Origin of the sequence: Mycobacterium paraseoulense, assembly GCF_010731655.1 — a bacterium.
Classification (GTDB): domain Bacteria; phylum Actinomycetota; class Actinomycetes; order Mycobacteriales; family Mycobacteriaceae; genus Mycobacterium; species Mycobacterium paraseoulense.
Genome location: NZ_AP022619.1, coordinates 1,373,474 through 2,289,077, shown reverse-complemented (window position 1 = coordinate 2,289,077; position 915,604 = coordinate 1,373,474). Strand labels below are relative to the sequence as shown.

At 64.9% G+C, this 915,604-nt stretch carries 843 protein-coding genes, 2 tRNA genes and 43 pseudogenes (2 of these 888 cut by a window edge); 479 read left to right on the top strand and 409 right to left on the bottom strand.

Annotated elements, in window-relative coordinates:
• The 6 genes from G6N51_RS10500 to G6N51_RS10475 all read right to left on the bottom strand — a co-directional run.
• A protein-coding gene (locus tag G6N51_RS10500; protein ID WP_083168797.1) for an MMPL/RND family transporter crosses the window boundary here: on the bottom strand, positions 1-216 show its 5' end (the start). 2,694 nt of this gene lie to the left of the window's left edge; only the first 216 of its 2,910 coding nucleotides appear in the window; the start codon lies at positions 214-216; the stop codon falls past the left edge of the window.
• Complete coding sequence (locus tag G6N51_RS10495) at positions 213-680, bottom strand: MmpS family transport accessory protein (RefSeq protein WP_174814307.1); 468 nt, start codon at positions 678-680, stop codon at positions 213-215. The genes G6N51_RS10500 and G6N51_RS10495 overlap by 4 nt, the downstream gene beginning before the upstream one ends.
• A 168-nt stretch (positions 681-848) precedes the next feature.
• On the bottom strand, positions 849-1,907 hold the full coding sequence (locus G6N51_RS10490; RefSeq protein ID WP_083168800.1) for an NAD(P)H-dependent amine dehydrogenase family protein: 1,059 nt from the start codon (positions 1,905-1,907) through the stop codon (positions 849-851).
• 78 nt (positions 1,908-1,985) lie between these two features.
• Positions 1,986-3,086, bottom strand: a complete 1,101-nt coding sequence (gene pe, locus G6N51_RS10485) for an acyltransferase PE (protein WP_083168803.1) — start codon at positions 3,084-3,086, stop codon at positions 1,986-1,988.
• 79 nt (positions 3,087-3,165) lie between these two features.
• Complete coding sequence (locus G6N51_RS10480) at positions 3,166-6,165, bottom strand: MMPL/RND family transporter (protein ID WP_264054052.1); 3,000 nt, start codon at positions 6,163-6,165, stop codon at positions 3,166-3,168.
• A gap of 67 nt (positions 6,166-6,232) precedes the next feature.
• The gene (locus tag G6N51_RS10475; protein ID WP_083168806.1) at positions 6,233-7,654 is read right to left on the bottom strand and encodes a condensation domain-containing protein; all 1,422 of its coding nucleotides are present in this window, start codon (positions 7,652-7,654) and stop codon (positions 6,233-6,235) included.
• A 331-nt stretch (positions 7,655-7,985) separates the two neighbouring features.
• Here G6N51_RS10475 and G6N51_RS10470 point away from each other — a divergent pair.
• A pseudogene (locus G6N51_RS10470) lies at positions 7,986-15,059 on the top strand (type I polyketide synthase); the annotation flags it as partial.
• Between the two features lie 54 nt (positions 15,060-15,113).
• On the opposite strand, the pseudogene G6N51_RS10465 reads toward G6N51_RS10470, so the two are convergent.
• Positions 15,114-16,409 (bottom strand): annotated as a pseudogene (locus G6N51_RS10465) (acyltransferase family protein); the annotation flags it as partial.
• Between the two features lie 83 nt (positions 16,410-16,492).
• On the opposite strand from G6N51_RS10465, the pseudogene G6N51_RS10460 reads away from it, so the two are divergent.
• Both G6N51_RS10460 and G6N51_RS29665 read left to right on the top strand, forming a co-directional pair.
• Positions 16,493-17,264, top strand: a pseudogene (locus G6N51_RS10460) (aldo/keto reductase); the annotation flags it as partial.
• A gap of 58 nt (positions 17,265-17,322) precedes the next feature.
• Positions 17,323-17,457, top strand: coding sequence for a hypothetical protein (locus tag G6N51_RS29665; RefSeq protein ID WP_408632577.1), 135 nt, complete (start codon positions 17,323-17,325; stop codon positions 17,455-17,457).
• 870 nt (positions 17,458-18,327) lie between these two features.
• On the opposite strand, the pseudogene G6N51_RS29655 reads toward G6N51_RS29665, so the two are convergent.
• From G6N51_RS29655 to G6N51_RS10445, 3 pseudogenes are all read right to left on the bottom strand, one after another.
• Positions 18,328-18,609 (bottom strand): annotated as a pseudogene (locus tag G6N51_RS29655) (NAD-dependent epimerase/dehydratase family protein); the annotation flags it as partial.
• A pseudogene (locus G6N51_RS10450) lies at positions 18,606-19,134 on the bottom strand (nuclear transport factor 2 family protein). The pseudogenes G6N51_RS29655 and G6N51_RS10450, both read right to left, overlap by 4 nt.
• Positions 19,135-19,195: 61 nt before the next feature.
• A pseudogene (locus tag G6N51_RS10445) lies at positions 19,196-19,963 on the bottom strand (acyl-CoA thioesterase).
• 145 nt (positions 19,964-20,108) lie between these two features.
• On the opposite strand from G6N51_RS10445, the pseudogene G6N51_RS10440 reads away from it, so the two are divergent.
• The 5 genes and pseudogenes from G6N51_RS10440 to holA all read left to right on the top strand — a co-directional run.
• Positions 20,109-21,345: pseudogene (locus G6N51_RS10440) on the top strand (acyl-CoA dehydrogenase family protein); the annotation flags it as partial.
• Positions 21,345-22,201, top strand: a pseudogene (locus G6N51_RS10435) (hypothetical protein); the annotation flags it as partial. The pseudogenes G6N51_RS10440 and G6N51_RS10435, both read left to right, overlap by 1 nt.
• Before the next feature lie 504 nt (positions 22,202-22,705).
• Positions 22,706-22,894, top strand: a pseudogene (locus tag G6N51_RS29650) (ComEA family DNA-binding protein); the annotation flags it as partial.
• Positions 22,887-24,482, top strand: coding sequence for a ComEC/Rec2 family competence protein (locus G6N51_RS10425; protein WP_232078322.1), 1,596 nt, complete (start codon positions 22,887-22,889; stop codon positions 24,480-24,482). The pseudogene G6N51_RS29650 and the gene G6N51_RS10425, both read left to right, overlap by 8 nt.
• Before the next feature lie 44 nt (positions 24,483-24,526).
• On the top strand, positions 24,527-25,486 hold the full coding sequence (gene holA / locus G6N51_RS10420; RefSeq protein WP_142274841.1) for a DNA polymerase III subunit delta: 960 nt from the start codon (positions 24,527-24,529) through the stop codon (positions 25,484-25,486).
• 13 nt (positions 25,487-25,499) lie between these two features.
• Here holA and rpsT read toward each other — a convergent pair whose 3' ends face one another.
• On the bottom strand, positions 25,500-25,760 hold the full coding sequence (rpsT, locus tag G6N51_RS10415) for a 30S ribosomal protein S20 (protein WP_083168827.1): 261 nt from the start codon (positions 25,758-25,760) through the stop codon (positions 25,500-25,502).
• A 146-nt stretch (positions 25,761-25,906) separates the two neighbouring features.
• Between rpsT and G6N51_RS10410 the strand changes: the two genes are divergently transcribed.
• The 3 genes from G6N51_RS10410 to G6N51_RS10400 are packed head-to-tail and all read left to right on the top strand — an operon-like array spanning position 25,907 to position 29,399.
• Complete coding sequence (locus G6N51_RS10410) at positions 25,907-27,583, top strand: circularly permuted type 2 ATP-grasp protein (RefSeq protein ID WP_083168830.1); 1,677 nt, start codon at positions 25,907-25,909, stop codon at positions 27,581-27,583.
• On the top strand, positions 27,583-28,560 hold the full coding sequence (locus tag G6N51_RS10405; protein ID WP_083168833.1) for an alpha-E domain-containing protein: 978 nt from the start codon (positions 27,583-27,585) through the stop codon (positions 28,558-28,560). Before G6N51_RS10410 ends, G6N51_RS10405 begins: the two co-directional genes overlap by 1 nt.
• Positions 28,560-29,399 (top strand): transglutaminase family protein, encoded by an 840-nt coding sequence (locus G6N51_RS10400; protein ID WP_083168836.1) that lies wholly within the window; start codon positions 28,560-28,562, stop codon positions 29,397-29,399. The genes G6N51_RS10405 and G6N51_RS10400 overlap by 1 nt, the downstream gene beginning before the upstream one ends.
• Before the next feature lie 18 nt (positions 29,400-29,417).
• On the opposite strand, the gene G6N51_RS10395 is transcribed toward G6N51_RS10400, so the two are convergent.
• Entirely contained in the window at positions 29,418-30,257 is an 840-nt protein-coding gene (locus tag G6N51_RS10395) for a ribonuclease Z (RefSeq protein ID WP_083169232.1), read from the bottom strand.
• A 183-nt stretch (positions 30,258-30,440) separates the two neighbouring features.
• Here G6N51_RS10395 and G6N51_RS10390 point away from each other — a divergent pair, with 183 nt between their 5' ends.
• On the top strand, positions 30,441-30,869 hold the full coding sequence (locus G6N51_RS10390) for a CBS domain-containing protein (RefSeq protein ID WP_083168839.1): 429 nt from the start codon (positions 30,441-30,443) through the stop codon (positions 30,867-30,869).
• A 27-nt stretch (positions 30,870-30,896) separates the two neighbouring features.
• Here the strand turns inward: G6N51_RS10390 and G6N51_RS10385 are convergent, their stop codons facing one another.
• Positions 30,897-31,496: a type II toxin-antitoxin system PemK/MazF family toxin gene (locus G6N51_RS10385; RefSeq protein ID WP_083168841.1), complete on the bottom strand. Its 600-nt coding sequence runs from the start codon at positions 31,494-31,496 to the stop codon at positions 30,897-30,899.
• On the opposite strand from G6N51_RS10385, the pseudogene lepA reads away from it, so the two are divergent.
• From lepA to G6N51_RS10365, 4 genes and pseudogenes are all read left to right on the top strand, one after another.
• Positions 31,478-33,472 (top strand): annotated as a pseudogene (gene lepA, locus G6N51_RS10380) (translation elongation factor 4). The gene G6N51_RS10385 and the pseudogene lepA overlap by 19 nt on opposite strands.
• A gap of 2 nt (positions 33,473-33,474) precedes the next feature.
• Positions 33,475-34,203, top strand: a complete 729-nt coding sequence (locus tag G6N51_RS10375) for a sensor domain-containing protein (RefSeq protein ID WP_083168847.1) — start codon at positions 33,475-33,477, stop codon at positions 34,201-34,203.
• Positions 34,203-34,982, top strand: a complete 780-nt coding sequence (locus tag G6N51_RS10370; protein WP_083168850.1) for a sensor domain-containing protein — start codon at positions 34,203-34,205, stop codon at positions 34,980-34,982. The genes G6N51_RS10375 and G6N51_RS10370 overlap by 1 nt, the downstream gene beginning before the upstream one ends.
• Before the next feature lie 120 nt (positions 34,983-35,102).
• Positions 35,103-35,939: a sensor domain-containing protein gene (locus tag G6N51_RS10365; protein ID WP_083168853.1), complete on the top strand. Its 837-nt coding sequence runs from the start codon at positions 35,103-35,105 to the stop codon at positions 35,937-35,939.
• Positions 35,940-35,951: 12 nt separating this feature from the next.
• On the opposite strand, the gene G6N51_RS10360 is transcribed toward G6N51_RS10365, so the two are convergent.
• Together G6N51_RS10360 and G6N51_RS10355 are read right to left on the bottom strand one after the other, a co-directional pair.
• A complete protein-coding gene (locus tag G6N51_RS10360) occupies positions 35,952-37,988 on the bottom strand; it encodes a glycoside hydrolase family 15 protein (protein ID WP_083168856.1) in 2,037 nt (678 codons plus the stop codon).
• Positions 37,989-38,053: 65 nt separating this feature from the next.
• A complete protein-coding gene (locus tag G6N51_RS10355) occupies positions 38,054-39,289 on the bottom strand; it encodes an FAD-dependent oxidoreductase (protein ID WP_083168859.1) in 1,236 nt (411 codons plus the stop codon).
• Between the two features lie 53 nt (positions 39,290-39,342).
• Between G6N51_RS10355 and G6N51_RS10350 the strand changes: the two genes are divergently transcribed.
• The 5 genes from G6N51_RS10350 (at position 39,343) to G6N51_RS10330 (ending at position 43,690) form a co-directional block, all read left to right on the top strand.
• Entirely contained in the window at positions 39,343-39,537 is a 195-nt protein-coding gene (locus G6N51_RS10350; RefSeq protein ID WP_083168862.1) for a hypothetical protein, read from the top strand.
• A 323-nt stretch (positions 39,538-39,860) separates the two neighbouring features.
• Positions 39,861-40,892: a sulfate ABC transporter substrate-binding protein gene (locus tag G6N51_RS10345; RefSeq protein ID WP_083168865.1), complete on the top strand. Its 1,032-nt coding sequence runs from the start codon at positions 39,861-39,863 to the stop codon at positions 40,890-40,892.
• Positions 40,889-41,770 (top strand): sulfate ABC transporter permease subunit CysT, encoded by an 882-nt coding sequence (gene cysT, locus G6N51_RS10340; RefSeq protein ID WP_083168868.1) that lies wholly within the window; start codon positions 40,889-40,891, stop codon positions 41,768-41,770. Before G6N51_RS10345 ends, cysT begins: the two co-directional genes overlap by 4 nt.
• Positions 41,767-42,579 (top strand): sulfate ABC transporter permease subunit CysW, encoded by an 813-nt coding sequence (gene cysW, locus G6N51_RS10335; RefSeq protein WP_083168871.1) that lies wholly within the window; start codon positions 41,767-41,769, stop codon positions 42,577-42,579. Before cysT ends, cysW begins: the two co-directional genes overlap by 4 nt.
• Positions 42,580-42,598: 19 nt before the next feature.
• On the top strand, positions 42,599-43,690 hold the full coding sequence (locus tag G6N51_RS10330) for a sulfate/molybdate ABC transporter ATP-binding protein (RefSeq protein WP_083168874.1): 1,092 nt from the start codon (positions 42,599-42,601) through the stop codon (positions 43,688-43,690).
• 13 nt (positions 43,691-43,703) lie between these two features.
• Here the strand turns inward: G6N51_RS10330 and G6N51_RS10325 are convergent, their stop codons facing one another.
• From G6N51_RS10325 to G6N51_RS29645, 3 genes are all read right to left on the bottom strand, one after another.
• Positions 43,704-44,447 carry a phosphoadenylyl-sulfate reductase gene (locus G6N51_RS10325; protein ID WP_083168877.1) on the bottom strand — a complete coding sequence of 248 codons (744 nt, stop codon included), beginning with the start codon at positions 44,445-44,447 and terminating at the stop codon, positions 43,704-43,706.
• The gene (locus G6N51_RS10320) at positions 44,444-46,123 is read right to left on the bottom strand and encodes a nitrite/sulfite reductase (protein ID WP_083168880.1); all 1,680 of its coding nucleotides are present in this window, start codon (positions 46,121-46,123) and stop codon (positions 44,444-44,446) included. Before G6N51_RS10320 ends, G6N51_RS10325 begins: the two co-directional genes overlap by 4 nt.
• A 108-nt stretch (positions 46,124-46,231) precedes the next feature.
• A complete protein-coding gene (locus tag G6N51_RS29645; RefSeq protein WP_368072687.1) occupies positions 46,232-46,288 on the bottom strand; it encodes an Ms4527A family Cys-rich leader peptide in 57 nt (18 codons plus the stop codon).
• A gap of 225 nt (positions 46,289-46,513) precedes the next feature.
• Here G6N51_RS29645 and hemW point away from each other — a divergent pair, with 225 nt between their 5' ends.
• Positions 46,514-47,686: a radical SAM family heme chaperone HemW gene (gene hemW / locus G6N51_RS10315; protein ID WP_083168883.1), complete on the top strand. Its 1,173-nt coding sequence runs from the start codon at positions 46,514-46,516 to the stop codon at positions 47,684-47,686.
• 3 nt (positions 47,687-47,689) lie between these two features.
• On the opposite strand, the gene G6N51_RS10310 is transcribed toward hemW, so the two are convergent.
• From G6N51_RS10310 to G6N51_RS10300, 3 genes are all read right to left on the bottom strand, one after another.
• On the bottom strand, positions 47,690-48,916 hold the full coding sequence (locus G6N51_RS10310; protein ID WP_083168886.1) for a sodium-dependent bicarbonate transport family permease: 1,227 nt from the start codon (positions 48,914-48,916) through the stop codon (positions 47,690-47,692).
• 228 nt (positions 48,917-49,144) lie between these two features.
• On the bottom strand, positions 49,145-50,383 hold the full coding sequence (locus G6N51_RS10305; RefSeq protein ID WP_083168900.1) for a sodium-dependent bicarbonate transport family permease: 1,239 nt from the start codon (positions 50,381-50,383) through the stop codon (positions 49,145-49,147).
• 288 nt (positions 50,384-50,671) lie between these two features.
• Positions 50,672-50,884: a hypothetical protein gene (locus G6N51_RS10300; RefSeq protein WP_083168903.1), complete on the bottom strand. Its 213-nt coding sequence runs from the start codon at positions 50,882-50,884 to the stop codon at positions 50,672-50,674.
• Between the two features lie 375 nt (positions 50,885-51,259).
• Between G6N51_RS10300 and G6N51_RS10295 the strand changes: the two genes are divergently transcribed.
• On the top strand, positions 51,260-52,612 hold the full coding sequence (locus G6N51_RS10295) for a salicylate synthase (protein WP_083168906.1): 1,353 nt from the start codon (positions 51,260-51,262) through the stop codon (positions 52,610-52,612).
• Positions 52,613-52,787: 175 nt separating this feature from the next.
• Positions 52,788-53,804: an acyl-ACP desaturase gene (locus G6N51_RS10290; RefSeq protein ID WP_083168909.1), complete on the top strand. Its 1,017-nt coding sequence runs from the start codon at positions 52,788-52,790 to the stop codon at positions 53,802-53,804.
• Positions 53,805-53,822: 18 nt separating this feature from the next.
• Here G6N51_RS10290 and G6N51_RS10285 read toward each other — a convergent pair whose 3' ends face one another.
• From G6N51_RS10285 to G6N51_RS10265, 5 genes are read right to left on the bottom strand one after another with little or no spacing between them, the layout of a single operon-like run.
• The gene (locus tag G6N51_RS10285) at positions 53,823-54,749 is read right to left on the bottom strand and encodes a MerR family transcriptional regulator (protein WP_083168911.1); all 927 of its coding nucleotides are present in this window, start codon (positions 54,747-54,749) and stop codon (positions 53,823-53,825) included.
• 3 nt (positions 54,750-54,752) lie between these two features.
• Entirely contained in the window at positions 54,753-56,255 is a 1,503-nt protein-coding gene (locus tag G6N51_RS10280) for a flavin-containing monooxygenase (protein WP_083168913.1), read from the bottom strand.
• Positions 56,252-57,172: a reductase gene (locus G6N51_RS10275; RefSeq protein ID WP_083168915.1), complete on the bottom strand. Its 921-nt coding sequence runs from the start codon at positions 57,170-57,172 to the stop codon at positions 56,252-56,254. Before G6N51_RS10275 ends, G6N51_RS10280 begins: the two co-directional genes overlap by 4 nt.
• A gap of 26 nt (positions 57,173-57,198) precedes the next feature.
• Entirely contained in the window at positions 57,199-58,047 is an 849-nt protein-coding gene (locus G6N51_RS10270; RefSeq protein WP_083168918.1) for an SDR family NAD(P)-dependent oxidoreductase, read from the bottom strand.
• A 3-nt stretch (positions 58,048-58,050) separates the two neighbouring features.
• Positions 58,051-59,058, bottom strand: coding sequence for an alpha/beta hydrolase (locus G6N51_RS10265; protein WP_083168921.1), 1,008 nt, complete (start codon positions 59,056-59,058; stop codon positions 58,051-58,053).
• A gap of 385 nt (positions 59,059-59,443) precedes the next feature.
• Between G6N51_RS10265 and G6N51_RS10260 the strand changes: the two genes are divergently transcribed.
• On the top strand, positions 59,444-61,063 hold the full coding sequence (locus G6N51_RS10260; RefSeq protein ID WP_083168924.1) for a thiolase C-terminal domain-containing protein: 1,620 nt from the start codon (positions 59,444-59,446) through the stop codon (positions 61,061-61,063).
• A 36-nt stretch (positions 61,064-61,099) separates the two neighbouring features.
• Here the strand turns inward: G6N51_RS10260 and G6N51_RS10255 are convergent.
• The 7 genes and pseudogenes from G6N51_RS10255 to G6N51_RS10225 all read right to left on the bottom strand — a co-directional run.
• Positions 61,100-61,519: pseudogene (locus G6N51_RS10255) on the bottom strand (wax ester/triacylglycerol synthase domain-containing protein); the annotation flags it as partial.
• Between the two features lie 33 nt (positions 61,520-61,552).
• Positions 61,553-62,716 (bottom strand): NDMA-dependent alcohol dehydrogenase, encoded by a 1,164-nt coding sequence (locus tag G6N51_RS10250; RefSeq protein WP_083168927.1) that lies wholly within the window; start codon positions 62,714-62,716, stop codon positions 61,553-61,555.
• Between the two features lie 21 nt (positions 62,717-62,737).
• The gene (locus G6N51_RS10245; RefSeq protein ID WP_174814379.1) at positions 62,738-64,189 is read right to left on the bottom strand and encodes an aldehyde dehydrogenase family protein; all 1,452 of its coding nucleotides are present in this window, start codon (positions 64,187-64,189) and stop codon (positions 62,738-62,740) included.
• A 14-nt stretch (positions 64,190-64,203) separates the two neighbouring features.
• Positions 64,204-64,998, bottom strand: a complete 795-nt coding sequence (locus G6N51_RS10240) for an SDR family oxidoreductase (RefSeq protein WP_083168933.1) — start codon at positions 64,996-64,998, stop codon at positions 64,204-64,206.
• Positions 64,991-66,271, bottom strand: a complete 1,281-nt coding sequence (locus G6N51_RS10235; protein WP_083168936.1) for an amidohydrolase family protein — start codon at positions 66,269-66,271, stop codon at positions 64,991-64,993. Before G6N51_RS10235 ends, G6N51_RS10240 begins: the two co-directional genes overlap by 8 nt.
• A gap of 121 nt (positions 66,272-66,392) precedes the next feature.
• The gene (locus tag G6N51_RS10230; RefSeq protein WP_083168939.1) at positions 66,393-67,025 is read right to left on the bottom strand and encodes a TetR/AcrR family transcriptional regulator; all 633 of its coding nucleotides are present in this window, start codon (positions 67,023-67,025) and stop codon (positions 66,393-66,395) included.
• A gap of 54 nt (positions 67,026-67,079) precedes the next feature.
• Positions 67,080-68,204, bottom strand: a complete 1,125-nt coding sequence (locus tag G6N51_RS10225) for an NAD(P)H-dependent amine dehydrogenase family protein (protein ID WP_083168941.1) — start codon at positions 68,202-68,204, stop codon at positions 67,080-67,082.
• 121 nt (positions 68,205-68,325) lie between these two features.
• Between G6N51_RS10225 and G6N51_RS10220 the strand changes: the two genes are divergently transcribed.
• The gene (locus G6N51_RS10220) at positions 68,326-69,471 is read left to right on the top strand and encodes an ABC transporter substrate-binding protein (protein WP_083169234.1); all 1,146 of its coding nucleotides are present in this window, start codon (positions 68,326-68,328) and stop codon (positions 69,469-69,471) included.
• Here the strand turns inward: G6N51_RS10220 and G6N51_RS10215 are convergent.
• Positions 69,463-70,521, bottom strand: coding sequence for an NAD(P)H-dependent amine dehydrogenase family protein (locus G6N51_RS10215; RefSeq protein WP_083168944.1), 1,059 nt, complete (start codon positions 70,519-70,521; stop codon positions 69,463-69,465). The two genes, G6N51_RS10220 and G6N51_RS10215, sit on opposite strands and share 9 nt — an antisense overlap.
• Before the next feature lie 126 nt (positions 70,522-70,647).
• Between G6N51_RS10215 and G6N51_RS10210 the strand changes: the two genes are divergently transcribed.
• From G6N51_RS10210 to G6N51_RS10200, 3 genes are read left to right on the top strand one after another with little or no spacing between them, the layout of a single operon-like run.
• Positions 70,648-71,886 (top strand): cytochrome P450, encoded by a 1,239-nt coding sequence (locus G6N51_RS10210; RefSeq protein WP_083168947.1) that lies wholly within the window; start codon positions 70,648-70,650, stop codon positions 71,884-71,886.
• 15 nt (positions 71,887-71,901) lie between these two features.
• Positions 71,902-72,984: an NAD(P)H-dependent amine dehydrogenase family protein gene (locus G6N51_RS10205; RefSeq protein WP_167528580.1), complete on the top strand. Its 1,083-nt coding sequence runs from the start codon at positions 71,902-71,904 to the stop codon at positions 72,982-72,984.
• A gap of 32 nt (positions 72,985-73,016) precedes the next feature.
• Positions 73,017-73,928, top strand: a complete 912-nt coding sequence (locus tag G6N51_RS10200; RefSeq protein WP_158086179.1) for an SDR family NAD(P)-dependent oxidoreductase — start codon at positions 73,017-73,019, stop codon at positions 73,926-73,928.
• Positions 73,929-73,988: 60 nt separating this feature from the next.
• Here G6N51_RS10200 and G6N51_RS10195 read toward each other — a convergent pair whose 3' ends face one another.
• From G6N51_RS10195 to G6N51_RS10185, 3 genes are all read right to left on the bottom strand, one after another.
• On the bottom strand, positions 73,989-75,026 hold the full coding sequence (locus G6N51_RS10195) for a dihydrodipicolinate reductase (protein WP_083169240.1): 1,038 nt from the start codon (positions 75,024-75,026) through the stop codon (positions 73,989-73,991).
• A gap of 105 nt (positions 75,027-75,131) precedes the next feature.
• Positions 75,132-75,935 carry an SDR family NAD(P)-dependent oxidoreductase gene (locus tag G6N51_RS10190; RefSeq protein WP_083168953.1) on the bottom strand — a complete coding sequence of 268 codons (804 nt, stop codon included), beginning with the start codon at positions 75,933-75,935 and terminating at the stop codon, positions 75,132-75,134.
• 30 nt (positions 75,936-75,965) lie between these two features.
• Positions 75,966-76,724, bottom strand: a complete 759-nt coding sequence (locus G6N51_RS10185; RefSeq protein ID WP_083168956.1) for an SDR family oxidoreductase — start codon at positions 76,722-76,724, stop codon at positions 75,966-75,968.
• A gap of 121 nt (positions 76,725-76,845) precedes the next feature.
• Between G6N51_RS10185 and G6N51_RS10180 the strand changes: the two genes are divergently transcribed.
• The 4 genes from G6N51_RS10180 to G6N51_RS10165 all read left to right on the top strand — a co-directional run bounded on the left by G6N51_RS10180 (position 76,846) and on the right by G6N51_RS10165 (position 79,975).
• Positions 76,846-77,688, top strand: coding sequence for an SDR family NAD(P)-dependent oxidoreductase (locus G6N51_RS10180; protein WP_083168959.1), 843 nt, complete (start codon positions 76,846-76,848; stop codon positions 77,686-77,688).
• Between the two features lie 99 nt (positions 77,689-77,787).
• Positions 77,788-78,852, top strand: a complete 1,065-nt coding sequence (locus G6N51_RS10175; RefSeq protein ID WP_083168962.1) for a spirocyclase AveC family protein — start codon at positions 77,788-77,790, stop codon at positions 78,850-78,852.
• A 29-nt stretch (positions 78,853-78,881) separates the two neighbouring features.
• Positions 78,882-79,217: a hypothetical protein gene (locus G6N51_RS10170; protein WP_232078319.1), complete on the top strand. Its 336-nt coding sequence runs from the start codon at positions 78,882-78,884 to the stop codon at positions 79,215-79,217.
• Positions 79,214-79,975: an alpha/beta fold hydrolase gene (locus G6N51_RS10165; RefSeq protein WP_083168965.1), complete on the top strand. Its 762-nt coding sequence runs from the start codon at positions 79,214-79,216 to the stop codon at positions 79,973-79,975. Before G6N51_RS10170 ends, G6N51_RS10165 begins: the two co-directional genes overlap by 4 nt.
• Here the strand turns inward: G6N51_RS10165 and G6N51_RS10160 are convergent.
• Positions 79,910-80,722, bottom strand: a complete 813-nt coding sequence (locus G6N51_RS10160) for a mycofactocin-coupled SDR family oxidoreductase (RefSeq protein ID WP_083169242.1) — start codon at positions 80,720-80,722, stop codon at positions 79,910-79,912. The genes G6N51_RS10165 and G6N51_RS10160 overlap by 66 nt on opposite strands.
• 143 nt (positions 80,723-80,865) lie before the next feature.
• On the opposite strand from G6N51_RS10160, the gene G6N51_RS10155 reads away from it, so the two are divergent.
• Positions 80,866-81,648: an SDR family NAD(P)-dependent oxidoreductase gene (locus G6N51_RS10155; RefSeq protein ID WP_083168967.1), complete on the top strand. Its 783-nt coding sequence runs from the start codon at positions 80,866-80,868 to the stop codon at positions 81,646-81,648.
• Here the strand turns inward: G6N51_RS10155 and G6N51_RS10150 are convergent.
• The gene (locus tag G6N51_RS10150) at positions 81,645-82,724 is read right to left on the bottom strand and encodes an NAD(P)H-dependent amine dehydrogenase family protein (protein WP_083168970.1); all 1,080 of its coding nucleotides are present in this window, start codon (positions 82,722-82,724) and stop codon (positions 81,645-81,647) included. The genes G6N51_RS10155 and G6N51_RS10150 overlap by 4 nt on opposite strands.
• 30 nt (positions 82,725-82,754) lie before the next feature.
• On the bottom strand, positions 82,755-83,543 hold the full coding sequence (locus tag G6N51_RS10145; RefSeq protein WP_083168973.1) for an SDR family NAD(P)-dependent oxidoreductase: 789 nt from the start codon (positions 83,541-83,543) through the stop codon (positions 82,755-82,757).
• Positions 83,544-83,654: 111 nt separating this feature from the next.
• Between G6N51_RS10145 and G6N51_RS10140 the strand changes: the two genes are divergently transcribed.
• Positions 83,655-84,095, top strand: a complete 441-nt coding sequence (locus G6N51_RS10140; RefSeq protein WP_083168976.1) for a VOC family protein — start codon at positions 83,655-83,657, stop codon at positions 84,093-84,095.
• On the opposite strand, the gene G6N51_RS10135 is transcribed toward G6N51_RS10140, so the two are convergent.
• Complete coding sequence (locus G6N51_RS10135; protein ID WP_083168979.1) at positions 84,085-85,704, bottom strand: class I adenylate-forming enzyme family protein; 1,620 nt, start codon at positions 85,702-85,704, stop codon at positions 84,085-84,087. The two genes, G6N51_RS10140 and G6N51_RS10135, sit on opposite strands and share 11 nt — an antisense overlap.
• A gap of 114 nt (positions 85,705-85,818) precedes the next feature.
• On the opposite strand from G6N51_RS10135, the gene G6N51_RS10130 reads away from it, so the two are divergent.
• The 4 genes from G6N51_RS10130 (at position 85,819) to G6N51_RS10115 (ending at position 89,496) form a co-directional block, all read left to right on the top strand.
• Positions 85,819-86,349: a nuclear transport factor 2 family protein gene (locus G6N51_RS10130; RefSeq protein ID WP_083169244.1), complete on the top strand. Its 531-nt coding sequence runs from the start codon at positions 85,819-85,821 to the stop codon at positions 86,347-86,349.
• A gap of 134 nt (positions 86,350-86,483) precedes the next feature.
• Complete coding sequence (locus G6N51_RS10125) at positions 86,484-87,716, top strand: CaiB/BaiF CoA transferase family protein (protein WP_083168982.1); 1,233 nt, start codon at positions 86,484-86,486, stop codon at positions 87,714-87,716.
• Positions 87,713-88,951: a cytochrome P450 gene (locus G6N51_RS10120; protein ID WP_083168984.1), complete on the top strand. Its 1,239-nt coding sequence runs from the start codon at positions 87,713-87,715 to the stop codon at positions 88,949-88,951. Before G6N51_RS10125 ends, G6N51_RS10120 begins: the two co-directional genes overlap by 4 nt.
• Complete coding sequence (locus G6N51_RS10115; RefSeq protein WP_083168987.1) at positions 88,948-89,496, top strand: hypothetical protein; 549 nt, start codon at positions 88,948-88,950, stop codon at positions 89,494-89,496. The genes G6N51_RS10120 and G6N51_RS10115 overlap by 4 nt, the downstream gene beginning before the upstream one ends.
• A 214-nt stretch (positions 89,497-89,710) precedes the next feature.
• Here G6N51_RS10115 and G6N51_RS10110 read toward each other — a convergent pair whose 3' ends face one another.
• The 6 genes from G6N51_RS10110 to G6N51_RS10085 form a co-directional block, all read right to left on the bottom strand.
• Complete coding sequence (locus G6N51_RS10110; RefSeq protein ID WP_232078315.1) at positions 89,711-90,820, bottom strand: NAD(P)H-dependent amine dehydrogenase family protein; 1,110 nt, start codon at positions 90,818-90,820, stop codon at positions 89,711-89,713.
• A gap of 46 nt (positions 90,821-90,866) precedes the next feature.
• The gene (locus tag G6N51_RS10105) at positions 90,867-92,093 is read right to left on the bottom strand and encodes a cytochrome P450 (protein WP_083168990.1); all 1,227 of its coding nucleotides are present in this window, start codon (positions 92,091-92,093) and stop codon (positions 90,867-90,869) included.
• A 210-nt stretch (positions 92,094-92,303) separates the two neighbouring features.
• Positions 92,304-93,257 (bottom strand): LLM class flavin-dependent oxidoreductase, encoded by a 954-nt coding sequence (locus G6N51_RS10100; RefSeq protein ID WP_083168993.1) that lies wholly within the window; start codon positions 93,255-93,257, stop codon positions 92,304-92,306.
• Between the two features lie 8 nt (positions 93,258-93,265).
• The gene (locus tag G6N51_RS10095) at positions 93,266-94,099 is read right to left on the bottom strand and encodes an SDR family NAD(P)-dependent oxidoreductase (protein WP_083168995.1); all 834 of its coding nucleotides are present in this window, start codon (positions 94,097-94,099) and stop codon (positions 93,266-93,268) included.
• Complete coding sequence (locus G6N51_RS10090) at positions 94,092-94,499, bottom strand: nuclear transport factor 2 family protein (protein WP_083168998.1); 408 nt, start codon at positions 94,497-94,499, stop codon at positions 94,092-94,094. The genes G6N51_RS10095 and G6N51_RS10090 overlap by 8 nt, the downstream gene beginning before the upstream one ends.
• Positions 94,499-95,548 (bottom strand): zinc-binding dehydrogenase, encoded by a 1,050-nt coding sequence (locus tag G6N51_RS10085; protein WP_083169001.1) that lies wholly within the window; start codon positions 95,546-95,548, stop codon positions 94,499-94,501. The genes G6N51_RS10090 and G6N51_RS10085 overlap by 1 nt, the downstream gene beginning before the upstream one ends.
• A gap of 95 nt (positions 95,549-95,643) precedes the next feature.
• On the opposite strand from G6N51_RS10085, the gene G6N51_RS10080 reads away from it, so the two are divergent.
• Positions 95,644-96,549, top strand: a complete 906-nt coding sequence (locus G6N51_RS10080; protein WP_083169003.1) for a helix-turn-helix domain-containing protein — start codon at positions 95,644-95,646, stop codon at positions 96,547-96,549.
• Between the two features lie 39 nt (positions 96,550-96,588).
• Here G6N51_RS10080 and G6N51_RS10075 read toward each other — a convergent pair whose 3' ends face one another.
• From G6N51_RS10075 to G6N51_RS10040, 8 genes are read right to left on the bottom strand one after another with little or no spacing between them, the layout of a single operon-like run.
• On the bottom strand, positions 96,589-97,194 hold the full coding sequence (locus G6N51_RS10075) for a TetR/AcrR family transcriptional regulator (RefSeq protein ID WP_083169006.1): 606 nt from the start codon (positions 97,192-97,194) through the stop codon (positions 96,589-96,591).
• A gap of 21 nt (positions 97,195-97,215) precedes the next feature.
• Positions 97,216-98,385, bottom strand: coding sequence for a lipid-transfer protein (locus tag G6N51_RS10070; protein WP_083169009.1), 1,170 nt, complete (start codon positions 98,383-98,385; stop codon positions 97,216-97,218).
• A complete protein-coding gene (locus G6N51_RS10065) occupies positions 98,382-98,834 on the bottom strand; it encodes a MaoC family dehydratase (RefSeq protein ID WP_083169012.1) in 453 nt (150 codons plus the stop codon). The genes G6N51_RS10070 and G6N51_RS10065 overlap by 4 nt, the downstream gene beginning before the upstream one ends.
• Positions 98,831-99,940, bottom strand: a complete 1,110-nt coding sequence (locus tag G6N51_RS10060; RefSeq protein WP_083169015.1) for an acyl-CoA dehydrogenase family protein — start codon at positions 99,938-99,940, stop codon at positions 98,831-98,833. The genes G6N51_RS10065 and G6N51_RS10060 overlap by 4 nt, the downstream gene beginning before the upstream one ends.
• 20 nt (positions 99,941-99,960) lie before the next feature.
• Positions 99,961-100,374 (bottom strand): Zn-ribbon domain-containing OB-fold protein, encoded by a 414-nt coding sequence (locus G6N51_RS10055; protein ID WP_083169018.1) that lies wholly within the window; start codon positions 100,372-100,374, stop codon positions 99,961-99,963.
• On the bottom strand, positions 100,374-100,922 hold the full coding sequence (locus G6N51_RS10050) for an FAS1-like dehydratase domain-containing protein (RefSeq protein ID WP_083169021.1): 549 nt from the start codon (positions 100,920-100,922) through the stop codon (positions 100,374-100,376). The genes G6N51_RS10055 and G6N51_RS10050 overlap by 1 nt, the downstream gene beginning before the upstream one ends.
• Before the next feature lie 17 nt (positions 100,923-100,939).
• Positions 100,940-102,127, bottom strand: coding sequence for an acyl-CoA dehydrogenase family protein (locus G6N51_RS10045; RefSeq protein ID WP_083169024.1), 1,188 nt, complete (start codon positions 102,125-102,127; stop codon positions 100,940-100,942).
• Positions 102,127-103,329, bottom strand: coding sequence for a cytochrome P450 (locus G6N51_RS10040; RefSeq protein ID WP_167528579.1), 1,203 nt, complete (start codon positions 103,327-103,329; stop codon positions 102,127-102,129). The genes G6N51_RS10045 and G6N51_RS10040 overlap by 1 nt, the downstream gene beginning before the upstream one ends.
• Before the next feature lie 234 nt (positions 103,330-103,563).
• Here G6N51_RS10040 and G6N51_RS10035 point away from each other — a divergent pair, with 234 nt between their 5' ends.
• Both G6N51_RS10035 and G6N51_RS10030 read left to right on the top strand, forming a co-directional pair.
• Positions 103,564-105,024, top strand: a complete 1,461-nt coding sequence (locus tag G6N51_RS10035) for an aldehyde dehydrogenase family protein (protein ID WP_083169249.1) — start codon at positions 103,564-103,566, stop codon at positions 105,022-105,024.
• A complete protein-coding gene (locus G6N51_RS10030; RefSeq protein WP_083169030.1) occupies positions 105,021-107,417 on the top strand; it encodes a CaiB/BaiF CoA transferase family protein in 2,397 nt (798 codons plus the stop codon). The genes G6N51_RS10035 and G6N51_RS10030 overlap by 4 nt, the downstream gene beginning before the upstream one ends.
• Before the next feature lie 43 nt (positions 107,418-107,460).
• Here G6N51_RS10030 and G6N51_RS10025 read toward each other — a convergent pair whose 3' ends face one another.
• From G6N51_RS10025 to G6N51_RS10015, 3 genes are all read right to left on the bottom strand, one after another.
• Positions 107,461-107,937 carry a MaoC family dehydratase gene (locus G6N51_RS10025; protein ID WP_083169033.1) on the bottom strand — a complete coding sequence of 159 codons (477 nt, stop codon included), beginning with the start codon at positions 107,935-107,937 and terminating at the stop codon, positions 107,461-107,463.
• Positions 107,934-109,127 carry an amidohydrolase family protein gene (locus G6N51_RS10020; protein WP_083169036.1) on the bottom strand — a complete coding sequence of 398 codons (1,194 nt, stop codon included), beginning with the start codon at positions 109,125-109,127 and terminating at the stop codon, positions 107,934-107,936. The genes G6N51_RS10025 and G6N51_RS10020 overlap by 4 nt, the downstream gene beginning before the upstream one ends.
• 103 nt (positions 109,128-109,230) lie before the next feature.
• Entirely contained in the window at positions 109,231-109,860 is a 630-nt protein-coding gene (locus G6N51_RS10015) for a cysteine hydrolase (protein WP_083169039.1), read from the bottom strand.
• Positions 109,861-109,909: 49 nt separating this feature from the next.
• Between G6N51_RS10015 and G6N51_RS10010 the strand changes: the two genes are divergently transcribed.
• Positions 109,910-110,347, top strand: coding sequence for a nuclear transport factor 2 family protein (locus G6N51_RS10010; RefSeq protein WP_083169041.1), 438 nt, complete (start codon positions 109,910-109,912; stop codon positions 110,345-110,347).
• A gap of 7 nt (positions 110,348-110,354) precedes the next feature.
• On the opposite strand, the gene G6N51_RS10005 is transcribed toward G6N51_RS10010, so the two are convergent.
• Together G6N51_RS10005 and G6N51_RS10000 are read right to left on the bottom strand one after the other, a co-directional pair.
• On the bottom strand, positions 110,355-111,257 hold the full coding sequence (locus G6N51_RS10005; protein WP_083169044.1) for a TIGR03619 family F420-dependent LLM class oxidoreductase: 903 nt from the start codon (positions 111,255-111,257) through the stop codon (positions 110,355-110,357).
• Positions 111,254-112,369, bottom strand: a complete 1,116-nt coding sequence (locus G6N51_RS10000; RefSeq protein WP_083169047.1) for an acyl-CoA dehydrogenase family protein — start codon at positions 112,367-112,369, stop codon at positions 111,254-111,256. Before G6N51_RS10000 ends, G6N51_RS10005 begins: the two co-directional genes overlap by 4 nt.
• Positions 112,370-112,615: 246 nt before the next feature.
• On the opposite strand from G6N51_RS10000, the gene G6N51_RS09995 reads away from it, so the two are divergent.
• Genes G6N51_RS09995 through G6N51_RS09975 form a run of 5 tightly spaced genes read left to right on the top strand, consistent with a single transcriptional unit; the run spans position 112,616 to position 117,722 of the window.
• Positions 112,616-113,812, top strand: coding sequence for an amidohydrolase family protein (locus G6N51_RS09995; RefSeq protein ID WP_083169049.1), 1,197 nt, complete (start codon positions 112,616-112,618; stop codon positions 113,810-113,812).
• 7 nt (positions 113,813-113,819) lie between these two features.
• A complete protein-coding gene (locus tag G6N51_RS09990; RefSeq protein WP_083169052.1) occupies positions 113,820-114,779 on the top strand; it encodes an acyl-CoA dehydrogenase family protein in 960 nt (319 codons plus the stop codon).
• Complete coding sequence (locus G6N51_RS09985; protein ID WP_083169054.1) at positions 114,776-115,978, top strand: acyl-CoA dehydrogenase family protein; 1,203 nt, start codon at positions 114,776-114,778, stop codon at positions 115,976-115,978. Before G6N51_RS09990 ends, G6N51_RS09985 begins: the two co-directional genes overlap by 4 nt.
• Positions 115,975-117,531 carry a class I adenylate-forming enzyme family protein gene (locus G6N51_RS09980; RefSeq protein ID WP_083169056.1) on the top strand — a complete coding sequence of 519 codons (1,557 nt, stop codon included), beginning with the start codon at positions 115,975-115,977 and terminating at the stop codon, positions 117,529-117,531. The genes G6N51_RS09985 and G6N51_RS09980 overlap by 4 nt, the downstream gene beginning before the upstream one ends.
• A complete protein-coding gene (locus G6N51_RS09975; protein WP_083169059.1) occupies positions 117,528-117,722 on the top strand; it encodes a hypothetical protein in 195 nt (64 codons plus the stop codon). Before G6N51_RS09980 ends, G6N51_RS09975 begins: the two co-directional genes overlap by 4 nt.
• On the opposite strand, the pseudogene G6N51_RS09970 reads toward G6N51_RS09975, so the two are convergent.
• The 12 genes and pseudogenes from G6N51_RS09970 to G6N51_RS09915 form a co-directional block, all read right to left on the bottom strand.
• Positions 117,719-118,896 (bottom strand): annotated as a pseudogene (locus G6N51_RS09970) (amidohydrolase family protein). The gene G6N51_RS09975 and the pseudogene G6N51_RS09970 sit on opposite strands and share 4 nt — an antisense overlap.
• A 203-nt stretch (positions 118,897-119,099) precedes the next feature.
• Complete coding sequence (locus tag G6N51_RS09965) at positions 119,100-119,984, bottom strand: TIGR03619 family F420-dependent LLM class oxidoreductase (RefSeq protein ID WP_083169065.1); 885 nt, start codon at positions 119,982-119,984, stop codon at positions 119,100-119,102.
• Positions 119,985-119,990: 6 nt separating this feature from the next.
• Entirely contained in the window at positions 119,991-120,749 is a 759-nt protein-coding gene (locus G6N51_RS09960; RefSeq protein ID WP_083169068.1) for an SDR family NAD(P)-dependent oxidoreductase, read from the bottom strand.
• Positions 120,746-121,351, bottom strand: coding sequence for an SDR family oxidoreductase (locus G6N51_RS09955; RefSeq protein WP_083169071.1), 606 nt, complete (start codon positions 121,349-121,351; stop codon positions 120,746-120,748). The genes G6N51_RS09960 and G6N51_RS09955 overlap by 4 nt, the downstream gene beginning before the upstream one ends.
• A 10-nt stretch (positions 121,352-121,361) precedes the next feature.
• Positions 121,362-121,724, bottom strand: coding sequence for a hypothetical protein (locus tag G6N51_RS09950; protein WP_232078544.1), 363 nt, complete (start codon positions 121,722-121,724; stop codon positions 121,362-121,364).
• A 96-nt stretch (positions 121,725-121,820) separates the two neighbouring features.
• Entirely contained in the window at positions 121,821-122,480 is a 660-nt protein-coding gene (locus G6N51_RS09945; RefSeq protein WP_083169084.1) for a hypothetical protein, read from the bottom strand.
• A gap of 500 nt (positions 122,481-122,980) precedes the next feature.
• On the bottom strand, positions 122,981-124,432 hold the full coding sequence (locus tag G6N51_RS09940; protein WP_083169087.1) for a class I adenylate-forming enzyme family protein: 1,452 nt from the start codon (positions 124,430-124,432) through the stop codon (positions 122,981-122,983).
• On the bottom strand, positions 124,429-125,229 hold the full coding sequence (locus G6N51_RS09935; protein WP_083169090.1) for an enoyl-CoA hydratase/isomerase family protein: 801 nt from the start codon (positions 125,227-125,229) through the stop codon (positions 124,429-124,431). Before G6N51_RS09935 ends, G6N51_RS09940 begins: the two co-directional genes overlap by 4 nt.
• Complete coding sequence (locus G6N51_RS09930; RefSeq protein WP_083169093.1) at positions 125,226-126,041, bottom strand: enoyl-CoA hydratase/isomerase family protein; 816 nt, start codon at positions 126,039-126,041, stop codon at positions 125,226-125,228. The genes G6N51_RS09935 and G6N51_RS09930 overlap by 4 nt, the downstream gene beginning before the upstream one ends.
• Positions 126,038-127,285, bottom strand: coding sequence for an acyl-CoA dehydrogenase family protein (locus tag G6N51_RS09925; RefSeq protein WP_083169096.1), 1,248 nt, complete (start codon positions 127,283-127,285; stop codon positions 126,038-126,040). Before G6N51_RS09925 ends, G6N51_RS09930 begins: the two co-directional genes overlap by 4 nt.
• Before the next feature lie 6 nt (positions 127,286-127,291).
• Positions 127,292-128,098 carry an enoyl-CoA hydratase/isomerase family protein gene (locus G6N51_RS09920; protein WP_083169098.1) on the bottom strand — a complete coding sequence of 269 codons (807 nt, stop codon included), beginning with the start codon at positions 128,096-128,098 and terminating at the stop codon, positions 127,292-127,294.
• A gap of 3 nt (positions 128,099-128,101) precedes the next feature.
• Positions 128,102-129,352 (bottom strand): hotdog family protein, encoded by a 1,251-nt coding sequence (locus tag G6N51_RS09915; protein WP_083169101.1) that lies wholly within the window; start codon positions 129,350-129,352, stop codon positions 128,102-128,104.
• A gap of 44 nt (positions 129,353-129,396) precedes the next feature.
• Between G6N51_RS09915 and G6N51_RS09910 the strand changes: the two genes are divergently transcribed.
• On the top strand, positions 129,397-130,233 hold the full coding sequence (locus G6N51_RS09910) for an enoyl-CoA hydratase/isomerase family protein (protein ID WP_083169105.1): 837 nt from the start codon (positions 129,397-129,399) through the stop codon (positions 130,231-130,233).
• An 11-nt stretch (positions 130,234-130,244) separates the two neighbouring features.
• Here G6N51_RS09910 and G6N51_RS09905 read toward each other — a convergent pair whose 3' ends face one another.
• Positions 130,245-131,111 carry an SDR family NAD(P)-dependent oxidoreductase gene (locus G6N51_RS09905; protein ID WP_083169107.1) on the bottom strand — a complete coding sequence of 289 codons (867 nt, stop codon included), beginning with the start codon at positions 131,109-131,111 and terminating at the stop codon, positions 130,245-130,247.
• A 108-nt stretch (positions 131,112-131,219) separates the two neighbouring features.
• On the opposite strand from G6N51_RS09905, the gene G6N51_RS09900 reads away from it, so the two are divergent.
• Positions 131,220-132,740, top strand: coding sequence for a class I adenylate-forming enzyme family protein (locus G6N51_RS09900; protein ID WP_083169251.1), 1,521 nt, complete (start codon positions 131,220-131,222; stop codon positions 132,738-132,740).
• Positions 132,741-132,757: 17 nt separating this feature from the next.
• Here G6N51_RS09900 and G6N51_RS09895 read toward each other — a convergent pair whose 3' ends face one another.
• Both G6N51_RS09895 and G6N51_RS09890 read right to left on the bottom strand, forming a co-directional pair.
• Positions 132,758-133,162, bottom strand: coding sequence for a Zn-ribbon domain-containing OB-fold protein (locus G6N51_RS09895; RefSeq protein WP_083169110.1), 405 nt, complete (start codon positions 133,160-133,162; stop codon positions 132,758-132,760).
• A complete protein-coding gene (locus G6N51_RS09890) occupies positions 133,162-134,307 on the bottom strand; it encodes an acetyl-CoA acetyltransferase (RefSeq protein WP_083169113.1) in 1,146 nt (381 codons plus the stop codon). Before G6N51_RS09890 ends, G6N51_RS09895 begins: the two co-directional genes overlap by 1 nt.
• Positions 134,308-134,359: 52 nt before the next feature.
• Between G6N51_RS09890 and G6N51_RS09885 the strand changes: the two genes are divergently transcribed.
• From G6N51_RS09885 to G6N51_RS09870, 4 genes are read left to right on the top strand one after another with little or no spacing between them, the layout of a single operon-like run.
• Positions 134,360-135,208, top strand: a complete 849-nt coding sequence (locus G6N51_RS09885; protein WP_083169116.1) for an HpcH/HpaI aldolase family protein — start codon at positions 134,360-134,362, stop codon at positions 135,206-135,208.
• A gap of 32 nt (positions 135,209-135,240) precedes the next feature.
• Positions 135,241-136,359 (top strand): TauD/TfdA family dioxygenase, encoded by a 1,119-nt coding sequence (locus tag G6N51_RS09880; protein WP_083169253.1) that lies wholly within the window; start codon positions 135,241-135,243, stop codon positions 136,357-136,359.
• Complete coding sequence (locus tag G6N51_RS09875; protein ID WP_083169119.1) at positions 136,356-137,441, top strand: hydroxyacid dehydrogenase; 1,086 nt, start codon at positions 136,356-136,358, stop codon at positions 137,439-137,441. Before G6N51_RS09880 ends, G6N51_RS09875 begins: the two co-directional genes overlap by 4 nt.
• Positions 137,438-138,262 carry an enoyl-CoA hydratase/isomerase family protein gene (locus G6N51_RS09870; RefSeq protein ID WP_083169122.1) on the top strand — a complete coding sequence of 275 codons (825 nt, stop codon included), beginning with the start codon at positions 137,438-137,440 and terminating at the stop codon, positions 138,260-138,262. The genes G6N51_RS09875 and G6N51_RS09870 overlap by 4 nt, the downstream gene beginning before the upstream one ends.
• 32 nt (positions 138,263-138,294) lie before the next feature.
• Here the strand turns inward: G6N51_RS09870 and G6N51_RS09865 are convergent, their stop codons facing one another.
• Positions 138,295-139,482, bottom strand: coding sequence for an amidohydrolase family protein (locus G6N51_RS09865; RefSeq protein ID WP_083169125.1), 1,188 nt, complete (start codon positions 139,480-139,482; stop codon positions 138,295-138,297).
• 341 nt (positions 139,483-139,823) lie between these two features.
• Here G6N51_RS09865 and G6N51_RS09860 point away from each other — a divergent pair, with 341 nt between their 5' ends.
• Positions 139,824-140,615, top strand: coding sequence for a TetR/AcrR family transcriptional regulator (locus G6N51_RS09860; RefSeq protein WP_083169128.1), 792 nt, complete (start codon positions 139,824-139,826; stop codon positions 140,613-140,615).
• Here the strand turns inward: G6N51_RS09860 and G6N51_RS09855 are convergent.
• Positions 140,604-141,776, bottom strand: a complete 1,173-nt coding sequence (locus tag G6N51_RS09855; protein WP_083169255.1) for an acyl-CoA dehydrogenase family protein — start codon at positions 141,774-141,776, stop codon at positions 140,604-140,606. The genes G6N51_RS09860 and G6N51_RS09855 overlap by 12 nt on opposite strands.
• 104 nt (positions 141,777-141,880) lie before the next feature.
• Between G6N51_RS09855 and G6N51_RS09850 the strand changes: the two genes are divergently transcribed.
• Positions 141,881-142,900 (top strand): acyl-CoA dehydrogenase family protein, encoded by a 1,020-nt coding sequence (locus G6N51_RS09850; protein WP_083169131.1) that lies wholly within the window; start codon positions 141,881-141,883, stop codon positions 142,898-142,900.
• Here G6N51_RS09850 and G6N51_RS09845 read toward each other — a convergent pair.
• Together G6N51_RS09845 and G6N51_RS09840 are read right to left on the bottom strand one after the other, a co-directional pair.
• The gene (locus G6N51_RS09845) at positions 142,879-143,295 is read right to left on the bottom strand and encodes a PaaI family thioesterase (RefSeq protein WP_083169134.1); all 417 of its coding nucleotides are present in this window, start codon (positions 143,293-143,295) and stop codon (positions 142,879-142,881) included. The genes G6N51_RS09850 and G6N51_RS09845 overlap by 22 nt on opposite strands.
• Positions 143,296-143,333: 38 nt before the next feature.
• A complete protein-coding gene (locus G6N51_RS09840; RefSeq protein ID WP_083169257.1) occupies positions 143,334-144,242 on the bottom strand; it encodes an enoyl-CoA hydratase in 909 nt (302 codons plus the stop codon).
• A 125-nt stretch (positions 144,243-144,367) separates the two neighbouring features.
• Here G6N51_RS09840 and G6N51_RS09835 point away from each other — a divergent pair, with 125 nt between their 5' ends.
• The 4 genes from G6N51_RS09835 to fadD4 (G6N51_RS09820) are packed head-to-tail and all read left to right on the top strand — an operon-like array spanning position 144,368 to position 148,610.
• The gene (locus G6N51_RS09835; RefSeq protein ID WP_083169261.1) at positions 144,368-145,453 is read left to right on the top strand and encodes an NAD(P)H-dependent amine dehydrogenase family protein; all 1,086 of its coding nucleotides are present in this window, start codon (positions 144,368-144,370) and stop codon (positions 145,451-145,453) included.
• Between the two features lie 44 nt (positions 145,454-145,497).
• Complete coding sequence (locus G6N51_RS09830; protein ID WP_083169259.1) at positions 145,498-146,109, top strand: nitroreductase family protein; 612 nt, start codon at positions 145,498-145,500, stop codon at positions 146,107-146,109.
• Positions 146,106-147,044: a TIGR03619 family F420-dependent LLM class oxidoreductase gene (locus tag G6N51_RS09825; protein ID WP_083169137.1), complete on the top strand. Its 939-nt coding sequence runs from the start codon at positions 146,106-146,108 to the stop codon at positions 147,042-147,044. Before G6N51_RS09830 ends, G6N51_RS09825 begins: the two co-directional genes overlap by 4 nt.
• 36 nt (positions 147,045-147,080) lie before the next feature.
• Positions 147,081-148,610 (top strand): fatty-acid--CoA ligase FadD4, encoded by a 1,530-nt coding sequence (fadD4, locus tag G6N51_RS09820; RefSeq protein WP_083169140.1) that lies wholly within the window; start codon positions 147,081-147,083, stop codon positions 148,608-148,610.
• A gap of 73 nt (positions 148,611-148,683) precedes the next feature.
• On the opposite strand, the gene G6N51_RS09815 is transcribed toward fadD4 (G6N51_RS09820), so the two are convergent.
• The 3 genes from G6N51_RS09815 to G6N51_RS09805 are packed head-to-tail and all read right to left on the bottom strand — an operon-like array spanning position 148,684 to position 152,731.
• A complete protein-coding gene (locus G6N51_RS09815; protein ID WP_083169142.1) occupies positions 148,684-149,937 on the bottom strand; it encodes a hypothetical protein in 1,254 nt (417 codons plus the stop codon).
• Positions 149,934-151,280, bottom strand: coding sequence for a wax ester/triacylglycerol synthase family O-acyltransferase (locus G6N51_RS09810; protein WP_232078309.1), 1,347 nt, complete (start codon positions 151,278-151,280; stop codon positions 149,934-149,936). Before G6N51_RS09810 ends, G6N51_RS09815 begins: the two co-directional genes overlap by 4 nt.
• Positions 151,281-151,339: 59 nt before the next feature.
• Positions 151,340-152,731 (bottom strand): condensation domain-containing protein, encoded by a 1,392-nt coding sequence (locus G6N51_RS09805; RefSeq protein ID WP_083169145.1) that lies wholly within the window; start codon positions 152,729-152,731, stop codon positions 151,340-151,342.
• 1,078 nt (positions 152,732-153,809) lie between these two features.
• Between G6N51_RS09805 and G6N51_RS09800 the strand changes: the two genes are divergently transcribed.
• Complete coding sequence (locus G6N51_RS09800; RefSeq protein WP_083169148.1) at positions 153,810-154,556, top strand: DinB family protein; 747 nt, start codon at positions 153,810-153,812, stop codon at positions 154,554-154,556.
• Between the two features lie 87 nt (positions 154,557-154,643).
• Entirely contained in the window at positions 154,644-155,258 is a 615-nt protein-coding gene (locus G6N51_RS09795; RefSeq protein ID WP_083169151.1) for a TetR/AcrR family transcriptional regulator, read from the top strand.
• A gap of 11 nt (positions 155,259-155,269) precedes the next feature.
• Here G6N51_RS09795 and G6N51_RS09790 read toward each other — a convergent pair whose 3' ends face one another.
• Positions 155,270-156,928, bottom strand: coding sequence for a (2,3-dihydroxybenzoyl)adenylate synthase (locus tag G6N51_RS09790; protein WP_083169153.1), 1,659 nt, complete (start codon positions 156,926-156,928; stop codon positions 155,270-155,272).
• Positions 156,929-157,029: 101 nt separating this feature from the next.
• Here G6N51_RS09790 and G6N51_RS09785 point away from each other — a divergent pair, with 101 nt between their 5' ends.
• The 10 genes from G6N51_RS09785 (at position 157,030) to G6N51_RS09740 (ending at position 179,450) form a co-directional block, all read left to right on the top strand.
• Entirely contained in the window at positions 157,030-160,554 is a 3,525-nt protein-coding gene (locus G6N51_RS09785; RefSeq protein WP_083169154.1) for a non-ribosomal peptide synthetase, read from the top strand.
• Between the two features lie 20 nt (positions 160,555-160,574).
• Positions 160,575-161,315, top strand: coding sequence for a thioesterase II family protein (locus G6N51_RS09780; RefSeq protein ID WP_232078307.1), 741 nt, complete (start codon positions 160,575-160,577; stop codon positions 161,313-161,315).
• Complete coding sequence (locus G6N51_RS09775; protein ID WP_083169265.1) at positions 161,308-162,624, top strand: beta-ketoacyl [acyl carrier protein] synthase domain-containing protein; 1,317 nt, start codon at positions 161,308-161,310, stop codon at positions 162,622-162,624. Before G6N51_RS09780 ends, G6N51_RS09775 begins: the two co-directional genes overlap by 8 nt.
• A complete protein-coding gene (gene mbtD, locus G6N51_RS09770; RefSeq protein WP_083169267.1) occupies positions 162,624-165,626 on the top strand; it encodes a mycobactin polyketide synthase MbtD in 3,003 nt (1,000 codons plus the stop codon). The genes G6N51_RS09775 and mbtD overlap by 1 nt, the downstream gene beginning before the upstream one ends.
• Positions 165,623-172,165 carry a non-ribosomal peptide synthetase gene (locus tag G6N51_RS09765; RefSeq protein ID WP_083169156.1) on the top strand — a complete coding sequence of 2,181 codons (6,543 nt, stop codon included), beginning with the start codon at positions 165,623-165,625 and terminating at the stop codon, positions 172,163-172,165. The genes mbtD and G6N51_RS09765 overlap by 4 nt, the downstream gene beginning before the upstream one ends.
• Positions 172,162-176,571 (top strand): non-ribosomal peptide synthetase, encoded by a 4,410-nt coding sequence (locus G6N51_RS09760; RefSeq protein WP_083169269.1) that lies wholly within the window; start codon positions 172,162-172,164, stop codon positions 176,569-176,571. The genes G6N51_RS09765 and G6N51_RS09760 overlap by 4 nt, the downstream gene beginning before the upstream one ends.
• Positions 176,568-177,863, top strand: coding sequence for an NADPH-dependent L-lysine N(6)-monooxygenase MbtG (gene mbtG / locus G6N51_RS09755; RefSeq protein WP_083169157.1), 1,296 nt, complete (start codon positions 176,568-176,570; stop codon positions 177,861-177,863). Before G6N51_RS09760 ends, mbtG begins: the two co-directional genes overlap by 4 nt.
• Positions 177,841-178,059, top strand: a complete 219-nt coding sequence (locus G6N51_RS09750) for an MbtH family protein (RefSeq protein WP_083169158.1) — start codon at positions 177,841-177,843, stop codon at positions 178,057-178,059. The genes mbtG and G6N51_RS09750 overlap by 23 nt, the downstream gene beginning before the upstream one ends.
• Positions 178,060-178,261: 202 nt before the next feature.
• Positions 178,262-178,777 (top strand): hypothetical protein, encoded by a 516-nt coding sequence (locus G6N51_RS09745; RefSeq protein ID WP_083169159.1) that lies wholly within the window; start codon positions 178,262-178,264, stop codon positions 178,775-178,777.
• 175 nt (positions 178,778-178,952) lie between these two features.
• Positions 178,953-179,450 carry a hypothetical protein gene (locus G6N51_RS09740; RefSeq protein ID WP_083169160.1) on the top strand — a complete coding sequence of 166 codons (498 nt, stop codon included), beginning with the start codon at positions 178,953-178,955 and terminating at the stop codon, positions 179,448-179,450.
• Here the strand turns inward: G6N51_RS09740 and G6N51_RS09735 are convergent.
• From G6N51_RS09735 to G6N51_RS09725, 3 genes are all read right to left on the bottom strand, one after another.
• On the bottom strand, positions 179,444-180,328 hold the full coding sequence (locus G6N51_RS09735; RefSeq protein WP_083169161.1) for a sigma-70 family RNA polymerase sigma factor: 885 nt from the start codon (positions 180,326-180,328) through the stop codon (positions 179,444-179,446). The two genes, G6N51_RS09740 and G6N51_RS09735, sit on opposite strands and share 7 nt — an antisense overlap.
• Positions 180,325-180,924: a carboxymuconolactone decarboxylase family protein gene (locus tag G6N51_RS09730; RefSeq protein ID WP_083169163.1), complete on the bottom strand. Its 600-nt coding sequence runs from the start codon at positions 180,922-180,924 to the stop codon at positions 180,325-180,327. The genes G6N51_RS09735 and G6N51_RS09730 overlap by 4 nt, the downstream gene beginning before the upstream one ends.
• A gap of 79 nt (positions 180,925-181,003) precedes the next feature.
• A complete protein-coding gene (locus G6N51_RS09725) occupies positions 181,004-181,318 on the bottom strand; it encodes a type II toxin-antitoxin system VapB family antitoxin (protein ID WP_083169165.1) in 315 nt (104 codons plus the stop codon).
• Between the two features lie 205 nt (positions 181,319-181,523).
• On the opposite strand from G6N51_RS09725, the gene hrcA reads away from it, so the two are divergent.
• The 8 genes from hrcA (at position 181,524) to era (ending at position 189,775) form a co-directional block, all read left to right on the top strand.
• On the top strand, positions 181,524-182,555 hold the full coding sequence (gene hrcA, locus G6N51_RS09720) for a heat-inducible transcriptional repressor HrcA (RefSeq protein WP_083169167.1): 1,032 nt from the start codon (positions 181,524-181,526) through the stop codon (positions 182,553-182,555).
• Between the two features lie 58 nt (positions 182,556-182,613).
• On the top strand, positions 182,614-183,759 hold the full coding sequence (dnaJ, locus tag G6N51_RS09715; RefSeq protein WP_083169169.1) for a molecular chaperone DnaJ: 1,146 nt from the start codon (positions 182,614-182,616) through the stop codon (positions 183,757-183,759).
• Positions 183,760-183,777: 18 nt separating this feature from the next.
• Complete coding sequence (locus tag G6N51_RS09710) at positions 183,778-184,539, top strand: 16S rRNA (uracil(1498)-N(3))-methyltransferase (protein WP_083169171.1); 762 nt, start codon at positions 183,778-183,780, stop codon at positions 184,537-184,539.
• Between the two features lie 97 nt (positions 184,540-184,636).
• On the top strand, positions 184,637-185,698 hold the full coding sequence (locus tag G6N51_RS09705; protein ID WP_083169173.1) for a PhoH family protein: 1,062 nt from the start codon (positions 184,637-184,639) through the stop codon (positions 185,696-185,698).
• A 20-nt stretch (positions 185,699-185,718) separates the two neighbouring features.
• A complete protein-coding gene (gene ybeY, locus G6N51_RS09700) occupies positions 185,719-186,252 on the top strand; it encodes an rRNA maturation RNase YbeY (RefSeq protein ID WP_083169174.1) in 534 nt (177 codons plus the stop codon).
• Positions 186,249-187,547 (top strand): hypothetical protein, encoded by a 1,299-nt coding sequence (locus G6N51_RS09695; RefSeq protein ID WP_083169176.1) that lies wholly within the window; start codon positions 186,249-186,251, stop codon positions 187,545-187,547. Before ybeY ends, G6N51_RS09695 begins: the two co-directional genes overlap by 4 nt.
• Positions 187,544-188,857, top strand: a complete 1,314-nt coding sequence (locus G6N51_RS09690) for a hemolysin family protein (protein WP_083169178.1) — start codon at positions 187,544-187,546, stop codon at positions 188,855-188,857. Before G6N51_RS09695 ends, G6N51_RS09690 begins: the two co-directional genes overlap by 4 nt.
• An 18-nt stretch (positions 188,858-188,875) precedes the next feature.
• Entirely contained in the window at positions 188,876-189,775 is a 900-nt protein-coding gene (gene era, locus G6N51_RS09685) for a GTPase Era (RefSeq protein WP_083169180.1), read from the top strand.
• Between the two features lie 82 nt (positions 189,776-189,857).
• Here the strand turns inward: era and G6N51_RS09680 are convergent, their stop codons facing one another.
• Positions 189,858-191,354, bottom strand: a complete 1,497-nt coding sequence (locus G6N51_RS09680) for an amidase (RefSeq protein WP_083169182.1) — start codon at positions 191,352-191,354, stop codon at positions 189,858-189,860.
• 62 nt (positions 191,355-191,416) lie between these two features.
• Between G6N51_RS09680 and recO the strand changes: the two genes are divergently transcribed.
• The 3 genes from recO to G6N51_RS09665 are packed head-to-tail and all read left to right on the top strand — an operon-like array spanning position 191,417 to position 193,523.
• Complete coding sequence (gene recO / locus G6N51_RS09675) at positions 191,417-192,208, top strand: DNA repair protein RecO (protein WP_083169184.1); 792 nt, start codon at positions 191,417-191,419, stop codon at positions 192,206-192,208.
• Positions 192,201-193,094 (top strand): decaprenyl diphosphate synthase, encoded by an 894-nt coding sequence (locus tag G6N51_RS09670; RefSeq protein ID WP_083169186.1) that lies wholly within the window; start codon positions 192,201-192,203, stop codon positions 193,092-193,094. The genes recO and G6N51_RS09670 overlap by 8 nt, the downstream gene beginning before the upstream one ends.
• Positions 193,095-193,523, top strand: a complete 429-nt coding sequence (locus G6N51_RS09665; protein ID WP_083169188.1) for a hypothetical protein — start codon at positions 193,095-193,097, stop codon at positions 193,521-193,523.
• A gap of 4 nt (positions 193,524-193,527) precedes the next feature.
• Here the strand turns inward: G6N51_RS09665 and G6N51_RS09660 are convergent, their stop codons facing one another.
• The 3 genes from G6N51_RS09660 to G6N51_RS09650 all read right to left on the bottom strand — a co-directional run bounded on the left by G6N51_RS09660 (position 193,528) and on the right by G6N51_RS09650 (position 195,482).
• A complete protein-coding gene (locus G6N51_RS09660) occupies positions 193,528-194,529 on the bottom strand; it encodes an alpha/beta fold hydrolase (RefSeq protein WP_083169190.1) in 1,002 nt (333 codons plus the stop codon).
• A gap of 138 nt (positions 194,530-194,667) precedes the next feature.
• Positions 194,668-195,060: a Fur family transcriptional regulator gene (locus G6N51_RS09655; protein ID WP_083169192.1), complete on the bottom strand. Its 393-nt coding sequence runs from the start codon at positions 195,058-195,060 to the stop codon at positions 194,668-194,670.
• The gene (locus tag G6N51_RS09650) at positions 195,057-195,482 is read right to left on the bottom strand and encodes an ArsR/SmtB family transcription factor (protein WP_083169271.1); all 426 of its coding nucleotides are present in this window, start codon (positions 195,480-195,482) and stop codon (positions 195,057-195,059) included. Before G6N51_RS09650 ends, G6N51_RS09655 begins: the two co-directional genes overlap by 4 nt.
• A gap of 178 nt (positions 195,483-195,660) precedes the next feature.
• Between G6N51_RS09650 and G6N51_RS09645 the strand changes: the two genes are divergently transcribed.
• From G6N51_RS09645 to G6N51_RS09635, 3 genes are all read left to right on the top strand, one after another.
• Positions 195,661-197,058 carry a glycine--tRNA ligase gene (locus tag G6N51_RS09645; protein ID WP_083169273.1) on the top strand — a complete coding sequence of 466 codons (1,398 nt, stop codon included), beginning with the start codon at positions 195,661-195,663 and terminating at the stop codon, positions 197,056-197,058.
• Positions 197,059-197,277: 219 nt separating this feature from the next.
• Positions 197,278-198,480, top strand: a complete 1,203-nt coding sequence (locus G6N51_RS09640) for a PPE family protein (RefSeq protein ID WP_083169194.1) — start codon at positions 197,278-197,280, stop codon at positions 198,478-198,480.
• Positions 198,481-198,646: 166 nt separating this feature from the next.
• Positions 198,647-198,949 (top strand): hypothetical protein, encoded by a 303-nt coding sequence (locus G6N51_RS09635; RefSeq protein WP_232078306.1) that lies wholly within the window; start codon positions 198,647-198,649, stop codon positions 198,947-198,949.
• Between the two features lie 23 nt (positions 198,950-198,972).
• Here G6N51_RS09635 and G6N51_RS09630 read toward each other — a convergent pair whose 3' ends face one another.
• Entirely contained in the window at positions 198,973-200,964 is a 1,992-nt protein-coding gene (locus G6N51_RS09630) for a TPM domain-containing protein (RefSeq protein WP_083169275.1), read from the bottom strand.
• A 94-nt stretch (positions 200,965-201,058) separates the two neighbouring features.
• Between G6N51_RS09630 and G6N51_RS09625 the strand changes: the two genes are divergently transcribed.
• From G6N51_RS09625 to dnaG, 3 genes are all read left to right on the top strand, one after another.
• Positions 201,059-202,324 carry a deoxyguanosinetriphosphate triphosphohydrolase gene (locus G6N51_RS09625; RefSeq protein WP_083169198.1) on the top strand — a complete coding sequence of 422 codons (1,266 nt, stop codon included), beginning with the start codon at positions 201,059-201,061 and terminating at the stop codon, positions 202,322-202,324.
• A 64-nt stretch (positions 202,325-202,388) separates the two neighbouring features.
• Positions 202,389-202,997 (top strand): superoxide dismutase[Cu-Zn], encoded by a 609-nt coding sequence (sodC, locus tag G6N51_RS09620; protein WP_083169200.1) that lies wholly within the window; start codon positions 202,389-202,391, stop codon positions 202,995-202,997.
• Positions 202,998-203,027: 30 nt separating this feature from the next.
• A complete protein-coding gene (dnaG, locus tag G6N51_RS09615; RefSeq protein ID WP_083169202.1) occupies positions 203,028-205,016 on the top strand; it encodes a DNA primase in 1,989 nt (662 codons plus the stop codon).
• Here dnaG and G6N51_RS09610 read toward each other — a convergent pair.
• Complete coding sequence (locus G6N51_RS09610; RefSeq protein ID WP_083169204.1) at positions 204,991-205,269, bottom strand: hypothetical protein; 279 nt, start codon at positions 205,267-205,269, stop codon at positions 204,991-204,993. The genes dnaG and G6N51_RS09610 overlap by 26 nt on opposite strands.
• 131 nt (positions 205,270-205,400) lie before the next feature.
• Here G6N51_RS09610 and G6N51_RS09605 point away from each other — a divergent pair.
• Positions 205,401-205,476, top strand: a tRNA-Asn gene (locus G6N51_RS09605).
• A 95-nt stretch (positions 205,477-205,571) separates the two neighbouring features.
• Here G6N51_RS09605 and G6N51_RS09600 read toward each other — a convergent pair.
• From G6N51_RS09600 to G6N51_RS09570, 7 genes are all read right to left on the bottom strand, one after another.
• Entirely contained in the window at positions 205,572-207,218 is a 1,647-nt protein-coding gene (locus tag G6N51_RS09600) for an NAD-dependent malic enzyme (RefSeq protein ID WP_083169206.1), read from the bottom strand.
• Positions 207,219-207,314: 96 nt separating this feature from the next.
• A complete protein-coding gene (locus tag G6N51_RS09595) occupies positions 207,315-207,734 on the bottom strand; it encodes a thioredoxin family protein (RefSeq protein ID WP_083169208.1) in 420 nt (139 codons plus the stop codon).
• An 8-nt stretch (positions 207,735-207,742) separates the two neighbouring features.
• Positions 207,743-208,426 (bottom strand): serine O-acetyltransferase, encoded by a 684-nt coding sequence (gene cysE / locus G6N51_RS09590; protein WP_083169210.1) that lies wholly within the window; start codon positions 208,424-208,426, stop codon positions 207,743-207,745.
• A 2-nt stretch (positions 208,427-208,428) separates the two neighbouring features.
• The gene (gene cysK, locus G6N51_RS09585) at positions 208,429-209,361 is read right to left on the bottom strand and encodes a cysteine synthase A (protein WP_083169212.1); all 933 of its coding nucleotides are present in this window, start codon (positions 209,359-209,361) and stop codon (positions 208,429-208,431) included.
• Between the two features lie 359 nt (positions 209,362-209,720).
• Positions 209,721-210,524 (bottom strand): trehalose 2-sulfotransferase, encoded by an 804-nt coding sequence (gene stf0, locus G6N51_RS09580; protein WP_083169214.1) that lies wholly within the window; start codon positions 210,522-210,524, stop codon positions 209,721-209,723.
• Between the two features lie 110 nt (positions 210,525-210,634).
• A complete protein-coding gene (locus G6N51_RS09575; protein WP_232075408.1) occupies positions 210,635-210,910 on the bottom strand; it encodes a hypothetical protein in 276 nt (91 codons plus the stop codon).
• A 110-nt stretch (positions 210,911-211,020) separates the two neighbouring features.
• A complete protein-coding gene (locus tag G6N51_RS09570; RefSeq protein WP_083169279.1) occupies positions 211,021-215,241 on the bottom strand; it encodes a bifunctional nitrate reductase/sulfite reductase flavoprotein subunit alpha in 4,221 nt (1,406 codons plus the stop codon).
• Positions 215,242-215,550: 309 nt separating this feature from the next.
• Between G6N51_RS09570 and G6N51_RS09565 the strand changes: the two genes are divergently transcribed.
• Both G6N51_RS09565 and G6N51_RS09560 read left to right on the top strand, forming a co-directional pair.
• Positions 215,551-216,018, top strand: coding sequence for an LppP/LprE family lipoprotein (locus G6N51_RS09565; RefSeq protein WP_083169281.1), 468 nt, complete (start codon positions 215,551-215,553; stop codon positions 216,016-216,018).
• A gap of 280 nt (positions 216,019-216,298) precedes the next feature.
• Positions 216,299-217,708: an MFS transporter gene (locus tag G6N51_RS09560; RefSeq protein WP_083169216.1), complete on the top strand. Its 1,410-nt coding sequence runs from the start codon at positions 216,299-216,301 to the stop codon at positions 217,706-217,708.
• Here G6N51_RS09560 and G6N51_RS09555 read toward each other — a convergent pair.
• Positions 217,698-219,650, bottom strand: a complete 1,953-nt coding sequence (locus G6N51_RS09555; protein WP_083169218.1) for an acyl-CoA dehydrogenase family protein — start codon at positions 219,648-219,650, stop codon at positions 217,698-217,700. The two genes, G6N51_RS09560 and G6N51_RS09555, sit on opposite strands and share 11 nt — an antisense overlap.
• A gap of 128 nt (positions 219,651-219,778) precedes the next feature.
• On the opposite strand from G6N51_RS09555, the gene G6N51_RS09550 reads away from it, so the two are divergent.
• On the top strand, positions 219,779-220,870 hold the full coding sequence (locus G6N51_RS09550; protein ID WP_372510170.1) for an esterase-like activity of phytase family protein: 1,092 nt from the start codon (positions 219,779-219,781) through the stop codon (positions 220,868-220,870).
• On the opposite strand, the gene G6N51_RS09545 is transcribed toward G6N51_RS09550, so the two are convergent.
• Together G6N51_RS09545 and G6N51_RS09540 are read right to left on the bottom strand one after the other, a co-directional pair.
• Positions 220,829-223,234, bottom strand: a complete 2,406-nt coding sequence (locus G6N51_RS09545) for an ATP-binding cassette domain-containing protein (protein WP_163750685.1) — start codon at positions 223,232-223,234, stop codon at positions 220,829-220,831. The genes G6N51_RS09550 and G6N51_RS09545 overlap by 42 nt on opposite strands.
• A gap of 79 nt (positions 223,235-223,313) precedes the next feature.
• Entirely contained in the window at positions 223,314-223,787 is a 474-nt protein-coding gene (locus G6N51_RS09540) for a MarR family winged helix-turn-helix transcriptional regulator (protein WP_083175112.1), read from the bottom strand.
• Between the two features lie 115 nt (positions 223,788-223,902).
• On the opposite strand from G6N51_RS09540, the gene G6N51_RS09535 reads away from it, so the two are divergent.
• From G6N51_RS09535 to G6N51_RS09520, 4 genes are read left to right on the top strand one after another with little or no spacing between them, the layout of a single operon-like run.
• A complete protein-coding gene (locus tag G6N51_RS09535) occupies positions 223,903-225,948 on the top strand; it encodes a DUF2232 domain-containing protein (RefSeq protein ID WP_083175110.1) in 2,046 nt (681 codons plus the stop codon).
• Entirely contained in the window at positions 225,945-226,796 is an 852-nt protein-coding gene (locus tag G6N51_RS09530) for a CbiQ family ECF transporter T component (RefSeq protein ID WP_083175108.1), read from the top strand. The genes G6N51_RS09535 and G6N51_RS09530 overlap by 4 nt, the downstream gene beginning before the upstream one ends.
• A gap of 42 nt (positions 226,797-226,838) precedes the next feature.
• The gene (locus G6N51_RS09525; protein WP_083175104.1) at positions 226,839-227,297 is read left to right on the top strand and encodes an SRPBCC family protein; all 459 of its coding nucleotides are present in this window, start codon (positions 226,839-226,841) and stop codon (positions 227,295-227,297) included.
• Positions 227,290-229,101 (top strand): sulfatase-like hydrolase/transferase, encoded by a 1,812-nt coding sequence (locus tag G6N51_RS09520; protein WP_142275206.1) that lies wholly within the window; start codon positions 227,290-227,292, stop codon positions 229,099-229,101. Before G6N51_RS09525 ends, G6N51_RS09520 begins: the two co-directional genes overlap by 8 nt.
• A gap of 119 nt (positions 229,102-229,220) precedes the next feature.
• Here the strand turns inward: G6N51_RS09520 and G6N51_RS09515 are convergent, their stop codons facing one another.
• Positions 229,221-229,667, bottom strand: a complete 447-nt coding sequence (locus G6N51_RS09515; protein WP_083175097.1) for an Lrp/AsnC family transcriptional regulator — start codon at positions 229,665-229,667, stop codon at positions 229,221-229,223.
• 122 nt (positions 229,668-229,789) lie between these two features.
• On the opposite strand from G6N51_RS09515, the gene ddaH reads away from it, so the two are divergent.
• Genes ddaH through G6N51_RS09495 form a run of 4 tightly spaced genes read left to right on the top strand, consistent with a single transcriptional unit; the run spans position 229,790 to position 234,249 of the window.
• Positions 229,790-230,647, top strand: a complete 858-nt coding sequence (gene ddaH / locus G6N51_RS09510; RefSeq protein ID WP_083175095.1) for a dimethylargininase — start codon at positions 229,790-229,792, stop codon at positions 230,645-230,647.
• Positions 230,644-231,879, top strand: a complete 1,236-nt coding sequence (gene rocD, locus G6N51_RS09505) for an ornithine--oxo-acid transaminase (protein ID WP_083175093.1) — start codon at positions 230,644-230,646, stop codon at positions 231,877-231,879. The genes ddaH and rocD overlap by 4 nt, the downstream gene beginning before the upstream one ends.
• A gap of 25 nt (positions 231,880-231,904) precedes the next feature.
• A complete protein-coding gene (locus G6N51_RS09500; protein WP_142275205.1) occupies positions 231,905-233,350 on the top strand; it encodes an amino acid permease in 1,446 nt (481 codons plus the stop codon).
• Complete coding sequence (locus G6N51_RS09495) at positions 233,347-234,249, top strand: universal stress protein (protein WP_083175090.1); 903 nt, start codon at positions 233,347-233,349, stop codon at positions 234,247-234,249. The genes G6N51_RS09500 and G6N51_RS09495 overlap by 4 nt, the downstream gene beginning before the upstream one ends.
• On the opposite strand, the gene G6N51_RS09490 is transcribed toward G6N51_RS09495, so the two are convergent.
• The 3 genes from G6N51_RS09490 to G6N51_RS09480 all read right to left on the bottom strand — a co-directional run bounded on the left by G6N51_RS09490 (position 234,246) and on the right by G6N51_RS09480 (position 237,319).
• Positions 234,246-235,568 carry an extracellular solute-binding protein gene (locus G6N51_RS09490; RefSeq protein ID WP_163750683.1) on the bottom strand — a complete coding sequence of 441 codons (1,323 nt, stop codon included), beginning with the start codon at positions 235,566-235,568 and terminating at the stop codon, positions 234,246-234,248. The genes G6N51_RS09495 and G6N51_RS09490 overlap by 4 nt on opposite strands.
• Positions 235,569-235,647: 79 nt before the next feature.
• Positions 235,648-236,463, bottom strand: a complete 816-nt coding sequence (locus G6N51_RS09485; protein WP_083175088.1) for a carbohydrate ABC transporter permease — start codon at positions 236,461-236,463, stop codon at positions 235,648-235,650.
• Positions 236,450-237,319 carry a carbohydrate ABC transporter permease gene (locus G6N51_RS09480; RefSeq protein ID WP_142275208.1) on the bottom strand — a complete coding sequence of 290 codons (870 nt, stop codon included), beginning with the start codon at positions 237,317-237,319 and terminating at the stop codon, positions 236,450-236,452. The genes G6N51_RS09485 and G6N51_RS09480 overlap by 14 nt, the downstream gene beginning before the upstream one ends.
• 74 nt (positions 237,320-237,393) lie before the next feature.
• On the opposite strand from G6N51_RS09480, the gene G6N51_RS09475 reads away from it, so the two are divergent.
• From G6N51_RS09475 to G6N51_RS09465, 3 genes are read left to right on the top strand one after another with little or no spacing between them, the layout of a single operon-like run.
• Positions 237,394-238,911, top strand: coding sequence for a TldD/PmbA family protein (locus G6N51_RS09475; protein ID WP_083175082.1), 1,518 nt, complete (start codon positions 237,394-237,396; stop codon positions 238,909-238,911).
• On the top strand, positions 238,908-240,281 hold the full coding sequence (locus G6N51_RS09470; protein ID WP_083175079.1) for a metallopeptidase TldD-related protein: 1,374 nt from the start codon (positions 238,908-238,910) through the stop codon (positions 240,279-240,281). Before G6N51_RS09475 ends, G6N51_RS09470 begins: the two co-directional genes overlap by 4 nt.
• A gap of 40 nt (positions 240,282-240,321) precedes the next feature.
• Positions 240,322-241,188, top strand: coding sequence for a carboxymuconolactone decarboxylase family protein (locus G6N51_RS09465; RefSeq protein ID WP_083175076.1), 867 nt, complete (start codon positions 240,322-240,324; stop codon positions 241,186-241,188).
• Here G6N51_RS09465 and G6N51_RS09460 read toward each other — a convergent pair.
• A complete protein-coding gene (locus G6N51_RS09460; protein WP_158086259.1) occupies positions 241,181-241,348 on the bottom strand; it encodes a hypothetical protein in 168 nt (55 codons plus the stop codon). The genes G6N51_RS09465 and G6N51_RS09460 overlap by 8 nt on opposite strands.
• 241 nt (positions 241,349-241,589) lie before the next feature.
• On the opposite strand from G6N51_RS09460, the gene G6N51_RS09455 reads away from it, so the two are divergent.
• Positions 241,590-242,012, top strand: coding sequence for a hypothetical protein (locus G6N51_RS09455; protein ID WP_232078304.1), 423 nt, complete (start codon positions 241,590-241,592; stop codon positions 242,010-242,012).
• A 285-nt stretch (positions 242,013-242,297) separates the two neighbouring features.
• A complete protein-coding gene (locus G6N51_RS09450; RefSeq protein ID WP_083175070.1) occupies positions 242,298-242,717 on the top strand; it encodes a hypothetical protein in 420 nt (139 codons plus the stop codon).
• A gap of 45 nt (positions 242,718-242,762) precedes the next feature.
• On the opposite strand, the gene G6N51_RS09445 is transcribed toward G6N51_RS09450, so the two are convergent.
• Positions 242,763-244,016: an MgtC/SapB family protein gene (locus G6N51_RS09445; protein ID WP_083175118.1), complete on the bottom strand. Its 1,254-nt coding sequence runs from the start codon at positions 244,014-244,016 to the stop codon at positions 242,763-242,765.
• 311 nt (positions 244,017-244,327) lie between these two features.
• Between G6N51_RS09445 and G6N51_RS09440 the strand changes: the two genes are divergently transcribed.
• Both G6N51_RS09440 and G6N51_RS09435 read left to right on the top strand, forming a co-directional pair.
• Positions 244,328-244,401: transfer RNA gene (locus G6N51_RS09440), tRNA-Ile, on the top strand.
• A 238-nt stretch (positions 244,402-244,639) separates the two neighbouring features.
• A complete protein-coding gene (locus tag G6N51_RS09435; RefSeq protein WP_158086258.1) occupies positions 244,640-245,764 on the top strand; it encodes a GTP pyrophosphokinase in 1,125 nt (374 codons plus the stop codon).
• Between the two features lie 331 nt (positions 245,765-246,095).
• Here G6N51_RS09435 and G6N51_RS09430 read toward each other — a convergent pair whose 3' ends face one another.
• Positions 246,096-247,259 carry a hypothetical protein gene (locus G6N51_RS09430; protein WP_083175116.1) on the bottom strand — a complete coding sequence of 388 codons (1,164 nt, stop codon included), beginning with the start codon at positions 247,257-247,259 and terminating at the stop codon, positions 246,096-246,098.
• 299 nt (positions 247,260-247,558) lie between these two features.
• Here G6N51_RS09430 and G6N51_RS09425 point away from each other — a divergent pair, with 299 nt between their 5' ends.
• From G6N51_RS09425 to G6N51_RS09385, 9 genes are all read left to right on the top strand, one after another.
• Positions 247,559-247,774, top strand: a complete 216-nt coding sequence (locus tag G6N51_RS09425; protein ID WP_142275204.1) for a hypothetical protein — start codon at positions 247,559-247,561, stop codon at positions 247,772-247,774.
• A 94-nt stretch (positions 247,775-247,868) separates the two neighbouring features.
• Positions 247,869-248,471 (top strand): hypothetical protein, encoded by a 603-nt coding sequence (locus G6N51_RS09420; protein ID WP_142275203.1) that lies wholly within the window; start codon positions 247,869-247,871, stop codon positions 248,469-248,471.
• The gene (locus G6N51_RS09415) at positions 248,471-249,376 is read left to right on the top strand and encodes a bifunctional DNA primase/polymerase (protein WP_083175065.1); all 906 of its coding nucleotides are present in this window, start codon (positions 248,471-248,473) and stop codon (positions 249,374-249,376) included. Before G6N51_RS09420 ends, G6N51_RS09415 begins: the two co-directional genes overlap by 1 nt.
• A 151-nt stretch (positions 249,377-249,527) precedes the next feature.
• Positions 249,528-250,871, top strand: coding sequence for an AAA family ATPase (locus tag G6N51_RS09410; RefSeq protein ID WP_083175062.1), 1,344 nt, complete (start codon positions 249,528-249,530; stop codon positions 250,869-250,871).
• 478 nt (positions 250,872-251,349) lie between these two features.
• Positions 251,350-252,333, top strand: a complete 984-nt coding sequence (locus tag G6N51_RS09405; RefSeq protein WP_142275202.1) for an HGGxSTG domain-containing protein — start codon at positions 251,350-251,352, stop codon at positions 252,331-252,333.
• On the top strand, positions 252,330-253,091 hold the full coding sequence (locus G6N51_RS09400) for a recombinase family protein (RefSeq protein ID WP_083175059.1): 762 nt from the start codon (positions 252,330-252,332) through the stop codon (positions 253,089-253,091). Before G6N51_RS09405 ends, G6N51_RS09400 begins: the two co-directional genes overlap by 4 nt.
• Complete coding sequence (locus G6N51_RS09395; RefSeq protein WP_083175056.1) at positions 253,088-253,285, top strand: hypothetical protein; 198 nt, start codon at positions 253,088-253,090, stop codon at positions 253,283-253,285. The genes G6N51_RS09400 and G6N51_RS09395 overlap by 4 nt, the downstream gene beginning before the upstream one ends.
• Positions 253,285-254,610: a tyrosine-type recombinase/integrase gene (locus G6N51_RS09390; protein WP_083175053.1), complete on the top strand. Its 1,326-nt coding sequence runs from the start codon at positions 253,285-253,287 to the stop codon at positions 254,608-254,610. Before G6N51_RS09395 ends, G6N51_RS09390 begins: the two co-directional genes overlap by 1 nt.
• Positions 254,611-254,616: 6 nt before the next feature.
• The gene (locus G6N51_RS09385) at positions 254,617-255,213 is read left to right on the top strand and encodes a uracil-DNA glycosylase family protein (RefSeq protein ID WP_083175050.1); all 597 of its coding nucleotides are present in this window, start codon (positions 254,617-254,619) and stop codon (positions 255,211-255,213) included.
• A 90-nt stretch (positions 255,214-255,303) separates the two neighbouring features.
• Here G6N51_RS09385 and G6N51_RS09380 read toward each other — a convergent pair whose 3' ends face one another.
• Complete coding sequence (locus G6N51_RS09380) at positions 255,304-256,527, bottom strand: hypothetical protein (protein WP_142275201.1); 1,224 nt, start codon at positions 256,525-256,527, stop codon at positions 255,304-255,306.
• Between the two features lie 571 nt (positions 256,528-257,098).
• Here G6N51_RS09380 and G6N51_RS09375 point away from each other — a divergent pair.
• Entirely contained in the window at positions 257,099-258,271 is a 1,173-nt protein-coding gene (locus G6N51_RS09375) for a tyrosine-type recombinase/integrase (RefSeq protein WP_232078303.1), read from the top strand.
• 2 nt (positions 258,272-258,273) lie between these two features.
• Here the strand turns inward: G6N51_RS09375 and G6N51_RS29640 are convergent, their stop codons facing one another.
• On the bottom strand, positions 258,274-258,462 hold the full coding sequence (locus G6N51_RS29640) for a helix-turn-helix domain-containing protein (RefSeq protein ID WP_083175041.1): 189 nt from the start codon (positions 258,460-258,462) through the stop codon (positions 258,274-258,276).
• Between the two features lie 1,371 nt (positions 258,463-259,833).
• On the opposite strand from G6N51_RS29640, the gene G6N51_RS29435 reads away from it, so the two are divergent.
• The 3 genes and pseudogenes from G6N51_RS29435 to G6N51_RS29635 all read left to right on the top strand — a co-directional run.
• Positions 259,834-259,965, top strand: coding sequence for a hypothetical protein (locus G6N51_RS29435; RefSeq protein WP_264053946.1), 132 nt, complete (start codon positions 259,834-259,836; stop codon positions 259,963-259,965).
• A gap of 241 nt (positions 259,966-260,206) precedes the next feature.
• Positions 260,207-261,112 carry a DUF2637 domain-containing protein gene (locus G6N51_RS09365; protein ID WP_142275200.1) on the top strand — a complete coding sequence of 302 codons (906 nt, stop codon included), beginning with the start codon at positions 260,207-260,209 and terminating at the stop codon, positions 261,110-261,112.
• Between the two features lie 117 nt (positions 261,113-261,229).
• Positions 261,230-261,685, top strand: a pseudogene (locus tag G6N51_RS29635) (hypothetical protein); the annotation flags it as partial.
• Positions 261,686-262,547: 862 nt separating this feature from the next.
• Here G6N51_RS29635 and G6N51_RS29165 read toward each other — a convergent pair.
• From G6N51_RS29165 to G6N51_RS09350, 3 genes are all read right to left on the bottom strand, one after another.
• Positions 262,548-262,820 carry a hypothetical protein gene (locus G6N51_RS29165; protein ID WP_083174119.1) on the bottom strand — a complete coding sequence of 91 codons (273 nt, stop codon included), beginning with the start codon at positions 262,818-262,820 and terminating at the stop codon, positions 262,548-262,550.
• 32 nt (positions 262,821-262,852) lie between these two features.
• A complete protein-coding gene (gene nrdH, locus G6N51_RS09355) occupies positions 262,853-263,083 on the bottom strand; it encodes a glutaredoxin-like protein NrdH (RefSeq protein ID WP_083174120.1) in 231 nt (76 codons plus the stop codon).
• Between the two features lie 749 nt (positions 263,084-263,832).
• The gene (locus G6N51_RS09350) at positions 263,833-264,243 is read right to left on the bottom strand and encodes a hypothetical protein (RefSeq protein WP_174814306.1); all 411 of its coding nucleotides are present in this window, start codon (positions 264,241-264,243) and stop codon (positions 263,833-263,835) included.
• A 5-nt stretch (positions 264,244-264,248) separates the two neighbouring features.
• Here G6N51_RS09350 and G6N51_RS09345 point away from each other — a divergent pair.
• Positions 264,249-264,947 (top strand): annotated as a pseudogene (locus G6N51_RS09345) (indolepyruvate ferredoxin oxidoreductase family protein); the annotation flags it as partial.
• A 580-nt stretch (positions 264,948-265,527) separates the two neighbouring features.
• Complete coding sequence (locus tag G6N51_RS09340) at positions 265,528-265,839, top strand: tyrosine-type recombinase/integrase (RefSeq protein ID WP_083174121.1); 312 nt, start codon at positions 265,528-265,530, stop codon at positions 265,837-265,839.
• A 2-nt stretch (positions 265,840-265,841) separates the two neighbouring features.
• Here G6N51_RS09340 and G6N51_RS29630 read toward each other — a convergent pair whose 3' ends face one another.
• Positions 265,842-266,030: a helix-turn-helix domain-containing protein gene (locus G6N51_RS29630; protein WP_142275163.1), complete on the bottom strand. Its 189-nt coding sequence runs from the start codon at positions 266,028-266,030 to the stop codon at positions 265,842-265,844.
• 716 nt (positions 266,031-266,746) lie between these two features.
• Between G6N51_RS29630 and mobF the strand changes: the two are divergent.
• Positions 266,747-268,069, top strand: a pseudogene (gene mobF / locus G6N51_RS09330) (MobF family relaxase); the annotation flags it as partial.
• 4 nt (positions 268,070-268,073) lie between these two features.
• Positions 268,074-268,466 (top strand): annotated as a pseudogene (locus G6N51_RS09325) (integrase core domain-containing protein); the annotation flags it as partial.
• 320 nt (positions 268,467-268,786) lie between these two features.
• Here the strand turns inward: G6N51_RS09325 and G6N51_RS09320 are convergent.
• Positions 268,787-269,869, bottom strand: coding sequence for an IS110 family RNA-guided transposase (locus G6N51_RS09320; protein WP_167528577.1), 1,083 nt, complete (start codon positions 269,867-269,869; stop codon positions 268,787-268,789).
• Positions 269,870-270,839: 970 nt separating this feature from the next.
• Between G6N51_RS09320 and G6N51_RS09315 the strand changes: the two genes are divergently transcribed.
• The 4 genes from G6N51_RS09315 (at position 270,840) to G6N51_RS09300 (ending at position 275,024) form a co-directional block, all read left to right on the top strand.
• Positions 270,840-271,982: an acyl-CoA dehydrogenase family protein gene (locus tag G6N51_RS09315; RefSeq protein ID WP_083174124.1), complete on the top strand. Its 1,143-nt coding sequence runs from the start codon at positions 270,840-270,842 to the stop codon at positions 271,980-271,982.
• A gap of 71 nt (positions 271,983-272,053) precedes the next feature.
• Positions 272,054-273,283 (top strand): CaiB/BaiF CoA transferase family protein, encoded by a 1,230-nt coding sequence (locus G6N51_RS09310; protein ID WP_083174125.1) that lies wholly within the window; start codon positions 272,054-272,056, stop codon positions 273,281-273,283.
• 161 nt (positions 273,284-273,444) lie between these two features.
• Complete coding sequence (locus G6N51_RS09305; protein WP_083174126.1) at positions 273,445-274,272, top strand: SDR family NAD(P)-dependent oxidoreductase; 828 nt, start codon at positions 273,445-273,447, stop codon at positions 274,270-274,272.
• Complete coding sequence (locus tag G6N51_RS09300) at positions 274,272-275,024, top strand: SDR family NAD(P)-dependent oxidoreductase (RefSeq protein ID WP_083174127.1); 753 nt, start codon at positions 274,272-274,274, stop codon at positions 275,022-275,024. The genes G6N51_RS09305 and G6N51_RS09300 overlap by 1 nt, the downstream gene beginning before the upstream one ends.
• A gap of 51 nt (positions 275,025-275,075) precedes the next feature.
• Here the strand turns inward: G6N51_RS09300 and G6N51_RS09295 are convergent, their stop codons facing one another.
• Positions 275,076-275,948, bottom strand: a complete 873-nt coding sequence (locus G6N51_RS09295) for an SDR family oxidoreductase (protein WP_083174128.1) — start codon at positions 275,946-275,948, stop codon at positions 275,076-275,078.
• A 361-nt stretch (positions 275,949-276,309) separates the two neighbouring features.
• Between G6N51_RS09295 and G6N51_RS09290 the strand changes: the two genes are divergently transcribed.
• The 6 genes from G6N51_RS09290 (at position 276,310) to G6N51_RS09265 (ending at position 282,649) form a co-directional block, all read left to right on the top strand.
• The gene (locus G6N51_RS09290; RefSeq protein WP_142275150.1) at positions 276,310-277,497 is read left to right on the top strand and encodes an amidohydrolase family protein; all 1,188 of its coding nucleotides are present in this window, start codon (positions 276,310-276,312) and stop codon (positions 277,495-277,497) included.
• Between the two features lie 59 nt (positions 277,498-277,556).
• On the top strand, positions 277,557-278,807 hold the full coding sequence (locus G6N51_RS09285; protein WP_142275151.1) for an acyl-CoA dehydrogenase family protein: 1,251 nt from the start codon (positions 277,557-277,559) through the stop codon (positions 278,805-278,807).
• A 127-nt stretch (positions 278,808-278,934) separates the two neighbouring features.
• A complete protein-coding gene (locus G6N51_RS29160) occupies positions 278,935-280,077 on the top strand; it encodes a thiolase family protein (protein WP_083174158.1) in 1,143 nt (380 codons plus the stop codon).
• Positions 280,074-280,880 (top strand): crotonase/enoyl-CoA hydratase family protein, encoded by an 807-nt coding sequence (locus tag G6N51_RS09275; RefSeq protein WP_232078300.1) that lies wholly within the window; start codon positions 280,074-280,076, stop codon positions 280,878-280,880. The genes G6N51_RS29160 and G6N51_RS09275 overlap by 4 nt, the downstream gene beginning before the upstream one ends.
• Positions 280,881-280,959: 79 nt before the next feature.
• Positions 280,960-282,066 (top strand): LLM class flavin-dependent oxidoreductase, encoded by a 1,107-nt coding sequence (locus tag G6N51_RS09270; protein WP_083174131.1) that lies wholly within the window; start codon positions 280,960-280,962, stop codon positions 282,064-282,066.
• Positions 282,059-282,649: a carboxymuconolactone decarboxylase family protein gene (locus G6N51_RS09265; RefSeq protein ID WP_142275154.1), complete on the top strand. Its 591-nt coding sequence runs from the start codon at positions 282,059-282,061 to the stop codon at positions 282,647-282,649. The genes G6N51_RS09270 and G6N51_RS09265 overlap by 8 nt, the downstream gene beginning before the upstream one ends.
• Before the next feature lie 80 nt (positions 282,650-282,729).
• Here G6N51_RS09265 and G6N51_RS09260 read toward each other — a convergent pair whose 3' ends face one another.
• The 3 genes from G6N51_RS09260 to G6N51_RS09250 all read right to left on the bottom strand — a co-directional run bounded on the left by G6N51_RS09260 (position 282,730) and on the right by G6N51_RS09250 (position 287,305).
• A complete protein-coding gene (locus G6N51_RS09260) occupies positions 282,730-284,526 on the bottom strand; it encodes an acyl-CoA dehydrogenase (RefSeq protein ID WP_083174160.1) in 1,797 nt (598 codons plus the stop codon).
• 77 nt (positions 284,527-284,603) lie between these two features.
• Positions 284,604-286,181 carry an AMP-binding protein gene (locus tag G6N51_RS09255; RefSeq protein ID WP_083174133.1) on the bottom strand — a complete coding sequence of 526 codons (1,578 nt, stop codon included), beginning with the start codon at positions 286,179-286,181 and terminating at the stop codon, positions 284,604-284,606.
• Positions 286,151-287,305: an aromatic ring-hydroxylating oxygenase subunit alpha gene (locus tag G6N51_RS09250; RefSeq protein ID WP_083174134.1), complete on the bottom strand. Its 1,155-nt coding sequence runs from the start codon at positions 287,303-287,305 to the stop codon at positions 286,151-286,153. The genes G6N51_RS09255 and G6N51_RS09250 overlap by 31 nt, the downstream gene beginning before the upstream one ends.
• Before the next feature lie 396 nt (positions 287,306-287,701).
• On the opposite strand from G6N51_RS09250, the gene G6N51_RS09245 reads away from it, so the two are divergent.
• The 3 genes from G6N51_RS09245 to G6N51_RS09235 all read left to right on the top strand — a co-directional run bounded on the left by G6N51_RS09245 (position 287,702) and on the right by G6N51_RS09235 (position 290,716).
• Positions 287,702-288,823: a spirocyclase AveC family protein gene (locus tag G6N51_RS09245; RefSeq protein WP_142275155.1), complete on the top strand. Its 1,122-nt coding sequence runs from the start codon at positions 287,702-287,704 to the stop codon at positions 288,821-288,823.
• A 434-nt stretch (positions 288,824-289,257) separates the two neighbouring features.
• Complete coding sequence (locus tag G6N51_RS09240; RefSeq protein WP_142275156.1) at positions 289,258-289,668, top strand: hypothetical protein; 411 nt, start codon at positions 289,258-289,260, stop codon at positions 289,666-289,668.
• Positions 289,669-289,936: 268 nt separating this feature from the next.
• Positions 289,937-290,716 (top strand): enoyl-CoA hydratase/isomerase family protein, encoded by a 780-nt coding sequence (locus tag G6N51_RS09235; protein WP_142275157.1) that lies wholly within the window; start codon positions 289,937-289,939, stop codon positions 290,714-290,716.
• 9 nt (positions 290,717-290,725) lie between these two features.
• On the opposite strand, the pseudogene G6N51_RS09230 reads toward G6N51_RS09235, so the two are convergent.
• Both G6N51_RS09230 and G6N51_RS09225 read right to left on the bottom strand, forming a co-directional pair.
• A pseudogene (locus G6N51_RS09230) lies at positions 290,726-291,445 on the bottom strand (SDR family NAD(P)-dependent oxidoreductase); the annotation flags it as partial.
• 265 nt (positions 291,446-291,710) lie between these two features.
• Positions 291,711-292,361: a TetR/AcrR family transcriptional regulator gene (locus G6N51_RS09225; RefSeq protein WP_158086249.1), complete on the bottom strand. Its 651-nt coding sequence runs from the start codon at positions 292,359-292,361 to the stop codon at positions 291,711-291,713.
• A gap of 177 nt (positions 292,362-292,538) precedes the next feature.
• Between G6N51_RS09225 and G6N51_RS09220 the strand changes: the two genes are divergently transcribed.
• Positions 292,539-293,300 (top strand): SDR family NAD(P)-dependent oxidoreductase, encoded by a 762-nt coding sequence (locus G6N51_RS09220; protein WP_083174138.1) that lies wholly within the window; start codon positions 292,539-292,541, stop codon positions 293,298-293,300.
• 142 nt (positions 293,301-293,442) lie between these two features.
• On the opposite strand, the gene G6N51_RS09215 is transcribed toward G6N51_RS09220, so the two are convergent.
• Genes G6N51_RS09215 through G6N51_RS09205 form a run of 3 tightly spaced genes read right to left on the bottom strand, consistent with a single transcriptional unit; the run spans position 293,443 to position 296,509 of the window.
• Positions 293,443-294,585: an acyl-CoA dehydrogenase family protein gene (locus G6N51_RS09215; protein WP_083174139.1), complete on the bottom strand. Its 1,143-nt coding sequence runs from the start codon at positions 294,583-294,585 to the stop codon at positions 293,443-293,445.
• Between the two features lie 5 nt (positions 294,586-294,590).
• On the bottom strand, positions 294,591-295,646 hold the full coding sequence (locus G6N51_RS09210) for an acyl-CoA dehydrogenase family protein (RefSeq protein ID WP_083174140.1): 1,056 nt from the start codon (positions 295,644-295,646) through the stop codon (positions 294,591-294,593).
• Entirely contained in the window at positions 295,643-296,509 is an 867-nt protein-coding gene (locus G6N51_RS09205; protein ID WP_158086250.1) for an acetoacetate decarboxylase family protein, read from the bottom strand. Before G6N51_RS09205 ends, G6N51_RS09210 begins: the two co-directional genes overlap by 4 nt.
• A 171-nt stretch (positions 296,510-296,680) precedes the next feature.
• On the opposite strand from G6N51_RS09205, the gene G6N51_RS09200 reads away from it, so the two are divergent.
• Positions 296,681-297,700, top strand: a complete 1,020-nt coding sequence (locus G6N51_RS09200; RefSeq protein ID WP_083174142.1) for a TIGR03617 family F420-dependent LLM class oxidoreductase — start codon at positions 296,681-296,683, stop codon at positions 297,698-297,700.
• A gap of 745 nt (positions 297,701-298,445) precedes the next feature.
• Here the strand turns inward: G6N51_RS09200 and G6N51_RS09195 are convergent.
• Positions 298,446-299,569: pseudogene (locus G6N51_RS09195) on the bottom strand (epoxide hydrolase family protein).
• A 282-nt stretch (positions 299,570-299,851) separates the two neighbouring features.
• Here G6N51_RS09195 and G6N51_RS09190 point away from each other — a divergent pair.
• Positions 299,852-300,682: an enoyl-CoA hydratase/isomerase family protein gene (locus tag G6N51_RS09190; RefSeq protein WP_083174143.1), complete on the top strand. Its 831-nt coding sequence runs from the start codon at positions 299,852-299,854 to the stop codon at positions 300,680-300,682.
• Between the two features lie 99 nt (positions 300,683-300,781).
• Here G6N51_RS09190 and G6N51_RS09185 read toward each other — a convergent pair whose 3' ends face one another.
• Entirely contained in the window at positions 300,782-301,372 is a 591-nt protein-coding gene (locus tag G6N51_RS09185; RefSeq protein ID WP_083174144.1) for a TetR family transcriptional regulator, read from the bottom strand.
• A gap of 102 nt (positions 301,373-301,474) precedes the next feature.
• Complete coding sequence (locus tag G6N51_RS09180; RefSeq protein ID WP_083174145.1) at positions 301,475-302,398, bottom strand: TIGR03619 family F420-dependent LLM class oxidoreductase; 924 nt, start codon at positions 302,396-302,398, stop codon at positions 301,475-301,477.
• Positions 302,399-302,724: 326 nt separating this feature from the next.
• On the opposite strand from G6N51_RS09180, the gene G6N51_RS09175 reads away from it, so the two are divergent.
• From G6N51_RS09175 to G6N51_RS09145, 7 genes are all read left to right on the top strand, one after another.
• On the top strand, positions 302,725-303,087 hold the full coding sequence (locus G6N51_RS09175) for a DUF4286 family protein (RefSeq protein WP_083174162.1): 363 nt from the start codon (positions 302,725-302,727) through the stop codon (positions 303,085-303,087).
• A 294-nt stretch (positions 303,088-303,381) separates the two neighbouring features.
• On the top strand, positions 303,382-304,623 hold the full coding sequence (locus tag G6N51_RS09170) for a spirocyclase AveC family protein (protein WP_142393487.1): 1,242 nt from the start codon (positions 303,382-303,384) through the stop codon (positions 304,621-304,623).
• An 86-nt stretch (positions 304,624-304,709) separates the two neighbouring features.
• Positions 304,710-305,513, top strand: coding sequence for a CbbQ/NirQ/NorQ/GpvN family protein (locus G6N51_RS09165; RefSeq protein ID WP_232078296.1), 804 nt, complete (start codon positions 304,710-304,712; stop codon positions 305,511-305,513).
• Between the two features lie 25 nt (positions 305,514-305,538).
• A complete protein-coding gene (locus G6N51_RS09160) occupies positions 305,539-307,254 on the top strand; it encodes a VWA domain-containing protein (protein WP_232078542.1) in 1,716 nt (571 codons plus the stop codon).
• A gap of 174 nt (positions 307,255-307,428) precedes the next feature.
• On the top strand, positions 307,429-308,619 hold the full coding sequence (locus G6N51_RS09155) for a cytochrome P450 (protein WP_083174149.1): 1,191 nt from the start codon (positions 307,429-307,431) through the stop codon (positions 308,617-308,619).
• Positions 308,616-308,810, top strand: coding sequence for a ferredoxin (locus G6N51_RS09150; RefSeq protein ID WP_083174150.1), 195 nt, complete (start codon positions 308,616-308,618; stop codon positions 308,808-308,810). The genes G6N51_RS09155 and G6N51_RS09150 overlap by 4 nt, the downstream gene beginning before the upstream one ends.
• 174 nt (positions 308,811-308,984) lie before the next feature.
• Positions 308,985-309,899: an LLM class F420-dependent oxidoreductase gene (locus G6N51_RS09145; RefSeq protein WP_083174151.1), complete on the top strand. Its 915-nt coding sequence runs from the start codon at positions 308,985-308,987 to the stop codon at positions 309,897-309,899.
• Positions 309,900-310,262: 363 nt separating this feature from the next.
• On the opposite strand, the gene G6N51_RS09140 is transcribed toward G6N51_RS09145, so the two are convergent.
• A complete protein-coding gene (locus G6N51_RS09140; RefSeq protein ID WP_083174163.1) occupies positions 310,263-311,090 on the bottom strand; it encodes a mycofactocin-coupled SDR family oxidoreductase in 828 nt (275 codons plus the stop codon).
• A 936-nt stretch (positions 311,091-312,026) separates the two neighbouring features.
• On the opposite strand from G6N51_RS09140, the gene G6N51_RS09135 reads away from it, so the two are divergent.
• Positions 312,027-312,836, top strand: a complete 810-nt coding sequence (locus G6N51_RS09135) for a DUF2889 domain-containing protein (protein WP_372510329.1) — start codon at positions 312,027-312,029, stop codon at positions 312,834-312,836.
• Between the two features lie 202 nt (positions 312,837-313,038).
• On the opposite strand, the gene G6N51_RS09130 is transcribed toward G6N51_RS09135, so the two are convergent.
• Positions 313,039-313,497: a TetR/AcrR family transcriptional regulator gene (locus G6N51_RS09130; RefSeq protein WP_174814304.1), complete on the bottom strand. Its 459-nt coding sequence runs from the start codon at positions 313,495-313,497 to the stop codon at positions 313,039-313,041.
• Positions 313,498-313,766: 269 nt separating this feature from the next.
• Between G6N51_RS09130 and G6N51_RS09125 the strand changes: the two genes are divergently transcribed.
• Genes G6N51_RS09125 through G6N51_RS09110 form a run of 4 tightly spaced genes read left to right on the top strand, consistent with a single transcriptional unit; the run spans position 313,767 to position 317,228 of the window.
• Positions 313,767-314,966, top strand: coding sequence for an amidohydrolase family protein (locus tag G6N51_RS09125; protein ID WP_083174152.1), 1,200 nt, complete (start codon positions 313,767-313,769; stop codon positions 314,964-314,966).
• A gap of 12 nt (positions 314,967-314,978) precedes the next feature.
• Positions 314,979-315,197 carry a ferredoxin gene (locus G6N51_RS09120; protein ID WP_083174153.1) on the top strand — a complete coding sequence of 73 codons (219 nt, stop codon included), beginning with the start codon at positions 314,979-314,981 and terminating at the stop codon, positions 315,195-315,197.
• On the top strand, positions 315,197-316,420 hold the full coding sequence (locus G6N51_RS09115) for a cytochrome P450 (RefSeq protein WP_083174154.1): 1,224 nt from the start codon (positions 315,197-315,199) through the stop codon (positions 316,418-316,420). The genes G6N51_RS09120 and G6N51_RS09115 overlap by 1 nt, the downstream gene beginning before the upstream one ends.
• Before the next feature lies 1 nt (position 316,421).
• On the top strand, positions 316,422-317,228 hold the full coding sequence (locus G6N51_RS09110; RefSeq protein WP_083174155.1) for an NAD(P)-dependent oxidoreductase: 807 nt from the start codon (positions 316,422-316,424) through the stop codon (positions 317,226-317,228).
• A 22-nt stretch (positions 317,229-317,250) separates the two neighbouring features.
• Here G6N51_RS09110 and G6N51_RS09105 read toward each other — a convergent pair whose 3' ends face one another.
• Positions 317,251-318,732, bottom strand: coding sequence for a class I adenylate-forming enzyme family protein (locus G6N51_RS09105; RefSeq protein WP_083174156.1), 1,482 nt, complete (start codon positions 318,730-318,732; stop codon positions 317,251-317,253).
• A gap of 182 nt (positions 318,733-318,914) precedes the next feature.
• Here G6N51_RS09105 and G6N51_RS09100 point away from each other — a divergent pair, with 182 nt between their 5' ends.
• Positions 318,915-320,096 carry an amidohydrolase family protein gene (locus tag G6N51_RS09100; protein ID WP_083174157.1) on the top strand — a complete coding sequence of 394 codons (1,182 nt, stop codon included), beginning with the start codon at positions 318,915-318,917 and terminating at the stop codon, positions 320,094-320,096.
• Positions 320,097-320,102: 6 nt separating this feature from the next.
• On the opposite strand, the gene G6N51_RS09095 is transcribed toward G6N51_RS09100, so the two are convergent.
• Positions 320,103-320,252: an extensin family protein gene (locus G6N51_RS09095; protein WP_142275161.1), complete on the bottom strand. Its 150-nt coding sequence runs from the start codon at positions 320,250-320,252 to the stop codon at positions 320,103-320,105.
• Between G6N51_RS09095 and G6N51_RS09090 the strand changes: the two are divergent.
• The 4 genes and pseudogenes from G6N51_RS09090 to G6N51_RS09075 all read left to right on the top strand — a co-directional run.
• Positions 320,221-320,375, top strand: a pseudogene (locus tag G6N51_RS09090) (FAD-binding oxidoreductase); the annotation flags it as partial. The gene G6N51_RS09095 and the pseudogene G6N51_RS09090 overlap by 32 nt on opposite strands.
• Before the next feature lie 266 nt (positions 320,376-320,641).
• Positions 320,642-322,137: pseudogene (locus tag G6N51_RS09085) on the top strand (aldehyde dehydrogenase family protein).
• A complete protein-coding gene (locus G6N51_RS09080; protein ID WP_163750678.1) occupies positions 322,134-323,345 on the top strand; it encodes a CaiB/BaiF CoA transferase family protein in 1,212 nt (403 codons plus the stop codon). The pseudogene G6N51_RS09085 and the gene G6N51_RS09080 overlap by 4 nt, the downstream one beginning before the upstream one ends.
• Positions 323,346-323,895: 550 nt before the next feature.
• Entirely contained in the window at positions 323,896-324,765 is an 870-nt protein-coding gene (locus G6N51_RS09075) for an acyl-CoA thioesterase (protein ID WP_083176657.1), read from the top strand.
• Positions 324,766-325,208: 443 nt separating this feature from the next.
• On the opposite strand, the gene G6N51_RS09070 is transcribed toward G6N51_RS09075, so the two are convergent.
• Positions 325,209-326,324 carry an epoxide hydrolase family protein gene (locus tag G6N51_RS09070; protein WP_083176660.1) on the bottom strand — a complete coding sequence of 372 codons (1,116 nt, stop codon included), beginning with the start codon at positions 326,322-326,324 and terminating at the stop codon, positions 325,209-325,211.
• Between the two features lie 91 nt (positions 326,325-326,415).
• Here G6N51_RS09070 and G6N51_RS29155 point away from each other — a divergent pair.
• A pseudogene (locus G6N51_RS29155) lies at positions 326,416-326,638 on the top strand (enoyl-CoA hydratase/isomerase family protein); the annotation flags it as partial.
• Between the two features lie 242 nt (positions 326,639-326,880).
• On the opposite strand, the gene G6N51_RS09060 reads toward G6N51_RS29155, so the two are convergent.
• The 8 genes and pseudogenes from G6N51_RS09060 to G6N51_RS09025 all read right to left on the bottom strand — a co-directional run bounded on the left by G6N51_RS09060 (position 326,881) and on the right by G6N51_RS09025 (position 333,092).
• Positions 326,881-327,195 (bottom strand): acyl-CoA synthetase, encoded by a 315-nt coding sequence (locus G6N51_RS09060; protein WP_083176671.1) that lies wholly within the window; start codon positions 327,193-327,195, stop codon positions 326,881-326,883.
• A gap of 372 nt (positions 327,196-327,567) precedes the next feature.
• Complete coding sequence (locus tag G6N51_RS09055; protein ID WP_083176662.1) at positions 327,568-327,933, bottom strand: hypothetical protein; 366 nt, start codon at positions 327,931-327,933, stop codon at positions 327,568-327,570.
• Between the two features lie 413 nt (positions 327,934-328,346).
• Positions 328,347-329,096: an alpha/beta fold hydrolase gene (locus G6N51_RS09050; protein WP_083176665.1), complete on the bottom strand. Its 750-nt coding sequence runs from the start codon at positions 329,094-329,096 to the stop codon at positions 328,347-328,349.
• 154 nt (positions 329,097-329,250) lie between these two features.
• Positions 329,251-330,069: a mycofactocin-coupled SDR family oxidoreductase gene (locus G6N51_RS09045; protein WP_083176667.1), complete on the bottom strand. Its 819-nt coding sequence runs from the start codon at positions 330,067-330,069 to the stop codon at positions 329,251-329,253.
• 17 nt (positions 330,070-330,086) lie between these two features.
• Positions 330,087-330,298 (bottom strand): annotated as a pseudogene (locus tag G6N51_RS09040) (hypothetical protein).
• A gap of 15 nt (positions 330,299-330,313) precedes the next feature.
• Positions 330,314-330,754, bottom strand: a complete 441-nt coding sequence (locus G6N51_RS09035; protein WP_083176669.1) for a Zn-ribbon domain-containing OB-fold protein — start codon at positions 330,752-330,754, stop codon at positions 330,314-330,316.
• On the bottom strand, positions 330,751-331,947 hold the full coding sequence (locus tag G6N51_RS09030) for a thiolase C-terminal domain-containing protein (protein ID WP_163750674.1): 1,197 nt from the start codon (positions 331,945-331,947) through the stop codon (positions 330,751-330,753). Before G6N51_RS09030 ends, G6N51_RS09035 begins: the two co-directional genes overlap by 4 nt.
• A gap of 5 nt (positions 331,948-331,952) precedes the next feature.
• Positions 331,953-333,092 (bottom strand): amidohydrolase family protein, encoded by a 1,140-nt coding sequence (locus G6N51_RS09025; RefSeq protein ID WP_083169623.1) that lies wholly within the window; start codon positions 333,090-333,092, stop codon positions 331,953-331,955.
• Between the two features lie 351 nt (positions 333,093-333,443).
• Between G6N51_RS09025 and G6N51_RS09020 the strand changes: the two genes are divergently transcribed.
• Complete coding sequence (locus G6N51_RS09020) at positions 333,444-334,061, top strand: TetR/AcrR family transcriptional regulator (RefSeq protein WP_083169621.1); 618 nt, start codon at positions 333,444-333,446, stop codon at positions 334,059-334,061.
• Between the two features lie 250 nt (positions 334,062-334,311).
• On the opposite strand, the gene G6N51_RS09015 is transcribed toward G6N51_RS09020, so the two are convergent.
• Positions 334,312-335,166, bottom strand: coding sequence for an alpha/beta fold hydrolase (locus G6N51_RS09015; protein ID WP_083169619.1), 855 nt, complete (start codon positions 335,164-335,166; stop codon positions 334,312-334,314).
• Positions 335,167-335,237: 71 nt separating this feature from the next.
• On the opposite strand from G6N51_RS09015, the gene G6N51_RS09010 reads away from it, so the two are divergent.
• Complete coding sequence (locus G6N51_RS09010) at positions 335,238-335,474, top strand: hypothetical protein (protein ID WP_083169617.1); 237 nt, start codon at positions 335,238-335,240, stop codon at positions 335,472-335,474.
• A gap of 17 nt (positions 335,475-335,491) precedes the next feature.
• Here the strand turns inward: G6N51_RS09010 and G6N51_RS09005 are convergent, their stop codons facing one another.
• From G6N51_RS09005 to G6N51_RS08995, 3 genes are all read right to left on the bottom strand, one after another.
• Entirely contained in the window at positions 335,492-336,622 is a 1,131-nt protein-coding gene (locus tag G6N51_RS09005) for a spirocyclase AveC family protein (protein WP_158086202.1), read from the bottom strand.
• Positions 336,623-336,953: 331 nt separating this feature from the next.
• The gene (locus G6N51_RS09000; RefSeq protein WP_083169613.1) at positions 336,954-339,410 is read right to left on the bottom strand and encodes a CaiB/BaiF CoA transferase family protein; all 2,457 of its coding nucleotides are present in this window, start codon (positions 339,408-339,410) and stop codon (positions 336,954-336,956) included.
• Positions 339,411-339,730: 320 nt separating this feature from the next.
• The gene (locus G6N51_RS08995; RefSeq protein ID WP_083169611.1) at positions 339,731-340,414 is read right to left on the bottom strand and encodes a TetR/AcrR family transcriptional regulator; all 684 of its coding nucleotides are present in this window, start codon (positions 340,412-340,414) and stop codon (positions 339,731-339,733) included.
• A gap of 431 nt (positions 340,415-340,845) precedes the next feature.
• Here G6N51_RS08995 and G6N51_RS08990 point away from each other — a divergent pair, with 431 nt between their 5' ends.
• A complete protein-coding gene (locus tag G6N51_RS08990; RefSeq protein ID WP_083169609.1) occupies positions 340,846-341,103 on the top strand; it encodes a hypothetical protein in 258 nt (85 codons plus the stop codon).
• 59 nt (positions 341,104-341,162) lie between these two features.
• On the opposite strand, the gene G6N51_RS08985 is transcribed toward G6N51_RS08990, so the two are convergent.
• On the bottom strand, positions 341,163-341,942 hold the full coding sequence (locus tag G6N51_RS08985) for an SDR family oxidoreductase (RefSeq protein ID WP_083169607.1): 780 nt from the start codon (positions 341,940-341,942) through the stop codon (positions 341,163-341,165).
• 374 nt (positions 341,943-342,316) lie between these two features.
• Here G6N51_RS08985 and G6N51_RS08975 point away from each other — a divergent pair.
• The 3 genes and pseudogenes from G6N51_RS08975 to G6N51_RS08965 all read left to right on the top strand — a co-directional run.
• Positions 342,317-342,511 (top strand): annotated as a pseudogene (locus G6N51_RS08975) (hypothetical protein); the annotation flags it as partial.
• A complete protein-coding gene (locus G6N51_RS08970; RefSeq protein WP_306460835.1) occupies positions 342,441-342,953 on the top strand; it encodes an enoyl-CoA hydratase/isomerase family protein in 513 nt (170 codons plus the stop codon). The pseudogene G6N51_RS08975 and the gene G6N51_RS08970, both read left to right, overlap by 71 nt.
• Positions 342,954-343,121: 168 nt before the next feature.
• Positions 343,122-343,640, top strand: coding sequence for a TetR/AcrR family transcriptional regulator (locus G6N51_RS08965; protein WP_142274865.1), 519 nt, complete (start codon positions 343,122-343,124; stop codon positions 343,638-343,640).
• Between the two features lie 540 nt (positions 343,641-344,180).
• On the opposite strand, the gene G6N51_RS29145 is transcribed toward G6N51_RS08965, so the two are convergent.
• The 7 genes and pseudogenes from G6N51_RS29145 to G6N51_RS08930 form a co-directional block, all read right to left on the bottom strand.
• On the bottom strand, positions 344,181-344,447 hold the full coding sequence (locus G6N51_RS29145) for a hypothetical protein (protein ID WP_083169603.1): 267 nt from the start codon (positions 344,445-344,447) through the stop codon (positions 344,181-344,183).
• Positions 344,444-345,184: a FadR/GntR family transcriptional regulator gene (locus tag G6N51_RS08955; RefSeq protein ID WP_083169601.1), complete on the bottom strand. Its 741-nt coding sequence runs from the start codon at positions 345,182-345,184 to the stop codon at positions 344,444-344,446. The genes G6N51_RS29145 and G6N51_RS08955 overlap by 4 nt, the downstream gene beginning before the upstream one ends.
• 101 nt (positions 345,185-345,285) lie before the next feature.
• A pseudogene (locus G6N51_RS08950) lies at positions 345,286-345,536 on the bottom strand (acyl-CoA dehydrogenase family protein); the annotation flags it as partial.
• Positions 345,537-346,534: 998 nt separating this feature from the next.
• On the bottom strand, positions 346,535-346,891 hold the full coding sequence (locus G6N51_RS08945; protein WP_083169597.1) for a pyridoxamine 5'-phosphate oxidase family protein: 357 nt from the start codon (positions 346,889-346,891) through the stop codon (positions 346,535-346,537).
• On the bottom strand, positions 346,878-347,306 hold the full coding sequence (locus G6N51_RS08940) for a pyridoxamine 5'-phosphate oxidase family protein (RefSeq protein ID WP_142274864.1): 429 nt from the start codon (positions 347,304-347,306) through the stop codon (positions 346,878-346,880). Before G6N51_RS08940 ends, G6N51_RS08945 begins: the two co-directional genes overlap by 14 nt.
• Positions 347,303-347,614, bottom strand: coding sequence for a hypothetical protein (locus tag G6N51_RS28885; RefSeq protein ID WP_232078291.1), 312 nt, complete (start codon positions 347,612-347,614; stop codon positions 347,303-347,305). Before G6N51_RS28885 ends, G6N51_RS08940 begins: the two co-directional genes overlap by 4 nt.
• 230 nt (positions 347,615-347,844) lie before the next feature.
• A complete protein-coding gene (locus G6N51_RS08930; RefSeq protein ID WP_083169596.1) occupies positions 347,845-348,861 on the bottom strand; it encodes a LysR family transcriptional regulator in 1,017 nt (338 codons plus the stop codon).
• Here G6N51_RS08930 and G6N51_RS08925 point away from each other — a divergent pair.
• Positions 348,860-349,813: an alpha/beta hydrolase gene (locus G6N51_RS08925; protein WP_083169595.1), complete on the top strand. Its 954-nt coding sequence runs from the start codon at positions 348,860-348,862 to the stop codon at positions 349,811-349,813. The genes G6N51_RS08930 and G6N51_RS08925 overlap by 2 nt on opposite strands.
• A 66-nt stretch (positions 349,814-349,879) precedes the next feature.
• Here the strand turns inward: G6N51_RS08925 and G6N51_RS29140 are convergent.
• Positions 349,880-350,232 (bottom strand): annotated as a pseudogene (locus G6N51_RS29140) (hypothetical protein); the annotation flags it as partial.
• Between the two features lie 69 nt (positions 350,233-350,301).
• Here G6N51_RS29140 and G6N51_RS08915 point away from each other — a divergent pair.
• Positions 350,302-351,777, top strand: coding sequence for a class I adenylate-forming enzyme family protein (locus G6N51_RS08915; protein ID WP_083169669.1), 1,476 nt, complete (start codon positions 350,302-350,304; stop codon positions 351,775-351,777).
• Between the two features lie 23 nt (positions 351,778-351,800).
• A complete protein-coding gene (locus G6N51_RS08910; RefSeq protein WP_083169594.1) occupies positions 351,801-352,103 on the top strand; it encodes a hypothetical protein in 303 nt (100 codons plus the stop codon).
• Between the two features lie 306 nt (positions 352,104-352,409).
• On the opposite strand, the gene G6N51_RS08905 is transcribed toward G6N51_RS08910, so the two are convergent.
• The 4 genes from G6N51_RS08905 to G6N51_RS08890 all read right to left on the bottom strand — a co-directional run bounded on the left by G6N51_RS08905 (position 352,410) and on the right by G6N51_RS08890 (position 356,485).
• The gene (locus G6N51_RS08905) at positions 352,410-352,625 is read right to left on the bottom strand and encodes a hypothetical protein (protein WP_083169593.1); all 216 of its coding nucleotides are present in this window, start codon (positions 352,623-352,625) and stop codon (positions 352,410-352,412) included.
• A 505-nt stretch (positions 352,626-353,130) separates the two neighbouring features.
• Positions 353,131-354,066 carry a TIGR03619 family F420-dependent LLM class oxidoreductase gene (locus G6N51_RS08900; RefSeq protein ID WP_083169592.1) on the bottom strand — a complete coding sequence of 312 codons (936 nt, stop codon included), beginning with the start codon at positions 354,064-354,066 and terminating at the stop codon, positions 353,131-353,133.
• Positions 354,067-354,540: 474 nt separating this feature from the next.
• Complete coding sequence (fadD4, locus tag G6N51_RS08895; protein ID WP_083169591.1) at positions 354,541-356,070, bottom strand: fatty-acid--CoA ligase FadD4; 1,530 nt, start codon at positions 356,068-356,070, stop codon at positions 354,541-354,543.
• A gap of 4 nt (positions 356,071-356,074) precedes the next feature.
• Positions 356,075-356,485 carry an acyl-CoA thioesterase gene (locus G6N51_RS08890; protein ID WP_083169590.1) on the bottom strand — a complete coding sequence of 137 codons (411 nt, stop codon included), beginning with the start codon at positions 356,483-356,485 and terminating at the stop codon, positions 356,075-356,077.
• 29 nt (positions 356,486-356,514) lie between these two features.
• Here G6N51_RS08890 and G6N51_RS29625 point away from each other — a divergent pair, with 29 nt between their 5' ends.
• Positions 356,515-356,916, top strand: a complete 402-nt coding sequence (locus G6N51_RS29625) for a thiolase C-terminal domain-containing protein (RefSeq protein WP_372510065.1) — start codon at positions 356,515-356,517, stop codon at positions 356,914-356,916.
• A gap of 13 nt (positions 356,917-356,929) precedes the next feature.
• Here G6N51_RS29625 and G6N51_RS08880 read toward each other — a convergent pair whose 3' ends face one another.
• From G6N51_RS08880 to G6N51_RS08855, 6 genes are all read right to left on the bottom strand, one after another.
• Positions 356,930-357,670 carry a FadR/GntR family transcriptional regulator gene (locus tag G6N51_RS08880; protein WP_083169589.1) on the bottom strand — a complete coding sequence of 247 codons (741 nt, stop codon included), beginning with the start codon at positions 357,668-357,670 and terminating at the stop codon, positions 356,930-356,932.
• A gap of 26 nt (positions 357,671-357,696) precedes the next feature.
• Positions 357,697-358,839, bottom strand: a complete 1,143-nt coding sequence (locus tag G6N51_RS08875; protein ID WP_083169588.1) for an acyl-CoA dehydrogenase family protein — start codon at positions 358,837-358,839, stop codon at positions 357,697-357,699.
• Between the two features lie 19 nt (positions 358,840-358,858).
• On the bottom strand, positions 358,859-359,860 hold the full coding sequence (locus G6N51_RS08870) for an acyl-CoA dehydrogenase family protein (protein ID WP_232078289.1): 1,002 nt from the start codon (positions 359,858-359,860) through the stop codon (positions 358,859-358,861).
• On the bottom strand, positions 359,857-361,062 hold the full coding sequence (locus tag G6N51_RS08865) for an acyl-CoA dehydrogenase family protein (RefSeq protein ID WP_083169587.1): 1,206 nt from the start codon (positions 361,060-361,062) through the stop codon (positions 359,857-359,859). The genes G6N51_RS08870 and G6N51_RS08865 overlap by 4 nt, the downstream gene beginning before the upstream one ends.
• Before the next feature lie 86 nt (positions 361,063-361,148).
• A complete protein-coding gene (locus G6N51_RS08860; protein ID WP_372510057.1) occupies positions 361,149-361,280 on the bottom strand; it encodes a hypothetical protein in 132 nt (43 codons plus the stop codon).
• 64 nt (positions 361,281-361,344) lie between these two features.
• Positions 361,345-362,535, bottom strand: a complete 1,191-nt coding sequence (locus G6N51_RS08855) for a thiolase family protein (RefSeq protein ID WP_083169586.1) — start codon at positions 362,533-362,535, stop codon at positions 361,345-361,347.
• Between the two features lie 105 nt (positions 362,536-362,640).
• On the opposite strand from G6N51_RS08855, the gene G6N51_RS08850 reads away from it, so the two are divergent.
• The 12 genes and pseudogenes from G6N51_RS08850 (at position 362,641) to G6N51_RS08795 (ending at position 371,187) form a co-directional block, all read left to right on the top strand.
• Positions 362,641-363,099, top strand: coding sequence for a MaoC family dehydratase (locus tag G6N51_RS08850; RefSeq protein WP_083169585.1), 459 nt, complete (start codon positions 362,641-362,643; stop codon positions 363,097-363,099).
• Positions 363,100-363,108: 9 nt separating this feature from the next.
• Positions 363,109-364,205 (top strand): annotated as a pseudogene (locus tag G6N51_RS08845) (class I adenylate-forming enzyme family protein).
• Entirely contained in the window at positions 364,202-364,519 is a 318-nt protein-coding gene (locus G6N51_RS08840) for a hypothetical protein (RefSeq protein WP_083169583.1), read from the top strand. Before G6N51_RS08845 ends, G6N51_RS08840 begins: the two are co-directional and overlap by 4 nt.
• Before the next feature lie 37 nt (positions 364,520-364,556).
• Positions 364,557-366,098, top strand: a complete 1,542-nt coding sequence (locus tag G6N51_RS08835; protein WP_232078287.1) for a class I adenylate-forming enzyme family protein — start codon at positions 364,557-364,559, stop codon at positions 366,096-366,098.
• Between the two features lie 178 nt (positions 366,099-366,276).
• The gene (locus tag G6N51_RS08830; protein ID WP_067925972.1) at positions 366,277-366,471 is read left to right on the top strand and encodes a ferredoxin; all 195 of its coding nucleotides are present in this window, start codon (positions 366,277-366,279) and stop codon (positions 366,469-366,471) included.
• Entirely contained in the window at positions 366,471-367,037 is a 567-nt protein-coding gene (locus G6N51_RS08825; protein WP_142274863.1) for a nuclear transport factor 2 family protein, read from the top strand. The genes G6N51_RS08830 and G6N51_RS08825 overlap by 1 nt, the downstream gene beginning before the upstream one ends.
• On the top strand, positions 367,034-367,834 hold the full coding sequence (locus tag G6N51_RS08820) for an SDR family NAD(P)-dependent oxidoreductase (protein ID WP_167528566.1): 801 nt from the start codon (positions 367,034-367,036) through the stop codon (positions 367,832-367,834). The genes G6N51_RS08825 and G6N51_RS08820 overlap by 4 nt, the downstream gene beginning before the upstream one ends.
• A 5-nt stretch (positions 367,835-367,839) precedes the next feature.
• Positions 367,840-368,850: an LLM class flavin-dependent oxidoreductase gene (locus tag G6N51_RS08815; RefSeq protein ID WP_231984263.1), complete on the top strand. Its 1,011-nt coding sequence runs from the start codon at positions 367,840-367,842 to the stop codon at positions 368,848-368,850.
• Positions 368,851-368,915: 65 nt separating this feature from the next.
• Positions 368,916-369,710 carry a hotdog family protein gene (locus G6N51_RS08810; protein ID WP_231984264.1) on the top strand — a complete coding sequence of 265 codons (795 nt, stop codon included), beginning with the start codon at positions 368,916-368,918 and terminating at the stop codon, positions 369,708-369,710.
• Positions 369,707-370,168 carry a nuclear transport factor 2 family protein gene (locus tag G6N51_RS08805; protein ID WP_067925963.1) on the top strand — a complete coding sequence of 154 codons (462 nt, stop codon included), beginning with the start codon at positions 369,707-369,709 and terminating at the stop codon, positions 370,166-370,168. The genes G6N51_RS08810 and G6N51_RS08805 overlap by 4 nt, the downstream gene beginning before the upstream one ends.
• Before the next feature lie 19 nt (positions 370,169-370,187).
• Positions 370,188-371,006: a mycofactocin-coupled SDR family oxidoreductase gene (locus G6N51_RS08800; RefSeq protein WP_083169577.1), complete on the top strand. Its 819-nt coding sequence runs from the start codon at positions 370,188-370,190 to the stop codon at positions 371,004-371,006.
• Between the two features lie 7 nt (positions 371,007-371,013).
• The gene (locus G6N51_RS08795; protein WP_158086201.1) at positions 371,014-371,187 is read left to right on the top strand and encodes a hypothetical protein; all 174 of its coding nucleotides are present in this window, start codon (positions 371,014-371,016) and stop codon (positions 371,185-371,187) included.
• A 35-nt stretch (positions 371,188-371,222) separates the two neighbouring features.
• On the opposite strand, the gene G6N51_RS08790 is transcribed toward G6N51_RS08795, so the two are convergent.
• Positions 371,223-372,305, bottom strand: coding sequence for a serine hydrolase domain-containing protein (locus tag G6N51_RS08790; RefSeq protein ID WP_083169575.1), 1,083 nt, complete (start codon positions 372,303-372,305; stop codon positions 371,223-371,225).
• A gap of 94 nt (positions 372,306-372,399) precedes the next feature.
• Here G6N51_RS08790 and G6N51_RS08785 point away from each other — a divergent pair, with 94 nt between their 5' ends.
• The 6 genes from G6N51_RS08785 (at position 372,400) to G6N51_RS29430 (ending at position 378,173) form a co-directional block, all read left to right on the top strand.
• Positions 372,400-373,590, top strand: coding sequence for an acyl-CoA dehydrogenase family protein (locus tag G6N51_RS08785; protein WP_232078285.1), 1,191 nt, complete (start codon positions 372,400-372,402; stop codon positions 373,588-373,590).
• A complete protein-coding gene (locus tag G6N51_RS08780) occupies positions 373,580-374,509 on the top strand; it encodes an acyl-CoA dehydrogenase family protein (protein ID WP_083169573.1) in 930 nt (309 codons plus the stop codon). The genes G6N51_RS08785 and G6N51_RS08780 overlap by 11 nt, the downstream gene beginning before the upstream one ends.
• A complete protein-coding gene (locus G6N51_RS08775) occupies positions 374,506-375,312 on the top strand; it encodes an enoyl-CoA hydratase/isomerase family protein (RefSeq protein WP_083169571.1) in 807 nt (268 codons plus the stop codon). The genes G6N51_RS08780 and G6N51_RS08775 overlap by 4 nt, the downstream gene beginning before the upstream one ends.
• Positions 375,313-375,410: 98 nt before the next feature.
• Positions 375,411-376,619 carry an amidohydrolase family protein gene (locus G6N51_RS08770; RefSeq protein ID WP_083169569.1) on the top strand — a complete coding sequence of 403 codons (1,209 nt, stop codon included), beginning with the start codon at positions 375,411-375,413 and terminating at the stop codon, positions 376,617-376,619.
• Between the two features lie 8 nt (positions 376,620-376,627).
• Positions 376,628-377,542, top strand: coding sequence for a class I adenylate-forming enzyme family protein (locus G6N51_RS08765; protein WP_264052564.1), 915 nt, complete (start codon positions 376,628-376,630; stop codon positions 377,540-377,542).
• 19 nt (positions 377,543-377,561) lie between these two features.
• Entirely contained in the window at positions 377,562-378,173 is a 612-nt protein-coding gene (locus tag G6N51_RS29430) for an AMP-binding enzyme (RefSeq protein WP_264052567.1), read from the top strand.
• 16 nt (positions 378,174-378,189) lie between these two features.
• Here G6N51_RS29430 and G6N51_RS08760 read toward each other — a convergent pair whose 3' ends face one another.
• Both G6N51_RS08760 and G6N51_RS08755 read right to left on the bottom strand, forming a co-directional pair.
• Complete coding sequence (locus G6N51_RS08760; RefSeq protein ID WP_083169567.1) at positions 378,190-378,993, bottom strand: enoyl-CoA hydratase/isomerase family protein; 804 nt, start codon at positions 378,991-378,993, stop codon at positions 378,190-378,192.
• Positions 378,994-379,043: 50 nt separating this feature from the next.
• On the bottom strand, positions 379,044-379,652 hold the full coding sequence (locus G6N51_RS08755) for a TetR/AcrR family transcriptional regulator (RefSeq protein ID WP_083169565.1): 609 nt from the start codon (positions 379,650-379,652) through the stop codon (positions 379,044-379,046).
• Positions 379,653-379,779: 127 nt separating this feature from the next.
• Between G6N51_RS08755 and G6N51_RS08750 the strand changes: the two genes are divergently transcribed.
• Positions 379,780-380,553 (top strand): crotonase/enoyl-CoA hydratase family protein, encoded by a 774-nt coding sequence (locus G6N51_RS08750; RefSeq protein ID WP_372510058.1) that lies wholly within the window; start codon positions 379,780-379,782, stop codon positions 380,551-380,553.
• 65 nt (positions 380,554-380,618) lie between these two features.
• On the opposite strand, the gene G6N51_RS08745 is transcribed toward G6N51_RS08750, so the two are convergent.
• Together G6N51_RS08745 and G6N51_RS08740 are read right to left on the bottom strand one after the other, a co-directional pair.
• A complete protein-coding gene (locus tag G6N51_RS08745) occupies positions 380,619-381,758 on the bottom strand; it encodes an acyl-CoA dehydrogenase family protein (RefSeq protein ID WP_067925927.1) in 1,140 nt (379 codons plus the stop codon).
• Positions 381,755-383,218, bottom strand: a complete 1,464-nt coding sequence (locus G6N51_RS08740) for a class I adenylate-forming enzyme family protein (protein WP_083169561.1) — start codon at positions 383,216-383,218, stop codon at positions 381,755-381,757. Before G6N51_RS08740 ends, G6N51_RS08745 begins: the two co-directional genes overlap by 4 nt.
• 159 nt (positions 383,219-383,377) lie before the next feature.
• On the opposite strand from G6N51_RS08740, the gene G6N51_RS08735 reads away from it, so the two are divergent.
• Genes G6N51_RS08735 through G6N51_RS08715 form a run of 5 tightly spaced genes read left to right on the top strand, consistent with a single transcriptional unit; the run spans position 383,378 to position 388,820 of the window.
• Entirely contained in the window at positions 383,378-384,418 is a 1,041-nt protein-coding gene (locus G6N51_RS08735; RefSeq protein WP_232078283.1) for an acyl-CoA dehydrogenase family protein, read from the top strand.
• Entirely contained in the window at positions 384,418-385,569 is a 1,152-nt protein-coding gene (locus G6N51_RS08730) for an acyl-CoA dehydrogenase family protein (protein WP_067925921.1), read from the top strand. Before G6N51_RS08735 ends, G6N51_RS08730 begins: the two co-directional genes overlap by 1 nt.
• Before the next feature lie 39 nt (positions 385,570-385,608).
• Complete coding sequence (locus G6N51_RS08725; protein ID WP_083169559.1) at positions 385,609-386,895, top strand: FAS1-like dehydratase domain-containing protein; 1,287 nt, start codon at positions 385,609-385,611, stop codon at positions 386,893-386,895.
• Positions 386,888-387,688 (top strand): enoyl-CoA hydratase/isomerase family protein, encoded by an 801-nt coding sequence (locus G6N51_RS08720; RefSeq protein ID WP_083169552.1) that lies wholly within the window; start codon positions 386,888-386,890, stop codon positions 387,686-387,688. Before G6N51_RS08725 ends, G6N51_RS08720 begins: the two co-directional genes overlap by 8 nt.
• 13 nt (positions 387,689-387,701) lie before the next feature.
• Positions 387,702-388,820 (top strand): acyl-CoA dehydrogenase family protein, encoded by a 1,119-nt coding sequence (locus tag G6N51_RS08715; RefSeq protein ID WP_067926130.1) that lies wholly within the window; start codon positions 387,702-387,704, stop codon positions 388,818-388,820.
• Here the strand turns inward: G6N51_RS08715 and G6N51_RS08710 are convergent.
• Positions 388,817-389,431, bottom strand: a complete 615-nt coding sequence (locus tag G6N51_RS08710) for a TetR/AcrR family transcriptional regulator (protein ID WP_232078281.1) — start codon at positions 389,429-389,431, stop codon at positions 388,817-388,819. The two genes, G6N51_RS08715 and G6N51_RS08710, sit on opposite strands and share 4 nt — an antisense overlap.
• Before the next feature lie 98 nt (positions 389,432-389,529).
• Between G6N51_RS08710 and G6N51_RS08705 the strand changes: the two genes are divergently transcribed.
• Genes G6N51_RS08705 through G6N51_RS08685 form a run of 5 tightly spaced genes read left to right on the top strand, consistent with a single transcriptional unit; the run spans position 389,530 to position 393,548 of the window.
• Positions 389,530-390,528, top strand: coding sequence for an NAD(P)H-dependent flavin oxidoreductase (locus tag G6N51_RS08705; protein ID WP_083169549.1), 999 nt, complete (start codon positions 389,530-389,532; stop codon positions 390,526-390,528).
• A gap of 10 nt (positions 390,529-390,538) precedes the next feature.
• On the top strand, positions 390,539-391,336 hold the full coding sequence (locus tag G6N51_RS08700; protein ID WP_067925914.1) for an enoyl-CoA hydratase/isomerase family protein: 798 nt from the start codon (positions 390,539-390,541) through the stop codon (positions 391,334-391,336).
• Between the two features lie 6 nt (positions 391,337-391,342).
• Positions 391,343-392,776 carry a class I adenylate-forming enzyme family protein gene (locus G6N51_RS08695; RefSeq protein ID WP_083169547.1) on the top strand — a complete coding sequence of 478 codons (1,434 nt, stop codon included), beginning with the start codon at positions 391,343-391,345 and terminating at the stop codon, positions 392,774-392,776.
• Between the two features lie 2 nt (positions 392,777-392,778).
• On the top strand, positions 392,779-393,279 hold the full coding sequence (locus tag G6N51_RS08690) for an SDR family NAD(P)-dependent oxidoreductase (protein WP_158086200.1): 501 nt from the start codon (positions 392,779-392,781) through the stop codon (positions 393,277-393,279).
• A complete protein-coding gene (locus G6N51_RS08685; RefSeq protein ID WP_083169543.1) occupies positions 393,210-393,548 on the top strand; it encodes an SDR family oxidoreductase in 339 nt (112 codons plus the stop codon). The genes G6N51_RS08690 and G6N51_RS08685 overlap by 70 nt, the downstream gene beginning before the upstream one ends.
• 3 nt (positions 393,549-393,551) lie before the next feature.
• Here G6N51_RS08685 and G6N51_RS08680 read toward each other — a convergent pair whose 3' ends face one another.
• From G6N51_RS08680 to G6N51_RS08670, 3 genes are read right to left on the bottom strand one after another with little or no spacing between them, the layout of a single operon-like run.
• Complete coding sequence (locus G6N51_RS08680) at positions 393,552-394,796, bottom strand: cytochrome P450 (RefSeq protein ID WP_083169541.1); 1,245 nt, start codon at positions 394,794-394,796, stop codon at positions 393,552-393,554.
• An 18-nt stretch (positions 394,797-394,814) separates the two neighbouring features.
• Positions 394,815-395,666, bottom strand: coding sequence for a mycofactocin-coupled SDR family oxidoreductase (locus G6N51_RS08675; protein WP_067926124.1), 852 nt, complete (start codon positions 395,664-395,666; stop codon positions 394,815-394,817).
• A 27-nt stretch (positions 395,667-395,693) separates the two neighbouring features.
• Positions 395,694-397,157 carry an aldehyde dehydrogenase family protein gene (locus G6N51_RS08670; protein WP_083169661.1) on the bottom strand — a complete coding sequence of 488 codons (1,464 nt, stop codon included), beginning with the start codon at positions 397,155-397,157 and terminating at the stop codon, positions 395,694-395,696.
• 132 nt (positions 397,158-397,289) lie between these two features.
• On the opposite strand from G6N51_RS08670, the gene G6N51_RS08665 reads away from it, so the two are divergent.
• Positions 397,290-399,626, top strand: coding sequence for a CaiB/BaiF CoA transferase family protein (locus tag G6N51_RS08665; protein WP_083169539.1), 2,337 nt, complete (start codon positions 397,290-397,292; stop codon positions 399,624-399,626).
• On the opposite strand, the gene G6N51_RS08660 is transcribed toward G6N51_RS08665, so the two are convergent.
• Both G6N51_RS08660 and G6N51_RS08655 read right to left on the bottom strand, forming a co-directional pair.
• The gene (locus G6N51_RS08660) at positions 399,619-400,872 is read right to left on the bottom strand and encodes a CaiB/BaiF CoA transferase family protein (RefSeq protein ID WP_083169537.1); all 1,254 of its coding nucleotides are present in this window, start codon (positions 400,870-400,872) and stop codon (positions 399,619-399,621) included. The genes G6N51_RS08665 and G6N51_RS08660 overlap by 8 nt on opposite strands.
• Positions 400,873-400,893: 21 nt before the next feature.
• On the bottom strand, positions 400,894-401,640 hold the full coding sequence (locus G6N51_RS08655; protein WP_083169535.1) for a maleylpyruvate isomerase N-terminal domain-containing protein: 747 nt from the start codon (positions 401,638-401,640) through the stop codon (positions 400,894-400,896).
• Between the two features lie 163 nt (positions 401,641-401,803).
• Here G6N51_RS08655 and G6N51_RS08650 point away from each other — a divergent pair, with 163 nt between their 5' ends.
• From G6N51_RS08650 to G6N51_RS08630, 5 genes are all read left to right on the top strand, one after another.
• Positions 401,804-402,955: an amidohydrolase family protein gene (locus G6N51_RS08650; protein ID WP_083169533.1), complete on the top strand. Its 1,152-nt coding sequence runs from the start codon at positions 401,804-401,806 to the stop codon at positions 402,953-402,955.
• 3 nt (positions 402,956-402,958) lie between these two features.
• Positions 402,959-403,738, top strand: a complete 780-nt coding sequence (locus G6N51_RS08645) for an alpha/beta hydrolase (RefSeq protein ID WP_067925889.1) — start codon at positions 402,959-402,961, stop codon at positions 403,736-403,738.
• Positions 403,739-403,891: 153 nt separating this feature from the next.
• A complete protein-coding gene (locus G6N51_RS08640; RefSeq protein ID WP_083169531.1) occupies positions 403,892-404,080 on the top strand; it encodes a hypothetical protein in 189 nt (62 codons plus the stop codon).
• A 144-nt stretch (positions 404,081-404,224) separates the two neighbouring features.
• On the top strand, positions 404,225-405,367 hold the full coding sequence (locus tag G6N51_RS08635; RefSeq protein WP_306460832.1) for a cytochrome P450: 1,143 nt from the start codon (positions 404,225-404,227) through the stop codon (positions 405,365-405,367).
• Between the two features lie 61 nt (positions 405,368-405,428).
• Positions 405,429-406,592 carry a cytochrome P450 gene (locus G6N51_RS08630; protein WP_306460834.1) on the top strand — a complete coding sequence of 388 codons (1,164 nt, stop codon included), beginning with the start codon at positions 405,429-405,431 and terminating at the stop codon, positions 406,590-406,592.
• A gap of 12 nt (positions 406,593-406,604) precedes the next feature.
• Here the strand turns inward: G6N51_RS08630 and G6N51_RS08625 are convergent, their stop codons facing one another.
• The 3 genes from G6N51_RS08625 to G6N51_RS08615 form a co-directional block, all read right to left on the bottom strand.
• Positions 406,605-407,234 carry a transcriptional regulator, SarA/Rot family gene (locus tag G6N51_RS08625; RefSeq protein WP_083169657.1) on the bottom strand — a complete coding sequence of 210 codons (630 nt, stop codon included), beginning with the start codon at positions 407,232-407,234 and terminating at the stop codon, positions 406,605-406,607.
• A 295-nt stretch (positions 407,235-407,529) separates the two neighbouring features.
• Positions 407,530-408,789, bottom strand: a complete 1,260-nt coding sequence (locus tag G6N51_RS08620) for a cytochrome P450 (protein ID WP_083169529.1) — start codon at positions 408,787-408,789, stop codon at positions 407,530-407,532.
• A 16-nt stretch (positions 408,790-408,805) separates the two neighbouring features.
• Positions 408,806-410,269: an aldehyde dehydrogenase family protein gene (locus tag G6N51_RS08615; RefSeq protein ID WP_167528576.1), complete on the bottom strand. Its 1,464-nt coding sequence runs from the start codon at positions 410,267-410,269 to the stop codon at positions 408,806-408,808.
• 279 nt (positions 410,270-410,548) lie between these two features.
• Between G6N51_RS08615 and G6N51_RS08610 the strand changes: the two genes are divergently transcribed.
• The 5 genes from G6N51_RS08610 (at position 410,549) to G6N51_RS08590 (ending at position 415,679) form a co-directional block, all read left to right on the top strand.
• Positions 410,549-411,115, top strand: coding sequence for a TetR/AcrR family transcriptional regulator (locus G6N51_RS08610; protein WP_158086198.1), 567 nt, complete (start codon positions 410,549-410,551; stop codon positions 411,113-411,115).
• A gap of 114 nt (positions 411,116-411,229) precedes the next feature.
• Positions 411,230-412,108 (top strand): hypothetical protein, encoded by an 879-nt coding sequence (locus tag G6N51_RS08605; protein WP_142274861.1) that lies wholly within the window; start codon positions 411,230-411,232, stop codon positions 412,106-412,108.
• 398 nt (positions 412,109-412,506) lie between these two features.
• The gene (locus tag G6N51_RS08600; RefSeq protein WP_142274860.1) at positions 412,507-413,334 is read left to right on the top strand and encodes a dihydrodipicolinate reductase; all 828 of its coding nucleotides are present in this window, start codon (positions 412,507-412,509) and stop codon (positions 413,332-413,334) included.
• Positions 413,331-414,440, top strand: coding sequence for a hypothetical protein (locus tag G6N51_RS08595; protein WP_083169521.1), 1,110 nt, complete (start codon positions 413,331-413,333; stop codon positions 414,438-414,440). Before G6N51_RS08600 ends, G6N51_RS08595 begins: the two co-directional genes overlap by 4 nt.
• A 42-nt stretch (positions 414,441-414,482) precedes the next feature.
• Positions 414,483-415,679, top strand: coding sequence for a CaiB/BaiF CoA transferase family protein (locus tag G6N51_RS08590; RefSeq protein WP_067920480.1), 1,197 nt, complete (start codon positions 414,483-414,485; stop codon positions 415,677-415,679).
• Between the two features lie 5 nt (positions 415,680-415,684).
• Here the strand turns inward: G6N51_RS08590 and G6N51_RS08585 are convergent, their stop codons facing one another.
• On the bottom strand, positions 415,685-416,425 hold the full coding sequence (locus tag G6N51_RS08585) for an SDR family NAD(P)-dependent oxidoreductase (protein WP_158086197.1): 741 nt from the start codon (positions 416,423-416,425) through the stop codon (positions 415,685-415,687).
• Between the two features lie 11 nt (positions 416,426-416,436).
• Positions 416,437-417,201, bottom strand: coding sequence for an SDR family NAD(P)-dependent oxidoreductase (locus G6N51_RS08580; protein ID WP_158086196.1), 765 nt, complete (start codon positions 417,199-417,201; stop codon positions 416,437-416,439).
• Between the two features lie 118 nt (positions 417,202-417,319).
• Here G6N51_RS08580 and G6N51_RS08575 point away from each other — a divergent pair, with 118 nt between their 5' ends.
• Together G6N51_RS08575 and G6N51_RS08570 are read left to right on the top strand one after the other, a co-directional pair.
• Positions 417,320-418,078, top strand: coding sequence for an SDR family NAD(P)-dependent oxidoreductase (locus G6N51_RS08575; RefSeq protein ID WP_083169519.1), 759 nt, complete (start codon positions 417,320-417,322; stop codon positions 418,076-418,078).
• Between the two features lie 48 nt (positions 418,079-418,126).
• Positions 418,127-418,381 carry a hypothetical protein gene (locus G6N51_RS08570; RefSeq protein ID WP_142274859.1) on the top strand — a complete coding sequence of 85 codons (255 nt, stop codon included), beginning with the start codon at positions 418,127-418,129 and terminating at the stop codon, positions 418,379-418,381.
• A gap of 50 nt (positions 418,382-418,431) precedes the next feature.
• Here the strand turns inward: G6N51_RS08570 and G6N51_RS08565 are convergent, their stop codons facing one another.
• Positions 418,432-420,258, bottom strand: coding sequence for an FAD-dependent oxidoreductase (locus G6N51_RS08565; RefSeq protein ID WP_083169515.1), 1,827 nt, complete (start codon positions 420,256-420,258; stop codon positions 418,432-418,434).
• Between the two features lie 204 nt (positions 420,259-420,462).
• Between G6N51_RS08565 and G6N51_RS08560 the strand changes: the two genes are divergently transcribed.
• Entirely contained in the window at positions 420,463-420,927 is a 465-nt protein-coding gene (locus G6N51_RS08560; RefSeq protein ID WP_083169513.1) for a nuclear transport factor 2 family protein, read from the top strand.
• 50 nt (positions 420,928-420,977) lie between these two features.
• Here the strand turns inward: G6N51_RS08560 and G6N51_RS08555 are convergent, their stop codons facing one another.
• Positions 420,978-421,586, bottom strand: a complete 609-nt coding sequence (locus tag G6N51_RS08555) for a TetR/AcrR family transcriptional regulator (RefSeq protein ID WP_158086195.1) — start codon at positions 421,584-421,586, stop codon at positions 420,978-420,980.
• Positions 421,587-421,767: 181 nt separating this feature from the next.
• On the opposite strand from G6N51_RS08555, the gene G6N51_RS08550 reads away from it, so the two are divergent.
• Complete coding sequence (locus G6N51_RS08550; RefSeq protein ID WP_083169509.1) at positions 421,768-422,979, top strand: LLM class flavin-dependent oxidoreductase; 1,212 nt, start codon at positions 421,768-421,770, stop codon at positions 422,977-422,979.
• Positions 422,980-423,143: 164 nt separating this feature from the next.
• On the opposite strand, the gene G6N51_RS08545 is transcribed toward G6N51_RS08550, so the two are convergent.
• Positions 423,144-424,415 (bottom strand): amidohydrolase family protein, encoded by a 1,272-nt coding sequence (locus G6N51_RS08545; protein ID WP_232078279.1) that lies wholly within the window; start codon positions 424,413-424,415, stop codon positions 423,144-423,146.
• 194 nt (positions 424,416-424,609) lie between these two features.
• Here G6N51_RS08545 and G6N51_RS08540 point away from each other — a divergent pair, with 194 nt between their 5' ends.
• The 3 genes from G6N51_RS08540 to G6N51_RS08530 are packed head-to-tail and all read left to right on the top strand — an operon-like array spanning position 424,610 to position 428,733.
• Positions 424,610-426,964 carry a CaiB/BaiF CoA transferase family protein gene (locus tag G6N51_RS08540; RefSeq protein ID WP_158086194.1) on the top strand — a complete coding sequence of 785 codons (2,355 nt, stop codon included), beginning with the start codon at positions 424,610-424,612 and terminating at the stop codon, positions 426,962-426,964.
• 39 nt (positions 426,965-427,003) lie between these two features.
• Positions 427,004-427,939 carry a hypothetical protein gene (locus tag G6N51_RS08535; protein WP_163750572.1) on the top strand — a complete coding sequence of 312 codons (936 nt, stop codon included), beginning with the start codon at positions 427,004-427,006 and terminating at the stop codon, positions 427,937-427,939.
• Positions 427,840-428,733 (top strand): SDR family NAD(P)-dependent oxidoreductase, encoded by an 894-nt coding sequence (locus tag G6N51_RS08530; protein ID WP_269475039.1) that lies wholly within the window; start codon positions 427,840-427,842, stop codon positions 428,731-428,733. The genes G6N51_RS08535 and G6N51_RS08530 overlap by 100 nt, the downstream gene beginning before the upstream one ends.
• A 24-nt stretch (positions 428,734-428,757) precedes the next feature.
• Here G6N51_RS08530 and G6N51_RS08525 read toward each other — a convergent pair whose 3' ends face one another.
• Positions 428,758-430,857 carry a molybdopterin-containing oxidoreductase family protein gene (locus tag G6N51_RS08525; protein WP_083169501.1) on the bottom strand — a complete coding sequence of 700 codons (2,100 nt, stop codon included), beginning with the start codon at positions 430,855-430,857 and terminating at the stop codon, positions 428,758-428,760.
• 640 nt (positions 430,858-431,497) lie between these two features.
• Between G6N51_RS08525 and G6N51_RS08520 the strand changes: the two genes are divergently transcribed.
• The 11 genes from G6N51_RS08520 to G6N51_RS08470 all read left to right on the top strand — a co-directional run bounded on the left by G6N51_RS08520 (position 431,498) and on the right by G6N51_RS08470 (position 441,773).
• Complete coding sequence (locus G6N51_RS08520; RefSeq protein WP_163750672.1) at positions 431,498-432,574, top strand: ABC transporter substrate-binding protein; 1,077 nt, start codon at positions 431,498-431,500, stop codon at positions 432,572-432,574.
• A 58-nt stretch (positions 432,575-432,632) separates the two neighbouring features.
• Positions 432,633-433,442, top strand: coding sequence for a hypothetical protein (locus G6N51_RS08515; protein WP_083169497.1), 810 nt, complete (start codon positions 432,633-432,635; stop codon positions 433,440-433,442).
• 97 nt (positions 433,443-433,539) lie between these two features.
• Complete coding sequence (locus G6N51_RS08510) at positions 433,540-434,055, top strand: cytochrome c oxidase subunit 3 (RefSeq protein ID WP_158086190.1); 516 nt, start codon at positions 433,540-433,542, stop codon at positions 434,053-434,055.
• Between the two features lie 3 nt (positions 434,056-434,058).
• The gene (locus tag G6N51_RS08505) at positions 434,059-434,343 is read left to right on the top strand and encodes a cytochrome C oxidase subunit IV family protein (protein ID WP_083169493.1); all 285 of its coding nucleotides are present in this window, start codon (positions 434,059-434,061) and stop codon (positions 434,341-434,343) included.
• Between the two features lie 64 nt (positions 434,344-434,407).
• Complete coding sequence (locus tag G6N51_RS08500; protein ID WP_158086189.1) at positions 434,408-435,229, top strand: enoyl-CoA hydratase/isomerase family protein; 822 nt, start codon at positions 434,408-434,410, stop codon at positions 435,227-435,229.
• Positions 435,230-435,414: 185 nt separating this feature from the next.
• Complete coding sequence (locus G6N51_RS08495; RefSeq protein WP_083169489.1) at positions 435,415-435,765, top strand: DUF4286 family protein; 351 nt, start codon at positions 435,415-435,417, stop codon at positions 435,763-435,765.
• Positions 435,766-436,167: 402 nt separating this feature from the next.
• Complete coding sequence (locus G6N51_RS08490; protein ID WP_083169487.1) at positions 436,168-436,971, top strand: CbbQ/NirQ/NorQ/GpvN family protein; 804 nt, start codon at positions 436,168-436,170, stop codon at positions 436,969-436,971.
• A gap of 89 nt (positions 436,972-437,060) precedes the next feature.
• Positions 437,061-437,624, top strand: coding sequence for a TetR/AcrR family transcriptional regulator (locus G6N51_RS08485; RefSeq protein ID WP_083169485.1), 564 nt, complete (start codon positions 437,061-437,063; stop codon positions 437,622-437,624).
• Between the two features lie 148 nt (positions 437,625-437,772).
• A complete protein-coding gene (locus G6N51_RS08480) occupies positions 437,773-439,548 on the top strand; it encodes a nitric oxide reductase activation protein NorD (RefSeq protein ID WP_142274857.1) in 1,776 nt (591 codons plus the stop codon).
• A complete protein-coding gene (locus G6N51_RS08475) occupies positions 439,545-440,621 on the top strand; it encodes a spirocyclase AveC family protein (protein WP_083169481.1) in 1,077 nt (358 codons plus the stop codon). Before G6N51_RS08480 ends, G6N51_RS08475 begins: the two co-directional genes overlap by 4 nt.
• On the top strand, positions 440,622-441,773 hold the full coding sequence (locus tag G6N51_RS08470; protein ID WP_083169479.1) for an LLM class flavin-dependent oxidoreductase: 1,152 nt from the start codon (positions 440,622-440,624) through the stop codon (positions 441,771-441,773).
• Between the two features lie 139 nt (positions 441,774-441,912).
• Here the strand turns inward: G6N51_RS08470 and G6N51_RS08465 are convergent, their stop codons facing one another.
• From G6N51_RS08465 to G6N51_RS08455, 3 genes are all read right to left on the bottom strand, one after another.
• Complete coding sequence (locus G6N51_RS08465) at positions 441,913-442,650, bottom strand: enoyl-CoA hydratase/isomerase family protein (RefSeq protein WP_249025994.1); 738 nt, start codon at positions 442,648-442,650, stop codon at positions 441,913-441,915.
• Between the two features lie 497 nt (positions 442,651-443,147).
• The gene (locus G6N51_RS08460; RefSeq protein WP_083169475.1) at positions 443,148-443,582 is read right to left on the bottom strand and encodes an SRPBCC family protein; all 435 of its coding nucleotides are present in this window, start codon (positions 443,580-443,582) and stop codon (positions 443,148-443,150) included.
• Positions 443,579-444,247: a TetR/AcrR family transcriptional regulator gene (locus G6N51_RS08455; RefSeq protein ID WP_083169473.1), complete on the bottom strand. Its 669-nt coding sequence runs from the start codon at positions 444,245-444,247 to the stop codon at positions 443,579-443,581. Before G6N51_RS08455 ends, G6N51_RS08460 begins: the two co-directional genes overlap by 4 nt.
• 222 nt (positions 444,248-444,469) lie before the next feature.
• Here G6N51_RS08455 and G6N51_RS29425 point away from each other — a divergent pair, with 222 nt between their 5' ends.
• The 9 genes and pseudogenes from G6N51_RS29425 (at position 444,470) to G6N51_RS08410 (ending at position 450,820) form a co-directional block, all read left to right on the top strand.
• Positions 444,470-444,694: an SDR family NAD(P)-dependent oxidoreductase gene (locus G6N51_RS29425; protein ID WP_306460833.1), complete on the top strand. Its 225-nt coding sequence runs from the start codon at positions 444,470-444,472 to the stop codon at positions 444,692-444,694.
• Positions 444,619-444,780, top strand: a pseudogene (locus G6N51_RS29620) (SDR family oxidoreductase); the annotation flags it as partial. The gene G6N51_RS29425 and the pseudogene G6N51_RS29620, both read left to right, overlap by 76 nt.
• Positions 444,752-445,189: an SDR family NAD(P)-dependent oxidoreductase gene (locus G6N51_RS08440; protein WP_083169469.1), complete on the top strand. Its 438-nt coding sequence runs from the start codon at positions 444,752-444,754 to the stop codon at positions 445,187-445,189. The pseudogene G6N51_RS29620 and the gene G6N51_RS08440, both read left to right, overlap by 29 nt.
• 36 nt (positions 445,190-445,225) lie before the next feature.
• The gene (locus tag G6N51_RS08435; protein WP_083169467.1) at positions 445,226-446,317 is read left to right on the top strand and encodes a hypothetical protein; all 1,092 of its coding nucleotides are present in this window, start codon (positions 445,226-445,228) and stop codon (positions 446,315-446,317) included.
• 9 nt (positions 446,318-446,326) lie between these two features.
• Positions 446,327-447,070 (top strand): hypothetical protein, encoded by a 744-nt coding sequence (locus G6N51_RS08430; RefSeq protein ID WP_142274856.1) that lies wholly within the window; start codon positions 446,327-446,329, stop codon positions 447,068-447,070.
• Between the two features lie 3 nt (positions 447,071-447,073).
• Entirely contained in the window at positions 447,074-448,306 is a 1,233-nt protein-coding gene (locus G6N51_RS08425; protein WP_083169463.1) for a cytochrome P450, read from the top strand.
• Positions 448,303-449,412: an ABC transporter substrate-binding protein gene (locus G6N51_RS08420; RefSeq protein WP_083169461.1), complete on the top strand. Its 1,110-nt coding sequence runs from the start codon at positions 448,303-448,305 to the stop codon at positions 449,410-449,412. The genes G6N51_RS08425 and G6N51_RS08420 overlap by 4 nt, the downstream gene beginning before the upstream one ends.
• 29 nt (positions 449,413-449,441) lie before the next feature.
• Positions 449,442-449,642 carry a ferredoxin gene (locus G6N51_RS08415; RefSeq protein ID WP_083169459.1) on the top strand — a complete coding sequence of 67 codons (201 nt, stop codon included), beginning with the start codon at positions 449,442-449,444 and terminating at the stop codon, positions 449,640-449,642.
• 14 nt (positions 449,643-449,656) lie between these two features.
• Positions 449,657-450,820: a CaiB/BaiF CoA transferase family protein gene (locus G6N51_RS08410; RefSeq protein ID WP_158086186.1), complete on the top strand. Its 1,164-nt coding sequence runs from the start codon at positions 449,657-449,659 to the stop codon at positions 450,818-450,820.
• A 141-nt stretch (positions 450,821-450,961) separates the two neighbouring features.
• On the opposite strand, the gene G6N51_RS08405 is transcribed toward G6N51_RS08410, so the two are convergent.
• A complete protein-coding gene (locus tag G6N51_RS08405; protein ID WP_083169455.1) occupies positions 450,962-451,645 on the bottom strand; it encodes a TetR/AcrR family transcriptional regulator in 684 nt (227 codons plus the stop codon).
• A gap of 128 nt (positions 451,646-451,773) precedes the next feature.
• Here G6N51_RS08405 and G6N51_RS08400 point away from each other — a divergent pair, with 128 nt between their 5' ends.
• From G6N51_RS08400 to G6N51_RS29615, 3 genes are all read left to right on the top strand, one after another.
• Positions 451,774-452,922: an LLM class flavin-dependent oxidoreductase gene (locus tag G6N51_RS08400; protein WP_158086185.1), complete on the top strand. Its 1,149-nt coding sequence runs from the start codon at positions 451,774-451,776 to the stop codon at positions 452,920-452,922.
• Between the two features lie 468 nt (positions 452,923-453,390).
• A complete protein-coding gene (locus tag G6N51_RS08395) occupies positions 453,391-454,956 on the top strand; it encodes a class I adenylate-forming enzyme family protein (protein ID WP_142274855.1) in 1,566 nt (521 codons plus the stop codon).
• A 63-nt stretch (positions 454,957-455,019) separates the two neighbouring features.
• Positions 455,020-455,208, top strand: a complete 189-nt coding sequence (locus tag G6N51_RS29615; protein ID WP_197747117.1) for a MaoC/PaaZ C-terminal domain-containing protein — start codon at positions 455,020-455,022, stop codon at positions 455,206-455,208.
• 828 nt (positions 455,209-456,036) lie between these two features.
• Here G6N51_RS29615 and G6N51_RS08385 read toward each other — a convergent pair.
• Positions 456,037-456,816: an enoyl-CoA hydratase/isomerase family protein gene (locus tag G6N51_RS08385; RefSeq protein WP_083169449.1), complete on the bottom strand. Its 780-nt coding sequence runs from the start codon at positions 456,814-456,816 to the stop codon at positions 456,037-456,039.
• A 19-nt stretch (positions 456,817-456,835) separates the two neighbouring features.
• Positions 456,836-457,975, bottom strand: a complete 1,140-nt coding sequence (locus G6N51_RS08380) for an acyl-CoA dehydrogenase family protein (protein WP_083169447.1) — start codon at positions 457,973-457,975, stop codon at positions 456,836-456,838.
• A 79-nt stretch (positions 457,976-458,054) separates the two neighbouring features.
• On the opposite strand from G6N51_RS08380, the gene G6N51_RS08375 reads away from it, so the two are divergent.
• Positions 458,055-458,633: a TetR/AcrR family transcriptional regulator gene (locus tag G6N51_RS08375; RefSeq protein ID WP_264052609.1), complete on the top strand. Its 579-nt coding sequence runs from the start codon at positions 458,055-458,057 to the stop codon at positions 458,631-458,633.
• A 67-nt stretch (positions 458,634-458,700) separates the two neighbouring features.
• On the opposite strand, the gene G6N51_RS08370 is transcribed toward G6N51_RS08375, so the two are convergent.
• A complete protein-coding gene (locus tag G6N51_RS08370) occupies positions 458,701-459,534 on the bottom strand; it encodes a mycofactocin-coupled SDR family oxidoreductase (RefSeq protein WP_083169445.1) in 834 nt (277 codons plus the stop codon).
• A 333-nt stretch (positions 459,535-459,867) separates the two neighbouring features.
• On the opposite strand from G6N51_RS08370, the gene G6N51_RS08365 reads away from it, so the two are divergent.
• From G6N51_RS08365 to G6N51_RS08355, 3 genes are all read left to right on the top strand, one after another.
• Entirely contained in the window at positions 459,868-461,067 is a 1,200-nt protein-coding gene (locus tag G6N51_RS08365) for an amidohydrolase family protein (RefSeq protein ID WP_083169443.1), read from the top strand.
• Between the two features lie 13 nt (positions 461,068-461,080).
• Positions 461,081-461,680 carry a TetR/AcrR family transcriptional regulator gene (locus G6N51_RS08360; protein WP_067920440.1) on the top strand — a complete coding sequence of 200 codons (600 nt, stop codon included), beginning with the start codon at positions 461,081-461,083 and terminating at the stop codon, positions 461,678-461,680.
• A gap of 93 nt (positions 461,681-461,773) precedes the next feature.
• Positions 461,774-462,538 carry a FadR/GntR family transcriptional regulator gene (locus G6N51_RS08355; protein WP_083169441.1) on the top strand — a complete coding sequence of 255 codons (765 nt, stop codon included), beginning with the start codon at positions 461,774-461,776 and terminating at the stop codon, positions 462,536-462,538.
• A 125-nt stretch (positions 462,539-462,663) separates the two neighbouring features.
• On the opposite strand, the gene G6N51_RS08350 is transcribed toward G6N51_RS08355, so the two are convergent.
• The 3 genes from G6N51_RS08350 to G6N51_RS08340 are packed head-to-tail and all read right to left on the bottom strand — an operon-like array spanning position 462,664 to position 464,714.
• The gene (locus G6N51_RS08350; protein ID WP_158086184.1) at positions 462,664-463,638 is read right to left on the bottom strand and encodes an SDR family NAD(P)-dependent oxidoreductase; all 975 of its coding nucleotides are present in this window, start codon (positions 463,636-463,638) and stop codon (positions 462,664-462,666) included.
• Between the two features lie 7 nt (positions 463,639-463,645).
• Positions 463,646-464,107, bottom strand: a complete 462-nt coding sequence (locus tag G6N51_RS08345) for a nuclear transport factor 2 family protein (RefSeq protein ID WP_158086183.1) — start codon at positions 464,105-464,107, stop codon at positions 463,646-463,648.
• A complete protein-coding gene (locus G6N51_RS08340) occupies positions 464,100-464,714 on the bottom strand; it encodes a TetR/AcrR family transcriptional regulator (protein ID WP_067920433.1) in 615 nt (204 codons plus the stop codon). Before G6N51_RS08340 ends, G6N51_RS08345 begins: the two co-directional genes overlap by 8 nt.
• A gap of 174 nt (positions 464,715-464,888) precedes the next feature.
• Here G6N51_RS08340 and G6N51_RS08335 point away from each other — a divergent pair, with 174 nt between their 5' ends.
• On the top strand, positions 464,889-465,470 hold the full coding sequence (locus G6N51_RS08335; RefSeq protein ID WP_083169437.1) for a nuclear transport factor 2 family protein: 582 nt from the start codon (positions 464,889-464,891) through the stop codon (positions 465,468-465,470).
• Positions 465,467-466,228 (top strand): SDR family NAD(P)-dependent oxidoreductase, encoded by a 762-nt coding sequence (locus G6N51_RS08330; RefSeq protein ID WP_083169435.1) that lies wholly within the window; start codon positions 465,467-465,469, stop codon positions 466,226-466,228. Before G6N51_RS08335 ends, G6N51_RS08330 begins: the two co-directional genes overlap by 4 nt.
• Positions 466,229-466,411: 183 nt before the next feature.
• On the opposite strand, the gene G6N51_RS08325 is transcribed toward G6N51_RS08330, so the two are convergent.
• From G6N51_RS08325 to G6N51_RS08315, 3 genes are read right to left on the bottom strand one after another with little or no spacing between them, the layout of a single operon-like run.
• The gene (locus G6N51_RS08325) at positions 466,412-467,560 is read right to left on the bottom strand and encodes an acyl-CoA dehydrogenase family protein (RefSeq protein WP_083169433.1); all 1,149 of its coding nucleotides are present in this window, start codon (positions 467,558-467,560) and stop codon (positions 466,412-466,414) included.
• Positions 467,561-467,606: 46 nt separating this feature from the next.
• Entirely contained in the window at positions 467,607-468,674 is a 1,068-nt protein-coding gene (locus G6N51_RS08320) for an acyl-CoA dehydrogenase family protein (RefSeq protein ID WP_083169431.1), read from the bottom strand.
• Entirely contained in the window at positions 468,671-469,837 is a 1,167-nt protein-coding gene (locus tag G6N51_RS08315; RefSeq protein WP_083169653.1) for an acyl-CoA dehydrogenase family protein, read from the bottom strand. The genes G6N51_RS08320 and G6N51_RS08315 overlap by 4 nt, the downstream gene beginning before the upstream one ends.
• Before the next feature lie 140 nt (positions 469,838-469,977).
• On the opposite strand from G6N51_RS08315, the gene G6N51_RS08310 reads away from it, so the two are divergent.
• The 3 genes from G6N51_RS08310 (at position 469,978) to G6N51_RS08300 (ending at position 473,267) form a co-directional block, all read left to right on the top strand.
• Positions 469,978-471,150: a thiolase family protein gene (locus G6N51_RS08310; RefSeq protein WP_083169429.1), complete on the top strand. Its 1,173-nt coding sequence runs from the start codon at positions 469,978-469,980 to the stop codon at positions 471,148-471,150.
• A gap of 291 nt (positions 471,151-471,441) precedes the next feature.
• Positions 471,442-472,233, top strand: a complete 792-nt coding sequence (locus tag G6N51_RS08305) for an enoyl-CoA hydratase/isomerase family protein (RefSeq protein ID WP_083169651.1) — start codon at positions 471,442-471,444, stop codon at positions 472,231-472,233.
• Between the two features lie 287 nt (positions 472,234-472,520).
• Positions 472,521-473,267 carry a FadR/GntR family transcriptional regulator gene (locus tag G6N51_RS08300; RefSeq protein ID WP_083169427.1) on the top strand — a complete coding sequence of 249 codons (747 nt, stop codon included), beginning with the start codon at positions 472,521-472,523 and terminating at the stop codon, positions 473,265-473,267.
• A 44-nt stretch (positions 473,268-473,311) separates the two neighbouring features.
• On the opposite strand, the gene G6N51_RS08295 is transcribed toward G6N51_RS08300, so the two are convergent.
• Positions 473,312-474,847 (bottom strand): AMP-binding protein, encoded by a 1,536-nt coding sequence (locus G6N51_RS08295; RefSeq protein WP_083169425.1) that lies wholly within the window; start codon positions 474,845-474,847, stop codon positions 473,312-473,314.
• A 379-nt stretch (positions 474,848-475,226) separates the two neighbouring features.
• Here G6N51_RS08295 and G6N51_RS08290 point away from each other — a divergent pair, with 379 nt between their 5' ends.
• The 5 genes from G6N51_RS08290 to G6N51_RS08270 all read left to right on the top strand — a co-directional run bounded on the left by G6N51_RS08290 (position 475,227) and on the right by G6N51_RS08270 (position 479,287).
• Positions 475,227-475,745, top strand: a complete 519-nt coding sequence (locus G6N51_RS08290; protein WP_231984189.1) for a TetR/AcrR family transcriptional regulator C-terminal domain-containing protein — start codon at positions 475,227-475,229, stop codon at positions 475,743-475,745.
• 87 nt (positions 475,746-475,832) lie between these two features.
• Positions 475,833-476,366: a PaaI family thioesterase gene (locus G6N51_RS08285; protein WP_142274852.1), complete on the top strand. Its 534-nt coding sequence runs from the start codon at positions 475,833-475,835 to the stop codon at positions 476,364-476,366.
• Between the two features lie 67 nt (positions 476,367-476,433).
• The gene (locus tag G6N51_RS08280; RefSeq protein ID WP_067920413.1) at positions 476,434-477,312 is read left to right on the top strand and encodes a TIGR03619 family F420-dependent LLM class oxidoreductase; all 879 of its coding nucleotides are present in this window, start codon (positions 476,434-476,436) and stop codon (positions 477,310-477,312) included.
• A gap of 371 nt (positions 477,313-477,683) precedes the next feature.
• Complete coding sequence (locus G6N51_RS08275) at positions 477,684-478,127, top strand: Zn-ribbon domain-containing OB-fold protein (RefSeq protein ID WP_067920410.1); 444 nt, start codon at positions 477,684-477,686, stop codon at positions 478,125-478,127.
• Entirely contained in the window at positions 478,124-479,287 is a 1,164-nt protein-coding gene (locus G6N51_RS08270) for a thiolase C-terminal domain-containing protein (RefSeq protein ID WP_232078273.1), read from the top strand. Before G6N51_RS08275 ends, G6N51_RS08270 begins: the two co-directional genes overlap by 4 nt.
• A gap of 52 nt (positions 479,288-479,339) precedes the next feature.
• Here G6N51_RS08270 and G6N51_RS08265 read toward each other — a convergent pair whose 3' ends face one another.
• Positions 479,340-480,230, bottom strand: coding sequence for an SDR family NAD(P)-dependent oxidoreductase (locus tag G6N51_RS08265; protein ID WP_067921681.1), 891 nt, complete (start codon positions 480,228-480,230; stop codon positions 479,340-479,342).
• Positions 480,209-481,726, bottom strand: a complete 1,518-nt coding sequence (locus G6N51_RS08260) for an aldehyde dehydrogenase family protein (protein WP_426646491.1) — start codon at positions 481,724-481,726, stop codon at positions 480,209-480,211. The genes G6N51_RS08265 and G6N51_RS08260 overlap by 22 nt, the downstream gene beginning before the upstream one ends.
• 254 nt (positions 481,727-481,980) lie before the next feature.
• Between G6N51_RS08260 and G6N51_RS08255 the strand changes: the two genes are divergently transcribed.
• The 3 genes from G6N51_RS08255 (at position 481,981) to G6N51_RS08245 (ending at position 484,672) form a co-directional block, all read left to right on the top strand.
• Entirely contained in the window at positions 481,981-482,991 is a 1,011-nt protein-coding gene (locus G6N51_RS08255) for an alpha/beta hydrolase family protein (RefSeq protein ID WP_083169421.1), read from the top strand.
• A 125-nt stretch (positions 482,992-483,116) separates the two neighbouring features.
• The gene (locus G6N51_RS08250; RefSeq protein ID WP_231984260.1) at positions 483,117-483,524 is read left to right on the top strand and encodes a Zn-ribbon domain-containing OB-fold protein; all 408 of its coding nucleotides are present in this window, start codon (positions 483,117-483,119) and stop codon (positions 483,522-483,524) included.
• The gene (locus tag G6N51_RS08245; protein WP_083169419.1) at positions 483,521-484,672 is read left to right on the top strand and encodes a thiolase family protein; all 1,152 of its coding nucleotides are present in this window, start codon (positions 483,521-483,523) and stop codon (positions 484,670-484,672) included. The genes G6N51_RS08250 and G6N51_RS08245 overlap by 4 nt, the downstream gene beginning before the upstream one ends.
• On the opposite strand, the gene G6N51_RS08240 is transcribed toward G6N51_RS08245, so the two are convergent.
• From G6N51_RS08240 to G6N51_RS08225, 4 genes are all read right to left on the bottom strand, one after another.
• Positions 484,673-484,939, bottom strand: a complete 267-nt coding sequence (locus G6N51_RS08240; protein ID WP_174814303.1) for a cytochrome C oxidase subunit IV family protein — start codon at positions 484,937-484,939, stop codon at positions 484,673-484,675. It lies immediately after the preceding gene.
• A 2-nt stretch (positions 484,940-484,941) separates the two neighbouring features.
• Complete coding sequence (locus G6N51_RS08235) at positions 484,942-485,487, bottom strand: cytochrome c oxidase subunit 3 (protein ID WP_264052730.1); 546 nt, start codon at positions 485,485-485,487, stop codon at positions 484,942-484,944.
• A gap of 74 nt (positions 485,488-485,561) precedes the next feature.
• On the bottom strand, positions 485,562-486,293 hold the full coding sequence (locus G6N51_RS08230; protein WP_142274851.1) for a hypothetical protein: 732 nt from the start codon (positions 486,291-486,293) through the stop codon (positions 485,562-485,564).
• A gap of 422 nt (positions 486,294-486,715) precedes the next feature.
• Positions 486,716-487,408, bottom strand: a complete 693-nt coding sequence (locus G6N51_RS08225) for a FadR/GntR family transcriptional regulator (RefSeq protein WP_083169413.1) — start codon at positions 487,406-487,408, stop codon at positions 486,716-486,718.
• Between the two features lie 185 nt (positions 487,409-487,593).
• Here G6N51_RS08225 and G6N51_RS08220 point away from each other — a divergent pair, with 185 nt between their 5' ends.
• From G6N51_RS08220 to G6N51_RS08205, 4 genes are read left to right on the top strand one after another with little or no spacing between them, the layout of a single operon-like run.
• Positions 487,594-488,751, top strand: coding sequence for a sulfotransferase family protein (locus tag G6N51_RS08220; RefSeq protein WP_083169411.1), 1,158 nt, complete (start codon positions 487,594-487,596; stop codon positions 488,749-488,751).
• A gap of 9 nt (positions 488,752-488,760) precedes the next feature.
• Positions 488,761-489,771 carry an alcohol dehydrogenase catalytic domain-containing protein gene (locus G6N51_RS08215; RefSeq protein ID WP_067921654.1) on the top strand — a complete coding sequence of 337 codons (1,011 nt, stop codon included), beginning with the start codon at positions 488,761-488,763 and terminating at the stop codon, positions 489,769-489,771.
• Positions 489,762-490,940 (top strand): DUF1214 domain-containing protein, encoded by a 1,179-nt coding sequence (locus tag G6N51_RS08210; protein ID WP_083169409.1) that lies wholly within the window; start codon positions 489,762-489,764, stop codon positions 490,938-490,940. The genes G6N51_RS08215 and G6N51_RS08210 overlap by 10 nt, the downstream gene beginning before the upstream one ends.
• 36 nt (positions 490,941-490,976) lie before the next feature.
• Positions 490,977-491,498 (top strand): VOC family protein, encoded by a 522-nt coding sequence (locus G6N51_RS08205; RefSeq protein WP_067921650.1) that lies wholly within the window; start codon positions 490,977-490,979, stop codon positions 491,496-491,498.
• A 390-nt stretch (positions 491,499-491,888) separates the two neighbouring features.
• Here the strand turns inward: G6N51_RS08205 and G6N51_RS08200 are convergent, their stop codons facing one another.
• The 4 genes and pseudogenes from G6N51_RS08200 to G6N51_RS08180 all read right to left on the bottom strand — a co-directional run bounded on the left by G6N51_RS08200 (position 491,889) and on the right by G6N51_RS08180 (position 495,603).
• On the bottom strand, positions 491,889-492,830 hold the full coding sequence (locus G6N51_RS08200; protein WP_232078271.1) for a phenylacetate--CoA ligase family protein: 942 nt from the start codon (positions 492,828-492,830) through the stop codon (positions 491,889-491,891).
• A 408-nt stretch (positions 492,831-493,238) separates the two neighbouring features.
• Positions 493,239-493,373 (bottom strand): annotated as a pseudogene (locus G6N51_RS08195) (lycopene cyclase family protein); the annotation flags it as partial.
• Between the two features lie 500 nt (positions 493,374-493,873).
• Positions 493,874-494,053 carry a hypothetical protein gene (locus G6N51_RS08185; RefSeq protein ID WP_142274850.1) on the bottom strand — a complete coding sequence of 60 codons (180 nt, stop codon included), beginning with the start codon at positions 494,051-494,053 and terminating at the stop codon, positions 493,874-493,876.
• 77 nt (positions 494,054-494,130) lie between these two features.
• Complete coding sequence (locus G6N51_RS08180; RefSeq protein ID WP_067921642.1) at positions 494,131-495,603, bottom strand: aldehyde dehydrogenase family protein; 1,473 nt, start codon at positions 495,601-495,603, stop codon at positions 494,131-494,133.
• A gap of 528 nt (positions 495,604-496,131) precedes the next feature.
• Here G6N51_RS08180 and G6N51_RS08175 point away from each other — a divergent pair.
• On the top strand, positions 496,132-496,767 hold the full coding sequence (locus G6N51_RS08175) for a TetR/AcrR family transcriptional regulator C-terminal domain-containing protein (protein ID WP_231984251.1): 636 nt from the start codon (positions 496,132-496,134) through the stop codon (positions 496,765-496,767).
• Positions 496,768-496,780: 13 nt separating this feature from the next.
• On the opposite strand, the gene G6N51_RS08170 is transcribed toward G6N51_RS08175, so the two are convergent.
• Positions 496,781-497,536 (bottom strand): enoyl-CoA hydratase/isomerase family protein, encoded by a 756-nt coding sequence (locus G6N51_RS08170; RefSeq protein ID WP_083169646.1) that lies wholly within the window; start codon positions 497,534-497,536, stop codon positions 496,781-496,783.
• Between the two features lie 688 nt (positions 497,537-498,224).
• On the opposite strand from G6N51_RS08170, the gene G6N51_RS08165 reads away from it, so the two are divergent.
• Entirely contained in the window at positions 498,225-499,883 is a 1,659-nt protein-coding gene (locus tag G6N51_RS08165; RefSeq protein ID WP_083169405.1) for an AMP-binding protein, read from the top strand.
• 52 nt (positions 499,884-499,935) lie between these two features.
• Here G6N51_RS08165 and G6N51_RS08160 read toward each other — a convergent pair whose 3' ends face one another.
• The 4 genes from G6N51_RS08160 to G6N51_RS08145 all read right to left on the bottom strand — a co-directional run bounded on the left by G6N51_RS08160 (position 499,936) and on the right by G6N51_RS08145 (position 505,003).
• Positions 499,936-500,799 carry an LLM class F420-dependent oxidoreductase gene (locus tag G6N51_RS08160; protein WP_083169403.1) on the bottom strand — a complete coding sequence of 288 codons (864 nt, stop codon included), beginning with the start codon at positions 500,797-500,799 and terminating at the stop codon, positions 499,936-499,938.
• 204 nt (positions 500,800-501,003) lie between these two features.
• Positions 501,004-503,394, bottom strand: a complete 2,391-nt coding sequence (locus G6N51_RS08155; protein WP_083169401.1) for an acyl-CoA dehydrogenase — start codon at positions 503,392-503,394, stop codon at positions 501,004-501,006.
• A gap of 89 nt (positions 503,395-503,483) precedes the next feature.
• Complete coding sequence (locus G6N51_RS08150; protein WP_083169399.1) at positions 503,484-504,305, bottom strand: SDR family NAD(P)-dependent oxidoreductase; 822 nt, start codon at positions 504,303-504,305, stop codon at positions 503,484-503,486.
• Between the two features lie 44 nt (positions 504,306-504,349).
• Positions 504,350-505,003 carry a GntR family transcriptional regulator gene (locus G6N51_RS08145; protein ID WP_158086182.1) on the bottom strand — a complete coding sequence of 218 codons (654 nt, stop codon included), beginning with the start codon at positions 505,001-505,003 and terminating at the stop codon, positions 504,350-504,352.
• A 365-nt stretch (positions 505,004-505,368) separates the two neighbouring features.
• On the opposite strand from G6N51_RS08145, the gene G6N51_RS08140 reads away from it, so the two are divergent.
• From G6N51_RS08140 to G6N51_RS08110, 7 genes are all read left to right on the top strand, one after another.
• Positions 505,369-506,367 (top strand): acrylyl-CoA reductase family protein, encoded by a 999-nt coding sequence (locus tag G6N51_RS08140; RefSeq protein ID WP_083169644.1) that lies wholly within the window; start codon positions 505,369-505,371, stop codon positions 506,365-506,367.
• Positions 506,368-506,527: 160 nt separating this feature from the next.
• Complete coding sequence (locus G6N51_RS08135; RefSeq protein WP_083169395.1) at positions 506,528-507,778, top strand: amidohydrolase family protein; 1,251 nt, start codon at positions 506,528-506,530, stop codon at positions 507,776-507,778.
• A 43-nt stretch (positions 507,779-507,821) separates the two neighbouring features.
• Entirely contained in the window at positions 507,822-508,730 is a 909-nt protein-coding gene (locus tag G6N51_RS08130) for a VOC family protein (RefSeq protein ID WP_142274849.1), read from the top strand.
• Between the two features lie 55 nt (positions 508,731-508,785).
• A complete protein-coding gene (locus tag G6N51_RS08125) occupies positions 508,786-509,994 on the top strand; it encodes a cytochrome P450 (protein ID WP_067921700.1) in 1,209 nt (402 codons plus the stop codon).
• Positions 509,995-510,027: 33 nt separating this feature from the next.
• Entirely contained in the window at positions 510,028-510,423 is a 396-nt protein-coding gene (locus tag G6N51_RS08120; RefSeq protein WP_369828961.1) for a Zn-ribbon domain-containing OB-fold protein, read from the top strand.
• A complete protein-coding gene (locus tag G6N51_RS08115; protein WP_067921623.1) occupies positions 510,416-511,561 on the top strand; it encodes a thiolase family protein in 1,146 nt (381 codons plus the stop codon). Before G6N51_RS08120 ends, G6N51_RS08115 begins: the two co-directional genes overlap by 8 nt.
• Positions 511,562-511,620: 59 nt before the next feature.
• A complete protein-coding gene (locus tag G6N51_RS08110; RefSeq protein WP_068051591.1) occupies positions 511,621-512,817 on the top strand; it encodes an amidohydrolase family protein in 1,197 nt (398 codons plus the stop codon).
• A 551-nt stretch (positions 512,818-513,368) separates the two neighbouring features.
• Here the strand turns inward: G6N51_RS08110 and G6N51_RS08105 are convergent.
• The gene (locus tag G6N51_RS08105; protein ID WP_067921617.1) at positions 513,369-514,025 is read right to left on the bottom strand and encodes a nitroreductase family protein; all 657 of its coding nucleotides are present in this window, start codon (positions 514,023-514,025) and stop codon (positions 513,369-513,371) included.
• A 254-nt stretch (positions 514,026-514,279) separates the two neighbouring features.
• Here G6N51_RS08105 and G6N51_RS08100 point away from each other — a divergent pair, with 254 nt between their 5' ends.
• The 3 genes from G6N51_RS08100 to G6N51_RS08090 all read left to right on the top strand — a co-directional run bounded on the left by G6N51_RS08100 (position 514,280) and on the right by G6N51_RS08090 (position 518,366).
• On the top strand, positions 514,280-515,638 hold the full coding sequence (locus G6N51_RS08100; RefSeq protein WP_231984151.1) for a phenylacetate--CoA ligase family protein: 1,359 nt from the start codon (positions 514,280-514,282) through the stop codon (positions 515,636-515,638).
• Between the two features lie 22 nt (positions 515,639-515,660).
• Positions 515,661-516,353: a hypothetical protein gene (locus tag G6N51_RS08095; RefSeq protein WP_083169393.1), complete on the top strand. Its 693-nt coding sequence runs from the start codon at positions 515,661-515,663 to the stop codon at positions 516,351-516,353.
• A 351-nt stretch (positions 516,354-516,704) separates the two neighbouring features.
• Positions 516,705-518,366 carry a class I adenylate-forming enzyme family protein gene (locus G6N51_RS08090; RefSeq protein ID WP_082962324.1) on the top strand — a complete coding sequence of 554 codons (1,662 nt, stop codon included), beginning with the start codon at positions 516,705-516,707 and terminating at the stop codon, positions 518,364-518,366.
• A gap of 156 nt (positions 518,367-518,522) precedes the next feature.
• On the opposite strand, the gene G6N51_RS08085 is transcribed toward G6N51_RS08090, so the two are convergent.
• The 4 genes from G6N51_RS08085 to G6N51_RS08070 are packed head-to-tail and all read right to left on the bottom strand — an operon-like array spanning position 518,523 to position 521,737.
• On the bottom strand, positions 518,523-519,302 hold the full coding sequence (locus G6N51_RS08085; protein WP_231984153.1) for an SDR family oxidoreductase: 780 nt from the start codon (positions 519,300-519,302) through the stop codon (positions 518,523-518,525).
• Positions 519,303-519,342: 40 nt separating this feature from the next.
• Positions 519,343-520,092: an SDR family NAD(P)-dependent oxidoreductase gene (locus G6N51_RS08080; protein WP_067919816.1), complete on the bottom strand. Its 750-nt coding sequence runs from the start codon at positions 520,090-520,092 to the stop codon at positions 519,343-519,345.
• Entirely contained in the window at positions 520,089-520,706 is a 618-nt protein-coding gene (locus G6N51_RS08075; protein ID WP_083169391.1) for a TetR family transcriptional regulator, read from the bottom strand. The genes G6N51_RS08080 and G6N51_RS08075 overlap by 4 nt, the downstream gene beginning before the upstream one ends.
• Positions 520,703-521,737, bottom strand: a complete 1,035-nt coding sequence (locus G6N51_RS08070; protein ID WP_083169389.1) for a phosphotransferase family protein — start codon at positions 521,735-521,737, stop codon at positions 520,703-520,705. Before G6N51_RS08070 ends, G6N51_RS08075 begins: the two co-directional genes overlap by 4 nt.
• A gap of 55 nt (positions 521,738-521,792) precedes the next feature.
• On the opposite strand from G6N51_RS08070, the gene G6N51_RS08065 reads away from it, so the two are divergent.
• The 3 genes and pseudogenes from G6N51_RS08065 (at position 521,793) to G6N51_RS08060 (ending at position 524,890) form a co-directional block, all read left to right on the top strand.
• Entirely contained in the window at positions 521,793-523,031 is a 1,239-nt protein-coding gene (locus G6N51_RS08065; protein WP_083169387.1) for an acyl-CoA dehydrogenase family protein, read from the top strand.
• A 256-nt stretch (positions 523,032-523,287) separates the two neighbouring features.
• Positions 523,288-523,438 (top strand): annotated as a pseudogene (locus tag G6N51_RS29120) (thiolase family protein); the annotation flags it as partial.
• Positions 523,439-523,690: 252 nt separating this feature from the next.
• Positions 523,691-524,890, top strand: a complete 1,200-nt coding sequence (locus G6N51_RS08060) for a cytochrome P450 (protein ID WP_083169385.1) — start codon at positions 523,691-523,693, stop codon at positions 524,888-524,890.
• Positions 524,891-524,972: 82 nt separating this feature from the next.
• Here G6N51_RS08060 and G6N51_RS08055 read toward each other — a convergent pair whose 3' ends face one another.
• Positions 524,973-525,992, bottom strand: coding sequence for a zinc-binding dehydrogenase (locus G6N51_RS08055; protein WP_083169642.1), 1,020 nt, complete (start codon positions 525,990-525,992; stop codon positions 524,973-524,975).
• A gap of 225 nt (positions 525,993-526,217) precedes the next feature.
• Positions 526,218-527,456 carry an acyl-CoA dehydrogenase family protein gene (locus tag G6N51_RS08050; RefSeq protein ID WP_083169383.1) on the bottom strand — a complete coding sequence of 413 codons (1,239 nt, stop codon included), beginning with the start codon at positions 527,454-527,456 and terminating at the stop codon, positions 526,218-526,220.
• Positions 527,457-527,511: 55 nt separating this feature from the next.
• Here G6N51_RS08050 and G6N51_RS08045 point away from each other — a divergent pair, with 55 nt between their 5' ends.
• From G6N51_RS08045 to G6N51_RS08030, 4 genes and pseudogenes are all read left to right on the top strand, one after another.
• Entirely contained in the window at positions 527,512-528,546 is a 1,035-nt protein-coding gene (locus G6N51_RS08045) for a phosphotransferase family protein (protein WP_083169381.1), read from the top strand.
• Positions 528,547-528,556: 10 nt separating this feature from the next.
• Positions 528,557-529,177, top strand: a complete 621-nt coding sequence (locus G6N51_RS08040) for a TetR family transcriptional regulator (protein ID WP_083169379.1) — start codon at positions 528,557-528,559, stop codon at positions 529,175-529,177.
• Entirely contained in the window at positions 529,174-529,923 is a 750-nt protein-coding gene (locus tag G6N51_RS08035) for an SDR family NAD(P)-dependent oxidoreductase (protein ID WP_083169377.1), read from the top strand. The genes G6N51_RS08040 and G6N51_RS08035 overlap by 4 nt, the downstream gene beginning before the upstream one ends.
• Before the next feature lie 14 nt (positions 529,924-529,937).
• A pseudogene (locus tag G6N51_RS08030) lies at positions 529,938-530,530 on the top strand (SDR family NAD(P)-dependent oxidoreductase); the annotation flags it as partial.
• A 529-nt stretch (positions 530,531-531,059) separates the two neighbouring features.
• Here G6N51_RS08030 and G6N51_RS08025 read toward each other — a convergent pair.
• The 11 genes and pseudogenes from G6N51_RS08025 to G6N51_RS07975 all read right to left on the bottom strand — a co-directional run bounded on the left by G6N51_RS08025 (position 531,060) and on the right by G6N51_RS07975 (position 541,564).
• Positions 531,060-531,839: an enoyl-CoA hydratase/isomerase family protein gene (locus G6N51_RS08025; protein ID WP_083169375.1), complete on the bottom strand. Its 780-nt coding sequence runs from the start codon at positions 531,837-531,839 to the stop codon at positions 531,060-531,062.
• A gap of 22 nt (positions 531,840-531,861) precedes the next feature.
• Positions 531,862-532,263: pseudogene (locus G6N51_RS08020) on the bottom strand (thiolase family protein); the annotation flags it as partial.
• Positions 532,264-532,426: 163 nt separating this feature from the next.
• Entirely contained in the window at positions 532,427-532,621 is a 195-nt protein-coding gene (locus tag G6N51_RS08015; protein WP_083169371.1) for a ferredoxin, read from the bottom strand.
• 195 nt (positions 532,622-532,816) lie between these two features.
• Complete coding sequence (locus G6N51_RS08010) at positions 532,817-534,280, bottom strand: aldehyde dehydrogenase family protein (RefSeq protein ID WP_083169369.1); 1,464 nt, start codon at positions 534,278-534,280, stop codon at positions 532,817-532,819.
• 483 nt (positions 534,281-534,763) lie between these two features.
• Entirely contained in the window at positions 534,764-536,254 is a 1,491-nt protein-coding gene (locus tag G6N51_RS08005) for an aldehyde dehydrogenase (protein WP_083169367.1), read from the bottom strand.
• A gap of 14 nt (positions 536,255-536,268) precedes the next feature.
• The gene (locus G6N51_RS08000) at positions 536,269-537,825 is read right to left on the bottom strand and encodes a class I adenylate-forming enzyme family protein (RefSeq protein WP_174814376.1); all 1,557 of its coding nucleotides are present in this window, start codon (positions 537,823-537,825) and stop codon (positions 536,269-536,271) included.
• Between the two features lie 11 nt (positions 537,826-537,836).
• Complete coding sequence (locus G6N51_RS07995) at positions 537,837-538,313, bottom strand: aromatic-ring-hydroxylating dioxygenase subunit beta (protein WP_372510066.1); 477 nt, start codon at positions 538,311-538,313, stop codon at positions 537,837-537,839.
• A 53-nt stretch (positions 538,314-538,366) separates the two neighbouring features.
• On the bottom strand, positions 538,367-539,668 hold the full coding sequence (locus G6N51_RS07990) for an aromatic ring-hydroxylating oxygenase subunit alpha (RefSeq protein WP_197747115.1): 1,302 nt from the start codon (positions 539,666-539,668) through the stop codon (positions 538,367-538,369).
• A complete protein-coding gene (locus tag G6N51_RS07985) occupies positions 539,665-540,138 on the bottom strand; it encodes an OB-fold domain-containing protein (protein ID WP_083169361.1) in 474 nt (157 codons plus the stop codon). The genes G6N51_RS07990 and G6N51_RS07985 overlap by 4 nt, the downstream gene beginning before the upstream one ends.
• Complete coding sequence (locus G6N51_RS07980; RefSeq protein ID WP_083169359.1) at positions 540,135-541,286, bottom strand: thiolase family protein; 1,152 nt, start codon at positions 541,284-541,286, stop codon at positions 540,135-540,137. Before G6N51_RS07980 ends, G6N51_RS07985 begins: the two co-directional genes overlap by 4 nt.
• Positions 541,286-541,564 (bottom strand): hypothetical protein, encoded by a 279-nt coding sequence (locus G6N51_RS07975; protein ID WP_083169357.1) that lies wholly within the window; start codon positions 541,562-541,564, stop codon positions 541,286-541,288. Before G6N51_RS07975 ends, G6N51_RS07980 begins: the two co-directional genes overlap by 1 nt.
• 256 nt (positions 541,565-541,820) lie before the next feature.
• Between G6N51_RS07975 and G6N51_RS07970 the strand changes: the two genes are divergently transcribed.
• From G6N51_RS07970 to G6N51_RS07945, 6 genes are all read left to right on the top strand, one after another.
• On the top strand, positions 541,821-542,672 hold the full coding sequence (locus tag G6N51_RS07970; protein WP_232078538.1) for an alpha/beta fold hydrolase: 852 nt from the start codon (positions 541,821-541,823) through the stop codon (positions 542,670-542,672).
• A complete protein-coding gene (gene hpaH, locus G6N51_RS07965; protein WP_083169353.1) occupies positions 542,669-543,484 on the top strand; it encodes a 2-oxo-hept-4-ene-1,7-dioate hydratase in 816 nt (271 codons plus the stop codon). The genes G6N51_RS07970 and hpaH overlap by 4 nt, the downstream gene beginning before the upstream one ends.
• Before the next feature lie 2 nt (positions 543,485-543,486).
• Complete coding sequence (locus G6N51_RS07960; protein ID WP_083169351.1) at positions 543,487-544,287, top strand: aldolase/citrate lyase family protein; 801 nt, start codon at positions 543,487-543,489, stop codon at positions 544,285-544,287.
• A complete protein-coding gene (locus G6N51_RS07955; protein WP_083169636.1) occupies positions 544,284-545,435 on the top strand; it encodes an acetyl-CoA acetyltransferase in 1,152 nt (383 codons plus the stop codon). Before G6N51_RS07960 ends, G6N51_RS07955 begins: the two co-directional genes overlap by 4 nt.
• Before the next feature lie 4 nt (positions 545,436-545,439).
• Entirely contained in the window at positions 545,440-546,900 is a 1,461-nt protein-coding gene (locus tag G6N51_RS07950; protein WP_083169349.1) for a class I adenylate-forming enzyme family protein, read from the top strand.
• A gap of 109 nt (positions 546,901-547,009) precedes the next feature.
• Entirely contained in the window at positions 547,010-547,399 is a 390-nt protein-coding gene (locus G6N51_RS07945; RefSeq protein WP_083169347.1) for a nitroreductase/quinone reductase family protein, read from the top strand.
• A gap of 40 nt (positions 547,400-547,439) precedes the next feature.
• Here G6N51_RS07945 and G6N51_RS07940 read toward each other — a convergent pair whose 3' ends face one another.
• Genes G6N51_RS07940 through G6N51_RS07925 form a run of 4 tightly spaced genes read right to left on the bottom strand, consistent with a single transcriptional unit; the run spans position 547,440 to position 550,723 of the window.
• Entirely contained in the window at positions 547,440-548,363 is a 924-nt protein-coding gene (locus tag G6N51_RS07940) for an SDR family NAD(P)-dependent oxidoreductase (protein ID WP_083169345.1), read from the bottom strand.
• Entirely contained in the window at positions 548,360-548,794 is a 435-nt protein-coding gene (locus G6N51_RS07935; protein WP_083169343.1) for a Zn-ribbon domain-containing OB-fold protein, read from the bottom strand. The genes G6N51_RS07940 and G6N51_RS07935 overlap by 4 nt, the downstream gene beginning before the upstream one ends.
• Positions 548,795-548,798: 4 nt before the next feature.
• The gene (locus G6N51_RS07930; RefSeq protein WP_083169341.1) at positions 548,799-549,593 is read right to left on the bottom strand and encodes an enoyl-CoA hydratase/isomerase family protein; all 795 of its coding nucleotides are present in this window, start codon (positions 549,591-549,593) and stop codon (positions 548,799-548,801) included.
• Positions 549,590-550,723, bottom strand: a complete 1,134-nt coding sequence (locus G6N51_RS07925; RefSeq protein ID WP_083169339.1) for a Zn-dependent alcohol dehydrogenase — start codon at positions 550,721-550,723, stop codon at positions 549,590-549,592. Before G6N51_RS07925 ends, G6N51_RS07930 begins: the two co-directional genes overlap by 4 nt.
• 158 nt (positions 550,724-550,881) lie before the next feature.
• On the opposite strand from G6N51_RS07925, the gene G6N51_RS07920 reads away from it, so the two are divergent.
• Genes G6N51_RS07920 through G6N51_RS07910 form a run of 3 tightly spaced genes read left to right on the top strand, consistent with a single transcriptional unit; the run spans position 550,882 to position 553,134 of the window.
• Complete coding sequence (locus G6N51_RS07920) at positions 550,882-551,328, top strand: FAS1-like dehydratase domain-containing protein (RefSeq protein WP_083169337.1); 447 nt, start codon at positions 550,882-550,884, stop codon at positions 551,326-551,328.
• On the top strand, positions 551,325-551,747 hold the full coding sequence (locus tag G6N51_RS07915) for a MaoC/PaaZ C-terminal domain-containing protein (RefSeq protein WP_083169335.1): 423 nt from the start codon (positions 551,325-551,327) through the stop codon (positions 551,745-551,747). Before G6N51_RS07920 ends, G6N51_RS07915 begins: the two co-directional genes overlap by 4 nt.
• 49 nt (positions 551,748-551,796) lie before the next feature.
• The gene (locus G6N51_RS07910) at positions 551,797-553,134 is read left to right on the top strand and encodes a TetR/AcrR family transcriptional regulator (RefSeq protein WP_083169634.1); all 1,338 of its coding nucleotides are present in this window, start codon (positions 551,797-551,799) and stop codon (positions 553,132-553,134) included.
• Here the strand turns inward: G6N51_RS07910 and G6N51_RS07905 are convergent.
• Entirely contained in the window at positions 553,131-554,039 is a 909-nt protein-coding gene (locus tag G6N51_RS07905; RefSeq protein WP_083169333.1) for a 3-carboxyethylcatechol 2,3-dioxygenase, read from the bottom strand. The two genes, G6N51_RS07910 and G6N51_RS07905, sit on opposite strands and share 4 nt — an antisense overlap.
• A gap of 113 nt (positions 554,040-554,152) precedes the next feature.
• Between G6N51_RS07905 and G6N51_RS07900 the strand changes: the two genes are divergently transcribed.
• Both G6N51_RS07900 and G6N51_RS07895 read left to right on the top strand, forming a co-directional pair.
• The gene (locus tag G6N51_RS07900; RefSeq protein WP_083169331.1) at positions 554,153-555,328 is read left to right on the top strand and encodes an acyl-CoA dehydrogenase family protein; all 1,176 of its coding nucleotides are present in this window, start codon (positions 554,153-554,155) and stop codon (positions 555,326-555,328) included.
• A 27-nt stretch (positions 555,329-555,355) separates the two neighbouring features.
• Complete coding sequence (locus G6N51_RS07895; RefSeq protein WP_083169329.1) at positions 555,356-556,378, top strand: acyl-CoA dehydrogenase family protein; 1,023 nt, start codon at positions 555,356-555,358, stop codon at positions 556,376-556,378.
• Here G6N51_RS07895 and G6N51_RS07890 read toward each other — a convergent pair.
• Positions 556,342-557,460 carry a TIGR03857 family LLM class F420-dependent oxidoreductase gene (locus G6N51_RS07890; RefSeq protein ID WP_083169327.1) on the bottom strand — a complete coding sequence of 373 codons (1,119 nt, stop codon included), beginning with the start codon at positions 557,458-557,460 and terminating at the stop codon, positions 556,342-556,344. The genes G6N51_RS07895 and G6N51_RS07890 overlap by 37 nt on opposite strands.
• Positions 557,461-557,525: 65 nt before the next feature.
• Between G6N51_RS07890 and G6N51_RS07885 the strand changes: the two genes are divergently transcribed.
• Complete coding sequence (locus G6N51_RS07885) at positions 557,526-558,602, top strand: phosphotransferase family protein (RefSeq protein WP_158086180.1); 1,077 nt, start codon at positions 557,526-557,528, stop codon at positions 558,600-558,602.
• 29 nt (positions 558,603-558,631) lie between these two features.
• On the opposite strand, the gene G6N51_RS07880 is transcribed toward G6N51_RS07885, so the two are convergent.
• The gene (locus G6N51_RS07880) at positions 558,632-560,098 is read right to left on the bottom strand and encodes a FadR/GntR family transcriptional regulator (protein WP_083169325.1); all 1,467 of its coding nucleotides are present in this window, start codon (positions 560,096-560,098) and stop codon (positions 558,632-558,634) included.
• Positions 560,099-560,271: 173 nt separating this feature from the next.
• Between G6N51_RS07880 and G6N51_RS07875 the strand changes: the two genes are divergently transcribed.
• Positions 560,272-561,864 (top strand): AMP-binding protein, encoded by a 1,593-nt coding sequence (locus G6N51_RS07875; protein ID WP_232078269.1) that lies wholly within the window; start codon positions 560,272-560,274, stop codon positions 561,862-561,864.
• Between the two features lie 64 nt (positions 561,865-561,928).
• Here G6N51_RS07875 and G6N51_RS07870 read toward each other — a convergent pair whose 3' ends face one another.
• A complete protein-coding gene (locus tag G6N51_RS07870; RefSeq protein WP_083169321.1) occupies positions 561,929-563,128 on the bottom strand; it encodes a cytochrome P450 in 1,200 nt (399 codons plus the stop codon).
• A 50-nt stretch (positions 563,129-563,178) separates the two neighbouring features.
• Positions 563,179-563,400 (bottom strand): hypothetical protein, encoded by a 222-nt coding sequence (locus G6N51_RS07865; protein WP_142274847.1) that lies wholly within the window; start codon positions 563,398-563,400, stop codon positions 563,179-563,181.
• Between the two features lie 375 nt (positions 563,401-563,775).
• Here G6N51_RS07865 and G6N51_RS07860 point away from each other — a divergent pair, with 375 nt between their 5' ends.
• The 3 genes from G6N51_RS07860 (at position 563,776) to G6N51_RS07850 (ending at position 567,723) form a co-directional block, all read left to right on the top strand.
• Complete coding sequence (locus G6N51_RS07860) at positions 563,776-565,386, top strand: class I adenylate-forming enzyme family protein (RefSeq protein ID WP_142274846.1); 1,611 nt, start codon at positions 563,776-563,778, stop codon at positions 565,384-565,386.
• Between the two features lie 352 nt (positions 565,387-565,738).
• Entirely contained in the window at positions 565,739-567,040 is a 1,302-nt protein-coding gene (locus G6N51_RS07855) for a phenylacetate--CoA ligase family protein (protein WP_083169317.1), read from the top strand.
• On the top strand, positions 567,037-567,723 hold the full coding sequence (locus G6N51_RS07850; RefSeq protein WP_083169315.1) for a hypothetical protein: 687 nt from the start codon (positions 567,037-567,039) through the stop codon (positions 567,721-567,723). Before G6N51_RS07855 ends, G6N51_RS07850 begins: the two co-directional genes overlap by 4 nt.
• Before the next feature lie 70 nt (positions 567,724-567,793).
• Here G6N51_RS07850 and G6N51_RS07845 read toward each other — a convergent pair whose 3' ends face one another.
• From G6N51_RS07845 to G6N51_RS07825, 5 genes are all read right to left on the bottom strand, one after another.
• Positions 567,794-568,030 (bottom strand): hypothetical protein, encoded by a 237-nt coding sequence (locus G6N51_RS07845; RefSeq protein WP_067926447.1) that lies wholly within the window; start codon positions 568,028-568,030, stop codon positions 567,794-567,796.
• Positions 568,030-569,175 carry an amidohydrolase family protein gene (locus G6N51_RS07840; RefSeq protein ID WP_083169630.1) on the bottom strand — a complete coding sequence of 382 codons (1,146 nt, stop codon included), beginning with the start codon at positions 569,173-569,175 and terminating at the stop codon, positions 568,030-568,032. The genes G6N51_RS07845 and G6N51_RS07840 overlap by 1 nt, the downstream gene beginning before the upstream one ends.
• A gap of 466 nt (positions 569,176-569,641) precedes the next feature.
• Positions 569,642-570,901, bottom strand: a complete 1,260-nt coding sequence (locus G6N51_RS07835) for a cytochrome P450 (RefSeq protein WP_083169311.1) — start codon at positions 570,899-570,901, stop codon at positions 569,642-569,644.
• 41 nt (positions 570,902-570,942) lie between these two features.
• A complete protein-coding gene (locus G6N51_RS07830) occupies positions 570,943-572,394 on the bottom strand; it encodes an aldehyde dehydrogenase (protein WP_083169309.1) in 1,452 nt (483 codons plus the stop codon).
• A 36-nt stretch (positions 572,395-572,430) separates the two neighbouring features.
• Positions 572,431-573,195: an SDR family NAD(P)-dependent oxidoreductase gene (locus tag G6N51_RS07825; RefSeq protein ID WP_083169307.1), complete on the bottom strand. Its 765-nt coding sequence runs from the start codon at positions 573,193-573,195 to the stop codon at positions 572,431-572,433.
• Between the two features lie 624 nt (positions 573,196-573,819).
• On the opposite strand from G6N51_RS07825, the gene G6N51_RS07820 reads away from it, so the two are divergent.
• Both G6N51_RS07820 and G6N51_RS29115 read left to right on the top strand, forming a co-directional pair.
• Positions 573,820-574,161 carry an SDR family oxidoreductase gene (locus G6N51_RS07820; protein WP_372510060.1) on the top strand — a complete coding sequence of 114 codons (342 nt, stop codon included), beginning with the start codon at positions 573,820-573,822 and terminating at the stop codon, positions 574,159-574,161.
• Between the two features lie 766 nt (positions 574,162-574,927).
• A complete protein-coding gene (locus G6N51_RS29115; RefSeq protein ID WP_232078267.1) occupies positions 574,928-575,224 on the top strand; it encodes a hypothetical protein in 297 nt (98 codons plus the stop codon).
• A gap of 235 nt (positions 575,225-575,459) precedes the next feature.
• Here the strand turns inward: G6N51_RS29115 and G6N51_RS07810 are convergent, their stop codons facing one another.
• Positions 575,460-575,684, bottom strand: a complete 225-nt coding sequence (locus tag G6N51_RS07810) for a hypothetical protein (protein WP_083169303.1) — start codon at positions 575,682-575,684, stop codon at positions 575,460-575,462.
• 43 nt (positions 575,685-575,727) lie between these two features.
• On the bottom strand, positions 575,728-576,306 hold the full coding sequence (locus G6N51_RS07805) for a TetR family transcriptional regulator (protein ID WP_083169301.1): 579 nt from the start codon (positions 576,304-576,306) through the stop codon (positions 575,728-575,730).
• A 159-nt stretch (positions 576,307-576,465) separates the two neighbouring features.
• Between G6N51_RS07805 and G6N51_RS07800 the strand changes: the two genes are divergently transcribed.
• Together G6N51_RS07800 and mftD are read left to right on the top strand one after the other, a co-directional pair.
• A complete protein-coding gene (locus G6N51_RS07800; protein WP_083169299.1) occupies positions 576,466-577,278 on the top strand; it encodes a mycofactocin-coupled SDR family oxidoreductase in 813 nt (270 codons plus the stop codon).
• Between the two features lie 34 nt (positions 577,279-577,312).
• Complete coding sequence (gene mftD / locus G6N51_RS07795) at positions 577,313-578,497, top strand: pre-mycofactocin synthase MftD (RefSeq protein WP_083169297.1); 1,185 nt, start codon at positions 577,313-577,315, stop codon at positions 578,495-578,497.
• 262 nt (positions 578,498-578,759) lie between these two features.
• On the opposite strand, the pseudogene G6N51_RS07790 reads toward mftD, so the two are convergent.
• From G6N51_RS07790 to G6N51_RS07765, 6 genes and pseudogenes are all read right to left on the bottom strand, one after another.
• Positions 578,760-579,080, bottom strand: a pseudogene (locus G6N51_RS07790) (SDR family NAD(P)-dependent oxidoreductase); the annotation flags it as partial.
• A 396-nt stretch (positions 579,081-579,476) separates the two neighbouring features.
• Complete coding sequence (locus G6N51_RS07785; RefSeq protein ID WP_083169293.1) at positions 579,477-581,078, bottom strand: GMC family oxidoreductase; 1,602 nt, start codon at positions 581,076-581,078, stop codon at positions 579,477-579,479.
• A 760-nt stretch (positions 581,079-581,838) separates the two neighbouring features.
• Positions 581,839-582,636, bottom strand: a complete 798-nt coding sequence (locus G6N51_RS07780; protein ID WP_083169291.1) for a GntR family transcriptional regulator — start codon at positions 582,634-582,636, stop codon at positions 581,839-581,841.
• Between the two features lie 44 nt (positions 582,637-582,680).
• Entirely contained in the window at positions 582,681-583,838 is a 1,158-nt protein-coding gene (locus G6N51_RS07775) for an acyl-CoA dehydrogenase family protein (RefSeq protein ID WP_083169289.1), read from the bottom strand.
• A 23-nt stretch (positions 583,839-583,861) separates the two neighbouring features.
• On the bottom strand, positions 583,862-585,034 hold the full coding sequence (locus tag G6N51_RS07770) for a CaiB/BaiF CoA transferase family protein (protein ID WP_264052738.1): 1,173 nt from the start codon (positions 585,032-585,034) through the stop codon (positions 583,862-583,864).
• Positions 585,035-585,636: 602 nt separating this feature from the next.
• Positions 585,637-589,113 (bottom strand): indolepyruvate ferredoxin oxidoreductase family protein, encoded by a 3,477-nt coding sequence (locus G6N51_RS07765; protein ID WP_163750669.1) that lies wholly within the window; start codon positions 589,111-589,113, stop codon positions 585,637-585,639.
• A 155-nt stretch (positions 589,114-589,268) separates the two neighbouring features.
• Here G6N51_RS07765 and G6N51_RS07760 point away from each other — a divergent pair, with 155 nt between their 5' ends.
• From G6N51_RS07760 to G6N51_RS07725, 8 genes are all read left to right on the top strand, one after another.
• On the top strand, positions 589,269-589,775 hold the full coding sequence (locus G6N51_RS07760) for an Lrp/AsnC family transcriptional regulator (protein WP_083173195.1): 507 nt from the start codon (positions 589,269-589,271) through the stop codon (positions 589,773-589,775).
• A 167-nt stretch (positions 589,776-589,942) separates the two neighbouring features.
• Complete coding sequence (locus G6N51_RS07755; protein ID WP_083173123.1) at positions 589,943-591,085, top strand: acyl-CoA dehydrogenase family protein; 1,143 nt, start codon at positions 589,943-589,945, stop codon at positions 591,083-591,085.
• A gap of 61 nt (positions 591,086-591,146) precedes the next feature.
• Complete coding sequence (locus G6N51_RS07750) at positions 591,147-592,484, top strand: aromatic ring-hydroxylating dioxygenase subunit alpha (RefSeq protein ID WP_083173124.1); 1,338 nt, start codon at positions 591,147-591,149, stop codon at positions 592,482-592,484.
• Complete coding sequence (locus tag G6N51_RS07745; RefSeq protein WP_083173125.1) at positions 592,481-593,065, top strand: 3-phenylpropionate/cinnamic acid dioxygenase subunit beta; 585 nt, start codon at positions 592,481-592,483, stop codon at positions 593,063-593,065. Before G6N51_RS07750 ends, G6N51_RS07745 begins: the two co-directional genes overlap by 4 nt.
• A complete protein-coding gene (locus G6N51_RS07740; RefSeq protein ID WP_083173126.1) occupies positions 593,062-593,328 on the top strand; it encodes a hypothetical protein in 267 nt (88 codons plus the stop codon). Before G6N51_RS07745 ends, G6N51_RS07740 begins: the two co-directional genes overlap by 4 nt.
• Entirely contained in the window at positions 593,325-594,131 is an 807-nt protein-coding gene (gene hcaB, locus G6N51_RS07735; RefSeq protein WP_083173127.1) for a 3-(cis-5,6-dihydroxycyclohexa-1,3-dien-1-yl)propanoate dehydrogenase, read from the top strand. The genes G6N51_RS07740 and hcaB overlap by 4 nt, the downstream gene beginning before the upstream one ends.
• Before the next feature lie 29 nt (positions 594,132-594,160).
• Entirely contained in the window at positions 594,161-595,411 is a 1,251-nt protein-coding gene (locus tag G6N51_RS07730) for an NAD(P)/FAD-dependent oxidoreductase (RefSeq protein WP_083173128.1), read from the top strand.
• A 32-nt stretch (positions 595,412-595,443) separates the two neighbouring features.
• On the top strand, positions 595,444-596,436 hold the full coding sequence (locus G6N51_RS07725) for a substrate-binding domain-containing protein (protein ID WP_232078262.1): 993 nt from the start codon (positions 595,444-595,446) through the stop codon (positions 596,434-596,436).
• Here G6N51_RS07725 and G6N51_RS07720 read toward each other — a convergent pair.
• Genes G6N51_RS07720 through G6N51_RS07710 form a run of 3 tightly spaced genes read right to left on the bottom strand, consistent with a single transcriptional unit; the run spans position 596,422 to position 599,548 of the window.
• Positions 596,422-597,420, bottom strand: coding sequence for an amidohydrolase family protein (locus tag G6N51_RS07720; RefSeq protein WP_232078537.1), 999 nt, complete (start codon positions 597,418-597,420; stop codon positions 596,422-596,424). The two genes, G6N51_RS07725 and G6N51_RS07720, sit on opposite strands and share 15 nt — an antisense overlap.
• A 41-nt stretch (positions 597,421-597,461) precedes the next feature.
• Complete coding sequence (locus G6N51_RS07715) at positions 597,462-598,043, bottom strand: MarR family winged helix-turn-helix transcriptional regulator (protein ID WP_083173129.1); 582 nt, start codon at positions 598,041-598,043, stop codon at positions 597,462-597,464.
• Between the two features lie 11 nt (positions 598,044-598,054).
• Positions 598,055-599,548 (bottom strand): aldehyde dehydrogenase family protein, encoded by a 1,494-nt coding sequence (locus G6N51_RS07710; protein WP_083173130.1) that lies wholly within the window; start codon positions 599,546-599,548, stop codon positions 598,055-598,057.
• A gap of 207 nt (positions 599,549-599,755) precedes the next feature.
• Between G6N51_RS07710 and G6N51_RS07705 the strand changes: the two genes are divergently transcribed.
• The 4 genes from G6N51_RS07705 to G6N51_RS07690 are packed head-to-tail and all read left to right on the top strand — an operon-like array spanning position 599,756 to position 603,145.
• Positions 599,756-600,694: a VOC family protein gene (locus tag G6N51_RS07705; protein ID WP_163750668.1), complete on the top strand. Its 939-nt coding sequence runs from the start codon at positions 599,756-599,758 to the stop codon at positions 600,692-600,694.
• On the top strand, positions 600,691-601,494 hold the full coding sequence (locus tag G6N51_RS07700; RefSeq protein WP_197747114.1) for a 2-keto-4-pentenoate hydratase: 804 nt from the start codon (positions 600,691-600,693) through the stop codon (positions 601,492-601,494). The genes G6N51_RS07705 and G6N51_RS07700 overlap by 4 nt, the downstream gene beginning before the upstream one ends.
• A gap of 2 nt (positions 601,495-601,496) precedes the next feature.
• Positions 601,497-601,691, top strand: coding sequence for a tautomerase family protein (locus G6N51_RS07695; RefSeq protein ID WP_083173132.1), 195 nt, complete (start codon positions 601,497-601,499; stop codon positions 601,689-601,691).
• 2 nt (positions 601,692-601,693) lie between these two features.
• A complete protein-coding gene (locus G6N51_RS07690) occupies positions 601,694-603,145 on the top strand; it encodes an aldehyde dehydrogenase (protein WP_083173133.1) in 1,452 nt (483 codons plus the stop codon).
• A 3-nt stretch (positions 603,146-603,148) separates the two neighbouring features.
• Here G6N51_RS07690 and G6N51_RS07685 read toward each other — a convergent pair whose 3' ends face one another.
• The 3 genes from G6N51_RS07685 to G6N51_RS07675 form a co-directional block, all read right to left on the bottom strand.
• Positions 603,149-604,114 carry a dihydrodipicolinate synthase family protein gene (locus G6N51_RS07685; protein WP_083173134.1) on the bottom strand — a complete coding sequence of 322 codons (966 nt, stop codon included), beginning with the start codon at positions 604,112-604,114 and terminating at the stop codon, positions 603,149-603,151.
• Positions 604,111-605,220, bottom strand: coding sequence for a cupin domain-containing protein (locus G6N51_RS07680; protein WP_083173135.1), 1,110 nt, complete (start codon positions 605,218-605,220; stop codon positions 604,111-604,113). Before G6N51_RS07680 ends, G6N51_RS07685 begins: the two co-directional genes overlap by 4 nt.
• Before the next feature lie 116 nt (positions 605,221-605,336).
• The gene (locus G6N51_RS07675; protein ID WP_083173136.1) at positions 605,337-605,582 is read right to left on the bottom strand and encodes a ferredoxin; all 246 of its coding nucleotides are present in this window, start codon (positions 605,580-605,582) and stop codon (positions 605,337-605,339) included.
• Between the two features lie 428 nt (positions 605,583-606,010).
• Between G6N51_RS07675 and G6N51_RS07670 the strand changes: the two genes are divergently transcribed.
• From G6N51_RS07670 to G6N51_RS07630, 9 genes are read left to right on the top strand one after another with little or no spacing between them, the layout of a single operon-like run.
• The gene (locus G6N51_RS07670; protein ID WP_232078260.1) at positions 606,011-607,162 is read left to right on the top strand and encodes an acyl-CoA dehydrogenase family protein; all 1,152 of its coding nucleotides are present in this window, start codon (positions 606,011-606,013) and stop codon (positions 607,160-607,162) included.
• Between the two features lie 26 nt (positions 607,163-607,188).
• Positions 607,189-607,641: a nuclear transport factor 2 family protein gene (locus G6N51_RS07665; protein WP_232078259.1), complete on the top strand. Its 453-nt coding sequence runs from the start codon at positions 607,189-607,191 to the stop codon at positions 607,639-607,641.
• 25 nt (positions 607,642-607,666) lie between these two features.
• A complete protein-coding gene (locus G6N51_RS07660; RefSeq protein WP_083173139.1) occupies positions 607,667-608,065 on the top strand; it encodes a nuclear transport factor 2 family protein in 399 nt (132 codons plus the stop codon).
• Between the two features lie 31 nt (positions 608,066-608,096).
• Positions 608,097-608,663, top strand: coding sequence for a VOC family protein (locus tag G6N51_RS07655; RefSeq protein WP_083173140.1), 567 nt, complete (start codon positions 608,097-608,099; stop codon positions 608,661-608,663).
• Positions 608,664-608,666: 3 nt separating this feature from the next.
• Positions 608,667-609,512, top strand: coding sequence for an SDR family NAD(P)-dependent oxidoreductase (locus G6N51_RS07650; RefSeq protein ID WP_083173141.1), 846 nt, complete (start codon positions 608,667-608,669; stop codon positions 609,510-609,512).
• A 41-nt stretch (positions 609,513-609,553) separates the two neighbouring features.
• Complete coding sequence (locus G6N51_RS07645; RefSeq protein ID WP_083173142.1) at positions 609,554-610,915, top strand: aromatic ring-hydroxylating oxygenase subunit alpha; 1,362 nt, start codon at positions 609,554-609,556, stop codon at positions 610,913-610,915.
• On the top strand, positions 610,909-611,508 hold the full coding sequence (locus G6N51_RS07640) for an aromatic-ring-hydroxylating dioxygenase subunit beta (RefSeq protein ID WP_083173143.1): 600 nt from the start codon (positions 610,909-610,911) through the stop codon (positions 611,506-611,508). Before G6N51_RS07645 ends, G6N51_RS07640 begins: the two co-directional genes overlap by 7 nt.
• A gap of 23 nt (positions 611,509-611,531) precedes the next feature.
• Positions 611,532-612,113 carry a YceI family protein gene (locus tag G6N51_RS07635; protein ID WP_264052741.1) on the top strand — a complete coding sequence of 194 codons (582 nt, stop codon included), beginning with the start codon at positions 611,532-611,534 and terminating at the stop codon, positions 612,111-612,113.
• Positions 612,079-612,915, top strand: coding sequence for a fumarylacetoacetate hydrolase family protein (locus tag G6N51_RS07630; RefSeq protein ID WP_083173144.1), 837 nt, complete (start codon positions 612,079-612,081; stop codon positions 612,913-612,915). Before G6N51_RS07635 ends, G6N51_RS07630 begins: the two co-directional genes overlap by 35 nt.
• A 16-nt stretch (positions 612,916-612,931) precedes the next feature.
• Here the strand turns inward: G6N51_RS07630 and G6N51_RS07625 are convergent, their stop codons facing one another.
• Positions 612,932-613,534 carry a TetR/AcrR family transcriptional regulator gene (locus G6N51_RS07625; RefSeq protein WP_232078255.1) on the bottom strand — a complete coding sequence of 201 codons (603 nt, stop codon included), beginning with the start codon at positions 613,532-613,534 and terminating at the stop codon, positions 612,932-612,934.
• Between the two features lie 181 nt (positions 613,535-613,715).
• Here G6N51_RS07625 and G6N51_RS07620 point away from each other — a divergent pair, with 181 nt between their 5' ends.
• The 8 genes from G6N51_RS07620 to G6N51_RS07585 are packed head-to-tail and all read left to right on the top strand — an operon-like array spanning position 613,716 to position 621,250.
• Positions 613,716-614,792 (top strand): DODA-type extradiol aromatic ring-opening family dioxygenase, encoded by a 1,077-nt coding sequence (locus G6N51_RS07620; RefSeq protein WP_158086234.1) that lies wholly within the window; start codon positions 613,716-613,718, stop codon positions 614,790-614,792.
• A gap of 1 nt (position 614,793) precedes the next feature.
• Positions 614,794-615,552 carry an SDR family NAD(P)-dependent oxidoreductase gene (locus G6N51_RS07615; RefSeq protein WP_083173147.1) on the top strand — a complete coding sequence of 253 codons (759 nt, stop codon included), beginning with the start codon at positions 614,794-614,796 and terminating at the stop codon, positions 615,550-615,552.
• A gap of 49 nt (positions 615,553-615,601) precedes the next feature.
• A complete protein-coding gene (locus G6N51_RS07610; protein ID WP_083173148.1) occupies positions 615,602-616,888 on the top strand; it encodes an aromatic ring-hydroxylating oxygenase subunit alpha in 1,287 nt (428 codons plus the stop codon).
• On the top strand, positions 616,885-617,406 hold the full coding sequence (locus G6N51_RS07605; RefSeq protein ID WP_083173149.1) for an aromatic-ring-hydroxylating dioxygenase subunit beta: 522 nt from the start codon (positions 616,885-616,887) through the stop codon (positions 617,404-617,406). Before G6N51_RS07610 ends, G6N51_RS07605 begins: the two co-directional genes overlap by 4 nt.
• A gap of 10 nt (positions 617,407-617,416) precedes the next feature.
• Entirely contained in the window at positions 617,417-618,259 is an 843-nt protein-coding gene (locus G6N51_RS07600; protein ID WP_083173150.1) for a fumarylacetoacetate hydrolase family protein, read from the top strand.
• Positions 618,260-619,894: an AMP-binding protein gene (locus G6N51_RS07595; RefSeq protein WP_083173151.1), complete on the top strand. Its 1,635-nt coding sequence runs from the start codon at positions 618,260-618,262 to the stop codon at positions 619,892-619,894.
• The gene (locus G6N51_RS07590) at positions 619,891-620,454 is read left to right on the top strand and encodes a carboxymuconolactone decarboxylase family protein (protein ID WP_142275061.1); all 564 of its coding nucleotides are present in this window, start codon (positions 619,891-619,893) and stop codon (positions 620,452-620,454) included. The genes G6N51_RS07595 and G6N51_RS07590 overlap by 4 nt, the downstream gene beginning before the upstream one ends.
• The gene (locus tag G6N51_RS07585) at positions 620,447-621,250 is read left to right on the top strand and encodes an enoyl-CoA hydratase-related protein (protein WP_083173153.1); all 804 of its coding nucleotides are present in this window, start codon (positions 620,447-620,449) and stop codon (positions 621,248-621,250) included. The genes G6N51_RS07590 and G6N51_RS07585 overlap by 8 nt, the downstream gene beginning before the upstream one ends.
• Positions 621,251-621,261: 11 nt before the next feature.
• Here the strand turns inward: G6N51_RS07585 and G6N51_RS07580 are convergent, their stop codons facing one another.
• From G6N51_RS07580 to G6N51_RS07570, 3 genes are read right to left on the bottom strand one after another with little or no spacing between them, the layout of a single operon-like run.
• Positions 621,262-621,984 carry an enoyl-CoA hydratase/isomerase family protein gene (locus tag G6N51_RS07580; RefSeq protein WP_269475038.1) on the bottom strand — a complete coding sequence of 241 codons (723 nt, stop codon included), beginning with the start codon at positions 621,982-621,984 and terminating at the stop codon, positions 621,262-621,264.
• Between the two features lie 43 nt (positions 621,985-622,027).
• Positions 622,028-623,068, bottom strand: a complete 1,041-nt coding sequence (locus G6N51_RS07575) for an acyl-CoA dehydrogenase family protein (protein ID WP_083173155.1) — start codon at positions 623,066-623,068, stop codon at positions 622,028-622,030.
• Positions 623,065-624,210: an acyl-CoA dehydrogenase family protein gene (locus G6N51_RS07570; RefSeq protein WP_232078253.1), complete on the bottom strand. Its 1,146-nt coding sequence runs from the start codon at positions 624,208-624,210 to the stop codon at positions 623,065-623,067. The genes G6N51_RS07575 and G6N51_RS07570 overlap by 4 nt, the downstream gene beginning before the upstream one ends.
• A 332-nt stretch (positions 624,211-624,542) precedes the next feature.
• On the opposite strand from G6N51_RS07570, the gene G6N51_RS07565 reads away from it, so the two are divergent.
• From G6N51_RS07565 to G6N51_RS29110, 12 genes are all read left to right on the top strand, one after another.
• The gene (locus G6N51_RS07565) at positions 624,543-625,313 is read left to right on the top strand and encodes an MlaE family ABC transporter permease (protein ID WP_232078251.1); all 771 of its coding nucleotides are present in this window, start codon (positions 624,543-624,545) and stop codon (positions 625,311-625,313) included.
• A complete protein-coding gene (locus tag G6N51_RS07560; RefSeq protein WP_083173156.1) occupies positions 625,310-626,161 on the top strand; it encodes an ABC transporter permease in 852 nt (283 codons plus the stop codon). Before G6N51_RS07565 ends, G6N51_RS07560 begins: the two co-directional genes overlap by 4 nt.
• A 2-nt stretch (positions 626,162-626,163) precedes the next feature.
• The gene (locus G6N51_RS07555) at positions 626,164-627,453 is read left to right on the top strand and encodes an MCE family protein (protein ID WP_083173157.1); all 1,290 of its coding nucleotides are present in this window, start codon (positions 626,164-626,166) and stop codon (positions 627,451-627,453) included.
• Between the two features lie 31 nt (positions 627,454-627,484).
• Positions 627,485-628,513, top strand: coding sequence for a virulence factor Mce family protein (locus tag G6N51_RS07550; protein WP_083173158.1), 1,029 nt, complete (start codon positions 627,485-627,487; stop codon positions 628,511-628,513).
• A complete protein-coding gene (locus G6N51_RS07545; protein ID WP_083173159.1) occupies positions 628,510-629,817 on the top strand; it encodes an MCE family protein in 1,308 nt (435 codons plus the stop codon). The genes G6N51_RS07550 and G6N51_RS07545 overlap by 4 nt, the downstream gene beginning before the upstream one ends.
• A complete protein-coding gene (locus G6N51_RS07540) occupies positions 629,814-631,178 on the top strand; it encodes an MCE family protein (RefSeq protein WP_083173160.1) in 1,365 nt (454 codons plus the stop codon). The genes G6N51_RS07545 and G6N51_RS07540 overlap by 4 nt, the downstream gene beginning before the upstream one ends.
• Positions 631,178-632,314, top strand: a complete 1,137-nt coding sequence (locus G6N51_RS07535; RefSeq protein ID WP_083173161.1) for an MCE family protein — start codon at positions 631,178-631,180, stop codon at positions 632,312-632,314. Before G6N51_RS07540 ends, G6N51_RS07535 begins: the two co-directional genes overlap by 1 nt.
• 1 nt (position 632,315) lies before the next feature.
• The gene (locus G6N51_RS07530) at positions 632,316-633,764 is read left to right on the top strand and encodes an MCE family protein (protein ID WP_083173162.1); all 1,449 of its coding nucleotides are present in this window, start codon (positions 632,316-632,318) and stop codon (positions 633,762-633,764) included.
• The gene (locus G6N51_RS07525; RefSeq protein WP_083173202.1) at positions 633,731-634,405 is read left to right on the top strand and encodes a hypothetical protein; all 675 of its coding nucleotides are present in this window, start codon (positions 633,731-633,733) and stop codon (positions 634,403-634,405) included. The genes G6N51_RS07530 and G6N51_RS07525 overlap by 34 nt, the downstream gene beginning before the upstream one ends.
• On the top strand, positions 634,405-635,109 hold the full coding sequence (locus G6N51_RS07520; RefSeq protein ID WP_372510067.1) for a hypothetical protein: 705 nt from the start codon (positions 634,405-634,407) through the stop codon (positions 635,107-635,109). The genes G6N51_RS07525 and G6N51_RS07520 overlap by 1 nt, the downstream gene beginning before the upstream one ends.
• A 276-nt stretch (positions 635,110-635,385) precedes the next feature.
• The gene (locus tag G6N51_RS07515; protein WP_232078536.1) at positions 635,386-635,979 is read left to right on the top strand and encodes a CAP domain-containing protein; all 594 of its coding nucleotides are present in this window, start codon (positions 635,386-635,388) and stop codon (positions 635,977-635,979) included.
• A gap of 63 nt (positions 635,980-636,042) precedes the next feature.
• Positions 636,043-636,549, top strand: coding sequence for a DUF732 domain-containing protein (locus tag G6N51_RS29110; RefSeq protein ID WP_232078248.1), 507 nt, complete (start codon positions 636,043-636,045; stop codon positions 636,547-636,549).
• Here the strand turns inward: G6N51_RS29110 and G6N51_RS07505 are convergent.
• The 8 genes and pseudogenes from G6N51_RS07505 to G6N51_RS07470 form a co-directional block, all read right to left on the bottom strand.
• On the bottom strand, positions 636,509-637,441 hold the full coding sequence (locus G6N51_RS07505; RefSeq protein WP_083173164.1) for a VOC family protein: 933 nt from the start codon (positions 637,439-637,441) through the stop codon (positions 636,509-636,511). The two genes, G6N51_RS29110 and G6N51_RS07505, sit on opposite strands and share 41 nt — an antisense overlap.
• Complete coding sequence (locus G6N51_RS07500) at positions 637,438-638,061, bottom strand: isochorismatase family protein (protein ID WP_197747112.1); 624 nt, start codon at positions 638,059-638,061, stop codon at positions 637,438-637,440. Before G6N51_RS07500 ends, G6N51_RS07505 begins: the two co-directional genes overlap by 4 nt.
• 12 nt (positions 638,062-638,073) lie before the next feature.
• Positions 638,074-638,304 (bottom strand): annotated as a pseudogene (locus G6N51_RS07495) (SDR family oxidoreductase); the annotation flags it as partial.
• The gene (locus tag G6N51_RS07490) at positions 638,244-638,456 is read right to left on the bottom strand and encodes a hypothetical protein (RefSeq protein WP_163750571.1); all 213 of its coding nucleotides are present in this window, start codon (positions 638,454-638,456) and stop codon (positions 638,244-638,246) included. The pseudogene G6N51_RS07495 and the gene G6N51_RS07490, both read right to left, overlap by 61 nt.
• Positions 638,457-638,492: 36 nt before the next feature.
• Entirely contained in the window at positions 638,493-639,662 is a 1,170-nt protein-coding gene (locus G6N51_RS07485; RefSeq protein ID WP_083173166.1) for a cytochrome P450, read from the bottom strand.
• Positions 639,663-639,687: 25 nt separating this feature from the next.
• The gene (locus G6N51_RS07480) at positions 639,688-639,906 is read right to left on the bottom strand and encodes a hypothetical protein (RefSeq protein WP_083173206.1); all 219 of its coding nucleotides are present in this window, start codon (positions 639,904-639,906) and stop codon (positions 639,688-639,690) included.
• Complete coding sequence (locus G6N51_RS07475) at positions 639,906-641,057, bottom strand: amidohydrolase family protein (RefSeq protein WP_142275064.1); 1,152 nt, start codon at positions 641,055-641,057, stop codon at positions 639,906-639,908. Before G6N51_RS07475 ends, G6N51_RS07480 begins: the two co-directional genes overlap by 1 nt.
• Positions 641,058-641,087: 30 nt before the next feature.
• Positions 641,088-642,317 carry an amidohydrolase family protein gene (locus G6N51_RS07470; RefSeq protein ID WP_083173167.1) on the bottom strand — a complete coding sequence of 410 codons (1,230 nt, stop codon included), beginning with the start codon at positions 642,315-642,317 and terminating at the stop codon, positions 641,088-641,090.
• A gap of 141 nt (positions 642,318-642,458) precedes the next feature.
• Between G6N51_RS07470 and G6N51_RS07465 the strand changes: the two genes are divergently transcribed.
• Positions 642,459-643,064 (top strand): TetR/AcrR family transcriptional regulator, encoded by a 606-nt coding sequence (locus G6N51_RS07465; RefSeq protein WP_083173207.1) that lies wholly within the window; start codon positions 642,459-642,461, stop codon positions 643,062-643,064.
• 570 nt (positions 643,065-643,634) lie between these two features.
• Here G6N51_RS07465 and G6N51_RS07460 read toward each other — a convergent pair.
• The 9 genes and pseudogenes from G6N51_RS07460 to G6N51_RS07420 form a co-directional block, all read right to left on the bottom strand.
• A complete protein-coding gene (locus G6N51_RS07460; protein ID WP_083173168.1) occupies positions 643,635-644,549 on the bottom strand; it encodes an esterase family protein in 915 nt (304 codons plus the stop codon).
• A gap of 1,005 nt (positions 644,550-645,554) precedes the next feature.
• Positions 645,555-646,367, bottom strand: coding sequence for an IS21-like element ISMyma9 family helper ATPase IstB (gene istB, locus G6N51_RS07450; RefSeq protein ID WP_083173169.1), 813 nt, complete (start codon positions 646,365-646,367; stop codon positions 645,555-645,557).
• Positions 646,367-647,584, bottom strand: coding sequence for an IS21 family transposase (istA, locus tag G6N51_RS07445; protein ID WP_083173170.1), 1,218 nt, complete (start codon positions 647,582-647,584; stop codon positions 646,367-646,369). Before istA ends, istB begins: the two co-directional genes overlap by 1 nt.
• Positions 647,585-647,942: 358 nt before the next feature.
• Positions 647,943-648,080 (bottom strand): annotated as a pseudogene (locus G6N51_RS29100) (cytochrome P450); the annotation flags it as partial.
• 63 nt (positions 648,081-648,143) lie between these two features.
• Entirely contained in the window at positions 648,144-648,971 is an 828-nt protein-coding gene (locus G6N51_RS07440) for a mycofactocin-coupled SDR family oxidoreductase (RefSeq protein WP_083173171.1), read from the bottom strand.
• Positions 648,972-649,128: 157 nt separating this feature from the next.
• On the bottom strand, positions 649,129-649,908 hold the full coding sequence (locus G6N51_RS07435) for an SDR family oxidoreductase (RefSeq protein ID WP_083173172.1): 780 nt from the start codon (positions 649,906-649,908) through the stop codon (positions 649,129-649,131).
• 32 nt (positions 649,909-649,940) lie between these two features.
• Positions 649,941-651,014 (bottom strand): acyl-CoA dehydrogenase family protein, encoded by a 1,074-nt coding sequence (locus tag G6N51_RS07430; RefSeq protein WP_083173173.1) that lies wholly within the window; start codon positions 651,012-651,014, stop codon positions 649,941-649,943.
• Positions 651,011-652,159, bottom strand: coding sequence for an acyl-CoA dehydrogenase family protein (locus tag G6N51_RS07425; RefSeq protein WP_083173174.1), 1,149 nt, complete (start codon positions 652,157-652,159; stop codon positions 651,011-651,013). Before G6N51_RS07425 ends, G6N51_RS07430 begins: the two co-directional genes overlap by 4 nt.
• Positions 652,160-652,166: 7 nt before the next feature.
• Positions 652,167-653,018, bottom strand: coding sequence for an SDR family oxidoreductase (locus G6N51_RS07420; protein WP_174814375.1), 852 nt, complete (start codon positions 653,016-653,018; stop codon positions 652,167-652,169).
• Between the two features lie 112 nt (positions 653,019-653,130).
• On the opposite strand from G6N51_RS07420, the gene G6N51_RS07415 reads away from it, so the two are divergent.
• The 3 genes from G6N51_RS07415 to G6N51_RS07405 are packed head-to-tail and all read left to right on the top strand — an operon-like array spanning position 653,131 to position 656,329.
• Positions 653,131-654,351 (top strand): Zn-ribbon domain-containing OB-fold protein, encoded by a 1,221-nt coding sequence (locus tag G6N51_RS07415; RefSeq protein WP_083173175.1) that lies wholly within the window; start codon positions 653,131-653,133, stop codon positions 654,349-654,351.
• Positions 654,348-655,508, top strand: a complete 1,161-nt coding sequence (locus G6N51_RS07410; RefSeq protein WP_083173176.1) for a thiolase C-terminal domain-containing protein — start codon at positions 654,348-654,350, stop codon at positions 655,506-655,508. The genes G6N51_RS07415 and G6N51_RS07410 overlap by 4 nt, the downstream gene beginning before the upstream one ends.
• Before the next feature lie 11 nt (positions 655,509-655,519).
• Positions 655,520-656,329 carry an enoyl-CoA hydratase/isomerase family protein gene (locus tag G6N51_RS07405; RefSeq protein ID WP_083173177.1) on the top strand — a complete coding sequence of 270 codons (810 nt, stop codon included), beginning with the start codon at positions 655,520-655,522 and terminating at the stop codon, positions 656,327-656,329.
• A gap of 7 nt (positions 656,330-656,336) precedes the next feature.
• Here the strand turns inward: G6N51_RS07405 and G6N51_RS07400 are convergent, their stop codons facing one another.
• The 3 genes and pseudogenes from G6N51_RS07400 to G6N51_RS07390 all read right to left on the bottom strand — a co-directional run.
• On the bottom strand, positions 656,337-657,173 hold the full coding sequence (locus tag G6N51_RS07400) for a PaaI family thioesterase (protein ID WP_083173178.1): 837 nt from the start codon (positions 657,171-657,173) through the stop codon (positions 656,337-656,339).
• On the bottom strand, positions 657,170-657,910 hold the full coding sequence (locus G6N51_RS07395; protein ID WP_083173179.1) for a FadR/GntR family transcriptional regulator: 741 nt from the start codon (positions 657,908-657,910) through the stop codon (positions 657,170-657,172). Before G6N51_RS07395 ends, G6N51_RS07400 begins: the two co-directional genes overlap by 4 nt.
• Before the next feature lie 109 nt (positions 657,911-658,019).
• Positions 658,020-658,643, bottom strand: a pseudogene (locus G6N51_RS07390) (acyl-CoA dehydrogenase family protein); the annotation flags it as partial.
• A 168-nt stretch (positions 658,644-658,811) separates the two neighbouring features.
• Here G6N51_RS07390 and G6N51_RS07385 point away from each other — a divergent pair.
• The 7 genes from G6N51_RS07385 (at position 658,812) to G6N51_RS07355 (ending at position 665,370) form a co-directional block, all read left to right on the top strand.
• Positions 658,812-659,123, top strand: coding sequence for a hypothetical protein (locus G6N51_RS07385; protein WP_083173180.1), 312 nt, complete (start codon positions 658,812-658,814; stop codon positions 659,121-659,123).
• Positions 659,123-660,070, top strand: coding sequence for a VOC family protein (locus tag G6N51_RS07380; RefSeq protein ID WP_083173181.1), 948 nt, complete (start codon positions 659,123-659,125; stop codon positions 660,068-660,070). The genes G6N51_RS07385 and G6N51_RS07380 overlap by 1 nt, the downstream gene beginning before the upstream one ends.
• 287 nt (positions 660,071-660,357) lie before the next feature.
• Entirely contained in the window at positions 660,358-661,434 is a 1,077-nt protein-coding gene (locus tag G6N51_RS07375) for an NAD(P)H-dependent amine dehydrogenase family protein (RefSeq protein WP_083173182.1), read from the top strand.
• A 7-nt stretch (positions 661,435-661,441) separates the two neighbouring features.
• A complete protein-coding gene (locus G6N51_RS07370; protein ID WP_083173183.1) occupies positions 661,442-662,278 on the top strand; it encodes an SDR family NAD(P)-dependent oxidoreductase in 837 nt (278 codons plus the stop codon).
• Between the two features lie 369 nt (positions 662,279-662,647).
• A complete protein-coding gene (locus G6N51_RS07365; RefSeq protein ID WP_142275066.1) occupies positions 662,648-663,295 on the top strand; it encodes a TetR/AcrR family transcriptional regulator in 648 nt (215 codons plus the stop codon).
• Positions 663,296-663,380: 85 nt separating this feature from the next.
• Positions 663,381-664,592 (top strand): cytochrome P450, encoded by a 1,212-nt coding sequence (locus G6N51_RS07360; RefSeq protein WP_083173185.1) that lies wholly within the window; start codon positions 663,381-663,383, stop codon positions 664,590-664,592.
• Positions 664,585-665,370 carry an SDR family NAD(P)-dependent oxidoreductase gene (locus G6N51_RS07355; protein WP_197747111.1) on the top strand — a complete coding sequence of 262 codons (786 nt, stop codon included), beginning with the start codon at positions 664,585-664,587 and terminating at the stop codon, positions 665,368-665,370. Before G6N51_RS07360 ends, G6N51_RS07355 begins: the two co-directional genes overlap by 8 nt.
• 14 nt (positions 665,371-665,384) lie before the next feature.
• Here G6N51_RS07355 and G6N51_RS07350 read toward each other — a convergent pair whose 3' ends face one another.
• From G6N51_RS07350 to G6N51_RS07330, 5 genes are read right to left on the bottom strand one after another with little or no spacing between them, the layout of a single operon-like run.
• A complete protein-coding gene (locus G6N51_RS07350) occupies positions 665,385-666,407 on the bottom strand; it encodes a DUF2889 domain-containing protein (RefSeq protein WP_174814301.1) in 1,023 nt (340 codons plus the stop codon).
• A gap of 33 nt (positions 666,408-666,440) precedes the next feature.
• Positions 666,441-666,653: a hypothetical protein gene (locus tag G6N51_RS07345; protein WP_083173186.1), complete on the bottom strand. Its 213-nt coding sequence runs from the start codon at positions 666,651-666,653 to the stop codon at positions 666,441-666,443.
• A 6-nt stretch (positions 666,654-666,659) separates the two neighbouring features.
• Positions 666,660-667,109, bottom strand: coding sequence for a Zn-ribbon domain-containing OB-fold protein (locus tag G6N51_RS07340; protein ID WP_083173187.1), 450 nt, complete (start codon positions 667,107-667,109; stop codon positions 666,660-666,662).
• A complete protein-coding gene (locus G6N51_RS07335; protein ID WP_083173188.1) occupies positions 667,106-668,305 on the bottom strand; it encodes a thiolase C-terminal domain-containing protein in 1,200 nt (399 codons plus the stop codon). The genes G6N51_RS07340 and G6N51_RS07335 overlap by 4 nt, the downstream gene beginning before the upstream one ends.
• Positions 668,306-668,309: 4 nt before the next feature.
• Positions 668,310-669,449: an amidohydrolase family protein gene (locus tag G6N51_RS07330; RefSeq protein ID WP_083173211.1), complete on the bottom strand. Its 1,140-nt coding sequence runs from the start codon at positions 669,447-669,449 to the stop codon at positions 668,310-668,312.
• A 156-nt stretch (positions 669,450-669,605) separates the two neighbouring features.
• Here G6N51_RS07330 and G6N51_RS07325 point away from each other — a divergent pair, with 156 nt between their 5' ends.
• Together G6N51_RS07325 and G6N51_RS07320 are read left to right on the top strand one after the other, a co-directional pair.
• The gene (locus G6N51_RS07325) at positions 669,606-672,104 is read left to right on the top strand and encodes a CaiB/BaiF CoA-transferase family protein (RefSeq protein WP_372510064.1); all 2,499 of its coding nucleotides are present in this window, start codon (positions 669,606-669,608) and stop codon (positions 672,102-672,104) included.
• The gene (locus G6N51_RS07320) at positions 672,097-672,699 is read left to right on the top strand and encodes a TetR/AcrR family transcriptional regulator (RefSeq protein WP_083173190.1); all 603 of its coding nucleotides are present in this window, start codon (positions 672,097-672,099) and stop codon (positions 672,697-672,699) included. The genes G6N51_RS07325 and G6N51_RS07320 overlap by 8 nt, the downstream gene beginning before the upstream one ends.
• 156 nt (positions 672,700-672,855) lie before the next feature.
• On the opposite strand, the gene G6N51_RS07315 is transcribed toward G6N51_RS07320, so the two are convergent.
• Positions 672,856-672,999 (bottom strand): LLM class flavin-dependent oxidoreductase, encoded by a 144-nt coding sequence (locus G6N51_RS07315; protein WP_142275067.1) that lies wholly within the window; start codon positions 672,997-672,999, stop codon positions 672,856-672,858.
• Positions 673,000-673,184: 185 nt separating this feature from the next.
• Between G6N51_RS07315 and G6N51_RS07310 the strand changes: the two genes are divergently transcribed.
• From G6N51_RS07310 to G6N51_RS07270, 9 genes are all read left to right on the top strand, one after another.
• Positions 673,185-674,468 carry an amidohydrolase family protein gene (locus tag G6N51_RS07310; RefSeq protein WP_083173191.1) on the top strand — a complete coding sequence of 428 codons (1,284 nt, stop codon included), beginning with the start codon at positions 673,185-673,187 and terminating at the stop codon, positions 674,466-674,468.
• Positions 674,469-674,613: 145 nt separating this feature from the next.
• Positions 674,614-675,270 carry a TetR/AcrR family transcriptional regulator gene (locus tag G6N51_RS07305; protein WP_232078241.1) on the top strand — a complete coding sequence of 219 codons (657 nt, stop codon included), beginning with the start codon at positions 674,614-674,616 and terminating at the stop codon, positions 675,268-675,270.
• Positions 675,271-675,328: 58 nt separating this feature from the next.
• Positions 675,329-676,402: a Rieske 2Fe-2S domain-containing protein gene (locus G6N51_RS07300; RefSeq protein WP_232078239.1), complete on the top strand. Its 1,074-nt coding sequence runs from the start codon at positions 675,329-675,331 to the stop codon at positions 676,400-676,402.
• Positions 676,403-676,479: 77 nt separating this feature from the next.
• A complete protein-coding gene (locus tag G6N51_RS07295; protein ID WP_083173192.1) occupies positions 676,480-677,157 on the top strand; it encodes a TetR/AcrR family transcriptional regulator in 678 nt (225 codons plus the stop codon).
• 64 nt (positions 677,158-677,221) lie between these two features.
• A complete protein-coding gene (locus tag G6N51_RS07290; RefSeq protein ID WP_142275068.1) occupies positions 677,222-677,425 on the top strand; it encodes a hypothetical protein in 204 nt (67 codons plus the stop codon).
• A gap of 143 nt (positions 677,426-677,568) precedes the next feature.
• Positions 677,569-678,630, top strand: coding sequence for a hypothetical protein (locus G6N51_RS07285; RefSeq protein ID WP_083173193.1), 1,062 nt, complete (start codon positions 677,569-677,571; stop codon positions 678,628-678,630).
• The gene (locus tag G6N51_RS07280) at positions 678,587-680,107 is read left to right on the top strand and encodes an aldehyde dehydrogenase family protein (RefSeq protein WP_232078237.1); all 1,521 of its coding nucleotides are present in this window, start codon (positions 678,587-678,589) and stop codon (positions 680,105-680,107) included. The genes G6N51_RS07285 and G6N51_RS07280 overlap by 44 nt, the downstream gene beginning before the upstream one ends.
• Positions 680,108-680,369: 262 nt before the next feature.
• Positions 680,370-681,866, top strand: coding sequence for an aldehyde dehydrogenase family protein (locus G6N51_RS07275; RefSeq protein WP_163750667.1), 1,497 nt, complete (start codon positions 680,370-680,372; stop codon positions 681,864-681,866).
• Positions 681,863-683,074 (top strand): CaiB/BaiF CoA transferase family protein, encoded by a 1,212-nt coding sequence (locus G6N51_RS07270; protein WP_163750665.1) that lies wholly within the window; start codon positions 681,863-681,865, stop codon positions 683,072-683,074. The genes G6N51_RS07275 and G6N51_RS07270 overlap by 4 nt, the downstream gene beginning before the upstream one ends.
• Positions 683,075-683,274: 200 nt before the next feature.
• Here G6N51_RS07270 and G6N51_RS07265 read toward each other — a convergent pair whose 3' ends face one another.
• Positions 683,275-684,075: a mycofactocin-coupled SDR family oxidoreductase gene (locus G6N51_RS07265; protein ID WP_083171974.1), complete on the bottom strand. Its 801-nt coding sequence runs from the start codon at positions 684,073-684,075 to the stop codon at positions 683,275-683,277.
• A gap of 111 nt (positions 684,076-684,186) precedes the next feature.
• Positions 684,187-685,001, bottom strand: a pseudogene (locus G6N51_RS07260) (mycofactocin-coupled SDR family oxidoreductase).
• 329 nt (positions 685,002-685,330) lie between these two features.
• On the opposite strand from G6N51_RS07260, the gene G6N51_RS07255 reads away from it, so the two are divergent.
• The 6 genes and pseudogenes from G6N51_RS07255 to G6N51_RS29610 all read left to right on the top strand — a co-directional run.
• A complete protein-coding gene (locus G6N51_RS07255) occupies positions 685,331-686,524 on the top strand; it encodes an amidohydrolase family protein (RefSeq protein WP_158086218.1) in 1,194 nt (397 codons plus the stop codon).
• 128 nt (positions 686,525-686,652) lie between these two features.
• Entirely contained in the window at positions 686,653-687,624 is a 972-nt protein-coding gene (locus tag G6N51_RS07250; protein WP_083171976.1) for an acyl-CoA dehydrogenase family protein, read from the top strand.
• Entirely contained in the window at positions 687,621-688,793 is a 1,173-nt protein-coding gene (locus G6N51_RS07245) for an acyl-CoA dehydrogenase family protein (RefSeq protein WP_083171977.1), read from the top strand. Before G6N51_RS07250 ends, G6N51_RS07245 begins: the two co-directional genes overlap by 4 nt.
• 1 nt (position 688,794) lies before the next feature.
• Positions 688,795-689,247, top strand: a complete 453-nt coding sequence (locus G6N51_RS07240; RefSeq protein ID WP_083171978.1) for a YybH family protein — start codon at positions 688,795-688,797, stop codon at positions 689,245-689,247.
• Positions 689,237-690,046: pseudogene (locus G6N51_RS07235) on the top strand (thiolase family protein); the annotation flags it as partial. The gene G6N51_RS07240 and the pseudogene G6N51_RS07235, both read left to right, overlap by 11 nt.
• Positions 690,047-690,501: 455 nt before the next feature.
• Positions 690,502-690,678, top strand: a pseudogene (locus G6N51_RS29610) (FCD domain-containing protein); the annotation flags it as partial.
• 102 nt (positions 690,679-690,780) lie between these two features.
• Here G6N51_RS29610 and G6N51_RS29095 read toward each other — a convergent pair.
• Complete coding sequence (locus G6N51_RS29095; RefSeq protein WP_158086219.1) at positions 690,781-691,407, bottom strand: TetR/AcrR family transcriptional regulator; 627 nt, start codon at positions 691,405-691,407, stop codon at positions 690,781-690,783.
• Positions 691,408-691,691: 284 nt separating this feature from the next.
• Between G6N51_RS29095 and G6N51_RS07220 the strand changes: the two genes are divergently transcribed.
• From G6N51_RS07220 to G6N51_RS07210, 3 genes are all read left to right on the top strand, one after another.
• Positions 691,692-692,807: a cytochrome P450 gene (locus G6N51_RS07220; protein ID WP_232078535.1), complete on the top strand. Its 1,116-nt coding sequence runs from the start codon at positions 691,692-691,694 to the stop codon at positions 692,805-692,807.
• Positions 692,808-692,848: 41 nt separating this feature from the next.
• Positions 692,849-692,986 carry a hypothetical protein gene (locus tag G6N51_RS07215; protein WP_158086220.1) on the top strand — a complete coding sequence of 46 codons (138 nt, stop codon included), beginning with the start codon at positions 692,849-692,851 and terminating at the stop codon, positions 692,984-692,986.
• A gap of 168 nt (positions 692,987-693,154) precedes the next feature.
• Positions 693,155-693,982 (top strand): enoyl-CoA hydratase/isomerase family protein, encoded by an 828-nt coding sequence (locus G6N51_RS07210; protein ID WP_083171983.1) that lies wholly within the window; start codon positions 693,155-693,157, stop codon positions 693,980-693,982.
• A 114-nt stretch (positions 693,983-694,096) separates the two neighbouring features.
• Here the strand turns inward: G6N51_RS07210 and G6N51_RS07205 are convergent, their stop codons facing one another.
• The 6 genes from G6N51_RS07205 to G6N51_RS07175 form a co-directional block, all read right to left on the bottom strand.
• Positions 694,097-694,924, bottom strand: coding sequence for an SDR family NAD(P)-dependent oxidoreductase (locus tag G6N51_RS07205; RefSeq protein ID WP_083171984.1), 828 nt, complete (start codon positions 694,922-694,924; stop codon positions 694,097-694,099).
• Positions 694,925-694,933: 9 nt separating this feature from the next.
• Positions 694,934-696,136: a cytochrome P450 gene (locus G6N51_RS07200; protein WP_083171985.1), complete on the bottom strand. Its 1,203-nt coding sequence runs from the start codon at positions 696,134-696,136 to the stop codon at positions 694,934-694,936.
• A gap of 10 nt (positions 696,137-696,146) precedes the next feature.
• Positions 696,147-697,460, bottom strand: coding sequence for an amidohydrolase family protein (locus G6N51_RS07195; RefSeq protein ID WP_083171986.1), 1,314 nt, complete (start codon positions 697,458-697,460; stop codon positions 696,147-696,149).
• Positions 697,461-698,049: 589 nt separating this feature from the next.
• Entirely contained in the window at positions 698,050-699,120 is a 1,071-nt protein-coding gene (locus tag G6N51_RS07185; protein WP_142274957.1) for an NAD(P)H-dependent amine dehydrogenase family protein, read from the bottom strand.
• Complete coding sequence (locus G6N51_RS07180; RefSeq protein ID WP_083171988.1) at positions 699,110-699,703, bottom strand: SDR family NAD(P)-dependent oxidoreductase; 594 nt, start codon at positions 699,701-699,703, stop codon at positions 699,110-699,112. The genes G6N51_RS07185 and G6N51_RS07180 overlap by 11 nt, the downstream gene beginning before the upstream one ends.
• 83 nt (positions 699,704-699,786) lie before the next feature.
• Complete coding sequence (locus tag G6N51_RS07175; protein WP_083171989.1) at positions 699,787-700,806, bottom strand: aromatic ring-hydroxylating oxygenase subunit alpha; 1,020 nt, start codon at positions 700,804-700,806, stop codon at positions 699,787-699,789.
• Positions 700,807-701,005: 199 nt separating this feature from the next.
• Here G6N51_RS07175 and G6N51_RS07170 point away from each other — a divergent pair, with 199 nt between their 5' ends.
• Entirely contained in the window at positions 701,006-701,722 is a 717-nt protein-coding gene (locus G6N51_RS07170; protein ID WP_083171990.1) for a TetR/AcrR family transcriptional regulator, read from the top strand.
• On the opposite strand, the gene G6N51_RS07165 is transcribed toward G6N51_RS07170, so the two are convergent.
• From G6N51_RS07165 to G6N51_RS07155, 3 genes are read right to left on the bottom strand one after another with little or no spacing between them, the layout of a single operon-like run.
• Positions 701,719-702,627 (bottom strand): SDR family NAD(P)-dependent oxidoreductase, encoded by a 909-nt coding sequence (locus tag G6N51_RS07165; RefSeq protein ID WP_174814374.1) that lies wholly within the window; start codon positions 702,625-702,627, stop codon positions 701,719-701,721. The two genes, G6N51_RS07170 and G6N51_RS07165, sit on opposite strands and share 4 nt — an antisense overlap.
• A gap of 11 nt (positions 702,628-702,638) precedes the next feature.
• A complete protein-coding gene (locus tag G6N51_RS07160) occupies positions 702,639-703,766 on the bottom strand; it encodes an acetyl-CoA hydrolase/transferase C-terminal domain-containing protein (protein WP_083171991.1) in 1,128 nt (375 codons plus the stop codon).
• Positions 703,767-703,825: 59 nt separating this feature from the next.
• On the bottom strand, positions 703,826-704,965 hold the full coding sequence (locus tag G6N51_RS07155; RefSeq protein ID WP_232078235.1) for an acyl-CoA dehydrogenase family protein: 1,140 nt from the start codon (positions 704,963-704,965) through the stop codon (positions 703,826-703,828).
• A gap of 1,050 nt (positions 704,966-706,015) precedes the next feature.
• Here G6N51_RS07155 and G6N51_RS07140 point away from each other — a divergent pair.
• A complete protein-coding gene (locus tag G6N51_RS07140; protein ID WP_083171994.1) occupies positions 706,016-706,927 on the top strand; it encodes a TIGR03619 family F420-dependent LLM class oxidoreductase in 912 nt (303 codons plus the stop codon).
• Between the two features lie 47 nt (positions 706,928-706,974).
• On the opposite strand, the gene G6N51_RS07135 is transcribed toward G6N51_RS07140, so the two are convergent.
• From G6N51_RS07135 to G6N51_RS07120, 4 genes are read right to left on the bottom strand one after another with little or no spacing between them, the layout of a single operon-like run.
• Positions 706,975-708,105 (bottom strand): acyl-CoA dehydrogenase family protein, encoded by a 1,131-nt coding sequence (locus G6N51_RS07135; protein ID WP_083171995.1) that lies wholly within the window; start codon positions 708,103-708,105, stop codon positions 706,975-706,977.
• On the bottom strand, positions 708,102-709,592 hold the full coding sequence (locus tag G6N51_RS07130) for a class I adenylate-forming enzyme family protein (RefSeq protein ID WP_083171996.1): 1,491 nt from the start codon (positions 709,590-709,592) through the stop codon (positions 708,102-708,104). The genes G6N51_RS07135 and G6N51_RS07130 overlap by 4 nt, the downstream gene beginning before the upstream one ends.
• Complete coding sequence (locus G6N51_RS07125; protein WP_083171997.1) at positions 709,589-710,437, bottom strand: alpha/beta fold hydrolase; 849 nt, start codon at positions 710,435-710,437, stop codon at positions 709,589-709,591. The genes G6N51_RS07130 and G6N51_RS07125 overlap by 4 nt, the downstream gene beginning before the upstream one ends.
• Positions 710,434-711,585, bottom strand: a complete 1,152-nt coding sequence (locus tag G6N51_RS07120; protein ID WP_083171998.1) for a thiolase family protein — start codon at positions 711,583-711,585, stop codon at positions 710,434-710,436. The genes G6N51_RS07125 and G6N51_RS07120 overlap by 4 nt, the downstream gene beginning before the upstream one ends.
• A gap of 78 nt (positions 711,586-711,663) precedes the next feature.
• Here G6N51_RS07120 and G6N51_RS07115 point away from each other — a divergent pair, with 78 nt between their 5' ends.
• The 3 genes from G6N51_RS07115 (at position 711,664) to G6N51_RS07105 (ending at position 714,469) form a co-directional block, all read left to right on the top strand.
• Complete coding sequence (locus G6N51_RS07115) at positions 711,664-713,166, top strand: class I adenylate-forming enzyme family protein (protein ID WP_167528575.1); 1,503 nt, start codon at positions 711,664-711,666, stop codon at positions 713,164-713,166.
• On the top strand, positions 713,163-713,465 hold the full coding sequence (locus G6N51_RS07110; RefSeq protein WP_083171999.1) for a hypothetical protein: 303 nt from the start codon (positions 713,163-713,165) through the stop codon (positions 713,463-713,465). The genes G6N51_RS07115 and G6N51_RS07110 overlap by 4 nt, the downstream gene beginning before the upstream one ends.
• Before the next feature lie 98 nt (positions 713,466-713,563).
• Positions 713,564-714,469: an alpha/beta fold hydrolase gene (locus G6N51_RS07105; protein WP_083172000.1), complete on the top strand. Its 906-nt coding sequence runs from the start codon at positions 713,564-713,566 to the stop codon at positions 714,467-714,469.
• A gap of 72 nt (positions 714,470-714,541) precedes the next feature.
• Here G6N51_RS07105 and G6N51_RS29090 read toward each other — a convergent pair.
• A pseudogene (locus tag G6N51_RS29090) lies at positions 714,542-714,712 on the bottom strand (amidohydrolase family protein); the annotation flags it as partial.
• Between the two features lie 181 nt (positions 714,713-714,893).
• Here G6N51_RS29090 and G6N51_RS07095 point away from each other — a divergent pair.
• Positions 714,894-715,472 carry a TetR/AcrR family transcriptional regulator gene (locus G6N51_RS07095; protein WP_083172002.1) on the top strand — a complete coding sequence of 193 codons (579 nt, stop codon included), beginning with the start codon at positions 714,894-714,896 and terminating at the stop codon, positions 715,470-715,472.
• On the opposite strand, the gene G6N51_RS07090 is transcribed toward G6N51_RS07095, so the two are convergent.
• Both G6N51_RS07090 and G6N51_RS07085 read right to left on the bottom strand, forming a co-directional pair.
• Entirely contained in the window at positions 715,447-715,872 is a 426-nt protein-coding gene (locus tag G6N51_RS07090; RefSeq protein WP_083172003.1) for a Zn-ribbon domain-containing OB-fold protein, read from the bottom strand. The genes G6N51_RS07095 and G6N51_RS07090 overlap by 26 nt on opposite strands.
• A 1-nt stretch (position 715,873) precedes the next feature.
• Positions 715,874-717,064 (bottom strand): thiolase family protein, encoded by a 1,191-nt coding sequence (locus tag G6N51_RS07085; protein WP_083172004.1) that lies wholly within the window; start codon positions 717,062-717,064, stop codon positions 715,874-715,876.
• 105 nt (positions 717,065-717,169) lie between these two features.
• Between G6N51_RS07085 and G6N51_RS07080 the strand changes: the two genes are divergently transcribed.
• The 3 genes and pseudogenes from G6N51_RS07080 to G6N51_RS07070 all read left to right on the top strand — a co-directional run.
• The gene (locus G6N51_RS07080; RefSeq protein WP_083172005.1) at positions 717,170-717,628 is read left to right on the top strand and encodes a MaoC family dehydratase; all 459 of its coding nucleotides are present in this window, start codon (positions 717,170-717,172) and stop codon (positions 717,626-717,628) included.
• Positions 717,628-718,821 carry a thiolase family protein gene (locus tag G6N51_RS07075; protein ID WP_083172006.1) on the top strand — a complete coding sequence of 398 codons (1,194 nt, stop codon included), beginning with the start codon at positions 717,628-717,630 and terminating at the stop codon, positions 718,819-718,821. The genes G6N51_RS07080 and G6N51_RS07075 overlap by 1 nt, the downstream gene beginning before the upstream one ends.
• Positions 718,822-718,849: 28 nt before the next feature.
• Positions 718,850-719,392, top strand: a pseudogene (locus tag G6N51_RS07070) (AMP-binding protein); the annotation flags it as partial.
• A gap of 169 nt (positions 719,393-719,561) precedes the next feature.
• On the opposite strand, the gene G6N51_RS07065 reads toward G6N51_RS07070, so the two are convergent.
• On the bottom strand, positions 719,562-720,383 hold the full coding sequence (locus tag G6N51_RS07065; RefSeq protein ID WP_083172008.1) for an NAD(P)-dependent oxidoreductase: 822 nt from the start codon (positions 720,381-720,383) through the stop codon (positions 719,562-719,564).
• Between the two features lie 198 nt (positions 720,384-720,581).
• Here G6N51_RS07065 and G6N51_RS07060 point away from each other — a divergent pair, with 198 nt between their 5' ends.
• The 3 genes from G6N51_RS07060 (at position 720,582) to G6N51_RS07050 (ending at position 722,184) form a co-directional block, all read left to right on the top strand.
• A complete protein-coding gene (locus G6N51_RS07060; protein WP_142274958.1) occupies positions 720,582-721,307 on the top strand; it encodes a hypothetical protein in 726 nt (241 codons plus the stop codon).
• A 62-nt stretch (positions 721,308-721,369) separates the two neighbouring features.
• Entirely contained in the window at positions 721,370-721,915 is a 546-nt protein-coding gene (locus tag G6N51_RS07055) for a cytochrome c oxidase subunit 3 (RefSeq protein ID WP_083172010.1), read from the top strand.
• 2 nt (positions 721,916-721,917) lie between these two features.
• Positions 721,918-722,184: a cytochrome C oxidase subunit IV family protein gene (locus G6N51_RS07050; RefSeq protein WP_083172011.1), complete on the top strand. Its 267-nt coding sequence runs from the start codon at positions 721,918-721,920 to the stop codon at positions 722,182-722,184.
• Positions 722,185-722,590: 406 nt separating this feature from the next.
• Here the strand turns inward: G6N51_RS07050 and G6N51_RS07045 are convergent, their stop codons facing one another.
• From G6N51_RS07045 to G6N51_RS07030, 4 genes are all read right to left on the bottom strand, one after another.
• Positions 722,591-724,021 (bottom strand): class I adenylate-forming enzyme family protein, encoded by a 1,431-nt coding sequence (locus G6N51_RS07045; protein ID WP_264055000.1) that lies wholly within the window; start codon positions 724,019-724,021, stop codon positions 722,591-722,593.
• Positions 724,022-724,479: 458 nt separating this feature from the next.
• The gene (locus G6N51_RS07040) at positions 724,480-725,295 is read right to left on the bottom strand and encodes an SDR family NAD(P)-dependent oxidoreductase (protein WP_083172013.1); all 816 of its coding nucleotides are present in this window, start codon (positions 725,293-725,295) and stop codon (positions 724,480-724,482) included.
• A gap of 445 nt (positions 725,296-725,740) precedes the next feature.
• On the bottom strand, positions 725,741-726,403 hold the full coding sequence (locus tag G6N51_RS07035; RefSeq protein ID WP_083172014.1) for an isochorismatase family protein: 663 nt from the start codon (positions 726,401-726,403) through the stop codon (positions 725,741-725,743).
• Positions 726,404-726,745: 342 nt separating this feature from the next.
• Positions 726,746-727,195, bottom strand: a complete 450-nt coding sequence (locus G6N51_RS07030) for a Zn-ribbon domain-containing OB-fold protein (RefSeq protein ID WP_083172091.1) — start codon at positions 727,193-727,195, stop codon at positions 726,746-726,748.
• Between the two features lie 69 nt (positions 727,196-727,264).
• Between G6N51_RS07030 and G6N51_RS29085 the strand changes: the two genes are divergently transcribed.
• A complete protein-coding gene (locus G6N51_RS29085; protein WP_232078233.1) occupies positions 727,265-727,468 on the top strand; it encodes a maleylpyruvate isomerase N-terminal domain-containing protein in 204 nt (67 codons plus the stop codon).
• A gap of 579 nt (positions 727,469-728,047) precedes the next feature.
• Here the strand turns inward: G6N51_RS29085 and G6N51_RS07020 are convergent.
• The 3 genes from G6N51_RS07020 to G6N51_RS07010 form a co-directional block, all read right to left on the bottom strand.
• Positions 728,048-728,689 carry a CAP domain-containing protein gene (locus G6N51_RS07020; protein WP_083172015.1) on the bottom strand — a complete coding sequence of 214 codons (642 nt, stop codon included), beginning with the start codon at positions 728,687-728,689 and terminating at the stop codon, positions 728,048-728,050.
• A 331-nt stretch (positions 728,690-729,020) separates the two neighbouring features.
• Positions 729,021-729,353, bottom strand: a complete 333-nt coding sequence (locus G6N51_RS07015) for a lipoprotein LpqH (protein ID WP_142274959.1) — start codon at positions 729,351-729,353, stop codon at positions 729,021-729,023.
• A gap of 80 nt (positions 729,354-729,433) precedes the next feature.
• Complete coding sequence (locus G6N51_RS07010; protein ID WP_232078232.1) at positions 729,434-730,063, bottom strand: TetR/AcrR family transcriptional regulator; 630 nt, start codon at positions 730,061-730,063, stop codon at positions 729,434-729,436.
• A gap of 1,262 nt (positions 730,064-731,325) precedes the next feature.
• Between G6N51_RS07010 and G6N51_RS07005 the strand changes: the two genes are divergently transcribed.
• From G6N51_RS07005 to G6N51_RS06960, 10 genes are read left to right on the top strand one after another with little or no spacing between them, the layout of a single operon-like run.
• Complete coding sequence (locus G6N51_RS07005) at positions 731,326-732,162, top strand: MlaE family ABC transporter permease (RefSeq protein WP_083172017.1); 837 nt, start codon at positions 731,326-731,328, stop codon at positions 732,160-732,162.
• Entirely contained in the window at positions 732,159-733,013 is an 855-nt protein-coding gene (locus G6N51_RS07000; RefSeq protein ID WP_083172018.1) for an ABC transporter permease, read from the top strand. The genes G6N51_RS07005 and G6N51_RS07000 overlap by 4 nt, the downstream gene beginning before the upstream one ends.
• 5 nt (positions 733,014-733,018) lie before the next feature.
• Complete coding sequence (locus tag G6N51_RS06995) at positions 733,019-734,506, top strand: MCE family protein (RefSeq protein WP_083172019.1); 1,488 nt, start codon at positions 733,019-733,021, stop codon at positions 734,504-734,506.
• 32 nt (positions 734,507-734,538) lie between these two features.
• On the top strand, positions 734,539-735,567 hold the full coding sequence (locus tag G6N51_RS06990; RefSeq protein ID WP_083172020.1) for an MCE family protein: 1,029 nt from the start codon (positions 734,539-734,541) through the stop codon (positions 735,565-735,567).
• On the top strand, positions 735,564-736,976 hold the full coding sequence (locus G6N51_RS06985) for an MCE family protein (protein ID WP_083172093.1): 1,413 nt from the start codon (positions 735,564-735,566) through the stop codon (positions 736,974-736,976). Before G6N51_RS06990 ends, G6N51_RS06985 begins: the two co-directional genes overlap by 4 nt.
• The gene (locus tag G6N51_RS06980; protein ID WP_142274960.1) at positions 736,973-738,313 is read left to right on the top strand and encodes an MCE family protein; all 1,341 of its coding nucleotides are present in this window, start codon (positions 736,973-736,975) and stop codon (positions 738,311-738,313) included. Before G6N51_RS06985 ends, G6N51_RS06980 begins: the two co-directional genes overlap by 4 nt.
• A complete protein-coding gene (locus tag G6N51_RS06975) occupies positions 738,310-739,461 on the top strand; it encodes a virulence factor Mce family protein (protein WP_083172021.1) in 1,152 nt (383 codons plus the stop codon). Before G6N51_RS06980 ends, G6N51_RS06975 begins: the two co-directional genes overlap by 4 nt.
• Before the next feature lie 32 nt (positions 739,462-739,493).
• A complete protein-coding gene (locus G6N51_RS06970; RefSeq protein WP_083172095.1) occupies positions 739,494-740,933 on the top strand; it encodes an MCE family protein in 1,440 nt (479 codons plus the stop codon).
• Complete coding sequence (locus G6N51_RS06965) at positions 740,897-741,637, top strand: Mce protein (protein WP_083172096.1); 741 nt, start codon at positions 740,897-740,899, stop codon at positions 741,635-741,637. The genes G6N51_RS06970 and G6N51_RS06965 overlap by 37 nt, the downstream gene beginning before the upstream one ends.
• A 47-nt stretch (positions 741,638-741,684) precedes the next feature.
• Positions 741,685-742,392: a hypothetical protein gene (locus G6N51_RS06960; RefSeq protein ID WP_083172022.1), complete on the top strand. Its 708-nt coding sequence runs from the start codon at positions 741,685-741,687 to the stop codon at positions 742,390-742,392.
• A 32-nt stretch (positions 742,393-742,424) separates the two neighbouring features.
• On the opposite strand, the gene G6N51_RS06955 is transcribed toward G6N51_RS06960, so the two are convergent.
• The 3 genes from G6N51_RS06955 to G6N51_RS06945 all read right to left on the bottom strand — a co-directional run bounded on the left by G6N51_RS06955 (position 742,425) and on the right by G6N51_RS06945 (position 744,654).
• On the bottom strand, positions 742,425-742,841 hold the full coding sequence (locus G6N51_RS06955; protein ID WP_142274961.1) for a hypothetical protein: 417 nt from the start codon (positions 742,839-742,841) through the stop codon (positions 742,425-742,427).
• 574 nt (positions 742,842-743,415) lie between these two features.
• The gene (locus tag G6N51_RS06950) at positions 743,416-743,916 is read right to left on the bottom strand and encodes a MarR family winged helix-turn-helix transcriptional regulator (protein ID WP_083172023.1); all 501 of its coding nucleotides are present in this window, start codon (positions 743,914-743,916) and stop codon (positions 743,416-743,418) included.
• A 15-nt stretch (positions 743,917-743,931) separates the two neighbouring features.
• Entirely contained in the window at positions 743,932-744,654 is a 723-nt protein-coding gene (locus tag G6N51_RS06945; RefSeq protein WP_083172024.1) for a hypothetical protein, read from the bottom strand.
• A 177-nt stretch (positions 744,655-744,831) separates the two neighbouring features.
• Here G6N51_RS06945 and G6N51_RS06940 point away from each other — a divergent pair, with 177 nt between their 5' ends.
• Together G6N51_RS06940 and G6N51_RS29415 are read left to right on the top strand one after the other, a co-directional pair.
• Positions 744,832-745,329, top strand: a complete 498-nt coding sequence (locus G6N51_RS06940) for a DUF732 domain-containing protein (protein WP_232078229.1) — start codon at positions 744,832-744,834, stop codon at positions 745,327-745,329.
• Between the two features lie 256 nt (positions 745,330-745,585).
• Positions 745,586-745,711, top strand: a complete 126-nt coding sequence (locus G6N51_RS29415) for a hypothetical protein (RefSeq protein ID WP_264054972.1) — start codon at positions 745,586-745,588, stop codon at positions 745,709-745,711.
• 186 nt (positions 745,712-745,897) lie between these two features.
• Here G6N51_RS29415 and G6N51_RS06935 read toward each other — a convergent pair whose 3' ends face one another.
• The 3 genes from G6N51_RS06935 to G6N51_RS06925 are packed head-to-tail and all read right to left on the bottom strand — an operon-like array spanning position 745,898 to position 749,867.
• The gene (locus tag G6N51_RS06935; protein ID WP_174814373.1) at positions 745,898-746,533 is read right to left on the bottom strand and encodes a TetR/AcrR family transcriptional regulator; all 636 of its coding nucleotides are present in this window, start codon (positions 746,531-746,533) and stop codon (positions 745,898-745,900) included.
• Between the two features lie 32 nt (positions 746,534-746,565).
• Positions 746,566-749,439, bottom strand: coding sequence for an MMPL/RND family transporter (locus G6N51_RS06930; protein ID WP_083172026.1), 2,874 nt, complete (start codon positions 749,437-749,439; stop codon positions 746,566-746,568).
• Positions 749,436-749,867, bottom strand: a complete 432-nt coding sequence (locus tag G6N51_RS06925) for an MmpS family transport accessory protein (protein WP_083172098.1) — start codon at positions 749,865-749,867, stop codon at positions 749,436-749,438. The genes G6N51_RS06930 and G6N51_RS06925 overlap by 4 nt, the downstream gene beginning before the upstream one ends.
• A 362-nt stretch (positions 749,868-750,229) precedes the next feature.
• Here G6N51_RS06925 and G6N51_RS06920 point away from each other — a divergent pair, with 362 nt between their 5' ends.
• On the top strand, positions 750,230-750,442 hold the full coding sequence (locus G6N51_RS06920; RefSeq protein ID WP_142274963.1) for a hypothetical protein: 213 nt from the start codon (positions 750,230-750,232) through the stop codon (positions 750,440-750,442).
• Between the two features lie 96 nt (positions 750,443-750,538).
• Positions 750,539-750,767 (top strand): annotated as a pseudogene (locus tag G6N51_RS29080) (IS110 family transposase); the annotation flags it as partial.
• 36 nt (positions 750,768-750,803) lie between these two features.
• Here G6N51_RS29080 and G6N51_RS06915 read toward each other — a convergent pair.
• A complete protein-coding gene (locus G6N51_RS06915; RefSeq protein ID WP_083172027.1) occupies positions 750,804-751,364 on the bottom strand; it encodes a TetR/AcrR family transcriptional regulator in 561 nt (186 codons plus the stop codon).
• Positions 751,365-751,549: 185 nt separating this feature from the next.
• On the opposite strand from G6N51_RS06915, the gene G6N51_RS06910 reads away from it, so the two are divergent.
• Genes G6N51_RS06910 through G6N51_RS06890 form a run of 5 tightly spaced genes read left to right on the top strand, consistent with a single transcriptional unit; the run spans position 751,550 to position 756,457 of the window.
• Positions 751,550-751,978, top strand: coding sequence for an MmpS family transport accessory protein (locus G6N51_RS06910; RefSeq protein WP_083172028.1), 429 nt, complete (start codon positions 751,550-751,552; stop codon positions 751,976-751,978).
• Entirely contained in the window at positions 751,975-754,884 is a 2,910-nt protein-coding gene (locus tag G6N51_RS06905) for an MMPL/RND family transporter (protein WP_083172029.1), read from the top strand. Before G6N51_RS06910 ends, G6N51_RS06905 begins: the two co-directional genes overlap by 4 nt.
• The gene (locus tag G6N51_RS06900) at positions 754,881-755,207 is read left to right on the top strand and encodes a DUF732 domain-containing protein (RefSeq protein ID WP_083172030.1); all 327 of its coding nucleotides are present in this window, start codon (positions 754,881-754,883) and stop codon (positions 755,205-755,207) included. The genes G6N51_RS06905 and G6N51_RS06900 overlap by 4 nt, the downstream gene beginning before the upstream one ends.
• Before the next feature lie 25 nt (positions 755,208-755,232).
• A complete protein-coding gene (locus G6N51_RS06895; protein WP_158086221.1) occupies positions 755,233-755,598 on the top strand; it encodes a DUF5078 domain-containing protein in 366 nt (121 codons plus the stop codon).
• A 22-nt stretch (positions 755,599-755,620) separates the two neighbouring features.
• A complete protein-coding gene (locus G6N51_RS06890; RefSeq protein WP_083172032.1) occupies positions 755,621-756,457 on the top strand; it encodes an SDR family NAD(P)-dependent oxidoreductase in 837 nt (278 codons plus the stop codon).
• Between the two features lie 7 nt (positions 756,458-756,464).
• Here the strand turns inward: G6N51_RS06890 and G6N51_RS06885 are convergent, their stop codons facing one another.
• Complete coding sequence (locus tag G6N51_RS06885; RefSeq protein ID WP_083172033.1) at positions 756,465-756,887, bottom strand: hypothetical protein; 423 nt, start codon at positions 756,885-756,887, stop codon at positions 756,465-756,467.
• A 365-nt stretch (positions 756,888-757,252) separates the two neighbouring features.
• Here G6N51_RS06885 and G6N51_RS06880 point away from each other — a divergent pair, with 365 nt between their 5' ends.
• Entirely contained in the window at positions 757,253-758,128 is an 876-nt protein-coding gene (locus tag G6N51_RS06880) for a patatin-like phospholipase family protein (protein ID WP_232078227.1), read from the top strand.
• Here the strand turns inward: G6N51_RS06880 and G6N51_RS06875 are convergent.
• Positions 758,091-758,237, bottom strand: a complete 147-nt coding sequence (locus G6N51_RS06875; RefSeq protein ID WP_158086222.1) for a hypothetical protein — start codon at positions 758,235-758,237, stop codon at positions 758,091-758,093. The genes G6N51_RS06880 and G6N51_RS06875 overlap by 38 nt on opposite strands.
• Before the next feature lie 385 nt (positions 758,238-758,622).
• Between G6N51_RS06875 and G6N51_RS06870 the strand changes: the two genes are divergently transcribed.
• The 3 genes from G6N51_RS06870 (at position 758,623) to G6N51_RS06860 (ending at position 761,221) form a co-directional block, all read left to right on the top strand.
• Entirely contained in the window at positions 758,623-759,681 is a 1,059-nt protein-coding gene (locus G6N51_RS06870; protein ID WP_142274964.1) for a cytochrome P450 family protein, read from the top strand.
• A 99-nt stretch (positions 759,682-759,780) separates the two neighbouring features.
• Positions 759,781-760,161, top strand: a complete 381-nt coding sequence (locus tag G6N51_RS06865; protein ID WP_083172035.1) for a YchJ family protein — start codon at positions 759,781-759,783, stop codon at positions 760,159-760,161.
• 145 nt (positions 760,162-760,306) lie between these two features.
• Complete coding sequence (locus G6N51_RS06860) at positions 760,307-761,221, top strand: TPM domain-containing protein (protein ID WP_083172036.1); 915 nt, start codon at positions 760,307-760,309, stop codon at positions 761,219-761,221.
• Between the two features lie 19 nt (positions 761,222-761,240).
• Here the strand turns inward: G6N51_RS06860 and G6N51_RS06855 are convergent, their stop codons facing one another.
• The 4 genes from G6N51_RS06855 to G6N51_RS06840 all read right to left on the bottom strand — a co-directional run bounded on the left by G6N51_RS06855 (position 761,241) and on the right by G6N51_RS06840 (position 773,615).
• Positions 761,241-761,528, bottom strand: a complete 288-nt coding sequence (locus G6N51_RS06855; RefSeq protein ID WP_372510327.1) for a hypothetical protein — start codon at positions 761,526-761,528, stop codon at positions 761,241-761,243.
• A gap of 93 nt (positions 761,529-761,621) precedes the next feature.
• Positions 761,622-762,017 carry a heme-binding protein gene (locus G6N51_RS06850; RefSeq protein WP_083172038.1) on the bottom strand — a complete coding sequence of 132 codons (396 nt, stop codon included), beginning with the start codon at positions 762,015-762,017 and terminating at the stop codon, positions 761,622-761,624.
• 173 nt (positions 762,018-762,190) lie between these two features.
• Positions 762,191-762,889: a Type 1 glutamine amidotransferase-like domain-containing protein gene (locus G6N51_RS06845; RefSeq protein WP_083172039.1), complete on the bottom strand. Its 699-nt coding sequence runs from the start codon at positions 762,887-762,889 to the stop codon at positions 762,191-762,193.
• Complete coding sequence (locus G6N51_RS06840) at positions 762,882-773,615, bottom strand: BTAD domain-containing putative transcriptional regulator (RefSeq protein WP_264055005.1); 10,734 nt, start codon at positions 773,613-773,615, stop codon at positions 762,882-762,884. The genes G6N51_RS06845 and G6N51_RS06840 overlap by 8 nt, the downstream gene beginning before the upstream one ends.
• A 139-nt stretch (positions 773,616-773,754) precedes the next feature.
• On the opposite strand from G6N51_RS06840, the gene G6N51_RS06835 reads away from it, so the two are divergent.
• Both G6N51_RS06835 and G6N51_RS06830 read left to right on the top strand, forming a co-directional pair.
• Complete coding sequence (locus tag G6N51_RS06835; RefSeq protein WP_083172041.1) at positions 773,755-776,325, top strand: SpoIIE family protein phosphatase; 2,571 nt, start codon at positions 773,755-773,757, stop codon at positions 776,323-776,325.
• On the top strand, positions 776,325-776,648 hold the full coding sequence (locus tag G6N51_RS06830) for an STAS domain-containing protein (protein ID WP_083172042.1): 324 nt from the start codon (positions 776,325-776,327) through the stop codon (positions 776,646-776,648). The genes G6N51_RS06835 and G6N51_RS06830 overlap by 1 nt, the downstream gene beginning before the upstream one ends.
• Before the next feature lie 17 nt (positions 776,649-776,665).
• On the opposite strand, the gene G6N51_RS06825 is transcribed toward G6N51_RS06830, so the two are convergent.
• Positions 776,666-777,169 carry a DUF2505 domain-containing protein gene (locus tag G6N51_RS06825; RefSeq protein WP_083172100.1) on the bottom strand — a complete coding sequence of 168 codons (504 nt, stop codon included), beginning with the start codon at positions 777,167-777,169 and terminating at the stop codon, positions 776,666-776,668.
• Between the two features lie 106 nt (positions 777,170-777,275).
• Here G6N51_RS06825 and G6N51_RS06820 point away from each other — a divergent pair, with 106 nt between their 5' ends.
• Positions 777,276-777,491 carry a DUF3072 domain-containing protein gene (locus tag G6N51_RS06820; protein WP_083172101.1) on the top strand — a complete coding sequence of 72 codons (216 nt, stop codon included), beginning with the start codon at positions 777,276-777,278 and terminating at the stop codon, positions 777,489-777,491.
• On the opposite strand, the gene G6N51_RS06815 is transcribed toward G6N51_RS06820, so the two are convergent.
• Positions 777,492-778,508: a YihY/virulence factor BrkB family protein gene (locus G6N51_RS06815; RefSeq protein WP_083172043.1), complete on the bottom strand. Its 1,017-nt coding sequence runs from the start codon at positions 778,506-778,508 to the stop codon at positions 777,492-777,494.
• Between the two features lie 123 nt (positions 778,509-778,631).
• Here G6N51_RS06815 and G6N51_RS06810 point away from each other — a divergent pair, with 123 nt between their 5' ends.
• The 4 genes from G6N51_RS06810 to G6N51_RS06795 all read left to right on the top strand — a co-directional run bounded on the left by G6N51_RS06810 (position 778,632) and on the right by G6N51_RS06795 (position 781,110).
• Positions 778,632-779,060 carry a nitroreductase/quinone reductase family protein gene (locus G6N51_RS06810; protein ID WP_083172044.1) on the top strand — a complete coding sequence of 143 codons (429 nt, stop codon included), beginning with the start codon at positions 778,632-778,634 and terminating at the stop codon, positions 779,058-779,060.
• Positions 779,061-779,128: 68 nt separating this feature from the next.
• Positions 779,129-779,434 (top strand): hypothetical protein, encoded by a 306-nt coding sequence (locus G6N51_RS06805; protein WP_083172102.1) that lies wholly within the window; start codon positions 779,129-779,131, stop codon positions 779,432-779,434.
• Positions 779,435-779,545: 111 nt separating this feature from the next.
• The gene (locus tag G6N51_RS06800) at positions 779,546-780,478 is read left to right on the top strand and encodes an SAM-dependent methyltransferase (protein ID WP_083172045.1); all 933 of its coding nucleotides are present in this window, start codon (positions 779,546-779,548) and stop codon (positions 780,476-780,478) included.
• On the top strand, positions 780,475-781,110 hold the full coding sequence (locus G6N51_RS06795) for a class I SAM-dependent methyltransferase (RefSeq protein WP_083172046.1): 636 nt from the start codon (positions 780,475-780,477) through the stop codon (positions 781,108-781,110). Before G6N51_RS06800 ends, G6N51_RS06795 begins: the two co-directional genes overlap by 4 nt.
• Before the next feature lie 8 nt (positions 781,111-781,118).
• Here G6N51_RS06795 and G6N51_RS06790 read toward each other — a convergent pair whose 3' ends face one another.
• Positions 781,119-781,478, bottom strand: a complete 360-nt coding sequence (locus tag G6N51_RS06790; RefSeq protein WP_083172047.1) for a hypothetical protein — start codon at positions 781,476-781,478, stop codon at positions 781,119-781,121.
• Between the two features lie 206 nt (positions 781,479-781,684).
• Positions 781,685-782,272, bottom strand: a complete 588-nt coding sequence (locus tag G6N51_RS29075; RefSeq protein WP_142274965.1) for a chitin-binding protein — start codon at positions 782,270-782,272, stop codon at positions 781,685-781,687.
• A 234-nt stretch (positions 782,273-782,506) separates the two neighbouring features.
• Here G6N51_RS29075 and G6N51_RS06780 point away from each other — a divergent pair, with 234 nt between their 5' ends.
• The 3 genes from G6N51_RS06780 to G6N51_RS06770 all read left to right on the top strand — a co-directional run bounded on the left by G6N51_RS06780 (position 782,507) and on the right by G6N51_RS06770 (position 785,785).
• Positions 782,507-783,244, top strand: coding sequence for a VIT1/CCC1 transporter family protein (locus G6N51_RS06780; RefSeq protein WP_174814300.1), 738 nt, complete (start codon positions 782,507-782,509; stop codon positions 783,242-783,244).
• Positions 783,245-783,377: 133 nt separating this feature from the next.
• Positions 783,378-784,223, top strand: coding sequence for a thioesterase family protein (locus tag G6N51_RS06775; protein WP_083172048.1), 846 nt, complete (start codon positions 783,378-783,380; stop codon positions 784,221-784,223).
• Complete coding sequence (locus tag G6N51_RS06770) at positions 784,220-785,785, top strand: class I adenylate-forming enzyme family protein (protein WP_083172049.1); 1,566 nt, start codon at positions 784,220-784,222, stop codon at positions 785,783-785,785. The genes G6N51_RS06775 and G6N51_RS06770 overlap by 4 nt, the downstream gene beginning before the upstream one ends.
• Here the strand turns inward: G6N51_RS06770 and G6N51_RS06765 are convergent.
• A complete protein-coding gene (locus G6N51_RS06765; RefSeq protein ID WP_083172050.1) occupies positions 785,780-786,400 on the bottom strand; it encodes a TIGR03085 family metal-binding protein in 621 nt (206 codons plus the stop codon). The two genes, G6N51_RS06770 and G6N51_RS06765, sit on opposite strands and share 6 nt — an antisense overlap.
• A 120-nt stretch (positions 786,401-786,520) precedes the next feature.
• Here G6N51_RS06765 and htpG point away from each other — a divergent pair, with 120 nt between their 5' ends.
• Both htpG and G6N51_RS06755 read left to right on the top strand, forming a co-directional pair.
• Entirely contained in the window at positions 786,521-788,467 is a 1,947-nt protein-coding gene (gene htpG / locus G6N51_RS06760; protein WP_083172051.1) for a molecular chaperone HtpG, read from the top strand.
• A 103-nt stretch (positions 788,468-788,570) separates the two neighbouring features.
• On the top strand, positions 788,571-788,786 hold the full coding sequence (locus G6N51_RS06755; RefSeq protein ID WP_083172052.1) for a hypothetical protein: 216 nt from the start codon (positions 788,571-788,573) through the stop codon (positions 788,784-788,786).
• A 21-nt stretch (positions 788,787-788,807) separates the two neighbouring features.
• Here G6N51_RS06755 and G6N51_RS06750 read toward each other — a convergent pair whose 3' ends face one another.
• Together G6N51_RS06750 and G6N51_RS29070 are read right to left on the bottom strand one after the other, a co-directional pair.
• The gene (locus G6N51_RS06750; protein WP_174814299.1) at positions 788,808-789,335 is read right to left on the bottom strand and encodes a hypothetical protein; all 528 of its coding nucleotides are present in this window, start codon (positions 789,333-789,335) and stop codon (positions 788,808-788,810) included.
• 14 nt (positions 789,336-789,349) lie between these two features.
• Positions 789,350-789,541, bottom strand: a complete 192-nt coding sequence (locus G6N51_RS29070) for an excalibur calcium-binding domain-containing protein (protein WP_372510320.1) — start codon at positions 789,539-789,541, stop codon at positions 789,350-789,352.
• A gap of 197 nt (positions 789,542-789,738) precedes the next feature.
• Between G6N51_RS29070 and G6N51_RS06740 the strand changes: the two genes are divergently transcribed.
• A complete protein-coding gene (locus tag G6N51_RS06740) occupies positions 789,739-790,764 on the top strand; it encodes a TIGR03617 family F420-dependent LLM class oxidoreductase (RefSeq protein WP_083172054.1) in 1,026 nt (341 codons plus the stop codon).
• Here G6N51_RS06740 and G6N51_RS06735 read toward each other — a convergent pair.
• The 3 genes from G6N51_RS06735 to G6N51_RS06725 form a co-directional block, all read right to left on the bottom strand.
• Complete coding sequence (locus tag G6N51_RS06735; protein WP_083172055.1) at positions 790,754-792,385, bottom strand: Nramp family divalent metal transporter; 1,632 nt, start codon at positions 792,383-792,385, stop codon at positions 790,754-790,756. The two genes, G6N51_RS06740 and G6N51_RS06735, sit on opposite strands and share 11 nt — an antisense overlap.
• Positions 792,382-793,719: a magnesium transporter MgtE N-terminal domain-containing protein gene (locus G6N51_RS06730; RefSeq protein ID WP_083172056.1), complete on the bottom strand. Its 1,338-nt coding sequence runs from the start codon at positions 793,717-793,719 to the stop codon at positions 792,382-792,384. The genes G6N51_RS06735 and G6N51_RS06730 overlap by 4 nt, the downstream gene beginning before the upstream one ends.
• Positions 793,720-793,961: 242 nt before the next feature.
• Entirely contained in the window at positions 793,962-794,717 is a 756-nt protein-coding gene (locus G6N51_RS06725) for a sensor domain-containing protein (RefSeq protein WP_083172057.1), read from the bottom strand.
• 146 nt (positions 794,718-794,863) lie between these two features.
• Between G6N51_RS06725 and G6N51_RS06720 the strand changes: the two genes are divergently transcribed.
• Positions 794,864-795,229, top strand: coding sequence for a bleomycin resistance protein (locus G6N51_RS06720; RefSeq protein ID WP_232078224.1), 366 nt, complete (start codon positions 794,864-794,866; stop codon positions 795,227-795,229).
• Here G6N51_RS06720 and G6N51_RS06715 read toward each other — a convergent pair whose 3' ends face one another.
• Positions 795,230-796,117 (bottom strand): DMT family transporter, encoded by an 888-nt coding sequence (locus tag G6N51_RS06715; RefSeq protein ID WP_083172059.1) that lies wholly within the window; start codon positions 796,115-796,117, stop codon positions 795,230-795,232.
• An 89-nt stretch (positions 796,118-796,206) separates the two neighbouring features.
• Here G6N51_RS06715 and G6N51_RS06710 point away from each other — a divergent pair, with 89 nt between their 5' ends.
• Positions 796,207-796,794 carry a TIGR03086 family metal-binding protein gene (locus tag G6N51_RS06710; protein ID WP_083172060.1) on the top strand — a complete coding sequence of 196 codons (588 nt, stop codon included), beginning with the start codon at positions 796,207-796,209 and terminating at the stop codon, positions 796,792-796,794.
• Positions 796,795-796,828: 34 nt separating this feature from the next.
• On the opposite strand, the gene G6N51_RS06705 is transcribed toward G6N51_RS06710, so the two are convergent.
• Together G6N51_RS06705 and G6N51_RS06700 are read right to left on the bottom strand one after the other, a co-directional pair.
• Positions 796,829-797,299 carry a nuclear transport factor 2 family protein gene (locus G6N51_RS06705; protein ID WP_158086224.1) on the bottom strand — a complete coding sequence of 157 codons (471 nt, stop codon included), beginning with the start codon at positions 797,297-797,299 and terminating at the stop codon, positions 796,829-796,831.
• A 239-nt stretch (positions 797,300-797,538) separates the two neighbouring features.
• Positions 797,539-797,928: a DoxX family protein gene (locus G6N51_RS06700; protein WP_083172062.1), complete on the bottom strand. Its 390-nt coding sequence runs from the start codon at positions 797,926-797,928 to the stop codon at positions 797,539-797,541.
• Positions 797,929-798,122: 194 nt separating this feature from the next.
• Here G6N51_RS06700 and G6N51_RS06695 point away from each other — a divergent pair, with 194 nt between their 5' ends.
• Together G6N51_RS06695 and G6N51_RS06690 are read left to right on the top strand one after the other, a co-directional pair.
• Positions 798,123-798,923, top strand: coding sequence for a hypothetical protein (locus G6N51_RS06695; protein ID WP_083172063.1), 801 nt, complete (start codon positions 798,123-798,125; stop codon positions 798,921-798,923).
• Positions 798,924-799,125: 202 nt separating this feature from the next.
• Positions 799,126-800,301: a thiolase family protein gene (locus G6N51_RS06690; RefSeq protein ID WP_083172105.1), complete on the top strand. Its 1,176-nt coding sequence runs from the start codon at positions 799,126-799,128 to the stop codon at positions 800,299-800,301.
• 18 nt (positions 800,302-800,319) lie between these two features.
• On the opposite strand, the gene G6N51_RS06685 is transcribed toward G6N51_RS06690, so the two are convergent.
• Positions 800,320-800,913, bottom strand: coding sequence for a hypothetical protein (locus G6N51_RS06685; RefSeq protein ID WP_174814298.1), 594 nt, complete (start codon positions 800,911-800,913; stop codon positions 800,320-800,322).
• Positions 800,914-801,037: 124 nt separating this feature from the next.
• On the opposite strand from G6N51_RS06685, the gene G6N51_RS06680 reads away from it, so the two are divergent.
• From G6N51_RS06680 to G6N51_RS06670, 3 genes are all read left to right on the top strand, one after another.
• Positions 801,038-801,781, top strand: a complete 744-nt coding sequence (locus G6N51_RS06680; RefSeq protein WP_083172064.1) for a 3'(2'),5'-bisphosphate nucleotidase CysQ — start codon at positions 801,038-801,040, stop codon at positions 801,779-801,781.
• Between the two features lie 860 nt (positions 801,782-802,641).
• Complete coding sequence (locus G6N51_RS06675; RefSeq protein WP_083172065.1) at positions 802,642-803,085, top strand: hypothetical protein; 444 nt, start codon at positions 802,642-802,644, stop codon at positions 803,083-803,085.
• 90 nt (positions 803,086-803,175) lie between these two features.
• Complete coding sequence (locus G6N51_RS06670; protein WP_142274967.1) at positions 803,176-803,703, top strand: hypothetical protein; 528 nt, start codon at positions 803,176-803,178, stop codon at positions 803,701-803,703.
• Between the two features lie 12 nt (positions 803,704-803,715).
• On the opposite strand, the gene G6N51_RS06665 is transcribed toward G6N51_RS06670, so the two are convergent.
• The 3 genes from G6N51_RS06665 to G6N51_RS06655 form a co-directional block, all read right to left on the bottom strand.
• A complete protein-coding gene (locus G6N51_RS06665) occupies positions 803,716-804,012 on the bottom strand; it encodes a hypothetical protein (RefSeq protein WP_083172066.1) in 297 nt (98 codons plus the stop codon).
• 46 nt (positions 804,013-804,058) lie between these two features.
• The gene (locus tag G6N51_RS06660) at positions 804,059-806,827 is read right to left on the bottom strand and encodes a helix-turn-helix transcriptional regulator (protein WP_142274968.1); all 2,769 of its coding nucleotides are present in this window, start codon (positions 806,825-806,827) and stop codon (positions 804,059-804,061) included.
• A gap of 246 nt (positions 806,828-807,073) precedes the next feature.
• Entirely contained in the window at positions 807,074-807,979 is a 906-nt protein-coding gene (locus tag G6N51_RS06655) for a haloalkane dehalogenase (protein WP_083172067.1), read from the bottom strand.
• A 114-nt stretch (positions 807,980-808,093) separates the two neighbouring features.
• Between G6N51_RS06655 and G6N51_RS06650 the strand changes: the two genes are divergently transcribed.
• Complete coding sequence (locus tag G6N51_RS06650; protein WP_083172108.1) at positions 808,094-808,822, top strand: DUF2652 domain-containing protein; 729 nt, start codon at positions 808,094-808,096, stop codon at positions 808,820-808,822.
• A 4-nt stretch (positions 808,823-808,826) separates the two neighbouring features.
• Here G6N51_RS06650 and G6N51_RS06645 read toward each other — a convergent pair whose 3' ends face one another.
• Both G6N51_RS06645 and G6N51_RS06640 read right to left on the bottom strand, forming a co-directional pair.
• Positions 808,827-810,035, bottom strand: a complete 1,209-nt coding sequence (locus G6N51_RS06645; protein WP_083172068.1) for a MalY/PatB family protein — start codon at positions 810,033-810,035, stop codon at positions 808,827-808,829.
• 33 nt (positions 810,036-810,068) lie between these two features.
• On the bottom strand, positions 810,069-811,166 hold the full coding sequence (locus tag G6N51_RS06640; RefSeq protein WP_083172069.1) for an NAD(P)H-dependent amine dehydrogenase family protein: 1,098 nt from the start codon (positions 811,164-811,166) through the stop codon (positions 810,069-810,071).
• Positions 811,167-811,383: 217 nt separating this feature from the next.
• Here G6N51_RS06640 and G6N51_RS29605 point away from each other — a divergent pair, with 217 nt between their 5' ends.
• The 4 genes from G6N51_RS29605 to G6N51_RS06620 all read left to right on the top strand — a co-directional run bounded on the left by G6N51_RS29605 (position 811,384) and on the right by G6N51_RS06620 (position 814,068).
• Positions 811,384-811,593 carry a hypothetical protein gene (locus G6N51_RS29605; protein WP_083172070.1) on the top strand — a complete coding sequence of 70 codons (210 nt, stop codon included), beginning with the start codon at positions 811,384-811,386 and terminating at the stop codon, positions 811,591-811,593.
• Positions 811,594-811,598: 5 nt separating this feature from the next.
• Entirely contained in the window at positions 811,599-812,666 is a 1,068-nt protein-coding gene (locus tag G6N51_RS06630; RefSeq protein WP_083172071.1) for an NAD(P)H-dependent amine dehydrogenase family protein, read from the top strand.
• A 45-nt stretch (positions 812,667-812,711) separates the two neighbouring features.
• A complete protein-coding gene (locus tag G6N51_RS06625; RefSeq protein WP_083172072.1) occupies positions 812,712-813,683 on the top strand; it encodes an LLM class flavin-dependent oxidoreductase in 972 nt (323 codons plus the stop codon).
• A 199-nt stretch (positions 813,684-813,882) separates the two neighbouring features.
• Positions 813,883-814,068 (top strand): hypothetical protein, encoded by a 186-nt coding sequence (locus tag G6N51_RS06620; RefSeq protein WP_083172073.1) that lies wholly within the window; start codon positions 813,883-813,885, stop codon positions 814,066-814,068.
• Between the two features lie 21 nt (positions 814,069-814,089).
• On the opposite strand, the gene G6N51_RS06615 is transcribed toward G6N51_RS06620, so the two are convergent.
• Complete coding sequence (locus G6N51_RS06615; protein ID WP_083172074.1) at positions 814,090-814,875, bottom strand: spirocyclase AveC family protein; 786 nt, start codon at positions 814,873-814,875, stop codon at positions 814,090-814,092.
• A gap of 190 nt (positions 814,876-815,065) precedes the next feature.
• Between G6N51_RS06615 and G6N51_RS06610 the strand changes: the two genes are divergently transcribed.
• Together G6N51_RS06610 and G6N51_RS06605 are read left to right on the top strand one after the other, a co-directional pair.
• The gene (locus tag G6N51_RS06610) at positions 815,066-815,731 is read left to right on the top strand and encodes a TetR/AcrR family transcriptional regulator (protein WP_083172075.1); all 666 of its coding nucleotides are present in this window, start codon (positions 815,066-815,068) and stop codon (positions 815,729-815,731) included.
• Positions 815,732-815,746: 15 nt separating this feature from the next.
• Entirely contained in the window at positions 815,747-816,949 is a 1,203-nt protein-coding gene (locus G6N51_RS06605; RefSeq protein WP_083172076.1) for a cytochrome P450, read from the top strand.
• Positions 816,950-817,034: 85 nt separating this feature from the next.
• Here G6N51_RS06605 and G6N51_RS06600 read toward each other — a convergent pair whose 3' ends face one another.
• The 6 genes from G6N51_RS06600 to G6N51_RS06575 all read right to left on the bottom strand — a co-directional run bounded on the left by G6N51_RS06600 (position 817,035) and on the right by G6N51_RS06575 (position 821,869).
• A complete protein-coding gene (locus tag G6N51_RS06600; protein WP_083172077.1) occupies positions 817,035-818,024 on the bottom strand; it encodes an alpha/beta fold hydrolase in 990 nt (329 codons plus the stop codon).
• Between the two features lie 78 nt (positions 818,025-818,102).
• Complete coding sequence (locus G6N51_RS06595; protein ID WP_083172078.1) at positions 818,103-818,597, bottom strand: lipoprotein LpqH; 495 nt, start codon at positions 818,595-818,597, stop codon at positions 818,103-818,105.
• 84 nt (positions 818,598-818,681) lie between these two features.
• Complete coding sequence (locus tag G6N51_RS06590; protein ID WP_083172109.1) at positions 818,682-819,413, bottom strand: hypothetical protein; 732 nt, start codon at positions 819,411-819,413, stop codon at positions 818,682-818,684.
• Positions 819,413-820,285, bottom strand: coding sequence for a TIGR03619 family F420-dependent LLM class oxidoreductase (locus tag G6N51_RS06585; protein ID WP_083172079.1), 873 nt, complete (start codon positions 820,283-820,285; stop codon positions 819,413-819,415). Before G6N51_RS06585 ends, G6N51_RS06590 begins: the two co-directional genes overlap by 1 nt.
• Positions 820,282-821,064 (bottom strand): SDR family NAD(P)-dependent oxidoreductase, encoded by a 783-nt coding sequence (locus tag G6N51_RS06580; protein ID WP_083172080.1) that lies wholly within the window; start codon positions 821,062-821,064, stop codon positions 820,282-820,284. Before G6N51_RS06580 ends, G6N51_RS06585 begins: the two co-directional genes overlap by 4 nt.
• Before the next feature lie 7 nt (positions 821,065-821,071).
• A complete protein-coding gene (locus G6N51_RS06575; protein WP_083172081.1) occupies positions 821,072-821,869 on the bottom strand; it encodes an alpha/beta hydrolase in 798 nt (265 codons plus the stop codon).
• A gap of 118 nt (positions 821,870-821,987) precedes the next feature.
• On the opposite strand from G6N51_RS06575, the gene G6N51_RS06570 reads away from it, so the two are divergent.
• Complete coding sequence (locus tag G6N51_RS06570; RefSeq protein ID WP_232078221.1) at positions 821,988-822,845, top strand: 5'-methylthioadenosine/S-adenosylhomocysteine nucleosidase family protein; 858 nt, start codon at positions 821,988-821,990, stop codon at positions 822,843-822,845.
• Positions 822,846-822,849: 4 nt separating this feature from the next.
• On the opposite strand, the gene G6N51_RS06565 is transcribed toward G6N51_RS06570, so the two are convergent.
• On the bottom strand, positions 822,850-823,704 hold the full coding sequence (locus G6N51_RS06565) for a sulfurtransferase (protein WP_083172083.1): 855 nt from the start codon (positions 823,702-823,704) through the stop codon (positions 822,850-822,852).
• 176 nt (positions 823,705-823,880) lie between these two features.
• Between G6N51_RS06565 and G6N51_RS06560 the strand changes: the two genes are divergently transcribed.
• From G6N51_RS06560 to G6N51_RS06550, 3 genes are all read left to right on the top strand, one after another.
• Positions 823,881-824,330, top strand: coding sequence for a hypothetical protein (locus G6N51_RS06560; RefSeq protein ID WP_083172084.1), 450 nt, complete (start codon positions 823,881-823,883; stop codon positions 824,328-824,330).
• Between the two features lie 70 nt (positions 824,331-824,400).
• Positions 824,401-825,726, top strand: a complete 1,326-nt coding sequence (locus G6N51_RS06555) for an APC family permease (protein WP_083172085.1) — start codon at positions 824,401-824,403, stop codon at positions 825,724-825,726.
• 203 nt (positions 825,727-825,929) lie between these two features.
• Positions 825,930-826,403 (top strand): MPT63 family protein, encoded by a 474-nt coding sequence (locus tag G6N51_RS06550; protein WP_083172086.1) that lies wholly within the window; start codon positions 825,930-825,932, stop codon positions 826,401-826,403.
• Positions 826,404-826,454: 51 nt separating this feature from the next.
• On the opposite strand, the gene G6N51_RS06545 is transcribed toward G6N51_RS06550, so the two are convergent.
• From G6N51_RS06545 to G6N51_RS06530, 4 genes are all read right to left on the bottom strand, one after another.
• Positions 826,455-827,594, bottom strand: coding sequence for a glycosyltransferase (locus G6N51_RS06545; protein WP_083172087.1), 1,140 nt, complete (start codon positions 827,592-827,594; stop codon positions 826,455-826,457).
• Between the two features lie 269 nt (positions 827,595-827,863).
• Positions 827,864-828,814: an IS481 family transposase gene (locus tag G6N51_RS06540; RefSeq protein WP_142275300.1), complete on the bottom strand. Its 951-nt coding sequence runs from the start codon at positions 828,812-828,814 to the stop codon at positions 827,864-827,866.
• A 106-nt stretch (positions 828,815-828,920) separates the two neighbouring features.
• The gene (locus G6N51_RS06535; RefSeq protein ID WP_083176524.1) at positions 828,921-830,111 is read right to left on the bottom strand and encodes an AAA family ATPase; all 1,191 of its coding nucleotides are present in this window, start codon (positions 830,109-830,111) and stop codon (positions 828,921-828,923) included.
• Between the two features lie 32 nt (positions 830,112-830,143).
• Positions 830,144-831,736 carry a Na+/H+ antiporter gene (locus G6N51_RS06530; RefSeq protein ID WP_083176522.1) on the bottom strand — a complete coding sequence of 531 codons (1,593 nt, stop codon included), beginning with the start codon at positions 831,734-831,736 and terminating at the stop codon, positions 830,144-830,146.
• 347 nt (positions 831,737-832,083) lie between these two features.
• Here G6N51_RS06530 and G6N51_RS06525 point away from each other — a divergent pair, with 347 nt between their 5' ends.
• The gene (locus G6N51_RS06525; RefSeq protein WP_083176518.1) at positions 832,084-832,536 is read left to right on the top strand and encodes a protease inhibitor I42 family protein; all 453 of its coding nucleotides are present in this window, start codon (positions 832,084-832,086) and stop codon (positions 832,534-832,536) included.
• Between the two features lie 54 nt (positions 832,537-832,590).
• Positions 832,591-833,070: a hypothetical protein gene (locus G6N51_RS06520; RefSeq protein WP_142275276.1), complete on the top strand. Its 480-nt coding sequence runs from the start codon at positions 832,591-832,593 to the stop codon at positions 833,068-833,070.
• A gap of 21 nt (positions 833,071-833,091) precedes the next feature.
• Here the strand turns inward: G6N51_RS06520 and G6N51_RS06515 are convergent, their stop codons facing one another.
• Together G6N51_RS06515 and G6N51_RS06510 are read right to left on the bottom strand one after the other, a co-directional pair.
• Positions 833,092-833,859 carry an SDR family NAD(P)-dependent oxidoreductase gene (locus tag G6N51_RS06515; protein WP_083176514.1) on the bottom strand — a complete coding sequence of 256 codons (768 nt, stop codon included), beginning with the start codon at positions 833,857-833,859 and terminating at the stop codon, positions 833,092-833,094.
• A 10-nt stretch (positions 833,860-833,869) separates the two neighbouring features.
• Positions 833,870-834,298, bottom strand: coding sequence for a DUF1707 domain-containing protein (locus G6N51_RS06510; protein ID WP_083176512.1), 429 nt, complete (start codon positions 834,296-834,298; stop codon positions 833,870-833,872).
• A 63-nt stretch (positions 834,299-834,361) separates the two neighbouring features.
• On the opposite strand from G6N51_RS06510, the gene G6N51_RS06505 reads away from it, so the two are divergent.
• Positions 834,362-834,985: a TetR/AcrR family transcriptional regulator gene (locus tag G6N51_RS06505; protein WP_083176510.1), complete on the top strand. Its 624-nt coding sequence runs from the start codon at positions 834,362-834,364 to the stop codon at positions 834,983-834,985.
• Here the strand turns inward: G6N51_RS06505 and G6N51_RS06500 are convergent.
• On the bottom strand, positions 834,982-836,256 hold the full coding sequence (locus tag G6N51_RS06500; RefSeq protein ID WP_083176508.1) for an alpha/beta hydrolase: 1,275 nt from the start codon (positions 836,254-836,256) through the stop codon (positions 834,982-834,984). The genes G6N51_RS06505 and G6N51_RS06500 overlap by 4 nt on opposite strands.
• Before the next feature lie 113 nt (positions 836,257-836,369).
• Between G6N51_RS06500 and G6N51_RS06495 the strand changes: the two genes are divergently transcribed.
• Genes G6N51_RS06495 through G6N51_RS06485 form a run of 3 tightly spaced genes read left to right on the top strand, consistent with a single transcriptional unit; the run spans position 836,370 to position 837,985 of the window.
• A complete protein-coding gene (locus G6N51_RS06495) occupies positions 836,370-836,810 on the top strand; it encodes a DUF6636 domain-containing protein (RefSeq protein WP_142275275.1) in 441 nt (146 codons plus the stop codon).
• Positions 836,811-836,829: 19 nt separating this feature from the next.
• Complete coding sequence (locus G6N51_RS06490; RefSeq protein ID WP_083176504.1) at positions 836,830-837,312, top strand: DUF6636 domain-containing protein; 483 nt, start codon at positions 836,830-836,832, stop codon at positions 837,310-837,312.
• Positions 837,293-837,985, top strand: a complete 693-nt coding sequence (locus tag G6N51_RS06485; RefSeq protein ID WP_180134402.1) for an esterase — start codon at positions 837,293-837,295, stop codon at positions 837,983-837,985. The genes G6N51_RS06490 and G6N51_RS06485 overlap by 20 nt, the downstream gene beginning before the upstream one ends.
• A 6-nt stretch (positions 837,986-837,991) precedes the next feature.
• On the opposite strand, the gene fdxA is transcribed toward G6N51_RS06485, so the two are convergent.
• Both fdxA and G6N51_RS06475 read right to left on the bottom strand, forming a co-directional pair.
• Entirely contained in the window at positions 837,992-838,318 is a 327-nt protein-coding gene (fdxA, locus tag G6N51_RS06480) for a ferredoxin (protein WP_083176502.1), read from the bottom strand.
• A gap of 32 nt (positions 838,319-838,350) precedes the next feature.
• Positions 838,351-839,712 (bottom strand): FAD-dependent oxidoreductase, encoded by a 1,362-nt coding sequence (locus G6N51_RS06475; protein WP_083176500.1) that lies wholly within the window; start codon positions 839,710-839,712, stop codon positions 838,351-838,353.
• A gap of 103 nt (positions 839,713-839,815) precedes the next feature.
• Here G6N51_RS06475 and G6N51_RS06470 point away from each other — a divergent pair, with 103 nt between their 5' ends.
• Both G6N51_RS06470 and G6N51_RS06465 read left to right on the top strand, forming a co-directional pair.
• Positions 839,816-840,760 (top strand): LysR family transcriptional regulator, encoded by a 945-nt coding sequence (locus tag G6N51_RS06470; RefSeq protein WP_083176498.1) that lies wholly within the window; start codon positions 839,816-839,818, stop codon positions 840,758-840,760.
• Between the two features lie 106 nt (positions 840,761-840,866).
• Positions 840,867-841,817, top strand: a complete 951-nt coding sequence (locus G6N51_RS06465) for an IS481 family transposase (RefSeq protein WP_142275300.1) — start codon at positions 840,867-840,869, stop codon at positions 841,815-841,817.
• A 22-nt stretch (positions 841,818-841,839) separates the two neighbouring features.
• Here G6N51_RS06465 and G6N51_RS06460 read toward each other — a convergent pair whose 3' ends face one another.
• Genes G6N51_RS06460 through G6N51_RS06450 form a run of 3 tightly spaced genes read right to left on the bottom strand, consistent with a single transcriptional unit; the run spans position 841,840 to position 845,020 of the window.
• Positions 841,840-842,556 (bottom strand): sirohydrochlorin chelatase, encoded by a 717-nt coding sequence (locus G6N51_RS06460; protein ID WP_083175532.1) that lies wholly within the window; start codon positions 842,554-842,556, stop codon positions 841,840-841,842.
• Positions 842,553-843,296 (bottom strand): phosphoadenylyl-sulfate reductase, encoded by a 744-nt coding sequence (locus G6N51_RS06455; protein ID WP_083175529.1) that lies wholly within the window; start codon positions 843,294-843,296, stop codon positions 842,553-842,555. Before G6N51_RS06455 ends, G6N51_RS06460 begins: the two co-directional genes overlap by 4 nt.
• A gap of 56 nt (positions 843,297-843,352) precedes the next feature.
• The gene (locus tag G6N51_RS06450; RefSeq protein WP_083175526.1) at positions 843,353-845,020 is read right to left on the bottom strand and encodes a nitrite/sulfite reductase; all 1,668 of its coding nucleotides are present in this window, start codon (positions 845,018-845,020) and stop codon (positions 843,353-843,355) included.
• 3 nt (positions 845,021-845,023) lie between these two features.
• On the opposite strand from G6N51_RS06450, the gene G6N51_RS29410 reads away from it, so the two are divergent.
• The 4 genes from G6N51_RS29410 (at position 845,024) to G6N51_RS06435 (ending at position 848,152) form a co-directional block, all read left to right on the top strand.
• Positions 845,024-845,155, top strand: a complete 132-nt coding sequence (locus G6N51_RS29410) for a hypothetical protein (protein ID WP_264055060.1) — start codon at positions 845,024-845,026, stop codon at positions 845,153-845,155.
• A gap of 362 nt (positions 845,156-845,517) precedes the next feature.
• On the top strand, positions 845,518-846,519 hold the full coding sequence (gene trxB, locus G6N51_RS06445; RefSeq protein WP_083175523.1) for a thioredoxin-disulfide reductase: 1,002 nt from the start codon (positions 845,518-845,520) through the stop codon (positions 846,517-846,519).
• Positions 846,520-846,541: 22 nt separating this feature from the next.
• On the top strand, positions 846,542-847,186 hold the full coding sequence (locus tag G6N51_RS06440) for a TIGR03085 family metal-binding protein (protein ID WP_083175520.1): 645 nt from the start codon (positions 846,542-846,544) through the stop codon (positions 847,184-847,186).
• A gap of 150 nt (positions 847,187-847,336) precedes the next feature.
• Positions 847,337-848,152, top strand: coding sequence for a 1-acyl-sn-glycerol-3-phosphate acyltransferase (locus tag G6N51_RS06435; RefSeq protein ID WP_083175518.1), 816 nt, complete (start codon positions 847,337-847,339; stop codon positions 848,150-848,152).
• On the opposite strand, the gene G6N51_RS06430 is transcribed toward G6N51_RS06435, so the two are convergent.
• A complete protein-coding gene (locus G6N51_RS06430; protein ID WP_083175515.1) occupies positions 848,149-849,531 on the bottom strand; it encodes an FAD-binding oxidoreductase in 1,383 nt (460 codons plus the stop codon). The two genes, G6N51_RS06435 and G6N51_RS06430, sit on opposite strands and share 4 nt — an antisense overlap.
• Before the next feature lie 50 nt (positions 849,532-849,581).
• The gene (locus G6N51_RS06425; RefSeq protein ID WP_083175512.1) at positions 849,582-850,226 is read right to left on the bottom strand and encodes a polysaccharide deacetylase family protein; all 645 of its coding nucleotides are present in this window, start codon (positions 850,224-850,226) and stop codon (positions 849,582-849,584) included.
• A gap of 89 nt (positions 850,227-850,315) precedes the next feature.
• Here G6N51_RS06425 and G6N51_RS06420 point away from each other — a divergent pair, with 89 nt between their 5' ends.
• The 6 genes from G6N51_RS06420 to G6N51_RS06395 all read left to right on the top strand — a co-directional run bounded on the left by G6N51_RS06420 (position 850,316) and on the right by G6N51_RS06395 (position 856,824).
• The gene (locus G6N51_RS06420) at positions 850,316-850,957 is read left to right on the top strand and encodes a TetR/AcrR family transcriptional regulator (RefSeq protein WP_083175510.1); all 642 of its coding nucleotides are present in this window, start codon (positions 850,316-850,318) and stop codon (positions 850,955-850,957) included.
• A complete protein-coding gene (locus tag G6N51_RS06415) occupies positions 850,954-852,774 on the top strand; it encodes an alpha/beta fold hydrolase (RefSeq protein WP_083175507.1) in 1,821 nt (606 codons plus the stop codon). The genes G6N51_RS06420 and G6N51_RS06415 overlap by 4 nt, the downstream gene beginning before the upstream one ends.
• 156 nt (positions 852,775-852,930) lie before the next feature.
• Entirely contained in the window at positions 852,931-854,076 is a 1,146-nt protein-coding gene (locus G6N51_RS06410; RefSeq protein WP_232078219.1) for a serine/threonine-protein kinase, read from the top strand.
• 324 nt (positions 854,077-854,400) lie between these two features.
• A complete protein-coding gene (locus G6N51_RS06405) occupies positions 854,401-854,814 on the top strand; it encodes a hypothetical protein (RefSeq protein ID WP_142275226.1) in 414 nt (137 codons plus the stop codon).
• A 131-nt stretch (positions 854,815-854,945) separates the two neighbouring features.
• Positions 854,946-855,293 (top strand): hypothetical protein, encoded by a 348-nt coding sequence (locus tag G6N51_RS06400; RefSeq protein WP_083175501.1) that lies wholly within the window; start codon positions 854,946-854,948, stop codon positions 855,291-855,293.
• A 79-nt stretch (positions 855,294-855,372) separates the two neighbouring features.
• The gene (locus G6N51_RS06395) at positions 855,373-856,824 is read left to right on the top strand and encodes a serine/threonine-protein kinase (RefSeq protein WP_083175498.1); all 1,452 of its coding nucleotides are present in this window, start codon (positions 855,373-855,375) and stop codon (positions 856,822-856,824) included.
• Between the two features lie 4 nt (positions 856,825-856,828).
• Here G6N51_RS06395 and G6N51_RS06390 read toward each other — a convergent pair whose 3' ends face one another.
• The 3 genes from G6N51_RS06390 to G6N51_RS06380 are packed head-to-tail and all read right to left on the bottom strand — an operon-like array spanning position 856,829 to position 860,238.
• The gene (locus G6N51_RS06390; RefSeq protein WP_083175495.1) at positions 856,829-857,830 is read right to left on the bottom strand and encodes a tocopherol cyclase family protein; all 1,002 of its coding nucleotides are present in this window, start codon (positions 857,828-857,830) and stop codon (positions 856,829-856,831) included.
• Positions 857,827-858,984, bottom strand: coding sequence for an alpha/beta hydrolase family protein (locus G6N51_RS06385; protein WP_083175492.1), 1,158 nt, complete (start codon positions 858,982-858,984; stop codon positions 857,827-857,829). Before G6N51_RS06385 ends, G6N51_RS06390 begins: the two co-directional genes overlap by 4 nt.
• Positions 858,985-860,238 (bottom strand): cytochrome P450, encoded by a 1,254-nt coding sequence (locus G6N51_RS06380; protein ID WP_083175489.1) that lies wholly within the window; start codon positions 860,236-860,238, stop codon positions 858,985-858,987. It lies immediately after the preceding gene.
• Positions 860,239-860,325: 87 nt separating this feature from the next.
• On the opposite strand from G6N51_RS06380, the gene G6N51_RS06375 reads away from it, so the two are divergent.
• Entirely contained in the window at positions 860,326-860,778 is a 453-nt protein-coding gene (locus G6N51_RS06375; protein ID WP_083175486.1) for a VOC family protein, read from the top strand.
• A gap of 528 nt (positions 860,779-861,306) precedes the next feature.
• Here the strand turns inward: G6N51_RS06375 and G6N51_RS06370 are convergent.
• The 4 genes and pseudogenes from G6N51_RS06370 to G6N51_RS06355 all read right to left on the bottom strand — a co-directional run bounded on the left by G6N51_RS06370 (position 861,307) and on the right by G6N51_RS06355 (position 864,491).
• The gene (locus tag G6N51_RS06370) at positions 861,307-862,059 is read right to left on the bottom strand and encodes a hypothetical protein (protein ID WP_083175480.1); all 753 of its coding nucleotides are present in this window, start codon (positions 862,057-862,059) and stop codon (positions 861,307-861,309) included.
• 10 nt (positions 862,060-862,069) lie between these two features.
• Positions 862,070-862,210: pseudogene (locus G6N51_RS29600) on the bottom strand (integrase core domain-containing protein); the annotation flags it as partial.
• A 16-nt stretch (positions 862,211-862,226) separates the two neighbouring features.
• Positions 862,227-863,789, bottom strand: coding sequence for a serine/threonine-protein kinase (locus tag G6N51_RS06360; RefSeq protein ID WP_083175477.1), 1,563 nt, complete (start codon positions 863,787-863,789; stop codon positions 862,227-862,229).
• Positions 863,790-864,068: 279 nt separating this feature from the next.
• Positions 864,069-864,491: a hypothetical protein gene (locus tag G6N51_RS06355; protein WP_083175474.1), complete on the bottom strand. Its 423-nt coding sequence runs from the start codon at positions 864,489-864,491 to the stop codon at positions 864,069-864,071.
• A gap of 223 nt (positions 864,492-864,714) precedes the next feature.
• Here G6N51_RS06355 and G6N51_RS06350 point away from each other — a divergent pair, with 223 nt between their 5' ends.
• Positions 864,715-865,662, top strand: a complete 948-nt coding sequence (locus G6N51_RS06350) for an SMP-30/gluconolactonase/LRE family protein (protein WP_158086263.1) — start codon at positions 864,715-864,717, stop codon at positions 865,660-865,662.
• Here G6N51_RS06350 and G6N51_RS06345 read toward each other — a convergent pair.
• Both G6N51_RS06345 and G6N51_RS06340 read right to left on the bottom strand, forming a co-directional pair.
• Positions 865,659-866,507: an SDR family NAD(P)-dependent oxidoreductase gene (locus G6N51_RS06345; protein ID WP_083175468.1), complete on the bottom strand. Its 849-nt coding sequence runs from the start codon at positions 866,505-866,507 to the stop codon at positions 865,659-865,661. The two genes, G6N51_RS06350 and G6N51_RS06345, sit on opposite strands and share 4 nt — an antisense overlap.
• Complete coding sequence (locus G6N51_RS06340) at positions 866,504-867,751, bottom strand: hypothetical protein (protein ID WP_083175535.1); 1,248 nt, start codon at positions 867,749-867,751, stop codon at positions 866,504-866,506. The genes G6N51_RS06345 and G6N51_RS06340 overlap by 4 nt, the downstream gene beginning before the upstream one ends.
• Before the next feature lie 235 nt (positions 867,752-867,986).
• On the opposite strand from G6N51_RS06340, the gene G6N51_RS06335 reads away from it, so the two are divergent.
• Positions 867,987-868,544, top strand: a complete 558-nt coding sequence (locus G6N51_RS06335) for a TetR/AcrR family transcriptional regulator (protein WP_083175465.1) — start codon at positions 867,987-867,989, stop codon at positions 868,542-868,544.
• On the opposite strand, the gene G6N51_RS06330 is transcribed toward G6N51_RS06335, so the two are convergent.
• Complete coding sequence (locus G6N51_RS06330; RefSeq protein ID WP_083175462.1) at positions 868,541-869,710, bottom strand: acyl-CoA dehydrogenase family protein; 1,170 nt, start codon at positions 869,708-869,710, stop codon at positions 868,541-868,543. The two genes, G6N51_RS06335 and G6N51_RS06330, sit on opposite strands and share 4 nt — an antisense overlap.
• A gap of 23 nt (positions 869,711-869,733) precedes the next feature.
• Here G6N51_RS06330 and G6N51_RS06325 point away from each other — a divergent pair, with 23 nt between their 5' ends.
• Positions 869,734-870,240: a hypothetical protein gene (locus tag G6N51_RS06325; protein ID WP_083175459.1), complete on the top strand. Its 507-nt coding sequence runs from the start codon at positions 869,734-869,736 to the stop codon at positions 870,238-870,240.
• Here G6N51_RS06325 and G6N51_RS06320 read toward each other — a convergent pair whose 3' ends face one another.
• A complete protein-coding gene (locus tag G6N51_RS06320) occupies positions 870,241-870,450 on the bottom strand; it encodes a three-helix bundle dimerization domain-containing protein (RefSeq protein ID WP_083175456.1) in 210 nt (69 codons plus the stop codon).
• Between the two features lie 80 nt (positions 870,451-870,530).
• Here G6N51_RS06320 and G6N51_RS06315 point away from each other — a divergent pair, with 80 nt between their 5' ends.
• From G6N51_RS06315 to G6N51_RS06300, 4 genes are all read left to right on the top strand, one after another.
• Positions 870,531-871,157, top strand: a complete 627-nt coding sequence (locus tag G6N51_RS06315; RefSeq protein ID WP_083175453.1) for a TetR/AcrR family transcriptional regulator — start codon at positions 870,531-870,533, stop codon at positions 871,155-871,157.
• The gene (locus G6N51_RS06310; RefSeq protein ID WP_083175450.1) at positions 871,154-871,810 is read left to right on the top strand and encodes an enoyl-CoA hydratase-related protein; all 657 of its coding nucleotides are present in this window, start codon (positions 871,154-871,156) and stop codon (positions 871,808-871,810) included. Before G6N51_RS06315 ends, G6N51_RS06310 begins: the two co-directional genes overlap by 4 nt.
• A gap of 148 nt (positions 871,811-871,958) precedes the next feature.
• Complete coding sequence (locus G6N51_RS06305) at positions 871,959-873,152, top strand: condensation domain-containing protein (RefSeq protein WP_232078215.1); 1,194 nt, start codon at positions 871,959-871,961, stop codon at positions 873,150-873,152.
• Positions 873,153-873,168: 16 nt separating this feature from the next.
• Complete coding sequence (locus G6N51_RS06300; RefSeq protein ID WP_083175445.1) at positions 873,169-873,930, top strand: Rv3717 family N-acetylmuramoyl-L-alanine amidase; 762 nt, start codon at positions 873,169-873,171, stop codon at positions 873,928-873,930.
• A gap of 12 nt (positions 873,931-873,942) precedes the next feature.
• On the opposite strand, the gene G6N51_RS06295 is transcribed toward G6N51_RS06300, so the two are convergent.
• A complete protein-coding gene (locus G6N51_RS06295; RefSeq protein ID WP_163750662.1) occupies positions 873,943-874,689 on the bottom strand; it encodes a cutinase family protein in 747 nt (248 codons plus the stop codon).
• Between the two features lie 232 nt (positions 874,690-874,921).
• On the opposite strand from G6N51_RS06295, the pseudogene G6N51_RS29540 reads away from it, so the two are divergent.
• Both G6N51_RS29540 and G6N51_RS06285 read left to right on the top strand, forming a co-directional pair.
• Positions 874,922-875,155: pseudogene (locus G6N51_RS29540) on the top strand (acyl carrier protein); the annotation flags it as partial.
• A 164-nt stretch (positions 875,156-875,319) separates the two neighbouring features.
• On the top strand, positions 875,320-876,807 hold the full coding sequence (locus G6N51_RS06285; protein WP_083172764.1) for a flavin-containing monooxygenase: 1,488 nt from the start codon (positions 875,320-875,322) through the stop codon (positions 876,805-876,807).
• Positions 876,808-876,868: 61 nt separating this feature from the next.
• Here the strand turns inward: G6N51_RS06285 and G6N51_RS06280 are convergent, their stop codons facing one another.
• From G6N51_RS06280 to G6N51_RS06250, 7 genes are all read right to left on the bottom strand, one after another.
• Complete coding sequence (locus G6N51_RS06280) at positions 876,869-877,402, bottom strand: fasciclin domain-containing protein (RefSeq protein ID WP_232078531.1); 534 nt, start codon at positions 877,400-877,402, stop codon at positions 876,869-876,871.
• Positions 877,403-877,537: 135 nt separating this feature from the next.
• Complete coding sequence (locus tag G6N51_RS06275) at positions 877,538-879,289, bottom strand: cytochrome c biogenesis protein DipZ (protein ID WP_083172853.1); 1,752 nt, start codon at positions 879,287-879,289, stop codon at positions 877,538-877,540.
• A gap of 99 nt (positions 879,290-879,388) precedes the next feature.
• Positions 879,389-879,961 (bottom strand): fasciclin domain-containing protein, encoded by a 573-nt coding sequence (locus G6N51_RS06270; RefSeq protein ID WP_372510277.1) that lies wholly within the window; start codon positions 879,959-879,961, stop codon positions 879,389-879,391.
• Between the two features lie 204 nt (positions 879,962-880,165).
• A complete protein-coding gene (locus tag G6N51_RS06265; protein WP_083172766.1) occupies positions 880,166-880,864 on the bottom strand; it encodes an anti-sigma factor in 699 nt (232 codons plus the stop codon).
• Positions 880,861-881,424 carry a sigma-70 family RNA polymerase sigma factor gene (locus G6N51_RS06260; protein ID WP_083172767.1) on the bottom strand — a complete coding sequence of 188 codons (564 nt, stop codon included), beginning with the start codon at positions 881,422-881,424 and terminating at the stop codon, positions 880,861-880,863. The genes G6N51_RS06265 and G6N51_RS06260 overlap by 4 nt, the downstream gene beginning before the upstream one ends.
• Positions 881,425-881,522: 98 nt before the next feature.
• The gene (locus G6N51_RS06255; RefSeq protein ID WP_083172768.1) at positions 881,523-881,843 is read right to left on the bottom strand and encodes a DUF202 domain-containing protein; all 321 of its coding nucleotides are present in this window, start codon (positions 881,841-881,843) and stop codon (positions 881,523-881,525) included.
• Entirely contained in the window at positions 881,840-882,196 is a 357-nt protein-coding gene (locus G6N51_RS06250; protein ID WP_249026001.1) for a YidH family protein, read from the bottom strand. The genes G6N51_RS06255 and G6N51_RS06250 overlap by 4 nt, the downstream gene beginning before the upstream one ends.
• A gap of 35 nt (positions 882,197-882,231) precedes the next feature.
• Between G6N51_RS06250 and G6N51_RS06245 the strand changes: the two genes are divergently transcribed.
• The gene (locus tag G6N51_RS06245; RefSeq protein WP_083172770.1) at positions 882,232-882,942 is read left to right on the top strand and encodes a haloacid dehalogenase type II; all 711 of its coding nucleotides are present in this window, start codon (positions 882,232-882,234) and stop codon (positions 882,940-882,942) included.
• Here G6N51_RS06245 and G6N51_RS06240 read toward each other — a convergent pair whose 3' ends face one another.
• The 4 genes from G6N51_RS06240 to G6N51_RS06225 are packed head-to-tail and all read right to left on the bottom strand — an operon-like array spanning position 882,943 to position 885,630.
• Complete coding sequence (locus G6N51_RS06240; protein WP_372510287.1) at positions 882,943-883,350, bottom strand: hypothetical protein; 408 nt, start codon at positions 883,348-883,350, stop codon at positions 882,943-882,945.
• 48 nt (positions 883,351-883,398) lie between these two features.
• On the bottom strand, positions 883,399-883,962 hold the full coding sequence (locus tag G6N51_RS06235; protein ID WP_083172772.1) for an ester cyclase: 564 nt from the start codon (positions 883,960-883,962) through the stop codon (positions 883,399-883,401).
• Between the two features lie 6 nt (positions 883,963-883,968).
• Positions 883,969-885,267 carry a cytochrome P450 gene (locus G6N51_RS06230; protein ID WP_083172773.1) on the bottom strand — a complete coding sequence of 433 codons (1,299 nt, stop codon included), beginning with the start codon at positions 885,265-885,267 and terminating at the stop codon, positions 883,969-883,971.
• A gap of 21 nt (positions 885,268-885,288) precedes the next feature.
• Entirely contained in the window at positions 885,289-885,630 is a 342-nt protein-coding gene (locus G6N51_RS06225; RefSeq protein WP_174814297.1) for an MmpS family transport accessory protein, read from the bottom strand.
• A 105-nt stretch (positions 885,631-885,735) separates the two neighbouring features.
• Here G6N51_RS06225 and G6N51_RS06220 point away from each other — a divergent pair, with 105 nt between their 5' ends.
• Both G6N51_RS06220 and G6N51_RS06215 read left to right on the top strand, forming a co-directional pair.
• Positions 885,736-886,821 carry an NAD(P)H-dependent amine dehydrogenase family protein gene (locus G6N51_RS06220; RefSeq protein ID WP_083172775.1) on the top strand — a complete coding sequence of 362 codons (1,086 nt, stop codon included), beginning with the start codon at positions 885,736-885,738 and terminating at the stop codon, positions 886,819-886,821.
• Between the two features lie 105 nt (positions 886,822-886,926).
• On the top strand, positions 886,927-888,621 hold the full coding sequence (locus G6N51_RS06215; protein WP_083172776.1) for an Hsp70 family protein: 1,695 nt from the start codon (positions 886,927-886,929) through the stop codon (positions 888,619-888,621).
• Between the two features lies 1 nt (position 888,622).
• Here the strand turns inward: G6N51_RS06215 and G6N51_RS06210 are convergent, their stop codons facing one another.
• The 3 genes from G6N51_RS06210 to G6N51_RS06200 all read right to left on the bottom strand — a co-directional run bounded on the left by G6N51_RS06210 (position 888,623) and on the right by G6N51_RS06200 (position 891,140).
• On the bottom strand, positions 888,623-889,000 hold the full coding sequence (locus tag G6N51_RS06210; protein ID WP_083172777.1) for a hypothetical protein: 378 nt from the start codon (positions 888,998-889,000) through the stop codon (positions 888,623-888,625).
• A gap of 75 nt (positions 889,001-889,075) precedes the next feature.
• A complete protein-coding gene (locus G6N51_RS06205) occupies positions 889,076-890,167 on the bottom strand; it encodes a class I SAM-dependent methyltransferase (protein WP_083172778.1) in 1,092 nt (363 codons plus the stop codon).
• Between the two features lie 16 nt (positions 890,168-890,183).
• Entirely contained in the window at positions 890,184-891,140 is a 957-nt protein-coding gene (locus G6N51_RS06200) for an SDR family oxidoreductase (protein ID WP_083172779.1), read from the bottom strand.
• Positions 891,141-891,180: 40 nt separating this feature from the next.
• On the opposite strand from G6N51_RS06200, the gene lnt reads away from it, so the two are divergent.
• Positions 891,181-892,659: an apolipoprotein N-acyltransferase gene (gene lnt / locus G6N51_RS06195; RefSeq protein WP_083172780.1), complete on the top strand. Its 1,479-nt coding sequence runs from the start codon at positions 891,181-891,183 to the stop codon at positions 892,657-892,659.
• A complete protein-coding gene (locus G6N51_RS06190) occupies positions 892,656-893,381 on the top strand; it encodes an SHOCT domain-containing protein (RefSeq protein WP_083172781.1) in 726 nt (241 codons plus the stop codon). The genes lnt and G6N51_RS06190 overlap by 4 nt, the downstream gene beginning before the upstream one ends.
• 153 nt (positions 893,382-893,534) lie before the next feature.
• Here G6N51_RS06190 and G6N51_RS06185 read toward each other — a convergent pair whose 3' ends face one another.
• Together G6N51_RS06185 and G6N51_RS06180 are read right to left on the bottom strand one after the other, a co-directional pair.
• Positions 893,535-894,158: an MBL fold metallo-hydrolase gene (locus tag G6N51_RS06185; protein ID WP_083172782.1), complete on the bottom strand. Its 624-nt coding sequence runs from the start codon at positions 894,156-894,158 to the stop codon at positions 893,535-893,537.
• Complete coding sequence (locus tag G6N51_RS06180; protein WP_083172783.1) at positions 894,158-895,243, bottom strand: S-(hydroxymethyl)mycothiol dehydrogenase; 1,086 nt, start codon at positions 895,241-895,243, stop codon at positions 894,158-894,160. Before G6N51_RS06180 ends, G6N51_RS06185 begins: the two co-directional genes overlap by 1 nt.
• A 32-nt stretch (positions 895,244-895,275) precedes the next feature.
• Here G6N51_RS06180 and G6N51_RS06175 point away from each other — a divergent pair, with 32 nt between their 5' ends.
• The 3 genes from G6N51_RS06175 to G6N51_RS06165 all read left to right on the top strand — a co-directional run bounded on the left by G6N51_RS06175 (position 895,276) and on the right by G6N51_RS06165 (position 897,818).
• Entirely contained in the window at positions 895,276-896,346 is a 1,071-nt protein-coding gene (locus G6N51_RS06175) for a class I SAM-dependent methyltransferase (protein WP_083172784.1), read from the top strand.
• A complete protein-coding gene (locus tag G6N51_RS06170) occupies positions 896,346-897,164 on the top strand; it encodes a serine hydrolase domain-containing protein (protein ID WP_083172785.1) in 819 nt (272 codons plus the stop codon). Before G6N51_RS06175 ends, G6N51_RS06170 begins: the two co-directional genes overlap by 1 nt.
• A 141-nt stretch (positions 897,165-897,305) precedes the next feature.
• Complete coding sequence (locus tag G6N51_RS06165; RefSeq protein ID WP_083172786.1) at positions 897,306-897,818, top strand: DUF3145 domain-containing protein; 513 nt, start codon at positions 897,306-897,308, stop codon at positions 897,816-897,818.
• A 55-nt stretch (positions 897,819-897,873) separates the two neighbouring features.
• Here G6N51_RS06165 and G6N51_RS06160 read toward each other — a convergent pair whose 3' ends face one another.
• Positions 897,874-898,347, bottom strand: coding sequence for a MarR family winged helix-turn-helix transcriptional regulator (locus G6N51_RS06160; RefSeq protein ID WP_083172787.1), 474 nt, complete (start codon positions 898,345-898,347; stop codon positions 897,874-897,876).
• Positions 898,348-898,445: 98 nt separating this feature from the next.
• Here G6N51_RS06160 and G6N51_RS06155 point away from each other — a divergent pair, with 98 nt between their 5' ends.
• Together G6N51_RS06155 and G6N51_RS06150 are read left to right on the top strand one after the other, a co-directional pair.
• Entirely contained in the window at positions 898,446-899,069 is a 624-nt protein-coding gene (locus G6N51_RS06155; RefSeq protein WP_083172788.1) for an NADPH-dependent F420 reductase, read from the top strand.
• A 58-nt stretch (positions 899,070-899,127) separates the two neighbouring features.
• Complete coding sequence (locus tag G6N51_RS06150; RefSeq protein ID WP_083172789.1) at positions 899,128-900,027, top strand: TIGR03619 family F420-dependent LLM class oxidoreductase; 900 nt, start codon at positions 899,128-899,130, stop codon at positions 900,025-900,027.
• A 28-nt stretch (positions 900,028-900,055) separates the two neighbouring features.
• Here G6N51_RS06150 and G6N51_RS06145 read toward each other — a convergent pair whose 3' ends face one another.
• Positions 900,056-900,985, bottom strand: a complete 930-nt coding sequence (locus tag G6N51_RS06145; RefSeq protein WP_083172790.1) for a diacylglycerol kinase — start codon at positions 900,983-900,985, stop codon at positions 900,056-900,058.
• On the bottom strand, positions 900,982-902,562 hold the full coding sequence (locus tag G6N51_RS06140) for an FAD-binding oxidoreductase (protein WP_332107973.1): 1,581 nt from the start codon (positions 902,560-902,562) through the stop codon (positions 900,982-900,984). The genes G6N51_RS06145 and G6N51_RS06140 overlap by 4 nt, the downstream gene beginning before the upstream one ends.
• Before the next feature lie 47 nt (positions 902,563-902,609).
• Between G6N51_RS06140 and G6N51_RS06135 the strand changes: the two genes are divergently transcribed.
• A complete protein-coding gene (locus G6N51_RS06135) occupies positions 902,610-903,185 on the top strand; it encodes a TetR/AcrR family transcriptional regulator (RefSeq protein WP_083172792.1) in 576 nt (191 codons plus the stop codon).
• The gene (locus G6N51_RS06130) at positions 903,182-904,717 is read left to right on the top strand and encodes a glycerol-3-phosphate dehydrogenase/oxidase (RefSeq protein ID WP_083172793.1); all 1,536 of its coding nucleotides are present in this window, start codon (positions 903,182-903,184) and stop codon (positions 904,715-904,717) included. The genes G6N51_RS06135 and G6N51_RS06130 overlap by 4 nt, the downstream gene beginning before the upstream one ends.
• On the opposite strand, the gene G6N51_RS06125 is transcribed toward G6N51_RS06130, so the two are convergent.
• Positions 904,714-905,145 carry a nucleoside deaminase gene (locus G6N51_RS06125; RefSeq protein WP_083172854.1) on the bottom strand — a complete coding sequence of 144 codons (432 nt, stop codon included), beginning with the start codon at positions 905,143-905,145 and terminating at the stop codon, positions 904,714-904,716. The genes G6N51_RS06130 and G6N51_RS06125 overlap by 4 nt on opposite strands.
• A gap of 100 nt (positions 905,146-905,245) precedes the next feature.
• Between G6N51_RS06125 and G6N51_RS06120 the strand changes: the two genes are divergently transcribed.
• Positions 905,246-906,793, top strand: a complete 1,548-nt coding sequence (locus G6N51_RS06120; protein ID WP_083172794.1) for an FAD-dependent monooxygenase — start codon at positions 905,246-905,248, stop codon at positions 906,791-906,793.
• A gap of 25 nt (positions 906,794-906,818) precedes the next feature.
• Here the strand turns inward: G6N51_RS06120 and G6N51_RS06115 are convergent, their stop codons facing one another.
• The 7 genes from G6N51_RS06115 to aceE form a co-directional block, all read right to left on the bottom strand.
• A complete protein-coding gene (locus G6N51_RS06115) occupies positions 906,819-908,240 on the bottom strand; it encodes an acyl-CoA carboxylase subunit beta (protein WP_083172795.1) in 1,422 nt (473 codons plus the stop codon).
• A 47-nt stretch (positions 908,241-908,287) separates the two neighbouring features.
• Positions 908,288-909,547, bottom strand: a complete 1,260-nt coding sequence (gene kasB / locus G6N51_RS06110) for a 3-oxoacyl-ACP synthase KasB (protein WP_083172796.1) — start codon at positions 909,545-909,547, stop codon at positions 908,288-908,290.
• Positions 909,548-909,628: 81 nt separating this feature from the next.
• On the bottom strand, positions 909,629-910,879 hold the full coding sequence (gene kasA, locus G6N51_RS06105) for a 3-oxoacyl-ACP synthase KasA (RefSeq protein WP_083172797.1): 1,251 nt from the start codon (positions 910,877-910,879) through the stop codon (positions 909,629-909,631).
• Positions 910,876-911,220: a meromycolate extension acyl carrier protein AcpM gene (acpM, locus tag G6N51_RS06100; RefSeq protein ID WP_067917886.1), complete on the bottom strand. Its 345-nt coding sequence runs from the start codon at positions 911,218-911,220 to the stop codon at positions 910,876-910,878. Before acpM ends, kasA begins: the two co-directional genes overlap by 4 nt.
• Before the next feature lie 82 nt (positions 911,221-911,302).
• Positions 911,303-912,211, bottom strand: coding sequence for an ACP S-malonyltransferase (locus G6N51_RS06095; RefSeq protein ID WP_083172798.1), 909 nt, complete (start codon positions 912,209-912,211; stop codon positions 911,303-911,305).
• Positions 912,212-912,351: 140 nt separating this feature from the next.
• Entirely contained in the window at positions 912,352-913,677 is a 1,326-nt protein-coding gene (locus G6N51_RS06090) for a PucR family transcriptional regulator (protein WP_083172799.1), read from the bottom strand.
• 165 nt (positions 913,678-913,842) lie between these two features.
• Positions 913,843-915,604, bottom strand: partial view of a pyruvate dehydrogenase (acetyl-transferring), homodimeric type gene (gene aceE / locus G6N51_RS06085; protein WP_083172800.1) — the 3' portion only. The gene runs 1,028 nt beyond the window's last position; only the last 1,762 of its 2,790 coding nucleotides appear in the window; the start codon falls outside the window, past its right edge — the gene reads right to left on this strand; it ends in the stop codon at positions 913,843-913,845.

Here is a 915,604-nt window from a genome sequence, read left to right as displayed (position 1 = left end):
GGCCTCGCCGACCTTCTCCAGGGTGGGGACGATGACGTTCACCAGAACGGTGACGAACACCCAGCCCACGATGATCGGCACCGCGAAGATGCGGATCGAGTGGGGAAGGTAGGGCCGGTGACCGCGCTCGGCCTTGGCTTGGGCCGGTGTCCTGATCGGGCCGGTGTCCGCGGTGTCCGCAGTGTCCACGGGGCCCCTGTTGTTCGCGTCGCTCATGCGGACTTCACCAGGCAGAACGTCTGGGCATTGTGGCCGCTGGAATTCTGCTGTTCGCGGACGACGCCGTCCACGGTGATCTTGCAGCTGATCTCACTGCTGTCGCTCTGCGCCATGATGTTGGCGCTCACCGACGGCAAGGTCGTCGAGATGGTGGCCGACCACGGCAACGGCGCCGCGTTGACCTGATGGGTGTTGGCGTTCTCGTCCCAGTAGTTGATGTTGGCCGTCGCGCCGGGCGGCCCGGTGACGTCGTAGACCACGACCTTCGGGTTGAACTGCACGATTTCGATCCCCTTGCCCGCGTTCGCGTTGAGATCTTGCGAGCCGAAAATCTTGTGGAGCCGCGACACGATCAACGCCGAAACGGCCAGAACCACCACCAAGACCAGCGGTATCCATGCGCGTTTGAGAAGGCGGCCTACGGCGCCGGTACGTGGACCCGAGTCTGGACCTGCCACCACCTGACCGCCTTCCGCTAACCGCCACCCCGGCGCTGCCGCAAAGCTCACCACCTCGCCGACGACACCGCTGTCGCCCGACGCTTTGCTCAGCTAAGCACTCTAAACCTTAGTGCACGCAAGCGTTCCTCCGGGGCCTCGATGTGGCGAACGGCATATGGTGCTGGGTGCCTAACGGGCCACCCGGCCGGTCACCGGTGGAAGATCGGCGAGCGTCACGATCCCTGGTTCGGCGGCGACGACGGCCGGGACGGCATTCGTAACCGGCATCGCCGTGTAGATCATTCCCAGTCCCATGAACCCGGGCTCCGTCCAATCCTTCGGCGGCAGGCAATGCAGGACGGTGCGCATGTTGGGCAACCCGAACACCTGGATGACGTGGCCGTGCTCCAGCGGTTTCGGCGGCACCACGTGGTCGCCCATGGTCCAGTTGAAGCCCACGCTGACCACGTTGCGGTCGCCCTCCCAGCCGCGGTGGTAGCCGTAGACGCCGCCCACCGTCCCCGCGGGGATCCGCATGAAGCCCAGATCGGAATCGCCGGTGGCCGCGGTGAAGGTCACGTCGAAGGTCATCCGGTCCAGCTTCGCCCCGATCGCGTCGGCCATCATGGCGGCGGATTCGGCGAAGACCTCGCTTTCGCGCCGCACCGTTTCGGCGAGCCCCGGCGTATCGGGGTCCTGCGAGAAGCCCATCGCCGTTTGGGTTTCCGCCGATTCGTAGGTCGAGCAGTCAACCGACTCGGTGATGCGGATCTCGTCGACGCGTTCGCAGGCGCCGCTGAGCACCATCCCGACCATGTTGGTCATGCCCGGGTGCGCCCCGCTGCCGAAGATCGTCGCACCGCCTCGTTTGCAGGCATCGACGATGCGTTCGCGGTCCTCGGGTGTCTGCTTGCCCCCCGTGATCCAGGCCGCGCTGGAGCACACGTTGACGCCCGCCTCCAGCAGCCGCACCAGCTCATCGACGTTGGGCCACAACGGGTTATAGCAACACGCGTCCGCGCCCAGGGCAATCAGCGCGTCGACGTCGTTCGTCGCCCGGACCCCGGTCGGTTCGGGCCAGCCGGCCAGTTCGGCGGCGTCCACCCCGATCTTGTCCGCGCCATGCGCGTACACCCCCACCAGCTCCATGTCCGCTCTGCCGATGATCGCGTGCAGCGAACGTCGCCCGATATTCCCGGTCGTCCACTGGATCACCCGCAGCGGACGGTCTGTCGGGGGCTTGCTCATCGCGTCTCCTTTGACGTGGCCGAATGCGAGCCATTATCGCCGACGGCCGCCGTGGGCTTGTGGGAACCGGCTATCCGGTCAGCGGTTGCCCTGATTGAACGCGGCCATGGAGCTGGACAACAGCTGCGAAAAAGGATCGGCGCCACCGCCGAAGGTGGCCTGACTGGCCGGTGCGATCACGGCGGCGGGGTCAAAGCCACGCACCGGATCCACTTGAACTGGAGCGGTCAGTGGGTCGTCGTTGCGCGAATATCCCGCGTTCACCATGGGTGTCAGCTCGGCGTCGAGCCGATTCAACACGTCTTCGGGTACCCCGAGGTAGCCCAGCGGCAATACCAGCGGCAGGTGTCTCTCGGGAATCAGATACGTCGTGGTCGTCGCGCCCTTGGAGTTGACGGTCGTCCTGACGTTCTGCGGCGGCACCATGCTCGGGTCGGTGAACGCAACCGCCGTATGGCCCGTCGCCTCGCCCACCAGCGTGTTGGCGAGCGCCAACAGGTTGTCCGGCCGGTCGGGGAAGTCGGCGATCATGTCGTACGCGGCGACGAACGCCTTGGTGTCGTATTGGCTTTCCACCGGAGGCGGTATGCGGTAGTCGAGCGCGGGAACGACCGCGCCCACCGGGAACACGGAGGTCAGGAAGCTCTCGCCGAAAGCGTGACGTCCCACCGGATTTCCAAACGTGCTGAACACCAATTGATTTGGCGGGGGAGCGGTCGGATCGTTGGCGAGCCGAGCCTGCTCCGCGTCGAGCACGAGCGAGCCCTCGGACAGGCCGATCGCGGCTCCCGGGCCACCTCGGCGGATCGCCGCGTCCAGGTTGTCGGCGCCGACGGCGACCGACTCACCGACGCTGGGCCCGTCCACGCCCAGGCCCGGGAAGGCTTCATCCAGCCGCCCTATGCCCGGAAAGAGCCGCTCGAGCACGTGGCCCTGAACCTGCCCCGCCGGGTAGTTGATGATCTCCCGTTTCAGCCCCGGGAACCATCCGGCACCCAGGCGCCGGCCGTACTCGTCGTAGGGAATACCCGGGACGTGAGCGCCGCCAAGTGCGTACGCCGTTCCGTCGGCGGGAGTCCCGTCGCCCGGTGCGTCGTCGGCCGTCGCGATCCCAAAGCCGAAACATCCTGTGGCACTGAGGGTTACCAGGGCCGCAACCCCTGCGAGTAGTTTCTGCATCGCCACTTCCCGCCTGCTCGACTCCGTTAGTGTCGCATACCGCGCGCGGACCTCGCCAACCCCGGGCCGGGCGGCCTCCCTACTCCACATGCCCGACCGCTGAGGGTGGGCGCGACCGCCGCGATCCCAGTCGCGACGGCCACCAGCTCGCCCGCCCGACCAGCGTAGCCAGCGCGGGCACGGTTACGGTGCGCACCAGGAAGGTGTCGAGCAAGATTCCGATGCCGATCACCACACCGCCCTGGACGACGGTGCTGATGCTGGAAAACACCAGCCCCCACATCGAGGCGGCGAAGATCAAACCGGCCGCGGTGATCACCCCGCCGGTCGAACCCAGGGTGCGGATGATGCCGTAACGCATGCTGTGCGGGGATTCGTCACGCATTCGCGAGATGAACAGCATGTTGTAGTCGGCCCCGACCGCGACCAACACCACGAAGGCCAACGGGGGCACGCTCCAATGTAATTGCTGGCCGAGGACCACTTGGAAGATCAGGACGCCGATGCCGACCGCCGACAGGTACGAGATGACGACGGAAGCCACCAGATACAGCGGTGCGACGACGGCGCGCAGGAGCGCGATCAACGTCAGTAGCACCACGATGATGGTGACGGCGATGATGAATCTGATGTCGTGCTCGTAAAAATCGCGGGTGTCACGCAGCGTGACGGGATAACCCACCATCGATACGGAGGCGTCCGCCAGCGCGGTGTTCGGTTGGGCTTCCCGGGCGGTGTGGGTGATCGCATCGACCTGATCCATCGCCTCGGCGCTGAACGGATTGAGTTTGGTTTGGACCAGGTACCGCACGGAGTGCCCGTCCGGCGAGACGAACGCCTTAGCCGCCTTCTTGAACTCGTCCATGTGCAAGAGCTGCGCCGGAACGTTGAACCCCGCCATCGACGGGTCGGCCGCGTCGCGTTTCAGCGTCAGGAGAAACGCCGAGGCCTCACCGAGGCCGGCGCCCATCTGCTTGATCTGGTCGACGAGCTGGTCCACGCCGTCGGCCACTTGCCGGCTGCCACCCGCGAACCGGTCGGCGCCTTGCTGGAGATGGTTCAGATCGGCTTGCAGCCCACCCGGTTGGTCCAGCCCCATGGCGCGCAGCGCCTTGACGAAGCTGGTGAGCGCGGCACGTAGATGATCGACCGACGCGTTGAGGGTCTGCCTGTCCTGGAATGCCTGCAGCTGTCCGGCCAGCTCGTTGATCTGGTCGAGGCTTCCGTCGCCGCGCGCGTTGACCACGCGCTCGAACTGGACCCGGGTGGCGCTGCAGGAGGGGTCGGCATCGCAGACCTGGTTGCCCTCGAGTGCCACCAGCACCGGGGCCACCCAGGCGAACATGTCCTTGACGGCCGCGAAGTTCACGCCGATGGTATGGCCGAGCGAGTTGATGCTGTTGACCAGCTTGGCCGCCGTGACGACTTCCCTGACCAGTTTGTCGCCGCCGTACTGGCTTCTCATCGACGTGAAAGCGTCGGTCAGGCCCTGCATCCCGGCGACCATCTGGTTGACCTGCCCGCGCACGTCGCCGAGGTTGTCGGCCAGCGTGTTCGCCCCGGCGACCAGCCGGTTCAGCTCGTCGGTGTGGTCGTTGATCACGGCGGAACCGGCGCCCAGGCGAGCGCCGACCGCGCCGGCCTGATACGTCGCCCTGAACTGCTCCGGCACGGCTCCGGCGGGCCGGGTGACGCCGCTGACCGCAGCGATGTTCGGCAGTTGGCCCACCCGGCTGGCCATCTGCTCCAGATCCGCGAGCGCACGCGGTGTGCGCAGGTCGTGCGGGGACTGGACCAGGATGTACTCGGGAATGGACTGGTTGACCGGGAAATGGCGATCCAGCGCGGCGTATCCGACCGAACTCGGGGCCGACGCCCGCAGGGCTTTGCGGTCGTCGTAGTTGTAGCGCACCAGGCCCGCGCAGCTGGCGAGGATGATCAACACCAGCACGCTGGCGACCAGATGAATCCTCGGCCGGCGCACGATGCGTATCCCCGACCGTCGCCAAAACCGGGCGGTCAGTTCGCGCGACGGTTTGACCCATCCGCGCGGCCCGGCCACCACGAGGATGGCGGGAAGCAAGGTCATCGCCGCGAGGAACGCGACGCCGATCCCGATGGCCGAGGACACCCCGACCGTGGAAAACACGCCCATGCGGGCGAAGCTCATTCCGAGGAAGGTGATCCCCACCGTGGCCGCGGACGCGGCGATCACTTTTCCGATCGAGATCAACGCCCGCTGTACCGCTTCGTGGTGGTCCGCGCCGAGCCGCAGATAGTCGTGATAGCGGCTGATGAGGAAGACCGCGTAATCGGTTCCCGCGCCGGCGATCATCGCGCTCAGGAAGATGATGGACTGGTTCGACACGCCCAGGCCGCTGAACTGGGAGATTCCAGCCACCACGGCCTGCGCGATCACCAACGACGCCCCGATCGCGATCAGGGGGAGCAGCATGGTGAGCGGGTTGCGGTAAATGATCAACAGGACGACGAGGACAAGGCCGGCGATCGCAAGTTCGATCGGGAGGCGGTCCCGCTCCCCCGCGACGGTGAGGTCGCCGACGGTGGCCGCGGGCCCGGTGAGGTTCGCCGTCAGCGGGCTGCCCGCGACGCTGTGTTTGACGACGTCGGCGACGCGGGTGTACGCGGCGTAGGACTTGGGCGTGCCCAGTTCGCCGGCAATGCCGACCGGCAGCACCCACGACTTGTGGTCTTTGCTGGTCAGGGCCGGGCGCAGGGACGGCGTGCTCACGAAATCCTGCAGCATCAGCACGTCGCGCGTGTCCCCGTGCAGCGCGGACACCAGCTTGCGGTAGGCGGCCTCGTCGGCGGGCCCAAGCCCTTTCTCGTCGGTGAGGACCACCACGAGCAGATCATCGGCGCCCGATTCGTGAAACGCCTCGGTCATCTTTCGGGCGGCGACGCTCGACGGCGCCCCCGCGGGCAACATCGCGAGCGGATGCCGCTGTGCCATCTCGTTCAGGGTCGGCAATGTCAGCGGCAGTGCGACCGCAATGACCACCCACAGCCCGATCACCGCGCCGGGCCACCGCGCCACGAAATCGGCTAGCCGTCGCACATCGACCACCCGGCCGGCCGGAGATGGCTCATCCGGAATAAAGCACCAGCCATCGTTTTACTCCTCGCTACGCAACGCGCCCCCAGTGCCCGCTGTCGGCGACCCGCATGCACACGGACTTCATCGCTGCGACGTAGCGGGAAACCGATTTTCGGGCAACCGCGTTGTCGGGAAACATTATCGCCATCGCGGTGCCCTCGTAGTATCGGAAGATATAGATCGTCAGTTGATACGAATATCTTCCGTCGGAATAGATTCCGATCTGGTTCGCATAACCCATCTCGGCAGCCGCGAGCACGGCATTCATCGGAGCGGCGTCCGCATGAAAGAAATTCGATACCGGGAAGTTCGGGCGGGGTCTGCTCAGCCAGGGGGCCAATTCCAGCACGCGGTAATACGGCACCCTGGCCATGTCCAGGCTCGAATCAAAAGAATTCTGCGCCGCCCACGCGGCGTCACCGAAGGACACGGCGGCTATGGGGACGGTGATCGGAACCAGGCCGGTGAACCAGCCCTGAGTCATGAAATTGTCCGAACTTCTGCGGGTATCCCTGGGAGTGAGTCCGTAATACGTGGCGGCACCCGTGAATTCATGTTCCACCTGGGCGAGGCAGGCGAAGAGGCCGCCGACGAAGCGGGCACCGGCCGCCGAGCAGGCCGATTCGAATCTCGCGGTTTGCGCCGCGTCCATCAGGGTGTCCGTGATCATGTCACTCTTGGTCGGCTCCAGTGGATTACCCAACGGCAGCGGGAACTCCGGCAGGCTTCCATTGTTGTTCTCCGCGAAGTCGATCCACGAGCGCACCTGCAGCGAATCCAGCGTCAAATCCGATGTGTACCGGAGTTCTTCGACACAGAAATCGTCAAAGCTGCCGGCGGCGGGCAGCGCAAGGGGCCCGGCGCCGCTCGTCAAAGCTGAATACATCGTATGGGACTCCGCCATCGTGATGCCGATCAGCGCAGCGTCCCCGTGGACGTGATCAATGCTCGAGTAGAAGGTGAAGTGATCCTCGTTTTGAACGATCCCGAAACTGAAGCACTCCCAGTTGAACGGATCGGGCGTGGCGACCACATGGGCGTGCAAGTCTTCGATCGCCAATTCGCCGTGGTGCGTCGGCGCGAATTCGATATCCCCAGGATCATCGATGGTATGCCGGACGATGTCTCCGGTGTCGGTGTACTCGAACCAACTGCGGTACGTGTCATGGCGACGCAAGTACGCGTTGAGCGCGTCGTTCATGGCGGAGATGTCGCACTGGCCGGGAATCTCGCAGGTGGCGATGATTTGCCGCGAATAGTCGAGCCCCGAGGAAGTTTGGCGGTGGTAACCCCGAAGATGTTGCCCCTGCATGTAGCTGACCGGCACGGGACTGACCGGCGCCTGCCGGGCCTTTTGCCGAGCGGCGGGCGTCGGGTGCCACGAGACCACCGCGCCCGGGCTCACCGTCCACTCACCGATCGAGCCGATCGTAATTTTCCCGATGCGCAAAAATCTTCTCCTTGGTTCCACGGGCTACGTTTGCGGGCCCCGCTGGTGGCGAGATCAACATAACTTCTTCGGCGGCCGAGGGACCCGACATGCCGGGCCCGAGTGTGTAGCCACGGGTATGGGGCCGGTTAGGGTATGGGCGGTCCGGCGCGAGACGCAGTCCGGCATCCGGCGAGACTACTCGCCGCTGGGAGATCATTCTGCTGCGTATCGCGTCGGCATGTGGTGCAGTGCAGTGAGCGGGTCAAACGCGTGGTCCGTAAAGAGCACGGACCTGTCGCCGAAGGCTGGCCCCGGGGGGTCTACCTTCGCTGTCTGAGAGGACTGATGCATGGCAACCGTCGAGGCTCGGATGGACCGGGCGCCGGGATTCGCGATAGTCGGCTACGCGGTGCGCGTTCCGGGCGCCGCCGACGCTTCCGAATTCTGGGACGTGTTGCGGCAAGGGCGGGATGCGGTATCGGAGGTGCCGGCGGACCGGTGGAATGTCGAGGAATTCTTCGACCCGGATCCTGATGCGGCCGGGAAGATCGTCAGCCGCCGGGCCGGCTTCGTCGACGACGTGGTGGGCTTCGATGCGCCGTTCTTCGGGGTGTCGGCGCGTGAGGTCATGTTGATGGACCCACAGCATCGGCTGCTCCTGGAGACGGCGTGGCAGGCGGTGGAGCACTCGGGAACGGCCCCAACGGCTTTGGCGAACACCAACACCGGGGTGTTCATCGGTCTGTCCACTCACGACTACCTGGGGATGGTCTCGGACGAACTCAGGTACGACGAGATCGACGCATACATGGCCATCGGGACGGCGGCCGCCGCGGGAGCGGGCCGCATCAGTTACCGGCTGGGCCTGCAGGGCCCGGCGGTGACCGTCGACACCGCATGCAGCTCGTCGTTGGTGGCCGTCCATCAGGCCTGCCAGGCGCTGCGGTTGGGCGAATGTGACCTCGCGTTGGCCGGCGGCGCGAACGTGCTGCTCAGCCCGGCGAGCATGATCACCTTCTCGCGGGCGCACATGCTTGCGCCGGACGGCCGCTGCAAGACCTTCGATGCGTCCGCGGACGGCTATGTGCGCGGCGAGGGTTGCGGTGTCATCGTCGTCAAGCGGCTCGATGATGCGATCCGCGACGGTGACCGGATCCGGGCCGTGATCCGGGGCAGTGCGGTAAACCAGGACGGCGCATCGGGCGGTTTGACGGTGCCCAATGGCGTCGCCCAGCAGCGCGTCGTCACCGAAGCGCTGCAGCGCGCCGGTGTCGCGGCCCGCGACGTCGGCTACCTGGAGGCGCACGGGACCGGGACGTCGCTGGGCGATCCGATCGAGGTCCAGGCCGCGGCCGCGGTGCTCGGCGCGGGGCGCGACGCGGACCGGCCGCTGTTGATCGGGTCGGTGAAGACGAACATCGGGCATCTGGAAGCGGCCGCGGGGATCGCCGGGATCATCAAGGTCGTCCTGTCCCTCGAGCATCAGCTGCTGCCCAAACACCTCAACTTTCACAACCCGTCGCCCTACATCCCGTGGGACCGGCTCGCGGTACGGGTCGTGGACCAGGCCACCGAATGGGAACGCAACGGTCGCCCCCGCGTCGCGGGTGTCAGTTCGTTCGGGTTCTCCGGGACCAACGCGCACGTCATCCTCGAGGAGGCGCCCGATGAAATCGGTCGGCATGCCGCGGCGCCGGATCCCGTCCGGCGGACCGAGGACCGACGCTTCAACGTGCTGCCGCTGTCGGCGCGGACCCCGGCGGCCCTGGTGCAGCTCGCCGATCGCTACCGCAACTGGTTGAGCGCGCATCCGGAGGCCGGCCTCTCGGAGGTGTGCTACACCGCCGGAGTCGGGCGAGCGCACTTCGAGCATCGCGCCGCGTTGGTGGTGAACTCGACGGAATCCGCCACCGAGTTGCTCGGCGCGCTCGCCGACGACCGTCCCGCGCCGGGCTTGCTGCGCGGGGAGTGCGACGACCGGCCCAAGACGGCGTGGGTGTTCCCCGGTCAGGGCAGCCAATTCGCCGGCATGGCCCGGGAGTTGTTCGAAACCGAGCCGGTGTTCGCCGAGACCATGACCCGGTGTGCGGCGGTGGTGGACGGAGTGCTCGAAAAGCCAATGCTGGGCGTCATTTTCGATGCCGATGGCCCGGACACCCTGCGGCAGACCAGCTACGCCCAGCCCGCCTTGTTCGCCGTCGAGATGGGCTTGGCCAGGCTTTGGCAGTCCTGGGGTCTCGAACCCGACGTCGTGCTGGGGCACAGCGTCGGCCAGTACGCGGCCGCCTGCGTCGCCGGCGTGTTCAGCCTCGAGGACGGCGCTCTGCTGCTCGCCGAACGCGGCCGCCTGTTCGGCAATCTGCCCGCGGGCGGCCGGATGGTGGCGATCTTCGCCCCCGCCGAGCGCGTCGAGGGCTTCACCGACGAGTTTCCCCGGCTGTCGGTGGCCGCCTACAACGGTGCCAACACCGTTCTGTCGGGACCGGCAGAGGAGCTGGACCGGGTGGTGGCCGCTCTGACGGCCGACGGCGTTCGCTGCGACTGGCTGGACACCAGCCACGCATTCCATTCGGCGCTGTTGGATCCCGCCCTCGACGAATTCGAGGCGTACGCGAGCGGGTTCCATTTCAGCTCGCCGCAACGGACGCTGGTGTGCAACCGCACCGGCGCCGCCCTCGGCAGGACCGCAACGCTGGACGGCCCCTACTGGCGCCGCCACGCGCGCCAGCCGATCGAGTTCGCCAAGAGCGTGGCCACCCTGGCCCAGCTCAACTGCGCGGTGCTGCTCGAGGTGGGCCCGCAACCCGTGCTCACCGCCGCCGCTCTGCGGGCGTGGCCCGACCCGGCCACCGCGCCGCGGGCTATCGCGTCGCTGCGTCGCAACGGCGCCGACCACCGCCAGATCACCGAAGCCCTTGCCAGCGCTTACGTCAGCGGCCACCTGCCCGCCTTCGGCGCTGTGCAAGGGGGACCGACGCGCAAGGTCGACCTGCCCACCTATCCCTTTCAGCACCGCCAGTACTGGTTCCGCGACAAGGACGCCCCACCCAGCCAGACCGGCGGCGAAACCGTTGCCGCACGCACCGAAGCGGTCCGGCTTCTCGAAGACGGCCGCATCGAGGAACTCGCCGCGCTGCTCGACGGACCCAACGCCAGCCAGCAGACCACCGATGTGCTGAGCAGGCTTGCCGCACAACATAATCAACAACGGGACACCCAGTCCATCGCGGACGCCCGCTACGAGATCCGCTGGGAGAAGTCGGCCGCCGCCGCCGCCGCACGCGCGGATGCCGGCGCGGGCTCCGACTGGCTGCTGGTCACCGACGACGCCGCGGCGGTCGCGCCGTTGGTCGACGCGCTGACCGCCCAGGGCCAGCCGTTTCGGATCGTCGGACTGCCTGCGTCCGACGCGGACGAGCAACGGCTCGAAGAGGCGCTGCGCGCCGCGGCGGCAGACGAATCGACGCTGCGCATCCTTCATTGCGCGGCCGTCGAACGGGACACCGTGCCGTCGATGCGCTCGCTGCTGCGGATGCAGCACCGCGTTCTGAGCGGAACGCGCCGGCTCTTCCGCGCCGCGGCCGCCGCCGAGCTCCGCGCCCCGATCTGGCTGATAACCCGTGCCGCGCAACGCGTCACCGACGCCGACCGGGTATCGCCGGCGCAAACCTGTCTGTGGGGGTTCGGGCGTGCCGCCTCCCTGGAGCACCCACAGTTGTGGGGCGGGCTGGCGGACCTGGCCGAAGGCGGTGCCGACGAGTGGACCCGGCTGATCGGCCATGTGGTGACCGGACCGCGGGGTGAAGACCAAATCGCGCTGCGGGACGACGGTGTGTATGTTCCCCGGCTGACCCGACGCCCGGGGCGGCCGACCGGGGCCCCGATCGAATTACGTTCCGACGCGACCTATCTGGTGACCGGTGGGTTGGGCGGTGTCGGATTGGAGATCGCCGGGTACCTGGCCGACCGCGGCGCGTGCCAGCTGGTGCTCACCGGCCGGCGATCGCCCACCGATGCGGTGCAGCGGCGCGTCGACGCCATCCGCGAACGGTCGGGTTGCGACGTCCGGGTCCTCGCAACCGATGTCGCCGATCCGCACGACGTCGCCCGCCTGCTGGCCACCGTGCAGGCCGAACTGCCGCCGCTGGCCGGCATCGTCCACGCCGCGGGCGAGATCGGCACCACACCGCTGCGCGGCTTGGACGATGCCGAAGTGGATCGGGTGTTCGCCGGGAAGGTCTGGGGTGCTTGGCATTTGAGCGAAGCCGCCGCGGAGCTGCCGCTGGACTTCTTCCTCAGCACCTCCTCGATCGCCTCGGTGTGGGGCAGCTTCGGCCAGACGGCCTACGGCGCGGCCAACGCCTTCCTCGACGGATTGTCCTTCCGGCTGCGTGAGCAGGGTGTGCCCGGGATCAGCGTCAACTTCGGCCCATGGGCGGCGGGCATGGCCGACGAAGAGGCCCGCGCGCGTTTGGAACAGCGCGGGGTCCACACGCTGCCGCCCGCGGACGCGCTGGCGGGAATGGCCGACCTGATCGCGGCTTCCGCGGCCCAAGGGGTGGTGGCCCGCATCGACTGGGCCCGCTTTCTGCCGCTCTATCAGCAGGCGGGCAGGCGGTCATTCCTGGACGAGCTGGGACGGGAGCTGCCCGAATCGGTGCCGGTCCCGGCACCCTCGGGGAACACCCGACTGGTCGAACAGCTCACCCAGGCTCCGGTGCAGCAGCGCAAGAAGCTCCTCGTGGAGCACCTGCGGGACGTCGTCGCGGAGGTGACACGCATCGACGCGGCGGAGATCCGCGAGGAGGCCGGATTCTTCGACCTCGGCATGGATTCGCTGATGGCCGTCGAATTGCGGCGCCGAGTCGAGCAGGCGGTGGGCAGGGAACTGCCGGCAACCCTGGCGATGGACTATCCGCGCGTGGCCGACGTGGCCCGTTACCTGCTCAACGACGTGCTTGGTCTCGGCGCACGGTCGCTCACCAAGGCCGGCGCCCCACCCGTGTCGGTGACGACGAGCCCCGCCGACGAGCCGATCGCCATCGTCGCGGTGGCGTGCCGTTTTCCGGCCTCGCCGGATCCCGAAGCGTATTGGGAGGTGTTGTCCGGCGGTGTCGACGCGATCCGGGAGATCCCCGACGACCGCTTCGAGATCGACGAGTACTACGACCCGGACCCGGAGACACCCGGCAAGATCTACAGCCGAAGCGGCGGATTCCTCGACGGGATCGACGGATTCGACCCGGAATTCTTCGGTATCTCCCCGCGGGAGGCCGTGTGGATAGATCCGCAGCAGCGGCTGATGCTCGAGATCGCTTGGGAGGGACTGGAACGCGCCGGGTATTCGCCCGCCGCGTTGCGCGGCAGCCGAAGCGGCATCTTCGTGGGCGTGGCCGCCAACGAGTATTCGCACCTGCTGTCGCGAGACTCGGTCGAGAGCATCGAAGCCCACTTCATCACCGGCAATGCGCTGAACGCCATCGCGGGCCGTGTCGCCTTCGCACTCGGGCTGGAAGGGCCGGCGGTGGCGGTGGACACCGCGTGCAGCTCGTCGCTGGTCGCCGTCCATCAGGCCTGCCAGGCATTGCACTCCGGCGACTGCGATCTGGCACTGGCGGGCGGGGTGAACGTCCTGCTGAGCCCGGCGTCCCTCGTCGCCGCCTCCCGCGCCAGGATGCTGTCGCCCGACGGACGATGCAAGACATTCGACGCCGCCGCCGACGGCTACGTGCGCAGCGAAGGCTGCGGAATTCTGGTGCTCAAGCGGCTGAGCGACGCGCAGCGCAGCGGCGACCGCGTCTGCGCGGTCATCCGGGGCAGCGCGGTCAATCAGGACGGTGCCTCCAGCGGTTTGACGGTCCCCAACGGTGGTGCGCAGCAACGGCTTATCTCCGCAGCGCTGGCCCGCGCCGGGGTGAGCGGTGGGGATGTCGACTACCTCGAGGCGCACGGCACGGGCACCTCGCTCGGTGACCCGATCGAGGTGCAGGCCGCCGCCGCCGTCTACGGTGCCGACCGGGATCCGAACCGGCCGCTGCTGATCGGATCGGCGAAGACCAACCTCGGCCACCTCGAGTCGGCCGCGGGGGTCGCGGGTTTGATCAAGGTCGTGCTGTCACTACAGCACGAGGTGCTGCCGCAGAATCTGCACTTCAAGAATCCGTCCCCGCACATTCCGTGGGCCTCCCTGCCGGTGCGGGTCGTCGACACGGCGACGCCCTGGCGGGCCAACGGCCGGCCGCGCCGGGCCGGGGTGAGCTCGTTCGGGTTCACCGGCACCAACGCCCACGTGCTGATCGAGGAGGCGCCACCGCCGGTGACCGGCGGCTCGGCGGACGACCGTGCGGTGACACCGGCCCCCGACTCCGCGGCGGAACGCATGGGCGTGTTGCCCATGTCGGCGCGCTCACCGCAGGCGCTGGTGGCGTTGGCGCGGCGATACGGGTCCTGGCTCGACGCGCACCCCGAGGTCGACATCACCGATGTGTGCTTCACCGCCGGGGTGGGGCGTTCGCACTTCGAACACCGCGCCGCGCTGGTCGTGGACTCGGCGCGGGGCGCCCGCGAGATGCTGGCCGAGTTGGCCGAGAACCGGCTGCGACCGGGTGTGGTACGCGGCGAATGCGCCGACCCGCCGAAGACGGCGTGGTTGTTCACGGGGCAGGGCAGCCAGTACCCGGGGATGGCTCGCGAGCTGTTCGACTCCGAGCCGGTCTTCGCCGACACCGTGACGCGGTGCGCGCAAGCCGTCGAGGGTATGCTGCCGCGCCCCTTGTTGGAGGTTCTCTTCGACGCCGACCGGGACGCCGCAGAAACGTTGCGGCACACCTCGTTTGCTCAGCCGGCACTCTTCGCCATCGAGATGGGCCTGGCCCGGTTGTGGCAGTCGTGGGGCATCGAGCCCGACGTCGTGCTCGGGCACAGCGTCGGCCAGTACGCGGCGGCGTGCGTGGCCGAGGTGATCAGCCTCGAGGATGGGGCACGGTTGATGGCCGAACGCGGCCGGCTCTTCGGCAGCCTGCCCGAGGGTGGCCGGATGGTGGCGGTGTTCGCCGACCCCGAGAACGTGGAGGGCGCCGCCAAACAGTTCGCCCGCGTTTCGGTCGCCGCCTACAACGGCCGCAATACGGTGTTGTCCGGTCCGGGTGGCGATCTGGAGCAGATCGTCGCGACCTTCAGCGACGACGGCATCCGCTGCACCTGGCTGGACACCAGTCACGCTTTCCACTCGGAGCTGCTGGAGCCGGTGCTCGACGAATTCGAGTCGTATGCGGCGCGGCTGCAGTTCGCCGCCCCGACCCGGCCGCTGGTCTGCAACCGCACCGGCGCGGTGCTCACGGCGGAAACCCCGCTGGACGCGCAGTATTGGCGGCGGCATTCCAACGCGCATGTGCCGCTGTGCCTGTCCACCGACAGGCTGGCCGACCACGTGCTGCCGGCCCACCATTAGGCGCTCGCGCCGCGCCTCAAGGCCGGTGACGGGCGACGGCGTCTTGGGCCGCAACGCCACCAGGACCACGCCCGCGGCGAACACCGCCGCGGTCGGCCAGGAGAATCGCCCGTCCGGTGCGAAGCCGCCCTGGGCCAGGAGGTGCAGACCAACCGCGGCCAGGACGGCGCCGCAGAGCATGATTGCTTCGCCCCAGCGATCGCCGAGTGGCAGTCCGAACGTCGGGAGCGGAACCGCGAAGAACCGCCGTTGCCACCACAGCAGCACCATTTCGGCCGCCGCCACCACGCTGAGGATCGTGATCCACTCCAATCGGACCAGTTACCAGGCCGCAGACCCCTCGTGGGGCTGCGGTATCAGGCCGGCCGGATAAGCGACGATCGCGACGAGGACCACCGGAATCATGTGCCAGAGGTAAAGGGCCATCACGTTGGCATTGGCGGTCGACAAGACGTGTCGCACCGGGCGGTGCCGCAGGACGCGGTCGAGTGTCGCTGCGAGTGCCATAGCCAGCCCGGCCTGCGTGCACGCGAACGCCATCATCGCCACCGTCGGTGGCGTCGTGTTCTCGATCGCTTCGCCCGGAACGCCGATCATGCTCACCGGATACGGCCCCACCCGGATCAGCAGTGCCAGAGCGACTGCCGAACCGGCGGCGATCAGCACCGGTCTGCGGCCGGCCAACAGCCCGCCCTGCCACGCGATCCCGAGCTGGTAGAGCAGGCCCCAGCACAGCAGGTAGTTGAGCGCGCCGACAGGGGACATGGCCCGCGAGCGAGACGGCATCGATCAGCACGACCGCCGCGGCCAGCACCACCGGCACTCTGAGGCCCCAACGCCGGTGTGCCGCACGGCAACCGGTGTCAGAGACACCACCAGCACGTAGACGGCGAGGAACCACAGGTGCATGGCCACCGCCCAGCCCGCGTACTCCAACACCGTGCCCGGAGCATGGCGGACCTGGAGCGCCACCACGAGGACCGAAATCAGCGCGACGTAGACGGTTGTCGGCCCCAGCACCCGAGCCAAGCGGTGGCGAATCCACGCCTGGCGCGAGAAATTGTCGGCCTCGCGGCGGTGCGCCCATGACACGGCTCCGGCGTACCCGGCCACGAAGAAGAACACCGGGACGGCCTGGAATATCCAGGTCAGCCATTGCGTCCACGGCATGTCGAGCAGCGGGTTCTCCCGGCCGAATTGACCGTCGCGATAGGTCACGGAACCGGCCAGCCAGTGGCCCAATACGATGGCCACCACGCCCGACGCGCGGTAGAAGTCCACCGCAAGATTGCGGGCCGGTCGCGCGGTTTCTACGTCGTCCATCGGATCGCGGCGAGACGGATGCGGTGCACTCGCGCAACGGTACCCGTCCCATGGCCCGAAGTCGCTGAGCGCACAATGACGGCATGAAACAAGCGCGCCTCGCCAACCTGGAGGTCGGCCGCCTGGGCCTGGGCGCCATGGGCATGTCCGTGGCTTACGCCGGTGCCGGCAGCGACGACGCCGAGGCGATCCGCACCATTCATCGCGCCATCGACTTGGGCGTCACCCTGATCGACACCGCCGAGGTGTACGGCCCCTACGTCAACGAAGAGCTGCTCGCCCGCGCCTTGCAGGGCCGGCGCGATCAGGTGGTGCTGGCCACCAAGTTCGGCCTGATCTCGCACACGGGCCGCAACGGCCTGGACAGCAGCCCCGCCAACATCCGGATCGCCGTGGACGGTTCGCTCAAAAGGCTGGGAACCGACCGCGTCGATCTCTACTATCAGCACCGACTCGACCGCAACACTCCCATCGAAGAAACCGTGGGTGCATTAGCCGACCTCGTCGCCGCGGGGAAGGTCCGGCACATCGGCCTTTCGGAGGTCGGCGTGCACCATCCGGCGGGCGCACGCCGTGCATCCCATCACCGCGGTGCAATCCGAATACTCACTGTGGACGCGTGACCAAGAAGACGAGATATTGCCGCTGCGCGAATTGGGGATCGGGTTCGTCGCCTACTCGCCGTTGGGACGCGGCTTCCTCACCGGCGCTATCCGCTCCACCGAAGGGTTGCCCGACAGTGACTACCGCAAGACCAATCCGCGGTTCTTCGACGAGAACTTCGAACACAACCTGCAAAGCGCCGACGAACTGGGCGCCATCAGCGCTGACGTCGGTGCCACCCCCGCGCAGGTCGCGCTGGCCTGGCTGTTGGCGAAAGGTTCCGACATCGTGCCGATTCCGGGAACCAAGCGTGACGCGGCTCGAGGAGAACGTCGGCGCCGACGCCATCGAACTGACACCCGACCACCTATCCCGGCTCGACCGGCTCACTCCGCCGATGGGCGGCCATCACGCCGACGCGCAGATGGGATGGATCGACCGCTGATGTCGACGACGTGTGAGACATGCTGCGGCGCAAGAGCTTTTGGATGGAGCGGACTAGCTACTCGGCGGCGGCGAGCGCCGCGGCGCCGTAGTGCTTTTCGATGAGCGTCCACGGGTCGGCGTAGGGGCCCCGTCCCTCGAGCCGGCGCTGCACCTTCAGCACGGTACGCAGGAGCGGCCGCAATATCGGGCTCAGCAGTCGCACCACTGTGCGCGTGCCCTGGGTTTCGGCGATCCAGGCCAGGGTCTGCGACCAGTCGTGTTGCTGGAAATCGAGCAGCGCCTGCGCTTCGGTGGTGTCATACCAGCCGGTGAAGCTCCAGCCGCGGTCGTCGCTCGGGTCGCCGGGCAGGCTGGCGGATGGGCCGAGGCCACCAAGGCCGACGGCTTCCATCAGGCCGTCCTCGAGTTCGCGCTGAGTGAGCACGTACGACTCGTTGCCGCCGATCAGTATCACCTTGCCCGCGATGCTGGCTTGCCGATCGACGCCGTTGGCGAAGGCCAGCGCAACATCGCGCGCATCCACCGCGTGCATGCGGTTGTCGCCGGGCATCGATCGCATCAGGAGCAGGGAGTCGCCGTTGACCGTCGTGTGCGTGTCCGGCGAGATGACCCCACCCAGCCGGAAGAGCGCAACGGCAGGCCGCTGGCGCGGATCGCCGCCTCGGCGAGCACTTTGTCCTGACCGTATTGATCGATGGGATTGACCGGGGTGTCCGGGGTGATCCGCTCGGGCTGGCGGTAGGGGTTGCGAGAACCGTAGACCGCGGCGCTGGACGCCATCAGGAACAACGGCGGTCGGGGGAGTGCGGTGCACGCCGCCAAGAGATTCTCGGTACCGCCCACGTTCACCCCGGGCCAACGCGGGTTTGCGATACGACAGCGGGGACACGATCGCGGCGAGGTGAACGACCGCGTCGGGCTGATGGGTCGCGACGAGATCCCGTACTGCCTCGGCGTCCAGCAGATCGGCATAGGCGGGGATCAGCGTTCCCGAGTGCCGGGCGGCGACCAGCTCCCGTTCAACGGCGAGGGTGTTGTCGCTGCGCAGATCCATCGCGATGACGGTGCGTTCGCGGTCCAGCAGGATCTGCGTGCAACGTTTGCCGATTTGTCCGAATGCGCCGGTGACCAGAACGGTGGAGGCCGTCATCGGCTCATCACCACATTGGCGACTCGGCCGATCGTCCGGCGGATTCGGTCAGAGACGTAGAGGGAAAACACGGAGTGACGATATCCTCTCGCAGTCGAGTTAGCTTGGAGCTCTTGATGAACCACTGCCCGGCGATGTTCTGGTAGGTCTCGTGGTAATGGCCGTAGCCCACCAGGGTCACGCCGGGGCCGAATCGAACCACGTCCTGCAGCGCCCACACGCCGCGCGCGGTCGTCGGGGACGTGAGCGTGATTTCGGGGGCATGCACCTGGTGGGCGGTGGCCTGGCCCGGCCGCCCGAGGGCCCTGCGCGTGAAGGTCACGAACTCGTCCGCACCGTCGATCACCTTGCCGCCGGCTCGGCCGTGTCGCTGACGAAGTCATCGGTGAAGATGGTTCGCCACGCCGCCCAGTCCTTGGCGTCGAGGTGCCGGCAGTAGCGGGCCTTGAGCTGCTTGATGGATTCGATGGCCAGCAGCGCGCCGGCGTCCGCTTCGGTGACGCTGGGCTCCGCACGCTCGGTCATTGCGCCTCGATTCTTTCCTGAGCATCCCGGCGTGACGTTTCACTGGCGAAGTGTAAACCTCTCAGCCTTTGAAGTAGACGACCTGATGCGTGGTGGCCAGCAGCACTCCGTCCCGTGCCCACACTTCGGCGCTCTGGTCGAAGTAGCCACCGCTGAATGTGTTGGCGTGCGCGGTGCACAGCACGAAGTCGCCCCGCCGTCGAGTTGCTGCTGGTCGGCGTGGAAGTAGGTCGTCAACGAGATCGTCCCCGCCGGGATGACGCGGCCGCGCCGCAGGAAGATCCGCGGGTAGAAGATGTCGCACAGCGCGGCCAGCGCCGGGTAGTCGACGGGTCGTTGGGCTCGGTCGCGCACCCCAAGGTGGTCGTCGAGGAGGCGCTGGGTTGCCCGTTCTTGCCGGGCATCGGACCTTCGACGTACCGCATGTCATAGAGGCTCGTCCATTGCACCAGGCCCGGATCGGTGGCAGGCAGCTGCTCCGGGTCCGGCACGCTCGGCGGGGCACTCTCGGTATCGGCCCAGCCGTCGCGGCGCACAGCGAACAGCGCCGTTTGGTCTTGACGCCGCCGTCCTGGCTGAGTTCGGCGATCCAGTGCTGGTTGGTGCGGTTGGTGCGCGCGGCCCGAAGTGAGAGGTCGAAGTCCCCGTCGGCGATGGGCGCGGCGTAGTTGACCGTCAATGCCAGCGGCTCGCCGACGCGCTCGGGTTGCGACTCGATGGCGCGCAGCATCACGGCGGCGGTGATACCGCCGAAGGGCCCCACCATGTTGGCCCATTCCGGATGGGTGCGCCCGCGCCGCACGTGCGTGCTCGTCGCTTCGAGGCGGATGGCGTCGTCGAAGGGATGTCATGAGTCGACCGCAGACTACCGACGGCGGACGCGCCGCCTCGCCGAGGGCGGGGTCTCGACTGCCTCAGCGCGCTGCTGTACAGTCGCCCAGCACAAGGTCGACGCTCGAATGAGAGGTCATCCGGTGACGTCGGAGTCGGTTGAGGAATTCCGGGACGGGCCAGGGCGTGGCTGGCCGAGAACCTGCCGCGGCTGGATTCCGGAGACGCGATGGTCCTGCAGCGCGACGAACTGACCTCCTGGCAGCGCGCCCGCGAACTGCAGAAGAAGCTGTACGACGGCGGATTCGCCGGCATCTGCTTTCCGCGCGAATACGGCGGCCTGGGCTTGGGTTACGAATACAAGAAGGCGTTCGATGCCGAGGCGCTGGCCTACGAGACGCCACTGATGCTCAACGTTCCCTCTTTCGCCATCTGCTGCGCGACGATCCTCGACATGGGCAGCGAGGAGCAGAAGCGCACGCACATCGCGGCCGCGTTGCGCGGCGACGAAGTGCTTGCAGCTGCTGTCCGAACCCAGTGGGGATCAGATCTGGCGGGCATCCTCACCGCGCCGACCGCCGTGACGGGCGGTGGGTCATCAACGGCGCCAAGACGTGGAGCACGTGGGCGTTCGCCGCCGACTACGGCCTGTGCCTGGCCCGGACTGACTGGAACGCGCCCAAACACGAAGGGCTGACGATGTTCCTGGTGCCGCTGCGGCATCCCGGCGTCACGATCAACCGCATCAAGCAGGTCAACGGCTCGGTCGAGTTCTGCGAGGAGTTCTTCGACGACGTCGACGTGGGCGACGACGCCGTGGTGGGGGAGCCGGGGAAGGGCTGGGACGTCGCGTCGCGCCAGCTCTACCACGAACGCCGCAGTATGGGCGACGGATCGGAATACACCAGCGGACCGGGAATCGCTGAGGCTGAAGACATTTCGGTTGACCTGCTGGCCGTGGCCGAGAAGGCGAACCAGGCCGGCAGCGAACGAGTCCGCGAGATGGTGGGCAGGGCCCTGGTCCATCGGGCCGTGCACGGACAACTCAGCGAGCATGTCTTCCACGCGGTGACCGACGGATCCCTGCCGCCCGCCGCGGGATCGATCATCCGGCTGTTCATGGCCGAGGTGCACGACGTCGAAAACGACACCGCGTTGGCCGTCGCGGCCCGGCGGCCGTGGTCGACGACGAGGCGGGGCTGCTCGACATCGGCGTCCGCTACCTGGGCCGTCAGATCGCCAGCATCGGCGGCGGAACCACCGAGATGGCGCGCAACGTGATCGGGGAGCGGGTCCTGAACCTGCCGCGCGAATACGCCGCCGACCGTGGCGTGCCGTTCAACCAGGTGCGGCACGGAAAAGCCTGAAGGGGGCCGGAATTGGGCGACCAGCTTCGTGACATCCGCGAGTTGGCGGGCGACTCCGAGGCCTACCGCGACGAACTGTATCGACGCTGGACCGGCCTGCTCAGCTACCGCTACATCGGCCGCAAACACCTCGATGGACCTCGGAGAGGTCGACGACACCGTCACCATCCGCCGGGCCATGCGCACAGCCGGGGAATCAGTGGATCCTGGCACCCGTGGCCATGCTTCTCCCCGGAGGGCTGCCAGACGGACATGGTCGCGGTCCCCAACCCGGTCATCGCGTCGGTTCAGATCATCGACCCCGGCTACGACGTCAACCGAGTCGAGATCCTCGGCTCCGGTCTTCATCGTGCACCAGGGCCGCACCATGGGTTGCACGGGGCGCCTGCAGAAGATCGTCGTACGCCGACGCAGGTCCGCCGGCCGTAGGTGGATCGCCGGTTCCGCACGACGGGCACCCGGGGCGATCTGGCACCGCCGGAAGGCCTGGGCCGGATGGACGTTTCGGGCACGGAACTGGTGATCGAGGACTCGCCGGACCTGCCGCCGCTCTGGCGGGCCTTCGGCGCCAGCAGGCGCACCGACGGCTACTGGGTGCTACCCGAGCTCAGTACCGAACTCGCTTCCCGGATGCCGCGCTGCACATCGGACCGCAACACGTCGTCCTCGAGACCGCGGCGATCGATCTCGCCGCCGACATCGCCGGCACGCGAAAGCTGCAGGTCGGTCAGCTGGCACGTCATGTTCATGTCACGCGGCAAAGTGGGCCCCTTCCGCGTCGAGGGCAGCGCGTATCGGGCGGCCCGGGACGCGTCGGCGTGCGCATGCTGCACGACGAGGGGAACGCGGACAAGGCCGTCACGTCGGCCCGGCGATCGCCATCGGGGACCAGAATCGCTCTGGACCAGAATCGCTGCCCGCGCGATGGTGCGCCCCCGATCGGAGACGCGTGGCAGGACTGGCTGGCCGGGCAACGGTCGCGCGTCATCGGGCTGGCGATCGCCGGCGGTCCTGGGTGCTCGTCACGTGCGGACGCTGGTCGGCCGAGGGGCCGGTGGTGTGGTGACGTGGTGGGCCTGCCACGAGGGCAAGGCGGTCGACGGCCGAGGTCCGGGGACGCGAGCCCCGACCTGCGCCGCGAGCGTGCCCACAGCCCGCTGGTCACTGGGCCAGGGCGCGGTCGGACGCGCCACCGCGGGCTGAACGACAGTCGGCGGAACATCGAACAGATCCCCTCGTCGACGCGGGTCGTCGGACTCGCCCCGGTCCCCGGGCAGCCGGCGGCGCTGGGGAGCTCGGTGGCTTCGGGCTCCACGCCCACGTCGAAGCCACCGCGCACGGGGGCCGGACCGGCGAAGCCGAGGGTGGATGACGTGGTCGACCTCAACACCGCGACCGTGCAGGACTTGGACGGCTTGCCCGGTGTCGGCCCGGTCACGGCGGCCGCGATCGTCGCCTGGCGACAGGCCAACGGCAAGTTCACCAGCGTCGACCAGCTCGCCGAAGTCGACGGCATCGGGCCGGCGCGGCTGGAGAAGTTGCGCGCCCTGGTCCGTGTCTGACACCCACGGTTTGGGCGTCGTCGCGTCGGGGGCGGCGCGTGTCGACGCCCGCCTGGTGCCGGCCGCGCTCACCTGCTGGGTGGTGACCGCCGCCGGGATCTGGTGGCCGATCGGCCGGGTGCTGGCGGCCGGGTGTGTGGTGTTGGCCGCCGCCTCGGGCGCGCTGGCGTGGCACGCGGCGCGCGGGCAGGGCGAGACCCGGCGGCTGGGCGCCGTCAGCGCCGGCCTGGTCGCGGTCGGGATCATCGGCGCGGGGTTCGGGTTGGCGGTCGCGCTGCGCGCGGAAGGGGTAGCTCGCCACCCGATCACGGCGGCCTTCGGGACGGCCGCCCCGGTGACGGTCACTCCCACCGAGAGCCCGGTGTCGCTGGGTCGCGGACGGCTGATGTTCCGCGCCAAGCTGCAGCGCCTGCGCGACGCGCGGATTGCCGGACGGGTGGTCGTCTTCGCCCGGGCCGCGGACTTCGCATCGGACGCCGACGGACTGATGGTGGGCCGTCCGGTGCGGTTCACCGCGCGGATCGGCCGACCGACCCGCCGGGATCTCACCGTCGCGGTGCTCAACGCGTCGGGCCGGCCGACCGCGGGCACCGCCGGCGCCGTGCACCGGGCGGCCCACACGGTGCGCGGCCGGTTCGCCGCCGCCGTCCGCGGCGCGTTGCCCGGCGAGCAGGCGGCCATGCTGCCCGCCCTGGTTCTGGGTGACACCTCGGCGGTCACCGCCGAGACCGACCGCGATTTTCGCGCGGCGGGGATGACCCACCTGATGGCGGTGTCGGGCGCCAACGTGACCATCGTCTGTGCCGCCGTGGTGTTCTCGGCGCGATTGATCGGCCCGCGGGCGGCCGTCGTCCTCGCCGCGCTGACACTGGTCGCGTTCGTCGTCGTGGTGCAGCCGACGGCGAGCGTGTTGCGGGCGGCGGTGATGGGCGCCATCGCGCTGGCGGGGATGCTGTTCTCGCGGCGGCGGCAAGCGATCCCGGCGCTGTGCGCCGCGGTGCTGGGTTTGCTGGCGATGGCGCCCCAGCTGGCCGTCGACGTCGGCTTCGCGCTGTCCGTGGTCGCGACTGCGGCGTTGGTCGTCATCGCGCCGGTGTGGTCGCGGCGGCTGGTGGGGCGGGGTTGGCCCCGGCCGCTCGCCGACGCGCTCTCCGTCGCCACGGCAGCGCACGTGGTGACCGCGCCGCTGGTGGCCGGTATCTCGGGGCGGGTCAGCCTGGTGGCGGTGGGCGCCAACCTCGCGGCCGCGCCGGTGATAGCGCCGATCACCGTGCTGGGCAGCGCGGCGGCCGTCTTGAGCGTGCCGTGGCCGTCCGGCGCGCAGTTGTTGATCCGCTTCACCGGCCCCGAGCTGTGGTGGGTGATCAGGGTGGCGCGATGGTCGGCCGGTGTGCCCGCGGCGACGCTGCCCGTCCCGTCCGGGCTCCCCGGAGCCCTGCTGGTCGCCGGGGTGACGGCGCTGGTCCTCGTGGCGGTCGTGCGGCTGCGCGGCCGCCGCAGGTTTGGTGGCGCCGTCGTCTTGGGCGCAGGGGCGGCGGCGCTCTGCGCGCTGGCCTGGTGGTTGTCCAGGCTGCTGGATCCCGCGTAGTCGGTCCGTCGTGACACCATCGTGGGGTGAACGAGGATTCGCCGCTGCACCTGGTCCTGGGAGACGAGGAGCTGCTGGTCGAGCGGGCGGTGGCCGACGTGTTGCGGTTGGCGCGCCAGCGGGCCGGCTCCACGAACGACGCCGACGTTCCGGTCAGCCGGATGCGGGCGGGTGACGTCAGCACCTACGAGCTCGCCGAACTGCTGAGCCCGTCACTGTTCGGTGACGAGCGCATCGTCGTGCTCGAGGCCGCCGGCGACGCGGGCAAGGAGGCGGCCGCGGTGATCGCCTCGGCCGCGGCCGACGTCCCGCTGGGCACGACACTGGTGGTCGTGCATTCGGGCGGCGGGCGGGCCAAGGCGCTGGCCGCCGAGTTGCAGTCGCTGGGCGCCGTCGTGCATCCCTGTGCGCGAATCAGCAAGGCCAGTGAGCGGATCGACTTCGTGCGCAAGGAGTTTCGCGCGCTGCGGGTCAAGGTCGACGAGGACACCGTGACCGCCATGCTGGACGCGGTCGGGTCCGACGTGCGGGAGCTGGCGGCCGCTTGTTCGCAGCTCGTCGCCGACACCGGGGGGATCGTCGACGCGGCCGCGGTGCGCCGCTACCACAGCGGCAAAGCCGAGGTGAAGGGGTTCGACATCGCGGACAAGGCGGTGGCCGGCGACGTCGCGGGGGCCGCCGAGGCGCTGCGATGGGCGATGATGCGCGGTGAGCCGCTGGTGGTGCTGGCCGACGCGCTGGCCGAAGCGGTCCACACGATCGGCCGGGTCGGCCCGCTGTCCGGCGATCCCTACCGGCTGGCGTCGCAGCTGGGGATGCCGCCGTGGCGGGTGCAGAAGGCCCAGAAGCAGGCGCGGTATTGGTCGCGCGACAGTGTGGCGGCGGCGATGAAGGTGGTGGCGGCGCTCAACGCCAACGTCAAAGGGGCCGTGGCGGACGCGGATTACGCGCTGGAATCGGCGGTCAGGAAGGTGGCCGAGCTGGCCGCCCACCGGGGCCGGTGAGCCCGCGGGGGGCTCAGAGCTGGTTGAGCGCTCGCGCCAGGGCCGACTTCTTGTTGGCCGCCTGATTCTTGTGGATCACGCCCTTGCTGGCCGCCTTGTCCAGCTTGCGGGTGGTCGCCGCGAGCAACTCCGTGGCCTTGTCCTTATCGCCGGCGTGGGCGGCCTCGCGGAACGCGCGCACGGCGGTGCGAAGCGAAGACTTCACCGACTTGTTGCGCAGTCGAGCGCGCTCGTTGGTGCGATTGCGCTTCTGCTGCGACTTGATGTTGGCCACGCTTTTAGTTCCTTCTCCGCTTCGACGTTTGTTTCAGGCGCCGGAAATCACCACAGCGACTGCCCAGGTTATCAGTCGGTTACGTTTTCTCCCAAAACGGGAACCCGTGGGCTGCCATAACGCCAATTTGAGGCAGCATCTAAAAAGTGAGTCTTCCGAGCCAGCTTGAGGAAACCAGGCGGGGGTTGCGCGCTGCGCGCGCCGAGCACATCTTTGGCGGCTACAACACGTCGTCGGACACCTATTCGATGGCCTTCGACGAGATGTTCGACGCGCAGGGCACCGTCCGGGGTCCCTACAAGGGCATCTACGCCGAGCTCGCGCCGTCCGACGCCTCGGAGCTCCAGGCCCGCGCCGAAGCGCTGGGCCGCGCGTTCATCGACCAGGGCATCACGTTCTCGCTGTCGGGTCAGGAACGCCCGTTTCCGCTCGACCTTGTTCCGCGGGTGATCTCCGCTGCCGAGTGGAGCCGATTGGAGCGCGGCATCATCCAGCGCGTCAAGGCGCTCGAGATGTATCTCGACGACATCTACGGCGACCAGGAAATTCTGAACGACGACATCATCCCGCGCCGCCTCATCACTTCCTGCGAGCATTTCCACCGCGAGGCGATGGGCATCGTCCCGCCGAACGGCGTCCGCATCCATGTCGCCGGCATCGACCTGATCCGCGACGAGAAGGGCAACTTCCGCGTCCTCGAGGACAACCTGCGCTCGCCGTCGGGCGTGTCCTATGTCATGGAGAACCGGCGGACCATGGCGCGGGTCTTCCCGAACCTGTTCGCCACGCACCGGGTGCGTGCCGTCGACGACTACGCGTCGCACCTGCTGCGTGCCCTGCGCAATTCCGCGGCCACCAACGAGGCCGACCCGACGGTGGTGGTGCTGACCCCGGGCGTGTACAACTCGGCGTACTTCGAGCATTCGCTGCTGGCCCGCCAGATGGGCGTCGAGCTGGTCGAAGGTCGCGACCTGTTCTGCCGGGACAACCAGGTCTACATGCGCACCACCGACGGCGAGGTGCAGGTCGACGTCATCTACCGGCGCATCGATGACGCGTTCCTGGACCCGCTGCAGTTCCGCGCCGACTCGGTGCTGGGGGTGGCCGGCCTGGTCAACGCCGCGCGTGCCGGGAACGTCGTGGTCTCCAGCGCCATCGGCAACGGTGTGGGCGACGACAAGCTCGTCTACACCTATGTGCCGACCATGATCGAGTACTACCTGGGGGAGAAGCCGCTGCTGGCCAACGTCGAGACGTACCGGTGCTGGCTCGATGACGAACGGGAAGAGGTACTGGACCGCATCGACGAGTTGGTCCTCAAGCCGGTCGAGGGATCGGGCGGCTACGGCATCGTGTTCGGGCCGGACGCATCCGACAAGGAGCTGGCCACCGTCGCCAAGAAGGTCCGCGACGACCCGCGCAGCTGGATCGCCCAGCCGATGATGGAACTGTCGACCGTGCCGACGCAGATCGGCGACACCCTGGCACCCCGCTACGTCGACCTGCGGCCGTTCGCCGTCAACGACGGCGATGACGTGTGGGTGCTGCCCGGCGGGCTGACCCGGGTGGCCCTGGTCGAGGGCTCGCGGGTGGTGAATTCCAGTCAGGGCGGTGGCTCGAAGGACACCTGGGTGCTGGCCTCGCGCGCGTCCGGCGGCGAGCGGGAGCTCGGCGCGGCCGAGGTCGTGCGCTCGCTGCCCGAGTCCATTTCCGATCCGGTGCTCGACGGCGCGCCGCGGCTGACGCAGACGCAGACGCAACCCACCGAATCGCCACAGGAACAGCAGCTCCAGCAACAGCATCAGCGCCGGGCGAGGCGATGATGCTGGCGCGCAACGCCGAGGCGCTGTTCTGGATCGGCCGCTATGTCGAGCGGGCCGACGACACGGCGCGCATCCTCGACGTGGTCCTGCACCAGCTGCTCGAGGATTCCAGCGTCGACCCCGACCAAACGTCACGGCTGTTACTCCGGGTGCTCGGCATCGATCCGCCCGCCCACGACCTCGACGTGTGGTCGTTGACCGACCTGGTGGCCTTCAGCACCAACGCCTCCGGGGGTTCGTCGATCGTCGACGCGATCACGGCGGCGCGGGAGAACGCCAAGTCGGCGCGCGAGGTGACCTCCAGCGAGATTTGGGAGTGCCTCAACACCACCTATCACGCGCTGGCCGAACGCGAGCGTGCCGCCAGACGGCTCGGGCCCCACGAATTCCTGTCCTACGTCGAGGGCCGGGCGGCGATGTTCGCCGGGCTGGCCGACTCGACGCTGTCGCGCGACGACGGCTACCGATTCATGGTGCTGGGACGCGCGATCGAGCGCGTCGACATGACGGTCAGGCTGTTGCTGTCGCGGGTGGGAGACAGCGCATCGTCCCCGGCATGGGTGACGCTGTTGCGTTCCGCGGGCGCGCACGACACCTATCTGCGCACCTACCGCGGGGTGCTCGACGCCGGCCGGGTCGTCGAGTTCATGATGCTCGACCGGCTTTTCCCGCGTTCGGTGTTCTATTCGCTGCGCCTGGCCGAACACAACCTCGACGAACTGCTGCACAACCGGCAGAGCCGGATCGGGGCCACCGGGGAGGCGCAACGGCTGCTGGGGCAGGCCCGCAGCGAACTGGAATTCGTGCAGCCCGGTGTGCTGCTCGAATCCCTGGAGCTCCGCCTGGCCGGACTGCAGCGAACCTGTCGCGATGTCGGAGAAGCGTTGTCCGTGCAGTACTTTCACGTCACTCCATGGGTGGCGTGGTCGGACGCCGGCGACCGCGCCAGGCTGGTCGGCCGGCCGGGGGACAACTGATGTGGCGGCTGCGGGTGGTGCATACCACGGGCTACGCCTACCAGTCGGCGGTGACCGCCTCCTACAACGAAGCGCGGCTGACCCCGCGGTCGAACTCCAGGCAGAACGTCATCCTCAATCGCGTCGAAACCATCCCGGCGACCCGGTCCTATCGCTACATCGACTATTGGGGCACGGCCGTAACGGCTTTCGACCTGCACGCGCCGCACACCGACCTCACGGTGACGTCGTCGTCGGTGGTCGAAACCGAGGGGCCCGAACCGCCGGTCACCGACGTCGGCTGGCGCGAGCTGGACTCCGAGGCCGTCATCGATCGGTTCGACGAATTGCTGCGCCCCACCGACCACACCCCGGCGAGCAAGAAGGTGACGTCCGTGGCCAAGAAGATCGCCAAGTCGCACCGGCCCGCCGAGGCCGTCGTCGCCGCGGCGCACTGGGTGCGCAGCGAGCTGGAATACCTTCCCGGCACCACCAGCGTGCACTCGTCGGGGCTGGATGCGTTGAACGAGGGCAGGGGAGTGTGCCAGGACTTCGTCCACCTGTCGCTGATGTTGTTGCGCGCCATGGGTATTCCCGCGCACTACGTGTCGGGGTACCTGCACCCCAAGCGCGACGGCGTCGTCGGGGACACCGTCGACGGGCGCAGTCACGCCTGGATCCAGGCGTGGACGGGCGGGTGGTGGAGCTACGACCCCACCAACGAAACCGAGATTTCCGAGCAATACGTCAGCGTGGGCGCCGGGCGCGACTACACCGACGTCCCCCCGCTGAAAGGCATCTACTCCGGGCAGGGGGCGACCGATCTCGACGTCGTCGTGGAGGTCACCCGGCTGGCGTAGCCGCGCCGCGAATGACCGCTACGGCGCGTTGATTTCGACGCGAAGCAGGTCGTCGCCCAGTTCGATCCGGCCGCCGAACTTCGAGGCTGCCAGCGCCCGCCACTGTTCTTCCTGGCCCGGCACCAGCGCCGGCACGTAGTGCGTCATGACCAGGGTGCCGACCCCGGCACGGGCCGCGGTTGCCGCCGCCTCTTCGACCGACGAGTGGTAGTCGCAGATGTCCTGGAGCCGCTGTTGCGGAATGTTGCCGACGATGTCCTTGCGGATCACGGTGTGCACCAACGCGCTCGCGCCGGCCGCGAGCTGGTCCAGCCCGGCGCACGGCACCGTGTCCCCGGCGAGCACCACCGACGCCGTCCCGTAGTCGATCCGGAATCCGATGGTCGGCGCCACCGGTCGGTGATCGGTGGGCGCCACGCGGATCGACACGCCGTCGCGGTCCCACACCTCGCCCTCCGTGCATTCGTGGACCTCGACCGCGGGTGGTGCGTTCAGGTCGGCGTGATGAGCGATCCGGTACTCGATGTCGTGGCGGAACGCGTGCAGCGTCGACTCCACCGTCTCCGCGGTCCCGGGTGGTCCGATGATCGGCAGCGGCGCCGGGTCGGGGGCGAACGTGCTGATCCAGCGGGTGATGAGGAGGTCGCCGAGGTCGCCGATGTGGTCGCTGTGCAAGTGGGTGACCAGCAGCGCCGACAATCCGGCGGCGCCGACGCCCACCGCCGCCGCGCGCTGCAGCACGCCACGCCCGCAATCCACCAGAAACGCCTGCCCGCCGGCGCGGATCAGGGTGGACGGCCCGGCGCGGTTGGGGTCGGGGATCGGACTCCCCGTCCCGAGCAGCGTGATCTCGATCATGGCCCCCATCTTGCAAGGCGCGGCCCCCGGAGGGGGCCGATCGGGGGATCCGGTGCGCCGCGGTTCCGAACGAAGACGTCAGGGTATGGACACGGATCGGCTACCGGTTCTCTTCATGGCTTTTGCGCCGCGCGAGTTAGCCGTAGCCTGTGTGAAGCGGATCACAACCGGCTGGAGGCCTTGATGCGGATTGCGGACGTCTTGCGGAACAAGGGCGCGGCGGTGGTGACCATCAACCCCGAGGCGACGGTCAAAGAGCTGCTCGCCGGCCTCGCCGATCAGAACATCGGGGCCATGGTGGTCGTCGGCGACGAGGGCGTCGTCGGCATCGTCTCCGAGCGCGACGTCGTGCGCCAGCTGCACACCCACGGCGCCAGCGTGCTGTCGCGGCCGGTCTCCAAGATCATGACCGCCAACGTCGCCACCTGCACGAAGGCCGACACGGTCGACTCCCTGAGCGTGCTGATGACCAAGAACCGGGTGCGCCACGTGCCGGTGCTCGACGGCAAGAAGCTGATCGGCATCGTCAGCATCGGCGACGTGGTGAAGACCCGCATGGAAGAACTCGAGGCCGAACAGCAGCAGCTGCAGTCCTACATCACGCAGGGCTGATAGCCGCGCGGGGCTGAACGTCGCCCCTCAGCTCCAGGAGTAGTCCGCGCGCAACCGTTCGGCGACCAGGTCGAAGATGTCCCGATCCAGGATCGCGCCCTCGCGGCGGATGCTCTCTTCGGGCACGTCGAGCACCCGGTCCAGCCGAACCCAGCTCGGCCTGCCCTCGTAATCCCAAGCGCCAGAACCGATTCCGATCCAGTCCCGGTCCTCGGAGTGGCGCTCCTGGCTGGACACCATCAACCCCAGCAGGACGCGGCGATCACGGCCGACCACCAGCACGGGGCGGTCCTTGCCGCGGGTGGGGTCGTCCTCGTAGACCACCCACGTCCACACGATCTCGCCGGGATCGGCCCGGCCGTCGAGGTCGGGGGCGTAGACCAGCTTGCGCGCACGCTGCGCGGTGGGGAAGCTCGTGCTCGTCACCGGGCGGCCCGCGGCGATCGCGGGCTGTTGCGGCGCGGCGGCGGCGATGACGTTCGCGGTGATCTTGACCGCCTGCTGCAGTTCGCGCAGCACGGTCTGCGAGTTCTGCACGTGCCGGGCCAGTCGCGGGGCCCGGTCGAACACCAGGTTTTCCGCGAACCGCTGGAACGTCTTCCACTGGGATTTGCGGGCAGACGCCATATTCGCAGCATAGACGCGGGCGGGTGTGTGCGATTGTGTCCAAGTAGGTCCGGGCGCCCGGGCCTGGATACCCTGGACATACCCACGAGCCGGTGTTCGAGCGGCCGCAAGCATGCCCAGACCAGGAGATCCCCATCAGCAGTTTCGCCGACAAGACCTTCACCGCGCCGGCGCAGATTCGGAACTTCTGCATCATCGCCCACATCGATCACGGCAAGTCCACGCTGGCGGACCGGATGCTTCAGCTCACCGGCGTCGTCGACGAGCGGATGATGCGCGCCCAGTACCTGGACCGGATGGACATCGAGCGGGAGCGCGGGATCACCATCAAGGCGCAGAACGTCCGGCTGCCCTGGAAAGTCGGCGACGAAGAATTCGTCCTGCACCTGATCGACACCCCGGGCCACGTCGACTTCACCTATGAGGTGTCCCGGGCGCTGGAGGCCTGCGAGGGCGCGGTGCTGCTCGTCGACGCGGCCCAGGGCATCGAGGCGCAGACGCTGGCCAACCTGTACCTGGCGCTGGACCGCGACCTGACCGTCATCCCGGTGCTCAACAAGATCGACCTGCCCGCCGCCGACCCGGACCGCTACGCGGGCGAACTCGCGCACATCATCGGCTGCCGGCCTGACGATGTGCTGCGGGTATCCGGCAAGACCGGCGAGGGCGTGGCCCAGCTCCTCGACGAGGTGGTTCGGCTGGTGCCGCATCCGCAGGGCGACGCCGACGCGCCCACCCGGGCGATGATCTTCGACTCCGTCTACGACATCTATCGCGGTGTGGTGACCTATGTCCGGGTGATGGACGGCAAGATCGTCCCGCGTGAGCGCATCTTGATGATGTCCACCGGCGCCACCCACGAGCTGCTCGAGGTGGGCGTCGTCTCACCCGAACCCAAGGCCACCGAGGGCCTGGGGGTCGGGGAGGTGGGCTACCTCATCACCGGCGTCAAGGACGTCCGCCAGTCCAAGGTCGGCGACACCGTGACGACGGCCCGGCACGGCGCCACCGAGGCGCTGACCGGTTATCGCGAACCCAAGCCGATGGTCTACTCGGGCCTGTATCCCGTGGACGGCTCGGACTACCCGGACCTGCGCGACGCCCTGGACAAACTCCAGCTCAACGACGCGGCGCTGACCTACGAGCCGGAAACGTCGGTGGCGCTGGGCTTCGGCTTCCGGTGCGGTTTCCTGGGGCTGCTGCACATGGAGATCACCCGCGAGCGCCTGGAACGCGAGTTCGACCTGGACCTGATCTCCACGTCGCCCAACGTCGTCTACCGGGTGATCAAGGAGGACGGCACCGAGATCGTGGTGACCAACCCGTCCGACTGGCCCGAGGGCAAGATCGGCACGGTCTACGAGCCCGTGGTCAAGACCACCATCATCGCGCCCAGCGAGTTCATCGGCACCATCATGGAACTCTGCCAGTCGCGCCGCGGCGAACTCGGCGGCATGGACTACCTGTCGCCCGAGCGGGTCGAACTGCGCTACACCATGCCGCTCGGTGAGATCATCTTCGACTTCTTCGACTCGCTGAAGTCGCGGACCCGCGGCTACGCGAGCCTCGACTACGAGGAGGCCGGCGAGCAAGAGGCCCAACTGGTGAAGGTCGACATCTTGTTGCAGGGCGAGGCCGTCGACGCGTTCTCGGCGATCGTGCACAAGGATTCGGCGTTCGCCTACGGCAACAAGATGACCACCAAGCTGAAGGAGCTGATTCCCCGCCAGCAGTTCGAGGTGCCGGTGCAGGCGGCCATCGGATCGAAAATCATTGCACGCGAGAATATTCGGGCGATCCGCAAGGACGTGCTATCCAAGTGCTACGGCGGGGACATCACCCGCAAACGCAAGCTGCTGGAAAAGCAGAAGGAGGGCAAGAAGCGGATGAAGACCATCGGGCGGGTGGACGTCCCGCAGGAGGCCTTCGTCGCGGCACTGTCCACCGACGCCGCGGGCGACAAGGGCAAGAAATAGCCGTGACGCTGACGCGAGCCGGAGCTCTGGTCGGTATCGGCCTGCTGAGCAGCGGATGCGTCACGACCGTCGCCGGGACACCCACGCGCATCGGCCCTCTCGGCGGCGCCGGCCTGCCGCTCGAACAGGTCCTGCCCGACGGCGGGGAGGTCGGCGCGGCCGTCGGGAACGAGCTGCCACCACACAGCCCGCCGCTCGTGGGCGGTATCGATATGCTGCCCAACGGGATTCGCGACAGCGGTGGCGCCGCGCCCATCGAATGCCTCGGCGCGATCGCGCCGGCGATGCGGGTCGTCTACGAACATGGCCAGGTCCGCGCCGCCGCGACGCAGGACTACTGGAATTACGACTCCGGGGTGGCCGTGTCCAGCGCGACGGCGGCGGCGATCAAGCTGGCGCCGCCGGCCGACGCGCAACGGCTCTTCGAGTCGTTCGTGAAGCAATGGCAACACTGCGCCGGTACCACGGTGACGGTGTACACCCACGACCCGAGCAACACCGAGCTGTACTCGAAGGTGACGGACACCCGTGTCGACGGGCCGATACTGTCGGCGACCGTCCTCGCGTGGGACAACCACCACACCCCGCCGTGCCCGCAGGAACGGGCCGTGGGCGTCTCGGCGGACGTCATCGCCGACGTCAAGGTCGCCGTCGGCCCCGGCGCGCAAGCCGGGACCCGGGCCATCGATGTCGTCCGGGCGATGTTGCGAAAAGTCTCGAGCAGCAACTGATGACAACCGGCCGCACCGTCCTCGCCTGCCTGCTGGCCGTCGCGCTGGTCGCCGGCTGCACCGTCTCGGGCACCGCGCGACCCGCGCCGGGTCTGAAGCCCCACCCGGTCACGGGGCAAGCCGTCAAGAAGGTGCTGCTCGACGACGGTGAGCTCGCCAAACTGCTCGGCCAGTCCTTTGGCACCAAGGCCGAACTTCCGGCGCGGTTCGGCGGCCCCGAGGTGTTGCCGCCGGCGTTCGGGGCGGTCTCACCGCTGAACTGCGTCGGCGTCACCTCGATGATGGTGAAGAACGCCTACCAATCCGGCGACGTCAAGAACGCGGCGCGGGAGACGTGGTGGAACCTGCGCGGGCCGGCGAAGGTGATCAGTGTGGCCGAGGGCGTGGTCGCCTTGTCCAGCACCGCCGGGGCCGCCGCCTTATTCCAGCAGTTCGCCCGGCAATGGCGCGAGTGCGACGGCACGACGGTGACCATCGGGCGCCCGAGCATCATCACCGACCGTCCCGCGATCGTGTTCTCGGACACCATTTCCGAGGTGCGGATCTCTGATTCCGTTCTGGCGGCCACCATTTCGATCGACACCCAGTTGCCCGGCATACCGTCCAGCGGCCCGCGGCCCGAGGCGCGCGCGATCGGCGTGCGGGGGAACTGCCTCGTCGAAGTCGAGGTGGCGTTCTTCAATTCGACGAGCCCGGCGGGCGAGGGGTCCGGCGACGTGCACCGCAGCGCCATCGACGTCGCGCACGCGATGATGGACAAGGTCAGCGGGCTGAGCTGACCCGGCACCTGGTACCGCCCTGGGACTTTTCTGGGGTTGAGCTGTGCTTAGGTGTCCATGCCGTCTTCGCCGTGCCGCCAAGCCTAGACTCGGTTGAAGTGAGAGGTAGCCGAAAAGCGCATGGGAAGTATTTGCGGCATCGAAGTGTCCCGGCCCGCGGTTGTTGCCGCGTCGTCCGGTAGGCGCCGCGGTCGAGGTCGACGTTGGTGCGCAGCAGCCTTTCTGGTCGTCTTGATGTCGGCGACGGGCTGCTCGGTCACGGTCGCCGGCGCGGCGCGGGCACCAGCGAACCCCACGCCGCGATCCCTCAACGGGCAAGCCGTCAAGCGGGTGCTGCTCGGCAGGAGCGCGCTATCGCGCATCGTCAAGGAGCCCCTGGAGCCTGACCCGCGTTTCCCACCGCTCTTCGGGGGTCCCGAGATGTTGGGGGGTGCGGACTCGGGGAGGTCCGAAAGCTGCCTCGGAGTGGCGGTGATGACGCAGCGAGGCGCCTACCGGTCCGCCAATGTGAAAGATGTTGCGCTCACGACATGGCGGCCCAACGCTGGCTCCGCCGCGACGGTGACCAGGGTGCAGGAGGCCGCCATCGGCCTGCCCACGGCTGCCGACGCCAATGCCCTTTTCGCGACGTTCTCCAGGCAGTGGCAGGAATGCGATGGCAAGACGGTGCCCATTTCGGGTGGAAGTCTGCCGCTGGAAGTGCAAGTCAGTCACGTCCAGAGCGCCGTTTCCGTTGTCGCGGCGACTATTTCGATGCGATGGAACACAGCCCGCTTGTTCTCGCCCCCATCGCTTCCCGCCGCCCGGGCCGTCGGCGTGCGGGACAATTGCCTGATCGAAGTCGAGGTCGATTTCTTCGGCACATCCGGCGCGTCGCCGGAAGCGCAGGGGGACATCAACTCCAGCGCGCTGGACATTGCGCAAGTTATGCGAGACAAAGTGAGCGCGCTGAGCTGACCTCGCGCGCCACTACATCGGGGCGTTGGCGGGCTGGAACATCCCGGAGCCGTCGGCTTCCTCCTCGGCGCGGATCACGTGCACGACCGCGTTGATCAGCGCCAGGTGGGTGAACGCCTGCGGGAAGTTGCCCAGGTGCCGGCCGGTGCGCGGCTCGATCTCCTCGGCGTAGAGGTGCAACGGGCTGGCATAGGACAGCAGCCGCTCGCACAAGCGCTTGGCGCGCGCCACCTCGCCGATCTCCACCAGCGCCGACACCAGCCAGAACGAGCAGATCGTGAATGTGCCTTCCTCCCCGGACAGCCCGTCGTCGGTCTGTTCGACCCGGTAGCGCAGCACCAGGCCTTCGGAGGTCAGCTCGTCGGCGATGGCCAGCACGGTGTTGCGCACCCGGGGGTCGTCCGGGGGCAGGAACCGGGTCAGCACCACCAGCAGCAGCGAGGCGTCCAGCGCGTCGCTGCCGTAACGCTGGGTGAACACCCCGCGGGAATCCACCCCGTTTTGCAGGATGTCGTCCTTGATCTCCTCGGCGATGGCCCGCCACTGCTGGGCGTAGCTCTTCTCGCCCTGGCGCTCGGCCAGCTTCGCGCCGCGGTCGAGCGCGACCCAGCACATCACCTTCGACGAGGTGAAGTGCTGCGGTTCGCCCCGGACCTCCCAGATGCCCCGGTCGGGCTCGCGCCAATGCTTGATCGCCTCTTCCACCTGCTTCTTCAGCACCGGCCACAAGCTCTCCGGGATCTGCTCGCGGGATTTGCAATGCAGGTAGAACGAATCGAGGATCGAGCCCCAGATGTCGTGCTGGACCTGGTCGTAGGCACCGTTGCCGATGCGCACCGGGCGGGCATGGTCATAGCCGGACAGGTGGTGCAGCTCCTCTTCGACCAGGCTGCGTTCGCCGCCCACGCCGTACATCACCTGCAGCGGGTGCCGCTCGTTGCTGTTGGCGCCCGAGACGTCGGCGATGAACGCGAAGAAGTCGTCGGCCTCCCGGTCCAGTCCCAGCGTGTAGAGGCCCCACAACGCGAACGTCGAGTCACGCACCCACGCGTAGCGGTAGTCCCAATTGCGTTCGCCCTGCGGCGTTTCCGGCAGCGAGGTGGTGGCGGCCGCCAGCAGCGCCCCGGTGGGAGAGTAGGTCAGCCCTTTCAACGTGAGTGCGCTGCGTTGCAGGTAGGCCCGCCACGGGTGGTCGGGGAAGTTGCCGATGTTGATCCACTGCCGCCAGCACTCGGTGGTCTGCCACATCTTGTCCGCGGCCTCTTCGTAGGTCTGCGGCGCCGGGTGCTTGGTCCAGCTCAGGGCGACGAACACATCGTCGCCCTCTTTCATCCGCGTGCGTGCGCGCGCCTCGCGGCCCTCCAGCCCGATCCGCAGATTGGTGGTGAGCCGCAGGGTCGGGTGGGCGTCGGGCTGCTTGGCGGCCCGCGCGATGGCCTCACCGTACGCGTTGGCCGAGTACTCCCAGGTGGCCCCGACGCGGTGGTAGTCGAAGGCGGGCTCGCAGCTCATCATCAGCTCGACGGTTCCGCTGACGCAGCGCACCGTGCGCAGCAGGATGTGCTCGGCGTCCCAATCCATCGGCGTGCGGCGGTGGGTCCGCGATCGGCGCTCGATGTCGTGCCACGGCCCCATCACCAGCGCGTCGCGCACGATCAACCACCCGGTGTGGGTTTGCCAGGTGGTCTCCATGATGAGGCTGCCGGGCAGGTAGCGGCGGGCCGAGGGCACCGAGACGCCGTAGGGGCCGAGCCGGAAGTGGCCGGCGCTGCGGTCGAGGATGGCACCGAACACGCTGGGGGAGTCGGGCCGCGGCACGCACAGCCATTCGACGGATCCCGCGGGGGAGATGAGGCACGTCGTCTCCCAGTCCGACAGAAAGGCGTAATCGGCGATCGGCGGAAACGGGTTCCGCAGTGCCCCGCTGGAAGCCAGCGGCGCCGGTGCGCTGAAGTCGATGGGCGAAGGCAAGACCGCCGGAGCCGCTTCGAATGCCTCCTCGGGCATGGCGTCGGCGGGCTGATCATCGGGCTGGGCGTGCAGGACCATCCCGACATCATCATCTGTTCAGCGGCCCGGCGTCCATTCTTTCGCCGACGTGGCGCCACTCCCGGTTAACCGCGGCGGCGGGCAAACCCCGGTGCGTGCTCGGGCAGTGGACCGATTGCCACGAGGTAGCCGGCCAGTCGCCGCAGTGCGGCCGACCGGCCCACCACCCGCACACCCAGCGGTGCGCTGTCTTCGTTTCCGCTGACCGCCGCGGCTATCACGTTGGCATGGATCACCCGTTGCGCCGCCTGGAGCAGCACGGTGGGCAGCCAACGACGCGCCTGCACCCGGGCCAACCGCCAGGTGGGCACCCGGCCCGCGCGCAACGCGCCGGCCAGGATGCGCGCCGCGGCCACCGCGTCCGCCACCGCGAGGTTGATGCCGATCCCGCCGACCGGTGACATCGCGTGCGCGGAGTCGCCGATGAGCAGGACGCCGCCCGCGTACCAGCGCCGAAGCCGATTCAGCTGCACGTCAAGCAGTTTCACGTCGTCGAACGAAGTCAGCGTCGCCACGCGGTCACCCAGCCAGGGCACCATGCCGACCAGCGCCCGGTGCAGCGCCTCGATGCCCTGCGACCGAAGCCGGGCGTCGGTTCCCTTCGGGATGATGTAGGCGATCTGGTAGTAGTCGCCGCGATCGATCACGATGACCGCGTGCCCGGCCCGCAGCACGCCGGCCAGTCCCCGCGGATCGCCGGGGTGGCGGGGCAGCCGGAACCACCACACGTCCATGGGAGCGCCGAAACTCTGCGGTTCGAGGCCGAGCGCCGAGCGCACCGAGGAGGAGCGACCGTCACAGGCCACGGTCAGCTCGGCGCGCATGTCCTTCACCTGACCGCTCTGGTCGCGGTAGGTGACGCCGACGACGCGGTCCGCGTCCCGGATGACGCCGGTCACCTCGGTGCTGCGCAGCAGCCGGAAGGTCGGCTCGGCCTCGGCGGCGGTGGCCACCAGCTCCAAGAAGTCCCACTGCGGCACCAGGGCGATGTGCTTGTGCGCGCCGGGCAGACGGGTCAGGTCGAGGGCCACCGGTTCGTTCTGTATCTCCATGTGGACGGTGTCGATGAGGCGATGCGGGAGCTGGGCGAACCGTGAGCCCAGGCCCAGCTCGTCGAGCAGCCGCAATGTGCTCGCGTGCACGGTGTCCCCCCGGAAATCGCGGAGGAAGTCGGCGTGCTTTTCCATCACCGTGACTTCGACGCCGGCGCGAGCCAGCAGCAGGCCCAGCACCATGCCCGCCGGGCCCCCGCCGGCGATCAGGCAGGCCGTCGCCTCGGGCGCGGACGACGGGGCAGCCATGCGCCGATCTTGGCACATTGGTCTTCGGCGGCAAGGCCGAATAGGGTGAGCCCGTGACCGCGTTCCTGAATTGGTGGGACGGCAACGAGCTGTGGCTTTCCGGGCTCGCTTTCGTGCTCCAGGCCATGGTGGTGATGCCGGTCGTGCTGGTGGTGGCGGCCGTCACAGCGGGCCTGCTCGATGGCCTGCTCGGCAAGAGCATCGCCTTGCTGCGCCGTGCCCGCCGCACCGGTGAGGCGCCCGGGTAACGCGCATGCCTCGGTCACACGTGACGTTGATTCTGGTCGCGCTCGTGGTGCTGGTGATCGTCGCGTGGTGGCTAACGCACTGAGCGCGCGCAGGTTGCCCGCTCGGCACTCGAGCGGTGGCGGCCCCGCCGATTCCTGTTAGGCTTCCGGCCATGCAGGTGACATCCGGTGTCGTGGAACGCCATGTCTTCGTGCACTGTTGTCGCTGACTGCCAAACCCGTGCGCGGTCTGGTATGGGGTCCGTGATGTCTCCTGTCGTTTAAGGCGCCTTTCCGCAGCAACGGGACCGCTATCTCCTGAGTCCCCGTACTGGAAGGCCTGAATGCTCAACGACATCGCCCTACGGTGGCGGCCGGTGGCCACGGTTGCCCTGATCGCCGCGGTCGTGGCGGGGTGTAGCGGCGGGGCCAGTGACGTCGTCGGCGGTTCCGGGCCGACCAACGCGCGCACCAGCATCACGCTGGTCGCCTATTCGGTCCCGGAACCGGGCTGGAGCGCGGTTATCCCGGCGTTCAATGCCGCCGACGAGGGCAAGGGCGTGCAGGTGATCGCCTCCTACGGCGCCTCGGGCGACCAATCACGGGGGGTCCTCGACGGCAAGCCGGCCGACGTCGTGAACTTCTCCGTCGAACCGGACATCTCCCGGCTGGTGAAGGCCGGCAAGGTATCCAAAGATTGGAATACCGACGCCACCAAGGGAATTCCCTTCGGGTCGGTGGTAACTCTGGTGGTGCGTAAGGGCAACCCCAAGAACATCAAGGATTGGGACGACCTGCTGCGGCCGGGGGTTCAGGTCATCACTCCCAGTCCGCTGAGCTCGGGGTCGGCCAAGTGGAATCTGCTGGCACCCTATGCGGTTAAGAGCGAAGGTGGCAGCAACACCCAGGCCGGCGTCGACTTCATCAGCAAGTTGGTGCACGAGCACGTCAAATTGCGTCCCGGTTCGGGGCGGGAGGCCACCGATGTCTTCGTCCAGGGCAGCGGGGACGTGTTGATCAGCTACGAGAACGAGGCGATCGCCACCGAGCGCGCGGGCAAACCGGTGGAGCACATCAACCCGTCGCAGACGTTCAAGATCGAGAATCCGGTCGCGGTGGTGAGCACCAGCCCGCACCTGGACGCCGCGGTCGCCTTCAAGAACTTCCAGTACACGGCCACGGCGCAGAAGGTGTGGGCGCAGGCGGGCTTTCGGCCGGTCGACCCGGCCGTCGCGGCCGAATTCCGCGGCCAGTTTCCGCTGCCGGCAAAACTGTGGACCATCGGCGACCTCGGCGGTTGGCAGGCCGCGGATCCGCAGTTGTTCGACAAGACCACCGGCAGCATCACCAAGATCTACATGCAGGCCACCGGATGACGGCCGCAGTCACCCCCGACCCGCAGGCAATCAGGCCCGAGCTCGGCGGCAACGGGCACCTCGCGCCGTCGGCGCGAGGTTCGCGCGGATCGGGTGGCACGTCACTGCGGGTAGGCGTGGCGACGCTGTGGCTCTCGGTGATCGTGCTGCTGCCGCTGGCCGCAATCGCATGGCAGGCCGCCGGCGGCGGCTGGCACGCCTTCTGGCTGGCGGTCACTTCAAACGCCGCGCTGGAGTCGTTCCGGGTGACGCTGACCATCTCCGCCGGGGTCACGGTGGTGAACCTGGTCTTCGGCCTGGTGGTCGCCTGGGTGCTGGTGCGGGATGACTTCGTCGGCAAGCGGGTCGTCGATGCCATCATCGACCTGCCGTTCGCGCTGCCGACGATCGTCGCCAGCCTGGTGATGCTGGCCCTCTACGGCCACAACAGCCCGGTGAATCTTCATCTGCAGCACACGGCGTGGGGCGTGGCGGTGGCGCTGGCCTTCGTCACGCTGCCCTTCGTGGTGCGTGCGGTGCAGCCGGTGCTGTTGGAGATCGATCGGGAGACCGAAGAGGCGGCGGCGTCGTTGGGTGCCAGCGGCCCGAAGGTTTTCACGTCGGTCGTGTTGCCGTCGTTGACCCCGTCGTTGTTGTCCGGCGCGGGCCTGGCCTTCTCGCGAGCGATCGGCGAGTTCGGGTCGGTGGTCCTGATCGGTGGCGCGGTACCCGGCAAGACCGAAGTGTCCTCGCAGTGGATACGAACCCTCATCGAGAACGACGACCGCACCGGCGCCGCCGCGATATCCGTCGTGCTGCTGTCGATCTCGTTTGTCGTGCTGTTCATTCTGCGGATCGTGGGTGGGCGCGCGGCCAAGCGTCAGGAGTTGGCCAGGTGACCTCAGGATCCAGGGTCCGGTACCTGATCCGATTCGTCGGGCTCGCATACGTTTTCGGGTTGCTCGTCGTCCCGGTGACCCTGATCTTGTGGCGGACCTTCCGGCCGGGCGTCGGCCAGTTCTTCGACTGGGTGAGCACGCCCGCTGCGGTGTCGGCGCTCAACCTGACGTTGCTGGTCGTTGCCATCGTGGTGCCGCTGAACGTGGTTTTCGGTATCCCTACCGCGTTGGTGCTCGCCCGCAACAGGTTTCGCGGTAAAGGTGTGCTGCAGGCGGTGATCGATCTGCCCTTTGCGGTGTCGCCGGTCATCGTGGGCGTCGCCCTGATCCTGTTGTGGGGATCGGCGGGCGCGTTCGGTTTCGTCGAGAAGGACCTCGGATTCAAGATCATCTTCGGGCTGCCCGGCATCGTGCTTGCCAGCGTCTTCGTCACCCTGCCGTTCGTCGTGCGCGAGGTGGAACCCGTCCTGCACGAACTGGGGACCGACCAGGAGGAAGCGGCGGCGACCCTGGGATCGGGCTGGTGGCAGACCTTTTGGCGGATCACCCTGCCTTCGATCCGGTGGGGTCTGACCTACGGCATCGTGCTGACGATCGCGCGCACACTCGGCGAGTACGGCGCCGTCATCATCGTGTCGTCGAACCTCCCGGGTAAGTCCCAAACCCTGACGTTGCTCGTCTCGGATCGGTATAACCGCGGCGCCGAATACGGCGCCTACGCGCTCTCGACGTTGCTGATGGGCGTTGCGGTCCTGGTCCTGATTTTCCAGGTGATTTTGGATGCCCGCCGAGCGCGAGCGGCCAGGTAGGCGACATGGAGACACCCAGATGACCGACAACAACACCCGCCCCGGCGACCACGCCATCGTCGTGCGCAACGCCAACAAGCGCTACGGCGACTTCGTGGCCCTGGACAATGTCGACTTCGTCGTGCCCTCCGGCTCGCTGACGGCGCTGTTGGGGCCCAGCGGTTCCGGCAAGTCAACCCTGCTGCGTGCCATAGCCGGGCTGGACCAGCCCGACAGCGGAACGATCACGATCAACGGCGAAGACGTCACACGGGTGCCGCCGCAGCGGCGGGGCATCGGGTTCGTGTTTCAGCACTATGCCGCGTTCAAGCACTTGACGGTCCGTGACAACGTGGCCTACGGATTGAAGATCCGTAAACGGCCCAAAGCGGAGGTCAAGGCCAAGGTCGACAATCTGCTGGAAGTGGTGGGGCTGAGCGGGTTTCAGAACCGCTACCCCAATCAACTCTCCGGCGGCCAACGACAGCGAATGGCGTTGGCACGGGCGTTGGCGGTCGACCCGCAGGTGCTGTTGCTCGACGAGCCGTTCGGCGCGCTCGACGCCAAGGTGCGCGAGGACCTGCGCGCGTGGTTGCGCCGCCTGCATGACGAGGTGCACGTCACCACCGTCCTGGTCACCCACGACCAGGCGGAGGCGCTGGACGTGGCCGACCGGATCGCGGTGCTCAATCACGGTCGTATCGAGCAGGTGGGATCGCCGACCGAGGTCTACGACGCCCCGGCGAGCGCCTTTGTGATGTCGTTCCTCGGGGCGGTGTCCACCCTGAACGGGAATCTGGTTCGCCCGCACGACATCCGGGTGGGCCGCAACCCCGAGATGGCCATCGCAGGCGGTGATGGCACCGCGGAGTCGATCGGGGTGGTGCGCGCCACCGTCGACCGCGTGGTGGTGCTCGGTTTCGAGGTGCGGGTGGAGTTGACCAGCGCCGCCACCGGAGGGGCCTTCACGGCGCAGATCACCCGCGGCGATGCCGAGGCGCTGGCCTTGCGTGAGGGCGACACCGTTTACGTGCGCGCGACCCGAATTCCGTCCCTCGCCGTCGACGCGACGGCGGGTGGCGGCGGACCGGCCGGCGCCGGCGAGGACGAAGCCACGCTGACGTCGGCATAAGTCGTGGGTTCTGCTACGAGGCGTGCAGCCCGCACTCGGTCTTCGACAGCCCCTGCCAGCGCCCGCTGCGCGGATCGGCCCCGGCGAGCGGTTTGGCCGTGCAGGGGGCGCAGCCGATGGACGGATAGCCGTCGTAGACGAGGGGATTGACCAGCACGCCGTGCTCGTCGATGTAGTCCTGCATGTCCTCGTCGGTCCACGTGGCCAGGGGGTTGATCTTCACCAGCTTGAACCCCTCGTCGAAGCCGATCACCGGGGCGTTGGCACGGGTTTTCGCTTCGCTCCGGCGCAGCCCGGTCACCCAGGCGGAGTAGCCACTCAGGACGCGGCGCAGGGGTACCACCTTGCGCAACCGGCAGCACTCGCCCGGGTCACGGTCGAACAGGTTCCTCCCCAGCAACTGATCCTGTTCGGCCACGGTCTGCTCGGGGGCGATGTTGAGCACGCGGATGTCGTAGACCGATTCGACCGCGTCCCGGGTTCCGATGGTCTCGGCGAAGTGGTAGCCGGTGTCCAGGAAGACCACCGGCACGCCCGGGCGGACCTTGGAAGCCAGATCGATCAGCACGGCCTCCTGCATGCTGGAGGTCAGCACGTAGTTGCAGGTGGCCCAGCCGCGCGGACCGTTGACTCCGCCGAAGATCCGATCGGTCCAACGCAACACCTCGGTGGCGCTGGCGCCCTCGAGCTCGTCGGCGCCCCGCGCCGCCAGGTCCCGCAGTTCGGCCTCGGTTCGTTTCGTTGCTTGTTCACTCATCGTAAGTCGTCCTCATCCGCCCGAATCGCCCACTGCGCGAACCGTTCTCCCGCACTGCGGTGTTTGATGAAGTTACGCACCACCCGGTCGATGTAATCGCCCAGCTCGTCGCTGGTGACCTTGTGCTGGCGCAGTTTTCGCCCGAATCCGCTGTCCAGCCCGAGGCTGCCGCCCAGGTGCACCTGAAAGCCCTCGACGGAGCCCCCATGACCGTCGTCGACCATTTGGCCCTTGAAGCCGATGTCAGCCACCTGAATTCGTGCGCACGAGTTCGGACAACCGTTGATGTTGACTGTGATCGGCACGTCGAGCGCGGCGTTGATGTCCTCGAGCCGGCGTTCGAGCTCGGGCACCAGAACCTGCGCCTTGCCCCGGGTTTCGGCGAACGACAACTTGCAGTATTCGATCCCCGTGCACGCCATCAAGTTCCGGCGCCAATAGGACGGCTGGGTCTGCAGCCCCAGCGCATCCAGACCCGCGAGCACCTCGTCGAGTTTGTCGTCGGCGATGTCGAGGATGACCAGCTTCTGGTACGGGGTGAACCGGATCCGGTCCGAGCCGGCCCGGTCCATCAGGTCGGCGACCGCCGACAGGATGCTGCCCGAGACGCGTCCGGCTATCGGGGCCGCACCGACGGCGTTGAGACCGTTCTTGAGCCGTTGTACCCCGATGTGGTCGATCGGATGCTTGAGCGGCTCGGGCGGCGGACCATCGATCAGCCGCCGCTTGAGGTACTCCGTTTCGAGCACCTCGCGGAACTTTTCGACGCCCCAGTCCTTGATCAAGAACTTCAGCCGGGCCTTGGACCGTAGCCGCCGGTAGCCGTAGTCACGGAATATCGAGGTCACGGCCTCCCAGACCTCGGGCACCTCGTTCAGTGGCACCCAGGCGCCGACCCGCTGGGCCAGCATCGGGTTGGTGGACAGACCGCCGCCGACCCACAGGTCCAGGCCCGGCCCGTGCTCGGGATGGTTGACGCCGATGAAGGCGATGTCGTTGATCTCGTGCGCGACGTCCTGCAGGCCCGAGATCGCGGTCTTGTACTTGCGCGGCAGGTCGGCGAAGTCCGGCTTGCCGATGTAGCGGCGCACGATCTCGTCGATCGCCCAGGTCGGGTCGAGCACCTCGTCGAGTGACTCGCCGGCCAGGGGTGAGCCCAGGATGACGCGGGGGCAGTCGCCGCACGCCTCGGCGGTCTGCAGGCCCACGTCGGCGAGCCGCCGCCAGATTTCGGGGACGTTTTCGACCTCGATCCAGTGCATCTGCACGTTCTGGCGGTCGGAGATGTCGGCGGTGTCCCGCCCGAACTCGGTCGAGATCTGGCCGACGGTGCGCAGCGCGGCGGCCGACAGTGCGCCGCCGTCGCAGCGCACCCGCATCATGAAGTACTTGGCCTCGAGCAGATCGGCGTTCTCGTCCCCGGTGAACGTGCCGTCGTAGCCCTGTTCGCGCTGGGTGTAGAGCCCCCACCAGCGGAAGCGCCCACGCAGGTCACTCTTGTCGATGCTGTCGAACCCGGCCTTGGCGTAGACGTTCTCGATGCGCTCGCGCACCTCGAGCGGGGCGCCGGCGCGCTTCATCTCTTCGTTGGGGTTCAGCGGCTCGCGGTCTCCCAGCGCCCACTGGCCCTCGTTGCGAGCCTTGTTTTGGGCCCCGGCGGGACGGGCTGTGGTCATTGGCGAGGTCTCCTTTGGACATCGCAGGCATAGAAGCGCAGCTCACCGGTGGTATCGGCGGCGCAGATCCGATGCCAGCTGGACGTACAGGTGGGCGGGTCTACGACATCAAGGAAGACAGCAACAGCTGCAAACGCGCTTGAGATCAATGTGCCGCCGCGCCACGAGCGCAATGCGAAGGCTGGGCTGAGCGACGGTCACGAGCCCATTGTGCCATGCCCGATGGGCGGCGACGCCACCAGGTCAAATATCCGCTCACGGTGAACGGAATTCCGCATTAAGCTGGCCGCCCGGGTAAGAACAACCAGGAAACCTGCCGGCCGTCGGGGTGCGCGGCTGCGCAGCTGTCGGCGGCCCGGCCGGCGGCGGCGCACCGTGGGATGATTTGGCATGGCACTTCGCGAGGAAGCGGTCGCGCTGCCCGACCTGCAGCCCGTCCCCGGACGGTCGTTCGGGATGTACATTCACGTTCCGTTCTGCATAACCCGTTGCGGCTACTGCGATTTCAACACCTACACGCCCGCCGAGCTGGGCGGGGTGAACCCCGACGCCTGGCTAGCGTCGCTGCGGACGGAGCTGAAGCTGGCCGCCGAGCGGCTCCCCGGGCCGACCGTCGACACGGTGTTCGTCGGGGGCGGGACGCCGTCGCTGCTGGGCGGCGCGCGGGTGGCGTCGGTCCTGGACATGGTGCGCGAGCATTTCACCCTGGCGCCCGGTGCCGAGATCACCACCGAGGCCAACCCGGAGTCGGCCTGGCCGGACTTCTTCGACGCCGTGCGCGCGGCCGGCTACACGAGGGTGTCGCTCGGCATGCAGTCGGTGTCACCGCGGGTGTTGGGGGTCCTCGACCGCATCCACACCCCGAACCGATCGGCGGCCGCCGCCCGCGAAGCGTTGGACGCCGGCTTCGAGCACGTCAGCCTCGATCTGATCTATGGAACCCCGGGGGAGTCCGACGACGACCTGCTGCGCTCCGTCGACACGGCGATCGACACCGGCGTCGATCACGTGTCCGCCTACGCGCTGGTCGTCGAGGACGGCACCGCGCTGGCCCGGCGGGTCCGCCGCGGCGAGCTGGCGCCGCCCGACGACGACGTGCTGGCACACCGCTACGAGCTGGTCGATGCCCGACTCTCCGAGGCCGGGATGTCCTGGTACGAGGTGTCCAACTGGGCGCGACCCGGCGGTGAGTGCCGACACAATCTCGGCTATTGGGACGGTGGCCAGTGGTGGGGCGCCGGACCGGGAGCCCATGGCCACGTCGGCGCCACGCGGTGGTGGAATGTCAAGCACCCCAACACCTATGCGGAGAGGCTGGCCGGTGCCGCGTTGCCGGTGGCGGGATTCGAGCGCCTGGACGCCGATACCCTGCACACCGAAGATGTGCTGTTGAAAACCCGCCTGCGCCAAGGTCTTCCGCGTGACGTGCTGGGTCCCGCCGAACAACAACGCGCCGAAGGCGCGGTCGCCGACGGGCTGCTGGTGGCCGACGCCGATCGGTTCGTCCTGACGCCGCGCGGACGGCTGCTGGCCGACGCGGTGGTGCGTACCGTCCTGGGGTAGCGCTCAGGTGGCCGGGAACCAGTGCGCGACGACGCGGTTGATCTCGATATAGAGCGGAATCCCGATGGTGACCGTGTAGGAGAATGTCAGACCCAGCGCGGCGGCCAGCGGCAAGGTCGGGCTCGCCTCGGGGATGCCGAGCCGTTGCACCGCCGGAAGCGTGATGTATGACGCCGCGCCGCACAGCACCGCGAACAGCACGTAGGTGCCCGGTTGGAAGTGCGTGTCCGTGAGGTTCGCGTAGCAGTAGGCGGCCACGATTCCCAGCAACGCAAACACGTTGGGCGCCAACAAACCGAAGACGATGAAGCCACTGCCCGCAGACTTGAGATCGCGCAACTTGCGCGACGCCGTCATCCCCATCTCGAGCAGGAACAGGCACAGCACGCCCTGAAACGCCGCGACGAAAAGCTCGTTCTGGTCGTGCACCACCTTCTGGCCCTGCAGCGCACCGATGAAGCCGATGCCGATGCCGCCGATGAGCAGGATGAGTCCGGGGTTGAGGAACACTTCCTGCAAGATCGCGCGCGACATCAGCGGTGCCTTGGTGCGCGGCACGCTATTGGCGTACCGCTCGGGATGCTCCCGCTTTTCCAGCGAGAGCTCCAGCTCCTCCTCGATCCCGCGGTCGACGCGGTCGTCCACGTCTTCGCCCAGTCTCCGCTGGTCGGCCGCGCCCGGTCCACCCGCGGCGGGCGCCGCGTAGCCGTCCTCGTCCGGCATGTACCCGGCGTCGTCCATGCCCCGGTGCCGCAGCCGGGCCACCAAGTACAGCGCCACCAGGCAGCCGGGAATCTCCATGAACGCCAGCAGGACCGGCATGTAGGCGTCGAAGGCGATCTTGACGCTGGTGAGCACGGCCACGCAGGTGGCGAAGGCACCCGCCGAGTCCGACCCGTAGTAGCCCGCCACCGCCGCCCGGTCGACTCGTCGCAGCCGGGTCAGGTACCTCAGCAGGACGTAGGTGAGCGCACCGATGACGACGTTCAGCGTGAAGCCCAGCGCGACGAACCCGGCGATGTTGTCGATGTCGGCGGGTTTGACTTTGGCCAGTTCTTCGCCGCCCTGCCAGCCGATCGCCACCAGCAGGTACATGGTCAGGCCCTGATAGATCACGTACGGGAACTCGAACCGCACCTTCAAGATCGGGATGAGGAACCCGAAATAGAAGAACAGCAACAGCGGCTTGAAGAGGTTGTGGATGAAGTTTTCCCACAACTCGTAAACCATGTGCGCCTCCCGGCGACGCGGCCGGGTGCTGCGGGGGGCAGCAACCGACTCGCGGCGTCAACGAACCTAGTGGAACCGCCGGCTTCGGGGGTCCGGCCCAACCCGTCTTTACGAACAATTAACGACGAGCGGAATCGGGATCCCACCCGAGGCTCCGTCGCGACCCGCCAAAGAGGCTGCTGCCCACCATGATTCGGTGACCCCTGCGGTTCTCGGCGAGGGCCGGACCTAGAACCAGTGCGCGATCAGCCGGTTGACCTCGATGTAGAGCGGGATTCCGATGGTGACGTTGTAGGAGAACGTCAGGCCCAGCGATGCGGCCAACGGCAGGGTGGGGCTGGCTTCGGGGATCGCCAGCCGCTGGACAGCCGGGACGGCGATGTAGGAGGCCGCGCCGCAGAGCACCGCGAACAGCACGTAGGTTCCCGGCTTGAAATCGGCGTGAGTGAGCGACGCGTAGCTGTGGGCGACCAGGATGCCAAGCGGCGCAAAGATATTCGGGGCGAGGAGGCCGAAGAAGATGAAGCCGGGGCCGGCCGTTCGCAGGTCCTTCAGCTTCCGGGAGGCGGTCATGCCCATCTCGAGCAGGAACAAACAGAGCACGCCCTGGAACGCCAGGACAAAGAACCTGTCGTCGTCGGCGACCACCTTCTGGCCCTGCAGCCCACTGACCAGGCCGATGATGATGCCACCCATGAGCAGGACGAGCCCGGGGTTGAGGAACACCTCTTGGAACAGCTCCCGGGAGAAAATGGGCGCCCTTTTGCCGGCGGTGCGCGGCGGGCTCTGGTCCGGCTCCCAGTCCGGATGGTCGAGCTTTTCCAGGGAGAATTCCAGCTCCTGCTCTATTCCGCGCTCGTGCTCGGACTCCTCGAGGCTCTGGCCGTGCGGGGGCATCGCGGCGGCGCCGGGCCCCACTCCAACCTTGACCGGCGCGGTGTAGCCCGGCTCGTCGGACATGTTCCCCGCCTCGTCCATCCCGCGGTGCCGGAGGCGCGCCACGAAGTACAACGCCACCAGGCAGCCCGGAATCTCCATGACCGCCAACATCACCGGCATGTAGGCATTGAACGCCATGCCGATGGCCGTCAGGACGGCCACGCAGGTGGCGAACGTCCCCGCCGAGTCCGACCCGTAATACCCGGCGACCGTCGCACGGTCGATTCGTCGAAGCGAAGTCAGCCAATTCAACAGCAGGTAGGCGATGCCGCCGATCACGAAGTTGAGCACGAACCCCAACACCATGAAGCCCACGATCACCCCGACGCTGCCGGCGCTGATCTTGGCGAGTTCCTCACCCCCGTGCCAGCCGATGGCCAGCAGCAGGTACATCGTCAGACCCTGATAGATCACATAGGGAAATTCGAAGCGCACCTTCAGGATCGGAATGAGGAATCCGAAGTAGAAGAACAGCAGGAGCGGCTTGAACAGGTTATGGGTGAAGTTGTGCCAAAACTCTTGCAGCATCCGACGCCTTCCTCGATGAGTGCGGTATCAGGGAAAGCGCGGTCCGCAAGCGGAGCCACCACAAACATCCCGACGACCGTGCAAAACTTATCCCTCAAGGTGTCAAACCGCCACTCGAATGCAAAGCATGAAGTGCATGCGTGTCGGGGTGCCGCGGGGCGGCCTTGCCCCGGCATAGGCGCTGGTCAGAGGCTTGGAGCTGGCGATCTGCCGAGCGTCCGCCGCCCGCGGCGCAGGCGTGGATTTGGTGTGAAAGTGCTGTGTATTTGCTGTGGGCTCAACCCGGAATCAGCGCGACGATGAAATGAGGGAGGGACGGACCCCGACGCCCTTCTTTCGGTGGGTCACCGACAGCCAAGCCATTGGCGAGTAATGCGTGGTGATTTCCTGAAACCCGTCGACGCGCGAAACGGTGAGTACACCGGTCTCCGGATTGATGTCGAGCTCGTCGCCCTCGCCGCCCTGAACCTCTTCGCCGTTCGCAAGCCGGATGACGAACATGGTGTTCCTCTTTCAATGGTTGAGCACACAACTAATCCCCGGCCAGAGGGTTCGCGCGGTTAGACATCGAGTCTAGGAGACGCCCGGTGGGGGCGACCCGTCGCTGTGTGGCCATGAGGTAAACGGTCGGGAAACGTTTGACTGTGTCGAGATTCACTCCGGCGGTCACCGGCCCCATGCGGCGGCCCCACTTCGCCCCTCTCACCTGCGGCAACGGCGAAACGGGAGGGGGTCGACGTGGGTGGCGCCCCCGCACTGCTCGGGGGTGGCCGGCGCTTTAACTCCGAGGGAGTCCTGACCGGGCGGCCGGATTAGACCGGCCGGTGACGGGATCGGTTGCGCGCCCTTAGATAGGTTAGGCTACATTTACTAACCGTGACCGAGGTCAGCGTTCAGACGAGTCCCGCCGGCTCTGCGTCGTCACCGATTCCCCTTCCCGCACACATCGACCCGGCCGACCTTGCCGCCGAGCTGGCCGCGCTGCTGCCGGAGCAATCCGGCGAGGAATATCTGCTCTACGAGCGTGGCGGGCAATGGGTGCTGGCCAGCGGAGTGCGCGCGATGATCGAGCTGGACAGCGACGAAATGCGCGTCATCCGGGACGGCGTCACTCAGCGTCAACAGTGGTCGGGGCGGCCCGGGCCCGTCCTGGGCGAGGCCATCGACAGGCTGTTGCTGGAGACCGACCAACTCTTCGGCTGGATCGCCTTCGAGTTCGGCGTCTACCGCTATGGGCTGCAACAGCGGTTGCGGCCACGAACGCCGCTGGCCCGTGTGTTCTGGCCGCGCACCCGCATCATGGTGACCCGGGAGGAGGTCCGGCTGTGGGGCGCGACCGCGGTTCATCGCGACGCGATCATGGGCCTGCTGCGCGGCGGCGTGCCCGAGGCGCGCCAGCCTCGCGCAGTGGACGTCGGCACCGATCCTTCCGGCTACCTCGACCGGGTGGCCTCTGCCGTCGACGAGATCGCGGCGCGCCGCTACCACAAGGTGATCCTGTCCCGGTGTCTGGAAGTGCCTTTCCCGCTGGACTTCCCGGCCACCTACCGGCTGGGTCGTCGACACAACACGCCGGTGCGGTCGTTCTTGTTGCGGCTTGGCGGTATTCGCGCTGTCGGCTACAGTCCCGAACTCGTCGCGGCCGTCCAAGGCGACGGGATAGTGGTGACCGAGCCGCTGGCGGGCACTCGCGCGCTGGGACGCGGGGTCGCGCGCGACCGGCAGGCGCGAGACGACCTCGAATCAAATTCCAAAGAGATTGTCGAGCATGCGATTTCAGTGCGGAGTTCGCTTCAGGAGATGACCGAGATCGCCGAACCCGGCAGCGTGGTGGTCAACGACTTCATGACGGTGCGCGAGCGCGGAAGCGTGCAGCATCTCGGGTCCACGGTCAGCGGGCGGCTAGGTCCGTCGAACGACCGGATGGATGCGCTGGAAGCGCTTTTCCCGGCGGTCACCGCGTCGGGCATCCCGAAAGCGGGCGGTGTGGAAGCGATCCTGCGTCTCGACGAGGGCCCGCGCGGACTGTATTCCGGGGCGGTCGTGATGGTTTCGGCCGATGGCGGTTTGGACGCCGCACTGACACTGCGGGCGGCCTACGAAGGCGACGGCAAGACGTGGTTACGGGCCGGGGCCGGCATCATCGAGGGGTCCACGCCCGAGCGTGAATTCGAAGAGACCTGCGAAAAGCTGTCCACCCTGGCGCCGTATCTGGTCGCGCGCCGCTAGCCCCCAGCTGGGCTGACGGGTGGCCCGGCCGGGCTGCCGCGGCGTGGTGGGCGTCACTTCCGGCGTAGGGACCTTTGGCCCTAGTTCGGCGTCTTCCGGGCGTGCCATCTTTATGTAACCGCATGACACAGATACATTGTGCGTTACTTGACGGCACACATAACTGGAGGGCTTTGTGTCCAACGATCTGACTAACCTGCAGCTACTCCATGAGCTCGAGCCGGTGGTCGAGGATCTGCTCAACCGCCACCTTTCGATGTTCAAAGAGTGGAATCCACACGACTACGTCCCGTGGTCGGACGGCAAGAATTTCCATGCGCTGGACGGTCAGGACTGGGAGCCCGGGGACACTCGGCTCCCCGACGTCGCGCAGGTGGCGATGGTGCAAAACCTGCTGACCGAGGACAATTTGCCGTCGTATCACCGCGAGATCGCGATGAACTTCAGCATGGACGGCCCCTGGGGGCAGTGGATCAACAGGTGGACGGCCGAGGAGGCCCGGCACAGCACGGCGCTGCGCGACTACCTGGTGGTCACTCGCGCGGTCGACCCGGTGGCGCTGGAGCGGCTGCGCCTGGAGCAAATGACCAGGGGCTTCAGCCCGGGGCAGAATCAGCAGGGCGACATGTTCGCCGAGAGCCTGTTCGACTCGGTCATGTACGTCTCGTTTCAGGAGCTGGCCACCCGCGTTTCGCACCGCAACACCGGCAAGGCCTCTCAGGACCCCATCGCGGAGCAGCTGATGGCCAGGGTGTCCCACGACGAGAACCTGCACATGATCTTCTACCGGGACGTCAGCGCGGCGGGCCTCGACATCGCCCCGAACCAGGCGATGAAGTCGGTCCACCGAATCCTGCGCAACTTCAAGATGCCCGGATTCACGGTGCCCGAATTCCGGCGCAAGGCGGTGGTCATCGCCGTCGGCGGCGTCTACGACCCGCGCATCCATCTCGACGAGGTGGTGATGCCCGTGCTCAGGAAGTGGCGCATCTTCGAACGCGAAGACTTCACCGGCGAAGCCGCGCGGATGCGCGACGATCTCGCCGTGCTGGTCAAGGAGCTCGAGCAGGCCTCCGACAAATTCGAGGAATCCAAGCAGCGCTATCTCGAACGCGAGGCCCGCAAGACCGAAAAGATCACGGCGAGGAAAGTTCTCGAGACAGAGGGAAGGCTGACCCTGAGCGGGCACTGACGTGGCAGTTCAAACCGTTCAGGCCGACGAGCTGGACTCGAGGTAGTCGGCGAGAATGCGGCTCGCCAGTGACTCGATATTGGACTCGATCGACGACGCGAGCGTGGCGGTGACCGTCGCCACGGCTTGAGTCCGGAACCGCACCAGCATGGTGATCAGCTCGGCGATCTCGGCATCGGCCGGCAGGGGCTGGCCGGGCTTGATGCGGTCCAGCACGTGCTCGGCCCCGGCGCGCACGAGCATGTCGCTGATCTTGTCGACTTCGGGCACGATCTGCTCGTGGAGGTCGATGAGTTTCTCCAATTCGACGCCGTACCCGCGGATTTCGTTGAAGGCCTCGATCAGTTTGGGACGGGTGACGGTGGCTTGCGCCCCGTCGACACGGATGACGTGCAGCGCCACCAGTCGCTCGAAGGCGTCCGGGTCGTCGACGAGTCGCTGCGCCTGGACCAAAGGCATGGTCTGTGGTTTCTCGGTGGTCCAGGTGCCCACGATCGCCGTCTCGAGACCCAGCACGTCGCCCAGGCTCTTGCCTTCCTCCCAGGCGCTCAGCATTTCGCGCACGTGCGCGATGTTGTATCCGCGGTCGAGCATCGAGGTGATCAGCCGCAGCCGGGTCAGGTGGGTGTCGTTGAACAATGCGATGCGGCCGACGCGCAACGGTGGGGGAAGCAACCCGCGGTCGCGGTAGACCCGGATGTTGCGGGTGGTGGTGCCGGCCAGCCGGGCCAGGTCGTCGATCCGGTATTCACCGGATGCGGGGTCGCCGTGGGGGTGGCGAACCGCGGCGTCGAACAGTTGCGACACCGCCGTCTCGATCAATTGCCGGTATTCCCGCGACTGACGCCGAACGCGCTTGGGCGCGCGCCGCACGTTGTGCAACACGCTGGCGATCGTGCCGGGTTCGGGTCGTGGAGAACGGTCGAGCGGGCGGTCCGGCGCCATGTGTCAGCCCGACGAGACGGCAGCCGCCTGGGTGCGGCGCGCCACCGCCCGGTAATCCTCGTAGCGGAAATCCCTCATCTGCCGAAGATACTGCGTCGCGAAACCCGGGTACATCGACCCGTTGTATCCGTCCTTGGTGAGGTACCAACTGCGGCAGCCCGACATCCACGTCGTCTTGGTGAGGCGCCGCTGGAGGCCGTCGTTGTGCCGGCGCTGGACCTCTTGTCGCACATCGAGATAGCGCAGGTCGTCGTCGAGGATGGCGGTGATCCCGCGCACCGCGTACTCCAGCTGCCCCTCGATGTAGACCAGCAGGGAGTTGTGGCCCGGCCCGGAGTTGGGCCCGGTCATCACGAACAGGTTCGGATATCCGTGCACGTTGATGCTCTTGTAAGCCTGTGCGCCGCCGGCCCATTCGTCGGCGAGCGACCGGCCGCCGAGCCCGGTGACCGGAAACGGCGGACCGGTCAGGTGGACGTCGTAGCCGGTGGCGAACACGATGCAGTCGAGGTGGTGCTCGATGCCGTCGCTGGTGCGGATGCCGACCGGGCTCAGGGTGGCGATCGGCCAGTCGATGAGCTTGCAGTTGTCCCGCTGCAGGGCGGGGTAGTAGTCGCTGGAGACCAGCATGCGCTTGCACCCCGGGCGGAAGTCCGGCGTCAGCTGCCGCCGCAGCCACGGGTCCTTCACCCGCGTCCGCAGATGGGCCCGCCCCAGGCGCGCGACCAGCGAGGTCAGCGGGGTATCCCACACCAGCGCCGTGGCGCTGGCCTCGTGGCCCCAGAACAGGGCCTGACGGGCAAGCTGCTGGGCGGCAGGGACTTTGGTGAACAGGGTTTGGACGGCGGGTGGGGTGGCGACATCCAGGCGGGGCAACACCCAGCACGGGGTGCGTTGGAAGACCTTGACGAACCCGGCCCGCTTCACCAGCTCGGGGACGATCTGGATCGCGCTGGCGCCGGTGCCGATGACGGCGACCCGCTTGCCGGCGAAGTCGTAGTCGTGGTTCCAGCGGGCGCTGTGAATCTTGTGTCCGCGATAGCTGTCCAGCCCGCGGATGCCGGGAAAGCTGACGTCCGACAACGGCCCGGATGCGAGCACGACGGTGCGTGCGCGGAATCGCTTGCGGCCTTTGGTGGTTGCGGTCCAGACTCCGCGATCCTCGTCGAACGCCAAGCCGCTGACCTCGTGGCCGAATCGGATGTGGCGGCGGATGTCGAACCTGGTCGCCATGTCTTCCAGGTGGCGGCAGATCTCCGGCGCGGGGGAGTAGGTGCGCGACCAGGCCGGGTTCTTGACGAACGAGTACGAGTACAGCAGCGAGGGAACGTCACAGCTGGCGCCGGGATAGGTGGTGTCGCGCCACGTTCCGCCGACCCGGTCGCCGCGTTCGAGGATCACGATGTCGTCGACCCCGGCGTCGGCCAATCGGATCGCCGCGCCCAGTCCGGTGAAGCCGGCGCCGACGATGAGCACCGCGTGGGTGTGGTCGCCTGCCATGGTCACGCCGCCGGCTCGTGGGTGAGTTCTCCAACCCAAGTCGGTACCGACGGAAGCAGGGGCCGCGGATATCGGTCGGAAAGCCATACCATCGAATTCGCCAGCAGGTGGTACGGGTGGCGTGGATTTGTGACCACTCCCGCGTAACGCCTCAGGAAACGATATGTCGGTACCCGCCTGGTACGTTCGCCGCGATCGCCAAGCTCTTTGAATCTTTTCACGGCTCTGTAAAGCCGCTCCGGCTCCATACCCATGGCCGTGATCTCGTTGCGGATCCTGTTGATCAGCGGTGCGCCCATGATCGCACCGATGATGAGACCCGGAGTGGCATTGTGACCGACGAAGTCGATCAGTAACCGTCGGATCTTCGCGTGCCCGATCATGTCGAGGACTTCGAAATCGACAACCAGATGGCGTGATTCGTCATTGTTGATCTTCTCGAAGACCTGGTGGCAGATGGGGTCGTGCACCTCATCGAGGAGGAATTTCAACAGGGCGCCGTCCAGTGCGACTTCGAGCATCGGAATGACCGTGCCCAGCAGAGACAGCGGCATGTCGTCGGCCCAGCGGTCCAGCCAGTCGATCGCCAGTCGGATGTTCACGTTCGGCTCGGGAATCTCACCGTCCTCGAGCATGCCCCAACGCTTCATCAGCGCCAGTTCAGCGTTGGCGTGACGCTGCTCCTCGGCGTGGAAATACCGGTAGATCTCGGCAATGGTCGGTGTGGGTGCCTTCTTCGCTAGCGCAGCGAAGCCCCTGGCGCCGATGTTCTCGATCCAGCATAGGTCGGCCATGAACGCCTTGAGCTGTGGCCGCTGTTCATCACTGATCATTTCGGCGCCGGGTGCGTCCCAATCGATGTCGGCGAGCGCCCACTGGCGATCCTTGATCTTGGCGAGCATAGCTTCCATGTCGATGGCCATCGGGAGCTCCTTTGCGTTGGTGGTGATTACGGCAGGTTGATTCGGGACACCAGGCCGGCCGCACGCGTGTAGGCCTGCGGGGCAAGGCGCTTGATGCTCCACCCGATCTTGGCGTCGAGTTGCGGCATGCAGTACAGGTCGCCGCGGTCGTGGGCGTCCAGGCATATCCGCGCGACCTTGTCGGCCGAGAACCCGGTCCAGCGCATCAATTTGTTGGCCAGCTCGCTGGATTCCTCGCTGATGCGGCCTGACTCGACGATATTGGTCTTGACGAAGGTGGGGCACAGCACGGTGACTCGCACCGCGGTGCCGGCCAATTCGGCGGCCAATGTCTCCGACAGTGAGAGCACCCCGGCCTTGCTGACGTTGTAGGCGGCCATCCCCGGTGCCGCGCCGAACGCCGCCGCGGAGGCGACGTTGATGATGCCGCGGGGAGCGTGGGACCGGGCGGCCTCCCGCAGGATCGGGGTGAACACGTGGCAGCCGTGAATCGGCCCCCACAGGTTGATGCCCAGGGTCCACACCCAATCGTCCAGCGGCGCATCGCCGATGGCCGCACCGCCGGCGCCGACACCGGCGTTGTTGATCTCCAGCGTGGGCGGCCCGGAAAACCAGTCCTGCGATTGCTCGGCCAGCGCCTGTACGTCCTCGAATTTCGAGACGTCGCAGCGGATCGCAATGGCCTTCGCGCCCCGTTCGGTGATCGCGTCGGCGGTCCGTTGGGCGGCGGCTTCGTCGATGTCGCTACAGACGACCGCGCCGCCGCGACGTCCGAGTTCGGCGGCGAAGGCAGCCCCGATGCCGCTTCCCGCGCCGGTCACCACCGCCGACGCGCCGCGGCTGGTTTTCGACCTGCCCAGCAGTCTGTCCAACATTGCTCAGCCCACCTCCGTCACCGCGCGCGCATCCTGCAAAGCGTGGGTGATGAACCGCGCGACGTACCCCATGGCCGCGGCGGCGTCGGGTATCAACCGGGGCAGCGCCTGGAAGACGTGCACCTGGTGCGGCCAGATCTGGAGTTCGCACCGGCCGCCGGCGGTTTGGATATCGGCGGCGAGCTGACGCGCGTCGTCCTGGAGCATCTCCGCCCCGCCGGCCTGGATCAACGTCGGCGGAAGCGGCGGCCCGCCGGCGACATTCAGCGTCAGCCGCTGATGCGTGGGATCGACGCCGGCGTGATACATCCCGACCAGGCGGGCCGCGTCGGCCGCCCGGATCGCGGGGTCACGGCGCATCCGTTCGCGGGCAAAGCACAGCCCGAAGGTGAGGTCGTACAGCGGGGAGAACAGTGTCAGCGCGGCGGGATTGTTGGCCGCCACCTCGGGTTGCAGCATCATGTCGACGGCCAGGTGACCGCCCGCCGAATCCGCGACGACGACAAGCCCTTTCGACGACAAACCACACGATCCCCGCAGCCAGTCCCACCCCGACCGGACGTCGTGGGCCGCGGTGGGGAAGCGGTGGCGGGGCGCGAGTCGGTAGTCGATGCTGAACACCGGCAGACCGGTCAGCGACGACAGCCAGGACGTCAAGCGCCGGTGCGTCTTTGCTGAGCACACAGCGTAGCCGCTGCCATGCACGTAATAGATGGCCCCCGCGGAGGTGGACGACCGTCCGGTTTCGCTTGTCGGCGTGCGTGGTCCGTAGACCCATTCACCCTTGACGCGGCGGCCGTCGGGCAGCGTCGTGTCCACGTGTTCGACTCGGGTGCCCGCCAGTGAGGGCCCGAATGTGCCCATGATCCGGGCGACGATTTGGCGGGACAGCCACAGACCCCATGCCCGCTCGGGTGGTAGCAGGCCGGTGACCGGCCGCAGGGTGTAAGCACTTACCGCTGCCGCGCCGCGGGACCGCAATGACCCGCGGGCCGGAACACCGTCCGCCATGCCATGAAGTCAATACCAAATGGTGACATTAGTCAATGGCAGCTTTTGCTAAGTCCCGGCACCGATGGGCTTGCTTCGCAACGCACGGCAGCCGCGGGCTCATCGGCTCCCCAGTCACAAAAAGCCCTGCGAGTCGGGCGGCTTAGCCGAGCGCGGTTGCGGCAATTACGCGGGTGTGAACCACAAAGTGGCCGCACGCTGCGTCGGGCACCCCCTCCGGGGTTGGCCCGCGCGCTGTGGCATCATGGTGGCAATGGTCATACTTATTTATGAGAATACAGGTATTCACAACGACTGCGGGTGCCCGCCCCCTTGCCCAGGAGACGGCCTCGGGGCGTGTGCGCGCAGCTCGACGTTGCGCCGGCTCTTGCCGAGCGCCTAGCTCATGAGACCACTACCCGAGCTCACACCCTGGAACCGGTGGTTCTGGTCCTCGGGTGAGGACGGCAACCTGCGCATCCAGCGTTGCTCCGAATGCCGCACGTATGTGCATCCACCGGTGCCAATCTGTCCGTCGTGTCGTGCGACATCGTCTGCACCAGAGATTGTTTCAGGTCGAGCGACGGTGGTGGGCTACACGCTCAATGAACATCCGTGGCTACCCGGCTTCCCGCTACCTTATGTCATCGCCGTGGTCGCCCTCGACGAGTGCGCGGAGGTGCGGCTGACAACCAACATCGTGGGGTGCCGGCCTGGGGAGGTGCATGTCGGTCAGCGCGTCACCGTGCGGTTCGAAAACGTAGACGACGTTTGGATTCCATTGTTCGAGCCCACTGGAGGCACCGACGACCGGGACCTGGTAGGTCCACCGCTTTCGCCCGAGCCGCGAGGGCCGGTAACGAGCGAGCGGTTCGAGCATCGGTCCGTGATATCCGGCATCGGCCGGTCCGCAACGGGTCGTCGGCTGATGGTCGATCCGCTGTCTCTTACGGTGGACGCGTGCCTGACCGCGATCGATGATGCCGGTCTGAAACCTGATGATATCGACGGCCTTTCGACCTACCCAGGACCCGTGGGGATGGGCATGAGTGAAGGCGGTATCGCCGCGGTCGAGGAGGCGTTGCGCCTGCATCCGACGTGGATCAACGGCGGCATGGAGCTGCCCGGGCAGGGCGGCGCGATCATCGCGGCGATGATGGCGGTGGCTTCCGGTCTGTGTAGGCACGTCCTGTGCTTCCGGACGGTCTGGGAGTCGACGTTTGCAGCGCTTCGGCTATCTGCGGCCGGCGGGCGCGTTGCGGGGCCGCAGCAATGGTCATTGCCCTTTGGCGCGGCATCAGCGGCCAACTGGATTGGGGTGAACGCCAACCAGTATCTGCACCGTTACGGCAGTGACCGGAAGCTCTTCGGCATGATCGCCGTGAACGCGCGCCGCAACGCGGCGCTCAATCCGGCGGCTATCTACCGCGACCCGATGACGATGAAGGACTACTTTGCCGCGCGAGCGATTACCTCGCCGTTCGGGCTTTACGACTGCGACGTTCCATGCGACGGTTCGATAGCGGTCGTGGTCTCCGAGGCGTCGGTCGCCAACGATTTGCCGCGTCCCGCGGTGCGCTGCGCGGCCGCCGGAACGCAGATCCTCGAACGCGTCTCGTGGGACCAGGGCACACTTACGCACGAGCCACAAGTCATCGGCCAGGCGGCACACTTGTGGAGCCGAACCGACTTGCGTCCCAAGGACATCGACCTTGCCCTGCTCTACGATGGCTTCACGTTCAACTGCGTATCGTGGTTGGAAGCCTTGGGTTTCTGCGGCTTCGGCGAGGCCCAGGACTGGCTGGACGGTGGCGGGCGCATCGCGCCGGACGGGGAGCTACCGCTCAATACGCACGGTGGTCAGCTGTCTGAGGGGCGTCTGCACCGGTTCGGATTCGTCTACGAAGCGGTACTCCAATTGCGCCATCAGGCCGGCAACCGTCAGGTCGGGGGTGCCGAAACCGCGGTGGTGAGTACGGGCGGGGGTGTGCCCTCCGGCGTCATGATTTTGCAAGGCGTGCGCTGATCCGTACACCATTGCCGAAGGGGGACGGAATGGGAGATGGATTTGTCCATGCCGGATAACCGCCGCTCTGTTGTCGGCAAGACCCTCCAGCAGGTAGAGCTCCCATAGTGGCCTGCTGCGGTCCAACGGCGTGCTGGCTATTTCGCCGACGACCTCGTCGACCTGCCGCCGCCCGCCGGGGCTCGCCACCCGGACCGCCCTGACGTGGTAGTCCAGGTCTATCTCGACATTTTCCCGCCACATCGGGTGATGGAATTTGAAGGGGATGTCGATCAGTTCGAACCGGAACGGATCCAGCTTGTAAAGCCGACGGGCGATCACTTGACGGAACTGTTCGATGCCGCAATGCTGTTCGTTGGTTGCCAGGTCTAGAACGGCGACCTTGAGAGTGTGCATGTGCACGGTCGGCGTCTCCGAGTACAACATCGACGCATCCCACCCGCTGAGTCGAATCACCGTATCCTCCCCCGAAGGTGTCGAAAACTGCGCTTACTCGAAGGCGATGACGCCGCGGATGTTATTGCCCGCCCGGAGGTCTCTCATGGCCTCGTTGATGTCGTCGAGCTTGTATTTCTGAGTGACCAGCTCGTCGAGTTTGATCAGGCCTGCCTCGTACATCGATAGCAGCTTGGGCATGGCTTCGCGCGGGTTCATCTCGCCGTAGAGCGCCCCTTTGAAGGTCTTGCAGGAGTTGACCATGTCGCCGAGCATCATCGGGACCATCATGTCGGTGATCTTGGCCATCCCGGTCAGCACACAGGTTCCGCCCTTGCGCAACAACATCATCGCCGTAAAGATCAGGTCTGAGGGCACCACCCCTGGGGTGAGAACGACGCGGTCGGCCATGACTCCCCAGGTGATCTCCTTGACAAGTTCCACTGCCGCACCGGCGTCGACGGCGGTGTGGGTTGCGCCGAATGTCGGCGCGATCTGACGCTTGAATTCGTTGGGGTCGATGGCGACGATGTGCTTGGCGCCCGCGACCTTCGCGCCCTGCACCGCGTTCATGCCGATTCCGCCGACACCAATCACAACGACGGTGTCACCCGCTCGCGTGCCTGCCGCGACGGATCCCGACCCGAATCCCGTTGTCACACCGCAGGACACTAGTGACGCGGCTTCCAGGGGGATCCAGTCATTCACTTTAACCAGCGAACGCTCGGACGCCACCACGTACTCGGAGAACGTGCCGACCTGCATCATCGCCATCAGGTCCTCGTCGCCGAGGTGGCGACGCCGGGTGCCGTCGGTGGTCATAGCCTTGCTGTAAATGTCGGAGCCAATGTCGCACAGGTACGTGTGCCCGGTAGCGCACCATCGGCAGCTACCGCAAGCAGGCAGGAACGAGATCGCCACATGGTCACCAGGTTTGAGTGTCTTCACCTCGGGACCGACCTCTTCGACGACACCCGAGCCCTCGTGGCCGCCGAGCATCGGGAACCACTCAGGCACCGGAATGCCGGACGCCCGCATCATCTCTTCCATCTCGGCCGTCGGCACACTGTCACCGGTGTAGAAGTGCTCGTCAGAATGGCAGATGCCGGCGTAGGCCATCTTGACCAGAACCTCGCCGGCGTGCGGAGGATCGAGCTCGACGTCGGTGACTTCCCAATCGATACCGACGCCGCGTAACACCGCTGCTCTGGACTTCATTGTCGCTTCTTTCGTTGGGAGTCAGGCGGCAGGCCAGCCGACGGTCTTTGTCTCGGTGAAGATCTCGAGCCCCTCGGTGCCGCACTGGCGACCGACACCGGACTGCTTGTATCCGCCGAACGGCGCGTCCGCGCCGTACCAGAGCCCGCCGTTGATGCCCAGGGTGCCGGTTCTGATCCGGCGTGCGACGGATTTCGCGCGATCGAGATCAGTGGCGAACACGACGCCCGACAGGCCATAGATGGAATCGTTGGCGATGCGTACGGCGTCGTCGTCGCCGTCGAACCCGATGACCGACAGCACCGGTCCGAAGATCTCCTCCTGGGCGATCGTCATCTTGTTGTCGACGTCGGCGAATACCGTTGGCTCGACGTAATAGCCCTTGGGAAGATGCTTGGGCACCCCGCCGCCGGTGACCAGCCGGGCGCCTTCCTGCTTACCCTTCTCGATGTAGCCGAGCACGCGGTCGTGCTGCTTTTTGGAAACAAGTGGACCCTGCAGCACCGACGGATCAGTGGGGTCGCCGTATTTGTTGTTCTCCATGGCTGTCTTGACGATTTCGACCGCTTCGTCGTAGCGCGAGTTGGGGACCAGCAGTCGGGTGGGCATCGCGCAGCCCTGCCCGGCGTGCATGCAGATGAAGGCGCTGCCGCCGACCGCACCGCCGATGTCTCCCTCCTCGTCGAGGACGAGGTACACGGACTTGCCCCCGAGTTCGAGGAAGGTGGACTTGATGGTCTGGGCGGCCGCCGCCATGATGCGCCTGCCGGTGGCCGTCGAGCCGGTGAACGCCACCATGTCTACCAGTGGCGAGGTCGAAATCACCTCTCCGACGGAATGATCGGACGACGGAACGATGTTGATGACCCCGGGCGGGATGTTGGTGTGTTCGGCGATGATGCGGCCGATCCTGGTGGCGTTCCACGGTGTGTCCGGTGCGGGCTTGAGCACGCAGGTGTTACCCATCGCCAGGACGGGGCCGATCTTGTTCAGGATGATCTCGAAAGGAAAATTCCAGGGCGTGATCACACCGACGACGCCGATCGGCTCCTTCCAGACTTCGCGGGTCGTCAGGCTGCCCAGGCCGAAGGCGTCCTTGTCGGGAAGCGGCCGTTCCCAAGCAAATTCGCCGATCATGTCCGCAGGCCAGGTAAGCGCTTCGCGGAGGGGGACGTCGAGCTGCGGTCCGTAGGTGGACAGCACGGGACAGCCGACCTCCGCGACGAGCTCGCTGCGTAAGTCCTCACGTTCGGCTTCCAGCGCCGCCTGCAGCTGCCGCAGGCCGGCGGCTCGCGCCTCGCCGTCCCGCGACCATTCGGTGTTGTCGAACGCGTGCCGTGCCGCAGCGATGGCGCGTTCCATGTCGGCGTGGGTGCCGTCGCAGGTGGTGCCGAGCACCTCCTCAGTCGCCGGATTGACGTTGTCGAATCGCCGCCCGGATACGGACTCGACGAGCTTGCCGTCGATGAGCATGCGCGGTTCGTGGTTCACCAATTCCGAAGCTCCTTCACTGCATCAGAGGCGCGCGGGGCCAGAGTCAGCTGTGGTATGAAACTGCTTTTGCCGCAACGGATAACGGAATCGACAACGTCAACCAGGTGCTCGACGTCGACGAGGCCGCCGAGCATGTATTTGTTATCCATCCAGTATCTGATAGCCGCTTCCAGGGCGTCGGGGTCCCACGCCTTGTTGAACTCGGTCTGCGCGTCGCCGGTGCCGCCCAGGCTGTCGCCGACGGCCAGACGGGTGAAGCCGATCTCCGGATGCTCGATGCGCCAGGCCTCGACGAGCTTGTCCAGCGCCGCCTTGGATACCGCGTATGCGCCGAGCAGCGGCCACGGCGTCGTGTACGACGCGCTGAGCGACGAGAGGTAAACGGCCCCGCCCGCCGCCGCGGCCAAATGGGGCGCGGCGGCGGCGGTGACCAGTGATGCGCCGGTGACGTTGGTGGCGAACAGTTGCGCCCACTGTTCCGCGGTCACCTCGCGCAGCGGCGCGAGCACACCCATGCCGGTCGTGTAGACCAGTGCGTCGAGCCCGCCGAGCGCGCCGACCACCTCGGACATCGCCGTCTGGCAGTTGTCGGCTACGGTGACGTCGCAGGCGACGGCCACCGCGCCGTTGCCGGCTTCCCCGGCGGCATCAACCAGCCTGTCGTATCGCCGCGCCAGCAGCGCGACATGTGCGCCTCGCTGGGCAAGCCCTATGCCGATGCATCGTCCGAGGCCGGCGGAGGCACCGACGACAGCGACCCGCAGCGGGCTTTGTCCGTTGTCAGACATCGAGCTTGGCGCTCATAGTGCCGAGGGTCGCGCCCGCGGTGCGTTCGAACCGGCCGTGGTCGAAGCTACGGATCTCGACATCGTGGTCACCGGCTTCGGCGCGCAGGGCGCCGACCGTGCATCGTTCTCGGGTGCGGTGCTGGAACGGGTCGAATGAGTACCAACGGCACGCGTTCTCATACGTGATCTTGTTGACCTCGTCGTCGGGGAGGTCAACCATGACCAGGGCAAGCTCCTCGGCTGCCGCGGGCCACGACGAGTCCGAGTGCGGGTAGTCACACTCCCAGGCGATGTTGTCGATGCCGATGTCATGGCGCAGCTTGACGCCAATCGGGTCCACTATGAAGCAGGTCAGGAAGCGCTCGCGGAACACCTCGCTGGGCAGTTTGTTTCCGAAGTCCTGGCCGGTCCACAGGTGATGCATTTCGTAGGTCCGGTCGAGTCGGTCGACGAAATAGGGAATCCAGCCGGTGCCGCCCTCGGAAAGTGCGAAGCGGACGTCGGGAAACTCCTTGATGACGCGGGACCACAGCAGGTCGGCGGCCGCCGAGCAGATGTTCATCGGTTGCAGGGTGATCATGACGTCGACGGGCGCGTTGTCGGCGGTCATCGTGATCTTGCCGGAGGACCCCAGGTGGACCGAGAGCACCGTGTTGGTGTCCGACAGCGCCCGCCACATCGGATCCCAATACTCGTCGTGGAAGCTCGGGAAGCCGAGCGTCGCGGGGTTTTCGGTGAAGGTGACCGAGTGGCAGCCTTTGGCGGCGTTGCGGCGGATCTCTTTGGCACACAATTCGGGATCCCACAACACGGGCAGCCCCATGGGCAGGAAGCGCCCGGGATACGAGCCGCACCATTCGTCGATGTGCCAGTCGTTGTACGCCTGGGTGACGGCGAGGGCGAGGTCCTTGTCGGTGTGGGTGGCGAACAGCCGGCCCGCGAAGCCGGGGAAGGACGGGAAGCACATCGATCCCAGCACGCCGCCCGCATCCATGTCTTTGATCCGCTCATGAATGTCGTAGCACCCGGGCCGCATTTCGTCGAAAGCGGTCGGCTCGACGCCATACTCCTCGCGTGGGCGTCCCGCCACAGCGTTGAGCCCGATGTTGGGAATGATGGCGTCGTTGAAAGTCCACACCTCCGAGCCGTCGGGCCGGCGGATGACCCGGGGCGCCGCGTCCGCGTACTTGCCTGGAAGCCTGCCCTCGAACAGGTTCGGCGGCTCCACCAGGTGATCGTCGACGCTGACCAAAATCATGTCTTCGGGCTGCATGAGTCTCCTTGCACAGAGGTTGAGAACGAGGCTATCAGATAGGCAGAGTAACTATTTCGATTTATGAAAATATTCATTTCCGCTGATGACGGACGTGGCCTGCATACTTCGGCTTCAACGCTCAGCGCCGCAGCGTCGTGTGCGGCTCGGCGGCAAACGAGAGCAGTAGCCGGTCCAGGATCTTGGCGGCCCGGCGACGCGCGCTCCTTGGGTTTGCGGAGTGCGCGACGAGGAGCGAGGCCTCCTCGAGCGCGGCGACCAGCATGTGCGTCAGTTCCCCGACGGGTTGATCGTCGATGGTGCCCTCGGCGATCGCCTCGCGGATCACCTCGTTGATCAGGGCGATGCTGTTGCCATTCTGGATTTCGCGCAGGGTCTGCCAGCCCAGCACCACCGGTCCGTCGACAAGTATCACCCGCTGCACCGCGGGTTCCATTGCGGCTTCAAGGAATCCGTGCAATCCACGCGTGAGCCGTTCCCAGGCGTCCGCGCCCGGCGGGGGAGCGGCAATGGACCGGAGGGTGAGATCGTTTTCGACATCTTCGAATACCGCTCGAAAGAGCTCGGCTTTGTCCTTGAAGTGGTGGTAGAAGGCGCCGCGCGTCCCGACACCCGACCTCGTCACGATGTCGCTGATGCTCGTGTTGAAGAACCCGTGTTCAACGAACAGCTCGCGACCCGCGTCGATCAGGTCGCGACGGGTCTGCTCGCCCCGGGCGCGTCGATCCTCGTCCGCCCCGCCACGCTTCGCCATGCCGACGATCGTAGCAACCTTCAGTTTGAATGTTGAGCGTCGGGACGGGCTGCCTCAGCGCACGATCCCGCGAACCGTCATGAGTCCAAGATCGGCGTGCGACTTGAAACCCGGCGGCGCATCGCAAATGGCGGGGATGGAGTTCACGGGCTCCATCGCGGTCCATGCGTAGCCGATGTAACCGGGCTTCGCGTGCTCGCGCGCCTGCGGGCTGCCGCGCAGGATGAGCTCGGTGCCGGGGTCACCGTCGATCACCACGCGGTAGTGGTAATACGGTTCCCAATCGGGCCTCGGGTCGATGGCGTCGTGCTCGATGAACGAGTAGAGCTCGTGCAAGGTGATGAACGGCCTGCCGTCCACCCACGCCGTCCAGAGGTGATGTTGGGATGCGACGGTGCCCGTCTTGATCACACCTCGCAGGCCGGGCATGTCCATGTCCGCAGTGCCCTCATACGGGATGTCGCGGGTGGCCAGGCCCAGTTCGACATCTGTCGTGAACTTGTCGACACTCTTGCCCAAGCCTTCGACCACCATCGTCAGCGATTGCGCGAACAACGACCATGCATCTTGAAAGAGATTGCCCTTGGCGAACTGATCCGGTGTCTTTCCGAATCCCATCTCGTCCAAGTACTTCAGCGTGTCCTTGTTGAAGTTCACCGCCTCGTATATGTGGATGTGGTCGGTCTTGCCGACGATCCGGGCCAGCGTCAGGACGAGCAGGTCCGCCGCGTAGCCGGGGTGGATGCCGCCTCCGTGGAACGACGTTCCACCGTCTTGGCACGCCGCCTCGATTTTGTCGATGTCGGCGCTGTTGGTTTCCGTCCGATGCCACCAGGCCCCACCCGAGGCGACGACGCTCTTTCCGCCGCGCAGCAGTCGGCAGATCTCGTCGACGTCCGACCAGAGCGGCGCGTAGAACACGCAGTCTGCGTCAAGGGCCTCCAGGGCGGCCTTGTCCGTGGTTGCGAGCACGCCGATCGGCCCCACCCCGACCAGTTCTCCCGCATCCCTGCCAACTTTCTCCGGGCGGTTGCAGAGCACTCCGACCACCTCATAGAGGGGGTTGTGGGCGAAGTGGCGCAGCGCCAAGGTCCCGACATTGCCCATGCCCCACTGGATCACGCGATATTTCTTCTCGGCCGCGGACACGCTCGATTCCAGTGGTGATGCGAGCGTCATGGTGTCCCCTTCGCGTGAGGCCAGACGGGAGCGAGCACTCCGGAAGCCGAATATGCAGTTTCGCGAATCATTGTTTCCGTACGGTGGCGATTACACAACCTTCATCCGGTATGTTGCCGCTATGGCAGACGACGGCGTTCGCGCGTACGGTTCGGTCGCTCCCCTGAAAGTCGGCTTGCTCAATGACTATCCGACTTCCGGCGACACGGACAACGACAGCATCGACGCCCTGCGGCTGGTGATGGATGAAGCGGTGTCCTCCGGGCTGATCGACCGGCCGATCGAACTCGTCACCCGAAACGTGGTGGGCTTGCCGAACGGCACCTACCTCGCGGTCGAACGCGCCTTCGACGAGCTGGTCGCGGAGGGATGTCTGGCCATCTACGGGCCGTGGGTATCGGACAACGTGGTGCCGCTGCGCTCCCGTGTCGAGGCCACGGCTCGCGTTCCGATCGTCACCCTGTCGGGGTCCGAGGGTGCGCTCGGAGAGTGGTGCTTTGCGCTGAACAACGGCTCGATGGCCGAGGAGCCGGTGATGCTGGCGGCGGTGATGATCGGGGACGGGCGGTCGAGGATCGCGATCGCCTATGAGTCGTCACTGATCGGAAAGGAATACCTCGCCTTCGCCGAACGAGCCTACGACGCCGCCGGCTTGAAGGTCGTTGCGACCGTGGCAATTCCGCAGGTGGAGGCCGACAAGGCCAACGCGGTCGCCGCGCTGAGTGCGTCGGAGCCCGACGCGTTGGTGCACGTCGGGTTCGGGCATGGCCTGTGGGGGTTCACGGACGCGCTGCTGGCCGCCGGCTGGGATCCCCCGCGGTACACGACGACGGCCTTTGAAATGGCGCACATCAACGCGGAATGGAGGCAGCAGTTGTCCGGCTGGATCGGCCTGGACAGCTACGACGAGCGCAACACCGTCGGTCAGGCCTTCCTGGACCGCTTTGAAGCCAGATACGGTCGTCGGCCCGCGCACTCCATGCCCGGGCTGTCGCACGACGCGGCGACCGTGATCGTGCGCGGCCTCGCGGCGGCACGCCCGCTCACCGGGGAGGGAGTGAAGAACGGGATCGAGCAGGTCAAGCTGATCCCGTCGGCCAGCGGCGCTCCCGGAACGTTCCTGCGGTTCGGCCGGTTCATCCGGCAGGGCTGGATGGGATCGGACTATCTCATTGCCCGCAGGGTGCTGCCGGACGGCAGTGCGCATGTCTTCCACGCGGCGCCCAGCGACCACATTGCCCGGGCGGTCGCGCGCGCCTCACGCTAGTTGGATCGCGCCGAATACCGGCGCGGTCACGATGCCGGGCGGTTGGGCAAGCACATACGGAATCGCGCGAACCGCGCCCATCGCGATCATCAGGTGGCCCGGCATGGCGTGCTGACCGGGTTGCGCCGAGCCGTCGAATCCCACGTCGAGCTGGAGTTCGAAGCTCGGCTCGCCTTTGATGACCGCGCGGATGAGGGGCGCCTTCTCGCCGGGCGCCAGCGGCGCCATGCCCCACTGGGGGAGGTCGCGGGTGAGGACCCACTCCTCGTGAATGGCCAGCAGCGGACGGCCCGACCAGTGCCCGACCCAGGAAAACCTCTGCCCGACAACCGTTCCCGCCTCGATAGTGCCGGCGGGTACCTCGATGTCGTGCGGCAGGGTGGTGGCGTCGACCGCCACGTCGATGTGCGACAGGGTGATCCCGAGGACGTCGGCCGTGGCGTTGAGCGCTTGGCGGTACGCCATATCGAGCTTCTTGATGATCGGGGAATCGATACTGACGTCTTCCGGCGGTCTCCCCATGCCCATGAGGTCGACCAGCATCGGCCGGCTGTCCACGGCCGAAACGTCAGTGGCCTCATAGAGGTCGATCCGGTCGATAGTCTTGCTCAGCCCCGTCACCGTGGCGACCAGTCGCTCGAACATGAACCCGGGGTTCTCGCCGGCAGCATGGAAACGCGACTCACCTTGTCGGCACGCCTCGACGAACGCGGACTCGGTTTCCGCCCCGTAGGTCGGCAAATGGTTATACGACGTCGTAGTGATGACGGTGCTCCCCGCCGCGAGTAGGCGGCAGATGTCCTCGGCGTTCGTTTCGATGACGTGTGCCTTGCTGGCCGTGTGCACGACGACGTCGGCGCCCAGCGCGACGATCGCGTCCTTGTCCGCCGTCGCGATCACGCCGGTCGTCGGCGGGAGACCACACAGCGCGCCCGCATCGAGCCCTGTCTTCGCCGGGTCGTAGACCAGGACCCCCACCAGTTGATAACGGGGATTCTCGATAAGCTCTCGGAGCGCGGCCCGGCCCACAGCGCCGGTCGCCCACTGCACGACTCGAATAACCAATCGAACGCTCCAGGTTGCGGTTTCGCGATGTAAGCCTTCTGGTTCATTCAACCTACATCATGTAGGTTTGCAACCGACAATATGTAGGTTGACGGGCTTATGAGGTGGCACGTGGCGGAGCCGAAGGTTGACGACGACATCGAGCAGCGCATCCGCGAGGCGCAGGAGAAGTTCAACGCCGGGATGGGCGCCGACGGCGACGCGACCCCGTACCCGCTGCTGCGCGAATTGCGGCAAAAGGCGCCCGTTCACCCGGGCTGGCCGGAGATGGGCGTTCCGTGTGACGGACCCGGCGGCAAGCAGACGTTCACGGCGTACTCGTTCGACGCCGTCAAGGCCGTGTTCACCGACAACGTCACGTTCAGCACCCGCATCTACGAGGATATGGTGCGCCCGTTGCAGGGTCCGACGATTCTGGAGATGCAGGAACCCGAGCACGCGACATACCGCAGGTTGCACGAATTCGCCTTCGCGAAGTCCTCGATGAAACGCTGGGACACCGAACTCGTCGGGCCGCTGGTCGATCGGACGATCGCGAGGATCCGCGACGACAAGCGTGCCGATCTGGTGGCCGCGGTGTTCATGCCGATCCCGGTCCGGATCATCGCGGCCCTTCTCGGGTTGCCCGAGTCCGACATCGGGGAGTTTCACCGGCTGGCCATCGACCTGCTGGGCTTTCGCGCCGACATGGAGACCGCCATGAAGGCGTCGGCGGAGATGAAGGAGTACTTCATCGGCGTGCTGGCCGACCGGCGCAAGTCGCCGAAGGACGACATGGTGACGATCCTGTCGCGGGCCGAGATCGACGGCGTCAAAATGTCGGACGAGCAAATCTACGGATTCATGCGCAATCTCCTGCCCGCCGGAGCGGAGACCACGTCGCGATCGACAGCGAGCCTCGCGCTGGCCCTGTTGACCCACACCGACCAACTCGACGCGGTTCGCGCCGACCGCACCCTGTTGCCCCAGGCGATCGAGGAGGGCATCCGGTGGGAGACGCCGCTGCTGAATTTCATCCGGGAGGTCACTACTGACACCGAGTTCTTCGGGCTCGACATCCCGAGGGGATCGACGATGATGGTGAACCTGGGCAGCGCCAATCACGACGAGACGCGCTGGCCGGACCCCGAAACCTTCAATATCTTCCGGGAACGCAAGCCGCACATCGGGTTTGGCCACGGTGCGCACTTGTGCCTGGGGATGCATCTGGCCCGGTTGGAGAGCACCAAGTTCTTCAACGCGCTCTTCGACGAATTGCCGGGGCTGCGGCTCGACCCCGACGCCCCGCCCCCCTATGTGAGCGGCACGATGTTCCGTTCACCGCCCCGTCTCGACGTGGTCTGGGATTGAACGGACCCGACTGACATGACTCGCGTGATCCAATGGGCGACCGGGGTGACCGGAATGATGGCGCTGCGCCATGTCCTGGGCCGCCCCGACCTGGAACTCGTCGCGGTGCGCGTCTACGACCCGGCGAAAGCCGGCGTCGATGCGGGCGCCCTGTGCGGGGCCTCCGAAACGGGGGTGCTCGCTTGCGCCGATCGGGATGCCGTGATCGGCACCGATGCCGATGTGGTGCTCTACATGGGCAAGGTGGAAACCGACACGCCCGGCTGCTTCGCCGACGTCTGCGATCTTTTGGCGTCGGGCAAGAACGTGGTGGCCACCGGTAGCCGGTTCGTGCATCCCCGCTCGCTGCACGAATCGCTGGCCGACGCAATCGAGAAGGCCTGTCGTGCGGGCGATTCGTCATTCCTTGGGCTCGGCCTCTACCCGGGCTTCGTCGGCGAGTCGCTGGTGCCCATTCTGTCCCGCCTCACCGAGCGCACCGACCGGATCAACGTACGGGAGGTGCTGAACTACTCGACCTACGCCAGCCACGACCTGATCTTCAACGCGATGGGCTTCGGGCATGCGCCGGACGACACCACCCCGCTGCTGACGAACACCGACTACGCGGCAAGCGCGTGGATCGGCAGCGCGACAATCCTGGCGCAGGCCCTCGGGCTCGAGATTCGGTCCGTCGAGGGGTTCCGCGAAGTCGCCACAACACCGCGACCCCTGACGGTGGCGGCTGGAGAGATCCCCGCGGGCACGGTCGGGGCGATGCGCTTCGGCGTCGAGGTCGACTGCGGTGACACCACCCTCGCCGTGGAGCATCTCACCAGGATGGCCGACGACCTGGCGCCCGAATGGCCGACGGAGATCGGCTATCAGGTGGTCTTCGAGGGCAAGCCCAACATGAGTCTTCATCTCGTGATCGGCTCGCATGAGGAGGATCACGCCGAGCAAGGTTGCCTGGCCACCGCCATGCACGCCGTCAACGCCATCCCGGCCGTGGTCGCGGCCGAGCCTGGGCTCTACGACCTTTCGACGATCACCCCGTTCGTCGCCCACTGGACCGAGCGCGGTGCCGCGTCCGCCGCGTCGCTGCGTGCGGAAGGCTGAAATTGGTCTCGTTCACCGATCGAGTCGTCCTGGTGACCGGCGGTGCCCGCGGCCTCGGCGAGGCGTATTGCCATGAAATGGCCCGTCGCGGAGCCGCCTTGGTGGTCCACGACAACGGCGCCGAAACCGACGGAAGTGGAAGCGACCCGAAACCGGCTAATGACGTCGCCGCCGCGATCTGCGCCGCGGGGGGACGGGCGGTGGCGTGCGCCTCGGACGCCAGCGCCGAACAAGGGGGGCAGGACGCCGTCGACCTGGCCGTCAGCGAATTCGGACGATTGGACGCGATCGTCGCCAACGCCGGCATCATCCACGACGACGCGTTGCCGGACTGGCCGACCGAACGCTTCGAGGCGCTGCTGCGGCACCACGTGTTGGCCGCATTTCACGTCATCCGACCGGGTTTCGCGGTGATGCGGGACGCCGGATACGGCCGACTGGTGTTCGTTTCCTCCGCAGCGGGGGTTTTCGGGCAGCCGGGCTTGACCGGATACGCCACGGCCAAGACGGGGATGCTCGGGTTGATGAACGTCGCGGCGCTCGAGGGCGCGGCGCACGGCATACACGCCAACGCCATCATGCCGATGGGCGACACGCGAATGGCCATGGCACTGATGGGGGAGGCCGGCCGCACGGCCGATGCTCGGGCCTTCCTGCAGACGCTGCGGCTCGATCAAGTGGCACCGGTCGTTGCCTACCTGGCCAGTGAGAGCTGCACCCTGACACAAAAGGTCCTGAGCGCTTTCCGTGGACGGGTGGCCGCGTTGCAGATCGGTGTGACCCGTGGCTGGTTCGCCGCCGATGGTGCCTTCGACGCCGAGGACGTGGCGGCCAATCTCGACCGTATCCTCGACCCATCAGATATCTTGGTGCCCGGCAGTATCTTCGATGAAATGGAGTATGTTTTCGCGGCGGCTCCTTCTGAGTCGCAGCCGAATTCCTGACCGAACCGATGCCTTGGCGCAATGATCTTTGGTGTGCGGCTGCGCCGGGCCAGCCCGATGTCAATCCTTGATGACTATGGGCCCGTCACCGAAACCGGTGTAACTGCGTATCAGCGGCAGGTCCGCCATGGTGGCGAAACCCGCGGGGGCGGCACATATCGCCGGTATGGCGTTGACGACCTGTAGCGCAACCGCGACAAGACCCGCTCGGACGTGTTCGGCGACCGACGCCGGCCGCGAGTAGCTGGCCAGGCAGAAGAAGTGCACGCGCATGGACGGGTCGCCTTCGAGCGTGAGGGTCCAGCCGTCATCCGGTGTGGGCCAGTGCTCCGGATACTCGCCGCCGACCGTCCATAGTGTCTCGAATTCGATGATCGGCTCGCCGCGACGATTCCCCACGAAGTTCCACCGCTGACCGGCTGTCGTGCCGGCGCGAACCCGGTGGTCGAAGATCTCGAAGTCCTTGGTGGCGGGCACTGCGTCAACAGTGACCGTGACATCGTCAATGGCAGCGTTCAACGTGTCGGCGATGAACCAGGTCTGCTGGGTGAACAGGGCGGAGTTGAATGTCAGGAACTCGTTGGCCGTCGGGGTGATGTCCTCGGTCGGTCGTCCGAACCACATTCCGTCGAAGGTTATTTCGGTGCTCTCCCAGAGCGACCAGTCCGCGCGCTCCTGCAGACTGAACCTCTCAATCGAGCGACTCATACCCGACAGCGCGAGCGGCAACACACCAGATAGGTTGCCCGGGTTGAGGCCGCTCGCGTGGATCGTGCTGTTGCCCTTGCGGCAGGCCGCCAGCAGCCGTCGACGGTCCGCATCGCCGATGCGCTGGGGGTGGAAAAGGAACGAGACGGTCGCAACGTTCTTGCCGCTCTCCAGTAGCGCGCACACGTCGTCGAGACTGGTGAACGACGGCGCGTAGAGCACGAGGTCGGCCTCCATCGCGAGAATGTCCGCGACATCGGTGGTTGCGTTGACGCCGACTGGGTTCCGGCCCACCAGCGTCCCGACGTCGATGCCGTTCTTTGAATCGGAGTAGACCCGCGCTCCGACCAGCTGGAGGTCGGCCCGGTAGTCGAGGATGGTCTTGATCATCTCGGTCCCCACGGCACCGGTTGCCCACTGGATGACTCGAAGACGCCGGGAACTTGCGGTCAATGTCTCAACTCCATTCAGAGCCGGATGGATGGGCGAGGAGGGTCAGATGAAGTCCGATCCGCCGTCGACGTTGACGGTCGCACCCGTCACATAGCCGTTGCGTCGCGACGCCAGATATGTGGTGATGGAGGCGATCTCCTCGGGTAGCCCGGCGCGACCGATATCGCACGGATGGCCGTAGGTCTTCTCGACCCACCTCATCACGTCCTTCGGATCCGACGAGTCGAGCCCATCCGCGGCAAGCGCATCCCGCAGGACCTCGGTAAAGCTCGCCGTCACAATGGTTCCCGGACAGACGCAGTTCACAAGAATTCCTTCGGCTCCAAGGCTTTTCGACAAGTTCTTGGTGAAGCTGGACAGCGCCGACTTCGCTGCCGTGTAGGCGACCAGCCGCAAGCTCTGTCGTTGGATGGAGTGCGCGGAGAGGGTGACGATTCGGGCCCACTCGGCTGGTCGCAGCATCGGCAGCGCGGCCCGCACGGATCGCACCGCGGACAGGGTGCCGAGATCGAATGCAGCGCGCCAGTCGTCGTCGTCCAGGTCGTCGAACGCGCCCGCGTTCGGACCCACGGTGTGCACCAGGACGTTCAGGGTGTCCCACGCATGACCAATGCAGGCAAAGCCCGACGCGATGGAATCGGCATCGGACATGTCGACGCTGATGGTGAGTACTTCGGGTGCCCCCGCGGCGCGGATTCGCCTCGCGGCCGAGTCCAGCGCCGTCCGACCGCGCGCCATGATAGCCACGGAGGCGCCTTCCGCCCCGAGACTCTCGGCGATCGCCAGCCCCATCCCCTTGCTGCCGCCGGTCACGACCGCCGTTGCGCCCTCGAAACCAAGATCCATTCAGTCATCCACCCTTCGCGGTTCGTAGTGTCACCGAGTCTTGGTGATCCGCGGCGCAAGATGCACGATCTCGCTGACGACGGTGGGGTTTGCGCGTGAAATTGCGATCAGGGACAGCATCGCGTTGGCGACGTCGTTCACCGTGGACATCTCGTCGGGAATCTGGCCGGCCCGCGCCCAGGCCCGGTATAGATCGGCCAGCAAATCGCGGTCGGCGCCGCGCAGGATCTCGGTGTCACAGGTCGGGCCAACGCTAACCCGGATCACGGCCAGTTCGGGATGCTCGGCCCGCCAGGATCGCAAGATCTCGTCGAGCGCGGCCTTGCTGGCGTGGTAGGCGGCCACGCCGACGCGGGGGCGGCCTACATCATGGCTGGACGCGACGACGACCGTGGCGTCATCGGTCAAGTGGGGGAGGGCCGCCCGAAGCACGTGGGAGGCACCGACGGCATTGACTGCGTAGGAATGCAGCCAGGTCTCCACATCGGTGTCTTCGATCAGCACGAAGGGCACCACGGCGCTGGTGAACACCACCGCGTCGAGCTTGCCCAGGTTCGCGGCGACCTCGGCGACGACGGCCTCCACGGCCCGCGGGTCCGAAACGTCCAATTCATGGGCCGATCCGTGCAGCCGATCGGCCAGGTCCGACAGCAGCTCCACCCGCCGTGCGGCGAGCGCGACGTGAGCCCCCCGGGAGTGGGCGGCGATCGCCAGCGCCTGTCCAATGCCGGAGGACGCCCCGATGATCAGCATCCGCGTCCCCGCGATGTTGGAGTGCCGGTCGCTCATAGCCCGCTTTCCTCTGGCCGAATCCGTAACTGAAGGTTAGCCGCTATTCTCGCATGCGAGAATCAGGATTCTCGTCGCGGCCGGATCATTTGTGCCTCGGCGGCGCAAAACAGGAGGCGGAATGATCGACTTCAACGACAAGGTGGTGCTCGTCACCGGCGGTGGCGCGGGCATCGGGCGCGCCACCGCGACGGCCTTTGCCGGCCTGGGTGCGTCGGTCGTCGTACTCGAGGTCGACGAGGTGCGGTCGCAGGACCTGCGCAGCGAACTCGGCGATCGGGGGCTCGTGGTCACCGGCGATGCGACCGTAGCGGCCGACGTGTCGGCGCTCGCCGATGCCATCGGCAGCCGCTACGGGCGCCTCGACGCGCTGGTGAACAACGTCGGTCACTTCATGACGCGGCCGACACCTTTCGAGCGGCTCACCGACGAGCAGATCGACGACATATATCGGATGAACCTCAAGCACATCTTTCTGGTCAGCCGGGCCATGCTGCCGCTGCTGCGTGCCGCCGCCGGCGGCGCGAGCATCACGAACGTCTCGTCGATCGAGGGCTTCCGGGGTATACCGCACTTCGCGGTATACGGAGCCTTCAAGGCGGCGGTGACCGGCTTTACCATGAGCCTCGCCCTCGAGCTAGGCCCGGAGGGCATCCGGGTGAATGCCGTGGCGCCGGAAACCACGGATAGCGCCCAGGTCCCGCTGGACCGCATGATCCACCAATCACAGCGGCACAATATTCCGCGCTGGATTCCGCTGGGCCGCTTCGGAACCCCGCAGGACATCGCGGGCTGCATCTTGTTTCTCGCGAGCCCGCTGGCGGCATGGGTGTCGGGGACTGTGGTGCACGCCGACGGCGGTGCGTTGGCCGCCGCGGGGTGGTATCGCGACGACCGTGGCGCGTGGACGAACATGCCCGTCATCAAGGGCAACAGCGCAACACCCGCCGAGGCGGCGGGCTGAAGTTGGATCAACTCGTCCCGAAGTCTTTTTGTCGCTGTCGATAACGCATATTCTCATGAGGCCGGGCTGTAGAAGTTGAAAGGAACGTCGGGGTTTGGCATGACGGACGTCGTGGACACCAGCCCCGATTCCGGGTCCTCTCGGCCCGTTCGGGTCGGCGTTTCTTCGCCGCTGTCCCGCGCGGGATGGGCGTTGTTCATAGCCGGGTACGTGGTATTCGCGATCGTGACCGTCGCGACGATGCAATCGGGTACGCACGGGGATCCGCGCAGCACCAACCCACACCCGGGGCCGGCACCGTATCCGCCGTTCCTCGGGTTCGACGACTGGCCGCTGGTGGTCGCCCTGAGCTCCGTCCCGATGGCCATCGGGCTGATCGCCACGCTGGTGTGGCTCTCGGTGAGGCAACACGACGTGCATTGGACGGTGGTGATCGCGTTCGCGGGGCTGATCACCGGCGCCCTGGACCCGCTGGCCAACTGGGCGACGTTCGCGATCTTCGACCCCCGGATGTTGCACTTCCCGCTGTCATGGCCGTACGTGAACATCTCGCCGAACCTCGAACCCGCGCTGTCGTTCCTCGGGGGTTATGCCGCGTACTACCTGCTGACCGGCCTGGGGATTCTGCAGCTGCACAATCGATTCCTCGAACCCCTGATTCGGCCCACGAGTTGGCTGGCGCGCCATCGGCTTGCCGCGGTCTTTGTCGGCTCGTTCGTCATCGCCCTACCTCTCAACGGAGTCGTCCAGTTCACCTGGATGAGGTTCGGCATCTTCTACTACACCGAGGCGGTCGGGCCGACGTTGCAGATCGGCCATATTCATTTCCCGCTCATCATGGCGGTGTATGACTCGTTCATCTTCGCGATGGTCGCCGTGATGTGCGTCCGGGACCAGGCAGGCGAGCTGGTGCTCATCAACCGGATCGCCCGGCGGCTGCCGGCACCACCCGGCCGCGACAAGCTGACGCTGACGCGACGGCTCCTCGTGTCGGCCTCGGTGGGCCTCGTATCCTTCGCCGTACCGCTGGTGATACTGGCGGGGCTGCGGACCGCGGGACTGTCCAAGCCTGCGTACGAGCAGAACCCGTATCCGAATATCAAGGTCTATGACCCATACGGGCATCTGGAGAAGGCGGGCAAACCGGGGCCTTTCTACAAGTGAGCCACCTCAGACGTCCGAAGGGAGCGGGGATGACTGATCATGCCGTCGGTCGCTACCGTGTCGTCCACATCGGCACGGGCCCCACGGGCACAGAGGCGCTGCGGGCCACGATCTTGGACCCTGCACTGGATCTCATCGGGGTACATGTCTCAACGCCGAGCAAAGTCGGAACTGACGCGGGCCGCCTCGGCGGACTGGGAGATGTTGGCGTGGTGGCGACGAACGTCATCGCGGAAGTCATTGCGCTGAAACCCGATTGTGTGTCCCACTGCGCGACAGCGGTCCGTCGCGAAGACGACGCAATCGCGGATATGCCCCTGGCCGGGCCCGAGATCGTCACGCGGCTCTCGCGGATTCAACGATGACGCTGTTCGCCCTGCTGCACGGGGGGCTGCACTACGGCTCGTGCTGGGACTCGGTTGCCGTGGAACTCGCGCGGCGAGGTCATCGTGTGGTGGCGCCGGATTTGCCGGTCGACACCGACTCGGCGGGTGCGCTGGAATGGGCGCGCGTGGCGATCGATGCGATCGAGGGGGCCCGGGTCGGGTGCGCGTCCGCCCAATTCGTCGAGGATGTCGTCGTTGTGGCGCACTCACTCTCCGGCCTGTGTGCGCCCGTCGTCGCCACGCTGCACCCGGTGCGACGTCTGGTCTTCGTCGGCGGCCTCCTGCCCGTGCCCGGACAGTCGTTCGCCGACCATCTGGCCGCCAATCCCGATGCGATCGCCTTTCCGGAGCCGACAGAACACGGTTCCGGACCGTTCGGTCTCGGCTGGGAGTCGGTGCGGGATGGGTTTTACCATGATTGCCCGGAATCCCTGGCGCGCCGGGCTTTCGAAGAACTGCGACACCAATCCTTCACCGTGTTCACCGAACGATGCCCGATCGACCGCTGGCCCGACACGCCCTCGACCTACGTGCTCATGCGCGACGACCGCGCGGTGGGAGAGTCCTGGGCCCGGCGCAATGCGGCCGGCCGCATCGGCGCCCGGGTCATTGAGTTAGACGGCGGACACTCGCCGTTTTTCGCCCGACCGGCCGAACTGAGCGCCGTCCTGCTAAGCCTGAGCGACGCCGACATCGACGGAAATCGCCGCGGCCGTGACGAACCTCGACTCGTCTGAGGCCAGCCACGCAACGGCGTTGGCGACATCCTCCGGCATCGTCACCGCGTTGGGGATGAGTTGCTTGCTGAAGCCGTACTGAGGATGCGAATAGGACTCCGCCGCCTCCTGCATCGCTTCGATCATCCGCCCGCTACCCATGGGTGTCGCGACCGATCCGGGATGGAGGCTGTTCACCCGGATGTCGTAGCGGCCGAGTTCGACGGCGAAGGATTTGGCGAGCCCTGTGACGCCGTGTTTGCTCGCCGTATAGGCCACCATGAAGGGCTCCATCTTTACCCCCGCCACCGATCCGATCAGAATGATCGATCCGCCACGTCCACCGGCGATGATGTGCTTCGCGCCGGCCATGACCGTGTTCCAGGTCCCGACCAGGTTGATGTTGATGGTGTCCTGAAAATCGCTGGGGGAGACCCGGTCCCAGGGAGCCGGACAACATATGCCGGCATTGGCGACGATCACGTCGAGTCTGCCGAGTTCGGCAACAGCCTTGTCGACGGCGGCGCAGAGGGCGTCATGGTCACGGGTGTCGACTATCGCCGTGACGGCGCGCCTGTCGTTTGCCACCACAAGGTCGGCAGTTTGCGCCAGATCCTCGGGAGTGGCCGAGTCGTAGGGGACGCTTGGCGGCAGCGGGCCGGCGATGTCGACGAGGATGGTGTCGGCGCCGTCGGCGCTCAACCTCGCGGCGTGCGCTCGGCCCTGACCGCGGGCGGCACCGGTGATAAGTACAACCTTGCCGGTCATGCTGGCCACACCGGTACGCTACACCACGCCTGGCCACTGAGAACAATATCTATCGTTTTCTGAGAACGACTGTTCTGGGGTGGTAATGTCGGCGCCTTAGTCGCCTGCTCGCGCTACGGGCTGGACGAAGAGGGAAAGGTCGCATGGGAGTACTCGATGGTCAGACCGCGTTCATCCTGGGTGCATCGGCGGGGATCGCGCAAGCGAGTGCCCGACTCCTAGCCGCGGATGGCGCCGCGCTGTATCTCCTCGGCAGATCGACCAAGCGCCTTGACGCGACACGAGACGGCATCCTCGCCGTCGTTCCGCAGGCCGAAATTGTGCTACAGCAGGGCGATCCGGAAGACGAAGCCACCGTCGCGAGCGCCGCGCAGGCGGCCTACGACGTCAAAGGCCGGCTGGACATCATCGTGGGCACTGTGGCCACCGGCGGCACCGGACCACTGACTGGGCTCGATCTCGAGACCTTCACCAACTTCGTGATGGGCAATCTGCGGTCGAACTTTTTGGCGCTGCGCTACTCGGCACCGCTGATGACGAACGGTGGGTCGATCGTGTTCATCTCCTCGACGTCGTCGAAGATCCCGATGGAGGGTCTGGGGCACTACTCGGCGGGCAAGGCCGCACTCGAGATGATGATCCGGGTCGCTGCATCGGAATTGGGACCCAAGGGAATTCGTGTCAACGCCGTCCGGCCGGGCCTGACCGAGGCGGCCACCACCCAGGGCTACATCCACCTGGAAGAGCTGACCAGCAGCTTCCTCGAACGCGTCCCGTTGGGCCGCCTCGGGGTGTCTGACGATATCGCCCCGGGCGTCCGTTACCTGGCAGGACCTGAGTCGAGTTGGATGACGGGGCAGAGCTTTGCGATCGACGGCGGCAACGAGGTAAGGGGCGCTCCCCGCGGCCCGATGTTCACCGTTTAGCTCACATCCACCGCGTTGCGCGGCGCGGTGATCGGCAGGTCCAACGACGTCGCGATGCCCGGTGCCGCATCGATGACGTAAGGGATGGCGTTGACCACCCGCATCGCCGTCGCCTCCATCGCATCGTCGTTCGCTGACTGAGCGGTCGGTTCGGTACCGAACCGAAGATCGCAGTGGATGTGGGGCTCGCCCTCGATGACGATGCGGTAGGTGCCGTGCGGTGCCGACGCCCACTCGGGTGCCAGATCGGGCGCCATGCGGTTGATGTGTTCGATGGTGATCACAGGTTGGCCGTTGACGATTCCAGTGGTCTCGGCCCGCACCGCGCCACACGTGCCTGCCGGGATCAATCCACATGCCACGTGCAGATCACGCGGGGTGATCACGCGCTCGTAGCTCTCGGTGACCTCGTCGAGCTCAACCCCTAATGCGCGCGCCACCAGACCGATCGGTGGTCCCCAGGCAAACTGTTGTGCACCTTCCAGCTCGAGCAGCGGCGTGAAGTCGAGCGGGCGGCCGAAGCCCATGGCGTCGAACATCAGGTACTCGTTGGGATAGGCCGAGTAGTCGAAGATCTCTTGTGCCCGGACGGTGCGGATGGTGTTGGATAAGGTCGACAGCAACACCGCGAACTGATCGCCCGCGAACCCCGGTTCGATACCCGAGGTGTATATCGTGGCTCCACCGGCCAGCGCCGCACCACGCACCTGGTCGGCCAGGTCGGGGATCCATCTGTCCGGAAACATCATTCCCGGTGTGTTGGTGGTGACCACATTGATGCCGGCTTTCAGAAATCGGACATAGTCGCGAACCGCGGCCGCATCCATTTCTTCGCTCGCGGCCGCGTAGACGACGCAGTCGGGCTTGAGCTTGATGATGTCGTCCAGATCGGCGGTGGTCGTCACACCGATAGGGCCCAGCCCGACAACGTCGCCGGCATCGCGACCCGTCTTTTCGGGGCTGTGCACCCATACACCGACCAGATCGAGGTGTGCACGTCGGTGGATGGCCCGCAACGCGATGCTTCCGACCCCGCCCGTCGATATTACGGCGACGCGTAAAACCTTCTCTGCCATGCTGGTTACTCCTTTGTCGGGTGCCTCTGGCTACAGATCGGGGATGGGCAGAGAGGAATTCGGCCCCTGGAGGCCGCCGTCGACAATGAAGGTCGAGTTCGTCGCGTAGCAATCGCGGGTGCACAGGTACAACGTCAGCCGGCCGAGGTCCGCGACGTCACCGATACGATGCAGCGGCGTCAGCTCCTTCAGCTTCTCTTCGGAGCCGGGCATCAGGTCGAAGCTGGACTGCAGCCCAGTCGTCATGAATGCGCCCAGGGCGATCGCATTGACGCGGACCTTGGGGGCGAGCTCCTGGGCCATGGCGCGGGTCAGGGCTTCGAGTCCACCCTTGGCCACGGAATAGGGCAGTAATCCCCGGATCCCGAATCGGCCCGCTCCTGACGAGATGTTCACGATCGAGCCCCGGCCCACCGCCAGCATGTGCGGCACGACCAACTGGCTCATGATGAAAGCGGAAGTGACGCAATAATCGAAGGTCTGCCGGAGGTTGTCGTCGGTCAGGCCCAGAAATGGGCCGTAAGTTGCGAAACCGACGTTGTTGACCAGGATGTCGATGCGGCCGAACTTGTCGATCGCGGTCTGGACCACGCGCTCGCTGTCGGAGCGTTGTAGCGCGTCGGCGGTGATTGCGAGTCCTCTGCCGCCCGATTCTTCGATGTCCGTGATCGTCCGCTCCACCTCGGACGTCGTACGCGCCGTACCGACCACCGTGGCGCCCGCTTCCGCAAGGACCTTGGCGATACCCTCGCCGACGCCGCGCCCGGCGCCGGTGACAATTGCGACCTGACCCTCTAGGTTGAACTGCTCGAGTGCCACAAAGCGCCTCTCCGCCAGGACGTGTGGGTGTGCAGCCGCGAATCTACCGCAACGAGAATCGATATTTCCGGAAATTGAAATCTCTCTTTATTCGCTCGTAGAGTCTTTGGCATGTCACCCCAGCTGCCGCAGTTGCACCACGTTGTGTTCGCCGTCGCCCTTGAGCGCCTCGACCGCGCTGCCGATTACCTGAGCGCTTTGGGCTTTCAGTTCCAGGCTTTCGAGTTAGAGCACCTTGGTCTGCAGGTTCGCCTCGACTGGGACCGCGGGTTCGAGCTCATCGCCCCGACCGCCACGGCACCAACGGATGCCGGTACCGCGGCGGACTTCCTCGCGCGCAACGGCGACGGTCTGTTCTCCGTCATCGTACGCACGGCGGATTGTGCTGCGGGCGAGGACATCGCCGCAAGGTACGGCGTGAAGTCCGACTTCCGGCAGCGGCACGAAGGCGACGGATTCGAACTCAGCGAAGTCAAATTGGAGCCGTTATTCGGCATCCCCTTGACCCTGATGACCACGAATATGCCCGACGGGCAACCGGTCAGCCCGTAGTCGAGCGCAACTGTTCGCTGAGTCGCTGCGCCAGCTCCGACTTCTTGACTTTACCGGTCGCGGTGAACGGAAGTTCTCGCTTGGCGGTGACCCAGATGTGCTTGGGGACCTTGTACGCCGACAGCCGATCGCGCAGCTGCGCCCGCAAAGACTCGGCGTCGAGCGCCGATTCACCGCGGGGCACCACCGCCGCTGCGACCACCGTTCCGTGCTCAGTGCTCTCGGCGCCGACCACGTATGCCTCGAGCACGCCGTCGCAGTCGGCTAGTGCCAATTCAACTTCGCTGGGGGTGACGTTTGTGCCACCACCGGTCTTGATCAGATCGCCCAACCGTCCGGTGAACCGGATCCAGCCGTCGTCGTACTCGATGCCGCAGTCGCCCGTTCGGTAGTAGCCGTCGGGCGTGAACACGTCCTCGCGCTCGCACTTGTGCAAGCGTTGCATCAACGAGTATCCGCGCACCCATATTTCGCCGGGCGTGCCATTGGGCGCCGGCTGTCCCGTGTCGGTGTCGACCAGCAGATGGTGTAACCCTTCGATCGGCAGGCCGCCGGTTTCGGACCGATCCGGCGGTTGCGGCAAATACGGGTCAACGCCGAGGTGATTGCCGCACAGCTCTGTCATTCCCAGGCCGCTCGAGCCCTTGGGCTGACGCTGCGGCGAGACCATGGCGGGCATGCTGGTGCGCTTAACCGAACTGAGATCGTGTGAGGCGAATTCGGGATGCTGGGCCAGTGTTTTCCCTTGCTGGGGCCAACCCAATGCGATCGTCGCGCGGTGGCGCTCCATCAGCTCCAAGGCCTCCCCGGCGTCGAACGCCGGCTGGGTGACCAGGGTCGCGCCGTGGTGGATCACCGCGAGCAATCCGGTGATCAGTCCTCCCACCCAGAAGAAGGGCATGGCGGTGAACATCACGTCGTCTTGGGTGACGCCGTACATGAACGTGAGGTTGTAGGTGTGGCGGACTATCGTTCCCTGGGTGTGCACCGGACCCTTCGGGTCACCGGTGCTGCCTGAGGTGTAAATGATCACCGCCTCGTCGGCCGGAGTCACGCACGATTCCACATCGACGAGGAAGTCGGCGTCGGCGGCCTGCAGCGCGTCGCCGGCGTTGATCCGCGTTGTCCAAGCCCGATCGGACGGTCCCCACACGGCAACGGTCCGCAGGAACGGGGCCTTGCGCACCATGATGCGGCCCGGCCGGTCCTGACCCGCGAGACCCGGCAGCGCATCTTCCAGCCGGGTCAAAAAGTCGTGATTGCGAAACCGTGAGCACGCCAAGATGGCGTTCAGGTCCGCATGTCGGGCGGTCCATGCCAGTTCGGAGGCCTTGTAGAACGTGTTGAGTGGAACGGCGACCGCGCCGATGCGGGTGGTGGCAAACCACGCCAGGGCCCAGTCGATGCCGTTGGGCATCAGGATTCCGACATGGTCACCCTTGCCGATGCCCTGCGCCAGCAGGGCCGCGGCCAGTGCGGCCGAACGCCGGTCGAGATCGGCGTAGGACAAGCTTCGCCCGTCCGCGATGAGGAACTGCCTGTCGCCGAAACGCGCGGCACAAAACCTCACCAGTGCCGGGATCGTCGGCAAGATCGTCGGAAAGGGCATGAGCGCAGGATAGTAGCCTTTCCGATAAACGAGAACATCAGTTCTCATTCGGCGGCTTACGCCTACAATGTCGCCATGGTCCCGGGATTGAAGAGCTCGACCGCCGATGACCGGTTGGACCGAGTGGAGTCAAGCCTCGCGATCAGTCAATTGCCCAGCAAGTATGCGATGGCCCTCGATGCCCGCGATCTCGACGCATTGGTGGCGCTTTTCGTCGACGATGTCGACGCCGGAGCCGAGGGGTGTGGGCGGGATGCGTTGAGGCGTTGGTACGACCGTGTGCTGCGGCGTTTCTACCGAAGCATCCACCTGATCTGCGGTCACCAGTTTGACTTTGTCGACGCCGATCACGCGACGGGAGCGATTTACTGCCGCGCGGAACACGAAGACGGCGACGGCTGGTATGTGATCACGATGCGTTACGACGACGTCTACGAACGGCGCCACGGCCAATGGTGCTTTGTCAAACGACGAGAGCATCCCTGGTATTCGGTCGATGTGACGGAACGACCCGGCCCAGATTTCATGCGCTGGCCCAGCGACGTCCGGTTGCCTGCGGCCATGCCCCAACGGATGCCAACGTGGCGGGCTTTTTGGGCCGAAGGAGATCCGGGCGCGCCCGAACGGCTGTCGGCGCGTCCTTAACCGTTTTGGGCGCTGGCGGCGCCGGCGCTGCCGCGGTTTACAATTCTTCTTGAAACTGACATTCTCGAAGATGTAAACGAGCATTACCGCCGTTGCCGTACTGTTGGTGCGCTCGCACCGTGCTACCGCGACCCATGGAGGCCGTCATTTCCGTCGACAAAGTACTCAACGGTGTACGGGTGTTGGAGGTGGCCGCGTGGACCTTCGTACCGTCAGCCGGCGCCGTGCTGGCGGAGTGGGGCGCCGAGGTCATCAAGGTCGAGCCGCGCACAGGAGGTGATCCGCAACGCGGCCTCGTCACGATGGGCATCGTCGACGAAGGCGGCGGCGCGGTCAACTACATGATCGAAATACCGAATCGGGGCAAGAAGTCCATCGGTGTCGATCTCAGCACTCCGGGCGGCCAGGAAGTCATCCGCAAGCTGGCCGCGACCTGCGACGTATTCCTCACCAGCTACCTACCAAGCCGCCGCAAAAAGATGGGCATCGACGTCGATGACATCAGGGCCGCTAACCCCCACATCGTCTACGTACGCGGCTCGGGCCATGGCCCGAAGGGGCCCGACGCCGACAAGCCCGGTTATGACGGCGTCTCGTACTGGGCGCGCGGCGGGATCGCCACCATGCTGACCGAGGACGCTGAGGAATTGGTGCGATCACGACCCGCCTTCGGCGACCTGTTGGGAGGGATGACGATCGCCGGCGGTATCGCGGCCGCGCTGTACCGAAAGGCCACCACCGGTCAAGGATCGGTGGTGGATGTCTCCCTCCTCGGGCTTGCGGCCTGGAATATCAGTCCCGACATCGCGGTCAGCCAGATTCATGGTGGCGGTGCGGTTCCGAGCTGGCGCCACGCCGACGCGCCCAACCCCCTGGTCGGGACCTACCGGACGAAAGACGATCGCTACGTTCAGCTGATGATGCTGCAACTGGACAAGTTCTACGCGGAAGCAATGCGTGCCATCGGCCTGCCCGAGTTGATCGACGATGCGCGCTTTGCCGACGCGGCAACGCGTTTCGCCAACCGTGCGGAGCTCATCTCGTTGATGGACGACGCCTTTGCCCAACGCACACTGGCCGATTGGCGGGAAGCGCTCGCAGGCCTCTCCGGTGCGTGGGGTGTGGTGCAGACGCCGGCCGAGGTGTGCCACGACCCGGCGGTGACCGCCAATGGGTATATCGCCAACACGACCACGATGAGCGGTTCGCCCTTCGCATTGCCCACCAACCCCGTCCAATTCGACGAACAAGCAGTTGTGCCTTCGGGAGCCCCCGAACACGGCCAACACACCGAAGAGGTGTTGATGGAGGCAGGTTTGGATTGGGACACCATCGAAGCCTACAAAGTGGCCGGAGCGATTCTGTGACTCCTTCTACGCCACAACAGGTTTCAGAAGGCCACGTCGAATTCGATCCCTTCTCTGAAGACTTCTTCAACGGGGCGTACGACACGTACCGGCGCCTGCGCGACAGTGCCCCGGTCTACTACAACCCGAAGTGGGATTTCTGGGCACTGACCCGCTACGACGACGTGGCACCCGCCACCAAGGACCACGAAACCTATTCGTCGGCAAAGGGTGCGACGCTGGATATGGTTCAGGCGCACGACGACGCGATACCACTGCCCAAAGTGATCATCTCGATGGATCCACCCGAGCACCAGAAGATGCGCAGGCTGGTGAGCAACGTGTTCACGCCGCGCGCGATCGCGGCGTTGGAAGACATGGTGCGCGAGAAGGTTTACGAACGCGTCGACGCGCTCAATCCGTCGTCGTTCGACGTGGTGGCCGATTTCTCGGCCTTGTTCCCGAATGAGGTCATCACCACCATGCTCGGGGTGCCCAAGCAGGATCGCGACCAGATCCGCATTTGGCTGGATCTGCTTCTTGAACGCCGCCCGGGTGGGATCGCCACCACCGCCGCGGGCCGGGAAGCCTCGATGAAAACCGGGCTTTACTATTACGATCTTGTGCAGCAGCGCCGCGCCGAACCGCGTGACGACATGATCAGCCGGCTCATCGAGACCGAGATCGAGCGGGACGGGCAGGTGGAGAAGCTCACCGATGTCGATATCACGGGATTCGCGACGATGCTTGGGGGAGCGGGCGCCGAGACGGTGACGAAACTCGTCGGCAACGCCATGGTCGCCTTCGCCGACTTTCCGGATCAGTGGCAGAAGTTGCAGAAGGACCGCAGGAAGGTGCCCGCCGCCATCGAAGAATTGTTGCGCTATGAAGCGCCCTCGCAGTACCAGGTACGCACCGCCACCCGCGATGTGACTCTGCACGGCAGCACCATTCCCGCAGGCAGCGCAGTCCTGCTCGTCACGGGCTCGGCGACCCGCGACGAACGGATGTTCCCCGACCCCGACCGGCTGGACATCGACCGGGAGCGCAGGATGGGCTTCAACCTCGCGTTCGGGTATGGCGTGCACAGTTGCCTGGGGGCAGCGCTGGCGAGGATGGAGAGCCGCATCGCGCTCGAGGCGCTGCTCGATCTCCTCCCTGACTATGAAGTCGACCGCAGCGGACTGCGGCGGGTGGCGATGGCCAATGTTTGTGGGTGGTCCAATGTGCCCGTGCGCAGGAACCAAAGAGCATGACCTCTGATCGAGTTGCCCTGCACCACAGGCTGGCCCACTCGAAATGGGAGGCATACGCTAGGGCCCCGGAGACGAAGAAGATCACTTACGGTGACGAGTGGGTCTACGCGCCGGACGCCGTAATGATGTGCCCCCTGTTCAACGGTGGCGCCGATCATGTCATGGCCGACCTTGCCTCCGAAGAGGTTCTGGCAGCCATGCAACACTACGCACCCGACGGTGACATGCTTACCTGCGAATTTCGCATGTGGTGGAAGCACATGCCCGACTTTCGGATCGTCACCCCGTTCGACTGCCGGCCTGCCGAGTGGGGGTTTGCGGCGCGCGACACCTATGCGGGAACGTTGGCCGATGGGACGGTGCTCGAGCTTCACGAATGGGATTACGTATGGACCAATGACGAGGGCCAGATCACTCGTTGGGACTGGTTCGTCGATTCACGGGAGTGGCACCCCTGCCTCGATCTCATCGGCCTCGATCGCGACAGCCTGACGTATCAGGCGTACACCGTGAACTTCCTGCGTGAAGGCAGCATTGTAGGGTGAGGTTTGGCGCCTTGACCGGCTGAGCGGTTCGCCGATGAGCGCACCGAGACGCTCGCCCAACTCGTCCTTCGTTGCTTCGGTCACGGGTGTGGGTAAGGTGAGATGCTTTTCATCGCAAAGCAACCCGCGACCGAGGTTCTGATTGCGCCGGATTTGCGGCGCAATTTCGACCACATCGCGCTCGGGCGTCGGCTGGCTGATTCGCGCGAGCGGCTCACTGGGCCGGGCGCGTTCGCGATTGCCTGGTCACGATCGCCGGACCTGCCAAGGGATTCGTGAGCACACCAGGGGCCGCGTCGACGACCTCGGGTACCGAGTTGACCGCTGTCAGCGCTGTCGCGGACACACCCGGATTGACCCGATCCGACGGTGACTGTCCGAAGTACAGCTCCAGGCACATACTGGGCCGGCCCTCGATCCGGATGACCATGCCGCCCTCCGCCGTCCTCGACGGCCTCGGCCATCGCTGCGGCCAGGGTGTGGAACTCACCGTTGCGAAATACTGCACCGCGACCACTGGCCGACCGTCGATGATGCCGGCGAGCTGCCAACGGTGCGCGCAAATCGTCCCTTCCGGGATTACGCCGATTGCGGTTTCCAGATCCGTTGGTGCGAGCAGTGTTTCCCAATCCAGTTCAACTCCGTCGAGTTCCAGACCGAGGATGTCGGCGATGTAGCGCACCACGGTCTCCCAGTCATGGTTGACCTTGCCCGACGCGATTCGAGCGGGCACATGCCCGTTCGGCTTTCCGAAGCCCATGGATTCATGCAGGACGTCCCAGACGGGATAGGACTTGTCCAGGTCGATCGCGTATTCGTCCATCCGGTAGGAATCGACGGTCCCGGCGCCGGCAAGCAGGGCGGTAGGGATGTTGAGACTAATGAAGCCCGGCTCGGCGCCGGTGGCGTAGAAGGTCGAATTTCCCTTTGCCGCTGCGGCTTCGACGGCCGCGCGCCACTCAGGTGGTGCTGCGGGCGGATACACCATCGGGATCGTGGAGATCGTCACAACGTTGATCCCCGCGTCGAGATAGGTGACGATGTCGGCGATCGCGTCATTCTCGCGCCGGACGGCGGTGGCACAGTATGTGACACAGTCGGGCTGCAGAGCCAGCACCGCGTCGAGATCGTCGGTTGCCGATATCCCGACCTCCGGTTCGCCGCACAGGCGACCCGCATCAACTCCCGCTTTTTCGGGCGTAGATACTTTGACTCCGACAAGTTCCAGCGCCGGATCACCGAGGATCGCCCGGAGCGCCTCCTTGCCGGTCAGTCCCGTGCCTACGTGTACAACCCGATACTTTCTGGATTCCTCAGTCGCCATCGCTCATTCTCCTATGTGACAGATGCGAATTCATCGTTAGGACAGATCATTGCGCGACCGCACGCACGGGCACGCGGCCCCAGCCGAAGACATTCGGCATCTTGACTCGTTGCAGGCCCGCGACGTCTACCTCATACTCGGGGATGAGGTCCAACAGGGCATCGATGGCAATGCGCCCCTCCATGCGTGCCAGTGCCGCGCCGAGACAGCTATGTATTCCGTAGCCGAATCCCAGATTGTGGCCGGAGTGCCGGCGATTGATGTCGAAGCGATCTGGATCGACGAAAGCACGCTCATCCCTGGTGGCCGAACCATTGATGAGCATCACCGGCTTGTGCTTGGGTATCACCGTGCCGTGAAGCTCGACATCGACTTTGCTCCAGCGGATGTCGTATTGCGATGGCCCCTCGTAACGCAGCAGTTCTTCGAACGCGGCGGGGATGAGGCTCCGGTCTCGCCTAAGTGCCTGCCATTGGTCTTGGTGTCGCCCGAACACGACTGCGGCGCTGGCGACCAGCTTGGTCACCGTCTCCGCGCCCGCACCGCCGAGTAACGACGCGAAGGCTGAAATCTCCATGTCGTCGAGGCGGGTCATGGCGCCGTCATCGCGTTCGACCTCGACCTGGGTGAGCCGCGAGATCATGTCGTCTTGCGGGTTGGCGCGTTTCTCGACGACAAGGTCGTAGTAATACCTCCACATGGTCACCGCCGCGTTGCGGCCGTGCGGCGTCGTGCTGACGTTTCCGGGCTCGCGTTCCAGCAGTGCGTCGAGCCAGTGCCGGATCTGCTGGCGACCGTCCGGCGGCACCCCCAACATCGTGGTGATGATCTCGACGGGGAACAGCGCCGAGAAGTCCTCGACCATGTCGAACGACCTCACATCGATGGTTTGCGCGATTGTGTCGATCACCTTCCGGATCATCGGTTCGAGCTTCGCGATCGCACGTGGGGTGAACACCTTATTCACCAGCGACCGCATTCTGGTGTGCTGTGGGGGGTCCATCATGATGATCACGCCTTCAGGGATCATCGCGTCAGGATCGATGAAGTGATCGAGGGTCACACCCTTTGCGGAGGAATACTTTTCGTGATCACGCATTGCGCTCGCCACATCCTCATAGCGGGAAAGGGCCCAGAAGTCGTACTGAGTGCTGTAATAGACCGGCGCCCGATCGCGCAGCAGGCGGTAAGTCTCGAATGGATCGCTGAAGAACTCATCCGAGAAGGGATCGAAGTGAACGGATCTTGCAGAAGTACCGGTTTGATCGTTCATTTCGGCTCAATACCTTTCGATGTGCGCCACGTGACCTTGGGTCATGTGCCCGATCCGTTCAGCGCCTCACTTTCTCCGCGCCCGCGTAAAGACCGTCACGGACTGCTCAGAACTGGCCGTCTCAATCGGTTTCGGATAGCCCTCCCACTTCGCGAAGGCGATCCTGTCGTGTAGCGCCACCCGGGCCCGGTTCATCTCATGTCCTTTCGACTAGTGCAGCCCGGCGAATCTCTTCAAATAAGGCCATGCGATCGCGGGCGGTATCCCCCCGCACAGTGGCGAAATGTTGAACATTTCACCTGCTGAGACCCGCTGGCGCGCTTCGTCGACCGAGAGGATCACATGTGACGACGTGTTGCGCAGCTCGTCGATGGTCTTGGCGGTGGTGATGTTGGCGGACACCGCGTTGTCGGGATTCCATTCCGAGTAGGCCATTGCATCGTGCAGGAGGTACTTGCCGATCTCGTCCCACGCCGCGTCGACATCGTCGGCCACGAAGCAGTTGGTCGCCGCGTCACGCTTGGGGATGACGACAAAGCCGGGTTCGAAGCCGTTGTCGCGACATGCTTTTTCGTAAGCTTCCCGCATTCCTGGCACCCCGCCGTTGGCGATCAAGCCGAGACCGTTACGTCCAGCGCGCCGCGCGGCTGCCAGGCTGGCGCCGCCCCAGCTCATCATGGGGCCTTCCGGCGTGCGCGGCCGCGGGGTGACCTTCATTCGTCTGCCGCCGTGTTCGATCTCTTCGCCCGCGAGGAGGCGGCGTAACACGCCGAGCTTCTCGTCCGCCAGCCTGCCGCGGTCGGACATCGAGAGCCCGAAGTGAGCGTATTCCTCAGCGCGATATCCGATTCCGAAGACGTAGGTGGCTCTGCCCGCGCTGATGTGATCCAGCACGGCGATGTCCTCGGCCAGCCGTGCCGGATCGTAGAAGGGCAGCAGAATTGTCAGGTTCAGCATCAGCTGCTTCGTGCGAGCGGCAATGGCCGCGCCGAGCAGTAACGGCGACGGCAGATAGCCGTCGTCTGCGCAGTGGTGTTCGCACAGCACGACGGCGACACAGCCATGCTGCTCGGCCCATGCCGACATCTCGCTGGCGGCGGCGTATAACTCGGTGGCCGGCGCTCCGATGGTGGGCGCTCGCATGTCGAAGCGAAGGGTGAACACGGTCGCCGCTAACCGGGCTGCCGTGCGTCGGAACCCATGACTTCGGCGCTGACCTGCATGATCATTCGAACCACTTCGTTGCGTGTCATGGATTTGAAAAGTTCAAATGCCATCCGGACGTCATCGCCCGTGGCGATCGTCGGTCCGTTGCCGAGGTTGGCGAACGCCTCGTCCACCACGCTCGCGGCGGTCACCGCACCTTGGGGAACCTCGTCGACGGAGTTCAGTCGGCCGCGCTCGAACTCCAGTTGCCGCAGAGCCGGTGTGTCGGTCATGCCGAGGACCAGACCCAGGACGTCCACGCCCTTGTCGTGCAACTCCGCCCACAGCCCCTCAGTGAAAACCATGTCGAAGGCTTTGGTTCCTCCGTATGCCACCATGTTTCGGCCACCGGCCAGCGCAGCACCAGAAGTAAAGTTCACGATGCCGCCGCGTCCTCGCTCGACCATGAGGCCCGAGAAGTGGTGACACAACCGCATCAGCACCAGGCAGTTGCGTTGCAGCAGGGCTTCGGCTGTCGATACCGGATTGGCAAGAAAAGGCTGGTAGTTCGGATCCCCGCCGGCGCAGTACACCAGCATGCCGACCTCGAGGTCTGCGGTGGCGTCGATGATGGACTGTGCAGCGTCGGGCTCGGTGAGATCGATGGCGAGCGTCCGGGTTTTGACACCGGTGCGCTCGTGAATCGCCTCGGCTACCGTGTCGAGCACGCGTTGGCGACGAGCGACGAGCGCAACGTTCACTCCTTCCTGCGCCAACCTCTCGGCGAACAAGGCGCCGCATCCGTCGGACGCGCCGACGATCACCGCCCACGGTCCGTACCTCCGTGCGATGTCACCCATGGGCGCCCGGCACCGCAGCGAGCCGAACCGAGGTGTAGGTACGGCGGTCGATCCGCCAACCGTCTGGCGTCCGTACGGCGTGGTCGTCGTAATAACCGACGGGGTTCGCGCCCGAGCCGTCCTCCATCAGGATCAGTGCGTCGACGCAGGTGCGGATCGTCGCGGTGTCGGTGTCTATTGCGATGGCCTGGTTGGTCATTCGATGGATCGTGTGCGCCGCACCGACGTGCGCTGCCTCCATAAACCGCGCAACCTCTGCGCCACCGGTCCACTGGCCGACCACACCGTAGTCGATGCGCGCATCCTCGGAGAAGACTGTCGTGAGAAGCCAGTATTGCCGGCTGTCGATTGCCGTTGCATACCGGACTGTGAGGTCGAAAATGTCGTCGCGGTCCGACATCAGAGGTCACCGTTCGGGTGGATCACGACGCGGGGTGGGCCTTCGGATCGCCGCGCCGCCGCCAGCGCCGCGGGCACCTCGTCGAGGCCGATGATCTTGCCGACGCTGGGCAGTGGGTTCAGCTTCCCCTCGACGACCGCATCCAGAACGCCGTACCAGTCCTGCGGGAGCGGTCCTCCACCGAACTGGAGAGTGAGGCCGTTTCGGGTGGCTTTGGTGATGTCGAGGGTGTCGCCGGTGTACCAGCCACCCGCGCAGTAAATGCGTGATGAGAACTCCGCCTCCGCGACGATGCTGTCGATGAGACCCGCAGCGCCAACGCATTCGAACACCACGGCGGAGCCGTTCATGTGGCGTTCGGCGCGCAACGTGCGGAAGGCGTCGAACACCGACTGCTTTGCCGGATCGACCAGAACATGCGCGCCGAACCCGGACTGGGCCAGTTCGCGGCGGTCGGCGCTGAAGTCGGACACGATGATCGGATCAACCCCGCGCGCGCTGAGCGCAGCGACCGCCGACAGCCCGATGGCGCCCGCGCCGACGACGATCGGGATCTCGCCGGGCTGCAGATTCGAGGCGCGGACATAAAACTCGCCGACCGCGAAGGCGTCGACCACGGCGACCGCATCGCTGGACACCGGGCCCTCTATCACCCTTGCGGTTGCCTCGGGTACCACAAGCAACTCTCCGAAACTGCCCTGCGCCTCGGGGTGCTGTCCGATAATGCGTAGACCCCCGGCGCCGCCGTCGACCAACCGGATCGGCATCGACGTCACCCTGGCCCCGATCGGGAAGGCTTCGCCGCATCCAGGGCCGTGGCCGATCACTTCACCGACGAACTCGTGCCCCAAGACAACGTCGCGGTCAGGGTCGTAGAGCGACCGACCCGTCGGATCGTCGATCGCCAATTCCGGATGGTCCATGTAGTGCACGTCGGACGCACAGATCGCGGTGCTGAGGGTCTTGAGCAGCAAATCGCCCTGCCCGGGAACGGGATCGGCAGTCTCGCGGACCGTAAGCTCCCCGCCTCGCAGCACTACGGCACGCACCGGCTCTCACATCCTCATGCGATATTCTCTACTATTGGAGAATTATTCATCGGAATACTGAGTCGACCGTAGAATGCGGCGCGAGAGGAGTCAAGATGCGCGGTGTCACGTCAGCACCGGCCGAGCGTGTCCTCGATGTCGTTGAGTTTCTCAGCAGGCCGGAGTATGGCGGTCACCGCTTCTCCGACGTCGCTCGCGAACTTGGCCTTTCTCAGGCCACGGCGCACTCCATACTCAAGACGTTGTGTGACCGCGGTTGGGCGACAAGGGATCCCATTTCCAAAAAGTTTGATCTTGGCCCCACGATTGCGCTCATCGCGGAGAGGTTCGAAGCAGCGCGCCCACTTCTGGCTGTCGCTCGCGAAGCCATCCACCGCCTCGCTGAGGCAACCGGTGCGCCGGCCTCGGTGGTCGAGCGCACTGGAGACGAACTGGTGATTACCGCGTTCGAAAGTCCCGACGGGCCTACCACACCGGTCGCTTCGCTCGAGCGGATCCCCTACGCGCCGCCGTTCGGGATCGCCTGCGCCGCGTGGGATATCCCAACCGAACAGGAATCGTGGATTCAGCGCGGCGCGGCCGGAGACACGTCGCTGGCGGAGCGCCTTCGCGCAGTGTTGGCTCAGACGCGTGACCGCGGATATGACGTCGATTGGATGACTCCCGCGCTGGCGCAAGCGGCTCACGCGATCGAAACGCTGTCTACCGAGACAGTGCCCCACAACTTGCGCTCCGTCGTCGACCAACTGCGCATCGAGTTCATATCGGCGAACCTGCTATCCGGCGACGGCGCACGCGATGCACTCCGGGTTGCCACCATCTCGGCGCCCGTCCTTGACGATAGGGGACATGTGCGACTCATCCTTGGGTTCCACCCACTACGCGCCATGACGATGAGCGAAATCCATGCTGCCGCGAAACCTCTGTTGCGCGAGATCGACCGAGTGGGAGGCCACGCAGTGCCGTCTCTCGACGGCGCACGCGCCAAGGCGGGGTCCTAGGTGCACATCGTCCTGCCGTCAGCGTGGCGGTCTCGGGAGCTAGGCGCTGCTTCGTTTGCCCCGCTCATGGCCGAATCCCCGCACGACATACGCTCGGACGAAGTCGGCCACCGCGTCGTCATCCACGTCGAGATAGGGAGACGGGGTTGTGAACAACGACAACAGGATTCGCGCAAACCACTCCGACGCCGATCGAACGTCGAGGTCGCTGCGCACCTCACCGGTCAGCCTCGCCGCGGAGATGTATGGCGCGAGAAATTCACCGCACTCCCGCACTAGGGTCGACGCGTTCTTGGTCAACATCAAGTTGACCTGTTCTTCGTCGAAATATGACTCGTGCTCCACCACCCGGCGGGCTTGGGTAACGAAGACCGCTGCGCGGACCAGCTTTTCCTCCAGGGTGCTGCCGCCGTCGCGGTCAATCGCCTTTGCCAGCTTGCGATAGAAGCTTTGTGACGCCTCCTCCGCGCATGCCTCGACGATCGTCTCCTTGTCCCGGAAGTATTCGTAGAAAGTGCTTCTGGACACGTCTGCGGCGCGTGCGATGTCGACGATCGTCGTCTTGCGCAGGCCGCGCGTTCGGAAGCAGGCGAACGCGGCCGAGATGAGCGCCGCTCGGGTGTCGACCGCGGTAGCCTGCGTCATCGGCTTTCCTCGCCTGCGTGCTCAGTGATCGGGGGCGAGAATCAAGCCACTGGTGGGAACGCCGGTGCCCGAAGTGATTAGCACGTGTTCGACGTTGTCCACCTGATTGTGCGACGTGCCGCGCACCTGACGGACGCCCTCGGTGACGCCGTTCATGCCGTGGATGTACGCCTCGCCCAGCAGGCCGCCGTTGGTGTTGATCGGCATGCGGCCGCCGAGTGACAGCTCGTCGACCGAGACGAAGTCCTTGGCTTCGCCGCGGCCGCAGAATCCGAGCTCCTCGAGTTGGGTGAAGACGAAGGGCGTGAAGTGGTCGTAGAGGAACGCCGTCGAAATATCCTGTGGTTTAAGCCCGGAATCCCGCCACAGCTTGTCGCCGACGACGCCCATCTCGGGCAGCCCAGTGATGTCCTCGCGGTAGTAACTCGTCATCACCTCGCCGTCGTAGGCGGCGCCCTGAGCGGCGGCCGTGATGACGGCGGGCGGCTTGGCCAAGTCTCGCGCTCTCTCGACGCTGGTCACCACCATGGCAACGCCGCCGTCGCTTTCCTGACAGCAGTCGAGCAGCCGCAACACCGGCTCGACGATCCACCGTGATTGCTGGTGCTGCTCGAGGGTGATCGGCTTGCCGTAGAACCACGCATCGGGATTCTTCGCGGCGTGCTTGCGGTCGATGACGGATATCTTGCCGAAATCCGCGTTGGTGACACCGTACGTCGTCATGTAGCGGTGGGCGTGCAAGGCAACCCACGCGGCCGGCGTCATGAAGCCGAACGGCGCGTACGGCGCCATCCACAGCGGTGTCACGCCCGGCTGGCGGCCTGCGCCGCCGAAGCGGAAGCCGGAGCGCTCGTTGAAGGCGCGGTAGCACACCACCGCCTTCGCCGCACCCGTCGCGACCGCCATCGCGGCCTGCATCACGGTGCCCGCGGCGGCCCCGCCGCCGTGCGGAACCCGGGTGAAAAATGTCAGTTCCCGAATGCCGACGTTGCGGGCGACCTCAATCTCCTCGTTGTCGTCCACGCTGAAGGTGACCATGCCGTCGATGTCTGCGGGCGTCAGCCCGGCGTCGCGGATCGCGGCGAGCACCGCCTCGCACGCCAGTTGCATCTCGGTGCGGCCGGATTCCTTGGAAAACTCGGTCTGTCCGATACCGGCCAGCGCGGCTTTTCCGCCGATACCGTCACTCATGAATCCACACCGTGGAGCAGGCTGAGCACCGCGGTCCCGGAGACGTGGTCACCGAGGCTGTTGGTGCCTTTGAGGGCGACCTCGACAAGTCCTTCACGCTCGGTCTTGGACTTGTCCGTGACCGAACCCGTGAACCGGAGCGGATCATTCGGGTATGCGGGTACTCCGAGGCGGATGGACAGTTTCTTGATCATCGCCTCCGGGCCCGCCCAGTCATGCAGGAACTTCACGCACAGACCATTGGTCGTGAGGATGTTCAAGAAGATGTCTTTCGACCCTTGGGAGTTCGCGAAATCCCGGTCGTGGTGAACCGGCATGTAATCACGGGATGCGATGGCCCCGGCGACGATCAGCGTGGTGGTCACCGGAACGTCCAGCGGGGCAACTTCGTCACCCACATTGATCGAGTCCCACGCCAGCGTGGTGGTGCGATCGGCGGTGGAGGTCATCTGGTTCCTTCCGGGTAGGTCGCGCCCAGGCGGGCGAGCTGGAGAGGGGCCGCGCCCAGGGAGAGCTCGATCTGCTTGCCCCACAGGAAATATCGGTGGAGCGGGTAAGTCACGTCGATGCCAATGCCGCCGTGGACCTGCTGGGCCGACGCCACGACCCGCGCTCCGGCTTCAGCCGCCCAGAACTTGGCGATGGCGGCCTCGCGCGTCGCGGGCCGACCCTCGGCGATCAGCCACGCGGCGTGCCAGGTGGTCCAGCGGATCGCCTCGACGTCGATGAATGCATCGGCCAGCCGTTGCTGCACGGCTTGGAACGAGCCGATCGGTCTGCCGAACTGCTCGCGTTCGCCGGTATAGGAAGCGGCGATCTTCAGCGCGCGTTCGGCGACGCCGAGTTGCATCGCGCACAAACCGACCAGTGCCCTGGTGTACAGCGAGCCGACCGCGTCCGCGGCGCCACCTCCGTTGAGTCGATGCGCGACGGCGCCAGTGAGTTCGACATCCGCGTAGGGCTCACCGTTGGTGGTGGCTACCGGCGACACGGTGACGCCGTCGGTCGCCGCGTCGACGACGAACAAGGCCGGGCCGTCGTCGGCGTGAGCCGAAACCACGATGGCGTCGGCGAGCTGCGCCGCCGGTACGAGCTCCTTGCTGCCGTCGAGGGTCCAGGCCTCGCCGTCGGCGCGAGCGGTTGTGCGTGGCGCGGTCGGGTCGGAGTTGCCCTGTTCGGCGAGTGCGGCTGTGAGGATCGTACCGCCGTCCACCACTCCCGGCAGGTACCGCTCATGAATAGCCGAGTCACCGTGCCGCGCAATGGTATCTGCGCCGAGCAGGAGGGTCGCGTAGACGGGCACGGGCGCAACGCTCCAGCCGACCTCGGCGAGTAGCACGCCGAGCTCGAGGAAGCCGCGTCCGCTGCCGCCGACGGACTCGGGCAGCGCGATGCCCAGCAGGTCCGACGAAGCGAGTTCGCGCCACAGCGCTTGGTCATGGCGAACCTCGACCGATTCCAGGTCGGTCAGAGCATCGGGGGTGGCGCGGTGCTCGAAGAGTTGACGGGCCACCTTGCCGACCGTCTCTTGTTCTTCGGTGAAGGTAAAGTCCATGCTCGCTTGATGCCTCGTTGTCAGCGCGCGGGCCGGAACTGGTGCAAGACCAGCTCTTCGCCGCTCGGGATGGCTTCGAAATTCTCGAAGAAGACCTCGACGGGCAACCCGACCTCGATGGTGTCGGGCTCGATTTCGCACAGGTTCGACACGATGCGCACTCCTTCGTCGAGCTCGATCAGGGCGACCACGTAGGGATATTGGAGGAACGGCAGCGGAGGATATTGCGGCATGACAAAGCTGTAAACCTTTCCGCGGCCTGTCGATTCGACGGAATCCCAGTTGAGGGACTGACAGTTCCCGCACATCGGGCGCGGGGGCACCCGCAGGGTCTTGCAATCCGTGCACCGCTGGATCAGCAGCTTGTGGTCCCGAAGGCCCGACCAGAAGAATTCGGTGTCCGGACTGATCGACGGAGCAAGTCTGGTGGCCATCAGTTTCCCGTCTTGAATCGCAGGGTGCGGAACCGCTGGCGGCCGATCACCTCGCCGTTCTGGTCGCGATAGGTGGTGATCCAGGTGACGAAGTAGCCGTGGCCCATCGCCGTCTTCTTCTCGTCGGAGATCGTCTCGAAAACCGTTTCGGCGGTGATCTCGTCGCCCACCCGGGGGTAACGCTCGAGCTCGAACTCGGAGTTGGTGGCGACCGTGCCGGTGTAGCCGGCATCGGTGAGAAACTGCAGCGGATTCTCCTTGAGCTCGACGGGGACTCCGCCACGCTCGTGAATGCCTGCGAGCTTGGGTGGCGCCATGGTCCACGACTGCAGCATCACCGGAGGCGAGACGAGGCCACCGTAGCGGGAGGAGGCGGCGAACTCCGGATCCAGATAGGCGGGGTTCATATCGTCGAGCGCGTACGCCCAATGCCGAATCATTGCCGCGTTCACGGGATCTGGCGCCTTGACCGGCTGTCCGGAACTGATGGGTTTACCGATGAGCGCATCGAGGCGCTCGCGCAGCGGGTCCTTCGTTGTTTCCGTCACGGCTGAGTACCTTCCTCTCAGGATGCGCCGGCCCGCATGTCGCGCGGCGCGCGCGGCATCCCCAGACCTGCCATGGCGATGATGTCGCGTTGAAGCTCGTTGGCACCGCCGCCGAATGTGTTGATGACCGCCATGCGATATGCGCTCTCCAACTCGCCCTTGAGTGGAGCCGCCGAGTCCTTACGCGTACCGGCCTGGCCGACAACCTCGAGCAGTTCGCGGGCAACCTGCTGCGTGAGCTCCGTGCCGAACACCTTTGCCGCGGAAGCCTCGCCCATGCCGAGTGCGCCAGCGCTCATCGTCGAGTTCACGCGCAAATTGAGCAGCCGGTAGGCCGCGACCTGCGCTTCCACGCGGGCCAGCGCCTGCTGAGCCCAGGGCTTGTCGATGACCATGCCGTCGTCCAGCGGCGTCGTCGACGCCCATTTGAGCGTCTTGTTGAACAGCGGTTCCAGGGCGCCGAGGTTGCCGAGCGCGGCGCGTTCCAGATTCAGCTGGTTGGTCACCAACGTCCAGCCCTGGTTCACGCCGAGCACGATGGCGCTCTCGGGCACCCGGACGTCGTCGTAGAAGGTGTAATACGTGGACACACCCGGCATGGTGCGCAACGGCTTCCAGGAAAACCCCGGCGAGTCGGTCGGCACGATGAAAAGGGTTATCCCCTTGTGCTTCTTCGCGTTCGGGTCGGTACGTGCGGCCAGCCAGATGTAGTCGGCGAACTCGGCGCCGCTGGTGAACATTTTCGAGCCGTTGATGACGAACTCGTCGCCGTCGCGCACCGCCGTGGTGCGCAGCGACGCGAGATCGCTGCCGGCCCCGGGCTCCGAGTAGCCGATCGCAAATTCAACGGTGCCCTTGAGGATGGCGGGCAGAAACTTGGCTTTCTGCTCCTCGGTGCCGTACTGAATCAGTGTGGGCCCCACGGTGTTGAGGGTGATCATCGGCAGCGGGGCGTTGACCCTGCGGGCCTCTTCCGAGAAGATGTACTGCTCCAGCGCGGTCAGGCCGCCGCCCCCGAATTCCACCGGCCAGGCGACGCCGAGCAGCCCGGCCTCACCGAGCGCGCGCCTGCATTCGGCGATCGCGGCGCCTCCCTCCATCAGGTGGGCGACGGCGGCTCGGCGCTCCGGCGTCATCACCGCTTCGAGGCGGGTCCGGTAGTCCTTCCGAAGCTGTTCCTGTTCGGGTGTGTAGTCGAAGTCCATCAGCCGCTCGTTCCCAGTCGTACCGGCATGCTCTTCACGCCGGGCGTCATGGTGGCGCGCAGTCGCGTCACGTCGCCGGTGAGTTCGATCGATGGATACGTTCCCAAGAGCACCTCGAAGAACACTCGAGCCTCCAGCCGGGCCAGCTGGGCGCCAAGGCAGGCGTGCTCACCGGCACCGAATGCGATGTGGGGGTTCGGGTTACGCGTAATGTCGAAGTCTTCGCTGGTAGGGCCGAAGATCTCTTCGTCGCGGTTGGCGGCGCCGTAGAGCATGACCACCGTGTCGCCCGCCTTGATCTGCTGGCCGCGGATCTCGACGTCCTCGGTGGCGCAGCGAGCCATGTGGGTGACCGGGCTGGTGAATCGCAGCATCTCCTCGACCGCGCAGGGCAACAATTCCGCCGGGTTCGACCGCAGTAGCGCGAACTGATCGGGATGGTCGATCAACGCCAGCGTGCCCAACGCGATCAGATTGCGGGTGGTTTCGTTGCCGGCGACCAATAACAGGAACGAAAAATTCAGCAGGTCCGCGTCGCTGAGCTGCTCGCCGTCGACCTCGGCCGCCGCCAAAATGCTCAGCAGGTCGTTTTGCCCACTGATCTCACCGGATCGGCGAGCCGCGATGAGCTTGGTGAAATATTCGTAGAGCTCACCGAGCGCGACGAGGTGATCCATCTCGATGTCCGGATCGGCGGTGCCCACCGCCGCGTCGGACCACGTCCGAAACTTTTCCCAGTCCTCGGTCGGGGCCCCCAGCATCTCCGCGATCAACCGCGTCGGCAGGGGTGACGCGATGTCCTCGGCAAACTGCTGGGTCTTCGCCGGGTCGATGTTGTCCACTATGCCGTGCACGATCTCGCGCACCTTGGGTTCCAGCAGCTGCACCTGGCGGCGGGTGAAGCCGGAGTTGATGAGCTTACGAAGCTGCCGGTGGCGCGGGGGATCGGTGAAGATCAGGTTGCCCTCCTGAACGGGTTCGGGTTGGGCGGGATCCGGTATCGAGATGCCCTTCGTCGACGAGAAGGTCAGCGGGTGGCCCGAGACATAACGAATGTCCTCATACTTCAACAGCGCCCAGAACTTGGTGACGTCATTCCACACGACGGGGGTGGTGTTGCGAAGCTCTCGGTAGGCCGGGTAAGGATCACCGGCGTAGAAGTCGGGTGAATGCAATGGAACAGTAGTTGTGGGCAACCGCATGCCTTCCTCGACACCGAGCTTGCTTCGGACAGATTTTAGAAGAATGTCCGTTTCCATGGTGTCTACAGCAGGGCCGGGTCATATGTCAATCACGGCGTATATGGCCGGAAATACCGTTATTTGCTGGTCGAGGCGCTGCAGTGGGTTGTGTACACACGGTCAAGGTATGTATGTTCTCGTAAGGCGTCGCCCGCATCGCGCCGCGAGCAAGCAGTCAGGAAAGGCAGGCGGATGATGGCTGGGTCTCGTTCCCTTCTCGAGGCTGACGGGCACTACATCGGCGGGCGGTGGACCGAACCGGACAGCGGGCGCTACGACGTCGTCAACCCCGCTACCGAGACGGTGATCGGATCGGCGCCCGACGCCAGCGTTGCTCAGGTCCAGCAGGCCGTCGCGGCGGCCAGGGCCGCCTTCGATGCGGGCCCGTGGCCATCGGCCGCGCCGACGGAACGCGCCCGATGCCTGCAACAGCTCAGCGATGCGCTGCTGGCCAGAAGCGATGAGATCTACGCCCTCGCGCAAGCCGAGTGGGGATGTTCGGCGAACGAGCGGTTGATTCACGTCGAGGGTCCCGCATTCATGGTCGGTCACGCGGCCGAACTCGCCACGGAACCCGCCGAGGCGCCCATGGATGCGTGGGGCGCCGCGGGCACGACGGTGTTGCGGTACGAGCCGCTCGGTGTGGTAGCGGCCATGACGCCGTGGAACTTCCCGCACACCCTCAACGTCATGAAGCTGGGGGCGGCGTTGGCGGCGGGAAACACGTTGGTGCTCAAGCCGTCGCCGCTGACACCGCTGGCCGGGCTCGCTCTGGCCAGAATCATCGACGAAGACACCGACATCCCGGCAGGTGTCGTCAATGTGGTCACGCCGACCAGCATCGAGGCCAGCAGGAGCCTGACGTTGGATCCTAGGGTCGACATGGTCAGCTTCACCGGGAGTTCGGCCGTCGGTCGCGATGTGATGGCGGGTGCGGCGACCACGATGAAGCGCGTTTTGCTCGAGTGCGGAGGCAAGTCGGCGAGCATCCTGCTGCCGGACGTCGAGGTCAGCGACGAGTTGTTGGATCGGTTGTTGTTCGAAGGATGCACGATGCATGCCGGCCAGGCCTGCATCCTCAACAGCAGGCTGCTGGTGCCCGATGCGATTCACGATGACGTGGTGGACCGGCTGGCCGCGCTCGCCCGGGGGGTCGTGATCGGCGATCCGGTCGATCAGTCGGTCACCATGGGACCGTTGATCAGCAGCGAGCACCTCGACCGCGTAGAGGGGTTCGTCAAGCGGGCTGAGGCCGATGGCGCGACGGTGGTCGTCGGCGGAGCCCGTCCGAAGGATTTGAGCAAGGGATTTTACTTCGAGCCAACGATATTGACTGATGCTCCGGCCGATTCCCATATCGCGCAGGAAGAGGTGTTCGGTCCCGTGCTGACCGTGTTGCGGTATCGCGACGACGACGACGCGGTGGCCATCGCCAACAACTCGGCCTACGGGCTCGGTGGCGCGGTATGGGGGCGCGACGTGGACCGCGCCGTGGCCATCGCCCGGAGGATAAGGACCGGACAGGTGTCGATCAACGGCACGATTCCCGGGGACGCGCCGTTTGGGGGCTTCAAGCAGAGCGGAATCGGTCGGGAGGGCGGCGTGATGGGGCTGCGGGCTTACATGGAGCCCAAGGCCATCGGAATACCCGCGTGAACCTTCCTCTAGCCGGTCTGCGCGTCGTCGAGCTGGCCTCCGAGATCGCGGGTCCCTACTGCACTAAGTTGCTCGTCGACCTTGGCGCAGACGTGTGCAAACTGGAGCCCCCGACGGGTGACCCGCTGCGCCAATGGGGGCCCTTCCCGGCCGGCCGTCCACATCCCGAGCGCAGTGGGCTATTCGCGTACCTGAACGCCGGAAAGCACGGCATAACGGTTGATCTCGCCGATGAGAACCGCATCGAGGCTGTCCACGGAATGCTCTCCCGGGCGGACGTTTTCGTGGAAGACTTGCCGGCAAATGCACCTGAGCGTGTGCAATGGGGCTTGGACACGGAAACCTTGGGCCGGATCAACCCGGATCTTGTCGTGGTCCGTATCTCGAGCTTCGGTCAAGCGGGGCCGCTGTGTGATCGGGTGACGACTCCGCTGACGCTGCAGGCGGCGGCGGGTTGGGTCAATGTACGTGAACCCGGCCGAGCGCCCGTGCAAGCCGGCGCCCGGATACCGGAGTACATCGCTGGGGGGTACGCGGCGCTCGGCGCGCTGACGGCCCTACGAGTCGCCGCCGCGGGAACCAACCGGCCGGTCGAGGTCGATGTCTCGATGTTCGAGTCGTTGCTGTCGACGCTGCCCTACCCCATGCTGATGGCGGCTCGACTCAAAAGCCTTGGCCTGCCGACCAACTCCAAAGCCGCACCGATGCTGGGAATCGTGCGGGCGGCCGATGGCTGGGTCGGCATCAACTGCCTGACCGGTCAGCACTGGCTGGACGTGTGCGCCATGGTTGGGTTGCCGGAGTTCGGCGAGCATCAAATCGCGATCATGCTCGGTGGGCCCGAGCGCGAAGAGTTCTTTGCCAAGGCGCAGCCGTTTCTCGATTCGATGACCGTCGCCGATCTGGTCGAGCTGAGTCAGGCCATGCGGATACCCGCCGCCCCGGTCACCGAAGGCGACACCATACTCGCCTGTCCGCAGTACGCCGAGCGAGGGTTCTTCATCGAGGCGGCGGCCGACGCATCGCAATTCACCAGACCTGGAGCGCCGTTTCGGTTTTCGAAGACACCGGTCCCGCCACCGTTACCCGCTCCGGCCCTGGGACGGGACGCTCAGGCTGCCTGGGGCGAGCGCGGTGCGCACCGCCGGGATGGCGACGTCCCTCATGTCGCCCTGCCGTTCGACGGTTTGAAGGTCTTCGACCTGAGCACCTTCTGGGCGGGTGCCTACCTGACGTGCTACCTCGGCGCGTTCGGGGCGGACGTGGTGAAGGTCGAATCCATCCAACGCCCCGACGGCCACCGCTACTCCGGCTCGTTACTTCGCGAAGGGGAAGACTGGTACGAACGGGGTCCGCTTTGGCAGGGAACGAATCTCAACAAGCGCGATATCACCCTGGACCTCAACTCCGCCGCCGGCCGCGAGTTGGCCCTGCGGCTGGCCGCCGAGGCCGACGTGGTGGTGGAGAACTTCTCGCCGCGCGTGGTCGAGCAATTCGGGCTCGACTATGAGTCCCTCGCGAAGATCAATCCCGGCGTGATCATGGTGCGAATGCCCGGATTCGGTCTGGAAGGGCCGTGGCGCGACTACGTGGGCTGGGCACTGAACATCGAACAGGTATCCGGGATGTCGGCGATGACCGGTTACCCGGATGGCCCGCCGTGCAACCTGCAGGGCCCCGCCGATCCCATCGCCGGCGTACATGCGGGTGTGGCGTTGCTGGCCGCGCTCGAGCATCGGCGGTCGACGGGTGAGGGCCAGCTCATCGAGGTCGCGCAAATCGAGGTTGGCGCTGCGGTGACGGCCGAACCGGTGATCGAGTACTCGCTGACGGGCAGGGTGCGGCCGCGGGAGGGAAATCGGCACCGCGAATACGCCCAAGGCGTTTATCCGACGGCCCGCACCGACGAGTGGATCGCGATCTCCGTGCGCGACGACGCCGACTGGGTCGCGCTGCTGGCCGCCATCGATCGTGACGAGCTGCGCGATGACCCGAGATTCGCGACTGCGGAAGCTCGCCGGCAACACCACGACGAATTCGACGAGGTGCTCGCGAGTTGGACGAGCAGGCGACCCGCCGGTGAGCTGGTGGCAACGCTTGTCCGACAACGTGTCCCAGCGGAGCGTTTACTTGCAGCCGACGAGATGTATGACGTCGAACAGCTCGATGCGCGCGGTTTCTATCAGGATTTGGCCCACCCGATCACTGGCCGACAGAGGTTTCCGGGCTGGCCATTTCAGATTTCGCCGGGCCCAGCACACCATCACCGGACCGCCGCGCCGACACTGGGTCAGCACAACGCCGAGGTGCTTGGAGCGCTTGGACTGTCCGATGCGGAGATCGCCGCGTTGCAGGAGCAACGCGTCATCGGCCAACGCATTCTCAACGCGTAGCGATATCCGCCGCCGTCAGCCCCGGCGGGCGTGTGTCGTGTGGTCAGGCGTCGACCATCGCCGCGATCGTGTCGACGACACACGCCGGGCGGTCGTTGCCCTCGACCTCGACCGTGACGCGCACCGTGGCCCGTCCCCCCTTGGCGTTGCGCTCCACCTTCAGCAGTTCGGCCCCCGCCCGGATGCGAGAGTCGACCGGCACCGGCCCGGGGAACCGAAGCTTGTCGGAGCCGTAGTTCACCTGCATCGCTAGTCCGGTCACTTTGTAGATCTGTTGCACCAGGATGGGTACAAGCGACAAGGTCAGATAACCGTGCGCGATGGTCCTGCCATACGGACCGCTGGCCGCCCTCTCCCGGTCGACGTGGATCCACTGATGGTCACCGGTTGCCTCGGCGAAGAGATCGATCTCCTTCTGCGTGACCCGATGCCAATCGCTGTACCCAAGGTGCTCGCCGACGTGAGCCTCGAAGTCCGCGATCCCGTCGTAAACCGTGGGGCCAGCGGGCGCCTGGGTCACGCCGCGACCTTGACCTTCAAGTGCTCGATCGCGTTGCCGCCCATAATCTTCGCCTTGGCCGAGTCCGGGATGCCGTCCAGCCGGTCGACGAAGCTCAACGGGTCGCCGACGCCCTCGGGGTGCGGGAAGTCGGACCCGAACATGACGTGGTCCTCGCCCATGATGTCGACGATGCCCTTGATGTCGTCCTCGAGGAACGGGTGGATGTAGATGTTGCGCTTGAACACCTCGACGGGGTGCTCGTCGAACTCCTTCGGCATGATCTTGTACGCCGTGTTGAGCTGCTCGAGCAGGTTGCGCACCCAGCCGCTGCCGTTCTCCACGCAGAAGATCTTCAGATCCGGGAAGCGCGAGAGCGCGCCGTGGCAGATCATCGCGGCCAGGGTGTCCTCGATGGCCCGATGTCCCATCACGACCTCGCGCAGGGCGCTCGGTGCGAAGGACAGGTACTCGTCGCCCCCCTCCCATTCCATGAGGTGTTTTTGGTAGCCGCTGTCCGAGGCGTGCATGGTGACCGGCATGCCGGCGTTGACGACCTCCTCCCAGAACGGGTCGAACTCGGGCAGCCCCATGGACCGCGAGCCGCCGAAGCGGCTGGGCACCGGCGCGGGCCGAACCAGGAATGTCTTCATCCCGCGCTCTAGGCACCAGTGCAGTTCCCTGATGGCTTCGTCCACGATCGGCAGGCAGATGACGGGCGTGGCGAAGATCCGATCGTGGTAGTTGAAGGTCCAGTGCTCGTGCATCCACTCGTTGAGCGCGTGGATGATCGCGTGGGTGAGGACGACGTCGTCGGTGGTGCGCTCCTCGATGAGGCTGGCGAGGGTCGGGTACATCACACACTGGTCGAGGCCCAGCTCATCCATCAGCTCCAACCGCGGGGCGGGCGCCTGGTAGGCGGGGATGACATCCATTGCCTCGCCGATGAACTCGCGAAAGTTGAGGCCCTCGGGGTTGTTGCCGAGGAAGTAGTCCTCGGCGCTGCCCGGCCTGGCGACCCGCGCGAACGTCGGGTTGGGGATCATGTGGCTGATGCGGTCCTTGACAACCAGTTTTGGCCTGCCGTTGACCTCGACGTAACCGACCTTCCCGCGGTGCTCCTTGGGCAGGTATTTCGTGAGCGCGTCCGTCGTCTCGTACATGTGGTTGTCGATGTCGAAAACCGGATACGGCAGTGATCGGGACGACATGTGACCCTTCCTCCTGAGCAGCGAATATGATCATTTACGCTATTTGAGAACGACGTTATCACCATCGTCCCGCAACATCCACATCTGGGGCGCCGCCGACAGGTCACACCGCTGGATTCCACACGTCGATGACCGCGCTCGACGCGGTCACGGTGGCGAGCAGGGACAGCGTGTTGTCGATGATCGAATCGGCATACTCGCGCGGGTATCCGCTGACCGCGTCCCGCGGTAGGACGAACTGATAGCCACGGTTGACCGCATCCATGACGAAGTTGGTGATCGCGATATTCACCGACACACCAACTCCGACAATGGTTTTGATCCCCAGGTTGCGCAGCACCGAGTCCAGATCGGTGCCGCACATCGGGCCGACGCCGTGGGTGCGGGTGAGCACGAGGTCGGAGTCGTGTGGACCCAATTCCGGGAGCACCGAGGCGCCCGCGCTACCGGGCGTCAGGTCGGCGCTGAAGGATTTCCCCGCCGCGAACAACCGGGCGTTCGTGTTCGAACCGCGACCGTCGGCGCGCCGCTGTATCAGGCAGTGCACGACCGTCACGCCGGCCGCCCGGGCCGCATCGAGCAGCCTGGCAATGTTGGGAATGGCTTCGCGCCGGGCCTCCTCGGCGAGCAGCGGAAGGCCAGCCTGCGGCCCGATCACCCCGCCCTGACACTCTTGGGTCACCAGCGCGGTTGTCACCGGATCGAGCAGGTCCTCAAGGCTTGGTTGCGGCATGAGAATAAACGTTATCGTGTGCTGGAACGGTCATTAACGAGGAGGTCAGGTGGAGGCGTGGGAGCCCGAGGTTCGGGAGTCGGTGCGACAGACGTTGGCCGACTACACCGCGGCCACAGACCGATTCGATCTTCGCGCGCTGGCGGCATGCTTCGGCGACGAGGGCGTGCTGGAGTTCACCGGGGGGGACGGGCCGCTGACGGGACCCTCGGCGATCGAGGCGGGCCTGGGCGCCGCTGTGACAAAGCCGGGGCAATCGGGGCGGCGGGCGCCGACTCATGTCCGCCACCACGTCACCAGCATCAGGTTCGGGTCGGTGGCCCGCGACAGGGTCGAGGTCAGCAGTTATTTCGCCGTCCACACCGACATCGGGCTCGACCACTGGGGCCGCTACCGCGACGTACTGACACCCGTCGACGGTCGGTGGCTGTTCGCCCATCGCCGGATCAGCGTGGACGCATTCGCCGCCGGCAGTCTGATGGCCTGACGTCGCGTCACCCGGCGATGAACTCGTCGGCGAAGGCGCGGGCACGGTCGATGGCTTCGGTCCGGTCGGCACCTGCCGGCGCGATGGTGAGCCAGGTGACCCCGGCGGACTCGAGCCGCGCGATCGTCGCGTGACGTTCGTCGGCCGACTTACCGTCGTCCAACAGGTTTCCCGCCGAGAAGCAGATCTCCAGCGGGGCGGTGCGGCCGATCTCGGCCGCGTACTGCTTGGCCCAGTCGATGGCGAGCGCCAGGTCATCGATCGTCGAGATTTCCGCTGTGCGCGAGGCCGCCGCGTAGCCGAACGTATTGAACGGCGCCCACCCCTGAGCGCGTGACACCGCCCGGCGAACCGCCGCCTTGCTGTTGCCGCCGACCCAGACCGGGGGCGGACTCACGGGCAGCGGCCGCAGCCGGACGCCGCGGGCGGCGAACGACGTCCCCTCGTAGGCGAGGTCCTCGCCGCGCAGCACCTTGTCCAGCACATCGAGGGCCTCATCGAGCAGGGCACCGCGGTTGTCGAAATCGACTCCCAGGGCCTTGAATTCGGGCTTCAGGTATCCCGCCGCGGTGCCCAGGATCAGCCGGCCCCCGGACAACACCGCGAGGCTTTGAATCGATTTGGCGCCGAGGAACGGGTTGCGGTAGGCGGCGATGTAGACATTGGTCAGCAGCTTGACGTGGGTCGTTGCGGCGGCGGCGAAGGCCAACGCGACGAACGGATCGAGGGCGTGGTGCCCGCCGTGGTCGAGCCACTTCGCGTCCGGTGCGGGGTGGTCGGTGACATGGACCGCCGCGAATCTGCTCGCCTCGGCCGCTCGCGCGATGTCGGCAATGGCGTCGGCGGTGACGAACTCGTCCACCGCCTCCACTCGCTGGGTCGGCAGTTCGAGAGAGAAAGAAACGGTCACGTGGGTCCTTTCGTTGCGGAGACAAGTGTGGCCAGTCGTTGGGCGTGGTAGTCCGGGTCGCCGAAGATCAACTGGGTGGCCTTGGCGCGGCGGACGAAAAGGTGGGCGTCGTGTTCCCAGGTGAAGCCGATACCGCCGTGGATGCGCATGTTGTCGAGCGCGACGTGGAGGAAGGCCTCGGAACACACCATTTTCGCGACCGATGCGGTGGCCGCCAGGTCATCGGTGTGGGCCACTTCGGCCGCATGTGTCACGGCGGAAAGCGCACCCTCAACCTGAACCAACATGTCCGCGCACCGATGCTTGATCGCCTGGAAACTGCCGATGGGCCGACCGAACTGGATCCGTTGCTTGGCGTAGTCGACGGCCATGTCGAGGCAGCGCTGCGCGGCCCCGACCTGTTCGGCAGTCAGCGCCACGATGGCGAGGTCCGAAGTGTGTGCCAGGAAGTTGGCCGCGGCCCCCTCCGGGCCGATCAGCGCCGCCCGGACACCGCCGAACTCGAGCCGGGCGAATTTTCGGGTGCGGTCGAGTCCGGCCAGCGGCGTCCGGCGGACCCCCTCTGACCCGGCCCGAATCGCCAGCAAAGAGATGCCGGCTTCGGTGTTGGCCGCGGCGAGGATGACATCCGCGGTGTGACCGTCGATCACGAGCGGCGCCTCACCGTGGACCCGGTAGGCGCCGCCGCTGCGGTCGGCACGCAACGTCACTGCACCGGGGTCCCAGGCGCCAAGGCGGCCGTTGAGGATCAGCGTTGCGGTGGCAGAGCCGTCAACGAAGCCGGCGATGAACTCTTCGGCCGCGGCATCATCGCCGCTGGCGAGAATGGCCTGGGCCGCCATGGCTATGGTGGCGAAGAAGGGGGAGCACAGCAACGCGCGCCCCATTTCCTGAAAGACCACCGCCAGTTCGGCCATGCCCGCACCCGCCCCGCCCCACCGCTCGGGAACCCCGATGCCGTGCAGCCCCAATTCGCCGGCCATCTGGCGCCACGATGCCTCGTCGTAGCCGGTTTCCGTCGCCATCAACTTGCGCACGGTCTCGCTGGGCGATGTGGCCGTCAGGTAGTCCCGAACGACCGCGCGGAGCTCGTCGAGCTCACCGGTCGGCACGCGCAGCCTCCCGGCTCGGCCGTGTCGCGGGATCGGCCATCCACAAGCCAATTGCCGCGGGCCCGATCCTGTTGTCCGCCAGCGGTTGTGAAGGTCTCATGTCTCCTCGGTGCGGTTGCGGCCGAGCCGGCGCGGCCCGCTGCTCGAGCCCTTCGGGCATCCAGCCCGGGATGGCCATTGCCGCACCAGGATAGTATGTTTTCTGGAAATAGAGAATTTACATTCTCACTAAAGGAGACCGACGCGGTGACCACGAAACTCGATTACGGCATCTTCGACTGCGATACGCACTGCTACGAGACGCGGGATGCGTTCACCCGCTATCTGCCCGAAAAGTTCCGAGACCGGGCGATCACCACCGTACGCGGGGCCGACGGCGTCGAGGTGATCCTGGCCGGCCATCGCGTCGCGACCTTCAACAGCGAGGGCGGTTTGGGCCTGGATGTCGCTTACCGGCCAGGCTCGCTCAAGGAGATGCTCAGGCAAATGGGATCGGGCAACCCCGAGGAGTCTTACGAGCCGCAACCCATGCAACCGGAATTCATCGAGCGTGCCGCGCGGCTGGCCGTCATGGCCGACCAGAACATCGAGCGGATGGTCATCTATCCCAGCGGTATGGCGCTGGCGGCGGAACACTACGTCGACGACACTGCGGCACTGTATGCGAATCTGCGCTCGTTCAACCGATGGTTCGACGAAGAGTGGGGTTTCAACTACGACGACAAGATCTATGCGACGGCGCTGATGTCGTTGCGCGACTTGGATTCTGCGATCGCGGAGACCGAGGCGATCATCGCGCAGGGAGCGAAGTTCGTGCTGCTGCCGACGGGGCCGGCCTACGGCCGGTCGCCGGGCGACCCGTACTTCGATCCCGTTTACGCGCGCCTGCAGGAGGCCGGCTGTGTCCTGGTGTTCCACATCATGCCGTTCTGGTACTTCAATGCGATTTCGCCCGCGTGGGGCCAGGACCCCGACCCGGCCTCGTGGCACATGTCCGCGTGGCAGTGGATGAACATCTACGGGCAGCGGCCGATCGAGGAGACGTTGTCAGCCCTCATTTTCGACAATCTCTTCGGTCGATTTCCGGGTCTGAATGTCCTCGTCGCCGAGCACGGCGCGGAATGGGTGCCGTTCTTCGTCCGGCACATGGACAAGAGCCGCGGCATGGGCCGCAACGGACCATGGATCGGCGGGAAGCTCACGGAGCGACCGTCGGCGATCTTCCGGCGTCATGTTCGGGTCGTGCCGTACCCCGAGGACGACATCCCGGCGATCGTCGCAGGCCTGGGATACGACGACTGCCTGGTCATGGGCTCGGATTACCCGCACGCCGAAGGGCTGGCCGTGCCGGCCGAGTTTGCCAAGCTGCTCGACCCGCTCGACGACGCCACCAAGCGACGGATCATGCGCGACAACGCCGACCAGCTGCTCACCCGCAGCTAACGGCGTGATGGCAGACGAGGACGTCGACCTCGACCTGTTGAGAGCGTCGGCGCGGGAGTTCCTGGCCGAACGCGGTGAGCGGGGAACGGTCAAGGACCTTGCCGAAATGGACTGGACCGGCCTGCTCGTGGATGAGGTGATGGGGGGCACCGGGTGGCGTCCGGTCGAGGCATGCGTCGTGGCGGAGGAGCTCGGTCGAGCGCAGGACGGGTCGGCGTGGTTGGGAACCACGATCGGTGCCGCAGCGCTCGCGTCCGCGCCCGGGGACCTCAGGCAACAGTTGCTGCCCGGCCTGCTCGCCGGCACCGCGACGGCCGGCGTCGCGATCGTCGGCGAGCCCGCACGGATCATCCGCGGCGACCAGGCCGACATCGTTCTACTCCTGGGAAGCAACGGAATTCACCTGCTGCGCGATTTGGATCGCGACCGGTTCGAGCTGGACTCCGACCTGCTGGACGTCACCCGAACCGTATGGCGTTTCGACGCGAAGGCCGCACCCAGCGCCGTGATCGGATCTGTCGAACGGGCCGACGAGTTGGCCGCCGTGGCCCGACTGCTGGTTGCCGCCGATTCGGTGGGCGCCGTGTCGATGGCCCTCGAGCGGCTGACGGCGTACCTCAAGGAGCGCATCGCATTCGGCGCGCCGATCGCGAGCTTTCAGGCGATTCAGCACCGGCTGGTCGAGCTGCTGGTCTTCGAGGTCAAAGCGCGCGCAGTCGTCATGAGGGCGGCGCGGGCAATCGCTGCGGCCGAGGAGAGGGCGCCCTTGCTGACGGCGGCGGCGCACGCTTTCGTCGCGGCGAAGGCCGCCGCCGCCGTCGACGAGTGCATGCAACTGTCGGGCGGCATCGGCTTCACGTGGGAGTATCCGCTGCATTACGAGCTGCGTCGGGCCTTCACCAACGGGCATCTGATCGGCACGGCGCGTTCGAGCCGGGCGCTGGTGGCGGAGGTGTCGGGTTGGTGAGCGTGGTCCGGAGCCGTCCCGCCGATGCGCAGCTGGCCGAGTTCAGGGAGCGGGTCAGGGCGCACATCGCCGAACACGCACCGCCGATCGAAGCCCGCGAAGGCCACCGTGCGCCCGAGACCCCCGAACAAGAAGCCCTGCTGCGCGCGTGGTTCGCCGGCCTGTTCGAGGCGGGCCTTGTGGGTGCGGACTGGCCGGTCGAATACGGCGGTCGCGACGATCACCACCCACTGCACGACCGCATCGTCAGCGAGGAGATCTTGCGTGCCCGCGCGCCACGCCCGGTGGACCAGGTAAACCTGGCCGCACACGTGCTCTTGCATTTCGGATCCGACGAGCAGAAGCTGCGGCTACTGCCACCCATCCGGCGCAGCGAGCACGTCTGGTGTCAGCTACTCAGCGAACCCGATGCGGGTAGCGACATCGCCGCGGTGCGCAGCCGCGGGGTGCGGCAACCCGACGGCGGTTGGGTCATCGACGGCCAGAAGACCTGGATCACCGACGGACACTGGGCCGACATGGGCCTCGCCCTGATCCGCACCGACCCGACGTCCTCGCGCCACCACGGCCTGTCGGTCTTCACCGTGCCGCTCTCGGCGGACGGTGTCGAAGTTCGTCCGATCCGCACGATCGGCGATGCGATCGAGGTCAATGAGGTCTTCCTCAGTGGAGTCGAGCTCGGTCCGGAGAGCCTTATCGGCGAGGTGGGCCAGGGCTGGTCGATCATCATGGCCGGCTTGGACTTTGAACGATTCGGCATCGGCGGCAACGTCATCTTGCTCGAACTCTTGATCGACGATTTGGTCACCGTGGCCCGCCACGCGCTGATATCCGGCGTGCCCGCGCTGGCCTCCGCCGACATCCGCCAGCAGGTGGCCGAGTTGGCCGTCGAGGCCGAGGTGGCCAAGGCGTTCATCGACGACCATGTCGAGCGGCTGACCACGGGCGACGAGCGACCGGGCGACGGCTCGATCGCGAAGTTGAGCTTCGCAGAGACATATCACCGTGTCGCGGCCTATGGCGCCGAACTGGCCGCGTCGGCGATTGCCGCAGGGGCTGCGGACCCTGATGTGGATCGTGCCAAACAACGCCTGCGTGAATGCTGGCTGTGGTCCCGGGCCTACACGATATCCGGTGGCAGCTCGGAAATGATGCGCAACATCCTTGCCAAGCGGCGACTGCACTTGCCGAGCCGATGACCGCATACCCGGCGGCGCAGACCTATTGGTCCCTGGTCGAAACGGCGGCGCGGGCGCATCCCGATCGGGTGGTCCTCGTCGACGACTACGGGCGGGCCCTGTCGTGCGGGCAGCTGTACCAATCCGCGCTGACGTGCGCGGCGGCGTTGGCGCAACGCGGAATCGGCGCGGGAACGGTGGTGTCGTGGCAGCTGCCGACGACGCTGGAGACGATGGTCGTCATGGTGGCGCTGGCGCGCCTCGGCGCGGTCCAAAACCCGGTACTGCCGATCTGGCGGGAGAGCGAATTACGTTTTGTGACCACGCAGCTCGCGACCGACGTCCTCATCGTTCCCGGGATGTGGCGCAATTTCGACCACGTCGCGCTCGCCCAGAGGATCGGTGATCACCAACCCATGACTGTCGTGGTCATCGACCACGACGAGCCCATCACCGGCACACTTCGGCTACCCGCCGGTGATCCGGCGGCACTGCCTGCGCCGCCGCAATCGGGTGAGGAGCCGCGCTGGATCTACTATTCGTCGGGCACCACGGCGGCCCCGAAAGGCGCGCGGCACTGCGACCGCTCGGTCATCGCCGGCTCAGCAGGCGTCGTCGGCATTGTCGGCGCCTCCAGTAGCGACGTCAACCCGATCGCCTTTCCGGTGTCGCACATTGGGGGAGCCGCCATGCTCGCTGCCGGCCTCCATACCGGCATGCGACTGGTGCTCTTCGACACCTTCGATCCCGTGCAGACCCCCTTCGCCATCGCTGCGCACCGGCCGACTCTGCTGGGCAGCGCCACCCCATTCTTCGTCGCCTTCATGGCGGCGCAGGCAAAGCACGGCGCCGAACCGCTATATCCCGATCTGCGTGGCTGTGTCGGCGGTGGTGCGCCCATCACCGCGGAGTTGGGAAATCAAGTGCGGCAGACCTTCTCGGTCGACGGTGTGGCCAATTCCTGGGGACTGACCGAATTTCCGGTCGCCACCTCCCAAGCACCGAACGGCCCTCCGGAGCTGCTGGACCACACCGTCGGCAAACCCGTGCCGGGCGTCTCAGTGCGAGTCGTCGACGAATCCGAGCGGCCGGTCGAGCCCGGAGAGGAGGGGGAGCTGCGGCTCAAGGGCCCGCAATGCTTCCTCGGCTACGTCGATGCGTCATTAGACGGCCAGGCATTCGACGCCGACGGGTGGTTTCGCACCGGCGATCTGGGACGCATCGACCACCAGGGCAATGTCGTCGTCACGGGGCGCATCAAGGACGCGATCATCCGCAACGCGGAGAACATCTCGGCCCTCGAGATCGAAGGCGTCCTGGCGAGCCACCCTGCGGTCGCCGACGTCGCGGTCATCGGCGTACCCGATGAGCGGACCGGCGAACGGGTGTGTGCCGTCGTCGTCGCCCGCCCAGGTGCGGCGGTGACGCTCTCTTCGGTTTCCGAACATTGCCAAGCCCGAGGGCTGAGCAAGCACAAGTCGCCCGAACGGCTCGAGATCGTCGATGCGCTGCCTCGCAACCTCACCGGCAAGGTGCTCAAGAATGAACTCCGAACCCGGTTCGGGAACCGGTGAGTGTTCGTGACAACCGCGATCCGATTCCCGGGCAAGGCGATTCCTTGCTCAAGACACTCAGCACCGCGAATGCCTTAAGGAACTGTTTTGTCGCTGAAGATGGGGAAATGTTCAACATCTCCGCGTTGTGTGGCGGCATGCCGCCGGAGATCGCATGGTGTTATTTGAGGCGATTCGCCGAACTCGGCTAGATGCCGATCAGCTCCTTCAGGTTGCCGCCCATTACTCGTGCTGTGGTTGCGGCGGGAGGTTTTCGAGTTCGCCGACGAAGTTCGCGGGCGCGGCCAATCCCTCGGGATGCGGGTAGTCCGAGCCGAACATCACCCGCTTCTCACCGAGGATGTCGATGAGGTGCGAGATATCCTCTTCGTGGAACGGGTTCACCCACACGTGCCTGCGGAAGACATCACACGGGTGCTCGCTGAATTCGCGCGGCTTCTTGCGGTAAACCCGATCGAAAACGTCCATCAGGCGCTGAGCCCACGAACCGCCGTTCTCGACCACACCGATGCGTAGGTCGGGGAAGCGCTCGAACACCCCATGGGCGATGAACGCCGCGAGCGTATCGAAGATGTGGCGACTCTCCTCGTAGATGAAGCCGCGGAACTTCGTCAGCTGGAAACCCTGGAACTCGTTACCGCCCTCCCAGTCGGAGAGGTAGCGGTCGTAGCCGGCGTCGGAGTTGTGCATCTGGACCGAGATGCCCGACGACTCGACCAATCTCCAGAAACCGTCGAACTCGGGCAACGCGGGTGAACGCGAGGTTCCGTCCTCTCTGGGCACCGGCGCCGGTCGGATCAGCACCGTCTTCGCCCCGTTTTCCAGGCACCATTCGAGTTCCGCAACGCCCTTCGATGGATCGTTGAGTGAGATCGCCGGGACGGGGAAGATGCGGTTCTTGAAGTTGAACGTCCAGTCCTCGAGCAGCCAGCGGTTGAAGGCGTGGGTTACCGCGTGGGTGAGCTCGGTGTCGCACTTGGTCCGTTCCTCGAGCATGCCCGCCGTGGTCGGAAACATCAGCGCGCCGTCAACGCCCTGGCGGTCCATCAATGCCAGGCGCAGGTCGGGACGCCGGAACTCGTCTGGACAGCGGATGGGCTCGGCCAGCTCGCGCAGCGTCTTACCCTCCGGGTTGATCCCGCGGTAGTAGTCGGCCCATGCGCCGGGAGTGGGGATCACCTCGTAGGTGGGGTTGGGTATGGTCTCGGTGATAACGCCGAGGATCTGGAGCTTCTTGCGGCCATTGACGTCGACGAACTTCAATGCGTCGGAGTATTTTTCCGGCAGATAGCGCGTGTAGGCGTCGACCGTCTCGTACATGTGATTGTCCGCATCCCACACCTCGAACGCACGGGGTTCGGTCATCGTCGTTCCTTTCCACGTAGCGGTCGAGCCGAAAATCCGCTCGCGAGGCTCGTCCGCCATATGCACGGCCAAAAGCGGACGGCAACCGGCAACGCCACTATCACAAATCGAGAGTAGACGTTCTCGATCCTATACTCTCCGAAACCGTCGCGGACGGCAAGGTCGTACCGCGCGTCAAGGGCTGGAGGGCCGTCCGACCCGATTCACTCGCTCGCAGCATCAGCGACCTCCGGCAGCCGGTCGATGATGCGGCGCGGATCGTCAGCGGGTATCAGGACCTGAACATGATCGATGCCCAGTCGACGGTAGGCATCGCACGACTCGGCCAATGATCGTGCGCCGGAATAAGCGGTGGATGCGACCTTGTACAAGCTCGCCGACGATCTGCCGCGCTCGTTGGTTAACCGGTTCAGAGTCGCGACGAGCTCGGCCAGCCGTCCAACGGACGTCGGCGCGGAAATCCATCCGTCGCCGACACGCGCCGCTCGGTCGAGCGCGGTGTCAGAGTGCCCGCCCACCAGGATCGGAATGGGTCGTGCGGGGTGCGGCCGGGGATCCATCGGTGCGAAATCATAGAATTTTCCGTGGAATTCGACGTAGGGATCGTCCGCACACCATAGAGTGCGCAACAACTCGATGTGCTCTTCGCTGCGGGCGCCACGGTTGTCCCATGGCATGCCCATCGCCGTCGCCTCTTCCCTCAACCACCCGACTCCGACGCCGTACACGAGCCGGCCGCCCGAGAACGCGTCGAGCGAAGCGAGTTGCCTTGCGTTGCCGATCGGATTGCGAAGCGGCAGTACGGCGACCGATGATCCGAGCCCGATGGTGCTCGTCAACCCGGCAACCCAACTGAGCGTCGTCATCAGTTCGAAGTTGGGGGCGAGATTGTCGGCGAGCCAGCCGTCGGCGACTGGCGTGGGCCTGCGGCCCAGCGGATACAGCGAATCGGTGTGACGGGGCAAAACGAGATGGTCGACCGCCCAGAGCCGGTCGACTCCGCAACCCTCGGCGGTCTGCGCGAAGTCGCGGATGAACGACGGTGACGCGTTCGGGCCGCTGTGCGGAAGAACAAGACCGATTTCCACGACGGCCTAGAGGTTGGTGAAGTGGCCGCCGTCGACCCCTATCGTCTGACCGGTGAGATACCTGGCCTTGGGGCCCACGAGGAAAGTGACCGCCGAACCGATGTCGAGTTGTGGATCGCCGATGCGTGCCAGTGGGATCCGGCGTGCGAGCCGCTCCTCCATCGCGGGGTCGGCTTCGATCGCCGCCGTCATCGCCGGTGAATATGCAAGCGGCGATATCACATTGACCGTGATGCCGTAGGCGCCCCATTCGCGGGCCAGGCTTTTGGCGAAGCCCCGCAGTGCGCCCTTCACCGTGGCATAGAGCGGCAGTGTGGCGCTGCCTTCGATTCCGGCGGGTGAGGTCATCACCAAGAATGTCCCTGCCCGTTCACGCAGAGCTTGGAAGGCGGCGCTCGCACAGTGATAGGCGCCGGTCACTGACACGCCGATGTGGTCGCGCCACAGCGACTCATCGACGTCCTCGAGTCGGTGCGGCTTGCTGGATGCGTTGCTTGTGGCATTGTGTACCAGCGCATCCAGGCGCCCGGTCGTCATCACCGCGGCCTCGACGGCGTCGATGACCGACTCGGCTACGGTGACGTCGCAGCGGACCCAGGTCGCCCGACAACCGGCCTCGCTGAGTTCCGCAGCGACCGCCCGCCCACTTTCCGATCGGGTGGCGACGAAGACGTGCGCGCCGTCGACCGCGAGGGCACGCGCGATGCCGTGCCCGACACCGCCGCCGGCTCCAGTGACCAGAACCGTGTAATCGTTGATCGTCATGGGAGCATCACGGCTCCGCCGTCGACGATGACGGTTTCGCCGACCAGCCCCGTGACCTCGGGCTTGAGTAGGAATCGTGTCGTCTCGACGATCGATTCGACGAGTGAGTCATCGTCCTGAAGCGCAGCCGCGGTCACATGGCTGGCTGACGCGCTCAGCCGCGGCGCGAAAAGACGGAGCGGGGCGGCAATCATGTTGACGAAGAGGTTTTGAGAAGCCCATTGGCGGGCGGCGGATTTGGCCATCGCGCGGATTCCCTCGAGCGCGGTGGCGTACGGGACGAGATACGGCGCTCCCGTCATCCCGATCGATGGCAGCACCAGCACGATTCGTCCTCCACCTTTGTCGCGCATCGAGGAGTATGACCGTTGCAAGGCGGCGAGCGCGTGTCGCATCGGTCGTTCGGCGAATCGGTCCCAGTCCGGCGCACTCAACGTGCTGACGTGCGTCGGCTCGAGGGCCGGATCGACGCCGATCACTATGACCACGTGGTCCGTGTTCGGCTGAGTCGGTTCGTCGAGGTTGTGGACGACCGATTTGAGACTTGCTGCGATCGCCCACGAGATGGCATCGCTGCGCCCGATGACGTGCGGAGTTGTCATGTGCGCCGCCCTACGGTTTTGGAATCGCCGACGCCTTCGCTTGCCGTGCGATTCGCTCGTCGTGGATCTTCACCAGTTCGCGGAAGCCGATCCGGTTGTACCGCGGGTGGGGTTGGACTCCCCAGTCGTCTTTCGCGGTGTGTTGGCCGGCGGCCTCCGGAGCACCGCCGAACGGCGGGCCCCCGAGGGGATAGGGCTGCCTGCATTCGAGCGTGTCATCGGAGTAGCGCACCTTCAGCAATTCGCTGCAGATTTGGGTGAGTGACAGCGTGGGCCACCCGTACCAGACTGCCATTACCGGCACGGTGAGCGACCCCTCGATCACCAACCCGAACAGGCAGACGAACAGCCCCCGTTTGAGCCACGTGTGCATCCGCGCCCAAGCCGACGTCGTGCCCGGAGGTAGCGGCTCGGCCGGCGCGACTGCGTCCACAGTTGATTCAGACACGATAGTCCTTCCCAGGATCGGTCAGTCGGAGAAGATTTCCCGGTTCACGGTGTGCAGGTAGGGGATTGCGAGGAACGGAGTGATGTAAAAGATGTTGTAGGCCCACCAGGCCAGCACCGGCAGGCCTACCGCCGCGTACCGAACATCGGCATACAACGTCATGTTGAAGATGTAGCCGGTCCAGACCACCACACCGAACCAGCAAGTGACGATCATCCACTGGTGGCCCCACCGCTTCATCTGTAGGAAGCCGATCGCTGCGGCCATCCGCATCGGAAAGGCGATGAGCACGCACACGAGAACCCACGCCTTCTCGCCGGGCGCACCGGCACCTCCGATCCAGAGCTCGTTGTAGTGCCAGAAGTAGCCCCCGTCCATCAGGTTCCCCCAAGCGGTGAACACGGTGCGGGTAATCAGGGCGTGATTGGCGAACAGGTCGAGTGCCCAACCGATGCTGTTCAGGGCCGCGTCCAGAATGATCACGTAACCGATGAGTGTGACCATGAGTGGACGCACCGACAGGCCCTCGCGTTGGGCATTGCGCAACAGGTACAGGCCACGCACGAACAGGGGGAGCCCGAGGACGCCGAGCACGAGCGTGCCCATCAGTGCCGTGCCCGCTATGAGCCAGAGATCCGCCTGTCGTTGAGCCCGCCGGCTCTGGCGGTCGTGTTCGTCCAAAGTCGCTGACGCGAAGGAGGATGCACCGTTCCCGCGGCGCGTTATCGCAGAGGGCAATCGCATGGGCCTACCAATCTCTTGTCAGCAACATGGAGAGCTGGATGAGAAACATCGTCAGGAGGAGGCCGTATATCCAGATTTGGAAAACGATGAGGCCGCGCCTACGCCGGCGATCCTGTTCGTCCACCGCGCTGATTCCTCCTTAAGGAAATAGATAGCCGGCCCGAGGCGACTTCACGCAGGGCCGTTCGCTGCGGTCAGAAAGTACCGATGTTCGACAACATCCAGTAGAAGAAGGCAACCAATGCGCACATCACGCCCCACGTGATCACCATCCGCACCAATTCTTCGATCACATCCGTTGCTCCCGTCTCCGCAACGCGGGTGGAAATACATATTTTCCCGAGATGATAGCATCGTTATCAATTACGAGAATTGACGTTATCGCATTCAGGGGCAAGCGAAGCTCCCGGGCTTAGGCGATTGCGGAGTCCGAGCCTTCATGCATTGGCCATGGCGGCGAGCTCGCGCTTGACCACCTTGCCAACGTCGTTGCGCGGCAGCCGGTCGACGAACACGAATCGCACGGGTACGCGGTACGGCGTCAATCGATCCCGGCACCACTCGGTGAGGCTGTCTTCTGTCACGTCGTGATCGCGTCGCACGACGAATGCCCAGGGCACCTCGCCGAGCCGCTCGTCGGGGATGCCCACGACGGCGGCTTCCCGCACGCCGCCGGCGGCGAGAATGACGTCTTCGACGGTGCCCGGGAAGACCTTGAGGCCGCCGCGGTTGATCATGTCGGACACCCGGCCGTCGAGCCAGAGGAACCCGTCGTCGTCGAACCAGCCTAAATCGCCGGTGTGAAACCAGCCGTCATCCGTGAGCCGGTCGAGGAAGGCCGGATCGATGTTGCGCGCCGCGGTCGTCGGCGTGCGCACCATCACCTCGTCATCGGCAATGGTGACGTCGATGCCGGGCAGAGGCCGCCCCACCGATCCGAGCTTGGTCTCTCCCCACTCGCGTGCGTCGGCAGCCGACCACCCCACCACCTCGCCACCGAGTTCGGTCTGGCCGTAGGAGTTCAGCACGATCACGCCGAACTTGTCCCTGAATCGGGCCGCTTGAACCGGTGACAGGGGAGCGGTGATCGATCGCACGATCTTCAGCGGCGACAGGTCCGTGACCGAGTCGTCGTGCAACACCATGGTGAGCGCCGCTGGCGGCAGCACTGTGGAACGCAGCCGGTGCCGCCGAACCAGCGCGGCGAAGTCCGACGGGGAGAATCGCTCCATGAGCACCACGCCCGAACCAGCCCGGAACGCGAACAGCACCTGGTAGATACCCGCCCACAACGACAACGACAACGGCACGAGGTTCGGCATCGGCGGACGCTTCGGTGCGTCGGTAGTGGCTTTCGTTCCGCGGAGTTTCGCCAACAGCCGGTCGATCAGGTCGAGCACCGTGGTGTGCCGAAGTGGCACCGGCTTCGGCGGGCCCGTGGTGCCGGAGGTGAACTGCAGCAGTGCCACATCGTCGTCGTAGGACCGCGGGTGCGCTGGCAAGTCGCGCCTTGCCGCCGTTGCCCACGCCAGCGCATCACCGGTAACGACGGGGATTTCGAACATCGAGAATCTCGGCGCCAGTTCGGGCGTCGTGATGACGGCGACGGGCCGCAGCGTCTTCAGCTGGGCCACGACCTCGACGTCGGCCGCCCTCGGGTTCAGCGGTGTGTACACCCCACCGGCGCGCCACGTGCCGAACAGGGCGGCGATGGTGGTTGCGTCGTTGGGCAGCATGGCGGCGGCAACCTGCCCCGTCGCCAATCCGATCCCCGTGAGCAGCGCACCGAGTTGGTCGGAGCTGGCCACCAGCTCGTCGCGCGACACCTCGCCATCGACCAAGTGCACGGCGACATCCGGCAGGCCGTCAAGCAGATCCACCAGGCTCACGAATCGGCCTCCAACGGTGCCCAATTCGGGGTTCGCTTGTCCGCGAAGGCAAGGGGGCCCTCGTTCTGGTCGGGGTGCCCCCACATCGACGTCAGGTGCTTGGCGCCGGCGCGGCACGCATCCGTCAGGCCGTATTCGAGTGCGCCCCACAGCGCACGCTTGGTGGCGCGCATCGCCGCGGGCGAGTTTCTGGCGATCTTCTCGGCCAGCTCCTGGGCGACCTCGCGCAGCTTCTCGGGCGGATCCACGACCTGGCTGATCATGCCGAGCTGGTACGCACGATCGGCGGTGAGCCGTTCATGGCTGCCCACCAACGCCATCCGCAGCACCGCCTCGGCCGGCATCTTGCGCATCAGCGCGATGGTTTCCAAAGCGCTGACCTGGCCGATCGAGACGTGCGGGTCGACGAAGCTCGCGTCCGATGACGCGATGACGACGTCGGCGTCGGCCACCCAGTGCAACCCGCCGCCGGCGCACACCCCGTTGACGGCCGTGATGACCGGCTTCTCGACGTTGCAGTGCCAGGCCGTCAGCTTGAGGTCCAACGTGCGCATGGTCTCCTGAAACTGCAGCACGGCCTCGCCGTCGAGCTCCTCGACGTCGGCCCCCACCTGGAATGCTCGCCCGTTGCCGGTGTGCACGATGACGCGAACGTCGGGGTCGGCATTCAATTCCGACCACGCTTTCGGGAATTCCCCACGCATCACCACGTCATACGCGTTGAGCCGGTCGGGGCGGTTGTTGATGATCCAGCCCACCGGGCCGCGCCGCTCGACGACCAGCCTCTGGTATGTCATGAAGCCTCCACGGCATCCGGCGGTGCTTGCCACCGCGGCGTGCGCTTCTCGCGCCACGCCCTGGCACCCTCGGCGTGATCGGGGTGATTGCGCAGCCGCCAGATCTCGTTCGCGGCATCCTCGCGCGCTTGTGACATGCCGACCTCCAGAGAGTGCCACAGCGCCTTCTTGGTGGCGCGCAACGCGGTCGGCGAATTTCCGGCGATCGCGGTGGCGAGCCGTCGCGCCGCGGCGCGAAGCTGATCGGCGGCTACCACCTCGGACAAGATGCCCAACTCGTAGGCGCGTTGCGCCGAGATGTGTTCGCCCCTGCCGCTCAACGCCATTCGGGTGATTGCCTCCATCGGGGACTTGCGAAGCAGCGTGATCGCCTCGTAGGCGACGGCCTGGCCGAGCGACACGTGCGGGTCGACGAAGGAGGCCTGTTCGGCCGCGATGACGATGTCGGCGTCGGCCACCAGGTGCAGGCCACCGCCCGCGCAAACCCCGTTCACGGCCGCGATCACCGGCTTCCATACCCCGCAATGCCAGGACGAAATCTTCAGCTCCGCGTCCCGGGTTCGCCGTGAGTGGCGGCGCATCGCCGCTTTGTCGCGCGCCACCTGCACCACGTCCATGCCCGTGCAGAAGGCCTTACCGTTGGCCGCGTTGACGATCACCCGGACACCGGGATCGGCGTCGAGTTCGCCCCAGGCGGTCTCGAGTTCGTCGAGCATCAACGCGTCGAAGGCGTTGCCCGCGTCCGGCCGGTTCAGGATCAGCCAGCCGATACCCTCGGACTTCTCCACGACCAACCGCTGGTAGGTGCTCACGAGCGCGGGATGTCCTTCCAGGGTTTGCCCTTCCAGGGGTCCGGTTCCTTGGGCAGCCCGAGCACGCGCTCGCCGAGGATGTTCTTGTTGATGTCGGTGGTGCCGCCCTCGGTGCCGTTGGCGAGGCTGCGCAGCATTCCATGGACGTCCCGGGGCAGTGCGTCCGGGTCGTCGGTGGCGGGCCAGGCGATCGCGTCCGTACCCAGCAGGTCGACCATGAGGTCCTGAATTTGCTGGTTCAGCGTGGCCTGGTGCACCTTGCCGATCGAGGACGCGGCCCCGGGCGATTGGCCGGCCGAAAGTGCAGCCCGGACACGGTCATTGGTCCAGCCACGGATCTGCTCCTGGGCCCACAGCCGCATGATCTTGTTTCGGACGACCGGGTCGTCCCACCGGCCTGTCTCACGCGCGAGCTCGATCAGCCGGTCGGCGCCGGAGCCGCCGAGGCGGCCCATGCCTCCCGATCCGGAACCCGAAACCATCAGCCGCTCACTGGACAGCGTCGACGCGCTGACGCGCCAGCCGTCATTGACCTCGCCCACCCGGTGCGCATCGGGGACCCGGGCATCGTCGATGAAGACTTCGTTGAACTCTGCCTCGCCGGTGATCTGGCGCAGTGGTCGTACCTCGACGCCGGCCTGACGCATATCGAGCAGGAAGTAGGTGATGCCCTTGTGCTTGGGCGCATCCGGATCGGTTCGTGCGAGCAGGATCGCGAAGTCAGCCTCGTCGGCCCACGTGGTCCAGACCTTCTGGCCCGAGATCAGCCAGCCGTCCGCGTCCCGGACGGCCCGCGTCGCCAACGACGCGAGGTCCGACCCCGCGCCGGGCTCACTGAAGAGCTGACACCACTTCTCCTCGTTGCGCACGATCGGCGGCAGGAAGCGCAACCGCTGTTCTTCCGTACCGTGGCTGAACAACGCCGCGGCGGCGTTGTTGAGCCCCAACGGGTTCAGCCGGGACAGCCGCAGTGGACGCAGCACTCTATCGATCGCCCTGGCCACCTCGTTGCCGATCCCCAGACCGCCGTATTCGCGCGCCCACGTCGGCACCACAAGACCGGACTCGGCGAAAACCGGATACCACTGCCGGTACTCCGCGGGGCTCCGCACCGCGCGCAGGGCGACGGGACTCTGCGCGGCCGCGGCGCGCCAGGATGCCGGTACCTCGGCGTCGACCCATTGTTCGACCACCGCGACGGCGTCGGCGGCACTGGTCGCCTCGGTGATCGGCAGCGGCGTCACGTTCGTCTAGCGCCCTTGGAACTTTGCTTCGCGTCGGTCGCGGAAGGCCGCCAATCCTTCTTTGAAATCCTCACTACGGCTGGATAGTTCGAGCGCCATCGCCTCGTTCTGCAGGTGACGGTCCAGGTCGAGCCCGTTACCGCTGTGCAGCAGCCACTTGGTGAGGCCCAGCGCCACCGTAGGCGCATCGCCAAGGGCGGCAGTCAGTTCGTCTGCCACGGCGTCCAATTCGTCGACTGCGGCGGCGGCGTGGATGATGTTCCACTCGGCAGCGGTGGTTCCGGTGATCTCCTTGCCCAGCATCAGCAGCTGCCGGGTGCGGACCAGGCCGATCAGTCGCGGCAGCAGCCAGGCCGCGCCGCTGTCGGGGGTGAAACCGCGCGCCATGAAAGGTTCCCAGAACCGCGCATCCTCGGCGGCGACACAGAAGTCGGAGGCCATTGCGATGTGGAATCCGAGCCCGGCGGCCCAGCCCCGCACCACGGACACGATGGGTACCTGAGTCTCGAGCATCAACGGGATCAACCGGTTCGCTTTGTTGGGCAGCCGTCGCTGTGTGCTGCCCACCCTGGGCTTCCGCTCGGAGCGGGTGTTGTTGGCGATCAGGTCGGACCCGGCGCAGAAGTCTCCTCCCGCGGCGTCGATCCTGATGACGCGGACGGACTCGTCGACACCCGCGGCGGCGAAATGCGCGATCATCGCGTCGAGCATGATGTCGTTGACTGCGTTGCGGCGATCCTCGCGGTCCAACCTCAATTGCAAGACCGCACCGTGTTGTTCTGCCGCGAGACCAGGCACGCTGTCGTAAATCATGGGTCAGGTTTCGTCGAATCGTGCCGCCACGGCGGCGAGCAGGTCTGCGAGGTTGGTCGCCCGCCCAGGCGGATCCGGTAGTCGGACGGGGCCGTGTTCGCGGCTGGGGAGCAGAATCGTGGCGGTGCCCGGCGCCGTGATCTGGCCACGATGATTCGTCGCCGCCAGCTCGAGATCGACGGCCGGACGATCGTCGTCGGCGAGATACTTGCGGACCACCGTCCCCGTGACGGTATGCAGATCGCCGACGTAGTTGAAGAGCCGGAATTCGCAGGCGAGCTTCCACAGCCAGCCGTCGTCACCCATCCAGTCGGTGCACAGGTGGATAAGCCACGTCTCGCGCATCCGGCCGTAGTCGAAGGTGGTGGGGTTACCCGCATTGCGGGCTGCCTCCGGTTCCCAGTGCACGCGCTGCTGCGCATCCGGCACGCCGTATTCGTTGGGCGTGTAGAAACGGGGAATGCGCTGTCGATTCCGCCAGGCCAGCCGCAGGGGCCGCACCCCGTACATCCCTGTCCCCATCCCCACATGCCAACAGACCATGTCGGTGACCGTCAGCGGGCCTTTGGTCAAGGTGCCGATGTCGTCACCCTCGGAGACGTCCTCCCACCACCGCGGTTCGGCGCCACGCGCTGTTTCGCGCGCGTATCTCTCGTCCAATTCGGCGATCTCGTCCGGCGTCCACGACTTCAGTTCGACGGCCTCGTACTTCTTGCGGCCGCGCGCCTTGCTGCGCTCGGTGCGGATCATGTTGCGGTACTGCGCGCCCAAGATGACGTCTTCGTCGTCTCGGAACACCTGTGCCGACCACTCGTGGACGGCCCGATCGGCGAATTCGCTGCTCTTGTCGAGCGCGGCGACCAGAGCGTTGCGCCGGAAGACGCGATGATTGGCACGCAGCGGCGCCCACCACTCGCGCGACGAGGATGCGTAGAAGGCGTGGACGCCGCGCAGCGGGTCACCCTTGGTCAGCGCGCGGTCTTGCTCGGAGAGCGTGGTCACCTCGTCCTCGCCTATCAGGGTGTCGCCCCCGACGAGCGCGGGCGGCGCGATCGACTCGCCCCACACGGATTTGGCGGCGTACTCCGGGTCGGTCCACAGCGGGTTGGCGTCGCCGTAGCTCTCCGCCACGTGGCGGAAGCAGTCTTCATTGGGTCTGAAGTAGTGCGGCGGCTGAGTGTGCGGAACCGCGATGCCGATGGTGGCACGCAACCGGGCCAACCCCTCGTCGGTAATCTGACCGGTTTCCGGCATGGAAATTAAGATACCCGAAAAGCGGAAACGCCGTTAACGCAGGGATGAGGGATATGAGCGAGCAAGCATCAGGCATCGTGGCAGCCGTCGGTGAGGACGCGGTATTGCGAATCACCATCGACCGCGCTGATGTCGGAAATTCGTTGTCGCCCTTGGCCCGCGAGGCGCTCACCGATGCATTCATCCTGGCCAACGACGGACCTGACGTCCGCGCCGTGCTGTTGAGCGCAACCGGTGATCGCCACTTCTGTGCAGGCGCGGGCTTGGCCTCGCAGGCGGCGAACGCTGCCGCCCAACCAAAATCCCTCTCCGACAAGCGCCCCGGCGATATCGCTCGCATGCTCCAGCAAGGCTGGCAGCGATTGATTGCGGCGATATTGGATTGCGACAAACCCGTGGTGGCCGCTGTCAACGGTACGGCGGCGGGCGCCGGCACCAGCTTGGTGCTGGCATCCGATCTGGTGGTGATGTCGGCGCAGGCCAAGCTCGTGGAGGCGTTTGTGCACCGCGGGATCCTGCCCGATTCGGGGGCCATCCACCTGTTGACGAGAATCGTGGGCCTGCGCAAGGCCACGGAACTCCTGATGCTCGGCGAGCCGGTCGACGCTGCCACCTGCGAGAAGCTCGGGCTGGTCAATCGCGTGACCGCACCCGAAGACACCCGGGCGGTCGCCGAGGAGCTCGCGGTACGGCTGGCCGCGGGCCCTACCGTGATGCTGGCGCTGACGAAACGGTTGTTGTCGGTGTCGTCGGAGTCGGATCGACACCGCGCATTCGAGCAGGAGGCCTGGGCGCAGGAGGTGGTGTCGCACACTGCCGACCTCCAAGAGGGCCTCGCCTCGTTCGCGGAACGTCGTGAGCCCAAGTTTTTCGGTCGCTGACCGGCCGCGTGTTAGGCCGCGGTGGGTCCGCCCCGAATGGTGAACGTGGCGCTGTCGTCGATCTCGTCGATCGACGACGCCACCGACTCCGCCGTCAAAGACGTGTCCTCGATTCCCTTGGTGACGCCGATGAACACCCGTGACACCTTCCCCGCGCCGACCGAGTAGATGTGCGCGGTTCGATCGCACGACCGATGGCACAGGTAGATCACCACCGGAGTGACAAGCTCGGGATGCATGGCCTTACCGGCCTCCCCCATGATGTCCTCGGTCATCCGCGTCCGTGCGATGGGGGCGATGGCATTGATCGCGATGCCGTTGCGGGCGCCTTCGATGGCGAGAACGTGCATCATGCCGACGAGGCCCATCTTCGCGGCGCCGTAGTTTGCCTGACCGAAATTGCCGAAAAGACCAGTGCCAGAGGTGGTCTGAACGATTCGTCCGTAATTCTGCGCCCGCATGATCGGCCACACCGCCCGCGTCACGTTGAATGCGCCGGCAAGGTGTACCGCGATGACCGCATCGACCTGCTCGGCGGTCATGTTCTTGAACGCCGCGTCGCGCAGAATACCCGCGTTGTTCACCAGAATATCGACTTGGCCGAAGGCGTCCATCGCCGCCGCGACGATCGCCGCGCCGCCGCCCTCGGTGGCCACCGAGTCACCGTTGGCGATCGCGGTGCCGCCCGCCGCTGTGATCTCGTCGACCACGGCCTGGGCCGCCGACATCGACGCGCCGCTGCCGTCCACGGTGCTGCCCAGGTCGTTGACCACGACGCGGGCACCGCGCCGTGCGAGCTCGAGGGCGTGGCAGCGGCCAAGCCCGCCACCGGCGCCGGTGACGATGGCCACCTGGTTATCGAAAGTCATTGACTGCATGGGTGAGAGGTTACATTTACTCAATCGAGAGCAGTAATTTGCATCGGAGGGACATCCATGAGCGGCCCGACTGAATTGCTGCGGCATGCGCATCGGCGCGCCGAAGCGCTGCGGCCCCGGTACCGCATCGCCGGCTTGTGGACCGGGGAACCGCTTGACATGGTGCGCTCCGCTGCCGCCCGGCATCCCGGTCGCCCGGCTGTGGTGGACCGAGGCGCCGAACTCACGTACGGCGAGCTGGACAAGCGCATCGATTCGGCCGCCCTGGCCATGGCCGACGCCGGTGTCGTGCCGGGCAGCGCGATCGTCTTGGTGGTCGGTAACGACGTGGACTCGGTGGTCGCGGTCCACGCGGCGTTGCGGGCGGATGCGATGGTGCTGCTCGTGCCGCGTAGCGCCGGAGCCAAACACGTCGCCGACATTCTCACCCGCACCCGGGCGCGGCTCGGCGCGGCGCCGAACTGGACAGCGATCTCCGAGCCGGAATTATCCGGGCTGTGCCATTGGATCGAACTCGGCGCCGGTGCGCGCTTGGACGCCGATCCGCCGCGCCCGGCGCGGCCGGCCGACGAACCATCCTTCGTGCTCTACACCTCGGGTACGACGTCTCGGCCCAAGGGCGTGATCCACTCGCTCAGCACGTTGGCCAAAGCGTCGGCGAACTACATCGCGGCGGCGGGCCTGGGTTCAGAAGACCGGATTTTTCTGATCAGCCCGCTGGCGTCGGTCACCGGTGTCGTGCAAGCGCTGTTCATCGGACCGATGCTCGCAATACCGGTGATTCTCGAGGACCGTTGGAACCCGTCGGCGACGTGCGACCTGCTGGTGACCTCGGGTGCGACGTGGTACGGCGGTCCGGACCGGCTGCTCGACCGCATACTCGACGAGGCCGTGGCGCGCGATGCCGCCGTTCCGCTGCGCGCGGTTTATCTCGGCGGCACGACGCTGGACCGACGGATCGTCGAACGCGTCGAAGACGATTTCGGCATCATCGTCATGCGTGCGTACGGGTCCTCGGAGGCCCCGGTCAGCACCTCCGGACTGCGGGGCGAATCGCGGGCGGTGCGCCATGCCGACGACGGAGTGGCGCTCGACGACGTCGACGTGCGCGTCGGATCCGCGGCCGAATCCGCCGAATGCTGTATCAGGGGGCCGCACACGTTCCTCGGATACACCGACGCCGAGGACGACAAGATGGCGTTCGACGGCGACTGGTTCCGCACCGGCGATGTGGCGGACATCGTCGGCGATCGGGTGCGCATCGTCGGCCGCATCAAGGACATCGTGATTCGCAACGGGCTGAAGATCCCGGCGGCCGAAGTGCAGGAGGCCGTGTCCCGGATCGCCGGGGTCCGCGAGTGTGCGGCCTATGCGGTCGCCGACGACACCACCGGGGAGCGGCTGGCCATGGCAATTGTGCTCGAACCCGATGTCGATATCACTCTGGCCGAGGTCGCCGTGGCTCTCGTATCCGACGGGCTGCCGAAATACAAACTGCCGGAAGAACTCGTGCTGTGGGACGAGCCCCTTCCCGTCAACGCAAACGGCAAGATCGACCGCGCGAAGCTCGACGAAGGATCGGTCGGGCGGCGCCGTTTGCTCGCCGGCCGTCTCGCAACTGGGGGATAACGGGCAGCCGGCGAAGCTTAGGCGCGTGCCGGGCGGAATACCGGTACGACGAATCCGTCGCCGTCTTCGCGGAAGGCAACCATCAGATCCATGTCTGCGCGCAGGTCTTCGATGGCGCAATCCTCGACGACGGTCATCAGCCGTGGCCCCTCTTCGAGGTCCACCATGGCCAGTACGTACGGAACGTGGGCATCGAAGGGCGCGGCGTTCTGGCGGATGACGCTCCAGGTATACAGCCGCGCGCGTCCGGTGGCCGGCACCAATTCGACGTCCTCGCACCAACAGTGCGGGCAGAACGGCCGTGGGTACAGCGAGGCCCGACCGCAGGACCGGCATCGGTTGACCATCAATCTGCGGTCCTGCGCGGCCGCCCACCAGGCCTGTCCGTCGGTGTCGACCGTGGGCCGATCGGGTGCCGTCACTACTGCCTCCCGAGAATCATCGTCGCGCTGTGGGTGAAGAAACCGCCCATGGCGTGGACACAGGCCAACCGGGCCCCGCCGACCTGGCGCCGCCCGCATTCGCCCCGCAACTGCCGCACCGCCTCGACCATGAGGAACATCCCTCGCATACCGGGATGGCAGGAGGCCAGCCCGCCTCCGTCGGTGTTGGTCGGGAGCGCCCCGCCCGGGCGCAGCGCACCGGATTCGATGAACGGCCCCCCTTCGCCCTTGGCGCAAAAGCCCAGATCCTCCACGGTCAGCAGCACGGTGGACGTGAAGGAGTCGTAGAGCTGGCACACGTCGATGTCACCCGGGCCGACGCCCGCCTGCGCGAAGGCTCGCGGGCCCGAGCGTGCGGCGGCCGAGGTCGTGAAATCGGGCCACTGGCTCATGCTGACGTGGGATGTCGCGTCGGCCGACCCGAGAATCCAGATCGGCTCTTTCGCGCAATCCTTGGCCACCCGCTCGCTGGCCAGCACGACGGCGCCACCACCGTCGGTGCGCAGGCACACATGCTTGGAGGTGAACGGGTCGGCCAGCATCGGTGCGGCCGCCACTTCGGCCACGGTGATGCGGTCGCGCTCAAATGCGTTCTCGTTCATGGCCGCCCACTCGTGGGCGGCGACGGCGACCTCCGCCAGCTGGTCGACGGTCGTCCCGAATTCGATCATGTGTCGCCTGGCCGCCATGGCGTACTTGGCGATCAACGTCGCGCCGTAGGGCGTCTCGTGCTGCAGGACGCCGCCGGTGCCCATGGCGGCGGCGGATGGTCGCACCCGGCGCTTGACGTCCGAGCGCGCGGTCGATCCGTACGTCAACAGGGCGACCTCGATCTGCCCCGCCGCGATCGCTGCCGCGGCGTGGCCGGCCATCACTTCCCACGACGATCCTCCGACATTGGTCGCGTCGACCCAGTCGGGGCGCAGACCGAGATACTCGCCGACTTCGACCGGCGGAAGCAACGTCCCATGAGCGCCGAAACCGTCGATGTCGTCCTTCGTCAGCCCCGCATCGACGACCGCGCGCCGCGAGGACTGCGCCATCAGCGCCATGGCGGTCTTATCGGGAACTCGACCGCAGTCGGAAAGGGCTGCGCCCACGATAGCGACGCGATTCGGCGGCATAGCTCATGGTTATCACACCGCCGCCCGCTTGATAACGGCAGTTCGCAGAAAGATGGAAACCGCATTCTCGGTCGGCTACCGTGAGCCTATGACGACGGCGCTGCGGGACGCCTTACGTGGACACCCCCTTGTGCTGTGCCTGGCTCTGCTCAACTCACGCACCCCTGATGTTCCCGCGGTTGCGGCGGCATGCGGGTACGACGCCGTTTATGTCGATCTCGAACACACATCCATGTCGTTGGAAACCGCGCAGATGCTCTGCATGAGCGCGCTGGGGGCGGGGATATCCGGTCTGGTGCGGGTGCCGTCGCACGACCCCAGCGTCATTGCCCGGGTCCTGGATGGCGGGGCAGTGGGAGTGATTGTCCCGCACGTTAATTCGAGGAGCGAGGCGGAATCCGTCGTTCACGCCGCGCGGTTTCCCCCGATCGGCCATCGATCGATTTCGGGTCCCAACGCTGTCAGCGGATTCGGGCAGCGTCCGGCGCCACAACTGGTCGAGGTGCTCGAACGGCGCACCGTCGTGGCCGTGATGATCGAGACTCCGCAGGCGGTCGATGCCTGCGAGTCCATCGCGTCGGTGGAAGGCATCGACATGATCCTCGTCGGACCGAGCGATCTGACCGCTGAAATGGGCATCCACGGACAGTATGAGAATCCTCATTTCCAGCGTGCGGTAGAATCGGTCGCGGCGGCTTGCCGTAGTCACGGCGTGGCGCTCGGGATAGCCGGAATAAAGTCCCTTGAACTGCTCAGCCGGTTCGTGGGGCTGGGTTTGCGGTTCATCTCGGCGGGGACCGACATCGGGATGATGACGGAGGCGGCCACCACGCGCGCGCAGGCGCTCCGCGGGCTGAGCGAGTCACCGCGCGAACCGATTTGCACGACCGACGACCAATAGCCGCAGTGAGCCAACCCATTCAGGAGGACCGGATGCCGACAGCCATCTATACCGAACCCGTCACCGACACGATGGCGTGGACCGGAGCCGACTTCACGAGCAAGGAGGACTTCGCGTTCGACTTATCGGCCCGCAACGTGGCGGCTTTGGAATCAATCCTGGCCAAGACCGCGAACAAGGACCGAGACGACATCACGCCCGAGGACGCACGGCACCCGGATCTCGATGACGATCTGGCCCGGCTCTACCGGGAAATAATGTTCGGCAAAGGCTTGGCCTGCGTGCGCGGCTTTCCGGTCGAACAGCATTCGATCGAGGAACTCGAACGAATTTACTGGGCGTTCTGCACGCACCTCGGGTATCTCGTGTCGAACAACTCCTTCGGTCACCGGATGGTGCGCGTGCAGGAGGAGATCCTGCCGGGCGGCGTACAACCCGCCCGTGGCACCAAATCGCGGGCTGAGCTGGCGATGCACAACGATGCCGCCGACATCCTCTCGCTGCTGTGTGTGTATCCCGCGGCGCAGGGTGGGGAGAGCCAGTTCGCCAGCGGTCCCGCCGCGCACAACCGGGTTCTGGCGGAACGGCCGGATCTGCTCGAAGTGCTCTACCGGGGGTTCCCGCATCATCGCCGCAGCGAGCAGCCTGACGACCAACCCGACGTGACGCCCTATGACGTGCCCGTCTTCTCCCAAATCGACGGACGAATCTGCATCAACTTCACCTACAGCAGCATCCTGCCCGCGATGCACGCCCTGGGCCGTGAGTTCACGCCACAAGAGGTCGAAGCGGTGGATCTGCTGCGCAACATCCTCATCGAGCAGCAGGTCGAATTCCGACTGGAATCCGGCGAGGCCGCGGTGGCCAACAACTTCGCAATGTGCCATTCGCGCTCCGACTTCGTCAGCAGCAATGATCCGAAGAAGGCGCGCTGCTTCCTGCGGGCGTGGATGGAAGTGCCGCGCAAAGACCGCCGACTGCCGATCGGCCGTGAGTACTTCCACATGGAGAACAAGGACCTGCGCCTCGGGTACGACGTCGTCGAGGGCCGCGACGGCGCGATCGCCCGCAACGACTACAAGAACGTCAACGCCGAACTGGCCGAAATGTTCAAGGCGGCGCAGGCGAAACCCAAAGTCAAGAACACGTGAGCGTTCGTCCGCGTCTGGTTTACGAGCGGTGGACGGATCCCGTGGCCGGCGAGATCCTCGAAAATGCTGACATCGATCTGGTCAAGCTCGACTTGACCGCGGCCGACACGGACAGCTGGGCCGTCTTGGAATCTGCACACGGATACCAGGTCGCCACCCGCACGGACGTGGCTGGCTACGCCGGCGGTGCGCAGTGGCTGGCCGGGCCGGATTTGCTGCGGCGGTGTGAAAACCTTCTCGCCGTGTGCTCTGCGGGCGCGGGGTACGACGTCATCGACGTGGACGCGTGCACGCGCGCCGGAATCGCGGTGTGCAACAACTCCGGGCCGGGCGCGGAGGCGGTCGCCGAGCATGCGCTGGGCTTCATGCTCGACCTGGCCAAAAAGATCACCGCGGCAGACCGGATGCTGCGAGCCGGTCCCCTCAGCGATCGAATGGTCTTGCGGGGCAATCAGTTGATGGGCAAGACGCTGGGTGTCATCGGGCTCGGGGCAATCGGTGGGCGCCTGGTTGAACTGTGCGCGCCGTTCGATATGGAGGTCCTCGTTTTCGACCCTTACCTCGACGAGGCGAGCGCGCGAGCACGCGGGGTGCGAGTCGTCGCGCTCACCGAACTGCTCGAGCGCTCGGACTTCGTCCAGGTGACCTGTCCGTTGACCAGTGAGACCGAGGGACTGATCGGCAGCGGGCAGTTCGCGGCGATGAAGCCGACCGCGTTCTTCATCACCACAGCGCGCGGACCCGTTCATGACGAAACCGCGCTCCTCGAAGCGCTGCGCACCGGAGGAATCGCCGGGGCGGGGTTGGATGTGTTCCACGAGGAACCACCGCGCCAGGACAATCCGTTGCTGCAGCTTGCCAATGTGGTGGCGACGCCCCACACCGCGGGGATCACGGTCGAGGCCACGCGCGATATCGCCGTCGCCACGGCCACGCAGTGGCAGACGATCTTCGGCGGCGGTGTGCCGCCACGGCTGCTGAATCCCGATGTCTGGCCGCGCTTCTGCGACCGATTTCAAGACGCATTCGGATTTCGTCCGAGCGCCACAAGCGTTTTGGAGAGCGGGGGTCGGATCAGGTGAGTCAGTACAAAACGATCGACGTCGAGGTGCGGGATCACACCGCTTGCGTGACCCTCAACCGCCCGGAGGTCCTCAACGCGATCAACGACGAGATGATCGCGGAACTGGCGGTCGCGTACTCGGAAATCGAACGTTCCCAACAGATCTGGACGGTCATCATCACGGGCGCCGGACGCGCCCTGTGCGTAGGGGCCGACGTCAACAAGGCGGCCGACCACGACATGGACAACGCGGCCGGAATCGACAATCAGGGCGAGCCAATCCTCAGCTCGATGCGCCAATGGGACGCACCCCAGGAGGCCACGCCGCCGTGGCTGCAGATGACCAAGCCGATCATTTGCGCCGTCAACGGCATCGCCTGCGGAGCGGGACTGGATCTCGTGACGACCGCGGATATCACCGTCGCGTCGGAGCGCGCGACGTTGATGGATCCGCATGTCAGCATCGGCGTGACGTCCGGTCGCGAAGGGGTGCGGCTTGCCCGGATTTTGCCGCTGCCCGTCGCGATGCGTTTGATCTTGATGGGCAAGCACGAACGACTCGACGCCCAACGGGCCTACGACCTGGGTATCTTCACCGAGGTGGTGGCGCACGACTCATTGATGGCCCGGGCGTGGGAGATCGCCGGCATCGTCAATTCAAATGCGCCACTGGCGGTACGAGGTTCGCGGATGGCCGTGCGCAAAGGTCTCACGCTGCCCATCTACGAGGCCGAACTGCTCGCCGAGAACTATCGGATGAAAGTCGCGCTGACCAAGGACGCCGTCGAGGGGCCGCGAGCCTTTCTCGAAAAGCGCAAACCCGAGTGGAAGGCGTTGTAACACCCGCGACCGAAATCCCCGCGGCCAGTTGTTCACACCATGCCAAAGAACTTTTTGGCGTTGGTGGACAACACCTTCCGCTTTGTCTCCTCGTCCAGGCCCTCCGTCGCCTTATTGGCGACCTCCAGGCTCCTCGGCCAGTTGGTGTCGTTGTGCGGGTAGTCGGTCTCGAACATCAGCTGGTCCGGGCCGACGAGATCGAGGATGCGGAAGGCGACCGGGTCGCCGAAGGTGGAGAAGTAGACGCGCCCCGGCACCTGGTTGCTCGGCGGTTCGGTCAACAGGGGATGAATGCCGCCCCAGGCTCGACGGTCCTCCCAGACCTCGTCGACACGCTGCAGGTAGTAGGGAATCCAGCCGGCCTGCGCCTCGGCGAATGCGATCTTGAGGTCCGGAAATTGAACGAGCTTGGCGGAGAACAGCCAGTCGACCAACGCGATCGTGCAGTTGACCGCCATCAGCGCGCTGGTCACCACATGCGGAGAGTCGGGTGAGGACTTGGTGAGCGACGAACTCGAGCCGATGTGCAGCATGATGCCCACTTGGTTGCGCTCACAGGCGGCGAAGAACGGGTCCCAGTAGCCGCTGTGGATGGACGGCAGATCGAGACGGCTGGGCAGCTCGGAGAAGCACACCGCGCGCATTCCCTTGGCGGCAACCCTTTCGACCTCCCTGGCGGCGAGTTCGACGTCCCACAAGGGAATGATGCCCAGCGGGATCAGCCGCCCGTTCGAGCTACCGCCCCATTCGTCGATCTGGAAGTCGTTGTAGGCCTCGACGCAAAGTCTGGCGAGTTCCTTGTCCTTGCCGTACAGGAACCGCTGGCCGCAGAAGCGGACCAGCGTGTTGGGGAAGCAGGCCGACGCCTCGATGCCGGCGATGTCCATGTCCGCGAGCCGGTCCGCTGCACGGAAGCAGCCCGGGCGCATCTCGTCGTAGGTGATCGGATCGGTGCTGAGCTCGTCGAGGTCGTAGCCGGCGGCAGCGCTGATCAGTGGGATCGGGATGACGGCATCCTCGTAGTGCCAGATATCCGCGTCACGGCCGTCGGGATCCTCGACGAATGCGACATCGGACGTGACGCTCGGGTCCATGCGCCCCTTGGTGCGAACGATTCGCGGCCCGATGTCGCGGTAGCGCTCCGGCAGCCTGCTTGTCCACAGATCGGCCGGTTCCACCAGGTGGTCATCCGGCGAGACGATCAGAATGTCTGCACTCAACGCTGCACTCCTTCGACGGCCCGCGGCTTCAATTACGGCGCACTGATTCACAGATGAGAATCACCGTTTCCACGGTACCGCATACCATTCGGCACGAGGTAACCGGGACGCACGGATAACGTTCCTGCGCGAGGAAGAAGTCGGGAGCGCCCCGTGATGAGGCACGCGCCAAGAAGGCCCCGGGGCCCCGCCTGCACCCGAAGCATTCTCGGCCAGGCGGCGGCAGGCACCGCCCGTTGCCGGTAGGTCCGGAAACTAGCAATTACGCAAAGTGATAATCAACATGCACGTGTATGTAGGTCGCACATTTTCTTCGGCGGGCGAGTATTCTTGTCGGCACTATGCCTACGAAGAAGCCTGCCGGACGCGCGATCGAAACCGGCTTGGAACTGGTTGACAACGACGTTGAGGTGCCCGGTACGTGGCAGCAACGCACGATCGAGCGGCGCCTGAGCACGGCGCGGGCCCGCGCTCTCGCCCGCAGTTCGCGGTTCCTGGCCACCGCCCTGGAGTTGGTGGAGGAGTCGGGCAAGGCCGACTTCACGATCCAGACGCTCATCGACAGGTCGAACCTGAGCCTGCGCGCGTTCTACCAACACTTCGCGGGTAAAGAAGAACTCCTGTTGGCGCTCTATGAGAACGTCACGAGTCAGTTCACCGAGGACATCCGGCAGGAGGTCGCCGCGGCCGACGGTCCGATGGAGCAGCTCGAGGCCTTCTGCCGAGGGGTGCTGTCTCGCGCGGAGTCTTCGGAAGCCGTCGGAGGCCGAGTCATGACGATCTACAACCTCAGCCTCGAGATCGAGCGGCCGGACGATTTTGCCAAAGTGTGGGAGCCCCACCAGAAGCTGCTGACGAAGATCATCACGTCGTGTGCCCGGGCCGGATTGGTCCGCACGGACATGACCCCCGCGCAGCTGACCACCTTGCTGAACACCACGCTCACCGCACTTGCGCAGATCGGCGTCTTCCACCTCGGCGGCAGCAAGGGCCCCAAGCTGACGGAGGACCAGTTGTGGGCGTGGTGCAAACAGGCCGTCACGCCACCAGTCGCCGACATCAAGTCCAGGCCTGCACGCAAGGCGGCGCCACGGACGACGCCGACGCGGCGGGTCAAGAAGCTAACGGGGTAGGCCGAGCCCTCGCTGGGCGATGATCGTTCGCTGAATCTCGCTGGTGCCCGCGTAGATCGTGGTGCCCAGCGAGAACCGCAATGAGTGTTCGAACCGCCCGTGCTCTGGCGCGGTCGGCTCGAGATAGCTGCGCAGGCCGTCAGCGCCGACCAGTTCGACCACGTCTTGGCTGGCGCGTTCGAGCGCCTCGGTGCTGAATACCTTGGACATCGGACCCTCGGCCACCGGTACGTCACCTTGTTCGTGCATCCAGACGCATCGCCGCTGCAACAGCATCGACACCTCCGTCTCCATGGCGACTCGGGCAAGCCGGCGCCGGACGTCGGCACTGGCGATGGGCGGTGCGACATCGCCGGACCGGGTGGTGGTGGCCCAGTGTTCGGCGTGATCCAACAGTCGAATCAGGTGCGGTCCCCACCCGGATGCGTGCTCGTACCGCAACGAAAGCCCCAACACCTCCCAGCCGCCGTCGATGTCGCCAATTCGCCACTCGTCTCCGACGCGGACGTCGCTGTAGAAAGTGATGTTGGTCCGCTCTCCGGAAAGGGTCCAGACCGCCTGTGCCTCAAAGCCATCCGAGTCGCAAGGCACGAGAAACATCGTGAGGCCTTTGTGCTTGGGCTTGTCGGGGTTGGTGCGTGTGAGCAGGAAGATGAAATCGGCGATGTGACCATTGGTGGTGAACATCTTGGAGCCGTTGATCACCCAGTCTGCATCCTCTGCCGATCCGTCGCGGACGGCCTTGGTGGCGGCCGCCGCGACGTCCGAACCGCATTCGGGTTCGGTGAAGCCGAGCGCGATCGTGATGTCGCCGTTGATGGCCCCGGCCAGGATGCGATCCTTCAACTCGGGAGTGCCGATGTCGCGGATTATCGACGCCACCATCCTGGTCGTCTCGGACAGGTACATGGGCGCGTCAGAGCGCATGAGCTCTTCTTTGACGACCTGTTCGTCCCATGAGTTGCGGTTCTGGCCGCCCAATTCGCCGGGCCAGCCCGGTGCGAAATACCCCTTGTCGACGAGCCCTTTCGCAAACTCGTCGTCGTGTGCGACCCCGCTGCGGTAGATGCGTTCCTCGAACTCGGGACTCAACACGTCCCGAAGGTGGTCGCGAAGCTCGTCGCGGAAGGCCGCGGCGTCGGCGTCGAGCTGAAAATGCATCTGCATAGGCCAATCTGTCGTCACACGCATCCCGGGCAGTGCGTATGGTAATGCTAATCTCAATTCTGAGAGTAACCATATCCGCACGTGAGGATTTGACCGCCGTGGACCTGAGCTTAACGAGCGAACAGAGGCAACTGGCGGCTTCGTTCGCCGCGCTGTTCACGCGCGAGTCGACCTCCGAGCGCATCCGAGCGGCTGAGCCGTCGGGCTTCGACCTCAAACTGTGGAGGGCGCTGCTCGGGATTGGCGCGGTTGAGATGGCGGTCGGTGAGGCTGCAGGAGGATGGGGTGCCTCGGTGCTGGACCTCGCGTTAATCGCCGAACAATGCGGCCGCGCACTTGCCTCCGCGCCCGTCATCGAAGCGCAAGTCGCCGCTCGGGCGCTCGCCGAGTCCGGTGAGACCGGCGCCGGGCTGCTGAGCGAGGTTCTTGCGGGTGAACGACTCGTCACGTTCGCGCCTCGCGTGGCATGCGGAGGGCGATTGGAACTGGTCCCTGCGGGAGCGGTGGCGGACTACGTAGTTGCCCTCTCGGAGGGACGGTTACAAGCAGTGCCGATCGGTGACAACCGCACCGCGGTGGGGAACCTCGCGTCAATACCCCTGGCTGACATCATGATTAGGTCTGACTCCGTTGTGCTCGCCGACGGGGCCGCGGCGCGCGAGCTGTTCTCGCATGCGCTCGACCTGTGGCTGGTGCTGACCGCCGTCGCGTTGGCCGGCGCGGCCAAGCGGGCCGTCGAGATCGGCGTTGACTACGCCAAACAACGCCACGCCTTCGGCACAGCAATCGGTTCCTTCCAAGCGGTATCTCACCCGCTGGCCGACAGCGCCACCGCCGCCGACGGGGCTCAGTTGCTCGGACTGAAGGCGGGCTGCGCCTTCGCCGACGAGCCCGACCGCGTACGCGAACTGGCCGCCATGGCTTTCGTCTTCGCCTATGAGACGGCGCGGGATGCGACGCGGCGCAGTCTGCACATCCACGGCGGATACGGATTCGGTATGGAGGCTGACATCCAGCTGTACTACCGCCGGGTCCGCGGCTGGGCAATGGTCTTCGGCGATCCCGCGACCGCGTTGGACCGCGTCGCCGACGCGCGTTACGGGCCGGTCGCCGGCTGAGCGGGACCGCGAGACGCCAGGATTGCGAAGCTAAGGGTTGCCCTTGCCGCGAGCCGGTCTCGACCCACGTCGAACACATCGACGCCGACCACGATCGTCCGCTTTCCAGCTCGGAGCAGTGTGGCACTCGCACGCGCCGGGCCCTCGACGATCGGTGCCAAGAAATGGATCGACATGTCCGCGGTGCCCGCACCGCTTCCGTCCCCGGCGTGCTTGACGGCAAGTCGGCCCCCGGCCACATCGATCAGCGTGGCGACCAACCCACCCTGCAGCGCCCCGCGGTAGTTCACCAGGTCCGGCCGGTTATGCAGGTCGACGACGACCGACTCGGGTGTGTCGACAACGTCGTAGAACGGCAGCCGGCCAAATAGGTGACCGGGGATGGTCACCTCCATTGGTTGTGGCGCCCGTTGGTCGGACAAAGATGCAGATGTCACGCCTCGGACCGGACCTGGTCCTTGACCGCCAAGACAACCGGGGGAGCGGTCCGCCAGTTCGGCACCCCTTGAGCCTCGCCGGCAGTGGGAAGTTTGTCCTCGCGGATCTGTGCCCAATGAGAGTGATTGAGCTGGTGCAACGAGAAACACGATTGCAGCGCGTTGTAGAAGCCCATGTTGTCGACAGACTGGTTAACCGATTCCTTGATCAGCAGGGCCGCCATCGTGGGCACTTTGGTGATGCGCCTTGCCAGCTCGAGTGTGCGCTCGGGCAGCTCGTCGCGTTTGAAGATTTTGCTAACCATGCCGAGGCGGTAGGCCTCTTCGATCCCGATCGCATCGCCGGTCAGCATGAGCTCCTTGGTCCGTCGCGGCCCGAACTCCCAGGGATGGCCGAAGTATTCCATCCCGCACATACCCAGCCGTGTACCGACCACGTCGGCGAAGCGCACCTCTTCGCTTCCGACGATGAGGTCGCATGCCCAGATCAGCATGAGTCCTGCCGAGAAGACATCGCCGTGCACCTGGGCGATGGTGATTTTGCGGAGGTTGCGCCACCGGAGGTTGTTCTGAAAGAAGTAGTGCCATTCCTGCAGCATGGTTCTCTCCGCACCGTCGCGGGTTCCGCCATTGATTGTCACGGTGGGGTGCTGGCCAGGACCCGGGCTGAACTCGGCCAGCGCTTGTCGGGAGCCGATATCGTGACCGGATGAGAACATCGGGCCTTCGCCGGCGAGGATGACCACGCGGACGGTGTCGTCGGCCTCCGCCCGCGCAAACGCCTCATCGAGTTCGACCAACATGCCGCGGTTTTGGGCGTTGCGCTGCTCGGGGCGGTTCAGCGAAATCCGAACGATCATGCCGTCGTCGAAGGTCTCCCACTTCAAGAATTCGTAATCGGTCACCATTGGCCCCGCTCCTCATCCACTTCGGTAATGGTGTTATCTCTCTATGAGAAGATATGTTCTCATGCTTTTGGCCGATGACGGCGGAAGGGGTGCCGATGGCGGCCGGTCAACGAAAGCCGCGAGTGATTCTGTGGGGCCCGGGTCAGGTCGGTATCGGCGCGCTGCGTGCCCTTATCGCCCACCCAGGCCTGGAGTTGGCCGCCGTAATCGTCCATGCCGAAGGTAAGGACGGCAGGGATGCCGGCGACCTGTGTGGGATGCCGGCGACCGGCGTAATCGCCACGCGGGATGTCGGCGCAGCATTATCGACGGATGCGGACGTGGTCGCCTATTTCGCCTCAGGAGACTATCGCTACCACGAGGCGGCGCAGGACATTGCGCGCTGCCTGCGCCAGGGCAAGGATGTGGTGTGCACCTCGCTGGTGCCGATGTGCTACCCGCCCGCCGCGGACAAGCAAACCGTCAAACTGCTCGAGGAGGCGTGCGCCGAGGGCGGTGCCAGCTTCTTCAACAGCGGCGTCGACCCCGGATGGGCCAACGACGTGATCGCGCTGACCATGACAGGCTTCAGCAGCCGCGTCGACAGCATCACCATGCTCGAGATATTGGACTATGGGCCCATCAACCAACCCGACATCATGTTCGACTTCATGGGTTTCGGTCGCCACCCCGACCATCCGGCGCCGCTGTTCGACACGCAGCGCCTGGCCGCACTATGGGCACCAACCGTGCATCTCGTTGCCGACGGCGTTGGCCTACCGCTGGATTGCGTCGAGACGACCATCGAGACGTGGTTGGCCACAACCCGATACGAGGTCGCGTCGGGATGGATCGAACCTGGCACCGTGGGAGGCATGCGATTCAAGCTGGCTGGAATGGTGGGCGGCGAGGAGCGTGTGACGCTCGAACACGTCACTCGCATGGGCGGAGATGCCGCGCCGGATTGGCCAAGGCACCCGTCACCGCACGGTGGTTACCGGGTCGTTGTCGACGGCATGCCGACCTACACCGTAGACATCGAGATGCATGGCCGCGGAAATAACATGCGCGGCCTAACCTACGCGACCGTCATGCGTGAGCTGAATGCCATTCCCGCCGTGATGGCCGCGCCGCCTGGCTTGCTGTCGACCCTCGATCTGCCTCTGGTGACCGGCCCGGTGCGCGGCGGAACCTGGCGGGGTGTCCTGCCCGCGAAGGAGACACCGTGAGTGGGCAGGAGATCGCGCGGACGTCGGCGGACGTGTGGGAGGTCATGCGCACCGCGTCGGCAGTCCGGCGCTACCGCGACGAACCCGTCTCTGATGAGGTGATCGAGATGTGCTTGCGGGCGGCAAGTTGGGCGCCGTCCGGAGGCAATCAGCAGCCGTGGAAGTTCGTCGTACTGCGATCGGACAGCTTGCGCGACGTCATCACAGCGGCGGCCGTTAAGACGTGGGAAATTATGACCGACTTCTATCGTCTTTCCATGCCCGATGACCGGGCCGACGACCCGAAATCGCGCGTGCTGCGAACGATGGCGGAACACATGAGCGTCGGCGGGGCCGCGCCAGTGCTGGTGCTGTTCTGCGTAGAGCCGCAGCGGGGAACCTCCGAACTCCAGCAAGGGGGGTCCATTTTTCCCGCCGTGCAGAACTTCTTGCTGGCAGCCCGTGCGCAAGGCCTCGGCGCGGCGATTACGCTGTGGCACGGGTCGTGCGAGGATCAACTGCGGTCCATGGTCGGAATTCCGAGCGATTGGAAGATCGCAACCCTACTTACGGTGGGTTGGCCAAAGGGCGGGCACCACGCAGTGCGGCGGAAATCGCTGAAAGAGGTGGCGGCGATCGACCGTTGGGATCGGCCTTGGAGTACGGCACAGGAGTGACAGTGCGTTACCCGGAAATCTCGTTGTACTTGCGAACCTTTACCGATGGTCCGCAACATGATTGGCGCCCGACGCTAGCATCGGCACGGGCCATGGATGTCGCGGGAATCGACCGCGTCGTGGTGTCTGACCACGTGGTGTTCGGTGAGAATCTCGCGGCCTATGCGGATCCATCAAGAGGCGGTACGGCCGGTGGCCGCCAACCCACCGGGCCGGACGGGAGCTGGCTGGAACCCATTATCGTTCTCACGGCGATTGCTGCTACCACCGAGCAGATCCGACTCGGGACGTCGATACTGCTCGCCGCCTTGCGGCGGCCCGCGGTTCTGGCCAAACAGCTGGCGACACTCGACGTGCTTTCCGACGGCCGCATCGACCTCGGGGTCGGGGTGGGTTGGCAAAAAGAGGAATACGACGCCGCTGGGCTGTCTTTCGCTCGCCGTGGGCGCCTGCTAGATCACACACTAGAAGTCTGCAAGACGTTATGGACCGAAAAGCGCGCGTCCTACGACTCGCCTGAATTATCCTTCGACGCTATCCACCAGATGCCTAAGCCGGTGCAACCCGGCGGCGTGCCATGCTGGATCAGCGGAACCGTTAACGACGCGGTCGCCCGTCGAATCGCGCGATTCGGCAGCGGTTGGATCCCTTGGGGCTCAGCATTGTCCGACCTTCCCACCGCGATAAAGGCGATGAAGGACCGAGTATCCGCCTTCGGCGGCGACGCCGGCAATCTGCAAGTCCAGGGTGCCGCACGCGCCGTGAAGGACGACGGCGGATCGATCGACTGCGCCTCATCGGTCGCGGCGGTGCCGGCACTGGTCGCGGCGGGCGTCACCGATGTCCGCTTCACGGTGGGGGTGCCCGAGGACGGCGAGCGAGCAGTTGAGGTTCTATCGCGGCTCGTTCAGGCGTTCCGCGACGTCACGCGTTGATTTGGCGCCGGATCGGGCGGGAATCGAGGGTGTTGCATGCAGTTGCGCGATTACGCGAGATCGGCGAAACCTGCTGTGATCCTTCATCCCTCCGGAACCGTCGTAAGCTTTGCGGACCTCGAAGCCGGAGCGAACAGACTCGCACACTTTCTGAGACGATCGGGGTTGGTCGTCGGGGACACCATCGCGGTTCTCATGGAGAACAACGAACACATCCACACCGCGATGTGGGCAGCCAAGCGGAGCGGGCTCTACTACACGCTGGTCAACACGCATCTGAGTCACTCCGAGATCGCTTACGTCGTGGCAGACAGTGGCGCGAAGGCCATCCTCTCCTCCCGGGCGATGCGGGACGCATGCCAGGGTCTCTCCGACCAGCCCGGCAACGGCCTACCACCCGTGGCGCTAATAGCCGACGACGACCTGCGCGGCTGGCAGCGCTACCCGGAGTGCCTGGCCGCCGAACCTTCGACACCTATCACCGATGAGTCCGAGGGTCAGCTTCTGCAGTATTCCGCGGGCAGCACCGGTCGTCCCAAGGGAATCCGCCGACCGCTGAAACCACCAGGCTCGGTCATTTCCAGTTTGTCGACCCCCGTCTTCGAAGCTCTCGAGATGAGCTGCGATTCGGTCTATTTGAGTCCCGCTCCCACCTACCACACCGCGCCGGCCATGTGGACCATGGCGGCGCAAGCCGTCGGCGCTACCACAATTCTCATGCAAAAGTTCGACGCCGAGGATGCCCTAGAGTGCATACAGCGACACGGTGTCACGCATGCGCAATTCGTGCCGACGATGTTCGTCCGGATGCTACGACTGCCCCAAGAGACTAGGACGCGCTACGACCTATCGACGTTGCGGCGGGTCGTCCATGCCGCCGCGCCATGCCCGCCTGAGATCAAGCGCCAGATGATCGACTGGTGGGGCCCGATCGTAGACGAGTACTACGGGTCATCCGAAGGCGCCGGTATCTCATTCATCCGCGCCGACGAGTGGCTTGCCCACCCGGGATCGGTGGGCAAGCCCATGCTGGGCACGCCGCACATCCTCGACGACGAGGGCCGCGAGCTCGGACCCGGGCAGATCGGTGAGATCTATTACGAGGGTGGTTATCCCTTCGAGTACCTCAACGATGAAGCGCAAACTGCCGCGGCGCGTAGCGCGGAGGGCTGGGTCACGGTGGGCGACGTCGGCTATCTCGACAAAGAGGGCTACCTCTACCTCAGCGATCGCCGCAATCACATGATCATCTCCGGCGGGGTCAACATCTACCCTCAGGAGACCGAGAACACTCTTGTCAGCCACCCGCTCGTGGTCGATGCCGCCGTGTTCGGCGTACCCGACCCGGAAATGGGGCAGTCGGTGACCGCCGTGGTGCAACTGTCGGACCCCGCCTTCGCGTCCGCGAGACTCGCCGAGGAGTTAATCGCCTGGCTGCGGAACCGCATGGCCCACTACAAATGTCCCCGCAACCTGTACTTCGAGGCGCATCTGCCGCGCTCTGATGCCGGCAAGCTGTACAAGCGGCAGCTCATCGAGAAGTATGCGGGCGCCCCCGGAGGCTAGGCCATCGTGAACATGCGACCGGGCAGTCGCGTACACGAGTGTTGATCACTTCGCCGACATGGACACGACAGGGCTAGATCATCCGCGGTCCACCGAAACCAGGCACCGCCCCTACCGGGATCAGCGCGAGCACGACCGCAAGAATGGTGAACTGTCGCAATGTTTTCGGTGCGAGCCCCTGATCGATCTCCGGCCTGCCCGCGGCGAAGAGGGTGAACACCACGCCGACATCGAACGCCACGATGGTCAGCCAGCGGGTCCAGTCATATCCGGTCAGAAAAACCGGACAGATCAACAGCAGCCCGCCGACCGCCCACACCATCCGGCCCCGCAGCGCCTCGACAAACGCGCCCAGCGGCACGCCCGATATGGTGCAGAGTCCCCACATGGTCAGCACGAGGGCACCGGCACCGAATATCAGAGAGACCGCCAGACCGAGCATGCCGACGTGGCCGACGGCGCGGACGGCATCGCCGATTCCGTTGTCGTAGTTCGGCATCACGTTGCGGCACACCCAGTCGTGATAGTCGGTTCGAATGGATTGCCCGTCGACAACATAGTGCACCAGCGTGGTCGGCGACGTGACCGCGCCAAACGGGTCGGGCATCGGGTGATGGGGAACCGACGCACACAGTTGAGCCGCGATGTCGTGCCTGCCGAACGCCGCCACCGCAGCCGCCGTGAGTGCTCCCGGCATCACACCCATCAGCACGCCGAGGCCCTGGCTGTTCTCCAGGGCACCGCCAAGGACGATGATCGCCAGCACGGCCCCCAGGGCGAACTGCAGCCCTATCGCCTCGTGCGCGAGCGTCATCGCCGCGATCGTGACGCCGTAGGCGATGCACCATGCCATTGCGATAGCGCGGGAACGCGTGAACACCAGTGCCGAACAGAACAGCGCCAGGGCCGCCCCGCCAAACAGGTCGGGCCGGGCCGAGTAGGCCGCAAACGGGACACCGAAGGGCAGCAACGGAATCAGCATGGCGACCATCAGCCTGCGCCCCGACAGACGGCCACCGACAAGCGCCACGCCCGCGACCGTTGCCAGACCGCACAGGTAGACCGCCGTCGAAAGCCACCGCAGGCCGAGCGTGACCGCGAAATAGTGGCCGGGGAGCAACCGCGCCAGTTCACCGGCGAGCCCACGACGCACGAAGCCGTGGGAGTAGTCCGCGGCGTAGTACGACATCCAGTACACGTCGAGTGGAACGATCTTGATCGCGAACCACAGCACGGCGAGCGCCCAGGCCGCAACCACGGCGCCGATAACCACATACCTGAGGCGGTGGGCGGGTTCCCTTACCGCGAGGTCGGTGTCCACCGTCATATCCGGCCCTCGTAGACGCTGGTGGCGGACAGCTGCAGGTCCGCCAGTGCGCCACACGCGAGCTCGCGGGTTTCTGCCGCGGTGTTGCCGGCGCCCACCCGGTACGCCACGACGTTGAGAAACCGGCTGCCGTTGATCGTTCCTGTGCTGCAGAACAATTGGCCCTGAGCCTGCTCGACACGGCCGCGAGTGATGCCCTGCTCGGCCAGCCGGATACAGACCTCGGCGGCGTCCCCCCCGTCGACGCGGCCGACGGCGGCATCGAGGCTCCCCAGGTTGGAACACCCGACCGGAAGCAGGCCGGTCGACATCGCAATCCCTTCGGCGCGTCGGACCAGCCATCGCGGCGTGAACGGGACGAGCGGCAACCCCGCGAGCATCTCGTTGGGTTGGTCTCGCAGCGACGTCAGCAGCTTCTTGACATCTGCGCGCGCGCAACTCAAGTCGTCGACCACCGCCGCTCCGTTGACGGTGAGCGTGATCGAGGTCAGTGCGTTGGCACGGTCGTCGTTTCCGGTGCGATCGCTGACCGGAAGGACGACCGTCACCGAGTCCCCGTCGGAAAGCACCCGGCCCGTCCGGTGGGCCAGGCGGGCGGCGAACGCCACGAATAAGGTGTTGCTGCTTCCGTTGAGACTGCGCGCACGCGCCTCCCACGCGGCGGCGTCGGTCTGCATCGTCACCGACGGTAGCGACATCCGGTCATCACCGACCGGGGGGAGCGGCCCCGGCCGCCGCGCCCCCGGCGGCGGACCGGACGAGGCCTTGAGCAGGATCACCAGAGCCGCCACCAGCGCGCGGACGGCCGCCGGCAGGCCGCGAACGGCATCGGCCAGGTCCTCGGCGACGGCACGGATCCGGCTCCGTGAATTCGGCCGCGGGTAGCCATGATTACGGCTTTGTCCCTTGACCGCCTCGGTCAGGGCCGCAATCAACCCCAGCCCATCGACAACGCAATGCGATGCCACCAAGGTGACTGCCGCACCGCCGTCCACCAATGGCAGGACACCGAGGTGAAACGCCGGACCGTGCTCGGGATCGACGGGCACGCGTGCGCGCCTTTCGACCCACGCGCCGACCTCCGACCGCGGTTGCCGCCGTTCCAGCGCGATGTCGGGGCAGCGATGGTCGAGCACCCACCGATGGCGCCCGAACGGCAACGGCGAGCGCTCGATCCGTCGGCCGAGCAGACCGGCCCCGAGATGGTCTTTGAAGATCCGCAATTGGTCGAGATCGACGTCGCGGTCGTACACCCACGTGCATTGCACCGTACTGCCTTGACCGGTGGCCCGTAGCCGCAAGAAGGCGGCCTGGTCCAGCAGTGCCAGCCTGGCTTGATCCAATTCGCCGACCGTCCGAAAGCTACTCGTACCGAGACCTCGGGCACGCGAACGCAAATGCATCACGCATCGTGGTGCGACGCGGCGCCGGACGCCCGCATGAACTCGGCGCGCATCGCCTCGACGTAGCGCCGCACGGACCGGCGGGCGACGTCAGTGCCCGGGTAGGCGACCACCAACTGCGTTCCGTCGTGCATGCGGTTGACCCACATGCACACTGTCTCCGACAGCCGATTGTCGCCCCAGATGCCGGCACGCAGGCCGTCGAAGTAATCACCGAACGGGAGCTTGCGGATGTCGATGTAGGACAGCATCGGGACCGGCCGGTCCGGAACCTCGAGGCGGCCCGGCGATCCGTTCGGCATCTCGAGCAGGTGGTAATAGGGCACGGCGCCGAGGGCCGTGCTCGCGTCGAACGACGCCTGGGCGGCGCTGGCCACCTGGTCGAAGGAAGCGCCGGCCGTCGGAATCGCCAACGGGACGAAACTGGCCAACCAACCCACCGCGGTGGTGTGTGCGGGGTCTCGCCGGTTGTCGAAGGGCGTGAGCCCGAAGTATGTTGCCGCGCCGGTCAACCGATGCTCGGCCAGTGCCGCGCAGGCGAACACCCCGCCACTGAAGCGCGCCCCCGCCCCGCGGCACGCCGCCTCGAAACGCCGGCCCTGGTCGTCGTCGATCAGATCGAACACATCGATGGCTCCGGGAGTATCAGCGGACGCCTCGCCCAGTTCGAGCGGAAACCGCGGCAGCGCACCGTTGTTCGCTTCCAGAAAGCTGCGCCAGCGCTGGATTTCGGGCGAATCGTCGTCCAGGCTCGCCGTGTAGGCCCGCTGAGCAGCGCTGTATTCGCGGTGACTGGCCGCCGGCGGCAGGGCGAGTTGCGCGTTCTGCAGCTCGGTGAAGTACGCCGTCTGGATGTCCAGGAAGATCACACCGGCCGACATGCCATCGGCGCGCAAATGATCGACGGCAATGTAGATGGTGAACCGGTCCTCGCCCTGGATGATTCCGAAGCTGAAGCAGTCCCACTGCAGCGGATCGGGAGTATCGAGGATCATCTTGCGGATCTGAAGCGGAGTCATGCCGCCGTGATCCGTTGGCGTTAGCGTGATCGTGTCCGGGTCGGCGATAACGTAGCGGAGGATATCGTCACGGTCACTGAAGGAAAACCGGTCGTGGTAGGCATCATGGCGCCGCACATGGTTATTCAGCGCGTGCGTCATCGCATCGATATCGCAGATGCCCCTGATCTCCCAGGCCCCGATGCACAACCGCGGAATGTCGCGACCGAGGCCGACCTGGCGTCGGTAATATCGAAGATGCTGCGACTGTTGGTAACTCACCGGGGCAGGGTGATATTGCGCTTCGGCAGCGCGGGCGTAAGTATCCGCGGTGGGGTACCAGGATACGACGTTACCCTCGGCCGTCCAGTCGTCCACCGTGCCCAGGAACATGCGTTACCTTTCCCCCGTCAGTTGGCGACGTCAGTCCGAATGTCTGCAACGCGACCGCGCAAAAGTTGCTGAACGATGATGTGAGTCAGGGTTGTTGAGCTCGGTCGTCCACATGCCGGCGAGCGGAGCGAAGGCATGACTCGCGGATGTGCGTGCGGCGCAACCATAAAGATCCCCCTTGGGCCCGGCAATCTCAGAGGGGTTCTGCGCACCCATCCGATTGCCACCGTCTTGCCGTGTGAAGTGACCACACTGCGAATGCTTGAATTCGCGCGCGGTCTACTCCAAAACACCGCTTAAACAAGGCTTTATCGCGACGTCACGACGCAAGCTGTCGAATCCTTCCCCGATAGCGAGCGCTATCTGGACGAGCCATTCGTGCCGCTAATGGGCCTGCGAAACGACGCCTCGATCAAGATATCCTAGGTCCGGTTACGGCGGAAGAGTACCAGCCGAACAATTTGTGCGCCTGTCGGCGGGCCAACGGACGACTCGGCCGACCGCGTGGGTAATGGACATACCCGTGGCTGCGCGAGCGTCTCCGCCGACTCATTCGGGCGAAACCGGGCGATATCGATGACATTGCCTGGTTCGGCTCACGAATCGTCGTCACTTTGTGCCGCAACGCCTTTGCGGAAAGATGTCGGCAGATCCGCATCAGCGTCGACGCCTGAAATGTGGCGGGATTTGCTGAGGCGCTCGCGTTCGCCGGCCGCACTGAGGTTGCCGGTGTGAGAAGCCGCACACCGCCGGAGCTGGGCGCCTCGCGCCAGTGTGACTCCGGACACATTTTGCCGCCGTCGCCAGTCTTGGCTGAGCGCAACACCTTTGGCTGCAGATGGAAGTGCGGTACCGGGGCCCATGCGGGTGCGCGAAATGGCAGAGTTGCCAGGCAGACTCGCAGGCGGGGCGCCGCGCGCGGTCGCGGCCGTGCAAGGCCCGAGCCGTCGAGGCATCGCGTCGCCGCGCGGCAATTGAAGCTTGCCCGACCGGTGAGCTGTACATACCACTCGCTTCTTGACTTCCTACATACTGCATGTATGGTGATACATACAGTATGTATATGGGAGGTCGGTTTATGAGTGGCACGCTCGACGCCATAGCGCAGGAACGTGCAATCGTGCTTGACGTTTGCTCGCGGCTGCCCGACCCGATGTGGGCGAAGGAGAGCGGATGTTCCGGCTGGTCTGTGCAGGACCTGTTGTCGCACATGGCATGTAGCTATTGGTTGGCGGTCGATCCGTCGACGCTGCCTGATCCCGGCGGCCTGCCCGCCGAACGCGCAGCCGACCTTTACGTCGAGTCCCGCCGCTCCATGACGCCCGCGGAGGTGATTGCCGACTACGAGTCGGTCAGTTCGCGTGGGCTCGAGGTGCTCGCCGCGGTCGAGGATCAAGACGTCGACATACCGATCGGCGATGTCGGGACATATCCGGCCGCGGTGGTGCCCACGACGTTCGTCTTCGAGTCCTTTGTCCACCTGCGGTACGACCTCTTCGCCCCGGACGGGCCGGTTCGGTCCGAGCCGCCGGCGGTCGACGAGCTACGGCTTGCCCCCACGCTGGACTGGATCGAGGCTGCGCTACCGCAACAGAACACCCACCTGCTCAACGACTTGCGCGGCGGTGTCGAAATCCGCCTCGACGGGATGTGCGCCCGCACGCTGCGCCTCGGCGCCCAGGGCGATCCGGCCGCGCGGATCACATCCGATTCACAAGCGTTCGTGCGTTGGGTCACCCAGCGCGGCGCGTGGGAAGGACTCGGCGTTCGGGCCGAGGGGGACTCGTCCGCGCTGGACATCGCCCGCCGGTTCAGGGTGTTCTGAGCGACACCGCCCGAGTGGGAGAAGATCCCGCGACCTTCATGCGGTATGTATGACAATGCATACTCAGCTGTGAAAGGTAAGGGTGGAATGGCCCGGGATGGTCGCCGCACACAGGCTGAGCGTGCCGCCGACACGCGCGGCGCGCTGATCAGTGCCGCCCGGCCCTTGTTCGCGTCGCTGGGATTCGCCGAGGTTTCCCTGGAGACGATCGTGCGCGACGCGGGGGTGACGCGCGGCGCGTTGTACCACCATTTCGCCGACAAGACAGAGCTTTTCGCCGCGGTGTTCGAGCAAGTGGAGGGCGAGATGGCCGCCCGGATGGGGGAGGCCGTCGCGGCCGCGGGGGAATCCGACCCCGTCGAGATCATGCGGCTGTGTGCGGGCCTGTGGTTGGACGCGTGCGCCGAGCCCGAGGTTCAGCGCATCGTGCTGCTGGAGGCGCTGGCGGTGTTGGGGTGGGAGCGCTGGAGCGACATCGGGAACCGATACAACATCGGATTCGTGAAGGCGCTGCTGACCCACGCTATCGAGTCCGGCAGCATCCCGCCCCAACCCGTGGAGGCAACCGCCCTGACCGTCATGGGGGCGCTGCGCGAGGCAACGCTCTACATCGCCCGCGCGGACGATCATCGTCAAGCGCGCGCCGAGGCCGGCGCGGTGATGGATCGGCTGCTAAACGCGTTGCGCGCCAAGGACAGCTAACGACGACCTGGTCAGCTGGGCGCTCGTTGGGCCGTAACCTGGGTTGCGATCGCCTTCTTGTCGATCTTGCCGATCGGTGTGGTCGGCAGTGCTGCCATCGCAACCAGCACATCGGGCCGCGCATGGGCGGCCACGCCACGCTGGTCGAGATGGGCGTTCAGCTCCGCCAGTGACACCCCGGTCCCGGTGAAAACGACTGCCGCGCAGATTGTTTCGCCGAGGTATGGGTCGGGCAGCGGCACCGCGGCCGCGGAGAAGATCGACGGGTGGCTGAGCATCTGCTCCTCGAGCTCGGCGGCGGAGATGGTTTCCCCGCCGCGGCAGATCACGTCCTTGACCCGTCCGGTCACGGTCAGATAGCCGTCGTCGCGGAGCCGGACCAGGTCACCGGTGCGGAAGAAGCCGTTGGGATCGAAGCAACGTTCGTTGTCGCGGTCAGCGCGGTAGTAGCCGTTCAGCGTGTACGGGCCGCGCACCAGCAGCTCGCCTTCCTCGCCGGGCGCCACCGGTCGCCCGTCCGCGTCGACGACGCGCAGTTCGTCAGCCGGGCACAGCGGGCGCCCCTGGGTGTGGTCGACGAGCTCGGCCGGATCGTCCGGGCGGGTGTAGTTCAGCAGTCCTTCCGCCATACCGAACACCTGCTGCAGCCCCGGGGTCAGCGCAGTGCGGATGAGGCGGCCGTCGTCGGGTTCCAACTTTGCCCCGCCAACCTGCAACAGCCGCAGGGTTTTCGGTGTCACCGGTTCCCACTCGCAGGCCTGCGCCCACAATTTGGCCAGCGCCGGCACCAGGGCGGTGACCGTGACACCGTGGCGCTCGATGGCGGCGAAGGCGGCCTCGGGGCTCGGGTCGGTGCCGAACACGGTGGTGGCGCCCACCGTCATGGCGCCGAGCAGCCCGGGGCAGGCCAGCGGGAAGTTGTGCCCGGCCGAGAGCAGCACCAGATACACGTCGTCGGCCGTGAGGCGGCACACCTGTGCGCTGGCGGTCGCGTTGAACAGGTAATCGTCGTGGGTGCGCGGGATGAGTTTGGGAGTGCCGGTTGTGCCGCCCGAAACCAGGAGCAGCGCAGGCGATCCCGGATCGCGCGGCGGTGCCGGGAGCGGGAGGGTGGCTGGCTGGCAAAGCTGGGCCCACGAGGTGAACGGGCCCGGGTCGCCGTCGACGACGACGTGCCGGAGCGCCGGGTGGTCCCTGACGAGTTCGCGGGCCATGGCCCGGTAGTCGAAACCGTTGACCGCGTCGGCAATCACCAACCCGGTGGCCTGGCTGACGGCGGCGAAATGTCCCAATTCGGCCGTCCGATGGCCGGGCAGACACATCACCGGGATGGCGCCGGCCCGCAGCAGCCCGAACAGGGCCACCGCGAACTGGCAACCGTTCGGCAGCTGGAGCAGCACCCGGTCGCCCGGTGCGATGCCCAGAGCGCGGAGGCCCGCCGCGGCGCGGTCGGCGCGCGCATCGAGCTCGGCGTAACTCAGGCCGGCGCCGTCCGCGGCGTCGAGCGCGGCCGCTCGGCCGGGCCAGCGCGCCGCCGCGTCGCTCAGGATGGTGTCCAGCGTGCGGCCCACCCAGTAGCCGGCGGCCCGGTAGGCGGCGGCGCGATCGGCGGGGAACGGCACGAACCCTTCGAGGGCCCCGGCCGGGGCTTGCCGTGCGTTCGCGGTCATCGAGGTCCTCAGACGGGGGGGCGTAGTAGCGGCGATCCGTGAGTAAGGATAGGGTAACCACCACAACTTAGGGCAGCCTGTGCTAATTCAGGGAGGGTTTCGTGGTGCGTGCCTCGGCGCGCTCGGCAGACGACGTCCGGGCAGAGGTGGCCGAACTGCTCGGCGTCGGTGCCGACGACCTTGACCCGACCGCCAACCTCATCGGCCAGGGCCTGGATTCCATCCGGATCATGACGCTGGCGGGCCGCTGGCGACGCCAGGGTATTGCCGTCGATTTCGCCACGCTGGCCGCAACTCCCACGGTCGAAGCCTGGGCGGAGCTGGTGAGCGTCGACGCACCGGCCGGCCCCGCCAACAACCAAGAGCCTTCCACCGAAGCGGCGGCGACAGCGGCTGCGGGCGAGCCCTTCCCGCTGGCCCCGATGCAGCACGCGATGTGGATCGGCCGCCAGCACAACCAGCAGCTGGGTGGGGTGGCCGGACATCTCTACGTCGAATTCGACGGCGGGCCGATCGATCCCGCGCGGCTGCGCGCGGCCGCCACCGAGCTGGCCCGGCGCCACCCCATGCTGCGGGTTGAGTTCCTGCCCGACGGCACCCAACGCATCGCGGCAACGGGTAACGAATTCCCGGTCACGGTCGAGGACCTGCGCCACCTGGACACCACGGTGGTCGAACAGCGGCTGGCCGCCATCCGCGACGCCAAATCGCACCAGCAGCTCGACGGCGCGGTGTTCGAGCTCGCCCTGACGCGCCTGCCCGAGGAACGCTCGCGCCTGCATGTCGATCTGGACATGCAGGCCGCGGACGCGATGAGCTATCGCACGCTGATGGCCGACCTCGCCGCCCTGTACGCCGGAAACCAGCTGTCCGCTTTGAGCTACACCTACCGGCAGTACCGCCACGCGATCGAGGCGGACGAGGCGCGGCCGCAACCGGCCCGCGACGCGGCACGGCAGTGGTGGGCGCAGCGCATCCCGCAACTTCCCGACCCGCCGACGCTCCCCACCACCGGCGACCGCAGTTCGCGCAGGAGCACCCGGCTCTGGCACTGGCTGGACCCGGAAACCCGTGACGCCCTGTTTTCCCGCGCCCAGGCCCGCGGGGTCACCCCCGCGATGACACTGGCCGCATCCTTCGCCAACGCCCTGGCGCGCTGGTCGACCACCTCACGCTTCCTGCTGAACCTGCCCCTGTTCGGCCGCCAGCCTCTGCACCCCGACGTCGAAGCGCTCGTCGGTGATTTCACCTCGTCGCTGCTGCTGGACGTCGACCTCGCCGGCGCCCGCACCCCGGTGGCGCGAGCAGCGGTCGTGCAGGACGCCATGCGGACCGCCGCCGCCCACTCCGCCTATCCGGGGCTGTCGGTGCTGCGGGACCTCAGCCGTCATCGCGGCACGCAGGTGCTGGCGCCGGTGGTCTTCACCAGCGCGCTGGGACTCGGCGAGTTGTTCAGCCGCGAGGTCACCGCCCAATTCGGCACGCCCGCGTGGATCATCTCCCAGGGGCCGCAGGTGCTGCTCGACGCTCAGGTCACCGAGTTCGACGGCGGCGTGCTGGTGAATTGGGATGTCCGCGAGGGCGTCTTCGCCCCCGGCGTCGTCGACGCCATGTTCGCCTACCACGTCGACGAATTGCTCAGGCTGGCCTCCACCGACGACAGCTGGGAAGCGATTGGGCCGCCGCCGCTACCGGACGCCCAGCGGGCGGTGCGCGACGCGGTCAACGGCCGCACCGCCGAACCCAGCGGAGAAGCGTTGCACGACGGGTTCTTCCGGCAAGCCGAGCAGCGACCCGACGCGCCCGCGATATTCGCCGGCTCGGGAGACCTCAGCTACGCGCAGCTGCGCGACCAGGCGCTGGCGGTGGCCGCCGCGCTAAGGGCGGAAGGTGTCTGCGCCGGCGACACGGTCGCGGTGATGGGCCCCAAGACCGCCGAGCAGGTGCCGGCGCTGCTGGGCATCCTCAGCATCGGCGCGGTTTACCTGCCGATCGGCGTCGACCAGCCGCGCGACCGCGCGGAGCGCATCCTGCAATCCGGGTCGGTGCGCCAGGCCCTGGTGTGTGGCGGGCAGCGGCTGGCGCTGCCGGTGCCCGAGTTGATCCTCGCCGATGTGCTGCGCGATGCCAGCGCGGCCACCGACATTCCTTCGGCGAGAGTCGATCCCACCGACCTGGCCTACGTGTTGTTCACCTCCGGCTCGACCGGGGAGCCCAAGGGCGTCGAGGTGACGCACGAGGCCGCGATGAACACCGTGGAGTTCATCGGCCGCCACTTCGACATCGGTCCCGCGGATCGATGCCTGGCCCTGTCCACGCTCGAGGGCGACATCTCGGTGATGGACGTCTTCGTGACCCTGCGGACGGGTGGATCGATCGTGGTGGTCGACGAAGCGCAGCGCCGCGACCCCGACGCCTGGGCCCGGCTCATCGACACCCACCAGGTCACCGTGCTGCACTTCATGCCGGGCTGGCTGGAGATGCTGATCGAAGTCGGCCGCGGCCGGCTGTCCTCGGTGCGGGTGATTCCCACCGGCGGGGACTGGGTGCGCCCCGAGGTGGCGCGCCGCCTGCGGGCCGAGGCGCCGCACCTCCGGTTCGCCGGCCTGGGGGGAGCAACCGAAACCCCGGTCCACAACACCATTTTCGAGGTCGCCGACCCTGACGCTCTGCCGGCGGACTGGACCGCGCTGCCCTACGGGGTGCCGCTGACCAACAACGCCTGCCGCGTCGTCAACGAGGAGGGTGACGACTGCCCGGACTGGGTCGCCGGCGAGCTGTGGGTGTCCGGCCGCGGCATCGCGCGCGGCTATCGCGGGCGCCCCGATCTCACGGCCGAGCGCTTCGTCGAGCACGCGGGACGCAGGTGGTACCGCACCGGTGACCTGGCCAGGTATTGGCCCGACGGCACATGTGAGTTCGTCGGCCGCGCCGATCACCGGGTCAAGATCAGCGGGTACCGCGTCGAACTCGGCGAGGTCGAGGCAGCACTGCGTCGGTTGCCGGGCGTGGCGATCGCGGTCGCCACCCTGCTCCGCGGCGCCGGAGGCGCCGAGGTGCTGGCCGCCGCGGTCTGCCCGGAAAGCCCCGGTAGCGTCGAGCTCAGCGCGGAGCGGATTCGGGAGTTGATGAGCGAAGTCGTTCCCGCACACATGGTTCCGCGGCACGTCGCACTGGTGGAGCGCGTCCCGTTCACCGACGCCGGCAAGATCGACCGTCGTGCGGTCGCCCGCGAATTGGGCGCCGTCGTCTCGCTGCGCGATCGGCCCGGCTACCGCGCCCCGTCGACGCCGCTGGAATCCGCCCTGGCCGCGCTCCTGGGCGACCTGCTCGGCGTGGAGCGGGTCGGTCGGGACGACGACTTCTTCGCGCTCGGCGGCGACTCGGTGCTGGCCACCCAGGCGGTGGGCCGCATCCGGAGCTGGCTGGACACCGCCCACATCATGGTCGCCGACATTTTCGCCAGCAGAACCGTTGCCGCGCTCGCGGATCTGCTGGTGGGCCGGGAGCGGGACGGCGCGCGGCTCGATCAGGTGGCCGAGCTGTACCTCGAAGTCATCCGGATGGACGCCGAGGCGGTGCTGTCGGCCAGTCGCCAGACCGCGAAACCCGGTACGGCGCAATGACATCCAACCCTGTGGTGAGCATGCCAACCGAATTCGCATCCTGGATCAAGCGGGTGCCCGGCAGGGGCGGGAGCCGGCGCGCCGGCGCGACCGTCGTGTTTCCGCACGCCGGCGCCGCGGCGGCAAGCTACCGGTCGGTGGCGACCGCGCTCGCTGCGGGCGGGGACACCTACATCGTGCAGTACCCGCAGCGCGCGGACCGGCTGAGTCATCCGGCCCCCGACACGGTGCACGACCTCGCCCGGGGCCTCTTCGAGGCGGGGCCTTGGAGTCGCGTCGCGCCGCTTCGGCTGTTCGGCCACAGCATGGGTGCCGTCGTCGCGTTCGAGTTCGCCAGGATCGCCGAATTCCACGACACCGCCGTGCAGCGCCTGTGGGTGTCGGCCGGACCGGCACCATCCGCGGTTGCCGCCATGCCGGAACTCCCCACCACCGACGACGGATTGCTCGCCGACATCGCCGATCTGGGCGGCACCGATCCCGAGCTGCTGGCCGACGACGAGTTCGCCGAGCTGCTGGCCACCGCGGTGCGGGCCGACTACCGGGCGATCAACCGCTACGAGTGCGGTCCCGGCGTGCGCATCCGTGCCGACATCCGTGTGCTGGGGGCGCGCGACGACCACCGCGTCGACCCGGCCGCCTTGCGGCTCTGGGCGAACCACACCGCGGGCACTTTCGACCTCTCGCTCTACGACGGCGGGCATTTCTACCTCAACGAACACCTCGACGCCGTGGCCGAGCGGGTGAATGCCGATGTCTGACACCAGGATCGACGGCACGGGCGATCCGGTCGTGATCGTCGGCCTGGCGCTCGAAGCGCCCGGCGGCATCGACACCTCCGAGAAGTACTGGGACTTGTTGGCGGGCGGCCGTGAGGCGCTGGGTCCGTTCCCGACCGACCGCGGTTGGCAGGTGAGCGAACTGCTCGCCGGGTCGCGGCGCAGCGGCTTCAAGGAAATCCACGACCGCGGTGGATTCCTCTCGGGTGCAACCACCTTCGACCCCGAGTTCTTCGGCATCTCACCGAGGGAGGCCGTCGCCATGGACCCCCAGCAACGCGTCGTTCTCCGCGTCTCGTGGCGCGCGCTGGAGAACAGCGGCATCAACCCCGACGACCTGGCCGGGCACGACGTGGGGTGCTTCGTCGGCGCCTCGGCCACCGGATATGGGCCGCAGATGGCCAACTTCTCCCAGCACAGTGGCCACCTGCTCGCCGGGACCGCGCTGAGCGTGATATCCGGGCGCGTCGCCTACACGCTGGGGCTGGCCGGGCCGGCGCTGACGGTGGACTCGTCGTGCGCGTCCGCACTCGCGGCGTTCCACGTCGCCGTGCGCTCGGTCCAGAACGGTGACTGCGACCTGGCGCTGGCGGGCGGGGTCAACGTGCTGGGCTCGCCCGGGTTCTTCGTCGAGTTCTCCAAACAGCACGCCCTCTCCGACGACGGCCACTGCCGTCCCTACAGTGCGCACGCCAGCGGGACGGTGTGGGCCGAAGGGGCGGCGATGTTCGTGCTGCAACGCAAATCGGCGGCGCTGCGCGCCGGCCGGCACGTCGTCGCGGAGGTCCGCGCCACCGCCGTCAACCAGGACGGTCGCAGCGCCGGGCTGAGCGCTCCCAGCGCTGAGGCGCAAGTGCGCCTGTTCCGGCGCGCCATGACGCAGGCCGGGATCGGCGCCGCGGACGTCGGCATGGTCGAGGGCCACGGCACCGGCACCCGGCTCGGCGACCGCACCGAACTTCGTTCGCTGGCAGACACTTACGGCGCCACGGTGCCCGGCGGCGGCGCGGTACTGGGCTCGGTGAAGTCCAACGTCGGGCACGCCCTGGCCGCCAGCGGAGCGCTCGGGCTGGCCAAGGTGGTGGTCTCCGCCGAGCACGGGGCCATCCCACCGACCCTTCACGCGGCGGACCCGAGCCCGGAAATCGACTGGGACAGCCAAGGTTTGCGCTTGGCGAAGACCATGACCCCGTGGCCGGCGGTCGGCGGACAACGGATCGCGGCGACGTCGGCGTTCGGCATCGCCGGCACCAACGCACACGTGATCGTCTCCCTCCCCGAGGTCGCGTGATGCTCACGTCCCCGCTGCCCGACGGTCGCGTGCCGGTGTTGCTCACCGCGCACGACGAAGAGCTGATCGCCGACGACGCCCGAGCAATCCTGGATTATCTGGACCGGACCGACGCGGACACCGCGGCGATCGCCTCGAGCCTGCTGCGCCTGCGGCGGGTGCGGCGGCACCGCGCGGTGCTCCGCGCGGCCAACCGCGCCGAACTCACCAGCGGGCTGTCCGCCCTGGCCCACGGCGACGAGCACCCGCTGGTCACCCGCTCCTCGATCGGGGCGGCGCCGTGCATCGCGTTCGTGTTTCCCGGCCAGGGCAACCAATGGCAATCGATGGGCGCCGAAGCCTATCAACGACTTCCGGCGTACCGGGCCGAGGCCGACCGATGCGCGCAGGCCTTCCTCGCCGCGGGACTGCCCTCACCATTGCCCTACCTGACCGAAGCGCTCGACCGTGACTGGTCACGGACCGAAATCCAGGGGGCGCAGTTCACCCACGCCGTCAGCCTGGCCCACGAATGGCGATTCCACGGCGTGCTCCCCGCCATCACCATCGGCCACAGCCTCGGCGAGGTCGCGGCGGCGTACGTGGCCGGAACGATTTCCTTGCCCGACGCGGCCGCGCTGGTCGGCGCCCGCGCCACCATCGTCGACCAATTGGCGGGTCAATACGCCATGGTGGTGCTGGGCGCCGGCGTCGACGAGGCGGAGTCGCTGGTCGGGGAGACCGCGGGCTGGCTGGAAGTTTCGGCGGTCAACGGCCCCTCGTCCACCGTGGTGTCCGGAGACCACGACGCCGCGGCGGCCGCCGTACGGCTGGCCCGCCAGCGCGGGATGTTCACCCATCAACTGTCCGTGGACTATCCGGGGCATACCAGCGTCCTGCGGCCGTTGCGCGCGCAGTTGAGCGACCTCGTTCCCCGCTCGGCTTTCCAGGACAGCCCGGTCAGATTCGTCGGGTCGACCTTCGGCGGCGAGGTCGGCAGCGACGTGGACTTCGGACAGTACTGGTATGAAAATCTCTGCAACACGGTGCGTTTCGATTGGGCGGTGACGGCTGCCCGGAGACTCGGGGCGACCACGTACGTCGAGTTGTCCGCGCATCCCGCGTTGCTGTACCCGCTCGCCGACCTGATCGACGAACGGACCAGCGTGGCCGTCGGGTCGGGCCACCGCGAGGGGGCCATCACAGACGTGCTGGCGAAGAACATCGCGACCGTGGCGACCGCCGATCCCGGCTGCCAGTGGGCGAACACCATCCCCGGCGGTGCCCGGCGGCCGCTGCGCGGGTTCCCCAACGCGCCCATGCGGGCGGTGCACCTCTGGGCGGCGCCCGAGCCGCTGATGGACACGGTGCCCGCCCCGTCGCTCACCGTCGCGGTCGAGACCTGGCAGCCGGCGACCCCATCGAACGCGGTGCGCGCCGACATCGGGGTCTTCGGCGCGACCGGCGCCGAGACCGCGTTGACGCAGCGGCTGATCGACGCCGTTGGGGCACAAGGCGGTTGCCGGGTGGTCTCAGCGCGGGAGGCGGAGATCGTCGCGGTCATCGCCCCCGGGCTCGACGAGCGGGATCCGATGGCGGCGATCGAACAGATCGCCGGCCTGCCGGACGCGGGCCTCCCGGACTACGCCGCCCTGATCGGCCCGCGCTGCCGGGCCGTCTGGTTGCTCACCGCGGGCGCTGAGAGCGTCGATCCGGGCGACGCCGACGCCTCCCCGGCGCAGGCGGCGCTGGCCGCGATGCATCGCAGCGTCGGGTTCGAATTCACCGACCAGACCTTCGGGCATCTCGACCTGCCGGGCCGAGAGGTCGACGCGCGGACGGCGCGCGCCGTCGTCGACGCGCTGCTCGGCGAGACGGGCGAGGTGGCGCTGCGGGGCGCCGAATCGCCGCGGCGCTACGTCCGTACCTTCTCGCAGTGCCGCGATTCGGCGACCGAACGGCCGTTTGACGCCGATGCACTGGACAACGTGGTGATCACCGGCGGCAGCGGAGCCATCGGCCTGCAGTATGCGCGGTACTGCATCGAGCGCGGGGCGCGGACGGTCACGCTGCTGAGCCGCAACGGTCTCGACCAGACCGCGCTGCACCGGCTCACCGAGGGCCACGACACCGAGGTACGAGCTTTGCGCTGCGACATCACCGATCCGGGCGCGGTGGCCGCCGCCGCCAGGCACGCCGGCGCGGGGGCGTCGTTGCTGATCCATACCGCCGGCATCGCCGAGACGCGCTCCCGCGCCGACCTGACCGGCGCCGACGTGGCGGCGGTGTGTGCCGCCAAGGTGCGTGGCCTGGCCCTGCTGGCGCAGATGTGGCCGCTGCGGCCGGCCTGCCGAATCCTGGCCTGCTCGTCGGTGTTCGGAGTGTGGGGCGGGTACCACCACGCCGCTTATGCCGCCTCCAACCGGATGCTGGACGTCTTGGTCGCCCAGCTGCGCGCCCGGGGCCACGACTGCACGGCGATCCGGTGGGGACTGTGGCAGGCCGCCGGCGTCGTGGGCGCCGACGAGATCACCCGCACCGAACGCTCCGGGCTGATCGCGATGGCGCCGGGGCCGGCGATCGCGGCCGGCCTGCACCGCTATGACGGTGACCCGCTGATCTTCGACGCCGACTTCGACCGGCTTGCAGTGTTCTTCGAAAGCCAGGGCATGCCAATGCCGTTCAGCGCGCCCCGTCGCAGCGACGGTGCAGCGGGCGACCCCGCCGCCAGGCCGCTGGCCGAGGCGGTGCACGCGGAACTCGCCGCGACACTGCACCTGGGTGACTCGGTCTCGATCGACCCGAGCGCACCGCTGATAGACCTCGGGGTGGATTCGTTGCTCGCACTCGATCTGCGTAAACGGCTGCGCCGCACGGTCGGACGCTCCGTTGCCGTCGCGCGCATGCTCGGCGGGATCACCCTCGACGAATTGATTGATGCGTTGCGCGCGGGCTCGAGCGAGCCGCCCGAAGGCGCAACGCCCGACGCCCGCGAAGCCAGAAAGGTTGGACTCCCCGCGTGACGGAAACCACCCGAGCCGGCGCACGGCTCGACGATGAGCGCCTGGAGTTGTTGCGCCGCAGGATCGCCGAACGTGGTCTGGCCAGCCCGGCCGCCGAAGCGGCGGTGGTGACCTACGAAGCGCCGCGGATGTCCGTCGGACAGCACCGGATGTGGTTCGTGCAGTCGGTGGACCCCGACAGCGCGCTGCTCAACGTCTGCGTCTCCTATCGCGTCACCGGCACGGTCGACACCGACCGGTTGCGGCACGCGGTCGACGCCGTGGCCGCGCGGCACCCCGTGCTGCACACGACGTATGACACGGGCGCCGACGGCGATCCGTATCCGGTCGTCCGCGAGGAACTGCGGCCGGAGTGGGCCGAGCACGACCTGTCCGAGTTGACCGATCAGGCCCGGCGGTTACGGCTGGACGTGCTGGCGCAGCGCGATTTCCGCCGGCCCTTCGACCTGGCCACGGATTCGCCCCTGCGGGTCACCGTGGCCCGGCTCTCGGCCGACGAGTTGATGCTGTTGATCACCGCCCACCACATCGCCTGGGACGACGCCTCGTGGACGCCGTTTTTCACCGACTTGACCCGCGCGTATGTCGATCCGGACGGCTTCGGCGACGAGCCCACGCAAGCGGTCCCACCGCCGGACGAAGCCGCGGATCCCGCCGCGGACCACGAATACTGGCGACGCCAGATGGCGAACCTCCCGGAGCCGCTTGAGCTTCCGGGTCCCAACGGGTCGGTGGTGCCACGCACCTGGCGTGCCCAACGCGCCACGCTGCCGTTACCGGCGGCCACCGTCGACCGGGCGGCGGCGCTGGCGCGGGAAACCGGTGCCACCCCGTACATGGTCCTGATGGCCGCCTTCGCCGCGCTGGTGCACCGCTACACCCAGTCAACCGACTTCCTGATCGCCGCTCCAGTGCTCAACCGCGGCGTCGGCACCGAATCGGCCATCGGGTACTACGGCAACACCGTGGTGATTCGGCTGCGGCCGCGGCCCCACCAGACGTTCCGAGAGCTGCTGGCCGAGACCCGGGACCGTGCGATGGGCGCCTTCGCCCATTCGCGCGCCGATCTGGACTGGCTGGTCCGCGAATCCAACCCGGATCGCCGGCACGGCGCCGACCGGATGACCCGGGTGAGCTTCGGGCAGCGCGAGTCCGATGGCGCCGGTTTCCGCCCGCCCGGGGTGCGGTGCACACGCGGAGAGCTGCGCGGCCATTTCAACCAGCTGCCACTGAGTTTCATGGTTGAGCTGGACCGCTCCGGCGGCGGTCTGGTCGAAGCCGAGTACCTGGTCGAGGTGCTGGATCAGCAGCTGGTGGACCAGCTGCTGCGGCACTACGCCGTGTTGCTGGACGGCGCGCTGACAAACCCCGACACGGCGCTGTCGGCGTGCGCGCTGATGGGCGCCGACGACGCCGAGTGGCTGCGTCGCGCCTCGACCGGTGAAACGTTTGAAACGCCGGCCACCACCTTGCCGGCGCTCATCACGCGCCGGACGGCGCTGTCGCCCGCCGCCATCGCCGTCGTGTACGAGGGCCACGACTACACCTATCGCGAGATCGACGAAGAGTCGAACCGCCTGGCGCACTGGCTGATCGAGCAGGGCGTCGGCACCGAGGACCGCGTCGCGGTGCTGCTGGACAAGTCACCCGAGCTGGTCATCACCGCGCTGGGCGTGCTGAAGGCGGGCGCGGTCTACCTGCCGGTGGATCCCACCTACCCCGAGGATCGGCTGACCTTCATCCTCGGCGACGCCGACGCCAAACTCGTTCTGCGCGAGCCGGTTCCGGAGTTGTCGCGGTACCCGGCCACCGCGCCCGCCGAGTTGATCCGGCCGTTGGGCCCAAACAACACCGCCTACCTGATCTACACGTCGGGTTCGACAGGGATGCCCAAGGGCGTGCCGGTGCCGCACGCGCCGATCGCCGAGTACTTCGTGTGGTTCGGTGACGAGTACCGCGTCGATGAGACCGACCGGCTGCTGCAGGTCGCGTCGCCGAGCTTCGACGTATCCATGGGAGAGATCTTCGGCACGCTGATCATGGGCGCCCGGCTGGTGATCCCGCGGCCGGACGGGCTACGCGACATCGGCTACCTGACGGATCTGCTGAGCCGCGAAGGCATCACCTCGATGCACTTCGTGCCGTCGCTGCTCGGGCTGTTCCTGTCGCTGCCCGGCGTCGGCCAGTGGCGCACGCTGCGCCGCGTGCCCATCGGCGGCGAGGCCTTACCCGGGGAGATCGCCGACAAATTTCACGCGACGTTCGACGCGCTGCTGTACAACTTCTACGGACCGACCGAGACCGTGGTCAACTGCACCAGCTATCCGGTGGAAGGGGCGCAGGGCACCCGGGTGGTGCCCATCGGGCGCCCGAAGATCAACACGCAGGTCCACCTGCTCGACAACGCGCTGCGCCCGGTGCCCGCGGGCGCGATCGGCGAAATCTACATCGGTGGAACTCATGTCGCGCACGGATACCACCGCAGGCCCGCGCTGACTGCCGAGCGTTTCGTCGCCGACCCGTTCACCCCGGGCGGCCGGCTGTACCGCTCGGGCGACCTGGCCCGCCGCAACGCCGACGGCGACATCGAGTTCGTCGGTCGCGCCGACGAACAAGTCAAGATCCGCGGCTTCCGCATCGAGCTGGGCGAGATCGCCGCCGCCATCACGGTCGACCCCAGCGTGGGGCAGGCGGTGGTGCTGGCCATGGACCTGCCGCGGCTGGGCAAGAGCCTGGTCGGATACGTCACGCCGGCCCCGGGTGGTGACCCGGAAACCGTTGACATCGAACGGATCCGCGCCCGGGTGGCCGCGGCGCTGCCCGACTACATGACGCCGGCCGCCTACGTTGCGCTCGACGAAATCCCGATCACGGCGCACGGCAAGATCGACCGCACCGCGCTGCCCCAACCGCAGATCGCGGCTGCCGCACAATACCGCGACCCGACCACACCCACCGAACGCCGCATCGCCGCCTTGTTTGCCGCGCTGCTCGGTCACGACCGGGTGGGGGTCGACGACTCGTTCTTCGACTTGGGCGGCCACTCGCTGGTGGCCACGAAACTGGTCACCGCCATCCGCTCGGACTGTGGCGTGGAAATCGGCATCCGCGACGTCTTCGAACTGGCGACGGTGGGCGCGTTGGCCGAGCGGGTCGACCAGCTGAGTTCCGGTGAGCGGAGACAGTCGCGGCCCAAGCTGATCGCGACCGCGCACGACGAGCCCATGCCACTGTCGGCCTCACAGCTGCGCAGCTGGTTCGCCTACCGCGTCGACGGGCCCAGCTGGGTCAACAACATTCCGTTCGCCGCGAAACTGAGCGGGCCGTGGGACATCGATGCCCTGGTTGCCGCCGTCGGCGACGTCGTCGCCCGCCACGAAATCCTGCGCACCTCCTACGTGGAGTTGGACGGCGTGCCCTATCAGGTGGTCGGACCGGCCGGGGAGGTATCCGTGCGCCGCGCCGCCGGCCCCGACGACGCCTGGCTGCAACGGGAATTGGACGCCGAGCGCCGGCACTGCTTCGAGCTGGACCGCGAATTGCCGGTACGGGTCGCGGTGCGGCACACCGACGACAACCCCGCCGAGCATGTGCTGTCACTGGTCGTCCACCACATCGCCTCCGACCACTGGTCGGCGGGGGTGCTGTTCGCCGACGTGATGACCGCCTATCGGGCCCGCCGGGCGGGGGAGGCCCCGTCCTGGGCGCCGCTGCGGGTGCAGTACGCCGACTACGCGGCGTGGCAGGGCGAGTTCCTCGGCGACGCCACCGGTCAAGAATCTCCTGTCGCCGCCGAGCAGCGCGAGTACTGGAACCGGCAATTGGCCGGGCTGCCGGAGAACACCGGGCTGCGGCCCGACTTTCCCCGCCAGCCGGTCCCCAGCGGGGCGGGCGAATCCGTCGACTTCCGCATCGACGCCACGACCCGCGGCAAGCTCGCCGAATTGTCCCGCGAGCTGGGCATCACCGAATTCATGCTGCTGCAGACGGCGGTCGCCGTGGTGCTGCACAAAGCGGGTGGTGGGTTGGACATCCCGCTGGGCACCCCGATCGCGGGGCGCACCGAGGCCGAACTCGACCAGCTGATCGGCTTTTTCGTCAACATCCTGGTGCTGCGCAACGACCTGACCGGGAACCCGACGTTGCGCGAGTTGCTGACTCGTGCGCGGGAAACGGCGCTGGCCGCCTACGCCCATCAGGACCTGCCGTTCGACCGCGTGGTCGACAGCGTCAGCCCGGTGCGTTCGTTGTCGCGCAACCCGCTGTTCCAGGTCGTCGTGCACGTCCGTGACCAGCTGCCCGCCATGCGGGTGGTCGAGCAGGCCCCCGAGGGCGGACAGGCCACGGTGTGCACCTCGCTGGACCCGGTCTTCGACATGGCGCACGCCGATCTCAGCGTCAACTTCTTCGGCACCGACGGCTCGAACGGCGTCGGTTACACCGGCAACCTCATCTTCCGCACGGAGCTGTACACCAGGCCGACCATCGAGCGGCTGGCCGGTTGGCTCACCCGGGTGGTCACCGAGTTTGCCGACAACGTCGATCAGAGTTTGCGAGATGTGCAGCTGGCCGACGCCGCAGAGCGGCGCCGCATGCTGGAGCACTGGAGCCGCGGAGAGCGGCCCCCGCACGACCGGCCGCGCACCATTCCGGAATTGCTGGAACCGAGCCGAGGCTGGGGACCCGACCGGATCGCGGTGCGTTGCGGCGATCAGCAAATCGATTACCCTGCGCTGCACCGTCTTTCGGACAACCTGGCGGCGCTGCTGGCCGCGCAGGGGGTCGGCCCGGGGTCGTTGGTCGGGCTCTCGACGCGCCGCAGCGTCGACCTGGTGGTGGCGCTGGTGGCCATCATGAAGGCGGGCGGTGGTTACTTCCCCATCGACCCCGGCTATCCGCTGGCGCGCAAGCAGTTCATGCTCGACGACGTGCGGCCGCCGGTCGTGGTGGCGACGGCCGAAGCGGCGGCCACCGTCCCCGAAGTCGCCGGCGTCGCGGTGCTTTCGCTCGATGACCCGCAGGTGCGCGCCGCGGTGGAGAACGGGGAGGTCGATCGGCGGGAACTACCGCTGCCGCACCCCGAACACCCGATGTTCCTGGTCTTCACGTCCGGATCCACCGGCACGCCGAAAGGCGCGCTGGGCACCCACCGATCGATGGCGGCGCGGCTGGACTGGCAGCTGCGGCACTACCCGCCCAGGACGGACGACGTTCGGCTGGCGCAGGCCTCGATCACGTTCCTCGAGGGCGGCATGGAGATGCTGGCCGGCCTGGCGGCGGGGGCCACCATGATCCTCGCCGACGACACCGAGCACCGCGACCCGGAAGCCCTCGCCGAGTTGATGAGTCGGCACGCGGTCGCGCAGGTGACCGCGGTGCCCAGCCTGGTATCGGTCCTGGTGGACAGCCGGCCCGACGCGGTGCGGGCGTTGTCCAGGTTGGTGTGCGGCGGAGAACCGGTGAGCACGTCGCTGCTGCAGCGGCTGGCGGCCGTGTGCTCCGGCGCGGACATCGAGCTGTTGAACAACATCGGCTCCACCGAAACGTCCGGCGCGGTATCCCGCGGGCGGCTGGAGCCGCCGAATCCGCTCGTGGGCAAGCCGGTTCCCGGGGCGGACGCCTACCTGCTCGACGACGGCCTGCGGCCGGTACCGGTCGGTGTCGTGGGCGAACTCTATTACGCCGGCGATCAACTGGCGCGGGGCTATTGGAAGCGGCCCGCGCTGACCGCCACCCGGTTCGTGGCCAATCCCTTTGCGCTCGAGCCGGGTTCACGTCTGTACCGCAGTGGCGACCTCGCCCGCTGGACCGAGGACGGCCGACTGGAATTCGTCGGACGCTCCGACCACCAGGTCCAGGTACGCGGTTTCCGGGTGGAGTTGGCCGAGGTCGAGGCGGCGCTGGCGGGAGTCGACGGTGTCGCCGCCGCGGCGGCCCGCACCTGGGAGGCACACGGCGGGACCTCGCTCGCCGGATATGTTGTGCCGCAACGTCGGATCCTCGATGACACCGAGAAGGCCTCGTTCGCATCCGAGGTGCGCGCCGCGATCGGCGCGACACTGCCCGGCTACATGATGCCGTCGTCGTTGACCGTCCTAGAGAAGCTTCCCAAAACCGAATCGGGCAAGCTGAATCGGCCCGGGCTGCCGCGGCCGGCGGTTACCACCAGTGGGCGCGTCGAACCGTCGCGCACCGACACCGAACGGGCGCTGGCCGACGTGTTCGCCGAGCTACTGTCGACACCCGAGGTGGGCCGCTTCGACGACTTCTTCGCGCTGGGCGGGGACAGCATCCTGTCGGTGCAGCTGGCCTCGCGGGCACGGGCCGCCGGCCTGGCGGTCAGCCCGCGGATGATCTTCGAGAACCCGACCGTGCAACAGCTCGCGGCGGCGGTGGATGCGCTGGGGCGCAACGGCGGCGAGCAGGTCGAGGAGCCCGCCGACACCCGGTTCGAGCCGATGAGCACGTCCGGACTCTCGACCGAGGATCTTGCCGCGGTGACGCAGCTTTGGTCGTCGTCGCGCGACGGTACGCCATGACGGTCACCAAGGATGTCACGCCCGACATCGAGGACGTGATGGCGCTGAGCCCACTGCAAGAGGGCTTGTATTCGCTGACCACGCTCGCCGAGTTCGGCGACGGCGACGCCGACGATCCTTATGTGATCGGGATGGCCGCGGACATCTCCGGTGCGCTCGACGTCACGCTGTTACGTGATTGCGCGACCAAGATGTTGGTGCGCCACCCCAACCTTCGGGCCAGCTTCTTCAGCCGGGGCATCGCCCGTCCGGTGCAGATCGTGCCGTCCCGCGTCGAGCTCCCATGGCGCACCGTCATGGCCGCACCCGAGGATTTGGGGGCGCTGGAGGTTGCCGAACGCCGCCGGCCGTTCGACCTCGAACGCGGGCCGGTCATCCGTTTCCTGCTCATCGAATTGCCCGGTCCGCGATGGCGTCTGGTGCTCACCGCGCACCACATCGTGATCGACGGCTGGTCGTTGCCGGTGTTCGTCAACGAGATGATGATCCTGTACCAGGCCGGCGGTGCTCCGTCGGCGCTGCCCCGCGCGCCGCGGCCCTACCGCGATTACATCGGCTGGCTGGCCCGTCGCGATTCCGAAGCGGGCCAGCGCGTCTGGCGTCGACACCTGGAGGGCCTGCCCGGGCCCACCCTGCTATCCGCCGCGCTGGGCTCGGCGGAGGGTCGGCGGACCGGGCTGCCCCGCACCACCGAACTGCGGATGCCGGCGGAGGCCAGCGCGCGCCTGGTCGAGCAGGCGCGCTCCCGCGGCATCACCGTCAACACGCTGATGCAGGTGGCGTGGGCGCTGGTGCTGTCTCGGCTCACCGACAGCCAGGACGTGGTGTTCGGGGTAACGGTGTCCGGCAGGCCCCCGGAACTGGCCGGCGTGGAGACCATGATCGGCCTGTTCATCAACACCGTTCCCATGCGGGTGCGGTTCGACCCGGCGGTCAGCGTCGGCGAGCAATGCCGCACGGTGCAGCGCGATGCCGCGCTGCTGCGCGACCACGGCTACCTCGGGCATGCCCAACTGCGGGCGCTCGGTGGGGTCGGGGAGATGTTCGACACCCTGCTGGTCTACGAAAACTTTCCCTTGGACGGACTGACCGCCGGAACCGAATTGACCGCCGCCGGTGCGACATTCCGGCCGTCCGCCCTGCAGACGCTGTCACACTTCCCGATCACCGTCGCGGCCCATATGGAAGGTGGCGAGCTGGTGGTGCTGGTCGAAGTGATCGACGGCGCACTGGGCGACGTCCCCGCCGCCGCCTTCGGCCGGCGGGTGCTCGTCACCGCCGAGCGGCTGCTGCGGGACTGGGAGCGGCCGCTGCCCCAGGTCAGCGTCCTCTTCGAGGACGAGGTACCCGCCCCCGGCGCCGCCAGCGCGCCCACCGCCCCGTCGGTCGTCGGCATCCACACGCGGTTCGCCGAAGTGGCCGGCGAGACCCCGGACAACGTCGCCGTCAGCTGGGCGGGCGGCGCGCTGAGCTACCGCGAACTGGACGCCCTCGCCGACGGCCTGGCCGCCCGCCTCGCCGATCGCGGGGTGCGGACCGAAACCCCGGTCGCCATCCGGCTTTTCCGTGGCCCGCAATACATCGTCGCGACGCTCGCCGTGCTCAAAGCCGGCGGTGTGTGCGTGCCGATGGAGCCGGGGACACCCCCCGAACGGGTGGCATCGATCCTGCGCCAGTCCGGCGCGTCCATCGTGATCGACGACGAGTGGCTCTCGTCCGGCGGACCACCCGGCGCCGATTTCCGCGCGGTCGCGGTGTCGGCCGGGCAGGCCGCGTACGTCATCTTCACCTCGGGCACCACCGGAGAACCCAAGGGCGTCATCGGGACTCACGCGGCGGTGGCCGCCTACGCCGACGATCACCTGGACAACGTGTTGCGGCCGGCGGCCGCCCGGCTCGGCCGGCCGCTGCGCATCGCACATGCGTGGTCGTTCGCGTTCGACGCCGCCTGGCAGCCGCTGGTCGCCCTACTCGACGGGCACGGCGTGCACGTCGTGGACGAGCACACCCAGACCGACGCCGAGGCGCTGGTCGCGGCGATCGCCGAACACGACATCGACATGATCGACACCACCCCGTCGATGTTTGCCCAACTGGCGGCATGCGGTTTGCTCACCACCGTTCCGCTGGCCGTCCTCGCCCTGGGTGGGGAAGCGCTGGGCAAGACCGCCTGGAATTCCATCCGCGCCGAGTGCGCGCGCACGGGCATGGCGGCCTACAACTGCTACGGGCCAACCGAAACCACCGTCGAGGCGGTCGTCGCCGCCATCGCGGAGCGCGACGAGCCCGCGATCGGGCGGCCGACCCTGCACACCCGCGGTTACGTGCTGGACTCGGCGCTGCGCCCGGTGCCGTGCGGGGCGACCGGCGAGCTGTACCTGGGCGGCACCCAGCTGGCGCGCGGGTACCTCGGCCGGGCCGCCGAAACCGCCCAGCGATTCGTGGCCGATCCGTTCGTGTCCGGCGAGCGCATGTACCGCACCGGCGATTTGGTGCGTCGCGGCCCCGACGGCGCGCTGCGGTACGTGGGCCGCGCCGACGCACAGGTGAAGATCCGCGGCTACCGCGTCGAGCCGGGCGAGATCGCGGCGGCGCTGGAATCGCACCCCGCCGTCCAGCATGCGGGCGTGGTGCTGCGCCGGCGGCACGGCGTTGCGCGGCTGACCGCGTATGTCGTCATTTCCGGCGCGGCGCCTCGGCCACCGTCGGCGACCGAGTTACGCGGCATGCTCGGTTCCCGGTTGCCGCGCTACATGATTCCGCAGCGCATCGTCGCGGTCGACGAAATCCCGCTGACGGCCAACGGGAAACTGGACGAGGCCGCCCTGAGCGCTCTCGACGACGGCGAGGCGGCGTCCGCCGAGGCCCGGCCCGAGACCCCCACCGAAATCGCACTGGCCGAACTGCTTTCGGAACTGCTGCACCAGCCACGGGTCGACGCGGCCGCGGATTTCCTGCAGCTGGGTCTGGACAGCATCATGGCCCTGACGGTGGTGCAGGCGGCCCGGGCCAGGGGGATCGCCCTGCGCGCCAGGCTGATCCTCGAGTGCGCCAACATCCACGAGCTGGCCGCGGCGATCGACTCCGAAACCGTCTTCGGCGCAAGCGATGCCGAGGACCGCAGCGAGCCCATGCCGGTGCTGCCCAACGGCCGCTGGCTCTACGAATACGGCGAGCCGCGCCGGCTGGCGCAGACCGAAGCCATCCGGCTGCCCGACGGCGTCACCCGCGAGCAATTGGACACCGCGCTGGCCGGCATCGTGGCCGGGCACGAGGTGCTGCGCGCCCGCCTGGACCGCGCGGCCATGACGCTGATCCCGGCCCAGGCCGCCGGCCCCCACCTCATCGAAGTGGAGGTGTCCGACGACCTGCAACCCGTGATCCCCGGACACGTCGCACGGGCCGTCGACCGCCTCGACCCGGAAGGGGGTGTACTGCTGGCCGCGGTGTGGCTTCGCCCCCCGGTCGGGCAGAGCGTGCTGCTGCTGACCGCCCACGTGCTGGCGATGGATCCGGCGTCGTGGCGGGTGGTTCTGGGCGAATTGGACGCGGCCCTCAATGCTTTGGCCAGCGGCCGCCCGCCCGCCCCGGCCCGGGAGCACACCAGCTATAGGCGCTGGGCCGGCGCGCTCATCGAGCGCGCACACCGGCTCGACACGGTGCAATTCTGGGCCGGCCAGCACGACGGTGACGATCCCGACATCGGTGCCCGGCGCGTCGATCCGCGCCGCGACCGGGCGCGCGATCTGGACGTCCGTCTGGTCGCCGCCGACGCGGACACCACCCGCCGGCTGCTGGAGTCGGGTCTGCCATTGCCGCACCTTCTGATCGCCGCCACCGCGGCAACGGTGACGCGTTGGCGGCGATCGCGGAACCAGGCGACGCCGCCGCCCCTGCTGGCGCTGGAAACCCACGGGCGCGCCGACGGACTCGTCGAGGCGCCGAGCGCGCACACCATCGACACCGGCGACACCGTCGGACTGCTCAGTTCCATCTACCCGATGCGGGTGACGTCGGCCGGCCCGGGAGAGGTGGGGGAGCAGCTGGCGGCCATGCCCGGGGACGGGCTGGACTACGGGCTGCTGCGCTACCTGCGGGCCGACACCGCCGAACGCCTCGCCCCGTTGCGCGGCCCGCAACTGCTGTTGAACTACCTCGGCGCCGCCCATACCGGGGGCGGCACCGCGGTGCGGCTGGAGCGCGAGCTGTTGGCCGGGGTGTCGCCGCAGCCGGAGCCCGACTTGGCGGTGCGTCACGAGCTCACCATCGCGGCGGCCATGCTCACCTTCGATGGGCAACGGGTGCTGGCCGCGCAGTGGCGCACGCTGCCCGACATTCTGAGTGACGCCGATGTCGCCGAGTTGCAACGCCTTTGGATCGAATCGCTGCGGGAGACGGTGACATGAGCACGCTTGCGATCCTGGGTGCGGGAGCCAAGGCGGTAGCCGTCGCGGCGAAGGCGTCCGTGCTGCGGGACATGGGCGTCGATGCCCCCGAGGTGATCGCGGTCGAGCGGATCGGTGTCGCGGCCAACTGGCAGGCCAGCGGCGGTTGGACCGACGGTGCGCACCGGCTGGGCACCAGCCCGGAAAAGGACGTGGGCTTTCCGTACCGGTCCGCGCTGGTGCCCCGGCGCAACGCCGAACTCGACGAGCGGATGACCCGCTACAGCTGGCAGTCCTATCTGATCGCCACGGCGTCGTTCGCCGAATGGATCGACCGCGGCCGGCCGGCGCCCACTCATCGCAAGTGGAGTCAATACCTGGGCTGGGTCGCCGGCCAGATCGGCCTCGATGTGGTGCACGGCCAGGTGGAACGGCTGGCCGTCAGCGGCGACCAGTGGGCGCTGCACACCCACGAAACCACCGTGCATGCGGATGCGCTGATGATCACCGGCCCCGGCCAGGCCGAGAAGTCGTTGCTGCCCGGCAACCCCCGCATGCTGTCGATCGCCCAGTTCTGGGACCGCGCCGCGGGCCACGACCGGATCAGCGCCGAGCGCGTGGCGGTGATCGGCGGCGGCGAGACAGCGGCGTCGATGCTCAATGAGCTTTTCCGACACCGGGTTTCGACCATTACCGTCATCTCGCCGCAGGTGACGCTGTTCACCCGCGGGGAGAGCTTCTTCGAGAACTCGCTGTTTTCCGACCCCACCGACTGGACCGCGCTGACGCTGGCCGAGCGTCGAGACGCGCTGGCCCGCACCGACCGCGGGGTGTTCTCGGCGAACGTGCAGGAGGCCCTGCTGGCCGACGACCGCATCCGCCACTTGCGCGGCCGGGTGGCCCACGCGGTGGGCCGGGACGGCCAGATCCGGCTTACGTTGTCCACCAACCGGGGCAGCGAGAACCTCGAGACGGTGCACGGTTTCGATCTGGTCATCGACGGCTCCGGTGCCGACGCACTGTGGTTCACGTCGTTGTTCGGGCAGGACGTGCTGGATCTGTTGGAGCTCGGCCTGGGCGGACCGCTGACCGCGGATAGCCTGCAGGAGGCGATCGGCTATGACCTGGCCGTCGGTGGCGTGACGCCGAAGCTGTTTCTGCCCAACCTGTCCGGGTTGACGCAGGGGCCCGGATTTCCCAACCTCAGTTGCTTGGGATTGTTGTCAGACCGGGTATTGGGTTCAGCGGGGGGCTTAGCCGGCCCGGCCAAGCACACGACAAGGAGACGCGATGAGCATCAACCCCTTCGATGACGACAACGGCACGTTCTTAGTTCTGGTCAACGACGAGGAGCAGCACAGCCTGTGGCCGAGCTTCGCCGACAAGCCGGCGGGCTGGCGGGTGGTCTACGGCGAAGCGAGCCGCGCCGAATGCCTGGAGTATGTGGAACAGAATTGGACCGACATCCGGCCGAAGAGTCTCCAGGAATCGATCAAGCGGCGAGGCTGACGCGACGCCGCTGCACCCCGTAGCGTCGCCGTAACGTGACCGACCCGAGACACAAATGCCGGCCGCACCAGGCACACTTACACCAACTACACCGTGCTCACGCACCAACTACACCGTGCTCACGCGGAACCGTGTGGGGGACAAGATCACTGAAATCCCGCCGCGGTGCAGGCGTGTCGAAGGGGGAACCGTGAAAGAAGCCATGAAGACCGTGAAAACTCTTGCCACCGGCGTGGCGGCGTTCGCCGTCGTAGGGGGAGCCGCCGGTGGCGTTTTCGTCGCGGCACCGATGGACCAGGTGCAGCTGGCCGCGCTCGGCGCGCCGTTACCGCAGGACCCGCCACCACCGCCGCCGGCCCCGGGAGCCCTGCCGACCGCCGAGCAGCTGGTGACCCTGTGCAACCAGGCCACCGATCCCGGCGTCTCGTACACGACCAAGAACAATCTCGTCGAGAACGGCATCAGCCCCGACGAGGGCCACGTCGCCGACCACGACCTGCGAAAGGCTTACCGCAACGGGAACTTTCCGGAGACCTTCGCCGTGACGAACATCGCGCCGGCCGGCCCGAACATGGCCCAGGCCGACGTGGCCATCTCGGGTCCGAGGTTTGCCGGGCCGGTGCAAAAGCACCTGGTGTTCGTCAACCAGGGGGGCAACTGGATCCTGCAGCACGACGCCGCGATCGCCCTGATCCAGGCCGCGACGGCGACGAACTAGGCACCCGGTATTCTGGGCGGCCACACAGTCTGCGCACAGGTTGTGCATGTTGTCTTCATATGGCCCGGTCGTAACGTAGCCGTGCCGCAATGCGAAACAACAGCAGTACAGGGCGCGCTGAGACCACGCCAGATGTGTGGATCCGTTCAGATTCGTGCCCGTCGAAGGGGGAACCATGAAAACCGTTAAGTTGCTCGCCACCAGCGCAGCGGCCTTCGCCGTCATCGGAGGCGCCGCCGCCGGCGTTGCCTCCACCGCGGCGCCCGCGGATCAGGTGCGGCTCGCCGCGTTCGGCGCGCCGTTGCCGCAGGACCCGGCCCTGGCCGCCGACGTCCCGACCGCCGACCAGCTGACCGGTGTGCTGAACAGCCTGGCCGACCCGAGCGTCTCCTTCTCCAGCAAGAGCAACCTGGTGCAGGGTGGCATCAGCGGGATCGAGGCGCACGTCGCCGACAAGAAGCTGCAGAAGGCGGCCAAGAACGGTGACCTGCCCCTGTCGTTCGACGTCACGAACATCCAGCCGGCCGCGGCCGGTTCGGCGACCGCCGACGTCGCGGTCTCCGGTCCGAAGCTCACGTCGCCGGTGACCCAGAGTGTCACGTTCGTCAACCAGGGCGGCTGGGTGCTGTCGCGGGCGTCGGCGATGGAGCTGCTGCAGGCCGCCGGTCAGTGATCGGCGCGCGGCTCGCGCGGGCCTGATCGGGCGGCGCGAGCGACGCGTACGGGGTCGGCCAGCACGTCGATCGAGGCGATCAGGCCGTCGCGCACGACGAAGCCCATGATCGCTGTCGCGCGGCCGGCGGCAAAGATCACCGCCCCCGCCGCGCCGTTGACGGTCGCGGCGCGCACCTGGCGATCCGGGCCCGCGTAGCCGCGGGCCAGCTTCGCCACGGCGGACGCGCCCTCGGTGCGGAAACCTGTGGTGCCGGGCCCGAAGTCGCCGCGCAACACCACGTCGGGGTGGAGCACCGCTACCAGGCGGTCGAAGTCGCCGCTTCGGCCCGCCGCGAAGAAGGCGTCCACCGCCTCCCGCTGGGCGACCATGTCACCGTCGGGAGCCGGGTCGGCCTCTTCGATGCGCCGGCGTGCGCGGCTGGCCAGCTTGCGGGTCGCCTCCGGCGTCCGGCCGACGATGGGCGCGATCTGATCGAACGGCACGGCGAACACGTCGTGCAGGACAAACGCCAGGCGCTGCTCCGGCGGCAGCGTGTCCAGCACCACGAACAACGCCAGCCCGACCGAGTCGGCCAGCATCGCCCGGTGTTCGGGGTCGAACTCGTCCTCGGCCTCCACGATCGGATCCGGCAGGGCCACGGTCCGGCCGCGCGTGCGGCGGTCGCGCAGCATGTTCAACGAGATGCGGGCCACCACGGTGGTCAGCCACGCGTCCAGGTTGGCGATACCGTCGCTACCGGTGCCGCTCAGCCGCAGCCACGCTTCCTGCACGGCGTCCTGGGCGTCGTCGATCGAGCCCAGCATGCGGTAGGCGATGGCGCCCAGCTGCGGTCGCGCCGCCTCGAAACGCGCCGCGACGGACGCGTCCACCCTCACGCGCCACCGGCGGTATCGGGGATGGCGCAGACCCGGTTGCCGGAGAAGCCGGACGAGCCGATCCCGAGCGCCAGGTTGAAGCGCGCGCGCAGATTGCCCAGCGTGATGACGTGGGTGAGCCCGACGAGCTGGGCGGTGTCGAAATGCGCGCGCAACGCGTCGAAAAGCTCGTCGCTGACCTCGACGGGGGTCCGGCTGATCGCGGTGGCGTATTCGAGGATCAGCTTGTCGACGTCGGAGAAGCACGCGGCGTTTCGATAGTCCGACAGGGCGAGCAGTTCCTCGTCGGTGATGCCCCACTGGCGGGCGATCTGTGAACCGAGGTCGATGCAGTACTCGCAGCGCACCGTCGTCGCCGATTTCAGCTCCGCGAGCGCGCGGTGCCGGGGGCTGAGGATGTCCAGCTTCGATTCGGCCTGCTCGAGCCGCCCGTATGCGCTGAGCAGCCGGGGGATGTGCGCGTACATCCGCAGCGGCTCCAGCATCCCGGCCGTCTGCAGACCGGTCATCTGCGCCAGCTTGCGCTTGGTGAAGAAGAAGGCGATCTTGGCCCCCAGGCCGGCGTCGCGGTCGGAGACCCCTGGCAACCGGGACATGGTGATCCTCCCTAGCAGGTTGCGGTGTGAACTAACGTCCTCACCCAGTCGACACCCGCCGGCGCGCAAACGTGACCGGTTACCGGGGCGCCCCCGGCGCCATGTCCATGTCGAACACCCGGGCATGCAGCACGGTGCGATTCCGCAGCGCCGCCCGGACCGCCCGGTGCAGGCCGTCCTCGAGATAGGTGACGCCCTTCCACCGCACCGCGTGCGGGAACAGGTCGCCGTAGAAGGTCGAGTCCTCCGAAAGCAGGCGGTCCAGCGCGAGCACCGTCGTGGTGGTGACCAGCTCGTCGAGCCGGATCTGTTGCGGCGGAATCTGGGACCAGTCCCGGTAGGACAGCCCGTGCTCGGGATACGGCTTGCCGTCGCGCACGCCCTTGAAGATCATGGGCCGATCTTCCGCGACGCGATGCCAGGACCGGACCGGTTCATGCTGGACAGGCTAGCCCGAAGACGCGTCGGCGGCGTCGATGCCGCCCGAATCGCGGGGGCGCCGCCGACGGACCGCCCCGACGGCCGCCGCTGGTAACGCTTAGCACGACTCGAGACCCGTAAAATGGACCGGTCAACGCGGTGCAGGGAGGTGACAACGAGTGGGAAGTGCCGACGAGCGTCGCTTCGAGGTGCTGCGGGCCATCGTCGCCGATTTCGTTGCCACCAAGGAATCTATCGGTTCCAAGAGCCTGGTGGAGCGTCACAACTTGGGCGTCTCGTCCGCGACGGTCCGCAACGACATGGCGGTGCTGGAGGCCGAGGGCTACATCACCCAGCCGCACACCAGCTCCGGGCGCGTCCCCACGGAGAAGGGCTACCGCGAGTTCGTCGACCGGCTGCACGACGTCAAGCCGTTGTCGTCGGCCGAGCGGAGCGCGATCCTGAGCTTCCTCGAGTCCGGCGTCGACCTCGACGACGTGCTGCGCCGGGCGGTGCGGCTGCTGGCCCAGCTGACCCGCCAGGTGGCCGTGGTGCAGTACCCGACGCTGACGTCGTCCACCGTGCGCCACCTCGAAGTGATCGCCCTGACCCCGGCCCGGCTGCTGATGGTGGTCATCACCGACACCGGCCGCGTGGATCAGCGCGTCGTCGAACTGGGCGACGTCATCGACGATCACCAGCTGTCTCAGCTGCGCGAGATGCTCGGCCAGGCGTTGGTCGGCAAGAAGCTCTCGGCGGCCTCGATCGCGGTGGCCGACCTGGCCGGACAGCTCCGCGCCCCGGACGGCCTGGGCGACGCCGTCGGCCGGTCGGCGACGGTGCTGCTGGAGTCGCTGGTGGAACACACCGAAGAACGCTTGCTGATGGGCGGCACCGCCAACCTCACGCGCAACGCCGCCGATTTCGGCGGCTCGCTGCGCTCCATCCTGGAAGCGCTCGAGGAGCAGGTGGTGGTGCTGCGGTTGCTGGCCGCCCAGCAGGAAGCCGGTAAGGTGACGGTGCGAATCGGCCATGAGACCGCCGCCGAGGAAATGGCGGGGACCTCGATGGTGACCACCGCCTACGGCACCTCCGACACCGTCTTCGGTGGGATGGGTGTGCTGGGGCCCACCCGGATGGACTATCCGGGAACTATTGCCAGCGTCGCCGCGGTTGCCCTTTATATCGGCGAAGTCCTGGGTGCTCGATGAACGCGCACCCGCAGCATGCGCAGGCGCGGGATAAGGACCAGGTTTAGGAGAGTCAGGCGTGGCACGCGACTATTACGGGCTGCTCGGCGTGAGCAGAAACGCCGGCGACGCGGAGATCAAGCGCGCGTACCGCAAGTTGGCGCGCGAGTTGCATCCCGACGTCAACCCGGATGAGGCCGCACAGGCGAAGTTCAAGGAGATCAGCGTCGCCTACGAGGTGCTGAGCGACCCCGAGAAACGGCGCATCGTCGACCTGGGTGGTGATCCGTTGGAGAACGCCGCGGCGGGCGGCGGCTTCGGCGGCGGTTTCGGCGGCCTGGGCGACGTGTTCGAGGCGTTCTTCGGCGGCGGCTTCAGCGGCGGCGCGGCCTCCCGCGGCCCCATGGGACGGGTGCGGCCCGGCTCGGACTCGCTGCTGCGGATGCGTCTGGACCTCGAAGAGTGCGCGACCGGGGTGACCAAGCAGGTCACCGTCGACACCGCGGTGCTCTGTGATCGCTGCCAGGGCAAGGGCACCAACGGTGATTCGGTGCCGGTCCCGTGCGACACGTGCGGCGGCCGCGGCGAGGTACAGACGGTGCAGCGCTCGCTGCTGGGCCAGGTGATGACCTCGCGGCCCTGTCCCACCTGCCGCGGCGTCGGTGTCGTCATCCCCGACCCCTGCCATCAGTGCATGGGTGACGGCCGGGTGCGGGCCCGCCGTGAGATCAGCGTCAAGATCCCCGCCGGGGTCGGCGACGGCATGCGGGTGCGGCTCGCCGCCCAGGGCGAGGTCGGGCCCGGGGGTGGGCCGGCCGGCGACCTGTACGTCGAGGTGCACGAGCAGCCGCACGACGTCTTCGTGCGCGAAGGTGACGACCTGCACTGCACGGTGTCGGTGCCCATGGTCGACGCGGCTCTGGGCGCCACCATCACCATCGACGCCATCCTGGACGGCATCAGCGAGGTCGCCATTCCGCCCGGCACGCAACCGAATTCGGTCATCGCGCTGCGTGGCCACGGGATGCCGCACCTACGCTCGGGCACCCGGGGTGATCTGCACGTCCACGTCGAGGTGGTGGTGCCCACCCGGCTGGACCACCACGACACCGAACTGCTGCGCGAGCTGAAGACCCGCCGCAGCCGCGACGTGCCCGAGGTCCGCTCCACGCACGGGGGCGGTGGGCTGTTCAGCCGGCTGCGCGAAACCTTCACCGGTCGCTGAGTCGCCGGGGCCCCGCACATGGTGGCGACGCTGTTCTACGTCGACGCGCTGCCCGATGTCGGCTCGCTGGCCGTCCTCGAGGGTGACGAGGGGTTCCACGCCGCCACCGTCCGCCGGATCCGTCCCGGCGAACAACTGGCCCTCGGCGACGGGGCCGGCGGCCTGGCGCACTGCGAGGTCGAGCACGCCGGTCGCGACGGCCTGCGGGCCCGGGTGCTGAAGCGCTGGAGCGTCGCGCCCGCCCGGCCGGCGGTAACCGTGGTCCAGGCGCTGCCGAAGTCCGACCGCTCGGAGTTGGCCGTCGAGCTGGCCACCGAGGCCGGCGCCGACGCGTTCCTGGCCTGGCAGGCGGCCCGGTGCGTGGCGAGTTGGCAGGGCGCCCGCGCGGACAAGGGCCTGCGCCGGTGGCGTGCCGTCGCCCGTTCGGCGGCCCGGCAATCCCGGCGGGCGCACATCCCGCCCGTCGACGGCGTGCTGTCCACCGCGCAGCTGGCCCAGCGGATCCGCGACGAGGTGGCCGCCGGGGCGGTGGTGCTGGCGTTGCACGAGTCGGCGACCGGCCCGCTGACCGGCATCGACGTGGCGCACGCGAACGCGTTGCTGCTGGTCGTGGGTCCCGAAGGCGGCATCGCGCCCGACGAGATCGCCGCGCTGACCCAGGCCGGGGCGACACCGGTGCGGCTGGGCCCCCAGGTGCTGCGCACGTCGACCGCCGCGGCGGTGGCCCTGGGGGCGCTCGGGGTGCTCACCCCGCGATGGGACGAGGCTTCGAGCCTGTAAATCCGCGGCTGAAAGCTGACCAACGTGGGGCCCGGGCGTAGACTGAGGCAGCCGAGCAAACCACCGACAAGCCGAGAAAGCAGGCATCGAGAGCCACGTGACGCCCCGCGAGACCAGCGCTGTTGACGCAGCCGGAGGCCTCCAGGCCAACGCCGCCCAGGTACGCAGCAGCATCGATGTTCCGCCCGATGTCGTCGTCGGCTTGTTGGGCTCGGCAGACGAAAACCTCCGCGCGTTGGAACGCAGCCTGAACGCCGACCTGCACGTGCGTGGCAACGCCGTGACGGTCTCGGGTGAGTCGGCCGACGTCGCGCTGGCCGAGCGGGCGATCACCGAGCTGGTCGCGATCGTCGCCAACGGTCAGCCGCTGACGCCGGAGGTGGTTCGCCACAGCGTCGCCATGCTGGCCGGCACCGACAACGAGTCGCCGGCCGAAGTGCTCACCCTGGACATCCTGTCGCGGCGCGGCAAGACGATCCGGCCCAAGACGCTCAACCAGAAGCGTTACGTCGACGCGATCGACGCCAACACCATCGTCTTCGGGGTCGGTCCGGCCGGCACCGGCAAGACCTATCTGGCGATGGCCAAAGCGGTCAGCGCGCTGCAGACCAAGCAGGTCAACCGCATCATCCTGACCCGCCCGGCGGTGGAAGCCGGTGAGCGCCTTGGCTTTTTGCCGGGCACACTGAGCGAGAAGATCGACCCGTACCTGCGGCCGCTGTATGACGCGCTGTACGACATGATGGATCCCGAGCTGATCCCGAAGCTGATGTCGGCCGGGGTCATCGAGGTGGCGCCGCTGGCGTATATGCGTGGCCGCACGCTGAATTCGGCTTTCATCGTGCTCGACGAGGCGCAGAACACCACGGCCGAGCAGATGAAGATGTTCCTCACCCGGCTGGGCTTCGGGTCGAAGATGGTCATCACCGGGGACATCACGCAGGTCGATCTTCCCGGCGGCGCCAGGTCGGGCCTGCGGTCGGCGATCGAGATCCTGGACAGCGTCGAGGACATCCATATCGCGGAGCTGACCAGTGTGGACGTGGTGCGCCACCGGCTGGTCTCCGAAATCGTCGACGCCTACGCGAAATTCGAAGAGCCCGGGCTGGCGATGAACCGGGCGGCCCGGCGGGCGTCGGGCTCCCGCGGGCGCCGGTGATCGAGTGCGGCGAGCATCATATGAGCATTGAGGTATCCAACGAGTCGGGCGTCGACGTCTCCGAGGCGGAGTTGATCAGCGTCGCCCGGTTCGTCATCGCCAAGATGGACGTCAACCCGGCGGCCGAACTGTCGATGGTGCTGCTGGACACCGCGGCGATGGCCGACCTGCACATGCGCTGGATGGACCTGCCCGGGCCGACGGACGTGATGAGTTTCCCGATGGACGAGCTCGAGCCGGGTGGACGGCCCGACGCCCCGGAGCCGGGACCGTCGATGCTGGGCGACATCGTGTTGTGCCCGGAATTCGCGGCCGGGCAGGCCGACGCGGCGGGCCACAGCCTGGGGCACGAGTTGGCGTTGCTGACCATCCACGGCGTGCTCCATCTGCTGGGCTACGACCACGGCGAGCCGGACGAGGAAAAAGAGATGTTCGCCCTTCAGGGCCGGTTGCTCGAGGAGTGGGTGGCCGAGCAGGTCGAGGCCTACCGGCAGGACCGTCAACTGGAGCGGGATCGCCGGTTGCTGGACAAGTCGAGGTATTTCGACAATTGAGCCGACTTCAACTCGCGGGGATCGCGGCCGCAGCCGCCGTAGCGTTGGCACCGTTTTCGGTGGTGGCCGGCACGATCGGGGTGGCCGAGGCGGCTCCGTGCGCCGGCGCGGGATCGAACCCCACCAGCTGCCAGTGGTGTCAATATCTGGTGGCGCAGTATCACACCTCCAACGTGTGCTCCCAGTCCGCGCCGCCCCGCCGGGCTCAGCCGTCGCCGAGCGAGGCGCCGGTGCAGCTTCCGGCGCTCCCCCCGTACGAGCCGCCCAACACGGAGCCGGTGCACGCGCCGCCGGTCATCCCGCCGAATCTGCCGCCCGCCAACACGGTTCCGACGATCAATGCGGCGGGCCCCGACGCGTCCAGAAATGTCTCGGTGGTGGCACCGCCACGGGGGCTGGACGTCCCGCCGCCGGCCGTCGCGGCGGCCAAGGCCGCACCGCCGATGCGCGTCAATCCCGCCGACCCGCCGAAGCCGCCGCAGCAGATCGACTTCAACCAGCGGGTGCAGAACGTCGTCAGCACCCACCGGGAGAACGTTGACGTCCTCAAGGTCGACAACCAGCGGCTGATCCGGCCGCGGCACTGGGACTACGTCGACTACGACGACGCCTATCGCCGTCCGGCCCTGTACAACCCGCTGAATCAGGCGATGACGTTCCACTACTCCTACAACGGTGCCGACCGGGAGGCATACCTGCCGGCCGGTACCCGCATCTTGCTCGATGCCGCCACCGTCGGCGTGGTCCCGTTCACCGCTGTCGGCGACGGCTGGGTGGCGTCGGGCAGCTTCTATGGCGGGGGCTCGGTGCCGCCCGTCGGCTTCAACGGCCCCCCACCCCCGGACTACCGGCAGCCGGAACCGCCGAAGGTGTATCAGAACGTCTTGGTCGCCGTCCCCGCCGCCAACCAGACCGTGGAAGTCGGCCAGGTCTCGGTGGTGGGCATGGACAACAGCCAACCGGCCGGCAGCCGGGACACGATCTTCCTGCTGGACGACTCCACCCTGGCCTGGGGTCAGATCAACGACTCCAGCAGCGCCAGCGCCCAAATCAGGGTGACCAAGACTCAGTCGCTGCCGGGTGTGGGCCCGACCGACGACGGCAACTTCCTGGTGGTGCTGGGTGTTCGCCCGCACGAGGAGCCCACTCAACCCGCCCAGCCCTGGTGGCCCTCGGCCCTGGGCTACGGGGCGTTGGGGGTGGTCGTGGGCCTCACCGCCTGGGCTCTCAACCGGAAGCGGAGTGACGACGACGTAGGGGAGCCCGTCACCACGTCAAGGTCTTCCGGCAATTGACCGGCCTGTCCTGGCTGCTCGGCGCGCTGGCGCTGATCGCCATCGGCGGGATGTTCGCGGCTATCGACGCCGCCATCAGCACGGTGTCGCTGGCCCGGGTCCAGGAACTGGTGCGCGAGGAGCGGCCCGGCGCCGTGTCGCTGGCCGAGGTGATGGCCGAGCGGCCGCGCTACATCAACCTGGTCGTGCTGCTGCGGATCACCTGCGAGATCACCGCGACCGTGCTGCTGGTGCTGTTCCTCTACGACAACTTCGGCCTGAATTGGGCGTTGTTCGGCGCTGCGGCGACCATGGTGGTGATGAGCTTCGTCGTCATCGGGGTCGGCCCGCGCACCCTGGGCCGCCAGCATGCGTATTCCATCTCGTTGGCGACGGCCGTTCCGCTGCGGCTCATTTCGTGGTTGCTGATGCCGCTCAGCCGGTTGCTGGTGGTCCTGGGTAACGCGCTCACGCCCGGCCGCGGCTTGCGCAACGGGCCGTTCGCATCCGAGATCGAACTCCGCGAGGTCGTCGACCTGGCCCAGCAGCGCGGCGTGGTCGCCGCCGACGAACGCCGGATGATCGAGTCGGTCTTCGAACTCGGCGACACCCCGGCCCGCGAGGTGATGGTGCCGCGCACCGAGATGATCTGGATCGAAAGCGACAAGCTTGCCAGTCAGGCGTTGAACCTCGCGGTCCGCAGCGGGCATTCCCGGCTCCCGGTGATCGGCGAGAACGTCGACGACATCGTCGGGGTCGTGTACCTCAAAGACCTTGTGCAGCAGAGCTTTCTTTCGGGTGACCGGGGTCGGGGCATCACGGTCGCGCAGGTGATGCGCCCGGCCGTGTTCGTGCCGGACTCCAAGCCCCTGGACACGCTGCTGCGCGAAATGCAGCGCGATCGCAACCACATGGCACTCTTGGTCGACGAGTACGGCGCGATAGCCGGCCTGGTCAGCATCGAGGACGTGCTGGAGGAAATCGTCGGCGAGATCGCCGACGAGTACGACCAGGCGGAGACGGCGCCGATCGAAGACTTGGGCGACAAGCGTTTTCGCGTTTCGGCGCGGCTGCCGATCGAAGACCTCGGTGAGCTGTACGACGTGGAATTCGACGACGATCTCGACGTCGATACCGTCGGCGGTCTGCTCGCGCTGGAATTGGGCCGGGTTCCGCTGCCCGGTGCCGAGGTGGTCTCACACGGCCTGCGCCTGCAAGCCGAGGGCGGCACCGACCATCGGGGGCGGGTACGGGTCGGCACCGTCCTGCTGAGCCCGGCCGAGCCCGAGTCCAACGGCTCCGGCGACCGTGAGGCCGAAGAGCATGGCTGAGCGCCGGGACGCCGGGGCATGACCGAATTCCGTTCCGGCTTCGTCTGTCTGGTCGGCCGGCCGAACACCGGCAAGTCGACGCTGACCAACGCCCTGGTGGGCACCAAGGTGGCGATCACCTCGACGCGGCCCCAGACCACCCGGCACACCATTCGCGGGATCGTGCACCGGGACAACTTCCAGATCATCCTCGTCGACACACCCGGCCTGCATCGGCCGCGCACCCTGCTGGGCAAGCGCCTCAACGACTTGGTCCGCGACACCTACGGCGAGGTGGACGTGATCGGCTTGTGCATCCCGGCCGACGAGGCGATCGGTCCCGGCGACAGGTGGATCGTGGACCAGATCCGTTCGACCGCACCGAAAACGACGCTGGTGGCCATCGTCACCAAGATCGACAAGGTCCCGAGGGACCGGGTGGCCGCCCAGCTGGTCGCCGTCAGCGACCTCGTTGGCAGTTCGGCCGAAATCGTCCCGGTGTCGGCAACCACCGGCGAGCAGGTGGACGTTCTGATCGACGTGCTCGTGGCGGCGCTGCCGGAGGGCCCGGCGTACTACCCCGACGGCGAACTGACCGACGAACCCGAAGAGACGCTGATGGCCGAGCTCATCCGCGAGGCAGCCCTCGAGGGCGTCCGCGACGAGCTGCCGCATTCACTGGCGGTGGTCATCGACGAGGTCAACCCGAGGGAGGACCGCGACGACCTGATCGATGTGCACGCCATCCTCTACGTCGAGCGGGACAGCCAGAAAGGCATCGTCATCGGCAAAGGCGGCGCCCGACTGCGGGAAGTCGGGACCGCGGCTCGCGGGCAGATCGAGAAGCTGCTGGGCACCAAGGTCTACCTCGAGCTGCGCGTCAAGGTGGCCAAGAACTGGCAAAGCGACCCCAAACAGCTTGGTCGGCTGGGCTTTTAACGCGCCACGCGGTGCTGCACGGCGATTGGCAAACCCGAAGCCGCAAGCGAAGTCAACATTCCGCGCTGTGCCGCTTGGGGCTTCACCGTGACGGCGTGGCGCCGGCCACCGGCGGCGTGCCCGTCTCGGCGTTCCACCACATCGTCGGCTGCTTGGTCGACCACCCGCACACGGCCTCCAGTTCGGCGGCCAGCGAGATCAGCATGCCCTCGCTGTTTGCGGGCCCCATCAACTGCACACCGATCGGCAGCCCCTCGGAGGTGAACCCGGCCGGCACGTTGATCGACGGCCAGCCCAGCACGTTCCATGCGAAGGTGGCCGGGCAGGCGGCGACCATCGCGCGATCGGTGCCGAAGCCGCTCAACCGGTCGAAGGCGCGCGCCAGCGGTGGCGGTTGGGCGGTGGTCGGAGCCAGGACGACATCGACGATGTCGAAGATCGAACCCACCCGCCGCTGGGCGGCGGCTTCGTGCCGCCGCGCCGTGCGCAGGATCGCCTGACCCAGGACGTGACCCACGCGCAGGTTCGACAACGTGCGGGGGTCCAGGATCACCCCGTCGCCCAGACGCTCCTCCCAATCCCGCAGCCCGGCGGTGGACCGGGCGAGGAAGTCCCACGACAGCCGCAGGCCGTAGTCGGGGTTGCCCGGCACGACGGTGTGCCCGAGCAGCTCGAGCTGTCTGGCCACGGCTCGCGTCGCGGCCAGGATCTCAGGATGCAGCTTGGGCCGAAAACCGGTGTACGGGAACCGGGTTGACAGCGCGATATTCAGCGGGCCGGGCGCGATACCGACATAGTCGGACGCGGTGATCGGGGGCGGCTTGTGCCGGTCGCCCTCGACGTTGCCCGACGCGGCGTCGAGCACCAGTGCCGCGTCGGCCACCGTCCGGGCCAGCACGCCGTTGACCGTGATGCCGTTGAACGCCTCGGGCAGTGGCCAGGTGGAGATGCGGCCACGCTGCGGCTTGATACCCACCAGGTGCGTCCACGCGGCGGGGATGCGGACGCTGCCGGCGCCGTCGGAGCCGATCGCGGCGGTGACCAGTCCCGCGGCCACCGCGGCCGCGCTGCCCCCGGACGAGCCGCCCGGGGTGTGCCGGCGCGACCAGGGGTTGCGGGTATGCCCGAATCCGGGTCCGCTGGTGAACGGCCACTGGCCCAGTTCGCAGGTATTGGTCTTGCCCACGATCACCGCGCCCGCGGCCTTCAGGCGGCGAACCACCTCGGCGTCGTGGGTGGCGGGCGCGACATATCCCTCGGTGCCGAATGCGGTCGGCACCCCGGCGATGTCGACGTCGTCCTTGACCGCGATCGGGATGCCCAGCAACGGCGCCGTGTCGCCGGCCTGCCGCCGGCGATCGGCGGCCGCCGCGGCGGCCAGCGCCGACTCGGTGAGCACCACGCGGAAGGCGTTCAACGTCGGCTGGCTCGCGTGGATGGCATGCAGGGAGCGCCGCACCAGTGTGACGGAGGTCACCGAGCGACTCGCCAGCTGATACAGCAGGTCAGTCAGGGTGGGCAGACGCTGGCCGCCGGATCCGGAAACGGACCCGGTACTCGACTCGGAAGCGCCAATCACGGGGTACGAGACTAACCGGCGCGGATACCAGCATTGTCGCGGCGGGGTGCAAAACTATTGTGATGCGGCTGTATCGAGACCGGGCGGTGGTGTTGCGCCAGCACAAGCTCGGCGAGGCCGACCGGATCGTCACCCTGCTCACCCGCGATCACGGGCTGGTTCGGGCGGTGGCAAAGGGTGTTCGCCGCACCCGCAGCAAATTCGGGGCGCGGCTGGAGCCGTTCGCGCACATCGACGCGCAACTGCATCCCGGCCGCAACCTCGACATCGTCACCCAGGTCGTCTCGATCGACGCGTTCGCCACCGACATCGTCAGCGACTACGGCCGCTATACCTGTGGATGCGCGATGCTGGAAACCGCCGAACGCCTCGCCGGTGAGGAGCGGGCCCCCGCCCCGGACCTGCACCGGCTCACGGTGAGCGCACTGCGGGCGGTGGCCGACGGCCGCCGGTCCCGGGACCTGCTGCTGGACGCCTACCTGCTGCGCGCCATGGGCATCGCCGGATGGGCGCCGGCGCTGACCGAGTGCGCCCGGTGCGCCACACCCGGGCCGCACCGCGCGTTTCACGTCGGCGCCGGGGGCAGCGTCTGCACACACTGCCGTCCGGCCGGTTCGACGACACCGCCGCCGGGCGTGCTGGATCTGATGTCGGCGCTGCACGACGGCGATTGGGAGTTCGCCGACAAGGCCCCGCAATCGCACCGCAGCTACGTCAGCGGGCTGGTGGCCGCCCACCTGCAGTGGCATCTGGAACGGCAGCTCAAAACGTTGCCACTGGTGGAACGGACGTATCACGCCGACCGCACCATCGCCGAACGACGCGCAACGCTTGTCGAGCAGGACTGTGGCTAGCAAGGCTGAGAGGAGGGGGGCGTCCGCCGTCTTCCCGCAGCTACCGCCCGCCCCCGACGACTATCCGGTCTTCCCCGAGCGGACGACGTGGCCGGTCGTCTTTCCCGAACTGCCGCCGTCGGCGGACGGTGGGCCGTGCCGGCCGCCACAGCACGTCTCGAAAGCCGCCGCACCCCGGATCCCGGCCGATCGATTGCCCAACCATGTGGCGATCGTGATGGACGGCAACGGCCGGTGGGCCACCCAACGAGGGCTGACCCGTACCGACGGCCACAAAGCGGGTGAGGCGGTGGTCATCGACATCGTCTGTGGTGCTATCGAAATCGGGATCAAGTGGCTCAGCCTCTATGCCTTCTCCACCGAGAATTGGAAGCGATCCCCGGAGGAAGTCCGCTTCCTGATGGGCTTCAACCGCGATGTGGTGCGCATGCGCCGCGTGAACCTCAGGACGATAGGGGTCAAGATCCGCTGGGTGGGGTCGCGTCCACGCCTGTGGCGCAGCGTGATCAATGAATTGGCGATCGCGGAGGAGATGACGAAGGACAACGACGTCATCACCGTGAACTACTGCGTCAACTACGGGGGCCGCGCCGAAATCGCCGAGGCCACAAAGGAAATTGCGCGCCTGGCCGCCGCCGGCCGGCTGAACCCGGAGCGCATCACCGAGGCGACGGTGGCCCAGCACCTGCAGCGGCCCGACATCCCCGACGTGGATCTTTTCCTGCGAAGCTCGGGGGAGCAGCGGTCCAGCAATTTCATGCTGTGGCAGGCCGCGTACGCCGAATACATCTTCCAGGACAAATTATGGCCCGACTACGACCGCCGCGACCTATGGGCGGCCTGCGAGGAATACGCTTCCCGCAACAGAAGATTCGGGAGCGCCTGAATGCCCTCACTGCAGGAACGCCTGGCGTCGGTCCTCGGCGAAGTCCTCCCGGTTCAGGAGGAGCCCGACGGCGCGCTGACGGTGCGCCACGGCGGGACCATCGCGTCGTTGCGGGTGGTGAACATCGCCGACGACCTCGACCTGGTGTCGCTCACCCAGGTCGTGGCCTGGGACCTGCCGCTGACCAAGAAGATCGGCGACCAGGTCGCCAGGCAGGCCCGCGACAGCAACTTCGGCAGCGTCACGCTCGTCGAGAAGATCAACGAGAAGGCTGTGCAACGTAATTCGGGCAAGGGCACGGCCAAAAGCGCCGACGTGATGCTGCGCTATAACTTTCCCGGCGGCGGCCTCACCGACGACGCCCTGCGCACGCTGATTCTGCTGGTGCTGGATACCGGTGCCGGTATCCGGAGCGCGCTCACGGGTTAGGGCTTTAGGACACCGCCGCTTCGGTCGGCGCGACGGCTACCGATCCCCGGCCGTCTTCCCCGGCGCGGGTCTGCAGCAACGAGCGTAAGAGGTCTTGGTCGTGCTGAGCCGGCCGCGTCGCGTCGACGAACCGCTCGATGACTTCGACGAAGCGATCGGGGTTGTCTTTGAACGGCATGTGCCCGGAGTTTTCGAAGATCTCTAAGCGTGACCCGGGCATCGCCTCGTGGGCTATCCGGGCATGGTCTACCGGGATGACGAAGTCGTCTTCGCCCCAGATCACCTGCACCGGAATGGGTTGCGCGAGATAGCTTCGGTCCAGCATCGTGACGAATTGGCCGCGCCTGTCCACTACCGAACGCAAGGTGCGCGCGAACGCCGACAATGCGCGCGCGTCCTGGAAGCCCTCGAGCAGATTCACCACATCGGCGACGTCGTGCCCGAGGTTGTTGGGGCCCAGCACGTTAGCCATGGCCCGCCCGAAGAGTCGGATCGCCGGCATCACACCCGGCATGCGCAGCATCGCCAAGGTCTCGCTGCCCAACGGCATCGCCGCCAACCGCAGCGCCACGCTGACCTCCTGCGCCACGCCGCCGCTGCTGACCAGCACGATGCGCTCTACCAGCTGGGGGTACTGATAGGCGAATTGCATTGCGACACCGCCACCGAACGAATGCCCGACCACGGTGACACGGTCAATGTCAAGCGCGGCAAGCAGGTCGCGCATGCCGTTCGCGAAGGCCGCCAACGAGTAGTCGGCACGTGGTTTCTCCGACTCCCCGTGGCCCAGCAGATCGGGCGCGATGACGGTGAACCGGCGCGCAAGTTTGGCGTGGACAGGTTCCCATGCCGTGGACTTGTCGCCGACGCCGTGGATCAGCAGCAGGGCCGGGCCCGACCCGGCGACCCGGAACGCACGCCGGTAGCCATGGATGGTGCGAAATTGCAGTGACGGAGCCTCGTCTGTGCGTACGGGCCGCAGATGGGGCGATCGGTGGTTCCGCATGTTGCTCTCACTTCCCTAGAGTTCCTGCTGGTATCGGCCCGTGGGCCACTCAGGGGTAGGAGCACGCGCCGGGCGCGTGTCGGACACTTTTTTCAGAACTTTTTTTCGCCGCGCCGCGGTCGGCGGGCTCGGGTCAACCTAGGACCCGCACTGTGCACACGTGCCGAAGATCTCGATGGTGTGGCTGACGTCGGAATAGCCGTGCTTGGCCGCGACTTGCGCCGCCCACTCCTCGACCTCGTGGTCGCCCACTTCGATGGTGGAACCGCAGCCCCGGCAGACCAGATGGTGATGGTGGTGTTCGGAGCATCTGCGGTAGACCGACTCGCCCGTGTCGGTGCGCAGCGTGTCGACCATCCCCGCCGCCGCCATCGACTGCAGCGTGCGGTAGACGGTGGTCAGCCCGATGTTCTCGCCGCGGCGGCGCAGCTCGTCGTGCAACTCCTGCGCCGAGCGGAAGTCGTCGAGGGTGTCCATCAGGGTGGAGATCGCCGCCCGCTGACGGGTCGAGCGCACGCTCGCGCCGGTCATTGCGGCGCGTCCTCGCTCGCGTGGGCGACGGCGTCCACGACGATGTGCGCCAGGTGATGGTCGACGAGCCGGTACAGCACCTCGCGACCGGAGCGCTCCCCGGCGACGACGCCGGCCGCCTTGAGAATCTTCAGGTGCTGGCTGACCAGTGGCTGGGGCACGCCGAGCGCGTCGACCAGCTCGTGTACGCAGCGGTGGGATTCGCGCAGCTGCAGCACGATGGCGATCCGCACGGGAGCGGCCAGCGCGCGCAGCAGCTCGCCCGCCGCGTCGAGAATTTCCCGCGGCGGCGGGATGGGGTAATCCGCCACCGCCCGGTGCCCGCCGGACGCCGACTCGTCGTGCTCGTGGGCAACGACGCTCACGGCCGATCCCGTGTCGCTATCGGCGGAGAGGGGAGCATCGCCATGGGAGAGAGTCATCACCTCGAGAAGTGCCAGGTAGTGGGGGAACCCGCCGGGAGGTATCGCGAGCGGCAGACTTCCACTGTCACATGCATGATGACGCATGTCAAAGACCGCGGCGCCGATCGCTACCATGACTGATGCTCTGCGCACGGCGGTCGACCGCCGCACGCGCCCGTTCGAACCCGGAAAGGGAGTGCACCACCCCGTGGCGTCCGTCATCGACACCGTAGTCAACCTGGCCAAACGGCGCGGCTTCGTCTTTCCTTCGGGGGAGATTTACGGCGGCACCCGGTCGGCGTGGGACTACGGCCCGCTGGGGGTGGAGCTCAAGGAGAACATCAAGAGGCAGTGGTGGCGCTCGGTGGTCACCGGGCGCGACGACGTCGTCGGAATCGATTCGTCGATCATCCTGCCGCGGCAGGTCTGGGTGGCGTCCGGCCACGTCGAGGTGTTCCACGACCCCCTGGTCGAGTGCCTGAACTGCCACCACCGGCATCGTCAGGACCACATGCAGGAGGCCTACGCGGCCAAGAAGGGGATCGACGACCCCGACTCGGTGCCGATGACCGAGATCGTCTGCCCCGATTGCGGCACCAAGGGACAGTGGACGGAACCGCGCGAGTTCAACATGATGCTCAAGACCTACCTCGGGCCGATCGAGACCGAGGAGGGCCTGCACTATCTGCGGCCCGAGACCGCGCAGGGCATCTTCGTCAACTTCGCCAACGTGGTGACCACCGCGCGCAAGAAGCCGCCGTTCGGTATCGGCCAGATCGGCAAGAGTTTTCGCAACGAAATCACGCCGGGCAACTTCATTTTCCGGACGCGCGAGTTCGAGCAAATGGAAATGGAGTTCTTCGTCGAACCGTCGACCGCGAAGGAATGGCACCAGTATTGGATTGACACCCGGCTGCAATGGTATGTCGAGCTGGGTATCGAACCGCAGAATCTGCGGTTGTTCGAGCACCCGGCCGAGAAGCTTTCGCACTACTCCGACCGCACGGTCGACATCGAGTACAAGTTCGGCTTCGCCGGCAACCCGTGGGGCGAGCTGGAAGGCGTCGCCAACCGGACCGATTTCGACTTGTCCACCCACGCAAAGCATTCCGGTGCCGACCTGTCGTACTACGACCAAGTCACCGATAGCCGGTACACGCCGTACGTCATCGAACCCGCAGCCGGTCTCACCCGGTCGTTCATGGCGTTTCTGATCGATGCCTACACCGAGGACCAGGCCCCCAACGCCAAGGGCGTGATGGAGAAGCGCACGCTGCTGCGGCTGGACCCGAGGTTGGCTCCGGTCAAGGCCGCCGTGCTGCCGCTGTCCCGGCACGCCGACTTGAGTCCCAAGGCTCGCGACCTGGCCGCCGAGTTGCGCACCTGCTGGAACATCGATTTCGACGACGCCGGCGCGATCGGCCGGCGCTACCGGCGCCAGGACGAGGTGGGAACGCCGTTCTGCGTGACGGTGGATTTCGATTCACTCGAAGACAACGCCGTCACGGTGCGCAACCGCGACGACATGACGCAGGAGCGGGTCGCGATGAATGCCGTGGCCGACTATCTCGCCGCGCGGCTCAAGGGTTGCTGACCGGGACCGGCACGGGCCCCGCCCGCGTCCCGACTTTGCCTGGTTGACCGGCCCGGACACCCCGGCGCCACGTAATTAAACGTTTAGTAAAAAACCGTTCTCGGGTAGCCCATTGGCTTAGGCTCAAGGCGAGTGTTCCTCACGTGTCTAGTCGCCGGGGGTGGTGTCGGTTCGTGTGGGTGTAGGTGCCGTTGACTCGGTCGGTGGGTTGGGGATGTGATGATTCCAGCTTTTCTTTTCTTCCCCCCCGAGATCAACTCTGCCCTGATGTATGGCGGCGCCGGGCCCGGCTCATTGTTGTCGGCGGCCTCGGCCTGGGAGGCGCTGGCCGCGGACTTGGCGGCCGCTGCCGCGTCGTTTGAGTCAGTTGTGACGGGAGTGGCCGCCGGTCCGTGGATGGGTCCCTCGTCGGCGGCGATGGTGGCGGCGTCGACGCCGTATCTGCAGTGGCTGATCTCGGCGGCCGGGCAGGCCGAGATGGCGGCCGCCCAGGCGACGGCGGCGGCGACGGCCTACGAGGCGGCGTTCATGGCGACGGTGCCCACCCCGGAGGTGATCGCCAACCGCCTCCGGTTGCTCATGCTGATCGCGACGAACTTCTTCGGTCAGAACACCCCGGCGATCGCGATGACCGAAATCGAGTACATGGAGATGTGGGCCCAGGACGTGGCCGCGATGGTGGGCTATCACGTCGGGGCGCAGACGGTGGCGGCGACGTTGCCGGCGTTCAGCGCCCCGCCGGTGGCCCTGGGTGGACTGGCGGGCCTGGTGACGGCGCCGCTGGACCTGGCCTCCCAGGCTTTCGGAGCGTTCTCGTCGCTGGGGGCCTCGTTCGTTTCCGAGCTGCAGTCGGTGCTGGGGGCGTTCTTCCCCGGCCTCTCGTCGGTGACGTCGTTGCTGTCGTCGATGCCGGTGACGACGATGACCGCGCTCGCGCCGATCGGGATGTATCCGGCGAGCGCGCTGATGTCGCCGATGATGGTGCTGGCCCACAGCGCCGGGCCGGCGACGGCTGGCGGCGTCACCACCGTGGCTGCGGAGGCTCCACTCGGCCCCGCGGGGGGAGCCCATGGGCTGCAGTCGATGGGCGGGCTGGGCGTGGCCACGGCGGGGTTGGGCACCGCGCGGTTCGTGGGGGCGATTACGGTGCCGCCGACCTGGCAGGGGTCGATGCCGGTGCCGGCAGTGCTGACGAGTCTCGCGGTGCCGGCGTTGGGCACCCAGCTACCCACCCCGATCGCGGCCGGGGGATCGCCCTCCGCGTCGTCCTCACCCGCCGGATCGACATCGGCCATGGCCATGGCGATGGACGATCGGGGCACCGAGCCGGACAAGACCGACCGGAGGGGGCGCCGCGGCGGGGAGAACCCCCACGTGGTGCAGTCGCGGCCCAAGGTGGTGCCGCGGACCAAGGGCGGCTGAGGCCGGACCACCGCCATTCGCGTACGCCCTGCTGGGCCGGGCATACGCTTACCAAAAGCAAATCGATGTTTTTCGGGTATTTGTCGTGAGTTTGGCTTACGATATGCCTGCTTGGTGTTATTGGGTTCGGCCACAGCGTCCGAAATCGGCTGTGGAAGGGGGCAACATGCTTTTGCCTCTTGGTCCGCCGCTACCAGATGACTCGGTGTCGGCGGTTCGGGGTGAGTCGGGGATGCTCGGCGGCCTGTCGGTTCCGCTCAATTGGGGCGTGGCCGTGCCGCCGGACGACTACGACCACTGGGCGCCGAAGCCGGAAACGGGAGCCGACACCGTCGACGCGGCGGCCGACGCCCCGGTCGCGGACCCCAATCAGTGGACCGAATGGAAGCGGTGGGACGGCGAAGCCGAACCCCACTTCGAAATGCCGCGCAGCGGGGGCGTGATCCCGCATTCACCGGCCGCCGGCTGACGGTTGGGTTCAGGGTGAGCGGCTCAGAAGCGGCCGCCACCGCCCATCATGCCGCCGCCGAAGGACCCTCCCGACGATCCCCCGAATGACGTCGGACTCCAGCCGCCGAACCCACCCCGCATGCCGCCGCTGAGCACGTTGCCGATGATGATCCCGCCCAGCATCGCCCCCCAGTCGCCGCCCCCGCCGCGGGCGTAGGCCCGCTGAGCCGACTGCACGTCGGCATTGGCCAACGACTGCGCCTGGGCGGCCAGCGTCGACGCCGCGTTGGCGTGGGAAATCGCTTCGGCCGGGTTGGTCGCCCCCTTGTCCCGCGCGGCTTGCAGATGTCGTTTGGCTTCGGCGAGCCGGGTGCGGGCCTCCGGGCCGATGCTGCCCCGCCGCGTGTCGATGTAGTCGGAGACCGCCCGCAGCCGGCTTCCGGCGGTGAACAACGCCTGCTCCAATGACCGGTTGAGCCGCTCGGCGGTCGCTTGCTCCTGGGCCAGCGTGACCAGCAGCGCGTTGAGGTCGGCATCCGCCTTGGCCAACTGTGCGAATACGCCCAGCGGATTCGTGGAGGCGGCGGCGCGCGCGGCGTCGACGGCCCGCGCCGCCGCGTCACGCGCCGCGATCAGATCGCCGGTGTGGGCGAACTCGGTGGTTCGCGCGTTCTGGAGGAGCTCGCCCGCGCGCGCGATGTCCGCCTGAATGTCGGCCATCGCCGCCGGCAACCGGTCGATGGCGTGCTGGATGTCGGTGGCCGCGTTGTCCACCGAGTCGAGCAACGCCCGCGCCTGCCCCAGCGCGGACTCCGCGGCATGGACGGCATCGACCAAACCGGCCTGCCGGCCGCTGATCGCTTCGGCGGCCAAATCCCTGGCTGTGCCGATGTTGCGGTCGGCGAACGCCAGCCGCTCCTTGGCGCCCGAGACGTTGCCGGACACCGAAGTCAGTGCGGCAGCGTCGAATTGGTGGTGCAGCTCGGCCAATCGCTGTTCGGAGGGCGCTATCCGGGTGGTGAGTTCGACGTACTGCTGAGTCAGTGTGTCCAGCCGCGCAGGCGCGTTGATCACCAGATCGCGCAGGTTCTCGAAGGCTTCGGTCTGCGATTCCAGTTCGCGGTCGGCGCGCGCCGCCGACACCACGACCCGGGTGAGCAACTCGCGGCGCTGGTCGGGTGTCTCGGGTGTGTTGTCGTCCAGCTGTTGTCGAACCGTAAACGCTTGGGACAGGGCGGCTTTGGCGTTGTTGACGGCCTGGGTGAACGGCTGGGTCCGCTCCTCGCCGAACTCGGCGATCGCCAGGTCGAGTTCGTTGGAGCTGGTTCGCACGGCGTTGTCGACCTCGACCACCAGCGCGCGGGACAGGTCGTCGAGGGCCTGCAGCCCTAGCGAGGCCAGCGCATCTGCGTCGGTGGGATCGACCCGCCTGGCCGCCGCGAGTTCGGCCGCCCTCCGCCGCCGGGCGCGATAACGCATGACCAGTAGCAAGGCCGCCACCGCGACGAGAATGATCGCCAGGATGACCAGCAGCGCGACCCGGCCCGCGGAACCCGGTGACGTATCGAGCCCGTTGGCCGCCGCGACCGCGGCGCCGCTCCAGTCGCCGTCGTGCAACGCGGGTTCGATCCGGTTGCGCCGCAAGTCATCGACCTGGCGCGCGTTGACGTTCTTGACGGTCGACGGCACGAGGAAGGCGTACGCACGGCTGTTGGTGGCGACGGCCAGCAGGGCGTCATAGTTGCCCAGATCGCTGGAACGCATCGTGAGCTGGGCCCAGCTCACCGGGTTCTGGCCGGAGAAGTCGTCGACGTAGACCACCCAGAGCCGGACGTGGCGATCCGTGTACAGCTTGGCCACCGCCGAGGTGACCGACGCGCGGCCGGAGTCCGAGAGGACGCCCGCGTTGTCGGTGACGTAATCCGCCAGCCGGAACGGAGGTTGCGCGCCGGCCCCGGGTGCCACGAGCAGCCCGCCGCCGAAACCAACCGCGAGAATCGTCCCGATCAGAGTCAGCAGGCGGGCGGTGCGCATGCGCATGAGGCCAATCTAGCCCGGTAGGACCGAGGCAAACAGCAGTGCGGCGGGCCGGTCCGTCGGCCGGCATTCCCTGGCAGACTGTGCTGCGGTGACCACGAATCGGCAAGACCCTTACGACGACTTCGACCGTCAACGGCGGGTACACGAAGCGCCGAAGACTGCAGGTCTGCCGGGTACGGAAGGTCAGCACCGCACCGACTTCGCCCGTGACCGCGCCCGGGTGTTGCACAGCGCCGCGCTGCGCCGGCTGGCCGATAAGACGCAGGTCGTCGGGCCCCGCGAAGGCGACACCCCGCGCACCCGGCTGACGCACTCGCTGGAGGTGGCCCAGATCGGCCGGGGGATGGCGGTCGGCTTGGGTTGCGACCTCGACCTGGTCGAGCTGGCCGGCCTGGCCCACGACATCGGCCATCCGCCCTACGGGCACAACGGCGAGCGCGCCCTGGATGAGCTCGCCGCGAGCCACGGCGGTTTCGAGGGGAACGCGCAGAATTTCCGCATCCTGACCAGCCTCGAGCCCAAAGTGCTTGACGAGCAAGGCAATAGCGCGGGGCTGAACTTGACCCGCGCATCCCTGGACGCCGTCACCAAGTATCCGTGGCCGCGCGGCGAGGGAAAGCGCAAATTCGGGTTCTACGACGAGGACCGCGAGCCGGCGGCCTGGGTTAGGGCCCGCGCGCCGGAAGGTCGGATGTGCCTGGAAGCGCAGGTGATGGATTGGGCCGACGACATCGCCTATTCGGTGCACGACGTCGAGGACGGGGTGGTGTCCCAGCGCATCGACCTGCGCGTGCTCGCCGACGACGACGAGGCGGCCGCGCTGGCCAAACTGGGCGAGAGCGAATTCCTCCGGGTCCGCGCCGACGACTTCATGGCGGCCGCGGCGCGGCTCGCGGCGTTGCCGGTGGTGGCCGCGGTCGGCAAGTACGACGCCACCCTGGCGGCGTCGGTCTCGCTCAAGCGACTGACGAGCGAACTGGTCGGCAGGTTCGCCTCGGCCGCCGTGGCCACCACCCGCGCCGCGGCCGGTCCCGGGCCGCTGGTGCGCTACCGGGCCGACTTGCTGGTGCCCGACCTCGTGCGCGCGGAGGTCGCCCTGCTGAAAATCCTTGCGCTGCAATTCATCATGTCCGATCCCCGGCATCTCCACACCCAGGCCCTGCAGCGCGAACGGATCCACCGGGTGGCGCAGTGGCTGTATTCCGGGGCGCCGCAAACGCTCGACCCGGTCTTTGCCGCGGCGTTCACCACAGCCGCCGACGACCGCGCCCGGTTACGGGTCATCGTCGATCAGATCGCCTCGTACACCGAGGGCCGGCTGGAACGCATCGACGCCCGCCAGGCCACCGGTTAGCCGCGACGAGGCCGCACGTCATCCCACGGCGTCGGCGTCGCCGTCGCGGACTAGGCTGCCCGACATGACCAAACTCTGCGGTATCGCCACCCTCGCGGTGGGGCTTCCCGTCGTCGCCATGACCGCCTGCAGCTCACCACAACATGCGAGCACCCAGCCCGGCACCACCCCTCCGGTGAAGAGCGCCGCACCCTCGTCGTCGGGCGAGACCACGACGCCGGCGCCCAACGGCGAATCGCTCACCGCGCAACTGAAGACGCCCGACGGGCGCTCCGTCGCCACGGCAACCTTCGACTTCACCGGCGGATACGTCACCGTCACCGTCAAGACGGTGGCCGGCGGCATCCTCGCGCCGGGTTTCCACGGCCTGCACGTCCACCAGATCGGCAAGTGCGAGCCCAACTCCGTCGCACCGACCGGCGGGCCACCCGGCAACTTCCTGTCCGCGGGCGGTCATTACAACGCGCCCGGCCACACCGGGAAGCCCGAAAGCGGTGACCTGACGTCGCTCGAGGTACGTCAGGACGGCTCGGCCTACCTGGTGACCACCACCGATGCGTTCACGCGGGACGTCCTGCTGGGCGGCGAGGGCAAAGCGTTGATGTTGCACGGCGCCGAGTACAGCGACAACGCGATGGAGCGGGTGGCATGCGGCGTCATCGGAACGGGATAGCCGGCCGGCTCGGCGCTCTACACTGAGCCGATGTCCAGCCCGGCAGGTTCGTGGGGGCACCACCCGCGCGCGGCGGAGGACGACGCCCGGCCCCGGGGCCGGGGCCGGATCCCCGATCGCGACATCTCCGCCATCCGCGAACGGGTCCGCATCGAGGAAGTCGTCGGCGACTACGTCCAATTGCGGCGCGCCGGAGCCGATTCCCTCAAGGGCCTGTGCCCGTTTCACGACGAGAAGTCGCCGTCGTTTCACGTGCGGCCCAACCACGGCCACTTCCACTGCTTCGGCTGCGGGGAAGGCGGTGACGTGTACGCCTTCATCCAGAAGATCGAACACGTCACCTTCGTCGAGGCCGTCGAGCTGCTCGCCGACCGGATCGGCCACACCATCAGCTACACCGGCCCGGCGACCAGCGTGCAGCGCGACCGCGGCAGCCGCAGCCGGCTCGTCGCGGCCAACGCGGCCGCGGCGGAGTTCTACGCGGCGGCGCTGGAATCCGACGAGGCCGCACCGGCTCGCCAATACCTGACGGAACGCAATTTCGATGCCGAGGCGGCCCGTCGCTTCGGCTGCGGGTTCGCGCCCTCCGGGTGGGATTCGCTGACGAAACATCTGGTGCGCAAGGGTTTCGAGTTCAAGGAGCTGGAGGCGGCCGGCCTGTCGCGCCAAGGCCGCCGCGGCCCGATCGACCGCTTCCACCGGCGGCTGCTGTGGCCCATCCGCACCGCGGCCGGTGAGGTGATCGGGTTCGGCGCGCGCCGCCTGTTCGACGACGATCCGATGGAAGCCAAGTACATCAATACCCCCGAGACGCTGCTGTACAAGAAGTCGTCGGTGATGTTCGGCATCGATCTGGCCAAACGCGACATCGCCAAGGGGCACCAGGCGGTCGTCGTCGAGGGCTACACCGACGTGATGGCGATGCATCTGGCCGGCGTCACCACCGCCGTCGCGTCGTGCGGCACCGCGTTCGGCGACGAGCACCTGTCGATGCTGCGCCGCCTGATGATGGACGACAGTTTCTTCCGCGGCGAGCTGATCTACGTCTTCGACGGTGACGCGGCCGGCCGCGCGGCCGCGCTCAAGGCCTTCGGCGGCGAGCAGCACCTGGCGGGGCAGTCCTTCGTCGCGGTGGCCCCCGACGGCATGGATCCCTGCGATCTGCGGCTGAAGTCCGGCGACGGCGCGCTGCGCGACCTGGTGGCGCGGCGCACGCCCTTGTTCGAGTTCGCGATCCGCACGGCCATCGCCGAGATGGACCTGGACAGCGCCGAGGGCAGGGTCGCGGCGCTGCGCCGTTGCGTGCCGATGGTGGGCCAGATCAAAGACCCGACCCTGCGCGACGAGTACGCCCGCCAGCTCGCCGGCTGGGTGGGCTGGGACGACGTGGCGCAGGTCATCGAGCGGGTGCGCAGTCAGGCCAAGAAGGCGCCGGCCCAGCCACGGGGCGGTCCGGGCCCGGACGCTGCACGCCGCGCCGGCCAGCAGCCCCGGGCCGCCGCCCCGGCCCGACCCGCGGCCGCGCGCCCGGACCCGCGTGACCCGACGCTGTGGCCGCAGCGCGAGGCGCTCAAGTCGGCGCTGCAGTACCCGGCGCTGGCCGGGCCGGTGTTCGACACGCTGACGGTCGAAAGCTTCACGCACCCCGGTTACGCCGCCGTGCGCGGCGCCATCGAGGCCGCGGGCGGCACGTCGAGCGGCGTCACCGGGGCGCAGTGGATCGACGCGGTGCGCCAGCGGGCCGGCTCGGACCTGACCGCCGGCCTGGTCAACGAGCTCGGCGTGGAGGCCGTCCGGGTGGACGACGAGAAGCTGCCGCGCTACATCGCCGGCGTGCTGGCCCGGCTGCAGGAAGTGTGGATGGGTCGGCAGATCGCCGAGGTGAAATCCAAGCTGCAGCGCATGTCGCCGATCGAACAGGGCGACGAGTACCACGCGCTGTTCGGTGACCTGGTGGCGATGGAGGCCTACCGGCGCAGCCTGCTGGAGCAGGCTAGCGGCGACGATCTGACGATGTGAGGGCCTCGTCGGCAGGCCGGTCGGCGCCGCGCTCCATGACGGCGGTCTGGTCGTCGATCTCGGCGACGGTGACGAATCCGGCGTCCGGGGAGATCCGATTGGCGATCTTGCGGCGCCCCCCTTCGATCACCGACTTGGCCACGGGACTGCTGGTCATCGCGCGATAGGTCCCGACGATCTGCTCGTACCGGCGACGGCCGGCCTTCGAGCCCAGCACGTAACCCAGTCCCAGCACCACGACATACCGGATCAAAGCGTTCCTCCCGACTAGCGACGGTTCCCATCCTGCCTCACCCGGGCGGGTGCGTGCGCGCCCGATCCGTCCCGGCGTCCAGTTGGGCGCGGTTGTGCCAGTACGCTAGAGTCGTCCCGCGATCGTGTTGATCCCCTGTAGCTCAATTGGCAGAGCGTTCGGCTGTTAACCGATAGGTTCCTGGTTCGAGTCCAGGCGGGGGAGCCAGGTGATTTTCGCCGCTGAGGCTCTCAGCGCCCGGCGCTCTGGCCGCCGCTCGCGCCCCATCCGAACGACCCCGGGGGCGGCCCGTCGGCCAGGCGCTAGTCGTAGGCCGGGGTCCAGACGGTGGCCAGGACGGCCTGCCGCGGGTCGGCGTGCGTGCGGGTGGCCACCCCGTCGGCGACGGCGGCGTGATACACGGCTTCGGCGACCGTCGTCGAGATGGCGCGCAAGTTCCGGACGTCGGGCAGCAGCGAATCGCCGGGAGCTGACGGGCTAGCCTGTTGCACAACGGCTTTCGCCGCGGCCTGCAGCATGCCCTTGGTCAGCAGCCGGGCCCCGGCGACGATGATGCCCAGCCCGATCCCGGGGAACACCAGCACGTTGTTGGATTGCCCGATGGTGTAGGTGGTGCCGTCGTATTCGATCGGGACGACGGGGGTGCCGGTGGTGATCAGCGCCTTGCCGTCCGACCACTGCAGCAGGTCGCCCGGCGCGGCCTCCATGCGGGAGGTCGGGTTGGACAGCGGGAAGATCATCGGGCGCTCGCACGACGCGACCATGGCGCGCACGACCTTCTCGGTGAAGGCGCCGAACACCGCGGAGGTGCCCAGCAGGACGGTGGGGGAGGCGAGCTTGATGGCGTCCACCAACCCCACCCGATCCCCGGGGCCCACCCCCAGCCGGGCGCGGTTCTTGGCATAGGGCACCTGGAAATCGCGCAGGTCGTCCATGTCGTCGAAAAGCAGGCCCTGCTTGTCGATCGGCCAGATCTGCGCCCTGGCCTGCTCGAGGCTGGCGCCGTCGGACACCATCGCGTCGCGGATCTGATCGGCCACCCCGATCCCGGCCGTCCCGGCCCCGAAGACGACCACCGTCTGGTCGCGCATCGGCACCCCGGTGACGTGGCATCCGCCGTAGACGGCCGCGACGACCACCGCGCCGGTTCCCTGGATGTCGTCGTTGAACACGCAGTACTTGTCGCCGTACGCGTGCAGGATCCGCCGCGCGTTCAGCGGCCCGAAGTCCTCGAAATGCAGGATGGCCGTCGGGAACAGCCGGTGGGCGGTTTCGATGTAGCGGTCGACGAAGGCGTCGTATTCGGCGCCGCGCCGCCGCGCGTGACGATTGCCCAGGTAGAACGGATCCTGTAGCAGCTGTTCGTTGTCGGTGCCGACGTCCAGGGAGACCGCGATGCAGCGGCGCGGGTCGATGCCGGCGCCGGCGGTGTACAGCGCCAGCTTGCCCACCGCGATCTGGATGCCGCCCACGCCCCAGTCGCCGATGCCCAGGATCGCTTCGGCGTCGGTACACACGATCAGGTCGACGTCGTCCGGTTCGAGCCCCAAAGTTGCGAAGGCCGTCTCGATGTCGTCGGGCTCGTCGATGCTCAGGAACAGCCCCCGCTGCCCGCGGTATTCGTCGGAGAACCGTTGAATGGCCTCCCCGACGGTGGGGGTGTAGACCACCGGCATCAGCTCGGGCAGATGGTCCTCGAGCACCTTGTAGTAGAGCAGTTCGTGGCGGTAGTGCAGCTGTTCGAGCAGCAGGTTGCGTCCCAGATCGGTTGCCAGGCTTTGCAATTGATGCCATACCCGGTCGGCCTGCTCCTCGAGCGTGAGCACCGCCGGGGGCAGTCGTCCGGTCAGCCCCAATCGCCGCCGCTGCTCGTGCGTGAAGCCGACTCCGCGGTTCAGGCTCGGCGCGGCCAGTGCCGGCGGGATCCGCGGCGCGTGGGCGTCGCTCATCGCAGTCTCCGTCCCCTACTTGGCCCCTCGGGCAACCGTAGCGTCGATCGCGGTGAACGCATCTTGAAGAGTGTTTGAGGCGCCGGCGGGAGCCGATCAGGCCAACAGAGGCTGCAGCGCCTGACGCAACTCCGCCGCCTTGGGCACGCCCGCGCTGCGGTATCGCTGACGGCCCCCGGCGTCGAAGATGAACGTGGTCGGCAGCGACAGCACCGAAAGCCGCTTGGCGGCGGCGGGGTGGGCGTCGATGTCGAGCTCGAGATGTGCCACGTCGGGAAGATCTGTGCACACCTGCTCGACCACGCGGCGCACCGAAGCGCAGGGGCCGCACCAGGCGGCGGTGAAATGCACGACCGTCGGGCCGACCTCGGACAAGCCGAGGTCGGCTGTGTCCTGCGGCAGTCCCGGAGCCGTTTCGCGCAACGCCCCCGAGCGCCGATTAACCAGCACGCCCGCCGCGCTGGCGGCTCCGAGCGCCGCGATCAGCGCTGTCACGACCACCACCCCAGTGCTCATGTGGAGCCTCAGATCGAGAAGTCTTCGCCGTGCCACACACCGGCTTCCGGTGGCCGGATGACACTGGCGGATTGTTGGCCGTCGTTCGCGGCCTCCAGCTTGGCAACCCTGGTGAGCAGGGACTGGAGGCTGACGCCGACGAGGTCGGGCATCATCGAGTCGTCTGGGCTGCTTCGGCCGTGGCGACTGATGACCTGTCCGGGGACCCCGATGACCACGGCGCTCGACGGCACCTCTTTGACGACGACGGCGTTGGCGCCGATCCTGCTGTCCTCGCCGATCTTGATCGCGCCGAGCACCTTTGCACCGGCACCGATCACCACCCGGTCACCGATCGTCGGGTGGCGTTTGCCCGTGTCCCTGCCGCTGCCGCCCAGGGTGACCCCGTGGTAGAGCGTGACGTCCTCGCCGACCTCGGCCGTCTCCCCGATGACGACCCCGGTCGCGTGGTCGATGAACAGGCCGGGGCCGAGCACGGCGCCGGGATGGATGTCAACCCCGGTCAGGATGCGAGTGACTTCGTTGAGTATCCGCGCGGCCAGCCGGGCGCCGCGGTTCCACAACCAGTGGCTGATCCGGTGGCCCCAGATGGCGTGCACGCCTGGGTAAGCGAAGATCACCTGCAGCGTGGTCGGGCGGGCCGGGTCACGTTCCCTGGCGGCCCGGATGTCACGTCGTATCTCGGCGAGCATGGCTAATCCGCCAGGTCGGCGAAGAGTGGGGTGCTCAGATAGCGCTCGCCAAAGCTGGGCAGCACCACCACGACGAGCTTGCCGGCGTTCTCCGGGCGGCGGGCCACCTGAAGCGCGGCCACTACCGCCGCGCCCGAGGAGATGCCGACCAGCAACCCCTCCTCCCGCGCCAACCGACGGGCCATTTCCAGCGACTCTTCGTTTCCGACCGTGACGACCTCGTCAACCAGATCCATATCGAGCACCGGTGGCACGAATCCGGCACCGATGCCCTGGATGGGATGAGGTCCCTTCTGCCCTCCGGACAAGACGGCGGACGCCGCGGGTTCCACGGCCACGATCTGCACCGATGGTTTGCGTTCCTTGATGACCTGGGCGACACCGGTGATGGTGCCGCCGGTGCCGACCCCGGCGACAAAGACGTCGACCTTGCCGTCGGTGTCTCGCCATACCTCTTCCGCCGTGGTCTTTCGGTGGATCGCCGGATTCGCGGGGTTTTCGAACTGCTGAGGTATGAAGTACCGCTGGTCGTTCTTGGCCAACTCTTCGGCCTTGGTGATGGCACCTGCCATGCCGTCGGCGCCGGGCGTCAGGACGATTTCAGCACCGAACGCGCGCAACAGCATTCGACGTTCGGTGCTCATCGTGTCCGGCATCGTCAGTACGCATCGATAGCCCCGGGCGGCGCACACCATCGCCAGCGCGATGCCGGTGTTCCCGCTCGTCGGTTCCAAGATGACCGTGTCGGGTTTGATCAGTCCCGCTTGTTCGGCCGCATCGAGCATGGCCACCCCGATACGGTCCTTGACGCTGTTCGCCGGATTGAAGAATTCCAGCTTGGCCACGACATCGGCGACCGCGCCTTCGGTTACCCGGTTCAGCCGAACCAGCGGCGTGTTTCCGATTAGTTGCGTGACGTTGTCTGCGATGCTCATCTGTCTTCCTCAACGATGTCAGTACAAGCTTCGTCGCCCTGCCTGGGGATGTCGAATGCTGTGCCGCCGTGGTGGCGGGTGGACAACATGGTCATCGGTGGGTTGATCTCCTGGAGATGGACTAACGCGCGTGGGCGGCCACGGGTGTTACCTGTGCTGGCGCCCGCAAACCGGCGGATTACGCGAGGACTTCTGCGACGTCAGAAAATCAACAACAACGACAACAACAGCGCACGGTGAGGCGGCGCGTAAGGGCGAGGCACGGCTGGGTGGCCTGTTGCATAGGCCCCACTATAGGACATCCAATGATTTCGGCCGGTCTGCCTGTTCGTTTGCCGAGTCTCCCGCTGCTTTGGCGGTCAGGTTGGCAGGCCGTACTTCTCGGCATCGGCACGGTACCGGTCGACCCATTCGTCGGAGCGCTGGTCGGCCTGGCGTTCCAGCATCGGCTCGGGCGCCAGTCGCGGGTCGAGCCCCAATGCCTCCAGGATGGCGGCCACCACTTGAGTAAGGTTGCGCCACAACACCGGATACGGAATCTCCATGGGTGCGACGTCTTCGTCGGCGAACCAATGCCGCCAGCCCTCATTCTGGGCGCGCAGCATGGTGACGACGTGCGCGATCGCGCCGGCGTGGTAGGTGGCCCGCGCGTCGCGGACGGGGTCGGGCCGCCCTCGCCACACCCGGGTCTGCACCGCCCGCCAGAACGACACTGCCTGTGAAATCACGTCGGGCCGATGCACATAGATGAAGAGCGGCTCCTCGCCCACTACGTCGGTGATCGCGGCCCGCAGGCCGTCGCCGCTGCGATTCGGTAGGTTTTTCGCGCGCTTCAACAACAGCGGCGTCTGATTCCACATCAGCTTGCCGCCCCATATTCCGTTCGGCGTCCTCCCGACCGTGCGGATGTAGTCGCGCCAGATCTCGGCGGGCGCGAGGTCCGGAGTTCCCGCATCGAGCGGGTCGAGCAGGCGCAGGATGGATTCGTCCTCCACGCCGGCGAACCACTCGCGCGGCTGTGGCGCCTGACTGGTGGCCGGCAGGTATTGGAAGAACTCCTGCGGCTCGCCGGCGACGCCGGTCGCGCGCAGCGACTCGACCAGCAGCGTGCTGCCACTGCGTTGCGACGCCAGCACCAAGTATGACGACGGATTATCGGCCACGCAGCAAGCGTATCCCGGCCGGAATTGCTTTCGCAGGTAATGTTTTACGCTCGCGCTGAACTTAATCGCCGACGGGAAATCGCGCTGCGAGGGCGTGCAGAGCGCTGCGGCTAGGGCTGTCCGTCGTCGGCGGTCTCTTCGCAAACGCACAGGTGAGAGCCGGCCCGAAGATGCCCCCGAAGCTGCGTGCCGCGTTTGCGCATCAGGTGCTGCCTGTACACCTTGTCGCGCTGCTGCGGCGAGAACGCCAAGTCCAAATTGATCGGCAACCCGGCCCAGTCGACCTGGTCACCGTCGTCGCCGTCGGCCCCACGCCGCAGCCGGCACCGCAACGGGCAGACGGCCTGCACGGTGTCCTCGAGGGGCCCCTCGAAATCCAGAGCCACGCGTACGTCCCTCCTCGGCGCCACCAATGACTGAATGGTGCAGCGAGGTTGTTTCGGCAATACGCGCGCGACGTTTCCGTCGTATTACGAGTCGGGGGGACCCCGAAGGCCTAGTAGACGTCGCGGTGGTAGCGCTTGTCGGCGCTCAACGACCGGACGTACTCCTTGGCCGCATCCGGATCGAGGCTGCCGTGCTCGGCCGCGATCTCGCAGAGCGCGCGGTCGACGTCCTTGGCCATGGGGTCGGCGGTGCCGCACACGTAGAGTTGCGCCCCGTCCTGCAGCCAGCGCCACAGCTGGGCGCCGCGCTGACGCATCAGGTGCTGCACGTACACCTTCTCGCTCTGGTCCCGGGAGAACGCGAGGTCCAGCTCGGTGAGGAACCCGTCGTCCCGCATCTGCTCGAGCTCGTTGCGGTAGTAGTAGTCGGTGGCGGCGTGCTGCTCGCCGAAGAACAGCCAGTTGGGCCCGGTGTGGCCGAGCGCGCGGCGCTCCTGCAGGAAGCCGCGGAACGGCGCGATCCCGGTGCCCGGACCGACCATGATCATCGGGGTGTCCGGATCGCCGGGCGGGCGGAAGTTGCTCGACTGCTGCAGATAGACGGCGACCCGATCGCCGGGGGAGCGGTCCGCGAGATATGTCGAACACACCCCGCGGCGCGGGACGCCGTGGAAGTTGTAGCGCACCGGCGACACCGTCAGATGAACTTCCCCGGGGTGCTGCTTGGGGCTCGACGAGATCGAGTACAACCGCGGCTGAAGGCGTTTGAGGACCCGCAGCCACTCATGGGCGGAGGCCCAGACCGGCAGCTGCGCAAGCAGGTCGATGGACTGCCGCCCCCATGTCCAATCCGACAGTGCGCGTTTGTTTTCCGGCTTCAGCAGCTCGGCGAGTGTCGGGTCGCCGGTGCGCTCCTGCACGAACCGCACCAGGTCCCGGCTGATGTGGGCGATCTCGATCCGCTCGGTGAGCGCTGAGCGCAGCGACATCAGGCCGTGCTCGCCGACCTCGACCGGGGTCTGTCCGTCCAGTCCGGTGACCGACAGCCATTCGTCGACCAGTTGGTCGCTGTTGCGGGGCCACACCCCGAGCGCGTCGCCGGCCTCGTAGCTCAAGGTCTCTTCCGGCAGGCTGAAAACCAGATGCCGCACGTCTTTTGTCGATTTCGGCCGGCTCAACACGGTGTTGCGGACCATGTCGGTGATCAGCGGATGCTTCTTGGTGTACCCGACCGCCCCCGACCCGTTGGCCGGCCGGGCCGGCACGGCGATCGAGGGGGTGGCCGACGCCGGCGCACCGCCGTCGCGGCCCACCGGCGCGGGCGTGCGGGACAGCGCCCGGATGACACCGCCCAGCCACTTGGCAACGCCGTCTTCATAATCGGGTTCACAGTCGACCCGGTCGACGATGCGGGTCGCTCCGAGCTCCGCGAGACGCTGGTCGAGCTTGCGCCCGTGACCGCAGAAATCGTCGTAGTTCGAGTCGCCGAGGGCGAGCACGGCATAGCGGGTGTTGGTGAGTTCCGCTGCGCCGTCTGTCGTCAGCGCCCGCCAGAAGCCGGCTCCGTTGTCCGGCGGCTCACCGTCGCCGGTCGTGCTGGTGATCAGCAGCAATTCCCGCGTCGTCGCCAGCTCGGCCACCGGGAAGTCGTCCATGGCGTGCACCGCGACCGGCAACCGGGCGTCGCCCAGCCGCGCGGCAATCTCGGAGGTGAGCTCTTCGGCGGTCCCGGTCTGTGACGCCCACAGCACCACGACGGGTGCCCGTTGGGCGGGATTGGCTCCGCGTGGCTCGACCGCGGTCTTGTCGAGCGCCGGCGCCGGTGTGCGTCGGGCAACGTCATTGCGCGAGAACAGGCCCGCGAGCAGACCGTCCACCCATAGCCGGGTGCCGGAATCGAAGGGAGCGCTTTGGGGCAGCGTCGGCACACCGGTCGTGCGTCGACCGGCTTCCGAGCGAAGCGCGGTCAACATGCCGGCCAGGTAGGAGCGGCCGAGCTCGTCGAATTCCGGCACGGGTTTCGTTGCCACACCGAGCAATTCGGCCAGGGCATCAACCTGTGACACGCTGATTTCGGATACCTCCGTGGGCGCGGATTCTGGGGTGTCGGTGTCCACCGCCGGCGTGGGGCAGGCGGTCGGATCTGCCGCGGAGACGGCGACTTTCGCCAACGTGACGGCGCACGCCTTGAATTCCGGTTGGTTCGAGATCGGGTCCACCGCATCGCTGGTGACCGCGTTGATCGCCAGGTATTCGCCGAACACGTCGTTCCAGTGGAACGGGGCGAAGCAGTTGCCGGGGCGCACCCGGTCGCTGACAGAGGCGGGCAGCACGGCGCGACCGCGCCGGGAAGCGATTTCTATCGCGTCCCCGTCGGTGATCCCCAGCCTTGCGGCATCCCCGGGATGGATCTCGACGAACGGCCCGGGATTGAGCTTGTTGAGCTTGGCGACCTTGCCAGTCTTGGTCATCGTGTGCCACTGGTGTGGCAGGCGGCCGGTGTTCAACAGGAAAGGATAGTCGTCGTCCGGCATTTCCTCGGGCGGCAGGTGCGGGCGGGCGAAGAACACCGCACGACCGTTCTCGGTGGGGAAGGCCAGCCGGGGTGCGCTGCCGTCCTCGCGGACCCGCCGGGCCTGACTCACCCCGTCGTTGAGGTAGCGAATGGGGTTGCGGTCGCCCGGGTTGCCCGGCGCGCACGGCCACTGCAGCGGGCCCCGACGCAGCCGCTGGTAGCTGACCCCGCGCAGGTCGTAGCCGGTCTTCGGGTTCGAGAATCGCTTGATCTCGTCGAAGACCTCCTCGGCGGAGTTGTAGCTGAACGCCTCCGCATATCCCATTTCGCAGGCGATCCGGGCAATGATCTGCCAGTCGGGCATCGCGTCACCCGGGGCGGCGACGGCCGGCTGGAACAGCGTCATGTTGCGCTCGGAATTGACCATCACCCCCTCCGCCTCCGACCACAGGGCCGCCGGCAGCAGCACGTCGGCGTATTCGTTGGTCTCCGTTTGGAGGAACGTGTCCTGGGTGATGACCAATTCGGCGCGCTCCAGGCCGGCCAGCACCGTTCTCCGGTTGGCCACGGAGGCAACGGGATTGGTGCATACGATCCAGCACGCTTTGATTTCGCCGTCGGCCATCCGGGAGAACATGTCGATCGTGCCGGTACCGACCTCTGTGCGCAGCGTCCCACGGGGAATGCCCCACTGGTCTTCGGCGAAGGCGCGGTCGTCCGCGGACAGGACGGAGCGCTGGCCGGGCAATCCCGGTCCCATGTAACCCATTTCGCGGCCGCCCATGGCGTTGGGCTGGCCCGTCAGCGAGAAGGGGCCGCTGCCCGTCTTGCAGATAGCGCCGGTGGCCAGATGCAGGTTGCAGACCGCGTTCGTGTTCCAGGTGCCGTGGGTGCTCTGGTTGAGGCCCATGGTCCAGCAGCTCACGAAATTCTCGGCCTCGCCGATCATCCGCGCCGCCGTGCGGATGTCGTCTTCGGGGATCCCGGTGATCTCGCTGACCGTGTCGGGGGCGTACTGCTCCAGGAAGCTGGGCATCACCTCCCACCCCTCGGTGAACTCGGCGATGAAATCGGGGTCCGTGTGTCCGTTCTCGACGATCAGGTGCAGCAGCCCGTTGAGGAGTGCCAGATCGGAACCGGGGGCGACCTGGAGGAACAGGTCGGCCTTCTCCGCGGTCGCGGTGCGGCGCGGATCGACGACGATCAGTTTGGCCCCGGCCTTGACGCGGTCCATCATCCGTAAGAACAGGATGGGATGGCAGTCGGCCATGTTGGCGCCGATGACGAAGAAGACGTCGGCGTGTTCGAAGTCTTGGTACGAGCCGGGCGGCCCGTCGGCGCCCAGGGAGAGCTTGTAGCCGGAACCGGCGCTCGCCATGCACAGCCGTGAGTTCGACTCGATCTGGTTGGTGCCGATGAAGCCTTTGGTCAATTTGTTCGCCAGATACTGCGCCTCGATGGACATCTGGCCCGACACATACATGGCAAAGGAATCCGGGCCATGCGCGTTGATGATCGCCCGTAACCGGTTCGCGCACTGAGTGATCGCGCTATCCATATCGAGGGCCTCGACGGGTTCCCCGCGGTCGGCGCGCACGTGCGCCGACTCCATCCGGCCGGGCGCGTTGAGCACGTCCGAAGTGGTGGCGCCCTTGGTGCACAACCGGCCGAAGTTAGCCGGATGTTCTTTATCCCCAACGGACTTCGCGATGTGACGCTGGCCGCTGTCGGGATCGGTTGTGACCTGCAGCACCATTCCGCAGCCGACGCCGCAGTATGCGCACATGGTGTTCACGGCATCGTCGTGTGACGCCATGGACTCCCTGGCCACGCACTTCCCTCCTGTGAGCGCAACGGGCTTACGTCGAATGGTGCGATGAGGATGTTTCGGCACCGGGTATCGGGAGTTTCCCCCGCTTTACGGCTTCCTCTCAAGGGACGAAGCGCGTCCGTGAACTCTCGGAAATGCGGTAAACCCCCAGGTCAGCACGGGTCATCGTCGACCGGCCGACTCCGCATCAGGCTACCTGGGCGGCCGGGGGCTTTCCCTTCAGAACGGCGTCTCCGACCAAACAAACGGGACATTCACAGCCTTCGCTAAGCTCACCGGGTGCGTCAGCTGATGGTGATCCTGCTGATCCTGCTGGCCTCCGGTTGCGGCTGGAAGCAGGACGGCGCGCCGCCGGTTTCACCCGACAAGTGCAAGGAGTCCGACGGGCCGAGACCCGCCACCGTGCAGCGTGCGATCGCGTCGGTGCCCATCACCGTGCCGGGTACCACGTGGGTGGAAATCGCTCGCGGGCATGCCAAGAAGTGCCGGTTGTACTGGGTGCAGATCATCCCGACCATCGCCAGCGAATCCACCGGCCAGCAGTTGCTGTTCTTCGATCACGACAAGCCGCTGGGCACACCGAGCCCTGATCCCAAGCCGTACATAACCGTGTTGCCGCCCTCCGACGACGCCATCGCGGTGCAGTACCGATGGTTGAAGGGCAACGACCAGCCGTGCTGCCCCACCGGTATCGGCACGGTGAAGTTCGAGATCGGCCCTGACGGCAAGCTGAAGGCGCTCGGCAAGATTCCTAACCAATGACGGTGCGTCGCAAGCGGATGGACGCGGTGTGACTTCGGCCCAGCGATCGGCAGGGCGCGCACGCGGCGGGTGCGGCTTCGTGGTCCGGCCGGCAGGTTGATCGCCCTGACGCCGTTGTGAATATCGGCATCCCCCGGTGGGCCGGCGAGGCGGCGCGAAACGCGAGTTTTACCTGCTTTATTAGCTAGACTCTTACGCCGGGCTACGCCGTCACCGGGCAAGCCCCGTCATCGTTGACAACCAGTGCCCGGCACTGGATCCGGCGCGGAAGGCAGGTCTGATGGGCTGGTCGCGGCGCCTCTCGCAGTGGGACCCGGAGGATCTCGTGGCGTGGGAAGCCGGAAACAAGACGATCGCCCGCCGGAACCTGATCTGGTCGATCGCGACCATGCACGTCGCCTTTTCCATCTGGTACCTCTGGTCGGTCATGGCGCTGTTCATGCCGGAGGACGTCTACGGATTCTCCACCGGCGACAGACTGCTGCTGGGTGCCACCGCGGCCCTTGTCGGTGCGATCGTGCGCATCCCCTACACGATGGGCACCGCCAGGTTCGGCGGACGTAACTGGGCGGTGCTGTCGTCGTCCGTGCTCCTGATCCCGACCGTGGGAACCATTGTGCTGCTCGCCCATCCGGGCCTGCCGTTGTGGCCCTATCTGGTGTGCGCGGCGCTGACGGGATTGGGCGGTGGGAATTACGCGGCGTCGCTGGCCAACGTCGAATCCTTCTACCCCCAGCGGCGCAAGGGCATGGCGCTGGGGCTCACCGGCGGGATCGGCAACCTGGGCGCCGCGGCCATCCAGGCCGTCGGTCTGGTGGTGCTGGCCACCGCCGGTCACAGGCAGCCGTATTGGGTGTGCGCCGTCTATCTGGTGCTGCTGGCGGTCGTCGGTGTCGGCGCGGCGTTGTTCATGGATAACCTCGATCACTCCATCGAGGTCTCCCACGTGCGGTCCGTCCTTTCCATTCCCGACACCTGGGCGATCTCATTCCTGTATATGTGCGCCGCGGGCTCATTCATCGGCTTCGCGTTCGCCTTCGGTCAAGTGCTCCAACACAATTTGATGGCGGCCGGCCAAAGCCATGCGCAGGCCGCGCTGCACGCTGCCGAAATCGCCTTCGTCGGACCGCTGTTGGGTTCGATCGCGCGGGTGATCGGCGGTCGGCTGGGCGATCGTTTCGATGGCGGCCGCGTCACGATGACCGCCCTGACCGCCATGATCACCGCCGCTGGATTCCTGGTCGCCGTCAGCACCCATGACGACCTGACCCGCGGGCCCGGCGAGCCGGTGGGATCGTTCACGACGATCGGCTATATCGTCGGATTCCTTGCGCTCTTTATCTTTTGCGGCGTCGGCAAGGGCTCGGTGTTCAAGCTCATCCCTTCGGTGGTCGCGGAGCGAAGCCGTGCGCTGGGTATCAGCGACGCCGAACGGAGGCACTGGGAGGCCGTGCGGTCGGGAGCGCTGATCGGACTCGCCGGATCGGTGGGTGCGCTGGGGGGAGTGGTGATCAATCTGGCCCTACGGCAGTCCTATGCCACCGCCGGGACGGAGACCCCGGCGTTCTGGGTCTTTCTGATCTGCTACGTCGGCGCCGCGATCGTGACCTGGGTCAGATATGTGCGGCCGCAACGGGAAGCGGCGCGGCCCGGTTGGGAGATGCTCGGCGAGCAGCCCGTCAGCTCGTGACCGCGTCGGCCAAGTTCTCCGGGTGCAGCATCTCGGCGTAGCGCAGCTGCTCGGGGATCCCGAAACCGTCGACGAGCGTCTGCGCGTGCGGGCGCAGCGCGCGGCACCGGTCGTTGATGCCCCGGGTGACCGCCTTGGCCCGCTCGGTCGACAGGTACCGATGCTCGATGTACCAGGCTTTGTCGTCCTCGATCACCGACAGCGCGTACAGATCGCAGACAATGCCCAGCAGTTCGCGGGCCTCCTCGTGCGGACAGGCGTCGATGCCGGCGACGAACGCTTCGAGAACCACCCGGTCGATGTGCGCGGAGGCGGCGTGCAGCACGTGGTCCTGCACCGCGTTGAACGCGTCGAACTCTGACATCTCCTTGGACTTAGCCTGCAGCCGACGCGCGACGGACGCGATCAGATATTCCTCCCGGTCCTCGAACATCTTGATCTGCGTGCCGCGGTTGAACAGGCTGCCCTCTTCCTCGCTGTCCTGCCGGGCGTCCACGATGGTTTGGATGATCGTCTCCGCCGCAGTGCGTTTGACGACCCGCTCGCCGACGGTGTTGGCGGCGAAGCGAACCCATTCGACGGGGCTCATGCTGCGGATGTCGTCGGCGTAAGCCGTCAGCAGCTCCTTGGCCACCAACTGCGTCAGGACGTGGTTGTCGCCCTCGAAGGTGGTGAACACGTCGGTGTCGCCGCGCAGCGCGACCAGCCGGTTCTCGGCCATGTAGCCCGCGCCGCCGCAGGCCTCCCGGGCCTCCTGAATCGCCCGGGACGCGTGCCAGGTGTTGGCCGCCTTCAACCCGGCGGCGCGCGCCTCCAATTCGCGCTGCTCGTCGGCGTCGACCGCATCGGCGGTCTGGATGTCATGGCACTTGCTGACCAGCTCGTTCTGGGCGAACTGCAGCGCGTACGACTTTGCGATCAACGGGAACAGCCGGCGCTGGTGCACCAGGTAGTCCATGATCAGTACCTCGGACTCGTCATCCGGCGCGCTGAATTGCCTGCGCTGCAACGCGTATCGGGTGGCGATGTCCAGCGCGACACGGGCGGCCGCGCCCGCGCTGCCGCCCACGGTGATCCGTCCGCGGACCAGGGTGCCGAGCATGGTGAAGAACCGGCGGTTGGGGTTGTCGATCGGCGAGCTGTAGGTGCCGTCGGGTGCGACGTCGCCGTACTTGTTCAGCAGGTTCACCCGCGGGACGCGGACGTGGTCGAAGACGATGCGGCCGTTGTCGACGCCGGGCAGGCCGCCCTTGTAGTCGCAGTCCGACGTCGTCACCCCGGGCAGGTCGGTGCCGTCGGCGTCGCGGATCGGAACCAGCAGGCAGTGCACGCCGTGGTTGACCGGCTCACCGTTCTCCTCGGTGATCAATTGCGCGAATACCGCTGCCATGGTGGCTGTTTCGGCCGCTCCACCGATGTAGTCCTTGCGCGCGGTCGGGGTGGGGGAGTCGATGACGAACTCCTCGGTGGCGGGGTCGTAGGTCGCGGTGGTCTCCAGCGACTGCACGTCGCTGCCGTGCCCGGTCTCGGTCATCGCGAAGCAGCCCCGCAACTCGAGGCTGATGATCTTCTTGACGTAGGCCTGGTGGTGGCGCTCGGTGCCCAAATTCTCCACGGCGCCGCCGAACAGCCCCCACTGCACGCCCGCCTTCACCATCAGCGACAGGTCCGACATCGCCAGCATCTCGATCATCGTGATCGCCGCGCCGATGTCGCCGGTGCCGCCGTGCTCCTTGCGGAAGTTGTCGGCGGCGGCGCCGAACGCGGCCATGATCCGCATCTGCTCGGCCACCTTGGTGCGTGCGATCACGGTGTTGGGGGTGTAGTGCGGCCGGAACAGATCCTCGCTCATGGCGGACCGCAGCTGGTTCCTCACGTCGCGCCACCGCCCGTCGAGGGCGTTGCGCAGCTGCTCGGCAATGGTTGTGCTATCTGGCGCCATAATCCGACCGTATCCTGCGATTCGCGCCACGGGAATAACGACCCTGGGGCCCAGGCGGGCCAATCGGCGTTTTCGTCCGGCGCGCGTCGGCGCTACGTTTCTCGACTATGAGGCGGTGGGTGGCGAGCATGTGTCTCGCCTTGTCGCTGGCCGGCTGTGCGTCCGGGCATCCACCCGGGGCGGCGCCCGCGCCGCGGCCGATGCTCACGTATCTGGGCCAGGCGCAGGTCCCCTTCGATGCCACCTTCGACGGCACCGTCATCGGCGGACTGTCGGCGCTCAGCTATGACGCCGGCCGCCAGCTGTATTACGTCATCAGCGACGATCGCTCCAAGAAGAATCCGGCCCGGTTCTATACCGTTCAGTTGTCCTTGTCGGACAAGGGAATCGACAAGGTCACGTTCACCGGCACCCATCCGCTGCTCGACCCCTCCGGCCGGCCGTTCCGGCCGCTCACGCTGGGCGCCGCGCCACCGGTCATTCCCCCCGACCCCGAAGGCATCGCGTTCGACCCCGTCCGCCAGCGCCTGTACTGGTCCTCCGAAGGCGAGCGGCTCACCGCCGGGCCGGTGCTGCTCGATCCCTGGGTCCGAACCGCCGGGCTCGACGGTGCCTACCTGGGCCAGTTCACCTTGCCGCCCAATCTGGCGGCGTCCGCGCAGCGCACGGGTCCGCGCCGGGACAAGGCGCTGGAGGGTCTGGCGCTGACACCCGATGGCCGATCGCTGTTCGCCGCGATGGAGGACCCCGGCTACAACGACGGGCCGCTCAACGACGGCGGCCACCGCGTGCTCACCCGGATCACCAGGTTCGACGTCGCCACCAGCACGCCCACGGCCCAATACGCCTACCCGATGGAGCCGCCGGCACCGCCCGCCGACGTCAACGGTGTCTCCGATCTGGTCGCCCTGTCCGACACGGCCTTCCTGGTGATCGAACGATCCGCGGCCCTGCCGCCGACGGTGCGGATCTACCGCGCCGAGATCGGATCGGCGACAGACGTTTTGGCCACCCCATCGATGCAGAACGCGGCCGTGACCCCCATGAGCAAGACCCTGGCCGCCGACTTGTCCGCCGTACCGGGGCTCTCCCCGCTGGACAATGTCGAGGGCATCACGCTTGGGCCGAAACTGCCCGACGGTCGCCAATCGGTGGTGCTGGTCAGCGACAACAACTTCTCACCGAGTCAGGTCACCCAGTTCCTGTTGTTCGCGATGTGACGGCTTAGGGGACTCGCGCCGTCCGGGCCTCAGCCGGTAGAGGGCGAGGCCCGCCGCCGCCACGCCGAAGAGCACCAGCATGGTCATGTCGAACACCCACCAACCGCTGTAGTGGGTCCACATTTGGGACTCGGCGGCCAGCGCGTCGACCCTGCGCAGGTCGACCGTGGACGCCGACGCCGCGAAACCCCATTGGGCGGGCACGAACCAGGCGATCTGTTGAAAGCCCCACTTGCTCACCAGCTGCACGAGGCTTCCGTTGAACAGCGCGGACACCAGGATCACCGGCAACAGCAGCGGCAGCACTTCACGCAGCGACGTGCCCAGCGCCGACAACGCGAGCCCGATCAGCGCGGACACGATCGCGGTCATCGCCACGCTCACATAGAGCTCGATCGTCGGGTTGTGCAACAGGGCGGCGCCACGCGCCGGCGCGCCCTTGTCGGCGACGACGATGGCGAACACGATCGCCGTCAAGACGGCCGCGGCCAGGCCGAACACGAGGATTTTGGCGGCCAGGTAGGCCGCGGTCGACAGGCCGAGAGCCTGCTCGCGGCGGAAGACCCGCCGGTCGCGCACCACGGCCCCGATGGTCAGCGCGGTGCCGATGATCACCGCGGCGACGTTGAGGGCGGCCAGGATCTCGATGGCCTCGTGCGGGTGGGCGCTGCCCGCCCTGGGTCGGGAAAGGCCGGAATCACCCGGAATCAGCAGGGTCAGACCCGCCAGCAGCAACGGCAGCATCACCACGAACACGAAGTCGAGGCGGGCGGCGAAGAAGAGCCGGGCGTCGCGGCGGACCAGCAGCCGAACTTGCCGCGCCATCGGGGATCCGGCGGGCGGTGGCGACGGCGCGGCGACCTCCGGTGGCGGCAATGCCGACGACCGGGCGCGAAACGCGCGGTGGGTGCCGTCGGGGTCGGCGCCCGCCCGGGTGAGCACCTCGGACCAGTCGGCCGTCCCCAGCACGGAGTCGATCTGCGCGGGGGGCCCGAGAAACGCCGGCGTACCGGCGGCGGTGAGAACCAGAACCTGGTCGCACAGGTCGAGGTTCGTCAACGACGTTCGCGACGACACGGCCGCCACGACCACGCAGCCGATGTCGGCCTGGCGCCGCAGCATCGCCATCACGTGACGTTGTTGCTCGGCATCCAGGCCGGCGCTCGGCTCGTCGACCACCAGCAGTGTGGGCCGGGTGACGAGCTCGACCGCCAGTGCGGCGCACCGGCGCAGCCCGGGTGAAAGCTTGCCGATCGGGGTGGTCCGATGCGGTGTCAGCTCAAGTTCCTCGAGCACCTGGCTGACCACACGGTCGCGTTGTTCGCGCGGAATGTCCTGCGGCAGGCGGATTTCGGCCGCATACCGCAAGGCCCGTTCGACGGTGAGCTGCCGGTGCAGGCGGTCGTCGGGCGACACGATGCCGATGCGGGCGCGCATGGCCTCCGGCTCGGCGTGCACGTCGTGGCCGTCGACGGTGACGCGCCCCGAGCTGAGTTGCCTGGTGCCGGCGAGCAGACCGAGCAGCGCGGAGTTGCGTGCCGCCGACGGCCCGGCGACCGCGGTGAATATGCCCGGACGGGCCGCGAACGAGATGCCCGACAAGATCTCGCGCCCGCCCACCGCGAGCCCCAGCTGGTAGGCGGTCAGCCCGACGGTGCGCGCATCGGCCCCGAGCGGCAACCGGTAGGTGGCATTCGGCTCGGCGGCGCGCAAGGACGGGCGCGCGACGCGCAGTTTGGACGTGATCATCCGCTCGATCAGGCCCGGCCCGCCCTTGTCAGGGACGCCGGTGACACCCGGCTGAGCGGGCGGCGCCGGGTCGGGAGGCACGGGCCGCTCGGCGGCGGGCGGTTGTGGCGGCACGACGCGCATGCGCTGGGTCTCGCGCTCGGTCGGCGCGCGCAGGTTCGGATCGTTCGGACGCGCGGGCTGCGGGCCGACGGGAGCCGGCGGCGGGGGCGGCGGCGGCCGGTAGGCGGGGGGTCGGGGAGCCGGGCGCGCAGGTTGCCCGGGCGGGCCGGCGGGGTGAGACATCTGGAAGACCAGCCGCGGCCCCCGCTGCGGGTCGCCGATGCCGATCGCCTGACCGTCGCGGATCTGCACCGTCGACGCGCGTGCACCGTCGACGAAGATGCCGTTGTGGCTCAGGTCGATGGCCACCCAGTGCGTGCCGGTGAACCGCAGCACCACCTCCGGGCGGGGCGGGGGCGGCGGCAACGTCGGATTTCCGAGGCGCTCGAGGGCGATGTCGCAGGCCGGGCCGTAGCCGACGATCACGTCGCGGCCCGGGGCGAAATCGAACCGCGTCGGCCCGACCCACACGGTCAACGGAGAGGCCCTGAACGCGGAAGCCTCGGGCCGCATGCCGCCACCTTTCGTCACACCGGTCAGCTCGACTTAGTGTCTACCCGCCGGCCGTCGGCTCGTCACCGGGGTCGTGCCCTCAGAGCGTGTTACGCCGACCGGCCGGCGACGCATTGTCGAGCAGCCGGCGCAATACCTTGACCGCGTCGGTCAGCACCTGGCGGTCGCCCGGCTCGAGCAACGCGAGCTGGGGTTCGATCGCGGCGGCGCGGTCGGCCCGCACCGCGTTGAGCATGCGCTTGCCCTGCGGGGTGATGCGGATTCGGACGGCACGGGCGTCCCCCGGGTCGACGGTCCGGGTGACCAGGCCGGCGTCCTCGAGCCGGCGCACCTGCGTGGTCATGGTCGGTTGCGAGCAGTGATCGACGGTGGCGAGGTCGCCGATTCGGGCTTCTCCGTGGGCTTCGATCGTGGCGAGCAGCCTGGCTTGCGCCGCGGGCAAGGGCATCTGAATCCGCTGGGTGGCGAGCCGGTTGAGTCGCGCCACCACCGCGAGCAGATCCGCACCCAGCTGCTGGGCCTCGACGTGTGCGCTCTCGACAACTCTGTCCATATCCCCATAGTTCCATAGCTTTGCTAAGTGAGACGAGATCGCTGGCCCGAACGGGCCGGAAAGTCGCCAAGCGTGATGGAGCGACTTGGTGCGGCGGGCTGGCACAATCAGTGAAGTGAATGCCCGTCGCCCCGTCCGTTCGCGCCATCGGGGTGGACCTTTACAACCGGCCGAATTGGCGCAGGCCGCGGTCATGGGGGCGCTCTGCGCGGTCATTGCGATCATCGCCGGGGTGATCCCGTTCGCGCAGGGATTGGCGCTGCTGGGCACGGTGCCCATGGGGTTACTGACCTACCGTTACCGGGTTCGGGTGCTGCTCGCCGCGACATTTGCTGCCGCAATGATCGCCTTCCTCATCTCTGGACTGGGCGGTTTCTTGACGGTGGTCAACTGTGCGTACATCGGCGGGTTGACCGGATCCGTCAAGCGCCGCGGCAGGGGCACGCCAACCGTTATCGTCGCGTCCCTGATCGCCGGGGTGGCCGTCGCCGCCGCGACGGTCGGTTTCCTTGCGGTGCTGAATCGGCTGCGGCATCTGATATTTGAGGTGATGAAGGCCAACGTCGACGGTGTCATTGCCTTCCTGGACCGGCTTGACCTGCAGTGGCTCGGTGCGGACGTGCTGCGGTGCTTCGAATTCGGGCTGCGTTACTGGCCCTGGCTGATGCTGTTGTACGTCACCTACGGGGTCATCTTGTCGTCCTTGATCGGCTGGTGGGCGCTTTCCCGCTTGCTGGACCGCATGGGCAACGTCCCGGATGTGCACAAACTCGACGCTCCGAACGAAAGCCCCGACGCCCCGATCGGGCCGGTGCCGGTGCGGTTGGACAAGGTCCGGTTCCGCTACCCCAACGCCAAGCAGGACGCGCTGCGCGAGCTCAGCCTGGAACTCCAGGTCGGCGAACACGTCGCCGTCATCGGCGCCAACGGGTCCGGGAAGACCACGTTGACGCTGATCCTGGCGGGCAGGCAACCGACGTCGGGAACCGTACGCCGCCCTGGCGCGGTGGGGTTGGGCATGTTGGGCGGCACGGCGCTTGTTCTGCAGCACCCGAAGAGCCAGGTCTTGGGCACGAGGGTCGCCGATGACGTGGTCTGGGGGCTGCCGCCGGGCACCGAGGTCGACGTCGACCATCTGCTGAGCGAGGTGGGGCTGGGGGGTTTCGCCGAACGCGACACCGGAAGCCTGTCCGGCGGGGAACTGCAGCGCCTGGCTCTCGCCGCGGCGCTCGCGCGGGAACCGGCGTTACTGATCGCCGACGAGTTCACCAGCATGATCGACCAAAAGGGCCGCGAAGTCCTGCTGAATGTGCTGTCGGGCCTTCCCCAACGGCACCGGACCGCCCTGGTGCACATCACGCACTTCGACAACGAGGCCGCGTCCGCCGACCGGACGATCAACCTCAGTGATTCCCCGGATAACACCGTGGGGGAATCAGCACCGGCCCCGTCGCCGGTGATCGCGGTGCCGCGCGCCACGCACCAGCCCGTACTCGAAATCGTCGGGGTCGGACACGAATACAACAGCGGGACGCCGTGGGCCAAGACCGCGCTGCGCGATATCAGCTTCGTGGTGGAGCAGGGCGACGGCATTCTGATTCACGGCGGCAACGGCTCGGGCAAGTCGACGCTGGCGTGGGTCATGGCCGGGCTGACCGTTCCGACCGTCGGCGCCTGTTTGATCGACGGTGAGCCGATCCGTGACCACGTCGGAGCGGTGGCGCTGTCGTTTCAGACGGCGAGGCTGCAATTGATGCGCAGCCACGTCGGCTTGGAAGTTGCTTCCGTCGCGGGCTTTTCACAGGACGACGAGGACCGGGTCGCCGCTGCCCTGGGCGCGGTCGGACTGGAACCCGCGATGGCTAAGCGGCGCATCGACCAGCTCAGCGGTGGCCAGATGCGACGAGTGGTGCTGGCCGGACTGCTCGCGTGTTCGCCACGCGTACTGATCCTCGACGAGCCGCTGGCAGGGTTGGACATCGGCAGCCAGCGGGGCCTGCTGCGGGTGCTGGCGGATCTGCGCCGGCACAGAGGTCTCACCGTGGTCGTCATCTCGCACGACTTCGGCGGTTTGGAAGCCGTGTGCCCGCGGACCCTGCACCTGCAGAATGGCGCGCTGGAAGCGGTGTCGGCCACCGCCGCGGCCGGGGGTGTGCCGTGACCGCACCCTCGAGCCCCGCATCCGGCCGCGGCCGGCGCACTTCTCGTCCGGTGGTGCTTTTGGTTCCGGTACCCGGCGGATCCGCCATCCACAACTTGTGGGCCGGCACGAAACTCCTGGTGGTTTTTGGTGTTTCGGTGTTGCTAACCCTCTATCCGGGTTGGGTGACGATCGGGTCGGTGGCGGCGCTGCTGCTCGCGGCGGTCTGGATCGCTCGCATCCCCCGGGGTGCGCTTCCCTCGATTCCGCGGTGGCTGTGGGTCCTCCTGGCATTGGGTTTTGTCACCGCCGCCCTCGCCGGTGGCAGCCCGGCACTATCGATCGGCGGGGTCAGCGTCTGGCTGGGCGGGGCGCTGAACTTCCTGCGGATCAGCGCGCTGTCGGTCGTCTTGCTCGGGTTGGGGGCGATGGTGTCCTGGACCACCAATGTCGCCGAAATCGCACCGGCCCTAACCATTCTGGGCCGCCCCTTCAAATGGTTGCGGATTCCGGTTGATGAGTGGGCCGTGGCGTTGGCGTTGGCGCTTCGCGCCTTCCCGTTGTTGATCGAGGAATTCCAGGTGCTCTACGCCGCCCGTCGATTGCGGCCGAACCATATGCCCTCGAGCCGCAAGGCCCGCGTTCGGCAGACGGCGGGCAACTCCATCGACCTGGTCGCCGCCGCGATCGTGGTGACTCTGCGGCGCGCCGATGAAATGGGCGACGCGATCACAGCGCGCGGCGGCATCGGCCAACTCTCCGCCGATCCGGCGCGGCCGAGGTTGGGGGACTGGGTGACGCTCGCGGTCACCTTAGCGATCAGCGGCGCGGCGGTGGCGATCGAGACAATATTTCACCTGACTCGCTAGGGATTCCACCTGACTCACCATGGCCTCGCGTAGCGTGAGCGGGTGGCCGACATTCAGCGGACTCGCACGATCGCGGCACGCATCGGCGACATCTGGGAAACGCTCGCAGACTTCGGGTCGATCAGTTCGTGGGCCGGCAACGTCGACCACTCGTGCATCCTGTTCTCCGGACCCGACGGGGCCGCCGTCGGCACCGCCCGGCGCGTGCAGGTCAATCGTGACGCCTTCGTCGAGCGCATCACGGAGTTCGACCCGCCCCGCGCGCTCGGCTACGACATCGACGGCCTGCCCAGCCGCCTGCGCAGGGTGCGCAACCGCTGGACGCTGGCAGCGGCCGCCGGCGAATCGGGTCGCACTTCGGTGACCCTCACCAGCACCGTCGAAATCGGACCGCACGCAACGCAAAAACTGGCCGAACACGTCCTGTGCCGATTCCTCGCGCGACAGTCCGAGGCCATGCTGGACGGCCTGGCGAACCGATTGGAGCATGCCCGTGTCTGATCGCCCCGACGTCGTCGTCATCATGACCGACGAGGAACGCGCGGTACCGCCGTACGAGGCTCCCGACGTGCTCGCATGGCGCGACCGGATGTTGACCGGCCGCAAGTGGTTCGACGACCACGGCGTCAACTTCACCCGGCACTACACCGGCTCGCTGGCGTGCGTGCCAAGCCGTCCGACCATCTTCACCGGGCACTATCCCGATCTGCACGGCGTCACCCAGACCGATGGCATCGGGAAGACCGCCGACGATTCGCGCATGCGCTGGCTGCGCCCGGGCGAGGTGCCCACACTGGGCAATTGGTTCCGAGCGGCCGGATACGACACCCACTACGACGGCAAGTGGCACATCTCGCACGCCGACCTCACCGACCCGAGGACCGGTCGACCGCTGCCCACCAATGACGAGAACGGTGCCGTCGACGCCGCCGCGGTGCGGCGCTACCTCGAGGCGGATCCGTTGGGGCCGTTCGGTTTCTCCGGGTGGGTCGGCCCGGAGCCGCACGGGGCGGCGTTGGCCAACGCCGGCGTCCGCCGGGACCCGCTGATCGCCGACCGGGTGGTCGCGTGGCTCACCGACCGCTACGCCCGCCGCCGCGACGGCGATCCCGCCGCGCTGCGACCGTTCCTCCTGGTCGCCAGCTTCGTCAATCCCCACGACATCGTGCTCTTTCCGGCCTGGTCGCGGCGGAGCCCGGTCAAGCCGTCCCCGCTCGACCCGCCCGCGGTCCCGGCGGCGCCCACCGCGGACGAAGACCTGTCCACAAAACCGGCGGCGCAGATCGCCTTTCGCGAGGCCTACTACTCCGGGTACGGGCCCGCGCCCGCGATCGACCGAACCTACGAGCGCAACGCGCAGCGCTACCGCGACCTGTACTACCGGCTGCACGCCGAGGTGGACGGGCCGATCGACCGTGTCAGGCTGGCGGTGACCGAAGGCGGTTCCGGCGACGCGGTGTTGGTGCGCACGGCCGACCACGGCGATCTGCTGGGCGCCCATGGCGGCCTGCACCAGAAATGGTTCAACCTCTACGACGAGGCCACCCGCGTTCCCTTCGTCATCGCGCGCATCGGCCAGCACGCGACGCGGCCGCGGCGGATCACGGCGCCGACGTCACACGTCGACCTGGTTCCCACCCTGCTGGGGGCGGCGGGCGTCGACGTGGCGGCGGTGGGCGCCACGCTCGCCCAGACGTTTTCGGAAGTGCACCAGCTACCGGGCCGTAACCTGATGCCGGTCGTGGACGGCGCCGCGGCCGACGAGACCCGCGCCGTCTACCTGATGACCCGCGACAACATGCTCGAGGGGGACAGCGGCGCCTCGGGATTGGGCCGCCAACTCAAGCGCACGGTCAATCCCCCTGCGCCGCTGCGCATCCGGGTCCCGGCCCATACCGCCTCCAACTTCGAGGGGCTGGTTGTTCACGTCGACGAGGCGACGGCCGCCGGTGGCGGCGGGCATCTTTGGAAGCTGGTACGGACCTTCGACGACCCGAGCACCTGGACGGAGCCGGGGGTGCGGCAGCTGGCGGCAAGCGGGCTCGGGGGAGAGACCTACCGGACGTCCCCGCTCGACGACCAGTGGGAGCTGTACGACCTGACCGCCGACCCGGTCGAGGCGGTCAACCGGTGGACCGATCCGGACCTGCATGCCCTGCGCCAGCACCTGCGGACGCAGCTCAAACACATCCGGTCCGACTCCGTCCCCGAGCGAAACCGGCCCTGGCCCTATGCTTCTCGTCGGCCGCCGACTGCGCGGCCGTCGAGGTTGCGCCGCTTCCTTGCGGCCACATTCGGTCGCTGAATCACCTGTGCCACATCAGTACCAGCTTCCGGGCATCAGACGATCCGTGAATGTGATATCGCCGGCGATAGCAAATTTGACAGTCGCCTCATGGTCGGGAGCGCCACGCCGCGGCCCGTTCAGGTTCGCATCCGGTCGATGAGATTCGACAACACCACGATGCTTTCGCTGCGCTCGATGTCGGCGCTCGACCGGATGCGCTCGAGGGCCGCCTCCAGGTGACTCATGTCGCGCGCCAGCACGTGCAGGATCGCGTCCGACGTGCCGGTGACCGTCGCGGCGCTGACCACCTCCGGCATGTCCACCCAGGCCGCGCGCAACCGGTCGGGGGCGATCGTGCCGTGGCAGAACACCTGCACGTAGGCCTCCGTGTTCCAGCCCAGGGAATTGCGGTCGACGACGGTGGTGAAGCCCTTGATGACGCCGGTGTCGAGCATCCGGTCGACCCGGCGCTTGACCGCGGGCGCCGACAGGTTCACCTTCTCGCCGATTTCGGCGAACGTGGCCCGGGCGTGCTCGGTCAGCTCCGCGAGGATGCGCGCGTCGGTCTCATCGAGCCGCTCCATCACCCTGCCCTCCGCTCGTACGCAATAAATCGTTGCCGAGGCCACCGTAACGCAACAAACAGCGCTCAGACACGCAATATATAGCGTTTGATTGTGCTAGATGGCCAAAATATCGTTGATTTATGACGGAACAATACGTCGTAGCGCCCCGCTCGCAGCCGTTGTCGGTCGGGCGCACCCGCACGCCGCGTGCCCGCCGGTACGCGATGACGCCGCCGGCCTTCTTCGCGGTCCAGTACGCGATCAACCCCTGGATGGACATCACCACGCCCGTCGACGTCGGCCTCGCCCGCGCTCAATGGGAAACCCTGCGCGCGACCTACCTTCGGCTGGGTCATCGGGTGGAGGTGATCGAGCCCGTGCCCGGGCTGCCGGACATGGTGTACGCCGCCAACGGCGGATTCATCGCGGGCGGCGTCGCGATCGTGGCGAGGTTTCGCTTCGCCGAGCGGGCCGGCGAATCGCGCGCCTACGCCGAATGGATGTCGGCGCTCGGCTACCGGCCCGTGTCCACCCGCCACGTCAACGAGGGGCAGGGCGACCTGCTGATGATCGGGGAAAGGGTGTTGGCGGGCTACGGCTTTCGCACCGACCGGCGTGCGCACGCGGAAATCTCCGCAGCCCTCGGCGCGCCGGTCGTCTCGCTGGAGTTGGTGGATCCGCGCTTCTACCACCTCGACACCGCGCTCGCCGTTCTCGACGACCACACGATCGCGTTCTACCCGCCGGCGTTCAGCGCGGCCGCACAGGACCGGCTGCACGCGCTGTTTCCCGACGCCATCGTGGTCGGGAGCGCCGACGCGTACGTGCTGGGCCTCAACGTCGTCTCGGACGGCATGCACGTCGTCCTTCCCTCTGCGGCAATGGGTTTCGCCGAGCAGCTGCGCGGCGCCGGCTTCGAGCCCGTCGGCGTCGACCTGTCCGAACTCCTCAAGGGCGGCGGTTCGGTCAAGTGCTGCTCATTGGAGGTGTTTCCGTGACGATCCTCGACGCCCGGACATCGACCCGGACCGAGGCCGCCATCGGCCAGGTCGAACGCTATGCCGCGCACAACTATTCGCCCTTGCCCGTGGTGGCGGCCAGCGCCGAGGGCGCCTGGATCACCGACGTGGATGGTCGGCGCTACCTGGATTGCCTGGCCGCCTACTCGGCGGTCAACTTCGGCCACCGCAACCCCGAGATCACCGCGGCGGCCCACGCCCAACTCGACACCGTCACATTGGTGAGCCGTGCTTTCCACTCCGACACCCTCGGTCCGTTCTGTGCCGCCCTTGCGCGGCTCTGCGGCAAAGATCTGGTGCTGCCGATGAACTCGGGCGCCGAGGCCGTGGAGAGCGGTCTCAAAGTCGCCCGCAAGTGGGGGGCCGACGTCAAGGGCGTCCCCGATGGTCGGGCCAATATCATCGTGGCGGACAACAACTTCCACGGCCGCACGATCAGCATCGTCAGCTTCTCGTCGGATCCGACGGCGCGGGCCGGATTCGGACCGTTCACACCGGGGTTCCGCTCGGTGCCCTTCGGCGATACCGCCGCGCTGGCCCGCGCGATCGACGACGACACCGTCGCGGTGCTGCTCGAACCGATCCAGGGCGAGGCGGGCATCGTCGTCCCGCCCGACGACTACCTGCCCGCCGTTCGCGCCGTGTGCAGCGAGCGCAACGTGTTGATGATCGCCGACGAGATCCAGTCCGGCCTGGCGCGCACGGGCCACACCTTCGCCTGCGACCACTGGGGCGTGGTGCCGGACGTCTACCTGCTCGGCAAGGCGCTGGGCGGCGGCGTGGTTCCCTTGTCGGCGGTTGTCGCCGACCGCGAGGTGCTGGGTGTGCTGCGCCCCGGCGAACACGGCTCGACCTTCGGCGGCAACCCGTTGGCCGCCGCCATCGGCGCCACCGTGGTCTTGATGCTGAGCCGCGGGGAGTTCCAGGCACGCTCGGCGCGATTGGGCGCACGCCTGCACGAGCGCCTGGGTGAACTGGTGGGGCACGGCGTGCTGGCGGTGCGGGGTCTGGGGCTGTGGGCCGGCGTCGACGTCGACCCGGCGCTCGGGACGGGCAAGCAGATGAGCCTTCGGCTGGCCGAGCGCGGTGTCCTGGTCAAGGACACCCACGAGTCGACGCTGCGGTTCGCGCCGCCGCTGGTGATCAGCGAGCAGGAGATCGACTGGGCGGTTGAGCAGTTCGCTATGGCGTTGCGGGAGGCTGGCCCATAATCTGCTGATCGAGCAAGGAGGGCAATTGCCACCGACGTCGATCGGCCTGAAAGAGCAGATGCTGCGGCGCCGCCCCGTTGTCGGCGCCGCCGTCGCATACGGGGCCGCGGATCACCTCAAGCGCAGCATCGGCACGTTCCAGCTGACCATGTTCGGGGTGGGCTCGACGGTCGGGACGGGCATCTTCTTCGTCATGTCGCAGGCCGTGCCGGAGGCCGGCCCCGGGGTGATCCTGTCGTTCCTCATCGCCGGGCTCGCCGCCGGGCTCGCGGCCATCTGCTACGCCGAATTGGCCTCCGCGGTACCGGTTTCCGGATCGTCGTACTCCTATGCGTACACCACGCTGGGCGAGGTCGTCGCGATGGGGGTGGCGGCCTGCCTGCTGCTGGAATACGGGGTGTCGACCGCAGCGGTCGCGGTCAACTGGAGCGGCTACCTCAACAAGTTGCTCGACAACGTCTTCGCTTTCCAGTTGCCGCACGCCTTGTCGGCCGCGCCGTGGGATGCGCGGCCCGGCTGGGTGAATGTACCGGCGATCATCTTGATCGGGATGTGCGCGCTGCTGCTGATCCGGGGCGCCAGCGAATCGGCCAGGGTCAACACGATCATGGTGCTGATCAAGCTGGGCGTGCTGGTCATGTTCGTGGTTGTGGCGTTCAGCGCCTTCGACGCGAACTATCTGCGCGACTTCGCACCGTTCGGCGTTGCGGGCATCGGCTCGGCCGCCGGCACCATCTTCTTCTCCTATATCGGCCTCGATGCCGTGTCGACGGCGGGCGACGAAGTCAGGGACCCGCAGAAGACCATGCCGCGCGCGCTGATTGCCGCGTTGGTGACCGTGACCAGCGTGTACGTGTTCGTCGCGCTCGCCGCCCTGGGCACTCAGCAGTGGCAGGACTTCGCCGGGCAGCAGGAGGCCGGGCTGGCAACCATCCTCGACAACGTCACGCGCGGCGGCTGGGCCAGCACGATTCTGGCTGCGGGCGCGGTCATCTCGATCTTCTCGGTCACGCTCGTCACCATGTACGGGCAGACGCGCATCCTGTTCGCGATGGGCCGCGACGGGCTGCTGCCCGCACGCTTCGCGCGGGTGAACACCCGCACAATGACGCCGGTGGGCAACACGTTGATCGTGGCCATCGCGGCCTCGTTGCTGGCCGCCTTCATCCCGCTGGACAAGCTGGCGGACATGGTGTCCATCGGCACGCTCACCGCGTTCATCGTCGTGTCCGCCGGAGTGATCATCCTGCGAGTCCGTGAACCCGACCTGCCGCGGGCCTTCAAGGTCCCCGGTTATCCCGTCACGCCTGTCCTTTCGGTGTTGGCGTGCGGATACATCCTCGTCAGCCTGCACTGGTACACCTGGATCGCGTTCAGCTGCTGGATCGCGCTCGCGTTAGTCTTCTACTTCGTGTGGGGCCGCCACCACAGCGCGCTCAACGGCGAAACGCTCCAGCGGGGCGCGCTGTGACCGTCGTCGTCGGCTACCGCGCCGGCCAGGTCGGGCTCTCGGGGTTGCACCTGGGTGTGCGCATCGCGCGGACCTGGGGCACCTCGCTCACCGTGGCGACCATCGTGCCCAAGCCGTGGCTGACACCGTCGCGTGCCCGCATCGACGCGGAGTTCGAGCTGTGGGCGGACGCCCTGGCCGCGGAGTCGGCCAAGGAGGCGGCCCGCTTTCTGGACACCGTGGCCGACGGAATCGAGGCCACCTACGTACACCGTGCGCACGGATCGGTGTCGGGCGGGCTTCTCGAGGTCATCCACCAGGTTGACGCCGACGTGTTGGTGCTGGGGTCGTTGCCCAGCGGCGGGCGCGGTCTGGGGGCACCTCCCGCCGGCGGGGGAGTGCTGATCGGCTCCACCGCCGACTGGCTGCTGCACGCGTCGACCGCCCCGGTGGCCATCAGCCCGCCTGACTACCGTTCGCATCAAGGCAAACTGACCCGGCTCACCTGCGCCTACTCGGCCACCCCGGACGCGATCGACGTGGTGAAACGCTGCTTCGCGTTCGGTCAGCGATTCGGTGTGCCGGTGCGGGTGATCACCTTCGCCGTCCGCGGCAAGACGATGTACCCGCCGGAGGTCGGGCTCGAGGTGGAGGGTCAGGTGCTGCAGGCCTGGGCGTCCCAAGTTCGGGACATCCTCGAGGGACTGAAGACGGACCGGATCGTCGGCGAAGACGTTGCCCTGCAGGTGGTTACCGGCCGCAGTTGGAAAGAGGCGCTGGCGAAGGCGGACTGGCAGGAGGGCGAGCTCCTGGTATTGGGCACCCGGCCCCGCGGAGACATCCGGCGGGTCTTCCTCGGTTCCCGCAGCACCAAGATCATCCGGGAAAGCCCGGTGCCGGTGCTGGTGCTCACCGGCTAGCGCTGCGCCGCGGCGTTGGCGGCCGCTTGTGCCCGTTGCAGGGTCGCCGCGACATCGCCGCGGCCCAAGAACATTTCGTCGAAGTAGGGCTGCAAAGCGTCGTTGCCGGCGGCGAAGCCGGCGCCGCCGGGAGCCGCGATGCGCGGGCCGTCGAGCACGGTGAAGAAGGGCCTGACATCGACGCCCCGCGCGGACCAGTAGTCGAAGTAGACGGGCTGAGCCGACAGTACCGCCGGGATGGCCGCCCCCTCGCGGCCCAGGAACTCGTTGCCCTCCCTGCTGCCCATCCATGCCAGGACTTGACGCACCGCGTCGGGATGTTTCGTCGCGGCATTGCCCGCCGCCGCAATGCCATTGGTGACGCTCACCCGGCCGGCCGGGCCCGCCGGCATCATCGTCACACCCCAGTGGAAGCGGGCGTCGCGGGCCACCGGAGCCAGGTTGTAGGTGCCGGACTGAAAGAGCGCCATCCGGCCGGCCAGGAACTGGTTGCGGGAAAAGTCGCCGTTGTCGTTGGTGTCCGATGCGGGCGGCGCGACGTGGTCGTCGTTGATGAGGCCGACCAGGTAGCGGAAGGCTTGCACCGCCCCGGGATTGTCGAAGGCGAACGTGTCGCCACGCTGGAAGACGCCGCCGGCGGAGCCGATGTAGTTGAGGTAGATCCCCTGCGGGTCGTTGGCGGCGTTGTAGCCCCACTGCCGCACCCGTCCGGCGTCGAAACCCGTTGCGTTTCCGTGACGTCCGTCGGCGTCCACCGTGAGCCGGGCGAGCATGGGGCGCAGCGTGTCGCCACCGTCCGCGCTCCACCGCAATCCATTCAGCTCGGCGGGGTCGACGCCGGCCGCGGCCAAAAGGTCGGCGTTGTAGTACAGCGCGATGCCGGCGTCGGTCAGCTGCGGCACGCCCCACAGCGCGCCGCCGCGGGTGAACTGGTCGACGACGGCCGAATCCCACGCCGGGGCGGCCCTGTCGATCTTCATCAGCCGGCCGCTGTCGGCGTAGGCCGCGAGGTAGGCGTTGGAGAGCCAGAAGATGTCGTCGGCGCTACCACCGGCGACATCGGTGCGTAGCGTGTCGAAGTAGGTGGGATACGCCACCACGCTGGTGTGCACCGTGATATCGGGATGCGCGCGGTTGAACGCCTCGAACGACTGCCGGTACGCCGCGGCGATCTGGTCGCCCCAGACCCGCACCGTCACGACGATCTTGCCGCCGGCGGGCTGGCCGGAGTAGTCGAGCAGCACCGCGGTCGCCCCCAACAGCACGGCGACCAGCGCCAGCGCCCCGGCCATCAGCGTGGAAACGCGGGGCGGGCTCATGGTCTGCACCGAGATTGCCGCGGCGGTCGTAGATCGCCCGGAATCGCAGCCATGACGGCAATCTCGGCGCGGGGCGGGCTCACTTGAGCCCCGAGACGACGATCGACGCGACGATGTGCCGCTGGAAGACCACGAAAAGCGCGACCAGCGGGACGATCGCGACGGTCGTCGCGGCCATGACCAACGTCCACTGGGAGTTGAACCGCGACTGCAGATCGGCCGTCGCGACCGTGAGCACCCGCCACTTGTGGCCGCTGGTGATCACCAACGGCCACATGAAGTTATTCCACTGCGAGACCACGGTGATCAGCGTCAGGGCCGCCAGCACCGGCCGGCTGGACGGGATCACCACGTGCACGATCACGTCCAAGGTGTTGGCCCCGTCCAGGTGGGCGGCGTTGACCAAGTCGTTCGGGATGATGCGGAAGTGCTCGCGCAGCAGGAAGATCGCATACGGCGACCCGAACATGAACGGCAGGACCAACGCCCAGAACGTGTTCCGCAGGCCGAGCTGGGCCATCATCAGATACAGCGGCACCACCGTGACCGTCCCGGGCACCATCAAGGTCGCGATGTAGACCCAGAACAGCGCGTCGCGCCCGGGAAAGTCCAGCCGCGCGAACGCGTATGCGGCCAGCACCGAGAAGGTCAGCTGGCCCACCAGGATCACGGCGGTCATCAAGGCGGTCACGGCCGCCGCCCGACCGAATCCGGCCCCACCCAGGTCGGCGTAATTGGCGAGGGTGAAGGGCCGGGGCAGCTGCAGGGGTGTGCCGGTCGCGAACTGGTGCGCCGAGGTGAACGAGGTCAGCAGGCCAAGGGCGAACGGCACCAACGTGATCAGGGCACCGAGGATGAGTCCGGTGTAGACGACGAGCCGGCTAGGTGAGGTCATAGCTGATCCGCCGCCGGAAGTAGAGATGCTGGACCATGGTGACGCCGATGAGGATGACGAAGAGCACCACCGCCATCACCGATGCGCGCCCGATGGCCGCCGAGCCGAATGCTTCGGCGTAGATGCGGTGGGCGACCAGGTCGGTGCTGCCTCCCGGCCCGCCGCCGGTCAGCGCGTAGACCATGTCGAAAACTTGTGCCGCGCTGACGATCCCGGTCACCAGGACGAAGAACGTGGTCGGCCGCAGCATGGGCAGGGTGATGCGCCAGAACCGTTGCCACGCGTTGGCGCCGTCGGTGCGCGCTGCGGCGTGAACGTCGTCGGGGATCGCCAGCAGGCCCGCCAGGAACGACAGCGAGACGTATCCGACGTTGGCCCACACGACGACGGCCGACACGAGCGGCAACGCAAAGGTGGGGTCCGACAGCCATTCGATGCTGTGCCCCAGCAGGGTGCTCACGGCTCCGTCCGTCGGGGCCAGGATCCACCGCCACAGCACCGCGATCGCCAGCGGTGCGCAGATCCACGGCAGCACGTAGACGGTGCGGAACAGGCCGGTGCCGGGAAGCTGGCGGGCCAACATGGACGCGGCCAGCAGGCCCAGCACCGTCTGCGCCGGCACCACGATCGCCACGAAGAGTGCCGTCACGATCAACGAGTTGGCGAAGTTGCGGTCGGTGAGGATCGATCGCCAGTTGGCCAGGCCCACATAGTGCAGCGGCCCCAGCAGGTCCCAGCGGTAAAGGCTCAGCCAGATCACCACGAGGATGGGCAGCAGCAGGAAGGCGATGACACCGAACATGCTGGGCGCCAGCAGGGCGTAGCCCAGCGCGGTGGAGCGAGGCTGTCTCCTCAAGACGCCGCTGGCCATGGAGGTAATTAAAGCGGGCGGCGCCGGGGTTTGGGGCGAACGGCCGTTACGGTGGACCCGTGACACCGAACCGGGGGATCGATGCCGACTTCTTGAACCTGCCGCGGCATGAGCTGGCCGACGCCGCGCTGTCGTCGGCCACCGCGGCCGGCGCCAACTACGCCGACCTGCGGGTTCACCGCATCATGACCGAGATCATCCAGCTGCGTGACGGCGCGCTGGAGACGGCGGTCGTCAATCGCGAGGTCGGCTTGGCGGTGCGGGTGATCGTCGATGGCACGTGGGGGTTCGCCTCACACGCCGAGCTGGCGCCGTCGGTCGCCGCCGAGACCGCGCGTCGCGCCGTGCAGGTGGCCACCACCCTGGCGATGCTGAACAGCGAGCGCGTGGAGTTGGCGCCCGAACCGGTGTACGCCGACGCCACCTGGGTTTCCGATTACCGCATCGACCCGTTCAGCGTCCCGGCGGCCGACAAGATCGGTGTGCTCGAGGAGTATTCCGGTCGGCTGCTCAGCACCGACGGCGTCGACCACGTGTCGGCCGTGCTCACCGCGGTCAAAGAGCAGACGTTCTACGCCGACACCTTCGGGTCGTCGATCACCCAGCAGCGGGTCCGGGTGCAGCCGTCGCTGGAAGCGGTGACCGTCGACCCGGCGGCGGGCAGCTTCGACTCGATGCGCACGCTGGCGCCGCCGATGGGACGCGGCTGGGAGGTGCTGGCCGGCGACGAGGTCTGGAACTGGACCGACGAGCTGGCGCAACTGCCGTCGCTGCTGGCCGAAAAGGTCAAGGCGCCCAGCGTGACCGCGGGACCCAAGGACTTGGTGATCGATCCCACCAACCTGTGGCTGACGATTCACGAATCCATCGGTCACGCAACCGAATACGACCGCGCCATCGGCTACGAGGCCGCCTACGCGGGAACGTCATTCGCCACACCGGACAAGCTCGGTACCATGCGTTACGGCTCTCCGGTGATGAATGTGACGGCCGACCGCACCGTCGAACACGGGTTGGCCACCATAGGTTTCGACGACGAGGGAGTCGCGGCGCAACGCTGGGATCTGGTGCGCGACGGGATATTCGTCGGCTACCAGCTCGACCGGGTGTTCGCGCCCCGTCTCGGGCAGCCTCGCTCCAACGGGTGCTCGTATGCCGACTCGCCGCATCACGTACCCATTCAGCGGATGGCCAACGTGTCGCTGCAGCCCGCCCGCGACGAGGTCAGCACCGCCGACCTGATCGCACGCGTGCGGGACGGCATCTACATCGTCGGTGACAAGTCGTGGTCAATCGACATGCAGCGCTATAACTTCCAGTTCACCGGTCAGCGGTTCTTCCGCATCCGCGACGGTCGGCTGGACGGTCAGTTGCGCGATGTCGCCTACCAGGCCACCACGACGGACTTCTGGAACTCGATGGAAGCCGTGGGCGGCCCGTCGACGTGGCGGTTGGGCGGCGCATTCAACTGCGGCAAGGCCCAGCCCGGCCAGGTCGCCCCTGTCAGCCACGGCTGTCCGTCGGCGTTGTTCCGCGGCGTCAACGTGCTCAACACGGTCAGCGAGGGCGGCCGGTGATCACTCCGCAGCACGTCGTCAACCTCGTCCTGGAGGAGGCCGCCAAGCTCGGCGGCGCCAGCGAGACCATGGTGCTCGTCACCGACAAGGTCGAGGCGACGTTGCGATGGGCCGGCAATTCGATGACCACCAACGGGGTTGCGGTCAACCGCAGCATCACGGTGATCTCGGTTGTCCGCCAAGGGGCCAGCGCACGCATCGGGACCATGGTCTCCGCCGAGGTGGATCCGCGAGCGATCCCGGAGCTGGTGGCGGCATCCCAGGACGCGGCCCGCGCGGCGCCGGAGGCCGGTGACGCCGCGCCACTGCTGGCCGACACCGGGATGCCCGTCGACTGGAACGCGCCCGTGCCCGGCACGGGACCCCTGGTGTTCGCCGACGTCGCGGAATCCTTGAGCCGTGGCTTTCGCGGCACTGATCGGCTGTACGGCTTTGCGCACCACAGCGTTTCGACGACGTTCCTGGCGTCGTCGACGGGAGTGCGCCGACGCTACACCCAGCCGGCCGGGGCGGTGGAGATCAACGGCAAACGCGGCGACGCGAGCGCCTGGGCGGGCATCGGCACGCCCGACTTCGTCGACGTGCCAATGGATTCGCTGCTCGAGGAGCTGGCGATGCGGCTCGGCTGGGCCGAGCGCAGCGTGGAACTGCCCGCGGGACGCTACGAAACGATCATGCCGCCGTCCACGGTCGCCGACATGATGCTCTACCTGGCCTGGTCGATGGCCGGTCGCGGCGCGCAGGAGGGCCGCACCGCCTTCTCGGCCCCCGGTGGCGGCACGCGCGTGGGGGAGCGGCTCACCGAACTGCCGCTGACATTGTTCTCCGACCCGATGGCGCCGGGCCTGGCGTGCACGCCGTTCGTCGCGGTGAGCAGCTCGTCGGAGACGATGTCGGTGTTCGACAATGGCATGGAGATCGGTCAGGTGGACTGGATCCGCAACGGGGTGGTCAACGCGCTGGCGTACCCCCGGGCGACGGCCGCCAAATTCGATGCGGAGGTCGCGGTCGCGGCCGACAACCTGGTGATGACCGGCGGGTCGGCCGAGCTGGCCGACATGATCGCGGCCACCGAGCGCGGCCTGCTGCTGACCACGCTGTGGTACATCCGCGAGGTCGACCCCACCACGCTGTTGCTCACCGGATTGACCCGCGACGGTGTCTACCTGATCGAAGACGGCGAGGTGACCGCCGCGGTCAACAACTTCCGCTTCAACGAGAGTCCGCTGGACCTGCTGAGGCGGGCCAGCGAGGCCGGGGTGAGTGAGAAGACCCTGCCTCGGGAGTGGGCGGATTGGGCCACCCGCGCGGCCATGCCGTCGCTGCGGATACCGGACTTCCATATGTCGTCGGTGAGTCAGGCGCAATAGGCGATTGCCGCTGGGCCGGCCGCGTTCTAGCGTGTGACGAATGGCGGCTCCGGTTTCGGTTCGGGAAGATCAGCTGACGCGCTTGGTGGCCCTGTCTCCGGGTGCTCCGGCGGACGCGCGCATCGCGGCCCTGGTTCGGCGGGTTTGCGCCGAGACACTGTCGCTGCCGGCGCTGCCCAGTCCCGTCGAGGTCGGCGCACCGGAATCGGAGGTCGAAGTCGTCGTCGCCGATTTCGCCGAGCAGTTCAGCGCCGACGTCTCCGCGATCACCGCCGAGCAGCGGTCGCGGCTGGTTAAGCGCCTGGGCGACAGCGCCTTTGGCGTGGTGGTCCAGATGTATATCGCCGACTTCATTCCTCGGGCGCGCGCGGGCCTGGAAGCGCTCGGTGTCGGCTCGGAATACTTGGGCTGGGTGGACGGCGGCGTGGCGTGGGATCACTCCACAAACCCGGCGAATCTGGTGTTCAACGAGTTTTTGCCCGCGGTGGCCCGGATGCGCGCGCTCGACCCCGTCACCTCCGAGCTGGTCCGGCTGCGCGGGGCGGCTCAGCACAACTGCCGCCTGTGCAAGTCGCTGCGCGAAGGCACCGCGCTCGATGCCGGCGGTTCGGAGACGCTGTACGACGAAATCGGCCGCTTCGAGGCATCCCGTTTGCTCGATGACCGCGTTAAAGCAGCGCTGCGCTACACCGATGCGTTAATTTGGACGCCTGCGCACCTCGCCGTCGACGATGCCGCCGAGGTGCGCTCCCGGTTCTCGGTTCCCGAAGCCGTCGAGCTCACCTTTGACATCATGCGGAATGCAAGCAACAAGGTTGCCGTCGCGCTGGGCGCCGATGCGCCACGCGTTGATCAGGGTACCGAGCGATATCTGCTCGGCGCCGACGGCCAGACCGTATTCAGCTGACGATCGCCCGTGCCGGGGTTGACTCGCCGGCCATCCGCTGCTGGGCGCTCAGCCGCTGGTCAAGCGAACGTCGGAGCGTGGCGACGATCGCCGTCGCGGCGGGCCCGGCAGGCATCGGCCAACACTTTCCGGCCGGATCGAAGTAGGAAATGTTAACCATCCGTACACCGTCACGCAAACGAAAGTTGGCCCCTCGGGCCGCTGGTACTGGCTAAATTCATATCTCGACACCGAAACTGATACGTGGCGGTGATCTCAGCTGGCAGCGCCGCCTGAATTGACGACCAACGACCGCGCGACTTGTTAGCCGTGGCCAGAATCCCTGTCTCGGCTAGTTGGTTGCCACCAGAACGTGGCTCGCGTCGGAGAGCGAACCGCTCCCACGCAGAGGAGGACCGGACATGACAACTACCCGTTCGCGCTCGCGCATGCGAGTGTCATCGGTCTGGGCCGCCGGCGTCGCGCTGGGGGTCTCGATGCTCGGCGGCGCCGTGCTGTCAGCGCCGCAGGCTTCGGCGAATTGCACTCTGAGCGCGAAAGACGACCAGTACATCCAGCTGCTCGCGCAGAACAAGATGGTGCACAACGCCGATTTCAGCGATTGCACCGAGGCCGCCGAGGGGCGTTGGTTCGCCGACCAGGTACGGAACCACCCCAATCCGTTCGGGGAGGCCCAGGAGCTGGTCAACATGATCACCAACACCACGTCGATGTCCCAGGCCCAGGCCGAGTGGGAGGTCGAATCGGCGATCTACGTTTATGCGCCAGAGATGATTCCCAAGATCAAGGATCAGGCCGCGCATTTCAACTGGCCGACCGAGTAGCCAGCGGCTACTCTGCGTATCTGCCAGCTAACCCACGAGTACAGCAATGCGTCCTAACTTATCGGCGATTAACGCGCGCCGCCTGATTGCCATCAGGCGGCAGCCATTGATCGCAAGAGTGTCACGCACGGTTCGAATATCGAACGTGCATGGGGGTTTTGGCTAACCGCTGTTCATTCATTGTTTGCCGAACCCGTCGTTTGCTGTGCCTGCGGTCGGTGGTACCCGACAAGCAGCGCGAAAGGAAAAGTGGCAAATCACCATAGGGGGTATGGAGAAGTGACGATGACACGCTCGCGCGCGCAAGTGCTAGCGGTTGGGGCCGCGGGTGTCGCGCTGGGCGCCGCGATGTTCGGTGGTGCCGTCCTGTCGGCGCCGCACGCATCGGCGTCGTGCAACATGAGCCCGGCCGACGATCAGTACATCAAGCTGCTGGCGCAGAACAAGATGGTTCACAACGCCGATTTCAACGACTGCAGCGAGGCAGCCGAGGGGCGGTGGTTCGCCAGCCAGGTACGGGCCAACCCGAATCCGTTTGGGGAGGCCCAGGAGTTGATCAACATGATCACCAGGACCACGCCGATGAATCAGAAGCAGGCCGAGTGGGAGGTCGAGTCGGCGATCTATGTTTATGCGCCCGACTTGATCCCCAGGCTCAAGGATCAAGCCGCGCGGCAGGTTCCGGGGCAGCCCGCGCCGGTCTGATGCCCTTCCGGACCGCCGACTTCCCCCGGGGTAGCCGGTCCGGGCTCATACCGCGGTCACGGCCGCGGTCAACGCGACGCCAAATACCAGGGCCGCCGCCGCCGTGGCGGCGAGAAATGCAAGCCCGAAGCGGCGGCCGCCCGCGGTGAAGGCCAGCACCGTCTTGACGAGCAGGTTGGAGCCGAGCGCGGCGGCGATGGCGACCAGGGATGTGTCGACGGTGACGTCACCCTTGGCCGCCAGGCTGGCGGCGGCAACCGCGCCGGCATGGGCGTCGGCCAGGCCGGCGGCGAACGTGGCAAGCACCAGCCCCCGCGGGCCAAGGACGTCGGCGCCCCACCGCCCGACGAGCAGGGCGAAGGTCAGCACCGCGGCCAGGATGAGGGCGGGCCGCAAGGTGAAAGGCCGGGTTTCCTTCGTCGTTTCGGCGGCGTCGCCCTGGCCAGCCTTCGGCTGGGCCCGGGTACCGCCCCGGTACACGAACGCGGCGACACCGACGAGGACCAGCGCCGCGGCGACCACTGGAGGCCATAGGCGGCGCAACACGTCGACGTCGACGAGCCCGACCACGACGAGCAGCTGCATGAAGGTGGCGAGGTTGGCCAGCAGGGCGCTGGCCAACGGCGCCCGCAAGCTCGGGGCCGTCCGGCCGAGCCGGCCCATCGACGCGGTTGTCGCGGTGGCCGAGACGAACCCGCCGGCCAAACCGGTGACCAGGACGCCCCGTTCGGGCCCGAGCGCGCGAACGCCGATATAGCCGACCCAGCCGATACCGGTTAGCAGCACCACCAGCAGCCACACCTTCGCCGGATTGAGCACGCCAAAGGGTCCGAGCGGCCGATCCGGCAGCAGCGGCAGAATCACGAACGCCACGACGAAAAACTTGATGGCGTCCTCTAATTCGACGTCGCTGACAAGCTCGCGGGCGAAACGATGGATGCGGGTCTTCGACACCAGCAGCCCTGCCACGACCACGGCGACCGCCACGGCAACCGTCGGGCGGGTGTACGCGACCGCACCGAGCAAGTAGGCGACCAGCGCAGCGAACAGTGTGGTGGTTCCCGGGTCATCGGTGCTGGTGCGAAAGTAGGCGAGCCCCAACAGCGCCCCGACACCCACGAGACCACCCAGCACGGCCCATTCGTTGAAGCTCGCGGCGATGGCCCCGACCAGTGACAGAAGCGCGAACGAACGCGATCCGGCGGGGAGCCTGCGGCTGTGACTGCGTTCGCGCTCCAGCCCGAGCAGTAACCCGATGGCCAGCGCCACCAGAAACGGCTGGATCTGCTGCCAGCTCACCACGACTCCTATTCGGCAGACCAACAACAGACCATGGTCGGCGTGCGCACGCTGTCGTCAGCCGACCGCACACACGGTCAAAGCTGCTCGTCCTCGTTACCCGTCGACAACTTAGCCCGCACGCCGCCGCATCGCTCGCGATCAGAGCGGGCGCTAACCTCGGAGTCGTGCAAAACGCTTCTGGGACACACGACAGCGGCGAGAGCTTCGATCGCTGTGGCCGCCCGCTCGGCAAGGCCATCGGAAGCGCTGCGGTATGCCGGAGCGCATTCCGTTACGGTGGAGAACGTATCCGCAGCTAGTTAGTAAAAGGGGCGGTAGCTCAGTTGGTTAGAGCCGCGGACTCATAATCCGTTGGTCGCGGGTTCGAGCCCCGCCCGCCCCACACATAAATGTGCAGTTCAGAATGGCTTTTTCGTTCTGCTAGATGCCGCTTCATAGGCCGCAAGCGGGTTTCGCGGGCAGCAATCTGGCAGCAGTCCACTGGCACAACGCTTGATACAAGGGCGGTTCGGCAAACCCCACACGGTGTTCCTGGCGCTGAACAGCGGATAACCTAGGGAGGAGCGCGCGTCTCGCACTAGCCCACTTGAATTAGACGGTAGCGGAACGAGGTGATGTCGATGTCTGAGGGTCCGACATCGCATTCCGCCGTACCTGTCGACGTGCCGGAAGGACCGGCTCCGTTCGACTTCGAAGCTCACCAAGCGGAAGCAGAGGACAGATACCGTCGAATCCGCGGGACCTACCAAGATTTCGCTGGCACAGTTGAAGACATCCTTGTTCGATCTCTAAAGCACGCCGAGGTGCTTGTTCATTCGATTGAGTCCAGGGCCAAAGAAATCGACAGCTTTGGTAAGAAGGCCGCGTCTCCCGATCCCGAGGACCCCGAAAGGCCGAAATACCCAAATCCGCTTCGCGACATAACCGATCTCGCTGCGGCCCGTGTTATAACGTTCTTCTTGCTGTCGCTGAAAGATGTCGACGACATAATAAAGAACGAGTTTGAGATTATCGAGCGGAATGATCGCGGAGGCGAAATAAGCGGTGAGGCGCGTTTAGGATACCAGAGTATCCATTATCTGGTTAAGTTGAAAGAGAACCGACTTGCATTGCCTGAGTATGCGCGGTTTCGGGGTTTGGTAGCCGAGCTTCAAGTTCGCACGATACTGCAGCATGCATGGGCAGAGATTGAGCATGAGATTCAGTACAAAGCGGTCGATGTTCTGCCGAAGGAAATTAGTCGTAGGTTCTTAGCGCTGGCCGGCATGCTTGAGATCGGTGACCGCGAATTCCAAGCGCTTGCTGATGCGCATCAAGAGCTGCAGGAGGACGCTCGCAAACGCATCGCTGCCGGGGATCTAGATAACCTCGAACTTACTTCTGACAGCCTGCAGGCATTGCTGGATAAAAAGTACGGCGAAGACGGCCGAATGAGAGAGTGGAGTTACAGTTTCGCAACGCGGCTCCTCCAACGATTGGGGTTCACCAACATTAAACAAGTGGACCACGCCCTATCTGGCTACAATGACGACCAGATCAGCAGAATAATCCACGGGTCGCGCATGGGGCAATTAACCCGATTCGAAGACGTCTTGCTGGCAAGCATGGGTCAAAACTTCATTGAAAACCACAGGTGGTCCGGCGCCGAAAACAATTGGTTTGAGAACATGTGTGCTAAGAAGCTTGAACGACTGACTGCAGCCGGGATCACAATAGGTGACTATGACCCGCGAATGGACACATAGATCGATCTCACGCCACGAATGAACCGCCCGATGAACCAAAACGGCCTGATTGGATGCCTGTCCGATTCAAATGCCGCGATTGGATCAAATGCACATGTGCACTTGCATCATGCATCTGGCAGGCCCACGTGAGCCGGTCAACGGTTTCGACCTACACCAATGATGGGTTCCGACTGCGGTGTCTTGCCACGGTAGGCCGTTGGATCGTCGTAGCCAACGGGTAAGCCAAAATCGGTTGAATCATCGTCGCGTGCGAGGATTTCGGCAGAACCGATTGGCGGCAAGTCATAACCGACGCCCGTTCGATAGCCGGAGTCTCTAGCCATCATGGCTACTTCGGGATCTCGGGGACTTCGTAGTCGCCAGCGGCCTTCACTTGCATCACTGCGGCCTGGCCGCGCCGACGAACACCAACGCCGAAACTGCGCGAAAGAAAGCTTTCGGTGATCGGATAGGCAGGAACAGGGCCAGGGATGACCCGCAAGCCACGGTAGACGGGTTGGACGTGCTCGCGAAAGCCAATCGCGTTGTTCGGCGAATTCTTTCCGTACGTGCTCACCACAGCGGCGTATTTGGCTGGCACATAGTCAGTTTCGATCACCCAAAGCGGACCATACGATCCTGAGACTTTAAGCCCGTTAAACTCCGCCGGGGCAACTTTTCCCACGATGTTTTCAGGCGTCAACCAAGCGGGACTCCCGGCAGAAGGGATGAAATCATGGTGCGCGATTTGGTTGTTCTGGTTCTCGACACCTGCTTTGAAAGTGCTGATGACCTCGCCCTCTTCAGGATTGCACAGGAGGATCAACTGAGCGCCAGGCTCATTGAACCCATGTTCGGTAACCGTTTTCAGCAATGTTTCGATATCACCAGAGTCAACCACGGCACCCTCTGAGACAAGGTAGTGGTTGTGCGGAGCGGTGAACGATTTGCCCAAATAGTCTGGCGGAACGTAATTGTCGCCGTTGTAGAGCGGGTAGACCGTATGGTTCCACTCGTTCACGTCGGGCGTATTAGAAAATAGGGCTTGCAGCAACGTTCCGTTGACCAAACGGTTGTCTGCCTCTAGACCGTAATTGAACTGTGCGCGAATCTGTTCGGCAGTGGCGGCCCGCATGAACTTCCAGCTAGAACGAATCGCACGGTCGTAATCTTCAAATGAATAGCCGAGCAAGAGATGCTCGGTTGGCGCCCGCAGCGACTCAGGTTCGCCCCACTCCGTAGCAACTTCAAATGAGTCAGATGAACTGGACTGCGGAATTGCGTCAGCGGTGTTAGCCGTCGAAAACGCCAAAAGTGCAGTGATGGAACTTCTTTCAGCGTTCCAAGCCGTGATCGCTTCAGAGACTTGCCGCCAAATCACATTCAAATCCACACCATCGCCTGACACCGAGACAAGGGCGTCTGCCTCTGTTGAAGCGCCACCTTCAAAACCGAAGGGTAACGGGTAGGGCCAAAGATCATCCTTGGCGTATGCGCTAGCAATCGTGGCCATTTTGAACACCTTTCGCGAAAGTTATGCAAACAAGCCGTTGCCCCCTGCGGAATCCGGTGGTAGGAAACCGAATTCGCAGGTGAACGGCGGCTCTCTCCACTCTCGCGGCACCGGCCTAAGAGGATACTCACCGGGCCGCATTACGCCCGTGCTCCTAGCGCCATTGTCGTCCAGGGCAGACCAGGGCGTCAAGGGACATGCCAGCCCAACACCATTGTGCGCCAGTGCAATTCGAGGTAGGCTAGGTCAATCAGGGCGGATCGGCCCGAATTTCCCAGTCTGCGACCGGAATTGAATGTATGTCCATTCCATCTTTGGAAATTGAATCTCCGCAGCGCCGTTTGACGCTGTCGGAAGCAACGGAGTATTGCCAAAAGGCGTATCCGCATATCACAAAACACACCCTGCGATACCACGCCTACAAAAAGGGAACGTTGCGCAAGTTGGTGCGCGACCACAAGGTCTATTTTGAGGTCCGCTGGCTTGATGAATGGTTGGAATCGGGTTCAGTATGACCAATCCTCGTATCGATGATTCGTCAGATGAACTGGACGACAACGCAATTGACGACAACGCAATTGACGACCCAGCATTGAATTGGGAGGAATAATGGTATGGTTTCCCGACCCTGCATCATTCGACCGCAATACATTTGACCCTGAGACACATGATCCGTTTTCCGGTTATAGCAAGTACCGCGAGATCCACCAGAGGATCAACGCCGCCCACCGCGAAAACCAGTTGACCGGTCGCAGTAATCAACCTCTGGTGGTTGATTGGACAGACATTGACGTGATGACCAAAGACATTGTGCACAACGGCATTCAGCAAACGCGCGATAAAAACGAGCGCAAGCTCGCAGCAAGCACGGTTGAATGCCACTTAGACTGGGGTGAACGAGTCGATGGTCCGTGCATTTTGGTAGGTTTTGACACACGCGTGGCGTTCCCACTATCAGAACTCAATGACGTTGTGAATAGGTACTTTTCGGACCAACGCGTTGATTGCGATGTAGAGGTCAGCTATGGCTGCCAACAACACAACGCGAATCATCTACTCAGTGTAGGTTTTGGTGATTACTTGTGCCTGTACAAAGTCTGCGGTAGGTGCCGTGATTGGTTTGATGACCCGAACCCCTATGACATGAAACTTGATTGGCCACTCAATAATCCGCTTGACGATAGCCACCCGGCAACATTTGGCGGTTGGTAATGCTCTGTATTCCCGACGTTAATGGGCTAACCCCTGCCCAAGCCGCCCCTGCCTATGCGGCTGCGGGTTGGTACATCGCGCCAACCAAACCAACGGATTACCGCAACCCCGGTTCATATCTGGGCAAAGGTTGGCCGCGCTGGACAACACGCGATCTTGCCAAGATCGGACGATTTTGGGCCAAACACCCTAACGCTGGAATCGCGTTGCACATGGGCCGCTCGGGTGCGATCGCTGCTGATCTGGACGTCGATATTTTGACCGATGACCTAAAACCGCTGGATGAAGGCGCCATACAGCTAAGCCGACTTGGTGGTTCGGTGCGCGGGCACCGTGTCTTTGCGACCAGCGAGAAATTTGTCTCTGGCAAGCTGCGTAACCAAAACGGCCAGGTGGTCGGCGATGTCCGTTCCGGCAATACGGTCATCATCGCCGCGCCGACATCGCACACCAAGGACGGCCAATACCGTTGGCTGACGACAGGACCCGTCCCAAATCTCACGAATGAAGCTAGAGCGTTCCTCACGCTGAGCCAAGAGGCAGGGGCCGTGGGGATGAGCTTGACTGCAGTGCTCGAAACGTGGTCCGACAACCAACGGCCCCACAAACTAGAGGCCATGGTGATGCTGCACAAAAAGTTGCTGCGTAACCAGTCGCCGCACGACGCCATGCGTGAAGCTCTCAAGGTCGGTTTTTGCGAAGCACGGATCGGCTACGTGCCGGCGGCCAAAGTAGTTGCCACACTGCGCCAGCGATGGGATCGATCCCCGGCTGAGTTTTCTAGGCTATGCGTATGGGCCGCAGACATCGCCCAGGCAACAGATTTGGACCTCTTGAAGCTGCGCAGTGACCGCGCCAAAGGCTCTGACTCACGGCGATATTCGACAAAGCTGGCCCTACCGTGAGCAGACCTCATAACGTCACCGTGACGGTTCAAAGCTTCATCGAGGAACACGCTCGCGAATAGAGAGAACGAAACCCCCGGCTGGGCAGACCGGGGGCACTCGCCAGGGTTAAGGCCGGATCAGGCCGTCATAACCTCAAAGGGATACGACAATGCTAGCTCCAAACCCGCAGGCTCGCAACGGCATTGCGCTGACGCAGGTCGAGCCGAATGTCTGGGCCATCAACGGAAACGGCGATTCTGACGACTACGCATGGCTTGACTGTCCAGATGGCGAATTGACTGAGTCCAACGGCGACCTAGACAAGCTAGTCGCCAGAAGGCTCTTAGAGCGGCAGGCGAATCAGGTTGTCAAGAACGTTGAAGCTCAAAAGCTCCTGGCCACAGCAGAAGACAAGCTCTTTGATGGCCTGACGTTCTTGGAGTCTAGACAGGTGGGCGAACCAATCTGGGGCAAAGGGACCGTGGTGCCCTGGCCAAAGGAGCAGGGCTTCATGCTCTTTGGTAGCGACGGGACTGGCAAGTCGACCCTTATGCAACAGATTGCGTTGGCCCGCAGTGGTCTACTTGATAGCGACGTCCTCGGGTTTCCTGTGACACCAGATGATCGTGTGACCATCTATCTAGCGATGGACCGCCCTGCACAGATTCAAGAATCGGTCTTGCGCATGGTTGATACCAGCGATCCGGCCGCACGCGAGTTGTTGAAGCTTCGGCTGCGATTTTGGCGCGGTTCGGTTCCGTTTCAATGCGATGATGACCCGCGGCTGTTCGCCCAATGGTGTCTAGATCTCGGCGGAGACGATGTCGGCCTGGTCGTTGTAGACAGCGTCAAGGACATGGTGTCCAATCCCAATGATAATGACGCCGGGGCGGCGTTTAACGAAGCCATGCAACACATCATCGAACAGGGCGTAGAGTTTGGGTGTTGTCACCACAACCGCAAGGCCACGCAGCAAAACGCCAAACCTCGCCAGTTGGCCGACGTTTTCGGTTCGCGGTTTCTCACAGCCGGTATGGGGTCAGTCTGCAATATCTGGGCTAGTGACATCTCTGATTCGCTACGTGAACTAACCCAGCTCAAAGCGCCGTATGGCAACCCATTTCGGCCGATCGAATACCGCGATGACTCTTTAAGCGGGACCAGCAAGTCGGCACCAAACTGGCGTGATGTCACGGTCGGTGCGTTGGTGAACGCTGGTCTTGGCGGTCAAACGGATGCCGAACTTGTATGGGCGGCGTTCAAAACGCAGCCCAAAGACGCCGCCTACGAGGCAAACAGGCAAAAGATCAACCGCCAACTCAACAAGTGGATCAAAGAGGGCAGCCCGTATGAACGCATCGAGGGGCGCCGTGGTGGAAACCCCTGCAAGATATGGCGAATCGTGCCATCTGGTGAAGATGTCGCCAAAGACGCAGCCAAACGCAAGAAACAGGAGGCCGTCCAAGAACTTGCCAGTATTGAAGCTAAGATCGTCGCGCTAGACGGTGATTGATGGACGGTTCAATTCGCTCGTACGCGGGCTTGTACGCGGGGTCTCGTACGCGGGCTTGTACGGGCTTGTACGCTCGGGCGTCCGGCGCGATATCTGCGCTGGTCAGGAGCTTGTACGCAGCTCGTACGGGCTTGTACGCGGTACTTGTACGCGCCCCACTTACTAAGGGGCGTACAAACGTACAAGGCCGATCGAAGACGAATCGTCACAGTGCAAGACAGCAAGGTTGAATGAAGGCTTACCGATGCAGTGAATAACTCAGTGGCGCAACCGAGTCCATACGTATCGGTGTTAACGGTTGTGGCGGCCAACGAACCGGGTGGCGTTCTGGTGAGTATTAAATGCCCGTATTGCCGAGGAATACACAGACACAGGTTCGATGATCGGCGACGGTCACTAGAACGCACCGCACACTGTTCGACTGATACTGAGGTTCGACGTTATCGGATTCAATTGGAAGGGCAGGGAAATGACTAGGTTGACAGACGCGCAGAAGGCATCACGAAAGCGGGCGAGAGCACTGGCCGATTTGAAGGCAACGCTAGAAGATGACGAGTTGAATGAAGATGTATTGAAATCGTTTGGATTGACCGACAGTGAAATTGCTCAAATATTAGGCGCCAACGCTATTGATGTCGAGGTTGTTTCGGTTGAGGAGTCGAGCGGAGATCGGTTGCCTGTCGTGGTGCATGCGACGACCTATCAAAGCAGTGAACCTATCGAGCCACAACGAGACTGGCCGTATGGTCCTGTGCCAGAACGACGGTGCAAAGCACACAAGAAGACTGGTGAGCAGTGTAAGAACGCTGCTATCACCGGCAGCACCGTTTGCCGCTTCCACGGTGGAGCTGCAAAACATGTCAAGATGGCCGCACGTGCTCGTTTAGAGAACGCCGCCGATAGGATGGCAAAACACCTGCTGGGATTGGCAACTGACGCGCAGAGCGAGAACGTTCAGTTGGCTGCCACGAATAGCGCGTTAGATCGCGCGGGTTTGAAGGCACCGGAAACCGTTGTGCTGTCTGCGGGTCAGCAATCAGGCTTTGAGGAAATCTTCGATGACATCGCAACCGGCACAAGAGCCGAATCGCGTCGCGCGAGAGGCATCGAAGATTCGGACCCGAATGTGAGTGAGCCACAATCCAACTACACACCCGCACCTGCCTCTCCCAACAGCGGTGTTGAGTACCGGCAGCCGAATTACGGTGATTACCAGCAGGATTCATATTCACAGAATGAATACGGCATTCAATCTGACAAAACGCCGCATGGCGGCCCAGCGCCAACGGTGGGCGACGATGGCCCTATCCCTAGGCCATCACACCAGCAACGCCGCGAACGCCCGCCAGGGGCCAAATGGGGGCCGATAGTTGTGGGCGATGATGCCATTGTGCTGGCCAATGCGACCAACGCGGCTATCGGTGCACTGCGCGAGCTACCGCCAGGGCGGTCAAGTCGGTGACCTGCGAGTATGCCGAATACGTACACGTCAGGGCCTCTCCCGTGTACGCTAAACGAACGAATAGCGTACGCCCAGGCAAGTGGTTGGAGGTCATTTTGACTGCGCCAGGTATCCGCGAGGGCAATAGAGCCGTTGCGTATCTAAGAGTGAGCACAGATGAGCAGAGCGTTGGGCTTGAAGCACAAAGGGCCGCAATCGATTCCATAGCCAAGCAACGCGGCTTAGAGATTGTGGGCGAATTCGTGGACGAGAACGTGAGCGGGTCACTTGAAATCATCGACAGGCCAGCGCTACTCAAGGCCCTGGTGATGTTGAGCGACAAGGAAGCTGACCGATTGGTTGTCAGCAAGTTGGACCGGCTAGCTCGCAACACCATCGTTGCTCTGCAGCTTGACAGGACCGCTGAAAAGCATGGGTGGGCAATCATCTTCGGCGATATTGACATCGATACGTCCACGGCAGCGGGCAAGCTTCAATTGTCCATGTTCGCCAGCTTCTCTCAGTTTGAACGTGACCGAATCGCCGAGCGCACGCGAGAGGCGCTGGCTATCAAACGGTCTCAAGGTGTGGCGCTTGGCCGGCCGGTTGAGCTGCCGCAAAACGTGATTGCACGCATTGTTTCAGAGCGAAAACAGGGCAAGTCAATTCGCGGTATCGCTCGCGATCTGACCGCAGACGGCGTGCCTACGGCTCGTGGCGGTAAAGCGTGGCAGCCCAGCACTGTTCAACGGGTTCTAGAGTCGAAGGGATCGAAGTGACTGGAACAGAAGCCTCGTTAATCGCCCTGTTCTGGCTGACTCTGGCCCTGGTCACCGGCTTGATTGCCAACAACAAAGGTCACACATTTTGGGGCTACTTCTTAGTCACGCTGTTTGTTCTAGGGCCGTTGGGGTTGCTGATGGCTTTGTTGATGGCGCGCAAGCCAGACGAGCAATCGAAAGGGTCGAAGTAATGGCCTACATACGGGAGTTGCCCAACGGGCGCTACAAGGTCTGCTGGCGCGAGAACGCGCGCGATGACTACGGAGCGCCGATCGTCGGCAAGTACGTCCAACGTGCCGAGACGTGCGCCGACTACAAGGCCGCAGAACGCCGAAAGGTGGCGATTGAAACCGCTGCTGAGATCGGCCAGTCTCCAAGTGAAGCCCGTGTAGCCGCTACCAGAACACTTGGCGCATATGCTCGCGATTATTTCGGATCATTGCGCGGCATCATTTCGAACCGCACCCTAGACGGCTACATCGGGTTGTACCGGGTGCATATTCAAGATGACTTAGGCAGTCGGCCTGTTGGATCGATCCGTGTTGCTGACGTCAAACGACTACGTGCGGAGCTTCTGAGCACCAACGCTATAGGTCGCAAGTATCAACGCAACCCGAAAACTGCTGCTCAGGTGCTAGGTGTCCTGCGCCGCATCCTGGATACAGCCGTTGAAAACGGTGCTATAGCCGCTAACCCCGCTGCTATCGTGAAAGCTCGCGGCTCTAGCGCCAAGCTTCACCCCACCCGCCCCTGCGATAGCCAAGCGGACGAACCGGGGCGCTTTGTTGCTAGGCCGCTTTCTGGTGAGCAGATCGCACAAGCAGCCGATTGGATCACTCGCGTTCAATGTTCGCCGGTCTACGCGCTGGCGGTAGTCTTCGCGGCCTATACCGGCGTGCGCGCTGCTGAGCTTGCAGGACTGCAAGTGGGCGATTTGACGCTATCAATGCACCCTGGCACGGCTGGCGCGGTTCGTGTCGAGCGCACCAAAAGCAAGCGGGCGGGTGCATGGATCACTGACACGCCAAAGTCTGCCAAGTCCGTTCGTACAGTGCCGTTGGATGGCTGGCTAGCAGATGACCTGCGCACCTACCTAGCTGATACCCACCCGAATGCAGCTGACCCAAAAGCTCCACTGTTTCCTGGCCGTCATTCGATGCGCGCCGCGTTGGCTGCTGGCGTGGATACTCGCGACAAGGCGGCACGGTATGACTACTCGCAGCCGATCGATTGCTCCAACGTCTATAAGCGGTATTTAGCACCTGCCCTGCAATCTCTGAAATTACCGGCTTCGCGTTGGCACGACCTGCGGCACAGCTTTGCAGTGATGAGCTTGTCGAACGGTGAGCACTACATGCAGGTGTCGAAATGGTTGGGTCACAGCACTTTTACCCTGACGTTGGACGTGTATGGCGATTACATTTCTAGCTCTGAAGGTGGCAAAGCCGCGCCGTTGGCCCGTCCGGTCGCCAAAGCCGCTGAAAACAAGGTTGTCCCGCTTCAACGCAACGGCTAAGCAGCGATGAACAAACACCAGCGCCGTAGAGAGCTTGCCATAACCATTGAGCAGTGCCACAAGTGCGATGGCATGAACGAACCGGGTGTGACTGAAGCCGCGCCGGGTTTCGGGTCTATTCGTTCGCCGGTGGTGATCGTGGGTCAAAGCTTGTGCGAGAAGTGCATGGACACCAAAGTTCCGTTTACTGGCGGCAGTGGCCGTCTGATTGATGCGAGCCTACAACTCGCTGGTTTAGACAAGCCTGATGTGTTCATCACCAACGTGGTTCACTGTCACCCGTCGAAGAATCACGAATCGCTACCCATATGGATCGACAACTGCAAAGGTTACCTGTTCTCTGAAATAGATATTGTCGAGCCAAGACTTGTGATCGGCTTAGGCAAGGACGCAAGAACTACCTTGCTTTCGCACTACGGTGACACCGAGCCGCTGTTGTGGCAGCCGTTTTCAGCTCCTAAGACAAGAGGACTGCATTTTCTTTTTATGCCGCACCCGTCATGGATTAGAAGACAGCACAATGATTCTCTTGAGCAACAGTATGTATATGGTTTGGCGAGTGCGTTACGTTGGAGCTTCGGGAAAAGTGTCTTCATGGGCTAACTTGTTCAATCCGGTTGCAGCCAACCGATCGGTCTAGCAGTCCAACGTTATGTTGCTAAATCGGCAGTAGTGTGACGCATTCCTAAAGAATCACTGTTCACTCGAAACACCCCATAGTACTCGCCTTAAGATCGCTTTCGTCCGCTCGCTCTTAGGTTCGTCCTTGGCCATTAATCGCTCTATTTGGCGCTTGAGTTGCTTCTGGCCCTCGGGTGTTTGCAGTAATCCAAGCCACTCAACGTTAGTCGGTTCCCGCTCGATACTTTCGTATTTTGGCGCCGTTTGCGCGCGTGGCCAGTACATCCGCTCAACAAGACCGATGTAGCGTTGCAGATCCAAAATGAACAGTTGGGCCGCATCCCGCTTGATGTGGTAAGCGCTGGAGCGATCAGGCGTAAAGATATTACCCGTGTCCAGCAGGTATTGCCCCAGGGCAGTAGGGTCCATCCTGCTATAGGTCGCTAACGTATCGAGCGCGTTTCTCATAGTGTCGACATTGAGCGAAGTATTTGGCGTGTAGCGTCGTATTTCTACCGAGTCTAGAAGCTCTTGCAGTGGATTGCCTTGGCGGCTCATCCACTTTCGCAGTCCCGAATCGGGCGTCTTATCGAACCATTCGAGACCTTGTTCCAGGCGTTGCAGGCGAACGTATTGGTCTAGCACGCGCCAAGATCCCGTTATTTGTGCCCACTCGTCTTCCGTCTGGAAGTTGAACGTATTGGTGACTGCGTTAACTGCGGTTCTGAAGTACCCTTCGATGCGTTTCAAATGTTCGACTTGATTGTCTAGATTGACGGCGTTTTTATGCTCCGGGTTTCCTGCTGCCTCGCGTGCATGCGCAATACACTGGTCTATAGCGGCAGAAGCCTCGTCATACCGCTTTTTGATATCGCGTGCTTGCTCGACAATGATTTCGTATCTTTCGAAAGTGGCAAAAGCTTTAACTAGGTCGCGGAATGAATCCCATGCTAGCGTCGACAATCTATTGACTCGCTCAAGCACGGTTCGCTCTTCGCGTTCGATCGTGAAGCTCGCCAGTAGGACCGCGGCAACTGGGGCGCCGATCAGAAAGCCGGTGAGTCCCGCTGCGATGTTTGGTATATATGAAAGGCTATGCCACCATTTGGAACTACTTAAATCCTCAGCCACTAAACATCCGAGCAGAACCCAGCCCGCGAAAAACATGATAGTCAGCGTCCACTTGCTAACTCTGCCAAAGCTATTAAATGTCTTAACCGCGCCGGTAGCTTTGATGTAAGCGACGATGCCTCGCCGTGCTTGCTCCGCCCCTACTTGAGAAGCCGTCACGTCCACGGCGCTTAATCGTAGCGTTCAGCACGGTCTTGCCGGTTTAGCGGCACGCATCCTTTGAGTCGGTTTCAGCCCCGACGGTATTCGCCAGGGCTAAACGAATCAGCAAACGCGCTGATCGGCGGCAACTGGCAGCACCGGAGCAGCACCCGGCAGCAACGCCGCAGGTGGGCGCTCTGACCAGCGAGTTTGCTGTCTAGCAAGGGTTTCTAATGGCAATAGTCGACGAATGATGTTGAATCATAAGGTATTCAAGCCGATAGATTGAATCATCGAAATAATCATTCTGCCAACAGAATTGGTTGCTGGGCTGCTTTGATACGGACTCATAATCCGTTGGTCGCGGGTTCGAGCCCCGCCCGCCCCACACATAAATCCCAGCTCAGATGGTATATCTAGTCAATCGTTATAGTTTGCTGAATTTGTCCAGTCCGCACACAGTCCGCAGGACGGTATCGTTGGCCTGGTGAGGCGTAGCGCGCGCGCAGGCATAGAAGATCGCTGGCACCGTCCGCCACGGCGCGGTGAGCGCGTGCCGTATCCCGCCGACGACCCCAGCCCAGGCAGCTGGTGTATGAACTCCAAGCACGGGACAGCTGGCACACAGGTCACCACCGCGCGGCACGGCCAGGGCAAGCGGTGGATGGCCCGGTGGGTCGACCACGGCGGAAATGAGCGGAGCAAGGCATTCGACCGCAAGGCCGAGGCACAGAACCACATCGGCACCGTGACGACGGCGCTCACCACCGGCACGTACGCCGACCCGAAGCGGGCGTCGGTCAGCTTTAGCGTGGTGGCCGAAGAATGGTTCACGGTCAAGGCACAGAATCGGTCGGCGCTCAACCGGTTGAAGCCCAAGACGCTGGTGGGTTATCGGCGGTTGCTGGACGTCGTGGTGTTGCCGAAATGGGGTCAGATCAAGCTCAAGGACATCGATCACGACGCGATCCAGGCTTGGGTGTGGTGGCTGGCTACCGATCCTGCCGCCCGTCAGCGTCCTGCTAAGAGCACCGAGGACGACACGCACGGAGGCCTTTCGGCTGCGCGAGTTATTCAATCGTTCCAGGTGGTGGATCAGGTGCTCACCTATGCCGTGCGTAAGCACTACATCGGCGTCAACCCCGCCGAGGGTGTGGAGCAACCCCGCAAGGCCTCACGCGAGGATGTGGCGCTGAGCCACGACCAAGTACGCCGGCTCGCCGAGGCCCGCGCCGAGATCCGCGCGATGGTGTATGTCTTGGCCTACGGCGGCATGCGCTACGGGGAACTGGCCGCCACCCGGGTGGGGGATGTGGACCTGACGCGGCGCCGCATCCGGGTGTCTCGATCGGTCACCTATGTCACGGGTGACGGGCACGTGGAAGACGACACCAAGACGCACCAGGACCGCATCGTGCCCATCCTGACCGAGTTCTTGGCTGACGTATTGGCCGAGGTTATCGCCGACCGCGACCCGTGTGAGTACCTATTCCCTCACCACGATGGCGGGCCGATACCGCTGGATTGGTTTCGGTGGCGTTTCGACAAGGCCGCCGACCAAGTGTGCCTGACGGGCATCAGCCCAAAAACGCTGCGGCACACCGCCGGATCCTTGGCATTGGGGGCTGGCGCATCTGTGGTAACGGTACAGAAGCTGTTGGGACACAGGTCACCGATGACGACGATGAACGTCTACAGCCACATGCTCCCGGATGACTTCGACAACCTGGCGAAGGCGATGAATCAGGCCGCTCGCGTGGCGGACTAGCTTCACCCACCCCTCGCTGTCGCGGCCTTCTCGGTGGCCACCCAAGCGTTAAGGTCGGCCCTGTCGTAGAACACCTTGCCGCCAAGGGAATACGACCGTGGACCGGTTCCGCAAGTGCGATACCACCGGAGCGTGTTGATCGGGATATTGAGGTATTCAGACGCTTGTCGCAATGTGAGTCGGTCGGACATAGGGCTACCACCCTGTAATGACGAACGTTGCGCGGCCGTCATGCCAAGTCACGCCTTGGCTCATCAAATTGCTCTTCCTCCCGCCGGACCGCGTCGCTCGACAGAGGTGGGTCGTGGGGGGTCGAGACGGGCACGCCCGTTAAGTCGTGAACTTGGTCAGCCGTCAGCATCTCGCGGCCGTTAAAACCGTTATGCGTCATCGTTGCTCACTAAGGTAGGCGGGCCAAGCAACTTGTCCGGTCCTCCGTCGAGGGCCCTATTCCTATTCCAAGCAGCCATCCACAGCCCCCTGTGCACAATTTTCTCCGCATCTCGTCGGGTTGGGGGCTGGCGCCCCATCTTGCCAGTTCCCGCCGGAGACATCGCTTCACGGCCATGCTGACCTTGAACAACCGGTTGCGTGACGGCCGGTTGTATCCCCCTCGATCCAACGCCGCGCGGACATCTGAGTGCAAGCCCCCTCGCGTGCCGGACTTGGCTTCTGGCCTGCGAACCGTCACCGTTTAAAACCTCGATGCGGCAAGCTATTTCACCACATCAGCGCGCATCCAGCGCCGATGCCGGGATGACAATTTGCAGTGATGCGGTCCGGGCGACTCTATTCCTCGCTCTCGTTTCGCCGCCCAGTCATGCAGCGTCGAGACCGGGATGCCCGTCATGCGTGACACCTCACCCGCAGTTAACTCCTCGTCCATCGCTATTGTCATGGTTGATGCCCTTCTTGTCCGGTTGCCGAAATCTGTTGGCGGCCTGATGGCGCGGCAGCCAAAAGCACCCCGTAGTATTCGGATTTCCGGGAGATGTGTTGGGCGACAGCATGTATGATGAGTTCGTCCCGAGGCGGTGCGTTGCGGTACCCGGGATCGACTCGGTGGAGCAGCACACGATCGCGATCGCGGTCGGATGTGCAGCCGATCTCCCTCGCGTTGGTCGGGCAACGGTTTTCGAGTTCGCGCCTTCGGGGACGACTCCGAAGCTCGGTTGAGTCGTACGGCATCGATGACGTCGTTGACAGTCAGCGGTGGTGTGCGCGTGGTCGGAATGACCGAGCCAACTGGGTCATGCTTACTACTAGAGCTGCTCATTGTCCCACTGTACGAAGGCTCAAGAGCTCAGGCGACGGTCGACGGAAAGTTCTTCGCCACGCATATCGATGTGCGCAGCACGAACCAAAGTTGCTGCAAAGCAGTAGTTCCCGCTAATTCCCGGTCGAGCGTTACCTTGAGAGAAATCCGCTACGCGAGGCCGATCGCGCCCCAAACTGATGCGTCTCTACCGTCGCGTGGCCATGGCCGGAGTGATCAAGGTCGGAAGACGGTGAGAGAAGCACTGGGTTTGGTGCCGCTTCCTTCTGTGTGATGGATGGCGACTATGGCCAAGCATTACCCGGTCGAGCAGGGTGAGTGCGCGGTGAAGATGGTGCTGGATCAGCTTCAGGAGTGTCGGTCGGTGTGTGCCGCCTGCCAGTCCATCGGCCTGAATGTCGGCGTCGGTACGGAATAGCTGCGGCGATGTATTGGAGGCCCCAGGTCGAACCCGCCGAGCGGCACGGTGTCACAAGGTATTGCGCGTCGGATTGACAATCCGCAGCCGCCGAGCGACGCGTAACGCCGCCGCCGGCTGTATGTTTCAGCTGTAAGCCCAACCACTGCAGGCCCAACGGAAGAGTGAACGCCGCTTTTCTGGCCTCTCCCATGGTGACCGCCCGTTCCGCCCGTCCGTCTTATGCGAAGGAAATCTCGCAGTGACCACGCTTGACACCAGTCGAAACGGTGCCGGGGTAGCAGCACAAACCGGCGTCGAGCCTCAGCCGATGGACGACCTGCCACCGGCGGCCGGGCCCAGCGGCCATATGCAGGCCAACTCGCGTCGTCGCGGGCGGCCGGCGATGAAGCCGCGGCTTTCGAGGGAAGCAGACCAGAGCGACGATGAGCTCCGCACGTTACACCTTGTTCGCCGAAGTCGCCGTGCTGCTGGGTGGTTGACGATAGGGATCGCCACGGTCAGCTTTGTGCTGTCGTTTACGTCCTTGCGTGAGTTGGCGGCGATGGCGGCCTGGCCCGGCTGGCCGTCGTGGCTGTGGCCGTTGATTATTGACGGGACGATCGTCCTGGCGACGCTGGGAATTGTGTCACTGGCGCCGTATCTGGATCAGTTCTGGAACCGGGTTTTCCTGTGGGGTGTCCTTAGCTCCGCGGCTTTGGTGAGTGTTGGCGGTAATGCTTTGCATGCGTGGCTGTCCACCGGGCACATGGTGTTATGGATGAGGTGGGGGTCGGCGGGGCTTGCCTGTGTTCCACCCGGGGCCTTACTCGCGACGACCCATATCGCCGCCATCTTGTGGCGGTTCAATCCCACGCCGCCGCCCGACGCCACCTCGCAGTTGTGCGACCGTGCGCTGGAGCTGGCGGTGGACAGGATGGACAAATGGCGCGCGGCGGCGGCCCAGATGCACGAGGATGGTTATTGCCGGAACGTGTCGACGACAAAGATCGCGCACGCTTTGTGTTATCTGTACGAATGCCGCCCGCCGATGTCGCTTCGTGCCATTGGTGCTCAGCCGGAGATCGAGTTGCACCACGACAATGTGGGCAAAATCCGCGACGCGGCGCCGATTGTGCTGGGTGTGCCCGTCCCTGGCGGGCGGTGAGGACCTCGTAGGAGCAGCATGGGTCGAAATCGGTTGGGCGCGACCGTCGCATAGCGCCAGCAGGCGGCGGTAGCGTTTTGCGCAGCGACCTGCGTGTAGAGGGGATTCGGGCGCGCCATGGGCTTATTCGACGTCTTGGATGACCTGTTCGACGACCTGACGGGGATCTTCGGCGGTGATGACGACGGTGAGGGTGGCGATGAGTTTGATGGGCCGCCCCGGCAGGTGCTGCCAGCGCCGCCGGCCGGGGCGCCGCCGTGGGGGCCGGCTCTGCCGGTGCCGAACGGCCCCAGCGGGTTACAGCGGGGCGTCGATCACGCCGGAACTACTTATCAGCAGGCCAGCGGCGCGCTCACCCAGACCGATGACAAGCTGGCCGGCTTGCTCAAACAAATTTTCGCCGCCAACGACGACACTCGTTCCAAAATCGGCGCGATCATCGGCAGCATCGAGACGGCGCGCCGCGCGCTGACGTCTGACCCGCAAATGGCCAATGATCCGCATGCGATGGGGCTGTTTAACCAGTTCTTGGACGGTCAGCTCGCCCAAATTCAACAACTGCTGGACAGCTCCAAAGTGGAGAGTAAGAAGCAGGCTGAGCTGCTTGCCGCGCTCGGTGATGAGTACCGCGACAGCGCCGGCGGAGGCCATTCGAAGGACCGGGGCAACGCAGGCATCGCCGCGGGTGGTGATGGGGGCGGTGTTGACACCAGCGGTGATGGCGGCGGCAGTGGCGGTGGTGACGGCGGGGCGGGGGGAACCACCACAGGTGCCGGTCCGGGCGGGCTGACTGATCCGCTGGCCGGGCTGAGCGGGCTTGGCGGGGCGGGCCTGGGCGATCCGCTGTCGATGTTGGGCCCGGCGATGGCGGGGCTAGGGTCGATTCCTGGCGCGCTGGGTGGCGCTGCAGGATCCTTGCCGATGGACGCGCTGGGCGCGTTGGGCCCACTGGCGAGTGGTTTGGCCGGCCAGGGCGGGGGTGACGGATTTAAAGACGGCGACGGCCACGACCACGGCAAGTCCGACGATTTCGAAGACGGGTCGCACGGCATGGGTGATGGCGATGGCGCCAAGAACAGCGCCGCGTCAGCCGGCAAGGACGGCGTCGGCGATAAGAACGCGCCGACGCAGCCGGCGGGTACGACTCAACCGCAGCCGCAGCCGGGCACACAGCCGGCCCCGCCGGCTGCTGTGCCGGCCAGCGTAGGCGCTGACCCGAGCCGGGTGGTACAGATGCCCGATGGCTCTCCGGTGACAGCGACCACGGCCCAACACGCTGCCGCGGTGCGGGCGGTGCTCAACGGGGCGACGGTCAGCGATGGGTGGAAGCAGGCCCACGTGGAGTTGCCGCCCCCGGGAACACCGGTGACCGCCCCTGCCGATCCGAGCCATTTGGTGCCCGGTCAAATCGCGCAATTCAAGAGTCGTGACCCGGTCATGTGTGCACCACGGCATAAGCGGCGCGGGTGTTGCGGATGCTGTCGTCGAGGAAGGTGGCGACATCGCGTCCGTCGCGGCCGTCCGCGAACTCGACGTCGTAGACGCTGTTGCTGCGCAACTGCTCAAGAGTGTGGGTGGCGTTTTGCAGGGCTTTGACGGCGGCGGAGATGTGGGCGAGCAGATGGCTTCGGGTTTCACCGATTCGCTCGATTCGGTCCAGTTCGGCGATCTCTTCGACTGCTTGCCCGAGCGCGGCGTCGGTGTACATGGGGGTGAGTCTTTCGGGTCGCGGGTTGGGGCTTAGGCGGCGAGGTCGGCCACGCGATCGGGACGGAAACCCGCCCAATGCACTGTGGGGGAGACATACACCACTGGGAGGGCCAGATAGCCCAAACTGAGCACATAGTCGCGGGCTTCGGGATTCTCGTTGACATCAATTTTCTCGTAGGAGATGCCCGCTTTATCGAATGCTTTGACAGTCGCGTTGCACTGCACGCAGGCCGGCCTTGCATAAACCGTGATCGGGGACATTAGTAGCCTCCTTCGCAAATGGTGGTTGCTGCGTCTGGTAATTAAATATTACTGCGGTGATTAGCCTTATGCCATAGTCGGAAGAAAGGAATTGCGAACAATTTTGGACAGTTCTTGGCTGCGATTGCCCAGAGGTATTCGCTCGTCTCCATCCGCCCTGTCTCGTGGTGTCTCCATGCTCCTTCACCGGCGTGCTACCAGCGTTATTGACGCGGCGGATGCCCCGATGCGGCCGGTCAATGGTGAGCCGGCACTACTCGATGATTCATGGTGATTCGCACCCCACGCGATCTCGCGGTAATCGTTGCGGAAGAACAATAAGGTCATGCTCTTACATTCACTCTTGCTGCGCATTCACCATGCGCAACCGGGCCTGGGTAATAAATTGCGTCCGGCCAGCCATCAGCCTCTCTTTCCTGTCATTGCCGCCATTATTTTTGCCTTTTGGCATGCACGATGTGGACCGGCCAATGGGCCGCGGAGTGCAAGGCCCAGGCGTGAAGTTTTCCCAGTGAGCGTCAGCGAGCGGTGCGGGGGTAAGGTCACGAGCCCACCGGCCCGCAGCAGCGCGGAGGCCGGCGCCTTGCAGGTAGCGGTCTGGCCGGTCACAATCGAATGACCAGGAGGCACAACATATTTGCCCCAAGCCGAAGAATCGGAGGCGTGACGACGGCGACGGGCCAGTAACGGTTGGGCAATCGCGAAAGGTGGGGCCAGAACCGCAGCCCTGACCCCACCTATCGGTCGTGCTACTCCTTTACCGCATCGGCCAAATGCTGCTCGTAGACCTGCTCAGCGTCCTTGGCCTTGGTCACGATTTCCTCGACGGGAGCCAGTGGATAATCGTTTTCCGCTAGCCAGCGCAGGTACTCGCCGCTGCCGATGTGGTGGCCCCATTCGCTGACGCTGTTGCGCCAGGCGTCCTTGGGGGTCCGCGATTCCAGCGCGCCCAGCACCAGGGCCAGCATGATCACCTGGGCGCGACCGTCGCCGTTGGCGGGCAGATCGGCCACCAGCTTGCCCACGGCCTGGCCGCTGTCCACGCCGAGCAGCTCACCGGCCGTGTCCAGCGCCTTGTTATTGGTGAGCAAGTAACTGTCACGAGCTAAGCAGTCAGCGATGAATATGGCCGCACCCTTGGGAGCCGTCTTGCGCGCCAACAGCTTCTTGTGTGGCTGCCGGTGTCAATATCACGTACAAGATCCTCTACAACTCTGTCGTTGCGATGACCGGAGCCCAAAGCGTTGAGGCAGGACTGGCTGTTCCCGAGCTCACCCACAAACTCCTCGCCGAAGGTGTCACCAAAATCATCGTTTGCGCAGAACAACCCGAAAAGTACACAGGCGCCCCGCTGCCCAAAGGCGTGCTGCTGTGGGATCGCGACCGCCTCGATGATGCCCAACGTGTTCTTCGGGAAATCAAAGGCGTCACCGTTCTGATCTACGACCAGCATTGCGCGGCCGAGGCGCGACGCAAGCGCAAGCGCGGCAAGCTGCCGGTTAGACGTACCCGTGTGCTCATCAACGACGCGGTTTGCGAAGGTTGCGGCGATTGCGGAATAAAGAGCAATTGTCTTTCCGTACAACCGATCGACACGGAGCTGGGTCGCAAGACCCGGATCGACCAGACAACCTGCAACACCGACTACACGTGCCTCGACGGCAACTGCCCGTCGTTTGTCACCGTAGAAGTCCCTGAGTCGACCACGGTCAAATCGGCTCCGGAGCTACCGATTCCGCCAGAGGTCCCCGAACCCATACATCCACCGATCGTAGGTGATTACAACGTATTTCTGGCCGGCATCGGCGGTACCGGGATCGTGACCGTCAATCAGGTGCTCGCAGTGGCGGCATTGCGCGCGGGACTAGCGTGCATAGCGACGGAGGTTTTGCAGCTTTACCTCTTCGTACCCGCGGATCAGGTCGGGGGCCCGAGGCACGAGACAGCGCGACCCCGTACAGCCCGAAAGCGACGATCTCCTCGGCATTGCGGGAATGGAGATCGCTTCTTCGATCGCGTCGGCGCTGATGGGGAGCGCACATGGTGGTCAGAACGCAGCGCGTGCTGACCGGCCAGAAGCTGGTCGAGGCCCGCCAGGGGGTGCAATCCAGAAATGACGCGGCGGCGCGCCGGCGCGCTCCCAGTCGGCGTACTCGGGCATCAACGGAGTCGCGGTTCAAGCTAACCGCTTGGCATTCCAGGTAGTGCAGCGGGACACAGGCCGGGTCGGAGGATTCGGGCCGCTGCTCAAGGACGGTGTAACCCTGTTGAGCGCGGCTGGCACTCGCCGGTTCGAGCACACGGTTGCCCAGCTGCGAGAAGAACGCGCCTCAGCGGAGGCCAAAGCCCAAGCAGCCCAGGCCTACACCGACAAGGCTGCTGGGCGGCGATGAAGATCGTCGCCGACGTCGCTGACGGGGTGTGGACGCTGGACCGCGACCAAAATGGCTTGGGACCGCGACCCGTCCGAGTACCTGTTCCCACATCACGATGGCGGCCCGACACCGCTGGACTGGTTTCGGTGGCGTTTCGACCGGGCAGCCGATGAGGCATGCCTAACCGGCATCAGCCCAAAGACCCTGCGGCACACCGCTGGATCGTTGGCATTGAGCGCTGGCGCGTCTGTGGTGACGGTTCAGAAGCTTTTGGGACACAGATCACCGATGACGACGATGAACGTTTACAGTCACATGCTGCCGGACGACTTCGACAACCTGGCGAAGGCAATGGATCAGGCCGCTCGCATGGCGGACTAGGCTCACCCACCCCTCGCTGTCGCCGCCTTCTCGGTGGCCACCCAAGCGTCAAGGTCGGTCCTGTCGTAGAACACCTTGCCGCCAAGGGAATACGACAGTGGACCGCTTCCGCACGTTCGATACCAGCGCAGTGTGTTGACTGGGATATTGAGGTACTCAGACGCTTGTCGCAATGTCAGTCGGTCGGACATAGGGTTACCGCCCTGTAATGACGAGCGTTGCGCGGCCGTCATGCCAAGTCACGCCTTGGCTGAACGATTTGCTCTTTCTCGCGCCCAACCGCGCCGCTCGACGGGGGTGGGTCGTGGAGGCTCCAGACCCGCAGGCCCGTTAACTCGTGAACTTGGCCGGCCGTGAGCATCTCCCGGCCGTTGGATGTGGAGCTCGTCATCGTGGCTCGCTGAGGTTGGCGGGTTCGCGAACTTTGTACGCCGGCTCACCGGTGAACGGCATACCGTAACTGTAAGCCGCTATTCACACCCCTCTGTGCGCAATTTTCGGCCACCCGGTCGCGAACGTCGAGCTGGCGCGCGCCCAGGCTGACTGGCCCACGATAACGCAAAGTGGTTGTCCGACCGGATTATCCAGTTGCTCCACCTGTTCCAACCCGAACGGCCGCGTGGAGCGCCCAATCGGGCACCGTCGTAGCAACATGCCCAACACCTCTGCACTCCAACACTTCCCAACGCGTACTAGAAACATCTCAAAATTACCATCCCGAATCCAAGTCTCTTCCCAACTTATCCCAAATCAACGTCATTACAAGGACTTCCATTCATGGCACCCCCAAATACCTCTGGCACATTGGCACAAGGGTGCGATACTGATCTGGGGCTGCGCGGTGCCCAGCCCCAGATCCCAGCCGCTACAGCTGGTTTCGCTCGCGGAGGCTGTGAGGTGGTCGCCAGTGTTGACGATCTCGCGGCTATCGCGTTGGAGCATCAACTATTACAACGACACCGCCCGGCGGGCCGAACACGCCACCGTCGATCACCAGCGTGCCAATGGGGGGCTGGGGGAGTATTACTCGGAAGGCGACACTCGGGCGCCGACCTGGTTGATCGCCGGGGACGCCGCCCGCACCGTGGAGCTCGTCGGGCTGGACTGGCGTGCAATCGACGGAGGTATCGCCGATCCTGAGGTGGTGGGGCGCTGGCTGGATGAGGGGATCGCACCCAACCGCGAAGCGGGCCGGGCTTTTACGAAGGGCAGTGTGCACGGGTTCGATTTGACCTTTGCCGCGCCCAAGAGTGTGTCGCTGCTTCGCGCCTTGACCGACGACGCCGGCGAAAAAGCGATGCAGGCCGCCCATTCGCGTGCGATCAGCGCGGCCATGATTTATCTGCATCAACATGCCGGATACACGCGCGTGCACAACCCGCGCACGGCCAGGAAGGACTTGCAGCGGTTGCCCGGTTTGGTGGCGATCGCCCATCAGCATGAAATCTCGCGCTGTGGAGATCCGCATCTGCACTCGCACGTGATTGTGCCCAACCGCCAGGCCCGCGCCGACGGCGCGCTGGTGTCACTGGATTCCAAGTCGCTATTTCACGAAGCCAAGGCTGCCGGCATCGTGTATCAGGCGACGCTGCGTCATGAGTTGCACGCCGAGTTGGGTGTGGAGTGGGCGTCGGTGGACCCGTTGACCGGGATGGCCGAGATCGCCGCGGTGCCACACGAGAGCATCCGGGCGTGGTCGCGGCGCTCCAGCCGGTTGCGGGAGTGGGCGCGCAACAACCTGGCGCTGGTGGATGGGGCGCCGAGCGCGCAACAGTTGGCGGCCGCGCAGAAAGCGACGCGGTCCGCCAAGCCGGAATCAGTGTCGTGGGCTGAGCTCAAAGCGCAGTGGCGCGCTGATGCGCGGGGTCTGCACTTGGACCGCGCAGCGCATGCGGCGGCGCGCGCCCAGCGGCGCGCGGCCCCGCGGCTGTTGACCGATCGGGCGCGGTTGGCGCGCCTGGTCGCCGAGATCGACAAGGCCGCGTGCACGCGCGCGGACCTGGTGGAGTGGGTGGGTGCGCTGCTGCCAGTGGACGCGCCCGGGGATGCGCGCACGCTGATCGAGCAGATCGTCGACATGGTCGGGGTGCGCATCAGCGCGCCTCGGCAGGCGCATCACCGTGAGGGCCATGAGATGTTCACCGTGGACGCGGTGATCACCGAGGAGGAGCGCATTTTCGCCCTGGTGGACGCGACCGACCCCCGCGCGCGCCTGGATGTGCGCGCCGCCGGCGGCGTACTCAGAGATCCTGCCCGACGAGAAGGGGCCCACCTGCGCGGGCTTTCTCACCCGAGCTGCCGACTACTTTGCTGCACAAGGTATTTCGCGTATCGAGCGAGTGCTCACCGACAACCACTTCAGTTACCGCCGATCGACCCAGGTGGCCACTGCTATCACCCAACTGGGAGCTACACACAACTTCATCAAGCCACACTGCCCATGGCAACACGGCAAGGTGGAAAGGTTCAACCGCACCCTGCAAACCGAGTGGGCCTACCACCAGGTCTTCGGCTCCAACGCCGAGCGGGCCTGCGCCCTTGCGCCCTGGCTCGAGCTCTACAACACTCGACGACGCCACAGCGCACTCGAAGGGCGACCCCCGATCAGCCGACTGCGACCAACCTGATGGCCGAGTACAGCTGATATGTAGGCACGGTTTGTCAATAGGCAGGTGAAAGCCGCCCCGGTTTGGCGCCGGGGCGGCTTTCGTTGATCGGTGTCAGCTGCGTCTGCGGCGGTCGTTGGTCAACGACGGTGGTGTCAGACTGATATGCGCGGGTTGGGTACCGCAAGACGATGGTTCGGCGCGAACGGTGGCTGCTCTCTAGGGGCGGGCGTCACACCGAGAGTTTCTGAGTCTCGTTGTTGCTCATAGCCGTAACGCAGGTCGGTTCGCTTACCTCGCCGTGACCCAAGCCGATACCGATCAAGTCATCGGGTGAGGTTCTAGCCCAACGTCGCTAGCGACCAGCACCAGCCGGCTAACTCACGCGCGATGGCGACGTTGGCCACCACGTGGGGCTTCTTGCGCTCGTTGAAACGGCACCACTGCTGATGCAGACGGCGATTGCCGGCATGCCCGCGTGCCTTGAGGGCAGGAGTGACCTTGGCCCAACGGGCCCGCATTGTGGGGCCAGGATTGCGGTAGGCCGCGCGGTGGTGCCAGGCCGCCTCGATCAACAGTCTGCGTACGTGGGCATTGCCGGCCTTGGTGATCGATCCCTGCACCCGTGAGGTTCCCGAGGAGTACTCGCTGGGGACCAAGCCCACGTAGGCGCCGATCGAGGAGCCGGTGAAGCGGTCCCAGTCACCGATCTCAACCGCTAAGGCCAGCCCGGTTAACGCCGAGATCCCGCGCAGACACCCCAGCCGGTTCACCATGTCGGCATACCGAGGCAACGCCGCGACCTCGAGGATCTGCTCGTCGAGGCGGTCTCGAGCCGCGGTCGCGCTCAGAACGGCATCGAAGTGGTGATCAAAGGCCGCCGCGGTATGCGGGTCGTCGAAACATTGCCGCCGCAACCAAATCTCGTGCACGCCGTTCCAGGCATGTCCGCCCGAGTAGACCCGGCCCTGGCGCAGCAGCAGTTTGGAAAGCCGATGACGCACCCGCATCAAATCAGCGCGGGCATCTTCACGAGCACGGACCAGATCGCGGGCAGCTTCGACCTCCCGTTCTGGGACGGTGACCGCGCTGACCTCGCCCAGCCGCAGCAACCGGGTCAGATGCGCGGCATCGCGGGCATCGGTCTTGACCCGATCCCCAGACGGGCGGATCAATTTTGACGGCGCTGCGACCGTGCATTCGATCTGGGCCTCGGCCAGTGCCCGAGCCAACCCAAACCCAGTGGGGCCGGCTTCATAGGCCACGCGTACCGGACCACGCAACTGGCGCAGCCACCCAAGAATCTCGCCGTGATCTGGACACAACCGTGCCCGCTCGACTTGACCCGTTTTCTCGTCGACAGCATGTGCAACCACCGAAAGTGCGTGCACATCCAACCCGACACTCGTACCGTTGAAACTCACCGGAGGCCTCCTGATCTGCAACTGTGGCTCTACCGAAGCGAGTGTTCACCCGCGATCGGCAACCCACGTCCGATTGCAGCCCGAGGCCTTCGGCCTCAGGTCAGCCTCCATACCGTCTAGGCGACGAACAAATCATGAATCTGACAGTCAGTTCGGTTGCTTCGACGGCATCCGATGACCGGCACGACGGTTCCTGCACGCCAACCTGAAGTGCGCATCGATGGAGGAAACGAAGCGGGTTATTCGGGAGACTTGGGATTCGGCAAGAGGATGCGCACTGGTCGCGCCACTGCCACCAACGGTGCGATCCTGGGCATGCCCGACGAAACGTATTGCCGGGAAACAAGATGGCCTGCTCACCGAATTGAACCGCCCTAACCGCGGCTCCTCGACAGCGACTGGCGGCGCTCGCCTTCGAGTGAGGGCTTGGCCGGTTTGGGGCTCGACCGCCCCTAACGGCAATACGATGAGCTGGTGATCTACCTCGGGACGCTGCGCTTTCTCTGCGCCGATCTGCGACGCCTGTCGCCGCGGAACAGGCCGGCTCGGGTGCCGAATGTAGACGGTCGGCAGCGGCTTTGCTGACTTAGGGGAGTGCGGACACAATCTTCGAGCCAAAGGTCGCGGGGGTGGCGGCCCGCCAGGCGGCCCGCGTGTGACTGCTGCCCATGGGCGCACGCTTATGCGATAACACGGATCCGTCGAGACAGTCTGCGGAGAAACGGGATGAGCATCGCAATGCCGCACGTCGTCGTGGTTTGCATCGCGGGAAGGCGGATTGGAGAGGCTCCGCGGGCCTAGGAAAATTCGACTCGTTAGTATAATCTGTCTGAAAACCAAAAATGCATCTGGCGGATTGCCGACGAACCACGCGACACCCGCATCGCGGATCCCGCTGAGGCAGATCCCATCGGCAGCCAGCCAGCCAGCCAGCCACCGCGCGTGGCTAACGAAAGCGCAGGGGTATCGGGTGAGACGCCTCATTTTCAATGCCGAGCACGAGCAACTCCGTGCGACTACTAAGAACTTCATCGAACGTGAGGTCGCGCCTTACGCCGACGAATGGGAGAGGCTGCGGATCGTTGACCGATCGGCGTTCATCGCAGCCGGCAAATACGGTCTGATCGGTTTCAATATGCCCGAGGAATTCGGCGGCGGCGGCAGCGACGACTTCCGCTTCAACGCGGTGATCAATGAAGAGCTGTCCAAGTTCGGAACCCGCGTCCCCGCTCTCACGCTTCAGAACGACGTCGTCGGGCCGTATTTCAAGTCGCTGACGACTGACGAGCAGAAGAGGCGCTGGTTGCCGGGAATCATCAGCGGACAAACCATCGTCGCAATTGCTATGACCGAGCCTGGTGCGGGTAGTGATCTGGCCGGGATCCGTACCTCCGCGGTGCGCGACGGCGACGAATGGGTCCTGAACGGGTCGAAGACCTTCATCTCATCAGGAATCAACGCAGATCTCGTCGTCGTCGTGACGCGGACCGATCCCTCTGCTGGCCACCGGGGGTTCACGCTCCTTGTGGTGGAGCGTGACATGCCGGGCTTCATCCGTGGCCGAAAGCTCGACAAGCTCGGTCTGCACACACACGACACCGCCGAACTCCATTTCGAGCGCGTTCGCGTGCCGATGGCGAACGTCCTGGGCGAGGTAGGCCGCGGGTTCTACCACCTGATGCACAACCTTCCCTCGGAGCGACTGTCGATCGCCATCTCCGCGATTGCCGGCGCCCGAGAAACTTGGCGGCAGACTCTGCAATATGCGAAGGATCGCAAGGCGTTCGGTCAATCGATCGGCAGCTTCCAGCACAACAGATTCTTACTGGCCGAGATGGATACCGAACTAGACGTCTCCGAGCAGTACATCGACAGATGCCTGTCAGCGGTCGTCGATGACGACCTATCGGCGGTCGAGGCGGCGAAGGCCAAATGGTGGTGCACGGAAGTTGCGAAGAAGGTCGTCGACGGCTGCGTGCAGCTCCACGGCGGCTACGGCTACATGAGGGAGTACCGGGTTGCTAACGACTACGCAGACGTACGCATCCAGACGATCCTCGGGGGAACGACCGAGATCATGAAAGACCTGATCGGGCGTGACCTCGGGCTTTGACTTCGCAGCGGACGTCCTGACGTCGCGACGCGCATCTGCGACTAATCGATCGAGATCAAGAGGGTGTCGACATGGATAAACCCCTGGCGGGTGTGCGAGTCCTGGAAGTAGCGCAGTTCACCTTCGTGCCGTCAGCAGGGGCCATACTCGCCGACTGGGGCGCTGATGTTATCAAGGTCGAGAATCCGGTGACGGGCGACGCCCAGCGTAACCTGTTCACGGCGTCGCACAGCGAGTGGTCAGAGCCATCGAGCCCGTTCACGCCACACATCGAGGCGCCCAATCGAGGTAAGAGGAGTATCGGGCTGGGTCTGACGTCCCCGCTGGCGCGGCCGATCTTGGAGGCGCTGCTCCGGCGCAGCGACGTCATCCTGACCAACCACCTGCCAGTTGTCCGCTCCAAGTTGCGCATTGATGTCGATGACGTGCGCAGCATCAATCCCGACATCATCTATGCGGTGGGTAGTGGATTCGGCGGTCGTGGTCCCGGCAGGGACCGGCCGGGTTATGACACCACCGCATTTTGGGCGAGAGGGGGTAGTGCAGACGGGGCGACGTCGTGCCTTGCCGGAGAGCCGACGTACATGCCGTGCGGTGCGTATGGCGACAACATCGGCGGGCTGGCTATCGCCGGTGGCGTGGCCGCCGCGCTCTACCGACGTCGCGTGTCCGGACAACCGTCGGTGATCGACGTGTCACTGCTGGGCGTCGGGGCATGGGCGACGCAGTTCGATGTCAACATGGCGCTGATGAGCGGCGGGCACCTGCCAAAGGTGGAACTCGACACGCCCGTGGCCGGTAATCCGCTCGTCGCGAGCTACCGCACGCGCGACGGCCGGTTCGTTCAGTTGGCAATGCTCGATCCGTTGCCTTATTGGTCGGAGTTCTGCATGTGCATGGGCAGCCCGGAAGCCGCCGCGGACAAGCGCTTCGCCACGCACGATGCTATCGCCGAGAATATCCACTCGGCATGTGAGATCGTCGCGAATTTGATCGGCCGATATCCTCTCGACGAATGCGAGCGTCGGCTCAGCGGATGTAGTGGCGCGTGGGCGGTGTGGCAGGACAGTTGGGACCTCGCCAACGATGACGACCTGGTCGCCAACGGCGGGATCGTCGAAGTCGTTGACGCGCAGGGTGTTCCGCGCAAGCTGGTGGCGAATCCGATTCAATTCGATATTTCGACTGCTCCGTCGAAGCGGGCGCCGCAATTCGCCGAACACACCGACGCCATCCTGCGCGAGATCGGGGTCGACGACGTCACGTTTGGCGAGCTCAAGATGGAAGGCGTCATTGTCTAAGACGCTAGCTTCTGAGGATTCGTTGTCGCGATGGGACCAGTCTAAGCTAGAATCTATTCAGATATAGAAAGTACGGCCACGACCGATCTCCCCGATGCGTGTCTCTCGATCTGGATCGCGGAGCGTTTACGCAAGGTGCCAGCAGAGGACGGTGTCAGCACATGGGTTCGAGTGATTCACTGAGGGGCAAAGTCGCCGTCATTACCGGCGGAGCCAGCGGGATCGGTTTGGCGACGGCACGAAGTCTGGCGGATCGTGGTTGCAAGCTCGTGCTGGCCGACATCGAACAGGCGGCTTTGAACTCCGCTGCAGCGGAACTGCCCGCCGGCACCGAAGTATTGCTAGTCCGTACTGATGTCTCCAAGCGTGCAGACGTCGAGAGCCTTGCAGCGCGCACCAGTCAGCGCTTCGGCCCGGTCGACATCTTGTTTCTCAATGCCGGCGTGGGAGCCACGGGGCCGCTGGTCGATGCGACGCACGAGGACTGGGAGTGGATGATCGGTGTCAATCTCTGGGGTCCCATTCACGGTGTCGAGGCGTTTCTCCCATCGATCGTGCGGGCCGACCGGGATGCGCACATCTTCTTCACGGCTTCATTCGCGGGCGTCGTCACGAATGAAGGACTGGGTCCTTACTCGGTCACTAAATACGGTGTCGTGGCGCTCGCCGAGACGTTGCATCGTGAGCTGCGCAAGTCGTTGGTGAAGGTCAGCGTGCTCTGCCCGATGAAGGTCGGCACCAACATCGAGGCCTCGCATCGCAACCGACCGGAAAGTCTCGGCGGTCCGAGCGCAGGAACCGATGTCGATTTCGACGACCCTGGGTTCGCGGGTCGCATCGTGTCGGCGGACGAGGTCGCGAAAATCGTCGTCGACGCGATTGGATCGAACGAACTGTACTTGTTCACCCACGACGAGTGCCGCGAGCCGATTGCGCGCCGGTTCCGAAAGATCGACGCCGCGTTTGAGGCGTCTGCGAGTCGAGCGTGATGGCCGACCGCACTCCTGCGCGTTCTGCCCTCATCACCGGCGCCTCTCGCGGGATCGGATTGGCAATCGCACGGCGGCTGGCCGCGCGGAACATGGCGCTTACCATCACCGCTCGCAACGAAGAAGCCCTGGCGGCGGTGCGCGACGATCTGCGCGAATTAGGCTCGCCTGCAGTACTTTCCATCGCTGTAGACATGGCTGATCCGGACGCTTCTGTCGGTCTGATCCAGCGACACCGCGACGAATACGGCGACATGTCGGCATTGATACTCAATGCTGGCGTGGGTACGGCGGGGTCGATCGCCGACTACCCCCTGAAGCGACTGGACAAGACCATCGCGGTGAACTTCCGGAGCCCGTTCGTCCTGATCCAGGAAGCCTTGCCGCTGCTGCGCTCGGCGGTCGCTCGGCATCCGTCCGAGGGGGCCAAGATCATCGTGCTTTCGTCGATCACCGCCATCTACGCCGAGGCCCAACTGGCTGCGTACGGCGCATCGAAGGCCGCGATAGCTTCGCTGGTGGACACGTTGAACGCCGAGGAGTCGGGCACCGGCATATCTGCTACCTCGATCGCACCCGCTTACGTCGACACCGACATGTCGGAGTGGGTGCGTGGTCGCATCGCTCCCGAGGCGATGATCCCGGCTGACGACGTGGCGACCCTGGTCGAGTGCTTGCTGAGGATGTCGGCGCGCTCGGTCATCGGTCGGGTCGTGATGGCGCGCGCAGGCACCGATGGCTATGAGGCGTAGCGCTCGACGGTGCCGCCGCGTCGTGCCCGCGGCGGCACCTCGGCCGTGTGTCTAGAGCGCGTCGACCTCGAAGGTGGCCAGCTTGGCGGATGAGACGTCAGTGATCTCGCCCCACTTCGCCGCGATGTCGTCGATGCTCGGCGCTGCCCCGGAGAAGGTCACACCGTCGTTCTGGAACAACACCGCGCGCTGCACCTTGCCCCCGCCAACGATGAACACCGAAGCGCTGTCGGAGTTCTCCTCCGTCATCAGGTAGCCCACCACCGGCGCAACATATTCGGGCGTCAGGCGCTCGAAGACCTCCGGGGTCATGATGTCTTGCGTCATGCGCGTCGCGGCGATCGGTGCCACGGCGTTGGCCATGATGTCGTATTTTGCGCCCTCTTGCGCCAGCGTATTGATCAGCCCGACGAGGCCGAGTTTGGCGGCACCGTAATTGGCCTGGCCGAAGTTGCCGAACAGCCCGCTGGTCGAGGTGGCGACCACGACGCGGCCGAAGTGCTGCTCGCGGAAATGCGGCCACGCGGCGCGGATAACGTTGTACCCGCCGTAGAGATGCACCTTCTGCACGGCGTCCCAGTTCTCGAACGTCATCTTGTGAAACGTGCCGTCACGCAAGATACCGGCATTGCTGACGACGCCGTCGATCTTGCCGAATTCGTCGAGCGCGGTCTTGACGATGTTTTCGGCACCGGCTGTCTCGGCCACGCTGTCGTAGTTGGCCACCGCCCGGCCGCCGGCGTTCAGGATCTCCTCGACCACGTCGTCAGCCATGTTCTTCCCGGCGCCCGTGCCGTCGCGCGCCCCGCCGAGATCGTTGACCACGACGCTGGCGCCCTCTCGCGCGAGCGTCAACGCATACTCACGTCCCAAGCCGCCCCCGGCTCCGGTGACGACGATGACGCGGTCCTGCACTCCTGGCATGGATGTTCCTTCCTGATAACGCCGAAGGGCGGATTCGATGGTGGTTCACGCTTCGACGAAGGCGAGCGCATGGCAGCGGCTGCGGTAGAAAATTAGTGAGTGACAGGCGAATACGTCTCGGAGCAGTCTTGGATCGAACGACGGAGCGGGCATGGCAAACTTTCAGCAGGATTCGGTACAGCAACAGAATCTATCACGAGGCAGAATAATGGAAAGCGGGCTGCTTCGACCTCGTGCGTGGTTGGCGGTGTGCCCGCACTCGGTCGCTTGCGTTCCGCCTTCGCGAGGTGCTACTTTCGAACATGTAGTAGAAAGTCGTCTGGCTGCTGCAGCTGCCGTGCCTGAATAGGAGGTTGCTCAATTGAGCGCCCCAGTGATCCCCATCATCGATACCGACACCCATCTAAGTGAACCGCCCGACCTGTGGACGTCCCGGCTGCCTTCGAAGTGGAGCGAGCTCGCTCCCAAGGTGGTCTTCGACGAGCGTCGGGGCGAAGATATCTGGATCATCGGGGGGCGCCGACTGTCCGGGGTGTCCGGCTATGCGATGGCGGGTTGGCATGAGTTTCCGCCCAAGCATCCGCCGTCCGCGGAGGCGGCGGACCCGGCAGCGTTCGACGCCAAGGAGCGGGTGAAGCGGATGGATTCGCTGAAGATCGCCGCCGAGGTTCCTTACCCGAATCTGCTGGCGTTTTCCATGGATGCCTTCATGGGCTACAACGAGCCCGAACTTGTCTTGGATTGCATCCGTGCGTACAACGACTTCTTGACCGAGTTCGCTTCTGTTGCTCCGGAGCGGTTCGTCTGCCTCACGACGCTGCCTTTCTGGGACGTGGACGAGGCGGTCAAGGAGTTGGAGCGGTGCCACGACAATGGCCACCGCGGCATCAACTTCATGGCCAAACCCTACAAGTTGGGTCTGCCGCGCCTGCGCGACGACCATTGGGCGCCGATCCTGAAGGCGGCCGAGGAACGTCAGCTTTCCGTCAACTTCCATGTCGGATATCAGTCTCAGACCGAAGAGGACTGGGTCCGCATGATCAAAGACGTCCAGGGCCCGGCCGACTACGCGCAGGAGACCACGATGTCGTTGATGGGACTGTGCGAGAACGTGTCTGAGCTGCTGCTGTCCGGCGTGTGTCACAAGTACCCGGGCCTGAACTTTGTCAATGTCGAAAGTGGCTTCGGGTGGATCCCGTATCTCATCGAGAGCGCGGACTGGAACTGGAAGAACTCCGGTGCTGCGAAGGCTCATCTGGACCGCGAACTTCCCAGCCACTACTTCCGCAACCAGATCTACACCACGTATTGGTTCGAACGCGAAACGGTGCGCTACATGGGCGCGGCGTACGCCGACAACCTGATGTTCGAGACGGACTTCCCCCACCCCACGAGCCTGTCTCCCGGGCCGGCCTCGACGGCGATATCTCCGCGGGAAGTGGTCGACGAGACGCTCAAGGAATTGCCCATGGACGCCTGTCGCAAGATCTTCTACGAGAATGCGGCCCGCCTATATCACATTGACGTAGAAGCCTGTCTTCAGGATTAGCGACTTGCCTCGGTCTGGTCCGAAATGGGCCAGACCGAGGTTTCAAAAGGAGTGATGAGGTGGCCGTGGCAATGAATGAAGTCGTCGGACCCACCGATTTGGGCGCCAAAGAGGTGTGCGACGCGCTGTTTGCCTTCATCGACCGAGAAGTCGCGAAAATTCAGCAACCCATCGAGGCGGCCCTGCACAACCCGCGGCTGTACTGGCGCGAAGACGGGCGCATCGCAGACGAGGTAGTGCAGGCCCGCAGGGCTGCGCGGATGGCTTCGGCCGAAGCCGGTTTCTACACAATGTTCTGCCCCTCCGAACTCGGCGGCGGCGGGCTGAGGGCCGAACTGTACTTCGAAGTGTTCGAGGCGCTCTGTCACCGGTACGGCTCACCCCAGACGCAGCTGGCCTTCCAAGTCCTCGCTCACGCCAGCACAGGTCCGACGGCGTTGTGGACCTACGCATCTGATGCTCTGAAGGCGGATCTGGTGCCCAAGCTCATGCGCGGCGAGGTACAGGGGTCATTTGCAATGTCGGAGCCCGACGCAGGCTCCGACGCCTGGATGATGACCACCACCGCTGTCCATGACGGAGATTACTGGGTGCTCAACGGCACCAAGCAATGGGCCTCGTGGGCGCCGACCGCTGACTTCTTGATCACGTTCGCCATCACCGACCGCGAGCGCTTCGCGGCGCGCAAGGGAGGACTGACCGGCTTCTACGTGCCCACCGATGTTCCCGGATACGACCTGTACTCGATCGTCAAGGTGTTCGACGAAATCGGCGGCGAAGAAGCAATCCTCACCTTCAACGACGTCCGCATTCCGGATCAGTACCGGCTCGGTGAAGTCGGCGAGGGCTTCCGTGTGGCAATGGAGGGCTCGGGCCTGCTGAAGATGACGAAGCTTGCGCGACTGATCGGTCTGGGTAGGTGGGCCAACGATAAGGCCGCCGACTATGCGAAGGTGCGCAAAACATTCGGGAAGACGCTAAGTGAGCACCAGTCGATCCAAAACATGCTTGCCGACAACTGCATGGACATTTACACATCGCGTTTGGCATCGCTTGACGTTGCCCGCAAACACGACGCCGGGGATCAGGCGCGATTCGAGTCTGCGATGAGCCACGTACTCGTCGCCGAGGCGATGTACCGCGTGTACGACCGGTCGATGCAGATTCTGGGCGGGATCGGACTGAGCAACGAAGCGGCGATGATCCATGGCTGGCACACGACACGCGTGTCGCGGATCAGTGAAGGTCCGCCAGAAGTTCAGCGGCGCACCATCGCCAAGTACCTCCTGTCGGGTGCCTACAAGTTCTAACTACTGCCACGTCGCGTCGGCGGTCCTCTCGATCACTGGTCACCGCCGACATCAACCGTGGCGCAACGGCTTCAGAAGAGCTATCGAAATGGCGTCCTTGACGCAACGAATGAAGGGAATGCAATCCATGGTCGACGCATACATCGTAGAGGCCGTCCGATCGCCCGTCGGTAAGCGCAACGGCGCACTGGCCGACGTCCATCCAGCGGAGCTCTCCGCGCAGGTGCTCGCCGCGCTGGTGGACCGAGCCGGCGTCGATCCGGCCGTCGTCGACGACGTGATCTGGGGCTGCGTTGGCCAGATCGGCGAACAGTCCAGTGACATCGCACGTACCGCGGCGCTGACTGCCGGATGGCCGGACACGGTCACCGGCGTGACGGTCGATCGGCAATGCGGATCGAGTCAGCAGAGCTTGCACTTCGCCGCCGCGGGCGTGATCGCCGGACAGTACGACGTCGTGGTCGCCGGGGGAGTGGAGTCGATGTCTCAGGTGATCATCGGTTCTGCGGCCGAATTCGGCGCCGGCCCTTTCCCCGAGCGGTTTCAAACGCGCTACGGAATCCCAAATCAAGGTGTGGGAGCGGAGCTGGTCGCCCAGCAGTGGGCACTGAGCCGAACACAGCTCGACGAGTTCTCCGCTCAATCCCACCAGAAGGCCGCAGCCGCACAGGATTCGCACGCTTTCGACGACCAGATCGTGCCCATTCTTCGCGCCGACGGTTCCCTCGTGACAGCCGATGAAGGTATTCGGCGCGGAACCTCGGTAGAAACGCTCGCTGGTCTCAAGCCGGCCTTCAAGGAGGACGGCGTCATCCATGCGGGCAACGCTTCACAAATCTCCGATGGGTCGGCGGCACTGCTGGTCATGTCGGGAGAGAAGGCCAAGGAGCTCGGCTGCACGCCGATCGCCCGCGTGCACACCGCTGTGCTCGCGGGCGCCGATCCAGTCCTGATGCTCACCGCGCCCATTCCGGCTACCCAGAAGGCGCTACGCAAGTCCGGACTCAACGTCCGCGACATCGGGGTGTTCGAGATCAACGAGGCATTCGCACCGGTGCCGATGGCATGGCAGCTCGAGATCGGCGCGGACGAGAAGCTGTTGAACCCCAACGGCGGCGCGATCGCCCTCGGCCATCCCCTCGGGGGCTCCGGTGCCCGACTGCTGACGACCATGGTCCATCACATGAGGGCGAACAACATCAGGTACGGGCTGCAATCGATGTGCGAAGGTGGCGGCCAGGCCAACGCGACCGTCGTGGAGTTGGTGTGACGACGTCGGAGGCCGTGAGCACGGATGCGGCGCTCATCCGGAAGTCCGGACGGGTCCTCATCATCACCATCAACAGACCCGGCGCCCGCAATGCCGTAAACGAAGCGGTAAGTGCAGCCGTCGGTGATGCGCTCGAGGCAGCGCAGCATGATCCGACAGTCTGGGCGGTCGTGGTGACCGGTGCGGGTGACAAGTCGTTCTGCGCAGGGGCCGACCTCAAGGCGTTGTCTCGTGGCGAGAGTGTGCTGCATCCAGACCATCCAGAATGGGGTTTCGCCGGTCTCGTCCACCACTTCATCGACAAGCCGGTCATCGCCGCGGTCAACGGCTCGGCGCTCGGTGGCGGCACCGAGCTGGCGCTGGCAAGCGATCTGGTCGTAGCGGAGGAGCGGGCTGTCTTCGGATTGCCGGAGGTGAAGCGCGGTCTGATTGCTGGCGCGGGTGGTGTCTTTCGTATCGTCGAGCAACTGCCGCGCAAGGTTGCACTCGAACTGCTGTACACGGGCGACCCGATTTCGGCTGCCGAGGCAGCACGTTGGGGGTTGGTGAACAGGGTCGTTCCCGACGGCACAGTGGTGGAGAACGCGCTGCAGCTCGCCGAGCGGATCGCCGTGAACGCGCCACTGTCCGTCCAGGCGAGCAAGCGCGTGGCTTACGGAGCTGATGGCAGCATCGTCGAGGCCGAGGAGCCCAAGTGGGCGAGAGTCGCACGCGAGGGTGAGCTGCTCCTTGCCAGCGAGGACGCGAAGGAGGGGCCTCGCGCGTTCGCCGAGAAGCGTTCACCCGTATGGCAAGCACGCTAAGTGTGGCGAACGACTGTAGACGAAATTCTACTTTATGGTAGAATCTGACCGTCAACCGAACTTCAGATAGGTCAAACACATGCACGTTGGCAAGAGCGTCTTCTTCCAGAACCCCGACGAGGATCGTTCCGACTCAGCGCTGTACAAGCACGAGATCGCGCTTGCAGAACAGGCGGAGCCCCTCGGCTTCGAGTCGTTTTGGATCGCCGAGCACCACTTCGGCGGCTACGACGTGTCACCAAACACGTTGCAGCTGTTGACGTATCTGGCGGCCAAGACTAAGCACGTCCGGCTGGGATCCTCAGTCGTGGTGCTTCCGTGGCATGAACCGCTGCGGGTCGCTGAGGAGCTCTCGGTGCTCGACCACCTCTCGAACGGTCGTCTGTTGTTCGGCATCGGCCGCGGCCTCGGCCGCCACGAATTCGAGGGCTTCCGGCTGAACATGGGGGAGTCGCGCCAGCGCTTCCAGGAGTATGCAAAAGGCATCCTCAACGCCTTCGACACCGGCATCATCGAGTCGGAAGGTGAACTCTGGAAGCAGCCGCCCGTGCAACTTCGACCCCAGCCACTGGCTCCGCTGCGCAACCGCACATACGCATCCTCGGTGTCGCCTGAATCGATGGACATCGTCGCTGAACTCGGTGCGGGCATCATGGTGATCGCCCAAAAGCCCTGGGACGTCACGGTTGCCGACGTCACGAAGTACCACGATCGGTTCGTCGAGTTAAACGGTTACGAGCCGCCCAAACCACTGCTCATGTCCTTTGTGATCGTGCACGAGTCGTCGGCTGCCGCACAAGAGTTGCACGAGCAGTATCACTACAGGTACGCGAAATCGACTTTCGATTGGTACGAGTTCAGCAATCCAGGCCTGGCGAAGGTCCCCGGTTACGAGTACTACGGCAAGTTCGCCGCCAACATCGAAAAGCACGGGGCGGATAACTTCGTGAAATTCCTCGCCGAATTGCAGGTCTATGGCACGCCGGACGAGGTGGTGGAACAGTTGACCGACCATGTTCGTCGCATCGACGGCGTCGGGATGACGGCGGTACTGTCCTTCGCGGGAATGAGCCCCGAGATCGCTACGGCCAATCAGGAATTGTTCGCAGAGAAGGTGTTGCCCCGGTTGAAGACCATCGACCCCGAGCGTGCGTTGCCTCCCATTGCCGTCCCGGCGCATGCCTGAGGGCGCGGCCTCGGCTGGGGAAGACCGCTCCGAAGTCCGCATCGCGCCGCTCCCGGTCGACGAGCGCGATGACGCGACGAACGAGCTGCTCGATAAAGTCGGGCCGGGGCGTGACCTCAATCTGTTCACTACCCTGGTACGACACCAGCGCCTTTTCCGCCGCTGGCTGCCACTGTGCGGAGGCCTGCTCAGCGGGAAGTTGTCTGCCCGTGACCGGGAATTGCTGATCCTGCGGACCGCCGATCGCTGCGGGGCCGCCTACGAATGGGCCCATCACCTGGTGTTTGCCGCGGACGCCGGGATGACGTCCGAGGAGGTCGACCGGGTCCGCGCCGGCGCCGGCGCCGACGGCTGGACGGAACTGGAGTCGGCGCTGATCAGAAGCGCCGACGAACTCCACGACGAGTGCGAGATCTCGGCGTCGACATGGTCGGTCCTGGCGGCGCACTACGACCAGGAGCAGCTGATCGAGGTGCCGATGGTAGTCGGGCACTACCACATGGTCGCCTTCGCGGCACGCTCGTTCGGCGTGAGGATCGAGCCTGCCTACCGACCCCACGCTGTGCCGCACGTCGTCGAATGACTCAGGAGCGAGTGCACTCATACTGGTGGTGAGGCGCCTCCAGGCCGGCTCTCGGTGGCTCAATGTCGGCTCGGCGCGTTTCAGAACCATTCCGTCTTCATGTCGACGGTCGTGCTGTCGAGGGTCTCGAGCAGATCGAGCTGGGGATCGACGCGGGGCAGCTCGTAGCGGAAGAAGAACCTGCCGGCCTGCATCTTGCCAGCGTGAAAGTCAGTGTTCTTCGGCGCGCTGGTGATCATCAACTCCAGCCACATCCACGCAATCACCAAGTGGCCGAACGCCTCGAGATAGATCGCGCTGTTGGCCAGCGCCAGTTCGCGATCGGACTCATCGACAAGTTTCGCTGTTACTTCGACCAGGCGGGCCCACCGCTCACGCAGTCGATTGGCGAGGTGTGCGAGTTCCCCGCCCAGGGCAGCCGCGCCGTCGATCGCCTTGCCGATGCGGTCGGACAGCAAGGCCAGGCTTGCGCCGTTGTGCTGAGTTACTTTGCGGCCGAGCAGGTCCAGGCTCTGAATGCCGTGCGTGCCCTCATGTATCGGATTCAAGCGGTTATCGCGGTAGTGCTGTTCCACGTCGTAGTCGCGGGTATATCCGTAGCCTCCATGTACCTGGATCGCGAGATCGTTGGCCGCGAGGCACCACTGCGAGGGCCAGCTCTTGGCAATAGGTGTCAGCACATCAAGCAGTAGCGCAGATTCTTCGGCGTCTTTTTTGTCCTCGCTACTGGCACGCGTGTCGATGAGGTATCCGCAATACAACGCGAGGGCCAAAGCGCCTTCGACGTAGGCTTTTTGAGCCAGCAACATTCGGCGGACGTCGGCATGGGCGATGATCGGCACGGGCTTGTCCTCCGCGTTCTTGCGGGCTGGAACGCGGCCCTGCAACCGCTCACTGGCGTATCGCACCGACTTGAGGTAGCCGGTGTATCCCAGTGCAACGGCGCCGATACCGACACCAAGCCGGGCCTCGTTCATCATGTGGAACATGTATGAAATACCGGCATTGGGTTGGCCAACCAGGTACCCCACTGCACCTGCCGAACCCAACGGGCGATGGGCACCCTCACCGAAGTTCAGGACGGTGTTCGTCGTGCCGCGGTACCCCATCTTGTGATTGAGTCCACCAAGGGAGACGTCGTTTCGTTCTCCGATCGCCGCATCCTCATCGACCAGGAACTTGGGCACGATGAACAGGGAAAGCCCTTTGACCCCCGCTGGTGACCCGGCGATGCGCGCGAGAACCAGATGCACGATGTTCTCGGTCATCTCGTGCTCACCGCCCGAGATCCACATCTTGTTGCCGAAAAGTCGGTAACGGCCGTCGTCGGTGGGTTCGGCGCGGGTGGTGACGTCGGCGAGCGACGACCCGGCTTGCGGCTCGGAGAGACACATGGTCCCCGAAAACCGCCCAGCGAGCATAGGTTTGACGAAGAGCTCGTGGTCACGCGCGCTTCCATATGTGGCCAGCAAGTTCGCGTTGGCCATGGTGAGCATCAGATAGGCTGCGGTGCTGACATTGGCCGCGTGAAACCAGGCGAAGCCCGCGCTTGCCACGGTGACCGGCAGCTGCGCGCCCCCGAGTTCGTAATCCATACTCATGCCGATGAGGTCCGCGGCCGCGAATGCGTCGAGCGCTCGCTTCACCTCGGCGTTGACGTGGACGTGACGTCCATCGAACGTCGGCTCCCTGGTGTCATTGAGCTTGTTGTGCGGCGCGAAGTACTTCTCGGCGAGTTGCTCACAAAGGTCGAGCACCCCGTCGAACGTCTCCCTACTGTGGTCGGAGTAGCGCTCACGCTTCGGCAGTTCGTCGATACCCAGCCACTCGTAGAGGAGGAAGTCGACGTCGCGCCGTGAGATGAGATCGTTGGGCATGGACGCTCCCTGGTGTTGGATCGTGGCGGCACACCGCATGACGCCGGTGACGAGCCTGACGGTGCGCCGGTAGCTGATTAGACTGTGACGTCAGGTGACTGCAGCTTCTGACGCCACTGTTCTCGCAGCGCGAATTTCTGCACCTTGCCGGTGCCGGTCTTCGGCAGCGCCCCGAACACCATTCGCTTGGGCACCTTGAACCCGCCAATTTGCTCGCGGACGTGTCGTTCGATGTCGGCCTGGTCGGCGGTGGCTCCCGGACGCAGGGTGATGTGTGCGACCGGAACCTCGCCCCAGCGATCGTCGGGCACGGCGACGACGGCGACCTCGAGCACCGACTCGTGCGAGGCGATGGCATTTTCCACTTCGATCGACGAGATGTTCTCACCGCCAGAAATGATGATGTCCTTGCTGCGGTCTCGGAGCTCCAAGTACCCGTCCTCGTGGAGCACGCCGAGATCACCGGTGCGGAACCAACCGTCGGGCACGGCAGCAGCAGTTGCTTCCGGGTTTTTGAAATAGCCTGCCATCACGTTGTTTCCGCGAATCGCGACTTCGCCGATCGACTGACCGTCCGCCGGAACGTCAGCGCCATCAGCATCGACGACGCGAATAGGCTGCGAGACGATGTTGCACACGCCTTGTCTGGCCTTGAGCCGCGCGCGGCGCGGCGGGTCGAGCGAATCCCAGGTCTGCTGCCATTCGCAGATAACGGCGGGCCCGTAGGTTTCCGTGAGTCCGTAGAGGTGAATGACGTCCATGTTCAGCTCGGCGAGGCGCGCCAAGATGGTGGGGGTCGGCGGGGCGCCGCCGGTGCCGATGAGCAGCTTGTGTGCGGCATTCAGCCGGTAAGCCCCGTCGCCGTAGGCGATCGAAGTCAACACGGTGGGTGCGCCGTTGAGATGAGTGATGCCCTCGTCGTCGATCAGCCGCCAAATCTCCGCATCATCCACCGCCCGCAGGCACACGTGGGTGCCCCCAGCCGCCGTCACCGCCCAGGTGAAGCACCAACCGTGACAGTGGAACATCGGTAGCGTCCACAGCATCTTCGAGCTGCTGTCCAGGTGCATCTGGTTGGCCATCGCGACCGCCTGCAGGTATGCCCCGCGGTGGTGATACATCACACCCTTGGGTTTGCCGGTTGTGCCACTGGTGTAGTTGAGCGAGAGCAAGGCGTTCTCGTCGGTGATCGGCTGGATCCGAGGCTCCGCATCGGCGAGCAGCCGTTCGTATTCGTCATCTTCCCCACCGCAACACACCAGTTTCACCCGCTCGGCGGCCAGATCCGACACCGCGTGGGCCAGTGATGACAGCGAACTGTCGTAAATGAGGACGGCCGCTTCCGCGTGGCCGATGATCCAGGCGAGCTCAGGCGCAGACAGCCGTATGTTGAGCGTGAGCAGAGGCGAACCGGACCACGGCACGCCGTAGTGCGCTTCGAGCAACATGTGGCTGTTCGGCGCGAGGATCGCCACGGCGTTTCCGCCGGCGAGGACGCTGAGCGCGCCGGCCAGCCGCGTGCTCCGGTCGAGCAGCTCGCGATAGCTGAACGTGCGTTCGCCGTCGATGACGGCGGTGTTGTCGCCGTAAATGGCCGCGGCGCGGCGAAGGAAGCTGACCGGCGTCAGCGGGTCGTACCAGAATTCACTGGGCACAGGGCTTCGGCAATCTGTTCGTGGAAATGGATCAACCCCAGTTCATTCTGGCCGAACACCAGCGAATCGACACTACCGCTGTCCAGCCCCGTCTGGATCTTCGCGCACATCGGAAAATCTTCCTGACCGGTGACCTGCATCAGGATGTCGAGATTGAGAATCCACTTCTTGATCGTGTCGTCGTTGGGCGGTTCCGGTGCGTAGATGCTCGTTTCCACGACGGCGCTGCCCGGCTCCTCATGCGGGAAGATCCGCCATACCTCGAAATGGTCGAGCTGATGCACAACGATGGTATTGGGAAAGACGATGTAGTGAATCGTGGCGTGCGGGGGAAACTGCCAGGTGCTGCGGTCCTCGCCGATGTCATCAATCGATTTTCGGATGCCGATGCTGCGGCAGTGCTGGTCGAACGCGTCGAACAGCTGGGGGCGCGAGTGGTAGAGCCGCGAGATCGAGGAGTTGTGCAGCGAGAAGACGTGGTATGTCTCGAGGAAGGTGTCGATGATCATCTTCCAGTTGGCGTTTTGGATTGCCTTGCGTGTCTCCACGTGATGGAAGTTGGCCAGCCCGAAACTGTCCAGATCCTCGCTCAACCGGCCCAGGTAGGCGTTGGCGTCCACGGGGGCGCCGTCGAGCCGAGCCAGAATCAGACCGTGTGCCTCGTCGGAGGAGACCTCCTTCAGGTTGGACGACTCACCGTTGAAGTAATCCTGGGCGATCGGCCTGCGCATCAGCTTGCCGTCCAGCGCGTACAACCACGCATGGAACGGGCAGCTCAGATTTCTGGCGCCTGTTCTGCGGCAGTCGGGTTCGACGAGTGGCGCACCGCGATGCCGGCACGCATTGATGAAGACCCGGGCGCGTCCATCCTTGGCCCGAGCCACCAGCAGCGGCACCCCGTCGATGTGCGTCGCCAAGACGGCCCCGGGATCCGGCACGTCTGCGGTGAGCGCTACCACCACCGGGTGACGCCTGAACAGGATTTCGCGTTCCTGCTCCAGCTGTTCGCTTGATGTGTACTCGCCGGCGGGCAACATCTGCGGGCCATCGCTCAGTTGTGTGGAATTCGCCTCAGCGAGCTTGCGGTAGCGCTCGATGAGCTCGTGTTGGACAGCGACCTGCATTGTTTCGATCCTCGACCTCTGGGAGCTTGCTATTGCAATTTTCTATAGACGAGTAGATTCTAGCTGCAGCTAGGTGGTGAGGCAAGCGGAGGCACGACAGCATCGCCGCTTGGTTGGCCGTTGTTGACGCGCGAGCAAGCTTGCCTTCATCCGAGGGCTCGGCGAACACGTTCGCCCACAGGCGCGAGCCGCAGGCGCGGGTTTTCAATCAGGTTGCGCCCGCGAGCGTCCTAGCGCTGCCCTCGGACCGGCGACATGTCCGAGATCGAGTCAGGGCAGCCTGCAGATGCCTGATTATTTTCTGTTCATGCTTCGATTCTAGCTTTCACTCGGTTCGACTCTGCGCTAGATTTCACAGCGTAAGTAATTTGTTTAACTGATCACAGGGAGGTGCTGATGGCCACCGTGGAGGTCGAGCCGCGACTGGGCGGCGTAGAGACGCTCAAGAAAACGCCGCGGGTGCGGACCACGCGTCCAATCCTCGTCTGGGCGACGATCGGCGCTTTGTTCATGGTGCTCGCGGCCTATATTGCGTCGAAATGGATCTTCGGCGGTCGCGCAACGCCAACCCCCCTTGGTGTGGACGAGCCGACGAGCGGCGAGATCGCGTTCAACATCGGCGCTCAGGCGGCGGCCATCATCGCCGTCGTCGGCGCGCTGATCTACGTGATCCGGAGATGCATTAGAGAACGGCGCATCACCTTCGACCTGATGCTCATGATCGCCTACGTGATGCTCGTCCAATGGGATCCGGTCCTCAACTACGTCGTACCGACGTTCTCGTATACCTCGTTGATGATCAACTTCGGCTCCTGGACGACCGACGTGCCGGGCTGGGTGTCGCCGCGGGCCAACCTGATGCCTGAGCCGACCGCCGCGATCGGAATCGGGTTCATGTGGAGCGCAGCGCTATGCATGCTCGGGTGCGGCTTCCTGCGTAAGGTCGTGATGAGGCGGTGGCCCGAGACCGGTAAGCTCGGCATCATTCTGTGGTCGGTCGGTTTCATGGCTGTCATGGACCTCCTCATCGAGAGCATTCTGTGTCTCGGGCACAACATCGCCTACTTCAACACCGTGGGCTGGCTGACGTTGTGGCAGGGGACATCTCATCAGTTCCCAATCTACGAAGCGTTCGTATGGGGAGGGCTGGGGTGGGCGCCCCTGATGGTGCTGCGGTTCTACCTGGACGACCGCGGTCACTCGGTCGTGGAGCGCGGCGTTGATCGCCTCAATGTGTCCAACAAGACGAAGGTCCTCCTGCAGATTCTGGCGCTCGGCGCGGTGACCAACATCTGCTACGTGAGTTACAACGTCGTCATGATCGGCATCAGCCTGCAGAACGATAATGATGCCTCGGCGGTCTACCCGTCGCACCTGACAAACTCGCTCTGCGGCCCGCGGAACAAATGCACCACCCCGGGGACCGGTACGCCGATACCTACGGGCGGCCAGCCGGCATCGCCGAGCGACGTGCCGGGCAATGGCCGGACCTGGGTCGACGTTTATCTCGGGCGTTGACCCAGCCGCGCCTGCCATAGCGCGGAAAGGACGTGGTAGGGCGGTGGTGGGCCCACGAGTCGTGTTGCGCCACGACCCTATCCGTTCTCGACCAAGGAACCATGACCATTCAAACCAGCCGACGCGATCCCGTAAGTAGACCTACGGTCACAACTTGCCATTGAAAAATTTTCTATAGCGGAGTAGATTCTAGCTGCAGCTGGTGTTGAGGCAAGCGGACCGGATCTCGAAGCCTGCGTTGGCACCTGAACTTCGTCGAAGGAGTCCGTGCGATGACTTCGTCAGGCGTGGGCTCAGCGAATACCTCCACTATCGTGCATGCTGCTCGTCCTTTCCGTGTGGCGCTCGTGGTCTCTGAGGCCGAGCGCCCCGCAATCGCGAACCCGGCGAGGAGCCGGAGAAGTTCGCTGCTCGGCTCGGATGGCCGCATTTTCGTGCGTCCAGCCGTAATCGTGGCGGCCAGCGACCTTCGGCAAGCCAAGAAGCGAGTCGGCGAGGAGCGCGCGGCGCGGTTTGCGCGCGGACGTAGGCAACGTCCGATCCTGTTGGCCGTCAACGCATGCATCGAAGTCGACAACGCCACGGCGTGCCGGCGGATGCGCAACGGGACTGATGCGATGGGGGAGGGACTGCCCTACGCGGGTACGGCGCGTGGGTTGGCCGGGTTGGTATTCGACATCGATCACCTGGATCTCGCAGACGGCGTCGTCTTGCGTTCGCCCGCTGGGTGGACCGCGGCGGCCTACGCCGCGATCATCGAGGAGTTGAGCAAGCGTGGCTACCAGTTGCTGGTGATGGTCGCCGATCCCGAGATGCCGTGGGTGTCACAACGAAAGGCTTCTTAGGTGAGGGGTCATTCGACCATAAGCCTCGGGTGTGCGGGTTGCCGGGCGAGTGCGCGGGACTTCCGCGGGTAGTGGACGCGTGCAGGCCACATGACGGATCCCTATCGCGCCTAACCGCATCGAGAACCATTTGGTATCCCGGGCTGCCGCCCGAATGGCGTCTCACGACAGGCTAGAATCTGTTTCCGATTCGATAACTAGTGGGTGCCGGGTGGCGACTGTAGAAAATTGGCAACGACGATCGGCCGACCGTTTCGAAGGGGCGATGATGGAACTGGAAACGCTGCTCTACCGGTTGGACGGTCACGTCGCGACCATCACGCTGAATCGACCCGACCGGCTTAACTCCTTCAATCAGCGTATGTGCGAGGATTTCTCGCAAGTCTGGCAGCATGTGCGATTCGATGACGAGGTGCACGCGGTCGTGGTGCGAGCTGCCGGTGAGCGCGCTTTCTGCACGGGCGTGGACACCGACGACACGCTGGAGATGGTGTCACGGCGAAATTTGTGGAGCCGCGAGGATCCCAGCGGTTATCTGTCCCCGAAGGCGAATCAGGTGTGGAAGCCGGTCATCTGTGCGGTGCACGGGATGGCGGCGGGCGGCGCCTTCTACCTACTCAATGAGGCGGACATCATCATCAGCTCCGAGGATGCGACCTTCTTCGATCCGCATGTGAGTTACGGGCTCGCCGCCGTGCTCGAGCCTGTGGGGCTCGCCGCCCGGATGCCGCTGGGTGAAGTGCTGCGGATCGCTCTCATGGGTCTTAATGAACGCATGTCGGCCACCCGCGCCATGCAGATGGGCTTGGTATCGGAAGTTACCGAACGTGAGGAGCTTTGGCCACGCGCGGACGAGATCGCTCACCAGATCGCGGCCAACGAGCCGCTGGCGGTGCAGGGAACGGTGAAGGCGATCTGGGACTCACTCGACGTCGGACGTACCGATGCCATCCGCAATGGCGTGCACTACACGCAGTTGGCCAACGGGGTGGAGACGGTGAAGGTGACTCGCGTCGCAGCCGGCAAGCCGCAGTGGAGGTTGCGGTAGCTCTGCGACTCAGCGAAAGTCCGAGCCGCCGTCCACGTTGAGATCTGCCCCTGTGGTGAACGAGTTGAGGCGCGAGCCCAGTAGCGCGATCATCGGTGCGATCTCCTCGGGGCGCCCGGCGCGGCCGAGGTAGCCGAGAGCGTCGCCGAAAACTTGTTGCAGGAGCACGCCGACTTCCTCGGCGGTGCGCGGCCCGGCGGACTGGTGGGGCAGCGCCTCGATGAACTTGTTGACCTGCTCGGTCATGAACGTTCCCGGCGAGACGGTGTTGACCAAGATGCCCTCCGGGGCGAGTGTCTGGGACAGGTTCTTGGTCATACTGGTCAATACGGCCTTGGCGGCTGTGTATGCGATCAGCCTGGGTGATTGCCGTTGCGCGGAGTGGGCTGAGATGTTGACGATCCGCCCCCAGTCGGCAGCTCGCAGCAGCGGAAGTGCGGCGCGGCAGGTCCGCACGGCGCTGAGCAGAATAAGCTCCAGCGCTCTCGTCCAATCGTCATCGGAAAGTTCATCGAACCCAGCCACTAGTCCGAGGCCGGGCCCTACGGTGTTGATCAGGACATTTGCGGTGTCCCACCAGGATTCGATGTGCTGGAAGGCCGCTCGCACGCTTTGCGCCTCGGCAAGGTCGGTGGGCACCGCAAACGCCTCGGGGCTACCCGCGTCGCGGAGTGCGGCCGCCACCTGATCGAGCTGTGTGCGCCCGCGCGCCAGAAGGGCTAGTCGTGCCCCCTCTCGCGCTTAGACGTGCGCGGTTGCCAGTCCCATGCCTGCGGTCGCCTCGGTGATGATTACCCGCGCGTCCTTCACTCCCAGCTCCATATGAACTTTCTCCGTCGAGTTGGCCACGACATGCCGCAGGGGAATGTGGTGGAAGCGCCCCATGGCGAGGGTGCGCAGACTCGGTTCCTATAAGGAGTTATATAGTTTACCGATTGATCGAATGCCTCGGCACGGTGGTCCCAACCGCGAATGATGTGGACGGACGAAGGCGCTAGGCGCCGGCCTGCATCCGGACCGAGTGGTCCCCAGTAGTGATTCCGTCGAACAGTGCTGCGATGAGAATGTCCGCAACCTTTTCAGGCGAGCGCTTGGCTCGGTCCGGCCATTCGACGGTCCAGTTCAGCGATCCGAGGATGAGGAGCCTCAGGGTCTGCAGGTCGAGGTCGTCTCGAATTTCGCCGGCGTCGCGCGCATCGCTGAGCAGTCCGTCCCAGAGCTGGCCGTAGGGCCGCTGGTCGACGCGGATGTGGCGTTTGCGGAGCTCGTCGGGAAGCTGGCCGACGATGCGTGCATTGGCTGCCGTGTAGTCGACGGCCTCGATCACGGCCTCCGCGTGAGCGTGAATCGCGGCGCGAAGACGTGCGGTCGCCGAGGCGTCGGCGCCCAAGGCTTCGACGGCCGCGACGACGTGCTCGTGGGTCTTTTGCAGTCCCAGGCGCAACATGTCTCCGACAAGGGTGTCCTTGGAATCGAAGTAGTAGTACAGGCTGCCTTGTTTGACATCGGCGGCCTCCGCGATGTCAGTGAGGCGCGTGGCGGCGTATCCGTTCTGGCTGAACACCCGCGCGGCGGAATCGAGGATCCGCGCCCGCGTTCGTGCGGACTTCGCGAATGGCGCCCGGGTCCGCTTCTTCGTCGTCACCGCCCGAGTATACGAGAACCCCGCAATTCTCCGGTCGCCGTTGACGCGTGCGATGGGCCGGACCGGCATCCGCATCGCTCGGCATCGTCCCGTCGTGCACGATTGTGCGGGTGGCGCGCCCAGGCCTGTATTCTGCTGGTTGGTAGAAAATAGGTGCTGATTGGAAGGGTTCGTGCGGTGCGGATGGACGGTTCGGTAGCGCTGGTCACTGGGGGCGCTTCCGGCCTGGGGCTTGCAGCCGCCGCAGCGTTGCGAGACAGTGGCGCGACAGTCGTCATCGCCGATCTGCCGTCTTCGGCCGGTCGAGCGGTTGCGGCCGACCTCGGCGATGACGTTCTGTTCGCGCCAACGGATGTATGCGACGAATCCACTGTCGAAGCGGCACTCGACCTTGCGCAGTCGGCCGGCGACTTGCGGATAGTCGTGAATTGCGCCGGGGTCGGTATCTCTCGTCGCGTGCTCGGCAGAGAAGGCGCACACCCGACGGCGGATTTCGCCAGGGTGATCGGCGTCAACTTGATCGGCACGTTCAATGTCATCCGGTCTGCGGTCGCCCGGATGACGACCACCCCGCTCGACGCCGAAGAGCGGGGTGTCATCGTGAATACCGCATCGATCGCCGCCTACGACGGGCAGATTGGCCAGGTCGCCTATTCTGCCTCGAAGGGAGGCGTCGCGGCGATGACGCTGCCGTTGGCCCGTGATCTGGCGAGTCATGCCATTCGCGTGATGGCTATCGCGCCGGGACTCTTCGAAACGCCATTACTCGGCGTCCTGCCCGACGAGGCACTCGGCGCGATGACCCGGGTAATACCCCATCCCAAACGTTTCGGAAGGCCGAGCGAATTCGGCCAGCTCGTCATGCACATCGTGCAGAACCCTATGCTCAATGGAGAAGTTGTGCGCCTGGACGCGGGCCTGAGGATGCCAGCCCGCTAACTGTGACGAAGCCACGGATCGTGCGCGCGGTTCGGCCAGCCCATCGCGTGGACGCCGACCGTGATGAACGGTGGCTGGATAGCCTCGTTCGGTTCAAGTCCAGGCCGTCAGATCAAGAGCCAAGTCGCCAAATGCAATTGCGTCAGACGCATCTCGGAAGCCCGAGATGGCGTTCTGCCACGATGTTGCGGTTGATCTCGGTAGTGCCCCCGCGGATTGTGCACAGCGGTGCGTGACGTCCCTCGTACTCGATCCAACCTTCCGCGGCCGCGCCAGACTCGCCGAACCGAAGCAAACCCGCCGCTCCGGCCCGCTGTTGGAACCAGTGGGCAGCCTTTTGATATGCCGTCGTCGCAAATAGCTTGGTCATCGCACCCTCGACCAGGGGCAATTCACCGCTGGCCGCCAGCCACGCCGACCGCTGTGTCAGCAGCTTCGCGACTTCGTTGTCAATAGCTGTCTGGGCCATCTGGTGTCGGATGGCTGGGTCGTGCGCCGCACCGGTTTCTTCGGCCCACTGCCGAAAGTGTCGCAACAGCGCAACACCGCTGTTCGTCTCTCCGACGACGCCACGCTCGAACGTCAACCCCACGCCCATCGCCGCCCAACCCTTGTTAACGCCTCCAAGGACCCATTCATCGCCCACGCGGACATCGTCGAAGAACGTCGCGTTGGTGCGCTCGGATCCGATCGTCCACACCGGTTCCACCGAGATGCCGGGCGTGTCCATGGGAAGCACGAACATGGTGAGACCGCGGTGTTTGGGAAGTGCCGGGTCGGTGCGCGTCAGAAGCAGGATCCAATCGGCTTCGTGGGCCATCGTCGTCCACATCTTGGATCCGTTGATCACCCACTGCTCGCCATCGCGAACTGCGCGCGTCGATACGGAGGCAACGTCACTTCCGCTCCCTGGCTCGCTGTAGCCAAGGCAGGCATAGGATTTCGCGGAAATCAGTGAGGAGAGGATGCGTTCTCGCTGGAAGTCGGACCCTAGTCGGTTGACCATCGCGGAAACAATCAGAATCACAGAGAGCGCGTCGTAGGGAACCGACGCCTTCTCGAGCTCGTTGAAAAGGATCCAGAGTTCGATCGGATCACCCTTGCCCAGCCCCGGCACGATTCGTTCAAGCAGGCCTCGCCGTGCGAGCTCCTGATAAAGGGCCGGGCAGGCGAATGTGCCGGTGCGATGGTGTTCACCGCGACGATCTGGGGTGTAAGTCAGGGCGATGACGTCCTTGATCTCTTGACGGAATGCCGTCGCCTCAGTGGAGAGACTGAAATCCATTGCGGCTACCGCTTTCTCGACGCATCGTCGGTACAGACTGCCCCGAACAGTCGGTCTGCCAAGCGCTGGTACTGAGCATCGGGGTCGCCGAGCACCAGCGGCCAGCCGCGCGCCCTGCGGTAGTACAAACCGATGTCGTACTCCTCGGCAAAGCCGTACCCGCCGTGGTAATGCAGCACACGGTCGGTGACCTGGGCCGCTACTTCGGTCGCGAAGAGGTAGGCCATCAAAGCCAGCGATATGGGATCGTCGACCTCGTTGTCGTCGACGTCGGTGGTCGTCGGTGCGGTCGGATCCGAAGTATCCATGGCCCACGCCGCTTTGAAAGTGAGCAGTCGGGCGCCATCGATGAGCCCCGGCAAATCGGCCAATCCATGCTGTACCGCTTGGAAGCCGCCGATCGGCCGGCCGAACTGCTCGCGCGACTTGACGTACTCGACTCCGGTGTCAAGGCTCTTCGCTGCGATGCCGACGAGTGACGCGGCGGTGAGTACTTGCCACTCCGACAGCGCGCGTGACCACACCGACTTGTCGCCCAGCTTCGTTGCGGTGTCGTGCTCGAAGGTTCGAAAGGCCACGGGCATGCATGCGTGGTTTGAAGGTGCCACTCCGGGGGCCTCGGCAGACACGGCTACCGTGGCCCCGTCACACGGGCCGACGACGGTGCGGGCGACCGCTCCGGCGGGGATGAGGCCCCAGTCGAGCCCACCGGTTGCAGATTGCAGCGCGATCGTCGCAACCTCGTCCCCGGCGAGCAGTTCAGCGGACGGCTCGGGTAGGGCGCGCACGGCTACGGTGTGTTCGATGATGGGAACGGGCGCTACCGATCGACCTACGCATTCGCCCAACACCACGAGGTCGGCCAGGGCGGCTCCGCCGCCCCCTTTCTCCACCGCGACCCCCATCGCCGGCGCATCCAGAGCGCACAGCTTCGCCCACAGTTCGGAGTCGAAGCCGAGCGGCTCCGCTCGCCGGACGACCATCGGTTCCGAAGTCTTTGCGAAGAACTCCGAGAACAGTTCTTCGACTGCTCGCTGATCCTCGCTGAGGCTGACCTTCAATTCGCCGACCCACTCGCGGCGACAGCGGTGGTCGCGGTCCTCAGAGATCGCACGCGGGGCAGCGCAGTGATCGTCGAGCGGTCGAAGGAGGACGATCCTTCGATGACCATGGCCCGACGGAGTTGGAGTATCGGCAGCGCAGCCAAGGCCGACATTGCGCGGGCCCCGTTCGGGGCATCTTTCCACGAGGGCGAGAACAACTCGAGTTCGCCCTCACCCACCTGCACGGACGTGATCTGCGAGCGCATCTCGCAACGAGTCACCTCATCGACACCGGGACTGTTGACCACAGGTGGAATGTAGCGAGAACAAAACGCGTATCCGATGCTGCCCGACCGCGCGATCTTTTCCAACGCGACGTCGTCGACTGGCTTCGCGTTGCGCACCGTGCCACGCGCCAACACCGTTCCGTACTCCGACATTTCCCACGATAGGTCGCCGGATTCGTCATGAATAGGGCTGAAATCTGCGCCCAGCTTGGCGAAGCCCGTGAACTCCCGGCCCACGGTGATCGGCCGAATCTGGTCGACCCACATCACGGGCCAGAAGTTGCCTCTGGTCGCCCCCTCGTCGCCGTTGTGGGTCACGCTGATACCGACACACAGTTCTTCGTAGCCATGGCCGGCGAGGTAGTCGACCTGGTCGAATGAGCGCCTGCTGATGATGACCGTCGGCTGCTCCGGGAGGTCGAGTTCCGTCGGTACCAGCGGACGCACCGCGACCGGATCGGTGACGAAGCTGATGTCGAGCGCCCGCAGGTATCCCCATCGCGATACCTGCGGGAGCTCCGTCGGGCCGAACACGATGGGCATTTCATAACGCTCGCCCGGGTGGCAGGTGAACCCCTGATCGGCTGACGACATCTCGAGCATCCCTTTCCCTAATGTATAGCAAAATCTACCGAAAGTTCGATAATGGGACAAGTGGCAGTGGATCAACATGGTTTCGCCATCGAATCTGTCTGTAGTTAGAATCTGACCGCGCTGCGGTGGACGCATCCCGCCGGTGACACTGTCCCCCGATCAAGGAGAGTCATGGACGTCGACCTGGTCGCACCGAATGACGTCGATGCTTTGACCGCCACGAAGAAGGCGGAAGCAGCCGGATATCGCGGTGTGTGGATCCCCGAGATCAAGCACGATCCGTTTCCGCTGCTGGCCATGTGTTCGCAGAACACCAGCGCGGTTGACCTTGGCACCAACATCGCCGTCGCGTTCGCTCGCAACCCGATGACCACAGCCGTGCTTGCGAACGATTTACAGCTCTACTCCCGAGGTCGATTCATGCTGGGGCTGGGCTCGCAGGTCAAAGCCCACATCAGCCGCCGGTTCTGCATGCCATGGTCAGCTCCGGCCGACCGGATGCGCGACTACGTGCTGGCCATCCGGGCGATCTGGGGGAGCTGGCGAACCGGCGAGCGACTTGACTATGAGGGAAAGTTCTACCGCCACACGCTCATGACGTCGTTCTTCGATCCGGGGCCGAACCCGTACGGCAATCCGCCGGTACTGCTGGCCGGCGTGGGCCCCAAAATGTCACGTGTTGCCGGCGAGGTCGCCGACGGCTTTCTCCTGCACAGCTTTACAACCGAGCGATACCTCAGCTCCGTGACGTTGCCTGCGCTTATCGAGGGCCGGGCGGCCGCGGGTCGAGAGGATCTGGACGGTTTCCAGATCAGTGGAGCGGTGTTCGTCGTAACGGGTGAAACCGCGGACGCTCGGGCAGCCGCCGATGCGGCAGTGCGCAGCCGCATTGCTTTCTACGCGTCTACCCCCGCGTACCTTCCCGTCCTGCAGACCCACGGCTGGGAAGGGGTCGGTGATGAGCTGCGGGCCATGATCAAGGCTGATCGGTGGAGCCAATTAGGCGAGGTTATCGACGACGAAATGCTCGACGCCTTCGCCGTCGTCGCCGATCCGCCGGATGTGGCGCGCGCGTTGACGGCCAGATTCGGTTCTGTGTTGAGCCGAGTTGCTTTGGCTGCGCCTTATACCACCTCGGAAGAGCTCTGGCAGCCGATCGTCGGGGAGTTGCGCAACTGGCGGCCATCCTGACTTGATGTATCACGGCGCGAGGGAGGGCGGCCGCCCACCCACACGCTCGATGCCGGTTCGAGGGGCCTACGAGGTCTCCGGCAATGTGCTGCGACAAGTGTCGGTCTACAGAATCCGGGGCAGCGGTAGTGGTGGCGGCTAGCCCACATGGCGAACCATTGCGCTGGAACCCGATAGCCCGGAGCCGCCTCGAACTAGTCGTGCCGTGCCTCGATGGTCATTCTTCCCGGACAAGTCGACGAGGGTCGTGTCAGCGGACTCATGATCTGCTGTCAAATTGGAGACGGGGCCGGTCGCCGGTTCGAACGGGTCCGGTTCACACTCGACCACTTTCCTGAGATCAATGCTGTCGGCGTGGCATTGTCCTTTGATAGTTCGACAGTCGACTGTCATGAGCCAGAGCTATCCATCCAAGAGCGGGTTCGGTGACACGGCAAGCCCTTCCCGTCAGCTGGAGGTGGGCGCAACACCTGACACCGCAGGTGCTCACGTCGTTGCTGCGCCACTACTGCGAACCCCGTGCTCCTCGACGAGCGGGACGTCGCCCCGGTCCCATGTGCGGGCCTGGACGCGGCGTCGGTCCGACATCGAAGCGACGTGCTCGGGCTCATCCGCCAGTGCAGCCGTGAATCCTTGAGATTTCAGTGTTTTCGGCCGCTCGCGAGGCAGAAGTAAACCCCTCGTGCACGCCGCGCACTTGGCAGCCGGATGGGAAGCGAGACGGCCTGCGCCACAGCCTCGTCGCTCAACGCACCTTCTCGAAGAAGGCGTTCACGTCTTCAACGAAGAGCTCTGGATGTTGGAACGCAGCGAAGTGACCGCCTCGGGGCCATCGTGGCCCAGTGTGTGATGTTGTATTCGGCCTCACACCATCGGCGCGGCGCCAGCATGATCTCCTTTGGAAAGCACGCAACGCCAGTGGGCAGTTCGACTCGGCCGGTTGCGCTGAAGAAGCCCAAACTTTCCCAGTACAGTCGGGCCGAAGCCGCGCCGGTTCCGGTCGGCCAGTAGAGCATGACGTTGTCGAGCATCTTATCGCGGCTTAACGCGTTCTCGGGGTGGCCGTCGCAGTCGGTCCATGACCAGAATTTTTCGACTATCCACGCCAACTGGCCTGCAGGGGAATCCACCAACCCATAGCCCAGTGTTTTCGGCCGCGTCGACTGTTGCTTGGCGTAGCCCGAATCCCACCGGTCGTAATAAGTGAGTCGATCTAGCGCCAGCGTCTCTTCCTCGGTGGGCTTGCCAATGTCGTTGGGCGGAAAGCCCACTGGCGTGTTCAGGTGGATGGCTACGCAACTGCCGCCATTGCGCCCAATCTGTTTAGCGACTCCTGCACCCCAGTCACCGCCTTGAGCACCGTAACGCTGGTAACCGAGGCGATTGACGAGGACTTCCCAGGCTGTCGCGATCCGCTCGACGCCCGACCCCGTCGAGGTCGGCTTGGCCGAGAACCCGTACCCGGGCAGCGACGGGCAGATGACGTCATAACTGCGCTCATTCAATGGCTCGATCACCTTCTGGAACTCCACGATCGATCCCGGCCAGCCGTGCGTGATCACGATGGGAAAGGCGTCATCACGGCCGGACCGCTGATGAATGAAGTCAACGGTTAGCCCGTCGATATCAGTGGTGTAGTGATCGAATCTGTTCAGCGCCGTCTCGCGGGCACGCCAGTCATAATCTTGCCCAGTAGGCGGCAAGTTGCCTCACATAGCTCAGCTGTACACCTTGGCGGCTCCAGTCGTCAACGCATTCGGCCCCAGGCCAGCGCGCACGAGCAAGGCGTTCCTTCAGATCTACAAGGTCAGTGTCGGGGATCTCTATATGGAAGGGAAAATCGAGGTCATGCCACCGATCCTCGCGCAACGACCCGGCGCAATTAGGCAGTCCACTGTCGTACTGGTCCGCTCGGCTGACCATGCGGACAGCAAGATCGACAATGAGCGATTGCGCGCAGATCTCGCCCGGGCTCAGCGGGACTGTCCGAGACAGCGACCACGAATTCGCCCAAGGTTTGCGGCAAACGGCCGTCGGGATAATGGCTCTGGATCGGCATACCCATTGCATTGAACCGCTTCTACTGCACGATGTGCGGGCTGCTGACTGTTAATGTGACAGTTCTGTGTCACTGATAGCAGAGAAGGATCCATGACGAACGGAATCAGTGTAAGTGAGCCTCGACCGCCGGACGGCGACTGGCTCGGCACACCGTACCTGCGGTTCGAGCGCGACGGTGCGCTAGCGAAAGTCACTCTGGATCGTCCGCACGCGCGCAACGCCATGACAGCGGCGATGTATTTCGGTATTCGCTACGCCGTCTCGCGCGTGGCCGCAGACGACAGCTTGGCCGGGCTGCTGATCACGGGCACCGGGGACGTCTTTGCCCCCGGCGGCGATCTCGGGCACCGCGCCGAGGACAATTGGATGGAGTTGGCTTTTGCCCTGGGAATGGATGTCACGCCTTTTGAGGCCTTGCGCCAGTCGCCCAAGCCGGTGGTATCCGCGGTCAACGGCCTGGCGCAGGGTGGTGGATTGCAGATTGCGATGTGCAGCGACATGGCGGTGGTGAGCGAGCGCGCGACTTTTCGCGTACCGGAGTTGTACCGCGGCATTGCTGACACCTACTACAGTCAGATGCTCGCACGGATCATCGGACCGGTTCGCGCGCGAGACCTGATGTTCACCGGTCGGGTACTGTCGGCCGAGGAGGCGCTCGAATGGGGGATGATTTCCCGCGTCGTTCCTCACGACGACTTGCTGACCACTGCGCGCGAGGTACTTGCGCAATGCTGCCGAACCGCACCGCAGGCGCGTGCAGTGGTCAAGGCCAATCTCGACAACTACATGGGGCTGTACGATCGGATCAACATGTACCAAAGCGTCATGGGGCCCGAAGCGCGAGAAGGCTTTACAGCGTTCAAGGAGAAGCGGTCGCCGGAATGGGTCCATCCCGCACTGCGCGTCACAGGACGGCTGTGACGACGATGGCCCCGCGTTCGGCGTCGGCTGGTAAACGTGAGATCGAGATGTGGACGCGTATCGTCCGCCTCGTGAGCCCCGCTGCGGGCAGGTAACGCCTTACGTCAGCAACGCTGGTAAGGCTGCGAACTCCTGCCGAATCAGGTCGTCCAGACTGCGAGCGCTTCCGGCCAGCCACTGGCTCAGAGCGCTTTCCAGCAGGCTCATCCCTACCGTGGCGAGCATCGCGCACTCGGCATCAGGGGCCGAGAGTCCACGCCGTCTTGCGACTACGTCGGCGACCGTGGCGGCAGTGGCTCGAGAAATCTTGCGCTCGCGGCCGAGAAGGACCAGGGATGACTCGACGGCTTCGTAGTATTGCGCGATCCTCTTACGGATGCGCTTGAGTGACGGTGCCAGGATCGCGAAGGATTCGGCCATCGCTTCGTAGTCGGACAGCACGTCGTCTCGGCCCAGGTACACGGTCTTGAAGGCGTTTATGAAATCGTGTCCGCCAAAGAACAGCACCGACTCCTTCGTCGGGAAATAGCGGAAGAACGTTCTCGGCGATACGCCGGCGGCGGCCGCGATCTCGTCGGTCGTGGTCTCGTCGTATCCGTTGACACTGAAGAGGTTCAGCGCTGCGTCAATGAGCGCAGCTTTGGTTTGGGCGGCATGCTCGGACCGCGGTGAGCGATCACCTCTCGCCATGCCGTCCTCCCTGCACGTTCCTCACGTTGTGCTGAGGCTACAACGCCGGTTCCATCGGCGATCAGCAGCGTGGTGATAGTCGTGTCGCCAGGCTTGCCAACCTTAATCAACTGCTGTCGGCATCACTTCTTCGGACACCCAGTGCAGATGATCGAGATAGGAGCTGAAGTCAACCACCGGTGGAGGATTCACCCACGTATCGGTGACGCCCAGACCGGCGAGCATGTTGCAGTTGTCAATGACCTGCTGAGCGTTCTGACCGAATTGCGAATGGGGGTCGTCGTTGATTTCGTGCGCCAAGCCGATATTCAGTGACGCCAAGCTGAAGAAAAGCGCAAACGGACGGCCATCGTAGCCAGGCTGCGACTTCAGGTAATCGAGCTTGGCCGGGAAGTCCTCGGGCCGGGTCTGCCACGGCGCCCAGCCATCACCGAATCGGGCGGCTCGACGGAGCACGGCCTCGGCGTCGCCGCCCATCCAGATTGGTGGGTGGGGCTTGTGAATCGGCTTGGGGCCGAACGCGATGTCGCGAAATCTGACGAATTCGCCGTCATAGGCGGGCGTGTCGCTGTGCCACATTTCGAACATCGCCGCGAGGTATTCATCAGTGAGCCGCCCGCGTCTGCGGAAGGGGACGCCGATGGCGTCGTACTCTTCTTCGAGCCAGCCTACCCCCACCGTCACCTGCGCACGGCCGCCGGAAAGCCAGTCCAGCGTTGCGATCGACTTCGCCGCGATGACGGGGTTGTGCAACGGTAAAATCGTGACCATCGATCCGATCGAGATCGTCGATGTGGCGCCGGCGATGTAGGCCTGCGCTGTCGTGGCATCGAAGTAGTGATTGCCCGAAAGTTCTACGTGCGATGTGGGTGTCACGAAGTGTTCCGGGATGAATACGCGCGTGAAGCCCAATTTCTCGGCGGTGCGTGCGACGTGGGCGATGTCGGTGCCGGCAAGGCCGCGCTCCCACGGTTGGGTGAGCGCGGCCACGTGGACGCTATTGGGCAGGACGACGCTGAACCGCATGGGCGGCCTTCTCCTTGGATCGGTCGATAGGGTGCGCACCGGATCGAAATGACGCGGGCGTATTCAACGGACCTCAGTATGGCAGTTGACTGTCATCAGTCAATGCGCTGCGTTACGATGAGTCAATGACATCGCATCACCACCGGTGTCGACCCGTCCCACGCTTATGCCGTTGGTTGGGTCGAAGTGATGTCGAAGGACGAAACGGGATACCACCTACGTCGAGCGGTCTGATCTGACGCGCTTCAGTTGGCGTTGACAGTGTGACAGTTGGCTGCCATAGTGCGTGAGATGTCCACCTCGGAACTGCCAAGGGGGTTGTGTCGGTGGCCAAGAACCTTTTTCTTGTGATGACCAATCCCATTGAAGGCCAAGACGACGCCTTCAACGAGTGGTACGACACACGCCATGTGCGCGAGGTGCTCGCGCTGCCCGGAGTGGTAGCCGCACAGCGTTACGACCTCTCGGAGGTGAAGGTGCGCGAGGAAGACTTGCCTGCTCCTTTGCCGCCGCCTGCGCACCGATATCTGGTGATATACGAGTTGGATCGCGAGCCCGACCAGGTCATGGCCGAGTGGCTCAAGGGCACCGCGGCCGGAACGCTGACGCTGGGCGAAACGCTGGACCTCAACACAGTGTCGGTGACGGGCTGGACTCCGCGGGGTGAGCGCAGGGAAGCTGACAACTGATAGCCGGATTTGGCGTCGACGATCATAGGCGCAGCGCGTTTGGAGCCGATTCGATCCCGACCGCACCATCCCGCATGACGACACACCGAGCAGAGGCTGACAGCCGCGGCTCACGCGCCCAGCCGAGAACATGCAACCGGGCCGTTCGTGGTTACCCGCGATGAGCGAATCCGCGGTGCTCACGACATGGATGACCGAATGCGGTGCAGCGCTTGCGCCGATGGTGGCCCCCGTGACGCCTACCTCGATGACGGGGTCCGCGCCGCGTGTGCGCAGGCGTCGCCGGAGGTCTGTTTGCTTATTTTCGATCAGAATTTAGATTTTGCTTCCCATCGTGTCGAACACGTTATACATTTCACAGATAGGGATTCGTTGTTGAATTCGTCACGAAGGGGCGTGCGCATGACGACGTTGGAAAGAGGGCCGCTCGCGAGTGCTGGCCCTGACAAGCTGATGAAGACGCCGCGGGTGCGGACCACGGTTCCGATCGTCGCTTGGGCGACGGTCGGTGCGGCGTTCATCGCCCTGGCGATCTACGTCGCGTCGAGTTGGATCCTCGGTGGTCGTGCGACGCCTACGCCGATCGGTGCCAACAACCCGAAGCTGGGCAGGGATCTGGCCTGGAACATCGGCGCCCAGGTGCTGACGATCATTGCCGTCATCGGAACTCTGATCTACGTCGGCAGGCGATGCATACGGGAGCGGCGGGTCACCTTCGACGCCATCCTCATAGTCGCCTACCTGCTGCTGATCCAATGGGATCCGATTCTGAACTACGTCACGCCGCAGTTCTCGTACTCGTCGCTGATGATGAACTTCGGGTCGTGGACGACCGACATGCCCGGCTGGGTGTCACCTCATGGCAACCTCATGCCCGAGCCGACCATCCTGATCGGCATCGGGTTCATCTGGAGTGCGTCGCTGTGTATGATCGGTTGCGGTTTCCTGCGCAAGGTCGTAATGAGGCGCTGGCCACAGACCGGCAAGCTGGGCATCATCCTGTGGTCCCTCGGCTTTATGCTGCTCGCCGACTTCGTCATCGAGACCGTGCTGTGCTACGGGCACATCATCGCCTATCCGAACACCGTGAGCTGGCTGACGCTCTTCAAAGGCACATCGCACCAATTCCCCCTCTATGAGTCGCTGGTGTGGGGTGGACTTGCCTGGGCGCCGCTGATGGTTCTGCGGTTCTATCTAGATGACCGTGGCCATTCCGTCGTCGAGCGCGGGGTCGACCGCCTCAATGTGTCCAACAAAGCAAAGGTGGGCCTGCAGATCCTGGCCGTCGCCGCGGTGACGAACATCGGCTACCTGAGCTACAACATCGTGATGATCGGGATCGGCCTGCAGATCGACAATGACGGCCACGCTGTCTATCCGTCGCACCTGATCAATGGGATCTGCGGGCATGAAACACCGTATCCATGTCCCGATCCCGCTGCGGGACGGCCCATTTCGACTGGTGGTCAACCCGGCTCGCCTCGTGACATCCCCGGTGACGGCCGCACTTGGGTCGACGTATACCTCGGGGGCTGAGGAAACCTACTAAGCGGCCGAACGACGATTCAACTACTTAACCTGAGCAAGGACGTATGACGATTCACTCCTGCCAACGTGGTCCCGTGATCAATAATCACAATCCCGCGCTCGGCGTCGTCGACGACTACCATCCCGTCGGCGATGAACTGGACATCCTGCTCGGAGCCTGGCGGGCGCGTCTGCCGGTGCTGCTCAAGGGGCCGACGGGCTGCGGAAAGACAAAGTTGGTGGAGAGTGCGGCACGTCGACTCGGACTGGACCTGGTCACGGTGTCGTGCCATGAGGACATGCTCGCCGCAGATCTGGTGGGGCGTTATCTGCTCGAGGGCGCGGACACCGTCTGGCAGGACGGACCGCTGACCGCCGCGGTTCGTGGTGGCGCCATCTGTTATCTCGACGAGATCGTCGAAGCCCGCGTTGACGCAACGGTGGTGATTCACTCCCTTGCCGACCATCGGCGACAGTTGTTCATTGATCGACTCAATGAAACACTGGACGCCCCAGAGTCATTCATGCTGATCGTGTCCTATAACCCTGGTTATCAGACGTTGCTCAAGGACCTCAAGCCCTCAACGCGTCAACGCTTTGTGGCGGTAGAACTCGACTTCGCACCACCGGAGCTCGAGCAGCAAATAGTGAAGGAGCAGTCTCGTGCCTCGGACGAGGCCGTCACCACTCTGGTGCGACTGGGTCAAGCAGTGCGACATCTGAACGAGCCGAGTATGTCCGAGATGGTGTCGACCCGGGCCTTGATCGCGGCGGCGCGGCTGCACGTCAACGGACTTTCGCTCAATCGCGCGGCACGCAGCGCGATCGCGGCCATGCTGACCGACGACGCGACGGTCACGAGGTCGATCGCTGAACTGATCGATGCCTACATCGACTGATCAACCGACCGTCGCCGGCTTGCAAATGCTGGCCCGTGCGGTATCGGGACGCCTGGTGTGTGTCAAGGCCGCGAGCGGGCAAGACGAGGGCGTCTATATGTCGGGAAACACGATCACAGTCGACGGCGGGCGGCTCACCACGCTGACCCGGGCACAAGTAGTCGTACAAGCCGCGATGTACGGTGCCGGATCATTTGATCCGCGGGTCCTGCGTCACCTCATCGGGCGGTCTAACGCGTGCACGCGGTACTGCGCCATGGAAGGTCTGCGTGCGCTCTCGCTGACCTCGAATCGATTGCCGCCCTTTGTAACAGCATTAGCGGCTGGGCTGATGGACGTTCCCAGGACCAGCTCAGCCGAAGAGTCGATGCGGATGGCATTGGCGCGAACCCAGGTTCCTCCCGCACCCGAATTCTTCGGTCAGCTCAAACCTGCGCGTGCGGTACTGGCGGCGACAGCGCGCACAGGCCGGGAGCACGACGGCGACGTGAAGATACGCAATGACTCAAACGCCGATGAGGCCGACGATCCCGACACCAACAGCGATGAGGCCAAGTCTCTCGATCTGCTGAGCAATCCGCTGACGCCGAACCACCCGATGGCCAGACTGATCCAGAGTCTGTTCAAGCACTCTGGCGGCAAATCTGCGGATGCGGCATCCCAAGCCGGCGGTGGAACGCCGGTGGCCAAACCGAGTATGCGGCCCAGCGGCGGACGTAGAGTCAACATCGGCCGGCGCATCGCCTCGGCCGCTCACAGCTTCATCTTCGGCGGTTACAGCGGCGACGCCCGCTATCCGGAATGGGACGAGAGTTCGAAGCGGTATCGCAACGACTGGGTTACCGTGCACGAACTCGAGCCATGGAATCCGGATGGCTTCCGTGACCACACGGCACTCGCTCGCATCGACGTAATGAGGGCTCCGACGGCGCTTACACGCAGCCTTGCTCGTAACGTGCTGGAGATTGCGCCGTACGGGCGCAGCGAATTCGGTGAACAACTGCACACCGATGGTGTCGTCGACCTGGCATACTGGCGCCGAAGCCGATTCGGCTCTGCGCCGCTACCTTTCATCGGGAAGAAGCGCCAACGACCGGGCCTCGCGGCGTTGGTACTCTTGGACGTCAGCAGTTCGACGCTGGACACGACCGCGCGCGCGGACGGGGAAACCGGCTCGGTGTTCGACCAACACCTCAAGCTGTCCTATCGCATTACAACCGCGCTCGATGCGCTCGGAGTGCCTGTTGGGTTCTACGCGTTCCGTAGTTGGGGCCGCGAAATGGTCCACGTGATGCCGATCAAGGGTCTACGAGAAAGTCTGTCGGCCTTGACCATCGAGCGAATCGGCCACCTGAGTCCGGCGGGCTTCACGCGAATCGGCGGTGCCGTTCGCCATTGCACCTCCATCTTGGAACGTCAGACCGAGGGAATGAAGCGGGTGGTTATCCTCGTTTCGGACGGGCACCCCTACGATGACGGATACGACGGCGCCCAGGCCTCGGGCGACACCCGCCACGCCATGAGCGAAGCCCGCTTGCGGGGCGTCGGCTTCGTATGCGTCGGAGTTACTGCACCGAACAGCAATGAGTCTCACGTTCAACGCGACGCGCTTGACTCGGCCTCGGCGTTGCACGTCGCTAACATCAGCGGGATCGAGCGCCAACTCGGAAAGCTCATTCGCCAAGCGCTGACTGATACGCGTCGCCGTGGAGACCACACTTCGTTCACTGTGCCCGCGTGACGTTTTCTTCGCCTAAGGAGTGCACGGCCCCGAGCCCCACTGAAGCCGGAGGCCGCGATTGGATGGATGCTCACTTCCGAGCTTCCTTGCCAACACTTTCGACTGTGAGTTAGATTCTAGAAGATAGTCGACGTGAACACGACACACTCATACGGGGACGAGGGACGAGGGACGATGACTACCGCTGACGCAATTCCACAGATCGATATGGACTGCCTCCCCATGGATGTCGCACGCGACCAGGCGTGGCAGGCCACCCAAGTTGCCTCGCTGATCGCTATTGCCGATGGATATGCGGTGACCACCCGCCGCGGTGCCGACGAGGTGCTCAAACACCCCGACCCGTTCTCTTCGGCGAAGGCGTTCGACATGCTGCAGAGCCCGGTGCCGCTCGTGCCTATCGCCTACGATCCGCCGACGCAGACGCGCTATCGTCAGATCTTGCAGCCGTTCTTCAGTCCGCGAGTCATCAAACCGATGGAAGCCGAACTGCGACCTCAGATGATCGCACTCATCGACCCGATCGCGCGGCGTGGCCATTGTGATTTCGTCAGCGAGGTCGCTCAGGTGTTCCCGATCCAGGCTTTCCTCACGTTCTTCGGATTGCCGCGTGAGATGCGCGACCAGTTTTGGGAGTGGAAGAACGCAGTGATCGGCCTCGCGGGAGCTGGTTTCGCCGCCGAGGACGACGCCGCTCAAGAGGGCATGATGAAGGCGCTCGAGATGTACACGTACTTCACTGAACTGATTCCCCAGCGCCGCGGTAAGGGCGGTGACGACGTCCTGAGCCAGATATTGGCCAAACGACCACCCGAGGATCTCACCGACCCCGAAGCCGTCGGCCTCTGCTTCTTGTTCGTGCTCGCCGGGTTGGACACCGTGACCGACACGCTAGGTTGCGGGATGCAGCGGCTCGCGGAGAATTCGGGCAAGCGGCAGGAGATCATCGACGACCCTGCTCTGATTCCCGCCGCGGTGGAAGAGCTGCTTCGGCTGGACCCCCCCGCCCCATTCATCCCTCGGGTTACCTCCGCCGAGGCTCACATCGAGTCGGCGCGGCTCCGTGCCGAAACACGTGTGTCGACGTATCTCGGCGCCGTTAACCGCGATCCCGCCGTGTTCGAAAACCCGCACGAAATCGACTTTCACCGGCCAGAAAACCCGCACATCAGCTTCGGGATGGGACCACACCGCTGTCTGGGTTCGCATCTCGCCAGACTTGAATTGGGCATCGTGTATGAGGAGTGGCACAAGCGGATTCCGCACTACCGGATCAAGCCCGGCACCACACCCAAAGTGCACTGGCCTCATGGCACCATAGGGCTCGAATCGCTTCACCTGGAGTTCGACAAGGCAGAGGGATGAAGCTCAGAATCGACAGCGCCTGCACCGGCCACGGACTGTGTTATTCCTTGGCTTCGCGTCTCTTCAAGGATGACGACCAAGGCTATGGACATGTCCTCGGCGACGGTGTGGTCCCCGAAGGTCTTCTCGCCGAGGCACGTTCGGCGGTGGCCAACTGTCCGGAACGGGCCATCAGCTTGGGCGAAGATTGATTGGCGATCGAGTCCCCCATAGCACTCCCAGCGCCGTTTCCTGCCCGCGGTCCCAGTGACCGACGTTGTTCACATTTCGTGCTTGTGTAGCCGACCCGATGAAGGGGGTTGACCGTCGTATTGGTGCCGTCAGCTGCCGACGCCGCGAAGTCCACTCACCGTGGTAGCGGCGTTGTGCGGCTCGGCCTGCAGATCCCCAATTTTTCGTACCACGCGCCGGTTTCTGAGCTCTACACAGCCGTGGTTGCCCAGGCCCAAGAGGCCGAAGCCGCCGGCTTCGATGCGGTGATGCTGATGGATCACTTCTATCAACTTCCGCATCTAGGTGCGCTCGACGACCCGATGCTGGAGGCGTACACCGCGCTCGGGGGGCTAGCCACGACCACGCGGCGCGTGCGGTTGGGCACGCTCGTCACCGGCAACACCTACCGGAACCCTGCGCTGCTCGCGAAGTCGGTGAGCACCCTCGATGTGATGAGCGGCGGCCGGGGATTTCTGGGCATTGGCGCCGGCTGGTTCGAACTCGAGCACCGGCAACTCGGTTTCGAATTCGGTACCTTCACCGACCGTTTCGAACGCCTCGAGGAAGCATTACAGATCATTACCCCGATGATCCGAGGGGAACGACCCACATTCGAAGGCCGCTGGTACCGCGCTGAATCCGTGTTGAACAACCCGCGCATTCGCGACGACATGCCTATTCTGATCGGCGGCAGCGGGGAGAGGAAGACATTCGCGATGGCTGCCCGCTACGCCGACCATCTAAATGTCATTGCTCCGTTCGACCGGCTGCCGGGCAAGGTCGAAGCCATCATGCGACGGTGCAGGGAGCACGATCGCGATCCGGTCACCCTTGAGACGAGTGCTCTGATACAGCTCGTCGTTACTGACGCCGCCGGCGCTTCTGACACATTTGTGCTGAATTCTCGTGTGGCCGTGGGGACTCTCAACGACATCGCCGAGCAGGTCAAGCGCTACGTAATCGACGTCGGCATCGGAGGGGTGGTCGTTAACCTGCCGTCACACGGCTATACGCCGGGACTGATCACAGATGTGGGTGAGGCGCTCGTGCCAATAGTTGGTATGTGAGTAGCACGAATCGATGGCCCGCTGCAGCAGTTGATCAAGCCGTTCACGCGGTGGCGTGGCGATCCACTTGGTGGACATCATTTTCGACGAAGCGTTGGGTGCGATGGACCGCTCCCTACTTCCCGGCCGCCGCCACACTCCACGAATCCTGCTCTGTCAGCAGCCAATTGCCGTAACACGGAGTCAGGACCGAGCACACGTTCTGGGAGTCGCTGCACAATACGGCAAAGGGACGCTGCTGAGTTGTCTTCAGTGCCCGGGCGTGACCTCGAGGTTGCTCGGCGAAGGCTCGGGTCTGGTGGGTCGGGTAGCGCTAAAGCATTGCGCTTCGGAGCGTCACGCCGTGCCCAGGGTGGCAACTGTTCAACGGCGGATGTCCATGCCTGCGTCGACCTTGAGGAGGCTGCCGGTGAATGTCCGTCCGAGGTCAGACAGTAGGAAAAGGATGGCGTTGCTGACGTCTTTGGGCTCGATCATCGGGAAGTCCGGCAATGCCGTTTGCATCGCGGTGGCCATGTGTGGCGTCTGCTCGATCACCTTGAACAGTGCCGGGTTTTCTAGGACCATCGGCGTCGCGCAGTTGGTCGGCGCCACAGCATTGACCCGGATTCGATGGGCGGCAAGCAAATTGGCGTACGCTCGGACGAGTCCGACAATGGCCAGCTTGGCCATCAGATAGGCGTCGGAGCCTCCACCGCCATCGGTCATGTCCAGCAGTGCCGCCATGGAACTAGTGGCGATCAAATGTCCGCCCTCGCCACGGTCCTTCAGGTGGGGGATCGCCACCTGGAAGGCATTCCAGACACCGATTTGCATGACGTCGATGCCTAGCCGCAATGACTGCGAGGCGTCGGCCTCGTCAGGGTTGGTGAGGATGATCCCGGCGTTGGCCAGCACGGTGTCGATGTGCCCGAACTGCCGTACACCTGCGTCGAACGCGGCCTGTAGGGCCGACTTATCCCGCACGTCGGCCGCCTGGAGGTGCATCTGTCGGCCCGTTTTCTCGACGAGCCGTGCTGTCTCTTCGAGATCCTCCCACGTGCCCAACTTGTAGGGCACGGCGTCGAGGTCCTGGCAGATGTCTACGCCGACGATGTTGGCGCCTTCTTCTGCGAGAGTGACTGCATGCGAGCGGCCCTGACCGCGCGCCGCGCCGGTGATGAAAACAACCCGACCGTCAAGCAAACCCATGATCTGCGTTCCTTCCTTCCGGACGCGCATCGAGCGCGTATCAGTCCCACTGATCCGCCCAGCGTCGAAGCCTTACGACGCATGAGAAACCTTACCAGGATATAGAAAAATGTTTATCGGATTCTTCCTCCCCGCTTTACGAACCGATACACCAGCACGAAAGTCCGCGCTCTCAGACGAACAACAGGCAGCTCCGCCGGAAGGAATGAAGCAGTGAGCGAAGGGTGCTAGTTCGGCGCGAAATTGCTTCGTTCGCTGCGCGCTCTTCGGGTGGGGCAGATCCGCGGCCGCCTGGGTCTGCATACCGGCGTGGGTGCACTGCCCATCCGTATAAGGCCTTCCAAGCGCGATGCGACACTGAATTCGAGAGCTGATGGCTGGATGGACGCAATCTTGAGAAAGCTTTCGACTTTACGTTAGATTTCTAATGCGCTCACGTACTTTGACGACTCACAGCGACGAGGTTCCCATGCCGGCCGATGAGGTCGACGAGTCCGACGAGGGCCTTAGGTTGGCACGTATCCACACCGGCCGCGCGCCGGATGGCAAGGGAGACACTTCATGGGAATCCTGGAGGGCAAAGTGGTCCTTGACGGGTCGACCGATGTTGTGCGCGCGGGCGGACGCCGAGTTTTTGCGGCTCTACGACTCCGACGGAACATGCTGGAGTTCTACACCGTCCTCGCTGCGGCGGAGTTCGGCACAGTGAACTCGTGATGCTGCTATGAGCAGGACCAACCTGGGCGCACCGGTTTCGGGATGCATCCCCTGCACGGTATTCACGAGCCGACGACGGGCACGCCGCCGCGGCGCCCGGGCTCGGTGCGGCGCACGAGTTCCATTGATATAACGCGGGATCCGGGCTCGCTGGATCCGGTGCATCTATCGGGTCGGGCTCGCGACCTCGTTACCATGCACGACGGAACTGCCGTTGAGATGGGCCAAGCCCGAACGCGAGTGACCGTCGAGATGCTCGCCCGCGTGGTCCAGCGGATTGACGTTGAGCCGGTGGTCGCGGGCATGCGTCTGGTGGGCGCCCCGGCGATGAGCGGCTTCCGAGCTGCGGTCGACGCGACGGCTCCGCAATTAAGGGAGCGACGCGACTTGCGCTACACGTTGCTCGACGATGTTCCGGTCGCCACCCTGATCTCCGGGCATGCGTTGTCGGCGTCCGGCCCGTTGGGGAACGGCGCCACATCGGGCTATCTCCCGATCGCCGACCAATGCGCGGGCTTTGTGACCGGCGGTCTGCTGATGACCTCATTCGAGGCTGGAGACCCTGCCGTTGTGACCGGACCGCCGGCGCCGGGCCTCGAGGACCCCGGCGACCCGCTGGCATGGCACGAGATGGTAGTGCTCCCTGTCCACGGGATGCGTCGTCGGCGCAGGCTGGACGTGGGAAACCGTGGGGGAGGGCCCGAAATAGAAGTCGACGCGATGTTTCGCGACACTTACGTCCGGGCCGACGTCACGGAAACTATCATCCACGAGTACACCGTCGAGGCAGTGGTGGATTCCGATACCCAGACCATCTTGAGCTCGCAGGCGGTAGCCCGGGTGCTCCCCTGGCAGGAATGCCCGGGCGCCGTGGCCAGCGCGACCCGCCTCGCCGGAATGAGGTTGGACCAGTTGCACTTTCGCATTCGGCACGAACTTCACGGAACGTCGACGTGCACCCACCTCAACGACTTGCTGCGCAGCATCGGCGACGCCGCAGCATTGGTCGCACTGCTACCCGCTGGCTGAGGCCTGGGGGCGGACGCCTCCGATCGCCGTTCTTCTGTGGCAGGCTGGCGCTAGATCGAACCGCCGCGTCCACACCGGCCACCCGATACAGCTTCACCGCGGCGAAAAACGCTCCAGGCAGAAAGGCCCGCAGCAGGCGCTCGTCGCCTCCGTATTCGGCCGGTCCAGGCTCAGCGATGAGGCTAAAGCAGATGCGAGTCACCTAGTGAGCCATCGTCTCTGGAGCCACATCGTCGCGAACTTCGCCCTTTGCGGCGGCGGCGAATCGCTCGCCGAGATCGTCTTGTAAGCGGTTCTGCCACTTCTCGGACGCTGAAGCCGCACGGTAGGTGCGCCCCAGTTCATCATCGAAGGTCAACATTCGCATGGTCGGCGATTCTCTCGTTACGGCGAGGCCGACTATGCAGCTGTTAACCAGCTGGTCGGCGAACGGTTCGTCTGTCTCCCAACAGGACTCTGCCGCATCGAGCACTGCGGTCACGGCGCGCAGAAAACATTCGGCCAGCACGGCATCGCGATTCGGGAAGTAGCTGTAAACGGTGCTGCGGTGTACCCTGCCCTGTTCGCAATGTGCGTCATCTTCGTTCGGCCCACGCCACGTTCGGTCTTGAGTGCCGCCCTGGCGTTGATGCAAAGTTTCAACTAGATAGTTGAAAATCAACAGCTAGTCGCAGATTTTGCTCTGGGCTCTTGAGGGGCGGCGTGCAGGCAGCCGTGCGGCCCGGAAAGGGCGATTCTTCTGCGTAAAGTGCCACCAATGGCGGGACCTCGGTGCCCGAGTGTGCCGGCGGTTCCGCCCACGGCAAGAAACGCTTGATCACACCGGCGGCCAGGGATAGGATTCGAAGACGCTATAGAATCTGGTCGATAACAGATTCGCGGGTAGAGTCGGCCGATCGGCGACCTCTGGCAGGGCGTAGGGAGCGAAGAATGCCATTACAAGACACCCATCAGATTGTGTCGGTCGATGATCACCTCATCGAGCATCCACGTGTGTGGCAAGACCGCTTGCCGGAGAAGTTTCGCGAGGCCGGACCCCGGATCGTCGAGGTCGATGGCCAGCATTTGTGGTCGTACGACAACACGCTGTATCCGACGATCGGGCTGAACGCGGTAGCGGGCAAGCCGCCGCAGGAGTGGGGCACCGATCCGGTGCGCTACGAGGATATGATTCCCGGCTGCTACGATCCCGCGGCGCGGGTCGCGGACATGGATCTCGACGGGGTTCAGGCGGCGCTGTGCTTTCCCTCCTTCCCGGGGTTCGCGGGGGGAACGTTTTTTCGGGGCAACGATCGCGAGCTGGCGCTGCTGTGCGTGAAGGCGTGGAACGACTTTCACATCGACGAGTGGTGCGCGACGGCGCCCGACCGGTTCATCCCGCTCGGTTTGCTTCCGGTCTGGGACGTCGACGCGTGCGTCGTTGAAGCTGAGCGCCTGGCCTCGAAGGGGGCGCGCACGGTGTCGTTCCCCGACAGCCCGGTGCCGTTGGGTCTGCCGTCGTTTCACTCAGATCACTGGGACAATCTGTGGCAGGTGTGCTCGGACGCGGGCATGCCGGTGGCACTGCATTTCGGGTCGGGCGGTTACGTTCCTGGATTCTCGTTCTCGGGGACGAGCACCTTCCAGAACGATCTGGCTAACCAAGACGTTTCGGCGCCCTTCGCGGTGGCGATTGCGCTGTTTGCGACCAATCTCATGTGGTCGACCGTCGACCTGCTGTTTTCCGGCAAACTACAGAAGTTTCCGAACCTTCAGATCTCGTTATCCGAGGGCGGTATCGGTTGGGTGCCTTACATTTTGGAACGCGCGGACTACGTGTGGGAGCGTCACCGCTACTATCAGCCGATCGATTTCGACGCGCGCCCTTCTGATCTTTTCCGTTCCCACTTCTGGGGTTGCTTTATCGATGATGAGCACGGATTGGCCAACCGCCATGCGATCGGCGTTGACCGCATCACCTTGGAGATCGACTTCCCGCACTCGGATTCGAACTGGCCAAACTCGCGCAAGCGTGCGGCCGAAGTGCTTGCCACGGTGCCCGATGACGAATGTGCGCTCATCGTCGAGGACAACGCGCGGCGCATGCTCAACTTCCCAAGGACGGCCGAGCGGCAGCTCGCCAATGTGTAGCGGGTGAAGACAATGGGAGGCCGAATGAGGGTCGAGGTGGACCCGCAGCGATGTCGAGGACATGCACGCTGCTTGACGATAGCGCCCAACGCCTTCGAATTCCTCGACCTCGAAGACCGGGCGGTGACGAGCCAAGACGGAATCGCGCTCGAGGGCGAAGATTTGATCCGAAGGGCCGAACAAGAATGTCCCGAGCGGGCGATCAAGATCGACGACCTAAAGGACGCGTGATGACGACTATCGACTCAGGCACCGAGAACGCCTCGACCGACCTCGACCACCATTCGGAGTACTTCCGGGAGAACAATTTCGAGATCTACTCTGAGTTTCGCGATCGTTGCCCGGTTTTGCGTTCGACCGCGTGGGATGGGTTCTGGCTGTTTCTCGGGTACGACGCGATCGTCGACGCCGCGCAGGACGCCGAGTTGTTCGGCAACGGCGTGGAGAAAGCGGTGCCGGCGCTGTCCCCGGATCCGTTGATTCCCATCGACATCGATCCGCCGCTGCACGGCGCATGCCGCCGTATCGTATTGCCGCGCTTCTCCCCGGGCGCTGCCCAGCGTTGGAGGCCCCGAATTCGCCAGTTAGCGGCGGAGTTGGTCGACGACTTCATCGAGACCGGCCGAGCCGACATCGTCCAACAGCTGACCACCCCACTGCCAGCGCGCTGGATCCTGCAGATGTTGGGTCTGGACGACAGCCGTTGGCCGGAATGGGTGGAGTGGATCCATTCCGCCATTCACGACCGCTCGCACGACCCCGAGCGGGCCGGCAACGGCGTCATGAATATTTACGGCGCCATCGTGAGTGCGATGGAGGAGCGGCGGACCAACGGTTTCGGCGACGACTTGATCAGTGTCATCCTGCAAGCCGAAGTCGACGGCGCGCCGCTCACCGAGGAGCAGCTGATCGGGTACATCTTCCTCCTGCTGCTTGCCGGCATGGACACGACGAGCGGACTGACCGGTAATGCGCTGGTTCGGCTCGAAGAAGATCCGGCATTGCGCCAGCAGTTGATTGACGATCCCGAGCTTCTCGATGCGGCGACCGAGGAGTTCCTCCGGCACGACACTCCCACGCAGGGGCTCTATCGAGTCGTCAAACGGGACTGCGAATTTCACGGTCAGAAGCTGCGTGCGGGAGACCGGGTCATATTGATGTTCGCCTCGGGCAACCGCGATCCGAAGGTGTTCGATAAGCCCGAGGAAATCGACCTGACCCGATCACCGAACCGCCACCTCGCGTTCAGCCTCGGCGCTCACCGTTGCCTCGGCTCCAACTTCGCCCGGGTGATGTTCCAGGAGATGATCTCCGAAATCCTTGCCCGTCTGCCCGATTTCGCGATCGACGGCGAGATCGTGCGGTTCGAGGACGCTGGTGAGGTCTACGCTGTGCGCCATTTGCCGATCCGTTTCACGCCGGGGCCTCGTCTTAATTTCAGTTCGGGGCCATGAGATGTCACGAGTCGGTTTCTTCGGCGTCGGTCAAATGGGTGCGCCGATGGTGTCGCGGCTGCTCGATCACGGTCAGCACGAAGTCGTGCTCTATGCGCGCCGACCCGAGGTGTGCGAACATCATGCCGCGCGTGGGGCTGGTTTGGCTGGCTCGCTCAAGGAGCTCGCGCGAGCCAGTGACGTGTTGATCCTGTGTCTGTTCTCTGATCTGCAGCTGCGTGAAACGGCGTTTGGCGAGGAAGGCTTCCTTGCTCATCTGCCCGAGGGTGCGATCGTCGTGTCGCACACCACGGGTAGTCCGGCGCTCGTCGCCGACATCGCCCAAACGGCGCCGCATGTTCGGGTGATCGACGGGCCAATCAGTGGAGATTCGGAAGACATTCTTCAGGGCAGGCTCACGGTCCTGTTGGGCGGGGAGCCTGATGCGGTCGATACTGCGCGCGACGTGGTAAGTGCTTACGCCGATCCCATCATTGCGACCGGTGCGCTGGGCAGCGCGCTGCTGGTCAAGCTGCTCAATAACCTTCTGTTCGCGGCGAATTCGCAATTGCTCGCGGATACGGCCGCGGCCGGAGCAAAGTTGGGCTTGGACGAGGGGTCGCTACTCGCCGCGTTGAGTGCGTGTAGCGGCAGTAGCGCCGCCCTTCAGCGAGTGCGGCAAGTCGGCGGTCTTGCTCCGTTCGAGGGCCGCGTGACGCCGTATCTGCGTAAGGACGTCGCGACGGCGATAGCGCTGGCCGAGGAGATGGGTGTGTCGATCGACTTTGTGCGCGGTGTCGCGGAAAAAGGACCACTGTCCGTGACGTGATTCCGCCCGGGGTGTCGGCGACTCAGGTTGTCAAGTGTTTTGCGAGTTCGCGCTTGGCCACTTTGCCCAAACCGGTCAGGGGGAATTCATCGAGTATGTACAGCCGTTCGGGCCATTTCTGCTTCATCAAGCCACGTTCATCGAGGAACTGGCAGATCTCTTCGAGTGTGACATCGCGGTGCTTGGGTGATCGTTGGACGACCGCGCAGACGAGCTCGCCGCGTATCTCGTCGGGCAGGCCGAGGACGGCGACGGTGTCGATGAGCGGGTGTGCGAGTAGCTCGTTCTCGATCTCGGCGGGAGCGATGTTCTCACCTTTGCGAATGATCAGATCCTTCATCCGGCCGGTGATCACCAGCCGGCCGTCAGCCCGCAAGTATCCGGTGTCCCCGGTTTGAAGCCAGCCTTCTGGAGTGAGAGATGCCGCCCATTGCTCGTCGTCGACGTAGCCGGGTGTCAGGACATCGCCGCGCACTTCGACCTCGCCCGTCGGCGCGATACGGACTTCGGCGCCGGGAACCGGCCGGCCCGCACTGTTCGACCGCTGCTCGAAGGTGTCCGATGGCTGGCTGGCGCTGACGGCGGGGGCTTCGGTCATGCCATAGCCGTGCAGCACCGGCACCCTCAGCACGTGTCTGATCTTTTCGTGCAGCTCTGGCGGACAGGGTGCACCGCCACCGATCAGCATGCGAAGCGTTGGAATGACGGGAGCGTCACCACCTGAGGAGAGCTGTGCGGAGAGCAGCATCTGGTAGAACGCTGTACTTGAGCCAGTGAACGTCACTTGATTGGCTGCAAGCACCGCGGCGATGTCCGGGCCGACCCGCGGCAGCAACAGCACCGAGAACTTCCCGATAAGGGCGCACGAGACATAGAAGATGCCGCCAACGTGTGCGATGGGAAAGTTGATGGTCCCAACGTCGTCGGGCGCGGATCCCAGGCCGAGATACTTCACGTAGCCACGTGCCGCGGTCAACAGCGACTTGTCGCTGTGTCGCACCCCTTTCGGGCGCCCGCTCGTTCCGGACGTGAAGAAGACCCATCGCGCGTAGTCCGACGGGAAGTTCGCTGCACCCTCCGATGGCTGGTCTTCGGGCATGGTCCGAAGGACGTCGAGGAAGTTCGAGGGCAGGCGAATCACAGGGGTGTCCGCTGGTGCGTTGTGCTGTGTGGTCCGGTCAACGATCAACACGTCGGCGCCGGCGATTTCGAGTGCGGCGGCTACCTCACGCTGTCGGAACAGGTGCAGCACCGGCACCTGGACGGGCACGCTTCGCGACAGCGCCAACATCACAACGGCGGCACCGCAGTTACTCGAAAGCTGCCAAGCGACCGTCATGGAGCTATCGACGCCATGTTCGGCCAACCAGCGTGCCGCCGCAATGGACAGGTGGGACACCTCCCCGATGGTCATCGCTGCGCCGGCTGGTTCGAGCAGGAGGGGGCTGTCGGGACGCTCCCGTGCAGCAGAATCGACCAGTTCGACAACCGTGCGTGGGGCCATCTGTACATCCCTCCGCGGAGCAATCTACTTGGTGACAGAATCTGTGCCTAGTTAGAATACCGTTGACACTTGCCTGAGCGTTCGATAGGTTTTCTATATAAGTGCGCGACATGATCTGTCCCTTCTTGCCAGGAGCGCGCGCAGGGAAGAAAACCGACGAAATGGAATGGAGAGTGTGAGACGTGACGAGCGAACCCTATCGTCTGTGGGATGCAGACAATCACTTCTATGAGATCCGGGACTGCTTCAGCCGTCATATCGAGTCCAAGTACAAGGATGTCGCGATCCAGGCCAGGATGCACCCCGATGGCAAGGAATACTGGCATTGCGGTGACAAGGTCCTGAACTTCTGCAACGTCAAGTTCGACAAGACCGAGGCTCCGGGTTCGTTCAAGGCAATCCTGAATAATCCCGCGTTGGGCGGTTTCGACGATGCGCGGGACGAATCGTCGATGTTGCCGGCTTTCCATGACCGGAAGGCGCGGCTTGAGCTGATGGACAGCCAGAATGTCGAGGCAGCGATCCTATTCCCCTCGATGGCGAATGGGATCGAGCAGGATCTGCTCGACAACCCCGAGGTGCTGTATGCCAACCTGAGGTCGTACAACCGCTGGGTCGAGGAAGACTGGGGCTTCGGTAGCAATGGCCGAATTTTCGGCACGGGGTGTCTGTCTCTGGCCGACGCGGACCTGGCCGTGGAAGAACTGGACCGCCTGCTCAAGGCGGGCGTGAAAGTCGTCTATCTGCGACCGGCCCCGGGTGGCGGAGCACAGCCTTGTTCGATTGCCGATCCCAAGTTCGATCCGTTCTGGGCGCGCCTCGAGGAGGCGAAAGTGCCGGTCGGGTTCCACGTGTCGGCCGGTTTCTTCGACGCGTCGACCGTGTGGGGTGAGAAGCCCAGGCCGGGAACGCGCGACACCTCGGCGTTACAGTTCGCGATGTTCCACGTCGAGATTCCGATCATGACCACGCTCGCGGCGATGGTCCTGCACAATCTGTTCGGCCGCTTCCCGGGACTGCGGGTCATCAGCGTCGAGCATGGCTGTGGATGGGTCCCCTATCTGTTGAAGACGCTCAACAAGGCAGCGTGGTGGGGACGTTTTGGCGATTGGCCGGGCGGCACGCTCCCTGATCGCCCATCGGAGATGTTCAAGCGCAATGTCTATGTCGTTCCCTTTCACGAGGACAACACGCCCGAACTGGTCAAGCGCATCGGCGCGGACCGCGTTTTGATGGGCTCGGATTATCCCCACGCGGAGGGGCTGGCCCAGCCCGCCGAATTCGAGGAGGGGCTCACCGAACTGGACCCGGGTGCCGTGCACCGGATCATGCGTGACAACCTGCGCGAGCTCCTGATGAACTGAACCGCGTCAGTCGGGCTGCCGGTTCGCGGTGAAGCCTGCCGCCGCCAGCGGCAGGCTTCTGCGTCCGCTTCCCACTTCGACGTGCAGGTGATCGTGATGCGCAGCGTTGTAGCCGGTTACCCGCCCGACCCCACCGTCGTTCGAGATCTGCAGCATCGGCGGCAACATTGCCGCCAACGCCGGCGGGCTGTGCTGCGTGAATACGGCGTCACCACCGATTACCTGCTGGGGATGCAGGTGGTGCTGGCCGACGGCACGGCGGTCCGGCTGGGCGGGCCATCCGGCGTGCCGCTGCAGCGGACAGGTGGACACCTCCCCGATGGTCAGCGCTGCGCCGGTTGGTTCGAGCAGGAGGGAGCTGTCGGGGCGCTCCACCATCTGTGCGTCCCTCCACGGAGTAATCTACTTAGTAGTAGAATCTACGATTAGTTTGAATAACAAGCTGCGTTCCGCCGGGGCACGGCGATCCCCCCAAATCAGATAAATAGTTATCTATTATGGTTTACGCTAGAGCGTGCCGCCAGCCCCGCGAGAGGACATTTTCCATGACGACTTCGTCGGTTGCCGCATCGACAGTCCCGTTCAATGCCGAAAACCGCTTGTACATCGACGGGGAGTTGCGGGACTCATCCACCGGAAGGACCATCGAGAACATCAATCCAGCCACCGAAGAGGTGCTGGGCGTCGCCACCGACGCCGGTGCAGAGGATATGGAGGCGGCGATCACCGCTGCGCGGCGCGCCTTCGATAGTACCGATTGGTCGACGAATCGCGAGTTTCGTCAGCATTGCTTGATGCAACTCCACGACACCCTTCAGGAGGAGAAGGAGGACATTCGCGCCGAGCTGATCGCCGAGGTCGGTGCGCCGCTGTCGTCAACATACATTGCGCAGCTCGAGTGGCCGATCGCTGACGCCGTTGGGTGGCCCGCCCGGTACATCTCCGAGTTTCCTTGGGAGCGGGCACTTCCCGACGGTGCGCTGTTGGGCTCACCGTATCACCGTAAGGTTGTCAAGGAAGCGGTCGGTGTCGTCGGTGCTATCACGCCGTGGAATTTCCCGTTTGAGATCATCAGCAACAAGGTGGCGCAGGTCCTGGCCACGGGCAACACGATGGTGCTCAAGCCCGCGATCGAGACGCCATGGAGTGGGCTGCGGTGGGGTCGTATCGTCGCGGAGAAGACCGACATCCCGGCGGGTGTATTCAATGTCGTCGCGACGTCTGACAATGGCGTGGCTCAGCTGCTCGCCACCGATCCGCGCGTCGATATGGTTTCTTTCACTGGCTCGACGGCTGTGGGCAAGCTGCTTCAAAGTCTGTCCGCTGACACCATGAAGCGCACCTTGCTCGAGCTCGGCGGGAAGTCGGCGTACATGGTGCTCGATGACGCTGACATGGAGTCGGTCCTGCCGGGTTGTATGGGAGCGCTGATCCATTCCGGCCAAGGCTGCGGGCTGACTACGCGAATGCTGGTTCCGCGGCAGGTTTATGACCAGGCGGTCGAGGTCGCCACCGCGACTTTGCGGCGGTTCCCGTCGGAGACCCAACCGATCCTGCGACGTTTTGCGGTCCTGTGGTGTCGGCCAAGCAGCATGAGCGCGTGTTGAATTACATCGAGATCGGCAAGCAGCAAGGGGGGCGGGTGACGGTCGGAGGCGGAAGGCCCGACGGGCTGGACCGTGGGTACTTTGTGGCGCCGACTGTGTTCGCCGATGTGGACGCACGCCACCGTCTGTTCCAGGAGGAGATCTTCGGGCCGGTGATCACGATCACGCCCTATGACGGCGGCGACGATGGTCTGGTCGAGCTGGCGAACAACTCGACCTATGGTTTGTCGGGTGCGGTGATGGGCTCGCCTGATCGAGCTATGGCGGTGGCCGGGCGAATCCGCACCGGCACGTTGAACCTCAACGGCGCCATGTTCTACGGCGCCGACGCTCCGTTCGGCGGTTACAAGATGAGTGGGCTCGGCAGGCAAAACGGTCACGAAGGCTTCGAGCAGCATCTGCAGACCAAGACGATTGGATACACCGGCGCATGACTGGTGTGCTGAGCGGCATTCGCGTCGTCGAGCTCGCCGCATGGACGTTCGTTCCGGCCGCTGGCGCCGTGCTCGCCGATTGGGGCGCCGATGTCATCAAGATCGAACATCCCGAGACCGGTGATCCGCAGCGCGGATTGATCAATTCGGGACTTCTCCCCGGGGCGCGGGGCGTCAACCACTTCATCCAACAGCCGAACCGCGGAAAACGCAGCATCGGTCTGGACACCTCCAGTCCGGAGGGCCGCGAGGTGTTGATGACGTTGATTGAGACAGCCGACGTGTTTCTCACCAACCTGCTGCCGGACTCGCGGCGGCGCATGGGAATCGACGTGGATCAGGTGCGTGCGCGCAACCCCAAGATCATTTATGCCCGCGGTCACGGGTACGGCATCAAGGGAGAAGAAGCCACGCGGGGTGGATACGACCTCGCGGCCTATTGGGCTCGCGGGGGGATCGGCATGGGGTATGCCACCGACGACGGGTCCTATCCGCCGCTTCAGCTGCCGGCCTTTGGTGACGTGTATGGCGGCCTGACAATCGCCGCAGGAATCGCCGGAGCCTTGGTGAAGCGCGAGCGAACAGGTGAACCCTCCATTGTCGACGTCTCACTGCTCAGCGCCGCCATCTGGCAACTCGGACCCGACATCGTCGCCTCGGGCGTCACCGGCCAGGACCGCCCCAAATTCCAGCTCGAGGAGATGCCCAACCCCGCTGTCAACCTTTACAAGACCCGCGACGGCCGATTCATCGCATTTGTACTACTCCAGGCCGATCGGTTCTGGTCCGATTTCTGTACGCGCCTAGGTCGCCCGGACTTGATCTCCGACGAGCGGTTCGCCAATGCACCCGTACGATTCGAGAATCGCAAGGAGTGCATCGCCGAGTTGCGGGCGATCTTCGCAGCCGAAGATCTCGCGCATTGGGAGAAGTCCTTCGCCGGGTTCGAGGGAGTGTGGGACGTGATGCGCACCGCGCGCGAGATCCACGACGACCCCCAGGTGATTGCTAACGGATACCTGCCCCGCACTACTGATACCAACGGCAATGAATTCGCCTTGGCGGGCAGTCCGGTTCAGTTCGATGAGACGCCGTTATCACTGAGGTGCGCACCAGGACACGGTGAGCACACCGATGAAGTACTTGCCGAACTCGGCTACGACGAAGAGCAGATCATCGACTTCAAGATCAAGTCGGTCGTACTGTAGGTGCGACTCCGCGTCGCTGCCGTCGTCGAAGCTATCGGCGGCCAGCCGCGCCCAGCCTGCGGCACTCCGAATCAGGTGGCTGTGTTCGACGGTCGAAACGAAGGGCTCGGACAAGGACTTGACAAAAGTCGTTCTCGGGCTTGCTGATCCTGCCAGTACCGTGGTGCTGCACGTGGAGTGTCAGAGCGGCCCGCAGTGCCTCGATCCTTCACTTTGAGCGCCGATGCACCTGTAATTTTCTGCTCTATAGTAGATTCGTATCGTGAAAAGGTTGCCGGGCAGCGCAGAAATTCTCAGGCAGTTGCGGCCTAGATGAGCGGCCTAGATAGATAGGGATTGCCATGGCAGCTCTGCGTACCGAGACACGACGCACGCCCAGCGAAAGCACCATCGCGTCCGTTCGGCGGGTCAAGAAGACACCGTTGTTAAGCCCTTGTGGGCTCGGCGCCCTCATGTCAGCCGAACCAGCCGCGGTATTGCGACTTGCACACGAGCGCAGGGCATCGCGGACGCCGGTCGGAAGTCGGAGCCGACTCCAAGAGGGCAGCTGATGGTCGCCACTGTCGCCTCCTTGATTGATCTGCTCGACGTCCGATTCGTCGCAAGCGATTTCTACCAAGGGACCACGCCCGACATCGGTATGCCCCGGGTATTCGGCGGCCAGGCGGCAGGTCAAGCGCTGATGGCGGCGGCCAAGACCGTCGAGGAAAAACGCGTCCCACACTCTGTTCAGTCGCACTTTCTCTCCGCGGGGTTGATCGGGCCGCCGATTGACTTTCGCGTCGAGCGCTTGCGCGACTCACGCTCGTTCTCCGACCGGCGGGTCATAGCTGAGCAGCAGGGTCGCCAGCTCCTTTCCATGCAGGCCTCGTTCCACGCTCCAGAAACTGGACCCGAGCATCAACTGGTTGCCGAAGCTGTCGGCGGCCCTTCAGAAGCCGGCGCGGCCTTGCGTCCATTTCCCGAGGATTGGGCGGATTTCTATCGACGATGGTCTTCTTTGGCTGTCGACTGGTGCCCGGATTCGAATGTGCGCCCGCTTACGACAACGGGTAAGGGTACGCTGCCGCGCCTATGGGTGCGAACGTCGACACCTTTCGAAGGTCCTCAAGCGGTCCACAGTGCCATCGCCACATGTGTCGCTGACCTGACATTGTTGAGGAGCTCCTTTAGCCCGCACGAGATCGGGCCCCACAACGACGTTCAGACGTTCACCCTCGATCACTCTGTGTGGTTTCATCGCCCCTTCCGCATTGATCAGTGGCTGCGCTTCGATCATCTGTCGCCCAGTGCCTCGGAAGGCAGGGCGTTCTGCGTCGGCGGATTCTTCGACGAGCGCGGCAACCACGTCGCCTCTGTGACGCAGGTGGGTCTCATTCGAGAGTGGTTAGGTCAACACAATTGGACGAAGCGCAAATGATCATCGACGCCGACAGCCATGTATGCGAGCCACTGGGCGGGCCGACAGGGTGAGCCGGAGTAGACGACCGGCGGCCGGTTGTACGGACGCCGAGCAGCGGCCCAAGGTGAGTTCCCGAGTGCCGGAGTCGGGCTGCGGTATGGCGCGCTTCGCTGACGAGGTCGAGATTTCGTTGTGGAATCTGCTGCACCACAGTGAATCTAGCCTCGGCAGGCACGCCATTGATCGCGACCGGTGGTGAAGCCGCGATTCTCCGTATCGCAACCGCGGTGAACGGACGAAAATCGCGCACCGGCCTGTGGCGGTCGAACCTCGACACCGACCCGACATCGTTCCATTCGGTTAGCCTGAGCGTCAATGTAAATGATCGATTCTCAGTGTCTTGCCGATGCCCATGGGACTGAGTTTGACGCCACCGTGGGTTGACCAACCAGCTGGAAATTTCAGCTCTTTCGCACCGTATCGAAGAATGATGCCACGTCGTCGACGAAGAGCTCGGGCTGCTCGAAGGCCGCGAAGTGACCGCCGCGCGGCATGGACGTCCACTGCGTGATGTTGTAGTTGGGCTCGCACCAACTACGGGGCGTCTTGAACAGTTCCTTCGGAAATGCCGCGATGCCGGTGGGTACCTCTACGCGATCGGATTGAGCGCCGAAGGTGGAGAAGAAACTCTCCCAATACAGGCGGGCTGACGACGCCGCCGACGCGGTCGTCCAGTAAACCATCACGTTGTCGAGGAGCTCGTCGCGTGTCAGCACCTTCTCCGGGTGGCCGTCGCAGTCCATCCACCGCCAGAACTTTTCAACGATCCACGCCATCTGCCCGACGGGTGAGTCCACAAGAGCGTAGCCGAGGGTCTGCGGCCTGGTTGCCTGTTGGCTCGAATAGCCTGAGTCCCAGCGCTGATACTCGACGAGGCTGTCTAGCGCCTGTTGCTCTTCGTCAGTCGGATGGCCCATGTCCGCCGGCGGAAAGCTGACCGGCATGTTGAGGTGAATTCCGACGCATCTTCCGCCGGCGCGGCCCAGTTGTGTGGTCACCGCGGCGCCCCAGTCGCCGCCCTGCGCGCCATACCGCTCGTATCCCAGACGGCCCATCAGCGTATTCCACGCGCTGGCGATCTTCTCGACGCCCCAACCGGTATGCGTGGGCTTGCCAGAGAAGCCGAAACCGGGCAGCGACGGACACACCACGTGGAATCCCATTTCCGTCAGTGGTTCGATCACCTTGTGGAACTCAACGATTGATCCAGGCCAGCCGTGGGTGATCACCAGCGGAAGTGCGTCGCTCAGCGGGGAGCGCTGGTGAATGAAATGGATGTCCAAGTCGTCGATGTCGGTGGTGTAGTGATCGAATCTGTTCAACGCGGACTCGCTTGCACGCCAGTCGTATTCGGTCGACCAATACTCAGCCAACTCGCGAGTGTAGGCGAGCGGCATGCCCTGGCTCCAGTCGTCGACGCATTCGGCCTCCGGCCAACGGGTTCGCTTCAGCCGCGCCTTCAGATCGTCGAGTGCGGCATCGGGAACCGAAATCCGGAAAGGCTTGATGGAGGGCATGCGCCCTTTATATCACAGGTCGAGTGAATTCTATAACTGTATAACTGTTTTTTACCAATTACCCCGTGGAAGGATCGTCTCGGATCTCAGGATGCTGATGGCCCAGCCCGACGGCGAGTGGTTGGATACCCCTTCTCATGTTGAACCGTATTGGCGAAACGACGATCTGCGCTCTCGATCGCCCGCAGGGGCGCAACGCTGTGACTCCCGCGATGTACTACGGCATTCGGTACGCGATCAGGCGAGTCAGCGCGGATCCGGACCTGGCTGGATTGATGATCACCGGTACTAGTCACGTGTTCGCAGGAGGTGACTGCAACCCCTAGCGCAACGCCCCGGGGGAGGATCGTCGTCTTCGGCAATGACAACGCAGACGCGATCGGCGGCGGCAAGATAGCGCGTTTCGTGGCCTTTCGATAGGTCGAGAACTCGATGGCTCTGTCCTTTGGAGTGTCGGTGTGATGGGGTATCCGACCACCGTGTGCTCCGGTCGCCTCATAAAGAGATACTTTGAAACGGGCCGGCCATCCACCCACCTGTCCGGATAGCCCACCCGTCAATTGGTCGGGTCGATGTGCGGCAGGTCGCGCTTAGCCTTGCCGGCGTAACCGAAGAACTTTTCGAAGTTCTCGTCGTTTATGGTGTGTGCCGAATTGCGTTTCGCTGCCGCGCGGAGCGCTTCCAAACGGGCCCGAGCCTTCGACAGGCCGTCCGCGGAGTCGGTCTGCTCGAGATGCACGACGTCGCGCTCGGCCGCCGCGATCTCCAAGCGAAGCCGCTCGCCTGCTTCTCCAAAAGTCAATAGGTCGTGGTCGTCCTCATCGAGCCTTTCGCGTGCTGGGACGGCGGCTGCTCCATCGTCGCTTGCCATGGTCATCCTTTCGGGGGATGGCAATCAGTGATGCCCTATCGTACCGAGCTCGGGGCGGACCGACAGGCGCTCCAGACAGGCGCTCCAGCGCGTATCCGCCAGCGCTGCGTGAGCGCGGAACTTAGCCAGGCCGCGCGGTTCGAGATTATGCGCTGTGACCCAATCGTTCGGTAGCACTGGCCTTCTCGTCCCATTTCAGATACCGGGGTGTCGCCGATGAATTCTGTCCTGACGAAAAGCAAGCGACCCGGCAGGGGACGACAAGCATCGCGCCCGCGATTGCGTCGGCGGCCTCCGGGTAATCGCGTCGGATTGAGCCGTCAGGAGTCTCGTTGTGTGTGCAAGATGTCGAGGGTCTCGCTCACGGGCCTCCTACAATTTCGCGAGCCGGCGCTCACCGACCGGCGTCCAACCGGTGAGCGAGATCGTGCCCAGGTCCAGCGTCTCGCCGAGCGTGAACTTTCCTGCCATCGACCTTGCAAGGAATTCCTGCATCACTTGATCGGGTTCACGGTCTAGTTCATAGATCACCATGTACCGGTGGGTCGGGGGTGGCAGCACGGCGGGCAATTCCTGGTCATCGGGAACGTTGACCTCGGAGATCGCATACCGTTGCGCCGCAACCACTCCGGGTACATCAAGGACCTGGGGTATGCCCGTGTTGTCGTACCACTTGTTGAAGGCATCGTCCTCGTCAGCGATTGGATTGCTCAGCACGACGAGCACGTTTTTGGCCACGAAAGGGACATTATGACAGTCGACTGCCATAGTCAATTCGGGTGACCTTATACATTCTTGCGCGGTCGTCCTCGTCGAGCCTTTCGTGTGTCGGGACCGCTTCGTCGTCGCTTGGCATGGTCAGTAACCAGTTAACATTCCCGGGTGACCACGGCCCCTGACTGGCGAGCGACCCGGCGACGACGCCTCCGCATGGCACTCCGATCTGGTCGACGGGAAGCCGGTCGCTCCCGGATGGCCGAAATCGGTTGGCGGAATGGAATTGTCCCCATTGCATCCAGAAGTATAAGGCGCGGTTCTTCGAACCACTCCTGCGCGCCGATCGCCGATGTTCGCCGAAGACACCGACGAGGTGATTCGAGGGATGGGTATCGACGATGCCAAGCTGCTCCATCTGAAATAAGACGGCGCGATCACCCGACCGAATTCACGTATTGACGGCACCGGTCGAGAAGGATCTGCGCTGTACGAATCGGCTGGCTGATCATCACGTCATGGCACGAGTCGACCTCGACGATGGTCTGCACCCCGCCCAGAGCATCGATACTGCGCCGTTGGGACGCGACGGACAGTGCGCGGTCGCGTGTGGTGAGGATCCAGGTGCGGGATATGTCCGCCGGAAGGTCACGTCGGTCCACTGGTTCAATCGCTATCGACACCGTGTCGGGGTACAGCCGTGCCATCGCGAACTGGCGCTGCTTTTCGGTCATCCCATTGCAGAACGCATAGCGCGCAACGAAAGACGGGACTTTCAGCGGTTTCCCTTTTCCCGCGCCGCGCCGAGCGAACCATGCCAGTGGACCGTCGAGCGTGTCCGTGATCGCTTCGCCCTGACGCGGCACGAACGCCGCCGCTAGAACCATCTCGCGGACGCGCGCAGAGCCCAGCCGGGCCACCACCCCGGGTACCGTCACCCCCGCCATCGAGTGGCCGGCGATGACGATTTCGCCAAAACCCGCATCATCGATATCGGCGACCACAGAGTCGACCCAGGCGCCGATGGTGGCTGCGGTCAGGTCACCTGGCTTCGAGCCGCGACCCGGAAGGTCCACCGCGAGGATGCGGAGTTCTGGTTCCTGGCGGCGCAACTCGGAGACCGTCAGATCCCAGCAGTCGCCCGCATGCTGGCCACCATGGACGAGAACCAAATCGGGGAGCGGCATCTGAAGTCCTCAGCGGAACCGCGGAACGCGGCTGGCGGCGTCGAGCAGGCGCAACACGATGGGCTCACCCATATGGCCCGCTCCGATGAAGCCCGACGGTGTTAATCACTATGGCCTCCTGCATGGGTTGATGTTCTGAAAGGTTCCCCTGTCCCTACGCGCGCACCGCGAAGCCGGCATCCAGCGGCCAAGCGGTGCCAGTGATGAACCTGCCCTCATCCGAAACCAGCCACGCCACGGCTCCGGCCACGTCTTCCGGTTGCAGGATCTGGATCGGCAGCACGTTCTGCATCGCCGCAACCGCTACGTCGTTGGCTTCGAACAATTTGGCCATCGTCTCGTTCATCACCATCCCGGTCGCCACTCCGGTGGGATGGATTGTGTTGACACGGATGGAGTGCGGGCCGAGATGGTTGGCCCACACCTGCATCAAGCCGACCAAACCCCGCTTTGCGGCGGCGTATGCTTGGCCACCGGCGCGCCCGGTGCCGGTGGCTTTCAAACCGGCACTCGAACTGGTGATCACGATCGATCCGCCGCGACCACCATCGATGAGCGCGGGGATCGCCGACTCAACGGTATTCCACACGCCGACCAGGTTCACGTCGATGATGTCGCGAAAGATCTGGCGTCGCTGCGAGCCTTCAGTGAGTCGAACGATGCCGGCATTGGCCACCACGATGTCGAGCCGACCGAACTCGTCCACACCCTCGCGGACCACGTCGTCGACGGCATCGGCGTCTCGAACATCGGCGTGGCGGGCCACTATTCGCCGCCCCAGATCCTCGACGAGCTTGACTGTGTCATCGAGGTCGGCCGGTGCGGCGTTGGGATAGTCCATCGAGTCGATGTCGGCACAGATGTCCAGCGCTATGATGTCGGCGCCTTCACCGGCCAGGCGCAGAGCATGGGCGCGACCCTGCCCCCGGGCGGCGCCGGTGATGAAGGCGACCTTACCTTCCAAACTTCCCACGATCTCTCCTTAATCTCTCAGTTCTCCGGACTTCCGGTGTGCAGGCGCGCTAATCGGAGGCCTTCTTCGGACGTCTGGACTTCGATGCTCCAGTTGCCGCACGAACACGAGGCCCGGAAGTGCCCGTTTCCGGCAGGATCGCCTGGCCGTCGCAATCGCCGCCGGTGTTCGCGATGCTCGCCAGGAACTCCAGCGGTTTTTCGTGCAGGGCGCTGTCGTCGTCAGCCATGCGCAGTCGCTCCTATCACCTGTGGACGGCGCGGAACACCGGAAGCATCCAGCCGTCCGCGATCGGCGAAAAGTCCACGCGCAGCGCCATTCCGATGGTCACGTCGGCGGGGTCGATGTCGATGATGTTGCTCACCAGCCGGGCACCAGGTGCGTCGGGGAGATCCACCACGGCGGGCACCACCGTCAGCGCAGGCATGCCCGGGATACCGTGTACCACCGCGAAGCTGTACACCGTTGCGTCACCGCTGAGTTCCATCCAGGTGATTGATTTTGATTGACAAGCCGGGCAAAACGGCGTCGGCGGGAGCCGGAAGTTGCCGCAGTCGGCGCACTGGGGCGCGACCAGCCGCCCTTCTTTGGCTGCGTGCCAGAACGGTTCGGTGTCTTTATTGACGGCGATCTGGACGTGCTCGCCGGGCAACGTCGTCGCCAACGTCGCCGGAGGAGCGCTCATGCTGCCCGACCCAGGATGAGGCCGCTGACGGGCAGACTGGCCGGACCGCCGGTGACTAGCGCCAGCTCGGCGTCGGGCACCTGGTTGATCGCGGTGCCGCGCATCTGCTCAACTCCTTCCATGATGTGGGTCATACCGATGATGTAGGCCTCCGACAGCTGGCCGCCGTGGGTGTTGAGTGGAATGGAGCCACCGTCATAGCGAATCGCTCCGCTCTCCACGAACGCGCCGCCCTCGCCTTTCTCGCAGAACCCATAGTCCTCGAGTTGCATCAGCACCATCGGGGTGAAGTGGTCGTACAGCAATGCCACGTCGATGTCTTCAGAGGTGACTCCGGCCTGGCGGTAGAGCCGCTCGGCGATCGGCTTGTTTCCCGAGGACGCGAAGTATTCGTCGGGCATGCCCATCCACGCGAACGCGCGACCCCAATCCTTGACTCCACCATGGGCGGCGGCGACCACCGGAACTGGCGGCAGACGAAGGTCGCGCGCGCGGTCGGCGCTCGTCGTGATGACGGCGACCGCACCGTCGGTCTCCTGGCAGAAGTCATACAGGCACAACGGGTCTGCGATCATGCGCGCGTCGAAGTAGTCCTTGAGCGTCAGGGGCTCCCGGTGGATCGCGTTCGGCCGATTCATCGCATTGACACGCGTCGATATCGCGATCTCTGCGAAGGCTTCCCGCCGAGTGCCGTACAGATACATATGCCGACGAGCGAGCACCGACATGAGCTGGCCCGGACCGAACAGGCCTGACGGCTGCAGGAACGAGTTCATCGGATCAGGCTGCATCGCCGAGAACACCGATCCCAGACGTTGTTTGGATTGCTGCAACGCCATGACGGTCACGACTACGGAGGCATCGCCGGCGACGATGGCGGCCCTTGCCAGCCCGATCGCCCCCGCAGAACCGCCGCCGCCGGAGGTCAGCGCCGCGGTGAACCGGATCTCGGGAATGCCGAGAGTCTCCACGAAGTCGGCGGTGTCCATCTTCTCGGTGTAGCCAGCGCTCGCGCCGGAGTAGTAGGCGAACCCGTCGATGTCGTGGACGGAAAGGCCCGCGTCCTCGCATGCGGCGAGAATCGCGTCGCCGGCTAGTTCGGTGACTGTCTTCGGTAGCGACCCACCACGTTTGAAGTACGGCGTCGCACCGACACCGACGATCGCGACATCGCGAAGACCGTTTCTCGGCACTGGCTTCAGACGCTCTCGGCGGCGACGGGCGGCACGTCGGGGAACAGTTCGAAGAACGCCCCCTGGGTGATGCGCAGCCGCGTCTCGTCGCTCACACCGTCGAACAGCGTCTTCAGCGTGTCCTGAGTGTGGCCGAACGTACCCTCCATGTGCGGATAGTCGCTGCCGAACATGACGTTGCGGTAACCCATGTGTTCGAACGCCTGCACCGCAGTCTCGTCGTGTTGGAAGGACGCATAGACCTGGTTGAAAAGGATCTCTTTCGGGCTGCGGCTCAACTTCGGCCGAACAACCATGTGGTGCTGTCGGTATCCCTCAAGCAGCCGGTCGCCGAGGAATGGAACCCATGTCGCGCCGCCCTCGGAGATCAAAACCTTCAGGTTCGGATGCCTGTCCAGTGCGCCGGATGCCACCAGCTTCATGGTCGCCCGCTGACCGGAGAACGTCGTCTCGGCGTAGTTCATGATGGCCCCGCCAGGGCCGCGATACACCAGACCGGCTCCGCCGGTCACGCTGTTGGCGGCCGTCACCTCGACGGGGTCTGTGCCGATGTGGAAGGCAAGCACCATGCCGGCCTCTTCGGCCGCCGCCCACAACGGCTCCCAGTCGTCGCGATGCCAGTCCGGAGCGCTGGGGTGCGGGGTGGTCGGCAGGAAGATCGCCTTGAACCCCTTATCGGCCGCCCAGAGCATCTCCTCGACCGCGTCGTCCACCACCAGGGTGGAGACCTGCGCTGTGACTACGTAGCGCGGTGATACCGCCACGATCTCCTCGAGCGCCCACTCGTTGCTGGCTCGCATGCACGCCTTGAGCAACTCCGGCGTCCGGAACGATGAGGCCCACATGCCCAGTGACGGGAAGATGACCTCGCCCCAGATGCCTTCCTGGTCGAGGTCAGCGAGCCGAGCTCTGGCATCGCGGTTTCCCTGCGCCCGCATGCTCATCTGTGCGAAGTCCACTAGCGCCGACGATGGGAGCTTGCGACGGAACACCTGGCCGTCAACGAAGACGGTCTCGTATTCGCCGTCGGGATCCTTCTCCGCTCGCGGACACAACCCGGCCAGCTGCTTGGGCAGCCGAGACCGCCAGAGATCGTCGGGTTCCAGGAAGTGCGAGTCGCCGGAATTCGCCCATATCTTCGCCATAAGGTCCTCCGCCCATCCGGGTTTGACTGTGAAAAACTATTTTTCAGATAGGCTATTGGCATGCGTCGCGTCATGTCAACCAGCTCGCATCGGAATGAGCTCCAATATCTGCGATCGTAGCCGCTGCGATCAGTGTCACGAGATTTGCGGTGGACGCGTCTACACGCGAAAATGCACTTTTCACAAGCAGTGCAGTCGACATCATTGGCGGCCGAGCCGGTGGGGTCACCCTCGGACGGCCGCCGGCCGCTCGACGGCTGCCGGGCAGCCATCACACCGGCACTGTGCTTCGAGAGTTCGGCTACGATGACGCGACGACCCGCGAATCGCAGGATGACGGTGCAATAGACCGTGGTTGAGAGCAGAACCGTCGACCGCGCCTCGGAGCGCAGGCATATTATTGATGCGGCCTATCGCTGCCTGGATCGCAATTCGGGCTCGTCCGCATCAATCACCGAGATCCTCGACGAGGCGGGGCTTGGAACGCGCGCCTTCTATCGGAATTTCAGCACCAAGCATGACCTGCTGTTGGAGATGTTCCGGCGGGACCGCGAGGCGGTACTTGCGCAACTGCGTGAGGTCGTCGCGAAGGCTGAGACCCCGATCGATGCTCTGCGGTCCTGGATGGAGCACATGTTCGAGATCGTGTCAGATCACCGGCGACGCAAACGCATGGCCACGTTCTACTCGGAAGAGATGCGCCGCACGCCGGGGTACTGGGGCGAACTGGAGTTATTCGTCAAGGCCGAGGAGGCGGCGCTCGCAGGCATCCTGCACCGCGGCAAAGCCGATGGCACCTTTACCGCATGCAGCCCGGAAGCCGACGCCAGGTCGATTCGTGCGGCCTTCGAGGCAGCGTTCGTCAACCGGTTTGAAAGGAAGGCCACCACCGACGTGTCCGTGGAGGTCGATCAACTGCTAGGTTTCATCCTCCGGGGAATTGGGGCGGTCGGATCTGAGCGAGTCTGACGCGTGGGCGAATTGACGGCCTATCGTTGTCTCCACTTCGGCTTAATACTCGCGGTACGAGTGACTTTCACCGTTTCGCGCCGTTGGCCAACTGGGTGTAGTGCACTCCGGTGCGAATGGCATCACTGCGTCGGCTGTGTCACGGTAAAACGGCCCCACCGCGACGGAGGAATTTGGCCCCACCCCTGGGTATTCCGCGAGGTTCGGCGCTGTGCCCCGAGACCTTGGCAAGGGATCTGTAGTCGATCGGCTATCGCGGCGCGAGGTCGTTGAGCACTTCACCGGCGATGACGGTGGGAAGGTAGTGTCCCGACGACGCAACAACTTTGAGGGTGCTGTTAGGTAGTGCGGTTGCCAGTCGATGAGCATGTTTCATGGGCAGGAGAACGTCTTGCTCTCCTTGCCACATCGTGACCGGTTGGTGGACCGTGCCCAGGTCAAAACCCCAGGCACCGCCGAAACGTCGGTAATCCTCGGCCGTTCCGCTCGCCCCTCTGGCGGTGGCGTCCCGCAGTGCGGCGATGACCCACTCAACGGGCTGCCCGTTGAGTGCCGCTCGATCCCTGTTGCCCGCCGTTCGGCGAATGTCCCATGCGAGGTAGCGGTCAGGTGCCCAACGGCCCAGCCACACCAGCGCCGCGGCAGCGCGGGCCGACCATCGTGCCGCGGGGATGAGCATCTGGTCGGCCCACAACTTCAACTCGAACACCTGCCGGATGGTCTCGAGTGGGGCCATGCCAGCCAGCGTGGCGGCGGCGCGCACTCGGTGCGGCATCGCCGCCGCGCAGGCCAGTGCGTACGGGGCCCCGGCTGACCACCCGGCGACCGCAAAGTCTTTCAGGCCAAGCGAATTGGCGATTTGTTCGACCAGCTGCGGCCAGTGAGCGATCGTGGGCAGGTCGCAGCCGTCGCTGCGTCCGATTCCCGGCCGATCAATCGCGATGACATCGGCGCTGCATTGCTTGCCGGCGGCATCGAAAAACTTGGCGTCCAGCGCTGAACTCAGTCCACCGTGGCACCACACGAGCGGCCACCCACCGACCGACCCAAACCGTTGGACACCCACTCGGTGCCCGTCGACGAGCACCACGGAATCCGACGTCACGCCCTCGCTCCGCCGTTCAAGGTCGTGAAGCCGAGAGTGTCAAGGAACCACCCGATACCACTGGGACGACCATGTTCGGTAAGGAATTGGCGCAGCTCGGCTTGAACGATGGGACTGGCGTGGCAGAAGAATTGTTCGCAGGGTTCGAGCAGTTCGGTGGTGATCTGTTCGGGTGCAACACCGAAATGGACATCGGGATCGGCAGGATCGGGTGCGTCGGCGGCATTGAACTCATCTGCATAGAAGCAATCCTGGACTCGTCCGCGACGTCATATTCCCCTTCGATGACTGCCCACGAGCCGGAGTAGCCCTATAACCGATGGCGCTATCGGCCTAGGTAGAGGTCGACCCATGTGCTGCCATCGCCTGGAATGTCGTTCGGCGAACCTGGCTGACCGCCCGTCGGTATCGGCCGCCCATGCGCTGGGTCCGGGCAGAGATAAGGCGTTCCCTGACCGCACATCCCATTTCTCAGATGCGAGGGATACATCTGCCAGTTGTCGTTATCGTTTTGCAGGCCAATCCAAATGAACACGACGTTATAGAGGAGGTAACCGATGTTGGTCACGGCTGCGACGGCCAGGATCTGCAGGACGACCTTGGTCTTGTTGGATACATTGAGCCGCTCCACGCCCCGCTCGACCACCGAGTGACCGCGGTCGTCGCGGTAGAACCGCAGCACCATCAACGGCGCCCAGCCAAGGGCGCCCCACACGAGCGGTTCGTAAAGAGGGAACTGATGGGTCGTGCCCTTCAACAGCGTCAACCATCCGACGGTGTCTGGATATGCAATGACGTGCAAACTGGTGAGGGCCACCTCGTTGAGATCCATGACTGCCATGAAGGCAATCGACCACGCAACGACACCCAGCTTGCCTGTCTGTGGCCAACGCCTCATCACGAATTTGCGCAGGAACGCGCACCCGATCATGCACAGCGCAGCGCTCCAGATGAATCCGACCCCGATGAGGATGGTGGGCTCGGGCATGAGGTTGCCGCGCGGGGACACCCACCCGGGCATGTCGGTGGTCCACGAGCCGAAGTTCACCATCAACGACGAATACGAGAACTGCGGCACAACGTAATTCAGGATCGGATCCCATTGAATCAGCAACAGATAGGCGATGATGAGGATGGCGTCAAACGTCAAGCGCCTTTCGCGAATACACTGACGTCCAACGTAAACCAGGGTGCCGACGACCGTGATCACCGTGAACACCTGGAACGCAATGCAGAATCTAAGGTCCTTACCCAAGCTGGGGTTGTGGTCACCGATCGGTGTCGGCGTGGCGCGCCCGCCCAGGATCCAGCTCGCCGCGACATAGATGGCCAGGGTGACAAACGCCCCACCGACTGTCGCCCAGACAACGATCGGGGAGATGGTGCGAACCCGCGGCGCCCTCTTCATCTTGGCGGCAGCAGACCCTCGCGACGGTTCAACTTCGAGCGTAGCCATACAACGCCTCCTTGCATTATCGCGCATAACCGTCCGAAAGGTAGAATCTGCCAAGTACTAGAAATTATCAATAGCCCGGCGAGCGTGACTGCGGTCGGCGCGGCGCCCAGTCTGTCCTTCGTTCTTGTCTCGGGCGAGCCCAAACCCAGTGCACGAGAGCTGGTGCCCAAGGCGAGACGTCGGACGCCTGTCTTGCGAACATGCCAACTGGCTAATTACGGAGAGAGTCTGTCGTAGACCAGAAACAAGTGATCACTGCCGACAGGGCGGCGTGGGCTGACGGCGCCGGCTTGGCGCCTCACGCGGCAACAAAGCAAGCCCGTCGACACCTTTAACCGCATGCGATGATGCCTCGCGACCGGAGATCAGCGATCTGGTTGTCATCGATGCCGATCTCGCGCAAAATTGCGGCCGTGTGCTGACCCGTGGTGCAGCCTCCGCTGGCCTTTGTCAACGACCGGGAGAACCGATAAAGGGGTGCCAGCCGAAGATGTTTGTCGAAGATGGGACTGTCGGCCTCCACAGAATACCCAGCATCGCGGCACGTATCACTTTGTAGGACGGTACCCGAATTGCGTTCGGCGACCTCGACGCATCCGACGTCCTGTGCGGTCAGCTCTCGCTCCCATTCGAGTTTGGTCTTTGCCAGGAAGACCTGTTCCAAGAGGTGCGTCAAGACGTCGTCGTTGTGTGTGCGTGATGCGGGGTCGACGAAACGCTCGTCGGCCAGCAGGTCGACGTAGGACTGCATGGCCTTCGCGAAAGGTTCCCATTCTCGCGCCAGGGGCGCGGCGAGAAACACCCAACCGTCGGCGGCGCGGTACAGCCGGTAGAGGGCCGTGAGGCCGAGGAACTCCGCGTCGGCTGTCGGCACCGCCGGCTGGTCGGGATAGCTGATGTTCGACCAGATCAGCGCGTTCTGAACCGTGCCCAGCATGGTTGTTTCGGTGTGGTGCATATCGATGCCGCGCCGCTTCGCGTAAAGGCACACGAGCAATGCAGAGGCGACACCCAATGCGGCGATACCGTCGGCCTGCACCGCCGAAATTGTTCCGCCGGAGAACAGCGTGGCGGCCGTGCGGTGCAGATCATCTAGGTCGGTCGGCGGGTGCATTGCGTCGCCGCTGTCGAGAACGGCCAGACCCGACGCCGCAGCGATGGATGGAGCGTACGCGGGTCGATGTCCGAATGGCCCGTCGAGTCCGTAGCCGGAGGTGCTCAGGACTACCAAATCGGGGTTTATCGCCTTTAGTGTGGCTTCGTCGATCTTGGCCCGTTCAGCTGCATGCCCGCGGAAGCACTGAACGACGATGTCGCAACGCTTTACCAGCTCGTATACCAGGCTGAGCCCCTCTGGTTTGGTGAAGTCGACCGCGCAGCTTTCCTTGCCTTGCAGCACCTTTGCGCCACCAGCCTCCGGGAAGGGAAGCATGCCTCGGATGTTGTCGCCATCGAGCGGTTCGATCTTGATCACCCGCGCACCGAGGTCAGTAAGCAGCGTGGCGCCGTAGGGCCCGGCGAACATCGAACCGAATTCGAGGATCGTCACCCCATACAGGGGAAGCCCCGCGGCGACGTCGTCAGCAGCAGCGAGGCTGGGCGACTCCCGGCGCAACCCCCACACTGACGCATTGTGCTGCCCGACGCGCGGAGCTGGACGCAACGCCGTGAGTGGCTGGCCATCGGAGTGGATCAACGTCGACGGCTGGCGCACCGGGCCAAGCTCGGGGTCGTCCACAGTCACAGCGCGGCCTTGATGAAGAGTCTGGGGATGATTCAGTGACTCGCTGGGTGTGCGGAAAATCTCGGCACTTAGATTCTCGTTTGCATCGAAAGCCTGCTGCCACTCGGCGAGAGTGCGCTGTCTGACCCGTCCGATCATCAGGTCCCAGAATTCCGTGCGCAGTTCTTGCGTGGGCAGCATGGGAAAGCCCTCCCACTTCGGGTCCGCAAGTTCGGTCAACAGGTCGAGCTCGGTCAGCCACGCATGCATCAACCGGGGCGATACCTGGGCGAACTGCAACCAGCGACCGTCTTTGGTCGGGGCCACCAAGACCGAATACACCAGATGGATCAGCGGGCGGCTCTGTTCGTCGTACACGGCGCCCATTGGTTCGAAGGCGCCCGGGTACCGGTTGAGCACCAATTCGTTGAACCAGTTCCACGTGTCGTTCGCACCCACCCCCGTTACGAGATTGGATTCGACGACTTGACCGCGACCGCTGGAATCCCGCTCGATCAGTGCTGCCAGAATTCCTTGCACGGCGGCGTGCGCCGCTCCCCAAGAGGCATAGGTGGCCGAAACGTAGGCAGGCCCCTTTCGTGGTGTGACGCCACGCTTCTCGTGCATGATTCCGATTTTGGCCAGGACCAACGCTTCCCAGCCCTTGTAGTTCCGCCACGGCCCTTTCGATCCCCACCCGGTAATTGACGCGTGCACAAGTCTGGGGCAGCGCTGCGTCAGCAAATCGGGCGTGAGTCCGAGGCGGCCCCCGTCCGCCGGGCGCGCCGTTGTCACGAGCACGTCGGCGCTCTCTAGCAGCTGCCACAGTCGTCGACGGTCGGCAGGTTCGTGGACATCGAGCGTGACTGAACGTTTGCCGCGTAACAGTGCGGGCCATCCGGGGAGCTGCCGGACGGAGCTGCCGTCGGGCGGTTCCACCAGGATCACCTCGGCGCCGCAATCGGCGAGGAACTGCGAGGCGTATGCGCCCGCCAGGGTGGTGGACAAATCGACAACCAGCAAATCAGCGAGGGGCCGCTCCTGTGCCGGACTTGCTGCTGTCATAAACGCTCCTCAAGGGACAAGACGCATGGTGTGACATGTGTCATGCCAGCGTGGCACCCCAGAAGGTTAATGTCAAAGCATTATTAGTGGGCCTCTCCGGCCCCCCGGGACAGCGCCGTCGGAGGTCATACTGCAGGTCGAACGTCGCAGCCGATGGGCGTACAGCCCGCTCGCTAGTGATGTTTCTTTCACGACGAAATGCTAGCGACCGCAATATATCTCGATCTGCTCTTTGACATGCATCACTTGGACCATGCCTTGAGAGTATCTGGATCTCGCGGCACTGACCGTCTTCTTCGGCGACGTATGCCAGCCAGACTTTAGTCGTCGCGCGGATCCGATAGCAGGCCACGGGTTTCATATGACACCGGCGCGGTCAGCAAGCCGACCCATCCGTCGACATAGTTGTGCAACTGCGCATCGCCGAGGCGGCCGGATCGCGCCGCTTCCGCCAAAACGTTTATCACGCTGATATACAGCTGGAACGTGCGACCGCGGCGGACACGGTGCGGGATGTCCTGAAGCGCCGCTTCGACCAATTCTTCGAGCTTATCTTGCGTCCAGTCGTCGTCAACGTGATCGGGCCACAGGTCGGTCTTTGCGCGGGGATCCTCGGCAAGCCGCGCGAGGAACGGCGCAAACATCTCGCCCGCCTGGATACTGTCCGCCATCGGTCGGACGATTAACCACACCACTGCGCGCGGGTCCGCCTCCTTCCTTTCCGCCCGCATCTGCGCAAGCATCTTCTGCCGCAAAGCCCCGAGTCGGCTCTGACGGTGTGTGATGAGTGCGCGGATCAGCCCGTCGCGCGAGCCGAAGTGATAGCGAATTACCGATGTGTTCGCTTGGCCGGCGGCCTCCTGAATCTCGCGCAACGTCACTGCCTCAATGCCACGCGTGGCAAACAGCCGCTCGGCCACCTCCATCAGCATCACACGCGTCGACTCGCCCGACGCGTTACGACGCCGCGGCACCCTGGGTACGTCCCTATCGAGACTTGCCATCGTTCTCCTCTGCGGCGTCAAAGCGTCTTGCGCCGAACCATCTTTTGTCAGTTATCTCAGCATTCAATAATGTCCTATCATTAAAAGTAGCGTCGTTGGCATAGGTATATGCCCGCCATTAGAAAAGAGAACCCTTGCGGGGAAACGACGAAGACCTGAACCACTCGTGCGAATCCGCTATCCGGACCTGAAGTCAGGCAATGGCTTCCAAGCGGCGGCCGAACACATGTTCGGCACGAACAAGAACGCCGAGGGCGAAGGCGAAAACCCTCCATGTCGACTGTCACGTGGCCCAACGCGGACCACCGACGTCGCCGGACGGATCCCTCCGATGCGCCACGACTCGGCATCGACGTTCACGCACACCGGCGTCTGGAGAGGTCTCCAGTTCGCACGACCACATGACCGATGAGTGACGTGGTTCGCTGGGTTTGCTCGTGCTCGCCGCGGAAATGAACCGCGCGGGGTTCTCGGTCACCATCGGCGTGACATCATTGGTCGGCGCGGCGGCGCGCATTCGACGGCATGCGACCGTCCCTGTCTGCGGCCGCGACGGCGATGAAGAGACGACGCGCCTGTCGAGCCAGGCCATAAAGCTTTCGTCGTTGCCTTCGATCGACTTGAACGTGCCGCGCCGTCTGGCACGGTGTGAGCCGCACCACGGATGCTACGTGCAGCGGCCGAAATAATAGAACTGTTTTGATAATTTCAGGCACGACGCAGTCCGGCGGACCGGATGTGCGAGCACTCAGCGAGGAGCGAATCGCTGTGCGCCGTCAAGACGCATGACTTCACCGTTGACATACCCGTTGGTGAGCAGGAAGACCGCCGCGTCGGCGAACTCAGCAGGAGTCCCGAGCCGTTTGGGGAACGGCACATTAGCGGCAAACTTCGCGATCGCCTCTTCTCCGACCGACTCCATGATCGGCGTCTTCATCGTCCCGGGGGCGATTGTGTTCACCCGAATGCCGACGGAGCTGAGGTCTCGCGCGGCGGCGATCGTCAATCCGATCACACCGGCTTTCGCCGCAGCGTAAGCGCTTTGACCGATCTGACCCTCATAACCGGCGATGGATGCCGTGAGCACCAATGCGCCTCGTTCGCCGTCGGCCTGGGGTTCCGCGGCCGCGATTGAAGCGGCGACCAGCCGAGCGACGTTGTAAGTCCCGTTGAGATAGAGATCGATGGTCTTGGCGAAGGCGGCGAAATCAGCCGGGCTGTTGTCGCGTTGCACGATGCGTTGGGCGACGCCGAATCCTCCGTGGGCCACGACGGCATACCGCAGCTGGCCCAGTTGGTGGGCCTGTTCGATGGCTTCCCCGATCGAGTCTTCGCTCGTCACATCGGTAGTAACGAAGCTCGCGCGGCTGCCCAACTCGTCGGCGAGCGCCTTGCCCTTGTCGACGGCCAGGTCGGCGATCACTACACCGAGGCCTTCGGCGTGCAATCGCCGCACCGCGGCCTCACCGAGGCCGCCCGCGCCGCCGCTGACGATCGCGGACGCACCGTTGAATTTCTCGACTGTCACTAGTTCTCCTTTTAGTTGACTGCGCGGTCATAAATTGCCGATCACTAGGTCCCACGGATTGGCAGCAGTAAGGGCCATCCGGCCGAGCCGACGCTCATGCTCTGCGCGCGCGGTGTTACGGGCAACGGATGTTCAGCGGTGACGCCGATCGCGGCGCCATCGGCTGCGGCACGCACCGCAATCTCGCGCCCGATGCGACGGGTGGCACCGGTCACCACCAGCACGCGGTCCTTCAGAGTGCGAGAACCTGAACTGTGCACGGTCTTGGGCTCCTCTCGCCCGCTGGTACGGACGCACCGGCTCTTAAATGCTATAACTATATATCTTATTTGATCTACGATCGCGACGGTCCCGTCGCCCAGGAGCAAGGAACCATGAGCAACGTCATCTCGATCGGCACTTATGCCCCGACATGGTGCAAGGGCGACCGGCGCGTTAAGGGATTCGACGAGGACGCGCTCACCATGGCCGTGGCGGCCGACCGGGCCACCGACGCTAATGCTGTTGCCCGTCGCGTGGTCCTGGTCTCCCGCGACTTTCCTCTCATCGAAGGCGGCACCGGCGCTGTCCATGTTCGGCCGCCTCATCGAGGATCAGGTGGCGCGCACGTTTCAGATTCACGAGGCCCGCACCGTCTTCCTCAGGGTGATCAACTTCGCGAAGCCCCTGGTCTGCGCGGTCAACGGGCCGACGGTGGAGCTGCGCTGTCCGATCGCTCTGTTGTCCGACCTGCTGGTGATGCGGGAGAACAGCTACTTGGCCGACCCGCACGTCGCGGTTGGGCTCACTGCCGGGGACGACGGCGCAGCCATGCTGCCCTTGCTGATCGGCATGATGAAAGCCAAGGAGTGTGTGTCGCTTGGCAATCGGATCACGGCGCCGTTCGCGGAGAAGCTGAATCTGGTCACAAGGTCGTGCTCGGAGACACGGTGCTCGAGGAGGCGCTGGCACTCGGCGAGCGGTTCGCCGCACTGCCGCCGCAGGCTCTGCGGTCGTCGAAGGTGGCGCTGAATATGCACCTTGCCCAGGCTGCTCAAGGTGTCCTGGAGTACGCGCTCGCCGATCAATTGACGTCGTTCTCGACAGCCGAGTTCAAGGAACGAGTGCCGCATTCCTTGCTCGATCCAAGAAGTGGCCGCTAGTGGTCCGTCGGCGATGTGATCTGGCCGAGGGCGTCGAGTGACACGACGCCGGCTAGAACCGCGGCAGCGGCGTGAAGAGCTGCTCGACGCGGCAGCCGCATTGTTCGCGGAGATGCCGTATGAAGACGTCTTAATCGAGGACATCGCCGCGCGCGCGGGTGTGTCCAGGGCGTTGATGTACCACCATTTTCCGAGCAAGCGAGACTTGTACGTGGCAATATTAAAGCGCGCTAGCGACCGGTTCCTGGCACGCGTGAGCCCTGATCCGCTACTGCCGCTGGCAGAGCAGCTTGCCACCGGACTCGAGGCCCACATCCAGTCGTTTCTCGATCATCCCTTTGAAGCCATCGCGATCAACCGCGGCGTATTGTCGTATGACCCGGCAATTCAGGCGATCATCTCCGAGGAGCTCACCGTTGTGGGCCAACGCCTGATCGATCAACTCGTCGCGCAGGGACAGGCGCGCAGTGCCACCGAAATCGCTGTGGAGCTGGTTGGCGTTTGTTCGGTCAGCCAGTGTGAAATGGGTTCAGTCGCAGAGTATCTCGCGGGCTGAGCTTACCGACATGTGTTTGCGCGCATTCGCCTGCGTTCTTGGGCGCCCCAACACGGCGCATGTCCGACCGAAGGCATTCACTAGCACGCGCCTGCGCCGCAGAGCGATCGCAAGCGTCGCCAAGCTCACCACGGCGATCACCGCTGGGAGTGAGCATCGGAACGGCGACGCGTCGCTATTGGTGTGGAAGGCCACTGCCGACGACATCATTGCCAAAGTCCAACGCAGCCGCAATACGCTCCGCCAGGTCAAGGGGCCGACGGACCGCTAGCGGTAGGCGGTGACGCGCCCCGTCACCGCGGGCCTGCCGTCGTCTCCGACCGCACGTGCGTCGGCGACGGCAGTGCCGCGTCCGATGCCCACCGGACCCGCTACGCCACAAGACCGATTCTGCCGTCGATGACGCCAACGGCATTGTTGAGGAACGGGTCTACGTTCTGGCACAGGACTCGCAAAACGTCGGCAGGCGGCATGGGATCCACGGCCATCAGTTCTGCGAGAGAGGCATTTGACTCGGTCGCTCGCTCGCTTCTCTAGGGGTCAGTTCGATGCTAATTCGGTGGACACCGTCCACTCGGTGTCGCGATGCCGGAAGCGGTTGGACAGTCCGCTGACCGCATCGATGAGCACGCCCAGAGGGCCGACGGTCGGCAGGTTGGTGAAAGGATTGCCCATGTCCGCGAGCGGCATCCGCATCTCCACGACGGCGGACTTTCGATGAGCGATCAATACCTCGATCCCGAACCGCCGTAGGAGATGGATCGGCGTCTCGATGTCGTGGCCGGCTTCCCGGCTGACATCTGTCATTCGAGAAGGTCGACGACGGTGGACAATTCGGAACCCGACAGCACGAATTCCTCCGCCTTCTGCAGGTGCTTTTTCCACAGCTCGCCGGCCTTCTCGGCCTCGCCCGCCTTGATCAGGTCCAGCACCATGCGGTGTGTCTTCGCGGACCGGCGGACCGCCTGCTCTGCGCGAGCACCTTCGGTGGGCTGCAGCGAGCGATTCGCCTTCTCGACGATGTGGTGCAGCATATCGCTGACGATCTGCAAGGTCTTGTTGCCCGACAGCCGTGCGATAGCGGCGTGGAAGTCCGTCAGTTGGACCACGGCGTCGCTGCCCGGTTTCAACTGCTCCTCGGCTTCGACGATCTTCTCCAACTCCGCGATCACTTTTGCGTTGCGCTCTTTGGCCAGCTGCACGACCATCGGCGTCTCGAGAGCAATTCGCGCGTCGTAGACGTCTTTGAGCGTCACGCCCTCGTACTCGAGAATCACCCCGGCATAACGGGCAAGCGTCTCGCGTCGCGGTCGGGTGACACGGGCGCCGCCACGCACGCCACGCTGCACGACGATGAGTGACTCCGATTCGAGAACGCGGAATGCCTCGCGCAGCGTCGGCCGCGACACGCCGAACCGCTCCATGAGTTCTGACTCCGGAGGGAGCATCGTCCCTTCGGCGATCTCGCCGCGGATGAACATCCTGCGCAGCACCGTGGCCACGCGATCGGCCATCTTCGGCTCGCGAAGGCTGGTGACCTCCATATCGACCCTCCACCGTAGTCGTAATCAACTAACTGTTTGAAGGTTAGCCGAACGGCCCTGCTCAAACCGCTAATGCGCCCACTCAGTGAGCAAACTCATCGTCAAAAGCCCATCGCCCGACCCATCAGGTCTTTCATGATCTCGGTGGTGCCCGCATAAAGCCGCTGCACCCGCGAGTCGCGCCACAGCCGCGCCACCTCGTATTCGTTGATGTAGCCGTAGCCGCCGTGAAGCTGCCGGCACCGGTTCGGTGATCTCCCACTGCTCCTCGGAGGTCCACCATTTCAGGCCCGCCGCGGCGGCGTCGGAGAGGTGCCCTCGTTGATCGCAGCATGCACTGGTCGAGATACGTCCAGCGTCGGCGAGTGGGGCGTTCGTATCGGCGATTGCGAAGACGGTGGTCCAAGAAGGCACGGAACTGCGATTGCAGAGCCGCAATGTCGTCGGTCGGCCTCGTGAACCATCGATGCGTCAGCTGGCGTCGAGGTACGTGCCGTATTCGTCAAGGATCGATTCGATCTCGTGAGAAGGATGATCCCCGGATGGAGTCAACCTGGATCTTGTCAAATTCAAAAGGGTTTGTTTATTCCGCAAAAATATAGCGACCGGTTCGACGCTTGAGCAAGGCGACTGCGCAGTAACGCCAGGTGGCACGCGGAGGAAATGGACCCGAAGCTGCAAGGGGTGGCGGTGTGATTCGTTGCGGTCGTTTCCATTCTGGTGATGACGGCCGCGGCTCGGGACGACGATGGGCGCGTTGCCAACGGTGGCCCCGTCTCGGTGACGACGGTTATGTGGGCCCACTTCTCTCACGTGCAAACGTCCTGGCGTAATGGCGAGCTGCATTATCGACCGCCCGCAGGCGCGCGCTGCCGTGGCTGCCGCGATGTACTTGGGGATCCGGTACGCGATCAGTCGAGTCACTGTGGATCAAGGCCACATCGACGTTCTGTCCGGTGGCCGTCTGATTGGAAAGCCGGCCGCGACAGTGCGCATTCCGACCGGAACAAGATGGCAGGCCGAGATAGCTTGCGGGATAACGAATCTTGCATGCCACGGGGCGTCGGCTGCGGGAGCGGTGTCTGCCATCGTCGCTGTGCGGTGTTGGGTTTGCGGGCCCTGCGGATCACCTTGGGGACGAGATTATCCGCGTCAAGGTCGAACGCGCCCTGCATCGGGCGATCATGCCCCGACGGACCGACCCGATGACAAGGAGGATGTGATCAACTGGGAATCAAACAGTTCGGTGACCTCGCCGAAGTCGACGGAGACACCGTACGGCGATGGCGCGGGGCCTGCTCGGTCATCGCGTAGGACGACGCCGGGAACTTCGCCGCTGCTTCACTGCGCTCATACGGACTCATCCCGCTGGAGTTTTCCGAAATCGAAACCCGTGCGTCGCTCAATGTCGACACGAACAGCTTTGTCGACGAAGTTCGGGTGGCCGTGCACTATTACGCCTCGAATCTCGTAGTAGCTCTGATGCTCGTCGGCGACACAGCAGAGCTGTTGGCGTGCAACGGCATTTACGGCGACGGGATCAATCGGGTCCAAGCGCAGCAGCAGCGTTCTTGTGTGAAACTCACTATGAGTGAGGGTGGCCGTCGGCCAGCCATCGGCGTCGACGGTGCCGACCGCCATGATTTCGCATCGCGACAGAAAATCGTCGATCTCCTTCGCGTCCATGCGGATATCAGGCTTCGGCATTGGCGGCGACCACCCTCCGGGAGGGTCGGGACTGATCGACTTCGATTCGGTACACGACTCGCTTACCATCTTGCAATCGCTCGCGAACGGTGTCTATTACGGCATCGGGCACCTCTGTCGGGCCCGCTTTGGGTCGTGCGGGAATGAACGCGGTCGGATCAATAAGGCGGCTGCGGCCCCACAAGGCAACGCCCTCGGCGGGATCGTCGTAGTTGACGATGACAACGCAGACGCGATCGTCCGCTGCCAGATAGCGGGCTTTCGCGGCCCTGCGATAGGTCGTGAACTCGATGGCTCCGTCACGTGGAGTGCCGGTCATGGGGTATCCGATCACCGTGTCGTCGGGTCGCCTCATGAAGAGAAACATCGAAACCGGTTGGCCGTTCACGCACCATTCGGGGAATGCGACCGTCAATTGTTGGCCTCGGCGGGGTAGGTTGCGCTTGGTTTTGCCTGAGTGGCCGAAGAATTTCTCGGAGTTCTCGTCGGTGATCCGATGCGTCGAATGCGTTGCGCTGCAATGCCTAGCGCCTTCAGGAGAGTTGGGGCTTTCGACAGGTTGTTGCCAGAGCTGGACTGATCGAGACGTCTTTCATGACGCTCACCGAACGCGATCTCCAAGCGAAGCCGCTGGCCTGCCTCCCCGAAATTCAATAGGTCGTGGTCGTCCTCGTCGAGCTTTTCGCGTGTTCGGACGGCCGGCGCTCTGTCGTCGCTTGCCATGGTCTTCCTTTCGGCGGATGGCAATTTGTGATGCTCAACGTACCTGGCACGAGGGCGGCCCGGGCACTTCAGGCGGATATCACGCCGATCGCGATGGGCGGGATTGCCCTCGCCTGACACGAAACCTCACGTGAGCGATTGCCATGCATTGCCTCATATGTGGGGGACTGGATGCTGTCGCGCGAGGAGTCAAGCGGGGTCGGTGTCCGATGGGCTTAAATGGCGATCCATTATTTTGTGAGAGCGCCGGGCTCTGCGACCGAGGCGAGGACGTCCCTTGGGTCGATGCCCGTCCGCTGTGGGGTGTCGGGGCTCCACGCCAGTGAAAGGACGTATGGCGGCGGCGGTTGGCGGAACCGGCGCACGGCGAACGCCGGGTCGTCGAATACCCGCCACGGCCCGCCGGCTTCCAGGCTCAGCGATGGAATCACACTGCGATAGGTGCGGATTCGGCTGGCCATCGCGGCAACGTCGAGGCTGTCGATGCGGTCGAATTGTGTGACGCCGTGGCAGACCATGAAGTCGTGCAGGTCGTTGAGCACTGAGGGAAATGGCGTATCAGGTGGCAGTGTCACGTCACGTCGGCTGATATCCGCCCAGTCGACGTGTTGACAAGCGGCCAGCGGGTCGTCGCCGCGCATGACAAGCACGTAGTCCAGTACGGCGATCGGCTGGTGCGGCAGGTGGTCGCAGTCGGGCGTCGGGTTCAGCAACGCGAAGTCCAGTGTGCCCGCCGCGAGCCGGCGCGGCAGCTGGCCCGGTTCAACGAGCTCAATTTTGACATCCCACATTGTTAGGTTGCGCAGAGCAACCACCGTGCGGTCGAGCACGGCTGGCGGCGAAAGATGGAATGCACCAATCGTTATAGCACTCGCACGATGCCGGAACGATCGTGCGTAGTCGCTCAGGGAATCAGCGTGACGCAGTATTTCCGCGGCGCGTTCGCGAAGCGCCGAGCCTGCGGCGGTGAGGCGCACGTTGTGGTGGCCGCGGATGAACAGGGCCACCCCGAGCTCGCTTTCCAGCGCCCGCACCGCTCGGCTGACCGGTGCCGGACTCAGATGTAGACGCTGGGCTGCCCGGCCGAAGTGCCGCTCCTCGGCAACCGAAACAAAACAGCGCAGGTGGTGAAGTTCCACTGCGCCAGTTTGACACTCGATACGCCTTGCGCGTTGCGGTTCGGGCAACGTCGCGATGTGCAAAACGCACTGGACAACGGTGGCGGCGGTTTCGACGATATGTGCCATGCCAACGCCATTGACGTTCGATGTGACGGCCGGGGTCGGGACCGGTGAGCGGCTGGTCCAGTCGGCATGGGTCTTCCTGCCGCCGCGGCCCGCCGATGCGGTCGCCACCCTGTTGTGTCTGCCCGGCGGACTCTATGACAAGCACTATTGGCACATGCAGATTGACGGGCACCCCGGCTACAGCTTCGGAGAGCACCTGGCCGAGGCTGGCTTTGTCGTCATCGCCCTGGACCATCTCGGTGTCGGCGAGAGCACTGACCCGACCGCATCCGGCCAGCTAGGGCTGGAGTTGCTGGCCGCCGGCGACGCGGAGGTGGCCCGGCAGGTCCGTGAAGGCCTGCGTAACGGCGACCTCATCGACGGCGTTTCGCGGGTGGCTGCTCCCCTGGTCGGTGTGGGCCATTCAATGGGCGCATGCCTGACCGCGATGGTGCAGGCCAACACCGGTATCTACGACGCGGTGGCGCTGCTCGGCTACGGGGTGCAGATCGCCAACGTCTTTCAAGAAAGGATTGATGCCGCCGATCTCGAGAGCCGTGTTAAGCAATCGATGTCGCTGGCTTGCCAGCTCTCGGGTGCCAGTCCGCTGGACAGTCACATGAACGTTCCGCGGTTAGATCTTGAGGACATGTTCTATGCCGGGGAGGTACCACAGCGGGTAATCGACGCCGACACCGCCGCGCAGAGTCGGGTGCCGGTGCGCGCAGGTGCAGAGGTCGCCACGCCGGGGTTCGTCGAGCGCTACACGCCACAAGTGAATGTTCCGGTGTTCCTCGCATTCGGCGCAGCGATTGACGTGTCGCCCAATCCATACATCGAACCTGCCAACTACACCGGCTCTGCCGATGTGACACTGCACCTGGTGCCAAAATCGGGCCACTGCCACAACTTCGCCAGCCACCGGCGCGAGTTGTGGGATCGCATCGCCGCGTGGGTTCCTACAGTGACTTGAGGGTCGTCTCATGCCTGGGACGCCCGGCTGGCGGAAGCGCGCTGGGCGAAAACGTCGGACGGGCTATTCCCTCTTACCCGCTGCGACATCGCGGCCGGTGCGAATCCACGCGGCCACGGTGAGCAGATAGTTGCCGGTGGCGCACCCCTCAGGGTCGCATGCGCGGGCACCCCAGTCATTCCGACCAGTCCGGTGACCGCCTCGTGATTAGCCCCTTCGAGGCTGCCTGCGTATGGGCTGCCGACATCCGACCACTGCACACCCACATCGCGAAGCGCGCGGCCGATCGCAACAGCGCCCATCTCCACCGCAGACCGGCCCTCGTAGCGACCGAAAGGACGGAGCCCGACGCCGATGATCGCGGTCTCTGACGTGCTGCTCGTGGTACTCGTTCGACGGTCCGGTTTGGACTCTTGCAGACAGGAAGTCTATAACTATATATCGGATTCGAAAGGGTCAGAACGTTGAGCATTGCACTACTGCTGGAGATGGCCGTTTCCGGCGATCCCAATCGTCTGGCCGTGGTCGGCGGTGGTACACGGCTGACCACGTCGGAGTTGAGCCGGCTCGCGAGCGGGGGGGCCGGAGTCATCGGCGCGTCCGGCGTTCAGCACGTGGCCTATGTCGGCACCGGCGGGCTCACGCTGCCGTTGCTGATCTTCTCGTCGGCGCGGGCCGCAGTTCCGTTCACGCCGTTGAACTACCGTTTGAGCGCGGACGGTTTGCAGCAGTTGATCGAACGTCTGCAGGCGCCGCTGGTGGTCGCGGACCCGCCGTATGTGGAACTGGTCGCGGGTGCGGGTAAGCGGGTGGTGACGTCGGAGGAGTTCATCGAAGCCGCTCGCGCGGGCGAACCCCTTGAGGAGTTCGCCGATCCCGATGATGTGGCGATCGTTTTGTTCACCTCAGGTACCACTTCTCAGCCCAAGGCCGTGGAGTTGACACACAGCAATCTGACCGGTTACGTCACGGGCACGGTCGAATTCGGTTCCGCTGACGCCGACGATGCGGCACTGGTGTGTGTGCCGCCCTATCACATCGCCGGCGTTGGTGCGGCGCTGTCGAATCTCTACGCAGGCCGACGGATCGTCTACCTGTGTAAGTTCGATCCGCGGGAATGGTCACAGTTGGTGCGCGACGAGCGAGTGACGACTGCGACGGTGGTGCCGACGATGCTCGACCGCATCATCGCCGAGTTGGAGGCCAGCCCGACGGATCTCCCGACGCTGCGCACTCTCGCGTACGGGGGCTCAAAGGTTGGGCTACCGCTGGTCCGTAAGACCATGGAGCTGCTGCCGCATGTGGGCCTGGTCAACGCATACGGACTCACGGAAACAAGCTCGACCATCGCGGTTCTCACACCGGAGGACCACCGCACGGCCCACGGCTCGACGGAGGCGGCCGTGGCGCGCCGGCTCGGGTCAGTCGGCAGGCCGGTGCCCGGGATCGAGGTCCAGATCCGCGACGAGGCGGGCACTGTACTCCCACCCGGTCAGACGGGGGAGTTGTTCGTACGGGGGCCACAGGTATCGGGCCGATATACAGGAATCGGTTCGGTGCTCGATGACGGCGGCTGGTTTCCCACCAGGGACCGCGCGATGCTCGATGACGACGGCTATCTGTTTATCGGTGGCCGATCCGACGACACCATCATCCGCGGTGGTGAGAACATCGCCCCTGCGGAGGTCGAGGACGTGCTCGTCGAGCATCCCGACGTCCACGAGGTGGTGGTGGTCGGCGCGGATGACCCGGAATGGGGGCAGATCATCGTCGCGATCGTGGTGCCCGAGCCGGGCGCGCAACCGGATGTCGAAGAGATGCGCGAGTTCGTTCGCAAGACGCTACGGGGGTCACGCACCCCTGACCGCATCGTCACCCGCGATGTTTTGCCGACAACAGCGACAGGCAAGGTGCTCCGCCGCGAAATCGTTGAAAGTCTACGGATTGCGGCTGAACAGCATTAGTCACGAAAACCAAGGAGCTGCACATGATCAAGAACGGAACCCGGCTGCAGAGCCAGGTATGCGACACACAGGTCATCGTTGTGCGGTCCGCCGACAGTCTCGATGACTTGCGGTGTGGGGGATTGCCGATGGTGTCCCTCGACGCCGAGAAGTCACCGCACGCCGACCTGGACCCGGCTTTCGCCGGCGGCAGCACGATGGGCAAGCGCTACGTCGACGACGCTGGCGCCGAAGTACTGGTCACCAAGGCCGGAGTCGGGGCCTTGAGTGTCGGCAACACTTCGCTGGCGCTCAAAGAGGCAAAACCGCTGCCCGCCAGCGATTAGTCAATCGCGCGGAGTTTGTCCCGTACTCCGCAGTAGCTTCACCTTCGGCGCCATTGCCGGTCAGCTAGGTGTCCTGAGCCACTCTGCGCATTGCGCCACTCACGCCGAAACTGAGGTTGCGCAGGACAAGTGCGAGAAACCCTGGACACACCCTCAGTTTCGACGTTCTCGCAGGGCTGGCGCGCCCGGTCATTAGACCAAGAGGCTCAAAAGCACGGTACCGATCTTGAGATTAACGAAAGGGGGGAGACCGCTGCGGGGGTATTACGGCGCGACTTCCTGCTCACACCTACATCGGCCGGCAGCTCATAGCGCTGCGGTGACCTTCTTGACGACATCCTGCAACATGTCGCGCAGGTCGTCGTCGGTGATTCCGCTCAGGCGGGCGTCGGCTGCGCATCCGTAGATTCCGGCGGTGAGTAGCGTCAGATCAGAACAGCTCTTTTGCGCGCCGAGCAGCAGGTCGGTGAAGCTGTCGACAGTGTGGCGCAGATCCGGGTGGGTGTTGATCAGCTCGGTCATGGCTGGATCGCCGTAGATTGGGACGGTGGTACTGGTGGCCGCAGCGGGTGCGGGTGCATCCGCTGCCTGCCCCGCGGCCCAAAGTCGAGCGTTTGCAGAAGGATCCAGCAGTCGGAGTAACGCAATGAGAGCGTTGACCGCAGTCCTTGCGACGAACCTCGCCCTCAGTGCTGGTGGCCGCACCCACGCCCGCCGGGCATCTATGCCGCGCCTTTCCATCACGCCGACGCCCCTGCCAACGACAGCGCAACGGCCTCTGCGCGCCGACGCGACCTGGCCCCAGATGCGTTCCCCGTCTGCGCCGGCGGCCAAACCGACGACCGGTGGGTAACGGGTGGTGTCAGGCTCCGTTTCGCCATCGCGTGCGAGTGGGATACACCACCCGATTCGGGGTGGCCGTCGAGGCGCCCGGTCAAGCTACGCCAAAGGCTCATCGTTGTCCTCTGTGTCGTCACGCACCGAACAATCGACCACTTCGCCTGTCAACCAAACGGGATCCGCCGCCTCATGCCGCCCTGAGCTGTGGGATTACCTCCTCCGACAGCCAGCGAAGCGAGTCCAAGTACTCACCCAGTTCGCTCACCGGGGCGGGCGGCACCCAAGTATCGGTCACGCCCAGGGTGGCGAGTTGCCCACAAGCGTCGACGACGCGCTGCGTTTCGGCCGACGACACCGAAGCCTGGTCATCCAGGGGCACATGGCCGGTATCGTCCAAACCGATGAGCAGCGCCATCAGTGAGTAGAACACTGTCAACGGCCGACCGTCGAACTCGGCGAACGACCGAAGACGGTCAAGCTTTTCGGGTATCTGACCTGGCGGCGTCAACCATGGCGCCCACCCATCGCCGAATCGCGCTGCGCGTCGCAGTGCGGCATCGGCGTCGCCGGCGACCCACACCGTCGGATGCGGTTCTTGGATTGGTTTGGGCTCAAAGGTTATGTCAGCAAAATTGACATACTTGCCGTCGAAGCTCGGCGCTTGGTTGTGCCACAACTCGAATATCGCAGCCAGGTACTCGTTTGCCCGCGCACCGCGCTCCTCCCAGGGGACACCGACTGCGCGGTACTCGTCAGGCTGCCATCCCAAGCCCACCGTGACGGCCGCGCGACCGCCGCTCAGCCAGTCCAGCGTGGCCAAGGACTTGGCAAGCACGATTGGATTGTGTAACGGCAAGATCGTCACCATCGAGCCAAGTTTGATTCGCCTCGTCGCGCCCGCCATGATCGCTTGTGCGGTGGTCGAATGCACAAAGTGTCGTCCCGTCGTCTCTGCGTGGTCGGCAGCGACAACGAAATGCTCTGGGATCAGAAGACCCTCGAACCCGCACTCGTCGGCAACCTGTGCGATACGGACGATGTCGGCACCCGTAAGCGTCGATTCCCACGGCTGTGTGATCGCGGGCGTGTCGACACAGCCGGGCAACAAAACGTGAAACTTCACAACCTGGCTCCTGTTCCTCGACCGATTGATGCGTCATCTCGCACAGGCCGCATTGTCGGCGCCAGCGGCCGGCTGGCCAGTTCAGCCACCAACTTTCGAGCTGGTCGGTGACGACGCGGAATTCATCGTTGAGCGACAATGGGATAAGGCACTCGAAAACGTTGCCCGCATGCCAGCGGCGCGCACTCGCTGCGCGGCCAATTCCGATGGCGTATCCCGAGGTTGGCCGACAAAGCCCGACGAGTGATCCGGGTCACTTGCATTATCAGTACAATAATTATCCCTTTGCAAGGTGTCAAATGGTGTGATCTCTGCTCCCGCGAACGATTGTGTCGGTTCCGTAGGAGAAGCAATCCCGAACGCGCGGTGCGTTTGCGGGGGCGACAACCGGGGCAGAGATGGCGGCGTGCCAGCAACGGCGCCACAGACACATCGGTGGGGCGCCACCGCCGGCATACCTGTGTTGTGGTGCGCCTATTCAGCGGGCCCGCTGTACTTCTCGATCAGAGATTGCTTGTAGAGCTTGCCCGCATCGCTGCGCGGCAGGCGGGTCTCGAAGCGGATCTGTCGCGGGCACTTGAAGTGCGCAAGCCGGCTTCGCAGCCATTCCAGCAACTCGTCGGCGAACTCGTCGGTCGTGTGCAGGGGGTCTACTGTTTCGACCACGGCGGCGACCCGTTGGCCCATCTCGGGGTCGGGAATCCCGAAGACGGCGGCGTCGGCGACGCGCGGGTGGCTGACGAGGAGGCTCTCAGCCTCCTGCGGGTAGATGTTGACGCCCCCGGAGATGATGGTGTGGTGGCGCCGATCGCTGAGATAGAGGTAACCGTCCTCGTCGAGGTGTCCGACGTCGCCGACCGTCGCCCACCCGTTCGGGTTGTGCGACGCGGCGGTTTTGACGGGATCGTGCAGATAGTCGAACGCGAAACCGCCCTCGAAGTAGATGTCTCCGGTCTGGCCGGCCGCCAACTCGCTACCGTCCTCGCCGAGGACGTGAACCGTGCCCATTAGCGAGCGGCCCACCGAGCCGGGATGCTGCAACCACTCCTCGGCGGTGATGAAGGTGATTCCCGCGCCCTCCGAAGACGAGTAGAACTCGTCGATGATCGGACCCCACCAAGCGATCATCTGTCGCTTGATCTCGGGCGGGCACGGCGCCGCGGCGTGCACAACGCGCTCAAGACTGGACAGGTCGTAGGCGTCGCGGACCTCGGCCGGCAGCTTCAACATCCGGACGAACATTGCCGGCACGAACTGCGCGTGAGTGATGCGGTAGCGCTCGATGCAGGCCAGTGCCTGCTCGGCGCCGAACTTCTCCAGTACCACGGTGGTCGCGCCGAGCGTCTGCACACACATCGACCACATTGACGGTGCGGTGTGGTAGAGCGGGGCTGGGCTCAGGTAGACGGACCGGTCGGTAATGCCCACCGCGTCAAGCAGCGGGGTGAGCACGTTCGGCGCAACCGACGGCGCCACATGTGGCAACTTCCGCCGAATACCCTTGGGTCGGCCGGTAGTCCCTGACGAGTACTGCAGTAGGTCGCCTTCGAACTCGTCGGCAATAGGCGTGTCGGGTTCACCGGCAACGCATTCAGGATAGGAGACCCAATTGGGTAGCGTGGTCCCGGTCATCAATCTGAGCGGGGCCGGAACGTCGGTCAGGTACTCCTCGAGCTGTTCGCACTGTGCGCTCATCGCGGCCGAGCCCGCAATCGCCTTGGCTTCGCTGTTGCTCAGGATGTAGCCCATTTCGGGGGGCGTCAGGTGCGTGTTCACCGGTACGTAATAGAGGCCGGCGCGCCGGGCCGACCACATCACGGCGTGCATGTGCTCGTTGTTCTCCATGACAAGCGCGATGGTGTCGCCCTCACGCAATCCATTTCGGCGCCAGTAGTGCGCCAGTCGGTTCGCTCGTGCCTCGAGTTCTGCGAAAGTCAACCGAATCCCCGACGGGTCGAGCACGATCGCCGGTTTGGCCGACGATGTGTGCGCGCGAATCTGCATCGTGCTACCGATCCGCCGGGTCCTCGACGAGCGTCAGCAGCGCCGCGCGTTCCTCCTCAGTCCACGGACGAGAACCCCGTCGGTCTAAGTGGAGTACGACCTGTACCGTTCGGACCGTCGCGCATTTGCGTCCTTCGTCGGTCGCGATCTCGTTGACCGTCGTCAACGAGGAGGTACCGATGGATTCGACTATCGACGTCACGCACACGACATCGGAGATCTCGACTGAGCTGTGGTAGTCGATGCCGTTGTGCACGACGACGATCTGTCCCCACGCGTCGGGTAGCGTGGCCATTAGATAGCGTGCCCGCGCCTCTTCGGCGTAGACCAGGAACACGTTGTTGTTGACATGTCCGACCGGGTCAAGGTCCGTCCAACGTGGCTCGATCCGCAACGGCGGCGGCAGGGCTGTCATAGCCAAATAATCTACCTGAATGCAGGTGGATATCGGCGGCGCACCGATCCGGAACGGGGGAGATGGCCGGCGTCACCCCGCGCGATATCGACGTCGCCGAAGTGCATGACTGCTTCAGCGGTGTCGAGTTGATCAGCTACGAGGATCTCGGTTTTGCGGAGCGGTTCGAGGCCTACAAGCTGATCGAGGGCAAGGTCACAATGATCGCCGCCGACGACGCCGTGCTCGATGAGGCGCTAGCGCTGGGCGAGAGACTTGCCGCGCTACCAGCGCAGGCGTTGCGTGCCTCGAAGGTGGCGATGAACATGCATTTATCGCGTGCGGCCCTGGGCATACTGGAGTATGCGCTGGCCGAGGAGTACACGTCGTTCTCCACTCCACAGTTCCAGGAGCGGGTGGCGGCCTTCCGTAGTAGGTCGGAACGAAAGTAGAAGGTGGGCAGGTTTATTCGAGGAGGTCGACGACGGTCGACGATTCCGAGCCGCTGAGGACGAACTCCTCGGCCTTGCGAAGGTGTCGCTGCCACAGTTCGCCGGCCTTGTCGGCCTCGCCCGCCTTGATGAGCTCCAACAACATGCGATGCGTCTTCGCCGAGCGGCGAACCGCCTGCTCCGCCTGGCTGGTTCCCGTCGGTTGAAGCGAGCGGTTCGCGGTCTCGACGATGTGGTGCAGCATCGAGCTGATGATCTGCAACGTCTTGTTGCCTGCCAACCGGGCGATGGCCGCGTGGAAGTCGGTCAGCGTATCGATCGCCGCCGTGCCTGGCGTCAGCGCGGCCTCCCGCTCGATGATCGCCTCGAGTTCCGCGATGACCTCCGACTTGCGGTCCTTGGCCAGCTGAACGACCATCGGCGCCTCGAGTGCGACGCGCGCGTCGTAAACGTCCTTGAGCGTGACCCCCTCGTACTCGAGGATGAGGCCGGCGTACCGTGCCAGCGTCTCCCGCCGCGGCCGGGTGACCCGAGCACCCCCGCGAACGCCGCGCTGGATGGTAATCAACGACTCCGACTCGAGGACGCGGAATGCCTCCCGCAGCGTGGGTCGGGATACGCCGAAGCGCTCCATGAGCTCCGATTCGGGCGGCAGCATCGTGCCCTCGGCGAGTTCGCCTCCGATGAACATCTTGCGAAGGATGGCGGCGACCCGATCGGCCATCTTCGGCTCGCGAAGATTGGTGACCTCCACGGCGCACCCCTTCGTTGTCGTAGTAGTCAGTAACCCATCGCCCGGCCGACCAGATCCTTCATGATCTCAGTCGTGCCTGCGTACAGCCGCTGGACGCGGGAATCCCGCCACAGCCGGGCGATCTCGTACTCGTTGACGTAGCCGTAGCCGCCGTGCAATTGCAGGCAGCGGTCGACGATTTCCCACTGCACTTCCGAGGTCCACCACTTCAGACCGGCGGCGTCCTCGTCACTGAGCGTGCCGTCGTTTACCGACAGCACGCACTGGTCCAGATAGCACTGCGCCGCATCCAATTTCGTCTGCATCTCGGCGAGGAAATGACGGTTCACCTGGAACGTGCCGATCGGCTGTCCGAACGCCGTGCGCTCCGACGCGTACGCCTTGGTCAGATCGAGCGCTCTGCGGGCCGCGGGCAACGCATAGCACGCGACGCCTACCCGCTCGCTGGGAAGGTTCGACACGAGGTGATAGAAGCCCCGGTTCAGCTCGCCCACCAGATTCTGCTTAGGTACCCGCACGTCCTCGAAGAACAGTTCCGCGGTGTCGGCGGAATACTGGCCGATCTTGTCGAGCTTGCGGCCCCGGGTGAAACCCTCCATCCCGTCCTCGATCATCAACAGGCTGATGCCCTTGTGCCGCGCGGACGGGTCCGTCTTGACGGCGGTCAAGACCAGCTTCGACTGCAGCCCGTTGCTGATGAAGGTCTTCTGCCCGTTGACGATCCAGTGGTCACCGTCGTCGCGCGCCGTGGACTGGATGCCCGCCAGATCCGATCCGGCACCGGGCTCGGACATCGCGATCGAGCCGATGTACTCGCCAGAGATGAACTTCGGCAGCCAACGCTCCTTCTGTTCCTCCGTGGTGAGTCGGTCCAGATACGGCACCAGGATGTCGTTCTGCACTCCGAGGCCGATACCGACCGAGCCGGTCATGAACATCTCTTCGGAGATGATCTGGTTGAAGCGGAAGTCCTTGACGCCCAGCCCGCCGTACTTCGGGTCGAACTCCCAGCCGATCAGGCTGTGTTCGCCGGCGGCCAACCAGGCTTCGCGGCTTACCTTGCCGTCGCGCTCCCAGTCGTCGACGTATGGCACGCATTCGCGTTCGAAGAAGCGGCGTGCCGTCGCCCGGAAATCATTGTGAACTTCCTCGAAGATGTTGCGGCGCATAAATTTCCTTCGATCCGCGCTAGGTCCAGGAGATGAGGTTGGGCAGGGCCCGGTCGCCCGCGTCGACGTCGAACAGGTACTCGGCGAGCTCGGTTTCCAGCCGGTCGTGATCACCGCACAGGGCGTCGAGCTGGAATCCCCGCGATACGTAGCGGTGCAGTCGGTGCTCGGCCGTCAGGCCGATCGCGCCACAGACTTGCAGCGCGACGTCGGCGACGGCGCGGTGCGCCCGTCCGGCGGCCGTCTTGGCGGCGAGTGCGGACAGGCGCCCGCCGAACCGCCACGACTGGTCGAGAAGTGCTCGAGCCCCGGCGATCTGCGCGGCAGCCTCAGCGAGCGCGTGGCGGGGGGACTGCAGCGATCCGATCGAGACACCGAATTGCCTACGGGCGCCAACCTGCTCTGTCGCGATGTCGAGCGCGCTCGTGGCGAGGGACAGCAGCTCGGTGCCCAGCGCGCGTTGAGCGGCTGCGACGGCGCGGCGCCACTCGTCGGTCGCCTTGGTGAGGGCGATGTCCAGTGCACCCTCGACCCTGGTCCAGTGCACCGACGGGTCGAATGTGTCGATGCGCTCTGCGCGGAGCAGGTCGGCATCGACCACGCCGATCGACACCGTGCCGAGTTCACCGGAGACGGGCACGACGAGTCGTCCGGCGGGTGGCCCCAGCACCATTCCGGTGATGCGGTTTCCGCCGGACGCCGGCGCGGATCCATTCGCCGGCTCGGGCAGCACCAGTCCGTCCACGGCGCCGTCGACGAGGGCGGCGAGTTCGGCGATCATCACGCGGGCAAGGCAATTCGTCGTGGCGAGCGAACGGCCCTGCGCATCAAAGAGCAGAGCGGATGCGGCGATCGGGTACTCGGCTTCGATCTCATCCCAGCCGAGTGGCCGCAACTCTGGCTCGATCGCGACGTGAGCATGCCGCCCCGCGATGTCCTCGAAGAGTCGTGACACGGCTTCGGAGACCATGGTCCACGACTCGTCGAGCGCTTCGTCGTCCGCGTGAATGGGGGTGCTCATCGCTTCTCCTTCGGCAGTCCGAGCAAATGATCGGCGATGATGCCCCGCTGAACCTCGGCGGCGCCGCCCATGATGGTGGCGGCGCGGGAGTACCACCACTCGGCCCGCGCGGTGTCGAGTTCATTCGACTTCGGTCCCGACGGCCCCGCCATCATCCAACTGCGTCGGACGTCGAGGATCAGGTCGTTGGCGGCTTTCTCCGCCTGTCCGAACAACAGCTTGTCCACGCTGCTGTCCGGCCCGATGAGCTCGCCCCCCGCGATCCGGCGCACGGTGGCGGCGGTGCGGGCTTGTGCGGCCGCCACATCGACATACACCCGCGCGAAGCGCTTGCGCATCTCGTCGGACGCTCTGTCGGCGACCATGTGGGCGCGCAGCCGGCCGAGCTCCGTCAGCACCTTGTTGAGCACTGCGTAGCCGTACATGCCGCGTTCAAATTGCATGAGGAACATCGTCAGCGCCCAACCGCTTCCGACCTCGCCGAGCAGGCGTTCGGGCGGAACGCGAACGTCATCGAAGAAAATCTCGGCGACCTCCCGTCGCCCGCTCGCGAGCGCGATGGGCCGCACCGTCACCCCCGGAGTGTCGGTGTCGACGAACAGCATCGTCAGGCCGCGGTGACGCGACTCCGGGTCGCCGGTGCGCACCAGCAGGAAAAGGCGTTTGGCCGTGCCTCCCTGACTGGTCCAGATCTTCTGGCCGTTGACGATGAATCCGCCGGTGCCGTCGTCGACCGCCCTGGTACGCAACGATGCCAGGTCGCTCCCCGACTCGGGTTCGGAGAAACCCTGTCCCCACCACTCGTTGCCGGCCAGGTAGTCGGGTAGATGGCGCTCCGCTAGTTGCGGGGCGTACTTGAGCAGGGCCGGCCCCATGACTTCGAGCGACCACTGCTGAGCCGGAATGGGAATCATCGCGAATCTCAGTTCGTCGTAGTACACGGCGCGATGGATCGCGTCGCCGCCGAAGCCACCCACGGCCTCGGGCCAGCCCCAGCGGTTCCAGCCATCCTCGAAGAGTCGTGCCATCACCTCGCTGTCGTGCGCCATCTGGTCTTCGGCGTTGTCGAACACGGCCGTCCGCCAACGGACCGCCTCGGAGGACTCGCGCAGATAGTGCCGGAAGTCCAGCCGGAACCGGGCGACGTCGGTCACGTAGCCGCTGGTGAAGCCCCCCGGCGCGGACTGCGTCGAATGTGACATCGGGATTCCTTACGCTCTGGACACTCGGCCGAATAATCAATCCGATAAATAGTTATCGATTTTACATCGATCATTGAACCCTATTGCTACGCGGTCGGCAATGGGCCGGCGAGTCCTCTCGATGCGACGCCGAAGAGCCACGACATCGCCTGTCCCAATTCGGCGAAGTCGAGCGAGGCGCCATCCTTCGCGTAGTAGGCGGTCGACATGCTGGTCATCGGCTGGGGCGGGTCCTTCCGTCGGATTAAAAGTATAATAATATATCTATTTTACCGACGGCTGTCAGCTCACTTCGATGACCATGGCCGCACCCATGCCGCCCCCGGCACACATCGACAGCACGCCGATGCCGCCGCCGCGCCGCCGTAGCTCGTAGGCCGCCGACGTGACCATCCGGGCCCCCGTGGCGGCGATGGGATGCCCCAGGCTGATCCCGGAGCCGTAGACGTTGACGATTTCCTCGTCGAGCCCCAGTTCCCTGGTGCAGGCGACGGCTTGCGCGGCGAATGCCTCGTTGATCTCGAAGAGCGCGACGTCGTCGATCGCGAGCCCAGCGAGGTCCAACGCTTTCGGGATCGCGTAGATCGGGCCACTGCCGGTGCGGTTGGGCTCAACGCCGACCGCGCTCCACGACAGCACGTGCGCGAGTACGTCGGCCGCGGTGTCGGGCCTGGTCAACGCCACCACCGCGGCGGCGTCGTTTAGTCCGGACGAATTGCCCGCCGTCACCGAGAAGCCGTCGATCTCGGGATGCAGCACTTTCAGCCCGCTCAGAGTCTCCATGCTGGACTCGCGACGAGGGTGCTCGTCGCTGTCGAAGGCGACGGTCGAACCGTCGGGCCGAAGCACGGTCACCGGGACGATCTCCTCGACGAAAGACCCGTCATCGATGGCCTTGACGGCGCGTTGATGGCTACGCAGAGCCCATTCGTCTTGAGCGGTTCGCGATACCCCGTACTGAACGGCGCAGTTGTGCGCGACGGTGATCGACATGTCGACAGCGGGCGCGTCGGGTGTCGGGGGATGCGACAACGACATCCACGGATCGTCGTAGTCGGCCGGCTCCTTACCGGAGGTGAAGGGCTTGCGCTTGCGGACCATCGGAGAGGTCGAGTGGGACTCGGTTCCCCCGGCAAGCACACTGGTGTTCATGCCGGCGGCGATCTGCCCGGCGGCTACCGCGATGGCGGTCAGGCTGGAGGCGCATTGCCGGTTGACGGCCATTCCGGCACCGTTTACGAGCCCGAGCTCCACGGCCACGTAGCGCGCGATGTCGCCGCCACCCTGCAGCACCTCGGCGAGCACCAGGTCCTCGAAGTCGGAGGGCTCGAAACCTGACCGCTCGATCGCGGCGGAGATGACGGGCTTGGCGAGCTCGCGGGCGTCGACGTCGACGAGCGTGCCTCGACGGGCCGTTCCGATCGCCGTGCGCGCTGCGGCCACGATGGCGGCTTTGGGTGTTGTCGCTGTCATAGTCGTCCTTCACGGTAAAAGCGGGATTCTCCCCGGCGGTGACTTCGGCGAGCCTATACCGTTAAATAGATAACCGAATGGTGCGTCGGTGAAAGCGAGGTTGTCGTGAAGGTCATTACGTCCATCGACGAGGCGATCGGATTGGTGGGGGCAGAGCTGGGGGTGAGCGACTGGCTGGTCGTTGATCAGGACCGGATCGATGACTTCGGAACGACGACACTCGACCGGCAATGGATACACGTCGACGTCGAAAAGGCCGAGAAGGAGAGCCCGTACGGCGCCACCATCGCCCACGGCTTCCTGACGCTGTCGCTCATCCCGGGCATGAGCAAGGCCAACTATCGTGTGGAGAAGGCCAAGATGGGCATCAATTACGGCTTGAACAAAGTGCGTTTTCTGTCTCCGGTCAAGGCGGGCAGTCGAATTCGGCTGCACTCGGCGCTCGTCGACGCAGCCAAAGTGGACGAATCGACCGTCAACCTCACGGTGCGCCACACAGTAGAGATCGACGGCGTCGACAAGCCCGCGGCGGTGGCCGATCTTATTGCCCGCTTCGTGTTCTAACGAGAGTCCGTGAGCATCTCGTTGCGGTTGGAGATGGCTCAGTGCGGTCGGCTGGCCGACAGCGGTCGCACCGCACTCGTGTCTGGTGAACTGAGGCTCTCGGTGTCCGAACTCAGCAGGCTGGCCGAGGGTGGCTCGGGTGTGATCGCAGCCTCGGGCGCGCGGTGCGTCGCCTACGTCGGCAGCGGCGGGGCAATGCTGCCGCTGCTGCTCTTTGCCTCCGCGCGGGCCGCGGTGCCAGTCATTCCGCTCAATTACCGGCTCTCGGCCGCCGGCCTGCGTGCGCTGATCGGCCGGTTGTCAGCGGGCCGCAAGATGGTGTACCTGCCCATGTTTGATGCCGCCGAGTGGCTGCGCCTGATCGACGTCGAAGCCGTCACGTCGGCCACCGTCGTTCCGACGATGCTCGACCGCATCGTCACCGCGCTGGACGCAGCCGAGACGACATTGCCGACGCTTCGCACCCTGGCCTACGGAGGCTCGAAGGTCTCGCTGCCGCTGCCGCTGCCGCTGCCGCTGCCGCTGCCGCTGGTGCGCAAGGCGCTGACGCTGCTGCCGGAGGTGGGTTTCGTCAACGCCTATGGGCTGACCGAGACCAGTTCGACCATCGCCGTGCTCACCCCCGACGACCACCGCGCCGCGCTGGCCTCAGACGATGCGACCGTGTGCGCCGGCTCGGGTCGGTGGGCCGGACAGTGCCGACGATCGAGGTACAGATCCGCGCCGAGGACGGGACCGTTCTCGGGCCGAACGAGCCCGGCGAGCTCTTTGTGCGTGGCGAGCAGGTCTCGGGCCGCTACACCGGTATCGGCTCGGTGCTGGACGAGCAGGGTCGGTTCCCGACCAAGGACGTCGCTCACCACGACGCCGACGGGTCCTGTTCATCGGCGGCCGCTCCGACGACACGATCATTCGCGGGGGCGAGAACATTGCCCCGCCGAAATCGAGGACGTGCTCGTCGAGCATCCGCACGTGCACGACTGCGCGGATCACGCACGCCGGACCGTGTCGTCTTCCGCGACGCGGTGCCCACCAACGCGACCGGCAAGGTGCTGCGCCGCGAACTCGATCGCGAATTCAACGAAGCGACAAAGGAGCCCGCATGATCAAGAACGACGCCCGCCTGCAGAGCCAGGTCTGCGACACCCAGCTCATCGTGGTGCGCAGCTCCGAGGCCTTCGATGATCTACGGGTCGGCGGCGCACCCGCGGTCCCCATGCCGCCCGGCACGCAGGACCCAAAGGCGGATTCCAAATACACCGTCGACGACGCGTTCGCCGGCGGCACCGTGATGGGCAAGCGCTACGTCGCCGCCAACGGTGCTGAAGTGCTGGTCACCAACGCCGGCAAGGGATCGTTGTCCGTCGGCACGACACCTATGAAGATCAAGGAAGCCAAGCCGCTTCCCGCCAGCGACTGACCCGGCCGTGGAGCAGAGCAGCAGGAACCCAGGTGAGTTGACGGTCGGCGACATCGTCGTCGACAATGCCCTGCGCCACCCCGATGTGGTGGCCTACCGGCACAAACAACGCGTGCTCACTCACCGCGAGCTCCGCGAGCGGGCAGAGCGCCTGGTGTCGGCGCTCATGGCTGCGGGGGTCGCCCGGCAGGATCGCATCGCCGTCTACAGCCGCAATTCAATCGAATTCGGGGAAATCACCGCCGCGACGCAGCTGAGCGGAATCATCCTCGCGGCGATCAACTTTCGATCGTCCCCGGTCGAGGTAGAGGATGCGCTGGACCGCGTCCGGCCCGCGGTGATTTTCGTCGCGGCCGAGTTCGCCGGCGTGCTTGACGAGTTATCCCCCCAGCTCACGTGGTCGCCGTTGATCGTGTGCATCGGTGCTCGACGGTCCAGCCTCGTCGACTATGAGGATTTCATCGACTCGGCGCCCGCCCGGCAACCCCTCCACCGCGCCCGCGCGGACGACATCGCCTGTCTGCTATTCACCAGCGGTAGCACTGGACCGTCGAAGTGCTGTGTGCTGGGCCAACGCGAGCTCCGTCGGGTCTTGTATGCGATGAACGCCGAGATGGCGACGGGCTCGCACGATCGTGGGCTGATCAACATGCCGATGTGCCATGTCGGTGCCCTCGGCATCATCGGTGGGCTGCACGCGCGGGGCGGAACGGTGGTGCTGCAAGACCAGTTCGACATCGCCGGCGCGGTTCAACTGGCCGCCACCGAACGGATCAGTGTGCTCCACCTCGCTCCCGTCATGCTGCAGGCGCTGCTCGAGGCGCTTCCAGATGGCAGCAGGGCACTGGAGAGCGTTCGCACGGTGGTCTATTCGGCCGCGCCGATGAACGGCGCCACACTGGCGCGGGCGATGGCGGTGATGCCCCAGGCGGGATTTTTGAACCTCTACGGTCAGACCGAGGCCATCGTCTCGGGGTTGCCGCGCGAGCTGCACGACCCGGAAGCGACCGACAATCGACTGCGCTCCGTCGGCTATCCGTTCCCGGGTGTGCGGGTACGAATCGTCGGAGACGACGGACAAGACGTGAATCCAGGCTCTCCCGGCGAGATCGTGGTCCAGTCCGACGCGTTGTTCCGCGGCTATTGGGACGACGCGGCCGCGACGCTCGCGACGCTACGGGACGGCTGGTGCCATACCGGGGACGTCGGCAGGTTCGATGAGCGCGGACTGCTTTATCTCGTCGACCGCAAGAAGGACGTGATCATCACCGGCGGTGAGAACGTGTACTCGCCTGAGGTCGAGAACGCGATCGGCGAGCTGCCCGAAGTCGCCGGTTGCGCCGTGGTGGGCGTACCGGATCCGCGGTGGGGCGAGGCGGTGTGCGCCGTTGTCGTGCCCAGGCCGGGGGCAACCGTGACGCTGGAACAGCTTCAGGCGGCGGTTCGGCTGAGCCTCGCCGGTTACAAGGTGCCGCGGCGTCTGGTTGTCGCAACCGAACTACCGGTGCTCGCGAGCGGAAAGTTCGACAAGAAGCGGTTGCGGACCGAGCTGGCAGCCTATGGGAATCAGGCAAGTTGATCCCGGGCGGCCACTACAGCTTTTTGGGCGGACCGTTCGGCACACGCCCGCGGCGGTGGTGTCGGTGTTCTCGTCGCGGCGTCGACGCGTTACGCTGGCGACTATTCAGCTCAACTAATTAGATGTATCGTCACCTTATTAAGTAGTCTCGATTCGGCGGCCAAGAGGGATCACGATCATGAAAGTTCGGCTCGAACAGGCGAAGTGCGTCGGGCACGCTCAGTGCTATGCGGTCGACCCCGACCTTTTTCCTATCGATGACTCCGGCTACTCGATCCTGAAGGACCACGTCGTCGACCCCGGTGATGAGGCTGTCGTCCGCAATGGCGCTGCCGCCTGCCCGGAGATGGCGATCATCATCGAAGAGGATTGATGAGCCGGATGACAATCGAGGACCGGCTGCGCCGGATCGAGGACACCCTGGAGATCCAGCAGTTGCCCATCCGCTACGCGATGGCCATCGATGATCGCGACGTCGATGCGTGGGTGGAACTGTTCGTTCCCGACGTGCGGGTAGGGCGCGATCGCTACGGTCGGGACGCGCTTCGCGATGCGCTGGTCTCGATGGTGAGCCAGTTCTATCGGTCGATGCACCAGATCGTCGGCCATCGCGTTGAACTCCTCGACGATACGCATGCAGTCGGCAACGTCTACTGCCGTGCCGAGCACGAGGTCGGAGCGCGGTGGATTGTCATGGCGATCCGGTACGACGACGAGTACCAGCGCGTCGACGGGCGGTGGTTGTTTACTCGCCGGCGCGAAAACCATTGGTACGCGGCGGACCACATCGAGCGACCGCAGGCGGTCGCCTTCGAGGGATGGTCGGTCGCAGGTGCGCCGAACCTGCCCCGCGCCACATCGTGGACGGACTTCTGGGCCGGTGTCGACACCAGTCAGCTGACCTCCCAGCCCGTCGCGCCCGGAGTGAAGGCGAAGTGACGAAGCTGTTGGATGGCAAGGTCGCCGTCGTCACAGGTGCCGCCTCGGGAATCGGACGCGTATGCGTGCGGGCTTTGGCACGTGCGGGAGCCGCAGTCGTGGTGGCGGATGTCAACTTTGGCGGCGCCGGGGCGGTCGCAAGCGAAATCATCGCGGAGGGCGGCCGAGCCGAACCGGTGGCTGTCGACCTCGGGGACGCCGGCCAGATTGCGGCGATGATCGAGCGAGCCGTTTCACTGTTCGGGCGCTTGGACATCCTGCACAACAACGCCGCCGCCACGCACCTGGCGAGCACCAGGGACCTCAATGTCGCCGACATGGACCCACAGGTGTGGGATCAAAGCCTGCGGATCAACCTGACGGGCACCATGCTGGCGACGAAACTCGCTCTGCCGTATCTCATCGCTGCGGGTGAGTCGAGCATCGTGAACACCTCCTCCGGGGCCGGCCTGGCGGGCGACATCGGGCACACCGCGTATGGCGTTTCGAAGGCGGGCATCAACGCGCTAACGCTCTACACGGCTGCGCAATACGGCAATGCCGGGGTGCGGTGCAACGCAATCGCGCCCGGGTTGGTGGTCACGCCGGCAACGGAAGAGACCTATGCGGGCCCGATGAAGGAGTTCATGCTCCGCCATCACCTCACACCCCGACTCGGGCAGCCGGACGACATCGCGGCACTCGTCGTTTTCCTGTGCTCGGCACAAGCGGGGTTCATCACCGGACAGGTCATCAGCGTGGACGGTGGCTTGGGCTCCCATCAACCGTATTTGGCCGATGTAAAGGGCTCGGTGTAGCAGCCATGGGTTCACCTCAACGCTCGGCGATCGACGTAGGCGTGTACTTCGACCTGCGCAATCCGGCGCAGTGGGCGCAGGACCCGTCGAGGCTCTACGGTTTCACACTCGAGATGTGCGAAGAGGCCGAACGCCTGGGCGCCTCGTCGGCGTGGTTTTCCGAGCACCACCTGTTCGACGACGGCTATCTGACCAGCCCGCTGACGATGGCGGCGGCGGCCGCCGCACGCACTCGGCGCATCCGGTTGGGCACCGCGATCCTGATCGCCCCGTTGCACCACCCTGCCGAGATCGCCGAGCAGAGCGTCGTTGTCGACATCCTGTCCGGTGGGCGACTCGATCTCGGGGTGGGTACCGGTTACCGCGTTCCGGAGTTTGATCTCTTCGAGGCGTCAATGGTGGCGCGTTACAAGCAGACCGACGACGCGGTGCGGCGCCTACGTCAGCTATGGGGGCCGGGCGGGGTTCGCCCGTCGCCTGTGCAACAACCGGTGCCGGTCTGGATGGGCTACCAGGGGCCCAAAGGGGCGCGGCGAGCAGGCCTGCTGGGAGAGCGGCTGCTGTCGGCAAATGGCGCGCTGTGGAGACCGTACGCCGAGGGTCTCGCCGAGGGCGGTCACCCCGTCTCGTCGGGTGTGATGGCCGGCGGGATTCAGGGCTGCGTGACAGAGGATCCCGAACGTGACTGGCCGATGGTGTCCAAACACCTCGCCCACCAACTCGACTCGTATCGTAAACACATGGTGGAGGGAACCGGCGCCCCGACGCCCAGGCCGGTCGATGTCGAACGTTTGGTGCGGCAGGGCCGCGACGGCCCTCTCAACTCGTTCATGTACGGCACGCCCGAGACCGTGGCGGGCCAGATCCGGGAGTTGACCGCGGGCGCGCCGGTACAGACCGTGTTTCTGTGGGCGTCGATCGGTGGCATGGCGGAAGCCGATGTCGCGCGCAATGTCCAAACCATCTGCACGCGGTTGGCTCCGCTGCTGGCCGGCGCCGGGGCCGAAGGCGAATAACCGTGTGCGCCAGCGCCGGTATATAGTTAGTTCATTTAGGTCATTGTCGACCGTTGGGAGTGCATGTGAACACCCAGGCATACGGGGTATGGGCGCAAGCTGTCGAGAATTTGATGAGCTATCGGTATCTCGGATGCCGGTCGGTGCTGGGTGAGGGCTACGACGCACTCGGTCGGATGCCGGTGCGCAGCGATCTTCGGCATGGCGAAGGCCTGCTGGCGGCACCGGTCGCGATTGCCATGCTCGACACGGCCGGTATTGCGGTGGATCGGCACTGGCAACTGGCACTCACACACATCGGGATCCAGTTGTGTGGACCGGTGGGCGAAGATGTGGACGCCGTGGCCGTGTGCGGGACGATGACACGGCGGGCGCGCAGCCAGATCTTCACCGAGGCGCGGATCACCGCGGAAGACGATCCGCACCGGCTCCTCGGCCTCGGGACCGCCGACTGGACGATGATCTCGCCTACCGGTACGGGTTTCGAGTACATCGACCCCGGCCCCGGGGTGCCCGACACCGGCGACCTCCCGCCGCTCGCCAGCGCCTACAGTGCCCGGCTAAAGGGCGATGGACGGTTTGTCATCGAGGAGCTCACGCCCGAACTCGGCGGCGTGCTGCTGCACCACGGTCCCATCATTGTCGCGCTCGAGGCCGCCGCGCTTCACGCGGCGGGGCGGGTTCGACGCGTGCAGAGCCTCGACGTGCGCATCGTGAAGGCGGGTCGGACCGGTCCGTTCGTGGCGAACGCGTCGGTCGAGTCCGACGTAGCGGGCTCCATTCTGGTCAGTGCCCGGCTGCACCAGGGCGACGACGAGGCCAATGTCGTCGCCACGGCACTCCTGCGGGTCGTCGCGTGATCATCGGCCAGCCCGACCCACAGCAGGTCGCCGACATCATCGCGATCAACCACCTCGCGGCCTCCTACTCGGAGGCGATGTGCCGCTTCGCCGTCGAAGAGGCCGTCGAAACCTATGCCGAAGACGGTGTTCTGTCGACACCCACCACCGAGGACGCGGTCGGTCGCACGGCCATCGCCGAAACGATCGGGCGCACCGTCTCGGGGTTGGACTTCGTGTTCCAGACTTTGCACCAGGGTCTCGTCGAGGTCCACGGCGACACCGCGATGACCTACTTCACCATCACGGAGTGGGCGCGACGCACAGCGGATGGCCGCGGCATCTTGTTTCTCGGCGTCTACCGCGACGACGTCATACGCACCGCTGCCGGCTGGCGATTCGCCCGGCGCCGGCTGCTACCCCGGATGGTGGGCCGCCCCGAATTCCTGACCGGTCGGCTACACGACATCGCTCTCTGACGAAAGGCACGCGACCACAATGGGATTACTCGACGGCAAGGTGGCCTTCATCACCGGCGCTGCGCGCGGGCAGGGACGCAGCCACGCTCAGCGACTCGCTCAGGAGGGTGCGGCGATCATCGCCGTCGACGTCGCCGACCGGGTGTCACAGCACGAGGGATATCCACCTGCAACGGCAGCGGATCTCAAGGAGACGGTCAAGCTCGTCGAGAAGAACGGCGGGCGCATCGTCGCCGGGACCGCTGACGTCCGGGACTCGGAGGCGCTCGGGCAGGTGTTGGGGCAGGGCGTTGCGGAATTCGGTGGGCGGTTGGACGTGGTCGTGGCGAATGCGGGCGTCGTGAGTTGGGGCCGCTTCTGGGAGATGTCCGACGAGCAGTGGAAGTCCATGATCGACGTCAATCTCACCGGCGTCTGGCGCACCTTGAAGGCAGCGGTTCCGCATATGCTGGCCGCGGGCAACGGCGGGTCGATCATCACCATCAGCTCCGTGGCTGGGTTGAAATCCCTTCCTGGACAAGCTCACTACAGCGCAGCCAAACACGGAGTCGTGGGGTTGACGAAGTCGGCCGCAATTGAGTTGGGCGAGTACGGCATCCGGGTCAACTCCATTCATCCCTGGGGAGTTTCCACAGTGATGGCGACCGAGGACACTCACATGGGTGAACTGTTGTCCGCGCACCCCAACTACGGGATGTCCTACGCCAGTGCGCTGCCCGGCCTTCCCTTGGCCGAACCGGACGACATCTCCGACGCGGTCGTCTATCTGGCGTCCGAGCTCTCCCGCGCGGTCACCGGAACTCAGCTCACCGTGGACATGGGCGCCACTAAAATGTGAGCGCTGCGTGGGGTCGCATCTGGCGCGACCCGAAATGCGGCTGGCCATCGATGAAATGCTCGCGCGCATTCCGAATTTCTCGATCGCGCCGGACGAGACGCTGGTGTACGACAACATCTCGGTGCGCAGCGTCATCTACTTGCCCAACGTGTTCGAACCGTCGGCGGCCGCTGCCGTCTGAGCCGAGACGTCGGCGGCGTGTGTTCTTGAAGACGGTCAGGCGATGTCGCCGGCCAGATCCAGCACGACGGCCGAGAGATTCCTGCCCCACCGGTCCAGGGCGTATCCCGTCGCGGGATACCCGTTGGTCAGGAAGGCGAAGCTCAGGCCGGTGGTGGGATCACAGAAGGACTGCTGCAGCGGCGCGCCACCGTGTCCGAACGTCGCCGGGGATCCGGTCGCCGGCATCCATCCGGTTTGCCACGACTCACCGCGGACCGTGACGAACAGCCCGATGGACACCGGATAGTCGGTCCCCCCGTGTTCGATTGGACCGTGCACCGGTTCGGTGACATGTGCGCGGCAACCTTCGGCGACGGCCGCTCGCGACCACACGTCGGAGTGCAACATGCCTTGATAGTGCATCGCGACATCCGCCGCCGTGGCGACCACGCTATGCGATGGCTCGCCCCTGGCCAGCACTTCGGCGGGGTCGAGGTACCACGGACCCCAGGGGTCCAGTTCCTCGGATGGATCACCGAGCAGAACCATGGGCGCCACGTCGCCCTGCTCTTCGATCGGCACCGCGAGCTGCGCTGTCAGTCCGAGCGGTCCCACGATGTGCTTGTCCAGATACTCCGGCAATGGCAGCCCAGTAAGCGACTCGATCACCTCCCAGATCACCCAACCCGACGACGTCAGCGCGAACTGCAGGTGTCCGCGGGTTTCGGGATCGGGCCGCCACCGCGCCATGGCCTCAAGGCGCGACGCCCGCGTTGCCATCCGCTTGGCGCCTAACGGTGCATAGGCGAGGCCCGCCCGGTGAGTTGCGATGTCTCGCAGCGTTATTCCGTCGCAGAAGCCTGGTATCCATGTCGACACCGGTGTGCCGATGTCGACGCCATATTTGTCGATGACCTTCCAGAGCGCGCCGGCCACGAATGGTCGGCTCGCCGACTGCAGCCGGTAGCGAGTGGTCGGGTCGGCATCGCCGAACGTCTCGAAGGCGACGAGCCCGCCACCATATCCGACCGCCACTTGCGCGCTGGGAAGTCGTCCGTCCGTCACCTCGAGCGCCACCCGTTCGAGCAGCAGCGAGACCTTGGCGGCAGCAGAGGGCGTCTGGGCCATTTCTTCCATCAAAATAATCTAACCATATGCGATGCGTGCGCGGGGCGATGTATCACGACGAATTGCTTCGGGCGAGCGACCTTTACATGTATAGTTCAAGGCCGTGGCTGTGAACACCAGCGAGATCGCCGTTTCCGCGCCCGATTCCGAGCGCATTCTCGACGAATTCGATGTCGCGTTGCTCGCGGCCGACGGGTTGGCCCCGCTACGGGAGCCCGCAGCCGATATGGCCCATGCGCTCGAGCAGTCGCGGCGCATGATGAAGTGGCTCTACGACGGGGGCTGGAGTCGATGGGGCTGGCCCGAAGCGGTTGGCGGCATTGGCGGTTCGCCGCTCGTCCGGTGCCAGATTCTGGAACGACTGGCACTGGCGGGTTACCCGATTCCGGAACACCTGCTCGTGTTGGAAGTGGTCGGGCCGGCGGTCGCGAACCACGCGCCGCGGTTAGCAGCGGCGCGACTTCCCGCAGCGCTACGCGGTGACGAGCTGTGGTCCCAGGGCTTCTCCGAGCCCGAGGCGGGCAGCGACCTCGCGGCCCTGCGCACCAAAGCCGTCGCCAGGGACGACGGCACCTACGTCGTCAACGGGCAGAAGATCTGGACGTCCTACGGCGCCTTCGCCGACCGCATCGTGCTGCTGGCGCGCAGTGGCGCGGTGGCCGACCGCCACCGCGGCCTGGTGATGCTCCTGGTCGATCTCGACTCACCCGGTGTCGATCGCCGACCCATCGCGTTGGCCAGCGGCCGCGAAGAGCTCGCCGAAATCTTCTTCACCGACGTCCTCGTCAAGCCGGACCGGGTGATCGGCGGGGATGGCGCCGGGTGGGCGGTCGCCATGGATCTGCTGCAGTACGAGCGCGGAACCTACGCATGGATGCGGATGGCGATCGCGACCGCCTATCTTCAGCAGCTCGTGCGCGCCCTGGACCGCGAGGAAGGCGCACCGGACTCGCGTCGTGCCGCGATCGTCGGACGGGCTTATTTAAACCTCATGGCGTTGCGTGCCCGCACGGCAACCACATTGGGCCGGCTCGCAGCGGGCGAGGAGGTGGGCGCGGAGACCAGCGTGGACAAACTTCTTCTGTCGACGGCGAAGCAGGATGTGCTCGACGCCGCCATGGCTCTGCTCGGACCGGACATCCTGGTCGGTGACGACGACGCATCGGCGGCGTGGCGGGAACGCTGGTGGTACTCCCGCGCCGCCTCGATCTACGGCGGTGCGCGCGAGGTGCAATACAGCATCATCGCCGATCGAATCCTCAAGCTGCCGAGGGAGAACGAACGTGGACGCTGAGACGAGGGAGCTGCTCAGGGGCTCCATTCACGACCTCTTCGAAACCGATGCAGGCGGCGATGTCGTCGCCGGACTAGACGAGCTGGGCTGGAGTGAGGTTGTCGCAGACGATCCCGCGGCGGCGCTCGACATGCTGTTCACGGAGCAGGGCTTGCTCGGGCGGGCGTCGGCGATTCTGGACACGGTCGCTTTCGCCGAGTACGACGGAGTGAAAATCCCCGTCGTGCACCCGATTAACTCCCGCGCGTCGGCTCGCGTCATCGACGACCGGATCGAGATCGACGGAGTGCTCCTCGCCAACCCCCACGGACCGGTCGGCGTGGCAACGCACGACACCGGCTTCCTCGTCGACCTCGCCGCGCAGCAGTCCGCCGTAACAGCCGTGGCCGGGTTCGATGCCCGCTCCGGCCTCCGGCGAGTTCGGCTCACGATGGCATGCGACGGCGTGACGGAGACCGACCTCGATTGGACGCCTATCGTCGCGGCGGCCGAGCGAGCGCTGTCGTCAGAACTCGTCGGCAACGGTTCGGCGATGGTGCGCCTCGCGGCCGATCAGATCACCGGGCGCTTTCAGTTCGGACGGCCGATCGCTGCGAACCAGAGCCCTCGACATCGGCTGGCCGAGAGCTACGCGCTGCTGCGCGGCGCCGCCGAGTTGAGCGCGGTGGCGTGGCGCACGGGCAGCGGCGCAGATGCGCGAACGGCCAAGGCCTACGCCGGCTACGCGGTCGACGCGGCGAGCCGCGCTTGCGTTCAGGTTTGTGGTGCCATCGGATTGACCGCCGAGCACCCCCTGTCCGGCCACGTCGCCCGCAGCCGCATCCTGGACGCCATGTACGGCGGCTGGGCCGACTCGATGACCGACATCGGTGGACAATTCGTCGCCTCGGGATGCCTACCACCCCAGGCCCGGCTATGAGCAGCTCCGCACCGCACGCCGAGTTCTCGACACCCGAAGACGCCGTCGCCGTCGTAACCATCAACCGTGCCGACCGGCTTGGCGCGTACACGCCGCAGATGTGCGCCGAGCTCCAGGAGGCCATTCGGCGGGTTCGGCTCGATGACGACATCCGCGTCCTCGTGTTGACAGGCAAGGGCCGGGGTTTCTGCACGGGCGGCGACGTATCTCCCGATGCCGGCTTCGCCGACGTACTGGCGCACCAGATCGGGCGGGCGCGGGAGCTACGCGAGGACGCCCACGCCGTCATCACCGCGCTGAACCAGCTCGACAAGCCGGTGATCTGCGCCGTGAACGGCATAGCGGTCAATGGTGGGCTCGCCTTTGCCCTCGCCTGCGATCTCCGGATCGTCGCCGCTAGTGCGCGACTGGGCGACACCAGCGCGTGCGCTGGCTTGCTCCCGGATGAAGGCGGAGCATGGCTTTTCCCGCGGGCAATGGGGTACGACAACGCATTTCGGATGGTCGCGCTTTCCGAGATCTACGATGCCGGAGAGGCGCAGCGGCTTGGCCTCGCGACGGAAGTGGTCGAGGACGAGCGGTTGTGGCCGCGAACGATGGAACTCGCCCGCCAGTTCAGAGCTGCTGCGCCACTGGCCGTGCGCGCGGTCAAGTTCATGATGCGGCGGGCGCTCGAGAACACCCTGCAGACCTCGCTCGGCGACGCTCAGCAGGCCGTCCTGTGGGTGGGACCCAGTGCCGACGCAAAGGAGGGCAAGGCGGCGTTCTTGGAGCGCCGTCCGCCGAGTTTCACCGGACACTGACCAACCCACGCCGGCGTGAGGAGCCTACTTTACGGCGTCAGGTATACATGTATAGTCGAAGACATTGGAAGAAATCGGACGGCGAAAGGACATCCGCCATGGCACTCATCGAGAACACGGTCGGCGAACTGCCCTACCAGCTGACCGACTTCGACCAGCACTCGTACGAAGCGGAGGACTGCTTCACCCGCTTCATGCCGAAGGCCAAATTGGACACCGCTGTTCGGCCGATCGTCGCGCCATCGGGACGCAAGGTGCTGCTGGCCAACGATCAGATCGTCACCGCGCTCGAGAACGATCTGAATCAGGCTTATGTGCCGGGCTCACTTATCGAGATGCTCAAACATCGCGCCGCTGGTGACGCCGCCGACACCGACCGCTTCTACGAACCTTTGCAAATCGAGTACCTGGACCGGGATGCGCGGCTGGCGCAACTAACCGAACAGCAGATAGAACGGGCGATCATGTACCCCGGTGGCTGGACGCTCATGGCCGAGCAATACCTGCGCGGCATCGATCCGCTCTACGACAACATCGAAGCCTTCAACAAGTGGATCAACGAGGACTGGGGCTTCAACTTCAAGAATCGGATCTATGCCCCCGCGCTTATGTCCATGCGCGACCTGGACCGCGCATGCGAGGAACTCGACCGGGTTCTCGACGCGGGCGCGCGGTTCATCGTGCTGCCGGCTGGGCCGGCGTACGGACGCTCGCCGGGTGATCCGTACTTTGATCCGTTCTGGGCGCGGGTCAATGAGGCCAAAGCCGTTGTGTGCTATCACATCGCGGAGTTCTACTATCAGGACAACATCGCCTCCGATTGGGGCTGGGGCCTGGTTCCGCCGTTCCAGTTCTCGGCGTGGCAGTGGCAGAACACGTACGGGGAGCGACCGATCACCGATACGATCTCGGCGCTCATCTTCGACAACATCTTCGGTCGCTACCCCAATATCAAGGTGCTCGTCAGCGAGTTCGGCGCCGAATGGGTGCCGCACTTCATCCGCCACATGGACAAGAGTCGTGGGATGGCGCGCAACGGCCGGTGGCTCGGCGGCCAGCTGACGGAGCGCCCCAGCGCGATCTTCAAGAAGCATGTTCGGGTGGTGCCCTACCCCGAGGACGACACCATGGCGATGATCGAAAAGCTCGGCACCGACGAGACCCTGCTGATGGGGTCGGACTGGCCGCACGCGGAAGGTCTGCGCGAGCCCGCCGACTTCTACAATAAGGTCGAGGGCCTCGATGATGTGAAGAAGCGCAATTTCCTGCGGGAGAACGGCATCAAGCTGACCGAGGGCACCAATTAGGCGTTTGTGTGAACAACGAACTCACGTTGCTCGACGCCTTTTGGCGGTGGACCTCCGATGCGCCGGGCCGACCGGCGCTGACGTACTTCGACACGGTGCTGACGTACGGTGAAGTCGACACTGCCAGCGACGGTTTGGCGGTTGCGCTCGCGCAGCAAGGTTTCGGTTTTGGTGACCGCGCGGCGCTGTGTCTGCAGAACGTGCCCCAGTACGTCATCGCGCTGCTGGCCATCTGGAAGCTCGGCGGCGTGGCGGTGCCGATCAACCCGATGCTCACGCCGGGCGAGGTCGTGAAACTCACGGACGATGCCACGCCCCGGGTGCTGATCGCGCTCGACGAGTTGTACACAGGAGAGCTTGCGGATGCCCTCGCCGGACGGTCGGTCGAGCAGGTGATCACCACCAGCGCAGTCGATTGGCAGCATCCGAGCGACGACCTGCACGCCCTCATCGCCGAACACCCGGGTCAGTGCCCAGATCGTCGGGTTCCGGTGTGCTCGGACGTCGCGGCCATCACGTACACCTCGGGTACGACGGGAAAGCCGAAGGGCGCCATGAACACTCACGGCAACATTGCCACGGGTGGGAAGAGTTACCGTGAATGGTTTGCGCTCGCCGACCGCGACTCGGTGCTCGGAATCGCCCCGTTGTTCCATGTGACGGGGCTGACCGGACACATCGCTGCTGCGATCGCCGCGGGCGGTGCGCTGGTGCTGTGCAACCGATTTCGTCCCGACGTCGTCCTGCACGCGGTTCGCCGTCACCGGCCTACGTTCACGGTGGGTGCGCTCACGGCGTTCATCGCCCTCGTCGAGTCCGACGCGACACGGGCGGATCTGGCCAGCCTGACCACCATCGCCTCGGGCGGGGCGCCCGTGGCTGCCGGTGTGCTGGAGCGCTTCCGGGATCGCTTCGGCACCTAACATCCACAACGTCTATGGGATGACGGAGACGACCTGCCCGGTGCTCGCTGTGCCCATGGGCGAACAAGCACCGGTCGATCCCCAGACCGGTGCGCTGGCAGTCGGCAAGCCGATGCCGGGCGTCGACGTCGTCGTGCTCGATGACGAGGGCCGGCAGCTGCCGCCCGGTCGAATCGGCGAAATTGCCGTGTCCGGACCGCAGGTCGTGCCGGGTTACTGGAATCAGCCGGATCAGACGGCAGCGGCGTTCCGAGATGGGCGACTGTTGACGGGCGACGTCGGCTACGTCGACGACGCGGGCTGGTTCTATTTGGTGGACCGCACGAAGGACATGATCGTGGCCAGCGGATACAAGGTCTGGCCGCGCGAGGTCGAAGACGTGTTGTACACGCACGACGCCGTCCGGGAGGCTGCTGTCGTCGGTCAACCCGATCCCTATCGAGGCGAGACGGTCAAGGCATTCGTTTCCCTGCGCGAGGGCCACATCGTGGACGCCGATGCATTGATCGAGTTCTGCCGACAGCGCATGGCCGCCTACAAGTACCCACGCAGCGTCGCGATCGTCGACGAGATACCGAAAACGGCGACCGGCAAGATCATGCGGCGCGTCCTGCGCTCCGAGCGGGCCTGAGCTGCCGGCCGCGGTCTCAGCGGCTCCGGCCAGCGGCCTTGTTTCGGGCGCGCGCAACCGCATCCCGGTGTTCGTCGGAGCCCATGCTCACCAGTTCGCCGTCCAGCCCGCGCGCGAACGCGTGCTCGAGCTGGACCTCCAGATAGGAGTTCAGCGCCCGTTTCGTCTGCCTGAGCGCGGCCGGCGGCATGCTCGCCAGTTTCGTTGCGAGAGTGAGCGCTTCGTCCAGCAGGGACTGCGCCGCTACCGTGCGGCTCGCCAAGCCGAGCCGGACTGCCTCGTCCGCGGGGATACGGCCCCCGAGAAACAGGTACTCTTTCGCCCGCGACAAGCCGATGAGAGTCGGCCACGACATGCCCCCGTCCCCGGGGACGAGGCCCATACGCAGATGCGGATCGGCGAGGAAGGCGCCCTCGGCGATGAGCACGATGTCCGAGAGGACGGCGAGGCTGCACCCGAGGCCTACCGCGGGCCCGTTCACGGCCGCCACCACCGGGAGGCGGCAACGCACCATTCCCTCGATGATGGCCCTGCCCTCGGCCATGGTCTGCGCGCGCATCGCCTCGTCGTCGATGTTCTCCTGCATGTAGCCGAAGTCGCCTCCAGCGCTGAATGCCTGCCCGGCACCCGTGAGGACGACGGCGCGCGCATAGGCGTCCTCATCGAGGTGACCCCACACCTTCGCGAGCGCTCGGTGCATGGGCCGGTTGGCGCCATTGAGGTCGTCGGGACGGTTGAGGGTCACCAGCCGGATCGGTCCGGCGGCCTTCACGAGGATCCCCTTAGGGAGTCCGTAGTCCACTTCTTCGAAGGTGGGCATCGGTCTCCTCGTCGGTAGCAGGCTCTTACGACGTATAGTTTAGGTGTATATCACGCCCGCCGTTTGTGGTCGTAATGATCGAGCAGTGCCGATACCGCCTGCTCGAACGACGATCGGTCGTGTAGCGCCTTCATATAGGCGGCGAGTTCCGCATCGTCGGCCAGCTCCGAGTGCACCTCGAAGTTCGGACTCGTCTCGATCAGGAGCCGGCCCACGCTGAGCTGATGCAATCCGGCATAGGCGACATTCGCTTCCGCCCTGGTCAGGCCGGCACGTTCGAACTGCCTCAGGCAGAACGACACGATTCGCCGCGCGTTGGGAAGCATCTTGCGCGTCAGCAGAACGGTTGTCATGCCCGGCACGCTGCGCAGCGCCTCGTGAGTGTCGATGGCCGTGTCGATGAGCAGCTGACGCCAGTCGCCGGTGTCGGGGTCCGGGAGTTTGATCTTGGCGAGGATCTGATCGCCGACCAGGCGCACGATTTCGTCCTTGTCATCCACGTGGTGGTAGAGGGCCATTGCCGACACGCCGAGCTTCGCGGCGACCGTGCGCATCGTGAGCGACTCGATGCCCTCGGTCCGGATGAGGTCCGCCGCGACGGAGGCGATCAGTTCGCGTGTGAGCGGTGCCCGCTCGACTGGGGTTAGCCGCTTGGCCACTCAATGACCATACGCGTATAGGAGGCATGTCGGTGGATTACGCCGAGGGCGGCAATCGGGTTGTCGCCAGGTGCATTGCCACGAGGCCGCCGCCGTCACTATCAGTCATACTATTATGCTGTTAGCCGTGAATTCAGACGCCAACGATCCAGTCCTTGTTGAGCAACGCGACCGCATCCTCATAATCACGATCAATCGCCCGCATGCGAAGAACGCGATCGACGCCGCGGTGAGCCATGGTCTCGCCGCGGCCACCGACCGGCTGGACGGCGATCCCGCGTTGTCGGTCGGCATCATCACGGGTGCTGGCGGATCATTCTGTGCCGGAATGGATCTCAAGGCCTTCGCGCGCGGGGAGAGCGTCGCGGTGGAAGGCCGGGGCCTCGGCTTCACGGAACGGCCTCCGGTCAAACCGCTGATCGCCGCGGTCGAAGGTTACGCCCTCGCGGGTGGCACCGAGGTGGCCCTGGCCACCGATCTGATCGTCGCGGCCGATGACGCCACCTTCGGCATTCCCGAGGTGAAGCGCGGCCTGGTGGCGGGCGGCGGGGGATTGATCCGGTTGCCGCAGCGGATACCGGCGGCGATCGCCATGCAACTGGCGCTGACCGGCGCTAACCTCCCGGCGCGCCGCGCGCACGAGTTGGGGATGGTCAACGTGCTGACCGGACCGGGTGGCGCCCTGGGCGGAGCGATCGCGCTGGCCGAGGAGATCACCGCCAACGGGCCGCTCGCCGTCGCGGCGACCAAGCGGGTGATGATCGAGTCGCGCGAATGGCCGGCCGATGAGGTATGGCGCCGCCAATTCGAAATCATTGGACCTGTTTTCGCGTCAAACGACGCCAAAGAGGGCGCGGTAGCCTTCGCCGAGAAGCGGCCACCCAAATGGACGAACAGCTGACCGGTCCACTTCGTGATCTGTGCGTCGTCGAGCTAGCTTGTCCACCGCCCGGGAGTCCAGACTCGTTACCGCCGGGCCTCTTTCGGCAAGCCGAGTACGCGCTCGGCAAGGATGTTGCGTTGCACCTCGGATGTCCCGCCGCCGATCCGCAATCCGAACGATTCGAAATACTGCTCGACCTCGTCGAGATTCGCCAGCACACCGAATTTGCGGATCCGGTGGTTCAGCTCGGTGGCGACCAACTTCAGCGCGCTGCTGGCAGGGCCGGGCTCGCCGCCCTGTTGTTGCTCGGAGACGGTCTTGTACAGCAGCGCCCGAACGGCGAACACGTCGTCGGCGAGCTCCTGTAGGCGATCCATCAGGGCAGGATTGTCCGCATGGGTTTCGGCCAGCTGCGCCACGATCCGCTGCAATCCGATGACGGTGGCCGCGAATGCCGTGCTGCGCTCGAACAGCAGCGTGGTGGTCGCCACCTTCCATCCCGCGCCGATTTTTCCGAGGACGTTCTCCAGCGGGATGCGCGCGCCGTCGAAGAACACCGCGCAGAATTCGGGTCTGCCGGTGATCGCTGTGATCGGACGCACGGTGATTCCCGGTGTGCGCATGTCGGCGATGAGATACGTCAGCCCGCCGTACCGATTCGAGGCATCAGTACGCACCAGCAGTTCACACATATCGGCATTGTGGGCGCGGGAGTTCCAGATCTTCTGTCCGGTTACTACCACATGGTCGTCGTCGACCACACCCCTGGTCGTGATGGCCGCGAGGTCAGACCCGGCGCCGGGTTCGGAGAAGCATTGAGCAAAAATCAGATCGCCCGTGAGGATGCCGGGCAGCCAGCGGCGGCGTTGCTCCTCAGTGCCTTCGGAGATGATCGTGGGGCCGGCGTGGCCGATCCCGACGAAGAACGGTTCGCCACCACGCCCGCCCGCGCGTTGGTGTTCCTCGTGAAAAATCAACTGCTGCATCGGGGTCGCGTCCTGGCCGCCATATGCGGTCGGCCATGCGATACAAGCCAGGCCGGCTCCCGCAAGCCGCTTTTGCCACAGCCGCTGGGCCGCTAGATAGTCCGCGTCGCGGTCGTCGCCGACCGACGCGCAGGCCGCGAGCTCAGGAGCCGGGTTCGCCATGAACCATCGACGTAAGCGATCGCGAAATTCGTTGTCGTCCAGATCGGTCAGAGCTACCGTGTCAGATACCGTCATTGCCGCCGGCTTTCCACGAGTCGTGCGACCTCTTCGCGGTTGACCTTGCCCGAATCAAGGCGCGGGATGGCGTCGACGAATGCGATGCGACGAGGCAACTCATATGCGGCAAGCACGGCGCGCAGCGCCCGCCGGATCGTCTCAGCGTCAGCGGTTGCGCCGGGCTGCAGCACGACAGCTGCGACCGGAACCTCGCCCAGCCTCTCGTCGGGAACACCGGCAACCGCGGAATCTGCGATCTGCGCGAGATCGTTGAGGGCCGCCTCCACCTGGGCGGGATAGATGTTGAATCCTCCGCACACCACCATGTCTCGTACCCGGCCGACGACGAACAGGAATCCGCCGTCATCGATGAATCCGAGATCGCCGGTGCGCAGCCAAGTTCCGGGGCTAGCGGGTTGACCGTCGGCACCCAGATAACCCGACATGGCCGATGCGGCGCGCGCCGATATCTCGCCGACCTCACCGACCGGCACCGGTGCGCCGTCGGGGCCGAGGATCGCGACCTCTACTCCGGGTGCGACCCGGCCTACGGTGCCGTCGGGGCGCTTACCCGCGGCGACGTCGGCGGGCCGCTCGAAGGCAATCGCCCCGGCGAACTCGGTCTGCCCGTAATTACGCAGCACGGGTACGCCGTATTTCTGTTCGAATGCAAGACGCGTCGCTTCGGGAATCGCTGCGGTACCGACGATCACGTAGTCCACTCCAGGCAGCCCGCTCGCACCGTCGGACGCAGCCAGCTCCCACACCATCGCTGGCGTCAGGCCCAGCACACCGAGGCGATACCGCTCGACCAGGTCGAATACCCGCTCGGGCGAAAACTTTTCGACGAGCAGCGCCGGTTTACCAAGCCACCATGCGGTGAGCATGCCAAGGAAGCCGCCCATGTGAGCGATTGGTACCAGTACGATGCGCGGTCCACGTGCAGGCTGTCGCGGGGGGCGGCCGTCACCGTCGAGCCCATTGCCCGTAGCGATCCCCGCCACCGATCCGCGCAAGGCGGAGAACGTCAACGACGCGCCCTTCGGCGTGCCGGTGGTGCCCGACGTGAACATGACCACCGCCTCGCCGACCGGTGCGCCGTCACGAACCTCGGTGTCGGCGAAGTCGACATCCAGACCACCGCAGGTGGCCGGCGTCACCAGTGCGGCCGCCGACGTCTCGGCCAGCCGCCGCCGCACTTCGGACTCCGGCACCATCGTGCTTGCGGCGACGACAGAACACCCCGCGCGCCACGCCGCGTGGATCGCGACGACCGAGGCCGCGTTGTTGCCCAACCGCACCAGCACCCTGGTGCCCGGGGTCAGCTGCTTGGAGACCCGCTCGGACGCCTCGGCGAGCTGCCCGAACGGGTACTCCAACCCGTCGACGATCAGGGCCGTGCTCGCCGGTGCCAGTCTCGCCAGCCGGCCAAGGATGTCCTCCACGCCCGTCTGGCCTGATACCGGCGCCGCGCTCATGCTTGCCCTTCCTCGCAACGTTGTCGCTAAGACGACCGTACGAGCTCCGGACCCGTTTGCGCCGGTCCAGAACTGAGAACGGCATTTGCCCGCCAAAACGCCCGTAGATATTGCGCTCACGGTTACCGGCCTAGTTCCCTGGAATGCGTGAATTTCGAAATGGATGGCGACGTCCTGGCGCTCGCCGACGCCATTGCGGAGTTCTTCGCGCGGCGGAGCGATGCCGAGGCGATCACCGCAGCGTCGATGACGTCTCGAACCGCCGATCGTCAGCGGTGGGCGGCCCTGTGTGAGATGGGCCTGCCGGCCTTGCGGGTACCCGAACCCGCCGGAATCGGCGCGCGCCTGTTAGAAGCCACTGTCGTCGCCGAGAAGGTGGGCGCGGTCCTGGTACCCGAGCCTGCCGCGGCGACGATCGTCCTTGCCTCGGCGTGGAGTGCTCATGAGCAATCCACGGGCTTTCTCGATGCGCTGTGCGGTGGCTCGAGGATCACCGCACTGTGCGGTTTCGACACGGTCGAACTATCCGAAACGGGGGTCGTGAGCGGACGAGCCTGTGTTCCTGACGACGACGAGACCGACGCGGTCGCGCTGCCGGCGCGGGACTGTGGCGCAGGCGAGTCGGCGATCGTCGTGCTGGACACGGCGGCGCTGCCGCCGCCGGTCCGCCGGTCGGCTGCGGACCCGACGAGACCCACCGCAACGGTCGATCTGGAAGGCGCGCGCCCGGTCGACATCCTGCGGATCGGCGACTGGACCGCACACCGGCGTGAACTGGCGTTGCTCACCGCGGCCGAACTCGTGGGCGGCATGCAGGCCCTCCTGACCAAGACGATCGATCACGCCAAGGGCCGTCAGCAGTTTGGCCGTCCGATCGGCAGTTTTCAGACCATCAAGCACCGGCTCGCCGACATGTACATCGCGACCGAACAGGCGCGTGCGGCCGTGCAGTTGGCGGCGGTCGCCTGTGAAGACGGTGCCGACACCGCCTCGGCCACCGTGGCGTCGGCCGCGCGCTGGGTGCCGCGTGCCGCGATCGAGGTCGCTGAGACCGCAATTCACCTTCACGGGGCGATGGGGTATTCCTGGGAGACCGGCGTGCACCTGCATTTGCGACGTGCACTGACCACCCGACATGACTTCGATAGATCGAAACTGCTTGCAATAGGAGCTCTTTCACCACTCGTGGAGGCGGTGTGATGTCAGGGTTCAGGGAAGAGCTGCGCGCTTTTCTTCGGGCGAACGACCCTGGGCGCGCACCGAAGGATCCCGCAGAGCGGCTGGCCTGGCAGCGTCGGTGGTCGGCATTGCTGGTCGACGAGGGTATCGCTGCGCCGTCGTGGCCAAAGCGCTGGGGCGGCATGGAACTGTCGCTGACCGGGCAGGTGATCTATCACGAGGAATTCGCCAAGGTGCGACGGCCCGCGCACCCGGGGGCAGGAATCTTCGTGGTGGGCCCGACGATCATCCAGCACGGCACCGACGAGCAACGCGAACGATTCCTGCGCGCTGGTCTACGCGGCGATAGCATCTGGGTGCAAGGCTTTTCCGAACCAGAGGCGGGTTCGGACCTGCCCAGTCTGCGCACTCGTGCCGATCGCGACGGCGACGCGTACGTCGTCTCCGGGCAGAAGATCTGGATCACCAATGCGCGCAACGCCGATTGGTTGTTCGCCTTGGTGCGCACCGGGTCGCGCGAATCGCGCCAAGACGGGATAAGTTACCTGCTGATCGACATGGCATCACCGGGTGTCACGGTGCGCCCCCTTCGTGACATGACTGGCGGCTCGTCGTTCTGCGAGATATTCCTCGACCAAGTCCGTGTTCCCGTCGCGAATCGAGTCGGGCAGGAAAACGAAGGCTGGAAGATCGCCCGCACGAGTTTGGGCCACGAGCGATCGACGGCAGGTGTCGCGCAAGGCATGCGATATCGCCGGATCGTCGACGAAATACACGCTCTGGCAGCGGAACTGGGCCGCACAGGCGACCCACGGGTCCGCCAACTGTTGGCCGGCATCGAGATAGACGTGCGGCTGGTCGTCCTTAACAACACCCGGACGCTGAGCACGGTACTCGCCGGGTCCGACCCAGGGCCGGTGTCCTCGATCGGCCGGTTGATGTTCACCGAGTTCGAAAAACGGCTGCACGAACTGGCCGTCGACCTGATCGGTGCACCCGCGATGCTGTCGCCGGATGACAAGCACTCGGTGCAGCGTGGCCGCTGGGTAACCGGTTTCCTCGCCACCAGAGCCTCCACGATCGGTGCGGGTACCGCAGAGATCCAGCGCAACACCATCGCCGAGCAAGTACTGGGGCTGCCGCGCGACGACATCGTCGGTGCGAACGCCTGACACGAGCCACATCCTTCACCCGCCAACCAGGAGCCCTCCATGACCCAAGCCACGAACACGGACACCACGTCGGAAAAGTTCAAGGAAGCGACGTCGGCCGAGATCGACGACGCCGATATCGCCAAAGACCGTGCGGCGCTAAGGGTGTGGGCTGCCGCGCGCAGTCAGGAGCTCATCGCGACCGCTACCCCCGAGGCGATCCGCAACTTCGCGCACGGCTACGGCGACGACAATCCGCTCTACACCGACCCGGACTACGGCCGGGCGACGCGATGGGGCGGCCAGATCGCGCCGCAAATCATGGCCGCTGTCCTCAACGCGCCGCTACGCGGCGACAAGCTGCCGAAAGAACTGCGTGGCGGCAGCTATCGCGGGATACACGCCTTCGTGTCCGGCGGGACATGGGAGTGGTATCGCCCCGTCTATCCCGGTGACACCCTGTACAGCTTCTCAGGGCTGGAGTCCGTCGAGGAGAAAACGTCGGACTTCGCCGGGCGATCGGTGATACGTGTGCTGCGAGACGTGAAGATGAACCAGCACGCCGAGGTCGTGGGCGTCTACCGAACCTTGGTGATCTACACCGAACGCAAGAAAGCCCGCGAGAAGGGCAAGTACAGCGCGATCGAAGATCCGTCCTACACCAAAGAGGACATCGCCGCGCTGGACGAGATCTACGCCGCCGAAAAGGTGCGTGGCGCCGAACCGCGGTACTGGGAGGACGTCGTCGTCGGCGAGGAGATGGGGACGATGGCCAAAGGACCACTCACTACCACCGACATGGTGGTATTCCATGCCGGCGGTTACGGTTTTGTGCCCTATGGGCTGAAGACGGGTAGGTTGGCGTACCAGAACCGCCGCCGAATCCCGGCGTTTTACATCGACAACGAGTACGGCGTGCCCGACGTCGCACAGCGCGTGCACTGGGATTCCGAATGGGCCAAGGCCATCGGCAACCCAAGGGCCTACGACTACGGCGTGTTGCGTGAATGCTGGATTCACCACTTCCTCACCGACTGGATGGGCGATGGCGGCTTCGTGGTCCGTCAGCACGACGAGATCCGGAAGTTCAACTACCAGGGCGACATTCAGTACCTCACCGGTAAGGTCGACGGCAAGCGGCAAGAGGATGGCCTGATGCTGATCGACGTCGCCGTCGAGGTGCAGAACCAGCGCGGTGACACCACGGCGCAAGCCGATGCGACCATCAGCCTCCCCAGCCGAGAACTCGGCGCCGCCATGCTGCCGGATGCGCCGAAGGATCTGCAGCGGGACGCCGTGCGCATTTTCGAGCGCCACGGCGAACTACTGAAGTCCAACAATGCGTGACGCTTCCGCGGGGATCACGGCGGCGGTGGTCGGTTCCGCGTTGATCCTGACGTTGAACCGGCCAGACAAGGGAAATGCGTTGCGGCAACAGGAATGCGCGGCGTTGCTCGGCGAGATCCGGGCGGTCGATGGTGGTGGCGACGTGCGCGCGATTCTGATTCGCGCGGAAGGTCGCAACTTCTGCGCAGGCGCGGATCTGGTCTCTGCGAACGCCGATCAGGGCAAACCCCGCACCGGCCACTTGACCCGCTCGTTGGAGGCCGGTGCCCACGGACTCATCTCTGCGGTGTGGAACTGCCCCGTGCCGACCATCAGCGCCGTGCAGGGCAAGGCGATCGGACTGGGTCTGCATCTGGCCGTGGTGTGCGATTTCGTCGTCGCGGCCACCGATGCCGCGTTCGTCGAACCATTCTGCAAACGTGGCTTTTCGGTGGACAGCGGCGGGTCGTTCCTGCTGCCCCGGTTGGTGGGTTTGCGCAGGGCCCGCCAGATGCTCTTCCGGGGCACCGCAATCGATGCGGCGACGGCCGTGGAATGGGGTTTGATCGATGCCGCCGTCGCGCCGGATGCCCTTGAGCAGGTGGCCGAAGAGTTGGCGACGGAACTGGCCTCGGGGCCGACGTATTCGCTCGGTCACACCAAAAAGCTGCTCAACAACCCCGCGTCAGGCGGGCTGGACGCGGCGCTGTCGCAGGAGACCAAATCTGTCGAAGCCACCGTGCGGAGTGCCGATTTCAAAGAAGGCCTCCGTGCGTTCGTCGAACGACGCGAGCCGGATTTCACCGGCAACTGAGCGCGGAGGGATGATGAGTTTCACGCTTACCGAGGAACAACACGAGTTGACCGGCGCCGCCGCGGCGTTCTTCGACAAGCGCTCGCCAGAAACCGAGGTGCGGCGCCTGATGGCCGAAGGCGGCGCAGCGGATCCGGCGGTGTGGTCACAGATGGCCGGGCAACTGGGCCTCCCGGGTCTGATCGTGCCGGAGGCATACGGTGGCGGTGGTTTCCGATTCCTCGATTTCGCGCTGGTCGCAGAGCGCGCCGGCGCGGCGCTGCTGGTCGCGCCGTTGGTGTCGACTGTGGCGGCGGCAGGCGCGGTCATGCTTTCCGAGGACGACGAACTCAAGACCCAGTACCTTCCGGGGTTGGCCTCGGGCGATTGCATCGGGACGTTGGCCATCGCCGAGCAGTCCGGAAGCTGGGGTGCATCCGCGGCGGAGGTGACTGCGGAGGCAGGCGTTGGCGGCGGGGTCCGATTGACAGGCGTAAAGATGTACGTCGTCGACGGACAGCACGCCGATATATTGATCACCTCGGCGCGGTCGCCGCTCGGCACTGTCAATCTCTACGTAGTGGAGGCAAACTCACCGGAGGTGACTGTCACGGCGCTGAGCACGCTGGACATGACGCGGCCCCAGGCACGCGTCGAGCTCGCCTCCGCTCCGGCTCGCCCGTTGGCCGGCGACGCCGACGGTGAGGCCGTGTTCGAGCGGGCCATGGCGATCGCGGCGATCTTAGTGGCCGCCGAACAGGTTGGCGGAGCCCAGCGCTGCCTGGACATGGCGGTTGAGTATGCGAAGGTCCGCATCCAGTTCGGCAGGCCGATAGGAAGTTTCCAGGCCATCAAGCACAAGTGCGCCGACATGCTCGTGGACGTGGAATCGGCCCGATCGGCGGCCTACTACGCGGCCGGTGTTCTCGATGACGGCAACGACGAGGCGTTAGTAGCCGCGGCGCTGGCCAAGGCACACTGCTCGGCGGCCTATACCCGTGTCGCGGGGGAGAACATCCAAATCCACGGTGGGATCGGCTTCACCTGGGAACATCCCGCCCACCTGTACTTCAAGCGTGCCAAGACGTCGGAGATCCTCTTCGGCGACCCGGCATGGCAACGCGAACGGCTGGCGGCGCTGGTCGGAATCTAATGCATGCCGAGGGCGCGGCTGATGAACGGCATCACGATATGCTCCAACTCTTCGCGGGGAATGGGGCCGCCCGCGGCAGCCTGGTCGGCGGTCATGCCTGCGACCAAAAAATAGATCGCCTTCGCATCGGCGATGGGGTCGTCTGAGTGAAAGTCGCCGCCGTCCTTGCCTGCCCGAATGGCCTCGGCCAGCGGTGCGATCAGGCGCTCGGTGACGCGCTCGAGTTCGTCGGGATACTCGGGCAGCAGCTCCCGCCAATGCGACGCGAACAGCGACGACGGCTTCGCTAGGTCTTCCAGGTACGCCATGTCGATGGTCGCGGCCAACCATGCGCGGACCTTCTCCGGCGGGGTACTCGCTGCGTCGGCAACTCGGCGCAGGTGAATGGCCGCCCCACCGACTTCGTATTCGAGCAGCGCGAGCAACAGGTCGCTCTTCTTGTCGAAATACCGGTAGAAGCTTCGCGTCGAGAGCTTCGCCTGCCGAAGCACGCTTTCGACTTTGAACCCCCACCAGCCGCTGCGCTGGAGCACCTCCATCGCCGCCGTCAGCAGTCTACTGCGTTCGTCCTGAGCCTTCTGTGTGGTCACGGTGGCCGACGCCATCGTCATTCTCCGATCGCCATTCTTGGCTACAGGGTAGCCACCCGAAGTCCCGTTTTCAGCTACGGCACTGGCTGAGGGGCTTTTTCCGGCGATAACGTGACGTCATGGCCCTCGACCACCGGTTACGGCAGAATCTGACGCTGCCCGCGATCTGCGCACCCATGTTTCTGGTATCGGGCCCGCAGTTGGTCACCGAAGCGTGCAAGGCGGGCATCGTCGGCGCGCTGCCGAGGCAGAATGCACGCGGGATCGAGGTTTTCGACGCCTGGTTGCGCGCCATCCGCGAGGAACTCGACGTGTATTCGGAAACGAATCCGACAGCGCGGGTCGGGCCGCTGGCGGTCAACCTCGCGACGTTCCTCGATGAGGACGAGCTGGCCGAGAATCTGGGCGTGTGCGAGCGCTACGGCGTCGAGATCATCATCTCGGCGACCGGCAATCCCGCGACGCTCGCGCGACGGGTGCATGACATGGGCCGAGTGATCTTCCACGACGTGACGACGATTCGATTCGCGGAGAAGGCGATCGCGGCTGGCGTCGACGGACTGACCTGCATCGGCGCCGGCGGAGGCGGGCATTCCGGGACGATCAGCCACCTCGTGCTGATTCCCAAGATAAGAAGCATGTTCGACGGCGTCATCGTGATGGCTGGCGCGGTCTCCAATGGCGCGGTGATTCGCGCCGCAGAGATCCTCGGTGCTGACTTGTCGTATCTCGGTACGCGTTTCATCGCCACCAGGGAGTCGATGGCCGCGGACGAGTACAAGGCCATGATCTTGCGCGCCTCCTCCACGGACCTGCTGTACACCCCAGACATCGCCGGAGTGGGGGCCAACTGGATGACGGAATCGATGACCACGGTGGGGCTCGACCCGTCCGCTCTTCCCAAGCCTGCCGTAGCGGGCAAGATCAATCACACACACCTACCCGACGGTGTGAAGCCCTGGAAGAACCTTTGGTCGGCGGGGCAGGGTATCGACCTCATCGACGACATCCCTACGGTCGCAGAGCTTGTCGCCCGGCTACGGCGTGAGTACGTCGCGGCATGCAGAACCCCCGATATGGCTGACGTCGCGCGACTGGTCGACGAAGCGCTGGCCTGAGAGGAGCACGATGGATGCGCCACCCGAAGGTGAGGTCTTGTTCCACGTTGCGGACCACATCGCCCACATCACACTGAATCGGCCCGACCATGGCAACGCCCTAACACCGGCAATCCTGAAGTGGTTCCAGCAGGCGTGGCGGCATATCGCAGAGGATCCCGCCATCCGTTGCGTGCTGATCACCGGGGCCGGTGAACGACACTTCTGCACCGGTGCCGATCTGAACGGCGTCAACCAGCGCGGCGGTGTCGGCGTGGGACTCGGACGAATGAGCGAAGACGTCGGACTGACATCGCGCCACAACAACGTCTGGAAGCCCACGGTGTGCGCGGTGAACGGCATGGCGGTGGGCGCCGGACTGCATTTTGTCGTCGACGCGGACATCATCGTCGCCTCCACGAACGCGGTCTTTCTGGACAGCCACGTCAATGTCGGGATGGTCGGTGGTCCTGAAAACGTGGGGTTGGCTAAACGGTTGCCACTGGGCACCGCGTTGCGAATGACCCTGCAGGGCAGAGCCTTCCGGCTCTCTGCCCAACGCGCATACGATCTCGGGCTGGTAGATGAGCTGACCGAGCCGGGGGAACTGCTTGCGACCGCGCGGCAGATCGCCCACGACATCACCCTCAACTCGCCGCACGCAGTGTCACTGTCGCAGCAGGCGGTCTGGGCTTCGCTCGAGATGCCCTACTCGCAGGCCGTCGAGTATGGCTTCGGTTTGGTCAAAACCCAATGGCACCACCCGGATTTCACCGAAGGGTTCCGTGCGTTCGCCGAGAAAAGAGCGCCGAACTGGAAGACCGATTAGCCAACGATGACGGCGCCCGACTTCCTTGCGCTCCTGGACCGGCCCGACCCACGCGGCGTTGCGCTGGAGGACTCTCGGCGATCGATGAGTTACCAAGAGCTCGCAACCTCGGTCCAACAGATGGCGGCCGGTCTGGCTCGGCTCGGGGTGGACCTGGGAGATCGTGTCGCGGTGATGCTGCCGAATTCGGTTGCTTCGGTGGAGGTTTACCTCGCGTGCGCGATGACGGGCGCGATCTGGGTAGGTGTCAACCCCGCCGCTCCTGAGGCCGAACGTCAACGGCAGCGCGCGCTCGTCACGCCCACGCTGACGATCACCGAGCAGGACCTGCCGTCGCTGGCGGCCGACGAGACGTTCGACGCCCCACCTCCCGATCCCTCGGTGCCGTGCGCGATTGGCTTCACCAGCGGAACCACCGGCACACCAAAGGCGTTCGTGCACAGCCGGTCAGCAGTGTCCCTCCTCGCCGCGGTGCTGGCTGAAGCCCAGTTGCGTGCGGACGACAGGATCGGCGTCGTCCTTCCGATGAGCATCCACAATCTGATCGCCGTTGGCGCGCTGCCCGCGCTGTTCGCCCAAGCCACCTGCGTGGCGGTCGAGCGAATGAACGCGCGTGGCGTCGCCTACGCGTGCCGCGACCGTAAGCTGACCATGGTGAACGCGCTCGTTCCGGCAACTATTTACGACCTGGTCCACGACGACGAGATCACCGCGGACATGCTGGCCTCACTGCGGGTGGCAGGGACGGGGGCCGCGGGACTCTCGGAACCGCTGCGCAGTGCTTTCGAATCGAAGTTCGGTCGTCGGCTCATCGGCTCCTACGGCATGACCGAAGCGCCGGGAGTCGTATGCATCGAGGACCCCGAGGTACCGCATGCCGCGGGCTCAGCCGGCAAGCCACTGCCACACCTCGCGGTCCACGCGTGCGACGAGCATGGCCGCCGGTTGGTCGTTGGTCAGCAGGGCGCACTGACGGTGTCCGCCGCCGTAAGTGGAGCCTGGGCCAACATGTACCTGCCGGCCGCGGGCACGTGGACGCCGGACGGGTTCGCACCCCGGCCGGGCGCTGAAAGGTGTCTCCGTACAGGGGATTACGGCTGGGTAGATGCCGATGGGGCGGTGCACGTGAACGGACGCACCGCCGATGTGATCGTCCGCGGCGGGGTGAACGTCAACGCGGCCGAGCTCGAGAGCGTGCTCGGCCAGCTGCCTGGAGTGCGCGACGTTGCCGTGGTCGGGGAGGACGACGAGAGGCTGGGCCAACGCATCGTCGCATACGTCGAGACGGCGCCAGGGGGCACCGTGGACATCGCCCAGGTGCGTCTGCAAGCCCGTGAGGTGCTGTCTCACAGCAAGGTTCCGGACGAGTTCGTCATCACCCGGCTGCCACGCAACCCGATGGGAAAGGTCGTCCGAGGTCAGTTGAAAGGTGGCAGCTGAACGTGGGGCAGCTTGACGGCAAGGTGGCCGTGATCACCGGTGCAGGAACAGGACTCGGGGCGGCGACCGCGACGCTGTTCGCGCGGGAAGGCGCTGCGGTCACACTGGTCGGCAGACGTGCGGAGAAGCTCGAGGAGGTCGCCGGGGTCATCGAAGTGAACGGTGGGCGCGTGCTGGTCGTGGCCGGTGACGTGGCCAAGCCCGACACCGCGAACCGCGCTGCCGCGCAATCGATCCAAGCGTTCGGCGGCGTCGACATTTTGATCAACAACGCCGGGCTGCACGCGGCGCCCCATCCGCTGCACGAGACGCCGCTCGACGAGTGGGACAGCTTCCTGGCCGTCGATCTCACTGGCCCCTTTCTATTCACCCGGGCGGTGCTGCCGTCGATGATGCAACGCCGCGAAACGGTGCCGTCGTCAATGTCGGTTCCATGGTGGCGTTGGTGGGCTTCAAGGGCAGTGCCGCCTACGCAGCCGCCAAGGGCGGCCTGGTCTCGATGACGAGGACCACTGCGGTCGACTACGCGGCGTACGGTATTCGCGCGAACTGTGTGTGCCCCGGTGGAATGGAGCCGGTCGAGTACGGCAACCTCACCGACGAGCAGCTCGAGCAACTACGCGACGCCGTAAGCCTCTCCGGCGGACCGCTGTTGGACCGTCTTGCCAATGTTGGTGAAGTCGCGCAATTCCTGCTGGTGCTCGTCGGGCCCAACGGTAGAGCGCTGACCGGCGCCGTGATTCCGTTCGACGGCGGATTCACCGCGAAGTAGTGCTCAGGCGCCGGGCAGACGCTCGTTGCTCAGCCGTTCGCCCGGCGTGAAGGTCGCGGGCACGTTGATCCACCCGTTGATCACGCCGATGCTCGGATAGCGACGGGCACCATCATGGTTCACCTTGTAGTCGGGCATGCGCGCCAGCACCCTGCGCACCATGGTGGCCAACTCGATGCGTGCGATATGTGAACCCAGGCAGCGATGGATTCCGATGCCAAATGTGGTGTGCCGGTTGGGAAATCGATCCAGAACTACCTCGTCTGGATTGTCGAAGGCCGATTCGTCCTGGTTTGCCGATGCCCAACTCAGCAGGACCCTGTCGTTGGGCTTGAGCTCCACCTCACCGACGGTCACCGGCTTCGTGACGGTGCGCGCCAGGCCCTGCTGCGGTGTGAAATACCGGAGGAATTCCTCGCATGCCTGCGGGATCATGTCGGGGTTGTCGATCAGCTGCTGACGTGCTTGGGGATTATCCGCCAGGTAGATGAGCGCATTGGCGGTGACCGCGGTGGTGGTGTCGAACCCGCCGGCCATCACAAGGTTGACCATCGACAGCACCATCTCGTCGGGAACTGGCTCACCGTCGATCTCGGTGGTGACCAGTGTGCTGATGAGGCCGTCCTTCTCGGGCTTGGCTCGACGCTCGGTGATCATGCCGAACACTCGACCGATCACTTCCAGGTACCGAACGAGCACCTGTTCCTGCTCCTCGGGCGGCGTGTAGATGATCTCGTGCTGCACTTCGGCGTAGTCGCGCCAATGTTCAACGGGCAGGCCGAGGAACTCGCAGGTGAATAGCGATGGAACCGGGTTCGCGAGGTCGTCGACGATGTCGAAGGAGCCCGTTTCGATGACTTGGTCCAGGCAGATGTCGATCCACTTCTCAACGCGCGGTTCCCAAGCCTTGCTGGCGGCGGGCGAGAAGAGCGGGTTGAGGAGCCTGCGATAGGGCAGGTAGTCCGGCGCGTCCATCTCGATCGGGAACATCGGGACCGGTGACGGAGGGATGGTGACGCCGAGCGGGCCGATCCCGTTCACCTCATGGCCCGACGCGAAGGTTTCGTCGTCCTTCGCCGCGGCGACGACATCCTCGTACCGGCTGATGACGTAGAAGCCGCCGTGGGCATCGGTATGCGCGACGGGGCACTGCGCGCGCAGACTCGCGTTGATCGACCGCGAGTTCTCCGCATACTCCGGGGAGTGGTGGTCGAAGTCCGTGATCGCGCGGTCATCGAACGTCGTCATCTGTTACCTCTTTGCGGTCTAGGGCTTGTTGACGTTTCCCGCGTCGACGGGCAGCTGGACACCTGTGATGTAACGCGCATCATCGGATAACAGGAATAGCACCGTCTTGGAGATCTCTTCCGCGGCAAGAACAGGAATGGGCGAATAAGGGTGACCGGCAGGCGCATCGAGATCCGGCAGGACGTTCGCGGCACCCTGAATGAACAGCGGCTGCGGTTCGGCGCATTCGAATGCGCTGGGGTCTCCGCCCATGGCGGTGAGCACGCCGGTTGGGTGGATCGTGTTGACTCTGATGCGATGAGGCGCAAGCTCATTGGCGAACGCTTTCATCAGCCCGACCACTCCATGCTTGGCGGCCACATAGTGCGCGTAGGGCACCTGTCCGCGGATTCCGGCTGCGGAACTGGTGATGACGATCGATCCGCCACCCGCCTCGATCAGGCGAGGTGCGGTCGCCTGGATTGTGTTCCACACACCTTTCAGATTGGTGTCGACGATGAGGTCGTATACGTCCTCGGTGATGCTCAGGGAACCTTCCTTGTGGAACGTGCAGACGCCGGCATTTGCGCAGACGGCGTCGATGTGGTCGAACTCGCGGACCGCCCGCGCAGCAGCATCTTTCATCGCCGTGCTGTCCCGCACGTCGGCGACGACTGTCAGGCAGCGACGTCCGGTGTTCTCGACCAGCTTTCGCGTCTCGTCGAGATCGGCTTCCGTCGCGTAGGAGTATTGCACCCTGTCGCTGACCTGATGGCAGACATCCACCGCGACGATGTCGGCGCCTTCTTTCGCCAACGCGACAGCGTGCGAGCGTCCCTGCCCGACGCCTGCGCCGGTGATGAAGACGACTTTGTCCTGAACCCTGCCCATCGCGGCGTTCACCCCTTCTGTAAGTTCTTACTGCAGACCGATATAGACGTTCTTGGTGCGTTGAAACTCGCGCAGACCCCAGATCCCGCCTTCGCGGCCGAACCCGCTCTGCTTGACGCCGCCGAACGGGGCGCTGCTCGGCACGATCGGAAAGCCGTTGACCGCAACGCCACCCGCGTCGAGTGCGCCGGCGATGACATGGGCGCGCCGCAGGTCGCGCGTGTGTACGTACGCCGCCAAGCCGTACGGGGTGTTGTTGGCCAGTTCGATGGCCTCATCGTCGGTGTCGAACCGCAGGACGCTCAGCACCGGGCCAAAGATTTCCTTTTGGGCCAAGTCGCTCGAGGGATCGACGTCGCCGAACACGGTCGGCCGGTAGAAGTATCCCTTATCCAGGGCCGCCGGCCGTGCGCCACCTCCGAGCAGCTTGCCGGCCTTGCCGGCGATCGCGGAATCGACTGCCGCAGTAACTCGTTCGAGTTGAGCTGCGGTGGCCAATGGTCCCATCAGGGTGGTCGGATCCCACGGATCGCCGACGCTGAGCGTCTCCGTGCCCGCGACGACTCGGGCAACCATGTCGTCGTACACGTCGCCGTGCACCAGCAATCGGGTGGGCAGCATGCAGCCCTGACCCGACAACGTCATCAGCCCGGCCCCGACCGCCATCTGCGCTGCCGCGTCCAGATCCGCGTCGGGAAAGACGATGTTGGCCGACTTCCCGCCCAGTTCCAGAACGACCGGAGTGAGCGCCTGGGCCGCGGCGGTCAACACCTTCCGGGCGGTTTCACCGCCGCCGGTAAAGGTGATCTTGTCGACGCCTGGGTGCGCGCATAGCGCGGCACCCGCAGTGCCGTCACCGGGGATCACGTTGAGAACACCCGCCGGCAGCCCCGCCGACGCGGCGATCTCGGCGAAGCGCAGCGCACTGAAGGGAGCGTTCTCGGGCGGCTTGAGCACCACGCAGTTGCCCGCTGCCAACGCGGGGGCGACCTTCATCCCCATCGCCACAAGTGGGCCGTTCCACGGGATGATGGCGCCGATCACGCCGATCGGTTCGTCAAGGACGTAGTCGAAGGCCCCGCCCGCAGGTACGGCCACGACCTCACCGCCGGATTTACCGATCCAGCCCGCGTAGTAGTCGAACCAGTCCGCCGCCATCTGCGCGGCGATCCCGGCCAACATGTTCGGTGTGCCAATCTCGAGGGTCGCGATGGCCGCGAAACGCTCACTGTCAGCGACCAACCGCCGCGCGATCTCCTGCAGAATGTCGCGACGGCCATTGAGATCCAGACCGCGCCAACCGGGGAATGCTGCGCGGGCGGCCGCGACGGCCGCGTCGACGTCGTCCGTACCCGCCAGCGGAACGACGGCCTGAACCTCGCCGGTCCCCGGGTAATGGTGCTCGTAGCTGCCGCCGCCGCTTGTCGTCAGTTCGTCAGAACCGACGATGAGTCGGGGCTGCGGAAGGCTGTCTGGCAATGTCCGCTGCACGCTGGTCATTTTTCGTGGGCCAGGACCGCGGGGCAATGGATCGAGTGAAAGCGGCGTTTGCGTGTCCGAACGGTTCGCAGGCGCCCGGCCGCTTCCTACATTGGCAGTCAAGAACTTGCCGTTGATGGAGGTATGCACGTGGGCGGGCCGCTCGAAGGGTTCAGGGTCATCGACTGCTCACGGGGGCTTGCGGGACCCCGCGCTACCGGCCTGCTCGCCGACTACGGCGCCGAGGTTTGGTGGGTCGAGCCGCCGGGCGGCGATCCGTTCCGACGCGCACTTGCGACGGAGTACGCCGTCTTCAACCGAGGTAAGCGCAGCGTTCAGCTGGACCTGAAAACGGTCGAGGGCCGCGATGGGTTGTCCCGGCTGCTGACATCCGCCGACATCTTCCTCACCAGCTGGCGCCCCGGGGTCGCCGAACGGCTCGGGGTCGACTGGGCCACGCTGCACGAGGGGCATCCGCGGCTGGTCTACGCATCGATATCGGGCTTCGGCGAGGACGGCACGCTCGCCGAGGTGCCCGGCCACGAAGCCGTCGTCCAATCGTATGTCGGGGTCACCGCCGAACAGGTCGGCGCGCGACCCGCACCGATTTATGAAGGGCTGCCGTTTGCGAGTATCGGCGCTGCCTATCTCGCCGTCATCGGTTCGCTCGCGGCGCTCTACCGCCGCGCCGACGACAATCGCGGCAGGCTGGTACAGACGTCGCTCGTCGACGGCGCTCTGAGCTATCTGGGCATGATGTGGGGCGATGCCGACGACGCCAACGCCGCGCCACCGGTCGTACCCGGCAGCATCCGGTTGATTTCCCGGTCATTCCGGTGCGCCGACGACGAGTACATCGGCATCCACACCGGCGCCGTCGGTGCTTTCGGCCGCCTGATCCGGGAACTGGGACTCGGCGACCGGATTCCCGTTGCCGAGGACGGCTCGGACATGCGCTTCCCGCTGAACGAAGACGAACACAAGATCGTTGCGGCGGAAATCCCGGCAATATTCGAATCCCAGCCGAGGGACGTCTGGCTCAAACGGCTGCTCGACGCCGACGTCGCCGCGATTCCGGAACTGCATCCGGGGCAGATCTTCGAGGAACCTCAGGTGCGCCACAACGACATGGTCAGCCGCATCGAAGACCCGGTGTTGGGACCACTCGAACAGGTGGCGCCCGCGATCAGATTCAGCGGACTTGACCACCGCCCGACCCTCGGGGCCCCCATCGTCGGACAGCACGACGACCATTGGCCGGCAGTGCTTTCGAATCACGAAAACACGGCTGCCGAAGAAGGCGACGATAACGAGGCGTGCCTGCTGCACGGTCTGCGCATCCTGGACGCGGGTGCTTACTACGCGGGCCCCTTCAGCTCCCGGCTACTGGCCGACCTCGGCGCGGACGTGATCAAGCTCGAGACCACGCTGGGTGACCAACTACGCGGAATCCAACGCCCATTCAGATCCGCGTCAGCGGGTAAGCGCGCGATCTCGCTGAACCTCAAGGACCCGGATCTGCAAGCAGCGAGGGAACGCCTGATCGAGTGGGCAGACGTCGTCATGCACAACATGCGCCCAGGTGCCGCGGATCGCGTCGGCCTCGGTTACGACGATGTGCGGCAACTTAATCCGGATGCGATTTATCTGTACGCGCCTGGGTGGGGGAGCACCGGCCCCGACTCGATGCGGCAGTCCTTCGCGCCGCTGATGTCCGGATATGTGGGCATCGGGTACGAGGTGGGCGGTCAATTCAATCCGCCGATGTGGCCGGTCGGCAATGAAGATCCCGGCAACGGCCTCACCGGCGCAGTGGGGATCCTCATGGCGCTGCTGCATCAAACCCGTGGTGGGGGCGGCTGTTACGTCGAGAACCCGCAATTGAACGCCACCATGACGCACGCAGCACACATTGTCCGGCGGCCCGACGGAACCGTCCTCGGGGCTGAGCGTCTCGATCCCTTACAGACCGGAATAGGCCCCCTCGACAAGCTCTACGAGACCCACGACGGCTGGCTGTGCGTCGTCGCGATCAGCGACGCCGAGATCCGCCTGCTCGAATCGGCCTTGACAGTCACCATTCTCGACGATCCGCGCTTCGCGACGCCCGAGCTTCGTTCGGAGAACAGCTACGATCTGTCGGACATGCTGTCCGAAGTGTTCCTGACGCGCGATAGCGAGGAGTGGTTGCGACTGCTTCGGTCAGCGGGCGTGGCGGCGATGATCCCCAAGACTGCTACGAATAACGAAGCGTTCCACCGTGATCCGGCCAACCAGGCGATCGGCCGGATCGCGCAGGTGCAAGACAGCAGTGGGCGATTCGTGCGGGAGGCCGCGGTCATGGTACGGGTGACCGGCGCGACGACGCCACCGCACCGCCTTGCCCCCGAGCTCGGCGCGGACACCGAAGCGGTGCTCCTCGATCATGGCTACAGTGCGGACAAGATCGCCGAACTGCGGGGGCGCGGTTCGATCAGGTAGTGCCAATGACCCCTGCGTCGCGCAAGACGCCGATCTCGTTGTCGGTCAACCCGATCTCACCGAGAATCTCTGCGGTCTGCTCACCGAGCGCGGGCGCGTGGTGGCGGATCTCCGTCGAGCGCTTTCCGTTGACCAGCGCGGGCAGTGTCACGTGTGTGAAGGGCCCTGCGACCGGATGTACCGCATCGATGAATGCTCCTCGGGCACTCAGTTGCACATCACTGCGGAGTTCGTCCTCTTGTAGGGCGGGTCCGATCGCCAGGTCGTGTTCGGCGGCCAGCCGGGTCCACTCGGCCTGGGTACGGCTTTCGATGATCTTCTGAATCTCGCGGCGCAGCGTCTGACTGGGATCGCCGGAGACCGCGAAATCGACGGGACCGCTGTCCGATTCGCCGATGAGGTCCGGGCGTTCGGCGAGCTTGCAGAAGTTCGCCCAGAACTTCGGCTCGATGCAGCAGAACAGGACGTAGCGCTTGTCCAAGGTGCGGTAGAACTGATACTTCGCAGACGACGTACCCGCGGGATCCTGTGGGGCGGGCAGCGAGCGACGGTCGACAACCCGTTCGTCGTTGAGGATATATGTCGCGGCGATCCATGCCGAGGAAATGACGGCCTCGGATCCCGAAACGTCGATGTAGCAGCCCTCGCCGCTGCGCTCACGTTGGAACAGCGCCGCGGCGACGTGATAGGCGGCGAACGTAGCACCGGCCGCCGTCCCCTCCCCGCCGGAGGCGATTCCGTTGAAGGACTGCCGGCCTCGGTAGGGATGCACCAGGCCGTCCTCGCCCATCTCCATCGGCGTTCCGCCCGCCGCCGCGTTCATCATCTGACCGTGGGTGGGAATCGTGGCGTACGGTCCGGTCGCGCCGTATCCGCTGTATTGGCAGTAGACGATCGCGGGGCGGCGGGCCCGTTGCGCCTCGTATCCGACGCCGAGCTTGGTCATGGCATCGGCGGCGTTGCCGTCGACGAAGACGTCGGCGGTCGCCAACAACTTCCAGAACACCTCGCGGCCCGCATCTTTGCGCAGATCGAGCGCCACGCTGCGCTTGTTCTTGTTGATCTGCATGTGGGCCGGGCTGTTGTGCGGTGCGATCTGACCGAGCATGTCGCGCAGATAGTCACCGCGGAAGGGACTTTCGATCTTGATGACGTCGGCGCCGAGGTCGCCGAGGAGGGCCCCGAGGGTGTCGCCATTGAACAGCTGGGCGGATTCGAGCACCCTGACACCGCTGAGCAATCCCATGTCGTGACCCTTCCTGGTCGGTTACAGCACAAACTCGCGGTCGCGCATGTGCTCGGGGATTCGCGGGTCTCGTTCACGAATTTCGTTCGCGGGCAGTCCCACCTCGGATATCACCGACAGGTAGGTGTTCGGCTCGACCCCCCAATTCCACCGGCCAATTTCATCCGCGGACCGGCGACCGGACATCGCCCGCACGAACTCGAAGCGGTCGGCGACCACACACGCGATCGCCCGGCCGTCGCCTGCGATCGTTCCCCATTGTTCGACTGTCACTCGCAGCGGCGACAGCCCAGCCGCGGCGACCCGGTCCGAGAAGCGGCCCGACAGTTCGTCGAGCGCGACTTTGACGGCAATGTCGTCGCGCGCACCGGGCACCCCGAGGGCACTGCGCAAGTCGTGCTCGCTCATCACCGCGATGGTGATCAACAACGACGCGAGGCCCGCATCGGCGGCGACAGACGCGTCGAGCGCGGCGGTGGCCTTTTCCCACCCGACCACGAGTTCGGCGAGCCTCGCGCCGCCAGCGGCACCTGGTGCCGGCAAGGCAACACTTTCCCGTGCGGCCCCTGCGGGGTCGTCCCCCGCGAGCCGCGCGGTGTCGATCAAGTGCGCGATCACGTCGCGGACCGCGATTCCGGGCACCGTTGGCACCGGCGTGTACGCCGCAGTATCCGGCAGCGTCCGGACGATTTCGGTGATGCGGTCGCTGGTCGCGCGCCAGATCGCGGACAGATCCCTCGCACCCGCGGGTGAGGTGTCGGAGCGCATGATCTCGCAGCGTATTGGAGTCGACCGCGGCGTCGGAAGGGCGAGGCAACCGGTTCAAGCGCAAACGGCGTTCCGGGTCAGCACCCCCCAAATCACCGCGGCGCAGTGCCATCATGTCCGAAGGATGCCGTGGCGTTTTCCGGGACAGAAGAGGTGAGGCCCTGTGTTCACATTGTTCAGCGTCGACGACCACATCGTCGAACCGGCGCACGTGTGGTCCGACCGGGTACCGTCGAAGTTCAAGGATCGCGCGCCCCACGTCGTCGAGGTCGACGGCCGCCAGATGTGGCAGTGGGAGGGCGGCATGGAAATCACGATGGGGCTCAACGCCGTCGCGGGCAAGCCGCGCGAGGAGTGGGGCATGGAGCCCGCCCGGTTCGAGGACATGATCCCCGGCTGCTACAACCCCGAAGAACGGCGCAAGGATCTGTTATCAAATGGCATCTTCGCGTCGGTCTCGTTCCCGACGCTGCCGGGGTTCGGCGGCCGTAAGTTCGCCACCTTCGAGGACAAGGAACTCGCGCTCGTCTGCGTCCAGGCGTGGAACGACTTCATGCTCGAGGAATGGTGCGGCACCGCCCCCGATGTCTTCGTGCCGATGCACATCCTGCCGGTGTGGGACGTCGACCTCGCGGTCAAGGAGCATGAGCGCTGCGTAGGCCTCGGCAGCAAGGCCATCTGCTTCATCGAAGACCCCCAGGTCGTCGGATTGCCCAACTTCCACGCCGGCTACTGGGAGCCCCTGTTCGCCGCCGCGCAGGCCGACGAGACTCCGATCTGTATGCACATCGGGTCGGGCGGTGCTCAGGTGACGTTGGAAGGACTCAACCCGATGACCGAGATCGCCGCGGCCTTCGCCAACGCCGCCCGTTCATCGGTCAACCTGATGGTCAGTCCGTTGCTGCGCAAGTACCCCGACGCCAAAGTTGTTTGGTCCGAGGGGGGTATCGGCTGGATTCCGGCGGCGATCGAGCGTGCGGACCGACAGTGGGAGCGCCACCAGTACTGGAGCCACCTCCCCAATGCTCACATCAAGCCCTCCGAGGTCGCGGGGCGCAGCATGTACTTCTGCATGATCGAGGAACCCGTCGGCATCAAATACCGGCACGACTTCCGTGTCGATCGGATCCTGTGGGAGTCGGACTATCCGCACGCCGACACGCCGTTTCCGAAGACTCAGCATGCCGCGAAGCAAGTATTCGACGGCATCTCCCAGGAGGAGATCGACCTCATCACCCACAAAAACGCCGAAAAGCTATTCCGCTTCCCGATCTCGCAGGAATTGGCCGACGCATACGCCGGATCACCCGTCTGACAGATGACCGCCGCCCGGCTCGTCTTAGTTCACGGCGGCGCACATACCGGCCGCTGCTGGCGCGACACCCTGATCGCGATTGCGGCTCTTCGGCCGAACATCGAGAGCGTGGTCGTTGATCTTCCCGGAAGACGGCATGTCCCAGGGGATCTGACTACTCTGACGATCGAGGACTGTGTCAGCTCGGTGGCAGAGCAGATCAGCTCGCGCTGCGACGGAACGGTGGTGCTCGTGGGGCACTCACTGGCCGGTGTAGTCCTGGCCGGTGTGGTGGACCGCCTGGGCGGGGGCCGGGTGCGGCACGTGATCTTCGTAGCGTGCTGTGTGCCGCGCAACGGCGAATGTGTCATTGACTCACTGGCGTTCGGATTCCGGCAGGTCGTGCGGCGGATAGTGAACCGGTCACCGGTGATCCGGTCTCCGCCTTGGCTGGTGCGCCACGTCTTCGCCAATGCGGCCACGCGGGAACAACGCGCGGCGGTCATGGTGAACATCGTGCCGGAAAGCGCGGCACTTGTGACTCAGCCGTCGGTGGTGGCGCTGCCCGAATCGGTGCGCAGGAGCTGGGTACTGACCCGCCGCGACCGCGCGTTGCCGCCAGCCAAGCAACGGAGCTTCATCGGCAACCTCGGCGGTGTCGACGAGGTGGTCGAGGTCGATGCCGGACACGAAGCGATGATCACGCATCCAGCGGAGCTGGCGCATGCCCTTGTGCAACTGGCGTTTTCATCTGCATCAACGGCTACCGAGCATCTACCGGCGGATGGGGAATCGGCGACGTGACAGCCCGTCGATGTCGGCGCTGCGCTACCGACTGCGTTCGTGCACGGCGATGCCCACCTGGGCAACACGTCCCGGGACACCGAAGGCCGCCTCGGCTTCTGTGATATTCAGGCGATGGGCCGAGGGTAATACATCTGGGATGTCACTTACTTCATGACCGGTGCGATGGACCCGGCGGATCGCCTCGCGTCCGAGCGAGATCTGCTGTCGCTGTACCTCGACGAACTACAAAAAACGGTGCCGACGAGCTTCCCCACCTCGAGGACGCGTTCCTGGCTCATCGGCGCCACCCGTTTCGCCATCGCGATGGAAGAGCTCGACACACTGGAGAGCTCGCCCTAAATCAGATAAATAATTGAGTCAGCTATGGCGTTGTGGTATACGTCACGTTACAGGGTAAGGTTCATATGTGGACGGTGAGAAATGATGACCCAAGCCGCGCGGTATGACCCGCGCGTTTCAGGCCTCTCGCAGGTCGTGAAGAGTATGGCGGAGCCGCAGAGGGTGTATCACGACAAGGCCGGAAACGTCCGCGCCGAACACATCGACGGGGCGCTGCACCTGTACCGCCACCAGGACATCCTGCGTATCAACCGCCATCCAGCCGTGCTCGGCAACGGCGGCAAGGGCGGCAGCTTCGGGCACGATGCGCGGCTGATCCCGTTGGAGATCGACGGCGAGGACCACAAGAAGTGGCGACGCCTGCTCGACCCGATGTTCGCGCCGAAGCAAGTTGCGCGCCTGGAGGCGCAGGTGCGCGACCTGGCACGGGAACTCATCGACGGCTTCGCGCCCACTGGCAAGGCGGAACTGTACGAGGATTTCTGCACACCACTGCCGTGCCTGATCTTTCTGCGCCTCGTCGGCGCGCCCGTCGAGGATCTCGACTTCTTCCTCGAATTCAAGGAAGGCGTCGTTCATCCGAAGGGCGAAACCACCGAAGAGATCGACGCCGACATGGCCGCTGCAGGCGGCAAACTGATGGAGTACTTTGTCGGGTTTCTCGCCGAGAAACGCAAGAATGCCGACAGCGAGGACGACGTCATCGCCAACCTGATCAGGTCAGAAATCGACGGGCAGCCACTGGCAGAGTTGGACCTCGTCAACATCCTGTTCCTGTTCATGTTCGCGGGGCTCGACACCGTCACCTCATCCATGTCGTGCATCTTCGGCTGGCTGGGCCGGCACCCGGAGGAGCGCAAACGGCTCGCGCAGGACATGTCATTGATCACCGCGGCGGTCGAAGAACTGCTGCGATACGAGTCGCCCGTACCCTCCGGAATGCGATATCCCACAGAGGACATCGACCTCGGCGACGGCCTGGTGATCCGGGCGGGGGAGGACATCAACGCGTTCTGGGCCTCGGCCAACGTTGACCCGACCTTCTACGACGATGCGTTGACGGTCAAGCTCGACCGCGGGCGCAAAGATCACATGGTGTTCGCCACCGGTACCCACCGATGCCTTGGCTCCCATCTGGCACGGCTCGAGCTGCGATTGGCCGTCGAGGAGCTGCTCAAGCGGATCCCCGACTACACGGTCGATACCGCGGCACTGACGTACGACAACTGCGCGGTGCGGGCTGTGGAGAATCTGTGGATCTCGTTCCCGCCGAGTTCTACGAGATGATTGGAGGATGATGGACAAGGGCGAGCGTTACGACCCTCGGCTCTCGGAGTGGGTGCTGGCCATGGCCAGCGAACCACACCCGCAGCAGCACTACCACGACAAGGCGCGGGATGTGCGTGCCGAGCGTTCGCCGGACGGTGTCCTCTGGCTGTACCGACATAACGACATCGTGGCGATCAATCGTCACCCCGGAGTCACGGGCGCGGGCGGCCGCGGCGGCAGCTTCGGCAACGACAATCCGTTGATTCCGCTGGAGATCGACGGCGAGGAACACAAGAAATGGCGAAGGTTGCTTGATCCGCTGTTCGCGCCGAAACGTGTAGCGCTGCTGGAGAATTCGGTTCGTCAGTTGGCCAGAGAACTCGTCGACGAGTTCCTGCCCAAGGGCCAGGCCGAGTTGTACAACGACTTCTGTGTACCGCTTCCATGCCTGACGTTTCTGCGACTCGTCGGTGCTCCCGTCAGCGACCTGGACTTCTTCCTCGAGTTCAAAGATGGCGTCATCCATCCCCAAGGGGCCACGATGGAAGAGATGCAGGCCAACATGGCGATCGCCGCGGGAAAGATCTACGAGTACTTCGTCGGGTTCCTCGCCGAAAAGCGCAAGACGGCCGAACACGAGGACGACGTTATCGCCAGCCTCATCAAGTCCGAGGTCGATGGCGAGCCCATGCCGGACCTCAACTTGGTCAATATCTTGTTCTTGTTCATGTTCGCGGGACTCGACACCGTGACATCGTCGATGTCACTCGCTTTCGCATGGCTGGGGCAGCACCCGTCCGAACGCGACCGGCTCGTCAAAGACAAGTCTCTGATCCCGGCAGCCGTCGAGGAGATCATGCGCTTTGAGTCGCCGGTTCCGGAGGGCTTTCGGTATGCGGAGGAGGATATCGATCTCGGCGACGGCCTCGTGATCAAGGCCGGCGAGGTGGTTCACGCGAGTTGGGCTGCGGCCAACGTCGACCCCACCTTCTACGACGATCCACTCACGACGAACTTCGACCGTGCACGCAAGGACCACCTGGTCTTCGCGAGCGGCACCCACCGGTGCTTGGGGTCGCATCTCGCGCGTTTGGAAATGCGGCTGGCTCTAGAAGAGCTTCTCGACCGCATTCCCAATTACACGGTGGGGCCGGAGGATTCGCTGGTTTACGACAACGTAGCGGTGCGGATGGTCAAGCACCTGCCGATCACTTTCCCGGTGCCAGCGGTTGCAAGTAGTTGATCAAGGCCGATATCACCGTCGATGTGACACTCGCCTGCAATATTGAGCGGCCGCTTCGTATCGTCGCGACAATCTGCCCGCCCGAACCGGAGCGGCGACAATGGCGCTGTCGCACTGAGGGTCACGGCCACTGGTGAGCAGATGCAACAGTGCCCGATTTCGCCCTGAACTAGGCAGTTTCGCGTCTGCTCCCGGTTCGGCTTCGCCGGCACGGACTTGGCCAGCGCGTCGCGTCGTAGCACCGGCAACCGTTGGGCGAAAACGTCGCTGGGCTTGCTGAGCCGACGGTTCAGAGAAGTGCAGCCGCGAGCTGGCGCACTGATCGCGTGGGAACCCCTCGTCATCCGTGGTCACCACTTGCAGGCACACCCGGTCGCTGCGAACCTCGGCCTCTAGTGCCCTGCTCCGACCGGTGAGGTCGACCAGGACGCGGCGTTCATCGTTTCGGTCACGTTGGCGTGTGACCATTCCGGCGGCTTCCAGCCGTTTAACGACAGGCGTGATGGTGCCGGTATCCATATCCGGGCGCGCGCCCAATGCGCCCCACGGTCTGCGGCGCTCCGTCAACCAGCGCCAGGATGACGAGCTACTGGGAGACGTCAGGCCTGGCGGTTCGAGAATGGGTTTGTGGAAACGAATCATTCGGTTCGCCGCCCCGTACAACGCGAACGACAGCTGCCGGCCCAACTCGTATCGCGAACCCCTTCTAGTGCGCTGTTTCACAGCGCGCTAGATACTCGTACTAGTACCTAGGCGGGCGCATCGTCTCTAGACCGTGAATCCGGCGACACCATTGCGAGGCGGTGGAACTACGTGGACGCGATTCCCGCGGTTCTCCGAGATATCGCGTCACGTCTCCGGTTACAGCCTCGGCCGGTTTTGCCGGAGTATGGATTTCACTTCGCGCGGTTCATACCGCTTGGACACCTGTGACGCGCTAGTCGAGGGGAAGCTGTTCCCCGACTGGACTGGTCGGGCTGAAAGTCACTGGCAACGTCGAATATCCGTTCACCTGACCGAGTGACGGATACCGTTGTGCCGCCGCAAGGTCTACCTTGAGATCCGGCAGCCGGCGTAGCGTGGCCTTCAAAACTTCCTGAAACTGCACCCGGCCCAGATTCGAGCCGAGGCAGCGGTGTGCACCAAGCCCGAAGGCCTGATGACGGTTCGGCCAGCGCTCCAGATTGACCTCGTCGGGATTTTCGAACACCGAGTCGTCCTGGTTCGCCGAAGCCCACGACAGCAGTAACCGGTCACCGGGGCACAAGCGTTGGCCGCCAAGTTCGGTTTCGGTCGTCACCGTCCGGGCCAGCGCAGGTGCCGGCGACGCCCACCGGAGGAACTCCTCGGTGGCGCGCTTCAATAGCTCCGGCTCATCGATGAGCCGCTGCTTTTCCGCCGGATGCTCCGATAGCCAGGCGTACGCGTGAGAGAGCAGGCCAGTACTGGTGTCCACACCACCGATTAGCTGCAGGAAGCAGATCTTGAGGATTTCCTCCTCGGACAGCGGTTCATCATTGATCTTCGAGTCCAAAAGGAACGTCAGCAGGTCCTCAGCGGGCGTGTCGCGGCGCTTGCTCAGCTCCTCGGACAGCCGCCCGAGGACACGGAATATGCCCTCAATCGCGCGTTGATACATTTCAGAGCCCGGCACAGCCCAGGAAATCTCGTGAAAGGGAGTGGCAACATCCTCCCAGTCGGCCAGTGGTAGTCCGAGCAGCTTCATCGTGAGCATCGCTGGCGCGGGGCTGGCGAGGTCCTTGACGATGTCGCATTCGCCGGCTTCGCAGAATCGATCGATAAGAGCGTTGGAAACCTGCTCGATGAACGGGCGCCATTGCTCGGCCGCGCCTGGCGAGAACTTAGGATTCAACAACTCGCGGTATTCGTTGAACCGTGGCGGGTCGACCTCGAGTGGGATCAGCTGCATTGGGGGCGACGGGATGGCGGTTCCCTTGTACCCCTTGCGCTCGCCCATCAAGTCGTTGTCCGATGAGAAGGTGTGATCGTCCAGCGCAACCTTCTTCACGTCGTCGTAGCGGGACACCACCCAGTAGCCGCCGTGCGCCTCGGTCCACGCGACGGGGCATCTGGACCGGAGGTCCTTGGTGACTTCGCGCCAGTTGTCGGCGAATGCGGCCGAATGATGATCGAAATCGACGGTCGGGCGTGCGGTCGGATTCTCGGTCTCAGTCATGTTCTCTCGATTCAGGTCACATCAGGTTGACGAAAACGTTTTTCGGCTGCGTGAATTCGCGGATCCCGTCGAATCCGCCCAGCCGTCCCCACCCGCTCTGCTTGACGCCACCGAACGGCACCGATGTGGGAATGCCAAGGAAGCCGTTAATCCAGATCAATCCGACGTCCAATTGCTGGGCCACCGCGTGGGCGCGCTTGAGGTTCGACGTCTGGACGTAGGCGGCCAACCCGAACGGGGAGTCGTTCGCGATCCGCACGGCCTCCTCCTCGGTGTCGAACGGAATCACGGCGACGACGGGACCGAAGATCTCGTCTCGGGCCAATGGCGAGGAGTTGTCGACGTCCGCGAACACGGTAGGTGCGATGAAGTAGCCGTCTGAGAGTTCACCGCCGAGTCGCTCGCCGCCGGCCACGACGCGCGCCCCCTCGCTCTTGGCGGTGTCGATCACCCGTACGATGCGTTCCGCCGCAGCAGCATTGATGACGGGTCCGAAGAAGGTCGAAGCAACCAGTGGGTCGCCGACCTCGAGAGTTCCCAGCACCCCCTGCACCAAGGCCAGCACCTCTTCGTAGACCGGTCGTTCTACCAGTACCCGGGTACCGTTTATGCAACCCTGGCCGCTGCCCTGCATGCCCATTATCGCCTGCATGGCGGCGTTGTTGAGGTCGGCATCGGCGAAGATGATGTTGGCCGACTTCCCTCCGAGTTCCAGGCCTACGGGCTTGAGCACGTCTTTCGCCGTGTCGAGGATGCGTTTGGCGGTGGTGCCGCTGCCGGTGAAGTGAATCTTGTCGATGCCGGGGTGCGCGACCATCGCCTGGCCGCCCTCGGGACCGGCTGTCACCACGTTGAGGACGCCAGGAGGAAATCCGGCCTCTAGGAATAGCTCGCCGATGCGGATCGCCGCATAGGGGGCCAACTCCGGCGGTTTGAGCAGTACGCAGTTGCCCGCGGCAAGCGCGGGCGCCACGGTCATGCCGACGGCGTAGATCGGGCCGTTCCAGGGAATGATGATGCCGACGACGCCGTACGGGTTGAGCGTGGCGTAGTCGAGTGATGGTGTCGGCCAGGTCGGAATGACATCGCCGACCAACTTGTCGGCCCACCCCCCGTAATACGAGAAGGCGTCCGCCGCGTTCGCCGGCCCACCGGCAGCGGCGAATACCGGCATGCTGTTGTCGATCTGGGAGATCGCCACCAGTTCCTCTGAGTTCTCGCGGAAGACTTGAGCTGCGCGAAACAGCAGCTCGCGGCGTTGGTCGGGGGTGGTCGCGCGCCAAGCCGGCAGCGCCGATCTCGCTGCCTGAACCGCGATGTCTATCTCCCGAGCCCCCGCCAGTGTCACATTGCCTGTGGTCTTGCCGGTCGCGCCGTAGACGTGATCGACAGCCCCGCCGGAGCTGTCGTCGATTCGCCGGTCACCGATGAGAAGCGTCGGCTTGGGCAGCTTCTCAACCGGCGGAGCGATGATGGGCACTGGGCCTCCTGAGTACGGCGTGGCTCTCGCATTCGGACCGCAGCCCACGCTACCGCCAATCGAGGTTTCCTGACAAGAGTGTCGATTCCCTCTGCCGGATGGCGAAAACCTGTGTGGTTCGGGTGTTGGTGTGTAGGGCAGTGTCGGGCGCGGTTGCCGTCGCATACTGCCCGGACATGTCAAAATCTAGATATGCCTAGGACCTCCCCGCGGCCGCAGACCAGCGTCCGACAAACCGGACCGGCATCGGACATCGGCCGTAAAGGACTGCGGACGAAGATGCGCATCATGGTCGAGACCAAGCGCCTACTGCTGGAGAAAGGCTACGACGCCACGTCGATCAGCGACATCACTGAGGCGAGCGGCATCCGACGTGCATCGTTTTACACGTACTTCACCAGCAAGCAGGACGTGCTTCTCACCATCGGACACGATGCCGAGGAAGCTGGCATCGTCGCCGCCGAGGGTTTGCGGCAGATGGACCACGCGGCCACCATCGACGACGTTGCGGGCTGGGTGGAGGAGTACCTCGCCTTCTGGGACGAACACGGATCCTTCGTCCACGCCGCGTTCCAAGCTGCGTACGCTCACGCGGAACTACGGGAATGGAGCATTACTGCCGAGATGACCGGCGCCAAGATCTTGTCTCAAGCGCTGATCAAGCTCCGCGGCGGCAAGCGCCTGCCGGGTATCGATCCGATGGTGCAAGGGCTCGCAATACAGTCGATGATCGAACGCTTCTGGTACCACTGGCGCGTCGCGGGCGCTCCGGTGAAGGGAGCGGCAGTCTGCCGCAGTATCGCCCAGATCATTTGGGCAAGCGCGCACAGTGATCCTGCGAACTGAGACGCTGCGAACAGTCTAGCCGTTAAGTCGCGCGATGGTCGTGCATTCTTGACAATAGCGTTGACTTTTGCTTGCCTCAGCCTCAGGGCACCTCTGGAGTGGAGGAGAATCGCTGTGGTCACTGGAGCGCGCACCGTACCGCCTGCACGCCGGCTTTCGGCCAGAGGACTGATCCCGACTGCCGCGACAGTCGTCAGTGGCATTGCGCTCATGGCCGTGGTTCTCTTCGTCGCGGGGCGTAGCGGAGGCACTCTCACTGATCCGGTGGGCGCGCGCATGTGGGAGACCGCCATGTGGGCAGTCGCTGCCGTGTTCCTGACAATCGGTGTCCTGCAATCTTTTCACGAACGAAAGTTGAGCCGCGTCTTCCTGCTGACGGTGGCATCCGGCTCGGCATTCTGGCAAGAAACCTATGGGGACTGGGGCAGCTACCTGCTCTACAGCCCGAGATTCGCCAGGTACGGATGGGGCGAAACTATCTGGACGTCGCCGGTGCGGTGCTGGTGGTTCATCGCTGGCTACGTTTTCTTCTACGTCAGCTTTTTTCTAGCGCTCGAGAAGGCGTTCTACGTCGTCAAGGATCGCTGGCCCAACTCCAATCCATACATGACGACGACGATCGTCTCGTTTCCGATGTTCTACCTCTTCGATCTAATCGTCGAAGGCGCCGCACACGGCTTCGGCTGGTGGCACTATCAGTTTGCCTTCGGCCCGACCATCGCCGTCGGTGACGGACACTTCCCACTTGTGTGGCCGATATTGGAGCAGGTGCCGTTCATGGCGCTGGTCGTATTCGCCGCCACCTGGCGAAATGGCAACGGCGAGGACGTGTTCGAACTGCTGGCGCGCAAAGTGGTAAAGCGGCGGCCCGGGCAGCTTGCGATTTTGGTGTCGTGGATTGTCACCCTCAACGTCACGTTCCTGTTGACCACCATCCTGCCCTTGATGGCTTTGCGCTGGCTAGCGGGCCCGGCCAGTCTGACCATCCCATGAGTCAGCGTTGTTCGGGTCGGGAGCGTGTGTGCCGCCGCCGCTCGCGCCAGGCGAAGCCCGCGGGCTCCTGTCGGGTATAAACCGACTAGTGTGTCGATAAAGTGCCGACGTGAATGGAGTAGAGGATGACCTCAGACGGCGTCGGCGCCAGGATCCGAGTTGCACATGTTGGTACCGGACTCACGGGTCGGGAGGCATTGCGCGGGATACTCGCGAACGATCGCCTGGAGTTGACGGCCCTCTGGGTGTCGTCAGAGGAGAAGATCGGTCGCGACGCAGGCGAGCTCATCGGGGTCGACCCTGTCGGTGTCGCCGCTGTCGGGTCGTTCGACGAACTGCTGGCGACGACGCCCGACGTCGTGAGCTACTGTGCGAACGGGCTCGGTCGAGAAGTTGAGGTGGTCGCCGAGATCGCGCGGGCGCTGTCGGCCGGCGTCAACGTCATCACGATCTCGCTGTTGGGCCTGTTGTACCCGCCCGCTGCGCCCGAGAATTTGCGAAAGCCATTGGAGGAGGCTGCGGCTCAGGGTGGTTCGACATTCCTGTCGACGGGACTGGACCCCGGCTTCTCCAGCGACGTTCTGCCGCTTGCACTACTGACGATGTCGGATGAGGTCGAGCATGTGCTTGTGCAGGAGATCGGGATCTACGACCACTACGACGTCGAGCCGGTCATTCGGGACATCATGGGTTTCGGCCGCCCACCCACTTACGAAGCACCGATCACCGCCGGCGGTGCCTTCGAAGCCTTCTGGGGTCCGATGGTTCGTCAGCTGGCCGACCGCCTTGGCGTTGAACTGGACGAGCTGGTGGGGACGTCGGATAAGGCTGTACACGACGAGGATCTGAATACCTCGGTCGGCCTGATGGAGGCGGGCACCGTGGTCGCGCTGCGAGTCGCCTGTGAAGGCCGGGTGGCCGGACGCGCCGTGATCACCGCCGAGCACATCACGCGAATGGCTGCCGAAGTGGCGCCGGAATGGCCGACATTCGACGGTGTCGGTGAATCGAATTATCGCGTCACGATCACGGGCAACCCGAACATGCGGTGTGATCTCGACCTCGGGCGCGCCGGCGACGTGTGGGGATCGGTCAGCGGTACAGCGATGCGCCTGGTCAATCTAATCGGCGAGATGCCGAATGCGCGATCGGGGCTCATCTCCGCACTTGAGTTGCCGCTGGTTCCATCGCGCCACGTCGTCACGGCTCAACGGGTGAGCCAATGAACAACCGCACCCGCGTCGTCATCTGGGGCCCCGGCCGTCTCGGCGGATTCGTGCTACGGGTGCTGCTGCAGCGACCAGAGGAGTTCGACGTGGTCGGAGTCTTCGCCTTCTCGCCCGAAAAGGAGGGGCGCGACATCGGGGAACTCGTCGGCCTGCCCCCGCACGGCGGTGTGACCGTCACCCGCGATCGCGATGAGATCGACCGGCTGGACGCTGATGTCGTGATCTTCACCCCGCTGGTGGCATTGGAGCCCACCCAAAGCCACGCGGACGCACTGCGACTGCTTGCCGGCGGGAAGAATCTCCTGCTCGCGCACGATTACTTTTATCCGGCAGGAATCAGCGACGGGTACGCGCGTGAAGTCGACGACGCCTGCCGGCGTGGAAACTCGTCGGTATTGGCTGTGGGTTCCTCTCCGGGATTCGTCGCCGAACGGTTGGCGACCACTTTGGCCGGTCATACGTTGGAGGTGGCCCACGTCGATGTCCTCGAGCGGATGGACTGCACCGACCTCGATGCGCACGTCTATCCGCTTCTGGGTTTCGGCGCGAAACCCGATGACTTCCCGCGCGATCAGATCATCGGGATGTTCGACCACATGTACCGGCAGACACCGCATGCCGTCGCCGCGCAGCTGGGGCAGCGGCTCGACAGGGTCGATGTGGATGCCCGCTTCGCCACGACCACCCGGGAGTTGACCGGGGCGAGCGCGCCGGTCCCGCCGGGAACGGTCGCGGGCACGGAGTTCTCCTGGACCGGGATCATTGACGAGGAGCCGTTCGTGACGGTCATCTGCCGGTGGGTGTGCGATTTGGAGATCGCCGGTTGGGAGGCCGACAACGACTGGATCATCACCGTGGAGGGCACGCCTTCACTGCAGATCCGGTATGCCCGGGGACTTTCGTTCGCCAACGGAATACGGCACGGCGGGCATGTCGACGATCCCGACGGTGAACACTGGATGGACTCGCAGTCCTGGACGTCGGTGGCGGCGTTCGTCAACGCCATTCCCGGCGTGATCGCGGCGCCACCAGGCCATTTGCTGGCCCCGGTGTTCGGCATCCCGCAGCATCGCCGAATCGGTTCGGGCTTGGCGATGCGCTGAGCGGACGACCACGCGCATACCACTATCGAAGGAAGGTTCACAGTGCCCAACCTGCTCGACGGCGTACGCGTGGTCGAATCGGCCGTGCTGCTCAATGGCGACACCGTGGGAATGCTGCTCGGTGACCTCGGCGCCGATGTCATCAAGGTCGAGTCACCCCCGGCCGGTGACTACCTGCGCTACTTTCTCGGCCAGATCGTCCCCGGCGTGAGCGTGCCGCACGCCCAGGTCAACAGAAACAAGCGCTCGGTGCTGCTCGACCTCACCGAGGACGCCGACCGGGACACATTCTGGCGACTGATCGACACCGCGGACATCTTCGTCGACGGCAACCGCCCCGGGGTCTGCGACAAGCTGGGGGTGGGTCCGGACGCGATGCGCGCCCGCAAACCGAGCCTTGTGTACGTGCAGCACACTGGTTTCGGCGCCACCGGCCCCTACGCCAGCATTCCGACCCACGGGATGCTGATGAACGCCCTCGTCGGTGCCCACGCCGTACAGCGCGGCGAGGACGGTCTGCTCGAGCGTGGTTCGTTCGAGGACGACGGAGCCAACCTCGGTGGTGAGGCGACCAGCGTGGGCGGCCTGCATGCCGCACTGCAGGCCGTGGCGGCGTTGCTTCGGGCCAGGGAAACCGGCGTAGGCGCCTACATCGATGTCGCGGGTTCGGATGCGACCGCCATGACGGCGTGGTTGCCGATAGTGTTGCAGCGCAACGCCGAGCGCATCACCGACCGCTCCGGTATGGCCGCCAGATCCGACGGTGAGATGACGGGTTCGCGCTACCAGTTCTACGAGACCGCGGATAACAGGGTTGTCCTGTTCGGTTGTATCGAGCAGCGCTTCTGGGACAAGTGGGCGGCGGCTGCAGGGCGCGACGACCTGATCGGCCGACAGGCCGACACGTCCAACGATTCGGTGGACTGGGGCGATGAGGCCGAGCGCCGTCTGGTTGCCGAGGTGATCGCCACGAAGACGTTGGACGAGTGGCTGAGACTGGCCGCCGAATACGGCTTCGCGCTCGGGGCGGCCCATCAGAGCGTCGACGAGGTCGCCGCCGATCCGCACATCGCCGGCCGCAACGTCTTCGTCGAGGGCCAACATCCGGTGGCGGGACCGATCTCGTACGTGGGATCGGCCGCAATCGTTGACGGCGAACCCTTTACGGTGCGTCGCCACGCACCGGCCCCGGGCGAACACACCGACGAGATCCTCGCGGAATTGGATATTGCCCGGTAACCGAATCAGCGGCCCGCCGCACCTATCGACGAGCCGCCGTCGACACTCCACACCTGACCGGTCACGTGCGTGCACGCGTCGCTGGCAAGAAATACGGCGACCTCGGCTATCTCCTCCGGGGCTGCGATGCGGCCGTCCGGAATCGCGGCGGCCACCTGCGCCCGCACGTCGTCGTCGGCCGTGCTCAGCAAGTCCGTGTCAGTGGCTCCCGGAGCGACGACATTCACCCGAATTCCTTTGTCTGCGTACTCGATCGCGGCGTGGCGAGCCATGGCGTGGGTCGCCGCCTTACTCATGCCGTACGCCGATGCTCGGGGTGCCGGACGAAGCGCGCCGAGGCTGCCGACGACGACTACGGCACCTCCTCCTGAGGCTGACATCAGTCGAATTCCCATTTGCAGACACAGGTATGTGCCGCGGATATTGGTGGCGATGATGGCGTCGAGGTCTCCGACGGATGTCTCGTGCAGCATCGCATTCACTCCGATGGCGGAGTTGCAGATCAGGATGTCCAGCCCACCATTTTGCTGCGCGATGTTCTCAGCAAGATGCTCGACCGCTCGATGATCCGTGATGTCGCAGACGTGCGTCGCCATGGGAGAGCTCGCCAACGATGCGGTCTCGGCCAGCCGGGCAGCTGTGCGACCCACCACCGACACGTGAGCGCCATCGCGGGCCAGCTGCAGCGCGATCGCCCGTCCGATCCCCGCGCCACCGCCGATGACGACGGCAAACCGACCTGCCAATCGGTTGCCGGTCAACGCGGAACGCCGATCTCAGGAACCAGCGCGTGCAACTGCTCGAGCGTGCGCAGGTACGCGGCATGGTCGTCCAGCCTCAGTCGGGCGTCGTCCAGTACCGCCGGGTGAGTGTGAGCGATGCTGCGACCCTCCTCGATTGCTGCGACGAGGATCGATGCGGCCTGTTCGGGTGTGATCGCGTCCGCGAGCGCCGCGCGGGCATAGGCATTCGTCTGCGCGTGCTGCTCCAGTAGTGGCGTCCGCATTCCCTTGGGGCAGAACGCAGTAGTGGTGACGCCGGCCGCGCCGTAGGTCATGGCCAGCCATTCCACGGCCGCGAGTTGAGCGTGCTTCGTCATCGCATAGCCCATGGAGACCGGGTTGGTGGTCAGCGCGTTCGAGGACACGACGGCGACGAAATGTCCGCTGCCGCGCTTCAGCCAGCCGGGCAGTAATGCCCTGGCCGCCCACACTTGCGACATCGCATGCAGGTTCCACATGAGGGAGAAGGTGGCGTCGTCCGTGAACGGGTCACACGTTATCCCAGTGCCGGCGTTGGCAATCCACATGTCGACTCTGCCGAAACGGTCGACTGCGGCGTCGACTACGGCCCGGACACCGGACTCGCTACCCATGTCCGCAGCAATCCCGTAGCTGTCGTACTTAGCGGCAGTCAGGTGGGCTGCCTCCTCGTCGATGTCGGCGATCACGAGACCACCCGGCGCTTTCGCGCTGATCGTGCGCGCCAACGCGGCGCCCAGGCCAAGACCGGCTCCGGTCACGACGACAACCCGTTCGCGAATGTCGATGATCAGTCCTCCGATGACTCGACAGATACTTGACAAGTATGTCGAATAATTCTTAGCGTGACGGACAATCGAAGAACGGGCAAGGGGCAATATGAGTGATTCATTCCGGGTCGACGGCAGGACGGCACTCGTCACAGGCGCCGCCCAGGGCATCGGCACCGAGATCGCGCGGGTTCTCCATGCGGCCGGTGCCCGGGTCGCAGTCGCCGACATCCAGGTAGAGGCCGGGCGCGCACTCGCGGGAGCTTTGGGCGAGCGCGCGATGTTTGTCGAGTTGGACGTCACGGATCCGGACAGCTGGGCTGCCGCGGTCTCGTCCGTCCGCCATACGCTGGGCTCGATCGATGTTCTGGTGAACAACGCGGGCACGTCGGGCCCATTCGCCGATGTCGCCGACATCAGCGTCGAGGACTACCTGAAGGTGATTGCCGTCGACCAGCACGGAGCGTTCTTCGGGATGCGGGCGGTGATCCCGCAGATGCTCCAAGCGGGCGGCGGATCGATCGTGAACATCTCGTCGGTGTGTGGCCTGTCCCATGCTCCTTTCACACCTAACGCGGCCTACACCACTGCCAAGTTCGCAGTCCGCGGTATGACCAAGGCGGCCGCGGTGCAATACGGCCCTAGAGGGATCAGGGTGAATTCCGTGCACCCGGGTGGGGTCTTGACCGACATGCTCGCGCAGGTGCTCCCTGAAGACGCTCGTAGCGTCATATCGGCGGGCGTTCCGATGAACCGGATGGCCGATCCCGCCGAGGTGGCAAGGATGGTGTTGTTCCTCGCCTCCGAGGCGTCGTCGTATACGACCGGTTCCGAGCTGGTCGTCGACGGTGGCCTGACGGCGGTCTGAGCGCGGTCGCCCTCTCGGGCAACGTGGTGAGCTGAAAGGTGCATACCCTTGATTAGCGACGATAGCTCGCCTCCCGAGCACGACCCACTTGCCGAAGAGATGGACCTCATCACCTTTCAGGAGGCCGACGCACGCCTCTACCGCGAGCAGGTCCGCACCAGAGATCTCATCGCACGACTCGAGGAGGCCGCGGAACCTGATCAAGAGGAGATCGCGGCTCAGCAGGGCAGATTGGAAGCGCTGGGCCGGGTGCAGAAGCGCCTGCGGGGGCAGCGCACCCAACCGCCCTTACAAAAGCGATAGGCGCCAAATAGCGGAAGTATCCGGGCGAGCGCCAATTCTCGGCTCAGCGCTCAGACCGGTTGACGGTCAGCACCATCCGCTGATCGGGATGCGGCGTGGCGTCCAGCCAGATGACCAAAGGTGAGCGCGAGCGAGATTGTGCATCCCGCTCCGCCGTAGAACCCACCGGTCGCCGCACCGCCTGCATTGCCGGCCGCATAAAGCCCAGGGATCACCGCTCCGCCCTCGTCGAGGACGCGTGCGTGGGCGTCGGTGCGCGGACCCCCGACAGTTGCGAGCGCGCTGGCGTCGACGCGGACTGCGTAGTAAGGCGGCGAATCGATCGGGCCGAGGACGCTGCTCGCAGGACTCTTCAGGTAGGCGCGTAGATACTTTGCGAGTAGCGGGACAGCTCGCTCTCGCAGTCGGTCGGGTTCGCGGCGGCGGGCGACGCGCGCTGCCAGCGGTGCGACGACCGGGCCGGCCGCGGCTGCGGCGACGCGGTGTACCTGTGCCGTGGCCGATAGGAACCGACTAAGGGGCGCCAGCCGTCCGAGCCGGGGATGGTAGTCACCGAAGAAGCGTTCGTAGGTAGTTCCGCCACGGTTGAACTGCGGATCGCGGCCTTGCCTGGCCAGTGGGTTGAAGGCTGCGACAGTGCGTGTGAGACCGTCGGCATCGATTCCACAACGGCGCGCCAACTCGTCGAGACTGTGCGCTCGGACAAGGAACGAAGGAGGTTCCGAGCCGGGTGGCCAATCGAAGAATCCGTAACGCCGCCAGTAGTAGTCGTCGAAGAGCATCCACGCCACTGCGTTCGGCATCACCCCTGTGCCGGGATCGACACGACGCATGATTGCGCCGATGTCGGCGTAGGGGCGCGCCTCGTTCGCGAACCGCTCGCCGTCGCGGTTCACCATGATCGTGTGGGGCAGTCCGCGTTCGCCGAGCAAGATTCGACTGGTGGGCTGGGAGTCCGACTCGTCGCCCGGAACGTGCACGGCGGGCATCCACCACGCGGCCTCGGTCGCGGACAAGCTGGCGTTGACCTCTGCGGCCATCGTCAGGGCGATGCCGTCGTGGCCAGCGGGGCTTATCTGTGCGCCGAAGCTGCCGTCGAGATATTTGTCGGTGAACTCGTCCGATCCCTCGAATCCACCGCTGGCGAGTATTACGCCTCGGCGCACTGCGACGGAACGGAATTCCCGGTCAGACGAGATGACCAGACCCGATACGCCCGAATCGCCTTCGACGAGTCGAGCGGCGGGCGCGCATGTCCGGACCGCCACCCCCTGCCGCAGGCATGCCTCCAGCAAGGCGCCTACCAGGGCGTGGCCGGCGATCCAGATGCCGGGAAGCCGATCTAGCATCCACGCCGGCATGGGGTTGGTCCGAAGGGTGCCCGCCGGCGAGCGCACCATGGACGCCGACGTCCCGAGCAGATCGCTCGGGAAGAGTCCCGGTAGTAGCGATCTGACGTTGGAGGCGCCAGCGATCTCGGAGTGGTAGTCAGGCCATATCGTCGGCAGCCAACTCAAATAGGTATGCGCTTCGATGAACCGCGCCGTCTTCGGCGCCCCATCGAGGAATGCCTCGACCAAGCCGTGGTCGAGTACGGCGTCGCGCCCCTCACCCAGCAGATAGCGGCGGGCGTCCTCAGCGCTGTCCGAAGCCGCGAGTTGACGGTAGGAGAGACCGTGATTCGGCACCCACGCAGCGCCGCCCGAGATCGCGGTGGTGCCGCCGATCAGCGGCTGGGATTCGGCGATCAGCACCGACCTTCCCGCCACAGCAGCCGACAGAGCGGCGGCCAACCCCGCTGCACCGGAGCCCACGACCGCGACGTCGACCGCCTCGGGTAGACCCAGCTGGGTTGCGGTACCAATCGTTCCGTCCATCTAGGTATTCCTTTCGCACAACGTGAATCCGACCGCTCCACGTGATCGCACTATGGCAGATATCCACCTACGTGATCAGGCCGGCGCCTCGCAGTGTAGAGCCGTCTTTACCGGTCCGAGTGCAGTACTCATATTTTTGACTAGTGTGTCGATTAGAGATGGCGTAATGCGCGCCGCGCGACTCAGCTGGAAACGGAGAATGCCATGGCCGATCCATCACTCGAGGACATCCAAGCGCTTCTAGAGCTCACACATCGGTATGCCTTTGCCCTCGACGGCAGACGCTGGGACCAACTCCGCGACCTCTTCACCGATGACGTTGAGCTGGATTACGGCCTTGGTCCGGAATTCATCATCCGCGGAGTCGACACGTTCATCGAAGCGTCGCGGGCAGCTGTAGAGGCAATGGACGCAACACAACACATGTTCACCAACCACCTGTTCGAGGTTGACGGCAACAGCGCCAAGGGGAGGTATTACATGCAGGCCCAGCATATGAAACTCGATGCTGCGGGCGGCGTGCTGCACACTTTGGGCGGGATCTACGAAGATGAGTTCGTACGCACGGGGCAGGGGTGGAAAGTGCGTCGTCGCAGCTTTCGCGCCATTTGGGGCCGTGGCAACAACAGCTTCAATCCAGGGTTCCGCAGCGACGAACCTTCGGCCTGACAGTCGGTTTCACACCGATTCCTTCCGGCGGGCCGATGGCGCTGGCACATTCACCGCGTCCGGCCTGTGCGCCGCGAGAACCCTGTCAGCAAGTCTCGAAGCCCGGACGAGAGGTGCTTGCCAGCCGACTCTTCAAGGAGTAGCCGTGCCACACGGCGCAAATTGCGGGTGCCGTCGGCGGCGCGGTTGTTCGGGAAGAGCTTTCGAATCTCGGCGGGAGCCGACGGCGGGCGATCCCGAGTCGCCTCGGCTATCCACAGCTGACCCACCAGCCACGTTTCGCCGACGGTCCACACTTCGACCGCTTCGGCTTCCGTTAGGCCTGCGTTCAGCAGCGTTCCCATGATCGTATCGATCATTTCCGTGACACCGCTGGTCAAATACACCGGATGTCGCGCGAATACATGCGCACCCACACCGGGATATCTGCTCAGCACGTCGAAGACGCGCTCCGCGGTTTGGACTAGCCACTCGATCCAGTCGTCGGAGAACTCCGGAAGGTCGATCTGGGAGAGGACCGCGTCCGTCGTCACTTGTAGCAGCTCGTCACGGCCGCCGGGGAAGTGGTGGTAGACGGCCATGTGGGAGACGCCGAGGGCCTCGCCGAGCGACCGCATGGACAGTTGGTCGAGTCCGCGATCAGAGACGAACGCCAACATCTCGTCCGTGAACGCCGCGCGGTTGAAGCGGCCGGTACGCCCCGTAGCCACCATGAAAGCTTAAGCGTCCGAGTGCCCCCGTCGTCGGCGTGGGTCGGCGTGCCCGGACCCGGTGATGTGAGTCGCAATTTCTTGAGACTCAACCTTGACAGGTGTAAGGGTTGTTAGTCATGCTCGTCTAGTGACCAGTGAGCGCAAGATAGGCGTCTACGGAATGTTCTTCCCGCCGATCGAGATGTGTGTGGAATACGCGCGTCAGTGTGAAGCGATGGGATTAGACGTCATAACCTTCACGGACCAGATCCAGAACAACCTGCCGCAGTCCATCTGGCCGGAGATTCCTGCCTCCGCCTATCTGCCGCGGGCGCACAACTTTTACGACGCCAGCCTGGTAATGGCTCTTGCGGCCCAGTCAACTTCGACCATCGAGCTGTTCTTCGGTGCCGTCGATGTCGTTCGGGAAGTGCCGAGCAAGTTGGCACAGAAGTTCCTGACGCTCGACCACATCAGCCATGGCCGAGGCATCTACGCTGTCGGCGCAAGTGAGGCCAAGAACGTCGTTCAATACGGTCACAGTCGGAAGGGGTCAGCCAAGAAACTCGAAGAGACGCTGCAGATCCTGCGTCTGATCTTCGATAGCGAAGGTCGCCCAGTTCACTTCGACGGTGAGTATTACTCGATGAAGGGCGGCGTCGTCGATCTGGCACCCTACGGCAACTCTCCGCCAAAAGTGTTGGTAGCGACTGGCGGAAGTCCACAAACGCTGCGGATGGTTGGCCGCTATGCCGACGGGCTGTTGACGAACCTGCCCGGTATGTGCCTAGGCGGACCTGAGCAATTCGCAAAAGACGTCGCCCTGGTGCGGGAAGGTGCCGAACAAGCCGGCCGCGATCCTGATGAACTGCGCTTCGCCGCCAGCGTGCTCGTCCTGATGAACGACGATCCGGACGAGATCGATAGATTGGCGGGATCGGCATATTTGCGTTGGGACACCATCGTTTACGGCGCGGTGTCCGGCGCGGATTGGCGGCGCTTCGGTTTTGAGCATCCGCTCGGCGACGAGTGGTCCTATGCCCGTCACATGAAGCCTGAGTCGTACTCGGCGGAGTACGTCCGTGAGGCTATCTCGCGAGTTCCCATGGAGGCATCGCGCGACATGGGTCATATGAGTGGATCGGCGGAGAAGGTGGCTTCGGAGCTGAACGCCTACTTCGACGCGGGTCTCAATTACGCGTGCGTCATCGACCATTCGACGGCCGCCGACCTCAGCACAGGCGAGACGGCCGCCGCCAACCTCACGAAACTGGTATCCATTGTCAAGGAACAGAATTCGGTGGACGCGGCCGCCGGTCCTCAACTCGGCTATCTGGGGATCGGCGGTGAGTTCAAGTAGGGAATGACGCTGCGAAGGCGTCGGGACGGCCTGCGTTGCAGACACGTACCGATGCCGAACGATTCCAATGGGAGCTCGACGTATTTCTCGACGGGCTAGCTTCCAAGCTTGGCCGCGATGCATAGCAACCCCGCGAGCTCGCTTGGCCAGCCACAACCCTTGGCCTACTTCGCGGTTCCTGCGACGACACGGGTGACGTCGGGTAGGTCGCCGTTGGGGGTGGCGTCAACGGGGTAGGCCTTGATGGCTTGGGGGCGCTCGCCGTTGGCTTCGGCATTATCGAGGCGATGCTGGATGCCAGCGGCCTTGGCTTCTTTGGTCACCGGGAAGTTGAAGATCCGCTCGGCGTTCCTGTGGGTGATCTTGTCGATCTGCTCCGGTGTGAGGTGTCCCAGCGCCTTGGCGACCTCGGTCTGGCTGGATGGCCAGGCGGTCTCCGAGTGCGGGTAGTCTGACTCCCACAAAATGTTGTCTATGCCGATGCGATCGATGGAATCCTCACTAAGCCCGAATGATTCGTTGACGGCGCACACAGCGAACTGCCGATTGAAGATTTCCGACGGTTTGATATCCCCGAACGGCGCCCAGAACCGGTGCTTGCCCCAGACGAAGTCGGCGCGTTCGAGCACGTAGGGTATGTAGCCGATACCGCCCTCGGTCATGACGAATTGCACGTTTGGAAAACGTCGGGGCAGGGTGCCGAACAGCATGTCGGTGATGGTCTCGATGCCCACCACGGCGGGCGCGGCCGTGATCGCCACACTGAAATGCGAGTCCGGCGTGGGAATGGGGATGTGCCCGCTGGAGCCCAGATGCATCGAGCAGACCACACCGGTCTCCTCGAAGGCGTGAAAGACCGGATCCCAGTGATCAGTGTGTAGTGAGGGCAGCTTCAGGTAGCTCGGGTTCTCGGGGAAAGAGACCGCGCGAGCGCCGCGCTCTGCGCACCGACGCAACTCCGCTGCGGCGAGGTCTGGGTCCCACAGTTGCAGGATGATGGTTGGCACGAAGATGTCCGGGGCGGCAGCACACCATTCGTCCATCACGAAGTCGTTGTAGGCCCGCACGCATAGGTCGGCCAGCTCCTTGTCCTTCATTTCGAAGAACACTCGGCCGCCGAAGCCCGGGAGTGACGGGAACAGCACGCTGCCCACGATGCCGTCGGCACGGAAGTCGTCGGCTCGCGCGGCAGCGTCGTAGCAGCCCGGAATCAGGTCGGTGAAGCGGACCGGATCGGTGCCCCAGTCCTCCGGGGCCTTGCCTGCCACGGCGTTGAGACCCATTGTGGCGGAACGCTGGTCTTCGAAGACCCAGAATTGGCGGCCGTCGGCGTCGATGACGTGCGGACCCTTCTCCTGAAACTTCCGCGGCAGCCGCTTGGTCCAGACATCGGCTGGCTCGACGATGTGGTCGTCGACGCTGAACAGTTTGAGCATCATTCCTCCGGTTGACCGTGGCGATCGGCTTCTGGACGCTGCCTATTGAGGCGCGCGTCACAATGCGCTAAATTCGACAATACCGTCGACTTTGTGATCGGTGCAAGGCTCACTTGATTTCGGTGCCACGCCAAGCTCACACGAGCGCAGCGTTATTGAAGGTCCACGCCGCCCAACCAGGAGGAATGACTCTCGTGACTACACCGGCAGTGGCCACGGCCAAGGTGGTGAGTCTCGCCGGAGAACTTGCCGGCGGGTACTGCAGCCGACTCCTGGCCGATGCGGGAGCGCAGGTGCTCCGGGTGGAGGATCCCGCGGGCGATCCACTGCGACGCTGGTCGCACTCGGGCGCCGTGGATTCCAATGGGGCATTGTTCAAGTTCCTGGCGGCGGGCTCGTCGTCGGCCGTCGTGACCGATCCCGCTGAGCTGACGGAAACCCTGCGAGCCGCTGACGTGATCGTGTGGTCACCGCACTCCGACATCGCGCGTAGCCTGCCGCCCAACGCGCTTCGCGCCATCAACCCGCGCGCTGTCGTCACCGCGATCACCAACTTCGGGCTGACCGGGCCGTGGGTGGATCGCCCGGCGACCGACCTCACGCTGCAGGCGATGTCCGGTGGCCCCGGACAGCGCGGTGCGCCTGAACGTGCCCCATTGATCGCCGGGGGCCGGCTTTCGGAATGGACGGCTGGAATGTTCGCCGCGGTGCATACCGCGGCGGCCCTGTTCGGCGGGGGAGCCGAACTTCTCGACGTGTCGATCCTGGAATCGCTGATCCTGACCACAACCGTGCACCCGGTGTCGTGGTTCACGATCGCCGGCCGGCCAATGCGCCCGATCCGTGCCCGTAACCTGCCCGATGTCCACCCCACCAAGGACGGCTACGTCGGCTTCATGGTGGTCACCGGCCAGCAATGGCTGGACTTCTGCTCGTTGATCGACCGAAGCGACTGGATGGACGACCCGCAACTCGGCATCATGGCGAATCGGTTCGTTCGCCGTCACGAGCTGATGGATGCCATCGACGCGTGGTCCGCCGAACACACCACCGCCGAGATCCTGGAACTCGCCGACTTGCTACGGGTCCCGGCGGCCAACGTCGGTACCGGCGCGACGATCCCGCAGCTGGCGCACCTGGTGGAGCGACGGGCCTTCGAGACCAACGCCTCGGGCGACTTTGTTCAGCCGGGCGTGCCGTGGCGGATACACGGGCAGCCGGCACGGCCGCGTGGCGAGGCTCCCGAGCTTGGCGCGCACGGGTTGCCTTTGTGGAGCGGGGGAGAGCTGCGGCCCAAGCGGGACAAGTCTTTTGCGGGAGTCCGCGTCGCTGACTTCACTGCCAACTGGGCGGGTCCCATCGTGGGACATCTGCTTGCGATGTTGGGCGCCGAGGTCATTCACGTCGAGGGCGGCAAGCGGCCGGATGCGATCAGAAGCAACACGTGCAAGCCGATGAGTGATCCTGACTGGCCGGAGTTTTCGGGCATTTTCGCGGGAACCAACACCGGCAAGCGATCGGTCACCGTCGACATGGGGACCGAGGATGGCCGTGCTCTGGCGAAGCGTCTTATCGGTACATGTGACGTCGTCATCGAGAATTACAGTCCGCATGTCATGGAATCCTGGGGCCTGGGCTGGGACGAGGTGCACGCGATCAACCCGCGGGCGGTCATGGTGCGGATGCCCGCGTACGGCCTGGACGGGCCGTGGCGCGACCGTGGCGGATACGCCCAGACCATGGAGATGACTTCCGGCATGGCGTGGTCCACCGGATGGCCCGATTCCACGCCGGAAATCCCTAATGGGCCGTGCGATCCCATCGCGGGAAGTCATGCCACTTTGGCGTTGATCCTCGCACTCGAGCACGCACTGGCTGCTGGTGAGGGCGTTCTGGTCGAGGCGCCCATGATCTCGGCGGCGCTCAGCGTCGCGGCCAACGTGGTCATCGAGCACAGTGCCTATGGCGTCGACTGCGTCCGGTCCGGCAACCGCTCGAATAGCTCTGCGCCGCAAGGTATCTACCCCACATCGGAGGTGGACCGCGTCGGGCTGGGGGATAGGCGCTGGGTAGGCCTGTCCGTTACCGATGACGACGGGTGGCGGGCACTGTGCGGGCTCCTCGATCGACCCGATTGGACAGATTGGAGTGAGGCCGAGCGCAGGGCGCATCACGACGAGATCGACGCCGCCATCGCGGCGTGGACGTCGATCCTCACGGTGGACGCCGTCGTCGAGGCGATGATGCAAAGGCGCATTCCGGTTGGCGAAGTGATACTAGGGCATCTGGTGCCCGAGCTCGACCAACTCGAGCACCGTAGGTTCTTCGAGCAGGTGCAGCATCCCAAGACCGGGGTAAATACTCACGCGGGCATGCCCGTGCGGTGGTCTTCCATTCCCGGTCCGGTTCAGGTGGGTCCCGCGCCGATGCTCGGCGAGCACGACGACGAGGTATGGCTGGGACAAGTCGGTGTGACCGAAGGGGACTACCGACGCTTGCGTGAGGCGGGCGTCATCGGACGCTCAGACATCAAAGCCCTTGTCTGGTAACAGTACTCGCTAATGAAGTATGAACGGGGAAGGCAGTCAATGACTATCGACACACCAATTGAGACGTCGTCCGGCAGCGTCATATCACCGCCGTCGCGTACCGCCGCTTGGTTGCCTTGGGTGGTCGTGGCAGTGTTGGCAGCGATCGTGGTCGGCACCCTGGTGCTCACAGACAACAGTGCCACGGTGGTCGCGCCGCCGTATCCTCATGATCATCTCGACAATCCGCATCTGCCGTGGTTGTGGGGGTACGGATTCCAGGCGATCTGGACGGCCATGTTCATCCTCTTCGCGATCCAGACGTTCCGCGCCAAGACGATCTCCATGCCGGCGATGCTGTTCCTCGCGGGAACCACGATGTTCTGGATCGAGTGGCCGGCAGACTGGGGGTCTTACCTGGTCTACAACCGCGAATTCTGGACCTTCACTGGTTGGACCTCGACCTGGTACCAGACGTACACCAAGCCGGTGATTGCCATTTTCGGCTACGGAATCTTTTTCGCCGTCGAATGCGTCATCCTGCTGAAGCTGGTACCGAAAGTGTCCGCCCTCCTGCAGCGTGCTGTACCGAAGGCATCCCCGACGGTCCTGCTGGTGGTATCGGCCATGGCGGTGTTTTACGCGATCGACATCCTCGGCGAGCGTCTGATGACTGTTGCCGGCTGGTACTCCTATGTCGAGGCGGTCGGACCCAAGTGGGAATCCGCGCATGGGACACTGTCATTCGTCTGGCCGGCGATCCCGTTTATGCTGTTCGCCGTCTTCATCTCGCTCACCCTGCGCGAAGATTCCGATGGAAACTATCCGAACGAAAAGCTGTTCAAGGTCCACACGTTGACGCCGGGATGGCAACGGGAATCCGCCAGGCTGGCGGTGTGGATCATCACGATGAACATCGCGATCTTCATCGCCCAGCCACTGATCCTGTGCCTCGGTCGCGCGTTGTTCCTGCACGACAGCGTCTACGTGCCGTGACCAACACGCAGACCGCGCTGCCTCACGAGGGCCGTACTGCGCTGGTGACCGGGGCGGGTCGGGGCCTCGGGCGAGCGTCGGCCATGCAGCTTGCATCCGAGGGTGCCGCGGTGATCCTGGTCGGCCGTGGCATGGACGCGCTAACTGCGGTGGCCGACGAGATCGACGCAGCGCGGGGACGATCCAAAACTATTGCCGCCGATGTGTCCAGCGATTCCGACGTGGCACGGTTGGCCGCGGAGGTGGGTCGGGTGGACATATTGATCAATAACGCGGCCGCCGAAGAGCAGTATTCTCCAGTCGCAATGGCCGACATCGATTCGTGGAAAACGATTTTCGACGTCAACGTATTTGCCGCAGTAAGACTCATCAGCGCGTTTGCGCCCGGCATGAGCGAGCGTGGCTTCGGCGTCATCATCAATATGAGCAGCATCGGTGGCAGTCAACCCGCGCCATTCCTGGCTACGTACGGTGCGAGTAAGGCCGCGCTGGACATGATCTCGCGCACGGCGGCCATGGAATTGGCCGCCAGCGGTGTGCGGGTCAACAGCATTGGATCCGGGATCACCGACATGGGAAAGACCTATGAGTTGCTCCCGCCCGGTCTGCTCGCCGACATTGGCAAGATCATCCCGGCGGGCAGGTTGGCCAGTGAACGGGATATCGCCGCCGCGGTGTCCTATCTGTGCAGTGACGGTGCGGCTTTCGTCAACGGCCACGTCCTCACCGTTGACGGTGCGATGACGGCGGGCCAGTGGTCGACAACCACGGTGATGGCGGGCTTCCTAGCCTAGGCGACGTAGGTCGATCCCGCGTCGTCAAACCTTGGCTACCCTGACTTCGACGATGCCGAAGGCGGGAGTCCCCGAAAGCGGGTCGACGTCCGCATCTGCTACCAAAGCGTTGCGATTGACGCCGTAGGCGGCTGGCGGCTCGGCACCATGCGGGTCGAAAACCCGCGACCCCCAGCCGTGGCCGAGGATCACCACCCCTTGACGCGGTGCGGAACTCACTTCGGCAGTGCACTCCAACGTTGCGGTGCGGGAGGACACCCTCACGACATCGCCGCTTGAAATCCCGAGTGGTGCAGCATCATCGGTGTTGAGGTAGACAGTGTTGGCCGACTGCCGCTTCAGTGCGGTCGGGGTGTCGTTCAGCCACGAGTTCATCGCCGACTTCCAGCGTTGATTGGATAGCAGCAGCGGCCAGTCCGGTGACGGTGACGCTGGTGCGGCGTCCAGGACCGCGCGTACCCGCTGGAGGAACGGTTCTGGAGCCAGATGCACGGCTCCGTCAGACGTGGCGACGGCCTCGGCGAGCCGACCGTATTCCTTGTCGCCGTAAACCACTCCGTGTGGGCTGCCCTCGACATCGGACCACGAGAGCTTGCCGCCGTCGTCGACGAGCTTCTTCCACATCGCCCGTGGTGTCATGGAGGCCGTCGCCGGGCCGAACATCGGCAGCTCCAGGGCCAACGCCAGGTCGCGGAAGAACATCCACTCCTCGCGAGCATCGTCAGGGGGTTGCACGACTGCCTGGGCGAGCTGAGCGAACGGTTGGTCCTCGAACGAGGAGTAGATCGGCAGAAAGTCATCCCGCTCGAGGAAGTGCGCGGCCGGTAGCAACCAGTCGGCGTGAGCGTGGCTTTCCCGCTGAACTAAGTCGATAGCCACCAGCAGATCCAGTTGAGCGAGTGCACCTTCGAGGCGGTTGCCGTGTGGCCCGCTGATCACTGGATTGCCGCTGTTGCAGATCAACGCTTTGATCTGTCCATCGCCTGGTGTGAGGATCTCATCCGCGAGTTCGGCAAGCGAGCGGGCACCCGCCACGGCGGGTAGGGAGCGCACTCTGCTCGGCTTAGGTGGGCTCGTGCCGAAGGAGTCCTTGATCGATGTGTAGCCCGGCTCGAACCGCCGTCCGCCCACGGTGTCGAGGCGACCGGTGATGGCGTTGAGTACGTGACTGAGCCACTCGGCCAGCACACCTTCGCCGTTGTGTGCTACGCCAGTGTGGGCGACACACATCGCCGTACGTGCTGAGGCGAAACCGCGCGCAGTGGATTCGATGACGTCGGCGGGAACTCGGCAACGCATGGCGAGGTCGGTGAGATCTACTTCGCGGGCGAGGCGATCGAGTTCGCCGAGGCCAGTCACCGCGGGTTGGTCAGGGAAGCGCGCCAGTCTGTTGCGGACGATGACGGCAAGCATGGCTAGCAGCAATGCCCAATCTTGGCCCGGCCACACCGAGATATGCCGACTGGCCTGTTCGGCGCTTTGTGTGCGATTGGGATCCACGATCACGACCGTTGCTCCGTCGGCCTGCCGCGTCAGCACTCGTCGCCATCCGTTCGGCACGTTGTGAATCCAGCCGAACGTGGAAACGGCTGGGTTCATGCCAACCAGAAGGAAGTAGTCGCACTCGTCGACGTCTGGAACGAGAGGTATGAGCCACCGGCCGTACATCTCGTAGCACACCCGTTCGAGGTTGTTCTGATCGACCGACGACACGGAGAACATGTTGTTGGTACCCAGCGCACGGACGAAGCTGGCGAACCATGCAACATTGGCGCCGTTGAAACCGACGGGATTTCCCAGGTACGCGGCGATCGAGTCGGGGCCGAACCGATCGCGAATCGCGTTCAGCCGCCTAGCGATATCCTCGGTTGCCTCGGCCCAGCTGGCGCGGCGATAGCCGCCGTCGACCCGGCGCATGGGCCACTTCAGGCGGCGGGGGTGATACACCACCTCCGCCGCGGAACGGCCCTTGGAGCAGAAGTCCTGCCACGAATAGGGATTCGCCTTGTCCGGTCCGATGCGAGTGATTCGCCCGCCCTGCACCTGCACATCGATCCCGCAGCGGGATTCGCAGATCCGGCAGAAGGTCGACCTGACGATGGTTGTCTCGGATTCGGTGGCCATATCAGCCACGCGCCGAACGAAGCTTGGCGATCACGGGCGGCAGCGCCGCCGCGCCGATTCCAGATCCGCCGCCTGTGACGATCACTCGTTCGCCGCTCATCGGGCGGGCGCATTGCTGAACGTTCGATCGCGTCACACGCTCTATTCCTCCGTGGCCGATCGCTGGGATGCATCTGCGTCGACTTTAGGCGATCGCTGACCACCTGGCTACCAAAATCAGTGCAACAATCTGACTCTATGGGCCTTAGCGAGGACGACGGGCCTCACACAATTCATTCTGGTCGCTCAGCTCGAGCGCCGTCTCGATGCGAGGCGGAACAGCGGGTACACGACCCGGTGGGCACCAGCTCGAACTCTGCCGACGTGTGTGTCCAGCTTCGGAGGTGTCGCTCTCGGCGCGCAGCCGGCACGGTACTCGACAAGCAAGCCGATTCCATCATTCTATTTGGCGCATCGATCGCCGCAGCGTGTTACATCGACTGGAGGGATGACCGACAGCACATACTTGACAAGTGCGTCGATAATTCCTACGGTCAACTGACACCGCCCGTGAACGATGGAGTGGCACGTGGTCAACTATCCAGACGGAATCTCGCGCAGCTTGCCGAAGGTGAACTCGGGCACCCGAGAACCGCACCGCGTGGCGATCATCCAGGACTGGGGAGTCGGCCTGCAGCCGCTCTACGATCAATACGACGCCACCCAACTCGCCTTCGACGAGGCGCATCAGAGCGGGTTACTCGACCGCCCGGTGGAGCTGAAGGTCGTCGAGGTGGAGGGGTTGCCCTACGCGCGGGCGACGACGATCTTGGACGCGGTCGAGCGATCGGTGCGGGAGTTCGCACCGATCGCCATCATCGGCCCCCATACGTCGGAGAATGTGCCTGTCATCAATCCCTACGTGGAAGAGGTCGGGATCCCGTTCATCGCGATGTGCGGCGGCCTGGAACTCGCAGGTCCGTGGACGTTCTTGACTCCGAACGGGACCTTCTGTGACGAGGCGGTTCTGATGGTGGACCACGCGGTCGACGTGGCCGGTGCGCGCAAGCTCGGTGTCATCCGCGAGGACAACCTTCTCGGCGACGAATACACGACGTATATGAAGAAGCGCGCTCACGAGCGGGACGCATCATTTGTGGCAGACGTGCGCGTCGGGTCGTTCATCGACGCCGACACCGCCGCGGCCGCAGTGACTATGATGCGTGACTCCGGTGTCGAGGCCTACATGTACGTGGGGTTCGGTGCCAATGCGTTCTCGGTGCTCGGCGCTTCTCAGAAGCTTGCGGCCGAAGGCTACGCCGCTGCACGCATCACGATGTCGATCTTCATGGGCACCATTGACGGACTTTCTCAGTACACCGGGCTGATCGACAACTTCGAAGGTTGGGTCGGCGTCGATCAGTTCGACGAACGGAACACCACATTCACGTCCATGCTTGACCGTTTCGAGAAGCGGTTTGGGCGACGGCCGGTGCACTGCTACACCGCGCAGGGATACGACATGGGCAACGTGGTGGCCCATGGATTGGCAACGGCGAAGCCGCATTCGCGCGACGGCTTGCGCCGAAGCTTGGAGAAAATACGGAGGTTGGACGCCGCCGTCGGCGGCCCTGGCAACCATATCTCCTTCGGTCACTACGACCATCGCGGTTATAAGGGCGACTACATCACCATGCGCACGGTCGTAGGTGGAATAAATGTGCTCGCCGCGGATTGACGGACCCTTTTCTTGCTCGAAGTCCCGCAACACTCCCAACGATGCAGAGGAGCTGGAGATGACCCTGACGCTGCGGGTAGATCCGGACAGTTATGACCGGCGATTGGAACGGCTTGGCGCTTGGTCGGGTATCGCCTGGGTGATCATCTGCGGCGGAGGCTTCGGCGCTTCGGGTTTGTTGCCTGTTTGGTCGCCCTCGACGAAGCCCAGCGAATTGGCGGCGCACCTATCGGACATCAAATATCAGATCTTGATCGGTATGCTTCTGGTCCTCGTCGGTGGCCTGACGTTCTTACTCACATGGTCGCTGACGCTGGCCTATCAAATTCGCAAATACGCGAATTCATCACCGCTGGCCGCCGGAGTTCTCATCCTGGTGGGCTTTTTAGGTGCGGTGATCGCCATGCTGTGCGCCGTCTTCGGATCGGCGATGGCCTTTCGGGTCGGCACACTTGCGCCGGACACCACCCAGTTGCTCTTCGATCTCATGTGGTTCTTGTTCCTGATTCCCTGGCCGCCATTCATGTTGTGGCAGTTGCTCACCGGGTTCGCCATTCTCAGTGACACGAACAAGCAGACGATGTTCCCGCGTTGGACCGGCTACTTCTCGCTGTGGGCGTCCGCACTGGAAATGTTCTCCGCGCTATCGGTCTTCTTCTACCGGGGTCCTTTCAGCTACAACGGCTTGGTGACGTTCTGGGTGCCCGGGGCGTCCTTCTTCGTCTGGGTTCTCGTGCTGGCCATCGTGCAGGTTCGGCGGCTTGCGCGTGCACGGGAGGCGCTCGCCAGCGAATCGTCCGCCGACCACTTGAGGCATGATGACGCCGAAGTCGAATCGACTCGCATCCCGTCGCCAGCGGGGATCTGACATGACTGCGACGCCTTCTCGGGTCAGGCGCGACGGTCGTATGGGACTGCGACGTATTCCGGGGGAGCCGGGAATATGGGTCTTTGCAATCTTGGACATGCTGATCTTCGCCGAGATGTTTGGCATTTACGGCTGGTATCGGGCTGATCACTACGAAGTCTTCCAAAATGCGCAGAGCAAGGTGATCCCTGCGTTCGGGCTGGCCTATACCGTGATCCTGCTGACCAGTTCGTGGCTGGTGGTGTTGGCGATCGGTGCGGCGCGCAAGGGCGAGATCGAGTTGGCCGACAAATTGGCCGGGGGCGGTCTGGCATTGGGTGTGTCTTTCGCCGTTCTGAAGCTGATCGAGTACGGAATCAAGCTGTCGCAGGGCATCACTCCTGTCACCAACGACTTCTTCATGTTCTTCTTCGTCATGACATTCGTGCACCTGTTACATGCTTCGGTGGGCATCGGTGTGCTCGCCTACATGCGCCTGAGGATTCGCAGGCTGACCCCAGGCGCCCCTTCGGGCTCCAAGAGCTTCGGGGTTATCGAGACCTGTGGGATCTACTGGCACATGGTGGATCTCCTGTGGATCGTCCTGTTCGCGCTGTTCTACCTGAGAGGCTGAGTCATGAAGGAACTGGTGCGCCAGCGGGCAACCGTCTCGTTCGCTATGCTGCTCGTCGCCACCCTGGTGGCCTTCTGGCTGACGGTCGGCCATGGCGGCACGGTGCTGAGCGAGGGGCAAGCACTGATCTGGACAGAGGTCATCGTGCTCGCGTTCGTCAAGGTGCGGTGGGTGCTCCTCGATTTTATGGAGTTGAGGTCTGCGCCAATCGGTTTGAGGCTGCTATATGAATCGTGGGGGGTCGGGGTGGCGGCGGTGCTGATCGCCTTCGCGTGGTTGGTGGCCTGAGCCGGGACTGCTGGCGTGCCATGAAACGATGAGCCATCGCATATCGCCAACAGTCGGAATACCGTTGGCACTCAACGCCTCCGAGGCCGCTTCCACCGATGACGGGGTTGACGTCGATGTCCCCAGCGACGGCGTCCTGCGAATATCCTTGAACCGTCCGCGCCGGCTCAATGCGTTGGACGATGCCGCGATCGAAAGTATCCACGCCGCCCTCGATCTCCTCACGTCTGACTGCGCTCATCGGGTCGTACTCATTCGGTCACATGGACGTACATTTTGCTCGGGCTTCGACATGAACGATTACGATGGCGATCCCGAAAGCCGCGGCGGGGCAGCAGCTCTGGTCGATCAGATGAACCGGCTCGCCGACATACCGTTGAGGTTGCGTGCATGCCGCGCCGTTGTTGTCGCAGCGGTTCGCGGGCCCGCCGTCGGCGGAGGATTTGCATTGGCGTTGGGCGCAGACATCGTATTTGCCGGAGAATCCGCAGTATTCAGCCTCCCGCAGACCCGCCTAGGCGTGCTCGCGGCTGAGATGGGCATTAGCTTTCTCTTGCCTCGAGTCGTCGGTATGAACCGCGCCGCCGATCTGATGTTGCGTGGACACAGCCTGGATGCCGCGGGCGCACTGGCCGCGGGCCTGGCAGCAGAGGTATGGCCCGACGAGGACGTGGACGACGCGGCATTACGCGCCGCCATCGAGCTGTGTCACCACAGTGCCGACGCGTTGGCGACGACCAAGCAATTCCTGCTTGCCGGCCTTGAGAGCGGCAACCTGACGACGACGGTTCGACGTGAAACAGATGCCCAGGTCCTTTCGAACTACCGACCCGAGTTGAGGGCCTCGATAGCGCGCCGGAGGGCCGAACAATCCACGCCGCGATGAGTTGTCGCTATAAGCGTGTCGACGCGCTGCTCGCCGCACCGGCGGGAGGGGCACGGCCACCTCCATGACCTTGGCATCGGCAGGCTTGGCCCCTTCACGGGTTGGCCAGTGAATTGATAGGCGCTGCAGCGTGATAGCTCTAGGCAGGCGTACCGCCACATTTGCTGTTCGAGAAAGGGTAGTCGATGTCGAAGACGCTGATGTTAGTTTTCAGCAACGCCGTGGAGGGTCAGGATGAAGCGTTCAACGAGTGGTACGACACTCGGCACCTTGCCGATGTGGTGGATTGTCCCGGCGTGGTGGCCGCCCAGCGTTATGACATGACCGAGTTCGACCCGCCCGCCGGCGAAAACCTGCCGACTCTGCCGCCTCCTGCGCATCGTTATCTCGCCGTGTACGAACTCGATGCGGAACCCAACGATGTGATGGCGGCGTTCATGACCCGCATGGCGCAAGGCAAGATGCCGCTGAGCGAAGCTCTCGACCTGACGACGATCTCCATGACCATTTGGCGTCCGCGCCGTCGAGATGGATAACACTGAAGATCGCGATGAGGAGCGGCAGGCGTGAATGACATCGAAAAACTATTAGCCATCGAGGAAATCAAGAATTGCCGGCGTCGATCACTGGCGGGTCGCATCGTGCACACTTCGCCGTGAGGCGGCTGGGCCCGAGCTGATTCAGGTTTCGCAGGTTGGGGAGACCGGTCGCGCGCGCGATCGACGTGCACAGCGGGCTCAACGCGCTGATCAACCCGGCGCGTAGCAGGAGATTCCCACGACTTCGGACACTTCCGGAGCCGCTACAGAAGCGCTAATCTGTAGTGTCACGCAGGCCCTCGACCGCCCTCGGTTCAGTTCGCATTCCGGTCAACTGGCGAGGCGACTTTTGGCTCTGGCGTGTCACGGAATCGACTTCGGAAGGATCATCTGATCACCATGAGTGTGGAGACCATGACGGCTGCCCCGTTTTACGTGCCGTCCGGCAACGAGATCGAAATGTTCGAGGCCGCTCACCGTCAATCGCTGCCGGTCATGCTCAAAGGCCCGACGGGCGTCGGCAAGACACGGTTCGTCGAAGCAATGGCTTACCGACTCGGGCGCGAATTGATCACGGTGTCCTGCCACGAGGACCTGACCTCGTCAGACCTTATTGGACGCTTCCTCCTCGAGGGTGACCGCACTGTATGGACCGACGGCCCACTCACGCGTGCGGTGCGAGATGGGGCGATCTGCTATTTGGACGAAATCGTCGAGGCTCGGCAGGACACGACGGTTGTCCTGCATTCCCTCACTGATCATCGGCGCATACTGCCGATCGACCGCTTGAATGTCATACTCCAGGCGCCGCCCGAGTTCCAGCTGGTGGTGTCCTACAACCCGGGATATCAGAGTCTGTTGAAGGATCTCAAAGACTCGACTCGACAACGGATGGTGGGCATCGAGCTGGGCTTTCCGTCCGAGGAGGTCGAGCTGGAAGTGCTGCGGCACGAGACGGGCATCCCGCATGCGGCGGCACGCCGGCTGGTGCGGATGGCGGCCGCCATCCGGCGGGTCGAGGCATCGGGCCTACGCGAAGTGGCTTCCACGCGGACGCTGGTCACTGCCGGTCGGCTGATGGCAGCAGGCGTCGATGCGCGATCGGCCGCGTGGGGAGCTCTCGGTGCTCCCATGACCGATGACCCGCAGATATCTGAAGGGCTCCGCGTCCTGATTGACAGCTATATCGACGCGGCGGAGTAACACATGACCAGCTGGCCCGGTCCGTGATCGGGGATGTGATGGGATGGCCAGATGTCCGCTGATACCCGAACCGCCAGCTCAGGCATGTGATGTCGACGCGAGATCGCATCATCGTCGCGGCCGGCGACTGCGTTGACCGTCTCGGACTGGAACGCTGCACGGTTGCCGCGATCGCGCAATCCGCCGGAGTCCATCGCGTGACGGTTTATCGTCACTTCGCGGACCGGGAAGCGATCATCGTCGAGTTGTTGGACCAGAGGTCTGCCCCGTTGTTGCAGCGGGCCAAAGCGAAACTTGTTGGCTTGGAGCCATTTCCCGACAAACTCGTCGACGCCATCTCTAGCGCTGTCTACGACGCGCGCATAACGCCCGGGCTAAAACAAGTGATGGGCTTCTGGATAGAGGGCGGGTCATTTCGCTCCGCAGGGATGTCGGAACGCTTGAAGCAGCGAGCGATCGACGTCACCTCCCGATATCTACTGGAAGCCCAACAGCGCGGCTACGTCCGGGCAGTCCTATCGGTAGAAGACATGATCCAGTGGCTGCTGGACGTTAGCCTCATCCTTCTACTGTTCAAGCCTGACTACGATCTGGACGAGATCCGCCACTACGTACGGACTTTTGCGCTACCCGGCATACAAGCCCCAGCGTGACCTGGCCGGCGCCACGGCGCCGCCTCTCGCCGTGCCGCACAACACCGCCTCGATATCGCAGTTGGGCCAGTCCGGCCGCGAAAATAGCTAGATGATTTTAAGGCTACATATTGCATAATATGTAGCTATCGGCGTATCGTTCGGTTTTGTGCCAGACGGTGATGCGGCTCACGTCGACGGGACAAACGTGGCCCGATTCATAACCGACATCGGCCGGTACTCACTGCTGGCAAGCGCCATCGCCGGGCGCAGGCTGGCGCTCAGAGCGGCCGCCGCCGGCACCCTGCCCTACACCGACGCTCAAAGCATATTCATCCCTACGGACTGTCCCCTGTCCGAAGTCGTCAATGTGGTTGTGTTGCATGCCAGCATCCTGGGAGCCGGAACCTGTCATCCCGACGTGGTCCGTCGGCTCAGAGGAAAGCCTCGTCCCACTCGGCGCTACTTCGCACTCGAAGCACGCCGCGCGACCAAGGAATTGGCCTGGCTGCTTCCCTGCATGTCGAAACCGGGTGCCGGTGTTGAGCAGAAATTGAGTTGTTCTGCAGTCGAGTCGCTGGAAATCGCCTTGAGTCGACGAACCGTCGCGGAACTGCCGACATCGCTGGGCGAATTACGCCCCAAGGCGTTGTTGCGTCAGTTAGAGAAACAGACGCCGTTGGGCGCGCCGAACACGCTTAGATCCGGTGCACCCAACTTCCAGGAGAGCGACGCCGACGACGATGAAGACGCGGAGCGATCGCGTTTCCTGGAGCTGATGTCTTCCCCGCTGGGGGGTAACGGCCGGTTGGCACGGCTGTTCGCAGCCCTGTCGGGTGCCTCACGGAAATCCGCGACGGCCGGCGGTGGCGCCAATGACGACTCTCCGACGAAGAGTGTCTACGGTCGTCGCTGGGGCGGAGGCGGAATTCGGGTACCCATGCGCCTCCCCAACGCATCATCCACCACAGGGGAGGTGTCCGATGGTGGCACCCGTTACCCCGAATGGGATGTCAACCGCCGCCGCTATCGCGAAAACTATTGCGTGGTACGTGAGCTCGATCCGGTGGGCGAAATTGATCGGGTTATCGGCGCGGCGCAACTGCGCTATCCCTTGGGGCGTTCCAACTTGGACTTGCGACGCTGCCGCCATGAAAGTGAGGGCGAAGAATTCGACCTCGATGCAGTGGTCACGGCGCGCGCCGATGCGCGAGCGGGACAGACTCCCGACGACCGCCTGTTCACTTCCATTCGCAGAGTCGGCCGCGACTTGGGTGTGCTGATCTTAATCGATGCGTCGGGTTCGACCGGCGAGAGATCGGCGAACGGACGAACCGCATGCGAGGCCCAGGTGCACGCCGCGGCGCGGATCGCCCGCACGCTGGAGTTGCGCGGCGACCGGGTGGCGATCTACGGATTCAACTCACGAGGCAGGGCCAGCGTCTACCTCTATCCCATCAAACTCTTTGAGAAGCCACTTGATTCACGCTGGCGGACGAACATTGCGCGTCTATCGCCTGCGGGGTTCACGCGCATGGGGGCAGCGATCAGACATGCGTCATCGATCCTCGTGAAGCACTCGGGTACCTCTCGAAAGCTTCTGGTGGTGCTCTCCGACGGGTTTCCCTATGACGACGGCTACGAGGCGATCTATGCGATGGGCGACACGCGACGCGCGCTTGACGAGGCACGCAGGAGCCGCATCGGGTCGGTTTGCTTGTCGCTTGGCTCGCAAAGCGGCGATTCGGAGCTGCAGAAGGTATTCGGCTCATCCGGCTTCGGTCGCGCCGAAAGTGTCGAGGCTCTCGGGACTGACCTCAACCGATTGTTCAACTACGCGATTGTTACCGCAGAGCGCAGCGCCGATCGGTCCAAGTCCAACAAGTACGCCCGTGCACCGCGACGTCGGGCCACGCTTACCCAGCTACAGGAGGAACAGGTATGAGCATCACGGAATCGCGCGGAAAGACCCAAGCGGCGGCGGCCAATCCGGCGGAGACGAGGCGGATTACACCCGTCAAGGCATGGGCGTTGGTTGGCCTCGCATTCACGGTCCTGCAGCTGTACATATACATCCGATGGTTTGCCTCGCCGCAATTCCATCATCCCCGGACGGGTGCCGACCCGGTACCCGGCATCGTCAAGTTCTGGGCGTGGTTTGTGCAGATCGCCACGCTGATTGCCATCGGGGTGGCAATCGGGTGGGCCGTTCGTCAGGCTCGACGTGAGCGACGCCTGACCTTCGACGGCATGCTGCTGATCGCATGGTTCAGCGTGATGTGGCAGGACCCGGTGCTCAACTACATCCGCCCCACGTTCTTCTACAACAGCTACCTGATCAGCTTTGGATCATGGGTGGAGCAGATTCCGGGCTGGATCAGCCCGCACGGGGGCAACCTGCCATCACCATTGCTGATGTCGGGTTTTGGTTACCTGTGCTGCCTGTTGTTCAGCATCGCCGTCTCGACGGCGATGCGCAAGGCGAAGCAGATCCGACCAAGCATGGGAGCGCTCGGTCTGATAACTGTCGCCATGATCGCCGGGTTCTTCATGGATTTGGCCTATGAGGTCTTCATGTGCCGGACATCTCTGTATGCCTACAACGGTGCCGTATACAGCTTGTCGTTGTGGGGCGGCGAGCGGTACCAGTTTCCGCTCTACGAGTCGCTTTTCTGGGGTTTTGTCTGGGCGTCGAGCGGGATCCTGCGCTATTTCCGTGACGACAAAGGGCGTTCGGTCGTCGAACGCGGCGGAGAATCGCTGGCCGTTTCGCAACGGGCCCAGACTGCCATCCGTACGTTCGCGATCGTCGGCTTCCTCAACGTCATCTACGTGATCTTCAACGTCGCGATCAACTTCATGGCATTGCAGATCGACTCGACGCCCAAGGGTTACCCGACCTACCTGAGGAACGACATGTGCGGGGCCGGAACCGAATACGCCTGCCCGGGCCCAGAGGTGCCAATCCCCATGAGCCCCGGCGCGGTCAACCAGCCTGAGCCAGGAACGACCGGTTAGATGGTGCACACCGGCGATCGGGTCGGCGTGGGATGTTACGTCGACCCGATCACCCCTCTCTGGAGTCTGCGCGCGAACATCCGGCTCGCTAAATTGCTCGGTGCGGAAGATATTTGGTTCGGCGATCACGCCAAGTCCATGTTCCCGTCCTCGGCATGGGGACCGCATCTGTCACCTTTCGCGCGGTGGATCCCCAGTCTGGACGCCTTTTTGGATCCAACAGTGGCCATCGCGAAGTATGCCGGGCGCCGCGGTCCGCGGATGGGTACGTCGGTCACTGACGCCGTGAGACGTACGCCTGCCGATCTCGCTCGGGTGTGGATGTCGTTGCACCACCTCACTGGGGGACGGGCGGTGCTCGGCATCGGTGCGGGTGAGGCTGAGAACACCGAGCCCTACGGCCTCGACCTTCAACGAAGCGTGAGTCGACTGGAGGACGTCGTCGCTGCGGTTCGTGCGGCGTGGGAGTCCTCTGCCCCCCTGACGCATGAGGGCCAATTTCATGAATGGCATGACGCAACCTTCGCGCTTCCGCAGTGGCGGCGAAGCTCACCAGACGTGTGGGTGGCCGGCCAGGGACCGAGGACCTGCCGGCTCGCGGGCCGCGAAGGGGATGGCTGGATATTCATTCTCAATCTCGGAATCGACGGTTGGCATGCCGGTGCAAAGCAGATGGCTGAGGGCGCCCGCGCCGCGGGGAAGGATCCAGAGTCCGTCACGCGCAGCGCATATTTCGCACCGTTGCTATGCCGCGGTGAAGCTGCGGCGGTGGAACTGTCCCGGCAACCCATGGTGCAGGCGCTGCTGCTGACGTTACCGGCTTCCGCATGGGCCGCCGTTGGTGTGGACCATCCGCTTGGGGCGGACTACAAGGGCTTTCCAGATTTGGACCCAGCGGTATTGGAGGCCGACAACCTCGCACACCACGGCCGAGTGGTCACACCTGAGCTGCTCAGAAGCCTCATTCCGTGTGGCAGAGCTGAAGATGTGCTGGGTTACCTCCAGCCGCTCATCGACGAGGGTCTCAACCATGTAATCATCTACAGCGCGGCTGCGGCGCTGAAACCTCGCCTGGCAGCGAGCCATTTGTACGAACAGCGTCGTCTCATCCGGATGCTCAAGAACAGCACCCCGGGTCGGTTCAATCCGTAGCGGCGGGACGCCCATACTCGGCGCGATTGTCTCGTCGGTCCTAAGAGGTCAAGGCTTCCTATCTAATCGGGAGTAGGACGTCGAAGGCTCTAATGAAAGCGGTACTGATGCTCGTGCCATCCCTGTGTTCGGTTGTCTGTCAGGCGAATCGCGCGGCACGCTTCGCCGCGAACGCGTCGACGCCTTCGATACCATCCGTGCTTGCGGCGTTCCGCGCTATCAACTGGCCCTCGGCCTCCATCTGTTCCTCGAGGCCGCTACCGAACGTAGCGAGCAACAGCTTCTTCACCGACGACTGAGCGCCCGCTGAGCCGCCTGCGATCGTCGCGGCAAGTTCGGTCGCCCGCGCCTCGAGTCGGTCGTCGTCGACCACCTCATTGACCAGATTCCATTGCAGTGCCTCATCTGCGCTCAGCGTTCGGTTCGTCAGCATCAACTCCTGCGTGCGACGCAACCCGATGAGGCGCGGCAAAGTGAAGGACGCGCTTCCATCCGGACTCAACCCCACCCCGGTATAGGCCATGGTGAACGAAGCCGACCGGGCGGCCACGACGAGATCGCCGCTAACCGCGAGTGACATTCCCGCGCCGGCGGCGACACCGTTGACAGCGGTGATGACGATCGCGTCCATCCGGGCGAACGTCGACATCGCGCGGTGCAGTGCGTCCGCGACCCTCTTGATGTGCGGTCCCGGATCGGGCGCTGTCGAGAAGTCCGCGAGATCGCCTCCCGCGCAGAAGAATCGGCCGGTACCTGTCAGCAGAACAGCCTTGACGCCGGCGAAGGCGCAGCGAGCCGCGACATCCGCCAGTTCCTCGGTCATGGTGAGGTTCATGGTGTTCGCCGCCGCCGGGCGATTTAGCGCGATCTGCGCGATGGGTCCGCATGTGCTATTCCTGGCTCTGTCTCGCCGGGGACGAGAGCCCCGCCAAGCTCCTGGATGTCTGCAAAACCTACGTCATGCCCGCACTGGTGGCTCATCAAGTCCCTTAGCCGGTCAATTACGTACACACGCGTGCCGCAGTACGACGTTGCCCGGCCTGCGAAAGCTCACGCAAGAGAATGGCGTTGAGCAAGCAGCTTCCAACGCAGCCACCGGCCGACTGGACCGGATACCGAGTAGTTAAGCGGCATCGTTTAGGACTGTGGGTGTGCCGACGAAAGATGAGCAACTCTCGGGCCCGATGTGGTCCGGGCGGTGCAGGCGGCAGATCGAGTCGGCCGTCGAAAGTGTGCTCGGCGCTGAACATTTCCTTGTCGGCACGCAACACCCTGACAGCTCAGACGGGCACTTCGTAAGCATGGCCGCGACTTTCGGAGAGCTGAGGCCCAGCGTGTCGGCGACGCAAAAACTCGCGCCAGAACTCGAAGGACTCACCGGCGATCTGCTTCTCGGGTAAGTGCGCTTGCCGTGTGGCCGATGGCCATCCTCATCGCGAGGCGGATGAGATTGCCCGTGCCCGGGATTCGCGGTGTGAAGCTTGCGCCCCAGGTGATCGATGAGCCCCCGTTGCAAGGCTCGATCCGAACGTCGCCGACATAATCACGCACGGGCAGGCCCGACAACATGGTGTACGTCTGAATGTGGGGCACGTCAGTGGCGGTGATCTGTTCCCGCGTCGTGAAACCGGCCGCCTTCATCGCGCGAATCGCACCTGGCCCCGTTGTAGTCGGGCCGCCGTTCTGTTCCCACCGCGCAGACGTGACGCCGGGCATCCAGCGGGGCCAGTTCGTCACATCGTCCAGGACGGCGTAGACGACCTCCGCTGGTGCGTTGCAGGACCGGGTCACCGAGAATCGCAGTGTCATCGCCGTGGCTTCCTTCGAGGGTCACGCCTGAGCCCCTCCAGCAACAGGTCCAGGCCATAAGAGAATGATTCCTCGCTCTCCGTCGCAGATTTTCGCGAAGCAGTCGCGCCCACCGCAGCCGCTTCGAGATTTGGGTAGCCCTTCACCTTTCGGGTCAGGGAACGGCGCGACAGTCGTGCCCTGGCCTCCCGTCGTTGGACATCACCGGTGATGAACGTCATGAGTGCCTCCAAGGCGCGACTGGCGTCGCCCGCCTCGAAGCCGCCATCCACCAGAAGTCCCATCGCCCCGTCGGCGAGTCGGAGTCCCTCGGGAGTGAAGAAGTAAGGCACGTGCTTCCAGATGAACGACGCCAAACCGGCGGCCTGACTCATGGCTCGCCAGGTCGAAAGGGATAGCTCTGTAAGCGCCTGATCCCAGGGACCGGTGGGGACGACGACCCTGGCCATCAGGGCGTCGGCGACGAGGTCGAGGAGAGCCTCCTTGTTCGGCACGTAGGAGTAGAGGGTCATCGGTGCCTTGCCGGTGGCCTCCGCCAACCGTCGCATGGTGAGGGCGTCCAATCCCTCCGACAGTGCGATGGTCACCGCCGAGTCGATGAGAGTGTCCAGGGTGAGCGACGTTCTCCTCGACAAGACCTCGCTGTCGATTCGCTCCGCAGCCACTTCGTCTCCTGTGCATAGATCCTGTTGGGTCCGTTGCTCGTGAGCGTACCCAGAAGGTCAGCTCGCAGCGTAGCTGTGCGATTCACGAATCCTTGACGCATTCTATTCGTACATAGTACGTTCCACGTATCGTACAGCGTACGGTTCATCAGATCCGCATCGAAGGGGACTGACTTGGCGGGAGACTTCGAGCGGCTGTTCGGCCTCACCGGGAAGGTTGCGGTGGTGGTCGGTGCTGCGGCAGGGATCGGTAAGGCGTCAGCCTTGTTGCTGGCCGAGGCTGGCGCAAAAGTCATTGCGGCAGACCGTGATCGATCTCGAGCGGAGCCAGTGGCCGCTGCAGTGACCGAGGAGGGTGGCATGCCGAGGCTGCGTGGGTCGACGTCACCGAGGAGCCGTCGGTCTGCGATCTGTTTCAGGGGATCGCGGGTGTCGACATCGTGGTGAACTGTGTCGGCATTTACCCGAAGACGCCTCTGCTGGAGACGACCACAGACGACTGGGATGCTATCCACGCCGTCAACCTGCGCGGCGCCTTCCTTTTGCGTGAGGGAGGCGGGACGGTCGATGGCAGCGAACCGCGGTGGCTCCATCGTCAACGTGTCATCGATCAGTTCGGTCCACCCTGCAGTGATCGGCAACGCGGCGTACGGAGCCTCCAAAGGCGGCCTGAACGTGCTCACGAAGGCCGCGGCACTTGGGTTGGGACCGCGTGGAATTCGGGTGAACGCACTTCTGCCCGGCGGAACTCTGACCGAGAACGCGCTGCGGCCAAGCCCAGTTCAACGATCTGGACCAATCCTCGGCGAAGGTCGAGTCCTACTGGGCCGCATGGCGCAACCGGTCGAGATGGCGGCAGGGATCCTATGTCTCGCGGCTGCCGCTTCCGGTTACATGACCGGTCAAACCCTGGTCATCGACGGTGGATTCCTGGTGACGTGATGTGCGTCCCGTGCCGAGTTACCAGCAGCAGGAGGAATGGTGGTCTACCGCGTAATCCAGTGTTATACAGGTCAAGTCGGCAGTCGGGTCATCCGAAATCTGATCAAGGACCCCGCATTCGAGATCGTGGGGACGCTCGTATCGAGTGAAGCCAAGCACGGTCGCGACATCGGTGAGTTGGCCGGACTCGATCCCATCGGACTCGCTGCTACCAGCGACTTCGATGAAATCCTGGCCCTGCAGGCCGATTGCGTCATCTGGAACGGCATCGTCTCCAGCTATCCCACCGCGCCGGTCGCGTCGTCGGAGCCCGGAGCGGCGGGATCCGACGCCATCGTTCGCCTTCTGCGATCGGGAAAGAACGTGTACTGCGGGGTCGGCGCATGGTTCACGGAGGGGCAACCCGAGAAGCCGGAACTGGAAGCCGCATGCGCCGAGGGCAACGTCAGCATCGTGGGAGGCGGCAACATGCCCGGCCTTGTCAGCGACGCGCTGCCCCTCTTCCTGTCGGGGTATTCCGGGCAGGTCTCGAGCGTCTGGTGCAAGGAGACCGATCACGAAACCGAACACCCCTCCGCACACGAGCTCGAGCTCTATGTCGGATTCGGTCTGCCGGTCGGTGAATCGACGCCCGCTGAGGAACTCATCAACCGGCTCTACGAGTGGGCCTACCGGCAGGCGGCCAACCAGGTGGCGTCGGCAATGGGAGTCGTGCTGGACGACTTCCGCCTGGTGTTGAAGGAGAACGCACCCGCCGCTGAAGACATCAAGCTCGACAACGGATTGCTCATCCGCAAGGGCACCGCCGCAGGCGTACGTTTCACATTCGGTGGCTTCGTTGGCGGGCACCAGTGGTACACCTTGGTCTGCGAGTTCACGTGCGCTTACGGATTGGGCCCGGACTGGCGGCAGACCGAACACGATCCCCAGTTCACCGCCGTGATTGAAGGCACTCCATCGCTGCGTGGGACCGTCACGACGCTGGGCAGTGCGCACGACGTCGGACCGGTGCTGGACATGAACGCCGCGCGCGCGGTGAACCTGGTTCCGCTGGTCGTCGCCGCCGCTCCAGGCTGCCGAAACATCCTCGAACTTCCGTTCGTCACCAGCACATCCGCAACGACCTAAGGAGTCAGCATGACTGAAACGTCTCCACCGATCTACTTGCACGAATTACCCCACGCAACTGTGGGCCTGGAACAGGAATACCTCGACGGCATCGAGAAGAAGTTGTACCCCGCCACCATCCGGGAGGGCAGCAGCCTGGCGATCCGACCGGTGGGTGCCTTCAAGGTCGACGCGAACGGAGCGGAGTGGCCGTCGTTCGCCTTCCTATGGCGCTACGGCGGCGGGTGGAAGGCGTGGATGGACGAACGGAAGCCGATCAGCGATGATCTGGAGAAGACCGGCGCGTCGGCGGAGCTCAGCGCGGACCCCGGGATGGTGGAATTCGTACGGGGTGCGACGAAGTGGCGGAAGCGCTCGATCGAGACGGTCCTTGTGCCGCTGTCATTCTCACCGTTGCCGCCGGAGCTGCCCACTCGGACCGCACCGGGCAGCATCTTGCTCGAGCAGCGCTACACGATCGGCCATGGGCGCGTCGCCGATTTCGTTGCTGCAATGGAGAAGTCAGTCTTGTCGGCGGTCGGAGACGCCGGATTGGAACTGCAGCTATTCAGCCGTGTCGGGCATAGCCCGTTGGAGTTCGCGGTGTTCTGGTCCAGTTCCTTCGATGCATTGGGCGAGCTGTTCGCCGGCCGCGACCCACGAGACGAGAGTTCGTTTCTTCCCGGCCTCGAAAAGGCCTGGGAGCACGTCGTCGAGCTCACCGAAAACACGCTGATCCCCATGCCGTTCTCGCCGCTCGGGGGCACGACGTAACACATGGAACACCACGTAGGCGATTTCGACCACATGTCCGAGGCTTTTGCGAATGACGTGCACGGGTCGTTCCGTGAACTTCGCGAAAGGTGCCCGGTCGGCTACTCGGAAAGGCATGGCGGACACTGGCTGATCAGTCGGTATGACGACGTCGCACGAATTCTGAAGGACGACGAGAGCTTCTCGTCGGCCCGGCCTCCGGGGACCGACGGTGTGGCCGTTCACATTCCGTCCATGCCCGCGCCGCTGAATGTGCCGATCGAGCTCGATCCACCGGAATCGCTTCTGTACCGTCGAGCACTACATCCGTTTCTCTCGCCTGCCGCCGTGGAGTCGCGGCGCCCGCGGATCGCGGCGCTAGTGGGAAAGTGCGTGGACGGCTTCATCGAATGCGGTGCGGGCGATCTGATCACGGATCTCGCCAGCCCTGCACCCGCCTACGTCATCACCGACATGATAGGACTCTCGCCGGAGCACTCACCGCGGTTCTCGACGATGATGCATGCGCTCACGTCGCACATTCCCCACAGTCCGGAGTGGGAGGAGGCGGTCGCCGATGTGCCCTGGGCGATGGGGCTGATCCACACCGCGATCACCTCCCGGTCCGACACGGGAGCCCCGGAGGATCAGGATCTGATCTCCTGGCTCAAACAGTCGCGGGTCAACGACCAGCCGATCAGCGACGAGATGATGCAGTCGATGGTGATGTTGGTCATCGGAGGCGGTGTGGACACCACCACGTCGCTGACCGGACAGGCGTTGATGTGGTTGTGCCGAAATCCCGAGAAGCGAGAATGGTTGCGGAAGAACCTCGATCAGATCAAGTGGGTCACCGAGGAGTTTCTCCGGTACAGCTCCCCAGTGACCACGCAGGCCCGTACCGCCATCCGCGAGGTCGAGGTCGGCGGCCATACTATTGCGCCCGGCGACCGGGTACTGATGTGCCTTGCCGCCGCCAATCACGACCCCGCGCAATTCCCGTCGCCCGACGATGTCGTCGTCGACCGGGAGGTCAACCGGCACTTGGCATTCGGGGTCGGCACGCATCGCTGCATCGGTTCGAACCTGGCCCGGGCAATGTTCGAGGCGATGATCACCGAGGTGCTGACCAGGCTTCCCGACTATTCCGTAGACGAGGAGCTGGCAACGCTCTATCCCGCTCAGGGCCTAGTCAACGGTTACGTTCGGCTGCCCGTTACGTTCACGCCCGGGTCCCGCGCGGCGTCGAGCACATGACCACGCCCGCACCTGTCAAGACGAGTTCTCGGGACCGCGATCCGTTTCGCATCGGCTATATCCAGGACTGGGGGATCGGGGTCGGCGCCGTCGACGAGATGATCGCCGCCGCGAGGTTCGCCTTCGACGAGGCCCATCGGCACGGCGTCATCGACAGGCCGGTTGAACTCGTACTGCGCGAGGTGGACGGCATGCCGCTGCGTCAGTTCAACGTGATGCGGCAGACCTATCTGGACCTCGTTCACGCCGAGCACTGCATCGGAATCATCGGTCCACACTTCACCGACCAGGTGACTAGCCTGTTACCCACGATCGAGCAGGCGCAGGTGCCGATGCTGACGATGTGCAGTTCAGCTGACGTACCGAGCGAATACTGCTTCACGCTGGGCAATATCTCCACCACCGATGAGGCGGTGGTGATGGCAGGATATCTGCACGAGAAGGGCGCCACGGCTGTTGCGATCCTCCGGGAGGACAACTACCTCGGGCAGGAGTTTCACCAGTACTTTCGGCTCGCAGCGCGACGGGTCGGTCTGCCGGTCGTCGCGGACCGGCTGTTGCCGAACTTCGTCGACACCGAGGCGGCCGAAGTCGAAGTCGTCGAAACCCGGGCCGCCGGCGCCGATGCGATCGTGTACATGGGGCTCGGATTGACCGCGCGGCAGGTGCTCACTGCCGTGAACAGACTGATGACCCCCGGGTGGAACCCGATCCGATTATGCAGTTCGATATTCGTGGGTTGGCCGTTGGACGGATACTTCGGGCTGACCATCGCCACCTACGAGGGATGGACGGGCACGGATGAATTCGACGAGCGGAACCCGGTTTTCGCGAAGCTGACTGATCGGCATCAGAACGCGACCGCGCATTGCTATTCGGCGCTGGGATACGACGCCGGACAAACGATGGCATGGGGTTTGTCGTTGGCCAAACCGCATGATCCCGAAGGTCTGAAGTGCGGGTTGGAACGCATCCATCGATTGCCTGCTGCCGTGGGAAGCCCGGGAACGTATATCAGCTTCGGCCGGTACGACAGACGGGGTTACAAGGGTCCGTTCGTGGTTCTGCGCCGCATTGAGGACGCCAAATGTGTCCTGGCCCAGTGACTGTCTCCGATCGGAAGGAAGCGACATAAATGAGGATCGGCGTCGACCTTGAAAAGTGCCAGGGACACACGCTGTGTGCGATCGCGGCCGCAGAGGTCTTCGACCTCGACGACCACGACGGTCACGCGATCGTCAAGCATGCAAACGGGTTGATTCCCAGCGAACTGGAACAGGCCGCCGCACGGGCAATGATGACCTGTCCCGAGCAGGCGATCCACGAACTTCCATGAGTAGGAGCTTCTCCATGCCGACGTATATGCCGCTGCGGGGAGTGCGGGTACTCGACCTAGGGATCCTCGTCCCTGCGGCGCTGACATCAGGCAAGTTGGCGGCGTTGGGAGCAGATGTCGTCAAGGTCGAGCAGCCGCCGACCGGTGACCGCATCCGGCTGATACCCCCATACGCCGATGACGGCAAGAGCCCGCAGCACATGGCGCAGAACTGGGGTAAGCGCTCGATTGCCCTGGACGCGAAGACGAACGAGGGCCTGCGGACGCTCCTGGAGCTCATCGCCATCGCGGACGTCGTCATCGAAAACCAGCTGCCTGGATTCTGGAAAGGGTGCGGAGTCGATTTCGTCGAGCTCCGAAGGAAGCGGCCGGAGCTGATCGTTTGTTCGATCACCGGTTTTGGCCAGACCGGTGCGTGGTCGCGATTGCCTGCCCACGGTTTGAACATGGATGCCCTTGGTGATGGCCTGAACGTGGATTGGCGTGACGGACAACCTCATCTGGGGTGGGCTTTCACCAGCTGGGGCAACGAGTTGGGCGCCACCTCGGCGGCGATGGCGGTGTGCGCTGCGCTCGCGTGCGTTCGCGGGAGCGGAGCGGGTGAGTGGATCGACGTCTCCTGCTGGGATGCACTCGTCGAGTCCCATCGCACCGAGGTCGCGATGACGCGCAGAACCGGGACACCGTTCTCGCTGCGGCAGATGCCGTCGATGGCGTTGTACGACACCTACCTCGCCAGCGATGGGCGGCCGGTCATGCTCGGTGCCTTGGAGCCAAAGTTCTGGCGACGCTTCTGCGAGGGAGTGGGTCGCGAGGATTTGGTCGCCGCTCACGATCAGACGGCCATCGCCTTCGCGTACGACCAGTTCGAACTTCGTCACGAACTCGAAACGATATTCGCCACAGCGACTTCGGACGAGTGGCTGAGCCGTTTCCTGGAGTGGGACATCCCGGGCGGCCCCCTCTACGACGTCCCGGCCTTGATGGCCACCCAGCACTACGTCGACCGTGGAATCGTCGACGGCGACGAAGGGGACTGGCCGCATGTCAAACTACCGTTCCGGTGGCAGAGTGCGGACAGCCGGGCAGGCGCAGGTCTGGAACAACCGCCGGAGTACAACCAGCACGACCTCGAGGTTCGGTCCGATTGGCTCGGCCACGGGTCGCCCGCCGATTAGTCGAGCGGTAGTTCGACACCAATTGGCTCCGACGGCGTGAAGGTTGCAGGTAACGCGGCGGGCGGTGGGTCCGGTGGATCTAGGATCCTGCCGGTGCGAGCCGCACCAACCAGGCCCCGAAATGCTTGCCGTGTAGGTCGCTCAGGTACGTTCGATAGAGGCGGCGGCCACGCCGGTCAGGAGGCATCGCAAGCCGTACTCGGCGATGTGTTCTGCGTCCAAGCCCTTGATGGCTTGCCGCGTCAGTCCGCCTATAGCCGGAAATTCCTTGGCCGAAATCCCAACGGGCAGCCCGATATTGGTGTGTATCAGACCGGCGACGAAGCAGAGACAGGTCGTGTAGATCTTCAACGCGCTGCGCTGATCGAACCCGGCTTCGAGGAGCACGGCAAAGATGTGGTCGGCAATGCGCATGGATTGGTGCCCGTAACCGAAGATTCCGTGGTCCAAGATGTGCGCGGCCGTGCCGGGATAGACCTGGAACACCCGCATCGACTCGAGCGCTTGGGACACCAGCCAATCGGTCCACGGCTCGTCCCCGCGGGGTTGTTGTCGAACTTCGCTGAGCGCAGCGTCGACGACCGCCTCGTTCAATCGCCTCTTGTTTGGGAAATGCTGGTAGAGCGCCATCGGTGAAACCTGAAGCAGGGTAGCGACTTTGCGTATCGTCAGCGCCTTCAGTCCGTCACTGCGAACGCATTCGAGGGATGCCTGGATGATCTCCGCGTGGCTGAGGTCAGCGACGCCGCTGCGGCGAGTCGGTCGGCCGCGCCGCCGCGGAGCCTCAGCCGCGGTCGCGGGCGAGTCGTCGGCTCTTGACGTCATCGGCTCAATCTACCTGGCGAATGCCGCGAACTGCAGACAGGACGTACCCAACCGATCTATATTTGTGTACACAGTACGTAAATATTGACGGAGAGAGGTCAACTATGCGCGTGGGAGCCTATGGAGCGATGTATCCGCCCTTCGATCGGTGTATCGAGAGCGCCGTGCAGGCGGAGGCCGCGGGGATGGACTGGGTGATCTATGGCGATCAGATGTGCTTCAGCCATCCTATTTGTCTGTGGACGCCCGACATCACCACGGCTGCCGAGTACATTCCGTCCTTCGACGCGTTCTACGAGCCGGGCACGCTGATCACTGCCGCCGCCGCCAAGACCTCGAAGGTCAAGTTCTTCTATGGTCCTGTCGACGTCGTTCGACGCGCGCCAAACGTGTTGGCGCAGACGCTGCTAACACTCGATCACGCGACGCAGGGCCGAATCATGATGGTGCTCGCCAACGGCGAGAACAAGCAGATGAAGCCCTACGGCATCGCGCGAAAAGGGGCCAATGACAAGCTGTGGGACGCCTCGCACATCATGCGATCGTTCCTGGATACGAACGAAGAGGTCGATTACGACGGCCGGGTATGGAAGATGCGGCGCGCCAAGTTCGATCTGGGCCCCTACGGCGCTGAACCACCACCGTTCTGGGTTGCCGGCGGGAGTCCAGACAACCTGTACTTGGCCGGCGCCGTCGCGGACGGCTGGATCACCGCCGCGCCGGGTCACACCGAGGACGACCCACAATCGTTCATCGACAAGGTCAAGATCGTCCGCGACCATGCCGAGCGCGCGGGCCGTGACCCCGATTCACACGCGATCGCACTGCTGGTATTCCTCGTGGTCGACGACGATGAGGCGACCTGTGACAAGCTGCGCGACCATCCGTTCATCAGGTGGAACACCCTGGCGTACACGCCAACTACCGCGACCTTCAAGAAATGGGGCCTCCAGCATCCGTGGGGTTACGATTGGATCTTCTCCCGTGACGCCATGTGTCCGTGGTACGACCGCGACTATGTCCTCGATTCGTGCAACAAGGTGCCCAAGGAGGCCGTCGACAAGGTCAATTTCGTCGGCACTCCCGAACAGGTGATGAAGCGCCTGTCCCCGTATCTGGATTCCGGCTTCGTCACCGATGTGATGATCTGCAACTTCAACGCGCTGTGCGGTATCGAGTACGCGGAATCCTCCGGGCGTGCCATCAATCGGTTGGTGGGCATGATCAAGGGCGTCGAAGTCGATGCGGATGCACCAGGTTTCGCATCTTTGGTGTGACACTCACTGCGTCGGATCGACGAGCACCTTCATGACGCGAGCCTCGTGAAGGGCCTCGAACCGTCCTCGATCACTCGGCTCAGGCCGATCGTCTGCACCCAGTGGTCCATCGGATAGTCGCCTCGCCGGACCCCTTCGATGACGCTGCACTTTCTCCAGCATCACTTGGAACATCACCTTCGCGAAGTGTGAACCGAGGCAAGGGTGGATGCCAATGCCGAACGCCATGTGCTTGCGGTCCACCTCGAACCGCCGAATCGAAGGTCGCCTGAAACTCACCGATCCGCAGGTATTGACTATTCCTCGCGCAAGGACACGCGTTACTAATCGCTGTTGCTCTCAACAGCTTAAATATATACCTTATTATCGAGTGGAGGTGCAGGCAGATGGGCTTTGCTGACGTGAGATCTGAGGGCTTGGTGGTCGGCCCTACCTGCCTGCGAACAGCACCGTGGAGGTGTGGGCGCAGTGCCTAACCCGCCGTCGATAACTGCATGGCGGGAAGCCACGCTCGGTGATCTACTCGATGAGGCCACTAACCGATGGCCTGACCGCGCCGCTCTCAAATGGCCTACTGGCGAAGGCCTCGCATCGTTGACGTGGACACAGGTTTCGAAGCAGTCCCGCGCCGGCGCGCAGCTGTTGCGATCTATCAGCGACGGCCGTGCCCCGGTGGCGGTCTACGCATCCAACAGCAAGTCGTGGTACCTGGCGATGTGGGCCGCGGCGCTGGCCGGACGCCCGCTGGTCCCGGTCAACCCAGCGCTGACCGGACCGGAACTGAAGACGGTGCTCGCTGACAGCGGCGCCAGCACAGTGTTGGCGGCCGAAAACTATCGAGGGCAACGCCTCGTCGAGCTGGCCCGCGGCGCGGCCGGGGAGCTGGAGTCTGTCAACGAAGTGTGGTGCATCGACGATTGGCTGAAAAATAGGCCGACGGGTGCCCAACGCAACGACGTGGTGCGCCCGGCGGATTCGTTCCTTATCCAATACACCTCGGGTACCACGGGCGTGCCGAAGGGCGCGGTGCTCTCACATCGGGTATGCCTCAATGCCGCCGCTGCAATGAACCCGGCGCTCGAGCCGACTGAGCATGAAATCTATTGCAGCGCTTTGCCGCTCTACCACATCGGTGCCCTTGTCGCGCATGCGCTGGCAATGGCGTGTATTGGGGGAACCTATGTCATGCTTGACGGTTTCTCGGCAGGCCAATTCCTGGCGGCAGCCGCCGAAAGCGGTGCCACCATACTTGGCGGCGTACCGACGATGTACTTGCGCATGCTCGATGAGTCGAGTGGCGGTCCCGTTCCACTACCCCGCGTCAGAGTGCTCATGGTTGGGGGCGCTGACATTCCGGAGTCGCTGATCGCTCGTCTGGAGGAGCATTTCGCAGCGTCTGCCTCCGTGATGTACGGCCAGACGGAGGCGCCGGCGATCACCCAGACACGGCTTAGCGACACCGCGTCGGTCAAAGCCACCACGGTCGGGCGGGCTATGGCTCACCGTGAACTGCGCATCATCGACGCAACCACCTCGCGGCCGCTTCCTTTCGGCCAGATCGGCGAAGTGTGCGTGCGTTCCCCGATCCGGATGGATCGTTACCACAACCGGCCCGAAGCCACTGCGGCGACAATCGATCCCGACGGGTGGTTGCGGACCGGCGACCTCGGCTCGCTCGGCGCCGACGGCCTATTGCGCATCCGTGGACGGATACGCGATATCGTCGTGCGCGGGGGGGAAAACATCTACGCACGCGAAGTCGAGGATGCGATCGAGTCTCATCCCGACGTGGCACAGGCCGCGGTTGTGGGACTTGCGGACCCCGATTGGGGTGAAATTGTGGCCGCTGCGGTGGTGCCTCGGGTCGGCGCCAGGCCGTCGGTTAGCGAGCTGAGCCAGTGGGTGGCGCAACGACTGGCGGCATACAAACGACCGACGCATTGGCGCTTGGTCGATCAGCTACCGATGACGGCGACGGGCAAACCACAGAAGTTCAAGATCGTCGAGGCGATGCGCGTGCACGCGGGTCTTTGACCGCTGCGGGACGGGTGATCGAAGGCGCTTACCGGCGCCGTTCCGGGAAAGCTAAGACTGCACATGGCTCAACCCGCGAAATGGGACGAACTAATCGTCGGCGCTGCCGAATCACGGAGCGACGCGGGTCTCACAGTCACCGACTTCGTCCGTTACCGAGGTGCCGCTGGTGACATGAATCCCCTTCATCGCGGTGTCGACTTCGCACGGGCCGCCGGCTTTTCGGGACTGATCGCCGTCGGCATGCTGTAGGCGGTGCGCATGGCGGCCTATTGTGACCGACTGGCTGGGTCCGCGGAATATCCGACACTTCTCGGTGATGTTTCATGAAGTGGCTTGGCCAGGCGACATACTCACGTACACAGCCGAAGTGGTAAGCCGCGACGCAGCCGCGAAAACGGTCCAATTGAATCCTGCGTGCAGCCGCCAAACCGCAACGTTTCATCTGAGCGGCAGCGCAACGTTCCAAGTCGAGTGAGCTCCAACCGCTGAGAACCCATGCTGCGTGAGGCTTGAACGGCCGGCGTAGGCTCGTCGAGCAGGGGCGCCAACGAGCGTCGTCAATTGACCCGCTGCCAGCAAGCGGGGAAGTGCCGACGTGCCCGTGTCGATCACGACATGATTCGACCCGTCGTTCGAAGAGCGGCTTCAGCTATGCACGTATCGCTTCGACTGTCACGACCGGTCTCAGAAGCGGCCTACACGCACCCCTTGTCGATGATCTCCTGCTGTTCGAACGGCATAAACCTTCGGCGAACCCGACGACGGCGCCAACATAGCTCGCCGGGATATCCGGTGTATTGGCATCACTGACGGGATGTGTGGAGGCTGACTTTCGTCGGCTCAGGGCCGCCCTGTGCCGTCCCGCCGGGCCGGTGCCGCGGATGGTGTCGAGCGTCTGCAGATCCTCATCGGTGGAACATTTGGCCGATGGTCAGCTGAAGCCACGACTGGTCGGACAGTCGCACCCTGCAGTAGATGTTGACAACACGCCGACGGCCGGGTGGCGAAATGACTATGCCCCACCCGCTGCGCGAAGTACGTCGCCGTTGGTCCACCACCGCCAGGGATTCTTGTGTATCAGGCGAATTGCGCGGCGCGCTTCGCCGCGAACGCGTCGACCCCTTCGATGCCGTCCGCGCTGGCGGCGTTCCGGGCTATCAGCTGGCCCTCGGTTTCCATCTGTTCCTCGAGCCCGGTACCGAACGTGGCGAGCAGCAGCTTCTTCACCGAGGATTGGGCACGCGCTGGGCCGCTTGCGATCGTCGCAGCCAGTTCGCTCGCTCGTGCCTCGAGTCGATCGTCGTCGACCACCTCAGTTATCAGATTCCACTGCAGCGCTTCATCCGCGTTCAGCGTGCGGTTCGTCAGCATCAACTCCTGCGTGCGACGCAACCCGATGAGGCGCGGTAGAACGAACGACGCGCTTCCATCGGGGCTCAACCCGACCCTGGTGTAGGCCATAGTGAACGAGGCCGACCGGGCGGCCACGACGAGATCACCGCTGGCCGCCAGTGACATTCCCGCGCCGGCGGCTACACCGTTGACGGCGGTGATGACGATTGCGTCCATCCGGGCGAACGTCGACATCGCGCGGTGCAGCGCATCCGCGACCTTCTTGATGTGGCGCCCGCGATCTGGCGCTGTCGAGAAATCCCCGAGATCCCCGCCCGCGCAGAAGAATCGGCCGCTCCCTGTCAACAGGACGGCCTTGACCCCGGCGAAGGCGCAGCGAGCCGCGACGTCCGCCAGTTCCTCGGTCATGGTGAGGTTCATGGTGTTCGCCGCTGACGGGCGATTCAGCACGATCCGTGCGATGGGTCCGGATACGTCGGCGGTGATCGTCGTGTACTCGTCCATGGTGTACTGCCCTCCCCGCTCAGTCGGCTAGCCCGCGCGCGATAACGAGCCGCTGAATTTGGTTGGTGCCCTCGAAGATCTGCGTGATCTTGGCCTCACGCATATAGCGCTCCACGCGGTAGTCGCGGGTATAGCCGGCGCCGCCGAATACCTGCACGGCGTCCGTCGTCACCTTCATCGCGGCATCTGTGGCGACGAGCTTGGCAACGCTAGCCTGTGCGCCGTACGGCCTGCCGCGGTCGCGTCGGCGTGCAGCATCGAGATATGTGGCGCGGGCGCTGACCACCGCGGCGCTCATGTCGGCGAGTAGGAAACCGAGCCCCTGGTGGTCGATGATCCTGCGGCCGAAGGCCGTTCGTTCGTTGGCGTATCGGGTGGCCTCGTCGAGTGCGGCCTGCGCCAGGCCGACGGCGACTGCGGCGATGCCGAGCCGCCCGCCATCCAGCGCGCTGAAAGCGATGTGCAGGCCCTGGCCCTCTGCGCCGATGCGCCGATCGCCGTCGATGCGGGCGTTGTCGTAGAACGCCGATGTGGTGGGCACGGCGTGCAGACCCATCTTCTCCTCGGGTCTGCCGAAGCTCAGTCCGTCCAGCTCGCTTGGCACCAGGAAACACGAGATGCCCTTTGAACCTTCACCCGTGCGTGCGAACAGCGTGTAGAAGTCCGCGACACCACCGTGTGTGATCCACGACTTAGACCCGTTCAGGATGTATCCGTCACCGTCCGCCTTCGCGGCGCACCGCAGTGCGGCCGGGTCGGAACCGGCCTGCGGCTCGCTCAAGCTGTAGGCGCCGATCCGGTTGCCGGACAGCATGTCCGGGAGCCAGCGTCCCTTCTGCTCCTCGGTACCGAAGGCCAGCAGCGGGTGCGACGACAGGCTGTGCACGCTGACTGCGACCGCGACGGCGGCCCAACGCGCGGCGAGTTCCTCGAGTACCTGAAGGTAGACCTCGAATGGCTGGCCGCCGCCACCCCATTCCTCGGGCTGCGGCAGGCTCAGCAGCCCCGCCGCCCCCAATTGTGCGAAGACGCCTTCGGGATACGTCTCGTTCTTCTCGTGCTCGTCGACGATCGGCTCCAGGACCTTGTCGGCGACGTCACGGGCGAGCGCGATCAGTTCGGCGGCTTCGTCGCTGGGCAACAGCCGGTCGACGGACATACGAGCTCCTCTCGTCGGTCATCTCGGCGGGGCTATACGCAAAACCGTACTATAGTGCCTTTCGCAGTATCATTCAGTCGTGACCGGCAGGCCTCCTTCAAACATCGATCGTCGCGCCGAGCTATTCGAGGCCGTCGTGGAGATGTTCCTCAGTCGCGGATTCATCGAGGTCACCCTGGACGACATCGCAACGCATTGCGGTTGCTCGAAGTCGACGCTCTACAAATTGGTCGACAGTCGCGAGCAGCTCATCCGAGCCGTCGTCGTCCACTTCTTCCGCCGGGCTACCGAGGACGTCGAACGCGAGGTCGCCGGCGCGACGGGCGCACGCGATCGGATCACCGCGTACCTGTCCGCCGTGGGCGCCGCCCTGGATGTCGCATCAGACGCGTTCATGGCGGACGTCAACTCCCACGCGGCGGCTCGGGAGGTGTACGCCAGAAACACGCGCATCGCGACACGACGGGTCTCGGAACTTATCGGCGAAGGCGTTGCGGCCGGCGAGTTTCGACCGGTCCACGCGGCGTTCGCCGCCGACATGGCCGCCACGATGATGGTCCGGATACAGCGGGGTGCGGTTCGCCACGAGGTGGGCCTCGACGATGCGAGTGCGTACCGCGAACTCGCGGCCATGCTCACTGCAGGTTTGCAGGCTTGATGTTGCGGTCACCGCGGCATGGCGGGTACGGCGAAGTCCCCGCCATATCGGTTGCAGTTCGCAGGAATTACAACCGGGCGTTGAAGCCGGCGTCGACGGGCAGCGTCACGCCGGTGATGTACTTCGCCTCGTCGGAAGCGAGGAAGGCTACGGTGTGACTGACGTCCCTGGGGTCGAGTGCGGGCACCGGCATCGGGTTGGTCATCCGGTCGGCGATCTCTGGGTGGGTTGCCACCCACGCGACGAATGACTCATTCATGATCATCGGAGTCATCACACCGGTCGGATGGATGGTGTTTACCCGAATATTGTGCGGGGCAAGGAGGTTGGCGTAGGTTCGCATGAGCCCGACGACGCCGTGCTTGGACGCCACGTAGCCGTCCGGGCCGCCGTTTCCGTCGGACATGCCCTTGAGTCCGGCTGCTGAGCTGGTGATGATGATCGAACCGCCGCGCCCGCCGTCGATCAAGGGCTGCCTGGCCACCTTGATGGTGTTGCGCACCCCGCCCAGCAGGACGGCGACTGCGAGTTCCCACGACGCGTCGTCGTCCTCGTGGTTCTCATCCACGTCGCCGAAGTGCATGATTCCCGCGTTGGCCACCACGATGTCGATGCGCCCACCGAGTTCCGCCACACCCTCATTGAACGCAGTGCGCAACGCGTTGATGTCCCGCACGTCGGCAACTTTGGTCACGACGCGTGTCCCGGCCTCGGCGACGAGCTTCGCGGTGTGCTCGAGATCGTCCCGTGAGGCGAGCGGATACGGGACGGTAGGAAGGTCGGCGCAGACGTCGACGCCGATGATGTCAGCACCCTCTTCGGCCAGGCGGACGGCATGAGCGCGTCCCTGGCCGCGGCCAGCGCCGGTGATGAATGCAACGCGGCCGTCCAACTTACCCATGATCCGTCCCTCAGTTCGTAGTAGTGAGTTCTGCTCAAGATGCGTCGCCGATCGCGGCTCAGGCGGCGTTTTGCCAGGCTAAGTTTCTTTCGACGCACTTGTCAACTATTGGAAACCAGCGCTGTCCGTGCCGCTCACCAACGGGGCTCAGGGTGATGTGTTGCGCCAACGTCGAGCGATAGCCGACGGACTTGTCAGGTATGTCCGTCAAGAGGCCGGGACCGCCGTCGATCAGCGTACGGACTGAGCGCGCTGCTGCCGAAGTAAGGTCTGGCGTGATTACATACCAATGCGGTATATTATTAAGCGACACGTTAAGGATGGAGAATTGACATGGCCTTGATACAGGACACCGTCGGACCACTGCCCTACAAACTGGTCGACTTCGATCAGCACTCCTACGAGGCCAAGGACTGCTTCACCAGATTCATGCCCAAGGCGAAGCTCGACACCGCGGTGCATCTGATCGATACCCCGACCGGTGGCAAGGCGCTCCTCGCCAACCAGCGCATCGTCACCGCGTTCGAGACCGACCCGGACAAGGCCTACGTTCCGGGCTCGCTGGTCGAGATGCTCAAGCAGCGAGCGTCGGGTAACGCCGCCGACGCCGAACGGTTCTTCGAGCCGGTCCAGATCGAGTACCTCGACAGAGACGCGCGGATCAAACAGCTCGCTGAGCAACAGATCGAGCGGTCCATCATGTATCCGGGCGGCTGGGCGCTGCTGGCGGAGCCCTTCCTCGACGGCATCGATCCGCTGTATGACAACTTCGAGTCGTTCAACAAGTGGATCGACGAGGACTGGGGATTCAACTACAAAGACACCATCTATGCGCCGGCGCTGAACTCGCTGCGCGACCTCGACCGCGCGGTCGCCGAGCTCGATCGGGTCCTCGATGCCGGAGCGCGTTTCATCTACCTGTGCACCGGACCGGCGTACGGCCGTAGTCCCGGTGACCCGTACTTCGACCCCTTCTGGGCTCGCATCAACGAAGCGAAAGCGGTGATTTGCTATCACATTTCGGAGAATCATTATCAGGAGCACGTCGCTTCGCAGTGGGGCTGGAAGATGGGGCCGCCGTTCCAGTTCTCCGCCTGGCAGTGGCAGAACACCTACGGTGAGCGGCCGATCACCGACACCCTGTCAGCGCTGATCTTCGACAACCTCTTCGGGCGGTTCCCCGACATTCGGGTTCTGGTCAGCGAGCACGGTGCAGCGTGGATTCCTCACTTCATCAGCCACATGGACAAGAGTCGCGGCATGGCGCGGCTGGGCCCGTGGCTCGGAGGGCCACTCACCGAACGGCCCAGCGAGATCTTCAAGCGACACGTCAACGTCGTGCCCTACCCCGAGGACGACACGGTCAAGCTCGTCGAGGCGCTCGGCGGAACCGAGGCCCTTGTCATGGGGTCCGACTGGCCGCACGCCGAGGGGCTGCGCGAGCCGGCCGAGATGTATCTAAAGGTCGAGGGTCTCGACGAGACGCGTCGCCGGGAATTCTTGCGCGACAACGGGCTGGCCTTGCTGAAATAGCCAGGAGCCTGACATGGACGTCCACCCGGTATCGGCTCCGGGGCGGCCCCGCGATCCGTCGACGGAAAACCGTGTTTACGCCGCGGCCAAGCAGGAACTGGCCGCGCGCGGGTTCGAGGGGTTCAGCATGCGCGGCGTCGCGCGCCGTTCGGGAGTCGCCCGCCCGAGCCTGCTGCTGCGGTGGCCGAATCGGGATGCGTTGATTCTCGACACGCTGGAGCGGCTCATCGAGTGGCCGCGGCCGCGACCGGAGGCCGGCGTGCGAGCCGAGCTCGACGCCATCGTCGCGCACCTGGGTAGGGTCATGGCACCGGAGATGCTGTCTATTCAGCTGCGCCTGATCGCGGACGCTCCGCGGCACCCGGAGCTCTACGCCGCATTCCAGGACAAGGTGATCGCCAAGGCGGGTAAGCGGCTCGTGGGTCTGTTGGAAAGCGCCGTACGGGAGCGGCTTTTACCGCCCGATGCGGACGTCCGATGGGCGGCAGATGCGCTGATCGGCGTCATGTACATGCGGACTATCCGGGCCCCGGGCCGGCAACCGCCGTCGCCGGCCGCCCAGCGGGAAATCATCGACGCGCTGTGGGAGGGATTGACGGCGGTACGCGGCTGAAGCCCGCCACTGAGGCGATGGACCGGAGGGGCGCGCTGCTCAGAGCCGCCCTGCCTACCCATCGATCAAGAGCCGGGTGTTTAAAGTAGAGCGATGCCGGTGAAGGTAAAGGGCGATGGCGAGCCCGTCGGACGCGCTGCGGACGTCATCGCACGCCAGCTGCGCCGCAGAATCATCCGCGGCGAGCTCACCGAGGGGGACGTGCTGCCTAGTGAAGCAGATTTGCTCAACCAGTTCGGCGTTTCAAGGCCCACGCTACGCGAGGCGATCAGGGTGCTCGAATCCGAGTCGCTCGTCGTCGTCAAACGAGGCTCGCGCGGCGGCATCGAGGTAAGCGTGCCGCGCGTGCAGAAGGCCGCTCATTACGCCGGACTGCTGCTGGAGTACCGCCAGGCGACGACCGCGGACGTGTTCACCGCAGCCGCGGCCATCGAGGGACCCTGTGTTGCGATGCTCGCGCGCAATCGGAGCGCCGACGACTTGAAACGCCTGCGCGAAGCGGTGACCGCCGAGCGCGACGTGAACGTGGACCCCGGGCACCTGCTCGAACTGCAGAACGAGTTCCACCGGTTGGTCATCGACATGGCGGGAAATCAGACGCTCGCGGTCCTCAGCGATGTGATCCGCCACATCATCGAGCTCGCGACGCAGAGCTACGTCGATGACAACGGCGGTTCGAGTCCTTCGTCGGCCGCCAGTGCGGCGGCGGCCACCCGCACTCACGCGAAGGTCGTCGAACTCATCGCGGATAAGGACGCGGCCGGGGCGGAAGCGCTGTGGCGCAAGCATATTCTTGCGACCAGCGCCCGGTTGCGCAGCTCCGGGGTCGCGGGTTCAGTCGTCGACCTGCTCGAATGAGCCCCCATCAGACCGGCAGGTGCTCGAGAAAACTGATCATGCCGACGCCCTTGAGACTCCATATTCATGAATTCTCATCGCCATAACAGCCGCTTCCAGATGGTGAAGCTCGGGTTTCCCGAGGTTCACACTTGTTGCGGCATAACGGCGTCGGGTTCCGGCGGCGTGGCGCCCATTTCGATATGAAGTTTCATGAGGAACTCGCCGTAGGCGACCTGGTCCTCGAACACGTGGCTGCTCCCGAGGTCTCCGAATTCATCGATCTCTGCGAAGTGGTCGCGCACATCGTCGACTGTGAGATCGAGGTGACACAGACCGCGTGACTCGACGTAGTCGAACCTCGCTACTCGGCTGCCCATCGCCTCGTAAAACCGGCCGTTCGCCGTGCAGTCGGGGTGAACCAGCCACGCCGCCGCGGCACTGACCAGCTCCGGGCGATAATAGTTCTCCCAGAACTTCTCCAGGTTGGGGCTGTCCTTCAGCATATGGGCGGTCATCCGGGTATGCGCACCGACGGCGAGCACGTTGGCGCGGATGTTGGCCGAAGCGCCCTCGTGGGCGGCCACGCGGGCCAAACCCATCATTCCGGTCTTGGCCGCACCGTAATGCGCGAGTGTCGGCGACCCGTACAGGCCGGCTCCGGAAGAGATGTAGAGAACCGACCCGCCGCCCTGCGCGACGAAGTGCGGCCACGCTGCGCGAGTCAGGAACAGCGACGCGTCTAGCGAGACGCTGCGGATATGGTCCCAGGTGCCGTCGTGAATTTGCGCCAGCGGGGTGAACGTGAACACCCCCGCGTTGTGCAGCACCGCGTCCACCCGTCCGAATTCGGAGACCGCCGCCGCAACCAGCGCATCGCATCCGCGAGACGTCGACACATCGTCGAAATTCGCGATCGCGTTGCCGCCCCTGGTTTGGATCTCGGCGACGACGTCGTCCGCCGGGCCAGTATCGCTGCCGCTGCCGTGCATGCCGCTTCCCACGTCGTTCACCACGACAGTGGCTCCGCGTTCGGCCAATAGCAGCGCATGCGCTCTGCCCATACCTCGTCCGGCGCCCGTCACGATCACGACCTGGCCATCGAAACGCACCTCCGTCATGGCTCCCTCAGCTCTCGATGACCTCGGCCGACGCCGAGGTTTCATTTCTTGCGATGCTTGCCCGCCGCAGAACGGGCACCAGAACTTTGAAGCCATGCAATGTGTCACTGTATTCGCGTACTGAGACGACTTGCCCGGAGGCGGGATCGACCCGCACGACGAAGGAGTACGCGTTCCGGTAATACTCGTTGGCGTCGATGTGGCCCTCGCTCTCCGCCAGGAGCACGGCCCGGTTGCCCTCCACGATCGCATCGATCAAGGTGAAGCGAATCGGAACGATCGAGAGCAATTGCGCGATAAAGGTTTTCATCTCAGGCATGGGGCGCGACTCGCGGCTGGACACTTCCCAGAACGTTCCGTCATCGGACAGCAGACTCAGGCCTTCGTCAATTTTGCCCTCGCTGAACAGATGCCAGGGTTCCCATGCAACCCCAATGAGCTCGTCTCGGCGCGCGTTTGATTCAGTCACCAGTTAATGTGCCTTCCTCTTCGGGGAGTCGCGAATTGTGTCGGGCGCCGAACAGGATCCAGCGCAAGCCCTGCAAGTGGGTATCTCCAGGGTCGAGATGTCCTGTTACCGAACGGACCTCTGATAAGGAGCGATAGCGCGCGGGCGACTTTCCGTGGGGCAGGAACGTGGGATTGACAGGCCGCCCTTTCGACGCCGTCTCTGCACCGTCGATGAGCATCTGCCCCATGTTGTAGACGGTGATGACGTGGTAGGCGGTCAAGGCTGTCGAGTGGTCGAGCTCCTCGAGGAGTATGCCTATGGTTGCGTCGGCGAGTCCGATCGCCGCTGGCAGAGGGTGATGACCGTTGACGAAGGCGGCAACTCCGGGGTGGCGGGCGAAGATGGCGCGGGTCCGCGCGACAAGGTCGATCACCCTGTCTTGCCAGCTACCCTCGAGGGGAACCTCGATCTGAGCTATGACAGCGTCACTGACCAATTCGTACAGCTCCTGCATGCTGCCCGCGTGGTAATAGACGGTCGGCGCTCCGACCGACAGCTCGGCGCACAACCGCCGCACGGTAAGCGCCGAGAGCCCTTCTTCGTGAGTGATCCGCAACGCCGCCATGACAACGGCGTCCCTGCTGAGGGGGGCTCGGGCGTGCCTGGTTCGCGCAGCTGTCACGATCGGCTCCTCCAGATGATCAGTACTGTTTGCCAATCCATATATCAGCGCTATAGTAACAACGCTATAGACGCGGCGCCATAGCCGTACGAAAACTGGGAAGGGTTGTGCTGCAGGATGTTTACTCGCGACGAGGTCGAGGCTGCGTTCAAGACGTACTACATGACCGGTCCGGTACTCGAGGATTGGGCGTCCTGGGCGGCGTTGTTCACCGATGACGCCGTCTACCGCGAACATTTTTGGGGCAGGTTCCGCGGTCCGGCAGAGATCAAGGTGTGGGTCGAGGGTGCGATGGCGGCCGTGCCGCAGATCTACACGCCGCTGAAGTGGTACAACATCGACGGGGAGCGGGTCGTCTTCGAGGTTGAGAATTGGGCGGACAACCCTGAGCCCGGGGGTGCCCCGATCGGCTTTCCCTCGATGCAAGTGATTCAGTACGCCGGTGATGGGAAGTGGCGTTCGGAAGAGGACTGGTGGATCCTGCCCGAGGCGCGCAAGGCGGCCGAACGGTACGCCGCCGCCGCGGCCGCGCATGACCCTGACCATGCGAGCAAGATGACCAGGCAGGACTGGGGGCCATGGGTGGACTGGGCCAGGCCGCCGGCCGGCTCGCATCCCGCGCCTTCGTGGTTTGGTCGCGATGACGTTCTGCCGGTATTGCGTCCGCGGGACCTGACCGTGGGAGTGCGCAACCAATGAGCGGGAACGGCAAACGTCGGGCCGACACCGTCGTGTGGATCTCCGGTGCCACGAAGGGCGTCGGAGCCGGCCTGGCCCGCACAGTCCCGTATCCGGACGCACGCATCATCAACATGTCTCGCGGCACCGCTGGACAGCTGGAGAACATTCCGCTCGATCTGTCCGTGCCAGCTGACTGGGAACGTGCCGCGGAGAGCATGGCGAAGGAACTCAGGCAGTTCGATGGCAGCCGGGTCGTCTTTGTTCACAACGCATTCATGGAAGGGCCCTACGGGTACGCCGGCGAGGTCGATAAGGGGCGCGTGCGCGAACATCTGATCGCCAATCACGCTGCGGCGCTGTGGCTGGGCAATGCCTTCCTCGAGGCGGTGCCTCCGGGACTCGAATCGACCTTGGCGATGGTGTCGTCACTGTCGGCCAAGATCCCGATGGAAGGTGCGTCGTTCTACAGCGCGTCCAAGGCGGGCATCGAAATGTGGGTACGCACAGTTGCACTCGAGCGCAGGCGTCGAGGAGTCGGTCCGCGGGTGATTGGCTTCCGGCTTGGCCTGGTCGAATCGCCCGGCGTGCACCACATCGCCGAGGTCGACCCCCGAGACTGCCCCGCGGCCGGTGCAACCAGGGACAGCATCGGCCGCGGCGAGCCCATGCCGGCAGAGCAGGCCGGGCGTCAAATGTGGGGACACATCACGGAGCCTTCCGAAGCCGGCCCTATCTTCGAGATTGGAACTCTCCCAGCCACAATCAAGAATTACTGAATGGGAGTACAGCGACACCTGCGACACCCGATCTCGTATTCAGACTATGCGCGCGCCATCGTGGCCTGAATGGCGGTGACGTGACGCACCGTTCGTCTGCGCGTTCGTCCACGAGTGAGCCCTTGAAGGTCCGGCCGATCGGAGTATGAGCGGTCGCGACGATGACCGCGTCGCGCGGGCCGCTCAGAATCCCAGCCCCTTGCCAACGATGTCGAGCATGATCTCGTTGGTGCCGCCGTAGATCCGCTGAACGCGAGAGTCGCGCCACAGGCGCGCGATCTCGTACTCGTTGATGTAGCCGTAGCCGCCGTGCAGCTGCAGGCACCGGTCGATGATCTTCCACTGTGTCTCGGTCGCGAACCACTTCGCTCCGGCTGCTTCGTCGGCGCTGAGATCGCCACTGTTGACCGCCATGATGCATTTGTCGATATAGGTCTGCATGACGTCCAGCTCGGTGCGCATCTGGGCGATCGCGTGCCGGTTCACCTGGAAGGTGCCGATCGGCTGACCGAAGGCCTTGCGATCGCGCGCGTACTGAACGGAGAGATCCAGGGCCCGTCGAGCCGCCGCCGCCGCGTGGATTGCGATACCGAGGCGTTCGGCGGGCAGGTTGCGCATCAGATGGTAGAAGCCTCGCCCCTCTTCGCCGAGCAGATTCTCGGCGGGCACCCGAACGTCGGTGAAGATGAGTTCGGCTGTGTCGGCGGACTTTTGACCGATCTTGTCGAGCTTGCGGCCGCGTTCGAATCCGGGCATTCCGCTCTCCACGACGATGAGACTCAAACCCTTGTGCGGCTTGTCGGCGTCGGGATTGGTGCGGCAGGCGACGACGACGAGGTCGGCAAGCAGTCCGTTGGAGATGAACGTCTTCGCGCCGTTGACGATGAAGTCGCTGCCGTCGCGGCGCGCCGAAGTCTTGATGTTGGCGAGGTCAGAGCCGGCGCCGGGTTCCGACATCGCGATCGCGGTGATCAGCTCACCCGAGACGTAACCGGGCAGCCAGCGCTTCTTTTGCTCGTCGGTGGTCAGCTCGGTGAAATAGCCGGCGAGGATGTCGTTCTGCACACCCAATCCCAGCCCGACGCTTCCGGTGAGCCAGAACTCCTCGTTGACGATCGCGTTGTAGCGGAAGTCCTTGATGCCCATGCCGCCGTACTCCTCGGGCACCTCCCAGCCGAGCAGCCCAAGCTTGCCGGCTTCCAGCCACGGCTCTCGATCGGTGTAGCCGCGCTGCTCCCACTCCTCGACGTGGGGCACGCAGCTGGTTTCGAAGAACGCCCTGGCGGTCGCTCGAAATTCGTCGTGTTCGGGTTCGAAGATGTCTCTCCGCACGATTCCTCCGGTTCCAGATGACTAGCTGACTACGTTGTTGGTCGGACTAGAAGACGCCGCTGCTCAGTGCGGTGACGACTTCCCATACGCCGTCGGGTGATTCGAGCACCAGTTCGCCGAGACGGTGTTGCCATTGCCGCTGCACCCCGAACTCCGCGCGCCACGCCAGTGCCCGAGAGGTGAAGTGGCGTAGCCGGTGGTCGAGGGTGAACCCGATCGCACCGTGTACCTGATGCGCGTTGCGCGCCACCAACGTGGCGGCGCGGGCGGCTTCGATCTTCGCGATGGACACCGCGAACACGCCGGGTGGGGTATCGAAGCCGTGGGCGGTCACGGCTTCGACGGCAAACTCCGAGGCCGTCTTCGCCAGCGCGATCGAACTCGCGGCGTTGGCGATGAGTGCCTGCACCGCCTGGAATTTCGCGATGGGCCGGCCGAACTGTTCACGCTGCTGGGCGTGCTCACATGTCAATGCGAGCGCACGTGAAAGCGCCCCGCATGTCTGCACCGACCGCGCCAGCGCGCCGCGCAGGCGGAACTCTCGCGCCGGCGACCCCGCCACCTCGATGCACCACTCGGGCTCAAGCTGAATATCGATGTGCACCCGACCGCCCGGCTGGCCGGCGATGTCGAGGACCGGGTCGATCCGAGCCGCTGCCAGTGGGACCTTGGCGATAAACCCGTCGCCGGCGACGACGAGCGCCTCTGCTGCACCGGCCCAGGGCACATAGTCGAGCACGGCGGTGAGCCGGCGCTCGCGCAGCTGCTGATCGGTCACCGCAGCCGTCATGACGCCAAAATCTGCGGGCAGGTCAGCGATACCCAGTAGCCACGATGCCAACAGGTCGTGCTCGGCCAGCGGGACCGGGGCCGCGTGGTACCCGCACGCCTCGAGCACCACCGCTAGTTCCCGCAGACTCGCGCCGGCGCCCCCGCGCGCTTCCGGTGTAGTCAACAGAGTCAGGCCGGCGCCGGTCAGCGTGCTCCAGAGTTCAGGGCTGTACTCGAGATCCACGCGCTGCACGTCGAGCAGGGGCTCGGTGCTCGACGCGAGAATGTCATCGGCCAGTTTGCGAACCGCGAGCAGGTCGGCGTCGTCGGTCGCCGTCGTCATCGCAGCCCCAAACCGCGTGCGACGACGCCGCTGAGGATCTCGTTGGTTCCTCCCCGAAGCGTGAAGCCGGGAGCATGCAGGATGCCCTCGGCCAGCAGCCGGGCCACGTCGTCATCCGCGTGCACGCCCGGGCGCACGACTGCCGCCGCGCTGGCCGTGTCCACCACCGCGCCCTCGTAGCGCGTGCCGAGATCCTTGATGACCGCGGCGGCGATCCCAACCGGCTCGCCGCGGCTCAACGCGGCGGCCACCGAAGCGGACATCTGCCGCAGGGTCGCAAGCTGGGACACCAGATCACCGAGATCGGAAGCCGCCCAGGGATACTCCCGATGCATGTCGCTCTTGAAAGTGCGGGCAAGCGCCTCGAGCAGCGGTTGGGTGGAAAGGATGCGCTCGGGCCCGCTGCGTTCGAATCCCAACTCGGAGGTGACCTGCGCCCAGCCGTCCCCGATATCGCCGAGCACCATCTCATCGGGCACGAAAACCTTCGACAATGCCACCTCGTTGAAGTGATGCGCCCCAGTGAGCAGCCTGATCGGCCGGATGTCGAGGCCGGGGGAGTCCAGAGGGACCACGAACTGACTGAGCCCCTCATGACGCTTCGCGACGTCGAGTTCGGACGTGCGGGCCAGCACGACGAACGCGTGGGCGTGGTGTGCGCCCGAAGTCCACACCTTGGTGCCGGTCAGCTCCCAGCCGCCATCGACGCGGACGCCGCGTGTCTTCACGCTGGCCAGGTCGGACCCGGACTCCGGTTCGCTCATGCCGATCGCGAAATAACACTCGCCGCGGGCGATGGCCGGCAGGTAGCGCTGCCGCTGCCGCTCGTTCCCGTACTTCAGCAGCGATGGCCCCGCTTGGCGGTCGGCGACCCAGTGCGCGGCCACCGGCGCGCCGGCGGCCAGGAGCTCCTCGATCACGACGAATCGTTCGACGTGGCTGAATCCGCCGCCCCCGTATTCGCGGGGAAACGTCATGCCCAGCCAGCCTTTGGCGCCGAGTCGGCGGCTGAATCCGGGATCCCACGAGGCGATCCACGAGTCGACCCGCGGCGTCCAGCCGTGTTGGGCACGGTCGTCGTGGATGTACTGCCGCACCTCGGTGCGCAGGCCCTCCGTTTCGGGTGGCAGCGCGCGGAAAGGCGGCACCAAGGCACTCGTCATCCGGTACATCCCAACCAGTCGTTAAGCGGCAGCTAAACCGTTTACTTATTCAGAAGGTAACTCACCCGGTGCTGGGCGCCCAAGGTGGTGTACAAAGTATCTAATAAATTCAACTGATTTGGCAAAGAGAGGGATTTGCGATGCGAGATGCGGTCATCGCCGCCGCGGTGCGGACACCGATAGGCAAGCGCAACGGCGGTCTGGCGGGCCTGCATGCCGTCGAACTCTCGGCCACCGTACTCAACGAACTCATCGCGCGCGCGGGGCTGGATCCCGCGCTCGTCGAGGATGTGCACTGGGGGAACGTCATCAGCATCGGCCAGCAGTCCGGAAACATCGGTCGCATGGCGGTGCTCGCCGCCGGATGGCCGGAATCGGTGCCGGGCTTCACGGTGGACCGGCAGTGCGGCTCGTCTCAGCAGGCCATCTCGACGGCGGCGGCGGCTGTGGTGTCCGGGCAGGCCGACATCGTCGTCGCCGGAGGCGTGGAGATGATGTCCAACGTGCCGATGGGCGCCGCCACCGTCCCCGGTACCGGCGACATGGGCGGGCCCGCGGTCGAACGGTACGCGTCCGAGCTGACGGCGCCGGGCTTCAACGGAAGGTTCAACCAGGGGGCGGGCGCCGAACTCATCGCCGAACAGTACGGGCTGTCCCGTACCCAGCTCGACGAGTACTCGGTCGAATCGCATGAGCGTGCGGCGGCGGCGCAGGACGACGGGCTCTTCGTCGACGAGATCGTTGCCGTGCGCACAGCGGCCGGCGACGTCATCGCTGACGAGGGAATCCGGCGCGGGTCGACGGTGGAGAAGCTGGCCACGCTGAAAGCGCCGTTCCTCGACGGCGGAAAGATCACGGCGGGCAACGCATCACAGATCTCCGACGGGGCCGCCGCCGTGCTCATCACCACGTCGGAACGGGCCGCCGAACTCGGCATGACGCCACTCGCGCGCGTGCACACCGCGGTCTGCACCGGCGACGACCCGGTGAAGATGCTGACCGGACCCATACCGGCGACGCAGCTGGCCCTGAAGCGCTCCGGCTTGGACCTCGGCGACATCGCCTTCTTCGAGGTGAATGAGGCGTTCGCCCCGGTTCCGCTGGCGTGGCAGGCGGATACCGGCGTGTCCCGCGACAAGCTCAACCCCGTTGGTGGCGCGATCGCGTTGGGCCACCCGCTGGGCTGCTCGGGCGCGCGGCTCGCCACGACCTTGATCCACCACATGCGTCGCACGGGTGGCCGCTATGGCCTTCAGACCATGTGCGAGGGCGGCGGAACGGCGAACGCCACCATCTACGAACTGCTCGGCTGATCAAGTCGGTCACCGCTCGCGCCCGCAGCTCGCCGCGCTGTGCCGTATGTTCGGCATCACCCGCGTGTTTGGCCGTGGCGGTCGCGCGCGTAGCTTGCGGCTTGCTCACTGCCTCGGCAAACCAGGTCGGCGTGATCTACACCCGGTCCCGCGTGAATCCCGCGGCTAGCCCCTCCGTAGGTGACGCATCGGTCATGGAGCGCCCTATAACGGCAAAAATGTTAACTAATTTAGTGCCCGGTGGACGAGTGGAGTTCTGTCGACAGGACTCCGGTCTGGAGGAGGCTCGTGTTGGACGAACTGCAATGGTCGGTGCGCGACGGCGTGGGCACCATTCGGCTCAACCGGCCCGAAGCGCGCAACGCATTCACTTTCGAGATGATCCGCGAGTGGGCTGAACTGCTACGGGCTGCCAAGCACGACGACGAGGTGCGGGTGCTGGTCCTCACCGGCACGGGGGACAAGGCCTTTTGTTCGGGCGTCGATCTCTCCTCCATCTCAAACGCCAATCCCAACCTGACGCCCCTGCAGCGCAAGAGCCAACTCCACGACGAGATCCATCAGATTGCTCACACACTCGCGGATCTGGACAAGCCGGTGATCGCATCGATCAACGGCGTCGCGGTAGGCGCAGGTCTCGACATGGCTCTGATGTGCGATATGCGCATCATGTCGATGTCGGCGAGAGTGTCCGAGGGCTACGTCAGGGTCGGATTGACCCCCGGCGACGGCGGCGCCTACTATCTTCCGCGCATCGTGGGTACGTCCAAGGCCCTTGAGTTGCTCTTGACGGGGGACTTCATCGACGCCCACGAGGCGCTTCGCATCGGACTCGTCAACCGTTTGGCCACTCCGGAAACCCTGGAAGAGGAGACGGTGAAGTTCGCGCAGTCGATCGCCCAGCACGCCCCGGTGACCGTCCGCATGATCAAACGCGCCACCTACCAGTCCGCCGACGTCGACCGGCGCACGGCACTGGATCTCATCTCGTCGCACTTCGCGGTGGTCGCTGCGACCGAGGACGCGGCGGAGGCGTTGGCGGCCATGCAAGAAAAGCGCCCACCGAAGTACGTGGGCAGATGAGGAGCACCCGGTGAGCGGCGATACCGCCCACGTAGGCGAGTAGAACTAAGGTCTGGCCCAAGCGGCGCCATTGCGCTCGACGCACCCGCAGATCAAAGTCACAGGTCACCTGGTGGACTTTCCGTATCCGGCGCGGAAACTGGCATCTCCACGCGGCAGCCGCATTGGCCAGAACGCGCGCGATATGGTCATCAGATTACAATCAATCAAATGATTCCGATAGATGGACTCATTCCTATCGGGTAGGCGGTGCTGGTGTCTGTGGCGACGAGGAACGGTGTGACGCGATGAAGAAGTCCACGATCGTCAAAATTCCGAAGGCCAGTGAACTGGTGGCAGCAACCCTTCGGCGCCAGATCGTCACCGGTGAGCTGAAGCCGGGCGAACTACTCCCGAACGAAGCCATCCTGATGCAGCAATTTGGTGTCTCCCGGCCAACGCTGCGTGAGGCTTTCCGGATCCTGGAGTCCGAGGCGATCATCACGGTCCTGCGGGGGGCACGCGGTGGCGGACGCGTGCTGGAGCCTGACGGGGCGGTCGCCGCACGTTACATGGGAATCCTCCTGCAGTACCAGGGCACCCCGCTGACCGACGTGTACCAGGCGCGCACCGAGATCGAGGTGTCCGCGGTGGGGATGTTGGGTGGCTCCAAGCGCAGGTCCGCCATTCGCACGCTCGGGGAATTGGCGGCCGAGGCCGAGGAACTTGTCGATGACGACGACGCTTTCGCAGCGCACGATCTCAAGATCCACTCCGCCATCGTCGAGGCGACCGGTAACATGACGCTGGCGGAGCTGAGCAAGATGCTGTTCCACATCATCGACGCGCACAACGCGTTGTTCATCGCGTCGCACCCGCGCGGATCCAGCAGCACCGTGAACAAACAGGCCCAGCGCGCATACGCCCGTCTGGTCAAACTGCTCTCAGACGGCGACTTCGAAGCCGCGCAACGCCATTGGCGTCGCTACCTCGAAGCAGCTGAAACTTTCATGGTTGGCGAAGCCGACTCGACTCTCATCGAGGTGCTGTCTTAGCAGATCACGGTCTGGCCAATCGCTCTGCGAGCAGGTGGCGTCTCCTACCGCGCGACGTTGGCGCCGCCCGGATAGCCGCCGCCGCCGTAGGCCGCGTCGAGCGCGTCGTAATCGGTCACCCCGTTCACGGTCGGGATCACCTCCACGAACTCGACGAACTTCGGCTTCTTGTATGACGCGATGCGTTCACGGCAGTGTTCGATGATCTCTGCGGCGGTGAGCGTCCGCCCCTCCTCGAGGACCACGATCGCCTTGACCGACTGCGTGAACGTCGGATCGGGCACCCCGATAATCGCCGCCTGCTTGACGGCCGGGTGCGCGGCCAGGCAGAACTCGACCTCGGGCGGATAGATATTCTCGGCCGCCGACTTGATCATGCGCGTCAGCGTGCCCATGAATTCGATGGTGCCGTCCGCCTCGCGACGCCCTCGATCGCGAGTGTGCCACCAGCCGTTGCGCATTCGCGCCGCGTTGGTCGCCGGCCGGTTCCAGTATCCGAGGTGAACGGTGTCACCGCGGATCGCTATCTCGCCGGGTATGCCGTCGGGTACCTCGTTGCCCTCGGCGTCCACGATGCGCACCTGGCATAGCGGGGAAGGCCGGCCGGAATTGCCGATCCCGGACGTGCCCCACGCGTTGAGCAGGGCCAGGCCGGAGACCTCGGTCTGACCGAACCCGCCGGTGTGCTGTGCCCACAGGCGGTCGTCTGGGGGCAACGCGTCGCCCCACACGGGAGCGAACGGACCGGGGCGCAGCGAGCTGATGTCGTGTTCGGCCTCCTTGTTGAGTTCCAGCATCTTGATGATCGTAGGGGGCATCAGGAAGGCCGACGTGACCTTCTCCGCCTCGATGAGTCTTAGCAACTCCGCTTCGTCCACCCGGCGGACATAGACGTTCGTTCCTCCCATGACGAACGTAGGAAGCGAATCGAACTGGAAGTTGCCGATGTGGAATAGCGGGCCGGAGTTCACGAACACGCTCGAGTGGTCGGTTTCGGTAACCCTGCCTGTGAGCATCGCCATCGTCGTCAAATTGCGCTGGGAGAGCATCGATCCGGCTGGGCGGTCGATGATGGCGGCGGTGTAGATGACGAGGAGGGCGTCGTGCGGGTCGGCCTCGGATTCCACTGGATCCGTGGCGAACTCGGCAACACGGCGGTCATAGCCGTCGGCATCGTCGGAGTCGTGTCGGATCCAGACCGCGGACCCGCCGGCGAGGGTGCGCGCTTCGGCGACCTGAGGCGCGATTTCCTCCTCCTGCCACACGATGATCTTCGGGTCGAAGTCGTCGATGACGAAGGCGAGTTCGTGGCCCGACTGCCGCCAGTTGGCCGGGCAGATCATCGCCCCGAGGCGGGCGCATGCGATCATCAACTCGAGAAATCTGGACGAGTTCTGCGCAAGCCACAGCACCCGGTCGCCGCGCCCAACGCCGTGGTGCACGAGCAGTCGCGCGGCCTGATTGACGCGGTTGTCGAATTGCGGCCAGGTGTACCGAACCGGCCCGTCGATCACCGCCAGGCGGTCCGGATACCGTCGCCGGTGTTCACTGCATATGTCGGACAGAGTGAGGTCGGGCATCGCACTCCTGGTTCGCTCGCGTGTCGGCTCGACGCGACGCCGGCCTGAGGCGATGCTCAGATCCGGCAATCGCTTAGACCACATTACACTGTAAGGTGATGCTGATCACTACCGCGTGGTGCCGGTGACGGCCTTGTCAAGCTCCTCGTCGGCCAGGCGAGGTGACGTTAGTATCTGAACCGACGTCACCGGAGGATCGGAGCCTGCGATAGCCGAGAACAGTCGGTCAACCGCCGAAGCGCGTCGGTCCGCGGCTCGCAACAAGCCCCCGGCGCTCACCGAAGAACAGATCGTCGCGGCCGCCCTCGAGATCATTCGCGCCGAGGGGCTGGAAGCCCTGTCGATGCGTCGGCTATCGCGTCAGCTGAAGCGTTCGGCGATGGCCGCCTACTGGTACGTCTCCGACAATCGGGAACTGCTGGATCTCGTGGCCGGCAAGCTCCTGTCGCGCGTGGAGATACCCGATCCGGATTCCGGCCCATGGGATGAGCGACTTCGTGCGGTCATCGACGGGATCGACGCGCAGCTGCACAGTCATCCGGATATAGCGACCATCCTGTTGGAGCGGATGCGGAGCACAGATCGACGGCTGATGAACGGCATCATGCAGATCCTGATGAGCGCCGGCTTCGAGGGGCCCGAGGTTTTCTTGTCGTACGCGATGATCCACACCTACCTGTTCGGGCGGTATCAGGTCATCGAGTTCGAGGACGACCTCGACCCACCCGACTTGGAGGACACCATCGTCGAGCTCAGACCGCACCTCGCCGGGTTGCACGGCCGGGACTTCTTCAGCTACGGGGTCGACACCATCATCGAGGGACTACGTGCCCGTCTGGCCGCACCGCGCGGCGCCGCCCCCGGGCGCAAACCGCGAGCTGCGCGCCCCAAGAAGTGATTCGGATCAGCTGGTTCCCGGCCGGCGTCACGGGTATGACTGTACGGTGTACGGTCACATGACAAGGCCCGGGTGGAAGGGATGCAAATGAGCGACACCGCATGGGAGTCCGATCTGGGGTCGTGGGTCGGCGCCGACTTCCAGGCGATGCCTCGCACGGAAGGCGGAGTCGCTCTCTGCGGGGCATGCATGCGGACCGGTGAGTGCCGGCTCGGCGTAACGCAGGAGGAACTGCGTACCGACGACGTTCTCACGTCGAACCTCGCGTGCCCACCCGATCACGAAGGTGGGCCGAACGTGGCCCACGGCGGATGGACCGCTTCCGTGATGGACGAGATATTGGGCCACGTCCCAATCGCTCACAACCAGCTGACGGTCACCGCGACACTCACGGTCAACTTCAAGAAGCCGGTGCCCATCGAGCGCCCGCTGCAAGCGCGCGCGTGGATCGACAAGATCGACGGGCAAAAGTGGTTCATTTCGGGCGAATTGGTGCTGTTGCCGAGTGAGGCCGTCCTCGCGACGGCTACAGGCATCTGGATCGCGCGAGACGTCGGCCATTTCGCCCGACACCGCGCCTGGCTCGCCGAGCAGGACGCGTCGGCCGAGGACTTGCGTTGACTGCGCACCGATCAGCTCGGAGTCGAAGGCTGCCGTTGAGGAGGAGCGGGTAGTGCAAATAGGTCTGATGGCGACGGCATGGGACGACCCGCGCGACTGTGTCCGTCTGGCGGTGATGGCAGAGGAGCGTGGCATCGAGTCGATCTGGTTCGGTGAGCACAGTCATCTGCCGGTCGGTGAAGACCACGCATTCGTTCGCCAAATGCCTGAGTTCTACCGCCGGATCCCGGATCCTTACGTCGTGTTGGCCGCGATCGCTGCGCGGACCAGGGTTATCCGGCTCGGTACCGGCATCGCTTTGCCAGGTCAAGGCGATCCACTTCACCTTGCCAAGACCGTCGCCAGCCTTGATGTCTTGTGCGGCGGGCGCTTCGAGTGGGGAGTGGGTTACGGCTGGAACGAGACGGAGCTGCGCGATCACGGGATCGATCCGAGGTATCGGATGAGCCGTTTCGGGGAGGTCCTCGCGGCGGTGCGCGGACTCTGGACACATGATCGTTTTACGTTCGGGGGCAAGCACATTCAGTTCGCCGAGTGCTGGTCATACCCGAAGCCGGTACAGGCGCCGGGCCCGCCGATTCTGCTGGGCTGCCGTGCAACCGCACGTGCCTTCGAGCAGTTGGTCGACCACTGTGACGGTTGGCTGCCCAGCATCGAGCAAGCGCTCGATACAGCCGATGTGTCCATCGCGAAGCTGCGCAGCCGGTTCGCAGAAGCCGGCCGCGATCCGGCCTCGCTTCAGCTGACCTTCATGGACTCTCGCGGCTTCTGGCTTGACGTCGACACGGACACTTACAAGACCAAGCGTCGAGTGAAGCGGGCGACAGTCGAGCGGGTTCGCGACCTCGGGGCCGATCGGTTGATCGTCGGAATGCCGCTGTTCACTGTCGACACCATAGAGCCGATGCTCGACGCCGTTGCCGAACTCATCCCCGCAGCGGCCTGAGGAATTGCGGACCGCAACGAAAGGCATCCCGTGAACAAGAGATTGACGGGCAAGCTTGCCTTGGTGACCGCCGTCTGGCAAGAGGTTGGGCGGCGCCACATTACGGCGTATAGTCGAGAGTTCGACGACAGGGTCCTTCCACCCCACTTCACCGCCGAATGGCTTACACCATCGAAAAGAGTGATCAGCTTGAGTCAAACGATCGACTCCCCGGTGGATGTCTCCCTCGAGCCGGAGAAGAGCCTGAGGCAGAAGTGATCGCTCGAGTGGGTATCTGGATTCGTTCTACGCCAATAACGTTCATTCTTGGTCGGTGCAGGACATTCCGCTCTAACGTCAATCCATCTATCGGCTTCGGATAGGAGCGCATCATGTCGGTCAGTGACGAGGATCTGGTCAAACGCTTTCCCGGCCAACCGATCACACACGACAACGCGGACCATTATCGCGGTCGCCTGGATCATCGACTTTTGCTGGGCAAGTGCCGCTCCTGCCAGCGCTGGCAGTCCCCACCCAAACCCGTGTGCCCGCAGTGCTGGTCGTTCGACGTCGAGTCGGCACCGGTTTCCGGCGATGGCACCATCTACATGGCGATCTTCCTGCGCCAGGGTCCGCCTGCCCCCGGTGTCGACTACTCGACGCCCTACCCGGTCGTGACCGTAGAACTGGACGAGCAGCCGGGGTTGCGATTCACCGCGACCGTGTTAGGAGCGGAGAACGACGCCATTCGCATCGGCGAGCGGGTGCGGCTGGGTTGGATCGAACGTGCCGGCATGCCGGTTCCGGTCTTCGAATTGAGCGGGGCGGCCTCGTGAGGAACGCCCTGAAGGACAACGTGGCAATTGCCGGTGCAGCGACCACCGGATTCGTCGCGAAGAATTCCGGACGCAGTCAGACCTCGCTGGCCGCGGAGGCCGCGATCGCAGCGATCCGCCAGTGCGGTTTAGGGAAGAACGACATCGACGGGCTATGCGGAAGCTGGCCCGCGGCACGCGAACTGCAATCGGCACTCGGCTTGCCGCGGCTGACGTGGTTCGGAAACCCCTTCATCCCGATGGTGGATCACGTTGCGACGGCGGCGGCCGCCGTCCACGCCGGTTTGTGTGACACGGTGCTGGTGTATCACGCGGCCTATCGTGCCGCGTGGAACACCGCCGGAGCGCTGAAGGATCCGTTTCGACGTATCGCTACGCCCGGACTCTCGGATCCCCACCCGGGGCCCGATACGGTCGCCGCGGCTGCCGGCTACACGGCGTGGGCATCGCGCTACATCTACGAATTTCACACGAAGCGGCAAGATTTCGGCATCGTTGCGCTCAACGCCCGAGCTAATGCCATGCGTAACCCGGCCGCCGCGATGCGTGAACCGATGTCGATGGACGACTACCTCAATGCCCGAATGATCCGCGACCCATTGTGCCTGTACGACATGGACGTCGCCGTCGATGGCGCCGACGCATTCATCGTGACCACCACCGAGCGCGCCCGTGACTTACCGCTGCCGCCGGTCCTCATCAATGCAGCTGTGCTGGGGCAGGTTTCGCCGAACGAGGAGGACCAGACCGCGAGCCTGCGGGCGAACGGTCAACCCGTGGTCATCGAAACCCTAAAGGCCAAGGGCGACTTCTGGATCGACGACATCGATGTCTACTTCCCGTACGACGGTTTCTCGCCGATCGCGCTGAACTGGATCGAAAACGCGGGGTGGTGCGGGCCAGGCGAGGCGGGGCCGTTCCTGCGCCGGCACTGGATGCCGGACGAGGGCCGGGTTCTCATCAATGGGCGGATTCCGGTCAACCCGCACGGCGGTTCGCTTTCAGAGGGCGCCACGCAGGGGTCCGGTCACATCCGTGAAGCCGTCCATCAGCTTCAGGGTCGGGCGGGGGAGCGGCAGGTCAACGGCGCCAAGCGTGCACTGATCACCGCGGGCGGGTTCTTCTTCAACGCTCAGGGCCTCATGCTGCACACCGGCTGACGACGAAATGGCCCGCCGACATCACGATCGGCGGGCCACCATCGTCAGGCTTTCAGCGGTCGATCCGCTCGCGAACGTCGTCGGGGATCGCGCCCGCCGTGATGTCGCCGGATGCCCCGGTATCGGTCGGGAAGATGATCGACGTGCGGGCGAATTGGCCGCCGTCGGCCGAGTGCAAGGTCTGTCCCGACATGTACTCCGACTCGTCCGATGCGAGGAAGAGCGCCACGTTCGCGTTGTCCCGCAGCGTTGGCGGGCGGTTGAGTCGAAGCGGCATCGCACGCTTGTCCGGATCCCAGGGCGACATCTCCTCGTAGGACTTTCCGAGCACCTCGGCATGCGGGGGCAACGCGAAGTTCACGGACATGCCGTGCGTCGGGGCGAACCCGATAGCCCGTATACCGAACTTCCCGAACTCAAACGCGGCAGCGCGTACCAGCCCATTCGCCGCCGCTTTTGACGCCGCGTACATGGGGAATCCCGGGTACGCGGTGAACGCCGCGGCCGAGGTGGTCGCCAGAAGCGTGCCGGTTCGGCCGTTGGCGATCATCCACTTCGCCGCGTGCTTCCAGGCGAGATAAATGCCGGTCACATTCACCGCGAAGATGTTGTTCCAGTCGACGAGTTCGGACTCGGCCAACGGCGTCATGCCAAACCCCGGCTCCGGGATCCCGGCATTGCCCCACATCACGTCCACCCGACCGAACCGTTCGACCGTCGTCGCGACGAGACGCTCCATGTCCGCCTCGACCCGCACGTCGGCGTCGATCCACACTGCCTGGCCCCCGGCGTCGATGACCTCCTGCGCCACCCGCTGTGCCCTGCCGGTTACCACGTCGCTGGTGACGATCTGCGCGCCCTCGGCCGAGAACAGCAGCGCGGCTTCGCGACCCAGTCCCGAACCCGAGCCGGTGATCGCAATTACCTTGTCTTGCAGCCGCATTGCAGTGCTTCCCTCGCAGATAAGGTCAGTGAACCGGGCTGGCAATGGTCTTGATGCGAAGGTAATCGCGGAATCCCGCGATACCGTGCTCGACGCCGTCGCCGCTGATGCCATAGCCACCGAAGGGTGCATCCGGAGCGAGATAGAACGAGTTGTTGATGTTCACCGTTCCGGCCCTGAGCTTGCGGGCTACCGCCCATGCGCGCTCCTCGTCGCCGGATTGCACGTATCCCGATAGGCCGTACCGTGAATTGTTGGCGATCCGCACAGGTTCGTCGTCGTCGCCCTCGTAGCGGATGACGCTGAGAACCGGGCCGAAGACCTCCGTCTGCGCGATCTCGGAGTTTCTCGTCGACGTCGGCCAGCACTGTCGGCTCGTACCAGAAGCCCTTGCCGTTGCGGTCGCCGCGCTTTCCGCCGCACAGCAGGCGCGCACCCGCCTCGACGGCGCGGTTCACCAGACCCTCCATGCGCTCCAACTGCTCCAGGCGGATGATCGGACCCACCACGTTGGCGGGGTCCTTGGGGTCACCCCATGGAAGGCTGCCGACCTGGCCGGTGAGGCGCTCAAGCACTTCGTCGTAGATGTCGGCGTGCACCACCAGCCTGGTCCCGAGGGCACAGCCCTGACCACTGCTGGACATGCACATCGCCACGCCCATACCGCAGGCCATGTCGAGGTTGGCGTCGGGCAGGACGATGTTCGCGGACTTGCCGCCGAGTTCGAGTACGGTGTGGCGGATGCCGTTGGCGGCCCGCTCGGTGATGCGCTGGCCGACGGCGGCCGAGCCGGTGAAGTGGTAGAGGTCGATGCGTTGGTCGGCCGTCATCGCGTCACCGACGAGGCTCTTGTCCGCGCCGCTGAGCGTGTTGATCACGCCGGCCGGAATGTCGGTGGTCTCTGCGGCGATCTTGGCGAGCAGCGCTGCGGTGAGTGGCGTGTCGGGCGCGCTCTTCAGGACGACCGTGTTACCCGTGGCCAATGCGTGGTGCATCTTCCAGATGCCGGTCATGAACGGTGCGTTCCACGGCGTGATGGCGCCGACGACTCCGTACGGCTCGTACCGCACCCGGTGGGCGCTGGGCATGCCCATCACCTCATAAGGCGGTAGATCCTCTTCCCACGGAAAGGACGTGCAGAGGTCGTTGAAGTAATCCATGCCGTCGATCCAGAAGTCGACGTGCGTGTAGATCACCGAGCTCACCACGCCGGCCTCGGCGGTCACGACGTCGCGGAGTTCCTGACTCTCCTTGCGCAGGCCGAGTTGCAGCTGCTCGAGGCAGCGCCGCCGGAACTCGTGGTTGGTCCCCCAGTCGGTTTCGTCGGCGGCTCGGCGCGCCGCGGTGATCGCGTCGTCCACGTCGTCTGCCGACGCGTCGGCAGCCGTACCGACGACGGACTCGTCGGCCGGGTTAAAGACGTCATAGCGCTCTCCCGAGCGGGCTTCCCTGAACTCTCCGTCGATGAAGAGTCGGCCCTCGTAGTCATCGGGCATCTGAGCAGTCCTTTCTATTCGGATCTACGCGGAGATCGCGTTCCACGCGGCGGAACGGATGGTCGCGCGCGTCAAGGTTCGCCGCGCTCAGGGTTACGCCTTCGGCAACTAAATCTTACGCTGTAACGTGATGTCAAGCACAGCCGTTGCAGGTCGTTTTGTCAGATAGATTGTTTAGATCAATAACGCTCCCGGCCCGGCCATGCGAGACTTCGCAGAGCCAACACGTAACCCGGAGACCAGGGAGTGCGAATATGCCAAAGACCGCAACCACGAACGCGATCCGGCATGATCTCGCCGTGGATGTGTCCGGCAGTTGCGAGATCGACCGTCGGCTGACGGTGGCGGCCACCGTGTACCTACCGCCGGCGGATTCGGTCGCCGATGGCGCCGCAGTCCTGTTCGCACTGCCGGGCGGCGGATACAGCCGCGGCTACTACGACATGCACTTTCCGGGACATCGCGGCTACTCCCAGGCCGAGCACCACGCGTCGCGTGGGCTGGTCCTGGTCGCGATCGACCACCTCGGGGTGGGGCAGAGCACCCCAGCGGTGTGTGGCGATCTGCGTGCCGAGGACATTGCCGCGGCGAACCACGCCGCGGTGAAGCGGATTGCGGAGCTACTCGAATCCGGGCACGCCGTCGCGGGATATCCGCCGTTTCGCATCGCGCGGCGCATCGGAGTCGGCCAGTCGATGGGTGGCGCAATCACGATCATCATGGCCGCTCGCCACCGCGCTTACGACGCCATAGCTGTGCTCGGCTTCAGCGCGGTACGCACCGTCCTACCCTTCCCGGAGCAGTCGGTATCCGCCGAGGTCGCTGAACGGGTCGGCGACAGCCGACGCGATGCCGATCCTCACACGCAGTCCGTGGCCGACACGGCTGCGCGCATCCCGGACTTCCTCTATCCGTTCTTCTGGTCGGACATTCCCGCCGACATCTTGGAGGCCGACACCCGCCATGGCTATCCATTGCGGACCGAGGCGCCGCCGTTCGGGAGTGCCACGCTACCCAGTTGTGCTATCGCGATGCTGTCGCCCGGCTACGTTGCCGAGGATGCGGCGGAGATCGACTGCCCGGTGTTCGTCGGTGCGGGCGAACGCGATGTTCTGCCGGCGCCGCACCGAGAGCCCGCAGCGTACGAGAATTCGTCTGACGTAACGATCTTCGTTAGCCCGCGGATGGCCCACATGCACAACTTCGCATCCACAAGGAAGATGCTGTGGGATCGGCTTGCCGCATGGAGTTTGGTCCTGGCATGACGGGACCGCCGGGCGGTTGACGCCGGGTTGACGTCTGCCGACATCCGTAGCTAAATTATTTAGATAATAAACTTGGCGCTTCGTTGCGCTTCGGGCGCGGTGAAGCGGTAATGATGGGAGCAACGTTGGGTGCGAATCAACAGCCGGTCGCGGAGGGCCTGTTCACATGGCCATCGGATGAGCCGCAGCTGATCGCCTCTGAACACGACGGCCGTTTGACCTTTCCGGCCAAGCCCGGGGAGGCGCAGGTTCTGCTCAAGCGCCGTGGCACGTTATGGGGGTTCACCACCCAGCAGTTCCGGCCTCCGGCTCCCCCGTACGACGGCAACGACACGGCGGAGACATTTCAGCCTTATGCGCTCGGGTACGTCGAACTGCCCGGACAGCTGCTCATCCAGGCTCGGTTCACCGAGTCCGACCCGGCGAAACTGTCCATCGGCCAGCCGATGGAACTGGTAGTCGTCCCATACACCACGCGGCCCGACGGGACCGAAGTACTGACTTACGCATTCGCTCCCGTGGAAGGGGAATGACCGTGACGGACGTGGCAATCGTCGGTGTGGGCTTACATCCGTTCGGCCGCTACGGCGACAAGCTCGCATTGGAGATGGGCGCGGAAGCGGCTAAGCTGGCCCTCGAAGATGCGGGCACCGACTGGACTCGTGTCCGGGCGGCGTACGCAGGAAGCTACGAGGTGTCCAACCCCGATGCCATCGTGAGTTGGCTTGGCCTGACGGGCATTCCCGTGCGTGGAGTGTTCAACGGGTGCGCGACCGGCGGGACGTCGCTGCAGATGGCGGAGCAGGCGATCCGGCACGGCGAGGCCGATGTCGCGATGGCGATCGGCTTCGACAAGCATCCGCGCGGAGCGTTCGCCGCCGATCCGTCGGTGGTGGGACTGCCCAGCTGGTATGGCCAGACGGGCCTGTTCCTCACCACGCACTTCTTCGGTACCAAGATCAACAAGTACATGCACGACCATGGGATCTCCGTTGAGTCGCTTGCGCGTATCGCGGCTAAGAACCTCTCCAACGGGGCGATCAATCCCCAGGCATGGCGGCGCAAGGCGATCTCCGTGGAGGAGATCCTGAATTCCCCGGTGGTGAATTACCCACTGACGCAGTACATGTATTGCAACCCCGACGAAGGTGCCGCGGCGCTGGTCCTGTGCCGTGCCGATATCGCACACGAGTTCACTTCCGCGCCGGTCTACGTACGTGCCGCGGAACTTCGTACCCGTCGCGAGGGCGCCTTCGAATTGCAGAGCCCATCGTTACCGCTCGACTCCGCCCCCAGTCCCACGGTGGATGCGTCGCGCGCAGCATATGAGAGGGCAGAAATCGGCCCCGAGGACGTCGACGTTGCGCAGCTGCAGGACACCGACGCCGGATCGGAGCTGATTCACATGGCCGAGAACGGCTTTTGCGCCGACGGTGAGCAGGAGAAGTGGATCTCCGAGGGTGACACCGAGATCGGCGGTCGCCTGCCCGTCAACACGGATGGGGGGCTGATCGCCAACGGCGAGCCCATCGGCGCATCGGGCCTTCGCCAGGTCTACGAGATCGTGCTTCAACTCCAGGGCCGGGCCGGCCAGCGTCAGGTGCCCAACGATCCGCGGGTGGGCTACACCCACCTCTACGGCGCACCGGGCGCGTCGGCGGTGTCGATCCTGTCACGCTGATCACAACCACAGGTACATGCCGGACAAGACCAGCCACAGGACGACGCAATAGCCCTCGAACATCACACGCAGGATGAGCGGCGCTTCCCGCAGCTCCATAAAGTCGAGTCCGATGAACCGAACCTTGACTATGGCGAGGCCGAGAACCAAAATTGCAATGGCCGAGCCGGTCTCGTGTTTGGCACCGAGCATCCACGACAGAATCGTAACGAGGATGAGGGCCAGCCACACTGGCGTGGAACGGGCGCGCAGGAGTGAAAGCGGCATCGTCAGCTCACCAGGTAGAGAAGCGGGAACAGCACTATCCACAGCAGGTCGACGAGATGCCAGAAGCACGCGCCGCCTTCAACCATGGCCATTCTCTTTGTGCCGAAATCGGTCCGGCCCGCTTGCGCCAGCAAGAGCAGCAGAACGGTGATGCCGATCAAAACGTGGAACAGGTGCAATCCGGTCAAGATGAAGTAGTAAAGGTAAAAGTTGTTCTGGCCCGGTGTGTGACCCTCGCTGACCTTCATGGTGTATTCGACCGCTTTGAGCCCGACGAACGCCAGTCCGCACATAGTCGCCCCGACCAACAGCAACCTGGCGGTGAATCTCTCCGATGAGCGGATCGCCCGGATCGCCGTCACGACGAACAGCGAGCTTGTCAACAGGACAAGCGTGTTGATCAGGCCGATGGTGATGCTCAGGGTCTGGCGTGATTCGTCGAACGTTTCCGGCGCTCGGCTGCGTTCGTACATAAAGCTCGCGAAAAATACTCCGAACACGAGCATGTCGCCGAACAGGAAGACCCAAGTGCCTTCTTCACCCGGGATGCGACGATCACGCTTTCTGGCCGCAAGCGGCGCGACCCCGCCCGCCTTGGCGCCGGGGCCAATTGCCGTCTGGCTCACGCGGCGGGTTCCCGGGCCCGCTCTGCGGCGCGCGCCGTGCGTTCGGCGGCTTCGACATCCACTGCTTTGACGAGCATCACCGTCACGACGACCATCCAGATAGAGAACACCGTCAACGGGATCCAGAACGCGAATATCCCGTTCCAAGCCAGCGGTCCGTTCTTGAACAGAAAGATGGCGCAGCTAGGTATCCCGAGCACCGCGTACCAGATGTTGAAGTATCCGAACCAACGCGGAAAGCTTGGCACGTCGCGTTTGTCGATGAACACGGCGAAGGCAAGAATCACCACCTGGGTGATGAGCGGACCAACGAGCCCGACGAACATGAACCAGAAGATGTCATTGAGCGCCTGGGTAACGTCGGGATGGCGTCCGGGGCGGTATGCGGCGGCGACGGCAAAGATCGAACAAAGCGCGAACCCGAAAGGGAACGTCGCGCTGAGCAAGATCTGAGTGAGCGACATGACGCCCCAGTAGCCCTCGATGCGTCGAACCTGCCTTGACAGCAGCGCAAAGAAGGGCGCGAAGAGAAACGCCAGGAGGATCATCATTGTCAGGCCGATGCTGAGGCGAAGGTGGTGCTCGGAGTAGACCTTGGCGATTTGTTCGGCGCTCGCGCCGGGGTCCATTGGCGGTATCAGCCCGGCGATGCCCCAGAAAATTACGAAGAATGCTCCCAGCATGGCCAGTCCCAGCCAGGCGGCACCCTTCTCAACCTTGACATGCATCGTGATTCCTACCATGCGTGCGGGATGGGATGTTCCTCACGTTAACCGAGGCTTCGGAAACTAGTCAATCATTTAGAGATTTATGTACTGGACGTGCGGAGCCAACGGCTGCCGATCAAATCGAATGCGAAACTCACTAATCCCGTTAGCTATCCGCGGGGGCTCCGACCACATCAGGCGCGCGATTAGTGACGATCCCGCGCCCAGGTAGTGGATGTTCAGGCTCTTCTGCCAAATCGGCCGGACCGGTAACTGCGGCGTATCCACCGCTCAACGTCTAGTTGATTTAGCGATTTTAAGACCTGCATCCATTGACAGCCGCTTACCCCAACTGCGGAGCCGTGTTCATGCGGGCAGTCGGCCGCGGGGCAGCTGACCGCTTCCTCAATCCGGCTTCCCCTGCATCACGTAGCAGTGCCGCCTTACCCGCGCGCGCCGACTCTGGGGTCGTCCCCTTGGTTGTACTGCGCCAGCATCTCGACCAGCCGCCGCAGATGCTGCTGGGCTTCTTCGGCGTCTCCGCGGTCCAGTGCATCGACCAGAGCGACGTCCACCGCCCGCATTCGGGCGGCCGCGGGCGCGGGCATGCGCCGCGCGCCCGCATCGGTCGCGATCGCGAAAAGTGTTGCCAGACAGAGCTCAAGCATCGGGTTGCCCGTCATCCGGGCGATTTCGACGTGTACGTTCGGACGTCCTGCGGTCAGCGCTCCAGTCTGTTCATCCCACTGTCGGGTGCGTGTGATGACGTCCCGTAGTCCGTCGAGCGGCCGCCGGTCCATCTGCGCCACCGTCGTCAAGGCGAGCGACTCCAGTGCGATCCACGTGTCGTACAGGTGACTGAGCCGGGTGTGCCGATAGTTCAAAAACATTCGTGCCGATTCGACGACCCCCTCCGCGTCTGGCGCCACGACGACCAAGCCGCCACCCGGACCTTGGCGGCGCCGCGCCACCCCGTGGGTCTCCAAGATCCGCATCGCTTCACGCAACACATTGCGCCCGACGCCATAGTGCACCAGGAGCTGTTCCTCGGAGCCGATCACTTCACCGACGGGCCAGCCGCGCGCGACGATGCCGTCTTCGATCGCCCTGGCCAGCCTCGCCGCTGTCAACCTCACTTAGCTGTTCTACCAGGGTGGCCGGACACAGTCCGAGTGACCGGCCGCACGCTTGACGACTGAAAAAAGGTACCTTATTGTCCTCTTTAGTGAGTGGTGCTCATCACAAACCAGGGTGCACCTGGTCCTGCGCCACAGTCTCTCTGCGACGAATTCAGCCGTCCGCCGACCATACGGAGTGAGGCATGGCCGTTCCCGAGAAGTTCACCGAAGCCTTCGAACCGCTGCATCAAGCGGCAGCGGCGGCCGCTGGGCTCGATGATTTCGGCCCTCCGACCTACCACGAAGGCTTGCATCAGCTGCTGACCGCGCTCGATCAGGACGGACGTGTGGCAGGCCCCCGCCGAGAAGCTCTGTTCGGAATGCTCACCGGGGTCCTGGTCCGTCGCCTCTACACCCAGGAAGGTTGGCGCCGCAACCCCGGGTACCGAGACGTGCGGATCGAACGTCCGCTGGTGATCACTGGGATTCCACGCACCGGCACCACCGCGCTGCACAAGCTGCTGGCACTCGACCCGCAATTCCAAGGCGTCGAACGCTGGTTGGCCATTACTCCAATGCCTCGACCACCGCGCCAAAACTGGTCGCAGAAAGCCGAATTCAACGCTTGCGTTGCCGGGCTGGAGGAATTTTTGGCGGCCATGCCCGGCTTTGCCGACGCCCACGAGATGACCGCCGACAGCGTCGATGAGTGCCTCGAGGTGTTGCAGCAGGACTTTGTCAGCAACACCTTTCCCTCGCAGCTTGCGGTTCCTGCCTACCTGCACTGGTGGCGCGAAGAAAGCGAGACCACGTCCTACCAGCGCTACGCAGACGTCTTGCGACTGATCGGCCTCGACGATCAGGACCGCCGCTGGCTGCTTAAGAACCCCGGCCACATCTGGGGCATCGACGACCTGTTGGCGCTCTTCCCAGATGCGCTCGTGGTCCAGACCCACCGCGATCCGGCCAAAGCGATGCCCTCGGTGTGCCGAGTGCTGGAGATGCCGCAGTCGATGTACCTCGGCGAGAACGTCCGCCCCGAGGAGATCGGTCCCCCCGAGGTCGACAAGTGGCGGTCGGCGGTCGATCGCACCGAGCGGGCTCGGCGGCGTCACCCAGACAACTTCCACGACGTGCGGCACGCTGACTTCCGGGCTGATCCAATCGCCACCATCGACAGCGTCTATTCCAAGCTCGGCCTGAGTTTGCCTGCAGATGTCGAGACCACTATGCGCACGTGGCTCTACGAGCAGCCGGAGGAACGTCGCCGGGGCGCCGACGCAGATCCCGCACGTTACGGACTGTCCGCTGCCGCGCTGCGTGAGCGGTTCGCCGACTACATCACCACCTACGCGCTGTAAGGAGAAACGATGAAGGCTCCCGTCTTCAATGGCGTTGGTAAACCGCTGACCATCGAAACGATGCCGGATCCGGTACCCGAGGCCGGCCGACTGGTCCTCGAGATCGGCCGGTGCGGAATCTGCGGAACGGACCTGCACATGACGTCGGGTGAGGGTGAGACGTTTCCCGAGGGCATGGTTCTCGGTCACGAGTTCGCCGGCGAAGTTGTCGCCAAAGGAGCCGACACCGACGGCTTCAACGAAGGCGATATCGTCGCGGCCCTGCCAGTGACAGGCTGCGGCAACTGCGCGAGCTGCAAGGCCGGTGACCCGGCGGTGTGTAGCGCCGGATTTATTGGATCGGCGGGCGGCTACGGTCAGTACGCGATTGCCAAGGCCACTGCCGCCATTAGGCTGCCCGCCTCGATGTCGCTGGAGGACGGTGCGCTGGTGGAGCCAATGGCCGTGGGCTTGCACGGCGCGACACTGGCGCAGCTGAGCCCGGGAGCCAAGGTGCTAGTGATCGGCGCGGGTCCGATCGGGATCGCTTCGACATACTGGGCCAAGCGCCTGGGCGCCGGCAAAATCGTGGTCGCCGCCCGGTCCAGGCGAGGCGAACCGTACGCCATCGAGATGGGCGCCGACACGTTCGCGCTGACCGACGAGAACCTCGACGCGGCTGTCACCGAAGGTCTCGGCGGCCCGCCCGACGTGATCTTCGAATGCGCAGGCGTGCCAGGAGTATTGGCCATGGCGATCAATATCGTGCGCCCCCGAGGCACTGTCATCGTGCTGGGCAACTGCATGGTGCCCGATACCATCTTCCCGGCGCAGGCCATGTTCAAGCAGGTGCGCATCCAGGGATCGAACATTTACTCCGTGGGCGAATTCCAGGTTGTCGCCGACTCGTTCGATGCGGGACACGTCGAACCACGGTCGATGATCAGTGACACCTGGAACTACGACGAGCTGCCCACCCGCTTCGAGGAGCTGCGCAGCGGCAGTGACCAGTGCAAGGTCATGGTGAATCCGTGGGCCTAGCCGACTGGGACGAGTATCTCGACCTCGCCAAGGACGCGGTGGAGGTGGAATCACAGCTGTGGGACAGTGGCGACGAGCAGCTGCGGGCGGCGCTATATCGCCAGTTCGCCATGAGCCTGTCCCAGGGGTACTTCTTATACTTCGTCGCCGATCCGAACTACCCGGATTTTGTGCCGTTCGAGAACTCGGCGTTCTTAGCCCAGCCCAATCCTGACGCTGTATACCACTATTCGGCGATTGACGGCGCTGGCGTTTACCGCATCACCGGCCGCCGCGGAACGGTACCTGTGATGGGCTTCGCCACCGGGGCGAACCTCTTCGGTATGTCCGAGCCACCCGGACCGGGCTATGACAACTACGACGCCGATGCCTTGGCCCTCGATGCCGATGGAAACTTCGAGGTGATCCTGAGCGCCGAGCGTCCGGAGGGTTACGGGGGCGACTGGCGGTACCTCAACCCGTCGACGCAATTGGTGATCGTGCGGCAATTCTCGTACGACTGGGTCAATGAGGTGGATGGTCGACTGGCCATTGAACGCCTCGACATCGACTACCTGCGACCGCCGATGAGCGCCGTCGAAGTCGATAATCGACTGCGTGCGTTGTTCGGCCAGTATGTGCGTGGGTTGTCCCGGGTATGCCTGGGCTATATGAGCGCGTTACGCGCACGCCAGGACGCAGAACACGTCCATCTGCAGTCATTCGACGGACTTGGCAACGGCGAAGACTGGCCGCAGGCGTATTGGGAATGCCTCTACGACCTGGAGCCCGGTGAGGCGCTGGTACTCGAGACGGACCTGCCCGACGAGCACACCTACTGGAATGTCCAGGTGATCGACGCTTTGTGGAACCAGGTCGATATCCTGCACCGGCACAGCAGCATCAACGGATTTCAGGCACAGCTCAGCTCCGACGGCAAGTTCCGCGCGGTGCTCTGCCCGCAGGACCCAGGCGTCCCGAACTGGCTGGACACCGGCGGTGGTTTGCGGGGCATGATGATCGGCCGGTGGTACCGGTGCAGTTCCCACCCGGTACCGACGGTCAAAAAGGTTGCGCTCTCGGAACTCTCGACCCACCTACCGGCAGACACCCCCAAAGTCACCCACGCAGCGCGTGCAGAAGCATTGCGGCTTCGTCGAACCGGAGCGCAACTGCGCCGCCGCTGGTGAAGATCACTCATCGACCGAGATATGAGGTAAAGGGCAATGACCGAATCGTCACCAGCAGCGACGTTCCCAACGTTCGCACCCTTTCGGAGATTCTTGCAAATAGCCTATGTGACAACGGATTTAGATGAAGCCATGCGCCGTTTCGGCGCTGACTACGGTGTCGCGAACTGGATGCCCATGCCCGGGATGGAAGTGGAAACCGCACCGGGACGCAGCTGTCACAACAACATCGCGCTTGCATACGTAGGCCCGATGCAACTGGAACTCATCGAACCGCTGAGCGGAGACGATGCCATCTACCGAGCAGCGCTACCCGATGACGGCTCCGGAGTCCGGTTTCACCATGTCGCCCAATTGTTCGGTGATGCCGACGAACTGGAGTCTGCTGAGGGCGATGCGCGACGGCTTGGCATTCCGATCGCCATGGCGGGCTCGTCTGCAGGCGGTTTGGTTCGCTACTTCTACACCGACCACCGAAACACATTGGGCCACTACATAGAACACATCTGGTACGCACCGGAGATGATGGCTTTCCTCGAGCAGATCCCACGTAACTGATTGGGCGATCCGGCGGTGGGGGTCCAGCACCGGTCGGATCACCGGCCTGGCGTTTGGGCTCCCGCCGCTGATCAAAGGTCGAACTCGACCACCGTGCCCAAGTCGACCCGTTTACCCGCGCGCCCACGGAACGTCGATCTCCACCTCGACAAATCGTGCCCGACGTTCGGCTGCGGTCGACCCACGAACTGCTTCCGTCGACGGTCTCGACGTTCCACTCGGCAGAATTAACCACCGCGCCAACCCGGGGGACCCCGATGGCCAGGGCGCCAGCCGGTTTCGAAGTCGTGGATCTCAGTGCCTACCTTGCACGACCCGATGCCGTACAGGTCGGATCGAGGTGGCGCCGCGGACGCCGCGGCCATTGTCGCTCTGCTCATCGCTGACCTCTCATGCCTTCACCGTGCGCGGGAACTTCGCGACACTCGACGATGTCTTCAGGATGGCGTCAACCGTCATGAGTTCGACGACGGACTTCACGCCCAGTTCTTCCTCCAGAATGACGGTCGCGCGGGACTGCAGCTCAGCGAGATCGGCGGTCTTCTCCGGTGTGTAGCCGATCCTGATCCGCAACTCGTCCATTTCGGGCGCGTACTTGATGATCTGGAACAGCGCGTCGCCGCACTCGGGCAGGGATTCCACGAGACCCCAGATGTCATTGACCACGAACGACTTCCCACCGATTCGAATCTCGTCGCCGGCCCGGCCGAGCACCCAGATTCGGGTGTGGGTGCGGCCGCTGTCCGCGGGCTGGCGCGTGACTCTCACCAGATCTTCGGAGCGGAATCGGACGTAGGGCGCCGCGTTGTTGTCCAGGTCGGTCGCAACGAGCTCACCGGCTTCACCGTCGCAGACCGGCCCGCCGGTCACCGGGTCGACGACCTCGGACAGGATAGTGTCCTCCTGCAGGAAGTAACCGTCGCATTCGATATCTTGCCAAGCGGCTCCGGTGTCGCCCGCACTCGTCCAGATGAACAGCTTGACGCCCCACTCCTCGCGCACTTTGCGTGCCAACGTCGCGCTCATCGGCTGGCCGGCGAACGCGGCACCTTTCAACGACGAGAGCATGTCTCGTATGTCGTACTTGGCCTCGAGCGCCTCGAACTCCATCAACGTGGACATGATCATCTGGAAGTAGTGGACTTGGTGGCGCTTGATGGCGTTGAGAATGCGCTCGCCCTCGCCGATCCAACCGTCGATATAGACCGGCGTGATTCCCAGCAAGTGGTAGTACTGGTCCCAGTACCCGCGGAAGGACCCAGCGGCAACCAATGCGCGGTCTCCGGGTCGCAATCCCATCTCCCACAGCGCCTTCGCCGAGGAGATGGGCATGGGCCAAGTCGCATCCCAGATTTCGGGAAGAAAATTCAGGCAGCGAGGTGGTGCCCGAGGTCGAGCCAATCGATGTCAGCTCAGTGGGGTCCACGCAAAGGACGTCTGCGAAGGGATCGCCTGTGCGCTCCCGGTAGGCCTTGAGATCGGCCTTGCGGAACATCGGAATTTTGGCATAGAAGTCATCGAGCGAGGTGATGTCGTCCGGAGTGACGCCCGCCGCGGACCACAGGTCACGATAAAAGCCGGACCGCTCCCACAGGTAGGGGATCAGCTCGAGTACGCGACGTTCCTGCCAGTCGCTGATCTCGCCTCGGCTTGCGGTCTCGATCTCGGGCTCGTAGAAGTACCGGTCCGCGCTCTCGGTTCGAGATTCCGCGCTATCGGACGCGGTAGGGCTCACGAGTTGCGCACCAGAGGGTTGGTGTCCTTGCCGCCCGCTTCGAGGACCAGCACGCGATTGGCTGGGTCGGCGCTGAGCCGATCGGCCAGTACACAACCGGCCGAACCCGCACCCACCACGATGTAGTCGAAGTCGCTCACCGGTCGCTCCTGTCGCCATGTGCCACCGTCTGCACTCTGAATTCATCGCCGACTAGTTAAAACAATTGAACGGAATATACTGCCACCTGGTATGGCCGTCGAACAGGAATCCGTTGTCCGCATCGAAGGCTGGAGGCCCTCCGTGGCGTTGACTACCGTGGCCACCGTGAGTGCCTGCGCGACCGAACAGCGACCTCTGACAAAAAAATCTTCGCGCAAACAGCTCGAGCAGCTCCTGCTTATCATTGATATACCAGTACGCCGCCATCGCCGAGCGGCCGAGCTCGCGGGACAACCGCCGCCTCGACAACGCTTCCAACCCTCCGGTACGAATTGATCGCGAGCGCGGCGGCCACGACCTCGTCCTCGGTCAGGTTGGGTGTCTTGCCGCGGCGAGGGCGGGGCTCCGGCGGCCTCGGAAGCGGAGATTTGGCGAATCCGTCCTTCTAGTCGAATTATTCGCCGGATGCTGGATGAATGACTTGTCGCACAGGCCCTCCTTAAGTGCCGATGTCGACGCCGCCGCGGCCGAACATCTCGTCGAAGACCTCGTGGCCGGTCTGACCGGCTTCTCGCTGCAAAGCATCAAGAAACTCCACGGACTCGGGTTTCGTGTAGGAGGCCATGTGGGTGCGACGGCGTAGACATGTCGTCAGCCTCGATCGGCGGTACCCGCTCACCGGGGATCCTCCGGCAAACGAGTTGGCAAGTACCGGGCCTGCGGACCCAGCACCGACGATGATGTAGTCGAAATCACTCACTTCGTAGGACTGGCAATGGTTTTGATTCGCAGATACTCGCGGAACCCGGCGACGCCATGCTCGGAGCCCACGCCGCTGATGCCCCATCCACTAAACGGCGCATCGGGACTCAGGTAGAAGGAGTTGTTAATGTTCACCGTTCCGGCCCGTAGCCGATGAGCTACGCGCCAGGCACGCTCCTCGTCTCGCGATTGCACGTATGCCGACAAGCCGTAACGCGTGTTGTTCGCGATGCGTACCGCCTCGTCGTCGTTGCCGTCGTAGCGGATCACGATCAGCACCGGTCCGAATACCTCGTTCTGAGCGATCTCGGCGTTCTCGTCGACGTCGGCGAGGAGAGTCGGCTCGTACCAGAAGCCTTTGCCGCCAAAGTCCGCTCGCTTGCCGCCGCACACCACCCGCGCTCCGGCGTCCCTGGCGCGGTTCACGAGCCCTTCAATACGTTCCAGTTGTTCGGCGCGGATGATCGGGCCGACGACGGTGGTCGGCTCGGTGGGGTCGCCGAACGGAAGCACGCCAATCGTCGCCTCCAGGCGCTGCAACACCTCGTCATAGATGTCGGCGTGCACGATCATGCGTGTCGGCAGTGCGCACCCCTGGCCGCTGTTGGCCATGCACATGGTCACACTCAGGCCGCATGCCATGTCGAGGTCCGCGTCAGGGAGCAGGATGTTTCCGGACTTGCCGCCGAGCTCCAGGACAACTTTGCGGATGCCGAGTGCCGCACGCTCCTGAATGCGCTGGCCAACGCCGGGAGATCCGGTGAAATGAAAGAGGTCGACCCGAGGATCACCGGTCATCGCGTCGCCGGCGATGGCCTTGTCTTCTGAGCTGATCGCGTTGAAGACGCCCGCGGGGGTATCGGTAGCCTCAGCCATGACCTGTGCCATCTTCGCCGCGGTGAGCGGGGTGTCCGGCGCGCTCTTGAGTACCACGGTGTTGCCCGTGGCCATGGCATGAGTCACCTTCCAGATCGCGGTCATGAACGGAGCATTCCAAGGCGTGATCGCGCCAACGACCCCATGGGGCTCATAGCAGACGCGTCGGTCGCTCGGCATGCCCAAGAACTCAAAGCTTCCGAGGTCTTCTTCCCACGGGAACGACGTTGTGAGATCGTTCCAGAAGTCCATCCCGTCGATCATCGCGTCGACGTGGCTGCCGATGAGCGCAGTTCCGAGGCCCGCCTCGGCGGTGACCAATTTCCGGAAACCATCGACATCGCTGCGCAACGCTGCCTGGAACTGCTCGAGGCAATGCCTGCGGAACTTGTGGTCTGTTCCCCAGCTTGTTTCGTCTGCAACCCTGCGCGCGGCCGTGACCGCATCGTAAACGTCCTCGGGGCCTGCATCAGCAGCTGAGCCAACGATAGATTCGTCAGCGGGGTTGATGACGTCATAACGCTTGCCGGACTTGGCTTCTCGAAACTCGCCATCAATGAACAGTCGGCCTTCGTATGAGGTCCCGGTCATCTGGTTCCCTTCCTTCCGCAATGCACCGCTCGGTGTCGAAGTGTTTCTTACCTTACACCGTAACGTGATGACCGTCACCGCACAATGCGTCGCCCATATTGCCTATGCACAGGCAAAGCCTGCTGTTGCCGCGCGCCGATCGCGGTACAGATCACATCACAAAGTAAGGGCAGCCTGGAACCGAGCGAGGGATGATAACGCAAACCATTCGTGCCGTCCGGAAGGAGACATTCGCGTCAGCTTCACGATAGGGGACGGCGAGCCGGCGCACCCGATCTTCCGATTGGGCCCCGTGCTGTTAACGCGGTCAAACATCGGCTCCTTGCCAACCGTCTGCGACAGAGCAGTGCAATATTTGCCTCGCGCCAGTCCAGTATCGCGGGTGATCAGTGTGGCGGACGGAATCGCGCTTCACCCTCCGTTAGCATCAACCGGACGTCAGTTAGAGGAGGTGGAGTTCGCATTCCCGCAGCCAAGAGATCCTCAAAGTCGGTAGCTGGCTCCTCTCGATTGGGGAAGCCGCCGACGTTGACGGAAGAGCAGATCGTCGATGCCGCGCTTTCGGTCGTTCAGGCCGAGGGGCTAGAAGCGCTGTCAATGCGTAGGCTGTCGCGCGAACTGGGCCGTTCCGCGATGGCGCCGTATTGGTACGTTGCGGACAAGAACGAGTTGCTCGACCTGGTCGCCCGCAAGCTGCTGTCGAGAGTCCAGTTGCCTCCGGCGGACTCCGGGCCGTGGGATGAGCGCCTTCGCGCCGTGATCAAGAGCATTGATTACCACGTTCACCGCTATCCAGGAATCGCGTCGATCTTGCTCGACAGAATGAGCGTTACCGACCAACGGGTGCTGAATGGCATCTTGGAGATTCTGGTCAGCGCCGGTTTCAAGGGGGCCGAGAACTTTCAGTCTTACGCAATGATCCACACCTACCTATTCGGCAGATATCAGGTGTTGGGGCAGTTTGACGTTGCGAATTTTGGGGAGCAAGTCCCTGATCTTGACGACACGCTGGCTTCACTGCTTCCTTATTTGCCGAGCCTGCGGGGGAGTGACTTCTTCGACTGGGGTGTCGACGTCATTATTGAAGGCCTCCGCGCCAAGCTCGCAGCCAAGCCGGCTTCGCGACGTACCACAAATGCCGTCAACGCGAGCCGTCGAGGCTGACGCGGCACCTTGCCTAGTCACAGTGCGGTCGCTGCGCAAACGCGGCAAGTGCTGCAGCATTGGCTGGGCCACCGAGCAGTTCCCGGAACTCGGCATTCTCGTAGACACTGGCTTGTTTGATATGCGGCCGGTCGGGTGCGGCGATGGTCCGCTTGGCGGCGACCAGGCTCGGAATCGGTTTGCTAGCAAGGATAGTTGCGTGCCGATTCGCCACGGAGCTTAGGTCGTCTGGCGCGCATACCTTCCAGACCAAACCCATCTGGCGCGCTTCGTCGGCGCCGATCCACTCGGAGGACATCAGTAGCCAAGCCGCGTTCTGCCGGCCTACCAGGCGAGGCATCAGATACGACGACGCGGCCTCTGGCGCAACGCCCAACTTGGTGAAGGGGCATTGCAGCCGCGCGGTCGACGACATGAAGACCAAGTCGGCGTAGCCCAGAATCGTCGTTCCGACACCGACACCTATGCCGTTGACCACGCAGATCAGCGGCTTGGGGAACTCGGTCAGGGCATTGATCATGCCTTCGAAACCTTGAACGCCGCTGCGAAAGGCGGGGTCGGTGAACCGTGCCTGCATTTCACCCAGGTCATTTCCCGCGCTGAACGCCCGACCGGCGCCTGTTACCAGTACCACTGCCACGGCATCGTCGTCCGCGGCGGCTCGTAGCGCCACCGTCATAGTGTCGTAGAGCGCTTCGGTGAATGCGTTGAGCGCTTGGGGCCGATTCAAAGTCAATGTGCGGACACGATTGTCGTCTGACACCAGCAGCGGCGCGATATCGTGAACGGTGGATTCGCAAACTTCGACTGAATCCGCCACGGTGCCACCCCTTCATCGCCGACTGTGAAGCCCGATAACTGCGATACCATCGTACGGCGTAAAGTCGAGCGCCATGCCGGGCGCGACGCATACCCGAATTCGGCGAGCTGGCGCACCTTCTGGAACGTCAACGACTGTGTCAGCGTGCACCACGGTAACTGTCCTGAGATTGCATTGGCGTCCGCCCGGCGACATCCGAGTTGCTTCCGGTGACGAGTGCGCGGTGGCCCCGCAAGTTCAAGTCCATCGGGGCTCCTCGGCCTCTTCGCGCATGTCAGCCTGAGGTTCCGGTCATTTGTCGTCTTCCTTCTGAAGTGCACCGAGCTCCAATAAGCGATGCGCCTTACACTGTAAGGCAGAGCAGAGTGCCTTTGCGCAAAGGGTCGCGGGAGATCGACCGTGTTCGCATCATCGGACACGACCAGGAGCGGGGAATGACGACGGCGTACTCCGAAGGGCCTCAAGTAATCTGGTCGGCGCGCCGACGGCCGCGGGTTAATTGCGTAGGTGTGAGGCCGGGGAAGATCTTAGGGAATCTCTACGACTTCGATGCGAACGCCTGTGACAGAAGCGCTGCCACCTTGCCTGGCTCCGTGTGCGTCTGCGCTCGGACGACTGCAAGCCTCTAGGGAGCGTTATGGATTGGCCCACTATTGATGTAGATCCGGACCTGGCTGCACGTTATCGGTCCGAAGGCTGGTGGGACGGCAAGACCCTGCCCACTCTCGTTGCGGAGAGCCTAGAGCGATCCGCCGTGAGCACATTTCGATTGCACTCGCGCACGCGCCCATGGTCGGGCAAGCTCAACGATGTCGCCAGCCTAGGACAACTCATCGCCGGCGGGCTCAAGCGCCGAGGCATCCGACCCGGTGACGCAGTTGCCTTCCAGCTACCCAATAGTGTCGAGGCCGCCGCAGCGTTCTACGGGTTGGCGATGTTGGGAGCAGTCCTCGTACCGATCGCCGCCTCCGCCGGGTGCCGCGACCTTTCACTGGTGGTACGCGAATCTCGGGCGAAGGCGCTCTTTGTCACGAACTGGCGTGATGCACCGTTCGACTTCGAGACACTTGGCGAGCTTTGCGGCCGGAGTCCTGCGCTGGAGAGCGTTGTAGCAGTGGGTGACTCGTCATGCCCCGCAGGCGTCGTGCCGTTCACAGCGCTGACATCGGGACCAGCCGAGGTAGGGATCGCCGCGGTCGATGCCGCGGCACCTGCGGTAATCGGCTGGACGTCGGGGTCAACCGATAAGCCGAAGGGCGTCATTCTGAGCCATCGGGCGCTGTGCGCCGAAGTCAGTTCGCATATCGGGCCGTTTACCGCGTTCCGCAAGCGACCGCTTGCCAGTACGTCCCCGATTGCGCACGTCACCGGGATGCTCTTGTCGGTTTTGGCGCCGGCATTCGCGGGGCATGACATCCACCTGCTCGACTACTGGGATGCCAGTGATGTCCTGAAAATCATGGAAGAGGAACGTGTCTCGGCTGGTAGCGGAGTACCGTTGTTCCTGTCGTCGCTTCTCGACCACCCGTCTTGTACGGACAGCCATCGGTCATTGATCGACCTGAGTTTCCTTGGCGGCGCCTCGGTGCCACCTGAACTCATATTGAGGGCATCAGAGCTCGGAATTGTGGCAGTCCGCGCTTACGGATGCACCGAGCACATCACGATCTCCATGTGCACGCCGAGGGATCCGCTTGCGCGGCGCATTCGCACCGACGGACGCCTTTGCGCGGGCGTTGAGGTTCGTATCGTGACCGATGCAGGCACAGGTCAGCCGCATGGACGGCCGGGCGAGGTGTTGAGCCGTGGGCCCGAACTCTTCAGTGGGTACACAAACCCCGCGCTCAACGCTGACGCCTTCCTGGATGGCTGGTTTCGTACCGGCGACATAGGCGTTCTCGACGACGACGGATATCTGCAGATCCTCGACCGCAAGAAGGACATTGTCATTCGTGCTGGAATGAACATCAGCGCCGCGGAAATCGAATCAGTGATGATCTCCATGCCGAACGTGGCTGAGGTCGCGATCGTTGCGGAGCCGCACCCTCGAACCGGAGAACGAGCGGTGGCTGTCATTCGGACCGCCCCGGGTCTAGCCGTGCCGACCGTTGAGCAACTGCGTGCTCATCTCGCTCAATTGGGAGTCGCGAAATACAAGTGGCCAGAGGACATTCGCGAAATCCGAGGTGACTTTCCGCGCACGCCGGCCGGGAAGATTCGCAAGCCCGACCTTCGTGCCGACCTGAAGCGAGATCAACCCATATGGGTCACCGGCCGAGGTGGGCTCAGCGTTTAGCTTGGTGTCAATCCTCGGACACGGCGGGCGAGCGGCCGTAGGATGGCGAACCCTACGCGAACGCCGCGGCCAAGCGGCGCCATTGCTCGCGGGGGAACTCGCGTTGGTCGGCGGTCAGAACCTGGATGCAGACGTGGTCTGCTCCGGCTGAGCGATGGTCTTTCACCCGCTGCACAATCGCATCTTCGTCGCCCCACGCGATGGTAGCGTCGAACAACCGGTCGCTGATCTCCGACAAGTCGTTCTCGCTGAAGCCGGAGCGCACCAGGTTGTTGGCGTAATTGGGGAGCACGACATACGTACGCAGCCACTCCGCGCCGATGGCCCGCGCCTGCGCTCGGTCGTTGGCAAAGATGACCGTCTGCTCGGGGGCCAGCAGAGGCCCTTCTCCGAGCGTCTGTCGGGCCTGGCCGCTGTGCTCGGGGGTGGCGAGGTAGGGATGGGCGCCGCGGGCACGGGTGGCCGCCAGTTCGAGCATCTTGGGGCCGAGCGCCGCGAGCAACCGGTTCTCTATGGGCACGGGTCGTGGTGCGTCGTCGATGGCGTCGAGGAATGCCTTGGTTGCACTCAGCGGCTTGCTGTAGCGGACAGCCGCTTTGGCATCAACGATGGGCGCGTGGCTGCAGCCGATTCCGAGCAGGAGCCTTTCACCATAAGCCTCGGTTGCCGACGCATACCGAGCAGCCGTATCGGCGGCGTCATTCAGCCACAGATTCAGGATTCCCGTGGCGATTGTGACCTTCGTGGTTGAGGCCAACAACCGTTCGGCTGTGTCGAGGATCGGACCGCCACCGATATCGGGAATCCACAGGGCGGTGAAGCCTAGATCCTCCAACTCCGCGGCAGCTTCGGCAGCTTTGCCGGGATTGCCGTACCGCAGATGGGTACTCCATATGCCGACGCCCGATAGGTCCATCCGGCATCCTTTCCGATCGCGAAGTTCTGCTTCGATGAGGGTCCAAGTAGCGTGTCGCCCGGAGTGCCTCAGACTTCAGTTGATATTCGCCGAGCCCGAACTGCGGGCAGCTGCCGTGACGGATGTATGACGCAGTTCGATCTCCGTCGGAATGAGTGTGCCGGGGGTCGCATTGGTGGCCGCGTCGGGTGACCGAATCGAATCTCAGCTGCGATTGGAATCGATCCACGCGGTGTTCTTGTCCAGCCGTGGTTCAGGCGGCAGCCCGAGAATTCGCTCGCCGAGGATGTTGCGCATGATCTCCGAGGTTCCACCCTCGATTGAGTTGGCCAAAGACCGCAACCACACCTTGCGAACATCACCCCGACCCTGTGGCGTCGCGTACTCCGGGGCCACATAGTCGTATCCATCGATCTGCAGCCCGTCAGATCCGCAGAGGTCGACACAGCACTCGTAAATTGCCTGATTGAGCTCAGCCATTTGCAACTTGGCGATAGAACCCTCAGGCCCCGGACCCTGGTCGCGCGGTCGACTGGCGCGAATGTTGGTGAGTCGCGCCGCTTCGGCGCGGGACCACAGGAGCATCACCCTATCCAGCGCTTCCTCGCCGACATCCTCTCTGGCCAGAGCTGAGCCGTAGATGTCCAGAAGCTGCCTGATCGGGCCGGTGCCTCGTTCGACGATTCGCGCGCCGAGCGCCACTCGCTCATTGGCGAGAGTTGTCATGGCAACCCGCCACCCGTCGTTGACCCGACCAAGAACGTTCGCGACTGGAATGCGTACGTCGGTGAGGTAGACCTCGTTGAACTCGGCTTCTCCGGTGATCTGCCGTAGCGGTCGGACCTCGACGCCCGGCGACCGCATGTCGACCAGAAAATAGGTCAGACCCCTGTGCTTCGGAGCTGCAACGTCAGTGCGCGCCAACAAGATCGCCCAGGAGGCGACGTGACCCAACGATGTCCAGACCTTCTGGCCGTTGACGAGGTACGCGTCGCCGTTGAGCACTGCCCTTGTGGAGAGGGAAGCCAGGTCAGATCCGGCACCGGGCTCGGAAAAGAGCTGACACCAAATCTCTTCTCCGGAGAAGCAGGGACGCAGGTAGCGGGCTTTCTGTTCCGCTGTTCCGTGCTCTGCAATCGTGGGGAGGGCCATTCCCAATCCGATGGTATTGCGGCCCTCGTGGTCGTCGGCGCCGGCCGCTGCAAACGCGTTATCGACGACCTGCTGCATGGTCGGGTCGAGGCTACGACCTCCTAGTCCCTCCGGCAGGCTGACGAGGGCCAAACCGGCGTCGAATCGGGCCTCACGCATCTTCCGATCGCCCATGCGGTCATCCGGGTGGGGGACGGGATACTTGCCGAGGAAGTCGGCGACGGCCTGGGCGAGCGCTTCGGTGTCCGTGTGGTCCTGTGTTTGATCCTCCATGACCGGGGTCTGTCCATCGCCGGCTCCGATGGACCGCTCCGTCTGGTCAGGATGTCCAATACCGAGCAGCCCTGCGAGCCGCGCACGGTGATACGAGGGCGAGCCGAACAGCAGCTGGGTCGACTTGGCCCGCTTTACGTAAAGGTGGGCCGAGTGCTCCCATGTGAACCCGATGCCGCCATGAATCTGGAGCGTCTGTAGTGCAACCATGCGGCAGCACTCTGAGGCTACAGCTTTCGCGAGACTCGCTGACTGCGACACCAGATTACTGTCCGCAGGGCCGTAGTTTGCGGCCATCCACAGTCCGTGGTACACAACGGATCGCGCACTCTCAACGGCTACCAGCATGTCCGCGCACCGGTGTTTGATCGCCTGGAATGAGCCAATTGCACGGCCGAATTGTGTTCTGGTTTTGGCATATTCGACTGCCAACTCCAGCTGCCGCGCCGAGGCACCTAGTTGCTCCGCCGCAACGTAGAGCAGCGCCAAGTCGTATGTCCGGGTCATCGATCGAATTGCGTCGTCACCAGAGCAGACGAGGCGCACCGGCGTCGCGTTGAATTGCACGCTAGCCAATGGTCGTGTCTGATCGAGCGGCGTCAGTGACTCGATAGCGAGGCCAGGCGCTGTCGACTCGACGACGCCGACAACAGGACCATCAGCGGAAGCTCCCGCAACCAGTACGAAATCCGCGGCGGTTGCCTCGACGGCGACAGGGACACGACCGCTCACTGTCCATCCGGCATCCTTGTGCTGAATTCTCAACTGAGACTTGGTGGGCGACGGCCCCTCCCAAACCAAAGTGGCGGTGCGATCGCCACTCACGATCGCAGGTAGGAAATCCCTGCAGGCTTCGGAATTGCCGGACTCGACGATCGCCGTGGCCACCAGCCCAACGGTAGATAAGAAGGGTGCACAGAAGAGCTTCCGCCCCATCTCTTCAAATGCAATTCCCACCTCCACGGGACCCGCACCGCTTCCACCGTGTTCCTCAGGTATCGCGAGTCCTGTGAGACCTAATTCTGTCGAGAGGCGATGCCAGACCGGCGCGTCGTATCCCGGGCTGGTGCCCATCAGATTTCGAACGTCTTGTTCGGTAGAGAATTTGGCGAGGAAAGCATGAATGATCTCGCGAAGCGATTCTGCACTTTCATCGGGCATGTAGTTCATCGATTGCCTGCCGTTCGGTGTAGCTGACGGGGCTTTTCGTGCTGCAGCTTGGTTGGATACATCAACGATCAGACGCTGGAGACGTGAGATCAGAACACCGAGTAGCCGCCGTCGACCACGACGGCATCGCCGGTGTGGAAGATCAACGTCGGATCGGCGAGAAAGACTGCGGGCGCCGCGAAGTCGCCGGCGGTTCCCCAGCGTCCAGCGGGCGTGCGCGCAATCGTGGCGTTGACGAACCGCTCGTTTTGCTTGCCCATATCGAGCATGTCGGTATCAGACCATCCGGGAACCAAGGCATTGACTCGGATTCGGTCAGCCGCGAGATCGATCGCCGCCGAGCGGACCAAGCCCACGAGGCCAGCCTTCGCCGCCGCGTAACTCGGCGAACGGGGAGCCCCGAATGTCATGGACGTCGAACCGACGGCGACCAGAGCGCCACCGTTCCCGAATGCGACCATATGGCGAGCCCCTTCGCGGAGCGTGAGGAATACCCCGTCGAGGTTGATGGATTGCACACGGCGCCACTCAGCGAGGCTTGTGTCGATCAAACGAGCTCGGGCGAAGATGCCGGCGTTGGCGAACACACTGTCGAGTCGGCCAAATCGTTCAGCAACTGCTTGGAAGGCGTTGACGACATCATCTTCGAGTGCGACATCGCATTGCCATGACGCAGCAGAGACGCCAAAACTCTCGAGTTCCGCACACGCGCGTTCGTTGGCCTCTGGTCGTCGCGCGAGGACCGCTACGTCCGCGCCGGCCTGCGCCACACCCCGTGCCAGCGCCAATCCAATACCCGCATTGCCCCCGGTGATTGCTACGACCTTGCCGCGCAGTGGCGATGCGGTTTGTTCCGAATTGCGTTCTCCGACATCGAAGTGCTGACGATCGCTTGGCAAAGTGGGGCACATATGTAGGCCTCCGACGAGACGAAGAAGCAGACGACTTCAGGAATCTAACATATTAGTTTCTCAGGATCGGCGGCCAGCACTCCCTTGGCGTCGAGATGCGCAATCAACAGCTCGCCGCACTGTCGCCACATCGCGGTCTGCGCGTCGCCTGCGCGGTCCGCCGCATACGGGCCGCGGCCGAAAGCCACCTGCAACACCCTGGTCCTCGCCTCCTCGATCAACTCCACTGCGCCCTCGACCGATTCGACGAAATACATCGGCGGAATGAACCGGCTCATGCTGTGCAGCACAGCTCGAAGTCGACGATAGGGGCCAGCCTGGTCGAGGACGTACATGTAATCGTTCGCTGCCGTCACCAGGTCGTCGCGGCTGTTGGCATTTGCCATAGCTTCGTCAACGGCTCGAAGGCGATCTAGCGCGGGCTTGTAATTGGCCGCGACTATGAGGCGGAGCGCATAGCCGTGGAGGCGGCCGTGGAGCTCGGCATCTTCGCGCAAGAGGTCGGCATCCACTGGTTGCACATAGGTTCCGCTCTTAGCCTGTGCTACCACTAATCCGTCGTGTTCGAGCTCGAGGACTGCGTCGCGGACCGGTTGGCGACTCACCTCTAGGATCTCTGCGATTTGATCAATGGGGAGCTGGTCACCGGCGCGCAGTATGCCGTCGAAGATCAGTGTGCGGATGTAGTCGGAGGCCACTACGGCAGCCCGGACCTGCCGTCCGGGTCTCCGTACAACAGAAGGCGGTAGCGTCTCGATTAGGCGAGCGGGGCGCCGCCCCTTGGACCTTGATTCCTCACTGGACTTGGTCATCAGGAACCGTTGTCCTGCTGTCGCTCAAGGCTCTTGGTCGGCATCAATCTTCCTAACTGGCAGGAACTCGGTTCGACTCGCTCGTGGAGAACTGAAGCATTGGATTCTGTAATACTAGTCAGCTACTAGCATGTTAGTGTTCCTTCGCCCCGGAGATTTCGGGGCCAGGAGCGCGTCTAGGTTTGCGGCCCCAGGAACCAGTGGACGGGCGCTTCGGCGAACCCCCATCTCGGCGAGGAGTGACTCTGACCATGACTAAATCGTTCTCCGCTCTCACAGCTACACGTGAGGGCGGCCGGGTTCTGCGCAGGCTGGAGCGCCTGACGGCGGACGACTTGCCGGCTGATGGCGTCCTGATCGACGTCCAATATTCGAGCGTCAACTACAAGGATGGCCTAGCGACCATCCCGAATGGGCAGGTGGCGGCTATCTCTCCGCTCATTCCCGGGATCGACCTCGCCGGGGCAGTGGTCGAGTCATCGGACGATCGGTTTCGTGCGGGGGACCTCGTCTTGGCCCACGGGTACGGTATCGGCACCGCTCGTCACGGGGGATACGCAGGCCAAGCCAGGGTTCCAGCTGATTGGCTCGTCGCATTGCCGGAAGGTCTAAGCCCGCGAGATGCGATGGTGATCGGGACGGCCGGCTTTACCGCGGCGATATCGGTTGTGGCGCTGGAAGAACATGGCATCACGCCTGATTCTGGCCCCGTGGTCGTCACCGGTGCGAGCGGTGGTGTCGGAAGCTGCGCCGTCGCCATCCTTGCGGACCGTGGATACGCTGTCACCGCTACGACGGGAAAGGCCAGCTCCGAGGCTCTCCTACGTCAGTTGGGAGCGGTGGAAGTGCTGGGTCGAGACCGCTTCGGTCGCGACGCCGACAAACCACTGCGTCGCCCACGTTGGGCGGGCGCTGTGGATTGTGTCGGCGGCACCACCCTAGCCAATGTGCTATCGGAGATGGACCTGGGTGGTGTCGTTCTGGCGAGCGGTCTGACTGGTGGCTTCAACCTGCCCACCACGGTGTTTCCCTTCATCATGCGCGGTGTGACGCTGGCGGGCATGGACTCCGTTCAACTCGACATCGAACGGCGCCGCAATATCTGGGCCAGACTCGCAACGGACCTACGCCCCGCCCGCTTGGACGCGATCAGCGCGCCTGAAATAGCGCTAGAAGAGCTCGAGGGCGCTCTGGACGCCATCCTTGCGGGGGATGTGAGCGGACGCGTCGTCGTGCGGTGTCAGGCCTAGGCCGATCGCAATCGTGCGGCGGGCTCCGAACATTGCAACCACGAGCTCACCAAATCTACTGTACGTAGTAAAGCTGATGTGACATACTAGAAATCAGCCAGCCCTCAGTGTGGTGCTTGGCGGCAGCCCAAGTTTGTCTTGACGAGAGGGAAAACGTCACATGAATGACAGCATCCTCGCCGACCCGGCGAGCCTTGGGTTCGCAATGGTTGACGCCGACAATCACTTTTACGAGCCACGAGATTGCTTCAGTACGTATGCCGATCCAGGTGCGAAGGACTTAATCTTCCACTCTGAGGATGTTGACGGCGAGGAGCAGTACTTCATCGCAGGGAGGCGATTCACCTACCTGGAGGAGCCATTCGAGGACATTCAGGTGAAGCCGGGGGCTCTCGCCGAGATGTTGCGGTCTCGGTACCGCGAAATTCCGCCGGACAATGATGAAAATGTCGGGCCGCGGCACCCTGATTTCGAAGGAAGCTCAGCATTCACTCCGATGCATCCCTCCTGGCAGAACCGCGATGCTCGCATCGCTGTTATGAACAACCAAGGGGTGCAGGCATCGGTCATGTTGCCGACCCTTGGCGTCACTGTCGAACACTTTGTGAAGGACAACCCCGCGGCCACTTACGCAAACCTGGATGCCTTGAATCGCTGGATTCGGGAGACGTGGGGTTTCGCCTATCAGGACCGGATCTACTGCCCGGCCATGGTGTCGCTGCTCGATGTCGACGAGGCCGTGCGTCAGGTCGACGAGGCGCTGGCTCACGGCGCACGCTTCGTGTCGATGAAGCCAGGTCCCGTTGCGGGACGTTCGCCGGCCCACCCAGACTTCGATCCTGTCTGGGCGCGCTTGGAGGAAGCCAAGGTTTCGGTGATCTTCCACGTGGGTGAGGCTGGTTACAATGAGTTGTTCTCCGCTGCGTGGGGTGAAGCGGCCAATCCCAGTGCTTACCGCGCATCCGCATTCCAGTGGTGCAACTTCATGGTCGAACGACCGATCATGGATACCGTCGCCGCACTGATCTTCCACAACCTGTTTGGCAGGTTCCCGGGGTTGCGCGTGATGAGCATCGAGAACGGCTCCGCATGGGTTCCGTACCTCCTTCACACGATGGACAAGAAGAAGGGGATGGGCCGCAATGGCCCGTGGCTTGGCGGACGTGTCGCCGGTCGGCCGAGTGACATCTTCAAGGAACACGTGCGGATCACGCCGTTCCCCGAAGACGACCTTGACGTGTTGATCGCTGAAATCGGTGCAGAGGCTGTGCTTTTGGGATCCGACTATCCGCATGCGGAAGGACTCGCCGAGCCCGCTGACTTCGTGCCTCTGCTCAAGAATCAGTCTGAGCAGACGATCAAGTTGGTTCTCAGGGAGAACGCCTTGAAGTTGATCGAGGGAACCTGGTGAACGGACTTGTGCTGTATGTCGGCGTGATCCCACGGAGTGATTCGTGATCAACGCGCAAGTTGCGGTGCAGGCGACCCGCTTTCTCCATGTAAACCTCAACACCGCTTTACCCGATGCGTCGGTGAACTGGTATACGTCGCAGCTCGGCTTGCGAGTTGGCATGAAGACGTTGTCGCGCATCGAGAACACGCGTGGAATGGGCTTCGACCACCCAACCGAGGTCAACGCACGTTTTGCATTCGACCACAGAGGCGGCAGGCGTGCGCTTGCCCTTGAGATCGTTGAGTGGCTTACCCCGCCGACCGTCGATTATGGTGCGGTCGATCACGAAGCGCTCGGCATCGCAGCGATTGGATTCCTGGCTCCGACCGCTCATCCATTGCTCCAATCATCGCCCCGCACAAGGCGTTTGCTGGGGAACGATGGTGAGCAACTGGTGGCAGCGACCGTTGTGGATCCGGACGGTGTCCACGTTGAGTTGGTCGCCGATCCAACAGTGGAAGCTCCTGAGTTCTCCTACGCGCGTATCAACACTCATGATATCGGAAGATCAGTGGCGTTCTACGAGACCATCGGGTTCACGCCAAGAGGCGGTCGCAGAAACGCGACGTGGCAAAGCGCGGCAGGACCCGGCCGGGCTGTCGAGATTCAAGCGTTGCGACTGCCTGGCGGCGCTGACTTCTCCCTTCAGCTGACGACATCGTCATCTGAGCGCGATGCCGGACGGACCGCCAATGCTCGCGGTCTTTTCCGTATTGCGCTCGCAGTTGACGATATTGAGGCGGCGGTGAAGGCAGCGCGCGCGAGCCACATCGAGGCGTCGGACCCGGCGTGGGTGCCACTGCCTGATACCCCGAGGGAAGGTATCGATGCATCCTTCTTCAGCGACCCTCAGGGAGTAATGGTCGAGTTCGTAGGTGTTACTGAAGCAGCCGTCGAAAGGCGGCCGTGACCTTGAAAAACCATAATTGTCCGGCTGTAGGTTCGAGACTGTCAGCGAGGTTCTGATGACGCAATTCAAAGACTATGATCCCCGGTTGTCGCCCATCACGATCCACGTCAAGTCCATGGCCTCGCCGCAAGAATACTTCGCAGCGAAGGCCGGCGACGTCCGCCACGAATACCTGGATGGCGTTCACGTGCTGTATCGCCACGAGGATATTGTCAAGATCAACCGCCATCCCGCCGTCCTCGGAATGGGCGCTGCCCCGAAGCGCATGTTCGCCACCGGCAGTCCGTTGATTCCGCTGGAAGTGGACGGCGAAGAGCACAGGAAGTGGCGTCGTGTACTCGATCCCATGTTCTCGCCCAAGAAAATGGCAGAGCTGGGCGAGTCAGTGCGCGCGCTGGCCGGCGAACTCCTCGATCAGTTCGCGGCAGACGGCTTTGCCGAGCTGCACGATGCCTTTTGTGTCCCACTGCCGTCACTGACGTTCCTTCGCCTCGTCGGCGCCCCGGTGTCGGACCTTGACTTTTTCATCTCGTTCAAGGACGGCGTCCTCCACCCGGAGGGGGAGACCCTTGAGGAAATGAATGTGAACATGCTTGAGGCGGGTACCAAGCTGCTTCAGTACTTCGTTACTTTCCTCGCGGAGCGTCGCCAGGATCTCGAAGGTAGAAACGACGTCATCTCCAACTTGATCCGGACGGAAGTCGATGGTGAACCCGTCACAGATGACCTTCTGTTGCGGATCCTCTTCTTGTTCATGTTTGCGGGCCTGGATACCGTCACAGCGTCACTGTCGTGCGTATTCGCCTGGCTTGGACAACATCCCGAGGAGCGGGATCGACTTGTCGCTGATCCTTCGCTGATTCCCGCAGCGACCGAGGAGATCTTGCGGTACGAGTCTCCGGTGCCCTCCGGGCTTCGGTATCCCTGTGAGGACATCGACCTCGGGGACGGGCTCATCGTGAAAGCCGGCGAGACGATTCATACGCTGTGGTCAGCGGCGAACGTCGATCCGACCTTCCACGAGGATCCTCTTCGTGTCGACTTCGATCGTGGCCGCACGAACCACATTGTGTTCGCGAGCGGTGCGCATAGGTGCCTTGGATCGCACTTGGCCCGACTGGAGATCCGGATCGCAGTCGAGGAACTCCTCGCTCGCGCACCCGATTTCACCACCGACCCCAAGGAACTCAGGTTCGACAACGTCTCGGTGCGTGTGGCCAATCACCTGCCGATCAAATTCACCCCCAAAACCGCGGGAGTCTGACCAGAGATGCCATCAGAGTTTGAAACTGAGCTCGTGGCAGAGGGTCTCTTCACTTGGCCCTCGGATGAGCCGCAACTTATTGGGTCGGAGCGCGACGGCGTCGTCTCGTTTCCGGCGCGGCCGGGCGACCCGACCGTCCTTCTGCATCGGCGTGGAAAGCTCTGGGGGTTTACGACCCAAGAGTTCCGGCCGCCGTCGCCACCCTACGACGGTAACGACACTGCTGACACATTCCAGCCATTTGCAATCGGCTACGTCGAGTTGGATGGACAGCTTTTTGTGCAGTCCCGATTCACGGTGTCTGACCCTTCGCAGCTGCGCATTGGCCAGGAAATGGAACTGCGAATCGTTCCGTACACCACCCGTTCGGACGGCACTGAGGTCCTGACATTCGCATTTGCCCCGGTGGAAGGGAACTCTAATGACTGACGTCGCGATTATTGGGGTCGGGCTGCACCCGTTCGGCCGGTACGGAGACAAACTCTGCTTACAAATGGGGGCAGAGGCGGCCCAGCAAGCCCTTGGTGATGCAGGTATTCCATGGTCGGGCGTCCAGCGCGCATACGTGGGTAGCTTCGAGGTAGCCAGCCCGGATGCAGTGGTCGGCTGGCTCGGGCTGACGGGCATCCCGGTTCGCGGGGTGTTCAACGGATGCGCCACCGGCGGTACGGCACTGCAGATGGCTGTCGAGGCAGTGCGTCACGGGCAGGCCGACATCGCCATGGCCATCGGCATGGACAAGCACCCGCGCGGCGCGTTCGCCGCCGATCCATCAATAGTCGGGCTGCCCAGCTGGTATGGACGTACCGGACTGTTCATGACGACGCAGTTCTTTGGCACCAAGATCAATCGCTACATGTACGAACACGGCATCTCCGTCGAGTCTCTGGCACGTATCGCCGCCAAGAACTTCGCTAACGGTGCGATCAATCCAGATGCTTGGCGGCGTAAGCAGGTGTCGGCCGAAGAGATTCTGGCCTCCGAAGTCGTCAACTATCCGCTCACCCGGCTTATGTACTGCGGCCCCGATGAGGGGGCGGCCGCGGTGGTCGTGTGCCGCGGCGATCTCGCCAAGAAGTACACGGATACACCAGTTTTCGTGAGGTCGTCGGTACTTCGAACCCGGACTGACGGCGCGTTCGAAGTACAGAGCCCGTCGATGCCGCTGAAGTCCGACCACAGTCCGACTGTCTATGCCTCGCGGGCGGCCTTTGACGAAGCGGGAATTGGGCCCGACGATGTCGACGTCGCGCAGCTACAGGACACCGACGCCGGTTCGGAGCTGATCCATATGGCCGAGAACGGGTTCTGCGTTGACGGGGAGCAAGAGAAATGGATCAGCGAGGGTGTCACTGAGATCGGTGGGCGTCTGCCAGTCAATACCGATGGCGGATTGATGGCCAACGGTGAACCGGTCGGTGCATCGGGTCTCCGGCAGATCCGTGAGATCGTGCTACAGCTGCAGGGTCGCGCCGGGGAGCGCCAGGTTCCCAACAATCCCAGGGTCGGCTATACGCATCTCTATGGCGCGCCGGGCGCTTCAGCAGTATCGATACTTTCGCGATAACGCACAGCCTCCAAGCTTCACCCTCCAGCAACCAGCTACATCCAGATCGAAGGACTACCATGATCGAGAACACTATCGGCCAATTGCCTTACAGGTTAATTGATTACGATCAACATCTCTACGAGCCGCATGACTGCTTCACAAGGCACATGCCCAAGGCTAAGCTCGACACCTCGATCTACCCGGTCAAGACTCCGAGCGGTCAGCAGGTGTTGTTGGCCAATGATCGGGTTGTCACGGGTTTGGAACGTGAGCAAAGCGATATGGCGTACCTCCCGGGCTCGCTCGTCGAAATGCTCCGGCAGAGAGCATCAGGGAACGCCTCTGACGCGGAGCGGTTTTTTGAGCCGATTCAGCCGGAGTACCTGGATAGGGATGTGCGGTTGCGCCAGCTCATTGAGCAGCAGATCGAGAAGACGATTCTCTATCCCGGCTGGGCGTTGATGGCCGAGGCGTTCCTTGACGGCATCGATCCGCTGTACGACAACCTCACGTCCTACAACAAGTGGATCGACGAGGATTGGGGCTTCCACTACAAGGACAGCGTGTACGCCACGGCGGTGTTGTCCCTGCGCGACCTGGATAGGGCCGTGGCCGAGCTAGACCGTGTGCTTAACCAGGGAGCGAAGTTCATTCTTCTGCCCGCTGGCCCAGCGTATGGCCGCAGTCCGGGAGACCCGTACTTCGATCCGTTTTGGTCCCGGATCAACGAGGCGAAAGCCGTTGTCTGCTACCACATCACCGAGTTTCACTATCAAGAGAATGTGGCCTCGCATTGGGGTTGGCAAGTTGGCCCGCCTTTCCAGTTCTCCGCGTGGCAGTGGCAGAACACGTATGGCGAGCGGCCGATAACCGATACGTTGTCTGCACTCATCTTTGACAACCTGTTCGGTCGCTTCCCCAACATTCGGGTGTTGGTCAGCGAGTACGGTGCCGCTTGGGTGCCACACTTTGTCCGCCATATGGATAAGAGTCGGGGGATGGCACGGCTGGGCAAATGGCTGGGCGGTCCGTTGACGGAGCGTCCGAGTGCGATCTTCAAGAAGCACGTTCGTGTTGTTCCGTACCCTGAAGACGATACGGTCGCCATCGCCAGTCAACTCGGTGGAACCGACGCGCTTGTGATGGGATCGGACTGGCCCCATGCCGAAGGCCTGCGTGAACCGGGCGAAATGTTCAACCTGGTAGAAGGATTGGGCGACGCCGCGCGTAAGCACTTCCTGCGCGACAACGGACTTGAGCTCCTGACTGGATGACGATCGCCTGCTCACGACAAGCGCGGCAGTGGTGGGCACGTTCCAAAAGGAGGTCGCCCAGGTGTCGTTGACAACGTGGACTGCTTTTGCCAACCACCTGGGCCGGGGATGACGGAGACCTGTGTGAGCAACGAGTTCCGTGGCGCTGTTGCGCTCGTCACGGCGTCAGCGGGTCCTGGTATTGGACAAGCCACTGCACGTCGCAAGTGCTCTCAACACGCTGACAGGTAGCCTCGCGCATGAGGGCGGGCCTCGCGGTATCCGCCCACCGTCGCGATGGGAATGGTTCGGGGCGCCAAATTGATTGACGACCATCCCGAATTGCTTTCGAGGCCGGAAGCTAACCGACCGATGGACACTTTCTGATGATGTCGCGAGGCGATCGCGTCCTTGGCTGGGCCGCAAGGGGGCAATATCACCGGCGAGGTGGCCAACGCGACCAGCGGTTCCTACATGCGCAGCCGAGCCCCATTCAACGGGAACCGGCGACAGTCCATCTCCGGAGCTCGATGGGGATCCTCGTGCGTGCGGCCAGTGTGCGCGCTGGTAACTCAGGAGAAATCTGAAGGCGGTTGGTTTCCCCAAGAATTCCACGAAGTCACCTTCTTGGGTGATCGGTTCTTTGCGCGGGCGAATGTGCCCTTGGTGTATGCGACTGGCAAGAGTGCGACTTGGGCGACATTGTCGGGTATGTCGAGTAGTGCTGCGACTTCGTTCTCGTACTTCAGATGCACAGTGGTGAACACGGATCCCAGGCCGCGGCTGCGCAACGCCAGCTGAAGTGACCAGATCGCCGGGATCACCGAGCCCAAGTACCCCGACCACTGCGAGATGGGAGCGCCGGGCTGCAAACGACCCTTCAGGCACGCGATGACCAACACGGGGACCTCAGCCAGATGGTCGGCCAGGTAATCGGCAGACGAGTACACGCGGCGTTGTTGGTCCTGTCTCTCGGTTGGCAGGCCGTCAACGAATGAGTCAATGCTTTCGTACTCGGAGCGCCAACCCTCGCGGTAGTATTTCGCGATCTCGCGCCGCTTTTCAGGGTCGTTCACGACTATGAACCGCCAGAGTTGGATGTTCGTTCCGGTCGGAGCTTGCAGGGCGATCTGAAGGCACTCATGGAGCACAGCCGGCTCGACGGCACGATGTAGATCGAGCCGTTTGCGTACCGCCCGTGTGGTGGTCGCGACCTCATCGAAATCCATCCGTGCCCCTATCGAATCGCCAGAACGACCGCCGGCTCATGCCCTCACAGCGAAGGCCGCAGCCGACGGGGAGAGTCATGCTTGGCATTGGTCTCCACTCCTGCGACTGGGCGGGGCGAGGGCCCGGGACGCGGCCTTAATGTACAAAACTATCTACCAGTATAGAACGTGTCCGCAATCACGTTACGATGTACTGTAGGTGCTACGGCGATAGCAGCGCACCTTGATTACTAACGCCGAACTCGAGGAGAATCGTGGCGAGTCCGACCGAGAGCCCGCTGGCACCGTTCAACGCGTCGTTCCCGGGCGACGACATGGGCCGCTACTTCTATGAGCCCGGGATCGAGACGGCAAGCCGCGAGGAGATCCATGCGTGGCAGGAGCGGCGCATCCTCGAACTTGTGCCGTATGTGTGGGAGCGGTCCGGTTTCTATCGCGAACATTGGGGCGGCGCTGGCGTGCAACCGAGCGACATCCGATCCCTAAACGACTTCTTCGCCAAGATCCCCACGTTCAGCAAAGCTGATCTCAGGGGGTATCGCGAACGCACGGGTGATCCCTTTGCCGGGATCCTATGCGTGGATCGAGCGGAGCTGTCCTCCATCACCTCGACTTCCGGCACCACGTCGTTGCCCGAATTCCTTCCCGAGATCTGGGATGCGGCACCGCCGCTGCCCATGACGTCCACCCGCGCGCTGTGGCAGCTCGGGCTGCGGCCGGGTGATCGCGTGCTGGTCGCGCCGGGGGCGTTTCGTGGGTTCTGGGACGATTACTACCGCCTGCTTGGCCTAGTGCCGGTGTACATCGACACCTGGATCGGTGAGGGCGAGCGGGTCCTGAACGCCGTCAACCGTCATCAGGTCGCATACCTTCAGTTGTTCATGCCGATCGTCATGGAGTTTGAGGCGCTCGAGGCGAAGTACGACATTCGCGACATGCTTTCATCACTCAAAGGCGCCTCGTTCGCAGGCCAGCCGCTGAGCGCGACTCTCGCTCGCAAGGTCCGCGACGAGTGGGGGGTGCACTTGGTGACGTGGACAAGCGCAGGCGACACAGGTGGCGCATGGGAGGGCAATGAACGCGATGGCTACTTCCTGCAGGAAGATACCGTGCTGGCCGAGATCGTTGATCCGGTGACAGGCGTACCGGTGGGCGAGCGCGAGACGGGTGAACTCATCGCGACAGACCTCGACAACGACGCCGCCCCCTATATCCGATTCCGCTCCGAAGATCTCGTACGCGTCAGCCGCGAGCCGGCCATCAGTGGCTGTACCCATACACGAATCTGGGTCATGGGCCGGGCTGGTGACCAGATCCGGATCGGTGGTAAGACTTTTGTCCTGTCAGATATTTGGGCGCCCATAGAGTCGTTACCCGAATGTGCAGACGCGATCTTCCAGATCGTCAAGTACGCCGATGAAATGGGTGCTCTGCGCATCCGGATCGGATATGCGCCCGAACGCACGGCCGACATCGACGAACTGCATAGCCGCGCGGTGCTCACGCTCAAGAACGCCCTCGATGTCGAGGTGGAAGCCGAGCTGATGGCCGTTGACGAGCTGATGAAGCACTCGACGAGTGTGGCGAAGTTCCTCAGGGTGGTCAAGGAATGAACGAAAGCGCGGGAGGCAAGTTATGAGCAGAGCGACCATGGCAGCGGCGTCGGTGACGGTTCCGCGTGCCAGCCTCTATGGCATCGGTTCGTGTCGGGTCGGCACCGAGTTCCGCGACTTCGAGATCGGATGGGATGAAGTCGATCGTGATATCGAGTGGATGACTGCACTCCTGCGCGAAGCCGGTCTAAAGAAGGGCGACCTGGCGCAGATTACCCTGCCGAATTGGGAAGGGCCTTGGTTCACTCCCCTCATTGCCGGGCTAAAACGCATCGGCGTGGTCGTCGCGCTGGCCGAGCAGTTCTCGTGGGATGCGCGTCGCGTCGCCCATTTCGTCGGGAGTCTGCGTCCGCGTGCTTATTTCGGTCTGTGCGCGGAGACGCTCCAGGGGTTGCGCGGGCTCGAGATCGACACCGCGGAGCTGTTGAGCGATGTCGAGATTATCTGGGCGCGTCACGATGCGCTCGCTGAGACCCCAAACCTGGGCTTTTCGGCGCAGCCGCTAGTGCCGCTGGGCCCTGCCCTGGCTGTTGGTGTCCCTGGTGTGGGCGCGGTCGTGAACACCGGTGAGTGGGAAATACGCACCGCGGAGGGGGAATTCGTCGTGTCGACGGCTTCCGATCGCGCTATGCGATTCACCGATGTCGGCACGGGTATCAAAGGAACCGTCGGCAAGCAAACCGAACTTGGCACGACCGTCGAGTTTGAGTTCTGAGCGTGACTGTAATCGGGTAGGGTGCCGGACCCCGTGGCGCTGGCGGTGGCGCGCGATGAATGGATCACCTCAGAGAGGGCCGTCGCAAAGGCCAATCGCACCGTCAGCACGGAGCGGTGACCTGAGATTTGCAGTCTCGCGCAAGCCGATCTGCTCGCGTGGAGTACGCGTACACCTCCCAGGTTTCAGCTAGGTCGTCGATGAATCGCCCTACCGCGGCCGGTGATCAATGTCCGCAGGTCGGGCATCAGGCGTGGCAGCGCCCAGTCACCCATCCTTTGACCTATCGAATCTTCGCTACGGTGGGCCTTGCCATGAGCGGTTGGGAATCCACGCAGAAGCAGCTGACAAATGACTGAGGCCACGACGGCAGGCGCCGCCAAAGGGCCTGCCCTCGGCGCGCTCCCACAGCCTGGCCAGTCGTACGTGCGTGCCACCGACTCGGTCGCCCTGTCCGAGGAAACCATTGATCAGGCACTCGCTCGCCTAGCCCGCGACTGCGGCCAGGATCCGGCATTGCGCTGGCTCGACGAGACAGGGCCCCATACCATGTCATGGGCCGAGGTGCATTCGCGTGCCTGCGCGGCCGCCGCTACCTTCCTTGAACTGAATCCACGGCGTGCGCGGACCGCTATCGTCGCGCCGAATTCGGTCGACTGGATCGTCGCGATGTTCGGATGCGCGATCGCGCGAATGACCGTCGTCCCAATCAGCCCGTCATCAGCTGACGCTGAAGTTGCCCACATGCTTTCGCTCTCGCGGGCGGGACTCGTCTTGGCTTCGAAGCGCTTCGGCGATCGCGAGGTGCTACAAAGGATCGGGCGCGTCGCCGAGACGATTTCAGTCCGCCCGGTGGTGCACGACATCGCTGACTACGACGCGGCGTCGTGGAAGTCCACATCGTACGTCGGCGGGCGTACCGGGGCGGATGAGTTTCTTGTGCAGTTCACATCGGGCACTACCGGGCTACCCAAGGCCGCTGTCCTGTCACATCAAGCGGTGCTGAATACGGCGCGGCTGTTTGTCGATGCAGTTGGGCTTCAGCCCGGTGACATTTTCCTGAATCCACTGCCCTTGCATCATGTCGGCGGCAGCGTGACTGGTCTGCTGTTGGCCTCGGCTGTCGCTGGCACGTACGTAATCATCGAGCGCTTCGATAGCGTCAGTGCCTTGCGCGCGATCCGTGAATTCGCGCCGGCGGCGATAGGATCAGTGCCCACCATGCTGGCCGACATACTCGCCCTGCCGGATGTCTCGCCATCTGACTTCGCGTCCGTGCGCATCGTGATGACTGGTGCAACAGCGGTCGACTCCGGGCTTATCGAGGAGATGGAGCGTCGTCTAAATGTGAAGTTCGTGGTGAGTTATGGCCAAAGTGAGGCCCCTGGCATGGTGACGAGCGCGCCCTCGGACCCGATTGAACTGCGACTTCGGACGCTTGGACACTGTGTGCCGGGCCGCGATTACTACATCTGCGACCCCAACGGTTCACTTCTGGCAACAGGGATGGTTGGCGAATTGTGTGTCCGCGGCCCGCTCACGATGTCTGGTTACCTGAGGGACGACGGTGCCCTTGAGCCTGCGACCGATGACGCCGGTTGGATGCACACAGGTGATCTCTGTTCGATGGATGACCACGGCATCGTGACGTTTCGCGGGAGGATTCGAGATGTGATCATCCGTGGAGGCGAAAATGTCTACCCCGCCGAGGTCGAACATGTCATCACGGCCCACCCATCGGTTGCCGAAGCGGCAGTCTTCGGAGTGCCCGACACCCGACTGGGGGAGCGAGTCGTTGCTGTGGTGCTGCCCGCCGCCGGCGCGACTGTTGACGTAGACGACCTCAGCACGTTCGTCGCGAAGCGGCTGAGCCGCTACAAACGGCCCGTCGAGTGGATGATCGCTGCGACGCTGCCGCGGACGAGCACAGGCAAAGTTCTCAAACATCAATTACAGCAGTGGTACGAGGCAGGCAGCATCACAAATTATTGCCGCGGCCGCGACTCGTTGTGAAATATGGCTAACACCAGCGACTTTCGGCATTCCTCCGCGACGGCTATCTGCAGATCGTCGATCGAGAGAAGGACATCAGCGCCGACCTTCGCGTGGACTTGAATTACCGGCAGTCCGCGAGGATCGAAAGACGGTCAATTCGTCGCTGCGAAGTTCTCAACGAATGGATTGACCGCCGGTGTTCATCCGCTGCAGCCGCTGGTTGGTGCGTTGCAGCCATGCGTCGTAATCGGTGGCTTTGCGCAGGAATGACTCCCCGACGCGGGGGTGGGGTAGTGCTAAGAACTTTCCGGCCTGGGCGGCGTCAAGCGTCAGCCTGGCGCAGTCCTCAGGCTCGACCACGTCGCCAAGGGCAATGAGATCTTGTGTCGCCCCGATGCTTTCGTCGTCCTCGTTGCGGCCGAGCATTCCGGTGTTGACGGCGTTCGGGCACAGGCAGGTGACCTGGATGCCTCGGTGGGCATAGTTCAGGGCCAGCCATTCGGCGAACCCGAGGGCTCCGTGTTTACTCAGGGTATAGCCCATGAAGGATGGTCCGGTGATCAATGCCGCAGACGAGATGGTTTGAATGAGCCAGCCTTCGCCACGTTCCAACATGCCGGGAAGCACTTCCTGCGCAGCCCAGACGTGGGCGAGCAGGTTTACGTCGACGATTCGACGGATTTCCTCGGGCGACTCGGTCAGCCCGTCTCCGGTGTCGCTGAATCCTGCATTCGAGCAAAACACGGCGACCGGCCCGAAGATGTCTTCGGCACGGGCGACAAGGGCGGTGATGGAGTCAGGGGAGCCGACGTCGCTGCGCACGGCGATGCCTCCGACGCGGGTGGCGATCTTCTGCGCGCGTTCGCCGTTGAGGTCGGCGACGACGACCCTTGCACCCCGCGCGGCGAGTTCTTCTGCTAGCGCTCGCCCGATTCCGTGACCGCCGCCGGTCACCACCGCACACCGTCCGTCTAATTGCATGGCTGTTGCTTCCTCAGAGATGCCCGCCGTCGACAGCGAGTACTTGTCCGGTGGTGAACGTGGCCGCATCGGAGGCGAGGTACAGTACTGCGCCCGAGATTTCGTCTGGCTGACCGACTCGGCCGAGTAGCGCGGTGCTGGCCGCGAAGTCGCGTTCGGTCTGCGGCCATGCCTTCATGACGTCGGTGTCGACGGCGCCAGGCATGACCGCGTTGACCCGTACTTTGGGTGCGAAGGCCCGGGCGAACGACTTGGTGAGATTGTTGAGGCCCGCCTTGGCGGCGGCGTACACGATGGCGTGCGAGGCCCCCATGTGTGCGGAGATAGTGCTGATGTTGACCACGGTGCCGCCGCCGTCGGCCGCCATCCGGGTGCCGATGGCGGCGGTCAGTCGGAACGGTCCCTTCAGGTTCAGCGCAATGGTCTTGTCGAAGAGCTCTTCGCTGATCGCATCGACACTGTCGTAACGCACTGACGATCCCGCGTTATTGACCAATATGTCGATGCGCCCAACGGCCGCGTAGGCTTCGTCAACCAGGCGGTCACATTCGGCCCATCGGTTGACGTTGGCGGGCAACGAGAATGCGCGCCGACCAGTGGCGGCGATCTCGGCTGAGGTCTTTTCGCATGCCTCAGAATTGCGGCTGACTACCACGATGTCCGCCCCCGACGATGCCAGCTGCGCGCAGATCGCCCGGCCGATGCCGCGGGTGGCGCCGGTGACAAGTGCAGTGCGTCCGGTCAGATCGAAGAGATTGGTCACTGGTTGTCTCCTCCTCCGTCGAACTTGCCGATTCCCTGCTCGAGCAGGGACAGTGCCGCCCGGATTCGCTCGGCCGGGTCGCCCCGCCCGCCGCCTTGGACCCAAGCGCCGAACTCTGCGGCGGCGACGGCGTTCATCGCCGTTACGACGATGCGCGCGTGCATCGTTGACTCCTTGTGTCCCTTGGGGAAACGTCCCGCCACCAGCGCGACGAGCTCGTCGTCGTTGACCAGGCGCTGGCCGCGGCTGCGGGCATTCAACTCCGGTGCCTGGGCAAGAATGCGGCCCAGTTGCACGACGCGTAGACGGTCTGCTGGTTCGACGTGGGAGGTGGCCAAAAAGGCTTGCCGTAGCGCGGTGACCGGACCCTCGTCGGCCGGGCGCGAAGCCAGCGCGTGGATCAGTCGCTCCCACACATGACGTTCGTAGTCCAGCAGTACTTCGTCCTTGGATGCGAAGTACCGAAAGAAGGTCCGTTCGGAGATTCCAGCGGCGGCGCTGATGTCGCCTACAGTAACCGTGTCAAAACCGCGCTCAGCGAACAACGCGATAGCGGTACGGCCGATGTCGGCGCGTAGCAGGCGCCGTCGCCGATCGGTCAGCGGTTCGGTCATAGCCGTTGCCCGCGCGCAAATTCCGCTGCGCCATGAAGCAATCGAATCACTCGCGGGCCCATGTCTGTGCGGTCGGCATCGACGCCGGATTTGACCTGCCGGGCGTGCGAGCCTTCGAGGATGATGGCGAGTTTGAACAATGCCAGCGCCTCGTAGTAGGGCAGCGCCGAGAGATCACGTCCGGTGCGCTCGGCATAACGAGTCGCCATTTGGGAGCGAGTCGGATAGCCGTCGGCGCCGCCAGCCTGGAGGGTGATAACGGGTTCCTCACCCGGCTCCGTCCAGCGCGCCAGCAGATGTCCGATGTCGAGCAATGGATCACCGATGGTGCCGGTGTCCCAGTCAACGATTGCGGCGAGCCTAGCGGGCGGTTGCGGGCTGACCATGACGTTGAACGGACTGTAGTCGCCGTGAATGATCGCTGCCGGGCTCATCGCGGGTATGTTGGCGGTGAGCCAGTCACTAAGGAAGTCCAGCTCGGGAAGGTCGCGTGTGCGATAGCGGTCGAGCTGAGCCAACCACCGCGGCACCTGGCGCTCCAGGAATCCCTCCGGCTTCCCGAGCCCATCGAGAGCCCTTGCCCGCCAGTCGACTTCGGCGAGATGGACGAGCCCGTCCACGTAGGCCATGGCCAAGTCGTGCCGCAATTCGGGATCGCCGGCGAACGGCTCGGGCAAGTCGAAACCGGGCGTGAATCCGTCGACGACGCCCATCAGCATGAATTCAGAACCAAGTACGTCGGTGTCAGCACAGTACAGCACGGGCTGCGGGTGCGGAACCGGTGTGCCTTCGAGGGCGTGCAGAATGCGCCACTCGCGGTGGGTGTTTGACGCGCTCGGGTCATTCTTCACCACGGGTGGGCGGCGCAGGACCCAGGCGTCGTCGCCGCGTGCTACGCGGAACAGTGCATTGGCGATTCCGGTGCTTGCCCCGATGCGTTCAGCCGTCAGCGGCTGACCACGGCCAGGGAGGCGGTCGCCGATCCACTCGTCGAGCCGGCCAATGTCGACAAGGTGTGCGGTGGTGGTCATCGCTCCGAAGATAGCAATCTTGACAGTGGGTGTCAATGATGGCAGGGTATGACACATGATCAACTTCGAGTTGCCTCATGAGGTTTGTGAACTGCGGACGCGTGTCGCCGCATTCATCGACGACGTTGTGCTGCCAGTCGAGCCTCAAGTCGGCGCGCGGCCCTTCTTCGAAATCGTTAAAGAGCTTCAGGCCGAAGCGCGCGCTGCCGGGTTGTGGTGCCCGTTCGTTCCGGTCGAATACGGCGGAATGGGCCTCGGTCATCTGGCGAACGCGGTCGTGCAGGTCGAGGTCGGGCGCGCCTTCAGTCACCTGGGTGCCTGGGCGATGAACTGCATGGGCCCCCAGGACGCGACGATGCTCACGCTGATCGAGCATGGAACCGACGAGCAGAAAAAGCGCTATCTGGAGCCGCTGGTCAACGGTGACATTCGGGTCTGTTTTGCGATGACCGAGCGTGCGGCCGGTGCCGATGCAACCGGTATGCAGACCGCGGCCGTGCAGCGAGGGCCGGATTGGGTTCTCAATGGCGAAAAGTGGTTCACCTCCGCCGCTTCCATCTCACAACTGGCATTGGTCATGGCGAAGACCGATCCCGACGCGCCGCGCCATCGCCAGTACACGACGTTTCTCGTCGAGTTGCCCAATCCTGGCTTCGAGATCATCCGCAACATTCCGGTTATGGGAGAGACCGACGTGCCGGCCTTCCACGGTGAGGTGACCATGGGTCACGCGGAAGTCCGCATCCGCGACCTAGTGGTCCCCGACGAGAACATTCTCGGCGGCCGTGGCGAGGGCTTTGCGATGGGGCAGCATCGGCTCGGATACGGCCGGCTCCGGCACGGGATGTGGAGCGTGGCCAAAGCTCAGGCAGCCTTGGATATGGCCACCGCACGTGCGTGCGAGCGTGTCACCTTCGGCAAGCGCGTCGCCGATCGGCAAGGCATCCAGTGGATGCTCGCCGATTGCGCCGAGAAGCTCTACATCACGCGACTGATGATCCTGCACCTGGCCTACAAAATGGAGCACGGGCACGACCTGCGCATCGAGAACTCGATGGCCAAAACCTATATCGCCAACATGCTGATCGAGGTGATCGACACGGCGTTGCAGATACACGGGTCCTTGGGCTACACCCACGACCTGCCGTTGGCGGCCTGGCTCTCAGAGGCGAGAATGAGCCGCATCGTCGACGGCCCCGATGAGGTGCACCGGTGGACCGTCGGGCGCAATGTCGTCAAGGCTTACGAAGCGACCGGCACCACGGCGACCGCAGCAGGCGGGGAGCTGTTTTGACCCAACGATGGCCTCCAACAATGTTTCGGGCCCATGCCTCTAGCCATCAACTGCCAGTGCAGCCCGGTGAACTTCTGTGAGCGGCTCGAATGAACATTGAGGGCACTGTTGGGCTAATTGCCGGGGCCGCAGGTCGCGCCTCTGCGCTTTGTCGCCGATTCGCGCGCGACGGCGCTAAGGCCGCGGGCGGTGGATCTCGCACTGCACCTTGCGATACGTGGCCTTGCTATACCAACGCCGAGGAGAACGAGAATCTATGCGCGACTCCGTAATCACTGCAGCCGTCCGGACCCAATCGCCAAACGCAACGGCGGTCTGGCCGGCGTTCATGCCGCGGAGTTGTCGGCCACGGTGCTGAACGGTTGATCGAACATGCCGGTATCGCGCCGGAGTCGGTTGACGATGTGCACCCGCACTAAAGCACCACCATTCTGGCAGATAATTCGGTTGATTGCCGGATCGCCCTCAGCTCAAGTTGCCTGGCTTGTCGAAGGACTCGCACGGCTGCGTGGAAGTGTTCCGAGGCCGATCGCGCCCACCTGAGCGGATCGAAACGTCATCGGCCGGTATCGGATGGCGACCGGCAGATGGTACTGTGCTATCCATCACGTTACGACGTAAAGTCAACGCTCCGTGCCTGGTCCAACAGTGAGGTACCGATGACGCAAGCCACCCGATTCGACCCCCGCTTTGCCCCGCTGACTCTGCAGGTCAAAGATATGGCCGAGCCGCAGCCGATCTACCACCAAAAGGCCGCCGAGGTCCGTGCCGAGCGGGTCGAGGGTGTGGTGACGCTGTATCGGCTCGAAGACATCGTGGCCATCAATCGACACCCGGGGATTCTCGGTACCGGTGGCCGCGGTGGTTCCTTCGGCCACGAAGGCAAGCTGATTCCGCTCGAAATCGACGGGGAGGACCACCGCAAGTGGCGCCGTCTCCTGGACCCGATCTTCGCCCCGAAGAAGATCGCCTTCCTCGAAGACCAGATCCGTACGCTGGCCCGCGAACTGATCGCACAATTCAAGGCAGCCGGGCATACCGAGTTGCACGACTCCTACTGCGTTCCGTTGCCGTGCCTGACATTCCTGCGTTTGTTCGGGGCGCCGGTCGAAGACCTTGATTTTTTTGTAGAGTTCAAGGACGGCGTGATCCATCCGCAGGGGGAGACCATGGAGGAAGCCGAGGCCAACATGATGGCCTCGGCGATGAAGATCTACCAGTACTTCGCGACGTTCCTGGCCCAGCGCAAAGCTGAGACTGAGACCAAACCGGACATCATCTCGACATTGCTGCACTCGGAGGTCGGCGGCAGGCCGTTGACCGATGAGGAGATGGTCAACATCATGTTCCTGTTCATGTTCGCCGGGCTGGACACGGTGACCTCGTCGATGTCGTGCGTTTTCGCCTGGCTTGGGCAACATCCCGAAGAGCGTGACCGGCTGGCCGCCGATCACTCGCTGATCCCGGCTGCCATCGAGGAGTTGATGCGCTACGAGTCACCGGTTCCGTCCGGGCTGCGCTACGCCGAGGAGGACATAGACCTCGGTGACGGGTTGGTGATCCGCGCGGGGGAGTCCATCCATGCCGTCTGGGCGGCGGCCAACGTCGACCCGAATGCCTTCGAGGACCCGCTGACCGTCAAACTCGACCGCGGCCGCACCAACCACATCGTGTTCGCCAGCGGCACCCACCGCTGCCTGGGTTCGCACCTGGCGCGCCTCGAACTGCGGATCGCCACCGAAGAACTGCTCGCAGCGATCCCCGACTTCGCGGTCGACTCCACTGAACCGCTGCAATACAACAACGCAGCGGTACGCGCCGCGCTGAAGCTACCGGTGGCGTTCACGCCGTCGGCCTGATTTCATAACGCCTGATCGCGGGCCGGATGGTGTCGAGCTGCACTTGAAGGCCCGCGATCAGCGTGCTTCGTCGGCGGTCATGTCAGGGAGCGACCAGGACCTTGCACTGCCGACCGGGATCGGTCAGGTCGACGAAGGACTGCCCGATCTCGCCCAGATCGACGACGGCGGTGACCATCGGCGTAACGTCGATCGCACCATCGGCGATTAGCCGCAGCGCCTCGCCGAACTCCTCGGGCGAGTAACCGTTGGCGAATGTCATCACCAATTCCTTTGATGCGCCGTAAATCATGTGCAAGGTGTCGGCCTGCATGCATACCCCCGCGATGAGGATACGGCTGCCGCTCGGTGCTCGGCACATGGCTTCGTCGAGCACCCCCGGCGCTCCTGCGGCCTCAAACGTGACGTCGGGGGTGACGAGATCGAACGGGGATCTCACGGCGGGGTCGACAGCATGGTGCGCGCCCATCGATATCGCAATGGTTCGGCGCAGCGGGGAAGGGTCAGCCGCCACAATCGACTCGACGCCGCGTGCTCGCAGCACCGCAATGATTGCCAGACCGACTCCGCCGCAACCGAGCACGAGCGCCGACTCGCCGGGCCGCAGCGCCGCCTTGCTCACCGAATGCACGCCGACGGCAACGGGCTCGGTGACGGCCGCGGCGGTCGGCGCCACCCCGTTGGGTACGGGAAGCAGCAGCGGCGCGGCCAGCAGCATCCGCTCGCCGAAGCCGCAAGACGCCGTATTGCTGTACACAAGGGGCTCGATCCCGGAGTCGGACAGCAGCGCAGGCATGGAGGTAACGATGGTGCCGCGCTTCGGCCCGTCGGTGCCAGGCCCGTACTCGAGCACCTGGGCGCAGAACTCGTGACCCATATACACATCCCGACTCAGGTCGACAGCGAGCTTCGCGAATGGGGCATCGCCGCCAATGGTTTCGGCGATGGCCACCATCTCGGGGCCGTGGGCGGCGAACTGCAGGTCCGATCCGCAGATCCCGCAGGCCTTGACCTCGACCAGTACCTGCCCGGGCCCGGGAACCGGTTCAGGGACGTCGTCGACCACTGTCATCGCTCCGTGGCGGAGCACCGCGGCTCGCATCACTGGACCCCATTCTTGGATAGCTAGATACTCGGACTCGACTGCTTTGTTGCCCTGGTGTGTCGAACGCTGACACGCAGCGTGGTGCCCTGGCGCGCGACAGCTTCGGTATCGCCGACGGCTCCTTCGAATCGGCAAACACGGCTACGGTAGCCAACTCAGCCGACTGTGTCGACGCCTGCCCGAGTCGTCTGTGGCTGAGTCGCGCTGTGCTGGTGACGCTGCTCAGAAGAGGTCGCCGCCGGCCGCGCCGGCGGTGGTGCCCGTTGCCTCGAACGCCTTGATCACGCTGCGCCCCACCGTCCAGCGGTGCACTTCGTCGGGCCCGTCGACAATGCGGTTCATCCGCGCCTCTGCCAACCAGGCCGCTAGGGGCAGATCGTGTGAGTATCCGAGTGACCCGTGAATCTGCAGGGCGGTGTCGACGACATCGATGAGCATGTTGGCAATGTAAGTCTTGGCGATGGAATTCGCGATCCGCAAGTCGAGCCCGCGTTCCATCTTGTAAGCCAGGTGCAGGATCATCAGCCGGGTGATGTAAAGCTTCTCGGCGCAGTCGGAGAGCATCCACTGGATTCCCTGACGATCAGCCACCCGTTTGCCGAAGGTGACTCTTTCACATGCCCGCGCGGCCGCCATGTCAAGCGCTGCTTGGGCTTTCGCGATGCTCCACATGCCGTGCCGCAGCCGGCCGTAGCCGAGGCGATGCTGGCCCATGGCAAAGCCCTGTCCAAGTCCGCCGAGAATGTTCTCGTGGGGGACAACGAGGTCGTTGATGCGCACTTCGGCGTGGCCCATCTGGATTTCGCCTTGGTAGGTGGGGATATCGGATTCGCCCATGATCGGGATATTGCGGACGATATCGAAACCCGCGTTGGGCAGCTCCACCAAGAAGGTGGTGTATTGCCGATGACGAGGGGCGTCGGGATCGGTCTTGGCCATCACCAGTGCCAGCTGAGAAATGGACGCCCCTGAGGTGTACCACTTCTCGCCGTTGAGGATCCAATTATCGCCCTCGCGCACCGCGCTGGTCTGCATGCCGGTGGCATCGGCGCCGGCGGCTCTTTCGGTCATGGCAAAGCAGACCCGGATATCGCCGTTGACCAGCGGGACCAGGTAGCGCTGCTTCTGCTCCTCGGTCCCGTGCTCGATGAGGGTCAGCATGGTCGCGTCCTGTGGGCCCATGCAGTTCAACGCCCACGCACCCAGATGGCTGAACGCGCGGCCCACTTCGACTTGCACGACGGCATTGGCCAAGTGTCCCAACCCCATTCCGCCGTACTGCACCGGTACGAAAGGGCACCACAACCTTTCCGCGCGGGCCTTGTCCTGGACCTCCTTGACGATGTCGAAGAAGGGACGCGTGCCGATCTGTGGCTCCGCCGGCAGCACCACCTCGTCGATGAAGGTGGCGACCCGGCTGCGCAGTTGCTGAATCTCAGCCGGGAGCTCGAAATCGATCATGTGACATAGACTGACAGTATTGACAGTGACTGTCAACAACCGTTAGCTTCAGTGCATGGCTTCGACCACGACGCTGCTCGACGTCGACCGGCTCGACTCGTGGATCGGGGACCAGTTGCCCGGTTGTGGGACCCCGATGACGGCTGAACGGATCGGCGGGGGGACCGGAACGGCAAACGTGTTATTCCGGGTGGCGCGCGGTGAGCACGCCTGGGTGTTACGTCGGCCGCCAGCGGTAAAGAACCACCCAACTGCCTCGAATACATTGCGGGAGTGGCGTATCCTGCAGGCTCTGGACGGCACCGACGTGCCCCATCCACCGCCGGTGCTCTACTGCGAAGATGCCGAAGTGCTGGGCACCGAGTTCATGTTGATGTGCGTGGTGGATGGATTCACGCCGGGGTTCGAGCTGCCCGAACCCTTTCTCGGTGACATCACCCTGCGGCACGGCCTAGCGATGGCCTACGTCGACGGACTGGTCCACCTGGCCGCGGTGGACTGGCGACGGCGCGGTCTGGCTGACCTTGGCAAGCCCGAGGGATTTCTGGAGCGCCAAGTGCCACGATGGCTCGCCCAGCTGGAGCGCTACAGTACCCGCGAGCTCCCCGAACTCGAATTCCTCGCCACCTGGCTTTCCGCCAACACCCCGACCATGAGCCCGGCCGCGCTCATCCATGGCGACTACAGCCCATTCAATGTAATGGTTGCCCCGCAGCCGCCGGCCCGCTTGGCCGCAATCGTCGACTGGGACACCGGCACCATCGGCGATCCGCTGCTCGACATCGGGCACCTGCTCGCGCGGTGGACCGAGCCCGGTGAAGATCCGATCATCACCGAACGGGCGGGCGGCTCGGCCGGCTACCCGAGTCGTCAGCAGATGGCGGACCGATACGCCAACCTCAGCGGACGGGACCTCACCGCGCTGCCCTACTACCAGGCTCTGGCGTTGTTCAAGCTGGCCGTGATCCTGGAGGGGTCGCACGCTCGGCAGGTCAAGGCGGGCATCGACCCGGACCGAACCGACATGGGACCTCGGGTGATTCGCCTGCTCGCCGGGGCTGCGGAGTTCGCCCGCGGGCAGCGCAAGTGAGGTTGCGAGCATGACCGAACCACTCACCGAGCGACGCCGACGACTCGTGCGCGACGACATCGGCCGGGCCGCCGTGCGTCTGTTTGCCGACCAGGGCTACGACAACGTCACCGTCGCCGACATCGCCGCAGCGGCGGGTATATCCGAGCGCACCTTCTTCCGGTACTTCGCGACTAAGGACGATGTGCTGTTGGCTTACGAACGTCACCTGTGGGACCGTCTCGTCGCCGCGGTGGCCGCCCGCCCGGCCGACGAAGGCCCCGTCACCGCGTTGCGTGAGGCATTCCTGTCGACCTCTCGTGTCGAACCGGCCGACCGGTCGCGGGCTGCGCAGCTGGGCAGCATCCTCGCGCGGGCACCCGAACTCAACGCCCGCAGCCGAGGCCATCGCCTGCTCAACGACTCCGATCTGATCGAGCAGGTCGTGGCCCGCTTCCCGACGAGCACCGCCACGACGCGTGGCCAGGCCCGGGTGATCGTGACCGCGATGAATGCGGTTGCGGCAGCGGAATTCGGCGCTTGGTCGGAGTCCGGCGGCCGCGGTGACCCAGCGGCTCGCATCGGCGCGGCGCTGGCCGTGCTAGAAGAGGGACTCGCTCGATTCGACCGTCCCAAGGAGTGCATGTCGTGACCGACGGCTTCGACCTGTCCGGACGTACCGCCTTGGTCACCGGCGCTACCCGGGGCATCGGGCGCGCGATTGCCGCACGACTGGCCGCTGCCGGCGCCGACATCATCGTGACGAGCCGAAAAGCCGACGCCTGCGAACAAACCGCCGCCGAGATCGCCGCCAGCGGGCGGCGCGCGTATGCGTTGCCCGCCAACGTGAACCGCTGGTCGGAATGCGACGGCCTGGTCGCTCAGGCCTATGAGACAGCCGGCCGGATCGACATCCTGGTCAACAACGCGGGCTCCTCATTGCGCTACGACAATGTGAATTCGATCGGCGAGGAACTGTTCGACAAGACAATCGCACTCAATCTCAAGGGTCCCTTCCGACTCAGCGCGCTGATTGGTAGCCGGATGGCCGCCGACGGTGGCGGCAACATCGTCAACATCTCGACCATCTCGGCCCAAATCGGTGCCGGCCACGCCATCGTCTATGCAGCCGCCAAAGCCGGCCTGAACAACCTCACCAAGTCGTTCGCGCAGACCTTTGCCCCTAAGGTGCGCGTGAACGCGGTAATGCCAGGCGCCGTGGAGACCGACGTGATGAAGGCGTGGCCGCAATCCGAGCGTGAACTGGCCAGTGCTACAGCAGTGCTGGGAAGATTCGGAACCCCTGACGAAATATCGGGCGCCGTACTGTATCTGGTCTCCGATGCCGCGAGTTTCACCACCGGGCAAATCCTGGCCGTCGACGGCGGACACCTCTGAGAGCGGGAACCGATATGGAGCTGAACGGACGCTGTGCGGTTGTCACCGGCGGGGCACACGGAATCGGCCGGGCGCTGGCCGAGGAACTCACCGATCGAGGCGCCCGCGTCGTGGTAGCCGATCTCAATGTTGAACGCGCGCAACGGGTCGCTGCGCGGATCGGTGGTCTCGCCGTCGCTTGCGACGTCGCTGCAGTAGATGACATCACAGCACTGGTAGCGCAGGCCGAGGACGCTTTCGGACGGGTGTCGGTGTTCTGTTCCAACGCCGGGTACTCCGACAGCGGCGACGGCCTGACCCAGACCCCAGACCAAGTACGACACATCGTCGACGTCAACCTGCTCAGCCACGTGTGGGCCGCCCAGGCGGTCCTGCTGGGCATGCTTGAACGCGGGGAGGGATGGCTGGTCAGACGATTTCGTCGGCGGCGCTGATCACGGGCCCGTCGTTCATGGGCTACACGCTGAGCAAGCACGGGGCTCTTGGATTCGCCGAGTGGGTGGCGCTGAACTATCGGCGTCGCGGCATCCAGGTCACCTGCCTGTGCCCGAATGCGCTGAACACCGGGATGCTGGGGCGGAACGAGGATGATGAAAGCCTCACGCCCACTGCCGATATCGCGGCTCTCGGAGACGTCGTGGAACCCGAGGAATGCGCGCGCCAGGCGCTCGACGCCACTGCCGCTGGCAAGTTCTTGGCGTTACCCCCATCCCCCGGTGGGGGAGTCTTTTCTGCGCAAGGCGACCGATTATGACGCCTGGCTGGCCCGCACCAACCGGCGGCTGCAGAAGATGCAGACGGCGGGACGCACCCCGGCCGGGCGGTGAAGCTTCGTTGTCCACAGCCGTCGGGGGGGTCATGATCGCCATACCACCCGGCAGTCGATCAGCCTGTCCTGTAGTCCGTGATCGATGCGAGCGGGATTCCACGCGAGTCCGATCGAGCAGTGTGGTGCCTCGAGTCGGCGGAAGATGAGGTCGCTTCGCTGCCACATGAGTGGAATGAAGGCGGGCAGAGTCAGAAACCCCGCACCGTCGGCGATTTCGCTGAGGAGATCCGACACGCTCCTCGGACGCCGTGCCAGTCGCCGTGGGGGCCATCTCATCGTGGTTGTTATATGCGGTCTTATTCCGGCACTAGCCCTTCCCTCCGTCGGCTTTGGCCGCCAAGTCACGCGCGATTCTGGCCACCTCGGGTTGGCTGAAGGAGACCTCCTCGGCGGCAAGCGCATACGGAAGGACCCGCCCTGCCGCGGCATTGAGGTGCAAGTTGACTGCGCGCTTGGTGTCCTGCAACGCCTGCGCCGGATGTGCGGCGAGCTTGTGGGCGAGTTCGAGTGCGGCGGGCATGAGCTCCTCAGGAGCTAACACCTTGTTGGCCAAGCCAATCTCCTTGGCGTCTTTTGCGTAGATGCGTTCCCCGGTGAACAGATACTCCTTGGCGCGCAGGATGCTCATCATTGCGGGCCATGTGATAGCTCCACCGTCGCCGGCGACCAGACCCATGGTGACATGCGTGTCGGCAATGAATGCGGTATCCGCCATGTACACGATGTCGGCCATCGTGGCCAGGCTGGCACCGAGTCCGACTGCGGGGCCGTTGATTGCCGCGATGACCGGCAGGTGGAAGCGCAGCATTTCGGTGACCAGCCGGCCGGCTTCGCGCATGCCGTGTCGCCGCCGGTCAACGTTGGTGACCTTCTCGAGGAAGCCGGACACGTCGCCTCCGGCGCAGAACGCCCGCCCCGCACCGGTAAGCACCACGACGCGGGCCTCCCAGTCGCTGGCGATCCGCTGCCATACGTTGCACAGCTCCAGATGGAGTTCATAGGAGAGCGCATTGAGGCTGTCGGGTTTGTTCAGTGTGACGATACGGACCGCCCCGTCAGACTCGATCTTGAGGATTTCGTCGCTCATGGTGCCTTGCTCCTTAGGTCGGGCCCTTCGTGAAGGGCTTGCGCTTCCGGGTCACCGGAGTGGTGGATAAAGACTCCATGCCGCCGGCGAAGAATGCAGAGCTCATCCCCGCGGCAATCTGTCCGGCGCCGATCGCGATCGCCGAAAGACTCGAAGCGCATTGCCGATTCACGGCCACGCCGGGGATGTCGGTCAGGCCGAGCTCGACGGCGATGTATCGGGCGGAGTCTCCACCGCCCTGCGTTACCTCGGCCAGGACGAAGTCGTCGAAGTCGCTGAGCACAAGACCAGACCGTTCGATGACCGCCGTCGTCACGGGCTTGGCGAGCTCGACCGCGGGCATGTTCGCCAACGTTCTCTTGCGAGCGGTGCCGATGCCGCTACGGCCGACGGGGATGATCGATGCCTTGGAACGTGACCGCACGGTTCCTCCGAGGTCGGACGTTAGATCTCAAGATAGCTTTCTGAGCAAATTGCGCGTTGGGAGCGTATCCCGCGCCAGGGGAGTCATTGCACCGCCGAATTGCGTTGTGCTTGCGCTAACTCACCGAAACACCATCAATCGTTGCGCGGCACCGCGACCGCGCCTAATCCTCGTCAAGGACGAGCGCGCGTTCGGGGCAGGCGCCCGCTCCTGCGCGTGCGGTCTCGACGTCTTGCGGTGCGACCTCCGTCGTCGTCAGCGACGAGTAGCCGCTGTCATCGAGTGGGAACATGTCCTGATTGACGGCGTAGCACTGCGCGTGGCCGACACAGTGTTCGCGTTGCAGCCGTAACTTCATGGCGAATCACCTCCGGATCGCGTCTTCTCGCCGCGTCTACGCGACGGCGACGCTCTAAAAGAATATAAACATTTGCCTTTTCGACCTCATTCTATCCAACCGCGCCGGCGGTCGCCCGGCCGTGGGGAAGGCCCCGACCGTGCCGCGTGCCCTGGGGTACCCGGCACGGTCGGGTTCGACGGGCGCTGTCCTGGCTCAGCAGGGGCTGGCGATGGTCTTGATACGGAGATACTCCGCGAAGCCCTCGACGCCGTGCTCCACACCAACGCCGCTGATGCCCCATCCGCCGAATGGTCCGTCGGGCGAGAGGTAGAAGGAGTTGTTGATATTGACCGTGCCTGCATTGAGTCGTCCGGCGACCGCCCACGCCCGCTCCTCGTCGGCAGACTGGACGTAGGCCGACAGACCGTAGCGGGAGTTGTTGGCCACTCGCACCGCCTCATCGTCATCACCTTCGTAGCGGACGACCGTCAGTACGGGGCCGAAGACCTCGTTCTGGGCGATCTCCGCGTTCTCGTCGACGTCGACCACCAGGGTCGGCTCGTACCAGAACCCCCTGTCGCGATCGCCGCGCTTACCGCCGACGGGCACTTTGGCTCCGGCCTGCTTCGCGCGGTTGACGAGACCCTCCATCCGATCGACCTGCTCGGCCCGGATGATCGGGCCCACGATGTTGTTCGGCTCGGTCGGGTCACCCCAGGGCATGTTCCCGATGTTGGCCGTTAGCCGCTCGACGACGTCGTCGTAGATCGATTCGTGGACCACCATGCGGGTTGGCAGTGCGCATCCCTGACCGCTGGTTGCCATGCACATGAATGTCCCCATAGCGCAGGAAGAATCGAGGTCGGCGTCGGGAAGCAGCACGTTGGCCGACTTACCGCCCAACTCCAGGACGACCTTGCGGCTCCCGATGGCCGCGCGCTGTTGAACTCGTTCGCCGACGCCGGGGGAGCCGGTGAAGTGATACAGATCCACACGCGGATCGCCGGTGAGGGCATCACCGGCGATGGCCTTGTCCGCTGAGCTGATCGTGTTGACTGCGCCGGCCGGAATGTCGGTGTGTTCGGCGATCAGCTGAACCATGCGCGCTGCGGTCAGCGGTGTATCTGGGGCGCTCTTGAGCACGACGGCGTTCCCGGCGGCGAGGCTGTGGTGGATCTTCCAGATGGCGGTCATGAAAGGGGCATTCCACGGGGTGATAGCCCCAACCACGCCGTACGGCTGGTAGCGCACGCGCCGGTTGGACCGCATCCCCAGAAGTTCGTAGGGCCCCAGCTCACGCTCCCAGGGGAACGACGTGGCCAGGTCATTGAAAAAGTCCATTCCCTCGATCATCGCGTCGACGTGCGTGCCCATCACCGCGGTGCACACACCTGCTTCCGATGTCACGATGGTGCGCAGTTCCTCGACGTCCTTGCGGAGTGCTTGGTGGAATTGCTCGAGGCAGTGGCGCCGGAACGCGTGGTCGGTGGCCCACGTCGTCTCATCGGCTACCCGCCGGGCAGCTGTGACCGCGTCGGCCACGTCCTCCGGGCCGGCATCGGCGGCGGCGGCCACCACCGATTCGTCCGCGGGATTGATTACGTCGTAACGATTGCCCGAGCGGGCTTCTCGGAACTCTCCGTCGATGAACAGCCTGCCCTCGTATCCAGCACCCATGGCACCCAAAACCTCTCTCGCGAAGCCCAACGGCATTCGCACGCTCTAATAGGACACTCATTTAGCAGACTAGCGTGATGGCAGTCACCGCACAATGGTGCCCCTGCGAGTGATGCGACAGTTAACGGAATCTACTGTCGAAGCAGGTGTCGACGGCGTTGTCCACGGCCCGAGCGTGTGGAGCAGGAACCACCGATTTACCTGATGGGTATCCTTAATTGGCCGGACGGTAGCACTCGCCGCGGTGCTGTCGTTGCACCGTCGGTTAGGCCTACGTTCGCCCCTGGCAGATGCCGTCACCGCGGCGCCCGCAAGCCCGTGGCGCTGCGCCCCGGCCTCTGGATCCTCGACACGACCGGGGCAGCTGGAAGGCGTCGTGGTCTCGAGGCTGGCCTTCAGTGGTAGCTCCTTGTCGGGCAGCGCGTCGAGAGCGGCCGGATCGTCGCCGGAGACGCGGGGGGACGGCGTCTCCGTCGACACACATCATCCGAGGGTGAACGGGTCTCGGGTGGCGCCGCTCAGCTCGACCCAGATCGCCTTGGTCTCGGTGAACTCGTGAATGGCGTCGGCGCCGTTCTCGCGGCCGATTCCGCTGTGCCCCATGCCACCGAAGGGAACTTGCGGGGCGACCGCCCGGTAGCAGTTCACCCATACCGTTCCGGCGCGCAGTCCCGCCGCCACGCGGTGGGCACGGTGCACGTCGTTGGTCCACACGCCGCTGGCAAGACCGAACGGGGTGGCGTTGGCCATCTCGACCGCCTCGTCCTCGTCGGTGAACGTCATCACAGCCAGGACCGGGCCGAAGACTTCCTCGGCGACGGCCCGCATCGACGGGTCGACACCGGTCAGCACGGTGGGTTTGACGAAGAAGCCGCCGAATTCGGTCGCGGGTTCACCGCCGCACGCGATTGTCGCGCCCTGTGCCCGGGCCGCGGCGAAGTGTTCGAGCACCTTCTCGTACTGGACCTTGTTGGACACCGGCCCCATCTCGGTGGTCGCCGCTTTCGGATCGCCCAGTCTGATGCTCGCGGCGCGGGCGACCACACGATCGACCAAGGCGTCGGCGACGTCGCGATGGACCAGCAGGCGGGACCCGGCCAGGCAGGTTTGCCCCGTTGCCGCGAAGACGCCGGCGATGATGCCGTTGGCCGCCGCGTCGAGATCGGCGTCGGGGAACACCACCTGGGCGGACTTGCCTCCGAGTTCCAGCGTGAAGCGCGCCATGTGCTCGATTGCCGCGCGCCCTACCGCGATTCCGGTCGATGTGGAACCGGTGAAGGCGATCTTGTCTATGTCAGGATGGGCGGCCAGCGCGGCACCGGTTGCCGGGCCCCAGCTGGTGACGACGTTGACCACTCCAGGTGGAAACCCGGCCTTGGCGAAGAGCTCGGCAAACGCCAGCGTCGACGTAGGCGTGTGCTCGCTCGGTTTGATGACGAACGTGCATCCGGCGGCCAGGCCCGCGGCTAGCTTCCACGTCAGCAGCAGCAGCGGGGAGTTCCACGGCGTGATGGCCCCGACCACCCCGACGGGCTCGTTGCGCGTATAGACGAGGTAGTTGGGTTTGTCGGTGGGGATGACTTGACCGTGTACCTTGTCGGCGAGTCCACCGAAGTACCTGTAATAGTCAGGCAGCGAACGCATTTGGCCCACCATCTCGCGGGCCAACTTGCCTCCGTCGCGCACTTCGAGTTCGGCCAGCGTTTCCGCTTCGGCGGCGATGACGTCCGCGAGCCTGAGTAGCAGGGCGCCGCGCGCCGTCGGTGTGAGCTCCCCCCATGGCCCCCGCAACGCCGCGCGCGCCGCAGCGACGGCGGCGTCGACGTCTGAGGCGCCACCATCGGGTATCCGCACCCATGGTTGTCCGCTGTAGGGGTCGATGCTGTCGAATGTCGCCCCTGATTTGGCAGGGACGCGTTGCCCATTGATGAGCAGCTGGTACTCGGGCAGCGCGTCGGTGAGTGCTCGCGTCATGGTTGATCCCTCGCCTAGTCCGCTGATCGCTGGTGGCCGATCACGGCCTCGGGCTGCGTCGCGTCGAGGTCTTCGCGGATCCGGCCCTTGAGGATCTTGCCCGCCGGCCCGAGGGGCAATTCGTTGCGATAGGCGAATCGACGGGGTTGCTTGTAGCCGGCTAGCCGTTCACGACATGCGGTGGTGAGCTCGGCGGTCAGTGCATGGAGGTCGGTGTATGACGGGTGCGGCACGACGACGGCCACCGGGGTCTCGCCCCATTCGGCGTCCGGCACGCCGACCACCGCCACTAGCTCGACTCCGTCACATTGGGCGATGACCCGTTCGATTTCGGCCGGGTACACGTTGAAGCCGCCGGAGATGATCATGTCGGTTTGGCGTCCGGTGACGTGCAGATAGTTATCTGCGTCGAGGTATCCCATGTCCCCGGTGCGCACGCCGTCAGCGCGGAAGGTGGCGGCGGTTTGCTGGGGCTGGTTCCAGTAGCCCATGGCGTTGGCCGGGCTTTCGATGACGATCTCGCCGACTTCGTGTGCCGGAAGTGATCGTCCGTCGGCGTCGCAGATGCGGATCACGCACATCGGGGTTTCGCGTCCACACGACGTCAGGATAGAAACCCGTCCGGCGACGATGTCGCGGTGGTCCTGTGGCGTCAAGATGGTGGCCTGTCCACCGCACTCGGTCAGACCATACCGTTGCTGTAAGTCGCAGCCGAGCAACGTCATTGCCCGTTCGGCCAGGCCGGGTGGGACTGGTGCCGACCCGTAGGAGATGCGGCGCAGGCTCGAAAGGTCGCGGGGTGGACCCGACTCGATCATGGCCAGCGTGCGTTGCAGCATCGTGGGGATGAATGTGGTGAAGGTGATTTTATGGTGCTCGATCTCGTCCAAGACGCGTTCAGGTTCGAAGCGTTGATGGATCACCATCGTCTGGCCGAGGTATAGCCAGGAGACGGTGCGCAGCATTCCGCCGGCGGTGAAGAACGGCGTGGTTGCCAACATGACGTCGGATGCCTGCGCCTCGGTCACCAGATTCGTATCGGCGGCCTGGTAAAGCAGGGCACGGTGAGCGTGCATGACCCCCTTGGCCCGGCCGGTCGTCCCGCTGGTGTAGAGGATGACGGCCATATCGTCGGGCGCGGTCGGGCATGGCGGTGCGGCGGGGGACGCGTTGGCCAGGCGGCGTTCGTAGTCGTTGCCAATGACGAATGGGTCCAAGGCCTCCAGCGCGACGGCGAACCTGTCGAATTGGTCGCCGTGCACGATGGCGGCGCGGGCACCCGAGTCATCGACGATGTGTGCGACCTCGTCGGGGGTGAGCCGGATGTTGACGGGGATGGCGACGAGCCCGGCATAGGACAGGCCGAAGGAGATCTCTGGCCATTCGATGCAGTTGCGGGCGATCACGACGACGCGGTCGCCGGCCTGAAGACCCCGGTCGAGCAGGACGTTGGCCAGTCGACGGGCACGGTCGTCCAGTTGCGACCAGGAATGCCGCCGGTCACCATCGATTAAGGCGATCTTGTTGGGGTAGCGGCGGGCGTTGTTGGCGGTGACGTCATGGATGAGCAGCAACGTTTCCCCTAGATCAGGAAAGCGAGCGTGTCGACGGGCCCGCTCGCGTCGATGAGGTGAACGATCTTGCGGACCAGCCACAGCTCGCCATCGGCGTCGGCGCGCCTGACGGTATGTACCACCCGGCCGGCCCAGACGCGCTGTCGCACACGGTATTCGAACAACGCGAAGTTCGACTCCACGGTTACGGTGTCAGCGGTCGTGCCGACAACCTCGGAGTTGGACAGCAGCCGGCGCAGATGTGACGGTGGCACCTGCGAGTGCCGGTTTCCGGTGTTCAACTGCGCGACGCGGCTTTTGATGCGCCGCCGGTTGTCGTTGATGTAGGCCAACGATGTGCGCGGATCGTCGTCGGGATTCATCGGTACTCGGTACTCGGCGTCGTCGGCCCACAGCGACTCCCATTCCGAGTACCGGCCTTCGTCGGCCAGTCTTGATTCCAGGTAGAGGAACGACAGGATGTCGGAATCGGGTACGGCGCGCATCGCGGCCGCGATCGCGGCGGGGCGATCGCCGGTAGCGGTGTCGGCGTTCGTGCTCATGAGGCTGCTCCGCTGACGACCTGCGCCCAGCGCGCGTAGAAGCCCCGCTGCGGCGTCTCAGCGCTCTTGTCCGAGTTGACCGTTCCCGTCTCGTCGACGACGTCGGTGGTCATCCCTCGGGACAGCACCAGCCACTCCGGCGTCGTGGCGGCCAGCCCGGCCTGGTTGCGCATCCCGATCTCGCCGTCGTCGGCGATCAGGAACCCGGCCGGGCCCATGGCGCCCTCGGCGCGGCGCATGGTGCGCTGGTTGAGGTCGTCATGGCCCGGTATGAGCACTGCGGTGGTGTAGGCCACGGTGCGGTTGACGGCCTGCGGTTCGACGAACATGACGTTCATCTCGGCGAGGAAGAGGTTGGGCCAAATGAGCGTGTGCGGGGGTCCCACCACGAGGGCGTCGTGGGTCTGGTCGGGTCCGTAGGCGCGCTCGAGGGCATCGACATAGCCGGCCAGCTTGGCTCGGGGAATGCGCCCGTACCAGACGAATTCCTCGTCCAGTTTGCGGTATTCGTCGGAATAGTCGATCTCCGAATGCCCGTTGCCCATGTCGCGGACGACGACGTCGACTTTGGTCGGTACGTGCGACACCTTGGCGGGGCGAATCGCGTCGTACACCGATGCGTGGGTGAACAAGGCGTGGTAGCCGTCAACGTTGTTTTCCACCACCATCTTCCAGTTGGCGTGGTGGAGATGCTTCATCCAGTTGGCCCGCAGATCGATGCTGCGGGTGGGGGACAGGTTCAGCAACCTGTCGATGGCGTGCGTGGCGTTGCCCAGGTGCTCGGCCAATGTCGGTCCCTCCGGGCTCAACGATGCGAAGATGAATCCGCCGTAGCTGTCCACCCGGGGGGCGAGGGCCAGGCCGAGCTCGCCACGTACCTGTTCGAAAGCATCGCCGTAGGCCTCGCGCATGGGGACGCCGCTGAGCTCGCCGGTGTTCTTGAAAGTCCAGCCGTGGTACGGGCAGCGAAACGCGTTGGCGTTCCCCTTGTCTGCGTTGCATAGCCGGTTGGCTCTGTGGCTGCAGCGGTTGAGCAGCACTCGGACCACGCCGTCGCGGCCGCGCACGACGATCACCGGGTCGGTGCCGATCATCCGCGTGAGGTAGTCACCGGATTCGCTGACTTCGCTGTCGTGGGCGACGTAAACCCAGCCCTTGCGGAAGATGGTGTCCATTTCGCGCTGGAAGACGGCCGGCGAGGTATAGACCGATCCGTGCACTCGGTCTGGTCGCACGATGTCGGCGATGTCGTCATGGGGCGGGGGTGTGGGCTGCTTCGGTTTCTCGACTGTGGTCACGACGATCCTTTGCTGTACTCGATGGCCGGGATGGTGGCCGCTCCTAGGCGTCTGAAGCCGAGGAAGACCCTGGCTCCGATCGGGGGAGCAGCGGGGCATGGCGTCACTGTTGTGACGACGATGCGGTGACTGCTGACAAGTTCCACGTCAACGATCGGATAGGGCTGCTCGGCAACGACTAGCCCGCGTTCGCGGCGATGCATCATGGTGGCGGCGTGGACCTCCCCGACGGGTTCGACTTGGCGCCAAAGCATTTCAAGTGCGCCGCAGCCGTCGCACCGCTGTTGTTCGAGCTCGAGCGCCAGGTCGCAGTGCGCACAAAAAGGCATTGCCAGTACCCCGCGCGCGGCGAAGTCGTACAACGGTTGCAGGGGATCGCCTTGCACGTGGGGTGCTAGTGATTCTGCAAGTAACCAGTCGGCTGCGCAGTGCGCGGTTGTCGGGTTCGCGGGTGGGTTCGAAATGCTCATGCGGCACGCTCCAGGACCACGGCCGCGTGGTGGTCCATTCGCCCGCCAAGCCCGCTGACCAGTGCGGTGGACGCATGCGAAACCTGGCGTGCTCCACCGAGTCCGCGCAGCTGCAGGATGGCTTCGGCGAGCGGTGTCATGCCCTGAAGGTAGAAACCGGCCAGCTGGCCTCCGCCGGTGTTGACCGGCCGATCGCCGCCGGGTGCGATGCGCCCTTCTTGGACGAATGCGCCGACGGGCGCGTCGTTGGTCAACCCGTATTCGGCGAGCAGGATGAGTGTCACGATCGAGAACGGGTCGTAGAGTTCGACGACGTCGATGTCCGACCTGGCCATGCCGGCCTGCGCCAATGCGGTGTCCACGGCGCTCCGTCCACCGCCGAACCATGACTCCGCCCCGGCGCGCCTGCGCCGCACGGGGTGCGACCGGCCGAATCCGCGCAGTCGAATCCTATTGTGGCCCAAGGTCGTGTCACCAGTCACTACCACGGCGACGGCACCGTTGACTGGGCGGGCGCAATCCGGGCGGCGCAGCGGCTCGGCGATCATCGGGGCGGCGTGATAACTGTCAGCATCCAGGGGACTGTGATCCACGGCGTCGGGATTGTCGGCTGCCCAGCGGCGTGCTGTGACGGCGACCGCGCACAAATCCATCGCAGACCCACCCATGACGTGGAACCAGCGCTGGGCCAGCAGCGCGTAGGTCGGCACCGAGCCAAGCAGTCCCGAGGCCCGCTCCAGGCCTCGGGTGCCCCTGTGGCCACCGCTGTGGGCGTAGGTCGAACCGGAACCGCGTCCTGTCACGATCGGGGCGTCGGCGAATACGCAGACGACGGTGTGCGCCTCACCGGAGCTGATCGCGTAGTGGGCTCGCTGCAGCATGGCTAGGGTGGTGGCGCCCTTGATCTCGAGGTGCTCGAGCAATCGCAGGTCGACAAGTCCCGCGGTGGCAGCCAGCCCGACCCCCACCCGCTCGGGTCGCACGCCCTGGGAGGAGGCCACCAGAAGGCCGTCGACGTCGGCATGGCCGATGCTCGCGTCGCGCAGCGCGGCGACGATTGCGTCGCATGCCAGGCGGCCCGGAGTCGCGCCGGGTCGCAAGGACATCGGCGTCATGCCCAGGCCCGCAATGTCGACGTCGGTGACCATCAGCCCCCGCTGTATTTGCGTTCTGCGCGGTAGGTGCCCACGTGCAGCCACCGCTCGCGATCGCTTTCGGTGGACCGCGTCATGCTGGCCAACTCCAAAGGGCATAAGAACACCAGATCCCCGCTGTCGAGATCTTCGATCGCCAGCCGGTCACCGTTGCCGTTGGAATCCAGCCACAGGCGCACCCCGGCGAACTCATTGACCACGTCGGCTAGTGGTTTGCGGCGAACGGACGCTGGATGCGGGACGTCTGCCCGCGCATCCTTGTCGCCGCTCATCGATACCGCTTCTTTCGACTCGTCTGGATCAGGGTCACCCCAGTATTACCGCATAGCACTGTCAGAATCAACGCTGGGTGAGTTGGGGGCGTCGTTGCGCTTCACCCGCCTGGACATGCAGACTATCGGTACCAATGTTTGGTGATTGAGTAGTGACACTAGTGTCAGAAACGTATAGATGAGGGAGCCCGTCCCAGTGACACAACCCGCCACGGTTGGACCCGCCGCGCCCGAAGAGGCCTACCGCAGCATCTGGATGTACCTCAAGCAATTGTCGTTTTCTCAGCGCTATCTGACGGTGCCTGTCAACGGGCAGGCGGTGCGCACTCGGGTGGCCGAAGCCGGCGATCCGGCGATGCCGCACCTAGTGCTCCTGCACGGCACTGGTGGTCATTGGGAAACCTTCGCGCCCAATCTCGGCGAGCTGTCTGTGCACTTTCATTGCATCGCGCTGGACATGGTCGGTAACGGCTTCACCGACAAGCCGGATTTCGACTACGAGATCCCGGTCTACGTCGAACATGTGCTTGCGGTGATGGACGCGCTCGGCATCGAGCGGGCGCACCTGGTGGCGATGTCGCTCGGGGCCTGGGTGGCCGCGGCTATCGCGGTTCGCCATCCGGAGCGGGCTGACCGGCTGATCCTGATGTCGCCGGCCGGCAAGGAGGCGTCGGCGACCAATATGGCCCGTATTCGCGCCGAGCGGACCAAGGCGGTCAACGAGCCCACGTGGGAGTCGCTGCACGCGGTGTTCGCCCATCTGATTGCCGATGAACGCAACCGGCTGCCTGATCTCATCGGGCTGCGGCAGGCGATCTACCAACGTGAGGACACCCGGGCCAGCATCGATCATCTGCTGATCCTGCAGGATCCGGAGGCACGAGACCGTAATCTGATTGCGGAGGCGGATTGGCGATCGATCAGCTCGCCGGTCACGGTGGTTGCCTCGGGGCGCGACCACGGTGTGTATCAGGAAACCGCTACTTCGATCGCGGCACTGATCCCCGATGCCAGGGTTTTGGAGATGCCCGAGGTGCGTCATTGGCCACACTTTGAGGATCCGGACATGTTCAACGCCGCGGCTGTCGCGTTCCTCGTAGGCCGATGACTCGGCCGTCGCCCGCCGATATCGACGTCCTCGCTGCGGAATTGCACCGTGCTGAGCACGAACGCCGCACGATTTCTCAGCTGTCGCTGCGGTTTCCCGAGATGACGGTGGAGGACGCCTACGCAGTGCAGCGGGCACTGGTGGAACTCAAGGTTGCTGATGGTCGAGTCATTAAGGGCCGCAAGGTAGGTCTGACCTCTAAGACCATGCAGCGGGCGGTGTCGATTGATGAGCCTGACTTCGGCGCGCTCTTTGATGACATGTTCTTCGCCGACGGGGGGCGGGTGCCGCTGGGCAGATTTATCCGCCCACGAATCGAGGTCGAACTGGCCTTCGTACTGGGCCACGCACTGCGTGGTCCCGACGTTACGGCGGCTGATGTAGTGGCGGCCACCGACCACGTCGTGCCGGCTATGGAGATCCTTGATGCCCGGGTGGATATGACCGACCGCGAGACCGGGCACCGGCGCACGATCGTCGATACGATCGCTGATAACGCCGCCAATGCGGGATTGGTCCTGGGTTCTCAGGCGGTGCGTCCTGCGGAGCTGGACTTGCGGTGGGTGCCGGCGCTGCTGTTGCGCAACGGTGTCATCGAAGAGTCCGGGGTATCGGCGGCGGTGTTGGACAACCCGGCTCACGCGGTCGCGTGGTTGGCCAATCGCATTGCCGGATACGGAATCTCGCTTTCTGGGGGTGATGTCGTGCTATCAGGGTCGTTCACCGCGGCCATTTTTGCCGACCCTGGTGACGAATTTGTCGCTGACTTCGGGGAGCTGGGAACGGTGTCGATCACGTTCGCGGAGCTGTAACGATGAACAATCAGTGGACGCAGCGTATGCGTAGCGGGACCCGACAGATCGGCATGTGGGTGGCGTCGGGCAGCCCGTATGTCACCGAGATCTGCGTGGGCTCGGGGGTGGACTGGGTGTTGCTCGATCAGGAACACGCCCCCAACGATTTGCGCAGTACGCTCGCTCAATTGCAGGCCGCCGCCGGGTATCCGGATACCGAGGTGGTGGTTCGGCCGCCCATTGCTGATCCGGTCGTGATCAAACAGCTGCTGGACATCGGAGCGTGCAATCTGATGTTGCCGATGATCGATTCCGCCGAACAGGCTGTGGCCGCGGTGGCTGCGACTCGTTATCCGCCGGTGGGCATTCGAGGCGTAGGCAGTGCGTTGGCGCGGGCATCGCGGTGGAACCGTCGGGTTGACTACCTGGGCACGGCGGATCGTGATGTCTCGGTGACGGTCCAGGTCGAGTCCGACCGTGGCCTTGCTGCGCTTCCGCAGATCGTTGCCGTCGAGGGTGTGGATGCGGTATTCATCGGCCCGGCCGATCTGGCGGCGGCACTGGGCCACCTGGGCGACCCCGAGCATCCCGAGGTGGTGGCCGCCGTGGAACGTGCCCTCGTGATCATCGCGGCGGCCGGAAAACCTGCAGGTGTCAACGCATTTAACGAAGTTCTTGCCCGCCGATATCTTGCCGGGGGGGCGAGCTTTGTGCTTGTGGGCGCCGACGTCACGTTGTTGGCGCGCGGTGCGGAGCGGCTTGTTGATACTTACGAAGAGGTGCGTGAGGCGCCCACTGGCTCTGCGGAGGTGTGGCGGTGAGCCGCGCTGTTGCCATTGCCGGGGTGGCACTGTCGGAACTGGGTACCGCCGGTGACCGCAGCCCCTATGACTTGATCGCGCATGCGAGTCGGCGCGCGCTGGACGATGCGGGGCTAACTGCTGCTGACGTTGACGGGCTGGCCTCCACTGGGCAGGGAATGTTGGCTCCCGTTGAGGTGGCTGACTATCTGGGGTTGCGACCGACGTGGCTGGATTCGACGTCGGTGGGCGGTGCGGCCTGGGAGGTGATGGCATCGCATGCTGCCGATGCGATCGCCGCCGGTCACGTCGACGTCGTGCTGCTCACCTACGGGTCAACTGCCCGTTCGGATCTGCGCCGCGGGTTGCGTGGGGCCGGAATCGCGTGGGGCGCCCGCGGCCCGATGCAGTGGGAGGCGCCCTATGGGCACACGCTGATCTCGAAGTACGCGATGGCCGCTCGCCGGCATATGCACCAGTACGGCACCACCATCGAGCAACTTGCGGAGGTCGCGGTGTCCGCGCGGATGAACGCCGCGCTCAATCCGGAGGCTTTCTACCGGGATCCGATCACGATCGACGACGTGCTGGGCGGTCCGATGATTGCCGATCCGTTCACCAAACTGCACTGCTGTATCCGCAGCGACGGCGCGGCGGCGGTGGTCTTGGTTGGTGCGGACCGGGCCAGGGACCTGCCGCGCGATCCGGTGTGGATACTGGGCTCGGCGGAGACGACGTCGCACATGCTGACCTCGCAGTGGGATGACCTGACTGTGGGGCCCGCCGCGGTGAGCGGCCCGTTGGCGTTTCAACGCGCCGGGGTGCGTCCAGACGATATTGACGTGGCCGCGATCTACGACGCCTTCACCTACATGGCTCTGCTCACGGTGGAGGATCTCGGGTTCTGCGCGAAGGGCGAGGGGGGTCCGTTCGTCGAGTCCGGTGCGTTGCGGCTCGGTGGCGCCTTGCCGACGAACCCGGACGGTGGCGGATTGTCGGCCTGTCACCCTGGCCAACGCGGGCTCTTTTTGCTGGCGGAGGCGGCCCGGCAGTTGCGCGGAGACTGCGGTCCGCGCCAAGTTCCGGGCGCGACGTTGGCCTGCGTGAGCGCCACCGGCGGCTGGTTTTGCTCTAGCGGCACGATGATCCTTGGTCGTGGAGCACCCTAGCCTGATGGCCGTTTCGCCCCTGAATCCCGACGAATTCGCCGGTACCGGTGAGTTGTTTGCGGCCGCCGCGCGAGTTTATGGCGATCGGATCGCCTATGTCGATCGCGGTGAGCGGATCGGCTTCGCGGAGTGGTACCGGCGGTCCCAGACGGTGGCAGCGCAGATGCGCAGTCGCGGGGTGGGTGTCGGTGAGGTTGTCGCGTTGTTGCTGCCGTCCGGTATCGACTACGCGGTGTGTTATGGCGCCGCCGCGCTGCTCGGCGCGATCACCGCCGGTATCAATCCGCGGCTGGGCCCCTACGAAGTCATCGGGATTCTCGCACGGGCGGACCCGGCGTTGGTGGTGGTCGACGAGGTGACGGTCAAGGCCGAGCTCGCGGGCTGCCCAACGTTGCGCCGTGCCGAACTGGCGTCGGCTGTCGGCGCGGTGGTGACGCCGGCTGTGACTACGCGCAGTGATCCTGTGGCACTTATTTTCTCGAGCGGGACGACTGGGCAGCCTAAGGGTGCGATCTTTGACGGTGACAATCTCGCGGCCGGGGCCTTGGCATCGGGGGTGATGAGCGAGCCTTTTGACCGGCGGCTTACCTCGACACCGTTCTCGCATGCGGGCTACATGTTCAAGTTGTGGGATCAGCTCGTGTGGGGTTCGACTCTGGTCATCCCGGATACGCCGTGGTCGGTGCAGTCGATGGTGGCTCGGCTGACCGACGAGCGGATCACGGTCGCCGGCGCGGTGCCCACCCAGTGGGAGAAGCTTTTAGATAGCGATGTTAGCCGAGAGTCGTTGGGCCATCTGCGAATTGGAGTGGTTGCCAGTGCTCCGGCTTCACCCGAGCTCGTCCGGCGGGTCGGCGAGCGGATTGGGGTTCCGCTCGTGGTGCGGTACGCGATGACGGAATGTCCGACGATCAGCGGCACCGATCCCGACGATCCGCCCGATCTGTTGTGCACGACGGTGGGCCGACCGGCCCCGGGGATGGCGGTTCGGATTAACGACGGGTTGGTGGAGGTCAGCGGTCCGTGCGTGATGCGTGAATATTGGCGCCAACCTGACTTGACGGCCGAGACCGTACGGGACGGCTGGTTGCGGACCGGGGATGTCGGCGAGATCGGAGAGGACGGCTGTTTGCGCCTGCTGGGCAGGAGCGGCGATATGTACATTCGCGGTGGCTTCAACGTGCACCCGTTGGAGGTCGAACGGGTGTTGGCCCGGCATCCTGGCGTCGCGCGCGTCGCGGTGGTGTCGCGGCCGGCCCCTGTTATCGGCGAGATCGGTGTGGCCTTCGTCGTGCCGGCGGGCGAACCGCCATCGCTTTTGGATGTTCGCCGCTGGGTGTCGGACCGACTGGCCGACTACAAGGCTCCCGATGAGCTCGTCATCGTCGACGAACTGCCGCTGACGGCGATGTTGAAGCCTGATCGTGCTGCACTGCGCCGGCGGCTCGAGGCGGAGTCGGGATGAATTGCTGAACGGAAGGGACACGAGGTGGTGTGGGAGGGGATGAGCCGTGGCTTGCTGATGTGGGCGGTGGGGCGAGACTGCGACGTGATGCGGCTGACCGGATGCGCGCCTGTGGTGGCTTTCATTCCGGAAAGGGGCCCTGCGCTATCAGCATTCGCTTCTGTTGACGACGATCGGCGCGCGCACTGGGGTGCTGCGTACGGTGACGCTGCCGTTTTGGGCTGTTGACGATCGTGTGGGCGTGTGCGGATCCAATGCCGGCGCGGCGAAGGACCCGCACTGGGTGGGTAACATCCGCGCGGACTCGCGCTGCTGGGTCGACCTGCGCCGGCGTCGAGTGCCCGCGCTGGCCCGGGTCAGCGAAGGTGAAGAGCGCGAGGTGCTGTTTGACCGGATCGGACCGAGCCACCCGCACTTGCACCGGTATCGGGACAGTGCGGCGAAATCGGGCCGGGAGTTGCCTTTGGTCGTGATCACAGCACGCTCAGCGCAGTGGTGACGTAGCGGCGGTGGGCGTGATTTGTGCGGTCGGGTGTGGGTCAGCCGCCCAGACGCAGGCCGGCATTGCGCGTGCCGAAGATTTCGGTAGCGAAGATGGAACCCAGTTTGTTGGCGTCCCAACGCGTTCCGCCGTTGGAGGCCGCGGCGACCGGATGCCACCCCTTTAACAGCTGAAGATTCTCGCCCATAGCGCGGACCACCTGCCCGCTGACGTGCCCTGCTTGTGGGCTGGCCAGCCAGGCCACCACGGGTGAGCCCAGGGAGGGATCCTTGGGGTCGAATTGGTCCTCACCGTGTTCGTCGGGCTCGATGGCCGGTGCCGCACCGGGCATGGATGCCGACATCCGCGTGCGTCCACCCGGGCTGATCACGTTGGCGGTGGCGCCGATCGAGGCCAGTTCCAGGCTTAGTGTCTGGGTCAGCCCGACGATGGCCGACTTCGCGGCGCTGTAATTGGTCTGTCCGAAGTTGCCGTGCAGGCCAGCGCCCGAAGTGGTGTTGATGATGCGGCCGTACACCGGGCCGGCGTTGTTTTTGGCTTCGGTTCGCCAGCGGCGTGCCACCGCCCGGCTCAACAGCCAGCTGCCCCGCACGTGTACGCGCATTACCAGGTCGAAGTCCTCTGACGACATATTCCAAATCGCTTTGTCCCGAACGATTCCGGCGTTATTCACCACGACGTCGAGTCGGCCGTGGCGCTCATATATTCGGCTCACCGACTGTTCGACCGCGTTCTCGTCACCGACGTCGGTGAAATCGGGGAACGCCGTTCCGCCGCGGTTTGTGATGATGGCGACGACCTCGTCGGCGATCTTGCCGGAGCCTGTCCCGTCCAGGGTGGTTCCCAGGTCGTTGACGATCACCGTGGCCCCATGCTTGGCAAGCTCGAGCGCATGGCCGCGGCCTATGCCGTGGCCGGCCCCGGTGACCAGCGCGACCAGTCCATCGAGCAGGCGGCTCATTTGTGCTCCTCATCAGTGGTGTCGGGGGTGAAGATCGTCAGGTATGGCGATTGGTCGTCGGCGGCGTCGACAGGCCGAAAGCCGGCGGTCACCGCCATGCCGATGGACACGGCGCCGGGGTCGACGCCTTCGATCAGGGTCATCAGGCGGGGGCCCTCGGCGAGTTCGACGATGGCTGCGACGTAGGGCACCCAGTCGCGAAACGGCGCCATGTCGTTGAGGTGGATCGTCGAATAGGTGTAGATCGTGCCCTTACCGCTTGCGGGTGTAGGGGTCAGGTCGGCACTCCAACAGCGCGGGCACAGAGGCCGCGGGTAGTGATGCACCGACGAGCAGGCCCGGCAGCCGGCGATGAGGAGTTCACCGCGTCGCGCGCCGTCCCAATAGGGTCGGCTGGTGCTGTCGATCACCGGAATGTCGTTGCGCGCCATCGGGTCACCACCCGGTGAACTGCGTCGGGCGCCGCTCGACGAAGGCGCGCACGCCTTCGGTGGAATCGTGTGCGTGCGACTGGATTTCTTGCGCCATCGCTTCCGCGGCGAACGCGCCGGCGCGGTCGCAGTCGGGGGAGTCGTTCAGTAGGCGCTTGGTCAACGCGATCGCGCTGGTGGGCCCCGTGGCGCAGCGCGAGGCAAAGTCGCTCACCGTCGAGTCGAATTCGGACTCGGGTACCACGCGGTTGACCAGTCCGAGGGCCAGGGCGTCTGGGGCCGACAGGCGCTCGCCGAAGAAGGCCAGTTCTTTGGCCTTCTGCATCCCGATGCGGCGGGGAAGCAAGTAGCACCCGCCGCCGTCAACGACGAGACCGCGTTTGACGAACGACTCGGCGAAGTATGCGTGCTCTGTGGCGATTACGAGATCTGAGGCGTACGCGAGGTGGGCACCGAGGCCGCTCGCCGCGCCCTGCACCGCCGCGATGACTGGCTTCTGGCAGTCCAGCACGCTGCCGACCAGGCGCTGGGCTCCCGTCATGATCCTGCGCATCGGATCGAGCACGCGTTTGGGCGAGGCGTCGCGTCGTTTGGCGAGCGCGGCGACGTCGGCGCCGGAGCAGAAGTGTTTGCCGGCGGCGCGCAGCACGACGACCCGGATGAGCTCGTCGGCATCGGCGTTGTGCAGCAGAGCGATCAGTTGATCGCGGTCTTGTGGGCGGAGCGCGTTGGCCGCCTCGGGCCGGTTGAGGGTGATCGTCAGGACGCCGTTGGCGGAATCATTCACAATTGCGTTCATCGCTGATCCTCCCTGGCCGCTGGAAACACCAGTACGCCACGCACGTTGGCGCCCGACCGAAGGTGCTCGAATGCCTCGTTGATCGCGTCGAGTGGGTATTCGCGGGTGACCATGGAATCTAGATCGACGTGGCCTTGCGAGGCGAGCTCGAGAATCTTGGGAATGTCGGCGCGTGGGTTGCCCGAGCCGTACAGCGTTCCGACGAGCTGTTTTTCGGTCAGTGTGAGATCCATGAAGTTGGCTGTGATCGACCGGTCGAGCATCGGGTGAATGTTGGTGATCACCACGCGGCCACGTTTGGCGGTCATGGTTAGCGCCTTGCCCACTAACTCGCCGTCACCGACTCCCATCGCGCAGATGAATCGGTCGACTCCGCGGTCCCAGGTCGCTTCTGCTACCACCGATGTAGCGTCATCCCAGTTGCGGGTGGTGTGGGTGGCGCCCATCGTCAAGGCGGTGTGGCACTTGGTTTCCGAGGGGTCGATCACGACGATCGCGCGGGCACCAGCGAGCTTGGCGCCCTGAACGGCGGCTGCGCCGATGCCCCCGAAGCCGGCGACCGCCACAGTGTCGCCTGGGCGGACGTCGGCCGCGTATACCGCCGAGCCCCACCCCGTGACGAAGCCGCATCCCAGCAGGCATGCCCTGGTCAGTGGGACGTGGGACCCGACCTTGACGCAGCTGGCCTCGTTCACCACCGTGTGGTGTGCGAACGACCCGACACTGCATGCCAGTGCGAGGTTGACGTCGCCGAGGTGATGGCGGGCGGTGTTGTCGTGCAGCTGGGTCCCTAGATACATCCGGGCTCCCAGGTCGCACAGGCTCTGATGACCGGTCGAACATGAGTGGCAGCGGCCGCATGACGGGACGAAGCTGAAGACGACATGGTCACCCGGCTGCAGCCATGTCACGTGTTCGCCGACCTCGCGCACGACACCTGCGCCCTCGTGACCTCCGATGCAGGGCAGCCGCAGCGGCATGTCTCCAGTGACCAGATGCTCATCGGAGTGGCAGATTCCCGAGGCGTGGATCTCGACGAGTACCTCGGGCGGCTTCGGCGGATCCAGTTCGATCGTTTCGACCGTCCATGGCTTCCCGCGTTCGCTGAGAACGGCGGCTTGTGTGTGCACCCTGCGATCCCTCCTGCGGATGCTGTTGGCTGCCGAGTCGGCAATGACCATCACCCGCTTGGTCGACCCGATTCTGGCATCCTTGTACTGTTACCACAACTAGCTGTACTGCTGATACCTGCTTGACACTCCTTCGGTTTCTGACAGTATTGACTACTATGGACGACGCTGATGGCGCCGAAGAACAGGCGCCTGTCGGAACGGTGAGCGAGGCGTGGGAGATGGTCGTGGAGCGGGGCAAGCTGATCGAGTTTGCGACCGCCATGCAATCCGAGCATCCGGCCTATCGCGGACCCGATGCGGTGATAGCGCCGACGTTCTTGATCAGCGCGGCGCGCTGGGCGCCGCCGGGGGCGCGGGTGGCCGTCGGGTTCAACCGCAAGCGGCTGTTGCACGGTGAGCAGGAGTACACGTTTCACGGCGCGCTGCCGCGAGCTGGTGATGTGCTGACGGTGCGCGAACGGGTGGCCGATCGGTTCGATAAGCCCGGAAAACGTGGCGGTGCCATGCGTTTCGCCGTCGTCGTTACGGAGTTCCGGCGCCCCGACGGCACGTTGGCGGCGGAGGCTAAGGCGACCTACATCGAACGCGAGGCCAAAACATGACGACAGATGCTGCGGTTTTGGCGCGGCTCGCGGTCGGTGACGAGGCTCCGCCGCGGGTGTTCGGCCCGTTGTCCAAGGACATGTTCGTGCGTTACGCCGGTGCTTCCGGCGACTTCAACCCGATGCATTACGACGACGATCTCGCGCGATCGGCGGGCTACCCGTCGGCCTTTGGGCAGGGCATGTTGACCGCCGCGCTGCTGGCCACGTTCGTGACCGATTGGCTGGGCCCGTGGCAGCTGCAACGCTACGGCGTGCGATTTAGGGGCCAGGTGTGGCCGGGCGACACGCTTACCTGCACCGGCCGCGTCACTGCCGTCGATCATGACCACGATCGGGTGACCGTCGAGATGAGCGTGACTCGGCCCGACGGCGCCGTGGCGGTGACGGGTTTTGCGGACTATCGGCTGGCGTCGTGAGGCATCGGCCGGCAGCGGTGGCGGGCAGCCCCGCCTAAGCTGGGTGACCATGTCGGAAGCTGAGGTCGTTCGTCGATCGAGTTACGGCCCGACCAGTCCGCGCATCGGCAGGCGTGGCGCTACGACGCGCAAACGCATCGCCGAGGTTTCCCTCGAGCTGTTCGGACGCGTCGGCTATGTCGACACCTCTGTCGATGCTCTGGCCAGGGCGGCAGGCGTGTCGCGTGCCACCTTGTATCAGTATTTCGGAGGTAAGGACGACATCTTCCTCGAGTTGTTGGAGGAATGCCGTGAGGCGTTGTACCGGGTGTCGCGCCGCATCGGCCCGCTTGGCGCCGATGCGACTGGTTTCGACAATCTGCACTGGTGGTTGGGGGAATGGAGCTGGGTCTTCGAGAAGTACTCGACGATGTTTATCCAGTGGTCTGCTGTCGCCTCGATGGATCAGACCGCGCGCGATCAGATCACGCGGTCGATCCGCGGGTATAACCACCGCATCGCCGCTAGGTTGGAGGCGTCGGAGATGGCTGGCCTCGATGCAGAGGCGGCCGCGATGATGATCACCGGACTCGTTCACGACGTCAACTTGTTCGTGCACACCGACCGCGCGTATGGGCGCGGTACGCAAGATGTCGTCGATACGCTTTCGGTGTTCCTGCAGTCGATGCTGTATCCGGAAACGCCGCCTGAGGTGTTTAGCGGTCTGGATCGTCCTGAGCGCAGCGAACCGCGCGGGGGGATTGCGTTCGCACATCCTGCGCTGCCCGACCTGGCCGGCTTGTCGGTCGAAGACCGGATCGCGAATCTGAGCAGACGCTCGGCGCAGACCGTCCAGGGTCTTGTTCGTGCCGGGACCGCGCGGTTCAACGCGATTGGTTATCGCCGCACATCGGTGGAGGACATCGTCGAAATGGCGCAGGTCGCGCGGGGAACGTTTTATAAGTACTTCACCGACAAGTTGGACATGCTCGTTGCCATCAGTGTCGACATGCATTCTCAGCTCGCCGCGCTTGCGATCGCGGCCGATGCGCTCGATCCGGTTACCGACCGTGATGGGTTGTCAGCTTGGCTGACGCGCTCTTATGACTTCTATGAACGTCATTTCGGTTCTATCGAGGCGTGGAACGGCGGTGTCACAGACAGCGCGCTGATCGCGGCGATAGGACGCGCCAGCGACGCTCAGTTCGACTCTGCGGCCGCGGCGATGCTGGCGCGAGCCCCGCAGCACTACCCCTTCGATCCGGTGGTGTCGGCGCTCATTTTGCGGGCGTCATCGACCAGCGTCTTGAACAAGGCGAAGGAAATTCTGCATCCCATTTCGGGTGAGGAGCTTGTGAGGTTGTCGGCCAGTTGCGTGCGTCGGGGGTTTTTCGGTGAGGCGGGCTAAGCCGACATTGCCACGGCCATGCCGGTAATCCATTCCGGTACTGGCTGATAGACCAGTTTGCGCAGCGGCGTGCCGCCGCCTGCTGCCGCAGCGGCCAGCCAGGTCCGCACCTCGTTGGCGCCCGATCCGCCGCGCATGCGCGCTACATCCACTAAGTGGGTCAGCGCGGATGTATCCCAGCGCGCGAATGCGGCGAGGACCTCCTCGTCCCAGTCGGGGCGGATCTTTTCGCGTGCGGCGGGCATGCCTTCGGTGATAAGCCGGCGACGCTCATCATCGGTGAGCTGGTAGGCATCGACGTCGAGGCTGGGAGGCGAGTGCGATAGTCCTCCGGTACCGATCACCAATGCGCGCAGCTGCTGCTGGTCAAGGAACTCGGCTACCGCCGCCCCGAAATCCAGTACCCGCGCGGCCGTGGGCAGCGGGGCGGTGGCGCAGTTGATGGCGATCGGGATGACTGGCTTGGCGGCGAGGTCGCCTAGGAGGTCTCGTAACGGTTGGCCGAAGGCGTGGTCTAGTGCGATGTCGCGGCAAACCGCCACGTCGAAGTTCGCCCTGAGCAGGTACTCACTGGTGCCGAGGGCCACCTCGCTCGCGACGTCGAGCGTGCCGGGCGGGTACGGGCCCTCGGCGATGATCGTCGCAGAGAGCACCACTGCGAAGGTGGGCACGACGTGGTTGAAGGCGCGGCGGTGGTCGCCGCCGAACAACACCACCACGTCGGGATCGAAGCTCGTGCACCGCTGCGCCGCGTCGGCAAGGGCTGCGCGAAACTTTGTGCCGTGAAGACATTGGGTGTCGCGGTCTTTGCCGGGGCTGTGGCTGGCACAAACGACGAGGCGGTCGGCCGCGCGACGGCCCGTCGAAGCCCGCCGCGCCAGGGCGGCCTTATTAAGGATGCTCATTGCCGCGTTATCCTACACTGACGGGGACTGCCTGGTTATCCCGTAGTGTTCATGAGTATCATGATTGGGATTGCTCGCCTGCTGATGGGCAGCTCGATGACGATGGTGAGTGAATGGACCTAACGTTCTCAGCGGAGCATATCGAGTTCCGCGACGAGGTGCGTAGCTGGTTGGCCGAGAATGCGCCCACCGAGCAGCGCCCCGATGTGCCCGCGGAGATCCGTGAGTATGACCTCGGGTGGCAGCGCACGCAGTGGGGTGGTGGCTGGGCTGGGATCTCCTGGCCGGTCGAATACGGTGGGCGTGGCCTGTCGCTCGTTGAGCAGCTCATCTGGTACGAGGAGTACGCGCGGGCCGGACTTCCGCCTATTGACGCATGCTTTGTCGGTCTTAGTCACGCCGGTCCGACTTTGATGACGAAGGCGACTCCTGACCAACGCAGCTTTCACCTGCCGAAGATCCTTGGCGGCGAGGCCATCTGGTGTCAGGGGTTCTCTGAGCCGTCGGCCGGTTCTGACCTTGCCGCACTGCGGACGCGGGCGGTGATCGACGGTGACGAACTGGTCATCAACGGGCAAAAGATCTGGACTAGCTTCGCCAACATCGCCGATTATCAGGAATTGCTCGTACGAACCACGTCTGGCGGCAAGAAGCACCACGGCATCACGTGGGTGATCTGCGACATGCACTCGCCGGGAATCGACGTCCGTCCCATCAAGACCATCGATCGCGGTGCGGAGTTCTGCGAGGTGTTCTACGACGATGTGCGGATCCCGATCGCCAACGTCGTCGGCGAGATCGACAACGGTTGGGCCGTTGCCATGTCGACGCTTGCTTTCGAACGTGGAACAGCTTTCACGGCAAGCCAGGTCCGCTTGTCCAACACCGTGGAAAATCTCATCGCACTGGCCCGCGAGACTACCGGGCCGGACCAGCGGCGGCCGGCGATCGCCGATGATGAGATCGCACGCCGGCTAGCGACTGCACGAGCTGAGGTCATCGCAATGCGCGCGATGACCTATGCCAGTGTGAGCGCCAATGCACGTACCGACACCCCGGGCCCGGGCGGATCGATGCTGAAGTTGTTCTACAGCCAGATCGCCGTGTCGGTTGCCAAGCTGGCCATGGATATCCTTGGACCGCAAGGGCTGCAATATAATTCGCGTTGGGCACGACCGATGGGCTGGTCGGGTCACTACCTGTACTCCTATTCGGTGCCGATATCCGGCGGTACATCGGAGATCCAGCGCAACATCATTGGGGAACGTGTGTTGGGTCTGCCCAGGTGACGGCGAGCGCGAAGGACTGATCGACAGATGGAGATGTCGGCGTCACAAGAGCAGCTTGAATTAGCTGCAGCCGCTGCAGAGTTCTGCGCTGAGTATGGTGCGCTCAGCGGTCTGCGGGAGCGGGCTGATGCGCCCTCGGCGGTCGAACCGAAGGTGTGGCACGCGGCTGCCGAACTTGGTTTCCTCGGATTGAGCGCGCCCGAACACGTCGGCGGCCAAGGGCTGCGACTGGAGGACCATGCGCTTGTATTCCGTGAGTTGGGAAAGTCCTTGCTGCCGGGCCCCTTCGTGGCAGGTGTGGTCGCTGCCGAGCTCGCCTGTCAGGGCGGCGACGCACAGTTGGGCGCCCGGTTCGTTGATGGCTCGACGCGAGCCGGCGTGGTCAACGCTGTGGGCGCCGGTGTGGATGCCTCGCGACTGACCGGTGCTGTTCAACTCGTCGATGCGGCCGATGCCGAATGGGCCGTGGTCGGTGGCGAATCCGGGATCGGTTTGATCAGGGTGGCCGACCTTGCTGACGTGGCTTGGGTGTCGTGCATCGATCCCGGGAGCCGCATCGCCGGCGCGCATGCGGCCGCGGTGCCGGTGTTGTACTGGGCCGCGTCGGCCTCGCATCCTGCGCTGCATATCGCGCGGGTGCTGGCGGCGGCGCAGCTAGCTGGTATCGCTGAGCGCGCGTTGGCGATCACCGCCGAGCACGCCAAGACGCGAATTCAGTTCGGCCGGCCGATCGGGGTCAACCAGGCTGTCAAGCACAGGTGCGCTGACATGGCAGTGGCGGCGGACGCCGCGCTGCAGCAGACCCTGTTCGCTGCGGTCACCGTGTCCGAGGGACACCCGGACGCCGAACTACAGACTCGGGCGGCCAAGTTCATCGCGGGCCGCGCGGCAATCGAGAACTCCGCCAGTGCGATCCACCTGCATGGCGGCATGGGGTTCACCTATGAGCACGACATCCATTTGTATCTTGAGCGGGCGCATGTCCTGAATCAGCTATTTGGTTCGGGCGCAGCTCAACTCGGCCCGATCCTGGCGTTGCCGCAGCCCTGAATGGCTGGGCCGGTCGACCCGGTGCAGTTGGCCGCGTGAGCCATCAGCGGTCCGAGCAGTTCTGGGGTCGCGCCGTGCAGCACGAGTTCATCGGCTCCGGCGGCGAGGTACTCGGCGAGTCGTTGGGCGCAGTGCCGAGCCGAGCCGACCGCCGCCGCCGCCTTGATCCAGGCGCTGGGAATGCACTGCTGGGCGACGTCGGTGAGGTCGTATCGGGTGAACCGGTAGTCGGCAATGGCGGTGCTGCCGTCAAAGAAGGGGTGCGCGCGCAACTGTGTCAACGGGGACGGATCCCATTGGTTGGCGGTGGTCAAGCTCTCGCCATAGCCGACGATCTGGAAATAGGTCACGGCGCGGGCGGCGATAGCGGCAATTTCTTGCTGCTCGGGCAGTTCGGGGGCCACCAGCACTGAGGCATACACCCGCATCTGGCTCGGGTCGCGCCCGCTTCGCTGCGCGGCGTCGCGCACCGTTGCGGCCGAGCGGGCCACCGCGTCGACGGTGAGCATGGGGTGCAACAGCACCCCGTCGAAGTGGGTGCCCGCCAATTCGAGGCTTTTGGGCCCGATCGCTGCGAAGACCAGCGGTGGTGGTGCGGTGTCGGGCAAGTCGGTGAGGCGAAGCTTGGGAAAAGTGCCTGCGGGGCCCGAATAGGACACCTTCTCGCCCCCACAGAGCCGGCGCAGCAGTTCTGCGGTGTCGGCGACGACTGCGTTGGTGACGAGGGGCAGACCGTAGGCCTTGGCCGCCGCCGGATTCAGGCGGCCTAATCCCAGGATGAAGCGGCCGCTGGCCAATCCCTGCAGCGTCATGGCAGTCGAGGCCAGCTGAATCGGGTGGCGCAACCCGATGTTGGTCACGCCGGAGGCGACCTTGATGGTGGTCGTCGCCTGGGCGACGGCGGCCGCGAGCGGCCCGATGTCCTTGTTACCCAACCGTTCACCGATCCACGCGGTGGACAGCCCCGTATGTTCTGCGGCCCGCGCCTGCCCGATGGCAACGCGTGGATCGTGTACTCGTCCCGGCAGGAGGTATGCGCCGAACCGGTCCTGCGTCGAACCATGAGGTTCGAAGGTTTCCATCCTTTCCTTATACTCTATTATCGTCGTGGGTCAGGCATCGGTGTCGGACTGGGGAGGCGACGTCTGTGACCATTGCCACGCAGCGCGACATCGATGCCACCGGTCGCACGCTGCGCCGCTGGTTCGTTGCCAAGGCGGGTGCGCGCGTCGTTCACGATGTGGAAGTGACGCCGTCGAAGAGCGGATTTTCCAACGAGACGGTGATGTGTCGTGTGCGGTGGTTGGATGCCGCGTCGACCGAACACGATGACAGCCTGGTGCTGCGCATTGAGCCGACCCGCCATCAGCTCTTTCCGACCAGCGATGCGCTGCATCAGGCCGCGGTCATGCAGGCGCTGGCTGGCGCGTGCCGACTTCCGTTGCCGCAAATTCGCTTCGCCGAACCCGAGTCGCGGTGGTTCGGTGCCGCCTTTTACCTGATGAATCGAATCGACGGCCGGATACCGACCGATGTGCCGAGCTATCACCAGCGTGGCTGGGTGGCCGAGTTGTCAGCCGCCGAGCGCGCGCGCTTGTATGACAATGCGCTGGCACGGCTGGCCGAGCTGCATCAACTAGATCCGCGGCGGGTCGCATCGGTGCTTTCGCCCAAGTCATCGACCGGTAATCCCTTGCAGGACTACGTCGAGCATGTGACAGCGTGGGCGAGGTGGGCCGATGCTGATCTGCAGATCAACCGGTCCTGCATCACTGATGGGCTGCGTTATGTGCAACGCGCCCGACCCGCCGATGTCGCACCGGTGGTGGTGTGGGGCGATGCACGCATCGGCAACATGATCTTTGGAACGGATCTGTCTGTGGTGTCGATGCTGGACTGGGAGGCCGCTACCATCGGCCCGGCCGGCATCGACGTCGGGTGGTGGTTGATGTTCGAGGAGTACATCTGTGAGGCCGGCGGGCTGAACAGACTGCCGGGTATTCCGTGTCGTGAGGCGATACTGCAGCACTACGAGTCCTTGCGGGGTTGCCCGGTTAAGGACGTGAGCTACTTTGAAGTGCTTGCCGCTCTGGTGTTCTCATTGATCAATAGTCGGCTGGCGACGCTGTTGCGCAATGGGGGATTCGACGAACAGCGGGCGGCGCAGTTCGCCGAGCGCTCGACGGCGATGTTAGGGCGAGGGCTCGATGTCGCCGGTGCCTGAGCCCGATCGGCGGGTCTGAAGCGCCAGGATCAGGCTTGCCACCAGTCGCCGAGTGCACGGAGGTAGCGGCGCAGTCGGTTCTTGGCCAGGCCGGAGTCGTTGGCCAGCAACGCGTCGACGATCGCGGCGTGCACGGCGGCCAGCTCCGGGGCGCGGGGCCCGGCGGCGGGGTTTTTCACCGGAAGCGCGGCGCTGTGACGTACCCACAGCTCCAGCAGCACCTTGAGGAAGAGTTCAAGAATCGGGTTGCCGCTGAGGTCGGCGAGCTCGGCGTGGAATAACCGGGCGGCTTCCAGCACGTCGGATTCCGGTGTGTGCTCGTCGATCAACAGCGATCCGCGCAACCGGTCGGCCACGCCGGGTTCGTTGATACGCGCCGCGACATTGTCTATACAGCCCAGCTCAATGGACTCCTGCACCCCGAGCAGATCGCGGACCTCGATGTGGCGGTAGTCAAGGTATAAGCTCATCGTCTCCACGCTCGCCTCGGCGTCGGGTGCCGACACCACGAGTCCGCCACCAGGTCCCCTTCGCATCTGGGCGATGGAGTGATATTCGAGCAAGCGGATGGCTTCGCGCAGCACCGAGCGGCTTACGGCGTAGCGGTCTTGCAGGATGGTTTCCGAGCCCAGTACATCGCCGACTCGTCCGTCGGCTTGACGGATGTCTTGTCGAATCCGTTCTGCTACAACCTCGGCCAGCTTGTCGCCGCTGATGACATTGTCGAAGGCCGAGGGGCGTGCGTGATACGACAGCAGCTTCGCCTGATCGGCTAACCAAGCGCCCAGGGCCTCAAGGTGGTTCCGCATGGCGAATTGGGCGCGCGCCACGTCGCCACCGATGATCGCTTCGACGACCGCGCGATGGGCGTTGACGCCGTCGTGGCCGATCGCCGCCGAGGTCGCGGCATGCTCGCGGCCGTTGGTCACCTTCGAGTAGCGCTCAGTGAGCTGAGCGAGAATCTCGATGAACAACGCGACTGCGGGATTGCCCGATCGCTCCCCGATCGCGACGTGTACGACGTGGCCGGACTTGCCGCGGTGGGGCAGGTCGGAATCGTCTGCCGCCAAGACCGCACGCAGATGTTCGATGCCTTGCTCGTCGACGCGCTCAATGGCCAGTGCCACGGCCAGCGGCTCGAGCAGGAGCCGCGCTCCGATGAGGTCTTCGAGGTTGGTGCCAACGCTTTCCAGATAGATGACCATCGCTTGGGTGGCGCCGCTGGGCTCGGGGGCTCGGACCACCAATCCGCCCGCGGGGCCGCGACGCATTGTGGCGGCCTGGTGATGCTCGGTGAGGCGGATGGCTTCGCGCAGCACGGCCCGACTGACCCCGTAGTGTTCGCGTAGTTCGGCCTCGGAGCCGAGTAGGGCACCGACGGGCCACCGTCGGCGGATAATGTCGGCTTCGATGCGTTTGGCGGTCAACTGGGCCAGCTTGCCCCTCGAGCCCGGTGCGCCGGTCGTGTCGGCCGGCGGCAAGCTAGGCGAAGTCATAGCTAGGCGAAGTCATTGAGTGTGCTCCATGCGGTCGGTGAGTTGCACAGAGCGTACTGCTAGCCGGCCCGTCGCGGTGGATCCCGCGCTAACCAGTGCTTGATCCCGCTTTCTTCGGCGAAATCCGGGCGCATGCTATCCTCCCGATTAAGGATACTTAATAGATTCCCGCGATGCGCACTTTCCGTCCGCTCCAAAGTCGCGCCGAAGGCCTGATCCATGAGGAGTGTCATATGTATCGGTTGACGTTGGGTGATGTTCTGGATCAGAACAGTCGCACCTATCCCGACAAGGTCGCCACCGTATGTGGCGAACACCGCTACACCTATCGCCAACTGCGGGAACGGGTCGACCGGCTGGCGGGTTGCCTTAAGAATGCCGGCGTCGGCGAGGGCGATCGGCTGCTGTGGCTGGGCCAGAACTGTCACCGGTTGCTCGAGTTGATTTTGGCAAGCGCGAGGCTGGGCGCGATGACATGCCCGGTGAACTGGCGGCAGTCCGTCGACGAGTTCGTGTTCGTGATCGAAGATCTCGACCCCAAGGTCGTGGTCTGGCAGGAGGACATCACCGGCGACGTGTCGAAGGAGGCCCGCACCAAGGTCGGCGGCGAAGCGCTGTGGGTTCAGCACGACGGCGATGGCGAAGACGGCTACGAGCGTTTGCTCGCAGCGAACGAACCGAACTCCTCGTTCGGCGATGTCGATCCGGCATTGCCGGTCGTGGTGATGTATACGGCGGCTTTCGGTGGTCGCCCCAACGGTTCAATGATCACCCAGCTCGGGCTGCTAACGCAGGACGCGAACCTCTTCTATCTCGCCGAGATCACTTCGGAATACGTGTATTTGAACTGCGGACCGCTGTTTCACATTGGCAGCCTCATGTTCACAGTGGCCACCTTTCACATCGGCGGAACGAATGTATTCATCGCACGAGCCGAGCCGCAGTATGTGATGGAGGCGATCAGCCGCGAGCGTTGTGTGTCGGGATTCGTGCTCCCCCCCACCATCGAGAAGATCGTCGAACTCAACGCCGATGGCGCGCACGACTTAACGAGCTTCCGGTCGCCGTTTCCAGTGCCCGGCTGGGTCGACATGGTCTCGCCCGACACGTCGGCGTTCTTCCGTGGTGGATACGGTCAGACCGAGGCGACGGGATTCAACTGCTTCGCCGGATACGGCGGTAAGGCAGGGGTTTCGACGGCTGGGCGTCCATCGCCGTGGACGCGCGTCTACATCCTGGACGAAGACGGTCGCGAGGTGCCGCAGGGCGAAGTCGGCGAGATCACGTTCGACGGTCCGATGGTTCACGCCGGGTACTGGAACAGGCCGCAGATCAATGCCGAACGCACCCGCAGTGGCGGCTGGCGAACCAACGACCTCGGATTGCGGGACGAAGGCGGCATCATCAACTTCATCGGACCCAAGACACAGATGATCAAGTCCGGTGTCGAGAACATCTATCCCGCGGAAGTCGAGCGGTGCATCGAGGAAATCGATGCGGTCAAGGAAGCGGCCATCATTGGTGTGCCGGATGCCCAGTACGTGCAATCGGTCAAGGCGATCATCGTCGTTGAACCGGGACACACGGTCACGGCAGAAGACGTCATCGCCCACTGCAAGGCGCGCATTGCGTCGTACAAGAAACCAAAATTCGTCGAATTCCTCGACGCGCTCCCACGTTTGGTCACCGGCGGCAAGGACTATGCGCTGTTGGACCAGAAGTTCGGTGGCGGTGGCTACCCCGGCGGCGGTACCCGCAGTCAATAGGCGCCTGCCAACGAGCGGCGGGCCGCCCCTCCGTACTTCTTGAGCTGCGGCCGGGGACCGCCGTTCAGCCGTTCAGGAATTTGAGGGGCAGGTACTCCGCGCTGCGCACCGGCAGGTTAACGTATCGGACGTCTTCGCCAGGCGCGAGCTCATAGTGTGGCAAGCGCTTGTGCAGTTCTTCGATCGCGATCTTGAGCTCCATGCGGGCGAGGTTGGAGCCCAGACAACGATGCGTGCCGCTGGCGAAAGCGATGTGCTGATGACGCGGCCGATCGATGTTGATACGCAAGGGATCGTCGTGCACCGACGCATCGAGGTTCGCTGTCGCCCACGATGCGAGGATGGCCTCGCCGGCCTTGATCACGAGGCCGTCACCGAGGTCAACGTCCTCGGTCGGGTAGCGCGTGCCGACAGGCACCGGCGACTCGTAGCGCAGTAGTTCCTCAACCAATCCGCGAATCAGCGACGTATCGGCGATGACCCGGGCGCGTTCGTCGGGATGCCGAGCGAGCCAGTCGAGCATCAGCGAAAGTGACGATGTCACCGTGTCGAGGCCGGCGAACATCATCAGCGTGATGATGTTCATCAGCTCCATGTCGTTTAACCGTTCGCCGTCAATCTCGGTCTCCAGCAGGATGCCCAGGACGTCATCGCGGGGCTCGGTGGCGCGACGATTGGCGAGGTGCTCGGTGAAGTAGGTGACCAGGCGCATGCCGGCGGCAGCCCCGATCTCCTGGTTCTCTTCGGCGGTCTTTCCGGTGGGATGAAGGATGTCCTTCATGAATTGCAGGAAGAAATCGAGATCCTTTGTGGGAGCACCGAACAATTGCAGAAATGTCAGACAGGGCAGCGGCACGCAATAGCGCTGGGTGATGTCCACGATGTCGTCTCCTGCGAACCCGTCGACGAGCTCACCGGCCAGCTGGCGCACCGCATCCTCGAGACGTGCCACCTGCTTGGGCGTGAACATCGGATCGAGGATGCGCCGCCACTTGGCGTGGTCGTCGCCGTCGATCTCGAGTGGGATCAGTGGCATGGGAACCCCGAATGCCGGTCCGCGGCCACCAACGCCAAGGACCTTGGGGTGTCGATTGATTTTGATGATGTCGTCGTGCCGGTAGAGATAGACGACACCCTCTTCGACACGCTCGTACCGAAGATCGGCGACCTTTTGTGCGAGATACGGCTGTGGAGGCTGGACATATTCGGTCGCCTTGCCGTATTCCGAGAGCCGGAAATCGAACGGCTCGAGTTTGGTCTCCATATTCTTTGATCTCCTGATGTTTGATCTCTCGATAAGTACCGTGGTCGTTTCTAACGGACGTCGAGCATGTCGCAACCGGTGACGCCAGTGGGCGCATCTTTCGCCCTGGGGCACACCGGCCACACGCTCGTAGAAGTCGGCGGGCTCTCACCACGCGGGTCGCCGGCCAGCGGCACTTCGCGTCCGGACGCCTCGTAGCTGTGTCGGTCGAAGCTCACCCAAACGCCCCGACGGTAGGGCAATTCGCCGACGGCGTCTTGTACGAGCGCCATGTGGGTCTCCTGTCGCATGCTGGCGAGACCAGATCGTAGGTGAACGTTGGTCAACCGCTCATCGAGCGTACAACAAAGAGCACTTTATTCGAACCCTGTTCCCGTCGGTGCCGGGCACCCGGATATTCGCACCAGGGTGAGGTCTACAGCGCCGCGTCGCGGCCAGCTGAGCCGGTCTCAAGAATGGTTAAAAACCGAGGTAAACCGCGGTATTGAGAGGATTCCTTCGGTCAGCGCTGCCGCGGTCTATCGGCCGGATTGGGCGCCTGCAGGTCGACCCTGTTGATGTTGAGAGGAACGCAAGCGAGCCGCAGAAGCGCAATCTAGGACACTATTTTCGCCACCCGTATACGTGCCGAATATAGTGCCGTATCAGTGGGTGATGACAGATTGCTGGAGGTAGCGATGGGCAAGGTCGACGGTCTGTCGTTGTGGCTGCGTGATCCCGACTTCCCCTGGATCGACGAGTCCGTTGGTGCATTACTGCAACACCGCGCGCGCCACGATGCGGGCCGGGTTGCGCTGTACTGGTCGGCCGCCGGCGACACGATCACCGCTTTGACGTACGCCGACGTCTATCGCGACGCGTGCAGGATGGCCCGGGGACTGCTCGAATTCGTCGAACCAGGCGAGGCGGTCGCGGTCTGTGGCCCCAATTCGATCGAGTGGGTATTGCTCGAGTACGCCTGCGCCCTCGCGGGTGTGGTGCTGGTGCCGATGAATCCCGCGATGCGTGAAGACGAGTTCGTTCACATCCTCAGCATGACCGACAGCCGTGTCGTGCTGGCGGTGAACGAGTTCCGTGGACGAGGCGTCATCGACTCCCTGCGGTCGGCGGCGGGCTCATGCGCGGCGCGCCCGCAAGTCCTGGAGTTGGTCGAATGGGCGGGATCGACCGACGGCACCCACTCCTTGCCCACCGTCGATCCCAAGGCGCCCTTCATCATTCAGTACACCTCCGGCACGACGGGACGACCAAAGGGCGCGGTGCTCGACCACGCTGCATCGGTCAACGCGGGGGCACTGTGGGTAGGGGGCTGGGGGCATACCGCCGATGACATCCTGGTGACCGCGGCGCCGTTGCACCACGTCGGCGGTTCGGTGGCGATTGTGCTGGGTGTGCTTGCCGCCGGTTCGTCGTTCGGCACCTTGGCACGTTACGACGTCGATCAACTGATCGCCTTCGTCAAGAACACCGCGGCGACCGTCGTGGCGGCGGTGCCGACCATCCTCTACGACCTGCTCGAGCGGCCCGGCTTCAGCCCGGATCAATTACCCTCCCTACGCACCGTCATGGGGGGAGGCGCCTACGTTCCGCCGGAGACGATCCGCACGGTCGAATCGCGGTTCGGCGTGGAGTGCATTGTCAGCTATGGGCAGAGCGAAGCCCCGGCGTTTTTGCAATCGAGCCGCGACGACCCGCCTGAGCTAAAGGCGACATCGCTGGGACGACCGTTGGCAGGCCGCGACGTACGCATCGCCCTGCCCAACGGCCGTACGGCTCGCGACGGTGTGGTGGGGGAGATTTGTACCCGTTCGGACATGCGCATGGTCGGCTACCTTGGCCAACCTGAGGCGACCGCCGAGGTCGTCGACGACGACGGATGGCTGCACACAGGGGATCTCGGAGCGATGGACGAAAACGGGTACGTGACGTCGCACGGGCGCGCGCGAGACGTAATCATTCGCGGCGGCGAGAACATTTACCCGGATGAGGTCGAGGCTGTGTTGTCCACGCATGAATCGGTGGCTGCCGTGGCGGTGGTCGGTCAACCCGACGTCCGTTGGGGTGAGGTGCCTGTGGGATTTGTCCTGCTCAATCCCGGTTACGACATGGACGAGGCACGGTTGATGGAGTACGGCCGGGAGCGGCTCGCCTCGTTCAAGGTGCCCAAAAAGTGGATTCCTATCGAAGCCATGCCGTTGACGTCGTCGGGCAAGATTCGCCGCGTTGAGCTGCGAAAAGCTTTGTCCGAGAAGGCATGACATGGCTAGACCCCGGTGTGGGGTATCCGTTGGCGGCCGTGCAGGTGTTGGCGCGAATATACCCCGGCCAATGCGCGATTGATCCGTCGCCGATTTGGATTGTCCGATGTCGTTGCCCGCGAACCCTCCGGACTCGAGCTCGATCTCAAACGAGGGCTGCTCGGGGTCTAACAGGCCGTCGGCGTCAGCGCACCGAATCCATTCTCCAGCCACGGTAATGCGCGCGGGAAGCGGCAGCAGCGGGTGCGATGTCAGCGCCGGAGCGCCTTGACTCGCCCGGCTGCTCAAGCCATGATGTGGTATGCAGAATGAGTATACTGTTTAACTATCGACGGCGAATCCCCGGAGACCGATGAGTAAAGAAGATCTGTTCGAACCTGAAATAGAGGCCATGCCGCGGCCGGAACTCGAACAACTGCAGGAGCAACGCGTTCTCGAGCTGATTCCGTATGTTTACGAGCGGTCGGACTTCTACCGCATGCACTGGGATGAAGCGGGGGTCAAGCCAGCCGACATCCGGTCGTTGCAGGATTTCAAGGAGCGAATCCCGTTCATCAATAAGGACATGATCCGCGATTACCGGGAGAAGACCGGCGACCCGTATGGAGGGATCCTGTGCGTCGACCCGGCCGATTTGACGTCGATCGCGTCGAGTTCGGGGACCACCGGTGACCCGACGTTCTTCAACGAGCAATATGACGAGTACATCCCGCTGATGGTGGGTTGGGTACGGGCACTTTGGGAGCACGGCCTGCGCCCGGGCGATCACGCGATCACCGGGTCGGCGACGTTTCGCGGTGCGTCCTGCCACGAGCACCGAATACTCGGTGTCGTCCCGATCGCCATCGACAGCTGGTTTGGCCAATGGGATGCGGTGCTGGACGCCATCAAGCGGTACGACGTCAGGCAGGTCCATGTTGTGGGGCCGCTGATTTCGGAACTCGAGCGTCTCAGTCATCACCGCGACATGCGTGAGGCGTTGGCTCCGCTGAAGTTCATGACCTTCGCCGGTGAGCCGATGGGGTCGCGCATGCAGCAGACCGTCAGGGAGGAATGGGACACCGACCTGGTGCTGTGGACGAGCGCCGGCGACACCGGAACCGCGTGGGAATGCAAGCAGCACGACGGATACCACGTCCACGAGGACACCGTGTTGGTGGAGGACCTCGTCCCCGACCAGAACGAGTCGGTGATCGAAGGGGAGGTCGGCGAATTGGTCACGACCGACCTCGATAACGTCGTTGCGCCGTTGATCCGCTATCGCGCTGAGGATCTGGTGCGAGTGAACAGGCAGCACTGCGAATGCGGTCGTACTCATGCCCGGTTCTGGCCGCTGGGGCGGGCGGGCGACCTGACGATCGTACGGGGCAAATCGGTCATGCCGCTGGAAGTATGGGCGGTTATCGAGCAATTCGACGAGACCCGCTCGGCGCTGTTCCAAATCATCCGGCCGCAGAAAGAGGTGGATGAGCTGCACTTGCGTGTGGGTTATGCACCGGATTTGACCAAGGACACCGGCGAACTGCGTGAGCGGATCTGCGCAGGCTTGGCCGAAGCGGTCGGTATCTCCCCGACCGTCGAATTGCTCGAGGAGAAGGAAATCGTCGCCCGTGCCTCGTCGGCGGCCAAGATTCCGAGGATTGCGAAGTCATGAGCCAACAATCGACCATCGCCAGGGCTGCAAAGCTTCAGCGGCCAGGAATCGCTTGGATCGGGCGCTACAAGGTAGGTGACGATGTCATCGACTTCACCGTCAGCGAAGACGATTTCGCACGCGACAGTGCCTGGGCTGCGCAGGTCTTACGCGGTCACGGCATCGGCAAGGGCAGTCACGTTCTGGTGACGGCCACCCCATCCGAGACGCCGTGGATTGATGCGTTTCGCGTCGGTGCTGGCGTGGCGGGCGCGGTGCATTCGAACGCCGAACCGTGGAACTGGGACGCGCGTCGTTCGGAGATGTACATCCGCCGGCTGAACACCGAAATGGTGATCGGTTTGAGTGCCGAAACGGTCACAGCCATGCGGCAACTCACCGATGCCGCCGTTCGGCTCGGCTCCGTTGGCACCATCTTGGCCAGGCCGGAGGCGCTGCCGGTGCTCAACGACCTCGGCATCGAGGCGGGTTTGTACGTCCGGTTGGGTCCGGCCGTGGCCGTCACCGCGCCTGATCGTGCGGGATTGCAGTACGACGAGGAGGAGTGGGCGGTCGAGAGCGTCGATGGACAGCTTGTCGTGTCCACGGTGGGACCACGCGCGACGCGGTTCGACCGGCAGCCTACTGGCGTGGCGGGTGAAGTGACATCGACGTCGGGCGGCGCTCGTATCACCCTGCGCTGACCTCGCGCGGCAACAAAGCGCCGGCCGGAATCTCCGGCCGGCGCTTCATCTCGTCAACAGACCGGCAGACCTAACCGCCTGCCCTGGCCGAGACCGCTTTGGCGGCCGCGGTCTCGGCGGTGTGTTTGCGGGCCAGCTCGAGCCCGGCCTGCAGGCTTTCGGCGGTCATCACCCAGTCCTTACACGAGCAGCCGCAAGAGTAAGTCCCATCGTCGAGCGGAATGACGGACTGCACGTCGCATTCACCCGAGGACACCGCGTCGGATAGGAACTCCCTCGGCGAATCGTGCAGGACATTGTCGGACATCAGGCGCCGGCACCCACGGGCTCCTCGACGGGAACCTGCGGCACATCGGGGAACAGTTCGTAGAACGTGCCGCGCATGACCCGCTCGGCCACCTTCGGATCGGCGTCGTCGAACAACTCGTGCAGAGTCTCCTGCGTGTGGCCGAACGTCCCCTCCATGTGGGGGTAGTCGCTGCCCCACATGACGTTGTGGTAGCCCATGTAGGTCGCGGCCGCGACCGCGCTTTTGTCGTGCTGGAACGAGGCGTACACCTGGCTGAAGATCTGCTCGCGGATCGGACGCTCGAGCTTGGGCCGCACCGCCATGTGGTGCTGACGGTAGCCTTCCTCCATGCGGTCGGCGATGAACGGAACCCATGTGGCGCCGCCTTCGGAGACCAACACCTTGAGGTTCGGTCGCTTGTCCAGTGCGCCGGACGCGACCAGCTTCATGACCGCCCGCTGGCCTTCGAACGTCGTCTCGGTGTAGTTGAGGACGGCGCCGCCTGGACCGCGGTACTTCTGGCCAGGGTTCCGTGTCTTGTCACTCAGATCGACGGGCTCGCTGCCGATATGGAAAGCGATGACCATGTTCGCGGCATCGCATGCGTCCCAGAACGGTTCCCACTCGGGATAGTTGTAATCCTTCTGCATGGGATGAGGCAGGGTCGGCAGGAAGACCGCGCGGTAGCCCATCTCGGCGATGCGCTCCAGTTCCTTGACCGCGTCGCCGACGTCGAGTGTGGACACTTGACCGACGGTGACCAGCCGCGGGCTGGCTTTCTCCAGGGTTTCGTACGCCCAGTCGTTGCTGACCCGCAAAGCCTCACGCAGCAGTTCTGGGCTGCGGAACGACGAGCACCACAACCCAAGTGAAGGGTAGACGACCTCGCCCCACACGCCCTCGTTGTCCAGGTCGTTAATGCGCACCGACACGTCCTTGCCGCCCGGAGCGCCGACGGTCATCTCCATAAACTTGCGTGCGGCACTGGTGGGAAGTTTGCGCCGGAACGCCATACTGTCGATATGGACAGTCTCCCACTCGCCGTCGGGATCCTTGACGGACCTTGGTACGCGTTCGGCAAGGTGAGGCGGCAAGTTGTCCCGCCATAATTCGTCGGGCTCCAGGAAGTGCGAGTCACCGGAATTGGCCCAGAGTTTCGTCATCATGTCCCTTCTCTGTTCGAAGCTGAGGCAACCAGCTCGCCAGCACGGATCGGGGTCTCAATCCATCGTCGACAACAACTATACGCTGTCAAGTGGCGCTGCGCGAGAGCCGCCACGACCGCTGTCCGGTCGCCGGACGGCCCCTAAATGAGTAGTCTGCTTAGACTGCGGTGCAAGTCGCCGGTTCGACGACGGTGGGCCTGTAGCGGTCAGGGCAGCGCAGCTGCGGTTCCTCGTTGCGCCGCACGCCGGCGCGTCGCAGGCCATCGAACTCATATCGACGTCGGTGTGAAACGCTGTTTCTCTGGACCTCGATCGGTGGAATGCCGCAAGACATGGTGGCCCAGGACGTGCAGACGATCTGCGCGCCGCTCGATCGGTTGCTGCGTGGACCGACAGCCGCCGCGCACGCCCAGTATCGATCGGCCGGCGCGCAGGCGCTCGGCTTCTCACCGGTCACTCGCGGTCAGCTCGGCATGTACTCGACCTGTAGGTGCTTGATCCCGTGCACGAAGTTGGCCCGCAGGTAGTCCGGCTCGCCCACCGTGCGGATATCTGGCAGCGTGGAGAAGAGCTTGAGGAAGAAGATGGAAAGCTCGAGTCGGGCCAGGTTCGCGCCCAGGCAGTAGTGAGGTCCGGGGGCGCCGAATCCCAAGTGCGCGATTTGCTTTCGGGTGATGTCGAATTCCGTGCCGCGTTCGAAGTAGGTTTCGTCCTGATTGCCCGAGCGGTACCAGAGCACTACTTTGTCTCCGCGCTCAAATACCTGGTCGCCGAGCATTACACCGTCGCGGGTGACCGTGCGCCGCATGTGCAAGACCGGCGAGGCCCACCGGACGATTTCTTCGACCGCAGCCTTGGTATGGGTCTGGGGATCCGACAGCCACAGCGCCCGCTGATCGGGAAACAACGTCAAGGCGTGCATGCCGTGCGCGATTGCGTTACGGGTGGTCTCGTTGCCTGCGGTGATGAGCAGGATGAAAAACGCGGCAAGTTCCTGGGGGCTTAGGTTGTCCTCATTGCGCGCCGCGACAAGTGCGGTGATCACATCGTCACGGGGATTGTTGATCCGATCGTTGGCGAGTTCTGCTAGCAGCGCGGCGAGTTCGTCGCTGGCGGCGTAGATGGCCGAGCCGACCGCTCGCGGACTCTGGTCGGGGACGTATTCAGGATCGCTTGCGCCCATGATGATGTTGGTGAGGTCGAATATGCGCCGTTCATAGCTGCGCGGAACCCCCATCATGTCGTTGACGATGCGGAGCGGAAGCAGGGCCGCAACTTCGGTGACGAAGTCGCATGCACCACGCTCGCGCACGCTATCGAGGATGGCCCGGCTCTGTTGATCGACGTCGGCGCGCACGCGCTCGAGCGAGCGGGGAGTGAAGCCGCGGGAGACGATCTTTCGTACGCGGGTGTGCTCGGGGTCGTCCATAGTGATCACCGAACTGCGGTACTCGAGCATGGCCTGCGACTGATCGAAGATGAGCGTGCCTTGCCCCGAGCAGAAGTCTCCGGCGCGGCGGCTTACCTCCCGGATGTCGTCGTAGCGCGTCAACGCCCAAAAGCCGCCGCCGCGCGGGTTGCCTTGCGTGTCGCGCTCTGGACAGTACGGGCGGGGTTCGTTGGCGCGTAGCCATGCGAACGCGGCGTCTCGCTCGTTGGCCGGTCTGGTCCACCAGCTCAGGTCGTCGAGGTCAATTGTGGGTGTGCTGTCAACGGATGCCATCGCGCGCTACCTTTTGTCGGTCGGACGGTCGTGGGTTCGGGTCATTCGTCGGTCCCGCCTAGCAGGATCGATTGGTATTCGATGAAGCCGGTGACGCCCTCGGGGCCACCTTCGCGGCCGATGCCTGATTCTTTGAAGCCGCCGAAGGGACTACCTAGATCGATTGGGGCTGAGGAGTTTACGGCGACTGAACCGGCTCGTAGCCGGGCAGCGAGGCGTTCGGCGCGGGTCGGGTCGGAGGTCCATACGCTGGCCGCCAAACCGTAGGGCGTGTCATTGGCGATCCGGACGGCCTCGTCGTCGTCGGAGTATTCGATAGCAAGCGCCACCGGGCCGAAGATCTCGTTACGGGCCAGCGCGGACGTGGTGTCGACGTCGGCGAACAACGTCGGCTCGAAGTAGTGGCCGGTGGTCAGGTCCGCCGGTCGGCGTCCGCCGGCGACGAGTCGGGCGGTCTTTGCGCCCTGCTCGACGGTGGCTTCGATCCGTTGCAGTGCCTGTGCCGAGATGACGGGGCCGATTTCGGTGGCGCGATCCGCCGGATCTCCGACGCGAAGGGACCGGACACGGTCGGCGAGCGCGCGGACCATTTCGTCATACCGTGTGCCGGGAATCAGTATGCGGGACAACGACGTACATACTTGGCCGCTACCGGCCATCGCGCCGAGCACTAGCGCGTCGATCAGCGCCTCGGAGATTTCGGCATCGTCGGTGACGATGGCGGCGGACTTGCCGCCGAGTTCCAGGGTGAGGCGGCGCAGGTCGCGGCCGCAGGCCTCCGCTATCCGGCGGCCCACTGCCGTCGATCCGGTGAAGCTGACCTTGTCGATTTCCGGGTGAGCCACCAGATGTGCGCTGACGGAGTCGTCGGCGGGGACGACGTTGAGGATGCCCCGCGGGATTCCCGCTTGTTCGGCGGTTTCAGCGAGCACGAACAGCGACAGGGGGGCCTCCAGCGACGGCTTGAGTACCACCGGGCAGCCGGCCAGCAACGCCGGCGCGATCTTGAGTGCGGTGGTGAATAGTGGTGCGTTCCATGGGACTACGGCGGCGACGACACCGACCGGCTCACGTCGGACCAGCACGGTCCCGCCGGTCAATGCCGGGCGTGTCTCCCGCCATGGATAGGTGGTGGCGAGCCGTTGATGCACGCGAAGTACGCCGATCGCCGAGCCGACTTGGGCATTGGCGGCCCAGGCGCGCGGGCTGCCCACCTCGTCGGAGATGAGTTCGGCCAGTTCGTCACCGCGCGCCTTGAGCGCTTTGGCCAATCGGGCGAGGCGCTCGCCGCGCTCGGCGGGCCCAAGGTCGAGCCACTCACGACTTTCGTGGGCCGCCCGGGCCGCGCGCACCGCGCGATCGACGTCAGCGACAGCGGCCAGCGGCACTTGGCCGATTGGCAATTCGGTGGCGGGTGAGTGAACCTCGACGTGGGTGTCGGTGTGCGGCTTGAGCCACTGTCCGTCGATGAATAGTCGGTCGTATGTCCGCATGCGGTGTCCTCCGCGGTTGGCTAGCTATCGGGGCGCTCAGCGGAGCAGGGTGCGGCCACCGTCGACCATGAGGGTGGCCCCTGTGACGTAGCGCAGATCGGTGGCCAAAGACACGATGACCGGTGCGATGTCGGTTTCGGAGTCGCCGAGCCGTCCAAGTGGGACCTTCTTCAGCACACCATCGAACCAGCGGGAATGCTGCTCGGCGTATTTCGCCACGTTCTCCGTCAGGGCGGCAGGGCACAAGACGTTGACCGTGATCCCGTAGCGGCCCCATTCCTTGGCAGCGTGCTTTGTGAGCCCGCGGATCGCTTCCTTGTTGGTGCCGTACGCGGAGAACCCCGGGTCGCCGTCGACGCCAGTGGACGACGCCATGTTCACGATGGTGCCGCCGGTCTGCTTCATGTACGGCAAGCACATTTGCATGGCATGGAAGGTGGGGAACAGCCCGCCATTCATCGCCGATTGCACCATGTCACTGGTGGTGTCCTCCAACGGGACCGGTACTCCCGCGCTCACCCCGCTCTGAGCGTTGTTGACCAAGATGGTCGGTGAGCCGAATTCGGACACGGTGCGGTCGATAACGCCCTTCAGCGCGTCGATGTCGGACACGTCGCAGCCGATGGCGATCGCCGTCCCACCGGAGGCGGTGATCTGCTCGACGACGTCGGCCACCCGGGAGTGCGTGCGGCTCGCCGCGCACACCGATGCGCCCTCGGCGGCCAATCGCACGGCGATCCCTCGGCCGATGCCCTGGCCGGCGCCGGTCACGATGGCCACCTGTCCCTTGAGTCTGCTCATTGCGGTGCTGGCTCCCATCCGTGCTCGTGGTCGAATGCGCTCATCGGCGGCCGGCGGGCCGCGAAACGGCATTATTCTCGGCGTTTCGGCCCACGGGGCTTGCGGTAATCGTCCGTGGGCCACGGCCAACGGGCCAATAAAGAGTGTACTATATGCCTGATGCGGGACTGCTGCGGTGGCGAGATCGCGTAGGTAGCCTGACACGATATCGTTCTGCAGAGCGATGCCCAGCCCACGGCGCCGGTGAGCCAGAACTCCTCGGCGATGACGCGTTGAAGCGGAAATCGACGATGTCGGCACCCCCGTACTTCGCGGGCATCTCCCAGCCCAGCAGATTTAGCTTGCCTACTTCTCGGTCGACGTGGCCGCGTTGCTACGACTCCTCGGTATGCGGCACACGGGAGGTTCGAACCACGAGCGTGCGGTGTTGCGGAACTCATCGTGTGCGGGCTCGAGAATCTTGCGTTTCACCTGACCTCCATCGGTGCGGGCATCCGATGGTCGCCCGGCGTGATCGGCGACTGACCCATGAACCCAATAAGCTGATACTCAAAGCAACAGCCGATTCCTACACGTTATACCTAATATATGGGGTGGTTGATCGCATTAATCTCATCCTAAATCTTGGCCCCTGAGGATCTGGACGAGACTACCCGGCTGGTCGAGAAGGCCGGGCGCCGGATCGTGGCCGGACAGGCCGACGTTCGCGATGGGGATCAGTTGACGACGCTGATCGATCGGGGAGTTGATGAATTGGGACGGCTGGACTTCTTCTTGGCCAATGCCGGGATCATGCCCAGTATTGGCGAACCGTCGCAACAACTCTCGGCGTTTCGTGATGCCATCGACGTCATGCTCACCGGCGTGTACCAGACCATCGAGGCGCAGGGCAGGTCATCAGCGTTGACGGCGGCATCGGTACTCAACGGGCGTATCTGGCCGACGTCGCCGAACTCGTTGGGATGAAGTGGCGCAGCTAGGACGTGGATGGATTGAGTCAGCGGGTGCAGGTGGCCAAGGCGCCCATCTGGGTTGGGTTGACCGGCGGTTGGGAGGGCCACATCGACGGGGGGGTATCCCATGGGCACGACGGAGGGTGTCGGTAACGTCGCGCAGCGCGCGAGGATCTTCGGTCGCTGTAAACCGCAGTGGAGCAAACAGGTGTGGGGGGCCGCATCGACGGTGCGGGCGGGTGTTGGTGGCACTAAGTGGTGGTGCGGTGGTGATGGGGGTCGGCTCCCATTAGGACCCACAGCGAATGCGTTGTCGCGTGGTGGCGTCTGCATCGCGGCGCTTTACCATTACCATTCAGCTACTGAGGTTGCGGTGAAACACCGATTGGAGACGTGCCATAGTTCGCAGTGCTGCTACCCCCGCTCGGGCGGCGAGGGGCCGTCACGTAGCAAGCCGCCGGCCCTGACTGAGGAGCAGATCGTCGAGGCGGCGCTTCAGGTTATCCGCGACGAAGGCTTGGAGGCGCTGTCGATGCGTCGGCTGTCGCGTCAGCTCAAGCGATCTGCGATGGCCGCATACTGGTACGTCGGATAAACAAGAGTTGCTGGACCTCGTTGCGGGCAGGTTGTTGTCGAGGGTCGAACTGCCTGATCCAGAGTCTGGCCCGTGGGATGTGCGAATCCGCGCCGTCATCCAAGACATCGATACACAGTTGCACAGTTATCCCGCGATTGCGGCGATCCTGTTGGAGCGCATGCGCCGAACCGACCGACGCCTCATGAACGGCATCATCGAGATTCTGCTCAGCGCTGGTTTCGAGGGCCCCGATGTGTTCCTCTCGTACGCGATGATTCACACCTACCTCTTTGGTCGGTACCAGGTGGTTGGGCTTGGCGACGACCTCAACACCGCCGATCTCGAGGACACGTTGGCGGCGTTGGTACCCCATCTTGCCGGCCTGCACGGCGCCGACTTCTTCAACTACGGAATCGACACCATCATCGAAGGTCTGCGGGTCCAACTTGCCGCGCGCCGGCCCGCCGCGCTCCGGCGCAAGACGCGCGCGTCCGAGTGACAGCGCCTTAGCCATTACGGGTCACCCGAAATTGGCGGGCGAGGATCTATGCGGCGTCCGTAGGTTGCTAGGGCCGTTATGCGCTGTATAAGTAGTCGGCGTCGCGTGAGCTCAGTGTCAGGGCCGCGATCAGGCTCGCTTTCTGCATGCCAGATCTAGGTCTAAAGGTGTTTCTTTTCAGGCGAATTGGTAGTGCTTTTGCCATCGGGTTGTTGACCGACGTGGATCGGATCGGTTAGCGATCGATCGTTTCGCGGAGATCGTCCGGCAGGGCGCCGGCGGTGATGTCTTCAGATTGGCCGAGGCCGGCGGGAAACATGATCGAGGTGCGCACGAATTGGCCGCCGTCGGCGGAATGGAGTACGCGACTAGACATGTACGCCGATTCATTGGACGCGAGGAACAGCGCGACGTAGGCATTGTCGCGCAGGTCGGGTGCTCGATCCAGCCGCACCGGCACGGCCCGCTTGTCGGGATCTCAGCGCACCGTCGGGCAGGTCCGCTTACAGATAGGGATGCAAGACCGATAGGAATTGGCGAGCGAGGACGAATTCGGAGATCTTCGGATCGTCGTGATGCGCCTGCAGCGCAACCCGGAATGCGCTGATCACCACTGATGACAGGAAATCAGCGGTCGGCGAGTCTGGCTGAAGTCCCAGGCGCGCGGCCAGCAATGGCCGCAACGCGCGTTGAGAGTCGGCGTGGATCCGCAGCCAGGTCGGTTCGAGTTCGGGTGAGTTGGGCAGTGTGACGAGAAACTCGCGATACCGCTCGGAGTACTCGCCCTCTGCCGCTTGCGCGAAGGCGGCGATGAGGTTCTCGACCAAAGGGGCGTCTGGATCGGTGTCAGCGAAAGCTTGAATGCAGGTCCTCCACATGGTGTCCAGGATGGGCGCGATCGCGTCAGCTTTCGTGCGGAAGTACCGATGGAAGGTGCGCACGGATACGCCCGCGGCGACGGCGACGGCGTCGATGGTGGTGTTGTCGAAGCCGTTGGCGGCGAACAACGCCAAAGCGACTGTCGAGATCTCTAATTCGGTGGCCTGCCGTCGGCGACGCCGTAAGTCACCCAACTCCATCATGCAGTGATGATACACACATTACGCCAACATGACATTTTCTGCCATGATGGCGTAATGTGAAGTTGCTGCGGTTGGTGGGTGCGGACCTGCAACGTGGCCGGATGCAAGAACCCTGGCGTCGAGGCGTCAGGCATCAGATGACAACAGGAGGAGGCACCCATGAACCGGGTAATTGGCAAGGTCGCTCTCGTTACAGGTGCGGCGCGCGGGCAGGGTCGAGCCGAGGCGGTCAAGCTCGCCCAGGAGGGCGCCGATGTGATCATCACCGACGTGTGCGCCCGGGCCACCGAGACCGACTACCCGCCAGCCACTGTCGAAGACCTCGCCGAAACCGCTCGGCTGGTGGAGAAGACCGGTCAGCGGGTTGTTCATTCGGTTGCCGACGTACGGGACCTTGCCGCGTTGGAAAGCCTTGTGCGCGAGGGTGTTGCAGAACTCGGGCGATTGGACATTGTCGTGGCCAACGCAGGGATCGTTAGTTGGGGCCGGTTTTGGGAGATGAGCCCACAAAGGTGGCAGGACATGATCGATATCAATCTGACCGGGGTCTATAACACGTTGCGCGCAGCCGCGCCGGCGATGATAGAAGCCGGTAACGGTGGGTCGGTCATTGCCACCAGCTCGGTCGCCGGAATCAAGTCGCTACCGGGGCAAGCCCACTACAGCGCCGCCAAGCACGGGGTCGTGGGGCTGGCCAAGTCGGCCGCCATCGAACTCGCCCCGTATCGCATCCGGGTCAACACCGTGCACCCGTGGGCGGTGAACACGGCCATGGGTCAACAGGGGACCGAAATGCAGAAAATCTTCTCCGACAACCCTTCCTACGCCGCGGCGATGGGACAGTACTGGTTCGATCCGGCGATCTCCGAGCCCGACGACATCGCCAATGTCGTGGTATTCCTGGCCAGCGACGAGTCGCGGACGATGACCGGCGCCCAGATCGCCGTCGATCACGGCGCCACCAAGATCTGATCTCAAACCCCACCGCAAAGAAGGACCTCTAGTCATGGCAAATCCATGGTTCGAAACCGTCGGCGAAGCTCAGCGCCGCGCGAAACGCAGACTGCCGCGCTCGGTATACTCCGCCTTGATCGCCGGAACCCAGGCTGGCGTTACTGTCAATGACAACGAAAAAGCCTTCGCCGAACTCGGATTCGCACCACACGTGATCGGTGTTCAGGCCCAACGCGATCTAACCACGACGGTATTGGATCAACACCTTTCCATGCCGGTTTTGATCTCCCCCACCGGAGTTCAGGCTGTCGATCCCGACGGCGAGGTCGCGGTGGCCCGCGCCGCCGCTGCGCGCGGGATCGCCATGGGGCTCTCAAGCTTCGCGTCCAAGCCGATCGAGGAGGTGGTTGCGGCCAACGACAAGACGCTCTTCCAACTCTATTGGGTGGGATCGCGCGATGAGATTCTGGCCAGGGCCGTGCGCGCCAAGCAAGCCGGCGCAACAGGATTGATCGTCACCACCGACTGGGTTTTCAACGTCGGCCGCGACTGGGGCAGCCCCGAAATACCCGAGCGGGTCAATCTGAGGGCACTGATGAAGCTCGCACCCGAGATTGCGGTGCGGCCGCCGTATGCGCTGCGCTGGGTGCGCGGGGGAAAGGTCACCATCCCGGATCTGACTGTCCCGAACATCAATGGCAAAAACGCCCCCGCGCCAACCTTCTTCGAAGCCTACGGTCAGTGGATGAACACCCCGCCGCCCACGTGGGATGACCTTCGATGGCTACGCGAGCAGTGGGATGGACCGTTCATGGTCAAGGGAATCACCCGTATCGACGACGCCAGGCGGGCTGTCGACATCGGCGCCTCTGCCATCTCGGTGTCCAACCACGGTGGGAACAACCTCGACGGAACGCCGGCGACGATCCGCGCTCTGGGTCCTGTCGCAGACGCGGTAGGCCACGAGGTCGAAGTCCTTCTCGACGGCGGCGTGCGCCGAGGTAGTGATGTGGTCAAAGCACTCGCCTTGGGTGCGCGCGCGGTGATGATCGGGCGCGCCTACCTGTGGGGCCTGGCGGCCAACGGCCAGGCCGGAGTGGAGAACGTGCTGGATCTGCTACGCATGGGCATCGATTCGACGCTGATGGGGCTGAGCTGCAGCAGGGTCCAGGAGGTCAACCGCGAACACATCATCGTCCCCGCAGGATTCGAGTCTGCGCTGGGCGTTTCTGCCTGACCTGCGGGTCGCAGGGTCACGGTCGGTCGACGCAGCCTCGACCGGGAGGCAGTCAAGTCAGACGACGGCAACTGCACGCAATCGACTTGGATGCACCGGCTTTCGGTTGCAGCGTCAGGCGCAGTGCGCCGCTGTGAGCGCCCTCCCCATCGTGATCTGACAAGAGGCCCGCCCCGCGGGGGATCTATTTGGAGTGGTGGCCGCCCGTTGGTGCCGATGAGGGCGGCCACCCCGGCCTGATCGCTGCGCATTGTCGATGGGGTGCGGATTGTCCGTCGCGGCCCACAATCCGCTCGGGGCGACCACCGAAGCCGCCGTGGGTGATGACGGCGTACCTGAGCGTGTCGAGTTCGCTGGCCTTAGCGATGGCGCCAGCGACGCTGTCGTCGTTTGCGACGTCGGTGTTGACGAAGACTGTCCCCTCACCAAGCTCGTCGGCGAGCTTATGGCCTTTGTCGTCGGCTAGGTCGGCGATGACAACCTTGAGACCGTCGGCGTGAAGCCGCCGAACGGTGGCCTCCCCCAGCCCGCCCGCACCACCGGTCACGATGGCCGATGCGCCGCTGAAAACCTGCTGGGTCAATGCGAACTCCTTGTGTCGGTGAAGCCATGCTCGATGTCGCTGGGCGCGTTCCAAACTCATTGGCGGCCCTATCATCTAAACCATATAGCGCATTGCGGTGCGCTCGTGCACCGCCTCTGGGGTCGGCCCTCGCCGCGTGTGCGATGTTTGGGGCGTGGTCTGCGACGACGATCTCGTGCCGGTGCCGAGCGAAAGGCGATTCAGCCGTGGGTGGGCGTTGGCCTGGCCAGCAGCATCGAGTCGCTGCCTGTCGGTCGGTCCGTACCGACTTGGGAGACGATCAGTATCCCGAATGCGATCAAGCAGCGAGCCGCCGCGACCAGCGGAAGTCTTCCGGCGGAGATCGGTGGCGGCTGCTGGCGTGTTCGGCGAGCGCCTCCATTGATACCCGCCGCGTCAGCGGTCGGCGAGGATGAGGTCTGCAGCCCGCCAGGCCATCGCCATCACCGGCCCGTTTAGATTGCCCGACACCATCGTCGGCATGACCGAGCAGTCCATGACGCGCAGACCGTCGACTCCACGCACCCGCAGTGTCGCGTCGACGACATCATCGTCGGCGGAGCCCATGGCGCAGGTGCCCACGGCGTGGTAGCCGCAGTAGCCCTGATCGAGCGAGGCGTCGATGATCTCCTGATCGGAAATCACTTCAAGTCCGGGCCGCGTTTCCTCAACGATCTCGTCGGCGATGGGCGACTGCTCGAAGATGGTGCGCAGGGTGCGGAACAGGCCCGTGATCGTGTCCCGATCGTGCCGAGTCGCATAGAAGTTGGGGTCGATGTCCATCGGCGCATTGGGATCGCGGGATGTGATCGTCACTGAGCCTTCGCTGTCGGGCCGAGAGATGAACCCGATCACTTGTAGGCCCGGTTGGCGCTCCACGCCGACGTCTTGTCCGGGCTCTAGCGGTTTGGCGGAGAAGGGCGCCATGAGCAGTTGAGCGTCCGGACGGTCTTTATCGGGGGACGTCTTGAAGAAGCCCAGCACGTCGTATGCCGAGGTAGACATCGGCCCCTTGTGGGTGGCGAGATACTCTATGCCACTGAGCGCTTGTGCCAGCGGTGTTGCCAACTTCCGGTTGTATCCGACGTCGCGCTTGAGCCGGTATTGAACCGCACAACAACGGTGTTCTCGCATCCGGCGCCCGACGTTGGGGCTGTCGACAATGGTGTCGATCTTGAGGCGTCGCAGTTCGGCAGAATCACCGATCCCGGACAGCTGCAGCAGCTTTGGCGTCGCCAGGCTGCCAAGGCACAGGATGACCTCGCGACCGGCAGTGAATGTGACCGGCATGTTTTTTGCGACGGCCGTGACGCCGGTCGCCTTATCGCCCTCGAATACCACTCCGGTGACTTGTGTATTCACCGAGATCGTCAGGTTGGGGCGTTTGCGGACCGGGCGCAGAAACGCCCACGCAGAACTGATCCGGCGCCCGTTTTTGATGGTCCGGGTCGCCGGCCCGACCCGGCACGAGTCGTCGGCGTTGAGATCGTCGGTGATCGTCATCCCCAATCCGGCGGCCGAGCTGATGAATTCGGCACAGATGGCGGGGAGGTGTTCGTCGACGGACACATCGAGTGGGCCGCCGACACCTCTGGTGGCGGCTGCGCCGAGCCCATGGTTTTCCATCTGCAGATAGATGGGCAGAATGTCGTTCCATCCCCAGCCAGGGTTGCCGAGCTTCACCAGGGTGTCGTAGTCGGCTGCGGCTCCCCGGTTGTACACCATGCCGTTGATGGCACTTGATCCGCCAAGCATGCGACCGCGCGTCCATTGCTCGACCAGCTGGGACGGGCCGATCGGCCGCACGGGATAATGCCAGGCGAGGGTGGGATGACCGACGAGCTTCCCAAAACCCTTCGGAATACGCACCAATGGGCTGCGGTCGCGCGGGCCGGCCTCGACAAGCAGCACTCGGTTAGCGGGATCCGCAGACAGCCGGTTCGCCAGGACGCATCCCGCCGAACCGGCACCGACGATGATGTAGTCGAAGTGGCTCATGGCGGCGACGCTCTCCTTTGTGAGATGTGACTTTTGCGCTGCGGAGCGAGTACGCGGTGTCGATACCGAGCGCTACTGGCGTGACGCATATAGTACACTCTTTACTGATCTGCTGGCGGGCGCTCTATTTGGGGCGTCGGGCGCTGCGTCGAATCGGGGTCGTGTCCAGCGTGTTGGCACCTGTCAGGTCGGGTGATGTGGGGTGTGGGCAGCGTCGTGACCCGAAGGCATTTGCGCAAGTGCGCTCGCCGATGACAGGTGCGACCATCGCTGGCGGCGGCTGGTAGTGTGCGGCCGAGTTGCTCTACTGCCAGATCCAGCTAGGGCACGATCGTGATGTTTTGCCGCGACAGTCGCTTCGCTTTCAGCGCATGTTCGGCGTGCTGCCGCTGATCGCGGTTTGTCTGGCCATAGTTCGGAGACTCTATGATTTGAGGACTCAGTGGGCAACCGGCCCAGGAGACCCCGAATTCAAGCTCATCGCTGACGTCATAGTCCGGACTGGGATCCCAGGGTCACCTCCACGGAGATTCAAGTCAACCCGTACCGTGTATAAATTTATCTGTTTTGATCTAGTGTGTGTGGCCTGCGTGCCGCAGGCACGGATCGGCGCTCAACGGGCCAGTTTGGAATCGTGACGGCCCTGAGATAGGGCAGAGGTCGGTGCGAAGTGGTAGACCGGGGGCCATGCGGACGTCTCAGGTGCGGAGCTTGCCGCCGGATTCCCGGCGGACCTATCACTACTACAACAGGCCAGTCGTTAGGCGCCGTCGTGGTGGAGTTGGCGGGGTGTGTGCGAGCCTGCCAGCGATACAGAATCTCGCCGTAGTGTCACGCGGTAGGTGTAGTGCTCGGGCAAAAAGTAGCTAATCGATAATTCGACCGGTTCACCGAGGTCGTTGGAGTAAAGCCGGTCCACCCGCAAGACGGGATGGCTGAGGGGGCAGCGCAGTTCGGCTGCAACCTGGTCAGAGGCCAGCGCCACCGTAATGGACTGCGCCGCTTGGGTAATAGGCCGGTCCAGGCGGGGATCGAGCAATCCGATCACGGTCGCCGTGCTGACAGCGTCGGCTTTGAGTTCGGGGGCGTCTGCTAGAAGTTGGGCGCACGGGGGAGTGAGGTGAACGGTTGTCACGACGAAGGGGACGTCGTCGTGCAGTCGTATAAACACGATCGTGTACTGGGCGTCGGATTCGAGGCGCAATCGGCCCGCGGCTTCGATGTCAATGCAGCGTTGCAGTGGGCTGACGACCCGCATGGTGGTGTCTAAGGACAGACACATCAGGTCTTCGATTGAACCCAGTTGGCGCAGGTAGCGGCCTGCCCTGCCCTCTGCGGCGAACGTGCCTCGGCCCGGGACTCGGTAGACCAGGCCCTCGGCAACCAATTCGGAAAACGCATGCCGAACTGTTTGCCTGCTCAATCCGTAAGACTGCGAGAGCTCGGATTCTGTAGGCAATTGCTCGCCGTTTGAGTAGCGGCCGGAGGTGATCTGGGCGCGCAGGTCGCGGGCGACTTGCCGGTACGCCGGTCCGCTGTCTGATCGGCTGAGTGTCATCGTCTCGAGGGTATTAGCCGCTCGCCGGGATCGCGGTCGATCCGTCAGATGGCATCGACGCCACGCTCGATGAGTTGCGTGGCAATGACGTTGCGCTGGATCTCGTTGGTGCCCTCTCCCACGATCATCAGCGGGGCGTCGCGGAAATAGCGTTCGACGGGATACTCCGTGGAATACCCATACCCGCCGTGGACGCGCACCGCGTCCAAGGCGATCTGCATGGCGGCTTCGGAGGCGAACAGTTTTGCCATTCCCGCTTCCATGTCGCAGCGCTGGTTGCTGTTGAAGCGTTCAGCAGCCAGCAAGGTGAGTTGGCGCGCGGCGGCAAGTTTGGTGGCCATGTCCGCCAGCATGTTACCCACGGCCTGGTGTTTCCAGATGGGTTTATCGAAGCTCTCGCGCACTTGGGCGTATGCCAGCGCGTCCTCAAGAGCCGCGCGTCCGACCCCCAGCGCTCGTGCGGCGACCTGGATGCGGCCGGTCTCCAGGCCTTTCATCATTTGACTGAACCCTTTGCCGGTGGCGCCGCCGAGAACGGCGTCTGTGCTGGCCCGGTAGTCGGCGAAGCGCAACTCACAGCTCTCCACGCCTTTGTAGCCGAGCTTTGGTAGGTCGCGGGAGACTTCGAGGCCGGGCCCATGCTGCACAAGGAGAATTGACATGCCCGTGTGAGGGGGCTTTGCTTGGGGATCTGTTTTGCACAGCAAGGCGATGAGGCCGGCACGGCGAGCGTTGCTGATCCATGTCTTGGCTCCGTTGATGACGTAGTTGTCGTCGAGCAGCGATGCGGTCGTCGTCATGGCTTGCAGGTCAGACCCACCGCCGGGTTCGGTGAGGGCCATGGTGGCGCGCAATTCGCCAGTTGCCATGGGCGGCAAATAGGTTTGTTTCTGCTCCTCGGTGCCGAAATCCAACAGCAGCTTAGCCACGACGGTGTGTCCGCCCATCGCACCGGCCAGGCTCATCCAGCCTCGGGCGAGTTCTTCGGTGACGTGCACGTAGCAGGGCATCGAGACCTCGGCACCACCGTATTGTTCGGGTATGGCGAGACCATAGATGCCAATCCGCTTCATCTGTTCAATAAGTTTGTCCGGGTAGGTGTTCGCGTGCTCGAGTTCGGTGACGACCGGCTTGACGTCGCGGTCGACGAAGCGCCGCACGGTCTTGATGAGCAGTTCCTCTTCTTCGGTTAAAGACGCCATGGTGGTTCTTTCTTCGCAAGGGTTTATACGGTGCGCGAGGTGCGCAGGTGGACGATTTGCTCACTGGTGTAACCCAATTCGGTGAGGACTGAATCGGTGTGCTGGCCTAGGCTTGGCACGGGTCCCAGCACCACCGGGACACCGGACAAGGTCGCAGGTGGCGACAGTGCGCGTATCGGGCCGTTAGGGGTGTCCACCTCACCCCAACGGTGCCGTTGGGTCAAGGATCGGTGCGCGATGAGGTCCGCGACCGAGTTTATCGATGCAGTGGCGACGGCTGCTTCCTCCAGCAGGGCGAGGGCATCGATCGTCTTCAGCTTGGACAATCGGTCGGCGATGATGGCATTGCACTCGTCGCGGTGGGCCACCCTGGCGGAGTTGCTCGCGAAGCGTTCATCGTGCGCTAGTTCGGGCAGCGCCAACACGATTCGACAGAAGCTGGCCCATTCGCGTTCGTTTTGAACTGCCAGCAGTATGGAGCCGTCGGCGGTTTCAAAGGGGCCGTATGGGGCGATCGTGGCGTGCTGGGCGCCAAAGCGGGCTGGTTGACGGCCGCTGTAGTGGCTGTAATACATTGGCGCACCCATCCATTCGGCCATGGCGTCAAACAACGACACCTCGACTGGGCCGGCCTGACCGGTTTTCGCGCGGCGCAGCAACGCCGTCAGGATGCCGCTGAAGGCGTACATTCCGGCGGCGATGTCGGCGATGGAAATGCCGACTTTGGCCGGCGATGACGGCGTGCCGGTCAACGACAGCAGGCCAGACTCGCCCTGCACCAGCAGGTCGTAGGCTTTTCGCTGGGCGTCTTGGCCGACGGCGCCATAGCCCGAAATGCTGCAGACGATTATGTTCGGGTGACGTCGGGCTACCGCGTCGGCATCCAGATCGATCCGCCCCGCGGCCCCTGGGCCCAGATTGTGCACTAGCACATCGGCTTTGGACAACAGCGCTTCCAAGATTGCCCGGCCCGCTGCGCATTTGAGGTCGATAGTAAGGGACTCCTTGGACCGGTTGAGCCACACGAAGTAGCTGGACTGGCCCAACACCGTCTCGTCATAGTGGCGAGCGAAGTCGCCGCCGTCGGGCCGCTCGATCTTGATCACCCGGGCACCCAGGTCTGCCAGTTGCCGGGTCGCGAATGGCGCGGCGACGGCCTGCTCAACGCTGACCACGGTGGTTCCTTCTAGTGGCAACGGTTCCTGCAACGTCGACGATCTCCTGGGGCGATGAAGGCCTACTGACCATGTACGGCCAAATATACATTTGGCCGTATTTTGATCTGCCAATGGGTGGGCCAGCCATGGCTTCAGGTTCGGCATATGCGTCCTTGACCTGGTGGTATAGGCCCAGCGGCACCCCAGTACGGCCAAGGATAAACGTTAACCTTATTTGGCGATTTGTCTGGCGGCTGTGGGATGGAGCGCTAAACGGCCGCGATGGCCCGCGGAGCCAGGACGCGCGGCCAAGACGGGTTCCTCTCCCTGCCCGCACGCATCAGCGAAACCTCCGCGATCCGGACTGTTGGTGCCCCAAAGCAAGGGCCGGTATTTTGCGGTCACGTTCGGTTTCGGTCGCAGCCTGCTTGGCCGGGCAACCTCGCAAATCGCTGCCCAACTCCGAATCGTGCTGATCGCTGATCTCGACGACCATCCGAACCGCCCGCTCCCGCAGCTCGGGCGGGTAACGCCTCGACGTACTCCCTGACATGACTCCAACCTTCCCAAGAAGTGGAGTCTCCGACACGCCGGTTCACTTTGAACCAGGACCGTTCTGCTGCGGACCTCATCAAGGGCTGTCAGGCTGACAGTATCGACGTGTCGATCTCAAGTTCGCGTAGCCGGGCTACATAGCGGCGAAGGTTATACATCTTTACCTCTTCGTACCCGCGGATCAGGTCGGGGGCCGAGGCGATGGCTATAGCCCTGTCGTAGCTATCGCGAGTGAGGGTGGCCAGAAGTTCATTTAGGCATGACTCGTAGTGGGTGATCAGCTTGCGCTCCATACGCCGGATCCGCGTATACGCGAAGGGATCGAAAGGGTGACCGCGTAGGAGCTTTCCCTTTGCGAGCAGCCGCAGCGCGAAGTGCACGCGGGGTCCCATGCTGATCTTCTTCTTGCGGCCAAGGGCTTTTAAGATCGGTGGGTGCAGCTTGTAGGTCAGCCCTTTAGCCCCGGGTATCTGTGTCGTCACCGATTCCAGGAATGCCGGGTCAGTGAGCATGCGCGCGACTTCGTATTCGTCTTTGTAGGCAAGCAGCTTGAAGAAGTTGCGCACGACAGCTCCAGAGAGTTCGGTGCGGTCGGTGATCGCGCGCTCCTGCGACCATACGTTTTGAGTCAGAGTGATTAGCCGACTGGCCAAGCGCTCGCCCTGGTATGCGATGAGGTCTGCGCTGCGGTGCTCCAGCACGTCTCGTGTTGTACCGGTTACAGAACAGGCGGCGAGTAGTCGCCGGGGTAACGCGGCCGAGTTGTTGCACGAGACAGCTGCAGGGGCTGTTGCGCTTTGGAAGAACTCCGGCTCAGCGACGGCCACGCGCCCCCAGTGGAATGCCAAGCGGTTAGCTTGAACCGCGACTCCGTTGATGGAGATCGCTTCTTCGATCGCGGCGGCGCTGATGGGGAGTGCTCCGGCTTGGTACGCGGCCCCCACTAAGAGAAAGTTTGCGGTGGTGGTGTTGCCGAATAGGCGCTCAGCGATGGCCAGGGCATCGAAGGAAACCAAAGAGCGGGTCCGAACATCCAATCGTGACAACAACGTCTCGTCGGCGGGATATTCGATTGCGCTGTTGTAAATCATGTCACCGGTGGGTGTCTTGCTGGTCGAGGCAATCGCGATTGTGCGGTTGGGGTTGCCGTATCCGATGTTCCTGGCATCGACAGCAGTAAGCAGGTCGAACGCGAGGATGCAATCGGCCGACTCCGGGCTGACGCGATTTGACCCCGACGCCGCACCGGTGCTGAGGCGCAAATGGGACGTTACCGGGCCGGCTTTTTGGCTCAGGCCTGTCTGGTCGAGCCCGTTGGCGTGTAGTCCCGCGCGCAATGCCGCCACTGCGAGCACCTGATTGACGGTCACGATCCCGGTACCGCCGATGCCGGCCAGAAATACGTTGTAATCACCTACGATCGGTGGATGTATGGGTTCGGGGACTTCTGGCGGAATCGGTAGCTCCAGCGCCGATTTGACCGCGGTCGACTCAGGGACTTCTACGGTGACAAATGACGGGCAGTTGCCGTCGAGGCACGTGTAGTCGGTATTGCAGGTTGTTTGGTCGATGCGGGTTTTGCGACCCAGCTCAGTGTCGACCGGTTGCACGGATAGGCAATTGCTCTTTATTCCGCAGTCACCGCAACCTTCGCAAACCGCCTCATTGATGAGCACACGGGTGCGTTTAGCTGGCAGCTTGCCACGCTTGCGTTTGCGTCGTGCCTCGGCCGCGCACTGCTGGTCGTAGATCAGAACGGTGACGCCTTTGATTTCGCGAAGAACACGTTGTGCCTCATCTAGGCGGTCGCGATCCCATAGCAGCACCTTCTTGGGCAACGTGGCGCCTGCATACCTTTCCGCTTCTTCTGCGCAAACGATGATTTTGGTGACCCCCTCGGCAAGCAGTTTGTGGGTTAGCTCGGGAACAGCCACCCCTGCCTCAACGGTTTGGGCTCCGGTCATCGCAACGACGGAGTTGTAGAGGATCTTGTACGTGATATTGACCCCAGCAGCCACACAAGCCTGCACTGCGAGTTGCCCGGAGTGGAAATACGTTCCATCGCCCACATTTTGGAAAATGTGCTCGACGTCAGTGAATGGCGCCTGTCCGATCCACTGTGCGCCTTCGCCGCCCATCTGCGTCAGCCCGGTGACCTGAGAATCGGCACGCGAAGACATCGTGACCAACGTGTGACATCCGATCCCGCCTCCGGCAAGGGAACCTTCCGGTACCGCGGTGGATCGGTTGTGCGGACAGCCTGAGCAGAAATACGGAGTGCGCGGGGTGGGCAAGACGGTGAGCTCGAGGGCGGGTGGGGGAGAAATCGTCAATGCCACGCGGTCCTTCAAGACCTGTCGCAGCGGGCCCAATAGGCGCGCGGCGGTCAATTCGCCATCCGACGGTATCAGCGCACGGCGATCTGGGCCGCGCTTACCGAAAACTACTGGTGCGCCGCTACACGCGTAAAGGATGTCTTTGACTTGCATTTCAACGAAAGCTGTCTTGTCTTCTACCACCAGGATCTGTTGTACGTCGTCGGCCAGGCGGCGCAACTTGTCCGAACCAAGCGGGTAGGGCATTCCGACGCGGAGAATCCGGATCCCGGCACGTAGAAGATCGATGTCACCCAAGCCGAGATTGGCAAGCGCCTCGCGGACGGCGTCGTATGCGGTGCCGACCGCCACAATGCCCAGCCACGCTTGCGGAGGGTCTATTTCGATGCTGTCGATCTCGTTGGCGGTGTTGAACGCTTCCACCATTGCCCAGCGCGGCCCGTAGAGGTCGGCCTCGGCCAGGAGACTATCCGGTGGTGCGGCGCAGATGCGCTGACGATATGTCCAGGGGCGGCCGTCCCATTCAATGGTCGGGGTCGCGATGCCGAAGTTGGCGAAGTCGCGGTCCAGTGTCCAGACGCCATCGGCGACATCGGCGACGATCTTCATCGCCGACCAGCAGCCCGAGGCACGAGACAGCGCGACGCCGTACATCCCGAAAGCGACAATCTCCTCGGCATTGCGGGGAAAGAAAATCGGCATGGACAATGCGGCCATTGACCTTTCGCTCGCGACGGGCACGCTCGACGACTTCGAGGCGGGATCATCACCCACCAAGACGAGCGTGCCGCCCGCCGGGTTGGCACCATACAATGCTCCGTGGCGCAGTGCATCGCTCGCGCGGTCCAGCCCCGGTCCCTTGCCATACCAGACGCCGATGACGCCGTCGTAGTAGCGGGTCCCCGACGGAAGATTGAGCTGACTTCCCCAGACTGACGTCGCCGCGAGTTCTTCGTTGACTGCGGGCACCAGATGCACATGGTGATCAGCACGCAGCGCGTGCTGACCGGCCAGAAGCTGGTCGAGGCCCGCCAGGGGGCTGCCCTGGTACCCGGAGACGAAAGTAGCGACGTGGCGGCCGGCGCGGCGGTCACGTTCACGCTGCTCGACCAGTTGTCGAGCAATCGCCTGAACGCCGGTCAACACAACCGGTCCCGAAGACGTCCGGTAACGCGACGCGAGGCTGTCGGCGATCGCCATCGGCTCCGCCGCTTGCAGTTCTGTCATAGCTTCCACACCGTCCAAGATCGGGTCACGTTCGTTTACGGAATACAATGAGTAGAACTAATACTGCACTTTATGCATAATCAGATCAATTAGAACCGGATTAGCTGAGCTGATGGTTCAGCAGCCGACTCCTGCGACCAGGTGAGGTGAATCAACTGCTCAGCATCGACCGGCTCGACGTCGAACTGCTCGAGATGCTCGCGCGTGATGCGCGCAGGGGTGTTGTCGAGCTGGCGTCGACCCTCGGCATTTCGCGCAACACCGTGCAGTCACGTTTGAGACGGCTGGAGGACGGTGGCCTCGTGACCGGTTACCGGCCAGTGGTGGATCTGCAGCAAGCTGGAATCGCCACCCAGGCGTTCATCGGTCTCGAGGTCCAGCAGGGCCGGCTCTCGTCAATCTTCGACGCGCTCGCCGCGATACCTCAGGTGTTGGAGGTGCATATCACCACTGGGCGCGAAGATCTCCTGGTCCGCGTCGCCACGCAGACCCAGGCCGGCTTGCAGGAACTCATCGAACAAATCGTCGTGATCCCCGGGGTCGTCCACTCAACCACCACATTGGCACTTACAACGCCGTTGCCGTACCGAGCGATGCCCCTGCTCAAGTACATGACCCGGAATGCCGGTTGGGGGCGGTCGACACCGCCGCAGCGAAGTTGAATCCCCCGCGTTGCCAGCGCGGAGTGCTGACGTATCACCACTGGCGACGCCCGGCGGTCGATGCCATGCTGACCGCAGCTTGAACATAAGCTACGGATAGTGTTTTATTTATTCGATATGTTTCAAAGCCCGGTGAACCCGATTTTGCAGTCGTCAGGAAGGCTGCTGTGAAACGCGGCTTGTTCACCGATGACCACCAGGCGTTCCGCGCCACGGTGCGCGGGTTCTACGCCGAGCAGGTGGTGCCCGAGTACGCCGACTGGGAGCGCGCCGGCGCGCCGCCGCGTCATTTCTGGATTGCCGCGGGCAAGCTTGGGCTGCTCGGGATTCAAGTCCCTGAGGAGTTCGGCGGGGGCGCACAGGACAGTTTCCTCTTCAATGTGATCCTCACCGAGGAATCCCAGCGTGCGGGAATCGCACTAGGCGGGCTGCGGATGCACACCGACATCGCGATGCCGTACTTCTTGCGGGTAACGAACGCCGAACAGAAGAGCCGCTGGCTGCCGCGACTGGTGTCCGGTGAAGCGGTGTCGGCACTGGCGATGTCCGAGCCGGGGGCCGGCTCCGACTTGAAGGCGATCGCCACGCGCGCGATTCGTGACGGCGACCACTACATCGTGAACGGGTCGAAGACCTTCATCTCCAACGGTGCAAACGCCGATCTCATCATCACTGCGGTCAAGACGGATCCCGGGGCCGGTCGAGCGGGTATGAGCCTGCTCGTCATCGAGGGCGACAGCCCCGGGCTGGCCCGGGGCCGCAAACTGGAAAAGCTCGGACTGAAATCCCAGGATCTCGCAGAGCTGATCTTCGAAAACGTCGCGGTGCCCGTCGAAAACCTGCTCGGCGAAGAAGGCCGTGGGTTCGCCTACCTGGCGGAGAACCTGGCCCAGGAGCGACTTTCGATCGCAATCAACAGCCAGGCCGCCGCAGTTAAGGCGCTCTACGACACGGTCGATTACACCAAGGACCGCAAGGCTTTTGGAACGACGGTTTCGGGATTTCAGAACACCAAATTCGAGCTCGCGGCCTGCGCGACCGACATCGAGGCGGGCCAGTCACTATTGGACCGCGCGCTGCTTGCCCACGAGGCAGGCGAGCTATCGGCCTCCGACGCGGCAATGGTCAAACTGTTCTGCACCGAGCTGCAGGGCCGCGTGATCGACCGCTGCCTACAGCTGCACGGCGGCTATGGCTACATGATGGAGTATCCGATCGCCCGTGCCTACGCCGATGCCCGCGTCTCGCGCATCTATGCCGGCTCCAGCGAGGTCATGAAGGTGATCATCGCCCGGTCACTGGGGCTCTAGTGAATTCGTTGGCGCGCTCAAGGCGCTGTAACTACCCAAGCGAGGGTGGGAGAGGATCGTCATGACACAGTTGCGCAGCGTGCTCGACGATGTGCGGCGCGGAATGATTCCGGCGCACATCTACAACGACCGCGCGATTTTCGAACTTGAAAAAGAGCGACTCTTCAGCCGGGCATGGATCTTCGTCGGTCACGAATCCGAGATTGCCCAGCCCGGTGACTATGTCGTGCGCCGCGTGCTCAACGACTCGTTCATCGTCGTCCGTGACGAAGAAGGAGGTGTGCAAGCGCACTTCAACATGTGCTTGCACCGCGGCATGCAGGTTTGCCGCGCCGAAATGGGTAACGCCTCGCATTTCCGGTGCCCCTACCACGGCTGGTCCTACCGCAACGACGGGAGGATCGTTGGGCTACCGTTCCACAAGGAAGCCTATGGTGGCGAAGCCGGGTTCAAGCGCAAGGGGGAGCGACTGCTGCCGGCGCCCAACCTCGGCATCTACAACGGGCTGATCTTCATCAACCTAGCCAAAGATGCACCGCCGCTTGATGACTACCTCGGCGACTTCCGGTTCTATTTGGACTTCTATACCAAGCAGAGCGGCAGTGGGATCGAACTTCATGGCCCGCAGCGTTGGCGCATCAAGGCGAATTGGAAGATCGCTGCTGAGAATTTTGCCGGCGACATGTACCACACGCCACACACGCACACCTCGGTCGTCGAGATCGGTCTGTTCCGTGAGCCCAGTGCCCAGAAGCGCAAGGAAGGAGTGATCTACTGGGCGGGCAGTGGCGGGGGCACCACCTATAAACTCCCTGACGGATCCCTGTGTGAGCGGCTGCGTTACGTCGGCTATACCGACGAGATGATCGGTCGGATGAAAAGCTCGTGGTCAGCCGCTCAACTCGATGTGATCGGTCGCGACGGCCATATGTTCAGCGCCGCGTCGCTGTACCCCAACCTCGCCCTCGTGCACAACTGGCCGAAAGTCGCCGATTCAGATGATGTGCTGCCCTTCATCACGCTGCGACAGTGGCAGCCGATCGCCGAGGACGAGACCGAAATCCTGTCCTGGTTCGCCGTGGATGCGCAAGCGCCGGAGGAGTTCAAGGCGCTGTCCTACAAGGCCTATCTGATGTGCTTCGGCAGCACCGGCATGTTCGAGCAGGACGACGTCGAGAACTGGGTGTCGTTGACCAACACCGCCGCCGGTTCCATGGCGCGCCGGCTACTGCTCAACAGCAGGATGGGGCTGCTGGACGACGGCACCGAACTCACCGCGCCGTTATCCCGCGAGTGCTTTTCCGGCCCGGGCATCGCGCGCAAGGGTTACAGCGAGTTCAATCAGCGAGAGTTCTTGCGGCGTTGGGCTGATGACCTGGAGTCGGGGGGCCGGTCATGACAACCGACACAAGCCATTCGGGTGCCTCGCGCCTCGGCGCGACAGCGCCGCGGACCGCCCGCATGGGTAACAGTCTGCGCTTCGACGACGACCGCCACCTCGAGGCGCACCGCTGGCTCGTCGACGAGACCTACCTACTCGACGCGCAGGCCTACACCGAATGGCTTGACCTGCTTGCCGACGACATTCACTACCTGATGCCGGTGCGGGTGACCACAGCGCTGCACGCCGGATACGACACCAGCCCCGGCATGGCACATTTCGACGAGGACAAATACTCGTTGTCCCGCAGGGTCGCCCGGTTCCTGACCGAACACGCATGGACGGAGGATCCGCCGTCGCGGTTGCGGCATCACCTGTCGAATGTGCGCAGCTTTGCCACCGCGGACCCGGACTGCCTCGTGGTCGACTCGGCGCTGCTGCTGTTCCGCAGCCGGGGTGACGTCCGGGAAGGAGCATTCCTGTCCGCGGGCCGCGAGGACCTGCTCCGCCGAGAGGAAGGCCGGTGGAAGCTGGCCCGCCGCACCATCCTGGTCGACGAGTCGGTGATCCGGATGCAGAACTTGGCGATCTTCCTATGATCGAAGCCCCGTTTCAGGTTGTCGGTGAACCCATTACGATCGCCAACGAGTTCGCCGAGGTGCGTGTGTCGCGTGTACAGACCCGCAACGGGGCGCGGTTGCTCATCGAGTCCAACAAGTCGGGCGATCAGGTGCTGTTGTGCCCGCTGGAACTTGAGGCGCTGACTCGGCAGAGCACCGCGACATTCTCGGCGATGATCAGCCGGCCGTTCGGATCGCTGCTTGCCGATGCCTCCGCCGACCCCTCGGCCGAGCAAACATGACCGGTTGGCTCGAGGGCCGATCCGCGCTCGTCGTCGGCGCCGGATCCGGGATCGGACGGGCCGTTGTGGACGCGTTCCTGGCCGAGGGCGCGTGCGTCGCGGTCCTCGAGCGTGACCCGGAGAAGTGCGCCACCTTGTCGTCGGAGCTTCCCGACGTGGTCGTGACCACAGGCGACGCGGCCACCCGAGTCGCCAACGAACGCGCGGTTGCCGCCGCGGCGAACGCGTTCGGCGGCCTCGACATCCTCGTCAATTGCGTTGGCATCTTCGACTTCTACCGCAGCATCGAGGACCTCGACGCCAATCTCATCGACGACGCGTTCGACGAGATGTTCCGCACCAATGTCAAGAGCCACCTCCATTCGGTCAAAGCCGCGCTGCCGCAGTTACATCGCTCCGCGCACCCGGTCGTGGTTCTCACTGAATCCACCTCCTCCTACTATCCCGGTCGCGGTGGCGTCCTTTACGTCGCATCGAAATTCGCCGTCCGTGGAATGGTGATAGCGCTGGCACATGACTTGGCGCCCGACATCCGTGTCAACGCCGTCGCCCCCGGCGGGACCGTGGGCACCGATCTGCGCGGTATGGCGAGTCTCGGATCAACCCAACGCAGTGTGCCCGACACGCCGGCTCGTCGTGCAGAACTGGCGGAGCGGGTGCCACTTTGCGTCGCGCTGTCCGCGGAGGACCACGCCTGGGGTTACGTCTTTCTCGCATCCGACCGGGCGCGCGGCCTCACCGGCGAGGTCGTGCACTCCGATGGCGGAATGCGTGTCGCCGCAGCACCGAGGAAGCGGCAATGACCGCGTCCGGAGAACCACACGGAGCGACGATGGAACCCAGCTCGACTGCCGTCATTGTCGGATCGTCGGTCGCCGGGGTGCGCACCGCCCGCGCCCTGCGATCTCAGGGTTTTAGCGGCCGCATCTTGATAATCGGCGAGGAAGCCGAACTGCCCTACGACAAGCCACCGCTGTCCAAGCAGTTCCTCACCGGTGTGTGGGACGAGGACAGGGTGAGACTCCTGACCGCCGACGCCGCACAAACCGCCGGCATCGAGCTGCGGCTCGGCAGCCCAGCGATACGCCTCGACATCGCAAGCCGCACAGTGCTTCTTGCCGACGGTTCCTCCGTTCCGTATGACGTCCTGGTTATCGCCACCGGCGCACACGCACGACCGGCGCCATGGCCGGTGGAGTCCGGTGTGCACGTCGTCCGCACGCTCGACGACAGCCGGCGGCTCGCCCGCGACCTGCACTCGATGTCCGGCCCGGTAGTGGTCGTCGGAGGCGGATTCATCGGCGCGGAAGTCGCCGCGACCGCGCGCGCGACGGGCCGCGACGTGACGATCGTCGACCCGCTCCACGCACCGATCGGCCGCATCGTGGGCGACGAGCTCGGGGTGATGTTCACCGATCTTCACCATCGTCATGGCGTGCGGACGCGGTTCGGCGACGGTGTCGAAGCCGTCGACGGCGTCGCCGGGGCGCTGCGGGTCACGTTGACCAACGGCAAGGTGTTACCGGCCGCAACGGTGATCGTCGGGATCGGCGCGGTACCCAACGACTCCTGGCTGGCGTCGTCGGGGCTTCTGATCGACAACGGCGTGGTATGCGACCAATTCTGCCGCGCAGTCGATGACGGTCGCGTCTTCGCCGTCGGCGACGTGACTCGCTGGCATCACCTTCGGCACGGCGAAGACGTCCGGGTCGAGCATTGGACAAACGCGGCCGACCAGGCCGCATGCGTTGCGCACAACATCGTCCACCCCGACCACCTGCGGCCTTACACACCGACCGAGTACGTCTGGAGCGATCAGTACGACTGGAAGATTCAGATCGCCGGGCGGCCCGCCCGGGCGGCGCTGCTGAAAATCATCGGCGGCCTGGGTTGCGAGAAGCCCCGCGCCGCAGCAGTGTTCGGCGATAAGTCGGGCATTCTGCGAGGCGCGGTAACGGTCAACTGGCCCAAAGCACTTTTGATGTGCCGCACGATGGTCGGCTCCGAGGCAACCGCCGCAGCGGCGGTGGAGCAGCTCGAGCTGTTGCCGCTCACGACCGCCGCGGCGCCCTCCTCGACTTAGGCTTCGTGCAACGAGAATGAAGAGCAGATGACATGCCACAACCGCTCGAACTGACCTACGGTGGAGAGCTCTACGACCGCACCCTGCGTCTCTACACCGGCCAGGTGCGTCCCGAAGGGGTGCGCCTGCGGTATCTGCATACGCGCATCGAGGACTTGTTCTGGCGGCAGGGACGGTTCGCCGAATTCGACGTCGCGGAATACTCGATGGGCGCATACCTGTCGACGTTGAAGGCTCCCGACCCGCCCTTCATCGCCATTCCGGTGTTCGTATCCCGCGCCTTTCGGCACGCCTCGGTGTACCTCAACGCGGACGCCGGCATATCCGCAGTCAACGACCTGGGGAACCGGACCATCGGCACCCCGGAGTGGAGTATGACGGCGTCACTGTGGATGCGTGGCATCCTGACCGAGCACTATGGCGTGGAGCTGACCTCGATCCATTGGCGGACAGGAGGTTTGGAGCAGCCGGGCCGACAGGAGAAGTCGCCGGTCACACCACCCGACGGTTTCGATGTCACCCGCATAGGTGACATGGAGACGCTGACCGACCAACTGCTGTGTGGCGACATCGACGCATTGATCACCGCGCGTACGCCGTCGGCTTTCTTGCGGTGCGATCCGCGGATCACCCGACTATGGCCGGATTTTCGCAGTGCGGAACGTGCGTACTTCAAAGCCACAGCGATCATTCCGATCATGCACGTGGTGGTGGTGAAACGCGAACTCGTCGCGGCACATCCCTGGTTGGCGAACAACTTGGTCGACGCGTTCGAGGCGGCACGCAGACCCGTCCAGCGCGAGCTGCTCGACACGGCGGTGTCCACGAGTTCCCTGATCTGGGAGTCGGCGTACGCGCAGGATGAAGCCGCGGTCTTCGGGGACCCGTTCCGCAACGGTGTGGCCGAGAATGCTGCCACGCTGGATGCGCTGCTGACCTATGCCCATCACCAAGGCTTCACCGACCGGGTGCTCGCCTATGACGAGGTGTTCGTCCCGTCGACGGTGAGCTCAGCGCGGGTGTGACCCTACGCGGTCCTGGCTCAGCCCCAGGATTGTGGTCGCGGTGGTCGAAGTCACCGAGGTGGTCACCGCTTCGATGAGTCCGGCGGCGAATAGCGCTGCACCCGCTGGCCTTTCGGCGATCATAAATGGGTAGTCGGTGCCGATGGCCACCCGCTCGGCACCGACCCGTGCGATCAGCGCCGCCAACGCATCCGGGTCGAAGACCAGCGAATCGTAGTAGAAGCGACCCACATACGACGACGGCCGGTCACTAGTATCTCCGGCCTGCGGAAGGCACTCCCAAATCCGGTCGATCCGCGACAGCAGGCCCAGAAACGCCCCTCCGCCGTGGGCCAGCAGAATCTTCAGACCCGGGTGGCGATCCAACACCCCGCCCAGCACCAACGAGGCCGCTGCCGCGGCGGTTTCGGCTCCCATGCCGATCGAATGCGCCAGCCCGTGTTTGGACAGCCGGTCGGCGCCCAGCACATTGCACGGATGGACGAAAATCAACGCGGATTCTTCGGCGCAGGCGGCGAAGAACGGCTCGAGCGCAGGGTCGTCGAGGCTACGGCCGCCGACGTTGGATCCGATCTCCACGCCGGCCAGCTTGAGGTCGCGCACGATGGCGACGGCCATCTCGGCAGCCCGCGCTGGATCTTGTAGTGGCACGGTACCCAGCCCGGCGAATCGGGACGGGTGGTCGCGAACCAGACCGGCGATCCACTCATTCTGGATGCGCGACAGAGTCGCCACACCTTCATGGTTCAGACCATAGGAGAACGTGATGGGGATCGGCGAGACCACCTGCATTGCGACTCCGTCGGCGTCCATGTCCTCCAGTCGCCGCTGCGGATCCCAGCAATGATCGGTGATTGACCGGAAGTGCCTGCCGCCGACCAGGATATCGGCTGTGCACGATCCAGTCTGGACGAGTTCAGGCCATGAACCACCGAAGCGGTTCGTGAAATTCGGGAGATAGCGCGGCAGGCCATGCGTATGCACATCGACGATGTGCGGCCTGTCGGGCCGCGCGGCACCGAGCGTCACGACACGGCCACGCGTTTCGCCCGACCCGACCGACCACGGCCCGCCAAGGAATCGGGGTTCACACCATTGGGGGTGTTCGCCTCGATCGAATCAAAGAAACGTTCCAGCAGCGCCCGAAGCTGTTGCTTCTGCCTCTGGGTGAGCCCATCCATCAGTTGCTGCAGATACGTCCAATGTCCCGGCAGAAATTTGCGCAGGAACGCGCGTCCCTGGCTACTGATCCGGATCAGAAACGAACGCCGATCATCGGGGTTTGAGATCCGTTCGAGGAGCTGCCGCTCCACCAGTCCATCGACCACGCCGGTCAGGTTCGCCGGGCGCACCGCCACGGCCTGCCCCAGCGCCCCCATCGTCAGAGGCTCGGGCGCGCGGTCCAACACGGTGAGGATGTTCAGCTGGCTGGTGTTGAGGCCATGCGGCAGCAGCTCGGCGGCGTGAGCTCGCTCGAAAGCGGTCGCGGTACGAAACATGGTCAGGGTCAACGCCAGAACCGTAGGGTCGAATTCTGGGCCTTCCAGTTCGGCCGCTCTGGCAATTTGTTCGGCGACGGACGACGGCGTGCGAGCAGATCGGGGCATCGGACCTCCTTTCACCGCAGCGGAATGTTGACGGTCTTGGATTGCAGATAGCTTTCCAGCTCCTCGATGCCCTCTTCGGTCCCGATACCGCTGTTCTTGTGTCCGCCGAACGGTGCCCCGAGGAAATGACTGCCGGAACCGTTGATCCAGACGTAGCCGGTATCAAGCCGGTCGGCCACCGATATCGCGGTGGTGATGTCGTTGCTCCACACCGCACCCGTGAGTCCGAATGGCAGCTCGTTGGCCTGTTCGATCACGGTGTCCAGATCCGTCCAGCGGAAGACCGAAAGCACAGGCCCGAAGACCTCCTCGCGCGCGATCCTCATCGACGTGTCGACATCGGCGAAGATCGTCGGTTCGACGTAGCAGCCGTTCTCGAATTCTTCACCGTCAGGTCTGCCGCCGCCGGTGACCAGACGCGCTCCATCCTCGTGCGCCGATTCGATGTACCCTATCACCTTGTCGTATTGCGCTTGCGAGACAAGGCAACCCATCTCCGTACGCGGGTCGAGCGGGTGCCCGATACGGATCGACTTGAGCCGGTCGCTGAGATCGGCGACCACCTGGTCGTGCAGTGATTCGTGGACGAAGAGCCGGGTGGTCGACCCGCACGACTGGCCCTGACTCCAATGGCAGTTCATGCCAAACGCGGCCCCTTCGACGACGGCAGCCGGATCGGCGTCCGGGCAGACGACCATCGCGTTCTTGCCGCCCAACTCCAGCGTCACGTGCTTGATTCCCGCCGATGCCGCCGACGCCAGGACCCGTTGCCCGGTCTCGACGCTGCCGATGAGCGCCAGCCGCTTGACGGCGGGGTGGCGTACCAGAGCATCGCCGGTAACCGCGCCGGGCCCGGACAGGATGTTGACCACCCCGGGTGGGAAGGACTCGAGCACGACCTCGGCCATCAGCAGCGACGAAAGTGGGGCCTGATCGGGAATCTTGAGTACCAGGGTGTTGCCGGTGATCACGGGTGCGCCGACTTTGGCGGCGGCAAACAGTATCGGATGGTTGTAGGGAATGATCCGTCCTACGACGCCGTACGGTTCCTTGCGGGTCAGCAACCAGCTGCGGGTCATCGAGGGCAGCGTGGCGCCGGCGAGGCTGAACGCGACCCCGGCGTGATAATCGAGCCAGCGCGCCGCCATCATCACGTCACCGACCATGGCGGTGACGGGATTACCGGTGTCGATGGCGTCGAGCAGTCCGAAGTCCCTGGCGCGCGAGCGCAATCGCGCAGCGAAATCACGGATCATTTGCGCCCGCTCGGTAAGCGGGGTGTCGCGCCACGGCGTAAAGGCTGCCGTGGCGGCCGATACCGCGGCGGCGACGTCGCTTTCACCCGCGCAGGGCACGTGCGCGATGGTGGTCCCGTCGTGCGGTGTCGTGATCTCCATCGTCGCACCGTCATGAGCTGCCGCGGCTGTGCTGCCGATGAGCATGCGCCAGTCGCGGTCGAGCAGCGCAGCCACGGCCTCGGTGTTGTCAGCCAGTGAAGACTGCATAGGGTTCGACCCACTTCCCACGTGCTCGCCTCTTTCTCGGGACGCGACTCTGGTGCGCGCCAAGGTCATGATGCCCATCTCGTGGACGATTGTGCATCAGTCAGTATAGTCTAGAATAGTTCAGAGTGATAAATATTGTTCAAGTAAACTAATGTTGGAAACAGACGGTTAGGGCGTCGGACCGTATGGGGAAGAGGTGCTTGGCGGATGATCGAACTGCACGACATTGCTTATGTCCGATCCGGCGTCACCGACCTGGAACGTGCGGAAGGATTCGCCGTGCACGTCGTGGGTCTTGAGCCCGTGGCGCGCGAACCGGGGGTGACGTATCTGCGAGCAGACCATCGCCACCACTGCGTGGCCCTAATCGAGAGCCCGCAGGCGGGTGTACACGCCTCGGCCTTCACCCTGAAGGACGAGGCGGCCCTGGAAGCCGCTGAGATCGAGCTGACACGGTATGGATGCGCAGTGCGGCGTGGTTCGGCCGAAGAAGCACGGCAACGACATGTGCGGGCGTTCATCGCCTTCGAGGATCCGTTCGGCAACCAGGTGGAACTGGTTACCGACCAGAGCACCTTGGCTAGACCCATCGAGTTCGGGCGTCCGGCGGCCGGAATCGCGGAGTTCGGGCACCTGTGTCTGGATGCTCCCGATGTTCGAGCCGCGCACGAGTTCTGGTCGACCGTGTTCAGCGCCAAGGTTTCCGACTGGATCGGTGATGCGGCATGTCTGATGCGAATTGACCCGGTTCACCACAAGCTGGCGCTCTTTCAGAATGACGCCGGGCCGGGGCTCTGCCACATCAACTTTCAGGTGCACAGCCTCGACGACGTGATGCGCAACTGGCGCTTCCTGCAACGGAACGACGTGCGTATCTTGCACGGGCCGGGTCGCCATCCGACGTCGACGGCGATCTTCGTGTACTTCGTCGGACCCGACAACTTGACCTACGAATACTCGTTCGGCGTCCGGCGCATCGAAGACGACGCGGCATGGCGGCCGCGGACGTTCAACCTCGAGGAGGACGGGTCCATCGACATGTGGCTGGGCCCGACCCAGCGCACCGTGACACAGCCCCAACTGGCTCGCGAAGCCCAGAACGGCTCGGCAGCCGGGGTTCCCACGCCGTCGGGGCAAGCGCGGTGAGCCGCAACCGCACGGACGACGCTTGCACCGTTGAGTGGGCGGCCAGCGAACTGCTGGAGGCCGAAAGCACACGGACCGACCGCGATCCGCTCACCGACGAATGGAGCGATCTCGACCTGGCGACCGCCTACCGCGTTCAAGACGAAACGCTGCGGCGCCGCATCGAGCGCGGTGAGCGGCTCATCGGTGTGAAACTTGGTCTGACATCGCGTGCAAAGCAACTCCGCATGGGCATCGACGTGCCGCTGGTCGCGTGGCTGACCGATGCGATGAGGCTGCCGGCGGGCGCGCCCGTTCCGCGGGGAGCGCTCATCCATCCCCGTGCAGAACCAGAGATCGTGTTCGTCATGGCCGAACGGCTCACCGGCCCTGGCATCATGGCCTCGCAGGCACTGAGCGCGGTCGGTAGGGTCTATTGCGGGATCGAGGTCATCGACTCACGCTACCGGGATTTCCGGTTCACGCTGCCCGACGTTGTCGCCGACAATGCATCCTCCGGCCGGTTCGTCCTGGGGTCGGCGGGCATGGCCCCCGACGCTTTGGATTTGGTGCAGGAGGCCTGCCGTCTCGAGGTCGATGGTCAGTTAGTCGACCGCGCGACCGGCGCGGCGGTGCAAGGCCATCCGGCCGAAGCGCTGGCACTCGCGGCAAACGTTCTTGCCGAACGCGGATTGGCAATCGAGCCCGGCTGGATTGTGCTGAGCGGCGGCATGACCGATGCGGTCGGCGTGCCCCCCGGAGCGCGGGTGGCCGCCCACTTCACCCATCTCGGTTCGATCGCGCTGGACGGAGGACAGTAACCATGCCGCTCGTCGAGGTGACGCTGGTGCAAGGCCGCACGCCCGAGCAGCTACGGGCCCTGATCACCGGCCTGACTGATGCCGTCGAGGCGGCCATCGGCGTTGCGCGGGGCAGCATCCGGGTGGTTCTTCGCGAGGTGCCCGCAACGCACTGGGCCGCCGGCGATGTCACGATTGCAGAGCGCGAAAAAAGCTGAGGGTGAACGTGATACGCCATTTCATCGACGGTGCGGAAACCGAGTCCTCCAGCGGCGCACGCTTCGACACTGTCGATCCATGGACCCGGGAACCGTGGGCGCAGGTTGCGCTGGGGGGCGTCGAGGAGGTCGACCGGGCGGTGACCGCGGCCCGGCGCGCCTTCGACGAGGGCCCCTGGCCACGAATGGGGTATGCGGAGCGGGGCGCCATTCTGCACCGCCTGGCCGATCTGATCATCGAACACGCCGACGAGCTTGCCCTCGCCGATACCACCGACATGGGCAAGCCACTCGTTGACGCCAGGAACAATGACGTCCCTCGGTCGGCGCAGAACTTCCGATTCTTCGCAGACCATGCCCGATTGGCGACCGGCGAAGTTTTGCCGATGGATACGGGACACCACGCCTACACCATGTTCGAGCCCGCCGGTGTGGTGGCGGCGATCGCGCCGTGGAACTTTCCCTTGATGCTCGAGACATGGAAGATCGCTCCCGCGCTGGCATGGGGTAACACCGTCGTGCTCAAACCCGCCGAGGACACACCGGCCTCGGCGACCATTCTTGCCGGGTTGGCGTCGCAGGCCGGCATGCCGCCAGGGGTGCTCAACGTCGTGCATGGCTACGGTCCCGCCTCGGTCGGCGCCGCGCTGACCGCCGATGGTCGCATCGACCGCATCACCTTCACGGGGGAATCGGGCACCGGGAAGGCCATCGCGGCCGCGGCGGCAGCGCATCTGACACCCGTAAGCCTTGAGCTCGGCGGCAAGGGCGCCAATGTTGTTTTCGCCGATGCGGACCTCGATACGGCCGTGAATTGGTCTGTGCGCGCGGTGTTTTCCAACGCGGGGCAGGTCTGCCTTGCCGGTAGCCGACTGTACGTGCAACGCGAAATCTATGATGACTTCCTGGCGAAGTTCGTCACTGCTGCGGAGTCGATGCGAACGGGGGACCCCAAGCTGCCGCAGACCCAGGTAGGGCCGTTGGCTTCCGAATCGCATTGGAAGAAAGTGCGCTCCTATCTGGACGACATCGGCGCCGGGGGCAGCACCATGCGCACCGGCGGTCTTGGCGAGGGTTGGGCCATCCGGCCGACCGTCGTCACCGACCTGCCACCGGATGCCCGGTTGTGGCGCGAGGAGGTCTTCGGTCCGATTGTGGTCGTGGCGCCCTTCGACAGCGAAGCGGAGGCGATCGCCGCAGCGAATGGCACCTGCTACGGGCTCAACGCGATGCTGTTCACCGAGAACCTATCCCGGGCGCACCGCGTCGCGTCCGCGCTGCGGGCGGGCACGGTCTGGGTCAACTGCTTTTTTATCCGGGACCTGCGCGCGCCGTTCGGCGGTGTTGGCGATTCGGGAATCGGCCGTGAAGGTGGCACGTTCAGCCGAGAGTTCTTCACAGAGCCCAAGGCAGTGTTAGTGGCGGTCGACGGGGCGGACGACGCCGCCCAGTAGCCGCTATGGTGTGCCGCGGTACTGGTGTTCCAATTGCGCCCAGCGGCGTCCCGTCTCCTCGCCACCAGCGATCATGTCGGCCGGCGCTTCGGTATACGGCGGCCGGCTAGGACCCGGATCGATCAGCCCGGCGGCGCGGAACCTGGCCCGTCCCACCGGGATGCTGTAGTCCATGAAACGTGCCATGTCGCCGCCGAATTGCGGTGCCAGCGCCCAGTTCACCTTGTCCGAGATCGCTTCGGCGGCGGTCCATTCGCGGCTGAGTACAGCGCGTGAGAGTGCCGCCAGAGGAGATGGCGCGCAAGCGACATTGCCCGACCAGCACGCCGTGGCGAGCTCAGGGAAGCGCCGCGCAATCGAGTACCAGTCGGAGTCGAGCGGCAGGACGGCCACCTTGTCACCGATTGCTTGCGTATCGCGCTCCAACGTCGGGCCGCCCGCGTGTTTGGTTGCCACGATCTCGGGCAATTCGGCCAGCTTTCGGTAGGCCTCGACGCTGATCTTGCCCTTGAACGCGGCGGGATTGTCATACACGACGATCGGAACGCCGGGCAGGGCCTCGGTGAGGTCGCGGTAGAAGCGGTATATGCCGTCGTCGTCGAGTGGCAGCCACATCGGGCGCCCAGTGAAGAGCCCGTCGGCGCCGGCGGCAATAGCCTCACGTCCACGGGAGATCGTGTCACGGGTGTTTAGCGTCGTGACGCCGGCGAAGAACGGCACTCGGCCCCGGATCACCTTGGCGATGCAGGTGGTGAAGGTCAGCCACTCGTCGTGGGTCAGCGTCGCGCATTCGCCGAATGTGCCTGCGGACATGATGAATTCGATGCCAGCGTTGACCACCTCTTCGATCATCTTTTCGGTCTCGGAGGTGTTGATGGTGCTTGCAGCACGCCAGCTCGCGGCGTCGCCGGTTGCCGGCGTCGGCACGATGCCTACGACGCCGTTGATGTCGGCCCGGGTGAGGGTCATATGACCGACCCCTGCCGCGCCAGATCCGCCGGTACCGCGGGGTACTGGCCGGTGCCGAAGGAGTCGTGCGGCTCTTCGCGATACATGCCTAGCGCCACAAGCAGCGGGGCGTCGGTCGCCGAAAACAGCACCGCGTCGGAGTTCGCCGACCGATTGATGTGTTGATGCCACATCCAATTCGGGACGACAAACGAGTCGCCCGTGGCCCAGTCGAGCGTGTCGTCGCCCACGACGGTGCTGCCTTCGCCCTCGACGACGTAGTACACGGCGCTGGCGGTGTGCCGGTGACGCTGCGTGGCCCGACCCGGCGGCAACAATTGCGCGAAGCAGTCGATCGTGGGCAACGTGGGGCCACCGGTGATCGGGTGGCTGTAGTGCAGGATCACGCCGTCGAAGGGACTGCCCGCGCTGCCGGCGAAGTCGTGAAGCGCTCGTCGGACGTCGGTCCAGGCATACCGGAACGGGATCCGGGTGCTCGCCTGTTGTTCCCAGGCCGGCCGTACAGGTGCCGAGCGAGTGCTGATGAAGTCGGCCGGTTCGCAACGTAACGGTTGCGTGCTGGATCCGAACGGCTCGAAGAACATTTGATGCAGGTAACCCATGACCGGAACATCGAGGATGTCTATCCAGACCCCTGCCTTGTCGCTTTCGTTGTGATGATCGTGCCAGGAATAGGCCGGAGTAATGATCAAGTCGCCGTCGTTCATGACTAGCCGCTCCCCGTCGACGGCGGTGTACAGGTCGGGACTGCCGTCGACGACGAAACGCAACGCGTTGATGGAATGGCGGTGCGCCCAAGCGATTTCACCCGGCAGGGTGATCTGCATGCCCATCACGAGCGTGTGGCTGGTGCCGTCAACTCCAGGTGCTGGGTTGATGAAGCTGAAGTTCCGCCGTGCGGTATCGCTCGACATCACCTCGCACATGTCGCGCAACGCGTGCAAGACCAGCTGCCGGTCCCAGAGAAACGGCACGCCGGCGGGCCGGGGACCGTCGGTCAACTGCATCAACTGCGCGTCGTACTGCCACTGTCCCCGAAGGTGCAATGCGTCGAGATGTTTGTCGAAATCGGCAAGCGTTCCGAAGACGCCCCGCGTCTGTGTCATGCGGCATTCCCTTCCGGTTCGAGCGAGCGCGAAGTAAAAAGAGGAACTCCCTCAGGGCGAGTCTGTTGACGTCTGGACGTCTTCAATAGCACTACCTCGCAACGCTTTTGATCGAGCTACTTACTTATCGAGTCGGTAGTTTCCGCGGAGGGCTCCGTGCGGCTCAGCACGATCGCACTCTCAGGGCAGACGTCAGCACCCCGGCAGGCCTGCTCTTCGAGTTCCTCCGGCACGCTTTCCGGCGCCACCGCGAAACCGTGGTCGTCGATCGAGTAGACCTCTGGCGCCTCGGCGGCGCACAACGTGTATCCGCAGCACTTCGACCGGTCGACGGTGATGTGCAATCGTCGTTCATATGCCATAGCGGCCTCCCTGCCCGGCCTGAACCGCGCGGAATGATGGTGTCTTCTCCTGATGAGGCACTCTAGTTAGTTTGCATAGTTTTTGCCTCAAACGTGCAACATGCCTAGCAGCGTAGCGCTGCACCAAGGGTTGGGGGAAGACCGGGGGCCGGCTCGGCTCCATGACTAGGCCGACCGCCGACCTTGCTTTGTCGACCGCCTTGCGCGGCCGGCCCCGGGCGACGAGGCGGACCGACCCCTGAACGATCCGATCGGAGGCTTTTCGGAAGAAGTTTCGGCGAGGTCTTGACCAATCGGCTTGTTGAACAGAAGATACAGTTTATATTCAACGTGATCTATCACTCACACTCTGATCCGCACCGGCATCGGAGGGAGTTTTGTCAGTATGGAGGCACTGCATGACCATCGTTGAGGCCAGCACGACGACCGTGCTCGAGGCCGTCCGCAAGTTGAGCCCGGAGATCGCTGAACGATCTGGCGAGATCGAGAAGGCCAAGGTGGTGCCTCCGGACCTGCTCGCGCGGCTTGCCGACGCCGGCGCCTTCCGCATGTTTGTGCCGCGCCAGTACGGCGGCGAAGAGCTGAGCTTGCCTGATGCGATGGCCGTCATCGAGGAGTTATCGCGCGCGGACGGCTCGACGGGTTGGACGGTGATGGTCGGTGCCGATTTCGCGCCGGTTTTTGCTCGCTTCCCCAAGCATGTCGTCGACAGCGAGGTCTACCACGACGGGCCGGACGCGATGGCACGCGGCGCGCTCGCTCCTAAGGGCATCGCGGTGCCGGCCGACGGGGGTTACGTCGTCAGCGGTCAGTGGCCCCTGGCCAGCGGGAGTTATAAGCACGACTGGATGATGGGCAACTGCATCGTGCTGGACGACGGCCAGCCGCGGATGACAGAGCTCGGTGCGCCGGAGATGAAGCTGGCCATGGTGCCCACGGAGCAGGTGCAATTCCTGGACACCTGGGATTCGGTGGGGTTGCGGGCGACCAACAGCCATGACTTCGTCCTGAAGGAAGTGTTCGTGCCCGAGCACCACACTGCCGAGCTGTTTGGACCCGCCGGTGTGGATGTTCCGATGTTCCGACTGCCGATCCGGTTGTCCTTGGGGCCCACCCATGTCGCCGTAGCGCTCGGCATCGCCGATGGCGCGCTGGCCGACTTGCGCGGGCTGGCCAAGACGAAGCGCCCCGCATTCAATCCCGGCATGCGACTGGCCGAGGACCCTGTCTTCCAGTTCCGGCTGGGACAGCTCGACACTCGGCTGGCCGCGGCCCGGGCGCTCGCGGAGAAGGAAACCCAGCTGATGTGGGATATCGCTGTGGCCGGCGGTCAGATCGATCCGCTTGTTGGGGTGCGCAATCGAGCGATGGTGGCGTACGTGCATACCGCATGTGTGGAGATCGTCAATGAGGCATTTGGCCTGGCCGGTAGCAATGCCATGTACAACACCTCCACGCTGCAACGACGCTTGCGCGATATCCGGACCGCGGCGCAGCACGTCGCCGCCAGCGCGGAGATCTACCAAATCGCCGGCGCCTTACTGGTTGGCGAAGACGTGCCGCCGGCGGCCTTGATCTAGGGCGAGGCGAAGGGGACAACGAGCACATGACGAGTACCGAGGCAATGACGAACATCGAAGCAATGACGACCGAGTGGGAACTTACCCGGCTCAACAACGATTTCGTCTATTACATCGACAACGGTGACTTCGAGTCGATGATCGCGCTGTTCACCCCCGAGGCCGCGTTCGACCGCGCCGGCACCGTTCATCGGGGGCACGACGAGCTGCGCCAGGGCATGAGTGACCGACCGAAAGTCACGGCGCGCCACCTGCTCACGAACTTCCACTTCAGCAACGTCGGCAAGTATTCGGCGGAGGCTGTCGTCACCGCGATGGTCTATCACGGACCGGTCTCGGAGAACGGCGGGCCCGTCGTTTACGCCACTGATAATGGCCGCGTGATCGAGTTCCACGACAAGTACACCAAGACCCCCGGTGGCTGGCGTATCTCGGCGCGGACCGCGCGGCCCATCTTCACCCCGAAGATTTGGCCCTAACGGGCCCTTAGCGGAAAGCAAAGCGATGGTTTCAAACCACAACGATGTGCAAGCCGCGGTGGAGAAGTTCTTCTCGGCGTTGGCGGTCGGGGATCGAGCGACCTGTGAGGAGCTGTTCACCGACGACGCGGTGATCTGGCATAACTACGACCAGCTGAACCAGCCGAAAAGCGAAGCGCTCCAAGCACTGTCGGGCCTCGCGCAGCTGCGGCCCCAGTTCGATCTTATCGGCCGTGACTTTATGGACGATGGCAGTTGCGTTCAACGGCATGTGGTGCGGCTATCGCTGCGCGACGGTGAGACAGCCACCATTCCGGTGATTCAGCGGATCTACTTCGTCGAGGGCCGGATCCGCCGGATCGAGGAGTACATGGATTCGGCCCAGATGGGGGCCGCGGTCCAAGCCCTACAAGCCGGCGCCTGATTAGCCCGACTATCGGTAGGAGGAAGCCCAAATGCCAGGAATCACAGACAAGTACGCTGGCCAGCCCGTGCTGAAGGTTCAACGCCTTGGGCACGGCACCCTCGAGGTCGTCGACCTAGCCAGATCGCGGCGGTTCTATGAAGAAGTGCTTGGTCTCGAGGTCATCCAGCCGAGCAGCCGGTCCATGATGATCCGGCTCAACACCAACCATGCGTATGCGGTAGTGGAGACCGGCAAGGAGAGCTCAATGACGATGCTGGCCCACAACGGCCTCGACGTCGGCAGCGAGGAAGAGGTGCACGCCGCCCACAAGAAGTTGCTCGAGCTTAAGGACGAATGGGGCCTCAAGACGATCACCGAGCCGCGCCACATGCACGGAGACACGTCGTTCTACTTCACCGACCCGGACGGTAACTGGTGGGAGATCGTCGCGGTCCGTGAAAACGGCTATGCCGCCGACTTCGCCGACCGGGAGCGGGATTTGACCGGTCTACACGAATTCGACGGGGAAGCGGGAAATGTGAACTTCAGCCACACCCACGACCCCAACTTCCGCGCACGGGTCCGCGAGGTTCTTGACGCGAAGAGCAGGGCGTAACACGTGAGCCGTCTGGATGGAAAGGTCGCCGTCGTCACCGGCGCCGGCAAGGGTATCGGGCGTGGAATCGCCCGCAGGTTTGCCCGCGAGGGTGCCAAGGTGGTCATCGCCGAGTTCGACACCGCCGCGGGTAAGCAGGTCGCTGAGGACCTAGGTGCGCTGGGCGGCGAGGGTTTGTTCGTCCAGACCGATGTGTCGCACAAGTCAGATATCGAGGACGCGATCACCGCGGCCCAAGACTCCTTCGGTGGTTTGGACATCCTTGTCAACAACGCGGTCTCGCTGACACCGGACGTTCCGTTGGAGCTAAAGACCGACGAGATGTTCGAGCAAATGCTCGTAGTTGCCCTGTGGAGCGTGTGGTGGGGGATGCAGACTGCGTTCCCCGTCATGAAGGCTCACGGTGGTGGCCGCATCATCAACTTTTATTCGATCGACGCCGATAACGGAAACTGGGTGCACGGTGACTACAACACCGCCAAGGGTGGTGTACAGGCGCTGACCCGCACGGCCGGTTTGCAGTGGGCCAGGCACAACATCCTGGTGAACGCGATCGCACCGATCGCCGCATCGGCTGCCTTCGAGGAGATGGTGTCCGCCAATCCTGCACTGCTCGAGGCGGTTCCGTTGATGATCCCCTGCGGGCGGATGGGTGACCCGGAAGAGGACATCGCCCCGGTGGCGGCGTTCTTGGCCAGCGACGATGCACGGTTCATCACCGGCGCGACCATCCCGGTCGACGGTGGCCTGCACATACCCCGGCTGAACACCCGGCCACCGGACCTCTCGGTGTTCGACTCGATACCCGGTAGACCAGGGACAACACACGTAAGGAGCACAGAGCCGTGACACTTGACGAGGTCAAACACGCTTCCACAGGACCTGTCCTCATGGACGGAACACCCCTGTCGGATCTGATCGACGAGGAGTATCGCGAGGTGTCGCTGCGGGTCCTCACCGACGCGGAGCTTTACCAGCTCGAACTCAAACACCTCTTCGCGAAGGCCTGGACGGTGGTCGCGCACGAGGATGAGATCCCCAGAGCCGACGACTACGTCTTGCGCTATGTCGGCGAGGACCAGGTGATCGTCAGCCGCGCAGCCGACGGCAGTATCAGCGTGATGTTGAACGTGTGCACACACCGCGCCGCGCGGGTGTGCCGGTTCGAAGCCGGTAATGCCAAGCAGTTTCAATGCCCCTACCACGGTTGGGCGTTCAAGTCCGACGGCACCTTCTTGGCCGCACCCATCGGCCGGGAGAACATGCAGGGCCTGCTGCGGTCCAAGAAGGAGCTCAGCTTGCTGCGGGGCCGCGTGGAGACCTACACGGGCATGATCTTCGTGACCTTCGACGAGCACGCACCATCACTGCGCGATTATCTCGGACCGATGACGTGGTACTGGGATCTGATGTTCGACCGAACCCGCCGTGGCATGACTGTCCTGGGCCATCCGCAGCGCTTCATCATTCCCGCCAACTGGAAAAGCGCTGCCGAGCAGTTCGCCGGTGACATCTTCCACACCCTGTCGCTGCACCGCTCCATGCAAGAGTTACAGCTGCTTTCATCGGAAGGGCCGTCGCAGGAACCGGCGATGGCCGGCGTGAGCGCAAGCTTTAAGGGCCATTTCGTGCGGTGCTTCGACCTCAGAGAAGAGCACTACATCAATGCCCTGAAAGGAAAGAACCTGGCCGCGTTGACGCCGATGGAGCGGCTGCGGTTGGCACCGCCGCCGGGCATGTCACCCGACATGGTCGAGGACTTGCCGCAGCGCTTCGACGAAGGCCAACTGGAAGTCTTGACCCAGTTCACCCCGCAGGTTGGCCAGCTGTTCCCCAACGTCGGTGCGTTAGCCATGCCATTCCAGTTCCCCGACGGCACACCATCGGCGTTCTTCAGCTGGCGGGTCTGGGTCCCGAAAGGCCCGGACCACTTCGAGCTGTTCCACTGGTGCGTGGTAGAGCGCGACGCACCGAAAGAGCTCGCCGAATCCATAAACATGATGACCGCTGCTACGTTCGGGATCAGCGGGTTCGTCGAGTCGGACGACACCGACACTTGGCCGATGCAAAGCCAGGCCGCCCGCGGTGCGCTGGGCCGTCAGGCGAAGCTTCGCTATCAGGCCATCACCGGCGAGAACAAGCCCGCCGACTGGCCCGGTCCCGGACAGGTTTATGCCGGGTTCCCGAAAGACGACACGCAGTGGAACTTCTGGCTGCGCTACACCGAATTCATGGAAGGGAGCCCGTGGTGACCGCAGAAGCTACCCCAGCAATCGACGCGCAGTCCGCGGCAGGCGCGCAGGCGGGTATCGGCTATCCGGCGCCGCGGGGGGAGCGGGTCCCCGTGACTGACCCACGTCATCTCGAGATCCTGGCCTTCCTCGAGGAGGAATCCGCGCTGCTCGACGCCGACGACTTGACCGGTTGGCTGGGCGTATTGGCGCCCGACATCGTGTATCGGGCGCCGGTGCGTACCACCCGTGATCACAGGACCAGGGGCGTGTTCGAGCCCGATATGTACCTGTTCAACGAGAACATCATGACTTTAATGATGAAGATCATGCGGATGACACAGACTGACAGCGCCTGGGCGGAGAATCCCCTGTCACGTACCCACCGGATCGTCCACAAGATTCGGGCATATCGGACCGACATGCCCGACGAGTACGAAGTGCACAGTTCCGTGTTGCTTTTGCGGTCGCGCTATGACGATCCGAAGCTGGAAACCCTTCCGGCGCGGCGCGTCGACATCATCCGCACTGGGGAGGAGTGGAAGATCGCCTCGCGGACAGTGTTTTTCGATCAGGCGACACTGGGCGTGCAAAACCTGGCCATCTACCTGTAGGTTAGGGACGCGAATTGTCTTCTGTGACACCAGAAATAGCGGGCTATGCACCGGGCACCTGGACGGTCGATTCGACGCGATCGTCACTAAGGTTCTCCGTGTCCCATCTGAGCGTGTTCAGTGCACGCGGCACGCTCGGCGTGCGCGGGCAGGTCGTCGTCGCCGACGATCCGGTGGATTCCTCGGTGGCTACGACGATCGACCTCACATCGGTCAATACCAGCAACCGTCGCCGTGACAAGGCAATCGGGTCGGCATCACTGCTGGATGTAGGCAACAACCCGACAGCATCCTATCGCTCGACGGGGGTGCGTCTGGACACGGCTGCCAGCGATCCCGCCGCCTTTCTGTTGGATGGCGAGCTGACGTTGCTCGGCGCCACACGACCAGTTCCGCTGCGGATTCGAGTGGAGTCGTTCGCCACTGACGACGGCCGACCGCGATTGGTCGTCACGGGACGCGGCCAGTTCGATCGACGTGATTTTGGGCTGACCTATCACGTTCGTCCCCGGTTTCTCGATCGCGCCATTGGGGCCGTCGTGGACGTTGAGGTGCACCTGGAGGGATCTTATGAAAATTGCACGAATCCGTCTGCAGGACAGTGATTCCTGGGCACTAGTCAACGTCGAAACCGCGACGGTGCAGCCGATCAGCGGCGAGATCTCCGACTGGGGCGCCGCAGCCGCGGAAGGTCGGCCCGACTTCGAACTCAGCGGTCCGCCAATCGCGTTGCACGATGTCCGGCTGCTGCCGCCCATCACCGCAACCTCGACGATCGTAGGCGTAGGAATGAACTACTGGTCTCATCTGGAGAAGCTCGGCGTTACCGAAAGACCTGAAACGACAGTCGGATTCCTCAAGCCGCGTGTCGCGATCATCGGCCATGACGACGAGATGGCTAACCCCGGGGTCACGAACCAGCTCGATTACGAGGTCGAATTAGTCGCAGTGCTCGCGCGTTCAGTTCGAGAAGTTGCCGGCCAACTCACCGACGCGGTGTTGGGGTACACCGTCGGCAACGACGTGAGTGCACGTGACACTCCCTCGCCTTTGGGCGGGATAGACCTGTTCACGATGAAGGCGCTCACCGCGGCCACCCCGCTTGGGCCCTGGATCACCACCAAGGATGAGTTCGGTGGTTCGGGTCAGATCGACGTTGAGATTTCTCTTCGGGTCAATGGAGAGGAACGCCAGCGCGACCGCACCGGGAAGATGATCTGGACCATCGACGAATGTTTGGAGTACGTGGTCGCCAGGATGGAGCTCAACCCCGGCGATGTCCTGTTCACCGGCACGACGCACGGCGTCGGCTTCGAGGACGGTCGCTATCTCCGCGAAGGCGACGTGGTGGAGGCCGAGATCGAAGGGATCGGTGTGCTCCGCAACGTCGTCGGTGCCAAACCCTGAGGCGGCGGCCGGATGATCAGCTTGCCGCCTTACGGCCGGCCCGGGCACGCGCCTTCTTGGGCTCCAAGCCGGCGGCGGTCCACAGCGCTACACAGAGGTCGCGCAGTTCGCGGTAGTCGCGAACAGGCAGGAAGTAGTTCGAAACAGCGACGCGCATAATGAGATCCACTACCTCGTCCACTGTCGCCGCACCAAGTTGGATTGATGGGCTTTCGACGAGGGCGGGCTCGAGAGCATCGTGAAGCACCCTCGACAGTGGCTGCCACACGCTCTTGATGTAGCCAATCACCCAGCCAGGTTCCATCTCGCCGAGTCGCAGCAATCCTGGAGTTTCCTCCCAGTAACGCAGCATGACATCGACAACCACTCGAAGGCGATCCTCGGGCTTGGGCTCGTCCTCGATTGCCTGCTGGAGCACGCGCCGCAGTCCCATCACGTAGTAGTCGCTAAGCGCCCGCAGGATGTCGTCTTTGTTCTTGAAGTACCGGTAGAGCGTCCCTGCGGACACGCCCGCCTCGCCGGCGATGTCACTCATCGTCAGCTTCTTTGGGCCTTGGCGAGCCAGCGCGTGAAGTGTGCCGTGGAAGATGCGTGCCTCGGTGGTTTCCTTGGATGCCAACAGCCCGGCCCTTCGTCTCGAGTTTGTGGAACGGCTCCTGTGCTTTGAAACATGATAGCCCAACATGACTTAATAAGACGCATTGAACGAAATCCATATAATCGATATCATTTCTTTCGATCGAAAACTGACGTCTGGGCGGCCGGTGTTGCGGCTGCGAATGGATCAAGGAGGATCACCGATGGGCGCCGTACTCGCCGCAGGTGTGACACATTTCCCACCGCTGGCGCTCCCGGACGAGCGAATGGCCGACGTGTTCCGTTGGGCGCTTCGAGATCCCGAGCTGCCCACGGAGAAGCGGGTCCCAGCTGCACTGTCAGCTCTCCTAGCCAAAGAGTTGGCAGACGACGATGGGCTGGCCGCCGCGGCGGCTCATCGCGAGGAGCTGCGGCGACACTTCGAACGGGTGCGGACTACTCTCGACGAGTTCGCTCCCGATGTGGTCTTGATCTGGGGTGACGATCAATACGAGCTGTTCCACGAGGATTGCGTACCGCCGTTTGCTGTATGTGCGTTCGACGACCTCGAAACCCGGCTCTGGCAGCGGCCGTTCTACAAGGGACGGCCCAACGCATGGGGGGAGCCCGAGGACACGGCGTACCCGATCAAGGGCGCGGCTCGAGCCGGCAAGAAGCTCACCACCGAACTCCTCGGCCGCGGTTTTGACATCGCCTACAGCTACCAGTCGCTGCCCGACCGGCCGATGCCGGCTGCGTTCGCCAACACCCTGCGCTACCTCGACTGGGACGGTGCGGGATTCCCGTATCCGGCGCTGTTCTTCTCGATCAACTGTTACGGCCGGCGGCTGGTCAAACACAAAGGGGGACTGGCCTATCTGAGCAGCATGCCCAAGGACATCTCCGAGCTGGACCCGCCGGCGCCCTCGCCGGCACGCTGTTTCGATCTCGGGGCGGCAGTCGCCGAGATCAGTCTGCAAAGCGCCTCCCGGGTCGCGCTGGTCGCGTCGTCGAGTTGGTCGCATGCATTCCTCAACGAGGCGAGCCATTTCCTGCTGCCCGACACGGTGCGCGACCGCGAGCTGTTCGAGTTGCTCAAGGGCGACAAACCGGGCGCGTGGCGCGATGTGACGCTGGAAGAAGTCGAGCGCGCGGGCCAGCACGAGATGCTCAACTGGTTCTGTCTCGCGGGCGCCGTGGATCAGCTCGGAGTTCGCCCGAACTGGCTGACGATGGTGGAAAGTGACCTCTTCACCTCCAACAAGGTGTTCGGCGTCTACGACGTCGCCGGAGGCAACTGAAATGGGCGCTTTCACCGACAAATGCGTCATCGTCACCGGTGCCGCGGGAGGCATCGGAACCGCGCTCAGTGAGCGGTTCGCGGTCGCCGGGGCATCGCTGGTACTGGCCGACATCAACGAAGAGGGGCTGACCAAACTCGCTGAAAAGCTGGAGGGCGACTATCGTGCGCCGGTCGTCACCAGCGCGGGTGACCTGAGCACGCCAGAGGCGGCCGAGCAGATGGTGCACAAAGCGTTGTCGGTGTTCCACCGGCTGGACGTCCTCGTCAACAACGCCGGTGGTGGTGTCATCCAGCCCACCCTGAAACACACAGAGGACACGCTGCAGGCCACCATCAATCGCAATCTGTGGTCGGCACTGCGGTCGACGTTGGCCGCGCTGCCCGTAATGCTCGAGGCCGGCAAGGGTCGAGTGATCTTTATCGGGGCGGACTCGGTCCGCAACGGCTTGGAGGATCACGCGATTTACAACGCCGCCAAGGGCGGCGTGCATGCGGTGGCCGGCAGCCTGTCACGGGAATTCGGCAAGCAGGGCGTGACTTTCAACGTGGTGGCACCGCCGGCGGTCCGGTCGCCTGAGTTCGAGCGGTTCCTGCGGGAACAGCCGGAGCTCACGCAGCGCTTCGTCTCTCAGATCCCGATGGGCAGACCCGCCGAAATGAGCGAGGTGGCGGCCGCCGTCGAGTTCCTCGCCGGCGATGAAGCTGGCTTCATCAACGGTCAGGTGATCGGGGTAAACGGCGGATCGACGCTTGCATGACCGCCAGCTATGCACCGGGAGAAGGGACTCCACCCGTGCGAGGCCAAAGATGAGCAATACCAACGGATACAAGGATTTGGTCGTAGAAACCCCGGGCGTGGATTTCCGGGTGCACCGGTCGGTTTTCACTGACGAGCTGTACCTGCGACGCGAGCAGAAAGCGATTTTCGCCAACAGCTGGCTGTACCTCGGACACGCCTCGGAGGTTAACCGACCAGGCGATTTCGTCACCCGAAAGCTTCTCGGCGAGCGGCTGATCATGTGCCGCGACAGCAACGGCACGCTCAGGGTCTTCTTCAACTCGTGCCGGCACCGGGGAGCCCTGGTCTGTCGCGAACGATCGGGTAACACCGAGAGGTTTCGGTGCATCTATCACGCATGGACCTACCGCAATTCGGGCGAATTGATCGGTGTCGCGGAGCGGGCATCGTTCCCGCCGAGCTTCGACGTCGAAAAGTTCGGCCTGGACTCGCCGCGGTACGAGATCTACCGCGATTTCGTGTTCGTCACGTTCAACAAGGCGGCGTCGTCGCTGAAGGAGTTCCTCGACCCCGTCCTGCCGTACCTGGATTCGGTCATCGACCAGTCGTTGACAGGGCAGATGGAGGTCGTCGAGGGGACGCATTTCTATCGAATGGGCGGAAACTGGAAGCTGATCGTCGAGAACAGCCTCGACGGCTACCACGGCATGGCGGTCCACAAGACGTACTTCGCCTATCTGAACGGGCGCGGCTACAGCCTTGGTGGCGGGCTCGACGGTGTCGGCCTCGAGTTGGGTAACGGGCATGCCGCAATGCATTACTACGCACCCTTCGGCCGTTCGATGGCCCGCCCGGCGCCGGTCATGAGTGAGCGCGCGAAGAGCCTGGTGGACACTCTCGCCAAAGAACTGGTGGACAAATTTGGCGAAGAGACCGCCGAACTCGTTGGGCAGCAGTCGAAAAACATTCTGGTGTATCCGAACCTGCTGATCATCGACGCGGCGTCGCTGCAGCTGCGGGTGCTGGACCCGATCGGCGTCGACCACACCGACGTCACCGCCTGGTGTCTGGCCCCGGTCGGTGAAGACCCCGAACTGCGCCGGCACCGTATTGAGGGCTATCTCGAGTTCCTCGGCCCCGGTGGGTTCGCCACGCCCGACGACAACGAAGTCATCGAAGCCTGCCAAGAAGGCTACGGGCAGGTGCGTGGCACCGAGTGGTCGATCGTCTCAAAAGGTATGGGCAAGGAAGTACAGAACCTGACCGATGAGGAACAACTGCGCGCGTTTTGGCGCCAATGGCAGAAGGACATCGCCGGAGCCGACGACGCGCCGACCGAGCGGACGCCGAAATGACCGGCACTCTGCCGGTGGGCTCGACGCGTGCCGGCCAGCAGACTACCCACGAAGTCGAGAGCTTCCTGTATCACGAAGCCGAGTTGCTCGACGGGTGGCGGCTGCGGGAGTGGCTGCAGTTGCTTACCGAGGACTGTTCCTACCTGGTACCGGCCACCGACGCGCCGCACTCCACCACCCCGGACCGAACGGTCTTCATCATCGCCGACTCTCGCGCGCAGATCGACGGACGGGTGCAACGGCTGGAAAGCGAGCAGGCATTCGTCGAACAACCACGGTCGCGAACGCGCCGACTGGTCACCAACGTGCGCGTGCACGAGGACGGCCCCACGGCCTACGAGGTCTTTTCCAACTTCGCGGTCTACCGCTACCGCCGCGGGGTATCCCACGTATTCACCGGCGAGTATCGCCATCTGCTCGTGCGGGGCACCGACGGGGGTTTCCGCATCCGTGAGCGGAGGGCAACCCTCGACTGCGAGGAATTGCGCCCCCAGGGCAAGGTCAGCTTCATCCTATGAGAGGTGTGCAGTGCGGATAGCCAACATCGGCAATCGGCTTAATCTGGTCGTCCCCGGTGGTGCGATCGACGTCGAAAAAGCAAGCGGTGGTGTCTTTTCCGCCGACCCGGCTGAGGTCTACGACCGCTGGGCGGAATTTCGGCACTGGGTGGATTCCGGGTCAGAATTTACCCCTGACCCGATCGACGAGCGGGCTCTCGGTGCGCCCTCCCCCCGTCCCCGCCAGGTGTTTTCGATCGGGGCGAACTATCCCGACCACGCGGCGGAGGCCGACTTCGCCCTGCCCGAGGTCATGGAGGTCTTCTGCAAGTTCCCATCGTCCATCACCGGTCCGAATGCGGATGTCCCTCTGCCGAAGCCAACGGTGGACTGGGAGGCCGAACTGGTGGTGATAATCGGTTCCCAGGCGCATGGGGTGAGCGAGGGTACGGCCTGGAGCTACGTCGCCGGCGTGACGGCTGGCCAGGACTATTCGGAGCGGGAGCGCCAAATGGCCGCCACGCAATGGGGTTTGGCGAAGTCATATCCCGCGTTCGGGCCGACGGGGCCCTGGCTGGTCACCGCTGACGAGCTGCCCGATCCCGATGACATCGAGATCAGCTGCACACTCAACGGCAAGCTGGTCCAGCACGCCAGCACGTCGCGGATGATCTACTCGGTCCCGCAGATCGTCGCGGAACTCTCGTCTTTCTGCACGCTGTACCCGGGTGACGTGATCTTCACCGGCACGATGTCCGGCGTCGGCTTACTCCGCAAACCACCCCGCTACCTCAAGGTCGGGGACGTCGTGGTGACCGAGGTCAACGGGGTGGGACGGCTCCGGAACACCATGGTGGCCGGCGGGAACCTGTAGATGGCGGCCAGCAGGGTCATTCGGCGCTGGCACGACGAGGCGCGGACGCAGAGGTACCGACGCTTGGGGATCTGGGGTGACCGGACCCTGCCAGAGATCTTCGACGGGAACGCGCAATGCGATCCGGACCGGCTTGCGGTGATCGATGATCATACGTGTTGGACCTATGCCGAGTTGTCCGAGTTGACGTTGCGCGCGGCTAACCTGCTGCGCGAACTCGGAGTGCAGCCAGGTGATCCGGTCGCCGTACAGCTACCCACGAGTGCGCTTCTGCCGCTGATCAACCTGGCCGCCAACCGCATCGGTGCCTACATGGTGGCCATGCCGACGCGATGGCGCAGGGCTGAGGTCGGCTCTTTGCTGTGTACCACCGGTGCGGAAATCTTGATCGGCGTCGAATCCGACGATGCCATCGATGTGAGGGCCCTGCACGACCAGCTGCGGCCCGCGCTGCCCGATCTGCGCGAGGTGCTCTACGCCCGAACCGGGACACCTGAGGATCTCGAGACTCGGATCCGTGCCACAGACCCGCTCGATGCCGATGTAGCACAACGGCTTCGGGCCGACCCCGACAAGCCGGCGCATGTGATGTGCTCGTCGGGCACCACCGGAGTGCCCAAGGTCTCCCTGTGGAGCGCCAACGACATGGTGACGTTGCTTGTGCGCCAGGCTGCACAGGCGCTCCGCCTTACCCGCGACGATGTAGCGGCCGCCATCGCACCGGCCGGCCAGGGGTCGACCGGTTACGTATTCCCGATCCTCGCGCCGCTGCTCATCGGCGCCACGAGCGCAATGCTCGAACGCTGGAAGCCACAGGCGGCGCTGGATCTCATCGTCCGCCAAAAGTGCACCTACGCAACGGCAATCCCGACCCAGATGGTTATGCTACTCGACCTCGACCTCGAGGCCGTCGATCTCGCGGCCTTCACTCGATTCAACAATGCCGGTGCGCCATTGCCCTCTCATGTTGCCCAAGAGATCGAGCGACGGATGGGCGCCATGGTGCAAAACGTATACGGGACAACCGATGGCGGTGTGCCGACGATGACCACCCTCGACGACCCGGATTGGGCACGGTGGAACACCGTGGGCAGGGTGTGCATAGGCGAGGAGGTCGAGTTGCGGGATCCGGTCGGCACCCTCGTGGCGCCGGGGCAGAGCGGCGAGGTGTTCTGGCGGGGAGCCAACAACACGTACGGCTACTGCAACCAGCCGGATTACGATGCAGCCAACTGGGATTCGGGAGGCTGGTACCGATCGGGCGACCTCGGCGTGCTCGAAGACGGATACCTGCGCATCGTCGGGCGCGTCAAAGACATGATCCTGCGTGGCGGGATGAACATCTTCCCGTCTGAAGTCGAAACCGTCTTGATCAACCATAAAGGTGTCTCCGCGGTTGCAGTCATCCCGATACCGGACGAAAGGCTGGGCGAGAGGGCTTGTGCGGTCGTCGTGCCCACCGGTGAGCCGCCGACACTGGCCGGTTTGGTCGACTTCCTCGACCAACAAGGACTGGCGAAATTCAAGTTCCCCGAGCGACTGGTGATCGTGGACGAACTACCGATCAATCCCGGCGGGAAAGTGGATAAGGCACTTCTGCAGGAGCTGGTCGGCGCCCAAGCCGATTCGGCTTGACGTTGGCGATGAGTCGGATTCCCTACGTTGGTGCTGCTGATGCGCCAGATGAGATCGCAAAGCTCCTAGCGGCCCTTCCGGACCTGAATGTCTTCAAGCTCATGGGACACGCACTCGGCACGTTCGAGGCATGGCTTCGGTTCAGTGGAAGTCTGTTCACCGGGCTCGCGCTCGACGAGAAGCTGCGCGAATTGGCGATTCTGCGGGTTGCCCACTTGACGCCCGGCGCGGAATACGTGTGGGTTCAGCATGAGGCGATCGCACGGGAGATCGGCCTCAAACCAGCCCAGATCGCTGCAGCGCGATACGCGGCGGCCGCCGGCCCCGACGACGAAATGCTGCTGTCGTTCACGGAGCAGGTGGTCCTCAATGCGACACCGGACGACGCGACCTTCGCCGCCTGCGCCGATCGCTTCAGCAGTCGAGAACTTATCGAACTTCTCATGGTTATCGGCCAATACATGATGCTTGCCCGCGTGATGGCGACCGCACAGGTAGATATCGACCTTCCAACCCGATTGGACCGCTTACTCCTCAACCGAAAAGGCGTACATGACTGACTACGAAGACATCCTGTACAGCGTGGTCGATGGGGTCGCAACGGTCACGATCAACCGTCCACAGTCACTGAATGCCTTCAGGCGCACCACACTCCTCGAGATGATTGAAGCGATCGACCACGCGGGAGCCGACCCGCGTGTCGGGGTCATCGTTTTGACCGGCGCCGGAGATCGGGCCTTCTGCGCCGGCGGTGACGTGAACTGGGAGGCGGACGGAGGCCTGGAGAATCGCGGCGAGGAGGACCGTGGCGCCGAGAACTACGTGAAGGACGTCTATGCCGCGATTCGGCGCAGCCTCAAACCCACCATTGCCCGGGTGAGCGGTTACGCGATCGGCGGCGGGAACCACATGGCGTACTTCTGTGACTTCACCGTCGCGTCCGAGAATGCGATCTTCGGTCAAAACGGGCCGCGTGTCGCAAGCCCCGCACAAGGGTGGCTGGTCTCCTATCTCGTGCGCGTCGTCGGCGCCAAACGCGCCCGAGAGATGTGGTTCCTGTGCCGCCGATACACGGCGGCTCAAGCCCTGGACTGGGGTCTGGTCAATGCGGTCGTCCCCGCAGTGGGCCTCGACGCCGAGGTGCGACGGTGGGCCGACGAACTACTGGCGATGAGTCCTACGGTGCTCAAGTTGCTCAAGATGTCGTTCGACGAGGAATATGCACCGCTGCGCGAACTGCAGGAGAAGGAATACCTGCCCTTGGTCAAACCCGATTTCTTCGCCAGCGGAGAGCAAGATGAGGGCGCGCGCGCATTTCTGGAAAAACGCAAGCCCAATTTCGACGCCTGGCGCTGAACATTCCGGCGTCACTCACCCGTAAAGATCGGACGCTTGCGGGCAAGGCTGGCTTCGATGCCGATTCGACTGTCCGCGGTGGCCCAGAGGCGCCGTTGTTCGGCGAGCTCGCGTTCGAGGACGCTTTGCACGCGCTCGGCCAAGGGCTGCCGGAGAGTCGTCTTGATCGAGCGGACGGCCAGCGGCGCGGCCTCGGCGATCTCGGCGGCAAGCCGCAGTGCTCCACCACGTTCGTGGCCCTCGGGGACCAATCGGTCGACTAGTCCGATTTCGAAGGCCCGCTGGCCGTCGATCCTCCGACTGGTGTACAGCATGTCCATCGCCTGCTGGCCACCCACAATCGCCGGCAATGTCACGCTGAGCCCGAAGCCGTGATGAAACCCCAGCGCCGAGAAAGTCGGGTGAAACCTCGTGGCGGGCGACGCGACTCGGAAATCTGCGGCACACGCCAGACCGAGGCCGCCGCCGACCGCCGAACCCTGGACCGCGGCAATGACGGGGACGTCGATCTCGAACAACCGGATCGCCTCTCGGTAGAGCAGCTCAGCGGCCCGATGACGGTCGTCGCCCATCGCTGCGCCGGCGAAGTCGGCGCCGGCGCAGAAGTGTTTGCCTTCAGAGCACAAGACGATCGCGCGAATCCCTCGGCCCGCCAGAGTCTTTGCGGACTGAACAAGCTCAGCGATCAGACCGTGATCGAAATAATTGGCAGGCGGCCGGCGCATTTCGATCACGGCAACGTGCCCTGTGACGGTATTCGCGACGTCACCGGACACCTCAGACCCCGAACGTTGCGTCGACGGATGTCACAGCGGCCATGATGTCGCCGCGACTCGCTATCGCTGTGCCCAACCTCAGATTCAGGGACGTTTCGTCGCCGAAGTCACCTCGCCAGGTCTGTAGTCGTCGGGTCAGCAGCTGCAATGGATACTCCCGCGTCATCCCGATCGCGCCGTGCGCCTGATGGGCGGCTCGGGCGGCCAGGGCGGCATTGCGGTTGGCCACCGCTTTCGTCGCAACGATCTCCAAGGATGCCCGGCCGTGCAGCGCGGCGGCCCCGGCCCGCTGTACGCACAGACCTGTCAGGGCTGAGACCGCGGCAAGTTCCACGACATGGGCCTGCACCGCTTGGTTGGCGCCGATCGGCGTACCGAACTGGATGCGTTGCTCGACATAGCGATTGGTGAGCTGGAACGCGGCGTCGATGGCGCCGGCAATCTGCGCAGCGCGCAGCAGGGCCCCCCGTAGCAGCACGGCATCGACATCCACGTCGGCCTCGTAGGCATCGACTTCAAGGTCGATTGCTTCCACGGTGTCACGCGGCATGCCGGCCAGGTCGGCACCCGCCGTGATGTTCAGAGACGCCGGATCGATGGAGACGACTCGGTCTTCTACAAGCGCCACGACTTGATGGGCCGTGCGAGCCCATGGCACGTCTGTTGCCCGTCCGGACAGCCGCTTGCCGGTCAGCGACAGCCCGGCCGCATCGGGCACGACGGCCAGCGGGCCCGTCGGTACCTTCGCACCGGCACATGCCAAAAGCCACGCAGCAACAGCGGTTTCAATCAGCGGTAGCGGCACAGCATGTCGGCCGGCCCCCTCTGCAACAGCGAGCAAGTCCAGAATCGACCCGCCCGAGCCGCCCTGCCGTTCGTCAATCCCGATCAGCGGCAACCCAAGTTCTTCGGTGGCCGTCCATAGTGGCGATGGGAAGCCTTTCTGCTCCGCCGCAGTGACCGTGTCCGGATCGAACGTCTTCGAAAAGTAGTCTTCAACAAGTCCGACGAGATCGGGGTCGGGGCCTAAGTAGGCGGTCATGGCTGGATCAACGCCTTCGAGATGATGTTGCGGAGGATCTCCGTCGTGCCACCGCGGATTGTCCACGAGGGGCCGGTCAGAATGGCGCGGGCCAATAGGGACTCGTAGGGATCCGAGGAGGTGAGGTGGGGTGTGCGTCCGTAATGGCGTGCAACGATTTCAATGCATTCCTGCTCGAACCTCGTGGCCATCTCCTTGGCCAGTGCCGCCTCGACGGTTGGCGACTCACCGCGGTCCACGGCTCGGGCGATCGACATCGACAGGCCGTGAAACGCCCAGCAGCGGGCCACCACGAGCCCCAAATCGGTCTGCTCCCAGCCGGCTACGGACCCGTGGAGGTGGGCGGCCCAATGCTGCAACACCGGCATCAACGACATCCATCGATCTACACCACCACGTTCGAGGACGAGTTCGGCAGTGTTTTGCCCCCAGCCCGCACCGACCTCGCCCAACCGCATCGTGTCTGGGACGAAGACGTCGGTGAAGGACACTTCACAGAAATGCCGGGTGCCGTCGATGAACGGAATGGGCGAAACCGCCAAGCCGTCGGCCGCGCGGTCAACGATGAACTGCGTCAGGCCGAAGTACCGGTCCTCGGACGTGCGAATGAGAGCCAGCAGGTGGGTGGCTTCGCCGGCACCCGATGTCCATATCTTCGTGCCGCTGATCAGCCAGCCGTCTTCAACTTTCACTGCTTTGGTTCGCACCGACGCCAGGTCCGAGCCGGCATCGGGTTCACTCATGCCGATGGCGAACGACAGCTCTCCCCGGGCGATCCGCGGCAGGAAATACTGCTTTTGCTCAATGGTGCCGTTGGCTGCGATGTTCGGTCCAGACTGGCGATCAGCCACCCAGTGCCATCCGATCGGCGCTCCCGCGGCCAGCAGTTGCTCCACGACGATCAATCGCTCGACCGCCGAACGCCCGCCCCCGCCATACTCCTTCGGCAGCGCCATTCCTACCCAGCCGCGCGAGGCGAGATCGCGCGAAAAGACAGGGTCCATCTCGGCCGAGATGCCAAGGCCAACAGGGTAACTGCCGGGCGGCAGCCGCTCTGCGAGATAGTCGCGTACTTCGTCACGCAGCCCGACCTCTTCGGCGGTTAGTTCTGTGGCACTCAACCTCAATCGACTGTCACCCATCGTGCTGATTCGACTATGTGTCCCTTTGCCTAGCCCATCGGTAACGATGTAGCGGATAGCATGGAATGTACACTCTATACAAAAAGCGCTATAAGTGTCTTGTCACGGGTCGTTGCCATTGCTAGGCTGGCGTGGCCGTGGTCGTTGGTAGGGACGCAAAGAGTTGGGGGAGCGGCGCCATCGTTCGCTGGATCGCGGTTACCGCGATGCGTTCGGGCGATTGTTCTCCGAGCGGATGGTGTCGCGCGATAAGGAAATTTCCGGAGGTAGCGGTTGACGGTTAGAGGCAGCACGTCAGCGGGGACTATGCCACCAGCCGCGAAGGGTCTGCGTTGACCGCGTCGCAGGTGGCGCTAAAGCCGCTGCGTGCCGTCGGCGGTTTCGTTGCGATGACCCTCGACGTGTTGTTCTTGATTCCACGTCGCCCGTTCGCCTGGCGCGAATTTGTCACGCAGATCTGGTTCGTGACGCGGGTGTCGCTAGTGCCGGCTATAGCGCTGGCGATTCCGTTCATGACGTTGACGCAGTTCGTGCTGAACGTGCTGCTGGCGGATGTCGGGGCGATCGACCTGTCCGGCGCCGCAGCCGCAATATCTAGTGTCGAGCAGAGCGGGCCGATTGTCACGGTGCTCGTCGTCGGCGGTGCTGCCGCTACGGCGATGTGTGCCGATCTGGGCGCGCGAACCATCCGCGAGGAAATAGATGCGCTGCGGGTGCTTGGCATCAACCCGGTTCAATCCTTGGTGGTGCCGCGGATCCTCGCCGCCACGGTAGTTGCTTTGATGCTGTCCGCGCTGGTCATGATCGCTGGTCTCTCGGGCACGTTTCTCTTTTCGGTCTATGTTCAGCACGTCACCCCGGGTGCCTGGATCAGCAGTTTGACGCTGCTCGTGCACTTACCGGCGCTGATTATCGGCTTGCTCAAAGCCATGCTGTTCGGGCTGGCTGCTAGCTTGATTGCCTGCTACCAGGGCATCTCCGTCGGTGGTGGGCCACAGGGCGTCGGGAATGCGGTCAACGAAACAGTCGTGTTCTCGTTCATGGCGCTGTTTCTCATCGATGTGGTCATGACCGCCATCGGAGTCAAAGTGAGTCCGCGATGAGCCACAGTGTACCAAGCACGCTGTACCCGCGGATTAACCGTGCCGCAAGGGGATTCGCCAAAGGGTGGAACCGAGTCGGTGAGCAGACGCAGTTCTACGCCAGAACGATCGGCGCGGTCGGCGACGTGCTCATGAACTATCGACTTGAGATGCTGCGGCTCATTGCCCAGATGAGCCTGGGCGTTGGCGCACTGCTTATGGTTGGCGGCTCCGTGGTGGTCATCGGTTTCTTGACCGCCGCTGCGGGTTCTCTTGTTGCGGTCCAAGGATATGGCGCGCTGTCCGGCATCGGTATAGAGGCGCTGATCGGCTTCTTCTCGGCATACTTCAACACCCGGCTGGCCGGGCCGTTGATCGCCACAGTGGGGTTATCGGCCACGATCGGTGCGGGTGCCACCGCGCAACTGGGTGCGATGAGGATCAACGAGGAGATCGACGCACTGGAAGTGATCGGTGTGCGGTCGGTGGCCTACCTCGCCTCTACCCGGCTGGTCGCCGGGGTGATCGTGGTGATACCGCTGTACTGTGCGGCCGCTGTGATGGCGTTCCTGGGGTCGCGGGCGAGCATAGCTCTTTACGGACAGTCCTCCGGCGTTTACAACCACTACTTCAACACGTTCCTGGTGTCGAGCGATTTGATCTGGTCTTTCTTAATCGTGCTTTGTTCGGGGACTGTGGTGATGCTGATACACACCTACTACGGTTACAACGCGTCCGGCGGGCCGGCTGGGGTCGGCGAGGCGGTTGGACGGGCGGTGCGCACATCTCTGGTGTTTGCCGTGATCGTGATTTTGTGTGTCTCACTTGCCATCTACGGGCCCACTGGAAACTTCCACCTCTCGGACTAGCAGTGAATCCCAGACACGGCGTAGGCCGGATTCGCCCGGCATGGTGGACAGTAATCCTGGCTGTCGTGACGATTGGCTTTGTCGCATTGTGCTCGGTCCTGTACACGCGCGCCTTCACATCTTATGTTCGAGTCACTCTTACATCTGATCGCGCGGGCCTGATGATGGATCCCGGCGGCAAGGTCAAGATGCGCGGGGTCGACGTCGGGCGGGTCGCCTCGATCATCAGCGGCAAGCAGCCGGTAAGCCTCCAGTTGGAAATCGACCCCGCACAGATCCGCTACATCCCGGCCAATGTTGAGGCGGACATCAAGGCCACCACCGTGTTCGGCACCAAATACGTCGACCTGATTTACCCGGATAATCCCAGTTCAAAACCGTTGTCTGCCGGTCAGATACTGGTGTCGCGAAATGTTTCCACCGAGGTGAATACGGTCTTTGAGAACCTGGTTGATCTGCTGGATCAGATCGATCCGGCCAAACTCAACGCGGTGCTCACTGCGCTCGCGGAAGGTCTTCGTGGTCACGGGGAAATGATCGGTGAAGCGATCGCCGACACCAACGAGGTCCTAAGGGCGCTGAACCCACGAAGCGAAACGGTTCGGCAAGACTGGCATTCGCTTGCCTCGGTCAGCGACACGTACAGCACTGCCGCGCAACACATCCTGGCAGCCCTGGACGCGGCGAGCACGACCAGTGCCACGATCACCAGCCACACCACCGACGTCGACTCGCTGCTGGTGAACCTCATTGGGCTCGGCCGTTCGGGTACCCAGGTGATCGGCGCGAACAACGACAACCTAATTCACGCGATCAACATCCTGGAGCCGACCACGAACCTGCTGATGAAGTACAACCCGGAGTACACCTGCACGCTCATTGGCACCAAGTGGTATTACGACAACGTCGCTTACCAAGCCGCGGGTGGAAACGGTCGCACTGTCGTCATAGACGCCAGCCTCTTGTTCGGCAGCGATCCCTATGTGTATCCGGACAATTTGCCGATCGTGGCTGCCAAGGGAGGCCCGGGCGGCAAGCCAGGCTGCGGCTCATTGCCGGATGTATCGAAGAACTTTCCCGTCCGGACACTAGTGACCAACACCGGGTGGGGAACCGGCATGGACATCCGGCCCAACGTCGGCCTGGGCCACCCGTGCTGGGCTGACTTCTTCCCGGTAACCCGTGCGGTGCCCCAGCCGCCAAGCTTGCGGTGTCAGGGATCACCGTCGCCCGGGTTGCCGATTCCGGCATCGGGACCGCTACCGCCGTCCGCACCACCACCACCACGATGAGCTACCGAAAGATCCGAGCGAGCAACTAGCAATGAGACAGAACCTGACGGGCACTTTCTGGCGAGTATCCATCTTCATGGTGGTCTGCTTCTTCGGCATTTTCGCGCTCGTTGCGGTCTTCGGTGAGCTCCGGTTCACGTCTGCGACGGCCTACAATGCGGTATTCACTAATGTGAGCGGCCTAAAGGGCGGCAATTTCGTCCGCATCGCCGGGGTCGAGGTCGGCAAGGTTCGCACCATCACCGTGAACGATGACGCGACTGTCAATGTCGAGTTTTCCACCGACAAGTCGGTCGTGCTCACAGAGGGCACCCGGGCCGTTATCAAGTACGAAAACCTGGTCAGCGATAGGTATTTGGCCCTTGAAGAGGGCCCCGGGCACGTCAAGACGCTAAGGCCCGGACAGATCATCCCTGTTTCACGTACGCAACCGGCTCTGGATTTCAATGCGTTGATCGGCGGCTTCCGGCCCTTGTTCCGCGCCCTGGACCCGCAACAAGTCAATGCTTTGACTGGTCAGTTAATCGCGGTATTTCAGGGTGAAGGTGTCACGATCGGCGATTTTCTTTCCCAAACGGCCTCGCTGACAAGCACTTTGGCCGACCGTGACCAATTGATCGGCCAGGTGATCGGCAACCTCAACACTGTCCTCGGGTCATTTGGGGATCAGAACAAGCAGTTCGACAAAGCGGTTGATTCGCTATCGGAGCTGATGAAGGGCTTGGCCGAGCGCAAATCCGACATCAGCAACGGCGTGGCATATATGAATGCGGTCGCGGGCTCGGTCACCGACCTGCTCTCGCAGGCGCGTCCGCCGTTGCAAAACACCGTTCACCAGCTGGACCGCGTCGCCGGCATCGTCGCCGCCGACCACGAATATCTCGACCATCTGCTCGAGACGCTCCCGGACAAGTACCAGGTGCTGGGCCGGCAGGGCCTCTACGGTGACTTCTTCAGCTTCTACCTCTGCGATGTGGTGCTCAAGGTCAACGGCAAAGGCGGACAACCCGTCTATATCAAAGTGGCGGGCCAGGCGACGGGGCGGTGTACGCCGAAATGAAAAGCTTCGCGGAACGCAACCCCGTGATCGTCGGGGCGATCGGCATCGCCGCCGCCGTCGCCGTGGTTGGAGCTGCACTGAATTACGATCGCCTGCCGTTCCTGTCCGGCGGCAAGACTTACTGCGCCTATTTCGCCGACGCGGCCGGCGTTCAGAGCGATGCCGACGTTCAGGTATCCGGCTACAAAGTCGGGTCGGTCCAAAGCGTGGAGCTCGACGGCCCAAAGGTACTCGTCACGTTCAAGATCACCGGCGACATCCGGCTGGGTGACCGTACCGAGGCCGCGATCCAGAACAGCACCTTGCTGGGTACCAAGATCGTGCAGGTGACCCCGCGCGGGAATGGACACTTGTCGCAGCCAATCCCATTGGAGCGCACGATGTCTCCATACCAGATACCGGACGCCCTTGGTGATCTGACGAAGACCATCAACGGGCTCAACACCGACCAGCTGTCGGATGCATTGGCCACCCTCGGGGATACCTTCAAGAACACCGCCCCAGACTTCAGGATCGCCGTGGCGGGAGTGTCGCGCTTCTCCCAAACACTCAACGTTCGCGATCAGCAGCTGCGTAATCTGCTGGCGAACGCGAACAAGGCCACCACGGTACTTGCCCGGCGCAGCGACCAGGTGGCAGGCCTGGTGGCTAACACGAATGCGTTGTTGGCGCAGCTGCTCACCCAGAGCGGAGCGTTGGATCAGGTCGCGAAGAACCTTTCCGCGCTGGCAACGCAGCTCTCAGGATTCATCGCCGAGAACCGGGATCAGCTGCGGCCGGCACTGGACAAGCTCAACGACGTGCTGACCATCGTCGACAACCGTAAGGAGCGGGTGCAGAAGTCGATCAAGCTTCTGAACGCCTATGCAATGTCACTCGGTGAGGCCGTGTCGTCGGGGCCCTGGTTCAACGCCTACGTCGCCAACCTCCTACCCGGACAGTTTGTTCAGCCGTTCGTCGATGCCGCGTTTTCCGATCTGGGGCTTGATCCCCACACGCTGTTGCCGTCACAGCGGACCGATCCGCCAACCGGACAGCCCGGCACGCCAGCCCTTCCGGTTCCCTTCCCGCGCACCGGGCAGGGCGGGGAACCGCGTCTGACCCTGCCCGATGCCATCACCGGCAACCCGGGAGATCCGCGCTATCCCTACCGTGAACCACCCCCGGCCCCCCCGCCGGGCGGTCCTCCGCCGGGCCCGCCGGCGCCGGCACCACCCGGACTGGCATCGGTTCCCGAGCCGACACCTTCACCGGTCTACGTGCCGGCCCCTGGTGAGGTGCCGCCCGGGGGTGGTGGCCAATGACCCGTCCGGTGGCGATCCCTCGCGGCGGCAAAATCGCGCTCGCCATATCCTTGGTCATCTGCCTGGCAGGCGGGATCACCGTGGTGGCGCTGAAAAGCTTTGGCGCTCCACCAACGAACGTGATCGCCTATTTCGAAAACAGCAACGGCATCTTTGCCGGCGACGACGTGATGATCCTTGGCGTGCGCGTGGGCAAGATCGACAAAATCGAACCCCAGCCCGACCGTGCCCGGATTTCCTTCCACATCGACGGCAAGCACAAGGTGCCCGCTAACGCGAACGCGGTGATCATCAATCCGACCCTGGTGAGCGCGCGGGCTTTACAGCTCACGCCCGCCTACGCTGGCGGTCCGGTGATGTCTACCGGCGCGGTCATCCCGCAGCAGCGCACCGCGGTGCCAGTGGAGTTCGACGACTTGCGCAAACAGCTGGAAAAGCTGACTCAGTCCTTGCAGCCCACGGAACCGGGCGGGGTGAGCACCATGGGTGCATTAGTCGATACTGCCGCCGATAACCTGCGGGGACAGGGTGCCGACATCCGCGATGCCATCATCCATTTGTCGCAAGCGCTGTCGGCACTCGGCGACCACAGCAACGACATCTTCGGCAGCGTCAAGAACCTCTCGATCCTGGTGTCTGCGCTGCGGTCGAGCAGGGATCTTCTGCGTCAGCTCAACAGGAATCTGGCGGCGGTGACCGCCCTGCTGGCCGACGACCCCGACAAGGTAGGCGGCGCCCTGCGTGACCTCAACGCCGTCGTCGGCGATGTACAGAGCTTCATCGCCGACAACCGCGAATCGCTTGGCACTACCTCGGACAAGCTCGCCTCGATCTCCGGCGCCGTCGTGAATAGTCTCGATGACCTCAAGCAGACGCTTCACATTGCCCCCTCGACGTTCGCGAACTTCAATGCCATTTACGACCCGGCGAATGCATCGCTGACAGGCGTGCTGGGCATCAACAATTTCGCCGACCCGATCGGATTCCTTTGCGGGGCAATCCAGGCCGCGTCCCGTCTCAACAACCAGCAGTCGGCGAAGCTGTGTGTGCAGTACCTCGCGCCGATCATAAAAAACCGCCAGTACAACTTCCTGCCACTGGGTGAGAACTTCTTCGTCGGACCGAAGGCCCGGCCCAACGAGGTCACCTTCAGTGAAGACTGGCTGCGGCCGCTGACCGAGCCGGGCAGGATCCGGGACCGCTACGAGGGGCCGCTCCCCGACGAGGGCCCGCCCCAGCCGCCGGCCACCGGCGCACCGCCGCCCGATACCGTGCCGGCGCCGATCCCCGCCGGGGCCACGCCGAGCGGTCCGGCCGCCGGACTGTCTCAAATGATGATGCCGCCCGGAGGCGCATCGTGATGCGTCGTTGTCGGCGACGTTTGATCGTCGCCCTGTTGGCTGCGCTCGTATTCGCCTCGGTGTCCGGGTGTTGGTGGCGCGGGCTGAACTCGCTGCCGCTGCCGGGAACCGGCGGAAGCGGCCCGGGTTCCTTCACCGTCCAGGCCCAGATGCCGGAGGTGGCAAACCTCAAGCAGAACTCCAGGGTGCGCGTCGGCGATGCCGTGGTGGGGACCGTCACCAAGATAGAGCGGCAGGGTTGGCACGCGCTGGTGACGATGCAGCTGGGTGGCGACGTCAACCTGCCAGCGAACGCCACCGCCAAGCTCGGCCAGACCAGCCTGCTCGGCTCAATGCACATCGAGCTTGCACCCCCGGCCAGGGTGCCACCCGAGGGCACACTTCGTGACGGCTCGCTGATTCCGCTGCCGTCAGCCAGCGCCTATCCGAGCACCGAGCAAACGCTGGCCGCGGTATCGCTGCTGCTCAATGGTGGCGCCATTGGCCAAATCCAGGACATCACCAGGGAACTCACCACCTCGTTCAACGGTCACGAACAGGACCTCAGAAGCTTGATCGAGGAATTCAACAAATTCGTCGGCCATCTCAATGACCAGACGGGTGACATCATCGCCGCCACCGAGAGCCTCAACAACTTGGCCAGCCAGTTCGCCAACCAAGAGCCGGTGATCGACCGTGCCTTGAAGACCATTCCCGAAGCGCTTGCCATCCTCAAGGACGAACGGGCGAACCTCACAGACGCGGTCGACCAATTAGGCAAATTCAGCGCCGTGACCACCCAGGCGGTCAACCAAACCAAGGAAAACCTTGTGGCTGAGCTCAACCAGCTTGGGCCCGTGCTGGAATCATTGGCCAACGCGGGCCCCGCGCTGACGCGATCGCTGAGCGTTCTTTCCACGTATCCGTGGCCCAACGAAACGGTGGAGAAGTGGTTCCGCGGTGACTACGCCAATCTGACCGCCGTCGTCGACTTGACGCTCAGCCGACTCGATGCCGGCCTGTTCACCGGCAGCCGATGGGAAGGCCACCTCACGGAGTTGGAGATGCAGTGGGGCCGCACCATCGGCCAGCTGCCCAGCCCCTACACCGCGGGCAACCCGTTGATCGCCCCATACCACTGGGATCAGGGACCGTGACATGCTGAGCAGGAAAATCAAGATCCAGCTGATCGTGTTCTTCATCGTTGCCGTGGGTGCGATGGCGACCATGGGTTTGGGCTACGTACGGGTGCCGGCGATGTTCGGCGTCGGCCAGTATCGGGTCAAGGTCCAGCTACCGGAATCGGGCAACCTATACGCGAACGCCAATGTCACGTACCGTGGCACCGAGGTCGGCCGGGTGACGGCAGTGCGTTTGACGGATACCGGTGTGGAAGCCGATCTTTCGCTGCGCTCCGATGTGCGCATCCCGTCCGATCTTGACGCCCAGGTGCACAGCCAGAGCGCGATCGGCGAGCAGTATGTGGCGCTGTTGCCCCGCAATGGCGCATCCGCCCCGCTACGTGACGGCGATGTGATAGCACGCAGCCGGACCTCCGTCCCGCCCGACATCAGCAGCCTGCTCGATGCCGCCAACCGCGGCGTGCGCGCGATCCCTAACGACAACCTCAAGACTGTCATCGACGAGAGCTACACCGCGTTCGGCGGCATGGGTCCCGAACTGTCCGAGATGGTCACCGGAGCCAGTGCACTGGCCACGGACGCGAAGAAGAATCTCGCCGCGCTCACCACGCTCGTCGATGGTGCAAAACCGTTGCTGGACAGCCAGTCCGACACCTCGGATGCGGTCCAGGCGTGGGCGGCGCACCTGGCCACCATTACCGGTGAACTAAAAAACCACGACGGAGACGTTGCCGGTCTGATTCACCAGGGCGGGCCAGCAGCGGCCGAGGGGCGGCGACTGTTCGACCGTCTTAACCCCACGCTGCCAATCGTTTTGGCCAACCTCGTCAGCGTCGGTCAGGTGGCGGTCGTCTATCACAACGACATCGAGCAGTTACTGGTGCTACTGCCGCAGGGCATCGCACAGCTCCAGGGCATCGGCTTGGCCAATCTGAACACCAAGCAGGACTACCGGGGGGCGTTCCTGAGCTTCAAGCTCAATTTGAACCTGCCGCCGGTGTGCACGACCGGCTTCCTTCCCGCCCAGCAGCGCCGGGTCGCAACCTTCGTCGACGCCCCCGACCGGCCCGCCGGTGATGTGTACTGCCGAACCCCGCAGGATGCGATGTGGAATCCGCGTGGGGCGCGCAACATTCCGTGCGAGACGGTGCCGGGCAAACGCGCCCCCACGGTCAAGATGTGTGAGAGCGATCAGGAATACGTTCCCCTCAACGACGGCAACAACTGGAAGGGTGACCCCAACGCGACGCTGTCGGGTCAAGACGTCCCACAGCTGGCGCCCGAAACGCCGCAGGCACCGGTTCCACCGCCGCCACCCGCACCCGCTCTGGCGGCCGCCGAATACGATCCGGCCACCGGTTCCTACGTGGGACCCGACGGAAACGTCTACACCCAAGCCAACCTCGCTCAGACCGCACCAAAGGAGCACACATGGCAGTCGATGCTGATACCGCCGGGCAATTAACCCAGCTCGGAGAAGATCAACCCGACGAGATTGACGAGACAACCGACCCGGCCGCTAGCCAAGCCGATTCGGACTCGCTAGTCGCGCCTGATATGAACGCTCACGATGCCGACGAAGCGCACCCTGCCGGCGGCAGCCCAAAAGCGTTGACAGGGAAGAAATCCGGTATCCGGACGGGCTTAGTCATCGGGCTGCTCATGATCATGGCACTCGGCGGACTTGCGGGGTGGTTCGGTCACCGTATCTATCTATCGCAGCAGGATGAAAAGCAGCACCAGCTGTTCTTGCGGGTCGGTCGCCAAGGCGCGATGAATCTGACATCCATCAACTACGCCGATGCCGATGCCGATGTCCGGCGCATCCTCGATTCGGCGACGGGAACGTTCTACGACGATTTCCAGAAGCGCTCCCCGGCCTTTGTCCAGCTCGTCAAACAGGCGCAGTCGAAAACCGAAGGCAGCGTCACCGAAGCCGGCCTGGAGTCGGTGGGCCGTGACTCGGCCCGGGTCCTGGTGGCGGTAACAGTGAAGACGTCGAGCCTCGGTGCCACAGACCAGCAACCCCGCAAATGGCGGATGCGCATCGATGTGCAGAAAGTGGGTGACACAGTGAAGGTGTCGAACGTGGGGTTCGTGCCGTGATCCGACTGATCCGGCCAAGGTCGCGAACCGGCGACGACGCAGATAAAGTGACGGGGCCCGAAACCGTGACCGTCGAAACGACTCCTGTAGAGCCCGTGTCCGATTCGAGCGAGGCCAGCGGGACAGTTGCGTCCGCCGAGCACGACGGCACCGCCGATCAGGACGACTCCACCAACGGCGGGCAAGAAGAGCCGACCGAATCGGCGACCAAACGGAAAGCCATTTCATGGCGAGCTGCGCTCGTGTATGCCGTGCTACCTGGGCTGGCGATGCTGCTGGCCGTCGGCGCCGGCTTCTTGAAGTGGAAGGATTCATCGGCGCACAGCGCCGATGCCGCCCGCATCGAATCCGTGCGGGCCGCAACCGATAGCACGATCAAGATGCTGTCGTATCGGCCCGACTCGGTTGAGGCCGACCTCGGCTCTGCGCGGGACAGACTGACGGGCTCGTTTCGCGATGCGTATATCCAGCTGACGCGTGATGTGGTGATCCCGGGATCCAAGCAACGACAGATCTCGGCGGTAGCGACCGTGCCCGCCGCGGCGTCGGTATCAGCAAGCCCCAATCACGCGGTGGTGTTGATGTTCGTCAACCAGACGATCATGGTCGGCAATGATCCGCCCAGCAGCACTGCCTCCAGCGTCCGTGTGGTTCTGGATAAGTTCAACAACCGCTGGCTGGTGTCCGACTTCACACCGGTCTGATAACGCGACGGTTCCCGAGACGATGGTCATGGTCAGCATGTCAGGGGTACCACCCACAAGGGTGGCTCCGATCGCTCCCCAATTCCGGAGTGGTTGCGGACAAACGGGATTCAGCGGCGCGCGAAGCGTTTCTGGCAATGCGGTTTCAACTTCGCCCACGCCAAAGATGTGCCGGCGCAAGCGCAAAGAAAGGGCAAGCTAATGATGCACCTGTCACGCGGCAGTCGGCCTGGATCGGCCATTGCGGTGATCCTGACGGCCGCGACAGCGCTGACAATGTCTGCCGCACTCGCCGATGGCAACGACAACACGCTCATACCGAACAACAAACGACTCAATGACGGCGTAATCGCCAACGTCTACACCGCGCAGCGGCAGGCCGGTTGCAACCACGACGTCAACAGCAATCCACAACTTCAATTGGCCGCACAACGGCACACTGAAGACCTGATGAACAACCGCGTCCTCGACGGAAATGTCGGTTCCGACGGTTCCACCCCGCAGGACCGCGCCAACGCTGCCGGCTACCACGGCAAAGTAGCCGAAACCATAGTGATCAACCCGGCGCTGGCCATCGACGGCATGGACATCCTCAACCAGTGGTACGCCAACCCCGCCTATAAGGCGACCATGTCCGACTGCGCCTACAGCCAAATGGGCGTCTGGTCAGAAAACAGTGTGGACCGTAGCGTTCTGGTGGCTGTCTACGGCCAGCCACCGCAGCCGCCGCCTCCACTCGCCTCCGGCCAACCGAGCCCGATAGACCCCAGCCCCGACTATGACGCCAGCGATGAATTGGAATTCGGCATTAACTGGTTTCCGTGGGTCCTGCGAGGGGTCTATCCGCCGCCTGCGTATCCACCGCAGTAGGCAAACGTACGAATAATGGCGTTCGAGAGATCTATTGGAATGTCAGCGATTACACGTCGCAGCTTGCTGATTACATCGATCGTCGCCGCGGCTGCCGTCGGCGGCGCCACACCGACGCTGGTACCGCGGGCGTATGCCGCCCCGACGCCCGCGGCGGAGTATCTCTATGACGTGGCGGTGCGGCGACATTACAACTTTCGGAACAACGATGCGATTGGCTACGGCCACGGCATCTGCGACAAGGTGAGTGGCGGCCAAAGCTATTCCCAAGTGATGGGTGATGTCAAACGGGATGTAACCCCTAATGACGAGCGCGCGGCAAATTACCTGGTCTCCTACGCGGTGAATATCCTTTGCCTCGAACAGATCTGGCAACTCCGCCGCGCACTACCAGCCGCCAGCGCCGTAATCCCGGGAAAGTACGGCGTCGTGTTGCGTCAGGCCGGGCCGTACCTGATGGGCACAGGGCCGATCTCACCGAGCACCTCGGCTGCGTTCCGGTGTAGCCCGTGTTGCGCCCGGCCGCTTGTTATGCGAAGTGTTCGAGCGGCCGTTCGACGTATTCGATGACAGTGCCCTCTGGTGCGGTGAGAAACGCGATGTGTAGGCCGGCGATCGGGGTGCCGGGCAGGGGGCACCAGATCGGTCCGCGCACGACGACGTCCTCGGCCGTGGCGGCGATCGCGCGCGGCGTGTTCTCCACACGTAACGCGCACCGGTAGAGCCCCTGTTCATTGGGCTGCCTGGCAGCCGGCCGCGCGCCTGCGGCCGCTTGCGTCAGGCATAGCCTCACGGTGGGACCGTCTTCGGCCAGCCCGACATGGCACACCTGCACATCGTCGGAATCGTCGACGTCGAGACCGAGATCGCACAATGGCAGCGTCCGGGTGCGTGTCTCACCGAGCGGGTTGAATCCGATGCCCGTGTAGAACCGTAGCGACTCGGCAAGGTCGGCGCAGGTGACCCGCGCTCCGGCGAATTGCACGCCGCCGGTCGCGCCGCTCCGCATATCCGCGAGTTCGACGACCAGTCCGTCGGGGCCGACCGCGACGGCGGCCGGCCCACCGGTGACCAGGCCGACCGCATCCTCGGACAGGACGCGGTAGCCGTGGTCGCGGATCGTCTCGACGGTGCGCCCACGATCGGCGACGCGGAAGGCCAATGCGCTGAGCCCGCCCGAGGCAGCGTCGAGCGCCCGGCAGGCCGTGGTAGGCGGATCGAGCCAGTGGATGACCTCGATTGCGCAGGAGAACCGAGGGCCGCGGCTGTCGTAGAAAAACCGGGTGTCACAGCGGACCTTGCCCGGCAGTCCCAGGATCTCACCGTCGACCAACTCCTCTGGATCCGTTTGCATCTGCAGACCCAGCCCGAGGCAGTCGGTGAGGAACGCCTGCGCGGCTTCGGCGTTGACGGTGTTGAGGTTGATATGCAGGAATCGGCGGGCCAGATCGGTCGCTGTCATGAAGATCTTCCGGGCTGCGCGACATCGACGGTCCATGACCCGATGAGCTCGTCGATAGTGGTCAGGCGACCGAGCTTCGCCATCGTGTGGGTGAGCACCTGCTGGCCATAGTCGGGCGGTGTCCCCGCGACGGCGTCACGGGCCACGATGAGGTGGAAGCCCGCTTCGGACAGGTGCGCGGCGGTGACGGGGAGCGCCAGATTCAACGAAACCCCGGCCAGCACAACAGTGTCCACGCCGAGACCCCTCAGCACCGCAAGCAGGTCGGTGTCCAGCGTCGGAAACAGGCCGTGGCGGCGCGGCACCACCACGTCAGAGGGTGCCAACAGCTCGGACATGACCTGTGTGGCCGGTGCGCTGGGCTCCCAGTCCGCGGTGGCTGGCGCCAATACCCGCCAAATTCTCGCCGTACCGACTGTCTCTGCTTCGCACGCTCCCTCGTAGGTCGCGTGCACGACGTGTACGCCTGCGATGCGCGCCGCGTCGAGGAGGCGCTGCAGATCGGTGACGAGGCGTGGGCAGTCCTGCGCGAGCAGCGGCAGCACCGAATCCGGTCCCAGCACACCGGTTTGGCACTCGACACATAGCACGGCGATGCGGCGGCGGTCGATAGCATGCATTGGCGCCATCACTTAGCGTCGATCGCCCATGCCGGCGTCGACCTTCAGAACACTTCCGGTGAACGACCGTCCGGCCTCCGATATCAGAAACAGCACCGCGTTGCTGACGTCCTTCGGTTCGATGAGCAGGAGATCGGGCAGCGCGGTCTGCATCGCATTGACGAGATTCGTGTTCTGTTCGATCACCTTGAACAGGACGGGATTGTCGGTGACCATCGGCGTGGCACAGTTGGTCGGTGCGACGCGTCGGCGGCCACGCCGAGGATCTCCTCGGTGGCCGGGTTGATGTTGTCGATGACCTGACCGCTCGACGCGTCGCGCAGCCGGCGGTCGATGAACATCCGAGGTTCGGGATGGAAATCGACAGCACTGGTCGGCATTGGTGCGATCGTCATTGGCGTTACCTCCGTGCTGGCGTTGTCGGTGCTGTCTCAACGTGCTTCCCAGTGCAGCGGCAAACTGGTGAGCGAATAGGTGTTGGCCGGCCAGCCGATCCGCGGTGTGAAACCTGGCTCGAGCTCGAATTCCGGGATGCGGCGCAACCACTCTTCGATGATGAGGTTCAGTTCCATGCGTGCCAGGTGGGCCCCAAGGCATCGGTGCGGTCCACCGCCGAAACCCCAGTGTCGGTGAACTTTTCCGTCCATCAGCACCTCGTTGCCCGAGGTGGCGTCGCTGCCGTCGCGGTTGATCGCGGCGATCAGTAACCGGACCGGAGTGTCGGCAGGCAGCGTGATGCCGCCGACGGTGACTTCCCGGGTCGTCATCCGCGGTAGGATCGGTGCCGGTGGCTCCAGCCGGACGATCTCCTCGACGAAGACCTTGATCAGCTGGGGATCTTCCCGCAGCGCGGACCGCAGGTCGGGCCGGCGGGCCAGCTCCAGTAGCGCGAAACCGATTGCCGCCGTGACGGTGTCCAGTCCGGCCAGCACGAACAGAAAGCTCAGCCCGACCGCTTCGGCGTCGTCGAGGGGCTCCTCGCCCGTCAGCACCGCCGACAGGACGTCGGAGCCCGGGTTGGCGCGGCGTTCGTTGATGGCGGCTCCCAGGTAGGCGAACAGCTCCAGGGCAGGCCCGAGATCGTGGCCTTCCAACGTCGTGCCGCTGTCGGCGAGCTCGATGACGGCGTCCTTCCAGGTCAGGAGCTTGGCGCGGTCAGCCAACGGCAGGCCGTAGAGGGTGAGGAACACCTGCGACGGGTACGGCATTGCCAACTCGGTGACGACATCGGCATGCCCATGCGGGGCGAGGGCGTTGATCATCCCGACCGCCTGCTGCTGCAGCGCCGGCAACATCGCGCCCAGGGTGTGTGGGCTGAAGAAGGGCTGCAGGATCTTGCGGAACCGGGTGTGCTCGGGCGGATCGAACGAAATCGGCACCAGCGGCAGGGGACTGCCAAGGGTGTCGAACGCCTTCTTCGACGAGAAGATCTCGGGGTTGCGCAGCGCGTGTAGCACGTCGTCACGGCGGGTCAGGTAGTACCAGCCGTGCATCAGGACGACGGGCCCCATGGCGCGGAGGGCGTCCCAACCGACTTTTCGGTCGTCGGCCATCGGCAACGACTCGTACTCGAGCTCCGGCACTGCATGCACGCTGGTCATCCGAATAACTCTCCTTGCTTAAGAATCAGTCCTGGTTGTGCAGATAGGCGTCGTATTCACCGCGAACCGACTCCATGGCGGCCAGCCGCCGTGTGACCGAGCGAATCTCGGCCTCATCGGCGGGAAATTGCAATGCTGCAAGCCGGTTTTGGGCGCGGACGATCGCGTCGTCGAGCCGGTCCCGCGCCTCGTCTTTGGTCAGCAGATCCTGGTCGGCCCAGTCCTCCACCTCCGGCGGGTCCATCAAGCCGCCCGTGGGAAGTTGTAGAACTCGCGCGCGTTCAATTCCACCATCCGGTGTGCCTCGTCGTCGGGCACGTCCCTGAGGGTCTCGGCGGCGCGTTCACGGCTCTGCGGCCAATACGAGTCCGAATGCGGGTAATCGCACTCCCACGTGATGCGGTCGACGCCGATGAAGTCACGTACATCAACCCCGAAGTCGTCTTCGATGAAGCAGCCGTGGATGTGCTTATTGAACAGTTCGCTCGGCGGATGCTCCTGGTTGATGTTGTTGTAGAAGCGGTGCTTGCGCCACACGCTGTCGCAGCGTTCCAAAATGTATGGAATCCAACCTATTCCGCCTTCGGACAGACCGATCTTGAGCCTCGGATGACGGTAGAGCGTGTTCGAGAACAGCCAGTCGGTCATCGCCGTCATCGACATCGTCCCCATCAGGGTGATGAACACGGCGAACGGCGCGTCCGGCGCGATCGGTGGGGGAAAGCCGCCGGACCCGAAGTGCTGCGCCAGCACCATCCCGGTCTCTTCAACGGCCGACAGAACCGGATCCCAGTGGTCGGAATGCACCGACGGCAGTCCCAGCCTGTCCGGCAGGTCGGGGAACGTCACCGTCTTGGCGCCCTTCTCGGCGACTCGGTGGATCTCCGCGACGCTTGCGTCGATATCCCAAAAGGGCAGCATCGCAACGGGGATGAACCGGTTCGGCGCAGTGGCTGCCCACTCGTCGAGATGAAAATCATTCCACGCCCGTGAGCATAGGCGGGCGAGCTCCTTGTCCTCCCCTTCGGCGAATACCGCACCGGCGAACCGTGGGAAGGACGGGAAACAAGTCATCGCCTGCACGCCGTCGATATCCATGTCAGCCACGCGCGCCTTGGGGTCATAGCAGCCCGGGATCATGTCGTCGTAGCGCACCGGCTCGACGCCGTAGTCTTGGGGCTTCTTGCCGGCCACCGCGTTCAGGCCGATGTAGGGATAGATGCGGCCCTCGTACTGCCATACCTGGGTCAATGCCCCGGTGTCGGGGCGTTCGAAATCGATGATCTTCGGACCCGCTTCGAGGTATTTGCGGGGGAGCCGGTCGCTCCACACAGTCGGGTGCTCGATCAGATGGTCGTCGACCGAGATCAGCTGCATCCACGGCTGCAACGGCATCGGCGTTCTCCTTGCGTCGCTTCGAAGTTCTCAGGCGGAGGCCAGCTGCGGTGGTCTCATGGCGTCCGGGTTGGGATTCGCAATCGGCAGCCCCATGAAGCGGCGGGCGTTGTCGCCCATGAAGTCGTAGGTGCGTCGTTCGTCCATGCCTTCGGCGTATTCGTAGAACCGTTTGGGAGTTGCCAGGCCCTCGGGATGCGGGTAGTCGGAGCCGAACAGCACCTTGTCCCAGCCCACCGTCTCGACCACCTCGGCCACCGAACCCTCCCAGAAGGGGCTGACCCAGATGTTGCGGCGGAACACGCCAAGAGGATGCTCTGCGAAGTTCTGCGGCATCTTGGTGTAGATGTCGTCGAGATCGTGGAAGAGGGGCTTGATCCATGAACTGCCGTTCTCCACGCTGGCGATGCGCAGTCGTGGGAACCGGGTCAGTGTGCCGTGGCATATCAGACTGGTGATCATGTCGGCGATCTCCCTGTGCCCCAGCGCAACCCATCGGAATGCGCTCATCTCCATGAAGCTGTTTGTGTCGGGCGGTTCCCACTGATTGATGTAGCCGTCGAGCGGCGGCTGGCTCGCGTGCAGGACGATCGGCAAGCTCGCGGCTTCGACGTCGCGCCAGAACGGGTCGAACTCGGGCAGTGCGGGAGAGCGCCACCCGCGAAACCCCTTAACCGGGGAGGGTTTGATCAACGCCACCTTGGCGCCGTTGTCGAGGATGTAGTCGAGCTCCCGACGCGCGCCGTCGACCTCGGCGCAATTGATCACCGGCGTCATGAATAGCCGGTTGGCGTAGGTGAACTGCCAGTGTTCGAGCATCCACTGGTTGAGCGCGTGGATCATCGCCATAGTCAGTTCGGGATCCTCGGCCGCCGAGTGTTCCACGAGATTGGCCAGCGTCGGATAGACGAGCGTCTCGCGGACCTCTTGGCGGTCCAGCTCCCTGATCCGGTCCTCGGGATTTCGGCTCGCGGGCGGCGCGTCGATCGCCGCGCCCTGCATCTCGCGCAACGTCAGTCCTTCGGGATTGTGACCCGAATAGAACTTCTCGTGCGAGCCCGGTGCAGCGACCCGGTCGAAGGTTGGGTTGGGGATGTACTCGGTGATCTTGCCCAGTATCGCGATGCGAGTCCGCCGACCCATCTGGACGAACTGCACGGCTTTGGCGAACCGGTCTGGCAGGTATTTCGTCAGCGCACCGGGCGTTTCATACATGTGCTGGTCGGCATCGAATATCGGCGCGTCGGTGATCGGTTTCATCGCTGTCTCTTTCGGATCGGCTTTCAGTGTCGAGCTTTGATCAACTTGACGATTGTGTCAAGTCACTAGCGTGGATTTCACTATTGATGGTTTCAACTCGATGATTGGTACTTGACACTTATGTCATATATGCTGGTGGGCATGACGGTGACGCAGGGGAACGGCCGCGCCGGTGCGGCGGAGGAGGCCGGCCGTGGGGAGCGGACGCGGGCGCTGATCCTTGAGGCGAGCCGACAGTTGTTCCTACAGCGCGGCTTCGCCGGCACGCCCATCAACGCGATCACCGAGGCATGCGGAATTTCGCGCGCTGGCTTCTACACGTACTTCAAGGACAAAGAAGAGATCTTCGCCGTCCTGGGCGAGAGCGCCTACCGCGACGTGATGGCGGTGTTGACTCGGTTGGACAGGTTGCCGCGGCCATTCACTGCAGAAGATCTGCGCGGTTGGGTCGGCGAGTACTTCGCGTTCATGGACCGCCATGGAGCATTTGTGTTTGGCGCGTGGCATTCGTCGCCCGACCGGGAGGCGTTCCGGCGCTCGCGCAACCGCACGGTCACACGATCTGCCTTCAAGCTAGGGCAGGCGATCGTCGGGCCGGGTGACCACTCGCCCGAGGTCGTCGGTATCGCAGTGCTCGGGATGATGGACCGTGCCTGGCACGCCGAGCAGATCCAGGCCGTCGCCGTCGAAAGGGACGAGGCGATCAGCGCGCTGGCCGACATGATCCTGCGACTGGCCCACCAGTAGGTGCACTGGCACGACAGCGAAAACGCCTTGGCCCAAATACTTCAACGGTCCGATGACCCGGGCGTCTCAACCCACTACGGGCGACGGGCGGTCTGCCGTAAAAGATGTGCGCAGTGGCGTCCGCAGTCGCGCAGGGCGAACGATTGGACAGCTCGGCTATTGCTGGCGTCGCACGAACACGCGGTAGCCGAGCTGTCGGCGATCGGCGCAGCAGCAGACCATGGACTGGTCTGGTCGTCGTCTGGGGGTCCATGGTCGAATTGCCCGCAAGCCATGCGGCCAATATGCGGCCAAAGCGGCGGATGGGTTAGTCCAAGAGGGCCAGTTTAGTGACCTACTACGGGTAACCAGCTGAAATACATTGATGTAAGCTTAAACTCCGCTTTGGTCAGAAGCCTCGCCGGTGGCGTCGGCCCGCGTCGATGTCGCCGATCCCACAGTGACGCCCTAGCCCACGCCGGGTCTGATGACTGCTTCCGGGCGGTTGCCATCGCATCAGCCATAAGTAGCGAGCGCTGCTGAGAATATGCCTGCGGCATGATGGACGGGGGTGCACCCGCACTCGCCCAATCAGCGAATGGTTCCGGCGATATCGCCCGACATGGCACCCAGCTGCGGGCCCCATGAGCCCCAGCCATGGTCGCCGTCGGTTGGGAAGTCAAAGTGGCCGTTGCGTCCGCTGACGTTGCGGTACTGCTGGTAGAACGTTCGGTTGACACCCTGAGCCTGGTCGCCAGCTCCCAGCATGGATGCCGGGTCGCTGGCCGTGGGCGTCGTCGGGCTGAAGACCCACACGCGCGTGTCGTTCTGGGCTAGCAGTGCGGCATGGACCTGAGGGTCATGCCACTTCCACCGACCCAGCTGCGGGGGACCCCACATGCTATTGCCGTTGATGCCGCCGAACTGCTGCAAGCCTGCGAGGATCGCGCCAGCGAACGCGGTTTCCGACGGGTACAGAAAGCCCGACATGGAACCGGCGTAACGGAAGCGGTCGGGATGGAAGGCGGCCAGCGCCATCGCAGCGTAGCCACCCTGAGCGGCTCCGACGACTGCGTGGCCACCGGGAGCCAGGCCCTCGTTGGCGGCCAGCCAGTCAGGCAGCTCGCTGGACAGGAAAGTATCCCACTGCTTGCTGCCGTCCTGCTCCCAATTGGTGTACATGCTATATGCGCCCCCGGCCGGGGCGACTACCGAGATGCCCTTGCCGGCCAGCGTGTTCATCGCATTGCCCGCGGTGACCCAATTGCTGACATCCGGGGCGGCATCAAAAGCGTCCAACAGATAAACCGCGTGCGGCCCGCCCCCCAGGAAGGCCACCGGAATATCGCGGCCCATTGCTGCCGACGGAACCATCAGGTTTTCATATCCGGCTGCCCTGGCTTGTCCGGTGAGCCCGCTCGGCACGGTCACACCGCCCAGACCAGCCAATAGCGCGGCGACGCAGAACGCCCGCAGAACCGCTAACAAACCCCGCCTGGGTCCCATGTCCACTCCATCGTCTAGTCGATCCGCTACATCGCTACGATTTCTCACCCCAACTGGCAGTAAACAGTTATATGTATATATCATAAGATCTGGGTCAATTTTAAGGGCCGACTGCCAGCCTGGGTACGGGCCAAGTCAGGGGAGGTTGGGATGATGCGGGGTCTCGCGTCGGAAGTTCACCGCGACTGGTCCACGCAAGTCCTGGCCGGGATCGCCCGCGTCGTTCTGTGGTTCGCGCGGCCAAATTCCCCGGTCGTCGTGGAGCTGCGCGTCGCGGACCGTTCGTACGTCGTTACGGCAATGCCGACCCTATAGGTCGCGTTCGTCGCGGCGTAGGAACAGGTGAAAATGGCTCTCGATCGATTGTTGCGCCCCGAGGGGGCGCTGATCAACTTCCGCGGTGCTTCAGCCAACCAGTTGCGGTGACGACAACACGTGCTGGCAGCCCCTTCCGCGGAGCTGTCGGACGGCAGGCCGCTGCCGCTGGGGCGGGCGCCACGGGCAAAGCACGGTCGCCAGCGACGTCGATTTGCTACGAGCGGCACACACAGATTCAGTGGATTTACCCCCCATCTGTTGTCGTCTAACCATTCTGCGATGAGGTCATCGACGGTGGTTAACCGGCCAAGAACGGCAATGGTGTTGTCCAGCACCCTGATTTCCATAGTCGACAGGGGTACCCGCGACGGCGTCGCGCGGGACAATGAGTTCGAAGCCGGCCTGCGTAATGTGGCCGGCCGAGATCGGCAGCGCGAGGTTCAACGAGACACCGGTCAGAACGATCGTCCGCACACCGAGGCCCTGAGGATCGGCAGCAGCTCGGAATCGATGGTCGGGAACAAGCCATGGTGGCGGGGCAGCACCAGGTCGGTCGATGCGAAAGCTTGGGCAGTACCTGAGTTTCAGGAGATCTGGGAGCCCACCCCCGCGATGGCTGGCCCCAGCGTTGTCGGCTCTTGTCGAATCCTGAGCAGTTTCTTCCGGTCGAAAACTGAGCAGGTGTGTTTACGGGGTTGAGTCTGCCTGACGGTCGGCTTCGACGGAGGGCAGGGACTCGATTGCGGTGTGTTTGATGCGGTAGCTGGCGCCTTTGAGGGCGATGACGTCGGCGTGGTGCACGATGCGGTCGATCATCGCCGAGGCGATGGTGGCCTCGCCGAAGACCTGGCCCCACCGCGAGAACGGCAGGTTGGAGGTCAAGATGATCGAGGACTTCTCGTATCGGGTGGACACCAGTTGGAAGAACAGGTTGGCCGCTTCGGTGTCGAAGGGGATGTAGCCGACCTCGTCGATCACGATCAGCCCGGTGCGAGAGATTTTGCGTAGTTCGGCATCTAGCCGGCCGATGCGATGGGCTTCGGCCAATCGGGTGATCCAGCCGGTGGCTGGGGCGAACGTGACGCGGTGTCCGGCTTGGGCGGCCGCGATCGCCAAGGCGGTGGCCAGATGTGTCTTGCCGGTGCCCGGTGGGCCCAGCAAGACGATGTTGCGGGCTTCGGCCAACCAGCCGCCGGCTTCGAGGCGGGCGATCTGGGCGCGATCAATATGGGGTTGGGCGGTGAAGTCGAAGTCGGTCATCGTCTTGATCGCCGGGAAGCCGGCATATCGAATACGCTGGCGTGCCCCAGATTCGGCGCGAGCGTTGGATTCCACGGCAAGTACTGCGGCCAGGTAGTCCTCCAATGACCAGCCGGCGGCGCGGCCCTGCTCGGCTAACCGCCCGTAGTGGGCGGCGATCCGCGGGGCTTTAAGCAGCCGGGCTTGGTGGGCGATCAGCTTGTCGGCCTCACCGGGAGCAGGGGCGCGTTTAGCGGCCATCAGGCGACCTCCCCGGTTCCAAACACCGCGTCATAGGCACTCAGATCAGCGACTTGGACCTCGACATCCAGGTGAGTACCGGCAGGTGGTCGGTTCCGGAAGTTCTCGCGCATGATCGAGGCTGCGGCCAGATGCTCGGGGTCTGAGGCTAATCCTGCTGTGCCCCAAAGCCGTTGGTGATCGGCAACCACTCGGTCTGCGCAGCGGGCCATGACCCGATCCAGCGATGCGGTCACGGTGATCATCCGGCCGATCGCTTCTGGATGCACCGAATTGGCGTTGCCGCCGATGCTGACGTAATAGTCGCGGCCCAACCGGGTGGTCACCGTGGTGCCCGTGGTCGGGGCCACCGGCGGCAGCGCCGCCATTGCCTGCCGATCGGTGCTCAAAGCCTGGTCAGGGATCATCTTGGTGGTGGCGTGCTTGCGTGGGTTGGCCACCTGCGCCAGCCAGTCAGCAAGCTGGGCGTTGAAGTCGTGCGCCGAGACGAAGCGGCGGCCCGGCAGAAACGACGTCGCAAGATAACCGTTGGCTCGCTCCACCAGCCCCTTGGTTTCGGGGTCGTAGGGTCGGGCTTGGATGAGCCGGGTCCCGAGCACTCCGCAGAACCCGGCCACCCCTTCAGCCAGGCGGCCGCGTTGACCGATCCCAGCCTCGTTGTCCCACAACAGTGTTCGAGGAACCGCACTGATGCGTTGTGAAAGCAGCTGCCACATCGCGGCCAAAAGATCGCCGGTGACCCGTGACGGGATCATCATCGCGGCGATGAACCGCGAGTAGGCGGCCACCATCACCAGCACCGGAAACGACCGCAGGACCCCGGCATGGTCGGGCATGACCCGACCGGGCAGCCACAGATCACACTGCACCTGCTCACCGGGCAGATGAACCAACCGGTCGCACGGATCAGCCGGGGCGTACTCGGGGCGGATCCGCGCCACGTTTTCCCCGAACCACGAGTGCCCGCCCATCCAGCCAACGCGTTGGGCGATCACCGTCGCCGGCATCGTCGGGTACCGGCTCAACATCATCCGCACCGCAGGTTCGATTTGCGCCCATGCCGAGGTCGTCACCGGTGTCCGCTCATAGCGCGGCGGCCCATCGGACTGCAATGCCTTGGCCACGGTGTTTCGTGACAGACTCAGCCGTCGGGCGATCGCGGCCTGCGATAACTTCTCCGACCGATGCAGCCGGCGGATCTCGGCCCAATCCTCCACAGTGATCACTCTCCAATCGAAGGGTGCTCACTTTTCGACCGGAATCACCTGCTCACTTTTCGACCGGAACCGACAAGCGTCCGCCATATCCGTGCGGTGCCATGGTATGCGCAGCCCAGTGTGCCTCCGTAGGTGGCATGGACCACCCTCACACCAATTGCGCGCGCCGCGTTGAGGAGGCGGCAGAGGCTCTCGACGAGACCCGTGCTTTCCGCGGCAAGTTGTCGGAGTACCGATTCGTGCCCAAGCAGGCCATTCTGGCGTTCCACGCAGAGGACGGCTGTAGTGGCCGATGGGGCTCACTTGTACTGGAGGGGTAGCGACGCGAGTAGCCAGCTGCCAAGGGAGTCGAATGCCTTTTCGACGAGAACACGCCCGGATCCCGTAGCGCACCAAAGACATCCACGCGACGCGTCTGGTAGTACCAACCGTTCATGAACACGACGGGTCCGGCGTCCCGGGCAGTCTTTCACCCCACCCACAGATCGGTCGACATAGGCAATAGGGCCCATTCGAGTTCTGGCACGCCACCGATGATCGACCGGGTCTTCTGTTGCCTTCAGCGGCGCACATCCATGCCGGCATCGACCTTCAGCACGCTTCCGGTGAAGGAACGTCCCAAATCCGAGATCAGGAACAGTATCGCGTTGCTGACGTCCTTCGGTTCGATCATGGGGAAGTCGGGCAACGCGGTCTGCATCACGTTGGCTAGATTTGGAGTCTTTTCGATGACTTTGAACAGCGCCGGGTTCTCGGTCACCATCGGTGTGGCGCAGTTCGTAGGTGCCACAGCGTTGACCCGGATACGGTCTGGGGCAAGCAGGTTCGCGTATGAACGCACCAAGCCCGTGATCGCCAGCTTGGCCATGTTGTACGCATCGGATCCGCCGCGGCCATCGGTCAGGTCCAACAGCGCCGCCATGGAGCTGGTCGCCACCAGGTTGCCCCCTGTGCCACGCTCCTTCATGTGGGGGATGGCGACTTGGAAGGTGTTCCAGACGCCGATCTGCATGATGTCGATACCCAACCGCAGCGTTTCGGACGCGTCCACCTCGTCGAGATTCGTGAGGATGACCCCAGCATTGGCGATGGCGGTGTCGATGTGGCCGAACTCTTTCACACCCTTGTCAAAGGCCGCCTGCAGCGCCGCCTTCTCCCGCACATCGGCCTGCTGGAAAACCATCTGCTGCCCAGTCTTCTCAACAAGGCGGGCGGTTTCTTCGAGATCCTCGAGACTGCCCAGCTTGTATGGGACCGCGTCAATGTCGTGGCAGATGTCCACACCTACGATGTTCGCGCCTTCCTCCGCGCACATGACGGCGTGTGACCGTCCCTGACCGCGCGCGGCTCCGGTGATAAATACAACCCGGCCGTCCAGCAAAGCCATCAAGTGCTCCCATCATTGTGGCTTCCATAGTCAGAAGCGCGGCGAGATGACTGCGCTCTGAGGAGGATTTTACGCCCACGATCTCAAATCATCCAACTATTTCGCTAATTTAGTCGGCGCAGGTTATGGACGGCGGCTTCGCGACACGCGCCTTAGCTCACCGCGGGGTGAAGCGTTGTGCGCCGTCGAGGCGCATTACTTCACCATTGACGTATCCGTTGGTCAGCAAGAAGGTCGCAGCGTCTGCGAACTCGTCCGGCGCGCCGAGGCGCTTAGGGAATGGAATATTGGCGGCGAACTTCGCGATCGCTTCTTCTCCGACCGACTCCATGATCGGCGTCTTCATCGTCCCGGGGGCGATCGTGTTGACTCGGATGCCGAGGGAGCTGAGGTCGCGTGCGGCGGCGATCGTCAATCCGATCACACCGGCTTTGGCCGCGGCGTAAGCGCTTTGACCGATCTGGCCTTCGTAACCGGCGATGGATGCCGTGAGTACCAATGCGCCCCGCTCGCCGTCGGGCAGAGTCGGCGCGGCTGCGATGGCGGCGGCGACCAGCCGAGCGACGTTGTAGGTGCCGTTGAGATAGAGGTCGATGGTCTTGGTGAAGGCGGCGAAATCAGCCGGGCTGTTGTCGCGTTGCACGATGCGTTGGGCGACGCCGAATCCTCCGTGGGCCACGACGGCATACCGCAGCTGGCCCAGTTGGTGGGCCCGTTCGATCGCTTCCCCGATCGAGTCTTCGCTCGTCACATCGGTAGTAACGAAGCTCGCGCGGCTGCCCAACTCGTCTGCGAGCGCCTTGCCCTTGTCGGCGGCCAGGTCGGCAATGACCACACCGAGGCCTTCGGCGTGCAATCGCCGCACCGTGGCCTCACCGAGGCCGCCCGCGCCTCCGCTGACGATCGCGGACGCACCGTTGAATTTCTCGACTGTCACTAGCTCTCCTTTTGATGTTGACTGGACCGCGGTCACAAATTGCCGATCACCAGGTCCCACGGATCGGCGGCATTTAGGGCCATCCGGCCGAGCCGGCGCGCATAGCCGGGGGTCGTGCCGTAGTCATTGCTCCAACTCTGCGCGCGCAGTGTCACCGACGACAACGGATGTTCAGCGGTCACGCCGATCGCGCCATGAAGTTGGTGGGCGATGGTCGTGACCGGTCTGACGGCTCGTCCGGCAGCCACCCGCGCGACGGCAACCGCGTATTCGGTTTCGCCACAATTGAACCCATAATCGGTGGCAGCCGCGACGGCCAGCATGGTGGCGGCTCGGGCACGTTCGACGTCGCCGGCTATCGCGGCAAGGGCATGCTGAACGGACTGGAACTTGCTCAGCGACCGGCCGAACTGGGTTCGTTCCCGCGTGTGGGCCACCGACATCGCTGCGGCGGCATCCAGTGCCCCGATGACCTGTACGCAGCGACACCATGCGCCGCGCACCGCCAACTCGTCGGCGACGGCCGGTTCGACGACGGCCAGCTCGTCGGCGGCCACGTCGAAGGTCAGTCGATCGCGTGGCTCCCCGGCCAGATTGTGGCTTTCCGCCAGCTCGGCGGGATTGATGTCGACGACACCCACGCGCGCCTCCTCGTGGCCTCGTGCGAGAAGCAGCACTGCCGAGCACGCGCGCGTCCATGGAACGCCAGTCGCCGTTCCGCGGATGCGCCCCCGAGTCGCGGTCGCGTCAGCGATCGCGACTGTGAGTGGTCCTTCCGGCAGTTCGATGCCTGCCAGGTTGCCGAGCCAGCCTGCCAGAGCGTCGGTTTCGGCCAACGGGACAGCGCCCGCGTGCCGGGCGATACCCCAGAGCGCAATGGCAAGCTCGCCAGGCCCCGCGCCCAAATCCGCGGTGCTCGTCAACCGCGCCAGCCCGGTCTCCTCGAGGTTGCGCCACAATTGCGCGTCGAATTGTTCGGGAATCCTGCGCTGACCAATCCGGGCATCGAAGGATCGCCGGCCGATGTCGTCGACCAACTGCCGCAGCTCGGCATGCTCGTCATCGGCGGTGTCGCCGGCGAACGCACCGCTCGAAAACGCCATCATCGCAACCCCATTCCGCGGGCGACGACACCGCGCAACACCTCATTGGTGCCACCGCGCAAAGTGAACAACGGTTTGTGAAATGTCGCTGTGGCCATTAGCGCCACCAGTTGCGGTGTCATCGGTATGCGGTCGAGCACGTCGTTGACCAGGTCGATCGACTGCTGCTCGAACCGGGTGCCGAGATCCTTGACCAGCGCTGCCTGGTTGGCTGCGTCCTTGTTCTCATTGAGCGTGCGTGCCACCCAAACTGACAGCTGTCGCAACGAGATCAGCCGTCCCACAAGGTCGCCGACGATGCCGGCGGTCGTGTCATCTGTTTCGCCAGAGCTGTTCAGCACTCGGACCGCCGCCATGATCAGCGGTGCGGTCGACAAAATCCGTTCCGGTCCGCCGCGTTCGAAGGAGAGTTCCGCGGTCACTTGGTGCCATCCTTGGCCGACCTCGCCCAGTACGTCGCTGTCCGGTACGAAGACCTCCTCGAATCCGACTTCGTTGAAATGATGGTCGCCGTTCATCAACAGGACCGGCTCGATTCGCACGCCCTCGGCGTCGCAGGGAACCAGGAACTGACTCAAGCCGTCGTGCCGTTGTTGTGGGTCCGGCAGGCTTGTCCTGGCGAGCACCACAACCTGATGGGCGTGGTGCGCCCCACTTGTCCATACCTTGGTCCCAGTGAGCAGCCAGCCGCTGTCGGTCTTGGTCGCCTTGGTCTGCACGGCAGCGAGGTCGGAGCCTGCGCCGTGTTCGCTCATCCCGATGGAGGAGTAGAAAGTTCCGGCGCCAATGCGTGGCAGCAGCCGCTCTCGCTGCTCTTCGCTGCCATAGGCCAACAGGCCCGGGGCCACCTGCCGGTCGGCGACCCAGTGTGCGGCGATCGGAGCACCGGCCGCCAGCAACTCCTCGGTCACCACATAGCGATGGAGGTGGGTCAACCCCCGTCCGCCGTACTTCTCGGGGATGATCAGCCCGACAAGACCGGCCGCGCCGAGGCGCGCACTGAATCCTTCGTCCCATTGTCCGAGCCAGGAGTCGACGGCGGGCACCCAGCCGTGTTCGGCCCGGTCAGCCTCGAGGAACTCCCGTACCGATGCGCGCAGCTTAGCGAGCTCGGGTTCGTCGGCGCGCAGCGCGTCGAATTGACTCATCGATCACCTAGGTGGTCGGAAGCGGGGTCGAGGGCAGATAGAAGTTCGGGACGAGGTCGTCCTCCGTGGCGGCCAACAGATATGCGGACAGGTCGTCCACTCCCTCTTCGGCGAGCACCTGCTCGTCGGTGTAGAAGTGGCCGCTGCAGTCGGTAGACCGGGTGATCAACGCGTGCGCCGCGTCGGCCACGATGCGCGGGTCACGTGCGTGCGCGCGGATAGCGTCGCCCATCGCGACGACCATCCCGGTGCTCCCCACGGTGGCGGCTGGCCACAGCGAGTTCACTGCGATCGGGATCGACGCGAACTCCGCAGCCCACCCGAGCGTCAACAGGCTCTCGGCATACTTGCCCACGGTGTGGCCGACGTGGGCCCCGACCCAGCGCGGATCCAAATTCAACGGCGGAGAGATGTTCACGATGTGTGCGTTGTCGGACTGACGCAGGTGAGGCAGCGCGGCCTGCACGACTGCGAACGGTCCCTCGACGTTGACCTCCAGCAGCCGGCGAAAGTTCCCGGGCGGCAGCGTCGGGGTCGCACGCAGATCCAGCGCACCCGCGTTATTGATTACGATGTCGATGCCACCGAACACATCGGCCACTTCCGCCACGGCAGAGGCGGTGGCGTCGCCGTCGCGTACGTCGCAGACCACTGGCAGGGCGCGACCGCCCGCCTCGCGAACTGCGTCGGCTGTGTCACCAATGGTGCCGGGCAGTTTGGGGTTAGGAGACGCCGTCTTGGCGAGCAGTGCCAGCGCGGCGCCATCGGTGGCGGCCCGGATCGCGATCTCACGCCCGATGCCGCGGCTGGCGCCGGTCACCAGCACGACGCGGTCCTTCAGCGTGCGGGGACCCGTTATTCTCACGCGTTGCTCCTCCCACAGGCAGGCACGTTGCCTAGAATGCTATAACTATATAGCTTATTAAAGCGGGCGTTTCTTCTCCGGGGCGCCATAGATGAAGCGAGGCTAGATGACCCACGTCGTTTCGATCGGCTGCTATCTCCCGCCGTGGTGCAAGGGGTCGCGCCGAGTGAAGGGACCCGACGAGGACGCGGTGACAATGGCCGTGGCGGCCGGCAGGGCCGCCGACACCGTTGCGTCTGCTCGGCGAGTAGTCCTGGTATCCCGCGACTTTCCACTGCTCGAAGGCGGGAACGGAGCCGTCCTGCTGGCCGCGCTGTCGCTACCGGCCGATACGCCCATCGCGGAGGTACTCGGCGGTGCGCCCGCGGTGTTGGACCAGATTGTGACGGCGTCGCCCGGCACGCTGGTGATCGCGGCCGATGACAACGCCGCGGCGGTGGGTGCTGCTGCGGTGTTGACCGGCGACGGCGAGTCGCACCTCACTCCGGTCGGACGACAGACTCGCAGCCTGCCTCTGGTGGCGCGAGGCGACGACGGCGTCCGCCACGCCTACCCGGACTCACGGCTGCAGCGCGAGGTCGGAATACGCGCCACCTTCGACAAACTCAGCCTTACCGGAACACCCGCGGCGGTCGCCGTGGCTGGTGTTCCCGCCGCTCAACTCGGCGGTGCGGTCGACACCTCGGGCGCCGCGGAGGAGCCGCGAGTCTCGGCCGCGGGGGTGGTGCGGGTAATAGCAGATGCGATCGAGCGTGAAGCGTGCGGTCTGGTGCTCGCCGCAGAACAGTCGACGATGAGCGTCGCGGCGCTGCAGGACACCGACTCGCCTCCGAAAATCAATCGTGACGAAGTGCCCGCACGCGAGCTGCCCGCGACCAAAATCGCAGACGGCGTCGGCATTCCGATCTCAATGCCAGCCTACGCCCGGGCGTTTGAGCCGAAAATTCGTTGGGAGGCAGCCGTTTTCGACGAGCGGCCCGGTATCGACCCGGCTCCGCAGTTCCCCCCGAGAGTTCGAGTCGACAACTCCGGCGCGCTAGCCACCGATTACCAGCTCGAAGCGTTGCCGCGCACGGGCACGGTCTACACCCACACGACCATCCGGATTTCGGTGCCTGACTTGCCCAGCCCCTACTCGCTGGCGGTAGTGCAGCTGGACAACAGTCCGGTACGGGTCCTGATGAAGGTTACCGGGGTGCCGGCGGGCGAAGCCACCATTGGGCAGGCCGGATCGGTGGTTCTGCGCAAGATCGCAACCCGCGCAGGTGTACCCGACTACGGGTACGCGTTCTGGCCGGGCCGCGTCAAAGAAGGAGTCCAGGCATGAGAAATGTCGCGATCGTCGGCGCGGGCATGACACCGTTCGGCGAGCATTTCGAGCTCGGGATCAAGGACCTCGTGCCGATGGCCTACGCCGAGGCCGTTGCGCGTGTCGACAAAGGGATCCAGAAGTCCGAGATCGAAGCCGCGTGGTTCGGCGAACTCTCCACCACCGATGGCTTCCCGGCGGGCATCCTCGCCGATACTCTAGACCTCACCGACATACCTGTTACCCGCGTCGAGAACGCCTGTGCCACAGGCAATGACGCGATCCGCAACGGAACCATGGCGATCGCGTCCGGCCTTTACGATGTCGTCTTGGTAGTGGGCGCCGACAAGGTACGGGAAACGTCGTCCACCACCACCTTCTGGGACTGGGCTGCGATGACCCGCGACAATGCCTGGGACTACCCGCTGGGGCTGGTCGCTCCGGCGAACTTCGCCCTGCACGTCATCCGATACCTGCACGAGTCTCCCGCTACCAAGGAGCACATGGCGATGGTCGCGGTGAAGAACCACTTCCACGCGCTGAAGAATCCAAAGGCGCAGTTGCGGTACGAGATCACCGTGGAACGGGCGCTGGCCGCTCCCATCGTGGTCGAACCCTTCGGGTTATACGACTGCACGCCGCAGAGCGACGGCGCCGCCGCGGTGATACTGGCGGCCGAGGACGTGGTCGACCGGTACACCGACAGCCCTGTGTGGGTACGTGGTGTGGGGCTGGGGATGGACCGGGTGATGCATCAACACAAAACGGACATGACGACCTTCCCGCCGACAGTGCGCGCGGCCAAGTCGGCGATGAAGATGGCGGGCTTGACACCTCGCGACATCGATGTTGCCGAGGTTCACGACTGTTTCACCGGGGTTGAGCTGATCAGCTACGAGGACCTAGGATTTGCCGAACGGTTCGAGGCGTACAAACTCGTCGAGCACCGGGAGCACTATGTCGGCGGGCCGCTACCTATCAACCCGAGCGGCGGCCTGAAGGCCAAAGGGCATCCGCCGGGTGCCACGGGGGTGGCGCAGTGCTATGAGCTATTCAACCAGCTGCGTGGCCAGGCGGAGAATCAAGTCGACGGGGCGCGAGTCGCGTTGGCGCACAACATCGGTGGTCCAACCGCGGTGTCTGCGGTGACGATCCTTTCCAACAAGAAGAACTGACAGGACATCACATGACGACTTCCGCGATCGCTACCCTCGCCGGCTACGAACAGTTCGCCCCATGGCTGTTGGTGGAGAAGCGCGGCAACGTCCACGTCGTGAGCATCAACCGACCAGAAGCGCTTAACGCCGTCACCGAGGAGGTGCACCACGCATTCGCCACCATCTGGAAGGTGCTCGACGCCGATGGCGACGTCAAGGCGGTGGTGACCACCGGTGTCGGCAAGGCGTTCTCGGCGGGTGGGGACATGGTGATGTTCGGCCGCCTCATCGAGGACGAGGTGGCGCGCGCGTTTCAGATCCACGAGGCCCGCACCGTCTTCCTCGAGGTGATCAACTTCCCGAAGCCCCTGGTTTCCGCGGTCAACGGACCGGCGGTCGGGCTGGGTTGTTCGATCGCCCTGTTGTCCGACCTGCTGGTGATGGGGGAGAACAGCTACTTGGCCGACCCGCACGTTGCCGTTGGGCTCACTGCCGGGGACGGCGGCGCCGCCATGCTGCCCTTGCTGATCGGCATGATGAAAGCCAAGGAGTATGTGTTGCTTGGCGATCGGATCACCGCGCCGGTCGCGGAGAAGCTGAATCTGGTCACTAAGGTCGTCCCCGACGACGCGGTGCTCGAGGAGGCGTTAGCACTCGGCGAGCGGTTCGCCGCACTGCCGCCGCAGGCTCTGCGGTCGTCGAAGGTGGCGCTGAACATGCACCTTGCCCGGGCTGCTCAAGGTGTCCTGGAGTATGCGCTCGCCGAGGAACTGACGTCCTTCTCGACGCCGGAGTTCAAGGAGCGCGTTGCCGCGTTCCGTGCTCGATCCAAGAAGTAGCCGCTAACTAGCGGTAGGCGGTGACGCGCGCCGTCACCGCGGGCTTGCCGTCCTCCCCGATCGCACGCGCGTCGGCGACGGCAGTGCCGCGTCCGATGCGCAGCGGCGCCGCTTCGTAGCGGGATCGGTCGCCGCCGTAGAACGGGCGCAGAAAGTTCACCCGGACCGACGCGGTTCGCATCGGCGCGCCACCCGTGTTCACCGTCGCGGACGCGGCCAATTCGAGTCCCGCCGAAGCGACTCCGCCGTTGATGACACCAACGGCGTTGTTGAGGAACGGGTCTATGTGCTGGCGCAGGACGCGCACAGCGTCGGCAGGTGGCATGGGCTCCACGGCCATCAGCTCCGCCAGGGAGGTGTTGTGACTCTTGGACACCGTCTCGGGGGGCTCGTTCAGGTCGAGGGTGTCGGGCGTGACGTAGTACGACCGCACGGTGCCCGCGCCGATGACGACGCCGTCGCAGGTCAGGGTGCACACCGAAAGCGCTGACCCGCTGCCGCGAGGACCTAGGAGGCGACCGGATGCGACGACGGGGGAAGCGCCGATCGCGGTCGCCCGCTCGCTTCCTTCGGGGCTCAGCTCGATGGCCAATTCGGTGGACACCGTCCATTCGGCGTCGCGACACCGGAAGTGGTTGGATAATCCGCTGACCGCATCGACGAGCACGCCGAGCGGGCCGACGGTCGGCAAATCGGTGAAGGGGTTGCGCATGCCCGCGAGCGGCATCGACATCTCCACGACCGCGGACTCCTGGTCCGCGATCAATACCTCGATCCCGAACCGCCGAAACAGATGGATCGGGGTCTCGATGTCGTGGCCGGCGTCCCGGCTGACATCTGTCATTCGAGAAGATCGACGACGGTGGACAATTCGGAACCCGACAGCACGAATTCCTCCGCCTTCTGCAGGTGCTTTTTCCACAGCTCGCCGGCCTTCTCGGCCTCGCCCGCCTTGATCAGGTCCAGCACCATGCGGTGTGTCTTCGCGGACCGGCGGACCGCCTGCTCTGCGCGAGCACCTTCGGTGGGCTGCAGCGAGCGATTCGCCTTCTCGACGATGTGGTGCAGCATATCGCTGACGATCTGCAAGGTCTTGTTGCCCGACAGCCGTGCGATCGCGGCGTGGAAGTCCGTCAGTTGGACCACGGCATCGCTGCCCGGTTTCAACTGCTTCTCGGCTTCGACGATCTGTTCCAATTCCGCGATCACTTTGGCGCTGCGCTCGTTGGCCAGCTGAACGACGATCGGCGTCTCGAGCGCAATTCGCGCGTCGTAGACATCTTTGAGCGTCACGCCTTCGTACTCGAGAATCAGTCCGGCATAACGGGCAAGCGTCTCGCGTCGCGGTCGGGTGACCCGGGCGCCACCGTGCACGCCGCGCTGCACTACGATCAGCGACTCGGACTCCAGCACCCGGAATGCTTCGCGGAGCGTTGGCCGGGACACACCGAACCGCTCCATCAATTCCGATTCGGGCGGCAGCATGGTGCCTTCGGAAATCTCACCGCGAATGAACATGCGCCGCAGCACGGTGGCCACCCGATCGGCCATCTTCGGCTCCCGAAGACTGGTGACCTCCATATCAACCTCCGCCGGTATTGAAAGAATTAACTATTTGGTAGGTTAACTGATGTAAGTCGGCAACCCGGTCATCCGGGTCCGCAGAGCGAGCGAACTCATCTCTAAGTGTCTAGTACGCCATGGCCCGGCCCATCAGATCCTTCATGATCTCGGTGGTGCCCGCATACAGTCGCTGCACCCGCGAGTCGCGCCACAGCCGCGCCACCTCGTACTCGTTGATGTAGCCGTACCCGCCATGAAGCTGCAGGCACCGGTCGAGGATCTCCCACTGCACTTCCGAGGTCCACCACTTCATGCCGGCCGCGTCGGCGTCGGCGAGGGTGCCCTCGTTGACAGACAGCACACATTGGTCGAGATAGGTCTGCGCCGCGTTGAGCTTGATCTGCATCTCGGCGAGGAAGTGCCGGTTGACCTGGAACTTGCCGATCGGCTGCCCGAACGCCGTGCGTTCGAGCGCATACGCCTTGGTCAACTCGAGCGCACGTCGCGCGGCGGGAAGCGCGTAGCACGCCACACCGACCCGCTCGTTCGGGAGATTCGAGACGAGGTGGTGAAAGCCGCGGTTCAACTCGCCGACGAGGTTGTCCTTGGGCACCCGGACGCTGTAGAAGAACAATTCGGCGGTGTCGGCAAGACCGTTGCTAATAAAGGTCTTCTGCCCGTTGACCACCCGGTGGTCGCAAGTACTGTCGGAAGTCACGGCGGTACTGCGCGACTTGCGACGCATAGCCGGGGGAAACTCTAATATCCCTTCTCCGATCGCCGTCCCGGTCGTTGCGCCGAATTAGCTAAACAGTTATCTATAACAGGTACACTGGCGCACGTCGCGAGTCCAGTAAGAGGAAGTGCCAATGATCGCTTCGCCAGTATCCGCATCAACTGTCCTCGGCTACCCGATTTCATGACCGACTTGCTCAATAGGGTTCACGTGTGCGAACTCGTGGCATGGACCCTCGTCCCGGAGACCGGCACGCTGCTCACCGTCCGGGGGGCCGACGTCATTAAGCTCGAGCACCGGTTGACCCGTGATCCGCAGCGGGGACTGAACGGGAGGCAGTACGCGTCCGCAGGCAAGCCAGTTCGGCTCGACGAGACGCCGCTGTCGCAGAAGTGTGCCCGCGGGCGAGGGAAGCACACGGCCGCGCTGGTCGCTGAACTGGGCTGCGGCGAGGAGGGGATCATCAACTGCGAAGTCAAGTCGGTGGTGTTGTAGTGGGATCGGACAATCTGGCTCGGCGGTTCCTGCACGTCAACCTCAACTGCGATTCACTCGACGCGGCCGAGCGGCTGTATGCCGGCCGGCTGGGACTGTCGCCTCGGATGCGTACGGATCCCACGGTGGCGACTGACGGGACCATTCTGGGGATGGACGGCGAGGCGTACTGCACCACATCGTTTCTCTACGATACGAGGGGGCCACGAGCCGGCTGTGCCCTCGAGGCAATCGAGTTCGATTCACCCGCACTTGTGCGAGACCACAGTGCCGATCCGGTGCGCCCGGGCATCCGGTCGATGCTGATGTGGGTAATGGACTTGGAGGCTGCCGTCGGCGGATTGCGAGCTGACGGCTTCGCAGTCGGCGACCCTGTCGACGGGCTGATATCCGGTACCAAGTCGGTGCTGGCCGTGGATCCCGACGGTGCGATCGTTGAGATCGCCCAGCGCCCAGTCGATGTCAAGGCGTCGGAGGGGACGCTGTTCTCCGGGATCCGCATCATGGCGATCGACGCGCTAGCTACCCGGGAGTTCTTCGGCGCTATTGGTTTCGTCGAGGTCGAGGCGCCGGCGCGCAGGGAGGTGGCCTCCGAGCAGCTCGCGCCGTATGGGTCGGCGGAACCTCTGGCGTGCGTCGTGGCGCGATTCGCCCTTCCCGAGGACGCACACCAGTTCACCGTGGTGCTCGTGCAGCATCCCCACACCGCGCAGACGCCGGTGCCATGGGGAGGCAACCGCCAGGGTCTCTATCGTTGCGCCCTGCGGGTGGAGGATGTCGAGAAAGCACTAGCTGAGATGCCGGATTCGGTTGAGCGGATGGGTGATCCGGTGTGGTGCCCGCTACCGGGAACCAAGATCGACGGCTTGAAGATTGCGTTTCTGCGGTCGCCGGACGGTGTGATCTTCGAGTTAGTCGAGCGCCCGCTGAAGCTGTTTAGCCGCTGATTGAGCGCAAGCAGCTGCCACCGGAACTGCGCTCCGCCTTCTCGGTTATCGCTGCTCAATTATGTTGTGCTGCACCGCTATTGATGGTATGTGCGCACCGCTGTTGACGGCTGAGCGACATCCCACTGAAAACAAGCCACGGCACGGAGCCGTCAGAGAGTCGATTCGGCTGCGACTCAACGCGTCCCAGGAGCCTCGTAGCGAGATAATGGATCAATGGTTGACTAGCGTTGCGACGCGCAGTTAGTGTGATGTGCGTCGCACCGCCGATCGAAGATTGAGGGTCAATGAAGATCATCCAGTGGGCCACCGGCAACACCGGCAGTCACGCCGTCCGGGCAATAGCTAACCGTCCCGCCTACCAACTAACGGGTGCCTTTGTCTATAGCAAAGAAAAAGCCGGCAGAGACATCGGCGAAGTCTGCGGGACAAGGCCTCTCGGAGTCCTGGCAACGACCGATCGCAGCGAGATCATGGCTGCCGAGGCAGATTGCGTACTCTACATGGCATTTGCCGAACGTGGATTTCCGGAGGCCGCGGGCGACGTGTGTCAACTGTTGGAATCGGGCAAGAACGTCATCGCCACCTCGACGCCGTTCCTACACCCTAAGGCCATGGACGAACAACTCGGCGCCGCAATAGAGGGTGCATGTCAGGCAGGCGGCGTGACATTCCACGGGCTCGGCATCGCACCTGGCTACATGAGCGAAATGCTGCCGCTGAGCCTGTCTCGGCTCTGGGGTCGTGTCGATAAGTTGGTTGCGAGGGAAACCCTCATGTACAACGAGTACCCGAGCCACGAAATGATGTTCGACTTCCTGGGATTCGGCTACGAGCCCGACGATCCGACACCATTGTTCACCGACCTCGAGGTTGTGGGCACCGCCTATAAGCCGTCGTCCGTTTTGCTTGCCGACACACTCGGGCTCAAGGACTACGAACTCGTGCATTTCCGTGACATTGAATTGGCTCCCGAAGACTTCGACGTTGCGTCGGGACACATCCGCAAAGGCACAGTGGCCGCGATGCGCTTCGGCACCCGGGTCCTTCACGAGGGCAGAGCGGTCATCGTGCAAGAGCACTGCACCCGTATGCGCGAGGACCTCGGCTCATCGTGGCCCCGCGGCGACGGCTGGTCGATCGTTGTGGAGGGAGAACCGTCGATGTCGGTCAGCGTGAACATCGGGATCCACGGGGAAGACCACACCGATCAGGCGTGCTTAGCCACCGCGATGCACGCCGTCCATGCCATTCCCCAGGTGGTCAATGCGGCGCCGGGCATCCATACCCTCGTCGATCTAGCGCCCTTCTACGGCGGCGACGCCTTCACTGTCGCCCAACCTGCCGCCGTAGACACCAAGTGAGGACACGATGAGCCAGATCAGCATCGAGGGCAAAGTCACCATTGTTTTCGGCGGCACCAACGGCATCGGCGCAGACATTTGCCGCTACTTCGGGCGCGAAGGTGCGACCGTAGTGGTCACCGGGCGCAACGTGGAGCGCGGCGAGCAAGTCACCAAAGACATCACCGCCGCAGGCGGCACAGGAATCTTCATACGCACCGACATCGGCGTGGAAGTCCAAGTCCAGTCCGCGGTCGAGGAGACCGTCTCACGGTTCGGACGCCTCGATGCGATCGTCAACAATGCCGCGCCCACCGACGTTGCTGCGGCAGGTGGCGACGTGCCCATCGCCTATCAAACGGCCGAGAATTTCGAATCCATGATCCGCGTTGGCATTTGGGGCCTGTTTCATTGTTGCAAGCACGCCATCAATGCGATGGTCAAGACCGGCGGCGGATCGATCGTCAACATCTCATCTGCGGCAGGGGTGACCGGTGTTGCCGGCCTAGCCACCTACGCCATGACCAAGGGCGCGATGAACGCCCTGACCCGTAGCGTTGCCGTGGACTTCGGCAGCCAATCCGTTCGATCCAACGCCATCATCGTCGGGAACGTCCCGGTGAGCGACATCGTTCAATTCCTGGCCAACCACCCCGTAGCCGGGCCAGAATTGTTGGGAGTGAACTCGATCCCGCGCCTAGGCGTCGGCGACGACATCGCGGCGGCCGCGGCATTCCTTGTCTCCGACGCATCGGCATGGATCACCGGATCCTTAATGGCCGTCGATGGCGGGTACACTGCGCGGGCGCCGATAAGCGACCTCAGCGCGGCCCTCGCCGACTACCAGGCCGCGCAAGGTGCCTGACCGCAGCTGCAAGACGTCGGGTCTTTCCCCCTGAGACGACTTGCGTAGCTGTCGATTGCGGTCGCGGTTTCGCAACTAGTACGAATGATCTCAGGGTGCCTCTGTCTATAGATTCACGTAGCTGCTTTCGGGACGCTCGACACGGCCGACGAACAGCACCCGGGCATAGCTGGGCACGGTTCCCAATCGACAGTCGACGTTGGGATAGCCGTCGGCTGACCGCGGCGGGAGTGTTTCTACGCAGCGGTCCTCGTCCCGTGGAGCCCGCCGTGGGGGCCTTCCGACGGTGGTCTCGGCGCGCCTGTCGTCGTCGCGGGAAATCGGCGTGGCAGGCTCGCTGACGTTGAAACGCTGGTGCAGGATCACTGTATGGCGCGGGCTCGCAAGACAACACGAGGGGCAGCGACTGGGCCCGGCCGCCCACGGGGATCTGACGGAGCGGAGACCCGGCGCCGGATCATGGTGACGGCGATGAAGCATGTTGCCGAACGCGGCTATGCCCGAGCCACATTGCGTGAGATCGCGCGCGAGGCCGGTCTCACCGGCGGGACTGTCTTCTACTACTTCCCGAGCAAGGTTGAACTCGTCACCGCCACCTTCACTGAGCTGGCAGAACCGGTGATCACGCAGTTTCGCGCGGCGGCGACCGTGAAGACTTCATTTTCCGAGGCATACATTGCGTGGCTAGAAGCCGGAGTCGAAGTAATGAAAACTTACCCGCATCTGGCGTCTTTCGTTGCCGCCATCGGTGTGGCCGGGGAAGTGGACCCAAACCTTCGTGCTCTGCACGATCGTGCTAATGATGCACAACATCGGCTGGTCGCCGATCTGGTTGCCAGCGGTCAGCGTGCTGGCCAGTTCCGCGACGATCTGGACTCCGCCGCGATCACCGACATGCTGTTCGCGATCATGCTCGGTCTCACCGACTTGGCCGCGAGCACGTCGGCAGACCGGTTCAGCGCAGCCATGAAAGCAGCGGCGCACCTGGTGGATGGGACGTTGATTCGCCGGCCGTAACCCCTGTGATGCGAAACGCCACTTGACGTGGATGTGACGTGCAACTTACCTTTAATCAGTCAGCCGACTGATTAAAGGGATAGTGATGGTGCATTTCAATGTCATGACCGATATGTCCGCAGAACCGTGGGAGGCTTTGGCGAAGGATCGCCAGCATTGCCCGGTGGAACGCGTCGACGTCGGCGGATTCGTCTACCACCAAGTCAGTGAGCCACACCTCATCCGGCAACTGTTGCGCCGTCACGACGTCTTCTCCAACGAGATGGGTGTGCTCCCGCGTGGTCCCGAGCCAGTGGGCGAACGCGTTTTGGAGTTCGCCGATCCCCCGGCCCATCGGACCCATCGACAACTGGTGGCCAAAGCGTTCTCGAAGGCGCAAATGAACGAACGCGTCACCCACATCCAGGCGGTCGCCGACGACCTCGTAGACGCTATCGCGGCCCAAGGCAACACTTTTGAGCTTCGACGCCAATTCGGCCGACCTCTGCCCTCGACGATCGTCGCTGAGATCCTCGGCGTCCCGGTACAGGACCGTGATCTGTTCATGGATCTGACCGAGCGCGTCGAGGCGCTACTGGCAGAGGAGCAAGCCAGCCAGGAAACCACCCAGGTCATGCAGCAGTTCATTGACTACGTTTACGAGCAGTTCCGTATCCGAGAGACTGTCCCGACCGATGATCTGCTGAGCTCAATCCTGTACGCCGAAGTCGATGGCAAGAGATTCACCAGGTTGGAGGCCGCCGCGATGGTGCGTCTTCTATTGGGCGCGGGCAACGGGACTACCTCCATCGCCATCTCCAACACCGTTTGGCTGATCGAAACCAATCCCGCGGAGAAGGCCAAACTACTGGCTGACCTCGACGGACTTGTCGAGTCCACGATCGAGGAAGGTTTACGATTCGACTGCCCCGTCGGAGGGAATTTTCGCGGTGTAACACAATCCACCGAGCTGGGCGGGGTCAGCCTCAAGGCAGGGGACCGGGTCTTCGCGAATTACCTTGCCGCTAACCATGACCCCGACCGCTACGACGACCCCGACTCATTTAAAGTTGACCGCGCTTGGGGCGAACTGCCTCCGCATTTCGCGTTCGGCCATGGTATCCATTACTGCATTGGCGCGCCCTTGGCGCGCGCCGAAACCGCAATCGGACTCAAGACACTTTATCGGCGTCTTCCTCGGCTGCGCCTCGCGGACGGCTTCACGCCTGAACGGGTACCCGGTGCGATGTTTCGAACGTGGACAGCCGTGCAGATGCAGTTCGACGGCCCAGTAGGTCCTAGGCTCTCAGATGGCTGAACATGGCATGCACAGCGGCACAGCAGGTTTGGTGACTGGCGCATCGTCGGGCATCGGTGAAGGTGTGGCCAGGATGTTCGCTTCGCGCGGCGCGGCGGTGACGTTGGCTGACATCGACGCCGAGGCGGGCCAGCGAATCGTCGACGATATCGTGAGCGCGGGTGGGACAGCGCGTTTTGCGCTCTGCGACGTCACAGATCCCGAACAAGTGAAGCGAATGGTCGACGAGGCCGTGGACGTCTACCAGCGACTGGATTTCGCGGTCAATAACGCTGGGATCACTGGGCCCGTCGGGCCGACGGCGGAAATTCCGCTCGATGGTTGGCATCGCGTGCTGGATCTCGATCTCAGTGCGGTCTTTTACTGTATGAAATACGAGATCCCGCACATGGATGCCGCTGGTGGTGGGGCCATTGTGAACATCTCCTCGGATGCGGGCTTACAGGCCGTGCCGGGCATCGCCGCCTACGTCGCGGCAAAGCATGCCGTCATCGGGCTAACCCGAACGGCCGCAATGGAATACGCCCCGAATGGCCTGCGCATCAACGCTGTGTGTCCGGGTGCGACGAACACACCGTTGATGGCGTTGTGGTTTCAAGGTGACCCGTCGGCTGAAGCCGCCGCCACCCATGCGATTCCGTTGGGGCGCATGGCCGAAGTGGATGAAGTCGCCGAGGGTGTGCTGTGGCTGTGTTCGCCAGCGGCAAGCTATGCAGTGGGCATGGCGATGGCTCTTGAAGGTGGGTTGACCATCGGGGTGGCTCACCCGAAAGGCTGACCCGACGGGAGATTTCAGCCGGCGGAGAGCAGCGAGACCAGTGCCTCGGCGTCGGCGATGCTGCGTAGCAGGTCGTTGAGGTGCGTACACGTCGTCGTACCATGGAGCTCGTGACGCACACGGGTGTGCAATTCGTTTAACCTCATGCCGGCGAGGCGGGTCGCGCTGGCGACGGCGCCCGGACATTCCTGCCAGGGGAGTACCCGGGGTACGGCCTCCGAGCGCAGGATGGTCTCGGTATCGAGATCCACCGCTGCCTCGATCGTGTACTCGTGGATGATGGTTTCCGTACCGTCGGCCCGGACATAAGTGTCGCGAAACATCGCATCGATCACCATTTCCCGACTATCCGACCCTTGGTGGACGTCCAGCCTGCGGCGACGGCGCATCCCGTGAACAGGAAGCGCTGTCAACTCGTGCCAAGCCAGCGGGTCGTTGGGGTCTTCGAGGCTCGGCGCCGGCGGACCGGTCACGACGGCGGGATCCCCTGTCTCGAACGAGGTCATCAGCAGACCGCCGGTCACGAAGCCGGCGCACCGGTCGGCGACGGGCAGATAGCCCGATGTAACGCCGTTTCCCAGTGCGCCGGATGCAGACAACGCATGTCCGGAGATCAGCGTGGCGACCGGGACGTCGTCAAGCAACGTGTAGCGCAAGTCGCGTCGCTGCCTTAGTTCGGGGGCCGTCTTGTCGACCGCGGCTCGGAAACCACTCATCGCCGGGGCGCCGGCCAGATGCATGCCCGCGACGCGCGGTTCGAGGTCAATGTACTGGACCACGCGGGCGACCGCCTCGACGGTCGCCCGTATCCGGGCGTCGCCGAGCTCGATGGTGGTACCGTCGTGCGCGGTCATGAGGTCGCGTGCCCGCCCAGATAGGTGCACAGGGTCTAGCGAGCCCGGTTCACGGGTTATGTCAATAGAACTCGTTCGCCGCACCGAACCCAATTGCCGCGCCGGTGTGCCCTTCGTCGGCGCGTGTATACCGTGCAGCGGATGCATCCCGATATGGGGTGTGCCCAGGTCGCTCGCCCTCATGGCCGCGTCACGAGTTCGCCGTCCCAGCCCTTGTCAGTCCGGCGTGTGACGGGTGTGGATGCGTGCCAGCCTGAGGCCTTCTTGGGAGTCGTCGACCTCGACGCTCCAGTTGCCGCACGTGCACCATGCACGGAAGTGCCCGTTGTCGGGCAGAATGACCTGTCCGTCACAGTCGCCACCGGTGTTGGCGATGCTGGTGAGGAATTCGAGTGGTTTCTCGTGCAGAGCGCTTTCGTCGTCAGCCATGCCGCCTCACTCCTTCGGAACATCGGCGGCTCGAAATACCGGAAGCATCCAGCCGTCCGCGATCGGCGAAAAGTCCACGCGCAGAGCCATTCCGATCGTCACGTCGGTCGGCGCGATGTCGACGACGTTGCTCACCAGCCGGGCACCCGGCGCGTCGGGCAGGTCGACGACCGCTGGTACCAACGTCAGCTCAGGCATGCCGGGGATGCCATGCACGACTGCGAAGCTGTACACCGTCGCCTCGCCACAGAGCTGAACCCAGTTGACGGCAGTGGACTGGCATTCAGGGCAGAATGGTGTGGGCGGGAGCCGGAAGTTGCCGCAGTCGGCGCACTGGGGCGCGACCAGTCGCCCTTCTTTGGCTGCGTGCCAGAACGGTTCGGTGTCTTTGTTGACGGCGATCCGAACATGTTCCCCGGGAAGGGTTGTCGCCAGCGTCGCCGGAGGAGCGCTCATGCTGCCCGACCCAGGATGAGGCCGCTGACGGGCAGACTGGCCGGACCGCCGGTGACTAGCGCGAGTTCGGCGTCGGGCACCTGGTTGATGGCGGTGCCGCGCATCTGCTCGACTCCTTCCATGATGTGGGTCATACCGATGATGTAGGCCTCCGACAGCTGGCCGCCGTGGGTGTTGAGTGGAATGGAGCCACCGTCATAGCGAATCGCTCCGCTCTCCACGAACGCGCCGCCCTCGCCTTTCTCGCAGAACCCATAGTCCTCGAGTTGCATCAGCACCATCGGGGTGAAGTGGTCGTATAGCAGTGCCACGTCGATGTCTTCAGAGGTGACTCCGGCCTGGCGGTAGAGCCGCTCGGCGATCGGCTTGTTTCCCGAGGACGCGAAGTATTCGTCGGGCATGCCCATCCACGCGAACGCCCGACCCCAATCCTTGACTCCACCATGGGCGGCGGCGATCACCGGAACTGGTGGCTGACGAAGGTCGCGCGCGCGGTCGGCGCTCGTCGTGATGACGGCGACCGCACCGTCGGTCTCCTGGCAGAAGTCATAGAGACACAACGGGTCTGCGATCATCCGCGCATTGAAGTAGTCATCGAGGGTGAGCGGCTGCCGGTGCATCGCCTTGGGCCGGTTCAGCGCATTCGCCCGCGTCGAGATCGCGATCTCGGCGAACGCCTCGCGCCGCGTGCCGTACAGATGCATATGCCGGCGCGCCAACACCGACATCAGCTGACCCGGGCCGAACAGACCCGACGGCTGCAGGAACGAGTTGATCGGATCGGGCTCCATCGCCGAAAACACCGATCCGAGACGCTGTTTGGACTGTTGCAGCGCCATCACAGTGACCACGACGGAAGCATCGCCGGCGACAATGGCCGCCCGCGCCAGTCCGATCGCCCCGGCCGAACCGCCACCCCCCGCCGTCAGCGCTGCGGTGAACCGGACCTCGGGAATACCGAGGGTTTCGACGAAATCACCGGTGTCCATCTTCTCGGTGTAGCCCGCGCTGGCACCCGAGTAGTAGGCGAAGCCGTCGACATCGCGGACGGACAGCCCGGCATCCTCACAGGCGGCCAGGATCGCCTCCCCGGCGAGTTCGGTGGTCGTCTTAGGAAGTGATCCGCCGCGCTTGTAGTACGGGGTTGCACCGATACCGACGATGGCGACGTCACGCAGTCCGTTCGAATTCGACACTGGTTCAGATGCTTTCGGCTGGGATAGGCGGTACATCGGGGAATAGCTCGAAGAACGCGCCCTGCGTGATGCGCAAACGTGTGTCGTCGCTGACCCCGTCGAACAGCGTCTTCAGGGTGTCCTGCGTGTGGCCAAACGTGCCCTCCATGTGGGGATAGTCGCTACCGAACATGACATTGCGGTACCCCATGTGCTCAAAGGCAGCGACCGCGGTTTCATCGTGCTGAAACGATGCATAGACCTGGCTGTAGAGAATCTCCTTCGGGCTGCGGCTGAGCTTGGGCCGCACCGCGATATGGTGTTGGCGATACCCCTCGACCAAGCGGTCACCCAGGAACGGAACCCACGTCGCGCCGCCCTCGGAAATCAGCACCTTCAAATTCGGATGCCGGTCCAGCGCACCCGAGGCCACCATCTTCATGGCGGCCCGCTGCCCGGAGAACGTCGTCTCCGCGTAGTTCATGATCGCCCCACCCGGACCGCGGTACACCTGACCTGCGCCGCCGCTCGCACTGTTACCGGCCTCGACGGGCACCGGATCGGTGCCGATGTGGAAGGCGATCACCACGCCGGCCTCTTCGGCGGCGGCCCAGAACGGCTCCCATTCCTTACGGTGCCAGTCCGGAGCACTAGGGTGCGGCATCGTCGGCAGAAACACCGCCTTGTAGGACTTGTCGGCCGCCCACTGCAACTCCTCGATGGCGTCCTCGACGACCAGGGTCGACACCTGCGCGGTCACCACATACCGGGGCGAGACCGCCGCAATCTCCTCAAGCGCCCACTCATTGCTGGCCCGCATGCACGCCTTGAGCAACTCCGGCGTGCGGAACGTCGAACCCCACATTCCCAGTGAGGGGAAGATGACCTCCCCCCAGACGCCTTCGGCGTCCAGGTCGCCGAGCCGCGCACGGGCATCTCGCACCCCCTGCGGCTTCGAGCTCAGCTCGGCGAAGGCGACCATCGCCGACGATGGGAGCTTGCGCCGGAAGATCTGACCGTCGACGTAGACGGTCTCGTACTCACCGTCGGAATCCTTTTCCGAGCGCGGGCACAACTCGGCCAGCCGCTTCGGCAGCCGGGACTGCCAGAGGTCGTCGGGCTCCAGAAAGTGCGAGTCACCGGAATTCGCCCAGATCTTGGTCACGCGGTCCTCCAACCGTGCACGGTCCGAAAAATTGTTTTTCATAAGAAGGTTAGGACGCCCGGGTGCTATGCGTCAACGCCGATGCGCGAAAAACTGTGTTGAACTCGCGGGCTGCGAGAAGCTAAGCTGCAATCCGCGTCACTCCAGACACCTATCGTGGCAGCGGCGAAAATAGACTTTTCGAAGGAGTTGCATCAAATGTCCTCTCCCGTCGGCGACCAGGCCGCCCCCGAAGCGACGACACCGCTAGCCGGCATCCGCATCGTCGACCTGTCCACCACGCTGCCTGGCGCGTTCTGCACGCAGTTCCTGGCGGATTCCGGTGCGGATGTTCTGATGGTCGAGGCGCCCGGCGGAAGTCCGGTGCGCGCATTGCGCGGCTGGCCGGCGTTCGGGCGCGGCAAGAGTAGCCGGGTCCTCGATCTCAAGTCGGCCGAAGGCCCGACCGAACTAGATGAGACCCTGCGCGGTGCCGACGTCTTGGTCACGACGTTCAGTCCCGCCGCACTCATCGATCTGGGCATTGACTCGAATGCTCTGCTGGCGCGTTATCCCCGTTTGGTGATCGCGCATATCACCGGTTGGGGGCGCAGCGGTCCCTGGCGCGACCTCAAGGGCTACGAGGGGCTTGTGCTCGCCAAGGCGGGTCTGTCGCATGCGGTGCGCCGGATGGCTCAACCTCCGCGTCCGTCGTATGTCGCAGTCCCGTATGGGAGTTACGCCGCTGCACACATTGCAGTGCAAGGCATTCTCGCGGCGCTGCACGAGCGGGATCGCAGCGGACTCGGTCAGATCGTCGACGCCGACCTCCTGCGTGGTGTACATGCGATCGACGCGTGGACCTGGTTCGGGGAACTCGTCGGCATTCGCTGGCCGGAGGCGTACAACAGTGTGGAGGCTTGGACCGAACAGGGGACCCCGCAGAGCCCGATGCTGCTCGCGCTGTTGTCGGCGCCGACCAAGGACGGTCACTGGTTGCAGTTCGCCCAGGTTCAACCCCACCTGTTCACCGCGATGTTGACCGAGCTGGGCATGATGGAGCTTCTCGCAGACGCGAAGTGGAAAGGCTTCCCCGTACTTGAGAGCCCGGAGCTGTATCGCGAGTTCTGGTCGATGATGCTCGCCAAGGTGGGTGAGCGCACCCTCGTCGAATGGCAACGAATCTTCGACGACAATCCCAATCTGTGCGCGGAGTTGTTCCGCTCCGGTCCACAGGTTTTCGATCACCCCCAGCTGGTTCACGACAGGCGATCGATCGTCGTGGAGGATCCCGAGGTTGGTCCCGTCCGCCAACCCTCCACGCTGATTCACACATCGGCTGGCCTCTTGCGCCAGCCGTCGCCCGCGCCTCTGTTGGGTGACCGCCAAGGTAAGTGGTCTGCTGACGCTGCGGTCGCCGATCCCGGCGAGAAGGGACGATCGACACCGCCATTGACCGGGACTACGATTCTCGAGTTCGGCGAGATGTTCGCCGCGCCTTACGCATCCAGCGTGCTTGCCGACCTGGGCGCCCGCGTCATCAAGTTCGAGAACATGGGTGGCGACAACATCCGGAGCCTTCTGCAGTTTCCCGAAGCGGCTGGTGCCAAGGTGATGCAAGGCAAGGAAAGCATCCAGGTCGATCTGCACACCGACGAGGGACGCGCGGTTGCTCACCGGCTCGTCGCGTCGGCCGACGTTGTGCTGCAGTCCATGCGGGCCGGCGTGGCAGATCGACTGGGTATCGGCGTAGAGGCGTTGCGCGCCATCAATCCGGACCTTATCTACGTCTCGGCACCGGGCTACGGAGTCGACGGGCCCTACGGAAGCCGGCCAGCCTACGCGCCCAGTATCAGCGCAGCGGGCGGGGTGGCGTTGACCAACACACCCGATGCCGAGTGTGCGACGTCATCCCTCGATGAAGTGATGCACCAGGTGCCCCGTATCACGACGGCCGGTACCTCAGCGGAGTTGCAAAGCGACGGTTTGGCGGCGCTGAGCGTGGCGTCGGCGATCCTTACCGCGCTCGTCGGCCGTGACCGGGGCCGACCGCTCCACGAACTGCGGACCTCGATGCTAGCCACCGTTACTCATGTGCTGACCGATTGGCTTGTCGATTACGAGGATGCGCCAGCGGCCGCGGTGCCCTTGCCCGGCGGCAACGGTCTGTCGGCGCTGTACCGAATCTATGACGCCAGCGAGGGACACGTTTTCCTGGCCGCGCCGCAGCCGAAGGAATGGACGGCACTAGTCGAGGCGCTACGCGACTTCACCGAACTCGACGAGGAGCGCTTCGCCACACCGGGCGCTCGTGCGGCCAACGACGATGACTTGGCCGGACGGCTCGAGGCTGTCTTCAGCAAGGAGCCGGCCGTGTTCTGGGAAAGGCATCTCGGTGCGGCGGGTCTTGGGTGCGTGGAACTCTACGAGGGCGCTCCGGCACGGCTCATTCAGACCGATCCGCAGTTGGCGGCGGAATACACCGTGTCTGCCGTCAGCCCCGTCTTCGACGAGCACCTGCGATTTTCGCCATTGGTCCGGTTCAGTCGGTCGGAGGTCAGGGCGCCTGGCGGATGCCTGGCCGGCCAGCACACCGTCCCGGTGCTACGGGAGTTCGGCTACGATGACGCGACAATCGCGAAGTGGCAGGATGCCGGTGTAATTCATTGTGGCTGAGACTCGGACGATCAATCGCTCATCGGAGCGGCAGCACATCATCGACGCTGCCTACCGGTGTCTGGATCGCAACTCCGACGCCTCGGCATCCATCACTGAGATACTCGATGAAGCTGGTCTAGGGACGCGGGCCTTCTACCGGAACTTCAGCACGAAACACGATCTTGTGTTGGAAATGTTCCGTAGGGATCGCGAGGCGGTGCAGGCGCAGCTGCGCGAGGTTGTGGCGCGCGCCCAAACCCCCGTTGAGGCCCTGCGGTCGTGGATGACGCATATGTTCGAGCTGGTGTCGAATCCGCGAAAGCGCAAGAGGGTGGCCATTTTCTACTCCGAGGAGCTGCGGCGCACTCCGGGTTATGCCCGCGAACTCGAAATCGTCATGGCGGCCGATCGAGCGTCAATCGCTGCGATCCTGCACCGAGGTAAAGCCGACGGGATCTTCACCGTGTGCACTCCGGAGGTGGATGCTCGGTCGATACGGGCGGCTTTCGAGGCTGCGCTCCTCGACCGGTTCCATCAGAAGTCGACACTAGAGGCCGCCGACGAGGTCGAACACCTGCTGGGCTTCGTACTGCGTGGTCTGGGCGTCGCTTGACCTTTCAGCAAAGGTGCGAGCTTCGCGCAGATCGTCTGCACATGCCGTAGCGCCCACTTCTCGGACATCCCGCCCTGCGACGCCCAGAAGAACACCGTCTGGGTGGGAGAGTCGCCGATCATCGCCCGCACCTTCGAAGCCATGGATTGTGGTTTCTCACAACAGAAATAGCTCAGAAACCCCGAACGACAACGGCGAGCCGAGGTGGCCGTCGTCGAATTGGTGGTGCTCGGTGACCCAGACCGAATGCGCGCCCAGCTGTTCGGCTTCCTCGCCCAGCTCCAGTGGGAAGGCGTGCAATCGCGCAGGCTCCTGCCGCCGCCGAGGTGGATTGCGGAGATCGAAATATAGCCCGACGTTGATTGGGGTTGAGGATGACGGCATCGGCCCTCCGGACAACCGAATGCGTAATCATATAATTATATGCCTTGTTGGCGCGGTAGACTGGTGCCTACACCGTTTGAAACTGAAGGAAGGTCGGCATAGTGAACAAGGACGACATGATCCTGATCAGCGTTGATGATCACGTTGTCGAGCCGCCGGACATGTTCAGGAACCATCTGCCGAAGAAGTACCTCGCTGAGGCACCACGGCTGGTGCACAACCCTGATGGCTCGGATACCTGGCAGTTCCGCGATGTGGTGATCCCCAACGTCGCGTTGAACGCCGTGGCCGGTCGGCCGAAGGAAGAGTACGGCATCGAGCCGGCCGGGCTCGACGAAATCCGGCCCGGCTGCTGGCAGGTCGACGAGCGGGTCAAGGACATGAACGCCGGTGGCATTCTGGGGTCGATCTGCTTTCCGTCGTTTCCCGGCTTCGCGGGGCGGTTGTTCGCCACAGAGGATCCAGAGTTTTCTCTCGCACTCCTGCAGGCTTACAACGATTGGCATGTCCAGGAGTGGTGCGGGGCGTATCCGGCGCGGTTCATTCCGATGTGTTTGCCGGTCATTTGGGATGCTGAGGCCTGCGCCAAGGAGGTGCGGCGCAATGCCGAGCGGGGCGTGCACGCGTTGACGTTCACCGAAAACCCGGCCGCGATGGGCTATCCGTCGTTCCACGACGATTACTGGACGCCGTTGTGGGAGGCGCTGGTGGACACTGACACGGTGATGAACGTGCACATCGGCTCGTCGGGACGGCTGGCGATCACCGCCCCGGATGCGCCGATAGATGTGATGATCACGCTGCAGCCGATGAACATCGTGCAGGCCGCGGCGGATCTGTTGTGGTCCAAGCCGATCAAGAAGTACCCCAACCTCAAGATCGCCCTGTCCGAAGGCGGCACCGGCTGGATTCCATATTTCTTGGAGCGTGCTGATCGCACCTATGAGATGCACTCGACGTGGACAGGCCAAGACTTCGGCGGGAAGAAGCCCTCGGAGGTGTTCCGGGAGCACTTCCTGACATGCTTCATCTCCGATCCGGTGGGGGTGGCGCTGCGCAGTCAGATCGGTATCGACAACATCTGCTGGGAGGCCGACTATCCGCATTCGGACAGCATGTGGCCCGGCGCCCCGGAGCAACTCCACGAGGTGCTCGAAAAGAACAATGTGCCCGATGACGAGGTGAACAAGATGACCTTCGAAAACGCCATGCGCTGGTATCACTGGGACCCGTTCACCCACATCAGCCGCGAACAAGCCACCATCGGCGCACTACGCAAAGCCGCCGAAGGCCACGACGTCTCCATCAAGGCCCTTTCCCACCATGAAAAGGGCAACCGCGGAGATGGTTTGGAGGGCATGGTACGGGTGAACTCCGGCGACTAACGCGCCCAACCAGTAGCGGATCCTTCGCACATTGCGACCGCCGACGAAGGCGGTCGCAATGTACTGAGGAGCGTCGGTGAGTTGGATTGAATCGGGCTGCGGCACGAGTACCTGAATAGCTGTTGAGCTCCATACTTTCGAAGACATGTGCGACGGCTCCTGGACCGGCGCGGCGTGTGCTTCACTCATGGCGATGAAGCCACGCGAACGCACGCCGCCGTGGGCGGCAGGGGCCAAGACGGATCGGACTCGGGAGCAGATCCTCGAAGGAGCTCGCCTGACTTTCCAGGAATTGGGCTATGCGACCACCCGGGTCGAGCAGATCACAAAACGAGCAGGTGTTTCCCGTCCAACCTTTTACGTCTACTTCGCGACCAAACGAGATGCGTTTCTGGCGGTCGCTGAGCGGTCCGTCGAGCAGCTGAGCCTCGTCCTCGAGGCGTTCGATGCGCTGCCCCAGCAGCCTGATGATCGTGACCTCGCGTCTTTCGTGGAGGAGTTCTTTTCATACTTCGACGATTTCGGCGCGTTCGCCACGGTATGGCGGCAGGCGGCATTTGCCGATCCCACGTTGCAGCAGTCCGGCTGGAAGGCGCAACGGCGGTGGGCGACCCGCATCGGCCGAAACATCGACCGCATCCGCGGAAGCTCGCTCGGCGATCCCGTCTCCCAGGGCCTGGCATTCGAAGCGATGCTCGAGTCGCTGTGGTTCTCCTCGGTCGTGGATGCTCCTGGAGCCAGCCGACATTCGGCGCACGCCACCGCCACCGCGATGGTCAGGGCGCTCATCAGAAATACTTGACATATATGTCTAAGTATCGTAACGTTCAAGCATCTAGGCGCTTGAGAGGTGGCTTGTTGTGCGTAAACCGATCACCGTGACCGACATCGAATCGGAGGTGCGGATCCCGGCGTGGATGGCCCCGAGCGGTTGGTTCGTGGTTGGCTGGTCGCACGAACTCGCATCCGGCGATATCAAACCGCGCAAGGTGTTCGGTCAGGAGCTCGTCCTCTACCGGAAGATCGGCGGGGAGTTGGGCTGTCTGGAGGCGGCCTGCCAGCACCTCGGCGCGCATCTGGGTTACGGCGGCAGGGTGGTCGACGATTGCATCGTGTGCCCGTTCCACGGGTGGACGTGGGGACCGGACGGGCGGAACGTGGCGGTACCGGAAGGACGGACGAGTAAACGGCGTATCGAGCCGTGGCCCGTGTGCGAGCGCAACGGCATCATCTACCTGTGGCACGACGTGGCGGGTCAACCGCCGGCGTGGTCGGTACCGGATCTGTTCGAAGATCTGCGCGATGAGTACCCCACAGGTGAGTTTTGGGACGTGGCAACCGCAGGCAGTGCCTTCGGATACGGCGAGTTGCCCATCGAACCACGAGTCGTCGCCGAGAACATCGTCGATCCCATCCATTTCCGCTACGTGCACCACACCCGCGATCTCCCCACGCTGGTGGATTTCCAAGTCACCGACGCCTCCTTCATGACCAAGCTGCGTGTGCACTCCCGGGGTAAGCGCAAGGTCGACGGTCCTCGGCGGGAGGACACGGTGACGCTCAAACAGTGGGGTATCGGGATGGCGTTCACGCGGTTCTCCGGACGCGACAACACGCATTCGGTGATATCAGTTACGCCGGTGGATGCCCAGACCTCGACGCTGCGCCAGACGCTGTTCGTCGAGAAGGTCGATGGTGAAAGCGACGATGAACGCTCCGCAAGGATCAAGGCCATCGAATCGGTCTTCCCCGAAGATCTCGCGATCTGGCAGCACCAGCGGTTCATCGAGCCGCCGTCGCTGCAGACGCAGGAGGCCAAGCTGTTCCGCATGATGCGCACTTGGGCCCAGACTTTCCAGCCCAAGCCCGGTGAGTACGGCAGCCTGCGCGGCAATCGTGGCGCCGACGGCCCTTTGTCGATCAACGAGGGTTAGCAACGGCGCCGCTGCGCCGGGGCGGCCCGCACGTCGGCGCGTCCAATCGGCGGCCTTGCCGATAGAGTCCGTATCTTATGGCGATTGAGCGGAAACCGCGGGCACGCCGAGGGTCTGCGCCCGGATTGATACGTGATGCGGCGCGCGAGCTGTTCGCCGAACAGGGATATCGCACCACCACCCGCGAGATCGCGGAGCGGGCCGGAGTGTCACACGACCTGATTTTCCGATACTTTGAGTCGAAAGGAAATCTGTTCGTCGAGGCGGTCCTAAACCCGTTGCTAGACGCAGTGGACGAGCTACACCGCCGCTGGCTGACTGACGTGGCGCAGAGTCGTGGTAGCGAAGAGGAGCATCTGCGGCGATTCGTCCTGGCGTTCTTCGACTTCCTGACGGACGAGAGCGCGATCGCGCAGGCGATGGGCCGCCTCATTGCCGAATCGACGAACGATGAAGAGGTTCAGAACGTTCGACGGCGAATCGATGCCACGTTAGAAGCCATGGTCAACCCGCTGGAGGCATATTTGGCGGGCAGCGATTTCGCCCCTGCGCGACCCGGACTGAATATTCGGGTGATGTTGCTGACCATCGGTGTGACTGCCAACTTCCTTCCCTACACCTATGCGAGCGACGACAGGGTTCCCACTAGAGCAGAGATGTTCGAGGTCATCTTGAAATCTACCTTCGCGATGTGGGGTCTAAGTTTCGAAGAAGCCGAGGGAGCGGCGACCTCCACGCGGCGCAAACGCCCTTGATTCCATGGCGTGGCTTACATGTTCGGCGGCCCTGTGGACCTGCCTCCGTCGTGAATACCGTTGATTGGCAATCCAACTCGATGCAGATTGGATGCTGGCATTCGCCTTTGGCGAAATATACAACCAATGGTTGACTTTCTGCTCTGCGTCGCTTACCGTGACGTACGTCACCGAACCCAGCGGCAAGCAGAAGGCGTTCACAGCGATGGCTACAGGCTTGGAAGGCGAAGTTGCCTTCATCACTGGTGTGGCTTGTGGACAGGGTTGAGCTCGTGGATTGGTTACTCAGCGACGCAGCCAAGTATGTGACCGGAATACAGCTGCCCGCCGATGCCGGATTCACGGTCGGCTGACAACGGTCTGCTGGACCGAAGGATCCCTTCCCGCAGTACACACAACGAGGAGACACTTGTGACGACCGTTCAGCGAGCTGCCATCAGCGACGTGACTCCGGAGGAGGCGCTCAGTTATCGAGACCAGTTGGGTGAGCCACACTTCACGGGTAAGCATCTGCTGGAGGACAACGCGTTTCTGATTACCGGTGAGACGGACGATCACGACGTCTTCGCGGTCAGCTTGACTTTCAATGTCGACGGCGAAGCGTGGGGTGGAAGGCCGGCTACGTTGCGACAGACGAACTTCATGGCGTTGCCGAAATCTCAGCGGTACAAAGGAATTGACGATAACGACTACATTGGCGTGCGTTCGGACCCAGTTCGGCCACAGCCACTCGAGGTCATACGCGACGGCGACAAGGTGGTCTGGACGGAAGGTGATCTTGTCACCACGGCTGACGTACCCTACTGGACTATCAAGGGTGAGCATGCCGGCGTCGACTTCGATGTGACGATGGGTGGTCTCTGCGACGCGTCTCGCTTCCTGGGAGCATTCTCCGACTTGCAGACAAACGGTATTGCCGGGATTGAACAGCCGCTGTGGGTGGAGGGCTCGGTCTCCTCAGGTGGGCACACCTACGCACTGCAGCGCGGGATCGGGATGCACGAGAAGGTCATCATCGGCGACCAGTGGGTGCACGGTGCGAGCGCCATGCGGAAGTCGCGCCACTATTGGATATGGCTCCTCGACGAGGAATTCCGGGTCTTCAGCTACATCAAGGAAGCCACCGGTGTGACGTTCGGGCACACCAGCATCGGCAACGAGCACAGCCACTTCGGCGAGGGTCAGATCGAGGTCACCGAGCTCGACTACTGGACGGATCCCCGCACGGGACAGTCGATCCCGTCGAAGGTGTCGCTGACGATGAAGTCCGACGACAGTGTGGTCGCAGTGGTCATCGAGGCCTACGGCCGATTCATGTACACGTACTGCCAGGCCAAGGCGAGTATCTCCTACTATGGGCTGGCGTGCCGAGCCAACGGGACGATCGCCACACCCGAAGGCGTTATCCCCATCACGGACGTACGCACCTATGTGGAATCAGGCATCTACCCAACGCCGCTTCCGGTCAACTGACCTCGCTAACGGAGAAGATATGACGACAACCGAGTCGGACACACGCGCTGTCGGGCTGTGGATTGGCGGGGAGCGGCGCACCCAAGGCTCCGGCGGAACCCATGATCACATCAACCCGGCTACAGGTCTGGTGGGCAGCACGATCCCGCTGGCCGGTGCGGCCGAGGTCGATGAGGCAGTGGCGATAGCCGATAGGGCTTTCGCGAGCTGGCGGAATACGGCTCCGGCTCAGCGCCAGGCGTTGCTGTTCAAGCTCGCTGACCTCGTGGAGGCCAACGCCGCCAAGTTCGGGGAGTTGAGCGCCCGGGAGAACGGGTCGCCGATAATGATCGCGACGACGATGGTCGGCAAGGTAGTGGAGTGGATTCGCTACTACGCGGGCTGGCCGGGCAAGATCGACGGACAGGTGACCGGTACCTATGGTCCGGACGGCGTGTTCTCCTACACACTGCCGCAGCCCCTCGGCGTGATTGGGGCGATCATCACCTGGAACGGTCCACTGATGTCGCTGGCCATGAAGGTTCCCGCCGCGCTCGCGGCCGGCAACACGGTGGTGGTCAAACCGTCCGAGCTGACCCCGTACACCGGCGAGCTATTCGCAGAGCTCATTTCGTGCGCCGGCTTCCCGCCGGGGGTGGTACAGGTTCTGCCAGGCACGGCGGAGGCCGGCGGTGCCCTGGCCTCGCACCCCCTCGTTCGGAAGGTGAGTTTCACCGGTGGGCCGGACACGGCGCGCAAAATCCTGCACGCCTGTGCCGAGAACGTGACGCCGACGGTGCTCGAACTCGGCGGCAAGTCGGCCAACATCATTCTCGACGACGCCGACCTCGACAGCGCGTGCAGCCACGGGGTGATGATGGGTATTGGGCTGCTCAGCGGCCAAGGTTGCTCGTTCCCAACGCGAATGCTGGCCAACCGGACGATCTACGATGAGGTCATCAAGCGGGCCAAGACCCTCGCGGAGTCTATCGTCGTCGGGGATCCCATGGCGCCCGAAACGATGTCGGGCCCGGTGGTGAGTCGTCCATCCTTCGATCGAATCCTCGCAGTGATCGAGCAAGCCAAGCGCGACGGCGCGCGGCTCATCACCGGCGGTGGTCCACTGAACCGACCGGGACTCGGCGGCTACTACCTGCAGCCGACGGTGTTTGCCGACGTCGACCCTGACTCGGCTCTTGCGCAAAACGAGGTGTTCGGTCCGGTCCTGGCGATCTCAGTCTTCGATACCGATGAGGAAGCCATCGCGATCGCCAACAACAGCCGGTATGGCCTTTCGGGCTACGTTCACACCAAGGATCTCCGGCGTGCCCACGTGATCGCGGAGGGCATCAGAACCGGTGAAGTGCTGATCAATGGTGCTCTCAACCTCGCCGCCAACCAGCCGTTCGGAGGCGTTGGCGTCAGCGGTTTCGGCAAGGAGGGTGGCCGCGACGGCATCTACGAATTCCTGAACATGAAATCCGTAGCGGTCAATTGAGACGGGACGAAACTCCGTCCAACCGCACAATTGACGTCGCCCGTCGTCAGTGACGGTAGGGCATTGACGTACGTCATCGGATGCCGGGAGAAGTCTGTCCAAGCCCGTCAGACGGCGACGATGCATGTGAGTACGGCGGCCATTCCTCACAATCGGCTTCCGATGTCCGGCGAATGCGCCCCCGGGTCACGAATCAGATAAATAGTTATCTATTAACGGCTACACTCATGTGCGGCGCCACTTCCAGCGAGAGGATGTCTTCATGACGGCTTCGCCAGTTTCAACGTCGTCGGTCAAATTCAACCCAGAGAGTCGTCTCTACATTGACGGCGAGCTACGCGACTCGGTGTCCGGTAGGACGGCCGACAACATCAACCCTGCGACCGAAGAGGTGCTGGGCGTCGCCACCGACGCCGGCGCAGAGGATATGGAGGTAGCGGTCGCCGCAGCGCGGCGCGCCTTCGATAGTACCGATTGGTCGACGAATCGCGAGTTTCGTCAGCACTGCTTGATGCAACTTCACAATGCCCTTCAGGAGGAGAAGGAGTACATCCGCGCCGAGTTGATCGCCGAGGTCGGTGCGCCGCTGTCGTCGACATATATTGCGCAGCTGGAGTGGCCGATCGCTGACGCCGTTGGGTGGCCCGCCCGGTACATCTCCGAGTTTGCTTGGGAGCGGGCACTTCCCGACGGTGCGCTGTTGGGCTCACCGTATCACCGTAAGGTTGTCAAGGAAGCGGTCGGTGTCGTCGGTGCTATCACGCCGTGGAATTTCCCGTTTGAGATCATCAGCAACAAGGTGGCGCAGGTCCTGGCCACGGGCAACACGATGGTGCTCAAGCCCGCGATCGAGACGCCATGGAGTGGGCTGCGGTGGGGTCGTATCGTCGCGGAGAAGACCGACATCCCGGCGGGTGTATTCAATGTCGTCGCGACGTCTGACAATGGCGTGGCTCAGCTGCTCGCCACCGATCCGCGCGTCGATATGGTTTCTTTCACTGGCTCGACGGCTGTGGGCAAGCTGATTCAAAGTCTGTCCGCTGACACCATGAAGCGCACCTTGCTCGAGCTCGGCGGGAAGTCGGCGTACATGGTGCTCGATGACGCTGACATGGAGGCGGTCCTGCCGGGTTGTATGGGAGCGCTGATCCATTCCGGCCAAGGCTGCGGGCTGACTACGCGAATGCTGGTTCCGCGGCAGGTTTATGACCAGGCGGTCGAGGTCGCCACCGCGACTTTTGCGGCGGTTCCCGTCGGAGACCCAACCGATCCTGCGACGTTTTGCGGTCCTGTGGTGTCGGCCAAGCAGCATGAGCGCGTGTTGAATTACATCGAGATCGGCAAGCAGCAAGGGGGGCGGGTGACGGTCGGAGGCGGAAGGCCCGACGGGCTGGACCGCGGGTACTTTGTGGCGCCGACTGTGTTCGCCGATGTGGACGCACGCCACCGTCTGTTCCAGGAGGAGATCTTCGGGCCGGTGATCACGATCACGCCCTATGACGGCGGCGACGATGGTCTGGTCGAGCTGGCGAACAACTCGACCTATGGTTTGTCGGGTGCGGTGATGGGCTCGCCTGATCGAGCTATGGCGGTGGCCGGGCGAATCCGCACCGGCACGTTGAACCTCAACGGCGCCATGTTCTACGGCGCCGACGCTCCGTTCGGCGGTTACAAGATGAGTGGGCTCGGCAGGCAAAACGGTCACGAAGGCTTCGAGCAGCATCTGCAGACCAAGACGATTGGATACACCGGCGCATGACTGGTGTGCTGAGCGGCATTCGCGTCGTCGAGCTCGCCGCATGGACGTTCGTTCCGGCCGCTGGCGCCGTGCTCGCCGATTGGGGCGCCGATGTCATCAAGATCGAACATCCCGAGACCGGTGATCCGCAGCGCGGATTGATCAATTCCGGAGTCGTCGCCGGAGCGGGCGGCGTCAACCACTTCATTGAACAGCCGAACCGCGGAAAACGCAGCATCGGTCTGGACACTTCCAGTCCGGAGGGCCGCGAGGTGTTGATGACGTTGATTGAGACAGCCGACGTGTTTCTCACCAACCTGCTGCCGGACTCGCGGCGGCGCATGGGAATCGACGTGGATCAGGTGCGTGCGCGCAACCCCAAGATCATCTATGCCCGCGGTCACGGGTACGGCATCAAGGGAGACGAAGCCACCCGGGGCGGATATGACTTTGCGTCGTATTGGGCGCGCGGAGGGATCGGAATGGGATACGCCGCCGGCGACGGGTCCTATCCGCCGCTTCAGCTGCCGGCCTTTGGTGACGTGTATGGCGGCTTGACAATCGCCGCAGGCATCGCCGGAGCGTTGGTGAAGCGCGAGCGGACGGGTGAACCGTCTATTGTCGACGTCTCACTGCTCAGCGCTGCCGTCTGGCAACTGGGACCCAACATCGTCGGCGCGGGGGTCACCGGTCAGGACGTTCCCAGGTTCCAGCTCGAGGAGATGCCCAACCCGGGTGTCAACCTCTATAAGACCCGCGACGGCCGGTTCATCGCGTTTGTACTTCTTCAGGCCGATCGGTTCTGGTCTGATTTCTGTACGCGCTTGGATCGCACGGATTTGATTTCGGACGAGCGGTTCGCCACTGCGCCCGTGCGTTTCGAGAATCGCAAGGAGTGCATCGCCGAGCTGCGGTCGACGTTTGCAGCCGCGGACTTAGCGCACTGGGAGAACGTCTTTGCAGATTTCGAGGGCGTATGGGACGTGATGCGCACCGCGCGCGAGATCCACGACGACCCCCAGGTGATTGCTAACGGATACCTGCCCCGCACTACTGATACCAACGGCAATGAATTCGCGTTGGCCGGCAGTCCGGTTCAGTTCGATGAGACGCCGTTGTCACTCAGGTGTGCCCCGGGACACGGTGAGCACACCGATGAAGTACTTGCCGAACTCGGATACGACGAAGAGCAGATCATCGACCTCAAGATCAAGTCGGTCGTATTGTAGGTTCCTGCTGGGCGGAGCAATCCGGAGACGCTTCGCCGACGGCCGATACGGTGTTTATGACATTCATCGCGCAGGCGTCGGCGGCCGGGTAATAGCCAGCCGCGGTGTTCACCTTTTAAGCCGGGTATGCCGATATTGCCTGTGCCGCAGTGAATTGTGCGCTTCTTCAGCGTCCTCTAGTGCCTCTCGGCGGTGGCGGTTCAGCGAATCGTCACTCCGGCATCGACTTTCAGTTGAGTGCCGGTGACGAAGCGGGCTTCGTCGGAGAGCAGATAGAGCACCGCGTTACTGATGTCGACGGGCTCGACCACGTCAACGGGCATCGCGTTGTGGAAGATCGGCGCGAGATCCTGGCGCGTGTTGGCCAGCAAGTCCAACAACTCCAGTGCTTCCATACCTGTGGGTACGCCGGTGGGATGCACGGTGTTCACCCGAATCGAGTGAGCCGCCAATTCGTTGGCCAACGCCATGGTCAAGCCGACCACGCCGTGCTTGCTCGCGGTGTACGGAAGTTGCAGCGGTGTCCCTTTGATACCGGCGGCCGAACTGATGTTGACCAGGCTGCCTCCTCGTTCCATCAAATGCGGGATCGCGGCCAGGCACGTATTCCAGGTACCAATCAGATTGACGTCCAACACGATCCGCCAATCTTCGTCGGTCACCATATCCCAGGTCCCGCTGGTCAATACTCCGGCGTTGGACACCGCTCCGTGCAAACCGCCAAGCTGATCGACGCCGGCATTGACAACGTCCTGCAACATCGTGCGGTCTCGCACATCGGCGTGAGCGGCGTGCACTCGCTGGCCTAACGCCTGCACTTCCTTGGCCGTGGTCTGCAAATCCTGCGGCGTGCTCATCGCATAGGTCAGCCCCTCGATCGGGGCGCAGATGTCAACCAGGATGAGGTCGGCCCCCTCCTGCGCCAACCGCACGGCGTGGCTGCGTCCCATACCGCGTGCAGCGCCGGTGACCAGAATGACCTTGCCAGTCATGCGTCCCATCGAAAAACCCTTCCTCAGAAATGGATTCGGACACCTCACGCCTCAAACACCGACAATCGGCACCGCACCAGGCGCTCATACGGCGCCGCCCGTGTCTATGACCTCGCCGCGTCACATGGATGATGGCGGACCGGCCGGGAACTTGAGATAGGAACCGGCGTCGACGCGGATCTGCTGGCCGGTGATGTAGCGGGATTCGTTGCTGGCAAGGAACACCGCGAGGTTGGCGACGTCCTCGGGTTCGATGTAAGGGATTGGCATCGCCTGAAAGAAGGTGAACGCGGGTTCGGCATCCTCACGTGTCGGATTTTCCAGGTCGGGACGGAACAGCTTGTACATGCCTTCGTTGTGGATGAGGTGCGTGTTGACGTTGGTGGGATGGATCGCGTTGATCCGGATGAAACGCGGCGCGAGGTGCTGAGACATCTCTTCGACGAATTGGTGGTGGCGGCGGGCATCATGCCAGCAGTTGAGCCCGTCGCGATGATCGACGATCCGTCTGCGAGGTGCGGAATCGACACGGCAACCGCATTCATCACACCGACCAAGTCCACATCGGTTGCGTCGACGAAATCGCTCGCCTCCGGCTCTCCCAACGCCATGGGAAGGATGCCGGCATTGGCGACCACGATATCGAGGTGGCCGAAATCCGAAAGGCCCGCCTCGATGGCTGCGCGCAGCTGATCGCGTTCGCGCACGTCGGCCTTGATCGCCAGGATGCGGCGGCCACAGTCCTTGACCAGCTTGGCCGTTTGGTCCAGATCCTCAGGGGACGCCAGCGGATACGGGTTCGACTTGATGTCTTCGCAAATGTCGACCGCGATGATGTCGGCACCTTCCTGCGCCATCCGGACGGCGTGCGCGCGGCCCTGGCCGCGGGCCGCTCCGGTGATGAACGCGACTTTGCCGTCAAGGCGGTTGGTCATAGGGCCTCGCTGTCCTCGAGTTGCCATCGTTGGCCACGCACCGCTAATCCGCTAAACAGTTATATACTAATCAGCTGCGACACCCGCTTCGCAAGTGGGCGGCATCGACCATAAGGTGGCGGCACCCAAGCACATATTGACTTTAACATCAGTGTTAAAGTACGGTGAAGCCATTGCGGCGGCTGCGGGCGATCAAGTGCATGTGCGAGGCGCTGGCAGGACTGGCCCGCCATGTCATTGGATCATCACCGCATCGTTTAAACGGATGCTGCGACTCCCACGAGGGACCTGCAGTGAACCACCGAGACCTCTGCAACGGAGACAAGGCCATGACTGTCGATATCTTCGATTCCGACACCCACTACTACGAGCCGCCTGACTGCTTCACTCGCTATATCGATCCGAAGTTCCGTGATAGCGCGATTACGGTGGAAGATCCTGACTCGGGCAATGAACGAGTGATGTGGCGTGGCCAACAGCTGCACCTGATTAATCCGGGGTTCTTCACAGAGGCGCTCAACCCAGGGTCTTTGAAAGAGTGGTTCCAGGCGATCAAGAAGGGGATCGCCCCGGACGATGCGCGGCTGCTTGCGCCGATGGCCGCTGAATGGCGGGACCGGGCAGCGCGGATCGCGAAGATGGACGAGTTGGGTGTCGCTGCAATGACGTTGTACCCGACGCTCGGACTGCTGTGGGAGCATCACCTGCGCCATGACACCGAGGCGCTGTACGCCAACCTGCGGGCCTTCAATCGATGGCTCGCCGACGACTGGGGATACGCGCGCGACGACAGGCTCCTCGCGGCACCGATGGTCTCCCTGCACGATCCCGAGCTCGCCGTCGCCGAGCTGAGCCGCGTATTGGATGAAGGCGCTCGCGTCGTCGTCATGAAACCTGGCCACGCGAACCATCGCTCGCCCGCCGATCCGATCCATGACCGGTTCTGGGCGATGTGCCAGGAGGCCGAAGTGCCGGTGGCATTCCATATGTCGGAGTCCGGCTACAACGAGTTCTACTCGACGGATTTCGGGGAGAACCCGACGCCACGACCGCATGAGAAGTCGGCGTTGCAGTGGGCGATGTTCTATGGGGACCGACCCATCATGGAGACCTTTGCAGCCTGCATTCTTCACAACCTGTTCGGCCGCTTCCCGCGGCTACGGCTTGTGAGCGTCGAAAACGGTTCCGGCTGGGTGGGATACCTTCTCTCGGTCATGGACAAGATGAAGGGCATGGGACGCTCGGGCCCATGGCTCGGTGGGCGCGTCGAGGGACGGCCGAGCGATATCTTCCGCGAACACATCTATGTTTCTCCATTTCCGGAAGACGACGTCGGCGCACTCGTGGACCTGATTGGTGCGGAACGGGTGCTCATGGGCTCCGACTTTCCACATGCGGAGGGAACCGCCACCCCGATGGACATGGTGAAGACGGCGGCCGGGTTATCGCCGACTGCTCAAGCGCTTTATCTAGCGGGAAACGCGCGGCGGCTACTGAAGACAGAGCGTGCCGCTGTCGCGTAGCCACCAAGGCTCACACGACCCCGACCGTTACCACTTACCAAGCGGCGCTGTCGGCTAACGACGCGTGGCGGAAGGACATTTGTGCCGTGGATCTTTCGTTGTCATCCGAGCAACGCGACCTCTGTCGCGTGGTCGGGGCGCTGTTGACGAAAGACTGTTCGACCAGTCGGGTGCGTGCCGTCGAGGTCGACGGTGGATTCGACGCGGACTTGTGGAAGTCGCTGTCCGCGATCGGGGTTGTCGGCAAGGACATCGACGATGCGCCGGATCCGCTGCTCACAGTCGCACTTGTTGCGGAGATCTGCGGTCGCCACCTCGCACCGGTCCCACTCATCGAAACCTATGTCGGTCGCCGACTGTTGTCGATGGTTTCTGCAGAGTCGCTCGTCCCTCGAGCCGATGAAGCGGTCATCGCGGTGGCCTTAGCGCCGTGGCAGAGCCCCGATCACGAAGTCCTCGTTCAGTATTCCGGTGTCGCGGATGGTGTAGTCGGCCTGCTCGGCGATGAACTGTTGTGGTTGACCGGAATGGACTGCTATCCGGTGCAGCGCAACTTCGCGGGCGCCGCCCTCAACAGAGTTTCCCCGAAACGGGCGACCGGGATCGAGGTTCTCCAGAAGGGTAGTGCGGCCCGCGCAGCCTACACAGAGATGGTGACGAATTGGAGGCGTCTGGCCGCCAGCATGCTCGTGGGCGTGGGCCTGCGCGCGGTCGAACTGGCAGCCGAATTCGCAAAAGAACGTTCGGCATTCGGTGTTCCGATAGGTCGATTTCAGGCGGTCGCGTTTCCTCTGGCTGACGACTTGACGGCCCTCGATGGGGTGCGGCTGCTGTCCTGGAAGTCTCAGTGGGCCGCGCAGAAGCAACTCGATTCGGCCGGTCTTCTCGCTTTGATGGCATATGCGTCGGCGGCGGAGGCTGCGATGAGGGCTGTCGCGCACGCCCTGCATACGCACGGCGGCCAGGGCTTGACCGAGGAGTGCGACATCCAGCTCTATCACCGCCGGGCGAAATTCCTGGCTGTGATAGCGGGCGACCCCAAGCACCAGTACGCGGCTATCGCCGACGCTCTGCTGCCACAGTTGGAGGCGGTCCGATGATCGAATTCTCCTTGCCGGACTCGGCCGTCCAACTCGTGAGCGAAGTCAAAGACTTCCTGGATGAGCACTTGACACCTGCAGTGCGGGAGCATGAGCGACGCACTGGCGATGGTCACAACTGGGAGTTCAACCGTGCTCTGGCTCAAAAGCGTTGGGTTCTGCCCACGTGGCCTGTCGAAATGGGCGGGGCCGGTCTGGGCGACTTCGCATACGCCCTGCTCATTCAGGAGTTGTACCGAGCCGAAGCCCCTCTGGTCGGTGTCAACACCACGCAGATGCCGGCCGCGGTGATCAGGGATCTCGGCCCCGACCATCTGCAGCGCCGAATCCTTCCCGAAATCGCTGCGGGGGAGGCGATTGTCTGCCTCGGCCTCACCGAACCTCATGCCGGTTCGGATCTGGCCGCGGTGACAACGCGCGCACGCCGGGACGGCGGCGACTGGGTGATCGATGGGCAGAAGATGTTCACCACACTCGCCCACATCGCGCAGTATTGCTATCTGCTGGCACGAACGACTCCCGATTCGGTCCGACACAACGGCTTGACCGTGTTCATGGTGCCGATGGATACACCTGGCATTCAGGTGACTCCCATCCTGACGGTCGCAGGCGAGCGAACGAACGCGGTCTTCTACGACGGCGTTCGAATCCCCGACGAAGCCCGCATCGGTCAGGTCGACCGTGGCTGGGACGTAATGCGGCACGCACTGGGGCTGGAGCATCAGGCGGGGTCCTTCTGCGGAGCGGCGCAACGGCTGTGGTCGGGCGCCGTTGCCGCCTCACAGCGGTACACCGACACAGAGGGCAGGCGCCTGATCGACTTGCCCGCCAGCCGAGAGCGCCTAGCCCGGGCAGCGGTACACAATGAGATCACCCAGCTATTGCACCACCGCACCATCTGGCTGGCGGCCAACGGGCAAGAGGCGCACGTCGCTGGTGCCGAAACCAAACTCTACTCAGCAGAGACCTTCATCGAAGATGCGACCGCGCTCGCAGATATGTTGGGGCCGAACGTGCTATGTGCATACGACGGAACTGACGCAGACGCCGCGGGCATCGTAGGTCACTCCTATCAGTACTCGGCGGGGACGAGCATCTACGGGGGGACCAGCGAGATCATGCGAGGCCTGATAGCCGAACACGGGCTGGGACTGCCGAAGGCGAGGTGACATGACATTCACGACTGCCAAGGACCCGAACGAGCTGCCAGTCTGCTACATCGATGCGATCAGTAGCCGAGACTTCGACGCCCTTGGAAAACTTTGGACTCCTGACGCCCGATGGCAAGCGCCCGGCATCTCGGAGGTATCCGGGATCGAGAACGTCCTCGCATTACTCGAAAATATGAGTGAGAGCGTGACATTCGCGTTCCAGGGAATACTCGGAAACATCGTCCGGGTCGACGGTGATGTCGGTGTAGGTAGATGTTACATCGAGGAGCGCGGTCGCTACACCGACGGCAACGACTTCACCATCAATGGCTACTTCGACGACCAACTGAAACTCGTGGATGGATCTTGGCTCTTCGCGAGTCGGAAGTTCAACTTGCTCTACCGGCGGATCTCGCCGAGCGAGGGCAAGTTCTACCGACATTCCGAGTGGGAAGGAAACATTCTCGGCTGATCCGGCGGCCTCTGGGCACCCGGATTGGTACGGCGAAGCGGGATTGTTCCTGACGACGCATTACTTCGGCATGAAGATCAATCGGTACATGCATGATTTCGGGATATCGCACCAGACGTTGGCCAGGGTTGCGGCAAAGAACCTGCGCATAGGTGAGATGAACCCAAAAGCGTGGCGGCGAAAGGCGCTCGGCGAAGAGGAGATCCTAGCGTCGCCCATGCTGAACTATCCTCTGCGGCAATACATGTTTTGCGGGCCCGACGAGGGGGCCGCGGCGGTAGTGCTGACCCGGCCACAGCTCGCCCACAAGTTTGCACAGCCACCCGTCTATGTGCGAGCGGCTGAACTCCGGACCCGCCGAGTGGGCGCGTTCGAATTGATGTGCACATCGTTACCGCTGGATCGAGTGGACGGACCAACGCAGGAAGCGTCTCGGGCGGCCTTCGAAAAGGCCGGCATCGGTCCAGAAGAGGTCAACGTGATCCAGTTGCAGGACACCGACGCCGGTTCCGAGATAATTCACATGGCCGAGAACGGATTCTGCGCCGACGGCGATCAGGAGAAACTTGTCGCCGCCGGCGATACCGAGATCGACGGCCGGCTGCCGATCAATACCGACGGCGGACTGATCGCCAATGGTGAGCCAATGGCCGCCTCCGGGCTGCGGCAAGTATATGAAATTGTCCACCAATTGCGAGGCTCCGCAGGAGACAGGCAGGTGCCCGGCGATCCTTCAGTTGGATACGCCCACCTGTATGGGGCGCCGGGCGCGGCGGGCTGTGCCATTCTGTCGCGCTGATCCATGAAATAGTGCCGAATGGACCGATCGAACGCGGGATGTCGACTTTTCATTCCGGGGGCGCCCGTTGGGAGTCGTTCCGGCCGAGCTGATTAAGCGCGCCGAAACCGATCCAGCGGTTGTCGGTCAGGTCATCGGTGGATGGTATCGGTGCGATGGGCGCAAATAATCGCCGTGGCGAGCGTCTGCCATCAAAGGCTGAGCTGTCACAACTATTCGGGGTAGGAACTTACCACGTGAGTCAACATCTGATCGAGACCACACGCGGTGTGCGAGGTGGTTCGTTCATCTCCGACCCTGATCCCGCGCACGCGATCGCTCTTGGAGCTGCGGCAGCAAGGTGGCCGCCCAGCGCCACCGATTTCTCCGCCGCTGCGGTGGACGAGGGTGCACGTGCCGCCGGGGACGCGATTAATCCCAGTGGCCTTTGTGCCGCCCATTAACTTCACACCCAGATTCTGACCACGACTGGCAATCCGATGCTGACCATGACGCTTGAACCCTCAGCGAAGTCCTTCGCACGCGTGTGGAACGGTCCAGGGCGCACGATCGTTCGTTGTGGACGAATCGACAGATGTCATCCTGACCTCGTGCAGGCAATCTCCGCTGGCGACGCTGATCTGGCCGAACACCTGATGCGGGAGCTTCCGCGCGGTGCAACCTCGTTACAAGGGGATCGACCTTCTGGGCACGGTCGCGCCGCCAATAGTCCCGATGTTATGCAGACGGCTACGTCAGTTGATGAGTTCGGCGACCAGGATCCTGATCGTGTCGACAAGCTGATCGCGACTGTTGCTGCCGTTGTTACCGAGCCAGCGGCTGCGAAACCACAGACCTTCTGCAATAGCCAAGAACGCGACTCCCGAACTGGCAGGATCCGTGGGCGACCGCCCACGGAGGCGATCAAGCTCCACGCCCAGCCGCCGCTCCATTCGCAGCTCGAATCGAGCGCCCTCCTGACGCAACTCGACATCGGCCATGCTGACTTGACGCCAGAGCCGGATGAACGCGCCGAACTCGTCGAAATAATCAACAAGCTTTTCGCTCAGGTCGACCAGATCGGCGGGGTTCCATTCCGTGGGAACGTCTTTCAATGCGTTCAGAAGGCTGTAGCCGCCCTGTGCTGAGTCTCGGCCGAGGGCCAAGAAGATGTCGTTCTTGGACGGAAAGTAAATGTAGAACGTTCCGCGCGACATTCCTGCCGCGACCGCAATGTCTTCGGCTCGGGCACCATGAAATCCACGGTCGAGAAACACTTGCTTGGCGGCATCGATCAATTTGCGCCGGGTGCGTTCGGATCGACGCCCCGGCTGCCACGTCAGCTCTCGGTTCTCGCCCGGCGGCAACGGCGATCGGTCCATGCGGCCCAGCATATCCGGGTATAGACTTTAACAACTACGTTCAAGTACGCTGGTCATCAGGGGCTGAGGCCCGCTGGACCTGCGGTGCCGCGCAGTCGGGCTGTTGGACAGGATCGGGTTGGACGTGTCGATGGAGACCTGCCCCGCACGGGCGGCGCGTCGGCCGGGGCACGCGCCCCTACCGCATCGGGCCGGTCTGGCCCCCTTAGTGGATGGGATCTGAGACGGTGCTCAACAGCAACACCATCCTCAACGTGCCTGAGACCAGCTATGCATCGTTGCCGATGGCTGCAGATCGGAAGATCGGCTGGGACCATCTGCGGAGCATGGGGCGTGTTGTCCTAATCGATGGCTGGTATTACCTGACTCATCGGGACGACGTCTTGGGCGCGCTTCGTCGGCCAGAGCTGTTTTCATCCAAGGACGCCTTTGAGATACTTGGCAGTCCTGTCCCGCTTCCGCCGCTGAGCACCGACCCCCCGGAGCACACCCGCTACCGCAAGATTCTGCAGCCCTTCTTCAGCCCGGGCGCGCTCAAAGAAATGCTGAAGTCGCTTCGGTTACAGGCGGCCGAGATCGTTGACGCTGCGGTCCAAAGCGGTCAGTGCGATGCGATCTCCTCGATCGCGATCCCATATCCGTCGCAGGTTTTCCTCACGCTCTTCGGGCTTCCGATCGAAGATCGAGACCGGCTCATCGCATGGAAAGACGCAGTCATCAACCTCACCGAGCGAGCGAGTCTCGAGGGAGCGGACTTGACTCCTGCTCTTGAATTATTTGCCTACGTGCAGCAGGCGCTGGAGGATACCCGGAAATCACCGAACGACGGGATGCTGTCTCAGCTCCTGACCGGTGAGGAACGCCTTGATGACACCGAACTGATGGGCTTTTGCTACCTATTCGTATTAGCCGGCCTGGACACCGTCACAGCGACTATCGGCTTTGCCTTGCTCGAGTTGGCGCGAGACAAGAGACTTCAGGACCGGATCCGCCAAAACCCCGAAGATACGGTTCCTTTCGTTGAAGAGATCGTCCGCCTTGAGCCTACGGTCGCCATGCTCCTGAGGGTCACGACGGAAAGTGTGAGGGTTGGAGACGTGACCTTGCCTGCTGGCACACCCGTGCGACTATGCGTGGGTGCCGTCAATCGTGACAGCAGCGACGGGACGTCGACCAACGATCTGGTTATGGATGGAAAGATCCACCGCCACTGGGGCTTCGGCGGGGGCGCCCATCGGTGCCTAGGATCACATCTTGCGCGTATCGAGCTGGCCGCGGTGATTGATTCCATTCTCGAAAAGACAAAAAACATATCGCTAGCAAAGGATTACACCCCCTGTATTAAGTTCCCCGCCAACGCGTTTCAACTCGGCGAACTGCCACTGATCATGGAGGCGTGAACTGCTTGGCCCGGCAACCGCGCACGAACGGAAACTGGTGGGTGAGCACCCCGATGAGCCTCATCAACGACATCCCGACCCGCGCCGAGCTGGTAGCTCGCATCGTCAGCGAGGCCGACAAGCGCATTAATCGGCTCGGCGCCATGATCACAACGGCCAACGGAAGGCTTGCCAATTAAGCGCCCTCGCTTCTGATTGCACGGACCGACGATCCCTGCAGCCCGGTTCAGCGGGTCGGGTCCACGTGACCCGCACTGCGGGCAAGGCATCGGCGCGGCGGTTGGAATCCTACAACTATATATCTATTTTGGAAGGGCAACGTATCCAGCTCACGGAAGGAGCCCCGCATGTCTCAGGATGCCGACGGCAGTCCCCGTCCACCCGACGGCGATTGGCTGGGTACACCGTTTCTGACGTTTGAACGTGTTGGTGCAGTCGCGGTCTGCACGATCGATCGCCCGCAGGCGCGCAATGCCATGACGCCCGCGATGTACTTCGGAATTCGGTATGCGATCAGTCAAGTTAATGCGGATCCCGACCTCGCCGGACTTCTGATCACCGGTACCGGTGACGTCTTTGCGCCGGGTGGTGACCTCGGCAAGCAGGGTGAGGATGACTGGATGGACTTCGCCTCCACCTTCGGCATGGACGTGACGCCGTTTGACCCGCTGCGCCAATCGGCCAAACCGGTGGTCTCGGCCGTCAACGGGCTTTGCCAGGGTGGCGGCCTGCAGATTGCCCTGTGCAGTGATCTCGCTGTGGTAAGTGACCGCGCGACTTTTCGCGTGCCTGAGCTGTTCCGCGGCATCGCCGACACCTATTACAGCCAGGTGCTCGCCCGCTTGATCGGTCCGGTGCGCACCAGAGATCTAATGTTCACTGGTCGCACGCTGAGCGCCGATGAGGCGTTGGATTGGGGCTTGGTGACCAGGGTGGTGCCTCATGACGATCTGCTGAAGGTCGCCAGAGAGCTACTGGAGCAGTGCTGTCGGACCGCTCCGGCGGCTCGCGGGTTGGTCAAGGCAAGCCTGGATAATTACCTCGGTCTCTTTGACCGGATCGGCATGCAAACGAGCATGTTGGGTCCGGAAGCATGCGAAGGCTTCCGGGCGTTCAAGCAGCGGACTTCACCAGATTGGGTGCATCCAGAACTGCGGGTGCCGGGCCGACTTTGACGAGTTCCCGTACAGGCGACGGTTGATGCAGCGCCTGAGCGCGCTGCCGGATGGCAATAGCTGCTGCGGGGATCGCATGGTCGGGTCGATGGTGCGGCGCAATGGCCTTCCCTGTCAGCCTAGTTTGCGCTTAAGGGGTAGATCGCAGCCGGTGAGTTCGGCGGAGATCTCCCATAGTCGACGTCCGGTGTCGGGATCGTGTGCCCGGCGGTTGAGGTCGACAACCTTTGGCTTGCCCCATAGATGTAGTAATCCACGGGGGGCCCAGTACGTCGGCGAAGGCAAGTTCATGGTGGCTGCCAACACGGTGGAACGTGCGGCGAGGTCGGCTGGCTGGGCTATGTAAGGCTGTAGATGCCGAAGCACGAACGCCGCGATGCCGGGCAAGTCGGACAGGATGTCGCTGTCGCTTACGCCGGGGTCGCTGAGGTGGGCGGTGAGGCCTCTACGCGCCAATTCCACGGTGAATACGGCATTGGCGAGTTTCGATTCCGTGTAGGCCGACCACCAGTCATACGTGCGGTGTTCCCAGTTCAGGTCGTCCAGGTGCAGCCGCGTCATCGCGTACGTGCTGCTGGTGACGGTCACCACGCGATCGGTGATGCGGTCAGCCAGCAGGCAGGTCAGGGCGAAGTGGCCGAGATGGTTGGTTCCGATATGGGCTTCGAAACCGTCGGCGGTGTGTGTCAGCGGCAGCCCGAGCACGCCGGCGTTGTTGATCAGCACGTCGACGGAGTCCACCGAATCAGCGAACGCGCGCACACTGCTCAGGTCTGCCAGGTCAAGGCGAGCGACCGACACGTCCCCGCGCATCTCACGCGCGGCGGCCAGGCCCTTGCTCGGGGTTCGGCAGGCCAGCACCACCTGATGGCCGGCAGCGGCCAGGATGGCTGCAGTAGCCTTGCCGACGCCGCTGTTGGCGCCGGTCACGATGACTTTCATCGAGCGGTGTCACCCCGTGACCACGGGCAGGTTTTCCCACCCGCGAACCGTCGAAGTGTGTGCCTGGACCGCGTTGTCCCAGTCGACCTCCCACGCCGGAAAGCGTTTGAGCACCTCTTCCAACGCGACGCGCGCCTCGAGCCGGGCCAGATGGGCACCCAAACAGAAATGGATACCGTACCCGAACCCGAGGTGGGACTTCTTGTTGATGCGGTGGATGTCGAAGCGGTCCGGCTCGGCGAACATCCTTTCGTCGCGGTTAGCCGATCCATTGAGTAATAGCATGACGCTCTCCTTCGGCACCGTGACGCCGTACAGCTCGACGTCACGGGAAAGGTAGCGCGCGTTTACCGGCGAGGGCGCCTCATAGCGCAGCAGTTCTTCGATCGCGTGGGGTATCAAGCTGGGGTCGGCGACCAGCTCGCGCCGCTGATCGGGATTTTCGGCCAACACCTTTCCCGCCCACCCGATCAGCCGTACCGTCGTCTCATTGCCGGCAGCTGCCAGCAACCCGACGTAGTTCAGGATCGTTTCCTTGTCGAGATGTCTGTCCACGCCGCCGCTGTCGGTGTAGGTCGCGTTGAGCAGGTCGGTCATCAAATCATCGGCGGGGTTTTGGGCGCGGTAATCGATGTAGGCGCTGAAGGTCTCGGGGTCCAATGCGGTGAGGACCCAGTCCATGTCCTCATCGCCGGTGGCGTGGAAGCTGTCGTCCACGCGCTGGCGGTACTTAACCTGATCGGCTTCGGCCATGCCCAGCATCATCCCGATAGTGCGCATCGGTACCTCAGCGCCCAGGTCGGTGATGAAGTCAAAGCCGCCGCGCTCGACCATCGGCTCCAGTGCGGCCGCGCAAAAGGCGCGAATCTTGGGTTCCATTTCGGCGATCCGACGCGGCGTGAACACCCGCGCCAGCAGAGCGCGATGCTGATCATGTTCGGGTGGATCCTCGAACAGAATTATCCCCGGTGGGACGGGAAGATTGCTCTTGATCACCTCGAGCACCGAGCCCTTGCCCGACCGGTACGTGTCCCAGTCGGTAGAGGCGTCCTTCACGTCGGTGAATCGACTCAGGGCATAAAAGTCGTACTGATCGTTGTAATACAGCGGCGCCTCGTCACGGAGCCGACGCCACATCGGGTACGGGTCGACATCGAGTTCGGCATCATAGGGGTCGTAACGGACGCTCGAGGTTTCAACGGTGGTTGCCATGGCTGCCTCCCTACACCGCCGCCAGCGTGGGCACGGTCATCGACTCAATAAAGCTGCCCGCCCCATCGGCAACCGCTTTGCTAGCCACGCGTTGCGCCCCGTATTCATGTGGCGTGGTGTCAACGTCGAGCGCGCTCGCGCGCAGGGCCCCAACTGTGCATTCTTCCCGCTTGCGATGCTCGAAGGGATCAAATCCGTACCACTGTGACGCGTTTTTCCAGGTGAACAGGTCGATCTCGTCGTCGTCGAGACCGGCGGCCACAAATCCCGCCATCGCCGTCTCCGGGCCCCTCGGCCACGTGGAGTCCGAGTGTGGGAAGTCGCATTCCCACGCGATCGTCGTCGGGCCGATCATCTCCCGGTTCTTCAACCCGACGACGTCGTCGATGAAGCAGGTCAAGACCGAACGGCGGAAGGCGTCGCTCGGCCTGATGTCGCCGAAGTCTTCGTGGGTCCACGCGCGGTGGTGGTCGTAGACGAAGTCGGCCTTCTCCAGGAAATACGGTACCCAGCCGGCCCCGCCCTCGGCGAGGGCGAAACGGACGTTTGGGAACTTGCGCATCACCGGTGACCAGAGCAACTCGACGGCGAACAGCGCGGTGGAAAAGCCCATCGAGTGCGATATCACCGAGAACGGTGAGCGTGGCATGAACTTGGGAAAGGCGCCGAAGTGGAAAACGGCCACCGTGCCTGTGTCCTGGCATGCCCGCCACACCGGGTCCCACTCGTCGCCGTGATAGTCGGGGGCGCCGAAGCGATGTGGTTCGGGATGCATCGAGACGGCGCGGACCCCAGATGCGGCCATCCGGTAGATCTCCTCGGCGACGAAGTCGGCACCCGCGGTGAATCCGGACAATGCCAACGGGATGAAACGACCGGGGTAGGCGCCGCACCATTCGTGCAGATGCCAGTCGTTGTAGGCACGAATCATCACCTTGACGAACTCCGCATCACATCCCTGTTGGGCGAAGAACTGACCGCCCAAGCCTGGCCAGGACGAAAAGTTGAGGCTGGCCAGCACGCCGTTGGCGTTCATGTCCCGCACTCGTTCGTGCACGTCGTAACACGATGGGCGCACCTCGTCGAAGTTATGCGGATCGCGTCCCCAGTCCTCGGCCGGCCGGCCCTGCACAGCGTTGAGCCCGAACGTGGAGATCTCGACACCCTCGACGAGCCACGCGTCGGCGCCGTCTGGCTTGCGCACCACCCTAGGCACGCGATCCTTGAATGCCGCCGGGACGTGATCGCGGTAGAAGCTCGACATGGAGGGGGGCTCGACGACGTGGTCGTCGACGCTGATCAGAATCTGGTCTTCGATGCGCATGCGTTGAGGCCCTTTTCTTTACGTTCGCCGACCACTGAGCGCGTCGGGTGCCCTTAGTGTGAACAGCACCTAACCGTTCGAGATATAAATGGTTGAATAGTTTGCTCGCTCTAAGGCTAGTTGTACTTGAACATGTGTGTCAATGTCCAAGCCCTTCGGCTGTCACAAGAAGACGTGATCACACCGACGCAAGAGGATGTGTGCGTGCCTGCGCGATCGGATGGTTCGACCAGATCCGCCTCAGCGGCGGTGGGTTCACCAACAGAAACCTGTAATCGATGGAAAAGGTTCTGCGGTGAGCGACGGTAAGTCATTCGCTTCGGGCACGTCGCGGTGGCCAGGTGCTGCCGCCGAGTTGGCCGCGGGCGTCTTCGGCTCCACCGTAAGACCAACTCGCGCGAAACTCCGGCTCGATCGGCGATCTCCCGCGTCGTCGTGCGGTAGCCGTGGTCGGGCCGAACACCTCCGGCGCAGCAACCTCGGCGCGCGGGCGCTAGCCCGGCATGCGCGTCGAGACTTCGTCACCGCCACCCACTGTGGTGCGGGTTGATAGTGAGACCGGTCAGGACTCGGTGCGCCGGCTCGGCCGTCAGCCGGCGACCGGCGCGGGGACGTGCCGAGTCGCCCTACTGTAGAAGTGCGGCAGGTCGAGCTGGCCCAGGATTCCGGGTGCGGCGGCGCATACCGCATTGATGGCGTTGATGGGATGCAGCGCGGTGATGGCACATCCGTCATACAGGCTCAGGGCGATGGCCGTCTCGAAACTCGGCTCACCCTTGACGACAACCTGGTAGCCGGCCTCCGCGTCGTTCAAGGCGCGCTCCCAATCGGGGGCGGCGTCGGGATGTGTGCGTTCGACCTTCTTGTAATAGATCACCGGCCGACCGTTGGCGATTCCGGTGACCGTCCACCGCACGGCGGCGATGGTGTGGGCCAGCCCCCGACCCCAGGCGGCGTCGTAATCGACATCGAGGGAGGCATTCTCGACCGTCGAGGTGATCTCGTCCAGCTCGACGCCGAGGTAATCGGCGATGCCCCGCACCGTACTCTCGTGCCAGCCGGTGCCGACGTCGCCGTAGAACATCGGTGCCCGGTAGTCGAGCGGATGGTTGAATCCCCAGGCGCCGACCTGGTCGTAGCTGGGATAGCCGTTGAGGTCGCAGATCTCGGCGACCGACACGCTGTCGATCCGTCCGGCCCCGCTGAGCAGGTTGAACAGATGGCCCGTGGTCATGAAGCCCGGATCGGTGCCGCCGCAGAACACCGAGGACCCGCCCGTGCGGCAGGCGGCGGCGATCGGTTCGACGAACTCGGCCCGACCATGTTGCGGCGCAATGAGATCCATCAGTGCCGCGGTCACCACGTTGGTACCGGCCTCCAGGAACGGCACCACGTCGGCGACGCATTCGGCTTCTCTGGAGGCGTAGTTGCCGAAGTAGGCCAGGCAGTCCGCATTCAGCGCGAGAAGCGCCGCGACATCGTTGGTGGCGATCACACCGGTGGGGCCGAGCCCGACGAGTTCGCCGGCGTCGCGCCCGATCTTGTGCTCGGCCCAGGCGTGGACGCCCACCAGTTCGTACTCGGGGTGGTCGATGAGTGCGCGCAACCCGGTCGCACCGATGGGACCCGTACCCCACACAATGACGCGCTTACGAGACATGGCCTGTCCTCCTATCTAGTTCACCGGAAGCGGCGTCGGGTAGATGCCGTTCTCGAGATAGGTGACGGTATCGACGATCTCGGTGGTGGTGTCTGCCGGTGCCCTTGATCCCGGCCGTGGAACTGGTGATAACGATCGAACCTCCATGCCCGCCATCAATGATGGGTTGGCGGACGAGGAAGCAGGTATTCCATACGCCGGTCAAGTTGGTGTTGATGACGTCGTTCCACGTTGCGATCGGGTCGTCGTCTTCGCTGTAGCGCACGACCCCGGCGTTGGCGATGGCAATGTCGAGGCGACCGAAATGCGCGAGTCCCTCATCGAGGACGGCCCTAAGCGCTGCCTGGTCGGCGACGTCGGCAACCCCGGTGACGATCTTGGCGCCCTCGGCTTCTACGAGATCTCGTGTCTCGTCGAGGTCGGCGCGAGTCGCGTTCGGGTAGTCGATGGCGGGCAGGTCCCGGCAGATGTCCACCGCGATGATGTTGACACCGCGGCTGGCGAGCCGAACAGCGTGAGCGCGGCCCTGCCCGCGGGCAGCACCGGTGATGAAGGCGACTTTCCCGCTGAAGAAGTCGGACATGGTGACACTCCTAACTGTCATTACTCGACAACAGGGATAAACCGGGCAGCGGCGGACCCAGCCGATGTGGGTGGATTAAATTGTCAGTGCTGCTGCGCGGCAGCAGAGGCTACGGTCGGGGCCGAGCCCGTCGCTCGATCGGGGTAGAAATTCGACGCCCACTCGCGCAACGCGGTGAAGCCCTTGTCTCCCGCTCCAGCCAATCCCGGCTTGACGAGATACCGTTGCCGATTCCAGATGTTGATGTCATCGGGAAGCGCGGCCATTGCCTCCTTGAGCCTGCGGTCGCGGCGCGCCTCGTCGTCGTCAGGACCGTGGTCGACCCAGTAGCCGGCGAAGATTTCGGTGGTGTCCTCATCGACCGGTGTGGTGTTGATGGTGATGATCCGAATGCCGTCGGCGGTCTTTTCGATGTTGACGCTCGTACCAAGACCGGAGAACCAGAGGCGCAGTGTGTTCATCGTGTCGGTAACCGGGCCCTCGTGTTGGGCCCAGCGGCGGCCGAACCCGACAACTGCGTGCCACGACGTGTCCGTTGTCTCCTCTGCCAGTACCACCGGAGCCAGTTTGGTGCCGTGTACGAAGCGGAAGTGCTGAGGGTCGACGGCGTTCTCGGCGACCATCTGAGGGTGTACCTCGAGTCCCGTCAAGTGCTGGGGAGTCACCGGATAAAACTCGTAGCCTCTCAGCGCATCGCCGCCAACGTCGATCGCGTCGAAAACGTCGAAATACGGTCCACGCCCGTCAACATCGTGCCAGATGTGGATGGATTCATTGCGCTCGCAGACAGGCCACGAGCGAATGCGTCGACCTCGGTTGGGGCGATCCAGGTAGGGGATGCTCACGTTCTTGCCGTCGTGTCCCCACACCCACCCGTGAAAGGGGCATTGGATGCCCTGCTCGGTGACACACCCGCCGAAGGCGAGGTTGGCGCCGAGGTGCTGACAGTAGGCATCGAGAACGTGGACCTCGCCCCGTAAATCGCGATACGCGACCAGATCCTCGCTGAAGTAGCGCAATGGCATCACGCTTCCTTCGGCCAGATCGGACGACCAGGCGACCTGGAACCATCCCGTCGGCTTCATGCTGAGGGGAGCGCGCATCAGATCCTCCCAAACGGTTGAAGGGCGGTACTGCACGACCGTCGGTGGCGGTGGAGCTACTTGATGAAGGTAACGCGATTCTACAGTAGTGTCAAATATGTATCGAGTAATCCGCAGGCCAGGGCGGTAATTGCAGATAGTGTGTCGATTCACATACCGTTGACGGGACGTTGGCCTGCGGCCCCGGATCGACTGAAGGATGGGTGACGAAATCAGCGGCAAGAAGGAACTGGCGTCCAGCGACGCGGCCCGCGGAGCGTCAGCGCGCAGCGCCTTGCCGCGCGAGCCGCGTTGGGAGCTCAACGCGAAAGCGTTGCAGACCCGGCAACTCATCCTCGACCAAGCTCGAACACTGTTTCTCGAACGCGGCTATGCGGGCACTCGGATCGAACACATCACCACCGCATGTGGGTTGTCTCGCGGAGCCTTCTACGCCTACTTCGCATCCAAGCTCGAAGTTTTCGAGGCGCTGGGAACATCGACTTACAAGAGCCAGCTGGCGGTGATCGCACGGCTGGGTGAGCTGCCGAAGCCGTGTGCGTTGTCCGACGTACGGGCCTGGGTCACGGAGTACTTCGAATTCATGGCCGAACACGGCGCCTTCATGCTGTCCTCGGCGCAAGGAGGCCCGCAGGACCCTGAGTTCAGGGATCGTGTGCGCATACTCACCGTGAGGACCGCACGGCGCTTCGGTCGACTGATCGAGGAGCATTCCGGTCGCTCGGAAGGTGCAGATGCGGCGCTTGGTGTGGTGGCGATGTCCACACTGGAACGATCTTGGTTCTATGTGTATGGAACGCAGCTGAAATTGAAACCGAATGAAGTGATGAATGCGGTCGCCGAGACATTGCACGGGCTCCTGCTGCCCGTCCGCTCCGATACCGCAGCCGACGCATCCACGGTCGCAAAGAATTAGCCGCTAGGTAAGGGTCCTAACAGGCCTCGTGGCGATGTCCCATACAGCCAGCTGACTGCCTGGCCGACCTCCGAGAAAGCCAGCGCTGCACCATCTTTGGCGTGATAGCGGGCGATGGACTCGGTGAAACCGTCTATGCGACTGAGCTTATGGCCGTTGACGCGCAGAATCTGGCCCGTCAGCCAGCCCGACTCCGGCCCCTGCAGCCACGCCACCACCTCCGAGCTACGCGCGGGGTCCAGCGCAGGATCATTGGCCCTTTCTCCGCTGAAGAAGCCTTCGCTGATCCGGGTAACTGCCAGTGGCGAGATCGCATTCACCGCAACGCCGTAGCGGCGCGCCTCCATCGCCGTGACGACGGTGAGGTTCGCGATAGCGGCCTTGGCTGCACCGTAGGCGCTCTGTCCGATGTTCCCCCACAGGCCGGCGCCTGACACCGTGTTTACGATTCGGGCGTCGATCGGGTTCCCGGCCTTTGATTGCGAACGCCAGTACTCACACGCGTGCTTCGTCACCGCGAACGTCCCCTTGAGATGCACCGCGATCACCGCGTCCCAGTCGTCCTCGGTTGCGTTGGCCACCATTGCGTCTCGCACAATTCCTGCATTGTTCACCACACCGGTCAGGGTGCCGAAGGTGGAAACGGCCGTGGTGATCATGTCGGTGACGTCGCTCCATGAGGCGACCGAACCGGTGTGTGCTATCGCCTTGCCGCCGGCGGCTTCGATTTCGGCGACGACGTCGGCGGCTGGCCCGGCGTCACTCGCAGAACCGTCGCGGCTGACGCCTGGGTCGTTGACGACGACCGCGGCGCCATGCGCGGCCAGCGCGAGGCAATGGCCGCGTCCGATGCCACGTCCGCCGCCGGTGACCAGCACGACGCGTCCTGACAGAGGTCCAGTCATGTGTTTTCCCTTCATTCGAACAGTGCGCCGATGAGTCGCCTGCGCTGGCCCCAGTCGGCGCCACGCAAGTCCGCGTGGCCTGACTCGGTAACGATGAGGTCGATGTCGTGCGCCGGTGTGGAAGCCGGTCGGCTCAACTTCTCAACGAAGGGAGAGCGGCCGTTCACCGTGGACGGGACCGCGATGATGGACAGGCCGCCCCGGCTCATGCTCGCCGCGGCGCAGTAGTCCGGGTGTCCGCCAATGCCGCCGACGATCTTATCGCCGGTTCCCTCGACGTTGATTTGACCGAACGGATCGACTTCGAGTGCGGTATTGACCGCGATCAATGGAATGCCTCGCGACAGCCGGGTGAGGTCGTGGGTGTAGTCGATGCCTCGCAGGATCGGCTTGCCGTCGGCCCAGCGGTAGAGCGTTTGGGTGCCCAACAGGTATGCGGCACTGGGTATCCCGATGAGCAGCCCCTTAGTGTCGAGGTCCACCACGGCGTCGGTCAACAGGCCAGTGTCGATGCGAAGTGGCCGTTGTGTGCGGTTGAGCAACGCCGTGCCGAGCTTGCCGGGGCCGTACTGCAACCGCACACCTTGGGGCACGAATCGCAGCACCGCGTCGGCCAGGGCTTCGTGAACCGCATCGGGAACGACGCTCGGCATCTCGACGGGACCGTCGGAGGTCTGGCCGACAAACACAATCGTCTCGGTGGCGAGCGGCGGACCGGCATCGGCGAGCGGCGCGTTCGCATCGGCGATCGCGAAAACGGCCGTACCGGCGTCGACGACCTCGCGTTGCCAGGACACCTCGGTGCTGAAATGAAAGCTGCCTGCCCGATCCGCCAAGCGAGTGATGAGTACGTCGGGGCGCAGCACACCACTCATCAGCGAGGGCACGGAACTGAGCCGTGTTGGGACGAAACATGCTGTCGGAGAGGCCAGTATGTTCCGCACACCCCAGCCCGGCATGATCGCGACCACTTCGGCGAAAGCATCGACCTGCAGCCCCTGCAGGGGCGACGGTAACCAGCCGACGACAAGTCGAACCCCACCGATCCGGCGAGCCACCGCGCTGAGCGTGGCACACACCGATGCGCCGTCGTCGAGACACCGCGGTGCGCCGACACCGTCGCCGAGCGCGACAGTCATGCCTGGGCGCAGGTGGTCCTGAAGTGCGGCAGAGAACTCTGTCAGCTCTAGATCGACAGTCACCGCGGCTCTTTTGGAAGTCCCAGTATCCGCTCGCCGAGAATGTTGCGCTGGATCTCGCTGGTGCCGCCGAGGATCGTCTGCGCGCGTCCAACCAGCATCGCACGCACCAACTCGGCCTCGTCTGAGTCGTCGGACGGGTCGACGCAGACATCTGTGCCGAGCACTTCGGTGGCGAGGTCACCGAGGTCGCGATCGGTCTCCGAGGTCATCAGTTTGAGGACCGAGAAGGCCGACGAGGACGTACCGCCTTCCTCGATCGCGCGCTGCCACGTGAACCGCAACAGCCACATTCGTGCCCACAGCTTCGTCATCGATTGAGCCAGCACGGGGTTTAGCTGGTCGTGCTCACGGGCCGCCTGCGCCATCCGGTCGAGGAGTTTGAACATTCCCACGGCCTGCGAGCCGAGCGTCAGCCGCTCTCGACCCAGCGTGACCAAGGCGATGGGCCACCCTTGGCCCACGTCGCCGATCAAGTGATCATCAGTCAACTCGACGCCGTCGAAGAAGACCTCGTTGAATTTGCTCTCGCCGTCCATCTGCCGAAGCGGCCGCACCAAGACACCGGCAGAATCCATCGGAACGATGAACATGCTCAACCCGCGATGTGAATCCGGTCCCGTGCGGGCGAGCAGCAGACCGAATTGGGCCGAGTTCGCCGCCGAACTCCAAACCTTCTGTCCATCTATCCGCCACCCCGACGCGCTCTTCACCGCTTTGGTCCGTACACCGGCCAGGTCGGACCCCGCACCCGGCTCGGAGAACAGCTGCGTCCAAACGTGATCGCCAAGTCGGATGGGTTCGAGGTAACGGGAGCGCTGTTGTTCGGAACCGAACTTGATCAGGACCGGTCCGACCAGGTCGACGGCGGTGATCGCGAGCTGGCGAGGCACGCCGGCCCGAGCACACTCCTCGGCGAACAGCGCCTGATAGGCGACCGACGCGTCGGCACCCCCGAACTCGACCGGCCAATGCAAGCACACGTAGCCGTGTTGGGCGAGGTGCTTGTGCCAGGCGCGGCCGGGCTCGATGTCCTCGGCGGTCGGCGTGGGGCCATAGTTCCGAAGTCCCGGCGGTTTCGGTGCGCTCTCTAAGAAAGAACGGAACTGTGACCGCAGTGTCGCGATGTCCTCGGTCACCTCCCTAACCGTCGATCCGCCAGCTGACGTCGAGGTACATGCCGTATTCGTCAAAGAACCGATTCCATCGCGTTGAGAGGGACCGCCCCCGGAATGTGGGTGCACAGTCGAGACCGAACCAAAATCGCCAAACATTTAGTTATTTTAAGGAGTGTAGCGACTGGTCCGACGCTTGGGCAAGCCGACTGCGCAGAACGCGAGGAGACACCCGCGCACGGACTCATCGCGAGATCGGCAGGACGCCGAGTGCGCCGCTGCAATGACGCCGCGAGCGGCGAGCAGCGTTAGCGCGATCGGCTAATAGTGGCTGGGCTTCGCAGCATAGCTCCACAGGTGCATCCCGTCCTTCTCGAGGATCCGCGGACCGGCCTCGCGGAACTTCTCCGGCAGATGGTCCTGCCACACCCGGCGGATACTCGATCAGGTGATCGTCGACGGAGACGATCTGTGTCGTCGCGTAACGGCGCGGTCTGTCCTTTCTGACGGCAAGTCTTGATTTCTGACGCTTCGTCTCACAAGTGGCCAAGGCGATTGCCCAGCGGCGCGGGCTGAGAACGCCCGACGGCGACTGCGGGCTGCTTGCGGCGGTGAGTCTGCTACTCCTCGAACGTGCGCTCGCGCAGTGGCTGTCCGCCCTCGGCCTCGGCCTTGACGACCTCATCCGCGCAGAGTTCTCAGCTCTGCCTGTTGCTCCCACGTAGAGACCACCGTGCGGCAGTCAATCGTTCCTACGGGTGGGGAGGTTCCATCTCCGCCGCTGCCTATACAGCCAAACATTTAGCTATAACTTGTTACAATATGAGGTGCGCGCAAACACGACGACACGAGGACACGCATGAACCTGGATCTGACCGGCAAACCGCTCATCACCGCCAGCAGTCCGGGAATCGGTGCGGGTATCGCCACGACAACTCAATCGAGGGAGAATCGGTGGTAGTGCGCGCCCGTAAGGCCTATGCGGCCGCGTTTCTCGCCAGGGTGCGAGCCGACTTCGTCAACGGCGTCAACCTCCACCTCAGCACCCCGGCAACTGGGTCGATCTACTGAGACATGAACTTCACAGTCGAGTTTCCCAGTGACGTCCCCACCGCCGATAGAGAGCTACGCCAGCCGACGGCCATGCGTGCGTTGGCGATCCACGCCGAGGGCGTCGGCTTCGATGCCATCGCCCTCGCCGATCACCCTGCGCCGTCAGCGAAGTGGCGGTGCGCCGGCGGGCACAATACCTTCGACCCGGCGGTCGCGCTCGCCTTCTTCGCGGCCGCGACCAGCACGATCCGGCTGATGACACACCTGTGGGTGCTGCCGTTTCGCAACCCCTATTTGACCGCCAAGACACTGACGTCACTGGACGAGGTGTCCGGTGGCCGGCTGATCGCCGGCGTCGGGGCCGGCTACCTGCGCTCCGAATTCGCCGCACTCGGAGTCGAATTCGACGATCGAGTCGCGCTTTTCGACGAGTATCTCGCGGCGTTGCGCGAGATCTGGCTGCATCCCGACCGTCCGCTCACCGGAACCACCTTCGCGGCGAGTGCGGAACCAGCGGTGAATTCACCGGTCCAGATGCCGCATCCGCCGCTGTGGATCGGGGGCAACAGTCCCGCAACGTTGCGCCGCGTCGCCGCACACGGCAGCGGGTGGTGCCCGATGGTCAACCCCGCCGCCGTAGCCTCGTCGGTGCGCACTGCGGCGATCGAGACGGTCGACGATCTCGCGCGCTCTGTCGATAAACTGCGCCACCTGCTCGCCGATGCGAGTCGTGATCCTGGCGGTGTCGAGATTCAAGTCGCGGTGCCCGCAATAGATTTCGATGATGCCGCCGCGGTGGACTCGCTCGATCGGTTCGTCTCGGCCATCGGTGACGTGGGGGCGACCCGGATTCTGGCCCACGTCGACGCCACGTCGGTATCAGCGGCTGAGACCTATATGAAGCGGTTCGCCGACCACTTCGCCATGGGCTAGCTAGCGATCATCATTCTGGGGACTGCCGATGCCCGGATAGCAGAGCGTCAGACGATCTTTGCTTCTGCCCTTAGCCGTTCCCAGTGTTCGGCGGGCTTGCCGAACAGCACCTCGTCGGTGCGTGCCCGACGCACGTAGAGGTGCGCCGAGTCCTCCCAGGTAAATCCGATGCCGCCGTGGATCTGAACATTCGCATGTGCGGCGTTTCGGAGCGATTCCGAGCACACCGCCTTTGCCATGCTTGCCCGCCAGGCGGTTTCGTCGGCCGGGCCGGCGTCATGGGCGTCCAGCGCGCCCTGCGAAGCGGACCTGGCCCACTCGAGGTCTAACAGCATGTCGGCGCATTTGTGCTTGATCGCCTGGAAACTGCCGATGGGGCGGTTGAACTGTTCGCGCGTGCGCGCGTAGTCGGTCGCGATCTCCAACAGGCGCTCACAGGCGCCGACCTGCTCAGCGGACAACACTGCCATCGCCAGGTCGACGCTGCGGGAAACGACGTCCTCAACCGAGGTACCGCTCGACAGGCGGGTGGCAGGTGCTGAGGTGAAGGTGATGGTCGCCATCTGCCGGGTGCCGTCGAGCACGCTCTCCTCGGCAATCACCACCCCTTGGGTCGTCGCATCGAGGACGAATAGGGCGAGCTCGCGTCCGGCGCGGGCGACGACGATCAGGTCGTCGGCCGAACCGCCGTGAAGGACATGGTGCACAACGCCGTTGAGCGTCCACGATGAGGTGGCGTACTCGGCCGACACGGACACATGGCCGCGCTGCCACAGGCCGCAGTCTCTGCTGAGTGCGGCGGCGGCGGTGCGTTTCCCTTCGATCAGCGCCGACAGCCGTTCATCTGCATCCGGATCGTCGACGGCCAGCAAGAGACTGGTGGCCAGTACCGCGGACGCGAGGAACGGCACGGACGCCAAAGAGCGCCCGAGTTCGTGCGCAACGACGCCCATCGCGGTCGCGCCGTAGCCGGCGCCGCCGAATTGCTCGGGAAGCCCGATCGCGGCGACCCCGACCTGACCGCACAGCACTTTCCAGAGTTCGGCGTCGAAGCCGCGGTGCTTTTGACGTCCGCCATAGGCGACCGCGCGAACCCGATCCTCCGGCGACAGCCGCTCGCAGGCTGCACGCACGGACTGGGCGAGCTGTTTGCGCTCGTCGACGCTCAGGGATGTCATCGATCGTCTCCTGTGATCTGTTCTACGAGTGCGGGTTTCGCGACCTTTCCCAGTCCTGTCATGGGGAACTCGTCGACAACCATTAGGCGCTCTGGCCACTTTTGTTTCATCAGTCCGCGCTGGTCAAGAAAGGCGCATAACTCTTCGAGGGTGATTTCGCGACGACGCGGAGATCGGCGCACGACCGCACACACCATTTCGCCGCGCTCCGCGTCGGGCTGGCCGATCACCGCCACCTCGTCGATGAGCGGATGGGCCAACAACTCGTTCTCGATCTCATCAGGCGAGATGTTCTCACCCTTACGGATGATCAGGTCTTTGACTCGGCCGGTGATCACGATGCGCCCGTCGGGCCGCAGATGCCCTCGGTCACCGGTGCGCAACCAGCCATCGGATGTCGTCGTCTGTGACCACTGTGCGGCGTCGAGGTAGCCCGGGGTCACGTTGGCGCCGCGCAGTTCGATCTCGCCGCGGGCCCCGATCCGTACCTGCGCACCCGGAATCGGCCTGCCGCACGTGTGCGACTGCTGCTCCTCGGAATCGGTCGCGTCGCTGACGCAGATCGTGGGGGCTTCGGTCATTCCGTAGGCGTGTACGATCGGCACGCCCATGTGGGTACGCACCTTGTAGTGCAGTTCGGGCGGGCACGGCGCCCCCCCGCCGATCAACATGCGCAGCGAGGGGATCAGCGGCTGATCACCGCCGGAGGCGAGTTGGGCCGCAAGAAGCATCTGATAGAACGCGGTGCTGGAGCCCGAGATCGTCACGCTGTTCTCTGCCAGTTGACGGGGAAGTTCGGTAGCGTCGATCTTCGGTATCAGCAACGCGGGAAACGCTCCGATCAAAGCGCTTGCCAGATAGAGGATTCCGCCGATGTGCGCGATGGGGAACCCGATCGTTCCGACATCGTCGGGGTGGCTGCCGAGTCCGAGATGGGTGGTGTAGCCGCGCGCCGCGGCCAGTAGCGTGGCGTCGGTGTGGCGGACACCCTTCGGTCGGCCGGTCGTGCCGGACGTGAAGTAGATCCACCGTGCGTCATCCGGTGAGCGTGGCGCGGCCAACGTCGGGTCGGAACCGCCAGGGGCCCCTCGCACGACCTGAAGGAAGTCGGCGGGCAGCGTGACGAGTGAGACGTCGGGTGGGGCGTTGATCGCCGTGGCGTCGTCGACGATCAGCATGTCGGCTGCCGCAACGTCGAGCGCGGCGCGGACTTCGCGCTGCCGGCAGAGGTGCAGCACCGGCGCCTGAATTGTGTCGGTGCGGGCCAGTGCCAGCATGAGCACCGCCGCGGCGCTGTGTGACGCCAATTGCCAGGCGACGGTCATTCCGGGGCGTACCCCGGAGTCAGCCAGCCAGCGGATGCACGCGGTCGAAAGCCGCGCCACCTCCGCGACGGTGAACACCCCGCCGTCGACGTCCAGCAGCAGTCGCTGATCCGGTCTCGCCTCAGCTACGTCGTCGAGCAATCCGGCGATGGTGGAGGTCATGGTTGCGATCCTTCAACGAATGCTGCGATGGCCTCCGCGGTTTCGACCGGCCGGTCCATCATCACGTAGGTGGAACTTCCCTCGACAAGGCGTAGCGTCGCGTCGGGAAACGCTTCGGCGAGCCGCTCGGCATGGCTCACGGGGAACAGCTCGTCGTGAGTTCCCCACACCACCAGCACCGGCTTGGACCACTTCCGGATAGCGGACTCTGCTGCTTTCGTGTGCCGTGGATTCAGTGCCGCGCTGAATCGGACAGCCTCGCGGCGTACGTCGGCCGAGCCCAGAAAGCCGCCGAAGATCGCCGAATCGCGGTCTTTGGCGATGCCGTCTTTGGTGACGGCACGCTTGAAGAACGCCAGACCGGGCCGGCTGGCCAGTGCCCGCAAGGCGATGGCGCCGGCGCCGCCGCTGATCCGGCACAGCTTTACCAGCGGTGCGAACGATTTCGGTGGGAAGTGCTCGAAACTGTCGCAGTTGGTGAACACCAGCCGCGATACCCGAGACCAGTTGAGGTCGGGAATCGCTAACGCGGACAACACGATTCCGCCGCCGGTGTCGTTGGCGACCAGTGTTACGTCGCGCAGATCCAACTGTTCGAGTAGGCCGATGATGCGCCGGCCCGCGGCAACCACCCCGACGTTGACGCCGTCGCCGACCGGTCGCCGCTGCGCTCCGAACGGCCACGTCGGTGCGATGCACCGGTGGTTATCGGTCAGCCGCGCGATGACGTCGTCCCACAACCCGCCGGTGACGTACGCCCCGTGCACGAACACGATCGGCGCGCCGGCGCCGACATCGGCGTACTCGATCTCGGCGTCGTCGACGACGACGTCCGCGATCGTCATCTCGACAGGATGGCGACGGCGGCGGTCCCCGGTGAGCCGTAGAGCTGGGCCAGCGCGACGCGCGGATTGTTGGGCACCTGACGGTCGCCCGCGTTGCCGCGTAGCTGGTGGACTAGTTCGTACACTTGGCGCAGGCCGGACGCGCCGACCGGCTCCCCGTTGGCCAGCAGACCGCCGTCGGTGTTGATCGGCAGCCGCCCACCTATCTCGGTAGCGCCGTCGTGCAGTAGCGACTCCTGCTCGCCGTCCTTGCAGAGCCCGGTTTCGGCCATGTGAATGACCTCGGACCCGGCGTCGGTGTCCTGCAGCTGCGCGACGTCGACGTCCTCGGGTCCGATGCCGGCCTGCTCGTACGCGGCTTTCGCGGCTTCCGCGGTGGTTCCCGGAACGATCGGCAGTTCGATCGACGTGCGTAGCAGCTCGAAGGCGCCCTCGCGACGGCTGCGCAGCGCGGATGCCCGCAGGTAGATCGGGGTGTCGGTGTATTTCTTGGCGACGTCGGCCCGACACACCACGACCGCCGCGGCGCCTTCGTTTGGGTTGCAGTACATGAACTGACGCAGGGGTGCGTTGACGATCGGCGAGCCTAGGATGGTCTCCACGCTCATGGCCTTGCGGCGCCACGCATGATCGGCCAGGGCGCCGTTGGCGAGGTTCTTGGCCGCGACGCGGGCCAGCGTCTCGTCGGTGACGCTGTGGTCGTGCATGTAGCGCATGATCTTGGTGCCGAAGTAGTGAGTGGTCAGGAACATGCCCTGATCGCCATACCATTGCGGGAGCCCGGCTACCGCGGGATCCGCGCCGAATGCACCGCGCGGGTGTTTGTCCAGGCCGACCCCGACTGCGATCTCGGCCTCGCCCAGCTGGACGTCTCGGGCCGCAAGTGTCAGCAATGTGTTGCCCGTCGCGCACCCGCTCAGCGTCGCCCGCGCGGGGATACCGGTCATTCCGGCGAGACCGGTTACGGCCTCCGGGTTGGCCACTTCGAGGCTGCCCGCGTAGAGGCTGCCGACGTCGGACCAGTGCACCCCGGCATCCTTGAGCGCACGGCCGATCGCAACCGCGCCCATCTCGAGTGCCGAGCGATCCGCGTACCGCCCGAAGGGGTGGATTCCGACGCCGATGATCGCGATGTCCGGTGTGCTCATGGGTCTCCTTGGGTCAAGTGGACTCCTGCCAGCTGCTAAGGATATAACTATATAGCGGATTTACGAAGGGTTGAGGAGTTGAGTATTGCACTGCTGCTCGAGATGGCAGTCTCGGGCGACCCCGATCGGCTGGCGGTCATCGACCGCGAGAGCCGGTTGACCACTACCGAACTGAGTGCGCTAGCCAGCGGGGGAGCCGCGGTCCTTGCGGATTCCGGCGGACAGCACGTGGCGTATATCGGGACAGGCGGGACCATGCTGCCGGCGTTGATCTTCGCCTCGGCGCGGGCGGCGGTGCCATTCACCCCGTTGAACTACCGGCTCGGTACCGAGGGCTTGCATCAACTCCTCGACCGCCTGCCGTCTGCGCTGGTGGTCGCCGACGACGACTACGTCGACATGGTGGCCGGAGCGGGCAAGCAAGTTCTGCGCTCCGAGGACTTCCTTGCCGCTGCCCGCGCGGCCGATCCCGCCCAGCAGTTCGCCGATCCCGACGACGTCGGCATCGTGCTGTTCACGTCCGGCACGACGTCACGCCCCAAGGCTGTTGAGCTGACGCACAATAACCTGACGAGTTACGTGACGGGCACGGTTGAGTTCGCTTCTGCTGGCGCCGAGGACGCGACGTTAGTGTGTGTTCCGCCGTATCACATCGCCGGTGTCGGTGCGGCACTGTCGAATCTGTACGCCGGCCGAAAAATCGTGTACCTGCCCAGGTTCGATGCGCGGGAGTGGGTGCGGCTGGTTCGTGAGGAGAAGGTGACAACGGCGACCGTCGTGCCGACTATGTTGGACCGGATCGTTGCGGAGTTGCGGGCCGCGCCGACCGGGTTGCCTACACTGCGCAACCTGGCCTACGGCGGCTCGAAGGTGGGTCTGCCGCTGGTGCGCAAGACGATGGAGTTGCTGCCGGATGTCGGGCTGGTCAACGCGTACGGGTTGACCGAGACGAGTTCGACGATCGCGGTGCTGACCCCCGATGACCATCGGCTAGCATACGCCGCCGAGGATGAGTCGGTATCGCGGCGGCTCGGTTCGGTCGGCCGGCCGGTGCCCGGCATCGAGGTTCAGATCCGCTCCGAGGACGGTACCGCGTTGGGTCCGGGTGAGCCGGGGGAGTTGTTCGTGCGGGGACCGCAGGTGTCGGGCCGCTACACCGAACAGGGATCGGTTCTCGACGCCGAGGGTTGGTTTCCTACAAGGGATGTCGCGATGGTCGACGACGATGGTTACCTTTTCATCGGTGGGCGCTCTGATGACACGATCATTCGGGGCGGCGAGAACATCGCGCCCGCCGAGATCGAGGATGTCCTGATCGAGCATCCCGCGGTTCGTGAGGTAGTTGTCGTCGGGCTCGACGATCCGCAGTGGGGGCAGATCATCGTTGCGGTGGTGGTGCCCGAGCCGCACTCCGAACTCGACGCCGATGACCTGCAGGCGTTTGCGCACAAGGTGTTACGAGGTTCACGCACCCCGGACCGCATCGAGATCGTCGATCAGCTGCTGACCACTGACACCGGCAAGGTGTTGCGCCGTGAAATTATCCGAGAACTGTCCGAAAAGCTCAGGAGTGCAACATGATCAAGAACGGTACCCGCCTGCAGAGCCAGGTCTGCGGCACCCAGGTGATCGTAGTGCGGGCCACCGACAGCCTTGACGACCTACGCTGCGGCGGCGAGCCGATGGTGACACTGGATGCCGAGAAGTCACCGCACGCGGGCCTCGATCCCGCGCTGGCGGGCGGGAGCGCGATGGGTAAGCGGTACGTCGACGAGGATGGCGCCGAGGTGCTGGTCACCAAAGCCGGAGTCGGCACGCTCAGCATCGGCGGGACGCCGCTTTCGCTCAAAGAGGCCAAGCCGCTGCCGGCCAGCGACTGAGCGCGCGCCACGATGAGTGCCCAGCATGACCGTACTGCGAGAATCTGGCGCGCGGCTTTCGCGGCGGCTTCACACTCAGTGACTAGTTGCGGAGCGACATGAGCACCTCCCAAGCCTGGCCACCACACGCGGCGCTGAAGATTCCGGCGGGTGACGTCACGATGGTCGCGGATGCCTATGGTGATCCGTCGGATCCGCCGGTGGTGCTGCTGCATGGTGGTGGCCAGACCAGGCATTCCTGGGGTTCGACCGCTTCCGATCTGGGCGCCAAGAACTGGTATGCCGTCACGGTCGACCTGCGTGGGCACGGCGACAGCAGCTGGTCGCCGGACGGCTATTACGGGCTGGACCGGTTCGCCAACGATGTGGCCCGGGTGGCCGACTTCCTCGGTCGCCCACCGGTCTATGTGGGTGCCTCACTGGGCGGCAACTCCGCGTTGGCGGCGATCGCGGGCCGGCCCGATCTCGCGCTCGGCCTGGTCCTGGTGGACGTGTCGCCGTTCCTGCAACCCGCGGGGACGAGCCGGATCCGCGACTTCATGGTGTCACACGCCGAGACGGGGTTCGGCACGCTGGAGGAGGCCGCCGATGCCGTCGCTGCCTACGTCCCGCACCGTCCCCGCCCGCGCAACTTCGACGGTTTGAAGAAGAACCTGCGCTTCCGAGACGGCCGGTGGTACTGGCACTGGGACCCCGCATTTATGGCATCGCCGACAGATCAGGCCGTGCAGCGCGATCAGCTCATCGACCCCGCCCGGCTCGGTGCGGCCGCGCGGGACTTGCGGCTGCCGACGCTGCTCGTGCGCGGCGGCGAGTCCGATGTCCTCAGCGTCGGCGACGCGGTGCGTTTCCTGGAGTTGGTGCCACACGCCGAATTCGCATCGGTTGCCGGTGCGCACCACATGGTGGCCGGTGACGATAACGCGGTCTTCGAGGGCGTGCTCGACGACTTCCTCGAGCGCCGGGTGCGCTCGCGGCTCAAGCTGTTCAACGCTGCGAGCTGACGATCGAGCTCGCAGGTTGATCGTGTTGCGTTGATTCCGGGCGGGCCCCTAGGGGATTCACCCTCGGCGCTGCTAGGAAACGGTCTGTAGCAGTGGCGGGTTGACGGCGTCCGGATCTGGGTTGGCAATGGGAAGCCCCATGAACCGACGGGCGTTGTCCCCCATAAAGTCGTAGGTACGGCGTGTGTCCATGCCCTCGGCGTACTTGAAGTAGCCGCGTGGAGTTTCCAGGCCTTCCGGGTACGCCTCCATTCTTCGCTGAGCCTGCCCTGAGCTTCCCGCAACTTGACGAATGTGTCAAGATACTATCCGATGGCGACACAAAATATCGATCTACATGGGGAAACCGACTTCCGACGTTTTCGTCATGTAAGTTGCGACCACGACCGCGTCTGAGGGCGTCCGTGCCGGGGACCTGCTCGATATGAGCCGTGGCGAACGAACGCGTTCGGCGATACTCGACGCCAGTCGGCGGTTGTTCCTCGAGCGTGGCTTCCGCGGCACGCCGATCAACGCGATCACTGAAGCGTGCGGGATCTCACGCGCGGGTTTCTACACGTACTTCAAGGACAAGCGCGAGGTATTTAGCGTGCTCGGCGAGACTGCGTACCGCGATGTGCTCACGGTGATTGGGCAGTGCGGTGATGCGGTCATGTCGGGAAGGCCGGACGCTCTGAGGGCTTGGGTGGGCGAGTACTTCGGCTATATGGACCGCCACGGCGCGTTCGTGACGGCGGCGGCGCATACCGCACCCGACGACGAGGAGTTCCGTCGATCCCGCAACCACATGATGACGCGCGCCGCATGGAAGCTGGGACAGGCGATCTGTGCCGAAGGGAAGCATTCCCCGGAAGTCATCGGCATCGCCGCCATGGGGCTACTCGACCGCGCGTGGTATGCAGTGCACACGCAATTTGTTCCGGTGGATCGCGCCGAGATGATCGAGGTAGTAGCGGAGACGATTGCCGCGATGACCGCTACGCCGGGCGAAACGCGTACGTGAGCAACGATTCGCCGGCTTCCGTCTCGAAGGTGCTCGTACAGCTCACCATCGGCTGACCGATGCGCAGTTCCGCCGCATCAACACCGATGATCAGTGACTCGACAAGAACGCGGTCTCCGAGCTGGATAAATCCGACGATGTATGGCCGGAATGCCTCCGGCGAGCGGTGACCCTTGTAGGGCAGAGGTGGGGGGAACTGCTGGGAGGTGAAAGTGAAAAGCGTTCCCTCCGTCGGCAAGTCGATTGGCTCGATGTCTGCCTGAACGTCGGGATCGGCGTCGAACAACTCCGGCCGTTCCGCCGGGAATTTCACCACGCCCGTCGACCGTCGTCGAGAGCCCTGGAGCACGGCGCGATCGCCGTCGATCCGGAAAAGATTGTCTGCGATGAGTTGACTCATGTCATGCCACCTCGATTACCATTGCTGCTCCCATTCCGCCACCGGCGCACATCGACAACACGCCGATGCCGCCGCCGCGGCGGCGGAGCTCATAGATTGCCGTCGTCACCATCCGCGCGCCTGTCGCAGCGATTGGATGGCCCAGGCTAATGCCGGATCCGTACACGTTGACGATTTCCTCGTCGAGGCCCAGTTCGCGCGAACACGCCACCGCCTGAGCGGCGAACGCCTCGTTGATCTCGAACAGCGCCACGTCCGCGAGTTTGCGCCCCGCCAACTCCAGCGCTTTGGGGATGGCCCAGATCGGTCCGCTCCCAGTCCGATTCGGCGGCACACCGACCGCACCCCACGACAGCACGTCGGCCAACACGTCCTTGTCGGTGTCCGGCCTGGCCAGCGCGAGCACCGCGGCCGCGTCGTTGAGTCCCGACGAATTGCCTGCGGTCACGGTGAACCCGTCGATCTCGGGATGCAGGACGTTCAGGCCGGATAGCGCCTCCAGGGTGGTGGCCCGGCGCGGGTGCTCGTCCTCGGCGAAAGTGACCGTAGTTCCGTCGGCCTGCGGAACCCGTAGTGGCACAATCTCGTCGACGAAGGAGCCGGCGTCAATGGCCTTCACCGCGCGCTGGTGGCTGCGCAGCGCCCACTCGTCTTGGTCCTGGCGCGAGATCCCGTACTGGACAGCGCAATTGTGCGCCACTGTGATCGACATATCGAGGGCCGGCGCGTCCGCTGTCGGCGGGTGTGAGAGCGGAGACCAGGGGTCCTCGTAGTCGTCCAGCGACTTACCGGAGGTGAACGGCTTGCGTTTGCGCAGCAGCGGTGTTGTCGATAATGACTCCATCCCGCCGGCCAGGATCGCTCGACTCATTCCCGCCGCGATCTGGCCTGCGGCCACCGCGACCGCGGAAAGGCTCGAGGCGCATTGCCGGTTGACCGCCATCCCGGGAATGCCGGTCAGGCCGAGATCGACGGCGACGTAGCGGGCGCTGTCACCGCCGCCCTGCATGCTCTCGGCGAGCACCAGGTCATCGAACTCGGTGGCATCAAATTCTGATCGTTTGATGGCCGCGGCGATCACCGGTTTAGCCAGCTCAACGGCAGGCATGTGGGTCAGCGTTCCTTTGCGGGCGGTACCGATAGGGGTGCGGGCGGCGGCCACGATGGCTGCGCGCGACGTCGTCGGCGTCATGTGTCTCCCGAAAGGTCGTCGGATACCCCGGTTTGGGTGTCCTGGTTCGCGCCTAAGAGTATACCGTTAAATAGATATCTGTATTAGCGGTCTGACGGGAGTGAAATGAAGACAATCGGATCGGTCGACGACGCAGTCGAGGCAATAGGGGCCGAACTCGGCGTCAGCCAGTGGTTTGAAGTGGAGCAGTCGCGCATCGACGAGTTCGCCGACGTGACCATGGACCACCAGTGGATCCACGTCGACGTGGAGCGCGCGAAAACCGAAAGTCCCTACGGCGCAACCATTGCGCATGGCTTTCTGACCCTGTCGCTCATTCCCGGCCTCAGCAAGGACAACTACCGCGTGGAGAACGCCAAGATGGGCATCAACTACGGGCTGAACAAGGTCCGGTTTCTGGCCCCGGTGACGGCGGGCAGCCGGGTGCGGGTGCGCTCGGAACTCGCCGACGCGGTGAGAGCTGGTGAGGACGCCGTTAATCTCACCGTCCGGCACACCGTCGAGATCGACGGGTCGCAGAAGCCCGCCGCCGTCGCCGAGTTGATCGCCCGGTACATATTCTGATGAGCGGCGGCCCATTCGGCGGCAAGGCAGTCCTGACAGGTGCGGGCAAGTCGCAGGTCGGCCGCAGGTTGGGCCGGACCGGCCTGGACCTGACGCTGGAGGCGGTGCTGCGCGCAATCGCCGACGCCGGGCTCGACGTCGACGACATCGACGGGATCGCCAGCTATCCCGGACCCGGAATGCCTGATCCGGGGTTTTCCGGCGCCGGCATCCACGACGTACGCAACGCGCTTGGGTTGCGGAGTCGCTGGTACATGTCCGGGATCGAGACCGCCGGACAGATCGGCCCGGCGATCGAGGCGTGCATGGCGGTCACCCTCGGGTTGGCGAACCACGTCGTGGTGTTCAGGTCAGTGTGGGAGTCGACCGCAGCACAGCAACGGGGCGGGGGCAGGGCGTCGGTGTTGTTCGGGGGTGGCAAGCTGCCTCCCCACCTCGAGTGGGTCGCGCCGTACGGGGCGTTGTCCGCAGCGAATTGGCTCGCCATGCCCGCGCAGCGTTACATGCACGACAACGGGATGACCCGAGAACAACTCGGCGCGATCGCAATCAACGCCCGCCGCAACGCCCGGCTGAATCCTGACGCCATCTATCGCGAGCCGATGACCATGGATGACTACCTCGACGCCCGAATGATCTCCGAACCACTATGCCTTTACGACTGCGACGTCCCTTGCGACGGTGCCACCGCAGTCATCATCTCGCGCCGCGACGCCACGCACGGACTGCCGCGCCACCCGTTGACAGTAGAGTCCGTCGGCCCCGGCATGTTCGAGCGCGCGACCTGGGATCAGCGCTTCGACCTCACCACAATGGCCGCCCACGATTCAGCCGAAACCCTCTGGCAGAACACGACCTTGATGCCGGGCGACGTCGACATGGCGCAGATCTACGACGGCTTCTCGTTCCTGACCGTGATGTGGCTGGAAGCGCTCGGCTTCTGCGAAAAGGGCAAGGTGGGCGAATTCATCGAAGGTGGCGAGCGCATCGCGCGCGACGGCGAGCTACCGATCAACACCAGCGGCGGACAGTTGTCGGCTGGGCGACTGCACGGCATGGGTTTTCTGCATGAGGCATGCGTGCAGATGTGGGGCGACGCCGGCGACCGCCAGGCGTCCAAAACGCCCGAAGTCGTCGCGGTCGGGGTCGGGGGCGGACCCGTGGCCGGATCGATGCTCCTGAGCAGCCGGTAATCGGGTATTCGATACGGGCGACGCTTCGATGACACTGGCCGACAGCGTCACCGACAACGCCCGCCGATTCCCCGACGTGGCCGCATACCGTCTCGAAGATCGCGAGGTCACTCACGCGTCGCTGCGCGAGCGCGCCGCGCGCCTGATTTCGGCGATGGCATCTGCCGGTGGGCGGCGCCAGGACGGCATCACGATACTGAGCCGCAACAGCGTCGAGCTCGGCGAGGTGATGGCAGCCTGTCAGCTCAGCGGAATCATCATGGTGACCCTCAATTTTAGGCTGACCCGCGATGAGGTGCGCGACGCGCTGGTGCGCGTGCGGCATTCCATCGTGTTCGTGGTCGACGTGTTTGCACCCATGGTTTCTGAGCTCGCGCCCGAACTTCAGAATCAGCCGCTGATCGTATGCATCGGCAGCCAGGACCACTGCCAGATGGTCGACTTCGACGACTTCCTCACGAGCGGCGCCAGCGGCGCGGCCAAAAGCTGCATCCTCGGGCAACGAGAACGGCGACACGTCGCGTTCACCATGAACGCCGAAATGCGCACCGGCTCGGCCGATCGCGCGGTGGCGATCAAAGGCGTCTCGGTAAACCGCACTAGTGCGGTCCTGCATGTGGTGCTGGACCGGGCCGACAAGCACCGGCCCGAGGGTCGGCTTCGGCTGCCCGCGTCGAGCTGGCCGCACTGACCCAGACGGTGGCCGGCGGCCGACGCAGTCGTACATCTTGTCGTCTGTGTCATTTCGTTCCAACGGGATTGAGTGGAAGTGGGCCGTCGGCGACAACGTCGCCGAGCAGGCCGAGATCGGCACCTGCCTGCGCAGCGGCCGCAAGGCATGCGGCGACGTCCTTGCGAAGGAAGGGACCCGCGATCTCGGCGAACGAGTCGGTGCCACCGACTTGCTGCATGTGGGTGGCGGCGCGACTTCCCGCGCTGCACACCTGGAGTGCGGCCAGCAGAGCATCGGGGTTTACGCCGATCGATGCCCCCAATTCTGTTGCGGCAGCGACTAGCTGGGCGTTGGCGGCGAAGAGCACATTGTTGATGAGTTTGAGCGCTAAGGCGCTGCCCAGTTCCCCGGTGGGCACGATCGTATTCGCGTAGGCCGCCAGTGTTGGCGTCACCAATTGCACGGCCTCGGCGGGGCCGCCGATCAGCACGGTGAGGGTGCCTGCGGCGATGTCGTCGGCGGTGCCGCTGACCGGCGCATCGAGGATCGTCGGAGCGGAGGGATCGTCACGCAAGGACTCGAGCGTGGTCAGCGTGCCGGTGGTGTGGGAGACCACGATGCTGCCGGGCTTGGCGTTGGCGACGAAGCCGTCAGGACCTAGACCTACCTCGATTAGCTGCGCGTCGGAGAACAAGCACGAGATCAGAATGTCGCTGCGGGTGGCGAGTTCGGCCACCGAGGCGGCAATCCGGGCGCCGCGTGATGCGAGTCGATCGCGTACCTCTGACCGTCTCACATACACCGCCACGCGCACCCCGACGTCGAGCAGCCGAAGCACCATAGGCTCGCCCAACCGACCCACTCCTATGAAGCCGACGGCGTTGGTCACATGCGCTCCTCGGGCATTCGATATAACCAATTTAGTTAGGCGGCCTAGGCTCCCGCTAAGTCCGCGGGCACGCCGAGTCAAAGGACCTACCGACTATGTATCCCGCTCGAAGCGAAGTCAATCGATGATTGACTACGAGTGAGAACGGCCGATAACGTGACCTCGGTCTCAAAGTCGGCGCGAGGAGTCAGAATGCACGTGAGGATCGAAAAGGGCGCGGCATGGCTAGGACTGGCGATGTTGGGCGGTTTCATGGTGATGTTTTGGTTCATCGCTGGACTCATCCCGCCGATGAGTCCAGCCCTGACCGCCGAACAGACGGCACACATCTACGGCGACCACAGCTTACGCATCCGTATCGGTCTCGCCCTGATGATCCTGTTTGCCTGGCTCTTCGCGCCGTTCCTTGCGCTGCTGTCACGCCAAGTACGCCGGATCGAAGGCTATTGGGGGGTCATGTCATTGACCCAAGTGATGCTGAGCGTCACCTTCCCGTTCGGCTTCTCGCTATGCGCACTCTTCGGGGTGGCGGCCGCCTACCGCCCAGAGCGCAATCCCGATGTGACACAAGGACTCAGCGACATGTTCTGGTTCATGTTTGTCGGGTTGGTCGGCCCGTTGATCACGCAGGTGGTCATCCTGGCGTTCTGCGTGTTCATTGACAGGCGACAGGTGCCGAGCTTCCCGCGGTGGTTCGGTTACTTCAACATCTGGTATGCCGTTCTTGGCGTACCCGGATGCGCGATCTACCTGTTCAAGACCGGTCCGCTGGCGTGGAACGGAATATTCGCCTTCTGGATCCCTCTGACCGTGTTCTGCATTTGGTGGATCGTGACAGCAATCATGTTGACCCAAGCGGTCGATGTCGAAGCGGCCGAACGTAAAGCGCGCGCTGCGAATCGGGAGTGGGAACCGGCCGCGTGAGTCAGACGTCCCTCCGGCCGGTTGGCGGCGCGCCGTCAAGCAGGACGCGGCCGACCCCCCATATGCCTGGCGAATCTGGCGTGTGGATTTTCCTGTTCGGCGACATGGTCGTGTTCGGCGTCTTCTTCGCGACCTTCATGTGTCAGCGCGCACAGGCACCCGAACTGTTCGACGCATCGCGGCACACGCTCAGCATCGGCATCGGCCTGACGAACACGCTGGTTCTGCTGACCAGTTCGCTGTTCGTGATGACCGCTGTCCGCGCGATCCGGCTATCCCATCGGGTTGCGGCGCAATGGCTGCTCGTCGGAGCGCTGATTTGCGGGCTCATTTTCATTGCGCTCAAGTCCGTTGAATACACGGCCAAGGTCACTGCCGGTCACGTCCCGACAGAGAACAACTTCTACCTCTACTTCTTCATCCTGACCGGCCTGCACCTCTTCCACGTGCTGATCGGCGTCGGTGTGCTGATCCTGCTGATGACGCAAGCGCGCCGAAGGCAGCTCAGCGCCCTGAGGATGGCGGTTGTCGAAGGCGGTGCATGCTTCTGGCACCTCGTCGATCTGTTGTGGATCATGCTGTTCGCGCTGCTGTACCTGGTGAGTTGACGATGACCGTCTCATTGCTGCGCGCGCGCTCCACGCTCGTGTGGCTGCTGCTGGTCGTGGTAACGCTGCTGTCGTGGGCGCTGGGCGCCGACCACGGCGTTGGCTCGACAGTCGCAGTGGTCGTCCTCGGGCTTGCCGTGGTCAAGGTTCGGTTTGTCGGCCTCGACTTCATGGAGTTGCGCACCGCACCGCTTATTCTGCGGGCACTTTTTGAGGCGTACTGCATCATGTTGTGGATGGTTCTCGCCGGTATGTACTTGTTGCTCTGAGCGCCGATGGCTGGTCAAGGGTAACGTGCCGCGAGCGAAGCACGCCCCGATTGATCCAGACGGTCGCCCGCGAGCTGTTCGCAGAGCCGGGGACGGCGCCACGACGCGCAGGATTGCTTCACACGCACGGGGATTCGCACATTTGAACCTGAGGCGCCGGCACGGATGAACCAATGGCCGGTGAGCGGGAAGGACGCGCTGGACCCGTCAGGTGCTGGCGTATCGAGTTCTCGATTGCGGTGCTAAACGCCGAGGAGTCCGCAGAGCAGCGTTCGCCGAGCCCGATGCACCCATGTCCACTTTTGGTCCGTCGTGCTCACCGCGCTCGCCGCGCGGTGTTGTCGAGTCCGCCTCCTTGATCGGCATGACATCGCTGCTGCTGCCAGCGTCGAAATGCTGAGATTGATCAATGAGCCCGCCCTCCCGTTTCTGATGCCTCCAGATGAGCGTCTCTGAGGCGGCATCGCAGCAGCTTGCCGGCGGTGCTGAGGGGCAGTTCGCTGATGATGTGCCAATATGCCGGCACCTTGAAGCCGGCCATGCGTGGGCGCGACCAGGCATACAGCTCCTCGGCGCTAGGGGGATCGTCGATGTCGCAGGGGACGATAAATGCCGCGATCGTCTCGCCGAGCCGATCATCGGGTACACCGACCACTCCAACGACCTTCACCTTCGGGTGTGTGCCGATCACGTTCTCCACTTCCAGAGGGTAGACGTTCTCACCTCCTCGGACGATCTTGTCGTGTTGTCGGCCGCGCAGTCGCAGATATCCTTCGGAATCGATCTCGCCGAGATCGCCGGTGTGGAGCCAGCCATCGGGTGCGGTAATCACAAGGTGCGCAGCCGAAGCCAGGACTTCTCCAGTGCCGCTACCGTCGGGCGCGTGGATGCGCAGCTGTAGACCAGGCACCGCGCGGCCAACCGATGTCAGTAATTGAGGTCGCGCAACTGCTCGGCGGTGGTCCTCGGCATTCAGACAAGTGATCGGGCTTCCTTCCGTTTGGCCGAACAGGTTGATCAAGTCCACGTTGGGCATGAGGTCAATGAGCCGGCGCACGGTCTGGGGTCGCATCGGAGCGGCGCCGTAAACAAGCGTGCTGAGGGGGACCCTGTCCAGGACGCCCCAGCCGAGCAACATCTCGATCATGGTGGGCACTAGCAACGCATGGGTGACACCAACCTTCGATAGCGCACACCACCAATCCGCGCTGAACCTCGTAGTGGATGCCGCGGCTCCGCCGGCTGTCAACGCCGCCAATAGGTTTCCCACTCCGCCGATATGGTGAATCGGAGAGCCCGTCGCAAAAGTCGTTGTAGGTCCAAAACCGATCAGTTGCTCGAGGAGGAGCGCGCGGCCGAGCATAACCGAATCTGTCATCGCGACAGATTTCGGCACGCCCGTCGTTCCTGCCGTGTGCAGGACGAAGGCGGCGTTGTGAATTGCGGTGGGTAACGCGCTAGCCGACAGCTCAAAAGTCGGCACCGTGACAACACGCACACCGCTGCGCCGCTGCACCTCGGAGGCAATGTCGCCAAAGGCCGGTTCGGCCAGGAGAATTGGCGAGCCAGTGCCGACCACCATGCAAGACACCTCGTCTATGGCGAGTCTGGGCCCGATAGGCGCCAGTGGCCGGTCGGTCGACGCCCCTCCCAACAGCAGGGCTATCGTGTCGGCGCTTGTGGTGACCAGGGCCGGAACCGCCGCACCCGCCGGCGTGTTCAGCCCAACGAGGAATTCTGCGGCGCTCACCGCCTTGCCGATCAACTGGGCCCCGGTGACTGCACCGGTCGAGTCGTGGAAGGCGGGCCGGTGATTGCCGTGATGTGCTTCGTGAATTCGCGAGATCCACGAAGACGTGCTGTCGGCTAAGTTGAGGGGGGATATGATTTGCTCCTACATGCTCGAAGCCACGTCTGCTCCAACCGCTTTGACCACTCTGTACTGCGTGGTGTTGATCGGGTTCTCAGCGTCATTGATGAATCGCGGTACCAACGGTTCGACCGTCGGTATGCGATGCTCAGTCCCATCGCCGGGCCAGCCCACGAGATCTTGGCCTTCATGTCGCCGCCCTCATATACCTCTGGGTCGCGGACGCCTAAAAACGCGCGGCATCAATGACATTCGCACCCCGATCGATGATCCGTACAAATTCGCGTGACACCGGGTTGCCTGCAACCCGCCCCGTGGTGCGCAACGGGCGGAAGGTGCGTCGGTTCCACGCTCGTCAGGCATCGGACTGTGAAAGGCGGTAAGCGCCGATCGATGTGCGGCCAGCATTGACCTCATCAGGGGAGTCAACGAAAGTCCGTCCCCCCGTCCACATTGAGATCGGCACCAGTGGTGAAAGTATTGCGTCGAGAACCTAGGACCGTGATCATTGTGGCGATTTCATCGGGATCCCCTGGCCGTTTGAGGTTTCCGAGCGCGTCGCCGAACATCTCTTCGAGAACCATTCCGGCATCGACGGCGGCGTCGATATCTAGGCTTCGAGCGCGGATCTCCCTTTCGACGAACGCATGGATCTGAGTGGTGAGAAAGGTACCGGGTGAAACCGTATTCACCAGTATCCCCTCGGGGGCCAGAGTCATTGACAGATTCTTGGTCAGACTCGTCAGTGCGGCTTTGCCGGCGGTGTAGGCAATCAGCCTCGGCGATTGCCGTTGAACCGAATGCGCCGACAGGTTGACGATGCGTCCCCAATCCGCTTTGCGCAGGAGTGGCAATGCGGCGCGGCATGTACGCACCACACCCATGACCATGAGATCGAAAGCTCTGAACCACGTCGAATCGTCCAGATCATCGAAAACACCAGTGATCTCGGCGCCTGGTCCGACGGTGTTTACCAAAACATTGACCTCTGCCCATCGCGATCCAATCTTGTCGAACGCGGCGGTGATGCTTTCCGGATCAGTTAGATCCGTGACGATCCCCAGCGCATCCGGGCAGCCGGCGCGTGTCAGTGCGGCGGCTGTGTCGTCAAGGGCTGACCGTCGGCGGGCGAGCACCGCCACTCGTGCCCCTTCTCTTGCAAAGCATTCGGCGGTCGCCTTGCCCATGCCTTCAGTACCACCGGTGATGACCACGGCGGAGCCCGCCAGTCCAAGGTCCATTCCCAGGCCTCCAATTCGACGGATTGACGCGGACCGCCGGTCATGGAGGTCCCCTTACATCTGGGATGCGTGCTGCAATTTCCCCGAAGCTTCGCACCGTACTGCTCCCTTCGCGATCCAGTTGCCAAGTGTCGACGCGGGTAATAACAGCCAGCGCCGCGGAAGAAATTCGCGTGGCGGCAGACAACGGCGGGTACCGGTCCTCCCGTGATCAGTTGGAGCTCGTCACCGACGGTGATTGCGCGGTCCGGTGCGGTCCGGCAAGCTGCCACCCTCCCTTGATCGGGGCGCCGACTGGGGCCTGGAGCGCGGGTTGGCCAGGGGCGTGTGCCATCCAACGCCGTAGCAACCTTGCTTGTCCTGATAGTTCCACAACCGGTAGCACCTGTGAATGAACCGTCCAGGCCGTGACCTTGCAGTGTCATCATTTGACTTCTCACGGCTCTCAGGTCGACCGGTTGATAGTGGCGGAAGCGGTTCTGGCCCAGCCTCGTTCGAGGTTCTGCAGTGAAATCACCGACGCTAACATAGCGATCGTGTATTGGAGTACCTGCACGCCGTATTCGGCCGGCGTCCCCACGACGGCGTCCCGGACCACAACGACATGGAATCCCTCTTCCGCTGCGTGCGCGACACTGACCGGAATCGCGACGTTCAGCGATACTCCGGCAAAAATGATGCTCTCAATGGCGTTGCCGCGCAGAATCTTCAGCAACTCGGTGTTCAGCGTCGCCGAGAATCCGTGGTGTCTCGGCACAATGAGGTCACCGGTTGCCAACAGCCCCTTGACGATCTGGGTCTGGTGATGGTCGGCGCTCCAGTCTGCCGTGGCCTGCGCGGTCGTGCGCATCAGTGGGGTCGACTCCGCGGCGCCCCCAAGAGCGCCGACATACGGGGCGTGTACGACGAGAGCGCCGGCAAGTCGCGCTATCCTCAACAGCTCGGCTATCGAGTCGATCACCGGTGATGCTTCCGCGGCAAGTGCCGGCAATATCGATGTGGATCCGACCACACCGTTCTGGCATTCGATGCACACCACGGCTGTGGTGGACGGATCAGGCGGCGCTGGCTGCGGCGACATCGCTCGCTCTCGAGATGCCTTGCTCATATCCAACTCGCTCCACGGGCCGCCGCGGCGCGGAATTCGCTCTCGCGCAACGACGAAGAGGATTCTACGGTCGCCGACCGCAGTCGAACCGGTTGCCGGCGGTGACAGGTCGTCATGACAGTCGCGTGGCGCTGGAAGTCATTTGAGCATGCCCGCCGAAATGCATCACTGCGGAGTGCAGGGATGCGTTGCTGCACAAATTGCCATATAACTGTCATCTTGTTGTGATCGGTCGTGTCGCCGAGTGCACCCGCATGCGCGCCACACGTCGATTGGCTACGAGCGCCGGGGGTTCGACGCATCGATTCGCTTGTGAGCGATCCCAAGGCAGTGGCACAGAAATCAACTCGACCGGGGCCGGAATAGCGGGAGCCAGACGCGGCTGTTCTCCTCGCCCGTCACGTCTATCCAGTCCTCGAAGAAGACCTCGACTTGCAGGCCGACGTGGATGTCGGCGGGCGTTACGTCGACCACGTTGGTGATGAGACGCACGTCCGGCTCGTCTTCGAGTTCCACCATGGCGACGATGTACGGCGGATCCAAACCGGGAATCCAGGGTTGACGGTTCACCGTGTACGCGGCCACGGTGGCTCGTCCGGACACCGGCTGTGGACCAACGTCGGTGCTGCGGCAGCGCCAGCAGGCCGGTCCCGGCGGGTGAAAGAAGCGCCCACACGCACCACATCGGCTGATCATCAGCTGACCGCATTCCCCGCCGGTCCAGAAGGCGTGCGATTCGACTGAGGGATTGGGGGCCAGCCGAAAATCGGGCCTGTGGTAGACGGAATCGATCGACACAACTTAAACCATAAACTATATATTGGTTTACGGTGGTGCACTGGATCTGTAACGTGATCAGCGGTGCCGGACACGGAGATCGATGAAGCGCTGGATCAAGCTGAGCGGTTGTGGGTCGATACTCTTTCGGCAGTGGCCCCGGGCGATCTTGACAAGCCCAGCGGATGCGATGGATGGACGATTGCCGACGTTGTCAATCACGTTGCAGGAGGGGGACATCGTTACGTGATGCTGCTTCAGGTGAGGACGCGGCTGCGACAGCTTTGACCAGAAACAATGACTACATTGGGACCTATGCGGCCGCCCAGTTCTGGCATTACGAATGGATGATGCGCAAGACTGCCGCCGTTGTTGACCTTGGCGCGACGGTTGACCATCGAGCGGGCCCCCGGTCGGGAATGACGCTGCTGAAGATGCTCGTCTATTGCACACCAAGGATTTGTGCGACGGACTCGGAAGCCGATGGGAACCGCCCGGCGATCTTGCGTCGTAACTCTTGGAGGAGAAGCTGCGTCGACGATTGAGGAGCTTCGGTCGAAAATCTGTTCGGGCCAGCCAGGACCGCTCGATCTGCTGCAGCCGCCGACCGGTTGCTCGCGCTGGCTGGACGTCGCTGAGAGGCGTTGTCAACGCACCGGATCGGTGAGTCTTCAGCCGACCCCGCCCCGATCGTTTCAGGCTTCACCACCGGCGGTTCGGGTGTGACGTCGACGGACCGATCGAGCAGCTTGCCACGTGCCGAAATGGCAGATCCTGCGAAGGCCCCGGTGCCATTGACACGCGGACTCGTCAGGTGCAAAAGCTCAAACCGGCTCTATCGGTCCTCGAAAACGTTGCGGTGCTCACCTATTGCGCTGGATAGCCAGGCGGCGGATACACTCCCCGCAGGATCCAGGGCAACCAGTCGATGCCGAATTCAAGTTCGTCGCTGGCATCGTAGTCCGGGCTGGGATCGGGTGGAACGTTCCCCGTTGGGCATGCCGCCTGCGCCGGCCGGCCGTAGACGGCCACCACAACGGTGCGATCCGGACTGTTTTCCGACCACACGCCGATTTGGCAATTGCCGCAGTTGGACATGATCGCCGTATAGGCGGGGTTGTAGTACCACCGGTTGATCAAATCATTACCGCTGATTGCAATGGATTGGTTGATCGCCACCGTTTCTGCCGCCTGGCCCTGGTAGCCGGCTGCGTTGGCGCGGTCCTGTGGGGTGGACCCGTCGGAGCCGATGTCGGCGTCGAGGCTTCGGTTGTTCAGCACGTCTCTTGTATGCCGTTGGGCGGCGAGTTGCAGCTGCGGGTTGGGCCTAACGTCGTTGGTGCATCCAGCGTGATGTTGGATGGTATAGACGTTGGCAATGACGCCGTCGTTGAGTCGTTTGTTGTTTGGTATGAGTGTGTTGTTGTCGTTATCCGCATGTGCGGCGGGCCCCAGCACGGTGCAGGCGGCAACGACCAACGCAGCCACGGTAAGCGGCCGATATTGCATGCGTAATGACCTCCTTGTCAGCCGCCGGCTGGGCGGTAGTGGGCAGCGGCGCGTCGCCGGTCGAGTGCGGCCCTGGTAATCGCATAGTCACACTCGACGGCGTCGAGGCGGCGCGCGGCTGCGGTCGCCACAGCCAATGTCACTGCGGCGCGGGATCGTTCGATATCGTCTGCGACCGCCGGTAGAGCATGCCGGACCGACCCTAGGCAGGGTAGCCGCCGTATTGACGCGAACCACCCTGTCATCGGAGTGCATCCAACTGAATATCGGCCCGGCGTTTTAGCAATCTTGATCCACTCCGTCTCACGGGGCGACAAATTAGTGAGATATTTTACACTTTAACTCCGATGGGGCCAAGAGGAACCTTGGCGGCCGTGAAGGCGACGTTCGAAACGGGCTGATCAGGTGGCGGGTAACAGGCGACCTGGATCGTGAACTTGCCTGTTGCCCTTTGGCCGGGGTTTTCGGTGTCGAACCCTGCGGCCCAGCCGCGGATCGTGAACGTCTGACCGTGCACGGCGGCAGTGAATTCGCTCAACAAGCAGAGGTGGCGGCTGAGCGAAACAGCGCTATCCACATATCGGGCGGTAGCCCGGCCAAGGATGAATCCCGCATGAGCGTAGCCGCTTTCGGCTCGGCGCAGCCGCACGAAGAGTTTCGTCATCGGTCCTAGCGCCGGCGGCAGGATGTCAGCCGGCACCAGGGACAAGGCCCCACGCATGTGAATTGATGTCGCAGATCGGGCTAAGGCCGCGGACTCAACGAGGCGATCAGAAGGTTTCGCAGCACACCCTCGTTACCCCCGTCAGCAGTCGTGGCGGGTTCACCGACGAGGCTGAAATTGACCCGGACAATCCAGCGTGCCAAGGTGTCGGCCGGAAGATCTCGACGAATTGCGCCGGCGGCTGCAGCGACTTCCAGTCGACGCACGAGCGCGTCGGCGAGTGTGGCCCGCCACAACTCGGAGCCTTCGGCAGCATGGTAGGCAGCCCCGACGGCTTGGTGGTCCTCGACCAGCGACCGCAGGATCGGTGAGCTCCGGGCGACTTCGATGCCACGAAGGCATGCAACGACCAGCTGATCCAGAAATGGCTCATCAGTCTGCCAGCACTTTTCAACGGCGGCCGCAGTGGCAGCAAGCACCCGCAGAAAGGACGCCGCTAACAGTGCGTCCTTGCTCGGGAAGTAGTAGTAGACCGTCGACCGGTGCACATGCGCACGCCGGGCAATATCGCCCATACGGGTGTGCACGGGCCCCTTCTCCGCGTAACAAGCATCGGCTGCGGCCAGCAACCGTTCGCGTGCTTCGTCCTCATCGGCGGGGGAGTCGGCGGCCCACGAACTCACCCGGTGTTGGTTTGGCTGAGCGGCCACAACAGCAGAGTATGGCCTGCCAGCCACGCCAGCGACCCGACGACCCCACAAGCCCGCACCATCGACATTGGATCCGAACGGGTTAACTGGGCAGCAACCGTCGAGTACAACCGTAAGCCACTGCGGTCCACCGCTCGACTCATGCGAACAGACCGCTCAGCAACGCGTTAAAGCCACGAGTCAATTAACTCGATATATAGATATATGTTTAGCCGAATGAGGGTGCGTTAGCGACTGCTTTCGTTCGCATGTTTTGCGTCGACCCTCGGTGCCGTAAAGCCGAGTCGGGCTGACCGGCTACCTGTTGGCGGCGACCGTCTGCCAAGCGGGATGTTGGCCAGTAGTTGACACGGTTTATTGATTTGGCGTGGCGCTTGCAGGCGTCGGGGCCGCACCGGCCGACATTAGATTCGCTCGCTTGGCGCCACCGATAAGCGCTGGTCCTGGCGCCGGCAGCGCGTTTACATAGGTCAGTTGCCGCCGACTCGCTACCGGATCCGCGGCCTGCCTGGCCCGTCCGGTCGTACCCGTACGGGCGCTGCCTGATCGGCTCGCTGGATGCAAGGCGGCGCCATGCGCCATCACTGGTTTGCGTGATTTCTGTTGTGAATTCCTTATCGCCGTTGCCTATATGCGGATGTCAAAGAAAAGCTATAGATGTGCTCATCATGCCACATGAAATTTATTGTCCTCCGGTGTGCTGGTAATCACTGCCGTCAGCTCCCGGGAGATCGATTCCGCAAATGAGGAAAGTTTTGACTACCATTGAGAATGGATGGATTATTAAGGGATATAACTGACCTCAGCAAATGATTGAATATGACAGTGGGGTTTCATCGTGGTCACACGCCGCTCCAATCCAGCCGCCCAGAACAGGGTTGGACTAGAACCAGCCCCGTGCTGCCACAGGGATTGTGACAGGTCGACACGCTCTCGCGGGAGCTGTGGACCTCCAGGCGGGACGGGCGGTGGGAGGCCCAACCGGTGGATGATTGCGACAATCGGACCAATTTTGTCGGACGTTGCAGCAAATATATGGTAGTTGCACAGATGTCGCATGATCGCCAAGAGATTTTCTGCGAGATCTCGAATATCGCGGCCGAAAGAGCATATGTTGCTTTTCGTGAAGATCGTGGTGTACGGTCCCTGTGCTGCCCATCACACCAAGGTAAGACGGCGGATTGTCTTTAACCGCTGCAGGGAGGATTCATAGGTCTAATGACAACTGCGACCAGCTCCGGAGAGGCGCGCTAGTGGTTGCGATGGACGTCGAACCTGCTCCGGTCCCCACGAGCGCGCCGCCGCCTACTTTGGCCTCCCCAGGTGGCGCTCGTCCGACGTCGGGCGCTTACCAGAAGCCCCTGCGCGAGGTGGGCGCCTTTTTCGCATTGTCGCTCGACATCCTGATGCAGACGGTGCGCCCGCCGTTTGCCTGGCGAGAGTTCATCCACCAGACCTGGTTTGTGGCTCGGGTCTCGATCTTCCCGGCCATCTTCTTGGCGGTCCCGCTCAGCGCGCTGCCGATATTCATCATCAACGTCTTGCTGGTCGAGATCGGGGGCGCCGATGCATCCGGCACCGGCGCCGCGCTAGCTAGCGTCGTCTACATCGGGCCCATCGCGGCGGTGCTCGTAGTCGCCGGTACCGGCGCCACAGCAATGTGCGCCGATCTGGGTGCTCGCACGATCCGCGAAGAACTTGACGCCATGCGCGTGATGGGAATCGACCCGATCCAGCGACTGCTGGTGCCCCGGGTACTGGCGCTCGGGCTCAACGGGATGTTACTGAACTCGATCATCACCACCGTCGGCTTGGTTACCGACTATTTTTTCTCGGTCTACTTCCAAAATGTCAATCCTGGTGCCTTCGCGGCGAGCCTCACGTTGCTCGTCGGACTTACAGAAACGGTCATAGCCTTCGCCAAAGCGATGCTGTTCGGTCTGGTGGCTGGCCTCATCGCGTGTTACAAGGGCGTGACCGTTGGCGGCGGTCCCCAAGGCGTCGGCAACGCAGTAAACGAAACCGTGGTGTACACGTTCATGGCGTTGTTTGTGATTAACGTGGTGCTGACCGCGATCACGACGAAGGCGACAATGTGAGCGCCGCGCCAGCCGCCGCACGGGCGCCACGGCTGACCAACCGCGTGCGCGGCTTTGTCGACGGGTGGAATCGGATTGGAAGCCAGACCGCGTTCTACGTCAGGGCCTTGGGCTCGACGTGGGAAGCAGTGGTCCGCTACAAAGTTGAGACGCTGCGCCTGATCGCCAGCATGAGTCTTGGCGTCGGGGCGCTGGCCATTATCGGCGGCACGGTGGTCATCGTCACGACGTTAACGATGAGCGTCGGTGGACTTGTCGGCATCCAGCTGTTCCGATCGTTGTCTGATGTCGGTGTGCAGGCGTTGAGCGGCTTCGCGTCGGCCTTCATCAACACGCGTATCGGATCGCCGCTCATCTCCGACGTCGGCCTGGCGGCAACCATCGGCGCCGGTGCCACCGCGCAGTTGGGCGCGATGCGGATCAATGAAGAGATCGACGCGCTGGAGGTGATGGGCATTCGAACCATCAGCTACCTGGTCTCCACCCGGGTGGTTGCCGGTGTGCTGGTTGTGGTTCCGCTGTGGTGTATGGCGTCGCTGGCGGCATATTTTGCGACCTGGAGCCTCATCGTCTTCGGTTACGGGCAGGCGCCAGGTGTCTACGAGCACTACTTCCACACGTACCTGCAGCCACTCGACTTGATTTGGTCATTGCTGCAAGTCATCGCCTCGGGAACAGCGGTAATGCTGGTGCACACCTATTACGGATTCAATGCCACGGGCGGACCTGCCGGCGTCGGTGAGGCGGTCGGTCGTGCGGTGCGCGCTTCGCTGGTCGTGGCGACGGCGGTGACGCTGGCGGTCGCGCTCGCCGCCTACGGGGCATCGGGCAACTTCCACCTGTCCGGGTAGCGATCATGCCAACGAAACGCCGCGAAGCGGGCCTGCACCCGGCAATCTGGACCTTTATCCTCCTCGGCTTGATCGTCGGATCGACCGTGCTGACGATAGCGGCGTTTCACAGAGACCTCAGGCCGTACGCCCAGGTGACCCTGGCGTCGGACCGTGCTGGTCTGATGATGGACCCCGGCGCGGCGGTCAAGTTGCGTGGTGTGCAGGTCGGCCGGGTCGCGTCGATTGAGCCGGGCAATCCGGTGAAGCTTCGACTGGAACTGTACCCAGAGCAGCTCAAGTACATCCCGGCCAACGTCGGGGCTAAGATCACCGCCACCACGGCATTCGGCGCCAAGTACGTTGACCTGTTTGCTCCCCCGAATCCGAGCCCGAAACGGTTGTCGGCCGGAGCGGTAGTCAAATCGGACAACGTCAGCGTCGAAGTCAACACGGTCTTCCAGAACCTCGTCGGGGTGCTGAACCAAATCGACGTACCCAAATTGAACGCGGTGCTCACCGCGGTGGCCGACGGATTTCGCGGCAACGGCGAAGCTATCGGCGAGGCCACCACGGACGCCAACGAGGTATTGATGGCTATCAATCCCCGCAGCGAGACGATCCGAGCCGACTACCGCGCTCTCCAAGGATTCAGCGACACCTACAGCGCAGCGGCGCACGACATCGTGGCGGTGCTGGACGCCGCCAGCACGACAAGCGCCACGATCACCAACCAGGCCAAGCAAATTGACTCGTTGCTGCTCAACGTCAGCGGGATTTCCCGGGCTGGCGTCAACTTGATCGGCCCGAATAAGGACAACTTGGTGCACGGCTTCAATCTGCTCGAGTCCACCACGCGTCTGCTGATGAAATACAACCCTGAACTGACGTGCACGATCGTCGGCGCCAAAGCCGTGCTCGACGAGTACGGCTTCACCGACGCGGCCGGCGGAGCCAACGGATATTCGGTGATCTTGGACGCCGGTCTGCTCTTCGGGGACGACACCTACCGATACCCCGACAACCTCCCAATCACCGGCGCGAAGGGTGGCCCGGGCGGCCAGCCCGGCTGTGGATCGTTGCCCGACGTCGCCAAGAACTGGCCGCAGCGCTACCTGGTCACCAACACCGGGTACGGCACCGGGCTGGACATTCGGCCCAACCCCGGCATCGGTTTCCCCGGGTATGTCGACTACTTCCCCGTGACCCGCGGAATACCGCTGCCCCCCAGCATTCGTCACCCAGGGGGACCGGCGCCCGGCCCGGTCCCTGGAACGGCCGGATACCAGGGCCCTGGACCCTACGGTGCCCCGCAGTACGCCCCGGACGGAACGCCGCTCTATCCGGGTTTGCCGCCAGCGCCACCGGCGGGCAGGCCGCAAGAGCCCGGCCCTCCGCCGCCGGGGTCGGAACCGTTCGTGCCGCCGGTGCCATCCGGACCTCAGGCAACCTGCGGTGTCCTCAACCAAGTGTGCGCACCGGTGCTAGCGCCACCCGACGTCCCAGGTCCCTGACCGCCGCCCCAACGCGACAGAGAAAGGCAGAGATGCGAGAGAATTTGGTAGGCGCTCTATGGCGCCTCGCCATCTACCTGGTCGTATGCCTGCTCGGCGCGTTTGTCCTGATCGCCATTTTCGCCCAGTTGCGCTTCGAGCCCGAGAAAACTTATCGGGCCGTGTTCGCCAACGTGTCCGGCCTCGAGGGCGGAAACTTCGTCCGCGTGGCCGGTGTCGAGGTCGGCAAGGTCGAAAACATCACGGTCCAGCCAGACTCCACGGTGCTCGTTGAGTTCACCGCTGCCGATTCGGTGGTGCTCACCGAGGGCAGCAGGGCCGCGATCCGCTTCGCAGACCTAATCGGCGGCAGATATATGGCGCTCGAAGAAGGGGCCGGAAGTGTCAAACGGCTTCATCCAGGTGAGACTATCCCATTGGCGCAGACGGAGCCGGCGCTCGATCTCGATGCGCTGATCGGCGGCTTCCGGCCGCTGTTCCGGGCGCTCAACCCAGAACAGGTCAACAAGCTGACCGGTCAGTTGATCGCCGCATTCCAGGGCCAGGGCGGCACCATCGGCTCGTTTCTCACCGAGGCCGCCGCCCTGACCAACACCCTGGCCGACCGCGACCAGCTGATCGGTCAAGTCATCACCAATCTCAACACCCTGCTCGGTTCACTGAGCGGCCAAAGCAAACAGTTTGCCAAGGCGGTCGACTCCCTGGCCGAACTCGTGGACGGCCTCAAAGCCCGCAAACAAGACATCAGCAACGGGGTGGCATACGCCAACGCCGCTGCCGGATCGATCGCCGATCTCCTCGCGCAGGCCCGCCCACCGCTGCGAAAGGTGGTCAATGAGACGGATCGAACTGCGGCGACCGTGCTGGCCGATCACGACTACTTCGACAACTACCTCAATACCTGGCCCGACGCGATGCAGGTACTCAACAGGCAGGGCATGTACGGAGACTTTTTCAGCTTCTACATCTGCGACCTCTTCCTCAAGCTCAACGGAAAGGGCGGCCAGCCGATCTACGTCAAGATGGCCGCGCAGGCCAGCGGGAGGTGCACGCCGCGGTGAAACGCTTCTCTGAACGCAATCCACTTCTCATCGGCGCCGTGGGCCTCGGGGTCATCTTTGCTCTGATGTTGCTGGCACTGAACTACGACAAGTTGCCGTTTTTCGACCGGGGTAAGACCTATTCGGCATACTTCGCCGAGGCCGGCGGCCTGGTTCCCGGCGACCGCGTTCAGGTATCCGGTTTCCGGGTCGGGCAGGTGTCCAGCGTCGAGCTGGACGGACCGCGGGTCCTGGTCAAGTTCAGCGTCGCCGACAACGTGCGCCTCGGGGACCGCACCGAGGCCGCAATCAAATTGAGGACTGTGCTCGGAAGCAAACTCCTCGCCGTGACCTCGCGCGGAGAGGGGCAGCTGAGCGGGCCGATACCCCTCGACCGGACCACGCCCGCCTATCAACTGCCTGACGCCCTCGGGGATCTCGCCACAACGATTAGCGGGTTGAACACGCAGCAACTGTCCAACTCGCTCGCCGTACTGTCCGACACCTTCTCCAAAACCCCGCCTGACTTGAAGGCCGCAGTGCAAGGGGTAGCACGATTTTCCCAGACACTGGATGAGCGCGACACCCAGTTGCGAAACCTGTTGAGTAACGCCAGCAAAGCGACGAAGGTGCTGGCCGAACGCAGCGACGAAGTGGTCAAACTGGTCGCGGACACCAACACACTGCTGGTTCAACTGAAAAGCCAAAGCAGCGCCCTCGACCAGATCTCCAACAACCTTTCCGCAGTGGCCCAGCAAATCAAGGGTTTCATCGCAGAGCACCGCGAGACGTTGAAGCCGGCGTTGGACAAGCTCAACGGGGTATTGACAATTGTCGACAACCGCAAGGAGCGCGTACAGAAGGCGATCGTAGGTATAGACAGGTACGCCTTGGGGCTGGGTGAAGCCGTGGGATCGGGACCGTTCTTCAAGGCCTACCTCGCGAACCTGCCGCCCGGCCAATGGATGCAGCCGTTCATCGACGCGGCCTTCTCCGACCTCGGCCTCGACCCGGCAACCCTTCCCCCGAGCCAGCGGGCGGACCCACAGACCGGCCAACCCGGCACACCGCCGCTGCCGCTTCCGTATCCGCGGACCGGCCAGGGTGGCGAGCCTCGGCGGACCCTGCCGGACGCGATCACCGGAAACCCGAACGACCATCCGTGCGGTGTGCCGGGCGTGGCGTTGCCCGGCCCGGGCTGCTACCCCTATCGGCAGCCGCCGCCCGCTCCGCCACCTGGTGGGCCGCCGCCGGGACCGCCCGCTCTCGCAGGTCCAGGCGAGGGCCAGTCCGCCCCGCCGTCGTCCGTGCCGGTCGAGCAGCCCGCGCCCGGGCAAGTACCGCCGGTCCAGCCTCCGGTGCAAGCTGGTCCGGGACCGATCGACACTCCGCCGGGAACTCCGCAACAGACTGAAGGTGGTGGGCGATGAGTTCCCGTCATGCCAAGATCGGCTTGGCAATCGCCCTGGTGGTGTTGCTCGTCGGCGGCGTCCTCGCGGTGGTGCTGCCGGCTAGCGGTGTCGGCCGGACACATGTCACCGGTTACTTCGCGGACAGCACCGGCCTCTACAACGGCGACGACGTCGTTATCCTCGGCGTGCGCGTCGGCAAGGTGGAGAAGATCGAACCACAGCCTGATCGTGTCAAGATCACCTTCTGGTACGACGACAAGTACAAGGTGCCGGCCGACGCTAAAGCTGTGATCCTTTCGCCGTCGTTGGTGACACCGCGCTCCATCCAGTTGACGCCCGCCTACGCCGGCGGGCCGGTGCTGGCCAATCAGGCGGTGATCCCGCAGGACCGCACCGCGGTGCCGGTGGAATACGACGACTTTCGTGCGCAGCTCGAACGGTTGACCCAGACATTGCAACCCACCGAACCGGGTGGGACCAGCACCCTGGGGGAATTCATCAACACCGCAGCCGACAACCTGCGCGGCCAGGGCCCCGACATTCGTAACACCATCGTCAAACTGTCACAGGCGATTTCGGCGCTCGGCGACCACAGCAACGACCTATTCTCCACATTCAAAAACCTGTCGATCCTGGTGTCCGCACTGCACGACAGCAGCGATTTGCTGCGGCAACTGAACCAGAACCTCGCCGCGGTGACCAACCTGTTGGCCAACGACCCCAATGAGGTCGGAAACGCGGTCCGCAACCTCGACGACGTAGCCGACGACGTCCGCAGCTTTGTGGCCGACAACAAGGAAGCCCTCGGCACCGCCTCGGACAAGTTGGCGTCGGTGTCGCAGGCGGTGATCCAGAGCCTCGACGACATCAAGCAACTTCTGCATGTGGCCCCCAACGCCTTCGGGAACTTCCTGAACATCTACCAACCCGCACAGGGAGCCCTGACCGGCATCCTGGGGGTCAATCAATTCGCCAACATCATCCAGTTCCTGTGCGGGGCGGTGGAGGCGGCCTCGCGCCGCGGCGCCAAGGAATCGGCCAAGCTGTGTGTGCAGTATCTGGCGCCGATCATCAAAAACCGTCAGTACAACTTCCCGCCGCTGGGAGAAAACCTCTTCGTCGGCGCAACTGCGCGTCCCAACGAAGTCACCTACAGCGAGGACTGGCTGCGACCCGACTACGTTCCCCCGCCACCACCAGGGTCGCCGCCCGCGCCGGCAAACCCCGAGCCACCGGCCAACGGGCCGCCGGTGCCCGGCCCCCCGCCGCTGGCCGCGGAGGCGCCGGCGAAACCGCCGACCAATCCGGCCGCTGGCCTGCGCGGAATGATGGCACCGCCCGGAGCTGGACAATGAGCCGACCGCAGTATTTGTGCCGCGCAGCCATGGGGCTGCTGGCCGCGCTGGCGCTGACCGCGCTCTCCGGCTGCGGCTTCCACGGTGCCAACTCGTTTCGGCTGCCCGGAACCAAGGGTGGCGGTTACACGATTCAAGCCCAGATGCCCGATATCCAGAACCTGCAACGGAATTCCCGGGTACGGGTCAACGATGTCACCGTCGGCACCGTCACCAACATCGAGGTTCAGGGTTGGCACGCGCTGGTCACCATGACGATCGACGGTGACGTCGACCTGCCCGCCAACGCAACTGCCACGATCGGGCAGACCAGCCTGCTGGGATCGGTGCACCTCGAACTCGCGCCACCCACCGGCATCCCGCCGCAGGGCAAGCTCAAAAATGGATCGCTGATTGCGCTGCCATCGGCTAGCAGCTATCCGTCGACCGAACGCACGTTGGCCGCGCTGTCCCTCGTGCTTAACGGCGGTGGCCTGGGCCAGGTTCAGGACATCACCAAGGCATTGAGCACCGCCTTTACCGGTCGCGAACAGGACCTGAGAAGTCTGCTTACCCAGCTCGACAAATTTGTCCGCTATCTCAACGACCAAAAAGACGACATCATCGCGGCGACGGACAGCCTGAACAACCTGGTCGGTCAATTCGCCGACCAGAAGCCGGTGATCGACAAGGCGCTCAAGACCATCCCGGGCGCGTTGGGTGTGCTCAAAGACGAGCGCAACGCTCTGGCCGATGCGCTCGGTGATGTGAGCCAATTCGGTGCCCTTGCCGCCGACTCGGTCGACAAGACCAAAGAAAATCTGGTCAAGGAGCTCAAGGACCTCGGCCCGGTACTGCAGTCGCTGGCCGACGCGGGACCGGCGTTGACGCGCTCGCTGGGTTTTTTCGGAACCTTCCCGTTCCCCACGGCCACGCTCAGCAAATGGTTGCGCGGCGACTACGCGAACTTGACCGCGGTCTTCGACCTGACGCTCAGCCGACTCGACGCGGGCCTATTCACCGGCACCCGGTTCGAGTGCAACCTGACCGAGCTGGAGCTGCAGTGGGGCCGCACCATCGGCCAGATGCCCAGCCCGTGCACGGCGGGCAGCCAATACAACCCCGGCAACCCGCTGGTTGCGCCCTACCACTTCGACCAGGGGCGATAGCAGTGCTGACTCGGCGAATCAAAATCCAACTCATGGTTTTCGGCGCGCTCTTCATCGCGGCGGCCTCCATCATGTTTTTCAACTACATGCAGGTCCCGACCGTCTTTTTCGGGGCCAATCGCTACACGGTCACGCTCGAGCTACCCCAGGCCGGCGGCCTGTACCCGGGCGGCAACGTCACCTACCGGGGGGTCGATATCGGTCGGGTGCAGGACGTGCGGCTGACCAATACCGGCGTCGAGGCGGTGATGGCGCTGGATTCGGATGTCCACGTCCCCGCCGATCTGAGCGCCCAGGTCCACAGCGTATCGGCGGTCGGCGAGCAGTATGTCGAGCTGTTGCCACGCGATGCGAAAGGCCCCTCGCTGAAAAACGGCGACGTGATCCCTGTGAACCGCACGTACGTACCGCCCGACATCAACTCGCTGCTGGGCGCGACCAACCGCGGGCTGAATGCGATCCCGCGCGACAACGTCAAAACGGTGGTCGATGAGTCGTACATCGCTGTCGGTGGGCTGGGGCCGGAATTGTCCCGGCTGGTGAAGGGAACCACCACCCTGGCGATCGACGCCCGCAAGAACCTGGACGCGCTCGTCACGTTGATCGACCAGTCCAAGCCGGTGCTCGACAGCCAGACCCAGTCCTCGGATGCGATCCAGGCATGGGCCGCCCATCTGGCGACCATCACCTCGCAACTGCGCAAAAACGACTCCTCGGTCGCGGGCCTGATACAAAAAGGCGGGCCGGCAGCCGACGAAGCCCGGCAGTTGTTCGACCGGCTGAACCCCACGCTGCCGATCGTGCTGGCCAACCTGGTCAGTGTGGGCCAGGTGGGGGTCACCTATCGGGACAACCTTGAAGCCTTGTTGGTGCAACTGCCGCAAGGCGCCGCCGACATCCAGGCCATCGGCGTGGCCAACAAGGACACCAAACAGGCTTTCCACGCCCCGTACCTGAGCTTCAACCTGAACCTCAACTGGCCGCCGCCGTGCACCACGGGATTCCTGCCGGCCCAACAGCAGCGAGCCGGCAGCTACGAGGACTACCCGGACGTTCCCAAAGGCGACTTTTACTGCCGGGTGCCGCAAGACTCGATGCTGAATGTGCGCGGTGCGCGCAACATCCCGTGTGAGACACGGCCGGGAAAGCGCGCCCCGACCGTGAAATTGTGCGAAAGCGACGAAACCTACGTGCCCCTGAACGACGGGTGGAACTGGAAGGGCGATCCAAACGCGACATACACCGGGCAGGGTGTCCCCGACTACAGGCCGGGCGAGGAACCGCCCGGGCAGCAACGTCCACCGTCGCCACCCGGTCCGCCCCCGCCGCCGATCGCAGCCGTCCAATACGATCCAGCAACCGGCATGTATGTGGGGCCAGACGGACGAATGTACACCCAAGCCGACCTGGCCCCCCGTGCCACAAAGGAGCAAACATGGCAGAGCATGCTGATGCCTCCCAAGAGCAACTGAACAACACAGACCATCCGCATGCGCCGGCGGCGACGCCCGGACAGAGCGGCGACGATCCATCGCAAACGCCCAACGGGCTCGCAGCGCATGAGAACCACACCGCGGCGGCGCCCGACTCGGAGCCGAAGGCACAAGTGCAGGATGACGAAGCCGAGGAGTACGACGCCGCGGTTGACGGAGAGGCCGACGCAAAAGACGCTGCTGCGCCGGCCAAGAAAACAATGTCGCCGGTGCGGCTGGCAACGGTGCTGGGCATTGTCCTGGTTGTCGCATTGGGTGCGCTGGTCGGTTGGCTGGGATTTCGGGCGTATCAGTCGCATCAGGCCCAACAGCAGCGCGACGTGTTGGTTCAGGTCGGCCGGCAAGGCGCGCTGAATCTCACGACGATCGACTGGCAACACGCCGACGCCGATGTTCAACGCATCCTGGACTCGTCGACCGGCGCTTTCTACGACGACTTCTCCAATCGATCCAAACCCTTCCTCGAGGTGGTCAGAAAGGTGCAGTCGAAGTCGGTGGGAACCGTGAACGAGGCAGGTCTGGAGTCGCAATCGGGCAACGAAGCCCAGGTGCTGGTCGCAGTGTCGGTCAAGATCACCAATCTCGGTGCGGACGAACAGGAGCCGCGGCATTGGCGAATGCGAATAACCGTGCAAAAGCTCGGGAAAGAGGCGAAGGTCTCTAACGTCGCGTTCGTGCCATGACGAAGCACAGACAACCAAGCCCACGAACCAGAAAAGGAACCATCGCAGTGCGGGCTGAAACCGATACCGCCACCGAGCCCGACGAAGGCACGCTCGCCGACGAGACGGCTGCCGTGGACTCGCCCTACATCGACGAGTCGGAGACGACCGGCGACGCAGCGAACGCTGAGGGCGTCGCTGAACCAGACGGAACGGCATCAGCGGACACCTCCGTCGAGAACGATCCCACCGAGGACACCAAAGGTGTGAAGTCTCCGCCACGCCGGCGTCGCATCATGTGGTCGCGGCTCGCGGTGTTCTGGGTGCTGCCCATGTTGGCGTTGTCGCTGGGGGCGGCCGCAGGCTATTTGAAATGGCAAGGCACATCGGTGCAGGAGTCAAAAACTGCCGGCATCGAGGCAGTCGCGGCGGCCAAGGACTCCACCGCCGCGCTCCTGTCCTATCAACCCGACAGCGTCGAGAAAGACCTCGGAGCAGCCCGCGACCGGTTGGCCGGCAAGTTCAAGGACTCCTACACACAGTTGGTCCACGACGTAGTGGTACCCGGAGCCAAAAAGCAACACATTGCGGCGGTCGCCATTGTCCCTGCAGCGGCCTTGGTGTCGGCGACGCCCAACCACGCGGTAGCGCTCGTGTATGTCAACCAGACCGTCACAGTCGGTAACGAGGCGCCCAGTGATACTGCGTCGTCTGTCCGGGTGACTTTGGACAAGGTGGGCGGCCGCTGGCTGATCTCAGCCTTCGACCCTGTCTAGCTCGGATGCCCTGGCGAAGCCCACCGTCACGTTCACATCGGTGTCTGCGACGGGCCGAAATTCTGGCAGAGCGTATAGGGCGGCGTCACAGTGCTGGCGCATCCCTGGCCCTTGACAACGTATGTGGCACCCGGCCGGTAAGCGTAGTAGACAGACACCGTAGACGGGCCGCTGTTCGAGGCGCACTGCGCAGGCGAACCGTCGCCCGCAATAGACAGACACACCACCATTGAATTGGGGAACGCTTCCATGGTGCATGGCCCCGGATGCATCGTGACCATCACCGAGTTTGCACCCGACCACTCCACGACTTCGGGCGCCGACAGCACGAAGGAGCACTGTCCGGTTTCGTCGCCGTCCGATGGCGACGCGTGCGATACGCCCGCAGAGCAAACCGCAACAAGCGCTATCACCGGAAGAGCTCGCAGCACGGCAAGATAGCTAATCATTTAAAGATTATAAGCGATGGCGTAGACCCGGATGCCGGCCGAGCCGAGATGCCGGCGATCACGAGGGCAGCCGTTGAAGTTCGTCCTGGTAGCGTTCCCGTCTCAGGGGCCGTCGTGCGAAAACGTCCAAGACCGTGGACTTCTCGGCGCCCTAAGCGCGTATTCTTTCGCCTTTCTCAGGTGGCGGCTCGACAGTTCGGCGGCCTTCTGCGCATCGTCGACCCAGATGAGGTCGACCAGCATCTGATGTGTCTCACTGGACCGTCGCCCGACCGGCTTGCCGCGCGCACACCCGTGGCCAGCTGTAGCGATCGGTGGGCTGTTCGGTGATGTGGTGCAGCATCGAGCTAACGATCTCCAGCATTTTATTACCGGACAGCCAGGCGGTAGCGGCGTGGGATTCGGTGGTTTGTCGACGCCCCCGCTTCCTTGCTCTTCGGCCTCTTGCTCGAGAATCTCCTCAAGCTCGGCGATAGCCTTGGCGCTGCGAATCGTGGCCAGTTGCACCACCATCGGCGTCTCGAGCGCAGCGCACCGAAGCCCAACTTGTCAGCGGCCAGCGCCAGTTGAAGACCTAGGCGCCGTCTTGCCCCGCGAGCCGCTCCAGCGGTGGCATCGCCTCAAAGAGGATTGCCCGATCCTTCGGGCTGAGTGTAATCAACATCGCTGCAAGTTGTGCATGCCTCGGTGCCAGCGATTCGCAACACACCGCCAGGCCATGCCGTGTGATCCCGACGAGCGCGCTCCGCCGGTCTGTCGGATCGTCCGACCGCGTGACAAGGCCAAGGTTGGCCAGCCGACGGATGCCAACGGTGATCGTGGGTCCGCGCACACGCTCGTGAACGGCCAACGCAGTCATTCGCATCGGACCGTGCTCTTGCAACGTCTTCAGTATGGACAGCTGCGCTAGTGTAAGTTCGCCTACCGGAACGCTACGAGCCTGCCGACGGCCCAGTACGAGAAAAACGCCAAATAATGTTTCGCAGAGCTGCTCGGCGAGCTCGTTGACGCGAAGGGTCGGCGCGAGTCTCGTGTTGTTCTGCGCGCGGCCTGACTTGACGGTAACGTCAGACACCGGAGTATCTCTCCACTAGTGCTCCGTCTGCGTTTTGATCTGGCGCAGTGCATCGCGAGCGCGTTGGACCTTGGCGGTGATGTCGTCGGCGGTGCGCCTCCATATGAGGGGCCTCTTGTCGCGATTGCGATGCTCGGCCCCAGTGGTGATTGTCGTGTTGGGCTCGGCGAAACTGGTGAGACCTCCACCGCGCAGCCCGCTGGTGGTAGCGGCTTTTGGCCGCGCGGATTCCGTGTTGGGATACCCGAGAGCGCAGTCGAACGCGGCTAGACACAATTCGGTGAGGTCCGCCCGCGAGATATCCTGCGACTGAATCCATTTCGCGGAGGCTGCGCGAACGAATGCCAACCAGCCCTCGACGGCGATCGCGGTGGGATCGCGTAGATACCCCTCCGTGACGAGTTGATTGATCAGGTGTTGGCCGACGACCCTGAGCTCTTCGGAGATGATCGGCTGGATTGCCGCGTCGTACGACAATGCGCCCCGATTAATCGCGACTGCTTCAAACGGATGATCGACAAAAGATTGGATGTGGGCCTCGAGTCCGGTGGCAAGCTGTTGTGCGAGTGGTAAATGCCCGTGAAGATTCGAACCCATGCCGCTGCCCCACTTGACCGCATGAATGTGCTCGTTGTTCTCCGTGAGGACTGCGATCGCATCACCTTCATGCAATCCGGACCTGCGGAAGTACTGCGCGAGCTGATTGGCCCGCGCCTCAAGCGCACCAAAGGTCAGCACCTTTCGGGATGGGTAAAGAATGGTGGCCGCCTCCCTCGCGGTCGTAACGCGTGCGAAGCTGCCGGTAGACCAACCCGCCAGCCCGGGTCGGAAATACCGGCCAGCCCGTTCGAGCCGCAGGTCTTATAGGCTGACATGGCTGGATCTTATCCGTTATATAGTTTAATATACTGGGCCATGGCGATGGCGATGTGGAGGCTCATCACGTCGGCTGATCGACCGAGCACCGGTGGACAACGCCTCGGCTACGGTGATGCCGGCCGATTGTCTGAGACGCCAGCGGTAAAGTGTCGCAAGTCGCTAGTCGCCTTGCTCATTGCGGGGGCTGCGGTCGGCGGGGTCACGCTGACGCTGGCACCGAGGGCGCATGCCATGCCGGCGCCTGAGGTGGAATATACGTTTGATGTGGTGGTGCGAAAGCACTATGACTTCCCAAACAATGACGCGATCGGCTATGGCTATGGGATCTGCGACAAAGTCAGCCGAGGCGAGAGCTACCCGCAGGTTATGGGTGATGTGAAGCGTGAGATCACGCCCAACGACGAGTTCTCGGCCAACTACCTGGTCTCGTATGCGGTTAACTTGTTGTGCCCTGAGCAGATCTGGCAGCTGCGGAACTCGGCGGGAGGCTACCGACCGCCGGGCGGAGCAACCGGGCCTGCTACCTATTACTGAAGCTGGCCACGCGTGATCGCTCGGGCGCGGCGTCGCTCTGTGCGGGTGTTACGATAAGTGAGCCGTAGCGCTCAGTTGCGCCAGCCCAATGACGATTGGGGCGCGAATAGTGTTGGTGTTCATATTATTTGAGTACTAAGAATCGCTGCCGTCTCTGGACGGTAGGTCGTAGGGTGGGTTCAGCTCGGCACCAGAACGCGTCTCCATGTGTGAGCGTGACGCTCGGCGAATTCAGCCGCGGCGCGCAGGCTCCGCGATGTGCGGCAAACTGGGCGGCGACCGCCAGCGCGCGGGCGACGGTCTCGTCGGGGCCTTCAGCTGCAATGGCCAGGTGGTGTGCCTGCGATTCCTGATCGGGCGTGGCCTGACCCCGATCGGTTGATCCAGGAACAAAACCTGGGGTAGTCCAACTGCGGCCTATGACCGTCCGCCCGGCCTGACGCTCATCAACTTGCTGAATTGGCCCACGAACGGTTTGCGCAGCGACATCCCTGCGTTGACTGCCGGCCCGGGGGCTCATTCACGGCCCGCCAGGCGGTGATGATCGGGTGTGCGCAGGCCTAGCGAGTTACCGGCGATCGGGTCCGGCAGCACCGCAGGGGCAGGTGACTGCCGGCAGCACAAGCGTATTGATGAGGTTTCGCACAAGATCGGCGTCGACGGTCTGTCCGCTCACGGCCCGTAGCAGACCCATTGCCACCATCACGTCGGCGACCAGTGACCAATCGCGGTCGCCGGGTATCTCGCCGCGGTCGGCAGCTTGGGCGAAAATGGCGGACAGCACGCGGCGGCCTTTGAAGAGAAGCAAATCGTCGAGCGCATCAGCCAGATCGGGATCCTGAGCAGTTTCCAACCCGACGCGCAGGATCAGGTCATTGGAGATCAGGCCGTCGTCGTTGCGAGCTGTGCGCTCGACGATGACCTCCAGATCACCCGATAGGCTGCCGGTATCGGGCGGGTCGTCGTCCAACAGATCCGGTCGCCAATAGACCAACGCGTCGGTGATCAGTGCCGTCTTGGATGACCAGCGGCGATAGATAGCGGCTTTGCCGACACCGGCCCGTGCGGCGATGTCGTTCATGTTGGTGGCGTTGTAGCCGTGTTCGGCCAGAATTTCCAAGGCAGCGTTGAGGATTGCGGGATCACGTGACCGGTCCAGGCGCCCGTTGGTGCGTTGGCGCAGTCTGGACTGGGGTTCGGCGATCAACTCGGGTCGACCCGACGTTCGGGTGGTCCTCACGTGGTTGGGGGCCGCGGGATTGGCGCGGTGCTGTCGTCGGAATCCTGCCCGGGACGCGTCCTCTTGACGATTTTGAAGGTGTTCAGCGGCCACCAGAACCAGCGGCCGAGTGCCGCCGCGATCGATGGGGTCATGAACGCACGCACGATCAGCGTATCGACGACGAGGCCGATGCCGATGGTCATGCCCAGTTGGCCGATGACGCGCAGGTCGCTGACGATCATCGACATCATGGTGAACGCGAACACCATCCCGGCCGCGGTGACGACGCGTCCGGTTGCTCCCATGCCTCGGATGATGCCGGTGTTGAGTCCCGCGTGTATCTCCTCTTTGAGGCGCGAGACCACGAGCAGGTTGTAGTCCGAGCCCACTGCCAGCAGGATCACTATGGACAGCGGGATCACGATCCATTGCACGCCTAAGCCCACGATGTCCTGCCACAGCAGCACGGATAGCCCGCATGCGGTGCCCAGCGAAGCGGCCACGGTGCCGACGATGACCAGTGCTGCCACCAGACTGCGGGTGATCACCAACATGATCGCGAAGATCAGGATCATCGACGCGATGACAGCGATCATCAGGTCGGTCTTGACGCCGTCCTGCATATCGCCGTACATCGATGCGGTGCCGGCAAGCGAAACCTTCGCATTGGCCAATGGAGTGTTCTTGACGGCGTCCGCGACGACACCTTTGAGGTCCCGGACGTGTTCGATGCCTTCGGTAGAGGCGGGGTCGCCCTGGTGGGTGATGATGTAACGGATCGCTTTGCCGTCGGGCGAGACGAACATCTTGAGGCCACGTTTGAAATCAGGGTTCTGGAACACATCCGGTGGCAGGTAGAAGAAGTCGTCGTTCTTGGCCTGGTCGAAGTACAGGCCAATCTCGGTCGCGCCCTTGGCCAATTCCTGTTGCTGGGCCTGGGTGCCGGCCATGGTGCTGTGGGTCGCGATCATGAAGTCGCGCATCTTCTTCATCGAGTCGATGGTCGACTGCAGAATTGGCAACATCTGTGGCATCAACTGATCCAAGCGGTCCAGATCGGTCGTGAGCCCCTGGATCTGGTCGCTGAGCGTGTCGACGCCGTCGATGGCATCGAAGATGGAGCGCAGTGACCAGCAGATCGGGATGTCGAAGCAGTGCCTCTCCCAATAGAAGTAGCTACGCAGCGGCCGGAAGAAATCCTCGAAATCGGCGATGTTGTTGCGCAACTCCTTGGTGGTTTCCAAAAGCTCGTGCGTGCGGCCGACCATGCTGTGTGTCGTCGCGGTCAGTTCGGAGGTGATGGTGTACATGCGCTCCATGCTGGCGACGGTCCTGCTCAGCTCGTCGGCCTGCTCGAGCATTTGAGCCGAGTTGTCGTTGTTGAACTTGGCCCCCTGCAAGGTGCCGGCATTTTGCGCACCGAGCATGAATGGGATCGAACTGTGCTCGATCGGCGAACCCAATGGGCGGGTCAGGGTCTGTACCCGATCGATGCCCCGCATATGTGCAACGTTCTTGGCGACTCGGTCGACGACGAGCATGTCGGCGGGGTCACGCAGGTCGTGATCGGCCTCAAGCATCAACAATTCCGGGTTCATCCGGGCCTGGGAGAAGTGCCGGTCCGCGACGCCCATTGCAAGGTTGGCGGGCATGTTGGCGGGGGTGAACTTCTGGTCGTTGTATTGCGGTACATAGGTCAGCAGGCTGGCGAAACCGATGACGGCGACCATGGTGGTCACAAGGATGATCGGAATTGGCCACCGAACGACCGCGGTGCCGACCTTGCGCCAACCCCGCGTCGAAAGTTCACGTTTGGCGTCGAGCAAACCAAATCTGGACCCCACCGTGAGAACCGCCGGTGCCAGCGTCAGCGCCGCGGCGATGATCACCAAGACCGAAATCGCACAAGGCAAACCCATGGTCTTGAAGTACGGCAATCTGGTGAAGCTCAGACACATGGTGGCGCCCGCAATCGTCAAGCCGGAACCCAAAATGACGTGTGAGACACCGTGATAGGCCACGTAGAACGCGTCTTCGCGATCTAGGCCTTTCGATCTTTCCTCCTGATATCGGCCGAGCAGGAAGATCACATAATCCGTTCCGGCGGCCAGGGCCAGCATGGTCACCATGCTCACCGCGTACGGGGTCAAACCGATGATGTGCAGGTAACCCGCTGCGGCGGTAACACCCTGCGCGGCAAAGAGTTCCAGCCCGATGATGACCATGGACACCAGCATCGTCACGACCGAGCGATAGATGGCGAGCAGCATCACGATGATGACTGCGACCGACACTAACTCCATCGTCGCCATGCTTTGATGCCCGGCGACGCTGGTATCGGCGTTGAGAACGCTGTTGCCGGCGACGTGGGCCTTGATACCCGGCGGCGCCGCCACCGAAGCGACGATGTGACGAACAGCAGCCACCGACTCATGGCTTGCACTGGTCCCCTGCGAGCCGTTGAGGAAGATCTGCACGTACGCCGACTTGCCGTCCACACTCTGCGAGCCCGCCGCGGTCAGCGGATCACTCCAGAAGTCCTGAACGTTCTGCACATGCTGGTGATCGGCCGTCAGTTTTGCGACGATCTCCTCGTAGAACTTGTGCGCGGAATCGCCGAGCTTGTCGTTACCCTCGAGCACGACCATCGCCGAAGAATCCGAATCGTACTGCTGAAAGACCTTGCCGATGTTCAGCATCGCCCGATAGGACGGCGCATCGGTCGGGCTCATCGGCACCGACCGGCTCGCTGCGACCTCATCGAGAGACGGAACCAGGATGCCCAGGCCGACCGCGGCCAGCACCCAGAACACGATGATCGGCAGCGAGAAGATCCGGACTGTCCGCCCCAAGAGCGGGCGATGGGGCTTCGAATGCTGAAGGCTCATACGGATTTCACCAAGCAGTAGATGAACGGTTTGACCAAGTCGGTGCTGGTCCGGGCGTCGCGCACGTCGCCGTCGACCGTGACCCGACATCGAAGGTCGCTGACGTTTCGGTCACCCTGAGCCATGATGTTGGCCGACATCGACGGCAGTGTCGTCACGATGGTGAACGACCAAGGCAGCGGCGTGTTTTCGATGAGATGGGGTTGACCGTTCTCATCGAGGTAGTTGAGGCTCGCGGTGCCCCCGGAACCGGTGATCTCGTACGTGATGTGCTTCGGGTTGAAGTTCGCGGTAATCCCTGACCCCTCAGCTGACTTCGGCGCTCGCGGTCCCGCCGATCCGTGAATACGGACGATGGCATAGGCGCCGAGCGCGACCACGACCACAAGAAGCATTGGGATCCAGAAGTGCTTCATCAGCCGGTACAGCACTGCATGCCCCCTGCCCCCTCGCTTCGTTCATCCAAGACATGGCAGTCGCGTAGCCATGCCCGCTCGCCATAACGGAACCCGAGTTCTCTGACGGGAACGTAAAAAACGTACCCCATAGCGGGCGGACGCCCCGCCAACGCGAGGTGAGCGGCATCACCGACGCCGGCCACGGCTGCCTGAAGCGGCACGGTGACAAGGCCCAAGTTCTACGACTAGCTCACCGACGAGACGTCGTCGAAAGACCCAACACCCTGCGCTTATCTGCCGCGATCGGGGCCGTTCAGCAAGAATCTGGCCCTGCTATGATTCAGATCACTTCAGGGTGTGTGTTATGGCTGAACTCATAGATGAGGTGGGCAATGATCCGAAGGCGTAACCGTGCGGCGATCGTCGGTCAGTCTCCAGCCGTAGGGACGTTGATCACCGCTCACCGGCTGTGGATAGCCATGCTATGGATGCTGTTCATAGCGTCCGTCAGTGCCGTCTTTGTGACCGCCGCGCTCGGGCAGGTGCTAACGGCCATGATCATCGGTCTCATTACCGGCGCGTTCTTCGCCGGCATGGCCAGCTGACCGATCTACGGTGGCACGCGCTGCCGTAATCCGTTCGCGCGCACAGCGCTTCGATGGACCGCCGAACAGAACAGAACTCGGGTCCGCCCTAACGAGCGGGCACGCCATCAAGTCTCCGGCGCCAAATCCGATGCAACCGACGCCGTAGCGTTAGCCAACTTCGTGCGCGCTGACATACCAGCACAGCGACCCTTCCCGCCGGTACTGAACTGGCCCAAGCAATCCCGGTGTGGCCCGTGCACAAGACGCCGTCTGGGCACGCCAGAACCTCGGTTATGAAGTTCGGTCCCTGCTCCACGAGTCCTATCCGGCCGCCGTCTCGGCGGCGGGATTGGCACGGGTCCGCCTCGCGGCATCCGGCTCATAGCGCTGCGGTGACCTTCTTGACGACATCCTGCAATAGGTCGCGCAGGTCGTCGTCGGTGATTCCGCTCAGGCGGGCGTCGGCCGTACATCCGTAGATTCCGGCGGTGAGTAGCGTCATGGCGACCAGATCAGAACAGCTCCGTTGCGCGCCGAGCAGCAGGTCGGTGAAGTTGTCGACAGTGTGGCGCAGATCCGGGTGGGTGTTGATCAGCTCGGTCATGGCCGGATCGCCGTAGATGACGTTGGCCACTTGGCGGTGTCGGATGACGAGGTCGATGAGGCCGCTGAGGGCGACGTCGCGGCGCGCTTCCGGCGTGGGAAGCCCGTTTGCGATGCGCTGGATGCGTGCGAGGTCATCAAATATCGGTTGGGCAACTGCTAGGGCGATGTCGTCCTTGGACTGAAACTGGTAGTAGACGGAGGCTTTCGTAACACCGAGCCGCGCGCCGATCATCTGAATGGAGGTGCCGCGGACGCCGTATTGGGCGAACAGCTCAAGCGCCGCCTCGAGCACGCGCTCGCGCGCGAAACCGCGAGCAGCCACGGGTTTGGCCATCCCGAACGCCTCCTTTCGTGCAGGCTACCGCCGGCGGGAAGTGGTGACTTGGGCCACCCTGACCGCGGCGGCGTGGCGACGCTCACAAGTCTTACTCCAATATAGACGGTACTCATACGACCGTATAAGTTGAGTCTGCCGATCGGCTAATAACGTTGCGGTCCAGTGGTCGAGGGAGGGTCGGGATGAAAGTGCTCCAACGTGTGTGGCTGCCGTTGGTGATGGTGGGCGTCGTTGCCCTTGGCGGGGTGGCTGTCAGCCGGATCCGGGGGATCTTCGGCTCGGATCCGGTGCTGGTAACGCCGATGAACTTCGCCGGTGATGCCAAGCGGTTCAACCCGAAGGTGGTGCGTTACGAGGTCTCCGGTCCCGCCGGTGCGGTCGTCGACATCAACTACACCGACCTAAAAGCGATACCCCGGCGGGCGAGTAACGTCGCACTGCCCTGGTCATTGACCCTGTCGACCACCGATCCATCCGTGTCTGCGACGCTGGTCGCCCAAGGTGATGCCGACTCGCTGGGCTGTCGCGTTTACGTCGACGACCAGCTGCGCGCTGAGCGCGTCGTCGACGGGTACGACGCCCAGACCTACTGCATTGTGAAGTCCGCGTGAGCGCGCCGGTCGCAGAGGCGGTGACCGAGGAGATCTCGGTGCCGACCCGGCCGCGCCCGCATTTCGGCGGCATCGCGCTGGCGATGCGCAAGCTTTCGGTGCCGATCATCATTGCCTGGATCGGGTTGGCGATATTCCTGAATACCTCGACGCCGCAGCTCGAGAAGGTCGGTGAGTTGCGCTCGGTGTCGATGAGCCCCAAGGGCGCGCCCGCGGCTGTGGCGATGCAGCGAATCGGCCAGGTGTTCGCGGAGTTCAAATCCGACAGCTCGGCGATGATCGTGCTCGAGGGCAAGGACAAGCTGGGTGCCGAGGCCCGGGAGTATTACGCGAAATTAGTCGCCGCCCTGCGCGCCGACACCGCGCACGTCGAGCACGTCCAGGATTTCTGGAGCGACCCGCTGACCGCCTCGGGAGTGCAAAGCGGCGACGGCAAGGCCGCCTACGCCCAAATCAACCTGGTCGGCAATCAAGGTGAGGCCAAGGCTAACGATTCGGTGGCCGCCGTGCACCGGATCATCGAGCAGACCCCGGCACCCGCGGGCGTGAAGGCCTATCTCACCGGCGGTGCGGCGACGGCCGCCGAGCAGCAAGCGATCGGCCACAGCAGCATGAAATCAGTGGAGAAACTGACCATGGTGGTCATCCTGGTCATCCTGCTGGTCTACTTCCGCTCCATCATCACGACCCTGCTGATCCTCGCGATGCTCGGGATCAGCGTGGCGACCGTCCGCGGGACGATCGCCTTCCTGGGCTACCACGACATCATCGGGCTCTCGACCTTTGCCACCAGCCTGGTGGTGACGTTGGCCATCGCCATCGCCGTCGACTACGCGATCTTTCTGATCGGCCGCTATCAGGAGGCGCGCAGCCTGGGTCAGGACCGAGAATCGGCGTACTACACCATGTTCGGTACCACCGCCCACGTCATCGTCGCCTCCGGCCTCACGATCGCGGGGGCCACCTTCTGCCTGAGCTTCACCCGGCTGCCGTACTTCCAGACGCTCGGCGTGCCGTTGGCTATCGGCATGCTCGTGATGGTCACGTTCGCGATGACCGTCGGGGCAGCGTTAGTGGTGGTGGCCGGCAGGTTCGGCCTGCTCGATCCCAAACGCGCTTTGCGCTCGCGGGGCTGGCGCAAGGTCGGTGCCGCGGTGGTGCGCTGGCCCGGACCGATTCTGGCTGCCACCCTGGTGATATCGCTGATCGGACTGATCGCGCTGCCCAGCTATAAAACGAGTTATAACGACCGTAAGTACCTGCCGGCGAGCATCCCCTCGAGCCAGGGCTACGCAGCGGCCGAGCGGCATTTCGCCCCCGCCCGGCTCAACCCCGAGATGCTGATGATCGAGACGGACCGCGACCTGCGAAACCCGGCGAACTTCCTGGTGATCGACAAGATCGCCAAAGCGGTGTTCAAAGTGCCCGGGATCGGGCGCGTCCAGACGATCACCCGGCCCGACGGACAGCCCATCGAGCACAGCACCATCCCCTACGCCCTGTCCCAGCAGAGCATGTTGAGCAAGCTCAACGACCAATACCAGGGTGACCGGACGGCCGACATGTTGAAACAGGCCGAAGACATGCAAACGAACATCGACACGATGCAGAAGATGCAGAACATCACCGTCCAGATGGCCGATACCACCAACAACATGGTGACGAAGATGAAAGACATGTCGATCACGCTCGCGCAGGTGCGAGATCAGCTGGCGAATTTCGACGACTTCTTCCGGCCGCTACGCAGCTACTTCTACTGGGAACGGCACTGCTACGACATCCCGGTCTGCTGGGCGTTGCGCTCGATCTTCGACGCACTCGACGGCATCGACGCGATGACCGACAACATCCGAAACTTGATCCCGGACATGGAACGGCTCAATTCCCTGATGCCGCAGATGGTTGCGTTGATGCCGGCCATGATCGACACGATGAAATCGGTCAAACAGATGATGCTGACGCTGTACCAAACGCAGAAGGGGATGCAGCAGCAAACGGCCGAGATGCAGCAGACCTCCCACGCGATGGGGGAGGCGTTCGATGCAGCCAAGAACGACGACTCATTCTATTTGCCGCCGGAAGCCTTCGACAACGCCGACTTCAAGCGCGGCATCAAGCAATTCATGTCCCCGAACGGGAACGCGGTGCGATTCATCATCGCCCACGAGGGTGACCCGATGTCGGTGGAGGGCATCGAAAAGATCGACGCCATCAAGCAAGCCGCGAAAGAAGCGATCAAGGGCACACCGCTGGAGGGGGCACGAATCTACCTCGGCGGTACCGCGTCGACCTTCAAAGACATGGCCGACGGCACGAAGTACGACTTGATGATCGCGGGTATCGCCGCGCTCGCGCTGATCTTCCTGATCATGCTCATCATCACCCGGGCCATCATCGCCGCGGCGGTGATCGTCGGCGCGGTGGTGATGTCGCTGTGCGCCTCATTCGGCATCTCAGTACTACTGTGGCAGTATATCATTGGGCTCGAACTGCACTGGATGGTGCTGCCCATGGCAATGATCATCCAGCTTGCCGTGGGCGCCGACTACAACCTGCTGGTGATCTCGCGCCTCAAGGAGGAAGTCAGCGCAGGGGTCCGCACCGGCATCATCCGCACCCTGGGAGGCAGCGGTTCGGTCGTCACCGCCGCCGCGCTGCTGTTCGCCTTCACGATGATGACCATGGCGATCGGCGAGCTGCGGGTGATCGGTCAGGTCGGCACCACCATCGGACTGGGATTGATCTTCGACACCCTGATAGTCCGGTCGTTCACGACGCCGGCGATCGCTACCCTGCTGGGGCGGTGGTACTGGTGGCCGCAGCGGGTGCGGGTGCGCCCGCTGCCCACCCCGTGGCCCAAAGTCGAGCGTTTGCAGAAAGATCCGGCGGTAGGAGTGGCGCCATGAGAGCGTTGACCGCAGTCCTCGCGACCTTTCTCACCTCGGTGCTGCTGGCCGCACCCACGGCCGCCGATCCCGACACCGACTTCACCAACGAGCTGCACACCTACGGCATCTACGGGCAGCCGGACTACCACGCCTGGATCGCCAAGACCACCTGTGAGCGGCTGCACCGCGGAATCGACAAGGACGTCTATGCGTCAGCCACATTCGTCGGACGCAACCTCACCCACGACACCACCACCGGACAAGCCTGGCAGTTCCTGGCCGCAGCGCTGGGAACCTACTGCTCTGACCAACTGGTGCGTTTCGATGCGGCTACACAGTAGCCCGAAGACACCGGGGATGGCACGAGTGCAAAAGCTCACTGAGTTGGTGGATATGCCCGAAGCGTTCATCGCGAACGCGGTGGTATCCGCCCCAGCGACCCTGGCTGATGCCATCAACCAATGCCCGATTTCACACCACATGCTCGAGACCACCTGTACCGCAGAGCAAGTCCTGGCCGCTGCATGCGGCGACGAACCGGTCTGCCACCAGCCATACATGATGGACTACAACGGCAAGTCAACTCAGATGATGCGCGCGGCAGCAGACCGCACCCACCCGGTCTATTCGATGAATTACGACCGCGGGCTGGCTTATTCACATCACATCCCTACCGACGCATTGATGAACAACTCACGTTGCGTCAGTACACGCCAAGACGTCGAGAATTGAACAAAGAAAGGAACTCAGGACAGTGTCGTCAACTAACGATGTCGTAGTTGTCACTGGTGCGAGTCGCGGCTTGGGCCGCGGTATCGCACGAGCGTTCGGCTCGAAAGGCGCCACGGTGTACGTGACGGCGCGCGGAGCCGAAGAGCTTGCGAGAACGGTCGACGAGATCGAGGCGCGAGGCGGCACAGGCATCGCGGTGCAATGCGACCACCGCGACGACAACGCCGTCAAAGCACTGTTCGTGCGGGTGGCCGAGGAGTGCGGTCGCCTCGACATCCTCGTCAACAATGCCGCCGCAGTCGACTACCTGGCCAACTCTGCGCCGTCTCCCTTCTGGGAGAAGCCGTTACACGTCGTCGACATGATCGAGGTGGGCCTTCGATCCAACTATGTGGCGTCCTACTACGCAGCGCCAATCATGGTGGCAGCCGGGAAGGGACTGATCGCCAGCGTGTCGTTTTACGGAGCGGTATCGTACTTCCACGGCCCAGCCTACGGCGCGGCGAAGGCCGGCACCGACAAGATGATGGCCGATATGGCGATGGAACTGGCATCCCATGGCGTCTCGGCCGTCTCGATCTGGCCGGGCTTTGTTCTCACCGAATTCATCGAAGCCGTACCCCCAGAGCAACTTCCCGACGCCGTGCGCCAATCACTTCCGCAGTGGGAGCATCCGGAGTTCACCGGTTTGGTGATCGATGCGCTCTACCACGATCCACAACTGTCCCGCTTGTCTGGCCGTGCGTTAATCGGCGCTGAACTCGGCAGACGCTACGGCGTCAAGGATATCGACGGCAAACAGCCGATCGACTACCGAGCGACGATGGGCAGTCCGGTGGAGCCATTACATCTGTCGTGAACACGACCTAGTGGCGTGAGCCATTCAATGCATCGCTAGCGTTCTGATCCCCTTGATCATCGGCGGTGTCGAGACGGTCCTCAGATGTGTCGATGAATTCGTCAAGGCGCGCACGCTCCACGACGGCGGCCAATAGTCGGAGCAAAATCTCGCCGGCCCGCGAAGCGACCCGACGGAACGACAGAAGGAAAGTGTCGCGGTGCTCTTCGGCGGGTTCATCCGTATCCGCGGCGTGTTCGCCGGTAATCGAATCGTTCCACCAAACCTCGGCTCCGAACCGGGAGGTTTCCTGGGGATGGTCGAACAACGCCCGGTCGATGTCGATCCTCGTTATGGCGTACTTTCCCGGCCAGACGTGGATATGCGCAGCTCGAATCGCCCCAAGCCGTGCGGCCAATATGCGGCCAAAGCGGCGGATCAGTACGTCCAATAGGCCCGATTACGGGCATCGCTACTGGTATGACCAGCGAAAACACATTGATGTAAGCCGGAACTCCGCTTCACACGTAGAAGGTTGATCCCGCACGCCAAGGTGCGCTAGGCAGTCCGTTCGCCAGTCCGCACACAGTCCGCAGTAGTCTCGACGAACCTCTTCAAGCCTCGGCGTGTTTCGGCAGCGTATTCCGTTGTGCCCGTTCGGAATACCACCGTTTGACGGCGCACCTCACAAAAGGCCGTCAAATCTCGTCTCCCCAGGTGGGACGCTCTCATAATCCGTTGGTCGCGGGTTCGAGCCCCGCCCGCCCCACAACGTATGTGTATGACCTCGGCTGATTCGGTATTTAGTCTGATTAGGTGGACGATCAGGTGCTTGGGTTGGACGGGCTGCCCCGACCAATCGGGTATGTGCTTGGCGGTGGGGGCAGCCTTGGCGCGATCCAAGTGGGTATGCTTCAGGCGCTGAGTGAGTACGAAGTCACTCCCGATCTCGTCTCCGGAACCTCGGTTGGGGCGCTTAACGGTGCGGTGATCGCCGCGGATCCGAAAGGTGCGGCCAACCGGCTCTCGCACGTGTGGGCACGGATGTCGCGGGATCAGGTGTTTCCGGGCGGTTTGCTCGCCCAAGTCTTGCTGCTGCAGAAGGTCAACACGCACCTGTTCCCCAATACCGGACTGGCCGCAGTGATCGCCGACTTCATAAGTCAAACAGCGACATTCGCGGATCTGACACTGCCGTTCGCCGCAGTCACCACAGACGTTGCCACCGCTCGGCCACACGTTGTGTGTGACGGTCCGCTGCTTCCCGCTCTGTTGGCCAGCGCCGCGATCCCAGGCATCTTCCCGCCTGTTGACCTCAACGGCCACCAGCTCTACGACGGTGGCTTGGTGGCCAACGTCCCGATGCGGCAGGCGGTCGAGATGGGGGCACGCTCGTTGGTGGTACTCGACTGCAATTTTCCTGGCCAGCTGCCGGCCTCGACCAAAACCATCGCTGACATTCTGCTCTACACGGCGATGGTCGCCATGCGCGCACAGGCCGTGCTCGAGGCTCCTGTCCTCGCCGCCGGGATCCCGGTCGTGTACCTTCCCGGGCCCCCGCCCAGGCTAATGTCGCCGCTTGACTTCACCTACACTGCTGCGCTGATCGAGGCCGCGTATGAGGCCGCTCGTTCGTTCCTACACCAACTTCGCATCACAGGTCCGGGCTTGTACGGATCGCCATCTCCCTGATCGTGCTGATGAGCGCCATTGGTCGTCCTTCGCAAACCACGGCCGGGCCATCCTCGGCGCCGGCATCGATGACATCGAAGACAAGCTCGCCACGCCGGAACTGATCCATCGGGGAAGCCTATCGTCCGGCTTGACCGGCAGATACCGGCGACCGAGGGCAATTTGCGGGGCGACGGTTGACATTTTGCCTTCGGCTGATGCGTGACGGTGTTTCGGCTGATGGTTGACAGTTACTTCGGCTGATCCTTGACGCTCCCTGGATGGGGAGTGAGCGTGGCGGGACACAACGATCATCCTGGTTGCCGGCGGGGCCCGCATAAGGCATCCGATCGGCTGTCTTGCGGCGCCGTGTGGCCGGTGTTGCGAATAGACTGTCGGCGTCAGAGTCCCAGGTGGCGCCGTTAATGCGGAGTTCGCAGGACCCCCGGTCGTGAAAGTCGGTGTGTGTGGTGATCGGGTCTGGTGGCGAGGCCGCTTTCGCCGCGGTGGAAGTCATGCGGTCCGACGACGAGGCGGCCGCGGGTTACCGGGAATGGCTGGCCGCCGCCCAACGGGCCGGCCAAAGAGTGCTCCGGCAGCCTGACGGTACCTACGTGTTATGGCGGCGCGACGATGTCCTCGCCGCCCTACGTGATGGCGACGTTTTCGCCAGCCGACAAGGCGAACTGATGCCCGGCCAACCGCCGTTCGCGCCCTACCGGAAAATCATGGTCGACCTGTTGTTCACGCCGGGCAATTCGCGGGAAATGCTGAAGCCCGTGCGTGGGTTCATCGAAGAACGTGTCGGCACCCTGGCGACACAACTCGACGCCTGCGACGGTGCGGCTGTCGCTGACGCTGTGTGGCGCGCGGGATTCGTTACGGTCGCTGGGTTGCCGGCGGACGTCGATCTGCAAGCGCTTGACCCCAAGCTGGTCGGGACGATCCGCCAAGCGCCGCAGGGCGGCCCCGATGTGATCAGCCGCCTCGCCAGCGAACCGCTCACCGACGAAGAAGTGCTGGGAATGATCGGGTCGGTGCTTCGCGGCTTGATCTTCGCATCGTTCCCTATCAAGGCCGGACTGGCGATGCTGGCACGGCAACCGATGCTCCAGCGGGAGTTACGCGGAAGTCCGGACCGGCAACGCAAATTCATCGAGGAGTTGTTGCGGTTGGATGGCGGGGCGAAGACGGTGTCACGAATAACCAGTTGCCGCGTGACAATCGGCGAAACGACGATCCCAGCCGGGTCCCCCGTCGAGTTGTGTGTCGGACTGGTTCATCGGGATGAGGCTGACGAAATGTCAGGACCCGGCATCAAACTCGTTGGTCCGCAACGCCATTGGAGTTTCGGTGGTGGCCCTCACCGGTGTCCGGCCTCGCACTTGGCGCGCGACCTGCTGAGCGCATTCTTTGAGGTGTGGCTTGCCGAGGTCCCATTTTTCTGGTTCGACTGGAACGGGGGCGACGTCCCCAAAGCGTGGTATCCCAAACCCTACAGCCCTTTGCCGGCCGAGATTTTCGACGGTTGGTTCCCGGGTCACGTGCCGCTCAGGTGGCGACCAGAGCGGTGATGAGGCACCGATCAGGGGGGCAAGCCATAGATTGGGTGAATGACCCGACGTCACGACGATGATGCGCCCGATAGCCCATCGGTAACTGAGCCGTTCGGGGTGAACGAACCGTGTCCCTGCGGCGGCGGCGGCGCCTATGGCGTGTGTTGCAGGCCGCTTCATGATGGCCAGTCGCAAGCCGGTTCGGCCGAGCAACTGATGCGATCGCGCTACTCCGCGTTCGCATACGGTGACGCCGACTATCTGTTCCGAACATGGCACCCGCGCACCCGCCCAGCCGATGTGACCGTCGACCCGCGCATTAGATGGACCGGCCTGGACGTGATCGACACGCGCGGGGGTGGACCGGATGACGGTTTCGGGGAGGTCGAATTCACGGCCCGGTTCGAGTCCGCGGGCCGGGCGGGAAGCCTGCACGAGCGCAGTCGCTTCGAGCGCCGCGCCGGCCGATGGTTCTACCTCGACGCCGAGCCGGAATGACCGGAGAAACGTGTTTCGCCGCTCCCCGCATGAACCGTCACCCTCTCAGCGCAAGCGGCTAGCGGCCACCGTTTTCCTCATCCCGATCGTTTTGGCTCGGCGGCAGTCTCCGCCCCACCGGGAATCGGCGGGCTAAATTACCCCTATGCGCGTCGTCCGCCTGTTCGGTGTAGTCCTGATCGTTCTCACTGCGGGGCTGCTGTTGGCCGCCCCAGCAAGCGCGCAACCTCCTTCCAAACTCACCGATCACATCACCGACAGTGTCGGGGCGTTGACGGATCCCGGCCGGGCGGCGGTCAACGCGGCGATCGACCGGCTCTACCGCAATCGGCACATCCAACTGTGGGTGGTCTACGTCGACAACTTCTCCAGGTACAAACCCGACAACTGGGCCGAGCGGACCCGCAGCGCCACAGCCATGGGTGATGACGACGCGCTGCTGGCCGTCGCCACGAACACCAGGCTGTACGCGTTCACGGTGCCGCCGGATGTCGACGGCGTCACGACGACCGAGTTGAACAGTCTGCGCGGCAACCAGATTGAACCTGCGGTGGCCGTGAAAGACTGGAGCGGTGCTGCCGTCGCCGCGGCCGATGGGTTGAACAAGGCGGCAAGCACGTCAAAGCCGATCTGGCTGCCGATCGCGATCGGCGTCATCGTCGTCGTCGTATTGATCGTCGTGGTGCTTCTCGTGCTCTATGTCGCGCGCCGCCGCCGCGCCGCCCACCGGGCCGAGGCGGGCGACGCGCAGGTCAGCATCGAAGGGCGCGACGAGTCGTTGGGGCACGCGTTGTCCACCGCGGACACCCGCTTGCACCAAGTATCCGACTACGTCACAAGGCATCACGATCGCGTCGGCGCCGAGGCACAGACCCGGTTAGAGGAGGCGAGAAAACATCTTGCGGCGGCGCGTGGCAAGCAAGCGAGCAATGCCGCCGAAGCGATCGCCCACGCTAACCGGGCTTCGACGCTGGCCGCTCAGGCGCAGACGCTCGCAAACACCGACGTGCTGGCAGCGCACCGCCCACCACGAGGCGGAGGCGCCGCATCCACGCGGTGATCCCGGAGTCAACGCCGGCTCAGAAGCAGCCGCTTACGTGAACCCGCCGGCCGCCTCCCACGCAGACGTTGACCGGTGGAGGGGGCGGGGGCGGAAAGTCTTGCGGCAGTGGCGCATACGCGTCCGGCGGCGGGACGTTGGCGTTGATCGTATCGGCAACGTTGGTGCACCCGCTCACCGAAACCCGCCTGCCGACGCTGGCGCAGACGTCCGCGTTGGCGACGCCGGAGGGCTGCACGAGGCCATACATCTCGGGAATCGCGGCCAGGGTCAACACCGCCATCCCCCCAACGATCCACGACCGCACGTTCATCGCGATCTCCTTCCCAGTACGGCAGCGCTTGTTCGGACCGAAGGCGGATTGACGGTCGCTACGGGACATGCTTGCATGGCCCGTCGCTCAGGAAGTCCCGCCGCTTTGCCCCAGTAGCGGTGTCCAGTTGCACCGTTGCCGGATGTCCGCCAGCGGCTGACGGATGTTCTCAAGATCGGCTTGCTCCTGCGGGTTGGCGTTGAAGTAGTTCTGCACCTCGTCGCGGATCTGGTCTTTGGGCCGATCCTGGAGGCCGGTGTAGAAGCCGTTGAGGTCCGGATGGGTGTACAGGTAGGCCGAGAGCGCCGCCGCCACACCCGACGCGACGCCGGCTACGTCCGCTGCCGTGCAGTTAGCGGGCCGAGGAGGCGGTGGGTCGGCAGCGGCGATCCCCGCGGTAGCGCACATCAGCGTGCCGGTAACCGCGCCGGCACCGAGTGCCCCGACGAGCAGCCGGCGCGAGAACAGATCTGCGAGGAACATGACTGGCTCCTTTATCCGGCGATTGACCTGGCCGGGACGGATGTCGTTTGCCGCCCGGTCAAGTTGAGCCGGGCCGCGGTTGGCATGTTATTAACTCTGGATACGAAGCGAGGGTCTTTGCTCGGGCCGAAAGTCACTACTGGGACGGCCAACCGTCACCACGCCGACTGCGCCTACCCGAGGGGCACCCGCGAGTGCACGGTGCGATGGCCGTCGAAAACGACTCTGTGCGCCGGGCGGCGCAGGGACTCGACGGTGCCATCGGTGTGCACGATTGCTCCGCCGCCCGAGGGAATTCCGAGCCCGGTGGCCGCTCCTTCCAGCGATTCGATGGCTCGCGCCAGCCGCGCCCACCCGCCTCGCTCATCGTGCGCGTCGACGACCATGGGGACGAGATTGAACACATCGACCAGTTCCGGTGCGGGGGTTTCCGGCGTCGCGACGGCAGCATAGCGCCCGAGCTGGACCGCGCCGGCCGATACACCCACGAGAACCGCCCCTTGGGCGTACTGGCCCAGGATTACGTCCCTCATGCCGGTTTCCTCGAAGGTGTCCCAGCCGAGGCGCACGTCACCACCCGCGAGGACGATCAGCCGGGCGCCTTCGAGGAAGGCCCGGTCGGCCGCCCCGAACGACGATTCGATCATGCGGCGGTCGGTGATTCCGACGGCGTCCACCGCCGCATCGAAGATTTCGTAGAACTCCGGACGATCCCCGTTGGAGGCACCGATGTAGGCCGCGCTCAGCGGTGCCTCGCGCGCCAATCCCTCGAGGGCCTCCTCGAGGAGAAGTCGGCCCTGCCGCCTCCAGAACAGCAGCTGGCTGTCCGCCAGCAGATAGAGCGGCTGAAGTGTCGGCGCCGTCTCAGTCACCGCGGCTGAGTTCGTCGAACCTTGCGAGCGCGGCGTCGAGATCTGTTGCGTCGAAGATTTCGCAGCGGTTGATCAGGTGACCGTCGACGGTCTGGACTTCGATCCCGCGCCACTCGGCATCGAAGCCGTCCTGTGAAACGCCTTGCGCCACATGGGAGCAAACCATGCCGAGGTCAGTCAACCGATGCACGGCTTCGATTCGGAAGGTGAGGTCCGTCGTCAGTTGCCACAAGGAAAGGAGTGATGCGTCGAGACCGCCTTCCTCGAAGATGCCCGGTCGCCGGTGATCGACGTTCACCCAATCCGGCGTCGTCGGAAATAGCTCGCGCCGGTTCATCGCAGCATAGGAACCGGCGATGATCGACCACGTCCGCGCATGGGCGGCCGCCTCACCGGCGACATAGCGAGCATCGAGCTCATCAAAAGCGGCATCGGCGTCGTCGACGTCGAAAAAGACGTGGGCCGCAATTTGCCCGTCGGTGTCGGTCTCGGCGATTCCCAGCAGCTCGATGACGAATTCTCCGCGTTGCGAGTCGGGTTCAAAGGAGCGGATACGAATGAGGGCGAGGCGCTCCCCACGGGTCGCAATGACCGTCAGCGTTACCTGCACGAGTCCCTCGGCCAGGGCTCGCATGTTTGCCATCACGGCATCGCGACCGTCCCAGACGCCGACATTCACCACCCGGCGACGATCCTCGACAAGACTGTCGTCGGCCAGGATTTCGGCGATCGCCGCCCAATCGCCTGCCGCCGAGCGCGCAAAAAGTTGGTCTTCCGCTCGGCTTGCTGCGTTCTCCAGCCGCCGCGGCCGCTGGTGCAGTTCGTCAAAGCGGGCGAGGGCGGCGTCGAGCTCCGCCTCGTCGAAGACCTCGTATCGACTGAGCCGGTCACCTTCGAAGGTGAAAACAGTGATCGTCTGCCACTCGGCGTCGAAGCCCTCTTGTGAGGTCCCTTTCACCACTTGGGTGGCGACGGCTCCAAGTTCGGTCACCCGATGCACGGTCTCGACGTAAACGTGCACCTGCGGAAGAAGATCCAAATTGGCGCGAACAGTTGCGGCCAGATCGGCGCCCTCGATTGTCACGCCCCGTCGATGGTCGATGTAAATCACGTCCGGCGTCATCGTGGGGAGTTCGTGCCGATTGAACTGAGCGTGGCCTTGGGTGACCAGCGACCACACGCGCGCGTGGGTGGCCGCTTCGCCGGCGATGTACCGGGCTTCGAGTTCGGCGAAGGCGGCGTCGACGTCGTCGGCGTCGAATATGGAGTGGACGATCATCCGGTTGTCCCCGTCGATCTCCACGACGCCGATCATGTCCGCGCTAATCTCGCCGGGCTCAAGTCCGTGGGCGGAGGACCGAATGCGGGAGAGGACAAGGCGTTGCCCACGAATCGCGAGGGCCGTCCAGACAACGCCCTCGAAACCGACCTCAGCGACTGCCCGCAGGTTTGCGAGGTTCACATCGCGCCCGCGCAGTTCTCCGGAGTTGACAACCCGACGGTTGTCATGCGACACAACGCTCTCGGCGAGTATCTCGGCCATCGCCGCCCAATCGTGCGTCGCGAGGGAGATCCAAAACCGTTCAGTCACTTGGCTTGCCGCGTTATCCAGGTGGTGTGGCCGCGTTTGCAATTCGTCAAAGCGGGCAAGGGCGGCGTCGAGTTCTGTTTCGTCGAAGATCTCGGAGCGCTTGATCAGATCACCTTCGACTGTAGAGATGCCGATCTCTCGCCATTCGGCTTGGACGCCGTCGCTCGTCGTCCCCTCCACAATCCGGGTGACCACTGCGCCGAGCTCGGTCAACCGATGCACCGTTTCGATGTAGGCGCTGGGCCCCGGAGCGAGCAGATCCCAAGACGCTTCGAGGTATGCCTCCAAGTTGCCCGGTGCGAACGCTATTCCTCGTCGGTGGTCGACGTTGGACCAGTCCGGCGTCGTCGGCGGTAGCTCGTGACGATTAACCCCGGCATACGACTGTGCGATGACCGACCACGTGCGGCCGTGCCCGGCGGCTTCTCCGGCGATGTAACGCGCATCGAGCTCAGAGAACGCTGCGTCGAGGTCGTCGGGGTTGAACACAACGGTCGACCCGAGTCGGTTGTCGTCGTTGACCTCGATAACGGCGAGCGCCGCAGCTTGAAACGATGCGGGTAGCGAATCTTGGCTCGCGAAGGTGAACCGGAGTAGCGCGAGGTTCTCTCCGCGAGTCGCAACCACGGCCGCGCGCACATCGCTCATCCAGACCTCCGCGGTGGCCCGCCAATTCGCCATCTCGATATCACGACCGCGTCGGATTCCGGCGTTGATGACGGAGCGGCGGTCGTCTGAGCAGAAGTCACCCGCGATTAGTTCCGCCATGGCCTCCCAGTTATGGATGGCAAAATGCGTCAGGAACTGCTGGACGGTCTGGCTTGCCGCATTCTCCGGCGGGAGTGGCGGCTGGCTGACCTGATCGAACTGCTCGATCGCGGCGTCCAAGTCTGTCTCGTCGAAGAGCTCGCAACGGGTGAGTCGGTCGCCTTCAACGGTGAGAAGTTGAATCATGCGCCATTCGACGGCTAGGCCGTCGCGTGACGATCCTTGCGAATCGATGGTGACGACTGCTCCGATTTTGTTGAGTCGATGCACAGCCTCGATGGCGACCCGGAATTCCGGCGTGAGATCGAAGAAGGTCTGCAGAGCTGGGGTCAGCTCGCCCGACGCGAACGGCGTGCCCCGGCGGTGGTCGACGAGGGCCCAGTCCACCGCGGGGAGTTCATGTCGGTTGAACATGGTGTAGATACCTGTGATTACCGACCACGTATGGGCGTACGCGGCTGCTTCACCTGCGCGGTATCGGGCGTCGAGCTCTTGCAAGGCCGCGTCAACGTCCCCATTGTCGAACACAACAACCGCAATGATCCGCTCGTCGGCATCGACCTCGACAATGCTGAGGGCGTCGTTTTGAATCGCCTCGGGGTCGTGGCCCGAGACGCGAACTCGTGTGAGGGCAAGGCGCGCGCCGCGGATTGCCAGGGCGCCCACCATCGCCATCGTGAAGCCGACATCAACGGTCGCTTGCGCGTCTTTGATGTTGGCATCTCGACCATGCAGGATCCCGGCGTTCACCACTCGCCGGCGATCGTCGACGGAGACATCCTTGGAGGTTATTTGAGCCACGGCGTGCCAGTCGCCCGCTGCGACGTACGAGTAAAGGCGCTCGAATATCCGCGTTGCCGTGTTCTCGACGCGCGGCGCCGGCCGGCTGAGTTGTTCGAACCGCGCGAGCGCTTTGTTCAAACCCGCTTCGTCGAATACCTCGGTGCGGTTGATCATGTCGCCTTCTATCGTGAAGACGGCGATCCCTGACCACTCCGCGTCAAAGCCACCTTGTGAGGTTTCATGGGCCGCGTAAGTGACGACTGCTCCGAGAGTGTTCAGCCGATGCACTTCCCTGACATATACGTGGTTGTTTGGCTCGAGTGCCAACCCGGCGCGGATATACGCAATCAGGTCACCGGGACCGAACGCCGTCTCCTGCCGGTGGTCGACGTTGACACAATCGGGCGTAGTCAGCGGCGGCTCGCCCTGGTTGAGCGCCGCATAACTACTCGCGACGATTGACCAGGCCCGCGAGTGGGCAGCCGCTTCGCCGGCGATGTATCGCGCGTCGAGTTCTGCGATGGCGGCGTCGAAGTCGTCGAGGTCGAACGAGACAGCGGCGAGGATCCGCTCATCTGCATTGATTTCGCTGAGACCAAGCATCTCGCCAAGAAATGCCTCTGGCCCTCTATCGCGAAAGGAGAATCCGACTCGCATGAGCACGAGGTGCTCACCGCGGGTCGCTATGACCGTCGACGCCACATTGACGATCCCCAGTTGGGCGATCGCCTGCAAGTCTGCGATCTCGGCGTCTCGACCGTGTCGAACACCCGCGCCCACTACGCGACGGCGATCGTCTTGAGAGAAGTCTTTAGCCAGGGCCTCCGCTAGCGCATCCCACTCGCAGGCAGCGAAGTCAGCGAGGAAGCGCTCAGACGCCCGGCTCGCCGCATTCTCCAGTCGGGGCGTTGGACGGCTGAGTTGTTCGAACCGTGCCGTCGCGGCGTCAAGCTCTGCCTCGTCGAAAACCTCAGTGCGGTTGATCAGGTCGCCTTCGACCGTGATAACGCTGATCACTCGCCACTCGGCGTGGAATCCGTCTTGCGAGGTCTCGTGCGCGACGTGGGTGATGACCGCGCCGAGGCCATTCAGACAGTGCACCGATTCGATGAAGCACCTCAGATCAGATGTAGTACTCCATGCGGCGCCCATCAACGCCGCCATTTCACCAGGCGCGATCGACGTACCTCGCCGGTGGTCGATGTTTACCCAATCCGGCGTTGTCGCTGGCATTTCGCGCCGATTGATCGACGCGAAGCTTTGCGTGATGACCGACCACGTGCGCGCATGAGCCGCTGCTTCGCTGGCGATGTATCGCGCGTCGAGTTCTGTGAGGGCGGCCTCGATATCGTCGGGGTCGAAGCCAACGTGGGCCGCCAACCGCTCGTCGGCATCGACTTCGATGACGCTGAGAAATTGGATACGGAATTCCCCAGATTGCTCGCCTCGCCCGACGATCGACGATCGACAGAGCGCTAGGCGCTCACCGCGGGTGGCGATAACCGTCGACATTATCTTCTTGCCGCCGATCGCCGCTGTGGCTTGACTGTTAGCGACCTCGACATCCCGGCCACGTCGGATCCCGGCGTTCACCATGCGTCGACGATCGTCATCGATCATGTTTTCCGCCATGGCGTTAGCCGTCGCATTCCAGTCCCGGGCCGCGAAATACGCGGCCAAGCGGCCGTACGCCCGGCTCGCTGCGTTCTCCAGTTCGGGTGACGGACGGGTGAGTTGATCGAACCTCGCGATCGCAGCGTCCAAGTCTGTCTCGTCGAAGAGCTCGCTGCGACTGATGTGATCGCCATCGAACGTCACGATGTCGGTCACCCGCCACTCGGCGTCGAAACCGTCTGGCGAGGTCCCGATTGCCACGTGGGTAATCACCGCGCCGAGATTGTCCAGCCGGTGCACAGCCTCAATGTAGATGCGGGACTGGGGCGAGAGTTCCCAAGTGGCAAGGAGATATGCGCCCAGATCACCCGCACCGATTGGTGCGAGTCGCCGGTGGTCGATGCTCGTCCAGTCGGGTGTCGTCTTCGGGATTCTCCGCTGGTTCAGCGCTGCGAATGCGTCCGTAACGAGCGACCAGGTGCGGGCGTAGGTCGCCGCTTCGCCGGCCAGATAACGGGCGTCGAGCTGTGCGATGGCCGCGTCGATGTCTTCCATGTCGTACGTGGCGACGTTCGCGATCCGGTGGTCGGTGTCGATTTCGACGACGTTGAGCGCGTCGTTTTCAATCGCCTTGGGGTCTTGGCCGGCCGCGCGAACACGCGCCAGGACGAGGCGCTCCCCGCGGATCGCCACCGCGCTGACCATCGATATCGTGAAACCGACGTCGGCCGCCGCGCGCAAATCTCTGACCACGTCGTCTCGGCTAAGTTGCGTTTCGGCACTCACGACTCGCCGGTGATCGATGCCGACAAAGTCATCGGCCACGGTGTCGCCCAGGGCTTCCCAGTCGCGCGTCGCGAAGTGTGACCAGACGTGGTCGAATACGCGCGCCGCCGTGTTCTCCAGTCGTGCTGCGGGCCGACTGAGTTGTTCGAACCTCGCGATCGCGGCATCCAGGTCTTTATCGTCGAAGACTTCTAAGCGGTTGATCAAGTCGCCTTCGATCGTGAGAATGTTGATCCCTCGCCACTCGGCTTCGAAACCCTCTTGTGAGGTTTCATGCGTCATAGAGGTGACCACAGCTCCGAAGTCGTTAAGCCGATGAACCGCCTGGACGAAGTTGCCGAGGTCAGGGGTGGCGAGCCAATTAGTGAGTAACGCAGACACATGACCAGGCGCAAAAGCTATCCCTCGACGGTGGTCGATGTTCACCCAATCAGGTGTCGTCGCCGGATGCTCACGCCGATTGAGCGCGGCATAGGCCCGAGTGATCACCGCCCAGGTGTGCGCGTGGGCCGCAGCTTCGCCTGCAAGATACCTGGCATCGAGCTCCGCGATGCCGGACTCGACGTCGTCGAGGTCGAACATGACAAGCGCCGTTATCCGCCCGACGTCGTCGACCTCGACTAACTGAAGGACATCGACGCCGAATGTCTCGGGTTGCTCGTCGCCCTGCGAGAATCGGGCGTGAGTCAGGACGAGCCGCTCCCCACGGGTGGCGACCACGTTTGACGTCGCTTGAGTGACCCCGAGGTCGGCGGCCCAGCGGACATTTCCCATCGCGGCGTCTCGGCCGCGTTGGACGCCCGAATTCACCACGCGACGGCGATCTTCGTTGTGAACGTCGTCAATCAGTGTTTGCGCCAAGCCGTCCCAGTCGCGGGCCATGAAGCACGCTTGCATGCGCTCATACGTTCGGCAGGCCGCGTTCTCCTGCCGCCTTACCGGTGCGGGTGGCGCCTCTAATCGGGCGTGTGCGGCCTCGAGCTCGGCCAGCGCGGCATCCATGTCTTCGAGGTCGAACCACACCTGCAGGGATATCCGGTCATCTTCGTCGATGCCATAAAGCAGGAGGAATTCGTCCTGCGGTGCCCCAGGGCTGACGTCATCCGCGCCTATCACCAATCGAGCGAGCGCTAGACGCTCGCCTCGCGCGGCGATAACCACTTGGGTCACCCGCATAGGGACCGTCTCCAAGACGCGCCTGTTCACATGTGGAAACTCGCCCGGTGGGACGTCGATCCGTCCAAAGCCGACAATTTTCCGGCGGCTCTCGATGAATCCATCTGGCGCGAACAGTTGCTCGAACTCGTCCCAAGCCTCACGATTTATTGCGGCCGTGACGCGTTCGCCCGCTCGGACGCATGAATTGTCGAGTTCGACAAAGCTCGCCTCAGGTGGCGTCGGTACGGGCGGAACGGCCCGTTCGCCGAGAACCCGACGCGCCCTTTCGGCAAGCGCCACAGCCCCTTTTCGTTCGTAAAGCTCGACCGCCCGCTCGGCGGCCGACCGCGCTCCCGCGACGTCGCCGGCCGCACCCAAAGCCGTTGCCAGCCCAAGGCATGCATCCCCATGATCGACCAACGCGTCGGTGCGCTCGGCCAGTGCGACGGCCTCCTCAGCGAGCCGCCGGGCCTCGTCGTGGTCCCCGCCGCGGGACAGCAGCCGCGCCCGAAGGGTGCGCCAGGCGATCGCCGCCTTCAACGCGTGACCAGCCAGGCGCTCACTCTCGGCGCACAATTCGTCCGCCTCGGCATCCCGGTCGAGCGCGAGGCACGTGCGGCCCAGTAACGCCGCGGTTTCGGCGGTGTCGGCGTCAAGACCCATGCGGCGAAAACCGTTGTAGGCCTTGCGCAGGTGTGCCTCGGCCGCGGCGGGTTCGTCGACCACCAGCTCGACAATCCCGGCGAACTGCTCGACCTCGACAAGGGCATGGCGCAGGCCCAGCTCGGTGACCGTGCGCCGGGCCGAGTCGATCATCCGCCGTGCTGCCGCCGCCCGTCCGCGGAAGGCTTCCAACACGGCTTGGCAGCGCGTCGACGTCGCTTCGACCGCCGGGGAGTCGGTGGTGATGCGGAGCAGCCGCACCACGTCCAGGCACCGCCCGCCGGCGCGGGGGACCGGGTTGGGGCCCCAGAGCGCGGCGAGTGGCGCTTGCGCCAGTACTGCGTTCACGCGGCGGTGTTCACGCGCGCGCCGCGCCGCCGTGAGAGCGTCGTCCAGGGCGATCTCGCAGTCGCCGATCCTGCCCAGCCGGGCCAGGCACCCGGCGCGCACGGTGTGCGCGTTGGCTTCTCCGGCGGCGTCGCCGAGTTCGGCCAGCTTGTCGGCGGCCGCGCCCACCGCGGCCTCGACCTCGTCCAGCCGCTCGGGGTGAATGAGCATCGACAGTTGGCCGTCGAAGCATGTCGCCCACGCCGCGAGTTGGGCGGAATCTACTGTGGCCGTTTGTAATTGAGTGACCGCACCAGCCGCCGAAGCCACGTCACCCGCGGCCAGCAGGGCCTCGCAGCGCGCGATCAGCAGCGCCGCAACTTGGTCGTCGCGGTCGGGCAGCTCGTCGTCGATCTCCTCCAGCGCGTGCAGGGCACGGTCATAGAGGTCGGCGGCACCTTCGTAGGCGAGTCGGGCCATCGCCTGATCGGCGGCACGCCGGCAGTAGAGGACCGCCTTGGCCGCATTCCCCGCCCACGCGCATTCGAAGTAGTGATGGGCCAGCTCGGCGAGCCGCTCATCGTCGGGACCGGGCTCGTTCTCCAACGTGGCGGCGATGCGCTGGTGCAGCCGCATGCGCCGCACGGACGGCAGCTCGGCGAGCAGCGACTGCCGGACTATCGCGTGGTTGAACCGGTAGCGGCCGCCGGGCTCTTCGATGACGATGCCGGCCTTGCACGCCTGGTCGAACGCGTCGACCAGGTCGTCTCCCACCACGCTTTCCACCAGTTCCAAGGCGAACCGACTGCCGACGACGGCGGCCGCGGCAAGCGCCCTGTTCGCCTCCACCGGTAGTCGCGACAGCCGGCGGCTCACCGCCTCGCGCACTCCCTGTGGCAGGGTGCTCTGGTCCCAGCGGCCGCCGCTTTCATCGACGTGACGCAGGGCCTCGATGAGGAAGAACGGATTGCCACCCGTGACCGACGCCAACGCCCGGGCCAGCTCTTCGTCGTCGTAGCCGGCCTCGGCGACGTAGGCGGTCACGTCGTCCTCGTCGAGGCCGCTCAGGCTGAGCCGGCTGGCGGTGCCGTCGCGATGAAGGTCGGCGAGCATCGCCGCCAAAGGGTGCGAGCGGTCCAGGTCCGTGCTGCGGTAGGTGCCGATGATCTGCACGCGGGCGTGTTCGCCGAAACGCAGGAGGTGTCGCAACAGCAGCAGCGTGGGCTTGGCCGCCCAGTGCAGGTCATCGAGGATCAAGACCACGGGCGCGCGCGCGGAGGCCAGTGCCAACAGCGCAACGACGGCGTCGAAAAGGGCGTAGCGCTCGGTGTCGGGGTCGGCGCGGGTCGGCGCCGCCAGGTCGGGGACGACGTCGGTCAGCCCGGGAACCAGGGTGAGCAGCGCCTCCACGCCGCGCAGGCCGCGAAGCCCGCCCGCACCGAGACACGGCACCAGCGAACGCAACGCCTCCGCGAAAGGCTGGTACGGCGCGCCAAGGTCCTCGTCGCATCGGCCGTAGATGACCAGGGCGCCCAGGTCGTAAGCCTGCCGGGCCCACTCACCGGCCAGACGCGTCTTGCCGACACCGGGTTCGCCCGCGATCAGCACGGCGTTGGTGCCGCCGGCAAGCGAGGTCTGCCATGCCGAAGACAGTTGCTCCAGCTCGTCGCCGCGCCCGACGAACGGCCCGCGGCCGGCAAGCACCGCGGGCAGGCTCGGGCGTGGTAGCGGCGCGTCGGTTGGAACGTCTTGACGAGGCCCGCCGGTGGTTTGCAGTTGAAGTTCGAAGACGTGTTCCGGGCGCGCGAGGTTGCGCAGCTGGCGGGTGCCCAGGTCGGCGAGGATCACGTCGTCGGGCAGTGAGTCGATGACGAGTTCCGCGGTGGCGCCCGAGCACAGGATCTGGCCCCCCATAGCCAACGACCGCAGCCGGGCGACGCGGTTGACCGCCCGGCCGAAGTAGTCGCCGTCGCGCAGTTCGACCTCCCCGGTGTGCAAAGCCACGCGAACGCGCATCGGATCCCGCAGCTCCCACGGCTCGGAGACGATCGCCTCTTGCAGCTCGATGGCGGCGGCAGCGGCCGCCGAGGGCCGCTCGAAAACCGAGAACGTGGCGTCGCCCTCGCCGCGCGTCTTGATCAGGCGGCCTCCGCGGGACGTGACGACCTGCTCGACGAGCTCGTCGTGCCGCGCCAGCGCCACCGCCATCGCTTGGGCATCCGCCTCCCACGCGGCCGTCGACCCTTCGATATCGGTCAGTAGGAATGTCACGGCGCGAGTCACCGACGAGAGTTGTTGCGCGGCAGGTGCTTCCAGCGCAGAGTCCTGCGAAACGATTGCCGCCTCCAGTCGGCGCAAGTCCGGTCCGGGGTCGACGCCCAGTTCCTCGGCGAGCAGCGCACGCGCCCGCTGGTATGCGCCAAGCGCCTCGCCCTGCCTGCCGGCCCGGTACAGCGCGAGCATGAGCTGACCCCAACGCCGCTCACGCAGCGGCGCCTCGGCCACCGCGGCCTCGAGCTCGCCGATGATCTCGGCAGCCCGGCCCGTGGCGAGCAGCGCATCGGCTCGATCCTCCACCAGCGCGGCATGGCCCTCGATCCACCGGGTCTTCTCCGACGTTCCGCGCCGGCCGTCGGGCAGCTCGGGGATTCCGCGCCATAGGGCGAGTGCCTCCTCGAAGCGGGCCACCGCCTGGCCGGTGTCGCCGGCGGCAGCGGAGTCGCGCGCCAGTCGGGCGGCCGATTTGTACCGCGCGGCATCGACCTGGGCCTCGGCCAGCGTCCACCCCGCGCCCGCCGTCAGGACAAAGCCGTCGCCGAGGGTGCGGCGTAACGAGGAGATGTGGGTTTGCAGGGCCTTGGCCGCGGTGCGGGGCGGGTGCTCGCCCCACAGCAGCTCGACGAGCGTGTCGGCAGCCACGACGGAACCGCCGTGCAGCCCGAGCATCGACAGGATCGCGCGAGGTTTGGCGCCCGGGATAGCGACGGGCGCCCCGTCTCGCCGGACCTGGAGAGGCCCCAAAACCCCCAGTTCCACCGATGGAAGCGTACTCATAACCGCCATCGTCGGTGGGGCGATTCAATGCGTGGTCAAGATCGAGTAAAGCCGTGCGACCGGCCTGCAAGGCCGCCGCCGCCTGTAGGGATTGCTCAGGTGGAGGGTTAGGTTTGTATCCATGGGCAACGAAGGGGGTGGATCGGCGTTCACCTGGCAGGGCCGGCGCGAGCTGGTGAGCCAGATACATGAGCAACTCGAGGAGCTGGTGGCGGCTCGCGACCAGATGGAACATCTGGTGCGGGTCATCAGCGCGGTTGGTTCCGATCTCGACCTGGACGTGACGCTGCATCGCATCGTCGAGGGCGCGATGGAGCTGACCGGCTCCCGCTACGCAGCCCTGGGCGTCCGCGCTCCCGACGGCACCCTGGCCGCTTTCGTCCGCGCGGGCATGGACGAACCAACGGCGCGGCGGCTCGGCAATCTGCCGGTCGGCGACGGCCTGCGCCTCGACGATGTCAGTGCCCATCCGCAGGCGGGCGAGCTGCGGGCCCACGGTCCGCCGATGCGGGCGCTGCTCGGGCTACCGATCACGGTGCGGTCGGCCGACTTCGGGAGCCTGTATCTGGTGGACGACCGGCCGGGCCGGGTCTTCACCGACTCCCAGGCCGCCGCCGTGCGGGCGCTGGCGATCGCGGCCGCAGCGGCCATCGACAACGCGCGGCTGTTCGAGCGGGAACGTGAATCGGCGAAATGGACGAAGGCCAGCCGCGAGATCACGACCGCGCTGCTGTCCGGCGACCCCCAGACCCGGCCGTTGCAGCTGATCGTGAACCGGGCGCTGGAGTTGGCCGGCGCCGAGCAGGCGATTCTGCTGGTGCCCAAGGAGCCCGACCTGCCCGCCGACGAGGTCGACACCCTCGTCGTGGCGGCCACGGCCGGGCGGTACTCCTCGGAGGTGATCGGTCGCCAGGTGCCGATGGACGGCTCCACCACGGGCGGTGTGGCGCGGCGCGGCCTGCCGCTGATCACCGAGTCCTTCCAATATCCGATCGAGGGATTCACCGACGTCGGTGAACGTTCAGCGATCGTCATGCCGCTGATCGCCGACGGCGCCGTGCTCGGCGTCATCGCCGTTGCCCGCGACCCGCAGCAGTCGCCGTTCGGCGACGATTACCTCGAGCTCGTCAGCGACTTCGCGCGGCATGCGGCCATCGCCCTGGCGCTGGCGGCGGGCCGCGAACATGCGCTCAACCAAGAGCTCGCTCAGGCGGACACCGTCGACGACGCGGTCACCGCCGCGGCCGAGGAGTTGCGCCGGCTGTGGCGGGCCCGCCGGGTCCTGGCCGTCACCTTCCCGACCCCCAGTTCCACTACCGAAACCGCCGATGGCGTACCGCAAGTCGTGTCGGTCGGCGAGGCCGCACAGTGGAACGACCTGCCGTCGCATACCCAGCAGGTCCTGAGCTCGCTGCGCAACGGCGAGTTCCTCACCCCGAGCTCCGGGGAAGCCGGGACGGCGGGCATCGCGCTGCAGCATCCGGAGGGCGTGCTCGTCGTCTGGATCGATCTGGCCGAGCGGCGGCCGTTCACCCTCGAGGACCAGACCTTGCTCACGGTGCTGGCGGGCCGCCTGGGCCAGGGCCTACAGCGGGTCCACCAGGTCGACCAGCAGCGCGAAACCGCCCTGGCGCTGCAGCACGCGATCCTGGGCCCCGCTGACCTGCCGCACGGCTTCGCGGTGCGCTATCAGGCCGCCAGCGCTCCCCTGCAGGTGGGGGGTGACTGGTACGACGTCGTCGACCTGGACGACGGCCGCATCGCGATGGTCGTCGGCGACTGCGTGGGGCATGGCCTGGCCGCCGCCACCGTGATGGGCCAGGTGCGCAGCGCCTGCCGCGCGTTGCTGTTCGAAAACCCCAGCCCGGGCGCCGCTCTCGCCGGGATGGATCGGTTCGCCGCGCGGTTGCCCGGCGCCCAATGCACCACCGCCGTCTGCGCGGTGCTCAACCCCGAGACCGGTGAGCTGGTGTACTCCAGTGCCGGGCACCCGCCGCCCATCCTGGTCCACGCGGACGGCACCACCGAGATGCTCGACGCCGGCCACACCATCGCCCTGGGAGTGCGAGCCGACTGGTCGCGCCCCGAGGCGCGGGTGACCCTGCCGGCGCGCGCGACCCTGTTGCTCTACACCGACGGGCTGGTCGAACGGCGCCGCACCGCGCTGGGGCAGGGCATCTCCCGCGCCGCCGCGCTCGTGCAGGAGGGCCGGGCGTCCACGCTCGACGACTTGGCGAACCAGATCATGTCCGGGCTGGCCCCCGGCGGGGGCTACCAGGACGACGTCGTGCTCCTGCTGTATCGCCATCCCGCGCCGCTGGAGCTGACGTTCCCCGCCGACGTGAGCCACCTCGCCCCGGCCCGAACGGCGTTGCGCACCTGGTTGACTCGGACCCGGCTGGACCCGGAACAGGCGATGAACGTGCTCGTCGCCGCGGGGGAGGCCGTCTCCAACGCCATCGAGCACGGTCACCGCGACAAACCGGAGGGCACGATCAGGCTGGGCGCGACCGCGCTGGTCGACCAGGTGCGGTTGACCATCACCGATACGGGCTCGTGGAAGCCTCCGCAACCGGCCAGCTATCCCCATCGGGGCCGGGGTATCGCCCTCATGCGAGGGCTCATGCACGACGTCACCATCAACCCCGACGCAGCGGGAACCACGGTCCACCTATCGGCGAGGATCACATGATGGCCACGACGCTCACCCTCGACACCGCGCGCCGCACCGACGGGGAATTGATGCTGGTCGCCTCGGGGGAGATCGACCTGAGCAACATCGACGCCTTCGTCGATGCCCTCACCAGCGCCAGCGGCGAGGCCGCCGGTGGCGGCCCGCTCACCGTCGACCTCAGCGGCGTCGAGTACCTCGATAGCGCCGCGATCAACGCGTTGTTCACCCACGCCAACCACATCCATCTGATCGCCCACCCGATCCTGATGCCCATCCTCACCATCAGCGGCCTGACCGAACTCGTCGCCGTGCAGCCCGCGTCACCGGTCGCGGAAGGCTGACGAACTTCGACGCGCCGTCAGGTGTTGTCGGCGATCCAGGTGGCGGTGAAGCGCTGCAGCGCCGGAATGCTCTCTGCCAGATCGGCTTCCATCGACTTTTCGAGCTTGCGGCCGACGAGCGGGATCTTCACCGCCACCTGCACGGCGAAGCGCAGTCGCGCGCCGTCGCCCGCGGGGGCCATCCAGGCTTCCGCACGGCCCGATCCCACCCCGCCGGACGACACCACGCTGATCTGCCCACGGACCTCGCCGTCGCCGGCCGGTCGCCACGTCTCGCTATGCACGATCTTCAGCTCGCCCGGAATGGCTTTGGCGATGAACGTCGGCATTACCTGGCGGGACACGTGTTGGGTGGCGCGGATCGCCACCGTGCCGTCGGCGTCGACGACCAGCGAATCCAGCGTGGTGGGAGCGTTGCTGGCTCGAAGGCGGGCCAGCCAGTAGTCCTCGCGGCCGAACGTCGTGTGGATTTGCTCCACGCTGGCCGGCGACTCGATCAGGATGTCGAAGGAACGCGACATGCCACCCATCCTTCCAAATTGCGCGGCGTTCCGGCTGAGACGCCCGCCACCCGCGTCATGTTTCGAACGTACGTGCGACGGTTATTCCTCCCCGCGGAGGTGGATGATGACGACTGACGACACACGGCAGGCGCCGAGTGAGAATCCCGAGAAGGACACGTCCCAGTGGGTGACCGGCGACGAGCCGATGACCGGTCCCCAGCGCAGCTACGTGCACACGCTGGCCCAAGAGGCCGGGCGCGACGTTCCCGACGACATGACGAAGGCTCAAGCCTCGGAGCTCATCGACGAGCTCCGGCAACAAACCGGCCGCGGCAACTGACTAACCGGCGGGCCGGCTGCGGATGGTCGGAGGCTTCGGCGTCCGGGGCCGGCTCGCCTTGCGGGCCAGGTCCCCGAATCTGACGCTGACGCGCTGAAACCCCTTGAAACGCTCGGCCTTTGCCTTCTTGGTGTAGGTCTTGCGGTCGGCCGGTGTGAGTTCGGCGTCATCGGTGAATGGCGTGAGCAGAGCACGCGGGTAAAGCCGTTCCACCAGGACGACATTGATTTCCGCGCACAAAACCAGCGTCGACGAGACCAGGAACAGGAAGGCCAGCAATCCCAGCACCAACGCGAAGACGCTGTTGGTGGCGCTGGCCGTCTTCACCGTGTGCCGGATGTATCCGGCACCGCCCCACTGCAATACCTGCCAGATCGCCGCTGCCGCAAGCGCTCCCGGCAACACCTGGCGATAGGTGAGCCCCCGCGCGGTGGTCACACGAAACGCCACAAGGCAGATCAACGCGTTGATCCCCACGGCGACCAGAGCGACGCCGATCTTTCCGAACATGCCCAGCGCTCCGGTAGCCTGACCGGCCGCGGACAGGGCGGTGGCGGCCAGGGCGGCCGAGCCGAGGACCACCAACAACACCAGGCTGCGCAGGCGGGAACGGACCGGGTCCGGACGCTTGTTCCTCGGTACGGCCCATACCGAGTCCATCGCGTTCTGCACCGCCTGACCGACGCCCAGGCCGCCGTACAGCGCCCCCGCGACGCCGACGACCACGGCGACGGTCCCTCCGCTGAGGCCCGCGGGCTGATGCAGCTGGCTGCCGATCACGGGGAACTGGCTCAACGTGCTGTGCAGCACTTGTTCCTGCAGATCGGGGCGACCGGCCAGGACCACCCCGAGGCCCGTCGTCAACAGCAGCAGCAGGGGGAACAGCGACACGAACCCGTAATAGGTGATCAGGGCGGACAGGTAGCCGCCTTGGTCGTCGACGTACTTGTAAACGACGGCAATCGCCACGCCCGCGGCGCGGTTTCGTCGCTGCAGCCTGTCCAGCCAGCCGACCATCTCGTGCTCACTTCGTTTCTACGGAAGCGGATACCCCCCCGATGGGGCTGCCAGGTGATACCCGAATCCGGCGACGGTCAATCGCGCGCCGGTCACGTCCGCCTCTCATGCCAAGATGGGCGAATGGACGACGACAAGAGTGCGGAGCGTGAGTTCAACGAGCGCAACATCGAGGAATTCCGCCGCAACGGGGGCAAGGTGGGCGGACAGTTCGAGGGCTTCCCGTTGCTGCTGTTGACGTCGACCGGTGCGCGCAGCGGTGCGCAGCGGGTGAACCCCGTCGCCTACTTCGACATCGACGGCAAGCTCTATATCGTCGGATCTGCCGCGGGCCGGGACACCAACCCCGCATGGGTGCACAACATCCGCGCCAACCCCCGGGTGACTGTGGAGATCGGCTCGCAGGCCCCCCAGCCGGCAACCGTGCGCGAATTGCCGCGCGGCGAGCGCGATTTCGTGTACGGCGTCGTCGTCGAGCGGGCGCCGGGGTTCGGCGAGTACCGGGAGCGCACCGACCGAGTCATCCCGGTCTTCGAACTAGTCACCGAATAACAACGCGGCCAACGGGTTGCGTGTCGCAAAATGATGTGCATCGTGTCGCCGGCCGGGAGGAGACCGACATGACAATCGCTGTGATAAGCGATTCGGTGCGGGGCTGGGCATTCGGCGCCGTCGGGCTCGCTTTGGCGATGTTGGCGGCGATCGCGATTTCGGCGCCGGCGATCGGCCGGGCCGACCCCAATTGCGCTGCGGGTTTCGTGTGGAGCGTGGACCAGAATCAATGCGTGCCCGGGGTCCCCGCCGTGAACGGACCGGGCGGACCCGGTGGCCCCGGCGAACCGGGCGGAGCGGGTGTTCCGGGCGGATCAGGGGGGTCCGGCGGTCCGGGTGCACCCGGCAACCTTGGTCCGCGGTCGGGCCCCTAGCCCAGAGCCGCGATCACCGCGGCGACCTTCGGCGAAACGCTCGGGAACCAATCGCCCCTCGCGGTCGTTATAGTGGCTAAGTATCGCTTCACTCCGAGGGGGAACAGGCGCATGCCACGCACAGACAACGACTCGTGGGATTTGGCCACCAGTGTGGGCGCGACGGCCACGATGGTTGCCGCGGCCCGGGCGATCGCGACCAAGGCCGACAACCCGCTGATCCAGGACCGGTTCGCCGAGCCGCTGGTCCGCGCGGTCGGTGTGGACTTCTTCACGCGATGGGTCGACGGCGACCTTGTCGCCGCAGACGTCGACGACCACGAATCCGGTTGGAAACTCGAGCACATGCCCGCGGCGATGGCCGCCCGGACCCGGTTTTTCGACACCTTCTTTCGCGACGCGGCGCAAGCCGGGATCCGTCAGGCCGTGATCCTGGCGTCCGGCCTCGACGCGCGCGCCTACCGGTTGGCGTGGCCCGCCGACATGGTGGTGTTCGAGATCGACCAGCCCGAGGTGATCGAGTTCAAGGCCACCACCCTGGCCAAGCTGGGTGCGACCCCGCAGGCAGACCTGCGCACGGTGGCCATCGATTTGCGGCGCGACTGGCCGAAAGCCTTGCTGGAAGCGGGTTTTGACAACACCCGCCCGACCGCGTGGATCGCCGAAGGCCTCTTCGGCTACCTGCCGCCGGACGCTCAGGACCGCCTGCTGGACAACATCTCCGCGTTGAGCGCCGAGGGCAGCAGGGTGGCTGTCGAGGCCATCCCGCACCGGCCGCAGCAGGACCTCGAGAAGGCGCGGGAGATGATGCGCAGGGCCACGGCCAAATGGCGGGACCACGGCTTCGAGCTTGATTGGGAGGAGCTGGGTTTCGAGGGTGAACGCAACGATGTCGCCGAGTACCTGAACAACCTCGGCTGGCAGACGGTCGGCACCATGATGAGCGAGCTGTTGGCCGACAGCGGTCTTGCGGCGATTCCGCAAACCAACGACTCGGTGTCCGTCGCCGACACCATCTACTACAACTCCGTACTGGGCAAATGACGGCGCCAAGCCGTCGAGCGCTCAACGACGCCGTCACCACGCTGTGGGGCTTCCTGGCCCCGGCCTACGATCTGCCGTTCCTGCAGCAGTGGGTATACCGCCCGCCGCACGACGAGGTGATTGCGCAGCTAAGGGCTCACCGAGCCCGCAAGATCGCCGATATCGCCTGTGGCACAGGCATCCTCAGCGATCGTATCGCGCGCGAGCTGCAGCCCGACGAGATCTACGGTGTCGACATGTCCGAGGGCATGCTCGCCCAGGCGCGTGCCCGAACCGACCGGGTGCAGTGGCTGCGCGGGCCGGCCGAACAATTGCCCTTCGACGACGGCGCCCTCGACGCGGTGGTGACCACGTCGGCGTTCCATTTCTTCGACCAGCCGGCGGCGTTGCGCGAATTCCATCGTGTGCTGGCACCCGGCGGGTTGGTGGCGGTCGCGGCCCTCAGCACGCGGCAACCGCAGCTACAAGCGGCCTCGGCGAGTAGATGGAAGCCGCAGCACAACGCGTCGCCGGCGGAGATGTGGGCGTTATTCGAAGGCGCCGGGTTCGCCATCGGCGATCAGCACCGCATTCGTCGACCGGTTTGGACGCGGGTCATTTCCGACCTGATCACGGTCGGCACCAAGAGCTGACCGGATGGTCAGGCGGCGGATTTGCTCACGACCCGTGGAGCCGGCCGCGAGAAGCGCTCGCAGCGACCGGCGTACACCACGCGGGAGGGTCGGTAGACGGGGGCCGGCCGGGCGACGGTGGCTACACATCGTTGAGCGACACGCTGCTGCCCGGGCTCAATTGTTCGTTCGCTGAAATCGGCGGCGATCCACCCGGCGCCGAATATCGCCAACGCGATTCCGAACTGAAGCGGCGAGCCGGCGGCAAGTGCGACCAACGCGCAGATTCCCGACATCACGGTGACGACGACGGTGGTCGCGTAGAGCGGGGTCGCGCGGGGCTCTCGTGCGTGCCCCCGAATTCCGGGCGTGAAGTCAGGCGTCGGCATCGCGCCTCCTCTTCGGTCGATCGCTCGGCTCCGACAGGTGTGGAATCCCCAAACCGTGACCTCTATGTTTCGCGATCGAGACACTTCAAACGAGGGCCGTACGGCATCGATGAGGTGGCGTAGGGCCCCTACCAAGAGGCCAAAGGTCCCGACAGCACAACGCCCGCCTCGCCGGATGGCGAAGCGGGCGGCGTGCTCACCGCTGCTTACAGCGGAATCCAGACTCCGAAGAACCAGAACCCCCACTGATTGAATCCGGGATCCCACATGGGAGTTTCCTGGTATCCCCAGTAGTTGATCGGGCCATATCCCCAGTGCCCACCGGGCGGCGGGAGCGGCCTGTCCCAATCGGGACGCGGCGGCTCACCGGGCCCCCAAGGCGCCGGCCCGTCACCCCACGGCGCGCCGCGGAAGTAACCACGTTGTGGGTCTCCGTGCCATGGCCCACCGGGTCCGCCCGGCCCACCGGGCCCGCCCGGATGATCGGGTCCACCCGGTCCGCCCGGTCCACCGGGTCCCCCAGGGTGGCCGGGTCCGCCCGGGCCGCCGGGCCCCTCCTGGGGTCCGGCAGGGCCCCCGGGTCCGCCCGGTCCACCAGGACCGCCGGGTCCACCCGGATCACCGGGTGCGTTCGGCGGATGAATGCCTCCGGGAGCCGGCCCGCCATGACTGCCCGCCGGACCGGGCGCTGGTGCGCCCGGAGCGGCGTTGGCCGCACCGGCACCCATACCCAGCGCGGCGGCTCCCAGGGCGCCCGCGACGGTGATCCCCCCAAGTAATTGCTTAAGTTTCATAGTCCTTCACCTGTCGAGCCGCTGGTGAATTCCTCGGAATCCCCCCTTACACGAACGACCCTAGATAGCTTTTCTATGCATCGGCTGTCAGCGGCCCATGCGGAACTTGTGGGGCACGCCGACTTGCGTGGTGGGTAGCCGAAGGACGGCCGGCGCGGGGACTCGCGATGAGGCCGAGGACCCCCGCGCATGAGGCTTTGGCAAGGCTATGTTGGCTAGTCGGGCCGGTCTTTGATGTATATCGTTGCGGCCGTGTCGAGTCCGTCGCATCCGCATCCTGCCGAACCGCATCAAGGGTCGGTATCGTCGAGGTTGAACTGGCTGCGCGCCGGGGTGCTGGGCGCCAACGATGGAATCGTCTCCACGGCGGGCATCGTGGTGGGGGTCGCGGCAGCGACGATAGAACGCGCCCCGGTGTTGACCGCCGGTAGCGCCGGACTGGTCGCCGGAGCGGTGTCGATGGCGCTGGGCGAGTACGTGTCGGTCAGCACCCAGCGCGACACCGAGAAGGCGCTGTTGCACAAGGAGCGTCAGGAGCTGCGTGACGATCCGGCCGCCGAGTTGGATGAGCTGGCCGCCCTCTACGAAGCGAAGGGCCTGAACGCGGCGACCGCCCGCACCGTCGCCGAGGAATTGACCGACCACAATCCGCTGCTCGCGCACGCCGAAGTCGAACTCGGGATCAATCCCGAGGAACTGACCAACCCCTGGCTGGCGGCGTCGTCCTCGGCGCTGTCGTTCGCGGTCGGCGCCTCCTTGCCGCTGGTCGCGATCCTGGCGCCGCCGGCGGCGTGGAGGATCCCGGTCACCGTCGCGGCGGTCCTTATCGCGCTGGTGATCACCGGGGCGGTGTCGGCGGGTTTGGGCGGGGCGCCCAAGAGCCGGGCGGTGCTGCGCAACGTCATCGGGGGCGGGCTCGCATTGTCGATCACCTACGCGATCGGCCACCTGGTGGGTGCGGCCATCGCCTGAGGGCGCAACGCCCTTGCTCGGCCACAGAATTGACCTCAGACCAGGTCGGCCCGTTGGCACTGGAACGCAAACCGTAATATCTACTGTTGCCATCCTCACATGAGGGATCCATCTCCGGGCGGAGCGTCCTGCATTGACCGAAACGAATTGCGCGCCGGATGACGTTGGCGCGGCGGCGCAGACGCCGTACTTCTCGTGTGATGGAAGCCGTTTCGTGCCAAACCAGATCGGCCGCGGCGGCTGGGGTCCATCGCTCAGCGGGCATGTGGTCGGCGGACTGCTGGGCTGGGCGGTCGAACGCGCGGTCGACGACCCGCAGCTGTTACCCGCCCGGCTGACGGTCGACCTTCCCGCACCGGCCGCGCTGGAACCGATCGAGCTGCGCACCACCGTGCACCATGATCGCCGGCGGCTACGCTTGGTCGAGGCGGTCCTCACCCAGGGGGGCTCGCCCGTCGCGCGGGGGAGCGCGCTGTTTCTGCGGCGCGGCGCCCAGCCCGAGGGGCGCGTATGGTCCCCGGACGTGCAGATGCCGCCGTTGCCGGTCGATGATGGCGTCCACCAGACGCTGTTCATGCGCACGTACGGCTGGGGCGCCGAATTGCAAAATCCGGACCCCGACTGGGTCGAGAGCTCCGGCCCGAAATACACCTGGCTGCATGAGACCCGATCGCTCATCGACGGTGAACCGCTCACTGCCTTCACCCGGGCGGCCATGGCGGCCGATATCACGGCTTCCCTTGCCAATTGGGGAACGAACGGTCTGCAGTTCATCAATGCCGACTACACGCTCACGCTGAGCCGGCTGCCGGAAGGTCCTCACATCGGCATGGCCTCGCTGACCCACCACAGCCACGACGGGGTGGCCACCGGATCGGCCGTCCTGGTCGACCGCAACGGTCCCGTCGGCAGTGCGGTGTCGGTCGCGATAGCGCATTCCGGATTCCGCCCGGCACAGGTCAATTCGACGAACGAATGAGCCGCGGAAGCGACGCCACCTACTGGGCATTGATCGGCGGTACTGCGCAAGCGGCATCGGCGCGCCCGCTGCTCGCCGACGACCAGGGGCGCAGCCTGACCGTGCGTCAGTTCCACGATGCCGCCTGCGCGACGGCCGCCGTCTTCGCCGACCGCGGGATACGCGCGGGAACCGTCGTGTCCTGGCAGCTACCGACCACGCTCGAGACCATGGTCGTCATGGCGGCGCTGGCCCGGCTCGGCGCGGTGCAGAACCCGATCATCCCGATCCTGCGCGAGCGCGAGGTCGGCTTCATCACCGACCAGCTTTCCTCGGAATACCTTGTGGTGCCCGAGATTTGGCGCGGGTTCGAACACGGAGCGCTGGCGCGGGCCCTGGCGGCGACTCGCGGCTTCGAAGTCATCACCCTCGACTTGACTACGCCGCCGGTCGACGGCGAGCTTCGGCTGACCCGCGCCGGCACTGGTGCGCTGCCGCCCCCGCCCACATCGACCGGCGACCCGCGATGGGTCTACTACTCGTCGGGAACGACCGCGGCGCCCAAGGGGATTCGTCATACCGACGCGTCGGTGATCGCCGGTGCCACGGGGCTGGTCGGCGCGATCGGCATCACCGACAGCGACGTCGACCCCATCGCCTTTCCGGTCGCGCACATAGGCGGGGCCGTGATGCTGGCCGCCGCGCTGCAGACGGGCATGCGGCTGGCGCTGTTCGAAGTGTTCGACCCGGCGAGGACACCGTTTGCCATCGCGGCGCACCACCCGACATTTCTGGGTACGGCGACGCCGTTCTTCGTCGGCTTCCTGGAGGCCCAGCGAGCCCACGGCGACGAGCCGTTGTTCCCCTTCCTGCGCGGCTGCCTGGCCGGAGGCGCGCCCATCACCGCAGAACTGGGCCGACAGATCCGGGAAGCCTTCGGCCTGCCCGGCATCGCCAACGCGTGGGGCCTCACCGAGTTTCCCGTTGCGGCCTCGCCGTCGCTGACCGCCTCACCCGAGTCGCTCGACCACACCGTCGGCAAGCCGACACGGGGCGTCAGCGTCCGGGTGGTCGGCGGGGACGAAGCCGAACTGCCCGCCGGGCAGGAAGGGGAGTTGCGGCTCAAGGGGCCCCAATGCTTTCTGGGCTACGCGGACGCCGCGCTCGACGCCGACGCCTTCGATAAGGACGGTTGGCTTCGCACCGGCGATCTGGGACTGCTCGACGAGGACGGCAACGTCCGCGTGACGGGTCGCATCAAGGATGCGATCATCCGCAACGCGGAGAACGTCTCGGCCCTCGAAGTCGAAAATGTGCTGGCCACCCATCCCTCGGTCGCGGACGTCGCGGTCATCGGCGTCCCGGACCCGCGCACCGGCGAGCGGGTATGCGCGGTGGTGGTGCCCGCTCCGGCCGAGGACGTGTCGTTGGAATCGCTGGTGCGGCACTGCCATTCGAACGGATTGAGCCGCTATAAACATCCGGAGCGCCTGGTGATCGTTGATGCGCTGCCGCGTAACCAATTCGGCAAGGTGATCAAGAAAGACCTCCGCGAGGCCTTCGGGGGAAGCCCGGGGCTATAACCCCTTGGGCGCGTCGCGGACGGCCTGGACCGCCGCCGGGTCGCCGTCGAACTCGACTCGCGCGGATCGCCCGACCGAGAACAGCAGCAGCTCCTCGGGCGGACCGGTCACGGTGACGGCCGGGCCGCGTCCCGCGGTCAGCAGCGTCTTGCCCTCCGGTGTCCGCAGCGCCACCCGACCCGGCACCTTGGCGAGCGTGAGCCGTGCCATCAGCGGCAGCGTGCGGCGCAGCCTGGCGCTCAGCTCGGGTTCCAGGGCGCGCGGCTGCCAGCCCGGCTGGGCCCGACGCACGTCCTCGTGGTGGATGAACATCTCGGCGACGTTGGCCACCGGATCGAGCAGCTTGAGCGGCGAGTAGATCGGCGGGCCGGACGCGACCTTGTCGACCAGCTCGTCCCACTCTGCCTGCTCGGCGACCTGGTTCTGCACCTTTTCGGTGTGCGACGCGAAAAACGGGATCAGGATGCCCGGAGCGGCGTCGGGCCGGTACTCCCGGATGACGAGGTGGGCGGCCAGGTCCCGCGCCTTCCACCCCTCGCACAGGGTGGGCGCCTCCGGCCCGGCGGCGCGCATGGTCTCCACGAGGGCGGCTCGTTCGCGTTGAGCAACGGACATGTCTTCAGCGTAGAGGTCGACGCGACGAGCGCGAACCCCCGAGCGCGCGCGCTTGGCAACTCGGTAAATTTGGAACGTCAATGTCCTCGAGTGGACCTGGGAAGAGACGTAGGGAATGTCATGAACGCGCGTGTCGAGCAGCTGGAGTTTCAGGCGGAAGCACGGCAACTGCTGGACCTGATGGTGCACTCCGTCTACTCCAACAAGGATTCGTTTCTGCGGGAGTTGATCTCGAACGCTTCCGACGCACTGGACAAGCTGCGCCTGGAAGCCTTCCGGAACAAAGAACTCAAGGTCGACACCTCCGACCTGCACATCGAGATCGACGTCGACAAAAGCGCACGGACGCTCACCGTCCGCGACAACGGCATCGGCATGACCCGCGACGAGGTGGTGAACCTGATCGGCACGCTGGCCAAATCGGGCACCGCCGAGCTGCGTCAGCAGCTGAAAGAGGCCAAGAACGAGGCCGCATCGGAGGAACTGATCGGCCAGTTCGGCATCGGTTTCTACTCGAGCTTCATGGTCGCCGACAAGGTCGAACTGCTCACCCGCAAGGCCGGCGAGAGCGAAGCCACCAGATGGGAATCGAGCGGCGAGGGCACCTACACCATCGAAGCGGTCGACGGCGCTCCGCAGGGAACCTCGGTCACCCTGCACCTCAAGCCGGAAGACGCCGAGGATGAGCTGCACGACTACACCTCGGAGTGGAAGATCCGCGGCCTGGTCAAGAAGTACTCCGACTTCATCGCCTGGCCCATCCGCATGGAGGTCGAACGACGAGAACCGGCCACCTCGGACGAGGAAGGGGCGGGTGGCGAGGAGACCGTCACCAAAGAGGTGGAGACCCTCAACTCGATGAAGGCGCTGTGGGCCAGGCCCAAGGAAGAGGTCTCCGAGGAGGAGTACAAGGAGTTCTACAAGCACATCGCGCATGCCTGGGATGACCCGCTCGAGGTCATCGCGATGAAGGCCGAGGGCACCTTCGAATACCAGGCCCTGCTGTTCATTCCGTCCCACGCACCGTTCGACCTGTTCAACCGCGACTCCCAGATCGGCATCCAGCTGTACGTCAAGCGGGTGTTCATCATGGGTGACTGCGACCAGCTCATGCCCGAATACCTGCGCTTCGTCAAGGGCGTCGTCGACGCGCAGGATATGTCGCTCAACGTCTCCCGCGAAATCCTGCAGCAGGATCGGCAGATCAAGGCCATCCGCCGGCGGCTCACCAAGAAGGTGCTCTCCACCATCAAGGAGCTGCAGTCCGAGCGGCCCGACGACTACCGCACGTTCTGGACGCAATTCGGCAGAGTCGTGAAAGAGGGGCTGCTGTCGGACTTCGACAACCGGGACACCTTGCTGCAGATTTCCTCATTCGCCTCGACGCACAACGAGGAGGAGGCCACCACCCTCGCCGAGTACGTGCAGCGCATGAAGGAGGGTCAGGAGCAGATCTTCTTCGCCACGGGGGAGACGCGGCAGCAGATCCTGAAGTCGCCGCACCTCGAGGCGTTCAAAGCCAAGGGCTACGAGGTCTTGTTGCTCACCGACCCGGTCGACGAAGTCTGGGTGGGCTCGGTGACCGAGTTCGAGGGCAAGCCGCTGCAGTCGGTCGCCAAGGGCGAGGTGGACCTCAGTTCCGAGGGCGACGAGAGCGAGGCCGAGCGAGAGGAGCAGCAGAAGGACTTCGCCGACCTGCTGACCTGGATGAAGGAGACGTTGAGCGAATATGTCAAGGAAGTACGGCTCTCCAGCCGCCTGACGGACTCGCCGGCCTGCCTGATCACCGACGCCTTCGGCATCACCCCGGCCCTCGCACGGCTCTACCGCGCGTCCGGGCAGGACATCCCCGTCGGCAAGCGGATTCTCGAGCTCAACCCGAACCATCCGTTGGTCACCGGACTGCGTGAGGCGCAAAAGAAGGCCGACGGCGACGAGGCACTCGCCGAGGTGGCCGAGACTGCCGAATTACTCTACGGCACAGCACTTCTCGCCGAAGGGGGCGCGCTCGACGATCCCGCTCGGTTCGCCGAGCTGCTCGCCGACCGGTTGACCCGTACCGTCTAGCGCGGATTTGCCACAGCCGCGATAGGAGCGGTCGTCGCCGGCTTTGCCCGCAAATGGGCGATTAACTCGATTGAAAAGCCGCTGGCAGGGATAATCACATCCCATGGTTGAGTTTCGCGTCATCGACCCACGCGGCCGGGTCGTCGCGACGAAGGATTTTGCCAGCGCAGAGTCCGCGCACGCTTGGTTCATCCATTCGATCGGCGGCAGCACCGAGCTGGGTTGGCGCATGGAAGTCAACGACGACGGCCAGTGGGCCCACTTCGACGACACCCAAGGCTTTACCGCACCGGTGAGCCACCGTCACCAAAAGCGCTGACCACTGAGCGGCGCCCGGGCGTCAGCCGCCGGGCCCGATCACGAAGCAGCGTCCGCTGCCGCTGCTGAACAAGACCTCTTGCACCACGGCCGGTGCGACGTCGGGGAAGCCGAAGCGATGCACCTGTTGGCCGGCGTCGATGTCGGCGTCCTGGGATGCGGTGGTGCCGTCCTTCTTGCGCACCAACGCGGTGACCTTGTCCGGCGTCGACGGGTTGTGCGGGTCGCGGAAGAACCACACTTCGATTCCGGCCCCCGAGGAGTCGGCACGCCACCCGTCGGCGTAGTAACACGCCGGATTGCCCTCGGCGTCCGGCGGTGGTGGCGGGCATATCGACAATCCGACGCACGCCGGCGTGGTCGTGGTGGTGGCGGGCGGAACCGGGCTACTCGGCGCGCTCGGCGGGGCGCTCGCGCCGGACGACGTCACCGGCTTTATGCCGGTCGAACCGGAGGTATTGGCCGGGGCGGCGTGCTGGGACCCGCACGCCAGGAGACCGGCACACGCCATCGAGACGACGGCGGTCAGTCGGGCGGTTGGCGCAGACATCGCGTGTACCGGCCTCAGTGGCAGACTTCGCAGGCGATGCCGTCGCCGTCGCGGTCAAGGCCCGGCCGGTACCCCGGCTGCCCGCGATAGATCGGAGCCACGCCGTCTGCGCACGCCGCTTTGCAGTTCGGGTAGTAGGCGCTGGCGCCCGTTGTCGGCGAGGTCGTCGTCGTTGTCGAGGGCGCCGCCTGGGCCGGAGGAGCCACGGCAATTCCCACTGCGATTGCTCCAGCCATAAACCATCCACGAAGCATGTTCGCGAACCTCCTATTAGCGAAGCGGCGGTGGTTGCTGTCGACTACAGAGCTAACACCGTGAAGCAGCCGCCGAGCAAGAGGGCGGGCATCGCCGGCGCGGCGTACCCCGGCCGGCTTACGGCTCGGCCCCACGTAGGCTCCGAGGAATGCACGTCGATGCGATGACGGTCCCGCAGCCGCTTCACCAGATCGGCGACCTGGCCCGGCGAACGCAGGCCGTTGGATTCTCCGGCCTGTTGTTCACCGAAACGGGCCGGACGGCCTACCTCAACGCCGCCGTCGCGTCGCAGGCCGCGCCGGGCCTCGAGCTGTCCACGGGGGTGGCCGTGGCCTTCCCGCGCAGTCCCTTCGTCACGGCGGCCACGGCCTGGGAGCTACAGGAAGCAACCGGCGGCAACTTCCGGCTGGGGCTGGGCACCCAGGTACGCACCCACGTCGTCCGGCGCTACGGCGTGGCGTTCGAGCGGCCCGGTCCGCGGCTGCGCGACTACCTGTTCGCCGTCAAGGCGTGCTTCGCCGCGTTTCGGAGCGGGACGCTCGAACACCACGGCGACTTCTACGACCTCGACTTCATCACCCCGCAATGGAGCCCGGGTCCGATCGAGGTCCCGGATCCGAAAGTCGATATCGCAGCGGTCAATCCATGGATGCTGCGAATGGCGGGCGAGGTGGCCGACGGGGTGCACGTGCATCCGATCGGCGAGCCGGGCTACATCGCCCGGCACGTCCTACCCAGCATCTCCGAAGGAGCGGCGAAGGCGGGGCGCTCGCCGTCGGATCTCGCGGTGATCGTGCCGGTGATGACCATCGTCGGCGACACCGACGAGGAGCGCGACAAGCAACGGGAAGTGGTGCGCGCCAGCATGGCGTTCTACGGCAGCACACCCAACTACGCGTTCATCTGGGACCAGGCCGGGTTCGAGGGCACCACCGCCCGGATCCGCGAGAAGCAGAAGGCCGGCGACGTCGCCGGCATGGCGGCCCAGGTGAGCGACGAGCACATCGCCGTCTTCGCCACCGAATCGACGTGGGACGGGCTGGCCGACGCGCTGACCGACAAATATGCCGGAAAGGCCACGCGCCTGGTCCTTTACAACGCCGTGGGCGACCCGGCTCGTTTCGAGCGGTACGGCGAGGTGGCCCGTCGCGTGCGAGAAGCCGTCAGTGACTGAGTTGTACTGCCTTGACCACCAATAGCAGCGCGCCGAGGATCAGGTAGCCGCGCAGCGCGATCATCCCCAGGCGGGTGCCCGGTGACCAGGTGACCGGCTCGAGCAGTGTCAGGGGCGGCATCCGCCACGTGTTGCGGTCGACCCCCCGCACCGGCAGTCGTGCCACGGGCGCTGGGGGTTGTCGGCGGCTCATCCAGCGCAGCAGCGGTACCGCCGCGGCGGTGAGGACCACAAGCGCCAGCGCCAGGTATCCGGCCACCGCCACGACGTTGAGGTCGCGGAACAGCGTGGTAGCCATCAGGATCCCCGACAGCAGTAGCAGCGTGCCGACGATCAGTCCGGCGACCCAGTTGAGCCAGGCACGATTGACCCACGGCCCCAACACTTCCCGGTCGTTGCACAACAGCAGCAGGAAGACGCTGGCGCTGGGCAGCAGCAGACCGGCCAGGGCCTGCACGGCGGTGGTGATCAGCCCGAGAGGCGCGCCGGGGATCAACACGACGGCCGCGGCCACCACCACCATCGCGGTGTAGGACAGGTAGAACTGCTTGGCGTCGGCGAACCCGCGGTGCAGCGAATGCTTGAGGCCGAACACGTCACCGAAGGCATAACTGGTGGCCAGTGTCACCGCGGCGGCGCCGATGATCGAGGCGTCCATCAGCACGATCGCAAAGATCCAGCCCAGCGTCCCCCGATGCTCGCCGAGTAGGTGCGCGGTGGCGCCGGCGTCGGTGAAACCGCCGACGGTGTTGGTGGAGCGTGCCGCCCATTCGCCGGTCATCGCCAGCGCCGCCGCGCCGACGACGACGACGAAGGCGCCCAGCACGGTGTCGGCGCGCTCGTAGCCGATGAAGCGCGGGGTGATGCGCTTGTCGACAACGTTGGACTGCTGGAAAAACAGCTGCCAGGGCGCCACGGTGGTGCCGACGATGGCGATGATCAGCAGCACCGCATCCGAGCTCACGCCACCCGAAATGCTCGGTATCACGAAGGATTTGGCTACCTGGCCCCACTGCGGGTGGGACATCAGCAGCATCGGGATCTGCAGCAGGGTGACGGCGATGAAAATGAACATGGCGCGCTCCCAGCGTCGGAAGCTCCCGCTCGCCATGATCGCGACCAGTGCCACCGCCGAGACCGGTACCACGACGTATTTGGACACGCCGATGTATTCGGCGGCCAGGCTGATACCGATGAACTCGGTGACGATCGTCAAGAAGTTCAGCAAGAACAAATCGCCCACCGAGAACCAGCCCCAGCCGCGGCCGAAGCGTTCGTTGATCAGCCGCGCGTGCCCGACGCCCGTGACCGCCCCGAGCCGGACCACCATTTCCTGGTTGACGATCAGCACCGGTATCAGCAGCAGCAGCACCCACAGCAGGGAGTAGCCGTAGTTCTGCCCGGCCTGGGCGTAGGTCGCCACGCCGCCGGCGTCGTTGTCGCCGACCATCACGATGATTCCCGGACCGACGATCGCCAGCAGGGTCAGCAACCGTGTCTTCCAGGTGCGGGGGTGCTCGGTTTCGCCGACGCTGATCCGTCCGAACGCGCCCTCGATGTCACCCAGGTGCGCGGTGTCGAGCACCGCGCTGCGGGCCGTCTCGTCGCGACCTGCGGTCACAGCCCGTTACCTCCGGGCACGCGCGTGTGGTGGTCGCCGGGTTGGGTGGGCTCGCGGACGGGACGCGGTGCCGGTTCACGCCGACGCCAGTCTTCGGGGATGGTCGCCTCGAGCACATCGTCGACGGTGACCACTCCGAGTACGCGGTCCCGGTCGTCGACGACCGGGATGGAGTAGAGGTTGAAGTCGGCCATCAACAGCGCGACGTCCGTCAGGTCGGCGTCGGCGGTGACGCGTACCGGGTCGGAATCCATCAGCCGCTCAAGGGTTTCACCGGGTTGAGCCTGCAACAGCGTGATCACCGAGGCCACGCCGTCGAGCCGTCTGTCCTCGTCGACAACGTGCACCTTGATGAGCGCCTCCGGTTGGATGGTGTGGGCGGTCGTGATGAGCCCCACCGCTTCCGCCGCTGTCGTGGTGGCGCTGCACGCGACGAAGTCGACATTCATCAGCCCGCCGGCGCTCTCGGGGTTGAACCCCATCAAGGTGATGACCTTGGTGCGCTGCGGGCCCGGCATCAAATCCAGCACGCGGCGGCGCCGCGACTGGCGCAGATCCGCGATCGCGTCGGCGGCGTCGTCGGCCCGCATCCGGCCCAGCAACGCGGCGACCTCGCTGTCGGGCATGCCATCGAGGAGACGGCTCGCCTTCTCCGGCTCCAGTTCTTCGAAGACGTCGGCTTCGAGTTCGGGGTCGCTGCGCACGCGGTCGAGGATCTCGCCGCCCTCGGCTTTGTCCGCCTCCTCGAGAAGGTCGGCGATCTCGGCGGCTTTGAACTCGCCGAACCGGTCCGACAAGCGCCGCACGGCGTCGGAGCGGGCGTCGCCGATGAGCGGTTCGAACGACTTCCAGTCGCGGGCCGCGTGCCCCCCGGACGGCTTGATCAACCCGAACAACCGTGGTGGCCGGCGGGTGTCGACGCGCGTCAGCATCCAGCCGGCGCCGGTATCTTCCAGCTCCACGTCGTAGGCCCGGATCAGCTCGACGTTGGCCACGTCGATCAGCCGGTGGCCCAACACGTCGGCGCGCAACAGCACCTCACCGTCGCGGCGCTCGAAGCCGCGAAGGTCAACCTTGTTCTTGGTCAACAGAACTCGGTCCGCGTTGTACTCATCGATGGATTTGTCACCGATGAAGACCCGGCGCCCGCCGACCCCGGCAACGATCCCGGTCACCAGCGGGTACTCGTCGGTGCCGCGCAGTCGCACGATCACGTCCTCGACGCGGCCCACGGTCTCGCCCGCCCGGGCCAGTACCGGGGCGCGCAGCAACTGCGAGAGGTGGATCACCGGCCGTTCCCCGCCACCGTCGGCCGCCGTGTCCGATGCGTTCATTCGCTCCCTTTCGACACCGCGCGACCGACCTTCGGGCAGACCGCACGAAACCAGGTCGCGACATCGTGTGTAGCTACGGCTTACCGCCAGAATCGGTGGTGGCGCAAGTGTCGTCGCTTGACCGGGTTCGGCCGCAAGATCGTACGCCGGGGTCGCGGCGGGCAGCTACCGCAGGTGGGTGAACGCGGGACGGCCAACCGAGTTCGCGGGCTCGCGCCGGTATGCCACCCCTGTTGCACCACCTATTGCTTGTCGACCTTTGCAGCGATCTGGTTGGCAATGTTGACGCCGAGATCTCCGACCTCCTTGCGGCACGCGTCGACGTCGATGACGACGTTGTTGCGGACGGTCAGTGCCCGCTGACACGGCATGGTGACGTTCCCGCCGCTTCGGGTGATGGTGACGGTGACGGGCGCACGCAGAACTCCGTTGGTGTTGGCAACCGGTCCCACCTTCCACTGCAGTTCGGGCTGGCCGCCCTCGGCGGGCACGGTGTCCTGGCGGTTGGCGCAGGCCGGCCAGCGCTGGGACGAGGCAGTGAAGAACGCCCTCGCCTGCTCCGGCGAGGGAAACAACACCACGAACTGATCCACGTCCGGCCTTTCCATTTCGGTCGCACCCGGGGGAGCGGGTGCGACGTCGTGGTAGCCGTAAACCGCGCTGTTCCCGCTGTCGGCATAAACGGGTGCCAGGGCCGCGCGGATGGCGTAATTGCATTCGGCGGGAACTGTATAGTCGCTGCGCTTGACCGGGTCTTCTTCCAGAGCGGTTTTCGGCGGGTCGCTGTAGGTACCCGTGACGCCGAGCGCGGTGTCCAGTTCGGTCGGGCTGAGCATGAGGGCGGCCAACTGGTCCTTCGTCAGGGGATCCTTCGACGACGCCGCGGTGGCCGTCGTGGTGGACGGCGTGGCCGTGCCGCCCCCGCCGTTGTGGCCGCAACCGGCGACCAGAAGTCCGGCGGAGGCGGCTACGGCGACTGCAGTTTTCAGCTGGCGCATGTCGAGGCCCTTTCTGCTTGAGGCCCCTCTCAAGCATTTCGCGCGCCCCCACCGCGCCGCGTACTCACGAGTTATTCGCCAACGAAGCCTACGACAGCAGCCTTCTGCCGCGAGGACAATCCGAGCCAAGCGATATGTTCGCATGCGTGTCCGCAGTCACCTTCACCTCGGTGGCGCCGATCGTCCCGGTCCGAGACCTCGATGCCGCGATCGACCGCTATCGGCGACTCGGGTTCGACGCGCGCAAATACGACGGTCCCGAGCGCTATGGGTTCGCCGACCGCGGATCGGTGTCGATCCACCTCACCGAATGGGACGAGCACGATCCTTTGCGCACGGCCGCAAGCGTGTACCTCTACGTCAGCGACGCCGATGCGCTCTACGCGGAGTGGAATGCACTGGAAGATCTCGGTGGCCGCCTGATGCCGCCGCACGATACGGCTTATGGAATGCGCGAATTCACCTATGTCGATGCGGACGGCACCGCGCACCGCGTCGGGTCGCGCACCTGATCAGGTTGATAATGCGGGCTTTTCGTCGGCGGGTGGGGCCGTCGTGGCTTGGCTGTGCGCCAGCGCCACCGTCGCGGCCGCCATCACGGCGACCGACACGCCCAGTGCCACCAGCCCGACGTCGTTGGTCCGCAGTGTCTCGCCCAGCACGGTGACACCGAGAATCGATCCGACGATCGGCTCGGCGACGGTTACCGCCGGGAGCGATGCGGTGAGCGGCCCGGCCCGAAACGCCGACTGCTCCCAGGCGGTGGCCGCGATCGCCACCACCACCCACACGTAGACCTCGGGTATGCGCAGCAGGGCCGGGATGCCGTGGTCGAGCTGGTCGACCACGCCCTTGGTCAAAACTGAAAACAATCCCCACAGCGAGCCGGCCATCAGGCCCAGCAATAACGCGCCGACCGCGCCCGGGAATATGCGCGCGCCGATCACGCACAGGATGAGGGCCGGACCCATGACCAACGCCACGATGGTCCACGTGTGCACCGACCCCCGCGGGGTGCCCTCCTGAGGATCGCCGACGGTCACCACCACCGCGACCGCGGCTGCCAGCAATACCGCCCAAAGCGCTTGCCAGGCAGTGATTCTGCGGTGGTTCACCCGGGCGTTGATGAGCAACGCGAACAGCAACGACGTCACCAGCAGCGCCTGCACGAGCACCACCGACCCCAGGTCGAGCGCCGCGGCCTGGAACCCGAACCCGGCGCCGGCCACCAGGCTGCCGGTCCACCATCGACGGTCACGCAGCAGCCGGCGAAACAGGTCCAGGGTGCCGACCGGCTTGTCCGTGACCTGTTGGGCGGATCGCTGCTGGATGACGTCCCCGATGCCGACCATCAGGGCGGCGGCGATCGCGAGAACCGCTGCGATGTCTGTCTTGCCCACCAAGGCCTCCTGGGTAGCCGGTGTTGTGCCCCTAGACTTCTGGACGGTACGTGACCCGTGCGTGCGCCCTACCAAGGAGATCCCACGACATGGACGACACAACCTCCCGCATCGGCGTGCTGGCTGCCGAGGCGCTCGGCCTGCTCATCGACGCCGTCGACCAGATCCCGTCGGAGGGGTGGGACCGGCCGTCCAACCTCGAGGGCTGGAGCCTGCGCGATCTGGTGGGTCACGTGACCGGCAGCGCGGCGAAAGTGGTGACGCTGGTCGAGGACGGCGAAATCTGGGATCGTCCCTCTCAACCGTCGGACTGGGTTTGCGACGACCCGGCCGCGCGGCTTCGTGAACTGGCGACGCGGCTGCACGAAGCACTGCCGGGCGCCGACCTCGACGGGATGCGGAAATCCCCCGAAGGTCAGGTTCCCTTACGCCGAGCGCTGATGTTTCCGGTCTCGGACCTCGCCCTGCACGCGTGGGACATCCACCGCTCACACGGGCGGCTGATCGAGCTGCCCGATGACCTGCTGGGGCTGTGCCGCGATCTGGTGGAGCCGCTGCCGGAGCACATGTTGCGGCGACCCGGTGGATTCGGACCGGCCCAAGCTGCGCCGGATGACGCGACACCGACGGCGCGACTGCTGGCCTACCTCGGGCGCTCGGTCGAGGTCAGCGTATGACGCCCGTTCGCGCCGACGATGCGGCGGTGTTTTGTCAGCGGCCTGAATTGCCTTGCTGCTCAGACACTCCCAGCTGACGAGCCATGCTGGCGGCGTCCCAGTACTCCCGTGCGCGATGAATCTTGCCGTTCTTGATCTCGCATACGAAGCAAACAGGCAGCTCGAACACGTCGCTGGTCGGTGCAGCATTCGAAATATCGATTCCGTGCAGACCCCATTCCTTCTCGAACCGGCTCACCTCGCCCGTCATCGGTACGACGGTGACGTATTCCACGCACGCAGCCGTTTCTGTGGCGAAGACCTGCGTCAGTCTCTTGTGACTCTTGCGGGAATAGGCCAACCGGGCGAGGTTCTCCATGTCCTGCCGCCCGCGCCAGACGACACCGGTTGGCATCTCGACGATCTCGACATCGTCCGACATGTAGTCGAGCGCGGCGATGTCACCGCGGTTGTGGGCGTCCAGCCACGCCTTGAGGAGTTCGACATTCGCTTGCGCTGAATCCATGGTTTGTCTTTCTGCGAGGGACTTCTTGTTTCCGCGAAATCGAGTCTGCTGACCTCTCATCGGTCACAGCCGCCACACGAGTCCCCGCGCTGGGAGACCCACAAGTTGCCCGCCTCAGAGCGACAAACCCTGGCGACGAACGCAGAGCCGGTCCCACATGCGCATTGTCGCTGAGAGGCGGGCACTTCCAGTGTCCCGTCCGGCAGGGACGGCTGTGGCACATGTGACAGCCGTGGGCATCAGCCGTTGCGGCTGATCTTGAGCGCGGTGGTGACCATGGGAATCTGCAGCGGCAGCCGGGCCAGGGCGGCGGCCCGCATCGGCCAGGGCTTGTTCCACCACAACCGGCACATGTTGACGTTCGCCGGGAACACCCCGAGGAACAACACGGCCGCCGCGAGCGCGGCCGGTCTCCGGGTGCGTCGTGGCAGCAACGCCGCCCCGACGCCCAGTTCGGCCACTCCCGACGCGTAGGTGTAGAACCGGGGGCTCCCGGGCAGCTCGGCAGGCACGATGCCGTCGAACGGTTTGGGCGCCACAAAGTGCAACGTCCCAACGCCGAGGAGCATCGCCGCGACGCGGTAAGCGGCCCGCTGGGTGGTGTCACTCTGAGTGGGTGGTGCCGTCATCGACCCATTGTGTCGCAGGCTTCTGGCCGCTCATGAGTCGCCCGGCGCCACGGCCCAGCCTCCCGAAACTGTAGTGAAACCCCTGATGCGCTGCGGTCGTCCTGCTCAATAGCGTCGTGTTCGTCTGACGCCCAGCTGAAACCGAGAGCGGACCGGGCAGCGGCATTCGGACAGGGAAGGCGGAAGGACCTCTCATGCGCAGGCTCATGATCATTCGGAAAGGCGCATCGGTCATAGCCGCGGCGATTGGCGTTGCCGGGACATCGCTGCTGCCGGTCGCGTCCGCGGACACGCTGCCCAATGGGTACACCGTGACCTGCACGCCCAGCGGCAGCAGTTTGGTATGCAATTTCACGGGGTGCCCGCGTGTGAATGGCGACGAGGCCGGCGACGTGTTGCACCTCAGGACACCTGGTAACTCACAAGAAGAAATCAGCAAGGATTGCAACAACGCCGCGACTGAAACCTTCAACAACATTCCTGCCGATGGGCTGACCATTTCCGTTCAGGGCTGCCGCAAGCATCCCCTGGGTTCCGACGATTGCGGCGCGTGGTCGGATTACAAGTACACGCCGCCGGCCAAACCTGCCGCGCCGGCTGCCCCCGCGCCGGCGCCGGATCCAAACAGGCCGGTGAGGTGCACCGGTGACGGGCGGATATTGCCACCGGGTTCTGATTGCGGCAAGACGCCCGCGCCCGCGCCGGCGGCGGCGCCGGTGACCAACGCGATCCAGTTGTCGTTCGGTCCTCCGCATATCGGCGGCATCACGGCGACGGTTTCTAACTCGTCGGACCTGACTGCCACGTGCAGCTACCACTCGACGCCCATCGATCCTGGAATTCCCGACTTCACGGTTGGCCCGCACGCGAGCGCGAACGTGCCTATCAAGGGTTTCAACACCGGAACCAGCTACCACGTAACAGTCTCGTGCCACGATGCCAGCGGCAAGCAAACTCAGGAAATCGGTCACGCGGAGACGAATGTGACGTTCTAGTCGCCAGTCAACCCTGAACCGGAACTTGGATTCTCGGCGCTTGACGCGGTGCCTCGCGGGCGCGGGACTCCGCGGGCCGGTCCAGGGTTGGGGTCGTTACTATTGCCCATACGGTACTTGATACGATTGGCGGCGCGGCGTCCGACCGCACATCCCGCCAGCGCTGCCGACTGTGCAGCCCAGACCGTTCGAGGTTGAGAACATGGCCACACCCGTCATTGTCGGAGCGGTTCGGACCGCGATCGGCCGTTCCTTCAAGGGCACGCTCGTCAACACGCCGCCCGAGACGCTGATCACCTCGGTGCTTCCCGAGGTGGTCCGCAGGTCCGGCGTCGACCCGTCCGCGATCGACGACATCATCTTCGCCGAATCACACTACGGCGGTGGTGATTTGGCGCGTTATGCGGCGACCGCAACCGGCATGGAGGACATTCCCGGCCAGTCGGTGAACCGGCATTGCGCGGGCAGCCTGACCGCCATCGGCAACGCCGCGGCGCAGATCGGCTCCGGAATGGAACGCGTGCTCATCGCCGGCGGCGTGCAGTCGTTGTCGATGACACCGCTGACCAACTGGCGCATCCCCGGCCCGGAGCTGAAGTTCCAGGAGCAGTGGATGCCGCCGACCCACGTCGAGACGCCCGACGCTCCCGCCAAGGACATGTCCATCACCGTGGGCTGGAACACCGCGCAGGCGGTCGGCATCACCCGCGAGGAAATGGACTCCTGGGCCGCCCGGTCACATCAGCGCGCCATCGCCGCGATGGACGCGGGCAAGTTCGTCGACGAGATCGTCCCGTTGAAGGTCACGCAGCTCGACGGCTCGGTGATCGACTTCTCCGTCGACGAGCATCCCCGCCGTGACACCACCGTCGAAAAACTCGCCGCGCTCAAGGTGCTGCACCCCGAGATCGAGGGATTCTCGATCACGGCGGGCAACAGCAGCGGCACCAACGACGCGGCGGCGGCGGTGGCCCTCGTCGACCGCGAGTATGCCGCCGCCGAGAACCTCAACGTGATGGGCACGGTGCGGGCGTGGGCAGCAGCGGGCGTCCCGCCCCGGGACACCGGACTGGGTGCGGTCAAGGTGATCGGCAAGGTGTTGCAGCGGGCGGGTTTGTCGGTGGGCGATGTGGCGCTGTGGGAGATCAACGAGGCGTTCGCCTCGGTGCCGATCGCGGCGTGCCGGGAGTACGGCATCGACGAGGAGAAGGTCAACTTCTCCGGCAGCGGCTGCAGCCTCGGCCACCCGATCGCGGCCTCGGGGGCGCGCATGGTGACCACGCTGGCCTACGAGCTGGCGCGCCGGGGCGGCGGTATCGGTGTCGCGGCCATGTGCGCGGGCGGTGGCCAGGGCGGCGCCGTCGTCATCGAGGTCTAGCGGCGTCGTCGGCTCGAGCTAGTTGCAGAACGTGTAGCCGATGAATTGGGTCCCGCGGGTATCGCCGCTCGAGTAATTGGCGAAGTGCACGGCAGGCAGCCCGTTGTACTGGGCGTTCATCTTCTGCACGTTCGGCGGGGGGACGCCCTTGGGGAAGGCCAGGATCATGTCGGCAAAGATGTCCAGGCCCGCCTGGCAGATGGCTTCGCGCCGCGGTGGTTGCGGATTCCACGCATGTACGACAACCGGCTCGGTCAGCTGATACCCGGCCGCACAATTCGGGTCGCAGACCTTGAAGACGGCGGTGCCGGTCCCGTCGGCGCCCTGCGACCCCCACGAGCTCCACGACATGTCTTGCAGCGCAACGGCGACGCTCGCGCAGCCCAGCACGTTGAGCCGCTTCGGACGCTCGACCGGCGGAACGGACAGGTTGTAGCAGCCCGGGATCGCGAAGCTCTGCGGTGGGGGCGGCTGCGCGCTGGGTGGTGCGGCGTCTTGATGGCCCTGGGCGAGTTTCACCCCCGCCAAGGCGAGTACACCGCCCAGCGCGACCGCCGAGACGATGCCGATCACGATCAGACGCCCCCGTGGAATGCGTCCCAGTCGGCTCAACAAAGGAACGTTGCCCCCGCTCACGTTCAACAGATTACGACCGAACCGTTCCTCCCGGGGTGGTGCCCGTCGGCGTTGCCCAGGCAGGGTAAAGTTGGTCAACGCTACCAACTTAAGGATTGTGATGGCCCAGAATCTGACGGATGACCACGAACTGGCGGCGCGGTTGGCGACCGAGGCCGGGCGGCTCCTGCTCACGGTCCGCGAAGAGTTCGCCGATGCGGACGCAAGCGAGCGGAAAGCCGCGGGGGACAAGCGATCTCACGATTTCCTGATGGCGGCGCTCGCCGACGCGCGGCCCGAGGACGCGGTGCTGTCCGAGGAGGGGGCGGACAACCCGGTCCGATTGCGCTCGGAGCGAGTGTGGATCGTGGATCCGCTGGACGGCACGCGGGAATTCTCCGAACTCGGGCGCGACGATTGGGCGGTGCACGTCGCGCTGTGGGAGGCGGGCGAGCTGGTCGCCGGTGCGGTGGCATTGCCGGCGCAGGGCATCACCCTGGCCACTCCCGACGTCGATTCGCCACCCGCGGCGCCGGGCAAGCCGCGCATCGTGGTGTCCCGCACCCGCCCGCCCGCCATCGCCCTGACCGTCCGCGACGCGCTGGACGGGGTCCTGGTGGAGATGGGCTCGGCCGGAGCCAAGGTGGCGTCGCTCGTCCAGGGGTTGTCCGACGTCTACGTGCACGCCGGCGGCCAGTTCGAGTGGGACTCGGCCGCCCCGGTGGCAGTGGCCCGCGCAGCCGGTTTGCATACGTCTCGCATCGACGGCTCCGCGCTGGCCTACAACCAGCCGGACCCCAAGTTGCCCGATCTGGTGGTCTGCCGGCCCGAGCTGGCCGAAGCCGTGTTGGCGGTCACCGGCTGACATGTAAAGCCTTCCGCGGGGCTGTCGATGCGCGAAAATGTAGTGAAACCCCTGATGTGACGGACGTTCCCGGACCATAGCGTCGAATATCGCAACGCTTATTCACCGGAGAGGGATCCGAACGTGTTCAGGGGTCAAGCCGTGGCGGCCGGTCTGTCTTTGTCCGCGGTCATCGGCGCAATTGCAGTCGGCGTTCCGGCGCTGGCACCCGCCGACGGCGGATGTCCCAACGATCTGGTCCCACGCAACGCGCGTCCGGGTGATCAGGTGTGCGTTACCAAACAAGTTGCCGCTGAAATCGCACAGGAGAACGCCAACGCTGCCAACCTCCGCGAGCCGAACGGGGGCGCATACGGGCCCCAGACCTGCAAGTCGGGATATGTCTGGCGCGAGGCCTTTGACGGGGATGCCGTGTGCGTCGTTCCGCAGCGCCGCCAAGAAACGTGGAACGAGAATGCCGGCGCGGGGTACGGCCCAACCGGCGGGAATCCGTATGGGACCAGACCGCCGGACGTGACCCATCCCAACGTCCCGGTTGTTCCCTTAGGGCCGAGCCAGCCGGTAGGCACCCCACCCCCGCCGACACCAGGCGCTCCACCGCCGGGATCGCCCGGGCAATCACACCCGCCGGCTCCTCCCGGTGCGACCACTTCCAACGCTCCGCCGAACAACGTAACCACCGCACGCCCGACGCCCAACGTCACGACGCCCTTGCCGAGCCCCAAGGCGACCACTACCCAACCGCCGTCGACGACAACGAAGAAGCCGTCCTGCGATCCCAAGGTCGATATCTGTGTCAACTAGCGTTTCGGTGAAATACATTGTGCGATAGCAGAATTGGCCTTTATGTTGTGGTCGGGATGCTGGCTGCGGCCGCCGCCGCTGTGGGATACCTGCGAGGCGAAGTGCCGGGAAGGTACGGCCTGATCTCGACGTCCACCCCGTCGGCGCCGCCGGCGATTCCGCTGATGCCGAATGGTCAAGGATACGTGCGCGTGCAAACCACGTCGGGATCGACCGGCTGTTCGATCAACACGGAGCTGGTTGCCTGCCAAACTGCGGCGAACAAATGGCCTACGACGCCAGGAGGGCGGCATTACCACGCCGTCAGTGTCACATCCGATGGCCAATTGCACTGGGTGGAAGCCGATCTCGGTGCGCTTGAAGGTCGCGTTGCGCTCGATGATCAGACCTACAGTGCACAGGGATGGACCATTGTCGCCACCCCGGAGAGCACGCGGTTCACCAATGATCGCAGCGGTCATGGCATGTCGGTTAGCGATCAAAGTGTGACATCGTTTTGAACCCCTCAAGGCTTCCGAAAGTGTAGGGGCAAACCTGATTCGGCGACCGATTCGGGAAAGTAACGTTGAGAACGAGTGTTAGGAGTCCTCATGAGGACGAATATCAAGCGGGTGGTGCTCGCGACGGTGCTGTTGAGCAGTACGGTGGTCGGTTGCCAATCGCACACGAATACCGCAAGTGGTGCGCAAAGCGGTTCGGCCAACGCAGCCCCGAGCGCAAGCAAGTCCGCCAAGCCGATCGATGCGTGCTCCATGCTGTCATCGCAAGATATTTCAGGCCTATTGGGCGTGGCCGTCCAAGGCAAGTCGACCGGCAGTGATCCACAGATGGGTGACTGCTCCTGGGAGAACCCATCGACGATGGAATCGATATCACTTCAAATCAGCAATCCCGGCACGGCACGCAATAACACCTTGCCCCCACCGGAAGCTGGCTTCCCCGACCCGTCGAAGCCGGGGCCCGATGGCATGCGCCTGCTGGGCGGCGGCCAAGTCGAGTTCGCTGCCGGCAACAGGGTCAACACGATTCAGGTTGCGGTGCTGAGACTTTCTCCGGACCAGGCCAATTCGGCCGCGATTGACCTCGCGCGAAAGATCAGCCCTCTGGTGCCCCAGTAACGTGGGCCGCGATCAACAATCGACATGCCTCGCCCAGCCAACAGCAGCGCTGACCCGTTCAGCGGGCGCACCGGCGTCGTCGCAGAGCTGCGCAACAGCATCAGCCGATTCGGCCGCGAAGACGCCGAAAGCGTAATCGTCGTCCGGGACCGCCATCGCCATCAGCAATCGGATCGGCTCACCGCGGGCCGAGGCCGAAGCGGCGCCATCGTTGAGACGGCCAGCGGTCTCGCCGATCGAGCGCCCGGGCGCCCGGGCGCCATACCACTCGACGAGGAACCGCTCCGCTTCTGCGTCCATGAGACTCATCGCCTCACGTTATCGATCCGCACCGCGCCTGACATCAGGGATCTTCCTACTCTTTGGGCGATGCTGGGTCGTTTGTGGATTCGAGTGCTCGGTAGAGCTCCATGCGGGAGCGGATGCCGAGTTTGCGGTAGATGCGGCTGAGGTTGACCTCGACGGTTTTGGGGCTGATGAACAGTGCGGCGGCGATGTCGCGGTTGGTCATGCCTGAGACCGCCAGGTCGGCGACGCGTTGTTCGGACGGAGTTAGTCCCTCGGCTCGGCGTCGACCCGACATGCCTCTAGCGAGTTCGGCTCTGACGCGGTCGGCCCACAAGGTGGTCCCGAGTTCTTCGAAGGTTTGTAAAGCCTCGCGCAGTGTGGCTGCCGCGGCGTCGCGGTGGCGCTGGCGTCGTTGGAGTTGACCGAGCAGTAGTTGCGTGCGGGCGCGTTCAAACGCCATGGGCAGGCGTTCGTGTTCCGTCATTGCGCGTTCGGCGGTGGCGGTGGCCGCGGCCAGGTCGCCGCGTCCGGCGAGTAGCATCGCCCGACAGCGCGCACCCACGGCTAGCATCCATGCGCGGTCCAGCCGAGTGCCGTTGCGTTCCAGGGCTGCTACCAACGGCTCAGCCTCATCAAAACGGCCGAGACCGATCAACGCCTCCGCGGCGTCCGGAATGAAAGAGGCCGAAATAATCTCCGTGGCTTCGGGGAAGATCTGCGTCAGGGGCAACAGCGGCGCGAGCGCGTTGACCGCGGCCTGGTAGTCACCGCATGACACCTCTACGAAACCCCTCAGGGTCGCCGGCCATTCGGCGAGCCGCATGGAGCCGCACCGTTGCGCGGCCACGATCGAGTCGCGAAGATCGCGGCGGGCGTCGTCCACACGGCCTTCGTAGGCGGCGACGGCGGCCCGAATCGTCAGCGCTATGAACAGGGGGAAGTCACCGCCGAGCTGCGCAGCAAGCTCCATCGTTTCGTCGGCGATTATCGCCGCGTTCGTCAGGTCACCGCGCCAGATATCGATCAGCGCGAGGTGGAACGCGGCAAAGATCAGCTCGCCTTCCTCACCCCGGGTGATACAGCTTTGGCTCACCGCCGCCATCTCCTGGTGGGCGCCTTCAAGCTCACCCGTCCACGCGCGCAACAGTGTCAGCTGCACGCTGGGGCGAAAGGCCAACGGCACCTGTGGGTCTCGCTGTTCAAGGTTGGTGGCGCGTTGTAGGGTGGGCTTGTCGAAGCCGCGACCGCCCATGAAATCCATCATCGCGCGCATGCCGAGGGCGGGACTGAGCAGCGGCGCGATATCCAGGCGTTCGGCTTCGACGACGGCTTGCTGAACCCGCTCGTAGGCCTGCCCGGGCCGCCCCGCGTTGAGCAGGGCGAATGACAAGGTGATCAGAATGCGCACCCGCAGTTCGGCGTCGTCGGCGCTATCGACCAGTCCGGCTTCGAGCAGCTCGGCCGCCTCGAGGAAGCTGTCGTCGTACAGGCGAACCAGCCCGAGAATGTGCAAAGCCTCCGCACGCACTGGGCCCGCCGGTAGCTCTGCGACGACGTTGTCGAGGATCTGCCTCGCATGTGTGGGATCGCTGGCATCAAAATAATATGTCGCACAACGAATTCGCCGAGCCGGGTCATTGGCGCCGAGGTCTATGGCCAGCTCCAGCAATTCGGCTGCAGCGGCGGGAGCTCCTCTGCCGCGGGCGATCTCCGCGGCCGCATCAAGGGCTGCTATGGTCTGCTGCTCGCCGGTGGGATCGGACAACGCGAGGTGGCGGGCGTGCAATTCGGGTTCGGTGATGAGGTCGGCCAATCGTCTGTGCATGGCGCGACGGACAGGCGGACGGGCACCGCTGTACACGCCGTGCGCCAAAACCGGGTGGGTGAAGCGGAGCCGGTTTCCGTCGATTGCCACCACAGCGCGATTTTCGGCCTCCGCGAGCAACTCGACGACGCGGTCCGGTGTGGCGCCGAGTGCTTGGGCGACAAGCTGCACCGTCGGGTCAGGAAGGCTGGCCATCGCAAGCATCGCGTCTTTGGCCGATGGGGCGAGCTGGCCGATCCGCGATCTGACCAGGTCGTCAAGGCTACCCGGCAGGCTTAACTCGCTGGTGCGAGTATGGGCGCTGATTTCACGCGCCAACTCCAACGCGAAAAACGGATTGCCGCCTGCTATTTCGTGGATACGCAATAGCAGGGGACGGCTCAGCGAAAGTCCCAGGTGAAGCAGGAGGACCTGGCGCAATTCGCCAACGGTCAATGGCTGCAACCGGAGTCGACGCACGGCGTCAGGGCTCGGCAGCTGCAGTCGCGATGCGGCTTCTTCGATGCGCGTCGTACACAACAGGGCCGCACCAGCCGGAAGCCTCCGCGCCGCGAACGACACGACGTTGGCGCTGGACGTATCGAGCCACTGAAGGTCGTCGATCGCGATCAGCAGCGGTCCCCGGGCGGCGAGCCGGTCGGTGACAGCGAGGAAGGCGGCCGCCACCGCCCGGGCATCGATGTTTTGCGCGTCATCGCGCCGGCGGAGCAGGGCGGCATCCAAGCCTTCACGCTGCGGCGCTGGCAAGTCAGCCCATATCGACTCGTCGAGTTCGCTCAGCAGGTCCGCCATGGCGGTGTAGGCCAGCACCGATTCGGCGGCGGCCGTGCGGCTGGTAAGCACGCGGAAGCCGCGACGGCTGGCCCGGCTCACGGCATCCAGCCACAGCGTCGTCTTCCCGATGCCGGGGTCGCCGGTGATGAAGATGGCGCGCTGCTGTTGGGGCGCCGAATCGAGGAATTCGGTGAGAGACTGCTCTTCTGCCTGCCGGCTTACAAAGCGCTCCAGCATCATCGATCCGTGCCTGGCCCTCAGAAGGTCCAGTCGGCCCGGGTGCAATCAGCACGAACGAAGCGTGTGAACATTTGTTGTTCCCCATATGAGGTTGCTTTGAACAGTTAACCAGCGTATTCAAGCGGCGCGAAAGTCCCCACTCGTATGCTCAATCTGGCAAGTCGCTGAAGGCTGGCTGTGTCGCCGCCTTGGAAGGCCATTTTGGCGGTCACCCGCTGATCCGCAGTGGGGCCGGTTGGTTGGTCAGCGCAGGGCTTGCTGCCAGGACAGGATGCGTTCGGCGAGTTCGGGTCCGGAGTCTTCCTGGATGAAGTGACTGGCGTTGATGCGGGCGTGCGGCTGGCCCGCGGCGCCGGGGACGTGCTGGATCAGGGGGCGGTCGGCCCGCCCGAGGATCGGGTCGCGCGCGCCGAAGATCGCGAGGAACGGTTTCTCCCATTGGCCCAGCGATTTCCATGCGGCCCTATTCGCCGGGATCGCTGGATCGTCCGGTGAGGTCGGCACCAATTGGGGGAAGGCGCGGGCCCCGGCCTGATAGGTCTTGTCGGGAAACGGCGCGTCGTAGCCTGCCCGCACCCGGGCGGGAACCCGCCGGACGGTCCCGACCGAGACGATGCGGCCGGCGGGCAACACGGGGGAGTAGCGCGCGAACGCCCGCCAAGCGTAGAAGGCGGGTGGCGTCGGACGATCCGCGGTGGGCAGGAAACCGTTCGCGACCACGAGCCGGGCGATGCGGTCGCCCTGCTCGGCGGCGATGCGCAGCCCGATCAGCGATCCCCAGTCCTGCACGAACAGCGTCACGTCCTTGAGGTTCAGGCGCTCGAACCAGGAGCTCACCCATTCGACGTGCCGCTGGTAGGTGTAGTCCTCGATCCGGCCGGGCTTGTCCGAGCGGCCGAAGCCGATCAGGTCGGGCGCGAGCACGCGGTTCCCGGCGTCGGCCAGCGGCTGGATCATGGTCCGGTAGAGATAGCTCCAGGTGGGTTCGCCGTGCAGCAACACGATCGGCGGGCCATCGGCCGGGCCCTCATCGAGGAAATGCATGCGTAGCGACTGGGTGTCGCTGGCCGCCACGTCAACGTAGTTCGCTACGAACGGATAGCCCTCCAGGTTTTCGAATCGGAAGTCCGGGGTTCGTAGCACATGCATATTCAGCTCCTCCGGTGGGCGGGCGCCTCTGTTAGCCTCTCTCGGCGACGCGAGTTCGTCTAGGGGGAGATTTCATTGGGCTAGACGCCGAGTGGACATTAAACTGGCTTGTTCATGGCGATTCGGCGCGCGGTCCTGATCATTGCCGACATCGGCGGCTACACCCACTACATGCAATGGAACCGCACCCACCTGGCACACGCGCAACTGACGGTGGCGGGGCTGTTGGAGTCGGTGATCGACGCGGGCAGGGGCCTGAAGCTGGCGAAGCTGGAGGGAGACGCCGCGTTCTTCTGGGCGCCCGACGGCGACGCCAAAGTGCTGGTGTGTGACCGGCTGGCCCGAATGCGGGCGGCGTTCATCGCGCGCCGAGAGCGCTTCCAGAAGGACCTCGCCTGCGAATGCGCCAGTTGCGCGCAACTGGACAAGTTGTCGTTGAAGTTCGTCGTCCATCAGGGTGAGGTGGCCGAACAACGGGTGAAGCGTCACCTGGAGCTGGCGGGCTTCGACGTCATCCTGGTGCATCGCATGCTGAAAAACCTCGTGCCAGTGGTCGAATACATTCTGATGACCGATCCCGTGGCGGCTTGCCTCGACGAACCGTTGCGCGCGCAATGCACACCATTGATCCACACGTTCGACGACATCGGGGAAACGTCGACGCACTACATCGACCTTGCGACGTCGCAGGCTTCCCTTCCCGCCGCCGAGTCCAACTTCTTTCGCCGTCTCGGGGCGACGATGAAGCTCGAGTTGAACTCGCTGCCGTTCGTGCTTGGGTTCAGGGAGCCCGCCAAGGGCTTCCGCAACCTTGGCCGCGGCGCCGAGGAGATCCCCGCCTAGCGCGCTAGGCGATATCGCCGAGCGCCCGGCCCATCCGGGACACGGCCTCGGTGAGAATGCTCGGGGAGGTCGCGAAGTTGAGTCGCACGTGCCCCGCCCCGCCGGTTCCGAAGACGTGGCCCGAACTGAGCGCCACCCGGGCGTGGTCGAGGAACCACCGGGCGGGCCCCGACAGATCGGCAACCACCGCAAGGCCGGCGGCGGCCTCCTCGACGAAACCGAGCTCCCGGCAATCCAGCCATGCCAGGTAAGTCCCTTGTGGCCATAGGTATTTCACCGTCGGCAAGTGCTCGGCGACCAGCTCACCGAGCAGGCCCCGGTTGCGGTCCAGGCCGCGCAGCAGCTCGTCGAGCCACTCACCACCGGTGCGGAAGGCTTCGGCGTGGGCGATGACGCCCAGGTGGCTCGGCCCGTGACTGACCTCTTCCGGCATCCGGTGCAGGTCCGCGGCCGCCTCGGGGCCGGCGATGGCCAACGCCGCCTTGAGGCCCGACAGGTTCCAGGCCTTGGAGGCCGACGTCAGGGCCAAGGCGTTCTCGGCACCGGGGACGGTCAGGTACGGGGTGAAGCGCGCCCCCGAGAGGACGACGGGCGCGTGGATCTCGTCGGAGACCACCCGGACGCCGAACCGGCGGGCCAGTTCGGCGACCGCGCCGAGTTCGTCCACGGTGTGCACCGACCCGGTGGGGTTGTGCGGATTGCACAACAGGTAGGCGACCTTCGCCGTCTTTCCGGCCGATGCGCGGGCACGCGTGAACGCTTCCGCCAAGGCGCCCAGGTCAATTCGGCCTTCGCCGTCAAGCGGCGCCTCGACGATTCGACGCCCGTCGTGAGCGATGAACGCGTAGAACGGGGCGTACACCGGCGGGTTGACGATGACGGCGTCACCAGGGTCGGTGACCAGACGTAACAGCTGGACGGCGCCGAGCATGACGTCCGGGACGATCGCGGTGCGGCTGACGTCCAGGTCGTGCCACTGCCAACGCTGGGACGCGAATTGACTGACCGCTTCGGCCAGCGCGGTGCCGCATGGGTATCCGGTGTCGCCGTTGTCGATGGCCGTCCGCAGCGCGTCGGCAACGGTGGGGGGCAGCATGACGTCCATCTCGGCGACCCACAGCGGTAGGACGTCGGCGGGATGCGCGCGCCATTTCATGCTGGTGCGACGCTGCAGCTGCTGCAGCGTGAGCTCCTCGAGGGGGTTAACGGTCACTCCGGCAGACTAAGCCGAGTCGGCCGTCCCGGATCAACCCCTGGCGAACGCGTGCCTCGGGATCGTCAACGGCAGGTCCACCGAACTGAGCAATCCCGGTTCCGCCGCAACGACATACGGCACGGCGTTGACGACGCGCATCGCGGTGGCGACCATCGCGCCGGCGCCGGAGGTCATCCCGCCAACTCCGGCCTTGCGTGGGTCCTTGAGCGTCGCCGCCAAGGTGCAGTCGATGTCGGGGTCGCCGCTGATCATGACGCGGTAGGACAGGTCGCCGATCCCGGTCGGCCAGTCCGGGGCGACGTCGTGCGCGAGCCGGGTGACGTGCTCGATGACGATGGCCTCCCGGCCGTCGACGACGCCGATCGCCCGCATCCGCAGGGCGCCGCACGTGCCGGCCTCGACGGTGCCCATGGCGACCTCCAGCGTCCGGTGAGTGACTGCGCGGTCGAAATATTCGCGGACTTCCTGGACTTCGACGCCGAGCGCGTCGGCAACCAACCGGATCTGCCCCTGCCATTCGCCGGCGATCGCGCCCGGGAAGCCGATCCAGGGCTGATAGTCGAGCGGCCGGCCGAAACCCAGCGCGTCGCTCATGATGTCGGGGACGCCGTAGTCGTCGTAGAGGCCGATCTCGAACGCGTGGATCTTGTCGATGGACGACGACTGGGTGGACAACACGAGCGGCAGGTAGTCCGCGGCGAAGCCGGGCTCGATCCCCGACGCGTAGAGCGACACCTGGCCCTGCTTGGCCGCGGCGACCAGTTGGTCGCGCCACTCGGCGGGTTCGTAGGCGTGCGGGTTGACCAGTCGGGTGGTGCTGGTCGTGACGACGTTGATGCCGGACTCCAGCAGCCTGACGTAATCCGGGATGGCCAGCGCGTCGCGTTCCGGGCCGCTGGCGGCGTAGATCACGCAGTCGGGTTTCAGCGCAATCAGCGCCTCCGCGTCGGTGGTGGCTTTCAGCCCGATCGGCTCGCCGTTGGCGAGTTCGCCGGCGTCCTTGCCGTCCTTCTCCGGCGAGTGCACCCACACACCGACCAAGTCCAGATTGGGGCGATGCTGGATGGTGCGGATGGCGATCGATCCGATGCCGCCGGTTGCCCACACCGCCACGCGATGAGTCGTCATCTTGTTTCCTCCTCAGGTGCGTGCGCGGTGAAAGCTGAGGCGGCCGTTGCCCTTTACGCCGGCAGTTACCCAACGTTCGATTCGGAAGCTAGCAGCCGCGAGCAACCGGGGTCAAGGGTTAAGAGAGCACGCGCTATCTTAACGAACAAATTTTAGGTTAGTCTGCAGCCGTGCGGGTATTTCAGCCGATTCCCAGAGGCGACGTGGGCGGGCGCTGATGTTCACCCTTCGGTTCGACATGCGTGCGCCGAGTTGGGCCGGGCCGGCCGCCGATCTCTATGCCGCCGCCATCGACATGTGCGCGTGGGCGGAAACACGTGGCGGTCGGCCGTTGCCACTGCACCCGCTGCGCGGTGGGGTCGCGCCCGATGTCGCGTGGCCGTACCTAGAGCGCGCGGCGGCCGCCGCCCGGGCAAACGACCAGTAAGGAGAATGCCGGTGCGTGTTGTCGTGTGGTCCACCGGGGGAGTCGGGACAATCGCGATCGACGCCGTCGCCCGCCGGCCCGACCTGGAACTCGTTGGCGTGTGGGTGTATTCGCTGGACAAGGTCGGCAGGGATGCTGGCGAATTGGCCGGTGGCGAACCGCTGGGCGTGAAGGCCACCAACGACGCCGATGCGCTGATCTCCCTGTCGCCCGACTGCGTGGTGTACGCGGCGAGCGGTCCCGAACGTGACGGGGCCGCCGTGCCCGACTACCTGCGGCTGCTGGAGGCCGGGATCAACGTCGTGTCGACGTCGTCGACGAGCCTGGTGTACCCGCCGTCGTATTTCGCCCCCGACTGGCGCGACCAACTCGAGGCGGCGGCCAAGGCCGGCGGCGCTTCGTTCTACGTCTCGGGCATCTTTCCCGGCTTTGCGTCCGACCAGCTCGCCCTGCTGATGACAACGCAGTCCAAGAACATCCGTACCATCACGGCCAGCGAGGTCGCGCTCAACGACCACTACCCGGTCGCCGACGTCATGATGGACGGGATGGGGTTCGGGCGCCCGCCGGATTTCGAGCCGATGCTCAAAACGCCCGGTTTCATCGAAATGGCCTGGCGGGCACCGATATACCTGATCGCCCAGGGTCTTCGGGTGGAGGTGGAGCAGGTGCGCGGTTCGCTCGACCGCCGGTTGACCGATCGCGACATCGAGGTGGCGTTCGGCACCATCGCGGCGGGCACCTGCGGTGCCGTGCGGACCCGGGCCGCCGGGGTGGTCAACGGCCGCGAAGCCATCGTGATCGAACACGTGATCCGGATGGCCCGCGATGTCGCACCCGACTGGCCGACCTCGGACTTCGACGCGACCTATCGCGTCGACATCGAAGGCGATCCCGACATCCACTGCGTGATGACGCTCGGGGCCGCAGAGGGCCACGCCGCCGGACATGCCGCGATGGTGTCGACGGCCATGCGGGTGGTCAACGCGATTCCGTACGTCGTGGACGCGCCCCCCGGCCTGCTGAGCTCGCTGGACATTCCCACGACGCTGCCGCTTTACGCCTTCGACTGAACGTGTAACGTGCACCACAGAGTTTAGGCCACCTAGGAGTTTGCCGTGTACACGCTGCGCTTCGACATGCGCGACCCTCAATGGGCCGCGCCCCCAACCGATCTGTACGCCACGGCACCCGAAATGTGCGCCTGGGCCGAAGAACACGGCGGTCTGGCCACCGTGCTCTGCGAACACCACGGGTCCGAGGACGGCTACCTGCCATCACCGCTGTTGCTGGCCTCAGCGGTGGCCGCGCGGACCCAGCGTCTGGCGCTGAGCCTGATCCTGATTCTTCCGTTCTACGAAACCGTCCGTCTCGCCGAGGACATGGCGGTCCTCGACATCATCAGCAACGGGCGGGCGTCCTACATCCTGGCTTTGGGCTACCGGCCCGAGGAGTTCGAGCACTTCGGCGTGCCGATCAAGACCCGTGGCCGCCTCTGCGACGAGAAACTCGCGCTGTTACGGCGGTTGCTTGCCGGTGAGACCGTCGTCGAAGACGGACGGCGGATCTCCGTGACACCGCGCCCCCTGACTCCCGGGGGCCCGGGGCTGATGTGGGGCGGCGGAACTCTGGCCGCGGCCCGGCGGGCGGGCAGGTACGGCCTGGGCATGCTGGGCAACGCCAACGCGCCGGGCATGCAGGAGGCGTACGAAGAGGCTTGTCGCGAGCACGGCCATCAGCCCGGGCCGACATTCTTTCCCGACCGCGACACGCCCTCTGTCGTCTTCGTCGCGGACGACGTGGAGCGGGCGTGGAAGGAGATCGGCGAGCACCTGCTGCACGATGTGCGCACCTATGCCGCGTGGAATCCCGGGGACGAGACCACGGCGGGATTCAGCCACGTCAACACCGTGGACGAGTTGCGCGCGACCGGGAAATCGCACGTGATTATCTCTGTGCCCGAGGCGGTTTCGCGGGTCCGCGCCGGCCAGGTGCTCAACTTGTCGCCGCTGTGCGGCGGACTGCCACCGGACATCGCGTGGCCGTATCTGAAGCGCGTGGGTGAGGTCGTGCTGCCCGAGGCTCTTTGAACGCCGATATTGGCTTTGTACTTCGCCAAGGTGGGTCTCGCGAGTAACCGGATCAGCCCGAGCCTGAGATTCTTCCGCGATATGAATTCGGCCGCACGGGCGACGCATCTCTGCCATTCCTGAGGACTGATGTGTTGGTTGATGAGCGGCACAATATTCCGCTCTTCGTCGGCGATGGCGCAGCGACCTTCGGGGCCTCGTGCAGCTGCTCGCGGAAGCCGGGCCGCTCCGCGTCTCCATCGACGACCCAGTGGACCTGTGGTGGGCGCTCGGCCTCCCCGCCGGGCCGTACCGCGCACTGACCGTCGACCGAAGATGGAGCGACCGACGGGCGTGGGCCGCACTCATCGACATCGTGGCCCGCGCCCTCTTCGACGAGGCATAGCCGACGGTCCGCCGTCTCCGCTTACTTGGGTTGGTTCGGCACGCCCGGGAACAACTGCTCCGTCGGCCCCGCGGTCACCCAGCCGCCCAACTTCGTCACCAGGTGCGGCGCGAAAACCGCGCCATAGAGCACGTTTCCGACGACGACCACGGCGACGACGGACAGCAGCGACGAGCCCAGGCGGCTCTTCGCCCTGTTCTCGGCCCACATCTCGATGACGTTTCGACCTTGCGGGTCGGTGCGGCCCAGCAGGTAGGTGAAGACCATCATCTGGATCGCCATCGCGAGGGAGTCGTACAGCGGGTACTGATGGACGGTGCCCTCGCGGATCGCCAGCCCGGGAATGACCCGGCCGTAGTAGAACACGCCGAGCTTGGCGCCCAGGAACCCGTTGAAGAACAGCGCCCAGCAGAAGCCGACGATAAGACCGACCACCAACAGCGTTGGGGGCCTGCGCCATCCGAACCGTCGGCTCAACCATCGCCCGAGCGCCGTGCCCGTCACGGCCGGCAGCACGAAATAGGAGATGTAGCCGACCGGAACGAACAACGGCAGTCCACCCCACGTCACGTTCAACGGCCACCACGACGGCATGCGGGGGATAGCAGGTGGGAACTGCGCGTACATCGCCCAGTCGTAGGGCGCCTCGATCCACGAAAACGACATCGCCGATATGCACAGCAGCAGGAGCGGATGTAGGCGGCGGCGCCGAACGCTGAGGTACACGCCGAGGGCGGTGAACCCGATACCCCCGATCAGCGCGAAGTCACTGGCCGCCTGCATCACGGGCGTCATCTGGGAGCTCACCGGTCGTGGCCTTGAGTCCGGCGTGCCTGCGGGTCAAAGCGCAGCACCAGCCCGAATATCAGGGCGATCAGCCCGAACAACGTGCCCAGCATGATGACGGCGCCCACGGTTGCACCCCTTCCAACGCTCGACTCTTTAGATAGTGCACACTATCCTAAAAGCAGTCAACAATCGGGCGAGGAGCGAAACTGTGCCCCAGCGGCCACCCAGGACGAAGCCCGGCGCGGCGGAAGAGCCGGCCCCGGCGAACCGCCGCCCGCGAGGCGCTCCGCGCCAGCTGCTGCTCGACAGCGCCCGGGCCCGCTTCGCCCGCCAGGACTACCGCAGCACGACGACGCGTGAAATCGCCCAGGCCGCAGGCGTTACCGAGCATCTGTTGTTTCGGCACTTCGGTTCGAAGGCGGCGCTGTTCCGCGAGGCGCTCGTCCAGCCGTTCACCGACTTCGTCGACGAGTTCGGCCGGACCTGGCAATCGGTGGTCCCCGAGGAGACCGACGAGCAGGAGCTGGCCCGGCACTTCGTCGGAGCGCTCTACGACGTGTTCGTCGAACATCAGGGTCTGCTGCTGACGCTGATGGCGTCCGAGGCGCTGAGCGAGGAGGAGAAGACCGACGCCGGCATCGCGGAGATCAGGCGGGCGGTCACGGCGCTCGGTGAGATCAGCGCGGAGGGCATGCACCTGCGGGGTCTGCGGTCCGATCATCCCGACCTGCCCGCTCACTCGACGGTGGCGATGATCGCCGGGATGGCCGCGTTGCGCTCCACCTACTTCGGCACCAAGCCGCCATCTCGAGAGGTGATCGTCGAAGAACTCACCCAGGCGATCCTGCACGGCTTTTTACACCGAAACGACTGAGCGAAGGGACTGACAATGGCGGGCGCCAGCACGATCGACTTGTACTACGACCCGTTCGACTCCGACATCGACGACAACCCGTACCCGGTGTGGAAGCGCATGCGCGAGGAAGCGCCGCTGTATTACAACGAGAAATACAACTTCTTCGCGCTGAGCCGGTACGACGACGTGGCGCGCGAACTGCCGAACTGGCAGACCTACCGGTCCGGCCGCGGCACCACGGCCGACATCTTGTTCGCCAATATCGAAGTGCCGCCGGGCATTCTGCTGTTCGAGGATCCGCCGCTGCACGACCTGCACCGCCGCCTGCTGTCCCGGGTCTTCACGCCACGCCGGATGCTGGCCGTGGAGGACCTGGTGCGCGGCTTCTGTGTTCGGGAGCTGGACCCGCTGATCGGGGCGGGCGGCTTCGATTTCATCGCCGACCTCGGGGCGATGATGCCGATGCGGACCATCGGTTACCTGTTGGGCATTCCCGAGCAGGATCAGGCCAAGATCCGCGATCGCGGCGGGGCCTACATCGAGTTGTCCGAGGAGCGTGACCCGGCCGCGGTCAACGCGAAGCTGTTCGAGGAAAGCATCGTGGTGTTCGCCGAGTACATCGACTGGCGGGCCGATCACCCGTCCGATGACCTGATGACCGACCTGCTGCGGGCCGAGATCGAGGAACCCGACGGCACCCGGCGGCCCTTGTCGCGGACCGAGGTGCTGGCCTACACCGCCATGATCGCCGGCGCCGGCAACGAGACCACGGCCCGGCTGATCGGCTTCATGGGTCAGCTGCTGTCCGATCACCCGGATCAGCGCCGCGAACTGGTCGCCAACCCGTCCCTCATCCCCGGCGCGGTCGAGGAGACGCTGCGCTACGAGCCGCCGTCACCGGTGCAGGCCCGGTACGTGGCCCGGGACGCCGAACTCTACGGCCGGGTCGTGCCCGAAGGCTCATTCATGTTGCTGCTCAACGGCTCCGCCAACCGGGACGAGCGCCGGTTCAACGATCCGGATCGGTATGACATCCACCGCGAAGGCGGCCACCTGAGTTTCGGCCAGGGCCTGCACTTCTGCCTCGGCTCGGCGCTGGCCCGGATGGAAGGTCGGGTGGCCCTCGAGGAGGTGCTCAAGCGCTGGCCCGACTGGGAGGTTGACTACGCCAACGCCCAGCGCGCGCACACCGCGAGCGTGCGCGGGTGGGCCCGCCTGCCCGTCGTCACGGGCTGACGCGTTCGCTCGGCCTGGCTCGGCGAGTGTGCGGCCAGCCGGGCACTCGAGCTCGAACGTGCGGCCAGCCGGGCGCTCGGCCGGGCTAGGAGGCGGTCTGGTCCACCAAGACCGCGCCGTCGGGCTGGTTGCCCAGCGTCTGCAGCGGGATGTCCCCACCTTGAGCCGTCAGCCGGACGATCTCGGCGAGCTGGCCGGGGGCGTCGCATTGCAGGTAGTGGTCCGCGCCCGGCACCACCCAGTAGCGGTTGCGGCCGGGTTTGGTCTTCAGATACGTCTGCCAGACATGGTTGGGGACGCGCAGCGGAGCGACGTTGTCGTGTAACCCCCACACCACGGTGGTGTTGACCGGGCTCTTGGAAAGCGCTTCCAGCCAACCGGTTTCGTCGGCGGCGCGCTCGTGCAGGTATTGGATGGTGTCGGGCAGCACCCGGATTCCGTCGTTGTGGGCAAAGCACTTCGCCAGCGCGGCGATCTCCGGGTCGTCCAGTGTCCGCCGCGGCATGAAGGTGCTGGCTCCCAGGCCGGCAGCCAGCAGCTCCGGCGTCGCCGCCGCCGCGGTGGGCCGCCCGGTGGCGGGGTCGAGCAACGCGGTCTGGAATGCCGTGAGGTTGGACAGTGGCAGGTAGATGTTGGCGTTGGTCATGATGAGGTCGACGGGTACGGCCGGCGGATCCAGGGCGGCCAGCATCTCCAGCGCGATCATGCCGACGCTGCTACCGCGGTCATGGGTGAGCATGCGGTATTCGGTCAGATTCCATACCTGAGTGATCGCGTGGACGAGCAGACGCGCGTCGTCGTAGAGCGAATACACATAGGGCTCAGCCGGTTTGTCCGACAGGCCGTAGCCGGGAAAGTCCAGCAGGCAGATGTCGAACTCCGAGCCCAATTCACCGGCCAGCGCGAAGTAGTCGATGCTCGACGTCGGGAAGCCGTGCACGAGCACCAAGGTGGGCGCGCCGGGTGTGCCGCAGCGGCGACTGAACACCGCGACTTCGTGCGCATCGTTGACGGCGGTCGTCGACCGCCACCGCAGTTCCGTGCCGCCGGTTTGCCACTCCGCGAAGATGTCCAAGCTGCCAGCATCGCAGAGGCGATGGCGGTAGACAACCACGCCGCTACCGAAGTGACGACGCCTGTCCCGCGACCGCGGTCACGGGCAGGTGATGTGCACCCCGAATGTCACCGTGCGCGTGCCGCTTTGGCCGGGGGTCGTCGCATCGCCCGTCCCGGTCACCGTGTAACTCTTGCCCTCCTTGGCTGCCTGGACCTGGGTCGCCGACTTGGTCGCCTGGTAGGGGAGTTGATACTGCCCGCCGGCCAGCGTGAGCGAGATCGCGAATCCGTCGACCATGGGCGGTTTCTCGTCCGAGAGGGCCAGCGAGACGGACGCCGTGTCGTCGTGCACGCTGATGTGGGTGGTGAGGTCACCCGATTCGGGCGGCGACGCATTCGGTTGCGCGGCCGAGCTGGTGCAGTCGACTCCCGCGGTCAGCGTGTGTTTGTTCCCGTCGACCATGACGGTCGTGGTCACGGCAACCGGACTCGAACTCGGGGTTCCCGCCGGCTGGCCGCTCTTGCCCGAGCAGCCCGACAGGCCGGCGGCCAGCGCGATGCCGGCGGCCGCGATCAGGTATCGATTCGCCATCTCACCTCCTTTGCCAGCGAGGACTATAGGTCCCATTCGTTTCGGGAAGGTCTCATTTCTCTGGCGGCCAGTCAACCGCAGGGTTTATCGCCAGGCCTCCCAACCGACCATGCTGCGTAGCGGTCCGGCGAACAGCGGCCGCACGGCGGCCGATCGCCAGCGTTGTTCGATGACCGGCGCCAGGCCGTCGGTGGTGGTCAGCGGGTCGTCGTCGAGGTAGACGACGGTGATGTACTGGTGCTCGGTTCGCCATCCCCGGGGCAGGTGGCTCCAGCCGGCGCTGGAACCGAAGGTCCACGCACCGGCGGTGCCCGGCACGGCGAGCAGCGCCGGAAGGTGCTCGGCGTGCAGCCATTGCAGCCACGCGTCCGGGCGTCGTCCGTCGACCGGTTCTTCGACGATGAGCACGACGCCGCGGTGCGGCCGAAACGGCACCACCTCGGCGGAGACGAATGCCCGCGGCGAAGACTGCCACTGCAGCAAGCGCAGGCCGGCGACTTGCAGCGACGGCCGGACGACGGGGAATCGACCGTTCTCGCGCAGCGCGCGGCCGAGCGTGACGAAGTCGTCGAAGGTTTCCTCGACGGGCTCACCGACCAGGTAGTGCACCGCGTTGCCGATCTCGGCCAATGGGCCGGTTCCGGCCACGCGGTGCTGCGGATAATCGCCGTCGGCGATCCACCGCAGCCCGTGCACGATGCCCGGCAGTTGGTACTGCTCGGGCATGTGATCGAGCAGGTGCCACCGCAGGTAGCTGCCGTCGTCGTCGGCCGGGGCGGCGGCGGTGAGGCTGAATATGCCCGCCCTGACGCGTATCACGCGGTACCGCCGGGGGAGTGCAGCTCGGCGAGCGCCTGCAGGTTGTCGAGATAGTGCTGCAGCGACGTGTGCCGGAAGACGGCGGGCACGACGGTGGCGCCGTGCGCGGCGGCTTCGCCGACGGCATCGCGGGTCCGCTCCGGTTGGTCGATCGGGTCCAGCGGTGCCGGCGGTGGCAGGACGACTTCGAAACCCGGCTGAAGGTCGAAGCGGCTCAACCAGTCTCGTGCTTCGTGCAGGCTCACGTTGAACGGTGCCCAGCCGTCGGCCAGGGTCGCGGCGCGGCGCAGCGACCGCAGGGTCCGGCCGCCGACCCAGATGGGGACGCGCTGCTGTACCGCGCACGGGTCGACCACCATGCCGTCGAACGAATAGAACCCGCCGTGGTAGGCGGGTTCGGGAACGGACATCGAGGCGCGCAGCGCCCTGAGCGCGTCGTCGCCTCGCGGTCCGCGGTCGTCGAAAGGCGCGCCGATCAGGTCGAACTCCTCTTTGAGGCTGCCGACGCCGACCCCGAGGATCAGCCTGCCACCGCTGACCTTGTCGAGGGTGCCGTAGCGCTTGGCGATTTCGAGTGGATGGTGGTATCCGAGCACCAGCACGTTGGTGGCGAACCGAATTCGTCGGGTGCGCGCGGCTAGGTAGCCGAAGGTGGCCAGCGGATCCCAATAGCGGGTGCCGCGGCGCTGGGTCTCGGCTGCGGGCAGCGCGATGTGTTCGCTGCAGGTCAGGTGGTGGTAGCCGAGCCGGTCCGCGGCTTCGGCGATCCGCGCCAGGTCCTCGATGGAGGCGTGTTTCTCCCACTCGCCGCTGGCTTTCGGAAACATCGTCACCACGGGCGTGGCCACCGAGAGTCGTGGGGCGCTCATCCCTGCATGTACCCTCCGGCGTCGACGGGAATCGATTGGCCGGTGATGGTCCGGCTTTCGTCACTGGCCAGGAACAACGCCAGGTTGGCGACATCATCGGGCGTGGAGATATCCTGCAGGGCAACACCTTTGACGGCTTTATCGCGCTGGGTGGCGAAGTCGACTCCGCGCTCGTCGGCGGTGCGTTGCACCCATCGGCGCCACAGGTCGGTATCGATGGACCCAGGCACGATGCAGTTGCACCGGATGCCGTACGGGCCCACCTCCAACGCCACCGTCTTGGTGAACGCCCGCAGCGACGCCTTGGCGGTGACGTAATGGCTCTTGCGGACGATGCCGGAATAGCCTGCCGTGGAGGAGAAGTTGAGGATCACGCCGCGGCGGCGGGCCAGCATCGACCGGTTGAGCACTTCTCGGGTGCACAGCATTGCCGCGGTGACGTCGATGGCGAACGTGGCGTTCCAGTTGTCCAGGGTCTGTTCCCAGATCCAGCGGTCCTGTCCGGGGGCGGCGGCGTTGTTGCACAAGATGTCGACCTGGCCGAACTCGTCGACGGCGCGCGCCACCATGGCCGCGACGTCATCCTCGTCGGTCACGTCCGCGCGCATCGCGATGGCACCGGGGCCGGAGGCGTCGGCGGCCTCGCGGACGAGCTCTTCGCGTCGCGCCGCCAGCAACACCTTGGCGCCTTCACCGACGAACCGCGACCCCAGCACGGGCCCCAGACCGGTGCTGGCCCCGGTGATGATTGCGACCTTGCCGTCGAGCCGGCCCGTCATTGCGCAGTCAACTTGCGGGCACACATGTTTCGAGCCACGCGTGGATTCGTTCGGCGACGGCACGCCACCCGGGGTCGAGCATCATGTCGTGGCTCATCTTAGGGAAGAGCTCCGCGTCGGTGTGGTAGGCGGCGGCGGTTGCCCGCACTTCCTGCTCCGTGAAGCAGACGTCGTCTTCGGCTCCTAGCACCAACAGCGGGGTGGTGACGAGGTGCGGCCTGGGCAGGTGGAGCCATAGCATGTCGATCGCGATCTTCAGGGCGTACTCCTCGCACAGTGCCGCGGCATAGCGCGCCACGTCGGCTTCCGAGTGCGACTGCGAGAAGAACGTTTCGCGGGCCAATTCCGGTGTGGCACCGACGCCGCGCAACGACCTGGTCATGGCCAGGCCGCTGGCGGTGTACCACGGGTGTCGCTTGAGCCTGCGCGCCAAGAATCCCAGGATGCCGCTCGGAGGCGCGGAGGCGAGCAGTACGGCGGCGGCGGCGCCGTGCGACTCGAGGTATTTCTGCACCACGAAGCCGCCCAGGGAGTGGCCGACTACCACCGGTCGTTCGGGCAGGCCGTCGGCAACCGCGGCGACGTCGGCGACGAAGTCCGCGATCGAGCAGAGCCGCATCGACCTGGGCGCCGGGCTGTTTCCGTGACCCCGGAGGCTCACCGCCAGCGCCCGGTGGCCGTTGTCCGCGAAGAAGTCCAGGAAATGCTCGTCCCAACACCAGGCGCCATGCCAGGCACCGTGCACGAATAGCACCGGCGGCTTGTGGGATTCGCCGCGGGGCGTTCGTTCGAGCACTTCGAGCATGAGCGTGACTCCTCGTCGGGCCGCGCCTTGACTGCAACGCCGCTGAGATTAGCCGCTGGCGTGCCCGTGGAGGGCCGGAATCGGCGAAGCCGCGGTGCTCCTGGCGTTTACTGGTGCGGTGGGTGTTGCGGGTGACGGCGAAGGGCGCACGTTGGTGCTGTCGGCCTTTCCGGCCGAAGCCGACGCGGTGCTGTCACACACCACGCTCGATCCCGACCCGGTGGTGATCGTCGACCGCCGGCACTTCTATCTCGGCTCGATCGCCGGGAAGAACGTGATCATGGCGATGACCGGCATCGGCCTGGTGAACGCGGTCGACACCACTGAGGTCGCGCTCGCCCGTTTCGAGATTGGCGCGGTGGTGTTTTCGGGCGTCGCCGGTGGGGCGGCGCGGACCAAGATCGCGGATGTGGCCGTGCCGGCGCGGTGGACACAGGACAACGGCAGCACGTTTCGTCCGGTTGATCCCACCATGTTGGCGACGGCCGAAACGCTTTCTGTCGCACTGGAAAGCGTCGCCCGGCGGATCGATCTGCGGCGCCGGCCGCAAATCGTGGTGGGCGGCGACGGTTGCAGCTGGGACAACAACAACGGCGTGGCGTTCCCCTGCATCCCGAACGGCGGCGACGTCTTCGGCTGCCAACCGCGCAGTGCGCCCGATCGGTCGTTCCGATACACCGGCAACTTCCGGGAGGCGGCGGGCCGTTGGGTGCGAAGCGCCCTGATCAGCAACCTGAACATCGTCTCGACGGCGGACCCGGCGTTCGATGCGACGGACATGGAGACCGCGGCCGCGCAGGCGGTCGCCGATGCCCACGGTGTTCCCTTCCTCGGCATCCGCGGCATCACGGATGGGCCGGGTGATCCGCTTCGCTTGCCGGGCTTTCCGTTTCAGTTCTTCTGCTACAAGCGGATCGCGGCGGCCAACGCGGCCCGGGTAACCGCGGCCTTCCTGCAGAGCTGGGCCGGGGTCTGATCGTTCACTCGGGGCCGCGGGCGACCGCGCGGCGCGGATCCGAACACCACTCGGACCACGAACCCGGAAACAGCGCCGCGTCTAAGCCCAGCGCCGCGAGCGCGGCGACGGTGACGCTGGCCGTCACGCCCGAGCCGCAGTAGGCGCCCAACGTGCCGTCGCGTTCGATCCCGTGGTCGGCGAGCAGTTGGGTCAGCGCTTCGTCGCCGATAAATGTGCCATCGGTGGCCAGGACGGCGGTGCTGGGCAGGTTGCTGGCGCCGGGGATGTGACCGGCGGCGGGATCGATCGGTTCGACCTCGCCGCGGAAGCGTTCCGGCGCCCGCGCATCCAGCAGCGTCACGCCACCGGCGCTCGCCTGTTCGGCCGTCAGGGTAGGGAGGCTCCCGGCGTACAGGTCGTCGTGCGGCACGGCCACGTTCCCGGGTTCCGGTGTCACTGGGCCGGTTTCGAGCTTCCGCCCGGACGCTCGCCAGGCGGCCAGGCCGCCGTCCAGGATGCGGACGTTGGGGAGGCCGGCCGCCGTCAACACCCACCACGCGCGCGCCGAACCGGACCGATTCCAGTCGTCGTAAACCACCACCGCCGAGCCCTGCCGGATTCCCCACCGGCGGGCGGCGGCCTGCACATCGCTTGCCGACGGCAACGGGTGGCGACCACGTCCGGCGATCGTGTGATCGCTGAGTTCGTCCTCGAGGGAGGCGTACACGGCGCCCGGTAGGTGGCCCTGCAGGTAGGCGGGGTGTCCGTCCGGCTCGTCGAGGCGCCACCGGACATCGAGGATGGTCACCGAGTCGCCGGCCTCGATGAGATCGGCCAGCTCCGCCACGCTGGTCAACACCTGGTCTCGGGCTGTCACCGATTCGCCTCCCTGATGGTCTGTCGCGAGCCTAGCGGCCGCCCGAAAAGCGGCACCCTCAGCAAAGCGGTGGCGTAGCGTCCTGATGGGTAGTAGGGCAGATGGAGCAACCCTGGGCCTCGCGGTCGTCGGCCCGGATCCTGGGCAGCCTCCGACTTTTAAGGACATCACCGGCGATGAGTACCTCCGAGCAATCGCAGACCCGTACCCGCATGTTCGCCCGGGTGCTCGGCCCGTTTCTCACGATCGTGCCGATCACGGTCGCGGTGCGCGGTTCCCACATGCAGACGCTGTTCACTGAGTTCAAGGCAAATCCCATGTGGGCGTGGCTTTATGGCGCGATGCTCTTGATGGGCGGCCTCTTCATCATCGCGCTTCACCAGTACTGGGGCAGCCTCGCGGCGATCATCGTGTCCGCCGTGGGCTGGTTTTTCGCGATACGCGGCGTGCTGTTGTTGACCATTCCCCGTGCCTACGATGCTGCCGGCGACGCGATGTACAGCTCGGGTATGTATGCCGCGATATGGGTGTTGTTCGCGTGTCTCGCGTCCGCCGGGCTCTACCTGACCTACGTCGGCTGGAAGCCGCGGCGCAGCGCCCCGCCCCCCGTCCCGGAAGGGCATTGATCGCGGCGGTGGCCGCGCGGTGCCGTGACTTTCTCGCCGGTTTCGGCAATGACCGTCTTATCGTTGGCGGATGCCGCCCGAAACGCACGATGAGGCAAGCGCCCATCGCCCGTCCGGTGAACTTGGGGTTGCCGCGCTGGTGTCCATCGGTATCGGCGGCATGGTCGGCGGCGGCATTTTCTCGGTTCTGGGCCTGACCGTGCAGATTGCCGGCGCCGGCGCCTACCTCTCATTCGTCGCCGGTGGGGTGATCTCGGCGCTCACCGGGCGGTCGTATGCGCTGCTGTCCGTGCGCATCCGCAGCCGCGGCGGCACCGCGTTCTTTCTGGACAAGTGCTTCGGCACCGCCATCGGCGGGCCATTGAATGTGCTGTTGTGGCTCAGTTATTTCGTGATGCTGGGCCTCTACGCCGTCGCGTTCGGCAGCTACGGCGCAGCGTTGCTGGGCGCCGATCCCAATGGTCCGTGGCGCCGCGTCCTGGCCAGCGGCGTCGTGCTGGCATTCATGGCGCTGAATCTCGCCGGCGCGCGCATCGTCGGGCGCACCGAAGCCATCCTGGTCTACGGCAAGCTTGCGATCCTGCTGCTCTTTTGCGTCGCGGGGCTGGCCTTTGTACACGGCGACCGCGTTTCGCCGGCCCACTACCCGTCGATTGGTGTGATCGTCTACGCCGGCGGGTTGATCTTCCTGGGATATGAGGGCTTTGAGCTGATAGCCAACGCGGCCGAGGACGCGCGTGATCCGCGGCGCAGCCTGCCGCTGGCGTACCTGATCTCGATCGGCGTGGTGATCCTCCTGTACGTCCTGGTCGCTTTCGTCGCCGTCGGAAACCTCAGTGTCGTGCAGATCGACCGCGACCGCGACTACGCGCTGGCCGCCGCTGCGCGTCCGTTTCTGGGGTCGGCCGGTTTCATTCTGATCGGCATCGCCGCCGTGATCTCCACCGCGAGCGCGATCAACGCAACCCTGTACGGCACAGGGAAGTTCACCTACCTGATGGCCCGCAACGGCGAACTGCCGCCCGGGCTGGCCAAGCCCGTGTGGGATCGGCCGATCGGCGGGCTGCTCTTCACGACGGCGGGGACGCTGGTGGTGGTCAACGCCGTGCAGATCGAGGGCATCAGCCTGATGGGGTCGGCCGGATTCCTGCTGATCTTCGCCGCCGTCAACCTTGCCGTGCTGCGGTTTCGGGTCTCCCGCACCACCAAACTGCTGGCGGTCCTCGGCGCGGCCTGCTGCCTGGGCGCCCTCGGTGCGATGACGACATACACCGCCACGAAGATGCCCGGCCAGCTGTGGGTTCTCGGCGGCTTCCTGCTAGGCGCGGTGGGCGTGGAAGGCCTGGTCCGGCTGCGTGGTCGAAGAACCAGCCATCCGCCGCTGCCGTTGCCGTAATCACCGTGGCGATTGCCCTGACAATTCTTCTCCAAGATTCAGGGCCCGCAAATAATGCGCTAACCAATTGGCCAATCTGGGTTTTAAGACGGTTGAGGCCAAATGGCTCTATTGGGGAAGGCGCCGCGGTGGACACGATCAAGTTTCTGGAGTCGATTGGCCACGAATAAATTCGTTGCTCAAACGAGTAGGGAGAAGCACCCGTGAAGATCACAAAGATGCTGGTGACGGCGCTAGCGGCCGTCGCCGCTGCAATGGTAGTCGCAACACCGGTCGCGGCGACCGCCTACCCCATCGTCGGCAAACTTGGCAGCGAGCTGACGATGGATGACAGCGTCGGCCAAGTCCTCCTCAGCTGGAAGGTCAGCGAACTCAGACTCAGCACCGACCCGACGCCGGGTTACCAACCGACCGGCCAATTGTGGGAAGCCACTGCCACTGTCAGGGCACTCCGGGGCAGCGTCACCCCGGCCATTTCGCAATTCAACGCCGTTGCCCCGAACGAAGCCGCCTACCGGGTGCTGTGGTATGTCGCGAGCCCCACCAACATCAGTGGGGCCACCATTCCCCAAGGCGCACAGTCGACCGGCAAGATCCACTTCGATGTGACGGGCCCACCGCCGAACACGGTAACGATGAACAACGGTATGGAGGATCTCCTTATTTGGGGGCCATAAACTGACGTGCGTCGGGTCTGAGCAATAGCGATACTCCGCCGCTTGGTACACCTACGCGGTGTGTTCGGCGTCGCCCAGGTCCAGCGCCGGCGCCCCCAACGAGGCCAGCATGCCCTTCGCCGCCCGGTGCCAGGTGAAGTCCTCGGCGCGACGACGCGCGGAGATGCGGCGGTGGTGCTCTGGCCGGCTGGTGACCGCGCGGACCGCCCGCGCGATCGCGGCGGGGTGGTTGTCGGCCGACGCGCCGCTGTCCGGCGTGATGATCTCGGTCAGCGCCGAGGTCCGCGAGACGACCGCCGGAGTCCCGCAAGCCAGCGACTCCAGCGCGGCCAGCCCGAATGTCTCGTGCGGCCCGGGAGCCAGCGTCACGTCGGCCGAGGCCAGCAGCCCGGCAACCGTGTGCCGATCGGAGACGAAACCGGTGAAGTCCACCGGCAGCCGGGCGGCCTGCCGCTCCAGCCTGGACCGCAACGGCCCCTCGCCTACGACGACGAGCCGGGCGTCGACGCCGGCGTGGCGCAACTCGCCGATCGCGTCGATGCTGCGGTCGACGCGCTTTTCCACCGACAGCCGCCCGCAATGGACCACCAGCAGCTGCGTCGGCGAGGCCCAGCGCCGCCGCACCAGATACGAGTGCCGGCGCGGGTGAAAGGTTTGCAAATCCACGCCCAGCGGGACGGTCACGGTATTCGTCGCGCCGATGCGGTCGAATTCCTCACGCGCGAATCCGGTGGTGCACACCACCGTATCGTAATCGGCAGCGGTGCGCGCGTTGGCGAGATCGGCGAACTTGACCGCGACGCGGCGCGGAAGTATTTGTCCCACAAGGCGATCCAGCCGCTCGTGGGAAATCATGACAGTTGTGGCGCCATGGTCGTGGCCCCACCGGCCGAGTGACCGCAGCGTGAGCCGGTCGGAGACCTCCAACGCGTCGGGCCGCAAAGCCGCTAGCAGCGCCTTGACCGGCCCGGGCAATACCGCGCGATAGCCGCCGGTGAGGGGAATCAGCCGCGCCGGCAAGGTGATTCGCACGACGCCGGTGCGCAGCTGGCTGCGCTCGGCGCGCTGACCGGGAACGATCAGGAACACCTCGTGCCCGCTGGCGCAGTATTCGGCGCCCAGCCGGTCCACCGCGGTGCGAAGGCCGCCCGAGCGAGGGCCATAGAAGTTGGCGACCTGTACAACGCGCATAACGTGAGGACACGCGGCGCGCGTGTGCACTCAACAATGGGGACCTGACGCCGGCCTGAACAGTCCATGAATTCCGCCGAACGGGCAACGATCGCTCGCTCTCGGGGCCTTCGGGCCTGTCGATGCGGCAATATTGCCTAGCGGGCAAGTTTCATCGTGCGCTGAGGGCTTCGGGTGTGCGCCCAGGGCGGCGACACGCCGCGCGGCGCCGCCGACGATGCACACGGGATGCGGCGGCCGAGGCTAGCTGTACTCGGCCACGAGGTTGGTCACAGTCGGCTGATGGGTGGTAGTCCGTCGAGTGCGCTGTGGCGTCGTTGAGTGTTGTAGAACTCGAGCCATGGGGCAAGGGCGTTTGCCCGCTCGGCGTTGGAGGTAAAAACTCTGCGGTAGCACCACTCGGTTTGCAGGGTGCGGTTGAATCTCTCTACCTTGCCGTTCTGCCAGGGGCAGTGCGGTTTGATGAACAGATGCCTGGTGCTGAGCTGGGCAATAACGGCTGCCACAGCAGCTGACCGACGATAGCTGAGATGGTTGTCGGTGATGATGCGTTCGATGCGTGAAATGCCTTGCGCCACAAAATAGTCAGCGGCCCGCTCGATGAAGCCCGCACACGTTGGACCTTTCTCGTCGGGCAGGATCTCGGAATAGGCGAGTCGGCTGTGGTCATCGACCATCGAGTGCACGTAGTCATAGCCGTTGCCGCGGCCGCGGACCTCTTCGCTGCGCCCATGAGCTCGCCACCCACCACCGTCGGGGATGCGGCTGAGTTTCTTGACATCGACGTGGACCAATTCGCCGGGACGGTCTCGCTCGTAGCGCACCGCGGTAGCCTTCGCGGCCTTGATCACCGCTCCCGTCATCGGATCACAGTCACGCAGGTAGGGCTGGCCGTGGCGGCGCAAGATGCGTCCGACCGTGCGGGCCGGCACTCCCAATTCTGGACCCAGCCAATCCGGGCCACGCCGATGCTCACGGCGTGCCGCCAGGACCTGCTGCTCAACAGCCGCCGGTGTGCGCCGGGGTGAGCAGTGCGGACGCGAGGACCGATCAAACAGCCCGACTGATCCCTCAGCGGCATAACGGCTGATCCAGGTGTGGACACACTTGCGGGAGATTCCCATCGCCTCAGCGATCTGGGCTTGCTTCCATCCGCTTTGGTGACGTTCGACGATGAGCAGTCGACCATGAAACGTCGTGCGGGCATTACGGTGGGACACGAGAACCTCCGGAGCAGGTATGGGCCTTCGACAAGCCACACCCCACCCGGGGGTTCTCCTCACATCAAGCCGACACGCCTGCTACCAACCTCGTGGCCGAGTACAGCTAGCGCTTGCCCCAGTCCCACGGGGGCGTGCTCAGCAGGCCCTGACCGGCGACCCGCGTCTCGCCCCACTCCTTGTACAGCTCGATCTCGACGGCTCCGTCGAAAGCCTCGGCCTCGGCCACCGGCACGGTGTCGAGGAATTCGAGCAGGGCGCCCGAATGCGTGACGACCAAGACCTGCGTCCGCGCGGCGGCGGCCCGGATCAGCCCCGCGAGCGGACGCACCAACTCCGGGTGCAGCGACGTCTCCGGCTCGTTGAGCACCATCAGCGACGGCACCTGCGGGCTCGACAACGCGGCGGCCCACAGCAGGAATCGCAATGTGCCGTCGGACAATTCGGCCGAGCGCAGCGGACGCAGCATGCCGCGCTGCCGCAGCTGCAGGTCGAACAGCCCGTCGTGAACGGCGACCGAGAGCGTGGCGCCATCGAAGGCCTCGGCGACCGCGTCTCCCAGGCCGTCCATGCCCGCCTCGATGATCGTCTGGATCGCGGCGGCCAGGTTGCTGCCGTCGTCGGCGAGCACCGGGGTGCGCGTTCCCACTTGGGGGTGGCGGGCGGGCGCGTCCGCATCCACCCGGAAGCCGTCGTAAAACCGCCACCCGCGCAGCCGCTCGCGCACGGCGGCGAGTTCGGGATGCGCACGCGGGTGGGCGTACTCGGCCAACACGCTGCGGTACAACGGCAGCGACCGGGACAGCTCGTCGAATCCGCGGCCGGTGTCGGCGCTGACCTCGACGAAGCCGGCGGCGCGGCGCACCAGCGTCGTGCCGGTTCGCAACACCGGGCCGGCGAACAACGCCTCGCGCTTGATCTCTGGATCGCGGGCGAAGAACGAGTCGGCTCGCCCCGCTGACACCGGCATCCCCAGGTCCACGAGGTAGCCGAAATCGCTCGCGGCAAAACCCAATTCAAGGGAAACCGGACGGGTGCGCACGGTGCCCTCGGCCTTCCCGGTCCGGCGGGCGCCCGTGAGTTGCTCGGGTCCGGCCCACAGCGCGGACTGCAGACCCCCTTCGCGGGCGAGCGAGGCGATCACCTCGCCGCGCCCGCAATCGGCGAGCAGCCGCAATGCGCGGTACAGCGACGACTTCCCGGCGCCGTTGGCGCCGGTGACCACCGACAGCCGACCCAGCGGCAGGATCACCTCGCGCAGCGAGCGATATCCGCGGATCGCCACCGTCTGCAACATGGGGCCGACTGTACGGTCGACGACCGACGCGCCTATTCGTTGTCGGCGGCGTCGAGCAGTTGTACCTCTTCGAGGTCCATCTCGTTCTGCAGTTCGCGCAGGACGATGTCGTCGATGAGGTTCTGGTTGCGCAGGGCGGTAATCTCCCGGCGCTTGCGGTCGAGGACGCCGAGTCGCACGCGGCGCACCAGCTCCCTTTTCTTGACGAGGTGGTTGTTGGTCGAGCCGTCCTCGGTGGCGAGGGTCAGCGCGGCCTTCTCCTCGTATTCCTTCTGCAGCCGGCGCCGCAGGTCATCGCTTATGCCCACCTCGTCGGCGACCGTCGGCAGCGCGTCGAGGCAGGCCCGCACGCCCCGGGTGCGGGCCAGCTGCAATTCCTCGGCGTGGGCGAGGTCCTCGGGCATCTTCGCCCAGCGCACGACGGCGGGCAGCGTGCTGCCCTGGACCAGGACAGTCACCAGGATGACGACCACCACGATGAAGATGAGCAGGCTGCGGTCGGGGAACGGCGCGCCGCTGAGCGTGGTGGCCGGGACGGCCAGCGCCGCAGCCAACGACACCGCCCCGCGGAATCCCGCCCAGGCCGTGACGAAGCGCTGACGCCAGTTGACGCGACGTTCGCGCTGCGCCTCTCGGCGGTCGATCAGCCTGATCAGCAGGACCGTGAGCTCGCCCCAGAAAACGCGCGACAGAATCACCACGGCGGTGACGGCGAGCGCGATCAACAAGGCGTTGCGAATCCCGCCGTCGACACCGGCGATGCCGCGCAGCGCCCCGGGTATCTGGACACCGACGAACACCCACAACGAGCCGTTGAGCAGGAAGGTCGCGCTGTCCCAGAACGCGTAGGCCTGCAGGCGGGACCGGGCGCGGATCACCACCGGCCCGGCGTAGGCGAGCACCAGGGCCGCGACCATGACCGCGACCACCCCGCTGCAGTCCATGCTTTGGGCCAGCAAGAACGCCGCAAACGGCGTCAGCAGGCTCAACGCCATTTCCTCCTGGGGGGCGTCGATTCTCTTGCGCAGCAGCGTGACCGCGCCGCCGACGAGCAGCCCGGCGGCGATGCCGCCCAGGTAGGAGCCGACGAAGCGGCCGACCAGGTCGACCGGCGTGATCGCCGATCCGCCGATCGCGACGTGAACCGTGACGGCAAAGAGCACGAGGGCCGTGCCGTCGTTGATGAGACTCTCGGCCTTCAGCACGGTGACCGACCGGCGGGGCAGCTTCTTCGCCAAGCCTGCCACCGCGGCGGCGTCGGTGGGGGAGAGCACGGCGCCCAGGACGGCCGCCGCATGCGAGTCCATGCCCATCGCCCGCGCCGTCCACGACACCGCCACGGCCGTCGCGATCACCAGGGCGACACTGAGAAAAACGATGATGCGCGCATTCGCCCGGATCTCGCGGAAGCTGGTGTTCAGGCCCTCCCAGTAGAGGATCGCCGGCAGGAACAACAGCAACACGATCTCACCGTTGATGTGTACGTGAGCGAAACTGGGCACCAGACCCAGCAGCGTGCCCATGACGATGAGCAACACCGGGGGGCCCACGCGATAGCGCCGGCCGATGACCGTCCCGAGGATGACGGTGGAAACGAGCGCGACGATCAGGACGAGGCCAAACACCAGCCCATCCTGCCGGACTTGGTCGGGTTACGCGGCTTGGGGTTTGGGCGGCCCTGCGGTCAGCCCGTCGCGCGCCCAGTCTCACCAGTCACATGAGCACCCTGCGCGGGGCATGCGCTGAATGCGGAAAGCGATATCACCGGCGATATCAGATTCGAGGGGCGCGTCATGGCCGAGCGCCGGGCTCACGTGCAGTCGCAGCAGCAATTGCAGCCATCGCAGCAGCACCGCCGACCGGTCCCGTCTCCGCCCCGCGACTTGCGCCCCGGGTTGTGGGTCTCCTCGTCGGCCCCGGGCTTCTGCTCCTGCATGCGGTCGGGGATCGCGGCCGAGCGCCAGACGCCATAATGGGCTCGATGACTGTCGGGAAGATCAGGCTCTTGGTGACCGTCGCGCTGCTCGTTTCGCCGATGTTGGTGGGCTGCCACTTCGCATCCAGGAACCCGCCGTCGACCAAGACGCTGCAGGTGCCGATGAACCAGGTGCTCACGGAGGACGCGATCACACAGAGCATCACCCTGGCCGTCGGCAACACGCTGATCGTCAAGTTGGGCTCGAATTACACCACCCCGTACCGGTGGACGCCGGAGACGAAGATCGGCGACCCTGCGGTCATCCAGCAAACCAGTCACGAGTTCGTTCCGCCGAGTTCCGACGCGTTGGGGGCGCCCGGCACCGAGGTGTGGAAGTTCACGGCGTTGAGGCCGGGCACCACGACGATCGGCACCTCCTACACCAGCTTCGTCGGCAAGGACTCCAAACCGGCGTGCACCTATACGGCCACCGTCACGGTGCAGTAAACCTCTTCGGCAAACGCGTGCGCGCCGGCCTCGTCTCGGGCTACGTTCGTGGGCGTGTTCGGCTTTCTCCGCAACTTGTCCGAAATCCGCCGGCTCCCCCCAGCGCTGCGCGACGAACTCGAGGCCGAGGGAATGATCTTCAGCGCCGGCAAAGTCGGGGTGGTCCGACATTTCGGCGGTCATGTGCCAGGGGTCTATTCGGCTTCGGGTGTGTCCCGCTACGCGGGCGCGTTCGCCTTCACGGCCGCGCGGATCGTCGCCACGTTTCCCACCCGCGGGGACGCCAACCTGCGCTCGATCGATTGCTCGTGGGACAGCAGCACGGGGCCGGCCAGGGCAACCATCACCGGCAACGGGCTGAAGCTGGAAATCGACCTGCACGGTGTCGACCACGCCTTCAGTGGGTCGATGACGCTCAACTACAAGAAGAAGATTCCCGACGACGTCCTGGAAAAGCTGCCCACGACGACGCTGCGCTTTTCGGTCCAGCCCGTTTTCGTCTACCGTGCCGCCGGCGTGCGCCCTAAGGCCTAGGCTGCGGGACAACGGTTTCCGTCACGCGGCCGCGGCCGGCCGCAGCATCCGTGCGCTGACCAGCGACGAGGCCCACCCGGGCATCAATCGTGTGCTCGTCACCATCACCCGATAGCGCCACCCCGGCACGACGACGGCGCGGCCCCGGTCCAGGGCGCGCAGCCCGGCGGCCACGACGGGCTCGGGCGCCGCGAGCCGGCGATAGATCGCGGTGTGCGAGACGTCCGACCCCAGCGCGTCGACGAATCCGGTCCGGGTGGGCCCGGGGCACAGCGCCGTGACGGTGACCCCCGAGCCGCGCGTCTCCGCCCATAGCGCTTGGCTCAGCGACAGCACGAACGCCTTGGACGCGCCGTAGGTGGCCTGATACGGGCCGGGCTGAAAGGCGATCGTGGACGCGACATTCAGGACGCCGCCCCGGCCGCGGTCCAGCATGCCGGGGAGCACCGCGTGGGTCAGCCGCACCAGCGCGTCGACGTTGACCGCGACCAGCTCGTGCTCGCGCGCGGCGTCGAGTTCCGCGAACGGGCCGTAGGTGCCGAAGCCGGCGTTGTTGACCAGCACGTCGACCTCCCGCCCGGCCAGGCGGGCAACGAGGGCGTCGACGCCGGCCTGCGTGCCGAGATCGCCGACGACCAGTTCGGCCCGCGGGTCGACCCGCTGCGCCACCGCGCTCAGCCGAGCTTCGTCACGCCCGGCGAGCAGTAACGACATGCCCCGGCGCCCCAGCTGGTCGGCGAAAATTGCGCCCAGCCCCGAGCTGGCGCCGGTGATCACTGCCCATGACATGGCTAAGTCCTTACTTCGCAACGGTTTTCACGGCCGGGTGGATGCCCAGCGCGTGGCTGGCGAGGCCGATTCCGGCGCCGAGGATGGGCCATATCGGCCAGAAGTACGTGGCGCCGGTGGTGGCGGCCACGGCCGCCCACACGGTGAGCACGACGACGGTCATGGCGAGGTAGGCGGCGAGGTGCACACGCACGCCGCGGCGGGCGGCCTCGATGCGGGCGGCGCGACGGCGTGGATCCGCGCGCCGGATCCGCTCGAGCGGCAGGTCGGAAAGGAGCTGGTTGAGCTCCCCGGTCGTGTGCGTACCGAACACGGCCTGCAGTCGCTGCTCGTACTCGTCCAATTCCAGGTAGCCCTGCGCGAACGCTTGGCCGAGGCGTGCGGCCGCCCTCTCCCGGTCGCGGTCGCCGGCGCGGGGGGTGATGAGTTGCTGGTCCATTTTCGTCCCCTTCCCAAGGATGTGAATGGCCTTAACATAGTCCGGAATGTTAATGTCGTCAACATGGCACGTGAGCGGAAATCGTCGGCCGGTGTGACGCGGCGGGACAGCTATCACCACGGCGACCTGAAACGCGCCCTGACCAGCGCCGCGCTCTCGCTGGTGGCCGAGAAGGGGCCGAAGGGGTTCACGCTGACCGAGGCGGCGCGGCGCGCCGGGGTCAGCGCCGCCGCCCCGTACCGGCACTTCGCCGACAAGGCCGCGCTGCTGGCCACGGTGGCCGAGCAGGGCTTCCGCGACCTGCACGCCGAGATGACCGCGGCCGCCGACACCGCGCCCGACCCGAAGTCCCGGGTGGTCGAGCTCGGCCGCGCGTATGTGCACTGGGCCATCGCCCACCCGGACCACTACCGGGTCATGTTCGGCGCCGAGCTCTCCAAGGCCGACCATCCCGACCTCGCCGTCGCCGGCGAGCAGGCGTTCGGTGACCTCCTCGACGCCATCGTCACGTGCCAGGGGGCGGGCATCGTCGAGGGTCAGGACCCGCGTGACCTCGCCGCGCCGCTGTGGTCGCTGGTGCACGGCATCGCGTCCCTCGCGATCGGCGGCGAGTTACGCGCCGTCGGCATCGAGCAGGACCCCGAGGCCATCATCGCCGGCGTGGTGGCCCAAATGCTCGGCGGCTAGGCCACATTGGCCTGACGGCGCGCCGCGTAGATCTCGGCCAGGAATTGCTCGACGGCGACCGCGGTGTGCGCCGCACGCGCCGAACCGAAGATGTCGAAAGCGTGTTGGGTGAACGGCAGTTCGGCATACACGACGGTCTGGTTGCTGACCTGGCGCAGCCGCTCGACGAAGGCGCGCGCCTGCTCCACGGGCACCAACGAGTCGTTGCGGCCGTGCAGGACGAAGAACGGGGGAGCGTCGGGCGAGACGTGGTTGACCGGAGAGGCGTTGACGAACGGCTGCAGGTTGGTCGACGGCCGTTGCTTGACAACGGATTTGACGAGCAACGCCGGCATCATCGGGTGCATCGCGTCGTTGAACCGGGTGAAGTCGTAGACGCCGTAGAACGGGACGGCCGCCTGCACCCGGGTGTCGGCGTCCTCGAAGCCGGGCTGGAACTGCGGGTCGTTGGGGGTGAGCGCGGCCAGTGACGACAGGTGACCGCCGGCCGAACCGCCCGTGATGGCGATGAATTCGGGATCGCCGCCGTATTCGGCGATGTGGGCCTTGACCCAGGCCAGGGCGCGCTTGACGTCGACGATGTGGGCGGGCCAGGTGTTGCGCGGGCTGTGCCGGTAGTTGATCGCCACGCAGACCCAACCCAACTCGGCCAGGTGGCTCATCAATGGATGGGCTTGTCCGCGTTTGTTTCCCGTCGTCCAGGCGCCGCCGGGAATCTGGAAAAGCACAGGTGCCGGGCCCGACGGGTCCAGATCGGGGCGGCGCCAGATGTCCAGGTGGTTCGCGCTGCCGAATTCGCCGTAGCTGATGTTGGAGTCGTGCGCGTAGTCGCGGTAGATGCGCATCATCCGCAGCAGCCCCGGCGTCTTTGCGGTGCCGCTGCCGGCCGGCCGGCGCCAGAGATCCCCCGATTCGGTGAGCCGAGAGGGACCCAACCCGGCGTCCAGCGCCTCGGTCAGCGGCACGTTGGCTCGGTGTCCGGCGCGACTGAAGTTCAGCAGACCCAGCGCCGAGACACCCGCCACCGCCCACGCCGCGATCCCCACCGGCCGCGTCAGGCGTCGAGCCGTCAACGCCAGCCCGCCGAGCTGGCTGACCAGGGTCTGCAGCGGCAACTCCGTGACGACCAGCCCGAACATCCACGAGAAAAGCGACGCGTAGCCGCTGCGCGCCAGCGGCCGGTAGGCGTTGAGCGTGGACACCGCGGTCACCGCCGTGACGATCAGCGACCCGATCTGCCGGATGACGTGGGTGATTCGAGCTGTCCGCATGGGCTCACCTTACGAGGCGTGGTGTTGGGATCGGTAGCCGCGCGTACGGTGCCTACTTGTCGCGAACGACCGCTGCAACGTGCAGCGCACTGACAGAATGCATGCGGGCACCGATGACCATCACCATGAAGGCTTCCACGGCGGCGCTGATCGCGACCATCGCGTTGGCGCCACCCGCGCGCGCCGACGACAGCGGCGTGTTCCTGTCCCCGTCGGGCAACATCATCTGCAGTATGGCGGCGGGGCCCGACGCGAAAACCGGCGCCACGTGTGAGATCCGCGACCACACCTACGTGCCCCCGGAGCCGACGGCGCCGACCTGTCACCTGGCGCGGGGCGACCGCGTCAGCTTGTTCCAGGGCAGCGCACCGGTCCTGAACTGCCACGGGGACACCGAATTCGGCCTTGCTGCCGGACAACCCACGCTGCCGTACGGCCAGACCCGCACCGTCGGCACGGTCACCTGCGACAGCGAACCGAACGGAATCACCTGCACCGACGACAGCACCGGCCACTACTTCCGGATCTCGCGCGAGTCGCTCGATCTCGGCTGAACGCAGAAGGGACCACTACATGAACCCGCTGAGAACGCCGCTCCTCGCGGCGTACGCACTGGGCATCCTTGTGCCGATCGTCGCCCTGCCCGCGACCGCGGCCGCCGACGACAGCCCGCAGCAGTTTCAGTCCCCGTCTGGAGACATTCGCTGTCTGCTCGAGCCTTCTCGCACGTCGGCGCCCGTAGCGCTCTGCCAGATCAAGCATCACACCTACGTGGTGCCGCCCGGGACCCCCAGAGACGACGTCACCGGCGGGGCCTGCCCGCCGGGGGCCAACGCGGGCGGTGACTTTCGACTCGACCAGGGCGAAGCCGGATTCATCCGGTGCACGTACTCCGCGCTCGGTTCCGGCACCGGTTCCTGGCCGGTCCTCGACTACGGTCAGACCAGAACGCTCGGTCCGATCAGCTGCGCGAGTGAGCCCTCCGGCATGAGGTGCACCGACATCTCCACGGGGCACTATTTTCGGGTTTCCGACGATGCGTACGAACTCGGGTGAGGGGACCGACGGGCGCCTGCTGGCGGTGATGGCGTCCGTCGTTGTCCTGACCGGGTTTTCGTGCGGTGGGACGGCCGGCGCGCAATCGGCCTGCGCCGACCTCGGCGGAACCGTCGACCAAAACCAGATCTGCCGGGGTCACATCGTGACTTCCGACTACACACTCGACTTGAGCTTTCCCGTCAGCTATCCCGATGAGCAGCCCCTCACCGACTACCTCATCCAGACGCGGAACCGATGGGCCGACGACGCCAAGGCGTCTCCGCCGAGTGGCCGGCTGCCGTACCTGCTGACGATCTCGGGGAAGGCGTACCGGTCTGCGACGCCGAATTCCAGGACCCAGACCGTCGTGCTGGACATGAACCAGGACTTCGGCGCGCACCCGGTGACCTCGTTCAAGGCGTTCACCTACGACGTCGGCAAGGGTGCTCCCATCACCTTCGACACGCTGTTCAAACCGGGCACCCACCCGCTCGACGTGCTCAACCCGATCGTGCGGCGCCGGCTGGGTCCGCTTCCGTTCGGTGACCCGGGAGTCGACGCGTACCAGAACTTCGCGATCACCGACGACGCCGTGATCTTCTTCTTCAGCCAGGGGCAGGTGCTCTCGCAAGTCGATGGGCCCCAGCGGCTTTCGGTGCCCCGCGCCGAACTCGCAGCGCTGTTGGCGTGACGGGTCCTACGTGGCCCCGGCCCGGCTCTCCAGGTTCTTGACCGCGGCCGGGTCGTTCTCGGTCAGCCCGACCTTCGCCGCGCCGCCGGGCGAGCCCAGTTCGGTGAAGAAGTCGGCGTTGATCTGCGTGTACTGGCTGTATTCGGCCGGCAGGTCGTCCTCGTAGTAGATGGACTCGACGGGGCAGACCGGCTCGCAGGCGCCGCAGTCGACGCACTCGTCGGGGTGGATGTAGAGCATCCGCGCGCCCTCGTAGATGCAGTCGACGGGGCATTCCTCGATGCACGCCTTGTCCTTGATGTCGACGCAGGGTTCGCCGATCACGTATGCCATGGATGTTGTCCTTCCCTATCAGCTATCGGAGATTAGCCGTGCCCGATTCGCAGCAGCTCGGCGAGGCTGGCAAGTTTGGCGCGGGGGCGCCCGTGCGGCTCGCCGGCCTCTCGCTCGAAGCGGTCGATGGCCCGCCAGTGCGCGGCGGTGACCAGCTGCGGCTGGCGCGAAGTGAGCCATTCGGCTAGCTCGTCGCCATAGGCGTCCGGGCGGTCTGCCGACCCGCCGGCCAGGTCACCCAGCACCGTGTCGACGGTGTCCTGGGAGCACTTCTTGTTGGTGCCGATGACGCCGGACGGGCCGCGTTTGATCCAGCCGGCCACGTATTCGTTGCGGCTGCCGTCGATCCTGCCGCTGGTGTGCGGGATCGTGCCGGTCTTCTCGTCGAACGCCAGCCCCGGTATGGCCACGCCCCGGTAGCCGACCGCCCGCACCACCAGCTGCGCGGGCAGTTCCTCGCGCTCCCCGGTGTCTTTGGCGATCATCCGCCCGCCGGCGTCGGTGACCAGCTCGTTGCGCCCGAGCACGATGCTCTCCACCCTCTCGGCGCCTTTGAGCTCGATAGGGGAGGTGAGGAACCGCAACACGATTCGGCGGTGCCCGGGCCGGGGCGCGCGCCCGGCGTACTCGCGCAGCACCTTGATGTTGTTCTTGGTGACCTTGCCGGCAGCGGCGGCGTCGTCGTCCGTGATGCCCTCCAGATCGGCGGGTTCCACCACCACGTCGACGCCGTCGAGCTCGCCGAGCTCTCGCAATTCCAGTGTGGTGAAGGCGCTTTGCAGGGGGCCGCGTCGACCGATCAGCACCACTTCCTCAACGCCGCAGGGCCGCAACGACTCCAGCGCGTGATCGGCGATGTCGGTGCGCGCCAGCACGTCGGGGTCGGTGACCAGCATGCGGGCGACGTCGACGGCCACGTTGCCGTTGCCCACGACGACGGCGCGCGCACCCGACAGGTCGGGCGTCATCTGCTCGAAGTGCGGGTGCGCGTTGTACCAGCCGACGAAGTCGACCGCGGCCACGCTGCCGGGCAGGTGTTCGCCGGGGATGTTGAGGGCGCGGTCGGACTGGGCGCCGACGGCGTAGATCACCGCGTCGTAGCGCTCGGCGAGTTCGCCGGCCGAGACGTGCTCACCCACCTTGATGTTGCCGAAGAAGCGAAAGCGCGGGTCTTCGGCGGTCTTCTCGAACTGCTGGCTGACCGACTTGATCTTCGGGTGATCGGGTGCCACGCCCGACCGCACCAGCCCCCAAGGGGTGGGCAGCATTTCGAGCATGTCGACGGCGATGCCGAACCCGGAGGCGTCGGCGGCCTTGAGCAGTGACGCGGCCGCGAAGAACCCGGAAGGGCCGGAACCCACGATCGCGACGTGGTATGGGGCTGTGCGGGTCATGTTTCCTATGGTGCTCGGCCGGCCGCCGCGCGAGTAGAGGTTCCGGTGTTGTGGAGTCACAAGCTATGGTTGTGTCACGCCTACCGATTGTGATTGACCACCCATGCCGCTCAGCCCCCGCATGCCCGAACTGGCCTCGTTCGAGGTCTTTTTGGCGATCGCCGAGACGGGCAGCCTCGGACGCGCCGCCCGCGAGCTCGGGATCACCCAGCAGGCCGTGTCACGGCGGCTCGCATCGATGGAGGCCCTGGTCGGCGTCACGCTGGCCGTGCGGACAACGCGCGGTTCGGAATTGACGCCCGCGGGTTTGATCGTGGCGGAGTGGGCCGCGCGCTTGCTTGAGGTCGCCAACGAGATCGACGCGGGGCTGGGCGGACTGCGCAAGGAGGGCCGCGAACGCATCAGGGTGGCTGCCAGCCAGACGATTTCCGAGCAGCTGATGCCGCATTGGCTGCTGTCCCTGCAGACCGAGGCGACGCGGCGCGGGGGAGCCGCACCGCAGGTGATCCTGACCGCCACCAACAGCGAGCAGGCCATCGCCGCGGTGCGCGACGGCACCGTCGATCTGGGCTTCGTCGAAAACCCCGGCCAGCCCAAGGGATTGGGCAGCTGCGTGGTGGGGCAGGACGAGTTGGTGATCGTGGTCCCGCCGGGGCACAAGTGGGCTCGACGCTCGCGGGTGGTGACCGCCCGCGAACTCGCCGAAACACCCTTGGTGGCGCGCGAACCCCATTCGGGCATCCGCGATTCGCTGACGGTGGCGCTGCGTCAGGTGCTGGGCGAGGACATGCAGCAGGCGCCGCCCGTGCTGGAGCTGACGTCGGCGGCGGCGATGCGCGCCGCCGTGCTCGCCGGGGCGGGGCCGGCGGGGATGAGCCGGCTGGCGGTGGCCGACGACCTGGCCGTCGGGCGGCTGCACGCGGTCACCATCCGAGACTTGGACCTACGGCGTAAGTTTCGCGCCATCTGGGTCGGCGGGCGCACACCGCCCGCGGGAGCGATCCGGGACATGCTGAGCCACATCAGCAGTCGCGCATTGAAGCCCTAGGTGTACTCGGCCACGAGGTTGGTAGCAGGCGTGTCGGCTTGATGTGAGGAGAACCCCCGGGTGGGGTGTGGCTTGTCGAAGGCCCATACCTGCTCCGGAGGTTCTCGTGTCCCACCGTAATGCCCGCACGACGTTTCATGGTCGACTGCTCATCGTCGAACGTCACCAAAGCGGATGGAAGCAAGCCCAGATCGCTGAGGCGATGGGAATCTCCCGCAAGTGTGTCCACACCTGGATCAGCCGTTATGCCGCTGAGGGATCAGTCGGGCTGTTTGATCGGTCCTCGCGTCCGCACTGCTCACCCCGGCGCACACCGGCGGCTGTTGAGCAGCAGGTCCTGGCGGCACGCCGTGAGCATCGGCGTGGCCCGGATTGGCTGGGTCCAGAATTGGGAGTGCCGGCCCGCACGGTCGGACGCATCTTGCGCCGCCACGGCCAGCCCTACCTGCGTGACTGTGATCCGATGACGGGAGCGGTGATCAAGGCCGCGAAGGCTACCGCGGTGCGCTACGAGCGAGACCGTCCCGGCGAATTGGTCCACGTCGATGTCAAGAAACTCAGCCGCATCCCCGACGGTGGTGGGTGGCGAGCTCATGGGCGCAGCGAAGAGGTCCGCGGCCGCGGCAACGGCTATGACTACGTGCACTCGATGGTCGATGACCACAGCCGACTCGCCTATTCCGAGATCCTGCCCGACGAGAAAGGTCCAACGTGTGCGGGCTTCATCGAGCGGGCCGCTGACTATTTTGTGGCGCAAGGCATTTCACGCATCGAACGCATCATCACCGACAACCATCTCAGCTATCGTCGGTCAGCTGCTGTGGCAGCCGTTATTGCCCAGCTCAGCACCAGGCATCTGTTCATCAAACCGCACTGCCCCTGGCAGAACGGCAAGGTAGAGAGATTCAACCGCACCCTGCAAACCGAGTGGTGCTACCGCAGAGTTTTTACCTCCAACGCCGAGCGGGCAAACGCCCTTGCCCCATGGCTCGAGTTCTACAACACTCAACGACGCCACAGCGCACTCGACGGACTACCACCCATCAGCCGACTGTGACCAACCTCGTGGCCGAGTACACCTAGGCCGCGGCGTGGTCGGCGCGCGCCTCGTCGAAGCGGTCCAGCACCGTCTCGGCCACCAGTCGGTGTGCGCCCAGCGGCGCCGCCATCGGAATCCTGTTGTCCCGCGCATAGGTTGACACGCCGTCGGTGATGAGCCCCGGGGCCAGGAACCACGGCGCGATGACCAGCCGGCTTGCGCCGCGGCGGCGCAACCGGTCGGCCGCCTCGGCGACCGACGCCTCGGGCCGGGTGGCGAAGGCCATCGCGGTTGCGGCCCAACGGGTCCCGGCGGACAACCGCGCGGCGACCTGGGCGGTGCGCGCGTTGGCGGATGTGTTGGATGACCCGATCGCGACCACCATCACCCCGACTTCGTCGTCGAGCGGGGACACCCCCACTTCGGCGAGCCGTTCGCGCAGGACCGCCAGCAGCCGATCGTCTTCGCCCAGGACGTCGGCCTGCCGGACGCCGTAGGCGCCGGCGCGCGCGATCTGCTCGGGAAGGTCGCGGCGCGCGTGGTAGGCGCTGGCCAGCAGCAGCGGGGTGACCACCGCGTCGCGTTTGTTCGGCAGCCCCGAGAGGACGTCGACGAAGCTGGGCGCGCTGAGCTCCAGGAAGGCCAGCCGCACGTCGAGGCCGGGCCGCATGCCGCGCAGCCGTTCGGCCACCGCCCGGGCGTTGGCGCCGGAGCGCGGATCGCGGCTGCCGTGCGCGGTGAGGACGAGTGTGCTCATGAGGCGTGCAACCCGCATTCGGTCTTGTTTCGGCCCGCCCAGCGGCCGCTGCGCGGGTCCTCGCCGGGGGCCGGCTTCCGGGTGCAGGGGGCGCAGCCGATCGACGGATAGCCCTCGTCGACGAGCGGGTTGACCAGCACGCCGTTCTTCTCGATGTATTCCTGCACGTCGTCGTCGGTCCACGCCACGATCGGATTCACCTTGACCAGCCCGAACGCCTCGTCGTAGCCGACCACCGGCGCATTGGCGCGGGTGGGCGACTCGACCCGGCGCAGGCCGGTGACCCAGGCCGCGTAACCGTTCAGCGCCCTGCCCAACGGCACGACCTTGCGCAGCCGGCAGCACTCGTTGGGTTCGCGGGCGAACAGGTCCTTACCCATCAGCTCGTCCTGCTCGTGCACCGTGTGTTCCGGGGTGACGTTCAGCAGGTGGATGTCGTAGACCGATTCGACTGCGTCGCGGGTGCCCAGAGTTTCGGCGAAGTGGTAGCCGGTGTCCAGGAAGATGACCGGCACGCCGGGCCGCACATCCGCCGCCAGGGACACCGTCAGCGCCTCCTGCATGTTGCACGCCACCACCCACTTGCAGGTGGCCCAGTCGCGCGGGCCGTCGGGGCCGCCGAAGTGCCTGTCGGCCCAGCGCAGGATGTCCTTGGCGTCCGCGCCCTCCAGCTCGGCCGCGCCGCGCTCGGCCAACTCACGCAGCTCTTCCTCGGTGAAGTTGGTCACCACTTCGCTCATCTGGTTTCGTCCTCGGTTCGTAACGTCAGCGCTCGGTGTGGCGGTGTTGGTACGGGCTAGCGCAAGTCGGCCTCCTCGGCGCGCAGCGCCCAGTTGGCGAAACGCTCGCCGCTTTCCCGTTGTTCCAGGAACTTGCGCGTCACCCGGTCGATGTAGTCGCCGAGCTCGGCGCTGGTGACCTTGTGCTGACGCAGCTTTCGTCCGAAGCCGCTCTCCTCGCCCAGGCCGCCGCCGAGGTGAACCTGGAAGCCCTCCACCGACGTGCCGTCGCCGTTGTCGATCCACTGGCCCTTGAACCCGATGTCGGCGACCTGGATTCGGGCGCAGGAGTTCGGGCAGCCGTTGAGGTGCACGCTGATCGGCACGTCGAGCTTGTCGTTGACGTCGGCCAGTCGCTCCTCCAGCTCGGGCACCAAAGTCTGTGCGCGAACCCGGGTTTCGGCGAACGACAGCTTGCAGAACTCGATGCCGGTGCAGCCCATCGTGCTCTTGCGCCAGTTCGACGGGTTCGACGGCAGGCCCAGCTTGTCCAACTCGGCGACCAGGAAGTCGACCTGGTCGTCGGGCACGTCGAGGATGATCAGCTTCTGGAAGGGGCTGAACCGGGCCCGGTCGGAGCCGACCTTCTCCATCAGGTCGGCCACCGCCTGCAGGGTGGTGCCCGAGACGCGCCCGGCGATCGCGGCGACGCCGACGGCGTTGCGGCCGTTCTTGATCTTCTGCACGCCCACGTGGTCGATGGGGTGCTTGGCCGGCTCGGGTGCTGGGCCGTCGATCATCTTGCGGCCGAGGTACTCGGTCTCCATGACCTCGCGGAACTTCTCCACCCCCCAGTCCTTGACCAGGAACTTGATCCGCGCCTTGGCCCGCAGCCGCCGGTAGCCGTAGTCGCGGAACACCTTGGTGACCGCTTCCCACACGTCGGGCACCTCGTCCAGCGGGACCCACACGCCGACCCGCTGGGCCATCATCGGGTTGGTCGACAGGCCGCCGCCCACCCACAGGTCCATGCCGGGTCCGTGCTCGGGGTGGTTGACGCCGACGAACGCGACGTCGTGGGTCTCGTGGGAGACGTCCTGCAGGCCCGAGATCGCGGTCTTGTACTTGCGCGGGAGGTTGGCGTAGTCGGGGTTGTTCATGAACCGCCGGATGATCTCGTCGATCGCGGGGGAGGGGTCGAGCACCTCGTCGAGCGAGTCGCCGGCCAGCGGGCTGCCGTGGATGCCGCGGGGGCAGTCACCGCAGGCCTCGATGCTCGACAGACCGACGGATTCGAGCCGGCGCCACACCTCGGGCACGTCCTCGATCTTGAGCCAGTGGAACTGGACGTTCTCCCGGTCACCGATGTCGGCGGTGTCGCGGGCGAACTCCGACGACACCTGGCCCAGGACGCGCAGCGTCTGCGCCGTCATCGGCTTGCCGTCGGAGCGCACCCGCATCATGAAGTACTTCGCTTCGAGCTTGTCGATGTTCTCGTCGCCGGTCCAGCTGCCGTCGTAGCCCTGCTCGCGCTGGGTGTACAGGCCCATCCACTTGAACCGCATACGCAGATCGGACTTTTCGATGCTCTCGAAGCCGTCTTTGGCGTATTTGTTGATGATTCGGTCGCGCACATTCAGCGGGCCGTCGTCGTGCTTGATCTGCTCGGTGTCGTTGAGCGGTTCGCGATTGCCCAGCGCCCACTGGCCCTCGTTGCGAGTCTTGGCGGGAGGTGCTGTGGTCATGTGATGTTCTCCTTCGCGAACAATGCTGGCCCGCTGCGCCGGCCGGGGCTGTGGCGGCTGAGGCTCGACGTCGGCGGCCGGTGCGCTGCCGGGCAGGGCTGCGGGGCCGGGACGTCGACGGTGACGTCGATCTAGTCGATGGCTCCCGTGGGTACGCCGTCGGACCCACGGGCCATGACTTCATGGTGCATTTCCTCCGGCGACAGTAGTAGAGGTGTAGAGGTTGTGAGCACACAACCGTTGGTTGTGTGCTCCGCTTCACTTTAAATGCGTTACCCGCCATTGAGATTCCCGCTTTTCCAAGTTTGGTAATCCCGGGTTGTTTGGCAAACATGGCCTGGCAAGACGATCTGAGATATGTTGTGCCGCAGACGATCTCGCGAGTCGCTTCGCTAGAGTCCGTGCGTCGTAAGGCCGATCGCACCCGCCTTCACATGAGACGGTCAGCGATCACCAGTAGGGTGGGCCCCTGTTGGACACTGACTGAAAGGTTCCTGATGACTGCCTCCGATGTCCGCGATGTCATCGTCATTGGTTCGGGTCCCGCGGGGTACACCGCGGCGTTGTATGCCGCGCGGGCGCAGTTGGCGCCCGTGGTGTTCGAGGGGACGTCGTTTGGTGGCGCGTTGATGACCACGACCGAGGTGGAGAACTTCCCCGGTTTCCGCGAGGGCATCACGGGCCCGGAGTTGATGGATCAGATGCGCGAGCAGGCGCTGCGGTTCGGGGCCGATTTGCGGATGGAAGACGTCGAGTCGGTCTGTCTGCAGGGCCCGGTGAAGTCGGTGACGACGGCCGAGGGCGAGACGGTGCGGGGGCGAGCGGTGATCTTGGCCATGGGCGCGGCGGCCCGCTATCTGGGGGTGCCGGGTGAGCAGGAGCTGCTGGGCCGCGGGGTCAGCTCGTGTGCCACGTGTGATGGATTTTTCTTCCGCGACCAGGACATCGCGGTGATCGGTGGGGGAGATTCGGCGATGGAGGAAGCGACCTTTCTGACCCGGTTTGCCCGCAGCGTCACGCTGGTGCACCGCCGCGAGGAGTTCCGCGCCTCGCGGATCATGCTCGAGCGGGCGCGGGCCGACGACAAGATCACCATCCTGACGAATGCGGCCGTGCTGGCCGTGGAGGGTGGCGACACCGTCCGTGGGTTGCGGGTGCGCGACACCGTCACCGGCAAGGAATCGACCCTGCCGGTCACGGGGGTGTTCGTGGCGATCGGGCACGACCCGCGCTCGGCGCTGGTGCGTGATGTCGTGGACACCGACCCCGACGGCTACGTCCTGGTGCAGGGCCGCACCACGGCCACCTCGATCGAGGGGGTGTTCGCCGCCGGCGACCTGGTCGACCGCACCTACCGTCAGGCCATCACGGCCGCCGGCAGCGGCTGCTCGGCGGCGATCGACGCCGAACGCTGGCTGGCCGAACACGAAGCCTCCAGCGCCGCCGCACAGGGCGACGCCACCGAGATTCCCGGAAGCGATACCGACTCCGCCGCTTAGGTTTTGGGCCTACCCTTGAGCGATGTCCCGGCCGGCCCTCGATGCGCAGGAGCGCCTTGCGCTCTGCTCCCTGTTCGACGAGCTGGGGCCCTCCGCACCCACGCTGATCGAGGGTTGGACCGCTGCCGATCTTGCAGCGCATCTCGTGCTGCGTGAACACGATCTCGTCGCCGGACCGTGCCTGGTGCTGCCGGGCCGTTTTCAGCGGTTCGCCGAGCGGCGGCGGGCCGCATTGGCCCGGCGCGAGGATTTCGCGTCGCTCGTCGCACGGATCCGGTCCGGCCCACCGATCGGGTTCTTCCGCATCGGATGGGTCCGCGCGCTGGCGAACGTCAACGAGTTCTTCGTTCACCACGAGGACCTTCGCCGGGCGAATGGGCTCGGGCCACGCGGTCTGACGCCCGAGCTGGACGCGGCGTTATGGCGGAACGTTCGCCGCGGGGGTGGGTTTCTGAGTCGGCGGCTCGACGGCTGCGGGCTTGCGGTCGAGTGGGTCGGCACCGGCGAGCGGGTGACGGTTTTGCGGGGCTCGCCGGTGGCTTCCCTGAGCGGTCCACCGGGAGAGCTACTGCTGTATCTCTTCGGCCGCGTCGGCGTGGCGGAGGTCGAGGTGAGCGGGCCGCCCGATGCCGTCGCGGCGGTGGGTCGCGCGCACTTCGGGATGTGAGCCCGTCGGCGACTTGAGTCACAGGGACCACAGGCGTCGCTGGAACGGGAGGCATCCAAAGTGCCCGCCTCATAGCGACAATCAAAACCCGTGTCGTCGCACGACCGGCGGCGTAGCATCGGTTCACGCTCAACGACGAGCGAGGACGACATGAGCGACAGCCGCATGGATTCGACCGACGTCGACAAATGGGACCGCGGTCTGACCGAACACGTCGTCGCGCTGACCCGCCCGATCGTCAAGCACTATTTCCGCTCCGAGGTGCGGCGCCTGGACAACATCCCGGACGGACCGTCGCTGGTGGTGGGGAATCATTCCGGCGGTCTCACGTCGTTCGACCTCTCGGTGTTCGCGGTCGACTACTACGACCGGTTCGGCTACGACCGCCCGCTCTACGCGCTGGGGTTCGACACCATCTTCGCCGGGCCCGCCGGTGACTTCTTGCGGCGCACCGGAGTGATTCGGGCGACGCGCGAGAACGCCGCCAAGGCGTTGGCCGCCGGTGCGGTCGTGCTGGTCTTCCCGGGCGGCGACTTCGACGTCTACCGGTCGACCTTGCAGGAGACCGCCATCGACTTCGGCGGGCGAACCGGCTACATCACCACTGCCTTGGAGGCCAACGTCCCGATCGTGCCCGCCGTCTCCATCGGCGGCCAGGAAAGCCAGTTGTTCCTGACCCGCGGCAGATGGCTGGCACGTGCGCTGGGGTTGACCAAGTTGGAGCGCAAGCTCTTCCGCACGGACATCCTGCCGATATCGTTCGGTTTCCCCTTCGGGCTCAGCATCGTGGCGCCGGTCAACATGCCGCTGCCCACCAAGATCGTCACCGAGGTGTTGCCCCCCATCGACATCGCCCGGCTCGCCGAGGTCTCCGACGTCAAGCAGCTCGACGCGCACGTGCGGTGGGTGATGCGCAGGGGACTCAAAGAGCTTGCCGCCCAACGCCGCTTCCCCGTGGTCGGCTAGGCGTCCGCCGCAAAGACGACGTCGGGGTTGAGGATGCCCGCGGGGTCGAAGCTCTGCTTGATGCGGCGCATGAGGTCGACCTTGACCGGGTCCTCCAGCTCGAGGAAGTACGGGGTCTTGGCGCGGCCCAGGCCGTGTTCGCCGGAGATCGCGCCGCCCAATTCCATTGCCAGCGCGAAGATGTCGGTCATCAGCTTCTTGCGGGTGGCCGGGTCCTTGCAGAAGATGGCCAGGTGCACGTTGCCGTCGCCGGCGTGTCCGCAGCCCGCCGCTCCGCCGCCCGCTGCCGCCGCCAGACCACGCGCGGCGGACAGGAATTTCGGCATCGCGCCGCGCGGCACCACGGTGTCGATGAGGTCGTCGGCGCCGACGGCCTTCAGCGTCCAGAACGCCTTCTCCCGCGCCTCGATCAGCTTGCGCGCCGAACCCCCTTCCAGCACGTAGGCATCGACGGCGCCCAGCTCGGCCAGCAGTTCGCCCGCCTTCTCGACGTCCTCGTCCAGCCGGTCGGCGGTCCGGTTCTCAAGCGCCACAACCAGATAGGCGTCGCAGCTGTCGCGGACGCTGTCGGGGACGCCGAGCTCGAGGTTCTGGGTGTGGACGAGCGCGGCCATCGTCACGTTGTCGATGTACTCCAGGATGTAGGGTGCGAGGCCGCTGCCCACGATCTTGGGCACCGCCGTCATGACCTGGTCGAAGTCGGCGAACGGGGCCAGCACGGCGGCGCTGTGGTCGAGCCGCGGGTGCAGTTTGACGGTCACCTCGGTGGCCAGGGCCAGCGTGCCCTCGGAGCCGACGATGAGCTGGGTGAGGTCGTATCCGGTGGAGACCTTGGCGATCTTGCCGCCGGTACGGATGAGCTCGCCGGTCGGCAGCGCCGCCTGCAGCCCGAGCACGTTGTGGCGGGCGATGCCGTACTTGACCGCGTTCATGCCGCCGGCGTTGGTGCCGACGTTGCCGCCGACGCTGGAGGACATCTCGCCCGGGTGAACCATGTAGCGCAGGCCGGCGTCGGCCGTCGCCGCGTCCAGCTCGGTGAGGGTGACGCCGGGTTGGACGACGGCGACCTGGTTGGTGGTGTCGACCTCGAGGACGCCGCTCATGCGCTCGAAGGAGATGAGCAGCCCGTCGGCCCGGGGGATCGCCGCTCCGGAGAGGCCGGTGCCGGACCCGCGGGCCGTCACCGGGATCTTGTTGTCCGAGGCGGCCTTCAGCAGCTGCGAAACGGCTTCCGCGGTGGCCGGTTTGGCGACATAAGCCGGCCGTTGCGCCGGCTTGGTCAACACCTCGTCGTGCCAGTAGTCCTCGGGGATGGCGTCGCCGGTCAGCAGGTTGTGCCGGCCGACGATCTCGGAGAACCGCGCCGTCATGTCGCTCATTGGTCCCACTTTCTCACCGTGCGATTCACCTTAGCGCCGCTTGGGCCGCCTCAAACCGCCGTGAGGTGATCGACGGGTGTGCGCATCTCACCGCGGAGGATCGGCACACAGTCGTCGGGGAGGTCGGTGGTGACCTCGAGACCGGAATCGCTGAGTTGATCGAGAAAACCTGGTAGACGCTCCATCGCGCCGGTGGGCAGGTCGTGCAGTACGACCACGGTGTGCTGCTGGTTGCGGGTATCGGCGAGCGCCCGGCTGACCCATCCGTCGGGGTCGGCCCAGTCGCGCGGGACGCTGTTCCACAGGACGCAGGTGTACTTCTGCGCGAGGAGGTAGTCGACCGCCGTCGGATTTAGGCAGCGCCGTTCGAGTGCGCCTTCCGTTCCCCACGGCCTGAAGTAGCGATCGGTATTGCCGAAATCGTCCAAAAGCTGTTGTGTGCTGAGGATTTCGTCGATGGTCTGCGCCGGGGAGAGCTCGCCGAGGGGGCGGCCGTGGGTGAAGGAGTGATTGCCGATCCGGTGCCCCGCACGCACGGCCCGCTCGAGTAACCGATGTCCCGCCGGCGAGCGGACATTCTCGCCGACGACGAAGAAGATGGCGGGCATCTGACGCTGGGCGAGGGTGTCGAGAACCTGATCCGTGACGCCGGGTGTCGGGCCGTTGTCGAAGGTCAAGGTGATCTTGGGTCGCATCGATCCCTAGCGTATCGCGCCCACCCTTGCCTGACTGATCGATCAGGCAGTATTGTGACCGAAAGCGGACGTGAAGAGACGAGGCGACGTTGACCGCGACAGTGTCCAAGCCAGAGGAGCCCGCCGGCCCCGCGGCCACCGCCGGTGACGCCCGACAGCGAATCCTGCAGAAGACGATCCAGTGCTTCTGCGCGTACGGCTACGAAAAGTCCTCGATGAAGCTGATCTCGACCAAGGCCGGCGTCTCGCAGACGCTGCTGCACTATCACTTCGAGACGAAGGAAAAACTCTTCCAGGCGGCGATCGACGACATGGCCAAGCGATTGTTCGCCACGGCCTCCGCCCAACTGCCGCGCGGGGCGTCGGTGCGTGATGATCTGACCGAGGCGGCCAATCTGATGTACGCCCTGTTCATCGACAACGTCGACGCGGTCACGTTCATGGTGGAGTTTGCCGCGGCGGCCAACCACAACGAGTTTTTACGCACCGCGTATGTCGACTATCGCGATACGCAGCGTCGGCAGCTCGCCGGGGCGCTTCGCCATATCGCCGGTGACGATGTGCCGCAGCGCTTGATCGACGAGTCGGTGCGTCTCTTCGAAACCGTCCTGCTGGGCATGTCCATGCAGCGCCCGTTCGTTTCGGACACGTCGGGCTTCCATCGCGACTTCGACGTGTTCGCCCAGATGCTCGCCGCCCGCATCACCGAAGGATTGGAACCCAGGCGATGACAAACATCACCGATCAGGCAGTGCCGCCGATGGTCCAAGACACGGTGACCGGATCCGGCGGTAAACGGATCTTCGTGCGCCGCTACGACAATCACCACGCCGACTACGTCTTGGTGCTGGTGCACGGCACCGCCGGCAACAGCGAGAGCTACGACGCGTTCGCCGAGCACATGCGCCGCAATTATCGTGCGGCCGTCTATTCGTTCGACCTGACCGGGCACGGCCGCACCGAAGGCGCGCCCGGCGTGTTCAGCTTCGACGCCTTCCTCGAAGACACCAGGGCGGTCACCGATTACGCGGCGCGGCGCACTTCACTGCCCGTCGTCCTGCACGGTGCCAGCCAGGGTGGGGAAGTCGCATTCCATGCGCTCGACGCGTGCCCGGACGTGACCGCCGGTGTGTGCATGAACATCTTGTTGAACCACGAGGCGCCGATGAGCCCGGCGATCCGGCTGTTCCAATCGCGCCCGGCGAAGTGGGCGGCCGAGGCGATCGGTGATCGGCTGCGGGTGCCGCTGCGGCGGGTGATCGACTTCAAGGCCGCCTACCAGGAAGACCCCGGGCTGCTCGACGCCAAGAAGAAAGACCCGTTCTACGTCTGGCGGTACGGGCTCAAGAGCTACCACTCGGTGTTCAACTACGTGCCGCCAAAACCCGCCGCCGCCAACACAAAGCCCGTCCTGATCACCTGCGGGGAGCACGACGATGTCGTCGGCGCCGAGCACTGCCGAGCGTGCTTCGAGCGGATCGGCGGGACCAAGGATTTCTTCATGATGCCCGGTGGCGGCCATCAGCTCATGCTGTTCGACACGATCGTCTACACCCGCGTGATCGACTCGTGGATTCGGGAACGCGTGCTCGGGCACGCCCCGTCGTGGGAGCCGCCGATCGAACCCGAGGAGCGACGCTTCTTCGAGTTCCTCGAGCGGGAATGGGCCAACGATGCGACGGGCGAGCCCGAGTACCGCTATTCGATGATCGATCGGGTGCTGATGCGGATCAGCAACGGCACGATCGAGCGCGGGGTGCGTTACTTCTCCAACGCCGAGGTCAGCGACCAGTGGCGGTTCACCGCCGAGCTCGTCGGCGAGATCGACTACGCCGCATGGGAGTTCCTGCGCCACTACCTCCCGTCGATAGGCGATCGGCGCCCCAGGATGGCCGTGGTCGGCTGCGGCGGTGGTGGGGCGATCGGAGGATTGCTCGAAAGATTTCCGGAGTTGGGCCAATGGGACATCGTGGGCGTCGATGTCGACTACAAGTCGATCGACGCGGCCCGCAAGCGTTTTGCCGGCCAGGCCGGGGTGACCTTCGTCGTCGGGGACGCGCGTAACCCGGAGGTGTTGGGGGACAATCGATTCGACCTGGTCTACCTGCACGGCGTGCTGGACCACTGCACCGAGCACCGCCGCCTGATGGACAGCGTGTTTCGCGCGCTGAAGCCGGGCGGGCGGATGTTCTACGTCGCACCGGATCGCAACCTGTGCACCTGGCTTTGTTTCGTGACCGTCGGGCCGCTGTTCGTGTTCGGTCTGCACAAGCCCAACCACGACTTTCGCCGGTTCCCTCGCCCCGCCGAATTGAACACCATGCTTGCCCAGGCCGGTTTCGAGGCGCTGCCCAGGCGGGGCCGGCCGGACGCCCCCGCCATGGTCGGGGTCGAGTACAAGACGGGGATGAACCCGTTTCCCGTCAAGAGGTCGGTACGCGATCGCGCGCTCGGCGAGGACATCTTCGAGTACACCGAGCCCAGGTGGTGGTTGAGGAACGGCTTCGTCGGCGAGTACGCGGGGGCGGTGCAGAAACCGCGCGGATGACGTGGTCTCCCGTTGTTGACCGCCCGTCGGCGTTTCGATCTGCGGGCGTGTGGTTATTCGGAACCAGCAGGGCAGTCAGCTTTCCGACAGGAGATCGACACGGACCTCCCAGGAACTCAGCCTTACCGCGGCCAGGGCAGTGACGGAGTGCTTGTGGTGCCGGGCGGGCGCCTTGGCGACGGTCGGTACGAACTGCGCGGGGTCCTGGGCCAGGGTGCGATGGCCGAGGTGCGTGACGGTTGGGATCGGAAGCTGAACCGGCCCGTCGCTATCAAACTCCTCTATCCGGGAGTGGCCGACCGGCCGGACAGCCGCTTGCGGTTCGACGCGGAGGCGCGCGCGGCCGCGCGGCTGACGGGTCGGCACGTCGTGGTGGTCCACGACGTCGGCGAGCATCACGGGTTGCCGTTCATCGTCATGGAGCGGCTGCCGGGCGTGTCGCTGGCCGACCACATCGCCCGCGGGCCGCTGCCCCCGGCGTTCGTGCACGCCGTCCTCGTCGGCGTCCTGGACGCGCTGGCCGAGGCGCATCACGCCGGCATCCTGCACCGCGATGTCAAGCCGGGCAACATCCTGTTCACCGCCACCGGCGAACCCAAGCTCGCCGATTTCGGCATCGCCAAGACGTCCGGCGCCGCCTACACCAGGACGGGCGAAGTGGTCGGCAGCATGGCCTATCTGAGTCCCGAGCGGCTGACGTCCAAGCCGGCCACGGTCGCCGACGACCTGTATGCCGTCGGCGTGGTGGGTTATGAGGCGCTGACCGGGCGTCGGCCGTTCCCGCAGGAGGACTTGGGTCCGCTGGCGCACGCGATCCTGCACGAGTCGCCGCCTCCGGTTGCCGCGCTGCGCCCGGACGTGCCACCGCCCCTGGCCCCCGCGATCGAACGGGCGATGGCGCGCGATCCCGCCTGGCGGTTCGACCAGGCCGGCGCGATGCGCGCCGCGCTCGCGGGCAACCACCCCCAGCCCAGCCCCGTGCGCCCGCCGACGTTGGTGATGGACGCCCCGGTCGTCGCGCCGATGACCTACACGTACGTGGGCGCGCCGCCGGAGCCGGCCACGCCGCGGCGCAAGTGGTGGGTGGCGGCGATGGTCGCGGCCATCCTGCTGGCCCTGCTCCTGTTCGCGATCGACCCGCCGTTCTCGGCGCCGCCGCCGACGCCGGTCAACACCACGACCACGCCCGTGCCCCCGCCCACGACGACCACCACCACGCCCACCACGACGATCGAACAGGCGGAGCCGCCGGCTCCGCCGCCGCACCCCGGCAACAAGCACAAGGGCGGGCACGGGCGCTGACTTGAAAACGCTTCATCCAACGGCGAGATAACCGCCACGTTTTGGGTGTTGATTTCTTGCCGGGTACCAGGGGCGTCTGAGTGACTGGCAGGCGCGTGACGTGCGGCCTACGCTCGCGCTGTGCGGCACCCCGGAGGGTGGGGACCAATGCCAGGTTTCGGCGGGCTGCCACCTAATTCACCCGCTACCGGTCCTCACCCCATCCATATCCCGCACACCTTGGACCACAAGTGGCCGTTGCTAGGCGAGATCCCCGAAGAATTCGAAGGGCCACGCGAATGACGACCGAGGCCGACGACTACCAGCTGTGACAATGGAGACACCGTGACACAACCCGATGACCGGCGTCTTGGTCACGACGAAGCCGAGCGCAACGCACAGGATCGTTTACGTAGGCGGCTGTTATTCGATGCCGTGGGAAACTGTCTGCCAATGGCGCACGTCACATCCGTCATGAGACGCGAACAACTCGCCGACACTGTCGCTGCGCAGCAGGAACTGGTGCTGCGGACGATTCGATCCCTGCTCGACGACGGCCTCATGAAGATCGGAGACATACTCGGCGCTTCCGATGAACGAGTGGTGCCTTGGGATCTCTCGATCGATGCCGCCATGGATCGCCTCCGCGACCTTTTCGTCGGCCACTACGACGAGCCCACGCTCTGGGATTTGGCGGTCTGGCTCCAATTGACACCCGACGGCGAAAGACTGGCCGAGTCGCTGCAAGGCGGGCAGTAGTTCGGCCGATGAGCGCAGCGTGCGCCACGGGCCCGCGCCGCCGCCGCACCCCGGCAACAAGCACAAGGGCGGGCACGGGCGCTGACGTCGATATGGGATCGGTAGTCGGCCGGCCGGTGTGTGCTTGCGACATGAACAAGAAGTGGGTGGCCGGCGCGTTGCTGACCGCCGGCATCGGGGTGGGGCTGGCCGCGGGTGTCGCGCAGGCCGACCCCTATGGCCACGTCGGCGGCAACTGCCCGGCCGGGCATACCTGTGGCAAGTGGTGCCCAGGCGAGCGCGTCCCGGACAACTTCATCAGCTGGGACGTGGGCGTGTGCCACCTCTATTACTACGACTACCGCGGGGTCATCGACGCCGACACCGGCGCGGTCTACGGGTGGCCGAGCGGCCCGATCAACGCCACGCCGCGGGCGCCGGCCGGCCCGCCGAACTTCAACTGCGGCCTGTTCTGGTGCCCGGTGCCGCCGCACGCGTGAGCCGGCGCACGTTAGGTCGGCGGCGGATTTGGGAACCCGGCGGGCTGGACCTGTTCGACGCACCGAAAGGATTTGCCCATTGACCTCGCGGCTCCGCACCCGCCTCGGGCCCTACGAGCTGCGCTCGCTGATCGGGACGGGCGCGACGGGCGAGGTCTATCGGGCGTACGACACGGTTAAGGACCGCACGGTCGCCCTCAAGCTGCTGCCTGCCGAGATGGCCGCCGAAACCGGCTTCCAGCAACGCTTTCGTCGGGAGTACGCGATCGCGTCCCGGCTACCGGAGCCCCACGTCATCCCGGTGCACGACTATGGCGAGATCGACGGCGTGTCGTTCGTCGACATGCACCTGGTCGAGGGCGGCAGCCTCGAGGACCTGCTGCGCGAGCGGGGGCCGCTGGAGCCGCCGCGGGCCGCGTCGATCGTCGGGCAGGTGGCGCGGGCGCTGGACGCCGCGCACGCCGCCGGGTTGGTCCACCTGGGCGTCCGGCCCGAGAACGTGCTGCTCACCCCGGATCACTTCGCGTACCTCGCCGACTTCGGGGTGGCGCACGGCGACGCTTCTCGTGCGTATATGGCGCCGGAACGCTTCACCACCGGCCGGGTCGGGCCGCAGACCGACGTCTACTCGCTTGCGTGCCTGCTCTACGAGTGCCTCACCGGTCAGCCGCCGTTCGAGGGCGCCGACCCGGCGGAGCTGAGGAGCGCGCACCTGTTGTCGCCGGCGCCGCGGCCCAGCATCATGCGCCGCGGTATCGGCCGGGCCTTCGACGACGTCATCGCCCGCGGCATGGCCAAACAGCGCTCGGCGCGGTTCGCGTCCGCGGGCGAACTCGCCCGGGCGGCCAGCGAGGCCGTGTCCGAGGTCTACGAGCCGGTCGCGGTCGGCGCCGGGGCGGGGCCGCTGCGCACCCGGCCCTTTGAGGCGGTCTATCCCAATCCCGACGACACCGGCTTCAGCCCGTATCCGCCCGCCGAGCCGCCGCGACCTTCGCGGCCGCCGCGGCCGTCGCGGCCGGAGGGTTGGCCCGTCGGCGGCCGGGGGGCGTTCGTGGTGACCGCGGCGGCGGTGCTGCTGGTGCTCGCCGGGCTGATCGTGGCGCTGGTGTCGGCGTTTGTCGACCATGGTGCGCGGCCGCCGCAGCCTTCGAATGCCTCGCCGGCGCCGTCGAGCGCGCCGCCGAAGACGCCGACGCTGTCGGCTCTCGTGCGGGGCGCCGACGGGCTGGGGTTCGTCGGCGAGCCGGCGCGCTGCGACCCGGGCAACCCGCCGGCAGCCGTGGTGCGCACCGCCAAGTCACTGGCGGTGGTGTGTGAAAACCTCAGCGGCAGTTACTACTACCGCGGTGAACGGATCCGCGACGGCGCGCACATCGAGCTGTCCAACGCCGAGCGCGTCGGGGACGGGTTCGATGTCACCAACCCGGTCAATGGCGTGCGCTACGAGGTGCGCCCGGATCGGTTGCGGATCATCAGCTTTGGGCACGTCGATTCGTCGGAGCCCGTGTTGCAGTACGCGACGGGGTCGTGATCATCTAGGCCGGCCGGCTGCCGATCTCCAGGCCGGCCAGCTCGCAGGTGCCGTCGAACACCACTCGGCCGTATTCCCGCACCCGGCAATGCAATCGGCCGGCGAGGTGCTCGAAGTCGGTGTCGATGTTGCGCCGCTGCGCGGGCAGCGGCACCGGTAAGACGTGCGGATCCGCGCCGGTGCCGTCTCCGTCCAGCTCGATGTGGTAGCGCAGTGTGCGTGCCGACACGGCCCAGTGTCCGTCGCCGACGTCCGAGCGTACGGGCGCCGGCGGGGTTACCCGGATGACGCGGTCACCGAGACGCACGACGACTCCGGTGACGTCCCTGCGGATTGGGCCGAGCTGAAGAAGGCCCCCCGAGAACGCGACCGAGACGTCGGCGTCGCCGAAATCGTGCGCCTGACCCCACCACCAGCGCTCGGGGAAGCCCGCGCCCCAGTTGCGTTCCGTATAGAGCCGGGCATCACTGAACGACCAGGTGTCTCCGCCGAATTCGACTGTGCCGGTGGCTTTTCCGCCAAGACGGTAGGGATGCCAGTATTGGTTGAGAAACGGGACCGAAGAGAAGCCGCCGCCTCCACCAAAGGCCTTGGGCCACTTGAAGGGATCGGCGAAATGCAGGTCTAGGCGGACGCCGCCCAGGTCGATCTGGAGCCGATCGAGGCTCGCCGCCAAATGGCAGTCGGGAAAATTCCCAGCGTGCACGGAGAACGTGGACGATTCGGCGTGGGCACCGTCCATGGCCGCGGAGCGCACCATGCCGCCGGGATGCAGAGCGACCGCGACGGTCGCCCAGTCGCCAGCCGGGTGCCTGTTCACGCTGCACAGCGCGACGACGACCCGACCCGAGGCGGCATCGGTGAGGCGCCAGAACCAGCCCTCCATCTCGGTCCCGTGCGAAGGAACCGGATCGCCGAAGGGCACGTCGGCACCGGTGCGCCGATACGCATGGACGAGCGGCTTGGCCGTATTCGTCGCTATCCAGCGCAGGTAGGAGGCCGTCATCTCTTGTCGGCCAGCCCCGACTGCACGAGCGCGGCGTCGATGAAGCGCTGCACCGGCCGCGAACGGAAGAATCCGGTGTGACCGCCTGGGTACCACTGGATTTCGGGTTTGCCCCAGTGCTCCCAGAGTCGGGTGACCTGGTCGCGCGGGTGCACCAACCGGTCGGCGAGCCCGGCATAGATGAAGCGGCCCTCTTTCGGCACGCGTGGGGTCAGCGCCAGCGGCGAGATCATCCGGCCGAGGGGCTTGGCCGAGTTCATCGTGTGGCGCAGGGCGGCGTGGCCGCTGAGGCCGGCGTGGCGGCCGACCAGATTCACCAGGTCGACGGCCGGCACGCCCAGGATCGCGCAGGTGAGGTCGTCGTCGAGACTGGCGACCAGCGACGAGATCAGACCGCCGAGCGAGATGCCGTTGACCCCGATCGCGGCGTCGGGCTGCTGCGCGCGGATCCAGGCGATGAGGCGCCGGATGTCCCAGACCGCCTGGGCGGCGCCGTGGACGTCGTCGAGCACGTCCTCACTGGGGAACTTCGGTCCGCTTGCCCGTGGGCCGTGCAGGGGAAGCACGGGAAGCACGACGTTCAGGTCGAGGTCCCGGTACAGGTGCCAGGCATGAAACAGCATGGGGTCGAGCGCGGCCCGGCCCATCTCGGCGCCGTGGATGCAGACCAGCCAGGGCCGCGGCCGGCGGTGCCGGAACATCAGGGCGTATTCGCGCTTGTTGCCGGAATAGCTGAGCCAGCGTTCCCGGCCGGGTTCGCCGTCGAGGGGCGCGTAGTCGCTGTCGAAGGACAGCCGCTCGTAGTTGCGCCCCATGCTGCTGACGCGTTTGACCATCACGTCGGTGAGGGGTGGGGGTGGGGCGAAGAATCCCTCGGGGTTGTCGAGCCAGCCCTTGTCTTTGTAGAAGTCTTGTGCGGCAAGCACTTCGCTGTCGATGCGGTCGAGCGTTTCGGCGTCGGGCGCTCGGCGCAGCAGGCTGAAGCCGCTCAGCAGGATTTCGTCGCGGAATGCCTGCGCCGCGAGCGCGATGGTGGGCCGGGCGACCGGTAGCTCGTCGGGCTGACGATCCAGGTAGGTGCCCCAGGAGCGGGCGTAGAAGCCGCCGGTGCGGGCGAACGGACCCAGCATGTGCGTCATCGGGTTGGCAGGCATCTAGTCTCGCTTCGCACCGGGGGTGAAGGTGACCGGCAGTGTGCCCAGGCCGGTCATGCTCGGATTGCCGAGGTATTGGTGGACGTTGTCGAGGTCGACCTGGTAGTCGGGGATGCGGTCGAGGACGGCTTTCACCATGACCTCGGACATCAGCCGCGCCAGGTGTGAGCCGATGCAGCGGTGCGGCCCAAGTCCGAACGCGACGTGCCGGTTGGGCGCGCGGTTCAGGATGATCTCGTCGGGGTTTGCGAATTCCTTTTCGTCGTGGTTGGCCGAGAGCCAGCTGATGACGACTCTGTCGTTCTTTCTCAGGTGTTGGCCGTCGAGTTCGACGTCGTGAGTGACTGTGCGGCTGAGGGTTTGGTTGACCGAGAAGTAGCGCAGGAATTCGTCGGTGGCGGTGCGGTAGAGCTCGGGGTGGTCGATGAGTTGTTGCCTGAGGGCCGGGTGGGTGCCCAGGTGGTGGAGCGTGAGCGCGGTTTGGGAGGTGGTGGTGTCGACGCCGCCGCCGATGAGGTTCCACAGGATGTTGAGCAGCTGTTCGTCGGTGAGACGCTGGCCCTCGAACTCGAACTGGATGAGGAAGCTGGTCAGGTCTTCGTCGGGCTTGGCCCGTCTGGTGGCCGCGTACTCGAGGACCTCTTGCATCATGTTCGGGACTTTGGCGATGGCCTCGAGGTACTGCGGGCTGTCCTGAGGGACGGCCATGACGGAGTGGAAAAGGTTGGCATACAGGTGCCAGTTGTCGAGGGGCAGGCCCATCAGCTTCATGGTGAGGATGGCCGGGACCGGGCTGGCGTAGTCGAGGACGAGGTCCATCTGCCCGTCTTCGATCTTTTGGTCGAGGAACTCATGGGCTTTGTGTTCCATGAACGGCTTGAGTTTCTGGACGGCGCCGGGGGAGAAGAACGGGGCCAGCGCGTGTCGGAGGGCCTGGTGGTAGGGGCCGTCGACCTCGCCGATGCCCAGGGCCGGCTGGCCTTCCGGGCGCGGGACGCCCATCTCGCCCTGGTAGTCGACGCCGTCCGCGGCGTGGGGCTCGTATTTGTGGGCGAAGGTGTCGCCGTCCCTGGCCGTGCGGCTGACCGCGTCGTAGCTGCTGAGGAACCAGAAGCCGCCGTAGTTCTCGTTCCAGGCGACGGGGCATTTTTGTCTCAGCTCGGCGTTGATGGCCAGCTCGTTGAGGTTGAACGCGTCGGAGTGGTGGTCGAAGTCGACGATGGCGTCGTCGGTGACGTCGGGTCGGGTTGTCATCTGGTCCGTCCTCCACCGTGCCGAGCGCTCGGCTATCTGCACTATCTTTGCATTATTACGCTCGTCGGTTCTGCGAGAAAGGCCGCGATGAGTAGTCACCGGACGACCTTCAACCACGTCGGATTGTGTGTCTCCGATCGTGAGCGGTCGCGGCGGTTCTACGAAAATGTGCTCGGGTTCCAGTTCTGGTGGGAGCTCGATCCGCCCGACGGTCCCACCGCCAAGCTGGTGCAGCTGCCGGAGCCGCTCGGGGTGCACGCGACCTACTTGGTGCGCGACGGGTTTGTGCTCGAACTGATGGACTATTCGAAGCGTCAGGTTCATGTTGGCGGGGAGCGCGTCATGGATCAGGTTGGGCTGACGCATATTTCGTTTTCGGTGTCTGATCTTGCTGGGGCGTTGGCTCGAGTGGCGGAGTTTGGGGGAGCGGTGGTGGACGGGACGGTGACCGAGGCGATGGCGATGATTCGCGATCCTGATGGGCAGCTGCTGGAGTTGCTTTCGGACGGGTGGCTGTCCGCGCTTCCGCCTCGGCCTTAGCCAGGTTATTGCCGTGTAGTTTTGAACGACTCTTGCAACACGCCAACGTGGGCATCGATCACCGCCTTCGCCGCGCTCCGGCACGAGCGGACATGCGCGAAGGCGCGAGTGCCCGCAAGGGTGTGACGTGTCAACGGGCGTCGAGCCGCCTAGGTCGCCCATCGGCTCAAGGTTTGACGTTCGACGCTGCTCGGACGACGTCCCACCAGGTCGAGACAATTGGCGCCCCGTCACGGACCTTCGATGTGAGACGCTCGAGGTCGATGGAGCCGGCCCACGTAGGCAGATGTTCGACGAACTCAAGATCGGCAAGGAAGTAGATGTCACCGCGAGGGCTCGGGTACCCGGTGGCCAACAAATCGCCTGCCGTCGCTGGCCGCCAGCGCGTTACCTTTGCTACGCGAGCCACATGGAGGGAGCCGTTCCGGTTCTCGTACAAGATGAGAAGCTTGGCGCCAAGTTCTCGCCCACCGATTTCGACGGCGCCAACCCGATCTCCCGCACGAATGTTGTACTGCTGCAACCGTTCTATCCGTCGAAGGTGCTCAACATTTCGGACGAAACCGAGCAGCACATCCGAATCCGCAGGAGGCGAACCTCATCCATGGTGTCCCAGTGGTATTGCGGTCGGCCAGCCTTATCCACCATTGGCGCCCAAAGGAACCCGCCATCGCGTTCTTTCGCGTAAGTGACGTTTTGATTCACCCACCAGACCGAAGCCTGTCGTCCGAGGAAGGTGACCCCTTGCTCGGTGAGTTCACCTTTTCGATCGATGAGACCGCTCTCACGGAGAAGTTCTCGGTAGCGGGCACCTTGCGATTCGAAGGTTCGGTCCGATTGCCATTGGTCGGAATTCGAATGCTCCGCTAGCGCGCGCCCGAGATCGTCATTGGACCAGCCGGCGGTGATGTCACGCACAATTTGAAGAGCGATTCGGGCGTCGTCAGCCAGCTCAGCGCTACCAGACAGCTGGTCACGAAGGACGCCGGCCTGGGCCTCATCGACAATCCAAGGATTGGCGGGGTCAACGTTTTCGGCGTACGTGATACCTGATGCGGTCAGCTTGAACCTGCGCGCGTCCTCCACCAACAGATCAAGCATTCGCGCGAACCGGAGACAATCACTGGCCCGCGCTTTGGGGTTCTCAACTGACTGCCCAGACTTGAAGAGTTGCGTTGTATGGTCGCCCAGGAGTTCTTCGATACTGGCCGAGCCAAGCTCGTGAAGGCGCGCGAGCAGCAGATTGCCATAGCTGAACTTGAGGGTCGGAATGGCCAGCACGATCTCAGGCTAGCAATTCGTCACGCAGCCGGCCGTTGAACGACTCGATCCAGGCGTTCTGCCACGGCGACCCTGGATCGATGAAAAGTGAGCCAGCACTGTGGAATCGGCACCAGTCATGCACGGCGTGCCCCACGAACTCCGGGCCGTTACGCCTGGTTTATGAATCAGTTGTACGCCGTACTGCCCTCGACCGGATGTGTCGTGCTGACGATCTTGGCCGCGCAGTGGTCCCGGTCGAATCCTTGTACCCTGCACCACGCCAGTGCGCCCGCGGAGTCCGCGAACGTGATACCGGCGACCGTCACCCAGAAGTCCGGCGCTGAGAATGTCGACCAGTCGCCCGACCAAAGGAGCTTCACGTTGGGGTATCGCTGCCTCAACTGAAGATGCTCTTGGAGTGTCATCGCGTTGTCCCACACGTGGCCGTTGTCGAAGACCCCTGGACGCTTGGAACTGAGTTGCGGCACCCAGTGGTCTGCGAGTCGCGCGCTCACCCAGGGGCGGTCGTCACTTGCGATCTGACGCAGCTCTTGCGCGGGATCTTGTGGTGCAGGGTTCGCGGTGGTGGATCGCTGGCTTGGCCTTAACGTCGAGGACGACTCCGCCGGATACGAGGTGGGTACCGGGTTGGTGTAGGGCACCACCGAAGAGGTGGGGGACTCCGAGTCGTTGGAGTCGCGGTGCGCGAGTAGTCCGATGACCACCCCGACGCCGCCCACCAAGGCCACCGCTATCCCGATAGAGACCCCCACGATGAATTGTCGTGAGCGTCCTTGGCCGGTGCCAGGGATCGGCGTCGGACCCGTTGCGGGATAAACGTATTGCGCATTGAACGGCGGAGAGCTGGGAGGCCCGTTGATGTATCGGGGCGCAAGCAGCGTGTCCGCGAGGGGCGGTCCGGATGGTTCTGCGGACAGAGCCCGCTTGGCGGCGCGCCCCAGGGCGCCGGCACTCCCGTAGCGGTCATCGGGGCACTTTGCCATGCCGCGCGCGATGACCTCGTCGAAGGCCGCGGGAACTCGTCGATTTACGGCGCTCGGTCGTGGAGGTGGCGACGAGATGTGCGCCCCAATGACCTGCTGGGCGCTGTGCGCTGGGAACGGCTTGTCACCGGTCAGCGCCTCGTAGAGGACGCACGCCAATGAATAGACGTCAACCGACGCCGTCACTTCCTCGTCGCCAAATCGTTCCGGGGCCATGTAATCGAAGGTGCCGACCTGATACCCCGCCATCGTCAGGTGCGTATCACCCTTGACTTCGGCGATCCCGAAGTCGACCAAGTACGCAAAATCGTCGCGCGTGACGATAATGTTCTGTGGCTTGACGTCGCGATGGATGAGTCCCTCGCCGTGGGCAGCGTCCAGCGCCGCCCCGATCTGGCCGACGATGTCGGTCGCTCGCTCCGGTTCGAGTGGGCCCTTCTCGAGCATGTCGTGCAACGTCTGTCCCCGAACCAACCGCATGTCGATGTACAGGACGCCGTCGATCTCTCCCCAATCGTGGATCGGGATGACATGCGGCTCCTGCAGAACCGCCGCGGCGTGCGACTCCCGCAGGAACCGTGCTCGATACGTTTCGTCCTCGGCGTACCGGTCCGTGAGTAACTTGAGCGCGACCGTTCTGTCTTTCTTGGTGTCGTATGCCTCGTACACCTCGCCCATACCGCCCTGGCCGAGCAGCCGCCGGATCTGGTACCGCCCAAACGTCCCGCCGAGGAGTGACGTCACAGCACACTTCCTTATCTTCGCTGCGAACAGTGTCCGTCCAATTGACTCCCGTTACGGAGCAGTTTGCCCGGGATGAGTTGGATTTATGCGATAAAGGCTCAATGGCAGCGCTGTTCTGGACAAAACGGCGCTGCCGGCTGACTCGCCTTATGCGGACATCTGATTAATGAAAGGCGACGACACAGAACCGGGTCCTTTGCCCGGAGCATGAGCTTTCGAGCGTCACGGCGCACACGCCGGCGATGAGATCAACCGCAAGAACGATGAACTGCGCTCGCCCTAGGCCCGCTTGAACCACAGTCCGCCGTAGGGCGGTCGAGAATTGGACTTGATACAGATTTGATGGGCGGTCATCAGAGCGGCCTGGCTGATAGCGCCGGAGGCTTCATCGGAAGCGCCTGACCACTCGTGGGGATGCAAGTCATGCAGGTTGAACAGCGGCCCCCCGTCGCGAGGCGTGACTTCCCCCGTCGACCTATTCACATCGACGTTGCCGTGATCGAGATGGATGCACCAGAGGTTGTCACTCTCGGCGAGTCGCTGGAGGAATGTCCGCAACTCCTGGACGTCGCCGAACGTCGCCGTGTAACCGGCGTAGCCGTCAAGGCGAGTGACCTGGTAGGCGCCGCCCTGCAGGGTAGGCGTCTCAAGCTCGTAGCCGAAGCGGCCCAACTCTTCGTTGAGTTCGTCGTCGATGCTCATATCACCGCGAGGTTAGCCCGATTCCGCCACCGATCGTGAAAATCGGGGGAATCAGATCCGAGGCATGGCTCTCGTCCCCGGGGGGCATTCGGCTCGAGGTTCCTGGCCAGTCTGGGGCGCGCGTCCGGCTCCGACTCGCAGGCGCTCCGACCGAACGCGTGGGCCGTCGTCAAAATAGCCCGCGACTGGGACGTCGTCTTTCCGCCCGCGGATAATGCCCGGCATGGGTGAGACCCTTGCCGTCACCGGTCTGCATCCCGTCGGGCGCGGCGTGGAACGGCCGGAACACGTTATGGTGGCGGGTGATGGTCGCGTGTTCGCCTCCGACAAGGCCTCGGCAGTCGCCGAACTCATCGATGAGCACACCGTTCGACACATCGGCGAGGCGGGCGGGGAGCCGAACGGCATCGCGCTCGACCGCAACGGCCACTTTCTGATCGCCAACTTCGGCTCGAGCGTGCTGCAGGATCTCGATCCGCAGACCGGCGAAATCGCGACGCTACTCAGCGGACAACTCGACGGACGCCCGCTGCGATGGCTGAACTTCGTTCTGGTGGATTCGACTGGCGCCCTGTGGTGTTCGGTGAGCACAATTGCTGAGGACCTCATGGACACCATCGCGCGCGGCACCGCCGACGGGTTCATCTTTCGGGTCGCACCAGATCGCCAATCGGCGCAAGTGGTCGCCGAAAAGGTGAACTTCCCCAACTGTATGGCCCTAGACCGCAATGAGGACTACCTGTACGTCGTCCGCACGGTGCAGGCAGACGTGGTGCGGTTTCCGATCGAGGGCGAAACACTCGGTCCGCCAGAGCGATTCGGCCCGCCGCTGGGCGGCCGGCACCCCGACGAGTACGGTCCCGACGCCGGCCGGTTCCTGGCCGACCCGCAGGTGGGCCGCCGTTGGGGGATGGCCGACGGATGCGCATTCGACGCGGAGGGAAATCTCTGGGTCACGCTGGTTTTGGCCAACAGGATCGTTGCGATCAGCCCGGACGGCACAGCGACGGTAGTCCTGGACGATCCCGAGGGCGCGTTATTGAAAAGCCCGACCAGCATCGCCTGGGGCGGCCACGACATGCGCGACATCTACATCGGCTCGATCACGACCCCGTACGTGCTCAAGGGGCGAAGCTCGGCGCCGGGCTTGCCGCTAATCCATCAGCGCTAGCCGTCCGACGGCCCGGGCCTCATGAAGTCCGGCAGTGCGTCCTCCGGGTTGGCCGGGATCGATGATTCCCGCAGCCCCCACAGCTGCCGAATGGTGGCACCGCCGTCGACGACGAGCGTCTGACCGGTGATGCGGGCGGCCAGCTCGGAGGACAGGAACAACGCGGCGTTGGCGACGTCATGCGCGCGGGGCGCCGCCAGCGGATTGATCCCGTTGACGTTGTACTCATCAGGCGGCTGATCCTCGTTGCCGGAGCCCACATTGCCCGGCGCGACCGCGTTGGCGCGAATGCCGTATCGCCCCAGTTCATCTGCGAAGGTCTTCACGAGCGAGATGACGCCGGCCTTGGCGGCGCCGTAGGCGGCGTGGTAGGTCGCCGACGCGATGCCGTCGACCGATGCAATCGCGACCAACGATCCACCGCTGCCCTGGCCGATCATGTACCGTGACGCGGCCTGAAAAAGATAGAACACCTGGGTCAGGTTGTAATGGATTGCCGCGTCCCACAACTCGGTGGTGAAGTCCTCGACCTTCGACCAGGTCGCCCCACCGATGATGTCGACGCACACGTCGATGCCGCCCAGCGCCGCCTCGACATCGTCGATCGCGCGGCCCACCTGCTCGGCGTCGGTCATGTCGGCGACGATCGGGACGGCGGTGCCGCCTCTGGCGACGATCTCGCCGGCAATGCGCTCCGCGCGCTCCTCATCGATATCGATGCAGGCCACCGAGGCACCCGCCTCGGCCAAGGCCAACGACGTGAACCAGCCGTGACCTGCGCGCTCGGGGATGTAGCCCGCCCCCGAGACCACCGCACGCTTGCCCGACAGTCCCAAATCGATCACGCCGACTGGTGTTCCTCGAGTCCAGAGCTGCTCGCCTGAGAGCCATCGTCGCTATGCCCGCCGCGGAACGGCTCGACCAGGTGGGCGCCCAGCCAAACGAGCCCTCGGCCCACGCCCACAAGCGCCTGGCCCGTCACGGATCCGGCGGCCCCCAATGTGGCGACCGTGGCATCGAGCAGGCTCGGGATGTGGAAGTCCTCCCACGTCTCGACCTGGTGCTGGCGAGCCTCCGCGAAACGGTCGAGCTCGTCGCGCAGCGCGGCGCGCTGCTTGGCCAGCTCGCGCACCGCCCGGAAGCGAAAGCCGTCGATCGCATGGGACTTCGCGAACCGGTCGAGGATCTCCTTCGCGCTGCCGTAGATCTCGATGTCTTCGCGCAGATGATGGTCGACGAGCGCGCGGGCCTCGTCGATCGCCCGCAGCAGCTGCTCGGGTTGCGTCGACTCGATGCGCGCGAGGTTCAGCCGCTGCCATTGGTGCAGCGATTCCTCGGTGATCACCAGCAGGCTCAGCGCGTCGCCAAGCCGGTTGTCCTCGAACGCGTTTCGCAGCGTCTCCGCGCGCTGCTGGACGGGCAGCTTGGGATCGAAGGAGGCCAGGATGCGGCTGACGTGGTTGCGCAGCTGCTCGACGGTGACATTGAGCGCGGGGCCCAGGACGGCCACGGAATCCCAGTACGCGTCGGGCAGCGACCCGTACTTCTCCAACGAGTCGACCATCCGCGAAATCGTCAGGTGGTTGCCCAGGACGTCGCCGGCGCGCTGGGCCCGGGCCACGTCGAGCACCGCTTCGACCTTGTCCTCCACCCGGCGGACCGCGTCCTCCACCTGAGCGACCGCCGACTTCAGCGCCACCTGCACCGCGATCATCTGCGCCGACATCATCGCTTCGGCGCCGAGCACGGCCGGTTGCCACTGGAGTTGCGCCAGGAGCTCGCCGGCGTCGACGCCGGTGGTCATCCGGAAGAAGCCCTCGCCGAGGGGGACGAGGTTGCCTTCCCGCAACGCGTCCACGGTGTCGCGATGCAGCTGCACGTACTTGCCGGAGTCGGCCAGTAGCGAAGCCACCCCGACGAGCCCGCCCGCGAGCGAGGCGGCGTCGATCCCGGCGACCCGCATGCCCTGCCCGGCGATCGCGCGCAGCCGCGTCAGGTAGGACTCGACGGCGGCGGGGTCGCCGCCCAGCAGCAGCGCCTCGTCGTGGCACGCGACCACGACCTCGTCGACATCGGTCCCGGCCGGCACGTCGAACACCTCGGTCGTGCTCACGGCACCCCCTGATCCTTCGGCCCAAGCAAGCGGCCAACAGTTAACAGGAATTTGTCGGCTAGCAAATCCGGACGTTACACCCATGTGTCGGGCCGACCGCTTGCCTTTGCCGTGTGTTCGGGAGGAATTCACCGACGACGGCGGGCGGCCGTGCCGGGCGCGACCGTGCAAGCCTCTAACCTGCGCTTCCGCGCACCCGTAACCTTCACCTATGCCCGCGCGCAAGCCCCGCCGCCTGTCGGTGCAGGACTGGCTGCAGGCCGGCTACAGCCTGCTCGCCGAGCAGGGGCTGCGCGCGCTGAAGATCGAACGCCTGTGCCAGCAGGCGGGCGTCACCCGCGGCAGCTTCTACTGGCACTTTCGGGACATGGACAGCTACCGGGCCGCGCTGGTCGAATCGTGGAACACCTTCCTGGAACAGGACCGGCAGTCGCTGGCCGAGCTCGACGCGCTGCCGCCGCGGGAACGGCTGTCGGCCATGATGACGGCGCTGACCAGCCCGGGGCATTGGACGCTGGAGCGCGCGATGCGCGAATGGGCCCGTACCGACCCGGCCGCCGCCGCCAACGTCCGCGCGGCCGACCGGCGCCTGCTGCGCGCCGTGACGAAGGCCTACAGCGACTACGGCTTCGGCCCCGACGACGCCACGTTGCGCGCCCAGCTGACTTTCGCTGCCGGCATCGGCCTGCTGCACCTGGCCGGCTCGGCCCAGCAGGCGGCAAGAGCTGCGCAGCGCGAAGAATTCCTTGAACTGATGCTCAAGGACTAGACCATCGCGATCGGGGAGATCTTGGCGCCAATCGCCAACGCCCCGGCCAACTCCCGGCTCACGTCGTAGTCGAACACCACATGCCCGGCCGCGATGTCCACGTCGCGCTTGAAGCGCTGCAACGGGTTCGACAGGAACTGCGCGCTCGCGCCGGAGGCCTCCACCAGATCGGCGATCACGGCCTTACTCTCGTGCACCGTGTGGGCGGCCGCCAGCCGCGCCTCGGCCCGCACCGATCGGCTCACCCGTTCACCGCGGACCACAAGGTCCTCGATGCCGCCGGCGGTCTCGTCGACCAGCGCCCGCAGGCCGCGCAGGCGGACCCGCGCACTCGCCAGTCGGATCTGCGCGGCGGGCTGATCCTTCTGCGCCACACCGCTATACGCCAGGACCCGGCCGCCGAGCCGCTCGGCGAACAGCTCGGTGACCCGTTCGGCGGCGCCGAGCACCGGCATCGACGCGACCAGCGCGAGGGCGGGCACCATCGGCCAGCGATACGTCGGCGCGTCATGCGCCCGCGCACCCGGCGCCGTCCCGGCATAGATGTCGGCCACCGAGACCATGCGATCGTCTGGGACGAGCACGTCGGTGACGATGACGTCGTGGGAACCGGTGCCCCGCATGCCCGCGGTGTGCCAGGTGTCGGCGACCTCGACCTGGTCGGCGGGCACCAGCGCGAGCACCGGGTCGATCCGGTCCGGCCGCTCGACGAGCGCCCCGACCATCACCCAGTCCGCGTCCATCGCGCCCGTGGCCCACGACCACCGGCCGGTCAGGCGCACCCCGCCGTCGGCCGGGGTGCCGCGCCCGGTGGGGGCCAGGGGAGCCGGCGCCAGCACCGGTCCCGAGGCGAACACCTCCTCCTGGGCCCGCATGTCGAACAGCGACAGCATCCAGTTGTGCAGGGCGTAGAAGCCCAACGTCCATGCGCTCGAGGCGCAGCCGTGGGCCATCCGCCGAATCGGTTGCAGCAGTTCGGGAAACGACGCCTGGATGCCGCCGAAGCGGGCCGGCAGCAGCAGCCGAAACAGGTCGGTCTGCCGGAACTCGTCGACCGTCGCCGCGGGCAGCCGGCGCAGCCGCTCGGCCTCCTCGGCGCGCTCGGCCAGTCGGGCGACGAAGTCGTCGGTGATCCCGTGCAGGTGACGGTCGTCGACCACGGACATGGCGCCGACCGTACCATACTATTTTGTACGGTCACGACCGGCGCCGGCGCGAGCAAACTTCACCGGCCGCGGCCGAAAAGGGCTACAACTGCAGCATGGAAGCGAAGGGCCTGGCGGCGGTGGCGGTCGCCATCGCGATCGGGGCGGGCCCGGCGACCGTCGCGTATGCGGATCCGTTTCAGCAGTTCCAATCGCCGTCGGGCGACGTCACCTGCGTGATGGCGGCCTTCCGGGGCGACGCGCCCCGCGCGTCCTGCGGCGTGGTGGACCCGACCTACGTGATGCCGCCGCGCCCGCAGTCGTGCATGGGGGCGTTCGGCGACCAGATCGACCTGGTGCAGGGCAGCTCACCGGCCATGGCCTGTCACACGGACACCACTCGCGGCAGCGGACTGCCGACGCTCCCGATCGGCGAGACGCGTTCCGTCGCTTCGCTCACCTGTAAGGGCGAGCCCGCGGCCATCACGTGCACGGACGCCGGCACCGGCCACTTCTTCCGCATCTCGCGTAGTTCGTACGAGCTGAAGTAGCTAGTTCGACCTCAGCCGGAGTTGCTCGCGGGTGTGTTTCTCCACGAACAGCGGGACGAAATCGCGGACGCGGCTGTGTGTGAACCGGGAATGCTCCTCGCGGATGAGGGCGTCGATTTCCTTTTTTGGGACCCGCGGGAACTCGTCGACGAGTTGCCGCTCGAGGTCCGCCAACAGCATCTCTTCGTTGACCTGAGTGACCTTTCCCATGCGCAGGGGGTTCCCGATCGTCGCCCGCCGTCAAACGGGTGCAGTTAGTAACAGAACATTCGCTCTGTTACTATGCCGGAATGCCGCGTCCACGGGTTCACGACCAGGACCAGATCCTGGATGCCGTCGAACGGTTGGCCGTGCGGTCCGGGCCCGCCGCGGTGACGATCAGGGCCGTCGGCGACGCGATCGGGGTGTCCAACGGCGCGCTGTATCACACGTTCGGCTCGCGAGCGGGACTCGTCGGGCGCGCCTGGCTGCGGGCCGGGCACCGATTCCTCAGCGCGCAGGGCGAATTGATCGACGCCGCACCCGAGGGGGACGGCGTCGCCGCCGTGGTGGCGGCGGCCGAGGCGCCGGCGGTCTTCGCCGCAGGCTATCCGGAGTCGTCGCAGCTGCTGCTCACCGTGCGCCGCGAGCAACTGCTCGGCCCGGAGACCCCGGCGGATATCGCCACCCAGTTGCGCGAGCTGGACCGGCTGCTGGTGGAGACGATGATCCGGCTGGCCCGGCGCCTGTGGGACCGCAGGGACGCGGCGGCCGTCGACGTCATCACGATGTGCGTCGTCGATCTTCCGACGGCGATCCTGTTGCGCCGCAACCGTATCGACGACCCGGACGCGCGTCAGCGGTTACGCGCCGCCGTTCACGCCGTGCTCGACGCCGGCGCGCCCCCGCCCAAGACCAAGAGAAGGGACACGACATGACACCGACACTCAGTTGGGACGACAAGATCGCGGTGCTGCACCTCGGCGAGGACGAGAACCGGTTCTCCCCGCAGTTTCTCGACGCCATCAACGGGCGGCTCGACGAGATCGAGAAGGCCGGCGCCCAGGGGCTGGTCACCACCGCGGCCGGCAAGTTCTACACCAACGGGCTCGATCTGGACTGGCTCGGCGCGCACGCCGACCAGACGCAGTCCTACGTCGCGCGGGTGCAGGCTCTGCTGGCCCGCGTCCTGACCTTCCCCGTGCCGACCGCCGCCGCGGTGACCGGGCACGCCTTCGGCGCGGGCGCCATGCTCGCCATGGCCCACGACGTGCGGGTGATGCGCGCCGACCGGGGGTTCTTCTGCTTCCCCGAGGTCGACATCCGCATCCCCTTCACCGACGGCATGGCCGCGCTGATCCAGGCCAAGCTCACGCCCCGCGCCGCGGTGGCGTCGATGACGACGGGGCGGCGCTTCGGTGGGCAAGAGGCCGCCGACTTCGGCATCGTCGACGCCACCGCCGCCGAGCGCGAGGTGACCGCGGCGGCCAGCGACCTGCTGCGCCCGCTGGGCGGCAAGGACCCCGGCACGCTCGGCGCGATCAAGCAGACCATGTTTCGCGGGGCGGTGCGGGCGTTGACCGACGTCTGAGCGGCCCGCGCGTTAAGCGGCTGATGCGATCGTGTGAAATCCGCCGCACGCCGGGCCGTTTCGCGGCGGCGGTGAACCGAGCAGCGATCGGCGCCGTCTGCTCGGTATGCCCCTCGAACAAGCCACGTTGATCCGTCCGATTGGTGCTATGGAACGGCTTTTCTATCGCTACGGCGAGCGTCATCCAGTTCATTTCGCGCTCGTGGCGGAGTTTGACGAAGTGATTGCCGCCAACAAACTGAGGCCGGCGCTCGCCGCCGCCCAGCGACGACATCCCGTGTTGTCAGCACACATCGAGGACCGACCCGGCACGCGGCTCGGCCTATATCGCGCCCCCACGGTCGCACCGATCGAGTTGACCGTGCGCCGCAGCCCGGAATCGTCGTGGGAGACCGCCGCGGCCGAGGAGCTCAGCCGCCCGTTCGACCGTTCGCGGGCGCCGCTGATGCGGGCGTCGTTGCTGCAGGGGCCGGCAGGCAGCGTGCTTCTGCTGACCTTCGACCACACGGTCGCCGACGGGATTTCCTCGGTGCTGGTGCTCAAAGACGTACTCGCCGCGCTCAACGGCGACAGCGTGCCGAATTTGCCTGTGGCGCAGGCACAAGAGGATCTGACCGCCGGAACGCTCGGCGACATGGCACCGTTAGAGCTGCCCGACGATCCGAGGATGCGCACGCCCAGCTCCATCCGGCCCTTCGACGGCGCGCTGACGAACGTGCACACCCTCGCGATGTCGGAAGTGGACACCGCGAGACTGGCCCAGCGGTGCCGCGCGGAACGCACTACGGTGCACGCGGCGCTGGTGGTCGCCATGTGCCGGGTGCGCGCCGCCGAGCGCGGCGAAGACTTTCTGCGCGTGCTGAATCCGATCAACTTCCGGGCGCTGATCGGCGTCGGAGACGACTGCGGGCTCTACATCCAGGCGACCTGGACCGGATTGTCGCCGTGGGACGGAACGCCGTTCTGGGACCAGGCGCGCGCGACGACCGCCCACCTCGACGCCGCGCGGTCGGCGCGGGGAATCCGCACCGCATCGCTGGCCGTCGAGCAGGCGATCACCGTCGACGCCGAAGCCGACCATGCCGAAGAACTGTTCACCCGGGTGTGCCCGTTCGACATGCTCGTCACCAACCTCGGCATGCAGAACCTTGACGGCACCGGTCCGCTGCGGCCCACGGCGGTGTGGGCTCCGGTGGTTCAAAGCCAGACCGAGGGCGAGCACGTCACCGGGATCACCACCTTCGAGGGCATGCTGCGGATGACGACCTGCGGCTACAGCGTGCCCGCCACCTTCTTGAAGAGCGTCGGGGACGCCCTGGTGGCTGCCGTCGAAGAGCACTGATTGTTACCATCGCGCGGTGAGCGACCGCGCCGGCCTGGGACCCATTTCGCGGCGTGACGTGCTGAGATTCGCGCCGGTGCTGCTCGGTGCCGGGGCGCTGACAACCGCCCCACGCGCCTCCGCCGGCCTGGCCGGGGCGGCCGTCTTCCTCGACCCGGGCCACAACGCCGTCAACGACGCCTCGATTAACCAACAGGTCCCCAACGGCCGGAGCGGGACCAAGGCGTGCCAGACCTCGGGTGCCGTCGCCGACGACGGCTACCCCGAGCACGCCTTTACCTGGGCCGTCGTGACGCTGATCAGCCAGTCGCTCAACCAGATGGGCGTTCGCACCCAACTCTCCCGCGACAACGACAACTCGGTGGGCCCCTGCGTGGACCAGCGCGCGGCGGCGGCCAACGCGATGCGCCCCGATGCGATCGTGAGCATCCACGCCGACGGCGGACCGGCATCCGGCAGCGGATTCCACGTGAACTATTCCACCCCGCCCCTGAACGACGTGCAGGCCGGCCCGGCCGTCCAGCTGGCCACCATGATGCGGGACGCGTTGGTGCGGGCGGGTTTTCAGCCCGCCAACTACATCGGGTCGGGTGGTCTCAACGGCCGCGACGACCTCGCGGGACTCAACCTGGCCCAATACCCGGCGATCCTCGTCGAACTCGGCAACATGAAAAACGTCGAGGACGCCGCGCGCATCCAGAGCCCCGACGGCCAAGCGAAGTATGCCGCCGCGGTCACCCAGGGGATCGTCGCCTACCTGAACGCCAAAGCCGGGTAGCCGAGCGGTCGCTCAGCCGACGAAGCCCCTGACCGGCGGGGCGCCGCTGGTGCCGGCGTCGAGGTGGCTGGAGGCGAAGGCGACGCCCTTGTCGATCATGGCGCCGTCGTCGGCGTAGGTGTTGTGGGCGGCGAAGTTCATTCCGTCGGAGCACACCGGGTCTTCGGTGGCGCAGACCTTGATGGTCTTGTTCTGGTATGCCGGGCCGATGACGACCGGCGGTTCGCCGAGGAAGTTCATGGCGCGCACGTTGGGGGTGCCGAACAGCACGACGGAGGAGACGTGGTCGGCCACCGAGGGGTCCAGGGGTTTGGGCACGGTGTTGGGGTCGACGCCGTCGGGGACCGCGGGGGAGGTGACAAAGCCCATCACGGCCGCGCCCTGGGAGTAGCCGCCGAGCACCATTTTGGTGTTGGGGCAGTCGTGGGCCATCGAATTGATATGGACCGCGGCGTCTCTGATGCCGTCGACGCCGGTGTCCCATTGGTCGCTGGCGGGGTAGTTGACCGGGTAGACGTCGAAGGACTTGGTTCCCAGGCGTGCGTGCAGGGCGTCGACGAAGGCTTGTCCGGTGGGGCCGACGCCGGGGGCTTCGCCGGTGCCGCGGGCGAACACGACTTGGACGTCGGGGCATTGGGCGGCGGCGGTGGGTAGGAGGGAACCGGCCAGAGCCGAGGCGCCGAGGCCGGACGCCGCGGCGACTGCCGGAACAACGAAACGGGCTATTTGACGTGCGATCATGCCGCAGGATGTGCCCATGCCGGGAGCCTCCCAAACTATGCGTTTTGCGAACAAATCCGTTGTCGTTTCCTGTATACCGCTGTGCGGCGGCGCGCGCCGGATGAGCGGCGCGTGTCGGCGCACCAAATGAGCCCATTTTATGGTCCGCGCGAGATGCCGTCATCCCGAATCGCCCCGGACCGTCGTTTGGCGCCGTTTCGCGTGGGTAGCCGGTCCGGCGAACACGCTCACGACACGGAAGGGTGATGACATGGTCACGGGCGAAACGGGTTTCGACGACGTAACTTTCGACCTCATCCCCGGCCGGTACCACTCGCTGAGGGCCGGACACGACCACGTGCAGTACGTCCCCGACGCGAAAAGCGCTGGCATGGGCGACGTCGCGGCCTTCTTCAGCGACGCGATGGCGCAAGATTCCGAACGCGCGCGGCGATGCCACGGGTTTGCGGGCCGCCTGCGGACGACGAGCTCGGCGGGGCCGGCGGGGCCGGTAACGAGAACGGTGACGCCTCGCGCTGATGTCGGCAAGGTCACATGCCGGCAAACACGCATGCGTCCCACGCACAGCTCTATTAGAATTCCGTAAGATTAGTGAAAGTTCTTTGTGTGTAAGCGCGGAGCAAGACCAAGTAAGCACGGAGCGAGGCTGTGAACACGGACCGTTTCGACGCCGTTATCGTAGGCGCCGGTTTTGGCGGCATCGGCGCCGCGATCCAGCTCAAGCGTCTCGGGTACGACAACATCGCCATCCTCGAACGTGAGGACGACCTGGGCGGTACCTGGCACGTCAACCACTACCCGGGGATCGCCGTCGACATCCCGTCGACCACCTATTCGTACTGGTTCGAGCCCAACCCGGACTGGTCGCGGCTGTTCGCGCCGGGCGCCGAAGTCAAGAAGTACGCCGTCGACATCGCGGACAAGTACGACGTGCGCCGCTACATGCGGTTCAACACCACGGTGGAAGGTGCCCAGTGGGACGAGGACGCCGCGGTGTGGCGGGTGGCACTGGCCGGCGGGGAAACCCTGACGACCCGCCTCCTCATCACCGCCACGGGTTTCCTGTCCCAGCCGCGCATGCCGGATATCCCCGGGGTCGGGAGCTTCGAGGGCAAGGTGGTCCACACCACCGCCTGGGACCACGACTACGGCTATCAGGGGCGGCGCATTGCGGTCATCGGGACCGGGGCGTCGGCGGTGCAGGTCATTCCGGAGCTGGCCAAAGAGGCCGCGGAGCTTACGGTCTACCAGCGCACCGCAACCCACGTGCTGCCGAAGTTCGATTTCGAGTTCCCCATGGGGGTGCGGCGGCTGTTCGCCCGGGTGCCGGCGGCCCAGCGTGCGCTGCGGTGGGTGACCGACGTCATCCTCGAGGTCATCATGGTCGTCGGGGCGCTGCACTTCAAGGAGTCCCGCGGGCGGGGCAACATTTCCGCCTCCGACCTGGCCAAGATCAACCGCTTCCGGTGGATCCGGGACAAGGCACTGCGCGAGAAGTTCACGCCGGACTACGACCTGGGCTGCAAGCGGCCGACCTTTTCGAACACGTTCTACCGCGCGTTCACCCAGCCGCACGTGCACCTGGAGACCACCGGGATCGCGCGGATCGAGGCCGACGGCATCGTCACCGCCGACGGGCGTAAGACCGTGATCGACACCTTGGTCCTGGCGACCGGGTTCGACTTGTGGGAGGCCAACTTCCCGGCCATCGAGGTGGTCGGCCGCAAGGGCCGCAACCTCGGAAAGTGGTGGCGGGAGACCAGGTTCCAGGCCTACCAGGGCGTCACCATGCCGTACTTCCCCAATTACCTCAGCCTGGCCAGCCCGTACGCCTTCTCCGGGCTGTCCTTCTTCCACACCATCGAATACCAGATGCGGCACATGGACCGGCTGCTCGGCGAGGTCAAGCGTCGCGGTGCGACAACCTTCGAGGTGACCGAAGAGGCCAACGACCGGTTCATGGAGCGGATGACCAAACGGCTGGACAACACGGTCTTCTACTCCGGCAACTGCGCGACGTCGCGCTCGTACTACTTCAGCCCCAGCGGTGAGGCGTCGCTGCTGCGGCCGACGTCGACGTTGAACTCGGTGCGGGAAGCTGCGACCTTCCCGTTCAGCGACTACGTGATCGCCTAGCCACACCTGCCACACCAGCCCCGGGCCGGGGCTGGTGCGGCGAGCGTGGCTGAGTGCGTCATTACGCCGGCGGCATCAGCACCGTGTCGATCATGTACACGGTCGCGTTGGCTGTGGGCACGCCACCGCACACCAGACCCGCGTTGTTGACTCTCAGGCCGTTGCCCTGGCCGGTCACGGTCACGTTCGCGCCTTGAACCGTCTTATGCGAGCCGGCGACCATCGTCGGACTCAACTGACCCGGCACCACGTGATAGGTCAGGATGCTGGTGAGCAGCTGCGAGTCGGTCTTGAGCTTGTCGATGGTGGCGGCTGGCAGCTTGTTGAATGCGGCGTCGGTCGGTGCGAAGACCGTGTACTGGCCGTTGTTCAAGGTATCGACCAGGTTGACATTCGGGTTCAGCTTGCCCGACAGCGCAGCGGTCAGGGTGGTCAGCACCGGATTGTTGGACGCCGCCACCGCCACCGGAACCTGCGACATTCCATCCACCGACGCCGGGCCGCTGGGGTTGGTAGCCGCGTAATCAGAGCAGCCGGGGCCCACCAGATCGGCCGCCGCCGCGCTCGGAGCGGTCACCACACCCAGACCCAGCATCGCCGCTACCGCGAACCCTTTCGCTGCCACCGACGTCCCGTGTGCTTTCATCGCGTTTGACTCCTTTGGTTGGTCCGACATTTGATGAGTGATTCGGAGCCCGGACACCTTCGGATTGGTGCAGGGGTAAAAGTTTCAGCCGTACGTGAACGAATACACCTGCAGCGCTCGGTCGGCGCGCACCTCGAGGGTTCCCGATTGCGAGTGCTCGCCGGAGACGATCTGGTGCGACGTCGGCGGCCCGCTGATCGGAATCGCGACGGATCGTCCGTCGCGGGTGACCGTGAGGGATCCGGTGCCGCCGGCGACGATGTAGACGTTCTTGGCGTGGTAGTTCAACCTGATACTGGACTGGTTGCCGGCGGCGGTGGCGCCTTGGTAGTCCAGCGACCACGGACCTTTCAGGGCGAAGCTATCGGCGGCCAGGGTGGGCGGATAGTCGAAAGTTGTTGTGCCTTCGTCGTATAGCCCGCCGCCGCCATAGTTGACGACCTTGCCGACGCCGAAGTAGGTCTCGGGCGTGGTCTTGTCTGGCAGGGTCGAGCGGCTCGTGTCTGTTGGCGGTGGCAGCTTGAGCCCGGGATGCGTGGCCACGATCAGCTGCCTGATCAGATCCTCGGTCACGTTGTAGTCGCCCTCCCCAAATTTGATGTGGCGCACTTGGCCGGTGGCGTCGATCAGATACTCCGCCGGCCAGTAACGGTTGCGGTAGTTCGTCCACGAGGAGTAGCCGTTGTCCAACGCGATCGGGTAGGCGACATCCAAGTCAGCGGCGCCTTTGGCCACATTGCCGGGCACCTGTTCGAACGCGTACTCCGGGGTGTGGACCCCGATGACCTCGAAACCGTCGCCCTTGTAGGCGTTGTACCAGCTGACGACGTGCTGGATGGCGCGTTGGCAGTTGATGCACGAGTACGCCCAAAAATCGATCAGCACGACCTTGCCGCGCAGGGACGCAAGTGTGATCGGTTGGTTGCCGGGAGTGTTCAGCCAACCGGCGATGCCCTTGAGATCGGGTGCTTGGCCGCAGCTTTCGAGCTCCCGGCCGCTGTCGCTGCAATTGGACAGCTGCGCGTTCTGGTCGTTTACGATGCCACCGAGGTTGAGCTTCTCCCGGACCCCGCGGTCGGCCGCCAATCGTTGTTGCAGCCCGCTGGTGTAGTCGGGAACGGCCCGTTGCAGAGCCGCGGGAACATTGAACACCAGTCCCACCGCAAGCGCGATCATCACGATCCCGGCCGCGACCCGGATCTGCCGCTGCCGCCGTCGAAACGCTCCCACCCGCTGAGCCACCCGATGGCCAGCCAGTGCGAAGACGAACAACGGCAAGGCGGCGCCCAGCGCGAAACTGCCAGTCAATACGACGGTGCGCAGGCCGAGGGGAGCCGTGGCGCCGGCCACCACAATCGCGGCGAGAATGGGCCCGGCGCACGGGACATACAACACACCGAGCGCCAGGCCGAGACCGAACCCGCCGCCGCCGAACCCCAACTGCTTCTGCGGGATACGCGCAAACGGACGCTCCAGTAATCGCTCGACCCGCGGGAAGATCAGGCCGAGACCGATGGCGACCAAGGCGACCAGAGCGACCCAGCGGATGGCGTCCTGCGGCAGGTGCACCAGCGACAGCAGTGTCGAGCCGGCCAACGTGACCGCGGTGAAGCTGAGCACCAGACCGCCGATGACCAGGTAGGGGCGCGCACTGCGCGACGTGCGTTCCGGCCTGACCGCGACGTCCACGCCCGCGCCGGAAACCGGCTGTGGGGCAGGGTCATCGGCGCCACCCTGCGCGCCGGCGAAGAAGATCACCGGCAGTACCGGCAGGATGCACGGCGATACGCCGGTGATGAGACCTCCGACGAAGCCGATCAGCGCAATGGTGAGCATGAACGTCATTCGCTGCCAGGGGCGCCGCGGATTGGTGCTGCCGCAAAGAAAAACAGCCCGGCCGAAGCCGGGCTGTTCATCCCCGATGGGCAGGCGAGCTCACTGGCCTGGCGGCATCAGCACCGTGTCGATCATGTACACCGTGGCGTTGGCGGTGTGCACCCCGCCGCACACCAATCCGGCGTTGCTGACCTTGAGGTCGTTGCCCTGACCTGTCACGGTCAGCTTGGCGCCCTGCAGGGTCGTGTGGTCACCGTCGACCTTCATCGGGCTTGCCTGACCCTGCACCACGTGGTAGGTCAAGATGCTCTTGAGCAGCTGCGAGTCCGTCTTGAGCTTGTCGATGGTGGCCGCCGGCAGCTTGTCGAAGGCGGCGTTGGTCGGTGCGAAAACCGTGTACTGGCCGTTGTTCAACGTGTCGACCAGGTTGACGTTCGAGTTCAGCTTGCCCGACAGCGCCGAGGTCAGCGTGGTCAGCATCGGGTTGTTGGACGCGGCCGTGGCGACCGGGTCCTGAGCCATCCCGGCGACCGACCCGGGGCCGCTGGGGTTCTCCTTGGCGTAGTCGCCGCAGCCCGCACCGATGAGGTCGGCCGCCGGATCGGCCGCGGCCGACGTCGTCGCCGGACCCGCCATGCTGCTGGTTACCGTTGCCGTGCTGCTGCTCGTCATCGGTCCAGACGCCGACTTGTTGGTCGAACACGCCGAAAAGCCAACTACCGCAATCGTCGCGAGCCCTGCCGCAGCGATTGTCCTGGCCCGAACGTTGATCATCGCGTTTGCACTCCTTCTCCATGGACGGCATGAAGCGCCGCCTTTCGACCGGACGGGAGTGATTCGGAGACGACGCGGCCGCGGACGGGTCAGAGTTGAGATTCAGCCCAGGGGCAACGCGGCCAGTATCGTTCCGGTCGGCCGCGGCGAGCCGGTTCCGGGTTCGACGGTGAACGCCAGGGTGGTCGACGATCCGAGGTTGGTGAGCGTCGCGGTGGTCGACGGCGCCACGGCCGCCGTGCTCATCGTCCCGGCCGAGGTCGGGCCCTTGTCGCTCAGTAACCACATTTGGTAGACGGTCCCGGGCTTCGGCGGTGGGACGTTGTTCATCACCAGCACACCGGCGTTGCGGTCGTGGGAAAAGACAACGGTGGCAGTGCCATTGCCGAGCGGCCCGGAAACGGTGCGCACGTCGGGGGCCGCAAAGACCTGCTCGGCGATGGTCGACGGCGGGTGCGGACGCATCAGTATCCCGACGCCGAATGCGGCGGCACCGACCACCACCGCTGCCGCCGCGGCCGCCAAAACGGCGGTGCGCCAACCGTATTTGCGCTCATCGCGGGCAGGTATCGCCGCCAGCGTGGCGGCCCGCAGGCGCGCCGGTGGTTCGACGGCCGTCGTCGCCGAGACGATCGTCATCGTCTCGCGGATGGCACGGACTTCGTCGTCGAAGGCCGCCGCCACCGCTCGTGGCGCGGCCGCCACCCGCCGCTCGATTTCGGCGCGGTCCTCGTCCGACACGGCATCCAACGCGTATGGCGTTGCGAGCTCGAGCAATTCGAATTCGTTCGGTTCCGTCATGGCACTTCCAGGCAATTACGCAAGGCGCGCAGCGCGTCGCGCATGCGTGACTTGATCGTCGACAGATTCGCGGCCAGCCGGTCCGACACTTGGCTGTAGGTGAGTCCGTCGTAATAAGCCAACTGGATACACTCCCGCTGCGTGTCGGTCAACGCGCCCAGGCATTCGACGACGCGGCGGCGCTCGTCACCGGCGATCGCCGAATCGGCGACGACGTCACTGGCGGGGTCTGCGCTGGTCGCGGCGTAGCGGGAATCCCGCTTGCCGGATGCCGCCTCGGCCCGCACCCGGTCGACGGCCCGCCGGTGCGCGATGGTCAGCAGCCACGACAGAGCGGAGCCCCGACTGGAGTCGTAGCCCGGCGCCGTCCGCCACACGTCGCAGTAGACCTCTTGGGTGGTCTCCTCGCTGTACCCGGAATCGCGCAGCACCCGCATCACCATGCCGTACACCCGACTCTTAGTGAGGTCGTAAACCGCGGCAAACGCGTCCCGGTCCCCGCGCGCGACCTTGTGCAGCAGCGCGTCCAGGTCCTCGCTGGGCGTGGGCGGTCCGGTCATCGATCGGTAGCCTAGCGCCAGGCAGCTGTCCACTCCCGTAATTCGTTGCCGAAGACCGGGCGGACGATGTTTCGTCCTCTGTGAGGACGAACACCGTGCTAGATCAGTTGGGCGAGCGCGGTGACGACGGTGAGGGCCAGCACCGCCGTCCCGATGATGTACACCTGACGCCGGGGGGTGAGTCGCTGCGGGAGGGGCCGCTGCTGCAGGGTGTGCTGGCGGTGAACGGCGATGGCGAAGGTGCTCAGTGCCAACGCGCCGGCCAGGGCGGCGGGGATCAACCCCCTCGGCCCGACGGAGCCGTGCAGGTTCCTGATCATCAGCAGCGCGCCGTTGGCCAGGAACGCGAACGACGTCCGCGTCCAGGACAGCGTCGTCCGCTCGGCCTGACCGCCGTGGTCCGCCGTCGACTCGCTCAAGCGATGACCGACTTCGCGATCACCAACGCGATCGCGATCAGCCCGACCACGGTCAGGCCCACCGCCAGGTAGGTCGGTGAGGGATGACGCGGCAACGGGTCGCCGCGGCGCATGGCGCGATCCGCCTGGTGCCAGCGCAGCAGCCCCATTCCGCTGGTGAGGACGGCCAGCACCGCGAGCCCGACGCCGAGGACGCGCCGCGCGCCGGGGACGGCCAGCTCGGGGACCAGCTGCACGAGGGCCACCGCCGCGGCGAGCAGCCCCAGCGCCGTGCGCTGCCAGGCCAGGAACGTCCGCTCGTTGGCGAAGGTGAACCGGTAGTCGGGCTCGTGTTCATCGGCGCTATCGGCCACCAGGACATCGTAGATTCATGCGCGCTACAGGTTGCATGATTGCGCGTGTGGTCAAGGCGCTGCTGTTCGACGTGCAAGGCACGGCGACGGACTTCCATTCGACCGTGTGCGCGGAGGCGCGGCGGATCAGCGCCGGCCGGCACCCGGGGGCCGACTGGCCCGAGCTGGTGCGCCGTTGGCGCGCAGCCTACTTCGCGACGCTCGACGTCGCCGAGCGCCGGGGCACCTCATGGGTGCCGGTCCACTCGGTCTATCGCCGCGCGCTCGACCGCGTCCTGGACCAGCTGGGCATCCGGTTCTCCGACTCCGAAAAGGACGACCTGACCCTGGCCTGGCGGCGGCTGACGCCCTGGCCGGACGTGGTGCCCGGGCTGACGCGCCTCAAAGGCGCCTACACGCTGGCCACCCTGTCCAACGCCGACGTGTCGGCGGTCGTCGAGATCTCCAAGCGCGCGGGCTTGCCCTGGGACGCCATCTTCACCGCGGAGATGGCCGGGGTGTTCAAACCCGACCCGGCGATCTATCGGATGGCCGCGACCTATCTGGGTTTTGACGCCGGCGAGATCATGATGGTGGCCAGCCACAAGTACGACATCAGCGCCGCCGGGCGGCTCGGGTTCCGGACCGCCTTCGTCGCCCGCCCGCTGGAGTTCGGCGCCGGCGGCGAGGCCGACGTGACCTATTCCGACGAGTTCGACGTCAACGCGTCCGACTTCCTCGACCTGGCAGGGCAACTCGGCTGCTGATCAGCGATGCGCCGATCCGGTCAGGGGCTGCCCATTGGCGGCCTGCAGCAGGCAGATGACGGTGCTGGGCGTGGGATTGGCCCCGGTGCGGTCCTGATTCGAGTCGATCAGGTAGGTGATCGAAAACGGGCTGCCCTCAGCGGGTCGGCCGGTGTACGGAGCGAACCCGGCGGCGCAGTCCTTGTTCGCGACGCCCGCGACCGCGGTGTCGACGGCCATCGGTGCGCGCAGGTACACCTCGGCCAAATGCGCCGTCGCACAATCGACTACGGTGACGGTCACGCGGCTCAGGTCTGGCGGGGGCAGGTCGGCCACGCACTCGCCGGCCTGCAGGTCGATCCACTTCTCGGTGTGCGAGCCCTGGGGAAACGGCGCGGCGGTGGCCGTCGCGCACCAGCCCAACGCCATTAGGGCGGTCAGGCCGCATACCGGGTAAAACGCCCGCATGCACGCAGTTTAGGCACCCGCGAAGGCCGGTGGCACGGTATTCGTCAGCGCCGGATCCGGCTTTTCCGACGACATCGACAGGAACCCGCGCGCGCAGCGCGCGGCCAGCAGCCAATTGGCGGGCTTCTTCATGTCCAGGCCGCCGAGGAGCTGTTTGATCATGGTCAGCGTGTCGAAGTAGATGCGTTCACACACAAGCGTTTCGGTGTCGTCGAAGACGAAGTATGCGGTCATGCGGACCCGGAAGCGGCTGCCGGTGGGCGGCACCTTGCCCAGGTATCCCAGATGGGTGCCCATCAGCCAGAACTCGACGATCACCGCGTCGGCGCTGTGCCGCAGCGCGATGATCTCGTGGTCCTGGTCGGGAAACGCGGTGCGGGTGTAGGCGTAGTAATCGCGCACCGCCGTGTCGCCGTCGTGCACGATCATCTGCGGGATCAACTCGTAGCGCGGGTGCGGGAAGGTCGACAACACGTCGTCCCAGTCCTGGCGGACCTCGTCACGGAAGTGGTCGAGCACGAGCTTCTGCCGGGCGGCAAGCACGTCGGGGGCGGGAAACGCGGGAATGGTCACGGGCTGCTAACCGCGCGGCGGGGTCCAGGCGACCGGCAGCGTCTTGATGCCGTGGATGAACTGCGACAACAACCGCGCGGGTTCGGCGGTCGCGACGAGATCGGGTATCTCGCGGCGCAACTCGTCGAAGACGACCCGGATCTCGCGGCGGGCGAGGTTGGCCCCGAGGCAGAAGTGCGCCCCGCCGCCGCCGAAACCGAAATGCGGGTTAGGGGTTCGCGCCAGGTCGAAGAGCCAGGGGTTGGCGAACGTCGACTCGTCGCGGTTGGCCGAGTTGTACCACAGCACGGCCTTGTCACCCTCGGCCATCTTGGTGCCACCCAGCTTGTAGTCGCGGGTCAGGGTCCGCCGCATGTAGACCACCGGCGAGGCCCACCGCACGATCTCCTCGACGGCCGTGGGCGCCAGCCGGTCGAAGTTGGCCCACCACTTGTCCCGTTCGTCGGGGTAGCGCGACAGGGCCAGCACGCCGTGGCTGATCGCGTTGCGCGTCGTCTCGTTGCCCGCCACCACCAGCAGGATGAAGAACGACGCGATCTCCGCCGACGACAGCCGCTCGCCGTCGACCTCGGCCTCCACCAGGCTGGTGGTGAGGTCGTCGTGATGGTGGATGCGGCGGTCCTCGGCGAGCGCGCTGGCGTAGGCGCCGATGTCCATCGAGATCTTGAGGAATTCGTCGAAGTCGGTCGTCAGGTCGGGATCGCCGAACCCGAGGATCACGTTGGTCCAGTGGAAGATTCGCTGATGGTCGTCCTCGGGGATCCCCATCATGTCGCAGATGATCTGCAGCGGCAGCGGGCCGGCGAGCTCGGTGACCAGGTCGGCTTCCCCGTCGGGATGATTGGCGATCAGCGACGCGACCAGCCGGCGCGCCCGCTCGCGCACCGACGCCTCGATGCGCGCCACCACCTTCGGGGTGAACGCCCGGCTGACGATCGAGCGCAGCCGCTGGTGCCGCGGGTCGTCGAGCACGATCATCGAGCCGAAGTATTCGGCGATCTCCGGTGCGTTGTCGTTGACCGTGATGTTCGGGGTGGAGCTGAAGATCTCCGGATGACGGCTGGCGAAGTACACGTCGTCGTGCCGGCTGAGCGACCAATACCCCTCGCCCGCCTCGAACCCCTCCATCTCGATCGCGGGCCAGAACGAGATGGGTGCCTCGCGGCGCAGCGTGGTGAAGGCGCCGTCGCGGAAGTCGTCGTCCAGGGCCCAGAAATCCAGCGAGTCGAGGTGGATGTCGGAGAGGGGGACCTCCGGCGGCGGGGTCCCGTTCGTCCGTGTCGCGATACCCGTCTTGAGACTCACCGGCAACCTCCTGCAAAACCGCTAGTGGGCACAGACCGTCCTGCCGCCGGCCGATTGCGCGTCGGCGACCACGTTGCCGTCGAGCAGGATCCGGCAGCGCAGGGGGCCCACCCCCTGCACGCTGACCACGAACACCTGGCCCCCGAACGACGTGAATTCCGTCGACCAGGGCAGGGGCACATTGACCTGGTGCAGCTGACCGGTATCGGTCTGATACGAGATGTACTGCGCGACGGGGCCGCCGGTCACCTCGTACCGGGCCTGCGGCATCTGGGGGATGGCGTGGGCCACGCCGGGGAGCGTCCCCGCGCAACCGACAGCGACGGCGAACAGGAGCGAAAGCCCGCGCACATGCTTGGTCATGATTTGCATCGTGTCACCACACGCGGTGCTACGGAAGCTTTCCGCCCAGACGAAGCCGGGCCGCTCTAGTGTGAGTCCCACGGGGGCTGGTACGGGAAGGTGAGTATGTCGGAACACGGCTCAAAGCGCGTGGTGGTCTGGGGCACCGGCTTCGTCGGCAAGATGGTGATCGCCGAGATCGTCAAGCATCCGCTGTTCGAATTGGTGGGCGTCGGCGTCAGCAACCCCGACAAGGTCGGGCGCGACGTCGGCGACATCTGCGGGCTGCCCGAGCCGGTCGGCATCGTCGCCACCGACGACGTCGACGCCCTGATCGCGCTGAAGCCCGACGCGCTGGTGCACTACGGCCCGACGGCGATGCACGCCAAGGACAACATCGGGCTGATCACCCGCTTCCTGCGGGCGGGGATCGACGTGTGCTCGACGGCGATGACGCCGTGGGTGTGGCCGACGATGCACCTGAACCCGCCGAACTGGATCGCGCCGATCACCGAGGCCTGCGAGCTGGGAGAGTCGTCCTGCTTCACCACCGGCATCGACCCCGGGTTCGCCAACGACCTGTTCCCGATGACGCTGATGGGGCTGTGCTCGGAGGTGCGCCGGGTGCGCGCGTCGGAGCTGCTGGACTACACCAACTACGAGGGCGACTACGAGGTCGAGATGGGCATCGGCCGCGAGCCCGAGTACAGCCCGCTGCTGGAAGACTCCAACATGCTGATCTTCGCGTGGGGTGCCACCGTCCCGATGATCGCCCACGCGGCCGGCATCATGCTCGACGAGATCACCACCACCTGGGACAAGTGGGTGACGCCCACCGAGCGCAACACCGTCAAGGGCGTGATCAAGCCCGGGCACGTCGCCGCCGTCCGGTTCACCATCAACGGAATCTACAAGGGCGACACCAGGATTCAGCTCGAGCACGTCAACCGCATCGGCCTGGACGCCGCCCCCGACTGGCCCTCCGGGCACGACAACGACGTCTACCGGGTGGAGATCGAGGGCACGCCGAGCGTCTTCCAGGAGACCGCGTTCCGGTTCACCGACGGTTCGGGCCGCGACGCGGCCACGGCCGGGTGCCTGGCGACCGGGATGCGCGCCCTCAACGCGGTGCCGGCCGTCAACGAGCTGCGGCCGGGCTGGGTCACGCCGCTCGACCTGCCGCTGATCGCCGGGGCCGGCAACATTCGCTGACCGGCGCACAGCCAGCACCTAGGTTCCGCTGAGACTCGGTACAGGTTTGCACGGCACAATAACGGCTAGCCGGGTGCGAGTCGGGTGAAGTTGGGGTTGGGACATATGGCCAATGGAGCGGGGACCGCGCTGGGCTTGTCGATCGGGGCCACCAACCTGGCGGGGGTGGCCGCCGGACGCTCCGTCACCCGTAAGCCTGTCCTGACGCTCTACCCCGACCGCGCGCCGGAGGTGGGCATCCCCGCGGAGAATCCGCGGCTCGATCGGCCCGGCCTGGTGCTGACCGGCTTCGTGCAGCGGGTGTCCGACCCGCGGGGGGTGGTGGCCGCCGACGGCTCGGTGCACCGCGGCGAGGAACTGATCGCCGACGCGATGCGCGGGCTGGCCTTCGCCGTCACCGGCGGGCTGGCCCTGCCCGACAGCCTCGCCGTGACCTATCCCGCCCACTGGGCCTCGCCAACGGTGGACGCGCTGGGCACCGCGCTGAGCGCGGTGGCCGAATGGTCCCACCGGGCGCGGCCCCTGCTGCTGATTCCCGACGCCGCGGCTGCGTTGCTCGCCGTGCGGACCGACCCCGGGATGCCGCGCACCGGGACCGTGGCGGTGTGCGACTTCGGCGGCACCGGCACCAGCATCACGTTCATGCGCGCCGACGGCGACTACCAGGCGCTGGCCCCGACCGTGCGCCTGCACGATTTCTCCGGCGACCTGATCGACCAGGCGCTGCTGAGCGCCGTCATCTCCAACATGCCGAGCACCGCGTCCTTCGACCCGGCGGGCACCGTGGCGATCGGCTCGCTGAGCCGGCTGCGGACAGCATGCCGGGCCGCCAAAGAAGAACTGTCGTCGAGCACGGTGACCACGCTGACCGACGGGCTCACGGGCGAAGTCCGCGTCGGCCGCGACGAGCTCGACGAGGCGATCCGCACACCGCTGGACAGGTTCGTGGCGGTGCTGGAAAACGCTTTGGCGCGCAACGGGATCGATGACCTGGTCGCCCTCGTCTCCGTCGGCGGCGGGGCGAACATCCCCGCGATCACCACGACGCTCTCGCAGTACTTCCGCGTCCCGGTCATCACCACGCCGCGCCCGCACCTGACCGCGGCCACCGGCGCCGCGCTGCGGGCCGCGCACGGCCCCGGGGAGAACGCGGCGACGGCTGCGGCGCCCGAGGCGACCGCGACGGCCCAAGTCGTTCCGGCTGCGGCGATCACCGGCGCCGCTCCCGTGCGGGCCTGGTCGCAGACCGGGAACCAGCCGCAGGTCACGCCCGCCCCCGCCGGCGAAGAGACCACCGACGGGCCGGCGTCCGCCAAGCGCAAGGGCCGCCTGTTCCGGCTGCCGGTCCTGGCCGCGATCGTCGGCGCGGCGGCGGCCGTGGCGCTCGTCGGGACCGCCGTCACCATCGGCCTGACCTCGGCGAACAAATCGGCGACGACACCGGCGCCGGGCGTCACCACCCCGGTTCCCGCGCCGCCCGCCAACACCGCGACCGCTCAGCCGCCGCCGCCCGGCGAAGAGGCTCCCGCGCCGTCGACCACCGACACCAACCCGCCCGCCAACACCGAGACGCCGTCGACCAGCGTCCCGTCAGCCAAACCGCAGAAGGCGCCGCCGCTGGCGGCCGCGCCCGCACATCCGGCGATCCCGCGGCAGGTGCCGCCGGTTCCGGCGGTGCCGGGCCTCAACGAGCCCATCCCCGGCATGGACCGGGTCAACCAGATCATTCAAGGGATCGGGGGCGACTTGGGCATCGGCGGCATCCCCCAGCTACCCTCTCAGTTCGGAACGGCCCAGTAGGTCAACGCTTTTCGCCCTTGTTGTCCGCCGTCGCCGCCTCTTTGAGTTGCTCGTTGAGGGCCTTGTCCTTCTCGATCTGGTCCTGCAGAGCCTGCTCGTCGCGCGAATCGTCGCCTTGCGCCTGGCTGTCGGGGCCGCCCTCGGGTTTTTCGTGCCGGGGATTGCCGTCCTCGTCCAACCAGTCGTTGACGGCGGTGCCGGACACGCTCCCCCCGGTGCCGGGCAGCACGATGGTGGGCTTCTCTTCGTAGGCCTCCATCATCTCGGCGGCCTTCTCTTTGTGGCCTTCGTCCGGCTCCGGCTTCTCCGTCAGCTTTTGCTCGGTCTCTTCGTTGTGATCGGCGTCCTGAGCAGCCGATTCATCGTCCTGGACGCTCATGCATCAAACCCCCTCGTCATCGCGGGTCGCGATCTTTTGGGGGTTACCCGTTGCGGCGTTGTGTCGAAACTCTCATCAGCGGGACGGTTCGTGCTTGACCAGCTCGACCAACGCGAGCGGAATCCGCATCGGCTCGGGCGCGCTGGACAGCCGGGCCGCGACCGCCCGCTCGAGCTGATCGACGAATTCCCCGGCTCGCGCGTCGCGGGGCCCGCCGTCCAGGCCGCGCGCCAGGGCGGGGAACAACGCCGCCCTGGCGAAGGCCGCCCAGTGTGCCCCGAAGGCCTCCGCGTCGCCGTCCACCCGGAATCGCGCCCAGAATCGGTCCTCCGCGTTGAACGTGTCCAGATGCTCGATCGACAGGCCCTCGAAGCGTCCGCTGGGCGAAAACGGGGCACGAAAGTCCTTCTCGCTGCGCGCAAATGTGGGAATGGTCATGCGCCGGGCCTCGTCCTGGCGCAGCAGCCCGTCGCGCACCTGCTCACGCAGCGCCGCCAGCATCGCGTCGAGCAGCGTCGGGAACCCCGGTGTGCCGTCGTCGAGGGCGATCGTCATCACCACCAGCCGGCCGCCCGGGGCCAGCTCGCGGCCGCGGAACGCCACGAAGTTCAGCCAGTCCAGGGCGGCCTGGTGGGCGTATGCCGCGCGCGCGGTGTCGTCGCCGCTGTAGCCGACGTGCACGTGATCGTGCACCTCGCACGGCATCGCGCTCAGCCACTGCGTCGCCCACGACGACCAGCCCAGGTTGACCGTCTTCGACGGCACGATCTGGTCGTAGAACGAGCGGCCGATCGACGACGCGAACGTCGCGGTGTCCAGGTGCAGGTAACTCTCCGGGTCGTCCTCGAGCGTGTGGAACAGCGCCGAGAAGTCGTTGTCCGGTATGTCGGTGTGCGCCACCAGGATTGCGTGGTCGTGACGGGTGCGGCGACGCAGCACCGCGATCGCCGCCGACATCGGCTTGAGCGAATTGTGCCCGTTCGCCGCGCCGTAGTCGGCGACGACGATGGGCTGCGGGGGCTTGGGCAGCGGGACCTGCTCGGCGGCCCGCTCGAACAACGCGATGGCCGGCGCCAGCCCGGCGGCCTGCAGCCGCGACGACTGGGTGTAGACGGGTTCGGGCCGGACCACAATGCTCGATTCGGGCATCCGAGGTTCAGGCCGCATGGCCCAACGATAGTCGTCAGTTCGGCTTCGGGTAGCCGACGCCGGTGAGCTGCTCGGAAAGCTCCCAAAGTCGTTGGCAGTCAGCCTCGTTGCGGGCGGGTGCGGGCACCTTGGCCGGCCGCACCCCGCCGCCGGCGGCCTCGTAGAACCCGCGGGGCCCGTAGAACGCGCCGCCCTGGGCGTGCGGCGCGGCCGCGGCGTACAGCGCCGGGAGGATGCCCTCGTCGATCTCCTGCCACAAGAACGGCGTGAATCGCCAGGACGCCCTGTACAACCGCTCCATCAGCGCGGGCTTGTCGCGGCCGTGCGACGGCCCGGCGATCTGCAGGTTGGTCTTGGTCAGGCCGGGGTGCGCGGCGTTGGACATGATGCCCCAGCCGGCGGCGCGGCTGCGCCGGTCCAGCTCGAGGGCGAACATCAACACCGCCAGCTTCGACTGCCCGTACGCCGACATCGCCGCGTAGGACTTCTCGAACTGCGGGTCGTCGAAGTGGATCTTGGCGCTCTGGCGGGCCGCCAGGCTGCTCAGCGAGACGACGCGCGCCTTGCCGGCGGCGCGCAGCAGCGGCAGCAGGTGGCCGGTGAGCGCGAAGTGCCCGAGATGGTTACTGCCGAACTGCAATTCGAAACCGTCGGCGGTGGTGTCGCGTTCCGGCGGCGTCATGACGCCGGCGTTGTTGATCAGGATGTCGATGGGGCGGCCCTCGGCGTTGAGCTGTGCACCGAGCGCGGCGACGGCGGCCAGCGACGACAGGTCCAGCGACTTGATGATCAGCTTGGCGTCGGGGACCGACTTGCGGATTTCGTCGATCGCCTTTTCGCCTTTGGCGCGATTGCGGATCGCCATGACGACGTCGGCGCCGGCGGCCGCGAGCCGCCGGGCCAGACCGAATCCGAGGCCGCTGTTGGCGCCGGTGACGACCGCCAGCTTGCCTGACAGGTCGGGCACCGTGGCGACGAGATCGTTGGCCATGGGTATCACTCCTTACCGGTAGGGCGGCATCCTGGTCAGCATGCCGCGACGCATTCCCGGTTGGCTAGTGGCGTTGGCCGCCGGCGCGCTGCCCGCCCTCGCCTTTCCCGCGCCGTCGTGGTGGTGGCTGGCCTGGTTCGGCCTGGTCCCGCTGCTCCTGTCGGTGCGGGCCGCGCCTAGCGGACCGGATGCGGCCGTGCGGGCCTGGCTCGGCGTCACCGGGTTCGTGCTGGCCACCCAGTACTGGCTGGCGCCTTTCCTCGGCCCCCTGCTCGCGGGGGTGGCCGTCGGCCTCGGTGCGCTCTGGCTGCCCTGGGGGTGGCTGGCGCATCGGTTGCTGTCCGCTCCGGCCGGGCCGGGCCGGACGGTCGCCGCCGTCGTGGTTTTGCCCAGCGCGTGGGTGGCGGCCGAGGCCGTGCGGTCGTGGCCGCCGCTGGGCGGGTCGTGGGCGTCGCTGGGCGCGTCGCAGTCCGCGCAGCCCGTCACGCTGGCATCGGCGTCGTTGGGCGGGGTGTGGTTGACGAGTTTCCTTGTCGTGGCGGCCAATACCGCTCTGATCGGCGTCGTGGTGCATCGCGAGGCGTCCGGCCGGCTCGTCGCGCTGGGGTGCGCGGTGGCCTGCGCGGCGGTGGGCCCGGTGTGGTATCTGTCCGGCCCGTCGCCCGCGGTCGGTCCCACGTTGCGTGTGGCGCTGGTGCAGCCCGGCGACATCGCCGACTCCGGCGCGCGCCAGGCCGCCGGCGAGCAGCTCACCGATTCGGTCGCCGGCCAGCGCCCGGATTTGGTGGTCTGGGGAGAGAGCAGTGTGGGATCTGATCTCGCCGCACACCCGGACGTTCTGGCGCGCCTCACCGACGTGTCCCGGCGGGTCGGCGCGGACCTGCTGGTCAACGTCGACGCGCCCGCGCCCGGCGGAGGGATCTACAAGTCGGCGGTGCTCATCGGGGAGCGCGGGTCGTTGGGCACCTACCGGAAGTCCCGGCTGGTGCCATTCGGCGAATACGTCCCGCTGCGGCCGCTTTTCGGCTGGATCACGCGGCACAGCGGGGCCGCCGCCGAGGACCGCCGACGCGGGTCCGGGCCCGTCGTGCTGCACGCGGGCACCCTGCCGATCGGACCGTTGGTCAGCTACGAGGCCCTGTTCTCCGACCTTGCCCGCCGGGAGGCCCAGCTCGGTGCGGAGCTGTTGGTGTATCAGAGTTCCACCTCGTCATTCCAGGGGAGTTGGGCGCAGCCGCAGCTGGCCGCCCAGCCCGCGGTACGTGCCGTCGAGGCCGGCCGCCCGGCCGTGCACGTCGGGCTCTCCGGTGACAGCTCGGCCTTCGACGCGCGGGGCCACCGGGTGGCCTGGTTCCCGTCGGGCTTCCGGGGCGCGGCCGTGGTCGGCGTGCCGTTGGGGTCGCGCGTCACGCCCTATCAACGGTTGGGGGACTGGGTGCCGGCGCTGGCCTTCGTCGTACTCGGCTTTGCCCTATTGCGCTGCCGTCGTCCGGCCCGCAGTGACACACTGCCTGGATGAACGGCAGGCGGCTCGCGAGGGTTGGGCTGGCCGGCGCCGTCGCGCTGACGATCGTGTCGGTGTGCGGGTTCATCGTCGCCCTGGTGCTCAACGCGTTCTTCCTGGACAAGTACAGCGCCTACGGCGAGGTGCCCGTCCCCGGCTCGGGCAGCCTCTACCTACCCGCCGGTGACGTCACCGTCAGCCTGCACACCGTCGTCATCAGCGGCCCCGACCGTGGTCTTCCGGTACCGCCGCTGGGGGTCACGATCGCGCCGCCCGATGGTGTGGCGCAGCCCGTGCTGACCGAAAGCATCGGCAGCACGACGACCGTCAACAACGACGCGCATGTGCGGGTATGGGTCGCCCGGATCGCCTCCAGCGGCACCTACAACATCACCACCGACGGGCAGGTCAACGGCTATATCAACCCGCGACTGGCCTTCGGGCACAAGGGTTCTTCGGGTTTGGTGATGTGGGTGTTCGCCGGGCTGTTCGTGGTGGGTCTGGTCGGTTCGATCATGTCCGGGCTGTGGTTGGGCCGCATCCGGCGCCAGAGGGTGGTGGCGGCAAACCCGTATTACCCGCGGCCCGCCGCATCACCGGTGCCGCTCGCGCACGAACTCGGTGACGAGGGGGTGCGGCTCGAGCGGCTCAAAACCCTTGTGGCGCTGCGGGACTCGGGGGCGCTGACGCAGGAGGAGTTCGAGGCCGAAAAGCGCAGGATCCTCGAGGGGCATTAGGAGTCGTTGTCGCGTTACCGGGCTCTGCCGACCAATCGACGACGCTCGAATTTGATATCGCCGGCGATATCGAGTTCGGCGCACGCGTGGTGGTCTACAAACTGGTACTCATGTGACCGATGTGGCCGGGGCCCGTGCGCCACGGCGGACCGCTCAATGCCCGCGGGCCACCCACTCCTCGTAATGGACGATCTCGTCGCCGATCGTGGTGCTGTCGCCGTGGCCGGTGTGCACCACCGTCTCGTCGGGCAACTTACCCAGCCGCTCGGAGATGGACTGCAGGATCGTTGGGAAGTCCGAATACGAGCGGCCGGTCGCGCCCGGGCCGCCGGCGAACAGGGTGTCCCCGCTGAACACCACGCCCAGGTCGTGCGAGTACCAGCACACCGAACCGGGGGAGTGGCCCGGGGTGTGCAGCGCCCGCAGCTCCGTCCCTCCGACGCTCAGTGTCTCGCCGTCGCAAACTGCGCGAAAGTCGCTGTCGGGGTGCGTCATCCGCCATAGCACCTCGTCGGCCGGATGCAGCAGCACCGGTGCGTCGAGTGTCTTGCCGAGTTCCGGCGCGACGGTCACGTGGTCGTTGTGGCCGTGCGTGCACACCACCGCGACCACATGGCGGCCATCCACGGCCTCGACGATGGGCGCCGCGTCGTGGGCGGCGTCGAACACCACCACGTTGGAGTTGTCGCCGATCAGCCAGATGTTGTTGTCGACTTCCCAACTGCCCCCGTCGAGTTCGAAGGTGCCGTGGGTCACCACCCGCTCGATGTTCACCATCAGAGCATCACGACCGAACGCAAAACCTTGCCCCCGTGCATCTTGTGAAACGCCTCCTCGACGTCGTCTAGCCCGATTCGCTCGGAGACAAACTTCTCCAGCGGCAGCCGGCCCTGCAGATACAGGTCGATCAGCGTGGGGAAGTCGCGTTCGGGCAGGCAGTCGCCGTACCACGACGACTTCAGCGACCCGCCGTGGGAGAAGAAGTCGACCAGCGGCATGTCCAGCTTCATGTCGGGCGTCGGAACCCCCACCAGCACAACGGTTCCGGCCAGGTCGCGGGCGTAGAAGGCCTGCTTCCAGGTCTCGGGCCGGCCGACGGCGTCGATCGCGACGTTGACCCCGAACCCGTCGGTGAGGTCCTGGATGGCCTGCACGACGTCGGCCTGGCGCGCGTTGACGGTATGGGTGGCGCCGAACTCGCGGGCCCAGTCCAGCTTGGTGTCGTCGGTGTCCACGGCGATGATGCGCCTGGCCCCGACCAGCGCGGCGCCGGCGATCGCGGCGTCGCCGACACCGCCGCAGCCGATCACCGCGACGGTGTCGTCGCGGGTGATGCCGCCGGTGTTGATCGCCGCGCCGATGCCGGCCATCACCCCGCAGCCGAGCAGGCCCGCGACGGCCGGGTCGGCGGCCGGGTCGACCTTGGTGCACTGCCCGGCGTGCACCAGCGTCTTGTCGGCGAACGCCCCGATGCCCAGGGCGGGCGTCAATTCGGTGCCGTCGGTCAGCGTCATCTTCTGAGCGGCGTTGAAGGTGTCGAAACACAGGTGCGGACGTCCGCGCTTGCAGGCCCGGCACTGGCCGCAGACGGCCCGCCAGTTCAGGATGACGAAGTCGCCCGGCTCGACCGCGGTGACACCGGGCCCGACCGCCTCGACCCGGCCGGCGGCCTCGTGGCCGAGCAGGAACGGGTACTCGTCGTTGATGCCGCCCTCGCGGTAGGTCAGGTCGGTGTGGCACACCCCGCAGGCGATGACATCGATCAGCGCCTCGCCGGGCCCGGGGTCCGGGACGACGATGTCCACCAACTCGACGGGTTCACCCTTCTTTCGTGAAATCACGCCGCGCACTGTCTGACTCATGGCCACCAACCTACGGTGTACCGTCGCTGACCATGACGGCACCCGAGACCGCCTCTGAAAGCACCAAAGACTTCGCCGAACGAATCACGGCGGCCATCGACGGCGCCAGCCTGACCCTGCTGCTGAGCATCGGGCACCAGACCGGTCTGCTGGACACGATGGCCGGACTGCCGCCGGCCACCAGCGCGCAGATCGCCGACGCGGCCGGCCTCAACGAGCGCTACGTGCGCGAGTGGCTGGCCGGCATGACGACCGGACACGTCGTCGACTACGACGCCGCCACCGACACCTACTCCTTGCCCGCGCACCGTGCCGGCGTGCTGACCCGCGCGGCCGGGCCGGACAACCTGGCCTTGGTGACCCTGTTCGTCCCGCTGCTCGCCGAGGTCGAACAAAAGATCATCGGCTGCTTCCGCGACGGCGGCGGATTGCACTACCGCGAGTTCCCCCGATTCCACGCGCTGATGGCCGAGCAGAGCGGCGTCGTCTACGACCGTGCGCTCGTCGACACGGTGCTGCCGCTGGTCGACGGGCTCGTCGAGCGCCTGCGCGACGGAGCCGACGTGGCGGACTTCGGCTGCGGCAGCGGCCACGCGATCAACGTGATGGCGCGGGCGTTCCCGGCCAGCCGCTTCACCGGCATCGACTTCTCCGACGAGGCCATCGCCGTCGGCGCCCGCGAGGCGGCCGATCTCGGCCTGGCGAACGCGACCTTCGAGAGCCACAACCTGGCGCAGCTGGACAAGCCGGACGCCTACGACGTCATCACGGTCTTCGACGCGATCCACGACCAAGCCCAGCCGGCGCGGGTACTGGAGAACATCTACCGCGCGCTGCGGCCCGGGGGTGTCCTGCTGATGGCCGACATCAAGGCGTCCAGCCGGCTGGAGGACAACATCGGCGTCCCGATGAGCACTTACCTTTACACCACCTCGCTGATGCATTGCATGACGGTGTCGCTGGCGCTGGACGGTGCCGGGCTGGGCACCGCCTGGGGGACGCAGCTGGCCACCTCGATGCTGGCCGACGCCGGATTCGACGACGTGCGGGTGGCCGAGATCGAGTCCGACCCGATCAACAACTACTACATCGCCCGGAAGTGATGGCTGCCCTCGACGCTCTGAACGACTGGCCCGTCGAGGCCGCCGCCGCGGCGGTGATCGGACCCGCCGGGGTGCTGGCCAGCCACGGCGACACCGAGCGGGTGTTCGAGCTGGCTTCGGTGACCAAACCGCTGGTGGCCCGCGCCATCCACGTGGCCGTCGAGGAGGGCGTCGTCGACCTGGACACCGCCGCCGGACCGCCGGGCGCCACCGTCCGGCACCTGCTGGCGCACGCGTCCGGCCTGGCCATGCACAACGATCACGTGCTGGCCGCGCCCGCAACCCGGCGCATCTACTCCAACCACGGCTTCACCGTGCTGGCCCGGACCGTGGAGCGCGAGTCGGGGATCGATTTCGGCCGCTACCTGGCCGAAGCCGTCTGCGAACCCCTGGGCATGGCGGCCACCCGGCTGGACGGCGGCGCGGCGGCCGCCGGGTTCGGGGCGACGTCCACGGTGGCCGACCTGGCGGCGTTCGCCCGGGACCTGCTGCGTCCGGCGACGGTCTCGCCCGGGCTGCACGCCGAGGCGACGACGGTGCAATTTCCCGGCCTGGACGGCGTGCTGCCCGGCTACGGCGTCCAGCGGCCCAACGACTGGGGCCTGGGTTTCGAGATCAGGGACGCCAAATCGCCGCACTGGACCGGCGCGCGCAACTCGCCGCGGACGTACGGCCATTTCGGTCAGGCGGGTGGTTTCATCTGGGCAGATCCCGAACGGGACCTGGCGCTGGTGGCCCTCACCAACCGCGATTTCGGGGAGTGGGCGAAGCGGCCGTGGCCGGCGATTTCCGACGCCGTGCTAGCCGAATACGGCTAGGGGAAAATGCACACTAGCGCAACAGGGGCATCACAGGGCACAATAGACACGCACGACACACAAAATAGTTAGACATCCTGCTCGCCAGGTCCCGCCAGGTCGTTGGGGAAGACGTCCCTCGCGGAACCGAAGGAGCAGCATATGCGTGCGTCGAATCAATTCGCCGACGTGACGACTGGCGTGGTGTACGTGCACGCCTCGCCCGCGGCGGTGTGCCCGCATGTCGAGTGGGCGTTGTCGTCGACCCTTGGGGCGAAGGCGAACCTCACGTGGACGCAGCAGCCGGCCATGCCCGGCCAGCTGCGCGCGGTCACCAACTGGGTCGGGCCGGTGGGCACCGGCGCCAGGCTGGCCAACGCCTTGCGCTCGTGGTCGGTGCTGCGGTTCGAGGTCACCGAGGACCCCAGCCCCGGCGTGGACGGCCAGCGGTTCAGCCACACCCCGCAGCTCGGCCTGTGGAGCGGGGCGATGAGCGCCAACGGCGACGTCATGGTCGGGGAGATGCGGCTGCGGGTGCTGATGTCGCAGGGCGCCGACACCTTGGCCGCCGAGCTGGACACGGTGCTGGGAACGGCGTGGGACGACGCCCTGGAGGCCTACCGCGACGGCGGCGAGGTCGGCGAGGTGACCTGGCTCAGCCGCGGCGTCGGCTAGCGGCAGGCACCGATCAGGAGAAGGTCCGGCTCGACCAGACCAGCGCGCGCGACGGCTATGAGGGCTCGTGGGCGTCGTCTTCTTCGGCCAGGTGGCGCAGCACTCGTTCGTTGAGGGCGGCGAGCATGTCAAGCTCAGCCGGGCTGAGCAGGTCGATGAAGTTCCGGCGGACGTTCTCGACGTGCCCGGGTGCCGCTCTCTCGATGGCGGCGCGGCCAGCCGGCAGCAGGCAGACCATGGTGCTGCGAGCGTCGTCGGGGTTGGGCTCGCGGCCGATCAGCCCGTCCTGCTGCATGCGCCGCACCTGGTGGGAGACACGGCTCTTTTCCCATCCGAGGGTGGTGCACAGGTCGTGCGCGGGCATGCGGTCCCCGTCGTGAGCCGATAGCACCGCCAGGATCTCGTAGTCGGCCGCGGACAGGCCTGATTCCTGCAGACCCCGGGCCAGGTGCACACCGAGCTGATGATGCGCGTGCATGAAGGCCCGCCAGGCGCGGTCTTCACTAGGGCTCAGCCATTTCGGTTCCATCGACTGCCCATGCTAGCGGATTGGTTGACGCATCAACAAGTTCTGCTTAAGGTTGAGTCGTCAACCTTTTCAAATCGTCAGTTAGGACGGGAGACCTCATGACCAGCATCAGCATCATCGGCACCGGGAATATGGCCCGCGCCATCGGCGCGCTGGCGGTAGCGGGCGGCAACAAGGTCGAGGTGATAGGCCGCGATCAGTCCAAGGCCGCTGACCTGGCGAAGGCTCTCGGCGGCAGCGCCACGACGGGAGAATTCGGCGCCGTCCCGGCCGGGGACATCGTCATCGTGGCCGTGTTGTACGCCCATGTCGTGCCGGTCGTCGTCCGGTACGGAGACGCCCTCGCGGGCAAGGTCATCGTCGACATCAGCAACCCGTTCAATTCCGCGGCCGACGGGCTGGCCATCCCCGATGACACCTCGATCGCGCAGGAAGTTGCCAAGGCCGCTCCCGCAAGCGCCAGCGTGGTGAAGGCCTTCAACACCATCTTCGGTGTGGTCCTGGCCCAGGGCCGGCCGCTCGACGTCTTCATCTCCGGGGACGACGCGCAGGCCAAGGGGGCCGTGGCGGAGTTCATCGAGAGCCTCAAGCTGCGCCCGCTGGATGTCGGCGGCTTGAAAATGGCGCATTGGCTGGAAGGGACGGGCCTGGTCGTAATGGGCCTCGCCAGCCATGGGGTGGGGAACTACGACTTCGCCCTCGGCGCCACCGTCCCCGGATGAGCCCACCGCCTCGGCCGTGAGAATAGTTGATAGGTCACCAAAGGAGAGAATTCTCGCGATGAAGCTTGGTTTCGCAATTCCCATCGTCGGGCCCGCCGTCAGCAGCGCCGCCGGTTTGAGCGCGTTCTGCCGTGGACTCGAGGACCTTGGCTACGACACGCTGTGGGTCGGCGACCGGCTGGTCACGCCGGTCGATATGCACAGCACCTATCCGGGCAAAGAGCAGCCGTACCCGCCGCAGATGACCCGTTACCTCGATCCGGTGCTGCTGTGGACGGTGGCCGCGACGGCGACGAGCCGGGTGCGGCTGAATTCCAGCACGCTCAGCACGTTCTACTACGAGCCGCCGCACCTGGCCCGGCTGCTGACCACGCTCGACGTGCTGAGCAACGGCCGCCTTGACGTCGGGGTGGGAATCGGGTGGATGAAGGACGAGCACGACATCGCCCGCGGCGCGGACTGGCACCGGCGCGGGAAGATGCTCGATGACCTGCTGGCGTTCCTACACGCGTGGTGGACGACCACCCCGGTGTCCTGGGAAAGCGAGTTCTTCTCGCTGCCGCCGGTCCATGCCGACCTGCGCCCGGTCCAGGCCGGCGGCCCGCCCATCTGGATCGGCGGTGCCAGCGAGGCCGCGATGCGCCGGGTCGGCCGCAGCGGCACCGGCTGGCTCGGCGTGGAGGGGCTGCAAGATGAGTTCACCGACCACTTGTGGTCGATCGCGCGCCGTGCGGCGCAGGACGCCGGCCGCGATCCCGATGCGCTGAAGACGGCCATGCGGATCAACCTCGAACCGGGCACGTCCATTGGTTCCGTGGAAGACAGGCTCGAGCGCTTGGCCGGGTCCGGTGTTGATGAGGCGATCGTGGATGCCTTCGCAATGTTCCCCAGCCTTGACGAGTTGCTCGACTTCGCCAGTCAGGTGATCGCCCGATGGCGTGATCATCGGAAAGCTTGACGGCAAGGTAGCGGTGATCACGCGTGGATCAAGCCCGATGGCCCACCTGCGGGGCCGGACGAAGGATCTGCAACGCAGCGGGCACCACCGATATCTCGGCGGGCAGTGGGCAGGCGTAGTCGCCGTCGGCGTAGACGTTGATGCCGGGGCATTCGACGTGGATCGACCGGGCCCGCGTCGTGGTCACGTCGTCGAGGTTGACGTGGGTGCCTTTCATCACGGTGGGAAACAGTCGCACCAGCTTGGTCCGCGACGCGGAGTGCACCATGGTGATGTCGAGTAGCCCGTCGGTGGGATCGGCATGCGGGCAGATCAGCATGCCCCCGCCGTAGCTGCGGGTATTGCCGAAGGCCGCCAGCGTGATGTCGGCATCGATCTCGCGTGTCCCGTCGAGCACCATGCGGAACGGCAACAGCCGCAGCTGCGAGAGTTCGGCGAGCATCGCCAGGTAGTACCGCAGCCGCCCGTGCGGCCAGGTCATCCGGTTGGCCCGGTCGGTCACCAGGGAGTCGAATCCGGTGGCCGCCACGGTGCCGAACCATTTCTCGGCTCCGTTGCCCTCGCGAATCTTGCCCAGGTCGACGGTTTCGGCAAAGCCGTCGACGATGATGTCCGCCGCGGCTTCGGGATCCTTTGTGGGAAGCCCGAATTCACGGGCATGGTCGTTACCGGTGCCCGCCGCCACGATGCCGAGCGGAACGTCGGTGCCCGCCAGCACCTGCAGCGCGTTGGAGACGACGCCGTCGCCACCGGTCACCATGACCGCGTCGGCGCCCTTCTCGAGTGCCGCGCCCACCAGGTAGCGCGCGTCCTGTGCGTCGTCGCCGATGATCTCGACGACCTCCACCCCGCGGTGGTGCAACCGCGCGATCGCGACCTCGGCCGCCCGGATCGCCGCGCCGTGCCCCGAAACCGGATTGGTCAGCGCGATCACCTTCGCGACCTCGCGCCGGGTCACGGAATCAGCTTGCCCGGGTTGAGGATTCCGGCCGGGTCCAGGGTCGCCTTGACCGCGCGCAGGACGTGCACGCCCAGCTCGCCCACCTCGTCGTCCATCCACGGCCGGTGGTCGGCGCCGACCGCATGGTGGTGGGTGATCGTCCCGCCGGTGGCCATGATCGCGTCGCAGGCGGCCTTTTTCGCGGCCCTCCACTGCTCGATCGGGTTGCCGCGCTGCCCGGCGACGACGGTGAAGTACAGCGACGCGCCGGTGGGGTAGACGTGCGAGATGTGGCACATCACCAGCGCCGGCGTGCCGCTCTCGCCTAGCGCATCCGTGAGTGCCTGCGTCACTGCGGCTTTGAGGGCGGGAACGTTGGACCAATCGGTGGCGGTCTCGAGCGTCTCGCACAGCGCACCCGCCGACAGCAGCGAGTCGCGCAGATACGGCGCCGCGAACCGGCCGTGCTCCCAGGCCCGCGCGGGCGCTTCACCCAGCGACGTCGCGCCGTGGGCGGCCAGCAGGGCGGCGGTTTCGGTGTGCCGGCTTTCGACGTGTTCCTTGGTGCCCTCGAACACGGTGATGCCCAGGCAGCCGCCGGTGATCTGGTTTTCGCCGATCGCTTCGGTGGTCGCGAGGTTGACCCCGGTCTCGGCCTCGTCGGAGAGGCGGATGACGGTGGGGCCGGTGGCCGTCTGGGTGACGGCGCGCAGGGCGGCGGCACCGGTTTGGAAGTCGGGGAACGACCACGCCTCGTAGCGGACGGCTTCCGGGGCCCGGTGCACGCGCAGGCGCACCCGGGTGATGACGCCGAAGACGCCCTCCGAGCCGATCATCAGCTGGCGCAGGTCGGGGCCCGCCGCGGATTCGGGGGCGCGGCCCAGGTCCATGGTGCCGGCCGGGGTGACCACGCGCAGCCCGCGCACCATGTCGTTGAACCGGCCGTAGCCCGCCGAATCCTGCCCGGACGAGCGGGTCGCGGCGAAGCCGCCGATGGTGGCGTATTCGAAACTCTGCGGAAAATGCCCGAGCGAAAAGCCTTGGGCGCCAAGCAGACGTTCCGCGTCCGGGCCGGTGACGCCGGCCTCGAACACGGCCTGGCCGGACACCTCGTCGAGCGAGATCAGTTGGTCGAGGCGGCGCACGTCGAGGGCCACGACGGCGTGGAATTCGCCGCGGATGGGGTCCAGGCCGCCGACCACGCTGGTGCCGCCGCCGAAGGGGACGACGGCGATGCGGTGCTCGGTGCAGTAGCGGAGAATCCCGGCCACGGCCTCGTCGTCGCCGGGCAGCAGGACGGCGTCGGGCGCGTCCTGGACCCCGGTGTCCTTGCGGCGCAGCAGGTCGAGGGTGGACTTGCCGCCCGCGTGCAGCAACCGGTCCCGGTCGTCGGTGCGGCAGTACGGCGCGCCGACGATGCCGGCCAGCGCGTCGCGGTCGGCCTCCGGCAACGCCGACGGTCGCAGCCGCACCTGGTCGGGTTCGAGTTCGTCAGCGCCGGAATCCTCCACGCCCACAGCCTGTTTCAGCAGCGCCCGGATCCCCTCCGAGAGCGGCTTGGCCGCGGCGGGGTCGCCCCACGCGTTCCACTTCATCGGCGGGAGGAGGCCCTCGGGTTGCGTCATGCGTTACAGTATTACACATGCTGTCAATCAGTAACGCACGCGCTCAGGTGGACACCGGGGAGCGCATCCTCGCGGCAGCAGCCAGCTGTGTCGTCGACTTCGGGGTGGACCGGGTGACCCTGGCCGAAATCGCCCGGCGCGCCGGCGTCAGCAGGCCTACGGTGTACCGGCGTTGGCCCGACACCCAGTCGATCGTCGCGGCGTTGCTGACCCGGCACGTCACCGACGTGATGCGGGACGCGCCGCTGCTCGGGGACGACCGCGAATCGCTTGTGCGACAGATCGTTACGGTGGCCAACCGGCTGCGCCGGGACCGGCTGGTCATGTCGGTGCTGCACTCCGAACTCGCACCGATCTACATCACCGAACGCCTGGGGACCAGCCAGCACATGCTGATCGACGCGCTTGCCGCCCGGCTTCGCGTGGCCCAGCGCAACGGCAGCGTCCGCGCCGGCGACCCCGTCCAGATGGCCACCATGGTGTTGCTGATCGCCCAGTCGACCATCCAGTCGGCGCAGATCGTCGAACCCATCCTCGACGCCGACGCGCTGGCCGGCGAACTCGCCTACTCCCTGAACGGATACCTGTCGTGATACCCGACCCCACCGCGCTGAACGGCGCCCGCCGCGCGGCCGACCTGACCGCGCTCGCCGAGGGCGAGCCACTGGACGTCCTCGTGATCGGCGGCGGCATCACCGGCGCGGGCATCGCCCTGGACGCCGCGTCCCGCGGGCTACGCGTGGCGTTGGTGGAGAAGCACGACCTGGCCTTCGGCACCAGTCGCTGGAGCTCCAAGCTGGTCCACGGCGGCCTGCGCTACCTGGCGAGCGGCAACGTGGGGATCGCCCGCCGCAGCGCCGTCGAACGCGGAATCCTGATGAGCCGCAACGCCCCCCATCTCGTTCGCGCGATGCCGCAACTGGTTCCGCTGCTGCCGTCGATGGGCCGGGGCAAGCGCGCCCTGGTGCGCGCCGGGTTCGCCGCCGGCGACGCCCTGCGGATGCTGGCGGGTACGCCGTCGTCGACGCTGCCCCGGTCCCGCCGAGTCGGCCCGGAGCGCGTCGTGCAGATGGCGCCCACCGTGCGGCGTGAGGGCCTGGACGGCGGCCTGCTGGCCTACGACGGGCAGTTGATCGACGACGCCCGACTGGTCACCGCGGTCGCGCGCACCGCCGCGCAACACGGCGCCCGGATCCTGACCTACGTGGCGGCGTCCCGGGCGACCGGCAAGTCGGTGCGGTTGACCGACCAGCGCACGGGGGATTCGTTCGACGTCGCGGCCGGTGCGGTCATCAACGCGGCCGGGGTGTGGGCGGCCGAGATCGACGGCCTGTTGCGGCTGCGGCCCAGCCGCGGCACCCACCTGGTGTTCGGCGCGGCCGCCTTCGGCAATCCCACTGCGGCGCTGACGGTTCCGATTCCCGGCGAGCTGAACCGGTTCGTCTTCGCGATGCCCGAACAGCTGGGCCGGGTCTACCTGGGGCTCACCGACGAAGCGGCTCCCGGTCCGATCCCGGACGTGCCCGCACCGTCGGGCGAGGAGGTCGCGTTCCTGCTGGACACGGTCAACACCGCGCTGGGCGCCGCGCTCGGCCCGGCCGACGTCATCGGCGCCTATGCGGGCCTGCGACCGCTGATCGACACCGGCGAGGGCCGCACCGCCGACGTCTCGCGCGAACATGCCGTCGTCGAGTCGGCATCCGGGATCATCAGCGTGATCGGCGGCAAACTGACCGAATACCGCTACATGGCCCAGGACGTGCTGGACCGCGCGGTCAGCCTGCGGCGCCTGCGGGCCACCAAGTGCCGGACGCACGACCTGCCGCTGATCGGCGCGCCGGGCAACCCCGGGGCGGCCGGTGTCGCCGGTCTGCCCGTGTCGCTGGTGCAGCGGTACGGCGCCGAGGCGGCCAAGGTCGTCGCGACCGCAACGTGCAAGCGCCCGACGGAACCCGTCGCGGAGGGCATCGACGTCACCCGGGCGGAATTCGAGTACGCGATCACCCACGAGGGCGCGCTGGACGTCTCCGACATCGTGGATCGGCGCACTCGCATCGGGTTGGTGGAGGCCGATCGCCAGCGGGTGGTCGCGGTGGCGGAGGAGTTCGTCGCGCGGTTCGGCTAGGGCGCCAGGCCGATGTCCTCGTGCCACAGGTCGGGATGCTCGGCGATGAAGGCCGTCATCATCGCCGAGCAGCGGTCGTCGTCGAGCACCGTGACCCTGACCCCGTTCTCGGCCAGCCAGTCCTGCCCGCCGCTGAAGGTTCGGCATTCGCCGACCAACAGCGAGCCGATGTTGAACTGGCGCACCAGGCCGCTGCAGTACCAGCACGGCGAGAGCGTCGTCGCCATGACCGTGGAGCGGTAGTCGCGCTGTCGGCCGGCCGCGCGAAAGGCGTCGACCTCGGCGTGCAACGAGGGATCACCCTGTTGCACACGGCGATTGCGCCCGCGCCCCAGCAGCCTGCCGTCCGCGGCGAACAGCGCGGCGCCGATCGGGATGCCGCCCTCGGCAAGCCCGGCCTGCGCTTCTTCGTACGCGATGTCGATCATCGCCGCCGGCGAGAGGGTCACGAGCCCATCTTCCACCACGGCCGGGTGGTTGGTGAATTCTGACTGTAAATGTCTAATGATAGAGACTATCGTTTAATCTATGACGACCACTCGCGTGCCCGTACTCATCGTCGGCGCCGGCGCCGGCGGCCTCGCCACCTCCGCGTTGCTCGCCAAACACGGGGTGCATTCGCTGCTGATCGAGAAGCGGCGTGAGGTGTTCATCTATCCGAAAGCGCGCAATCTGAGCTTCCGCAGCCTGGAGATTCTGCGGGGCCTCGGTCTGAGCGACGAAGTACATGCGGTCGCCGACCATGTTTCGGAGATGAAGGTCAGGCCCGCGCTCAACAGCGCCGAGGAGAAGCTGGCCATCGATATCAACGCGATCTTCGCGGGGCTCGACGCGCTGAGCCCCGAGCCCGCGGCGCAGTACTGCCCGCAGAGCAGGCTGGAGCCGATCCTGCTGGCCGAAACCCGCCGGCGGGGCAGCGAGGTGCGGTACGGCACCGAACTCTCGTCGTTCGAACAGGACGACGCGGGCGTCACCGCGGTGGTGCGCGATCGGGACACCGGGGAGTCAGAGACTATCCGCGCCGACTACCTCGTCGGCGCCGACGGCGTGCACAGCCCGATCCGAAACTGGTTGGGCGTCAAGACCTCCGGTTACGGTGCGCTGCCGATCTACGTGGTCTTCATCTACTTCCGGGCGCCCTGGACGAAGTTCGTCTCGCACCTGGCCGACGGCGATGCCGTGCAAGTCAAGAACGCCGACGTGGACGGCATCTTTCTGCTGGTCGACGGCGAGCTGGGGATGTTCATCACGATGTATTTCCCGGGCAAGGGCGAGTCGGCGGACCAGTTCACGCCGCAACGGTGCCGCGAGCTCCTCACCGACGCGATCGGCGAAAAGATGAAGATCGACATCATCGAGGTCGCGGCCTGGCAGCCCTACGAACAGGTGGCCGACCAATTCCAGTGTGGCCGCGTCTTTCTCGTCGGCGATTCGGCGCACACCATGCCGCCGTTCAAGGCCGGGGGAGCCAACACCGCCATCCAGAGTGCGCACAACCTGGCGTGGAAGCTCGCCGCCGTGCTGGGCGGGACGGCCGGTCCCGCGCTGTTGGAGACCTACCACGCCGAGCGTCACCCGGTGGGGCGGTTCGCGGCCCGACAGTCGCTGACCGGCCCGACGCTTGCCGTGCTCCCGATGGGCGACGACGGACCCCAGCTGCCGGCCGACGAAGAGTGCTCGATGTTCGAGTTGCTCATCGGATACCGCTACCACTCGGCGGCGGTTGTGAACGGGCCGGGCGAGCCGGATGCGGTGCAACTGGTCTCGGAGTTGCGGGCCCAACCCGGCACCCGGGTCCCGCATGTCTGGGTGCGCGACGGCGTGTCGACGCTCGACCTGCTGGGGCCGGGGTTCACCCTGCTGACCGGCGACGAGCGCTGGTGTGCCGCCGCGGCTTCGGCGTCGGTGGCGGCGCATCGCGTCGAGGGCGACGAGTGGGCGGCGGTCACCGGACTCGCGCCTGAGGGCGCGATACTGGTCCGCCCGGACGATTTCGTCGGCTGGCGGGTGGAAGCCGTGCCCGCGGATCCCGAAGTCCAACTGCGCCGGGCGGTGACGACGATCCTCGGCCGCTAGAGCCGCCAGCGTGCCAGCCGCTGGCCTACAGCGGGATGTTCTTGTGGCGCCCGCGGCGCGCCGGCGCCTGGGCCAGCGCTTCGGTGAGCTTGCTGCGGGTGTGCGACGGGTCGATCTTCTCGTCGACCACACCGATCTCGATCGCGCTGTCCACACCGCCGGCGATCTTCTCGTGCTCGGCCGCCAGTTCGTCGTGCAGCGCCTCGCGCTCGTGGTCGGCCGCGGCGGCCAGCTTCTTCTTGTGCAGAATGCCGACGGCGGCCTTGGCGCCCATCACGGCCACCTCGGCGTCCGGCCAGGCGTACACCTTGGTCGCGTTCAGCGACCGGGAGTTCATCGCAATGTAGGCCCCGCCGTACGTCTTTCGGGTGACCAGCGTGACACGCGGGACCGTGCACTCGCCGAAGGCGTGCAGCAGCTTCGCGCCGCGGCGCACCACGCCGCCCCACTCCTGGTCGACACCGGGCAGGTAGCCCGGCACGTCGACCACCACCACCAGCGGGATGCCGAACGCGTCGCAGAGCCGCACGAAACGTGCTGCCTTCTCGGCGCTTTCGGAGTTCAGGCAGCCGCCCAGCCGCAGCGGGTTGTTCGCCAGCACGCCCACCGTGCGGCCCGACAGGCGGCCCAGCCCGATCACCATCGACGGCGCCCAGTTGGCCTGGAACTCGTCGAACGGCGTCTCGTCGTCCAGGATCGCGGTCACGATCGGACGCACGTCGTAGGCCCGTCGTGCGGACTCGGGCAGCAGCGCGTGGATGTCCGTGTCACCCGCTTCGGCCTTGCTGCGGTCGAAATGCCCCTGCTGGCAGAACAATCCGACCAGCCGGCGGCCGCGCTCGTAGGCGTCGAGCTCGTCGTCGGCGACGATGTGGCACACCCCGGACTTCTTGTGGTGGGTCTCCGGTCCGCCGAGGGACGCCATGTCCACGTCCTCGCCGGTGACGCTGCGCACCACGTCGGGCCCGGTGACGAACACCCGGCTTTCCGGCGCCATCACGATGACGTCGGTCAGCGCGGGGCCGTAGGCGGCCCCTCCCGCAGCGAAACCGACGACCACCGAGATCTGCGGAACGTATCCGGACGCGCGAATCATCGCCTCGAACACGGTCCCGACCGCGTGCAGGGCCTTGACGCCCTCGGCCAGCCGGGCGCCGCCGGAGTGCCAGATGCCCACGATCGGGCTCTGCTCCTCGATGGCGGTGTCGTAGGCGTTGACGATGTGCGCGCAGCCCTCGACGCCCATGGCGCCGCCCATCACCGTGCCATCGGTGCAGAAGGCGATGGTGCGCACGCCGTTGACGTCGCCCGACGCCGCAAGCACACCCGAGCGGTCACGCTCGTGCAGCAGCTCGACGCTGCCCTCGTCGAAGAAGTTGCTAAGACGCAGCAACGGGTCCCTGGGGTCGAGCGACTCGCCAACCGACGCGGGGGCCATGATTGTCATCGCAAGGTCTCCTGTTCCGGGTGTGCTCTCTGGTGAGGAAGCGCTGATCAGTACCGCCCGAAGACGATCGCGACGTTGTGCCCGCCGAATCCGAACGAGTTGTTGATCGCGTACTCGTAATTGCCCGGCCGCGGCTTGCCCGCCACCACGTCCAGATCGATTTCCGGATCGAGGTTCTCGAGGTTGAGCGTCGGCGGAACGACCTGGTCGCGCAGGGCGAGCACCGTGAGGATCGACTCGACCGCACCCACCGCGCCGACCGAGTGGCCCAGCGCGGCCTTGGGCGCGTAGACCGCCGCGTTGCCGCCGTGGGGGCCGAGCGCGTTGTTGATCGCCTTGCCCTCGGCGACGTCACCCACCGACGTGCCGGTGGCGTGGGCGTTCACGTGGTCGATATCGCCGGGTGTCAGGCCGGCCAGCTGGATCGCCCGGCTCATCGCGTGCCCGGCCCGCAGGCCGTTGGGATCCGGCGCCACCATGTGGTAGCCGTCCGAGGTGATGCTGGCCCCCATGATCCGGGCCAGGATGTTGGCCCCACGAGCCTTGGCGTGCTCCTCGGTCTCGATCACCATGAGCGCCCCCGCCTCGCCGAACACGAAGCCGGTGCGGTCCCGGTCGAACGGGCGGCAGGCGCCCACCGGGTCGTCGTTCTTGGTCGACATCACGATGCGCATCTGGGCGAACGCCGCGATCGGCACCGCCTCGATCTTGGTCTCGACACCACCGCAGATGGCGATGTCGGCCTCGCCGAAGACGATGTTGCGCCACGCCTGGGCGACACCCTCGGAACCGGACGCGCACGCCGACACGGGCGTGATCACGCCGGCCCGGGCGTGCCGCTCCAGGCCCACCGCCGCCGCGGCGCCGTTGGGCATGTACTTCTGCACCCCGAGCGGAGAGACCGCCTTCATGCCACGAGCGCGCATGTCGTCGTAGCTGAAGACCATCTCCTCCGACGAACCCAACCCAGTGCCGATGGACACCAGCAAGCGGTCGGAGTCGACCTCCGGCGAGCCGGCGTTCTCCCAGACCCGTCGGCTCAAGATGGTGGACATCCGCTGCAGGTAACCCGTCCGGCGCAGCTCGACGCGGGTCATCTGGCTGTCGAATTCCTCCCGCAGGTGCCCACCGATCTTGACCGGCAGGTCGAACTCCTCGACGAACGGGTCCTCGAGCCTGCGGATACCACTTTGGCTGTCCAGCAACAGCTTCCAGGTGTTCTCGGCGTCAGTCGCCAGTGCGGTCGTCATGGCGACGCCAGTGACGACCACGTTCGGGAGCGTTTTCCCGGTAACCAGCTCTGTCATGGGTCTTGCGAACGTTCCTTCCGTACTTGTCCGGCGACTCGCCGGGCCGCTCGCGGCCCTCGTCGTCGCCGGATGCCGTGCTCAGTACCGCCCGAAGGCGAGCGCCACGTTGTGGCCACCGAATCCGAACGAGTTGTTGATGGCGTAACGGAAATCGCCGTAGCGAGGTTCGCCCGCGACAACATCAAGGTCGATCTCGGGATCGGGGGTTTCGAAATTGAGTGTTGGCGGTATCACGCCGTCCCGAAGGCTCAATACCGTGAGAACAGATTCCAGCGCACCGACCGCCCCGATGGAGTGGCCCAGTGCGGATTTGGGTGCGTACACCGCTGCCTGCTCGCAGCCGGCGACCCGGATGGCGTTGGCTTCGGCCGTGTCGCCGATCGGTGTCGCCGTCCCGTGAGCGTTGACGTGGTCGATGTCCTTGGGGGACAAGCCAGCCAACTCGAGCGCCCGTTGCATCGCCCGGCCGGCGCGCACGCCGTCCGCGGCGGGCGCCACCATGTGGAACGCGTCGGAGGTGATGCCGGCGCCCATCAGCCGGGCCAGCGGCTTGGCGCCGCGGGCCTTGGCGTGCTCCTCGGTCTCGATCACCATGAGGGCCCCGGCCTCGCCGAACACGAAGCCGTCGCGGTCCTTGTCGAACGGTCTCGATGCACGTTCGGGCTCGTCGTTGCGAGTGGACATGGCCCGCATCATGGAGAACGCCGCGATGGGCAGCGCCTCGATGGGACCCTCGACGCCGCCACAGACGGCGACGTCCGCGTCACCCATGACGATCTGACGCCAGGCGTGGGCGATCGCCTCGGATCCCGACGAACAGGCCGACACCGGGGTGATGACCCCGGCCCGGGCCCCGAGCTGCAGGCCCACCACCGCCGCGGCGCCGTTGGGCATGATCATCTGAACGGCGAGCGGCGACACCTTGCGGGGGCCGCCCTCGTTCATCAGGTCGTAGCTCTCGACGATCCTTTCGGCGCCACCGAGCCCGGTGCCGACCACGACCGAGAACCGGTCGGGGTCGAGCTCCGGGTTGCCGGCGGTCTCCCACAGCTGAGTGCTGAGCAGCTTGGCCAGCCGCTGGACGTACGACATGCGCCGCAGATCCAGCCTGCTCATGTGCTCGTCGATGGGCTCCTTGAGGTGACCACCGATCTTGACGGGCAGGTCCCACTTGGTGACGAACTCGTCTTCGAGGACGCGGATGCCGCTTTCGCCGGCCAACAAACCCTTCCACGTGCTCTCGATGTCCGGCGCGATCGACGTCGTCGCCGTGACGGCGGTTACCACAACGCTGGGGTAACCGCCATTAGCAGTGGAAGGCTTGCTCACTTGTCCGCGTCCATCCTCGCCTTGACGTTGGCGACGGCGTCGGGGTTCTCGGTCTCCAGCTTGGCGCGCAGCGCCTCGGCAGCCTCGGGGTTCTCTTCCTCGAGCTTCTGGATGTAGGACACGACGTCACCGACGGTGCGCAGACCGGCGAGGTCCTCGTCCGGGATCTTCACGCCGTACTTGTCCTCGGTCTGCACCGCGATCTCGACCATCGACAGCGAGTCGATGTCCAGGTCGTCGACGAAGGACTTCTCCGGGGTGACCTCGGACGGCTCGATACCGGTGACCTCTTCGATGATCTCCGCGATACCGGCGATGATTTCTTCCTGGCTGACGGCCACAGCGTCTTCCCTTCTAAATGTGTTGTGTTAGTCGAACAGAGCGTTCTTATAGAGCGTTATGTGGTTGTACTGGATGCGGCTGTCAGAGTTCGGCCACTGCGTCCAGGTCTGCGGGTGCCTTGACGGCGCGGGTGGTGACCCCCCGAAGTTCTCGTTTGGCGATGCCCGTCAGAGTGCCCGCGGGGGGGAACTCCACGGCCGCCGTGACCTCGCGGTCACGCATGGTCGCCGTGCACAGGTCCCAGCGGACCGGCTGGGTCAGCTGAGCGACCAGCGCCTCCATCGCCGCCGCCGCGGAGGCGACGGGCTGCCCGTCGCGGTTCGACAGCAGCGTGGCGGTGGGCTCGGAGGTCGCGACCGCGGCCGCCGCGGCGGCGTAACGGTCGAGGGCCGGAGCCATGTACTTGGTGTGGAACGCCCCCGCGACACCGAGGGCGCGGATCCGGGCCTTCGCCGGCGGGTCCTCGGCCAGCTTCTCCAGCGCCGTCAGCGGGCCGGCGGCGACGATCTGGCCGGCGGCGTTGCGGTTGGCGGGGAACAGGTCGAGCTGCTCGAGACGGGCCAGCACCTCGGCCTCGTCACCGCCGAGCACGGCCGACATGCCGGTCGGCTCGATGGCGCACGCCTTGGCCATCTCGGCGCCGCGGGTGGCGGCCAGCGCGACGGCGTCATCGGCGGCCATCACACCGGCGATCGCATACGCCGCGATCTCGCCGACGGAGTGGCCGGCGACGATGAGGTCCGCGTCGGACAGCAGGCCGCGCTTGGTGAGTTCCTGGTGGGCCAGCAGGGTGGCGGCGACGACCAGGGGCTGAGTGACCGCGGTGTCGGTGATCTCTTCGGTCGACGCGGTGGTGCCCAGCCGGACCAGGTCGAGGCCGCTGGCCTTCGACCACAGGTCGAGCTGGTCGGCGGCGCCGGGCAGGTCGAGCCACGGCGACAGCATCCCCTCGGTCTGCGAACCCTGTCCGGGCGCAAGCAAAGCAATCACGTGTTTAAGAGAACACTGTGGAAACGGTTTTGGCGGGTGTAACAGATTATGAACCTGGTCTTAGGTTTTTGTGTAGTCCCTACAAAATAGCTCCGTAAGCTACATGTTCGATACCGTGCCGCGATCTGTTGTCTGGATCACTATGACTCGGATTGACCCACGATAGCCGCCCTGACCGGCAGTGGAACAGGGGGAATCGGTTTGGTGGCGACGCCGGCGGGAGCGGTGGGGTAGTTGAGCTGGCCGACCGTCGCCGCCACTCGCAGCACATACGCGTCGCGGGGCTGGGTGGGATCGCGTCCGGTGAAGTCGGTGATCCGCTTGAGTCGGTAGCGCACGGTGTTTGGATGAACGAACAACTTTCTGGCACAGGCTTCAATCGCGCCCCCACAATCCAAGTAAGCGTCCAGGGTCTCGATGAGGGTGGGCCCCGCGTCGGCCAACGGCCCCATGACGTCGGTGTGCAGGGCCACGATGGCCGAGGCGTCGCCCATCAGGGCGCGTTCGGGCAGGAGTTCCCGCGCCTGCACGGGCCGGGGCGCCCCCCGCCAGCCGCCGACGGCGTTCATCCCCGAAATCGCCTCGCTGGCGCTGTGATAGGCCGCCGTGAGCATGGGCGCCGTGGGCCCGATGACCACGGGGCCGTCGGAGAACGCGTCCAGCAGCTCGCCGAGGAATTTGTCGGTAGGCGACAGTTGGCCGGACACGATGGCGACCAGCCAGGTGCCGTGCACGTCCGTGAGGGCGGCGCGGCCGTGCCGGGCGGCGATGTCGCGGACGTGCTGGCTGGCCCGCTGGCTGTCGCCCGGCCCGGTGGTCCCGTCCCGGCCGGGCGCCGGGGCACCGACCACGACGGTCGCCGGGGCGGTGGTGTCCCAGTTCAGCGCGGCGGCCCGGGACAACAGCTCCGGCCCGGTGTCGCCGCGGACCACCGCGTCGACCACGCTGGCCTCCATCCGGCTGTCCCAGGTGCCGCGGGCCTCCGCCGCGTTCGCGTAGGCCGAGGCGGCGGTGAACGCCAGGTCACGGCTGTACTTCAGCACGCCCACGGTCAGGGAGGTCAACTGCTCCTCGGAGCGGGCCACCAGCGGCAGGACCTCTTCGAAGAACTCCATGGTGACGCGCACCATGTCCACGCTGTGCCGCAACGCGATCCGGCGGGCCAGGTCCTGGGGCACCAGCTCGAACGCCTGGGCGGTGTAGCTGACGTTGCTGTGCGGGTCCTGCATCCACTCGACGAAGTTGTTGATGGCCGTCTGGACCACCAACGCCACGCTGGCCCGCTGCGACGCCTCGAGGTCGGCGAAGAAGGGCAGCCGGTCCTGCATGACCGAGACCGCTTCGGTGGCCAGTCGCCCGGAGTACTGCTTCAGCCGTCGCAACACCGAGTCCGGCACGGTGTCCAGCAGTTCGAGTGGCGACCGGGGCTGCTTGGCGAAGGGGCCGGCGAACGGGTTGTCATTCACCCCTAAAACCTACGCCACTTTTCTGGAAGTATCCGCCAAAGGAGTGGGCGGTTTAGGCGTGTGCCGGGCGTTGCGGCGCTCGAGTGCCCGGCCGGCCGGGCGCTCGACACCCAATGTGCGGCTGGCCGGGCGCTCGGCGGAGGGAGCGTCGCGAAGGGACGACCGTCAGGCCACCCCGGGGTCGGAGGTCTGCTCGGGCGCGGCCTGGACGTCGTCGATCTTGTACTGGCGCGCGGCCGCGACCGGCACCGAGGGGTCGATCTCGCCGTCGCGCGCCAACGCCTCCAGCACTGCGACCACCTGCGACTCGGCGTCGGTGTTGAAGTAGCGGCGCGCGGCCGGACGGGTGTCCGAGAAGCCGAACCCGTCGGTGCCCAGCGTGACGAACGTGTTGGGCACCCAGGGCCGGATCTGCTCGGGGACGGCGCGCATCCAGTCCGAGACGGCGATCACCGGGCCGGCCGCGTTCGCCAGCGCCTGGGTCACGTAGGCGGTGCCGGCCGGCCGGTCGGGGTGACGCAGCCTCGCCTTCTCGACGGCCACCCCATCGCGGTTCAGTTCGCCCCAGCTGGTCACCGACCAGACGTCGGCGGCGACGTCCCACTCGGCGGCCAGCATCTCGGCCGCCTGTAGCGCCGACGGCATCGCCACGCCGGAGGCCAGGATGTGCGCCGTGTTCGCGCGCTGTTCGGTGGCGGGCCGGTAGCGGTAGATGCCGCGCAACACGCCCTCGGGATCGAAGTTCTCCGGCTCCGGCGGCTGCACGTACGGCTCGTTGTAGATGGTGATGTAGAAGTACACGTCCTCGGGGTTGTCCCCGAACATCCGCGCCAGCCCGCTTTCCACGATGTAGGCGATCTCGTAGGCGAACGCCGGGTCGTAGGCCACCACCGCCGGATTGCTGCTGGCCAGCAGCAGTGAGTGGCCATCGGCGTGCTGCAGGCCCTCGCCGGTCAGTGTGGTGCGCCCGGCGGTGGCGCCGAGCAGGAAGCCGCGGGTCATCTGGTCGGCGGCGGCCCACAGGCCGTCACCGGTGCGCTGGAAGCCGAACATCGAATAGAAGATGTAGATCGGGATCATCGGCTCGTTATGCGTGGCATACGACGTGCCGGCCGCGATGAACGAGCCCACCGAGCCCGCCTCGTTGATGCCCTCGTGCAGGATCTGGCCGATTTCGCTTTCCTTGTAGGCCAGCATCAGCTCGGCGTCGACGGCGGTGTAGAGCTGGCCGAGGCGGTTGTAGATCTTCAGCGACGGGAACCACGAGTCCATGCCGAACGTGCGCGCCTCGTCGGGGATGATCGGCACGATGCGCGGGCCGATCTCCTTGTCCCGCAACACCTCCTTGAAGGTCCGCACGGTCGCCATGGTGGTGGCGACCTCCTGGGTGCCCGACCCCTTCTTCAGCGCGGCGTAGATGTCACGCGAGGGAAGCTTGAGCGCCTTGGCCTTGGTGCGGCGCTCGGGCAGGAAGCCGCCGAGGGTGCGGCGACGGTCGAGCATGTAGCGGATCTCCGGGGCGTCGGGCCCGGGGTGGTAGTAGGGCGGCAGGTAGGGATTCTCTTCCAGCTGCGCATCGCTGATCGGGATCCGCATGGAGTCGCGGAACCACTTAAGGTCTTCCAGCGCAAGCTTTTTCATCTGGTGCGTGGCGTTGCGGCCCTGGAAGTGGGCGCCCAGCGAATAGCCCTTGATGGTCTTGGCCAGGATGACCGTGGGCTGGCCCTTGTGGTCGACGGCGGCGCGGTAGGCGGCGTACACCTTGCGGTAGTCGTGGCCGCCGCGCTTGAGGTTCCATATCTCGGAGTCGGTCATGTGCTCGACCAGCGCCTTGGTGCGCGGGTCGCGGCCGAAGAAGTGGTCGCGCACGTAAGCGCCGTCGTTGGCCTTGTACGTCTGGTAGTCGCCGTCGGGGGTGGTGTTCATC

What these genes read in the sequence shown, in the direction of transcription:
- G6N51_RS08025 (WP_083169375.1), bottom strand. Translation starts at nt 531,839, where the DNA reads ATGAGCGACGAAATCCTCAAGATCGAGTCTGACGGGGCGGTCCGTATC.
- G6N51_RS06490 (WP_083176504.1), top strand. Translation starts at nt 836,830, where the DNA reads ATGAACCCGCTGAGAACGCCGCTCCTCGCGGCGTACGCACTGGGCATC.
- G6N51_RS06335 (WP_083175465.1), top strand. Translation starts at nt 867,987, where the DNA reads ATGCCCGCGCGCAAGCCCCGCCGCCTGTCGGTGCAGGACTGGCTGCAG.
- G6N51_RS07550 (WP_083173158.1), top strand. Translation starts at nt 627,485, where the DNA reads ATGAGACAGAACCTGACGGGCACTTTCTGGCGAGTATCCATCTTCATG.
- G6N51_RS08620 (WP_083169529.1), bottom strand. Translation starts at nt 408,789, where the DNA reads ATGACTGAGACCGAGAATCCGACCGCACGCCCGACCGTCGATTTCGAT.
- G6N51_RS07135 (WP_083171995.1), bottom strand. Translation starts at nt 708,105, where the DNA reads ATGACATCCCTGAGCGTCGACGAGCGCAAACAGCTCGCCCAGTCCGTG.
- G6N51_RS29630 (WP_142275163.1), bottom strand. Translation starts at nt 266,030, where the DNA reads ATGTCCGACCGACTGACATTGCGACAAGCGTCTGAGTACCTCAATATC.
- G6N51_RS06660 (WP_142274968.1), bottom strand. Translation starts at nt 806,827, where the DNA reads ATGCTGGAGCGCTTTGTAAGCCGGCAGGCAGAAGAGCAGTCTCTCACC.
- G6N51_RS08910 (WP_083169594.1), top strand. Translation starts at nt 351,801, where the DNA reads ATGATCAAGAACGGAACCCGGCTGCAGAGCCAGGTATGCGACACACAG.
- G6N51_RS06750 (WP_174814299.1), bottom strand. Translation starts at nt 789,335, where the DNA reads ATGTCTGCGCCAACCGCCCGACTGACCGCCGTCGTCTCGATGGCGTGT.
- G6N51_RS10360 (WP_083168856.1), bottom strand. Translation starts at nt 37,988, where the DNA reads ATGGTCCTGCACGCCCAGCCCGATGATCAGCCCGCCGACGCCATGCCC.
- G6N51_RS10310 (WP_083168886.1), bottom strand. Translation starts at nt 48,916, where the DNA reads ATGGTTTACGAGTTGTGGGAAAACTTCATCCACAACCTCTTCAAGCCG.
- G6N51_RS09105 (WP_083174156.1), bottom strand. Translation starts at nt 318,732, where the DNA reads ATGGCCCCACGCACGGTTGTCGAACTGGTCGATTCTGCTGCACGGGAG.
- G6N51_RS06545 (WP_083172087.1), bottom strand. Translation starts at nt 827,594, where the DNA reads ATGCGCGTTGTACAGGTCGCCAACTTCTATGGCCCTCGCTCGGGCGGC.
- G6N51_RS08815 (WP_231984263.1), top strand. Translation starts at nt 367,840, where the DNA reads ATGGGTTCACCTCAACGCTCGGCGATCGACGTAGGCGTGTACTTCGAC.
- G6N51_RS07545 (WP_083173159.1), top strand. Translation starts at nt 628,510, where the DNA reads ATGAAAAGCTTCGCGGAACGCAACCCCGTGATCGTCGGGGCGATCGGC.
- G6N51_RS08090 (WP_082962324.1), top strand. Translation starts at nt 516,705, where the DNA reads ATGACTGAGGCCACGACGGCAGGCGCCGCCAAAGGGCCTGCCCTCGGC.
- G6N51_RS09730 (WP_083169163.1), bottom strand. Translation starts at nt 180,924, where the DNA reads ATGTCCCGGTTGCCAGGGGTCTCCGACCGCGACGCCGGCCTGGGGGCC.
- G6N51_RS07610 (WP_083173148.1), top strand. Translation starts at nt 615,602, where the DNA reads ATGAGCAATACCAACGGATACAAGGATTTGGTCGTAGAAACCCCGGGC.
- G6N51_RS09920 (WP_083169098.1), bottom strand. Translation starts at nt 128,098, where the DNA reads ATGATTTACGACAGCGTGCCTGGTCTCGCGGCAGAACAACACGGTGCG.
- G6N51_RS10205 (WP_167528580.1), top strand. Translation starts at nt 71,902, where the DNA reads ATGACTCGCGTGATCCAATGGGCGACCGGGGTGACCGGAATGATGGCG.
- G6N51_RS09775 (WP_083169265.1), top strand. Translation starts at nt 161,308, where the DNA reads ATGTCTGACACCAGGATCGACGGCACGGGCGATCCGGTCGTGATCGTC.
- G6N51_RS09560 (WP_083169216.1), top strand. Translation starts at nt 216,299, where the DNA reads ATGGGCTGGTCGCGGCGCCTCTCGCAGTGGGACCCGGAGGATCTCGTG.
- G6N51_RS07480 (WP_083173206.1), bottom strand. Translation starts at nt 639,906, where the DNA reads ATGGACCCGCCGGAGGTGGAGGACTGGGCCGACCAGGATCTGCTGACC.
- G6N51_RS10400 (WP_083168836.1), top strand. Translation starts at nt 28,560, where the DNA reads ATGTGGCGGCTGCGGGTGGTGCATACCACGGGCTACGCCTACCAGTCG.
- G6N51_RS07105 (WP_083172000.1), top strand. Translation starts at nt 713,564, where the DNA reads ATGAGCACCTCCCAAGCCTGGCCACCACACGCGGCGCTGAAGATTCCG.
- cysT (WP_083168868.1), top strand. Translation starts at nt 40,889, where the DNA reads ATGACGGCCGCAGTCACCCCCGACCCGCAGGCAATCAGGCCCGAGCTC.
- G6N51_RS10125 (WP_083168982.1), top strand. Translation starts at nt 86,484, where the DNA reads ATGGAGGCCGTCATTTCCGTCGACAAAGTACTCAACGGTGTACGGGTG.
- G6N51_RS07165 (WP_174814374.1), bottom strand. Translation starts at nt 702,627, where the DNA reads ATGACTGGACCTCTGTCAGGACGCGTCGTGCTGGTCACCGGCGGCGGA.
- G6N51_RS10175 (WP_083168962.1), top strand. Translation starts at nt 77,788, where the DNA reads ATGACGGACGTCGTGGACACCAGCCCCGATTCCGGGTCCTCTCGGCCC.
- cysK (WP_083169212.1), bottom strand. Translation starts at nt 209,361, where the DNA reads ATGAGCATCGCAGACAACGTCACGCAACTAATCGGAAACACGCCGCTG.
- G6N51_RS06730 (WP_083172056.1), bottom strand. Translation starts at nt 793,719, where the DNA reads ATGAACGCATCGGACACGGCGGCCGACGGTGGCGGGGAACGGCCGGTG.
- G6N51_RS06795 (WP_083172046.1), top strand. Translation starts at nt 780,475, where the DNA reads ATGACGGCGCCAAGCCGTCGAGCGCTCAACGACGCCGTCACCACGCTG.
- G6N51_RS10075 (WP_083169006.1), bottom strand. Translation starts at nt 97,194, where the DNA reads ATGACGCAGGCTACCGCGGTCGACACCCGAGCGGCGCTCATCTCGGCC.
- G6N51_RS06525 (WP_083176518.1), top strand. Translation starts at nt 832,084, where the DNA reads ATGGGCTCGATGACTGTCGGGAAGATCAGGCTCTTGGTGACCGTCGCG.
- G6N51_RS07775 (WP_083169289.1), bottom strand. Translation starts at nt 583,838, where the DNA reads ATGGCGTCTTTAACCGAAGAAGAGGAACTGCTCATCAAGACCGTGCGG.
- G6N51_RS08075 (WP_083169391.1), bottom strand. Translation starts at nt 520,706, where the DNA reads ATGACCGAACCGCTGACCGATCGGCGACGGCGCCTGCTACGCGCCGAC.
- G6N51_RS06120 (WP_083172794.1), top strand. Translation starts at nt 905,246, where the DNA reads ATGACGACCACTCGCGTGCCCGTACTCATCGTCGGCGCCGGCGCCGGC.
- G6N51_RS06850 (WP_083172038.1), bottom strand. Translation starts at nt 762,017, where the DNA reads ATGTTCCTCGCAGATCTGTTCTCGCGCCGGCTGCTCGTCGGGGCACTC.
- G6N51_RS07470 (WP_083173167.1), bottom strand. Translation starts at nt 642,317, where the DNA reads ATGAAACCGATCACCGACGCGCCGATATTCGATGCCGACCAGCACATG.
- hcaB (WP_083173127.1), top strand. Translation starts at nt 593,325, where the DNA reads ATGACCGGTTGGCTCGAGGGCCGATCCGCGCTCGTCGTCGGCGCCGGA.
- ddaH (WP_083175095.1), top strand. Translation starts at nt 229,790, where the DNA reads ATGACGGAACAATACGTCGTAGCGCCCCGCTCGCAGCCGTTGTCGGTC.
- G6N51_RS07535 (WP_083173161.1), top strand. Translation starts at nt 631,178, where the DNA reads ATGCGTCGTTGTCGGCGACGTTTGATCGTCGCCCTGTTGGCTGCGCTC.
- G6N51_RS06205 (WP_083172778.1), bottom strand. Translation starts at nt 890,167, where the DNA reads ATGCGGCCTGAACCTCGGATGCCCGAATCGAGCATTGTGGTCCGGCCC.
- G6N51_RS08245 (WP_083169419.1), top strand. Translation starts at nt 483,521, where the DNA reads ATGACCGTGACGGACGTGGCAATCGTCGGTGTGGGCTTACATCCGTTC.
- G6N51_RS06380 (WP_083175489.1), bottom strand. Translation starts at nt 860,238, where the DNA reads ATGACAACCCGACCCGACGTCACCGACGACGCCATCGTCGACTTCGAC.
- nrdH (WP_083174120.1), bottom strand. Translation starts at nt 263,083, where the DNA reads ATGTCCCCGATCACGGTTTATGCAAGGCCGGCCTGCGTGCAGTGCAAC.
- G6N51_RS08995 (WP_083169611.1), bottom strand. Translation starts at nt 340,414, where the DNA reads ATGGCAAGTCTCGATAGGGACGTACCCAGGGTGCCGCGGCGTCGTAAC.
- G6N51_RS06955 (WP_142274961.1), bottom strand. Translation starts at nt 742,841, where the DNA reads ATGATTAGCTATCTTGCCGTGCTGCGAGCTCTTCCGGTGATAGCGCTT.
- G6N51_RS09430 (WP_083175116.1), bottom strand. Translation starts at nt 247,259, where the DNA reads ATGGCCACGATTGCTAGCGCATACGCCAAGGATGATCTTTGGCCCTAC.
- G6N51_RS29435 (WP_264053946.1), top strand. Translation starts at nt 259,834, where the DNA reads ATGGCCAAGCATTACCCGGTCGAGCAGGGTGAGTGCGCGGTGAAGATG.
- G6N51_RS09960 (WP_083169068.1), bottom strand. Translation starts at nt 120,749, where the DNA reads ATGACGATCAACGATTACACGGTTCTGGTCACTGGAGCCGGCGGCGGT.
- G6N51_RS06320 (WP_083175456.1), bottom strand. Translation starts at nt 870,450, where the DNA reads ATGGGAAAGGTCACTCAGGTCAACGAAGAGATGCTGTTGGCGGACCTC.
- G6N51_RS09710 (WP_083169171.1), top strand. Translation starts at nt 183,778, where the DNA reads ATGGTGGCGACGCTGTTCTACGTCGACGCGCTGCCCGATGTCGGCTCG.
- G6N51_RS07015 (WP_142274959.1), bottom strand. Translation starts at nt 729,353, where the DNA reads ATGACGAAACTCTTCGTGCGGCTGCGCCGAGCCGAAAGCGGCTACGCT.
- mbtD (WP_083169267.1), top strand. Translation starts at nt 162,624, where the DNA reads ATGCTCACGTCCCCGCTGCCCGACGGTCGCGTGCCGGTGTTGCTCACC.
- G6N51_RS09955 (WP_083169071.1), bottom strand. Translation starts at nt 121,351, where the DNA reads ATGACAACTCCGCACGTCATCGGGCGCAGCGATGCCATCTCGTGGGCG.
- G6N51_RS06630 (WP_083172071.1), top strand. Translation starts at nt 811,599, where the DNA reads ATGCCGGTGCGTGTTGTCGTGTGGTCCACCGGGGGAGTCGGGACAATC.
- G6N51_RS07605 (WP_083173149.1), top strand. Translation starts at nt 616,885, where the DNA reads ATGACCGGCACTCTGCCGGTGGGCTCGACGCGTGCCGGCCAGCAGACT.
- G6N51_RS08125 (WP_067921700.1), top strand. Translation starts at nt 508,786, where the DNA reads ATGACGCAATTCAAAGACTATGATCCCCGGTTGTCGCCCATCACGATC.
- G6N51_RS07360 (WP_083173185.1), top strand. Translation starts at nt 663,381, where the DNA reads ATGGTGCATTTCAATGTCATGACCGATATGTCCGCAGAACCGTGGGAG.
- G6N51_RS07275 (WP_163750667.1), top strand. Translation starts at nt 680,370, where the DNA reads ATGACGGCTTCGCCAGTTTCAACGTCGTCGGTCAAATTCAACCCAGAG.
- G6N51_RS07110 (WP_083171999.1), top strand. Translation starts at nt 713,163, where the DNA reads ATGATCAAGAACGGTACCCGCCTGCAGAGCCAGGTCTGCGGCACCCAG.
- G6N51_RS06385 (WP_083175492.1), bottom strand. Translation starts at nt 858,984, where the DNA reads ATGCCTGCCAACCCGATGACGCACATGCTGGGTCCGTTCGCCCGCACC.
- G6N51_RS06990 (WP_083172020.1), top strand. Translation starts at nt 734,539, where the DNA reads ATGCGAGAGAATTTGGTAGGCGCTCTATGGCGCCTCGCCATCTACCTG.
- G6N51_RS10090 (WP_083168998.1), bottom strand. Translation starts at nt 94,499, where the DNA reads ATGTCGGACCGCGACGACATTTTCGACCTCACAGTCCGGTATGCAACG.
- G6N51_RS09300 (WP_083174127.1), top strand. Translation starts at nt 274,272, where the DNA reads ATGGCCGACCGCACTCCTGCGCGTTCTGCCCTCATCACCGGCGCCTCT.
- G6N51_RS07255 (WP_158086218.1), top strand. Translation starts at nt 685,331, where the DNA reads ATGACTGTCGATATCTTCGATTCCGACACCCACTACTACGAGCCGCCT.
- G6N51_RS08525 (WP_083169501.1), bottom strand. Translation starts at nt 430,857, where the DNA reads ATGGCCACCGAATCCGAGACAACCATCGTCAGGTCGACCTTCTGCCGG.
- G6N51_RS06650 (WP_083172108.1), top strand. Translation starts at nt 808,094, where the DNA reads ATGGCGATTCGGCGCGCGGTCCTGATCATTGCCGACATCGGCGGCTAC.
- G6N51_RS09845 (WP_083169134.1), bottom strand. Translation starts at nt 143,295, where the DNA reads ATGGAGGTGACCATCCCCGGTCACCTATTTGGCCGGCTGCCGTTCTAC.
- G6N51_RS09190 (WP_083174143.1), top strand. Translation starts at nt 299,852, where the DNA reads ATGACGAACGGAATCAGTGTAAGTGAGCCTCGACCGCCGGACGGCGAC.
- G6N51_RS08565 (WP_083169515.1), bottom strand. Translation starts at nt 420,258, where the DNA reads ATGGACGGAACGATTGGTACCGCAACCCAGCTGGGTCTACCCGAGGCG.
- G6N51_RS07835 (WP_083169311.1), bottom strand. Translation starts at nt 570,901, where the DNA reads ATGGCATCCGTTGACAGCACACCCACAATTGACCTCGACGACCTGAGC.
- G6N51_RS10225 (WP_083168941.1), bottom strand. Translation starts at nt 68,204, where the DNA reads ATGACGCTCGCATCACCACTGGAATCGAGCGTGTCCGCGGCCGAGAAG.
- G6N51_RS07825 (WP_083169307.1), bottom strand. Translation starts at nt 573,195, where the DNA reads ATGAGCAGACTCAAGGGACAGGTGGCCATCGTGACCGGCGCCGGCCAG.
- G6N51_RS07210 (WP_083171983.1), top strand. Translation starts at nt 693,155, where the DNA reads ATGTCTCAGGATGCCGACGGCAGTCCCCGTCCACCCGACGGCGATTGG.
- G6N51_RS06805 (WP_083172102.1), top strand. Translation starts at nt 779,129, where the DNA reads ATGACAATCGCTGTGATAAGCGATTCGGTGCGGGGCTGGGCATTCGGC.
- G6N51_RS08315 (WP_083169653.1), bottom strand. Translation starts at nt 469,837, where the DNA reads ATGACGAGTGCCTTGGTGCCGCCTTTCCGCGCGCTGCCACCCGAAACG.
- G6N51_RS07995 (WP_372510066.1), bottom strand. Translation starts at nt 538,313, where the DNA reads ATGCGCGCCGTACCCGATTCCGACATCCTGTCGTTCCTCTACCTGGAA.
- G6N51_RS07725 (WP_232078262.1), top strand. Translation starts at nt 595,444, where the DNA reads ATGCCACAACCGCTCGAACTGACCTACGGTGGAGAGCTCTACGACCGC.
- G6N51_RS08825 (WP_142274863.1), top strand. Translation starts at nt 366,471, where the DNA reads ATGAGCCGGATGACAATCGAGGACCGGCTGCGCCGGATCGAGGACACC.
- G6N51_RS08285 (WP_142274852.1), top strand. Translation starts at nt 475,833, where the DNA reads ATGAGCGACACCGCATGGGAGTCCGATCTGGGGTCGTGGGTCGGCGCC.
- G6N51_RS10245 (WP_174814379.1), bottom strand. Translation starts at nt 64,189, where the DNA reads ATGCTCATCGACGGCAAGCTCGTCGAGTCCGTATCCGGGCGGCGATTC.
- G6N51_RS06790 (WP_083172047.1), bottom strand. Translation starts at nt 781,478, where the DNA reads ATGCCGACGCCTGACTTCACGCCCGGAATTCGGGGGCACGCACGAGAG.
- G6N51_RS08300 (WP_083169427.1), top strand. Translation starts at nt 472,521, where the DNA reads ATGAAGAAGTCCACGATCGTCAAAATTCCGAAGGCCAGTGAACTGGTG.
- G6N51_RS09075 (WP_083176657.1), top strand. Translation starts at nt 323,896, where the DNA reads ATGGTCGCCACTGTCGCCTCCTTGATTGATCTGCTCGACGTCCGATTC.
- G6N51_RS07405 (WP_083173177.1), top strand. Translation starts at nt 655,520, where the DNA reads ATGACGACTTCCGCGATCGCTACCCTCGCCGGCTACGAACAGTTCGCC.
- G6N51_RS08015 (WP_083169371.1), bottom strand. Translation starts at nt 532,621, where the DNA reads ATGAAGTTACGGCTGCAACGCGAACACTGTGTCGGCCACGCGCAGTGC.
- G6N51_RS06870 (WP_142274964.1), top strand. Translation starts at nt 758,623, where the DNA reads ATGCGGTCCGACGACGAGGCGGCCGCGGGTTACCGGGAATGGCTGGCC.
- G6N51_RS08045 (WP_083169381.1), top strand. Translation starts at nt 527,512, where the DNA reads ATGGCTTCGACCACGACGCTGCTCGACGTCGACCGGCTCGACTCGTGG.
- G6N51_RS07780 (WP_083169291.1), bottom strand. Translation starts at nt 582,636, where the DNA reads ATGACACTCAGCCGATCAGACAGCGGACCGGCGTACCGGCAAGTCGCC.
- G6N51_RS10235 (WP_083168936.1), bottom strand. Translation starts at nt 66,271, where the DNA reads ATGCAGCCCGAAGACATGATTTTGGTCAGCGTCGACGATCACCTGGTG.
- G6N51_RS09025 (WP_083169623.1), bottom strand. Translation starts at nt 333,092, where the DNA reads ATGGCGAAGATATGGGCGAATTCCGGCGACTCGCACTTCCTGGAACCC.
- G6N51_RS06930 (WP_083172026.1), bottom strand. Translation starts at nt 749,439, where the DNA reads ATGAGCCTTCAGCATTCGAAGCCCCATCGCCCGCTCTTGGGGCGGACA.
- G6N51_RS08420 (WP_083169461.1), top strand. Translation starts at nt 448,303, where the DNA reads ATGACCACGCCCGCACCTGTCAAGACGAGTTCTCGGGACCGCGATCCG.
- G6N51_RS06725 (WP_083172057.1), bottom strand. Translation starts at nt 794,717, where the DNA reads ATGCGCCAGCTGAAAACTGCAGTCGCCGTAGCCGCCTCCGCCGGACTT.
- G6N51_RS09740 (WP_083169160.1), top strand. Translation starts at nt 178,953, where the DNA reads ATGAAAACCGTTAAGTTGCTCGCCACCAGCGCAGCGGCCTTCGCCGTC.
- G6N51_RS06915 (WP_083172027.1), bottom strand. Translation starts at nt 751,364, where the DNA reads ATGGCCAAACCCGTGGCTGCTCGCGGTTTCGCGCGCGAGCGCGTGCTC.
- G6N51_RS09340 (WP_083174121.1), top strand. Translation starts at nt 265,528, where the DNA reads ATGGCTTGGGACCGCGACCCGTCCGAGTACCTGTTCCCACATCACGAT.
- G6N51_RS08495 (WP_083169489.1), top strand. Translation starts at nt 435,415, where the DNA reads ATGTCGAAGACGCTGATGTTAGTTTTCAGCAACGCCGTGGAGGGTCAG.
- G6N51_RS07125 (WP_083171997.1), bottom strand. Translation starts at nt 710,437, where the DNA reads ATGACGATCGCGGACGTCGTCGTCGACGACGCCGAGATCGAGTACGCC.
- G6N51_RS10040 (WP_167528579.1), bottom strand. Translation starts at nt 103,329, where the DNA reads ATGCGGTTGCCCACAACTACTGTTCCATTGCATTCACCCGACTTCTAC.
- G6N51_RS07645 (WP_083173142.1), top strand. Translation starts at nt 609,554, where the DNA reads ATGGACGGAACACCCCTGTCGGATCTGATCGACGAGGAGTATCGCGAG.
- G6N51_RS06425 (WP_083175512.1), bottom strand. Translation starts at nt 850,226, where the DNA reads ATGCGACCCAAGATCACCTTGACCTTCGACAACGGCCCGACACCCGGC.
- G6N51_RS09005 (WP_158086202.1), bottom strand. Translation starts at nt 336,622, where the DNA reads ATGGCTACGCTCGAAGTTGAACCGTCGCGAGGGTCTGCTGCCGCCAAG.
- G6N51_RS08230 (WP_142274851.1), bottom strand. Translation starts at nt 486,293, where the DNA reads ATGCATGTCAAGGTTGAGAAGGGTGCCGCCTGGCTGGGACTGGCCATG.
- G6N51_RS08215 (WP_067921654.1), top strand. Translation starts at nt 488,761, where the DNA reads ATGAAGGCTCCCGTCTTCAATGGCGTTGGTAAACCGCTGACCATCGAA.
- G6N51_RS09095 (WP_142275161.1), bottom strand. Translation starts at nt 320,252, where the DNA reads ATGCTGCAGATCTCGAACGACGGTGGGGTCGGGCGGGTAACCGGCTAC.
- G6N51_RS08180 (WP_067921642.1), bottom strand. Translation starts at nt 495,603, where the DNA reads ATGACCGGGACCTCATACGAAGGCCGACTGTTCATTGATGGCGAGTTT.
- G6N51_RS06140 (WP_332107973.1), bottom strand. Translation starts at nt 902,562, where the DNA reads ATGAAGTGGAACGCGTGGGGCGACCCCGCCGCGGCCAAGCCGCTCTCG.
- G6N51_RS10170 (WP_232078319.1), top strand. Translation starts at nt 78,882, where the DNA reads ATGACTGATCATGCCGTCGGTCGCTACCGTGTCGTCCACATCGGCACG.
- G6N51_RS08255 (WP_083169421.1), top strand. Translation starts at nt 481,981, where the DNA reads ATGCCAAAGACCGCAACCACGAACGCGATCCGGCATGATCTCGCCGTG.
- G6N51_RS07120 (WP_083171998.1), bottom strand. Translation starts at nt 711,585, where the DNA reads ATGAGCACACCGGACATCGCGATCATCGGCGTCGGAATCCACCCCTTC.
- G6N51_RS09745 (WP_083169159.1), top strand. Translation starts at nt 178,262, where the DNA reads ATGAAGACCGTGAAAACTCTTGCCACCGGCGTGGCGGCGTTCGCCGTC.
- G6N51_RS06820 (WP_083172101.1), top strand. Translation starts at nt 777,276, where the DNA reads ATGACGACTGACGACACACGGCAGGCGCCGAGTGAGAATCCCGAGAAG.
- G6N51_RS07040 (WP_083172013.1), bottom strand. Translation starts at nt 725,295, where the DNA reads ATGGACCTTGGACTGGCGGGCTCCGCCGTGGTCATCACCGGTGGTACT.
- G6N51_RS06605 (WP_083172076.1), top strand. Translation starts at nt 815,747, where the DNA reads ATGGCGGGCGCCAGCACGATCGACTTGTACTACGACCCGTTCGACTCC.
- G6N51_RS29095 (WP_158086219.1), bottom strand. Translation starts at nt 691,407, where the DNA reads ATGGACCGATCGCCGTTGCCGCCGGGCGAGAACCGAGAGCTGACGTGG.
- G6N51_RS06265 (WP_083172766.1), bottom strand. Translation starts at nt 880,864, where the DNA reads ATGACGGAACCGAACGAATTCGAATTGCTCGAGCTCGCAACGCCATAC.
- G6N51_RS09080 (WP_163750678.1), top strand. Translation starts at nt 322,134, where the DNA reads ATGACTGGTGTGCTGAGCGGCATTCGCGTCGTCGAGCTCGCCGCATGG.
- G6N51_RS10330 (WP_083168874.1), top strand. Translation starts at nt 42,599, where the DNA reads ATGACCGACAACAACACCCGCCCCGGCGACCACGCCATCGTCGTGCGC.
- G6N51_RS06315 (WP_083175453.1), top strand. Translation starts at nt 870,531, where the DNA reads ATGCCGCGTCCACGGGTTCACGACCAGGACCAGATCCTGGATGCCGTC.
- G6N51_RS09000 (WP_083169613.1), bottom strand. Translation starts at nt 339,410, where the DNA reads ATGACAGCAGCAAGTCCGGCACAGGAGCGGCCCCTCGCTGATTTGCTG.
- G6N51_RS07440 (WP_083173171.1), bottom strand. Translation starts at nt 648,971, where the DNA reads ATGGCTTTGCTGGACGGCCGGGTTGTATTTATCACCGGAGCCGCGCGC.
- G6N51_RS07175 (WP_083171989.1), bottom strand. Translation starts at nt 700,806, where the DNA reads ATGCGCGCTCCCCTCAGCATGAAGCCGACGGGATGGTTCCAGGTCGCC.
- G6N51_RS06125 (WP_083172854.1), bottom strand. Translation starts at nt 905,145, where the DNA reads ATGATCGACATCGCGTACGAAGAAGCGCAGGCCGGGCTTGCCGAGGGC.
- G6N51_RS06755 (WP_083172052.1), top strand. Translation starts at nt 788,571, where the DNA reads ATGGTTGAGTTTCGCGTCATCGACCCACGCGGCCGGGTCGTCGCGACG.
- G6N51_RS07845 (WP_067926447.1), bottom strand. Translation starts at nt 568,030, where the DNA reads ATGTCCGACAATGTCCTGCACGATTCGCCGAGGGAGTTCCTATCCGAC.
- G6N51_RS09655 (WP_083169192.1), bottom strand. Translation starts at nt 195,060, where the DNA reads ATGACCGGCGCGAGCGTGCGCTCGACCCGTCAGCGGGCGGCGATCTCC.
- G6N51_RS07980 (WP_083169359.1), bottom strand. Translation starts at nt 541,286, where the DNA reads ATGGTCACCGACGTCGACATTGCGGGCCTGGGCATGACGCCGATGTCC.
- G6N51_RS10110 (WP_232078315.1), bottom strand. Translation starts at nt 90,820, where the DNA reads ATGGCGACTGAGGAATCCAGAAAGTATCGGGTTGTACACGTAGGCACG.
- G6N51_RS07340 (WP_083173187.1), bottom strand. Translation starts at nt 667,109, where the DNA reads ATGAGCGCTCCTCCGGCGACGCTGGCGACAACCCTTCCCGGGGAACAT.
- G6N51_RS06295 (WP_163750662.1), bottom strand. Translation starts at nt 874,689, where the DNA reads ATGGGCACATCCTGCGGCATGATCGCACGTCAAATAGCCCGTTTCGTT.
- G6N51_RS08335 (WP_083169437.1), top strand. Translation starts at nt 464,889, where the DNA reads ATGTTTACTCGCGACGAGGTCGAGGCTGCGTTCAAGACGTACTACATG.
- G6N51_RS06165 (WP_083172786.1), top strand. Translation starts at nt 897,306, where the DNA reads ATGCGTGCGTCGAATCAATTCGCCGACGTGACGACTGGCGTGGTGTAC.
- G6N51_RS29430 (WP_264052567.1), top strand. Translation starts at nt 377,562, where the DNA reads ATGACGGAGACGACCTGCCCGGTGCTCGCTGTGCCCATGGGCGAACAA.
- G6N51_RS07415 (WP_083173175.1), top strand. Translation starts at nt 653,131, where the DNA reads ATGACCCACGTCGTTTCGATCGGCTGCTATCTCCCGCCGTGGTGCAAG.
- era (WP_083169180.1), top strand. Translation starts at nt 188,876, where the DNA reads ATGACCGAATTCCGTTCCGGCTTCGTCTGTCTGGTCGGCCGGCCGAAC.
- G6N51_RS29145 (WP_083169603.1), bottom strand. Translation starts at nt 344,447, where the DNA reads ATGACAGATGTCAGCCGGGAAGCCGGCCACGACATCGAGACGCCGATC.
- G6N51_RS06640 (WP_083172069.1), bottom strand. Translation starts at nt 811,166, where the DNA reads ATGACGACTCATCGCGTGGCGGTGTGGGCAACCGGCGGCATCGGATCG.
- G6N51_RS09885 (WP_083169116.1), top strand. Translation starts at nt 134,360, where the DNA reads ATGGAAACCGCATTCTCGGTCGGCTACCGTGAGCCTATGACGACGGCG.
- G6N51_RS06580 (WP_083172080.1), bottom strand. Translation starts at nt 821,064, where the DNA reads ATGACGGGCCGGCTCGACGGCAAGGTCGCAATCATCACCGGGGCCAGC.
- G6N51_RS08545 (WP_232078279.1), bottom strand. Translation starts at nt 424,415, where the DNA reads ATGCTCAAACTGTTCAGCGTCGACGACCACATCGTCGAGCCAGCCGAT.
- G6N51_RS07035 (WP_083172014.1), bottom strand. Translation starts at nt 726,403, where the DNA reads ATGAGCAAGGCATCTCGAGAGCGAGCGATGTCGCCGCAGCCAGCGCCG.
- fadD4 (WP_083169140.1), top strand. Translation starts at nt 147,081, where the DNA reads ATGCAGTTGCGCGATTACGCGAGATCGGCGAAACCTGCTGTGATCCTT.
- G6N51_RS06710 (WP_083172060.1), top strand. Translation starts at nt 796,207, where the DNA reads ATGGACGACACAACCTCCCGCATCGGCGTGCTGGCTGCCGAGGCGCTC.
- G6N51_RS10055 (WP_083169018.1), bottom strand. Translation starts at nt 100,374, where the DNA reads ATGGCCACCAGACTTGCTCCGTCGATCAGTCCGGACACCGAATTCTTC.
- G6N51_RS07675 (WP_083173136.1), bottom strand. Translation starts at nt 605,582, where the DNA reads ATGGCATATGAACGACGATTGCACATCACCGTCGACCGGTCGAAGTGC.
- G6N51_RS10155 (WP_083168967.1), top strand. Translation starts at nt 80,866, where the DNA reads ATGGGAGTACTCGATGGTCAGACCGCGTTCATCCTGGGTGCATCGGCG.
- G6N51_RS06440 (WP_083175520.1), top strand. Translation starts at nt 846,542, where the DNA reads ATGTCCCGGCCGGCCCTCGATGCGCAGGAGCGCCTTGCGCTCTGCTCC.
- G6N51_RS07400 (WP_083173178.1), bottom strand. Translation starts at nt 657,173, where the DNA reads ATGACAGATGTCAGCCGGGACGCCGGCCACGACATCGAGACCCCGATC.
- G6N51_RS07915 (WP_083169335.1), top strand. Translation starts at nt 551,325, where the DNA reads ATGACGACAGATGCTGCGGTTTTGGCGCGGCTCGCGGTCGGTGACGAG.
- G6N51_RS29165 (WP_083174119.1), bottom strand. Translation starts at nt 262,820, where the DNA reads ATGTACACCGACGCCGCGCTCGGGCAAGCAGTCGAAGAGATCGCCGAA.
- G6N51_RS07200 (WP_083171985.1), bottom strand. Translation starts at nt 696,136, where the DNA reads ATGGCAACCACCGTTGAAACCTCGAGCGTCCGTTACGACCCCTATGAT.
- G6N51_RS09260 (WP_083174160.1), bottom strand. Translation starts at nt 284,526, where the DNA reads ATGCCCAACGATCTCATCTCACGGCGCGACGTCGACTTCCTCCTCTAC.
- G6N51_RS09910 (WP_083169105.1), top strand. Translation starts at nt 129,397, where the DNA reads ATGAGGGATATGAGCGAGCAAGCATCAGGCATCGTGGCAGCCGTCGGT.
- G6N51_RS08745 (WP_067925927.1), bottom strand. Translation starts at nt 381,758, where the DNA reads ATGACGGTATCTGACACGGTAGCTCTGACCGATCTGGACGACAACGAA.
- G6N51_RS10405 (WP_083168833.1), top strand. Translation starts at nt 27,583, where the DNA reads ATGCTGGCGCGCAACGCCGAGGCGCTGTTCTGGATCGGCCGCTATGTC.
- G6N51_RS10080 (WP_083169003.1), top strand. Translation starts at nt 95,644, where the DNA reads ATGCGCGGTGTCACGTCAGCACCGGCCGAGCGTGTCCTCGATGTCGTT.
- G6N51_RS06680 (WP_083172064.1), top strand. Translation starts at nt 801,038, where the DNA reads ATGGCCCAGAATCTGACGGATGACCACGAACTGGCGGCGCGGTTGGCG.
- G6N51_RS09035 (WP_083176669.1), bottom strand. Translation starts at nt 330,754, where the DNA reads ATGAGCGCTCCTCCGGCGACGTTGGCGACGACGTTGCCCGGCGAGCAC.
- G6N51_RS09415 (WP_083175065.1), top strand. Translation starts at nt 248,471, where the DNA reads ATGCTCTGTATTCCCGACGTTAATGGGCTAACCCCTGCCCAAGCCGCC.
- G6N51_RS08320 (WP_083169431.1), bottom strand. Translation starts at nt 468,674, where the DNA reads ATGACGACGGCGACCGACGACGCCGACCTGCTCGCGGTTCGCAAACTG.
- G6N51_RS09205 (WP_158086250.1), bottom strand. Translation starts at nt 296,509, where the DNA reads ATGTCGTCAGCCGATCAGGGGTTCACCTGCCACCCGGGCGAGCGTTAT.
- G6N51_RS06220 (WP_083172775.1), top strand. Translation starts at nt 885,736, where the DNA reads ATGTCGGAACACGGCTCAAAGCGCGTGGTGGTCTGGGGCACCGGCTTC.
- G6N51_RS08775 (WP_083169571.1), top strand. Translation starts at nt 374,506, where the DNA reads ATGAGCAGCTCCGCACCGCACGCCGAGTTCTCGACACCCGAAGACGCC.
- G6N51_RS09270 (WP_083174131.1), top strand. Translation starts at nt 280,960, where the DNA reads ATGCACGTTGGCAAGAGCGTCTTCTTCCAGAACCCCGACGAGGATCGT.
- G6N51_RS08365 (WP_083169443.1), top strand. Translation starts at nt 459,868, where the DNA reads ATGGCCTTGATACAGGACACCGTCGGACCACTGCCCTACAAACTGGTC.
- G6N51_RS08575 (WP_083169519.1), top strand. Translation starts at nt 417,320, where the DNA reads ATGAGTGATTCATTCCGGGTCGACGGCAGGACGGCACTCGTCACAGGC.
- G6N51_RS06495 (WP_142275275.1), top strand. Translation starts at nt 836,370, where the DNA reads ATGACCATCACCATGAAGGCTTCCACGGCGGCGCTGATCGCGACCATC.
- G6N51_RS09640 (WP_083169194.1), top strand. Translation starts at nt 197,278, where the DNA reads ATGATTCCAGCTTTTCTTTTCTTCCCCCCCGAGATCAACTCTGCCCTG.
- G6N51_RS08760 (WP_083169567.1), bottom strand. Translation starts at nt 378,993, where the DNA reads ATGCCCACCTTCGAAGAAGTGGACTACGGACTCCCTAAGGGGATCCTC.
- G6N51_RS08105 (WP_067921617.1), bottom strand. Translation starts at nt 514,025, where the DNA reads ATGGATTTCGATGAGGTCGCGACCACCACACGGGCGGTACGCAAACGG.
- G6N51_RS07730 (WP_083173128.1), top strand. Translation starts at nt 594,161, where the DNA reads ATGGAACCCAGCTCGACTGCCGTCATTGTCGGATCGTCGGTCGCCGGG.
- G6N51_RS28885 (WP_232078291.1), bottom strand. Translation starts at nt 347,614, where the DNA reads ATGGCAAGCGACGACAGAGCGCCGGCCGTCCGAACACGCGAAAAGCTC.
- G6N51_RS09595 (WP_083169208.1), bottom strand. Translation starts at nt 207,734, where the DNA reads ATGAGCACTGGGGTGGTGGTCGTGACAGCGCTGATCGCGGCGCTCGGA.
- G6N51_RS07005 (WP_083172017.1), top strand. Translation starts at nt 731,326, where the DNA reads ATGGACGTCGAACCTGCTCCGGTCCCCACGAGCGCGCCGCCGCCTACT.
- G6N51_RS08400 (WP_158086185.1), top strand. Translation starts at nt 451,774, where the DNA reads ATGTATCCGCCCTTCGATCGGTGTATCGAGAGCGCCGTGCAGGCGGAG.
- G6N51_RS08700 (WP_067925914.1), top strand. Translation starts at nt 390,539, where the DNA reads ATGGATGCGCCACCCGAAGGTGAGGTCTTGTTCCACGTTGCGGACCAC.
- G6N51_RS07575 (WP_083173155.1), bottom strand. Translation starts at nt 623,068, where the DNA reads ATGACCGCCTACTTAGGCCCCGACCCCGATCTCGTCGGACTTGTTGAA.
- G6N51_RS06970 (WP_083172095.1), top strand. Translation starts at nt 739,494, where the DNA reads ATGGTTTTCGGCGCGCTCTTCATCGCGGCGGCCTCCATCATGTTTTTC.
- G6N51_RS06210 (WP_083172777.1), bottom strand. Translation starts at nt 889,000, where the DNA reads ATGAGCGTCCAGGACGATGAATCGGCTGCTCAGGACGCCGATCACAAC.
- G6N51_RS07130 (WP_083171996.1), bottom strand. Translation starts at nt 709,592, where the DNA reads ATGACCTCCACCATCGCCGGATTGCTCGACGACGTAGCTGAGGCGAGA.
- G6N51_RS09570 (WP_083169279.1), bottom strand. Translation starts at nt 215,241, where the DNA reads ATGGCGTCACACGACGATGCCGTGAACACCATGTGCGCATACTGCGGC.
- G6N51_RS08095 (WP_083169393.1), top strand. Translation starts at nt 515,661, where the DNA reads ATGAGCAGAGCGACCATGGCAGCGGCGTCGGTGACGGTTCCGCGTGCC.
- G6N51_RS06485 (WP_180134402.1), top strand. Translation starts at nt 837,293, where the DNA reads ATGCGTACGAACTCGGGTGAGGGGACCGACGGGCGCCTGCTGGCGGTG.
- G6N51_RS06185 (WP_083172782.1), bottom strand. Translation starts at nt 894,158, where the DNA reads ATGGTGAACATCGAGCGGGTGGTGACCCACGGCACCTTCGAACTCGAC.
- G6N51_RS07840 (WP_083169630.1), bottom strand. Translation starts at nt 569,175, where the DNA reads ATGACGAAACTCTGGGCCAATTCCGGTGACTCGCACTTCCTGGAGCCC.
- G6N51_RS07985 (WP_083169361.1), bottom strand. Translation starts at nt 540,138, where the DNA reads ATGAGCATTTCGAACCCACCCGCGAACCCGACAACCGCGCACTGCGCA.
- G6N51_RS10180 (WP_083168959.1), top strand. Translation starts at nt 76,846, where the DNA reads ATGATCGACTTCAACGACAAGGTGGTGCTCGTCACCGGCGGTGGCGCG.
- G6N51_RS06180 (WP_083172783.1), bottom strand. Translation starts at nt 895,243, where the DNA reads ATGAGTCAGACAGTGCGCGGCGTGATTTCACGAAAGAAGGGTGAACCC.
- G6N51_RS09950 (WP_232078544.1), bottom strand. Translation starts at nt 121,724, where the DNA reads ATGCACACGTGGCTCAAACGGGGGCTGTTCGTCTGCCTGTTCGGGTTG.
- G6N51_RS07880 (WP_083169325.1), bottom strand. Translation starts at nt 560,098, where the DNA reads ATGACTTCGCCTAGCTTGCCGCCGGCCGACACGACCGGCGCACCGGGC.
- G6N51_RS06690 (WP_083172105.1), top strand. Translation starts at nt 799,126, where the DNA reads ATGGCCACACCCGTCATTGTCGGAGCGGTTCGGACCGCGATCGGCCGT.
- G6N51_RS09115 (WP_083174154.1), top strand. Translation starts at nt 315,197, where the DNA reads ATGACGACTATCGACTCAGGCACCGAGAACGCCTCGACCGACCTCGAC.
- G6N51_RS07765 (WP_163750669.1), bottom strand. Translation starts at nt 589,113, where the DNA reads ATGACAGAACTGCAAGCGGCGGAGCCGATGGCGATCGCCGACAGCCTC.
- G6N51_RS08725 (WP_083169559.1), top strand. Translation starts at nt 385,609, where the DNA reads ATGACCCAAGCCACGAACACGGACACCACGTCGGAAAAGTTCAAGGAA.
- G6N51_RS07530 (WP_083173162.1), top strand. Translation starts at nt 632,316, where the DNA reads ATGCTGAGCAGGAAAATCAAGATCCAGCTGATCGTGTTCTTCATCGTT.
- G6N51_RS08430 (WP_142274856.1), top strand. Translation starts at nt 446,327, where the DNA reads ATGACTGAAACGTCTCCACCGATCTACTTGCACGAATTACCCCACGCA.
- G6N51_RS09110 (WP_083174155.1), top strand. Translation starts at nt 316,422, where the DNA reads ATGTCACGAGTCGGTTTCTTCGGCGTCGGTCAAATGGGTGCGCCGATG.
- G6N51_RS09855 (WP_083169255.1), bottom strand. Translation starts at nt 141,776, where the DNA reads ATGCATTTTCAGCTCGACGCCGACGCCGCGGCCTTCCGCGACGAGCTT.
- G6N51_RS06175 (WP_083172784.1), top strand. Translation starts at nt 895,276, where the DNA reads ATGACGGCACCCGAGACCGCCTCTGAAAGCACCAAAGACTTCGCCGAA.
- G6N51_RS06505 (WP_083176510.1), top strand. Translation starts at nt 834,362, where the DNA reads ATGGCACGTGAGCGGAAATCGTCGGCCGGTGTGACGCGGCGGGACAGC.
- G6N51_RS09420 (WP_142275203.1), top strand. Translation starts at nt 247,869, where the DNA reads ATGGTATGGTTTCCCGACCCTGCATCATTCGACCGCAATACATTTGAC.
- G6N51_RS07705 (WP_163750668.1), top strand. Translation starts at nt 599,756, where the DNA reads ATGATCGAACTGCACGACATTGCTTATGTCCGATCCGGCGTCACCGAC.
- G6N51_RS08595 (WP_083169521.1), top strand. Translation starts at nt 413,331, where the DNA reads ATGAACAACCGCACCCGCGTCGTCATCTGGGGCCCCGGCCGTCTCGGC.
- G6N51_RS06780 (WP_174814300.1), top strand. Translation starts at nt 782,507, where the DNA reads ATGTATATCGTTGCGGCCGTGTCGAGTCCGTCGCATCCGCATCCTGCC.
- G6N51_RS07345 (WP_083173186.1), bottom strand. Translation starts at nt 666,653, where the DNA reads ATGGCTGACGACGAAAGCGCTCTGCACGAGAAACCACTCGAATTCCTC.
- G6N51_RS09860 (WP_083169128.1), top strand. Translation starts at nt 139,824, where the DNA reads ATGCCTACGAAGAAGCCTGCCGGACGCGCGATCGAAACCGGCTTGGAA.
- G6N51_RS07865 (WP_142274847.1), bottom strand. Translation starts at nt 563,400, where the DNA reads ATGGCGCTCGTACAAGACGCCGTCGGCGAATTGCCCTACCGTCGGGGC.
- cysE (WP_083169210.1), bottom strand. Translation starts at nt 208,426, where the DNA reads ATGCTCGCCGAGATACGACGTGACATCCGGGCCGCCAGGGAACGTGAC.
- G6N51_RS08830 (WP_067925972.1), top strand. Translation starts at nt 366,277, where the DNA reads ATGAAAGTTCGGCTCGAACAGGCGAAGTGCGTCGGGCACGCTCAGTGC.
- G6N51_RS07585 (WP_083173153.1), top strand. Translation starts at nt 620,447, where the DNA reads ATGACTGACTACGAAGACATCCTGTACAGCGTGGTCGATGGGGTCGCA.
- G6N51_RS07410 (WP_083173176.1), top strand. Translation starts at nt 654,348, where the DNA reads ATGAGAAATGTCGCGATCGTCGGCGCGGGCATGACACCGTTCGGCGAG.
- G6N51_RS09155 (WP_083174149.1), top strand. Translation starts at nt 307,429, where the DNA reads ATGACTACCGCTGACGCAATTCCACAGATCGATATGGACTGCCTCCCC.
- G6N51_RS08350 (WP_158086184.1), bottom strand. Translation starts at nt 463,638, where the DNA reads ATGACGGAGGTGCGTTTCGATGGCCAGGTCGTGATCGTGACGGGCGCC.
- G6N51_RS06910 (WP_083172028.1), top strand. Translation starts at nt 751,550, where the DNA reads ATGAAAGTGCTCCAACGTGTGTGGCTGCCGTTGGTGATGGTGGGCGTC.
- G6N51_RS07140 (WP_083171994.1), top strand. Translation starts at nt 706,016, where the DNA reads ATGAACTTCACAGTCGAGTTTCCCAGTGACGTCCCCACCGCCGATAGA.
- G6N51_RS08630 (WP_306460834.1), top strand. Translation starts at nt 405,429, where the DNA reads ATGGCCAGCGAACCACACCCGCAGCAGCACTACCACGACAAGGCGCGG.
- G6N51_RS08930 (WP_083169596.1), bottom strand. Translation starts at nt 348,861, where the DNA reads ATGGCACATATCGTCGAAACCGCCGCCACCGTTGTCCAGTGCGTTTTG.
- G6N51_RS08040 (WP_083169379.1), top strand. Translation starts at nt 528,557, where the DNA reads ATGACCGAACCACTCACCGAGCGACGCCGACGACTCGTGCGCGACGAC.
- G6N51_RS06695 (WP_083172063.1), top strand. Translation starts at nt 798,123, where the DNA reads ATGCGCAGGCTCATGATCATTCGGAAAGGCGCATCGGTCATAGCCGCG.
- sodC (WP_083169200.1), top strand. Translation starts at nt 202,389, where the DNA reads ATGACCAAACTCTGCGGTATCGCCACCCTCGCGGTGGGGCTTCCCGTC.
- G6N51_RS06825 (WP_083172100.1), bottom strand. Translation starts at nt 777,169, where the DNA reads ATGTCGCGTTCCTTCGACATCCTGATCGAGTCGCCGGCCAGCGTGGAG.
- G6N51_RS09060 (WP_083176671.1), bottom strand. Translation starts at nt 327,195, where the DNA reads ATGGCAAGCGACGATGGAGCAGCCGCCGTCCCAGCACGCGAAAGGCTC.
- G6N51_RS08160 (WP_083169403.1), bottom strand. Translation starts at nt 500,799, where the DNA reads ATGGACCTATCGGGCGTCGGCATATGGAGTACCCATCTGCGGTACGGC.
- G6N51_RS07270 (WP_163750665.1), top strand. Translation starts at nt 681,863, where the DNA reads ATGACTGGTGTGCTGAGCGGCATTCGCGTCGTCGAGCTCGCCGCATGG.
- G6N51_RS09880 (WP_083169253.1), top strand. Translation starts at nt 135,241, where the DNA reads ATGCCGACAGCCATCTATACCGAACCCGTCACCGACACGATGGCGTGG.
- G6N51_RS08970 (WP_306460835.1), top strand. Translation starts at nt 342,441, where the DNA reads ATGCTGTTGCCCGTCGCGTGGTCCTGGTCTCCCGCGACTTTCCTCTCA.
- G6N51_RS08295 (WP_083169425.1), bottom strand. Translation starts at nt 474,847, where the DNA reads ATGCCCGACCTCACTCTGTCCGACATATGCAGTGAACACCGGCGACGG.
- G6N51_RS07875 (WP_232078269.1), top strand. Translation starts at nt 560,272, where the DNA reads ATGCGCACTTTCCGTCCGCTCCAAAGTCGCGCCGAAGGCCTGATCCAT.
- G6N51_RS08730 (WP_067925921.1), top strand. Translation starts at nt 384,418, where the DNA reads ATGTCAGGGTTCAGGGAAGAGCTGCGCGCTTTTCTTCGGGCGAACGAC.
- G6N51_RS09790 (WP_083169153.1), bottom strand. Translation starts at nt 156,928, where the DNA reads ATGACCGCGAACGCACGGCAAGCCCCGGCCGGGGCCCTCGAAGGGTTC.
- G6N51_RS09550 (WP_372510170.1), top strand. Translation starts at nt 219,779, where the DNA reads ATGTGTCTCGCCTTGTCGCTGGCCGGCTGTGCGTCCGGGCATCCACCC.
- G6N51_RS10345 (WP_083168865.1), top strand. Translation starts at nt 39,861, where the DNA reads ATGCTCAACGACATCGCCCTACGGTGGCGGCCGGTGGCCACGGTTGCC.
- G6N51_RS09265 (WP_142275154.1), top strand. Translation starts at nt 282,059, where the DNA reads ATGCCTGAGGGCGCGGCCTCGGCTGGGGAAGACCGCTCCGAAGTCCGC.
- G6N51_RS08685 (WP_083169543.1), top strand. Translation starts at nt 393,210, where the DNA reads ATGGTGGCGTTGGTGGGCTTCAAGGGCAGTGCCGCCTACGCAGCCGCC.
- G6N51_RS06815 (WP_083172043.1), bottom strand. Translation starts at nt 778,508, where the DNA reads ATGGTCGGCTGGCTGGACAGGCTGCAGCGACGAAACCGCGCCGCGGGC.
- G6N51_RS09215 (WP_083174139.1), bottom strand. Translation starts at nt 294,585, where the DNA reads ATGGATTTCAGTCTCTCCACTGAGGCGACGGCATTCCGTCAAGAGATC.
- G6N51_RS07080 (WP_083172005.1), top strand. Translation starts at nt 717,170, where the DNA reads ATGAAGACAATCGGATCGGTCGACGACGCAGTCGAGGCAATAGGGGCC.
- G6N51_RS06310 (WP_083175450.1), top strand. Translation starts at nt 871,154, where the DNA reads ATGACACCGACACTCAGTTGGGACGACAAGATCGCGGTGCTGCACCTC.
- G6N51_RS06835 (WP_083172041.1), top strand. Translation starts at nt 773,755, where the DNA reads ATGGGCAACGAAGGGGGTGGATCGGCGTTCACCTGGCAGGGCCGGCGC.
- G6N51_RS08070 (WP_083169389.1), bottom strand. Translation starts at nt 521,737, where the DNA reads ATGACCACCACCGCACACCTTGTCGACATTGGCCGGCTCGACGAGTGG.
- G6N51_RS06860 (WP_083172036.1), top strand. Translation starts at nt 760,307, where the DNA reads ATGCGCGTCGTCCGCCTGTTCGGTGTAGTCCTGATCGTTCTCACTGCG.
- G6N51_RS07245 (WP_083171977.1), top strand. Translation starts at nt 687,621, where the DNA reads ATGATCGAATTCTCCTTGCCGGACTCGGCCGTCCAACTCGTGAGCGAA.
- G6N51_RS07160 (WP_083171991.1), bottom strand. Translation starts at nt 703,766, where the DNA reads ATGACTGTCGCGCTCGGCGACGGTGTCGGCGCACCGCGGTGTCTCGAC.
- G6N51_RS08265 (WP_067921681.1), bottom strand. Translation starts at nt 480,230, where the DNA reads ATGCGGCTGCAAGACAAGGTAATTGCGATCACCGGCTCGGGTTCGGGA.
- G6N51_RS10305 (WP_083168900.1), bottom strand. Translation starts at nt 50,383, where the DNA reads ATGCTGCAAGAGTTTTGGCACAACTTCACCCATAACCTGTTCAAGCCG.
- G6N51_RS08610 (WP_158086198.1), top strand. Translation starts at nt 410,549, where the DNA reads ATGCGCATCATGGTCGAGACCAAGCGCCTACTGCTGGAGAAAGGCTAC.
- G6N51_RS07465 (WP_083173207.1), top strand. Translation starts at nt 642,459, where the DNA reads ATGACGGTGACGCAGGGGAACGGCCGCGCCGGTGCGGCGGAGGAGGCC.
- G6N51_RS08425 (WP_083169463.1), top strand. Translation starts at nt 447,074, where the DNA reads ATGGAACACCACGTAGGCGATTTCGACCACATGTCCGAGGCTTTTGCG.
- G6N51_RS09665 (WP_083169188.1), top strand. Translation starts at nt 193,095, where the DNA reads ATGCCCTCACTGCAGGAACGCCTGGCGTCGGTCCTCGGCGAAGTCCTC.
- lnt (WP_083172780.1), top strand. Translation starts at nt 891,181, where the DNA reads ATGCCGCGACGCATTCCCGGTTGGCTAGTGGCGTTGGCCGCCGGCGCG.
- G6N51_RS07665 (WP_232078259.1), top strand. Translation starts at nt 607,189, where the DNA reads ATGACGAGTACCGAGGCAATGACGAACATCGAAGCAATGACGACCGAG.
- G6N51_RS09555 (WP_083169218.1), bottom strand. Translation starts at nt 219,650, where the DNA reads ATGGCGCCAGATAGCACAACCATTGCCGAGCAGCTGCGCAACGCCCTC.
- G6N51_RS07305 (WP_232078241.1), top strand. Translation starts at nt 674,614, where the DNA reads ATGTGCGACGGCTCCTGGACCGGCGCGGCGTGTGCTTCACTCATGGCG.
- G6N51_RS29415 (WP_264054972.1), top strand. Translation starts at nt 745,586, where the DNA reads ATGTGCGGCAAACTGGGCGGCGACCGCCAGCGCGCGGGCGACGGTCTC.
- G6N51_RS09140 (WP_083174163.1), bottom strand. Translation starts at nt 311,090, where the DNA reads ATGGGTTTGCTTGACGGTCGGGTTGTTTTCATCACCGGCGCGGCGCGC.
- G6N51_RS09385 (WP_083175050.1), top strand. Translation starts at nt 254,617, where the DNA reads ATGAACAAACACCAGCGCCGTAGAGAGCTTGCCATAACCATTGAGCAG.
- G6N51_RS10270 (WP_083168918.1), bottom strand. Translation starts at nt 58,047, where the DNA reads ATGTTGGACAGACTGCTGGGCAGGTCGAAAACCAGCCGCGGCGCGTCG.
- G6N51_RS06585 (WP_083172079.1), bottom strand. Translation starts at nt 820,285, where the DNA reads ATGAGCGCCCCACGACTCTCGGTGGCCACGCCCGTGGTGACGATGTTT.
- G6N51_RS10015 (WP_083169039.1), bottom strand. Translation starts at nt 109,860, where the DNA reads ATGCCGCAACCAAGCCTTGAGGACCTGCTCGATCCGGTGACAACCGCG.
- G6N51_RS10300 (WP_083168903.1), bottom strand. Translation starts at nt 50,884, where the DNA reads ATGTTCGTCATCCGGCTTGCGAACGGCGAAGAGGTTCAGGGCGGCGAG.
- G6N51_RS06810 (WP_083172044.1), top strand. Translation starts at nt 778,632, where the DNA reads ATGGACGACGACAAGAGTGCGGAGCGTGAGTTCAACGAGCGCAACATC.
- G6N51_RS06355 (WP_083175474.1), bottom strand. Translation starts at nt 864,491, where the DNA reads ATGAGCATCGACGACGAACTCAACGAAGAGTTGGGCCGCTTCGGCTAC.
- G6N51_RS08485 (WP_083169485.1), top strand. Translation starts at nt 437,061, where the DNA reads ATGTCGACGCGAGATCGCATCATCGTCGCGGCCGGCGACTGCGTTGAC.
- G6N51_RS10365 (WP_083168853.1), top strand. Translation starts at nt 35,103, where the DNA reads ATGGGAAGTATTTGCGGCATCGAAGTGTCCCGGCCCGCGGTTGTTGCC.
- G6N51_RS08860 (WP_372510057.1), bottom strand. Translation starts at nt 361,280, where the DNA reads ATGACCAGCATGTCGACCGCCTACTACGCGAAGGATGGCGCCTCGCTC.
- G6N51_RS08135 (WP_083169395.1), top strand. Translation starts at nt 506,528, where the DNA reads ATGAATGACAGCATCCTCGCCGACCCGGCGAGCCTTGGGTTCGCAATG.
- G6N51_RS07075 (WP_083172006.1), top strand. Translation starts at nt 717,628, where the DNA reads ATGAGCGGCGGCCCATTCGGCGGCAAGGCAGTCCTGACAGGTGCGGGC.
- G6N51_RS09805 (WP_083169145.1), bottom strand. Translation starts at nt 152,731, where the DNA reads ATGTTCCTGGGCACGGTGGACGACTGGACGGCCGAGGGTAACGTCGTA.
- G6N51_RS06305 (WP_232078215.1), top strand. Translation starts at nt 871,959, where the DNA reads ATGGAACGGCTTTTCTATCGCTACGGCGAGCGTCATCCAGTTCATTTC.
- G6N51_RS07365 (WP_142275066.1), top strand. Translation starts at nt 662,648, where the DNA reads ATGGCGCGGGCTCGCAAGACAACACGAGGGGCAGCGACTGGGCCCGGC.
- G6N51_RS07655 (WP_083173140.1), top strand. Translation starts at nt 608,097, where the DNA reads ATGCCAGGAATCACAGACAAGTACGCTGGCCAGCCCGTGCTGAAGGTT.
- G6N51_RS09800 (WP_083169148.1), top strand. Translation starts at nt 153,810, where the DNA reads ATGAGTGGCACGCTCGACGCCATAGCGCAGGAACGTGCAATCGTGCTT.
- G6N51_RS08720 (WP_083169552.1), top strand. Translation starts at nt 386,888, where the DNA reads ATGCGTGACGCTTCCGCGGGGATCACGGCGGCGGTGGTCGGTTCCGCG.
- G6N51_RS10135 (WP_083168979.1), bottom strand. Translation starts at nt 85,704, where the DNA reads ATGCCCTTTCCGACGATCTTGCCGACGATCCCGGCACTGGTGAGGTTT.
- G6N51_RS06555 (WP_083172085.1), top strand. Translation starts at nt 824,401, where the DNA reads ATGCCGCCCGAAACGCACGATGAGGCAAGCGCCCATCGCCCGTCCGGT.
- G6N51_RS09830 (WP_083169259.1), top strand. Translation starts at nt 145,498, where the DNA reads ATGCGCACCGCGTCGGCAGTCCGGCGCTACCGCGACGAACCCGTCTCT.
- G6N51_RS09160 (WP_232078542.1), top strand. Translation starts at nt 305,539, where the DNA reads ATGCTGGCCCGTGCGGTATCGGGACGCCTGGTGTGTGTCAAGGCCGCG.
- G6N51_RS08060 (WP_083169385.1), top strand. Translation starts at nt 523,691, where the DNA reads ATGACGCAAGCCACCCGATTCGACCCCCGCTTTGCCCCGCTGACTCTG.
- G6N51_RS06700 (WP_083172062.1), bottom strand. Translation starts at nt 797,928, where the DNA reads ATGACGGCACCACCCACTCAGAGTGACACCACCCAGCGGGCCGCTTAC.
- G6N51_RS06830 (WP_083172042.1), top strand. Translation starts at nt 776,325, where the DNA reads ATGGCCACGACGCTCACCCTCGACACCGCGCGCCGCACCGACGGGGAA.
- G6N51_RS06245 (WP_083172770.1), top strand. Translation starts at nt 882,232, where the DNA reads ATGATTGCGCGTGTGGTCAAGGCGCTGCTGTTCGACGTGCAAGGCACG.
- G6N51_RS07710 (WP_083173130.1), bottom strand. Translation starts at nt 599,548, where the DNA reads ATGCAGTCTTCACTGGCTGACAACACCGAGGCCGTGGCTGCGCTGCTC.
- G6N51_RS10020 (WP_083169036.1), bottom strand. Translation starts at nt 109,127, where the DNA reads ATGTCGTCCCGATCACTGCCGTATCCGGTTTTCGACATCGACAACCAC.
- G6N51_RS07950 (WP_083169349.1), top strand. Translation starts at nt 545,440, where the DNA reads ATGGCCGTTTCGCCCCTGAATCCCGACGAATTCGCCGGTACCGGTGAG.
- G6N51_RS10045 (WP_083169024.1), bottom strand. Translation starts at nt 102,127, where the DNA reads ATGGACTTCGACTACACACCCGAACAGGAACAGCTTCGGAAGGACTAC.
- G6N51_RS06190 (WP_083172781.1), top strand. Translation starts at nt 892,656, where the DNA reads ATGAACGGCAGGCGGCTCGCGAGGGTTGGGCTGGCCGGCGCCGTCGCG.
- hpaH (WP_083169353.1), top strand. Translation starts at nt 542,669, where the DNA reads ATGACTCGGCCGTCGCCCGCCGATATCGACGTCCTCGCTGCGGAATTG.
- G6N51_RS10195 (WP_083169240.1), bottom strand. Translation starts at nt 75,026, where the DNA reads ATGATCAAGACCATCCTCGACTACCGGGCCGACCTCCAGCTGGTCGGA.
- G6N51_RS07800 (WP_083169299.1), top strand. Translation starts at nt 576,466, where the DNA reads ATGAACCGGGTAATTGGCAAGGTCGCTCTCGTTACAGGTGCGGCGCGC.
- G6N51_RS10285 (WP_083168911.1), bottom strand. Translation starts at nt 54,749, where the DNA reads ATGGCGCCGGACCGCCCGCTCGACCGTTCTCCACGACCCGAACCCGGC.
- G6N51_RS09050 (WP_083176665.1), bottom strand. Translation starts at nt 329,096, where the DNA reads ATGCCGCTCCCCGATTTGGTTCTCGTCCATGGTGGCCAGCATGCGGGC.
- G6N51_RS07090 (WP_083172003.1), bottom strand. Translation starts at nt 715,872, where the DNA reads ATGAGTCAACTCATCGCAGACAATCTTTTCCGGATCGACGGCGATCGC.
- G6N51_RS07930 (WP_083169341.1), bottom strand. Translation starts at nt 549,593, where the DNA reads ATGAACGCAATTGTGAATGATTCCGCCAACGGCGTCCTGACGATCACC.
- G6N51_RS07890 (WP_083169327.1), bottom strand. Translation starts at nt 557,460, where the DNA reads ATGGAAACCTTCGAACCTCATGGTTCGACGCAGGACCGGTTCGGCGCA.
- G6N51_RS07595 (WP_083173151.1), top strand. Translation starts at nt 618,260, where the DNA reads ATGGCGGCCAGCAGGGTCATTCGGCGCTGGCACGACGAGGCGCGGACG.
- G6N51_RS06275 (WP_083172853.1), bottom strand. Translation starts at nt 879,289, where the DNA reads ATGCTCACCATTGCGCTGATCGGCTTCGTCGGAGGTCTCATCACCGGC.
- G6N51_RS08890 (WP_083169590.1), bottom strand. Translation starts at nt 356,485, where the DNA reads ATGACAGCCCTGCCGCCGCCGTTGCGGATCGAGCCACGTTGGACGGAC.
- G6N51_RS07855 (WP_083169317.1), top strand. Translation starts at nt 565,739, where the DNA reads ATGAGTAAAGAAGATCTGTTCGAACCTGAAATAGAGGCCATGCCGCGG.
- G6N51_RS06460 (WP_083175532.1), bottom strand. Translation starts at nt 842,556, where the DNA reads ATGAGCACACTCGTCCTCACCGCGCACGGCAGCCGCGATCCGCGCTCC.
- G6N51_RS07685 (WP_083173134.1), bottom strand. Translation starts at nt 604,114, where the DNA reads ATGACCCTCACCCGGGCCGACATCAACGGCGTCGTAGGCATCGTGCCG.
- G6N51_RS10260 (WP_083168924.1), top strand. Translation starts at nt 59,444, where the DNA reads ATGAGACCACTACCCGAGCTCACACCCTGGAACCGGTGGTTCTGGTCC.
- G6N51_RS08510 (WP_158086190.1), top strand. Translation starts at nt 433,540, where the DNA reads ATGCTGATCTTCGCCGAGATGTTTGGCATTTACGGCTGGTATCGGGCT.
- G6N51_RS08155 (WP_083169401.1), bottom strand. Translation starts at nt 503,394, where the DNA reads ATGAACTACATGCCCGATGAAAGTGCAGAATCGCTTCGCGAGATCATT.
- G6N51_RS09200 (WP_083174142.1), top strand. Translation starts at nt 296,681, where the DNA reads ATGGACGTCGACCTGGTCGCACCGAATGACGTCGATGCTTTGACCGCC.
- istB (WP_083173169.1), bottom strand. Translation starts at nt 646,367, where the DNA reads ATGGCCGCTAAACGCGCCCCTGCTCCCGGTGAGGCCGACAAGCTGATC.
- G6N51_RS08735 (WP_232078283.1), top strand. Translation starts at nt 383,378, where the DNA reads ATGGATGGCGACGTCCTGGCGCTCGCCGACGCCATTGCGGAGTTCTTC.
- recO (WP_083169184.1), top strand. Translation starts at nt 191,417, where the DNA reads ATGCGGCTGTATCGAGACCGGGCGGTGGTGTTGCGCCAGCACAAGCTC.
- G6N51_RS08290 (WP_231984189.1), top strand. Translation starts at nt 475,227, where the DNA reads ATGGCCGCCTACTGGTACGTCTCCGACAATCGGGAACTGCTGGATCTC.
- G6N51_RS07615 (WP_083173147.1), top strand. Translation starts at nt 614,794, where the DNA reads ATGGGCGCTTTCACCGACAAATGCGTCATCGTCACCGGTGCCGCGGGA.
- G6N51_RS10240 (WP_083168933.1), bottom strand. Translation starts at nt 64,998, where the DNA reads ATGTCTGACAACGGACAAAGCCCGCTGCGGGTCGCTGTCGTCGGTGCC.
- G6N51_RS09250 (WP_083174134.1), bottom strand. Translation starts at nt 287,305, where the DNA reads ATGCAGGTCGCTGTCCAACACGAGCTCATCGAGCGCTACCGCAAGCTC.
- G6N51_RS10390 (WP_083168839.1), top strand. Translation starts at nt 30,441, where the DNA reads ATGCGGATTGCGGACGTCTTGCGGAACAAGGGCGCGGCGGTGGTGACC.
- G6N51_RS08705 (WP_083169549.1), top strand. Translation starts at nt 389,530, where the DNA reads ATGGCCCTCGACCACCGGTTACGGCAGAATCTGACGCTGCCCGCGATC.
- G6N51_RS08715 (WP_067926130.1), top strand. Translation starts at nt 387,702, where the DNA reads ATGAGTTTCACGCTTACCGAGGAACAACACGAGTTGACCGGCGCCGCC.
- G6N51_RS08640 (WP_083169531.1), top strand. Translation starts at nt 403,892, where the DNA reads ATGACCGGTGCGATGGACCCGGCGGATCGCCTCGCGTCCGAGCGAGAT.
- G6N51_RS09635 (WP_232078306.1), top strand. Translation starts at nt 198,647, where the DNA reads ATGCTTTTGCCTCTTGGTCCGCCGCTACCAGATGACTCGGTGTCGGCG.
- G6N51_RS09245 (WP_142275155.1), top strand. Translation starts at nt 287,702, where the DNA reads ATGGCCACCGTGGAGGTCGAGCCGCGACTGGGCGGCGTAGAGACGCTC.
- G6N51_RS09650 (WP_083169271.1), bottom strand. Translation starts at nt 195,482, where the DNA reads ATGACTCTCTCCCATGGCGATGCTCCCCTCTCCGCCGATAGCGACACG.
- G6N51_RS06535 (WP_083176524.1), bottom strand. Translation starts at nt 830,111, where the DNA reads ATGTTGCAGACGGTGGCGATCCGCGGATATCGCTCGCTGCGCGAGGTG.
- G6N51_RS06260 (WP_083172767.1), bottom strand. Translation starts at nt 881,424, where the DNA reads ATGACCGGACCGCCCACGCCCAGCGAGGACCTGGACGCGCTGCTGCAC.
- G6N51_RS06430 (WP_083175515.1), bottom strand. Translation starts at nt 849,531, where the DNA reads ATGAGCGACATGACGGCGCGGTTCTCCGAGATCGTCGGCCGGCACAAC.
- G6N51_RS07570 (WP_232078253.1), bottom strand. Translation starts at nt 624,210, where the DNA reads ATGGGTGACAGTCGATTGAGGTTGAGTGCCACAGAACTAACCGCCGAA.
- G6N51_RS09120 (WP_083174153.1), top strand. Translation starts at nt 314,979, where the DNA reads ATGGGAGGCCGAATGAGGGTCGAGGTGGACCCGCAGCGATGTCGAGGA.
- G6N51_RS07525 (WP_083173202.1), top strand. Translation starts at nt 633,731, where the DNA reads ATGGCAGTCGATGCTGATACCGCCGGGCAATTAACCCAGCTCGGAGAA.
- G6N51_RS09410 (WP_083175062.1), top strand. Translation starts at nt 249,528, where the DNA reads ATGCTAGCTCCAAACCCGCAGGCTCGCAACGGCATTGCGCTGACGCAG.
- G6N51_RS08645 (WP_067925889.1), top strand. Translation starts at nt 402,959, where the DNA reads ATGACCGCCGCCCGGCTCGTCTTAGTTCACGGCGGCGCACATACCGGC.
- G6N51_RS07920 (WP_083169337.1), top strand. Translation starts at nt 550,882, where the DNA reads ATGGACGACGCTGATGGCGCCGAAGAACAGGCGCCTGTCGGAACGGTG.
- G6N51_RS07295 (WP_083173192.1), top strand. Translation starts at nt 676,480, where the DNA reads ATGGCGATTGAGCGGAAACCGCGGGCACGCCGAGGGTCTGCGCCCGGA.
- G6N51_RS08055 (WP_083169642.1), bottom strand. Translation starts at nt 525,992, where the DNA reads ATGCGAGCCGCGGTGCTCCGCCACGGAGCGATGACAGTGGTCGACGAC.
- G6N51_RS08415 (WP_083169459.1), top strand. Translation starts at nt 449,442, where the DNA reads ATGAGGATCGGCGTCGACCTTGAAAAGTGCCAGGGACACACGCTGTGT.
- G6N51_RS07505 (WP_083173164.1), bottom strand. Translation starts at nt 637,441, where the DNA reads ATGACAGCGACCGATCTGGCCCGCCGATTCCTGCATATCAACCTCAAC.
- G6N51_RS07280 (WP_232078237.1), top strand. Translation starts at nt 678,587, where the DNA reads ATGTGGAATCAGGCATCTACCCAACGCCGCTTCCGGTCAACTGACCTC.
- G6N51_RS07095 (WP_083172002.1), top strand. Translation starts at nt 714,894, where the DNA reads ATGAGCCGTGGCGAACGAACGCGTTCGGCGATACTCGACGCCAGTCGG.
- G6N51_RS06500 (WP_083176508.1), bottom strand. Translation starts at nt 836,256, where the DNA reads ATGCGGACAGCTCGAATCACCCACGTCATCCGGCAGATCGGGTCGCTG.
- G6N51_RS09490 (WP_163750683.1), bottom strand. Translation starts at nt 235,568, where the DNA reads ATGAGCCCGCCCCGCGTTTCCACGCTGATGGCCGGGGCGCTGGCGCTG.
- G6N51_RS08110 (WP_068051591.1), top strand. Translation starts at nt 511,621, where the DNA reads ATGATCGAGAACACTATCGGCCAATTGCCTTACAGGTTAATTGATTAC.
- G6N51_RS07240 (WP_083171978.1), top strand. Translation starts at nt 688,795, where the DNA reads ATGACATTCACGACTGCCAAGGACCCGAACGAGCTGCCAGTCTGCTAC.
- dnaG (WP_083169202.1), top strand. Translation starts at nt 203,028, where the DNA reads ATGTCCAGCCCGGCAGGTTCGTGGGGGCACCACCCGCGCGCGGCGGAG.
- G6N51_RS29410 (WP_264055060.1), top strand. Translation starts at nt 845,024, where the DNA reads ATGTTCTCCTTCGCGAACAATGCTGGCCCGCTGCGCCGGCCGGGGCTG.
- G6N51_RS09375 (WP_232078303.1), top strand. Translation starts at nt 257,099, where the DNA reads ATGAACTCCAAGCACGGGACAGCTGGCACACAGGTCACCACCGCGCGG.
- G6N51_RS10060 (WP_083169015.1), bottom strand. Translation starts at nt 99,940, where the DNA reads ATGGACTTTACCTTCACCGAAGAACAAGAGACGGTCGGCAAGGTGGCC.
- G6N51_RS08865 (WP_083169587.1), bottom strand. Translation starts at nt 361,062, where the DNA reads ATGTCACATTCGACGCAGTCCGCGCCGGGGGGCTTCACCAGCGGCTAC.
- G6N51_RS08460 (WP_083169475.1), bottom strand. Translation starts at nt 443,582, where the DNA reads ATGACACTGCGATTCTCGGTGACCCGGTCCTGCAACGCACCAGCGGAG.
- G6N51_RS06350 (WP_158086263.1), top strand. Translation starts at nt 864,715, where the DNA reads ATGGGTGAGACCCTTGCCGTCACCGGTCTGCATCCCGTCGGGCGCGGC.
- G6N51_RS06170 (WP_083172785.1), top strand. Translation starts at nt 896,346, where the DNA reads ATGGCTGCCCTCGACGCTCTGAACGACTGGCCCGTCGAGGCCGCCGCC.
- G6N51_RS07185 (WP_142274957.1), bottom strand. Translation starts at nt 699,120, where the DNA reads ATGTCTCGTAAGCGCGTCATTGTGTGGGGTACGGGTCCCATCGGTGCG.
- G6N51_RS07460 (WP_083173168.1), bottom strand. Translation starts at nt 644,549, where the DNA reads ATGGGACCCAGGCGGGGTTTGTTAGCGGTTCTGCGGGCGTTCTGCGTC.
- G6N51_RS09915 (WP_083169101.1), bottom strand. Translation starts at nt 129,352, where the DNA reads ATGCCGGAAACCGGTCAGATTACCGACGAGGGGTTGGCCCGGTTGCGT.
- trxB (WP_083175523.1), top strand. Translation starts at nt 845,518, where the DNA reads ATGACTGCCTCCGATGTCCGCGATGTCATCGTCATTGGTTCGGGTCCC.
- G6N51_RS09630 (WP_083169275.1), bottom strand. Translation starts at nt 200,964, where the DNA reads ATGCGCACCGCCCGCCTGCTGACTCTGATCGGGACGATTCTCGCGGTT.
- G6N51_RS07620 (WP_158086234.1), top strand. Translation starts at nt 613,716, where the DNA reads ATGGGCGCCGTACTCGCCGCAGGTGTGACACATTTCCCACCGCTGGCG.
- G6N51_RS07940 (WP_083169345.1), bottom strand. Translation starts at nt 548,363, where the DNA reads ATGAGCCGCCTGCTCGATGGACTGGTCGCGCTGGTCACCGGGGCCGGC.
- G6N51_RS10325 (WP_083168877.1), bottom strand. Translation starts at nt 44,447, where the DNA reads ATGAGTGAACAAGCAACGAAACGAACCGAGGCCGAACTGCGGGACCTG.
- G6N51_RS08435 (WP_083169467.1), top strand. Translation starts at nt 445,226, where the DNA reads ATGGTGGTCTACCGCGTAATCCAGTGTTATACAGGTCAAGTCGGCAGT.
- G6N51_RS07355 (WP_197747111.1), top strand. Translation starts at nt 664,585, where the DNA reads ATGGCTGAACATGGCATGCACAGCGGCACAGCAGGTTTGGTGACTGGC.
- G6N51_RS08625 (WP_083169657.1), bottom strand. Translation starts at nt 407,234, where the DNA reads ATGATTCGTTTCCACAAACCCATTCTCGAACCGCCAGGCCTGACGTCT.
- G6N51_RS08140 (WP_083169644.1), top strand. Translation starts at nt 505,369, where the DNA reads ATGACTAAATCGTTCTCCGCTCTCACAGCTACACGTGAGGGCGGCCGG.
- G6N51_RS10095 (WP_083168995.1), bottom strand. Translation starts at nt 94,099, where the DNA reads ATGGGTGACATCGCACGGAGGTACGGACCGTGGGCGGTGATCGTCGGC.
- G6N51_RS09465 (WP_083175076.1), top strand. Translation starts at nt 240,322, where the DNA reads ATGGCGGCTCCGGTTTCGGTTCGGGAAGATCAGCTGACGCGCTTGGTG.
- G6N51_RS09235 (WP_142275157.1), top strand. Translation starts at nt 289,937, where the DNA reads ATGGAACTGGAAACGCTGCTCTACCGGTTGGACGGTCACGTCGCGACC.
- G6N51_RS07370 (WP_083173183.1), top strand. Translation starts at nt 661,442, where the DNA reads ATGAGCCAGATCAGCATCGAGGGCAAAGTCACCATTGTTTTCGGCGGC.
- G6N51_RS06135 (WP_083172792.1), top strand. Translation starts at nt 902,610, where the DNA reads ATGCTGTCAATCAGTAACGCACGCGCTCAGGTGGACACCGGGGAGCGC.
- G6N51_RS09070 (WP_083176660.1), bottom strand. Translation starts at nt 326,324, where the DNA reads ATGCCCTCCATCAAGCCTTTCCGGATTTCGGTTCCCGATGCCGCACTC.
- G6N51_RS08010 (WP_083169369.1), bottom strand. Translation starts at nt 534,280, where the DNA reads ATGGGTGCTGGATACGAGGGCAGGCTGTTCATCGACGGAGAGTTCCGA.
- G6N51_RS06655 (WP_083172067.1), bottom strand. Translation starts at nt 807,979, where the DNA reads ATGCATGTGCTACGAACCCCGGACTTCCGATTCGAAAACCTGGAGGGC.
- G6N51_RS08260 (WP_426646491.1), bottom strand. Translation starts at nt 481,726, where the DNA reads ATGCCCGATGACTACGAGGGCCGACTCTTCATCGACGGAGAGTTCAGG.
- G6N51_RS09725 (WP_083169165.1), bottom strand. Translation starts at nt 181,318, where the DNA reads ATGATCTTCAAGGGCGTGCGCGACGGCAAGCCGTATCCCGAGCACGGG.
- G6N51_RS08410 (WP_158086186.1), top strand. Translation starts at nt 449,657, where the DNA reads ATGCCGACGTATATGCCGCTGCGGGGAGTGCGGGTACTCGACCTAGGG.
- G6N51_RS10385 (WP_083168841.1), bottom strand. Translation starts at nt 31,496, where the DNA reads ATGGCGTCTGCCCGCAAATCCCAGTGGAAGACGTTCCAGCGGTTCGCG.
- G6N51_RS09185 (WP_083174144.1), bottom strand. Translation starts at nt 301,372, where the DNA reads ATGGCGAGAGGTGATCGCTCACCGCGGTCCGAGCATGCCGCCCAAACC.
- G6N51_RS06475 (WP_083176500.1), bottom strand. Translation starts at nt 839,712, where the DNA reads ATGACCCGCACAGCCCCATACCACGTCGCGATCGTGGGTTCCGGCCCT.
- G6N51_RS07050 (WP_083172011.1), top strand. Translation starts at nt 721,918, where the DNA reads ATGACCGTCTCATTGCTGCGCGCGCGCTCCACGCTCGTGTGGCTGCTG.
- G6N51_RS10490 (WP_083168800.1), bottom strand. Translation starts at nt 1,907, where the DNA reads ATGAGCAAGCCCCCGACAGACCGTCCGCTGCGGGTGATCCAGTGGACG.
- G6N51_RS07375 (WP_083173182.1), top strand. Translation starts at nt 660,358, where the DNA reads ATGAAGATCATCCAGTGGGCCACCGGCAACACCGGCAGTCACGCCGTC.
- G6N51_RS06455 (WP_083175529.1), bottom strand. Translation starts at nt 843,296, where the DNA reads ATGAGCGAAGTGGTGACCAACTTCACCGAGGAAGAGCTGCGTGAGTTG.
- G6N51_RS07180 (WP_083171988.1), bottom strand. Translation starts at nt 699,703, where the DNA reads ATGTCCGACTTCTTCAGCGGGAAAGTCGCCTTCATCACCGGTGCTGCC.
- G6N51_RS08280 (WP_067920413.1), top strand. Translation starts at nt 476,434, where the DNA reads ATGGCGACGGCATGGGACGACCCGCGCGACTGTGTCCGTCTGGCGGTG.
- G6N51_RS07715 (WP_083173129.1), bottom strand. Translation starts at nt 598,043, where the DNA reads ATGCCCCGATCTGCTCGCACGCCGTCGTCCGTCGCCGAACAAATTGCC.
- G6N51_RS06215 (WP_083172776.1), top strand. Translation starts at nt 886,927, where the DNA reads ATGGCCAATGGAGCGGGGACCGCGCTGGGCTTGTCGATCGGGGCCACC.
- G6N51_RS06115 (WP_083172795.1), bottom strand. Translation starts at nt 908,240, where the DNA reads ATGACAATCATGGCCCCCGCGTCGGTTGGCGAGTCGCTCGACCCCAGG.
- G6N51_RS08240 (WP_174814303.1), bottom strand. Translation starts at nt 484,939, where the DNA reads ATGCCGCTTTCACTCCTGCGCGCCCGTTCCACGCCAGTGTGGCTGGCC.
- G6N51_RS06575 (WP_083172081.1), bottom strand. Translation starts at nt 821,869, where the DNA reads ATGCTCGAAGTGCTCGAACGAACGCCCCGCGGCGAATCCCACAAGCCG.
- G6N51_RS08385 (WP_083169449.1), bottom strand. Translation starts at nt 456,816, where the DNA reads ATGGACGAGTACACGACGATCACCGCCGACGTATCCGGACCCATCGCA.
- G6N51_RS09980 (WP_083169056.1), top strand. Translation starts at nt 115,975, where the DNA reads ATGACCGCATACCCGGCGGCGCAGACCTATTGGTCCCTGGTCGAAACG.
- G6N51_RS10140 (WP_083168976.1), top strand. Translation starts at nt 83,655, where the DNA reads ATGTCACCCCAGCTGCCGCAGTTGCACCACGTTGTGTTCGCCGTCGCC.
- G6N51_RS07960 (WP_083169351.1), top strand. Translation starts at nt 543,487, where the DNA reads ATGAACAATCAGTGGACGCAGCGTATGCGTAGCGGGACCCGACAGATC.
- G6N51_RS07220 (WP_232078535.1), top strand. Translation starts at nt 691,692, where the DNA reads ATGGCTGCAGATCGGAAGATCGGCTGGGACCATCTGCGGAGCATGGGG.
- G6N51_RS07910 (WP_083169634.1), top strand. Translation starts at nt 551,797, where the DNA reads ATGTCGGAAGCTGAGGTCGTTCGTCGATCGAGTTACGGCCCGACCAGT.
- G6N51_RS07430 (WP_083173173.1), bottom strand. Translation starts at nt 651,014, where the DNA reads ATGATGGCGTTTTCGAGCGGTGCGTTCGCCGGCGACACCGCCGATGAC.
- G6N51_RS09455 (WP_232078304.1), top strand. Translation starts at nt 241,590, where the DNA reads ATGACAACTACCCGTTCGCGCTCGCGCATGCGAGTGTCATCGGTCTGG.
- G6N51_RS08790 (WP_083169575.1), bottom strand. Translation starts at nt 372,305, where the DNA reads ATGGAAGAAATGGCCCAGACGCCCTCTGCTGCCGCCAAGGTCTCGCTG.
- G6N51_RS07630 (WP_083173144.1), top strand. Translation starts at nt 612,079, where the DNA reads ATGAAAATTGCACGAATCCGTCTGCAGGACAGTGATTCCTGGGCACTA.
- G6N51_RS06225 (WP_174814297.1), bottom strand. Translation starts at nt 885,630, where the DNA reads ATGACCAAGCATGTGCGCGGGCTTTCGCTCCTGTTCGCCGTCGCTGTC.
- G6N51_RS07750 (WP_083173124.1), top strand. Translation starts at nt 591,147, where the DNA reads ATGACACAGTTGCGCAGCGTGCTCGACGATGTGCGGCGCGGAATGATT.
- G6N51_RS09600 (WP_083169206.1), bottom strand. Translation starts at nt 207,218, where the DNA reads ATGAGCGACGCCCACGCGCCGCGGATCCCGCCGGCACTGGCCGCGCCG.
- G6N51_RS07485 (WP_083173166.1), bottom strand. Translation starts at nt 639,662, where the DNA reads ATGACCAGCGTGCATGCAGTGCCGGAGCTCGAGTACGAGTCGTTGCCG.
- mbtG (WP_083169157.1), top strand. Translation starts at nt 176,568, where the DNA reads ATGAGCACGCTTGCGATCCTGGGTGCGGGAGCCAAGGCGGTAGCCGTC.
- G6N51_RS08475 (WP_083169481.1), top strand. Translation starts at nt 439,545, where the DNA reads ATGAGCATCACGGAATCGCGCGGAAAGACCCAAGCGGCGGCGGCCAAT.
- G6N51_RS29160 (WP_083174158.1), top strand. Translation starts at nt 278,935, where the DNA reads ATGGTCGACGCATACATCGTAGAGGCCGTCCGATCGCCCGTCGGTAAG.
- G6N51_RS09305 (WP_083174126.1), top strand. Translation starts at nt 273,445, where the DNA reads ATGGGTTCGAGTGATTCACTGAGGGGCAAAGTCGCCGTCATTACCGGC.
- G6N51_RS09660 (WP_083169190.1), bottom strand. Translation starts at nt 194,529, where the DNA reads ATGCGGAACCACCGATCGCCCCATCTGCGGCCCGTACGCACAGACGAG.
- G6N51_RS08535 (WP_163750572.1), top strand. Translation starts at nt 427,004, where the DNA reads ATGACTATCGACACACCAATTGAGACGTCGTCCGGCAGCGTCATATCA.
- G6N51_RS08340 (WP_067920433.1), bottom strand. Translation starts at nt 464,714, where the DNA reads ATGGCGGCGTTGCGGATCACTCACGAAGAAGGGCTCTCGGCGCTTACC.
- G6N51_RS06415 (WP_083175507.1), top strand. Translation starts at nt 850,954, where the DNA reads ATGACAAACATCACCGATCAGGCAGTGCCGCCGATGGTCCAAGACACG.
- G6N51_RS07745 (WP_083173125.1), top strand. Translation starts at nt 592,481, where the DNA reads ATGACAACCGACACAAGCCATTCGGGTGCCTCGCGCCTCGGCGCGACA.
- G6N51_RS10035 (WP_083169249.1), top strand. Translation starts at nt 103,564, where the DNA reads ATGGCTGGGTCTCGTTCCCTTCTCGAGGCTGACGGGCACTACATCGGC.
- G6N51_RS08330 (WP_083169435.1), top strand. Translation starts at nt 465,467, where the DNA reads ATGAGCGGGAACGGCAAACGTCGGGCCGACACCGTCGTGTGGATCTCC.
- G6N51_RS10190 (WP_083168953.1), bottom strand. Translation starts at nt 75,935, where the DNA reads ATGGATCTTGGTTTCGAGGGCGCAACGGCGGTCGTGACCGGCGGCAGC.
- G6N51_RS10150 (WP_083168970.1), bottom strand. Translation starts at nt 82,724, where the DNA reads ATGGCAGAGAAGGTTTTACGCGTCGCCGTAATATCGACGGGCGGGGTC.
- G6N51_RS06375 (WP_083175486.1), top strand. Translation starts at nt 860,326, where the DNA reads ATGAGTAGTCACCGGACGACCTTCAACCACGTCGGATTGTGTGTCTCC.
- G6N51_RS06155 (WP_083172788.1), top strand. Translation starts at nt 898,446, where the DNA reads ATGACCAGCATCAGCATCATCGGCACCGGGAATATGGCCCGCGCCATC.
- G6N51_RS10160 (WP_083169242.1), bottom strand. Translation starts at nt 80,722, where the DNA reads ATGACCGGCAAGGTTGTACTTATCACCGGTGCCGCCCGCGGTCAGGGC.
- G6N51_RS08945 (WP_083169597.1), bottom strand. Translation starts at nt 346,891, where the DNA reads ATGCCGAAGCCTGATATCCGCATGGACGCGAAGGAGATCGACGATTTT.
- G6N51_RS09180 (WP_083174145.1), bottom strand. Translation starts at nt 302,398, where the DNA reads ATGCGGTTCAGCGTCGTCCTGCCCAATAGCGTCCACGTGGCCGCGCTC.
- G6N51_RS07265 (WP_083171974.1), bottom strand. Translation starts at nt 684,075, where the DNA reads ATGGGACGCATGACTGGCAAGGTCATTCTGGTCACCGGCGCTGCACGC.
- G6N51_RS08675 (WP_067926124.1), bottom strand. Translation starts at nt 395,666, where the DNA reads ATGGGCAGGGTTCAGGACAAAGTCGTCTTCATCACCGGCGCAGGCGTC.
- G6N51_RS08840 (WP_083169583.1), top strand. Translation starts at nt 364,202, where the DNA reads ATGATCAAGAACGACGCCCGCCTGCAGAGCCAGGTCTGCGACACCCAG.
- G6N51_RS08800 (WP_083169577.1), top strand. Translation starts at nt 370,188, where the DNA reads ATGGGATTACTCGACGGCAAGGTGGCCTTCATCACCGGCGCTGCGCGC.
- G6N51_RS08655 (WP_083169535.1), bottom strand. Translation starts at nt 401,640, where the DNA reads ATGCGCTCCGACACCTCACCCGCGGGTGCGAGGGATCTGTCCGCGATC.
- G6N51_RS08680 (WP_083169541.1), bottom strand. Translation starts at nt 394,796, where the DNA reads ATGACGACGTTCGATGACCGCGCGATCACGGACTTCGACCACCACTCC.
- G6N51_RS06920 (WP_142274963.1), top strand. Translation starts at nt 750,230, where the DNA reads ATGATCCGAAGGCGTAACCGTGCGGCGATCGTCGGTCAGTCTCCAGCC.
- G6N51_RS10395 (WP_083169232.1), bottom strand. Translation starts at nt 30,257, where the DNA reads ATGATCGAGATCACGCTGCTCGGGACGGGGAGTCCGATCCCCGACCCC.
- G6N51_RS08695 (WP_083169547.1), top strand. Translation starts at nt 391,343, where the DNA reads ATGACGGCGCCCGACTTCCTTGCGCTCCTGGACCGGCCCGACCCACGC.
- G6N51_RS06995 (WP_083172019.1), top strand. Translation starts at nt 733,019, where the DNA reads ATGCCAACGAAACGCCGCGAAGCGGGCCTGCACCCGGCAATCTGGACC.
- G6N51_RS09125 (WP_083174152.1), top strand. Translation starts at nt 313,767, where the DNA reads ATGCCATTACAAGACACCCATCAGATTGTGTCGGTCGATGATCACCTC.
- G6N51_RS09515 (WP_083175097.1), bottom strand. Translation starts at nt 229,667, where the DNA reads ATGGAGCGGCTCGATGAGACCGACGCGCGCATCCTCGCGGAGCTGACC.
- G6N51_RS08875 (WP_083169588.1), bottom strand. Translation starts at nt 358,839, where the DNA reads ATGCGCCGCAACATCTTCGAGGAAGTTCACAATGATTTCCGGGCGACG.
- G6N51_RS10230 (WP_083168939.1), bottom strand. Translation starts at nt 67,025, where the DNA reads ATGGCGAAGCGTGGCGGGGCGGACGAGGATCGACGCGCCCGGGGCGAG.
- G6N51_RS08380 (WP_083169447.1), bottom strand. Translation starts at nt 457,975, where the DNA reads ATGTCCGTCGACCGGCTGTTGCCCAGCGACGAAGCCGCCGAACTGATC.
- G6N51_RS09450 (WP_083175070.1), top strand. Translation starts at nt 242,298, where the DNA reads ATGACACGCTCGCGCGCGCAAGTGCTAGCGGTTGGGGCCGCGGGTGTC.
- G6N51_RS06510 (WP_083176512.1), bottom strand. Translation starts at nt 834,298, where the DNA reads ATGGACCAGCAACTCATCACCCCCCGCGCCGGCGACCGCGACCGGGAG.
- G6N51_RS09795 (WP_083169151.1), top strand. Translation starts at nt 154,644, where the DNA reads ATGGCCCGGGATGGTCGCCGCACACAGGCTGAGCGTGCCGCCGACACG.
- G6N51_RS10185 (WP_083168956.1), bottom strand. Translation starts at nt 76,724, where the DNA reads ATGAGCGACCGGCACTCCAACATCGCGGGGACGCGGATGCTGATCATC.
- G6N51_RS08925 (WP_083169595.1), top strand. Translation starts at nt 348,860, where the DNA reads ATGCCAACGCCATTGACGTTCGATGTGACGGCCGGGGTCGGGACCGGT.
- G6N51_RS07475 (WP_142275064.1), bottom strand. Translation starts at nt 641,057, where the DNA reads ATGCCGTTGCAGCCGTGGATGCAGCTGATCTCGGTCGACGACCATCTG.
- G6N51_RS06705 (WP_158086224.1), bottom strand. Translation starts at nt 797,299, where the DNA reads ATGGATTCAGCGCAAGCGAATGTCGAACTCCTCAAGGCGTGGCTGGAC.
- G6N51_RS08310 (WP_083169429.1), top strand. Translation starts at nt 469,978, where the DNA reads ATGCGAGATGCGGTCATCGCCGCCGCGGTGCGGACACCGATAGGCAAG.
- G6N51_RS08050 (WP_083169383.1), bottom strand. Translation starts at nt 527,456, where the DNA reads ATGATCGATTTCGAGCTCCCGGCTGAGATTCAGCAACTGCGCAGCCGG.
- G6N51_RS08665 (WP_083169539.1), top strand. Translation starts at nt 397,290, where the DNA reads ATGCACGTGGGCGGGCCGCTCGAAGGGTTCAGGGTCATCGACTGCTCA.
- G6N51_RS06670 (WP_142274967.1), top strand. Translation starts at nt 803,176, where the DNA reads ATGAGGACGAATATCAAGCGGGTGGTGCTCGCGACGGTGCTGTTGAGC.
- G6N51_RS10165 (WP_083168965.1), top strand. Translation starts at nt 79,214, where the DNA reads ATGACGCTGTTCGCCCTGCTGCACGGGGGGCTGCACTACGGCTCGTGC.
- G6N51_RS08915 (WP_083169669.1), top strand. Translation starts at nt 350,302, where the DNA reads ATGGCCGTTTCCGGCGATCCCAATCGTCTGGCCGTGGTCGGCGGTGGT.
- G6N51_RS08200 (WP_232078271.1), bottom strand. Translation starts at nt 492,830, where the DNA reads ATGCCCATCTCCTCGGCGAAGGCGCTGTGGGAGATGGGATTGCGACCC.
- G6N51_RS09750 (WP_083169158.1), top strand. Translation starts at nt 177,841, where the DNA reads ATGAGCATCAACCCCTTCGATGACGACAACGGCACGTTCTTAGTTCTG.
- G6N51_RS07805 (WP_083169301.1), bottom strand. Translation starts at nt 576,306, where the DNA reads ATGATGGAGTTGGGTGACTTACGGCGTCGCCGACGGCAGGCCACCGAA.
- G6N51_RS10105 (WP_083168990.1), bottom strand. Translation starts at nt 92,093, where the DNA reads ATGAACGATCAAACCGGTACTTCTGCAAGATCCGTTCACTTCGATCCC.
- G6N51_RS08360 (WP_067920440.1), top strand. Translation starts at nt 461,081, where the DNA reads ATGGACGTCCACCCGGTATCGGCTCCGGGGCGGCCCCGCGATCCGTCG.
- G6N51_RS29605 (WP_083172070.1), top strand. Translation starts at nt 811,384, where the DNA reads ATGTTCACCCTTCGGTTCGACATGCGTGCGCCGAGTTGGGCCGGGCCG.
- G6N51_RS08220 (WP_083169411.1), top strand. Translation starts at nt 487,594, where the DNA reads ATGGCCGTTCCCGAGAAGTTCACCGAAGCCTTCGAACCGCTGCATCAA.
- G6N51_RS08660 (WP_083169537.1), bottom strand. Translation starts at nt 400,872, where the DNA reads ATGGGATTGCTCAGCGGTGTCAGGGTGCTCGAATCCGCCCAGCTGTTC.
- G6N51_RS08555 (WP_158086195.1), bottom strand. Translation starts at nt 421,586, where the DNA reads ATGTTGGCGTTCGTCTCTGATCGCGGACTCGACCAACTGTCCATGCGG.
- fadD4 (WP_083169591.1), bottom strand. Translation starts at nt 356,070, where the DNA reads ATGCAGATTCGCGCGCACACATCGTCGGCCAAACCGGCGATCGTGCTC.
- G6N51_RS10355 (WP_083168859.1), bottom strand. Translation starts at nt 39,289, where the DNA reads ATGGCTGCCCCGTCGTCCGCGCCCGAGGCGACGGCCTGCCTGATCGCC.
- G6N51_RS09760 (WP_083169269.1), top strand. Translation starts at nt 172,162, where the DNA reads ATGACGGTCACCAAGGATGTCACGCCCGACATCGAGGACGTGATGGCG.
- G6N51_RS09540 (WP_083175112.1), bottom strand. Translation starts at nt 223,787, where the DNA reads ATGGACAGAGTTGTCGAGAGCGCACACGTCGAGGCCCAGCAGCTGGGT.
- G6N51_RS10265 (WP_083168921.1), bottom strand. Translation starts at nt 59,058, where the DNA reads ATGGCGGACGGTGTTCCGGCCCGCGGGTCATTGCGGTCCCGCGGCGCG.
- G6N51_RS08165 (WP_083169405.1), top strand. Translation starts at nt 498,225, where the DNA reads ATGGATTGGCCCACTATTGATGTAGATCCGGACCTGGCTGCACGTTAT.
- G6N51_RS06875 (WP_158086222.1), bottom strand. Translation starts at nt 758,237, where the DNA reads ATGGATCAGTTCCGGCGTGGCGAGCTTGTCTTCGATGTCATCGATGCC.
- G6N51_RS07170 (WP_083171990.1), top strand. Translation starts at nt 701,006, where the DNA reads ATGGGTGACGAAATCAGCGGCAAGAAGGAACTGGCGTCCAGCGACGCG.
- G6N51_RS08065 (WP_083169387.1), top strand. Translation starts at nt 521,793, where the DNA reads ATGATCAACTTCGAGTTGCCTCATGAGGTTTGTGAACTGCGGACGCGT.
- G6N51_RS08505 (WP_083169493.1), top strand. Translation starts at nt 434,059, where the DNA reads ATGAAGGAACTGGTGCGCCAGCGGGCAACCGTCTCGTTCGCTATGCTG.
- G6N51_RS07905 (WP_083169333.1), bottom strand. Translation starts at nt 554,039, where the DNA reads ATGAGCATCCTTAATAAGGCCGCCCTGGCGCGGCGGGCTTCGACGGGC.
- G6N51_RS07560 (WP_083173156.1), top strand. Translation starts at nt 625,310, where the DNA reads ATGAGCCACAGTGTACCAAGCACGCTGTACCCGCGGATTAACCGTGCC.
- G6N51_RS07785 (WP_083169293.1), bottom strand. Translation starts at nt 581,078, where the DNA reads ATGAGCCACTTCGACTACATCATCGTCGGTGCCGGTTCGGCGGGATGC.
- G6N51_RS09890 (WP_083169113.1), bottom strand. Translation starts at nt 134,307, where the DNA reads ATGCCGCCGAATCGCGTCGCTATCGTGGGCGCAGCCCTTTCCGACTGC.
- G6N51_RS07895 (WP_083169329.1), top strand. Translation starts at nt 555,356, where the DNA reads ATGGAGATGTCGGCGTCACAAGAGCAGCTTGAATTAGCTGCAGCCGCT.
- G6N51_RS06560 (WP_083172084.1), top strand. Translation starts at nt 823,881, where the DNA reads ATGAGTACCTCCGAGCAATCGCAGACCCGTACCCGCATGTTCGCCCGG.
- G6N51_RS06240 (WP_372510287.1), bottom strand. Translation starts at nt 883,350, where the DNA reads ATGGCGTTGGGCTGGTGCGCGACGGCCACCGCCGCGCCGTTTCCCCAG.
- G6N51_RS06435 (WP_083175518.1), top strand. Translation starts at nt 847,337, where the DNA reads ATGAGCGACAGCCGCATGGATTCGACCGACGTCGACAAATGGGACCGC.
- G6N51_RS07740 (WP_083173126.1), top strand. Translation starts at nt 593,062, where the DNA reads ATGATCGAAGCCCCGTTTCAGGTTGTCGGTGAACCCATTACGATCGCC.
- G6N51_RS06740 (WP_083172054.1), top strand. Translation starts at nt 789,739, where the DNA reads ATGCACGTCGATGCGATGACGGTCCCGCAGCCGCTTCACCAGATCGGC.
- G6N51_RS08470 (WP_083169479.1), top strand. Translation starts at nt 440,622, where the DNA reads ATGGTGCACACCGGCGATCGGGTCGGCGTGGGATGTTACGTCGACCCG.
- G6N51_RS08115 (WP_067921623.1), top strand. Translation starts at nt 510,416, where the DNA reads ATGACTGACGTCGCGATTATTGGGGTCGGGCTGCACCCGTTCGGCCGG.
- G6N51_RS08740 (WP_083169561.1), bottom strand. Translation starts at nt 383,218, where the DNA reads ATGAGCGCGGCGCCGGTATCAGGCCAGACGGGCGTGGAGGACATCCTT.
- G6N51_RS08710 (WP_232078281.1), bottom strand. Translation starts at nt 389,431, where the DNA reads ATGACGATGGCGTCGGCCACCGTGACCACACAGAAGGCTCAGGACGAA.
- G6N51_RS07850 (WP_083169315.1), top strand. Translation starts at nt 567,037, where the DNA reads ATGAGCCAACAATCGACCATCGCCAGGGCTGCAAAGCTTCAGCGGCCA.
- G6N51_RS06515 (WP_083176514.1), bottom strand. Translation starts at nt 833,859, where the DNA reads ATGTCATGGGCAGTGATCACCGGCGCCAGCTCGGGGCTGGGCGCAATT.
- G6N51_RS09135 (WP_372510329.1), top strand. Translation starts at nt 312,027, where the DNA reads ATGGGCCAAGCCCGAACGCGAGTGACCGTCGAGATGCTCGCCCGCGTG.
- G6N51_RS09780 (WP_232078307.1), top strand. Translation starts at nt 160,575, where the DNA reads ATGCCAACCGAATTCGCATCCTGGATCAAGCGGGTGCCCGGCAGGGGC.
- G6N51_RS29115 (WP_232078267.1), top strand. Translation starts at nt 574,928, where the DNA reads ATGAACGGCATCATCGAGATTCTGCTCAGCGCTGGTTTCGAGGGCCCC.
- G6N51_RS08955 (WP_083169601.1), bottom strand. Translation starts at nt 345,184, where the DNA reads ATGGAGGTCACCAGCCTTCGCGAGCCGAAGATGGCCGATCGCGTGGCC.
- G6N51_RS07660 (WP_083173139.1), top strand. Translation starts at nt 607,667, where the DNA reads ATGGTTTCAAACCACAACGATGTGCAAGCCGCGGTGGAGAAGTTCTTC.
- G6N51_RS06450 (WP_083175526.1), bottom strand. Translation starts at nt 845,020, where the DNA reads ATGACCACAGCACCTCCCGCCAAGACTCGCAACGAGGGCCAGTGGGCG.
- G6N51_RS06980 (WP_142274960.1), top strand. Translation starts at nt 736,973, where the DNA reads ATGAGTTCCCGTCATGCCAAGATCGGCTTGGCAATCGCCCTGGTGGTG.
- G6N51_RS10065 (WP_083169012.1), bottom strand. Translation starts at nt 98,834, where the DNA reads ATGACCTCCACCGCCGATCGCACCACCACGCTGGCGTGGGACTCGATC.
- G6N51_RS07195 (WP_083171986.1), bottom strand. Translation starts at nt 697,460, where the DNA reads ATGCGCATCGAAGACCAGATTCTGATCAGCGTCGACGACCACGTCGTC.
- G6N51_RS06940 (WP_232078229.1), top strand. Translation starts at nt 744,832, where the DNA reads ATGGCGATGGCGATGTGGAGGCTCATCACGTCGGCTGATCGACCGAGC.
- G6N51_RS08005 (WP_083169367.1), bottom strand. Translation starts at nt 536,254, where the DNA reads ATGACGCGAGCACTCACCGACGCGCTGCCCGAGTACCAGCTGCTCATC.
- G6N51_RS09150 (WP_083174150.1), top strand. Translation starts at nt 308,616, where the DNA reads ATGAAGCTCAGAATCGACAGCGCCTGCACCGGCCACGGACTGTGTTAT.
- G6N51_RS09815 (WP_083169142.1), bottom strand. Translation starts at nt 149,937, where the DNA reads ATGACGGTGGACACCGACCTCGCGGTAAGGGAACCCGCCCACCGCCTC.
- G6N51_RS08635 (WP_306460832.1), top strand. Translation starts at nt 404,225, where the DNA reads ATGGCGGAGCCGCAGAGGGTGTATCACGACAAGGCCGGAAACGTCCGC.
- G6N51_RS07970 (WP_232078538.1), top strand. Translation starts at nt 541,821, where the DNA reads ATGTACCTCAAGCAATTGTCGTTTTCTCAGCGCTATCTGACGGTGCCT.
- G6N51_RS06765 (WP_083172050.1), bottom strand. Translation starts at nt 786,400, where the DNA reads ATGTCCGTTGCTCAACGCGAACGAGCCGCCCTCGTGGAGACCATGCGC.
- G6N51_RS08490 (WP_083169487.1), top strand. Translation starts at nt 436,168, where the DNA reads ATGAGTGTGGAGACCATGACGGCTGCCCCGTTTTACGTGCCGTCCGGC.
- G6N51_RS06150 (WP_083172789.1), top strand. Translation starts at nt 899,128, where the DNA reads ATGAAGCTTGGTTTCGCAATTCCCATCGTCGGGCCCGCCGTCAGCAGC.
- G6N51_RS06675 (WP_083172065.1), top strand. Translation starts at nt 802,642, where the DNA reads ATGCTGGCTGCGGCCGCCGCCGCTGTGGGATACCTGCGAGGCGAAGTG.
- G6N51_RS07085 (WP_083172004.1), bottom strand. Translation starts at nt 717,064, where the DNA reads ATGACGCCGACGACGTCGCGCGCAGCCATCGTGGCCGCCGCCCGCACC.
- G6N51_RS06470 (WP_083176498.1), top strand. Translation starts at nt 839,816, where the DNA reads ATGCCGCTCAGCCCCCGCATGCCCGAACTGGCCTCGTTCGAGGTCTTT.
- G6N51_RS09935 (WP_083169090.1), bottom strand. Translation starts at nt 125,229, where the DNA reads ATGACATACCAGAGGCTGGTCGTCGAGCGGCGCGGCCCGGTGGGCTGG.
- G6N51_RS07350 (WP_174814301.1), bottom strand. Translation starts at nt 666,407, where the DNA reads ATGAGGGCGAGCGACCTGGGCACACCCCATATCGGGATGCATCCGCTG.
- G6N51_RS06975 (WP_083172021.1), top strand. Translation starts at nt 738,310, where the DNA reads ATGAGCCGACCGCAGTATTTGTGCCGCGCAGCCATGGGGCTGCTGGCC.
- G6N51_RS07500 (WP_197747112.1), bottom strand. Translation starts at nt 638,061, where the DNA reads ATGCATGCTATCGACCGCCGCCGCATCGCCGTGCTATGTGTCGAGTGC.
- G6N51_RS09295 (WP_083174128.1), bottom strand. Translation starts at nt 275,948, where the DNA reads ATGCCAGGAGTGCAGGACCGCGTCATCGTCGTCACCGGAGCCGGGGGC.
- G6N51_RS08855 (WP_083169586.1), bottom strand. Translation starts at nt 362,535, where the DNA reads ATGACAGCGACAACACCCAAAGCCGCCATCGTGGCCGCAGCGCGCACG.
- G6N51_RS07830 (WP_083169309.1), bottom strand. Translation starts at nt 572,394, where the DNA reads ATGCGGACATACGACCGACTATTCATCGACGGACAGTGGCTCAAGCCG.
- G6N51_RS09010 (WP_083169617.1), top strand. Translation starts at nt 335,238, where the DNA reads ATGTTCGGTAAGGAATTGGCGCAGCTCGGCTTGAACGATGGGACTGGC.
- G6N51_RS10275 (WP_083168915.1), bottom strand. Translation starts at nt 57,172, where the DNA reads ATGGCCATCGACATGGAAGCTATGCTCGCCAAGATCAAGGATCGCCAG.
- G6N51_RS09435 (WP_158086258.1), top strand. Translation starts at nt 244,640, where the DNA reads ATGTCTGAGGGTCCGACATCGCATTCCGCCGTACCTGTCGACGTGCCG.
- G6N51_RS07205 (WP_083171984.1), bottom strand. Translation starts at nt 694,924, where the DNA reads ATGAAAGTCATCGTGACCGGCGCCAACAGCGGCGTCGGCAAGGCTACT.
- G6N51_RS10115 (WP_083168987.1), top strand. Translation starts at nt 88,948, where the DNA reads ATGACCTCTGATCGAGTTGCCCTGCACCACAGGCTGGCCCACTCGAAA.
- G6N51_RS29640 (WP_083175041.1), bottom strand. Translation starts at nt 258,462, where the DNA reads ATGTCCGACCGACTCACATTGCGACAAGCGTCTGAATACCTCAATATC.
- G6N51_RS06665 (WP_083172066.1), bottom strand. Translation starts at nt 804,012, where the DNA reads ATGAGTCTCATGGACGCAGAAGCGGAGCGGTTCCTCGTCGAGTGGTAT.
- G6N51_RS06965 (WP_083172096.1), top strand. Translation starts at nt 740,897, where the DNA reads ATGGCAGAGCATGCTGATGCCTCCCAAGAGCAACTGAACAACACAGAC.
- G6N51_RS10070 (WP_083169009.1), bottom strand. Translation starts at nt 98,385, where the DNA reads ATGAGTGACGGTATCGGCGGAAAAGCCGCGCTGGCCGGTATCGGACAG.
- G6N51_RS09545 (WP_163750685.1), bottom strand. Translation starts at nt 223,234, where the DNA reads ATGCGGCCCGAGGCTTCCGCGTTCAGGGCCTCTCCGTTGACCGTGTGG.
- G6N51_RS07695 (WP_083173132.1), top strand. Translation starts at nt 601,497, where the DNA reads ATGCCGCTCGTCGAGGTGACGCTGGTGCAAGGCCGCACGCCCGAGCAG.
- G6N51_RS07975 (WP_083169357.1), bottom strand. Translation starts at nt 541,564, where the DNA reads ATGAGCGGCGACAAGGATGCGCGGGCAGACGTCCCGCATCCAGCGTCC.
- G6N51_RS07425 (WP_083173174.1), bottom strand. Translation starts at nt 652,159, where the DNA reads ATGAGTCAATTCGACGCGCTGCGCGCCGACGAACCCGAGCTCGCTAAG.
- G6N51_RS06595 (WP_083172078.1), bottom strand. Translation starts at nt 818,597, where the DNA reads ATGGCGAATCGATACCTGATCGCGGCCGCCGGCATCGCGCTGGCCGCC.
- G6N51_RS07055 (WP_083172010.1), top strand. Translation starts at nt 721,370, where the DNA reads ATGCCTGGCGAATCTGGCGTGTGGATTTTCCTGTTCGGCGACATGGTC.
- fdxA (WP_083176502.1), bottom strand. Translation starts at nt 838,318, where the DNA reads ATGGCATACGTGATCGGCGAACCCTGCGTCGACATCAAGGACAAGGCG.
- G6N51_RS07680 (WP_083173135.1), bottom strand. Translation starts at nt 605,220, where the DNA reads ATGACACAGACGCGGGGCGTCTTCGGAACGCTTGCCGATTTCGACAAA.
- G6N51_RS06330 (WP_083175462.1), bottom strand. Translation starts at nt 869,710, where the DNA reads ATGTCCGTGGTCGACGACCGTCACCTGCACGGGATCACCGACGACTTC.
- G6N51_RS29075 (WP_142274965.1), bottom strand. Translation starts at nt 782,272, where the DNA reads ATGAAACTTAAGCAATTACTTGGGGGGATCACCGTCGCGGGCGCCCTG.
- G6N51_RS07395 (WP_083173179.1), bottom strand. Translation starts at nt 657,910, where the DNA reads ATGGAGGTCACCAGTCTTCGGGAGCCGAAGATGGCCGATCGGGTGGCC.
- G6N51_RS10320 (WP_083168880.1), bottom strand. Translation starts at nt 46,123, where the DNA reads ATGACCACAGCCCGTCCCGCCGGGGCCCAAAACAAGGCTCGCAACGAG.
- G6N51_RS07540 (WP_083173160.1), top strand. Translation starts at nt 629,814, where the DNA reads ATGACCCGTCCGGTGGCGATCCCTCGCGGCGGCAAAATCGCGCTCGCC.
- G6N51_RS07385 (WP_083173180.1), top strand. Translation starts at nt 658,812, where the DNA reads ATGACCGACTTGCTCAATAGGGTTCACGTGTGCGAACTCGTGGCATGG.
- G6N51_RS06900 (WP_083172030.1), top strand. Translation starts at nt 754,881, where the DNA reads ATGAGAGCGTTGACCGCAGTCCTCGCGACCTTTCTCACCTCGGTGCTG.
- G6N51_RS09460 (WP_158086259.1), bottom strand. Translation starts at nt 241,348, where the DNA reads ATGGTTAACATTTCCTACTTCGATCCGGCCGGAAAGTGTTGGCCGATG.
- G6N51_RS07490 (WP_163750571.1), bottom strand. Translation starts at nt 638,456, where the DNA reads ATGACGATCGCACCAATGCCGACCAGTGCTGTCGATTTCCATCCCGAA.
- G6N51_RS08405 (WP_083169455.1), bottom strand. Translation starts at nt 451,645, where the DNA reads ATGACGTCAAGAGCCGACGACTCGCCCGCGACCGCGGCTGAGGCTCCG.
- G6N51_RS06280 (WP_232078531.1), bottom strand. Translation starts at nt 877,402, where the DNA reads ATGCTGGGTCTGGGTGTGGTGACCGCTCCGAGCGCGGCGGCGGCCGAT.
- G6N51_RS08370 (WP_083169445.1), bottom strand. Translation starts at nt 459,534, where the DNA reads ATGGGTAAGTTGGACGGCCGCGTTGCATTCATCACCGGCGCTGGCCGC.
- G6N51_RS06800 (WP_083172045.1), top strand. Translation starts at nt 779,546, where the DNA reads ATGCCACGCACAGACAACGACTCGTGGGATTTGGCCACCAGTGTGGGC.
- G6N51_RS08515 (WP_083169497.1), top strand. Translation starts at nt 432,633, where the DNA reads ATGACCCTGACGCTGCGGGTAGATCCGGACAGTTATGACCGGCGATTG.
- G6N51_RS09905 (WP_083169107.1), bottom strand. Translation starts at nt 131,111, where the DNA reads ATGCAGTCAATGACTTTCGATAACCAGGTGGCCATCGTCACCGGCGCC.
- kasB (WP_083172796.1), bottom strand. Translation starts at nt 909,547, where the DNA reads ATGACAGAGCTGGTTACCGGGAAAACGCTCCCGAACGTGGTCGTCACT.
- G6N51_RS09990 (WP_083169052.1), top strand. Translation starts at nt 113,820, where the DNA reads ATGGCAGACGAGGACGTCGACCTCGACCTGTTGAGAGCGTCGGCGCGG.
- G6N51_RS08275 (WP_067920410.1), top strand. Translation starts at nt 477,684, where the DNA reads ATGTCGGTCAGTGACGAGGATCTGGTCAAACGCTTTCCCGGCCAACCG.
- G6N51_RS06770 (WP_083172049.1), top strand. Translation starts at nt 784,220, where the DNA reads ATGAGCCGCGGAAGCGACGCCACCTACTGGGCATTGATCGGCGGTACT.
- G6N51_RS10250 (WP_083168927.1), bottom strand. Translation starts at nt 62,716, where the DNA reads ATGAAGTCCAGAGCAGCGGTGTTACGCGGCGTCGGTATCGATTGGGAA.
- ybeY (WP_083169174.1), top strand. Translation starts at nt 185,719, where the DNA reads ATGAGCATTGAGGTATCCAACGAGTCGGGCGTCGACGTCTCCGAGGCG.
- G6N51_RS07900 (WP_083169331.1), top strand. Translation starts at nt 554,153, where the DNA reads ATGGACCTAACGTTCTCAGCGGAGCATATCGAGTTCCGCGACGAGGTG.
- G6N51_RS09485 (WP_083175088.1), bottom strand. Translation starts at nt 236,463, where the DNA reads ATGACCTCACCTAGCCGGCTCGTCGTCTACACCGGACTCATCCTCGGT.
- pe (WP_083168803.1), bottom strand. Translation starts at nt 3,086, where the DNA reads ATGCAGAAACTACTCGCAGGGGTTGCGGCCCTGGTAACCCTCAGTGCC.
- G6N51_RS08905 (WP_083169593.1), bottom strand. Translation starts at nt 352,625, where the DNA reads ATGACCGAGCTGATCAACACCCACCCGGATCTGCGCCACACTGTCGAC.
- G6N51_RS29615 (WP_197747117.1), top strand. Translation starts at nt 455,020, where the DNA reads ATGGCTCAACCCGCGAAATGGGACGAACTAATCGTCGGCGCTGCCGAA.
- G6N51_RS08560 (WP_083169513.1), top strand. Translation starts at nt 420,463, where the DNA reads ATGGCCGATCCATCACTCGAGGACATCCAAGCGCTTCTAGAGCTCACA.
- G6N51_RS08205 (WP_067921650.1), top strand. Translation starts at nt 490,977, where the DNA reads ATGACCGAATCGTCACCAGCAGCGACGTTCCCAACGTTCGCACCCTTT.
- G6N51_RS06160 (WP_083172787.1), bottom strand. Translation starts at nt 898,347, where the DNA reads ATGGAACCGAAATGGCTGAGCCCTAGTGAAGACCGCGCCTGGCGGGCC.
- G6N51_RS07515 (WP_232078536.1), top strand. Translation starts at nt 635,386, where the DNA reads ATGTCTGCCGCACTCGCCGATGGCAACGACAACACGCTCATACCGAAC.
- htpG (WP_083172051.1), top strand. Translation starts at nt 786,521, where the DNA reads ATGAACGCGCGTGTCGAGCAGCTGGAGTTTCAGGCGGAAGCACGGCAA.
- G6N51_RS08150 (WP_083169399.1), bottom strand. Translation starts at nt 504,305, where the DNA reads ATGTGCCCCACTTTGCCAAGCGATCGTCAGCACTTCGATGTCGGAGAA.
- G6N51_RS06200 (WP_083172779.1), bottom strand. Translation starts at nt 891,140, where the DNA reads ATGGCCAACGATCTCGTCGCCACGGTGCCCGACCTGTCAGGCAAGCTG.
- G6N51_RS10220 (WP_083169234.1), top strand. Translation starts at nt 68,326, where the DNA reads ATGGCAGACGACGGCGTTCGCGCGTACGGTTCGGTCGCTCCCCTGAAA.
- G6N51_RS09390 (WP_083175053.1), top strand. Translation starts at nt 253,285, where the DNA reads ATGGCCTACATACGGGAGTTGCCCAACGGGCGCTACAAGGTCTGCTGG.
- G6N51_RS09425 (WP_142275204.1), top strand. Translation starts at nt 247,559, where the DNA reads ATGTCCATTCCATCTTTGGAAATTGAATCTCCGCAGCGCCGTTTGACG.
- G6N51_RS07935 (WP_083169343.1), bottom strand. Translation starts at nt 548,794, where the DNA reads ATGGCGCGCAACGACATTCCGGTGATCGACAGCACCAGCCGACCCTAT.
- G6N51_RS07020 (WP_083172015.1), bottom strand. Translation starts at nt 728,689, where the DNA reads ATGCAATATCGGCCGCTTACCGTGGCTGCGTTGGTCGTTGCCGCCTGC.
- G6N51_RS06390 (WP_083175495.1), bottom strand. Translation starts at nt 857,830, where the DNA reads ATGACGGCCTCCTACCTGCGCTGGATAGCGACGAATACGGCCAAGCCG.
- G6N51_RS09310 (WP_083174125.1), top strand. Translation starts at nt 272,054, where the DNA reads ATGGATAAACCCCTGGCGGGTGTGCGAGTCCTGGAAGTAGCGCAGTTC.
- G6N51_RS08440 (WP_083169469.1), top strand. Translation starts at nt 444,752, where the DNA reads ATGCTATCCACGCCGTCAACCTGCGCGGCGCCTTCCTTTTGCGTGAGG.
- G6N51_RS06400 (WP_083175501.1), top strand. Translation starts at nt 854,946, where the DNA reads ATGAACAAGAAGTGGGTGGCCGGCGCGTTGCTGACCGCCGGCATCGGG.
- G6N51_RS10370 (WP_083168850.1), top strand. Translation starts at nt 34,203, where the DNA reads ATGACAACCGGCCGCACCGTCCTCGCCTGCCTGCTGGCCGTCGCGCTG.
- G6N51_RS06270 (WP_372510277.1), bottom strand. Translation starts at nt 879,961, where the DNA reads ATGACGAGCAGCAGCACGGCAACGGTAACCAGCAGCATGGCGGGTCCG.
- G6N51_RS08355 (WP_083169441.1), top strand. Translation starts at nt 461,774, where the DNA reads ATGCCGGTGAAGGTAAAGGGCGATGGCGAGCCCGTCGGACGCGCTGCG.
- G6N51_RS08870 (WP_232078289.1), bottom strand. Translation starts at nt 359,860, where the DNA reads ATGAGCACCCCCATTCACGCGGACGACGAAGCGCTCGACGAGTCGTGG.
- G6N51_RS08770 (WP_083169569.1), top strand. Translation starts at nt 375,411, where the DNA reads ATGGCACTCATCGAGAACACGGTCGGCGAACTGCCCTACCAGCTGACC.
- mftD (WP_083169297.1), top strand. Translation starts at nt 577,313, where the DNA reads ATGGCAAATCCATGGTTCGAAACCGTCGGCGAAGCTCAGCGCCGCGCG.
- hemW (WP_083168883.1), top strand. Translation starts at nt 46,514, where the DNA reads ATGGCACTTCGCGAGGAAGCGGTCGCGCTGCCCGACCTGCAGCCCGTC.
- G6N51_RS07870 (WP_083169321.1), bottom strand. Translation starts at nt 563,128, where the DNA reads ATGGAGACCAAACTCGAGCCGTTCGATTTCCGGCTCTCGGAATACGGC.